The sequence below is a fragment of the Streptomyces sp. CB01635 genome (assembly GCF_002803065.1).
GTDB lineage: Bacteria > Actinomycetota > Actinomycetes > Streptomycetales > Streptomycetaceae > Streptomyces.
The window spans coordinates 516,261-1,433,761 of sequence record NZ_NNBL01000003.1; the positions used below are offsets into that span (position 1 = coordinate 516,261).

A 917,501-nucleotide genomic window follows, 5' to 3' on the forward strand; every position below is an offset into this window, starting at 1 on the left:
CGAAGACCTGCTGGCAGCCCTCGCGGGCTCCGGTCGGGGCGGCGGGGGAGACCGTGCGACCGGGCTCCGCGCATGAGCCCTCGACATCGAGGAAGTCCCCGTGCTCTTCGCGTACCCCGCCACACGCCGCGGCTCGCGCCGCCTCATACCCCACGCCGCGCTCTGCCTGGCCGGGATGCTGACGCTGGCCGCATGCGGCAGCGGCGGCTCCGCCCGCACACCGGCAGCCAAGGGCAGCGCCGCCGGATATCCCGTCGTACTCGACAACTGCGGTACACGCGTCGAGGTGAAAGCGGCGCCCAGGCGTGCCGTCTCCCTCGACCAGGGCTCGACCGAGATCATGCTCGCCCTCGGCCTCGGCGACCGCATGGCCGGCACGGGGACCTGGACGGACCCCGTGCTGAAGGGACTTGAGAAGGAGAACGCGAAGGTCCAGCGGCTCGCCGACCGCTACCCGTCCTTCGAGAAGGTCCTGGACGCCGAACCCGACTTCGTCGCCGCGTCGTTCGGCGCCACGCTGAGCAAGGGCGGAGTGGCGCCGCGCGACCAGTTCGAGAAGCTGGACGTACCGGCGTATCTCTCGCCCTCCGACTGTGTCGGCAAGGACAACAGCGGCGGCGGCGACGGCGCCCGCACCAGGACCCTGAGCATGGAGACCGTCTACGACGAGATCCGCGACCTCGCCGCGGTCTTCGATGTGCGGGAGCGGGGTGAGCGGCTCGTCTCCGCGCTCAAGGACCGAGTGAAGAAGGCCACCGGCGGCGTCGACGCCTCCCGGACGACTCTCCTGTACTGGTTCGCCAACTCCGACTCCCCTTATATGGCGGGCTGTTGCGGCGCACCCGGCGTCATCACCCGCGAGGTGGGAGCGAAGAACGTCTTCGACGACACCCGCGACGAATGGCCCCAGATCAACTGGGAGACGGTCGCCGACCGGGACCCGGACGCGCTCGTCATCGGCGACCTGACGCGCCGCTCGCAGACCGCCGAATCCGCCGCCAAGAAGATCGAGTTCCTCGAGTCCAACGCCGTGACCAAGAACATGACCGCGGTGAAGAAGAAGCGGTACGTGCTGCTCAGCGGGCAGGCCATGAACCCGACCATCCGTACGGTGGAAGGCGTGGAGCAGGTCGCCGCGAAACTACGGGCGTTCGGTCTCGCGGGATGAGTGTGGAAGCGGCGCCGTCTCCGGCCACCGGGAAGCGGCCACATGCGGTGCGCGGCGTGTTCGCCTGGCCGGCGGGCCTCGCGGTGCTCATCGCCTCCGTGGCCCTGGCCATCACCATCGGTCCGGCCGACATCGGCATGACCGATGTCTGGTCCGCCGTGGTCTCCCATCTCGGCCTGGGCGAACCGGAGTTGACCCCCATCCGCGACGGCATCGTGTGGAACCTGCGGCTGCCGCGCACCCTGCTGGCCGCCGTGTGCGGCGCGGGGCTCGCGGTGTGCGGCGCCGTGATGCAGTCGCTGCTGCGCAACCCGCTCGCCGATCCCTTCGTCCTCGGCGTCTCCTCGGGAGCCTCGACCGGCGCGGTCCTGGTCGTCGTACTCGGCGTCGGCGGCGGCGCCCTGTCGGTCTCGGGCGGTGCCTTCCTCGGCGCGGTCGTCTCCTTCGCGCTGGTACTGGCGCTCAGCCAGGCCCTCGGCGGCTCCACCGACCGTGTGGTGCTGTCCGGGGTGGCCGCCATGCAGCTGTTCTCCGCACTCACCTCCGTCGTCGTGCTGACGGCGGCGGACGCCGAGACGACGCGCGGCGTCCTGTTCTGGCTCCTCGGCTCGCTCGGCGGGGCGGGCTGGACCGACGTCCGGATGTGCCTGGTGCTGCTCGTGGCGACGCTCGTGATCTGCGTCGGACACGCCCGTACGCTCGACGCCTTCGCGTTCGGGCAGGACGCCGCCGCGTCCCTCGGCGTGAACGTGGCACGTACGCGTCTGGTCCTGCTGTGCACGACCGCCCTGCTCACGGCGGCACTGGTCAGCTCGGCCGGTGCGATCGGTTTCGTCGGCCTGGTGCTGCCGCACGCGGCGCGGGCCCTGGCCGGTCCGGGGCACGCCCGGCTGCTGCCGGTGACGGCCCTGGCCGGCGCGGTCTTCCTCGTGTGGGTGGACACGCTCGCCCGCACCGTCCTCGACCCGCAGGAGGTGCCGGTCGGTGTGGTGACCTCGCTGATCGGCGTACCGGCCTTCGTCCTCGTCCTGTACCGCACCCGGAGCCTGCGCCGATGACCCAGCCCGCCACCGGCGTACCCGCAACCGGCACACCCGCTCCCGGCCCAGCCACCACCGGCCCAGTCGCCGCCGACGGGCTGCGGGCCGACCGAGTCCGTCGCGAGACCGGCGGGCACCTCATCCTGGACGGCGTGAGCGTGCACCCGGCCCCCGGAGGCATCACGGGCCTCATCGGACCCAACGGCTCGGGCAAGACCACACTCCTGCGGCTGCTCGCGGGCATCCTCACGCCCCAGGCCGGAGTGGTGACCCTGGACGGCTCACCGCTGAGTACCGTGGGCCGCGGGGAGTTCGCACGCCGCATCGCCGTGGTCGAGCAACAGGCGGACACCCAGGTCGAGTTGACGGTCGACGACGTCGTGCGTCTGGGCCGCATCCCGCACCGCAGGGCCTGGATGCCCCCGTCGGCTCAGGACGAGGAAGCGGTACGTTCCGCCCTCGCCCGCACCGATCTCACCGACCGCGCGCACCGGTACTGGCACACCCTGTCCGGCGGCGAGCGCCAGCGCGTCCAGATCGCCCGGGCCCTCGCGCAGCGGCCACGCGAACTCCTCCTGGACGAGCCGACCAACCACCTGGACATCCAGCACCAGCTGGACCTCCTCGACCTGCTCGCCGAACTCCGACTGACCAGCGTGATCGCCCTGCACGACCTCAATCTGGCCGCGATGTACTGCGACCAGCTCGTCGTGCTCAGGCAAGGACGTGTGTTCGCCGCCGGCGCCCCGGAAGACGTACTCACCGAAGACCTCATAGCGAGGGTCTACGGAGTGCGAGCGACCGTGTTCCCGGCCACCGAGCCGGGGGAGCGCCCGTACATCCGCTTCCTGAGAACGTCCGCTCACTGAGACGCCACTGCCATGCCGCGCACCGGGGCTGCCATGGCAGCAGCCATGACCAAGACCACTGCGCACGGCCCGGTCTTGGCCGTGCGCCCCTTACGCGGTACGGTCTGACCGATATTGACGATGGCAGCGCGGAAGCCGGTGGGAATCCGGCACGGTCGCGCCACTGTGAGACGAGCTACTCGCCCGGACGGGCAAGGACCTCGCGAGTCAGACCCGCAGCTGTCGTACTTGTGCACCACCGAGATGGGACGCGAACTCCCAGAGGAGGCCCTGCCATGGCGCAGACCGTCGCTCAGCCGACAGCCACCACCCCCGTTCTTCCCGCAGCGCTGCCCCTGAAGGCGATTGCCCCCTGGGCGGTCTTCTTCGGCATCCTGATGCTGGTCCTTCTCTACTTCGTCGGCGCCGAGCAGGGCGCCACGGCCGTCGTCTCCGGCGAGGGCGTTCATGAATGGGTGCACGACGCCCGCCACCTGCTCGGCTTCCCCTGCCACTGACGAGGGACGCCGCAAAGCTCATGAACTCCGCAACAGTGAGAAATCTTCTCGTACGCGGCATGCTCGCCGGCCTCGGCGCCGGTCTGCTCGCCCTGATCGTCGCCTACCTCCTCGGCGAACCCAGCGTCGACAGCGCCATCGGCTACGAGGAGGCCCACGCACCCGCGCACCACCACGAGGTCGAACTCGTCAGCCGCAGCATGCAGTCCACCGGCGGCCTCGCCACCGGCATCCTGCTCTACGGCATCGCCTTCGGCGGCATAGCCGCCCTCGCGTACTGCTTCGCGCTCGGCCGCGTCGGCCGCTTCACACCCCGGGCCACGGCACTCCTGCTCTCCGGCACGGCCCTGCTCGCCGTGTACGTCGTGCCGTTCCTGAAGTACCCCGCCAACCCGCCGTCCGTCGGGGACCCCGGCACCATCAGCAAGCGCACGACGCTGTACTTCCTGATGATGGTGCTCAGCGTGCTCCTCGCCGTCGCCGCGGTGATCATCGGGAAGCGGCTCGCTCCCCGCCTGGGCACCTGGTACGCCACTGTGGCCGCGGTCGCGTTCTTCGTCCTCACGATCGGGCTCGCATACGCGTTCCTGCCAGTCATCAACGAGGTGCCGAAGGACTTCCCGGCCACGCTGCTGTGGCGGTTCCGCACCTCGGCCCTCGCCATCCAGCTCACCATGTGGACCGGATTCGGCCTGATCTTCGGTGAGCTGGCACAGCGTCAGCTCGCCCCGCGCACCGAGGCCGTCGCGTCCGGCAGGGCAACTCCCGTACCCCACTGAGAGAACCGCGCCACAGCCCGGACCCAGACAGGCGATCAAGCGCAGAGGGCCGCCGGAACCATCCGGTCGGCCCTCTCGCTTTCTTCCGAGGGCGGAGACCCGCGTGGCCAGACACCCCCAACCGCGCCACATCACACTCGGCGGCCGCGAGGCGGTCGCGCTGACCCTGGAGGAGTACGAGCAACTGATCGCCAGCAGGCGGCAGATCGGCGGTCAGAGCGCGCGTGTACGAGTCCTGGCGCAGCGGGCGAGGGAGAGCGAGGAGCTGCTGAGGGAGATCGAGTCACTGGTCGGCTGCCCGTCGCACGGGTGCCACGGCCCTAGGGCCCGACGGGGGAGCGGGGGTCCGGACGGCGAGGCGGACGAACCCGCGGGAGTGACGGAGAGCGACTGCCTGCGATGCGCGCTGGCGGCACTGCTCCTGCGGCACCGGGTATCAACGGGCGTGCCGCCGGGGGCGGTTGGAGAGGAGTGCTGCTCACCGTCGAGCCAGTAGGGGCAGCGGTGCGCAGGTGGTCCACTCCGGGTCAGCTCCCGGCGCCGTCCTCCGACGGGCCGAGCGCCCGTCCGAGCCGAATATTCCAGCGCCCGGAGCGCCCGCTGACATCGGTCGCGGTCAGGGGCGGTACGTCGAGCCGCCAGAAGGCCGATCCGGGCGCGTCGAGGACCGTGACGGCCACCGCCCTCACCACCTCCGGCTCCACAACGGCGAGCGTCCGGCCGTCGAGCTCCGCCGAAGAGTCCAGCCAGCGAGCGACCCGTGCGCACAGGGCACGTACGGACTCCCCTCCGTGTGGGGCGGCGCCGGGGTCGGAGAGCCAGAGGGCGATGCCGACCGGGTCCTCGGCGCTCACCTCGTCGAGCGTCAGGCCCCGCCAACGGCCGACGTCCAGCCCGGCCAGCTCCGGGGCCTCGACGGCGACGAGTCCGAGGGCCGTCGCCGTCTCCCGGCAGCGCTCCGTGGGGGAGACCAGTAGCCGCTCGGCCGCGGGCAGGGTACCGGCCGCCGCCCGGGTCCGTGCCGCGGCGCTCGCGTCGAGCGCACATCCGTCATCGAACCGGGCCTCCCGCAGCGACCGGCTCGTGGCGGCAGAGATCAAGGTGACGCGGCTGGTCACGGGTTCGGTCCTGTCCTTGATGTGTTGGGCGACCGGGCGACGCGCCATGCCCGCGCGTCCCCCTCGTGGCGCTCCACGCGCCTATGAACGCGGCTCGCGCTCCTTCTTGACGGCGCGCAGGACAACGAACTTCGGGTCGCTGGCGATGAGTTCACTGTTGCCGAACAGGCGGCGCAGCTTCACGTGGTAGCCGAGGTGGCGGTTGCCGATGACCCACAGCTCACCGCCCGGGCGCAGCGCGTCGCGGGCGTCGGAGAACATGCGCATGGCCGTGGCGGCGGTCGTCGCCTGGTGCGAATGGAACGGCGGATTGTTCAGGACCAGGTCCGCACTGCCCGCGGGGAGCTCCGCGAGGCCGTCGCCCACGAGGAACTCCGCCCTCGCCTCGGGGTGTTCCGAGGGGTCGACGTTCGCGCGGTACGTCGCCTCGGCCGAGGCGACCGCCTGGAAGGACTCGTCCGTGAACACGATCTCGGCGCGCGGGTTCTCCAGCGCCATCGCCGTACCGACGACGCCGTTGCCGCAGCCCAGGTCCACGACGCGCTCGGCGCCCTCGCTGCGGGGCAGGTGCTGGAGAAGGAACCGGGTGCCGATGTCGAGGCGCTCGGCGCAGAACACCCCGGCGTGATTGGTGACGGTCCGGCCCGACACGGGGCCGACGCCGTCGGGCAGGGCGTACCTGTGCGGCCACGGGTTCCGCGGCCGGGCGAGCGCCGGGAACGGCGTGGTGAAGATGAGCCGCGCCTTCTTCTCGGCGAGGGACGTGCGGGTCGGGCCGATGATCCGTTCGAACAGCTTCAGAGTCGAGGTGTGGATCTCCTTGACCATGCCGGTCCCGATCACCACGGTGTCTTCGTGGACGGCGGACGCGATGCGGTGCAGCTGGTCCTCGAGGAGCGCCAGGCTCTTGGGGACGCGTACGAGCAGGACGTCCACGCGCTCCGGCGGGGCGTCCTGGGTGGTCAGCAGGCGCACGGCGTTCTCGTCGAAGCCGGCCCGGTCGAGGTTGGCGCGGGTCGCGCGCTGCCCGAGGTAGGAGTCGGAGATCGCGGTCGGCCGGTCGCAGTGCCCGGCCAGGGACGTGGCGAGGGCGCCCCACCGGTCGCCGATCACGACCACCGACCCCGAAAGATCGGTGGCGCTGTCGGCGAGATGCCGCAGCAGGTACTCGTCCGCGGCATCCCACGCGCGCAGCGGGTCGTGGGAATCCTCGGGGAAGCGGGCGAGGTCGAACTCGCCCCATGACGTCTCGAAACGGTTACTCATCGTCCCGCCAGGCTAGCGGAGCCGCAGATCAGCGTGCCGGGGGCGGGGCCGACCGGGGGCCGACCGGCCCAGTGGCCGGCCCCGGCCGCGGCTCAGGCGTCGCCGAAGTCGCCCGTGAACGCGGCCGCCATCCGCAGATGCGGCCCCGCCTCCTCGTGGCGGCCCTGGCGCTCCAGGGTGCGGCCCAGCATCAGACGGGCGTAGTGCTCGACCGGGTCACGCTCCACGACCGTGCGCAGCTCGGCCTCGGCGCGGCCCAGCTGGGCCGAGTGATAGTACGCACGGGCCAGCAGCAGCCGCGCCGCCACCTGCTCGGGGATCTCGGCGACCAGGTCGTCGAGAATCTGCGCCGCGAGCGTGTACTCCTTGGCGTCGAAGAACATCCGCGCGCGCTCCCAGCGCTCCGCGGGGGTGCCCTGCGTGTAGTAGTTGATCGTGTTCACCACCGGTGCCTCCTCGACCGCTGTCAACGGCACGGACCCGGCGCATATTCCGTCCTGGTGAGCGCGCGGGTCCACCCGTACGCGTGCCTGACGTGACGGCCGGGACGGGTCTAGGTTGTGAGCCATGAGCAATCTTGATCGCGAGGCGGTGCCGACCATGTGCGGCGGCCGGGGCTTCGTCGTGGCGGAGCCCGTACGTGAACTCCTCTCCCCCCGGCGCGTGAAGCTCGGCGAGTCCACCGAGGTCCGCAGGCTGCTTCCGAACCTCGGCCGCCGCATGGTCGGCGCCTGGGCCTTCGTCGATCACTACGGACCCGACGACATCGCCGACGAACCCGGCATGCAGGTGCCGCCCCACCCCCACATGGGGCTGCAGACGGTGAGCTGGCTGCACGAGGGGGAGGTCCTGCACCGCGACTCCACGGGCAGCCTTCAGACGATCAGGCCCCGCGAGCTGGGACTCATGACGTCCGGACGGGCCATCAGCCACTCCGAGGAGAGCCCGCGCCCGCACGCCCGTTTTCTGCACGGCGCGCAGCTGTGGGTCGCCCTGCCGGACAGCCACCGTCACACGGAACCCCGCTTCGAGCACCACGCCGACCTGCCCCAGGTCACGGCCCCCGGCCTGAGCGCGACCCTGATCCTCGGCGAGCTCGACGGCGCCGCGTCACCCGGCACGACGTACACGCCCATCGTCGGGGCGGACCTCAGCCTCACGCGGGGGGCCGATCTCAGCGTCCCCCTCGAACCGGACTTCGAGTACGCGGTCCTGTCCATGTCGGGCGAGGCCCACGTCGACGGCGTCCCTGTCCTGCCCGGCTCCATGCTCTACCTGGGCTGCGGCCGCACCGAACTCCCCCTGCGCGCCGAGTCGGACGCTTCCCTGATGCTCCTCGGCGGCGAGCCGTTCGAGGAGGAACTGATCATGTGGTGGAACTTCATCGGCCGGTCGCAGGACGACATCACCCAGGCCCGGGAGGACTGGATGAGCGGGTCGAGGTTCGGGGAGGTGAAGGGGTACGAAGGCGATCCGCTGGCTGCTCCCGAACTGCCGCCTGTGCCACTCAAACCGCGAGGCCGAGTGCGCTGAGCTGCGCGGCGGGTACGGCCGGGCGAGTCAAGTCCGCCTGCTTCATGGTGAATCGAGAACCCGGACAGACCGCAAGGGCAAGCACCAGCTGTCCCCTTTGTCGCGCGTCGGTGAAGGATGTCCGCAGGGGACTTGAGGAAATTCGGCTACTCCCGGGAGATGGAGGCCGTCTGCTGCGATCATCGGATGAGAAAACCTGCAGGGGGGCCGGCGGGAGTGAGTGAGGAGTCGGCGGGCCGACTGCGGCAGCTGCGTGACCTGACCGGACGGAGCCTGCGCAGAGCCGGCCCGCGCGTGCCGCTCGTGAAAGCGATGAGCGCCGGACCGGGGTGGGTCCCACACGATCGAGCACTGCATGTATCGAACACTGCTCATGGGGAGATTGATGATGGGGACTGGCATAAGCGGCTTCACCAAGACGGGGTTGAACCGGGTGCACGACGTGCTGTCACGGCATGTCGACTCAGGGAAGATCCCCGGCCTTGTCGCGCTGTTCAGCCGGGGTGACGAGAGCCATGTCGAAACGATCGGGACGGTGCGTCACGACGGCGGCGCGCCGATGCGCCGGGACACGATCTTCCGGATGGCTTCCACGTCCAAGCCGGTGTCGATCGCGGCGGCCATGGTCCTGCTCGACGAGTGCAGGCTGCGCCTCGACGACTCCGTGGACCAGTGGCTTCCGGAACTGGCCGACCGCCAGGTGCTGAAGCGGGTCGACGGCCCGCTGGACGAGACCGTGCCGGCACGCCGGCCGATCACCGTACGGGACGTGCTGACCTCCACGTTCGGCCTCGGCATGGATATGACGGTGCTCGGCACGCCGATCATGAACGCCGTCTTCGAGCAGGGGATCACCCCCAACCTGCCGGAGCCGATGCCCGAGCCGGACGAGTGGATGCGCCGTCTTGGCACGCTTCCGCTGATGTACCAGCCCGGAGAGTGCTGGCAGTACCAGATCAGCAGCGATCTGGTGGGTGTGCTCGTCGCCAGGGTCACAGGGCAGTCGTTCGAGTCGTTCCTGAGCGAGCGCGTCTTCGAGCCGCTGGGCATGAAGGACACCGGGTTCCACGTGCCGGCCGACCAACTCCACCGGCTGCCGCCCCTGTACGCCCCCGACCCGGGGACCGGCGAGTTCCAGGTGTGGGACGAGGCCGAGACGGGACGTCACAGCGCGCCGCCGGCGTTCCAGGGCGGGGGCGGCGGACTGAACTCCACCGCGGACGACTACCACGCCTACTTCCGGATGCTGCTCAACGGCGGGATGCACGAGGGCGAACGGATCCTGTCGCGGGCCGCCGTCGAGCTGATGACCACCAACCGCCTCTCGCCCGAACAGCACGCCGCCCGGCACAAGTTGGCGGTCGACAACGTCCATGTGTCCCACGGTCAGGGGCAGCACGGCGGCTGGGGCTTCGGGATGGCGGTGCGCACCTACCGCGGTGACTACGCGCCCATCGGCCAGTTCGGCTGGGACGGCGGAAGCGGCACCTCGACCTATGCCGACCCGGACAACCAGCTCACCGGAATCCTGCTCACCCAGGTGGGGGCGTCCGTCCCGGATCCGGTGCATCTCATGCTCGACTTCTGGACCACGCTCTACCAGGCGATCGACGACTGACGCCGGGGGAGAACGGTGACCTGATCCCGGCACCGGAACTGCGGGCGGGTGCCGGGATCGCGAAGGGTGGACAGGCGGGGTGCGTGGCCTGGACACTTAACGAATGATCAACAGAGTTCTGGAGCAGGCGCAGCCCTTCGGTCCCCTCGGTAAGGGCGAGCGCCTCGCCCTGGAGGACGTCGGCTCGGGCGTCCTCCAGGGGTACTGCCACGCCGGCCGCGCGCCGCGGCGCGCCTATGGCGGGGCGGTCGTGGGCCAGGCGCTGGCCGCGGCGTACCGCACCGTCGAGGGCGACCGCGCCGTGCACTCCATGCATGCCTACTTCCTGCGCCCCGTCGCGCCCGAGCGGCCCGCGCGCTACGTGTCCGACGTGGTGCGGGACGGGTGGAGCTACTCCGTGCGCCAGGTGACCGCCACTCAGGACGGCAAGGACGCGCTCACGATGAGCGTGTCCTTCAAACTGCCACAGCAGGACGGGAGTTGGCGGCAGCCGGGCATGCCGGAGGTTCCGGGACCCGAAGACCTCGACGACGGCTTCTCGTCCCGTCCGGCGACGCATCCGCTGCGCACGGCGGTGGAGTACCGGAAGGTGCCGGACGTCCACGGCGCGGACGAGGGGCAGATCGAACGGTTCGGGTGGTTCCGCGCGGTCGGCGCTCTTCCCGACGACCCCGCGCTGCACGCCTGCGCCCTCGCGTACATCTCCGACGCACCGCTGGCCCCCACGGCCCTCGTGCCGTACGGGGAACCGCGGCCGGCCGGCGTCGTCCTCGCCTCGCTCGACCACGCGATGTGGTTCCACCGCCCGTTCCGGGCCGACGCCTGGCTCCTGTACGCCTGCAGCAGTCGCCTCGCGGGCGACGGGCGCACCCTGGCGTACGGGGAGTTCTGGGACCGGGACGGGCAGCTCGTCGCGTCGGTCGTCCAGGAGGCGCTGCTGCGGATGCCGGAGGAATCCGGGCCCGCGTGAACCGGTTCGCCCGGCTCGCCGCATGGACAGGATCTGCATCCCGACATAACTTAACGATCGTTCAAGAAGAGCGAGCGGAGAGACGGGAAACCCATGCAGATCAACGCCAGTTCGTCCGCCCTCGTCACCGGTGGAGCCTCCGGCCTCGGGCGGGCGACCGCCGAGCGGCTCGTCGCGAACGGTGCGCGCGTCGTCCTCCTCGATCTGGCCTCCTCCGACGGTGTGGCCGTAGCCAAGGAGATCGGCGCGACGTTCGTTGCCGGTGACGTCACCAGCGAGGCCGACGTCACCGCCTCGGTCGGCGCCGCCACCGCGCTCGCCCCGCTGCGCGTCACCGTCAACTGTGCCGGGATCGGCGGCGCGGGCCGCACCGTCGGCAAGGAGGGCCCGTACGACCTCGACCAGTTCCGCAAGGTCGTCGAGGTCAACCTGGTGGGAACCTTCAACGTGATCCGCCTGGCCGCCCAGGCGATGGGCGGCAACGAGCCGCTCGACGGCGACCGCGGTGTGATCGTCAACACGGCCTCCGTGGCCGCGTACGACGGCCAGATCGGCCAGTGCGCGTACTCGGCGTCCAAGGGCGGCATCGTCGGCATGACCCTGCCGATCGCCCGCGACCTCGCGCGGACGAGCATCCGCGTGATGACGATCGCCCCCGGCCTCTTCGAGACGCCGCTGCTGGGGCGGCTGCCGCAGGAGGCCCGCGACTCGCTCGGCGCACAGGTCCCGCACCCCAGCCGCCTCGGACAGCCCGCCGAGTACGCGCAACTCGTCGAGGCGATCGTCACCAACCCGATGCTGAACGGCGAGACCATCCGCCTCGACGGCTCGATCCGCATGGCCCCCAAGTAGCCGCGAACCGGCCCTGAACGTGTGTTCAACGCATTGACGCCGTGCTGCCGGGCCGGGATGCTCACGGTCCGCTCCTGTCCTGCGAACAGTCGCCGGAGCCGACGCCGATGGAGGACTCCCGCATGGGCCCGTTCCTGCCCGACGCCGTACGACAGCACGCCGCGCTGCACCCCCGGCGCCCCAGCCGTCACCGAAGGCTCACGGACGCTGACCTACGCCGAGCTCGACCGGCGCGGCAACCGTGTCGGGCAGGCCCTCCTCGCCGCGGGCCTGCCCAAGGGCGCCCACGTCGGATATCTCGTACGCCCCGGTGTCCTCTCGGCGGAGCTCCTCATGGGCTGCGCCAAGGCGGGGCTCGTCGCCACCCCGCTGAACTGGCGCCTGGCCGAGCGCGAACTGGTCGCGGTCGCCCAGGACGCCGAACTCGCCGTCGTCCTCACCCAGACCGAGTTCCTGCCCGGCGCGCGTGCCGTCCGCGCCGCGCTTCCCGGCATCACCCTCGTCACCGAGAGCGAGGCGGACGCGGGCGAGCACACTTACGAGAAGTGGCTGGCCGCGGCGGGCGATGTCGACCCGGGTGCCGGGAGCGAGGACGCGGTCTTCCTCCAGCTCTACACCTCCGGCACCACGGGGCTGCCCAAGGGCGTCCAGCTCACGCTGAACAACTGCAGCGCGAGCGAGGCCCAGCTGTGCGAGATGGGCTGGACGACGGCTTCCGTCTCCCTGAACGTCATGCCCGTCTTCCACATCGCCGGGACCGGCTGGCTGGTGAACGCGCTCGCCGCGGGCGCCCACACGGTACTGGTCCCCGACCTCGTCCCGGCTGCCGTCGTCGATCTCATGGAGCGCCACCGGGTCACGCACACGTTCTTCGTGCCCGCCATACTCCACCTCCTCACCGCGCTGCCCGACATCGACGAACGCGACTTCTCCGCACTCCAGTTGATCGTCTATGGCGCCTCGCCCATCACGCCCGCACTGCTGCGCCGGTCCATGGAAGCGTTCGGCTGCGGCTTCTACCAGAAGTACGGCCTCACCGAGACGACCGGCTCCGCCGCGCGGCTGCTGCCCGAGGACCACGTCGTGGACGGACCGCGCTCCGCGCTGCTGCGTTCGGCGGGCAACGTGTGGCCCGAGGTCGAGGTCGCCATCGCCGACCCGGTCACCGGCGATCATGTGGCGCCGGGTGTCGTGGGCGAGATCCTCACCCGCTCCCGGCAGGTCACCCCGGGCTACTGGAAACGGCCGCGGGAGAACGAGGCGTTGTTCACCGCCGACGGCTGGCTCAGGACCGGCGACGCGGGATACCTGGACAAGGACGGCTACCTGTTCGTCACCGACCGGATGAAGGACATGGTGATCACGGGCGGCGAGAACGTGTACCCGATCGAGGTCGAGTCCCTGCTCGCCGAGCACCCCGCGGTCCTGGACGTCGCCGTGTTCGGCACCCCTGACGAGCTGTGGGGGGAGGCCGTCACCGCTGCCGTCGTGCTGCGGCCCGGGACGGACGCGGTCACCGCACAGGACCTGATCGACTTCGCGCGCGAGCGCATCGCCTCGTACAAGAAGCCGCGGATCGTCCACTTCGTGGGGGAGCTGCCCCGCAACCCCAGCGGAAAGATCCTCAAGCGGGTCCTGCGCCAGAACCTGGCCCCGCGCGAGCCCTGAGCGGCGGGAACACACTGATGGTCGTGCCGCACATGCAGAGAAAGGCGTGCCGCAGATACGTAGAAATGCATGATAAATCCCATAAAGCTATGCTCGGAGGGTTCCCGGCGTTGACCGCTCGGGGCTGGACGGAGCGCCGGAGGCGACAGGCCCGGCCGGCTGGCCGGAGTTTCCCGGCTCACTTCTCCGGAGCGAACGCATGGCAGGAAGGCGCAGGGCGGAGATCGGCCTCGGGGAGCGCCTCGCCCTGAACCGCGTGGGCACCTTCGACTGGGACCTGGAGGAGGGCACCCTCGAGCTGGACGCGGCGGGCTTCGCCGTGCTCGACATCGGGCCCGACGAGTACGACGGCCGGCCCGAGTCCTTGCTGTCCCAGGTCGCGCCCGAGGAGGGCGCCCGGATCGGCGCCGCCGCGATGACGGCGATCCATGCGGGACGCTCCTCCTGCGGTGCGTACTTCCGCGTGCGGCGCCGCGACGGCGAACAGCAGTGGACGCATATGCGCGGCCGGGTCCTGAGGGACGAGAGCGGAACCCCGCTGCGTGTGGTTGGTATCGTGCGCGACGCCGACGCGGACCGCGCCCAGCTCGCCATGACCAGCCCCGGACAGCTCGCGGGGTGGCAGCGGATGACCACCGTCCTTCAAGGCGCCGCCGACGCCCTGTCCCGCGCCATGACGGTGGCCGACGTGACCGCCGTCCTCACCGGTCCGGGCGGGCTCGAACGCTTCGGCGCGGAGGGACTCGTCCTCGGCCTCGTCGAGGGCGACGCGCTCCAACTCGTCGCCCTGGCAGGTGAGTCGACGTCCTTTCTCGAGGAGCTCAAGCTGCACCGCCTCGACGAGTCGCTGCCCCTCGCCCAGGCGGTGATGACCCAGCGCCCCCGCTTCGTGACCTCCCTGCGCGAACTCGCGGACGCCTTCCCGCGCCTCGGCCCGTACGCGAAACGCCTTGAGCTGGACGCGGCCGCCTTCCTGCCGCTGGTCGCCCAGGCCCGCTCCGTGGGAGGCCTCGCGCTCCTGTTCCGGGGGCGCGACGAGTTCACGGCGGAGGACCGCGACCTGTGCGTCGGCCTAGCGGGCATCGTCGCCCAGTCCCTCCAGCGGGCCATCCTCTTCGACAGCGAACGCGACTTCGCCACGGGTCTGCAGTCGAGCATGCTGCCCCTGCACATCCCCAAGTTCCCGGGCGTCGAGATCGCCGCCCGCTACCATGCGGCGGGCAGCGGCCGGGAGGTCGGCGGCGACTGGTACGACGTGATCCCATTGCCCCGGCGCAGGATCGGGATCGTCGTCGGCGACGTCGAGGGGCACGACACCCAGGCCGCCGCCGTCATGGGCCAGTTGCGCATCGCGCTCCGTGCCTTCGCGGGTGAGGGCCACCCGCCGTCCACGGTCATCGCGCGCGCCTCGCGCTTCCTCGCCGAACTCGACACCGACCGCTTCGCCACCTGCACGTACGCCCAGGTCGACCCCGCCACCGGAGATGTACGGGCCATCAGGGCCGGCCACCTGGAACCGGTGCTACGGCACGCGGACGGCCGCGTCAGCACCCCGCCGGTGCGGGGCGGACTCCCGCTGGGCCTGGCCACGGAGTTCGAGCAGGAGGAGTACCCCGAGACACGGCTCGACCTGCTGCCCGGCGAGGCGTTCGTCCTGTTCACCGACGGCCTCGTCGAGCATCGGGGGCGCGACGTCACGGCAGGCGTGAAGTCCATGACCGAAGCGGTGCGCAACGGGGCCGTCCAGGCGCGCGCCATCGCCGACCATCTGTCGGAACGGGTCTCGCAGGTCACGCCGACCGCCGACGACGTGGCACTGCTCGTCCTGCGCCGGAACCTCGACCCGGGAACCCCGCTCGCGCCGCGCATCCACCAGTACCTTCACCCGGCGGACCCGCAGGGTCTCGTCGAGACCCGCACAGCGCTGCGAAGGGCCCTGGAGGACTGGGGATTCGCAGCGGTAGCAGACGACGTCGAGGTCGCCGCCGGTGAGCTGATGGTGAACGCGCTCCTGCACACGGAGGCCGGCGCCGTCATCACCCTCGAAGTGCTGCCGGGCCCGGCGCGGTGCGTCCGGCTCTGGGTCAAGGACCGGTCGAGCGTGTTCCCTCGCCGCCGCACACCGGGCGAGGCCGCGACATCCGGTCGCGGGCTGCTGCTCGTCGACGCGGTCGCGGACTCCTGGGGTGTCGAACCACGGGGTGAAGGCAAGGCGGTGTGGTGCGAGTTCGCGGAGGTGGGGCCACCTGGGCGTGCCTAAGACACGGCGAGATCCTCGCCGGTCTCGTCGAGGTGGGCCGCCATGGCGGCGACCGCATCGTCCTGTGCGCCCGTCGCGATGGCGGCCAGGATCCGCCGGTGGGCCGTGATCGTCGCCCGCTGGCTGTCGCCCCGGCGGGACCGCCCTTCGTAGCTGGCGAGCCGGTGTGCGGTGAGGATGTCCGAGAGCGACTCCAATACGAGTTCCAGCATGCCGTTCCCGGCCATGCGCGCGATCTCGTGGTGGAAGGCGAGGTCGAGGGCCACGAAGCGGTCGCGGTCCTCGACGGCGTCCTCCATCTCGTCGAGCAGCGCGCCCGCCGCGTCGGGGGAGGCGTCGCCGGACGCGACCCGCGCCGCCGCACGGGACGCCAGCGCTCCCTCGATGGCGGCGCGCGCGTCCAGGACGTCGGCGACCTCCAACGACTGTTGGCGCAGGCGGAATTGGAGGATCTGCCCGAACACCCGCGCCGAGGGGACGTTGACCCTGGCCGGCCGGCCCTGGCTCGACACGAGGATCTCGCGGGCGGACAGCACCCGGATCGCCTCGCGCACCGCGAGCCGGTTGACCCCGAACCGGGCCGCGAGTTCGCCCTCCGACGGCACGTCGTCGCCGGGCTTGAGCCCCGACTCCTCGATCAGATCGACGATCTCGCCGGCGACCTGATCGAACAGCGTGGTGCGGCGCACTGCCACGTGGGAACTCCTTAGGGGGACGTGCCGGGCGGGCCCCAGCGTACCGTTGGCGTCTCGGCGGGAATCAGGCGTGTTTGCTGCTCAGCACCACGTACTCCCACTGCCCGAGCGGGCGCGACAGCAGCGGACGGCCGTCGCGCCAGGCCGCGGTGAGGCGTTCGCCCCTGGCCGTCACCTGGACCACCGAGCGCGGTTCCGGCATGCCCTGCGGCAGCCGGAGCCGGAAGCCGTCGGCCTCGTCCGGCGACGCGTTCCACACCACGACGCGCCAGCGAGTGCCGTCCGTCAGCGCCTGTGTGACGAGCCACGGATGGCCTGTGGCCCGCGCGTGCGCACCCCGGTCCAGCCAGTCGAGTACGGCGCCCAGCTGCGCCTCGCGCTGCGCGTTCATGAGGGTCATACCGGGAGTGTGGGCGGGCCAGGGAGTGACGGCGACCCGGCCGCCCAGCGCGTTCTCGTACAGGAGGAGTCCGCTGCCTCTCTCGCGGTCGAGCTGGTCGCGGACCACGCTGGCGACGCGCGCGTCCGGCGCGGGGTCGAACGCGACCACGGTGGAACGGTCGTAGCTCTCGGTGTCCAGGGAGATCGCGCAGCCGGGGCGCAGGGAGAACTCGGGGTCGGTGCAGATCTCGCGGGCGTGCCCCTCGGGGGACGGCAGCGCCCCCGTCACGCCGATCAGCGGGCCGTAGCCGCGCTCGAAGAGGATTCGGGCCGCCACCGAGTCGAGCAGGAGCCCCTGGCCCAGCCACTCGCGCAGTTCGGCGTCCTCGAAGGACCAAGTCGCCTCTCCGGACAGGGCGTTCACGCTCGCGCCGCCCCGGGCGGTCACTGCGTGGCCCGCGGCGCCGAGCAGCCCGGCCCATGAGCCGTGCGGGACGACGAGCGACTGCCAGCCCTCGCGCTCGGTGCGGGTGCGCCGTCCGGTCCGCTCCGACCAGGGCAGACCGACGCCGACGGTCCGCAGGGTCTTCGGGAACGTCTCCGACAGCCAGTCGAAGGTGTCCCGCCACTCCGCCAGGAAGGAGGCGCGGCGGGGTTCGTCGTCCGGGTGGTTGCCGAGGAAGTCGTAGAGGCTGATCGCGAGGCCGTCGCTGCCGAGGACGTGGGCCAGGGACATCTGGGCGCCCGTCTGGCGGAAGGACTTGTTCCAGTGTCCGTAGGGCCAGCACTCGATCTCGGGGAAGCTGCGCAGGCCCTCGGGCTGCACCGTGCGCTGCATGTCCAACTGCTGGATCGCGCGCGGAAGTTCGGGTCCGGCGCCGTCGGAGTAGCCCCAGAAGTGCGGGCGGTGCACGGTCGGGAGGTCCAGCCAGGACTGCCAGTCGCGGCCCTCGGCGGCGTGGGAGTCCGTGCGTGAGGACATCAGGCCGAGCCGGTCGCCGAGTATCTCGCGCCAGGACGTGAGGAGTTCGCGCTGCGTGGAGTCCCAGAAGTCCAGCCAGCGCTCCCGCCAGGGGTGCGGGTCGCCGGGCGCGGTACAGGCCGCGACCAGCTCGTCGCGCGTCGTCTCGATGCCGGTGCGGCGGGCGAACTCGGCCAGGTGGAGCGGGCAGAAGCAGCCGCCCCAGTCGAGCGGGCGGTGGTTGTGCAGCCGGATGTCGTCCTCGATCCACACCGTGTCGACGTCCTCGGCTGCGTACAGACGCAGGGTTCGCGCGAAGTACGCGCGCCAGCCGGGGTCCAGCGGACACACCTGCACGGCGGCGGCCGTCCCGTGCTGGTCGGTCATCGTCTGCCAGGTCTGGCCGGGCTTGAGGGAGCGGGCCCAGTCGCTGTGGCCCACGGTGTGGCCGGGGTTGAGGCTCACGGCGATGCCCTCGGCGCGGAGCCGCGCGCGCCACGGGCGCGTGGCCGCCAGCCAGTGCGCGACGCCATCGAGGCTCTCGTGGCCGTCGTTGAACTCCAGGCCGAAGAGGAATACGCAGATCTCCTCGGCTCGCGCCGCCCGCGCCAGGGCGAGCAGCCTGTCGCCGGCCTGCGTCGGATCGTCGGCCGGATCCACCTGGAGTCGGAGCACATAGCGTGAGGTCACTCGTTCGCACCTTCGGTCTCGGGGCCCGGCCGGGGCGCGGGGCGACAGCAAGGGTCGCTACTTAGCAGCTAGGCTGTCAAGAGCCGGACGAGCGTCGGGCGGGCGGAGCGATCGAGGAGTGGCGATGGGGCGGTTGGCGGATCGGGTGGTCCTGGTGACGGGCGGGGCGCGCGGCATCGGCCGGGCGGTCGTCGAGACGGCCGTGCGCGAGGACGCGGCCGTGGCGTTCTTCGACCTGGACGAGGAGTCCGGAGCGGCGCTGCGCGACGAACTCTCCGGCAGGGGCGCCCGCGTCGCCTTCCGCCGGGTCGACGTCACGGACGGGCAGTCGGTCGCCGAGGCCGTGGACGACGTGACCGCCACGCTCGGACCGGTCGACATCCTGGTCAACAACGCAGGACGCAACGTCTACGCCGAGCCGGTCACCATGACCGAGGCCGAATGGGACCAGGTCTTCGACGTAGACCTGAAGGCGGCCTTCCTCTGCGCGAAGCACACCCTGCCGTCGATGATCGAGCGCGGCAGCGGGGCGATCGTCAACATCGCGTCCCTGCACGCGAAGCTGACCTGCGCCGGCATGTACCCGTACGCTGCGGCCAAGTCCGGTCTCGTCGGGCTGACCCGCTCGATGGCCCTGGAGGTCGCGCCGCACGGCGTACGGGTCAACGCGGTCAGCCCCGGCTACATCAGGACGGCACTGGTCGACGAGTACTTCGAGCAGCACCCGGACCGGGACGCCGAGCGCAAGGCGCTCGACGTCCATCCGCTGGGCCGGATCGGCACCCCCGAGGAGGTCGCCGAAGTGGTCTGCTTCCTCGCCTCCGACGCGGCGTCCTTCGTCACGGGCGCGGAGTGGGCCGTGGACGGCGGGCTCGGAGTGCGGTTCGCCTGATCTCCCTCACAAGAAGTCCCCCTGTCAGCCGACCCCGGTCGCGGCGGCGATGCGCTCCCGGGTGTGCCGCAGCTCGGTGACCACCGGCCGGCCCGTCACCAGGTCGCCGTCGTCCACGAAGCCCTCCTCGCGGTCGCGCAGCGCGTCGATCAGACGCCCGCGCCAGTGCTCCAGCAGCGCGGCGTGTTCGGGCCGCCGCGCCAGGTTCACCAACTCCCTTGGATCCTCGGCGAGATCGAAGAGCTGCTCGTGCCCGTCGCCGGACATCCACAGGTACTTGTGCCGCCCGTCGGTCACCCACTGCAGCGACTGCCCCAGATAGGTGTGCTCGCCGTGCAGGTACTCCCGCCAGTCGTCCGGGCGTTCACCGCGCAGGAACGGCAGCAGGCTGCGCCCGTCGACACTGTCAGGCACCGGAAGTCCCGCCGCCTCGAGCAGCGTCGGCATCACGTCGCGCAGTTCCACGACCTCGTCGGCCACCGAACCGCCCGCGCCCCCGCGCATCGACGGCGCGAGGTTCATCAGGATCGGCACCCGCGCCGAGCCCTCGAAGCCGAGTGCCTTACGGAACATGTGGTGATCGCCCATCATCTCGCCGTGGTCCGACACGAAACAGAACATCGTGTCGTCACCGAGACCCGCCTCGACCAGCGCCTCGCGGAACCGCTTGATCTGCAGATCGATGTGCGCCATGTGCCCGTAGTAGCCCGCTCGCGCCCGGTGGACCAGCCGCGGATCGATCACGCCGACGGCCGCCTCGTGAAAGCCGTCCTTGCGGTACGGCGCATAGTGGTCGACCCAGTCACCGACCACGGGTTCGTACGGGTCGAGCGCCATGTACTGGTCGAAGGCCCACTCGGGCGGGTCGTACGGATGGTGCGGCCGGTGGAACGACAGATAGAGGAAGAACGGCTTGGTGGGGTCGCGGCGCGGCAGCCACTCGATCGCCTCGGTCACCGCCCACGTCGTCGGATGGAGCGCCTCGGGCTTGTCCCAGGGGCGCGCGACGATGGAGTTGCAGCTGACGCCGTGGTCCGCGTAGTCGGCGGCCGGTGTCATCCCCGGCTGGCGGCGCAGCCAGGGCACGTAGTCGTCGAAGAACTCGAAGTTACGGCTGTGACGCCTGCGCGCGTGGTGCAGATAGCCGTCGTGCAGCCGTACGTCGTCGAAGCCCAGGCGTGCGCGCTCCGGGAACACGTGCATCTTGCCGACGGCCTGCGTCTGGTAGCCGCCGCGCCGGAACTCGCCCGGCAGCGTCACCGGATGGACCTGCTCGAAAGGCACACCCTCGCGGTACCCGACCCGGCCGTGCCGCTCCTGCGACTGGCCCGTGAAGAGGGCCACGCGAGCGGGGACACAGGTCGGCGTCGCGGAGTAGGCGCGGTCGAAACGCACGCCTTCGCCCGCGAGTTCGTCCAGGTGAGGGGTGTGGACGTCGGGGTGGCCCGCGGCGGAGAGGCAGTCGCCCCTCCACTGGTCCACACAGATCAGTACGACATTGGGCTGGCGCAAGAGGGGCTCCGGGTCCGGGAATCCCGTCGGCCCCGGTCACCGCCGACGGGTGGGCGACGGTGACGATCATGCCTGGAGCGGGGCGGCCCGAACAGGGTGCGTGCGCGATCGGGTCGGGCGCGCACAGTCGACTTGGCGACAAGGAGTCATGGCGCGCTCAGCGACGCGGGGACGTGTCCACGGCGGCGGCCCGGCTCCTGTACTCCGTCGGCGTGATGTCGTACGCGGCGCGGAACGCGCGGCTGAGGTCGGCCGCGCGGGGGAAGCCCCGGCGGGCCGCCACGGTGTGGATCGGGGCAGGAGCTCAGCGCCGGATCGACGAGGTCGCGACGGGCCGCCTCCAGGCGCCGGCGGCGGATCCAGGCGGCGACCGTGGCCTCCTCGTTCTCGAACAGCCGGTGCAGATAGCTGGTGGAGATGTGGTGCGCGGCGGCGACGCCCGCGGGCGTGAGCTGCGGCTCGTGCAGGTGCTCCTGGACGAACTTCTTGATACGTAGCAGGAGGGCGCGCCGGTGCGTGTCCGGGGGGAGGCTGTTCTCGGCCTCCAGGGCATGGGCGAACAGCGCGGTGACCCCCGTTCCGTGCCCGTCAGAAGATCAAACACGTCGACGGCAAACGTCCGATGGACGGATCCGGGTGCCACCCGGGACGAGGCGGATGTGCGTGCCAGGCCCCGCGAGCCCAGCCTGGTCCGAACGAGAAGCCCTAGGCTTCACGAGGCACAGGCACCGACCTCAGGAGCGCGCACCGTGTACGACCCCGCACCGGCCCACCCGTACCCCGACAGCACCAGCCCGGACGAGGCTCCCGCCCCGCATCCGCTGCTGGCGCCCGTGCTGGGCCTTCTGGGCATCTGGCGCGGACGCGGACAGGGCGGATATCCCACGCTCGAGGGGGAGTTCACCTACGCGCAGGAGATCACCTTCAGCCACGACGGCCGGCCGTTCCTCCGTTTCGAGGCCCGGGCCTGGCTGCTCGACGCCGACGGTGCGCCGCTGAGGCCGTCGGCGCGGGAGAGCGGCTGGTGGCGGCTCCAGCCCGAGGGCCGGGTGGAGTCACTGATCACGCAGCCGACCGGCATCGCGGAGATCTCCGTCGGCACCGCGGACGGCAACACGGTCGACCTCTCCACCGACCAGGTGGCGCTCACGCCCACTGCCAAGGAGGTCAAGGCCACGCGCCGCCGCTACGCGCTGACCGACGACGGCACGCTCACGTTCACCCACGACCTCGAGGCCGTCGGGATGCCGCTCCAGCACCACCTGTCGGCACAGCTGCGGCGCGTGAGCTAGCCCACGCGGGTAAAGGGATCGGCAGAAAGTGGCCACCCGGTGGTTACCCGGAAGTAACTGCGGCTGCTTTGATGTGGCGTGCTCACGTCCCTCACAACTCCCCCACAAGAAACGGGAGGCCACGTGTCCCGCGTTGCCCGCCGCACGACCGGTTCCGCCCTCGCCGTCACCCTCGCCGCCGCCTCCGCGGTGCTGACCGCCCCGCAGGCGTCGGCGGCGACATCGGCCGATACGCCGAGGCTCAAGGTCCTGACGTACAACACGTTCCTGATGAGCACGAACCTCTACCCCAACTGGGGTCAGGCGCACCGGGCGGCGGCCATCCCGGCCGCGCCGTTCTTCCAGGGCAACGACGTCGTCGTGCTCCAGGAGGCGTTCGACAACACGACGTCCGACGCGCTGAAGAGCAACGCGGCGGCGCAGTACCCGTACCAGACCCCCGTCGTCGGGCGGTCCAAGGACGGCTGGGACGCCACCGGCGGCTCGTACTCGTCGACGACGCCCGAGGACGGCGGCGTGACGCTGCTCAGCAAGTGGCCGATCGTGCACAAGGAGCAGTACGTCTACAAGGACGCGTGCGGCTCCGACTGGTGGTCCAACAAGGGCTTCGTCTACGCCGTCCTCGACGTGAACGGCGCGAAGGTGCACGTGGTCGGGACGCACACCCAGTCCACGGACTCCGGGTGCGGGGCCGGTGAGGCGGTCAAGGACCGCAGCCTCCAGTTCAAGGCCATCAAGTCCTTCCTCGACGCCAAGCACATCCCGGCCGGCGAGCAGGTCATGGTGGCGGGCGACCTGAACGTCGACTCGCACGGCACGGAGTACGCCTCCATGCTCGCCGACGGCGGCTTGGTCGGGGCCGACTCGCGGACCGGGCACCCGTACTCGTTCGACACCGAGGCGAACTCGATCGCGAGCTACCGCTACCCGGGCGAACCCAAGGAGGACCTGGACTACGTCCTGCACGTCCAGGGTCATGCGCGGCCGACGGGGTGGGTCAACAACGTGGTCAAGGAGACCACCTCGCCCTGGACCGTGAGCAGTTGGGGCACGAGCTACACGTACAACAACCTGTCGGACCACTACCCGCTCCAGGCCGGACGCTGAGCGACCCGCGCCCGGCGCCGGGTCGTGGAGGTCCGGCGTCGGGAAGCGGTTTCGCGGGTGTGGGGGAGGTGGGCCGCTCCCACACCTCGGGCAGCGCGGGCCCTCGGCACGGACCCTCTCCTGTGGCGCCCCGCGACCCCCTCCGCAAGGCTGGAACAGGGGGCCGCCGCACGCAGCATCAGGAAGGGTCCCCATGCCGGACGCGCAGGACCCCGCCCCGCACTCCGCCTCGGCGCAGGGCGTACGCGTCTCGGAGAACGGGCCGTACCTCGTCACCGGCGGTGTCCCTCTCATCCAGCTCGTCATCGCCACCGACGCGCGGGGCCAGTCCGTCGAGTGGTGGCAGCAACGCACGTACGACACCGAGGAGACGTACGAGCTGTGCCGCTGCGGGCAGTCCGCGAACAAGCCGTTCTGCGACCGCAGCCATGTGCGGGCCGGGTTCGACGGCACCGAGACCGCGAGCCGGCTGCCCTATCTGGAGCAGGCCGACGAGCAGGACGGACCCGAGCTCACCCTCACCGACGCCCAGCCCCTGTGCGCCTTCGCGCGGTTCTGCGACGCCGACGGGCAGGTGTGGAACCTCGTCGAGGAGAAGGGCACCGCCGACGTGGTGGAACGCGAGACGGGCGACTGCCCCTCAGGGCGCCTCGTCGCCTGGAACCTCGCCGAGGGCCGTCCCGTCGAGCCGGAACTCCCGCCGTCCATCGGCATCATCGAGGACCCGCAGGAAGGCGTCAGCGGAGGGATCTGGGTGCGCGGCGGCATTCCGGTGACCGCCGCCGACGGCGCGCCGTACGAGGTCCGCAACCGCGTGACCCTGTGCCGCTGCGGCGCCTCGCGCAACAAGCCGTTCTGCGACGGTACCCACGCGTCGATCGGCTTCAAGGACACCTGACCGGGGCGCACTCCGTCGCGAGGACGCCCGGTCGAGCCGGCTCCGGCACCCGCGGCCGTACGCCGTACGGGTCATCCAGCGCGCCGCCGTCCGCGCCTGCCACTGGAATGGACGAGTGCCCCCATGGAGCGGACCCCTCACCCCGAGCCCCGGCAGCGCGCCGCCCGACGACTGTCTGGCGAACAACGACTGGATCTGCCGCGAGTACCTGAGCACCCGCCGCCACATCCTGCTCGACGCGGTCGTCCAGCACCTCCAGCTCACCGCGCTCGCCGTCCTGATCGCGCTGGTGATCGCCGTGCCGCTCGCCGTTCTCGCTCGCCGCTGGTCCCTCGCGGCAGGCCCCGTCCTCGGGCTGACAACGATCCTCTACACGATCCCGTCGCTCGCGATGTTCTCGCTGCTGCTGCCGGCGTACGGCCTGTCCGCGTCCCTCGTCGTCGCGGGGCTCGTGCTGTACTCGCTCACCCTCCTCGTGCGGAACATCCTCGCGGGCCTGCGCGCGGTGCCCGAAGACACCCGGCAGGCCGCGCGCGGTATGGGATACGGGCCGGTCAGGCTGCTGCTCACCGTGGAGCTGCCCCTCGCCCTGCCGGCCGCGATGGCGGGCCTGCGCATCGCCATGGTCTCCGCCGTCTCCCTCGTCACGGTGGGCGCCATCGTCGGCTACGGCGGCCTCGGCAATCTCATCTACGCGGGCATGAACACGTTCTTCAAGGCCCAGGTCCTCACCGCGTCCGTGCTGTGCGTCGTCATCGCGGTCGTCGCTGACCTGCTGCTGCTCGGGGTGCAGCGGATCCTCACTCCCTGGACGAGAGCGAGCCACGCGTGAAGACCCTCACCGACGCCTGGGGCTGGCTCGCCGACGCCTCGCACTGGTCCGGCGACGACGGCATCTGGCACCGGCTCGCCCAGCACGTCGTCCTGACCCTCGTCTGCCTGGTCATCAGCTGCCTGATCGCCCTGCCCGTCGCGCTCGTCCTCGGCCACCTCGGCAAGGGCGGCGCGCTCGCCGTGAACATCTCCAACGTCGGCCGGGCCGTCCCCACCTTCGCGGTCCTCGTCCTGCTCCTGCTGACCCCGCTCGGCAAGTACGGCGAGGGACCCACCGTCGTCGCCCTGGTGCTTTTCGCGGTGCCGCCGCTGCTCACGAACGCCTACGTCGGGATGCGCGGCGTCGACCGTGACATCGTCCAGGCCGCCCGCGGCATGGGGATGACGGGACGTCAGATGCTGTTCCAGGTGGAGGCGCCCCTCGCCCTGCCGATGATCATGAACGGGGTGCGGATCGCCGCCGTGCAGCTCGTCGCCACCGCGACGATCGCGGCCCTCGCGGGCGGCGGCGGCCTCGGCCGCATCATCACCGCCGGGTTCAACCTGGCGAGCACCCCGCAGGTCGTCGCGGGCGCCGTCCTCGTCGCCGTCTTCGCGCTGCTCGTCGAGGGGGTCTTCGAGCTCGCCGAACGGTTCGCGCCCGCCCTCGCCCGGGGGAGGCCCTGATGAGGGCCTTACGGCGCCGGACAACAGCAACAGCCGTACTCCTCCCGCTTCTCCCGCTGTTTCTGGTCGGCGCATGCTCCGGCGGACCCTCCCTGGAGAACCAGGGCGCGGTGACCGCCCCGCCCGGAGACAGCAAGCACCTCACCATCGGCACGGCCGGCTTCACCGAGAGCGACGTGCTCGCCCAGATGTACGCCCTGCTCCTGAAGCGGGCCGGATACAGCACCAAGATCCTGTCCGTCGCCAACCGCGAACTGTACGAACCCGCCCTGGAATCCGGGCAGATCGACGTCGTGCCCGAGTACGCGGCGACCTTCGCCGACTGGCTCAACGCCAAGACGAACGGCGCCAAGGCCCCACCCGTCGGATCGCCCGACCTCGACGCCACCATGAAGGCGCTGCGCGGCCTCTCCGCCCCGCGCGGGCTCACCGTCCTCGACCCGGGCAAGGCAGTCGACCAGAACGCCTTCGCGGTGACCACCGCCTTCGCGAAGCAGTACCGCCTCAAGACCCTCAGCGACCTCGGCGCGTCCGGCCTGAAGGTGCGGCTCGCGGCGGGCGACGAGTGCGTCCAACGGCCGTACTGCGAGCCGGGCCTGAAGAAGACGTACGGCATCGACGTCACCGGCGTCGACCCCAAGGGCGTCGGCACCACCCAGTCGAAGACGGCGGTCCAGGACGGCAAGGACCAGATGGTGCTCACCACGACGACCGACGCGACCCTGTCCGACTTCGGCCTCGTGCTGCTCGCCGACGACAAGCATCTGCAGAACGCCGACTACATCGTGCCGGTCGTCAACCGGTCGCGGGCGGGCAGCGAGCGCGTCGCCAAGGTCCTCGGCGCGCTGAACTCCGTACTGACCACCCAGGACCTGGCGTCCATGAACCAGCAGGTGGACAGCTGGCGCAGGCTTCCGGAGGACGTGGCGCGCTCGTACCTGGAGTCGAAGGGGCTGCTCAAGAGCTCAACTTCTACGAGGGAGTGGGCCCGTCACGCGTCGGCGACCGAGTCGAAACTCACCTCGTCCCGTGCCACGCCCCGGGCGTCCGCGTCCACCGAGCGGCGCAGCGCCTCATGGAGTTTCGCCGGGGTCAGCACGCCGAGGAAGCGGGCGCCGTCGAGGACGGCGACCCAGCCCGCGTCGTGCTGGAGCATCACGCCGAACGCCTGCTTGAGCGGGGCGCCGACAGGGACCCAGGCGTTCATGCGGTGGGCCAGGTCGCCGACCAGCTCGTCCTCGCCCGCGAGCGACACCTCGTCGATGCCCACCCAGCCGTGCAGATCGCCGTCCGCGTCGAGGACGACGGCCCAGCGCGCGTCCTCGTCACGCAGCCGGGCGGCGGCGTCCCGGGCGGGCTCGCCCGCGCGGGCCACCGCGGGCTGGTCCAGGTCGTCCGGCTCGATCTCCGTCACGGAGAGCCGCTTCAGACCGCGGTCGGCGCCGACGAACTCGGCGACATACGGGGTCGCGGGCGTGCCGAGCACCGCGCCCGGCGTGTCGAACTGCTCGATACGGCCCTGACCGTAAACGGCGATCCGGTCGCCGAGCCTGACGGCCTCCTCGATGTCGTGCGTGACCAGGAGAACCGTCTTGCGCACGGCGGCCTGCATCCGCAGGAACTCGTCCTGCAACTGCTCGCGGACCACCGGGTCGACCGCGCCGAACGGCTCGTCCATCAGGAGCACCGGCGGGTCGGCGGCGAGCGCGCGGGCCACGCCGACGCGCTGGCGCTGGCCGCCCGACAACTGTTCCGGGTAGCGGGACCCGTACAGCTTCGGGTCGAGTCCGACCAGGTCGAGCAGCTCGGCGGCCCGGGCACGCGCCCTGGACTTCTTCCAGCCGATCAGCGCGGGCACGGTCGCCGTGTTGTCGAGGATCGTGCGGTGCGGGAAGAGGCCGACCTGCTGGATGACGTATCCGATGCGGCGGCGCAGCTTGACCGGGTCGACCTCGGAGATGTCCTCGCCGTCGACGAAGATCCGGCCGGACGTGGGTTCGATGAGCCGGTTGACCATCAACATCGTGGTGGTCTTCCCGCAGCCCGACGGGCCGACCAGGGTGACCAGTTCGCCCTCGCCGACTTCGAAGGTCAGGTCGTCCACGGCCATGGTGCCGTCCGCGTACCGCTTGGTGACTTGGTCGAACCGGATCATTCCCTCACGCTAGCCGCGTCCGTCACCCGCCGCTCACCAGCACCACCTCCAGGGTGCGCGGGCCGTGCACGCCCTCGACCCGGTCGAGTTCGATGTCGCTCGTGGCGGACGGACCGGAGATCCACGTCAGGGGACGCGTGGGGTCGAGCCGTTCAAGGGCCTGCGGGACGGAGGAGACGACCTGGTCCGGGACGCGGACGACGCAGATGTGGTGATCGGGGATCAGCGTGATGCGCCTGCGGCCCTGGGCGGGCGAGCCGTCGAGCACGATCGTCCCGGTCTCGGCGATGGCGACCGCGCAGCCCGTGACGACGGCCCCGGACCGGTCCAGCTCCGCGGCGGTGCTGACCGCGCGGTCGTGGATACGCGGCGGGTCGGCGGCCGACATCCACTCGGGCGGCAGCCCCGGCGGTACCAGCACGGTGTCCGGCCAGCGCTCGTTGAGCAGCCGCATGATCAGACAGGGCAGCTCCTCCGGGTCCGTGCGGTGCACGATCGCCCGGTAGTCAGCCAGGTTCTCCGCGAGCAGGTCGACGGTCTCCTCGGTGGTCCGGGCGCCGTGCTCGCGCCGGTACTCCCGGTCCACGGCCGTCTCGTACGACTCGGGCGCATCGCCCCGGGGCGCCTCTCCCAGCGCGCGCCGCACCCGGCCCAGGATGATGTCCCTGCTGCTCACTTGCCGCTCTCCTTGTCGCCGTGCGTGCGCTGCCACCAGTCCCTGAAGGGCTCCGCCGGCACCAGCGGCAGATCCCGCGTCGCGCTCCAGGCCCGGCCGGGACCGGGGAGCGTTCGAGGATGGAAGCGGCGCGTGCGCGAGGCCACGCGCTGGCCGGCGCGCAGCGCCCCGGGGTGGGTGAACGCCCAGCCGGCCGCGCGCATCGCCGCCCGCTCAGCCGCATGCCCCTTCGCCGGCTTCAGGACCACCCTGTTGCCGTGCCGGGTGGCCGGCCCGCCCTGCACGATCCGCTCGCGCAGATGGACGAGGACCTCGGGGATGTCGATGGCGACCGGGCACACCTCGTAACAGGCGCCGCACAGGCTGGAGGCGTAGGGGAGCGAGGCGTCGATCTCGCTGGCCGTGCCTCTCAGTTGAGGGCTGAGGATCGCGCCGATGGGGCCGGGGTAGACGGAGCCGTATGCGTGCCCGCCGGCCCTCTCGTACACCGGGCACACGTTCAGGCAGGCCGAGCAGCGGATGCAGCGCAGGGCTTGGCGGCCGACCTCGTCGGCGAGGGTGTCGGTGCGGCCGTTGTCGAGGAGGACGAGGTGGAAGGCGCGCGGGCCGTCCGCGGTCTCGGCGTCGCTGGTGCCGGTCCACATCGACGTGTACGGGTTCATGCGCTCGGCCGTCGAGGAGCGGGGGAGCGTCTGGAGGAAGACCTCGAGGTCGCGCCAGGTGGGGACGATCTTCTCGATGCCGACGACGGAGATCAGGGTCTCGGGGAGGGTGAGGCACATGCGGCCGTTGCCCTCGGACTCGACGACGACGAGGGTGCCGGTCTCGGCGACCATGAAGTTCGCGCCGGAGATGCCGACCTTGGCGCGCAGGAACTTCTCGCGCAGGTGGAGGCGTGCGGCCTCGGCCAGCTCGGCGGGGGTGTCCGTCAGACCCTCGGGCGCCGGGCGGCCCCACGCGCCCATCTCCTTGGCGAAGATGTCGCGGATCTCGCCGCGGTTGCGGTGGATGGCCGGGACGAGGATGTGGGAGGGGCGGTCGTGGCCGAGCTGCACGATGAGTTCGGCGAGGTCGGTCTCGTAGGCGTGGATGCCCTCGGCCTCCAGCGCCTCGTTCAGTCCGATTTCCTGGGTGGCCATCGACTTGACCTTGACCACTTCGGACTCGCCGGTCTCCTTGACCAGGCGCGTCACGATCCGGTTGGCCTCGTCGGCGTCGGCGGCCCAGTGGACGACGCCGCCCGCCGCGGTGACCGCCTCCTCCAACTGCACGAGATAGGTGTCGAGATGGCGGAGCGTGTGGTCCTTGATCTGCTTGCCGGCCTCGCGCAGGAGCGCCCAGTCGTCGAGCTCCGCGACGGCCTTGGCGCGCTTGTCGCGGATGGTGTGCGTGGCGTGCCGGAGGTTCGCGCGGAGGGTGGTGTTGCCGACGGCCTCATGGGCGGCCTTCGGGAATGCAGGCATGCCGACGAAGGTGCTGCCGCTCATGACAGGGGCTCCTCTTCCGTGCTCGCCAGGATCTCCGCGATGTGGACGGGGCGCATCGCGGTGTGCAGGCGGGACATCGTGCCGCCGAGGTGCATCAGGCAGGAGTTGTCCGCCGCGCACAGGACGTCGGCGCCGGTCGACCCGGCGTTGCGGACCTTGTCCTCTCCCATCGCCGCCGAGACATCGGAGTTCTTCACCGCGAACGTGCCGCCGAACCCGCAGCACTCCTGTGCACCCGGCAGCTCCTTGAGCTCAAGTCCCTTGACCGCCTTGAGCAGCTGGTAGGGCCGCTCGCCGAGGCCGAGGGAGCGCAGGCCGTGGCACGTCGGGTGGTACGTCACCGTGTGCGGGTAGTACGCGCCCACGTCCGTCACGCCGAGCACGTCCACCAGGAACTCGGTGAGCTCGTACGTCTTCGGTACGACCGGCGCCAGAGTGGCCGCGAGCGCGTCGCCGCGGCCCTCCGCGCGGGCGCGCTCGCCCATTCGCGGATACAGCTCGCGCACCATCGCCCCGCATGACCCCGACGGCGTCACGATCGCGTCGTATTCACCGAATACATCGGAGAACTTCCGGGCGAGCGGCTCCGCCTCATGGCGATAGCCGGTGTTGTAGTGCGCCTGCCCGCAACAGGTCTGCCCCATCGGGAAGTCGATGTCGACACCCAGCCTGGTCAGGAGTTTCACCACCGCACGGCCGGTGTCCGGATAGAGCGTGTCGTTGACACACGTCAGGAACAGTGCGACGCGCATCGCGGCCCCTTCGTATCGATCATCGGATGGGTGCAGGGTACGCGGCAGGCGGCCCGGAGGGGAGACACCTGGCGTCACCGTTCGGCGAGACGCCGCTCGGCGGCCCGCCACGCGGTGTGGTTCCCCCGCGGTTCGTACCGGGTCAGGGACTGGGTGCGGGCGAGGAGTTCGCGTATCGCCTCCCGTTCGCCGACGAGGCCATGGGCGCGCGCCTGCACGAGTACGTTGCCCAGGGCCGCCGCCTCGGCCGGGCCCGCCACCACCGGGAGACCGCACGCGTCGGCGGTCAGCTGGCACAGCAGGGCGTTACGGGCGCCGCCGCCCACGATGTGCACGACGTCGACCGCGTGGTCGGCCAGGCGTGCCGCGTCGACGATCGCCCGCCGGTGCGCGAGCGCCAGGGAGTCGAGGATGCACCGGGTCGTCTCGGCCCGGGTGCGCGGCACGGGCTGGCCCGTGGCCCGGCACGCCTCGGCGATGCGCTCGGGCATCCGGCCCGGGGCGAGGAACGCGGCATCACCCGCGTCCACCACCGATCGCAGCGGCGCGACGGCCCCCGCCTCCCGCAGCAGCACCCCCAGTTCGGGATCCCCCCAGGAGCGCAGGCACTCCTGGAGCAGCCACAGGCCCATGATGTTGCGCAGATAGCGGACCGTGCCGTCCAGGCCCAGCTCGTTCGTGAAGTTCGCGGCGCGGCTCGCCTCGCTCAGGACAGGGGCGTCGAGTTCGAGACCGGCCAGCGACCAGGTGCCGGTGCAGATGTAGGCGAACCGCTCGCCGGGTGCGGCCGGGACGGCGGCCACCGCGGAGGCCGTGTCGTGCGAGCCGACGGCCGTCACGGGAACCGGACCCGTCAGCCCCGTCTCCTCCAGGACCTCCTGCAGCAGCTGTCCCGCCGGCTCCCCGGGCCGCCGCAGCGGCGCGAAGAGCCCGAGATCGACTCCGAGGCGCTCGGCGACCGAGGATGCCCACTCACCGGTGCGCGGGTCGATCAGCTGGGTCGTCGAGGCGTTGGTCACCTCAGTACCCTGCTCGCCGGTCAGCCAGTACGAGATCAGATCGGGGATCAGCAACAGGCGGCGCGAAGCCGCCAGTTGAGCGGAGCCCTGTGCCGCCACGAGCTGGTAGAGCGTGTTGAACGGCGCGTACTGCAGCCCTGTCGCCGCATACAGCTCTGCCGCCGGCACGCTCGCCCACACCTTCTCCGCCACGCCCTCGGTGCGCCCGTCGCGGTAGTGCACGGGCTGGCCGAGCAGCGCGCCGTCCGCGTCGAGGAGGCCGTAGTCCACGGCCCAGCTGTCGATACCGACGGACGCGAGCCGCCCGCCCGCCGTCGCTCCCGCGGCCCGCAGCCCGTCAAGCACACCCGCGTACAGGCCGAGCACGTCCCAGCGCAGCCCCTCCGGAAGCCGCACCGGACGGTTGGGGAAGCGGTGGGCCTCCACCAGGCCGAGGCTGCCGGGGCCGACCCGGCCGATCATGACGCGCCCGCTGGAGGCACCCAGATCGACCGCGGCGAACGCGCCCTCGCGCGCCCCCACCGAACCCCTCGCCACGGAGCTCATCGCAGGAAGGCCGCGGCGACGCCGGCGTCCACGGGTATGTGCAGCCCCGTCGTGTGCGTGAGGTCCCCGGCCGTCAGGGCGAACACCGCGTTCGCGACATGCTCCGGCAGCACCTCGCGCTTGAGGAGGGTCCGCTGCGCGTAGAACTCGCCGAGCTTCTCCTCCTCGATCCCGTACGTCGCCGCGCGCTGCGCCCCCCAGCCGCCCGCGAAGATCCCGGAACCGCGCACCACACCGTCCGGATTCACCCCGTTGACCCGGATGCCGTGCTCGCCCAACTCGGCTGCCAGGAGCCGGACCTGATGTGCCTGATCGGCCTTGGTCGCGGAGTACGCGACGTTGTTCGGGCCCGCGAACACCGCGTTCTTCGAGGCGATGTACACGAGGTCGCCGCCCAGCCCCTGCGCCCGCATGACACGGGCGGCCTCGCGCGAGACGAGGAAGGAGCCGCGCGCCATGATGTCGTGCTGGAGGTCCCAGTCGCGGGCCGTGGTCTCCAGGAGCGGCTTCGAGATGGAGATGCCCGCGTTGTTCACCACGAGGTCGACCCCGCCGAACGCCAGGACCGCCGCCCCGAACGCCTCGACGATCTGCTCCTCCGACGTCACATCGACCGTGACGGCCACCGCCTTGTCGGGACCGCCCAACTCCTCGGCCACGGCGGCCGCGTTGTCCCCGTTCAGATCCGCGACCACCACGCACGCGCCCTCCGCCACGAGCCTGCGGGCGATCGCCTTCCCGATGCCGCTGCCCGCGCCCGTCACGAGCGCGACCCGCGTGGCGAGCGGCTTGGGCTTCGGCATCCGGCGGAGCTTGGCCTCCTCCAGGGACCAGTACTCGATGCGGAACTTCTCCGACTCCTCGATCGGCGCGTACACCGACACGGCTTCGGCGCCCCGCATCACATTGATCGCGTTGACGTAGAACTCGCCCGCGACGCGCGCCGTCTGCTTGTCCTTGCCGAAGCTGAACATGCCGACGCCGGGCACGAGCACGATCGCCGGATCGGCTCCCCGCATCGCCGGCGAGTCCGGGCCCGCGTGCCGCGCGTAGTAGGCCGCGTACTCCTCGCGGTACTCGGCGTGCAGTTCCTTCAGGCGCGCGACCGCCTCGTCCAGGGGGGCGGACGGCGGCAGGTCGAGGACCAGGGGCCTGACCTTCGTACGGAGGAAGTGGTCGGGGCAGGACGTGCCGAGGGCCGCGAGGCGCGGGTGCTCGGTGCGCGACAGGAAGTCGAGCACGACGTCCGAGTCGTCGAAGTGGCCCACCTGGGGGCGGTCCTGCGAGGCGAGCGCCCTGATGAACGGGGCGAGCGCGGCGGCCCGCTCCCTTCGCGCCGCCGGTCCTGCGCCGGTGTATCCCGCGAGCAGCGGTCCGAACGGCTCGGCCCTGCCCCGCTCGGCGAGGAACGCCTCCGCGGTACGGATGATGTGCAGGGAGCGCCGCTCGCACTCCTGTGCCGTGTCGCCCCACGCCGTGATGCCGTGACCGCCGAGGACGCAGCCGATCGCGCGCGGGTTGGCCTCCTTGACCGCGGCGATGTCCAGGCCGAGCTGGAACCCGGGCCTGCGCCAGGGCACCCACACCACGGTGTCGCCGAAGCACTCGGCGGTGAGCTTCTCGCCGTCCGCGGCGCAGGCGAGCGCGATCCCGGAGTCGGGGTGCAGATGGTCCACGTGCGCCGCGTCCACCAGGCCGTGCATCGCGGTGTCGATGGACGGCGCGGCGCCGCCCCGGCCGTGCAGGCAGTAGTCGAACGCGGCGACCATCTCGTCCTCGCGCTCCACCCCCGGATAGACGCCCTCCAGCGCGCGCAGCCGGTCCAGGCGCAGGACCGCGAGCCCGTCGGCCGTGAGTGTCCCCAGGTCACCGCCGGAGCCCTTGACCCACATCAGCTCGACGTCACCGCCGGTCACCGGGTCGGTCGACGTGCCCTTCGCCGAGGTGTTGCCCCCCGCATAGTTCGTATTGCGCGGATCCGCGCCCAACCGGTGTGAACGCTCAAGGAGTTCGTTCACGCATGCGTGCTGCTCCGCCATGTCGCTCATGCCCCCCATCCGGCCTGTACGCCTCCGACGCGGTCCTTCACGATCCGCTCCTGCCATCCTGACCGCCGGTAGGCCGCCATGGGATCCGGGTCGAGCCCCAGCTCTTCCCTGACCTCCCCCAGTAGGGGACGCACGTCCGTGTTGTACGCGTCCATCAGCACCCCGTTGGCCGCCAGCACGTCGCCCTCCCGCTGCGCCGCCGCGAGCGCCTCGGTGTCGATGAGCAGAGCCTTGGCCGTCGCCTCCTGGACGTTCATCACCGAGCGGATGATCGCGGGGATCTTGGCCTCGATGTTGTGGCACTGGTCGAGCATGAACGCGATCCCGGAGTCGGCGTCCAGACCGCCGCCCCGCCGCACCTCGTACAGGATCCTGAACAGCTGGAAGGGGTCCGCCGCGCCGACCATCAGGTCGTCGTCCGCGTAGAAGCGCGAGTTGAAGTCGAACGCGCCGAGCCGGCCCTCCCGCAGCAGGAACGCGACGATGAACTCGATGTTGGTGCCCGGCGCGTGATGCCCGGTGTCCACACACACCTGCGCCTTCTCGCCGAGTTTGAGGCAGTGCGCGTACGACGTGCCCCAGTCCGGCACGTCGGTGGCGTAGAAGGCGGGCTCGAAGAGCTTGTACTCGAGCACCATGCGCTGGTCGTCGCCCAGCCGCTCGTACACGGTCCGCAGTGCCTCTTCGAGCCGGTCCTGGCGGTCCCTGAGGTCGTCCTGGCCGGGGTAGTTGGTGCCGTCGGAGAACCACAGCTTCAGATCGCGCGAGCCGGTGGCGTCCATGATGTCGACGCACTCCAGGAGGTGGCCGACGGCCTTGCGTCGCACCGCGGGGTCCGGGTTGGTGACGCTGCCCAGCTTGTAGTCGTCGTCCTGGAAGACATTGGAGTTGACCGCGCCCAGCTTCACGCCGCGCTCCTCGGCGTACGCGGCGAGCTTCGCGTATCCCTCGGGTCCGCCCTCGACGCGGTCCCACGGTATGTGCAGCGCCACGGTCGGCGCGGCCCCCGTGAACGCGTGGACCTGCGCGGCGTCGTCGAGCTTCTCCCGCGGGGTGCGGGGCACGCCGGCCTGGGCGAACACCTTGAAGCGGGTGCCCGAGTTTCCGTATGCCCAGGACGGTGTCTCGATCGACTGGCGCTTCAGGACGGCCTTGGCGGCCGCTGTCCGCGCCTCGTGTGCTGTGGACCCGGTCATGTCTCTCCTGTGAACGAACGATCGTTGTGAAACGATTCAAAGCCTGACGCTAAAGGGCCGTGCGGGGTGTGTCAACGGCCCCGCACGGCCTTGTCGGTGACGCGCCTGCGGCCCGATCGCCCAGGCCGCAGGCACAGTTCAGCTCTTGTACGTCAGCGTGAAGCGGTGGGTGCCCGGCGCGAGCCCGGAGACCGTCACACGGCCGGAGTCCATGCGCGCCCCGGGCGCCGCGGATCTGCCGTCCCGCCAGAGCGTCCGCCCGCCGGAACGCACGGTCGCGCCCCGGCCGTCCGTGGGCAGCGCGAGGACCCCCCGAGTGCCCCGCGGCGCACGTACGGTCAAGGCGAACGTGTCGCCCTCACGCTCCCACTCCACGCCCAACGGCCCATGTGGCGTGGGAAGTTCACCCCGCGCCCAGCGCACCGAGCCGGTGCACGGACGCACCTCCCAATCGGCGTACCCAGGCGAGGTCGGCTTCGCGCCGAGCAGCTGATGGGTGAGCGCGGGCAGCACTCCGGTGGACCACCCGTGCGCCATGCTCGTGTACGCGCCCTCGTACAGCGAGCCGTTCGGGCCGATGCCCTCCCAGTGCGTGATGCCGGGGTCGTGGCTCTCCATCCAACCGTAGGTGCGCTTGATCTGGTCGATCGCCGAGTCGGCCAGGCCGCTCTCGAAGCGCGCCACGAACTCCGGGTACGAGGTGAAGGCGTACACCCGCTGGGAGGCACCGCCGAAGAGGGTGTCGTTGTCCATGAAGGCGTTGCCGTACCGGCGTTTCGTCGTCGCGTCCAGGTGAGCGAGCGCCGACGCCGCCCGCTCCGCGCCCGCGACGCCCGACGTGATGGCGATCGCGTTGCCGTCCTGCGCGTGCCGGACGGCGCCGGTCGCGGAGTCCAGATAGGCGCCCGCCGCCTCGTCCCACAGATGCGTGTTGACCGCCCGAGCGACCTTGTCCGCCCGCTCCCGCCACCGCGCCGCGTCCGCGCCCCGGCCCACGTGGTCCGCGATCCGGGCCGCGTCCCTCAGCGCCTGCACATAGTTGGCGTTGTAGTAGGTGACGCGCCCTGTGCGCCCGAGGAACGCGTAATCCCCGTACCCGGACGTGCCGTTGAGGCCCTTGCTCAGCAGGCCCGCGTCGTCCGTCACGCTCGGGTACCACGTGTCGAGGACCTTGACGAGCTGCGGGTAGTAGCGCTCGGCGTAGTCCTTGTCGCCGGTGTAGAGGACGTAGTCCCAGCTGCACGTCACCCACCACAGCGGGTAGTCGAACAGCGGGAGCGTGTAGCGGTTGATGGAGGCCGGCGGGATCCAGCCGTCGGCCCGCTGGTGCTCGGCGAGGTCCGCCAGCACGTTGCGCGCGGCTTCGGCCGCGTCGTCGTGCGTGAGATAGAGGGTGCGTCCCGCCACCGCCACGTCGCCGACGTACGGATCGCGGTCCCGCTTCGCGCCGTCGTGCAGGACGAGCTTCCCGTCGAGCGACGCGCTGAAGGCGTCCCGCGGGTCCACGTCGTCCTCACGGAACGTGTCGACGACCAGCTCGTTCGTGTACGAGGCGCCGTACCAGTAGCGGTTCAGCTCCTCGTCGGAGCACAGGAACCAGCCGCGGTACGACTGCGGTGTGCCGAGATACGCCGTGAAGTCGAGCGACACGGAGTCCACGGCCACGGTGCCCCACGGCTGTGCGGCGGGAGCGTCGGACGGCAGCGCGTCCAGCGTGATCCTGAGATAGCGGAAACCGTGCAGGCCGTCCGCGTACACCTTGTCGCCGCCCGAGGCGTAGCCCTTTCGGTCCGTCCACTTGGCGCCACCCGCAGGGACGGCGTACTGGTCCGTTCCCTTCGAGGCGCCGCCCGCCTGGTCGTTGCGGGTGAAGTCGGAGCGGTCGGTGAGGAACTGGAGCGTCTCGGAGAAGGCGAGGCGCACCCCCGGGTGGTTGTCGGACGCCGAGGCGAAGTCGACCATCGGGTAGCCGACAACGACCTTGCCGAAGTCGAGCGTCACGCTCGGCGCCACCACCGGGTCCACGGCCTCGGGCCAGACCTCGTTGATCCGCGTGAACACGCCCCGCCCGAGGTCCTGGGCCGACGTGACCGTGATCCGCACCCGTGCCGTGGACACCGGCGCGTCGAAGCGGACGGCGCGCTGCACCGCGCTGTTGCCGGTGACGGCGGCGACCTTCCGCCAGTCCGAGCCCACCCAGGCGTCCACAGTGAAGTCGGTGGGGACGCCGTCCGTGTCGGACACCACGGTCAGGCCCGACAGCGTGAGCGCATCGGGCGCCGTCACCGTCAGGGTGTCGGGGAAGGTGCGCTCGGTGTCGTCGTTCCAGAACGTGTCGAGGTCGCCGTCGACGGCGTGCTGCGCGTCGTACGTGCGCGGTTGGCCGTCCCCTCCATTGTTGCCGGCGTGCGTGGTGGAGCCTTCCGCGGTGGTTCCGTCGGGCCAGCGCGGTGGCGCGGGAGGCTCGGGGCGGCGCAGGACGGTGACCTGGCCGCCGGGTTTGAGGAGGGCGTCGGGACGCGTCACGTCACCGGCGGACCGGACGATCCGTACCGGTCGCACCGTACGGCTGGACGGCGCCTGGACGTAGCGGTGCCAGGCCGCATCCGCGACCGGTCCGGCGGCCGATCCCCGAACCGCCGTCGCAGCCGCGGCCGTTCCCGGGCCCAGGAGGGGCAGCCCGGCCGCGGCCAGCACCGCCCCGCCCACACCCGCTCCGAGCACGGCGCGCCGGTCGGGCCCCTGTGCTGTCTTCGCTTCATCCGTCACGTCTGTGTGCCTCCGTCTGCCCGCACCGGGACCGGGCAGGAGTGAATCGATTTAGGCATGGGCTCATCTGGGCCTCGCGGTACGTCAGTTGGAGAAGCGGTGGGTGCCGGACGCCGCCGCGAAGACGGCACACCCGTCGTCCATGCGGAGGAACTTCGCCGCGCCGTGGGCGACCTCGGCCGCGTCGGAAGCGGGGATCCACACCTCGGCGGTCGTGTTGGCCGGCACGGTGAGCGTGAGCCGGAACCCGTCGGAGTCCACCGACCACTTGGTGCTGATCGGCCCCTGGACGGAGTCGTAGCGCCCCTCAGCTCGCGTGATCCCGCCACCGGGCCGTGGCCGCACGAGGATCTTGCGGAAGCCCGGCTCGGCCGGCGCGATACCGGCGATGTTCGCGTACATCCACTCGCCGACCGAGCCGTACGCGTAGTGGTTGAACGAGTTCATCCCGGCGTCCTGGAAGCTGCCGTCCGGCCTGATGGAGTCCCAGCGCTCCCACATCGTCGTAGCGCCCCTGTCGATCTGGTAGCCCCAACTGGGGAACGACCGCTGGACGAGCAGCCGGTAGGCGACGTCGGTGTGACCGGCCGCGGTGAGGACGGGCAGCAGGCGCGGAGTGCCGAGGAACCCCGTCGACAGGTGCCAGTCCTTGGCCTTGATGAGAGCGACGAGACGGTCGGCGGCGGGACCCCGGTCGGCCTGCGCGAGCAGGTCCATCGACAGCGCGAGCACATACGCGGTCTGCGTGTCGCCCTTCACCTTGCCGCCGTCCGAGACGTACGCCGCGCGGAACGCGTCACGCACACTGCCGAACAGCGAGGTGTACGGGGCCGGGTCCTTGCCCAGCGCCTTCGCCGCCCGCGCGACGAGGTCGGCGGCGTGGGCGAAGTAGGCCGTGCCGATGACGTCCTTGGGCGTCTCGTCCTGGAGGTTGAGCCAGTCGCCGAAGCCCTCGGCGGGGCGCAGGAAACCGCTGCTGTGCTTCTCCAGGTAGTCGAGCCACTTCAGCATCGACGCCCAGGACTGTTCGAGGACGCGCATGTCGCCGTACGCCTGGTACAGCGCCCAGGGAACGGTCACGCCCGCGTCGCCCCAGCCCGCGACGCCGTTGCCGACGCCGGGCATGTCGGGGGCCACGTTCGTGAAGGCGCCCTCGTCGCTCTGGCCGTCGCGCAGGTCGCCGAGCCACTTGGTGAGGAAGCGGGCCGACTCCATGTTGTAGGCGGCCGTCGGCGCGAAGACGTTGATGTCGCCGGTCCAGCCGAGCCGCTCGTCGCGTGCCGGAGTGTCGGTGGGGATGGAGACGAAGTTGCCGCGCTGCCCCCAAGTGATGTTCTGGTGCAGTTGGTTGAGCATCGGTACGTTCGTCGAGAAGTCCATGGTGAAGGGCGCCGACGTGTGGATGACCCGCCCCACGACGGCGTCGAGCGGCGGCTTGCCGGGGTAGCCGGTCACCTCGACGTAGCGGAAGCCGTGGAAGGTGAACCGCGGCTCGTAGGTCTCCTTGCCGCCGCCCTTGAGCGTGTACGTGTCGGTGGCCTTCGCCGTCCGGAGGTTGGCGGTGTAGATCGTGCCGTCCGGGTTGAGGACCTCGGCGTGCCGCAGCCGCACGGTGGTGCCGGCCTTCCCGGCGACGGTGAGGCGGACCGCGCCGACCATGTTCTGGCCGAGGTCGTAGACGAACACGCCGGGCTTCGGCTCGGTCATCTTCCGTGCGGGCAGCTCCCGTTCGAGGCGGGTGGGACCGCCTGCCTCGGCCACCAGGGCGGCGCTCACCTTGTCGACGGCGGTGGCCGCGACCCAGCCGGAGTCGTCGAACCCGGCGCGCGTCCAGCCGTCGGTCTCCAGGCGTGCGTCGTACTCCTCGCCCGCCATCAGGTCGGCCTCGGTGACGGGCCCGGTCGAGGCGTGCCAGTCCGTGCCGGACAGCACCCGCTCGGTCGAACCGTCGGTGTACGTGACCTCCAACTGGGCCAGGAACGCGGGCCGTTCGCCGTACTGATGCGGGCCGAACCAGGCGATGTTCCCGGCGTACCAGCCGGCGGCGACCGTCGCCCCGAGCGCGTTGGCCCCGGATTTCACCAGTTTCGTCACGTCGTACGTCTGGTACTGGACGCGCTTGCGGTAGTCCGTCCAGCCCGGCGCGAGCCGGTCCTCGCCGACCCGCTCGCCGTTGATGTGGGCCTCGTACAGGCCGAGCGCCGACGCGTAGAGGCGCGCCCGCGCGACGGACCTGCCCTTGAGCCGGAACTCGTGGCGCAGCTGGGCGGCGGGGGAGTGCGACGGCGCGACCTTGCCCCACGGGCCCGAACCCCACTTCGCGAGCGCCTTCGCCGCCTTCCACGAGGAGTCGTCGAAGCCGGCCGACTTCCAGTCACCGGCGGGCTCCTGGTCGGCGGCCTTCCAGTCGGCGCCCGTGGCGAAGATCTTCACCCCGTCCGCCGTCGTCAGCTCCAGGAGGCCGAGGAGGCCGGCGGGGCTGTCCGTGGCGTTGACGGCGGCGACGGACAACACAGCGCTACCGGAGCGGAGTTGGGCGGTGACGTCGACGACGGCCGGGCGGCGCCAGTTCTCCGCCGGGCCGTCCGGGTCGGCGTGCGCCACCTCGGTGCCGTTCACGTACGCGGTGTAGCCGTCGTCGGCGGTCATCACCAGGCGGGCCCGGGTCAGGCCTTCGGGTACGTCGGCACGGCCACGGAAGTAGCGGGTTCCCGCCGGGGCGCCGGCGGCCGGGTCGCCTTCGGGGAACCAGATCCAGGAGGCGTCGTCGAGCGCGGGCGTCCCGATCAGCGCCGCGGGCGCGCCGATCCACCGGGCCGACCAGTCCGACGCGGCGGTCAGACCGGTCTCCCACCAGGACGGCTCGCTCCACTCGGAGGCCCGGCCCGTGGTGTCCCAGATTCGGACCGTCCAGTAGTAGCGGGTACGCGCGGCCAGGGCGGGGCCCGCGTAGGGGACGAGGGTGGACTCGGGGGAGTCGACCTTTCCGCTGTCCCACACGTCGGGGTCGCCGAGGCGGCTCGCGGTGGTGGCGACGCGTATCTGACAGGCGCTCTGGGCCCGGCCCGGTTCGTCCGACACCAGGGGCCAACTCAGCCTGGGATGCGGCACGTCGAGGCCGAGCGGGTGCCTCACGTACTCGACGGTGGGCGCGCTCACGCGCACGGCCTTCGCGGCCCGAGTCCTTGCGGCGGCTCCCGAGGCGGGCGCGGCCTGCGCGGCTCCCGGTGCGGCGGAGGCGATGGCCGTCCCCAGGGCGGCTGTCGCGGTCGTGCTGAGCAGTCGTCTTCTGCTGATCACACTAGGCTCCATACGACTCGGCTATGAATCGTTTCAGGGAGGGAAGCTAGGGTGACGAAAGTGGCCTGTCAAGGGTTTGCCGCAGCGTCGCAACGGGTTGACGGATTTCCAAGTCCCCACCATTGACGCCGCTGTTGGTACGGGGCTAGCTTCCGTGCAATCTGTTTGAAACCTTTCATAGTCAGCTCTTCAGACCCGATCGGTGCCATTCCCATGAGAGAGCCCCCCGTCCTGGCCGTAGAGGGACTCGACAAGTCCTTCGGTGCCGTGCGCGCCCTCCACGGCGTGTCCCTGCAGCTCCACGCCGGAGAGGCACACGCCCTCGCCGGAGAGAACGGCGCGGGGAAGTCCACCCTCATCAAGACGCTCGCCGGGGTCCACCGGCCCGACGCCGGCACCGTGCTCATCGACGGCGAGCCCGTCACCCTGCACGGACCCGCCGACGCCCGCGACGCCGGGATCGCGGTCATCTACCAGGAGCCCACGCTCTTTCCGGACCTCTCCGTCGCCGAGAACATCTTCATGGGGCGCCAGCCCCGCCGCTCCCTCGGCCGGATCGATCACAAGGCGGTCAACGCCGCGGCCGCCGCGCTCTTCGCGCGCCTCGGCGTCGACCTCGACCCCGAGCAGCCCGCGCGCGGCCTGTCCATCGCCGACCAGCAGATCGTCGAGATAGCAAAGGCGCTCTCCTTCGACGCCCGGGTCCTGATCATGGACGAGCCGACCGCCGCGCTCACCGGCAGCGAAGTGGCGCGCCTCTTCGCCGTGGTGCGCACCCTGCGCGAACAGGGCTCCGCCATCCTCTTCATCTCCCACCGCCTGGAGGAGATCTTCGGGCTCTGCCAGCGCGTCACGACGCTGCGCGACGGGACCCTGATCGCGAGCGAACCCGTCGAGGGGCTGACCGAGGACGACCTCGTACGCCGCATGGTCGGCCGCGACCTCGACGAGCTCTACCCCAAGCAGGCAACCGACATCGGCGCGGTCGCCCTGAGCGTGCGCCGCCTCACCCGCGAAGGCGTCTTCACCGACGTGTCGTTCGACGTGCGGCGCGGCGAGATCGTCGGCCTCGCGGGGCTCGTCGGCGCCGGTCGCAGCGAGGTCGCCCGGGCGGTGTTCGGCATCGACCGCCGGGACGCGGGCACCGTCGAGGTCGACGGCCGCGCGCTCGTCAACGGCGCCCCGAGCACCGCGATGGCCGCCGGACTGGCCCTCGTGCCCGAGGACCGGCGCGCCCAGGGCCTCGTGATGGGCATGTCGATCGAACGCAACATCGGGCTCACGGGGTTGCGCACGACCGCGCGGGCCGGACTCATGGACCGTGGGGCCGAGCGCAGCCGCTCACTGGACTGGGCCATGAAGCTCCAGGTCAAGTACGCGCGGATCGCCGACGCGGTCGGCACGCTGTCCGGTGGCAACCAGCAGAAGGTCGTCCTCGCCAAGTGGCTCGCCACCGGCCCCCGTGTGCTGATCGTCGACGAGCCGACGCGCGGCATCGACGTCGGCACCAAGGCCGAGGTGCACCGGCTGCTGTCCGGACTCGCCGCCGACGGCGTCGCGGTGCTGATGATCTCGTCCGACCTGCCGGAGATCCTCGGCATGGCCGACCGCGTACTCGTCATGCACGAGGGCCGCCTCACGGCGGAGATCCCGCGTACCGAGGCGACGGAGGAGTCCGTGATGGCGGCGGCGACGGGGAGGGCGGCGTGATGCGTGGCCCGAGCGAAGCGAACCCCGGAAGGAGGACCCCATGACCGTCACCGCGCAGCCGCCCGCGCCCGCTGTCGATCCCGACAAGGCCGGCGGTACCCGTCTCGTCGACCGGGTCTTCAAGATGCGTGAACTCGCCATCCTGCTGGTCTTCCTGGTGATGATCGGCGTCACCCAGGCCGGCAACAGCGAGTTCCTCTCGGAGCAGGGCATCAAGGACCTGCTCCTCAACGCCACCATCCTCGTCCTCGTCGCCACCGGGCAGGCGCTGGTCGTCATCACGCGGAACGTCGACCTGTCCGTCGGCTCGACCCTCGGCATCAGCGCCTTCGCCGCCGGTGACTACCTCCACGGCGGCGGCAACTCCGTCGTCGCGATCACGCTCGCCGTCGCCCTGGGCGTCGGCTGCGGGCTCCTCAACGGTGCCCTCGTCAGCCTCGGCCAGGTACCGGCCCTCGTCGTCACCCTCGGCACGCTCTACGTCATCCGCGGCATCGACTCCATCTGGGTCGGCTCGCGGCAGATCACGGCGTCCGATCTGCCGGGCGGATACGTCGACTTCGGCTCCGGCGGCATCTCCGCGGTGCCGTATCTCGCGCTGATCGCCCTCGCCGTCCTGATCGCGGTGGCGTACTACCTGCGGCACTTCGGCGGCGGGCGCGAGCTGTACGCGCTCGGCTCCAACCCGGAGGCCGCGCGCCTCGCGGGCATCCCCGTGCGCCGCCGGATCCTCGCCGCGTACACCGCGTGCGGGGCGCTCGCCGGGCTCGCGGGCGCCCTGTACCTCGCCCGCTTCGGCAACGTCGACTCCGCCACCGGCAACGGCTACGAACTCACCGTCGTCAGCGCCGTCGTGGTCGGCGGCGTCGCCTTCACCGGCGGCTCCGGCAGCGTCTACGGCGCGGCCCTCGGCGCGCTCCTGCTGACGTCCGTCAACAGCGTGCTGCCCGCCCTGGGCGTCAGCTCGGTGTGGGTGCTCGCGATCAACGGCGTCCTGCTGGTCCTCGCCATCGCCGTCGACCGGGTCGTCGCCCTGCGCGTCGCCAAGGCACTGAAGAAGAGGGCTGCATTCAATAGAAGGAGTAGCCGCCATGGCTGATCTCCCCCTCGCCCGCGCCGTCCGGTGGGACACCGTGGTGGGCGCACTCCTGGTGGTGCTGCTCCTGGCGTCGTTCTCCTTCGTCGACGGCTTCGGCAACGCGCTCAACCTGTCGTTCCTGCTCGGCAACACCCTGCCCATCGCGCTGATCGCGCTCCCGATGACCCTCCTGGTGGTCGCAGGCGAGATCGACCTCTCCGTCGCCTCGACGGCCGGCCTGTCCGGGGCCGTGATGGGCTCCCTGTGGAACGCGGGAACGGCCATCGAGACGATCATCCCGCTGTGCCTCGTCCTCGGCATCGTCTGCGGGCTCGTCAACGGCCTCCTGGTGACCCGCCTCGGGCTGCCCTCCCTCGCCGTCACCATCGGCACCATGGCCGCCTACCGCGGCATCGCCCAGATCATCCTCGGCTCGGACGCGGTCACCGACTTCCCCTCGCAGTACCTGGACTTCGCGGCGGGACGCATCGGCGACACCTTCCTGCCGTACGCGTTCCTGCCCTTCCTCGCGCTGCTCGCCATCGCGGTCGTCATCCTGCACGCGACGCCGTTCGGCCGCTCCCTCTTCGCGATCGGTGCCAACGAGGAGGCGGCGCGCTTCGCCGGTATCCGCGTCCGGCGCCACAAGCTGTGGCTGTTCGTCGCCACCGGCCTCATGGCCTCCCTGACCGGCGTGTTCTGGGCCCTGCACTACGCCAGCGCCCGCTACGACAACGCCACCGGGCTCGAACTGTCCGTCGTCGCCGCCGTGCTGCTCGGCGGCATCGACTTCGACGGAGGCAAGGGCACACTCGGCGGCGCGATCGCCGGAGTGTTCCTGCTCGGCGCCCTCCAGAACGCGATGAGCCTGCTCAACGTCTCCGCCCAGTCGCAGATCGTCGTCACCGGCGTCCTGCTCGTCGTCTCCGTGCTCGGACCCCGCGTCGCCCGGCAGCTCGCGACCGCCCGAGCGGGCCGCCAGGCCACCACCCCCTCGCACTGACCTCACGCACCGCCCGAAAGGGGCCCACGATGTCCGCACCCGCACCCGCACCCGCACTCCGCCGAGCCTGCCTCGCGCTCGCCGCCGTCACCTCGCTCGCGCTCGCCGCCACCGCGTGCGGCGGCACCACCAAGGACTCGGCGAAGGACGACGACGCCGGGACGTCCTCCCACGCCAAGGCCGACCCGGGAGCCGCGACCAAGAAGGGCCTGAAGGTCGCCTTCCTGCCCAAGCAGGTCAACAACCCGTACTTCACGACCGCCGACAAGGGCGGCGAGAAGGCCGTCACCGAGCTCGGCTCGACGTACAAGGAGACCGGCCCCAACAGCGCCACCGACACCAGCGGGCAGGTCAGTTACGTCAACACGCTCACCCAGCAGCAGGTCGACGCCATGGCCGTCTCGGCGCAGGACCCCGGCGCCCTGTGCACCGCCCTCAAGCAGGCCATGAAGAACGGGATCAAGGTCGTCACGTACGACTCGGACACCAAGCCCGAGTGCCGTAACGCGTTCGTCTCGCAGGCCAGCGCCGAGGCGCTCGGCCGCACCCAGGTCCAGCTCCTGGGTGAACAGATCGGCTACAAGGGCGACATCGCGATCCTGTCCGCCGCGCAGACCGCGACGAACCAGAACACCTGGATCGACTTCATGAAGGACGAGCTGAAGAAGCCCAAGTACAAGGACATGAAGCTGGTGAAGGTCGCGTACGGCAACGACGACGCCCAGCAGTCCTTCCAGCAGACCCAGGGCCTCCTCCAGGAACACCCCAAGCTCGCCGGGATCATCTCCCCGACCACCGTCGGCATCAAGGCCGCCGCCCAGTACCTGTCCGGCTCCAAGTACAAGGGCAAGGTCGCCCTGACCGGCCTCGGCACCCCCAACGACATGCGCAAGTACGTCAAGAACGGCACCGTCGAGGGCTTCGAGCTGTGGGACCCGGCCAAGCTCGGCGAGCTCGCCGCCCGCACCGCCGTCGCGCTGTCCTCCGGGCAGATCACCGGCAAGGAGGGCGAGACCTTCAAGGCCGGCGGCATGGGCACCTTCACCATCGGCAAGGACGGTGTGATCGACCTCGGCAAGCCCACCGTCTTCGACCGGAAGAACATCGACGACTACCACTTCTGAGGGCGCCGTCCTCCGAGTCCCCCGTCCCCACCGCCACCAGCGCATTCACGGGTAATCTGAACCATTCCCGTCGCTCATCGCCCCATGGAGGTCCCCGCCCGATGGCCCAGTCGGTGGGTATCAAGGACGTCGCCCGCGCCGCCGGAGTCTCCGTCGGCACGGTCTCGAACGTCATCAACCGCCCGGACTCCGTCGCTTCCGACACCAGGGCCCGGGTGCTGTCCGCCATCGACCGGCTCGGCTACGTACGCAGTGAGTCGGCGCGCCAACTGCGCGCCGGCCGCAGCCGCATCATGGGGCTGCTCGTCCTCGACATGGGCAACCCGTTCTTCGTGGACGTCGCGCGCGGCGCCGAGCGTGCCGCGCGCGACGCGGGGCTCGGCGTCATGGTGTGCAACAGCGCGCAGAACCCCTCCGAGGAGGCCGAGTACCTCTCCCTGTTCGCCGAGCAGCGCGTGCGGGGCGTGCTCCTCACCCCGGCCGAGGCGAGCGGCCGCAACATCGAGAGCTTCCGCCGGCACGGCATCCCGTTCGTGCTCGTCGACCGCGTCGCCGAGGGCACCTCGGAGTGCTCCGTGTCCGTGGACGACGTCACCGGCGGCGCGCTCGCCGTGCGCCACCTTGTCGACGCCGGACACCGCAGCATCGCCTACGTCAGCGGACCGCCCGCTCTCAACCAGGTCAAGGACCGCCGCACCGGCGCCCTCCAGGCCCTGGCCGAGGCGGGCCTCCCGGCCGGAGCGCTGCGCGAACTGCCCACGGAGCGGCTCGACGTCGGGGCGGGACGCGACGCCGGGGCCCGCCTGCTCGGCCTCGCCGATCGCCCCACCGCCGCGTTCTGCGCCAACGACCTGCTCGCCCTCGGTGTCCTCCAGGCGATGTACGCGGCCGGTGTACGGGTCCCCGAGGACATCGCGATCGTCGGCTACGACGACATCGAATTCGCCTCGGCCGCCACGGTGCCCCTGACCTCCGTACGCCAGCCCGCCGTCACCATGGGAGCGATGGCAGCCGAACTCCTCCTGGAGGAGACGGAACCCGCGAGCGGCGAGCCCCACCGCCACCGCAGGGTCGTCCTCCAGCCCGAGCTGGTCGTACGGGGGTCGAGTCTGGGCTCGCGCTGACATGTGCTGAACTGAGCGGACACTGCACATCGCATTCCGAACGCCGCCCAGGAGCCTCCTTGACGACCGCCACATACCGCCAGCCCGGTGTCGTCCTCACCGACCGCCGCTTCACCGTGCCGCTCGACCACGACCACCCCGAGGGCGAGAGCATCGAGCTGTTCGCCCGGGAGGCGGTGGCCATCGGCAAGGAACACGCGAATCTCCCGTGGCTCCTCTACCTCCAGGGTGGCCCCGGATTCGGCGCGAACCGCTTCTCCGGCAAGCAGGCCTGGCTCGGCACGGCGCTCCAGGACCATCGGGTGCTCCTCCTCGACCAGCGCGGCACCGGCAGCTCCACCCCGGCCAACCGGCAGACGCTCCCGCTGCGCGGCGGCCCGCGCGAACAGGCCGACTACCTCGCGCACTTCCGCGCCGACTCGATCGTCCGCGACTGCGAGGTGATCCGCAGCGAGGTGACCGGCGGCTCCCCCTGGACGGTCCTCGGCCAGAGCTTCGGCGGGTTCTGCGCCACCCACTATCTGTCGACGGCCCCCGAGGGCCTCACCGCCGCCGTCATCACCGGCGGGCTGCCCACGCTCGACGGTCACGCGGACGACGTCTACCGCGCCGCGTACCCGCGCATCGAACGCAAGGTCGCCGCCCACTACGCGCGCTACCCGCAGGACGTCGAACGCGCCCGCCGCATCGCCGAGTACCTCGCCGAGCACGAGCCCGTACTGAACGGCGGCTACAAGCTGACCGTCGAGGCGTTCCAGTCCCTCGGCATCCTGCTCGGCGGGACCGGCGGCAGCGACCGCCTGCACTACCTCCTCGAGGACGCCTTCGTCCGCACGCCCGGCGGCGTCGAACTGTCCGACGCCTTCCAGGAGGACGTACAGGCCACGCTCTCCTACGCCGGACATCCGCTGTACGCGCTCGTGCACGAGGCCATCTACGGGCAGGACGCCCGGCCCACGAACTGGTCGGCCGAGCGGGTACGCGGTGAGTTCTCCCAGTTCGACGCCGGGAAGACGCTCGCCGGTGACGGGCCCCTGCTCTTCACGGGCGAGTCCGTGCACCCGTGGATGTTCGACTGCGACCCGGCCCTGCGCCCCCTGCGCGAGACCGCCGAACTCCTCGCCGCCCGCACCGACTGGGCCCCGCTCTACGACCCCGCGCGCCTGGCCGCCAACGAGGTGCCGGCCGTCGCCGCCGTCTACCACGACGACATGTACGTCGACACGGACCACGCCCTGCGCACGGCACGCACCATCAAGGGCCTGCGCACATGGGTCACCGACGAGTTCGAGCACGACGGACTGCGGGCCGGTGCGCCGCGCGTCCTCGACCGGCTGCTGGCCATGGTGCTCGGCGACATCTGACACACGCCGGCGGGGGAGGCGCGACGGCTTTCCCCGCCCGCGAAAGCCTCCGCATCGCGGACGGCACCGCATTAGGGTGCGGCCATGACCGAGCCGAAGATCCAGAACGCTGCCCGCGACCAGCTGCAGCCCATGCCCGAGGACTGGCAGCGCGCCCTCGCCGTCGTGGCGCACCCGGACGACCTCGAATACGGCTGCTCCGCGGCGATCGCCGCCTGGACCGACGGCGGACGCGAGGTCGCGTACGTCCTCGCCACCCGCGGAGAGGCCGGCATCGACACCCTCGAGCCCGCCAAGTGCGCACCCCTGCGCGAACAGGAGCAGCGCGCGAGCGCCGCCGTCGTCGGCGTGGACACCGTCGAGTTCCTCGACCACAAGGACGGCGTCGTCGAGTACGGGACGGTGCTGCGCCGCGACATCGCCGCCGCGATCCGCAGGCACCGGCCCGAACTCGTCATCACGCTCAACCACCGCGACACCTGGGGCGGCGTCGCCTGGAACACCCCCGACCATGTCGCCGTCGGCCGCGCCACCCTCGACGCGGCGGCGGACGCGGGCAACCGCTGGATCTTCCCCGAGCTGATCGAGCAGGGCCTCGAGCCGTGGAACGGCGTGCGCTGGGTCGCCGTCGCGGGCTCGTCGTCGCCCACGCACGCGGTCGACGCGACGCCCGGTATCGAACGGGCCGTGCACTCACTGCTCGAACACCGCACGTACATCGAGGTGTTGACGGACGAGGACCCCGAGACCTACTGCCGCTCGTTCCTCACCGGCAACGTCCAGGCCGTCGCGGAGCGCTTCGGCGGCACACCGGCCGTGCCGTTCGAACTCTTCAGTCGGTAGGACCCGTCACCTACCCTGCGTCTTCTGATGGTGTGTCAGGGAGGCGGGGTGGTGGCGGGATGATCGACACGACGAGCAACGAACTTCCCGACGAAGGCGAGGGCGACGGCGAACGGCGGCTCCGGCTGCGCGTCGAGGAGGGCGGCATAGGCGTCCTCACCCTGTGCCGGCCGGACAAGCTGAACGCCTGGAGCTGGGAGTCGAGCCGCCAACTCGGGCTGTTAGCCGACCGGATCCGCTTCGACGACACGATCCGGGTGGTGCTGCTGCGGGCCGAGGGGCGGGCCTTCTGCGCGGGCATCGACATCAGGGCGCCCGGCGGCGGGATCACCGGGCGCTCCGGGTCCGAGCGGACGCGCAACTACTACGAGGGCATCCGCTGGGTCCATGAACGGTTCCGCGCGTTCGCCGGCCTGCCACAGCCCGTCGTCGCGGCCGTACAGGGCTACTGCCTCGGCGTCGGCTTCGAGCTGGCGCTGATGGCCGATGTGCGGATCGCGGCCGACGACGCGGTGTTCGCCCTGCCGGAGGCGCAGCTCGGGGTCGCCGTCGACGCGGGCGGCGATCTGCGGATCGCGCGCGAGGCGGGCTCGGGGTGGGCCAAGTTCCTCGCCCTGACGGGCCGCCGCATCGACGCGGCGACGGCACACCGGCTGAACCTCGTCCAACAGGTCACCGGGGCAGCCGAGCTGGAAGAGGCCGCGCACTCGGTCGCCGCGGAAATCGCGGCGAACGCGCCGCTCGCCGTGCAGTCCGTCAAGCGTGACATCGACGCCTTCGCGGACGCGGGTATGGGGGCCGCGCTCGACCGAGTGGCGATGAGCGCGGCGCTCACGCTCACGTCGGAGGACATCAGGGAGGGGTACACGGCGAAGGCGGAGCGGCGCGAGCCCCGGTTCGACGGGAAGTAGAGCTTGAGGGCCGCCTGTCACGGTCCCTCCCGGGACGGTCCTTACCGGAACGGCCCCCTCCCCATCTGTTCCCGCACGGTCACCACAGGCGGGCTCACCAGTCCCCGACGCTGCCAGTTCGCCCCGTCCACGACAAGTGTGTGACCGCTGATGAAGCGGGCGTAGGGGGAGGCGAGGAAGGTGGCGGCCCAGCCCAGTTCGCGGGGTGCGCCGACGCGCAGGGCGGGCTGCCGGGCGTCGTGATCGGCGCCCCCTCCCAGGCCCCCTTCCGGGCCGCCCCTCTCGAGGTTGGCGCGGATGTCCCCCGTCATGTCCTCGTGCGGCATGAGCCCCGGCACGAGGCCGTTGACCTGGATCCCGTACGGGCCCCACTCCACGGCCAGCGTCTCCACCAGGTTCTTCACGCCCGCCTTGGCCGCCGCGCTGTGGGCGAAGCCGGGGCCGCCCGTCCACGCGTACGAGGCGCCTACGGCGATCACCGAGCCCGGCGTGCCCGCCGCGAGGTGTCTGCGGCCGAACTCGCGGGTCATGTAGAAGGTGCCGTTGAGGGTGATGTCGACGACGGTGCGCCAGGCGTTCGGGCTCATGTCCTCGGCGGGTACGGGGAAGTTGGCGGCCGCGTTGTTGACGAGCACGTCCGGGGTGCGCCCGTGCGCCGCCTCCGCCGTGTCGAAGACCTCGGCGATGCGGTCCGGGTCCCTGATGTCGCAGACCGCGGCCGTCACGGTGCCGCCGTCGCGGCTCACGCGCCCCAGTTCCTCCAGTGCGGGCTCCAGGTGCGCGGCCCGGCGGCTCACGATCATCACGTCGGCGCCGAGCCGCGCGAACTCGGCGGCGACGGCCTTCCCGAGCCCGGTCCCGCCACCGGTGACGAGGACCAGGCTTCCCCGGTACGTTCCCGGGGGGAGCGCTGTCGTGCCGGCCGGGGGAGGGGTGGGGAGCCCCTGTGGTGTCGTCGTGCGGGCGGGGCCGGTCGAGTCCGTCATGTCGCATCGATATCGCGTGGACGCCGAAAGCTCCATGCCTGCGACATCGTCTGGGACAGGCCCGCGACGGCGTGCGCGAAAAAGGGTCGCCGGCCTGTTCCCAGATCTCCAAGCGACCGCTTAGTATGCTAGCGAGCCCGGTAAGACGAAGAAGTCCCGTGGAGGCCCCGCATGCAGGCATGGCAAGTGCACCGGAACGGCGAGCCGAGCGAGGTGATGGAGCTCGCCGACGTCGAGCGGCCCGTCCCCGGCGACGGCCAGGTCCTGCTCAGGGTGCGCGCGGCGAACATCAACTTCCCCGACGCGCTGATGTGCCGCGGCCAGTACCAGGTGCGGCCGCCGATGCCGTTCACGCCCGGCGTGGAGATCTGCGGCGAGACGGAGGACGGCCGGCGCGTGCTGGCCAACCCCGCGCTGCCGCACGGCGGCTTCGCCGAGTACGCCGTGGCGGACGCCGCCGCCCTGCTGCCCGCGCCCGACGCGCTCGACGACGCCGAGGCCGCGGCCCTGCACATCGGCTACCAGGCCGGCTGGTTCGGCCTGCACCGCAGGGCGCACCTCCAGGCCGGCGAGACCCTCCTCGTGCACGCGGCGGCCGGCGGCGTCGGCAGCGCCGCCGTCCAGCTCGGCAAGGCGGCCGGCGCCACCGTCATCGGCGTCGTCGGCGGCGAGGAGAAGGTGAAGGTGGCCCGCGATCTCGGCTGCGACGTCGTCATCGACCGCCGAGCGCAGGACGTCATCGCCGCCGTGAAGGAGGCCACCGGCGGCCGGGGCGCCGACGTCATCTACGACCCGGTCGGCGGCGAGGCGTACACGCAGTCCACGAAGGTCGTCGCCTTCGAGGGCCGGATTGTCGTCGTCGGATTCGCGAGCGGCACGATCCCGAGCCCTGCCCTGAACCACGCCCTGGTGAAGAACTACGCGATCCTCGGCCTGCACTGGGGCCTGTACAACACCAAGGACCCGAAGCTGGTCGCGCACTGCCACGAGCAGCTCACCGAGCTCGCGGCGCGCGGCGCGATCAAGCCGCTGATCAGTGAGCGCGTGCCGCTGGGCGGCGCGGCGGCTGCCGTGCAGCGCGTCGCCGACGGCGTCACCACCGGCCGTGTCGCCGTGGTGCCCGGCCACGAGGGGGCGGGCGCATGACCGACGCCGCCGAACTGCGCAGCCGCACCCAGGAGTTGCTGGCCGCGTATCCGCCCGCGACCACGGACCGTACCGACTTCCTGAAGGCCCGCTTCGACGCCGGGCTCGCGTGGGTGCACTACCCGCAGGGCCTCGGCGGGCTGGGTCTGCCGCGCTCGCTCCAGGCCGTCGTGGACGCCGAACTCGCCGCGGCGGACGCCCCGGACAACGATCCGCGCCGCATCGGCATCGGCCTCGGCATGGCCGCCCCGACGGTGCTCGGCTTCGGCACCGACGAGCAGAAGCAGCGCTTCCTGCGCCCGTTGTGGATCGGCGAGGAGGTGTGGTGCCAGTTGTTCAGCGAGCCCGGCGCGGGCTCCGACCTCGCGGCCCTCGGCACCCGCGCCGTGCGCGACGAGGCCACCGGCGACTGGGTGATCAACGGCCAGAAGGTGTGGACGTCCGGCGCCCACACCGCCCGCTGGGCCATCCTCATCGCCCGGACCGACCCGGACGTGCCCAAGCACCGCGGCATCACGTACTTCATCTGTGACATGACCGACCCGGGTGTCGAGGTGCGGCCGCTGCGGCAGATCACCGGCGAGGCCGAGTTCAACGAGGTGTTCCTCACCGATGTCCGTATCCCGGACACGCACCGGCTCGGCGAGATCGGCGACGGCTGGAAGGTCGCGCAGACCACGCTCATGAACGAGCGTGTGTCGATCGGCGGCTCCCGCATTCCGCGCGAGGGCGGCATGATCTCCGCGGTCGCGAAGACCTGGCGCGAACGCCCCGAGCTGCGCACCCACGACCTGCACCAGCGGCTCCTGAAGCTGTGGGTCGAGGCCGAGGTCGCCCGTCTCACCGGCGAGCGCCTGCGCCAGCAGCTGGTCGCGGGCCAGCCGGGCCCCGAGGGCTCCGGCATGAAGCTCGGCTTCGCCCGGCTCAACCAGGAGATCAGCGGCCTGGAGATCGAACTCCTCGGCGATGAGGGCCTGTTGTACGACGACTGGACCATGCGCCGGCCGGCCGTCGTCGATTTCCTGGCCCGGGACGCCGGATACCGCTATCTGCGCGCGAAGGGCAACAGCATCGAGGGCGGGACGAGCGAGGTCCTGCTCAACATCGTCGCCGAACGCGTCCTCGGACTGCCGTCCGAGCCGCGCACCGACAAGGACGTCGCCTGGAAGGACCTCGCGCGATGAGCGATCTGCTGTACACGGAGGAGGAAGAGGCGCTGCGGTCCGCCGTGCGCGGCCTCCTCGCCGCCCACTGCGACGCCGTGTCGGTGCTCGCCCGCGTCGAGACGGACGAGCCGCACGACCGCGCGCTGTGGAAGTCCCTCGCCGAGGGCATGGGGCTCGCGGGCCTGCTGATCCCCGAGGAGCTCGGCGGCCAGGGCGCGACGCACCGCGAAGTTGCCGTGGTGCTTGAGGAGTTGGGGCGCTCCGTCGCCCCCGTTCCCTATCTCACCAGCGCCGTCGTCGCGACCGAGGCGCTCCTCGACTGCGCGGGCGACGAGGCCTCCGCGCTGCTCGGCGCGCTCGCGTCGGGCCGCACGGTGGGCGTGCTCGCCGTGCCCCTGTCGGCCGCGCCCGGCCAGGCCTTCAGCGGCGTACGCGAGGAGGGTGGCCGGCTGGAGGGGCAGGTCACCGGCGTCGCAGACGCGGCGGCGGCCGATGTGCTCCTCGTACCGACGAGCAGCGGCCTGTACGCGGTCGATGTCACCGACGACGGCGTCACCGTCGAGGCGCGGACGTCGCTCGACCCCACCCGGCCCGTCGCCACGGTGACCTTCGCCGGTGCGCACGCGCGCGTGCTGACCGACAACGCCGTCCCGGCCGTCCGCCGCGCGCTGCGGGCCGGGGCGGGACTCCTCGCCTCCGAGCAACTCGGCCTGGCCGACTGGTGCTTGACCGAAACGGTCCGCTACACGCGCGAGCGCCACCAGTTCAACCGGCCCGTCGGGTCCTTCCAGGCGCTCAAGCACCGGCTCGCCCAGGTGTGGCTGGAGGTCGTCGGCGTCCGCGCCGCGGCCCGCAGCGCGGCGGACACCCTCGCCGCCGGGAGCGACGACGCCGATGTCGCGGTGGCCGTCGCCCAGGCGTACGCGGGACCCGCGGCCGTCCATGCGGCGGAGGAGGCGCTCCAGCTGCACGGCGGCATCGGCATGACCTGGGAGCACCCCGTCCACCTCTACCTCAAGCGGGCCAAGGCCGACTCGATCGCCCTGGGTTCCGCGGGCAGGCACCGGGAGGAGCTGGCCGAACTGGTCGACCTCCGCGCGCCCTGACACCGGGTCCGATGCCAGACATGACATCGGGCCTGACGCCGGGTCCGACGCCGGGCCTGACACCGGGTTTTACCTTCCCTTGACGAGATGGCATTATTGCGACTCGTTCGCAATAAGAGTTGATCTTCAATAGGGGTGGGCATGGTGGTCAGGCCGGCACGAGGTGCGACAGCGGTGGCGGCGGTCGCCGCATTGTCGGTGACCGCCGCTGCCTGTTCGGCGCCCGGCGGCTCGGGCGAGGGCGACAAGGAGCGGGCGGCGTCGAGCGCGGTCGTGGGCATCGCCTACGAACCGGACACGCTCAGCCCGCTCCTGGGCTACGGCAAGGACGGCAACTCGAAGATCTTCGACGGGCTGCTCACCCACGACGCGGACATGAAGCTGCAGCCCGCGCTCGCCGCCGCCCTGCCGAAGGTGAGCGCCGACGGCCGCACGTACACGTACAAGCTGCGCGACGGCGTGCGGTTCAGCGACGGGAAGCCCTTCTCGGCGAAGGACGTCGTCTTCACCTACGAGACGATCCTCGACAAGAAGACCAACAACGCCTCCAAGACGGAACTCGACGCCGTCGACACGGTCGAGGCCAAGGGGGACGACACCGTCGTCTTCCGCCTCAAGTACCCCTACGCCCCGTTCGCCGAGCGCACCGTCCTGCCCATCGCGCCCGAGCACATAGCGGGCAAGCAGGACGTCAACACCGGCGACTTCACCACGAAGCCGGTCGGCACCGGGCCGTACACGCTCGTGAAATGGTCCAAGGGCGAGAAGCTCACCTTCAAGGCCAACCCCCGCTACTGGGGCGGCGAGCCGAAGGTCAGGAACTTCACCATGGCCGTCGTCAAGGACGACGACGTGCGCGCCACCCGGCTGCGCTCCGGCGACCTCGACGGCGCCATCCTGCCGCCCAACCTCGCCGCGACGTTCAAGAGCGACGGCGACAAGAAGACGTACGCCGCCCGCACCTTCGACTACCGCGTCGTGACCCTGCCCACCGGCAACAAGGTCGCCGGGGACACCGCCGTGCGGCGCGCGCTCGACATCGGCGTCGACCGCAAGGCCATGGTCGACTCGATCCTCTACGGCGCGGGCAAGGAGGCGTACGGCCCGGTCCCGACCGACAGCCCCTGGTTCACCGAGGGCACCGAGCGCACCCACGACCTCGCGAAGGCCAGGAGGATCCTCGACGACGGGGGCTGGAAGGCCGGCAAGGACGGGATCCGGGTCAGGAACGGCATCCGTGCCTCTTTCCCGCTCTGGTACCTGACCGGCGACAAGCTCCGCCAGGACCACGCCCTCGCCTACGCCTCCGACGCCAAGAAGCTCGGCATCCAGATCGAGGTCGAGTCCGGCACCTGGGAGGTCATCGAGCCGCGCATGCCCAAGGATGCGGTCCTCGCGGGCGGCGGCTCCCCGGCCGACCCCGACTTCGACCAGTACACGCTCCTCAAGTCCTCCCTCGCGGGCGACGGCTTCAACAACATGGCCTGGTACGACAACGCGCGTGTCGACAAGGCGCTCGACGCGGCCCGTAGGACCGACCACCGCGACAGGCGCAAGGCCGCCTACGACACCGTGCAGCGCGAACTCGTGAAGAACCCCGGCTACACCTTCCTCACCCACATCGACCACCTCTACGTCGTCGGCGACCGGTTCGGCGACCTCACCACCCAGGTCGAGCCGCACGACCACGGGCTCGCGTCCGGCCCCTGGTGGAACGTCGAGAAGTGGCAGCCGGCCTCGTGAAGCGGCGGCTCCCCTGGGGGCCGATGGCGCGCCTCACGGGACGGCGGATCCTCTTCGCCGTCCCGGTCCTCGCCATCGTGACCTTCGGTGTCTTCGCGATCGCCGCCGCGTCCCCCTTCGACCCGGTCAAGGCCTACGCGGGCACGGCCGGCCTCACCTCCTCGCAGGACAACCTCGACCAGCTCCGCGCCAACCTCGGCGTCGACCGGCCCCTGGTCACCCGCTGGTGGGACTGGCTGACCTCCGCCCTCCGGGGCGATCTGGGAGACTCCTCCGTACTGCGGCAGCCCGTCGCCGCCGTCGTCGGCGAACGCATCGGCTGGTCCGTCCTGCTCGCGGCCACCGCCTTTCTCGCCGCCGTCCTGCTCGGCACGGCGCTCGGCGTCCTCGCCGCGCGACGCCAGGGCGGATGGCTCGACCGGGCCGTCAGCGCGGTCGCCTACACCCTCGAAGCCGCGCCCCCGTTCTGGCTCGGCCTGCTCGCCGTCTGGCTGTTCGCCCTCAAACTCGGCGCACTCCCGGCCGGCGGACTCACCGACACCGGCAGCACCACGATCACCGCCGGACAGGTCGCCTCGCACCTGGTGCTCCCCGCTGCCGTCCTCGCCGTCTCGCAACTTCCCTGGTTCGTCCTGTACGTACGCCAGGGCGTGGGCGACGCACTTGAGGAGGATCCCGTCCGCGGGGCGCGCGCACGCGGACTCGCCCCGCGCACCGTCCTGATCGGCCATGCCCTGCGCTCCGGAATGCTGCCTGTTCTGACCCTCGTCGGCTCCCGCGTGCCCGAACTGATCACCGGCGCGCTCCTGGTCGAGACCGTGTTCAGCTGGCCGGGCATCGCCGCCGCGACCGTGCAGGCCGCGACATCCGTCGACTTCCCGCTGCTCGCCGCGCTGACCGTGCTCGCCACGCTCGCCGTCCTCCTCGGCAACCTGGCCGCGGACCTCCTGTACGGCCTCGCCGACCCGAGAGTGGGCTTCGATGGCTGAACTCACCTGGCGCACCTACGGCGGCGCGCGTCGCTCCACGCGCGCGTGGCGGGTGCGCACGTCCGCCGTCCTCGTCGCCGCGGTCGTCCTCGCCGTCCTCGTCGTGCCGCCCCTCGCGCACCTCGACGAACAGGCCGTAGACCTCGCCGCCAAGCTTCGACCGCCCTCGTGGGCCCATCCGTTCGGCACCGACGACGTGGGCCGCGACCTGCTGCTGCGCTGCGTGTACGGGCTGCGCGTCTCCCTCCTCGTCGGGGTCGTCGCCGCGGTCGTGGCGACCGTCATCGGCACGGCCGTGGGCGCGCTCGCGGGCGCCGTCGGCGGCTGGACGGACCGGGTCGTCATGCGGCTCGTGGACGTCTTCTCGTCGGTGCCGCACCTGCTCCTGGGCATCTTCATCGTCGCCATGTTCCGGCCGGGCGTCTGGCCGGTCGTCGTCTCCGTGGCGCTCACGCACTGGCTGTCCACGGCCCGTATCGTGCGCGCCGAAGTCCTCTCCCTGCGCTCACGGCCGTACATCGACGCGGCCGTGTCCGGGGGCTCGTCGCGGTGGCGGATCGCCGTGCGCCACCTGCTGCCGGGCGTCCTTCCGCAGGCCGCGCTCGCCGCCGTGCTCATGGTGCCGCACGCCATCTGGCACGAGTCCGCCCTGTCGTTCCTCGGCCTGGGCCTGCCCGCGCACCAGGCGAGCCTGGGCACCCTCGTGCAGTCCGCGCGGGGTTCGCTGCTCGCCGGGGACTGGTGGCCGACCCTCTTCCCCGGCCTCTTCATCATCGTGCCGACCCTGGCGATCGCGGGCCTCGCGGGCGCCTGGCGGGAACGGCTCAACCCCCGCCGCCGATCGGAGCTCATGCTGTGACCGGGCCCCAACCCGTACTGTCCGTAAGAGACTTGTCCGTACGTTTCCGCATGCGAGACGGCGCATACGTCCAGGCTGTCAGCGGCGCACGCCTCGACCTCGCGGCCGGCGAGTGCCTGGCCCTCGTCGGCGAGAGCGGCTGCGGCAAGTCGGTGCTCGCGTCGGCCCTCCTCGGGCTCCTGCCGGGTAACGCGGAGACCGCCGGGTCCGCGTTCATCGGCGGCCTCGACCTGCTCGCCGCTGACGAGCGCACCCTGGCCCGCACCGTTCGTGGCCGCCGCGTCGGCCTCGTACCGCAGAGTCCAGCCGCGCACCTCACGCCCGTACGGACCGTCCGCTCCCAACTGGAAGAAATCGTACGTGAGTTGACCGGCGTGCGACGCGGGCCACGGCTGCGGGCCGCCGCCGAGGAGGCTGCGGAGCGCGCCGCGTTCCCCGCCGGGCATCTCGACCGGTACCCGCACGAACTGTCCGGCGGGCTCGCCCAGCGGGCCGCGACCGCGCTGGCCCTGGTCGGCGACGCGCCCCTGCTCCTCGCCGACGAACCCACGACCGGACTCGACCGCGACCTCGTGGAGCGCACCGTCGACGAACTGCGCCGCCACATCGGGGCCGAGCGCGCGCTCCTGCTCATCACGCACGACCTCGTGGCGGCCGAGCGGATCGCCGACCGCGTGGCCGTGATGTACGCGAGCCGCATCGTCGAACTCGCCGACGCCGCCGACTTCTTCGGCAGCCCCGGGCCCCGGCATCCGTACGCACGCGGCCTCCTCGACGCCCTGCCGGACCGCGAGTTCACGCCCATTCCCGGGATGCCACCCGAACTGGGCGCACTCCCGGCCGGCTGCGCGTTCGCCGCACGCTGCGACCGCGCCACCGACACCTGCGAGGCCCGCCCCGCACTCGCGGACGGCGTGGCCTGCCACCACCCCGCGACCGTCCCGCTGGAGGCGCCGCGTGCTTGAGCTGATCTCCGTCACCGCCGGGTACGAGCGCGGCAACCCCGTCGTGCGCAACGCCGGCCTGGCCATCGCCCCCGGCGAGGCCGTCGGGCTCCTCGGGCCCAGCGGCTGCGGCAAGTCCACGCTCGCCCGCGTCGCCGCCCTGCTCCACCGCCCCGACTCCGGCCGCGTCGTCATCGACGGGGAGCCGGCCCGCGGCTGGCGCCACCGCGCGCCCCGCGAGCAGCGCACCGCGTTCGGCGTGGTCTTCCAGCAGCCGCGCATGTCGGCCGACCCACGGCTGCGCCTCGCCGCCCTCATCGCCGAACCGCTGCGGGCCACCGGCCTGAAGCCGGACGATCGTGTCGGCGAGCTGGCCGCGACCGTCGGCCTGGGCGCCGACCTCCTGTCACGGCGGCCTCACGAGGTCAGCGACGGACAGCTGCAACGCGCCTGCCTCGCCCGGGCCCTCGCCCTGCGCCCCCGCTGGCTGATCTGCGACGAGATGACGGCGATGTTCGACGCGTCCACGACGGCGGCCCTGGTGGGCGTTGTGGAGAACTATCGCGCGGAGACGGGCGCGGGACTGCTGGCCGTGGGCCACGACCGGCGTCTCCTCGAGCGCTGGTGCGGCCGGACGGTGGAGTGGGACGCGCTGGGCTCCGCCGGAGAAGGCAGGTGAACGAGGGGCGGTCCGACCCCCCGCCCGGCGGCCCGTCATTCACTCTGAGCACACAGGTGAACGCGGCATGCAGGTCCGGCCAACTCCCGCCCCGGTATCGCCCATTGAGACGCACGGGACCTCATACTCGCTGAGGCCCGTACGGCATTCCCCGGGAGGAACACATGGCCCACCTCACCCGTCGCAGAGCCCTCACGACCCTCGCCGCGGCGGTCACCGCGACCGTCGCCGTGCCCGGGCACGCGCAGGCGTCCGAGCGGGGGCGCGGCCCCCGTCCCCTGCTGCGCGCCCACGCACACAACGACTACGAGCACCCCCGGCCCCTCCTCGACGCCCTCGACCACCGCTTCGCCAGCGTCGAGGCGGACATCTACCTCGTCGACGGCGAGCTCCTCGTCGCGCACGACCCGATCGACCTCGACCCGCAGCGCACCCTCGCGGCGCTCTACCTGGAGCCGCTCGCGGCCCGCGTCAGGGCCAACCACGGCTCCGTGTACCGGGCTTACCGCACGCCCCTCCAGCTCCTCGTCGACATCAAGACCGAAGGCGCGGCCACCTACCTCGAACTCGACCGCCAACTGCGCGGCCACCGCGACCTGTTCACCACGTACGCCCACGGACATGTGCGCACCGGCGCGGTCACCGCGGTGATCTCCGGGGACCGCGCCGCCCGCGAGCCCATGGAGCGGCAGCGGGCGCGCAGCGCGTTCTACGACGGCCGCCTCACCGACCTCGGCGCCGCCGCGCCCGCCGCCTTCACTCCGCTCATCAGCGACAACTGGGCCAACAACTTCACCTGGCAGGGCTCGGGTCCGATCCCGGCCGCCGAGCGCGAGAAGCTGCGTTCCATCGTGTCGGCCGCTCACCGGGAGGGCCGCCGCGTCCGCTTCTGGGCGACGCCCGATGTCGCCGGACCCGAGCGCGACGCCGTGTGGGGCGAGTTGCTCGCTGCCGGCGTGGACCACCTCAACACGGACGACCTCGCGGGTCTCGAAGTGTTCCTCGACGCCCATGAGAAGTAGGCGCCCGCCGCCACATCACTCGTTCGGCGGACACGTCACTCGCCCGGGCGCAGCCTCCGCTACGCCACACTTGCGGCCGAAAGCCGCGGTGTTGGCGTGGCGGAGGAGGTTCGGCGATGTCCCTGTCGATTTCGGTCGTACTGCTGCTTCTGATCCTGGCGGTGGTCTTTCTGCGCAACGGCGCGATGAAGATCTCGCACGCGATGGTCTGCGTGCTGCTGGGATTCCTGCTGGCCGGCACGAGTATGGCGCCCACTTTGCACAACGGCCTGACGGCTACGGCGGGGATCGTGAGCAGTCTGCATCCTTGATCCATCGGCCGTCGCCCACGGGTCCGTTGATCGTTTCGGGTTCGTGAACAACACCCGTGTGCGCATGGACACTTCAAGGGTGTGGCCTTAGCTTCGCGCCATGACGAGCAGAGCCCTGAGCCGTGCCCTCGCCCTGACCATGACGATCGCCGCGGCCGGTGTCGCGTACCCCGCCCAGGCGGACGACATCCCCAAGGCGCCGGGTCACCGGCTCGTCGAGCAGTACGCGGGAGCGCCCGCAAAGGCGCGCCCCGTGCCGGGCCAGGCGCCGCCGCAGCACCCGTATCTCGCGGCGAACGGCCGCAGCGGCATGCACGCGGACGCGGCAGGCAGCGGCACGTACCCCTGGAGCGGGCCGCTGGGGAACAAGCCCGCGGTGAGCAGCGAGAAGATGGCCGCGCTCGGCGGCGAGTGCGCGACGGTGACCTTCGACAAGGACGGCCGCATCGTCACCGTCTGCGGCACGTTCACAGGGTTCCTGGTGAAACTGCTCGACCCGCACTCCCTGAAGACCCTCGCCGAGTACAAGCTCCCGCAGCGACCGTCCACCGTCGAGGCCATCACCCGGCTCGACTTCTCGAAGATCTTCAAGGACACCTCGGGCGGTGCCTACTCGTACCTCGACAACGAGGACCGGCTCGTCCTCGCCGACTCGCGCCAGCACATCATCAGGCTCGCGCACGAGCGGGCGGCGGACGGCAGTTGGCGCTTCCGCGTGACCGACGACTGGGACCTGACGGGGCAGGTGCCGCACGACTGCGTGAGCTGGACGAACCTTTATCCGAGCGGCACATGCGACCCCGTGACGTCGGTGATGCCCGACTGGCAGGGCCGCGTCTGGTGGGTGACGCGACAGGGGCGCGTCGGCACGGTCGACCCGGCCGGCGGGACGATCAAGTCGATCCAGCTGCCGGGGGAGGAGATCCAGAACTCCTTCTCGGTCGCCGAGGACGGCGTCTCGATCGTCTCCGACCACGCCCTCTACAGCTTCGAGGCAGCGGCGGACGGTACTCCCAAGGCCGTCTGGCGCCAGACGTACGACCGCGGCACGGGCACCAAGCCCGGCTCGGTGAACCAGGGTTCGGGCACCACACCCGACTTGTTCGGCGCGGGCGAGGGCTACGTCGCGATCACCGACAACGCGGACGACCGCATGAACATCCTGGTCTACCGCCGCGGCCGCGACGTCCCCGACGACCAGCGCCTCGTCTGCAAGGTCCCCGTCTTCGGCTCCGGCGCCTCCACGACGGACAACTCCCTGATCAGCTACGGCAACAGCCTCGTCGTCGAGAACAACTACGGCTACGAGAACATCACCTCACTCACCTTCGGCCGCTCCGTCGTCGGCGGCGTCACCCGGGTCGACGTGCGCAAGGACGGCTCGGGCTGCGACACCGTATGGGAGAGCAAGGTCCGCTCCCCCTCCACGGTCCCCAAACTCTCCACCGCGAACGGCCTCCTGTACTTCTACACGAAGGACCCCAACTCCCTGGGCATAGACGCCTGGTACCTCACGGCAGTCGACTTCCACACGGGCGAACCCCGCTGGAAGCAACTCGCGGGAACGGGCGTCACCTACGACAACAACTGGGCCCCGGTCACACTCGGCCCGGACGGCACGGCGTATGTGGGGGTCTTCAACGGGCTTGTGGCGGTGCGTGACAGGGGATGAGACGCGCGGCGCCCGGAGGGCTCCGAGTAGCCCTCCGGGACGAGATCCTGGCCGTGTGAACGTGGAACTCAGCGTCGCGAGAAGACTCCGATCCCGTTCGCCACGGCGCGCTCCGGGGGGTCCGTCGGGTGGTTTCTCACGGTGGTCGACGCGGCGCCCGGGTCCCTCGTGACCAGGGTGGACGATCCGCCGCCGTCCAGGCTGAACGCTTCGTCCGCGCCCAGCTTGCGCATCGCGTCCGCCACTTCCGCGATGGTCAGTCCGGTGCGGTACTGCGGGGCGCCGTCCAGGGCCAGGAGGAAGAGGCGGCGGCCGTCTGCCGTCGCGCCCGCGGCGGTGCGGACCGCGGCCGTCTTCGCGTCGAGGCCGGGCAGCGGTGCGCCGTCCCGCAGCACGGGGTAGCCGCCGACCGCGAACCGGTAGGGAATGTGCGACGTCGCCGCCACCAGGCGGTGTCTGATCTGGACGCGGTCGCCCGCCGACAGCTTCCGCAGCTCCTGCGCGCCCGCCTCGCGCCCGACGAGCACAGTCGTGCCGGACGCAATGGGACCGCTGCCGGGAGTCTCGGCCGATGACACGACACGGCCGTGGCGCACGGTCACCTCGTACGTGTCCGTGCTGCACGGCGCGGCCCGGTTCGTGTCGGTGCCGCACGTGGCGCGCACCCGCGACACGGCGCCCCAGTCGGAGGTGAACGCGCCGACCGAACCGACGGCCAGTGCGTACTGGTTGAGGCCGCCGAGCGGCAGCCGTCGGCCGTCAGCGCTGACCGAGCCGTCGAGGGCCATGCGGTCGAGCCGGACGCGGTGGTCGACGCCCACGCCGAGCACGTCCTCGGTAGTGGTGCCCGGCGGGAGCGCGGGACCGAAGCGCTGGCCGTTCGGTACGGCGGCCTTGAGCGTCCGACCGCTCGCGACGGCCGGACCGACGGAGGCACCGGTGGCCTCTACGCCGGGGTGCTGGGACTCGGTGATGTTGAAGAAGTCGCCGTTGACGCCGCCGACCGCGCCGCTCTCGTCGGCCAGCGAGGAGATGGTGGCCCGTCCGCCGACCGCGTCCGGGTGCAGCAGATCGACCCGCACGCGCGCGTTGCGCAGATCGACGCTCAGCACATGCGCGTGCGTCAGGCCCTTTGCCGCGGGGATGTCGAACTCCTCGTACGTGACGCCCGGGGCGATCGAAGTGCCGCCGTCCTCCGCGCCAGTGGCCGGTGCCGCCCCGGCGAGGACGGTGCCGGCCAGCGCGGCGAATGCGGCACAGGCCGCGAGGGCCGATCTGTAGCGTCCGTCGCGATGTCTCACGTGACCCCCTGCTGTCCGCGTAACTCACCCCTGTCGCAAGGGAGTTCATCAGACGCGGAGGGGCACGTCGATGGCTAGGTGCCGACCAGCCGGGAACGGATCAGGAAACGTACACCTTCGGGTGCTTCCAGGGAGAAGCCACTGCCGCGGCCCTCGACCACGTCGACGATCAGCCGCGTGTGGCTCCACACCTCGAACTGGCTCTTCGACATCCAGAACGCGACCGGCTCCGCGACACCCTCCACGGTCAGGGACGCGAGCCGCACATCGCTGCCGCCCGTACGGAACTCGCCCTCCGGGTAGCACATGGGAGCGCTGCCGTCGCAGCACCCGCCGGACTGATGGAACATCAGGGGCCCGTGGGCCGAACGCAGCCGCCGCAGCAGATCGGCGGCCGCCGGGGTCAGCTCCACACGCGGGGCCTCGTCACTCACGGCAGGCTCCTTCCGTAGAACGGTGTCGCGGGGCCACAGTCAACTCCCCGCTACGTTGCAGGAAGGTTGCGCTCCGCGCCAGGCCCCGGGATCTACGAGGCTTTGGGGACCAGCCGTTCGCGCAGGAAGGAGACGACACGTTCGCGGGCGGCGAGCGCCGGGTTGCCCGGCTCCTCGCGCACCTCCGCGGTGAGCACCGCGTGCGCGGTCCTGGCGAAGCCGCCCGCGTTGCCAGGCGACGAGTCCAGTTCGATGACCTCGAACGCGTCGCCGAGATGCTCGCGCAGCGTGCGGAACCGTTGGGCGGGCACCGCCCTGTCCTCGCTGAAGCGCAGGCCGAGCACGCACAGGCCGGATTCCTTGGAACGGCTGACCACCGTGTCGAACTCGGCGCGGGACAGGCCCGGGTCGACCCGCCGCGCCCCGCTGACCGGGAACGGCAACGACGGCTGGCTGAGCACCGGCGCGAGCACGACGTCGTCCACCGCGGCGGCGAGCGCGAAGCCTCCGGTGAAGCACATACCGATGACGCCGACCCCGGGCCCCGGCGTGCGCGATGCGAGATCGCGGGCCAGTGCGCGCAGATAGTCCGCGATCGGGCGGCGCGCGTTCGTGGCGAAGGCGCGGAACTCGGAGGCGACGCAGAGTCGGGTCAGGACCTTGAGGGCGTAGCCGACGGACTCCTCGCGGCCCGGCTCGCCGAACGGGGAGGGGATCGCGACCGTGAACCCCTGCGCCACCAGATGGTCGGCGAGGCCGAGCACGGCGGGCGTGATGCCGGGGATCTCGGGGATCAGTACGACACCGGGCCCGCTGCCCTTCTCGTACACGTCGTAGGTCAGCCCGGCGCCCGTGAACGGTGCCTTCTGCCAGCCGGTGAGATCAGAGGTCGGTGCCGATCCGGTCACGACGCTTCTCCTTGGACTCGAGTGAGCAACGAGCGGGCGTGGCCCACGATCTCACGCGGCGAACGCCGAGATCTTCAGTGTGTCCGCAAGGACCTGCCACACCGCCAGGGCGCCGAGCCCGCTCACCACACTGCAGCCGTTGGTGCACGTGGTCGCCTCGTCGTACCAGGCGCGCACGGTCAGGAAGTGCATGCCGAGCGTCCGTGAGAAGGAGAACCGGATGTGGAGACCGTCCCCGAGGGTGTGTCCCGGCAGCGTGGTGATCTGGAAGTAGGTCCTCCCGACGCGCTCGACGGACACGGGGTTGCCGCCCACCAGCGAACACTGATCGCCCTGCTGCACCGAACCCCGGCAGCTGCTGCCGCTCACGGGGAACAGCCAGAAGTGGTGCGTGACCTGGGACCGGACGTCGTGCGGGGTGGTGAAGGGATGCAGCCCGAGGGCGAAGTTGTACTCGTACAGCCAGTTCACCCCGGGGCACGGGTACGCGTCGGTGCCGCACTCCGCGCGGCGGCCCTCGGCGTGGGCGGCGGATACCTGCGGCCCGGCGACGAGGACGCTCCCCAGGACGACCGCCAGCGCGGTCCGCGCCCACGTGAGACGCCGCATGAGCACTCCCTACGTCGTCAGGGCCGGACCATCCTCGTAAAGCACGATATGTGGGACGGCGTAGGGGTGGGTGGCGCAGTGGGTCAGTCGGCCCAAGGCACGCGTCGGCGGGTCGGGTCCGAGGCCCGCTCACGAGTCGGTCGGTTGTCCCTGCACGCCCAGGCGTATCGCGCGAGGTGTGGCGCCCCACCAGCGCCGGCAGCAGCGGTTGAGGGCCGACTGCTCGGAGAGGCCGAGGAGCAGGGCGACCTGGCCGAGGGGGAGGTCGGTGGCGGTGAGGTAGCGGTGGGCGGCGGTGCGGCGCTCCTCGTCTATGACCTCGGCGAACGTCGTGCCCGCGGCGCGCAGCCGCCGTTGCAGGGTCCGCGGATGGACGTTGAGCAGGCCGGCGACGGCCCCGATCTCGGGCGACGACGTGCCGAGCGACTGCTCGACGACGGCCCGGACGCTGCCCACGACGTCCGCCGGCTCCTTCGGCAACTGCTCGTCGAGGTACGCGAGCGCGAGATGGCGCAACTGCGCGTTGCTGCCGCCGAGCGACCGGTTGGCCAGGCTCAGTGGTACGCGCAGCAGGGCCGCGGGGCGGTCGCCCTTGACGGGTACGCCGAAGAAGTCCTCGTACACGGACAGCGGGGCGAGCATGGGGTGGGGGAGCTCCACGGAGCCCAGTCCGTACGGGCCGACCAGATATCCGATGGCGCGGTGTATGAAGCCGAGGGAGAGGTCGATGCCCTGCGGCGGTGCGACCACCCCCTCGCGCACGCCGTAGCGCAGCGCGGCCATCCCCGGCGTGCCGTACGGATCGGGTTCGAGGCTGAGGTTCACCGAGCGGGCGTGGACGAAGAGGTAGCGGCTCGTGCACTCCAGGGCGTCGCCGAGGGTGTCGGAGTTCTGGATGGCAAGGGCCAGGGCGCCGAGCATGCCCAGGTCCTGCCGGGCGGCGATGCGCAGCCCGAGGTCGGCGCAGCCGAGGTCGGCGGCGGCGAGTTCGAGCACCGTCGCCATCGCCTCCTCCGGCACCAGCAGGTCGTCCACGTCGAGCGCGGCCGGTGGGCAACCGGCCTGGCGTGCGTACGAGTCGGCGTCACCGCCGAGCTCCGCCACCGTGGCGCGGAAGCCGCGCAGCCCCGCCGATCTGATCACGGACATGTCGTACAGGGTCAAAGATCTGTCGTCCCAGGTCAATTCCTGCGGGCTGTGGTTCCCGACACTGGAAAACATGACGCACACCGCAGACTCCAGCACCGCGGGCTCCGGGGCCCCTGCCGAGCACATCGACGTGGTGATCGTGGGCGCCGGCCTGTCCGGTGTCGGCGCCGCGTACCGGCTCCGGACCGAGTGCCCGGAACGCTCGTACGCGATCATCGAGGCGCGGCAGTCCATGGGCGGGACCTGGGACCTGTTCCGCTACCCGGGCGTGCGCTCGGACTCCGACATGTTCACACTGGGCTACCCGTTCAAGCCCTGGCGGGACCGCAAGGTGCTCGCCGACGGCGGGTCCATCCTGAGCTACATCAAGGAGACGGCGGCCGAGTTCGGCATCGACCGCCGGATCCGCTACGGCACCAAGGTGCTCGCCGCCGACTGGTCGACCGAGGCGGCGCGCTGGACCCTGACACTGGAGCGCACCGACGAGGACGGCCACCGTGCGCTGTCCACCGTCACCTGCGACTTCCTCTACTCCTGCGCGGGCTATTACGACTACGACAAGGGGCACACCCCCGAGTTCGAGGGCGCCGACTCGTTCTCCGGCACGGTCGTGCACCCGCAGTTCTGGCCCGAGGGCCTGGATTACGCGGGCAAGCGCGTCGTCGTCATCGGCAGCGGGGCCACCGCCGTCACGCTGGTCCCCGCGATGGCGCAGAGCGCCGCCCACGTCACCATGCTCCAGCGCTCCCCGACCTGGATCAGCTCGCTGCCCTCCCGCGACAGACTGGCCGACGGCATCCGCGCGGCCCTGCCCGCGGGAGTGGCCCACCGGGTGGTGCGCGGCAAGAACATCCTGTTCACCATCGGCGTCTACCAGTTCTGCCGGCGCAGCCCGAAGGTGGCGCGGCGCGTGCTCACCGGGCTCAACAAGCGCATCGTCAAGGACGACCGGCTGGTCGACGAGCACCTCACACCGTCGTACGACCCGTGGGACCAGCGGCTGTGCGCGGTGCCCGACGCGGACCTGTTCAAGGTCCTCAACTCGGGTGACGCCGACATCGTCACCGACCACATCGACCGCTTCGTCCCCGAGGGCATCCGCCTGAAGTCGGGCCGCGTGGTGGAGGCCGACATCATCGTGTCCGCGACCGGACTCAAGCTCCTCGCCTTCGGCGGCATCGCGCCGCGCGTCGACGGTGAACCCGTTGCGCTGAACCGGCAGTTCGTGTGGCGCGGCGCGATGATGACCGGCGTACCCAACTTCGCCGTGTGCATCGGCTACACCAACGCCTCCTGGACGCTGCGCGCCGACCTCACCTCGCGGCTGGTGTGCAAGGTGCTCAACCACATGCGCCGCCACGACTACGCAGCCGTGGAACCCAGGCCGACGGGCGCCCTGAACGAGCGCCCGCTGCTCGACCTCGCCTCCGGTTACGTGAAGCGCTCCATCGACGCGTTCCCCCGGCAGGGCGACCGCAGCCCGTGGAAGGTCCGGCAGAACTATGTGCTCGACGCCGCGTCGACCATGCGCACCAACCTCCACCGGACGCTGGCCCCCACGCCGGCGTCCACGGTCCGCGCGGCCCGCGGCCGCATGGGCAGGGAGCCGGTCGAGGCGGCGACGCCCGGGAGCTGACGAGCCGCCGACCCCTGTACGGCACGGTGACGCGTCCCGGTCCACGTACCGACCCCTGTACGGCACGATGACGCGTCCCGTCGCCGTGATGTCCCGGGCCCGGACTACCCCTCGTCGACGAGCGAGTCGAGGATGGCGCGGACGGTCCCCTCGGTGATGTCCGGGTGGAGGAAGGCGAGGCGGGCGACCGTTTCGCCTTCCCAGACGCTCGGGGTGACGAAGGCGGTCCCCGAGGCCAGCAGCCTCTTGGACCAGGCGTAGTAGTCCTCCGGCTGCCAGCCGGTGCGGCGCACGAGGACCACGGTCAACTCGGGCTCGCGCAGCAGCTCCAGGCCCTCGGTCCGCTCGACTAGGCGGGCGGTGCGACGGGCGATGTCGGCGCCCCGGGCGACGGCGTCGCGGTAGGCGTCGGTGCCGTGCACGGCGAGCGAGAACCACAGCGGAAGACCGCGGGGGCGGCGCGTGAGGTGGTACGCGTAGTCGCTCGGGTTCCACTCGGTCTCGTCGTCGGCGCCGTCCGCCCCGTGGATGGCGTCGAGGTAGGACGCGTCCTGGGTGTGGACCGCGCGGGCCGGCTTCGGATCGCGGTAGAGCAGCGCGCCGCAGTCGAAGGGCGCGAACATCCACTTGTGGGGGTCGACGACGAGCGAGTCGGCGTGCTCGATGCCGCGCAGCCGCTCGCGCAGCTCCGGGACGAAGAGCGCCGCGCCGCCGTACGCGGCGTCGATGTGCAGCCACAGGTCGCGGGCGCGGGTCTGCTCGGCGACGCCTTCGAGGTCGTCGATGATGCCGGCGTTGGTGGTGCCCGCGGTGGCGACGGCGGCGACGACGGGTGCGCCGCCGTCCCGCTCGGCGGCGCCCAGCGCGGCGCGCAGGGCTTCGCCGGTGAGGCGGTGGTCGGAGGTGGGCACGACGAGGGGCTCGACGCCGAGGATGCGCAGCGTGTTGCCGACCGAGGAATGGACCTGGTCGCTCACCGCGATCCGGACCGGAGCGCGCTCGTCCAGGGCCCGGCGGTGGCGGCCGGTGTCGCGGGCGACGACGAGGGCGGAGAGGTTTCCGGCGGAGCCGCCGCTGACGAAGCAGCCGCCGGCGTCGGCGGGCAGCCCCGCCAGGTCGGCGAACAGGCGCAGCACCTGGTTCTCCGCCGCGACCGCGCCGGACGCCTCCAGCCAGGAGACGCCGTGCAGCGATGACGCGGAGAGCACCATGTCGAACAGGGCGGCGGCCTTGGTGGGAGCGCCGGGTATGAACGCGAGGAACGCCGGGTGGTCGCACGAGACGACCGTGGGCTCCAGGGCGTCGGTGTAGGTGCGCAGCACGTCGGCGGGGGGCTGCGGGGCGGGTCCGATCGCGTCCTTGAGCGCCAGAGTCAGTTCCTGGTGGTCTCCGAGGCGGCCGAGCGGCGGCGGGTCGAGCCGGAGTCGGTGCAGCAGGTGGTCCATGACCTGCTGAGTGAGGTCCTCGTCGTAAGAGTGCACGGGGCGTCTCTCCTGTCGCGCGCTGCAGAATTGCTTTTTGGGTCTCAACCGGACCCATTTCGGAGATTAGGCGTCGCCGAGGGCGCGCGTCAATCGACGGGCGTACGGACTGCGGGTGCCGGGGGTCGGTCGTGTGGGGCGCGGGGGTGCGCCCGAGGTCAGTCCTGAGCGGCGAACTGGTCGAGCAGCGCCAGGAATTGGCGGTGCGAGTCGAGCAGGTGATCCCGCATCCGCGCCTCGGCCGCGGCCCCGTCCCCGGACAGCACGGCGAGCGCGATGGCCTCGTGCTCCTCCCGGAACGCGGAACCGAAGTCCCGCTCCGCCGGGTACACGCGGCTCCAGTCGGAGCCGAGCCACAGCGCGTTGCCGCCGACGAACATCTCGGCGCGGGCCCGCGTCACCGCCTCCGCGAGCACCTCGTTCCCGCCGGCGGCCGCGATGCCCAGGTGGAACGCGGTGTCGCAGCGGTGGTACTCGCCGAGGTCGGCGACCTGGTTTTCCAGCATCGCCACCAGTTCGCGGCGGGCCGCCCCCGCCCCGCGCTCGGCGGCGAGGCGGGCCGCGTACGGCTCGATCGCGAGGCGGTACTCCATGTAGTCGCGCAACGAGGCCCGGATCGTCGCGGTGATCGCGGCCCGGGAACCTTCCCCGCCGGGCGGGGTGGGCGCCACGCGAGTGCCGCCGTTGCGCCCCAACGTGGTCGTGACCAGGCCTTCTTCGGCCAGCTCACGCACCGCCTGCCGCACGGTGTTGCGCCCCACCCCGAAGACGGCGGACAGCTCCCGCTCGGTGGGCAGCCGGTCGCCCGGTCCGAAACCGCCGAGCGCGATGCGCTGCCGGAGCGCCTCGGCCACCACGGCGTGCGACGCCGCCTGGCGGGTTCCGGCCGTCCATTCGTCACGACTCTCGCTGTTGCTCACGGGCCCTCTCCCAGCTCACGGGTCACGCGCGTCCCGTCATGCCCCCAGGTGGCCATGATATTGGACTTGGCATGAACCCTATTGACAGGCCCTGACGGCCGCCTTAGCGTCGCCCCACGTTTTTGGGTCCATGGCGAACCCAAACGTTGGCCGTGAAGGAGTACGCACATGAGCACAGTCGCAGGTGGCGCTACGGACCCGGGAGCACGGCGCCGGTCCGGTCCGTGGAAGGTCGCCGGGGCCTCGATGATCGGTACCAGCGTCGAGTGGTACGACTTCGGCATCTACGCCACCGCCGCCGCGCTCGTCTTCCCCGAGCTGTTCTTCCCCGAGATGAACCGGGCGCTCGGCACGCTCATGTCGTTCGCGACGCTCTTCGTGGGCTCCCTCGGACGCCCGCTCGGCGCGGTCGTGTTCGGGCACATCGGTGACCGCTACGGCCGCAAGCGCGCCCTGATCTGGTCCATGACGCTCATGGGCGGCGCCACCTTCTGTATCGGCCTGCTCCCGGGCTACGCCTCCATCGGCGTCGCCGCGCCGCTCCTGCTCGTCCTCATCCGCATGGTCCAGTCGCTGGCGGTCGGCGGCGAGTGGGGCGGCGCCGTGCTGTTCGCCGTCGAACACGCCCCGCCCCGGCGCCGGGCCTTCTTCGGCTCCTTCCCCCAAGTCGGCGACGGGGTCGGCTACTTCATGTCCACCGGCGTCTTCGCGCTCGCGGCACTGGCGGGCCATGACGCACTCGTCGGCTGGGCCTGGCGCCTGCCCTTCCTGCTGTCCGCCGTCCTGGTGCTGGTCGGCCTCGTGATCCGCAGCTCCATGGAGGAGTCGCCCGCGTTCGAGGCCGCGCGCCGGGCCGAGGCCGCCGAGGAGAAGCAGGCCGCACCGTTCGTCGCCGTCGTCCGCGACGCCTGGAAGACCTGGCTGCTCGCCTCCGGCGCCTTCCTCATCACCGTCGGCGGCTACTACGTGGTCGTCACCTTCATGTCGACCTATGCCGTCAACGAACTGGGCTTCACCGACTCGCAGGTGGCGGGCGCCGGCACGGCCGCCTCCGTGGTCGTCATCGTGTGCACCCCGCTGGCCGCCCTGGTCGCCGACCGCCTCGGGCTGCGCCGGGTGACGCTGACCGGCATCCTGCTGCACCTCGTCGTGGCCTTCCCGATGTTCTGGCTCGCCGACACCCGTTCCGTGCCCGGACTCTGGCTCGCCATGTGCCTGCCGATGCTCGCCAGCACCGTCGCGTACGCCTCGATCGGCACGCTCATATCCGGCTGGTTCGCTCCCCGGGTGCGCTACACGGGTCTCTCCATGAGCTTCCAGACGGCGGGGCTCATCGGCACGCTGGCCCCGGCGGCGGCGACCTGGCTGTTCAGTGCCGCCGGAGACTCATGGACCCCGGTCGCCACCGCCTTCGCCGTGATGGCGCTGGTCAGCGCGGGCTGCCTCGCCGCGTTCCGGCAGGCGCCGGGCACGGAGTCGGAGGTTGCGGACCTCGATGAGCAGGAGGCGGTGCCTCCGGCCGCCGCACCCGTCGAGTAGCGGAAACCGCCCGCCCGGAACAGATCGCCCCGGCGCCTTCGACGAGCGCGGCTCCCAGTCGGTGAACACCGACGACATCGCGCAGTGGTGGGCGCCGGGCCCAGACTCCACAGGCACGTCCCCAGAAAGGCGGAACTCCCCGTCGCAGCGGCATCCCCGGCGGCGAACAGCGACGTGCGGACATGACCGCCCCACTGGCCCGCGCACTCGACGAGGCCAGGATCACCGTCTGTTGGGTCCTCGCGGTGATCGACAACGCCGTCAGTACGCGAAGCCTCGGCGAGCGCCCAAACCTGGCGGAACTCGGTACGGGGCTGCTCCTCGGACAGGAGTAGCGGAAGCCGGAAGCCGGGAGCCGGGAGCCGGGAGCCGAGGCCGAGGGTCCTGGCCTCCTGCCCCCGCTCAGCCCGCGTCGGTGCCGCTGTCCGCGCCATTGCCTCCGTCGGCGATCCGCGTCGCCGCGTCGGAGAAGTAACGCAGCGCCGAGTCGCGGGTGCCGGCCACGTGGTGGCGCGCCAGTTCCTCCGCCCGGGCCGCGTCGCGGTCGCGGACCGCCTCGTACAGACGCTCGTGCTCCCCGCACATCGGATCGCCGTCGTTGAGGTCGGAGGTCAGCCGGAAGAGCCGGCGCAGCCGCGCGTCCAGAGGTGCCATCAGCTCCTGGAGGAGCGGGTTGCCCGACGCCTCGACGATCTGCTGGTGGAAGTCCGCGTTGTGCGCCACGGCCTGGCGCAGCCGACCCGCGTCGGATGCCTTGCGGCTGCGCGCCAACAGGCGCTCCATCGCGCGTAGTTGGGTGGTCGTCGCGTGGCGCGCCGCGAGTCCCGCCGCCAGGCCCTCGAGGTTCTCGCGGACGTCGAAGAGGTACGTCGCGTCCTGCGCGCCGAAATCCGTGACCACGGAGCCGCGCCTGGCCTGCACGGTCAGAAAGCCCTCCTGTTCGAGCCGCTGCATGGCTTCCCTCAACGGGATGCGGGAGACACCCAGCTGGTCCGCCAGTTCGCGCTCCACCAGGCGCATGCCCGCCGGGAACGTCCCCTCGATGATCCGCTCACGGAGTTCCACGTAGACCCGCTCTCTCAGGGACTGGTGGCTCTCACCGATCGTGGGGCGGCGGTCAGCGCGGGTGGTCATCGAGTCCTCTTCAGTGGCGAGCGGGGCGCGGCCGTGGCAGGCCCCCGGGGTGTCTCTGATCATCGCAGACCGCGGAAACGCGGACCGACAGGCCGTTGATTGGAATTCGATATACCAGTCAGCTCGTCGTTGCCCGTTGCTCACCAGCAGAATTGTGCCAAAGTCGCGACCGGCTGGTTAGTCGTCCCGGGCGTCATGCGAATAGTTGGCGCTGGCCGGTGTGGTGCCCATCGCCATCGCCCACGTCGCCGTGGTGTCGTACAACCTCATCACCGTTCCTCAGCGCTGAGCGTGGGTGAGTCCTTGATCGGGGACTCGTCTCGGCGGCCCGTCCCGAACGGTGCTGGGCGGGCTGGACCGTGGGCGGGGGCCTTCGGCTGCACACATCGGGTGTGTGGTCCTGGGGGCCGTCTCTGGCCCTGGGTGGGCGGGCAGGGTGGGCTGGTGTACTGACGCGGGAGGGCGATGGTCTTCCGTACCGGCCCCCGGGCGTGTCTCCACGCACCGGATTCGAGCGGCTTCCGTCTTCTTGCGGGATACGGTCTTCTCTGCCCTGCGCCGCGCGCCCAGGCCCTGGCCGCGCCTGCCGAGCACCAACGCCGCAGCGTCGTGCCCGGACGTCTTGTGAACCTTCGTGCTGCTGGCCTTGCACCAGTACTGCCTGCCCCAGCGGCTGGAGTGGATCAATTCGCTGCACGCCTGCCGCACCTGGGCGTTCCGGCGGTCGGTGGTCCCGGTGTAGTCGATGTCGATGCGGCCGGGGCGACCGACGGGGTTGCCGTGGACATCGAGGCGCCAGGCGGCTAGGTGGTCGGCGTTGTGGTCGATGCCAATGACGCCGCAGGCCAGGGCTGCCTTCATCAACGTCTCGTCGTCCACGTCTTCGGGCAGGTCGGGGCGGGCCGGAGTGAAGGCCGCGTTCAGATAGCAGCGGCCGTCCCGGAAGCCGATGGAATAGCCCACCGCCCGGTTCGCCGCTACCTGTGCAGCCCACTCTGCATTGCGATAGGCGAAGGAACAGGTGGCGTCCAGTCGGTAGCGGCCGTGCTGGTCGCTGCGGTCGGCGTACTTGTGCGCGAGCTCGCCCGGCAGCTTGACCAGAACCGCCCCGTCGGGGCTGACCTGGATGGACTGGTTTCCGAACCGTTTGCCCGCCTCCCCGTCGGCCTCGATCCGGATCCGCGCCTCGTACCAGCGCTGCCGCCAGACCGTCTCGTCCAGCCCGGCCGCCGCCAAGTGCAGCCGGTTGCGCAGGAGGTCCTTGCCGCCGCGCACCACCCGCACGATCCCCGCCCGGAGATCGGCGCGCACCGCCGCCGCGACGGCAGTTAGGTGCTGGTGGCGGGCCTGCTTGGTGGATCGCACCGCCTGCGTCGGGTAGCCCTTGATGCGGGTCTTGATGTCACAGGCGTCAACCGGGACGGCCAGCCGCTTCTCCAAGGTTTCCAGGACCTGTTCGAGCTGGTCGAGGTGGGCGGCCTGGGCCCGGCGGGCCAGTGCCCACTGGTCGTTCGAGCCCCGGGTGATGGTGCCCGCCCAGCGCGAGGAGGACAGGGCGGAGATCTCCCGCTTACGCCGGGCGAAATCCTCGCGCGTGTGCCCGACGCCCAGGAACACCCGCTCGGCCAGATCGCGCGTCGCCAACTGTGAGAGGAACCGGCCCAGTTCGGACAGGATCTCCTCATCGCGTGCCGAGAGGCGCAGCCGGGTCCGGATGCTCAAGGCACCCGAGGACTCCGCCAGCCGGGGCGGACGCATGACCCGCAACCCTGATGCCGACCGAACCACCGATTCACCCACCTCCAACACCTCCATCGCGCATCAATCCGCCGCACCGTCGAACAGCCCAACGAGCGACCAGCAGACAGGTCACCCGTCCGGCTCGGGAACTCCAGTTCCCGTTGGCGTAGCCGGGCCTCACGACGCCCCGCCCGCACCCGGCCCGGGACGCCAGTCGCTCTACACGATCCGCGGCTCACTAGAGCTCACTTCATGACACTAAAACTCACTGATCGGGGAACAGTTGAAACCCCCGGAGTGGCTGCGGCCTTCGGCTACTTCGCGTCCGGCTCGGTGCACGACGCGACCGGAGCGGACGTCCCGTGGTGGGTGCTCTCGGGTGTCTGCGTCCTCGCCGTGGGTGTGCTCGGCTGGCTCAGGGTGACCCTCAGCGCCAAGGTCCTCGGCGTCGCGCTGATCCTCGAAGTGCTGACCCTGCTCATCATGGACGGCGGCATCCTCGGCCACCGGGGCACCGCGGCCCTCGACGTGCACTCCTTCGACCCGAGCACGCTCGCCACCGGCGGGATCGCGGGCATGTTCGTCATCGTGATCGGCGCCTTCACGGGCTTCGAAGCCACCGCCATCTACGCGGAGGAGGCGCGCGAACCGAGCCGCACCGTCCCGCGTGCCACCTTCATCGCCATCGGGTTCCTCGCCCTGTTCTACTCCGTCGGCGCATGGCTCATCATGGGCGCGTTCGGCACGGACAAGGCGGTGGCCATGGCCCGCGCTACCGCCGGCCCCGAACTCACCTTCAGAGCAGGCGAGTTGTACGTAGGTGCCTGGCTGTCCGACACCATGCACGCCCTCGTCGTCGTCAGCGCCTTCGCCGCCACCCTCGCCTTCCACAACGCCGCCGCACGCTACCTCTACGCCCTCGGACGCGAAGGACTCCTGCCGCGGCGACTGGGCAACGTCTCCGCCCGGCACGGCTCTCCGGGCATCGCGGTGAGCACGCAGACCGTCTTCAACCTCCTGGTGATCCTCGTCGGCGCCGCGCTGGCCGCCGACCCGTTCTCGCAGGTCCTGATCTGGACCAACAGCATCGCCGTCCTGGGCATCATGGTCATGCAGGCCCTGGCGGCCCTCGCCGTGTGGGCCTTCTTCCGGCGCGACCGACGGGGCATGTCGGCCGCCCGCGTGGTCTGGTCCCCGCTGATCGCGTTCGCCGGTCTCGCGCTCCTCACCGTCCTGGCGGTCCTCCACTTCGGCCTTCTGACGGGCGCCTCGGGGACGGTGAACGCCGTCCTCCTGGCCCCCCTGCCCGTCGTCCTCGCGGCCGGCATCTGCATCGCCCTGCGCATCCGCAGCAGGGACCCGCAGCGCTACGCCCGGCTGACCAACATCGACGTCGAGAGGGACTGACACCCGGGGTGACGTGAACGGGCGGTGCGACCCGCCCGCTCACGTCTCTCGTCGAGCGATGAGTCCCGGGGGCGTGCTCGGTCTATGCATGTAAGGGATTCACGCGACGGACACCCAGGAGATGTGATGAGCAAAGTGGTCATGCACAACGTCGTCTCCGTGGACGGCTTCATCGCCGACTCGGAGGACCAGGTCGGCCCGCTGTTCGACTGGTACGCGAACGGCGGCATCGAGATCGGCTCGAACGGGACGGTGTCGATGTCCAAGGTCTCGGCCGACTACGTCCGGCCGATGTGGGAGAGCATCGGGACGCTGGTGATCGGGCGGCACTTGTTCGACATGACCAACGGCTGGGAGGGGAAGCCGCCGGCGGGTGAGCACGTGGTCGTGGTGTCGCACCGGCCAAGGCCCGAGGGCTGGCACCCCGAGGCGTCGTACTACTTCGTGGACGACGTGGCGAAGGCGATCGCGAAGGCCAAGGAACTCGCGGGGGACCGCACCGTCGGGGTGGCCGCCGGCGAGACGGGCGGCCAGGCGCTCGCCCTGGGGCTGGTCGACGAGGTGGCCATGGACGTCGTGCCCGTCGTCTTCGGCTCCGGCAAGCGGTACTTCGGGTCCGTCGACGCCCAGCATCTCCTCGAGGACCCCCACGTCGTGATCCAGGGGGAACGCGTACTGCACCTCCTTTACAAAGTCCGCCACTAGTTCAAGAGGTCAGGACGGAAACGACCCGGTTGGTCATGTCCTCCGGCGAGGCCAGCGGGGTCCGGGTGTACGCGAGAACCCAACGGAGCTGCTGATCGCGAGTGGAGAACACCCGTGTCCGGTACCCGTACGTGTCACCTGTCTTCCCCCAGAACGTCACGCCGTTCACCGTGGCCTGCTGCAGTCCCAGGCTGTACCGGGCGGGACCGCCGTCGAGCATGCGCACACTGTCGGGTGGCAGCGTGAACAGGTGGTTCATCGCGTGCGGTGGCAGCAACTCGCCGGAGAGCAGCGCCTGATGGAAACGGAAGAGATCGGCGACCGTCGACACCAGTTCGCCCTCGCCCCAGGCGCTGGACTGGTCGTACACGGTGACGTCCCGGAGCGACCCGCCGGTCATCTTCAGGTATCCGTGCACATGAGAGCCGTGCAGTCTCGGGTCGCGGTCCGGTATCAGAGTGCCTCGCAGGCCCAGCGGACGGACGACACGCTCCCTGATCACCTCGCCGTACGGGCGACCGGTGACGGCCTCGACCAGCAGAGCGAGCAGGACGTAATTGATGCCCCGATACTCCTGCTTGCTGCCCGGCCGGAACTTGAGCGGATCGAGCGTCACGGTGCGCACCAGTTCCTCCGGCGTCCACCTGTCGAACCGATGGCGCAGGACGGCTTCCGGAGTGCTGACGTCAGGCAGGTCGCGATGGTCGGGGAGCCCGCTCGTGTGGTTCAGCAGCTGCGCCACGGTGATCCGCGCGGACTCGGCCGGAAGCAGCCCGGGGAGGTGCCGTCCGATGGGCTCGTCGAGGTCCACAAGTCCCCGCGACCACAGTTGCAGCACCACGGTCGCCACGAAAGCCTTGGTGACGCTGCCCGCGCGGAACGCGTCGTCCGGGCGTACCCGACGGGCCGTTCTGATGTCGGCCACGCCCGACGTCCCGTACCAGCGCTGCCCCGGGCGGTCGACGAGCAACTGTGCGGACGTGGCCGGTGGGTGGGTGAGGTCGGAGATCGCTTCTTTTAGGGCGCGTGTGTCCGGCGAGCCTGAGCCCGACGGCGTATGCGCGGCAGCACGTCCCGTGCCGACCAGCATCGCGCCCGCCGCCGCACTGCCTGCCAACAGGGAACGTCGCGAGAGGAATGTCATGACGTCGATCTTGCCGCCGACGCCGCGCGCTTCCATCAGGGATGGTCCCCACGCGCACCCTGATCGATCCCGGAGTCCTGGTCCGACACCCCTGATAGGAAGCGTCGCCGGTCGACGATCGCCCGGTCGATCTCACCCGTCGCGACCAGCGCTCCCGTACTGTCCAGAGCTCGTACGCGGAAGGTGAGCCGGCGGCCTTCCGCTTCGGCCGGCGGTTCCGCGAGGACGTCGACCCAGGCGCCCACGCGCGTGGCACGAAGGTGCTTGATGCGGACACCGGTTCCGACCGTCGTCCGGCCCTGCGCCGTGAAGGGCGCGGCGGCCCGTACGGTGGCCGCCTCCATCCACGCGATCAACCACGGGGTGGCGAGAACGGGCAGGTCACCGCTTCCCACCGTCCTCGCGGTATGGGCATCGGACACCTCGTGGCGCATCACACCACGCTAGCCCGAGGCCGGAGACCCGCGCGCGTTGGCCGTAGGCCGCTATCGCTGATGGTGGAGCCGTTCCAGCAGGAGATACGCACGTTGCTCGGCGGCCGCGAGTTCGGCGGGATCGATCCCCGCCGGCCACAGCTCTCCCGCGGCGGCGTCGTCGGCATCGCGCAACTCGACCACTGCCAGCACCAGTTGGACCTGGACGACCGGGGGCTGGGGCCCCGAGCTCTCGGCCAGCGAACGTTCCGCCTGATCGGATGCCTGCGTGCAGGCGGCCAGCGCCCGCTCGACGCGCAGCGCGGCATGGTCATGGACCACCAGAAGGGCGCAGCCGAGCCCGACGACGATGCCGAGCACGCTCCCCAGCACGCGGTCGGCGACGAGTTCCCCGGCAGGGGCGGGGGCGGCGAGGTCGCTCATCAGCAGAGCCAGAGGGGTGAGGAAGACGACGCCAAGCCCGTAGTTGCGCGGGACGAAGTACTCAAGGAGGAATTCGAGCAGCACGATCACGCAGGCGAGTGCCACCGGCCTCGGGTCCGTGGCGAGCACACCGAGTGCGAGGAGCAGGCCGATGACCGTGCCGAGGGTGCGCTGGACGGCGCGCTGGGCCGTGGTGCGGAGGTTGACGGAGTGCAGCACGGCGGCGGCGGAGATCGACGCCCAGTAGCTGTGCTCAAGCCCTCCGGCCACGGCCAGCCCGCCCGCGATCCCGGTGCCCAGGACCATCCGCACCGCGGGAACGGCGAGGACGGCCCGGTGCTCGGGGCCACCAGCGCGTCGCCCCATCAGAAGTTCGGTGGCGCGCCAGGCGACAGGGCGGCCCGGTCCCGCCGCCGGCCCTGCGGCGGGCACAGACGCAGAAGCCGCGGCGGCGGCCTCGCTGTCCTCTACCGCCGGAGGCGGGACAGCCAGCTCCGGCAGAAGCGCGGGCGGTCGACGGCGCCGCTCGGTGAGGACACGAGCCTGCCGGAGCAGCTGCTCCGCCGTCGCGGCGGGGTCGACCGGCGCCCTGCGTGCCGAGCTGATCAGCAGCGACCACGACAGGTCGGTGAGGCGTACGAAGACTCCGTCCCGGCCGGCCTGGTGCGCCTGCGTCGGAGGCGCGATACCGAGGGAGTGGTATGCCTGCAGCACCGCAACCGTCGTACGGTGTCGCGCCTGCCGCGTGTCGCCGCCGGGTCCAGGCCCGCACAGCAGTCCCGCGAGCTCACGCAGGGCCCTGGCCACGGCGAATCTCTGCGGACGGTCCGGGTGCACCAGCCAGCCGGACACACCGAGTACCCAGGCGACCGCAGCGCCGGCCGCGGCAAGCCCGGTCTGCGGGAGAACTTCGGCGGTGGTGGGCGAGCCATTGGCCGCCACCGCGAAGGAGAACAGCAGCAGCACCGCGCCGAGCCCGCTCAACCGGGTCGCGTCACACGCCAGCTTCGCCAGCCCGGCGACCACCGCCGTCGCCGCGACCACGACGGCGGCACCCCAGCCACCGGCTCCCGGACGAACCCACGCGGCGAGCGCCGATCCGCAGCCCACGCACGCCGTCATGGCCACCGCGACCAGCGCGAGAACGCGAGCGCGACGCGGGTAGGGCAGGTTGCGCCCGAACGTCGTGGTGAAGGCGCCCAGCATCGCGTACACGGAAAGATCGGGCCGCCCGGCGATCGCCACCGGCAGCGCCACGAGAGCCATCGCCAAGGCGCCGCGTACGGCGAAGAGAAGAGCCCCGTCCGCCCGCTGGAGCGCGAGTGACCCGCGCGGGGAGAGGAGGCGCACCGCGCTGGTCACGGCATGCCGCCAACCGTGCCTGGTCACGGCGGCGAGTGGGCGGCGGGAAGAAGGCATGTCCGGTATATACCACCGGCTCCGAGTGGAGTTTCCGATCTGAACGCAGCTGGTTCCAGCCGACTTGCAGCGGATCCGGCCGACGGCAGCCCACTGCACCGGATCCAGCTGCATCCAGTCTGTGCCCCCGCCGCAGGCTTCGCCAGGCTGGCCCGTGACGGAAAGACTAGTGTGTTGATCTATGACCACATGGTTGCCCTTGTCCGCGGTTCCCCGGCTCGGTGCCGCCGTGGTTGGGGGTGCGGTGGTCGGGGCGATCGTCGGAGTGGTGAACAACGCGGCGCTGGGTGTTCTCTCCGGTATCGCCGCGACCGAACTGCTCTTCGTGCTGGCGGGCTGGGTGGTGCTGTGGCCGATGGACGCCAAAGCCACCCGGGTCAATGCCAGACGGGAGGACTTCCAGCCCATCACCGATGAGCTCGTGATCGTCGGCGTCGCCCTGTGTGGCCTGGTCGCCACCGTGCTGCTGCTCCTGCTCGGCAAATCCGAAAGCGGCCACGCCGCGGCGGCCGTGGCGCTCGGCGGCGTGTTCATGGCCTGGGCGGCACTCCATCTCATGTACGCCACGCGCTACGCGTACCTCTACTACACGGCCGCCGGCGGGATCGACTTCAACAACGACGACCCGCCCGCGTACAGAGACTTCCTCTACTTCAGCTACAACCTCGGCATGACCTACCAGGTGTCCGACACCAACGTCTCGACCTCGACGATCCGCTCGGTGGTGCTGCGGCACTCGCTGCTGTCGTACGTGTTCGGCACCAGCATCCTCGCCACGACCATCAACCTCGTCACGGGAATCGTCACCGGCTGACATCCGCACGACAGAACGTCTCCGCCGACAGGACGTCCGGAGCGGGCGGGGGGACACTGAGAGGGGACGTGCGCCGTTCGGCCCCTATCCTTCGCTGCCATCGGCGCGGATTTCGATCGTTCGCCGCGTCACCGCCGCGGTCTTCGGCAGGCGCAACGTCAGGACGCCGTCCGCCATATCCGCCTCGATACGATCGATATCGACGTCGCCGGGAACGCGAACTCCATAGGAAAAGGTCCCGCACCGGCGACGCAGCGCATTTCCGTCCGTGGTTTCGTCGACGGCGCCGGAGATGTGAATTTCCCTGCCGTCCACCTCTACGTTCACGCGCTCACGAGGGACACCGGGCAGCTCCGCGCGCACCACATAGGCGACACCTGAGTCCGCTTCCTCCACCACGGGCATCCAGTGCTGCGAAGGCCCGGCCGGCTGCGAGGAGCGCTCCAGCAGACGGCTCACCTCGCCCCACAGGTGCTGAAGCTCCGTTGCCGGATCGGCCCCTGCCCACCAGGCAGTTCGTGCGGGATTCGACCGCGTGACGTCTGCGCGTTCCACCATGATGTGCTCTCCGACTCCGTCGACTCTCGCGGCGCTCACCCGCCGGATTCTCTCGACGACAGCCTGCGTCCCCGGCCGCCCGCCCGCAATCAGGCCCGCGCCATTGGGTTGCATTCCCCTCCGCACTCAATTCCGGCGCTCAGGTACAGCGATTTCGCTGCTGTTGCGGCCCAGCTGACATCGCGCTTGAGTTGAACCAATCTCTCTCTCCATCAGGAGCAGGAATGTCGATGTCCTTCGGTTCAGGGTTCGGCTCGTCCGACCCCTTCAGCGACTTGTTCAACCGGTTCTTCGGAATGTCGCCGGCATCCTCACCGCCGGCCGTCCAACGCGTGCCGATCGGACGGCTCTTGACGGATTCGTCGCTGGAACTCCTCAGTCTCGCCGCCCAGAAGGCGATCGAGGACGGAACCTCCGATCTCGATACCGAGCACCTGCTCTGGGCGACCACGAAGATCGATCCGACCCGGAAGCTGCTCTCCCAGATCGGTGTGGACCCCGACGCGCTGTCGACGGAAGTCGCCGCAGTCCTTCCACAGGAGTCAGGCCAGCCGTCGGCGGAGCCCGGACTCACCCCGGCGGCCAAGCGCACGCTCCAGGCCGCCTACTCGCACTCGCAGGCGGCCGGGGCCTCGTACATCGGCCCCGAGCACATCCTCGCCGCGCTCCTGAGCGACTCCGACAGTGGCGCCGCCCGACTGCTGCGCGCGCAGGGCTTCAGCCCGGACCGGCTGGAGAGCCTCGCGGATCAGGCGTCCCGCACGGAAGGGTCCGCGGAGGCCAAGAAGCCGGCGACGACGCTCGACGAGTACGGCCGGGACCTGACGGAGGACGCGAAGGCGGGAATGCTCGACCCGGTCGTGGGGCGGGCCGACGAGATCGAGCAGACCGTCGAGATCCTCTCGCGGCGCTCCAAGAACAACCCTGTACTCATCGGCGAGCCCGGCGTCGGAAAGACCGCCATCGTGGAGGGCCTGGCCCAGCGCATCGTGGCGGGTGAGGTCCCGGAAACCCTGAAGGACAAGCGAGTTGTCTCGCTCGACCTCTCCGGCATGGTGGCCGGCGCGCAGTACCGCGGCCAGTTCGAGGAGCGCCTGAAGAAGGTCATCGAGGACGTCCAGGAGGCCAGCGGCAGCATCATCCTGTTCATCGACGAGTTGCACACCGTCGTGGGCGCGGGAGCGACGGGCGAGGGCTCCATGGACGCGGGCAACATGCTGAAGCCCGCCCTCGCGCGTGGTGAGCTGCAGCTCGTGGGCGCGACGACCATCGACGAGTACCGCAAGCACATCGAGAAGGACGCCGCTCTGGAGCGCCGCTTCCAGCCCGTCCTGATCCCGGAGCCGACCGTCGAGCAGACCGTGCAGATCCTGGAGGGGCTGCGGGACGCGTACGAGGCCCACCACCAGGTCCGCTTCGCAGACGGCGCCCTGGCGGCGGCGGCCGAGCTCTCCGACCGCTACATCAGCGACCGGTTCCTGCCGGACAAGGCCATCGACCTGATGGACCAGGCAGGCGCGCGTGTGCGGCTGCGCAGCGCCGGGCGCTCCACCGAGGTCGTCAGCCGCGAGGACCGCATCGCCAAGCTGCGGCGTGAGCAGCAACAGGCCGTGGCCGGTGAGGACTTCGAGAAGGCGTCGGAGTTCAAGCGGCAGATCGCCGAGCTGGAGGGCGAGCTCGCGGGCATCGAGGAGCGGCGCGAGGGCGTCGTCTCGGTCACCGAGGGCGACATCGCCGACGTCGTGTCCCGTCGCACCGGCATCCCGGTCTCCCAGCTCACCGCGAGCGAGAAGGAGAAGCTCCTCAACCTCGAGGCGGAGATGCACTCGCGGATCGTCGGCCAGGACGAGGCGGTCACCGCGGTCTCCGAGGCCGTGCGGCGCAACCGCGCGGGCATGGGCGACCCCAACCGTCCCGTGGGCTCGTTCCTCTTCCTCGGCCCCACCGGCGTCGGCAAGACCGAACTCGCGAAGACCCTCGCCGACCTGCTGTTCGGCGACGAGGATCACATGATCCGCTTCGACATGAGCGAGTTCCAGGAGAAGCACACGGTCGCCCGCCTCGTCGGCGCCCCTCCCGGATACGTCGGCTACGAGGAGGCCGGCCAGCTCACCGAGAAGGTCCGCCGACAGCCGTACAGCGTCGTGCTGTTCGACGAGGTGGAGAAGGCACACCCCGACGTCTTCAACACCCTGCTCCAGATCCTCGACGACGGACGTCTCACCGACGGCCAGGGCCGCACGGTCGACTTCCGCCACTGCGTCATCATCATGACGTCGAACATCGGCGCCCACCGGATCCTCGCGCACCACGGCGACGTGTCCGAGATCAAGGGCGAGCTGATGGAGGACCTGCACTCCCGGTTCCTGCCCGAGTTCCTCAACCGCATCGACGACATCATCATCTTCCACGCCCTCACCGAGGACGACCTGTCGCAGATCGTGGACCACCTCCTGGACCAGAGCAAGCGCCGGGTGCTCGGACAGGGCATGACCCTGGACGTCACCGAGGCGGCCAAGAAGCTGCTCGTCGCCCACGGTCACCAGCCGGAGTTCGGCGCGCGTCCGCTGCGGCGCACGATCCAGGCCGAACTCGACAACCGCATCGCGTCGATCCTGCTGAGCGGTGACGCGGAGCCCGGGGACACCATCGTCGCGGACGTGGAGAACGACACCATCCACTGCACCGTGCGCAAGGACGCCGCCGGGGAGAAGGCGAAGGCCGAAGGGACCGCGGAGGACCCGCCCGCGGCCGAGGCGCAGCAGACTCCCGATGCCTGATCCGGTCGGGCGCGCCTGACGGCGCCTGAACCAAGGAGGACACATGGTCCATCACCACAAGTCCAACCGAGCCGTCGAGGGCAACCCCGACGACCGGCGCGGCATGCCCCTGCGCCCCAACGTGGATGCACTCGAAAGGCGCACCCAGGAGGACCTGCGGGACGTCGGGCTGCGCGTGAAGAAGCCCGAGCGGCCCGCGAAGCAGTACGAGGAGATCCAGCGGGAGGTCGACCGCGAGGTCGACAGCGGCGAGATGCCCAGCGGCAAGATGTCCCGGGCGGAGCGGCAGGCCTTCCCGCCGACCCGCTACGACACGTGACCTTCCCGCGGACGCAGACCGGCCACGACAAGTGAAGGGAGCAGGAATGAGCGGAGAGCCCGAACCGATGAGCGCCACCGAGCGCCGCGCGCTCGAGCAGGAACTCGCCGACGTGACGGCCGAACGCGACGCGGACGCCGCCACGTTGCAGGACACCACCGAGGTAGGCGACCGTGCCGACCAGGCCGACGAGTTGATCCGCTCCGACGAGACGCACCGTCTCGACGCCCGCATCGACGAGATCAAGGTGCGCCTGCGCGGCGCCGCCGACGCGGGCCGGCCCAGCACGGACGTGGTGGGCGTGGGCAGCACGCTCAAGGTGCGGTACTCGGACGACTCGGTGGCGACCATCCAGATCGGCGAGGGCGCGGCGGTACTGGACCGGACGCTGGTCACCGCCGACAGCCCGCTCGGCAGCGCGTTGCTCGGTCACCGGGCCGGCGACAGTGTCAGCTATGACGCGCCCGACGGGCAGGCGACGGTGACGGTCGTGTCCGTCGGCGAGTAGCCGGATGTCTCTAGGAGACCCCGGGACCACCGGGGAGGCGTTCCAGCGCGGCCGCCACATCGGTGTGCCGGGCGACGTCCGTCAGCGCGCGGGCCATGACCGAACCCGGCTCGCGGGCCGTGACCACCAGTCCGACCGGCACGGTCCGGGAGGGTTCGACGAGTGGCACCGCGCGCATGCCGTGCGGGACGCCGAAGACATGCAGCCACGCGTGCGGCACGATGCTGGCCCACCGGCCCGTCCTGACATGGGCGAACAGCGCGCCCACCGAGTCGGTCTCGACCCGGGGCGACGGCCGGGTCCCGGCCTCGGCGAACACCTCGTCCAGCACGCGGCGCCCCTGCATGGAGTCCGTCAGCAGGCACAGCGGCAGCCTTGACGCCTCCGTCCACGTGGCCGTCGTGCGATGCGCCAGGGCATCGGCGGCCGTGATCAGGAGCACGTACCGCTCCTCGTACAGCGGGACGGTGTTGAAGTTCTCCGCAAGGTCCTTGTGCAGATAGGTGATTCCGGCGTCGATCTCGAAATTCTGCAGCTGGCGGAGGATGTCCCGCGACTGGAGGTCCGCTATCACCTCCACGGTCACCAGCGGGTGTTCCGCGCAGAACGGGCCGGTCAGCAGGGAGACGGCGCCGGACGCGGTCGGGACCGAGCCGATCCGCATCCGGCCGCTCAGTCCGGTGCGCAGCGCGCCGACCTCGTCCTTGAGCGCGTCACGATCGGCGAGGATCCGCTGCGCCCACACCACGATGCGTTCGCCCTCGGGTGTGAGGCCCTCGTATTTGCGGCCGCGCCGGACCAGCGGCACGTCCAGCTCGTCCTCCAGCTTGCGGATCGCCTCGGAGAGGGCGGGCTGGGAGACGTAACAGGCCTGGGCGGCGCGGGCGAAGTGGCGCTCCCGCGAGAGGGCCACCAGGTATTCGAGTTGGCGAAACAGCACGCCATGGGTCTACCCGACGGCCCAGGGGAATGCCAACCGGGCTCGCTGGCCGCCGGACGAGTCACCGGCCGGGGCATCAGGCCACGGGCACCTGTTCCAGCCGCTCGGCGCCGGTGTAGACGTTCATCGAGGTGCCGCGCAGGAAGCCGATCAGGGTCAGTCCGCTCTCGGCTGCGAGGTCCACGGCGAGCGAGGACGGGGCGGAGACGGCCGCCAGCATGGGGACTCCGGCCATCAGCGCCTTCTGCACCAGCTCGAAGGAGGCCCGGCCGCTCACCATCAGAACGGTCTCGCGCAGCGGCAGCAGCCCCTCGCGCAGAGCGAAGCCGACCACCTTGTCGACGGCGTTGTGCCGGCCGACGTCCTCGCGCAGGCACAGCAGTTCGCCGTCGGCGTTGAACAGGCCGGCGGCGTGCAGGCCGCCCGTGCTGTCGAACACCTTCTGGGCCGCCCGCAGCCGGTCCGGAAGCGCCGTCACCAGCTCCGGACCGACGCGCAGCGGATCCTCGGAGACGGTCCACGCCGCAGTGGTGCGCACCGCGTCCAGGCTGGCCTTGCCGCACAGTCCGCACGAGGACGTGGTGTAGAAGTTCCGCTCCAGAGAGGCGTCGGGTGCGGCCACGCCGGGGGCCAGGGCCACGTCCACGACGTTGTACGTATTGCCGCCGTCGGCCGTGGCGCCCGCGCAGTAACGGATCCCCGTCACATCGTCGCCGGTGTGCACCACGCCCTCGCTCACCAGGAAACCGGCCGCGAGATCGAAGTCGTCGCCCGGTGTCCGCATGGTCACCGTGAGCGCACGTCCACCCACCCTGATCTCCATCGGCTCCTCGACGGCCATGGTGTCCGGCCGGTACGAGGACACCCCGTCCCGAACTCGCAGCACACGCCGGCGCGCGGTCACGCGTCCCATGATGGTGCTCCTCTCCTCGGAGCAGTACTCCGATGTCGTCGACGATATGACGCGTGGCGGACCACGTCCTGCGGCCGCGCCATCAGGGAAGACTCCGGCGGCTGTACCCAGCTGTGACAGCCAGGCACAGCAGGCCCATGGCCGCCATGCCCGCCAGGAGCGCCGGATAGGGGGCGGTGCCCGCGCCCGCCGTGAGGGCGAGCAGGAGCGGTGTGAGGAAGCCGCTGTAGGTGGCGCCCTGGTAGAGGACCGCCGTCGAGGGGTGGGCCTTCGGCGGCATGAGCCGCTCGATCTCCATCAGGCCCGCCGCCGGAGTGAGCCCGTAGCCGGCCCCGAGCAGGGCCGCCGCGGCCATCACGAGACCGGCGGAGTTCTGGTGCGCGGCGATCGCGCCCACCGTGAGTCCGCCGATCACGGTGACCATGCCGGTCAGAGTGGCCCGCGCGCTGTGCGCATGGTCCAGCCGTACGGCCAGGGGCTGGACGACGATGCCCATGGTGAGCGTCAGCGCCGTCACGAGACCGCTGAAGAGCGGCGCGTATCCGGGAACCCGGTTCGCCACCAGTGGCGGCAGCACGACGTACGCCACGGTCGCGGCGCCGAAGACCGCCGGGCTCGCGGGAAGCACGACCCACAGGAAGCGCCTGTTCCCGACGACCGCCCGGTGCAGGTCCACGATGCGGGACGGCACCGGGGCGGCACCGGGTGCCGGCGCCGTCTCCGGTACGCGGCGGGTCGCGCCCAGCACCAGCAGGGCCAGCAGACAGTGGGCGAGGCCGGGCAGCACCATCGGATGCGGCAGCCACTCGGCGAAAGCGCCCGCCGTCACCGCACCCGCCGCGAAGCCACCACCGGTGGCGTACGTCGCGCGCCGGTCACCGGCATCCGGGCGTCCGGCCCAGGCCGACAGCTCCCGAAGCCATTTGGTCCCCGCGGTCAGGACGACACCTGCCGCGAATCCGGTGGCCAGCCGGCTCAGGTAGACGGCGCTCGGGCTCACCGGCGCCGCCGCCAGCAGGGCGCTCGCGGCGGCGGACAGGGCGAGGGCGGGCCGGACCGTGAGGCATCGGCCGAACCTGTCCGCGGCCGGGCCGCCGAGCAGCAGGCCGGGGAGCAGACCCAGCAGGTAGGTGGTGAACATGGCGGCGACCGGGACGGGAGGCCAGTGCTCCTGCGTCCGGTACACCACCGCGAGCGGGGTGAACTGGTTCGCGCCCCACCCGGCGGCGAACACCGCGGCCGCCGCCGGAAGCCAGCCGCGGACGGCGCGAGATGCGGGCATGCAGGCAAGTACCTTTCTGAACACGGCGCTTCGGCCCGCCGTCGCGGCGGGCACTCCGAGGACTCCGACACTCCCTGAACTGCCTTGGAGGTGCCGTGTGTTGGGTCAGCTCGGAGTACCGACGGGCTCCAGACGCACTACAACTCCCTTGGAAGTCGGGCAGTTGCTGATGTCGGCGACGCTGTCCAGCGGGACCAGGACGTTCGTCTCGGGGTAGTAGGCCGCGGCGGAGCCGGGGCTGGCCGGGTAGGCGACGACCTTGAAGTTCTCGGCGCGCCGCTCCCGCTCGTCGTGCCAGACGCTGACCAGGTCGACCATGTCGCCGTCCTCGATGCCGAGCAGCTCGAGGTCGGCGGGGTTCACCATCACGACACGGCGGGCGTTGTGGATGCCGCGGTAGCGGTCGTTGGGGGCATACCAGATGGTGTTCCACTGGTCGTGCGAGCGCAGCGTCTGGAGCAGCAGGTGACCCTCCGGCACGTGCGGCATCGTGAACTCGTTCTGCGTGAACACGGCCTTGCCGCTCGGGGTGTTGAAGACGCCGTGGTTGGCCGGGTTGGGCAGGTTGAAGCCGCCCGGCTTGGACACACGCTCGTTGAAGTCCTCGAAGCCCGGGATCACGTGGGAGATCCGGTCGCGGACGGTGCCGTAGTCGTCCTCGAAGCCCTGCCACGGGATCCCGTACTTGTCGCCGATGGTCGCGAGGGCCATGCGGCTGACGATGGCGACCTCACTGAGCAGGTCGGGAGAGGCCGGCGGCAGCTTGCCGCGGGAGGCGTGCACGTCGCTCATCGAGTCCTCGACGGTGATGAACTGCTCGCCGGTGGCCTGGAAGTCCTTGTCGCTGCGGCCCAGGGTGGGCAGGATCAGCGCGGTCTCACCGCAGACCGTGTGGGAACGGTTGAGCTTCGTCGAGACGTGGGCCGTCAGGCTGCAGTTGCGCATCGCCTGCTCGGTGACCTCGCTGTCGGGAGTGGCCCGTACGAAGTTGCCGGCGACACCGAGGAAGAACCTGGCGCGCTTCTCGTACATGGCGCGGATGCCGTCGACGGCGTCCAGGCCGTGGTGAGTGGGCGGCGTGAAGCCGAACTCCTTGCCCAGGGAGTCCAGGAACTTCTGCGGCATCCGCTCCCACACCCCCATCGTGCGGTCGCCCTGCACGTTGCTGTGGCCGCGCACCGGGCACGCGCCCGCACCGGGCTTGCCGATGTTGCCGCGCAGCATGAGGAAGTTGATGACTTCGCGGATGGAGGGGACGCCGTGCTTGTGCTGCGTGAGGCCCATCGCCCAGCACACGATGACCGACTTGGCGTTCAGGACGCGCTCGAAGACCTCGTCGATCTCCTCACGGGAGAGGCCGGTGGCGTCGTAGATGTGCTCCCACGTGACCTCGCGCGCGTGCTTCTCGAAGGCCTCGTAGCCGATGGTGTTCTTCTCGATGAAGGCGTGGTCGATCACCGTGCCCGGGTTGGCGTCCTCGGCCTCCAGGAGCAGCAGGTTCAGGGCCTGGAACAGGGCGAGGTCGCCGCCCGCCCTGATGTGCAGGAACTGGTCGGCGATCTGTGTGCCCTTGCCGATGATGCCGCGCGGGCGCTGCGGGTGCTTGAAGCGGAGCAGGCCGGCTTCGGGGAGCGTGTTGACGGCGACGATCTTGCCGCCGTTGCGCTTGGTCTCCTCCAGGGAGGACAGCATGCGCGGGTGGTTGGTGCCCGGGTTCTGGCCCACGACGAAGACCAGATCGGAGTTCTCCAGGTCGTCGAGCGAGACCGTGCCCTTGCCGATGCCCAGGGTCTCCGACATCGCGGAGCCGCTGGACTCGTGGCACATGTTGGAGCAGTCCGGCAGGTTGTTGGTGCCGTACGCGCGGGCGAAGAGCTGGAGGAGGAACGCGGCCTCGTTGTTGAGGCGCCCCGAGACGTAGAACAGGGCCTCGTCGGGGGAGGTGAGCTGCTTGAGCTCCTTGGCGAGGATGCCGAACGCCTCGTCCCAGCCGATCGGCTCGTAGTGGGTCGCGCCAGGGCGCTTGACCATCGGCTCGGTCAGCCGGCCCTGCTGGTTGAGCCAGTAGTCGGACTTGGAGTCCAGCTCGGCGATCGAGTGCTCGCGGAAGAAGTCACGGGTGACGCGGCGCGAGGTGGCCTCGTCGTTGATGTGCTTGGCGCCGTTCTCGCAGTACTCGTTCATGTGCCGTTTGCCCGGCGCGGGCTCGGGCCAGGCACAGCCGGGGCAGTCGATGCCCTTGGCCTGGTTGATGTTCAGCAGCGTCAGCATGGTGCGGCGCGGGGACGTCTGGCCGAGGGAGTACTCCAGCGCGTGCGTCACGGCGGGGAGACCCGTCGCCCAGGTCTTGGGGGGCGTGACCGTCAGGTCGTCGATCGGGTCCTCGATGCTGCTGCTCATGATCTGGTCTGCCTCTTTCTTCCATGCACCTGGGCGGACGGGTCCCCGGGAAACGGCGGCCTGTTCTGCGTGTTCGCTTTTACCGCGGTTTACTCATGCGCGCCGGATACGTTTTCGCGTCATCGCCGCGAGAGAAGCTTCCTGCAATCTGCGTGGCGCGTCAAAGAGGCATTTCCGATCACCTGATAGGTACCGCTTATCAAGGAGGATTCCCTTGTCCTGCCTGGGGTCTGAGGCTCGATAGCCCCGACCGATCATGCCATCGAGAACCCCTCTTTGACTTCTTGGGGAAACCTTTCCATGATGATCGACGAGTAAGGAAAAGGTGGAGTGGAGAAAGGCTTCGGATTCCGACCCCTGGATAATTCGCGAACCTTGGTCTCTAATGTTTCACCAACCCCGGCTACCGGTATTTCATGGGAGGGCGCAACCGTGCTTGATCACAGCGACGAGCCGACCGGGACCGGTCAGTCCCGGCGCCACCGCGCGGAGCGCCTTGCCGTCGTTCCGTCGCCCCTCGTGGACCGCTTCGGCCGGGTCCACACGGACCTGCGGGTCTCGCTGACCGACCGCTGCAATCTGCGCTGCACGTACTGCATGCCGGCCGAGGGGCTGAACTGGCTGCCCCGTGCCGAAGTCCTCACCGACGACGAGGTGGTACGCCTGGTCCGCATCGGCACCGAGCGTCTCGGGATCACCGAGGTCCGGCTGACCGGCGGCGAGCCGCTGCTGCGCAGGGGCCTGCCCGGCCTGGTGGCCCGCCTGTCCGCCCTGGACCCGGCTCCGGAACTGTCGATCACCACCAACGGCATAGGCCTGGCGCGCAGCGCCGACGCACTGCGGGAGGCTGGGCTCAGCCGCGTCAACGTCAGCCTCGACACACTGCGCCCGGAGCGGTTCGCCGAGATCACCCGCCGCGACCGGATCAAGGACGTACTGGCCGGACTCTCGGCCGCCCGCGACGCGGGTCTGAATCCGGTGAAGATCAACGCGGTGCCGGTGCGGGGAGTCAACGACGACGAGATCGTCGACCTGACCGCGTTCGCGACGGAGCACGGGTACCACATGCGGTTCATCGAATCGATGCCCCTGGATGCGCAGGGAGCTTGGGACAGGGACCGGATGGTCACGGCCGCGGAGGTCCTGGAGCGGCTCGGCGAGCGCTTCGAACTCGTGCCGGTCGGGCGGCAGGACAACGCGCCCGCGGAGGAGTGGCGGATCGCGGGCAGCGAGGCGCTGGTGGGTGTCATCGCCAGTGTCACCCGCCCGTTCTGCGGCACGTGCGACCGTGTGCGGCTGACGGCGGACGGGCAGTTGCGCAACTGCCTCTTCGCCACTGAGGAGTCCGACCTGCGGGCCCTGCTGCGAGGCGGCGCCGACGACGCGACCGTGGAGGCGGCCTGGCGGACCTCGGTCGGCCGCAAGGGCCCCGGCCACGCGATCAACAGCCCGGAGTTCCGCCGCCCGGAACGCCCGATGTCGGCCATCGGCGGCTGACGGGCCCCACCCCAAGAGCCTCCGCCGCAGACAAGAGGCAGACAAGAACGAAGGTGAGCTGGATGCGTAACAGGATCGAGGACGTCAAGTCCGAACTCGACGTCGACCTTGACGTCGCGAACCGCAAGCTGACGGCGCCGGCCGAACGCTGGGCTGCCGAGCCCGAGAACAGCGCGGGGACCGCATGACCCCGGCCGGCGCGCACACCCTGGACGGCACGGGCGGAGTGCGAGTGGCGGCAGAGTCCCACATGGTCTGGGAGCAGGCCCGGCGGATCGCCCGGGACTGCGTCGGACAGCCGCTGCCCGTCGTCCCCCGATCCCTGGCGGACGCGCTCGGTCACACGCTCGCCGAACCGCTGACGGCGCTCACCGATCTGCCGCCGTTCGACACGTCCGCGATGGACGGCTGGGCCGTGGCCGGACCGGGACCGTGGCTGGTGGGCGGCGCCGCCGTCCTCGCCGGCGACCGGTCCGCGCCGCTCCGCGACCACGGAACTGCCGTCCCCATTGCCACCGGCGCCCGGCTGCCGACAGGCGCAACAGCCGTGCTGAGAAGGGAACATGGCGAGTTCGACGCCGAGAGCGGCACGCTGCACGATCGCTCCACCGGGCCCGGCGCGGTGGCTCCGGGCCGCGACATCCGGCCGCGTGGCCAGGAATGCCGTGCGGGCGAGGCGCTGATCCCGGCCGGCATCACGGTGACCCCGGCCGTGCTGGGACTCGCGGCGGCCGCCGGGTACGACCGGCTCGCCGTACACCGCCGCCCGACCGTCGAACTCCTGGTGCTCGGCGACGAGTTGCTGGAGGCCGGCCTGCCCCGGCACGGGCGGGTACGCGACGCGCTCGGACCGATGCTGCCGCCGTGGCTGAGAAGTTGCGGCGCCGACGTGATCGGGCGCCGCCGGGTGGCGGACGACCTGGGGCTGCTGCGGGAGGCCGTACACAACTCGCCCGCCGATGTCGTCGTCACCACCGGCAGCACCGCCGCAGGCCCGGTGGACTTCCTGCACGCCACCCTCGAAGAGGCGGGCGCCCGCCTGCTCGTCGACTCCGTCGCCGTACGGCCCGGCCACCCCATGCTGCTCGCCGAGCTGCCACCCACCCCCGACGGCCGCACCCGCCGGCTGGTCGGTCTGCCCGGCAACCCACTTGCCGCCGTCGCCGGCACGGTGACGCTCGCCGCGCCGCTGCTGCGACACCTCGGGGGGCACCCCGACGCGGAACCCCGCCGGATGCGCGCCGCCACCGAGCTGCCAGGACACCCGCGGGATACCCGGCTGCTGCCGGTGCGACGCACGCACCACGAAGTGGCACCGCTCCCGTTCGACGGCCCGGCAATGCTGCGCGGCCTCGCGTTCGCCGACGGCCTCGCGGTCGTCCCGCCCGGCGGGGTGCCCGCCGGGGCCACCGCGGAAGTCTTGGAGGTGCCGGGACAGTGACCGCGTGGGGACACCCGAACGAAGACCGGAGCAGCTCGACAAGAACAGGAGGCGCAGCAGTGGCGACGCCGATGACGCCGGCCGGAACCATCCGCTACTGGGCGGCGGCCAAGGCCGCGGCCGGTACGGCGCAGGAGCCCTACCGCGCGGCGACACTCGCGGAGGCGCTGGCACAAGTCCGTTCCCGGCACGACGGCCGTCCGCGGTTGGCGCGGGTGCTCGGCTACTGCTCGTTCCTTGTGGACGGCCGCCCGGTCGGCGGGCGCGACCACGCTTCGGTCCACCTCGCCGAAGGGGGAACGGTCGAGGTACTGCCTCCGTTCGCGGGTGGCTGATCACCACAACTCGCCACGCGCAAGCCGGAGTTCATGCCGCTCCTGCACGCACCGCAACGCCTCCCGACCCCAGGAACGAACCATGCCGCACATCCCGGACCTCTCAGGCCACCACCCCGTTCAACTGCTCGCACTGCGCGACACCCCGCTCTCCCTGGACGAGGTGTACGAGGCTGTGGGCGATGCCGCCGCCGGAGGTACCGCCGTCTTCGTCGGAACCGTGCGCAACCACGACGGCGGCAGGTCGGTGGATGCCCTCGAATACAGTGCCCATCCCGCCGCCGAGAGCGAAATGCGCCGGGTCGCCGAGAAGGTCGCCGCCGACTTCCCGGTCAGCGCCCTCGCCGCCGTCCACAGGACGGGCCGTCTGGAGATCGGCGACGTCGCGGTGATCGCGGCGGTCTCCTGCCCGCACCGCGCGGAGGCCTTCGCTGCCTGCGCCCGCCTCGTCGAGGACCTCAAGCACGAGGTGCCCATCTGGAAGCACCAGTTCTTCTCGGACGGCGACGAGGAGTGGGTCGGCGCCTGCTGACGCGCCGCCGCTGGTCGGTATGGGTGTGGAGCATCCGCAACCGGCTCCAGGGAGTCGTGACCGGGACCGCGCCCGGCCCGCCGCGCGGGATGCCCGGCCGTCACATAGGGTCGCGGTGCTGCTACGACGAGGCGGGAGTGCCCATGGCAGGACAGTTCGAAGCGACGTTCGTGGTCGCACGGTCCGTCGACGAGGTCTTCGAGTACCTGGCCGACGGTCGCAACGATCCGCAGTTCAGCCCCCGGGTGCTGAAGATCGAGCGCGTACCCGACACCCCGACCACTGTGGGCACCGTCTTCCGGAGCACCGTGAAGGACGCAGGGATGAAGTCCGCGAGGGAGTTCCGCATCACCGCCCTCGACGCCCCCGTGAAGATCCGGTGGGCCGAGGTGTCGAAGAACAGCGTGATGGCACGCGAGGGCGGCTACGACCTGGAGCCGATGCCCGACGGCGGGACCCAGGTCCGTATTTTCAACGTGCTGGAAGGCCATGGTGTGGGCAAGCTCCTCGTCGGCCTGGCGCTCTCCGCCGCCCGCACGGACGCCGACGCCTTCGGCGCCAGGATCAAGGCGGCGACCGAGGCGGCGATCGCTCCACGTTGACACCCCGTTGATGCGGGCCCGCGCTGACACCCTTCACACGGGCCCGCGCCGGCATGTCATGCGGGCCTGCACCATCGCCACGCCGCGTCACGCGACCCACTGGCGAAGAACTCGGAATTGTCACCATTGGGTCCCAGCCCGAGCAACGCCACAACCTGAGCGACCCGCGACCGGTCTACCTGGCAGAGAACGCTTCGAGCGCATCGAGCGCCCTGCAAGGAAAGGCCCGCCATGGGGGACATACGCAGACGGGGAGCCGTCGCACTGGGGATCACCGGACTCGTCGCGCCGCTGACACTCGCGCTGGGCGCCGCGCCCGCGCAGGCCGCGAGCTGCACGACGTCGACCGGTCCCTATCAGAAGCAGGTGGAGGGGTTCCTCGGCCGGCCGGTCGACGGAAAGCAGTCCGCCGCCGACTGCAAGGCTGTCCAGGCATTCCAGAACAAGCACGGCATCAGCCCGAACATCGGCTACGCGGGGCCCGTCACGTGGGGCGTGATGGACCTGATGAACAAGCAGAAGGCCGTCGGCAGCAATCCCAACAAAGACGGTAAATGCCCCGTCAACAAGGGGCGCATCGCCTGCGTGAACCTGACGCTGCAGCTCAGCTGGATCCAGGACGGCAAGAACCTCGTCTACGGGCCGGTGCCGGTCCGCACCGGCCGTAACGGCTACGAGACCCGCACCGGGCTGAAGAAGATCTACTGGCGGCACATCGACCACGTGTCGAGCATCTACAACGTGCCCATGCCCTACAGCCAGTTCTTCGACGGCGGCCAGGCCTTCCACTCGGTCGGCGTGAGCATGTGGAACCCGCCCGGCTCGCACGGCTGCGTGAATATGACCAGTACCACCGCGAAGAAGTACTGGTCCCTGCTGAAGACGGGTGACGACGTCTACGTCTACGGCCGCAAGCCGGGCACCTGAGCCCAGCGGGCGGCCGCGAGTTCCCCCTGTTCGCATTCCCCTAGTCTTATGCCTTCCAGGTACGGGAATTGACGGACAGTCATGGAACGGAGCGTGCGGTGACGTCGGGGGAAAAGAACGGCAGCGAGCTGATCGGCAAGGTACTCGGGGGGCGTTACCGGGTCACCTCGATGATCGGGCGCGGCGGCATGGGTGTGGTCGCGCGGGCGGTGGACGAGCTGCTCAACAGAGAGGTCGCCGTCAAGATCCTCAGAGCCTTCACCGACTCCTCCGCGTCCGATCTGGCCGGTCTGCGGGTCCGCATGCAGCGGGAGGCGCAGGCCGCCGCCCGTATCCGCCACAGCGGTGTGGTCACGGTGCACGACGTGACCGAGGAGGAGGGCCTGCCCGTCATCGTCATGGAGCTGGTCGACGGGCCCTCGCTCGACGACGTGCTCACCGAGCGCGGCGCGCTGGAGCCGCACGAGGCGGCCGCGATCGGTGCCAAGCTGATGGACGCGCTCGACGCGGCGCACCGGGCGGGGGTGCTGCACCGCGACGTCAAGCCCGGGAACGTACTGCTCGAAGACGGCGGTCGTGTCGTGCTCACCGACTTCGGCATAGCCAGCATGGAGGCCGCGGGCGACGACGCCATGGACAAGTTGACCCGCAGTGGCCAGCTCGTCGGCTCCCTCGACTACCTGCCCCCGGAGCGCGCGCAGGGCAAGGAGCCGGGCCCCGCGTCGGACATCTGGTCGCTCGGCATGACGCTGTACGCGGCCGTCGAGGGCACGTCGCCGTTCCGCCGTACGTCGGTGTGGTCGACGCTGGCGGCGATCGTGAACGAGCCGCTGCCTGAGTCGGGGCGGGCGGGGGCGCTGGCGCCGGTTCTCAGGGCGCTGATGGCGAAGGACCCGGAGAGCCGGCCGGATGCGGGCCAGGCGCGGGAGATGCTGGAACGGGTGGCGGCGGGCAGCACGGTGAGCTTCGGGCCCCCGGCCCAGGCGCAGGCCCCGGCTGTTGCCCCCGCGCCGCATACGGTTCATCAGTCCGGGCCCGGGTTCGGATCTCCTGCCGCGCCGTACCCTCAGCCTCCGCAGGGCGGCGGCTACCCGACGCCGGGCCTGGCGAGCACGCTTCCCCGGACCGGCGAGCCCCACGTGGGACGGGCGGCGAGCCGCGCCTCCGGCCGCGCCCGGCGCCGCAGCCGTGCCGTCATCGCATCGACGGCCGCGGCTGTGGTGATCGCGGGCGGCGGCATCACGTACGCCCTGGTGGGCACCGGCGGCGACACGAAGTCGGACGAGGCCCGGACGGCGCCGACGCGTTCCGGTGCCTCGCAGGTCAGCGATCTGCCGAGCAGGGGCAGCGTGGGCGGCGGCGAGAAGTCGCCGAGCGCCTCGTCGTCGGCGACTTCGCAGGCGCCGTCGCGCACACCGTCGCAGCGGCCGAGTGAGGCGGGGGGTGAGGGCGCGGGCGACACGAAAGACGGCGGTGAGTCGTCGGCGCGACCGAGCAACGACGGCGGTACCACGGCCTCGCAGCCGCCGGCCCCTCCGACGGCCAAGCCGAGTTCGGTGTCGAAGAGTTGCAGCGGCTGGACCCACCGCGACCCGAACCCGGGCACGTACGGCTACATGTCCGGCAGCTACCACATCGTGACCGGGCCGTACCAGACGTGCTCGTCGGTCGCCCTGGCCGAGAACGGCTCCAAGCTCTGGTACCACTGCTCGGTCGTCAACGCATACGGCCACAACTGGACGTACGTGCGGGTGGCGGGCACGAACACGTCGGGCTGGATGTCCAACGACAACCTCACCAACCAGTCGGGGGCGTCGACGCGCTGCTGAGCGCGCCCCTCTTGTACCGAGGCCTGTTCATGCAGTGAGCCGGCGGTGTCGCGCGGCGCTCCCGGCCGAGTGGTGAACGTACTCGTGGACCAGGCGGAAGCCGACAGCCCAGGCGAGCAGCCGACTGGCGCGGTTGAGGACCGGTGGCAATGACTTCGCCGGCCGGCGCCGACGACCAGGATGTCGTCCTCGCCGCCGGCGGTCTCCATCAGCGCCTGGCCCGGGGTGCCTCGCGCGACAAGGGCGCTCACCGGGACGCCCGGGTCCGGTGCTGCCGAACGCGTCGTCGAGCGCGGCACGCCCACGGAGGGTTTCCCGCGGGCAGACCTTGAGGGCCGGTTCCATTTCACTCCTGGCCCGGGGCCTGCGGACAGCCCGAACGCCACTTCTTGGCGCTCCTCTGACGGGTGTTTCCACCGTCGGTCGCTCCTCGCGTCAGCGTCCCGTATGCGTCGCCCCGATCACCGTCAGCGTCCCGTTATGAGGTGTCGGCGAGCGGGGGCGTGCGGGCATAGCTTCAGCGGTGAGCCCCGGGCGGCCGTCGGAGTCCGGGGCTCGCAAACCCCGCACATGAATCACCCCGGATCCTCCAGGAGGCATCCCATGGCACAACCCTCGTACCCCGAAGACCCGGAGCCTCTTGATCGGTTCCCGGCCGGACCGTTGTTCGTTCCGGTCCGGCCGGGACCGGCAGGATGCGCGGCCCGGCTCTTCCGTACCCCCCTCGGCGACCGTACGGCCGTCGGCTTCACCTCGGAGCGGAAGCTGACCGCGACGCTCGGGTCCGAGCAGCCGTGGATCAGGCTCGCCGAGCCCGCGCTGCGCGCGCTGGCGGCGCCGCTGGGAGTCACCACGGTCACCGTGGACCCCCAGTTCTCGGCGCCGGCTCCCGCGCCCGCCAGGCCCGTGGCCCCCGTGCCGGACGGGGCCTCCCGTTCACGCGTGAGCACATGGGATCCGCAGGCCGTCGGGGCACTGCGGGTGACCGGCGCCGCCGCGCTCGTCTCGGCGCTCGCCCTGTGGATCGGTTGAGAGGGAAACGCACGATGACCACTGTTCACGAACCCGCAGTCACCACCGCCACCGCCGACGAGTTGTCGGTGTGGCCCGCCTCCACCACCGAGCCCCACCCGGGCGACCTGGCCGTGGGCGGCGTACCGCTCGCCGGGGTCGCCGACCGCTTCGGCACCCCGGCCTACGTACTCGACGAGGGCGAGGTACGCGAGCGCTGCCGCACCTACCGGCACGCATTCCCCGACGCCGAAGTCCTCTACGCGGCCAAGGCGTTCCTGTGCCGGGCCATGGCCCACTGGGTGGACGACGAGGGTCTTGGGCTCGACGTCTGCTCGGCCGGTGAGCTGGAACTCGCGGTCACCACCGGGTTCCCGCCCGAGAGGATAGTGCTGCACGGCAACGCCAAGTCCCCGCACGACCTGGAGTCCGCGCTGCGCCTGGGCGTCGGGCGCATCGTGATCGACAGCCCCTCCGAGATCGCCCGGCTGGCCGCCGCGGTCGGGCCCGACGGACATCAGAAGGTCATGGTCCGCGTCGTGCCCGCGATCAGCGCCGGTGGCCACGAGAAGATCCGCACCGGAACCGACGACCAGAAGTTCGGCCTGTCGATCTCCGACGGCTACGCCCAGCACGCCATCGCCCGCATACTGGACCAACCGCAGCTCGAACTCACGGGCCTGCACTGCCATTTGGGCTCGCAGATCACCAGCGTCAAGCCGTATCTGGCAGCCGTACGGCGCATGGTGGGGCTGATGGCCCGGCTGCACGAGCAGCACGGCCTCGTCCTGCCCGAACTCGACCTGGGCGGCGGACACGGAATCGCCTACCGGCCGGGTGAACAGGCCCTGGACATCACCACCCTGGCCCGCAAGGTCCGGGCGGAGCTCACCGAGGCGTGCGCGGCGGCCGGACTCACCGTGCCCCGCCTGATCATCGAGCCGGGGCGCGCCATCGCCGGACCGGCCGGTATCGCCCTCTATCGCGTACTCGCCGTCAAGCGCACCGGCGCACACACCTTCGTGGCCGTGGACGGCGGCATGAGCGACAACCCTCGGCCGGCGCTCTACGGCGTGCGCTACGCGCCCCGTCTGATCGGCCGTCACAGCACCGCGGACCGGACCGCGATGACCGTGGTGGGCCGCCACTGCGAGGCCGGAGACGTCCTGGCCACCGACGTCGAACTCCCCGCCGACGTACACCCCGGAGATCTGCTCGCGGTGCCCGTAGCCGGCGCCTACCACCTGTCCATGGCGTCCGGCTACAACCTGGTCGGCCGCCCGCCGGTGGTCGCCGTGGACGACGGCCGCGCCCGCCTGCTGGTCCGCCGCGAGTCCCTGGACGACATCCGCAGCCGCGACGTGGGGCTGTAGACGCCGGTCCTCCTGTACAGCCTCCGGTCGAGTGACGGTCGGCCCTCGACCGGAGGCCCTCAGCGACCCCTGCCTCCCGTGGGCGCGAATCCTTCGCCACCACCGCGGGAATCGCTCAGGCCGTCACGTAGCGCGCTTCGATCCCCGCGATCACCAGGGCGAGACCGTCCTCGAAGTGCTGCTCGTAGTCCTCGAAGATCTCCGCGCCCGCCGCCGCCGACAGGGGGAAGTCGGCCATCCGGCGGGCGCGTTCGTCGATGTCGTACCCCTCGCGGCGCTCGCCCGGCAAGGGCTGGACGCCCTGCTCCTCGGTGACGAAACCGAGGGTGTACATGTACGCGGTCGTGGTGGCCCGCACCGCCTGGGTGAGCGTGAACCCGGCTTCGGTGAAAAGACGCAGCGTCCGCTCCATCTCGACCGCGTGCAGCGTGCCGGTGAAGCGCGAGCCGCTGAAGACCTTGGCGCCGTCGCGGTGGCTCAGGAGCGCGGTACGCAGTCCGCGGTTGGACGTCAGCAAGCGCTCCCGCCAGGTGCCGTCGGGTGTGAGCGGGTCGTCGGCCGTCATACGGCGGTACATCTCCGTCGCCATCTCGTCCAGCAGCTCCTGCTTGTTCTTGAAGTGCCAGTAGAGCGCGGGCGCCTGGACGTTCAGCTCCTTGGCGATGGCGCGGAGCGTGAGGCCGTCGAGGCCGACGTCGTTGAGCAGGCGCAGAGCGGTGTCGACGACCTGCGTCTTGTCCAGCTTGGGGGATCTCTGGGTAGCCACACTTGACAGTTTAACGCCGTTAAGCGCATGCTGCGAAGCATGGAACTTAACGACGTTAAGGAGCTGGTCATGGACACCCGTGCAGACACGATCACGCACACCGAGGTCCTCGTCGTGGGCGCCGGCCCGACCGGCCTCGCCCTCGCTGCCGACCTCGCCCGGCGCGGGGTCGACGCCCTCGTCGTCGAGCGCGCCGACGCGCTCTTCCCCGGGTCGCGCGGCAAGGGCATCCAGCCGCGCACGAGGGAGGTCTTCCACGATCTCGGCGTGCTGGACGCCATCCATGCCGCCGGTGGCCCCTACCCCGTCGGGATGATCTGGCAGGACGGCACGCGGGTCGGCGAGCACAGGATGTTCGACCCGGCGGAGCAGAGCGACGACTCTCCGTACACCGAGCCGTGGATGGTGCCGCAGTGGCGCACGCAGCAGATCCTGTTCGAGCGGCTCATGCAGCTCGGCGGCCGGGTGGAGTTCGGGCGTGAGCTGGTGGCGGTGGAACAGGACGCGGACGCCGTGACCGCGCACTTCGCCGCCGGAGAGCAGGTCAGCGCGCGGTACGCCGTCGCCGCCGACGGCGGTCGCTCGACCGTGCGCCGCGCGCTGGGCATCGGCATGACCGGCGAGACCGTCGACCCGCACCCGATGCTCGTGGCGGACGTGCGCATCACGGGCCTCGACCGCGACAACTGGCACGTCTTCCCGCCCCGAGAGGGGAGCGACGGCTTCCTCGCGATCTGCCCGCTCGCCGGCATCGAGGACTTCCAGGTGACCGCGCAGTTCCCCGAGGGAACCGTGCCCGACCTCTCCCTCGACGGCATCCGCAAGGTCGTCGCCGCGCGCTCCCATCTCGCACCCGAGGATGTGACCGAAGTGCGCTGGGCCTCGGACTTCCGGCCGCGGGCCGCGCTGGCCGACCGCTTCCGCGCCGGGCGCGTCCTCCTGGCCGGGGACGCCGCGCACGTCCACTCGCCGGCCGGCGGCCAGGGGCTGAACACCAGCGTCCAGGACGCGTACAACCTGGGATGGAAGCTGGGCGGGGTGCTGCGCGACGGCGCCCCGGAGTCCCTCGTCGAGACGTATGAGGAGGAGCGTCGCCCGGTCGCCGCGCACATGCTCGGTATTTCGACGGGCGTGCACCGCGGGGAGATCCGCCGCGGCGAGGCGACCCGCCAACTGGGCCTGGGTTACCGCGAATCGTCCCTCGCGGTGGACACCCGCACGATCGCGGGGCCGGTTCGCGCGGGAGACCGGGCGCCGGACGGAACGGTGGACGGCGTCCGCCTCTTCGACACCTTCCGCGGCCCGCACTGGACGCTGCTCACGGTGGGCACGGACACCGAACTCCCTGAGCTCGGCGTCCCCACCGTCCGGATCCCGGCGTGCGAGGTGTACGGCGCGGGCGTGTACCTGGTGCGGCCCGACGGCTATGTGGGGTGGGCGGGCGACACGGCCGACGGACTCGCGGAGTACGCGCGGCGGATGGGCCTCTAGGGCACGCGGGCGACCCCGACGTAGAAGCCGCTCAGCTCCGCCTCGGGTGCGGGCGTCTCCTTGTACCACTTCGTCGAAGTGACCAGCCCCGGCTCCACCAGCTCCAGGCTCTCGAAGAACGGCTCGACCTCGGCCCGCGTACGCATCCGCAACGGGATCTCGCCCTGCCGGTACGTGTTCTTCACCGTCTTCGCGAGGTGTGGGTGCTCATCGGTGGTGCCGTGGGAGAAGACGAAGTAACTGCCCGAGGGCAGGGCGTCGATGAGGGTCCGCGCGAGAGCGTACGGGTCCTCCTCGTCGGTGATGAAGTGCATCAGGGCGAGCATCGACAGCGCGACGGGCCGGGTGAAGTCCAGGAACGTACGGGCGTGGTCGAGGATGACCTTGGGCTGACGGACGTCTGCCTCGATGTAGTCGGTCGCCCCCTCCGGAGTGCTGACCAGGAGCGCTTCCGCGTGCCGCAGCACGATGGGGTCGTTGTCGGTGTACGCGACCCGCGCCGACGGCACGATGCCCTGCACGATCTGGTGCAGGTTCGGCTTCGTCGGTATGCCCGTGCCGACGTCGAGGAACTGATCGATGCCGTTGCCGGCCAGCCAGGCCGCCGCACGGTGCATGAACGCGCGGTTGCGCCGGGCGCTGAGGCGCGACTCCGGCGGCAGCTTCTCCCCGACTTCCTGATCGACCGGATAGTTGTCCTTGCCGCCCAGCAGCCAGTCGTAGACACGCGCCGGGTGGGCCCTGCTCGTGTCGATGCGGCTTCCGGAGGACTGTGCCGTCATGCGTGACTCCAGCGTGTACTAGATCGCTGACCGACGCACCGGGACCGCTGCGGGCACCCTGGGTCGGGCCGTGAAGGACCTGGCGATTATGTCACCGGCCAGGCCTTCGCGCAGAGCTGTCAGGGAGGGGCGCGGGGGTCATCTCGCGTGCGGTGACTGCACGTTGGGGCGGAGATGCGGGGGACTCGGTACGGCGGGCGGCGCCTGCGACGCCGTACCGAGCCCGGCTCCTCAGTGCGGCGGTCAGGCCGTGGTCAGCGTCAGGCCGTACCGGTTGAGGATCTCGTTGATCGGCTGGTACCAGGTCTCGCCGCCGCCGGAGCAGTCGCCCCAGCCGCCCGAGGTGACACCCTGGGCCTGGTCGCCGCTGATGAACGAGCCGCCCGAGTCGCCCGGTTCGGCGCACACGTTCGTCTTGGTCATCTCGTGCACCGCGCCCTGGCTGTAGTTCACGGTCTCGTTCTTGGCCAGCACATTGCCGCAGTGCCAGTGCGAGGTGGAGCCCGAGCGGCAGATGGACGCGCCGATCGGGGCCTCGGCCGAGCCGCGCACCAGCTGGTCCGGGACAGTGCCCCAGCCGAGGACCACGGGGACGGTCCACCAGCCGCTGCCCACGTTGACCCAGGCGTAGTCGTTGTCCGGGAACGACGACCCCTGGAAGTTGCCGATGTACGAACCGTCCCAGCCGTTCACTGCGGCTCCGGCGCCGCTGCAGTGGCCGGCTGTGACGAATCCGCCGTTCACCGAGAAGCCGATCGAGCAGCGGACGTTGCCCGTGTAGTAGGGGTCGCCTCCGACCGTGCCGGCGGCGAGGGTGCGGGGTGCGTGGGCCGTCTTCTCGACGGTGACAGGGCCGGCCTCGCGGGCCTGCGCGAGGAAGTGCTTGACATCGTTGTCGCCCTGCTGTCCGGCCAGGGTCTCGATCACGATCCGGTTGGACGCCGGATCGACGTGCCAACTTGCCACGCCCTTGGGTGCCTTGAGGGCGTCGATGCGTTCCTTGGCCGCGTCGAGCTGTTTGGCGCTGTACTTCACCAGCTTGGCCTCGGCGCCCGTCGACCGTACAGCCGCGGCCTTGCTCCGGTCGGTGACGGCCACGGTCAGGCGGCCGCTCTCCGGTGTGAACCAGGCGCCGCCGTAGGACGATCCGGCGGCTCGCCGTGCCTTTTCTTCGACGGCCGTGGCCTTCTTCTCCGCGCTCAGCCGTGCCTCGGCCTGGCTTTTGGTGAGGCCGAAGTCGCGCTGCATGGCGGCGAGCACGGACCCGGAGGCCGGCGCCTTCTCGTCCGCGGGGGTGGCGGCACCGGCGGAGGCCGGTATGAACCCGGCGGACACTCCGGCGACCAGTAATGCGGACAGGGCGATGCGCAGGGATTTCGTGCGTCTCATGGGGTTGGCCCTTCGTTGTTCCAGCATCGTGGGGGTGGAACAGCAAAGCCTGGGAGCGCTCCCAGGAAATGCCCGCTGGGAGCCTATCGAAGGATCATGGGCAGGTCCATGCCAATGCGATGCCCTGCTGACACGCCCTGCTGAGACCGGACTGGTGCGTGCGTCGCGGTAGCGGGCTGTGCGGGCCAATCGCCTGAGGCGGAAGGGCAGTTGAGGGTGTCCGTGGCGGGAGGTGTGCCGCCACGCGAGCGGCAGCATCTCCGTGGCGTCCGGGGCGGTGTACTGCGCCATCGAGTGTGCTTCGTCGGAGGGAGGCGGCAGACGGTCCAGCCTGCCGTGCTGCACCAGATGGCGCACGTGCTTGTACTCCGCCACCGACGCGGCCGCCTCACGGAGTTCGTCCTCCGGCCACCAGATGAGATCGCCGCCGATGCCCAGCGCTTCGGCCATGGCGACATCGAAGCGGAACCGCAACTGGACCGTGCGCCCCGTGAGCTGGTTCGGCGCGTCGGCCAGTCGGCGGACGACCCGTCGGTCAAGGGGGTTGCCGACGAAGGGATTTCGGGGAACAAGGTGCCCACGGGCGGCGCCGGGCAGAGCGCGTTGAACCGACTTGGCGCGATGTGCTCTCGCGCCCCGGAGTGCGCACGTGTTCCTCTTCGAGGGCGTCAACGACATCAAGGCCACACGGGCGTCACGGCCCAGGACGTGATCAACGGCTATCGCGCCATCGCCGAACGGGCCCATGCGGCAGGGAAGTGCGTCGTCGGCGCCACCATCGGGCCGTTCAAGGGCTGGTCCGAGTGGGACCCCGCGGCCGAGCCCGTACGCCTCGAGGTCAATGAATTCATCAGGGACAGCGGCGAGTTCGACGCGGTCACAGGCTTCGACCGCACCCTGCGCAGCCCGTGCGACCACGAGCGGATCCTTTCGTTCTTCGACGGCGGCGCCCGCCTGCACCCGAATGACAAGGCATGCAGGCGATGGCCAACTCCGTCAACGTCAGGGACCTGACCGCCTGTTGATGACGGCACGGACTCTTCATCGTTGCGCCACGCAGGTGGGGTTCGCTGGGCAACTGAGGCGTGGATGATGACGAGGGCATGCCAGATTCGGTCGCGCGTGTCCCACACCCCCCACGGTTCATCAGGAGGACGCAGTGAAGAAGAGCTCGCGGATCAGCAGAGCGGCACTCACCCTCGGCAGCGCCGTCGCGCTGGTCATCGTTTTCCCGGGCATCGCGCTCGCGGACCCGCCCCCGGCGCTGCCCGCCAACGCGGACGGCCTGGAGCAGACGTTCCAGCCGGCCTACGACTACGACGGTGACGGCTGCTACCCGACGCCCGCCATCGGCCCCGACGGCACCATCAACCCCGGCCTCAACCCGTCCGGGGCCGTCAACGGCCAGTGCCACGACTCCTGGGACCTCGACAGCACCAACGGATACTCCCGCTCCAAGTGCAACAACGGCTGGTGCGCCATCATGTACGGCCTGTACTTCGAGAAGGACCAGGCCGTCGCGGGCAGCGGTCTCGGCGGGCACCGCAACGACTGGGAGCACGTCGTGGTGTGGGTGCAGAACAACGAGGCCAAGTACGTGTCCACCTCGGCCCACGGGAACTTCAACGTCTACAGCAGTGACCAGATCCGCTGGGACGGCACCCACCCCAAGGCCGTCTACCACAAGGACGGCCTGGGCACGCACTGCTTCCGACCCGCGACGGCCAACGACGAGCCGCCGGAGAACCACCGCCACACCTGGCAGTTCCCGACCCTCGTCGGCTGGAACGGCTACCCCTCGGGCCTGCGGGAGAAGCTCAGCCAGGCAGACTTCGGCAGCGCGGTCTTCGGCCTCAAGGACGGCAACTTCAACTACCACCTCGAGAAGGCCGAGCCGGCCGGCATACCGTTCGACCCCAACGCCTGAGCGGACGGCGGAAAACAGGTTGGGCCGGACGACGGCCCGTTGGTAGCGTCCCGCCCAGGCCGTGACGTCGTGCGAGGAGGTGAGACCCATGAACGCTGTATCTGTGTGGGTGCTCCCCTCTTCGCCACGGTCGGGCGGTTGACGTAGGTCTCGCCGGGAGCGCCTCCTCCACAAGGCACTCCCGAAGGGCAACACCTATGAATTCTGTTCAATTCACCGCGCAGACATCGTCGAACGGTGTCGTGGAGCGCGACTTCACCGTGGGTGAGGTCACCGGCGCGCTCTGGTCGCCGGCCCCCGGCTCCGACCGCGCGCCGCTCGTGCTGATGGGCCACGGCGGCGGCAACCACAGGAAGTCACCGGCCATGGCCGGCCGGGCCCAGCGGCTCGTGGCGGGCGGCGGCTTCCACGTCGCCACCATCGACGCACCCGGGCACGGCGGCCGCCCCCGTACGGCCCACGACGAGCGCGAGATCGCCGTGATGCAGCAGGCGATGGCGGCGGGCGAACCGGTCGGCCCGATCGTCCAGCGGTACAACGCCCACCTGGCGGAGCGCGGCGTGCCGGAGTGGCAGGCGACTCTGGACGCCCTCCAGGACCTCCCGCAGATCGGCACCGATGGGCCGGTCGGCTACTTCGGCCTGAACATGGGTACCGCGATCGGCGTGCCACTGACGGCGGTCGAACCCAGGATCACCGCCGCGGTCTTCGGTCTCTTCTGGCCCGAGACCCTGGCCCAGGCGGCGAAGCAGATCACCGTTCCGATCGAGTTCGCGCTCCAGTGGAACGACGAGCACATCCCCCGCGAGTCCGGACTCGCGCTGTTCGACGCCTTCGCCTCGCAGGACAAGACGCTGCACGCCAACGCGGGCCGGCACAAGGAACTGCCCAGGTTCGAGGCCGACAGCGCGGTGCACTTCTTCGTCCGGCATCTCGGCGGGGCGGCCACGTCACCGGCGTGACCCGACCCGACCTGACGGCAGCGGCGCGCGGGCGCCGCTGCCCGCTCGTGGGACCAGGTGCAGGTGGCGGCTCCCGGCGGATGGAAGTTACTCTGCGCTGCGGCGCTGATCGGCGGAGATTGGCCGCCGATCCCATGGGAGGTCATTCGTGGACGTGTCACTTCCGGTCCTCCTGGAGGACCACCCGGTCGTCGCCAGTGTCATCGACGACGACGGGCTGCGCGCCGTCATGGACTCCGAGTGCAAGGTCGTCTTCCTGCTCTACGGGTCCCTGCTGAACCTCCCGGCGATCGTGCAGCAGCTCAAGGACAGCGGCAAGGTCGTCCTGGTCAATGTGGACCTGCTCGAAGGGTTCAGCGGCAAGGACATCGTGGTGCAGTACGTGAAGGAGCACACCTCCGCCGATGGGGTGCTCAGCTCCAAGGCGCACATGGTGCGGGCCGCCCGCGAGGTCGGCCTGTTCGCCGTCCACCGGTTCTTCCTGATCGACTCGAAGTCGTACCGCAATCTCGCACCGCAGGTCCGCCAGTCCAAGGCCGACTGCGTGGAGATCCTGCCGGGCTGTATGCCGCGGGTCATCTCCTGGGCCGTGCAGGACATCGAGGTGCCTCTCATAGCGGGCGGGCTCGTGTGCGACCGCGAGGATGTGTTCGCCGCGCTGAAGGCAGGAGCCGCGGCCATAGCCTCGTCGAATCGTGATGTGTGGGCCATGTAGGCGTCGGGCCGTGTAAGGGAATGTGACGCCTGACTCTATTGACACTGCCGATCGGCCCTGCCTAGCATGGCGACCGCACCCGGAGTTCATGTCATGGCCACGGGCGCGACAATCAAATATAGGTTCCGGCCTCGAGCCGGGACAGTTACTAGAGACCAGAGAACAGTAACCTCCGAACACCGGAGTTTGCTGTTCTTTTTTTGTGCCCATTTCCTGTCCACGACGAGGTGGCTGCGGTGATCCGGATGAACAAGGCCCAGAAGTGGCTGAGCTTCCTCGCGCTCTCCATGACCGGCGGAATCATTTTCCAGGTCGCCTACATCAGGTTCGTGTACCTCGAACCTACCTATACGGCGCTGAATCTCAGCTCGCAGCAGTACGGGAACATCATCTCGGCTTTCGGCGCCGTGGCCATCGTCATGTATTTCTTCGGCGGCTGGTTCTCCGACAAGTTCTCGCCGAAACTCCTCATCGTGATTTCGCTCGTCGGAATGGGAATTGCCGACATTTATCTAGCCACCGTTCCCGGCTTCTGGGGAATCGTGGCGGCGCACATCCTGATGGCCGTCGTCGGCATGGGCCTGTACTGGTCCGCGCTGGTGAAGTCGATCAGCGTACTCGGCGACTCCGGCGAGCAGGGCCGGCTCTTCGGCTTCCTCGAAGGCACCCGCGGCATCGTCTCGACGGCCATCGGCTTCATCGGCACGGCGGTCGTCTCCGCCTCCGTCGTGCCCGCGCACGGTGTCCTCACGCTGATCCGGATCTACGGAGTGCTGAGCTTCGTCTTCGCCGCGATCGTGTGGTTCGTCGTCCGCGAGGACAAGACGCGGCTCGCCGGGCTCGACTCGGCGACCGTCACCCTCAAGCAGCTCCTCGCCGCGGCCCGCAACCGGTACACCTGGCTCATCGGCGGCACCGCCATGCTCATGTACTGCTTCTACACGACGCTCGGCTACTTCTCGCCGCTGCTCCAGGACAACTACGGCGTCTCCGCATCCATGATCGCCGTCATCGGGGTCGTGCGGTCCTACGTCTTCCAGTTCGTCGCCGGACCCGCGGGCGGCGTCGTCGTGGACAAGGTGACGCGCTCCTCCGCGGTGTTCCTGCGCTGGATGTTCGCCGGCAGTGCGGTGCTCGCCGTCCTCTTCCTCGTACTGCCGCGCACCACCGCGCTCGCCTGGCTCGCGCTCGTGATGATGTTCGTCCTGTGCGCACTGGTCTTCGCCTCGCGCGGCGTCTACTGGTCCACCGTGGGCGAGGTGGAGGTGCCCGAGCAGGAGCGCGGGGGCGTCATCGGGCTCGCCTCCGGCATCGCGTACCTGCCGGACGCGTTCCTGCCTTCCCTGTGCGCCTGGTGGATCGGCGACTCCTCGGCGAGCCCGACGGTGCCCGAACAGGGTGGCGGCTACAGCGCGCTGTTCGTCTTCCTGCTCGCGGCCGCACTGCTCGGCCTGGTGATGACGACACTCACCGCCCGCACCCGCCGCCGCGAACTCGCCGCCCGGCACCCGGCCCCCGTCAGCGACCGAGTGCTGGCAGGGGTGTGATCGCCGGGTCCTTCGACTCACCGCCCCGAGCGCGTAGAACGTATCCGTACAAAGCTTCAGAAGATTCGCAAAGAGTCACGAAGAGTAAGAAGATCGGCAGGCATCACATGGACATCACGGACTTCTCCCGGGACTTCTTCTCCCTCGACGGGAAGAACGCGATCGTCACCGGCGGCAACACCGGCCTCGGTCAGGCGTTCTCCCTCGCCCTCGCCAAGGCGGGCGCCAACGTCCTCGTCCCGGCGCTCGCCGACGACGGCGGCGAGACGCGCAAGCTGATCGAGGCCGAGGGCCGGCGCATGGAGTTCCTCGAGGCCGACATCACCGGCGCCGGCGTGCCCCGGCAGGTCGTCGAGCACTGCGTGGACACCCTCGGGTCGGTCGACATCCTCGTGAACTCGGCGGGCATCTGCAATCTCGCCTCCGTCGAGGAGTTCGACCGCGCCGCGTGGGACCCGATGCTGGCCGTGAACCTCACCGCGCCCTTCGAACTCGCCCACGAGGCAACGAAGTTCATGATCCCGCAGCGCTCCGGGAAGATCATCAACATCGCCTCCCTGTTCTCCTTCCTGGGCGGCCAGATGTCTCCCGCGTACGCCGCCACCAAGCACGGCATCGCCGGTTTCACCAAGGCGTACTGCGACGAACTCGCCCAGCACAACATCCAGGTCAACGCGATCGCCCCGGGCTACTTCGCCACCAAGATCACCGAGACGACGCGCGCCAACCAGGAGACCAACCAGCGCGTCCTCGACCACATCCCGGCCGGCCGCTGGGGTGATGTCGCCGACCTCATGGGTGCCACCGTCTTCCTCGCCAGCCGCGCCGCCGACTACGTCAACGGCCATGTCCTGACCGTCGACGGCGGCTATCTCGTCCGCTGACCCCGACCCGACACCCACTTCTCCCTCACCCCCACACGTACACACACACGTACAAAGAAGGTTGATCCACATGGTGCAGTCCGCATCGAAGCTGAACCGAGAAGAGATCGTCGACCGCCTCACCTCCCTGGTCGGCGCGGGCGCGGTCGTCACCGACGAGCAGCAGTTGCGCGAGGCGAGCGTCGACCGTTTCAAGAAGTACCAGGCGGTGCACGGCATCTACGACGCCCCGCCGCCCGCGGCGATCGTCAACGCCACCAGCGTCGACGACGTATCGAAGGTGCTCGCGTTCGCCGACGAGAACCGCATCAACATCGTGGCCCGCACCGGCCGCACCGGCACCGAGGGCGGCCTGGAGACGGCCGTCACCGACACGATCGTCCTCGACGGCTCGGGTCTCGACGAGATCATCAAGATCGACGAAGAGAACATGCAGGTCACCGCCGGGTGCGGCGTTCAGCTCCAGGTGCTCGAGGACACGCTGCGCGCCAAGGGCTACACGACCGGGCACTCCCCGCAGTCCAAGCCGCTCGCCCAGATGGGCGGGCTCGTCTCGACACGCTCGATCGGCCAGTTCTCCACCCTGTACGGCGCGATCGAGGACATGGTCGTCGGCCTGGAGGCGGTCTTCCCCGACGGCACCGTCAGCCGCATCAAGAACGTCCCGCGCCGCGCGACCGGCCCGGACATCCGGCACATCGTCATCGGCAACGAGGGCGCCCTGTGCTACATCACCGAGGTCACGGTGAAGATCTTCAAGTACCAGCCGGAGAACAACGAGTTCCACGGCTTCCTCGTCGACGACATGGCGACGGGCACCGCCATCATCCGCGAGGTCGTCGTCGGCGGATTCAAGCCGTCCGTCGTGCGCGTCTACTCGCCCGAGGACGCCGGCCAGCACTTCTCGCACTTCTCGAAGGGCAAGTGCGTCGTCGTCTTCGTCGCCGAGGGCCCCAAGGGCATCGTGCGCGCCACCAGCGAGGAGATCGAGCGGGTCGCCGACCGGTTCGCGCACGAGAAGGTCGACCCGAAGCTCATCGAGGCCTGGTTCGACAACCTCAACTGGGGCCCGGACAAGATCGAGGCGGAGAAGGAGGTCATGCGGGCCAAGGCCGAGCTCGGCTACACCACCGAGGTCTCCTGCGACTGGTCGAAGGTCACCGAGCTGTACGGCGCCGTCATGAACCGCATCCGCACCGAGTACCCGCACGCCGACGACCTCACCCTGCTCGGCGCCCACTCCTCGCACAGCTACCAGACGGGTACGAACCTCTACTTCGTCTACGACTACAAGATCAACTGTGAGCCGGAGGAGGAGATCGGCAAGTACCACGTGCCGCTCAACGCGATCATCGTCGAGGAGGCGCTGCGCGTCGGCGGCTCGATGGTCCACCACCACGGCGTCGGCAAGTACCGCACCGCGTGGACGAAGCAGGAGCACGGCAGCGCCTACCACATGCTGGCCAAGCTCAAGGAGGCGTTCGACCCGAACGGGATCATGAACAAGGGAACGATCTTCCCGCTCGACGCCTGATCCCCAACTGTCGTACAGGGGGCCGCCATTGACCGGCGGCCCCCTCCTCTCTCGCACCCCGGAGTGGGCCATGACTCGCTACTTCATCGGCATCGACAACGGCTCCCAGAGCTCGAAGGTGACCGTTTTCGACGAACACGGCCGGGCCGTCTGCGAGGGACGGCAGAGCCTGCGTCCGTACGCCACCCCCCGCCCCGGCGTCGTGGAACACCCGGACGACGACCTGTGGACGTCGATCGGAGAGGCCAGCCGCCAGGCCATGGCCGCCTTCCCCGGCGACGTGGCCGACATCGCCGGCGTCGGCCTGTGCACGATCCGCTTCTGCCGGGCCGTGCTCAAGGCCGACGGCACACTCGCACAGCCGGTGATGAGCTGGATGGACGCGCGGGTCTCGCGCCCCTACGAACACACCCTCCCCGAGGCGCGGTACGTCACCACGTCCTCCGGCTACATCAGCCACCGTATGACCGGCGTCCTGAAGGACACCGCCGCCAACTACGCGGGCGACTCCTGGCCGTCGGACTCCGACACCTGGCGGTGGACGACCGACGACGCCGTTCTCGCCAAGTCCGGCATTCCGCGCGAGATGCTCTTCGACCTGGTGATGCCGGGCGACGTCCTCGGCACGGTGACCGCCGACGCGGCCCGTCACACCGGCATCCCCGAGGGCCTGCCGGTCGTGGCGACCGCCAACGACAAGGCTGTTGAGGCGCTGGGCTGCGGACTGCGCTCCGGCGACACGCTCCTGGTCTCCCTCGGCACGTACGTGGCCGGCATGACCGTCGGCGACAGGAACGTGGCCGACGCCTCCGACTTCTGGACCAACTACGCCTGCATGCCGCACTCCTACCTCTACGAGAGCTTCGGCGTGCGCCGCGGCATGTGGACCGTCAGCTGGCTGCGCGACCTGCTCGGCGAGGAGGCGGTCGTCGGCGCGCGGGCGGCGGGCCTGTCCGTCGAGGACTACCTGAACGCCGAGGCCGCGAAGGTCCCGCCGGGCTGCGACGGCCTGATGACGGTGCTCGACTGGCTGGCGCCCACCGACGCCCCGTACCGCAAGGGCACGATCCTCGGCTTCGACGGCCGCCAGGGCCGCTTCCACATGTACCGCTCGATCCTCGAAGCGCTCGCCCTGTCCATCCACGCCACCGGCACGCACATGGCCGCCGAACTCGGCACCACCTACCGGCACACGGTCATCTCCGGCGGCGGTGCCGGCTCCGACCTGATGATGCAGATCTACGCCGACGTCTTCGGCGTTCCGGCCCACCGTGCCGAGGTCAACAACGCGGCGGGCCTCGGCTCCGCGATCTGCGCGGCGGTCGGACTCGGCGCGTACAAGTCGTTCGACGAGGCGATCGACGCGATGGTCCGCCCCGGCGCGGAGTTCACACCCGACCGGGCCAACCACGACCTGTACCGGCGCCTCGGCGAGGTGTACCGGGACATTCGCGAGCACACGGACGGGATCTACCGGCAGTCGTACGACGTTTTCGGCTGACGGTTGCGCTCATCACCACGGCGTGGCGCCCACGGCGGGGTGCGGGTTCCGACGAGAACACGCGCCCCGCCCGTGCCGGGCCGCAACCGCGCGGGCCTGGATCGACGATGCCTGCGCCGACGCTCGTCGGGTCAGACGGAGCCGAGGTCGGCCGACAGCCAGTGCTCGGGCCGGATGTGGAAGGTGACCTGTGCGCCGTGTTCGGCGGTGGCCGTCTTCACGTATTCCTCGACCTTGTCGGCGGGCAGGTAGCGGGCCGCGAGATCGGTCAACTCCGCGACTGTGGAAGTCGCTTCGGATGTCACCGGGCCCTCCACGGTCACGTAGCGGACCGTGGGTCCGACACGTTCGGTCATGAGCGAGATGCGGCCCGCGGCCCTGATGGCCTTCGCCTTTGCGGAATCCCGGCCGGTCATGATCCAGAAGGTGCCGCCGGGCTCGTACCAGTACCAGATGGGGACCGTCAGTGGCGCACGGCCGGCCTCCGCGCGGGCGACGGCCAGGGCGCCGATGTGGGGTTCGGCCAGGAACGCCTCGCGCTCGTCGAGCGGAAGGGGCATAGCGTCTCCTCGTGTATGTCGATCACGTCGGGCATGTCGAGATGCAGTCTTCAACGCCGGTCGGGGGAGAGAACGGTGAACACACCGGCGGGTATTCCATCGAGACGGTCAGGCGTCAGCGAGCGCGTTCAGGGACGCGAGCGGCGGCGTAGCCCGTGCCACGGAACGGTCATGATCGACTGTCAGTGGTGGGTGTCACGATGGCGCGTATGGAGATCTTCGAGTGGGGGCCGCTGCTCAAGCGGTGGAGCGAGGAATGGCTGGAAGGGCTGGCCGCGGAGGAGCCGGAGGAGTTCGAGGAGCTGGACGAGGAGATCGTCCGGGGCCGCTGGCTGGGGTTCGGCCCGGCCGGTCCGGCGGCGATGGCGGCTCTGGAGGAGCGGGTCCGGGGGCTGGGGATTGCGGTGCCGCTGCCGCCGTCCCTCCGCTCCTTCCTTGAGACGACTGACGGTTGGCGCCATGCCGGGGGCTTCGTCCATCTGCTGGCCGGGGCCGACCGCATTGCGCCGTACGGAGATCCGTACGGCCGGCAGGCGATGTACGAGGAGTATCTGGACCAGGACCCGACCGAGGAGGAAGTGCTCAGGGCCGGAATGTGGGGCCGGGCGCTGCAGCTCTCGCTCGACTCGGACCTGACGGATGTGCTGCTCGACCCGGGCGATGTGGGTGGCGACGGGGAGTGGGCGGTGTACGTGTACCACGGGTGGAGTGCTGAGCTGCCGGACCGGTACGACTCGTTCCGCGCGTTCATGGAGGGCATGTACAAGGAGTTCTACCGCCTGAGCGGCGGCCACGCAGGTTTCGAGAACGTGGTGACGCGTGAGCTCGACGCCAAGGTGGAGGAGGCCCGACTCGCCTGCCTGAGGGGCGAGTTGGACGAGGCCCTCGCCGTCTTCGGCGAGGCGGGAGACCTCGGCAGACCGCGAGCCGGCCTGCTGGCCGCACAGCTGCGGGCGCTGCTCGACGGGCACGGCTGGGTGCCGGTCGACCCGCGCATGGACGATCCGCTGTACGCGGGTGAGGTGCTGCCCCTGAAGGTGCGCGATCACCTGCGCGAGCACCGGAGAGACGACACCTTCGTGCTCGGCCCGGTGACGGAGGACTACGCGGCGGACCGGGAGCGGGCCGGTGTAGTCCTGGAGCAGATCAGGCAGCGCACGTACGAGTACACGTCGCCCGGCCCGTTCGGGCGCGCGGTCGAGGAGGCCAGGGAGCTGGCGCGCTGGGGTGACACGGATGGCGCGTGGCGGGTGCTCGCGGCGGCGGTGCCGCAGTGGGAGCCGTATCGGGAGGACCACGTGGCCCCGTTCGGCCTGCTCGGGGACCCGCTGCTGGGGCTGCTCATCACACCGGAGCGGGGGCGGCAACTGCTGATGACACCCCGGGCGGGTCAGGCGGGGGTGCTGCCCGCGCCGGTCGCCGTCGAGGGGGAGACCGTGCGCGACGGGCTCGCGTGGCTGACGCATCGGCAAGACAGGGTTGAGCTGCGCAGGGACGCGTACCGGTTCGTTCTGGCGGAGGGCATACGCCCCGAAGAGCTGGCGGAGCGGTTCGGTACGGGCCCGCTGGAGCGGGTGGCGAGCGAGCGGGACTTCTGGGATCTCCCGTTCTCAGGGCAGCAGGAGCGGCGCGGCCCCGTCGCCCGGATCGGCGCTCTCGACGGCTGGAGCTTCGCCTTCGAATCGGCCCGCCGGCCAGGCTTCGACCGCACCCGTCTGACCCACCCCGGCACCGAGCTGTCGTGCGGCACCCGGGCCCTCACGGTCTGGTGGGAGCCGGGCCTGTTCCACCTCGCCTTCGCCGAGGACGGGCAGCAGCGGTACACCTTCACGGTGCACGAGGCGGAGCGCCACCAGACAGGCGACATCCCCGCCGACCTCTCCCCGGATCACCTGTTCCCGGACCCGGCCGGCCCCGCGACAGACCTCTCGGACGAGAGCCGAGCGCTGGAGGCGATAGCGACGAGGTTCGGAGTCTCCCTGCCCGAATTCGCTCTCAACCACGGCAGATTGCCGACGCTCCCGACACGCCCGTGGCTCAGGCCGCCGGAGCCGAGGGAGGTGCAAGCGAGACTCACGTTCACGCGCCACAGGTAGGGGTCGCATGGATGTGGCACCGCCTCGACGCCGGAATCGGTTTTGTGCGGGGTGGTGGGGTCTCGTACGGGCTGCTCTCGCTTTGGCTCTGTGAACAGAGGCGCGTTCAGGCGTGGACCAGCTCCAGCGCCTTGTTCAGGTTGTGTTCGGCGATGGATGCCATGAGCGCCCGGTCGGGGAAGTCCCCGTCGAGCAGCCTCAGCGGGCCCGCCGTCAGTGAGAGCCGCTGGGCCAGCATGTAGAGCGCGAGCCGGTCCTCGTCCAGTCCGTCCACCCGCAGCGGCGGATAGGAGTCGTGCAGGCGGATCCGCAGGAAGACGTGCTCCCACTCGACATCGAAATACATCAAGCCCTCGATGTCGATCACCACCGGGTTCCCGCCCGCGTCCACCAGCACGTGATCCGGCCCCAGTTCGCCGTGCACGACCGCGTACTGTGCGCGCGGCCGCACCGCCGCCGCGAGACTCAGCAACCGCTCCTCGAGCCGTTCGCGCGTCCGTGCGATCCGGGGATCACGCGATGCCGCCTCGGCGAGGTCGCGTAGCGCACGGTCCAGGACGACCCCCTCGCACGAGACTCCGCGCGATGTGCCTCCCCCGTCGACCACGGCCACCTTGCCGTACGCGGGTGCTCGATGGCGCCGCATCGACTCCAGCGCCTCCCCGAGCCGGACGATGACCGGGTCGGCCGCTCGGGGGTCGCGTGCGAGCAGTTTCTCCAGGCTTTCGCCCTGGAGGTCCTCGACGATCGCGAGGTCGCCCGGGCAGTGAGTGCCGTCGCGGTCGAGGAGACGGATCGCCGGGACGCGGACGCCCAGCGCGTCCAGCCGCGCGTGTGCGGCCTCGAACAGGTCGAGCCCGAGACCGGGGGAGAACGGGTCGGTGAGGTCGTCGTCCCCCTCGGCCGCCGGCCAATAGTTCTCGGCGTCGTCCCACAGGTAGGCGATCGCCGTAGTCGCGTCGTCCATCACCAGGCGGTAGACGCCCTTCTTGCTACCGCCCGCGACGCGCTCGACCGCCTCCAGCCGACGCCCGCCACCCAGCGCGGCCCGCACAGCCCCGGTCAACTGATCCCGCGCCACCGTTCCGGGTGCCACAGTCCGAACCGCCTCTCCGCCTCCGCCACGACAACCCGCGCACCCTACGGGAGCATCGACGCGGAGGCGATTGGATTGCGGGCGGGGGGACTGCTGCTCAGAACGCCCAGCGCGTGTGGGAGTAGACCCCTTCGTCCCGGCCGAAGCCGTACGCCGTGGCCGGGGACACCGCGAACACCATCGCGTCCCCCTTCCGGAACGCGTCCCCGATCCCGTGGAAAGTGCCCTCGGGGGAGGTGATGTGCGCCTCGTACTTCGCCTCGTATGCCGCGATCACCTCCTCCAGCACCGCCGGATCGGCGACCGTCTCCGCCTTGCCCTCGACCACGACGTCGAGCCCTTCGGTGAGCGAGTTCCGGCCGGTGGTCAGCGCGCAGTGCCCGTCATGAGCGAGGTTCCTCGCCTTCTGCTCGCCCGGGCCGGTGGAGAAGTACAGCACCCCGTCGTGCCAGGCGGCGATCACTGGAGTGACGTGCAGGCGACCGTCGGGGCGCACCGTTGACACCCAGAAGATCTCGGCGGCCTCCAACTGCCGCTGGGCTTCCGCCCATTCGGTGGCGGTGACGTCTGCGTCACCCGGGCGTGGGTTGAGTGCGGAGCTTTGACATGCTCCTCGGGCTGAAGCCCGAGGATTCTGGCCGTCCCGCGGGTTGCTGTGCCGCTAGGCGGCATGGCTTCCTGCTGGGATTCCGTGGCTTCCTGTTTCTTCGCGCTGTGCCAGAACGGGTTCTGGTCTTACCTTCGCTCCGCAGGCCGATGCCGCCAGTCCGGCGGCCTGTTTCACGTTCTTGGCGGCGTTGACATCCCGGTCGTGCCGGGTGCCGCAGGCGGGGCAGGTCCACTCCCTGACGTGCAGGGGTTTGGGGCCGTCGTGGTGTCCGCAGGTCGAGCACACCTGGCTGGTGGGCTCGAACCGGCCGATCTTGATAAAGGTCCGCCCGTAGCGGGCCGCCTTGCAGGCGAGCATGGTCACGAACTGTGACCAGCCCGCGTCATGGACGGACTTGGCCAGTTTGGTGCGCGCGAGGCCCTTGACCGACAGGTCTTCCACGGCGATCGCTTGATTCTCGCGGATCAACCGGGTGGAGAACTGATGGTGGAACTCCTTGCGCGCATCAGCGACCTGCGCATGCGCGCGGGCAACCTTCAGGCGGGCCTTGTCCCGGTTCTTCGAGCCCTTCTGTTTGCGGGACAGCTCCCGCCCGGCCTTCTTGAGTTTCTTCTCCGCCCGGCGCAGAAACCGCGGGGAGTCGATTTTCGTGCCGTCGGACAGCACCGCGAAGTGGGTCAGGCCCAGGTCGATGCCGATGGCCTGCTCGGTGGCGGGCATCCGGCCGGCGTCGGCGGCCGGGTCGGTGTCGATGACAAAGCTCGCGAAGTACCGGCCCGCCGAGTCCTTGATTACCGTGACCGAGGACGGCACCACGGGCAAAGTGCGGGACCACTTCACCCGCACCTCACCGATCTTCGGGAGGTTCAGCCGGCCGCCCGGGGTGATGGACCAGCGGGCGTTGGCCGTGAACCGGATCGACTGCCTCGCATCCTTGCGTGACTTGAACCGCGACGCACCCACCCTCGCGCCGTTACGCTCACCCTTGACGGAGGCGAAGAACGCCCGGTAGGCGGCCTCCACATCGCGCAAAGACTGCTGGAGCACCACCGAGGACACTCCGCCCAGCCAAGACCGCTCCACCGTCCGCTTCGCCTGGGTGATCAGGGTCTGGGACAGCTCGGCGGCCTTCGGATACGGCAGACCCGCCGCGTGGGCGTCCTTCCGGGCGCGCACCGCGTCGTTGAACACGACCCGCGCGCACCCGAACGCCCGGCCCAACGCAATGCGTTGACCCGGTTCCGGGTAGAGCCGGAACGCGTACCGAAGCTGCATGAACGCCACCCTACATACTTGGGTTATGGCCGAAATGCAGAAGATCAGGACTGGTCGGCACTGTGCTTTCATGATGCATGTCCACTTGGTTTTCGTGACCAAGTTCCGGCACGACGTGTTCACGGATGTTCATCTGCGGCGTATGGAGGAGATCATGCGGGCGGTGTGCAGCGACTTCGAGTGCGAGTTGGTCGAGTTCAACGGCGAGGACAACCACGTGCACCTCCTGGTGAACTTCCCGCCCAAGGTCGCCGTCGCCAAACTGGTCAACTCCCTCAAGGGCGTTTCTTCCAGGCGCCTGCGCCAAGAGTTTCCCGACCTCGTTCGGCACTATTGGCGGGCCAATAAACTCTGGTCCGGTTCCGACTTCGCCGACACCGTCGGCGGCGCACCCCTGAGCATCGTCCGGCAGTACATCGAGCAGCAGAACCACCCCATTTGAGCAGAACCCGGCTCCGCCGGGACGTGCCGCGGTGCTCCGCACCGGCAGTTCCAGCGCCCGCACCGCCCTGCTCCGCAGGGAGAGGCACCGCGACGCTCCGTGTCGCGGGCTTCAGATTCGCTAGACCACCGGGCTGAAGCCCGACGCACTGCGAATGAATCCCGGTAGCGGGCGTCGAGCTCGGTCGTGGGCTGTTGTGCAGGTCCCTGTGCCGGCATGGTGGATCTCCCCTCCTCTCCCGTACAACGATCCGCCGCCCGCACGGACATCGTGTGCCGTGGGCCGGCCACCTATGGCGCTCACGTCGTGGCGCGGGATGCGTAGGCACGGATGTCCGCGTCGGAGTCGGTGGTCGCGGTGGCGAGGGCCGCGCGGGCGTCGGGGTCGGCGCGGTGGGTGAGGAGTGAGAGGACGGCGGCCTTGCGGACGTCCGCGTTCGGGTCCGCCGACGCCTTGGCGAGGGCGGGAACTGCCGTGCTGGGTAGGGACGTTCGCAGGGCGGTCGCGGCGCCGGCCCGGACCTGCCAGGCGGGGTCGTCGAGCGCGGCCACCGCCCGTTCGGCGTACGGGGGCGGGCAGCCCGTCGCGGCCAGCGCGGTGAGCGCCGCCGCCCTGACCAGCGGGTCGGTGTCGTCGAGGAGCGGGTCGAGCGGGGCCGGTGCCGGGTCGCGCACCGCCGCGAGCCCGCGGGCCACCGCGACCCTGACCTGGCGGGCGAGGTCGGCCGTGGCCGCCGAGAGCTGGCCGGTCGCGTCCACCGAGACCAGGGCCCGGACGGCGTGGATGCGGACGTCGATGTCGGTGTCGGAGAGCGCTGTGGCGTACACCGAAGCGTCGCCGAGCCGCAGCTCCCGTAGGACGTCAAGCGCGGCGCCCCGCACCGCCGGGTCCGTCACGTCGAGTGCCGCCCGCAGGCCGGTCCCCAACTCCGGCTCGCCGGGCAGGACTTCGACCAGCTCACGCAGGGCGCCCGCCGCGGCCTCCCGGACCTGGGGCGCGGCATCCCGCAGCCGTGCGGCGAGCGCGGGGCCGGCCCCGGCGGGCACCGTCTCGGCGAGGACGTTGACGGCGGCCGCCCGCACCGCCGGGTCGGAGTCCGCAAGGTAGGGGGAGAGGGCATCCAGGCCGGGGGACTCCTCGGCCAGGGAGAGGACACCGAGGAGGGCGGGGCTCGACGCGGGGGCCTGGGTGGCCCGGGGTGAGGGCGCCGCCGCGGCTGGCGTCGCCGGGCGGGCGGCCGGAGCCACGTCCCGCTGCCCCGCCGTCGCCACCGGCACCAACGCGACCTCGCCCAGTACCCGCTCCGCCCCGGCCGCCACCGGCTCGAACTCCGGCACCGGAACGACGTACGGCTCGACCGGCCGGGCCCTGAACTCCATGGCACCCGCAGGGGACTTGTAGACGTCGAGATGGTGCAGCCACCCCGCGTCGTCCCGCTCGGGATGGTCGAGCCGCTCGTGGTACAGGCCCCAGCGCGACTCGGTCCTGGCCAGCGAGGCACGCGCCGCCATCTCCGCGCAGTCCCGGATGAACGACACCTCCGCGCACCGCATCAGCTCATGGGCGGTCCGCGCCCCCATCCCGGCGATCTCACCCCTCATCCGTTCGAACGCCTCCACGGCCAGGGACAACTTCGCCCCGGCCTTCGGCGGCGCCACGTAGTCGTTCACGAACCGCCGCAGTTTGTACTCGACTTGTGGCTGCGGCGGCCCGTCGGGGTTGCGCAGCGGCCGGTAGACGAGTTCGTGAGCGGCAGCCAGCTGGTCGCCGGGCAACTCGCCCTCGTAAGCACGGAACTGGGACGCGTCGGCACCCGCCAGGTCCCCGAAGACGAACGCGCCGATCATGTAGTTGTGCGGTACGCAGGCCAGGTCGCCGGCCGCGTACAGGCGGGGGACGGTGGTGCGGGCGTGGGCGTCGACCCGTACGCCGGACGCCGAGTGGCCGCCGCACAGGCCGATCTCCGAGATGTGCATCTCGATGTCATGCGTGCGGTAGTCATGGCCGCGGCCCTCGTGAAACGTGGCGCGTGTGGGCCGCTCCGTCGTGTGCAGGATCGACTCGACGGCGGTGATGGTCTCCTCCGGCAGATGGCTGAGCTTGAGGTACACCGGAGCGCGGTCGGAGGCGAGTTCGGCCGCGAACTCGGCCATCATCTGCCCCGACCAGTAGTCCGACTCCACGAACCGCTCGCCGTGCCGGTTCACTTGATAGCCGCCGAACGGGTTCGCGACGTACGCGCACGCCGGGCCGTTGTAGTCCTTGATCAGCGGGTTGATCTGGAAGCACTCGATGCCGGTGAGCGCGGCACCCGCGTGGTACGCCATCGCGTAGCCGTCGCCCGCGTTCGTAGGGTTCTCGTACGTCCCGTAGAGATAGCCGGATGCGGGCAGGCCGAGGCGGCCGCAGGCGCCGGTGGCCAGGATCACCGCCCCCGCCCGTACGGTGACGAACTCGCCTGTACGGGTGTTGAATCCGGCCGCACCGACGGCCCGGCCGTCCTCGGGACGTGTGAGCACCCGTACCGGCATCACCCGGTTCTCGATGCGGACCCGCTCGCGCATCTCGCGGCGCCGCAACTGCCGGTAGAGGACCTTCTTGACGTCTTTGCCCTCCGGCATCGGCAGCACGTACGAGCCGGAGCGGTGCACCTGGCGGACCGCGTACTCGCCGTGCTCGTCCTTCTCGAACTTCACGCCGTACGACTCCAGGCGCTTGACCATCGCGAAGCCACGGGTCGCCGTCTGGCGCACGGTGGACTGGTCGACGATGCCGTCGTTGGCGCGGGTGATCTCAGCGACGTAGTCGTCCGGTTCGGCCCGGCCGGGGATGACCGCGTTGTTGACGCCGTCCATGCCCATGGCGAGCGCGCCGGAGTGCCGTACGTGTGCCTTCTCCAGGAGCAGTACGTCCGCGCCGCGTTCGGCGGCGGTCAGGGCGGCCATGGTGCCCGCGGTGCCGCCGCCGATGACGAGGACGTCGCAGGAGAGTTCGGTCGCGTCGGAGAGGGCGGGGATGGCCAGGGGGGTGTCCACGGGCGGGCCTTTCACAGGGGTGCGGGTGGTCAGAGGGACGTGAGGATGCGGCGGCGGAGGCCGGTGGTGGCAGGCGCGTTGCGTGCGTCCCGCTGCCGGGGGTGCGGGACGTCCAGGACCTCGCCGGAGGAGAGCAGGGCGATCCGGTCGCCGAGGTAAAGGGCCTCGTCCACGTCATGGGTGACGAAGACGACGGTCGCGCCGGTGCCGCGCAGGATGTCCACGAACAGGTCCTGCATACCGGCGCGGGTGTGCGGGTCGAGCGCGCCGAACGGCTCGTCCATGAGGACCGCGCGGGGCCGCCCGGCCAGAGCACGGGCGAGCTGGACGCGCTGCCGCTGCCCGCCGGAGAGCCGGTGCGGCAGCTTGCGGGCATGCCCGTCGAGGCCGACCCGCTCCAGCCACTCTGTCGCGACGCGTCGCCGCTCCTCGCGCCCCAACCGCCGTATCGCCAGGGGAAGTTCGACATTGGCCTGGACGCTTCGCCACGGCAGCAGGGCGTCCTCCTGAAAGATCAGCGCCCGGTCGGCCTCGGGCCCGCGGATCGGCGCCCCGTCCTGGGTGACCTGCCCGTCCAGCGGGGGCAACAGCCCGGCGAGGGTGCGAAGGAGCGTGGACTTGCCGCAGCCGGACGGGCCGAGAACGGCCACGAGTTCGCCCGGCGCGATCCGGAGGCGCACGTGACCGGGTAGGGGGCGGCCCTCGCGATGGCCGAGTAGCACGTCGTCCAGGGCGAGTTCGGCACCTTGGCGCAAGGGAGCAGCGCTCGTGGGACTCATGAGACGGGCTCCTTCTCCAGGGCCGGAGCGGGGGACGGGACTGCCGGGGGAGCGGCGGTGTGGCGTACGGCGCGCGACGGTGCTCGCTCCGGCGGCCGCGGCAGCCAGGCGGTGGCGCGGCGGCCGAGGAACTCCACCGCCGTGGAGGTGAGCCAGCCGAGGGCGCCGATGGTGGCCATGCCGACGAAGACACCGGGATAGTCGACGACCGTGTAGTCCTGCCAGGTGCGGTAGCCGACCCCGTACTCTCCGGAGATCATCTCCGCGGAGATCACACAGATCCACGCGACGCCGATGCCCACCGAGAGTCCGCCGAAGATGCCCGGCAGCGCGCCCGGAAGCACCACCGAGAACAGCACCCGCAGCCGGCCGCCGCCCATGGTGAGCACGGCCTCCTCCCACACCGGCGTCAGCGCGCGCACCGCGTGCCGCGTAGACACCAGCACCGGGAAGAAGGCCGCGGTGAAGGTGATGAACACGATGCCCTGCTCGTTGCTGGGCAGCAGCAGGATCGCGACCGGGACCAGGGCGATCGCCGGGATCGGCCGTGCCACCTCCACCAGCGGGCCGAGCAGATCGGCGGCCCACCGCGACCGCGCGATCGCCGTGCCCGCCGCCACCCCGAGCGCCGCGGCGAGCAGGAAACCGATCACGATGCGGCGCAGGCTGTGGCCCACGTCCTGCCAGTACGGGGCGGTGCCCAGCCGGTCGCCGAAGGCGGACGCCACCTCGCCGACCGTGGGGAACTGGCCGAACCGCAGCCACAGTTCGACGTCCAGGGAGGTCAGCAGCTGCCACAGTCCGAGGGCCACGGCAAGCGATGCGGCCCGGATCAGCCAGCGGCCCGCGCTCATGACGCGAGCCCCACGGCGTCCGCGTAGCTGACGACGCGCGCACCGGCGTGCCGTTCCACGTACGTCCTCGCGTGGCTCGGAGTGACGAAGGCGCGCAGGTCGGACCCGTTCGCGACCCACACCGACTTGTCGGCGAACCAAAGGGTGCCGGTCAGCGCGTCCGGAACGTATGCGGCCCGCACCTCGGCGCCCTTCGCGGCTTTCAGGAGCTGCTTCGGACTGTCGAAGGTGCGCGTGGTGCCCTGTCCCTTCAGCCACAGCTCCGACTTGGCGCCGCCCGCCTTCGGATACGAGGGTGTGTGCCCGGCCCGCTTCAGCGGCTCCGGGTCGACGAAGGAGTCCACGTCGACGTCGCCCACCAGGTTGGCGGCCTTCAGGATCGGTACGTCCTTCTTCAGCGCGGCGATCAGCTCCGGCCGCAGCGCCGGGTCGAACGTGGCGATGCCGTGGGCACCGTTGTAGAGATAGACCGCCTCGGCCGGCAGCCCGGTCTCCTTGGCCACCGACTCGGCGGCGGCCACCGGCCGCTTGCGGAGATGGTCGGTGGCCCGCCGCTGAGCCTGGAGGAAGTCGTCGAGGACCCCGGCGCGCCCCTCGGCGAACTTCTCCCGGACGGTGACACCGTGGAACGTCGGCAGATTCAGGTCGGCCCCGTCGTACAGGGCCTGCGCCTTGCCCTCGTAGGTCAACTGGCCCGGCCACGCGACGAACTGGGAGAGCGCGTCGACGCTGCCCCCGGTCAGGGCGGAAGCGCCCACGCTGGGCTGCTGGTTGAGCTTGCTGATGCCCTTCTCCGGGTCGATCCCGGCTTCCTTCAGGGCCCGTACCAGCGTGCCGTCGGCGGCCGATCCGACGCTGGTGGACACCTTCTTGCCGCGCAGGTCGTCCAGTGACCGCAGTGGTGAACCAGGCGTGGTGACAATGGTGTTGAGGCCACCGTGCAGGTTGTATCCGGTGACCGAGACCAGCCGAGTCGGCTGCCCCAGCTGCTTGCCCCGGGCCGCGTTGATCAGGAGTGGGAAGTCACCCATCGACCCGATGTCGATCTTCCCGGCGGTCATCTGGGCGGTGATCGGGGCGCCGGTCGCGTAGTCCTGCCATTTCACTTTGTAGGTCTTGCCGTCCTTCCTCCCCCGGGCCGCGAGTTCCTCCTCGAAGTAGCCGAGCGAGCGCAGCAGCGTTCCGGCGGTGACGGTGTTGATGGTCTTCGACTGGTATCCGACGGTCACCGTGACGGTGTGGGAGTCCTCGGCCCCTGCCGCGCCACCGCACGCCGTGGCAAGGGGCAGCAGGAGGGCGAGCGGCAGCAGCCGGGCGAGTGGAGCAACGAGCTTATATGGCACGGCAGTTGGGCCTTTCACCGAAGCAGGTAGGGCATGTTGACGGTGACCGCTCCGGTGGGGCACCGGGCCGCACACGGGCCGCAGTACCAGCACTCGTCGACATGCATGTACGCCTTGCCGTTGTCCTCGCGGATCGCGAGCGAGTCGAGCGGACACATGTCTACGCAGAGCGTGCAGCCGTCGATACACCGCGACTCGTCGATGGTCACGGGTACGTCGGCGCGCTGCGGGACAACAGGCATGACTGTCTCCAGGGAGGGCGGTAGCAGGAAGGTGGGGTGGGTCAGGCTGAGTGGCGGCGCAGGACGCCGCTCATGGTGATGCGGTCGCCGCGGAAGCGGATGAACTCCAGGTCCACGGGCCGCCCGTCGGGCAGATGAGTGAGTCGCTCCAGCATCAGAACGGCACTCCCGCGCGGGGCCTCGAGGACCGCGGCGGAGTGCGCGTCGGCGTTCACGGCTTCGAGAGTGATCTCGGCATGCCCCAGCGGGCCGCCGGTGAGCGTCTCCAGGAGCCGGAACACGTCGGTGTTCTCCAGGTCGCAGCCGAGCAGCTCGCCGCCCAGATCCATGGGCAGATACGACAGGTCCAGGGAGAGCGGCAGCCCGTTGAGGCGCCGCAGCCGCTCGATACAGAGCACGTCGGTGTGGTCGGGCAGTCCGAGCCGGCGTGCCACCGGGCCGGGAGCGCTGACCGGTCCGACGGTACGGACCTCGTTGGTGACCCGGCCGTGCTCGTGCAGGGTCTCGGCCAGGCCTTGCAGCCGGTCGAGACCGTGCGGGTACTTCTCGCAGACCACGACGGTGCCGACGCCGGCCTTGCGCTCCACGAGCTGCTCGCCGCGCAGCAGGTCGAGGGCCTGCCGGACGGTGTTGCGGCTGGCCCGGTAGTCGGCGGCGATGATGTCCTCCAGAGGGAGGACACCGCGCGGGAACCCGCCCGACAGGATCTGGTGGCGCAGCAGATCCGCGAGCTGCCGGGCCTGGTCCGCACGCAGCCGCCGACGGCGCGCGGCGGCGACCGGAAGCGAGGCGGGGATACGTTCGGCTGGCATGGCAGGGAACGTACCGGCGCCGCGGCTCCGGTGGTGTTGCGGCAGCATTGCGCCACCTGACGGCTCCAGTCGCACCGCTCTGACCTGCTGAATCGCCGGCCGACGACCAAGATCTGCCACTTGACCGCCCAGCACGTGGACAGCGGTCCGTCGCGCAGGGCAGGGAGGAGCGGTCGCCCGGCTCGCCCCGGCGCGGCGGCGAGCGACGATGGAGCGCGGGGCCGGTTCGGGGGGGCAGGTGCTGGGAGGTACCCGTGGAGCACGCCCGAACAACCGACTTACCGATCGTGGGCGCCGGGCTGGTCGACATCTGCGCGGCCGCACCGCGCACGTGGTGCTGCTGTACGGCGCCGACGCCGCCGGCCTGGCGGAGGCCGCCGAGACCGTCCGGGCCGAAGGGCTGCCACCGACGGCCGACGGGACCGGCCCGGACACGGTCGCCGTCCTCGCCCGTGAAGCCGGGCCAACTGACCTCGACACCTCGACCCCTGGCTGTTGCCGGATACCGCGACGCCGCAGGGGAGTTCGCCCGGCTCTACCGCCCCGACGGTCCGACCGGGTTCGTCGTACGCCCCGACGGATACCTCGGCACCCGCTTCCCCCCCTCGCAGACGCGGCGGCGGCCTTGTCCGAGTACCTGGCGGAGCTGTCGCCGCCGACGTGATCACCACCGCCACTCGCCCACTCCTGGTTGAGTAGCCGTACTCAGGCCACCCGGCTTCCGGGCCGCCACGATGAGGCGACCGAGAAGAAGGAGTGCCCCGATGTCCCTGATCGCAGCTGCCCGTCGCCGCGCGGCGAACACTCCGGCCCCCTCGCCGGCCCCGTCGCCGGTGCTGCCCCGTGTCTGCGTCGCCGTCGTGGTCGCGGGGGTCGCCCTCTCCGCCTGGGCACCGCACGACCGCACGACCTGGCTGCTGGAAGTGGTGTGGGTACTGATCGGACTGCCGCTGGTCGTCCTGACCTGGCGACGCTTTCAGCTGTCGGGGCTGCTGTGCTGTCTGCTCGCCGCGCACGCGCTGGTGCTCGCTCTGGGCGGGCACTACACGTACGCCCAGGTGCCGTTGGGTGAATGGGTTCAGGACGGACTGGGGCTTTCCCGGAATCCCTACGACCGGTTCGGACACCTGATGCAGGGCTTCGTACCGGCCATCCTGGTACGGGAGTTGCTGATCCGCACGTCTTCGTTGCGCGGCAGCCGATGGCTGGCACCGCTGACGGTCTGCGCGTGCCTGGCGTTCAGCGCGGCCTTCGAGATGTTCGAGTGGGCGGCGGCCGTCATCGGCGGGCAGGCGGCGGACGCCTTCCTGGCCACGCAGGGCGATGTGTGGGACACCCAATGGGACATGTTCTGCGCGCTGATCGGTGCCACGGTCTCGCTGCTGCTGCTCAGCAAGTGGCACGACAGCCGGCTGAACCGCCTGGCCGTCTGACGTCGGAGCGTCACTTCAGAGCCGTCAAGCGCGCTTGAGACACACCTGAGCCGGCCCGGATCGAAGGATCCAGGACCGGCCCAGACGCACCTGCCGATCAGTTCGCGACGGTGGCGAGGCTGCCCGGTTCGTAGGAGCCGCCCTGGTTGTTCAGGATCACGCCGAGCCGGTTGGTCGCGTTGATCACCGCGATCAGTGAGACCAGCGCGATGGCCTGGTCCTCGTCGTAGTGCTTGCGGACCTGCGCCCACGTCTCGTCGGACACACCACGGCCGTTGTCGGCGATGCGCGTGCCTTCTTCGGTGAGCGCCAGCGCGGCGCGCTCGGCCTCGGTGAACACGGTGGAGTGGCGCCAGGCCGCGACCAGGTTCAGGCGGGCAAGGGTCTCGCCGCCGGCCGCGGCGTCCTTGCCGTGGATGTCGACGCAGAAACCGCAGCCGTTGATCTGGCTGGCGCGCAGCTGTACCAGCTCCTGGGCGGTCTTCGGCAGCGGCGATTCCTGGATCACCTGGCTGACGGCGTAGATCCGCTTGCCGATCCTGGTACCGATCTCGTTGCCGAAAAGGTTCATACGGAGTTCCATGACGGTGTCTCCTCAGTCGTGCATCGCATGCCGTGCGCATCGTTCGCGCGGCAGCCTGACAAACACGAGATGCCGCCCGACCGGATCCTGTGACAGCGCGGCGATGTGACGTAGACCACCGGTCTCGGGTGTCACAAGACGGTGAGGGGCGGCGTCTTGTGCGTGACACGGTCGTGAGAGAACAGACAGGAGCCGGCAATGAGTGAGCCCACCGAGCGATGCACCGACACGGCCGACGGCCACGCTCGCGACAGCCGCACGGACACCGCCACCCAGGCGTTCGTCGCCCATCGCAATCTGCTGTTCACCGTCGCCTACGAGATGCTCGGCTCGGCGGCCGACGCGGAGGACGCCCTGCAGGAGACGTGGCTGCGCTGGGCGGACGTCGACCTCGACACGGTGCGGGACCACCGGGCCTACCTGGTCCGCATCACCACGCGCCAGGCGCTGAGCCGACTGCGTACGCTCCGCCGCCGTAAGGAGTCCTACGTCGGCCCCTGGCTGCCCGAGCCGCTGCTCACCGCGCCGGACGTGGCGGAGGACGTCGAGCTGGCCGACAGCGTCTCGATGGCGATGCTGCTGGTACTGGAGACACTCGCGCCGACCGAACGCGCGGTGTTCGTGCTGCGCGAGGTGTTCGATCTGGGATACGACGAGATCGCGGAAGCCGTCGACAAGAGCCCGGCCGCGGTCCGCCAGATCGCACACCGGGCACGGGCCCACGTGGCGGCACGCCGGCCGCGCGAGGTCATCTCCCCGGCCGAGACGCGTGGCGTGCTCGCCGCCTTCCAGCAGGCGATCGAGACGGGCGACCTCAAGACCCTGCTCGACATGATCGCGCCGGACGTCGTGCTGCTGACCGACGGCGGCGGAGTCGTGCGGGCCGCGCTGGTGCCCGTCGTGGGCGCCGACGAGGTGGCCCAGGTGCTGGGCAGGATCGACGCCGCGATGTCCCTCGTCCCGGCACAGGTCAATGGATACCCGGCGCTCGTTCTGCGGCGCGGCAGCGACATCGACACCGTCATGGCGGTGCACATCGACAACGGCCTCATCACCGGGCTCTACGCCGTGCGCAACCCCGAGAAGCTGTCGCGCATCGACCGCGAAACCGCCGTGAGCCGCTGACCCCGTGGGGAAACTCCGGCCGCGTCGGACCGGTCGCCCGCAGGTCACGCGGGCTCGGACGCGGGTGGCCGGGTGGGGCCGGGGAGCTGGGCGGGGCGTGCGTGTTCGTACTGGTCGGCCTGGAGGCGGTACATGTGTGCGTAGCGGCTGGCGGGTTCGGCGGCGAACAGCTCGGCGTGGCTGCCCTCCTCGATCAGCCGGCCCTCGTCCAGCACGAAGATGCGGTCGACACGGCGCACCGCGGCCATGCGGTGGGTGACCAGGACGATGATGCGGTCCGGGCCTGCGAGGCCGAGGATCTGGTCGAAGGCGCGCTGCTCCGCGTCCGGGTCCAGGGCGGATGTCGGCTCGTCGACGATGACCAGGCAGGCGTCGCGGAAGTGGGCGCGGGCCAGGCCGATCTTCTGCCACTGTCCGCCGCTCAGGTCACTGGCGCCGCGGAAGTTCTTGCCCAGCAGGGTGTTCATGCCGTGAGGGAGTCCGGCGATGTCGCGGTCCGCTCCGGCGTACGCGGCGGAGGTGCGCAGGTCTTCGTCGGTGACGTCGCGGTCCGGCTGGCCGATGCGGATGTTGGCCGCGGCCGTGAAGGGCCAGCGCTCGAAGGTCTGGGTGAGCAGGCTGACGTGGCCGAAGAGCTGTCGGCGGTCGGCCTCGGAGATGTCCACGTCGTCCCAGTGGATATGGCCCTCTCCGGGTAAGTGCAGGCCGGACAGCAGGCGCACGAGGGTCGACTTGCCGGAGCCGTTGGGGCCCACGAGGGCGATGACGCTGCCGAGTTCGACGCTGAAGGAGACGCTGTCGACGGCCGGTTCGTCCCGGCCGGGGTAGCGGAAGGAGACGTTGTCGAGGCGGATGGACCGCGGGCGAGCGGGCAGGGCGAGGCCGCCCTCGGGGATCGCCAGGTCCTCGGCTTTCTTCAGGAAGTCGGTGAGGTCATGCACGTACAGGGACTGCTCGTGCAGCTGGCTCATGGTGTTCACCAGCGCACCGATGCCGGCGGAGCCCGCGTTGATGGCCATGATCGCCGTGCCGAAAACGGCGACGCTCATGCGGCCGGTCAGGCACAGCCCGATCATCACCGTGAAGGTGAGCGCGTATCCGAGCCCGGACAGCGCGGACGCGGCCAGTTCGGTACGGGCCTTGTCCTTGGCCAATCGCGCCTGTTCGCTCTCGGCCGTGTGCGCCATGATCCGGTAGTGGCGCAGCAGGAACGCGCCCACGTGGTGCACTCGCACCTCCAGGGCCGCGGTCACCGAGGTGAGGAGATTGGACAACACCCGGCTGGCCCGCAGGTGTTCGATCCAGGTCATCGTCGAGAAGTAGCGCTGCTGGGCCACGCGCATCACACCCCAGCCGCGTGGCGCGACGATCAGGAACAGCATGGGCAGCAGGGCCGGATTGAGTACGGAGAGCACACCGCCCGCGGCGACCAGCGCCAGCACGCTGTTGATCGCCGCGACGCTGGAACCGATCATGTGGCGGGCTTCGTTGGCCCCGTACTGGGCCCGGTCGATCAACTCACGGAACGTGCCGTCCTCGATCGCCGACATCTCGACCCGCTGGCATGCCGCCAAGTACTGCTCGGACGCGGCGCGTTCGACCTTGGGCTCCAGGCTCCCGGCTGCCGCGGTGGACCGGGAGGCGAGCAGCGCGTTGGCGGCCAGGACGACGGCGGTCATCACCACGGCGGGCAAGGCGTCGCGCAGACCTCGCACGTCGGTGCCGGTGGCGACGACGGCGTGCAAGGCGGCGTTCACGGCCAGCAACTTGAGTGCGGCCGCGATGCCTTGGCCCACTTCCGTCACTCCTACGGTGATCAGTGAGCGTCGATCCGTGTGCCAGGCCAGTCGCACGGTCTGCAACACAAGATGCGGCAGCGACTTCAGCGCACTCCACAGCGTGAGGTCGAGGCGGGCGTACTCGTGCTTGCTCCAGCCCGCGTCGTAGCGCAACGGCCCGCCGAACAACTCCCTCTCACTGGCCGAGACAACGGGAGCCCCCGGCTCCGGACGGCGCAACAGCCTCATCCACCTGCCCCCGTTCCGCGCGACACCCGATGCTGTTCCATGTGACCTCCTACGCCGGCGATCGGACAGATGCTCGGAGAACGGGGGCGATCTATGACTCGTAACGGTGTCGAGGGGGCGATTTGTCGCTCGAAAGTTCGAACGCGGGGAACGTGGCAGGTGGCCTCCGGCGGTGGTGCCGTCATCTCCTTTTGGCGTCACCCGTGCGGGGTTGGTTACCCATTTGAGGGATGGCGTGTCGCGCAGAGGGCCGTTCCGGCCGGATTCGAGTGTGTCGCCGGATCAGGCTCCCGAAGGTGCCGGCGGGGCGAGCACGATGTCCCGCTTGAGGATCTTGCCGGTCGCCCCCTTCGGCAGCGCGTCGACGAATCTCACGATCCGCGGGTACTTGTAGGCCGCCACCCGCTGCCGTACGTAGTCGCGCAGCTCGTCCGTCGTGGTGCCTGCGCCGGGCCGGAGCACCACCACGGCCGCCACCTCCTCGCCGCGCGCCGGATCGGGCACACCGATCACCGCCGCCTCCGCGACGTCCGGGTGCCGGTACAGGACCTCCTCGATCTCGCGCGGATAGACGTTGTACCCGCCGCGAATGACGAGGTCCTTCTTGCGGTCGACGATGAAGTAGTAGCCGTCCTCGTCGACGCGGGCGAGATCGCCGCTGTGGAACCAGCCCTCCTGGAACGCCCCCGCGGTGGTGTCCGGCCGGTTCCAGTACCCCTTCATCACGTTCTCGCCCCGGATCGCCAGCTCGCCGACCGCGCCGGGGCCGACCACGCGGCCGTCATCCCCGACGAGCCGCAACTCGACCCCTCGCACGGGAAGCCCGATGGAACCCGGCTTACGGGGCCGGTCCGGCGGGTTGAAGCAGGCCACCGGTGATGTCTCCGACAGACCGTAGCCCTCCAGCACCGTGACCCCCAGGTCTCGCTCGGCGGCATGCAGCAGTTCGACGGGCAGCGAGGCGCCGCCCGAGACGGCAAGGCGCAGCCGGGGCAGGGCCGGCCCGATGCCGGTCTGGAGCAGCGCGGTGTACATCGTGGGCACGCCCAGGAAGACGGTCGCCTCGTCGCGGCGAAGTATCTCCAGTGCCGCCGCCGCGTCGAAGCGAGGCAGGAGGGTCAGGCAGGCGCCCGCCGCGACCGCGGTGTTCATGGCGCAGGTCTGCCCGAAGGCGTGGAACAGCGGGAGCCCGCCGAACAGGACGTCGTCCGGCCCCACGCACAGCAGCGTCCGGGCCGCTGTCAGCGCGTTGCTCACCAGATTGCGGTGCGTCAGCTCGGCACCCTTGGGCGTCCCCGTCGTGCCGGAGGTGTAGAGGATCACCGCGGTGTCGTCGTCGGCGTTCACGGCCGCTCCGGTCATCGGCACGGCCAGGCGCAGCTGCGCGTCGAGGGCGACCGGGTCCGCGACCAGGCACTCCGCGCCGGCCATCGCCGCCGCCGGAACGGCCTCGCCGGAGGCGGCAGGTGCGGCCACCACGAACCGGACGGCACAGTCCTGCAGCACGAACGCCATCTCGTCCGACTTCAGCAGCGGATTCATCGGGACCACGACGGCGCCCGCGCGCAGGATGCCGTAGTACACGACGGGAAAGTGCACGACGTTGGGCAGGACCATCGCCACCCGGTCGCCCGCGCGCACGCCCCTGGTCCGCAACAGGGCCGCGAACCGGGCGGTCAGGTCGTCGAGTTCCCCGTATGTGAGGACGCTGCTGCCCTGACGGACGGCGGTCCGGTCAGCGTGGGACCGGGCCGAACGCGCCAGGAGTGCGCAGAGGTCGGACATGTGGCTGCTTACCTTTCGTCGGGGTGTGCGGGGTGTGCGGGGTGATCACATCGCGAGGCGTGACCCCACCACGCCCGCCGGTGCCGGAGCGCTCACCGCCCCAGAACTCTGCTGGCAGGGGGCGGGATTGATGAGGCGTCAGCCACAACTGCAGCAGGTGCCACGGCTGTTCGCGCTGCGGCCCGTCCTCGTCGTGCGGTGCGCAGGCGTGCAGTGCCGCGTGATTGTTGAGCAGCAGCAGGTCGCCGGGGGCGAGGTCGATGTCGAGGCGCAGCTCCGGCGATGATGCCGCCTCGTCCATCAGGTCGAAAAGCTCTCGATCGGCCGAACCCAGGCGCGGCACCTCGGGAAACCGCTGCGCCGACTCCAGACGGCCGCGGTCGTAGCGCAGGCTGAGCCTCTCCCCGTCCCGGTGGGCGAGCGGCAGCGCCTGCCAGGGGAGTTGGCCCGGAAGCTGTTCTCCGCGGCGGTCGAGGAAGTGTGTACGGCTCAGGCCGTCCAGGAGCTCGGGTCGGCGAGCCAGCACGGCATTGTGCACCGCCGCCGAACTGGCGAGTGTCGTACGCCCGCTGGAGCCGTCCGCCCGCAGGCACAGCAGCGCGAGCGCGTCGGCCGCTTCGGTGCGCGGCGACAGCGCGGCCCGTGCGTCGGGCGCGTCCCGCAGATGCCTGAGCATGTGACCGGTCGCGTCCTGCGACACCGGGATGCCCAGGTGCTGTCCCACACCCCACAGGAGGACACCGGCCGCCTCCTCGCTGTACCGCTCCACCGGGATGCCTCGTACGAGCACGAAGCCCCGGCCGTTCTCCAGCTCGTCGGCCGCACTCCGCAGCTCGCCCGCCAGGGTCGGCAGCGGGAAGTCGCCGGCCGTCACCTTCAACACAGGCGTGCCCCGGGCGCGCACCGTCCGCAGGGCCGCGTCCAGCTCGTCGAGCCGGGCCGGTGACAGGTGCAGCGCCCAGGCACGGGAGGCTGCGAGATCCCGGCCCCGCCACACGGCCGGACCGGTGCAGGGGCGGCGGGGAAGTTCTGGGGATCGACCACGCACCACATTCATCCTTTCTCCGCCGGGGAATTCCGTGAGAGGCGGGTGCCGAGACCTGGATTCACCGGCTCTTTCGCGGCCTCCATCGCCGCGATATCGACCCCTTTTCAAGGGGTCGATACTTTGCCAAGGTGTCTTCCATCGGAATTCCGTGCGCCCTTCACGGTGGTGCCACGCTAAGTCACGACCTCGGGCAACGCTTGACGTCACGGGACGAATGACTTATCAATCTGGGACACAGCCCTGGAGTGCGCCGATGAAACCGCTGGTCCGCAACGCGGCACTGAGCCGCTACATCGAGGTCAGCCAGTCCCTCGGCATCGACCCCCGTGCCCTCATGAAGCGCGTGGGCCTCGACCCCGTCGGACTCACGATTCAGGACCGCTGGATCCCCGGCGCGGCCGTCGCCGAGCTGCTCGAACTGTCGGCGGCAGCGGCGCGGCGCGAGGACTTCGGCCTGCTCCTGGCGGAGCGGCGCCGTTTCTCCAACCTTGGCCCGATCAGCCTCGTCCTGCGCGAGGAACCCGACGCGCGCAGCGCCCTCCGGCTCCTGGTGCGCCACGAGCGTATGTACAACGAGATGCTGCGCAGCAGGCTCACGGAGACGAACGGGCTCGCCACGGTGAAGGTGAGCCTCGACGGCGAGGCACGTGAGGCCCGGCAGTCCGTCGAGCTGGCCGTCGGCGTGCTCCACGGATTTCTCCGGGTGTTCCTCGGCGCCCGCTGGCAGCCGCTGTCCGTGTGCTTCTCCCACGGCGCACCCCTCGACCTCTCCGCACACCGGCGATTCTTCGGGCCCGTCGTGGAATTCGACCGGGAATTCAACGGCATCATTTTCTACGCGACCGAACTCGACACCCCCAACGCGATGTCGGACCCCCTGCTGCGCGGCTACGCCCGACAGTACTTCGACTCCATCGCGGTCTCCGAGGACACCAGCGAGCTCGATCGGGTGCGCGAGCTGATCGAGGTTCTGCTGCCGACGGGGCGCTGCTCCGTCGAACAGGTCGCCGGCAGCCTCGGCGTCGACCGCAGGACCGTCCACCGGCATCTCGCTGCGTCGGACGAGACCTTCTCCTCGCTCGTCAACGCCACGCGCACGCATCTTGCCGAGCAGCTCGTGGCGAACCCGAGCCGTTCCCTCACTGAGATCGCCGGGCTCCTCGGCTTCTCCGCGCCCAGTGCCTTCTCGCGTTGGTTCCGTGACCAATTCGGCAGCAGCGCACGCGAATGGCGCGCTCAGCGGGCCGCCACCGGCCCTGTCCAGGACTGACCACCGGCCCTGCCCTCACCCGGCCACCGGCCGTGTCCCCAACTGACAAGTCTCCTGTCACCTGTGGTGAAGCGCCGCGCGTAACCCGCTCTTAACGTGGCCGTACCGCAAGGGCCACCGCGGCTCGACAGCGCAACGCTCTTGCGCCAGCCATCAGTTGGGACGGTGTGCCCACGAAGGCCTGCCGCCCGGCGCGTCCACGTACCAGGAGATGACCATGCACTTCCTCGATGACTCCCTGCTGCCCGAGAACCAGCAGAAGCTGGTGATCCAGGCGGCCCCCTACGGCCCCGAGTGGCTCCCCGGCGACGCCGATGACCTGCCCCTCACCATGGACGAGCACGTCCAGGCCGCCGTGGACTGCTACAACGCCGGTGCCACCGTGCTCCACATTCACGTACGCGAACTTGACGGCCACGGCTCCAAGCGCATGTCGATGTTCAACGAGCTCATCGGCCGGCTGCGTGAGGCCGTCCCGGACATGGTCCTGCAGATCGGTGGTTCCATCTCGTTCGCTCCTGAGGACGAGGGCTCCGAGGCGAAGTGGCTCAGCTACGACACCCGCCACCTGCTGGCCGAACTCGACCCGCGGCCCGACCAGGTGACGATCGCCATCAACACCAGCCAGATGAACATCGTCGAGATCATGTCCGACGACGACCTCGCCGGGACCTCCATCGCCAAGCCCGACTACTACGCGGCGTACCGGGACATGGTCGTCGAGGCGGGCCCCGACTTCTACCTCGAACACCTCGAGCGTCTGCACGCGAACGACATCCAGCCGCACTTCCAGCTCGCCACCCTGGCCCAGCTGGAGACCGTCGAGCGTCTCATCCGCAGCGGCGTGTACACCGGCCCCCTGGTCCTCAACTACGTGGCCATCGGCGGCGGGTTCTCCGGGCGCCACCCGGCCGACCTCATCGAGTTCGTCCGCCGCGTTCCCGACGGCGCCGTCCTCACCATCGAGTCCTCGATGCGCGCCGTCGCCCCCATGAACGCCATCGCCATCGCCCTCGGCGTCCACGTCCGCGTGGGCAACGAGGACAACCTGTGGGCCCGCAAGGGCGAGCCCATGAGCTCCGTGCAGCAGGTCGAGCAGATGGTCAGCATCGCCGACACGCTCGGCCGCGACATCGCGAACGGCGCGGAGGCCAAGGAGATCTACCACATCGGCGAGTACTACACCGGCACCGACGAGACCCTGGCCGCGCTCGGCATGGTGCCCAACCGGCGCCCGGGCCAGCGCGGCTTCATGCTCGGCGGATCCACCCGCTGACGGCAGCCGAACAAGCCGAACAAGCCGAACAAGCCGAACAAGCCGTACACACCGCCCACACCGCACACGCTGAACAAGCCGAACGAAGAGAGCATCCCGTGGCATACGCCATCCGCTTCCACGAGACCGGCGGCCCCGAGGTCCTGCGCCGCGAAGAGGTCACCGTCGGCGTCCCCGGCCCCGGCGAGGTCCGGGTCCGGCACGAGGCCGTCGGCCTCAACTTCGCGGACACCTACTTCCGCACCGGCCTGTACCCGGCGCCGCTGCCCGCGGGAATCGGCGTCGAGGCCGCCGGTGTCGTCGAGGCCGTCGGCCAGGGCGTCACTCACGTCGGCGAGGGTGACCGCGTCACGTACACCGGCAGCCCGCTCGGCGCGTACAGCTCCGAGCGGGTCATGCCCGCCGAATCCCTGATCCGGCTCCCCGACGGCATCGACTGCGAGACCGCGGCCGCCATGACCATGCGCGGCCTCACCGCCTCGTACCTGCTGCGCCGTATCCACCCGCTGAAGCCCGGGGACACGATCCTGCTGCACGCCGCCGCGGGCGGCGTGGGGCTGATCGTCTGCCAGTGGGCGAAGCTGCTCGGCCTCACCGTCATCGGCACCGTGTCCACCGAGGAGAAGGCCGTACTCGCCCGCGCCCACGGCTGCGACCACACCATCCTGTACCGGCAGGAGAACGTCGCGGAGCGCGTGCGGGAGCTGACCGACGGGGCCGGTGTCCCGCTCGTCCTCGACAGCGTCGGCAAGGACACGGTCGCCGGGTCCATGGCCTCGCTGCGCCGCCGCGGCCTGCTGGTCTGTTTCGGCACCTCGTCCGGTGTGCCGCCGCTGGACGCGATGCAGCTGGTCCGGCACGGCTCGCTGTTCGTGACCCGGCCGGCCCTCGCCGACTACATCGCCGACCCGGCCGAGCGGGACGACCTCGCCGGGGAGCTGTTCGGCCACGTCGCCGCCGGCCGCATCGGGATCCGCGTCGACCAGCGCTTCGCCCTCGACGACGCCGTGACCGCGCACCGCACGCTGGAGGCGGGCCGCACCACGGGCTCGTCCGTCCTCGTCCCCTGAGCCACCAGTCCCCCGTACTCCCTTGGAGAGCACCCATGCCCCGGACCGCTGCCCGCACCCGGATCCAGGTCGAACCGCTGACCTGCACCATCGGCGCCGAACTGCACGGCGTCCAGCTAGGCGACGCCGTCCATGACGACGCGCTCTTCGCCAAGATCAAGGAACTGCTGCTCCGCCACAAGGTGTTGTTCCTGCGCGACCAGGACATGAGCCGCGACGAGCACGTCGCGTTCGCCTCCCGGCTCGGCCCGCTGGAGGACCACCCGGTCCTCGGCAGCGACCCCGACCACCCGGGCCTCGTCCGCATCTACAAGGACCTGGACAGCAAGCCCGAGCACTACGAGAACGCCCTGCACTGCGACGCGACCTGGCGCGACCGCCCGCCCATGGGCGCCCTGCTCCGCTGTGTCGAGACGCCCGAGGTCGGCGGCGACACGATCTGGGTCAACATGGCCGAGGCGTACCGCAGGCTCCCCGAGCACATCCGCACCCAGATCGACGGGCTGCGCGCCCGGCACAGCATCGAGGCGAGCTTCGGCGCGGTCATGCCGACGGAACAGCGCCACCAGCTCAAGGCCCGCTACCCGGACGCCGAGCACCCGGTCGTGCGCACCCACCCCGAGACCGGCGAGAAGATCCTCTTCGTCAACTCGTTCACCACCCACTTCGTCAACTACCACACGCCCGAGAACGTACGGTTCGGCCAGGACCACGCGCCCGGCGCGAGTCACCTGCTCAACTACCTCACGAGCCAGGCGGCCGTCCCCGAGTACCAGGTCCGCTGGCGTTGGACCCCGAACAGCGTCGCCCTCTGGGACAACCGCTCCACCCAGCACTACGCGGTCCAGGACTACTGGCCCGCCGTCCGCAAGATGGAGCGCGCCGGCATCGCCGGTGACAGGCCCTGCTGAGCCGATGACCCGTCGCTACGCGTGGCTGGTGTTCGCCCTCAGTTTTGGGCTGTTGCTGTCCGACTACATGTCGCGGCAGGTACTGAACGCGGTGTTCCCGCTCCTGAAGGCCGAATGGCTGCTCTCCGACACCCAGTTGGGGTCGCTGAGCGGCATCGTCGCCCTCATGGTCGGCCTGCTGACCTTTCCGCTGTCGCTGCTCGCGGACCGCTGGGGCCGGGTCAGGAGCCTGGTCCTCGCGGCGGTGGTGTGGAGCGTGGCCACCCTGGGTTGCGCCGTCTCCGCGAGCTACGGCGAGATGTTCTTCGGCCGCTTCATGGTGGGCGTCGGCGAGGCGGCGTACGGGAGTGTGGGCATCGCGGTGGTGCTGAGCGTCTTCCCGGTGGGTCTGCGGGCCACGCTGTCGGGCGCCTTCATCGCGGGCGGCGCCTTCGGCTCCGTACTCGGTGTGTCGATCGGCGGTGTGGTGGCCCAACACCTGGGCTGGCGCTGGACGTTCGCCGTCATGGGACTGTTCGGGCTGGTCCTGGCCGCGGTCTACGCCGTCGTCGTGACCGAGCGGAGACTGGCGCCGGCCGACCGCGGCACCGGCCACGCACCGGGTACGGGAGGCCAGGTACGGACGTTGCTGCCCCGGCTGTTCTCGTCGGTGTCCGTGCTGTGCGCCTATGTCGGCAGCGGCCTGCAGATGTTCATCGCGATGGCGCTGATGGCCTGGATGCCCAGCTTCCTCGACCGCTACTACGGCCTGCCGCCCGCCAAGGCCGGACTCGCCGCCGGAGGCTTCGCGCTGATCACCGGGATCGGCATGATAGGCGGCGGCATCGTCAGCGACCGGCTGGGCCGGAGGAACCCCCACCTCAAGTGGACGGTCGCCATCGTGTGCAGCGCCGGCTCGCTGGTCCTGCTCGCCGGCGGGTTCCAACTCCCGTCCGGCGTACCGCAACTCCTCGTCATCGGCGCCGGGACGCTGCTGTGCAACGCAACAGCGGGACCCGCCGCCGCCATGGTGGCGAGCCTGACCCCGGCCGCCGTCGCGGCGACGGCCATGGCCACGCTCACCCTCGCCAACAGTCTGCTGGGCCTCGCGCCGGGCCCCGCGGTGACCGGCATGCTCGCCGACCGCCTGGGTCTGGACGGCGCACTCCGCCTCGTCCCGCTCATCGCCATCGTGGCGAGTCTGGCCTTCGCCCTCGGCAGACGCCACTACGACAAGGGCCTTGTCTCGGCATCGGCCCCGGCCCCGGCCCTCGAAAAGACGGAGATCTCCCTATGAACCCCGTTCCCGCGCCCACGGTCGTGCTCGTGCCCGGCCTGCGCGACCACGTCCCCGACCACTGGCAGACGGCCCTCGCCGCCCGCCTCCCCGGTTCGGTGACCGTGCCGCCCCTGACGGACCTCAGGCTGAGCTGCGACGCGCAGGTCACCGCTCTCAACGAGGTGGTGTCGGGCATCGAGGGACCGGTCGTGCTCGTCGCGCACAGCGCCGGCGTGCTCACCACCGTCCACTGGGCGGCCCGGCACACCCACCCGGTGCATGGCGCCCTCCTCGCGACGCCGCCCGACTTCGAATCCCCGCTGCCGGACGGCTACCCCGGACCGCAGGCCCTGCGTGAGAACGGCTGGCTCCCGACGCCGAGCGCCACACTGCCGTTCCCCAGCGTCGTCGCGGCGAGCACGAACGACCCCCTGGCCCGCTTCGACCGGGTCGCCGCACTGGCCGACGCGTGGGGCAGCCGTCTGGTGGACCTCGGCCCGGTGGGACACCTCAACCCCGCCTCCGGGTACGGCGAGTGGCCCCGCGCCCTGGAATTCCTCCAGGCCTTCGGCTGCCGTACGACTTCGAAGCCGAAGGCGTCGGCATGAGCGCCCGGAACTCCAACGTCACCGAATTCCTGGGCTGGTTGGCGCAGGAGCGCGGACTGTCGTTCACCGACTACGCCGAGCTGTGGCGGTGGAGCACCGACGACCTGCTCGGCTTCTGGTCGGCCGTGTGGGAGTTCTACGGCCTCGACACGGTCAGCGACTACGACGAGGTGCTCGCCGACGCGAGGATGCCCGGTGCGACCTGGTTCACCGGAGCACGCCTCAACTTCGCGCAGCAGTGCCTCGCCCGTGCCACCGACGAACGCCCCGCGCTCATCGCCGTGTCCGAGACCGGCGACGCCGTGGAGATCTCCTGGGACCGGCTCACCCAGGAAGTGGCGGGCACGGCCGCGGCCCTGCGCGAGATGGGCGTCGGCCCCGGTGACTGCGTCGCCGGGTACCTGCCGAACATCCCGCAGGCCGTGGTCGCCCTCCTGGCCACCGCCGCCGTCGGCGCGACCTGGACGGTCTGCTCTCCGGAATTCGGCACGCCCAGTGTCCTCGCGCGGCTGCGCCAGGCCCGGCCGACGGTCCTGGTCGCCGCGGACGGCTACGCCCACGGCGGCAAGGAGTACGACCGGCGCCCGCACATCGCCGAGATCCTGGACGGCCTGCCGACGGTCCGCCACCTCGTCGCCGTCGACCGCCTGCACGCGTCCGCCGGTGGACCGGCATCGTCACGGCGGCCGGACGTGACACAGCACACCTGGTCCGACCTGGCCGACCGCGAAGCCCAACTCACGTACGCCGACGTCGCGTTCGACCATCCCTTGTGGATCCTCTGGTCTTCGGGCACCACCGGCGTCCCGAAGGGAATCGTTCACGGCCACGGCGGCATCGTCGTCGAACTGCTCAAGGCACTCGGGCTCGGCGTGGACCTGCGCGCCGACGACCGCTACCTCTTCCACACCTCCACCAGCTGGATGGTGTGGAACTTCATGGTCGGCGGCCTCCTGCACGGCAGCACGCTCGTCCTCTACGACGGCAGCCCCACCCACCCCGACGTCGACGGCCTCTGGCGGATCGCCGAACGCACCCGCGCCACGACGGTCGGCGTCGGCGCCGCCTACCTGATCGCCGCGGAGAAGGCGGGCGCCCACCCGGCCGCCGCCACGGACCTCGGAGCCCTGCGGACCGTCCTGCAGACCGGCTCGGCGATGCCCGACAGCACCTGGCGCTGGGTACACGACCGGCTCGCCCCGAAGGCCCGACTCCAGTCGATCTGCGGCGGCACCGACATCTGCTCGGTGCTCGCCGGCGACTCCCCGCTGCTGCCGGTGCGCACGGGCCGGATCTCCGGCCCCTCGCTGGGTGTCGCCCTCGCCTCCTGGGACGCCACGGGGCGGCCGCTCGTGGGAGAGCAGGGCGAACTCGTGGTTACGGCGCCTCTGCCGTCGATGCCGCTCCGCTTCGTCGACGACCCCGACCACGAGCGCTACAGGAGCAGCTACTTCGACGTCTACCCCGGCGTGTGGCGGCACGGCGACTGGGTCACCATGAACCCCGACCTGTCCGTCGTCGTGGCCGGCCGCTCCGACTCCACGCTCAACCGCATGGGCGTGCGCATGGGGTCCGCCGACCTCTACGCCGTCGTCGAACGGCTTCCGCGGATCGCGGACAGCCTCGTCATCGGCGCCGAACTGGCTGACGGCCGCTACTACATGCCGCTGTTCGTCGTGCCCGCGGACGGCGAGCGGTTCGACGACGCCCTGCGTGCCGAGATCGTCGGCGCGATCAGGCACAGCCTGTCACCCCGGCACGTCCCCGACGACGTCGTCCCCATCGAGGCCGTGCCCCGCACCCTCACGGGCAAGAAGCTGGAGGTCCCCGTCAAGCGCATCCTCCAGGGCACCCGCGTCAGCGAGGTCAGCGCGGAAGGGGCTGTGACCCGGCCCGACATGCTCGCCTGGTTCGCGGAATTCGCGGCCGGCCTGGGACAGCCCTGAGGACGTACGGCAGTGAGGCGCCTGACGGGCACAACCTGGTCAGGCGACTTCGCCCCGTACGGAGAACTCCCGGCGGGCGTGACGTGCGATCGCGTGATGCCTGCGCCACGTACTCAACGGAAAGGCGACCGCCGGACGCACAGGATCGCGACGTCGTCGTGCTGACCTCGCTCCCCGGCGAACGCGCTCGCGTCGTCGTAGAGGGCGTGTGGCAGGTCGGTGGGGGAGAGGGACACCCGCTCGGAGAGGCGTTCGGTGACGGGGTAGAACGTGCCGTCGGCGCCGCGGGTCTCGGTGAGCCCGTCGGTGGTCAGCAGCAGTGTCGCCCCGGCCGGGAAGGCGAACCAGTCGACGGTCACCGGTTCGGTGGCGAGTTCGGCGAGACCGAGGGGAACGCCGGAGTCGAGGGCCGGCGTGCTGATGGTGGCGTTGTGCAGCAAGTGGGGTGCGATGTGTCCGCAGTTGATGACTTGTACCTCGTCGTGCGCGTCGACGTTGAGGATGAGCGCGGTGACGAACCGTTCGTCGTCGCCGGTCCGTGCGGCGTAGGAGTTGTGCCGTACGACAGAGGCATCGAGGGCGTCGACGAGCGCGGTCAGGGTCGGCTCCCGGTGGGCCGCCTCCCGGAATGCGCCGATGACCGCGAACGCGGCACCGACCGCGGGCAGGCCCTTGCCCTGGACATCGCCGATCAGAACCCGGGTTCCCCAGGGAGACTCGACGACGTCGTAGATGTCGCCGCCGACCAGCCGGTCCTCCTGGACGGGCTCGTACGCGCCGTCGACCAGGACGTCGTCGGTGAGCAGAGGCAGCGGGCGCAGGATGTGACGCTGCATCGCCGCAGCGGTGGAGCGCAGCCGCAGCATCTCGTCCTCGCGGCGGATACGACGGTGGCAGGCGTAGACGGAGGCCGCGCCCAGGGCGAGGGTGAGCAGCATCATGAGGCTCCTGTCGAGCCACGACCGCCCGTCGCCGTGCCGGAGCAGCACGATGACGACGACCACGAGCGCGATCCACGCGGCCACGAACTTCGTCTGGCGCACGGTGCACAGCGCGGACGCCGCCGCCGGCAGGAAAACAAGGAGCCCGAGAAGCCACACCGGGGAATCGGACAGGGCACCGAGGACCAGCACCAAGAGGGTTACCAACGCAACGCCGATCACCACCTCGACGTTGCGCGGAGGTTCGATGCTCTCGACGGGGCGCGCGAAACGCTTCGGATGGTTTTGCGGCACGGAACCTCCCGGGCAGGTGGTGTACTCCCCGTACGTTAGGCAGGCCCGGACGTGGGTGAGCCGCGCCCCGCCGGACGATGCCCCCGTGCGGTGAACGGCGTGACCAGCGATCCAGGACCCGGGATCCGGGTGGGCGGGCCGTGCGAGGCACACCCTCGGTCCGGGCGATTCAAGCGCGTCCACAACAGGTTCTGGGAAAGGCGACTTCCTGAGAGTGGGGTAATGTGCCGCCGCGAAGAATCCGCCCGAGCCGCGCCGAGGCCGGACACGGTGGCCGTCCGAGGGGGAGCTGGATGCTGCAGTCATTGGGGCTGGGCCCGACCGAAGAGGCCGTCTACACCGCACTGCTGGCCCGCCCGACCGCCTCCGCGCAGGACCTTGTCCGGCAGACGGGACTTGACGAGGCCGAGACCACCCGCATCCTGCTCGACCTGACGACACGTGGTCTGGCCGCGGTCGCCACCGAGGCCAGGAGCGGCGTGTCCGGCCCGTCCGACCGCGACGCAGGCAGCCGGCCCGCCCGCTACCGGCTCACACCGCCCTCAGTGGCCCTGGCCCCGATACTCGTCGAGCAGCGCAACGCACTGCACCGGGCCGAGACGGCGTTCTCGATGCTGACCGAGCAGTACCGCAGTACCGCCGCGCACCCCGCGGGCAGTGTCGTGGAGGTGGTCGTCGGCGTGGAACAGGTGGCACACCGGTTCCACCAACTGCAGCGCGGCGCCCAGCGGGAGCTGCTCGTCTTCCTCGTCGGCGCTCCCACCGCGGTGCCGCGCGACGACGCCGACCTGTCGGAGAGTTCCGCCCTGGACCGCGGAGTCGATTTCCGTGTCGTGGCTGCCAAGGACTATCTCGACGGTCCCGACGTGGCGCGGGACGTGAAGGCCGGCATCGCCGCGGGCGTCGAGATGCGCCTCGCCGACTCGGTGCCGCTGAAGATGGTCGTGTCGGACCGGGAGCGTGCCATGGTGCCCCTCGACATGACGGACTCCGGCGGTGAGCCGAGCGCCATCGTGGTGCACCGCAGCGGTCTGCTGACCGCCCTGGTCCAACTCTTCGAGAGGGAATGGGCCGGGGCCCGGCCTCTGTACGCCACCACCACGGGGGTACGCGCGCAGCCGACCACCGACCAGCAGCCGACCGAGGGGGAACTGGAGGTCCTCGCCCTCCTGCTGGCAGGGGTCTCCGACCGGCGTGCGGCCTCTCAACTCGGCCTCTCCATACGCACCGTGGAGCGGCGGACGCGCCGTCTCATGGACCTCGCGGGCGCTGACTCGCGCCTGCAACTGGGGTGGCACGCGGCACGCGCGGGCTGGCTCTGACGTCCTGACCGGCCCTGAGAGCCCCTCCTCGACGACCTCGAACCGGCCGAGGCTGCGGCGTGCGGCCCGGGTTTCCACGGTGCTGAGGAACCTCTGGACGGGACCGCGTGTCGGAAAACCGACATGCGGGAAACCCGTCACGCGCGGCATCACTCCACGTTCCGGATGTCTGCCAGGCTGCAGCGGCAGCACGGCATGTTCACGGTTTCGAGTGGGGAGATCCATGCGCTCCATAACGCGTATAGCCATGGGCGCGGCTACCGCCGCCGCCCTGGCCGTCACGGCGGTCGCGCCTTCCGGGGCGGCGGATACGCCGCCTGACGGCGCCTCGGGGAAGAGACCCGTCATCGGCAGCGGGGCCGGGGCGACGGGCGGCAAGCAGACGACGGTCACGCTCGTCACCGGCGACAAGGTGGTGGTGACCACCGACAGGTCGGGCCACAGCTCCGCGGCCGTGCTGCCCCGCGAGGACGGCACGCAGCCGATGGTGCAGACGTACCGGACGGGCAAGGACCTCTACGTCTACCCCGAAGACGCCTCCGCGGCGATCGCCGAGGGCACGGTCGACGAGCAACTGTTCAACGTCACCGGGCTCATCCGCCAGGGATACGACGACGCGCACACCGACACGCTGCCGCTCATCGCCACCTACCGGAACAGTGTGGACGTCGCGAAGAGCGCGCCGGCGGCCCCTCGGGGTTCCGAGCGGGGCCTGAGCCTCCCGGCGGTGGGCGGCGTCGCGCTCAAGGCGGGCAAGGACACCGCCGCCACGTTCTGGCGGGACATCACCGACACCCGCTCGCGTGCTGCCTCCCCGCTGAAGAAGCTGTGGCTGGACGGCAAGGCCGAGGCCACGCTGGACCGTTCCACCGCGCAGGTGCACGCGCCGGAGGCCTGGGCAGCCGGCTACGACGGCAAGGGCACCAAGGTCGCCGTGCTGGACACCGGAGCGGACGCCGAGCACCCGGACCTGGCGAGCCGGGTATCCGCGTCCAAGAACTTCACGGACTCCAAGACCACCGACGACAAGGTGGGCCACGGCACCCACACCGCCTCCACGGTCGGCGGGTCCGGAGCGGCCAGTGAGGGCCGCAAGAAGGGCGTCGCCCCGGGTACCTCCCTGCTCATCGGGAAGGTCCTCAACGACCAGGGCTACGGTCAGGACTCCTGGATCATCGCCGGTATGCAGTGGGCCGTAGACCAGAAGGCCGACGTCGTCTCCATGAGCCTGGGCAACCCCACGATCGGCGACTGCGCAGACCCGATGGCCCAGGCCACGCAGCAGCTCTCGCAGAACACTCACACCCTGTTCGTCGTCGCCGCCGGCAACGCCGGGCCGGTCACCGAGACCGTCTCCTCGCCGGGCTGCGTGCCCGGCGTGCTGACCGTCGGTGCCGTCGACCGGGACGACACCACCGCGCCGTTCTCCAGCCGCGGTCCCGTGGCCGTCACCCGCACCCTCAAGCCCGAGATCGCCGCCCCCGGCGTCGACATCTCGGCGGCCAGCGCGGGCGGCCGCGGCGTCTACGCCTACCGCACGATGTCCGGCACCTCCATGGCCACCCCGCATGTCGCGGGCGCCGCGGCCGTCGTCCGTCAGGCCCACCCGGACTGGACCGCGCAGCAGATCAAGGCCGCCCTGATCTCCTCCGCCCGCACCGCGGGCAAGGTCGCCGGCGCCGACCAGACCGGCGGTGGCGTCCTCGACGTGTTCGGCGCGGTGAACCAGAAGGTGCTCTCCGCGCCCGCCGTCCAGGCCGGCAGCTTCAACTGGCCGCAGGACGCCTCGGACCGCACCACCGTGCAGGTGCCCTTCACCAACACCGGCCAGAGGGACCTCACCCTGAGCCTGAAGGTCAGCGGTGTGCACGGCAACGACGGCAGCGAGGTCCGCTCCGGCATCGTCAGGCCGGCTGAGGGCAAGGTGAAGGTCCCCGCGGGCGCCACCGCTCAGGTGCCACTACGGATCGATCCCACCGCCCGTCTGACGGACGCCCAGTACGGTGCGATCACCGGCCGGATCCTCGCCACCGGCGGCGATGTGCATGTCTCCGTGCCCGTCACGCTCTACGTCCAGCCGCAGACGGTCGCGCTCCGGGTGAAGGTCATCGACCGTGACGGCAAGCCGGCCACCGGTTCCTCCTCCCTGGACCTCGTCAGCCTCGACACCGACAGGGGCGAGCGCCGCAACAACAGCGGTGCGACCGACCAGACGTACAGCGTGCGCCCGGGCGACTACTCCCTCAGCAGCTTCGTGACGACGTACGGCGCGGACAACGCGCTCGAGTCGGCGAGCTACCTTGCGAACCCGCAGCTGCGGATCACCCGTGACACCACCGTCGTCCTCGACGCCCGCAAGGCCCACCAGGTGAGCGTGCACACGGACCGTCCCTCGACGGTGACCAACACGACGCTCAGCTACACCCGCACGTGGGACGACACCTGGGAGATATCCGGGGCGCTCGTGGCCGACAGCACGGTCCAGAAGTTCTACGCGGACATCGACGGACGTGCCGGGAACGGCACCTTCGAGTTCCGGCCCACCTGGCGCGCCTCCGGCTCCGAGGACGGCTCGCCGTACGTGTACAACCTGTCGTTCCCGACCCGGGGTCCGCTGCACTCCGACCAGGTCCACCGGCCCAAGGACGCCAAGCTGGCCCAGGTCGCCGAAACGTGGCACGCCATGGGCAAGGAGGCCGACTACCTCGACGCGTTGTTCATACGCCCCGCCGGGAGCAGCGGCTCATACCTCCCGGTGAGCGCGTTCGCCACGTTCCACGTGCCCGGTACCCGCACCGCCTACTACACGACCGGCGACGACGCCTGGTACCACGGTGCGATGACCAGCTTCCCGTTCGCCGCGTTCATGGGCGACCAGGAGCGCAGCTACCGGGCGGGGGAGCGGCGTGCCGAGAAGTGGTACGGCGGCGCCCTGCGTCCTGGCGCGGCGCGCGACGCCGACGGCAAGCTGATGCTGGCCGCCGAGCGGCAGGGCGACCTGATGGGCTTCCAGAACGCACTCTGGGTGGACGGATCGGGCGACCACTGGTCCTACGGCGGGTCGTTCGGCGACCTGGGCAACCTGGAGCTGAAGCGCAACGGTGAGCGGATCGGCGGCAGTTATGATCCGTACGGCGTGTTCCAGGTGCCGGACGAGGACTCCGCGTACGAGCTCACCCAGAAGCTGGAGAAGATCTTTTCCGCGGACCGGAACTGGCTGCGCTCCACCGCTGTCACCACCACGTGGAGCTTCCGCTCCCACCGGGAGCCGGACGTCTACTCGCGCGGCCTGCCGATCCTCTCCCCGGTGTACGACCTGCCGGTGGACGGCATGAACACCCTTCCCGCGAAGAGCGGCATCAAGGTCGGTCTGTCGGTCGAGGGACACGCCGGGTACACCCCGGGCGCGATCACAAAGGCCTCGCTCTCCTACTCCTACGACGGCGGCACCACCTGGATCCAGGCGCCGACCCAGAAGAGGGACGGCAAGTGGACGGCCGTCCTCGACCACACCGGTGCCACCGGCAAGCAGGTCATGACGAAGGCCGAGTTCACCGACGCCAACGGCAACGCGGTCACCCAGAGCATCACCCGCGCCTACGACGTTCGCTGACCCCGCGGCCTCCCGCCGGACAGCCGTACTGCTCGTGTGATCCGTACGGATAGCCGCGGGGCGCGCCGAGAAGGGCGCCTGACAGGTAGATGCCTGTCAGGCGCCCTTCTTCGCCCATGGACATGGACATGGACAGATCTCAGTAGCCGCGCCAGACGTTGTCGAACGCCGCGTCCTCGATCGCCCTCCGCTGGCGTACGGCCTGCAGCTCCTGAACGGCGTTCCCGACGGCGGCCAGCACCGCCGCGACCGGGTCCCCGGCGAGCTCGGGGGCGTCACCGGCCGGCTCGTCCCGGATTCCGGCGGCGGCCGCCAGGGCGACGAGTACGGGTTCGCCCGCAGCCCAGCGCTCCTCGGTCCGGCCCCGCTCCGCCGAGTCGACCGGCTCCGTCCGCCCGCTCCGCAGTGGATTCCGATGGCCCCGCGGCCGGGCCGTCAGCCCCTCCCGCTCCAGCTCGTCGACGTAGGCCGAGGACAGCCCGCGCCCCCGGCGCCACAGCCAGTCCTCGACCGACTCGTACGGCTCCTGCCGCACGAGAGCGGCGGCGGCTTCGTCCAGCAGGCGGTCCCCGGTGGTCGCCTGGGCGCTGGGCAGGATGCGGTCGCCGTCCACGATCAGCGCCTTGGCCTCGATGAGGTCGAACACCTCGGCCCCCGCGAGGGCCAGCGACAGCTCGCCCTGCTCCACGGGGTGGTCGGGTGTCTCAGCCAGGGCAACGATCGCGAGGTCCCGTGCGGTGGTCATGAGCGGCTCCACGTCAGTCGGCCGAGTGCGGGGCGGGAGCGCAGGCGGCTCCCCGGTCGATTGTCGCCGCGCTCCGGGCGATGAGTGCCCACTTACGACCATGTCGTCCGGGAATCCGATCCGCAGCATGGAGGGGGCCAGAAGATCGTCATCTGAGCGGAGGAGACATCGCTCCCGATCCACACCCCGCATCGGTGCCGTTCCGGGCCGGGGACGTGCTCAGCGGCTCCTGAAGGCGTCGAGGATGCGCTCGGCGGCCGGCGTGGCCGTGAGCTGTCCGTCGCGGACCTGCTGTTCGAGCTCCGGTGTCAGGGAGCGGACCGCCGGGTCGGTGTGGAGCCTGCCGAGGAGCTCGTCATGGACCATGGCCCATGTCCGGTCGAGCTGCTGATCGCGCCGGCGGGCGGCGAGACGCCCGGTGCAGTCGAACAGGGCGCGGTGCTGTTCGAGCCTTCCCGGACGGTGTCGAGGCCGGTCGACTCGCGTGCGCTGCAACTGAGCACAGGCGGTGTCCAGAAGGTTCCCCTCGGCGCGTCCGCCGCGCACGAACGGCGCGAAGCCGGGCAGGCCGGTGGCAAGGGCGTCATCGCGCGCGGTGTACAGAGGGCGGGCGCGGAGCCCGTCCTCCAGCGCGGTGGACGGGGCGCCTTCCGCTGCGGAACTCGAGACTTCCTTTCCCGACTTGCGCAGGACACCCGAGACCAGGTGCTGTCACTGCTCATATGTCACGGTGCCACCACCCGTGTCGTTCAGCCCTGCTGCTCGGCCGGGTTCTGTTCGACCGCTCGATGTCCGGTCGCCTGCCGCTCGGCGACCCGGCCGCGTACCGCGAACCAGCCGATCACCAGACCGATGGCGATGAGCGGGACACAGGCCACCGACCAGGCGGCGTCGCCGCCGTCGACGCACATGAGCACCACGACGACGCCGAGGAAGGCGAGCGTGAGCCAGGAAGTGAAGGGCGCGCCGGGCAGCCGGAACGCGGGGCGCTCCAACTCGCCGCGCAGCGCCTTGCGGCGCAGCACCATCTGGCAGACCATGATCATCACCCAGGTGCCGATCATGGTGATCGCGGAGAAGTTCAGCACGATGGAGAACGCCCGCTCCGGCACGACGTAGTTGAGGACGATGCCGAGGATGTAGCAGCACGCGGTCAGCAGTACGCCGCCGAACGGCACGCCTCGCTTGTTCATCTTCGTGGTGAAGGCGGGCGCCGAACCGGCCAGGCCCATCGAGCGCAGTACGCGGCCGGTCGAGTAGAGACCGGAGTTGCAGCTGGAGAGAGCCGCCGTGAGGATCACGAAGTTCATGATGCCGCTGATACCGGGAACGCCGAGCTTGCCCATCAGCGTCACGAAGGGCGACTCGCCGGCCTTGTACGCGCTCCACGGCAACAGGAGGGCGAGCAGCAGCACGCTGCCGACGTAGAAGAGCACGATGCGCCACGACACGGAGTTGATGGCGCGCGGGATCACCTTGCGCGGGTTCGCGGTCTCGCCGGCGGCGATGCCGACCATCTCGATCGCGGCGTACGCGAAGACCACACCCTGGATGAGCACGACGGCGGCGAGCAGGCCGTTGGGCAGCATGCCGCCGTTGTCTGCGATCAGCTGCGGGCCCGTGCTGTGGCCGTCGACGGGGTGCCGGCTGGCCAGCAGCCAGCAGCCGATGGCGAGGAACGCAAGGATCGCGGCGACCTTGATGATCGAGAACCAGAACTCGAACTCGCCGAACCAGCGCACCGAGATGAGGTTCGCGACGAGCACCACGAGCAGCGCGAACAGGGCCAGCGTCCACTGGGGAATGTCCCGGAACGCCGCCCAGTAGTGCAGATACATCGCCACCGCGGTGATCTCCGCGATGCCGCTGCACACCCAGTGCAGGAAGTAGACCCAGCCCGCCGTGTACGCGGCCTTCTCGCCGAGGAACTCACGCGAGTACGAGACGAACGAACCGGACGTCGGCCGGTGCATCACCAGCTCGCCCATGGCGCGCGAGATGAAGAAGGCGAACAGGCCGGTGAGCGCGAAGATGACGACCAGCGACGGGCCCGCCGCGTGCAGCCGCTCGCCGGCGCCGAGGAAGAGGCCGGTGCCGATGGCGCCGCCGATCGCGATCATCTGGACCTGGCGGTTGCGCAGACCGGCCGTGTACCCCTCCTCGCGGATGGCGCCGGTCGCGCCGCCCCCGGTCGCAGCGGCAGGGGCCTGCGCCGGCCGGGCCTGCGGCTCGGCTTGTGCTGTGTGCTCCATGTTTCTCCGACGTGCATAGCGGTACACCGACCGCACCCGCGCGCATGTACGCACGCACGCGAAAGCGAACGCCGACAAGCGGCGCGGCATACCTGTTGGACAGGGCCCGTCCCCCCGTGCGGCGGGCCGGCAGAGCGGGACAGCGGTGGACCTGGCGTGATGCTGTGCGGATCACGCGAGGCACGCAGCGTCCCCGTGGCGCGCCGCGGGATGACCACGCGGCGACAAGCCACCTTAAACCGTTTCCTGGGGCAACTTTCCCCAGGTGAGGAGGCGCCCTACGAGGAGGGCCGGCCGGTCAGCCCGAGAAGCGAACCGGCCTGCGCCGCACCGGACTCCGCGACCACCTCGGCCACCGTCTGGGCGGGCCTGACCGGAGCGAACTTCACAACCCCCGCATCAGACACGACATATCCGTACACAGCGGGACGCGGCAGGCTGTTGTAGTGGAAATGGGTTGAGAAGTAGTAGGCCCCGGTGTCGTACAGCGCGACCAGATCACCGGGCGCCAGTTCGGGCAGTTCCCGCTCCCGCGCGACCAGGTCCCCGGCGAAGCAGCACGGCCCGGCGACGTCCTGTACCAGCGGCTCGGTCGCCCTGGGCCGCCCGGCGGGGTCGTACGCGCCCACGCGCAGCGGCCACGACTCGGGCACGAACACGGTGCGGGTGGCCACCTGCGCGCCGGCGTGTGTGACGGCGATCCGCCGGCCGCCGGAGGTCTTGGTGTACTCGACGTGCGCCACGATCAGCCCCTGCTTGGCCAGCAGCGAACGGCCGAACTCGGTGACGAGCGTGTAGCGCCCGTCGAACAGGCCGGGCACGGTCTCCCGCAGCAGCCGCGCGTACTGCGCGAACGTCGGGGTCACCTCGTCCGAGGCGAAGTTCACCGGCAGGCCGCCGCCGATGTCGAGGGTGTCGATCTGCTGCCGGCCGACCTGCGCGTTGATCTTCTCCGCCAGCTCGTACGCGGCCCGCACCCCTTCGGCCATCAGTTCCAGGGCGACACCCTGGGAGCCGGTGTGGGTGTGCAGCCGGCTCATCCACGGCCGCAGCCGGTAGGCGTCGAGCACCCACTGTTCCGCGCCCTCGTCGCGCAGCGCCACACCGAACTTGGACGTGGCCGTCGCCGTGCTCATCGCCCCGATCGAACCGCTGCCGACCTGCGGGTTGACCCGCAGGCCCACGGGTGCGCAGCCGACCCCGAGATCGGCGACGACGGCGTCGACACGGTCCAGCTCCTGCGGGTTGTCGGCGTTGACCGCGATGCCGTGGGCGAGAGCGTCGCGCAGCTCGTCCATCGTCTTGGCCGGGGAGTCGAAGACGATCCGCTCGGCGGGGACGCCCGCGGCGCGGGCCAGTGCCAGCTCACCGGCGCTGGCCACCTCCGCGCCGATGCCCTCCTCGTTCAGCAGCGCGAGGACCGGCACCAGCGAGGCGGCCTTCACCGCGAACGTGTGCTGCACCGAGACCCCGTCGAAGGCGAAGGCCTCGCGCAGCTCGCGGGCGGCGCCACGGATCCCGTCCACATCGAGCAGGCCGAGGACCGACGCCTGCGCGCCGACCAGGCCCTGCGAGGCGGCAGCTCGCACGGCCGCCTCCCTGCGGACGACGGATTCCGGGGCCATGGTCATGGGTGTTCCTGCCTTCTCACTGCGCACTGCCGGCTACGTGCCCGGGGGATCGCCGGGCGGGCCGCCTACTGCGGCGGCCGCGGGCGGTGCCATGCCACCGGCTTGTCGCCCGTGCGCTCCGCCCGATTTCACTGTGCAGCCCCGAGCCCCGCACTGTCTGCGTGCGCCGGCACGAAGTCCGCGCCGCTCCCGTCGTGGCCGCGCACAAAGGCCGGGCGCCGTCCACCTCTCCATGGTGCGCCCGCACGACGGAGAGGGGGACGACGTGGTGCGGCCGCACCACACCGATTCACGGCAGCGGGATCAGCCCGGCCCGCCGCAGCCCCAGCTCCACAAGGAGCCGTACGTCGGGATCGGTGAGGTCGATGCCGCACAGCTCCCCGGCCCGGCGCAGCCGGTACCGCAGCGTATTGGTGTGAACCCCGACATAGCGGGCGGTGGCTGCCGCGTCGCCGAAGAACACCAGGTGGGCGGCGACGGTGCGCGGCAGGTCCGTTCCGTGCCGCTCGTCGTGCTCGAGCAGTGCCGCCACCGCGTCCGCGGCCGAAGGCACGTGCTCGGCGACCGCATCGGTCACCCTCAGCGCGTCCATGGCGAACCGGACATCCTCGGCGCAGGCCGTCTCGGGCCCGCCGCGCTCGCGCAGTACCCGCAACACCTGGGCGGCCCCCGCACGGGAGGCGGCGGCGTCGCCGAGCCCCCCGACGGCGGGCCCTGTCGCGACCAGCGGCCGCGCCCCGGCGCCGCGCAGCACGCCGGCCAGGTCGCGTGCCAGCTGGTCCACGCCGTCCCCCGCCCCGGTACCGGCCAGCAGGACGTCGAGCCGGTCGCCGTCGCGGTGCGCGAAGGCCGGGGTGTGATGCGCGGCGACGCGCAGGGAGGCCAGGTGGAAGGCCCGGTCCAGTACGTCCGGTGCGATCGGCACCGCGACGGCCGCCGTGAGTACGGTGCACGGCTGTCCGGCCTCGACCCCGAGGACGACCGCCGCCGCGGACACGTCCGGCGGGCGCTCCTCGAACAGGGCCCGCACCGCGTACCGGCGACGGCTGGCTGCGGACCGGGACCGCAGCCGGTGGTGCAGCAGATGCGGTACGGCGATGGCGGCCGCCTGCCGCAGCGCGTCCCTGGCCCCGGGCGGCAGCGGTTCACCGTCGGCGGCCGCCCACAGCGATCCGAGGATCTCGTCGCCGGCCCGCACGGCGACAGCGAGGCGTTCGGGAAACCGCGCGTCCGCGGGCCGGTGCACCACGTCGCCGCTCGCCCACAGCGTGGTGAGGAACCCGCTCTCGGCGAGTTCGGTCACCCGCCAGCTCGGCACCCGGCGGCCCAGGATCGTCAGCCTGCGCAGCGGGTCGGCGGTGTCGGCGGTCGGCGAGTACGCCAGCACGTTCGACTCGGGGTCCTCGACGGTGATCGCGCCGCCCACCAGCGCGGCAAGCGCCAGGGCGAGCCCCGACAGGTCACCGAGCGCCACATCGGGTGACGCCTCGGCGGGCGCCGCCGTTCCGGTGCGGGCGATGGCCGCCCGCAGCAGCCCGATCAGCTCGCCCCACTCGATCCACGGCGCCCGGGAGAGCAGGGCGGTGGACACCTCATCGGCCGCCTCGGCGAGAGACGGCGAGATGCCCTGAGCGCCACGTCGCAGCACCACGGCCGCCGCCCCGGCGCGGTCCGCCGCGCGCAGCACGCCCGCGGCGCCCGGCGCGGACGTGTCGACGCCGGGTGCGATGAGAATCCGCCCCCGTGCCTGCAGCGTCTCGCCCTCGTCGAACACCCCGGCCCCGCTCACCGGCACGTCCGTCCCGCACGGCGCCCGCAGCACCTCCACCACGTCGGGCCCGACCACACCGACGGCCTGCCCCAGCGTGGGAGCACCACCGCCGTGTGCGGCGGCAGCATCGGGCGAAGGGGGAGGGCCGGGCGGGGGAAGCTGCATGCCCCAAGTGTCACCGATGCCGGCCGGCGGCCGCCCCCCGGCCGCGCGTGCGTCAGCCGGACCAGGGTGTGTCCGGATCAGACGACCGGTTCGCCGATGCCGAGCAGGTTTCCCTCGCTGTCACGGAACCAGGCAGCGCGTTCTCCCCGTGCGCCCTTGCTCGGGTAGTTTCCGTCGATCTCGGCGATCCCGTCCTTCGTCCGCAACCCGGGCAGGTCGACCTCTTCGAACATCACGCCGCGTTGCCTGAGTTCCGCCACGATCGTCTCGACGTCGTCGACCTGCCACCCCATCTGGGTGAAGGTGCCAGGAGCGGCTCCCGTCGACTTGAACAGGGCGAACTCGGTGTCTCCGCACCGGTACAGCAGTCCACCGGGCCGTTCGTCGACGGGCTCGAGACCGAGCTGCTCGGCGTAGAAACGCCGTGCCCGGTCCAGGTCCTGGGCCGGCAGCCGGGTCGCCACGCGCCCCCGGGACAGAATGTTCCTGTCGTCCGATTTCATGCCTCCACTGTGCCCGGCCGCAGCATTCAGCTGCCGGGCGTGAGCCCCAGCGTGTCGAGCACCGCGTACACCCCGAGGAACAGGATCGCCGCGCTGCTCATGACGAGGGCGGCGGTCAGCCAGGGGTTGGCGCGGAAGCGGGGCGGGACGCCGGTGTATCGCAGGCGCCAGACCGCGACCACGACAGCGAGCAGGAAGACGCCGCCGCCGATACCACCGATCTGCACCATCAGTACGGGGGACTGGACCCACAGGAAGAAGCACATCCACACCGGGGGCAGGCAGCAGGTGAGGATGCGGATCGTGCGGGTGCGCGAGCGCAGGTCGTGCCAGTTCACCACGCCGAGCAGGCCGAGGGTGTTGGTCCACAGGCGCGGCACGCTGGCCGACGAGGCGACGGTGACCGAGAAGAGGACGGCGATCGCGCCGGCCAGGAACAGGTACTCGGCCCACGGGCCCAGGGTGTCGGTGTAGATGTGCGACAGCGTGGTGATCATGTCGTTGCCTTCGGGCACCAGGCCCTGCGGGTGGAGCACCGAGGCGCCGATCACGTAGAAGGACAGGGTGCAGAGGGTGCATACGATCCAGGAGACGCCCACGTCGAGCCGCATGACCTTGAGCCAGCCCTCGGCCCGGCGGGCGCGCTGTTCGGTGCCGTCGTCGGGGCCGGTCCAGCGGGCGTAGCCCTTCTCCAGGCACCAGTACGTGTACGTCGTCATCTCGTCGGCGCCGACGCCGGTGATGCCGAACATGGCGAGCGCGATGCCGACCGTGCCCGCGGGGATCTGGAAGCTCAGTCCGTCGGCGAGCTGCTCGGTGCCGTACCCGAAGGCGGTGAGGGGCAGGGCGAGTGCCAGGCCGACGGTGATGACCGTCTTGAGTGTGATGCCGATGACCTCGACCCGCTCCACGACGTGGTACTTGCCCGTCTGGAGGATGAGGACGGCGGCGGCCGTCACGATGAGGGCCCAGATCGTCAGCGACGACGTGCTCAGGGACCCGCCGTGGATCGGCAGGAGGATGGAACAGGCCGCCGCGGTACCGCCGATGATGCCGCCGCGCTGGAACATCTTGGCGAAGTCCATGCCGATCCAGAGCCAGTTGATCCAGCTCAGCGGGCCGATCCGGGGGCCGACGTCACGGAAGCCGTCGAGCGCGGGGCGGCCGTTGAGGATGGTCCAGCGGGCCAGCTCCATCTGGACCCACACCTTGACCATGGTGGAGACGATCACCAGCCAGAGCAGGGCGAAGCCGGCTTTTGCGCCGAGCGAGGTCGTGGTGATCAGTTCACCGGAGCCGACGACGGCGGCGGACAGCACGAGTCCGGGGCCGAGCCGGCGCAGTCGGCCGCGGAAGGTCTCGGGGGCCGGGCGGGCGTCTTCGGCGCGCAGTGCGTACGGGTCGGTCTGCGCGGAGGGTGGCGCCGCCGTGGCGCCATCGGTCGAGGTGGCCATGTCAGGTCCTTGGGGGATCCTCCGGCGTCGTCGCCGGAATCCGGAATGGGACGGGGGTAGTGCCGAGGTGCCGAGGTGCCGAGGTGTCGTAGTGCGGGGGTGCAGGTAACTGAGGGGTTGCCCTGTGTCTCAACTCGCCTGGTGCTGCGGCTCCTTGCCCGCCAGTACGCGGACGACGTCCTCGGCCACCATCGCGCCCATGGCCTGGTTGGCCTCGGGCGTACAGGCGGCCATGTGCGAGGTGAGGAGCGTGCGCGGGGCCGCGCGCAGCGGGTGGTCGGCGGGCAGCGGCTCGGTGCTGAACGCGTCGAGGGCCGCAGCCCCGAGGTGTCCGGAGCCGAGCAGGTCGGCGAGCGCGCGCTCGTCGACGAGGCTGCCACGCGCGGCGTTGACCAGGACCGCGCCCTCCTTCATCGCCGCCAGGCGTGCCCGGTCGAGCAGCGGTGTGCCGGACGGGTCGGGCGGCGTGTGGAGGCTGACGGCGTCGGCGCGCGCCAACAGGGCTTCGAGCGCGGCCGGTTCGGCGCCGTGCGCGCGTACGTCGGAGTCCTGGACGTACGGGTCGTGGGCGAGCAGCTCCATCCCGAAAGCGCGTGCGTATCCGGCCAGAAGGCGGCCGATGCGGCCGAAACCGACGATGCCCAGCGTCTTGCCGTGCAGTTCGGGGCCGAAGAGCTTCGGCCAGCCGCCGGCCTCCACCGCGGTGTGCGAGGCGGCGAGTGAGCGGGTCGCGGAGAGCAGCAGGCCGAAGGTGTACTCGGCCACTGCACGCGAGTTGCTGCCCGGCGCGCACACGACCGGAATCCCTCGCGCGCGGGCGGCGGCCACGTCGATGGTGTCGACGCCGACGCCGTGCTTGGCGATCACTTTGAGGCCCGGCGCGGCGTCCATCACCTCGGCGGTGATCGGATCCATGCCGACGACCAACGCGTCGGCGCAAGCCGCGTACTTGAGGAGTTCGGCGGCGGGCAGCGCCGCGTCCTCGGACGGGCGCAGGGGACCGGCTCCGGCCTCCTCCAGGATCTGCCAGGGGCGCGCCGAGTACCGGGCGAAGGTGGGCGTCGTGACGAGGGTGGTCGGCATCAGCGCGCCTCGCCGCGTGCCGTCTGGAGGTGGGACGTGGCGATCTGCTGCAGGTGTACGACGTCGGCCGCGACCGTCGCGAACGTGAAACCCTCGGCGAGACGGCGGGCGGCGCTCGCGCCGTCGGCGTTGTGGATGCCGGCCGCGATGCCCGCCGTCTCGGCCGCTATGCGGACGCGGGTGAGGGCCTGCTCGAACTCGTCCTGCACGGACGGGTCGGTGGAGGACGCGCCGCCGATGGCCAGGCGCAGGTCGGACGGGCCGACGTAGATGCCGTCGAGGCCGGGGGTCGCGCAGATCTCCTCGACGTTGGCCAGGCCGTCGGCCGTCTCGATCATCGCGAGGACGGCGGTCTGCTCGTGCGTGTCGGCCGGGTTCGGGCCGATGCGCAGCTGGGCGCGCATCGGGCCGAACGAGCGGCGGCCCAGCGGCGGATAGCGAACGGCACAGACGGCGTCGGCGGCGTCCTGCGCGGTGTCGATCAGCGGGACGATGACGGCGGTCGCGCCCGCGTCCAGGGCCTTGCCGATGTAGGTGAGGTCGTTGGCCTCGACGCGCACCACGCCGACGGCGGTGCTGCCCTTGGTGTCGGTGGCGAGGAGGTTGTTCAGCATGCCCTGGTAGCCGAAGAGACCGTGCTGGGCGTCGAAGGCCAGGTAGTCGTAGCCGACGCGGGCGAGGCGCTCGGCGGCGATCGGCGAGTCGAGCAACGACCAGTAGCCGATGAGCTGTTCGCGATTGCGCAGGGCGGCGGTGAACTCGGCAGAACTGCGGCCGGTGGCCATGTTGTTGTCTCCGTTACGAGGATGGGGGCGAGGTCAGCGGTTGTAGGGGGGCATCGGGCCGCGCAGGCGGGCACCGACCTCGTCGCAGGCGGCCAGGACGTCTGCGGGCAGCGGGCCGGCGGCCGCGGCGGCGATGTTGGCCTTCAGGTGCTCGATCTTGGAGCCGCCGAGCAGCAGCGCGTCGGTGGAGGGCCGTGAAAGGAGCCAGCGCAGGGCCAGCTCGGTGAGCGGCAGGCCCGCGTCGGTGGCGATGCGGGTGAGGTCGGCGACGGCGCGGAACAGATCCTCGTTCCAGTACCGCTCGCGGTACATCGCGGCCAGCTTCGAGTCGCCGAAGCGCCCGCCGTCCGGGGCCTGTTCGAAGCTGTGGCGGCCTGTGAGCAGGCCGCCGCCGAGCGGGTTGTAGACCATCGTGCGCAGGCCGGTGACGGCGGCGTACTCGACGTACTCCTCCTCGATACGGCGCGCGAGAAGGTTGTGCAGCTGCTGGGCGACGACCGGGTGCGGGGCGCCGACCTCGTCGGCCACGCGGCTGAGCTCGGCGATCTGCCAGGCCGCGAAGTTGGAGACGCCGAGGGCGAGGACCTTGCCCGCCTGTACGAACTCGGCGACGGTGGCCAGGGTTTCGGCGAGCGGTGTCCTGCGGTCGGGCTGGTGCAGATAGAAGAGGTCGACGTGGTCGGTGCCCAGGCGCTTGAGGCTTCCGTCGAGCGCGGTGCGCAGGCCCTCGGCACAGAGCGGCGCGTGGTCGCCCTGGTCGGGGTGCGGGATGCCGGCCTTGGTGGCGAGCACCACCCGGTCGCGTCGGCCGGGCAGCAGCTCGGCGAGGATGCGCTCACTCTCGCCGCCCGCGTAGCCGTTGGCGGTGTCCACGCCGGTGATGCCGGCGTCGAGCGCGGCGTCCAGCATCGCGGCGGCCGTCGAGCGGTCCGCGGTGTCGCCGAAGGTCATCGTGCCGAGGACGAGAGGGGACAACGGGACAGGGACGTGCGGGAGTTCAAGGCCGACGGTCACGGCGGGTTCCTTCCGGTGCGGGTGGTGCGGGTGGTGCGGGTGGTGCGGGTGGTGCGGGTGGTGCGGGTGGTGCGGGTGGTGCGGGTGGCGCAAGTGGTGCGGGTCGTGCTCGTACGCGATCTCGTGCGTGATGTGCGCATCACGGGTGGTGTGGCGTGCGGCTGCGCGGCTTCGACCGGTCGCCGCGGTGGTTCCCGGCGGTGCGCTGCACTGCGGCCATGTGCGGTGCGATGTGCTGCGATGTGCGGTGCAAGCCGGTGTGCGCCGTGCTGTGTGAGCCGGTACGCGTCGCGTCCACGAGGGCGACGCGGTCTGCGGGTGGGGGCCGTCGGCGCCACCGGAACGCTCGCACGACTGCGTGAATCACGCAAGAGGTCTCGCGCAGTTCGCGCAATCTGTGCCATGATCCGGACCGGGCCGCCCAACGCCGGGCGCGCCCAAGGAGGTTCGATCCCGTGGCTTCCCTGCCCCCGCCCCCACGCCCGTCCGTCCCGCCGTCCGTGTCTGTGCCCGTACCGCGGTACGTCCTCGCGCTCGCGGACGACCTGTCCGGCGCGGCCGAGACCGCCTGTGCGCTCGGCGGTCCCGTCCGTCTGTCGCTCACCGCCGCCGACGTGGCCGAGAGCCCTGCTGCGCACGACCTCGTCGTGGACCTGGACACCCGGCACCTGCCGACCGCCGAGGCGGCGTACGCCGTACGGACGGCGCTGCGCGCGGCGCAGGCCGGCCCGCCCCGGCTGCTGTACAAGAAGGTCGACTCACAGCTGCGCGGCCACCTCGCCGCGGAGGCAGCCGCCTACGCCGAAGGGGCCGGGGCCGTCGTCATCGCCCCCGCGCTGCCCGCAGCCGGGCGCACCGTGACCGGCGGCGTGGTGCACGTGAACGGTGTTCCGCTGCACTGCACCGACGGCTGGCGCGCGGAGCGCGCGGCCGCGCCCCGCTCGCTCCCCGAGGCGCTGTCCGGCCTGCCGGTCCGAACGGTTCCCCTCGACGTCGTACGGTCCGAACCCGCCGTACTGGAAGTGGCGTTCCGGCGGATCGCCGACTCCGGTGCGCACCCCGCTCCGGACGCCGAGACAGACGCCGACCTGGATGCCGTGGCCGCGGCGGCGCTGCGGCTCGGCCCCGGATTCCGGCTCCTGGGCAGCGCTGGTCTGGCACTCGCGCTCGGGCGCGCGCTGGTGCGTCCCGCTCCCGTCACCCACCCGCCCGACCCCGCCCAGGACCGCACCCCGCTGCTTTTCGTCGTCGGGACCGCCGAGCCCGCCGCGGTTGCGCAGATCGCGCACCTCACGGCGCTCGGCGCTCACCATGTGCCGCTGGATCCGGCCGACTTGGCGGCGGGCGCCGTCCGCCTGCCGCGCATCGCCGCCGCCCCTGCCCTGACCGTGCTGTCCATCGACAGTTCGGCAGGACTGCGCCCGGGCGCGGGGCGGTCCCTCAGCGCCGCCCTGGGCGCACTCGCCGCTGCGTACCCGGGCCGCCCCGACCTCGTCCTGACCGGCGGCGAGACCGCTCGCACCACCCTGGATGCCCTGGGAATACGGGAGTTGGAGCCGCTCGGCGAGATCCACCACGGCGCCGTCCACTCCCGCACCCCTGACGGCCGCCGCGTCGTCACCCGCCCCGGCAGCTACGGCGCCGAGGACTCGCTGCTGCGCATCGCTGCCGCGCTACGACCCCGCCTGGCTGCCGCCCCGGCAGCCACCTGACCCCTTCACCACCCGCCTCCCGTCAAGGAGTTGTCCGTATGAGCACCCCCCTCCCTCTCATCGCCGTCACCATGGGTGACGGTGCCGGCGTCGGCCCCGAGGTCGTCATCGTGGCCCTGCTCGACGACGCCGTCCTCACCCGCTGCCGTCCGGTCGTGATCGGCGACGCGCAGCGGCTGCGCGAGGCCGCCCGCATTCTTGGTCTGGGCTGCGAGATCGCCGCCGTCGACCACCCGCGCGACGCCGAGTTCACGCCGGGCCGCGTCAATGTCGTCGACCTCGGCCTGCTCCCCGCCGACCTGCCCTGGGGCAAGCTGTCGCCGATCGCGGGCGACGCCGCGTACGCGTACATCGCGCGTGCCGCCGAACTCGCCGTGGCAGGGGACGTGCACGCCATCTGCACCGCCCCCCTCAACAAGGAGGCCCTGTATGCCGCGGGCCACATCTACCCCGGTCACACCGAACTCCTCGCCCATCTGACCGGGACCGAGGAGGTCTCGATGATGCTCTCCACCGAGAAGGTGAAGGTCATCCACGTCACCACGCACATCGGCCTGATCGACGCCGTCAACCGCATCGAACCGGGCCTCGTCGAGCGCACGGTGCGCCGAGGTCACGAGGCCATGGTGCGCGCCGGCACCCCGAACCCCGTCATCGGAGTCTGCGGCATCAACCCGCACGCGGGCGAGAACGGCCTGTTCGGGTACGGCGAGGAGGGCGAGAAGATCGTCCCGGCCCTCGAGAAGCTCCGGGCCGAGGGCGTCGACGCCCGCGGCCCGCTCCCCGCCGACACCGCCTTCTTCCTCGCCGCGCGTGGCGACTACGACCTGATCGTGGCGATGTACCACGACCAGGGCCACGGCCCGGTCAAGGTCCTGGGCATCGAGGCGGGTGTCAATCTCACCGTGGGACTGCCCGTCATCCGCACGTCCGTCGACCACGGCACCGCGTTCGACATCGCCGGAACGGGCGCGGCGGAGGCCGGTAGCATGGTCGAGGCGCTGCGCCAGGCGGCTGAGATGGCGACGGCGCCGGTCGCTCCGGCGGCCTGAACCGCCGTCCCCTGCACCGCCGTTACCACCGCACCGTAGAGGACTCCGTAGATGCCGCCGACCACATCCCAGGCACGACGCGACCGCATCGTCCACCTCGCCACCACCACCGGCCTCGCCAGCGTCGAGGAACTCTCGCAGCTCTTCGACGTCACCCCCTCGACCATCCGCCGCGACCTCGCCCGCCTCACCACGGAGGGCCGCCTCGCGCGCACCTACGGCGGCGCGATGGCGCTGTCCGCGCACCCCGAGGCGTCGCTGCGGCAGCGCACGGGGGAGGCGTACGAGGAGAAGCGGGCCATCGCGCAGTGGGCCGCCCGGCAGGTCGAGCCGGGCGAGACCCTACTCCTCGACGCCGGTACGACGGTGGGCGCGCTGGCCCACGAGCTGCGCGGTGCCAAGGATTTGACGGTCGCGACCACGGGCCTGACGGCCCTGCACGCCCTCGCGGACGCGGAAGGCGTGGACGTCGAATGCCTCGGCGGCACGCTCCGCCCGCTCAGCCAGGGTTTCGTCGGCCCGCTCACGGAGGCCGCGCTCGAGCACATGTCCTTCGACCGGGTCTTCCTCGGCGCCGACGGCGTCACCGTCGACCGCGGCATCTGCGAGGCGGACCTGCGCCAGACCCGCCTCAAGGAGCTGATGGCCCGCCGCGCCGACCGGGTCTACGTACTCGCCCACGGCGCCAAGCTGGGGCGCGCGCCGTTCCACGCCTGGGCGAAACTGCGGAAGGAGTGGACCCTGGTCACGGACGCATCGGCGCCCGACGCACAGATCCGCGCCTTCGGGGCGAGCGGGGTGCGGGTCGAGATCGCCCCGCCCGCGGGGGCGTGACGGAACGGTAGTCGCCGATCCTGACGTGCCTGTCCGTTGCGCCCCTTGGGCCCGCACGGATCTGTGGCGTCCGGGGCCTCGGACGTCCACCATTCCGTCCGGCGACGCCGCAATGCCGGCCGTCAGCCGCCTCGGCGCGGTCGGTCCAGGTCGAGCACCACCTTGCCGATCGCCTCGCCCGTGCGCGGCCGCCCCACCTTCGCGTCCGTGCCGGGTCAGCACCTGGAGGAGGCCAGCCGGGCACTCGCCGGTCTGCGCGAGGTGCGCTCCAGCGCCATCAGGGCGGTCCCGCACAACCTGGTCGTCGACGCCTGGCTGGGCACACTGCGCGACGTGCACACCTTCGAGGCGCACGTGTCACGCAGGCTGCCGCGCCTGACGGTCACCGACCCGCTCAGTGGTGCTGCGCACGGTCAAGCACATGGGCCGGCTCCTGGACCGCGACGGACACGGCGTGGGGGCCATGCCGCTGCGGCATCCGGAGGGCTGAACAGCTCGCGGCCCCGCCGTCCGCCGTCGCCGCTGGGGAGCGCGCCGACAACACGTCATGAGACGGGAAGTCGAGGGTCGATCGGCCATGATCAAAAGGGAGAGCCAGGAGCAGCGTCGGATCGAGTGTGCGGGGAGATGGTCGTGGACACGGACTCAGAGCACAGCGCGGAGCAGCTGCACTGTCTGGTGACCGGAGCGTCCGGGTACATCGGAGGTCGCCTGGTTCCGGAACTGCTGGAGGCCGGTCATCGGGTGCGGTGCCTGGCCCGCTCTCCGCGCAAACTGCGTGACCATCCATGGGCGGGAGACACCGAGGTACTCCATGGTGACGTCACCGACGCCGAGTCGGTCGCCGCGGCCATGCGCGGGATCGATGTCGCGTACTACCTGGTGCACTCCCTCGGATCCGGCTCCGGGTTCGAGGACACCGACCGGCGCGCGGCCCGGATCTTCGCCGACCGGGCACACGCTGCCGGCGTACGGCGCATCGTCTACCTCGGCGGGCTCACTCCGCAGGACGTACCCGAGCAAGATCTTTCCCCGCACCTGCGCTCCAGGGCTGAGGTCGGTCGCATCTTCCTCGACGCCCCGGTGCCCGCCACCGTGCTGAGGGCCGGTGTGGTGATCGGCTCGGGATCGGCGTCCTTCGAGATGCTGCGCTATCTGACCGAGCGGCTGCCGGTGATGGTCACCCCCAGCTGGGTCCACACCCGCACGCAGCCCATCGGGGTCCGCGACGTGCTGCGCTATCTCGTCGGCTCGGCCACCATGCCGACCGACGTCGACCGGGCTTTCGACATCGGCGGGCCGGACGTGCTGACCTATCGGGAGATGATGCGCCGCTACTCCGAGGTCGCCGGACTGCGGCGGCGGATCATCTTGCCGGTGCCCGTGCTCACTCCGCGGCTGTCCAGCCACTGGGTCGGCCTCGTGACGCCGGTACCGGCATCCATCGCCCGGCCCCTGACGGAGTCGCTCCGCCACGAGGTCGTCTGCCACGAGCACGACATCGCCTGCTACGTCCCCGACCCCCCGGGCCGGCCCCTGCCGTTCGACGAGGCGCTGGCCCTGGCGCTGCGGAGGGTACGGGAGGCGCAGGTCGCCACCCGGTGGTCGTCCGCCGCTCTCCCCGGGGCGCCCAGCGATCCGCTGCCCACCGACCCCGACTGGGCCGGCGGCAGCCTCTACGAGGACGAGCGGCAACTGCCTGTCGAGGCATCCCGGGAGGCCCTGTGGAAGGTGATCGAGGGCATCGGCGGTGACAACGGCTGGTACTCCTTCCCGCTGGCCTGGGCGGTCCGCGGCTGGCTGGACCGCTTCATGGGCGGAGTCGGCCTGCGCCGCGGACGACGCGACGCGGAGCGTTTGCGGGTCGGCGACTCGCTGGACTTCTGGCGGGTCGAGGAGATCGAGCCCCTACAACTACTGCGGCTGCGCGCGGAGATGCGGCTGCCGGGCCTGGCGTGGCTGGAGATGTATGTCGAGACGGGCGCCGAGGGCGGTACCCGCTACCGGCAGCGCGCTCTGTTCCACCCCCGCGGCCTCCTGGGCCATGCCTACTGGTGGTCCGTCTCTCCCTTCCATGCCGTCGTCTTCGGCGGCATGGCCCGCAACATCACCCGAGCCGCCGCCAAGGGCATGAGCGCGCGGGGGAGCGCGTCACCCGCCGGCCGCATCCGGCGTTCACGCCGCGGGCGAAGACTGCGGCAGTAGGCAGGTGCACCCCCGGCCGCGGGATCAGCTGACAGGCGGGCGTCGAGTGGCCCAGGGGAGTGCGAGTTCGAGGGTGCGGGACACCTGGAGCAGGAGGTCCTCCCGCCAGGGCGCGGCGACGATCTGTACGCCGACGGGCAGGCCGGTGGCCTCGTCGTGGTGGATGGGGAGGGAGATCGCCGGCTGGCCGGTCACGTTGAACACCGACGTGAACACCCCCATCGGGTAGCTGTTCCGCAGTGCCCTCAGGGGATCGTCGTCGGTGCCTGTCCGCCAGGCACCGACGAGCGGCGGAAGACAGGCCATCGTCGGCGTCACGAGGAGGTCGAAGCCGGCGAGGAAGCCTTCGACGATGCGCCGAGAGAGCTGCTGGGTCTTCCGCACCCCTTCCGCGTACGCCCACGAGTCGATCGCTCGTGCCGCCGCACGCAGGGCGCGATTGTGCGGCTCGACCTGGTCCGGCTCCGCGAGCGCGATTCCGGCACCGCCGACGTTCCACAGGGTCGTGAACGCCGTGACCAGCTCGTCGGTCGGGGGCAGCGGAAGAGGGGTGTCGACGAGGTGCGCTCCGGACGATTCGAGCGTCCGGAGAGTTCTGTCGACAGCTGCGATACACGCCGGGTGCACGCGGATCCCGTCGATGGGGGAGTCGGTGAGCGCGCCGATCCGCAGCCCGGTCGGAAGGTCCGTCCTCAGCGCGGCGGCGAAGGACGTGCGCGGCGTCGGAGGCGACCACCACGCGGCCGGATCGTGACACGCCAGCACATCGAGGGCCGCCGCGGCGTCCGCCACCGAGTGGGTGAGCACGCCGCTGGTGCCGAGACCCTCCACCTCCACGACGGCGTTGGTGACCAGGCCGCGGGTGGGTTTGAGGCCGACGAGGCCGTTGCACGACGCGGGGATCCGAATCGACCCGCCGCCGTCCTCCGCGTGGGCTATGGGCGCCATCCCGGCGGCGACGGCGGCGCCCGCTCCGCTCGACGACCCGCCGGGCGTGCGGTCCGGGTCCCACGGGTTGCGCGAGATGCCCAGGGCAGTGCTCTCGGTGAAGGGCAGGCTGCCGAACTCGGAGGTGGTGGTTTTGCCGAGCAGGACGAAGCCCGCGTCCGCGAACCGTCGCACGACAGGGTCCGATGCCTGCGCCGGTGCCTGTCCGGCGCCTGCGGACCCGTAGGTGGTGGGCCAACCGGCGACGTCGACAAGGTCCTTGACCGGCAGCGGGACGCCGTGGAACGGCGGGAGGTCGTCGGCCGACGTGGCCCTCGCCACTGCGTCGGCCGCGGCGGACGCGGCTTTGCGGACGTCGTCGTCGGCCCGGTGGCAGAAGGCGTTGAGGTCGGGGTCGAGCCGGTCCATCCGCTCGAGGAAGCAGTCGGCCACCTCGACGGGGCTCACCTCCTTGCGGCGGACGGCCGCGGCGAGTTCGACGGCGGGCATGAACGGGTCGATCGGCGAATGCGTCACGAGAGTTCCCTTCTGGTGCGGGGCTTGCAGGGCCTACGGGGCCTGCGGGAGCCGTCAGTGTCGTCGCGTCTCGACCGTCGCGTCTTGGACGAATGTCCCGTAACTTGGCGCCATGCGATCCGCCGAGCCGGCCCATGACGCAGCGTCGGTGTGGGACATCGCCACCCCCTCGCGGCACGGTCGGCTGCCCGGCGTCAGCATGGCCGGATTCCGCGCCCGTACGACCGGCCTCGTCGACCTGGGTGTGGTCCCGTACCCGGCCGTCACGGTGGCCGTCGACCTCGGCGACGGGCCGATCGTCGTCGACGACTTCAGCGGCCGGCAGCAGAGCGGCAGCGTCGTCCTGGGACTCGGGTCCGGCGGGGTTCGAGCCCGCGGCCGGGACGTCGAATGCCTGCAGATACGGCTGTCGCCGCTGGTCGCGCACGCGGTGCTCGGCGCCGGTGCGGAGTCGGGCGCCACGGTGGTCTCCCTCGACGACCTCTGGGGCCACGACGCAGCGCGCACCCAAGAGCAACTGCGCGCTGCCGAGACCTGGGACGACCGGTTCGCGGTCGCGCAGGCCGCACTCGTCCGACGACATGCGGCAGGCCGCCGAGCGGTCGAGCCTGAAGTCGCCTTCGTGTGGCGGCAGATGGTGACGCATCGGGGAGGGGTTCGGGTCGAGCGCCTGGCAGCCGAGGTCGGCTGGAGCCGTAAGCGTCTGTGGTCCCGTTTCCGAGCCCAGATCGGTCTCAACCCCAAGCGCGCCGCGCAGCTGGTCCGTTTCGACCACGCGGCCCACCGTCTGGCCGTGGGGCACAGCGCCGCACGGGTGGCGGCGGAGATCGGCTACGCCGACCAGTCCCACCTCCATCGCGACGTCATGGCCTTCGCCGGTGTGACGCCCACGGCCGTCGCGGTCGCGCCGTGGCTCGCGGTCGACGACGTCGCGTGGGCCGCCCCCGCATACCTGTCCCCGTCTTGACGTCTTGACGTCTTGACGTCTTGACGTCTTGACGTCTTGACCCACAGTCCGCACCAGGCAGGCATGAGGGCGGTCGCGCGGTTCACGGGGGAACATTTCTACAAGACGCCCGGCAATCGAGCCGGTGACACTGCGAGCATGTCCAAGAACCGGAAAGACTCCCCGCTGCCGCGCGTCCAGTGGCCGCGGTACGGCATTGACGCTCCAGCGTTCCCGGCGGTGCTCGGCGCCGCCGGCGCGGCCTGCTGCCTGGCCGCCGGCCGATGGCGGCCAGGACGGAAAGCGCTGGCAACTGCGGGCACAGTACTGATCGCCCACACCGGCATCTACCTGCGCACCACACTGCACGGCAAACTGCAGGTCTGGAGGCGGGAGTTGGACCGGGCCGACTTGAAGGGCGACGAGCAGCTCCTTGACCTCGGCTGCGGTCGCGGCGCGGTGCTGATCGAGGCGGCCAGGCGGCTGCCGACGGGACACGCCGTGGGCGTGGACCTGTGGTCCGGAACGGACCAGAGCGGGAACCGGCCCGAAGTCACGCTCTCCAACGCGGCTGCGGCAGGGGTCGCCGACCGGGTGGAGGTACGTACCGCCGACATGACCGAGTTGCCGTTTGCGGACGGCTCCTTCGACGTCGTGACGAGCGCGCTGGCGATCCACAACATCCCGTCGCCCGAGGAGCGGTACCGCGCGGTGGACGAGGCCATGCGGGTGCTGCGCCCCGGCGGCCAGTTGATCGTCGCCGACTTCTGGCCCATGGCCAGGAAGTACGCCGAGCACATCGGGCGGGGCACGCTGCGCGGACTGGGCCCCGAGTACTGGTACGGCGGCCCGTGGCTCGGCGTCACACTTCTGCATGCCGTCAAGGAGCGCTGAGCCGGTCGCACGGCTCCTGAGGGGACGATCGTGTGCGGGGGCGATGTCCGCGCTGCAAGTGACGAGTGGCGCTGAGATGGGCGGTCGCCAAGCACGGGACGGGCGTTGAGGGCGCCCGTCCCAGGTCTTCAGAGCTGCCGGAAGTAGACCATCGCCGGAAACGGCGTGCACCCGAGCTGCTCGTAGAGGGCACGAGCGGGTGCGTGGAAGGGGTCGCCTCCGGTACCGATCTCGACCAGTCCGGCTCCGAGGGCCCGCATCTGTGCGAAGGCGTGCTCGCACAGTGCGGTGCCTACGCGGTGTCGACGGTGCTTGGCCGAGACAGCGAGGATCGTGACACTGCCCTTCCTGCCGACCGGTTCGACACTCCACGCCACGTAGCCCGCGATGCCGTCCTCGGCCTCGGCGACGGCGACGTATGCGTGCCGTTCGGGTGCGTGGAGCTCGGCGACCTGCTTGCGGTAGTCGTCACGCCAACTGCCGTGCTGGATGGCGAAGATGACGTCGCCTGTCAAAGGGCGGAAGGAGTCCTCGTAGAACGGCCGGAACGTCTCGATGGTCAGTTCGGTGAGTGACGCCAGGTCGCGCTGAGAGAACGCGCGGATGAACATGGAAGTCTGCCTTTCGGGCTGAGGGCTTGATACCCGGACGGAACAAGGGCATCGGTCGGCCCGCTCGCAGCCACAGGATCGACGGTGAGCCGGGCCCTCAGCGACGGGTACGCCAAGCGGCAAAACATTCCATGGCCCGCAGCGTAGTGCCCGATGCGCGAGCTGCGGCCTGGTGCACGCGGGGGGTGTCGTCTGTCGCGCGGCGGCGATGCGTCGACTTCAAAGGTGTGTGGCCGGGCCCCTGGATCCGCCACGGCGTTTGCGTGTGGCAATCCGATCGGCCGGTTGCGATCCGTTCTCACGTGCCGTCGATCGGTCGCACCCGACATCCACCGTCCCGTGCTCACCGGCACGATCCGCCGGACAGGCCGCCCAGTTGGCGGTGACAGGACCTCGGGATTGCCGGTGTCGGCAGCCGGAGAACTCCCGCCATCACAGGTCAGAGCCACTTCTTCGTCATCACGGCACCGCGGATGGCCACCGGTCCGTGGATCCAGCTTCAAATCTTGAGCACAAATTCCACACATCCCTCTCTCCAGATGGGCCCCGATGGTCTAGATTGACCGTGCTTCGCATGCTGGGACACGAGGCGACAAATGATGATCTATTGGTCAGGTGTGACGGACGGCCAGCAGCTGCGTCTCCGGCGCCGGGCGTGGGGGTGATCGATTCTTGGAGCCTGCAAGGGGCTTTGGGTGCGGGGAGCACCCGAGGTTGCGACGGGTTCGCACGCACATCGAGGGCCTGGCAGGACATGCGATTCTGCGGTCGCCGGGGTGGGTTGCTCAAGTAGCGCTGAAATAACGGGGATGTCGTGCGCGGGGGGCGGGGGCCTCCCGGGGGAGGAACAGCGCGGCGCGGGGGTGGGGGCCTCCGAGGGGAAGGACTGTGCGGGGCGGGGGCCTTCTGGGGGGAGGGACAGTGTTGGGCGACCACGTCGAACGACTGGGGACCGGGGTGGGTTCTGTGCGGCAGGGGGAATTGGTCGGCCCTTTAACGCCGGCGCGCGAGCGTCTGGCGAACGGGGCGATCAGTCAGCTGGCCAACGATTGGGAGCAGCGGTACCGCCGTACCGTGATCACCAGCGATACCGTGGCCACCGCCTTGGTGGTGGCGGCGATCGGCAACTTTTTCGGGGCCCGGGACGCGGCCAACTGGCACGAGAAGTGGGGAATTCTCGCATTCGGCACCGAGCTCCTTGTGCTGGGAGCGCTTGCGGTGAGCCGGTCGTGGGCTCCGGCCGTGCTCGGCCAGGGCGCCGAGGAATTCCGCCGGCTCGGACGTTCGCTGTTCATGGCGACCGTCGTGCTGGCGCTCGGCGGGATAGCCCTCACCTCGCGCAACATCAAGCTCTGGATCTTCGTCGCGATCCCCGCGATCGCGCTCGTCACCATGACTGAGCGGTATCTGCTCCGCGTCTCGCTGCACAAACAGCGGAAGGAAGGACGGTGCCTGAGACCGGTGCTTGCTGCCGGGAGCGTGGCCACCGTGCGCGACCTGATCGCCCGAACCCGCAAGTTCCCGCACCTCGGCTGGCGGGTGGATGCGGTGTGCACGACGGACGGTCTCGGGCTCGACGGTGACCAACTGGAGGGGGTGCCGGTCGTCGGCCGGCTGTCGGACGTCGCGGGCCACGTCCGCCGCGACGGCTACCGTGTCGTCGCGGTCACACCGGACCCGCACTGGTCACCGGACCGGTTGCAGCGGCTGGCCTGGAACCTCGAAGGCAGCGATGCCGAGATGGTCGTGGCCCCCGTGCTGATGGAGGTGGCCGGCCCGCGGCTGCACGTCGACGCGGTGCTCGGGATCCCGCTGCTGCGGGTCAGCATGCCGACCTTCACCGGGGGCCGCAGGGCGGTCAAAGGGGTCGTGGATCGGACGGGCGCGGCGGTCCTGCTGCTCCTGTTCGCGCCGCTGATGGTGCTCGTCGGGCTGCTCGTACTGGTGGACAGCCGGGGCGGGGCGGTCTATCGCCAGCGCAGAGTCGGCAAGGACGGCCACGAGTTCACCATTTTCAAGTTCCGCACCATGGTCGTCGGGGCTGACGGGGCCCGGGCCGCGCTGGCCGACCGCAACGAGGGCGCAGGCCTGCTGTTCAAGCTTCGCCGGGATCCGCGGGTGACCCGGGTGGGGGCAGTGCTGCGCCGGTACTCGATCGACGAGCTCCCGCAGCTTTTCAACGTGCTCACCGGATCGATGTCGCTCGTCGGTCCGAGGCCTCCGCTGCCGGAGGAGTCCGCTGCGTACGGCCCGGACATCCGTCGGCGGCTGCTGGTCAAGCCCGGGCTCACCGGTCTGTGGCAGATCAGTGGACGCAGCGACCTGCCGTGGGAGGAGGCGGTCCGGCTCGACCTGCGGTACGTGGAGGACTGGTCGCTCGCCCTGGACGCAGTGATCTTGTGGAAGACGCTGCGTGCGGTGCTGCAGGGGCAGGGGGCTTACTGATGCGCGAGGGTCATCGTCCGGCCGGCGCGCGGACCGCAGGCCGGAAAGGCCTGCCTGGGGGGAGGAACGGGTCATGAGAGTAAGTGTTTTCGGGCTCGGCTACGTGGGCTGCGTGTCGGCCGCGTGCTTGGCGAGCCTGGGTCACGAGGTCATCGGCGTGGACGTGAACCAGGTCAAGGTCGACCTGGTCAACGACGGCAAGGCGCCGGTGGTCGAGGAGCGGATCGGCGAGCTCACCGCCGAGGCCGTGCGGACCGGAGCGTTGCGCGCCACCGCCGACGTCCACGAGGCGATCATGGGCAGCGAGGTGTCGCTGGTCTGCGTGGGCACGCCGTCGGAGCCCAACGGCAGCCTGTGCACGACGTACTTGGAGCGGGTCACCGAGCAGATCGGCGCCGCGCTGGCCGAGCGGAGCGGTCGGCATACTGTCGTGCTCCGCAGCACCATGCTCCCGGGCACCTGCCTGAACCTCCTGGTACCGATCCTGGAGAAGTACGTCGACGGCACGGCCGGGGTGGACTTCGGGGTCGCGGTCAACCCGGAGTTCCTGCGCGAGGGCACGAGCGTGGGGGACTTCTTCGACCCGCCGAAGACCGTCATCGGCGAGCTCGATCCGGCCAGCGGCGACGCGGTGGCGGCGCTGTACGAAGGCCTGCCCGGCGAGCTGTTCCGGGTGCCGATCCCGACGGCCGAGGCCATCAAATACGCGGACAACGCGTTCCACGGCCTGAAGATCGGCTTCGCGAACGAGCTGGGTGCGGTGTGCCAGGCGCTCGGGGTGGACTCGCACCAGGTGATGGACGTGTTCCTGGCCGACCGCAAGCTGAACATCAGCCCCGCCTACCTGCGGCCCGGCTTCGCCTTCGGCGGTTCCTGCCTGCCCAAGGACCTGCGCAGCCTGGTCCACGCGGCGCAGCGGGCCGACGTCTCGGTGCCCATACTCGCCCACGTGCTGACCTCCAACTCCGCACATCTGCAACGCGCGGTGGAGCTGGTCGAGCGCACCGGCAAGCGCCGGGCGGGCCTGTTCGGGCTGTCCTTCAAACCCGGCACCGACGACCTCCGTGAGAGCCCGCTCGTCGAGCTGGCGGAGCGGCTCATCGGCAAGGGATACGACCTGCGGATCTATGACGCCAACGTGAACCTGTCACGACTGCTCGGCGCCAACCGCGAGTACATCGAGACCCGGTTGCCGCACATCGCGCAGCTGCTCGTGGACTCCGTCGACGAGGTGCTCGAGCACGCCGAGGTGTGCCTGGTCGGGACCAAGGATCCGGCCGTGCTGTCGGCGCTGCCCCATGACGACGGCACGCTGCTCGTCGACCTCATCCGCATTCCCGACGCCGATGCGCGCCGGGCCGAACCGGGATACATGGGCCTTGTCTGGTGACGTACGCAGCGGCGCCGGGCCTGCCCGGCGCGCGCTGATCCTGGTGGAGAACCTGTCGGTGCCGTTCGACCGGCGTGTGTGGCAGGAGTGCACGACACTGCGCGACGCGGGCTGGACGGTGGACGTCATCTGTCCTCAAGGGGAGAAGCGGGACACGGAGTTGGAGGCTTCGATCGACGGGGTGCGGATCCACCGCTACCCGTTGCGCGCGGCCACCGGCGGTCCGGCCGGCTACCTGCGGGAGTACGGAACGGCGTTGTGGCATACGCTCCGGCTGGCCCGCAAGGTCGGCCCGGTCGACGTGGTGCACGCCTGCAACCCGCCCGACCTGCTGTTCCTGCCGGCACTGTGGATGAAGCGGCACGGGGCGCGGTTCATCTTCGACCAGCACGACCTGGTACCCGAGCTGTACCTCTCCCGGTTCGACCGCGGCGAGGACCTGCTCTACCGCGCTGTGTGCGCGCTGGAACGGCGGACCTACCGGGCCGCGGACATCGTGCTCGCCACGAACGAGAGCTACCGGGACGTCGCCGTGCGCCGTGGCGGTCGGCGGCCGGCGGACGTCTTCGTGGTGCGCAGCGCACCCGACATCGACCGGTTCCATCCGGTGCCGCCCGAGCCGGAGTTGAGGCGCGGCAAGCCTCATCTGCTGTGCTACCTCGGCGTCATGGGACCGCAGGACGGCGTCGACTACGCCTTGCGGGCCCTCGCGAAGCTGCGCGACGAACTCGGGCGGACCGACTGGCATGCGGTGTTCGTCGGCGCCGGAGACGCGTTCGACGCGATGGTGGAGCTGTCCCAGCGGCTCGGGCTCTCGGAGCAGGTGCAGTTCACCGGGCGCGTTCCGGACGCCGACCTGGTGCGCTACTTGTCCACCGCGGACGTGTGCCTTTCCCCCGACCCGCGCAATCCGCTCAACGACGTCTCGACCATGAACAAGGTCCTGGAGTACATGGTGATGGGCCGTCCGATCGTCTCCTTCGACCTCCGGGAGGCGCGCGTCTCCGCCGGTGACGCCGCCGTCTACGCGCCCGCCAACGACGAGGCCGAATTCGCCAAGCTCATCATGCTGCTGCTTGACGATCCGGAGCAGCGGGCCCGGATGGGCAAGATCGGCCAGGAGCGGATCAGCGGGCAGCTTTCCTGGAAGAACTCGCAGGCGTCGCTGCTCGCCGCCTACGCCGCCGCGTGCCGTGACCACACTCCGGTGTCGGCGGGCGACCCGGTCCGGGCGCGGGGGAGGCAGCACCCTTGAGCGATGACACGATACGTCTGGTCACGATCGGACGGATTCTGCGTAGGCGCTGGCGGCTTCTCGCCGTTCTCACCGTGGTGGGCGCGCTCGTCGGCTACGGCGCCTCGGTGGTGGTGTTTCCGCCGCGCTACACGGCGTCGACATCGGTACTGCTGCCGGGGCAGTGGGAAGAGCGCGAACTACTGACCCAGCTGGACATCGCGACCAGTTCGTCGGTGGTCGACCCCGTGGCGGCCAAGCTCGGCTGGAGGGGCGTCAGCGCCGCCGGGCTGCGGGACCGGGTGAGCGCCAAGGCCGCCGACGGGAACATCATCAAGATCTCGGGAACGGCCGACACCCCGAAGCGCGCGCAGCAGCTCTCCGACCGGGTGGCCGAGGAATTCGTCGGATTCGCCGCGCGGCTCGCGGGCGGCAGCACCGACCCCGACGCGGCTACCGGGCCCGAGGCGCTGCGGCAGCAGGTGGTGGAGACCAACCGTCGCATCACCGACCTGGCCAATGCGGCCGATCCGGGCAAGACCGTGGAGAGCGTGCAGGCCCGCACCGAGCTCGAGAAGCTGCGCACCTCGCTGGAGGAGGCCATGACGAAGCTGGACCAGGCCGACCCGGCGGCCGACAGGGCCGGCCTGGTCGTCATGGGGCCGGCGGCCCGGCCGACCGGCGAGGCGCCGCCGACGAGGATGCAACTCACCGTCGCTGGGGCGCTGCTGTTCTTCCTGCTCGCGGTCATCGGCCATCTCGCCGTCGCACGGGTGAACCGCCGACTGCGCACCGAACCGGAGATCGCCGCGGCGCTGGGCTCGACGCTCCTCGGCACCGTCGACGTGCCGGGTGAACGGCCCGCGGACCGGCCCGAAGACCGTGGCACGCGAGCCCGGATCCGCCGACTCCTCGGCATCGACACCCGGTGGGACATACCGACCCCGCAGAGGTCCGGCGACGAGGCCGGCAGGCGGATCCGCTACCGGCGGGTGTGCGCTCGCCTCCGGGACCGACTACCGGCCCCCCGGCGACTGCTGGTTGTCGTACCGAACGGCGACGAGACCGCCCGCCGGGCCGCCGGGCAGCTCGTGGCCGAGGCCAAGGGCGATCCGCTGCTGCGGGTGGTCGAGGTTTCGGTGGACCGGCCGATGGTGCCGGACCGCGGCACCGAGTCCGGCGCCCTGGTCGTGCTCAGCGCGGGCAACTGGACCGCAGGGCAGCTCGCCGGCATCGCCGAGGCGTGTGCGGACGGCAGACATGAAGTCGTCGGCATCGTCGTCGCCGGCACGGTCCGGGACCATCCGACGCGATCCGCCGGCCATCCTCCGCACGACGCCACTCCGGCGCTCGCGGTACCCGGCCACTCGACGGGAGGTTCCGCGTGACGACGAGCACGACTTCGGAGTCGTCGGCAGCCACTCACCTGCTGGACCTGCAGGCACTGGTGGTGGCGGTGCGCAGGCGCCGCCGCCTCTGGTGCTCCCTGGCGCTACTGGGGCTGCTGGTCGGCGCGGCGCTTGCGGTCCTGCGGCCGCCGCCGCCGGCCGCGCAGGCCAAGGTGCTGGTCGCGCATCAGGCGGACCAGCCGAACGACCCCGGAACGCTGATCCGCACCGACGTGGAGCTGCTGCGGACCACGCGGATCGCCGACAAGGCCCTGCAGTCCCTCAACTCCTCGGAACGCACGGAAGACTTCATGCGGGACTACCGGGGCACCGGCTTGACCAACAACCTGCTGCAGATCGAGGTGACAGGTGACAGCGACGCGGACGCGGTGGCCCGAGCCAAGGCGTTGGCGGATGCGTTCGTCGCGGACCATGTGAGGCGGATGCAGGAAGCGGCGAAGGCCGAGGCCAAGGCCCTGCGCGACCAGGGTGACCGAATGCGGGGCGAACTCGCCCAGGTCAACAAGGCGATCGGGGACAGAACGCCGGAGAGCGACCCGACGGCGTCGGCGAGCATCGAGTCGCTCTTCGCCCGCCGGGCGGAACTCAACTCGCGGATCGCCGATTTCGACCAGCGCGCCGAGGAGGCGCGCATGGGAACGCCCCAGATCGTCGCCGGCACTCAGATCGTGGACGCCCCGCGAGCGGTGCGGCACTCCCTTCCCAGGACCGCTGCCACCAACGCCGCGATCGGGCTCGTCCTCGGGCTCGTCCTCGGGCTCGCGGTGGCCGCGGTCGGCACGGTGGTGGCGGACCGCCCCGTGCTGCGCCGGGAGATCGCGGCGAACCTGGGCGCCTCGGTCATCGCCGAACTGCGGCGCGCTCCCCACCGGCCGGCCAGGCGGTGGCAGCGCCGACGGACCCGGGCGGCACGCGAACGGCTCACCGCGACGCTGGCCCGCACGGTGCGTGGCTCCGCGGAACCGGTGTCACTGCTGGAACTGGGCTGTGCGCGCAGCACGAGCGTGATCGCCCTGGACCTCGCCAGGGCACTGGCGGCGGAGGGGCCGGTGGTCATCATCGACGATCTGCCGGCCCTGCGGCGCGCCCACCGCGGCCCGAAGCCAGGAGGCCCGGACGTGGTCGGCGTCGAGGGTGCCGCGGCCGTGCCACATGAGGTGCGCCGGCTCGGCGTCGGCTCGGTGGCGCCCGGCACGGCGTGGACCGGCCTCCCGGACCTCGGTACCCGGACCGTGCTCGTCGTGCGAGCCGGGCACGGCAGCGCCGCGTGGCTGCACACCGTGGCGCGGCAGCTCGCCGACCTGCTCATTCCGGTGATCGGCGTGGTGCTGATCGACCCCGATCCGCGGGACCGGACCGACGGCACCCTGTGGGACGGGCTGCACACCGCGCTGCGCGGCTACAACGAGCGGCTGGCACGGGAGAACGTGACGGGCCGGGTGCGGACGGAACGGCCGTCATGGGCAGTACGAGTCCCGGACAGCGACCAGGAGGCACGGTAAGCACATGTGTGGCATCGCAGGCACTTATCGATGGCCGGACGGGAAGGTCGTGACCGACCGGCTCACCGACACCCTCGCCCACCGCGGTCCGGACGGGGCGGGCCGGTACAGCCACCCCGCCGGCGACGGCGAAGTGCACCTCGGGCACCGCCGTCTGGCCATCGTCGACCTGTCCGAGACCGGCGCCCAGCCGATGGTCTCGGGCGGCCTCGTCCTGACGTACAACGGCGAGCTGTACAACGCGCCCGAGCTGCGTGCCGAACTGGCAGCCGCCGGGGTGCGCTTCCGCGGTACCTCCGACACCGAGGTGCTCCTTGAGGCCTGGCGGCGCTGGGGCACCGACTGCCTGCCCCGGCTGCGCGGCATGTTCGCGTTCGGGATCTTCGACGAGCGTACCGGTGAACTGGTCCTCGCCCGCGACCAGTTGGGCATCAAGCCGCTGTTCCTGCTCCGGCGCGGTGCGGGCCTGGTGTTCGCCTCCGAGCTCAAGGCGCTCGCCGCCGTGACCGACGGGTCGCTGCAGGTCGATCATGCGGCGCTGGTGGCCTCGCTGCTGTACTACTGGGTGCCGGACTCGCGCTGTGCGTTCCGCGAAGCGGAGAAGCTGCCGCCGGGCAGTTGGCTCAGGTGCCGGCCCGACGGCCGAGTGGAGCGCGGCCGGTACTGGAACCTGAAGGACGTCGCCGCCGAGGGCCGGGAGCGAGCACGCAGCGGCGAGCAGCCGGACCTGGCCGCCATCGTCGAGGAGTCGACCCGCCAGCACCTGCTCTCCGACGTACCCGTGGCGACCTTCCTCTCCGGCGGTCTCGACTCCAGCTACCTGACCGCGCTTGCGGCCCGCCACCAGCCCGGCATCTCCGCCTACACGATCGGGTTCCGCGCCGAGGACGCCAAGTTCGAGGCGATGCCGGACGACCTGCGCTACGCCCGGCAGGTGGCCGAGCGGTTCGGCGTCGACCTGCACGAGATCGAGATCGCTCCGAACGTGCTCGACCTGTTGCCGCAGATGACGTACCACCTGGACGAGCCGATCGGCGACCCCGCCGCGATCAACACGTTCCTGATCTGCTCGGCCGCCCGAGAGGCCGGGGTCAAGGTGATGCTCTCGGGGATGGGTGCCGACGAGCTGTTCGCCGGATATCGCAAACACCTGGCCAACCTGCTCGCACTGCGCTACCAGCGCGTCCCGCGGCCCCTGCGGCGCGGGGTGTTCAAGGCCGTGGACAGGCTGCCGGTCGCCACGGCCCGTAGGGGGTACCGGTCGGTGCGCTTCGCGAAGCGGTTCCTCTCCTTCGCCGACCTGCCCGAGGAGACCGCGTTCCGGCGCAGCTACACCATGTACGACCAGGACGAGCTGCTCGCCCTGGTCAGTCCGGACCTGGCCGGGACGGTCGACGACGTGCTGACCGAGCATGCGGACATCTACCAGGACAACGAGCTCGACGACTTCGTCAACCGCATGTGCCTGGGCGACGCCCGGATGTTCCTGCCGGGCCTGAACCTCGCTTACACAGACCGGTCGAGCATGGCCGCCTCGACCGAGGTCCGGGTGCCGTACGTGGACGTCGAGGTGGTCAAGGCCGCGTTCGCCGTGCCCGGCGACCGCAAGATCGTCGGACGACAGGGCAAGGCCGTCCTCAAGGAGGCGGCCACCTCGATCCTGCCCCGGGAGATCGTGTACCGGCCCAAGGGCCTGTTCAGCGCCCCGCTGCGGGCCTGGATGAGCCGGGATCTGGCACCGCTGGTGCGCGAGGTGGTCAACGACGGCGTGCTCGTCAGCTCCGGGCTCCTGCGCCGCGACGCGCTGGCGCGCATGGTCGCCGAGGACGCCTCCGGGCAGCGGGACTTCTCCAAGCACCTGTGGCATGTGCTGACCCTCGAGTACTGGTACCGCGACGCGACCTCCGGATCCGCCCGGAGCACTCGCTCGGCAGCGTAGAAGACGGCTAGAAACAAGGGGACTTCGGGTGAAGCAGGTAGTTCAGAACTACAAGAGCGGCGAGCTCGCGGTGCTCGACGTGCCAGTGCCGGGATGCAAGCCGGGCGGTGTGCTGGTCCGCACCGCCTACTCGCTGATATCCACCGGGACCGAGCTCATGAAGGTGTCCGAGGCCGGCATGTCGATGCTGGGCAAGGCCCGCTCCCGTCCTGACCAGGTGGCCAAGGTCATGCAGAGCGTGGCCACCAACGGGGTGCCCGCCACGTACCGCAAGGTGATGGGCAAGCTGGACTCCTACACGCCGCTGGGCTACTCCCTGTGCGGGGTGGTCGAGCAGGTCGGCCCCGGGATCGACGACGTGAAGGTCGGCGACCTCGTGGCCTGCGCCGGCAACGAGCACGCGTTGCACGCCGAGTTGAACTGGGTGCCGAAGAACCTCTACGCCCCGGTGCCGGACGGCCTCGCGCCGCGGCACGCGGCCTTCGGCACCGTCGGGTCGATCGCGATGCAGGGCGTCCGCCGCGGCGAACCCCAACTTGGCGACGTGGCCCTTGTCATCGGCCTCGGACTGATCGGGCAGCTGGTGGTGCAGCTCCTTGCCGCCTCCGGGGTCCGCGTCGTCGGCGTCGACCCCGACCCGGTGCGCTGCGACCTCGCCGAACGCCTCGGCGCCGCGGCCTGCGGCGATCCCGAGTCCGCGGCCGTGGAGGCCGCCGTCGCCGAACTCACCGACGGGCACGGCGTGGACCAGGTGTATCTGGCCGCCGGCGGCGGCAGCAACCAGCCCGTCGAGCTGGCCGCCCGGCTCTGCCGGGACCGCGGCCGGGTCGTCGACATCGGCAAGTGCCGCCTGGACCTGCCGTGGAACGCGTACTACGAGAAAGAGCTCGACGTCCGGTTCTCGCGCAGTTACGGCCCCGGGCGCTACGACCCGGAGTACGAGCTCGAGGGGCGGGACTACCCGATCGGCTACGTGCGCTGGACCGAGCGCCGAAACCTGGCGTGCTTCCTCGATCTCCTCGCCCGCGGCAGCGTCGATGTGGAGCCCCTGGTCTCCCACATCGCCGGCTTCGACGACGCCGTCGAGACGTACCAGCGTTTGAAGGACGGCGACCTCAAGGCCGTGGCTGTGCTGTTCCGGTACTCCGAACAGGCCGAGGAAGAAGGGGAATTGGCGGCCCCGACGGTGTCCGTGCCCGAGGTGCGACGCAGCGGCGGAACGTCCACCCCGGCCCGGTCCGCCAAGGCGCCGGTGCGCCTCGCGTTCGTCGGCGCGGGCAACTACGCGACGTCGATGCTGCTGCCGCACCTGGCACAGCGCGACGGCGTCGAGTTGTCCACGGTCGTCACCACGACGGCGCTGTCCGCCGCCAACGCGAAGCGGAAGTTCGGCTTCGCCGAGGCGACCACCGACCTCGACGCCGTGCTCGGCGACAAGTCCATCGACGCGGTGTTCGTGGTCACCCGGCACAGCTCGCACGCCGAACTGACCCGCAGGGCGCTGCTTGCCGGCAAGACGGTGTTCGTGGAGAAGCCCCTGGCCCTCACCGAGGACGAGCTGGCCGGCGTGCTCGCGGCGGTGGAGGAGTCCGGCAACGACCGGCTGCAGGTGGGCTTCAACCGCCGCTTCGCGCCCCTGTTGCAGGAGGCCAGGAAGCGGTTCGGCGCCCGCACCGGTCCGGCGAGCCTCCGCTACCTGGTCAACGCGGGCCGCCTTGGACACGGCAGCTGGTACCTCCAACAGGGCACCGAGGGCTCGCGGTTCACCGGCGAGGGCGGACACTTCATCGACACGGCGAGCTGGCTCCTCGACGCCGACCCGGTCTCGGTGTACGCGGTCGCCACGTCCGGCAACGAGGACCTGCAGGTCGTGCTGAGCTACCCGGACGGGTCCACCGCCACCATCAGCTACGTCACCACCGGCGCGGCCGGCTTCCCCAAGGAGACGCTGGACCTCGTCGCGGACGGCAAGGTGCTGCGGCTCGACGACTTCGTCCGTGCCTCGCTGTATTCGGACGGCAGGGCCGGCCGCAAGCGGTGGGTCAGTTCGCGGCTGCCCAAGGCCCGGGACAAGGGCCAGTCCGCCGAGCTGGCCGCGTTCATCAAGGCCGTGCGGACCGGTGGGCCGATGCCGGTGCCGCTGGAGTCGCTGGTCGCCACCACGACGGCCACCCTCGCCGTGCAGGCAGGCCTGGTCGGCGGCGCGCCCGTGACGCTGGCGAGGGCGCGATGACTGTGAGTTCGGGGAGTCCGGGCTGGTACCTGCGGCGGCTGTCCCGGATGGGACCGCGGGAGGTCGGCGGCCGGGTGGGCGACGCGGTGCGCAGGCGGCGGTGGCGGTCGGCGCGGCCCACCTGCCCGAGCGTGACCGGTGCCCGGTTCACCGCGGTCCTGCCCGCCGGGACGATCGCAGCGATACCTCCGGACGCCGCGAAACGTCTCATCGCCGAGGCGGATCGGCTGATGTACGGGCACGTCGAGTATTTCGGGGTGGTCCGCGACGACCTGGACGACCCGGACTGGTGGTGCGACCCGAAGACGGGGCGCCGGGCTCCCTGGGGCTACGCCTTCGACGTGCCGTACCGGAACGAGGACGCGGTCGGGGACATCAAGCAGATCTGGGAGCTGTCCCGGCACCAGTACCTCACCGTGCTCGCCGCCGCCTACGCGATCACCGGGAACGAGCGGTACGCCGAGCGAGTCGCCGAGCACCTGCGGTCGTGGTGGAAGGCCAACCCCCCGCTGCGCGGCGTGCACTGGATCAGCGGCATCGAGCTGGGGATGCGGCTCCTTTCCTGGGTGTGGATCCGCCGGCTGCTCGACGGCTGGCCGGGCGCGGCCGAGCTGTTCGAGAGCAACCCGGTGGCGCTGAACCAGATCTGGCACCACCAGCGCTGGCTGGCCGCCTTCCCCAGCCGGGGGTCCTCGGCGAACAACCACGTCATCGCCGAGGCCGGCGGGCAGTTGGCCGCAGCCTGCGCGTTCGGATGGTTCCCCTCCTCGGCGCGTTGGCGAGCCGGTGCGCTGCGGTCCCTCGAGCGGCATCTGCGCGGCAACACCTTCGGCTCCGGCCTCAACCGCGAGCTGGCCACCGAATATCACGGACTTGTCCTTGAGCTCGGCCTGGCCGCGGTGGCCGAGGCGGATGCCGCAGGCGTGCCGGTCCCCGCGTCGATCCGGCTGGTACTGCTGCGGATGACCGACGCGCTCGCGGCCATCGTGGACAACCGGCTACGTCCGCCCCGGCAGGGGGACGCGGACGACGGGCACGGTCTGATCGTGGACGGCGCGGGCACCGACCGCTGGGCCTCGCTCCTTGCCACCGGGGCCGCCGTGTTCGGCCGGCTCGACTGGTGGCCGGCGGTGACCGGCACCGATGTGCGCACCCCGCTCCTTGCCGCGCTCATCCGGCCGTACCCGAAAAGCGAAACCGCACCGGCCGTGATCCGCCCGGCGAGCCGACCGGCCCACTTCGCCGATGCGGGCATGACCATCCTGCGCGGTCCGGAGGAGATCTGGTGCCGCTGCGACGGTGGTCCGCACGGCTTCCTGTCCATCGCCGCGCATGCCCACGCGGACGCGCTGTCCGTGGAGGTCCGGCACGACGGGGTCGACGTGCTCGCCGACCCGGGAACGTTCTGCTACCACGGGCAACCCGAGTGGCGGCAGTACTTCCGGTCGACCCTCGGCCACAACACCCTGCAAATGGACGGCAGTGACCAGTCCGTCTCCGGCGGCCCGTTCCTGTGGACCCGGCATGCCCGCAGTCGCGTCCTGGCCACGGACACATCGGGCGCCTCCGACGGGGGGACGGCCCGCTGGTGCGCCGAACACGACGGCTACCAGCGTTCCGTGCACCGCCGCCGGGTGGAACTAACGGCCGCGAGCCAGGAGTTGCGGGTGGTTGACGAGGTGCGCGGCCCGCGCCGGGACGTGCGCCTGGCATTCCACCTCGGCCCGGCGATCGCCGCGGACCTGGCGGGCAACCGGGCGGTGCTCACCTGGACCCGGGACGGCGAGGACCGCTCGGCGGTGCTCGACCTGCCCGGGCAGCTGAGCTGGCGGGCGCATCGCGGAGAGACCGACCCGCCGCTGGGCTGGTACTCCGCCGGCTTCGGCCGCAAGGAACCCACCACAACGCTGGTCGGCACCGGCTTCGCCGACGGCGCTGAGGGGTTCACCACCGTACTCAGGTTCCGCGGCTAGGGGGGCGTGTGGGGATCAACGGGCGGCACTGGGCGTTGGCGGCGGCACCGCTGGCGCTGGCCCTGCTGGCGGCGACCGGCTGTGAGAGCACGCCGGGCGCCCGGGCGAACACGCCGGGCGCCCGGGCGAACCCGACCGCCGCGCCATCCACGCCCGTGGCCCGGGTGTGCGCCAAGCCCGTGGCCGGGCCGGCGAAGGCGCCGGCGGGCGCGGTGACGGTCGACCCCACGGTGGTCGGTGACCTGGCAGCGAAGACCAAGAGCAGCCCCCCGAACACCACGTTCTGGCTTCGACCGGGCAAGCACAGGCTCGACCCTGACCGCTATGCCCAGGTCATCCCCAAGGAGGGGAACCGCTACCTCGGTGCGCCGGGCGCGGTGCTCGACGGCGGGAAGAAGAACCAGTACGCGTTCGGCGGTACCGCCCGCAACGTCACCATCCGCTATCTGACCGTGCAACGTTTCGTCGCGCCGCAGGACGAGGGCGTGGTCAACCATGACTCGGCCGACGGGTGGGCGATCGAGCACGCGACGATCCAGCACAACTCCGGTGCCGGACTGATGGCCGGTGCCCGCCAGAAGGTCCGCGCCAACTGCTTGCGCGAAAACGGTCAGTACGGAATGAACGCGTACAAGGCCACCGGCCGCATCAGCGGCCTGGTGGTCGAGGGCAACGAGATCGTGGGCAACAACACCGGCGACTGGGAGCGGCGGCGGAAGGGCTGCGGCTGCACCGGAGGCATCAAGTTCTGGGCCGTCAACGGCGCCGACGTTCGCGGCAACTGGGTGCACGACAACCGCGGAACCGGGTTGTGGGCGGACACCAACAACAACGACTTCCGCATCGAGAAGAACGTGCTCGAGGACAACGACGGTGCCGCGCTGATCTATGAGACCAGCTACAACGCGGACATCCGGAACAACACGATCCGGCGGAACAACTGGGTCGAGGGCCGCAGGGAAGCCGACCGCGGCGACACCTTCCCGTTCGCGACCGTCTACCTGTCCGAGTCCGGCGGCGAACCACGGATCCGGGCCCGCACCAACAAGATCGGGATCTACCGGAACGTGCTGGAGAACAACTGGTCCGGCATCACCCTGTGGGAGAACGCCGACCGGTTCTGCAACAGCCCGGCCAACACCTCGTCCGGTGACTGCACCTTGCTGGTGAAGGACACCGACCGCTGCGCGAAGCCGGCGATCGCCACCGCTCCGCTCTACGCCGACTGCCGGTGGAAGACCCAGCGGGTGGACATCCACGACAACCGCTTCGTGCTGGACAAGTCCGTCGTCAAGTGCACGGTGAAGTGCGACCGCATGGCGGTGCTGGCCAACTACGGCACCTATCCGGACTGGTCGCCGTACCAGGGCGAGCGGGTGGCTGAGGCCATCACCGATGAGCAACACAACCGCTGGCACGACAACGTCTACCTCGGGCCCTGGAAATTCGTCGCCCGGGACCAGAGCCGGGTGCTCGACTTCGGGCAGTGGCAGGGCACGCCGTACCAGCAGGACGCGGGCAGCACCCTCGACTCACGGGCGGGTGGTTGAGATGGGTGAGAGCCTGCGGAGCAGTGAGCTGCCGGGCGGACCGGTCACGGCGGGCACGCAGCCCCGCGCGGAATCGCGCCCTGCCGGCACAGCGAAGATCGTCGGGATCGTCTGGGGGTTGCTGGTCCTCAACACGCTCGGCTCCGCCGGGGCGGAGACCATCATCCCGCTGCCCCGTTCCCTCATCCAGATGGTCACCATGGGCGCGCTGGTCGCCGCGTTCGCGCTGGCGCTCGCGGTCAATCTCCGCCTGCGCATCCGACCCGGCGCCTTCGTGTTGCTGCTCACCCTGCTCATTGTGCCGAGCGTGATCTCCAGCGTGAATCTGGAGTCCGGGTTCGGCGCGCTGTTCCGCTGCGCCAGGCTGGCTCTCTTCATCGGCACGCTGTGGCTGCTCAGCCGCTGGTGGGACGGCGGCCTGACGTTCGTCCGGCACCACATCCGGATGTACTTCGCGGTGCTCGGGTCGGTGGCGGCCGGCCTGGTCATCTCACCGGGCGCGGCCCTGCCCGACCTCTACGGCGGACGCCTCGTCGGCGCGTTGTGGCCGCTCACCCCGCCGCAGATCGGACAGTACGCCGCCGTGATCATCGGGCTCACCGTGCTGCTCGTACTAGGGCGCCGGACCGACAGGACAAGCGCGGCGGTGGTCATCGTGCCGTCACTCGTCCTGCTCGCGCTGACCCATACCCGGACGGCCACGCTCGGCCTGTTCATCGGCCTTGTGCTGGCGATCGGCTCACTCATCCTGACCAGCGCCGCCGCCCGCCGGTTCTTCACCTGGGCAGTGCTGTGCGCCGCCGTGGCCGCGGTGGGGTTCGGCTCCGCGCTTCAGGCGTGGTTCCTGCGCGGACAGAGCCAGGAGAACTTCGCCAGCCTCACGGGTCGGGCCAAGGTCTGGGATGCCCTGCTGGCAGCGCCCCGGACGACCTCGGAGCAGCTGTTCGGCATGGGCCTGGGCGACAAGTCGTTCGGCGGGCTGCCGATCGACAACAGCTGGCTGGCCGTTTACCAGGAGCAGGGTCTGACCGGCGTCACCCTGGTGGCGGCGATCATCATCGTCCTGGGCGGCGTCGCGTTGCTGCGGCCACCGTCACTGTCGAGGGCCTGCGCGATCTTCCTGATCAGCTACTGCGCGATCGCGTCGTACACCGAGGCAGGCCTTGGCGACGCCTCGCCGTATCTGCTGCATCTGGCCGTGGCCGCCTCGCTGTTGGCGGCACCTGCCGCGGCCACGCCCCTCCCGACGCCCGCATCCCCTCGACGGCACATCCCGCGATGGGCCCGGAGATCGGAGATGACCTGAGCATGCACGTCCTCGTAGTGCACAACCGCTACGCCTCGGCGCAGCCGAGCGGGGAGAACAAGGTCGTCGACCAGGAGGTGGAGCTGCTGCGCGCGGCCGGCCACCGGGTCGAGGTGTTCGAGCGGCGCAGCGACACCATCGCGGCGCGGTCCCTGCCGGGCAAGGTCGCGGTGCCGCTCCTTGTGCCGTGGAACCCAGCGGTCCGCGCGGAACTCGCCGCCCGACTGCGCACCGAGCGGCCGGACGTCGTCCACGTCCACAACGTCTTCCCGCTCCTGTCGCCCGCGGTCCTTGCCGCCTGCGCCGACGCCGGTGTCCCCGCCGTCGCCACGCTGCACAACTACACCCAGGTCTGCCCACCCGGCACGCTGCAGAGGGACGGCCGACCGTGCACCGAGTGCGTCGGCTCCGCACCACTGCCCGCCGTCCGGCACGGCTGCTACCGGAACTCCCGGCTTGCGACGGTGCCGCTCGCGGTCAGCCTGTCGGTCAACCGGCGGCGGTGGTGGTCCGGCGTGGAGCGGTTCTTCTGCATCTCCGCGGCGCAGCGCGACGTCCTGGTCCGGGCCGGCATGCCCCCCGAGCGGCTGGCGGTGAAACACAACTTCGTGCCGGAGCCGGGCACTTGCCGAACGGGCACCGGCGAGCATCTGCTCTATCTCGGCCGCCTCGCGGAGGCCAAGGGCGTGCGGCTGCTCATGGCCGCGTGGGACCGGATCGCCGCGGACGGGGGTGTGGGCGTACCGCTCGTGATCGCCGGCACGGGACCGCTGGAGCGCGAGGTAACCGCCTGGGCGGCGGGCCGGGACGACGTCCGGTACGTCGGCCTGTACGACACCGTCCAGTGCCGGAAGGCCATCGCGCGATCGGTCGCCGTGGTGGCGCCCTCCACATGGCTGGAGGCGTTCGGCCTGGTGGTCGTGGAGGCGATGGCTGCCGGGGTCCCGACCGTCGCCGCCGGTCACGGCGCCTTCGTCGAACTCGTCGAGGACGGGGTGACCGGGCTGCTGCACCGCCCGGGCGAGGTTGCCTCGCTCGCGGACCGCATGCGCCGGATCACGGCCGGGACAGCCCGCAACCAGGAGATGGGCCAGGCGGCCCGGCGCCGTTACGAGCAGGGGTTCAGCCCGGCCGTCGGCCTTGAGCGCCTGGTGGAGGAGTACCGCACCGCGATCGCGGGTCGGTCAGCACTGGCTCGCGGCGGGGGCACCCGCGCGAGCAGGGGGGATGGGGGCAGTAAATGACACGATGCCGACTGTGCGGCTCGGCGGCGATGGGGAGCGTCGTCGATCTGGGGGCGACCCCGCCGTGTGAGAGCTTTCTCGCCGCGGACCAACTGGACCAGCCGGAGCCGGCGTACCCGCTGCACCTGCGGGTCTGCACCGACTGCTGGCTCGCGCAGATCCCGCCGCTGATCACGCCGGAGGAGACGTTCAGCGAGTACGCCTACTTCTCTTCCTTCTCGACCTCCTGGGTGGAGCACGCGCGCAGGTTCACCGCCGACGCCGTACAGCGCCTTGATCTCGGCGCCGACGCCTTCGTGGTCGAGGTCGCGAGCAACGACGGCTACCTGCTCCGGCACATGGTGGACCGGGGGATCCGCTGCCTCGGCATCGAGCCGTCGGTGAACGTCGGCGCCGCGGCGCGGGACGCGGGTGTGCCCACGCTCACGGAGTTCCTGAGCCCGGACACCGGCTCGGGCGTCCGCGCCGAGCACGGCCCGGCGGACCTGGTCGTGGCCAACAACGTGTACGCGCACATCCCCGACGTGGTCGGGTTCACCCAGGGGCTGCGCGCCCTGGTCGCCGACGACGGCTGGGTCTCCATCGAGGTGCAGCACCTGCTGACCCTGATCGAGGAGAACCAGTACGACACGATCTACCACGAGCACTTCCAGTACTACACGGTCGCGTCCGCGATCCGGGCCCTCGCGAGCGGCGGACTCGCGCTCGTGGACGTCGAGTTGCTGCCCACGCACGGCGGATCCATCCGGCTGTGGGCCCGGCCGGCCGAGGTGGCCGGCGCGCCCTCCGCTCGGGTGGCCGACGTCCTGGACCGGGAGAAGGCAGCCGGGCTCCAGGAGCTGTCCGGGTACACCGAGTTCTCCGCTCGGGTGGCCAAGGTGCGCCGGGACCTCCTGAAGTTCCTCATCGAGGCGGCCGAGCGCGGCGAGACGGTCGTCGGTTACGGCGCCCCGGGCAAGGGCAACACCCTGCTCAACCACTGCGGCATCCGGCCCGACCTGCTCCCGTACACGGTCGACCGCAACCCCTACAAGCACGGCAGGTACACCCCGGGCACCCGCATCCCGATCCTGCCGCCCGAGCAGATAGCAGCCGACAAGCCCGACTACGTCCTCGTCCTCCCGTGGAACCTGCGGGACGAGCTGGTCGAGCAACTGTCCTTCATCCACGACTGGGGTGGCCGGCTGGTCTTCCCCATACCGGAACTGAGCATTGTCGAGGTCAAGTCATGAAGGTCGTTCTGTTCTGCGGCGGTTACGGGCTGCGCATGCGCAGCGGAGCCTCCGACGACATGCCCAAGCCGATGGCGATGGTCGGGCCGCGACCGCTGATCTGGCACGTCATGCGCTACTACGCGTACTACGGGCACACGGAGTTCATCCTGTGCCTCGGGTACGGGGCGCACCACATCAAGAACTTCTTCCTCAACTACGAGGAGACGACCTCCAACGACTTCGTGCTGCGGGGCGGGCAGACCGAGCTGCTGTCCACCGACATAGCCGACTGGACGATCACTTTCGCGCAGACCGGCATCGAGTCGCCGATCGGGGAGCGGCTGCGCCGGGTGCGGCACCACCTGGACGGCGACGAGATGTTCCTCGCCAACTACGCCGACGTGCTCACCGATGCTCCGCTGCCGGAGATGATCGACCGGTTCGCCCGGCGCGACGCCGGTGCGTCGATGATGGTGGTGCCGCCGCAGTCCTCGTTCCACTGCGTGGACCTGGGTGAGGACGGCCTGGTGGGGGGCATCACCGCGGTGAGCGACATGCCGCTGTGGGAGAACGGCGGCTACTTCGTGCTCCGCCAGGAGGTCTTCGACCACATACCGGAGAACGGGGACCTGGTCGCCGACGGATGTGCCCAACTGGCCAAGCAGGGACGCCTTGTGGCACATCAGCACCGCGGCTTCTGGAAGCCGACCGACACCGTGAAGGAGCGGGCCGCGCTCGACGACGCGTACGCCCGGGGCGACCGGCCGTGGGCCGTGTGGGAACGGGACAGTGCCGGAGCCCGGGCGTGATCCGGCTCGGGGCCGGGCCCTTGAACCGGATCGTCGCGGTGGGGGCGCACTGCGACGACATCGCCATCGGCGCCGGCGGCACACTGCTGACGCTGTGTCACGCACGGCCGGGGATCCGCGTCGACGCGCTGGTGCTCTCAGGCGGTGGCAGCGAGCGTGAGCAGGAGGAGCAGGCCGCGCTCGCCGCCTTCTGCCCCGGCGCCGACCTGCGGCTGACCGTGCTCAAGCTGCCGGACGGCCGGATGCCCGCGCATTGGGAAGAGGCCAAAGCCGCGGTCGAGGAGCTGCGCGGGCAGACCGAGCCGGACCTGGTCCTTGCCCCGCGTACCGACGACGCGCACCAGGATCACCGCGGCCTGGCGAAGCTGATGACCACCGCATTCCGCGACCACCTCGTGCTCGGCTACGAGATCGTCAAGTGGGACGGCGATCTGGGCCGTCCGGCGGCGTACCAACCGCTGTCGCCGGAGATCGCCGAACAGAAGGTGCGGCTGCTGCAGGAGCACTACCCCTCGCAACGGCACCGGCCCTGGTACGACCGGGAGGCCTTCCTCGGCCTGGCCCGGATCCGCGGCATCGAATGCCACGCGCGCTACGCCGAGGCCTTCGCCGTCACCAAACTCACGCTCAATCTGGGGGACTGAACCTTGCGCGTACTGCTCACCGGACACCAGGGCTACCTGGGCACCGTGATGGCCCCGGTCCTCACGGCCGCCGGGCACGACGTCGTCGGTCTCGACGCCGGCCTCTTCGCCGACTGCGTCCTCGGCCCGCCGCCCGCGGACCCTGCGGGGCATCGGGTGGACTTGCGTGACGTCACGGCCGACCACGTGGCCGGAGTGGACGCCGTGATCCACCTGGCCGCGCTGTCCAACGACCCGCTGGGATCGCTGGCACCGGACCTCACCTACGACATCAATCACCACGCGTCCGTACGCCTGGCCCGGCTGGCCCGCGACGCCGGGGTGCGGCGCTTCCTGTACGCGTCGACCTGCTCGGTCTACGGCGCCGCCGGCGGGGACGACCTGGTGGGCGAGGACGCCCCGCTGCGCCCGGTGACGCCGTACGCGGAGTCCAAGGTGCGGGTCGAGGACGACCTGCACGCGCTCGCCGACGGCGACTTCAGCCCGGTGTTCATGCGCAACGCCACCGCCTTCGGCTACTCACCCCGGCTGCGCGCCGACATCGTGCTGAACAACCTGGTGGGACACGCGCTCCTGTCCGGCGAGGTGCTTGTGATGTCCGACGGCACTCCGTGGCGCCCGCTCGTGCACGCCGCCGACATCGCACATGCCTTCACGGCCGCGCTGACCGCGCCGCGCGAAACGGTGCACGACCGGGCGTTCAACATCGGCAGCGAGATCAACAACGTCACGGTCGCCGAGATCGCCGAGCAGGTCGCCGAGGCGGTGTCCGGTTCGAAGGTGGTGATCACCGGGGAGACCGGTGCCGATCCACGGTCCTACCGGGTGGACTTCTCCCGGTTCCGCGCCGCGATCCCCGGCTTCGACTGCGCGTGGACGGTGAAGCAGGGCGCGCTCGAACTCGCCGACGCCTACCGGAAGTTCGGGCTGACCCGGGAGGACTTCGAGCGACGCTTCACCCGCCTTGCCGTGCTGCGCGCGGCGTCCGAGGCCGGCGCTGTCGACGACACCCTGCGGTGGCGCCGATGACAGCGGTCGGCGAAGAGATGCATGCACTGGTGGAGCGGCTGTACCCGCTCTGCCGGAGCATCACCGGCGACGGTGTGCGTGCCACCCTGGACGTCGTCGGCGAGTACGTCCCGCTCCAGGTGCACGAGGTGCCGACCGGGACGCAAGTGCTCGACTGGACGGTGCCGCAGGAGTGGAACATCCGGGACGCGTACATCGCCGACACCGCCGGCAACCGGGTCGTCGACTTCGCCGCGTCCAGCCTGCACGTGCTCGGCTACAGCCTGCCGGTGTCGGCGACCATGCCGCTGGCCGAGCTGCGGGAACACCTGCACACCCTGCCGGACCACCCGGCCTGGGTGCCCTACCGCACCAGCTACTACCAGCCGACATGGGGGTTCTGCCTGGCTCAGGAGACCTTGGACGCGTTGCCGGACGGCGAGTACGAGGTGCGCATCGACTCCACGCTCGCCGACGGCCACCTCACCTACGCCGAGCATGTGATTCCCGGGCAGGTCCCCGACGAGGTGATCGTCTCCTGCCACGTGTGCCACCCGTCGCTGGCCAACGACAACCTGGCCGGTATCGCGGTGGCGACGTACCTGGCCCGGGCGCTGGCCGGGCAGAGGCCGTACTACACCTACCGGTTCATCTACGCGCCCGGCACCATCGGGGCGATCACTTGGCTGGCCCGCAACAAGGAGCGGATCGACCGGGTCAAGCACGGTCTGGTGCTGGCCTGCGCGGGGGACTCGGGCCAACTGACGTACAAGCAGAGCAGGCGCGGCGACGCGGAGATCGACCGGGTGCTGCGGCATGTGCTGGCCGCCTCCGAACGCCCGTACCACGTCAGCGAGTTCACTCCGTACGGCTACGACGAGCGGCAGTTCTGCTCGCCCGGGTTCGATCTCGGCGTGGGCTCGCTCAGCCGGACCCCGTACGCCGGGTACCCCGAATACCACACCTCGGCCGACAACCCGGACTTCGTCTCCCCGGAGGCGATGGCGGACACGCTCGCCGTCTGCCGCGAGGCGTTCGCCGTCCTCGACCGAAACCGGCGGTACCTCAACCTCAGCCCCTATGGCGAACCACAGCTGGGCCGACGCGGGTTGTACGACTCCCTCGGCGGCCGCAGCGACGCGAAGCAGGCCCAGATGGCCATGCTCTGGGTGCTCAGCCTCTCCGACGGCGAGCACAGTCTGCTGGACGTCGCCGAGCGGTCCGAGCTGCCGTTCGACACCGTCGCCGTCGCGGCCGACGCCCTGCACGGCGCCGGGCTGATCAAGGCATGACGCCGATGACCACCGCGGGGGAGAAGGCGACGATGCCGGGCGGATCCGCCCGGCGGGCCCTCGTCGGCCGGCTGTCCTGGGGACTGGCCGACCAGGCGGCCTCCAGCATGAGCAACTTCGTGGTGGGGATCTACGTGGCCCGCTCGCTGGGGGTGACCGCGTTCGGCGTGTTCAGCCTGGCCTGGGTGACCTACGGCGTGGTGCTCAACGTCTCCCGCGGCCTTGCCACCGACCCGCTCGTGGTGCGCTTCAGCGGAGCGCCGGACGCCTCCTGGCGCGGGGCGGTGGCCCGGTCGTCGGGTACCGCGCTCGGCGTCGGTGCCGCCATCGGCGTGGCGTGTCTGGTGGTCGGGCTCGGTCTCGGCGGCAGCGTGGGGCCCGCGTTCGCCTGCCTCGGCGTCATGCTGCCCGGGCTGCTGCTGCAGGACGCCTGGCGGTTCTCGTTCTTCGCCGCCGGCACCGGGCGGAAGGCGTTCGTCAACGACCTCGTCTGGGGCGTCGCACTCGTCCCGGCCCTGGTCGTGGCGGCCCGCGTGGGCACCGTGGCCGCCTTCGTGCTCGCCTGGGGCGCGTCCGCCACGGTGGCGGCGGGGTACGGCTACTTCCAGTCCGGCATCCGGCCCCGGATGACGGGAGCGCGCGGGTGGCTTCGCGAGCAGCGCGATCTCGGCTACCGGTACCTGGTCGAGAACGTCAGCCTCAGCGGCGCGAACCAGCTGCGGGCGTACGGGCTCGGCGCGATCGTCGGAGTCAGTGCGGTGGGTGCGGTCCGGGGTGCCGAGTTGCTGCTCGGCCCGTTCCTCGCCGTGCTGATGGGTCTTTCGCTGGTCACCGTCCCAGAGGCGGCACGGGTGCTGCGGCGGGCCCCGCAGCGCCTCGGTACGTTCTGCCTCCTGCTGGGCGGCGGGCAGGCCGTCGCCGCGCTGCTCTGGGGCGGGGCGCTGCTGCTGATGCCGGACCGGCTCGGCGAGCTCGTGCTCGGCAGCGTCTGGCACTCCGCCGCTGAGCTCATCGTGCCGATCACCCTCGGCGTCGCGGGCGCCGGCCTCGGCACCGGCGCGGCGGCCGGGCTGCGCGCGCTCGCCGCGGCCCGGCGCAGCCTGCGCTGCCAGCTGTTCGCCTCCGCCTGCTATGTGAGCTGCGGGCTCGGCGGGGCGGCCGTCGCCGGCACGGTCGGCTCGGCCTGGGGCGTCGCCGCCGCGACCGTCAGCGGTTCGGCCGTGTGGTGGCTGCAACTGCGGTCCGCCCTGCGCGAGGACCGCCACAACCGCATCCCCGAAGTGAGGACCTCATGACCGTCCAACCCAGGCTGAGCATCGGCCTGCCCGTGTACAACGGCGAGGAGTACCTGGCCGAGTCGCTCGACGCCTTGCTCGGCCAGACCTACGAGGACTTCGAGCTGGTCATCTCCGACAACGCCTCGACCGACGGGACCCAGGACATCTGCCGCCGGTACGCCGCGCAGGACTCGCGCATCCGGTACCTCCGGCTGCCCCGGAACATCGGCGCCACGCCGAACCACAACCGTGTGTTCACCGAGTGCCGCGGCGAGTTGTTCAAGTGGGCCTCGCACGACGACCTGTACGGCCGGGACCTGCTGCAGCGCTGCGTTCAGACGCTGGACGAGCGGCCGGACGTGATCCTCGCGCACAGCGGCCAGGCGGTCATCGACGGCGACGGTCAGGTGAAGGTCCCGTACGAATACGGGCTCGCCACCGACTCGCCGCACCCGCCGGAGCGCTTCCGCAGTCTGCTGTTCGAGCCCGGTGGCGACGACTTCTACGGGGTGATGCGGGCCGACATGCTGCGCCGCGTGAAGCCGCTCGACAGCTACCACCACGCGGACCGCACGTTCGTCGCCGAGATCACCTTGCACGGGCCCTTCCACCAGGTTCCGGAGCTGCTGTACTTCCGCCGGGACCACCCCACCCGCGCGGAGCGGGCGAACCCGGGCAAGCGCTCCCGGTCCGTCAACCTGGACCCACGCCGGGCCGGCCTGCTGCACCCGACGCCCCGGCTGCTGGCCGAGTACGTCTGGGGCTTCGTAGCGGCGATCAGGCGGGCGCCGTTGTCCCAGGCCGACCGGCGCGCGTGCTACCGCCACCTGGCCTCATGGATGTCCAGCCGGGTCCGGCCCGGCGCCGGCGAGCGGGTCGAGGACCGCGCCCCGGTCGAACCGAGCGGGCTCACTGTCTCCGTCGACGCCCTCGTCGCCGGCCGTGAGGGGAGGCAGGCATGACGTCCGCGGACGAAACTCCGGTGCGCGTCGGGATCTTCGGCCTGCTCGGCTCCGGCAACCTCGGCAACGACGGATCGCTCGAAGCCGTGCTCGGGTACCTCCGCGCCGAGCGCCCGGAGGCGGTCGTGGACGCGCTGTGCGGCGGACCCGAGGCCGTGACGACCCGGTTCGGGATCCCCGCGACGCGGCTGCACTGGTACCGCGGCGAGTACCGGACCGCGTCGCGGGCGGGCGCGATCGTGGCGAAGGGTCTGGGCAAACTGGTCGACGCCGTCCGCACCGCCGCCTGGGTGCGCCGGCACGACGTGGTGATCGTGCCAGGCATGGGCGTCCTGGAGGCCACGCTGCCGCTGCGGCCGTGGGGCTTCCCGTACGCGCTGTTCCTGCTCTGCGCGTCCGGCCGGCTGTGCGGCACCCGGGTCGCGCTGGTCGGTGTCGGCGCCGCCCCGATCGGCAACCGCCCGATCCGGGCCCTGGTCCGTTGGTCGGCGCGGCTTGCCACGTACCGGTCGTACCGGGACGCCCAATCCCGCGACGCAATGCGAGAGATGGGCGTGGACACCGCGCAGGACGAGGTGTACCCGGACCTCACCTTCGCCCTGCCGGCGCTGCCCGCAAGTGCACCCTCCGATCCGCCGGGGCCGGTCTGTGTCGGCGTCATGGACTTCCACGGCAGTGACGACGACCGCGCCCGGGCCGAGGAGATCCACCGGCGCTACCTCGACGGGACGACCCGCTTCGTCCGTGCGCTGGCCGAGGACGGCAGGCCGGTCCGGCTCCTCACCGGCGACGAGTGCGATGCGCCGGTGGTCGCCGCGATCCTCGACGCGGTGGACTCACCGCTGGTCACCGCCGCCGAAGCGGCCTCGCTGGCCGACCTGATGAAGGAGATGGCGGCCGCCGACACCGTGGTGGCGACCCGCTACCACAACCTGGTCTGCGCGCTGAAGGTCGGCGTACCGACGCTCGCACTCAGCTACGCGGCCAAGAGCGACGCGCTCATGGACCGGATGGGCCTGGCCGATTTCCGCCACCCGGCCCGCGAGGTCGACGCCGACCAACTGCGCGCACAGTTCCGGGCGTTGGAGCAGCGATCGGCGGAACTCCGGCGGACCCTCACCGAGCGCAACCTGACCGCCGCGCAGCAACTCGAGGACCAGTTCACCGCCTTGACCACGGCCCTCTTTCCGGCGGCCGGCCCTGCCCCTGCCCTTGCCAACGCCCTGCGGGAGACTCCATGAAAGCGATCGACGTCCCGGAGATCGACGGCGCCTACCTCTTCGAACCGACGCCGTACGCCGACGAACGCGGCTTCTTCTGCCGCACCTTCGACGCCGAGGTGGTCCGCTCGGTGGGCCTCGACCCGGACGCCTTCGTCCAGGACAGCGTGTCCCGCTCGGTCCGGGGCGTGCTGCGCGGCCTGCACCTGCGCACCGGCGCAGGCGAGGCCAAGCTGGTCCGGTGCTCGTACGGGAGCATCTTCGACGTCGTCGTGGACCTGCGGCCCGACTCGCCGACCTACCGCAACCGGGCCTTCTTCGAACTGTCCGGCGAGACGCAGGTGACCCTGTACATCCCGGCGGGGTGCGCGCACGGCTTCCAGGCGCTGACCGAAACCGCCGACACCTCGTACCGGATCGACCGCCCGCACGATCCGGCCGAGGACGTGACGATCGCCTTCGACGACCCGGAGCTCGCCATCCCCTGGCCGCTGCCGGTCATATCGATGTCCCAGCGGGACCGGGAGGCGCCGGGACTCGCCGAGGCCCTGAAGCAAAAGGAGACGTGAAGTCAGCGTGGATGCCGAAGAGCTCCTCCTGCCCCGGTCGCAGCTGGCGAACAAGCGGCTGCACGCCATGATCCCCGGCGGCGCGCACACCTACGCCAAGGGCGACGACCAGTACCCCGAGAACCTGGCCCCGGTCATCAGCCACGGCCGCGGTGCCCACGTGTGGGACATCGACGACAACCGCTACATCGAGTACGGGTCCGGCCTGCGGTCGGTCAGCCTCGGCCATGCCCACCCGCGCGTGCTCGAGGCGGTGCGGCGGGAACTCGACCGCGGCAGCAACTTCGTCCGGCCGTCCATCGTGGAGGTCGAGGCCGCGGAACGCTTCCTGGCCACGGTGCCGACCGCCGACATGGTCAAGTTCGCGAAGAACGGCTCCGACGTCACCACCGCCGCGGTGCGCCTCGCCCGCGCCGTCACCGGGCGCACGCGGGTGGCCATCTGCGGCGACCATCCGTTCTTCTCCGTCGACGACTGGTTCATCGGCACATCGCCGATGTCCGCCGGTGTTCCGGCGGCGACCACCGAGCTCACCGTGGCGTTCCCCTACGGGGACCTGGCCGCCACGGAGGAGCTGCTCACCCGGTACCAGGACGAGGTCGCCTGTCTGATCCTCGAACCCCTCGGCCACACCGAGCCTTCCCCCAGCTCTCAACTTCTCCCCGAGCCTTCGGCCGGGAAGTGCCCCGCGAGCAGTGGAGACCCCACTCCCGGGTACCTCGCCGGCCTGCGCGAGCTGGCCGACCGGCACGGCTGTGTACTGATCTTCGACGAGATGATCACCGGCCTGCGCTGGTCCGAGGCGGGCGCCCAGGGTCTGTACGGCGTGGTCCCCGACCTCTCCACGTTCGGCAAGGCGCTGGGCAACGGGTTCGCCGTCTCCGCGCTGGCCGGCCGCCGCGATCTGATGGAGCGGGGCGGACTTCGTCACTCCAGCGAGCGGGTGTTCCTGCTGTCCACCACGCACGGTGCGGAAACGCACTCGCTGGCCGCCGCGACGGCCGTGCTCACCACGTACGTCGAGGAGGGCATCACCGCACAACTGCACGCCCTCGGGGAGCGGTTGGCCACCGGTGTCCGCGAGGCCGCGGCGAGCATGGGCGTCGGCGACCACGTCGTCGTCCGGGGCCGGGCCAGCAACCTGGTCTTCGCCACCCTCGACGAGAACGGGCAGCCGTCGCAGCAGTACCGCACCTTGTTCCTGCGCCGGCTCATCGAGGGCGGAATCCTTGCCCCGTCGTTCGTGGTGAGCAGCGCGCTCGGCGACGCCGACATCGACCGCACTGTCGACGTGGTGGCCCAGGCATGTGCGGTGTACCGGAAGGCACTGGACGCCGCCGACCCCACCCCCTGGTTGGCCGGGCGGCCGGTGAAGCCCGTGTTCCGCCGCTTGGCGTGACGTGACGTCAGCGACGCGCCCGCCGACCGGCGGTGGCCGTCCGGTCGCCCAGCCGGTCGGCCGTCCGGTCGACCAGCCACGCGGTCGCCGGTATCACCACGAGCGCGGTGCACCAGCCGCCGAGGACGTCGGTCGGGTAGTGCGCGCCCAGGACGACCTGCGCCCAGCCCATGGCGGCGCCGCCGACCAGCGCTGCGGCGAGCACGAGTGAGGTGCCGGCCGTCCTGCCGAGGCCGAACCGGCCGGTCGCGAGCAGGGCCAGCACGAAGGCGAGCGCAGTGGCGAAGGCGGTGTGCCCGCTCGGGTACGACAGGTTCTCGTCGCCGTGGATGGTGCGTCCCACCAGTTGCTTGAGCAGTGTCGTCGTCCCCACCGTGATGCCGGCGCCGGCAACGACGAGCACCGCTGCACGAGGAAGCCGAAGCAGCATGCAGCCCGTCACGGTGGCCGCTACCAGCATCGCCGCTCCCGCGGGGTCGCCCAAGAAGTCCGTGGCCAGAGCGACGTGCCGCCACAGCGGCCCCACACCCTCCACCGCCGCCCAGATCCGCGCGTCCACCCTGCCAGGCCGGCCGGCCCCGGCATACAGGACCCCGAGCACGACGACCACCAGCGCGGCGAGGGCCGCAACCAGCCCGAGCCGCATCCGCAACGACGGGGGCAGCACCACGGGCGCCGGCCGACCGGTCACACGCCCACCGCGTCCGGTCGACCTGCGGTGGGGACCTTCTTGTCCACCGTGCACAGCGTCGGGCGTTGCGGGATTACGACGCCGCCCTGCCGGCGCCCCGCGACGGAGGGGTGCTTCCGGGCGACTCCGGTGACCGTAGGTCCGGGCACGCCACGGCCCAGGTGTCCCGTCAAGTCCGCGGCTCCCACGAGCAGGTCGGAAACGGCATCGTCGCGGCCACTGCCGGCCGGGCCCGCGCCAAGAGCATCGCGTCTCGGACGTTGGTCGCCGGCTGCTTCTCCGGCCCCGATGACAAACCCGTCAAGCACGAACGGGACTCGGCCGACCTCCAGGTCCGCTCCGGCCGGTCGATCCAACGTGAGCCCCCCGTCGTGTCCGTCTGCCCTCCAGCGTCCACAACTGCCCTGCGGACACCGGCTCCTGGCCTGTACGACTCCGCGGGAGCCGTAAGCCTGTGCAGCCTCGAACTTACCGGCCCGGTCTGGGCTACGAGCAGTACGACACTACGGAGGTCGGGTACCTGAGGGTCAACGTACCCTTCAGGTACCCGACTCGAGGCTCTAGAAGAACCCGAGCTTCTGCGCCGAGTACGACACCAGAAGGTTCTTCGTCTGCTGGTAGTGCTCCAGCATCATCTTGTGGTTCTCGCGGCCGATGCCCGACTGCTTGTAGCCACCGAAGGCGGCGTGGGCCGGGTACGCGTGGTAGCAGTTCGTCCAGACTCGGCCCGCCTGGATCGAACGGCCCGCGCGGTACGCCGTGTTGATGTCGCGGGTCCACACGCCCGCGCCGAGGCCGTACAGCGTGTCGTTGGCGATTTTGATGGCGTCGTCGTAGTCGGCGAACGAGGCGACCGAGACGACCGGGCCGAAGATCTCCTCCTGGAAGATCCGCATGCGGTTGTTGCCCTCGAAGATGGTGGGCTGGACGTAGTAGCCGCCTGCCAGCTCGCCGTCGTATTCGATGCGCTGACCACCCGTCAGGACCTTCGCGCCCTCCTGCTGGCCGATGTCCAGGTAGGAGAGGATCTTCTGGAGCTGGTCGTTGGACGCCTGGGCGCCGATCATCGTGTCGGTGTCGAGCGGATTGCCCGGCCTGATGGCCTCCGTGCGCGCGATCGCCGCGTCGAGGAACTCGCTGTAGTGGCCCTGCTGGATCAGCGCCCGCGAGGGACACGTGCAGACCTCGCCCTGGTTGAGGGCGAACATCGTGAAGCCCTCGAGGGCCTTGTCGCGGAAGTCGTCGTCCTTCGCCCACACGTCGTCGAAGAAGATGTTCGGCGACTTGCCGCCGAGTTCGAGGGTGACCGGCTTGATGTTCTCGGACGCGTACTGCATGATCAGCCGGCCCGTCGTCGTCTCGCCGGTGAACGCGACCTTCGCCACACGCGCGCTGGACGCGAGCGGCTTGCCCGCCTCCACGCCGAAGCCGTTGACGACGTTCACGACACCCGGCGGCAGCAGGTCGGCGACCAGGCTCAGCCAGTAGTGGATGGAAGCCGGGGTCTGCTCCGCGGGCTTGAGGACCACCGCGTTGCCCGCCGCGAGGGCCGGGGCCAGCTTCCAAGTGGCCATCAGGATCGGGAAGTTCCACGGAATGATCTGCGCCACCACGCCGAGCGGCTCGTGGAAGTGGTACGCGATCGTGTCGTCGTCGATCTCGCTGAGCGAGCCCTCCTGGGCGCGCAGGGCGCCGGCGAAGTAGCGGAAGTGGTCGATCGCGAGCGGGATGTCGGCGGCGAGCGTCTCGCGGACCGGCTTGCCGTTCTCCCAGGTCTCGGCGACCGCCAGCTTCTCGAGGTTCGCCTCCATCCGGTCGGCGATCTTGAGGAGGATGTCGGCGCGCGCGGTGGGCGACGTACGGCCCCAGGCGGGCGCGGCGGCGTGCGCCGCGTCGAGGGCGCGCTCGACGTCCGCCTCGGTGCCCCTGGCGATCTCCGTGAACGGCTTCCCGTTGACCGGGCTCGGGTTCTCGAAGTACTGGCCGAGGGCCGGCGGCACGTACTCGCCGCCGATGAAGTGGTCGTAGCGGGCCTGGTAGGAGACGACTGAGCCGTTGGTACCGGGTGCTGCGTAAAGGGTCATCTTGGCTGGCCTCCCGTGCGAGCCGCCCGCCGTTGGGCAGCTTTCGCACGGAGGCTAGGCGCGCGGACGTTGCAGATACGTTGCGAACGACGTCGGGGGGCCGGGCGCGGCCTGTTCCGCGTCGAGTTCCCTGAGCCGGGCGAGCACGGGCGGCGCCGGGCGCACCGTGGCCAGCGCCCGCCACACGTCGAGGTCCTCCTCGCCCCACGGTGCGTGCGCCCAGTCCGCGAGCAGGTCGGGGTCGCCCCGCGCGATGAGCGCGGCACGAATCTCGTCGGTGAGCCTGCGCCGTATACGAACGACGGCAGGGGCCTGCGAGCCGGGCAGCAGCGGTCCGCCGAACGCGGCGGCGGCCGCCGTCACCGCGCCCGTCCCCAGGCGCCGCTCGACCGTCCCGAAGTCGGACTCGACGGGCGCCGCCAGGCGGTAGGGGCGCGAGCCGAGGATGTCGGGGCCGAGTACCCGGCGCAGGCGCGCCAGTTCGGCCCGCAGCGTCACAGGTGTGACCGACTCGTCCTCGTACAGGGCGCACAGCAGCTCGTCGCCGGTCAGGCCCTCCGGGTGGCGGGCCAGCAGGACGAGGATCTCGCTGTGCCGGCGGCTGAGGCGGATCTTGCGTCCGCCGCTCGTGATGAGGAGCGCCTCGTCCCGGCCGAGCGCGGTGAGCCGGAGACTGTCCGCGTCCGAAGGCGGCGGCGCGAGCAGCGCCAGCTGGGACTCCGCCGCACGGGCCACCGCCTGCACGAAGGCGAGGCTGTGCGGATGGGCAAGCCCGTCCCCGCCCGTGATGTCGACGGCGCCGAGCAGCCGCCCCGAACGCGGATCGTGCACGGGGGCCGCCGCGCAGGTCCACGGCTGGACGCGCCGGATGAAGTGCTCGGCGGCGAACACCTGGACGGGCCGGTCGACCGCCACGGCCGTGCCCGGCGCGTTCGTCCCCATCGCCGTCTCCGACCAGCGCGCGCCCGGCACGAAGTTCATCTTCCCGGCCCGCTGCCGCGTCGTCCGGTCGCCCTCGACCCACAGGAGCCTGCCGTGCGCGTCACACACGGCGAGCAGATGCTCGCCGTCCTGGGCGAACGTGCCCATGAGTTCACGGAACAGCGGCATGACCCGGGCCAGCGGATGCTCGGCGCGGTACGCCCCGAGGTCGCCGTCGCTCAGCTCCACCGACGCGGAGGCGTCCGGGCTGACGTGCGCTCCGGCGGAGCGCCGCCAGGAATCGGCCACCACGGAGCGCACCGGGCGGGACACGGTCCCCGCGGCGGTGAACGTCTCGTGCGCGCGGCGCAGGACCCGTACCCGCTCGGACGGATCGGTGCCCGGCTCCAGGGCCACCCATGGATCGGTCAAGTCGGCCTCCCCGGCGGGCGATGCGGCGGTGCATCGCTGTGGGGACATCGTCGCGCCGGGGACGCATACGGACAAGCGTCCCGACACTGATCCGCACGGATGCGTCACAGTGCGTGCGCGCCGGGCAGGCCGACCCCGCTGCGCTCCTGGCCACCACTCAGGCGAAGTTGACCATCCTGATGTAGCGGGACCAGTCCCAGTACGGGCCAGGGTCGGTGTGGTCCGTGCCGGGGACCTCGTAGTGCCCGAGGATGTGCTGGCGGTCCATGGGTATGCCGTACTTGGCGCAGATCGCGGCGGTCAGATTGGCCGACGACTGGTAGAGCGCGTCGGTGAAGTACTCCGGCTGGTCGACCCAGCCCTCGTGCTCGATGCCGATGCTTCGGGTGTTGTAGTCCCAATTCCCGGCGTGCCAGGCGATGTTGCGCTCGCGGACGCACTGGGCGATGTGGCCGTCGGACGAGCGGACCACGTAGTGCGCGGAGACCTTCTTGGCCGGGTTCTGGAAGATGGCCAGGGCGTCGGCGTACGTCTCCTGGGTTACGTGGATGATCACGTAGTTCAGGGGATAGCTGGTGGGACGGCTGGACGCCGTGTAGTTGGAGGTGCTGGCAGGGACGGACTCGGCGCCCGGATAGTCGACGGCCTGCGCCCCGGCCCAGGCGCGGGCGGCGGGGAGCAGTGCTGCGGGCACGGCGGCGAGCGCGCCGGCCTGGAGCAACCGGCGCCGGCTCGGAAGTGGCCTTCGGTCCATGACTGGTCTGCCTCTCTGGTGGGGACGGTGGGGCAGGGCTTTGTCTGCGAACAGCGAACGGTGCGTCGTCAGAAGGTGCGGTGGTCCGGTCGGGGGAGCGTCGCGGCGACGTCCCTCAAGTGCGCGTGCAGCCCGCGATGCGTCTCCCGTGCCGGCAGCCACTCCTTACGGAGTTTCGCCACGCACGTGTAGTTCGTGTCGCAGACGTTGGCGAGCGGCGACTCGACGGTCTGCGAGGCGAACTGGTAGGCGTCCAGCTCACTGAAGCCGTAGTCGCGCTCCAGCCAGCGCACCAGATCGAGTTGGGATATCCGGAACGCGTCCTCGAGAGGCCGCGCCGACCCGGTCGAGATGATGTGCGTGTCCGACTCGATGCGCGGCCACGGCGTGGCGACGCCCTTGAGGAGCTCGACGATCACGACGGTCCGCATGGCGCACTCGACGGCGACGCCGCACGTCTCGCCCTCGCCCTGCCGCGCGTGCCCGTCGCCGAGGCTGAGCAGCGCGCCCTCGACGTTCACCCCGAGGTAGCAGGTGACGCCCGCCCGCATCTCCGGCGAGTCCATGTTGCCGCCGTGCGCGTCCGGGACGAGCGCCGAGCGGACCTCGAGGTTCGCCGGTGCCACGCCGACCGTTCCGTGCATCGGGTCCATCGGCAGCTCGACCTGGAAGTCGCTGTCGTGCGCAGTGAACCGGGTCGTGCGTCGCTCCCGGTCGAGGTGCCACATCCATACGACCTCGGGCAGCGGCGGCTGGAGCGTGGCCGTGGTGTGGGTGGACGTGAGTGCGCCGAAGAGCGGGACTGTCGTAGACGCCGCCCAGTCGCGGGCCGGCTCGACGGAGACGAAGTGCACCGCGACCGTGTCGCCGGGTTCGGCGCCCTCGATGTGGAAGGGCCCGGTCTGCGGATTGAGGAACGGGAACTCGCACACCTGCGACACCAGGTCCTTCTCGGACCGCACCCGCCCGTCGAAACAGTCCTCCGTGTACAGGTCCAGGACCGTGCCCGGCACGATCCGGGCGATGGGCGGCGCGCCGCCGAACGTGTAGGCGTACTCGCCCGGTTCGGGCCGCACGGTCAGGATCCTGGGGTCGTTCATCGCTGTGCTGCTCCGCTCTGTGAGGTGGGTGCGTCAGGGTCCGGGCCTGGGGCCGGTGCTCCGTCGGGTGCGTCGTCGTCGAGATGGACGCGTCCGGTCTCCGCTATACGTTCCGGATGGCGCCGCAGGAGCACTGCGAGCACCACGACCCCTGCGAGCATCCACGCGGCGACGACCGGGCCCGCGTAGGAAACCGGCGCCGTCAGCTCCGACACGAAGTCGAAGACCGGTAGGCCCGCGGCCGTGAGCAGCGCGGGCACGAAGGCGACGATGCCGAGGAGCGGGAGGACGAGATGGCGCACCGGGCGCAGAGCGGAGCGACCGCGGCGCAGGAAGTACCCGGCACAGGCGAGGTTCGCCACGATGTACACACCGATGATGACCGTGACGATCACCGTCGCCAGGAGCAGGAACGCCGTCACCGGGTCGTAGGCGAAACCGAGCCCGAGCATCGCCGCGACCGCGACGACGAACTGGACGGCGACGCCGGTGACGGGGGAGCGGCGCACCGGGTGCAGGCGCGCGAAGCCGCTCGGGAAGACGCCGATCCGGCCGAGGGCGAACGCCGTGCGTGTCGAGACGTTGGCGCACGCGTTGGCGTTCGCGATCGTCGAGTTCACCACCGCCAGGAACACCAGGACCCAGAAGAGGCCGAAGGAGGCGCGGGCCACGCCCTCCCACGACGCGGCGCCCTCCGCTCCGAACGTCGCGAACCTGCCGGGCCCGAAGTACACCGACATCGCGTACGTCGTCAGTACGTAGAAGAGCCCGATCGCCAGGGCCGCCCCGAGGACGGCCCGGTGCATGGTGCGCCGTGGGTCGCGGGTCTCCTCGGCGAGGGGCGCCGCCGCCTCGAAACCGGCGAACGCCAGCACCGTGTACACCGAACCGGCGAAGACGCCGCTCCAGCCCTCGTACCCCGGTGCCGAGTGCGAAGTGCCGAACACCGAAAGGGTGTTGTCGCCGCCCGCCTTCGAGATCAGCAGGATCGCGAAGGCCAGGAAGACGACGACTTCGAAGGCGCCGAGCACCGTCCCGAAGCGTGCCGACGCGCGCACTCCGAAGTAGCCTGCCACGGCGATGATCGCGGCTCCGGCGAGCGACCACGGCCACCACAGGTCCGCCGGGTACGACGACCACTCGTTGTGCAGCGTCCCGGCCGTGGTGAAGCCCAGCTGCAGCAGAAGCAGAGGCGGCACAAGGGCCTCGACGAACACATAGCCCCAGCCGACGAGGAAACCCACGCTCGGATGGAGGCCGCGCGCGGCGTACGTCGATACGGAGCCGGCCGCGGGCAGTTCGCGTGCCAGCTCCGCCACGCACGACGCCGTGAACAGACAGGCCACCAGCGCGATCAGCACGGACAGCGGCAGGCTGCCGCCCGCGAACGCCGTACCCGCCGGGATCGACGCGGCGACCGCGGCCGCCGGCGCCATCGCCGTGATGCTCTGGAACAGGACCTCGCGCAGCCCGATCGCCCCGCGCCGCAGTCCCGTTCCGTTCTGAACGTCCACCCCCGACACCTGAATCCCCCGATCCACGTGACCGCGCCACCGCGCCGAGGCGGTGGCGTTCCGCGTGAATTACGTTAAGGGCCTTGGCGGTTGGGGCGGAAGGGGGCGCGGCGGGCCTGTGGATAACTCGCCCATTGTGAACAACCGCACGTCAGAGGTCCGAACCTCTGGCACTTCGCGCGCCACGGCGCAGGGGGTCCACGCGACCCGCGCGCCACGGCCCAGGGGTCCAGACGGCCATCGGTGTCCTACACGCTCGCCGCCACCGGGTCGTCGAGCACCGCCCGCACCACCGAGTGCGCCGCACCGAGCAGAGGGCCGTCGGACCCCAGGCGCGACACCGTCACCCCGTCGGCCGGCGTCGCCGTCCGGCGCGTCAACTCCCGCTCCAGCGCGGGCAGTAGCCACGGCGCGAGACGCGACAGCGCCCCGCCGAGCACGACCGCCCGAGGGTCGAGGAGGTTCACCGCCCCGGTCAGCGCGATGCCCATGGCGGCCCCGGCCCCGCGCAGCGCCCGCCGGGCATCCGTGTCCCCTGCCGCGGCGCGCTCGGCGAGCAGGCCCACCCGGTCCTCGCCGGGACCGAGGCCCGCCGCGCGCAGCACGGCCTCCTCGCCCGCGTACTGCTCCAGGCAGCCGCGCCCTCCGCACGGGCACGCCGGGCCCTCAGGGCGGACCGGAACGTGCCCCAACTCGCCCGCGAATCCACGGGTTCCGCGCAGCAGCTTGCCGTCGACGACGAGCGCCGCGCCGATGCCGATCTCGGCCGAGACGTGCAGGAAGTCGGCGGGGGTCTCCTCGCCGAGCCAGAGCTCGGCGAGTGCCCCGAAATTCGCCTCGTTGTCGACGCTCAGCGGCAGAACGGACCGTGGCTCGGCCGGTGTCGGCAGCAGGGCGGAGACGTCCGTGTCGTGCCAGTCCAGGTTGGGCGCCCGGACCACCGTATGCGTGCCGCGCGCGACCAGGCCCGGCACCGCGACCGCGAGGCCCGCCGGGCGCAGCCCCTCCCGTTCGGCACGGGCCGTCACCTCCCGGATCAGCACGGACAGTTCCTTGAGGACGGGGCCGGGCGCGCGCCCGCGGTTGGCGACGCGGCGCACGGCACGCGCGCGTACCTCGCCGCTGAGATCGACCGCGCACACCGCGAGATGGTCGACACCGACCTCGGCCCCGATCCCGGCGGGACCGCTGCGGCTGACGACGAGTGCCGAGCCGGGACGCCCGACCCTGCCGGGCCGCTGCGGGCCGAGCTCCTCGATCAGACCCGACCGGATCAGTTCGTCGACGAGCGTCGAAACCGCGGCCCTGGTCAGCCCGATGTGCTGGGCGACCGTGGCCCGCGACAACGGTCCGTCCGTGGCGACGGAGTGCATGACCCGCGAGAGGTTGCGCCGGCGCATGCCCTGCTGGGTGTCGGGCGTGCCGGGCCGGGGCTCGTGCAGTGGTGCGGTCATGCCTCCGGACACTCCCATGGGGTCGGGCCGGCGCACGCGGCCGTCGGCCTTCCTGGATCCTCGGTCGACGGGGTGGTCAGCGCGGACCCCTGTCCAGGAGCGGGGCCGCGTCGGAGAGTACCCCGGAGATCCGTGCCAGCGCCGCCGCGTCCTGCTCCACAGGATCCAGAACAGGCCCCTGCGCCGTTCCCCAGCGCCGCGCCACCGCCGCCGGATCCTCCCCGGTCAACAGCCCGGCGGCCTGTGCCGCGGCGCCGAGCGCGACCAGCTCGCGGGCCTCGGGCACCTGCACCGCACGGCCCGAGAGCCGTCGTACGGTCTGCTGCCAGGCCGTTCCCCGGGCGCCGCCCCCGATGAGCAGCAGCGGCACCGACAGGTCGGCGTCAGCGTCGAGGACCAGGTCGAGCGCGCCCAAGAGCGCGTGGACTGCGCCGTCGTAGGCGGCCTGCAGGAGCTGGCCTCCCGTGGTGTCGTGCCGCAGTCCGTGCAACAGCCCTGAGGCGTTCGGCAGATCGGGGGTGCGCTCGCCGTCCAGGTACGGCAGCAGCGTGATGTCGCCGCCGGGTTCCACGGCCTCGCGGTCCAGGCCGAGCAGCGCGGCGACCCGGTCGACGGCCAGCGTGCAGTTCAGGGTGCACGCGAGTGGCAGCCAGTCGCCGCGCGCGTCGGCGAAGCCGGCGACAGTGCCGGTCGGGTCCGCGGGGCGGTGCCGCGACACCGCGTACACCGTGCCGGACGTGCCGAGGCTGAGGACCGGGGTGCCGGGCCGGAGTCCGAGGCCGAGGGCGGCCGCCGCATTGTCGCCCGTGCCCGCGGCCACCAGCGTCCCCCTGGAGAAGGGCAGTTCACCCGAGCCGTGGACCGTACCGGCCACCTCTCCGGGGCGCACGACCCGGGGGAGCAGCGCCGGATCGAGCCCCACGCGCGCGAGGATGTCGTCGTCGTACGACTCCGTGGCCGAGGCCCACCAGCCCGTGCCCGAGGCGTCGCCCCGGTCCGTCGTGCCGTCGCCGGTCAGCCGCTGCGTGAGGTAGTCGTGCGGCAGCCGCACGGCGGCCGTGGCGCGTACCGCGTCCGGCTCGTGCTCGGCCAGCCATGCCCACTTGCTGACGGTGAACGAGGCCCCGGGCACACTGCCCACCCGCTCGGCCCACGCCTTGGGGCCGCCCATCTCGTCGATGAGGCGGCGGGCCTGGGGCGCCGAACGCACATCGTTCCAGAGCAGCGCGGGACGTACCGGCCGGCCGGCGGCGTCGAGCGTGACGAGGCCGTGCTGCTGACCGCCGACCGACACTGCCGAGGCCCGGTGCGCCGCATCACCGCACTGGCGCAGCGCCTCGCACAGTGCGGTCCACCACTGCTCGGGGTCGCTCTCGCGGCCCTGCCCCGAGCTGACCGTGTGGGGTGCCTGGCCGCTCGCCACGACCGCGCCCGTGGCGGCGTCGACGACCAGGGCCTTCGTGGACTGCGTGGAGCTGTCCACCCCGACGACGAGTGGTCCATCGGCTGATGACATCCGGCTCTCCCGTTCCCGACAAAACGATTCCGTGGCTGTCCGAGGTACATGTGCGACAGAGCGTTCACCCGATGCTCTCCCGATGTGCCTCTTCCCAGTGGCGTGTCCGCATACTAATTTGTAAAGTGCCATGACGAAATAGGCGTGACTGGCGAGGAGCCGCGACATGACGTACCGACCCACCCCCGACGACAAGTTCAGCTTCGGCCTGTGGACGGTCGGCTGGCAGGGGCGCGACCCGTTCGGCGACGCCACCCGCGCCGCCCTCGACCCGGCCGAGTCCGTGCGGCGCCTGGCCGACCTCGGCGCCTACGGAGTGACGTTCCACGACGACGACCTGATCCCCTTCGGGGCCTCGGACACCGAGCGCGAGTCGCACGTCAAGCGCTTCCGGCAGGCCCTCGACTCCACCGGCCTGATCGTCCCGATGGCCACCACGAACCTCTTCACGCACCCCGTCTTCAAGGACGGCGCGTTCACCGCGAACGACCGGGACGTGCGCCGGTACGCCCTGCGCAAGACCATCCGCAACATCGATCTCGCCGTCGAACTCGGGGCGAAGACGTACGTCGCCTGGGGCGGCCGCGAGGGTGCCGAATCCGGCGCGGCCAAGGACGTACGGGCCGCGCTCGACCGGATGAAGGAGGCGTTCGACCTGCTCGGCGAGTACGTCGTTCAGCAGGGCTACGACCTGAAGTTCGCGATCGAGCCGAAGCCGAACGAGCCGCGCGGCGACATCCTCCTGCCCACTGTCGGCCACGCCCTCGCCTTCATCGAGCGCCTGGAGCGGCCCGAGATGTACGGCGTGAACCCGGAGGTGGGCCACGAGCAGATGGCGGGGCTCAACTTCCCGCACGGCATCGCCCAGGCACTGTGGGCGGGCAAGCTCTTCCACATCGACCTCAACGGCCAGACGGGCATCAAGTACGACCAGGACCTCCGCTTCGGCGCGGGCGACCTGCGCTCGGCGTTCTGGCTGGTCGACCTGCTGGAGACCGCCGGGTACGAGGGGCCGCGGCACTTCGACTTCAAGCCGCCGCGCACCGAGGACTACGACGGCGTGTGGGCGTCGGCCGAGGGCTGCATGCGCAACTACCTGATCCTGCGCGAGCGTGCGGCCGCGTTCCGGGCCGACCCGGAGGTTCAGGAGGCGCTGCGCGCCTCGCGGCTCGACGAGCTGGTGCAGCCCACCGCCGCCGACGGCCTGTCGGGGCTGCTCGCCGACGCGAGCGCCTTCGAGGGCTTCGACGTGGAGGCGGCCGCCGCCCGCGGCATGGCCTTCGAGCGCCTCGACCAGCTGGCGATGGACCACCTGCTGGCGGCCCGGGGCTGACGGCCACGCGCGCGTAGTGCCCGGTTCGGCCCCCGCCAACTCCCGTGCGGGGGCCGAGCCTCAGCCGTTGCCCCCGGGCGGCGCACCGGGACGTACGTGGCCTCTGGGATACTTCGGCGATGGACACACGCACGACGGAATACGCGGAACCGCCTGGTCAGAAGGGTTCCGAGGCCGCCCGGCCGCCCGGCGTCCGGTGGGAGCTGAGGGCCGCCGGGCCCGCCGACGTGGAGCCGATCGCCGAGCTGCGCGCCGTCGTCATGCGACCGGACCTGGTGCGCCTCGGCCGCTACGACGAGCACCGAGTCCGGCAGCGGCTGCGTGACACGTTCTCCGAGCGGTACACCTCCGTCGTCCTGGCCGACGGCGCGTTCGTGGGCAGCGTCACGATGCGCCCGGCGCAGTCCGGCGGCCAGTGGATCGAGCACTTCTACCTCGCCCCGGAACAGCAGGGCAGGGGTCTCGGCACGGCTGTCCTGCGCGCACTGCTCGACCGGGCCGACGCGGCGGGCGAGACCGTACGCCTGGACGTCGTCCAGGGCAGCGCGGCCCGCCGCCTCTACGAGCGCCACGGCTTCACCCTCGAATCGGAGGACCCGATCGACGTGTTCCTGGTGCGTGCCCCACGGGTCATGCCAGAGGCCCGCCCCTGATCCCTGACCTCAAGGGCATGGCGCGGACGGTTCAGGCCCCGACCCACACCGTGGTGATGTTGCAGAACTCGCGGATTCCGTGGGCCGAGAGCTCCCTGCCGTAGCCGGAGCGCTTGACGCCGCCGAACGGGAAGGCCGGGTGCGAGGCCGTCATTCCGTTGACGTAGACGCCGCCCGCCTCGATGTCGCGGGCGAAGCGGTCGATCTCCGCCGCGTCATGAGTCCACACGTTGGAACTCAGCCCGAACGGTGAGTCGTTGGCGAGGGCGACGGCCTCGTCCAGGTCGCCGACGCGGTACAGCGTGGCGACCGGGCCGAAGGTCTCCTCGCGGTGGATGCGCATGTCCTGCGTGATGTCGGTGATGACCGTCGGCTCGTAGTACCAGCCGCTCTTGGCGTACGCCTCGGGGCGCCGGCCGCCGCACAGCACCGTCGCGCCGCACTCCACGGCGTCGTCCACGAGTTCTTCCAGGTCGGCGCGGCCCTGCTCGCTGGCGAGCGGCCCGACGTCGGTGTTCTCGTCCATCGGGTCGCCCACGCGCAGGGCCCGCATCCCGGAGACGAACAGCTCGGCGAACTCGTCGTACACGTCCGTGTGCACGATGAACCGCTTCGCCGCGATGCACGACTGCCCGTTGTTCTGCGCCCGCGCCGTCACAGCGACCTTCGCGGCCTTCGCCACGTCGGCCGACGGCAGCACGACGAACGGGTCGCTGCCGCCCAGCTCAAGGACCGTCTTCTTGACCTCGTCGCCCGCGATCGAGGCGACGGAACGTCCCGCCGGCTCGCTCCCGGTCAGCGTCGCCGCCACGACCCGCTCATCGCGGAGTACGCCCTCGACCGCGCGCGAGCCGATGAGCAGCGTCTGGAAGCACCCGTCGGGGAACCCGGCCCTGCGGAACAGGTCCTGGAGGTAGAGCGCGGTCTGCGGCACGTTCGACGCGTGCTTGAGCAGTCCCACGTTCCCTGCCATCAGGGCGGGCGCGGCGAACCGTACGACCTGCCACAGCGGGAAGTTCCACGGCATGACGGCGAGGACGACGCCCAGCGGCCGGTAGCGGACATGGGCGCTGACCGCGCCGGAGTCCTCCACGTCCTTGGCCGAGGGGTGCTCGTCGGCGAGGAGTTCCTGCGCGTGCTCCGCGTACCAGCGCATCGCCTTCGCGCACTTCGCGGCCTCCGCGCGCGCCGCCACGACGGGCTTGCCCATCTCGGTGGTCATGACGCGTGCGATGTCGTCACGGTCCGCGTCGAGCAGGTCCGCGGCGGCCTGGAGCAGCCGGGCCCGTTCGAAGAACGTGGTGGTGCGGTACGTGCGGAACGTGCCGGCGGCGAGAAGGAGCCGGTGCTCGATCTCCTCGTCGGTCAGGGCGTCGTACGTCTTGAGCGTCTCGCCGTTCGCGGGGTTGACCGTCGCGATGGGCATGGGGGTGACCTCCTCTGCGCGGTGCTTCGACCTTGCCGCGCCACGTCGCGCCGCGCAACGCGGACGGACCGTGTACCCGGTGGCGCGGCAGTCAGACGTGCTCGGCGAGCCGGTCGAGGAAGACGGTCTGCGCCTGCACCACGAGGGGACGCGCCGCGTCGAGCCCGAGCCAGGCCGCGCGGTCCAGCTCGGGGAACTCGGCCATGCGCCCCGAGCCCTTCGGCCACTCCATCGTGAACGTGCCGGGCACGAAGCCGTCCAGGTCGAGGTCGCCCTCCACGGCCCACACGGTGACGTGCTTGCCGCCGGACTGCACGGTGTCGCCGAGCGGCACCGGCGTGCCGTCCGGCGGGGCAAGGCCCAGTTCCTCCTGGAACTCCCTGCGCGCCGCCGCCCACGGCTCCTCGTCGTCCTCGTACTCGCCCTTCGGCACGGTCCACGCCCCGGCGTCGCGCCGCTCCCAGAACGGGCCGCCCATGTGTCCGAGCAGCACCTCGGTGCCGGCGGCCGTGCGCCGGAACAGCAGCAGGCCCGCGCTCTGCTTCTTGTACGCCATGGCACCAGTGTCGGCGTGCTACATGTGAACGGCGCCTGGAATCGGGCGGGCGATCCACGGTGCCTCCAGAAGACCGTTTCGCCGTGCACGACGCGGGCGTCGCGTCCGCGATGGTCGACACCAGCCGGCAGGTGGGCGGTTCGTCCTGAGGACCGAGCGGGAGTGAGTCCTGTTGCCAGAACCCATGCGCAGTCGTGTGCCCCGGACGGTTTTGGGCACATTGGTCCCCGCCTTCGCTCCGCACCCGGGCGGCACGGATCGTGTCCGTGGTCCGGGCACCCGTACCGGGCGGCGACCTGGATGGTCTACGCCCGGTCGGGTGACCGGGTCAGGGCGAGGAGTTCGAGGCCCGCCCGGACGTGCCGTGCGCCTCCGCCTCGGGGCCGACCGGATCCTGCGGGTCCCGCTGCGCGGGCACGATGCTCGCGCCCGCGGTGACCGCCGCGGCCGGTGCGTCGCCGCGCTGCCGCCACCGCGACACGCGCGCGGCGACGGGCTCGGTGAAGCGCGCCGTCAGCGGTCCGACGATGACGAGGATCAGGACGTACGCGGTCGCCAGCGGACCGAGCCTGGGCTCGATCCCGGCTGTGACCGCCAGGCCCGCGATGACGATGGAGAACTCGCCGCGCGCCACGAGAGCGCCGCCGGCACGCCAGCGGCCCTTGACGGAGATCTTCGCCCGCCGCGCCGCCCAGTAGCCAGTCGCGATCTTCGTGCAGGCCGTGACGACCGCGAGAGCGAGCGCCGGAAGCAGGACCGGCGGAATGCTCGCGGGGTCGGTGTGCAGGCCGAAGAAGACGAAGAACACGGCGGCGAACAGGTCGCGCAGCGGCAGCAGCAGCGAGTGGGCGCCCTCGGCGACCTCACCGGACAGGGCGATGCCGACGAGGAACGCGCCGACCGCCGCCGACACCTGGAGCTGCTGCGCGATCCCCGCGACCAGGATCGTCAGGCCGAGCACCACCAGGAGCAGCTTCTCCGGGTCGTCGCTGGAGACGAACCGGGAGATGAGACGGCCGTACCGCACGGCGAGGAACAGGACGAGGCCGGCGGCCCCGAGCGCGATGGCCAGGGTGACACCGCCCGCCGCCCAGCCGACACCGGCGAGCAGCGCCGTGATGATCGGCAGATAGACCGCCATCGCCAGGTCCTCGAGGACCAGGATGCTGAGGATCACCGGGGTCTCCCGGTTGCCGACCCGGCCGAGGTCGCCGAGCACCTTGGCGATCACACCCGATGACGAGATCCACGTGACACCGGCGAGGACGACGGCCGCCACCGGGCCCCATCCCATCAGCAGCGCGGCCGCGGCGCCCGGCAGCGCGTTGAACGCGCAGTCGACCAGGCCCGCCGGGTACTGCGTCTTGAGGTTGCTGACGAGATCGCTGGCCGTGTACTCCAGGCCCAGCATCAGCAGCAGCAGGATGACGCCGATCTCGGCGCCGATCGCCACGAACTCCTCGCTCGCGCCGAGCGGGAGCAGCCCGCCCTCGCCGAACGCGAGGCCCGCGAGGAGGTAGAGGGGGATGGGTGAGAACCGGAACCGCCCGGCGAATCTGCCCAGGAGGCCGAGCGCGAGGATGATCGCCCCGAACTCGATGAGGAACACCGCGGAGTGCATCCGATCACTCCCTTCCGAGTATCGTCGCCGCCGCTTCCACGCCCTCGCGGGTGCCGATGACGATCACGGTGTCCCCGCCGGCGAGCCGGAAGTCGGGGGTGGGCGACGGGATCGCCTCGGCGCGCCGCAGTACGGCCACGATCGAGGCGCCGGTCTCTGTGCGCAGCTGGGTCTCGCCGAGCAGGCGTCCGTTCCAGTGCGAGGTCGCGCCGATCTCGATGCGCTCGGCGACGAGGCCCAGATCGGTGGTGTGCAGCAGGTTCGGGCTGTGGTGGGACGGCATCAGCGCGTCGATCAGCGCGGCCGCCTCACCGGACGTCAGCTTCAGCGACAGGTCGCAGGCGTCCGGGTCGTCGGTCCGGTAGGCGCTCAGGGTGCGCCCGCCGTCCCGGTGCGCGACCACCGACACCTGGCGTTGGTCGCGAGTGGTCAGGTCGTACCGGAAGCCGATCCCCGGCAGTGGCGTGCGGCTCAGACGTGAAGCGGGCACAGCTCTCCCCTTGTCCGTGCTTGTCCTGGGTGATGCATGGCGCCTGCAGGTACCGGGCGCCACGTGTCACCCTATCGGCCCCAATATTTGGCAAAGAAACGGTCTTGCTACGGGGCTGGGTGCGCGGCGAGCACCGTCTCGACCGTGTCCGCGTCCTCGGCTGTCTTGTCCTCGCGGTACCGCACCACGCGCGCGAAGCGCAGCGTGACGCCGGCCGGGTAGCGGGTGGACTTCTGCAGACCGTCGTAGGCGATCTCCACGACCAACTCGGGCCGCACCGTGACGACATGTCCGTCGTCGCTCGTGGCCAGCTCCCGCAGCCGCTCCGTCTGCCAGGCGAGCAGCGCGTCCGTGAGCCCCTTGAACGTCTTGCCCAGCATCGCGAAGGAGCCGTCCGGCCTGCGCGCACCGAGGTGCAGATTCGACAGCTTGCCCGTCCGCCGGCCGTGCCCCCACTCCGCCGCGAGCACCACCAGGTCCAGCGTGTGTACGGGCTTCACCTTCAGCCAGGACGCGCCGCGCCGCCCCGCGCTGTACGGGGCGTCGAGCCCCTTCACGACGACGCCCTCATGACCGCGGCGCAGGGTGTCGGCGAAGAACGCGTCGGCCGCCGCACGGGCCGCCGCGTCCTCCCCGTCCGGAACGACGACGTGGCGCACCCGCATCACCTTCGGTACCAGCCGCGCCAGGCGCGCGTGGCGCTCGGCGAACGGCAGATCGAGCAGCTCGTCCCCGCCCGCGTACAAGACGTCGAAGAACACCGGCACCACGGGTACGGACCCGGCGGCCGTCACCACGTCCACCCGCGAACCGACACGGCTCGCGATCTCCTGGAACGGGCGAGGCCGGCCGTCCCCGTCGAGCGCGATGACCTCCCCGTCGAGGATGAAGCGGTCCCCGTCGAGCCCGGCGGCCACGGCCGTGACCTCGGGCAGCCGGTCGGTGATGTCGTCGAGCGTGCGCGTGTAGACGCGTACGACGTCGCCGTCGCGGTGGACCTGTACGCGGATGCCGTCCAGCTTCTCCTCCACCGCGCACGCCCCGAGCTTGTCCACGGCCTCCCCGACCGAGGGCGCGCTGTGCGCCAGCATCGGGAACACCGGGCGGCCGACGGTCAGTTGGAACTCGCCCAGCGCGTCCGGGCCCTCGGCCAGCAGGGCCTGCGCCACCACCTGGAGCGACCCGGTCAGCATCACCGCGCGCCGCACCTCCTCCGGCGGCGCGCCGGTCGCCTGCGCCAGCCCCTCCAGAGCCACCGCGTCGAGCGCTCCCTGCCGCACCTCGCCGGTGAGCAGACCGAACAGGAACCGCTGCTCGTCCCCTGTCGCGGCGCCCATCAACTCCCCGACGAGACGGGTCCGTTCGGCCTGCGACCCGGCGCCTGCCACATCGCCGAGGGCGGTCAGCGCGGCGTCGACGTCCTGGACCGTCAGCCGGGGCTGCGCGGCCGGCGCCACCGGTTCGCGCAGCACCCGCCACCCGATGCCGAGACGCCCCTGCGGGAGACGCCCCGCCAGGTAAGGGATCACGATCGGTACGTCGTCCGGCTCCGCCGCCCGGAAGAGCTCGGCGAGCAGCGCGATCTTCCGCGACCGCGCCCTGGTGGCCGCGACCTCCTGGGACACCTGTGCGAGCCGGGAGAACAGCATGCAGCCATCGTGCACCGGGTCGCGGTGCGGCGCACGAGGGTACGGGCTCCCGCCGATAAGCCGCACCCATCAAGGGATTCCCGAAAGGGACTCGCCCTCCGTGTCCATTCTCCCTTCATCGGATGTCCGTTCCGCGATGCGAGACCGGCACCGAGATTTCTTGACTGGCGCGACGCGCCCCTGGTTGGATCGGTGGCATGAACACGAGACTGGACCTCACGCGGCGACGCCATGTCGACCTCGCACGCGTCTCCAGCTCCTTCTGTTGCCGCGCCCTCTGACGAGCCACACACGCCCCGGCGACCTGGCCGCCTCCGCGGCGGCCGCCGTCGTCGGACCTCCACCGTGCCGATCGATTTCCGCACGGCTTCCCACCGCACCGCACTGAACCGCACCGCGTATTCGGCATGCGCGAATTCCTGAATTTCGGCACTGCTGCGTTTTTGCGTTCGCGCCTTTCGCATTGCCCGCATTCCACGTGCCGAATTCCAGTCCGAAGGGTCCCGTCATGGCCACCGTCCTCTCCATTTCCGGAAGTCCCTCCGCCACCTCCCGCACGGCGCGACTCCTGCGCCACCTCGACGCGCGGCTCGAAGCGCAGGGCCACGACGTCATAGCGCTCGACGTCCGCACCCTGCCCGCCGAGGCGCTCCTCGGCGCGGACTTCGCCCACCCGGCCATCGTCGAGGCGACCGAGCTCCTCGCCCGCGCCGACGGGGTCGTCGTCGCGACGCCCGTCTACAAGGCCGCGTACTCCGGGCTCCTCAAGGCGCTCCTCGACCTGCTGCCGCAGTACGGACTCGACGGCAAGACCGTGCTGCCGCTCGCCACCGGAGGCACCACCGCGCATGTCCTCGCCCTCGACTACGCGCTGCGGCCCGTCCTCAACTCCATGGGTGCCGACCACATCGTCCAGGGGTGGTTCACCCTCGACAAGGACATCACCGTCGCCCCGGACGGCACGGTCGGTGTCGCGCCGGGGTCGGCCGAGGCGCTCAGCCGCGTCGTCGACCAGTTCTCCGGCGCGCTCACGCGTACCGCGAGGCCCCTGCTCGCCGCGGCGAGCTGACCGTCAACTCCTGCCCAGTCGAGGCCTGTTGACAGCCCGTTGTAGTCCCTTGCGATCGGAGCCCGCCCGTGTCCCTCACCTTCCACTGGTTCCTGCCGACCAACGGCGACAGCCGCCACGTCGTCGGCGGTGGTCACGGCACACCCGTGACCGCGGCGGGCGGTGACCGGCCCCCGTCCATCGGCTATCTCACGCAGATCGCCCGCGCCGCCGAGGACCTCGGCTTCGTCGGCGCGCTGACCCCCACCGGCGCCTGGTGCGAGGACGCCTGGCTGACCACCGCCATGCTCAGCCAGCAGACCGAGCGCCTGAAGTTCCTCGTCGCGTTCCGGCCCGGCTTCGTCTCGCCCACGCTCGCCGCGCAGATGGCGTCCACGTACCAGCGCCAGACCGGCGGCAGGCTTCTGCTGAACGTCGTGACGGGCGGCGAGAGCCGGGAACAGCGCGCCTACGGCGACTTCCTCGACAAGGAATCCCGGTACGCGCGCACCGGTGAATTCCTGGAGATCGTCCGGGGGCTGTGGGCCGGCGACACCGTCGATCTCGCGGGCGAACACCTCCAGGTGCAGGACGCCCGGCTCGCCCGGCTGCCCGACCCCGTTCCCGAGGTGTACTTCGGTGGCTCCTCGCCTGTCGCGGGGGAGATCGCGGCGCGGCACAGCGATGTCTACCTCACCTGGGGCGAGCCGCCCGCCCAGGTCGCCGAGAAGATCGCCTGGATCCGCGGCCTCGCCGAGAAGGAGGGCCGCACCGTCCGCTTCGGGATCCGGCTGCACGTCATCACGCGCGACACCGCCGAACAGGCCTGGGCGGAGGCCGACCGGCTCCTCCAGGGCTTCGACCCGGCCACCGTCAGGTCCGTCCAGGAGGGGCTGGCGCGCAGCGAGTCCGAGGGCCAGCAGCGCATGCTCGCCCTGCACGGCGGAAGCTCCAACAGCCTGGAGATCCACCCGAACCTATGGGCCGGCATCGGCCTCGTGCGCGGCGGCGCCGGTACCGCGCTGGTCGGCAGCCATGACGAGGTCGCCGACCGCGTCGAGGAGTACCACCGCCTCGGCATCGACGAGTTCGTGCTCTCCGGATACCCGCACCTGGAGGAGGCGTACTGGTTCGGGGAGGGCGTCCTGCCACGGCTGCAAGCCCGCGGGCTATGGGCACACCCGCACCGGGGTGCGGCAGCGCTGACGGCGCCCCAGGTCCCGTTCGGGAGCTGAGCCGAAGCCGGGCCGCAATGCCCTGCCGCGCGGTGGCGCGCTACAGGGCCTTCCCCTGGTCCCGCTTGTGCGGCCCGGGCTCCAACGCCGGTGCCGCCACGCCCAGATGCGAGCGGCACTGCGGCTTCGGAGCCTCCTCCAGCCGCGGCCGGACCGCCGCCGGACGGATGAACACGACGGCCGTCGCCGACCCCAGCGCGAACAGCAGGGCGCACCCCATGGCCGCCCGGTGGAACGACGTGTTGACGGAGTCCGGCTGCGTGTACGCGTCCCCGGACAGGCCGACCGCCAGCGGCAGCGCCGCCACCACGAGGAGCTGCGCGATCCGGGCAGCCGTGTTGTTGACGCCGCTGGCGAGCCCGGCGCGGCCCGGCTCGACCGACGCCAGGACCGTGGCAGTCAGAGGCGCGACGAACACGCTCATGCCCAGGCCGAGCACCGCCACCGCGGGCAGCACATCGGCCACGTACGACGCACCTGGCTCGATCCGCAGCATCAGGAGCAGGCCCACCGCCGCGATCAGCGGCCCGGCGACCAGGGGCGGCGTCGGCCCGACACGGCGCGCGAGATCGCCCGCGCGGGGGGAGAGGAGCAGCATCAGGACCGTGATCGGCAGCGTCGCCGTACCCGCCTGCAGCGCGCTGTAGCCGAGCGCGATCTGGAGCTGTACGGGCAGCAGAAACAGGATGCCGCCGATCGCCGCGTACAGGCACAGCGTCATCGCGTTGGCCGCGCTGAACAGCCGGGAGCGGAACAGCGAGGGCGGCAGCATCGGCTCAGCGCGATGGTGCTCCACGACGACGAAGGCGATGCCGGCCGCGACACCGAGTACGGCGGGCAGCGCCGTCGACACGAGGGACGCGCCGCCGGACGACCCGATCAGCGCGTAACTGATGCCCACCAGGCACAGGGCGGCGAGCGAGGCGCCCGCCATGTCGAAGCGGGTCCCGGCGACCCCGGCCTCACGGCTCTCCGGCACGTGCCGCACCGCGATCAGCAGCACGATCACGGCCAGCGGCACATTGATCAGGAAGATCCACCGCCACCCGGGTCCGTCGATCAGGTACCCGCCGAGGAACGGTCCGAGCGCCCCCGCCACACCCGTGAGCCCCGACCAGGCGCCCACGGCCCGCGACTGGTCGTCGGGGTGGAACGAGGACCGTACGAGGGCCAGCGACCCGGGGGTGAGGAGCGCACCGCCCACTCCTTGCAGCGCGCGGGCCGCGATGAGTACACCCTGGTCGGGGGCGAGCCCGCACAGCGCCGACGCGACCGCGAACCAGGCCACGCCGAGCACGAGAGTGCGCCGCCGCCCGATCCGGTCGCCGAGCGCGCCGCCCCACAGGAGCAGGGCGGACAGCGTCAGCATGTACGCGTTCACGACCCACTGGAGGCTCGACAGGGAGGCGTCGAGGTCGCGGCCGATGGTCGGCAGGGCGACATTCACCACCGTGCCGTCGAGCATCGCCATCCCGGAGGCCAGGACGACACAGGCGAGGATCCAGCGACCCCTGGCGGAGGAGAGCCGGATTCCGGGGGTGGACTCGACGGGTTCGGGCGTCATCGCAGCCATTGTCGTGGACGCGGGGGAGCGGCGCGAGACCGCGCCGCGAGCGAGCCGTTCCGCCGCGCCGTCATCACGCCCGACCCGGTCGGCCACGGAGCCTCCGACAGACCCCGCGCCGACTGCTCGGAGCGGGGCATGACGGAGGCCGGCGAGCGGAGTACCGCGTAACCGCTACTTCGGAAGGTTGGCCTCGATCGCGGCGAGCACCTCGGGGGCGTCCGGCACGACCTGCGGCGAGAAGCGGGCGACGACCTCGCCCTTGGGGGAGAGCACGAACTTCTCGAAGTTCCAGCGGATGTCCCCGTCGTGGCCCTCCGCGTCCGCCGTGGTGACCAGACGCTCGTACAGCGGGTGGCGCGCGTCGCCGTTCACCTCGACCTTCTCGGTCATCGGGAACGTCACCCCGTACGTCGCCGAGCAGAACTCGGCGATCTCCTCGGCGCTGCCGGGCTCCTGGCCCATGAACTGGTTGCAGGGGACCCCGAGCACGCTGAAGCCGCGGCTCGCGTACTCGGCGTGGAGCTGCTCCAGGGCCGCGTACTGCGGGGTGAGGCCGCACTTCGAGGCCACATTGACGATGAGGACGGCCTTGCCCTCGTACTGGGGGAGGTCGGCGGGGCCGCCCTGGAGGGCGGCGATCTCGACATTCTCGTAGACAGACATGCTTCGGATGTTAGCGACCCGTGCGGTCGCGCTCCTCGTCACCCCGGTCCGGATCGGGGGCCCATCTGTGAAGATGGCCAAGAACGATGCGACGAGCGAGTGGAGGGCTGATCGTCATGGCGCAGCAGGTGCGAGGCGTGATCGCGCGGGCCAAGGGAGAGCCGGTGCGGATCGAGACGATCGTCGTGCCGGATCCGGGGCCAGGGGAGGCCGTGGTCAAGATCCAGGCGTGCGGGGTGTGCCATACCGACCTGCACTACCGGGAGGGCGGCATCAACGACGAGTTCCCGTTCCTGCTCGGTCATGAGGCGGCCGGTGTCGTCGAGGCGGTCGGTGACGGGGTCACCGAGGTCGCGCCGGGCGACTTCGTGATCCTCAACTGGCGTGCCGTGTGCGGTCAGTGCCGCGCCTGCCTGCGCGGGCGCCCCCAGTACTGCTTCGACACGCACAACGCGAAGCAGAAGATGACGCTCCTCGACGGCACGGAGCTCTCGCCCGCGCTCGGGATCGGCGCGTTCGCCGACAAGACGCTCGTCGCCGCCGGGCAGTGCACCAAGGTCGACCCGGAGGCGTCGCCCGCCGCAGCGGGTCTGCTCGGCTGCGGCGTCATGGCCGGTCTCGGCGCCGCCATCAACACGGGCAACGTGGGCCGCGGCGACTCCGTCGCCGTCATCGGCTGCGGCGGGGTCGGCGCGGCGGCCGTGACCGGCGCCCACCTCGCCGGTGCCGGGAAGATCATCGCCATCGACATCGACGACAAGAAACTGGCGACGGCCAGGAAGCTCGGCGCCACGCACACCGTCAACTCCCGCTCCACCGACCCGGTCGAGGCCGTACGCGAGCTGACCGGAGGGTTCGGCGCCGACGTCGTCATCGAGGCGGTCGGCCGCCCGGAGACCTACAAGCAGGCCTTCTACGCCCGCGACCTCGCCGGAACCGTCGTCCTCGTCGGCGTCCCCACGCCCGAGATGCAGCTCGAACTGCCCCTGCTCGACGTGTTCGGGCGCGGCGGCGCTCTCAAGTCGTCCTGGTACGGCGACTGTCTGCCCTCGCGCGACTTCCCGATGCTGATCGACCTCTACCGGCAGGGTCGGCTCGACCTCGACACGTTCGTGACCGAGACGATCGCCCTGGAGGACGTGGAGAAAGCGTTCGAGCGGATGCACCACGGCGACGTGCTGCGCTCGGTGGTGATCTTCTGATGGCGGGCGCGCGCATCGAACACCTCGTCACGTCCGGCACGTTCTCCCTCGACGGGGGCACCTGGGACGTCGACAACAACGTATGGCTCGTCGGGGACGACAGCGAGGTCGTCGTGATCGACGCGGCGCACGACGCCGACGCGATCGCCGAGGCCGTGGGCGACCGGAGGCTCGTCGCCATCGTGTGCACCCACGCGCACGACGACCACATCGACGCGGCACCCGCGCTCGCCGAGCGCACCGGGGCGCCCATCCTCCTGCACCCCGCGGACACGGAGCTGTGGAAGCAGAAGCACCCCGACCGCACGCCTGACGGAGAACTCGCCGATGGTCAGCAACTTGCCGTGGCGGGCGTGGAGTTGACCGTGCTGCACACGCCGGGGCACTGCCAAGGCGCGGTCAGCCTGTACGCGCCGGAACTCGGCGCCGTCTTCACGGGGGACACCCTGTTCGCGGGTGGCCCGGGTGCGACGGGGCGGTCGTTCAGCGACTTCCCGACCATCGTCGAGTCGATCAGGGAGCGGCTCCTCACGCTGCCGCCGGAGACCGTCGTACGGACGGGGCACGGCGACGGCACGACGATCGGGGCGGAGGCGCCCCACCTGGAGGAGTGGATCGCCAGGGGGCACTGAGCCGGGCGATCAGGCCGGATGATCAGGCCGGGCGGCAGACAGCGCGCTGCCGCCCGGAAGGGCCTGGTCGTCAGGGGTGGGCGAGTACGGCGCGAACCGTCTTTCCGCCGTAGGGGTCGCTCACCACGCACATACGGCGCGACAGCGCGTCGACGAGCGAGATGCCGCGGCCCGACTCCGCGGACAGCGAATCCGGCTTGCGGCGCGGGTGCTGCGGGCTGTCGTCGTGGACCGAGACGGTCAGCTCGTCCGCGTCCAGGCACAGACTCATACGGCAGTGACTGCCCTTGATCCGGGCCGCGTTGGCGACCAGCTCCGAGACGACGAGCACCGCGTCGTGCGCGCCGCCCGCGCTTCGTCCCGCGAGAAAGTCATGGGTGAGGCGCCGGGCCCAGCGGGCCGAGCCCGAGCCCTGCGGCAACAGGTACTCCACGCGTGCTGGCCGCCGTACGGCGCGCTTGGGCGCACGCATGACGATCACTTCCTTCCGTCGCCTGTGGCGCCGGGTGTTCTCCGGTAACGAGCCCCATTCCCCGGCATCCTGATCGCCAAGCGGTTACGGCCCGACGGCCGTGCGAGGGCGTGGTAGCTGTGTCCGATGCGGCGCCCGAGCAGGAAGTAGGCGATCAGGGCGCCCGTCGTATTCAGGATCACGTCGTCCACATCGAAGGCGCGCCCCTCGACGATCGCGCCCTGCGCCAGCTCCACGAGCGCCATCACGAGCACCGTCACCGCGAGCACCCGCATCATGCGGCCCTTGCGCGCCACAAGCACCGGAAGCAGCAGCCCGAAGGGCGCGCCGAGCAGCAGGTTCCCGCCGATCTGCTTGCACGCGCCGAGGAACGTGTACGACTCGGCGTACTGGCGCAGGGAGTGTCCCGGCCGCATGTTGGACCCCGCGACGTCCGCCGACGCCGGGGACGGCGTCAGGGTCAGCCGGGCGAGGACCGCGGAGAACGCCACGAGCGCCAAGAACGCGAAGCCGGCGATGAGCGCTCGGGCGGCGATCCGCCCCCACGGCACCGGCTTCCGTGTCGCCGGCTTACGCGCCACCGGTTTCCGTGGCACCCGCTTCCTCGACGACCGCTTCCGTGCCTCGCCCTTACGATCCCGGCCCTTACGGTCCTGGCCCTTTCTCCGACGTGCCGCACTCTCTGGGGTCATGGAGGCCGGTTGCCCCCGCGCGCCCCGGCCAATCCGGCTCGGGACCGTCCGCGTCAGCTCTGCGTCTCCGGAGGGTGCGTCAGGGAGTCCAGGAACCGCTGCAGCGCGGGCGGTCCTTCGCCGCAGCGGCCGCGCTCGACGTGCGGTATCGACAGCTTTCCCAGGCGCAGGTCCTGCGCCTCCATGGCCTGCGCCAAGTGCAGTCGTTCCAGGGCACGTTCGGCGGCTGTCTGACGTACGTACTCGACCACCGTCACGCCCAGGTGGTCCGCGTGCGAGCGGACCGCGTCGTACTCGTCCGGCGTGAAGAGGTCCCGCAGAAGGGCAGTACCGTCCATGGCGGCATGATGCCGCTCCCGGCCGACGCGCGTGGGCGTACGGCATATTCAGCGCCCGATCGCGTGGCGTTCGCCGTCATCACGCGTACTGGTCTCCTCCGCAAATCTCCGATAACTTAGGCAAGGCTTACCTAAGGAGGTTCGGATGGGTGTCCGACAGATCAGTACCGCCGCTCCCACCGCGGCGGCACGCGCGCGATCAATGCTCGCCACCGCCTGGTCGTGCGAAGTGACGACGGACATCGGGCGGGAGGACCTCGTCGGATCCCATCGCGTCACCGATGACGGCGAGCTAAGGATCCAGCCGCCGGACGACAGCCTTCTGTCCGCCGCCGTGCTCTGCGCGCCCCGGGGTGAGCCGACCGCGCTCATCGAGTTCGCGGACGCCGCGCCGGTACCCGTCAGGGACCGGATCCGCGCGCGTCTGTGGCTGTCCGGGTCGCTCGAGCCCGATGGCGACCAGTTCGTGCTCAGGCCCATCCGCGCCGTACTCCAGACGCGTACCGGCCGCACGGGCATCGATCTCGACGAACTCGCCGAGACCGCGCCCGACCCCCTCACCGCGGCAGAACCCCGCCTGCTCACCCATCTCGCCGACTGCCACCCCGAGGCCGTCGAGCAGCTCACCCGGCTCGTCGACGTGGACAGCCTGCACGGCGTCGTCCGGGTCCAGCCCCTGGCCGTCGACCGGCACGGGCTCACCCTCCGGCTCGAACGCATCCGCGGCCAGGCCGACGTGCGCCTCCCGTTCCACGCGCCCGCCGACGACCTGGCCCAGCTGAACGAGCGCATGCACGCCCTGCTTTCGTCCGCGCAGGCGGTCAGCCGCCGTCGCAGGTGAGGTCGGCGGCGCGCATGAATCCGAGGGGCGCGCCGTTGTCCGTACGCGAGACCCGCCACAGCTCGTCCGCGCCCTGCCGTGTGCCGTTGACCGGGACGCCCGGGTCCAGATAGCCGACGATGTCCGTCCACGGATTGTTGCCCGCGTAGATCGGGGCGTCCTCGTGCGTGGCGAAACACGTGCCGCCCGCCTGCGCCGTGCCGCCGAGCAGGGGCACGGAGGCGAGGAGCAGGGCCGCGGGCAGCAGCAGTCGGAAGCGGGTGCGGATCACGGGGGTGCCTCTCTGGGGGGCGGCTGAACGTCGGCTGAAGGTTCGGCGACCCGGCACAGGCTAGGGGCGCAGGATCCGCTCGCCGGGGACGCCGCTCACCGGCGGTTCGGCCTCCCGCACCGGTTCCGAACGCCGAAACGCCCACGGCACGCGCGGCTCCACGGCGAACCGGAAGACCCACCGCACGGGAGACGTACACAGAAGGGTGATGACGGCGACCGCCGTGGCCGTCACCGCCAGTTCGCCCGCCGGAGTGTGCAGCCATGGGTGGTCGTACCAGCCCCAGAAGCGCGACGACTTGATGAGGAAGCCGTGCAGCAGGTACGCGTACAGCGTCCCCGTGCCCAGTGTCGTGAACGGTGTCTTCCGTCCCGGCACCCACGCCAGGAAGCAGGCGCTGAGGACGACGGCGAGGGCGAACAGGGCAGGGGTCGTGACCAGTCCCGCCCAGGCGGGGGCGCCGAGGCCGGTGACGCTGCCCCGGTGGTAGAACCAGCCCGCGTCGAACCAGGGAGCCACCGCGTACGCGGCGATCAGCGTCGCGGCCGCCACGGGCAGCGCCCACAGCCGGGCCTGCCGCGTGCGCAGCCGCTCGAAGTGCTCGGGCCGCAGCGTCAGTCCGAGAACGAAGAACGGCAGGAAACCCACCACCCGTTGGAGTGCCAGGTCCCCGCCCGCGTCCGGTGCCATCGACACGAGCATGGCCGACGCCAGGGCGACTGGTACCGGGTGTCGCAGTTGCAGCCAGAGGGGTGTGGTGAGCCGCCAGATGAACAGGGCGACCAGGAACCACATCAGATACCAGGGGTCGAGCAGGCTGATCGGATACCCCGGATCGTCCTGCGCCCACCGGTAGAACAGCGTGTACGCGACCTCGAACACCACGTACGGCACCACGACCCCGCCGACGAGACGGCGCAGCCGGCCCGGCGCCATGTCGAAACTCCGCGAGAAATAGCCGGAGATGAGAGCGAACGCCGGCATGTGGAAGGCGTACACACCGAGATACACGGCCGTCACCGTGCGGCTCCCGTACGTCAGCGGCTCCCACGCGTGCCCGCATGCCACGAGCACGATCGTCAGGTATTTCGCGTTGTCGAAGTACGGGTCCCGTGCTCCTGGTACGGCCGGTCCGTGGCGCCTGTCCATCGTTCCCCTTGAGCCCTTCGCGGTGCATGACCCATGGTGCCCTGCCCGATAGGGCCCGTTTCATGACACACTCCCGGGTGCCCTTTTTCCGACCCTTCGGAAGGTCAGGATGAGCAGCAGGAAGCTGATAACGGCGGCGCGTGTGGTGACCGGTCCGGGCGGCCGCTGTGTCGAGGACGGTGCCGTTCTCACGGACGGGGACACCGTGGTCGCGGCCGGGAGACGCTCCGACGTCGAGGCCCTGGCGGACGAGCGGGACGAGCGCATCGCGCTGCCGGGAACCACCGTGCTGCCGGGACTCGTCGACGCGCACGTCCACCTCGTCTTCGACGCGGGTACGGACCCGGTCGGGACGCTCGAAGGGCAGGACGACGACGCGCTGCTCGCCGTCATGAGGGAGCGCGCCGCGCGGCTCGTGGCGAGCGGCGTCACCACGGTGCGGGACCTGGGGGACCGCGGGAGGCTCACGCTGCGGCTGCGCGAGGAGATCGAGTCGGGCGCGGTGCCGGGACCCAGGATCGTCGCCGCGACGACGCCCGTCACCCCTGAGGGCGGTCACTGCTGGTTCCTGGGCGGTGAAGTCGGCAGCGAGCGCGAACTACGTGACCTGGTAAGGCGGAACGCCGAACTGGGCGCCGACGTGATCAAGGTCATGGCGACCGGCGGTGCCCTGACGCGCGGTGGACCGGCCACGTGGCAGGCCCAGTTCGGCGCGGGTGAGCTTGCCGTCGTCGTCGAGGAGGCGCACGGTGCCGGGCTGCCGGTCGCCGCCCATGCGCACGGCACTGCGGGGATCGAGGCCGCGGTGACCGCGGGCGTCGACACGCTCGAACACTGCACCTGGATGACCGAGGACGGCAACGATCTGCGCGATGACGTGCTCGACGCCATCGTGGAGCGCGGGATCCGCGTATGCCCGACCGTCAGTCCGCACTGGCGGATGCTGCCGACCGTGTTCGGGGCCGAGCGCGCCGAGAGGCTGTTCGGCCAGGTGCGGACCATGGCGGAACGCGGGGTTCGGTTCATCGCCGGTACCGACGCAGGGGTGCAGCGCGCCGGGTTCGACGGCCTGCGCCCGAGCCTGACGTTCTTCGAGCACATCGGGATGCCGGCGCCGCGCGTCATCGACATGGCCACCACCGAGGCCGCCGACGCGCTCGGCGCCGGCGGCCGCGCGGGACTGCTCGCCCCGGGGCGCCCGGCCGACCTGATCGCCGTGGGCAGCGACCCGCGCGCCGGCCTCGAGGCGCTCGCGGACCTGCGGTTCGTCATGAGCCGGGGGGAGCTGATCCCGCCTCAGCGCGCGGTGTAGGCGCCGTCCACGAGGTGGTAGCTGCCGTGCACGAAGGAGGCCCGGTCGGAGAGCAGGAACGCGATCAGTTCGGCGACCTCCTCGGCGTGACCGAGGCGGCCCGCCGGGTGCAGCGCCGTCAGCGCGTCGTACGCGTCCTGGTCCATCTGCCGCAGCAGCGGGGTGTCGATGAAGCCGGGGCCGACCGCGTTCACGCGGATGCCCTTCGCCGCGTACTCGGTGGCCGCGGTCTTCGTCAGGCCGACGACGCCGTGCTTCGCGGCGACGTAGGCGGGGGAGCCGGCGAAGCCGACCGAGCCGAGGATCGACGCGACGTTCACGATGGCGCCGCCCTTGCCGGACGCCTCGATGGCGGGCAGCTCGTGGCGCATCGAGTAGAAAACACCGTCGAGGTTCGTGCGGAGGACGCGATTCCAGACATCGATGTCGTAGTCACCGGTGGGGGCGCTCTCGCCGCCGATCCCGGCGTTGTTGACGGCCAGTTCGAGGCCGCCGAAGGTGTCGACGGAGAACTTCACTGCGGCCTCGACCGACTCCGGCTTCGTGACGTCCACGGCGACGGCCGCGGCGATGATGCCCTCGGCCTTCAGCTCGGCGGCGGCCTTCTCGGCGCCGTCGGCGTTGTAGTCGGCGATCACGGCGTTCGCGCCGCCACGGCCCAGGCGTCGGGCGGTGGCGAGGCCGATACCCGAGGCGGCTCCGGTGACAAGGGCGGTCCTGCCGGCGAACTCGGTCGCGTAGTCGCTGACGGGTGCCGGGGTGTTCGTGTTGCTCATGGTGCGGTTCACTCTCTGGTTGCGATGTGGGGGGCCGACGAGAGGACGGCCTCCCCGGTCAGGGCGTCGTAGGCCTGCCCCACCAGGTCTGCGAGTTCTGTGTCGTGCCTGCCGCCGCGGGCCCACTGGCGCAGGGCGGCGGTGAGTACGCCGGCCGCGGCGCCGACGACGACGGCCGGGCGCAGATCCCGGTCCCGGTCGGTGCCGAGCCGGTCGGCGATGATGCGCACGGACTCTTCCTGGGCGTCCACCCGGAGGCGTTCGTACGCGGCGAAGAGCGCCGGTTCCGTGTCGAGGGTCGCGAGCAGGGCGCGCATGTGCGGCCTGCGGTGCGGGGCGGACGGCTCCGCCAGCCACTGCTCGACGGCCCTGCGGTAGGCGAGCATCGGGGGTTCGCTCACGGGGCGGGCGCGCAGGGCCGCGTTGATCCGGTCGGCATCGGTGCGGGTGAAGTCGAGGGCGGCGTCCTCCTTGCCGCCGAAGTGGCGGCTGAAGGTGCGGCGCGTGACGTCGGCGCGGTCGGCGATGGCCTCCACGGTGACGGCGCCCAGACCCCGCTCCAGCACGAGCCCGACGGCCGCGGCGGCGAGCGCTTCCCGGGTCTGCCGGGCCTTGCGCTGCCGACGGTCCTCGACGGGTTCAGTGGGGGGAGCGGGGTCCTTCGCCTTCATGTCTTCGAGCGTACACCCATGATGTCCCAATGGGACATGTGTCTCGATGGGACACGAGGGGAGCGGTGCGTCAGGCGTGCCAGTGGCCGTGGAGGGCGGCGGTGGTGAAGCCGGGCCCGTAGGCGACGGCGACGCCTTTGGTTCCGGCGGCGGGAGGCGCGGTGTGGGTGCGCTCCAGGACCCGGAGGATGCTGACGCCGCCGAGGTTGCCCTCTTCGGAGAGGGTTTCCGTGGAGTGCCGGGCGGCCTCGGGGGTGAGGCCGAGGGCGGTGGCCGTGTCGGCGATCATGTTCGGGCTGCCGGGATGAATGGCCGTGAACCCGACTTCCCGTCCCCCGAGCCAGTCGATGAGAGCCGGGTGCGTCTCCGTCGCGGCGCGCGGCGCCTTCTTGGTGGAGTCGAAGTGCATGCCGTGGGCGTCCAGTCGGCCGCGGTAGCGGTCGAAGGGGTCCGGAAGCGTGTACTCGAACGTGTCCTCTATCGCCAACCCGGAGGTCAGCGGCTCACTGGTCACGACGGTGGCGCCGGCCGCGTCCGCGAACAGGGCCTTGTAGATCATCGCCTCAATGGTGGTGGCGGAGTGGTTGTAGGCGGTGGAGAGCACCTCCGCGGCCACCACGAGCACCGTCTCCGCCGGACGCGCGGTGACCAGGTCCGTGGCCCTGATGAGGGAGTGGACCCCTCCGGCGCACGCCACCGTCGTGAGGGCGACCCGGCGCGTGGTGGGGCGCAGGCCGAGGCGGCCGATCAGATGGACGTCCAGATTGGGGACCGCGTAGCCGGTGGCATGCGTCGTCACGATGGCATCGATGTCAACCGTGTCGAGCCCCGCTGCATCGAGCGCGGCTTCGGCGGCACGCTCGGACATGTCCACGGCGTCGTCGAAGGCCGCCTGGGTTCGCGCGTGTACGTCTGCCGTGCCGCCGACTGTGGGGGAGTTCAGCGGCCTGGTGAAGTAACGGGTGCGCACGCCGCAGTTGTTGACGACACGCAGGAAGGCGCCCAGGCGCGGGTGATCGGGGTGGTTCGTCCGTATGTCGTCGGCTATCTCGTCGGTGGTGACCTTGTGAGCGCCGAGGACGGTCCGAGGGGGCGAGACGTAGGCGGGCATGGGGTGTCTCCCACAGGGCTGAGTCGGGCGTGGGGGGTGTCGCTCAAAGTACTCGACGCCCGTCGACTCCGACTATCCGCTCAGTGGGCCCTGAGCATCGGCCTCCGGGGACGCGGGCGTTCGGTGCCACGGCGGAAGACGAGGATGAAGAGCCGCGAGCCGGGCGCGGTCATGGGCTGTGCGGCGCAGATCGACAGCCAGCCCTGGCCCTTCCTGCTGTGGAGTATGGGACGTTCGTGGCCGTCGGCATGGATGAGCGAAGCCCCGGTCTCGTAGATGTCCGACGTGTCGGGATCCTCCATGACCTCCTTCTCGATCTGCCGCAGCGTCTCGTCCTCCGGGCGCGCGACCAGCGCCGCGCGCAACTGCGGGAGCACCCAGGGGGCCCAGGCGTTCTCCCAGTCCGTCAGGATCCGGCGGCCCTGGGGTTCGAGGAGCATCCAGCGCATCGTGTTCGCCGGGACCTGCTCATTAGGGAAGAGGGAGGCGAACGCTGTGTTGTGGGCGATCAGGTCCCAGGAGGCGTCCGTGACGTACGCCATGTGCCCGATGCCGTCGACAGCGTCCTGCCAGAAGCCCGGGATCTCCTTCCCCGACGACTGGTGCAGCGGGCCGGGCGGATCCTGGAGCAGGGCGTAGCGGCACAGCGAAACCCACTCCTGTTCGTCGAGGTCGAACAGCAGGGCAACATCCCGCAGCAGCACCGTTGGTGGGTTCGGGTAACTCCCCGATTCCAGCCGGTGGTACGTCCCCAGGGTGCGGTGGAGCAGTTGGTCCACCTGGTGCTGGGAGAGGCCAGGGGCACGCCGGCCCTGGCCCGTGGGGCGGGTGAAGCCGTGGGATTCGGGGGCTATCAGGGCGCGCCGTTCACGGAGCAGGGCGCGGAGCGCCGTCTTGTTCATGGTGGGTAATCCCTTGAGGTCCACGCTGAGTTGAGCGAGTGGAGTCTAATTACTCCCATCACCTTTGGTAATAAACATTGCCCGAAGAAAACGATCAGCCAGTGCGTCATGATGGAGCCCGTGGGGTCGGCGACCTGCTGGTTTGAACGCCAGGGGCCGCGCGGCCACGCCGATGGGACACCTGGACCGGGACGCTCGAAAATGGCTGAATTTCCCGGTGTTGGGTATCCGTCGAACCCTCGGATCCGTTTCGGGAACAGTGCAAGGCCAGTTGTCATATTCCGATCCATGTGACCGGAAAGTGCATCGCTTGGCCCAGTTCGGGCACTTCTCCCGGCCAGATCAAGGGCTCACTGGCTGCGGCCGGTGCCGTCACTCGCCATTACGTAGCGGCCACGGTACCGGCCGCCCGCGCATGCCCAGGCGCGCAACAGCTGCCGCGCACCCTGGCCGGCCGCAGGGCGGGGCCGGCGAACCGACCCCGCCGTACAGCGCACTCACCAGTCGCCGTCCTCCACCGGCTTGCCCGCGTCCCCCAGGGGCTTGACCTGGTGCGCGCCCGGCGCCTGCCACGGCTCGTGGTCGTCGCCGAGCCACTCACCCGCGGGCTTCACCGCCCCCAGCGTGTCCGTCGGCGCGAGATCCTCCGCGCTCTCGTCGTAGTAGTCGAACCAGGGCAGCCCCGCCCTCGTGTACGCGGCCCGGTCCACCGGCGACGGCGGCGGCTCCTCGCCAGTGATGCGGCGCCAGTCCGGCGGCGTCACGAGGTGCACGAACACGCGGCCCGCGGCCGTTTCGGCCCAGTCGGACGCGGGCCGGTCGTCCCGGAACACCTGCTGGCGCATCGTGCCGCCCGCGCCGAGACCCATGGAACGCGCCGCCTGAGCCTGCGGCGCCGCACCCGGCGCGGCCGGCATGGGCGCGGCCCCGTAGCCGCCGGAGGAGGCACCCATCCACTGCATGCCGCCGGGCGCAGGCGGCATCGCCCGCGCGGCCTCCCGCTTGCGGGCCTCCTCCGCGCGCCAGGCCCTCAGCGCCGGCTCGCTCAGGGGGAAGGCCTGGAGCTGGATCCCGCCCCAGGTCTCCTCGCCCGTGACCTGGCCCTCGATCGTGGCGCCGAGCCCCAGGGGCAGCGCCACGAACTGCCGTACCGTGCCCTTCCCGGACTTGATGCCGTCGAGCCACGGCTGGCGAGGCAGCACCACGTAGTTCTGCGGATCCCGGGACAGCCGGCTGCTCCACGGCAGCCCCGAGATGGCGCACACCTTGCCCACGCCCACCTGGAGCGCGGCCGGTTCGGCCGTTCCCGCGAAGCTCAGCCACATCGCCTCGCGCAGATACATCGGCAGCATCACGCCGCCGCGCGCCCGCCACTGAGGCGGCACCGAGTCCGCGTAGTCCTCGACCCGCCGCACCGGGAACTCGCCGAGCCCCGGCGGCAGCGGATGCGTTCCGGTCTCCGGCAGGCGCAGCGTGCGCACGAACCGCACCCGCGCACCGCCCGGCAGCACCAGACTGTTCCCGTCGACCCGCACACTCCCGGCCATGTCCGTCTCCCCTCGTCGTGCGTCTTCCTCGGTGGTACCACGACGGGTCCGCGCCACCGGTTCCGTCCCTCACGATCTTCGTAGCGGGTGCGGTCAGGGCCGCGAGCGGCCGGCGATGTTCTTGACGTAGTCCGTGACCGCCGCGTCGAGACCGATGTCGTGCTGCGCCCGCTCGGACAGGTACCAACGGTGTTCGAGGAGCTCGTGGTAGAGCTCGGCCGCGTCCGTGCGGTCCGGCACGTGGTCGCGTACCGCGCGCACGGTCGGCCGGAACACGTCGCGTACCCAACGGTGGGCGAGGACCTCGGCGCGCGCGCCATGGGGGTCCCCCCTGTTCGAGCGCAGCCGAGAACTCGGGGGAGGATCGCCCGGCGCGTAGTCGTCCTGCGTGGCCATCCAGCTCTCCAGGTCGTTCAGGAGACGACGGGCCTGGTTCTCCTCGGCGTCCATGCCGGTGAGGCGCAGGAGTTGACGCTGGTGATGGCCCGCGTCCACGACCTTCGGCACGAACGTGACCGTGTCCCCCTGGTCCGCGTGCGAGATCTGCATCTCCGCGACGTCGAAGCCAAGGTCGTTGAGACGGCGGATGCGGCGCTCCATGTAGTGGTGCTTGCCGGCCGGGTAGACGGAGGTACGCGTCAGCTCCCTCCAGAGTGCCTCGTACCGCTCCCCGATCTCCGTGCCGAACGCAATCGGGTCGATGGACGGATGCAGCGCGCCCGACGCCTCCAGGTCGAGCATCTCGCCGCTGATGTTGACCCGGGCGAGCTCGATGTCGTACGCCCGTTGCCCGTCGCTGAGCCGGGGGTGCAGCTCCCCGGTCTCGGCGTCCACGAGGTAGGCGGCGTACGCGCCCGCGTCCCTGCGGAACAGGGTGTTGGAGAGCGAGCAGTCCCCCCAGGCGAACCCTGCCAGATGCAGCCGTACGAGGAGGACGGCGAGGGCGTCCATGAGGCGGTGCACGGTGCCGGGACGCATCGTCGTCTCGAACATGGAGCGGTAGGGGAGCGAGCCGCCCAAGTGGCGGGTGATGAGGACGGGTTCGAGGGGCGCGCCTTCGGCATCGGTGCGGCCGGTGACCACGGCGAGGGGGTCGACGGCGGGTATCGCGAGTCGGTCGAGGGTGCGCAGAAGCTCGTACTCGCGCAGCGCCGGCCGCTCGGCGAGCTCCTTCACGGCGACGACCTCGCTGCCCGCGCGGGCGTAGCGCACGACGTGCCGCGAGATGCCGCGGGGGAGCGGCACCAGATATTCGTCCGGCCACTGCTCCAGAGGGACGTGCCAGGGGAGTTCGAGGAGGAGGGCCGGGTGTTCGGGGTTGGTGGCGCTGATCTGCAAAGTCATGCGGTCACAGTCCCTGGGTCGCGCGACGGGGCCACGAGTGATCGGACCCCGAAGGGGCGGCGCGGGTCAAGACCCGGAGCGGGACCCGCTTTCGGCAGGCAAGGGCGCCGAATTCCCGTTGAGGCCCTCCGGCTCGCGCCCTAGGGTGCGAACCATGCTGCCCCTTGTGGAAACCGACGGACAATGGGACGCCGTGGTCTCCGACGAAGCGGTCATGCGGCGGGGAGCGGACGACCTCTGCGCCCGGCTCGGCCTCACCGGCCTCCCGCTGACGCGCTACGAAGGAGGCACCCAGCCCGTCTACGCCGTCGGTGACGAGCACGTCCTGAAACTGTTCCCGGCCGCCTCCGCGGAGGACGGTGCCACCGAGGCCCGGGTCCTCGCCCACCTCGAAGGCAGACTGCCCGTCCCCACCCCCGAGGTCCGCTCGGCGGGGGCATACAAGAACGGATGGCTCTACATCTTGATGTCCCGGCTGCCCGGCGCGGACCTGGCCGTGGCATGGCCCGGCATCCCGCGCGCCGACCAGGACCGCATCGTCGACGAGGCCGGAGCATGCCTCGCCGCACTGCATGCCCTCGACCCCACGCCCCTCGCCGGCGCGGTGGGACCGGAGGACTGGGACACGTTCGTGCGCAAGCAGCGCGCAGACGCCGTACAGCAGCAGCGCGAACACGGCCTTGCCGAGGGCTGGTTGGAACAGATCCCCGCCTTCCTCGACTCCGTCACGCTGCCGTGCGGGCCCGAACGCGTTCTGCTGCACACGGAGTTCATGCGCCAGCATCTCGTCATCGACCCTCGGAACCGCAAGCTGACCGGACTCCTCGACTTCGAGCCCGCCATGATCGGCGACCCGGCGTACGACTTCGTGGCAGTCGGCCTGTTCGTCACCCGGGCCGACCCACGCCTGATGACCCGCTTCACCGAGGCATACGGCCGCAAGTTCGGGCTCCGCACCGTGATGGCGTACACACTCCTGCACGTGTACAGCGATCTGCCCTGGTACCTGCGAGAACTGCCCGCGCCGCCGGAGGCGACACTCGACTCACTCGCCGGGGCCTGGTTCGCCGCCGGGTGACGCGAGACGGGCCTCAGCCGCCGCGAGGATCTCCGTGACGCGCAGCGCGAACGCGGCGTCGCAGGCGTGCGGCCGGCCCGTGTGCACGGATTCCAGGAGCGCGTCGATCGCCGCCCCGAACGCGTCGACCGACTCACCGCCCGTCGGCATCGACGCGATGCCGGACTCCCCGCGCAGCTCCACGGCGACGCCCGCCGCCTTCGCCGGAGTGGTCAGACTCAGCGCCGCGGTGGCGGACGCGCCCGAGGCGTGCCCGAGGACCAGATGCACGGTGTCCGCCGGGCCCCGCGCGGCCGTCACGGACGTGACGTCCCCGAGCACGGGAAGCAGTACGGACAGGGCGTGCGGGCCGACGTCCCACAGGGCTCCGCGCCCGACCCGCCACGGCGACGCGGTCAGCTCCGAGGTGTCGCCTGGGGTGTACAGGGACCCGTACCAGTCGGCCCGGCCCGTGAACCATCCGCCCTCGGCGGCCTGTTGGGCCAGCCAGCCCGAGGGGACGATCGCGAAGCGCATCGTGAAGAACACGACGGACGCCACCCCGGCGGCCCGTACGGCGTCCACGACCTCCCTGGCCGCGGGCACCGACGTGGCCAGCGGCTTGTCGAGGAGAAGATGACAGCCCGCTCTGGCGGCCCGCGCGGCGAGCGGCGCCTGCACGTCCGGCGGCACCGCGAACGCCACCGCGTCGCACGCCGCGAACAGCTCGTCGACGTCCTCGAACACCTGCGTCCCGTGGGCGGCGGCGACCTCGGCCGCAGCCTGGGGCCTGCGCCCCCAGACACCCACGAGATCCGTCCCGGGGTGGGCACGCAGTGCGGCGGCGTGCGTCTTCGAGGCCCAGGTGCCGGTGCCGACGAGCCCGACGCGAAGGATGGTGGCAGCAGAAGTCATGGTCGGCAGTATGGCTGGTGGTCCGCGGCCGGAACAGGAACGGCCGCCGCCGCAGAGACGCCGGGCGTCACCTCGCGGGCCGTAGCCCTGCGCGTCGTCCCCACCCCGGCCGGCCCGACCGCCACCCCCGTCACCACCGCGCCGACAGGGGCCCTCGCCGAGCACGACGGCGCCCTGCGCCACCGAGACGACGGGCCGGAGACAGCCGAACATCGCCGCACTGGTCGGGCCCTCGTCCGAGCCCAGGAACCCCCCGCTCACCGAACGGCGCGCCATCGACTTCGCCGAGCTCGCCGGCGAACCCTGGGTCGACACCGAGGGCGTCGCGGGTCCCTGCCACGAAATCGTCCGCGACGCCTTCGCCGCCGCCGGATTCAGCCCCGATTTCTCCGTCGCGAGTTAGCACTACGCGACCGCTCAGGGCTTCGTCGCCGCCGGAATGAGCATCGGGCTGATGTCTCTGATGGGTTTGAGGAACCGGCACCCCCGATGTCGTCCTGCGCAAGGTCCGCAAACCGGAGGCGATCCGGGTGACCTGTGCTGCCGCCCGTGACACGGCCCCCTCGCAGCCGGCCCTTCAGGGGTTCGTCGATGCGGTGCGCGAGGCGGCGGCGGGCTGACTTTTCAGGCCGGTATGCAGGGGTATGTGCGGGCTTCGTTCGGTTGCTCTGGCCATATGCGAGCGCTCTGGTGAATACTGATTCACCACATAGGTGAATAGGAATTCACCGCACCTCCCGCCCCCGCCCTGGAGGCGTCCACCGGAGCGCCCATGGAGCCCGCGATAAACCCCGACATGAATACCGACATAAGCCCCGAAATGGCTCCTCTGCCTGGCCTGCGCGGCCGGCTGACGATCCCGGTCCTCGCCTTCGGCGGCATCCTCATGGCCGTCATGCAGACGGTCGTGGTCCCGCTGCTGCCCGACCTGCCCCGGCTGACCGGCGCCTCGCCCGGCGCCGTTTCCTGGACAGTCACCGCGACCCTCCTCGCCGGCGCCGTCCTCACCCCCGTGCTCGGCAGGGCGGGCGACATGTACGGCAAGCGGCGCGTGCTGCTGCTCGCGCTGGGGCTGATGACCGGCGGGTCGGTGCTGTGCGCGCTCACCTCCGACATCCGCGTCCTGATCGCGGCCCGCGCGCTCCAGGGCGCGGCCGCCGCGGTCGTTCCGCTCTCCATCAGCATCCTCCGCGACGAACTCCCGCCCCACCGCACGGGATCCGCGGTCGCCCTCATGAGCTCGACCGTCGGGATCGGCGCCGCGCTCGGCCTGCCGCTCGCCGCCCTGATCGTCCAGTACGCGAACTGGCACGTCATGTTCTGGGCGACCAGCGCCCTCGGCGCGCTCGGCCTCGCGCTCGCCTGCTGGGCCGTGCGCGAGTCGCCCGTACGTGAACCGGGCCGGTTCGACACACTCGGCGCGGCCGGGCTCGCAGGCGGCCTCGTCTGCCTGCTGCTCGCCGTGTCGCAGGGCGGCCAGTGGGGCTGGGGCAGCGCCCGCGTGGTCGGCCTGTTCGCCGGCGCCGTCGTGATCCTCGCGCTGTGGTCGTGGCAGCAGCTGCGGGCCGACCGTCCGCTGGTGGACCTCCGGCTCGCCGTGGGCCGCCGCGTCGGCCTGCCGCACCTCGCCGCCCTGCTCGCCGGATTCGCCTTCTACGCCAATTCGCTCGTCACGGCGCAGCTGGTCCAGGCGCCCAGGTCCAGCGGTTACGGGCTCGGCCTCTCCATCGTGCAGACCGGCCTGTGCCTGCTGCCCAACGGCGTGATCATGCTGCTTCTCTCACCGGTGTCGGCCCGCGTCTCCGCCGCGCGCGGCCCCCGCGTGAGCCTCGCCATCGGCGGCGCCGCGATGGCGCTCGGCTATGTCGTCCGCATCGCGGACAGCCGCGACCTGTGGGTGATCGTCCTGGGTGCCGCGATCGTGTCGACCGGCACCACGTTCGCGTACTCGGCGCTGCCCACCCTCATCCTGCGGGCCGTGCCGGCGGGCCAGACCGCGTCCGCGAACGGGGTGAACGTCCTGATGCGGACCATCGGCCAGGCCGTCTCCAGCGCCGCCGTCGCAGCGATCCTCGTCCACCACGCCACCGGCGCCGGCTTCCCCGCACTGCGCGGCTATCAGATGGCCTTCCTCATGGCCGGTGCGGTCGCCCTCGTGGTGATAGCGGCGGCGTTCACCGTCCCTGCCGACGCGGCGGACAATGGAGGGCGCAAGTCCGTCAGCGGCACGACCGGGCGGACGGACAAGGCCCTCGAAGGAGCGTGACCCCGTGACGAGCCCGGCCCCGACGGCTTCCGCCGAGTCGGAATCCACCTCCGGTGTGAGAGATGACCACCGGTCGGGGCCGGCGCGCCGCGACGCAGAGGCGACCAAGACCGCGATCATCCGCGCCTGCCGCCACCTCCTCGCCCGGCACGCGCACACCGACATCACCCTCAAGGCCGTCGCGGAGCGCGCCGGGGTCAGCGCCCCGCTGATCCTCAAGTACTTCGGCAACAAGGACGCCCTGTTCTCCCAGGTCATGAACTTCGAGGCGGACGTGGAGACCTTCCTCGACGCCCCCCTGGAGGACCTCGGCCGGCACATGGTGCGCCACCTCCTCACCGGCCAGTCCGAGCACGGCGCCGACCCCATCCTGCGCATCGTGTTCGCCCCGCTCCACGGCGAACAGGGCGACATCCTGCGCGCCAACTTCCGTGCGCAGGTCAGCGACCGCCTCGCCGAGCGCCTGCGCGGACCGGATGCCGGCCTGCGCGCCGAGCTCGCCGTCTCCCTGCTCCTCGGTCTCGGCGTCATGTACGGAATCGCACGCGGCCCCCATGTGCGCTCCGCCTCGGTAGAAGAGATCACCGAACGCTACGGACCAGCCGTACAAGCTCAGTTGACTCCTGGCACACTGACCGGATGACTACAGCGGAGGCACATCCGGCGGCCACGACCGACCTGCTCGACCGCTTTCTGACCGGGCTGCGCGAGACACTGCCTGCCCCGTTCTCGCTGTGGGCGCACGGGTCGCTCGCCGGCGGGGACTACCAGGAAGGGCGCAGCGACCTCGACCTGATCGCCGTAGTACCGCACCCGCTCAAGCCGGACGAGGAGACACGGCTCGCCACGCTGCACGAGGGAATCGACGCGGAACTGCCCCTCGCGGCCCACCTCCACTGCTCCTACATGCCGCAGGGGGACCTCGACGACCCTGACCGTACGCACTTCACCTGGGCCCACCGGGAGGCCTACGCCCGCACGGTCACGCCCATCACCCGGCGCGAACTCCACACTTACGGCCTCGTGCTCCGTGGAGACCCCATCGCGGGCACCCTGCCGCCGGTGGAGGACCGCACGCTCAGGGAGTACATCCTCACCGACCTGACCGGCTACTGGCGGCCCAGGACCGGGCGCCCCGAGCTGTGGCTGGAGAATGTCTGGGTCGACCTGGGACTGATGGTCCTGGCCCGGGCGACGGTCACCCTGCGCGACGGAACCCTTGTCAGCAAGGCCGAGGCACTCGCCGTCCTCACCGAACTGGGCGCGCCCGCCGAGGTCGTGGCGGACATCGAACGCCGACGGTACGAGGGCGGCCCGGCCGACACCGCCCCCGATCCCGGCTGGCTCGCGCGCCGCGCGGAGTTGACCCTCGACTGGCTCGTCCCCGCACTCGACCGCACCGTCGCCGAGCACACCACCGACAGCTGAGAACCGGGCAGTCGGAGAGACCGGAGAGCCGCAGAGGTGCACAGCTGGAGGGCCGCAGGGCCGGATTCAGGCGGCCGGGTCCGGCGGCACCCGGTCGAGCTCGATGCCGAACGAGTCGCGGTACGTGTCAAGCACCTCCCGGTCGGACGCGAGTTCCGTACTGTGGCGCTCGCCGCCGGCTGTCGTCTTCAGCGTGCGTCCGCTCAGGGTCAGCCGGCCCTCGTCCGTGACCAGCGAGCAGACCAGCGACCGCGTGAACGTCGACTGCGGCGACGTGGAGTTGTACCAGCACCCGACCTCGAAATCCCGCAGTTCGCACGGGCGTTGTTCGAGGAGGTACTCCGGTACCCCGTCCTTGGACACACGCAGGTCGCCCTCCTCCGTCTCGGCGATCCGGAAGACGCCGCCCGGGTCCCGCTGCTCCCCCCGCTCACCGAGGTCGAGCGGGAAGTGGCTGTGCGCCCCGAAACCGACGTCCGCGAGCAGATCGGCCCCGTCGACGGTACGGACCCGAAGGGCGAGATGGTCGTACGGGATGCCGAGCTGCCCGTCCTTGCCGTACACCCGGCCCTGGAGCAGCGACACCTCGAAGCCCAGCGCGGTGAGCAGCGCCGCGAAGCCGCCGTTGAGCTCGTAACAGAAGCCGCCGCGGTGGCGGTCCACGAGCTTGGCGACGATCGCGTCCTCATCGATGGAGATGTCCTCGCCCAGGTGGATCGAGAGGTTCTCGAACGGGACCGTCCGTTGGTGCGCGAGGTGCAGGGTGCGCAGTGCCTGTGCGGTCGGCGCCGCGGGGCGCGGCGTAGCGATGCGGCGGAGATAGGCGTCGGTGCGTGAGGTGTCCATGGGGTCAGTCTGGGGGGCCGGGCGGACCTGGGCCACGGGCGGGAGGACCGTATCGACCCAGGTCGCGGCCTAGGACCAGCGGACCAGTACCCCCGGGAGCCGTCCCTCAGGCCGCCCCGGCCACCGGCCGCAGGCGCACCGGGAGTTGGTCGACGCTGTTGCCCACGAAGCCCGCCTTCCGCGCGAGCTCCGCGTCGGGCACGGCGAGATCGAGACCGGGGAAACGGGTGAACAGGCGCTCCAGGGCGACGGTGGCCTCCATGCGGGCGAGCGGCGCCCCCAGGCAGTAGTGCGGGCCGTGGCCGAGCGAGATGTGGCGGGCTGCCGAGGCTCGGGTGACGTCGAACCGGTCGGCGTCCGGGCCGTGCGCGCTCCGGTCACGCCCCGCCGCCGAGTAGCCCGCGAGCACCGGAGTGCCCCGGGGGATCACCGTGCCGTCCACCGTCAGATCACGTGTCGGGTAGCGGAACGGGAAGTAGCTGACGGGGCTGTCCCAGCGCAGGGTCTCCTCCACCACGTCGGACCAGGACGCCCCGCCCGACAGGACGAGGTCGAGCTGGTCGCGGTGGGCGCACAGGGCGCGCACGGCGTTCGTGACCAGGTTCAGCGTCGTCTCGTGCCCGGCGACGATCATCAGGAGCAGGGTGCCGATCAGCTCCTGCTCGCTCAGCCGGTCGCCGTCCTCCTCGCGCGCCGCGATCAGCGCGCTCGTCAGCTCGTCGCCCGGCCGGCTCGCCCGGGACGCGGCGACCGCCGCGAGGACGGACACCAGCTCACGGTTGGCGGCCACCGCCTCGCGTGGGCCGATGTCGGTGGCCACGACCTGGCCCGACAGATGGTGCAGCCGTCCCCTGAACTCCTCGTCCACACCGAGCAGTTCACAGATCACGCTCATCGGGAGCGGCAGCGCGAACTGCCGCCGCAGCTCCACGACGTCCTCGCCCTCGGCCACGGCTGCCTCCAGGGCGTCGAGCAGCTCGCCGGTCAGCTCCTCGACCCGCGGCCGCAGCGCCTCGACGCGGCGCGCCGTGAACGCCCGGCTCACCAGCGACCGCAGCCGCCGGTGGTCCTCGTCGTCCGCGGTCGTCATGCCCTGCACGGTTGCGAAGGTCATGAGCGGCCAGCCGTCGGGTATGTGGCCCTCGACCAGGGCGGTGAAGTGCCGGGCGCTCTTGGCGACATCGGGGTGCGCGAGGAAGTCCTTGAGGGCGTCGTGGCCGAGGACCACCATGCCCTCGACGTCACCGGGCAGCACGACCGGGGCGACGACGCCCTGGTCGAGCAGCCGCGCGTTCGCCGCGTGCGGGCAGCCACCGGCCGGGTCGATGCGGTGCGGGACCACGGGTGGGATCGTCAACGAGCTCTCCTGACCGGTCGCGGTAATGCGGGGGAACGCGGGAAGTGGACGTACGCACGTCACCTGCGGACGAACACACACGCACCTCACCTACGGACGAACACGCCTACCTCACCTACGGACGAGTACACCTACCTCACGTATGAACGCGCTTCTCCGTTCCCAAGTCGTACAGCTTCTCCAGCAGCCATGCCTCGTTTCCCGCGAGTCCCGCCCTGTCCAGGGCCTCGTCGGCCTCCGCGATCGGCAGGGCGAGCAGCGAGGCGGCGGTCGCCGGCTCGCATCCGGTCAGTGCGGCGCGCGCGGTGTGCAGCAGGCGCAGGCAGGCCTGGGCCGCGGCGAGTTCGGCACTCCTGGTCGCGTTCATATCGATGGGCCCCTCAGCTCGGCGAAGACGTGGATGTACAGACATGTGCCTCCACTCTTGCGCACGGGTCTGACAATTCGCCTTCGACGCGAGAGCCGAGGGGGGCTCAGCCGTCGAACTCAGGTGTCGAACTCAGTCCGCTGTACGGACTTTCGCCCGGCGTCCCAGGTTGAGCCGCAGGCCCTCCGGCATCAGCGTCAGGCGTTCCGCGACGCGCAGCCGGTAGCCCGGTTCGGGGTGCAGGTCGTAACGCCGCAGCAGCAGGCCGAGTACCAATGTCGCCTCGTGCAGGGCGAATTGGCGGCCGATGCATGCCCGCGCACCTGTGCCGAACGGTTTGAAGACATGCGGGGCGCGCGAACGCACGGCGGCCGGAGCGAAGCGGTCCGGGTCGAAGGCCTCCGGGTCGTCACCCCACGCCTCCGGGTCGCGGTGCAGGAGCGCAGTCAGGACCAGCGCCCAAGCGCCCCTGCGCATCGGGTGGATCCCGCCGAGCGTCGTGTCGACGGTGGCCTCGCGGGCGAACGCCGGAGCCGTCGGCCACAGCCGCAGGGACTCGTCGAGAACCCGGCGCAGATAGCGGAGCTTGGCCACCTGCTCGTACGCGGGCTCGTCCGCGTCGCCCCACACCCGCTCCACCTCTTCGCGCGCCTTCGCGAGGACGTCGGGGTGGTGCGCCAGATAGTGCAGCGCGAACGACAGCGCCCCCGACGTCGTCTCGTGTCCGGCGACGAGGAATGTGATGACCTGGCGCCGTATGTTCTCGGGGGAGAGCCGTTCCCCGGTGTCGGGGTGGGCGACCTCCAGCATGCGGTCGAGCAGGTCGCCCTGCCCGCCGGTGCGTGATCCGGACGCGGCCCGCCGCGCGGCGACGACGTCGTCCACGGTCCGGTTGAGGTACGCCATGTCCGCGGCGTTGCGCCGCTCCGCGCTCCGCAGGAGCAGGGGAGCGAGCGCCGGTGGCACCACGTTGCGGCGCTGCGCGAACGACAGCGTGCCGACCATGGCCGTCACGAACGGGTGGGGCCGCTCCCGCTCGAACGACCCGAAGTCATGGCCGAAACCGGTCCGAGCGATCGTCTCCAGGGTCAGCTTCGTCATGTCGCCGGGCACGTCCACGGCCTCGCCCGCCGCCTCCCGGGCGTCCCAGGCCGCCGTCAGGCGCCCCGCGACGTCCAGCATCAGCGGGTGGTAGCCCTCCATCGCGTCGCGACCGAAGCCGGGAGCGAGTACGTCGTGAGCCAGCTGCCAGTTGGGCTCGTGGTTGTACGCGGTGAACAGGCCGTCGCCGGCCATCGGCCGCAGATTGGCCACGCCCAGGCCGACATGCTTGGCGAAGCGCGACTCGTCGGCCATGTCGGCGGCGAACCGCGTGCCCCAGACGAACACGATCTCGTTGCCGAATGCCTTGCGGCGGAAGACGGGCCCGAGCTCCTTGCCGATCCGCATGGAGTCCTGCACCGGCGTGCGCACATTCGCGCCGAGGATGTCGCCGACGAAAGGCACCCGTCGCGGCGGGTGCGGAATCCGGTCGAGTCCGGGCCAGCCGAGCTCGGCGCTGCGAAAGCCCTTCGGCGGTGTCGAATCCGTCGCCGGCTGCGTCAACTGAGCCATGATCCCCACCTGCTGGACGTAGAGAGTGCGTGTACCCGAGCCGCTGTTATACGTGGGTTCAATACGCTTCCCAGTGTGGTCCCGCTATTGAATTCACGTCAAGCAATGCGGGTAAAGTGCTGCCATGGCCGCCAGGGAGCAGGAGCGCACGCGCCGCCGGCTGAGCACGGAGGAGCGCCGAGAACAGCTGCTCAGCGTGGGTGCGCGACTCTTCGCGCAGAGCACGTACGACGACGTCTGGATCGAGCAGGTCGCCGAGATCGCCGGCGTCTCGCGCGGGCTGCTCTACCACTACTTCCCGACGAAACGGGACTTCTTCGCCGCTGTCGTCCAGCGCGAGAGCGAGCGGATGCTGCGCCTGACCGCGGCCGTTCCCGGGATCCCGGTGCGCGAGCAGATCGCCGTGGGCCTGGACACGTTCCTCGGCTATGTGGAGGCCCACGGCGAGGGCTTCCGCGCCTTTCACCGCGCCGAGGCCGCGGGCGACCCGGCCGTGCGCGAGGTGTACCGGCGGGGCTTGGCCGCGCAGGAGCGCCAGATCGTCGAGGCGCTCGCCGCCGACCCCGACAGCTCCCACATCGACGGCGAATCCCCCGTGCTCCGGCTCGCCGTCCGCGGCTGGCTGGCCTTCATGGTGGCCGTGTGCCTGGAGTGGCTCGACGAGCCGGAGCTGTCACGGGATCAGGTGCGCGACCTGTGCGCGCGAGCCCTGCTCGGCGCGATCACGCCGTAGCGCGCCGCACGGGCCGGCCTCAGCCCCCCGGAGTCGCCCGGCCCGGAGTGACCTTGACGGGCTCCGTGCCGGCGCCGCTGTGCCGGTCCGCCCAGTTCCGCAGCGCCGTCCCGAAGGCGTGGTCGAGGTGGTGAAGACCGGACAGGTCGAGCACGACAGGCCGGTCCTGCGGCAGCGCCTCCAGGTTGTCGAGGATCTTCGGCAGCCGCAGGAAGGTCGCGTTGCCCGTCAGATACACCTGGATCGGTCCCGCGCCCTTGTCTATGACGTCGAGCCGCACGTGCGAGGCATCCCACGCCGTCTTCGCCACCGCGAGCGCCAGGCCGATGAGCACGCCTTCGAACATGCTGACGGCGACGATCGACACCGCGGTGACGATCAGGATCAGGGCCTCACCCCGGTGCTCACGCCACAGCCCCGCGATCTGCCGTACGGGGATGAGCTTGCAGCCCGCGTGGACCAGGACCGCCGCGAGCGCGGCGACCGGGATCACGCCGAGCGCGGCGGGCAGCAGGGCCGCGAACAGCAGGAGCCACACGCCGTGCAGGACCCGGGAGGCCTTGGTGCGGGCGCCCGCCTGGACGTTGGCGGCGCTGCGTACGATCACCGCCGTCATCGGCAGTGAGCCGAGCAGCCCGCACACGGTGTTGCCGGTGCCCTGCGCGATGAGTTCCTTGTCGTACGACGTGCGCGGCCCGTCGTGCATCCGGTCGACGGCGGCCGCGCTGAACAGGCTCTCGGCGGAGGCGATCAGGGTGAACGCGAGGACGGTGCCGATCACCCCGACGCTCGCGAGCTGCCCGAACGCGTCGGCGCCGGGCGGCTGCACGGTCTCGATCAGACCCTGCACCTCGACCCGCGCGACCGACAGCCCGAACCCGGCTGCCGCGAGCGTCGCGAGCCCCACCGCGGCGAGCGGCGCGGGCACCATCTGGGCCGCCCTGGGCAGCCGCTTCCAGCCGAGCAGCACGACGATCGTGCCCACGCCGAGGGCGAGCGCGGCGAGCGCCTTCGGCGAGGAGGCCGAGTCGATCAACAGGCCGGGCAGCCCGGCGAGTTTGTCCGGCCCCGACGCGGGCGCCGGCGTGTCGGCCATCGCGTAGAGCTGCCCGGCGATCAGTACGAGACCGATCCCGGCGAGCATGCCCTCGACGACCGCTACGGAGATCGCCCGGAACCAGCGGCCCAGGCGCAGGCTGCCCATGAGGATCTGGAGCAGCCCTGCCCCGAGCACGATGACGCCGAGCGCCGGCAGGCCGTACGCCTGCACGGCCTCGTACACGAGCACGGTGAGCCCGGCCGCGGGCCCGCTCACCTGAAGACTGCTGCCGGGCATGGACCCGGCAACGAGACCCCCCACGATGCCGGTGACGAGGCCGAGTTCGGCCGGGACGCCGGACGCCACGGCCACGCCCACGCAGAGTGGCAGGGCGACCAGGAACACGACGAGAGACGCGGCGAAGTCCTGCCGCGGTACCAAACGCTTCACGAGCGCATACCTCCAGCGCGCCCCGTGCGGGGCGCGTAGTCCTACACGTGCGGAGTGTCACGGGAGGCGGGCAGGAGGGTGCGCCGAAGACCCGCCGGAACTGCTCCTGCCCTCGGGCGCTCTCAGCAGCGGAAGACCTGGAGTATGACGGGGAGGGAGTCGGCCGCCCGTCTCGGCTGGCGGTGCGGGGACCTCTCGCCGGCGCCTGACGTCGGCGCGACGCCGGGCTCCCCGGCCTGGACCTGCCACGGGCACACGGCCCCGCGCACGGTGCCGTCGGGCACGTACTCCTCGGCGCGGTACCGGTCGCGGGGCAGGTAGTGGTGGGACGAACTCCGGGGCAGCTCGGTGTCGTCGCAGGTGGCGACCGGGCCGCCGGTGTGTGCCACCGAATCGTGGGCGGACGCGGACGGGGCGCTCCTGACCAGGAGTTGGAGGACGAGCATGCCGACGGTGAGGGCCATCAGGCAGGCCCTCGCTGTCGTCGTGCCGCGTGCCATCCGGTCGGCTCCCTGGTCGCGTCGCCTCGTAATCCTCATGGGCAGTTAGCAGATTAGCCTGGCGAACTGCCCATGTGGTTACCGTAAGGTTGCGCGGCGGTAAGGGCGCGCGGGACGGCGCGTGGTGGCCGGTTTCCGGCGGTCGGTTGTCAGCCGAGAGCGTCGTACACGGCGCTGATCAGGGCCATCTTCCGCGGGTCGTCGGCGATGTGAGGGCCCATCCGGTTCATCACATAGCCCAGCGCGACACCCGACTCGGGGTCGGCCGAGCCGAAGGAGCCGCCGAAGCCGTCGTGTCCGACCGCGCGCGGGTTCGGCCCGTACGAGCCGTTCGGCCCGCTCAGCCAGAGGCCGAGGCCCAGCTCCGTCTCGTGCGTGAACCCGGCGCCCAGGACCAGGTCGCGACAGCTGCCCTGACCCTCGCGGATCCGCTCGGCGGCCTCCGGGGACAGGATCCGGTGGTCACCGGACCGGCCCTTGCCCGCGATGATTCCGTACAGCGCGGCGACGGCGCGCGCCGTGCCGTGACCGTTGGCGGCCGGGATCTCGGCGGCGCGCCATGCCGCGGTGTTGGCCTCGGACGCGCCCGCGATCGGATTGGTCAGCGCGGCGAGGGCGGCCGGCGCCAACTGGGCGAAGATCGCGGCCTGTTCGCTGTCGGCCTGCGCGCGCGGGTGCACCATCTCCGCCGCGCGGCCCGACTCCTTGTCCGGCAGTCCGATCGTGAAGTCGATGCCGAGCGGGCCCGTCACCTCGCGCTCCAGGAACGCGCCCGGCAGCAGTCCGCTGACGCGCCGGACGACCTCGCCGACCAGGAACCCGTATGTCAGCGCGTGGTAGCCGGAGACCGTGCCGGGTTCCCACCAGGGCTCCTGCGCCGCGAGCCGGGACGTGGTGAGCTCCCAGTCGAAGAGCTGCTCCAGGGAGTGCGGCTCGCGCAGTCCGGCCAGCCCGGCGCGGTGCGACAGCAGATGCCGTACGAGGACGCCGTCCTTGCCGGCCGCGGCGAACTCCGGCCAGTACGCGGCGACCGGCGCGTCAGGGTCGAGCAGGCCGCGGTCGATGAGGATGTGGGCGCACAGGGCGGTCGGCCCCTTGGTCGTCGACCACACGTTGACGACCGTGTCGCGCTCCCACGCGCGCGTGCGGGCCGCGTCGGCCCAGCCGCCCCACAGGTCGACGACGGGCGCGCCGTCGATGAGGACGGTGAAGGCCGCGCCCAGTTCGCCGCGCTCGTCGAAGTTCTCCTCGAAGGCGCCGCGGACGGCGTCGAAGCGCGCGTCGCAGTGTCCTTGGATGCCGGGCGCGTGCTGGGTCATGACGTCTCCGTGGGCCGAAGCGGTGAGGCGGGGCGAGTCGGTATGGGGTCCGCAGAAGGTGAACATACCGACTGGTCGGACCGGCGGGAAGAGGGGCGAGGCGGATGGTTTCACCACGCCGGCCCGTCAGGCGAAATGCGGTGAAATTGCAAGGCTGCCTGTCGACCTTCTACGGTGAGGCCATGCAGCGAGAAACCGCGGACGAGCCGCTCGCAGAACAGGTGGCCGCCGATCTGTCGGCCGTCGTCGGACGGCTGCTCAGGCGACTGCGCACCGCGTCGCCCGACAGCCTCCTCACCCCGACACAGCGGACCGTGCTGGCGCGCCTCGACGGCGAAGGTCCCGCCACCACGGCCGCCCTCGCGCGCGCCGAGTACGTGCGGCCCCAGTCGATGCGGCTCACCCTGGCCGCCCTGGAGGAACAGGACTTCGTGGCGCGCACGCCCGACCCGGACGACGGCCGTCAGTCGGTCGTCGCCATCACGGAGAGCGGCCGGCACACCCTCGCCTCGGTCCGCGCCGCCAAGCACAGTTGGCTCGTCCAGGCCGTGGCCGGCGAGCTCGACGAAGCCGAACTGCGCACGCTCGCCGAGGCCACCGCGCTCATGGAGCGACTGGTGGAGAAGTGAGCGGTACCGGGAACGGGCACCCCGCCTCCCGAAGTTGATCTAGGTATGGCATTCTCCTCCCCGAGCGTCGGCGGGCACCGGCCCGCCGGCAAGGGGAGGGGACATCATGAAGACCCGAAACACCGTGATCAGAGCGCTCGCCACCGGTGCCTGCGCGATCGGCCTCGTCGCCGGCCTGCAGGGCCAGGCCTGGGCCGGAACGGTCACCATCTACGCGCCCAGCGGCGCGGGCAACGCCACCTGGAACGCCGATCCGGACGGCTCGATCCCCGGCGACGCGATCCGCGCCTGCGACACCAAGTCGGACGGCTGGGGCATCGAGACCGCGCTCGACTACAACTACGACGGCATCATGGACCGGCGCGTCGACACCCGCGGCCACACCGCCGGTTACTGCAGCTCGTGGAAGGGCGGAGACCTCACCGAGGGCAGGACCGTCCGCATGTACGTCACCCCGGTCAGCGGATCCAGCTACGGCCCCTCGACGTACATCGACGTCACGGCCTGACACCCACACACGCCCTGAGCCTCCCCCGGCGTCGGCTGGGGGAGGCCCCGTCAAGCGTCGGTTCAGAACCCGATCGCCTCGCGGAGCAGCAGGACGATTCCCTGGCCCGTGAGGGGTTGCGCGTTGAGGACCAGGAGCTGGTTGACGGAGCTGGGCTGTCCGTACACCTCCAGAGCGCGGGCGGTTTCGAGCGGGAGGGCGTGTTCCTCGAGGCGGCGCAGCGCGGTGTCCAGGTCGGGCACCACCTTCTGCGCCCCGACGACCCAGATCGCGCGCCCGGCGCCACCGGCGTACGCGGGCAACTGGCTTCCGCTCGCCGAGGCCACCACGAGGGAGCCCGTCTCGGTGAGCGCGGCGACGCTGCCCACGACGACGTCCGGGACAGCGATGAGGCGCCGGATGTCGTCCGCCTCGGCGGCCCGGTCCATGGTCACCGCGCGGGGCTTGACGGCCGCCCGGTACCGGCCGCTGGTGTTGATGTCGTCGTCGATGCCGGACAGCCGCAACGTCTCGCTGGCCGCGGTGAACACGCTGGCGTCCTCCGGGATCAGCTCCTGGACCCGGGTCCGCGCGGCGCCGGCGTCATCGAGGATCTCGACGGTGAAGCGGTGCGCCGCCAGCGCGGCGGCCGCTCGCTCCAAGCGGTCCGCGGGCGCCGGGCCGGTGAACGGCGTGGTCGGAGTCGAGACGGTCATCGTGCCTCCTGAGCAGCGTGGATGTCCCCGGCCGGAGCCGAGCCCGTCAGCGGGGTGGTGTCGAAGTACCGGATCTCGTAGACCCGTTCCGTGAACCTCCAGCCTTCGTCGGTGCGGCGGTAACGGTCGTGGTAGATCGCGTAGTTGAGGCCCTGGAAACCGCTTTGCATGCGCGCGATCTCCTGCATGTAGGCGCGGCCGGTCGCGGTGTCGCCGTCGATCCGGATCACGCCCGGATGCGTGTTCTGCACGAAGAAGTCCCACTGGGCCTGGAGCCGCTCGCCCCCGGTGCGGATCTCCTCCCGGCCGTTCATCTCGATGGGCACGTCGGGCATCCGCAGCACGCCGTCCTCCGTGAACAGGGACGCGAGGCGGGCGCGGTCGCGCATCATCGCCGCGTCGGTGAACTCACCGCGCAACGCCTCGATCTCGACGCGGTCGGCAATCGCTTGAAAGTCGGTCATCGGCTTCCTCCGTTCCGTATACCTCGTACGACAACGCAGCCCTCCGGAATGTGAGGCGACGCGAACGACGTCACATTCCGGAGGGCTGTCTCGTCAAAGAGATGGAGGGCAGTGACGAGGCCGAGGCAAGGGAGTGCGCGACACCATGGCCAACCGAACCGACACGGCACACGGCCACGCCGATCCGGGCCTGAGCGCGATCATGAGCGAGCGGCGCCAGCTGATCAATCTGGCGTACCGGCTCCTCGGCTCGCTGGCCGATGCCGAGGACGTCGTGCAGGAGACGTTCGTCCGCTGGTACGCCATGGACCGGCCGCAACGCGACGCCATCGAAGCACCCGGCGCCTGGCTGACCAAGGTGGCCAGCCGCATCTGCCTCAATCTGCTCGGCTCCGCCCGTGCGCGCAGGGAGCGCTACGTGGGCGAGTGGATCCCGGAGCCGCTTCCGGAACGCCGGGAGTGGACCGACGGCGTCACGGCGGACCCGGCGGACCGGATCACACTCGACGAGTCGGTCGACATGGCGTTCCTCGTCGTACTGGAATCCATGACGCCGGCGGAACGCGTCGCCTTCATCCTTCACGACGTCTTCCGCTACGCGTTCGCCGAGGTGGCCGAGATCGTCGGCCGTACGCCGGCGGCCTGCCGCCAACTGGCCTCCTCGGCCCGCCGCCGCATCCGCGCTTCCCAGGCTCCGGCCGGGCCGACGACCGCGCAGGCCGGCATCGTCCGGGAGTTCAAGCAGGCCTGGGCGGCGAAGGACGTGAGCGCCCTCGTGGGCCTGCTCGATCCCGACGCCACCGTGATCGCCGACGGCGGGGGCCTGGTCGGCGCCCTGCGACGGCCGGTCACGGGTCGCGAACGGGTCGCCCACGCCTATCTCAACGTCGCCCGCCTCGCACCCGACCAGACACTGCTGGAGCGTACGGTCAACGGCCGGCCCGGCCTGGTCGCCCAGCAGGACGGCGTCACGGTCACCGTGTTCGCGTTCCGCGTCGCCGGCGACCGGATCACCCACATCTGGGCGGTACGCAATCCGGAGAAGCTCCGCCCCTGGACAGAGGGTGACCGTGGCGGGGCCCGTGTGTCAGCGGGACGCCGCGGGGACTTGCCCGTCGGACGGTGACGTCGCCGTCTCCGGCGCCGCTTCGGCGAGGTGGTCGACGGTGCCGTCCGGGTCGGTGAGGCGGTTCAGGCGGCCCGGTATGTCGAAGCCGACCAGCAGGACCACGATCACCGTGCCCGCAAAGGTCAGCACGGCCAGGGCGCGCCCCAGGTCCATGCCCGCCGCGAGATGCGCGCCGAGCACCGGTGCGACGGCTCCGCCGAGCGCACCCACGTTGTACGTGAACCCCAGCGCGGCGGCGCGGTTCTCGGTGGGGAAGTGGCCGCCGATGTACCGGGGCAGCAGCCCGGAGATGCCGAAGCTGGTCGCCTGGAGCACGAAGAGCAGGACGCCGAGCAGCAAAAGGTCGTCGCGCACCGCGAACACCGGGAAGACGAAGACCAGCGAGGCGAGCAGCGTCAGCGCGTACGCCTTCTTCGTGCCCATCCAGTCCCCGGCGAAGCCCGCGAGCCAGCAGCCCGCCATCGTGCCGAAGCCCGCGAAGTACAGCGCGTCGGTGACCTGTCCCGGCGAGTAGCCCAGCTCGGTCTTGAGGTACGTGGGCAGCAGCGCCTGGATCGGCCACGAGTACAGGAACGCGAAGAAGATCGTCACGATCATCGACACATAGAGCAGCCAGCTCTTGCGCCCGCCCAGCTGCACGGCGAACGCGATCAGCGCCACCGCGGCCACGACGGACAGCGCGGGCACGAGCCCGTCGCCGACGGGCGTGAAGATCGCGAACAGCGACACGGTGGCGGCCACGGCGAGGACGACGTTCACCGTCGCCCTGGCGGGCGTGGCGAACAGCGGCCGGAACGGGTTCGGCCGCTCCTTCTCCGACTGCCTGCCGACCGACTCGCTCCAGTCCGCCGCCTCCGGCAGCGCCCGCCGCATCCACAGCGCGACAACGATCGGCACCAGGCCCACACAGAACATCCAGCGCCAGCCCAGCGTGGGCACGACCCAGTTGTAGACCTGTGCGGCGAGCACCGAGCCCATCGAGAAGCCCGAGATCAGGAACCCGCTGGCCCGGTTGCGCACGCGCGTGGGCCAGCTCTCCATGACGTACGTGGCGCTGGCGCTGTACTCGCCGGCCATGCCCATCCCGATCGCCAGACGCGCGACGAACAGGCTCGTGTAGTCCCAGGCGAAGCCGCACGCGAACGTGCCCAGGGAGTACAGCAGGATGCTGAGGACCATCGAGAGTTTGCGGCCGTACCGGTCGCCGAGCGCGCCCAGGACGGCTCCGCCGAGCCAGCGCGTGATGAACGCGCCGGAGATCAGGCTCGCGGCCTGCACGGTGCTCAGGCCGAACTCCGAGCTGATCTCGGTCAGCACCAGGGTGATCAGGACGAAGTCGAACCCGTCGAGGACGTAGCCGATCCAGGCGGCGAAGAACGCCTTCCACTGGGGGCGGCTCACCTCGCGGTACCAGGGGAGCGGTGGCTTGGCTGTGGTGTGCACGATTACTCCAGGATGCCGGAAGGACTCACCGTCGAGTCCCGTCTGCGGTGTGGGGTGCGGTACGGCCTGTGGGGGGAACTACGTACAGGGGAGTGCGGCCGCGAAGCGTGAGGTCAGCGCGGTGGGCGCGGTGATCGCGGTGCCGACGACGACGCTGTGAGCGCCCCGCGCGAGCGCCAGCGCGGCCTCTTCGGGGGTGCTGATACGGCCTTCGGCGACGACCGGGACGTCCACCGTGGCCGAGAGCGCGGCGACCAGTTCGAGGTCGGGGCCGTCCTGGCGGGGGGAGCCGGGAACGTAGCCGGACAGCGTCGTGGACACGAGGTCCGCGCCGGCGGCGGCCGCGGCGACGCCCTCGTCGAGGGTCGCCACATCGGCCATCACCAGGGCCCCGGCGGCGTGCACCGCGGCCACGATGTCGGCGAACGTGCCGCCGTCGGGCCGGGGGCGCGCGGTCGCGTCGGCCGCGACGATGTGGGCGCCCGCCTCGGCGACGGCCAGGGCGTGCCGGACGGTCGGCGTGATGTAGACGCCGGTGTCGCCGTCCTTCCACAGCCCGATGAGCGGCAGGTCGACGGCGGCGGAGATCGCGGCGACGACCTCGGGTTCGTTGGCCCGGATCCCGGCCGCCCCGCCGGCCGCGGCGGCCCGCGCCAGCCGTACGAGGGTGTCGGTGTCGCGCAGGGGATCGCAGGGCGGCGCCTGACAGGAGACGATCAGCCGGCCCTTGAGCAGGTCGGCGACGGGGGACGAGGGCGCGGGGTCGTTCATCGAGGACTCCAGGGAGGGGTGTTCAGGACTGCGGCGGCGCGTGCAGCGGCACCTGGGAGGGCAGGCGCGCGGCGCCGATGACGGCGGCGTCGGCCCCGAAGAGGGGCCTGGAGGGCCGGAGGCGAGCCAACGGCGGCATGAGTTCGGAGGCGAACGCCTCGGTCAGCGCGTCCCAGTAGAGCGGCCCGATGTGGGGCACTCCGCCGCCGACGACGACCCGGTCCGGCCCGAGCGTGTTCGCGAGACCGCCCAGGACCCGGCCCGCGGCGACCGCGCCCGTCACGATCGCGCGCACGGCAGGCTCCTCACCCGACGCGGCCCGCTCGGCCACGGTCTCCAGGCGTTCCAGGGGCCGGCCCGTGAGCCGCCCGTACAGCGCGGCGATCCCGGGCCCCGAGGCGACGGCTTCGAGGTGGCCCGTGCCGCCGCAGGTGCACGGCAGCCCCGCCGCTTCCGGACTCGGCACATGGCCGAGGTGGCCCGCGATGCCCGCGGTTCCGTGCACCATGCGCCCTCCCACGGCCACCGCGCCGCCGACACCGGTGCCGATCGCCGCGTAGACGAGGGACGCGCCCGCGCCGGCGGCGGCCAGTTCGGGGGCCGCCGTCGCGCGTACGTCGTTGTCGCACGCCACCGGGAGTCCCGTACGAACCGCGAGACCGGCGGCGAGCGCCGTGCCCGCCCAGCCGCGGATCGAGTGGGTGGCGCTGGTGACCCTGCCGGTCACAGGGTCGATCACCCCGGCCGCCGCGACCCCGAGTGCGCCGGGCCCTGTGCCGCCGTCGACCGAGCGGGCCGCGTCGGCGAGCGCGTCGAGCACGGCGCCGGGTCCGTCGGCGGCGGGCGTGGGCCGGGTGTGCCGGGCCAGGACCGTGCCGTCCGGGGCCACGAGCGCGGCGGCGATCTTCGTGCCTCCGAGGTCGAGGCCGATCGCGGGACCCGTGACCGTCATCGGACCGGCGCGAGCCCGGCAGCACGCAGGTGCCGCGCGACCTCGGCGACGGACTCCGCGCCGAGCTGGATCTGCGGGAACGCCGTGTCGCCGCACTCGATGACCCCGAGCAACCGCAGCGCCGCCTTGAACGAGCCGAGTGCGGACGAGCTGCGCCCCATGTCGGCCTCGGGGCCGACGTCGACCATGCCGAACAGCGCGACGAGACGCTCCTGCTCCTTGGCGGCGAGCGCCCAGTCACCGGCCAGCGCGGCGTCGTAGAGGCGCACGTATCCGGCGGGATCGACGTTGCCGATGCCGGGCACGACGCCGTCCGCGCCGGCCAACAGGGCGCAGTCCACGGTGAGTTCGGATCCGGTGAGTACCGAGAAGTGCGGGGCGGGCCCGTCCGCGCGGCCGTCGCGGCCGCCCAGCTCGACGATCAGCCGGCGCAGCCCGCCCTCGTCGCCGCTGCTGTCCTTGAGGCCGGCGAGCGTGCCGTCCTCGGCGAGCTCGCGCACCAGTGACGTGGGGAGCTTGCTGTGGACGGCGACCGGGATGTCGTACGCGAACAGCGGCAGGTCCACGCTCGCGTGCAGGGTGCGGAAGTGGCCCGCGATCTCCTTGGGGTGGGTGCGCGTGTAGAAGGGCGCGGTGGCGACCAGGGCGTCGGCGCCGAGCTCGGCGGCCACGCGCGCGTGGGCGATGACGCGCGCGGTCGTCGTGTCGATGACACCGGCGAGCACGGGGACCCGGCCCGCCGCCGTCTCCACGACGGTCCGCAGGGCGACGGCACGCTGCTCGTCGGTCAGATACGCGACCTCGCTGGTCGAGCCGAGCGCGAACAGTCCGTGCACGCCGCCCGCGACGAGGTGGTCGACGAGACGGGCGAGGGAGGCGGTGTCCACCTGGCCCGCCTCGTCGAGGGGGGTGCAGACGGGCGGGACAACCCCGCGCAGGGGTGCGGTCAGGGGCATGGCGGCGCTCCGGATTCTCTTCGGTTCAGAGGGGGTAGGGCATCAGACATAAGACGTCCTACGTCCTGGCGTCACCTTAAGTCGCACCCCGCGGGGGTGGTCAAGGGGTGGAGGTCACATTCCCGCGACGGTCACCCGGTCGCAGGGATCGTGTGGTCACATGGGCGTCAACGGCGCCCGCACCCGCCGCCCAGCCACTTCACGTCGAACGAGGCGTACGTCATGTACTGGTAGTCGCCGCGTTCGTACAGCAGGCCCACGCGTCCGTCCGGCAGGCGGGTCAGGGTGGAGTAGGCGGCCGCGCCGGGGTCGACGACCTTCTTCACGGGCCATGTCCTGCCGCTGTCGCAGGACATCTTGACGGTGAGGTTGCGGCGGGCCCCGGTGTCCTCGGTGTTGCTGAACAGGAGCCACTTCGAGCGGGGGTCGCTCGGCGGCGCGTCGGGGGCGTACCGGATGATCGACGCGTTGTTCGCCGGGTCGGGCAGCTGCGGGTCGGGCGTGAACGGCGTGTACGTGACCCCGCCGTCCGTGGAGTACGCGATGGTCCGGTTCGGCGCCGAGCGGTTGTTGAGCATGACGGTCCCGTCGGACAGCTCCACCGTCTTGTTCTCGTCGCCGCCCGGCCCGACCGGCTCGCCCATCCTCCAGGTCGCGCCATGGTCGTCGCTGTATGCGCTCGCCGCATAGTTCGCGCCGTCGATCCGGATCGCGTACTGCTGGAGGAGGCGCCCCTTGTGCGGGCCGTGGCGCAGCTGGATGCCCTCACCGGACGCGGCGAACAGTCCACCCCACGCGGGGTTCTTGACCATCGACGTGATGCGGCGGTGGTGCCACGTCACCCCGTCGTCGTCCGAGTAGCTGTAGTCGGCGTGCAGGATGTCGGGATCGTCGTCGCTGTTGCCGGTGTGCGCCCCGGCGAAGCCCTGGTTCACCGAGGCGGCGTGGAAGAGGAAGACCCTGCCCGTGGTGCGGTCGGTGAGCAGGCTCGGGTCGCCGAACCCCTTCGGGGCGGCCTCGCTCCGCACCACCTGCTGCGCCTTCCAGGTGGCGCCGCCGTCCGTGCTGCGCCGCACCACGAGGGCGATGTGGCTGGGCAGATCGGCCATCGTGGGCCGGCCGTCGTAGGCCGCGATCAGCGTGCCCTTTGTGGACGTGGTCAGGGCCGGTATCCGGTACTGCGGAAATCCGTCTCCCCGGGTGGAGAGGTCCTGGGAGGTCAACTCGCCCTGATGGTCGGGGCGTTGGTCGCCGTGGGCGAGGGCGGGCGTCCCCGATCCCAGGGCGAGAAGTCCGGCGGACATCAGTGCGACGAGCATTCTTCGATGCATGGACGGCTCTCATCTCTGCGGAGGTTCTGCGAGCACATCAGATGTCAGATGTCCGTGAGAGGGAGGACAGCAGACGTCAGATGTCCTGTTCGTTGAGGGACCCTAGGGGCGCCGCAGAAGGCCGTCAAGGGCGCGTGCGGGCCTCGGAGATGCGCCGGCGGACCGGCGCGTAGTGCTCACCGATGGCCTGGACGAACGCCACCGGGTCGCCCGCGCGGGCCGCCGTCACGATGCTGTGGTGCGCGGCGACGGTCTCCGCCTGCTCGGTGTGCGTGAAGCCGTCGATCTGCGGGGCCACAATGGCGTACACATCCCAGAAGGCCATCGAGAGCTGGCCCATCAGGTCATTGCCGAGCGGCGCGACGAGCAGGGCGTGGAACGCGCGGTCGGCCTCGATGAGGCCCCGGTCGTCGCCGCTGACACCGGCGTCGCTCATCCGGGTCACCAGGCGTTCCAGCGCGTCGAGTTGCTCGCCGCTGAGCGACACGACGATCCGCTCGGCCATGCCGCGCTCGAACAGTTCACGCACGTCGACGAGGTCGGCGAGCACCTGCACGTCGTCGTCGGGGCTCAGCAGCCCGCGGAACGTCAGGCTCTCCACCAGCGCGGACAGACTCAGGTGTCCCACGTACGTGCCGTGGCCGTGCCTGACCTCGACGATGTCGAGCGCGTGCAGGATCTTGACCGCCTCGCGGACGCTGGATCGGCTCGCGCCGAGCGCCTCGCACAGCTCCGTCTCCGTGGGCAGCGGATCGCCGGGGTGCAGCTTGTTCTCGAGGATGTACCGCTTGATGCCGTCGGCGACTTCCTGCCGGAGCAGCGGCCGGACCGGCCTGGTACCGGGCATGAGCGGTCTCCCCACCTCTGGACGCGCCTGGACCCGCGGCCCGGGCCGCTTCTACGCTACCAAGGCATCGGACATCAGATGTCCGGGGCCGGGTGGGCCGGCGACCCCGCCCCTCAAGGCGTCCTGCCGCCGTCGGCTCCGAGGAACAGCGCACCTTCGGGCTCCTGCCGACCACTGGTCTGGTGCCAGTAGTCCCGCGTCTCGACTGCGAGCCCGTCACCGCGGAACCGTACGAACACGCAGCCCGCCAGCGTCGAGACCTCGCCGCCCTCTTCGGCCACCACCCGGAACTCGGCCACGGCCAGTCCGTCGGGCCCGACCAGCGGAGGCCCGAACCGCACGTCGAGCGGGCGCTCGTCCTCGAACGACCAGCGCAGATAGTCGGCGAGCGCCGCGCGGCCCCGGTGCGGCGCCCTGAACGGCATCGAGCGGTGCACGCAGTCCTCCGCGTAGAGGGCGAGGAGCGCCGGGACGTCGTGCCGCGTCCAGCCCCGCTCCCAGGTCTCGACGAACCGCCGTGCCGCGTCAGCTGTGTCCATGCCGGTGCGAACGCGCCCCCGTGGCGCCGTCATTCCTCGGGGCTCGCCGGCTTCTTGTGTTCGCCCTCCTCGACGGCGGGCGGTGGGGGACCGGCCTGCTGTGCCCGTTCGAGGAAGCGCAGGAGTTCCACCGGGAAGGGCAGTACGAGGGTCGAGTTCTTCTCGGCGGCGACGGCCACCACGGTCTGCAGGAGCCGGAGTTGGAGCGCCGCGGGCTGTTCGGACATCTGGGCTGCGGCCTCGGCGAGCTTCTTGGAGGCCTGGAGTTCGGCGTCGGCGTTGATGACGCGGGCGCGCCGCTCACGGTCGGCCTCGGCCTGCCGCGCCATGGACCGCTTCATCGTTTCGGGCAGCGACACGTCCTTGATCTCGACGCGGTCGATCTGGACGCCCCAGCCGATGGCGGGGCTGTCGATCATCAGCTCAAGGCCCTGGTTGAGCTTTTCGCGATTGGAGAGCAGGTCGTCGAGGTCGCTCTTGCCGATGATGGAGCGCAGCGAGGTCTGGGCCATCTGCGAGACGGCGAACCGGTAGTCCTCGACCTGCACGATCGCGTTGGCGGCGTCGACGACCTTGAAGTAGATGACGGCGTCGACCCGGACGGTGACGTTGTCGCGGGTGATGCCGTCCTGGGCGGGCACCGGCATTGTCACTATCTGCATGTTGACCTTGTGCAGCCGGTCGATACCGGGGACGACGGTGGTGAAGCCCGGCCCACGGACCGCGCCGTGCAGCCGGCCCAGGCGGAAGACCACGCCTCGCTCGTACTGCTTGACCACACGGGCCGCCGCGGCGGCGTAGACAGCGCCGAACGAGGCGGCCGCGGCCACGGCCGTGAGCAGTTCCGCCAGCATGGCGACCCCCTGTCTTTTGAGTCGTCCAGCTCGATGTGCGGAGGCCGGCTCGTGGTGCGTAAGCCGGCGACGGTGTGCGTGAGCGGGTTGGTGCGCTCAATCAACGATATGCCCGAAATCTTCAAATGGGCGAGGAGTGCCGATCGCTCACGCGGAGTGACCGCGTCCGGCCCTCCGATGCGCGCCGAACGGGCCCTTCCGGCGGCCGGAGGGCCACTCGCGCCCGGGCCCAACTCCCGGCCGGGCCACGGCGACGGCTGGGGTAGTGTTACCGCTCCCAGCAGCGCTTCGGCCGAGGAGGTGAGCCCCATTACCGCTGTGTCAGGTCGGGTGCTCCCTTCGCAGACCCGCGCGGCCCGCCGTACGTAGGTGGCCGCAGGTCATCGGGAGCCCCATCGGCATCCCGAAAGGTCACGCTTCATACATGTCGGTTCACCCGTCACCCCCGTCACACCACGACCACCCCGCCGCCGTCGCCAGGCTGCGCGCAGCGGGCTGTGTCTTCGCCGAGGAAGAGGCGGACATCCTCCTCTCGACGGCTCGTACGCCGGACGAACTCGCCGCGATGGTCGAGCGCCGCGTGGAGGGCCTGCCCCTCGAACATGTCGTCGGCTGGGCGGAGTTCTGCGGTCTGCGTATCACGCTCGAACCCGGTGTCTTCGTCCCGCGGCGCCGCACCGAGTTCCTCGCCCGCCAGGCGGCCGCCCTCGCGCCCGCCGGGGCTGTCGTCCTCGATCTGTGCTGCGGCAGCGGGGCGGTGGCCGCGGCACTCGCCACCCACGCCGACCCCGCCGAACTCCACGCCGCCGATCTGGACCCGGCGGCCGTGCGCTGCGCCCACCGGAACGTGTCGCCGTTCGGCGGCGAGGTCCACGAGGGCGACCTGTACGCGCCCCTGCCCCCAGGGCTCAGGGGCCGCGTCGACGTCCTGGCCGCCAACGGCCCGTACGTTCCCACCGGCGAGGTCGCCCTGCTCCCGCCCGAGGCCCGCGACCACGAGCGGCGCATGGCGCTCGACGGAGGCGCCGATGGGCTCGACATCATGCGCCGCGTCGCGGCAGGGGCGCCTCAATGGCTCGCCCCGGGTGGGCACCTCTTCGTGGAGACCAGCGAACAGCAGGCCGCCGAGGCCGTCGCGGCGGTCATCCGCAGCGGTCTGTCGGCCCGGGTCGTGACGGACGACGACCTGTACGCCACCGTGGTCATCGGCACGAAGCGGGGCGCGGCGCGGGAGGGGTAGCGACCGTGCGCGAGGGTGTGGGGACGTGGCACTCTGCGTCCCGCACCTACCCCGCCCGGCTCGGGGCCCGGCGCGTGCGTGTCCAGGTGAGGAGTTCGTCGGCCGGCCAGGTGTTCACCACGCGGTCGGCCGGTACCTCGCACTCCTCGGCGCGGGCGCAGCCGAGGTGCTGCCAGTCGAGCTGGCCCGGTGCGTGCGCGTCCGTGTCGACGGAGAACAGCGTGCCCGCCGCCACGGCCTCGCGCAGGAGCCGGCGCGGCGGGTCGAGGCGCTCGGGGCGGCTGTTGATCTCGACCGCGGTGCCGGACTCCGCGCACGCCGCGAACACGGCTTCCGCGTCGAACTGCGACTCGGGGCGGCCCCGTCCGACCTTGTTTCGTCCCGTCACGAGCCGTCCCGTGCAGTGTCCGAGCACATCGGCGAGCGGGTTCGTCACGGCGGCCACCATCCGCCGCGTCATCGCGGGCGCGTCCATGCGCAGCTTGGAGTGGACCGACACGACGACCAGGTCGAGCCGGTCGAGGAGTTCGGGTTCCTGGTCGAGGGATCCGTCGGCGAGGATGTCGCACTCGATGCCGGTGAGCAGCCGGAAGGGCGCCCAGCGCTTGTTCAACTCCGCTACTACGGCCAGCTGTTCACGTAGCCGCTCCGGGGACAGGCCGCGTGCCACCGTCAGGCGCGGAGAGTGGTCGGTCAGCGCCGCCCACTCGTGACCGAGGGCGATCGCCGCACGGCCCATCTCCTCGATGGGGCTGCCGCCGTCGGACCAGTCGGAGTGCAGATGGCAGTCGCCGCGCAGCAATGAGCGCAGCCGTTCACCGCCCTCGGCGAGCGGCGCCGCCGCGCCCTCGCTCTCCAGGCCCTCCAGATAGGCCGGCACCTCGCCTGCCAGCGCCTCCCGCACCACCTGCGCCGTCTTGGGCCCGACACCCTTCAGCGATTCGAGCGTCCCGGCCGCGGCGCGCTCGGCCACCTCCCCCTCGGGCAGCGCGCCGAGCACCTGGGCGGCGGTACGGAAGGCCCCGGCGCGATACGGGGGCGCGAGCGTGCGCTCCAGGAGAAAGGCGACCCGCTCCAGCGCCTCGACGGGTTCCATGGCCATGCCCTTCGCCACCTCCCGCTCCCGCGTCGCGTACCGCTTCCCTCCAGCGTCGCTCAGCCCCGCGTGCGCCGCGACACGCGAGGCCGGTGAGGCCAGACACGGAGGGGAGTGCTGTTGCCTACGCCGCATGCTCCGGTGTACGGACGAGCCGGTCGCCGGACACTCGGGACCACCACACGCCCTCCCCGCGCGTCAGACCCGGCAGAGCGAGCTCGGCCTCCCGCACCTTGCGGGCCGGGAGCGTGCCCGTGACCACCCAGGACGTGGTGCCGCCCGTCGTGTTGCCGAACTCGGCCTCCGCTGTGGAGAGCCGGGCCGTCACGGCGGCGAGCGCGTCCAGCGGGATCTCCGCCTCGAACGCGTGCACAGGCTCGTGCACCGTCGTCCCGGCCCGCTCCAGCGCGCGCCGCAGTACGAGCCGCGTCAGCCCCCGGAAGTCCCCGGCGACAGTGATCGGTGACCAGAACCCGGAGCGGACGAGCGTGACCCGGCAGTCCGTCACGGACCAACCGCGAGGCCCCTCGCCCAGCGTCGTGTGGACCGTGTCCTCGATGGCCTGGTGGAAGGCGCGGGGCAGCGCGCCCAGCTCCGTCTCGTACGCGAAGACCCGTCCGGAACCCCGGGGTCCCGGCTCCACGCGCAGCCCGACGGTCGCGCAGAATCCCGTCTCGCGGTTGTTCGTGATGTCCTCGTACGCCTCGACGGTGCCTGCGGGGCGCTCGAGGCAGCGGATGCGGCTCGGCTCGAAGACGGCCTCGATGCCGTAGTCCTGGACGAGGGTCGCGGCCAGGACCTCCTTCTGCACCTCGCCGTAGAGCAGCAGGGCCGTGCTCCCGTCGGGCGCGGCCTCCGCGTGGATGAGCGGATCCTGCCCCGCGATGTCGAGGAGCGCGGTGCGAAGCGCCGCCGAGCGGCCGGGCCGCACGGCGCGTACGAGGGTCTCCAGTGTGGGCGGTGCGAAGCCGGGCGCCTGGTCGAGGCCGTCGCGTGGGCCGAGCCGGTCGCCGACCCGGACGTCCGGCACGCCCCGCAGTTCACCGATGTTCCCGGCCGTGAGCGTGTGGGTCGTTCGCCCCACCACGTCGAGGCCGGTGGCGCGTCCGGGTACCTCGGTGACAGAGCCGTCGGACGCATCCCGGAGAAACGTCACACGTTGACGCTCTGCCACCTCGCCCTCGTACAGGCGGAGATAGGCCAACCGCTCGCCGACCGGGCCGCGTCGGACGGCGAAGACGGTGCCGCGCGGTGCGGCGCGGTGCGGCGCCGGGGGTCCGTGCGGCGGGACGGGAAGGGATCAACCGTGGGATTTCCTCGATGAGTTGGGCGACGCCCTGGCCGCCGAGGGCCGAGCCGAACAGGACGGGGTGCACGGAGCCGTCCGCGGTGCGTGCCGCGAGGACCCGGCGCAGTTCGGCGGCGGTCGGTTCGGGGCCGTCGACCAGACCTGCGAGCACCGAGTCGTCGACCTCGGCGAGCGCTTCCGCGACAGTGGCCCGTACAGCCGGGTCGTCGAGGCTTCGCGGGACCGTCCGGGCCTGCCGGCCGCCCGCGTCGTGGACCTTCGTGAGCGGGACGACGTGCGGGGTCAGACGGCGGCTGACCTCGTCGAGCAGCGCGTCGTCCCGCGCGCCCGCCCGGTCGATCTTGTTGACGAAGACGAGGGTGGGCAGCCGCAGTCGGCGCAGGGTCTTGAGGAGGACCCGCGTCTGGGCCTGGACGCCCTCCACAGCGGACAGCAGGAGCACTGCGCCGTCGAGGACTTCGAGGGCGCGTTCGACCTCGGCGATGAAGTCGGAGTGCCCAGGGGTGTCGATCAGGTTGATCTGGACGTCGCCGACGGTGAACGCGGCGACGGCCGAGCGGATCGTGATGCCGCGCTGCCGCTCGATCTCGCCGGTGTCGGTGCGGGTGTCGCCCGCGTCGACGCTGCCGAGGCGGGTGATCGCGCCGGTGTCGAAGAGGAGGCGCTCGGTGAGGCTGGTCTTACCGGCGTCGACGTGGGCGAGAATGCCGATGTTCAGGGTGTGCCGCGTGGGCTGGGAAGGCATGGAAGGTCGAGTCCTCGAAAGAGTTCGTCCGGTCAGGGCGCTGAACTGCTTCGAAGGAATGACGCATTCCGTGCTCCAGGGCTGTCGGGGGCGTGGCCCGACCATGATGCGGGGCTACCGGCAGGCCCGCGCAACTCATTTTCCGTTGCCCGGCGCTCGCCGTGCCCCGCCGGCTCTCGCGGGTGGGGTCAGCCGGCGAAGTGCCGCACGTACCGCCTCTGCCAGGGCGTCTCCACAGCTTGCGCGTCGTAGTTCCGGCGCACGAACTCCACTGCGCGCTCGGCCGGTACGCCGTCCAGGACTGCCAGGCAGGCCAGTGCCGTCCCGGTCCGCCCGCGGCCACCGCCGCACGCGAACTCGACCCGCTCCCCGGCGGCCCGCTCCCACGCGTCCGCGAACACCTTCCGGGCCTCATCGCGGCTGCTCGGCAGCCAGAAGTCGGGCCACCGCAGCCACCGCGACTCCCACGGGACGCCGGGCGGCCGACGGCCGAGGAGATGTACCGCGTACGAGGGCGACGGGCCCGGCGGGAGCGGGCGGCGCAGACCGCGCCCGCGAACCATCCGTCCGGACGGCAGGAGGAGGACGCCGGGGGCGCCTGCCTCCCACGGGACCCCGGCGCCCGACTCGGACGGGGGCCCGGAATCGGATTCGCTCATCTGCGTTCCATTCCCTGTGTGAACAGTTCGTTCGACGGACGGGTGACCACGGCTCAGCGGAAGCGAGAGTATCTACGAGAATCCCCGAATCCCGAACCACGGAGGCAGTACGTGGAGTTGACGCTCACAGGACGTCGCGCACTCGTGCCGCTGCTCGCGACCGTACTCGTCGTGCTGCTCGCCGGGACCTGGCTCCTGTCGGGCGCCCTCGTCGAGGCCGCCGGTCCCCTGACGGTCGCCACAGGGCGCACCGCGGTGTGCTGCGTCGTCCTCACCGCCTTCGCCGCCGCCCGATCCTCGGGGCGCGTGCGGATGCGCCGAGTCATCCAACGCCCCTGGCTGGTCTGCCTGTTGGCCCTGCTCGGCTTCGCCGAATACGCCGCGGGCACCCTCCTCGCCATCCCGCGCGTAGGTACCTCCCTCACGAATCTCGTCGTCGCCCTCATGCCGTGTGCGGGAGTGGCCATCGGCGCGCTCTGGTTCGGCGAGCGCGCGAGCGGACGCTCCGTGGCCGGCGCCCTCCTCGCGACAGCGGCGGCCGGCGCATACGCGGCACTCGGCGGCCAGGGCACCCTCGACGCACCGGGCCTGCTCCTGGCGCTCGCCGGGATGCTCGGGTTCGCGGGGTACGGGTTCCTCTACCGGCGTACCCTCGCCGGTCTGCCGCCCCTTGCCGTACTGCCGGTGCTCCTCGCAGCCGCCACCATGATGCTGCTGCCCCTCACCCTGCCGGGGCTCCTCGCGCATCCGCCGTCGCCGGCGCAGTGGGCGGGGATCGCGCTCCTCGGGGGTGCCGTGTACGCCCCCGCCTATCTGGTGCAGCACCGGCTGATCCTGCTCAAGGGGCCCGTGTTCACCGCCGCCGTCCAGCTCGCGGTGCCGTTCACGGTGCGGATCGGTGACTGGGTCCTGGGCACGGCGTCCGCTCCGGGAGCCACCGAGGCCGCGCTGCTCGCCGCCGCCTGCGCGGGCATCGCCCTCGTCACCCTGGAGCGGCGACGGCCCGGGAGCGGTGTGAGCGCTCCCGGGCCGTCAGTGACTCCCGATTCCGTTGGATCTGCCGACTCTTGTGGGGCGGCGTTGCCTGCTACGTTGCCCGGCTGCTCTTCATCGACAAGCTCGCGCACAAGATCCCGAGCACGAGGATGAGACCACCGATGATCACGTTGTTGAGGATGACTCCCAGGTCGGGGCTGGAGCCCACGACCCACGGCGCGATGATCATCCAGGCGCCCATGGCGCACATGGCCCAGCTGAGGCCGTACATCCGGGTCGGGGTGACGGCGAACCCGACGGCCAGGACTCCGATCGCGATGCCCATGATCAGGTTATGGGTCGCGAGCTGGGGCTGGTTGGCACTGTAGTGGACCACCCAGGGAGAGATGGCGCAGTAGAGACCGATCAGGAAGACCGGTGCGTCCATGAGCGCCACATCGCGGCCACCGAGTACGCGCGCGTACCGGTCCCGCATTTCCGAGACATCAGGGTGACTTGAGAGGTCAGGCCTGTGGTGAACGTCGGCCATGAGAATCGACTCCTTAGGGTTTCGAAGTCTGACCGCGTAGCGCGGCGGGCTGCCACGCACTCTTCATTCTGCGCTTATTCATTCCTTATGTGTACTCGGGGCGAGAATAAGGTGCCTATTGGGACGAATCGCCGCCGCGGCGAGGTCCGGGATCTCCGCTACGGTCACGCCCGCGCCCTCCAGGATTCCGATGCCGTCGGCGTCCGCCACGAAGGTGTCGGGCTCGCGCCAGGCCGTCACCACGCGTCGCGCGCCCGCGTCGAGGATGAGCCGGGCGCAGGTCTTGGGCCGCGACGCGCGCCGGGCGCACGGCTCGAGGCTGCTGTAGACAGTGGCGGTCCCCAGCCGGGGGTCCGCCGGGTCGATCTTGGCGAGCGCCGCCTCCTCGGCGTGCACGACCGGGTCACCCCCCTCGCGTGAGTGCCCGCGCGCCAGCTCCGTGCCGTCACTCGCGACGATCACCGCGCCGACGCTGAACGCCGTTTCCGAGGGCGGGCAGTCGGCGGCGAGGGCGCAGGCGAGGGCGAGCCAGTGCCGGTCGGCAGCGGTGGGGGAGTCATCGGTGCCGGGCGCGCAGGGCGCGTAGCGCATCAGGACCACGTCGCCGACCGGGCGGGTCTCCAGGAGCCGCATCCGGTGCCGGCTGCCGCCGGGGTACGGGCCGGGGCCGAAGAGCCGGGGGGCGTCCGGTTCGCCCACGACGAGCGGGGCCACCGCCAGCTGCACCTCGTCGGCCAGACCGCTCTGGAGCAGCTGGGTGTGGATCCGGGCGCCCCCCTCCACCATCAGGCGCCGCACACCGTGCGCCGAGGCCAGGTCGTCGAGCAGTCTCGCCCAGTCGACGGTCTCTCCGAGGGCGATCACCTCGGCGAGCGCGCCGAGCCGCTCCCGCGCCAGGAGCGCCCCGGCGTCGGTGGTGTACACGACCTTGTCGCCGCCCGTCGTCCAGAACGGGTCTCCCGCGTCCAGTTCGCCCGACGCGGTCACCGCCACCTTCAGCGGATACGCGGGCATCCCGGCGGCCACCCGGTCGGCACGCCGCTGCGCCGACCTGACCAGGAGCCGCGGCCGGTCGGCCCGCAGAGTGCCCGCCCCCACGAGGATCGCGTCGCACGACGCGCGCACTGCGTCGACCCGGTCGAAGTCCTCGGCGCTCGACAGGAGCAGGCGCTCGGGCCCCGCGTCGTCCAGGCAGCCGTCGAGCGAGGCGGCGGCGGACAGCAGGACGTACGGACGGGACGGGCGGGACGGCTGGGACATGGCGGCTCCGGGTCCGGGTGGCGAGAGCTGTGCTGCTTCAACCTTCGAACACTATCCGGGACCTCCCGCGGCCGAGACGGTCGTCATCGCGGCCGCATCGACCGTGGCAGCGTCTTACATTCCTTGACCAGCATATAACCGATGAGGCATATTGAGGTCATGCCCGCACCCGCCGTCTGGACCGCGCTCGCCGACCCGCACCGCCGCGCCATCGTCGCGCTGCTGCTCGAGCGTCCGCGGCCCGTCGGTGAGATCGTCGAGGCGTGCGGCCTGAGCCAGCCGAGCACCTCGAAGCACCTGCGGGTACTGCGCGAGGCGGGCCTGGTCGACGTCGAGCAGGAAGCCCAGCGACGCGTCTACCGGCTCCGGCCGGGACCGGTCGCCGAGCTCGACGCCTGGCTCGAGCCCTACCGGCGCCTGTGGAACGACCGCCTCGACGCACTCGGGCGCCGTCTCGACGCCCACGCCCCCGAGGACGACGAACCAGCGAAGGACTGAAGGCCATGACCACCCCGCACCCCGGCCCCACCGGCAGCTACGCCCCGTTCGACGACGGCCGCCCCGCCATCCGCTTCACCCGCACGTACGACCACGCGATCGAGCGGGTCTGGCGATACGTCACCGATCCCGCCGAGCTCGCACATTGGTTCCCTTCCCAGGTCGAGATCGAGCTGCGCGCAGGCGGCGTGATCCGTTTCCACGGCGACCCGAACATGCCGGAGTCGACCGGCCGCGTCCTCGCCGTGGACGCCCCGCGCCACCTCTCCTTCAGCTGGGGCGGCGACGAACTCCGCTTCGACCTGGAGGCGCTCGACGCCGGCCGCACCCGCTTCACGCTGACCAATGTCCTGGAGGCCGCCGACACCGCGGCCCGCAACGCCGCGGGCTGGGAGGTCTGCCTCACCGCCCTGGACGCGGCCGACCGCGGCGAGAGCTTCGACGGCCCGCACGCGGGGACGCTCGCCCCGTGGAAGATCCACTACGACGCCTACGTCGAGGCCGGACTGCCTTCGGGGGCGCCGGTCCCGGGCATGGACGAGGCGTAACCCTGTCCCTTACGGAGAGCTGTCAGCCGTCCGGTGCCGCGGCCCGCGGTGGCCACACCCCTGGCATCAGCACGCCCGACGCGTAGGCGCGCGCGACCAGTTCCGTACGGTTCGTCGCGCCCCACCGGCGGGTCAGGCGCCGCAGGTGGTAGTTGACGCCGTCCGTGGTCAGGCCCGTTTCGCGGGCCGCCTGTGCCGTGGTCGCGCCGGCGGCGAGCAGCGCCAGGATGCGTGACTCGGCCGCGCCGGCCGTCGCCCGCGGCCGGTCGGGCAACGCGGCCGGGCGTTCGCCGACGACCCGCAGCATGACGAGCAGATCCGGCGTCCGCTCGACGGTGTCGCTGACCGGATCCACCGTCAGCTCGCCCTCCCGCAGCGCCCCGTCCGGCGTCTCCCAGGTGACCGAGACCTGGTAGCGGGAGCGCCGCCGCAGTCGCAGCGCCTCGGCGATCCGGTGGAGCTGCGACTCGTCCCGCGGGCGGAACAGGTGCAGGATGTCCCGGCCCTTCAGGCGGCCGGGAGTGGTGTCGCACTCCGCGGCCATCGCCGCGTTCGCCAGCATGATCGTCCCGCGGGGTTCGCACACCGCGACGGGCATCGGGATCCGGTCGAAGAGCAGCATCGCGCGATTGCGCCACAGCACGCCGTCCATCGCGTACCCCTTTCCCATGTCACGTCCGGTGCCGTGACCGTCACCGTCCGGACCCATGTCCGGTCCGGCGCCGTGCCGCGTCCGGACCCATGGCACGTCCGCCCCACGAGCGCAAGCACGGATCGCCGCAGGCCACTACACAATCATGCAGTGCGGAGGCCCGGCCCGGTGGGGCCGCGGGACCAAGCTGGACAGGCACCGAACTCCGTACCGCGAAAGGCAGTTGCCGCCCCCATGCCCGACTCCGCGCTGCTCCCGCCGGCCCCCACCGACGGCCTTCCGCTCATCGACATCTCCGCCACGGGTCCGGGACCCGCGCCGCTCCAGCAGGCCATGGAGCTGACGCGCCGCCACGGCCCCGCACTCGTGCGCAGGCTGCACGGCCGCGACGCCCTCTTCGTCAGCGACCTCGACCTCGTCACCGAACTCGCCGACGAGACCCGGTTCGCCAAGCACGTCGGCCCGGCCCTGGAGAACGTCCGCAACTTCACGGCGGACGGCCTCTTCACCGCGTACAACGACGAACCGAACTGGGCCCGCGCCCACGACATCCTCATGCCCGCGTTCGCCCTGGGCTCCATGCGGACCTACCACCCCGTGATGTACCAGGTGTCCCGCCGCCTCATCGAGTCCTGGGACCGCGCCGCGCGCTCGGGCAGCCCCGTGGACGTGCCGGGCGACATGACACGGATGACCCTCGACACCATCGGACTCGCGGGCTTCGGCTACGACTTCGGGTCCTTCGAGGGCTCCGAGCCGCACCCCTTCGTGGAGGCCATGGTCCGCTGCCTCGAATGGTCGATGAAGCGGCTCGCCCGCACGCCCGGAGCCGACCACTCGGCCGCCGACGCCGCGTTCAAGGCCGACGCGGACTATCTGGCGCAGGTGGTCGACGACGTCATCGCGGCGCGCACCGACGCGCCCGAAGGCGACGACCTGCTCGGTCTGATGCTCACCGCCCGCCACCCCGACGGCAGCGCGCTCGACACGGCGAACATCCGCAACCAGGTCATCACCTTCCTCATCGCGGGCCACGAGACCACCTCCGGCGCGATGTCCTTCGCGCTGTACTACCTGGCCAAGCACCCGGCCGTGCTCGACCTCGTGCGCCGTGAGGCCGACGCCCTGTTCGGGGACGCGGCCGACCCCGAGCCCACCTTCGACGAGGTCGGCCGGCTCACGTACACGCGGCAGGTACTGAACGAGGCGCTGCGGCTGTGGCCTACCGCTGCCGCGTTCAGCCGGCACGCGCGCGAGGACACGCTCCTCGGCGGACGCATCCCGCTGCGCGCCGGGCAGGCGGTCACTGTCCTCGCGCCGATGCTGCACCGGCAGCCCGTGTGGGGCGACAACCCGGAGCTGTTCGACCCCTCCCGGTTCACGCCCGAGGCGGAGGCCGCGCGCTCACCGCACGCCTTCAAGCCGTTCGGAACCGGTGAACGCGCTTGTATCGGACGGCAGTTCGCGCTCCACGAGGCGACGATGCTGCTCGCTCTCCTGGTGCACCGCTACCGGCTCGTCGATCACGCCGACTACGAGCTCACGGTCAAGGAGACGCTGACGCTCAAGCCCGAGGGCTTCACCCTCACGCTCGTCCCGCGCACCTCCGCCGACCGGAACCACCCGGCCCTGCCAGGCCACGCGCCCGTGGAGGAGCGGACCGCCGCGCCGGACACGCTGCCAGCCCGGGTGCGGCCCGGCACCGGGGTCCTGTTCCTGCACGGCAGCAATTACGGGACCTGCCGCGGCCTCGCCGAGCAGCTCGCCGACGACGTCGCCGCGCTGGGCTGCGACACGGCCGTCGCACCGCTCGACACCCACGCGGGAGCGCTGCCCACCGACCGCCCCGTCGTCGTGGTCGCGGCCTCCTACAACGGCCGGCCCACCGACGACGCGGCCGAGTTCGCCACCTGGCTCGACGGTGCGCAGGACGGCGCCGCGAACGACGTCACCTACGCGGTCCTCGGCGTGGGCGACCGCAACTGGGCCGCCACCTACCAGCACGTACCGACCCGCATCGACGAACGGCTCGACGCGCTCGGCGGCACCCGCCTGTGCGAGCGCGCCGCGGCCGACGCCTCCGGCGACCTCAACGCCACCGTCCGCACGTTCACGACCGGGCTGCGCGCCGCGCTCCTCACGCAGTACGGGGACCCCGACGCGGCTCCGGCCGACGCCGCGGAGCCCGAGGACGCGTACGAGATCCGGGAGATCGGCGGTGGGCCGCTCGACGCCGCGGCAGCCCGGCACGGGCTCGTCCCGTTCACCGTCACGGAGGCAAGCTCCCTCACCGCGCCCGACCACCCGCGCACCAAGCGCTTCGTGCGTCTCGCGCTGCCCGAGGGCGTCACGTACCGCACGGGTGACCATCTCACGGTGCTGCCCGCCCAGGATCCCGCGCTCGTCGAGCGGACGGCCGCCGCCTTCGGTGTCGGCCTGGACACGGTCCTCGACATCAGGGCCCGGCGCCCGCGCCGCGACGGGCTCGCGCTCGACCGCCCGCTGACCGTCCGTCAACTCCTCACCTCCCACGTCGAGTTGGGGCACGCTCCCACCCCGGCCCAGGTGGCGCTGCTCGCCGAGGCGAACCCCTGCCCTCCCGAGAAGGCGGCGCTGGCGGCCCTCGCCGACGACCCGCGCACGCTCGTCGAACTCGTGGAGGACCACCCCGCCCTGCGCGGCGCGCTGACCTGGCCGCAACTCCTCGACCTGCTCCCGCCGCTGAAGCCCCGGCACTACTCGATCTCGTCGAGCGCCGAGCGGAGCCCCACGCACGCCGACCTCATGGTGTCCGTCCTCGACGCCCCGGCCCGCTCGGGCCGCGGCCGGTTCCGCGGTACCGGATCGGCGTACCTGGCCGGGCTGCGGCCCGGTGACACGGTGCTCGCGCGCGTCCAGCCGTGCCGCGAGGTCTTCCGCGTCCCGAACGACTCGGAGACCCCGGTCGTCATGATCGCCGCGGGGACGGGTCTCGCCCCGTTCCGTGGCGCCGTCGCCGACCGCGGCGCGCTGCTGGCCGCAGGCACCCCGCTCGCGCCCGCCCTGTGCTACTTCGGGTGCGACCACCCCCAGGGTGACTTCCTGCACGCCGACGAACTGCGCGCCGCCGAGGCCGCTGGCGCCGTCTCCCTGCGCCCCGTCTTCAGCGAGGCGCCCGAGGCGGGCCACGCCTTCGTCCAGCACCGGGTGGCCGCCGAGGCAGACGAACTGTGGGCGCTGCTCGGGGCCGGGGCGCGCGTCTATGTCTGCGGTGACGGGGCCCGGATGGCGCCCGGCGTGCGCGACGCGTTCCGCGCCCTGTTCCGGGACCGCACGCCGGGAGCCGACGACGACGCGGCCGAGCGCTGGCTCGCCGGTCTGGTCGTGGACGGACGCTACGTGGAGGACGTCTACGCGGGCTGAGGACTCCGCGCACATGGCTCCGCCCCGGCGGCAGCGTGCGGCCGACGCCGCACGCTGCCGCCGGGGCGGACCCGGCTCAGGAAAGGACCAGCTCAGGGCTGTACATGTCGAGCCAGAGCGCGAGGTCCAGTGTGCGTTCGAGCCCGCGCCGGGACGCCTGCTCGGTCTGCGGTACGTCACGGTGCGCGGCCCGCGTCACCCGCTCCCGGTCGACCAGGTCGAACACCCGGTGCGACGGCCGGGCGAGCAGATCCTTCGCCTGGTTCTGGAGCGCCACGGCGTACTTCGGGTCCTGCGTCGACGGATACGGGCTCTTCGCCCGGTCGTACACCGACTTCGGCAGCACGTCCGCGGTCGCCTCGCGCAGCAGGCTCTTCTCCCGGCCGTCGAACGACTTCAGCGACCAGGGCGTGTTGTACACGTACTCGACGAGCCGGTGGTCGCAGAACGGGACGCGCACCTCCAGTCCGACGGCCATGCTCGTGCGGTCCTTGCGGTCGAGCAGGACCCGCACAAAACGGGTCAGGTGCAGATGGCACATCCTGCGCATCCGGAACTCGAAGTCGCTCTCGCCGTCCAGGCGTTGGATGCCGCGCACGGCGCCCGCGTAGCTGTTGCGGACGTATCCGTCCAGGTCGAGGGCGCCGGCCAGGTCGCCGCGCAGGACGTCGGCGTCGTCGCCGAAGTGCTGGGACATGCGCACCAGCCACGGAAACGTGTCGGCACTGCGCGCCTCCTCGTCGAAGAACTGGAGGTAGCCGCCGAACACCTCGTCGGCGGACTCGCCCGACAGGGCTACGGTCGAGTGCTCCCTGATCGCCCGGAACAGCAGATACAGCGACGCGTCCATGTCCCCGAAGCCCGCGGGGATGTCACGGGCCCGGATCACCCGGGCTCGCACCTCGGGGTCGGCCAGCTCGTTCGAGTCGAGGACGATGTCGCGGTGGTCGGTGCCGGCCGCCTTCGCCACATCGTGCACGTACGGGGTGTCGGGTGTGCCGCGCATCTCGTCGGCGACGAAGTTCTCCGTCTGGCCCACGAAGTCCACGGCGAAGCTGCGTACGGTCTCGCCTTGTTCACCGAGCTGCCGCGCCGCGATCGCCGTCATGGCGGACGAGTCGAGGCCGCCGGAGAGCAGCGTGCAGCGCGGGACGTCGGAGACGAGCTGGCGGCGCACGATGTCGTCGAGGAGCGAGCGTACGGTCGCGATCGACGTCTCGCGGTCGTCGGTGTGCGGGCGGGTCTCCAGCGTCCAGTACGCCCGCTGCCGCAGCCCGCTCCGGTCGACGGTCACGATGGTGCCCGGCTCCACCTCGTGCATCCCGTCCCAGACCGCGTGGCCCGGCGTCTTCACGATGGTGAACAGCTCTCGCAGGCCGTCCAACGTCACGCGTGACCTCGCGAGCGGATTGGCGAGGATCGCCTTGGGCTCGGACCCGAAGAGGACGCCGTCCGGAGTCTCGTAGAAATAGAACGGCTTGATGCCCATGCGGTCCCTGATCATCACGAGCTTGTTCTCGCGGCCGTCCCAGACGGCGAACGCGTACATGCCGTTGAGGCGCTGGGCCAGCCCCTCGCCCCACTCCAGGTAGCCGCGCAGTACGACCTCGGTGTCGGATTCGGTGGTGAACGTGTGGCCGTGTCCGGTCAGTTCGCGGCGGAGTTCCGTGTAGTTGTACGTCTCGCCGGAGTAGACGAGCGCGACGGTGCCGCGCGGTGTCTCGGCGGTCATCGGCTGACGCCCGCCCGGCAGGTCGATGATCGCCAGCCTGCGGTGGCCGAGCGCCGCGGGCCCCTCGGTCCACGTGCCGCGGTCGTCCGGGCCGCGGCACTCCATCGTCTGCGTCATCGCATCCAATGTGTCGGCCGAAGCGCGCAGGTCGCGATCGAAGGAGACCCAGCCGGTGATGCCACACATACGTTCCTCCTGCATGCCGTTCTGGCGCCGAATCAGTTGTATCCAGCACCTATATGTCGAGCGTGTGACATGGCGCTGTGTACGGTCAACGCGTCGGTAACCCGGCGGGGGTCGGTGACCCGACGGTTTCGGCCGCTCTTTGCTTGACAGGGTGGAACGGTCCCCATCGCAAATCGCGACGGCGCGCCGGTCATTGCCGGAATGCGGGCGGCCGCACGGGCGGGATCCGGCCAAGGGCAAAAACTTGATCAACTCCTGGCCGGACCCCGCGGTCCTCAGGCCGTCACGGCCGTCCGGTTCCAGTGCGGCAGCATGACCACTCCCGCGAGCGCCGCCGCGGCCGCGAAGCCGTAGAAGAGCACGGTGGTCGCGAGGAACCCCGGGAGCAGGCCGCCGAGGATCGCGCCGACGGAGCCGCAGCCGTTGACGAAACCGGTCGCGGTGCCCGCCCCGGCCAGGCCGCCCGAGTCGACGGCCGCGACGCCCGCGATCAGGGCGTCCGCTGCGTAGAGACCGAAGCCGATCACGGCCAGGACGCCGACCATCGTCCCGGTGCTGCCGGTCGCGGTGAGCGGCGCGAACGCCGCGAGCATCACCGTCAGCAGACCGAGCGAGAGGACGCACGGCGGGACGCGCCGGGACGAGAACAGGCGGTCGGAGATCCAGCCGACCGTCATCGGCGCCAGCACTCCGGCCACACCGAACGCCACCGGGATCAGCGTGGCCTCCAACTTGCCCACCTCGGGCAGCCGTTCACTGACGATCACGGGGCCCCACAACAGGAGCGCGTACCGGGCGGGCTTGAGCAGGAAGTACGCGGCGCTGAGCGTCAGGACCATCCGGTTGCGCAGGATCTCGCGGTAGATCTCGCGCGAGGTGGGCGGCGCCTCGGCGGGCTCGGGCACGGCGCCCGAGCCGGCCGTCGTCTCCGGGGCGTCGGGCCGCGGGAGACCCACGTCGGCGGGCTCGTTGCGCTGGAAGACGACGAACAGCACCAGGACGACGGCCAGTGTCGCGGACCCCGCCAGGAACGCGGCGTGCCAGCTGTCGAAGACCGAGTACGCCCACCAGCCGAGGAACGGCGGCGCCGCGAGGCCGCCGAACGCGTAGTTCGTGCACCACAGGCCGAGGATCCGGCCGCGGTCCTTCACCGGCACGAAACTGGTCACGTTCTTGCACAGCGGGGCCCAGCCCGTCGACTGCGCGAGCCCCTGCACGGCCATCGCGACGCCGAACACCACGAGCGAGCTGCTCAGGCCGATGACCGCCGAGGCGACCACCGCGCCCGCCATCCCGCCGATCACGACGACCCGCGGCCCGAACCGGTCCGCCCACGAGCCCCATGCGAACTGCCCCACCGCGTACGCCGCGAGATACACGGCGTCGATCACACCGAGCGTGTGGGACGTGAGCGTGTGGTTGACCGCTGGGTCGTCCAGAATGCCGAGTTTGGCGACCGGGAACGCCTGCCGGACGAAGTAGAAGCCCGCGTACGCGATCCAGGTGACTGCGAATATCTGCCACCGCCAGCGCTGCGACCGCCGGACGGATCCGGGGGCGGCGGCGGGGGACCGGAGCGGGTCGAGCGCGGTGCCTGGCCGGGTGCCGTCGGGCATGGTGGTCTCCTCTTCCTCGGTGCCTGGTGAGCGATGAGTGCGGGGGGTGACGTGCCGCAGTGCTGCGTGGTGCCGGGCCCCGCGCCGCGAGACGTGCTCGCGCCGCGGGCTGCCCTCTGTGCCGGGTGGTCGGTCAGGCCGTCGCGGCCAGAGACTCGTCGAACGTGGCTGCGGCGAGGCCGAAGGAGAGCGTCATACCGATGCCCGAGGTGACCGAGATGGCCCGCACGCCGGGTGCCATGTCGCGGACCAGGAGGGGGCCGCTGCCGCTGCTCGCGTAGACGCCCTGCCAGCGCTCCTTCACCTGGAGATCGCCCGTGCCGAGGACCTTGGCCGCCGAGTCGAGCAGCAGCTGTGCCGTCGGCTCGTCCTCGAAGGGGATCGCGGTCCGCCCGTAGGCGTGCGAGTCACCGACGAGGACCGTGCCGTCGGGCAGCCGGGTGAACATGACGTTCGCGACGACGTCGAGCAACTCCGGGCTGTGGCCGATGACCTCCTCGCGCAGCCTCGGCCCCGACGGCATGGCCGTGAAGGCGTCGTAGCGCAGCATGGACGTGGCGGTCAGGATCGCCGCGTCCGTGCGGAAGGCGTCGGGCGCCGCGACGCGCGCCATCGTGAGGCGGCAGCGCTCGATGCCGTGCTCCTCCGCCGCCGTGGGGTACAGGCGGTCCAGGTCGTGACCCACGCAGACGAGGATCCGGTCGCCGTGGACCGGGCCGCGGCCGGTGTGGACGGTGCCCTCCGCGACGCCGTTCACGTTCGTGCCCCACACCACGGTGACGTTGGGCTGTATGGACAGCCATGCGGCCAGGTCCGGGGCAGCCTCGCGGGGGTTGACGCGCAGGTCGTCGGGGAGGAAGGCGCCGCCCACGATGTCGGCGGCGTCGGCACCCCGGCCGAGTTCGCCCGCGACCTCCTCGCGGGTCCGCAGCCGGACGGTGTCCGCGCCGCGCTCCTCGCGCAGCTCCTCCAGGACCGCCAGTTCCGCCTCCGACCTCGCCACCACGAGCGCGCCGGCCTCCTTGGCCCACAGGCCCGAGCTCTTCGCGGCCTCCAGCCATCCGGCCCGCGAGCGGTAGGCGAGTTCCAGCAGGTCGCCGCGTTGTGCCGTGATGCAGCAGTGCCCGAAGTTGCGTACCGAAGCCCCTACGGGCTGCCAGTCCCGCTCGATGACCGTGACGGTCAGCCCGCGCCGGGCGGCCTCGAAGGCGTGGGCGAGGCCGACGACCCCGGCGCCGACGACGACCAGGTCGCTGCGGCCGCCGGGCAGCTCGGAGGCGGGCGAAGGGGTGGAGGGGGACGCTGTTGTGATGCTCATGGATTGCAGCGTGCGAGGCCTTGGGCGTATGGGGCAAGACTTGTGTGTACAAGTTTTCCGTCTGTTTACCTTCCGTGCCCCGGAGTGGGGGTGGACGACCCCGAAACGTCACCCGAAGGCCCTGCGCCGGCCACGTGCGGGCCTTGAGGGGAGGCGGGTCGAGCTGCCATAGTCGTCTTGTGAAGACAAGTAAGGGTGTTCCGCTCCACGAGAAGCTCGGCGCTGAGTTCCTGCGGCGTATCGAGTCCGGTGAGTGGCCGGAGGGCGAGCCGGTACCGAGCGAATCCCAGCTCTGCGAAGAGTTCGGGACCTCCCGCGGGCCGGTCAGGCAGGCCTTGTCGATACTGCGGTCCGATGGGCATCTCGTCGGCGGCCGGGGCAAGCCGCCCGTCGCCCGCAGAGCAGCCCCGTCGCAGCCTTTCGCGTCGCTCATGTCGTTCACGCAGTGGGCCAGATCCATCGGCCGCGAACCGGGGCAGCTGACCGTCGAGGTCGCCCGCCGCCGGGCCTCCCCGGAGGCCGCCGCACGGCTCGGCCTCGACGAGGGCGAACCCGTGGTCGACCTGGTCCGGCTGCGTCACCTGGACGGTGTGCCGGTCATGGTCGAGCGCTCCACGTTCGTCCTCCACGTCGGCCGGCACCTGTTCGACATGGACCCCGACGCGGGCTCGATCTACGAGGCGCTGTGCGCGCGCGATGTCGACCTGCACCACGCCCGCCACACCATCGACGCCATCGCCGCCGACACGCAGGACGCGTCGCTCCTCGGCATCGAGCCGGGCGAACCCCTGCTGCGCGTAAGGCGGTTGGCGCTCTCGCGGGACGGCGTGCCCCTGGAGTACGCCGACGACCGCTATCTGCCCACACTCGCCAACTTCACCATCGAGAACACCGCCGAGGGACGCACCGTCGTCGGCCGGTACCGCACTGACGAGGAGAACCCCAGTGATTGAACTCGCCGTCTTCGACATGGCAGGCACGACGATCGAGGAACACGGCGCGGTGTACGAGGCGCTGCGCCACGCCGTCGAATCGACCGGCGTGACCGTCGACGCGCAGGACCTCCAGACCTGGATGGGCACCGACAAGCGCGAGGCCATCGACGCCCTGGTCCGCCTCGGCGGCGGCACCCCGGACGCGGAGCTCGTCGAGCGGCAGTACGGGGTCTTCCGCCTGTTCCTGAAGCAGCGCTACGCGGAGGTCCCGCCGCAGCCCATAGCCCAGGCCGACAAGGCCCTCGCCGAACTGCGCGCCCGGGGCATCAAGGTCGCCCTGACCACCGGATTCAGCGACGACGTCGCCCTGCCGCTGCTCGCGTCGCTCGGCTGGTCCACGGGCGAGGGCGGCAACCTCGACGCGGTCGTCACCGCTGACGAGGTCGTCCGCGGCCGCCCCGCCCCGTACATGATCCACCGGGCGATGGAGAAGACCGGCGTCGTGGACGTCCGCAAGGTGCTCGTCGCGGGTGACACCGCGGTCGACCTGCAGGCGGGGCACCACGCGGGCGCGGGCGTCGTCGTCGGCGTCCTCACCGGCCAGCTCCCGCGCACGGAGCTCGAACTGCACCCGCACACCTATGTGCTGGACAGTGTCGCCGAGGTGCCGGGCCTTGCGGAGGCGATGGCCGCGGAGTAGTCGTACGCGGAGTACAGCGAAGGGACGTGGGCGGCAGTGCGCGGGCCGAAGCCCGCGCACTGCCGCCCACGTTCCGTCAGTCCTCCGCGAGCGCCGCGTCCACGATCGACTGCGCCTCCGTCTGCACCTGGGCCAGGTGGTCGGGGCCGCGGAACGATTCGGCGTAGATCTTGTACACGTCCTCCGTGCCGCTCGGCCGTGCGGCGAACCAGGCGTTCTCCGTGGTGACCTTCACGCCGCCGATCGCGGCGCCGTTGCCCGGCGCGTGGCTGAGCCTCCCGGTGATGGGCTCGCCCGCGAGGGTGTCCGCGGTGATCGCGTCGCCGCTGAGCTCGGCGAGCCGTGCCTTCTGCCGCTTGGTCGCCTTCGCGTCCACGCGCGCGTACGAGGACGAGCCGTGCTCCGCGGCGAGTTCGGCGTAGTACTGCGACGGGGTCTTGCCGGTCACCGCGGTGATCTCGGCCGCGAGCAGCGCGAGGAGAATGCCGTCCTTGTCGGTCGTCCAGACGCCGCCGTCCTTGCGCACGAAGCTCGCGCCCGCACTCTCCTCGCCGCCGAATGCGACCGACCCGTCGACGAGCCCCGGCACGAACCACTTGAACCCGACCGGGACTTCGAGCAGCTCCCGGCCGAGCGACGCGACGATCCGGTCGATGACGGCGCTCGACACCAGAGTCTTGCCGATCGCGGCATCGGACCGCCAGCCGGTGCGGTGCGTGGCCAAGTAGTGGATCGCGACGGCGAGATAGTGGTTCGGGTTCATGAGACCGGCGTCGGGCGTGACGATGCCGTGCCGGTCTGCGTCCGCGTCGTTCCCCGTCAGCAGGTCGTAGTCGTGCCGCTTCGCGAGGACGGACGCCATCGCGGGGGCCGACGAGGGATCCATCCGGATCTTGCCGTCCCAGTCGAGCGTCATGAACCGCCAGGTCGGATCCACCTGGGGGTTGACCACCGTCAGGTCGAGTCCGTACATCTTGGCGATCCGCGCCCAGTAGTGCACACTCGCCCCGCCGAGCGGGTCGGCGCCGATGCGCAGCCCGGAGGCCCGGATGGCGTCGGTGTCGATGACGGAGCTCAGCTCCTCGACGTACCGCTCACGGAAGTCGTACGACTCCGGAGCCACGTCCTTCGTGGTGCGCACGTCCCGGTTGCCGTCGGCGAGCAGTTCGTTGGCGCGGCGCGCGATCCAGGAGGTCGCCGTGGAGTCCGCAGGGCCGCCGTGCGGCGGGTTGTACTTGAAGCCGCCGTCGCGCGGCGGGTTGTGGCTCGGCGTGATGACGATGCCGTCCGCCTGCCCGAGCTCGTCGGGCGCGGTGCTGTTCCAGCGCAGGATGGCATGGCTGAGCGCCGGGGTCGGCACGTAGCTGTCGTGGATGTCGGCGAAGACGCGTACACCGTTCGCCGCGAGGACGCTGAGTGCCGTGTCGAGCGCGGGGCGCGAGAGGGCGTGGGTGTCGGGCCCGATGAACAGCGGGCCCGTGATGCCCTCGGCCGTGCGGTACTCGACGATGGCCTGCGTGATCGCCGCGATGTGCCGTTCGTTGAACGCGCCGTCCAGGCTGGAGCCCCGGTGCCCGCTCGTGCCGAAGACGACGCGCTGCTCGGGGCGGTCCATATCGGGGACCTTGGTGAAGTACGCGTCGACGAGTTCGTCGACGTCGACGAGATCCTCCGGCCTGGCCTGGGTTCCTGCGCGCTCAGTCATGGGGGCAGTCTCCCATCCGGGCCCCGGGCGACGCATGACCGCAGGGGTGTCCCGGAGCGCCACGCACACTCCGGGACACCCGGCCGGTCGACGGGCCGTCAGGACTCCCGCTTCGTCCGCTCCTTGACGATCGCGGCCAGCGTCTTCGCGATGTGTGCCTCGGAGGCGGCCTTGTCGATGCCGGACTCGGCGAGGGTGCCCGCGCCGTTCTCCTGCTCCAGGAGGGCCAGCAGGATGTGCTCCGTACCGATGTAGTTGTGGCCCAGGCGCAGCGCCTCGCGGAAGGTCAGTTCCAGGGCCTTCCTCGCGTTCGCGTCGAACTTGACGAGGCCGGGCACGTCGGAGACGGCCGGCGGCAGCGTGGCCGTCGCGTTCTGCCGCACGGTGTCCAGGAGTACGCCCTGGGCCCGGATGGCCTGCGCAGCGAGCCCTTCGGGTTCGGCGAGCAGGCCGAGGACGAGGTGTTCGGGCCGGATCTCGTCGTTGCCGGCGGCCTGGGCCTCGTTCTGCGCGGACATCACGACGTTGCGCGCCCGCGGGGTGTAGCGGCCGAAGCCCGAGCTGGGGTCGAGCTCACCGGCCTCTCCGGAGGCCTTGGGCACGAACCGCTTCTGGGCGGCCTGCCGGGTGACCCCCATGCTCCTGCCGATGTCGGTCCAGGACGCCCCGGAGCGGCGTGCCTGGTCCACGAAGTGGCCGATCAGATGGTCCGCGACGTCGCCGAGATGATCCGCGGCGATCACGGCGTCGGAGAGCTGGTCGAGTGCGTCGGTGTGGACCTTCTTGATGGCGTCGATCAGGTCGTCGAGGCGTACGGGTGTGGTCATGCCTACGGGCTTCGCAGATTCCGTCATGTGACAACCGTAGGTTGACGGTCTGAGGCTGTCAACTGTTAGTTGACAGTCGCTGAAGGTGCCCCCGCGCACGCCGTAGGCTGCGGAGTCCACGACGTACCCACCGCTGAATGAGGAGAGCCATGCCGTCGGCCCGAGTGCTACTTACGGACGTGCTGCGTGCGGCGGACGAGTCACGGACAGGCGCCCTCTGGAAGCTCGACGGCGCGGCCCGGCAGCTCGACGCTAACGTCGTCCGGCTGCGGCCCGGCACCGTCGTGGCCGAGCACGTCGAGCCGGACCTCGACGTCCTGCTCGTCGTCCTCGAAGGCGACGGATCGCTCCGGTACGCCGACCAGGAGGAGCAACTCGCGCCCGGCGCCCTCGTGTTCATAGCGCGCGGCGAACGGCGCTCCGTGACGGCCGGCCCCGACGGTCTCGCCTACCTCACCGCCCACCGCAGGCGCCCCGGCCTGACCATCGCGCGGACCCCGGCCTGCGAGGGCGGCGAACCGGCATGCCTGCTCAGCCGGATCTGCCCCGCCTGTGATCGGGTCTCCGACGACGCGACGGCGGCCTACTGCGCACGGTGCGGCGGACGCCTCCCCGCTGCCTGACGCGACCGAGCGGGCATTCATGCCCGCCCGACGGTCCGGCCTGCGCCGCCCCACGCGCCCTCGCCCGTACGGTGCCGGGGACGAGCAGGACCGGGCGACCGCAGCGAGGGAGAACCACCCGACATGGCCGACTACCGCATCGAGACCGTCCGCAACGGCTTCCGCGACTGGACCGCACGCAACGACCGCGGCGCCGAGGTCCGCATCGGAGCCGCCGAAGACCCCGACGTGCAGCCGTCGTTCACCCCGGTCGAGCTGCTCCTCGCCGCGCTCGGCGGCTGCGGCGGCCTGGTCACCGACCGCACGGCCCGCACCGTCGAACACGACGGACTGCGCATCGTCGTGGAGTCCGTGTCACGGCCCGAGGACGACGGCCGCGTCGGAGCGGTGCGCGTCAGCTACGAAGTGGAGCTGCCCGAGGGCGACGAGCACGCCGCCGACGCGTTCGCACGCGGCGTGCGCCTGACCCACGAGAAGTACTGCACCGTCAGCCGGACCGTGGAACACGGCGCCCGGATCGAGGCCCGACTCCCGGACGGCACGCTCGTCTTCATGGCGGGCTGACTCGTCTTCACGGCGGGCCGGCTCGTCTTCGAAGTGGGGTGAACGGTGCGGTGGCCGGATGTCGCCGCCGCAGCCGAAGATCGCCATAGTCTCCCTGAGTGTCCGCATGGTCACTGTGTGCATGCAGACCTGACGATCCGTCGAAGCATCGAGGAGACGACCGCGTGAAGTCCCTACGTCTGGTCCTGGCCGCCCTGGGAGCGATGGTGGCGCTCACCGCGCCGCCGTCCGCAGCGGCAGCGGAGTCTGCGCCCGCGCCCGCCGCACACGAGCCCTGCACGGGTGAGTTCCAAGGCGACGCCAGGCTCGGCCCGAAGTACCGGCCCAAGAAGTGGCAGGCCCCGGTCGGCCCGCTCCTGAAGGCCTACCACCGCACCGGCTCGCTCAGCCCGAAGGCGTTCCTGAAGAAGTACTGGGAGGGGCCGGCCGACTCCGGCAGCTGGAAGTACCCGCCGAACGACGGATTCACCGAGACCAACGGCCAGGTCGACCGCCGCCCCACCGAGCTGCGGCCCGGGCAGACCCTCGACCGCTTCGGCTCGGAGTACGGCTCCTATCTGGCGCCCGCCGGGGACGCGTACAAGAAGCGGGCGCTGCCGCCGCAGAACCTCAACACCCGTGAGCCCGCCTACGCGTGCGACTATCACGTCTACGAGGTCGCCAAGCCGTTCTTCGTGTGGCAGGGCCCGATCGCTCCCTGGTTCGAGCAGCCCGGCGGCGGCCGGCAGATCAAGCTCGACCAGGTGTTCCTCAACCCCGGTGAGGGCCGGCGCCTCAACGTGAAGTGGCTTCTGGAACACGACTACCTCGAGCCCGCGTAAGCGAGATCGGGACAGGAGGACGGTTTCGTGGACCGGCACGCGCTGGAGCGCGCTCTGCGGCAGGCTGCCGTGCCCTCGACCCACGACTGGATCGAGGGCGTCCACGAACCGTCCCCCACCCCCACCGACTTTCTCTATCTGCGCGAGGACCCCGGCGGGGGCTGGGAGACCGGCGCGTACGAGCGCGGCACCCACGAGACGATCGCGCGGCATCCCACGGAGGACGCCGCCTGCGCCCATCTGTGGCAGCTGCTGAACTGAGTGCCGCCGTAAGCGCCGCAGGGTCTTACGGGAGTGAATGCACCTTGGGGCCAACGCTGTTCGACCAGGCGTTGCCCGCCGTCGCGTCCCAGTTCGTGGACCAGGTCATCGCGCCACGCAGGCCCGGATACGTCCGCGCGGGCTTGAAGGAGCCGCAGCCGGTGCCGCGCGTCAGGCAGTCGAGGGCGTTGTTGACGACCGACGGGTCCACGTAGCCACTGCCCGCTCCGCGCGTCGATGCCGGGACGCCGAGGCCGACCTGCGACGGGTCGAGGCCGCCCTCCAGCTGGATGCAGGCGAGCGCGGTCAGGAAGTCGACCGAGCCCTGGCTGTAGACCTTGCCGTCGCAGCCGAGCATCGAACCGCTGTTGTAGTACTGCATGTTGACGACCGTGAGGATGTCCTTCACGTTCAGCGCCGTCTTGAAGTACTCACCTGAGGTGGACTGCATGTCGATGGTCTGCGGCGCCATCGTGAGGACCAGCTTCGCGCCGGCCTTCGCGGAGAGCTGGTGCAGGGCCTTCGACATATAGGTGGAGTTGAGGCCGTTCTCGAGGTCGATGTCGACGCCGTCGAACCCGTACTGCTGCATCAGGGAGTAGGCGCTGTCGGCGAACGCGGTGGCCGATGCGTCGCTGTTCACGGACACGCTGCCCTTCTCGCCGCCGACCGAGAGGATCACGGACTTGCCCGCGGCCTGCTTCGCGGCGATGTCGGCCTTGAAGTCGGCGGCCGACGCGTATCCGACGGCCGGGTCGAGGGTGAAGGAGATCTGGCCGGGCGTGCTGGTCGCGTCGGCGAAGGACACCGCGATGATGTCGTACTGCGAGGGGACGTCACGCAGTTTCTGCACGGTGGCGCCGTTGTTGAAATTCTGCCAGTAGCCGGTCACCGCGTGCTTGGGCACGGTGCCGCCGCCACCGCCGCCGGAGGTCGCGGTCTTCGCGGTGACGGCCGCCGACTTCGCGGACTCACCGGCCGAGTTGGTCGCGCTGACCTGGAAGCTGTACGAGGTGGCGGCGGCGAGCCCGGTGGCGGTGGCGGACGCGCCGCTGACGGAGGCGACCTTGGAGCCGTCGCGGTACACGTTGTAGCCGGTGGCGCCGGAGACCGGGTTCCAGGAGAGGTCGACCGAGGAGGAGGTCGTGGTACCGGCCGCGAGTCCGGCGGGGACTGCCGGAATCACGACGGGATCGCCACCGCCGCCGTCGGGACCGAGCACGCTCACATCGTCGGCGTAGTACGCGCTCTGCCCGTACCAGCCGTGCGTGTAGACCGTCACGGACGTCGTGTTCGCGCCGGTCGTGAAGGTGGTACTCAGCTGCTGCCAGCCGGAGGACCCCGGTGTCCACGTCGACACATCGGTGGTGCCCGTGCCGCTCGCGCCCAGGTACACGTAACTGCCCTGGACCCAAGAGCTCAGCGTGTACGTCGAGTTGGGCTTGACCGCGACGGTCTGGGAACACTGGGCGGTGTCCTGTGCGGTGGGTGTGCCCTTGAGCGCCCGGGCGCCGCCGTGCACGGGGGAGCCGACCACGGAACCGGTGCCGGCGGAGCAGGTCCAGTTGCTCAGATCCGATTCGAACCCGGCGTTCTTGGCGACGTTGATGTCGGCGGCCTGCGCCGTGGTCGCCAGAGCGGTGACGCCGAGCGCTGCGGCCGCGGTGACGGCCAGTGCGCCCTCGATCCATCTGCGTGCACGGTCCACTTACTGCCTCCGGTGGGGAGTGAAGGGGGCGGGAGTGAACGGTGGCCACCGCTGTAGGGCCCAAAGCTGGTCCAGACCAATCGAGTTGTCAAGACCTCAACCGTTGCCGGGGTTTGGGTCGGGGTTCTTCTTCGGGACGCGCGGTCTGGTCAAGGTCAGGGGCGCGGTCGACGGACACCCGTTCCGGAGCTCGTTCATGGCTCTGGGGGACGGCCGCCACAAGCTGCCTGTCAAGGCCGACGTGCGCCAGGCGATCGGCAAGGAGGCGGGGGGCGCGTCACGATCCGGCTCGAGGAGCGGCTGGAGGGCTGACTCCGGGGAGCGTGGATACGGGGCCGCCGGCCTGGGCGTGGGTAGGGAGTGGCCGGCGGCCCCTCCGCGCGGGAGCCGTCAATCCTGTGCGGGGTTCCTCTCGTAGTGGACTGCGTCGTTCCGATGGCTGGAAGCGTGCGAACACAGTGACTGGGTGCGCCCGATTCACACGGGGTACGCACCGGGTTTCAGAGGCGTTCGAGAATCCCGCGCACATAGGCGGCCTGTCCGGAGTGCTGGAGATCGTCCGAGATGACGCTCACCAGGCGCACGCCCAGCGTGACCGGCGGCGACCAGGTGTCGTCGATCACCTGGTCCAGATCCGCGTCGCTCAGTTTTGCCAGGTGGGCGAGGGTGCGCTCGTGCACTGCGTCGAAGTAGCCGAGCAGCAGATCGGCCGACGGGACGTGCACTTTGGCGACCTGTTTGTCGCTGTGGCCGTACCCCGTGTCGGAGGGTGGCAGGGCGAGATCGAGGCGGTCGACCCAGCCGTCGGCGAGCCAGACCTGATCGGTCTGGAAGGCGTCGGAAATGTGATCGTCCTGCACGCGTGACAGGTGCCAGATCAGCCACGCGATCGAGTTCGAGTCGTCATTGAGCCGGGTGTTGAGTTCCTCGGCGGAAAGATCTTCCACCGCCGAGTGAACCGTTTCGTGGATCCGTCCGAATGCGTCGGTGAGAACGTCCTTGGAGTGCATGACGTGCTGCTTCCTCGATGGCGACGATTTCACACCCGCGCACCCGTTCCATTCCGGCCATTAGAGGCCCTGAATATGCCAGGAGACTGGCCAGAAAGGCATGGTGACAGCGCGTCGGAAGTGTCGATACTCGTCTTCTGAGGAAGTTGAATGGCGCCCGACCAATAGATCATTTCGCCGGTCCCGACCCGGCGCACCCGAACGGACCACGCACATCGCACGGAATGAAAGTGAGGCCCGCAGGGCGGCGAACGAGCAACGGGGGAGAGCGTGCACGAGGAATTCCTGTGCCATGTCACCGCGTACGGAATCTGCGGCGGTCAGCGCGTCGGCGTACCGCTCGGCACGTATCGCGCGCCCACTCTGCCGCTCGCGATGTGGTGGCTGCGCGACCGTGCCTCCTGGATAGCCGAACGGCTCGATCCGCGCCCCGGCAATCCGCATTTCCCCGAACACGCCATTGCCCCGGTCGCCGACACCGTCCCCGATGTCCCCGGAGCGCTGCGCGACTGGTGCGGTGATGTCGAGCGGCAGGAACAAGTGGCCGAGGAGCTCGCCGACGGAAATCTCGTCCGTCTGATCACTCGCGACGACACCACGGAATACGAGTTCCTCGCCGAGTCGATCGACGCCCTGCGGATGCAGCGCACCCGCGCGTCCAGGGCCGCGCTCGTGCCACACGCATGATCGGCGCGGCGCCGATATGACTAGTAGCCGGTACGGGTGGCGCCGCGCTTACCTGCGTAAATGCCGGGGGATTGTGGTCATGCACAGCGTCGTCACCACACTTTCGGAGCCGCTCGAATGCGCCGCAGCACCACCTTGCTCACCACCGCTCTCGCCGGCGTCGCCGCCGCGCTGACCCTCGCCGCACCGACCGCCGTCGCCACCGCGCCGGCCGGTTCCGTACGCGCCGCGGGCCCCGGACAGGTCTGCTTCTGGACCGAGGCGGGCCAGCACGGCCAGGCCTGGTGCTACGCGCCACCCGGCTATGCCGAGGCGGAGAACGGCACCCAGCGCCACGCCTACTCCTTCGACTCCCGCGTCGACGGCACGGTCTACGCGATCAGCTACGGACCGGGGAACAGCTGCCTCTACCGCGAGATCCGCAAGGACGACTACGACGAGAACTGGGAGGCGTGGGCGACCAAGTTCGACGGCGTCAGCGACAACAAGATGGGATGCGAAGCGGGCTGATCCGCCGATGACCCATCGACCGCGCCCCTGGGCACGGCCGCTCCTGGCGCTCACCGTGCTCGGCCCACTGTCCCTGGCCGGACTGCTCGTCTCCGGTTGTGCGGCCCCGGACCCCGGGCCCGCACTCTCCCCGGACGACACCGTCAAGGCCGCCACCCAGCTCCTGACCGACCGCTGCCTCACCGCGCGGGGACTCACCCCGCCGCGCCCCGGCAGACGACCCGGCACGAAGGCCCAGGAGGAACATCTGGCTGACGCCCTCTTCGGCGCCGGACGCACGGAACTCTCCCTGAGACTGCCGACCGGATACTCCGTGCGCGCCCACACCGACGGCTGCCTGGCCTCGGCGCAGCGCGCCCTCTACGGCGACCAGCGCCGCTGGTTCCAGGTCTCGACCGTCGTCAACAACCTGAAGCCCGAAGCGGCCTACCGCAAGACCGGCCTCGCCTCGGTCCGGGCCGGACACCGCACCGAGATCGCCGACTGGCAGCGCCTTCGGGCGCACGCTCTGACCCGCGCGACCCACCTCCTCACCGACCAGCCACGGACTCCGTAGCAAGAGAAAGAGACACAGTGATCATCAAGAACTCCGCCGCGCTCCTCGCGGCCGTGGCCCTCGCCCTCGGCGGTGCCGTCGCCACCTCGTCCGCCGCCTTCGGCGCCTCGTGCCCCAGCGGCCAGTTCTGCGCCTGGACGGACGCGAACTTCGGCGGTCAGCGCACCAACTGGTCGGGCGACGACCACGACTGGGAGGACCCCATCCAGGACCAGGACTCCTCCTGGGCGAACCATGGCATTTCGGGCCCCGGTATCAAGGACCACGTACAGGTCTACGAGAACCCGGGCCTCGTCGGTCTCGGCACCGTCTGTCTCGCCCCGGGCCAGGAGATTGCCTCCAACAGCTGGGGCAATGACAGCGGCGACTCCCACACGTGGAAAATGAGCTGCTGACCTCGCGCACCGCGGGACCGGGACGGGCGGCGTGCCGCGCCGCCCGTTCCGGCCGGTTATGACTGCCGCACGCGCCACTGGGTATCAGGAGGTCTGCAGGGGAGTTACTGTGCCGACCGATCCCATTGAGAGAACCGCATGACCGAGTACCTGGACGGAGCCTTGATGCCGACCGGTGCTGCCGACCCCGTCGAGCCGCTGCGCCGGGCGACGCAGTACACCGGAGAGCCGGGCTGCATCGCCGACGCGCGCGCCTTCGCCGAGGTGTTCCTCGAGCAGCTGCGGTCGGAGTGGTGCGCCCTGATCGACGCCAGGTCCCGCGGCGATCTGCTGCTCCTGGTCAGCGAGCTCGTCACCAACGCCGACCGCCACAGCCACGGACCGTACGTCCTCGATCTCGAGGGATCGAGGGACGAGGTGGCCGTCACCGTCTACGACAGCAGCGCCGCCGTGCCCCGTCTCTTCGTCAGGGATCCCGGGCGCATCGGCGGGCACGGTCTCGAGATAGTCCACGCGCTCGCCACCGAGGTCATCGTGGAGCGGGTACCGGTCGGGAAGTGGATCAGGGCCGTCTTTAGACTGCGACCGTGATCGAACGGTTCTCGCGCGAGGAGACGGCGACATCGATACGGCACCCGACCGCGAGCTCCTGAACGACCTGGCCAAGGCGCTGCCCGGCCTCACGCTGATCGAGGACGGCGACGTGCTGTCCGGGCTCAGCCACGACGACGCGGAATGGGCGCCGGTGGGCCGAGCGCTCGCGGCGGTCCGGGTGACGGACGCCGGCGAAGTACAGCAGGTGGTGCGCGCCTGCGCCACGCTGTCCGTACCCGTCGTGACCCGTGGCGCCGGCACCGGGCTCTCGGGCGGCGCCAACGCCACCGACGGCTGCCTGGTCCTCGACCTCTCGCGGATGAACCGCATCCTGGAGATCGACACCGAGAACCTGCTCGCCGTCGTACAGCCAGGTGTCGTCAACAACGATCTGAAGGCGGCCGTCGCCGAGCACGGTCTCTGGTACCCACCGGACCCCGCCAGCGCCCCCTGGTCGACCATCGGCGGCAACGTCTCCACCAACGCCGGCGGCCTGTGCTGCCTCAAGTACGGCGTCACCCGTGACTACGTCCTCGGCCTCGAAGCCGTGATGGGCGGGCCCGCGGGCGAGTACGGCACCCGCGTCCGGTTCGGCCGGCGCACCACGAAAGGTGTCAGCGGCTACGACCTGACCGGCCTGTTCGTCGGCTCGGAGGGCACCTTCGGAGTGATCACCGAGATCACGCTGCGCCTTCGACCCGCGCCCGCCGCCGAACCCCGCACCGTCGTCGGCGCCTTCGACGGCCTCGTCGCGGCGGGTGCCGCGGTCGCGCTCACCACCCGGCGCGGCCTCCAGCCCGCCGCCCTGGAACTCCTCGACCGGCACTGCATGCAGGCCGTCGAGGACTGGAAGCACCTCGGGATCGAGCCCGGCGCCGCCGCCCTGCTCCTCGCGCGGATCGACGCGCCGGGCGACGCGGGGGCGGCGGAGGCGGCTGCAGTCGCCGAGGCGTTCGCGGACGCGGGGGCACTCTGGGCCGAACAGTCCACCGACGCCGTCGAGGCCGAAGCCTTGTTCGACGTCCGCAGGCTCGCCTACCCGGCCCTCGAACGCCTGGGGCCCGTGCTCACCGAGGACATCTGCGTACCGCGCTCGGCCGTGCCCGCCATGCTCGCCACCGTCGAGGAGATCGGGCAGCGGCACGGGGTGCGGATCGCGACCATCGCGCACGCCGGGGACGGCAACCTCCACCCGCTCCTGATCACCCCTCCCGGGGACACCGAGGCGCGCCGCGCGGCGCAGGCGGCGTTCGAGGAACTGCTCGCCGCCGCGGTCGCCGCGGGCGGCACCGTCACCGGTGAGCACGGCGTCGGCCTGCTCAAGCGGGGCGGCATGCGGCGGGAACTCGGTCCCGAGGTCTGCGCGGTGCAGCGCGCGGTGAAGAACACCCTTGACCCGCTGGACCTGTTCAACCCGGGGAAAGTCGTCGGCGACCCGGGCCAGAGCTGACCCTTTCGACAGTGCTTTGCCCGCCGCGCCGACCTAAATGAACTAATTGTGTGCTTATCCGACTTACGGTGCGTGTGTCGTCAGGGGGCTGCGCAACGTGTCCCTCGCGGACGCGGGTTGGGATGCCGATGAGTGAGATCAGCCGCAGAGGAGCCGTGGGTCTGGGACTCGGGATCGGCCTGGGCGCCGCTGCCGCGGGTCTCGCCGGATGCGGGATGGGCAACGACACGGCCCGCCCGCCCGCGGGCCGCGGACTCCTGGGCGGGAAGGCCGCTCCGCGGCTGATCGGTGACGGATCGACGGCGTACACCGGCAAGCAGCCGAACCAGCCCGAGTCGCCCGTCCCCCTCGAACCCGGCCAGACGCCACCGCAGTTCGTGATCTTTTCCTGGGACGGTGCGGGCGAGGTCGGCAAAGGCCTCTTCCCGCGCTTCCTCGAACTGGCCGAGACCCACGGCGCCCGCATGACGTTCTTCCTGTCGGGCCTGTACCTCCTGCCCGAGTCGAAGAAGCGGCTCTACGACCCGCCCAACAACCCCGTGGGCGCCTCCGACGTCGGGTATCTCACCGACGAGCACCTCAAGGAGACGCTGAAGTACACCCGGCAGGCGTGGCTCGACGGCCACGAGATCGGCACGCACTTCAACGGCCACTTCTGCGCCGGCTCCGGTTCCGTGGCGAACTGGACGCCCGCGCAGTGGTACAGCGAGATCGAGCAGGCGAGCTTGTTCATCAAGACCTGGCGTACGAACACGGGTTGGCACGACCAGGACCCCCTGCCGTTCGACTACGACAAGGAACTCATCGGCGGCCGCACGCCCTGCCTGCTCGGACAGGACAACCTGCTGCCCACCGCCCGCGAGCTCGGCTGGCGCTACGACGCCTCGTCCCCCGGCGGCGTGCAGCGCTGGCCCGAGAAGCGGCAGGGCTTGTGGGATCTGCCGCTCCAGGCCATCCCGTTCCCCGGCCACACCTTCGAGGTTCTCTCGATGGACTACAACATCCTGGCCAACCAGTCGAAGAACTCCACGCGAGGGCCGTCCTACAACTACGCAGGCTGGCGCCAGCAGGCCATCGAGTCGTACCTCGCGGGCTTCAAGAGGGCGTACGAGACGAACCGGGCGCCGTTCTTCGTCGGCAACCACTTCGAGGACTGGAACGGCGGGATCTACATGGACGCCGTCGAGACCGCGCTCAAGGAGATCGCCGGCAAGAAGGACGTACGCCTCGTCTCCTTCCGGCAGTTCGTCGACTGGCTGGACGCCCAGGACCCGAACGTGCTCGACCGGCTCCGCTCGCTGGAGGTCGGCGAGGTACCCGCGGGTGGCTGGGCGCGGTACCTCGCCGACGCGGTCACGGCACCCACCGGCGCCGCACGCGGCGGCACCTAGTTGGTTCTGACGTGTTGTCCGCCTCGCTGACGCACACTGGTCGGGACCTGATCTGCGACGGAAGGCAGGCGCATGGACCGCTGGATCACCGCGGGAGTGGACGGATCGCCGGAGAGCTCGGCCGCGGCTGCGTGGGCTGCGCGCGAAGCGGTGCGCCGCGGATACGGGCTGCGCCTGCTGCACGCCTGGTCCCCGCTGCCGGACGTGGCGGCGTCCGCGCCCGATCTCGCGGCGCAGGCCGAGTGGGCCACAAGTGTGGCCGACGAGGCCGGGCGCGCCGTGGCCGGCGGCCACCCCCAGCTGGCGCTTTCGGTCGAGTCCCCGTCCGACGAAGCCGTTCCCGCGCTCCTCGCCGCCGCGGCCGACGCGGAGTTCCTCGTCCTCGGCTCCCGCGGACACGGTGCGCTCGTCGGCTTCCTGGTCGGGTCGGTCGGGCAGCAGGTCATCGCCGAGTCGGCGCGGGCCGTCGTCCTGGTCAGGGCCGACGACCGCGCCGAACCGGAGGCGGCGGGCCGCGAGATCGTCGTCGGCCAGGAGGGCGCGCCCGAGGACAGCCGCGCGGTCCTCGAGTTCGCCTTCGCCGCAGCCTCCGCCCGCGGCGCGACGCTGAGGGCCGTCCGCGCGTGGACACTGCCACCCCTGTACGCGTACAGCCCCGCCTCGCTGAGGCTGCTCGACGAGGCCGGCGGCATGGAGCCGTACGAGAAGAAGGCGCTCGGCGAGGCGCTCGAATCGCTGCGCACGCGGTATCCCGACGTGCCGGTCGTGGAGCACGTCGAGATCGGCAGCGCCGGCCAGGTCCTTCTCGCGTCGGCCGCGGGGGCCCAGCTGGTGGTCGTGGGCCGCCGCGCCCGACGCTCGGCCGTCGGATCCCGGATCGGGTCCGTCGCGCATGCCGTGATGCACCACGCGCCCTGTCCGGTGGCCGTCGTACCGCCCGCCTAGCACTTGTCCTCAGTCGTCGGCGACGGTGATGGCCCGCACCGGACAGGCGCGGGCCGCCTCCCGCACCAGCGGGTCACCGGCGCCGTCTTCGCGGCCCTCCAGCACCTCGCTGAAGCCGTCGTCGTCCTGCGTGAACACGTTCGGCGCCGTCAGCGCGCACATGCCCGCGCCCACACACCTGTCCTTGTCGATCCGGATCCGCACGGTCTGCGCCTTTCTTGCGGCTCGGGCGGTCACCACGTGACCGGGAGTTCGAGCATGCCCTGGATCGTGTCTCCCGGCTTGAACGGGATCTCCTCGGCGGGCGCCGCGAGGCGCAGTCCCGACAGCCGCGCGAACAGCGACCGGAGCGCGATCTCCATCTCGGCCCGTGCCAGGTTCTGCCCCAGGCACTGGTGGACTCCGTAGCCGAACGCGAGGTGGTGGCGCGTGGGGCGGTGCCAGTCGAGGGAGTCGGGGGCCGTGAAGCTGTCTTCGTCGCGGTTGATGAGCGAGGTGGAGAAGACGACTCCGTCGTCCGCCCGGATGGTCTCGCCCGCGACCTCGATGTCCTCAGTGGCGACGCGCAGGATGCCGTCGGCGATGGACAGGAAGCGCAGCAGTTCCTCGACCGCGGCGGGCAGCAGCGAGTCGGCGGAGCGCAGCTCCTCCAGGAGGTCCGGATGCCGGAGCAGGGTGAACGTGCCGAGCGAGATCATGTTCGCCGTGGTCTCGTGCCCCGCGATCAGCAGGATCGTGGCGAGGCTGATGAGCTCCTCGCGGTCGATCTCCTTCTCGTCCGGCCCCCGGTGGATGAGCTCGTCGAGCAGTCCGTCGCCCGGCTCACGCCGCTTGCGGTCGATCAACGAGCCCAAGTACGCGTCGAGCTGCTCGCGCGCGGCCTCCGTGTCCGTCACGTCCGGTCCGCGCAGCAGGCGCCGTGACTGCTCCTCGAAGAAGTCGTGATCGGCGTAGGGCACTCCGAGCAGTGAGCAGATCACCATCGACGGCACGGGCAGCGCGAACGCGCTCACCAGGTCGGCCGTCGGGCCCTGCTCGACCATCGCGTCAAGGAGCCGGTCGACGATCTCCTGGATGCGGGGCCGCAGTGCCGTGATCCGCTTGAGGGTGAAGCTCGGGATCAGCATGCGGCGCTGGGTGTTGTGCTCGGGGTCGTCGACTCCGAGAAGGGCGATGCGCCGTTTGCGGGAGAGGGCGAAGCGCTCGGTGGGCATCGGGAAGGCGCGGTTCTCCCGGTCGGTGGACAGGCGCGGGTCGATGAGCAGGTCGCGCGCGGTCGACTGGCCGGTGACCACCCACACGGTCCGCCCGTCGTAGAGCGAGACACGGGAGAGGGGCCGCGCCGAGCGCAGCGGATCGTAGGAGGCCGGCGGGTGGTAGGGACACGTGCGGTCCTGGGGGAAGGCGACGGTGTCCGGCGTGGGGGGTGTCACGGTCATGGTGACCTCGCAGGCGGTGAGTCTTCCTCGGTGATCTTTATTAGATGCCTTGGGCATCCAGTCGGCCACTCGAAGATCGGCCAGTCCGCCCATCAGGGACATCTGGCCGAACCCTGTTGTTCCGATTCTGCCAGGGGTGTGTTTTGTCTGGTCGGGGCGTGCCGTCGGACCTGGCGGGGCGGACGGGGCATGTGCCGTACGGCCGGAGCCGATGGGGTGTCCTCGGGCGTGGCGCGGCTTGTTCGCGCCGGGGCGACCGCACCGGTGCCGGCCGCGCCCGCGGGGAAATGCGGATGCTTGTGCGAACGGCGGTGGGTATCGTCGCCGCACGTGGAACCACTGAATGAGAAACAGATCCGGGCGTCCTTCGTGAACTGCACGAAGGGTGAGGCCACGCGGATGAAGCTCCCCCTCGACTTCGCCGAGGTCCCCTGGGAGGACCTCGATTTCCTCGGCTGGGTCGACCCGGGAGCCCCCCTGCGGGCCCACCTGGTGCGCCCCGGCCCCGACGGGCCTCTAGGCATCACCCTGCGGGTGCCCTCGGTGGGCCGGACCAGCGCCGTGAAGTCCAGCATGTGCCAGGTGTGCCTGACCGGACACGCCTCTTCCGGTGTCGCCCTCCTCGCGGCGCCCCTGGCCGGGGCGCGCGGGCGGGAGGGCAACACCGTCGGCATCTATCTCTGCGCGGACCTCGCCTGCTCGCTCTATCTGCGCGGCAAGCGGCAGCCCAAGTTGCGGGCCGGGCGTTACGAGGAGTCGCTCTCGCTCGATGAGCGGATCGCCCGCGCCATGAGCAACCTGGACGCCTTCGCGGCCAAGGTCACCGAGGTTGCGTGACCGGTGCGTGACCCGTGCGTGACCGGTGTGGGGCTCGTCCGGGACCGGTTTTGGCGAGGCGGCCCTACATCGCCGCGTCCAGGAGCGGGATGAGTTGTTCCTCCTCGTGCAGCAGGTGCCTCTCCAGTTCGTCCGTGAGCCGTTCCACCTCGGGGAGCACCAGGCTGGGGTCGGCGGCGTCGGTGGAGACCGTCTCCTGCAGACGGGCGAGGAGCGCGGCGATCCGCTCGTGCTCCTCGCGCATCAGCTCCAGGACCGCGCCGAGCTCGGGATGGCGCGAGCCGATGAACGGGAACAGGGCGGCGTCCTCTCCGGCGTGATGGTTGTGCAGTCCCTTGCAGAGCGTGAGGCAGTTGACCCGGAGCTGGGCTCCCAGACCGAGACCCGGGCCCGACTCGGCCATCTCCTTGCGGATCAGGCCCAGTTCACGCCGGATCCCGTCGTGGACGGCCTTGAGCCCGTCGCCCCATGACGTCGCGCCCGTCACGTTCGGCGGGCCGCTCTCGATGGCCCGCAGGGCGACCACGGGGATCACGCGGGAGGTTTTCGCCTGGTACTCCGCCCAGCCGGGATCGCATTCGACCGCCCGGGCGAACGCGGCGTCGCGCTCGGCTCCCGTCAGGACCTCGGCCTCCGCCTCGTAGGTGAACACGCCGTCCTCGACGGAGACGCGCGGAGTGGCCAGCAGATTGTGGAACCAGTCCGGGTTGCCGGGCGCGCCTCCCGCCGAGGCGATCACCAGGACGCGCTCGCCGCCGTCGGGGAGGAAGCCGACCGGCGTGGTGTGCGCGGCGCCCGAGCGGGCTCCCGTGGTGGTGAGGAGGAGGATCCGGCCACCTTCGAAGGGGCCTGAGAGGCGGCCGCGATTGGCCCGGAACTCTTCGATGACGTGCTGATTGAAATCGTTGGGCATTCTCTTCTTTCGTCTCCGGGACTTACGAAATCTGGATCGCGGAAGCAAAAGAAGATCGGCGGGCCTCGCGCCCGCCCCGGCCTCACTCGGAGGCCGGGTGCCCTACTCGTTGATGGCCCAAGGCCGACCCGGCAGTCACGGGCCGAGACCCTAGTTCATGCGGGCGTGCGGCGGCAATGCGTTTCTATCCGGTGCGGGCTCGGGGGTGGTCGTTCTGCTGAGGTGTGCCTTCAGGCACGGGCTCGGGGGGGGGGGCTCGTCGGTTGCGTTCTCGGGTGCGGGGCCGCGGGGGCATGTACGTGCTCGCTGTTCTACGGGTGCACGTTGGCCAGTTGATTGCCTGTACGTGGTGCTGGTGGCTGCGCGCGCACATGACCCCACGTCCCCTCCCGATTCGTCGGCGCCTGGCCGTCACGTGGGACTTCGCTGTCTCCGGCCATGTCCCGTACGCGGCTGATCGCCTGTGGGGGCTCCGGTTGGGCGGCTTCCTACTGGACCTTTGCCTGGATTGCCGAGATGCACGAGGCGATGGCCTGCTGGAGGTCCTCCAGGCGCTTGAGCATGTCGTCCTCGTAGACGTCGTCCTCGGCGTCGTCGAGGGTGAGCTCCTCGAATACCTTCGTCGCCTTCTGCAGGCTGTTGTAGAACTTCGCCCTGCGCTCCTTCACCCGGAGGTCGGGGTCGCTCTCGACGGTCTTGGTGACGAGCTCACGGACGCTGTCGTACGCCTCACGCGCCCACTCACCGGCCTCTTCGTCGTCGTCCAGCTCGTCGATCAGGGAGAGGTGGCGCTCGGCCTCCTCGCGCAGCTCGCGCGGCGCCTCGATCTTCTGTCCCGCCGCCGTCTTGATCTGGCCGTTCTCCGCGATCTGACGCACGTACTCGACCCGGTCGCCGGCCTTCGCCTCGGCGGCTACGGCCTTCTTCAGGTCGTCGGTGCGCACGATGTCCCTGACCAGCTCCGTGCGCAGGGCGGGGTCCGCTTCCAGGCGGTCCATGAGGGCCTTCCTGGCCGCCTCGGCGGTGCCGGGGTCGGCGAGGATCGCGGCGCGCAGCGCGGTCGGGTTCTCGGCGACCTCCAAGGCCTTGGTCGGGCGGATGCCCTCGGCCTCGGCGGCCGCCGAGATCGCGTGGCCGCGCGGCGACACGGCGATGGAGCGCGACGCGTAGTACGTCAACCAGGCGTCGGAATCCGGGAGTTCGACGTCCTGGCCCGGGGCGAGCGCCTCGAAGTGCGGCACGAGACCGTCGTCGGCCGCCTTGTCCCAGGCCTTGTAGTAGCGCATGACGCGCTCCGCCGAGCAGCCCGCCAGCTCGCTGAACCGGCGGGCCGAGATCTTGGGCGTCTCGCCCACGGCCTGCCCGCCGGGACGCACGCTGCGCGCCACCATGAGGGCGAACGCCCAGCCGCCGGTCCGGGCGTAGACGCCGAAGGCCCGCGCGTCCTCGGCGACCAGGTCCGAGACCGGCGCGGCGTCCTCCGGGGCGTCCTCCTCCGACACGCTCTCCCCGCCCGGCACCCAGATGTTCGCCTCGGCCTCGACGGGCCCGGCCTGCGCCGGGACGGCCCCTTCGGACGTGACGTCTGCTGCTGCGGATTCTGTCGGGGCGGTCACTGAGGTCACGTGGCTCTCCTGAGGCGTCTCGGGCGGACGAAGGTTGACCCGCTACTTTATCCTTCCTAATTGACCGTTTTGTACGCGGGTGCTTGTGTGGGGTCTCAGGTGCTGTGCTCGATCTTGCCGCCCACGACGACTGTTTCGGCCACGGTGCCGGGGATGTCCTCGGGGGCGGCGCTCAGGATGTCGCGGGACAGGACCACGAAGTCCGCCGCCTTGCCCACGCTCAGCGAACCCCGCTCGTTCTCAAGGAAGTTGGCGTACGCGGAACCCATCGTGTACCCGTACACCGCGGTCTTCACGTCCACCGTCTCGCCCGGCATCCAGGGCTCGCCGCCGTCCAGCGGGCGTCGCGTGACAGCCGTGTAGATGCCGACCATGGGGTCCATCTCGGCCACGTTCCAGTCGCTGGAGAAGGCAAGGACCGCGCCCGACTCGTGGAGGCTGCGCATCGGCCAGGCCTTGTGCCAGCGGTCCGTGCCGACGTTCTCCGCCCAGTCCTTGCCCGGCCCGGCGACCTCGGGGGCGCAGTGCCTCGGCTGCATGCAGGCGACCACGCCCAGCGCCGCGAAGCGCGCGGTGTCGGCCGCGTCGAGGCACTCGACGTGCACGACCTGGTGGCGGGCGTCGCGCTCACCGTTGACCGTACGGGCGTGCTCGACGGAGTCGAGGACCGTGCGGATGCCGCGGTCACCGGTCGCGTGGACGAAGCACTGGAAGCCGCGCGCGTCGAGCTTGGCAAGGAGGTCCGCGAACTCCTCCGGCGGGTAGAAGGTCTCGCCGCGGTGGTGGCCGCACCCCGCGTACGGCTCCAGGAGTGCGGCGGTGCGCGGCTCGACGACGTCGTCGATGTAGAGCTTCAGCGGCCCGACGCGCAGCCGGTCGTCCGCGTGGCGGGCCGCGGCTGCGGCGAAGTCGTCGAGGTCGGCGTCGGTCGTGCCGCGCGGGTGGAAGAGCGCGGCCACGATCCGCGAGCGGAGCCGGCCTTCGGAGCGGGCGCGCTCGAACAGGGCGAGGTCGTCGATCGAGTTCTGCGGTTCGACGACGGTCGTGATGCCGAAGCGGATCGCGTCGTCGAGGGACTTGGCGAGGCGCCCGTACTGGCGGTCGGCCGAGGCCCACGGCACGCCGATCTCCTTGAGCGCGCGGTGCCCGTCGCGGGACAGTCCCTTCACCGCGAAGTCCTTGATGAATCCTGTGGGTTCACCGGTCTCGGGGTCGGTCGCGGCCTCGCCGAACGGCAGGCTCGTACGGTCCTTGTCGATGCCGAGGCGGCGCAGCGCGGCCGTGTTCAGCCAGGCGGTGTGCACGTCGTAGCTGAGGACGAACGCGGGGGTGTCGCCGGTCACCGGGTCGAGATCGGCGGCGGTGGGCATCCGGCCGCCGGGTATCGCCGAGTAGTCGAACGCCTCCGCCTCGATCCAGGCGGCGCCGGGGTGCGCCGCCCGCCACGTGCGGATCCGGTCGTGGATCTCGTCGAGCGTGTCCGCACCGGCCAGCTGGACGCAGGCGTCGTCGGAGCCGAGCCGTACGTGGTTGTGCGCGTCGATGAAGCCGGGCAGGACCAGCTTCCCGCCGGCGTCGATGACCTCGGTGCCGGGCCCCGTCCAGGTCTCGGCGTCCGCGTCGGCTCCGAGCCAGACGATCTTTCCGTCGCGCACGGCGAGCGCCTGCGCCTCGGGCAGCGCCGGGTCGACGGTGTGGACGCGTGCGCCGCGCAGGACGAGGTCGGCGGGGGCGGGGGAGTGGGACATGAGGGGTAACTCCTGTGGTGATACCGGTGGTTCGGGAGAAGGTCTACGCGGCGGGGGCGACGGTCCGCCGGGCGAGCGCCCAGTACACGAGGGCGGAGACGACCGAGCCGAGCAGCGTCAGGTCGGCGCCGCCGAGCGGGGCGACCAGCGGGCCGGTCCAGAGCTCGGAGTCGCAGGTCAGCGAGGCGAAGACGATGCCGGCGAGCAGCGCGACGACCCCGGCCGGGTGGTAGCCGCACCGGTACCAGTAGGCGCCCTCGCGGCCGGTGTGCAGGGACGGGGCGTCGTACCGGCAGCGGCGCATCACCATGTCGGCGAGGAACACGCCGCCCCACGGCGCGAACACGATGATCAGCAGGGACAGGAACGACAGCAGCGAGTCGGTGAAGTCCGTGAGGAACAGGGCGTAGAGCGAGCCGACCACGGTGACGCCCGCGCTGATGAGGATCGCCTTGGCCCGGCTCCACGGGATGCCGAGGACCTGGAGGTTCAGGCTCGACGAGTACAGCGTGATGATCGAGTTGGTGACTGAGCCGCCGAGCACCAGGGCGAGGAAGAGCGGCTGGAACCAGCCCGGCAGCAGCCCCTCGGCGCCGGCCACCGCGTCCGACATGTCGGCCTGCGTGGCGGCGGCGACACCCGCGACACCGAGTGCCACCGAGGAGATGAGCCCGCCGAGCGCGCCGCTCCAGGTGATCGACCGCAGCGAGGTGGTGCGCGGCAGGTAGCGGGTGTAGTCGGCGGGCATCGGGACGTACGAGAACGGTCCCGCCAGCATGACGACGAACGCGAGGCTCCAGCCCGAGGCGCCGGGGACGCCGCCGGTCGACGCGCCGGTGTCGGCGCCCGGGATCAGGAAGACGAGGAGTGCGGCGAAGCCCACGGCGAGGATGTACGCCATCCAGCGCTCGGCGAACTGCACGGTGGCGTGGCCCCACAGGGCGACGGCGAAGGTGAGCACCATCGTGACGGCCAGCGCGAAGGCGCGGGCGGTTGAGCCGTGCCAGCCGAGGTCCGCGCAGAACGCTTCGAGGGCGAGCGCGCCGACCACGGTGTTCACGATCGTGTAGCCGATCGAGACGATCCAGTTGAGCAGGCCGGCGGGCCAGTTCCCGCGGATGCCGAAGGGCGCGCGGGAGATCACCAGGGTCGCGGTGCCGGTGCGGATCCCGCTCAGTCCGGCGGCGCTGATCGCGAAGAACGCCAGGCCTCCGACGACGACGGCCGCGGTCGCCTGCCAGAACGAGAGCCCGAAGGACACGGCGAGCGCGCCGTTGATGACGTACGTGAAGGTGAGGTTCGAGCCGAACCAGAGCCAGAAGAGGTCCTTCGCGCCGCCGTGCCGCTCCTCGTCGGGGATGGGGTCGATCCCGTGGGTCTCGACCTGGAAGACCTCGTCACCGGTGGTGGCAACCGCCGGTCCGGCCTGCGCGGGTCCGGCATCCGCGGGTCCGGCCTCCTCGGTGTGCTGCTGTGTCATCCCGCCGTCCTTGAATGTTGTTCTTGAATATCGTTCTAACTTCTTGAACGGCATTCAAGATGCGCCTCCTCGTCCCGTACGTCAAGACCCCTCGCGAAAATCGCCGGATAGGGTCCTGGGTGTCGGGACCACGGATCAGGGAGGCGCGGCTGTGGCGGCTACTGCGCGACGGCGCGACGGGCAGGTCGCCCAGGAGCGAATGCTCGAGGAGGCGATGACGGCCATCGCCGAGGACGGCCTGGCATCGCTCACGATGTCGGCGCTCGGCAAGCGCCTCGGCACCAGCGGCGGCCACATCCTGTACTACTTCGGCAGCAAGGACCGCCTCCTCCTCGAAGCCCTGCGCTGGAGCGAGAGCGGCCTCGCCGACGAACGCAGGGCGCTGCTGTCCCGGCGCGTCACCGCCGAGCGCAAGCTCGACCAGTTCGTCGAGCTGTACCTGCCGCGCGGCCCGCGCGACCCGCGCTGGACGCTGTGGATCGAGCTGTGGGCCCGCACCTCGACCGACGAGGCGCTGCGCCAGGCCCAGGACGAGCTGGACCAGGGCTGGCAGGAGGACCTCGAGACCCTTCTCGACCGGGGGGTCAAGCAGGGGCGGTTCGCCCCCCTCGACACCGCCGAGCGCGCCTCCCAACTCCTCGCCCTGCTCGACGGGTTGAGCACGCGCATCGTGATCGGCCAGCGGGGTGCGGAGCGGTCCGCGGTGCTCGCCTCCGCGCGCTCTGCGGCCGAGCGGCTGGTGGCGCGGGCCTGATCGCCGGTGCGGGCGCGGTCGCGTGCGTGCCAGGGCCGGGCGACGGGGTGCGGCGTCCGCCGCTCACCGGCACTGGCATGATCGGTGTCATGGCAGATCGCGTAATCGCCGCGTGTGACGGGGCGTCGAAAGGAAATCCAGGGCCCGCCGGCTGGGCCTGGGTCATCGCCGACGGCGGGGAGACCCCGGTTCGCTGGGAGGCGGGCGCGCTGGGCACGGCGACGAACAACGTCGCGGAGCTCACCGCCCTGGAGCGCCTCCTCGCCGCCACGGACCCGGGCGAGCGGCTCGAGGTCCGGATGGACTCCCAGTACGCGATGAAGGCGGTCACGACGTGGCTGCCCGGCTGGAAGCGCAACGGCTGGAAGACCTCGGCGGGCAAGCCGGTCGCCAACCAGGAGCTCGTCACCCGCATCGACGCGCTGCTCGAAGGGCGCGCCGTCGAGTTCCGGTACGTTCCCGCGCACCAGGTCGACGGCGACCGGCTGAACGACTTCGCCGACCGGGCCGCGAGCCAGGCCGCCGTCGTCCAGGAACCTGCGGGCACCGAGTACGGGTCCCCGGAGCCCCCGCCGTCACCCGACACGGTCGCCGGCCCGTCGAAGAGGAAGCCCAAGGCGGGCCCGGCCCGATCGAAGACGGCCTCGTCGCGCACGCTCAACGCCAAGTTCCCGGGCCGCTGCGTCTGCGGCCGGTCCTACGCGGCCGGTGAGCCCATCGCCAAGAACCCGAAGGGCTGGGGCCACCCGGAATGCCGTACGGGCGCGGGTGCCGCGGAGTGAGCCGGGCGGGCTGTGGGGACCGGCGGGTGGCGTGATGAGGGTGGGATCCGCGTGACCCCGGAGCCGGACCTCGCCCCCGACCCTGACCTCGCCCCCGACCCTGACCTCGCTCCCGACCCCGCCGTCCCGGCGGCTCCGGGTGCCTGGGACGGTCGCCCGTCTCTGTGGCTGCTCAGGACCCCGGAGCGTGGAGAGCCGTACCCCCTGCTGGACGACTCCGCTCTCGACGCCGACGAGCGCGCCCGGGCCGCCGCCTTCGTACGGAGCTCGGACCGCGACCTGTACCTGGCCGCACACATCTCGCTGCGCCGGCTCCTCGGTGCGTGTCTGGGGACCTCACCGGGGAGTGTCACGTTCACCCGCGAGCCGTGTCCGCAGTGCGGCGGCCCGCACGGGCGCCCGGCGCTGGCCGGCCCCCGCCCGCCGCTGCACTTCTCCCTCGCGCACTGCGAGCAGCTTGTCCTGATCTGCGTGGCGGGTAGCCCGGTGGGCGTGGATGCCGAGCGGGTGCCGGACCCCGGGGCCGTTGACGACCTGGTGAAGGAGCTGCACCCGGCGGAACGCGCCGATCTCGCCGCGCTCCCTGCCGGGTCGCGCGCCGCGGCCTTCTGCCGGGTGTGGTCCCGCAAGGAGGCCTACCTCAAGGGCGTCGGCGTCGGCCTGGGGCGTGCACTGGACGCGGACTACGTGGGCGACCGTCCACGCCACGGAGCCGTCCACCCCTCCGGCTGGTCCCTGCGCTCGCTCGACCTCGGACCGCAGTGCGGCACGCACGCCGCCGCGGTGGCCCTGCGGGACACCGTGCTCCCAGTCGTGCGTGTCCTGCCCGACGCGTACCCGCACACCCCTCAACAGGTGCGCCTCACATAGCCGTTGCCGCCGGGAGTCGTCACGTCGTGGTCCCTGCGCACGATGTCCAACCGCGTTCCGAATGCGCTACAGGCCTTGCGCAGGCCGGTGTCGGTGTACTCGATCACCACGACCCGGTCGTCGAAGGCCTTGGCGTACACGCCGCACTCGTCGTAGGCGCCGCATTCCTCGGCGACGGCGAAGTCGACTCCCAACTGGTGGCCGTCAGGGGCCAGTTCGGCCGTGTTCTTCTGACCGACGGCGAGCCCGGCCCGGTGCGCGCGCCGCACCAGCAACGACATGAACGCCTTTGCGTCGCGGGCGCTCAGCCGGCCCTTCGAGCGTGTGTAGCTGTCGTAGTTGTCCGGCTCGACCGCGTCGAAGCCGTGGTCGGCGCACCCGTCGATCCAGGGGCCGACGCGGGCGGCCACCCGCTCACGCTTGTTCGGCGTGCCGATGTCCAAAAGCGGCTCGTCCCAGTCCTGGTCGATCACGACCCGTCCGTTCCGGTCGCGCAGCAGCAAGTCGGCGGGCCAGTCGTCCCGTTCGTCGGGCTGGGCCTGGAAGGCGTTGACGTAACACATGTTGTACACGCCTCGGGCGGGCCGAGCCGCCCGGTCGCGGCTCACGACACCGACGCCCTTCGCGGGCGGATAGGCACCACCGATCTGGTAGTCGAAACCCGCGTGCCGGGGCGGCGGACTCCAGTCCGGGCCTTCGCTCTTCGCGTCGCCGGACGAGCACCCCACGGCGAGCGGGAACAGCAGGGTGGCGACCAGGACATGGATGAGTACGTTCGTGCGTGACGCCATGCCGTATTCCATCATCAGGCTCAGGGATTGCCCTCAGCGGTGAGCCGGGGGCGGTCCAGCACCGAGTCCACACTCGAATTGTCCGTGCGTCGACTCGGCAGCTGTACTGGTGTGCTCAGCCCGCGGTCGTCGCACGGCCACCGCGAGGAGCCATTAGTGTTTCCGGTACCGGATCTTTCAGGGGAGTTGCGTTGACCAGACTGCGCTGCGCCGTGCTCGACGACTACCAAGGCGTGGCCTTGTCCATGGCGGACTGGACCAGAGTCGGGACGGACGTCGAAGTCCGGTCCCTGCAACGCCACCTGCCGACCGAGGACGCCGTCGTCGAGGCGGTCGGCGACTGCGAGATCGTGGTCGCGATGAGGGAGCGCACACCCTTCACGGACACCCTCTTCGCACGCCTCCCGCAGCTGCGTCTCCTGATCACCTCGGGGATGCGCAACGCGTCCGTCGACCTGGCCGCAGCGGCTCGGCACGGCGTCACGGTGTGCGGCACCGCCAGCAACTCCGAGCCGCCCGTCGAACTGACGTGGGCGATCATTCTCGGCCTCGCCCGGAGCGTGGTGCGCGAGAGCACCGCCCTGCGCGACATGGGCCCCTGGCAGAGCACACTCGGCGCCGACCTGCACGGACGCCGCCTCGGCCTCCTGGGGCTCGGGAAGATCGGGACCAAGGTCGCCCGCGTCGGCCAGGCCTTCGGCATGGAGGTGGCCGCGTGGAGCGAGAACCTCACCGAAGAGCGCGCCGCGGCGGCCGGAGTCACCCTCGCGCCCTCCAAGGAGGAGCTCCTGGAGAGCAGCGACTTCGTCTCCGTCCACCTGGTACTCAGTGACCGCACGCGCGGCCTGATCGGCGCGGACGAACTCAAGCGCATGCGTCCCACCGCCTACCTGGTCAACACCTCGCGCGCCGCGATCGTCGACCAGGACGCGATGGTGCGCGCCCTGCACGACGGCCGGATCGCAGGCGCGGGCGCCGACGTCTTCGAGACGGAACCGCTCCCGGCCGACCACCCCCTGCGCACCGCCCCGAACTTCCTCGGCTTGCCGCACCTCGGCTATGTCACCCGCCGCAACTACGAGGGCTACTTCGAGGGCGCGGTCGAGGACATCGAGGCGTTCCTGGCGGGGAGCCCGGTCCGCACGATTACGGCCTGAGCCGGGAGAGGGGCGGCTCGGGCCGGGCGCGGGGCGAACAGGCGGGCCGGGTAGGGTCCGGCGGTACGTGTGAGGCCACGGGGGCCGCACGGTTTCGGTGGTGACGGGGGCAGGGACGATGCGGCGCTGGATCAAGGTGGCGGTGGCGGCAGCGGCCGCCGTCGGCCTGGGTGGCTACATGGCCGAGCCGTATGCGCAGGACTGGTGGCTCGTCGGACGCGCCTGCGACGGGGCCCTGCCCCGCGACTCCGTCGCACAACTCACGCCTGACGACGCGCAGTTCACGAAGGAGGAGTCGCGCCGGGTTCCGGAACTCGGGTTCTACGGGTGCAGCCTCGCGTTCGACGGGGACGACACCGAGGGTGTGACCCTGGTCGCCATGTCGGCGTACACCGGTCGTGACGACCAGGACCGGGAGTTCAAGAGGGCCTTTCCAGAGGGTGGCTTCACGCCGAACGGCGTGCTTTCGGGTGGGTTGCCCGGAACCGTCGACGACGCCGGGGTCATGCGGATCGTGACGCAGTGTCCGGCGCTGGGCAAGGACGCCGAGGGCCGGCAGCGGAAGATGCTGGTCCGCGTCGGGACGTTCGGGGACGTCGACCGGAGTGCTCTCGGAGCCGTCTACCGTACGGCCGTGGCTCTCGCCAACTCGGCCTCGAAAAACCTCAGTTGCGGCGCCCGCCCCCTCAAGGTGCCGCACAGGACCACCGGGTTCGACACCGAGGAGCGATGGCGGCGAGCCGTGTCCCCGGCGAAGGCGGAAGGCACCGGGTGTGACTGGGTGTCCCGAGCGGGTCTCGCGAAGGACGCGGGGTGGCGTCTCGTGGCGGAGACGAACGACACGGCTCCCATGGGCACCTGCGATCTGCGCACGGATGAGGGTGGCGACGCATACCAGGCCGGCATGACGTTCGGTGCCTGGTACGGGGACTGGAGCAGCCGCCTCACGGCATCGGACGACAACGGCGAACGCCGGCCCCTGACCGCCACGGCCCGCTGCGACGGCGAGGCGGCCAACTTCGCGCTCGACGCGACGAAGGACACCCCCGGCGTCGACAAAGCGGAACGGAGACGACTGCTCAAGGCGTTCGCCGAGGACCAGGTGCGGCGGCGCGGCTGCTCCGGACTGCGGTTCTTCTGAGCGACAGCGACATAGCCTCGGCTCTTCCGAGCCGGAGCGACGCGGCGCTCCGGCTCAGAAACGCTCGACGGAGACCATCCACAGGGCCCGTACGTAGAAGTCGTCCATCAACTGCCGCATGGCCGCGGCTCGTTCGGTAGGTACGCCGCGCTCTTTCGCCCACCTGTCGAGCACCGTGAACATCTGGCGCCGGCCGTCCATCACGTCGCCGCGCAGGGGTCCCGACGTGGGCCGGTCGGCGATGTCGCCCATCGGTGGGCGGGTCGTGAGCTGGTGCGACGCGGGCCGGAAGGTGCCGCGGCCGTGCTCGCGTACCGACGCGTCGAACGCCGCGACGTCCTTGATCGTTCCGTCTTTCGCGTAGCCGGACCGCAGGGCCATGAGGGTGCCGATGTGGTCGGCCAGGTCCTGGAGGTCGTTGTCGGTCCAGGTCGTGGGGGTCCCGTACTTGTCGTCGGGACGGTACGAGGGGTCGCCGCCCTGGCGGGTCAGCCGCTCCAGATAGTGCGCGAGCTGGGCGCGGTGCGCGTCGTAGAGGATGGCGAACGCCTCGGGGTTCTTGGCGAGTTCGGCGACCAGATCGGGGATGTCGGCGGTCGCGTCCGCGTACCTGTCCCCGTACTCGAAGGTGGCGTGCGCCTCGCCGGGCGAGAGGAAGCGGCCCAGCCACACCCAGCCATGGTCGTCGAGGGTGGCTTCGGCCGGTGGAACGGCGGGTCCGGGCGCCTCGTCCGCCCGGAAACCCCCGAAGTCGTCGTCGCGGAGGGCGTCCACCTCGTACTCGGCGATCATCCGCGCCACCGAGGGGGCAAGGCCCGCCGGGATCTCGCGGTCGTAGAGGACTGAGGCCACCGCGTAGGCGCTGCGGGCCTGCGCCATGGTGTGCGGCCTTCTGGGCCCGGACGCGCGGGTGCCCGCGTCGATGACCCGCCCGAGGACGCGGGCTCCGTCCCCGCAGAACCCGTCGTGCGCGAGCAGCTTCCTCGCACCGCCTATACGGGCCATGCTGTCACCGGGGTCCAGCGCCTTCGTGGCAGCGGCGGGATCGCCTGCGAGGGTACGGGTCGCGTCGGACACCGCGGTACAGGGTGCGGCGTCAGCACCGGATCCGGCGAGGACCAGCGGGACGGCGACCGCTGCGACGACGGCGACCGCCACGGCCGAGGACAACAGCCGGTGAGCCCGCAACGGGCCGGTCAGGCGCCGCAGCGCGGTGGCGCCGGCGCCGTTCTCCCGTGTCGCGTCGTCGTGCTCGTCATTGCCCTTGCCGTCCTTCTCGCTCACGGCGCTGCCGTCGCCTCCCCCATCGCGCATCCGGGCAGAGTAGCGACCGGTAGGTGTCGGGGCATCGGCGGGGGAGTGCACCGAGGGCAGGGCCTCCTTGAAGGACGCGCGCATCCCCCATCCGACGCCGGGTATGTACGTGCGCTGCCCGGCGAAACCCGGAAATCCGACCGCGAAACCGCAGCTCAGTGGTTTTCGCAGGTCAGCATGGGTGGCGTAACTTCGGCGTAACACGGCAGGTGGGGGCGGTGGGGTAGCTTCGGGTCCGGAAAGCAGGTGACGAACGGTGTTGGAACGCCCCATGCGTGACGCATATCCCCCGCATCCCGGCGGCACCCCGCCCCGGGCCGAGCGGGCGCGGCGGGTCGCCGACACGCTTCGGCAGCAGATCACCTCAGGCGTCTACGAACACGGGATGCTGCCCGACGAACGCGAGCTCGGCCACGCGCTCGGCGCCACCCGTAACGTCGTCAGGGAGGCCCTCGCGCTGCTGTGCGACGAGGGGCTGATCGTCCGTAGGCGTGGCATCGGGACCCGCATCGTGACGGCGAAATACGGGCACGGCCTCGAACGCCTCACCGGCCTCGCGGAGACGCTCGTCGACTACGGCACCGTGACCAACGAGGTGCGCGCGGCCAGGATCGTGCCGCACGCGCCGAACGCGGTCACCGAACGGCTCCGGCTCCCCGACGGATCCGAGGCCGTGTACCTCGAACGGGTGCGCAGCCTGGACGGCCGCCCCCTCTCCGTCGACTCGACCTGGCTCGCCCCCGACATCGGCCGGCCCCTCCTCGACGGTGATCTGGCCCACCGGGATGTCTTCGACCTCATCGAGGAGACGACGGGGCACCGGCTCGGCAGCGCGGAGGTCACCGTGCATGCCGTCACCGCCGAACCGGACACCGCGCGGCTCCTCGAAATCCCCGCGGGCGCCGCCCTGTTCGCGATCGACCGCCTTACGTGTCTTGCCGACGGCCGCCCCGTCGACGCGGAGACCCTGCGCGTGCGCGCCGACCGGTTCGCCCTGGTCCACCGGGGACCCGTACTGCCCCGTTCCTGACCGAAGTCGCCTCGCACCTGGCCCAAGTCGCCCGCACCCACCGCCGTGTTCCGGAGTCACCCCCATGCCCATGCAGCTCGACGTCCTCACCCTGGTGGTCCTCGCCCTGTTCGGGCTCGCGGGAGGCATCGGGATCACCGCGGTGGGCCCCGGGGGTGTGCTGCCCACGATCGGGATGTTCGTGCTGACGGGGCTCTCTCCGGCAGGCGTCGCGGGCACCGCCATCGCCACCCACGTGGCGACCGGCGCGCTCGGCACCGCCGCGTACACGCGCTCGGGTCAGCTGCGGGACGCGGTCACGCGGCGCACGGCAACGGTCCTCGCCGTGGCCGCACTGGTCGGCACACCTCTCGGTGTCGTGCTCAACACCCTCGTCTCGGGACGGGGGTTCGGGATGCTGCTCGCGTGCGCCGTCACGGTGACGGGTGTCCTGGTGTGGGTGCGCGAGCGCCGTACGCGGGTCGCGGGGAGCGAGCCGGTCAGCGTGCCGGTGACACGAATTGCCCTGGTGGGCTTCGGAGTTGCAGTCGTGGCCGGGCTCTTCGGCCTCGGTGGTCCGATGCTGAGCGTGCCGCTCCTGGTCGTCTGCGGACTCCCGGTGCTCTCCGCACTGGCCGCGGCGCAGGCGCAGTCCGTGGTGATCGCGGCGATCGGCACGGTCGGGTACGTGCTGCACGGTTCCGTCGACTGGGCGCTCGCCGCGCTGGTCGGAGTACCGGAGCTGGCCGGCGTGATCGTGGGATGGAAGATCGCCCACGCGGTCCCGGCGCGCCGCCTCAAGTACGCCCTCGTAGGAACACTCCTGGCGCTGGCTCCGTATCTCGCGTTCCACTCCTGATCCTCGGCCTCCAGTGCTGAGGTCGGGGCCCGCCCTCCTCGTGGTCGAAGGGTGGGCCCGGGACGGGGAGTTCAGCCCCGATGAGGTCGCGGCTGGAACGAGCCGCCGTACATCGGCAGTTGCACAGCGGAGCCGTACCTCTCCAGCTGGGCCCAGGGCCGGTTGAGGCCCGAGGAGCCGAACTCGCGGACGCGGGTGACGGCGTCCAGGTCGAGGACGTCCGCGAGGAGTTCCTGGCCGGGGCCCGCCTGCTGGCGGACGGTGCCCTCGGGGTCGACGATGACGCTGCTGCCCACGGCGGCGGGGTCCGCGGCGTTGACGTTCACCACGTACACCTGGTTCGTCCAGGCATTGGCGCGGGCGCAGACGATCTCCATGTCGCGGTCCCTCGTGGTGGTGAGGGTGGGCTGGACGATCACTTCGGCGCCCAGCCAGGCGAGCTGGCGCGCGGTCTCCGGGAACGAGCCGTCGTAACAGATCGCGAGGCCGATCCTGCCGATGTCCGGGATGTCGAAGACGACGAACTCGCTGCCGGGCGCCGTCGTTTCGTAGGGCTGCCAGGGGAAGACCTTGCGGTAGCGGGCGGCGATCTCGCCCTGCGGGGAGACCGCGAGGGCGGTGTTGTAGACGGTGCCGTCGGCGGCCCGCTCGTAGACGCTTCCGGGTATCAGCCACAGTCCCGTCTCGCGGGCGAGGTCGCAGATCCGGTCGGTGAGCCGTCCTGGGACCGTGACGGCCGCCTTGTCCATCCAGTCCTCGCGGGCGTCGAACAGCGGCGCCTCCGCGGACAGCATCAGCTCGGGAACCACGACGAGCTGGACGTGCGGAAGCATCGCGCGGGTCGCGCGGACACGGTCGGCGAACAGCGCCCACGTGGCCTCGGGATCGAAGGGGACAGGGGCGGTCTGTACGGCGGCGATGCTGAGCGTGCGCATGGATCAGTCCTCGGTGACAGTCAGTCGGGTGACGGCGGTGCGGCCGTCGCGGAAGAAGGGGCGGAAGCGGTGGCGCAGCGCCAGCATCACGACCAGGCCGAGCAGGACGGAGCCGAGGCCCAGCAGGAGTACGCCGCCGACGCCGAACAGTGAGGTGGAGCCGTACGAGGGGTCGGTCATGTCGACCGCACTGCGGACGAACGCGGAGAGCATCATCAGCCCGCCTGCGAGCGGCAGCACCCCCTTGAGGAGCGCGTCCCGCCAGGACCGGCGCAGCTGCCCGCGGAACAGCCAGGCGCAGGCCAGGCCCGTCACGCCGTAATAGAGCGCGATGAGCAGGCCGATGGAGAGGATCGCGTCGCCGAGGAAGGCGGGCGAGAGCCAGGTCAGGGCCGCGAGGAGAACCGCGGCCGCCGTGCCCATGAAGACGGTGCCGAAGGACGGCGTGCGATGGCGCGGGTGGATGCGGGCGAATGCCCGGGGCAGCGCGCCGTGGACGCTCATCGACAGCGTGGCCCGCGAACTGCCGACGACGCAGGTGAGCAGCGCGGAGATCGCGGACACGCACACGGCGAGCTGGACGCCCTTCGCGAGCGCTGTGCCGAGGACGGGCGGTCCGAGGGCGGACAGGACGTCGGCCGCGTTGCCGGCGTTGCCGAGCCCCAGGCCCGAAGTGCCCGTCCCGGCGAAGCTGATCGCGGCGACCGCCGTGAACAGGTACGTGACCAGGAGGATGAGCGTCGAGATGAGCGCGGCCTTGCCGGGGGTGCGCTCGCTGTCGCGGGTCTCCTCGTTGACGGTGAGCAGCGCGTCCCAGCCCCAGTAGATGTAGAGGCAGAGCAGGACCGCCTTGGCGAACGCGCCGAAGCTGTCGAAGCCGAACGGGTCGAACCAGCCGAGCGACGGCGTGAGCGTGCCGTGCCGGGCGAGGGCGGCGGCGCCGAAGGCGAAGAGGGCGACGAGTTGAAGCCCGAGCAGGACGTACTGGACGACCGCGGCGAGCTGGAGGCCGCGGTACGCGATGACGGTGATGGCCCCGATCAGGAGCGCCGCGGTGACAGCGACCGCGGTCTCGTCGGAGGCCAGTGAGTCGAGGCCGAGGAGCCCGAGGAGGTAACCGGCGCCCACCTGCGAGAGCGCGGCCATGGCCGTGACCGTGGCGAACTGGGTGACCCAGCCGCCCAGAAGCCAGCCGGACGACGGGCCGAAGGCGCGCGTCGTCCACACGAAGGTGGTCCCGCAGTCCGGCATCTCCTTGTTGAGCTCGCGGAAGGCGAACGCCGTCAGCAGGATCGGCACGAATCCGAGGAGCAGCGCGGCGGGCGCGAGGTGGCCGACGGCCATGGTCACGAAGCCGAGGGTCACGGCGATGCTGTAGGCGGGTGCGACCGAGGAGAGGCCGAGCGCCACGGAGGCGAGCAGTCCGACGGACCCGCTCCGCAGGCCCTTGGAGGGCGGTGGGGACGTGGTGGTGGGGGCGAGTGTCTGAGGGGGATCAGGGTTCACGGCGGCCTTCTGGTCGTCGGCGACGTTTCGTTAAACGGAGATTTAACGAACGGGCCATGAAGCCTGTCAAGAGCGGGTTCGGTATCTTTACCGCGTCATCAGTGAATCGGGTTGGACCCGGGTCGGACGGAGGCGGTCGTGGGACGGCGCAAGGACCAGGAGGCGCGGCGTGCGCAACTGCACCAGGCCACGCTGCGCGCACTGCACAGCCGGGGTCTGGAAGGTCTGCGGCTGCGCGATGTCGCCGAGGAGGCGGGGGTCACGTCGGCTGCGGTGCTCTACTACTATGACGATCTCGACGAGCTGATGTACGAGACGTTCCAGCGGGCGATCGAGCGCTTCAGCCGTGAGCGCGAGGAGAGCGCCGAGAAGTTCCCGGACGCCCGGGACAGGCTGCGGGCCTGCGTCGAGCACGGCGTCGCCGACGGGCCCGACGACCTGCTGCCCCGGCTGCTCTTCGAGTACTGGCCGCGCAGCTTGCGTGACCCCCGCGCGGCCACTCTCGACGCGACGCTGACCGAGCGTCAAATTGCCGTGTACTACGCCACGTTGGTCCTCGGCGAGGCGCAGGGGCACTTCGTGCTCGTCGAGCCCGCGGGTCAACTGGCCGCCGGATTCGTCGCGATGGAGGACGGCTTTCAGATGGAGGTGCTCGCGGGGCGCCGCACACGCACCGAGGTGATCGCCATGCTGCACGGCTACGCCCGGATGGCTACGGGGTTCGACCCGTCGGTATGAGGCGGCGTGTGCCGGCGCGCAGGGTCACACTCCTCGTGGCCCCGCAGACCGCGTAGCCATCACAGCCCGAACCGGCGCGCCGACTGCTCCTCCTGGGCCAGCCTGCGCAGCGTGAGCAGGACCGGCTCGTACAGAATCGCCGCCGCGACCGCGATCTCGACCTTCTCGACCTCCTCGGAGAAGGTGTCGAGCCGGTCGATGTCGTGCTCGGCGACGCGCTCCATGTGCCGTGCGTACGGGGCGAGTTCGGGCGTTCCGCAGGTGTAGCCGAGGCGGTTGAGCGTGGCGACCGTCGTGACGAGGGTGCGGTACGAGGGGGAGAGGCTGCCGATCTCGCGCGCGGTGTCCCAGCCGAGTTCCTCGAGGAGCCGGTCGACGGCCGAGGTCGCCTCGACCGTCGCAGGGTCGTCCCCGGGCGCCTCCGGCGGCTGCGGCAGCGCCCACAGGGCCGCGCCCAGGCGGACCGTGCGGCCCAGCGAGTCGTCGTCCACCGCCGCGAGCACCTCGCGAGCGGTCGCCACCGGCACCCGGCCGACCTGGATCAGTGCCCGTACGAGACGCAGCCGACGCAGATGGGAGTCGTCGTACTCGGCCTGTGTGGCCGTGATCCGCCGCCCAGCGGGCAGGAGTTGCTCCCGCAGGTAGTACTTGATGGTGGGGATGGAGACCCCGCTCAGCTCGCTGAGTTCCGCGAGTCGCATCTCTTGCACCCTCCTTTGGGCAGTGCCACTATCCAAGCATGGGTGTCTGGGTAGCGGCACTCTCCAAATCTCCAGAACTCTCCAACACGGCCGAATCGGGGGCGACATGGGCACGAAGACACATGCCGGACGGATGACCGCGGGTGCACAGGGGGATGTGGTGGTCTTCCTCATCGGCATGCGCATCAACCACTTCTGGGCGGTCCACCGATGGCTGCCGGTGTTCATCGCGATGCCCATGATGATCAAGGAGCTGAACCGCGACCGTTCTCTCGGCCTCCTGCACCACATCCTCCTCACGGGCTCGCCGCGCACCTACATGGTCGTCCAGTACTGGGAGTCGAAGGAGAAGCTGCTCGCCTACGCCGCGGCCCCGGACAAGCGCCATCACCCGTGGTGGGCGCGGATCAACCGGTATGCCCGCAAGGGCGCGACGCACGTGGGGATCTGGCACGAGACGTACGTCGTACCCGAGGGCTCCTACGAGACGATCTACGGAGACATGCCGGCCCAGGGCCTCGCCAAGGCGTTCGGCGTCGCGGGCCTCGAAGACGGTGTGCAGGCGCAGGACCGGCTGAGGGTGTGAAGCGGAGCGCTTGAGTCCGGGCGTCGCCGTCGCCTCCGGTCGATTGTCAGTGCCACCAGGCACGATGGCAGCATGACAACGACTTCTGGTGAGTTCGTCCTGGCCGATGCCGCTGCCTATGCCCAGGCCGTCACGGACGCGTCCCTGGCGGCGGGCGCCTACTACACGGGCGGTACGTCCGCCCTCGACGACGACGCGTACGACCGGCTCGTCCGGGCCGTCGCCGCGTACGAGGCGGACCACCCCGACGAGGTGCTGCCGCAGTCGCCGACCGGGAAGGTCGCGGGCGGCGCCGTCGAGGGGGACGTGCCGCACACGGTCCCGATGCTGAGCCTGGACAACGTCTTCGACGGTGAGCAGTTCACCACCTGGACCGCTTCGGTGGCCCGCCGGATCGGCCACGAGGTGACCCGGTGGAACGTCCAGCCCAAGCTGGACGGCCTGGCCATCGCAGCGCGTTACCACGAGGGCCGCCTCACGCGGCTGATCACCCGGGGCGACGGGACGGCCGGGGAGGACGTCTCGCACGCGATCGGCACCATCGAGGGCCTGCCCGACCGCCTCACCGAGCCCCACACGGTCGAGGTGCGGGGCGAAGTCCTCATGACGATCAGCCAGTTCGAGCACGCGAACGAGGTGCGTACGGAGCACGGCGGCGCCCCCTTCGCCAACCCGAGGAACGCCGCGGCGGGCACACTCAGGGCCAAGGAGCGCGCCTACACGGTGCCGATGACGTTCTTCGCGTACGGCCTGCTGCCCCTGCCGGACACGTCGGCCGAGCACGCGGACGCGCTGCGCTCCCTGGCCCACGGCGAACTGATGGACCGCACGGCCGCGCTCGGCGTCAACACACCGGCCACGACGGCTGTTTCGGGACTCACCGTCGACACCGTCGAGGAGGTGCTCGCGCGGGTCGAGCACATCGCGGGCCTGCGCGCCGAGCTGCCGTTCGGCATCGACGGGATCGTCGTCAAGGCGGACCTCGCGGCCGACCAGGAGGCCGCCGGAACGGGCACGCGCGCCCCGCGCTGGGCCATCGCCTTCAAGCTGCCGGCGGTCGAGAAGATCACACGCCTCCTCGACGTCGAGTGGAACGTCGGCCGTACGGGCATCATCGCCCCGCGCGCCGTCCTCGAACCCGTCGACATCGACGGCAGCACGGTCACGTACGCCACGCTGCACAACCCGGCCGACATCACCCGTCGCGACCTGCGGCTCGGCGACCACGTGATGGTCTACAAGGCGGGCGACATCATCCCCCGCATCGAAGCGCCCGTCGCCCATCTGCGCACGGGCGACGAACAGTCGATCGCCTTCCCCGACGTATGCCCGCAGTGCGGCTCCGGCATCGACACGAGCGAGCAGCGCTGGCGCTGCGAGCGGGGACGGAACTGCCACCTGGTGGCATCGCTCTCCTATGCGGCGGGCCGCGACCAGCTCGACATCGAGGGCCTCGGCGCCACCCGCGTCGTCCAGCTCGTCGACGCGGGCCTGGTCGCCGATCTCGCCGATCTGTTCGCGCTCACCCGTGACGGACTCCTGGCGCTCGATCGGATGGGGGAGACCAGTACGGACAACCTCCTCGCCGCGATCGAGGCCGCCAAGGCCCAGCCGCTGTCCCGGGTGCTGTGCGCCCTCGGGGTGCGGGGCACCGGGCGGTCCATGTCCCGCCGTATCGCCCGGCACTTCGCCACGATGGACCACATCCGCGCCGCGGACGCCGAGGCGATGCAGCGGGTCGAGGGCATCGGCGCCGAGAAGGCCCCGGTGATCGTCTCCGAGCTGGCCGAACTCGCCCCGCTCATCGACCGGTTGGCGGCGGCGGGGGTGAACATGACGGAACCCGGCGCCACCCCGCCCGCCCCGGAGGAAGAGACCGAGAAGGACGGAGCGGGCGAACGGGCGGCGGACGCGGGCCCGCTGGACTGCATGACCGTCGTCGTCACGGGAGCCATGACCGGCCCCCTCGAGAAGCTCAGCCGCAACCAGATGAACGAACTCATCGAGCGGGCCGGCGGCAAGTCCTCCTCCAGCGTCTCCAAGCGCACCTCGCTCGTGGTCGCCGGTGAGGGCGCGGGTTCCAAGCGGGCCAAGGCCGAGGACCTGGGCATCCGCCTGGCCACGCCGGACGAGTTCGCCGAACTCGTCGCGGACCTCCTTGTCTGACGAGACGTCGCCGGGGGATCGTGGGGGAGAGGCTGCGGAGGTGACCGTCCTGACCGAATCGGTGGCCTAAAATGCTCGGCCGACGAGGGGCCCACCATGCGCCCCACAGGAAACGACGGCCGTCGACGGCAGGGCGCGGAGGACACATGGCAACGGGGGGATGGGGACCGGGAAACGGCCCCCAGAACAACGGCGGGCAGGCGCCGGCGGGCCCGGGCCCGGGCAACCCGTACGGCCCACCACCCACAGGCCCCTACGGCCCGCAGCCGGGGGCCGGGCCGTACGGACCTCCGCAGCCCATCCCGCCCCAGGTCGGGCCGTACCCGTACGGCCCGCCGCGGCCGCCCGTGCCACCCCGGCGCCGCAACCCGCTGCGCCGCGTGCCGTTCCTCAACATCATCTCCGCGATCATTCACTCGGGACACCGCGTGGCGACCCGGCTCTTCGTGCAGGACGGCGGCGTCCGGATCAACGACCCCCTGGTGCTGCGCGTCCAGCTGTTCCGCTCGGTGCTCGGCCTCGTCGCCACGCTCGTCCTGGCCTTCTACTACGGCAAGGGCGAGCAAGCGTGGAACGGAGCGGCGAGCGACGGCTTCGGCAACCTGATCATCACGCCGGTCCTGCTGATCGTCACAGGTCCGCTCGTCGTCCTGGGCTTCATCCTGTACGCCCCTCCCCACCTGCGGTCGGCACTGTGCTCCCGGCTCAAGGGACCGCTCAAGACGGTGGCCTGGTACGTACTGTCGGTGGCCGTCTTCGCCGCTGTGATCGTGGTGGCGGCCACCAGCGGCTACCTGGACAAGCTGCCCAAGTGGGCGGCGGCCGTGAGCGCGCTCGTCGTCCTGGCTGTCATTGTCTGGGGCCTGCCGTTCCTCTTCTTCGCCTCCCTCTACTCCGCCAAGACCGCCTTCAACACCGCCCACGTGCATCCGATGCTGCCCGCCGTGCTCACCGCCGTACTGGTGTGGGCGGTGGCGGTCTTCAACCTGATCGTGGAGGGCATGCCGGAAGGCCCGGTCGCGGCACAGCTCTGCTCCCTGCTGGGTGGCCCGCTGTCAGTCACGGCCGTCTCTCTGTGGGAGCTGCGGAGGATGCGAACCCGCCACGGAGTCGTCCTGCGTGGCTGATCTCGGGCGCATCGCCCTGGCCCGGCGGGGAGTTGACCCGATGTGACCCAGTCGCACGGACAGCAGAGCCCCGCCGATGCCGCCGACCCGCGCCCCGGTGAGCATCCGGCCGAGGCGGAGCGCCGGCCTCGGGCCTGGCGTGAGTACGGGACGCTTCTGATGGCGATAGTGGGGCTCACCCTGTCGCTCACCACCTTCTTGGCGACGGCTCTGCGCTGACCCCGGCGGCAGTGCGGCCCGCACGTCTGCGCCGACCCCCGCGGCCACGTGGCCCGCACGACTCCAGAAGCGCCGAAGGCGTCGGCGCTTCTGGAGTCTCCTGGCTCTGCGCACCCCGATCTGGATGCCACGAGGAGGCGCGCGGCGTGATCATCGTGGCGGGCCGGGCCGGGCTCGGACGCGCGGATCACCGGGATGCAGAGAAAGCTCTCACCTTCTTCACAATTTGTTGCGACGTCCACACCCGGAGTGGCGGATGTGACAGGGCTCCGACAGCCGCCCGGAGGGGAGCCGTAGACTCGAGACATGGACACCACGCGGCTCGCGCGGCTCGGCGCCGGGAAGTACTTGCTGGTCACCAGCTTCCGGAAGAACGGGAGCCCGGTGGCCACCCCCGTCTGGGTGGTCAGGGACGGGGCCGCGCTCGGCGCCTGGACCCCTGCCGACTCGTGGAAGGTCAAGCGGATCCGCAATCGCGCGGACGTCCTGGTGGGGCCGTGCGACGCGCGCGGCAACCCGACCGGCGATCAGTCGCCCGCCACGGCGGAGATCTGCTCCCCCGAGGTGACGGCCCGCTATCGCAACCTGATCGGGAGCAAGTACGGCCTGCTCGGCAAGGTGACGCTGTTCGGCAGCCGCCTGCGCCGCGGCCTCGACGGCACCGTGGGCATCCGCATCACGCTCGACGAGTGACCGAGGCGGTCAGGCCGCTTCACGGCGCCCGGGCCGCAGGGCACCCGGAGCCGTCTCCGCGCGGAACGCGACCACCATCTCCCGCGCGTGCCGCAACCCGATCCGCGTGAAGTCGGCCTCGAGAACGTCGAGTTCGGCGAGTGTGTCACGCCGGTCGCGGCCCAGCCGGGAGCGCGACTTGACCAGCCCCAGCCGGCACAGCGCGACACCGCGCGGCTCGTGCAGACGGCGGAACTCGGCGAGCGTCGACGCGTAGGCGTCCCGGGCTGCCTCATAACGCCCGTCCCGGTAAAGGACGTTGGCGCGCATCTTGTGGTTGTACGCGAGCGCGCTCGCCAGATCCATCGCGCGGCAGATGCCCTCGGCTTCCGAGAGCAGGGACAACGCCCGGTCGGGTTCGCCCCGGACGGACAGCACATCGGCCACGCCGCGCAGCGACCACGCGCGGCCCCGCGCGTCGTCCGCCTCGGTGGCCACCCGGACCGACTCCTCGAACAGTTCCAGGGCCTTGGCGTGGTCGCCGGTGTTGCGGTGTATCTGCGCGATGCCGGACATCGCCCAGACCATGTGCCGGGGTTCGCCGTGGACGCGGCCCTGTTCCAGCAGCTCCTCGTGGAGGGCGGCTACCGCCGCGTAGTCGCCCTGGATGCGTCCCGTCTCAGCCAGGCCCGCGAGCGCGTAGCCGTGGGCGAGCCGGTCGTCGCTGTGGGCGGCCAGGGTGACGGCGTGCCCGAGCAGACGCCGGGCCAGGCGCAACGAGCCGCACTGGCGGGCGAGTGTGCCGCCGTTCCACAGCGCCCAGGCCATCGCCCCCGTGTGCCCGGCGGTGCGCGCGCTGCGATAGCTGCTCCGCCACGCGTCGCCCGCTTCGCGGACGCGGCCGAGCCGCCGGTTCGCCTCGGCGAGCGCCAGTGCGGCGCGTGCCCGTTCCAGGGGGCCGGCCGCCGTGTCGAGGGACCGGCCCGCCGCCGCGCGCACATCCTCGTAGGAGGAGTTCACCCCGAGGGCCGTGCGCAACTCGCCCTGATACTCAGGGGCGAATGCCTTGCCGTACATGTAGCCGTGTCCCTTCGCCGGTCCCGTCGTGCCGCTGCGTTCTGATCAAGAACGTACGAGCGGCGAGGGCCTCGGCGGATCCGTCCACGTATGTGTTGTGCCGTACGACTTGAGTGCTACCTGACGTCGGCCGGTCATCACATGGACGTACGGGAAGTACGGAAGGCCGCCCGTCTCCGAGGGGGTGGGGAGGCGGGCGGCCTGGCTTGGATGTTCCTTGCTGGTCCTACGCGTCGGCCGCCTACTCGTCGATCGCCGCGCCGAACATCGCGTCGGCGGACGGTGCTCCGAGGGAGCCCGCGCCGTAGGTCCAAGAGCCGGAGGCCGTGACACCGCCGGAGCCCGCCGAGAACACCCAGACGACACCGTCGTTGGTGTTCTCGCCCGGCGCCGCGGCGAGCAGGCCGAAGCGACCGTCGCGGTTCGGGTCGGTGAGGCGGACCTGGCCGCCCCACTTGTCGCCCTTCTCGGGCGCGCCCGGCACGTTCGCCGAGTTCTGGTCCCAGGACTGCGCTCCGGTCGCGGTCAGGCCCGTCGCCGCCCCGCGCAGCACCCACACGGCGCCCGCGTCGGCGACCGTGCCGATGTCCTCGCCGGCCGCGCCGATCGCCACGTCGGCGTACCCGTCCCCGTTCGTGTCCGCGACGGACAGGTCCGTGCCCCAGCCGTCGCCGCGCTCGGCGGTGCCGGGCACGCCCGCGGAGTCCTGCGTCCACCACTGCACGTCGGACGACGGCCCCTCGGGCCCGCCGAGACGCACGCCCACCAGCCCGCCGGTCATCGAAGCACCGCCGTCGTCGGGGGAGTTGGGCTCGCCGGTCACCAGGTCGTCGTATCCGTCGCGGTTGATGTCGCCCGAGGCCGCCACGGGTCCGCCGCGCAGATCGCGCTCGTAGGTGAGGCCGTCGGCGTGCCCGGACAGGTACGACGACCAGCCGTGTCCCGGCTCGGAGCCCGCCGTCACGCCCGAGACGACGAGGTCCGCGAAGCCGTTGTTGTCGTAGTCTCCCGTCGTCAGCGACATGGGCACGATGTCGCGCGCGTCGGCGAGTTTGGACAGGCGGCTCGTGGAGCGTCGCTCCAGTGGCGCCTTCGACGCAGGCTGGGGTGCGGAGTCGTAGGCGAAGAGCTCCAGGTCGTCACGGTCGAGGACGGCGATGACGTCGCCCGGCGTGTCGTTCGTGAAGTGCGCCGCCGTGACGCCCGTGCCGAACTTCTCGCCGGCGGTGGGTTCCTGGGTCTCCAGCCAGTCGCTTGCGGCGCCCGTGAGGCCGGCCTTGGAGCCCCACAGGATGGCCACTCCGCCCGCGTCCGCGGTCGTGCCGATGTCCTCGCCGGGGATGCCGACGACCGCGTCGTCGTAGCCGTCCCCGTCCAGATCGCCCGTGGCCACCGCCTTCCCGAACGCGTCACCGGTCTCGGCGGCGCCGGCCACACCGGAGGTGGACTGGCTGAAGCGGGCGACATGAGTGGTTCCGATGCCTCTCGACGACCCGTACTGCACGGTGACGAGGCCGGCGCCCTTCTTCCCGCTGACGGTCGCGCCGGGCGCGCCGACGAGGACGTCCTCGTAACCGTCGCCGTTGAAATCGCTGTTGCGGTCGCCTGCGTGCGTGCCTCCGGGGGTGCCGGCGTAGGCGGAGGGGGCGGTGGCGATGGCCGCACCGGACAGAAGGAGGAATGACGCCGCGGCCAGGGCGGCGGAACGGTTCTTGCGCACGAGCGGCTCCTGATGAGAAGGACGACCGGGCAGCGCGGGGGTTGTCCGGAAAGGGCCCGTTCCTTGTCCGGCGCCCTGTTTGACAGTGCATGAGGGGGAAGGGTTGTGCAGGAGTTCGCCCGCGGTTCACCGACGTTCCGGGGGTCAACTGACAGGCGGCGAGGGCGTATTGGTGCACATGGCGCCAAACCGCCCCAGCAGTTGATTGTTTGTGCAAGAAATCGCCATACATCTTGCAGGAACGAGCTTCCCTCGGCACGGTGTCCCCGTCGCGTCATCCCCGGCGCGCTCGTAGACGCTCGTAGACGGGAGATCCCTTGTCCGGGAGAGCTCACAGAGAGCACAGATCCACACGGCGCCGCACCTCTCCGCACCCCTCGCGCCGCGGCCGGGCCCGCACCCTTCGCGCCCTGTCCGTGGCCGCCACCGCCACGGCACTCGCGCTCGGCGGCCTCGCGGGACCGTCCGCCGCACCCGCCGCCGCGGCCACCACCCCGTACCCCAACCTCACCCCGACCCCGCCCATGGGCTGGAACAACTGGTCCTACTACGGCTGCGACATCAGCGAGGAAACCGTTCTCGCCAATGCCCGCGCACTCGTCTCCTCCGGCCTGGCCGCCAAGGGCTACGACACCGTCACCACCGACGACTGCTGGATGACGCACACCCGCGCCGCCGACGGAAACCTCGTCCCCGACCCCACGCGCTTCCCGCACGGCATGGCCTACGTCGGCGAGCAACTGCATGCGATGGGACTGAAGTTCGGCATCTACGAGGACGCCGGCACGGCCACCTGCGGCGGCTACCCCGGCTCGTACGGGCACATGAAGCAGGACGCCGACCTCTTCGCCAAGTGGAAGGTCGACTATCTGAAGCTGGACGGCTGCAATGTGCCCGTTCCCACGGGCCAGAGCGCGGACGACGTCTACCACAAGCTCTACGGCGACATGAGCCAGGCGCTCCTCGACACCGGCCGGCCCATCGTCTATTCCGTCTCCGCGCCCGCCTACTTCGAGGGCGAGAAGGACTGGCACCACGTCATCTCCTGGTCCGCCGAGGTCGGCAACCTGTGGCGGGAGGGCGCCGACGTCGCCATGGAGTCGTCGTCCGCGCGGGGCAAGTGGGCCTCCATCAAGTACAACTACGCCTACAACGTGCCGCTGGCCGACCTGCAGAGCCCGGGCCGGTGGAACGACCCCGACTTCCTGCTCGCCGGGCAGTCCCGGCTCACCGGCGACGAGATCCGCAGCCAGATGTCGCTGTGGTCCGTGATGGCCGCCCCGCTCATCTCCAGCACCGACCTGACGAAGGCCTCGCCCGAGGCACTCGCCGTGCTCGGCAACAAGGACGTCATTGCCGTCGACCAGGACGCCAAGGGCCTCCAAGGTCGCATCGTCCAGCAGGGCGACGGCTACGACGTCCTGTCCAAGCCGCTCGCGAACGGCGACCGGGCCGTGGCTCTGTTCAACTCGTCCGACGAGGCGCGGACCATCACGACGACGGCCGCCAAGGCCGGGCTGCCCGCCGGATCCTCGTACCTCCTCAAGGACCTCTGGTCGAAGCGGACCACCCAGACCACCGGGACCATCGCCGCGAACGTGCCCGCCCACGCGACCGTGCTCTACCGCGTCCACGCCGGCGCCGCCCACCGCGCGCAACCCGCCACCGCGATCACCTGGACGCGGACCGGCGGCGAAGGTGCCACCTCCACCTGGAAGGTCGCGCTCGCGGACCACGGCCCGACGGGACTCACCGGCGCGCAACTGCGTATCAGCGCCCCGGAAGGCTGGCGCCTCAGCGCGTCGAAGGTGTCCCTCGGCAAGGTCAGGCCGGGCGGCTCGGCCACCGCGACCGTCACCGCGAAGGGCCCCGACGCCGAGCCCGGCACCACCGTCACGACCCTGACCGCGACGGCCCGCTATCGAGCGGGTGGCGCCGGCGAGGGTTCCGTAGCGGGACGCGCCTCGATCGTCACCGAAGTGCCCTACCCGAGCCTGGACGCGGCCTTCAACAACGTCGGCGTGACCAACGAGGGGGCGCCGCCCGCCGAGGGCAACTACACGACCGGCAACTTCGACGGCGGCGGCGACAGCTACTCGGCGCAGGCCCTCGCCGCAGCAGGGGTCACCCCCGGGGCAAAGGTCAGCAAGGACGGCGTGACCTGGACGTTCCCGGCCGCCAAGCCGGGCACCCCGAACAACGTCGAACTCGCCGGCCAGTCGATCACCCTCACCGGGAGCGGCTCCAAGCTCTGGTTCCTCGGCGCGGAGGCCGGCTTCGCCTCGGGCCAGGTCAAGGTGACCTACACCGACGGCACCACGAGCACCGGCAGCCTGGGGTTCCCCAACTGGTGCTGCACGGCGGGCACGGAGTACGGCGCGACGACAGTCGCCACGTCCGACCACCGCAACACTCCGACCGGCCCCGCCAACTTCGGCACCGGCTACAAGCTGTTCGGCAACTCGGTCCCGCTCACCGCGGGCAAGACGATCCGCACGGTCACCCTGCCCGACGCGGACGCGATCCACGTGTTCGCGATCACGGTTCAGTAGACCCGGGTGGGCCGGTGCGCCGGATGCCGTGGTCGCGGTGTCCGGCGCACCGGCGTGGACGTACGGTGACGCGATGGACAGACTCCGCGAACCAGTGACGGCGATGGTCATCGCGACCGGAAGGATCGAACTCCTGCCGCTCCAGGCAGAGTTCGCCGACGAGATGGCCGTGGTGCTCGGCGACCCAGCTCTGCATGCGTTCATCGGCGGCGCACCGCTGACATCGCCGGAGCTGCGTGAACGCTACGGGCGCCTGATCGCGGGCTCCCCGGATCCGGCCGTCTCGTGGTGCAACTGGGTGGTCCGGGTCAGGGAGGAAGGGAGTCTGGCCGGGACGGTCCAGGCCACGGTCGGCCCCGGCGACGACGGGCTCGAAGCCGAGATCGCCTGGGTCGTCGGCGTGCCGTGGCAGGGCCGCGGCCTCGCCACGGAGGCGGCGCGCGGACTGGTCGACTGGCTCGGGCAGCGGCCTGTACGCACCGTCGTCGCGCACATCCACCCGGACCACGCCGCGTCGGCGGCCGTCGCCAAGGCCTGCGGACTGGCGCCCACGGACCGGATGCACGACGGCGAGATCCGGTGGCAGCTGACCCTGGGGTGACGGTTCACCGGATCCCGGGGCAGCCACCTCGGAGTGCGCGGGGACCGTGCGGCGTCAGTGCTGCTGGGCCTTCTGCGGAGTCGCCTCGCTGGGACGCACGATGACGTACCCCTCACCCTCCAGCTTCAGCTGGACGGCCTCGCCCGAACCGCCACGGATCATCGACCCGATGGACTGCGACCGGTGCAGCGAGGTGTGCAGATGGGCGGTCCAGCCCACGACCGCGTCCGTGTCGACGAACACCGGCTGCTGCTGCGAGACCGGGATGACCAGCGGGTTGCCCTCGCAGACGAGCCCCAGCCGGCCCTGCCCGGTGAAGACGCTGTTGAACAGCCCTCCGCCGGATATTCCCGCGCCCTTCACGGTCTTGATCTCGTACGACAGCGTGGAGTCGAAGCACAGGACGTTGCGCCCGTTGACCGTCAGGGCCTCGCCCGCTTCGACGTCGACGATGAAACAGTTCTGCGCCTCGTGCGCGAACCAGGCCTCGCCCTGTCCGCGCACCGTCATCAGGGGCAGGCCCTCGCCCGTGACCGCGCGCTTGAGCATGCCGCCCATGCCCTGGCCCTTGCGTTCGAACTGCAGGTTCCCGCGGTAGGCGATCATCGCTCCCTGGCGGGCCATCATGTCGCCGTCGACGGAGTAGCGGATCGACTTGGAGTTCTGTGCGGTCATTCCCGGTGCGGAGGCGGGCTGTACGACGTGCTCGCTGGAAAAGAGATCACCCTTCATGCGGGCATCTTGTCCCGGACGGGTCCGTTCCGCCAAGGTCGGGCGGTGTACCGGCCGGAATCCGACCAGTGGCGGGGCGGCGGTCGGGGCACAACTCGCTTGTCAGGCGCGGGTCTTCGCCAGGAGTTCGGTGATCTCCTCGGACGTGCCGGTCTCGCCGAGGCGTGGGAAGATCCGCTCGATGCTGTTGCGGTGCGCCTCGACATCCAGGTCCGTCATCGCGTCGGTGGCCAGGGTGACGTGGTAGCCGTGCTCGTGGGCGGCGCGGGCCGTGGACTCGACGCCGATGCTGGTGGCGACGCCGGTCAGCACGACCTGCGTGATGCCGCGGCGGCGTAGCTGGAGGTCCAGGTCCGTGCCGAAGAAGGCGCCCCAGTTGCGCTTGGTGACCGTGATGTCCTCGGGGTGGCCGGACAGTTCGTCCACGATGACGTCCCAGCCCTCGGGCCGGGCGCCGGTGCGGCCCTGAGTCTCGTTGCGCCCCGGCACGGCGTCCGCTCCGTCGGGGGCGGCGCTGACGCGCACGAGGACGACCGGCAGGCCGTGTGCGCGGAAGGCATCGGCCAACTCGACCGAGCGGGCGACGACTTCGGGGCCGCTGTACGGAGTCGTGGGTGTGCCGACAATGCCGTTCTGAAGATCGACGACAACGAGAGCGGTGCGCTCGTCGAGGGTGGTGAGAGCCATGGGCCGGCCTTTCGGGGTGGATCGATCGATTTTTGGGGGGCTCCGGTCAGGCTTCTGTGAGCCGCTCCAGGAGGGTCAGTGCGGTGACGATGGTCCGGCGTTCCTCTTCCGAGTAGCCGTCCTGGAAGGTGCGGGCCAGCCATTCCCCGCGGGCCTGGCGGGTGCCCTCCGCGCTCTCGCGGCCGGCGTCGGTGAGGGTGACCAGCTGGCGGCGGCCGTCCTCGGGGTCGGGCCTGCGCTCGATCAGCCCGCGCTGGTCGAGCGCGGCGAGCGTGGCGGCCATCGACTGCGGCCGAACGCCCTCGGCGGCGGCGAGACCGCTGGCCGTGGCGGCCTCCGCCTTGCTGAGCCGGTTGAGTGCGGAGACCTGGGACGGGGTGAGGTCCTGGCTGTCGGAGACCTCGCGGAGCCGGCGCCGAAGGCGGCTGAACATCACGCGGAGTTCCCGCGCGGCACGGTCCGCGGATTCTGAGATGACCTCGGCGTGGTCGATGCCCTCGGCGTTGTTCATGCGTCCACGCTAAAACCTTCAGCCCAGACTGTCCAGTCTGAGCTGAAGGCCTGGCGGGGTGGGGGGCGACGCTACGTCTCCTGCGCTGAGGCCGCCGCTCTGAAGGACTGCCACGCACAGCCGCACAGTCGAATCACCTAGGACCAGGCCCCGCGCCCCCGACGTGACAGACGTGACGAGCGCATGGAGCGCACCGCCACCAGGGCGATCAGGCTGCCGCCGATGACCAGCAGGCCCGGGCCGACGCTGCGGGTGTTCACGACCCTGGAGATCGCGGCGACCGGGCCGGTGTCAGTGCTGGTTCCCGTGCCGGAGACGGTGCCGTCCCCGGTCTCGGCGGCCCCGCCCATGTTCGTACCGGGACCCGTACCCGTACCCGTCCCGCCCCCACCCCGAGCGCCCGCCTCGGAGCCTGCGGGAGGCGTGGACGGGGCTGAGCCGTCGCCGCCCGGCCGCGCCTGCCCGGAACCGGCCTCCGACCCGTCGTCCCCGGACGCGCCGGCCAGGCGTACGTCGAGGGCCGTCATCGCCGCTCCGACGGGCTGGAAGAACGTCGTGCCCCCGGCATCGCAGTTTCCATTGCCGCCCGACGTCAGGCCCAGGGCGAGCCCGTCGGCGAACAGGGGGCCGCCGCTGTCGCCGGGTTCGGCGCACACCGTGGTCTGGATGAGTCCTGTGACCGTGCCCTCCGGGTAGTTCACCGTCGCGTTCAACGCCGTCACCCGGCCGGAGTGCAACCCCGTGGTGCTGCCGCTGCGGAAGACCCGCTGGCCCACCACGGGATCGGTCGCCCCGGTGATGCGTACGCCACGGCCTCCGCCGATGGCGACGACGTCACTTTCTGCGTGAGGCACCCCATCGTCGTAACGCACGAGGGAGAAGTCGTTCCCGGGGAACGTGCCGCTCACGGTGGTGCCCAGTGCCGTGGCGTCGCCGGGTCGTGCGAACCATGTCGTGCCGACCGGGCCGCAGTGCCCCGCGGTCAGCAGGAACGCGTCACTGCCGTCGGTCACGTCGAAGCCCGCCGAGCAGCGCCCGCCGCTCGCGAAGATCGGCGAGGCGCCGTCGACGCGGGTGGTGAACGTGCCACGGGTCCGCTCCATGCGGACGGACGCGCCGATGGCTTTGGCGACGTCGGCCAGCCGCGACCAGTCGGCTGCGGAGACGGTGGAGTCGGCCCTCACCACGACCTCGTTCGAGCCGTAGTCCATCGCCCACGCCGTACCGGCCACGCGGGGCGCCGCCCGCAGCGTCGCGGCGGCCGAGCGCAGGTCGCGCATGCTGTGGCGCACGACCTCGGCCCGCGCCCCGGCCCGCCGCACGTCCGCCGCGGCGCCCGCGTCGGTCACCGCGATCACCGTCCGCCCGTCCGCGCCGAGCCAGCTGCCCGCCGTACGGGCGGTGCCGAGCTGCGTCACCAGCCGTTCGCCCACCGGGACGGGCGGACCGGAGGTGCCGGGTTCGCTCGCTATCGCGTGCGTGACCAGCAGGCTTCCGCAGAGCAGGCCGCCGACGGCAGCAAGGCGTGTGATCCGCCGGGCGGTGCGTCGCGCGTGCCTCATCCAGACTCCCCAACGTGCGAAACGGCGTACGGACAACAGGTCAACGACCTTGGGGGGAACGGGCGTTGAGAGCGCCGACCGGTCCGTCCCTCGCTTCACGTACGTACGGGCGGGGCGGCTCGTTCAGCGGGGAGCGACCCGGTCGCCGATGCGGGGGCGGGCCGAACGAGTGGACGCGCGGCCCGAGCGACCTGCGAAAGCCCGGCCCGAGGAGCGCACGGGTCATGGGGAGTGCAAGGATGTCGTCATGGCAATCAAGGCATATTTCGACATCACCATCGACGACAAGCCCGCCGGGCGCATCAGCTTCAACCTCTTCGACGACGTCGTCCCGAAGACGGTGGAGAACTTCCGCGCCCTGGCCACGGGCGAGAAGGGCTACGGCTACGCGGGGTCGTCGTTCCACCGCATCATCCCGCAGTTCATGCTCCAGGGCGGCGACTTCACCGCCGGCAACGGCACGGGCGGCAAGAGCATCTACGGCGAGAAGTTCGCCGATGAGAACTTCCAGCTCAAGCACACCAAGCCGGGCCTGCTCTCCATGGCCAACGCGGGCCCGAACACGAACGGCTCGCAGTTCTTCATCACCACGATCGTGACCGACTGGCTCGACGGCAAGCACGTCGTGTTCGGTGAGGTCGCCGACGAGTCCAGCATGGAGCTCGTCAAGAAGATCGAGGGCCTCGGCTCCCGCAGCGGCGCGCCCTCGGCGAAGGTCACCATCTCCGAGTCCGGCGTTCTCTGAGCCTGAGGAACGACGCCTGACCGCCGGCCACTCGAAAGCCGGCGGACGGACACAGCGACGGGCCGGGGCAGCCGATCAGGCCGCCCCGGCCCGCTCCATTCCCGCCTTCCAGAAACGCCTCACCCTTCAGCGCCTCAACCCTGAGCGCCTCACCGCTCAGCGGCTCAGCCTTCAGCGCCTCAGCGCCGGTGCCTCGCGACCGGCACATCGAGCGGCCGGGCGAGACCCACGACCCCCTCGTCGAGGCGCTGGAGATGCCGCAGCACGCGGAAGGTGACCGTGCCCGAGCGCAGCGCTCCCGTCCCGTCCGCCTCCAGCATCGAGGCGATGCTCGCGCCCGCCTCGACCTCCCCGCCGGTCTTCTCGTCCCGCACATGCGCGTCGATCACGTCGATGTTGTGCGCGATACGCACCCCGGCCCGCTCGAGCCGCGGATCCGCCGCGATGGTCTTGCTGTACGGCACGAGCTCGGCCGTCGCCGCCAGAGAACGGGCGTGATAGGCGCAGGTCTCCAGGAGTGCCACCAGATAGCGGGCCGTCTGCCTGCGCACCCGCAGCGGCGTGATCGGGTGCGTCAGCGGCTTCGTGGAGGCGCGCAGATCGTCCAGGGCCGTGTCCAGGTCCCGCGCCTTGTCGAGGAGATCGACCGCGGGCCCGCCGCTGAGCTGCTCCACGGCCGCCGACACGACGTCACCGAGCCTGACCAGGACCGTACTGAGGAGTTCGTCGGTACGGCGGTCCGTGTGCACCGGCAGCACGAGCACCGCGGCGACGATGCCGCACGCGGCGCCGAGCGCCGTCTCCTCGATCCGCAGGACGAGCACGTCCAGGCTGTACGTGTTGAGGAGTGTGTAGAGCAGGCCCAGCATCGCGGTGACGAAGAACGACATCAGGGCGTACGACAGCGGCGCCGTGAAGAACATCGCGAAGATGAAGACCAGGACGAGGGCGAACGCCGTCCAAGTGTGGTTGCCGACCACGCCCGCGAGCGCGACACCGGCGACCACGCCGAACACCGTGCCGAGAAGCCGGCGGTAGCCCTTGACCAGGATCTCGCCCGTGGACGCGGTGTTGAGGAAGACCACCCAGCACGTCAGGACCGCCCAGTACCAGCGCTGACTGGAGAGGAACTCGCCACCGACGATGGCCAGGGACGAGCCCACCGCGACCTGGAACGCGGCCCGCGTGGTGGGCCGCCGGAGCCCGGTGCGGTCGTCCTTGTCGCCCTCGTCCTGCTCGGAGCTGGTGATCGCGAGGTCCTCGGCGTCGAGTTCCTCGCGGGAGCGCGTCGTCGCCGGGGAGTCGTCGGACTCGTCCTGCGGCCCGTCGAGGGCGACCCGCAGGCCCATGACGGCGCGCGCCGCCTCACCGATCCCGCGGAAGACGTCCTGCACGGCGGCGGAGCCGCGCGGCAGATTGTCCTCGTCGCGGTAGGCGAGCAGCCGGTTGCGTACGTGCGCGACTGCCGTCCCGCGGTTGCCCGTCACCGGGCGGGCGACGAGCAGGTGCAGAGCGTTGAGGTCGCGGCGCAGGGTCGCCGTCACGTCGTCGTCGGCGTGCAGGCGCTTCGACGGCTCCGGCACGGGCGCGTGCGGCAGATGCAGGGTGAGGGTGTCGGCACGCTCGGCGCTGCGGGCGTTGAGCAGCAGGACGCCGAGCCGTTCGGCCGCGATCTCGGCGTCGGCGACCCTGCGTTGCACGAGGGCGGCCGTGGCCGAGTCCCGGGTGCCTTCCTCCAGGCGGCCCTGGATCATCAGCGCCGTCTCGTGCAGCCGTGCGGTGCCCCGCCGCAGGTCGTCGAGGACCCTCTCCAGCTGGTCCGGCTCGGCGTCGAGCAGTTCCGCCTGCGTGTCCACCAGTTGCGCGAGCCGGGCCCTGAACGCGTCACGCAGCCGGCCGAGCACACGCTCCGGTGTCTCCGGTACGACGGCGAAGCGCACGACCGCGCTGCACGCGAAGGCGACGGCCAGCGTCGCGTACAGCCGTGGCAGCGACGACACCGTCGCGCTCACGAACAGGGAGACGAAGTAGATCTGAAAGCCGATCAGGCCCAGCGCGGTGCCGCGGTCCCCGAAGCGGCGGCTGTAGACGGCGCCGAAGATCAGGGCGATGAAGAAGAGGTCACCCGCGACGACCTGGTTGTGCAGCAGCGCGGCCAGCGACACCGCCGCAAGCGCCACGGGCAGGCCGAGGGCGAGGGTGACGGCCTGGCCGCGTACGTCCTTCTCCCTGATCGCGAACGTGGCCACCATCGCGGCCATGGCGCCGGCGACCATGTGCGTCACATCGGTGTGGAACGCCGCGAGAACGGCCAGGGTGAGCGCGATCGCGCCGACCGTCCGCAGTCCCGCCATCAGCCGCAGCAGCCCCGGATCGGATGCCACGAACCGGTCCCACGTGCCCCCGATCCTCGTCACCCGTGTCACTGCCCTCACTCTGCCGCACCCTCCTGATCCAGCCATGATCCGCGGACGCCTCAGCATCCCATGCGCGTCAACAGCGGTCCGAGGCCGGTCGTACGAGGTGGGAGGAGGTACGGGAACCTCGACAGCAGCGCTCTGCAGCCGTCCTTCGATGTCCCTGGCTGTCATCACACATCGTCATATGTCGTCGTCAGATCGGGAGTCCGATCAGGCCACGGCCGCTCCGGGACGCCTCGCTCACGACCTCGCCCCAGTCGCGGAGCAGCATGACGAACTCCTCGAAGTTCGCGATCCAGCGCCCCGGACGCTCCGCGTGTATCGCGTACGGCTCGCGGAGCCCTTCGAGAAGGGGTGCGGCAACGGCCCACGCGCGCGCCAGGTGCGGAACCTGTTCCGGCGTACGGACGACGAGCAGCCGAGGGTGCCAGGGGTCCGGTTCGGCGGGGAAGAGCCCGACGGCCGGCTCGTCCTCCGTACCCGTGCCCGTGTCGGTGTCATCGTCGAGGCCCATCCAGAACAGCCCTGCCAGGAACGCGTCGAGCGCGGCCCGCAGGCCGGGTTCGGCGAAGTCACGGACGTCCTCCCACGCCTGGCCGGCCCAGAAGTGCGGCTTGAACGAACCGAGCGTCTCGAAGAACTCGTACAGGGCGCACCACGGCATCTCGGGCCACCTCACCCACCCGTGCTCGACCCGCGCGTGCGCACCGCCACCCTCGTCGCAGTCGTCGTCCGGGTACGCGGCGTCCTCAAGCATCGCGAGGCGCTCAGCGGCAGGCATCCGCCCGAGGTGGTCCCAGTCGACGACGAGAACGGTGATGTCCAGACCCATGGGGAGAGGCTATAGACGGCGCGTGGGGGAGGGCCGGGCGCCTACCTCAGGGGCCTGCGCACCCACAGCTGCCTGTCGCGCGCTCCGGGTGCGCCGCCGGGGTCCGATGTGCCGAGATGCAGCCAGCCCCAGGAGCGCAGCAGCGTGGAGCCCGGCGCCTCGGGGCCTGTGGGGTCCGGCAGGTCCACCGCGGCGACGATCAGATCGGTGTCGTGGCGCGTGAGGAGCCGTACCTGCAGGTCCGTCGCGACGCCGTGGCGTCGATGGGCGGGCAGCACCATCAGTTCGGCGAGGACGAAGGCCCGGCCGGACGCGGTGAGTTCCTCGAACTCGGTCGGCAGGTCACCCCGGAAGCCCGCCCACCAGTCACCGGTGCGGTCGGCCCGGAACCCGTACACACAGCCGACGAGGCCGCCCGAGTCGGCCACCACCATGTCGAAGTCGGGACGCCGGCCGTGTTTCTCGAAGCGGGTCAGGAACCCCTGCCGGTCGCGGTACTCGGCCCCCGCGGCCCCGTGGTACGCCGAGACATACACGTCAGCGACGGAGTCTCGCTGCTGCTCCGCCTGCCACCGAGACAGCCGCCGCAAGTACACCTGAGCCATATGAGCCTCCCGTCAGGCCGCGGGACATGCCCGGGCTCAGCATGGTGACACTCACGGACGACGAGGGGAACGGGGCGTCACGCACTGCCGCGCGAACTCCCGGTGACCTCAGGGTACTTGGGGCCTAATGTGCTTGGACGGCGTGGTCCTGCGGCCGTCAGGACAGGGACTGCACGGTCTCCCGCACCTGGGTCGCGACCGTGTCCGGAAGCGGCGCGTAGTGGATCCGGGTCAGCGCCTGCTGGCCTTCGTCGCTCGCGGTGTAGGTCAGGAAGGACTTGAGCGCGGGGAGTGTGGCGGCCCGGTTGCCCTTGTCGCACACGATCTCGTAGGTGACCAGGACGATCGGGTACGCCCCCGCCGCCGAGTGACCGTAGCGGAACTTCAGCGACATGTCCTTGCCCTCGCCGGCGACACGGGCCGCGGCGATTCCGGCGGACGCGGACTCCGGCGACGGTGCGACGGGCTCCGCCGTGCCCGTGTCGATGCTGACGGTCGGTACCTGGCTGCTCGCCGCGAAGGACAGCTCGAAGTAACCGATCGACCCGTACGAGGAGTTGACCTGCGAGACGACACCGCTGGAGCCGTTCGCCGAGCCGCCGCCGGTGCCCTGCCACGACTTCTCCGCCGAGTAGGGCCAGGCGGCCGGGGCGGCTCCCGCGAGGTAGGCCTGCAGGTTCTGCGTCGTGCCCGAGTCGTCCGAGCGGTGCACGGGGCGGATGCGGGTCGAGGGCAGTTCCGCGCCGGGGTTGAGCGCGCGGATCTCCGGGGCGTCCCAGGTGGTGATCCGGGTGTCGAAGATCTTGGCGAGGGTCGCGGCGTCGAGGACCAGGTCGTCGACGCCGGGCAGGTTGTAGCCGACCGCGATGGGGCCGCCGGCCATGGGCAGGTTGATGGCCCGGCCCTCGGTGCACGTCTGCTTCGACAGCTCGACCTCTTCGGGCTTCAGCGCGCTGTCCGAGCCGCCGAACGCGGTCGCGCCACGCAGGAACTGGGCGGCACCGGCGCCCGATCCGAGCGGGTTGTACGCGATCTGGACGCCGGGGCAGGCGCGCTGGTACTGGTCGATCCAGTACTTCATCACGTTCTGCTGGGCGGTCGAACCCGAGCCGGGAACCTGGCTCTTGCCCGCGCAGTCGATGTCGGCCACGGGGGAGGCGCCGGCCGAGGACGCCTGATCGTCGGAGTCACCCGGGCCGCCCGCGCCGCACCCCGCGAGCAGGAGCACGGCCGCGAGGGAAGCCACGCCGGCCGGAGCGCTCCGCTTGATCACACGTCTGGCACGGGCGCTCTGCACTGTCGTTCCCCCTGGTGAAACCGCGATCGGAAGAACAGATGGTTGCCGATCATGGCGGTCGCGGGGTGACGCGCGGGTTAACTCCAGGCGAAGCACCACCGTACGAAGGGCGAGCGGGGCGCCAAGCGGGCCCCGCCGTCCACTTCCGCTGACGCCCAGTTCAGCTCTTGGTTCCCGCTCAGTCCTTGCCCGGTCCTTGCTCAGTCCTTGTAGTCGGGCGCGATCCGGTCGAGCAGGCGCAGCATCGCCGCCCACGCCAGCTCGTACGCGTCCTCGTCCTGGAAGTCCGAGTCGGCCTCCGCCTCGCCCGCGAGCTGCCGGGCGGTGTACTCGCACACCTCCGGCGACGGCACGGTCAGCGGGACGCCGCCCGCCTGCGCGGTGACCTGTATCTCGCAGGCCTTCTCCAGGTAGTACATGCGCAGGAACGCCTGGGCCGCGCTCCCGCCGACGGTGAGCAGGCCGTGGTTGCGCAGGATCAGCGCGGGGTGGCCGGCGATGTCGTCGACGAGTCGCTTCTGCTCGTCCAGGTTGAGCGCCACGCCCTCGTAGTCGTGGTAACCGACCCGGTTGTGGAACTCCATCGACATCTGGTTCAGCGGCAGCAGCCCGCCCTGCTGTGCGGCGACGGCGCAGCCCGCCTTGGTGTGCGTGTGCAGGACGCAGTGGGCGTCCTCGCGGGCGGCGTGGATCGCGCTGTGGATGACGAACCCGGCCGGGTTGACCGGATAGGGGGTCGGCTCGACCGGGCTCCCGGACAGATCGATCTTGACCAGGTTGGAGGCGGTGATCTCCTCGAAGAGCAGCCCGTACGGGTTGATCAGGAAGTGGTGGTCCGGGCCCGGCAGGCGCAGCGAGATGTGCGTGAAGATCAGGTCGGTCATGCGGAAGTGGGCCACGAGCCGGTAGACGGCGGCGAGTTCGCGGCGCAGCCGCAGTTCCGTCTGCGCGGCGTCCTGATCGGCGGCGGGGGTCAGCAGGTCGGTCACGAGACGGCTCCTTCGAGGGTCGGGTCGACCACAGGCGTGAGCGGGCGGCCGGTGCGTTGCCAGGCGATGACGTTCTCGGCGGGCGCACACACGTACGCGCGCTGCGAGGCGTCGGACAGGAACGCGCTGTGCGGGGAGAGCTGGATGCGCGGGTGGGTGCGCAACGGGTCGTCGGCGGGCGGGGGTTCGACCGGGAACACGTCGAGCGCGGCCCCGGCGAGGTGCCCGCTGTCCAGTGCGCGCAGGAGCGCGTCGGGGTCGACGAGTTCACCGCGCGAGACGTTCACGAGGAACGAGCCCGGCCGCATCCGGGCGAGCAGGGCCTCGTCCGCGAGACCGTGGGTCTGCGGGGTGAGGGGGGTGTGCAGGGACAGCACGTCGGCGCGGCTCACCAGCTCGTCGAGGTCGAGCCGGTCGACCTCGGGCGGCCAGCCGGCCGGGTCGGCGTGTGGGTCGAAGGCGGCCACGCGGCCGAAGACGGGCGCCGCCATCCGTGCCACGGCGCGCGCGATACGGCCGAACCCGACCAGGCCGAGCGTCAACTCGCCGGCCCGGCGGGGCAGTTCACCGAATTCCGTGTTCCAGCCGCCGGTCCGCACCGTGGCGTCGGCGTGCGGCAGGTGGCGTACGAGGGAGAGGGTGGCCGCGAGTGCGTGCACGGCGACGTCCTCGGTGGCCGCGTGCGGCAGGTTGCTCACCCACAGGCCGCGCCGGCGGGCCTCGGCGGTGTCCACCATGTCGTAACCGGCGGACATCGTGGCCAGCATGCGCACCGTCGGCAGCCGGTCCAGGAGGGTCGCGTCCACCGGGGCGTAGCCGACGATCAGAGCCTCGGCGTCGTGCGCGGCAGCCGCGATCCTCCCGGGGTCGCGGCTCCCGACCACGCGGACCTCGAAGCCCGCGTCGCGCAGCAGGCGCGCGCCCGGCTCGACGTCCAGCTCCTCGGGGTCGGTGAAGACCACCACCGGCTGACCCATCACATTTCTCCCCACTCTTGGAGCGACGAACTCAGGGTGACGAATGATTCGTCGGTCGCTTCGGTGTTGAAGTTACGTTTCGTCTTCCATAATTGTCCAGTCCACATGAGACGGGTGTCCGTGATGGGCGTCACGGGTGTCCGGCACCCGCGTCCCCGTGGTCGACAATGGGCGCCGACCCCGGGTGCGGCCGTACCCGGGCAGCCGAGCTGAGGGGAAGCCCCGGTGGACCTGGACCACATCGACCTCGCCGTCGTCCGCGAGCTGCAGGCGGACGGCCGTCTGACGTACGAGACGCTGGCGCAGCGGGTCGGCCTCTCCCGGCCCGCCACCCGGGCCCGCGTCCAGCGGCTGCTCGAGGGCGGCGGTGTGCGTGTGGCGGCCGTCGTGCACCCCGCCGTCCGGGGTCTCACCGCGTCGGCGCATCTGTCGATCGGTGTCCGCGGACCGGCCGGGCCCGTGGCGCGCGCCATCGCCGCCATGCCCGAGGCGCCGTTCGTCACGCTGACCGCCGGCGGCTACGCGGTCATGGCCGAGCTGCGCACGAAGGGGATCGCCGATCTGGACCAGGCGATCGAACGCGTCCGCTGCCTGCCCGGTGTCGACGTCGTGGACCCGCTGATCTCCACCCGTCACCTCAAGGACCCGTATCTGCTCGCGGGCGAGCCGGCTGTCACGGAACTCGACGAGACCGACCAGCTCGTCCTGCGCGAGTTGGAGGCCGACGGCCGCCTCCCGTTCGCCGAGCTCGCCGAGCGGGTCGGCCTGTCGGCCGGTGCGGCCCGCGCGCGCACGCTGCGGCTCCTCGACGGCGGCGTCGCGAAGGTCCTCGCGCTGGTGCGTCCCGAACTCCTCGGCCTCGGCATCCTGTGCGGTTTCGCGGTGCGCGTCGAGGCGGAGCGGGATGAGGTCGCCGCGCGTCTCGCTGACCGCGACCAGGTCTCCTTCCTGTCCTCCTGCATGGGGCGTGCGGACCTGGTCGGCACGATCACGGTGGAGTCCCTCGCGGCGATCCGGACGGCCGTCGAGGACATGCGGGCCGTGAAGGGCGTGCGAGCGGTGGAGAGCTGGGTGCACCTGGAACTCATCAAGGAGCGCTACGAGGATCCGGCCGCCGAATGAGGCGCAGGCCGGATGATACGTAAGCGATGACTCGCCTGAACTTACGAAAAATTTCTCAGCAGTACATCTAGTCAAGTCAACGTCGGCTGTTTATCGTCCATGCGAACGAATCATTCGCCGCGCCTGTCTGTGCGCGGCTGCCCTCATGGTCGTCCCACGGTCGAAAGCAGGCCCCTTCATGCACCACCCCCTCGATGACGCCGACCGCACGCTCCTGGTGACCGGCGCGGCGGTCGCCGCCGCCGGAACTCCCGTACGCGCCGAGGCACTCGCCGTACGCGGCGGTCGCGTCGTCCTCGTCGGTACCGCCGACGAGGCGCGCGCCGCGCTCGGCGGCCGGATCGACGAGAGCCTCGAACTCGACGGCGGCCTCGTCCACCCCGGCTTCGTCGACGCCCACTGCCACCCCGTGATGTACGGACAGGCCCTGGCCTGGGTCGACTGCCGGCCCGAACGCGTCCCCGACATCGAGACCCTCGTCGCCGTCCTCACCGACGCCGCCCGCGAACTCCCCGCAGGAGTCCCCGTGCGCGGCTTCGGGTACGAGCACCGCAGGCTCGCCGAACGCCGCCACCCCACCTGTCACGACCTCGACCGCGTCGCCATCGACCGCGAGGTGTACGTCATGAACGCCTCCGGCCACGGCGGCGTCGTCAACTCCCACACCCTGCGCACCTGCGGCGTCACCGCGGGCACCCCCGACCCCGAGGGCGGCAGCATCGGCCGGCTGCCCTCCGGCGAACCCGACGGACAGCTCTGGGACGCGGCCTGCGACCTGCTCACCGGACCCGGCGGCGTGAAGATCGGCAACCACGGGCCGAACTTCCACCTCTCCGAACCCGACGCGATCATGGCCGATCACCTCCTGCGCGCCCAGGAGGTCTTCCTCGCCGCCGGCGTCACCACTGTCGGCGACGCCCAGGCCTCACGTCGCGAGATGGAGACCTACCTGAGGGCCCGTCGGGACGGCTCGCTGCGCCTGCGCGTCTCCGCCTACCTCACCTCCGCGCTCCTCGACACCGCGCTCGACCTGGGCGTCGTGAACGGCTTCGGCGACGACCACTTCCGCGTCCAGGGCGTGAAGTTCTACGCCGACGGCACGCTCGGCGGCTGGACCGCGTACTTCCCTGACGGATACGCGGCGGACTGCTGCCACCACGGGCAGCTCTACCACTCGGCCGAGGAGTACGCCGAGCTCGTCGGCCGCGCCCACCGCGCGGGCCTGCAGACCGCGACCCACGCCCAGTCCCCGTTCGCCATCGGCATGGTGCTCGACGCCGTCGAGAAGGCGCAGGCCGACCGCGAGCGGCCCGGCATCCGCCACCGCATCGAGCACTCCGGTCTGCCCACCGACGAACAGATCGTCCGCATGGGCGAGTTGGGCGTCGTACCCGTGATGCAGCCCCAGCACCACCTGCGCACCGGCGACGGCACGCTCACTGCTGTCGGCGACCTCGGCCACCGCTACAACCCGGCGGGCACCTGCCTCGCCGCGGGCGTGCCTGTCGTCTTCAGCTCCGACGCGCCCGTCGCACCGCCCGCCCCCCTTGAGGCGATCTCCGCGGCGGCCACCCGGCGCACCGTACTCGGCACCGTCCTTGGCGACGCCGCGCTGCGCATGCCCGTCGCGGACGGCCTGCACGCGCACACCGCGGCGGCGGCCGCCGCCCTGCACCGCGAACACGCGGTCGGCGCCCTGGCCCCCGGCATGCTCGCCGACTTCGCGGTCCTCGACAGCGACCCGCTCACCGCGGACCCGGCCGAACTCGCCTCCATCGGCGTGCGCGAGACCTGGATCGGCGGCGCCCGCGCCTGGGCCGCCCCCGGCCGCTGACCCTCCACCCCCTCCCCTTCCGCGCCTCTCCTGTCCCCGGAGGCTTCATGCCGACACAGCCATCCGCCCCCCGACAGAGCCCGTACAGAGCCCCCTTCGCGGCCCTCGCCGGCACCTCCATCGAGTGGTACGACTTCTACGCCTTCGCCACCGCTGCGGCGATCGTCTTCGACGACGTGTTCTTCCCGCCGGACATGTCGCCCTACCTCAAGACCCTCTCGGCGTTCGCGACCTTCGCCGTCGGCTTCCTGCTGCGCCCGCTCGGCGGCATCGTCTTCGGCCACATAGGCGACCGCGTCGGCCGGAAGAAGACCCTCGTCATCACGCTCATGATGATGGGCGTCGCGTCGTTCGCGATCGGCCTGCTCCCCACCTACTCCCAGGTCGGCGCGCTGGCCCCGGTCCTGCTCATCACGCTGCGCCTCATCCAGGGCATCGCGATCGGCGGCGAGTGGGGAGGCGCCGTACTGATCGCGGTGGAGAACGCCCCGCCCGGCAAGTCCGCGTTCTTCGGCTCGTTCGCCCAACTCGGCTCATCCGTCGGCGCGTTGCTGTCGACCGGCGCCTTCAGCCTCATGAACCTCTTCGGCGACGACGCGTTCATGAGCTGGGGCTGGCGCGTGCCGTTCCTGGCGTCCGCGGTCCTGGTGATCGTGGGCCTCGTCGTACGGGTGAAGCTGGAGGAGTCGCCCGTCATGTCCGAAGTGCGCGAGGAGCACGCCGCCGCCGAACAGAAGCTGCCCGTCGTGGAGGTATTCCAGAAGGCGTGGCGCACGGTCCTCATCGGCGTCTTCGCCCTGGCCACCGCGACCGGCGGTTACTACGTCGTGACCAGCTTCCTGCTCTCGTACGGCACGGGTGACCTGCACCTGTCCGAGTCCATGCTCCTCAACGGCCTCACCCTGGCAGCCTTCCTGGAACTCCTGGTCACGCCGTGGCTGTCCTGGCTGGCGGACCGGGTCGGCCCGCACAAGGTCGTCATCGCGGGCCTGGCCGGCGTGATCGTCCTGTCGATCCCGCAGTTCATGGCCCTCGGCACCGGCAGCGTCGTCCTGATCTGGCTGATGATGCTGGCGATGCGCCTGGTGATGTCCGCGCTGTACGGGCCCATCGCCTCGATCCTCGCGGAGGGTTTCGCCCCGCACGTCCGCTACACCGGCATCTCGCTGTCCTACCAGATCTGCAACATGGTCTTCGGCGGCCTCGCGCCGCTCGCGGCGGTCTCCCTCGCCGCGGCGGCGGGCGGCCACTACTGGCCGACGGCACTCATGCTCATGGCCATCTCGGCCGTCGGCATCTGGTGCACGGCCCGACTCCGGCACCTGCGGGTGCCGCAGCCGGGAGAGGGTCTGTCCTCGGTGACGCAACGGGAGGTGGCGAGCGGGGTCTGAGCATCGCCGACCGCTCACGTGGGCCGGGCAGGACCCGTGCACGTCCGGGCGCACCGCGCCGGGCGGCACGGATCCGGCCCGGCCGCGGTGCTGTCGTCATCCCGACGTCACCCCGCGCCCAGAGCCTCGCTCCTGCGCCGGTCGAGTTCCCCCTGCACCCGTGCCACGTCCTGCGCGTAGGGGCGGTAGAGCAGGGTGAGGACCGCGCCGTTGACGAGCATCAGGATCACGAGGACCCACAGGAACACCGGCCGGAGTCCGACCACGTCGCCCAGGAAGCCCGCGCCGAGGCTGAACGCCGCCCAGGCGATCGCCTCGAAGACGGACACGTAGATCGCGAAGGCGGCGGCACGCTGCTCGGGTGGGGTGACCGCCATGACCATGGGCCGGTTGACCGGCGGGTTGATCCCCTGGGCCATGCCCATGAGGCCGAAGAAGACCGCGAAGAGGGCGATGCCGTCGTACTCGATCTGAGTGCCGAAGAAGGCCGTCACGGCGAAGGCGAACTGCGCGCCCTGCAACACGGCGACCAGCCCGTACCGAGGGCTGCGGCGCGCGGCCCAGTCGGCCGCGAAGCCGCCGAGAAGGGTGCCCAGGAAGTAGCCGATGCCCATCGGGAGCAGGACCACCGAGGCGACCTGGGTGCTGAAGCCGAACACGTCCACCAGATAGACCACACCGAACGTGGAGATCAGGAGGTGGCCGGACAGCAGCCGGGACACCAGCAGGACGAACAGGCTGCGGACCCTGAACAGCGCCACCGCCTGCGACCAGGTGACCCTGGTGGCCTGGGCCGCGCGGGCCTCCTGGCCCAGGTCGGCGAGCTGCCGCTCCGCGGCGCCCCGTCCGGGGTCGCGGAACCACAGCCAGATCCCGCAGCCCAGCAGGATGTTGAACGCGCCGATCCCCCACAGACCCCAGCGCCAGCCGTCGTCGACGCCGGCCAACTGGCCTTTGAGCGGCCCGATCACCGAACTGACCAGCGCCACGGCGCCGTACACGAATCCGACGGCGCGGCCCCGTGACGAGCTGTCGAAGAGGTCGCCGATGATCTCGGTGATGACAGGGTGGGCGGCCGCGTAGCCCGCCGCGAGGATCGTGTAGAGCACCAGGAGCTGGGCGAAGTTCTGGGAGAAGCCCGCGGCCACACCCCAGACACCCCACAGGCCCGTCGCGAGGACGAGGACGCCCTTGCGGGACCAGCGCTGTGCGGCCCACACCCAGAACGGGCCCGTGAACACCCCCACGATCTTGCTCGCGGCGGTGAGGACGCCGAGTGCCCCGAGCGAGATGCCGAGCGACTGCCGGATCAGCGGGAAGAGGCCGCTGACGAGGCTCGCCTCGGTGCTGTCGACCAGCAGCGCACCGCCGAGCAGCGACAACTGGCGCCCGCGCCGGGACACTCCGGATGGTCCGATGTCCTTGGTCGTTCTCGCTGGCCCATCGATAAGCTCGGGCATGGCGCCACCCTTTCTTGGCATGGTTCTTCGCTGGAGCGGTGCGGGAGGGGAGAGGTGCCTGCCGGTGACGGGGTGGCCGCCCCGTCACCGGCGTTCTTTCGGTGGTGCGGCGGCACGGACCTTCCGGCCCGGGCCGCGGTTCGGTCAGAGCGCGGCGAGCTCCTCGGCGACCAACCGCAGCCGCGGCGCCGGGAAGAGCCCGCCCGCCATGGCGGCGACGTCGATCAGGGGTGTCGGCCCCAGGATCTGCAGGAGTTCCGAGTCCACGACTCCTGGCAGGTGGCGGCGCAGGACCTCCACCGCCACCGGGTCGGAGATCAGAGCCCGGATCGGTGTGCGCAGGGAGAAGCGGCCCTCCGGGTAGTCGTCCGCGCGCGGCAGGGGCTGCGTGGCGAGCTCGGCCTGTTCGCGCTGGGCGCGCACCAGCAGGTGTTTCTCGGTGACGGGCCCCACCGCGGGGAGGCCGAGCCGCTCGTACTGGCCGGGCGGCGCCTCGTTCGCCCGCATGAGATCCACCATCAGGCGCGCCATGCGCAGCTCCACCGCGTCGTCGGCGAGCGGCGTGCGCTGCTCGGGGTCCGACTCCAGGTCGTAGAGCAGCGTGCCGTGCTGGTAAGGGTTGAAGAGCGTGCGCCCGGACACGCGCAGCGTGCGGACCCCCTTGGTGAAGCCGAACGGTTCGGCGAGCTCCAGGTCCGCGAGCTCCTGCGGCGTGAAGCGGCCCCGCATGTGCGTCGGCATCAACGTGTGTTCGTGCAGTGGAGCGTTGTCGGGGGAGACGGGCGCCCTCATGTAGACGTAGCGGCCGTCGGTGACATTGACGTGTCCGCCGTGCATGCCGAACAGGCCTGCCTCGCGCACGGATGTGTCCGAGAGCGGCGCGCCCTGCATGTCGCCGGGTCGCGGGACGTCGAAGAACTCCAGGAGGGTGGGCGCCAGGTCGATGGTCTGCACGAGGTCCCGGCGCCGCTCGCCCGTCGCGCCGGTCCGGGGATCCCAGGCGAACAGCGGCAGATGGACGAGTTCGTTGTACCAGGGCTGCACGCTCTTGCCCCACCACCCCTTCTCGCCGAGCAGCAGACCGTGGTCCGTGCAGACGAGGAGCAACGTGTCGTCCCACAGGCCGAGTTCGTCCATCGTGTCGAGGACCCGCCCGAGGGAGTGGTCGCACATGGACAGCAGCGCCGCGTACTCGTACCGGGCGTGCCCGACCTGGTCGTCCGTCTCCACCACGCGCTTGTAGTCGGGCCAGTCGAAGTGCGGGCCGTCGTAGTCGTGCGGATAGAGGTCCTTGAAGCGCTGGTGGCTGAAGAACGGCTCGTGCGGGTCGAAGGTCTCTATCTGTACGAACCAGTCGTCCGCGTCGCGATTGGTGTGGACGAACTCCAGGCCGGCGTCGAACGTCAGCGTCTGCGGATGACGGTCCTCGGTCGCCATGTGCGGCCGGTTCACCCAGTCCTGCCGGTAGACGGCCCCGAACCGGACCTTCTTGAGGTCCTCGGGCATCTCGGGATCCGCGACCTGCCCCTTCCAGGGGTCGCCCTCCTGCCCGCGGAAGAACTCCCAGGTGTTGTACCGGCCGTGATAGGTCGCGCCGCCGTCCTCCCAGTAATGGGGGTGGTCGCTGACGAGGTGGGTGTAGACGCCGCTCTGCTTGAGCAGTTCGGGCATGGAGTCGTCGAACGGCTCCAGCGGACCCCAGCTGCGGTGCAGGAAGTTGTGCCGCCCCGTGTGGATCTCACGGCGGGCCGGCATGCAGGGCATCGAGCCCGCGTAGCAGTTGTCGTACGTGACGGACCGCTCGGCGAGGCGGGCGAAGTTCGGCGCGTGCGTCCAGTCGCCTCCGTACGGCGGCAGCATCCGCCGGTTGAGGCTGTCGAACATCACCATGATCGCCTTCATGCGGCGTCCCCTGTCTGCGTGGGTGTACGGCCTTCGGACTCCGGCCGTCCGGTCTCCAGGCGCCGCAGCATCCCTTCGAGCCAGGCCACCCAGCGGTCGACGGACGAGGCGCCGTAGGCGTGCAGCTCGTCGCTGATCTCGCGCGCGAGGTCCTGGTCCAGTTCGGGCAGCGGGTTCTCGAAACCGATGCGCCGGTCGCGGGCGCGGTTGCCGGCGATCTGGGCGCGCCGATAAGTGAGTTCGGTCCTGATCAGCCGGATCGCCGCGTCCTTGTCGAGCGGGGCGGCGAAGCTGAACCTGGCCAGGAAGTCGGCGTCCTGGAAGCGGCTGGGCGGGTCGTACGGAGAGCGCACCCACTCCATGAGGACGTCGCGCCCCCGTGGCGTCAGCCGGTACACCTTCGCGTCCGGCCGGCCCTCGCGCGGGTCGACCTCGTACGCCACCCAGCCGTCGTCGACCATGCGCCCGAGCAGCCGGTAGATCTGGCTGTGATGGGCGCGCGAACGAAGGAACTGCCCTTCTGTTTCCACCCACTTGCGCAGGTCGTACCCGCTGAACGGGCGGTACGACAGCAGCGCGAGCAGGACGTACTCGAACTTCACGACCTTCACCCCTATGTGCACAATCACTTATGTGCAGAGATTCATATCGCCGGGGGCAAGGGCAGTCAACAGATCGGACAGGCTCTTATCGAGGCGTTCACAGTCGGCCTGAGGTACTCACGGGTGCGGGCTCAGATCGGCTGCGTCCGGTGGATGGAGTACTGCTCCATGAGCTTGGCGCGGGTCGCCCCGAGCCGGTACGCGAGGATCTCGGCGACGGTGCGGATCAGGGTCATGCCCAGCGCTGGATCGGTCTCGCATAGGTCGCGCACCGCCTGCGCGTTGAACTCGTAGGCGCGCACGGGGCTGAACGCCTCGGCCCCGAAGTCCCATTTGTGTGGCGGGAACAGCCATGACCAGCCGAGCAGATCACCCGAGCCCAGCGAGGCGACAGTCACCTTCCTGTGCTCGGTGACCTGCTGGTCCAGAGAGACCGCGCCCGAGCGCACGACCCAGAACCGGTCGGCGATGTGGCCCTCCTCGAAGATCCGCTCGTCCTCGTCGAACGACACCTCCTTGGCGAGCGTCATCAGCCGTTCGCGGTGCTCGTGAGGAAGAGCAGTCAGCAGTCGCGTCGCGTTCGTCATGGACAGGCCTCCTCGCCGAGGTTCCCCACCCTCCATTGGAGCCGCCACGGGCCGATTGAGCACCCTGGGAGCGGCACCGATTCGCACGGATTACATGGAGTCACCCACCGGCTTCGCTGCGACAGCGGAAAGCCACTCGACGACGTCCGTGGCCTCCTGCTCGCGCGCGACGTCCAGAGGCGTCTTGTCGCCGTAGCCGACCCGGCCGGGATCCGCCCCCAGCTCGTACAGGTACTGGGCGGTGGCCAGGCGGCCGCCGTGACAGGCGCACCAGAACGCGCTGGACACCTCCTCCGGCGTCGGCGGTTCCCCGGCGGTCCCCCAGGCCCTGACCCGGTCGAGCAGGCCGAGCGACGCGGCCTCCTCGTACGTGACGTGGGCGCCGTGCTCGACGAGACGGAACGCCGCGCGCCACTGCCCGAAGGCGCAGGCGTCGGCGAGGGGCGTGCCGTCGCCGATCACCGCGCCCGGCGCCTCGATGTCCGCGCCGGCCGCGACGAGGGAGTCGACGGCGGCGACGTCGTCGTTGCTCGCCGCCCAGTGCAGGGGCGTCTCGGTGTGTGCGCCGGAGAAACGCGCGTCGGGGTCCGCCCCGGCCTCCACCAGGGCGGCGATGACCTGGGCACCGTTGGGGAAATGGCCTGGCCAGTCGGTCGCGATGTGCAGCAGCGTGCGGATCCCGGAGCAGTCCGGGCGGGCGGTCTCCGCGATCCCGGCGGAGGCCAGCCCCGGGTGTTCGGCGAGCAGATGGCGCAGGGCCGGTATGTCGCCCTGGCGGATCGCCTGCGTGACCGCGACGGCGAGCGGGTCCTGAGAGTCGATGGTCTTCGTCATGGGGGGTGCCTTCTGCCGGGACGGGATGGGGCAGGACGGGATGGGGCGGGCCAGGGCACCGCCATTCTGGCAGTGCCCTGGCGGGCCGTCCCGTGGTCGGCGGGACGGCCCCACCCCCGTCAGCGAGGCGACGAACCGCGCGCCCGCAGCAGGTCGGCCATGAGCTTCATCTCCGACTCCTGCGCGTCGACCATGCCCTGCGCGAGACTCCGCTCCACCGGTACCTCGCACTGCTGGGCACAGGCGCTCGCCATGTCGATGCCGCCCATGTGATGCGCCGTCATCAACTGGAGGTAGAGCACCTCGGCGTCCTTGCCCTGAGCCTTGCCTGTGAGCGCCCTGTTGGGCAGGGGGCGAAGCTCCAAGGTCTCTACGCGGAGTGGTGGGCGAGTGCCGCGTGCGGGTCGGGTGCGCCGGGGTCGGGCGCCGGGTCGGCGTGCACGAGCGCGCCGGTGAGCTTGGGGACGGCGTGCAACAGGGCGTGCTCCGCGGCGACCGCGACCTCGTGCGCGGCCCGCACGCTGAGGGCGCCGTCGACGACGATGGCGACCTCGGCGCGCAGCCGGTGCCCGATCCAGCGCATGCGCAGTTCGCCGACGGCCAGCACACCGGGTACGTGTTCCAGCGCGTGCTCGGCGCTGTCCACGACGGCCGGGTCGACGGCGTCCATCACGCGCCGGAAGACCTCGCGGCAGGCGTCGCGCAGCACCAGAAGGATGGCGGCGGTGATGGCCAGTCCCACGATCGGGTCGGCGAGCCGCCAGCCGACGGCGGCCCCGCCCGCCCCGATGAGCACGGCGAGCGAGGTGAACCCGTCCGTACGCGCGTGCAGTCCGTCGGCGACCAGCGCCGCGGAGCCGATGTCACGGCCGACGCGGATGCGGTGGCGGGCGACCCATTCGTTGCCGAGGAACCCGATCACGGCGGCCGCGGCCACGGCCGGCAGGTACGTGATGTCGCGCGGGTTGATGAGCCGGTCGACCGCAGTCCACGCGGCGAAGGCCGCGGAGGCGGCGATGGTCAGGACGATGACGAGCCCGGCGATGTCCTCGGCACGCCCGTATCCGTAGGTGAAGCGGCGGTTGGCGGCCCGCCGGCCCAGGACGAAGGCGACGCCGAGCGGCAGCGCGGTGAGGGCGTCCGCCGCGTTGTGGACCGTGTCGCCGAGCAGCGCGACCGAACCCGAGAGCACGACGACGACCGCCTGGGCCGCCGCGGTCACGCCCAGTACGGCCAGCGAGATCCACAGGGCGTGCAGGCCCCGGGCCGAGGCTTCGAGTGCCCGGTCGGTCTTGTCGGCGGTCTCGTGGGAGTGCGGGGTGAGGACGTGCGCGAGCCGGTGCCGCCACCGGGCCGCTCCCGACACGGGGCCGTGCTCGTGACCGTGGTGATGCGTGCTGTCGTGGGGTGCGTGTCCGTGCTGAGGGCTCAAGGGCCGGGCCTTCCTGGACGGGGCGGAGGCTGGGGGATCGGCGCGGAGCTGGACACCGGAAGGCGTCCCGTTCCATTATGTGCGTATGAGCGCACGCATGCACCTATCACCTGCGCACGGTGTGCACCCGCAAAACCCGAGCGACGAGCAGCTTGCCTACGCCGCCGACCTCCTCGGCCTCCTCGCCGATCGCACCCGTCTCGTGCTCCTGCACACGCTCGGCAGTGGTGAGGCGGATGTCACGACGCTCACCGAGACGTGCGGCGCGGCCCGCCCCGCCGTCAGCCAGCACCTGGCGAAACTACGTCTCGCGGGCCTGGTGACCGTCCGCAAGGAGGGCCGCCGCATGGTCTACGCGCTGACCGACGGGCATCTGCGACGCCTGGTGAGCGAGGCGCTGAACCTCGCGGACCCTCACCTCGGACGCCACCCCCTTGTGTAAGGGGGTGCGAGGGCGCGGATCGGGCTCCTAGGATCCCCGGCATGACGGATCACGACTGCTACCCATGCGGCAAGGAAGCGCAGTTCGCCGGTCTGCCGCCACGCGAACGCATCGCCTTCGACGAGCACTGGCGGGTGGTCCACGCCATTAGAACGGCGCTGCCCGGCTGGCTGGTGCTGCTGCCGCGACGCCACGTCACGGCCGTCCACGACCTCACTGACGCGCAGGCCGCGACGCTGGGTGTCTGGCAGGTCAGGCTCTCCCGCGCGCTGCGGAGCGTGACCGGCTGCGAGAAGACCTACGTGGCGCAGTTCGCGGAGGCCGAAGGCTTCTCGCACGTGCACTTCCACGTAGTGCCCCGACTGCCCGACCTCCCGCAGGAGCGCCGGGGTCCCGGCGTCTTCGCGATGCTCGGCCGGCCGGAGGGGGAGTGGGTGACGGACGGTGAGGCGGACCGGATAGCACGCGAACTCCGGGCTCATCTCCGCCCCGAGCCACCTCTGTGACGGCGATGGTGACGTAGCGTCAGCCCCCTGCCGGGGAAGGGGAATCCTGGTCCAGTACGTACAGCTCCGGCAGGTTGACGACGATCGCCTCCTGCGTGCTGCGCGCGATCACCACGACCGCCTCCTCGTCCGGGCTCGGGTTCTCCTCGCGGTGCGGGACGTAGGGCGGCACGAAGATGTAGTCGCCGGGTGCGGTGCGCAGCCTGACTTCCTCCGGGGCTCCGGTGGAGTCGTCCAGGAACACGAACTCCGGGTGGCCCTTCACGACGTGGATCGCCGTCTCCGAGGCGCCGTGGTGGTGGTTGGAGGAGGCGGTGTCGGGGGTCACGTGCGTCTGGCCCATCCAGATGCGCTCGGAGCCGACCGTACTCCCGCTGATCGCCGCGAACCGCCGCATGCCGCCGGTCTGCGCGGTGTCGCCGTCCAGTTCGCCCGCGCGGATGTGGTGGAGCCGGGCGCGGAGCGGCAGCGGCGCGTCATGGTCCGGGAGGTCGGGGTGGAACGCGTCGCGCTCAGGGGAGTCGCCGGCGTGTGAAGGTGTGGCCATGGCAGTCCTGCTCCTCGTGGGCGGGCCGTCGGCGGTGGCCCGGCGTGGAATGCGGGGGCGCGCGCCGGTGTGGTGGGTGTCGAAGACGACGGAGACAAGGTTGCTCCCGGCTCGCTCGATGCCGAGCCGTGAACGCTCAAGATCCACGGCCGACCGTAAGGAGCCGGTCGAACGGATGTCAAGGTTTGTCCGTTGCCGTCGCTTCGGGTGCTGTTCGCCGCCGGAGTCGCGTCGGGTGGTGGCCCGGCTGGGGGTGGCTGTAGGGGCCGGACACTTGAAGCCCGTGCGGCTGCCTGATGCGCTGTCAAAAACTCACAGGATGCGAGGAGTTCCTAAAATTCGAGGGCGTCACGTACGCGCGCATCCGGGCGAGCCGGCCGTCGGCGGTTGTCCAGTCGGCGGTGAACGTGCCTGCGTAGCGCCAGCCCGCGCGCTCGTAGAGCCCGATGGCGGTGCTCGCGGCCGTCTCGACCTCCAGGACCGGTGTCTGCCCGCGGGCGGCGCCGGTCCCGATCGCCCGGTCGAGCAACAGGGCGGCCACCCCGCGCCGCCGGGCGCCGGTGCTGACGAAGAGCCGTGACACGGCCACCAGGCGCCGCTCGGGCAGCCCCGCAGCAGAGGCCAGGGCAGGTCCCGGCGGGGTGAGCGCCATGTGCCCGACGACATCGGTGCCCGCCACGACGACCCACGCGTCGGTCATCCCGTGCGGGGTGAGCCAGCCCGCCGGATCGGCGGGCCAGTCCACCGGATAGCGGTCGGCCGCCTGGACCCCTGCGAGCGCCTCGACGCAGCTGGGCAGGTCGGCGTCGGCGCGCGGGCGCACCGTGAGTTCGTTCGTGTCCGTCATGCCAGGGATCCTGGCATCCGGGCGGCCTCGCGGGATCACTGCACCCCGTGCGGCCGGAACTGGATACTGATCCGTCCGCCCGCGGCCCGCGTCGTCTTCGGGATGGCGTGCTCCCACGTCCGCTGGCAGGAGCCGCCCATCACGATCAGGTCGCCGTGGCCCAGCGGCCGGCGGACCACGTCGCCGCCGGCGCGCGGGCGCAGGAGCAGGTCGCGCGGCGCGCCCACGGACAGGATGGCGACCATGGTGTCCTCGCGGGCGCCGCGGCCGATGCGGTCGCCGTGCCAGGCGACGCTGTCGCGCCCGTCGCGGTAGTGGCACAGCCCGGCCGTGGTGAAGGGTTCGCCGAGCTCGGTCGCGTAGTGCGCCGAGAGTGTCTGTCGCGCCTCGTCGAGGACGGGGTGCGGGAGCGGCTCGCCCGCGCCGTAGAAGGCGAGCAGGCGCGGCACGTCCACGAGACGCTCGTACATCTGCCGCCGCTCGGCCTTCCAGGGCACGTCCGTGGCCAACTGCTCGAACAGGGCGTCGGCGCCGGTCAGCCAGCCCGGCAGCAGGTCGATCCAGGCGCCGTCGCCGAGCGCGGTCCTGCGGACCCCGTCCAGTGGGCGCAGTCGCACGTCGTCGCTCTGGTCGAACAGGGACCCCTGGAGTTGGTGCGTTGCCATGAGGACAGCGTACTCCTAGATTCGAACATGTGAGCTAATTGACTGGACGGGAACACCCCGTGCCCTGCGAAACTGGGCGTGTGGACGAGATGAGGCGGTTCCGTCGGGCGGCCGGAGCATGGGCGGCACGCGGAGGAGACGACGGGCCTGCCGCGGAGGCGGCCCGCGAGCTGGCCGTCGTGGCCGGTGTGCGCAAGGTCGTCCTGGTCGAGGGGGAGAGCGACCTGGCTGCCGTCGAGGCGCTGGCCCGGCGGCGTGGACGCAGCCTCGACGAGGAGGGCGTCGCGGTGCTGCCGCTCGGTGGCGCGATGAGCATCGGGAGATTCCTCGCCGTGTGCGGCCCGGACGGGCTCGACGTCACCGTCGCCGGGCTGTGCGACGCGGGGGAGGAGCACTACTTCCGCAGCGTTCTCGAGCGGACCGGCCCGCGCCCCCACCTCACCCACGCCGACATGGAGCAGCTCGGTTTCTACGTGTGTGTCGCGGACCTGGAGGACGAGCTGATCCGCGGCCTCGGCGCGGACACCGTGCAGGAAGTCCTGGACGCCGAGGGCGACTTGAGGTCATTCCGCACCTTCCAGAAGCAGCCGGCGCAGCGGGACCGGGGCGTGGAGCGGCAGTTGCGCCGGTTCATGGGGACGCACAGCGGCCGCAAGACGCAGTACGCGCGCTCACTCGTGGAACGGCTCGACCTCGACCGCGTTCCACGCCCTCTGGACAGGCTCCTCGCACATGTCTGACTCCGCCGATCTCCGCTGACTCCGGTTCGCACGTCGCACCCCGGCGGGCACAGTTTCCCCGTCGCCGCGAACAGCGCTCAAACAGGCAGCAGCCGCGCGATGAGCGCACTCAGCTGCTGGGCGTTGCGGCACTCGTACATCTCGACGATCTCCGCGTACGTGTCTGCCGCCGAGTCGCCGGTGTCCCACAGCGAGCGCCGTTCGGGGTTGAGCCAGTACACCTTGCGGGCACGCCCGGCGACGTCACGCAGCGCCCCCCTGTTGGGGTCGCTCATGTTCGTACGGGCGTCGCCCAGGACGAAGACAGTGCTGCGCGGGCCGACCGCATCCGTGTACCGCTCGGCGAACTCGCCCAGCGACGTGCCGTAATCGCTGCTTCCGTGCCAGCCCGTCACGGACGCCGCCGAGAGGATGCGGGCACCGAGTCCCTCGGGCCCGGCGGTGTCGCGGCCGATGAGGTCGGTCACCTCGTCGACGCGGTTGACGAAGGCGAACACCCGCACCTTGCTGAACTGGTCGTGCAGCGCCTGCACCAGCAGCATCGTGAAGTTGGCGAACCCCGCGACCGAGCCGGACACGTCGCACAGGAGGACGAGTTCGGGGCGGGCGGGACGGCGGCGGCGCAGCACGGGCCGCATCGGGACGCCGCCCGTCGACAGGGAGCCACGGAGCGTGCGGCGCAGGTCGATCCGCCCGCGCGCGGCCCGGCGCCTGCGGGCGGCGAGGCGGGTGGCCAGCTTGCGGGCCAGGGGCTGAACCGCCCGGCGCAGTTCGTCCAGCTGGGCGCGGCCCGCGATGAGGAAGTCGACACGGTCGGCGGTCGGTGCGATGGCGCGGCGGGCGATCTCGTCGGTGCCGCGACGCTCGGCGACGCGGCGCCGCGCCTCGGTGCCCACGCGTCCGCGGAACGCCTGGATGCGGCGGCGGATCTCGTCCGCCTGGAGCCGGTCGGTGAACTCGTCGTCGCCGGTGGCCCCGGCCCGGATCCCGGCGAGGATCCGGGCGAGCAGGGTCTCCGGGCGCAGCCGGGCGAGCGTCTGGTGCGAGGACCAGCCGTCCGAGCGGTCCGACGGACCCGATCCTCCGGACCCACCCGAGCCGCCCGCCCCGTTCGCGGTGCTGTAGCCGCCGAGGCCGTCCACCGCCTCGGCCGCCAACTGGTCGAGCAACTCCTGGTCGTTGGCGGCGAGCGCGGCGGCGAGCCGCTCGCGCAGGTCGGCCGTGTCGGAGTCCTGCCACGGACTGCCGGAGCCCGGCTCGTGCCGTGTGTCCTGCGGGGCGCCGACACTCCGGGGAAAGTACAGATCGAAGACGGGATCGAAGACGGCCCGCTGCCCCTCGCTGTGCAGCAGCGCCGCCGCCAGGCCCTCCCGCAGATGCTCGCGGTCGGTCAGGCCGAGCGCCTCGACGGCGAGCCCGGCGTCGACGGTCTCGCCGGTGCCGATCCGGACGCCGTGCGAGCGCAGCGCCTGCACGAGTGCGGTGAGCCGCTCCGGGACGCCGGCCGCCGTCGCGCTCACACGGCGTCCAGGTCCAGCTTGGCCGCCGCCTTCAGCACGTCCTCCTGATGCTTGAGGACGACGCCGAGCGTGTCGCGTACGACCTGCTCGTCGAGCGTTCCGGCGCCGAGGGCGAGGAGCGTGCGGGCCCAGTCGATGGTCTCCGCGACCGACGGCACCTTGCGCAGGTCCATCGCGCGGAGCGCGCCGACCACGCGCACCACGGCCTGCGCCAGCGCCTCGTCGAGCCCCGGCACCTTGAGCCGCACGATCCGGCGCTCCAACTCCTCTTCGGGGAAGCCGATATGGAGGAACAGGCAGCGCCGGCGCAGCGCCTCGGACAGCTCGCGGCTCGCGTTGGAGGTGAGGACGGTGAACGGGCGGCGCGTCGCGCTGATCGTGCCGAGCTCGGGCACCGTCACCTGGAAGTCGCTGAGCACCTCCAGGAGCAGGCCCTCCACCTCCACGTCGGCTTTGTCGGTCTCGTCGATGAGGAGCACCTTCGGGTCACTGCCGCGGATCGCCGTCAGCAGCGGGCGCGGCAGCAGGAACTCCTCGCTGAAGATGTCCGTACGGGTCTCGTCCCACGACTCGTCGCGGCCCGCCGTGATGCGCAGGAGCTGCTTGGCGTGATTCCACTCGTACAGGGCGCGCGACTCGTCCACGCCCTCGTAGCACTGGAGCCGGACGAGGGTGGCGCCGGCGACCTCGGCGACCGCCTTGGCCAGTTCGGTCTTGCCGACGCCCGCGGGGCCCTCGACGAGGAGTGGCTTGCCGAGGCGGTCGGCGAGGAAGACCGTGGTGGCCACCGCGGGGGACGCCAGGTAGCCCGTCGCGGCGAGCCGCGCGGACACATCGTCGACGGACGTGAAGTACCCGGACGTCATGGGTGAGCCCCCTCCTCGTGCGGCGCCGCGCGCCGGCTGGTCTGCGGTCACTGGATCAGTTCCGCGAGGGGCTCCACAACAGGGACGCGGTGTTTGCGGCGTAGGTCACGTGCCACAGCCGTACGGAGCGCCCGAACCGGTCGGCTGCTGGAGTGTCCTCGGGCCCCGAACTGCTGGGTCTCAATCCGAGACCCTCGTATGCTGACGGCATGAGGCGGACCTCCTTTGCCAACTGGCCCTGCTCCATCGCCCGCACCATGGACCTGCTCGGCGACTGGTGGACGCCGCTCGTCCTGCGTGAGGCGTTCTACGGGATCAAGCGGTTCGACGTGTTCCAGGAGGAGCTCGGCATCGCGCGCAACACCCTGGCCGACCGGCTCCGGCGCCTCGTGGACGAGGGGCTCATGGAGAAGCGGGCCTATCAGCAGGAGCCCGTCCGCTACGACTACGTCCTCACGGACATGGGACGCGACTTCTTCGGAGTGCTCGCCGCCATGAACAGGTGGGGCGACCGCTGGCTGGCGGAGGAGGCCGGACCGCCCGTCGTGTTCCACCACGACCGGTGTGGCCACGAGGGTCACGCCGAGGTCGTGTGCAGCGAGTGCAAGGAGCCGATGACGGCCGAGAACACGCGGCCCCGGCTCGGCCCCGGCTATCCGCCCCGCCTCGCGGAGCGCCCCGACATCAAAGCCCGTTTCGCGGACTGACTCCCTGTCGTCCCGCCCTTCGGGGTTGCCCCTTGACGGGTGAGTCTATCTACGCAACTCTCATGCTCAGGGTCGCTTTTCACGGATCCGCCCAGTGAACTTCCCGCAGACGGAGAGGCAACCGGCAATGGAGTGGACGGGCGCGCGCTACGCCGACAGACCGACGGTCGAGGTCCGCAGAAGGGTTCAGGCGTCGCCGGAGCGGGTGTGGGAGTTCGTCTCCGACATCGACTTGATGCCGACGCTCAGCGCCGAACTCCAGTCGGTCGCCTGGCTGGACGGGGCGGTGGGCCCCACGCTCGGCGCCCGGTTCCTCGGGCGGAGCAAGCACGAGTCGCTGGGGGAGTGGGAGACCACCTCGTATGTCGTCGCGTGTGAGGCGCCACGCGAGTTCGCCTGGGGGGTCGAGGACCCCGAACAGCCCAGTGCCCTCTGGAAGTTCACCCTGACACCGCTCGACGACGGCGGCACCGAGCTGGCCCAGTGGATGCAGCTCGGCCCCGGCCGCTCCGGGCTCTCGTACGCGATCGACGCGATGCCGGAGAAGGAGCAGAAGATCGTGTTCGTGCGGCTGCGGGAGTTCGAGCGGAACATCACCGCCACGCTCGACGCGATCAAGGACCTGGCCGAGGGCGGCCCGGCTCCGGAAGGGCGGGGCGAGTGATGCGTACGTCTACGACGATCGAGGCCTCGGGCGGCAGCTGGCGCGAGACGGTCGACTTCGTGACCGAGGCCGAGCGGCTCGGGATGGACATCTGCTGGGTGGCCGAGGCGTGGGGCTCGGAGGCGCCCTCGCCGCTCGGATATCTGGCGGCGCGCACGGAGAGGATGCTGCTCGGCTCCGGGATCATCCAGCTGGCGACCCGCACCCCGGCCGCGATCGCCCGCGCGGCGATCACCCTGTCCAACATCTCCGAGGGCCGCTTCCTGCTCGGACTCGGACCGTCGGGACCTCAGGTGATCGAGGGGCTGCACGGTGTCCCCTTCGCGCGGCCCCTGTCCCGTATGCGCGAGACCGTCGAGATCGTCCGGCAGGCCGTGGCCGGAGAGAAACTCTCCTACGAGGGACGGGAGTTCACCCTCCCGCTGCCGGGCGGCGAGGCGAAGCCGATGCGCCTGTCGATGCGCGCCGAGCACGACCTGCCCGTCTATCTGGCCACACTCTCGCCCAAGATGCTGCGGCTCACGGGTGAGGTCGCGGACGGCTGGCTCGGCACGAGTTTCGTGCCGGAAGGTGCGCAGGAGGCCTACTTCGACCATCTGGACGCCGGGCTCGCCGCGGCCGGCCGCAAGCGGTCGGACCTGGACATCTGCCAGGGCGCCGAGGTGGCGTTCGCGGACGACGAGGACGCGCTGCGCGCGATGGTCGCGGGCCGCAAGAAGGAACTGGCCTTCAGCCTGGGCGGCATGGGATCCGCGACCACCAACTACTACAACAACGCCTACAGCAGGCAGGGTTGGGCCGACACGGCGGCCGAGGTCCGCGCGCGGTGGCAGGCCGGCGACCGGGACGGCGCGGCGGAACTGATCACCGACGACATGGTCTTGGCCACCACCCTCATCGGCACCGAGCCCATGGTCCGCGAACGCCTGCGGGTCTGGAGCGCCGCGGGCGTCGACACGGTCCGCCTCTACCCGGCCGGCGACACCCTGGATGCCCGTCTGACTACCTTGGGCAGGGCGCTGGATCTCGTACGGGACGTGGGGCGCGAGGAGCGCTAGGGCCTCTCGTTCGGATCACCCTGGGCTCGCGGGGTCTGGCACGCACTTCCCCGAGCTCTCGGCCGTGCTCGAGCAGGGGCCCCATGGCCCCGCTCCCAGATCCAGTCCGATCCAAACGAAAGACCCTGGTCAGGATGTGTGCGGGTCCGCCGTGTCCGCATAATTGCTGAGCTCGATCAGGTTGTCGTCCGGATCCCGCACGTACACGCTGACGATGAGGCCGGTGGCGCCCGTGCGTTCCACCGGCCCCTCCTCCAACGGGACGCCGTGGCTCGCCAGTTCGGCGGTGATCCGCTTGACGGGCTCGTCGACGATCAGGCACAGGTCCGCGCTGCCCGGCGTGGGGCGGGCCGCCTTCGGCTCGAACTCGTGCCCCGCCTCATGGAGGTTGATCTTGCTGTGGCCGAAGGTCAGGGCGCGGCGGCCGCCCCGGAAGGTGACCGCCTCCATGCCCAGGACCTTCGTGTAGAAGGCGACCGTGGCGTCGAGGTCGTGCACGGTGAGGACGAGGTGGTCGAGTCGGTCGATGCGCATGGCGCAAGCCAATCAAGCGTCGGGCGGCTTGTCGACGACCGCCCGAGCCGCTGTCGGTCCGCTGCGGGGCGCCGACCCGACCGCCGGCCGGAGAGTTCGTTCGCCGCCTTTTCGATCAGGTCGGCGACCGGGCCCGGCTGTGAGGCCAACGAAGCGTGCCCTGCGGCGGGTTCGGTGACGGCGCGCGGGCTCATCCGCTTGTCGGCCATGACGACGCACCGATTTCGATCGGTGAGAGCGGTCCTTTCCACGCTGAGCCCGAGGTCACGGCCCGGCCACTGCTGACGGTGGCCGGGCCGGTCTGCCGATCGCGCCCGGGTCCAGGGGTTAGCCCAGCACCCTCCCCAGCGCGGCGAGCGCCGACTCCAGCTCTTCGCGGGTGATGGTCAGGGGCGGGGCCAGGCGGATCGTCGAACCGTGGGTGTCCTTGACCAACACGCCCTCGTCCAGGAGGAGTTCGCTGATCCGGCGGCCCGTGCCGATGGCCGGGTCGATGTCGACGCCCGCCCATAGACCGCGGGCTCGGAAGGCATTGACTCCCTTACCGGTCAGGGCTTCGAGCCCGGCGCGCAGCACCTCGCCCAGATCCGCCGCCCGGCGCTGGAATTCGCCGGTGGCGAGCAGGTCGACGACGGCGGAGCCGACCGCCGCGGACAGCGGATTCCCGCCGAACGTGGAACCGTGCTCGCCCGGCCGCAGCACCCCCAGGACGTCCCGCCCCGCGACGACCGCCGACACCGGCACGATGCCGCCGCCGAGCGCCTTGCCGAGGAGCAGCATGTCGGGGCGTACGGCCTCGTGGTCGACGGCGAGCGTGCGGCCCGTGCGGCCGAGCCCCGACTGGATCTCGTCGGCGATGAACAGGCAGCCGGCCCGCCGCGTCAGATCGCGTACCCCGGTGAGATAGCCGTCGTCCGGGATGACCACCCCGGCCTCGCCCTGGATGGGTTCGAGCAGGACGGCCGCTGTCGTCTCGTCGACCGCCGCCTCCAGCGCGGACAGGTCGTTGTAGGGGACCACGCGGAAGCCCGGCGTGAACGGCCCGAACCCGGCGCGGGCCGACTCGTCCGTGGAGAAGCTGACGATCGTGGTCGTCCGGCCGTGGAAGTTGCCGTCCGCCACGACGATCGTCGCCCGGTCCGCGGGGACGCCCTTGACCTCGTACGCCCACTTACGGGCGACCTTGACGGCGCTCTCCACGGCCTCGGCGCCCGTGTTCATCGGCAGCACCATGTCGAGCCCGGTCAGCTCCGCGAGGCCCTCGGCGAAGCCGGCCAGACGGTCGTTGTGGAAGGCGCGCGACGTCAGTGTGAGCTGGTCGAGCTGACGGTGGGCGGCCTCGATGAGGGCGGGGTGGCGGTGGCCGAAGTTGAGGGCCGAGTAACCCGCGAGGAGGTCGAGGTAGCGGCGGCCCTCGACGTCCTCGACCCAGGTGCCCTCGGCGCGGGCGACGACGACGGGAAGGGGGTGGTAGTTGTGCGCGAGCACCGGTGTCTCGGCGCTGATGAGCTCGGCAGAGGAACGCGCGGCCTGGACGGGGGCGACGGTCATGAACGGATCTCCTGGGTGCAGCACTTGATGCCTCCGCCGGCCTTGTGGAACTCGGAGAGGTCGACGGGGACGGGGACGTATCCGCGGTGGGTGAGCTGTGCGATGAGCCCGGTGGCCTGCGGGGCGACGAAGACATGACGGCCGTCGGAGACGGAGTTGAGGCCGAAGGCCATCGCGTCCTCGCGGGTGGCGAGCACGGCGCTCGGGAAGAGCCGCGCGAGCACCTCGCGGCTCCCGGCCGAGAACGCCTCCGGGTAGTACGCGATGGTGCCGCCGTCCGGATCATCTGGATCAACCGGATCGTCTGGGTGATCGAGGGCGAACAGCGCGGTGTCCAGGTGGTAAAAGTACGGATCGACCAGGCGGAGTCCGATGACCGGTACGCCGAAGAACTCCTGCGCCTCGTCGTGCGCGGCACGCGTCGTACGGAATCCGCTGCCCGCGAGAACGTAGCGGCCCGCCGGTACGAGGTCGCCCTCGCCCTCGCAGACCGACTCCGGGCGGTGGACGTCGTAGCCCGCCGCCTTGAACCACGTCTCGTACTCCGCGGACTCGGGGCGGCGTTGCTCCGCATGGAAGTGGGAGCCGAGAACACGGCCGGCCACGACGAGCGCCGAGTTCGCGGCGAACACCATGTCGGGCAGGCCCGGGACGGGCGGCACGGTTTCCACGGTGTGTCCGTGCGCGCGGTAGGTCTCGATGAGGTTCTGCCATTGCGCGATGGCGAGCGCGGTGTCGACCCGCACGTCGTCACGCATCCACGGGTTGATGGCGTACTGAACGTCGAAGTATCGAGGCTCGCACACCAGATAGCGCCTGGGCACAGACGGGTACCTCCGCTTCCGGCGGGACAACGATCAGAGGGTGTCTCCACGGTAGGAAGCGGAAGTCGCGCTCGACAAGAGCATTTGGATGCGTGTGCCCGCAGTAATGCTGCGCAGATATGGAGGTCAGCGCTGGTTTGCTGCGTCGTCCGGGGCGGGCTCGCGGGCGCCGGCCTCCGCGCTGTCCGGCAGCAGATGGGAAAGAACCATGTAGCTGATCGTCTTGCGGATGAACGGCTCGGCCCTGATGCGTTCGAGCACCTCTTCGAAATGGCCGACGTCCGTGGCCCTGACGTGCAGCAATGCGTCGGCGCCGCCCGTCACGGTCATCGCGGAGGTGATCTCCGGGTGGTTGCGCACGACTTCGGCGAGCCGACGAGGCGGCGCCGCGCCGTCGCAGTACACCTCGACGAACGCCTCGGTGCTCCAGCCGAGCGCAGTCGGCCGGACCGTGGCGGTGTAGCCGGTGATGACGTCGTTCTCCCGCAGCCGGTCGGCGCGCCGCTTCACCGCGGTGGCGGACAGACCGATGGCCGCGCCGATCTCCGCGAAACTCGTCCTGGCGTTGGCGATCAGGGCGGCGACGATCTTGCGGTCGAGGTCGTCGAACGCGACGTGCTTGCTGTTCATGGCCGGTGGTCCTTCTCGTGCTGGTCACGGGCGCGCAGGGCGAGGGCCACCAGGGCGGCGTCCTCGGGGCGCCGCACATCGCGGCCGGTCAGCTCGGCGAACCGGTTGATCCGCTGCTGGATCGTGTTGCGATGGCAGTACAGGGCGGCCGCGGTGTCCGCGACGGACCCGGTCCCGGCCAGGTGCGACCGTACGGTATCGAGGAGGCGTTTCGTCTCGCCGACGGGCACCGCTTCCGCGTCGAGCCCGCTGAGGACGTCGTCGGCGAGATCCCGCCCGAAGCCTTCCGCGCGCTGCACCAGGACATCGAGCCAGCTGTCCTCGAGCCGCCGTGGACCCGCGGCGTCCACCGGCAGCACGCGCGCCGTGGCCGTCGCGAGCACCACGGCACGCGGCACCGCGGCAAGGCCCGCCGGGGCGGAAGCGACCCCGCACGGCGTCTCCTGAAGCAGCGCGAGCACGGTCTCCGCCGTGGTGCGCCGTCCCAGCTGCACGGCGAGGACCAGATCCGACGCGACCTCCTGCAACTGGACGGGTGTCTCCGCGGTGCGCAGCGCCGTCGCGGCCCTGCGCAGCCCCGCCCCGTGCTGCGGCGGCGCCACCGCGCACAGGAAGCGGTCGTCGGGCTGGAAGCCGAGAGCGAGCGCCGCGTCCCGTACCACCGTCGGATTGCGGCCCTCGCTGTCCAGGAGCCGGGCGAACCACATGCGCCGCTCGTCGGCCGCGCGGCGTCCCATGTCCAGGATGGTGCGCTGATACGCGGTCATGATCCCGGTGACATGCTTCTCCACGGCTTCCCACACGTGGTACGCGGACGTCACCAGCTCGGCCTTGTCCTTCTCGCCAGCCTTGTCGACCAGAGCCGCCCAGACCACGCGGAAGTCGAGGCGGGCCGCCGCGAGCAGGGAGTCCAGGGGGACGCCCTGCCGGGCGCGCCTCTCCCCGATCTCTTCGGAGACCGTGGCGATGCGCTCGGGCAGGGGCAGACAGGCGACCTTGCGCAGCAGGTACTCGAACGCCTGCCAGGCCGTGGCGCGGAAGTCCTCCTCCGAGACACGGTCCGCGTAGGAGGCACGGACAGGGCGTACGCACTCCACCCAGAGGCCGACGAGGCTGTCGATGTCCTCGAGGCAGCCCCGGGCCAGCTCGGTGACCCGGGGATCCGGGGGCGGGAAGAGGATGGGCTCACTGTTCATGTGCACAATCCTGGCCGCCCCATCGGCGCCATATCAACGTTGGCTTCGCGCCAGACCCCGTGAATTCTTGGAGTGTCCGGCAGGCCGTGGCCGGAATTCCACTGCATGGAGGGCCGGGTAGCTGTGCATTTGACCCCTCGCGAGCTGGAGCGGATCCAGCTGTTCACCGTCGCTGAACTGGCGCGCCGCCGCAGGACGCGCGGGCGCCGGCTGAACGCGCCGGAGGCGATCGCCCTGATCTGCGACGAGGTTCTCGAAGCCGCCTGGGACGGCCTGAGCCTCGACGAAGTGATCGCGGCGGGCCGCAAGGTCCTCACCGAGGACGACGTCATGGACGGGGTGCCGCAGATGGTCACCACGATCCAGGTCGAGGCCCTGTTCCCGAGTGGTACGTCCTTGGTGGCGATCGACCACCCGATCCCCACCACGGGCGGAAGCGGCGAATCCGGGCCGGGAGCCGTCCGCACCGCACCAGACCCGGTCCTGATCAACACCGGCAGGCTCCGCTCGCGGCTGACCATCCGAAACAACGGCGACCGCACCGTCTACCTGTCCTCGCACTACCCGCTCGCCGAAGCGAACGCGGCCCTGGAGCTCGACCGCGAGGCCGCCGCGGGCATGCGGCTCGACATCCCGGCGGGCACCGCCCTGTCCTTCGAACCCGGCGCCGTACGCGAAGTCGACGTGGTGACGGCACGCCATGAGGAGGCGTCATGACACAGGTCGACCGCCGCACGTACAACGCTCTCTACGGGCCCACGACCGGCGACCGGATCCGGCTCGGCGACACGTGCTTGTGGGTCGAGGTGGAACAGGACGACGGCACACCGGGCGACGAACTGCTCGGCGGCTGCGGCAAGACGGTGCGCGACGGACTGCTCGCATCGCCGCGCTCCGAGCGGGACTCCGCGCTCGACATGGTGGTCGCGGGGGTGGTCCTGATGGACCCGGTGCTGGGCGTCCGCAAGACCGACATCGGCATCAAGGACGGCCGGATCGTCGCCGTCGGCGGTGTCGGCAACCCGGATGTCATGGACGTCGACTTCGCCATCGACTCCCACACCTCGGTCATCCCGGGCGAGGGCCTGATCGCCACCCCGGGCATCGTGGACAGCCACGTCCACCTCTCCTCGCCCGAGGTGGCACCCGCCGCGCTGTCCGCGGGAGTCACCACGCTCGTCGGCATGGGCCTCGGCGGCGTCTGGGAGATCGGCTGCAACCCGGCGCACAACCTGCACACCCTGATGGCGTCCTGGCGCGGCACCCCGCTCAACATCGCGTTCCTCGCCCGGGGTTCCTCCACCTCGCGCGCCCTGCTCGACGAGTCCGTACTCGCGGGCGCCGGCGGCTTCAAGATCCATGAGGACTTCGGGGCCACCCCGCGCATCATCGAGACGTGCCTGGGCACCGCGGAACAGGCGGACCTGCCCGTCGCCATGCACACCGACTCCATGAACGAGTCCGGCTATCTGCGCGACACCATCGGCGCCACCCGCGGCCGCACCGTGCACGCCTACCATGTCGAGGGCGGCGGCGGTCACCCCGACCTCCTGGAGATCCTCTCCGAGCCCAACGTGCTTCCCTCGTCGACCACCCCGACGGTTCCGTACACCGCCAACACCGTCGGCGAGCTCTTCCCGATGACGATGACGGTCCACCGGCAGAACCACCACTCGCCCAGCGACATCGAGATCTCCAAGGGCCGCATCCGCGGCCATGCCATCGCCGCCGAGAACGCCCTGCACGACCTGGGTGCGATCAGCATCGTCAACTCCGACTCCATGGGCATGGGCCGGATGGCCGAGACCGTGCGCAGGACCTGGCAGCTCGCCCATGTCCAGGCCCTCGCGAACGGCGCCGGGGGAGTGGAACACGCCGCCAACGCACGAGCGTTGCGCTATCTGGCGAAGATCACCCTGAACCCGGCGATCGCGCACGGCCTGGCCCACGAGGTCGGCTCCCTCCAGCCGGGCCGCATGGCCGACCTCGTCCTGTGGCACCCCGCCTGGTTCGGTACCAAGCCCGAACTCGTCGTCAAGGGCGGCTTCGTGGCCTGGGGCAACACCGGATCGGGCTCCGGCTCCACCCGCCTGACCCAGCCCCGCACCTACCGCCCCTACTTCGGGGCACTCGGCGACGCCCCCGCACGCCTGTCCCGGATCTTCGTCGCGCAGGCCGCCCTGGAGGACCGGGCCGCCCGCGCCGCGCTCCCGCAGGGTCTGCAGTACGCGCCGATCGTCGGCGCACGGGGCCTGACCCGGGCCGACATGCTGCACAACACCGCCACGCCACGCGTCCACGTGCCGCGCGAGCCCGCTCCCGTCCTGGTCGACGACGTCCCCACCGGAACCGACGCCGTCACCGAACTGCCCCTCGCCCAACTGCACCACTTCGCCTGAGGGACGGACCCACCCCATGCTTCTCGATCTGCTGGTGCGCAACGCGCGCATCCTCACCCTCGACGACGACCGGCCCTCCGCCCGCACCCTGGGCGTCCTGCACGGCAGGATCGCGGGACTCGACGAGGACGTCGAAGCCCTGCCCGCGCGGCGTGTCCTCGACGCGGGCGGCGCCACCCTCGTCCCCGGCTTCAACGACGCCCACTGCCACACCGCGTGGTTCGGCCTCACCCTCGCCCAGCTCGACCTGTCCAAGGCCCGGTCGGTGGACGAGGTGTACGCCGCCGTCGCCGACCACGCGGAAGGCCGGCCGCGGGACGCGTGGGTGATCGGCGCCGGGCTCGACCACCACAAGCTCGGCGGCGTCCAGCCGCACCGCGACGCACTCGACCGCGCCGCGGGCGGCCGCCCGGTGTGGCTCAAGCACACCTCCGGACACGCCTGCATCGTCAACTCGCCTGTCCTGGAGAAGGCCGGAGCGCTGGCCGACGGGTTCGCCGACCCCACCGGCGGCGTCGTCGCCCGAGACGCGGACGGGCGGCCCAACGGACTTCTCGAAGAGACCGCGCAGCAGCTCGTGCAACGCCAGGTGCTGCCGTATCCCATGGCCACCCTCGCCGACGCCATCGGCGCCGCCACCCGGCACTACCTCGCCGAGGGCATCACCAGCTTCACCGAAGCGGGCATCGGCGGCGGCTGGATCGGGCACAGCCCGGTGGAGCTCGCCGCCTATCAACTCAGCTGTGACAGTGGCCGGTTGCACACCCGGGCCCAGGTGATGGCCGCCTCCGACGTGCTGCACCCGCTCACCGCTCACGCCGACGACGCCATCACCCTCGGCCTCGACCTCGGCATGCGCACGGGCTTCGGCGACGACCGGCTCTCGCTGGGACCCGTAAAGATCTTCCTCGACGGCTCGCTCCTCGGCCGCACCGCCGCCGTCACCGAACCGTTCTGCGGCTGCCCCCACGACACGTCCGCCACCGGATACTTCCAGGGCGACCCCGAGGCGATGGCCGACACCGTGGTGGCCGCGCACCGGGCCGGCTGGACCGTCGCTGCCCACGCCATCGGCGACCGGGCCGTCGACCTCGCACTCGACACCTTCGCCCGCGCCCAACGGGTCCACCCACGCCCCGAGGTGCGCCACCGGATCGAGCACGCCGGAGTCGTACGCCCCGACCAGCTCGCCCGCTTCGCCGAGCTGCGCGCCGTGCCCGTGCCGCAGCACAACTTCCTGTACGCCTTCGGAGACGCCATGGCGGCAGCGCTCGGGCCGCAGCGCACCCCGTGGTCGTACCGGCTGCGTTCCCTGCTCGACCTGGGCATTGTCGTGCCCGGCAGCTCAGACCGGCCGGTCGCTCCCGGCGCCCCGCTGCCCGCGATGCAGTCGATGGTGGAGCGCCTCACCGAGACCGGCGCGCCCTTTGGCGCGGACGAGAGCGTCACGGCACTCGCCGCGCTGCGTGCCTGGACCGTCGGCTCCGCGCACGCCACGGGCTACGGCGACCGCAAGGGCGTCCTGCGCCCCGGTCACCTGGCCGACTTCACCGTCCTGGACGCCGACCCCACCCGCATCTCGCCGGACCGTATCGGCGCGATCCGGATCCTGGCCACCTCTGTCGGCGGCACCGTCGCCCACGACCCGCTCGGCCTGACCGCCTTCGCCTGACCGCCTCCGCCAGAGGCACGCTCCCCGCTCCACCGTCCCCCGACCGCCCAGGCGGTCACCGTCCCCCGGGAGATTCCGTGAGCTCCAACAGCACGACGCCGCCAACAGGCCGCACCGTCGCCGGCACCGCCGACATCAAGCGCCTCCTGTCCGCCGCGTTCATCGGCACCGCCCTCGAGTGGTACGACTACTTCCTCTACGGCACCGCGGCCGCGCTCGTCTTCAACAAGCTGTTCTTCCCCTCGCTCGACGCCACGACGGCGACCATCGCCTCCTTCGTGACCTTCGCCGTCGGCTTCGCGGCCCGGCCCATCGGCGCCGCTGTCTTCGGCCACATCGGCGACCGCTACGGACGCAAGGCCGCGCTGATCATCACGGTCGTCATGATGGGTGTCGCCACCGGCTGCATCGGCCTCCTCCCGTCGTACGACACCATCGGCATCTGGGCCCCCGTGCTGCTCGCCGTACTCCGCTTCGTGCAGGGCATCTCGGTCGGCGGGGAGTGGAGCGGCGCGATGCTCCTGACCCTGGAACACACGCCGAAGGAGAAGCACGGCAGCTACTCGGCGGTTCCCCAACTCGGCTCACCCGTGGGCACGTTGCTCTCCAGCGGCGCCTTCGCCCTGGTCGGCCTGCTGCCCGACGACGCCTTCTACGCGTGGGGCTGGCGCATCCCCTTCCTCGCCGCCTTCGGCCTGCTCGTCTTCGCGCTCTACCTGCGCCTGCGCATCGAGGAGTCCCCGGTCTTCCGCGCCATGATCGAGGACGCCGAGAAGAGCGGCCCCGCGCCCGCCCCCCTCATCGAAGCCTTCCGCAAGACCTGGGGCCGCATGATCATCAGCGTCCTCGCGGCCTTCCTCGGCATCGGCGGCTTCTTCCTGCTGACCACCTTCATGATCTCGTACGGCACCGAACAGCTCGGCATCGCGAAGTCCGTGATGCTGAATGCCACGCTCCTTGCCGCCGTGGCCGAGATGGTCGTGATCTACATCGGCGGCCGGATCGCGGACCGCGTCGGCCCGTGGAAGGTGTGCGCCGTCGGCGGCGTGCTGTCCGTCCTGGTCGCCTTCCCGGTCTTCTGGCTCGTCGACACGGGGCAGACCGCCCTCGTCATCCTCGGTGTGACGCTCGGCGTCGCCGTCATCTCCATCCCTTACGCCACCATCGGCGCCGTCGTCACGGGCCTGTTCCCGGAGACCTTCCGCTACAGCGCCGTCGCCATGTCGTACAACCTCTCGGGTGTCCTCGGCGGGTTCGTCCCGCTGCTCGCCGCCTGGCTGACCGGCGTCACCGACGGCGCGTCCTGGGGCGTCGCCCTCCTCCTCGTCCTCATCGCCGCCTGCACCGCGGCCGGCTCCTTCCTGGCAGGCCCGCTGCTCGGCAGCCGGTCCACCACCACGCCCGAGAACACCTCCGCACCTCAGAAGGCCACCGCATGACCCAGCACCACCCCGCCCGTCCCGGCGGCCAGGTCCTCATCGACCAGCTGTCCGCACACGGCGTCGAGGCCGTCTACGGCGTGCCCGGCGAGAGCTACCTCGCCGCGCTCGACGCCCTGCACGACGCCCCCGTCCACATGGTCGTCTGCCGCCACGAAGGCGGCGCCGCCTACATGGCCGAGGCCCACGGCAAACTCACCGGGCGCCCCGGAGTCTGCTTCACGACCCGGGGCCCCGGGGCCACCAACGCGCTGGTCGCTCTGCACACCGCGCACCAGGACGCCACGCCGATGGTCCTGTTCATCGGCCTGGTGCCGCGCGGGCACACGGACCGCGCCTCCTTCCAGGAACTCGACCTGCGCGGCACGTTCGGCGCGAGCGCCAAGCTCGTCGAGACCATCGACGACGCCGTGCGCATCCCCGAGTACGTCGCCCGCGCGTTCGCCGTCGCGAGCAGCGGCCGGCCGGGACCCGTGGTCCTGGGTCTGCCGGAGGACATGCTCACGGACGTCGTACGGGTCGCCGACGCAACCCCGCTGCCCGTACCCGGCGGCGGCGTGACCCCGGCCGAACTCACTTCCCTGGAAAGGCTGTTGACGTCTGCCGAACGCCCCCTGCTCTTCCTCGGCGGCGGCCGCTGGACCCCGGACGCCCGCGCCGCCGTACGGGACTGGGCCGAGGCGTGGTCCCTGCCCGTGACGGTGGACTTCCGCTGCCAGGACCTCATCGACAACGAGTCCGAGGTGTACGTCGGCCCGCTCGGCTACGGACGCGACGACGCGCTCGCGCAGCGGGTGCGCGAGGCCGACCTTCTGCTGGCACTCGGGACCGCACCGGGTGACGTCGCGACCGACGGGTTCACGCTGCTTCCCATCGACGGAACCGGACCCCGGCTCGTCCAGGTGCTGCCCGAAGCGCAGCCGCCGGGCGCCCTGTACCCCGCCGAACTCACCCTGCTCGCCGCCCCCGAGGCATTCGCGGACGCGGTACGCACCCTGCGCCCCGGCAACCCCCTGCCGTGGGCCGTGCGGACCAAGCAGGACAGGGCCGCCCATCTGGCGTTCCGCACCCCGGTCCCCGAGGAGGACCCGCTCGACCTCGCCACCGTCTTCGCCACCCTCGACGACCGGCTGCCCGCGGACGCCGTCATCACCTTCGGCGCCGGCAACCACGCCATCTGGGCGCAGCGCTTCCTCACCTACCACGACGGCACACGCCAACTCGCCCCCCGCAACGGGTCCATGGGATACGGCATACCCGCCGCCGTGGCCGCCGCGATCCACGATCCGGACCGCCGGGTCGTCTCCGTCGCGGGCGACGGCTGCTTCCTGATGAACGGTCAGGAACTGGCCACCGCCGTGGCCGAGGGCGCCAAGCCGCTGATCATCGTGCTGAACAACGCCAAGTACGGCACCATCCGCCAGCACCAGGAGCAGGCCTACCCGGGGCGGGTCAGCGGCACAGGACTCGGCAACCCCGACTTCGCCGCGTACGCCCGCGCCTTCGGCGCCCACGGCGAAACCGTCACTGTCACAGGCGAGTTCGGGCCCGCGCTCCAGCGGTCCCTCGACAGCGGCAAGGCCGCCCTCATCGAGCTGAAGGTGACCGACGGGCGCCTGGGCCCCGGTGTCACTGTCGCCTCCCTGCGCAAGGAGAGCTGCCATGTCTGATCTGACCCTGCACAACATCGTCGACGGCCGCAGTACCGAGGTCGCGGACCGCATGGAGCTGACCGACCCCGCAACGGGTGAGGTCTACGGCACCGCGCCCCGCTCGTCCGCCGCGCACGTGGACGCGGCCGTGGCCGCCGCGCGCCGGGCCCTGCCCGCCTGGCGCCGCAGCACCCCGGCCCAGCGGCAGGAGGCACTCCTGCGCCTCGCCGACCTCGTGACCGCCCACGCGGACGAGCTGGTCGACGCGGAAGTGCGCAGCACCGGCAAGCCGCGCGAGACGACCCGCACCCTCGAAGTCGGCCGCGGCGCCGACCAGTTGCGCTTCTTCGCGGGCGCCGCCCGTGTCCTGGAGGGCGTTGCCGCGGGCGAGTATGCGCAGGGCCACACCTCGTACGTCCGCCGCGAGGCCGTGGGGGTCGTCGCCCAGGTCACGCCCTGGAACTATCCGCTGATGATGGCCGTGTGGAAGCTCGGCCCCGCGCTCGCCGCGGGCAACACGGTGGTCCTCAAGCCGTCCGACACCACGCCCTGGTCGACCGTCCTGCTCGGCGAACTCGCCGCGCGCGTCTTCCCGCCGGGCGTCGTCAACATCGTGTGCGGCGACCGGGACACCGGACGCGCGCTCGTCGCCCATCCGGACGTGGACATGGTGGCCATCACCGGCAGCACCCGGGCCGGCTCCGAGGTCATGGCCGAGGCCTCCCGCGAGGTCAAGAACGTCCACCTGGAGCTGGGCGGCAAGGCTCCGGCCGTCGTCTTCGCCGACGTCGACCCCGTCCGCACGGCCCGCGCCCTCGCCGACGCCGCCTTCTTCAACGGCGGCCAGGACTGCACTGCCGTGACCCGGATCCTGGTCCAACGCACGCTCTACGAAGCCCTGTTGACGGCCCTCGTCGATGCCGCCCGCGACACCCGGACAGGCTCACCGGACGAGGACGTCTTCTACGGTCCTCTCAACAGCGCCGCCCACGCCGCCCGCGTCGAGTCCGTCATCGCGACGCTCCCGGAGCACGCCCATGTAGAGACTGGGGGCCGGCGCGTCGACCGGCCCGGCTACTTCTTCCCGCCCACCGTCATCTCCGGTGTCCGCCAGGACGACGACGTGGTGCAGGGCGAGATCTTCGGCCCCGTCGTCACCGTCCAGCCCTTCGACACCGAGGAAGAGGCCGTCGCCCTGGCCAACGGCGTCGACCTCGGCCTGGCGTCCAGCGTATGGACCGCCGATCTGGGCCGCGCCATGCGGCTGAGCGCCGAACTCGACTTCGGCTGCGTCTGGCTCAACTGCCACCAGGTGGTCCTCGCCGAGATGCCCCACGGCGGATACAAGCAGTCGGGCATCGGCAGCGACCTGAGCCGCTACGGCTTCGACGACTACACGCGGATCAAGCACGTCATGGCCGCGCACGTCACGCCCTGACACTCCGCGAATGACGCGCCCTCGGCCCGCCATGGGAACTCCCGCCGGGCGGGGATGCTGTCCTGGCTCGGCTGGTGCCGTGAGCGCGGCTACGAGGGACCGATGGTCCCGGCCTGGGCGAAGGGGCTGGCGGTACCGATTCCGAGACCCCGGTGCGCTCGCCGCCGGGGCCGGGCGCGTGAGGACTACGTGCTGGAGACCGTGTACTGGGATGCCGGTCCGCTCGGCTGCTGCCCCGTCTGCTGAAAGGCCGCACGCGCCGTCCGGTGTTCGTCACCCACCGCCGCCCGGGGCCGGGCAAGGTCGTCAGCCCATGTGACGTGCGCCCGGACACCCGCCTGGTTCGTCTCTCCTACGGGCAGGCCCGCGCCCTGCTCGACGAGCACACCGCCCTGCGCGGACCGGGCACGGGCTGGGACCTGCACGAGTACCGCCACTTCGCACTGACCCATCTCGGCGGACAGGGTGCCTCGCTGTTGATGCGGATGGCGAAGTCCCGGCACAAGAAGCCTACGATCGTCCGCCGCTGCTTCAAGGCGTCTCCCGTGGCGATCGCCGAGCTCGCGAGCCTGCTCGCGCCCGGCGGCAGCAACCGCTGAGCCGCGTTCCTTGATCCTTCTCGGTGGCGACGGCGGAGGCGGAGAGGAGCGTCGCAGCGGCCAGGCTGCCCCAGAGGGCGGCCGAGCCGCGGGAGGCGAGAGTGGTGATGGCCGCCGGGGAGACGGCGAGGCCGAAGCCCGTGGAGAGCTGGAAGCGGGCGAGGGCACGTCCCAGGACATGTGCCGGGGCGAGGACGGTGACGAGCGCCGTGGCGCTGCCGGCATAGATGATCTCGCCGATGGTGCAGACCACGGAGACCGTGGCGACGGCCGGGGCACCCCAGCCGTGCCCCAGTGAGGTGGCCACCAGGAAGCCGAGGTAGGACGCGGCGAGTACCACGCCGGCGAGAGCCAGCACGGTCCGCCGGGAGAAGCGGGACATCAGGACGGTGACCGGGACCTGCAGGGTGACCACCAGCACCGTGTTGGCCACGAAGATGGCTGCCGACCACACCGAGGAGGCGTGCAACTGTGACCACAGGACCAGAGGGAGCGCGATTTCGGGGACGTTGAGGCAGAAGGCGTAGATCACGTTGGCGGCCAGCAGCGCGCGCATCCGGGGCGCGGGCCCGTCGTCCCTGTCCTTGGCCGGAGCAGCGGCCGGATGAGCGCGCACGTGGACCGACCACGCCAAGGCTGCCGCGGTGAGGTAGGCGAGCCCGGTGACGGCTGCCAGCGTCTGCAATGCGGTGGTGCCGCCCGTCAGGCATGCGGCGGCGAGGAGCGCGCCCGCACCCAGGCCGGCGTTGCGCAGGGCGCGGCCGGCCGCGAGAGCGGTGTCGCGTTCGCGGCCGTGGACGACCGTGGCCACGAGAGCTGCGTGGGCGGCCGGCCATGCCTGGTTGCCGATGCCGAGGAAGAGCGCCGCCGTCGCGAACAGCCGGACGTGCCCCGCCGGGGTGGCCAGCAGCAGCGCCACGCCCAGCACCCGCACCAGCATCGACGCTGCCACGACCGTGCTGCGTGCGCCCCGGTCCAGCCAACGGCCGACCGCGGGCATGCACACCAGGCCCACGACGACGCCGCCCGTCATGGCGATGCCGGTGGCGGGCGGGGACAGCCTCAGCACGTTCACCCCGTAGAGCAGCAGGAAGGGCCGCAGCAAGCCGGTGCCGAGCGCGTCCACGGCCAGAGCGACGGCATAGCGGGGGCCTCCGGAGGCACGGACGAGGGCGCGCGGCTGGATCTTGGTGGTGGTTGCCATGGCGTCAACGGTGCGTTCGGCCGCCGGGCCGACCGCGTCGGTTGACGAACACCGTCAACCGACGCGGTCGTCGGCTGTCGACCACCGAGAATGAGGGGATGACGTTGAGGATCGACATCGGCGGCCTGCCGTCCGGACGACTGCGGTTCGCTGCCTCCCCGCTGGCCGAGCTGACCGCGATGCTGCACGTGCTGGCCGAACCCGGTCATCACCCGCAACTCGCCGGCTGGGCCGGGGACGTCTGGGCCGGGCTGCGGCCGGAGCTGGCCGAGCGGCTCAGGGAAGCGGAGTTCCTCTGGCGTTCCTCACGAGCAGACTTCCTGGTCCCCGCCCGTCCCCGGCCGACCCTCGCCGAGGAGTTGGACGATGTGGACCGGATCGACGACGAAACCTATGTGACCGCCGCGCTCGTCACCACGTGCGGCAGCAACCGGGTCCACTTCGCCGCGCCGTCACCGCTCGCCGACGCGACGGCGCGCGAGCGGGCCCTGGACCTCGCCCAGGCCCGCGGCGCGCTCCAAGAGGCCTTCGCGGAACGGCTGCTCGCGGACCCCGCAGCCGTGCGGGCACGGGTGCGCGACACCCTCGAACAGTGCGCCGAGGCCTTCTTCGACGCCGCCTGGATGGGCGTCGCCGTGCAACTCGCCACCGACCTGCGCCTGAAGAACGACCTGATGAGGCGCCAGGGCATCGGGGCGGCACTCGCGTCGATCTCCAGCGCCGTCACCCTGGCACCGGACGGCAACTGCATCATCGTGGACAAGCTGCAGGACAATGCGACCGCCGCCCACGGCACCGGGGTCACTTTCCTCCCCAGCGTCTTCGGCCGCCCGCACCTGGTGGCGGTCCACGCGCCCGGTTGGCATCCGGTGGTGCAGTACCCCGTCGCCGAGCCGAGTCCCTCGGTGCCGGTATCGCTGGAAACGGTCACGCTACGCCTGGAGGCGCTCGCGCATCCGGTACGGCTGCGGCTGCTGCGCACTCTGGCCCGCGGCCCGCACACCACCGGTGAGCTGGCCCACGCCTGGGAGCTTTCGCCCCCGGAAGTCTCCCGCCACCTCGCTGTCCTGCGCCGCGCGGGCCTGCTCACGGCCCGGCGGCAGGGCCGTTACGTCCGTTACACCGTCAATCTGCCCGATCTGACGGCGCTGGGGGCCGACCTGCTGGCGGCCGTACTGCGCTGAGCAGCTTCGGTCTGCCGGAACGCGGGCGACCGCCGCCTTCGCAACATCGTCCGACTCGGCAGGCCGCCGAGCAGTACCGGCGCGACCGCCTGCTGCCCTCGGGCAGCCGGGCAGCGGACCGGCTGCAGGACGTTCCTCCTGGCCATACCCCGGGGGCGTCCTGTCCGGCCGTGCGGGCCAGGGCCTGTCACTCCTCGTCGATCGCGTCCTTGTCGCGAAGCGGACGCAGACCGCCGGGCAGGTTCGGGGGGCTGGAAGGAGGCGGTCGGCTGGCCGGTCACTTTCGCCCGAGGGGTCGCTGGATCGGGGCGACACGCGTGGGATGTCTTGGTTTCGTGCATGTCCTGAGGCGGTCGAGCGCAGGGGAGTCATTGAAGTTGAGTCCGGGTTCAGGTACGTTGCGAATGCTTCCCGAACCTGCGACCAGGAGGCTGTCTCTTGGGTACCCGAATCAGCGCCGTCCTCTTCGACTTCGGGGGAGTGCTGACCAGTAGCGTGTTCAAGGCGTTCGAGGCCTTCGGTACCAAGCTCGGCGTGGATCCGCGGCTCCCGCTCCGGCTGCTCGCGAAGGACGAGCCCTCCGGCGCCCTCCTCGTGGAGCATGAGGAAGGCAGACTCGGCCAGCGTGACTTCGAGGACGGTTTCGCCGAGCGGCTGCGCGCGCACGGAGCCGATGTCCAGGGCCCCGGACTCCTGTCCCTGATGCAGACCGAACTGCGCCCCGACCGGGCGATGCTCGACCTCGTCGCCGAGCTTCGGACCGCGGGACACCGCGTGGGCCTGCTCTCCAACTCCCTGGGCGACGACTGCTACGCGGGCTTCGACCTTGAGTCCATGTTCGACGCCGTGGCGATCTCCGGAGAGATCGGCGTACGCAAACCGTCCCGGCGTGCCTACGCCATCGCGTGCGAGCGGCTCGGCACCGAGCCCGCCGAGACCGTCATGGTCGACGACCTCGAACACAACATCGTCGCGGCACGACGTGCCGGCCTCGCCGGGATCGTCCACCGCGAAGCGGCGGCGACCGCCAAGGAGTTGAGGTCCTTGCTGCACCTGGACGTGGCGAAAGAGGCGACATAGACAGCGGCAGCACAGGCAGCACAGGCAGCACAGGCAGCACAGGCAACACAGGCAGCACACGAAGCACGCGCAACACGGGCAGACGCGCAGCCCGATGCCCGATCCCGCTAGCCGGCTGCGCCGCGCTGCCGCGCCGGTCCCTGAAATCCATCCCCCGTGAGGAGAACCACGTGTTCGAGCTGACCGACAGGGCCAAGGAGTACCAGGAGAAACTGCTCGCCTTCATGGACGAGCGGATCTACCCGGCGGAGTCCGTCTACGAGGCGCAGATGGCGGAGTCCGGCGATCCGCACTTCCACCCGCCCGTCCTCGAAGAGCTCAAGGCGGACGCGAAGAAGCGCGGCCTGTGGAACCTCTTCCACCCGCACCCCGAGTGGGGCCCCGGCCTCACCAACCTCGAGTACGCCCCGCTCGCCGAAATCATGGGCCGCAGCGCGCACTTGGCCCCCGAGGCCACCAACTGCAACGCGCCGGACACCGGCAACATGGAGGTGCTCACCCTCTTCGGCACCGACGAGCACAAGGAGAAGTGGCTCAAGCCGCTCCTCGACGGCGAGATAGCGTCCGCCTTCGCGATGACCGAGCCCGCCGTGGCGAGCTCCGACGCCACCAACATCCAGCTCCGCATGGAGCGGGACGGCGACGACTACGTCCTCAACGGACGCAAGTGGTGGACCTCCAACGCCCTGCACAAGAACTGCAAGGTGCTCATCGTGATGGGCAAGACGGAGCCGGAAGCCGCGACGCACCGTCAGCAGAGCATGATGGTCGTGCCGATCGACACCCCCGGCGTCACCGTCCTGCGCAACCTCCCCGTCTTCGGCTACAAGGACCGCGAGGGGCACGCCGAGGTCGTCTTCGAGAACGTCCGCGTCCCGGTCACCGCACTGCTCGCCGGAGAGGGCGACGGTTTCATGATCAGCCAGGCGCGGCTCGGCCCCGGCCGCATCCACCACTGCATGCGCGCCGTCGGCATGGCGGAGCGCGCCCTCGACCTGATGATCGACCGGGCCCAGGCGCGTACGACCTTCGGCGAGCCCGTGGCGAACCGTGCCAATGTGCAGGACTGGATCGCCGAGTCCCGCATCGAGATCGACATGGTCCGGCTGCTCACGCTCAAGGCCGCGTACCTCATGGACACCGTGGGGAACCGGCACGCGCGCACCGAGATCGCCGCGATCAAGGTGGCCGCACCCGAGGTCGCGTTGAAGGTGGTCGACCGGGCCATCCAGGTGCACGGCGGAGGCGGCGTCTCCGACGACTTCCCGCTCGCCAGCATGTACGCGCACCTGCGCACCCTGCGCCTCGCCGACGGCCCCGACGAGGTCCACAAGCGCACCATCGCGATGCGTGAACTGCGCCGCCGGGAACCGCAGTGGGGCCGCACCCGCTGACCGCACGGCACCGGCGAGGGGTCCTGCCGGGCCAAGGGGGAACGGAGGCGATCGGCGCACGCGGGTGTGCGAAGATCGCCTCGCTCCCGTGCCGGCGGGCACCACAGGTGAGCGCGCAGGTGTGCGGCGCCGGCGAGCAGTACCAGGTGTGCAGCGCCCGGCGGGCACACACGCGAGCAGCAGAAGCCACCACAGGAAGGCCCCACGACATGACCACCCGCGGCCACGCACCGGACGGGGAGGACATCCCCTCGCTCGCGGACACCTCCGCCCTGCGTGAACCCCCCGCCACCGCGCGCGGCGCCCGGACCCGCGCCGCGCTCGTGGCCGCGGCCCGCGTCGTGTTCGAACGCGACGGCTATCTGGACTCGCGCCTCACCGACATCACCGCCGAGGCCGCCTGCTCGACCGGCACCTTCTACACGTACTTCGCCGGCAAGGAGGAGATCTTCCAGGCCGTGCTCGAAGTCGCGCAGGACGACATGCTGCACCCGGGCATGCCGCGCCTCGACCCCGAGGACAGCTCGCCCGTCGGCGTGATCGAGGCCAGCAACCGGGCCTACTTCGAGGCGTACAAGCGCAACGCGAAGCTCATGCTGATCCTCGACCAGGTCGCGGCCGGTGACTCCGGGTTCCGGGAGGTGCGCCGGCGCCGGAGCCGCGCGTTCGCCGACCGCAACGCGCGGGCCATCAAGGACCTCCAGGACCGCGGGCTCGCGGACCGCGACCTCGACCCCCTCATGGCGGCGCGGGCGCTCTCGGGCATGGTGAGCCGCATGGCCTACTACGCGTACGGGCTCGGTGAGGACGACACGCTCGACGACCTGGTCGAGACGTCCACCGCGCTCTGGGCCAACGCCCTCAAGCTCGACAGAAACGCCAAGTAGCTCGACAGGGAGGCCGGGTAGGAGGAGTCGCGGCGGCTCAAGAGGCAATCGGGGCACGCCCCTTGACCGAACGGCACCCGCTCCCGGAGTGTGTGGTGGCTGAGCCGCGCTCATTCCACGGAGGCATGCGTGACACGTGCGAGAAGTCGTAGAACCCGCAGTGCGGTGGCCGCCGCGCTGGCTGCCGGGTTGTTGATGGGGGCATCGGCGGTGGCCTCGGCTGCTCCGACAACGTTGTCAGAAGCCAGGACAACGTTGTCTACGTCATCCAAGTCCCCTGCCACCGCGGCGAAGCCGTCCCTGGTGGGCGATCCCGCCGCGTACGTGGACCCGCTCATCGGCACGGGCCGCGGCGGGGCGAGCGTCGGTGAGATCAACAACTTCCCGGGCCCCGCCGCCCCGTTCGGCATGATGCAGTTCTCGCCGGACACGGCAGGCTCGTACGCCGGGTACCAGTACCACAGCGACAGGATCCGCGGCTTCAGCCTCGATCACGCCTCGGTCGGCTGCACGGCCTTCGGCGACGTGCCGATCCTGCCCGTGACCGGAGACGTCGGATCGGCTCCGTGGGACCGGACCGAGTCCTTCTCGCACGAGGACGAGAAGGCCGAACCGGGGTACTACGCGGTCACGTTGTCAGACTCGAAGGTGCGGGCCGAACTGGCCGCCACCACGCGTACGGGTCTGGCGCAGTTCACGTTCCCCGAAGGGGCGGACGCGGCCCAGGTGCTGGTGAAGGGCGGGGCCAGCCTCTCCGGCAACAAGCGCGCCGACCTGCGCGTCGTCGGCGACCGGCAGGTCACCGGGTCCGCGACGACCGGCAACTTCTGCGGCAAGGGCAACGAGTACACGGTCCACTACGCGATCACCTTCGACCGCCCGTTCACCGCGCACGGCACGTGGGACGGCAAGACCGTCTCCAAGGACACCGACTCGGTCGACGCCCCCAAGGCGGGCGCCTACCTCACCTTCGGGACGGCGGACTCGCGCACGGTGCGGGCCAAGGTCTCCATGTCGTACGTGTCCGTGGACGGCGCCGAGGCCAACATGGCGGCCGAGGTGCCCGGCTGGGGCCTGGACGCACTGCACCGGCAGACCCGCGACCAGTGGGCCGACACGCTCGGCATGATCCGCGTCGCCGGGCGCGACACCGGTGAGCTGAAGACGTTCTACACCGCGCTGTACCACTCGCTGATGCACCCGAACACCTTCAACGACGCCGACGGACGCTACATCGGCTTCGACGACAAGGTGCGCACGCTGCCCGCGGGACACAACCAGTACGCGAACTTCTCCGACTGGGACACCTACCGTTCGCTGGCGCCCCTCCAGGCGATGCTGTGGCCGAAGCAGGCCAGTGACATGGCGCAGTCGCTCGTCAACGACGCCGAACAGGGCGGCTGGTGGCCGCGCTGGCCCCTGGCCAACGACTACACAGGCCAGATGACGGGCGACAACTCCGTCCCCCTCATCGCCAACCTCTACGCCTTCGGCGCCCGTGACTTCGACGTCAAGAAGGCGCTGAAGTACCTGGTCAAGGGCGCCACTTCGGTGGACGACACCCCGGGTGCGTACAAGGAACGGCCCGGGATCGGCGAGTACGTCGAGCGCGGCTACATGCCCAACAACGACGCCTCGCGCGGCGACCATCAGCGGGTGGGCGGATCGGTCACCCTGGAGTGGGCGATCGACGACTTCGCCATCGCGCAGCTGGCGAAGGCCGGGGGCGACAAGGACACCGCCGCCAGCTTCACCCGCCGGGGCCAGAACTGGCAGAACATCCTCAACCCCGCCACCGGCTACCTTCAGCCGCGCGGCGAGGACGGCCGCTTCCCGGACGGCCCGGCCTACCAGCCGCCGCCCCCGGGCAAGTTCGGCCAGGACGGCTTCGACGAGGGCAACGCGGCGCAGTACAACTGGCTCGTCCCGCAGAACACCGAGGGTCTGATCGCGGCCATGGGCGGGCGCGACGCGGCCGCCGACCGCCTCGACACCTTCTTCACGAAGCTGAACGCCGGGCCGAACGAGCCCTACATGTGGGCCGGCAACGAGGTCAACTTCGGTGTGCCGTGGGTGTACAACCACCTGGGCATGCCGTGGAAGACGCAGAGGGCCGTGCGGGACGTCGCCACCACCCTCTTCAGCCCGACTCCGGACGGCGAGCCCGGCAACGACGACCTGGGGGCCCAGTCCTCCTGGTATGTGTGGGCCGCGCTCGGCCTGTACCCGTCGACACCAGGCACCCCGGATCTCGCCGTGCACAGCCCGCTCTTCGAGCGCGCGGTCCTCGATCTGCCCGGCAAGGGACGGGAGTTGGACATCCGCGCCCCGAAGGCGTCCGCCGACGCGCCGTACGTCCACGGGCTCGCGCTCGACGGCCGCACCTGGGAGCGCACGTATCTCCCGCAGTCCGCGGTGAAGGACGGGGCACGCCTCGACTTCACGCTGTCGGGCACCCCGGACAAGACCTGGGCGACATCCGCGAAGGCCGCGCCGCCCTCGTACCGCTCGGGCGAGCGTCCCTTCCTCGCGAGCGCGACACCCAACGCGGCGTCGGCCGTCCCCGGCGGCGACGCGGCGAAGGTCACCGTCCACGGCCGGCGTCTGGCCGGGCACGACAAGGCGCTGACCGTCTCCGCGAAGGTCCCCGAAGGGCTGACCGTCTCGCCCGCGGGCGGGCGGCTCGGCCTCGACGCGAAGACCGGCTCGGGCGAGCTCGCCCTGTCCGTGAAGGCCGCGGCCGGCACGGCCGAGGGCTACTACGAGATCCCGGTGACGGTCCGCGGGCAGGGGGCAGGGGACAAGCCCGTCCAGCTCTCCGTGTTCGTGCTCGTCGCCCCCGAGGGCGGTCTCGCCGCCGCGTACGGCAACACCGGCTCCTCCGACGACGCCGACCGCGGCCAGGGCGACTACGACGGCGACGGCAACACCTACTCCCGTCAGGGCCTTGAGGCAGCCGGCCTCAAGGGCGGAGCGCGCGTCGAGGTGGCGGGCACGTCCTTCGTGTGGCCCGCCGCGCCCCAGGGGCGGCCCGACAATGTCGTGGCCGCAGGTCAGCGCATCGACCTGGAGGACCGGGCCGAGGACGCCGGGAAGCTGCTGTTCGTGGGCTCGGCGACGCACAGCGACCAGCGCGGCAGCGCCACCGTGACGTTCACCGACGGCTCCACCGCCACCGCGGATCTGTCGTTCGGCGACTGGACCCTGCCGGGCGGCGGGACCGACCCCGTCTTCGGCAACACGACCGTGGCCCGCACCGACCACCGCAACCAGTCAGGAGGCGCCGGGCCCGCCGCGTACGTCTTCGCCACCATGCCCTTCGACGTACCGGAAGGGAAGCACATCAAGAGCGTGACGCTGCCCGACAACGGCAACCTGCACGTCTTCGCGGTCGGCCTCGGCTGAGGTCACCCGACCGTTCGAGTGCCCGCCTCACGGGGCGGGCACTCGAACACGGTCGCCGTGTCGAATCGCACGACCGCCGCGCGTCCACTAACGTCTCACCGCGCTCGGGCGCTCGCCCGAGCAGCCGCCGGCCAGGTCCGCGCGGGCCGCCGAGAGACGGGAATGCCGCCGATGAGCTCGGGGTTCGACGGGCAGACGACGAGCGGCGAGGAGCTGCGCACACCGCTGCGCGACTTCCTGCGCACCGAGACCGGCAGCGCCTCCGTGCTGCTCGTCGCCGCGCTCGCGGCACTGGCCTGGGTGAACATCGGACCCGGCACGTACGAGGAATTCTGGGGGACGCACTTCTCCGTCCGGATCGGGTCCGCCGGGGTGTCGCTGGACCTGCGGGAGTGGGTCAACAGCGGCCTGATGGCGTTCTTCTTCTTCGTCGTGGGCCTGGAGGCGCGGCGCGAGTTCGACATGGGGGAGCTCCGCGAACGCCGGCGCGTCACGCTGCCCCTCGTCGCGGGACTCAGCGGCATGGTCGTCCCCGTCGCCGTCTACCTGGCCATCAACGCGGGGCAGAGCACGGCCCACGGCTGGGGCGCCGCGATGTCGACCGACACGGCCTTCGCCCTCGGCATGCTGGCGCTGCTCGGCAACCGGCTGCCCGGCGGGCTGCGTATCTTCATCCTGACCGTGGCCGTCGTCGACGACTTCGTGGCGCTGATCATCATCGCTGTCGCCTACAGCGGAGACATCGACGTTCCCGCCCTGCTGGTGGCACTCGGCCTGTTCGGCGTGATCCTTCTGGTACGGGCCACCGGCACCCGGCGCGGCTGGGTGTATGTGCTCCTGGCCGGCGCGGTCTGGGTGGCGCTGCTGGAGTCGGGCGTGGATCCCGTCGTGATCGGCCTGGCCATGGGGCTGCTGACCTTCGCCTACCCGGCGAGCCGTACCGCGCTGGAGCGGGCGAGCGGCCTGTTCCGGCTCTTCCGCGAGCAGCCGACCCCCGAACTGGAACGGTCGGTCCGCCGGGGCCTCGCGTCGGCCCTGTCCCCCAACGAGCGGCTGCAGCGCCTCTACCACCCGTGGACCAGCTATGTGATCGTGCCGCTGTTCGCCCTCGCCAACGCCGGCATCGAGCTCAGCGGCGGCGAACTGGCCCGCGCGTTCGCCTCGCCGATCACCCTCGGCATCCTCTTCGGCTACGTCCTCGGCAAGCCGCTCGGCATCGTCGGCGCGGCCTGGCTGACGACCCGGCTCAGCCGCGGCCGGCTGCGCCCGTCCGTCGGCTGGGGCGCCACCACGGCCGGGGGAACCATCGCGGGCGTCGGATTCACGGTGGCCCTGCTCATCGCCACCCTCGCGTTCGACGGCGACCAACTGGCCGAGGCGAAGATCGGCATCCTCAGCGCGGTCGTCGGCGCGTTCCTGATGACCTGGCTGGTCTCCTGGGTCATCGGAGTCCTGCCCCGCCCCATCCGGATGAGGGCCCTCCTCGGAACGGCCGAAGGCATCGTCGACCTCGCCGTGCCGGTCGACCCGGACCGCGACCACATGCGCGGACCGCGGCACGCGCCCGTGACGGTCGTCGAGTACGGCGACTTCGAGTGTCCCTATTGCGGACAGGCCGAACCCGTCGTGCGGGATCTCCTCGCCGGCTTCGGCGACATCCGCTACGTCTGGCGCCACCTGCCCCTGAACGACGTACACCCGCACGCCCAGCTCGCCGCGGAGGCGGCCGAAGCGGCCGGGGAGCAGGGCGCGTACTGGGAGATGCACGACCTGCTGTTCACCCACCAGGACGCGCTGCGGGCCGCCGACCTCCTCAAGTACGCGAGTGAACTCGGCCTGGACACGGACCGGTTCCACAAGAACCTGCGGGCGCACAGCGGAGTGGGGCGGGTCTCCGAGGACCTTGAGTCGGCCGACCTCAGCGGCGTCTCGGGCACCCCCACGTTCTTCGTCAACGGACGGCGCCACCACGGGGCGTACGACATCGACGGGCTGTCGGCGTCGGTACGCGCGGCGAAGGAGCGGGCGGTGCTGGCCGGCCGGCGCGGGCCGCGGCGTCAGTAGTTCCAGGGACGCTTCTCGCCGTGCCGGATCTCGGCCGCGATGTCGTCGCCGAGCCGGGCGACGGCGGTACGTCCCTCGATCGCCGTCAGCCACTGGTGCGGGAGGTGTACGTCACCGTGAAGCGCGCCGAGGATGTTGCCGCACAGGGAGCCCGTGGAGTCGCTGTCGCCCGAGTGGTTGACCGAGAGCAGGAACGCGGCCTCGATCGGGGTGCGCGGCGGCTTAGGGTTGCACACGGTGCCCTCCTTGCCGACGTAGAAGGTCTGCGGACGGGTACGGGCCATCACCGCGTACACCCCGATGGCAAGGGCCTCCTCCGCGACCCATCCGGCGCCGAGCGTCTCGACCCTCTCCGGGGTCGCCTCGCCCTCCTCGTCGGCGAGCGCGACGGCCCGGCTCAGCGCGGCCGTGGTCTCCTCGTGGCCCCGGTAGCCGGCGAGCAGCCTCAGGGTGCGCAGCACCGCGCCTTCCAGGGACTCGCCGTCGACGAGGTGGCTGATGAGGGCGGCGAACGCACCGGAGGCGAGGTAGCCGGTGGGGTGTCCGTGCGTGATCTGGGCGCACTGGGCGGCGAGTTCGAAGGACCGGCGGGCGCCCAGGTCCGTCAGGCCGAAGGGCGCGGATCGCATGACGGCGCCGCAGCCCTTGGAGTTCGGGTTCACCGGCCCCGGCTCACCGGTGGGCTTCCCGTACGGGTCGGGGGCGAAGCCCGCCTCGATGCCGCTGAGGCAGGCGTTGCCGGGCGCGCGGCGCGCGTACAGCCAGGGCTCGTGCCGCAGCCACCCGATGCGGTGGCGCAGGTCCTCCTCGGGCGGCGGACCGGGGTGGTTCTGCGTCTCCAGCCACCGCAGATACGCGTCGCGCACGATCTGCGCCTCCGCGCCGCCGATGCCGCGGTCCCGGGTGCGGCAGTACCCCCGCAGATGCCCCTCGGCGGTGAACAGGGTCATCTGGGTGTCGTCGCTGACCCGGCCCGTCACACCGTCGGCGTCGGGCACCAGGCCGGTGACCCCGGCCGCGCCGTGCGTGGCGCGGATCGCGTCGAGGGAGAGGAACTCGACGGGGTACCCGATTGCGTCACCGATCGCGCCGCCGAGGAGACAACCGCGTACCCGGCTGCGGTGGACGGCGAGATCGGCCCAGGATCGGGTGTGCACGGTGAGCTCCATGGTGGTCGGTCAGAAGACGGCGCACCCATCATCGCCGCAGCGTGCTCCGCCGGAACGCGTGCCCCGTCAGTGCGCGGACGCGGCGGGCGACGGTGCGCCCGTAGGTGTGGTCGCGGCACTGTCGTCGGGGGCGAACCACGCCATGCCGATCAGGAGGGACGCGACGAAGAGAGCGGCAGCGGCGATGGCCCCGATGGTTCTCGGTCTGCGTCTCGCCGCCGCCATGACGCCGCCGCGCCGGGCCGCCCCGCGGCGTGACGCCCGGCCGGACGACGGCAGCTGATAGGTCGTGGAAGTGGTCCGGATCTCCGGGGCGGTGTGACGGTGCGGCACGGGCGCAGGCGCGGGGGCCACCGGCACGGGCTCCGGGAGGGGTTCGGGACGGCCCTGCCAGGCACCTGTACGGAACCAGTCCGTGACCTCCTGGGCCGTCGGCCGGTCCTCCGGCTGCTTGGCCAGCAGGCCGAGCAGATAGTTCTCGAACGACGGGGGCAGCTGGATGCCGAGCCGCCCCGGGGCGACGGGCGCAGTGTCCACGTGCTGGTAGAGCAGGCCGGTCGCGGTGTCGGCGCGGAACGGCGGGTTTCCGGTGAGGAGTTGATAGAGCACGCAGCCCAGCGAGTACACGTCGGACGGCGGACCCGCGTTCTTGCCGAGGGCGCGCTCGGGTGCCAGATACAGGCCGGTGCCGACGATCTGCCCGGTGGTGGTGAGCCCGGCGGCGGGATCGTCCAGGAAGCGGGCGATGCCGAAGTCGCCCAGCTTGACCGTGCCGTCGGGGGTGAGCAGCAGATTCCCCGGCTTGATGTCCCGGTGCACCACGCCCTGACGGTGGGCGGCCGCGAGACCGGCGGCCGCGCCGGCCGCGATGTCGGCCACGCGCTCCGGCGTCAGCCGTGCGCCGCCCGCGGTCTCGTGGGCCAGACTGCCGCCCTCGACGAGTTCCATGACGAGGTAGAAGCGTTGCTCCCAGGAGCCGAAGTCGTAGACACCCACCACGTGCGGATGGCTGAGCGACGCCGAAGTCTGCGCCTCCATGCGGAACCTGGCCGCCGCGGACGGATCCGCGTCCTGCGCGAGGAGCAGCTTCACGGCCACGGGCCGGCCGAGCATCTCGTCGGTCGCCTGCCACACCTCGCCCATACCGCCGCGGCCTATCGCCTTGTGCAACCGGTACCGATCCGCCAGCAACAACCTGCGCACCACCCTTGAAAGACAGCCCCGTCAAATTGGTTGCCACGGAACGTACTTCGCCCCGCGCGAGCGCGAGGACGAGCGGGAGGGGTGTGGCGGGATCAAGGATAAGGCGCGCGGAGAGCCGATGATCACACTTCGCCGGGTGGCTCGTACAGAAGGTGAGAGGTGGAGATCACACCGGGCGCTGTGCCTCCTAGGGGTCGCCTGCACGAGTACGGGCCAGGGGGCCGTGCCGCAGGAGTTCGGCCAGGCCCTGGCGCGTCGCGGCGAGCACCACGCGGTCCTCGGAACGCAGCACATACCCGGGGTGAAGGTCCCACACGAGGCCCGTGGGGCGGTCGGGGTCGTCGTCGGCGGGGGACGCGGCCAGGTCGGGGCGCCGCTCGCTCGGCGCCGTCGCGTCGAGCGCGATCACCCGCCAGGCACCGGCCCGGAACGAGTCGGCGACGGTCCGGCCGTCGAGCAGCGGATGTCCCGCCACCTCGAGGGCGGCGAAGAGCAGCACGCTGCGCTCGACGGGGATGGCGCCGAGGATCTGGCGGCCCATCATGGCGCCCGCGAACGCGGGTGCGGCGAGCGTGGAGACGCTCCGGCTGCGGGTCAGGGCCCGGGGATGCGCGGAGCGGAGCGTGCGGTAGACGGCGGTCGCGAAACCGTCGTCGAACAGGCGCAGCGCCACCCGTAGATCGGGCTTGACCGACCGCGCGTGGAGCGCGGCCTCGAGGTTGGTGATGTCACTGCTGGTGAGGGCGAGCAGGGCGTGGGCGCGGTGCACCTTGGCGGCCTCCAGGACGCCTTCCTGGGTGACGTCGCCGATGACGGTCGGTACGCGCAGGCGGCGGGCGAGGGCGACGCCGCGCGCCTCGGGGTCCTCCTCCACGCAGACGACGGGGATGCCGAGTTCACGCAGGCGGGCCAGGACGCGGGTGCCGATCTTGCCGAGGCCGAGGAGCACGACGTGACCGGACAGGCCGCGCGGCGGACGGCGCAGGGCCGATGCCGTACGGAAGGTGCCGAGCGCTTCGAGGACTGCCGCGAGGAGCACGGGCAGCAGGAGCAGTCCGGCCAGTCCCGTGAGGAGTTGGAGGAGCTGACGGGCGAGCGGCTCCCCGATGGCCGGGTCGTCGATGGCGAACAGGTCGAGGAGCGTGAGGTATCCGGCGTGCAGCGGGTGGTCGCCGGTGGTGGCCCAGGAGGCGACGGCGAGGCCGAGGACGCTCGTGACGAGACCGGCGAGGGACCAGCGCAGCCGGCGCGAGAACAGCGAGCCGAGGGGCATACGGCGGCTGCTCGCGCGGCCGTTGGGAGTGGCGACCGTGGGGGAGACGGCCTCCAGGACCACCGTGCCACGCCCGGTCGCGGCGGCGACCGTGCGTTCGTCGGGCAGCAGCAGCGGGCCTTCCTCGCCGCCCACGTCCGAACCCTCGGCGCCCGCCGGGTCGTTGGCGGTCGCGGACAGCAGGGCGAGGGTGCACAGGCCGGGGTCGGCGACCTCGCCCCGGCCCGGCGGGGTGCGCTCCACGGCGCGCAGCAGGAGCCCGTCGGCCTGGACGACCTTGCTGGTACCGGCGACGGCGGTGGCCGCGAGCGCCGGTGCGGCGGTGTCGGCGTCGGACAGCACGGTCGTCGTGGTGTCCAGTGCCTCGGGGTCGACGCCGGGGGCGGAGAGCGCGGCGGCCTGGTCGAGGAGGTGTTCCAGGTGCTGGCCGAGCTTGCGGTTGTAGAGCCGGATGACCAGGCGCAGCTGGGGGTTGAGACGGCGGGCGGCCAGGGCGGCCCGGATGTTGGTCTCGTCGTCGCCGTGTACGAGGGCCAGCGCGGCGGCGTCGGCCACACCGGCCTCGGCCAGCGCTTCCTCGTCGAGTTCCGGCGCCTCCATGACCCGCGGCGGCGGAACGCCGTCGCCGGCCACGGTGGACACGGTACGGCTCATGACCGCCTGCATCCGCGAGAGCAGGGCGGCCGCCCGCGCCCGTCCGGCCGGACCGGCGCCCTGCCTGGTGACGCGTACGGAGGGCACCACGACTGTGACCCGCTCGCCGTACACGGCGCGCAGTTCGGCGGCGAGCCGCTCGGCGAGCGCGTCACCACCGCACACGATCATGTGGCCGGTCGGTGGGGCCTGTTGATGCTGGCGGGGCAGGGTGGTCATGGCAACAGTCAAGTGGATGGGAGGGCGGGCCCGCGCATCGGGCCCTGATTGTGTGCAGGTGGGCGTGTTGCGCGTCCACCAGGTGGTACCCGGCGGAGTCAGTCCGTTTTCCCGGCACCCATGGACCGGTCGCCCGGCAGGCGCCACCCATGGTCCACCGGGCCGATGCCCGACCCCAGCGCGAACCCGGCGGCGATCGCCCCCGTGACGTACTCCTTCGCCAGGCGGACGGACTCCGGCACGGGCAGGCCATGGGCGAGGCCCACAGCGACGGCCGACGCCAGGGTGCAACCCGTGCCGTGCGTGTGCCGGTTGTCGTGGCGGGGAGCGCGCAGCCAGTGCTCCTCCGTGCCGTCGGTGAGCAGGTCCACGGCGGCCCCGGGCAGATGCCCGCCCTTGACGACCACCCAGCGCGGGCCGAACGACAGGAGCCGTGCCGCGGCCCGGCGCATGCCGTCGTCGTCCGTGACGGCGAGGCCGGTCAGCTGCGCCACCTCGTCCAGATTCGGCGTGGCCACCGTCGCGACCGGCAGCAGCTTCGTGCGTACGGCGTCCAGCGCGTCCTCGGCGAGCAGGGGATCGCCGTGCTTGGAGACGCTCACCGGGTCCACGACCACGGGGGCGTCCGTGCCGGCGAGCAGTTCGGCCACCGCCTCGACGAGGACGGGCGACGAGAGCATCCCGGTCTTGACCGCCTGGACGCCGATGTCGTCCACGACGCTGCGGTACTGCATGCGCACCGCGTCGACGGGGAGTTCCCACGCTCCCTGGACCCCGAGAGAATTCTGCGCGGTGACGGCCGTCAGGACGCTCATGCCGTGGGCACCGAGCGCCAGCATCGTCTTGAGGTCGGCCTGGATCCCGGCGCCACCGCCCGAATCCGATCCGGCGACGGTCAGGACGCGGGGCGGCGCGACGCGTCCGCCGCTCGCAGGCACGGTCATGCGCGGGCCTCCTCGTACGGTGCGGTGCGGGCGTCAGAGGTCGGGCGGCGCAGCCTCAGGGGCGCGTACACGACGAGCGCGGCGACGAAGGCCACGTAGTACGCGAGGTCGGCGCCGTGCAGGGCCTTTGCGACCGGGCCCACGTACAGGCCGCTGTCCATGAACGGGACCGCCGCGGCGAAGGCGGCGACGAAGGAGAGGAGCCCGGGCCACCAGGGCTGCTGCCGGGCGGACTCGGCGGCCAGGTCGACCGGCGCGCCGCCCCGGGCCCTGGCGCGCGCGAACCAGTCGACGGCCACGACAGCGACGAATCCGGGGATCCAGTAGCCGACGAACAGCAGCACGTTCTGGAAGCGGGCCGCGGTGTCGGCGGCGTGCATCCACAGCACCAGCGGGAAGCCGAGCACCGCGGCGAGCGCCGCCGCGAGCGGCCGCGGGATCCGGACGCCGATGGTCTGCAGGGCCAGCGAGCCGCTGTAGTCGTTCATGGCGTTGCTGCACAGGGCCGCCAGCGCCACGGCGAGCAGCCCGAAGGAGCCGAGAACGCCGCCGCCGAGCAGCTCGTCGACGCCGCGCGCGGTCTGGTCGGTGAAGACGGAGGCGCCCCACAGCCCGAGCGCCTGGACGGCGACGAAGGAAACGGTGACGCCGAGGAGGGTGAACCAGAACATGCGCTTACGGGATGTGGCCGCCGGAAGGTAGCGACTGAAGTCGCTGGCGTAGGGGGCCCAGGACAGGGACAGGCTGAGCGCGATCGTGCTGGTCAGGACGAACGCACCGGCCTGGTCGGCGCCGTGCGCGGCCCCGTTGGTGACCGGATGGACACCGTCGAGGAGCTTGACGGCGAGGACCACGAAGGCGGCGGCCAGTACGAAGGTCATCAGCTTCTGGAGCCGGTGGACGGCCTCGTAGCCGAGCACGCCCAGCGCGCCCTGCGCCAGCATCATCACGAGCACGCCGACCCAGAACGGCCAGCCGCACAACCGGGCGAGCGCGTCACCGCCGAACAGGCCGATCAGCGCGTCCCAGGCGACCGACGACAGCCACTGCAGGACGCCGGGCACCGCGACGGCCCGGCCGAACGCGAGCCGCGCCAGCGGGAGCTGCCCCGCGCCGGTCGCGCTGCCCCACGTACCGAGATACGCGGTGGGCACGGCGCCGACGAGGGTGCCGATGACGACGGCGGCCAGTGCGGTGGCGAAGTCCAGGCCGAGTGCGATGCCGACGGTGCCGGTGAAGACGCCGGTCATGGTCAGGTTCGGGGCGAACCACACGGTGAACAGGCGCCCGGCGCCGCCATAGCGGTGGGTCTCGGGGACCGGCGCGATTCCGCGCGCCTCGACGTGCAGGTCACCGGGCGCCGCGGGCATCCGCCCGTCGAAGACGGAGCGCGGTCCGGTGGCCCGGGTGCTGCTCGGGGCATGGGGCAACGACATTGGCTGACATCCCTCCGCCAGTGCTAACTGGTTCAGGTTCGACGGGTGTGATCTCAGCCCTCGTGCGGGGCACCCCGTGTCTGGTACGTCGGCCAGGGTAGCTTCCCCGTCCCGGGAGGCACACCAGGGGGGCGGTCTGCCGGCCACGAATCTATGCGGGCGGGTTCTCGCTCAGGAGTAGTGCCGTGCCGAGTTCGGCGAGGCGGTCGGCGAGATCCGTGCGGTCGCCCGTGGAGCCCGTACGGGCCGCGTTGTCGATGACTGTCAGCACCGCGGTGACGACGATCCTGGCCTCGGCGGTGTCGAGTCCGGGGCGCACCTCGTCGAGCAGGCGCACCCACAGCGCCAGGTACTCCCGCTGATTCTGCCGGGCCGCCTTGCGCTCCTTCTCGGGGAGCTGGTCCAGTTCACCGATCAGCAGGCCGATCAAGTGGCTTTGACTCAGGGTGAATTCGATGTACGAGCGCAGCAGCCGGTCGAGGGTCTGACGCGGGGTGCCGGGCTTGGCGAGTGCCTGTGCCGTGCCCGCGCGCCGCTGCTCGCCACCGCGCATCACGGCGGCCACGAGCAGGTCGGTCTTGGTGGGGAAGTGCTTGTAGATGCTGGGGCCCGTCGCTCCGGCGGCCTCGCCGATGTCGTCGGTGCTCACGGACTGGAAGCCCCGCTCGTCGAAGAGGCGGATCGCCTCGACGAGGATCTCCTCGCGGCGGGAGACCGCGAGGCCCGCGTATCCACCCGGCGCAGTTCCCGCCTCATCGCCGGTACTCGCCCCGAGCGGGCAGTGCGCGGCGGCGTGTGCGAGCCGGTAGAGGAGTTCTTCGAAACGGCGGCGGGGCAGCGACGTGCGGTGCCAGGAGATGGAGCCGAACACTGACAGGACGGACCACGCGAGGAGTTGGCGGTCGGGCTCGTCGAGGTCCGGGCGCTCGTCCCCGATCAGGGCGGCGATCCGGTCGGCGACGTCGTTGAGCGCGCGGCGCTGTTCCTTGCGGCGGTCCTCCGGCAGATGCCTGGCCTCGCGCTGCCACAGGACGGCCGAGCCGCGACGGTCCATGGTCTCGTTGGCCGTCGTGCGGAGGTAGGAATCCAGGTCCGGAGCCGCGACGAGGGACTCCAGGATCGTGTTGACCGTGGTGTCCACGACGTGGAGCAGCAGATCGGGCTTGCCTCGGAAGTGCCGGTAGAGGGCGGGTGCGGTGATGCCGACCTCGGCCGCCACGTCGGCCACCGACACGTTGTGGTAGCCGCGCTCGCGGAACAGCCGGGCTGCCGCGGCGACGATCCGCGCCTTGCGGTCCGGGGGTCTGCGCGCGGTCGTCCGACCCGACGCTTCCGTCTGCATCCCAGTTCGCCCCTCGCCGTCCGGCCGTCTTCGGCAAAGGTACAACATCCGAGCACCACCGTGATCAACAAGTAAACCGCATGGTGTGACGTTAGACAAAAATCACTCAGCTGCTGACCGATCGGCCTGTGCTCCGGAATCTACGTCTGATCCATTGTGCAACTTGGTTAGAGGTGTTTCACTTCCTGCTCACATCAGCCCCTTGGACCAGGGAGGGCCGCCATGGCCGTCGATCGACAAGAAGTGCCCGGCTTGCCGCTTGCGACCGCCACTGGGGCCCGTGTGCCCGCCGTGCGGCGCCGGGCGTGGTTCGTCCTCGCGCTGCTGGTCTGTCTGATGCTCGTCAACTTCGCCGACAAGGTCGTCGTGGGCCTGTCCGGCGTAGGTATGAAGCGGGAACTGGGCCTGGACAGCTCCCAGTTCGGCGTCATCCAGAGCAGCTTCTTCTGGCTCTTCGCCGTCGGTTCCGTGCTCGGCGGCTGGCTCGGAGGCAAGGTGCGGGCGCGCTGGCTCCTGGCCGGGATCGCCGCGCTGTGGGTGCTCAGCCTCGTGCCCATGGCCGCCCAGGTCGGCTTCACCACCATCGTCGCCTGCAGGGTGCTGCTCGGCTTCGCGGAGGGGCCGACCGTCGCGCTGGCGATGCAGGTGGCGCACTCGTGGTTCCCCGCGCACCGGCGGAGCGTGCCCAGCTCGATCGTCATCGCCGGCGCCGGGGCCGGCCCGCTGATCGCGGCCCCCGTGCTGACCTGGGTCATCGAGACGTACTCCTGGCACGCGGCCTTCGGTGTCCTCGCGGCGTTCGGTGCGGTCTTCGCCGTGCTCTGGCTGCTCGGCGGCGACTTTGGGCCCGAGGGTGCGCGGGCCGGCGATCACCACGTAGTGGCGACGGCGCTGCCCGAGCATGTGCCGCTGCGGCGCCTGTTCTCCACGGGAACACTGATCGGTATGGCGCTCCTGTTCTTCGTCGCGTACGCCAACACCTCCGTCGGCGTCAGCTGGCTGCCGCTCTACCTGCGCGACGGTCTGGGCTACGACGCCACCACCGCGGGCAAGCTGGTCGTCCTCCCCTTTCTCGGTGCCGCCGTCGCCGTCATCCTCGTCGGGGTCCTCTCCAGCGCCCTGACCAGGAGAGGGGTCGGAAACCGCGTCACCCGCGGGATTCTGCCTGCCGCCATGGTGCTCGCCTCCGGGGTGTGCACGGTGGCCTTCTCCTCGCTGGACCGCGGCGTTCCGCAGATGACGCTGCTCGTCATCAGCGCCTGTCTGAACTCCGCGGGATACGGCGTCGCCTTCGCCGGGCTCGCTGATGTCGCGCCGACCGGTCAGCGCAGCACCGTGTTCGGGATCGTCACCGGCATCTACAGCCTCGGTGGGGTCGTGGCCCCGCTGGTGATCGGCAGGCTGGCCGACGCCGGCACGTCCGCCGCGGCCGGTTACGGGGACGGCTTCCTGGTCCTCGGCTTCACGATGATCATCGGGGCCGTCGCCGCGCTCCTGCTCGTCGACCCCGACCGCGACGCGGCGCGCCTGGCGGCGGCGTCCTGACCGCCGACCGCACACCTTGCTATGCATTGAAAACTATCATTCTCAACAAAAGATGGCTTGACACCTGGCCAAACGAGCAAGAAAGTGAATCTGTAATAACTTGCTGGCCGGGCAACGAGAGTCGCCGTCGGCGACGAGGTGTTCGTCCAACCGGATCAGCGCCCAGGCCCTGTCCGCCGACGGCGGATACCGCTGAATCCCAGGAGTGACGAGATATGAAGCGCACTGTCTACAACGAGGACCACGAGGCGTTCCGGTCCGTCGTCCGGGACTTCATCGCCAAGGAGGTGTCCCCGCGCTACGAGGAGTGGGAGAGGGACAACCGCGTCCCGCGCGAACTCTTCCACCAGCTCGGCGAGTTGGGCGTCATGGGCTTCGGCATCCCCGAGGAGTACGGCGGCCCGGGCGAGACCAGCTACAAGTACCAGACGGTGATCACCGAGGAGTGTGCGCGAGTCGCGGTCTCCTTCGGGCACTACACCGTCACCACCGGCATCGTCCTGCCGTACCTGCTCAACATCGCAGACGAGGAGCAGAAGAAGCGCTGGCTGCCGGGCATCGCCAGTGGCGCGATCACCCTGTGCATCGCGATGACCGAGCCCGGCACCGGCTCCGACCTCGCGGGCATCCGGACGCGGGCCGAGCTGTCCGACGACGGCACCCACTACGTCCTCAACGGCGCGAAGACCTTCATCACCGGTGCCCTCAACTCCGAGTTGTGCGTCGTCGTGGCCCGCACCTCCCCGCCCACGGCCGAGGACCGCCGCTTCGGCCTGACACTGCTCGTCGTCCCGACGGACAGCGAGGGCTTCGCGTACGGCCGCAAGCTGGACAAGATCGGTCTGCGTGCCTCCGACACCTCCGAACTGTCCTTCACGGACGTCAAGGTGCCGGTGGAGAACGTCCTCGGCGAGGTCGGCAAGGGCTTCTCCTACCTGGGCAACAACCTCGCTCGCGAGCGCCTCTCCATCGGCGTCGGCGGTGTCGCCACCGCGAGCGCCGCGATCCAGTTCGCCAAGGCGTACGTCCAGGAGCGCCAGGTCTTCGGCAAGCCGGTCGCCGCCTTCCAGAACACCAAGTTCGTCCTCGCCGAGTGTGCCGCCGAGGTCGAGGCCGCCCAGGCCATGGTCGACAAGGGCATCGAACTCGACGACCGGCACGAGCTGTCGCCCGCCGACGCCGCCAAGATCAAGCTGTTCTGCACCGAGGTCGCCGCGCGCGTCATCGACAAGTGTCTGCAGCTGCACGGCGGTTACGGCTACATGCTCGAATACCCCATCGCCCGTCTGTACGCCGACACCCGTGTCTCCCGCATCTACGGCGGCACCAGCGAGGTCATGAAGACGATCATCGCGAAGGACCTGGGTCTGTAGGTCCGCCCCGACGTGCCCGGGCCGCCCGATCACCCCCGGCGGGCCGGCCCGGGCGCACTCCGGCCGCCCTGCCCCACCCACGGCAGGGCGGCCGTTCCCCCTTCCCGCCATTCCCGATGCCCTCCGCCCGCGTTCCCTTTCCCGCCGCCCGAGAGAGCCGCCTTTCCGTGAGCACTGCACCCACCGCCGCCACTTCCACCCCCTCCACCTCACCCTCCGCAGGACCGCTGGCCGGCATCCGTGTCGTCGAGCTCGGCGGCATCGGCCCGGGGCCCTTCGCCGGCATGCTCCTCGCCGACCAGGGCGCCGAAGTCATCCGCGTCGACCGCCCCGCCGAGGCCGGAACCGCCTCCAAGCACCCGATCCTGCACCGGGGCCGCCGCTCGGTCGCCCTCGACCTCAAGGACCCGGCGGGCGTCGAGGCCGTCCTCGCCGTCGTCGACAGCGCCGACGCGCTCATCGAAGGCTTCCGCCCCGGTGTCGCCGAGCGCCTGGGCCTCGGCCCGGAGGCCTGCCTGGCCCGTAATCCCCAACTGGTCTACGGCCGGATGACCGGCTGGGGTCGGGACGGGCCGCTGGCCCAGGCTCCCGGGCACGACATCAACTACATCGCCGTGGCAGGTGCGTTGGGCGCGCTCGGCGCCGCCGACGAGAACCCGCCCGTACCGCTGAATCTCATCGGCGACATGGGCGGCGGCGGCATGCTGCTCGCCCTGGGCATCACCACCGCCCTGGTCAGCGCGGCCCGCACCGGCAAGGGCCAGGTCGTCGACGCCGCCATGACCGACGGCACCGCCGTACAACTCTCCCTCATCCACGGTCTGTTGGCAGTCGACCGGTGGGAGGACGCGCGTGGCGTCAACCTCTTCGACGGGGGCGCCCCCTTCTACCGCACCTACCGCACCTCCGACGGCGGCTTCATGGCTGTCGGCAGCGTCGAGCCGCAGTTCTACGCGGTGCTCCGTGACGTCCTGGGCCTCGGCGACGACCCGCTGTTCGCCGAGCAGCACAACCGGGCGGCCTGGCCTGCGATGGGGGAGCGGTTCGCCGAGATCTTCGCAGGGCGCACCCGCGAGGAGTGGACCAAGGTCTTCGATGGCACACAGTCCTGCGTCACGCCGGTGTACGGGCTGACCGAGGCCGCCACACATCCGCACAACGTGGCCCGCGGCACGTACTACACCGACAACGGTCTGCTCCAGCCGGCGCCCGCCCCTCGTTTCCAAGGGACTCCGGCCGCGACCCCCAGCCCCGCGCCGATGGTCGGCGCGCACACCCGCGAGGTCCTGGAAGAGGCCGGCCTGGACGTGTCCGCGATCGACGCTCTCGCTCCGAAGGGCTGACGCAGCAGAAAGGGGAGGGCCGCCGCCGGCGGCCCTCCCCTTTCTGCTTTGGTGTGAACTCCCGGATGTATCAGAGCAGTTCGAGAATCGTCGCGTTGGCCATGCCACCCGCCTCGCACATCGCCTGGAGGCCGTAGCGGATGTTGTTGTCACGCATGTGGTGGACCAGCGTCGTCATCAGACGGGCACCGGAGCCGCCGAGCGGGTGGCCGATGGCCATGGCGCCGCCGAGCGGGTTCATCAGCGAGTAGTCGGCGCCGGTCTCCTTGAGCCAGGCCAGGGTGACCGGGGCGAACGCCTCGTTGATCTCGAACGCGCCGATGTCGCCGATGGAGAGGCCGGAGCGCTTGAGAGCCTTGGCGGTGGCAGGTGCGGGGCCGAGGGCCATGGTGACAGGGTCGGCGCCGGCGAGCACCGCGGTGTGCACGCGGGCGATCGGGGTCCAGCGGTTCTGCCGCGCGATCTCGCTCGTGGTGATGAGCAGCGCGGCGGCGCCGTCCGAGATCTGGGACGAGTTGCCCGCGCTGACCACACCGTCTGCCTTGAACGGCGTCTTGAGGCTCGCGAGCTTCTCCAGGGTCGATCCGCGCCGGACGCCCTCGTCGGTGTCGAATACGCGCGTGGTGCCGTCTTCGGCGGTGACTGTGACGGGCGTGATCTGCCCGGTGAAGCGGCCCTCGTCGATGGCGCGGGCGGCGCGCTCGTGCGAGTCCAGGGCGTGCCGGTCGAGCTGGGCACGGCTGAAGCCGTACTGCTCGGCGATCAGTTCGGCGCCGACGCCCTGGTCGAACTCGCCGTCGCCGTCCGGGAAGTAGCGGTTGAGGACCAGCGGGCCGTACGCCTTGCCGGCGTCCGGGACGCTGCGGGCCGAGCCCATCGGCACCCGGCTCATCGACTCGACGCCACCGGCGACGGCGATGTCGTACTGACCGGCGGCGACCAGGCCCGCGGCGAAGTGCACGGACTGCTGGGAGGAGCCGCAGGCGCGGGAGACGGAGACACCGGGGACGGACTCGGGCCAGCCCGCGGCGAGTGCTGCGAACCTGCCGACGACGCCGGCCTGCTCGCCGACCTGGGAGACGGTGCCCCACACGACGTCGTCGACGGTGGCGGGGTCGAGACAGGTGCGCTCGGCCAGGGCCGTCAGGACGTGGGCGGACAGATCGACGGCGTGGATGCCGGCGAGGGAACCGCCGCGCTTGCCGACCGGGGTCCGCACGGCATCGACGATCACTGCGTCACGCATGGGCTGCTCCTGGAAGAGGGGGAGGGGCGCGGTCGCGGACGGGCGCGACTGGCCAACAAGTTATTCCAACCTAACCTCGATGTCCAGGGTGCTTCTCGCATTCTGAACGCCTTGACAGCTACGGAAACGAGCGTAAAAGTGAAAACCGGCTAACCCACGATCAGGAGAGAGGGCGTCATGCCGTGCACGGTTTTCAACGAGGAGCACGAGGCGTTCCGGCAGGTGGTCCGGGACTTCCTCGCCAAGGAAGCGGTTCCGCACCTGCAGGACTGGGTGGCCGTGAAGGCCGTGTCGCGCGACTTCTATCGCAAGCTCGGGGAGCTGGGCATCCTCGGCATCGAGGTGCCCGAGGAGTACGGCGGCGGCGCCGAGACCGGTCACCACTTCGGTGCCGTGTTCGCGGAGGAGGTCGCCCGAGCCGGGGCCACCGTGGGCACCGCCATGACGCACGCCAACATCATCCTGCCGTACCTCCTGCACTTCGGGACCGAAGAGCAGAAGCGGCGCTGGGTCCCCGGCTGTGTCTCCGGCGACATCATGCTGTCCATCGCGATGACCGAGCCCGGCACCGGCTCGGACCTGGCCGGCATCCAGACGAAGGCGGTCCTTTCCGAGGACGGCACGCACTACGTCCTCAACGGCGCCAAGACCTTCATCACCGGCGGCATCCAGTGCGACCTGGTCCTCGTGGTCTGCCGCACCTCGCCCGCCCCCGCCGACAACCGCCGCGAGGGCCTGTCCGTCCTCGTCGTGGACACCACGAGCGAGGGCTACGCGGTCGGGCGCAGCCTCGACAAGGTAGGCCTGCACGCCTCCGACACCGCCGAATTGTCCTTCACCGACGTCAAGGTCCCTGTCGGGAACCTCCTCGGCGAGGAGGGTGAGGGCTTCTTCTACCTGGGCCGCAACCTGGCCCGGGAGCGCCTCGTCATCGCCGTCCAGGCGGCCGCCGCGGCCGAGGCCGCCGTGCGGTTCGCCAAGGAGTACACCCAGGACCGCACGGTCTTCGGCAGGTCCGTCGCGTCCTTCCAGAACACCAAGTTCGTCCTCGCCGAGTGCGCCACCGAGGTCGAGGCCGCCCGGCTCATGGCGTACGAGGCCCTGGAGCGCGACGCGCGAGGCGAGCTGTCCGCGGACTACGCCGCCATGGCCAAGCTCCTGTGCACCGAGACCGCCGGTCGCGTCATCGACAAGTGCCTCCAGCTGCACGGCGGTTACGGCTACATGCTCGAGTACCCGATCGCCCGCCTGTACGCCGACACCCGCGTCATGCGCATCTACGGCGGCACCAGCGAAGTCATGAAGACCATCATCGCCAAATCCATCGGCCTCTGACCCGCCGGTCCATCGGCCTCCGACCCGCCGAGCACCTCGGCACCCCATCCAGGAACGGAACCCACACCATGCAGATCAACGGAGTCTCCGCCGTCATCACCGGTGGCGCGTCGGGCCTCGGCCTCGCCACCGCCAACCGCCTGGTCGGCCAGGGCGCCCACGTCGTCCTGCTCGACCTGCCCACCTCCAACGGCGAACACGTCGCGAAGGAGCTCGGCGAACGCGCGCACTTCGTCGCCGGTGACGTCCGCAGCGCCGACGACGCCGCCCGCGCCGTGGCCACCGCGGCGGCGCAGGCCCCGCTGCGCATCACGGTCAACTGCGCCGGCCTCGGCAAGGGCGGACGCACCGTCAAGCGCGACGGAACGCCGTACGCCCTAGAGGACTTCGAGTTCGTCGTCGGCGTCAACCTCATCGGCACCTTCAACGTGCTGCGCCTCGCCGCCGCCGAGATGGCACGGACCGAGGAGGTCGACGGGGAGCGCGGCGTCATTATCAACACCGCGTCCGCCGCTGCCTTCGAGGGCCAGATCGGGCAGTGCGCCTACTCCGCGTCCAAGGGCGGCATCGTCGGCATGACCCTGCCGATCGCCCGCGACCTGGCCGCCGCCAAGATCCGCGTGATGACGATCGCCCCCGGCCTCTTCTCCACCCCGCTCCTGAACAAGAAGCCGCAGGAGTTCCTCGACGCCCTCGGCGCCCAGGTGCCGCACCCCTCGCGCCTCGGAAACCCGGACGAGTACGCGCATCTGGCCACGTCCATCATCGAGAACCCCATGCTCAACGGCGAGACGATCCGGCTCGACGGCGCCATCCGCATGGCTCCGAAGTAGACCGTCCCCACCCAGCTCTTGACCAGGGAGTTTCCCGTGTCCGCAAACAGCTCCGCCCAGAAGGTGGCCGTCGTCACCGGCGCCGCCCGGGGCATCGGTGCCGCGACCGCCGCACGACTGGCGCGCGACGGTTTCGCCGTCGCCGTGTTCGACCTGGACGAGGCCGCCTGCGCCCGTACCGTCGAAGAAATCGAGAAGGAGGGCGGACGCGCCCTGGCCGTCAGCTGCGACGTCTCGGACCCCGAGCAGGTCGAGGCCGGTGTCGCCAGGGTCGCCGCCGAACTCGGCGCCCCCGCCGTGCTGGTGAACAACGCCGGCATCATCCGCGACAACCTCATCTTCAGGATGACCCCACAGGACTTCGACTCCGTCATCGGCGTCCACCTGCGCGGCGCGTTCCTGATGGCCAAGGCCTGCCAGGCGCACATGGTCGACGCGAAGTGGGGGCGGATCGTCAACATGTCCTCCGCAGCCGCGCTCGGCAACCGCGGCCAGTCCAACTACTCCTCGGCCAAGGCCGGCCTGCAGGCGCTCACCAAGACCCTGGCGATCGAGCTCGGCCCGTTCGGCGTCACGGCCAACTGCGTCGCCCCGGGCTTCATCGCCACCGAGATGACCGAGGCGACCGCGCAGCGCATGGGCATCACCTTCGAGGAGTTCACCGAGCGGTATGCCAAGACCATTCCGGTCCGCAGGGGCGGACGCCCCGAGGACATCGCCCAGGCGGTCTCCTTCTTCGTACGCGAGGAGGCGGGCTTCGTCTCCGGCCAGATCCTGTACGTCGCCGGCGGCCCCAAGGGCTGACGCACCACCCCAAGATGATCGAGGGACTCCTTCATGGGCCTGCATCTGCCCGACGCCATCCGCCTGCACGCACGTGAGCGCGGCACCTGCGCCGCGCTCACGTGCGCGGGCAGCACCGTCTCCTACGCCGAACTGGACACCCGCAGCAACCGGATCGCGAGGGCCCTCCTCGCCGACGCCGACGCCGGGTCCCGGATCGGCTTCCTCGCCCGCACCCGCAATGAAGCGGGCGAGATCCTGGTCGGTGCCGCCAAGGCCGGCCTGGTCAACGTGCCGCTCAACTGGCGCCTCGCCACACCCGAGTTGACCGATGTCGCCCGCGACGCCGAGCTGCGCGTCCTGCTCGTCGAGCCAGAGTTCCGGGCCGCGGCCGATGCCGTCCGCGCGGCTCTCCCCGGCCTGCGGCTCGTCGTCGTCGGACCGTCGGACGACTCGGAGGTACCCGCCTACGAGACCTGGCTCGCCGCCCACCCCGACGACGACCCGGGCCGTGGCACCGCCGCCGAGGCGGACGAGGTGTTCCTGCAGATCTACACCTCCGGCACCACCGGCCTGCCCAAGGGCGTCCTGCTCACCCACGGCAACTTCTACGCCGACGCGACCGAGCTGGAGGAGTACCTCTGGGAGGCCGGGTCGGTGGCGCTCAACGCCCTGCCGATGTTCCACATCGGCGGCCTCGGCTGGCTGCGTGTGGCCCTCACCGCCGGCGCCAACAGCCTGATGCTCCCCGAATTCACGCCGGACGCGGCGGCCGAGAGCATCGAGAGTGAGGGCGTCACCCACGCCTTTCTCGTTCCCTCGGTGCTCCACATGCTCACCGAGCTCCCCGGGATCGAGCGGCGCGACTTCTCCCGCCTCACCCTCATCACCTACGGCTCCGCCCCCATCACCCCCGCGCTCCTGCGCCGCTCGATGACTCTCTTCGCCTGCCACTTCATGGGCAAGTACGGGCTGACCGAGGGCGGCGGCACGGTGACCCAGCTGCCGCCCGAGGACCACGAGGCAGACGGGCCGAAGCGGCACCTGCTCAAGTCGGTGGGGAGGCCGCGGCGCGGCGTCGGCGTCGTCATCGCCGACACCGCGACCGGGAAGCCCGTCCCGGCAGGCACCGCCGGCGAGATCCGCATCCGCTCCCGCCACAACACCCCCGGGTACTGGAAACGCCCCGAGGAGACCGAGGCGCTGTACGACGCCGACGGCCTGCTGTGCACCGGCGACGGCGGCTACCTCGACGACGACGGTTACCTGTTCCTCACCGACCGGATCAAGGACATGATCGTCAGCGGCGGCGAGAACGTGTACCCGGCCGAGGTCGAGTCCGTCCTTGCGGAACATCCCGCCGTCTCCGAGGCCGCGGTCGTCGGTGTCCCGCACGAGACGTGGGGCGAGGCCGTCACCGCCGTCGTCGTCCTGCGCCGCGGCACCGACGCCCCCGGCGAACAGGAACTCATCGACTTCACGCGGAAGCGGATCGCCTCGTACAAGAAGCCCCACCGCGTGCACTTCGTCGAGGTGCTGCCCCGCAACCCCAACGGCAAGGTCCTCAAGCGTGAGCTGCGGGCCGGCCTCGAGTAGGGAACATCCACTGAAGAAAGGGACGGCGATGGCCGATCTCGAGTACACGGTCCGCGACGGGATCGCGACCATCCTGCTCAACCGCCCCGAGCGCAAGAACGCCTTCACCATCGACATGGTGCACGCCTGGGCCGACGCCCTGACCGAGGCCCAGCGTGACCCCGAGGTGCGCGTCATCGTCCTCACCGGCGCCGGTGGCTCCTTCTGCTCCGGCGTCGACCTCTCGGCTTTCAAGGGCGAGGAGCGGCCGCCGCTGGGGGAGAAGGAACTGCTCACCCAGAACGTGCATCGCGTCGCCCTCGCACTGGAGGACGTCGACAAGCCCGTGATCGCCGCCGTCGCAGGGCCTGCCGTGGGCGCCGGAATGGACATGGCGCTCCTGTGCGACCTGCGCTTCGCGGGGCGCGGCGCGCGCTTCTCCGAGGGCTACATCAAGGTCGGACTTGTCCCCGGCGACGGCGGCTGCTGGCTGCTGCCCCGCGCCGTCGGCACCTCCACCGCACTACGGATGCTGTGGACCGGCGACTTCGTCGGCGCCGACGAGGCGCTGCGCATCGGGCTGGTCGACGAGGTGCACGAGGACGAGGACCTGATGGACGCGGTGTACGCGTACGCAGCCAGGCTCGCCGAGCGCCCGCCGGTCGCGATCCGCACCATCAAGCGCGCCGTCCGCCAGGGCGCCCGGCACGACCTGCGCACTGCGCTCGACCTGATCTCGTCGCACATGGCGGTGATCACCTCGACCGAGGACTCGGCGGAGGCGTTCGCCGCCTTCCAGGAGAAGCGCCCCGGCGTCTTCAACGGCCGCTGACCTCCACACCGTTACGCCCGAAAGGCCACCATGGACCACTCCCCAGGAACGGACTCCTGCGCCGAACTACGCGCACAAGTACGCGAGTTGACCGCCGAGTGGCGGGACACGGGACGCTACGTCCCACGCAGTGACTCCTGGCTGCGCTCCTTCGACCTGGAGTTCAGCAAGGAACTCGCCGCCCGCGGGCTTGTCGCGATGACGTACCCCACGGAGTTCGGCGGTGCCGAGCGCACCCATGTCGAACGGCTCGCCGTCACCGAGGAGCTGCTGCGCGCGGGTGCCCCCGTCGCCGCGCACTGGATCGGTGACCGGCAGATCGGCCCCGCGGTCCTGCGGCACGGCACGCGCGAGCTCCGGGAGGAGATCGTGCCGCGGATCGCCTCGGGCGAGGCGGTCTTCTGCCTCGGCATGAGCGAGCCCGAGGCCGGTTCCGACCTCGCCTCGGTGCGCACGAAGGCCGAGCGGGTCGAGGGCGGCTGGCTGGTCAACGGTCACAAGATCTGGACCACCCAGGCCCACCACGCCACCCACGCCTACCTCCTCGCCCGCACCTCGCGCGAGGAGCGCAAGCACGACGGACTCAGCGAGTTCATCCTCGACATGGACGCCGAGGGCGTGCAGGTCACCCCGATCGTGGACCTCGCGGGCGAACACCACTTCAACGAGGTGCGCTTCGAGAACGTCTTCGTGCCCGCCCACCGCGTCATCGGCGAGGTCGGCGAGGGCTGGAAGCAGGTCGTCGAGCAGCTCTCCTTCGAGCGCGGCGGCGCCGAGCGCTCCCTGTCCAGCTATCCCGTCTTCGTGGAGCTGATCGCCGAGGCCGCGCGGCAGCGGGACGACCGCGAACTGCACGCACTGCTCGGGTCGTTGGTCGCCCGTCTCGCCGTCCTGCGCCGCCTCTGCTTCGAGGTCGCGAGTGCCATGGACGCAGGCCAGGCCCCCGTCCAGCAGGCCGCCGCCCTCAAGTACCTGGGCAACGCCTTCGAGCACGACGTCATCGAGGCGCTGCGCCGCACCGACCTGTGCCAGGACCCCGCCTTCGACTCCACCTTCGGTCAGGCGCTGCTCGCCTCGCCGGCCTTCAGCCTGCGCGGCGGCGCGGCCGAGGTGCTGCTCTCCCTCATCGCCCGACAGGAGGCCCGTTCATGAGCAGGTTCGCGGACGAACTGCGGAGCCTGGTCGACGACCTGGCCGCGTCCGGCAGGCCCGATCTGTGGGGCAGCCTCTGCGACCTCGGCCTGCCCAGGGTCGGCATCGAGGAGGAGAGGGGCGGCTCGGGCGGCTCCCTCGACGACCTGCTCGTGGTCGTCGAATCCCTCGCGGGACACGGCATCGGCGTACCCGTCGTCGAGGCGTCCACCGCCGACTGGGTGCTCAGCCACGCGAGGGAACTCGACGGGGAGCTGACCACCGTTCTGCTTCTCGACCGGGCGCCCGGGACGGTCTCCGGCGTCATCACCGCCGAACTGACCGCCGTGCCGTGGGCGCGCGACGCGGCCCGTCTCGTGCTGTGCGCGCCGGGCGCCGCGCCGCTCCTGGTGAACCTGCGGCACCCCTCGGTGACCGTGCGGGATGGCGACAACATCGCCGGGGAGCCCCGTGACACCGTGACGCTCGCGGACACCCCGGTCATCGTCCTCGACGGCGCCCCCTCGCACGAGGTCGTACGCGAGCGGCTGGCGCTTGTGTGGTCCGCGGCCGTACTGGGCGCAGCCCGGGGCGCGTACCGCCTCACGAAGACGTACGTCTCCGGGCGGGAGCAGTTCGGCGCACCGCTGCTCAAGATTCCGGCCGTCTCCGGCAACCTCGCCCGCATGCGGGTCCAACTCGTGCAGGCCGACGCCGCGTTGGCCCTGGCGAGCGAGGCGGCAACGCTGAGCGGTGCCGTCGAGATCGCACGGATCACCACGGCGGCCGCCGCGACCGAGATCGCCCAGATCGCCCACCAGCTGCACGGAGCCATGGGCATCACCGAGGAGTACCCGCTGCACCGCCTGACCCGCCGCCTGTGGTCCTGGCGCGACGCCGTCGCCTCCGAGCGCCGCTGGGCCGAGAGTCTCGGGCGCCGCGCGGCCGAGGCCGGCGAGAGCGGCGTGTGGACCCGCATCACGGCCACCGGCCGATAGAGAGCGCACCCCGCCAACCGTCAGCAACGAGGAGAGCGATGCCATCCACACCCGAACCGGACTGGGAAGACACCACCGACCAGGTCAACGCCACCCGCGGCCTCGTCGACAAGCTGGAGCCCTGCGTCGTACGCAACGAAGCGGGCCGGGTCGTGTGGGACAACGACCGCTGGGACTTCCTGAGCAAGGACGACTGCCCCGACACCGTGCACCCGAGCCTGTGGCGGCAGAGCCGGATCAACACGGCCCAGGGCCTCTTCGAGGTCGTGCCGGGCGTGTTCCAGGTCCGCGGCCTCGACGTGTCCAACATGACGATCATCGAGGGCGACGCCGGCGTGGTCGTCGTCGATCCGTTGACGTCGAAGGAGGTCGCCGCCGAGGCCCTCGGGCTGTACGCACGCAACCGCGGTGAGCGGCCGGTCAAGGCCGTGATCTACACGCACAGCCACGGCGACCACTTCGGCGGCGTCCTCGGCGTCACCACCACACAGGCGGTCGCGGCGGGCGACTGCGCGGTCGTCGCCCCGGACGCGTTCATGCACCATGCCGTCAGCGAGAACGTCTTCGCGGGACCGGCGATGCTGCGGCGCGCCGTCTACATGTACGGCCGCTCGCTGCCGGTCGGTGCCGACGGCTCGGTCGGCTTCGGCCTGGGGCAGGCCCTGTCCACCGGCACCGTGGGACTGATCCCGCCGACGGAGTCGATCACAGGAACCGGCCAGGAACTCGTCCTGGACGGTGTGCGGCTCGTCTTCCAGCTGACGCCGGACACCGAGGCACCCTCGGAGATGAACTTCTATCTGCCGGACCACCGTGTCCTGCTCATCGCCGAGAACGTCAACCACTCCCTGCACAACGTCCTCACCCTGCGCGGCGCCCAGGTCCGTGACGCGCACGCCTGGGCGTCCTACATCACCGAGTCCATCCAGCTGTTCGACGAGGCCGAGGTCCTCATCGGCTCCCACAACTGGCCGACGTGGGGCGAGGACGAGGTGATCCGCGTGCTCACCGAGCAGCGCGACGCCTACGCCTATCTCCACGACCAGACGGTCCGGCTGATGAACCAGGGCCTCACGGGGCCCGAGATCGCCGAGGAGATCCAGTCGTTCCCGGGCGAGCTGGGCAAGGCCTGGAGCGTGCGCGGCTATTACGGCTCCATCAGCCACAACGTGAAGGCCGTGTACCAGCGTTACATGGGCTGGTACGACGGCAACCCGGCGCACCTGTGGCAGCACCCGCCGGTCGAGCAGGCCAAGCGGTACGTCGCCGCGATCGGCGGCACGGACGCGACCGTCGCCTCGGCCCGCGAGGCCGTCGCGAGCGGAGACCTGCGCTGGGCCGCCGAACTGCTCAACCACGTGCTGTTCGCCGAGCCGGAGCACACCGCCGCCCGTGAGCTGCAGATCGCCACCTACGAGCGACTGGGCTTCGCCCAGGAGAACGGCACCTGGCGCAACATCTACCTGACCGGCGCCAAGGAGCTGCGGGAGGCCGGCCAGGAGAGGCGCGGGACCGGCGCGCCGGGCAAGGAGAGCGTCGAGATGCTCGCCGCGCTCACCACCGCCCAGATCTTCGACTCGATGGCGGTCCGCCTCGACGGCCCACGCGCGGCGGCCCACCGACTGTTGCTGCGCTGGGAGTTCACCGACACCGACGAGGTGTGGACGCTTCTGGTCGGCAACGGCGTGCTCACCCCGATACGGGGCGACGCGCCTGGAGCGGAGAGCCCGCAGCTGACGCTGCGTCTGGAACGGGCCACGCTCGATCAGGTACTGGCCCAGCGCACCTCCTTCCCGGAGGCGATCGGGTCCGGCGCCGTGACCGTGGCGGGCGATGTCACCGTCCTCTCCACCTTCTACGGCCTCCTGGAGAAGCCCCGGCGGAACTTCCCGATCGTGCTTCCGTAACGCCTGCTCACAGCACCGGGGCCCGCGCACGCGGGCCCCGGTCTTCTGTGTCTCTGCACGACGATTCTGTCACGACGGCGGGGCCGGGCGGAGTGTCCGCTCCGCCCGGCCCCGCCGCGCCGTACCGACCCGTGTCAGGAACCCGACGCCCTCCTGCGCAGCTCCGTCTTGAGGATCTTGCCCGTGGCCGAGAGCGGCAGCTCGTCCACGATCACCACGTCCCGGATCCGCTGGTACGGCGCGACGCGCTCGGCCACGTACGCCATCAGCTCCTCGGCAGTGGCTGTCGGATCCACGCCTCCCGCTTCGGACTTGAGGGAGACGAACGCGAGCGGGATCTCGCCGTGCTCCGGGTGTGGCCGCCCCACGACCGACGCCTGGGCCACCGCAGGGTGCTCACGCAGGATGTTCTCCAGCGGGCCGGGATACACGTTGTAGCCCTTGTAGATCAGCATGTCCTTGGCCCGGCCCACCAGCGAGAGCCAGCCCTGCTCGTCGTACGTGCCGAGGTCACCGGTGCGCAGCCAGCCGTCGACGTACTGGCCCGCGGTGAGTTCCGGGTGGCCGAGGTAGCCGGCCGTGATCTGCGGACCCCGGACCCAGACCTCGCCCTTCTCACCCCTGGCCATGGGGGTGACGCCGTCCATGTCGCGGATCTCGATCTCGGTGTCGAACAGGGCGAGGCCGGTGCTGCCCGTGGGACGGGGCATTGCACTGTCCAGCGGGCTGATGGAGACGCCCATGGTGGCCTCCGTCAGCCCGTACCCGTCACTGACGATGGCGCGCGGGAAGACGTTGGCGAGCTCCGCGGTCGCGGCCGGGTTGATGGGGGCCGAGCCGCTGCTGACGAGGCGCACGCACGAGAGGTCGCGCTCGCGCACACCAGGCACCGCGAGAAGGGCGTGGCACAGGGCCGGGGAGCCGGTGATGGCGTGCACGCCGAGGCGCTCGGCGGTGTCCAGGTAGCGGACCGGATCGAAGCGGCCGAAGACCACCATGGTCAGTCCGGCGGCGGCGAACACGCTCTGGCTGACCATGCCCATGCCGTGGAAGAGCGGGGCGATGGAGATGCCGGTGGCGGAGCCGACGGGGATGTGGTGCTCGGTCCTCGCCTCCCCCACGTGGCTCAGGGTGATGCGGCCCTCCTCGTCGACGACTGGGACGGCGGCGCTGCGCCAGCACGCCACCTGGAGCACGTTCTTGACGAGGTTGCGGTGCAGGACCATGACGGCCTTCGGCACACCCGTGGTGCCGCCGGTGAAGGCGAGGTGCGCGATCGCGTCCCCCTCCACAGCGGTCGGGGGTGCCGCCTCCGCCTTCATGAGGTCGTCGAACGCGACCGTGGGGACCGGGAAAGTGACGGGAGCCCGGTCTCCCCCCGGCGTCGGCGCGGCGGCCGTCGGCGGGGCGACGGACACGAGCCGGACCGTCTCCGAGCCGACGATCCCCTCGGCCAGCTGAGCGGCCACGGACGGGTGGGTGAGGACGGCGACCGTGCCCGAGTCGTCGAGCTGACGGCGCAGCGCGATGGAGGGCTGGGCGGGGTTGACCGGCACCACCGAGGCCCCGGCGAACAGGATTCCGTAGTAGCCGACCGTGAACCAGATCGAGTTGGGTATGTGGACGGCCACCGCGTCACCCGGCGCGATGCCCTGGTCGCGCAGCCCCTGGGCGACGCGCAGGGCGCGCTCGTACAGTTCGGCGTAGGTGAGGCGTTCGTCGCCGTCGATGAGCGCGGCACGGTCGGGGTAGGCATGGGCCGACCCGGCGAGCAGGTCCGCGATCGTGCCGTCGGGGTAGTCGAGGGTGCGGGGCATCCCCGTGGGCCAGGTGGTGGTCATGGCGGAACTCCTTCGTCCAGTCATGCCCGAGCGCGTTGCCTCGGGACTGTAGCTGTGGATCACCCCGGTGCCGTGGAGCTCGACGATGCGTCGCACCGGGCGTGCGGCGGCGGGGAGGCCGTCAGCGGCTGCCCCAGACGGGGGCCCGCTTCTCGGCGAACGCCCGCGCGCCCTCCTTGGCGTCCGCCGACGCGAAGACCGGGGCGCAGGCGGCGGTGTTGTGCTCCCACGTCTCGTCGGCTGTCCAGTCGGCCGACTCGACGACGATCTGCTTGCTGGCCCGCACGGCGAGCGGACCGTTCGCGGCGATGTCCTGCGCGAGCGCGAGAGCACCCGTCAACGCCTCGCCCTGCTCGGTCAGTTCGTTGACCAGGCCGAGGCCGTGGGCGCGCTCGGCGCTGAGGAACGCACCGGTGAGGGCGTACTGCATCGCGATGTTGTACGGGATCTTGCGGGGCAGGCGCACCAGCCCGCCGCCGGCCGCGATGAGGCCGCGCTTGGTCTCCGGGAGTCCGAACTTCGCGGTCCGGGCGGCGACGACCATGTCGCAGGCCAGGGCGAGTTCCGTGCCGCCGCCGAGCGCGTAGCCCTCGACGGCCGCGATCAGCGGCTTGGCGGGCGGGGTCTCGGTGACGCCGCAGAAACCGCGGCCCGGGATCCCGGAACGCTCGCCCGCGGCAAGGGCCTTGAGGTCGGCACCGGCGCAGAAGGTGCCGCCGGCACCCGTGATGACACCGACGACGAGGTCGTCGCGGGCGTCGAGCTCGTCGATCGCCTCGGCGACGGCGTCCGCCACGGCGCGGTTCACGGCGTTGCGGGCTTCGGGACGGTTGATCGTCACGACGGCGACACCGTCGGAGAACGAGGTGAGGACCAGATCGGACATGCGGGGTTCCTTCGGTGAGACATTCAGGCACTGAGGCACTGAGCTGGGCGAACAGGGGGTTCAGCGTGCGGGGCGCACCACGGTTTCCTGCACCACGTGGGCGATGAGCTCGCCGTCAAGGCTCCACACGTCCGCGAAGGCGAGGCCGCGGCCGTCACCCGCGGTGGGGCTGCGCTGGGAGAACAGCATCCACGCGTCGGCGCGGAACGGCCGGTGGAACCAGACGGCGTGGTCGAGGGAGGTGAGGAACATCGACGGCGGCTCGTCGCGCAGCATCCGGGGCAGTTCGGTCGACAGGACGGTCGCCGGGGCCAGAAACAGGTCGGAGGCGTATGCGAGCGCGCAGGCGTGCAACATCGGGTCGTCGGGCAGGGGTTCGACCGAGCGCATCCAGAGCTTCTGCTCCGTGAGGCCGGGCGTCGCCACGTCGGGCCCGGGGACATAGCGCATCTCGAGAACACGGCGGAACTCGGCCTGCGCGTAGTCCTCAGGGTTGTTCCGCGACCAGATCTCGTACAGGTCGGGCAGCGACCCGGGGTGAGGGGCGTCCGGCATGGTGGTCTGGCGGTCCTCGGCCGGCTCCCGCTTCTTGAAGGAGGCGGAGAGGGTGAAGACGATCTCGCCGCCCTGGACGGCGGTGACCCGGCGCGACAGGTAGGACGATCCGTCCCGGACCCGCTCCACCGTGTAGACGAGGGGGCGTCTGGTGTCTCCCGCGCGCAGGAAGTACCCGTGCAGCGAGTGCACGGCCCGGTCGTCGGGCACGGTACGGCCCGCGGCCGTGAGCGCCTGGGCCGCGACCTGTCCGCCGAAGGCGCGCAGCGGGATGCCGGCGTGGCACCAGCCGCGGAACAGGTCGCGGTCCAGCTGCTCCAGGTTCAGGAAGCCACCGAAGTCGCCGGCCGGGCTCCGTCCCGTCGCGTGGCCCGGCGCTGTGGGTGTCGCGGGCATGGCGGGCATCGCGGGCCGCCCTCAGAGGAGTTCGAGGATGGTGGCGTTGGCCATGCCGCCGCCCTCGCACATGGACTGGAGTCCGTAGCGGATGCCGTTGTCGCGCATGTGGTGGACGAGGGTGGTCATGATGCGGGCGCCGGAGCCGCCGATGGGGTGGCCGATGGCCATGGCGCCGCCGAGCGGGTTCATGCGCTCGTAGTCGGCGCCGGTCTCGCGCAGCCAGGCGATCGAGACGGAGGCGAACGCCTCGTTGATCTCGAAGGCGCCGATGTCGTCCATCGACAGGCCGGCCTTCTTGAGGGCCTTGGCCGTGGCGGGGATGGGGCCCTTGAGCATCGTGACCGGGTCGGTGCCCGCGACCACGGCGGTGTGGATACGCGCCATGGGTGTCCAGCCCTGCGCCTTCGCGAACTCGCCGGTCGTCACGAGCAGCGCGCCGGTGCCGTCGGAGACCTGCGAGGCGTTGCCCGCGGTGATGGTGCCGTCCTCCTTGAAGGCGGGCTTGAGGCCGGCGAGCTTGTCGAGGGTGGAGCCACGGCGGATGCCCTCGTCGGTGTCGAAGACGCGGGTGGTGCCGTCCTCGTCGGTGACGGTGATCGGGGCGATCTGGCCCTTGAAACGGCCCTCGTCGACGGCCTGGGCGGCACGCGCGTGGGAGTCGAGGCCGTGCTGGTCCATCTCGGTGCGGGTGATGCCGTACTCGTCGGCGATCATCTGGGCGCCCATGCCCTGGTTGAAGCGGACGCCGTCGTAGCGGTCGAAGACGTCGGGGCCGAAGGGCTCGCCGAACGAGCCGTCGCCGCGCGTGGTGCCGAGCGGCAGCCGGCTCATGATCTCGACGCCGCCTGCCACAGCCACGTCGTACTGGCCGGAGATCACCCCGGCCGCGGCCTGGTGCACGGCCTGCTGCGAGGAGCCGCACTGTCGGTCGACGGTGACGGCGGGGACGGACTCGGGCCAGCCCGCGGCCAGTACGGCGGCGCGGCCGACACAGCCGGCCTGCATGCCGACCGCGGAGGCGCAGCCCCAGATCACGTCGTCGACGAGGGCCGGGTCGAAACCGACGCGCTCGACAAGGGCGTTGAGCACATGGGCGGAGAGTGAGGCGGAGTGCAGCTGTGAGAGCGAGCCGCCGCGCCTGCCTACGGGGGTGCGTACCGCGTCGACGATCACTGCGTCGCGCATGGAGTCCTCCTGAGGGGGCCTGGGGGAAGAGGGTGGGGGAGCGGGGCTCAGAGCCCGAGGTCCTTGGCGATGATCGTCTTCATGACCTCGCTGGTCCCGGCGTAGATCCGGTTGACGCGGGTGTCCGCGTACAGGCGGGCGATCGGGTACTCCAGCATGTAGCCGTATCCGCCGTGCAGTTGGAGGCACTTGTCGATGACGCGACCCGCGACCTCGGTGCAGAAGAGCTTGGCCCTGGCCGCGTCGGCCGGCGTCAGCTCACCCGCCGCGTGCTCCTCCAGGGCGCGGTCCACGAGGGCCTGGGCGGCGGCGACCTCGGTGGCGCACTCGGCGAGGACGAACTTGGTGTTCTGGAAGGCGGCGACCGGCTTCCCGAAGACCTGGCGCCCGCTCACGTACTCCTGGGCGAGGCCGATCGCGCCGGCGGCGTTGGCGTAGGCACCGATGGCGGCGCCGAGGCGCTCCACCGCGAGGTTGTGGGTGAGGTAGGCGAAGGCCGCGCCCTCCTCGCCCAGGAGGTCGTGTACCGGCACCTTGACGTCGGTGAAGGACAGTTCGGCGGTGTCCTGCGCGCGCAGACCGATCTTGTCGAGCTTGCGGCCGACGGCGAATCCCTCGGACGTGGTGTCCACGCACAGGATCGAGAGCCCCCCGCGGCGGTCGGCGGGGTCGTAGGGGGAGGTCCGGCAGACGACCAGGATCAGGTCTGCCTGCGCGCCGCCGGTGATGAACGTCTTGGCGCCGTTGAGGACGTAGTGCGTGCCGTCGTCGGAGAGGGCGGCGCGCGTGGCGATGCCGGCGAGGTCGGAGCCGGTGCCGGGCTCCGTCATGGCGATCGCGGTCATCGTCTCGCCGGACAGGAATCCGGGGAGCCGGCGCTTCTTCTGCTCCTCGCTGCCGAACTCGAGCAGGTACGGCAGGACGAGGCAGGTGTGCACGGACTCCGCGCCGAACCCGACGCCCGCGCGCCCGCACTCCTCGCGGATCACGGTCTGGTAGGTGAAGTCGGAGACGCCCGCGCCGCCGTACTCCTCGGGCACGTTGATGCCGAAGACGCCGAGGTCGCCGAGCTTGCGGTACAGCTCGCGCGGCACGTGGCCCTGTCGCTCCCAGTCCGCGTAGTGGGGGACGACCTCCTCGGCGATGAAGTCACGGACGGTCGTCCGGAATGCCTCGTGGTCCTTGGTGAACACCCTGCGACGCACGGTCACGGTTCCTTCCTCGCATGCCCGGCACGCTCGCCGAGCCGTGCCTAAGTTAATTCGCGATAACCACCCTGTCCAGGGTTTCGTGGTGTGTGCAGCCCCTGGACCAAAGAGTTAGTGTGAATTAACTTGATGGGTGAGTGGCTGGGTATTCATGCCCATCCCGTGTGTCTCAGAATGAGAAGCCGTTCACTTCAGGCCGGTGGTGGGGACGGTTCGCGATCCCATCCGGTAACCCCGGCATGCGCAACGAAGCGAGGATCAAGCACATGACCGACAGCAACGCCGTCGTGGAACACCGCACGCTCTTCATCGGCGGCCGCTGGGCCGAGCCGGCCGGCCGCGACACCATCGAGGTGATCTCGCCCGTGACCGAGCGCGTGGTCGGCCGCGTGCCCCACGCGACGCCCGAGGACGTGGACCTCGCGGTCGCCGCGGCACGTGAGGCGTTCGACCACGGCCCGTGGCCGCGGCTGCCGCTCAAGGAGCGCATCGAGGTCGTCACCCGCATCAAGGACGCCCTCGCCGCCCGCCACCAGGAGCTCGCCGAGCTGATCACCCTGCAGAACGGCTCGCCCATGCTGTTCTCGGTACGAGGTCAGGCCCTGTCCGCCGTCGGTACCTTCGGTGTCGCCATCGCTGCCGCCGGCCGGATCCAGGAGGAGGAAGAGCGCCAGGGCGCCGGCGGCCCGGTCCTCGTACGCCGCGAGCCGGTCGGTGTGGTCGCCGCGATCACCCCGTGGAACGTGCCGCAGCTGACCATCGCGGGCAAGCTGGCCCCGGCGCTGCTCGCGGGCTGCGCCGTCGTCCTGAAGCCGTCGCCGGAGACCCCGCTCGACGCCCTGTGGCTGGCTCAGGTGTGCGCCGACGCGGGTCTGCCCGAGGGTGTCCTCAGCGTTCTGCCGGCCGACCGTGAGACCAGCTCCTACCTGGTGGCGCACCCGGGGATCGACAAGGTCGCGTTCACCGGCTCGGTCGGCGCGGGCAAGGCGATCGCAGCCGCCGCCGCCCGGAACCTCACGCGAGTCTCCCTCGAGCTGGGCGGCAAGTCCGCCGCGATCCTGCTCGACGACGCGGACCTCTCCGTCGCCGTGCCCGCGATCGTGGGCGGCACCTGCGCCGCGAACAGCGGCCAGGCGTGCGTCGCCCTCACCCGCATTCTCGTGCCCGCCGCCCGCTACGACGAAGTGGCCGCCGTCCTCACCGGCGCCTTCGCCGGGCTCAAGGTCGGCGACCCGTCCGACCCCGGCACCGTGGTCGGCCCGATGGTGACGAGGAAGCAGCAGGAGCGGAACCTCGACTACATCCGCATCGGCCGGGAGGAGGGCGCCAAGGTCCTCACCGGCGGCGGCGTCCCCTCGGGCCTGACCACCGGCTGGTACGTCGAGCCGACCCTGTTCGGCGACGTCACCAACGACATGCGGATCGCCCGCGAGGAGATCTTCGGCCCGGTCGTCTGCCTCATCCGCTACGAGACCGAGGATGAGGCGGTCGCCCTCGCCAACGACTCCGAATTCGGCCTGTCCGGCGCCGTGTTCGGCGCCGACGAGGCGCGCGCCACGGAGGTCGCCCGCAAGGTGCGCACCGGCACCATCACCGTCAACGGCTTCCGCCTCGACCTGGCCGCCCCCTTCGGCGGCTACAAGAACTCCGGCATCGGCCGCGAGTTCGGCCCCGAGGGCCTCGCGGCCTACTTCGAGTACAAGACCGTCAACCTGCCGGCTCCGGCCAAGGCCTGACCGACCCCACGACCACCGAGGAGAAGAACACCGTGCACGCAGCAATCCTGCACAACACCGGCGACGGCAGCCTGGATGTGAGGGACGTCGAGACCGTGTCGTTCGGCCCCGGCCGCGTCCGCGTCAAGATGCACAAGGCCGGACTGTGCCACTCCGACCTGTCGGCCATGAGCGGTGTGCTCGCGCACCCCGCGCCGTTCATCCCCGGCCACGAGGGCGCGGGCGAGGTGGTCGAGGTCGGCGAGGGTGTCACGCACGTCAAGCCCGGCGACCGCGTCATCGTCTGCTGGATGCCCCCGTGCGACAAGTGCCCCTCCTGCAAGGCGGGCGAGGGCCACATGTGCCGCAGCGGCTACCGCAACCTCGGCAACCCCAACTTCAAGGACGGCGAGACGATCGTCCCGGGCATGCTCGGTGCCGGCACGTTCGCAGAGGAGACGGTCATCGCGGCGTACGCGGCGATCCCGATCCCCGACGACGTGCCCTACGAGATAGCCGCCCTGATCGGCTGCGGCGTCACCACCGGCATCGGCGCCGCCCTCAACACGGCCAGGGTGAAGCCGGGTTCGTCGGTCGTCGTGATCGGCCTCGGCGGCGTCGGCATCAGCATCCTCCAGGGCGCCAAGGTGGCCGGAGCCGCGCGGATCGTCGCCGTCGACCCGACCGCCGGCCGCCGTGAGATGGCCCTGAAGTTCGGCGCCACCGACGCCGTGGCCCCCGAGGACCTGGCAGAGACCGTCAAGGGCCTCACCGGCGGATTCGGCGTCGACTACGCCTTCGAGGCCGTGGGCAAGGCCGCCACGCTGCGCGCCGCGTACGACGTGACCCGCCTCGGCGGCACGGTCTGCCTGGTCGGCGCCGGCTCCCGTACGGAGACGACCGACATCAGCATGGGCGAACTGGTCATGAGCGAGAAGGCGATCCTGCCGTCGTTCTACGGAGGCGACGACGTCCGCCGCACCTACGCCACGATCATCGACCTGTGGCGCGCGGGCCGGATCGACCTCGACTCGATGATCACGCACCACGTCCCTCTGTCGGACATCAACGAGGCGATCCGCCAGATGCACACGGGCGAGGCGCTGCGCACGATCATCGACATCGCGTAACGCACCACGAGGTGCCGGGCCGCCCCGCGGCTGCGGCCCCGGCACCTTGCCGCACCCGACGCCGCACGGGCCCGCCCGAAAATCGTTCGAGGCCCGCGGCGCACCCCCGTACGGTGATCGTCTCGACGACCGCGGGGTGTACGGGCAGCTGGTGCCGGCGACTCCGCGAAACGACCACGCGGAGGACGGGACACGATGGAGCAGCGCAACGGTTGGGCCGACGAACGCTTCGGGGCGGTCGCCGACGTGTTCGCGCGGAACTTCACGGAGTTCCCCGAACTCGGCGCCGCCGTCACGGTGTTCGCCGGCGGACGCAAGGTCGTCGAGCTGTGGGGCGGCGTCGCGGACGAGCGGACCGGGCGTGCCTGGGGACAGGACACCACCGTCCCCGTCTTCTCCTGCGCCAAGGGCCTCGTGAGCCTCACCGCCCATCTGCTCGCGCAGGAGGGTCGGCTCGACCTCGACGCTCCGGTGAGCCGCTACTGGCCGGAGTTCGCCCGCCACGGCAAGGAGGCCGTCACCACCCGCATGGTCCTCGGCCACCGTGCGGGAGTGCCCGCCCTCGACCGGGTGCTCTCCTTCGAGGAGATCGCCGACTGGACACCGGTGATCCGTGCCATCGAGGAGCAGAAGCCCCTGTGGGAGCCGGGCACCGCGTACGAGTACCACGGTCACGTGTTCGGCTTCCTCGTCGGCGAGGTGATCCGGCGCATCACCCGCCTCACCCCGGGCGCCTGCTTCCGCCGTACGGTCGGTGACCCGCTCGGGCTGCGGGCCTGGATCGGCCTGCCCGCCGTCGAGTCGGAGCGCGTGGCCCGGCTCGTCGAGGCCGAGGGGCGGCCCGGGATGCCGGGACCCGAGCACCTGCTCACGCGCATCGTGACGATGAACGGCGCGCTCGTCTTTCCCGGGCTCGACGCGCCGCACGGCTGGAACGACCCGGAGCTGCACGCCATGGAACTCCCCGGAGCGGGCGCGGTCGCCTCCGCGAGCGGCCTCGCCGGGCTCTACGCGGCCGCCGTGACCGGTGTCGAGGGCGGGGAGCGGCTGCTCACGACGGACACGGTGACCGACGCGGTGCGTGAGGTGTCCTCGGGGGAGGGGTGGCTCGGCTTCGACGCGGGCGCGCGCTGGGGATCGGGCTTCCTGCTCGACTCGCCGTCCTTCCGCCCGATGCTCGGTGCCCGCAGCTTCGGCAACGACGGCGCCGGAGGCCAATTCGCCTTTGGAGACGACGAGTTCGGGGTCGGCTTCGCCTATGTGGCCAATCGCATGATCGGCCACGGCGACGCCCGCGCCAACCGCCTGATCGCGGCTGTACGCGAGTGCCTCGGCGCGTGATGCCGCCGCGGTGGGGGTGGGGGAAGCCCGTCGCCCCACCGCGTCCGGTCGCTCTCACCGCGTTCAGACCTTCGTACGCCCCTCAGCCGTGGCCGACGCGGCGGGCATGTGGGCGACCACGGGCCCGCCCTCGACGAGCCGCCGGATCCCCGGCGTGGCGACCGCCGCGATGACCATGGCGGCGACCAGGAACCACAGCCCGCCCACGGCCGACCCCGTGCGGTCGACGACCACGCCGATCCCCATCGGCCCGAAGCCGCCGCCCAGATTGCCCACGGCGTTGATCACCGCAATGCCGGACGCCGCCTGAATCCCCGTCAGGAAGCGTGAGGGGAGCGACCACAGCACCGGCTGCCCCGCGAAGATGCACATCGCCGCAAGGCTGATGCAGGCCATCTGCAGCACATGGTTGCCGGTCAGGGCGCTGGCCGCGAGACCGAGGGCGCCGAGGGCGGCGGTGCCCGCGATCCACGGATAGCGGGTGCCGCTGCGGTCGGCGAGCTTCGGCACGACGTACAGGCCGATGGCCACGAAGACGTACGGGATGGCGGTGATGAAGCCGGTGGCCGTCGTGGAGAGGCCGCCGAAGCCGTCGACGATCGTCGGCAGCCAGAAGCTCAGCCCGTAGGCGCCCAGCGGGAAGCACAGATAGAAGAGGGACAGCAGGAGTACGCGCCGGTCGCGCAGCGCGCGCAGCGGACTGCCGTGTCCGCGCTCGCCCAACGCGCCCGCCTCGGCGGTGAGTTCACCGGCGATCCAGGCCCGCTCGTCGGCGGCCAGCCAGCGCACGCCTTCGGGACCGTCGGGCAGGAGCCGCAGGGTGACGAAGCCGAGCACGATCGCCGGTACGCCCGTCGCGATGAAGATCCACTGCCAGCCTTCGAGCCCGAGCGTGCCGTCGAGGTCGTCGAGCGCGCCCATCACGGGGTTGCCGATGATGAAGGCGAGCGGCGCGGACATCATGAACCAGCCGGTCATGCGCGCCCGGTAGCGGTACGGGTACCACTTGGTGAGGTAGTAGAGGACTCCCGGGTAGAAGCCGGCCTCGGCGACGCCGAGCAGGAAGCGCGCGGCGTAGAACTGCCAGTCGTTGGTGACCAGCGCCGTCAGGACGGTCACCACGCCCCAGCTGAGCATGATGCGGGTGAACCAGCGGCGCGCGCCGAATCGGTCGAGGTAGACGTTGCTGGGCACCTCGAAGATCGCGTACGCGATGAAGAACGCGACCTGACCGAAGGTGAACGCGGCGTTCGACAGGCCGAGTTGGTCCTGGAGCGTCAGCTTGGCGAAGCCGACGTTCGACCGGTCTATGTACGCCACCAGATACAGCAGGACCAGGAACGGCATCAGCCGCCAGGTCACCGCCTTCATGACTGTCGATTCCACGGCTCTCCCACGTCGTTCGTGCCGGATCCGCGTCGATCCTCTGGACACGCCGGGACCGTATCGTGATTTGATAGCACCATTGAAGGGGTGCGTCGGACACGGCTTGATCACGGCCGCGGTCACGGCCCCGGCATCGCACCGGAAGGACCACACATGGCCGCGCTCGAACCCACGCCCGCCGACAGCGAGGCGCCGCTGCGCTCCCGCGCCTGGTTCGGCGACGGCGGCAAGAACGGCTTCATCTCCCGCCACCATCTGCGCGCGATGGGCCGCGGCGGTCACAACTTCGACGGCCGCCCGGTCATCGGCATCTGCAACACGTTCTCCGAACTGACGCCCTGCAACGGCCACCTCCAGCTCATCGCGGACGCCGTGAAGCGCGGCGTCCTCCAGGCCGGCGGCTTCCCTCTCGAATTCCCCGCCATGTCCCTGGGCGAGCCGTTCCTGCGCCCCACCTCGATGCTCTACCGCAACCTCGCCGCGATGGAGATCGAGGAACAGATACGGGCCAACCCCCTGGACGCCGTCGTCCTGCTCACCGGCTGCGACAAGACCACCCCCGCCGCCCTCATGGGCGCCGCGAGCGCGGGCGTCCCCGCGATCGTCTTCACCGGCGGCCCGATGCTCAACGGGCGATTCCAGGGCCGCAACGTCGGCTCCGGCACGGACATCTGGCGCATGACCGAGGAACTGCGGGCCGGGACCATCACCCAGGAGGAGTTCACCGAGTTCGAGAGCTCCCTCAACCGAAGCGCCGGTCACTGCATGACGATGGGCACCGCCTCCACCATGGCGTGCCTGACCGAGGCCCTCGGCATGATGCTCCCCGGCGGCTCGGGCCTGCCCGCGGTCGACGCACGCCGCGGCACCCTCGCCGAGGAGACCGGCGCCCGCGCCGTCGCACTCGCCGGCAGCGACCTCACCCCGGGGCGCATCATGACGCGCGCCGCCTTCGAGAACGCCATCCGGATCAACGCGGCCATCGGCGGTTCCACCAACGCCGTCGTCCACCTCCTCGCCATCGCGGGCCGACTCGGCGTGCCGCTCGCCCTCGACGACTTCGACCGTCTCGGCGCCGAACTCCCGCTGCTCATCGACCTGATGCCGTCGGGGCGCTTCCTCATGGAGGAGTTCGCGTACGCCGGCGGGCTGCCCGCACTCGTCAACGACCTGCGCGACCGGCTCCACCGCGACACGGTCACCGTCACCGGACGCGGACTCGTCGACAACTGCGAGGGCGCGCAGGTCCACGACCGTGAGGTGATCCGCCCCATGGACCGCCCGGTGCAGCCCGCCGGCACCGGCACCGCCGTCCTGCGCGGCAACCTCGCCCCGAACGGCGCCGTCATCAAGCAGTCTGCCGCCGACCCGAAGCTGCTCAGCCACACCGGGCCCGCGCTCGTCTTCGACTCGCTGGAGGACTACCTCGCCGTCGCCGAGGACCCCGACCTGGACGTCACCGCCGACACCGTCCTCATCGTCCGCAACACCGGCCCCAAGGGCTACCCCGGTATGCCGGAGGTCGGCAACCTCCAGCTCCCGAAGAAGCTCCTGGACGCAGGCGTGCGGGACATGGTCCGCATCTCCGACGCCCGCATGTCCGGCACCGCCTTCGGCACCTGCGTCCTGCACGTCGCGCCCGAGGCCGCGGTCGGCGGCCCGCTCGCCCTTGTACGCACGGGGGACGACGTACGCCTCGACGTGCCCGCGCGACGCCTCGACGTACTGGTCGAGGACGCGGAGCTGGAGCGGCGCCGCACCGCGTGGCAGCCGCCGGCACCGCCCGCCGACCGCGGCTGGACCTACCTCTACACCCAGCACGTCACCCAGGCAGACACGGGCGTGGACCTCGACTTCCTGGTCGGCGCCAGCGACTCCGCCCCGCCCCGTCAGGCGTTCTGAGGATCCGTCATGAGTACTGAAGAATCAGAGGAGTTGACGAAAGACTGCAAGAAGTCGGCGAAGGACGTCGACTCCCTCGTTCGCGGAGTCTCACCCGTGCTCGAAGTCCCCTTCCGTGACGACGGCGCTCTCGACCCCGACGGCTTCGCCACGGTCGTCGACCGCGTCCTCGCCACCGGCGTCGGCTCCGTGATGTTCCCGGGCTTCGCGAGCGAGTTCCACAAGCTCGACGCGGGGGAGCGGGACCTCCTCACCGGCCTGCTCCTGGAGCGCACCCGCGGCCGGGCGGACGCCGCCGCGATCGTGTCCGTCCCCGACCATGCCACCCGGCACGCCGTCGCTCAGGCCGTCAGCGCCGCCGAGCGCGGGGCCGACGCGGTCAACGTCCTGCCGCCGCACTTCCTCGGTCCCTCACGGGACGCCGTACTCACCCACGTGCGATCGGTGCTCGCCGCCGTGGACCCGCTGCCCGTCGTCGTCCAGTACGCCCCCGCCCAGACAGGCACCGCACTGGACGCACCCACCCTGCACACCCTCGCCGCGGAACACCCCAACCTCCGCTGGGTGAAGGTCGAGTCGGCCCCGCCCGGACGCCTCATCGCGGCACTCGCTCAGGGAGAGCGCCCGCTGCCCGCCCTCGTCGGCTACGCCGGTCTCCAGCTCCCCGATGCCCTGCGCCGCGGCGCGGTCGGCGTCCAACCTGGCTGCTCCTTCACGGAGTTGTACGTGGAGCTGTGGCGCCGCTGGGAACGCGGCGACGAGACCGGCGCCGTCGCCCTGCACACCCGCATGACGCCGTACCTCTCCTACTGGATGCAGGGTGTCGAGCTGATCGTCGCGGCCGAGAAGGAGATCTCCGTGCGCCGCGGCTGGTTCGGGTCCGCGCACTGCCGGGCACCCGGGCACACCCTCGACAGCGAGGAGATCGCCATGATCGACCGGTTCTGCGCCGAGTTCGCCGAAATGGTGCCTGAGCTGCTGCGATGATGCCGCGGGCACGCCACACCCGGTGCTCCGATTCCCACCGGAGGTGTGACAATCGACAACGCACCGGCACGGGATCACCGGCACACGATGCACACGACGACACAGGGAGTGGCGTGGAACTTCAGGGCCTGCACGGGCAGGTGGTCGACCGGATCGGCCTGTCCCTCGCGGCGGACGAGATCCGCGCCGGGGAGGTCCTGCGCCTGGAGGACGTCCAGGAGCGGTACGGCGTCTCGCGCACGGTCGCGCGTGAGGCCGTCCGCGTGCTCGAGTCCAAGCGGGCGGTGACCAGCCGCCCCCGCATCGGCATCACGGTCCGCCCGATGCCCGAGTGGAACCTCTACGACCCCCAGGTCATCCGCTGGCGCCTCGCCTCGCCCCGCCGCGAGGTCCAGCTGCGCGAACTGGCGGAGCTGCGGGCCGCAGTGGAGCCGTCCGCGGCGGCCCTCGCCGCGGCGAGCGGTGACGCGGAGGCCCGGCAGGCGCTGTCGGAGCACGCCCGTGTCATGGCGAGCGCGGCCCGGGCCGGCGACAGCGCCGGATTCGTCGAGGCGGACGCGGCCTTCCACCGAGCGCTGCTCGGCGCATCGGGCAACGGCATGTTCGCCCAGCTCGCGGAGGTGACACAGGAACTTCTCGTGGCCCGCCGCGAGCTGTCCCTGATGCCGCACGACATCGACATGGCTGCCGTACGCCGCCACCAGGAGGTGGCCGAAGCGGTGGCCGCGGGCCGCTCGGCCGAAGCGGCGCAGGCGGTGACGGCCATCGTCAACGCGGCCCACAGCGAGGTCCAAGACCTACTGGCGGGCGGGTCCTGCGGGTACGGGGTCTGAGGGGGAGGCGCAACCAGTCCCCTTGATCGCTTTCTGGGCGGCGCATAGGCTCTCGTACCCATGGGCACGGGGGAACAGGGCAACGGGCGGCAGGCGTGGCTCGGCCGGTTGATCAGGCATCGTGGAGTCGCAGCGCTGCTGGCCGGGGCGGCGGGGCTGGCCGTTCTGGGCGCGGTGTTCGTCGTACTGCCGGGTGTGGTGGTCGACCACGATCTCGCGGGGGCGAGTGTCGCCGCGCAAGATCGCCTGAAGGCGGTGAACGATGTCCGTACGGCGCTTCTGCAGGCGGCGGGCGGTCTCGTCGTACTCTTCGGCGCCTACGCCACATGGCGGCAACTGCGGGTGAGTCAGGACGGTTTGCGTGCCACCCAGGAGGGCTATGTGACCGACCGGTTCAGCCGGGCGGTCGACCAGCTCGGCAGCGACAAGCTGGACGTGCGCATCGGCGGGCTGCACGCGCTGTGGCGGATCGCGGAGCAGTCGGCTCGCGACCGGGAGGCCATCATCTCCATCCAGGCCGCCTATCTGCGTACGCACCTGCCCTGGCCACTCACCGGTCCGGAGTCGCCGGCGGCGAACGTGCCCATCAACGACATCGCCCCCCTGGAGACCCGCGCGGCCGACGCCCAGGTGGCGCTGACCGCGCTCGGTGTGCTGTGTCAACACAGGGAGCAGGCCTGGGTCAATCTCGGCAGCACCGACTTGCGACGGGCCGACTGCGACGGCCTGTGGTTCCCCGAGGTCAACCTCGACGGCGCCTGTATGGAAGCGGCGGGCCTGTACCGCACCAATCTCACCCAGGCATCCCTGGTCGCGGTCAACATGCGGCACGCCGACCTCGCGACTGCGACTCTCCGCCGGGCTCGCTGCACTCTGGCCGACCTGCGGGGCGCGAAGCTGGTCGCAACCGACCTGCGTGACGCCGACTTCACCGAGACCGACCTGCGCGAGGCAAACCTGCGCAAAGCCGACGCCCAGGGCGCGGTCTTCCGTCATGCCGACCTCCGCCTGGCCGACTTGCGCGGCACCGACCTGAGGACCGCCGACCTTCTCGAAGCACGCCTGACAGGCGCCGTGGCCAGCGAGCGGACTCGCTGGCCCGTCGGCTTCGATCACTCGGCCGCCGGGGTCGTCGACACCGACGACCCCGGCCCAGAGCCCTCGCCTCTGCTCCAGCCACCAGGGATGACGCAGCAGGCACCGCCACTGCGGTCCACACCTTGAACAGGACGCCCCCGTCAAGACCGCGGCGACCGCGCTCCGTCCGACCGGGGGCCACTCGCCGTACTGCGGGTCCGTCGCGCGCGCCGGTCCGGGGCGCCGCCGTTTTCGGGAACGTCCCCGGAGTGTGAGGGGAGCGGGGCCCGGCCCGCGCACGTGCCGGGCCCCGCTTCCTGATCGGCCTCAGGCCTTACGAGGCCGAGTTCCCCGAAGCGATGGCGAACGCCGGGTCCGGTACGGATTCCGCGGCCAGCAGTACCGAGGAACGTCCGTCGACACCAATCGGCACGTCGCCGTCGATCGTCACGCGGCGCAGCTTGCGCTCGTGTTCGTCGGAGTCGTCCTCGCCGTAGTGCTGCGTGGCGCGGTTGTCCCAGAGGGCGACGTCGCCCTCCTGCGATTGCCAGCGCACCGTGTTCTCGGGGCGCTCGATGTGCGAGTTCCTCACCGAGCACCCAGTGGTCCGCGTGCACCCGGAGACCGGTGAGCGCGTGCTACTGCTCGGCAAGCGCACCGCGCCCGGACAGCGTGCATCAGCTCATCGGCATGGCGCCGTTCCAGGGCATCAGCGTCGGCCGTCGACCGCAAGTCTCGGGTGTCCTGGCCGGTGCACGAGCGCCACGGCAGCTTCCGGCACACGGGGAGACTCAGGTCCGTGACCTACCGCCCGGGAGCGGCCGTGCCCAACTCCCCGGCGGCCGTGGCCGCCGCCCTGCGTGAGGCTGCGGCGGCCTTCGAGTGGCGTCTGGACGGTCCTCAGGCCGGCCGCAGCCACACCGTGGCCAGCGGCGGCACTGTCAGCTGGAGCGAGACGGGCCGGCCGTGGCTCGGCTGAGGGTCCGGCTTGAGGACGCCGGCGTTGACGACGTCGCCGCCGCCGTACCTTGCCGCGTCCGTGTTCAGGACCTCGAACCAGCCGGGGACCGAGTCCGGCACGCCGAGCCGGTAGTTCTCGCGGACCGCCGGGGAGAAGTTGCACACGGCCAGCAGGGGCGCGCCGTCCGCCGCGAACCGCAGGAACGCGAGGACGTTGTCGTCGGCCGCGTCCGCGGTGATCCACGAGAACCCCTCGGGCGTGGTGTCCCGTTCCCAGAGGGCGGGCGCGGCCGCGTACTCGTGGTTGAGGTCGCGCACCAGGTCGAGGACCCCGCGGTGGTCCGGCTCGGCTTCGTAGGCCGGGTCGAGGAGCCACCAGTCCGGGCCGTGCCCCTCCGACCACTCGGCCCCCTGCGCGAACTCCTGTCCCATGAAGAGGAGTTGCTTGCCCGGGTGGGCCCACATGAAGCCGAGGTACGCGCGGTGGTCGGCTCGCCGCTGCCACCAGTCGCCGGACATCTTCGACACGAGCGCGCGTTTGCCGTGCACCACTTCGTCGTGCGAGAGGGGAAGCAGATAGTTCTCGCTGTAGGCGTACACCATCGAGAACGTCAGCTCGTTGTGGTGGTACTTGCGGTGCACGGGCTCGTGCGCGATGTACTGCAGCGAGTCATGGCTCCAGCCCATGTTCCACTTCAGGCCGAAGCCGAGGCCACCGAAACCGCCGGGGCCGACGTGGTGGGTCGGCCGCGTGACGCCGTCCCACGCGGTCGACTCCTCGGCGATCGTCACGACGCCCGGGCAGCGGCGGTACACCGTCGCGTTCATCTCCTGGAGGAAGGCCACGGCGTCGAGGTTCTCGCGGCCGCCGTGCTCGTTCGGCGACCACTGGCCTTCCTCGCGTGAGTAGTCGAGGTAGAGCATGGAGGCGACGGCGTCGACGCGCAGGCCGTCGATGTGGAACTCCTCGCACCAGTACACGGCGTTGGCGACCAGGAAGTTGCGGACCTCCTTGCGGCCGTAGTCGAACTCGAGGGTGCCCCAGTCCGGGTGCTCGGCGCGGCGCGGGTCCTGCGGCTCGTACAGGGCGGTGCCGTCGAAGCCCGCCAGCGCCCAGTCGTCCTTCGGGAAGTGGGCCGGCACCCAGTCCACGATCACGCCGATGCCTGCCTGGTGCAGGGTGTCGACGAGGTGGCGGAAGTCGTCGGGGGAGCCCATGCGGGACGTCGGGGCGTAGAAGCCGGTGACCTGGTAGCCCCACGACCCGCCGAAGGGGTGCTCGGCCACGGGCATGAACTCGACGTGGGTGAAGCCGAGATCGCTCACGTAGGTGGCGAGCTGGTCGGCGAGTTCGCGGTAGTTCGTGCCCGGGCGCCAGGAGGGCAGATGGACCTCGTACACCGAGAAGGGCGCCTCGTGCACCGGGCGCTGCCCGCGCTTCTTCATCCACGCGGAGTCCCCCCACGTGTGGGACGACTCCGTCACGACGGACGCGGTCGCGGGCGGCACCTCGGTACGCCGGGCCAGCGGGTCCGCGCGCACGGTGTGTGAACCGTCGGGGCGCGTGATGTCGAACTTGTACAGCGCTCCCTCGCCGATGCCCGGCAGGAAAAGCTCCCACACGCCCGACGAGCCGAGCGACCGCATCGGGAACGCGGTGCCGTCCCAGGCGCAGAAGTCCCCGCAGACGCGTACGCCCCGCGCGTTCGGCGCCCACACCGTGAACCGGGTGCCCGCGACCCCTTCGTGCGTCATCGGCTGGGCGCCCAGAGCGGTCCACAGCTCCTCGTGCCGCCCCTCGCCGATCAGATGCAGGTCGAACTCCCCGAGCGCGGGCAGGAAGCGATAGGGGTCATCCACCTCCCGCTCGTCCCCGTCGTACGTCACGAGCAGCGTGTACGCGGGAATCGCGTCGAGCGGCAGCACCCCGGCGAAGAGACCGTCACCCTCGTCATGGAGTTCCGCGCGCCGGCCCTTGATCGACACGGCGACGGCCTGGGCATAAGGCCGCAGCACCCGGAATGCGACACCGCCGTCCACCGGGTGCGCGCCGAGCAGGGAGTGCGGGTCGTGATGCTCACCCCACAGCAGGCGTCCGCGGTCCGCCCCGTCCAGAACGGGGGCGGGCAGGACTTTGAGGCGACCGGGGCCGGGCTTGTCGGACAGGCCGACAGCCTTGGGGGCGGAGGTCTTGCGAGCTGCCACGGTTCTGTCTCCTCGGGGGGTGAGCGAGTCCTGCAGGCGGACGGCGGGGTTGCCGCCGCCTGGGTCAGCGGGGTTCGGCGAGGCGGCTGATCGCCGCCATCGGCACAGGCAACCAGTCGGGCCGGTGCCGTGCCTCGTACAGCACTTCGTAAAGGGCCCGGTCCGTCTCGAAGGCGCGGAGCAGGTCGGGTTCCTCGCGCGGGTCCGACTTCGACTCGGCCGCGTAGCCGGCGCAGTAGGCGTCCCGGCAGCGCAGCGACCACTCGGGCCGCCAGGGCAGACGGGTGCGGGCCGCGTAGTCGAAGGAGCGGAGCATGCCCGCCACGTCGCGTACGGGGGACTGCGCGTGGCGGCGTTCGGCGAGCGGGCGGGCCGGCTCGCCCTCGAAGTCGATGACGAACCACTGCTGCCCCGACCACAGCACCTGCCCCAGATGGAGGTCGCCGTGGATCCGCTGCGCGGGCCACGCCGAGTCGACGAGCGCGAACGCGTCGAACGCGGCCCGCAGCCCGGGCGCGTGCGGAAGTACCGCGGGCACGGAACGGGCCGTGGATTCCAGGCGTTCGGTCATCGCCTCCGCCAGGTGCCGGTTGCGGTGCGGCACAGGGGCGTCGACCGGGAATGCCGCGGTCAGCGCGAGATGGATCTCGGCGGTCGCCCGACCCAGTTCGTACGCCTCGTCGGTGAAGTCCCTGCCGGAGGCGAGCGACCGGAGCGCGAGGGTCCAGCCGTCGTCCGCGTCGGGCAGGAACGGCTGGAGGACGCCGAGCGTCGCCTTCTGGGGCTGAGAGGTGCGGAACCACGCCACGGGTCCCGGCACGCGGGTGCAGCCCTGCCGGGCGAGCGCCCAGGGCACTTCCAGATCCGGGTTGACGCCGGCCTGGACGCGCCGGAAGACCTTCAGGATGAACGAATCCCCGTACACCAGCGACGTGTTGGACTGTTCGGCGTCGAGGACGCGTGGCGTGAGCCCGGCGGGGACGGTGACCTGCGGGTCGCGTTCGAAGCGCAGGGGGCCCGCCGCGGCCGGGTGGCGCAGCCGCTCCAGGAGCAGCCCGGCCGACCGGGGCTCCTGGAGGGCGTCGTACACCATGAGGCCGGTCAGCGGGCCCTCGGTCGCGCGGCCGATGAAGGCCGGCGCGAGCGAGGGCGGCAGCATCTCCCGTACGCCGAGCAGGAGTTGGTAGAGATTGTCGGCCGGGGGTGTGCCCGAGCCGGAGCGGGTCGCCTGCGCGGCGTGCTCCGCGCGCACCAGCAGGTGCAGGCAGCCCGGGTGCAGCTCGGTCATCGAGGCCAGGGTCAGCCCGGTGACGGGCCGGCCCTTCCCCGCGAACCAGCGCTGCCGCGGCAGCCATTCGTGCAGCAGACCGGCGAGTGAGTTCAGCAGCAGAGAGGGGCTGACGCCGGTCGGACTCTGCAGTGCGGCCTTGGGCATGGCGACGACTCCTTTCGAGGGCGGACAGACGGACCCAGGGGCGTGGGGCCGCCGGTCACCACGTGGCGCTGACGGCTTCCTTACGGAGCCGGAACCAGTAGAAGCCGTGGCCCGCGAGGGTCAGCAGGTACGGGAGCCGGCCGATGGCGGGAAAGCGCACCCCGCCGATGAGCTCGACCGGGTGCCGGCCGTCGAAGGCCTGGAGGTCGAGTTCGGTGGGCTGGGCGAAGCGCGAGAAGTTGTGCACGCACAGGACGAGGTCGTCCTTGTATTCGCGCAGGAACGCGATCACGGCCGGGTTGGACGAGGGGAGTTCGGTGTACGAGCCGAGGCCGAACGCCTCGTTCTGCTTGCGGATCTCGATCATGCGTCGGGTCCAGTGCAGCAGCGAGGACGGGGACGACATGGATGCCTCGACGTTGGTGACCTGGTAGCCGTAGACCGGGTCCATGATCGTGGGGAGCGAGAGGCGGCCCGGGTCGCAGGACGAGAAGCCCGCGTTGCGGTCGGGGGTCCACTGCATGGGCGTGCGTACCGCGTCGCGGTCGCCGAGCCAGATGTTGTCGCCCATGCCGATCTCGTCGCCGTAGTAGAGGATCGGCGAGCCCGGCAGGGAGAGCAGCAGGGCGGTGAAGAGCTCGATCTGGTTGCGGTCGTTGTCGAGGAGGGGCGCGAGGCGGCGGCGGATGCCGATGTTGGCGCGCATGCGCGGGTCCTTGGCGTACTCCGCGTACATGTAGTCGCGTTCTTCGTCGGTGACCATTTCGAGCGTGAGCTCGTCGTGGTTGCGCAGGAAGATGCCCCACTGGCAACTCGACGGAATGGCAGGGGTTTTGGCGAGGATTTCCGAGACGGGGTAGCGCGACTCGCGGCGCACGGCCATGAAGATGCGTGGCATGACGGGGAAGTGGAACGCCATGTGGCACTCGTCGCCGCCGGAGGCGTAGTCGCCGAAGTAGTCGACCACGTCCTCGGGCCACTGGTTGGCCTCGGCTAGCAGGACCGTGTCCGGGTAGTGCGCGTCGACCTCGGCCCGTACGCGCTTGAGGAAGGCGTGGGACGCGGGGAGGTTCTCGCAGTTGGTCCCTTCCTCGGCGTAGAGGTAGGGCACGGCGTCGAGCCGGAAGCCGTCGATGCCGAGATCCAGCCAGAAGCGCAGCGCGGCGAGGATCTCCTCCTGCACGCGCGGGTTCTCGTAGTTGAGATCCGGCTGGTGCGAGAAGAAGCGGTGCCAGAAGTACTGCTGGCGCACCGGGTCGAAGGTCCAGTTCGACGCCTCGGTGTCGACGAAGATGATCCGCGCGTCCTCGTACTGCTTGTCGTCGTCTGCCCAGACGTAGTAGTCGCCGTACGGCCCGTCGGGGTCCTTGCGGGACTCCTGGAACCACGGGTGCTGGTCGCTCGTGTGGTTCATGACGAAGTCGATGATCAGGCGCATTCCGCGCTGGTGCGCGGCATCGACGAACTCCACGAAGTCCGCGAGATTGCCGAACTCGGGCAGGACCGCCGTGTAGTCCGAGACGTCGTAACCGCCGTCCCTCAGTGGTGACTTGAAGAACGGTGGCAGCCACAGGCAGTCGACGCCCAGCCATTGGAGGTAGTCCAGCCTGGACGTGATGCCCTTGAGGTCGCCGACTCCGTCGCCGTTGCTGTCCTGGAAGGAGCGGACGAGGACCTCGTAGAAGACGGCACGTTTGAACCAGTCGGGATCCCTGTCCTTGGTGGGGGTGTCCTCGAATTTGTCCTGGACGGGCTTGTTGACGATCATGTGGTGGGTGACCCTCCGGTGGGCGGTGAGGACGGTCGCAGGACGGTGAGGATGTGCGCGGGCGCGCGGCCCGGTTCCAGGCGCACAAAGTTCGTCCTGCCCCATTGGTATGTCTCGCCGGTCAGCTCGTCGTGGACCGGCACGCTCGCGTGCGCGTCGAGTCCGAGCTGAGGCATGTCCAGAGAAACCGTCGCCTCCTGGGTGTGGTGAGGGTCGAGGTTGACGACGACCACGACCGTGTCGGGGCCCGAGCGCTTGCTGTACGCGATCAGCGCGTCGTTGTCGGTCCGGTGGAAGTGGAGATTCCTGAGCAGGCGCAGGGCGCTGTGGTTCCGCCTGACGCGGTTCAGGGTGGTGATGAGCGGGGCGATGGAGCGCCCCTCGCGCTCGGCCGACTCCCAGTCGCGCGGCCGCAGTTCGTACTTCTCCGAGTGGAGGTACTCCTCGCTGCCCTCGCGGACCGGGGTGTTCTCGCACAGCTCGTATCCGGCGTACACCCCCCAGGTCGGGGAGAGTGTGGCCGCGAGCACGGCGCGCACCTCGAAGGCGCGGCGGCCGCCCTTCTGGAGGTAGCGGGGCAGGATGTCGGGTGTGTTCACGAACAGGTTGGGACGCATGTAGGCGGCCGTGTCCCGGGAGAGCTCCGTGAGGTATTCGGTGAGCTCCTGCTTCGTGTCGCGCCAGGTGAAGTACGTGTACGACTGCTGGAAACCGGCCTTGGCGAGCGCCCGCATGATCGGGGGCCGGGTGAAGGCCTCGGCGAGGAACACGACGTCCGGGTCGCTGCGGTTGATGTCGGAGATCACCCGCTCCCAGAACATGACGGGCTTGGTGTGCGGGTTGTCGACGCGGAAGACGCGGACCCCGTGACGCATCCAGAAGCGCAGGACCCGGGAGGTCTCCTCGATCAGCCCCAGCATGTCCTGGTCGAACGCGATCGGGTAGATGTCCTGGTACTTCTTCGGCGGGTTCTCCGCGTACGCGATCGTGCCGTCGGATCTGTGCTCGAACCACTCCGGGTGCTTCTCCACCCACGGGTGGTCCGGGGAGCACTGGAGGGCGAAGTCGAGCGCGATCTCCAGATCGAGTTCCCCGGCCCGGCGCACGAACGCGTCGAAGTCGTCGAGCGTGCCGAGGTCCGGGTGGATCGCGTCGTGACCGCCTTCGGGCGAGCCGACCGCCCACGGCACTCCGACATCCCACGGATCGGCCGACAGGCTGTTGTTCGGCCCCTTGCGGAAGGTGGTGCCGATGGGGTGGATCGGCGGCAGATAGACCACGTCGAAACCCATGGCGGCTACGGCGGGAAGGCGCTCGGCCGCGGTGCGGAACGTGCCGCTCACCGGGCGTTCGCCCTCGCGGACCACGGCGCCCTCTGAGCGCGGGAACATCTCGTACCAGGCCCCGTACAGCGCCCGTTCACGCTCGACCAGCAGTGGCAGGGGCGCCGAGCGGGAGATGTTTTCGCGCAGTGGATGCGCCGCCAGCGCGGCGGTCACGTCCGGCGCGAGGGCCGCCGCGTGGCGGGCGGCGGGAGGCCGGTCCTCGTCGCGGAGCGCGTCCACGGCCGCGAGGACCGCGCTGCGTCCCGCGCCTTCCGGAACGCCGGCGGCGGCACGCTCGTGCAGCGCGGCGCCCTCCTCCAGGATCAGCTCCGTGTCGATCCCGGCCGGGACCTTGATGCCGGCGGCCCGGCGCCACGAGGACACGGGATCGCCCCACGCCTCCACCGAGTACGTCCAGTTGCCCACGGCCGTCGGAGTGACGTCGGCGCCCCAGCGGTCACTGCCCGGGGACAGTTCACGCATCGGGGTCCACGGGCCCGGCCGGCCGTCGGGGCCGCGCAGCACGACATTGGCGGAGACGGCGGCATGGCCCTCGCCGAAGAGCGTGGCGGAGACCTCGAACGTCTCGCCCGGGACCGCCTTTGCCGGACGCCTGCCGCAGTCGACGGCCGGGAGGACGTCCACGATCGGGACGCGGCCCGTCACCGTGCCTGGGTTCATCAGTTGCACCTCCGCCGTGCTCGAGGCAGGGCCGTCCTCGCTCGGGGGCCCGCCGGGTTCACATGCGCCACGGGAGGCGCCGTCACTCGCACACCAGTTGGCCCGGCACGTGGCCGGGCACAGCAGGGTGTCATCGACGGGCTGCGTCCCTCCGGCGACACGCTACGGGAGCCGACCGGGCTCGGCCTGTCGGGAAATGCCCCGGTTCAGGCGTGTCGGCCGGCGTCCCGCTTCTGCCGGAGGGTCCGGCGTCACGGCCCGCTGAGGGCGGCGACGGCGACCGCGGGCGCCGCGAGCGGCGGGGCGGCCATGGGCGGATGCTCCACGCTGGGACGGAGATAGTGCTCGGCCGCGTCGGCGGCCTCGCGCCCGCAGCGCTTTCCCATCAGGACGCACAACGTGTAGGCCGTGTCCTCGAAGTGGGCCCGCACCTGGCGGTCGGCGGGGGCCGCCAGCCGCAGACGTTCCCATGCGCGGTACTGCGCCAGATGACTGGCGACTTCGGTCTTGGTAGGCAGCAACATGTCGCTGTTCACTTCCCACTCTTCGATGCGCACGGTGCACCGGGTCGGTGCGCTGGGGCCGTGCACGGAGAGGTACCGAACCATTACGCCGATCGGTACCCCGTTCCATGGTGCATTTGGCGGTACTTCCCGTCCTGTTGGAGCTTCAACGACGCCGGGAGCCGCTCCTCGTGTTGCACGAATGGAGTAGCGCTCTCATGCTGAGGCTGACTCAGGAGCGATCAGTGCTCACGCTACGTGTTCGGGGTATGGCCCGTAGGGGGCGAGCAACGAGCGGGAGCTTCGCCGGTGAGGAGCCGAAGACGATGAATACAGCAGTGCCCTGCTACTACCACCTCGACGTCGAGGTCAGCACGGAGCGTGTAGGGCAGGTCAGGCGCATCCTGGCCGCCCACCTCCGGTACTGGAAGCTGGACATGCTCGTCGACCCCGTCTGCCGCGGCGTCGAGGTGTTGCTTCACACGATCGACGAGCACGCCACGGACAAGAACACCACCGTTGAGATGTGGTGGAACAGTCAGCATTTGATCACCGCGGTGTCCGACCACGAGCGTGACCTGCCGGGCCCGCACTACGCCCCGAAGGAGGGATGCCTCGCGGAGATTGCCGCGCTGAGCGACGGCTGGGGCGGCTGCGCCACCGCCACGGGAAAGATCATCTGGTTCTCGCGCCGTGCTCGTCTCGGAGAGCGCGCCCCGCTGCTCCCGGTCGGACCCCCGCCGCGCATCAGCGAAGCGCTCGAGATGCCGCGCGAGGTGCCTGTTCCGGCGTTCGCGGGGTCAGTGGTCGCGGATCCGCTCGTGGTCGCCGCTCCGGCGGCCCGTGCACGCGGGCCCGAACTGTCCGTCCCACGCAGGGTGGTACGCCCGACGCCGGTGATGTGACATCAGCACCGCGCTCCGTCCGGAGCGTGTCGCACCGGGCCGCGGTCTGCTTCGGCAGCCGCGGCCCGGCGGCGTGCCAGGACGGCGGCACACGAGGGCCGGGCGCGCGGCAGACGGGGTGTGGGCGGCGCGGTGACGACACCGACTCCAAGATCATCCGTACGGTGGCCGGATGCTCACCTGGACCGGACGCCCCTATCCCCTCGGCGCGGCATTCGACGGCGACGGAACGAACTTCGCCCTGTTCACGGAGGTCGCCGAGCGCGTCGACCTCGTCCTCCTCCACGACGACGGCACCCACGACACGGTCACCATGACCGAGGTCGACGGCTTCGTATGGCACTGCTATCTGCCCGCCGTCGGCCCCGGCCAGCGCTACGGATACCGCGTGCACGGCCCGTGGGACCCGGCGGCGGGCCATCGCTGCAACCCCGCGAAGCTGCTCCTCGACCCGTACGCCACGGCCATCGACGGACAGATGGACAACGACCCGTCACTCTTCGAGCGGACAGTCGGCGGACCGACCCCGGACGACAGCGCGCCGCACACCCTCGTCGCCGTGGTGACCGACAGCGCCTTCGACTGGGGCAACGACCGCCCGCCCCTGCGCCCGTACGCCGACACCGTCATCTACGAGGCCCACGTACGCGGCCTGACCCGCACCCACCCCGAGGTCCCCGCCGGACTGCGCGGCACGTACGCGGGCCTCGCGCACCCGGCGGTCATCGAGCACCTGACCTCGCTGGGCGTGACCGCGGTGGAGCTGATGCCGGTGCACCAGTTCGCGCAGGACGGCTTCCTGCGTGACCAGGGCCTGTCGAACTATTGGGGCTACAGCACGATCGGCTTCTTCGCCCCGCACAACGCGTACGCCGCCCAGGGCAGCCGCGGCGGGCAGGTCTCCGAGTTCAAGTCGATGGTGAAGGCGCTGCACGCGGCCGGCCTCGAAGTGATCCTCGATGTCGTCTACAACCACACGGCGGAAGGCAACGAGAACGGCCCGACGCTCTCCTTCCGCGGCATCGACAACGCGTCCTACTACCGGCTCGTCGACGGAGACCCTGCGCACTACTACGACACCACCGGTACCGGGAACAGCCTGCTGATGCGGCACCCCAGCGTGCTCCAGCTCATCATGGACTCCCTGCGGTACTGGGTCACCGAGATGCACGTCGACGGCTTCCGGTTCGACCTTGCGGCAACGTTGGCCCGGCAGTTCCACGAGGTGGACCGGCTCTCCGCGTTCTTCGACCTGATCCAGCAGGACCCGGTGATCGGCCGCGTCAAGCTCATCGCCGAGCCGTGGGACGTCGGCGAGGGCGGCTACCAGGTCGGCAAGTTCCCGCCCCAGTGGTCGGAGTGGAACGGCAAGTACCGCGACTCCGTACGGGACTTCTGGCGCTCCGGCGAGAACACCCTCGCCGAGTTCGCCTCCCGGCTCACCGGCTCCTCCGACCTCTACCAGCACGACAGCCGCCGGCCGCGCGCCAGCGTCAACTTCGTCACCGCCCACGACGGATTCACGCTGCGCGACCTGGTCTCGTACAACGGCAAGCGCAACGAGGCCAACGGCGAGAACAACCGGGACGGCGAGAGCACCAACCGGTCGTGGAACTGCGGCGCCGAGGGGCCCACCGACGACGAAGGCGTGCTCGAACTGCGTGGCCGGCAGCAGCGCAACCTCCTCGCCACGCTGCTGCTCTCCCAGGGCATCCCCATGCTTGCCCACGGTGACGAACTGGGCCGCACCCAGCAGGGCAACAACAACGCCTTCTGCCAGGACAACGAGATCTCCTGGATCGACTGGCGCCTGAGCGACGACCAGCGCGAGCTGATGGAGTTCACCCGGCGCACCATCGCCCTGCGCGCCGCCCACCCGGTGCTGCGCCGCCGCCGCTTCTTCCGCGGCGACACGCACACCCACGAGGGTCAGCCCCTGCCCGACCTCGTGTGGCTGCGTCCGGACGCGCGCGAGATGACGGACGACGACTGGCAGCGCGGCGACGCCCACTCGGTCGCCGTTTTCCTCAACGGCGACGCCATCGCCGAGCCCACTCCGTACGGGCGGCCGGTGGTCGACGACTCCTTCCTGCTGCTCCTCAACAGCTACTGGAAGCCGGTCCGCTTCCGCCTCCCGGACGCCACCTACGGCGAGAGGTGGACCACCCGGATCGACACCACCGACCCGCAAGGTGTCGCGGACGAGATGGAACACAAGCCGGGCACCGATGTGCTGGTCGAGGCCCGCAGCCTGATCCTGCTGTCCCGGGAGGCCCGGACGGCACCCGGCGCGGAGGACTGAACGCGCCGTCCGGTGGGCCGGTTCCGTGACCGGCCCACCGGACGGCAACGCCGGCTCAGGCCCGCTTCAGACGCAGCGTCACCAGCTCGAAGGGGCGCAGCGACAGGGTGATCCGGTCGCCGACGCGCTCCGGGTCCGCCGCGTCGGCGAGCGGTCGCTCCAGGAGGTCCGTCGTCGCCGCGGCCGCGACCTCGAAGCCCGCCGTGAGCGTGGCGCGCACCCGGCCGCCGCGGGACTCGTGGAAGCGGATCACCACGTCGCCGCTGCCGTCGTCGGCCAGCTTGACCGCCGTCACGACGACCGCGTCCTGGTCGACGTCCACCAGCGGAGCGACCTCGCCGGAACCGGTCACATGCCGCTCCGGCAGGTTGATCCGGTAGCCCTCGCGGACCGCGTCCCCGATCGCCGCGCCCGGCACCAGCGCGTGCCGGAAGCGGTGCACACCCTGGTCGGTCTCGGGGTCGGGGAAGCGCGGCGCGCGCAGCAGCGAGACACGGACGGTGGTCGTCGTGCCCGAGTCGCTGTCCCGTACGGTCCGCGTCACGTCATGGCCGTACGTCGAGTCGTTGACGAGCGAGACGCCCCAGCCGGGCTCCTCGATGTGCACGAACCGGTGGTTGCACGCCTCGAACTTGGCCGCTTCCCAGCTGGTGTTGGTGTGCGTGGGCCGGAAGCAGTGCCCGAACTGCGTCTCGGACGCGTACCGCTCGGCGTGGATGTCCAGCGGGAACGCCAGCTTCAGGAACTTCTCCGTCTCGTGCCAGTCGACCTCCGTGTCGATGCCGAGCCGCCGCTCACCCGCCGTCAGCGAGAGGACCTGCGTGACGCGCGAGTCTCCGAAGCTGCGCACGATGCGCACCGACGCGCCCTCGCCGGGGGCCACCTCGTCGGCGTCCACGAGATCCGTCACGGTATTGCGGTAGAACTCGTCGACGTCCCACGCGTCCCACATGTTCGGGAAGTCCGGGTGGATCTGGAGCAGGTTCGCTGCCCGGCCCGGCGCCACGGTCTCGCGACCCGCGACGAGGTCGTACGCGGACACGACCAGGCCCCGGCCGTCGATCTCCACCCTCAACAGCCCGTTGTCCAGGACGAATCCGCCCGCCGCGCGCGAAGCGATCGCGGCCTCGCCCTCGATGACCGGGTTACGGGCGCCGCCCGCGGGCACGCCGTCGCGGGTGTGCGGCGCCGAGTTGAAGACGAGCGTCCCCGAGCCCTCACCGGCCAGGGCGCGTTGGGCCGCGCCGATGATGCCGTTCAGCTCCTCCGCGACCCGCTCGTATGTCCTGCGCGCCTCGCGGTGGACCCAGGCGATCGACGAGCCGGGCAGGATGTCGTGGAACTGGTGCAGCAGCACCGTCTTCCAGATCCGGTCCAACTCCTCGTACGGGTAAGGCAATCCGGCCCGCACCGCAGCGGTCGCGGCCCACAGCTCGGCCTCGCGCAGCAGGTGCTCGCTGCGCCGGTTGCCCTGCTTCGTCATGGCCTGGGAGGTCAGCGTGGCGCGGTGGAGTTCGAGGTAGAGCTCGCCGACCCACACGGGCGGGTTCGGGTACTCCGCCTCGGCCTTCTTGAAGAACTCCTCCGGTGTCTCCCACACCACCGTCGCGGACCCTTCGAGGTCGCGGAGACGGGCCGCCTTCGCGACCATCTCGCGCGTCGTGCCGCCGCCCCCGTCACCCCAGCCGGTCGGCGCGAGCGAGTGCCGGGCGACCCCCTTGTCCTTGAAGTTCTTCGCCGCGTGGGCGATCTCGCTGCCCTTCATGGAGCAGTTGTACGTGTCCACGGGCGGGAAGTGCGTGAAGATCCGGGTGCCGTCGATGCCCTCCCACTGGAACGTGTGGTGGGGGAACTTGTTGGTCTGCGACCACGAAATCTTCTGCGTGAGCAGCCACTTGGAGCCCGCAGCTTTGATGATCTGCGGAAGGCCCGCGGCGAACCCGAACGTGTCGGGCAGCCATGCCTCGTCGTTCTCGATCCCGAACTCGTCGAGGAAGAACCGCTTGCCGTGCACGAACTGACGGGCCATCGCCTCCGAGCCCGGCATGTTGGTGTCCGACTCCACCCACATGCCGCCCGCCGGCACGAACCGCCCGTCGGCGACCGCCTTCTTCACCCGCGCCCACACCTCGGGCCGGTGCTCCTTGACCCACGCCCACTGCTGGGCCTGCGACATGGCGAAGACGAAGTCGGGCTCGTCCTCCAGGAGCGCCGTCATGTTGGACGTCGTCCGCGCCACCTTGCGCACTGTCTCGCGCAGCGGCCACAGCCACGCCGAGTCGATGTGCGCGTGGCCGACGGCGCTGATGCGGTGTGCCGACGGTACGGCGGGCGCGGCCAGAACGCCCGTCAGCCGCTCGCGGGCGGCGGCCGCCGTGCTGTTCACGTCCTGGAGATCGACCGCGTCGAGCGCGCGCTCCACGGCGCGCAGGATGTCGTAGCGCCGCGCGGACTCCACCGGCAGCTCGGCCATCAGCTCGCCGAGCACTTCGAGATCCATGACGAGCTGCCACACGGTCTCGTCGAGGACCGCGAGATCCATCCGCGCCAGCGTGTACTGCGGCTCGCTGCCCGCGGTCTCCTTGTCGCCCAACTGCGTCGGCAGGAAGGGGTGGTAGTCGAGGATGACCGGGTTGGACGCCGCCTCGATGTGCAGGCGGACCTCCTCGCCGCCCTCCACCGGGGCGCCGACGCGCACCCACTGGTTGCGCGGGTTGAGGCCCTTCACCGGAGTACCGTCCGGGCGGTAGACCAGGCCCTCGCACTGGAAGCCGGGCATGTTCTCGTCGAAGCCGAGGTCGAGGATCGCCTCGACGGTCCGGCCCGCCCAGTCGTCGGGCACCGTCCCGGTGACGCGGAACCAGCAGGTGGCCCACGGAGCGCCCCAGCGCGCGCCCACCGCGATCGGCTCGGGCGTCGCCGCGAGCCCTTCTTCGACCGGCACCGGTTCGCCCGGCGCGTTCCACACCGCGACCTGCAGCGGCACGGACTCGGGGTACACGGCGGGTCGGATGCGCTCGTCGAGGACGCGCTTGAGACGGGCTTCGACCAGGGTGCGGTCGTCATGCATGAGGGGTACTCCGTAAGGTCCGAGGTGCGGGTAATCACCAGGCGGGGCGGGCGGGACGCTGTACAACTCCCCGACGCGGCGCACCTCGAATCGTGCGGTCCGCATCGGGTTCGACCTGTTAGGGAGCCGTGCCGACGGTCCGTGTGACGTGGTCCGGTGTGACCACTTCGGTGATGCCGCGCGCCATCAGATGTTCCTTGTCGTCGGCGCGGCCGGCGAGGACCGTGGTGGGCCGGGCCCCGTCGGCCGTGAGACGGGCGAACGCCTCGAAGACGGCGCCGCCGGGGGCACACACCGAGCGGTTCGGGGCGGCCTCGTCGTCACCGGCGTCGACGACGAGCGCGGTGGTGCGCGGCGCGGGTGCACAGGGACGGGCGCGCCGGTCCGCGACGATGCGGGCGAGGGCCTTCGCCGCGGGTTTCGGCTGCCGCTCGCTCGTCAACAGCCCCAGGCTGTACTCGAGTTCGGGGAAGTCGGCGAGATCACGGCTGACGTCGTGCGAGCACCACCACGTCACGCCCCACAGGTCCGGGCAGTCGAGCGCGTTCTCGACGGTGGCCTCGGTGAAGTGCGCCGCGTGCTCGGCCGGGACGAGCGGCGCGGGCGCGCCGACCTCCTGCAGCCAGACGGGCCGGTGCGGATCTCCGGCCCAGGCTTTGGACAGCTCGACGAGGTACGCGGCATGGTGCTCGGTGGCCGTCCCGGTGCGGCCGTGGCGCTGCGCCGTACCGTTGAACACCCACGAATGCACCGCGGTGAGCGCGCCGAGCCGTGCGGAGTGCGCGGGCGTGAACGGCTGGTCGTCCTGGTACCAGGCGGCGTCGTACGAGGCGTGCAGATGGGTCCGCCCCGGCGCGCCCTCCTCGCACGCGGCGAGCACACGGCGCAGCCAACTCCCCGCCTGCTCCGCTGTGATGCGGTCCGGGTCGGGGTGCGGGCCCGCCGCGAACTGGTTGACCTCGTTGCCGATCGTCATGCCGATGAAGTTGGGCCGGTCGGCGAGCGCCCCGGCGAGCGTGCGCAGATACGCCTCCTGGCCCTCGACCACATCAGGGTCCGTGAAGAGGTTCCTCCTGTGCCACGTCTGCGTCCACGCGGGCAGGAAGTCGAAGCTCGACAGGTGGCCCTGCAGACCGTCCACGTTCACGTCGAGCCCGCGTTCGGCCGCCGCGTCGGCGAGCTGGACGAGCTGCTCGACGGCGCGCGGACGGATCAGGGTGCGGTTGGGCTGGAAGTACGGCCACAGGGGGAACACCCGGATGTGGTCGAGACCCAGCGCGGCGATCGAGTCGAGATCGGCGCGCACGGCGTCCAGGTCGAAGTCGAGCCAGTGGTGGAACCACCCCTGGCTGGGGGTGTAGTTGACGCCGAAGCGCACGGCAGAGGTCATGCGGAGTCCTGGTTCTGTGGTACGTGGGGGCCTCGGTGACGAGATGTCCGCGGTACGGGCGTCAGCCCTTGACGGCTCCCTCGCCGACCCCGCGGAAGAAGTACCGCTGGAGGCAGGCGAAGAGGATGATCAGCGGCGCGACGGCGATGATCGTGCCGGCCGCGACGATCCGCTCGTCGTTGGCGAAGGTGCCGTGCAGATAGTTCAGGCCGATGGTGAGGGTGAACTTCGCCGGGTCGCTGAGCACGATCAGCGGCCACAGGAAGTCGTCCCAGGCGCCCATGAACGCGAAGATCGCGACGACCGCGAGCGTCCCCTTCACGGACGGCAGCGCGATCCGCAGGAAGCGCTGCCAGGCGTTCGCCCCGTCGACGAAGGCGGCCTCCTCGATCTCGTACGGCAGGTTGAGGAACGCGTTGCGCATCAGCAGGACGTTCATGGCGGCGATGCAGCCCGGCAGGACCACGCCGACGAGGGTGTTGTTGAGGCCGAGTTCGCGCATGGTCGTGAACTGCGCGATGACGATGCTCTCGACGGGCACCAGCATCGCGAGGATGAACACGAGGGTGGCGATCTTCCGGCCGCGGTAGCGCAGCCGGGCGAGCGCGTAGCCCGCGAGAGCGGAGCCGACGCAGTTGGTGACCACGTTCGCGGTGGCAACCTTCAGGGAGTTGAAGGCATAGTCCCAGACGGGGATGGTGTCGGCGACGCGCTCGTAGTTGTGGAGAGTGGGATCGCCCGGCAGGAACTTCGGTGGGGAGCTGAAGATGTCCTCGTGCGTTCCCTTGAGGGAGGTGGACAGCTGCCAGAGGAAGGGCCCGACGGTGATCGCGAGCACGGCGAGCAGCAGCGCGTAGCGCAGTACGAGCTCCCAGACGCGGATACGTCGGCCGTTCTCGTCGGTGACACACGGCGCGCGCCGGCGCCGAACGGGCCCCGGATCCGGAGCTGTTGTGGCGCGGACGTCCTCGGTGACGCTCACGCGTCCTCCTTCCGGTCGGCGCGGAGCACGAGCAGCATCAGCGCGACGGTGACGACGAAGACGACGACGGAGATCGCCGAGGCGTAGCCGACGCGGCCGGTCAGGCCCGTGCCGGTGCGCTGCACGAGCATCACGAGCGTGGTGTCCTCGCCCGCGGGGCCACCGTTGGGCCCCGCCATCAGATAGACCTCGGAGAACACCTTGAAGGCGGCGACCGAGGAGAGCGCGGCGACCAGGACCATGGTGGAGCGCACGGCGGGCACGGTGACGGTGAAGAAGCGGCGCACCGCGCCGGCACCGTCCACCGAGGCGGCCTCATGCAGCTCGCGCGGCACGTTGGCCAGCGCCGCCAGGTAAATGATCATGTAGTAGCCGAGGCCCTTCCAGACCGTGACGGCCATGGCGCTCAGCAGGAGCAGCCACTGGTCGCTGAGAAAGCCGACCTTGCCGATCCCCACGGCTTCGAGCAGCGAGTTCACCAGGCCGCGCTCGTCCAGCATCCACACCCAGATCAGGCCGACCACGACGATGGACGCGACCACCGGCGTGTAGAAGGCCGACCGGAAGAAGGTGATGCCCGGGATGTTCTTCTGGACGAGGAGGGCGAGCAGCAGCGGAAGGAGTACGAGGGCGGGGACGACCCCGACCATGTACAGGACACTGTTGCGCAGCCCCGTCCAGAACATGTCGTCGTGCAGCAGCTCCCGGAAGTTGGCCAGTCCCACGAACTCACCGGGGATCAGGGTCCGCCGGTCGGTGAAGGAGTTGACCACGGTGGAGACGAACGGATACAGGATGAAGACGGCGACGACCAGCAGCCCGGGAGCGGCGAACAGCCAGGGGCTGGTGGGCAGATGGCGTCGGACGCGGGAGGCCGGCCGCTCGCCCGAGGGCTTCGCGGGTGACGTCACATCTGCGTTCGCCGGGGATTTGGCGGCGGTCTTCACGGTCGGAAGGGGACTCGTCATGATGTACGGCTCCGGGGCTCAGCCCTGCTGCTGGAGCAGCCGGTCGCAGGCCTTGACAGCGTTGTCAAGTGCGGTCTTGGGGCTCTCCTTGCCCTGGAGGGCCTTGGCCACGGAGTTCCGCAGCTCGGTCTTCATCTGCTCGCTGAACAGGACCGGCGTGTAGTTGACCGCGGACTTCAGCGAGTCCGCCGCGGCGATCCGCACCCGCGTCTCGTCCGAGCCGTCCTGCTTCGTGAAGTACGGGTCGTCCAGGGAGCCCGCGGTGCTCGGGAAGATGGCGACCTTCTTGGCGAACTCCATCTGGTGCTGCGCGTCGGTGACGTAGTGCGCGAACGCCACGGCCGCGGGCTTCTGCTTGGAGCGCGAGTTCACCATCACGCCCATCACGTACATGTTCACCTTGCCGGTGCTGGTGATCTGGTCCGTGATCCCGATGTTCTTGTAGAGGCTGGGCGCGTCCTTCTTGAACTTCGACAGGTCGAGCGCGCTGCCCGGGTTCATCGCCACGGCCCCGGTCAGGAACTTCTTGCCGGTCGACTCGGGCGTCGCGGTCAGCGCCTGCGGGTCGAGCGCCTTCGCGTCGTACAACTCCTTGTACTTCGTGAGGAGTTCGACACCCTTGGCGTCGTTGAACGCGAAGCCGGTGCCCTCCTTGTTCATGAGCGGAGCGCCGTAGCGGCCGAAGTCCTCGATGGTGGGGACGTTGGCGAGCGTGGCCACCTTGCCCTTGCTCTTCTTCGCGAGCTGGAGTGCGTCGTCGAAGAGCGCGTCGTACGTCTTCGGAGGCTGCGACGCGTCGAGTCCGGCCTGCTTGAACAGGCTCTTGTTGTAGAACAGCGGCCCGGTGTTGAGGTACCACGGGAAGGCGTACGTGCCGTCCATGCCCGGTATCTGGTGGCTCGCCCAGGCCCCCGGCAGGTACTCCTTCTTGTACTTCGAAGCCGCCTTGTCGAGGTCGAGCGCGAGGCCGGCCTTGGCGAGCGGGGCGACGAGGTCGGGGGAGACGTTGACGACGTCGGGCAGCGTGCCGCCGGCGGCATCCGCGCTGATCTTGTCGGCGTAGCCCTCGCCCGGCTGGTCGATCCACTTCACGTGCGTGCCGGGGTACTTCTTCTCGAAATCCTTGACCAGGCCGTCGAAGTACGGCTTGAAGTTGGCCCTCAGGTTCCACGTCTGGAACGTGATGCTGCCTTCGATCTTGCCCGTGGCGTCCGTCGAGCCGCTGTCGTCACCCCCGGAACCGCACGCGCTCAGCGGCAGGACGAAAGCGATGGCGGCGGCAGCGGCTAGTGCTCTGCGAGAGATGGGCACGGTGACACGGCTCCTTTGCGGCGGCGTCGAATGTTGCCGTGCAGACCCTGCATTGCGATCACGGAAAAAGTCAATGCATTCTCTGGAACTGCCAGCGGTCGCCTGGAAGGACGCCAGGTCAGAGCAGTGGAGTAGACCTTTTGCAAGGCGAAACTAATGCGCTTTAGAGTCTTGAACTCAAGCGCATTAGTGGCTGACCGTATGCGCTAGGCTGGTCGGGGCCCACCGGGGTTCCACGGGGAAAGGGGCACCTGTGCCAGCCAAGCGGTCTCCCGCGCGCCGACCGACCATGAAGGACATCGCGCTCAGGGCGGGTGTCTCGGAGAGCGCCGTGTCCTTCGCGCTCAACGACCGGCCAGGAGTCTCCGAGGTGACCCGCGACCGGGTGCGGCGGGTGGCCGAGCAGCTCGGCTGGCGGCCCAGCACGGCGGCCCGCGCCCTGTCCGGCGAAGGCGCGGCCACGGTCGGCCTGGTCGTGGCACGCCCGGCGGACACGCTGGGCGTGGACTCGTTCTTCCTCCAGCTCATCTCCGGCATACAGGAAGTCCTGGCGGAGCGTCACCTCGGCCTGCTGTTCCAGGTGGTGGAGGACGTCGAGGCGGAGTGCGCCGTCTACCGGCGCTGGTGGGCCGAGCACCGGGTGGACGGCGTGCTCGTCGTCGACCCCCGCACGGCCGACCCGCGCCCCGCACTCCTCGACGAACTCGGGCTGCCCGCCGTGGTGATCGGCGGAGTGCCCGACGCCGAGCACCCTGGCATGTCGACGGTGTGGGCGGACGACGCCGGCGCGATGGCGTCGGTCGTCGACGAGCTGTACGCGCTCGGGCACCGCCGCATCGTCCACATCGCAGGCCTGCCGGGCCTCGCGCACACCGAGCGGCGCATCCGCACCCTGCGCGCCGAGGCCGAGCGCCGCGGCCTGACCGAGGTGCGCTCCGTGACCACGGACTACTCGGACGCCGAGGGCGCCGCGGTCACGCGCCGCGTCATGGAGGGCGACACACCCCCGACTGCGCTCGTCTACGACAACGACGTGATGGCCGTCGCCGGGGTCGCCGCCGCCGGTGAACTGGGCTTCTCGGTCCCCGGCGACGTCTCGGTGGTGGCCTGGGAGGACTCCCCGCTGTGCCGCATGGTCAAGCCCTGGCTGTCGGCACTGTCCCGCGACACGGTCCAGTTCGGCCGCACCGCGGCCCAGGAACTGACGGCACTCCTGGACGGCGGCCCGTCACGGACGGTCCAGGTCCCGCTGCCGCGCCTGATCGAGCGCGACAGCACGGGGGCGGCGCGGGGCGCCGAGACAGGGGCGAGCGGGGGCAGCTGACGAGCGGCCGACGTCGGTTGCCGAGCCCCCGTCACGTACTCACGCTCACGCACCCCGGCGCTCCCGTCAGTGGCCGTGCGGCAGCATCCGGCCGACGGCCTTCCACGCGTCATGAACGCGGCCGTGATGAGCGGACGCTGCCACCGGTCCGGCCGCGCGCGGCGAAGGCATCGTCCGCGGCTCCCAGTCGCAGGGCGGAGCCGCACGGGCGGTGCGCGGTCCGCCGTACTCCTCCTCGCGCCCCCTGACCGCGTCGTGTTCCTTGAGCGCCACGCTGATGAGGGTCAGCAGGAGCGCCACGTCGTCGTCGCAGTCGAGCAGCACGGTGATCCACGAGGCGCCGGGGCGCACCCGGATCGCGGTGCTGTCGCGCAACTGCGGAAGGAGGCGTTCGACCGCCGTCCGGGTGAGGTACAGATCTGCCGCATCGTTGGCATGGAAATGCACGATGTCGCACCCCGCTGTCCCGAAGGAGCGCCCTACAGCGCACCGGGGAGAGCCACTTACCAGGTTCGGCCACGACTCCAACTGGGTCATGGCGCGATGGGCCGCGGTCATGTGGACATGGTTGCGCACTCTTCACCCCGTCAACCAGCCCTATTCACCGCCTGCTTGATGAATCGGCGGTTTCGGGAACCTCATGGGGGAGGAAGGGGACGGACCGACCCCGTGTCGAAGCCTTCGAGCAGTGCCCCCCGGAACGCCTCGCGCCCATCGCTGAGCCACGCCTGAATCCGGTCCCAGCGCTCCCAGCCGCCGCGGTCGCGCAGCGCCTGGACGAAGGCGGGGTCCCCGTCGGCCACGCGCCGGGCGACGAAAGCCCGGCATACCGCGGCGGCCTGTTCGACGACCTCCGGCAATTCGGCGCGCTCCCGCTGCGAGAGCCCGTAACTGTCCGCGAGGAGCCGCAGCCGGCCCGGGGCGTCCAACGGGTGAGAGGGGTCAGGTACCGGATAGTGCGGGGCCGCGGACTCGGGGTCCCGCATCGGGACCCAGTAGCCGGCGGTCATCGCGACATCCCAGACCGGGCGCCCCGGGGCTGCCTGGTCGAAGTCGATCAGGGCCACGGCGCGGCCGTCCCGGAAGACGACGTTCTCCAGGCACACATCGTTGTGGCACAGCATCGTTCCGCCTTCGGGATCGGCCAGCTCCCCGGACCAGCCGGCGGATACGTCCACCGCGACGCGCGCACTCGCCTCGTGCAGGCGCCTCAGCAGGGCCCCGACAGACCGGAGCGCGGTCTGCGACATGGCCCACGGCGGAAACGGCGGGACGGCCACGTGGCCGGGAACGAACCCCAACTGCTCACGCCCGTCGGCACGGACGCCGACCGGCACCGGAGCCGCGTCGAATCCCTGATGCCGCAGCGCCGCGAGGTAGGCGTGGAGCGCCCGGACATTCGGCGGCGCCGGCCGCTCGACCACGTCGCCCCGCCGGAAGACCGCGCCCGCGTTCATCATGCCGCCCGCCAGTTCGTGGCTGTCCGCAGGCCCCGTGTCCCCAGTCATGCCCGTCACACTAGCGGCGTGGCCCCGGGCGTGGTGCTCGAGTCGCTACGGTGCTGAAGTGACCGGATCCGAGCACCTTCCGCTGCTCTTCCTCGACGTCGACGGGCCGCTGATTCCGTTCGGCGGGCCGCCGGAGTGCTACCCGACGTACCCGATGTGCCGGCCAGGAGGCCCCGACCCGCTGGGCGCCGACCTCAACCCCCTGCTGGCCAGGATCAACCCCGAGTACGGCCCCCGGCTCGCGGCGCTCCCGTGCGAGCTCGTCTGGGCGACGACCTGGATGGAAGAGGCGAACGACTGCGTCGCCCCGCTCCTCGGGCTGCCGCCGCTGCCGGTGGTGGACTGGCCCGACCCGCCGGTTCGGGACGCGCGCGATGAATGGCACGGCGTGCGTGGCCTGCACTGGAAGACCCGTGCCCTGGTCGGCCAGGCGCAGGGCCGTCCCTTCGCCTGGGTCGACGACGAGATCACCGACATCGACCGTGCCTGGGTCTTCGCACATCACGCGGAACGTGCCCTGCTGCATCGCGTAGACCCTCGACGGGGCCTCACGGAGGCGGACTTCGCCTGCCTCGACGAGTGGTTGCGCGCGGCTGCCGACTGATCCGGGGGGTGAGCGCGCCTGCCTCGACCGTGGTTGCGTGCCGCTGCGGACTGATCCGGGGCGGTGTCGGTGCGTGGGCAGGACGGATCATCAGGCCGCCGCCGTGTCGTCGGTGAGGAGTTCCGCGATGACCTGGCGGGCGATGGAGGCCATCACCGGGTTGCTCTCCCGGTAGGACCGGAGCTCCAGGAGGGCGACCGACAGGGCCCAGCCGCGGCCCCGTGCCCAGGCGTCGTCGTCCGAGCCCGAGCCGGTCCGGAAGACCTCGCGCGCACCGGCGGGCAGCAGGTACCAGGCCGCGATGAGGTCGACCGCCGGGTCACCAAGGCCCAGACAGCCGAAGTCGATGACGGCGCTGAGCCGTCCGTCCGCGACGAGCACGTTCCCGGGCTGCAGATCCGCGTGGATCCACACGGCGGGCCCGGCCCACTCCTGCGCCCGCAGGGCCGACTCCCAGACGGCGGACGCCGCATCACCGTCCAGCTCCGCCCGCAGCTCACGGATCGCCGCACGCGTCACCTCGTCCCGCTCCGCCAGCGGCTCGCTGCGGTAGGAAGCAGGGCCGCCGGTGGGGTCGACGCGCTGGAGTACGGAGACGAACTCCGCCAGGTCCTCGGCCAGCAGAACCGGTTCGGGGGTGAGGTCCGGGGCAGGGTTGGCGCCGTCGAGCCAGCGGTACACGGACCACGGCCACGGGTAGCCCTCGCCGGGATTTCCCTTGCCCAGCGGCGTGGGGACGGCCACGGGGAGCGCTCCGGCGAGCAGCGGCAGCCACCGGTGCTCCTTCTCCACGTCCTGCGCGGAACCGGCGAGCCGGGGCAGCCGCACGGCCATGTCCTCGCCGAGGCGGTACATGGCGTTGGACGTACCCGCCGAGACGACCTCGGTGAGCGGCAGCCCGGCCCACTGCGGGAACTGCGCGTCGACGAGCCGGCGCACCAACGAGGCGTCGATGTCCGCCTCTTCGGGCCGCAACTTACGAGGGCACATGGAAGCCTTTCGCGAAGAGCCACATGGCGCGTCTGCCGTTGCGCCAAGATACGGAGGCGGGCGCCGCCGGCCCAAGCGATCAACCGCCGATGACTGCCCGCCCTTTACGTGGCCCGACGTGCGACCTGGGCGTCGAGCGCGGCGCAGAGCCAGTCGTGGGCGGCCCCCGGTGTCGGCCGCGCAGGACCGGTCAGCTCGGCGACGAGCTGCCAGTAGTGGTCGATGCGCGGATCCGCGGCCAGCACCCCGCTGAGCGTGCGGCGGAACGCGGGGGTGTCACGTACGCCCCGTGAGGCGGCGTAGGCGGAGACGAAGCAGTCCAGCGCCTCGCCCTCCCGGGGTGACCGCTGGTCGCACAGGTGCGGTGACGCAAGTGCGTAGGCCTCGCTGAGCCCTTCGTAGAGCACCCCGGGGCGGAACCCGTCCTCCCTACGATGTGCCGCCGGCTGGCCGCGGTCGCCGCCCTCGCAGGAACGCGAGGTGAAGGCGTGCAGCCGGGCGAACGTCAGGACGTGGGCCGGAGTCGGGTCCTCCGGAGGCTGCGGTACGGCCTGTTCGAGGACGGCGGAGACGACCCGGGCGGGCATCCGGAGCGGCAGCCACCGGCGCCAGAACCGGGCCGGTGCCGCCGTGCTGGGCGGGGCGGACATCGCGCCGACGAGCAGCAGCCGCTCGGCGCGCTCGGCGGGCGTGCAGTCCTGGAGCAGTTGAAGCGCGGCCTCCCGCCAGCGCAGCGCGGCCAGTTGGGAGCCGATGTCCCGCAACTGCCCGGCGACGACGTCCTCAAGAGCGCCGTCCAGCCCGTCCTCCTCGCCCAGCACGCGCCGCACGTCGGGCACCGGCAGGTCGAGGGCGCGCAGGGAGCGGATGACGCGGAGCCGGTCGAGCGCCTCGGGCCCGTACCGGCGATGGCCACCCGTACTGCGCGGGCCTTCGGGCAGCAGACCACGGTCCGAGTAGAAGCGGACCGTCTTGACGGTGACGCCCGCGCGCTCGGCGAGCTCCCCGATGGACCACATGCTGTCGGCGGGCACGGCTTGAACCTCCCTCAGGGGGAGTTCCTACGGTACCGGCGAGCGCGGACGGCCGGTGCGGCCGGTCCGTGGACAACGGCGCGGAAGGAGAGGGACATGACGGCATTCATTCTGGTGGCGGGGACCCACACCGGCGGCTGGGTATGGCGGGAAGTGGCCGCCGGGCTGCGGGACGCGGGGGCGCGGGCGTACGAAGTGACTCTCAGCGGCATGGACGGCGGCGGTGGTGCGGCGGGGCCGGGTGTGGACCTGGAGACGCACATCGAGGAGCTGGTCCGGCTGATCGACCGCGTCGAGGGGCAGGACGTGGTCCTCGTCGGCCACTGCTACGGGATCCACCCGGTGCGCGGTGCCGCGGACCGGCGCTCCGAGCGGATCTCCAGGATCGTCAACGTGGATGTCGGCATCCCCGAGGACGGCGACCCGGCCCTCAAGCTGGTACCCGATCAGACGGACCGCGAGCGCGTGCTGAGCCTGGCCCGGGAAGACAGCGCCGGGACGCTGCCCGCGCCGACGGTGGAGGAGTGGCAGCGCTGGGGCAGCGTCGCCGGCCTTCCGGCCGACGCACTGGCACGGCTGACCGAGCAGGCCGCTCCCCAGCCCCTGCCCACGCTCACCCAGCCGCTGCGGCTGTCCGGCGCGGTCGCCGAACTGCCGACGACCGGCGTCCTGTGCACGGCCAACGGGTCGAGCATCGCCGTGGTCGAGGCCATGGTGGGCTTGGGTGATCCCGCGTTCCAGGCCCTCGCCGACCAGGGTGTCACCTTCTTCGAACTCGGCACCGGGCACTGGCCGATGCTCTCCGCCCCGCGTGAGCTCGTGGACGTCCTGCTCCGGGCCGCCGCGGGGAAGGGACACCGCGTGGCCGCCGTGCGCGAGCAGCCCACGCATCTGCGGCCGTTCCTCATGGACGTCAAGGAGCGGCCCCGGGAGCGGACCGGCCGCGTCGACCTGCATCTGCCGGACGCCGAAGGTCCCCGGCCTGCTGTGGTGTTCGTCCACGGCGGACCGGTACCGGCCGGTGCCCGGCCGACACCGCGCGACTGGCCCGCCTTCGTGGGCTACGCGCAGTACGCGGCGAGCCTGGGAGCCGTCGGCGTGACCGTGGACCACCGGCTCCACGAGCTGACCGCGTACGGGCGGGCCGCCGACGACATCGCCGGGGCGATCGAACTGGTACGGGCCGATCCACGCGTGGACGGCGACCGTGTCGCGCTGTGGTTCGTCTCCGCAGGCGGACTCCTTGCGGCCGACTGGCTCGGGGCGCCGCCGTCCTGGCTGCGGTGCGTGGCGGCCTCGTACCCGATTCTCGCGCCGCTGCCGGGTTGGGGGATCGCCGACAGCCGGTTCCGCCCGGCGGCGGCGGTTCGTGGTGCGGGGCGGCTGCCGATCGTGCTGACGCGGGTGGGGCTCGAACGCCCTGAAATCGCGGTGACGGTCGAGGAGTTCGTGTCCGCGGCAGCGGACTGCGGCGCCGCGCTCGAGGTGATCGACGTTCCGCTCGGCCACCACGGCTTCGAGACGATCGACCCCACCGACGAGTCGCGCGATGCGGTGCGACGGGCCATGCGCTCGGTACTCGGACACTTGGGAGCAGGGACCGACTAGGGCGTGTCCGCATCCGGGGTGAGGGTGTGGACCGCGTCGAGGAAGACCCGGCGGTCGGCCGCGGGGAGCCGGGCCAGGAGGCGGTCCTCGTGCGCGTGGATGTCGGCCTGCGCGGACCTGCGCAGACGCCGGCCGTCGTCCGTGATGGAGAGGAGCCGGACCCGGCGGTCGTGCGGGTCCGGGGTGCGGGAGATCAGCCCGGACTCCTGCAGTGTGTCCAGCGTGGAGATGATCCGGGTCTTGTCGGCGCCGATCGCCGTCGCGAGCGCGGCCTGGGTACGGACGGGGCCGTCGTCCAGGGCGCTGAGGACGACGTATCCCCACATCGAGATCCCGTGCGACGCGAGCACCGGCAGCTCGGCGGCGATGAGGGACCGCACCAGGGGCTGCAGCATCGCGGCGAGGTCGCGCCGTCCGCCGTTCTTGGCCATCACGCGCCGATGATAGACGTTGACATGTGATAGGCGTCAGCGGATCATAAGCGTATGCCTACGAATAAGGATCTGGTCGCGCTCGACGCGGAAGCGGTGCGTACGAGCGTCGACGTGGTGGCGCGGGCGACGGCCGGGGACCTGGTCAGGCCGACGCCGTGCGCCGGGTGGACGCTGCGTGACCTGCTCGGTCACATGGCCGCGCAGCACTACGGATTCGCAGCGGCCTCGCGCGGAGAGGCGGACATCGCGGTGTGGCAGCCGCGTCCCCTGGGGGACGACCCCGTCGGTGCGTACCGCGCGGCTGCCCAGCACGTCCTGGAGGCCTTCGCCGTCGACGGGGTGACGGAGCGGGCGTTCCCGCTCCCGGAGATCCGCGACGGCGGACCGTTCCTGGGAGCGCAGGCCGTCAGCTTCCACCTCGTCGACTACGTCGTGCACTCCTGGGACGTGGCCCGGACACTGGGTCACACGGTGACGTTCGACCCCGAACTCCTCGATGCGGCGCTCGCCGTGGCGCGGGTGGTGCCCGGAGGGGAGGCGCGCCGCGGCCCCCGTGCGGCCTTCGCGCCGGCGATCACGGCCGACGGCGGGACCCGGCTGGACGAGATCGTCGCGATCCTGGGCCGCTCACCGGCATGGCAGCCGGGCCCTGCCTAGGCTCTGTCGTGCGGAGGGCTCGGCCCGACAGCGGTGTGCCGGTCACCCACTCCGTCCCGCGAGGACCCCGTGCGGGGTGAGCCGGCTGCGGAGCGCTCCGAACAGGGCGTCCGCGGCCAGCGCCAGGACCGCCACCCACAGGGCGGCGGCGATCACCCCCGACAGGCCGTACGACACCTGGTTCAGGATGATGTCGCCGAGTCCGCCGCCGCCGGCGACCGCGGCCAGGGTCGCGCTGGAGATGACGTACACCGCCGCGATCCTGATGCCGGTGAAGAGCACCGGCAGGGCCAGGGGCAGCTCGATGCGGGTGAGGATCTGCCACTCCGTCAGGCCCATGCCGCGTCCGGCGCGCACCAGATCCGGGTCCACCTGCTCGACCGAGAGGTACGCGTGAGTGAGCACCGGCGGGACCGCCATCACCACCAGTGCCGTCAGTACATTGACGAATCCGATGCCGAGCAGCCCGAGGAAGATCGCGATGAGCGCCAGCGACGGCAGCGCACGGCCGATGTTGGAGATGCTGACGGTGAGGAAGGAACCCTTGCCGCGGTGGCCGAGCCACACGCCGAGCGGGAGGGCGAGGACGAGGGCCACCGCGACGGCGGCGGCGGAAAGCTTCAGATGGTCCACCGTGCGGTCGGCCAGAAGTCCGAAGTGGTCGGCCATGAAGGAGAAACTGGCGAAGAAGGTGTGCATCAGACGGTCCTCCGCGTCCGGGCCCACGGCGTGAGCAGCCGTCCCACCAGCACGATCAGTCCGTCCGCCGCCAGAGCGAGCGCGACGGCCAGCAGCCCGGCCCCGATGAACTGGGTGTTGAACGGCGACTGAAGGCCCTGGATGATCGGCGAGCCGAGCCCTTGGTCGATGATGAACGCGGCGACCTCCACCACGCTGATCGTGGTCACCGTCGCCACGCGCAGCCCGTTGATCACCGCGGGCAGGGCCAGCGGGAGTTCGATGCGCCAGAGGATCTCGCGCCGCGTGAGCCCCATGCCCTCGCCCGCCCGGCGCACCTCCTCCGGCACCTCACCGAGGCCCGTCAGCGACGACTTGAACAGCACCATCAGCGTGTACGACACCAGCGCGATCTCCGCGGTGAGGACGGAGAGGCCGAACACCGGGACGAGCAGCGTGAACAGGGCCATCGGCGGGATCGTGTAGAGGAACGAGGTCAGACCACCGAGCGGCTTCACCAGACGGCGCCGGAAGTGCGCGAGCAACGCCAGCGGAAACGCGATGAGGAATCCGACACCGACCGCGATCACCGTGAGCCGGACATGCTGGACGAGCGCGGGCCCGAACATGCTGGAGAAGTTGGCGGTGAACCAGTCGACGCAGAACAGGCCGTTGTCGCGCACGCAGGAACTGACCGTTCCGAAGTCGGGGATCACCGGCTGTGGGCCGGCCGCCGCGAGCAGGGCGGAACTCACGCCGCCTCCCTGATGAGGTCCACGGTCACGCTGCCGACGGTCTTCCCCGACTCGTCCGCGACCGGCAGCCGCTCGGCACCTCCCGCGAGCAGCGCCGACAGCGCGGTCCGCAGGGTGTCGCCGGTGCGGAGCGATGCCTCGTCGTCGCCGGTCGCCGGGTCGAGCTTCAGCTCGCCGAGGCTGCGCAGCGTCAGCGCCTTGAGGCCGCGGTCCGTGCCGACGAAACGCGCCACGTAGTCGTCGGCGGGCTCGCGCAGGATGCGTTCGGGGGAGTCGTACTGGAGGAGCCTGCCGCCCTTGGCGAGGATCGCGACGCGGTCGCCCATGCGGACGGCCTCGTCGATGTCGTGGCTCACGAACAGCGTGGTCTTGCGGACCTGTTCGTGCAGCCGCAGGAACTCGTCCTGCATGTGCTCGCGCGTCACCGGGTCCAGCGCGCCGAACGGCTCGTCCATCAGCATGATCGGCGGGTCCGCGGCCAACGCCCGTGCGATGCCGACGCGCTGGCGCTGCCCGCCGGACAGCTGGGCGGGATAGCGGTCCGCGTACTCCTTGTGGGGAAGGCCGACCAGTTCGAGCAGGTCGCGGACGCGGTCGGCGGTCCGTGACCGCTTCCAGCCGAGGACCTGCGGGACCGTCGCGATGTTCTCCTCGATCGTCATGTGCGGGAAGAGCCCCGCCTGTTGGATGACGTAGCCGATGGAGCGGCGCAGTTCGATGACGTCCTGGTCGCGGATGCTGCGCCCGTCGATGCGGATGTCGCCGGACGTCAGCTCGGTGAGCCGGTTGACGAGGGTGAGTGCGGTCGTCTTGCCGCAGCCGGACGCCCCGAGCAGGACGCAGATCTCCCCGGCCGGGACGGTCAGGGACAGTGCGTCCACGGCGGGTTCGGCGGAGCCCGCGTAGGTCTTGGTGGCCGCGTCGAAGACGATGTCGGCAGCGCTCTGCATGATCGTGGGCTCCTCGGTCACTTCAGGTCGTTGGCGCGCAGGAATCGGTCGGCGACCTTCGCAGGGCTCAGCCGCATCATGGCGGCGGCCTCGTTCAGCGCCTGCATGGCCTTCTCGGTGAGCAGTGCGTTCACCGCGTCGAGCGGCTCGGTGAGCCGGCTGCCGTACCGCTCGACGAGCGAGCGCCGCACCACAGGCGACACGTTCTGGAAGCCGAAGATCGCCTGGTCGTCCTCCAGGACGGTGAAGTCGTAGCGCCGCAGCTGGGGGTCGGTGGTGAAGACGTCGGCGGCGTCCACGTCACCGTTGTTGAGCGCCGGGTACTGCAGGCCGATGTTGAGCGGCCTGACCTTCATGGCGGAGAGCCGGTACGCCTTGACGATGGCGTCGTAGCCGAGCGGGCCCGTGATGTTGTCGGGGTACTCGGCATACGAGATCCGCCCCATCCGGCGCAGATCGCCGACGGTCCGCAGCCCGTGCTTACGTGCGTCGGAGGTGCGCACGGCGACGGCGTTGCGGTTCTGGAACGGGGTGGGTCTCAGCAGGGTGAGACCGCGCCCCTCCTCGAATCTCTTCGCCGCCTCATATGTTCCGTGCGCCGTGACGGGCATCCTCTTCGGCATCGCGAACGTCTGGAGGATCACGCCCGTGTACTCGGGATAGAGGTCGATCTGGTGGCTGCGCAGCGCTCGGTCGATGATGTCGGCGCTGCCGATGTTCGACTTGAGGACGACCTGGAAGCCACGGGCCGTGAGGATCTGCGCGTACAGCTCGCCCATCACCCACGACTCGGTGAACTGCTTCGAGCCGACGGTGATCACGGGGCCGGTGCCCGCGACGGAGCCCGCCGCCGTGCTCACCCCGGCGGCGGCCGCGACGGCGAGGGAGCCGGTGAGCAGGGTGCGGCGGCGCATGCTCACACTCCCCGGCGAGGTATCACGGCATCGGTGGTGCGGTGGTACACGCGATCGTCCCCCTCGTGGGCGGTGATGGTGTTGGTGACGGTGAACGCCTGGGCATCGGCGCTCATGTGACTGATCGTCATGACCTTCCAGCTCCAGTCGCCGCGCCCGCCCTCCTCGGTGCGTTCGCACTCGACGAGCGCGGAGTGGGGATCGCCTTCGGTGAGGGTGAAGCGGTCGACGCTGTCGGTGCGCCGCCAGGCCCCGTCCGCAAGGTCGGTGAACTCGCCGTCGTCGACGCGGAGGGTGACGACGGTCGTGCCGCTCACCGGATCGTGCTCGACGCGGCGCCCGGTGGCTCCGGGGGACTGGCGCAGCGGCGCGGGCAGATCCGGCAAGGGCTCCCCGTACGGGCGCAGCTTCGCGTCGTCGGCGCTCGCCGGGCGTACGGGCAGGTGCAGCGCGGCGGACGGCGCCGGGTGGAGCGTGACCGTGACGGGCCGCGGCGAGGGCCAGGCCAGGGGCCAGTAGGAGGCCGAGACCGCGACGCGGATGCGGTGACCGGGCGCGAAGGAGTGCGCTGTCGCCACCAGCGGCACGGTCACGTCGTAGGCCCGCCCCGGCTCAAGAGCCTGCGGCTTCTCGTGCCCGTCGCGATGGGTGAGGTTGAGCAGGCCGCGCGTGACCAGACGTGAACTGCCGTCGGGTGCGACGTCGTTGAGGCGTACGGCGAGCTGCGCGTCCGGGCGGTCGGCACTGACGCGAAGGGTCACGTTCGGCACGCCGAGGGTCTCGGCGCTCTCGTCGAGGGGCGCGGTCGTGAAGGTGTGCGAGAGACGGTCGTCACCGTCCTGCGGCCCGAACTGCCCTGCCGCGTCGCCGAATTGGAGCCAGCTGCCACCCGCGGTGCCGATCATCCGAGTGCTGTCGAGGTGCACGGCACGCTCGCGCAGCGGATCACTCCCGGCGGCCGTCCCCGCCGACTCGCCGCCCAGGGGGTACGCGCGCCGGTCGATCCGGGGCGACGGCCAGCTCTCCTCGGCGACCCAGCGCCCCGGCCGCACATCGCGGTCGCTGCCGGGCGCCGCCCACTCGGGCATCCACGCCCGCAGCGCCGGATCGTCCAGGGCGCCGCTGTCCCGCCCGCGCAGAAACTGGTCGAACCAGCGCACGACCTCGGCGTGGAAGTCGATGGCCGGGCCGGGCTCGGCCTGGTGCGGATAGGTGTGGGCCCACGGCCCCACCAGCCCTCGCACCGGCACTTCGAGCCCTTCGAGCAGACGCAGTACGGCCCCGCAGTACGGGTCGTACCAGCCGCCGACGGCAAGCACCGGGGCCTGGATCGCGCCGAAGTCCTCGCACACGGACCCGTGCTTCCAGTAGGCGTCGCGCGCCTGGTGCCGCAGCCACTCCTCCACGTACACGGGGGTGTCCGCCATCCGCCGCAGCCACTGCTCGCGCCGGCCGTCGCCGACGACGGCCGGATCGGCGGGGCGGGCGTTGTAGGCCAGCATGGTCGACGCCCACGGCAGCATCTCGGAGGCGATCAGCGAGCCGCCGGTGTAGTGGACGTCGTCCGCGTACCGGTCGTCCGTCGAGCAGACCGTGACGACCGCCTTGAGCGCGGCCGGGCGCAGCGCGGCGATCTGGAGGCCGTTGAAACCGCCCCAGGACTTGCCGATCATGCCGACGTTCCCGTCGCACCACGGCTGCCGCGCCAGCCAGTCGATCACCTCGACGCCGTCGGCCAGTTCCTGTTGCGCGTACTCGTCGAGCATCAGTCCGTCCGAGTCACCGCTGCCGCGCAGGTCGACGCGGACGGCGGCGTAGCCGGCCTCGGCGAAGCGGGCGTGGAGGCTGTTGTCGCGAGCCGCCGTCGCGTCGTTCTTGCGGTACGGGATGTATTCGAGGACCGCGGGGGCGGGGCGGCTCCCGGTGGCGGGCAGCCACACGCGGGCGGCGAGCCGCGTGCCGTCCGCCAGGGGGATCCAGAGATGGCGCAGCAGATTCGACGGTGCGTCGGGCAAGGTGAAGAACTCCTCGCGAACGAAGGTCACATGCTCAGGTCCGGGCGGGACGGCAGGGCACCGCCCACCACTACTCAACGGCCGTTCAGTAGTGGATGACTGGGCACCCTACCCGCGGCCCCCGCGCGCCGTAACCCCGTGTTTCACCAGTTGGGATCGGGCGGGGGAGAGTGGGGACATGGACACCACGGACAGTTCCGTACAGGACACCCGGCCGTCGTACAGGCTGATTCCCGGGAGCGCGGCATCGCCCGTCCTCCTCCACGTGCCGCACGGCTCGCGTGTCGTGCCGGCGTACGTCCGGAAGGCCATCGTGCTCGACGACGTCTCCCTGGAACGGGAGTTGGACCTGATCACGGACGCCCATACGCAGGACATCGCCGAACTCGCCGCGCGTGACGCGGCGATGACGCCCTGGCGCTTCGTCAACGAACTCTCCCGCCTCGTCGTGGACCCCGAACGCTTTCCCGACGAGCGCGAGGAGATGAGCGCGGTCGGCATGGGTGCGGTGTACACCCGCACCACCCACCGTGAGGTTCTCAGGCCCGAACCTCCCGCCGATGGTCCCGAGCTCCTCGAGACCTACTTCCACACCTACGCCGCCGCGATGACGGACGCCGTCGAGGACCGGCTCGCCGCCGCCGGGCGCGCGGTGATCGTCGATGTGCACTCGTACCCGAGCCGGGCCCTGCCGTACGAACTCCACGGCGCGGGCCCGCGCCCGCACGTGTGTCTGGGCACCGACCCCTTCCACACCCCCGACGCCCTGCTCGCGCAGGCGCGCGCCGCCTTCGGCGGGCTCGGGGGCATCGCCCTCGACACACCGTTCGCCGGGACCTACGTGCCGCTACGGCACTACGGCAAGGACCCGAGGGTCAGCGCACTCATGATCGAACTCCGGCGGGACGTGTACCTGGACGAACCGGTGACGCCCACGCCGGGCCTGCCCGAAGCCGCCACCGCGCTGGCGGAACTGGTGGACATGATCGGCGGCGCGGGCGGCTGAGTCGAACGCACTCCAGCAGATCGCCTCGGCCGAGCGGATTCTTTGCCGGAACGGCAAGAAGGGTCGGTGGCGCGCCATGGCCCGTTGCATGATCGGCGTCAGGGCAGCCATCGCCGGTCGCACCCGGCGTGGCCGCACGGTGTCTACAGGAGGTCGCATGTCGCAGCAGGCCGCGCAAGCCACACACCGACTGGTCGACGGGCCCGCGGGCCGGATCCACCTCGTGGAGCAGGGCACCGGGCCGCTCGTCCTGCTCGTGCACGGGTTCCCCGAGAGCTCGTACTCATGGCGCCGCCAGCTGCCGGCGCTCGCGGCGGCCGGATACCGGGCCGTCGCCCTCGACGTACGCGGCTACGGCCGCTCCTCGAAGCCCGCCGACCCGGTCGCGTACGGAATGCTCGACCTGGTGGACGACAACGTCGCCGTCGTGGACGCCCTCGGCGAGCGGTCCGCGGTGCTCGTCGGGCACGACTGGGGCGCGAACATCGCCGCCTACTCGGCCCTGCTCAGGCCGGAGGTCTTCCGCGCGGTCGCGCTGCTGAGCGTCCCCTACACCCCGCCCGGCGGACCGCGGCCCAGCGACGTCTTCGCGGGCATGGGCGGGAACGAGGAGATCTACGTCTCGTACTTCCAGGAGCCCGGGAGGGCCGAGGCGGAGATCGAGCCGGACGTGCGCGGCTGGCTCGCGGGCATCTTTGCCGCGCTGTCGGCCGACACGATGGCCGCGCCCGGCGCACCCGACCCGCACTTCGTCGCCCGGGGCGGAACGATGCGTGAACGCTTCCCCGTCGACCGGCTCCCCGCCTGGCTCGACGAGGCCGAACTCGACGTATACGCAGGGGAGTTCGAGCGCACGGGACTGACCGGAGCGCTCAACCGTTACCGGAACATGGACCGGGACTGGGAGGAACTCGCCGCTCTCCAAGGCGCCCCCGTCACCCAGCCCTCCCTGTTCATCGGCGGCGCCATGGACGCGTCCACCACGTGGCTGTCCGATGCCATCGACGCCTACCCCACCACCCTGCCGGGCCTGCGCTCGTCGCACATCCTCGACGGCTGCGGCCACTGGATCCAGCAGGAGCGCGGCGACGACGTCAACCGCATCCTCGTCGAGTGGCTGGCCGGGCTCCCCGACGCCTGAGGGCTCGCCTGCCCCGTGCGCGCTGCGGTGACGGGATCCGTGGAAGAAAATCGGGACGGGCTGTCGATCCGGCCCCGCACCGATCGACGCAGGGGTGAGAGCGGGAACGGACCCGCTACCGTCACCACCGAGGAGACGTCATGCCCAAGCTCCGCGTACACAACGTCACTGTCTCGCTCGACGGGTTCGCCGCCGGTACCGACCAGCGCATGGACGCGCCCTTCGGCGACGGGATCGACGACGGCCTGCACGACTGGATGTTCGCCGCGATGAAGGACCACGCCGACGGCAAGCAGGGCGTCGACGTCGAGTTCGTCGCCCGCAGCGAGGACAACATCGGCGCCACGATCATGGGCCGCAACATGTTCGGCCCCTATCGCGGACCGTGGGAGAACGAGGCGTGGACCGGCTGGTGGGGCGACAACCCGCCGTTCCACCACCCGGTGTTCGTGCACACGCACCACCCGCGTCCGTCGGTGTCGATGAAGGGCGGAACGGACTTCCACTTCACCGGCGAGCCCGTCGAGACGGTCCTCGCCAGGGCCTACGAGGCGGCGGACGGCAAGGACGTGCGCGTCGGCGGGGGCCCGGCCACGATCCAGCAGTACCTGCGCGCCGGACTCGTCGACGAACTGCACCTGGCCATCGTGCCGCTCCTCGTGGGCAAGGGAGAGCGCCTGCTCGACAACCTCGGCGACGGCGTAGACGGCTACGAGGTCGTGGAACTCGTCAGCTCCCCGGCGGCCACGCACGCCCGTCTGGTCCGCCGCTCCTAAGGCCGGCGGACGACCCGGCAACCGGCGACAGTCACTTACGGGCCACGTAGTACACGTTGAGGATGTCGCCCTCGACCTGCTCCACGTCGATGTCACCGAACCCGGCGTCGGCGAGCATCTGCAGCGCCCGCTGCCGCCCCCACACCGAGCCGAGCCCCGCGCCGCCCTCGCCCAGTGACACGGTCATGCAGTAGAAGACCGAGAAGGTGTACAGGGCGGGTCCGAGGGGATGGTCGATGTTCTCCTCCAGATTGCTGGAGGCGGAGATGTCGCCCATGAGGAACACGCCGTCGTCGCGCAGCGCGGCGGCCACCGCGTCCAGGGTGCGCGCCGGGCGGGCCAGGTCGTGGATCACGTCGAACGCCGTGATGAGGTCGTACGTACCGCTGAGATCGGCGGTGTCGACCACGTCGAACCGGACGTTGTCGAGGCCGAGCCGCTCCGCCTCGGCGCGTGCGGCCGCGATGCCCTTCTGGGAGATGTCGACCCCGCGGAACCGGCTCCTGGGGAACGCCTGGGCCAGCAGATTCACCGCATGGCCCTGCCCGGTCCCGATGTCCAGCGCGTCGATCCCGGCGCGCAGCCGCTCCGGCAGGCCCGGCGCCAGCGGAACGATCGTGTCGACCAGGGCCACGTCGTAGACGCGCCCCGTCTCCTCGGCCTGGAGCTCCTGGAAGCGCGGATAAGAGGAGTAGGGGACGCCGCCGCCCTTGCGGAACGCGTCGAGGACCTCGTCCTCGACAATGCCGAGGAGCGCGAGGTCCTGAAGGAGCGAGGCCGTGTTCTCCGGCCCTGCTGCCCGGGTGAGAGAGGCGGCGTGCTCGGGCGGGAGCCAGTACGTGCCGTCGGCCGGCCGGTATTCGACGACACCGGCGACGGTCAGGCCGCCGAGCCATTCCCGTACGTACCGCTCGTCGAGATCAGCGGCCTTGGCGATCTGGACGCTGGTCGACGGCGGAAGAGGTGCCATCGTGTCGAAGAGCCCTGTCCGATGGCCGAGGCTGCACAGATAGCCCAGACACGCGTCATTGACCACCTGGAGCATGCGCCCGGCGAACTCTTCTTTCCGCTCGGAATCGACTGCCTGCCCGGTCGTCATCGTGGACTCCTTCCGGTGGGACCGCGGCACCCCCCTCCCCGAGACCACGACGCCGACGCGGCACCACCTACAGCGTGCCCGTTCGGCACCTTTTATCCTGATTCTACGCTGGGCGCTCCGAGGCGCCTCCGGCTTCACGGCCTCTCGCCCGGCGGCTTCCGGCCAGGTGCGTGTCGCCCAACTGGGCGATGGCCGCACGAGGCCGTTCTTGCTGCAATGGGCGCAGGCCGTGATTCAGGGATGGTGCACGATGACCGACAGACTGGCCACCGAGGCCGGTGACGAGGACGGCCCGCCGAGCGGCGCCGTGCTCGGGGCCCCTTGCTGGGTGAGCCTCGCGGCGCACGACCTGGCCGCCACCACAGCGTTCTACGAGGCCGTGCTCGGCTGGGAATTCCGCCCGGGCCGCCTCGGCGACCGGTTCGCCGTCGCGATGGCGAACGGCAGACCGGTGGCGGGCATCGGCGCCGTGGCGTCCGCCCTCGGCGTGGCCACGGCCTGGCTGCCGTACTTCGCCGTCGGTGACCCGGACGAGACGGCGAGCCGGGTCCGCGAACGCGGCGGCACCGTGGGCGTGGGCCCGATCCCCTTCCCGCTGGGCCGCGCCGCACTGGTGGCCGACAGCAGCGGCGCCGCTTTCGGGATCTGGTCCGGGCACGTGGAACGGGACTGGAGCGGATGCCACCCCGAGGCGCAGGTCAGGCTCCGGCTCGTGACCAGGAACGCCTTCGACGCCGCCATTTTCTACGGCGAGGTCCTCGGCTGGACCGGGCCCGGAGGCTGCGACGTCCGCTACGAGAACGAAGAGGTCGTCCTGGTCTGCGGCGGCCTGTCCATGGCCCGGATCAGCTCCGGCGCTGTCGAGGCGGCTCCCGATCCCGACGTCCGGCCGCACTGGGAGGTCCAGTTCACCGTGGACGACGTCGCCGAGTGCACCCGCGCGGCGCTCAAGCAGGACGGCACCGTGGTGGGCGAGTGGGAGGACGAGGCCGGACGCTGGGCCGCCGTGCGGGACGCCCAGGGTGCGCCGTTCACGGTGTTCGAACCCGGTGGGGGCGTCTTGGCGGGGTGAGAGCTTCGGTCACCGGAGCAGCAGCTGGACGACGGCGAACGTCCCCACCGTCACGACGAGGGCGCGCAGGACCCCGGGGCTGAGGCGCCGGCCTGCCTTCGCGCCGAGCTGACCGCCGAGGGCGGAGCCGGCCGCGATGAGCAGTACGGCCGTCCAGTCGAAGTCGGCGACGAAGAGGAAGAAGAGGGCGGCGACGGCGTTGACGAGGGCGACCAGGACGTTCTTGACGGCGTTCAGACGTTGCAGCGGCTCGTCCAGGAGCATGCCCATCAGCGCCACGTAGAGGATTCCCTGCGCGGCGGAGAAGTAGCCGCCGTAGACGCTGGCGAGCGTGAGGGAGGTGAACAGCAGGGGTCCCACATCGCCGCGCGGGCGCGCGCCGGACCGCTCGCGCCGGCGCCGTACCCGGCCGCTGATCAGCGGCCGGAACGCGACCAGGACGACAGCGAGACCGACGAGGAGCGGCACGATCGTCTCGAACGCAGTGGCCGGAAGGGTGAGCAGAAGCGTGGCGCCCGCGAACCCGCCGAGCACGGCACCACCACCCAGCTTCAGGATGCGCCGCCGCTGCCCGGCGAGTTCGGTGCGATAGCCGACGGCGCCGCTGATGGATCCCGGGATCAGACCGAGCGCGTTCGAGACGGTCGCGGTCACGGGCGGCAGGCCGGTGGCGAGCAGAACCGGGAAAGTGATCAGAGTCCCGGAGCCCACCGCGGTGTTGATGGCTCCGGCGCCCACCCCGGCCGCACAAACGGCGACCATCTCCCACACCGTCACTCCGCCCCGCCCCTCTCCCCTTCGTTTCGCATGCCGCAGAGGCTAGACCGCGGACAGTTCGGCGCCGGTCGAAGCGTCCGCGGCGGCCGAAGCCGGGGGACGCCGAACTCTCCCCAAAGGATTCGCGAAACCAGGACCGCCGGACCGCACCAGGCCCGTGCCGTTCTTCGCGGACAAGCCCGATGAGAAGCTGTTCCGGCAAATCCCTTAATCGGGCAGGGAGTTGAGGAAGCGGATCAGTGCGGTGTTGACGGCATCGGGCTGTTCCATGTTCGGCAGATGTCCCGCGCGCTCGACGACAGTGAGAGTCGCGTGCGGGGTCAGCCGCTGAATGGCCCGGGCGTCCTCAGGTGGGGTGTACACGTCGTCCGCGCCCACCACGATGAGCGTGGGAGCGGACGTGGCCGCCAGCGTCTCGCGGTAGTCCACCCGTTCGGCGCGCCCGCGCAGGGCCGCGGCGGCGCCCGCCGGTTCGGTGGTCCGCATCATCTCCAGTACGTGCGCGGCGACTTGGGGCATCGCGGTGACGTTGTAGGCGGCCAGCATCTTGTCGATCACCTCACCCGCGTAATCGTGCATACCTTCCGCGAGGAGCCGGTCGGCGAGGCGGTTGCGGAAGACCCTGCCCTCGTCGGTCTCGGCCACCGGCGAGGTGTCGGCGAGGACCAGGGCCCGCACGCGCTGCGGGTGGCTGCGCTGGAACTCCATGGTGATCTGGCCGCCCATGGACACACCGCCGACGACGGCGCGGTCGAGCTCCAGGTGGTCGAGGAGGGCGGCGATGTCGTCCGCGAACGCGGGGAAGAGGACGGTGCCCGCGACTGTGTCGCTGTCCCCGTAACCGCGCAGGTCAGGGGCGATGAGGCGGTATCCGGCGGCGGTGAGCGCGGCGGTCTGGGGGCGCCACATGGTGCGGTTGAAGGGGTGGCCGTGGATCAGGACGACGGGCACGCCGTCCGCCGGGCCCAGGTCGTCGAAGTGGATCGTGACACCGTTCGAAGTGAGGCGGCTCATGCGGGCACTCTAGGGCCGCGATCATGACCGGCCGGCGGCGGGCGGTCACCACTCGTGTGCGCGGGGGCAGCGTTCGACGCGGGGGCAGCGCTCGGTGACCCCGTGTCGCAGGACGTGACGGTGTGGGCGGCCGGCCCGCGCGTCAGTTGTGGCCGAACTTCCGCGGAGGTTTGTGCGAGTGGTGCTCCGAGATCCGGCGTGCGGGCTCCTCGGAGGGGTCTGTCGCCTTCGTGATCGGCTCCGGCGTCGACTTCTTCTCGGCGGCGGGGGCGCTGCGGTCATGGTCGTGGCCGCCTGAGCGGGCGCCGCGGTTGTGTCGGCTCTGTTTCTTGCTCATGATCGCTCCTCCTGCCGGAGTGCGCCGGAAGCGAGTGCCCGACGGCAGTCCGACCATCTCCAGACTTGCACGCGGCCGCGCATGGTGCATGTCGGGCGCTCAGGGTGCACGGCGGGCAGGATAGGGCCCGTGACCTGGGGCTCTTGCCTTCCGATCACCCGGTCGTTAAGGTTTTCGACGTCTCTGTTGTCTCCGATTGAGGTGGACGTTGCGCATCTGAGGATCGCGATCACCGCGCCGTACGGCCTTCGCCGCCGTACGCCCGTCACACCGCAGCGGCCGTTCCGTGCCGCCCGTGACCCCGCGTGGATGCGACCTCGGTGCATGAGCCGTCCCCGATGATCTGTCGGACAGCCGCACCCCTCTTGCCCGGTTTCTCGGATCTCCGGATTCCCGGCTCGGTCGCCGCGTGGTGCTCGCATACGTAGCCCCCTCCCACCGCGCTTGCGAATGCGAGAACACCATGGCGACACCCACCGCGCCCAGCGCCTCCCTGACCTGCTCCGGCCTGTCCTTCCAGTGGCAGGACGGCACCCCTGTCCTCGACGGGCTCTCCCTCGCCATCGGCCGGGGCCGTACCGGACTCGTCGGCACGAACGGCACCGGCAAGTCCACACTGCTGCGCCTGCTCGCCGGCCAACTCGCCCCCTCCCAGGGGTCGGTGACCGTCGGCGGCAGCCTCGCGTACCTGCCGCAGAACATCACCCTCGACACCGCGATGCGCGTCGACCAGGCCCTCGGTATCGCAGAGCGGCGCGCCGCGCTGCGCGCCATCGAGAACGGCGACGTGAGCGAGGAGCACTTCGACACGGTCGGCGACGACTGGGACGTCGAGGAGCGGGCCCTCGCGACCCTGGGCTCACTCGGCCTCGCGGACGTCGAACTCGACCGCACCGTCGGCCAGTTGTCCGGCGGCGAGACCGTCCTCCTGCGCCTCGCCGCCCTGCTCCTGGAGCGCCCCGACATCCTCCTGCTGGACGAGCCGACCAACAACCTGGACGTCTTCGCGCGGCGCAGGCTCTACGAGGCCGTCGACTCCTGGCGCTCCGGCGTCCTCGTCGTGGTCAGCCACGACCGCGAACTCCTCGAACGGGTCGACCGCATCGCCGAACTGCGCTCCGGCTCCGTGAGCTGGTACGGCGGCGGCTGGTCCGCGTACGAGGAGGCGCTCGCCACCCAGCAGGAGGCGGCCGGCCGGATGCTGCGGGCCGCCGAGGCCGACGTGCGCCGGCAGAAGCGCGAACTGGAGGAGACCCAGATCAAGGTGGCCCGCCGCGCCAGGCAGAGCAAGAAGCTGGACGCCCAGCGCAAGGCCCCGCGAATCGTCGCGGGGGAGAAGAAGAGGTCCGCGCAGGAGTCCGGCGACAAACTGCGCGGGCTGCACGAGGACCGGCTCGGCGAGGCGCACGAGCGGCGCGAGGAGGCCGCGGAGGCGATCCGCAACGACGCCGAGATCCGCGTGAGCCTGCCCCACACCGCCGTACCCACGGGACGTACGGTCCTGAGCCTCGACGAACTGAGCCTCCCGCACGGCAAGTTGCGCGACGGCAGCCTCCACATCCACGGCCCCGAGCGCATCGCGCTGGTGGGGCGCAACGGGGCCGGGAAGACCACGCTCCTGCGCACCCTCACCGGTGAGCTGGAACCGCTGTCGGGCGAGGCGAAGACGTTCGTCCCGCTGCGGTTCCTGCCGCAGCGCCTCGACGTACTGGACGAGCAGTTGAGCGTCGCGGCGAACGTGGCCCGCATGGCCCCGGGCGTCACCGACAACCACATCCGCTCACAGCTCGCGCGTTTCCTGTTCAAGGGGGCCCGCGCGGAGCAGCCGGCCGGCACCCTCTCCGGCGGCGAACGCTTCCGTGCGGCACTCGCGGCGACGATGCTCGCCGCACCGGCTCCGCAGCTCCTGATGCTCGACGAGCCGACCAACAGCCTGGACATGGCCAGCGTGCGGCAGTTGACGAGCGCACTGGGGTCGTACGAGGGCGCCCTCCTGATCGCCAGCCACGACCTGCCGTTCCTCGAATCGATCGGCATCACCCGCTGGCTGCTGCTCGGCGAGGACCTTCAGGAGACGACCGCGGAGGAGGTACGCGACCTGTTGGAAGCGCCGGAGGCCGGGTGAAGCGAGGGCCGTGGTCGGGGCGGTCCCGGGTTCGTTGATCGATTGGCGGGGCCGCAAGTCCGGCATCAACGCCTCCGACCCGAAACGCCCCAGGGTGGCACCATGCCCCTCGCCGGCCAACCGGGCCACACGGGACGGTCCACCCCGGACGGCTGAGCCCTACGCGGTGCGCGGCGGGAGCCCGAGGCCGGACGGATCCAGGAACTGGATCCGTCCGGCCGTGCCAAGTCCCTCCGGGGTACCCGGGAAGAGCCAGAGGCCGCCCTTGCCACGCCGATAGCCGGGGGCGTTCGCCACCACGTCGGAGCGGCCGTCGCCGTTGACGTCGAGGAGCGGGAACGTGGCGGCGAACCCGTCACCGCCCGACGGGTCGTGCTTGCCGGGCACACCGGGGGTGTCGAGGTCGAAGGCGGTCGCGTTCGCGCCCGTCGGGGAACCGTCGGAACCGCCCGGCAGCAGCGTGAAGCGGCCGTTTCCCTGGTCCTCTCCCGGCGTGTCCACGAGCAGATCCGGGTGACCGTCACCGTTCACATCGCCGGTACCCGCTCCCCTTCCGAAAGCGTCCTTGCCCTGCGAGTCGCCCGGAACACCGGGTGTCTCCTGGTCGAAGACGGCGTTCGGCCGCCCGCCTCCCACACCCGACTTCGACCCGTACGCCACGGTGAGCCGCCCCGAGGCGGGGCCCTCCGCGACACCCACCTCGCGGTAGCCGGGCGCGAGAATGTCCTCGATCCCGTCGCCGTCGACGTCACCGCTGCGCGGCACCAGGACTCCGTCGTACGTATCGTTGCCGAGGTTCCCGGGCGGCCGGGCCGGCGTCAGCCCGCGGGGGCTGCCCCGGAAGTACGTCACGTACGGGCCGTTGTCCACCGGCGGATCCGTGTCCGCCTCGTCCGGGCTGGGGTCGGTGAACATGACATCTCCGTAGCCGTCGCTGTCGAAGTCCCCGCTGATCGCCTGGCCGGGGCTCGCCGTGTTCTCGAGTTCGGTGGTGCGGGCGGGCGCACCGTCCTTGCCGAAGGGGCCGTAGGCCACCAGGCCCTGCCGGTCCGGCAGTTCGGTGTCGTTCCCGTGGGGGTGGTACCCCGCGTAGACGAGGTCGACGGCCCCGTCGCCGTCGACATCGGTGGCCGCGCTCGCCGTGACGAGACCGGCCGCCTTGACGGGGACCGGGTCGCCGAGGCCCTTCTTGCCACCGGGCAGGATCACGGCAGCGCCTGGGCCGTCCCGGCGCGCCGGATCCTTGGCGAGATGGTCGGTCCGCGTCGCGACCAGGTCCGTGTAGCCGTCACCGTTGAGGTCGGCGCGGAGCAGCGGACCGTAGAAGAAGTCGCGGTAGGTCCTGCGGCGCCCGGGGTCCAGGCCCTTCGCGGAGCCGGGGAGGACGAGCAGGTGATAGCCGGTCGGCTGGCTGAACTTGTTCCGCGTGGTCAGGGACGTCACGAAGTCGTCGTAGCCGTCCCGGTCGAAGTCCCCGAGCCCCCGCTCGCCGGCGCCCCGGCCCGTGGGCACCCTCGGAGCCGGGTCGGCGGTGCGGTCCTCGCGGGCGTCGCCCTCCGAGCAGCCGGCGAGCAGCGTCACCGCGCATCCGCAGGCGATCAGGGCCTGCGACAGACGACGGCGATTACGGGACGCACGGGACAAGACGTTCCTCCTGGGTCTCCTGTGAGTTACGGATTGGACCCCTCGGGAACGGCCATGGTTGCGGTCCGGAAGGTCGCGGTTCAGCAACGTCGCACGGGGGCCGCCGCGATGCCATGCTGGAGACGAGATATGGAGGACCGCCATGGGGTTCTATGCCGAGCAGGTGCTGCCCCGGATCATCGATGTCGCCTGTGGCGTGAAGATGACCGCACCGCTGCGACGGCGGGTCTGCGAGGGGCTGCGGGGCCAGGTCGTGGAGATCGGGTTCGGCACGGGGCACAACGTCCCCTACTACCCGTCGACCGTCGAGGGCGTCGTCGCGATCGAACCCTCGGACGTCGGATGGCGACTCGCCGCCGAGCGGGTCGGCGCGGCGTCCGTCCCGGTGCGCCGCGCGGGCCCGGACGGCCAGTCGCTGCCCTTCGAGGACAACAGCTTCGACACCGCGCTGTCGACCTGGACGCTGTGCACCATCCCCGACGCCGGGGCCGCCCTGCGCGAGGTGCGCCGCGTCCTGCGGCCCGGCGGGACACTGCACTTCCTGGAGCACGGGCTCGCACCGGAAGAGGACGAGAACGTACGCCGCTGGCAGCGACGCATGGAACCGGTGAACAAGCGGCTCTTCGGCGGCTGTCACCTCACGCGCCCGATCACCGACCTGCTGACGGAGGCCGGATTCACGATCACGGCACTGGACGCCTTCTACGAGCAGGGCCCGCCGAAGCCCATAGGCGCCGCCTCCCTGGGCGTCGCGCTCGCGCCGTAGACAGGCGAATACCCCTAGTCGGTACGGCCCGTCGCCGCGACGGTGACGCCCAGGCCGATCATCGTGAGCCCACCGACGCCGCCGACCATGCCGAGCCGCCGCGGCGAGCGGGCGAACCAGCTCCGCGTCGTCGCCGCGACCAGGCCCCACACGCTGTCGGACGCCACGGCGATGACGTTGAAGACCAGGCCGAGCAGCAGCATTTGAAGGGTGACGTGCCCCTGGCTGCGGTCCACGAACTGCGGCAGCACGGCGGCGAAGAACACGATCGTCTTGGGGTTGGCCACGCCGACGGCAAACCCCTCCCACAACGTACGCAGGCTGCCGTGCGCGACCCCGTCACCCGTGAACGCGGCGTGCAGCGAACGCCGTTGGCGCACCGCCTTGATGCCCAGGTACACCAGATACGCGGCGCCGACGAGCTTCAGCGCGGTGAAGACGAGGACCGAGCGCTCCACGACGGCACCGACACCGAGCGCCACGGCCACGACGAGCACGTAGGCGCCGAGTGTGTTGCCCACGACGGTGGTCAGCGCGGCACGGCGGCCCTGACTCAGCGCCCGTCCGATCACGAACAGCACGCTGGGGCCCGGAATCACGATCAGCAGGAACGACATGGCCGCGAAGGCCAGCAGTCGGTCGGAAGACACCATGAGGGCCATACAACACGTTGGCGTGTCGTGACCGCATTTCCTTTTGCATCGAGGGGACTGCTTGGAGGGGACCGCTTTCGGGGGAGAGCCGCGCCCGTTCGGAGATCGAAGTGTGACTGCGGCCACTACAATCGGCGAATGGCGAAGTACTTCGACGTACACCCCGAGAACCCCCAGCGGCGCACGATCAGTGGTGTGGCCGACAGCATCCGGGCCGACGAACTCGTCGCGTATCCGACCGACTCCTGCTACGCGCTGGGGTGCCGGCTCGGCAGCCGGGACGGCATCAGCCGGATCCGCGCGATCCGCCACCTCGACGACCGTCACCACTTCACGCTCATGTGCCAGAACTTCGCCCAGCTCGGGCAGTTCGTGCAGATCGACAACGACGTGTTCCGTGCGATCAAGGCGGCGACGCCCGGCAGCTACACCTTCATCCTGCCCGCGACGAAGGAAGTGCCGCGCCAGCTGCTGCACCCGAAGAAGAAGACGGTCGGCGTCCGGATCCCCGACCACGCCGTCGTGCAGGCCCTGCTGGCCGAACTCGGCGAGCCGATCCTGTCCAGCACGCTGCTCCTGCCCGACGAGGAGGAGCCGCTGACGCAGGGCTGGGAGATCAAGGAGCGGCTCGACCACGAGGTGGACGTCGTCGTCGACTCCGGCGACTGCGGCACCGAGCCGACCACCGTCATCGACTTCTCCGGCGGCGAGATGGAGATCGTACGGCGCGGGGCGGGCGACCCTTCGCGGTTCGAGTAGCGCCCACAGGCCCCGCTCAGCGCCGCCCGCGGAACGTGCGACGCAGATCGTCGACCCAGGCGCCCGGGACCTCCCACGGGATGAAGTGCCCGCCCTCGTCATGGGCGCTGACGTTCACGTGGTGGTACCAGTCGGCGCGGTCGCTCGCGAGCCAGTTGTCGACGCGCTGCTGTGCCGTCGTGACGCCGGGCGGGTTCTCGTGACCTACGAAGGTCAGCCCGGTGGGGGCCTCGACGACGGGCGTGCGGGTGTGGGCGGGCGTCCACGGGTAACGGTTGGCGTTCGCGTAGTACCGCGTCGACGTGCCGATCGTGTTGCCGGCCCAGAAGATCGTGGCGTGGGTGAGCAGATCGTCCTTCGTGAAGACGTTCTCGATGTCGCCGTGGTGGTCGCTCCAGCTGACCCAGCGCTCCAGGATCCAGGCGAGCAGCCCGACGGGCGAGTCGCTCAGGCCGTAGGCGAGCGTGCTGGGGTCGAGGACGTGCACGGCCAGGTGGGAGGCGAAGCGGCGGTCCAAGGTCAGGATCCCGGCCCGGATGTCGTCGGGCAGTCCGTCGGGGACGGGCCGGCCGCCACTGAAGTCCCAGGCGCGGTCGCCGTTGAAGAAGTCCAGTTTCAGCCCCGATCCGATGTGGATGCCCAGGAGTTCGTCCGCGTACTTGTGGCCGAGCTGACCGGTGACCAGGGCGCCGATGTCGCAGCCGCCGGCGGCGTACCGGGTGTGGCCGAGAGTGTCGGTCATGAGGGTGTGCCAGAGATCGGCGACCTTCCAGAAGTTCATGTCGGGGTGGTCGCGCAGCGGCGCCGAGAAGCCGAAGCCGGGCAGGGACGGGACGATGACGTCGAACGCGTCGGCCGGGTCCCCGCCGAAGGCCGCGGGATCGGCGAGCGGGTCGACGACCTTGGACCAGTGCCAGAAGGTCCAGGGCCAGCCGTGGGTGAGGATCAGCGGCGTGGGGTTCGGGCCGGCTCCGGGCCTGCGCATGAAGTGCACAGGGACACCGTCCACGCGCACCTGGTAGTGCTCGTAGGCGTTGATCGCGGCTTCGGCCTTGCGCCAGTCGTAGCTGTGCAGCCAGTACTCGGCCAGCTCCTGGAGGTAGGAGCGGTCGACCCCGTAGAACCAGTCGCCGTTCCCCACGTCTTCGGGCCACCGCGTCATGTCGAGGCGCCGGCGCAGGTCGTCCAGGACGGCGTCGGGCACGTGGACGGGCGTGGGATCCAGGGGGAAGCGCGGTGTTCCGTCAGCCACGGGGCAGTCCTTACCTGTAGGGGACGAGAGGTGCCGGGAGCGGCGGAAGAGGCCTGCGGCGCAGCCACGCCGTCAAGAGGTCGCCGACCGGCGCCGCCGCGTACCGGGCGACGTGCGCCGTGAACGCCTCCGTCGTGACCACGCCGTGCCGGTGCGCCGAGACCCAGTCGCGCACCATGCGGAAGAACGGCTCGTCGCCCAGCGCGCACCGGATCGCGTGCACGGTGAGCCCGCCGCGCTCGTAGACCTGGTCGTCGAACAGCGACTTGCGGCCGGGGTCGGCGAGCAGCAGATCCTGCGGGAGCACGGACAGCTCACGGTGCGCGGCGGCGGCCAGTTCCTGCGTGGATCGGCCGCCCGAGCGCTCCGACCACAGCCACTCCGCGTACTTGGCGAAGCCCTCGTTCAGCCAGATGTCCCGCCAGTCGGCGATGGTGAGGCTGTTGCCGAACCACTGGTGGGCGAGCTCGTGCGCGACGAGCCGCTCCCAGCCCCGCGCGCCGTCCACGTGGTTCGCGCCGAACAGGGAGAGTCCCTGCGCCTCGACCGGGACGTCGAAGTCCTCGTCGGCCACGACGACGGCGTACTCACCGAAGGGATAGGGCCCGAAGAGGTCCTCGAAGAGCCGCATCATCTCGGGCTGCCGGGCGAAGTCCCGCGAGAACTCCGACAGCAGACGTACGGGCACGTACGCGCTCTGCGGCACACCGCCGAGCCCCGGCTCGCCCAGCAGGACCGTCTGGTACATGCCGATCGAGAGGCCCACGAGATAGCTCGGCGTCGGTGCCTGCTGCTCGTACACCCAGGTCGTCGTCGACGACTTCGTCGTGCGCGTGAGCAGGCGCCCGCCGACGACCACCGTGTACGGCGAGGGGACCGTGAGGGAGATCTGGTACGCGGCCTTGTCGTCGGGCCGGTCGTTGCACGGGAACCAGGACGGCGCCCCGACGGGCTGGCTCGCGACGAGCGCGCCGTCCGACAGTTCCTCCCAGCCGAGCCCGCCCCACGGGCTGTTGACCGGCTTCGGGTTGCCCGACCAGTGCACCTCCACCGTGAACGCGGCCCCGGCCCGCAGTGGCTTGACGGGCCGGATCCGGAGCTTGCCGCCACGGTGCGTGTAGCGCGGCTGCCGGCCGTCGACGAGCACCTTGCCGAGCCTGAAGGCCTCGAGGTTGAGATGGAACTCGGTGAGCGGGGCCCGGCCCGCTATGGCGCTGATGCGGGCGTGACCCGCGAGGCGGTTGGGGCCGGGGCGGTAGTCGAGGGACAGCTCGTAGCGGTGCACCCGGTAGCGGGGATCGCCGTGGCCGGGGAAGTACGGCTCCGAAGCCGCTGTCTGGCCGCTCACTGAAGTGTCCACTCCCTGCGCCGTACCCAACGTGTCTGTGTCGTGCCCCCCACCTCGTGCCGTACGCATCGAAGCCCTGACCGACCTTAAGGTGTGTCCGCCCTTCTAGGACCGCCAGGCCTCGATCGGATTGCCCAGCCAGCGTGTGTCGTCGGGGACGGACTCCGCGGCCATGACCAGGGACGCGGGGCCCAGAGTGGCGCGGGCGCCGACCGTACTGCCCGGCAGGACGATTCCGCCAGGGCCCACCGTCGAACCCGCGCCGAGTGCCACCTTGTCCATCCGCAGGATCCGGTCGTGGAAAAGGTGCGTCTGCAGCACGCAGCCACGGTTCACGCTGACCGCGCTTCCGAGGGTCACCAGGTCCGTCTCCGGCAGCCAGTAACTCTCGCACCACACGCCCCGGCCGACGCGCGCGCCCAGGCCGCGCAGCCACAGCGTCATGAGCGGGGTCCCCGGCACCGCTCCGATCAGCCACGGCACGGCGACCACCTCGACGAACGTGTCCGCCAGCTCGTCGCGCCAGACGAAGCCGCTCCACAAGGGGTGTTCACCGGCCCGGTGCCGGCCCACGAGGAGCCACTTCGCGGCGACCGCCGCCAACGCGCCCACGATGCCCGCGCCGAGGAGCACCGCCCCGGACAGTGCGGCAGCCGCCCACCAGCCCACGCCGGTCGCACCGGCGAGCGCGCACAGCACCCCGCCCGTAAGGACGGCGAGCGCCGCCGAGCAGAAGACGGGCACGAGCCGGAACAGTTCCACCGCGCCGCGCGCCCACAGCAGCCGCGCCGGCGGGTCGTACGTACGGGAGTGGTCGCCGCCCTCGGGAGCGCGCGGCAGCTTCATCGGCGGCAGCCCCAGATACGAGGTGCCCTTCTTGGCCTTCTTCGGAGTCGCCGACAGGACACCCACCAGACCGCCGTCCGGGACGCTGCGTCCCGGCCCGGTCATGCCGGAGTTGCCGAGGAACGCCCGCCGCCCGATCGCGGCCCGCCCGATCCGCACCCAGCCGCCGCCGAGTTCGTACGGCGCGGTCAGGGTGTCGTCCGCGAGGAACGCGCCGTCGCCGACCGTGGTGAGGCTCGGCAGGGCGAGGACCGTGGAGACCTCCGCGCCTCGGCCGATCTTCATGCCGAGCAGCCGCAGCCACAGAGGGGTGACGAGCCCCGCGTACAGCGGGAACAGCGTCTGCCGGGCCGCGTCCATGAGCTGTGTGACCGTCCAGGCCTGCCAGCCGGTGCGGCTGTGCGTCGGATGCAGCCCCGGCCGCAGCCCCAGGCTCAGCAGCCGCACGGCGCCCAACAGCAGCAGCGCGTACGCGCATCCGAAGGCCAGTGCGGCGGGCACCACCGCGAGCTGGGCGCCGCGCAGCGCCTCGCCGAGACCCGTGTCCACGGCTACGAAGCGGAGGGCCACCGCGAGCGCGGGCACGGCCGCGAGCGCCGGCAGCGCGGAGAGGGCGAGGCCCGACGCGCCGTACATCAGCCGCCACCCGTACGAGCGCTTCGGCCGCTGCTTCGGCCAGTCCCGCTTGGCCTTGCCCAGCTTCACGGCGGGGGAGCCGGCCCAGCGCTGGCCGGTCGGGATCTGGGCGGTCACCGCGGATCCGGGGGCCACCTCGGCCTTCTTGCCGACGCGCGCACCGGGGAAGAGCAGGCTGCGGGTGCCGACGACGGCCCCGCCGCCGACCTTGACGGCACCGATCACCAGACGGTCGCCGTCCAGCCAGTGCCCGGACAGGTCCACATCGGCCTCGACGGCGCAGCCGCGGCCCAGCTTGAGCATGCCGGTCACCGGCGGCAGCGAGTGCAGGTCCACATCCGCGCCGATCCGGGCGCCCAGGGCGCGTGCGTACCGCAGCAGCCACGAACCGGTCAGCGAGGTCGCGCCGCTGTACTCGGCGAGCCGCTCCGCCGTCCACAGCCGCAGATGGACCTGGCCGCCGCGCGGATACGTGCCGGGCTCGACGCCCCGCAGCAGCAGCCGCGCGCCGCCCGCGGCGAGCGCGAGCCGCCCCGCCGGGCTGAACAGCACCACTGCCCCCGCGGCCACCCACCACCAGGACACGGCCGGAGCCCAGGCATAGGACCCGAACCGGTGCAGGACATTGCCGAGCGCGGCGAGAGCCACACACCAGCGCAGCCCCACCAGCGTGAACAGCGGAAGCAGAAGCAGGAGTTGAACGATCTGGGCGCGCACCGGCACCGGACCGACATCGCGGTGAGTCTCTTTGCCCTGTGCGGACTCCTCCAGATGACGGGCGAGCTTGCGCAGCGTCGGGTGCTGGTAGATGTCGAGGACGGCGGCGCTGGGGTAGCGGGTGCGCAGCCGGGTGGTCAGCTGGGCGGCGGCCAGGCTGGAGCCGCCGATCGCGAAGAAGTCGTCCTTGGCAACGGTCACGGACACCCCGAGCGTGTGCGCCCACTGTTCCGCGAGCCATGCCTCCGTGCCGTACAGCTGCTCGGCGGGCCCCGTGGAGGTCTCCAGGTCGGGCAGCGGCCAGGGCAGCGCCGCCCGGTCGACCTTCCCGGACGTACGGGTGGGCAGGCTCTCGACGGGGGCGAGGAGCGGCACCAGGGCGGCGGGCAGCGCGGCCCGCAGGCGCTCGACGGCTCCGGCGCGGTCCCAGCCGTCCTGCGTGACGACGTAGCCGACGAGCAGCTGGTTGCCACTGCGCGCCGTGCGCACGGCGGCGGCCGCCCCGGCAACACCGGGCAGCGCCTGCAGAGCCGTGTCGACCTCGCCGAGCTCGATGCGGCGGCCGCCGAGCTTGATCTGCTCGTCGCCGCGCCCGAGGAAGACGAGGCCTTCCGGATCCGCCCTGACGAGGTCGCCGCTGCGGTAGGCGCGCTCCCAGCCGAGGGAGGGCAGCGGCGCGTACTTCTCGGCGTCCTTGGCGGGGTCGAGATAGCGGGCCAGGCCCGCGCCTCCGATGACGAGCTCGCCGGTGGCGCCGAGGGTGACGGGGGCGCCGGCCTCGTCGACGACGGCCAACTCCCAGCCGTCCAGCGGCAGTCCGATCCTGACGGGCTCCTCGCCGGTCATCAGGCACGCGCAGGCGACGACCGTGGCCTCGGTGGGGCCGTACGTGTTCCACACCTCGCGGCCCTCGGTGACCAGGCGCTGCGCCAGCTCGGGCGGGCACGCCTCACCGCCGAAGATCAGAAGGCGTACGTCGTCCAGGACCTGGGGCTCCCACAGCGCGGCGAGCGTGGGCACCGTGGACACGACGCTGATGTCCTGCTCGACGAGCCAGGGACCGAGGTCGGCGCCGCTGCGGACTCGGGAACGCGGCACCGGCACCAGGCAGGCGCCGTTGCGCCAGGCCAGCCACATCTCCTCGCACGAGGCGTCGAAGGCGACGGACAGGCCTGCCATCACGCGGTCGCCGGGGCCGATCGGCTCGTCGGCGAGGAACAGCGCGGCCTCGGCGTCGACGAAGGCGGCGGCGCTGCGGTGCGGGACGGCGACGCCCTTGGGCTTCCCGGTGGAGCCGGACGTGAAGATGATCCACGCGTCGTCCTCGGTGCCGGGCAGGCAGTTGGCCGATCCCGGGGGAGTCCTGATGCCGCGCTCCTCCGTGCCGTCGGGTCCCCACGCGGTCAGGTCGTGGCCGGCGCCGATGACGACCCGGACCCGGGCCTCGCCGAACACCAACTCGGCGCGCTCGTCCGGGTCTTCTGCGTCCACCGGGACATAGGCGGCGCCGACGGCGAGCACCCCGAGAATCGCGATGTAGAGATCATTGGTCCCGGACGGGACGCGGACCCCGACCCGGTCGCCCCTGCGGACCCCGGCCAGCGCGAGCCGCACCCGCAGGTTCTCCACCTCGTCGGCGAGCGCGCGGTACGTGAGCTGCTTCGAACCGTCGTCCAGGGCCGGCTCGTCGCGGTGGTCGCGCACGGACGCGCCGAAGATGTTCATGAGAGTGCGGGCAGGGGCGGCGGGGCCCGCGGTGAACAGGGCCATGCCGCTGTGTGCCGCGACGGTGCTGTCCTCGAAGGACTCCGCGTCGGGGGAGGCGACCGTCAGGTCGAGAGGTTCGATCGGCGGCGTCCCGTGCTCCTCCGCGACGCCCCCTGCGTCGTCGAGTGTCACCGTGCCGGGCAGCGGTCCGTCGAGCGGGGGGACGTCGCTGCCGTTGTGTGAGGTCGTCATGGGTTCCTTGCGTGTCGCCGCCGGAGCTGGATCAACGGTGATCCCGCATGAAAGCCGTGCTGCCGGTCCGGCCGGGCGCCGAACAACCTGACGAAGTGTAGTAACCCGCTCGATTGTTTACATGCAGGGACTTGCCTGGATCTGTGTGACAGTGCTAACTCCTCGGCGGCAGCCCGGGGCCGTCGGTGCAGCCGGGGTTGAGTGGACGCGAGTTACCCATTCGGCGCACATGAATTACCTATTCGTGTGTAGTGACTTGATGCGCCATCAGCAGTAGAACTCGTTTCGATTCCATCGAAAGTGAGGAACGTGCCATGAGTGGTCCCACCACGCCTGCAATCGGTTCCAAGAACGTCTCGCGACGCACTTTTATCGCTGGAACCGGTTCTATTCTGAGCGCCGCGGCGCTGTCGGCTCACGCCCCCGCGGCCCATGCCGCGCCCGCGCCCGTCGCCGCTCCGATCGACCCCGGAGCGCACGTCCGCGCCCTCGTCGTCGGCACCGGATACGGCGGCTCCGTGGCCGCGCTGAGACTCGCCCAGGCGGGCGTCGACGTCCACATGATCGAAATGGGGATGGCCTGGGACACCCCCGGACCGGACGGCAAGATATTCGCCAACACGACCAGCCCGGACGCCCGTTCCTACTGGCTCCGGACCAAGACCAAACAGCCCCTGAGCAACTTCCTCGGCTTCCCGCTCGACAAAGACGTCCCCCGCTACACCGGAATTCTGGACGCCGAGGAAATGGGCGGGATCATCGTTTACCAGGGCCGCGGAGTCGGCGGCGGTTCCCTCGTCAACGGCGGCATGGCGGTCACGCCCAAGCGCGAGAACTTCGGCGCCATCCTCCCGTCGGTCGACGCCGCCGAGATGTACGCGACGTACTACCCGCGCGCCAACGCGGCGTTAGGCGTCGGCACCGTCGACCCGGCCTGGTTCGAGAGCGCCGATTGCTACCAGTTCGCGCGCGTCGGCCGTAAGCACGCCCAGCGCTCGGGCTTCCCGTTCGTCTTCGTGCCCGACGTGTACGACTGGGACTACATGAAGCAGGAAGCGGCCGGCACGGTCCCCAAGTCGGCGCTCGCCGGCGAGATCCTCTACGGCAACAACTACGGCAAGAAGTCACTCCAGAAGACCTACCTGGCCCAGGCCGGAGCCACCGGCAAGGTCTCCATCTCGCCGCTGCACAAGGTGACTTCGGTCGCGCCCGCACCCGGCGGCGGGTACACGGTCGTCATCGAGCAGATCGACACCACCGGCACGACCACGGCCACCAAGACCGTCACCGCGGACAAGGTGTTCTTCGCGGCCGGCAGCGTCGGGACCAGCAAGCTCCTGGTCAAGCTCAAGGCCACCGGCGCCCTGCCCGCCCTGAACGGCGAGGTCGGCAAGGGCTGGGGCGACAACGGCAACGTCATGTGCGGCCGCGCCAACCACCTGTGGGACCCGACAGGCAAGGTTCAGGCGTCGATCCCCTGCGGCGGCATCGACAACTGGGCCGCTGGAGGGGCGTTCGCCGAGGTCGCGCCGCTGCCGACCGGGATCGAGACCTTCGCCTCGTTCTATCTGTCGATCACGAACACCCCGCACCGCGCCGAGTTCTCGTGGAACGCACAGGCGGGCAGGGCCGATCTGAACTGGCAGACGGCCTGGAAGCAGACCTCCGTCGACATGGCCAAGACGATCTTCGACAAGATCAACGCGAAAGAGGGCACGATCTACCGCACCGATCTCTTCGGCACGTACAAGATCTGGGGCGACCACCTCACGTACCACCCCCTCGGTGGCGCGGTCCTGAACAAGGCCACCGACAACTACGGCCGCCTGCACGGATATTCGGGCCTCTACGTCATCGACGGCTCGCTGATCCCCGGCAACACGAGCGTCAACCCGTTCGTCACGATCACGGCGCTCGCCGAGCGGAACATCGAGAAGATCATCGCCACTGATCTGTAGCAGGTGCACAGCGCGGGGGCCGGTCGTGGCCCCCGCGTCTCAGGCCGTGGGCAGGACACACACCGTGTCGAGGCCCAGCACGTGGTTGAGCCGGCCGAACGCCAGCCAGGAACCGATGCTCATGCTCAGCTCCACGATCTCGACCTGGCTGTACAGCGCGGTCATCCGGGACCAGAACTCCTCGTCCAGGCCGTGGTGGTCGAGTGCGTACCGCTCGGCGTACTCGGCCGCGAGCCGGGTCCGGTCGTCGAAGGCGTCGCTGGTACGCCACTCGGTCACCGCGTCCGCGAAGGACTCCTCGACCTTCTCCCCGTCCCGGTCGGTACGCCAGTCCAGGCAGAACTGACACCCGTTGATCTGCGCGATCCGCAGCCGGGCGGCCTCGAACTCCCGCAGTCCCAGGGTCGTATGGGCGTACACGGACAGCGAGAAGTTGGCGGCCGCCATGCCGATACCGGGGACCATGTCCCCCCAGACGTAGCCGATCGGTTCCTGTCCCTCGGGGATGTCGATGATCATCGTTGCTTCCTTCCGCGATGGCCGAGCTTTCCGACTGCGGGGCGCAGTGGGACGTCGAGAGCGTCGTAGAGGCCCGGGGCCTGGTCCACGAGCCAGTCGATGGCGTTCACGAGACGGCCGACAGCGGTGGCGTTGCCGCCGGCGGACCGGTTCTCCCCCTCGTCCGCGGCCTCGACGGTGACCTCGATGCGCGGACGGCCCTCGATGACCACCCGGTGCGCCCCGGTGCCGTCGGGCGGCGTCGGCCAGTCCGGTGCGCAGGACGGATGGATGCGGGTGACGTGCTCGATGACGATGAGGGGTTCGCCCCCGACGATGCCCTGCACCTCGAACCGCACGGCGCCCTGGGTACCGGCCTCGAAGTCGCCCATCGTGCGCGTGCTCACCGTGGCGTCGAGCGGGCGGCGGTCCAACGTCTCGCGGATCTCGTCGAGTTCGACCCCGAGCGCCCGCGCCATCAGCCGTATCTGCCCGCCCCACACCATGGTGGGGACGGTGTCCCACAGCATGGGCGGGTCGTAGTCCATCGGCTGGCCCATGCCGACCAGGAGCCGTACCGAGTCGGGCTGGTCGTACGTCGAGTAGTCGAAGATCTCCTGGCAGCGGATCGCGTCGACGGTGCTGCCGAGCCCGCTGACGAGGAGCGGCAGGACGTCGTTGCCCCAGCCCGGGTCGACGCCGGATGCGAACAGGGATCCGCCGCCCTCCGCGATCGCGGCCACCACCGGATCCAGGAACTCCGGCGGCGCGCTGCGGTGGTCGTAGAGCGGATAGAGGGCGGGCGAGACGACGACGGCGCCGGACCCGACGGCCCGGGCTATGTCGGCCAGGGCGTCGTCGGGGCGGATGTCGCCGGAGGCCGCGTACACGACGGCCCGGGGCCGGGCGGCCAGCACCGCCTCGATGTCGTCGCTCGCCCTGACCTCCAACTCATGGTCGAGGCACGCGAGTTCGCCCGCGTCGCGGCCGACCTTCGCGGGGTCGTGGACCAGCACGGCGGCGAGCTCGAGCGCCGGGTGGGCCTCGACGGCACGGATGGCCGCGCGCCCGACATTTCCGGTACCCCAGACAACGGTCGAAATCATGCGCGGAGGGTAGCGCCGGGGCCCGAACCTTCCTAGAGCCATGACAGGTCCACGAGATGCGGACGGACGGCCCCCGCACCGGGTGACCGTCCCGGGCGCCCCAGTATGCTCAGCAGTTCGGCCCGGGCGAGTTGTGCCCGGGCCGACATGCTGAGTTGTACGGGGATCACGGAGGAAACGTGCGCAGGACGGTAACCGGGATTGCTCTGGTCGCGGCGACAGCCGCTCTGCTGGCCGGGTGCGGCAGTGGCGGGGGAGACAGCAAGGAGGCCGGGGCGAAGCAGGACACGTCGAAGGCCCCCTCGCACGCGGCCTCGAAGCCGGCCGGGGGTCAGGAGGCGACCCGCGAAGTGACCTTCGAGGTGCAGGGTCAGGGTAGTACGCAGGTCCTCTGGACGGCCGGTGAGAGCAAGACGGAACAGGTGAACCTGCCCTGGACCAAGACGACCCGACTGACCATCAAGGGAGCCGAGTTGAAGGTCGGCAGCCTGGTCTCGGTCGTCCCCGGCTCGGTGGCCGCCTCGGACGGTCGGCTCGAGCCGGCATCCTGCGTCATCAAGGTCGACGGCAAGCAGGTCGCGGACAACAAGGACGGCAAGTCGATCGCGGGGTGCAAGTACCTCGTGAAGTGACCGCCGTCAGGTGACCGAAAGGCACTAGGCCTTCGACGTTCCCTTGAGCTCGATCTCGACGAACGCCAGCCACGTGCCGCCCGTGTTGACGACATCGTGCTCGCCGCCCGCCGGGCGCGCGTAGGACTCGCCCGCGCGCAGCTGCGAATCGGTCACCGTGCCGTCGGGGGCGAACGCGCTGATCCGGCCGTCCACCACGGGCACGACCACGTAGTCGTGCTCGTGGACGTGGCGGCCGGTACGCGTGTCGGGCTCGAAGTCCCAGCGGGTCACCCGCACCTGCTCGTCCTCGTGCTGCACGCTCGGCTTCGCGGTCGTCGTCATCGAACCTCTCCCTGCTGTCGATCATGGGGCGTCGGCGTCAACGCCCACGTCAGAGGCCTGACCGGCATCCGACGTCAGTGGAACACAGGCACGGGAGCGCGCAAAACCTCGTGCAGCTGCCCGGCGCCGACGGTCATGATGTCCGCATGACCCATCCTGTGGAGGCCCTGATCGTCGTGGACGTCCAGTCGGCGTTCGTCGTCGGCGACGGGGCGGTGCCCGAGGCGGACCGACTCGTGGAGCGCACGACCGACCTGATCGCACGGGCCCGCACCGGCGGGGCGCTCGTCGTGCACCTCCAGAACGACGGGCAGCCAGGGGCGGACGACGAGCCGCACACGCCGGGCTGGGAACTCCACCACCCGGTCGAGCCGGGCCCGACCGAGGTCGTGATCCGCAAGCCCAGGGACGACGGCTTCGACGGGACCACGTTGGGCGGCGTGCTCGCCGGGGTCGAGACGCTCGCCGTCTGCGGCGTGATGTCCGAGATGTGTGTCCAGGCGACCGCCCGCACCGCTCTCGCGCGGGGCTACAGGGTGGTCCTGCCGTACGACGCCCACGCGACGCAGAACGTCCCGGCGGCCCCCGGCATCAGCGAGGAGATCCCGGCCGCCACCGTCTCGCGGGTCGCGGCCTGGGCCCTCGGCAGCGACGCGGACACGACGACGCACTCGGCGGACGTGACGTTCACGGCCCCGGGGCGGGCCTGATCCGGAGCGCTTCCATCCGGGGAACCCCGTCAGCCCAGCAACTCGGTCCAGTTCGAAGGGACTCGGTCCGCCGGGCCGGGGGTGGACTGCGTCTCGGGGTGGCTGACCGGAGGCGCGAGTTCGGGACCCGATTCGATGAGCGAGGACGTGTTGTAGTCCCAGAACCAGCTCTCGCCCGGCTCGAAGCTGCGGATCACCGGGTGGCCGCTGTTCTTGGCGTGTTCCGTCGCGTGCTTGCCCTGTGAGTCGTCGCAGCAGCCGATGTGGCCGCACTGCGCGCAGCGCCGCAGATGGAACCACCAGCCGCCGAGCGCGTCGCACTCGGCGCAGCCGGTGCCGCTCGGCGGGACCGAGGGGTCGATTCCGTTCAGGGTACTCATGAAGGCTCCTGAGGGGGGTCGGGTACCGGGTCGGGTACGGGTTCCGGGTCGGAGTTCGTGGACGCGAGGGGGAGATGTACCTGGAAGCGGGTGTCTCCGGGCTCTGAGTGCACGTCGAGTTGGCCGTGGTGCTTGTTGACGACGATGCGCCACGAGATGTCGAGGCCGAGCCCGGTCCCCTCGCCCACCGGCTTGGTGGTGAAGAACGGGTCGAAGATGCGGCCACGGATGTCGGCGGGGATTCCCGGCCCGGTATCGCGGAACTCCACGAGCAGAAGGTCACGATCGAGCGCGGTGCGCACGGTCAACGTGCCCTCGCCGCCCGCGTCGTTCATCGCCGATACCGCGTTGTCGATCAGGTTCGTCCACACCTGGTTGAGCTCGCCGGGGTAGGCGGGGACCTCGGGCAGTGTGCGGTCGTAGTCCTTGACGACCTTGATGCCGTGGCCGAACTTCCCGGAGAGCATCATCAGCGTGCTGTCGAGCAGCTCGTGCACGTCGGCGAACCGGGACGGGGCCCGGTCGAGCTGGGAGTACTGCTTGGCCGCGTCGACGAGGTGGGAGATCCGCGCGGTGGAGTCCTCGATCTCGTTCATGAGGAGCTCGGTCTCGACCGTGTAGTTCAGCCACCGCACGGCGCCTTCGAGGGTCTCCTCGCCGACGGCCGACGCGACCTGGTCGAGCCAGTCGTTGTCGAGGCCCGCCTGGACGAAGTTGGGCGCCAGCTGCCAGCCGTCGGTGATCCCGTGGTCGTCCAGCCAGTCCGTGAGGGCGTCCTCTCGGTCGGACGTTTCGAGGGGGGTCAGCGCGGGAGTCTTGGACACCTGCTCGGCCGTCCGCTCCTGGATCTCGATGAGCGTCTCCAGCGTGGCCCGCCGGTACGGGCCCGCGGCGATCGCGCCCAGCTTGTGCCGCATGCCCGCGACCCGCTCCCGCAGCGACGACGTGGCCCGCGCGGCCGCAGCGGCCGGATTGTTGAGTTCGTGGGTGAGCCCGGCCGACAGTGAGCCGAGCGCGAGGAGCCTCTCCCGCTGCCCGATCCTCTGCTGCGCGCTCCGGACACCGAAGAAGACCCCTTCCAGCAGGTGGACGGCCATGGGGAACCATTCCCGCACGACGGCCGCGAAGGTGTCGGCCGGCAGGACGAAGAACCGCGAAGGCTCCGTGACCCGCATCGAGCTGTTGTATGTCTGCGGGGCGCGGTCGCCGAGATAGGACTGGAAGGCGCCGGAGTACACACCGCGGCTGGAACTCCGGTTCACCTCGACGTCGTCGGCGCCGACGCGGCGCGACAGAACGAGCTCGCCCTCGAGGAGTACGTAGAAGCAGGTCGCCGGATCGCTCTCCCCGTACACGGGCCCGGGGTCGAAGGCCTCCACGTGGCCCTCGCGGCACAGCCGGTCGAGCTGGTCCGCGTCGAGCTTCTCGAACAGGAACAGCGAGCCCAGTTCCTCGCGGCTGCACGGAACCCGCCGCCCGTTCACGACTGCTCCAGATACCGGTGTACGAGCATGACGGCCATGGCTCCCTCTCCGACCGCGGACGCGACGCGCTTGGCGGACTCGGAGCGCGCGTCCCCGGCCACGAACACGCCGGGGATATTGGTCTCCAGGTGGTACGGCGGGCGGTCGAGATCCCAGTCCGCGGGCGGCCGTCCGTCCGGGGTCAGGTCGGGACCGGCCATGATGAACCCCCGCCCGTCCCGCAGCACCGTCCCCTCCAGCCAGGCGGTCAGCGGCGCCGCCCCGATGAACACGAACAGCCATTGCGCGTCGACGAGCTCGGTGTGCCCGGTCGCCACGTCGCGCAGGGTGAGCTGTTCCAGATGACCGGAGCCGTGGGCGGCCTCGAGGACGGTGCCGGTGCGTACGGAGATGTGGGGCGCGTCCTCGATCTGCTGGACGAGATAGTGCGACATCGAGGCGGACAGCGACTGGCCCCGCACGAGGAGGGTGACGGACTTGGCGCCCCTGCCCAGGAACATGGCGGCCTGTCCCGCCGAGTTCGCGCCGCCGACGATGTACACGTCGTGCCCCTGACAGGCGCTCGCCTCCGTCAGCGCGGAACCGTAGAAGACCCCGCACCCCGTGAGTCCAGCGAGGCCCGGGGCGTCCAGCTGCCGGTACGACACACCGGTCGCGAGGATCACGCTGTGCGCGGAGACGGCGGAGCCGTCCGAGAACAGCACGGTGCGCGCGGCGCCGTTCACCTCCAGGCCGGTCACCTCGCGGGCGGTGAGGATCTCGGCGCCGAACCTCGCGGCCTGGCGCCGGGCCCGTTCGGTGAGCTGCGACCCGGACACGCCGTCCGGGAAGCCGAGGTAGTTCTCGATCCGTGAGCTCTGGCCCGCCTGTCCGCCGGTCGCCGAGCGTTCCACGAGCACCGTCCGCAGCCCCTCGGACGCGCCGTAGACGGCCGCGCCGAGCCCCGCGGGGCCGCCGCCGACGACGACCAGGTCGTAGAAGTCGGCCGTCGGTGTCGTCGCCAGGCCCACCTGCGCGGCCAGCTCCGCGTCCTCGGGTTCGACGAGCGCGGTGCCGTCCGGAGTGATCACGACCGGGAGCCGCGAGCCGTCCTCGCCGGCGGCGGCCAGCAGACACCGGGCTTCCGGATCCTCGGACGAGTACCACCGGTACGGCACCTGGTTACGGGCGAGGAACTCCCGTACGTCCGACGACCGCGCCGACCACCGGTGCCCGACGACCTTCGTCGTGGGCACAGGCTTGCGGTCGGTGGCCCGCCAGGTGTCCAGCAGGTCCTCCACGACGGGATAGAGCTTCTCCTCCGGCGGGTCCCAGGGCTTGAGGAGGTAGTGGTCGAGGTCGACGACGTTGATCGCGTCGATGGCGGCGCTCGTGTCGGCGTACGCGGTCAGCAGGACCCGGCGCGCGCCCGGATAGATGTCGATGGCCTGCTCGAGGAACTCGATGCCGTTCATCTCGGGCATCCGGTAGTCGGCCAGGATCACCGCCACGAGGTCGCCGCGGAGCTTGAGCTCGCGCAGCGCGTCCAGGGCCGACGCCCCGGACTCGGCGCGGACGATGCGGTACGACTCGCCGTAGCGGCGCCGCAGGTCCCGGGCGACGGCGCGGGAGACCCCCGGGTCGTCGTCCACGGTCAGGATGACGGTGCGCGCTGGGCCTGCGGCCTGTGCCATTGCGTCTTCCACCCCGAACTCATCGGCGTCTCGCCCGGCGCCGGTCCCCGCGAGCGTGCGCGGGGGAGGGGCCGGAGAACCCCATCGTAAGTTCGATTGCCCGGGTTTGCGCTGGAACGCCCGCGGAGGTGCACGCTCAGGACGGGAGGCGTGCGCTCCGCGTCAGGTCGCCGGGGTCCGTGTTCGCGCCGCACAGGATCACGGCGACCCGCTCGCCGGGTGCGGGCGTGTAGACGCCGGAGGTCACCGCCGCGAGCGCCGTGGCCGCCGCGTGCTCCACCGCGAGCCGCCTGTCGTCCCACAGGGCCTGACGTGCGGACACGATCGCCTCATCGGTGACGAGAACGGACCGTACGTGGTCCTGGCCCGCCCATTCGAGCGCCATCTCGGAGGTGCGGCGCGCGCCGAGGGAGTCCGCCGCGACCGAGTCGACCGGGACGTCGACCACCGCGCCCGCCTGCAGCGCGGAGTGCAGGGCGCAGCAGCGCTCCGGCTCCACGGCCACGACGCGCACGCCGTGCTCCCGCGCCGACGCGGCGATCCCCGTGAACAGCCCGCCACCGCCCACCGACACCAGGACGGTGTCGATGCCGGGCCGCGCCTGAACGATCTCCTCCATGACCGTGCCTGCACCGGCTGCGATCAGCGGGTGGTCGTACGCGTGCGACTCCAGGGCGCCTCTCTCGGCCGCGTCCTTCTGCGAGGCCGCCAGCGCCTCCGCGTACTCCGAGCCGACCTGCCGGACCGTGGCGCCCAGGAGCCTGAGCCTGTCGACCTTCACGGCGGGCGCCGTCTCGGGGACGAATACGGTGGCCTGGACCGAGTGGCGGGCCGCGGCCCAGGCGCAGGCGAGCCCGGCGTTGCCCCCGGAGGCGATGACGACGCCCGCGTCCGGCATCAGGCCCGCCTCTATGTGGCTGCTCACGAAATTGAAGGCGCCGCGCGCCTTGAAAGACCCGGTGTGCTGCATGAACTCCAGCGCCAGCCACCCTTCGGCCTCGCCGAACGCACCGTCGAACGCCCCGTCGCCCAGGGGAGCCATCACGAGCGGGCGAGTGTGCCCCGCGATGCGGTCGGCCGCGGCCCGTACGTCGTGGAAGGCAATGGTCACGAGCTTCTCCTCGGATGTGCGGGTGGTGACTGGTGGTGACGACCCTACGAGAAGGGGTCGGCGCCCCGGCCGTCACCCGCTCCCTCGGCCCGGCGTGCCGGGACGTATGGACCTGCTTCGAATGGAGGCCCAAGGTGCCCCTCACCCGGGCCACCGGCCACTTCTCCCTGGCACCCAGTCGCGGGAGGCCTCGACGTGCTCAGGGAGCACGAGCCGGCCGGCGGGCGGCTACAGCTCTGAGGTGGTCCTGCACGACGGGTCCAAGGCGCTCACCGGCTTCAAGCAGCCAGATCTCCTCCGCCGTCACCTCTCTGGGCAGGCTGCCGCACGCCCTGTCCGCCCAGAACCCGCTGCCGCCCCCGGCACGACGCGTCGACGGCGGGGCCGGGCCCGGCGCACCTCTGCGGAACGAGAAGCCCTTGCGCGCAACGGGCGTCGACGTGGAGTACGGCGGGCCGCCATCCTGCCGCACCTCGCCGCAGAGGGCGACGCGGAAGCACCGCCCGCCACCGTCCAGCCCCTGACCACCCACCGAGGTCCACGAACTGGACATCTCCGCGTTTGAATGCCGTATGCAGCTAGCCTGTGCCGATCCATTCGACAGGAGGCGTCAGTGAGCATCGGACGGATCGTCGCCGCCCTCGACGGGGCCTGCGTGCGCAGGTTCACGACGGGCCAGGTCATCCTCGACGACATCAACTGGACGGTGCGCTCGGGCGAACACTGGGCCCTGCTCGGTGCCAACGGCGCCGGCAAGACCAGCGTGCTCCGCCTCATCGGCGCCCTGATGCACCCCACCACCGGCACCGTCGAGGTCCTCGGCCACCGTCTCGGCAAGGTCGACGTACGCGAACTTCGCGCGCACATCGGCCTGGTGTCGAGCGCGCAGCGCGTGCCGCAGGACCTCACCGGGCACGCCGTCGTCCTCACCGGGCACACCGGCACCGTGCAACCGCTGTGGCGCAAGTACGACGCCGACGTGCGCGAGCGCGCGCACACGCTCCTGGCCGAACTCGACATCAAGGAACTCGCCGACCGGCCCTACGGCGTCTGCTCCGGCGGCCAGCGGGCCCGTATTCTCATCGCCCGCGCGCTGATGGCGGACCCGTCCCTGCTCCTGCTCGACGAGCCCTTCAACGCGCTCGACCTGCCCTCGCGCGAGGACCTCATCGACACGATGCGTCAACTCGCCGAGGGACGCAGGGAGTTGGCGACCATCACCGTCACCCACCACCTCGAGGAGCTGTCGCCGGCGATCGGCCACGCGCTGCTCCTGCGTGACGGCCGCGTTCTTGCCGGGGGCGGGGCCGACGAGGTGCTGACGGCCGCCCGGATGACGGAGTGCTTCGGCCGCCCCATCGAGGTGTCACGCCACGGGGGACGCTGGCTGGCCCGCTCGGGCACGGCGGGCTAGGGACTCTCGTTTGGATCATGCCGGGCTCGCGGGGCCTGGCACCGCACCTCGCGGCGTTGTCGTCAGTCGCCGCCCCCCAAGGTCTCGGCTTCACTCGAGCAGGAGGGACCCCCATGGCCCCGCTCCCTGATCCGGCCTGATCCAAACCAAAGGCCCTAGGTCCACCCGGTGACAGGCGGCCGGTCGGCCCAGCCGGTTGCCGCCAGCACCTCGTGGGCGATGTCTGTGACCGTCCGCCCGTCGGTCGCGACCCGCACGGTGTCCGTGGGTGCCCGCTCGTCCAGGAGCCGCGCCTTGCGGGCGCTGCCCCGCAGCTCCGTCTCCAGCTCCGAGCCGAGCTCCCGGGCGGCCAGCCGCTCTCCGGCGGTGGCGTCGGAGGCGGTGAGCAGGACCCGTACGATCCGGACGCCCGCTCCCATCGCGCGTTCGAACATGCCGGCCGTCTCGGGCAGCACACTCACCGTGTTCGTGTAGATGAGGCGGCGGTAGCCGCGGCGGGCGAAGTTGCCCCACACGGCCGTCAGATTGTCCTCGGTGACTCCGGCCCGGTGCGGGTCGCCCTGCGGCGCCGGATGCACCTGACCCATGAAGTCGCCCTCGATCACGGCGTGCGACACCTCCATGGAGCGCAGGAGGGCCGACACCTCCCAGCCCACGGTCGTCTTGCCGACGCCGGCCCGTCCACCGAGGAGTAGCACTTCCGCATCGCTCATGAGAGCAGGGTGCCAGGGCACGGCCGCCGCGCGCGATCCGAAATCGCGGCGATCTTCTGCGCCGCGGGCCCTGGACCTCAAGCGCGGTTGAGCTTCTAGGCTCGGAAGTGCCGAAGGATCGTGCGCACCGGACGGAGCGAACCAGTCATGGAGTACTCGCACAACGACGCGGAACTGATCGAGCAGCCCATCGGCTACTGGGCCTGGGCCGCCTACAAGGCCGTCGTCACCCGCACCAGGGGCGCCCTCGCGGAGAAGGGCACCACCCAGCCGCAGTGGTGGGTCCTCGCGCAGGTCGCACGGGCCGAGCACGTCAAAACGCGGGGTGAGGTGTCCGAAACCCTCAGGGGCTACCTAGACGTGGGGGAGGTTGTCCTGGTGGAGGAGATCGACGCGACGATCGCCCGCGGCTGGCTCACCGAGGATGCCGCGGGGCGGCTCTCGCCCACGGCGGCGGGTAAGGACTTCTTCGACGAACTGGCCGCGCTTCAGGGCGAGTTGTGGACCGAGCGGCACGCGGGCGTCTCGGACGAGGACTATCTGACCACCCTCAAGGTGCTTCAGCGCTTCATCCACAACACGGGCGGGCGCGCCTGGCACCACTGACGGCGGCCCGGCGGTCCGCCCGTCGGACACGCCGCCGATGACGTAATTGGAGCTCCGGCCCCTGCGGCTGGGACACCCTGTGGTCGTTCGACCGCGAGGTGCCCCGGCACCCGTCGCCGCACGCGCGGCACACGCAAGGAGGCGGGACGTGCCGTGAGGGATTTTGGAATCGACTACGAGCAGGTGTTCCAGGCGCTGCCCAGCTCGGTCGCACTGCTCAGGCCCGACCTCGTGTACGCGGATGCCAACGAGGCGTTCTGCCAGATGTCCGGGCGCACCCGTGAACAGCTCGTCGGCCGCTACCTGTTCGACGTCTTCCCCGACAACCCCAACGACGGTGCGGCGACCGGCATGCGCAACCTGGAGGTGTCCCTGCGGAGGGTGGCGGCCACCGGGGAACGCGACAGCATGGCTCTGCAGCGTTACGACGTCGAGTACCACGACCGGCCCGGCCAGTGGGAGGAGCGGTACTGGAGCCCCGTAAACGCCCCTGTCTTCGGCCCGGACGGCAGCGTCGTGCTGCTGCTGCACCGGGTGGAGGAGGTCACCGAGCTGATCCGTGCCAGGGGCGGCCGAGACGGCGACCGGGCCAGGGTGCTGGAGGCGGAGCTCTACACCCGCGCCAGGGAACTTCAGGAGGTCAACGAGCGGCTGCGCCAGGCCCACGCCCGCGAACGCCAGGTCGCCCTGACTCTCCAGTCCGCGATGCTGCCGGTGTCGGAACGCGTCGGCGGTGGCCGGGCGGCTGTACGCTACCGGCCGGCCGTGGGCGCCCTGAACGTGTGCGGCGACTGGTACGACCTGGCCGAACTGCCCCACAACCGGTTCGCCGTGGCCGTGGGTGACGTCGTCGGCCACGGACTGCACGCGGCCGGCGTCATGGGCCAGCTCCGCAGCGCCCTGAGCGCCGCCGTGCGGGTGGCCGACGGCCCCGCGGCCGCGCTCGACGCGCTCGGCCTCTACGCCCGCTCGGTCGAGGGCGCCGAGTGCACCACCGCGGCGCAGGTGGTCATCGACTACGACCACCACGCCATCGCCTACAGCAGCGCGGGCCACCTTCCGCCCGCGCTGCTCCACACCGACGGCACCGTGGAGTTCCTCGACCGGGCGACGGACCCGCCGCTCGGCGCCCGCCCCGAACCCACCCCCAGACCGGAGGCCGAGACCACCTTCGAGGACGGGGCAGCGCTCGTCCTCTACACCGACGGCCTGGTCGAGCGGCGCCGCGAGGACATCGACACGGGCCTGAACCGCCTCGCCGACTGCCTGACCCGCCACGCGTCGGCGGACGCGGAGCGCCTCGCCGACACCGTCCTCGCCGAAGTGATCCCGCGCGGTGGCAACACCGACGACACGGCTGTCGTGATCATCCGGCTCTGAGCCGAAGTGCCTTACCCGCGCGCGGAGTTGCGGTGCTGAAGGGTGCGGGCGAGACGGGGGCCCAGCCACTGCTTGAGTCTGCGCAATGACTGCAACTGGTCGGCGGCCCGGTCGATCCGGTAGTAGAGCTGGGGCGGGATGTGGGGGAGCAGCGGGGAGTGCCGCTGGCCGAGCAGGGCGAACATGTGGGCCGGCGGGAGCTGGATGTAGCGGGGGAGGTTCTCGTACCACTGGGCGCTGTGCCGGGCGGCGCTCTGCACGGACAGCAGCTCGCTCTTGCGGGTGTGCTCGTAGAGGGAGAGCGCCGGCTGGATCGTCTTCGCTTCGGTGAGGGAGCTCGCCAGCACCATCGCGTCCTGCATCGCGAGCGTCGTGCCCGCGCCGATGGAGTAGTGCGTGGTGTGCGCGGCGTCGCCGAGCAGCACCAGATTGCCGTGCGACCAGGTGCGGTTGGTGAGGGTGCGGAAATTCTGCCAGGGGGCCGGGCCGTCGTGGTCGCTGCGGCCGATGAGGGCGTGGCCGTCGAGGAGCGACGCGAAGATTCCCTCCAGACGGCGCAGGGCCTGCGGCTGGGGCAGGCGGTCGAGTTCGAGGCCCTGCCAGGTCGCCTTGGAGCACTCGACGACGCAGGTGCTGTGCTCGCCGCTGTACCCGTACGCGTAACACCAGATCCATCCGTGCGCGGTTTCCGCGAAGGCGAACGTGAAGGAGCGGAACACCTTGGTCGTGCCGAGCCAGAGGTACGGGTTGCTGCCCAGGGTGGTCTGCGTGCCGAAGTGGCCGGCGCGGCGCTCGCGCATCCGGCTGTTGGCGCCGTCGCCGGCCACGACCAGGTCGGCCTCGGGCAGTTGCTCGCGGTCCTGGATCTCGTGGCCGTACTCGATGGCGACGCCGAGGGACTCCGCGCGGCGGGCGAGGATGTCGAGGAGCCTGTGCCGGCCGATGGCGAAGCCCTCGTCGCCCTCGTGGGTCGTGGTGCGCTGCCCGACGTGGGCGACCCCGTCGCGCCAGCGGAGCGACCCGTCGCTGATCGTGGACGCGGAGTGCGGGTCGTGGCGCCTGAGCCGCTCCAGCATGTCCGGCCAGTAGGTGACGCCCCAGCCGTAGGTGGAGCCGGCCGGGTTCCGCTCGAAGACGGTGATGTCGTGCGACGGGGCCTGAAGCTTCAGCAGGATCGAGAAGTACAGGGTGGCGGGTCCTCCACCGACACAGACAACCTTCACGCACACTCCCAGGGTCTTGTCGCGGCCCGGCCTCGGCGCCCGGCGGCATCCGTGCAACGACGGTAGGGGGAAGTGGTTCCGCGAACGTGTACAACACCCGCTAAAAGCACCCGAAGCGCTCAGGGTGCGGTGCGGGCGTAGCGGCCCGGGGTGATGCCGAGGACCCGCTTGAAGTGCCGGGTGAGGTGCGACTGGTCGTAGAACCCGGCGGCGGTCGCCACCTCGCCCGGCGGCTGCCCGCCGAGGAGCAGGCGGCGGGCCAGATCGACGCGGCGGGACATCACGTACTGGTGCGGCGGGATGCCGAAGGCGCCGCTGAAGGCGCGTACGAGATGGGTCGGGTGGGCGTGGACGAGGCGCGCCGCCTCGTCCAGGGCGATGCCGTCCAGGAGCCGCGCGTCCAGGAGGTCCCGCAGGTCGTGGGCGACGCCCCGGCCGGGCCGCTCGGTGTCGGAGGAACCGGGACGCAGGTGGGTGCGCAGCCGTTCGCCGATCAGGGCGAGGCGGCTCTGCGCCTCGAACTCGTCGCCCCGGTGCTCGAGCGCGCTGTGGAGTTGGCCGACTCGGGTGCGCAGGACGGGGTCGGTGAGGTCGGGCCCGTCCACCGCCGCGCCGATGAAGGACTCGTCGAGCTGCGTCATGTCGAGGTAGAGGACGCGCTTGCGGAAGCCGTGTGCGGTGGCGGGTGACCCGTTGTGCGGGACACGTGGCGGGAGCAGGCTGACGGTGTCGTTCGGCGTGCCGCGCTCGTGGCGGTCCAGGTGGTAGCGGACCGCGCCGTCGTCGACGATCAGCAGCGTCCACGCGTCGTGGACGTGCATGGGGTACGCGTGCTCGGTGAAGTGGGCGTGGAACACCTCCACGACACCCGCGACCTGCGGGCGCCATGCGGAGATCTCCGGCCGGGGCACCATGCAAGGAACGTACAAGACCTGACCGGGGTGGACAGCGCAGTCTCGAAGCATGAGAACGATGGACGAGATCCCCACCGACATTGCGACGCCGACCCCGGCCGGGGCGGATGACCCTTCCGGCCGCGCGCCCGTCCGCTTCGACACCAAGATCGCCGTCCTGCTGCGCGACGACCTGGACCCCTGGCAGCGGCTCAACGTGACCGCTTTCCTGGTCAGCGGGCTCGGTACGGCGGCGCCCGAGGTGGTCGGAGCCCCGTACGAGGACGCCGACGCCACCGCGTACCTGCCGATGTTCCGCCAGCCGGTGCTCGTCTTCGAGGGGGCGAAGCAGACCCTGACCACGGCGCACGGACGCGCCCTGTCCCGCGCGCTGCCGACAGCGGTGTTCACGGCGGAGCTGTTCGGCACGGGCAACGACCGGGACAACCGCGCGGCGGTCCGGGCCGTGCCCGCCGACCAGCTGGACCTGGTCGGCATGGCCGTGTACGGCGCGCGGGGCGCCGTCGACAAGGTCCTCAAGGGGGCACGGATGCATCCCTGAGATATGCGCCTCCGGGCGCCTTTAATCGGGTGCCCTGCACGGCCCGGTTCCCTACACTCGCCACGTATCCACGCCGCTGCCCTTCGTCGCAGCGCGCGCCGTGACAAGTGAGGGGAGCCGGGCCGTGCGTCACCGCACCGCTGTCGTCGTTCCCCGGTCACGGTTCGAGGTGATCCTGGTGTCTCGGTGCGCCCGGCACCGGCTGCGCGGCCTGTACCGGACCCCCGCGACGAACATCTGACACCTCACGTGTCCGCACGACCCCGAACCGACCCTTCGGCGGGGCCCGTTGCGCTGTCCGTCCGGTAATCGCGCTGCCTCTGTGCGGAACCACCTGAAAGGCCACAGGCGTGCGTACCGACCTGCACCGTCATGACACCGACCCCCTGACCGCCGTCCGCAACGTGGGCATCCTCGCCCACGTCGACGCCGGCAAGACCACCGTCACCGAACGGATCCTCTACGTCACCGGCGCCACTTACAAACGCGGCGAAGTCCACGACGGCACCACCGTCACCGACTTCGACGTCCAGGAACGCGAGCGGGGCATCACCATCTCCGCCGCGGCGGTCAGCTGCGCCTGGGACGGGCACCGGATCAACCTGATCGACACCCCGGGCCATGTCGACTTCGCCGACGAGGTCGAGCGCTCCCTGCGCGTGCTGGACGGCGCGATCGCGGTGTTCGACGCCGTCGCGGGCGTCGAGCCGCAGAGCGAGTCTGTCTGGCGGCAGGCCGACCGCCACGGCGTGCCGCGCATCGCCTTCGTGAACAAGCTCGACCGCGCCGGTGCCGACCTCGACACGGCGGTCGAGTCGATGCGTCGGCGTCTCGACACGGTACCGATGGTGGTCCAGCTGCCGGTCGGCCGAGAGGACGCGTTCACCGGTGTCGTCGATCTGATCCGCATGCGTCTTCTCGTGTGGCGAGAGGGCCACGACACGTACGAGGAGGGGCCCGTTCCGGTAGAGCTGCGCGAGGAGGCGCGGCGGCGCAGGCGGCTCCTCGAGGAGACGGTGGCGCAGCTGCATCCCGGCGCGCTGGAGGAGTTCTGCGACGGATCGGCCCTGTCCGCAGGGACGTTGGCAGGAGCGCTGCGGGATCTGACGCGCAGTGGTGAGGGCGTCGTCGTGCTGTGCGGATCGGCGTACCGCAACCGCGGTGTCGAGCCGCTCCTGGACGCAGTCGTCGCCTACCTGCCGTCACCGCTCGACGTGCCCGCGGTCCGCGGTGCCGTCGGCGACGACGAGCAGGAGCGGGCCTGCGATCCGACGGCACCACTGGCCGCGCTGGTGTTCAAGGTGCAGGCGACTCCTCGCGGGCGTCTGACCTATCTGCGGGTGTATTCGGGAACGGTTCACAGGGGAGAGGCGGTGTGGGATGCGGGCGCACGGCGTACGGAGCGGATCGGCCGGATCCTGCGCGTCCAGGCCGACCGGCACACCGAGGTGGAGCGTGCGGTGGCCGGGGACATCGTCGCGGTGGCCGGAGTGAAGGCCGCCCGCAGCGGCGCGACCCTGTGCGCACCCGACGCGCCTGTCGTCCTCGAACCGCCCACGGTGGCCGAACCGGTCGTCTCCGTGGCGGTCGAGGCCCGCAGGAACGCCGACAGCGCCCGGCTGGTGTCCGCGCTGGCACGACTCGTCGAGGAGGACCCCTCGCTCGTCGTCAGGACGGACCGCGAAAGCGGCCAGACGGTGCTTTCGGGCATGGGTGAACTGCACCTGGAGGTGGCGGTGGAGAAGATCCGCCGGGCCCACGGTCTGGAGGTCGGCGTCGGCAGGCCGCAGGTGGCCTACCGGGAGACGGTCGCGCGCGGGGTGTCCGGTCTGGTGTACCGGCATGTCAAACAGGAGGGAGGAGCAGGCCAGTTCGCGCACGTCGTCATCGACGTACGGCCGCTGCCGGTGGCGCAGGACGATACGGGTGACGGCGCGGCGGACTTCGTGTTCCGGTCGGTCGTCACCGGCGGACGGCTGCCGAGGGACTATGTCCAGGCCGTGGAGGCCGGGTGCAGGGACGCCCTGAGCGAGGGCCCCCTCGGCGGCCATCGGGTCACCGGGGTGCAGGTCACGCTCACCGACGGGTCCACGCACCCCAAGGACTCCTCGCCGATGGCGTTCCGTACGGCGGGCCGTTCCGCGCTCAGGGCGGCCTTCCGGGCGAGCGTCATGGCGCTCCTGGAACCGGTCGTCGACGTCACGGCCACCGTGCCAGAGGATGCCGTGGGCGGGGTGCTGGGGGACCTGGCGGCGCGACGCGGACAGATCTCCGCTTCCGCGATGCGCGCGGGCACCGCGGTCGTCACGGCGACGGTGCCGCTGGCCGAACTCTTCGGCTACGCGTCCCAGTTGCGCGGCCGGACCCAGGGCCGGGGCACGTTCACCAGCCGGGCGACCGGCTACGCGCCGGTGCCGGGTGAGGTGTCCGATCAGGTGGTTCCGCGGTAGCCGCGAGAGCGATGGCCCCGTCCGTCCGAGGGCGGGCGGGGCCGTCCGGCCGTGGTGCGACACCGGGCCGCCACTACCGCCTCCCAGGTGCCGCCTCCCAGGGCGCGGCGCCGACGGCCTCCCCAGCCGCGTACCTTCTCCGTGTGCAGCTCATCGAGATATCCGATCTGGTCGTGGACCACGACCCCGGCACACGCGCACGCCTGCCGGTGCGGGGCGCCGACGTCGTCGCGCGGCTCGTCGCCGCGGGTGACCGCAGTGGCGCCCGTATCGCCGCCGGGCTGGCGTGCGACGACGACGGGAACCTCGATCCGCTCGCCGTGGACCGCCGGCTCGTCGCCGTCCACACCGAGCTCCAGCGGCTCAGCGAGGAACTGCGCCTCGGCGACCGCATCGCCGAACTCCTGCGTCCGCTGCTCGCCGTGATCCGCGCCGCCGGGCGGACCGACGGCCCTCTGCGGGTCGTCGACGTCGGCTGCGGCCTCGGCTACCTCGTGCGGTGGCTGGCCGCGTCGGGCGCCCTCGGCCCCGATGTCGACCTGGTCGGCGTGGACTTCAACGCGGCCCTGGTCACCGAGGCCGGGCGGCTCGCCCGCGCGGAGGCACTGCCCTGCCGTTTCGTACGGGGTGACGCGTTCGCCCTCGACGAGCCCGCCACCGTGTACGTGTCGACGGGCGTCCTGCACCACTTCCGGGGCGATGACCTCGACGCCTTCTTCGCCGCCCAGGCCACGCCGGGCACCGCCGCGTTCTGCCACTTCGACATCGCCGCCACGGGTCTCGCCCCGATCGGCGCGTGGGTCTTCCACCGGGCACGGATGCGCGATCCGCTGGGCCGCCACGACGGTGTGATGTCGGCCCGCCGCGCCCATGACGACGAGACACTGCTGGCGGCCGCCGCCCACGCCGACGGCCTGACCCCGCTCGTGTACGAACCGCGGGGCCGCAGCAACCCGTTCTGCACCACCCTGCGCCCCGTCATCGGCGTACGCCCGGACCTGCTGCCGCCGCTGCGGGCCGAGCTGGGACCCGGACCGTCGGGCCGCCTGGTCGGGCGTGCGGACACCGTGGGCGGGACACGTCACGGGGCTTCGGCGGGGGAGGGCGTCGGGTGAACGCCTTCCTGCTCGCCGCTCTGGCGCTCGTCGACGCGGTGTTCGCCGGGTTCCGTGCCTACACCGGACGGGACGGCCGCATCCGTAAGTCGAAACGGGCGCTGCTCGCGGCCCGCCGCGGTCTCGCGGTCGGCGCCCCGGCGCTGCTGCTGAGCGCGGCCCTCGCCGTGGCGCTGCTCGTCGCCGCGGCGGACCGGGACGCGCGCTATGCCGAACTCGACGCCGCCGCCCAACGGATGCTTCTGTGCTATGCGCCGTACGCGGTGATCGTCGCACTGAGCCTGGGCTGCTACCTGTGGGGCCCGTTCCGGGCCGGCACCCTCGCCGTGGTCGTCGGCCTGGGGCCGCTGACTCTGATGCGTCCGCTGGTGGTGCTCGCCGGGGCGGTCGCGGCCGCGTGGGGTTCGCTTCCGGCGGCCTCGGTGGCGGCGGTCGCGGCGGTGGGGGTGCTCCTGGTGGAACCGTTCGTCCACCGCCGCTGGTACGCGGAGCCGGTGTGAGCGGCGCCGCGTACCCGTGGACGACTACAGGCTCGCGTCGCGGTGCGTGGGGCGGCCGTCGAGGACGGTGAGCAGCACCGGCAGGTCCGGCAGCGCGGTGTCGGCCGTGGTGAGCGGGTTGTCGGCGAGAACGGTGAGGTCGGCGCGGAAGCCGACGGCGATCCGCCCGGCCTCGCGCTCCTCGCCCGCCGCGTAGGCCGCGTTGACCGTCAGACCGTGGAGCGCCTCCAGCGGCGTGAGCGCCTGCTCGGGTCCGTGCGGGTCCTGGGTGAGGTCGCGGCTCGGGCGGCGGTGGCGCGCGCCGGCCATGACCCCGAGCGGCGGATACGGGGCGATCGGCCAGTCGGAGCCGAGGACCACGGTGGCGCCGGAGTCCTGCAGATCGCGGCAGCGCCAGGCGCGCGACGCTCGCTCCTCGCCGAGGCGGCGCGACCAGTTGTCGGTGTGGTCGGCCCGGGTGAAGTCGCAGCAGTGGGTGGGCTGCATGGACGCGATGACGCCGAGCGCGGCGAACCGGCCCAGGGTGTCGTCGGGCACGGTCTCGATGTGCTCGACCCGGTGGCGCGCCCCGCGCCCGCCGGTGGCCTGCGCCTTCTCGACGGCGTCGAGGACATGGCGTACGGCGGCGTCGCCGATCGCATGGGTGGCAGTGGGCACTCCGGCGCGGTGCAGCTCGCCGATGATCCGCGTGTAGACGTCGGGGTCCGGCCAGAAGGCGTGGGTGGACTCGCCGTGGCAGTCCGGGCGCTCCAGCCAGGCCGTGCCGTTGTCGATGGTGCCGTCCATGAAGATCTTGACGCCGTCCGTGCGCCACAGCGCGCCGCCGGCGCCCTGCTGCTCGATGAGCGCCCGCACTCCTTCGGCGTCGGTGCCGGGCTGGCACCACGGCGCGACCCGCAGCCGGAGCGCGAGCTCACCGGCGGCGTCGAGCTCGGAGAACAGGGCGAGGCTGTCGCCGTTCGCGTCCATGACATGACCGCCGGTGAGCCCCGAGGCGGCCATGGCGCGCAGCGTGGCGGCGAGCCGGTCGCGGCGCTCCTCCCGCGTGGGCATCGGGGCGACGCGTTCCACGAGCTCGCAGGCGGCGTCCTCCTGGAGCAGACCGGTGGGACGGCCCTGCTCGTCGCAGACCACTTCGGCGGAGGCCTGGTCGAAGGTGCGCGGGCCGTCCACGCCGGCCAGTTCCAGCGCGCGCCGGCTGGCCAGCATGGAGTGGGCGTCGAACAGCAGCAGAAGGGCCGGTACGCCGTCGAGGACGGAGTCGAAGGGGGCGATCCCGACGGGCCGGTCACCGAAGACGTTCGGGTCGAGCCCCCAGCCGTGCAGCCACGCCCCCGGCGCCAGGTTCCGTACCTCGGCGGCGAGCAGCGCGCGCACGTCCTCCACGCCGGCACAGCCCGACAGGTCGAGGCCGCCCGTCAGCTCGGCGCCCGAGACGGGGTGGAGATGCCCGTCGACCAGGCCCGGGGTCACCACGGCGCCCTTGAGGTCGATCACCGTGGTCGAGGCGTCCACGTGCTCACGTATGCCGTGGTCGTCGCCCAGGGCGGAGATCCGGCCACCGGACACGGCGAGGGCCGTCTGCGGCAGGAACGCGCCGGTGACCGGGTCGAGCAGGCGGGCGGAGAGCAGGACGAGAGGGCTGGGCACAGCGGCTCCTTGAAGGGCGGGTGGGGGCGGCCGGGACGCGGGTCCCAGCCAGTGGGTGGTGGCCGGGACGCGGGACCCTAGCCGGTGGGTGACGCCGTGAGCGGCGCGTCGGAACGGGTGAGCGTCCCGTGCGGAAGGCCGAGTTCGCGTTCCGCCGTCGTGGCGGCCATGCGCGACACCGCGGCGGGACGGCTGCTGGTGTCGGTGTTGGCGTGCGCTCCGAGGCCGTCCAACACGACCAGGATCTGAACAGTCGTCACATATGGGTCGTCAGTACGGAATTCGCCCCGGTCGACGCCGTGCCGGATCAGGTCGGTGAGCCGCTCGCGCCAGGCCGCCTCCTGCTCGGCGACCCGGTCGCGCAGGACGGGCCGGTAGCGGCTGAGGTGGCGCGCGTTGATCCAGAGGCGGCTGATGTCGTCGTAGGACGTGCCCGTCGCGCGTGCGAAGAACCATCCCAGGTGCAGCGTGGGCGCCCCCTGGGCTCGCTCGGCGGGCAGGAGGCTGTCGAGCTCGGCGCTGGAGGCGCTGCCGAAGGCCTCCGCCACGAGGTCGTCCGCCGAGGGGAAGTAGTGGCTGATCAGTCCGGGGCGGACATCGAGCCACTTGCCGATCCGCCGCAGCGTGACGCACTCGAGCCCCTCGGCGAGGGCGACCGCGGCGGCCGCGTCGACGATCTCCGCACGTCGGGCGGCCGGCGTCTTCCGAATTCGCTTGTGCTGGACGCTTGACGGCATACCGAGATGCTATTGAGTGCATGACCAATAAGCAAGCGCATGGCTGGTCAGGGGTTCGCCGACTCACCACCGACGCAGTGGCCGCCGCGCTCTGCGTCGACGCCGCTCGGCACGACGGCGCCCGTCGGCGTCGACCGGGCCTACGGCACGTCGTACCGCTTGAGCGCCCGGGCGACGGGCTCACCGGACCGCTCGGCGTACGCAAGGCGCTCGCGCACCTCACGCAGACCGCGGGGCCGGAACCCCGGGCCGCCGCAGCAGCTCTTGTGGAAACCCACGCCCGCGTGCAGCAGAACCGAGAGCGTCCGCCACGCGGCGGTGTCGCGGCGGCGCGGTGCGGCGAAGGCCGATCCTGCGTGGATCAGCGGCTCGGCGCAGCGCAGACAGATCCGCTCCCTGTCCCGGTCGTAGGGCTGCTTGTACGAGACCCGGCAGGGCAGGCACACGTATGAGGTCTTCCCATGGGGCATGGCGCCACAGTAAGCAACACCGCCCGCGGCTTCGACGGAATTCTTCAGGCCGTGCGAGTGTCCGACATGGCACCGGCCGCGGCGAGATGGTCCAGGGCGGAGTCCGCCAAGGTGCGGACGGCCGGCTTCCAGGGGCGGGCCCGGGGGCCGGTCAGCACGAGGCGCCGTGAGGTCTGGGGGTGCAGCGGCAGCAGCGCCAGGTCGGGCGGGATCAGGGAGCGGGACACCTCCGACAGGACGGTCACGCCGATACCGGCCTGCACCATGCTGATCAGGGTTGCCAGATCCCGTACCCGGTGCGTGGGGGTGAACCTCAGCCCGGCGAGACGGTGGATCGTCCGGATGCGGTCCTCGCAGCCGTTGGGCGAGATCAGGAACGGATCGTCCTCCAGGTCGCGGATGTCGACGACCGGCTCACCGGCGAGGGGATGGTCCAGAGGCAGCACAGCGCGGTAGTCGTCGGCGGCGAGCTGGATGCCCGGGCCCGGGGGAGGGTCGATCAGGATGGCGGCATCGGCCGTCCCGTTCTCCAGCCAGCCGGCGATCTCGGAGCTGTCCCCTTCGAAGACCCTGACCGTGACGCGGGGCTGGTCCTCGCCCCAGTGCCGCAGCAGGCCGGGGATCAGGCCCTGGCAGACCGTCGGGGTGGCGGCCAGGCGCACCGTGCCCGTCATGGTGGCGGCGTCCGACGCGAGTTGCTCCACTGACCGGGTCGCCGCCACCGCTGTCCGGGCATGCGGCACGACCCGCTCGCCGAGCGCCGTGGTCCGCACCGGAGTGGCCCGCACCAGCAGCGGCGCGGTCAACTCGCGTTCCAGGGACGCGACCGCGTGCGACACGGCCGACTGGCTCAGACCGAGTTCGGCCGCCGCCGCGCTGAATCCGCCCGCGTCGACGACAGCGAGGAACGCCCTCAACTGGGAAAGGTTCACGGTCATGCGTGGGCCTCATATACCTATGACACGTATGCGTTGGATCAATGGTGCCAGGTCGGTGACGCTTGGTCCGTGCCGCCACCTCCGGCGGACACACCACCCCGGCACCTGCTCAGGAGAAGCCATGCCTTTCATCCGTGTCACCGTCACCGACACCGCACTTCCCGCCGACATACAGGGCACCCTCGCCGAGGGTCTGACGGGCCTGGCCGTCTCGGCGCTGCGCAAGTCCGGCGCCAGGACCATCGTGCACGTCGACCTGGTGCCGGCCGACCGCTACTACGTCGACGGCAGGCCGCTGACCGGTGGCCTCGACGCCCATGTCGAGGCCACCGTCACCATCGGCACGAACAGCGCCGCGGAGAAGGCCGCGTTCATCGCGGAGGCGGGCGAACTGCTGACCAAGACCCTTGGCCCGCTCGCCCGTTGCGGAGTCGCGCTGCACGAACTGCACCCCGAGAGCTACGGCTACGACGGCGTGACGCAGTTCGACTTCTACCGTCGCGAGGCCGCCCGGCGGTAGCCACCCCCGGAGCCCGCTCTCACGTGTCGAACTCGCCGTACCAGGCCCGGTCGAGGAGACAGGTGGGCAGATACGGCGACTTGCTGTCGACCGGGAACTCCGAGTCGAAGGCGAGGCACGCCAGCGCGAGCGGGCCGAGGGCCACCCGGCTGTGCGGCCCCGTCGAGTCGCTCCAGTAGCGCTCGTGATGGGCGAGCGCCTCCGTGAGCGCTTCCGCGAAAGCCTCGTGGTCGCCCGTCACGAGACGGTGGAAGAGCGCGACGGGCTGGTAGTCGACCAGGTTCAGGAAGTCCGCAGGCGTGCGGGTCGCCACATCGGGGTGAGAGGTGTTCATGGTGGCGAGCAGCTTCTGGACCACATCGTCCATGGGGCGCTGCAACCAGTATGTCTGGAGCGTATCGATCCAGTGGAAGACGTACTCGTCCATGGGCGCGGCCCGGCGCAGGTCGTCCAGCGGCACGTGGCACAACTGGGTGATGCGGTCCCGCTCACGGCAGACGACGGCGAGATAGAAGGCGTTGAGCCAGGCGCGGCCGTCCGCGTACGGGGCGGGGCCGGTGACCGGAAGCGTCACGATGTCATGCCCGATCCGGCAGGCGACGCTGCTCTCCCGGGAGGTCGTGGTGGCGAACAGCGCCGAGCCGACCTGCATGGCACCGACCCATGCCTCCCAGGTCTCCAGCGCGCCCCCGTCGGGGTCGGACGCGCAGCGCAGGTGGCTCAGAGCGAGCGAGGCCGCGAACGCGTCGCCGAAGACCCTGGGGGACTGAGGCAGCCGGGCTGTCAACTCTGCTGCTGTCTGGGCGAGTTGGTCGTCGGTCTGCGCGCCGGAGGACGGTTCCGGCGCGGCATCGGCGGAGTCCTGGCCGCGCAGGGACCTCATCAGGTCCATCAACTCCTGTGGCGGCACCACGGAGAACGACCGGTTCTCGTGGTCGAAGACCGTGAGCGAGACAAGCCGCCCCTGGTGCCACCAGTACAGCCGCGGTGAGAGCGCGCCCGGCCCGTCCTCGTAGGCGCCGATGGCGTAGGAGCCCAGGTCGTTGACGGCGTCCACCACGCTGCCGTCCATGATCGGGTGGAACGCCAGCAGGTGCCTGGTCGGCATCACGACGAGCGCCCCGGCTTCCGGCAGCTCCCGGCCGGTCAACTCCCTTACCAACTCCGGGAGTACGAGCGCCTTGCTGGAGACGAAGAACGAGTTCCCGTGCACGGAGTGCATCAACGCGCCCTGCGGGCCGCGGAATTCGTCGTGCTCGACCGGCTCACGGATCAGGTTCGCGCGGCCCGCAGCCCACAGCTGCTCAGCACCGACGCGCGCCACGTCCCGGTCGTCGAGTATCCGCACGGAGGTGGGTGCGTCCAGGGCGAGGACCGCGAGCAGCCCCTCGGCGACCGGCCGCGCATGGCGGAAGCCGTCGGCCGTGTCGCCCGGGAAGGCGTCGTCGGGAAGCAGCCGCCAGCACGTCCGCTCCAGGAGATCCGTGGCGCTCTCGCCTCCCTGGGAGGCGTTCTCCAAGCCGGCGAAGTGCTGCTCCACGATCCGCGGCCAGTCGTCCTCGGCGGACTGGCGACACCGCTGCGCGAGGTTCGACAGCGGGCTCAACCTGCCCTCCAGGCGCACCGCGTCTCCCGTCACGGTCATTTGGGTGCCGTGACGGGCGAGGAAGTAGGCGGCCGTCAGGCTCCGCAGGCGCTCGGCCTGAGGGACATTCAGCATCGGCAGGTGTGGATCGGGTGCGTGGTGAAGGTTCACTGCACAGACTCTACGAAGGTGTGCGGGAGCCGGTGACAGGTGGGCCCGTGCGTGCGGTCCGGGTCGGGCTCGCGCAGGTGAACCGGGGCAGGAAGAACTGCGTGACGGGGCCGACGGTCAGGGCGTACAGCAGGGTGCCGAGCCCCACGCCGCCGCCGAGCAGCCAGCCAATGGCGAGTACGGCGACCTCGATGAACGTGCGGACGACGCGGATGGAACGTCCCGTCAGGGCGGACGCACCGGTCATGAGCCCGTCCCGGGGCCCCGGCCCGAACCGTGCGCCTACGTAGACGGCGATGGACAGCGCATTGGTGAATGTCCCGGCGAGGAGGAGCCCGACTCGTTCGGGAAGGGCCAGGCCCCCGGGGACGAGCGCGAGCCCGAGGTCGGACGAGACGGCGATGACGACGATGTTCGCGGCGGTCGCGAACGTCGGCCGCTGCCGCAGAGGGATCCACAGCAGCAGGACGGACACACCCACGACCGCGGTGAGTGTGCCGAAGCTCAGCGAAGTGTGCTTCTCCAGACCCTCGTTGAGAACGCTCCAGGGACTCAGGCCCAGCTCGGCGCGGACCATGACGGCCATGCTGAATCCGTACAGGGCGAGGCCGATGAACAACTGAGGCAGGCGGCGGAGTGGGCGTTCGCCGAGGCGTACGTAGGTGAGCGGGGGAGCGGGGCGGTTGCGCCCGATCGCTTCGTCGCCCCGCGTCGCTCGCTCGGAGCGGGCCGTCGTGTCCGTGTCCTGCCGCATATGCGCCTGCCTCCACCGTGGGTGTCATGGGCCTTCAAGGCCATTGCGGCAACTCTGTAGAGTGATTGGCCCGGATGACATGGCCAATCTCGGGAGAATGGTTTGACTGACGCGAACGCCTTTCTGCCGGTGGACAGGGTGGGCCGCGCGGACCGGACCCTGGGCAGCCGTCAGCTCGCCGCGATGCTGCCCGACACCGCCGGCACGAGACCCGCCTATCGCCACCTCGCGCAGGCGATCAGCACGCTCATCCTGGACGGACGCATCGCCCTGCACGTCAGACTCCCCGCCGAGCGCGAACTGGCAGCCGCCCTCGACACCAGCAGAACCACTGTCACCGCCGTGTACGACCTGTTGCGCGAGAGCGGCTACGCACACAGCCGCCAGGGATCGGGCACGTGGACCGCCCTCCCCGAAGGCCGTACTCCCAGCGGCATCACTCGCCTCCTAGGCCCCCAGGACACCGCGATCGACCTTGCCAGAGCCTCCCCCGGGCTCCCACAGCAGGCACTCGTCGACGCCCTCGTGCACATCACCCCGCAACTTGCCGAGCAGGCCCACACCCCTGGCTACCACCCCTACGGCCTGCCCGACCTGCGCGCAGCCGTCGCCGAGCGCTACACGCGACGGGGCCTCGCCACCCTGCCCGAACAGATCCTGGTGACGTCGGGCGCACAGCACGCGCTGACACTCGTCCTGGGACTGCTGAGCAGCCCCGGCGACCGGGTCATGGTCGAGAACCCGTCCTACCCGAACGCCCTTGAGGCGCTACGTCGAGCCCGGCTGCGTACCGTGACCGTCCCCGTGACCGACACCGGCTGGGACATCGAGATCACCGAATCGACGCTCCGCCAGGTCGTGCCCCAACTGGCCTACCTGATCCCCGACTTCCACAACCCCACCGGCTGTCTCATGCCCGAGCACGAGCGGGTATGCGTCCTGCGCGCGGCGGAGCGGTCCGGTACCTGGCTGGTCATCGACGAGACCCTCGCCGACCTCGCGCTCGACGTCCCCCCGCCGCCGCCCTTCGCCTCCCACGCCGCGAAGGGCGGCACCGGGCAGGTCATCAGCATCGGCTCGATGAGCAAGACGCATTGGGGCGGACTGCGCATCGGCTGGCTGCGCGCGCCCGCACGCCTCGTCACCGAACTCGCGGGCCAGCGCGTGGCCACCGACATGGGCGGATCGGTCGTCGACCAACTCCTGGCCCTCGCCCTCCTGGACCGTGCCGACGGGCTTCTGCCACTCCGACTCGAGCAACTGCGCGTGCAGCGCGCCGCGTTGGCCGCCGCACTGACGCAGCACATGCCGCACTGGACCTGGCAACTGCCGCCCGGCGGCCTGTCGTTGTGGGTCGACCTGGGTGAACCGGTGGCCTCCGCGCTGTCCGAACGAGCCCTCGACAACGGCGTCCGGATCGAGAGCGGCGCCTGCTTCGCCACCGACCCCGGCATCTTCGAGCAGCGGATGCGCATCCCGTACACGACCCCGGCGGACACCCTGCGCGAAGCCGTCCACCGCATGGCGACGGCGCTCGCCGCCGGCCTTCCGTCGGCGTCCACAGCGCGACGGCCGCACTGGGTCGCCTGAGCATCAGAGGACGAAGGAGATCGCTGCATGGCGTACGGAGGCGAGTGTGCCGGGACCGGTCCGTTCTTTCGCCTCGCATGGCGTGGGTCCCACTACCCGGACCGGCCCGTCGAGGACCTGTGGATCACCCTCGACAGAGACGTGGACGGCGGCTGGTGGTTCGACGGGTACTTTCTCGGGCGCCTGCCACTGGGCCAAGGCGCGCCGCGGTCCGCCGAGTTCGCCCGGTGGCTCCTGGAGGCGCCGCCGACGGGCCCGTACGAGCGGGAGTTCACGCTGATCGACCGTGAACCGCAGGCCGGATCCGCGCGGATCGCCGCCGGCACACTGCTGACCGTCGGGTTCCTCCTGGGCCGCGAGGAACCCGGCGGGCCCGAGTATCTCCAGCTGCTGCCGTCGGGCGAGACGGCCGTACGGCACCTCGGCTTCGAGGTGTGCGCACCGCTGGAGTGCGAACCACTGCCGCGCGTCGCCCTCGAGGTGGCGGCTGCCGGACTTCTCGACGCCGCCACCGACCAGGGATCCCGGATGCGCGATCGGCGCGGTCTTGTCAGGCGAGCGCGCGATCGAGGTCCGCGCCGAGCTGGTGGTACGCCGCGGTGACCGTCTGGGCCAGGAGGACGGCGATGGTCATGGGGCCCACCCCGCCCGGGACGGGAGTGATCAGGCGGGCCCGCTCGGCCGCGGTGTCGAAGTCCACGTCGCCGACGTTGCCCGCGTTGTAGCCGGCGTCGATGACGACCGCGCCGGGCTTGATGTCCTCGCCGCGGATGAGCCGGGGCCGGCCCACGGCCGCCACCACGATGTCCGCCTCCCTCACGTACGCGCTCAGGTCGGCCGTGCGGGAGTGGCAGTACGTCACCGTGGCGTCCCGTGCGAGCAGCAGCATCCCGGCCGGCTTGCCGAGGATCGCGCTCCGGCCCACGACGACGGCATGCCGCCCCGTGACATCGACGTCGTACTCGTCGAGGAGCCGCATGATTCCGCCCGGTGTGCAGGAGACGAAACCGGGCAGCCCGAAGGCCATCGCGCCGAACGAGGTCATGGTGACGCCGTCGACGTCCTTCTCCGGGGCGATGGCCTCGAACGCCGCGCGTTCGTCGATGTGCGGGCCCACGGGGTGCTGGAGCAGGATTCCGTGCACCGACGCGTCCTGCGACAGGGTGCGGAGAGCGGCGACCAGCTCCGCGGTCGTCGTCTCGGCGGGGAGCTGGACGCGCCGCGACTCGATACCGGCCTTGGCGCAGCGGGCCTGCTTCATGCGGACGTACGTGACGGAGGCGGGATCCTCGCCCACCAGTACGGTCGCGAGGCAGGGCGCCGACCCCGTGCGCCGCACCAGCTCCGCCGCTCTGCCCGCGGACTCCTCGACGAGGCGCCGAGCGGTGCCGGTGCCGTCCATGCGGTGGGCTGTGTGTGTCGGGGACATGGTCGCCTCCCAGGCGTCATTGACCATTCGCCCAGGCGCGCGGCATGCATCGACCCTTTGGTCAGGCCGCTCCCCGGTGGTTCTCCACCCCAGCGCCAGTCACGGCCTGTGTGCCACTGTAACGGCTTCGGTCAGCCGCGCGAGAGCCGTGGCCTCCTCACTGCCTTCCTCGGCGCTGAAGACGTGCACGACCAGGCCCGTCTCGCCGGGCACGGCCGGTACGTGCAGTGTCTCGAAGTCCAGGGTGAGCAGCCCGGCCACCGGGTGCCGCAGGCGCTTGCGTCCCGCCGCGCACATCACGACCTCGCCGCTGTCCCAGATGCGCCTGAACTCCTGGCTGAGCGCGGTGAGTTCGGCGATGAGCGCGGCCAGTTCCGTGTCGTCGGGGTAGCGCCCCGACCAGACCCGGAGCTGGCCCACGGCCTCCGCCGCCCGGTCCTCCCACTCCGGGTGGACGACGCGGGAAGCAGGGTCGAGGAAGAGGTACCGCGCGTTGTTCCGGTCGCGGCCGGCCGGCTCGCCGAGGCCGCCGATCAGCTCGGCGCCGAGGGCGTTCCACGCCACCACGTCCAGGCGATGGTTCGTGGCGAAGGCAGGGAAGCCGGCCATGGAGTCGAGGAGCCGCCGCAGCATCGGGCTGACCCGGGCTTCGGGCGCGGGGCCCTGCCGGGCGCCTGCCAGGGTGGCGAGATGCCCGCGCTCCGCCGTGTCGAGGCCGAGCGCCCCGGCGAGCGCGCCGACGACCTCGGCGGACGGCTGGGTGGCGCGGCCCTGTTCCAGGCGTACGTAGTAGTCCACGCTGATCCCGGCCAGCTGTGCCAGCTCCTCGCGGCGCAGTCCCCGTACCCGCCGGCGACGGCCGCCGGAGAGCCCGACGTGCTCCGGTGTGACGCGCGCGCGGCGGGCGCGGAGAAAGTCTCCGAGACCACGCTGCGAGCCGCCGGTGGTGAGGGTGGCGCCCGCGCCCGTGTCCCCGATGTCGTTCACGCCGTCCATGGGCACAAGTATGCGTGGCCCTCGCAGTACCAGGATGAGCGTTCCGCCGTTGACCAGGGTGCTGGCTGACCGGACACCCTTGGGCGAGCGTGAGGGTATGAACGACACAACGCCTCAGCAGCCCAAGAAGATCCTCGTCGTCAGCGCCCACCCTGAACCCCGTTCGCTCAACGCCGCGTTGACCGGCTTCGCGGTCGAGCACCTGCGCACGGCAGGACACGAGGTGAAGGTGTCGGACCTCTACGCGATGAAGTGGAAGGCGACTGTGGACGCCGACGACTTTCCCGAGCACACCGGAGCGGGCCGGCTGCACGTGATGGCCGACTCCGAGCGGGCGACGCTCACGGACGGTCTGTCGCCCGACATCGCGGCGGAGCAGGAGAAGGTGCGCTGGTCGGACGCGGTGGTCCTGCAGTTCCCGATGTGGTGGTTCTCGGCGCCCGCGATCCTCAAGGGCTGGATCGACCGGGTCTTCACCAGCGGCTTCGCGTACGGACCTGCCGTCCCGCCGCCGTACGGCGAAAGCTCCCTGCCGGGCAGGCGGGCGCTCGTGTCGGTGACCGTCGGCGCGCGCGAGTCGGCGTTCTCCGACCGTGGTATCCACGGAAGTCTCGCGGACGTCCTGCACCCCATTCAGCACGGCCTGTTCTGGTTCACCGGCATGAACCCGCTGGAGCCGTTCGCGGTGTACAGCTCGAACGAGCTCCCCGACGACCGCTTCGTCACGGCACGGACGGAGTACGCCCGACGACTCGACACACTCTTCACGGCCACGCCGGTCCCCTTCCGCCCCCTCACGGGCGGCGACTACGACCACGACATGCGGCTCCTGCCGGGAGTCGAGGCACCGGGCACGAGCGGACTCGACCTGCACGTCCGCGACCGGGCCTGAGGACCGTCCCACTCGGCCGACCCTCCCGGGCACCCGCCTATTTGAACGTGTTCAAATACCTGCGCTAAGGTGGTGCCGACACGATGAGGGGGCTCCATGAAGATCGTGATACCCGGCGGCACCGGGCGGTAGGGACGATCCTGAAGCGTGAGCTGGCCGAAGCGGGACACGAAGTCGTCGTCCTCACGCGGCGGCCGGTGCGCGACGGCGAAGTCCGCTGGGACGGCGAGACCCTGGGCCCGTGGGTCGAGGTCGTCGACGGCAGCGACGTCGTGATCAACCTCGCCGGGCGCAGCGTGAATTGCCGCTACACACAGGCCAACCTCCGGGCCATGATGGATTCGCGCGTGCGGTCCGCCGAGGTCGTCGGCGAGGCCGTCGCCGCCGCCGCGCGACCTCCGAGGGCGTGGCTGCAGATGAGTACGGCCACCATCTACGCCCACAGCTTCGCCCCACCGAACGACGAGACAACCGGCGTACTCGGCGGCGACGAGGCCGGCGTCCCGGGCCACTGGGGTTACAGCGTCGAGATCGCCAAGGCGTGGGAACGGGCGCAGGAGCGGGCCGACACCCCGCACACCCGCAAGGTCGCCCTGCGCGCCGCGATGGTCATGAGCCCCGATCGCGGCGGCGTCTTCGACGTCCTCCTGCGCCTGGCCAGGCTCGGCCTCGGCGGTCCGGTCGCGGGCGGTGGTCAGTACGTGTCCTGGATCTACGACCGTGACTTCGCCCGAGCGGTTCAGTTCCTGATCGAACGCGACGACCTGGACGGGCCCGTGAACCTCGCCGCCCCCGAGCCGCTGCCGCAGCGTGACTTCATGCGTGCGCTACGCGCGGCATGGGGCGTTCCGGTGGGCCTTCCCGCGACGAAGCGGATGGCCGAACTCGGCGCGTTCGCGCTCCGCTCGGACACCGAACTCCTTCTGAAGAGCCGCCGTGTGGTCCCGGGCCGGCTGCTCGACGCGGGCTTCTCCTTCGACCACGCCGGGTGGCCCGACGCCGCCGCCAACCTCGCGCGACGGGTACGCGGTGGGCGTGACGCCACGCGGGCCATGGCGGACGGGGTGGTGTGAGGCGGGGGCGTCCCCGTCGGGCGACCTGCGTCCTCACCAGGGGAGAGGGCCCTCCGCGGCGACGTACGTGCCGGTCGGACCGTCGGGGCCCAGCTGGGCCATGCGCACGATGATCTCGGCGCCCTCCTCGACGGTCTGGATGCCGGTGTGGGCGTTCAGGTCGGTCGCGGTGTAGCCGGGCTCGACCGCGTTGATCCGCATGCCGGGGAACGCCTTCGCGTACTGCACGGTGATCATGTTGACCGCGGCCTTCGACGCCGGGTAGGCGACTCCGGGATACGCGTGGGTCGGCGTCCCCGCGTCGGTGACCCGCGCCAGCGAGGCCAGGCCGCTGCTCAGGTTGACCACGACCGGCGCGTTCGACTTCTGCAGCAGGGGCAGGAACGCGTGGGTGACACGTACGACGCCGAAGACGTTCGTCTCGAAGGTCGACCGCATCTCGTCGGCGGTCACGTCCGCGGCGCCGATCACGCCACCGTCCGGGGTCCGGCCTTCGATGCCGGCGTTGTTGATCAGCACGTCCAGACCGCCGTCGGCCTCGATCGTCTTCGCGGCGGCGTTTACGGACGCGTCGTCCGTGACGTCGAGCTGGACCCGGCGTGCGCCGAGCTGCTCGGCGGCGCGGCGCCCGCGCTCAGCGTCGCGGCTGCCCACGTAGACGGTGTGGCCTGCGGCGATGAGTCGACGGGCGGTTTCAAAGCCGAGACCCTTGTTCGCTCCGGTGATGAGTGTTTTCGTCATGCCACCAGCGTGCGGCCCCACGCTGCGATCAGCCAGGAGTCCCGTCTTCCTGGGACTGGTGGTACCAGGCGGGTCCCGGGCGGCTCCCAGGCGTGGTCCTGTCGACCCGCGTGCGATCCCAGGCGTGGTCCCGGGCGTGGTCTCATCGAGTGGCGCCTCGACCTCAACTTTAGGGTGAGGGTTCGGTGATCCTGAGGGTGCGCATCGGGCGGGGCGCGGCCCGTGTCACCGGCCGCCGAACGTCCTCCGGTAGGCCTCTGGCGGCAGGCCCGTGACGCGGGTGAAGTGTCGCCGGAGCGTGGCGGCGGTCCCCATGCCGGTCCGTGCCGCGATCCGCTCGACGGTGTCGTCGCTCGACTCCAGCAGTTCCTGCGCCTCCCGCACGCGCTGGCTCAGCAGCCACCTCAGGGGTGCCGTCCCGGTGACGGCATGGAAGTGCCGCACCAGGTTGCGGCTGCTCATGCCCGCCTGGCGGGCCATGTCCTCGACGGTGAGCGGCTGGTCGATCCGGGCCAGCACCCAGGGGAGCAGATCGGCGAGCGGATGGTCGCGCCCGTGCGTCACCGGCGCCGGAATGAACTGCGCCTGGCCGCCGTCCCGATGGGGCGGCGTCACGAGGTGCCGCGCCAGGGCGTTGGCGACCGTCGCCCCGTGGTCCGTGCGCACGATATGGAGGCACAGGTCCATCCCGGCCGCCTTACCGGCGGACGTGAGGACGCTGCCCTCGTCGGTGAACAGCACCTCGGCGTCGACCCTGACGCCCGGGTACCGCGCCGCGAGCCTTTCCGCGTGCGCCCAGTGAGTGGTGGCGCGGCGGCCGTCGAGGAGGCCGGCCGCGGCCAGGACGAAGGCGCCGGTGCACAGCGAGGCGATCCGGGCGCCTGCCGCGTGGGCGGTGCGGAGGGCGTCGAGCAGCTCCTGCGGAGGCTCCTGCTCGACGTCGCGCCACGCCGGGACGATCACCGTCTGCGCATCCGCGACGGCCTCGAGTCCGTGGGTGGTGTCGGCCCGGAGCCAGTCGCCGACGCGGGACCCGGCGGGTCCGCAGGTGGTGAACGAGTACCAAGGCGCGGCCAGGTCGGAATGGTCGGAGCCGAAGACTTCGAGCGCGCCCGCGGCCTCGAAAAGCATCGTGCCTTCGGGAAGCGCCATCGCAACCGAATGCGCAGGGGAACGTACAGCGGAAGGCGCGGCGGTATACATGTCCGAAACTGTATGCCCCTCGTCATTCCTGCCACTGGTTGGGCGGGGGCCCGCGCCCGGATCATTGCTGTCGAACCGCACACCACCGCCCTTCTGACACTGGAGCCAACGATGAGCAACACCCTCTCGGGACCCGCCGCGCACCGCACCGCCGGGTCGCTCGACGGGCGGCCGGTCGTCGTCTTCGGCGCCTACGGACACACCGGCCGCTTCATCGTGGCGGAGCTGCTGAGACGGGGAGCGACGCCGGTGCTCGTCGGACGGGACGCGGACAAGCTCGACGCGGTGCGCGACCTCGCTCCCGGCGCGCCCGTACGTCAGGCGCTCACCGACGACGCGGCCTCCCTCGACCGGGCACTCGAAGGAGCGGCGGCGGTCATCAACGCCGCCGGACCGTTCCTCGACACGGCCCGCCCCCTGGTGGACGCGGCGCTCCGCGCGGGCATCCCCTACCTGGACGTCGGGGCCGAACAGGCCGTCACCGCCGCCCTGTTCGACACCTACGGCGACCGCGCCAGGGAGGCGGGCATCGCCGTCGTTCCGTCCCTGGCGTTCTACGGCGGGCTGGGTGACCTCCTCGCCACCGCCGCTCTCGGCGACTGGCCGGACGCGGACGAGATCACACTCGCGTACGGCCTCGACAGCTGGCATCCGACGCAGGGCACCCGCCGCACCGGCGAGAGCAACGCCGGGCGTCATCTCACCTATACCGCAGGCAAGTTGAGCCCCTTCTCGTATGGGCAGGAAGTCTCCCCGTGGACCTTCCCGGAGCCGCTCGGCAAGCAGGACACCGTCGTGTTCGCGACGGCCGACCAGGTCACGCTCCCGCGCCACGTGCGCACCCCCGAGGTGCGCGCGGTGATGAACCTCGCGCCGCTGCGCGACATCCGCGCGGAGGACACCCCCGAGCCCGTACCCGCCGACGCCGACGGCCGCTCCGCGCAGTCCTTCCTCGTGGAGGCCGTGGTGACCCGAGGCCACGAGACGCGCCGCGCGGTGGCGGGAGGCCGTGACATCTATGCCGTCACGGCGCCGCTCGTCGTCGAGGCCCTCGCGCGCATTCTCCAAGGTGACCGCGTGGTGACCGGCGTGGTCGCGGTCGCCGAAGCGCTCGATGCCGAGAGCTTCCTGCACGCACTCACGCCCGAGCACCTGACGCGCCTCGAGCTGCCGGCCGAGCAGAGCTGAGCCTGGAGTTTCGCGCGGGACGGCGTGTCAGGAGCGAGGCGGGAGTACCGTGAGGCGCCTGCGGGCAGGTGTCCCCGGTCTGCCCACCGCGCCAACTCGGCCGTGTGCGTACGGTTGTTGACCGTCCGTCGACTGGTTGACTTTCGGCCAAGACGGGATCCGTTGAGGGCCGGGCCACTCAGGGGTGCCGCGTGCGTCCGTCCGGCCGGAACCGCCATCGAGCGACCGGCAACCCTGGCCCGGCCGCATCTGAACAGGCCATCCCTGCCGCACGGTCGTAATGATCTTGGGTAGGTTCCTCAAGGCTCTCGCGCCGCGGGGCGCGTCATCCTCCGGCCCCAAGATCCCGACCAGGCAGGAGCCACTTCATGGGACCGCAACCCGTCGCAATCGACCCGGCCGGTGCCGACGTCCACGCCGAGGCCGCGCGGCTGCGCGCCTCGGGCCCGGCGACGCTCGTCCGACTCCCCGACGGCCCCGAGGCATGGGCCGTCACCAGCCACAGCCTGCTCAAGGACCTGCTGACCGACCCACGCGTGTCCAAGGACCCCAACCTGCACTGGCCCGCGTGGCAGCGCGGCGAGTACCACGAGTCCTGGCTGGCCACCTGGGTCGGCGTGAACAACATGTTCACCGCGTACGGGAGCGACCACCGACGGCTGCGCAAGCTCATCGCACCGGCGTTCACGGCCCGCCGCACCGACGCCATGCTGCCCTCGGTCGAGCGCATCACCGCCGCCCTCCTGGACGAACTCGCCGCGGCGCCCCGGGGAACCGTGGTCGACCTCCGCGAGGCCTTCACGCACCGGCTGCCGATGCAGGTCATCTGCGAGCTGTTCGGTATCCCCGAGGGCGACACCCGCGCCGAACTGGCCCGGCTTTCCGAGATCATCATGACCTCCGTCGACCCGCAGGAGGCGGGCGCCGCGTTCGTCGAAATCCAGGCGCTGCTGAAGGGCCTGGCCGCGCTGAAGCGCGAGGAACCCGCGTCGGACCTGACCAGTGTGCTGGTCGCCGCGCGGGACGAGGAAGGCCGACGAATGACCGAGCAGGAGCTGATAGACACGCTCCTGCTCGTCCTCGTCGCCGGCCACGAGACCACGGTCAACCTCATAGGCAACGCCGTTCACGCCCTGCTCACGCACCCGGAGCAGCTCGAACTGGTCCGTGCGGGCAAGCTCTCCTGGAACGATGTGATCGAGGAGACCCTCCGCTGGGCCCCCAGCGTCGTCAACCTTCCGCTCCGGTTCGCCGTCGAGGACATCGAGATCCCGGACGGGCCCACCATCCGCAAGGGCGATCCGATTCTGGCGTCGTTCGCGGCCGCCGGGCGCGATCCGCGGCAGCACGGGGACACCGCCGACCAGTACGACGCACGCCGTCCGAGCGCCGAACACCTCAGCTTCGGCCACGGTGTCCACCGCTGCCTGGGCGCACCTCTGGCCCGCATGGAAGCCGCGATCGCCCTCCCGGCTCTCTTCGACCGCTTCCCCGACCTGGAATTCGCCCTGCCCGCCGAGTCGTTGGAACCGGCCGGCGGCTTCATCGTGGGAGGCCTGAAGGCGATTCCCATGAGGCTGACGAGGGACTGACCCTGGGCTTCGGATGTGCGCGGCGGCCGGATCTCCGCAGGCCCAGCCGGCCACCGCGCGCACCGGGACCGAGGACGACGCCATGGAGCGCTTCACCGCCGGGCGGCCGATCCTGACACTGACGAGTGAGCGCTTCACCCGGCGAGCGCCGGCCGCGGCCTCAACTCCCGTAGAGAGAGCGGGATTCGAGGTCGAGACACGCGACGGCTGCCTCGTCACGGTCGCTCCGGACGAGTCCGTCCTCGACGCCCTCGACCGCGCCGGCGTACGCACCCTGAGCAGCTGCCGCCAGGGAACCTGCGGCACCTGTGAGACGCCGGTCCTGGCCGGTATGCCCGAACACCACGACAACCTGCTCACCGACCAGGAACACGCCGAGAACCGGACGATGCTGTCGTGCGTGTCGCGGAGCGCCGGACCGAGGCTCACGCTCGACGTGCGACGGAGCGACGTCGCGGCTTCGCGGCGATCCGTCGCCGCTCGGATGTGTGTCCTGGGAAAGATCCTTCGCCAATGGCGTGGCCAGGAGGGGACGCGGTCGTTGGTCAGCGCATGAACGACCCGCGCAAAAGCGTTCCTGCGCCCCGACCGCGTCATGCTGCCCCGCTGGGCACGGGCGGGGCCGCCTCGCCGACGCCCATTTACGACGCACTCGTGCATCAATGGCGCGCCCTGCACCGGGAGGTCCCGCGCCCGCCCACCACACGGCAGGGCTGGGTGCGCGTAGATCCGCAGGATCTGTTCCACCGTGGTTGAGCAGTCCCACAAGAACCATTGCACAAGAGTTCTTGTGTAAGTAGTGTCACCCGTATGGCCCCTCCGATCACCGATTCCCGGGTGCTGGCCGCGATGGCCCACCCGGTCCGTCGCCGCCTGCTCGACCTGCTCAAGCTCGACGGCCCTTCCACCGCCAGCGCACTGTCGCAGGCGACGGGCGAAGCCGTCGGCAATGTGAGTCACCACCTGAAGGCTCTGGCTGCCGCTGGGCTGATCGAGGAGGCCCCCGAACTCGCCCGCGACCGCCGGGAACGGTGGTGGCGGCGCACCACGCCGAAGCTCCTGTGGTCCTCCGTCGACTTCGCCGACGACGCGGCGGGGGAGGCCGTCGCGCAGGCCGCCGAGTCCCTCAGCCTCGAGCGGCAGATCAACCAGGTGCGCCGCTGGGCCGATCAGCCCCAGTCCGAGCAGCAGCGCTGGCCGCTCGGCCCCTTTGTCGCCGAGGTGTGGCTGCGGATGACCGATGCCGAACTCGCCCAGTTCAAGGACGAGATCGTGGAAGTCATGGACAGGTGGGCCGGCCGGGAACTCCCCGACGACGGCCAGGAACGGGAAACGGTCTTCACCTTCACCCGTGCCGTACCGGGCCACCCGTAAACCGCCTTCGCAAGCCGCATCCGCAAGCCGCATCCGCGTACAGCGCATACGGCACCCGCGACCCGTGCCACCCCTACGGCACACGCAGTCAGTCACGCTCACGAAAGCAGGAGACATGTCTGTTTGGTTCATCACCGGCGCCTCGCGCGGCCTGGGAGCGGAGATCGCGCGGGAGGCGCTGGCGCGAGGGCATGAGGTCGTCGCCACCGCGCGCGACGCCGAGGCTGTGCGCCGCGCCTTCCCGGACGCGTCCGACGCCCTGCTCGCCGTCGACCTGGACGTCACCGAGGAGGCGACGATACGCACCGCGGTCGATGCCGCGCTCGCGCGCTTCGGCCGCATCGACGTCCTGGTCAACAACGCGGGGCGGGGCCTCCTCGGGGCGGTGGAAGAGGTCTCGGACGCGGCCGTACGCAACGCGTTCGACATCAACGTCTTCGGGGTGCTCGGCACCCTGCGGGCCGTGCTGCCCACGCTCCGGGAACAGCGTTCGGGACACGTGATCAACATCGGCTCGGTCGGCGGTTTCGCCACCGCTCCCGGCGTCGGCCTGTACGGCGCGACGAAGTTCGCTGTCGAAGCCATCACCGAGGCCCTGCACGGCGAACTCGCCCCCTTGGGCGTCCACGTCACCGTCGTCGAACCCGGCGGCTTCCGCACCGACTTCCTCGACGCGTCGAGTCTCTACACCGAACCCCACGTGATCGACGACTACGCGCCCACTGCCGGAGCCACCCGCAAGGCCCTCGCGGACGTCAACCACCGCCAGCCCGGAGACCCCGCCAAAGCGGCAGCCGCCGTCGTCGGCCTGGCCGAGACCCCTGAACCCCCGCTCCGCCTCCTGCTCGGCGCCGACGCGGTGGCCCGCGTCGAGGCCAAACTCGACCTCGTGACCCGCGAACTCGAACGGAACCGAGTCCTGGCCATGTCGACGGACCTGGCGTGACGTAGCGCGCCCAGGACTCGCTCAGTGGATCTGCTTGAAGTTGCGCGAAAGCTCCATTGACCGAGCAATTTCAAGCAGATAGCTTTCCTTCGTCCGCAGATCGTCAGTCCCCCGCGTCAGCTCCCTCGTCACGTTCCGGAGCTGCGTGGGCGGACAGGACGGTGGGCCGGCGGAGCCAATGGCCGCGCCCGCCCTCGTACAACTCGTACAACTCGTACAAGGAGAGTCCCGTTGTCGGCGCGCTACCACCTGCGATTCCAGCTTCCTCCCCGCAAGGACCCGGCCGAGGTGGTCGCGCATGCCACCGCCCTGGCCGGGGCCTGCCAGGAGGCAGGGGTCGACGAAGTCGTTCTTCTGCTGGCTGCGGAGGAAGTGTTCGACGGCTATGTCGTGGGTGGGGCCGAAGACCGCTGGTACGAGACCACGGCCACCGTCAGCGACATCCTGCGCGACGCCGGACTCGACGTCAGCCTCAACCCGTGGGTGACGGCCGGCCACGCGGACCGCGGCCGCAAGGACGCCCACGGCTTCCTGCCGATGGTCTCGCCCACCGGCAGGACCGCTGCCGCGCAGGCCTCGTTCACCTGCCCCCGCTGGCGGGAATGGCTGTACGCCCACTATGGACGCTTCGCCGGACTCGGCTTCCGCGTGCTGTGGCTGGAGGACGACTTCCGCTACCACAACCACGCCCCGCTGGACTGGGGCGGGGGTTTCGAGGCTCCCGTACTGGACCGGCTGGCCGATCTCGTCGGCCGTACCGTGACCCGCGACGAGGTCGTACGGGCGATCACAGAGCCCGGCCCGCCGCACCCGTGGCGCGCCCTGCTCCAGCAGGTCTGGCGCACCGTCCAGACGGAGATCGCCGAGCGGCTCAGCGAGGTCGTCGAGGAACGTTCGGCGGGCCGTTCCCGGCTCGGGCTGATGAGTTCGCTCCCCGACGTCCACTCCGTCGAGGGCCGCGACTGGCCGGCGCTGTTCCAGGCCCTGGCCGTCCAGGGCCGGGCTACGCACCGCCCGCACTTCGCCCCGTACAGCGACAGCGCCCCGCGCTCCCTCAGCAGTCAGATGTGGCTCCTGGAATCCCAGCGCGCGCTGCGGCCCGACTGGGTCGAGTCCGAGCCGGAGATCGAGAACTGGCCGCACACCACCTGGTCGAAGTCCGACGTGCAGACCTGGTCCGAGATGACTGCGGCCCAACTCTCGGGCGCGGACGCGCTGTTCCTCAACGTGCACCCCATGCAGGCCGGCCGCCCCGACCGCTTCCCCGGCACGGCTCAGCTGCTGCGCCGCTCACGCCCGGCCCTCGACTGGATCACGGGGCGCCACACCAAGCAGGCCCGGACACTCGGGGTCGGGCTGCCGTACCGGCAGGACGCGGCGGCCCACGTCCGCACTCGGACCGGCACCCTGGAGGAGCTGCGCACCGGCCCGCGCGGGGCAGCCGAATTCCTGCTGCGCTACGGCATCCCGGTCACCGCCTCAAAGGCTCCGGTCCAGGCTGTCTTCGGCTCGCTGGCCTGGGCGTTCGACGACGACGAGATCCGGGAGATGCTCTCGGGCGGCCTGCTGCTCGACGGGATCGCGGCCGACGTGCTGACCCAGCGCGGATTCGGTGACCTCCTCGGTGTCCAGGTCGCCGAGGTCGTCGACCGCGAGGACGCGCAGACGGCGGACCCGTTCAGCTTCGAACAGATCACCCACCACCCCGACCCCGACCTCGTCGGGACGCTGCTGAGCGTCAACACACAGCCCGCGCTGGCCCGCCTGCGCCCGCATCCGGACGCCGTGGTGTGGACGCACATCCTCACCCCGGGGGAGGACGCGTGGGGCGCCGGCAGCTGCGGATACGTGAACGAGCTCGGCGGTCGCGTCGCCGTACTCGCCGCCACCGACCCCGCGGATCTGCCCCGCGACGACTTCGGGCAGCGCGTCATGCACGCCGTCATCAGGTTCCTGGAGGGACAGGCCCCGACGCTGCCGTTGGTCAGCGGCGGACCGCACCTGATCCCGCATCTGTCCCACCAGGACGGGGTGACGCGACTCGCCGTAGCCAATGGCAGCTTCGATCCCGCGCTGCCCCACGTCGACATCCCCATGCCGCCCGACGCGGTCTCGTCGGTCCGCCTGGACCCGCTGAAGACCCCGGAACCGGCGAGCGTGTTCCACGGCGCGGAGGGCATCACGGCCGAGGCGGAACTGCCGCATCGCGCTTGGCTGATGCTGGCCTGGTGAGCCGCATGCCCCGCGAACCGGGAGACGTGGCATGACTGGAGGCCGGCCGCCGGATGGCGCCGAAAAGCACTTGATCCGCCCTCCTGTGGCGCAGAGGGTGCGGGCATGACGACGCAGCCTCGCCTGGAGGCGATCACCCCGGCCAACTTCGAGACCGCGACAGCCCTCAAGGTCCGGCCGGACCAGGAACACCTGGTCGCCCCCGTGGTGAAGTCCCTCGCCGAGGCCTACGTGCATCCCGGAGTGGCCTGGCCCCGGCTGATCATGGACGGCGGCAGGGCCGTCGGCTTCCTCATGGCCTTCTTCGACATCGATTTCGCCGGGGACGGTACGGGCAACGACGTGCGCTCCGGACTCTGGCGCCTGAACATCTCGGCCGGTGAACAGGGGCGGGGCTACGGCCGCTTCGCGGTCGAGTCCGTGGCCGACGAGATCCGGAGCCGCGGCGGGACCCGCCTCACGGTCACGTGGCACCCCGGCGCGAGCGGCCCGGAGGGGTTCTACCTGGGGCTGGGATTCCGGCTGACCGGTGAGATGAGCGATGACCAGGTGGTCGGGGAGCTGGACCTGGCTCAGCGGCCCGCGCCCGGAGGATCCCGGACGGCGTAACTCGGGGCGCCGGGCGAGGATCTTGTGCGTACGGTCGGCGATGGGCGCCCTGACAGGACGGCGCACCCGGGCGGCCCCGCGGACCACTTCGCACGTACCGCGAGGCCGCCCATCACCGCCTCCGGCAGGGGAGGGGCACTCGCCAACAGGTCCCCGACGAGCAGGACTTGCGCCACCCCAGCAGGCTCGAACGCGCCCCGCGCCGCAGGCCGTCCACGGAGGATCAGCGGCGGTCCAGGAAGTCGGCGATCAGAGGGGCGATCTGCGGCAGGTGGTCCTCCAGGGCGAAGTGGCCCGTCTCGAAGAGGTGCAGCTCCGCGTCAGGGACGTCCCGGAGGTAGGCGCGGGCGCCCGGCTCGGGGAAGAAGGGGTCGTGGACACCCCAGGTGATCAGCGTCGGCGGCCGGTGCTGGCGCAGCCACTGCTGCCAGGCCGGGTAGGCGGCGACGTTGCTCTTGTAGTCGTAGGCCAGGGCCAGTTGGGCCTGCTTGCGGCCCGGCAGGTCCAGGAAGTGCTGGTCAAGCAGCCAGCCCTCGGGGGCGACCAGCGCGGGATCGGAGGTGCCGCCCTCGTACTGGGCGCGGGTGGCCTCCTCGGTGAACAGGCCCATGACGGTCTGCTCGGCCCCGGGAGCGTCCGGGGTGAGCGCGGTGAAGTCGCGCGCCGCGTCCGACAGGCCTTCTGCGTAGGCGTTGCCGTTCTGCACGATCAGACCGGTGATCCGCTCCGGGTGGCGCAGCGCGAGGCGGAAGCCGACGGGTGCGCCGAAGTCGAAGAGATAGAGGGCGAACCGGGTCAGGCCCAGGCGTTCGACGAAGCCTTCGGTGACGGCGGAGAGCCGGTCGAAGCTGTACTCGAAGCCGTCGGGCGCCGAAGTGTGACCGAAGCCGGGGTAGTCGGGTGCGATGAGCCGGTAGTGCGTGCCCAGGGTGTCGATCAGGCGACGGAACTGGTGCGAGGCCGACGGAAAGCCGTGCAGAAGCAGGAGTACGGGGGCGTCGGCACGCTCCGGAAGGGACTCACGGTAGAAGACGTCGACGCCGTCAATGTCGATGCGCCGGTGGGCGGTTCGGGCGGGAAGCGCGACGCGGGGTGCGGTCCGGGACTCCATGTCACATGCCTCCGGTGCGAGAAGATGCATTAGTTAGGGTGACTAGTTATAGCGACTCCTCCTCTAACGCGTCAATGGCGAGATGTAGCATTAGGGGTATGAGTGACGGTGAACCGCTGACCGGCGAACCCCTGGCATTGGACCTCGTCAACACCCGGCCGACGGGGCCTGACGGCCGCCCGGCCGACCTGATCGACACGCCACGACGCCTCGCCGTCTGGCTGGACCTCGAGGGGGACCGACTTCCCGAAGGCTTCGGTCGCGCCACCCCGAGCGCGGACGACCTCGCCGCGGTCCACGCCGTCCGCGCTCACATCGAGGCCACCCTCCGCGCGGTGACCGACGGAAACGCACCCCCCGACTCCGCCCTGCGCGCGCTGACCGAGGCGCAGCGCCTCGCGCCGGCCGTCCGCGAACTGGCCTGGGACGGCGCTGCCGTGACAGCGGCGCCCCGCCGAACCGGATCACTGGGTGTCCGCCTCGCCGCCCACCTGGCGGAGTCCGCCGCCGACCTCCTCACCGACCCCGGGATCGCCAGGGTCAGGCAGTGCGAGGCCGAGGACTGCGTGCTGCTGTTCCTGCCGGCCCACCCCCGCCGCCGCTGGTGCTCGGCCGCCCGCTGCGGCAACCGCGCGCGCGTGGCCCGCTATTACCAGCGCCACAAGGCGACCACGGCCAACGGTTAGGCGGGGAGGGGGAGTTGGGTGCCGGGTCTTCGTGGCCGCGTGTGTCCATCCGTTCGCGAGGCGTGGTTCCGATCAGGCCCTGAGTCTGTGAAACTTGAACAGTCACGCTCGACGTGGCAGCCCCCGCCGTCCCATCCCCGTGACGGCGGGGTGCTACGCCGTCACATCGCGGCGAGTGGCGCCGGCGTGTTCACAGACCGAGATCGGTGAGGCCCGGGTGGTCGTCGGGGCGGCGCCCGAGCGGCCAGCGATATTTGCGCTCGGACTCCTCGATCGGCAGGTCGTTGATGCTCGCGTGGCGGGTGCGCATCAGGCCGTCGTCGTCGAACTCCCAGTTCTCGTTGCCGTACGAACGGAACCAGTGCCCGGAGTCGTCATGCCATTCGTAGGCGAAGCGGACCGCGATGCGGTGACCGTCGAAGGCCCACAGCTCCTTGATGAGCCGGTAGTCCAGTTCCCGGTTCCACTTGCGCGCCAGGAACTCCACGATCGCGTCCCGGCCGGTGACGAACTCCGCGCGATTGCGCCAGCGTGAGTCCTTGCTGTAGGCCTGGGCGACCTTCTGCGGGGAGCGGCTGTTCCAGCCGTCCTCGGCGAGGCGTACCTTCTCGATCGCAGTCTCGCGGGTGAAGGGCGGGAGGGGTGGGCGTGTGGACATGTTGCCTGCCTTCGAATGGTCAACTGGGGCTGTTCCAACAGGAGAACGTAGGCTTTCGGCGCGTAGGCGACCAGGACAAGTTCGATGAGGACAGGATCGAGCACGGCAGGTCGGAAGCAGAGGAGGGGCGCATGGCGAAGTCATACCGTGTCGGACTCGGGACACGCGCCGTCAACCGGGTGTTCGCGACCATGACCCGGCTGGGGATCGGCAAGGGCTACCGCTACATCCTGACCGTGAAGGGCAGGAAGTCGGGCCGCCCGTACTCCACCCCGGTCGACGTGATGTCGGCGGGCGGTGAGCGCTGGCTCGTCGCCGCCTACGGGGTCAGCGACTGGGTGCGCAACGCGCGCGTCGCCGGCGAGGTCGGCCTGAGCCGCGGCGGCCGGTCGCAGAACCTGCGCGTGGTCGAACTCGGCCCCGAGGAAAGCGTCCCCGTACTACGGCAGTACCTGCGGGAAGTGCCGGTCACCCGGGCCTACTTCGACGTGACGCCGGATTCGTCCGACGAGGAGTTCGCCGCGGAGTCGGCGCGGCACCCGGTGTTCCACCTCGTGTCGTTTGCCTGAATTCGTGTACGACCGTCCGTCCCCGATCGGGGTGTTGCCGGGAGCGGCGTGCGTGACGCGGGGGACGTTGAAAGTACGATCGCCCAATGTCTGATACGACCGAAACCACGCCCGGCTGGCTCACCTCCGACGATCTTGAACTGGCACGCGCCCGCATGCCGATCCTGTACGTCGAAGCCGTACCGGTGCGAGTCGACAACAATGGTGAAGTCACCCACATCGGACTGCTGTTGCGCATCGGGCGGGACGGGACGGTCAGCCGCTCCTTCGTCTCCGGCCGGGTGCTGCACCACGAACGCGTCCGTGACGCGCTGCTGCGTCATCTGGAGAAGGACCTCGGCCCGGTCGCCCTGCCGCGCGTGCCGGCGTCCCTGCAGCCTTTCACTGTCGCCGAGTACTTCCCGACGCTCGGCGTCACGCCGTTCCACGACCCGCGCCAGCATGCCGTGTCGCTCGCGTACATCGTCCCGGTGAGCGGTGACTGCCGGCCCCGGCAGGACGCACTCGACCTGGTCTGGTTCACCCCGGAGGAGGCCTCGTCGCAGATGGTCCAGAACGAGATGCCGGGCGGGCACGGCGTCCTCCTGAAGCAGGCCCTCGCTCACGTGGGGGCCCTTTCCTGAACCATGGTCCAGGGGGTTGTCCCGTGAACGCCGTGGCGGCTCCCCGGCAACTACCTCAGAGGTAATCGACCCCTCGAACGCCCCGGTCTACGTTCGGGTCCTCGTCTCCGCACCGCGAGGACCCGAACGAGGGAGCCCGACCGTGCCCGCCTATGGCTTCGCACATCTCCGCAGCCGCCGGCATCACGCCGACATCATCGAGTACCTGGAGCGCATCCAGGCCACGCTCGACCCCTTCGAGGGCCGCTTCGTCATCCACGGCCCGCCCGCAGAAGTGGTCGAGGGGAGCTGGCCAGGCAGCATGGTGCTGATCGAGTTCCCCGGCCTCGCCGAGGCGCGTGCCTGGTACAACTCGCCCCCGTACCAGGACATTCTGCGGCTGCGGACCGACCACATCGAGGGCGATCTGCTGCTGATCGAGGGCGTCGGACCGGCCTACGACCCGACCGAACGGGCCGCGAAACTGCGTGCGGAGGCGGCGCGGCCGGGCGAGTAGCCGAGGCCCGGAAACGTCACGCTCAGGACGCGGCCGGGGTCGGCGAGGCGCCTGTCCCGGACTTCGAGCGGGCGCCGTCGCACACGAGGTTGACGACGATCGTGACCGGCGTCGTGGGGGACGCGGCCGTCGCGGGCGGGAGGGTGGCCGCCGCCGTCCAGTTGCCCTTGCGCAGGGTGAGCGACATGCTGCCGATGTCCGGGCCGCTCTTCCAGCCGTGGTCGGAACGGGCACGGGCGAAACCGGACTTCAGGGCCGCGCCGGCCTTCGCCGGTTCGCCACGGCCCGTCAGCCGCTCGGTGCACTCGATCACGATCTGGTCCTGGGGCGCCCGATCGAGCGTGACGCCCTCCGCCGCCAGCGCGGACGTCAGCTCGCGCACCGCCGTGTCCGCCGACAGCCGCGGTTCCGCGGACCGTGACGGCAGCGGGCCCTTGTCGTCGAGAAGGCGGGTACAGCCCGTCGCGGCCGCTGTCGCGGTCACCGCCATGACCAGTGCCACGATGTGCGTCGTCACCTGACGGCGTCGCATGATCCCGTCCATCCCCTCGAAGCCACATGGCAGACCAGTCTCCCATCCGTGAGCTGCGGGACTGTGGGACCCCGGCCCTGCGATGCGGTGAGCGTGTGTCCACGGGGAATAGCGGCGTCAGATCGGGACTTGAACTTGTATATGACCGACACTTCGTTCAGCCCGCGCACGCTGCTCGCCCAGAGCCGACTCGGTGTTCTCGCCACGATCAAGTCGGACGGCCTGCCTCAGCTTTCCCCCGTCATGCCCTTCTACGACGAGGAGGCCGGCCTCCTCTACGTCTCGATGACCGAGGGACGCGCCAAGACGGCGAATCTGCGCCGTGACCCGCGCGCCGCCCTGGAGGTCACCAGCGCCGACGGCTGGTCATGGGCCACGGCCGAGGGCCCGGTGACGCTCGAGGGACCGGGAACGGACCCGCACGGCCCCGAGGTCGAGGCCCTCGTGAGCTATTACCGCGCCGCATCCGGCGAGCACCCCGACTGGGACGAGTACCGGTCGGTGATGGTGTCGGACCGCAGGGTGCTCATGACGATGACAGTCGAGCGCGTCTACGGGTCACAGGCAGGCTGACGCGTTCGCCGGGTCACGCCTCGTGAGGGAACCCGCCGCCGGCGCGGTCCGCAGCGGTTCTCCGGCCGGCGCTTCGCCCCTGATTACGCACAGTGTTACAAAGGGGATATGACGCAGTCCCTCGGGCGGCCTGCCGCCCGACAGGAGGGAACCGTCTTCGGGGCGCCACGGCCCTCCTGGGGACAGAGCCTCCGCTCCCTTGTCAGCGTGCACAGCGTCGCAGGCCAGGTGTTTCTGCTGCAGCTGACACTGACCGTGCTGCTCGTTGTCGCGGCCGGGGCAGCGCTCGTGCTCCAGACCAGGGACTCGTCCATGCGGGAGGCCAGGCAGAGCTCGGCCGCGACCGCCGAGGCGTTCGCCCACTCCCCGGGGACGCTGAGCGCCATGAAGTCCGCCGACCCGAGCGCCGCACTCCAGCCCAGCGCGGAAGCGGTCCGCAAGGCAACCGGCGTCGACTACGTCGTGACGTTCAACACGGCGGGCATCCGTTGGTCCCACCCCGACCCGAGCCTGATCGGCAAGCGCGTGATCGGCTCGTTCGCGCACGCGCTCGCCGGCCATATGATCACCAGCACCTTCAACACATCCGTCGGACCCGCCGTGAACACGACCGTCCCGGTCATCGACACCGACGGTTCCGTCGTCGGCCTCGTGAGCGTCGGGATCACCGTGGAGAACGTGAACGCCGGGGTGTCGCACAGACTCCCCATGCTCCTGGGGTCCGCCGCGGGCGCGCTACTCGTCGTGACGGCCGGTTCGGTCCTTGTGAGCAGGAGGGTGCGGCGCCAGACCCACGGCCTGGATCCCGCCGAGCTCTCGCGGATGTACGAGCACCATGACGCGGTCCTGCACGCCGTGAAGGAAGGCGTGCTCATCACCAGCGGGGACGGCCGCCTGCTGCTCGCCAACGACGAGGCGAAACGGCTCCTCGGACTGCCGCCGGGTGCGGAAGGTCGCGCCATCGCGGACCTCGGCCTCGCCCCGCACATGGCCGAACTCCTCGTCGCCGAACAGGTCGTGACCGACGAGGTGCACCGCGCGGGCGACCGCCTGCTCGCGGTGAACGTACGGCCGACGGCCCTGTACGGCGGGCCCGCCGGTAACGCGGTGACGCTGCGGGACTCCACCGAACTGCGGGCCCTCGCGGGAAAGGCGCAGTCGGCCAGGGAACGACTGCAACTCCTCTACGACGCGGGCGTGCGCATCGGCACGACCCTGGACGTCATACACACCGCGGAGGAACTGGCCGATGTCGCCGTCCCCCGCTTCGCGGACGTCGTCACCGTAGAACTCCTGGACGGCGTCATAGGGGGCGGCGAGCCCAGCGGCGACACCACCGAAATGCGGCGCGCGGCCGTCACGGGCATCTCGCGCAAGGACGTGTTCCATCCCGTGGGCGAACTGATCCGGTTCGCCCCCGCGACTCCGATGGCCCTGTCCATGAGCGACGGCCGTGCGGTACTCGAGGGCGATCTGCGCGCGGTCGGCGGCTGGCGGACGCAGGACCCCGAGCGCGCCAGGCGGATTCTGGAACACGGCGTCCGCTCCCTGATCAGCGTGCCCCTGAGCGCACGCGGCGTCGTGCTCGGCCTCGCGGACTTCTGGCGCATGGAGAGCACCGGGCCCTTCGAGCCGGACGACCTGTCCACCGCCGAAGAGCTGGCTGCCCGCGCCGCCGTGGCGATCGACAACGCCCGCCGCTTCACCCGCGAACACGCCATGGCCGTCACCCTGCAACGCAGCCTCCTGCCCGGAGCGCTCCCCGAGCAGTCCGCGCTCCAGGTCGCCCACCATTACCTGCCCGCCGAAGCGGGGGTCGGCGGCGACTGGTTCGACCTCATCCCGTTGCCCGGCGCCCGCGTCGCCCTCGTCGTCGGCGACGTCGTCGGGCACGGCGTACGCGCGGCGGCCACCATGGGGCAACTGCGCACCGCAGTCCACAACTTCTCGTCCCTCGACCTGACCCCCGACGAACTCCTGAGTCACCTCGACGAACAGGTGGCCCGCATCGACGCCGACGTGGCACGCGAGGGCGACGGCGCGGGCATCGTCGGGGCGACCTGCCTGTACGCGATCTACGACGCGGTCACCGGACACGTGACGATGGCCTCGTCCGGCCACCCCGGACCAGCGGTGGTCCGCCCCGACGGCACCGTCACTCTCCTCGACGTACCCGTGTCCCCGCCCCTAGGACTCGGCGACGGCATGCCGATGGAGACCCTCGAACTGCGCCTGCCCGAAGGCTCCCAACTCGTGCTGTACACCGACGGCTTGATCGAGGGCCGGCACCGCGACTTCGACACCGGCATCGAGCTGTTGCGCGCCGCCCTGTCCAACGGAGCGAACCGCACACCACAGGAGACCTGCACGGACGTCCTCGACGCCGTGATGCCGGAGCGGCCCGACGACGACGTCGCCCTGATGGTCGCCCGCACCCGGCTTCTCGACCCCAGCCGGGTCACCGAATGGGACGTGCCGTCCGATCCGGCGGCCGTCGCCCCCGTACGCTCCGCGTGCCTGCGCCAGCTCGACGACTGGGACCTCGACGGGATCGCGTTCACCACCGAGCTCATCCTCAGCGAACTGATCACCAACGCCATCCGCCACGGCACGCAGCCGATCAAGGTCCGCATGCTGTACGACCGCACCCTGATCTGCGAGATTTCCGACGGCAGCAGCACAGCACCCCATTTGCGCCGGGCCGCCACCACCGACGAGGGCGGACGAGGGCTGTTCCTCGTCGCCCACTACGCCGAACGCTGGGGCACGCGCTATCCGCCGCGCGGCAAGGTGATCTGGGCCGAGCTGTCTCCGTACGGCGGAGACGAGGAACTCGTACCCGACCTCGGTGACGACTTCCTTGAGCAGTGGGTCGAACCGGAGATCTGACGAGGCGTCACGCCCGGCGGCGTGCTCTGGCAGGGCTTGATCAGTCGGTGTCAGTGGCGGCGAGGACGGCGAGCCGGCGACGGTCCGGCGACAGCGTGGCGATGCCGTAGTCGGCGCAGAGGTCGTTGTGGAACCACTCCACGTCGGCCTCGAAGTGGAACCACGTGCTCTGGCTCGCGTGTCGCTCGACCTCATCGGCGCTCGCGTCCGCGGCGGTGCCACTGAGGCCGGCCAGCGAACGCCATGCCCAGAGCCGTCCGTAGGCACCGTCAACGCCCGTGCTGTACATGCCGCCCATCGACGCCGTGGCGAAGAGCAGCCGCCAGATCTCGTCCACCGGGCGGATCGCGATTTCGAAGCGGCCCGTGGGGCCGAGCCCGTCGACACAGGGCATGGGCAGTGTCGGAAGGAGGGCCGGCACCTGCTCCGGTGCGATGGCCTCGTCGAGCCGGAAGACCCACGCCCCGTGGTCACCCCATTCCCCGGCCTCCGGGGCGGCGACGATGCTCTCGTACACGTCCGTGGTGGCGACGTCCTGAAGGGCGGAACGGGCGGTCACCCTTGGCGTGGGCGGATCCATCCGGCCCTCGGTGGGCAGGCCCGATCCACCGCCTCGGGCCGAGCCGCGCAGTGACCGGCTGGGGAAGTCGACGGCGGTCTCCATGTCGCGGAGCTGATCCGGCAGCCATGCGAGGGCGGACCAGCCCGGCCGCACGATCGCCCAGGTGCGCAGCGGCCGGAAGTCGTCGATGTCCACGCCGCGAAGGATCAACTCGTGGAAGAGGCAGCCGCGCAGCTCGTCGAGACGGTCCGAGTGGGGCCGGTCGAAGACGGTGGCCGCCAGATCGGCGGGCTCCTGGTGCTCGGCGAGGAGCGAAGCGACGAAGCGCGGGTGAAGGCTGGTCGACGCCTGTTTCTCGTCGAGGAGGAGGAGCAACTGCGTCAGGCTGTCACGTCCGGGGGTGAGTGCCAGTACCCGTACGACATGGGCGAGATGGCATCCGTACTCCCGCGCCTGCTCTGCGGCGGCCTCGCGCCGCTCGGCGAGCCGGGCCGCCAACTCCCGCAGATACGACGTGTCACCACGCGCCGCGCGCTGCTCGACCTGGTCCCAGTCGAGCGGGCCGAAGTCATCCATTGGATTCCCGTCGGGTCACGACCACGATCTGGACCTCGTCCTCGTAGATGACCTGGCCCGGGTCGCGGGACCGGACCAGGCGGCAGTCGACTCCGTGTGCGGCGAGGATTTCCAGGTAACCGTCGACGCGTTCCATGAGGTGCGTAGCCGTCGGCTTGAACCAGGCCGTGGCGGTGGGGTTGACCGCCGGGTCGTAGACCGACGGGTCCACCTTCGAGGGGTCGGGGTACGCGAGGTCGTACCAGGCGTTGTTCTCGCGCCGGAAGAGTTCCTGCTCCTCGCTGAGCCTGCCTGCCCGGCCGAGACGGTTGACCAGCCCGAACACGCCCGTGAAGTGTCCCCGCTCGTTCGGCGAGACTGCCTGGAAACGTATGTACTCGGTGGGGCCGACACTGCCTGGAATCGTCATCGGGCGATCTTCGCACGCCTGAGCGGGGCGGCTTCCATGCCCGGCCGCCGCCTCCATCACCGTGGCCGTCGGCGTCGGACTCTTGCCGGCCGCGTCGCTCCTGGACGCCAGACGGCGGCAGGTCGCCAGGGTGCCGTTCCGGCCGGTGCCGGTCGTCGAGATCGTGCTGCGCACGGGCGTCCTCGCCGCGATCGCCTTCGCCACGGCCTGCATCGTCGACCGCCACCAGGGCCTGCCACTCGCCCTCCTCATTTTCCTGATCCTGCTGGTACTCCTCGACTTCGTGTTCCGCCGCACCACTTACGGGCGGCACGAGCCTGTTCGGCGGCCGGGGCTCGGTCCGGTCCGCGGCTCGGCTCTGCCGGCCGCCGTGGTCGTCGACGCCCTCTCCCGCACGAGCCAGAAGGCTGCTGGCCGCGCCTGACGAGCCGTCCAGCGACTACGCCGGCCCGGCCGACAGGAACACGGGGGTCACGGACACGGGAAAGCGGACGAGCGACCCGTCACGCGTCACCGGTACGGCGACCCCGAACGCGTCCACGGCGTGAACCTCCGCATGAGGCCACGGACGTGCGATCCGCGTGGGCGGCTCGTCCTCGCCGGTGAACACGTCCCCTGCTGTCCACACGACCTCCAGGGGGCCGCGCCCGGGCCGCGACACCTCGAAGACGTACAGCTCCGGACGTTCCCCGGCCGCCAGGCGGCGCACGCCGTCGGCACCGTCCAGATGTCCGGCCAGGCGGGCGAACGCGTCGGCCGAAGGGTGACGTGCGGTCAGCTCCGGTCCGTCGTAGTCGAGCAGGGCGAGCTTGCCGAACAGGAACCCCATCATGTTCAGCCGGTCGTGGTAGCCGGGGACCTCGGGCGCGAGGTTCCAGCAGACGGTGCGGGAGACGCCGGCGGCCAGGGCGAGAACGTTGCGGGTCACGACCTGGCGGCAGTTGATCCGGTCCCTGCGCGCGGCGAGTTCCGGAGGACAGTCCTCCAGGAACATCCGCAGCGCGTCGGGGAGTTCGGCCTCCCGGGCGTACAGAGCCCGCATGGTGCCGCGGTCCGGCGGCTCCGCCTCCGCGCCGGTGGCGGGGGACGTGAACGCCGCCATCATCTCCTGCTGGAACGCTGCCTGGGCCTCGGGGAACTCGAACAGGGTCGGCCCGTTGTACTCACCGGCCACCACAGGTCGTTCGTAGCCGTGCCGGCGCATCATCGCGCGCACGGACTCCACATGTTCCGGGATGTCGTGCGGGTCGCCGTACAGGTGCACGGAGAAGAGGTCGAACGCGTCGCGGCCGTGCTCCACCACATGGTCGAAGAAGGCGCGCTCAGCGCTGCCGGGCGGGCTCGACAGGACGTCGTATCCGCAGCCGCCGAGGACGATCCGCGCGCCGGGGTCGGCATGACGCACCGCGCGGGTGAAGGCCGTCAGCTGCTCGACGTACTCGGGCGCGGTGCCGTCCCAGAGGAGGCCCGTGTTGCTCGGCTCGTTGTTGCACTGCCAGTAGTCGATACGGCCCCGGCAGCGGGTCACCAGGTGGCTCACGAAGCGCGCGTACTGCGCGTTGTCATGTGCCGGGGACGACGGCAGGAACGCCGAAGGGTTCCGCGTGGCCCAGGGCGAGCTCGAACACACCGTGATCCACGCCTCGTCGGCCGGGTCCAACTGGTCGAGGATCGCGTCCACCACGGTCCAGTCGTAGCGACCGGGTTCCGGCTCGACCTGTCCCCAGTAGACGTAGACACGCACCAGCGAACCGCCCAGTGCCCGGATCTGCCGGACGAAGGGATCCGGCTTGCCGAACATGCCGTAGCTGATCCCCCGGACGATGCCGAGCCGGATCCCGGCGGGTGCGGTGGTCGGGTCCATGACGCTCTCCTCACGCTCACGCTTACGTTTATGGCATAAACTCTAGCTGATGGCATAAACTACAACCATGGAGGACGAGCGGACGGCGGCCGGAGACTTCGGTACGCCCTTGATCTGGACCCGTGCGGAGCCGCCGAAGCGCAGGCAGAGCCCGCTGGAGCGGGACGACATCGTGCGGGCCGCGACGGCGGTCGCGGACGAGGGCGGAGCGGAGGCCCTGACCATGGCCGCGGTCGCCCGACGCCTCGGGCCGTACACGCCGATGGCGCTGTACCGCCACGTGATGAGCAAGGACGGACTCGTCGACCTGATGCTGGACGCCGCCACCGCGGAGATTCCCGTGCCGGCGGAGCCGGGCCCCGACTGGCGTGCGGACCTGCGAGGGGTCGCGGTGGAGAGCTGGGCCATGGCGAAGAGACATCTGTGGTTCGCGCAGCTCGTTCCGACCCGCCCCCCGCTGGGTCCCCATATGCTGCACCGCACCGAGTTCCAGCTGCGGGTGCTCGTGGGGCGCGGCGCCGCATTGGGGGAGGCTGTCGCGTACGCCGCCCTGCTCGACCGCCACGTCTTCGGCGGCGCACAGCAGGAGGCCGAGGAGCACGCCATGCGCCGCCGGCTGGGAATCGACACCCCCGAGCGGCTGGCCGCGGCGGTCAACGCGGTCAGGGGAGTGGCGCAGCAGGGCGGGCACGAACTGCTGGCGCGCTGGATGGAGGAACCGTCCGGGCCTGATATGGACGAGCAGTTCGCACTCAGCCTGACGTTCCTGCTGGACGGCATCGAGGCGCGTCTGCCGGACCCGGAGGCGTGAGAGGTCCGGTGAGGGCGGGTACTCCGGTGAAATCCGGTGGACGGGTGCGGCGGCGCACGACTGTGATGGCTCAGGCTGCCTGCCGCAGGGGCGGGGCCGGGACGAGGAACTGTGCTTGGCGACGACGAATTCCGCGCAGGCGCGCGCTCTGCGATCGGTGAGGACCTCGTCAGGCTCCTGGTCGACAGGGAGTTCCCCAAGGGGCAGGGCTACCAGTGAAGTTGGTGGACCCGACCGGCTCGCCCCGCCTGCTTCGACGAGCCCCCGCGCGGGTCGCTGCCTTCGTGGGCCTACGCGTCGACGGACGCCCGCAGCCGCGCCCTCGCCCGCGACAGGCGCGAGCGGACCGTGCCCGGTGCCACGCCCAGAATCTCGGCGGCGGCCTCGGAGTTGAGCTCCGACCAGCCGCACAGGAGGACGACATCGCGCTCGGCGCGGTTCAGCGCGTCCAGTGCCGTGCGGGCGGCGGCGACCTGCTCGGCGTCCGCGATGCGGTCGACCACCTCGTCCGCGAAGTCCGGCAGGTGCTCGCAGGCGGGCAGCCGGGCCAGGGCCGCGCGGTGACGGCGGGCCGAGCGGGACTGGTTGCGCAGGACGTTCAGGCCGACGCCCAGGACGAACGGCCGGAGCGGGGCGTCCTCGCGGCGCACCGTCTGCCGGAGCCGCCATATCTCCAGGAAGGTCAGCGAGACGACGTCCTCGGCCTGCGCCCAGTCGCCCGTCGCGCGCAACGCCATGCGGTGCACCTCGGGAGAGGTGTCGTCGAAGAGCTCCGCGAAGGCATCGGCGTCGCCCGCCCTGATCCGGGCGCGCAGTGAGTCCTCCATGACCGCATGTCTCCGTTTCGCGGCAGCCGTTGCGTGAGCCACGCCATGGTGCCGGGCGCCGGCGCAACACCGGACGACTCGCAGGCGCCCTACCGGTGAACACCTGGTTGAGTGCTCAAAAAGAGGGGTGCGCGGCCGCAACACACGGGTCTGACCGGACAGTCCCAGACGTGACCAGGACTCCGTACGCCGTAATTCGCGCAAGAACGCACGCCGGACAGGCAGCAACCGAACCCGCCACGCGGTCGACGGGGACGGGGGAAGAGGAGCCGGCGTCCGACGCCGGGCGCACCGCACCTCCGCCGGGCGCGACACACGCCGCGCCTGGGCAGCGCCCTGACATCCAGGGGCTCCGGGCCCTCGCCGTCACTCTGGTCGTCCTGGGCCACGCCGGGGTCACACGGTTCAGCGGCGGCTACGTCGGGGTCGACGTCTTCTTCGTGATCTCGGGCTTTCTCATCACGTCCTCGCTCCTGCGCGAACTGTCCGCCTCCGACCGCATATCGATCCGTGCGTTCTACGCCCGCAGGGCGCTGCGCCTGCTCCCCGCCTCGGCCCTCGTCGTCCTGGTGACCCTCGCCGGATCGTGGCTGTTCCTGTCGAAGATCCGCTTCGCCGAGTACATGAGCGACGCGTTCGCCAGCGCCCTGTACGCGGTGAACTTCCGCCTCGCGGCCACGGGCACCGACTACCTCGCGGAGGGCAGCCCTCCGTCCCCGTTCCAGCACTTCTGGTCGCTGGCCGTCGAGGAGCAGTTCTATCTGGTGTGGCCGCTGCTCCTGTTCCTCGGCTGGCGGCTCTCGAGGCGGCGCCGCGCGCTCCTGGCGATACCCCTGGTGGCGCTGTGCGCGGTGTCGTTCGGGCTGAGCGTCCACGTGACCGGGCAGTCGGCGCCGTGGGCCTACTTCGGGTCGCACACGCGCGCCTGGGAGCTGGGCGTCGGAGCGCTGGTCGCCCTGCTCCGGCCTCCGCGTCTGCCGGCCGGCGTGGCCGTGGCGATGACGTGGGCTGGTCTCGCCTGCATAATCGCCGCCGCGCTGCGCTTCGACGCCGACACGCCCTTCCCGGGAACGGCCGCGGCGGCACCCGTCATCGGCGCCGCCCTCGTCATCGTCGGCGGTACCTCGCCCGCGTGGCCGGGAGCGCGCCGGATGCTCACCGCACGGCCGGTGACCTGGCTCGGCGGGCTGTCGTACAGCTGGTACCTGTGGCACTGGCCGTTCCTGGTCATCGGGCCGAAGGCGCTGGACAGGCCTGCCGGCACGCACCTGGAGCTGGCCCTTGGTGCGGCCGCTCTGCTCCCGGCCTGGCTGACCCTGCGCCTTGTCGAGAACCCGGTGCGCTTCCACCGGGCCCTGCGCGGCCGCCCGGGCCGTGGCCTGCGGCTCGGCCTCGCCCTGACCGCCGTCACCGCGTCCACCGCGCTGATCGCGGCGGCCTTCCCGCCGTCGATCAGCTCCGGCGAGCCCGCCCCCGTACTCAAGGACGCCCTCGCCGCCGCCCCGGACCCCGGCGCGCGCCTCACGAAGGCCCTCGGTACGACCGGCACCCGCCTGCCGGACAACCTCACACCGCCACTCACAGGGATCACGGACATACGGTCCGCCGTGTACCGGGACGGGTGCCACCAGAACTACGCCGGCACGAGCGCACCCATGTGCGTGTACGGAGACCGGTCCTCGAAGTACGTCGTCGTACTCTTCGGCGACTCCCACGCGGCCCAGTGGTTCCCGGCACTGAACGTCCTTGCCCTGCAGCACCATTGGAAGCTGATATCGATGACCAAGGCCTCCTGCAAGGCGGCCACGGTCACCATCGTCAACGCACACCGTCCCTATACGACATGTGACCGCTGGCGCGCGGACGCGCTCTCGCGGATCGAGAAGCTCCGTCCCTCACTCGTCCTCGTGTCCTCCTCCGACGCGGGCACCCCCGCGCAGACGATGCGGGACCCGCTCGCGGGATGGACCGACGGCTACGCCCGGACGTTCCGGAAGCTCTCGCGATCAGGCGCCCGGCTCGTCGCGCTCCTCGACACACCCTGGCCTCGCGAGGACGTACTCGACTGCGCGGCCATCCACCCTCTGCACCTGCGGGACTGCTCGGTCCGCGTCCCCAAGGCGTTGCACGACGTGACCCGCAGGAACGCCACGAAGGCAGCGGCACGTTCGACCGGCGTCTCCGTGATCGACCCGCAGCCCTGGCTGTGCACGACGCACGGAGACTGTCCCGTCGCGGTGTACGACACCTTCGTCTACCGGGACGAAAGCCATATGGCGGAGGGCTACGCCGAAGCTCTGGCGCCCGTCCTGGGAAGGGCGTTGGAGGTCAGGAGCGGGAGCTGAGCACCTGTCCGCCCAGGACCGTCACGTCCAGGGTCTTGCGCACGGGCGACCCGCCGGCGCAACGCGTCCATCGCGACTGTGCGATCTCGCCGCCCCCGAAGCCGACATCGACCGCATCGAAGCGCTCCGCCCTGGTCTCCTCGGCCTGGGCAACGCAGTCGTGAAGGCTCGCGTTGAGCGATCGTCAAACGAATGTCGATCACCGATCCCTAGCGTTTCAGTCGCATTGATCACCCATCGACAGCGAGGTGAAGTACGCATGTTGTTCGGCACGCGAGGTACGGGAAAGGCTTCTTCCTTACAGGCCGGGGCGAACCCGCCCCGGCGGCGGGCCGCGGTCATGGCCGGGGTGCTCGCGAGTGTGTCCGCGGTGGCGCTGGGGACGGCTTCCGCGGCGTCGCAGGGTTCGGAGGAGCCGACGACGGCCGCTGTGCAGGCGGCTCCGGCGGCCGATTCGGCGCGTGAGCACTGGCGGCCGCCGACGGTCCGGAGCGATGGTCCCGAAGACCCGCACCCAGGCAAGATCAACACCGACTACCTGATCAGTGAAGTATCGCCGGCTCAGTTCAGGGGTTATTGGTACCAGTCCCACGTCAAGGGGGTCAGTGTCACCTGGGTGGCGCCCTCGGGGCGGGATCCGTACAACGGCTGGGACTGGATCGAGATCCAGGACAGCAACGGCAAACGCGTCACGTGGGACTGGGCCTGCGGCAACGCCAACTGCGGCGCGTACGGCTCGACCCTGATCGACGCGAACCTGACGAAGGGCGCGGAGTACAAGGCCCTCTACTACAGCGACGGGGGCCGGGTCACCAGGGGCACGCTGCAGGCCGAGTTCGAGTTCTGGGCCTGACATGGGAGACACCGAAGAGATGACGCGAAGGGTTGAACGGGCCGAACGGTCTGAACGCGGGCCGGGGCGGCGTCGGTTGGTCAGCGCGGCTGTGGTGGTTTCGGTGCTGGCGGGCACGCTGGGCGCGGGAGGGGCTGCCACCTACGGCGCACCGGCCCGGACCGGGCAGGACCACAGCGCCCGGGCCCAGCCACAGCCCCAGGAACAGGCGCACCCGAGGGCAGTGACCGAGGACGAGGATTTCGCCGACCTCTACACCCGCACGGTCGCGAACGTCCGCAACGCGATGCTGGGGGACGAGAGCGTCCGACGGCCCGGCGCCGGCCACCTGATCCAGAACCCCGACCCCAATGCCTTCCAGTCGATCAACATCGGACGGTTCACCGAGGACGAGTTCATCCTGGGCGGCATGGTCCGAGGAGTCTTCCGCCGGTCCGACAGCTATCTGCTGGGGTTCTACGTGGAGAACAGGGACGCGAGCCGCCGGGTCTTCTACACGTTCACCGAGCAGGTGGACGGCCGCACGCGGGACATGATTCCGGGCAACGTGTACCCGGGTGTCCGCAGGGAGCACTTCGGCTGGGGCGTCAACTACCGGAATCTCTCCGGAACCACGATCAGCCGGGGCCGCCTGCGGAACGCGGTGCGCGACATCTTCCATCATGACCCGAACACGAGCACCCACACGCTGGCGACCGGCGTCGAGGCGCTGGCCGTGGCCCTGGCCGAAGGGGCGCGGTTCCAGGCGATTCCCGCGTACATCACCCAGGCGATCCGTGGCGGGAGGGACTGGGAGGTGCGCAGCCACGCGGACGAGATCACGAGCTGGGACCAGCGGTCCCAGGTCGTCATTCAGGCACGCGCCGCCGACCCGAGCGGTACCGGCGAGGTGTGGCAGCAGCGCCGTGAATACCGGTGGAACGGGGCCTTGGTGCTGCTGACCGCGCTGGATCTGGCCCGCCGGATGTACCTGATCAAGCCGCCGCAGCGCTGACCCCGTCACCGAGGGCGGCCGCCGCCGTGCTCCACCTCGTGCCGGAGGATGCACTGCTGCCAGTGGGCCAGTGCTGCGGCGCGGTCGCCCCGGCGTCCTCTGCGGTGAGGATGAGCGCGTCGGCGGCCCTCGCGGCCAGACGTGGGGGAGGGCGTGCCAGGCCCCGCGAACCCGGCATGATCCGAACGAGAGCCGTTAGTGCGGCGACGTGACCGGGAACTCCGTACCGCAGGGGCCGCCCCCCTCCGCCTCGGCCAGGAAGACCTCCTGGCCCTCCAGCGTGAACGTGCGGTAGTGGCGGGCGATACGGCGGGCCGAACGCGGGGCGTAGTGGCACACGAAGCTGCGGCGGAACCGGTCCGTGGTCGTGTTCGGCTCGGAGCCGTGGACCAGGCTGCCGTTGAAGAAGAGGACGTCGCCCGGCTCCATGTCGACGGGCACGCGCGCGAGGCCCGCCGGCGGTGGCACGTACTCCCTCGTGAAGTACGTGTCGGGGTCGGCCTCCTCGGGGCAGAAGAGGTCCATGAGGTGCGTGCCGGGGACGACTTCGAGCCCTCCGTTGTCGCGGTCCACGTGGTCGAGCGCCACCCACGCCGCGACGCAGGTGCCCGGCTCGACCCGCAGATAGAAGTTGTCCTGGTGCAGCGCCTGCCCGCGGGCGCCGGGAGGCTTGAAGTACAGCATGCTCTGCGCTGCTATCGGCTCCTCGTCGATCAGCTCGGCGACGATCGTGGTGATCCTCGGGTCGAGCAGGTAACGCATGGCGGTGTCGTCGATCAGGTGGGGGTGCATGATGCGTGGGTACTCGCGCAGCGGATCGTGCGGGCCGTTGGGATTCTGCGCCGACGGCTGGAAGTGACCTGGTACGGCGCCTCGTTGGGGATATTCCATGAAGCTGTCGGTGAGCGCGGCCACCTCTTCGCGTGACAGGAGCTGGCGGGCGATCGCGTAGCCCGAGGCCTCGAAGGTCGAGATGTCGACTGTGTTCATACAGCGACCGTAGAATCGCGCCGGTGTGCCAGGCTATGCGCGTGTCCGCCACAGACCTTCGTGAAACTGCTGCGCCGCCCTCGGGTGTCCTGATCGTCGGCCGCTACGACGGGCAGCCCGACTACGCGGTCCGCAGGAAGGCCGGCGCCCCGAGCTGGCTCCTGTTGTGGACGGAGTCCGGTGCCGGTCACGTCCGCCAGGGTGGCGCCGGGACGGTTGCGGGACCCGGGAGCCTGGTGCTGCTCGCGCCGGGTGTGCATCACACCTACCGGACCGCGCCGGACGCCGAGCACTGGGGGCTGTGGTGGGCCCACTTCCTGCTGCGCCCCGGCTGGGAGCAGCGCCTGCGCCCGTACGACCTCGGCAGCGGCTGCCACGTGATGCCCGATGTCCACCCCGGAGCCCGTACCGGCGTCGCCGCGGCGCTGCGACAGGCGCACGCCGACAGCCGCTGGACCGGCGCCGGCGCTCCACCGCGCCCGGTGAGCGCCACGCGCCGCACCGTCCCGGCCTCGGTGGCGACGGGCCCGGACGCCGCCGCGCTGGCCCTGGGCTCCGTGGAGCGCGCCCTGCTGCTCGCCACCTCCCCGTCCGGCGTCACCGGCCCCGGCGACGCGCGCGTGCGCCGCGCCCAGGCCCTGATCGACGCCGACCCGGCAGCCGCGCACACCGTTGACTCCCTTGCCGCGGCTGTGGCCCTGTCACCCTCACGGTTCGCCCACCTGTTCGCCGAGGAGACCGGCTCCACGCCGATGCGGGCCCTGCGGGAGGCGCGGCTGCAGCATGCGGCGTGCCTGCTGACGGGTACCGAACTCACCGTGGCCCAGGTGGCCGCGGCCTCGGGCTTCGCGGGGCCGTTCCACTTCAGCCACGCGTTCCGCGGCAGGTACGGATCGCCTCCGAAGGAATACCGGTCCGCCGCCGGATGAGGACCGGCCCACGGCACGGACGCGGTGTCACGCATGCGCGGACAACATGGCTCGGCGGCCCCCACAGCCGGCCCGGCGATGGCAGAGTCTCGTCCATGCCGACCTTGACGACACCGCAGCGCAGACGGTGCGCCGCGCTCGCACTCCTGCTGGGCGCTGCTGCCGTGACGCTGACCGGCTGCGGCGAGGACCACGCCGCGGACACGGCGGCCGGACTGCCGACCTCGTCCGAGAGTTCCAGCCCGCCTCCCTCGCCTTCTTCCGCCACGACGCCTTCTTCCGCTTCCCCCTACGTGGAGCCCGGAGTGGTCGACGGCGCGCCGCACATCGGCGACAACAACGCCTACCGCCGCGCGGGCGACATGTCGCCCGCCGGTGAAAAGGACGCTCGGCGGGAAGCCGCCCGCATCGAGCCCGTGCTCAAACGCCTCTGGGGGCAGAAGGAGTGGGACCCCGAGAGCGTCCGCGCGGCACTCCTCAAGCTCGGTTACGCGCAGGAGGGGAGCGGCGACGGGGGCGAGCGGGCCGGCGGGACGCTGACCGTACGGGGGATGGACGCGCGCTACGAGACCGACCAGTACGTCACGCCCGAAGGCGCGCAGGTCGGCCTTCGCGTGCATGCCGACGCATGCGTCACGGCGTTCGTGCAGGAGACGAACTACGAGGTCGGTGTCAATGGCCCTTACATGGAGACCGGTTGCTTCGAGCCGCCCTACGGCCACTGAGCGCCCAACTGGTGTCCGGCGAGTGTCTGGGTGCCGATGACGCCGAGGAGCGCGAGACGTTCGGCGTCCTGGGTGCCGGGCTCGGCGGTGTAGATGATGATGCGCAGGCCGGTGCCCGCGACGCTGAGGATGTCGCAGTCGAGCGTCAGGGCGCCCACCTCGGGATGATCGATGGTCTTGCGCGACGCCGCGGCCTGCCCGACGGCGCCGGAATCCCACAGCTCGGCGAACCGGTCACTGTTTGCGCGCAGTTCCGCGATCAGGCGCCGCAGCCGCTGGTCCTGCGGATAGCGGCTCGCCGCGGCACGCAAGTCGGAGACCTGTGCCGTCTCGAGCGCGCGCAGAGACTCAGGCGTGTGGCGAACGCGGCCGGCGGCGCCGAGGAAGTTGCGCCACACCGCGTTGCGCTCGTCGCCGTGCCGCTCACCCATCAACGCCGTGTACAGGGGGTTGGCCAGCAGCAGCGTCCAGGTGGCGTCGGAGACCGCGACGGGCGTCCCGGTCAGCCGGTCCAGCATCCGCTGGACACTCGGCGTGATGAAGGCGGGCACCGTGCCCTGCCCCGGCGGTACGAGCCCGGCCAGGTGGAACAGGTGCTCACGCTCGGTCGCGGTCACACGCAGCGCCCGGCCCAGCGCCTCGACGACCTGCTCGGAGGGGTTGGTCGCGCGGCCCTGTTCGAGGCGGGTGACGTAATCGACGGAGATACCGGCCAGCAGGGCGAGCTCCTCGCGGCGCAGCCCGGGCGCGCGCCGGCCACCGCCGACGGGCAGCCCGGCCGCCTCCGGCGGGACGCGGTCACGCCAGCGCCGCACCGTGTGCCCGAACTCCGTGGTCGCCATGACTCCACTGTGCACCGCCCGGCGCGGATCTACCTGGTACTGGGAGTCCCACCCGGCGAGCGCAAACCCGTGACGATCAGGCGATGACCACAACCTGTTGCTGCCTTCGAAGGTCTACTCCGGGCAAGGCGGCGAGCTGCGCTCCATGAACTCGTCCGCGCCGAACGCCTGTGAAGGGTGCCCTGGCTCGTGTTCGTCTTTCTGGCACTGCCCGCTCTGGTCGCGATCCCCGTCTGGGTCGTCGCTGTGGTCGTCAAGTTCGTCTCCGTCGCCCTTCCCGGCCGCCGGGCGGACTGGTCCCTGGATCTGCTGCGATGGTGTGCCGCGATGGCGGCGGCAGCGGCAGCCGGCCTGTACGTGCTGGGGCTCGGCGCGGTGCAGCTGTCCGAACACGAGTCGGAGAGCGGCGCCTCCTCGTCTCCGGCGCCCTCGTGCCGCGACGCCGTCGACGACAGCACCCTCCAGCACCTGGTCGGGCACCGGACTTCCTATGTGCCGCTGCGCTTCGACTGCGTGCTGGACGACGGAACCACGTATCCCAGCAGCAGTGGCTACGCGTGGCTGAACGGCCTCACCGCCGCCTTCGGTGTGACCGCCGGCCTACTGGTGGTGACGGCCGGGTTGGTCACTGAGGCCAGGGCCCGGGCTCACACGAACGGAGCTGGCGTGTGAGCGTGGGGGGCGAGACGTACGGGGCGTGGAGACGCGGCGACTGAGGCGCGAGCCGCGCGTCGAAGGGATGGTGAGCCGGCCATGACGGACGAGCTCCAGGCCGCGTGCCGGCGTGATGCAGTAGCCGGTCCAGGCGATCTCTTCGCGGGCGATCCAGCCGATTCCGTCGCTCATCCTCTCCTGTGCAGGTCGCGGGGGACAACCCATGGCGGCCGTCCCCCGCGCCGCCCCGTCGCGCAACCGACGGGGCCGGTGCTACTGAGGTGCTGCCGCCACCTGCTGTCTCACTTCACGATTGCCGCGCTCCCGTCCGAGCCCGCGCGCTCAACTGGCAGCAGTACCGAACCACTTGGACAAGTGGCTGAGCAGATCCGGCTGATCCTCGCCGACCCACGCCACGTGACCGTCCGGCCGCAGCAGTACCGCGGGCACGTCCAGTTGCTCGCTGACGTCGACGACGTGGTCGACCCGGTCCGCCCAGCCCTCCACCGAGAGGCTGCCTGTCCGGTCGAGGAGCAGCCCGCGGCCGTCGTGCATCAGCTCGTACAGGCGGCCCCGCTTCAACTCCACGTCCCGCATTCGACGGCCGAGCAGTTCGTGGCCCTCGCCGAAGTCGTAGCTGACCCCGACCGCGGTGATGATCCCGGTCACGTACCGGTTCACCTCCTCGAAGTCCATCAGCTTCGAGAGCAGCTCCCGCAGCGCGGCCGCGCCCGGATCGGTGCCCAGCAGGGTGATCTGCGCACGGGTGTTGTCCAGCACACGGGCACCCACCGGGTGCCGCTCGGCGTGGTAGGTGTCCAACAGCCCTTCCGGCGCCCAGCCGTTGACCGCTGCGGCTAGTTTCCAGCCGAGGTTGAAGGCGTCCTGGACGCCGAGGTTGAGCCCCTGCCCGCCGGTCGGCGGGTGGATGTGTGCCGCGTCGCCGACAAGGAACACCCGGCCGACCCGGTAGCGCTCTGCCTGCCGGGTGGCATCGCCGAACCGGGACAGCCAGCGCGGCGAGTGCACGCCGAAGTCGGTGCCGGCGATCGCCAGCAGCTGCTGCTTGAAATCGTCGAGGGTCGGCGCGGTCGCACGGTCCTCGGCCACTTCCGCGGCGGGCACGCTGATGCGGTATATCCCGTCCCCCTGGGGGATGAGACCGAACCGCAGTTGAGTCTTGCGGACTTCCTCGACGACGGCGGCAATCGCCTCCGGATCCTCGGTCGCCCCCATTTCGCCCAGCAGCGTCTCGACCGTGGCGGGCTCGCCGGGGAAGCCGACGCCGACCTGCTTGCGCACCAGGCTGCGGCCGCCGTCGCACCCGACGAGGAAGCGCGAGCGTAACTGCGTGCCGTCGGTCAACTCGACGGTCACCCCGTCTTCGTCCTGGCTCACCACGGCCACCTCACACCCGCGCCGGATCTCGGCGCCGAGTTCGAGCGCACGCTCATTGAGCAGCCGCTCGGTGACTGGCTGCCAGGCCTTGACGCCGAACGGGTGAGCGGTGTCCAACTGGTCCGGCCACGGCTTGATGATGCCGCCGAAGAGACCGCCGACGCTGAACTTCTCGCCGACCTCGAGGAACCGGTCCAGCAGGCCGCGCTGGTCCATCATCTCCACGCTGCGCGCGTGCAGGCCCTGCCCGCGGGACTCCTTTGTCGGCTCGTTCAGCTTCTCCAGCACGACCACGTTCACGCCGTGCAGCCGCAGCTCGCTGGCCAGCATCAAGCCCGTCGGTCCGCTGCCCACAACGATGACGTCGATCATGAAATCCCCTACGTGACGAGTTGAATATGGGCCGGGCGGTCCGCGAAGCCCGGCAGCGATGACGACGATGACGGCGATGGCGAGGTTCACGTATGCCCCATACGTGAACAAAGTTCATGTACTACGCGAATCTCTGACTTCCGCAGGTCGTGGCCCAGGCCGGCCATTCTGCGGCAAGACGGGGGCCTTGCCGCAAGGCCCCCTGTGCGCTATATGTTGAAGAGGGCAAGGGAGTGAACACTCTCCTTGCCCTCTGTCGTTTGCTGGGCAGTCAAGGTCGGTCAGGCCTCCATGACGACCACGGCAGCAGTCCCGGCGTCCACAACGTCAGTGCAACGCAAGCCCGTTGACTTGGCCAGAGAGCCACCGGGTCGCCCGCGTGTAGCCCGGCCGAACTGAATTTCTTGTATCTGCCCGACAGCTTCCCGACCGAGTTCATCGGGACGGCAGCACGTGGGCGGTGAGCGAGTGCCGGTACCCAGCCGCGTTCACCGATTAGCGGCCAGCACTGCCGCGAGGCCCTCTTGTAGATCTTTCACGAAATACTCGGGAACCTCCAGCGACGGGAAATGCCCCCCGATTTCGGGCGACCTCCATCGGACGATCTGTCGGTACCGCTCCTGTGCCCAGGCACGCGGAGTGCGCGACTCGATGTCGCGGGGATACATAGTGATTGCTGACGGGACGTCGACCCGAAGTTCGGGATCGAGCGAGTTGGGGCTTTCGTAGTAGATGCGGGCCGCCGATGCGCCGGTCCGCGTCAGCCAATACAGGGTGACGTCGTCAAGAATTCTGTCTCTTGAAATCGTCTCGAACGGGCTGTCTTCGGTGTCTGACCACTCGGCGAACTTGTCAAGGATCCAGGCAAGAAGCCCGACCGGTGAGTCGACGAGCGAGTAGCCGATGGTCTGCGGTCGGGTCGCCTGCTGCTTCGCGTACGCCCGGTGATGGCGCCAGAAATCGCGGGTTTCCTCGGTCCATTTGCGCTCGACCGCCGTCAACCCGTCCGTTGTCAACCCGGGCGGTGCCAACGCGAACGTTGTGTGGATGCCGAGCACGTGCGCCGGGAACCTGCCGCCGAGAACCGTGGTGACATTACCTCCCCAGTCGCCGCCGTGGGCTGCGAACTTGCTGTAACCGAGCCTTCCCATCAGTTCCACCCATGCGGCCGCGATCTTTTCGATTCCCCACCCGGTGGTGGCCGGCTTGTCGCTGTAACCAAAGCCTGGTAGCGACGGGACCACGACGTGGAACGCCGGCGCGTCTGCATCCTTCGGATCTGCCAGCTCGTCCACTACATCGATGAACTCGGCAATGCTGCCTGGCCAGCCGTGCGTCAAGATCAGCGGAGTGGCATCTGCGCGCGCGGATCGGAGGTGCAGGAAGTGGATTCCCAGACCATCAATGGTCGTGCGGAACTGGCCGATTCGGTTAAGGCGCGCTTCGAACGACCGCCAGTCGTACCCGGTGCGCCAGTAGTTCACGACCTCCACGAGGTCGGCGAGAGGAACGCCCTGTTCCCATCGGCGGGGGTCGGGCGCGGCGCGATAGACCGTCTCGGCCTCCGGCAGCCGCGCCGCGGCCAGTCGCGCGCGCAGATCGTCGAGGTCAGCGTCAGTTGCCTGGGCTTCAAATGCTTGCACGTCGCTGCTTGGACGGGGCATGAGACCTCCTGGCCATCGTGGAACCGGCTGCGAACCAGTGCGAACCGGCTATGGCGGTTCTACCGTGCCTTCATGCCGGCGTGCAACCGGCTAAGGTGGTTCCATGCGTGCTGGGTTCCCTGACTTCCGCCTCGGTAGCGTGCTGGCGACCAGCTTCACGGGGACTCTGTCGGAGCGTCATGGCAACGCCGTCGAGCGCATTCCCACGCCGCACCGACTTGTCGACTGGCTGGCAGCGAACGGCCTCGCCGTGGCGTCCTGCACGACTGCTCAGCTCGACCTCGCTCGGGAACTGAGGGAGTCGATTCACGCCGCCGCGACAGCGGCCGCGATCCAGGACGCTCTCCCTGCGTCTGCTGTCCAAGTCATCAATGACTGCAGCACTCGGGGTCGGGCCGCGGCGATCCTGACGCCCGAGGGTGAGCGGCGATGGCGGCTCAGCTCGGCTTCCTGCGTGGAAGATGCCCTCAGCGTGATCGCCGCCGACGCGATCAGCATCATCGCAGGCGAGCGAGACGGAAAATTGGCCTTGTGCGCATCACCGACCTGCCAAGCCGCCTTCTTCGACACCAGCCAGAGTCGCACCCGCAAGTGGTGTGACATGAACACGTGCGGGAATCGTCAGAAGAAGGCGCGCTTCAATGCCAACCAGCGCAAAAACCCCAGATCGGCGGAGTGACCGCTACCTCGGTACATCCGAACGGGCCCCACGCCTGCGACACATCTGTCGCGTCGGGTCCGCCCCAACGGCACCACTGAGAGCCATCCGGCGCCTTCGATCAACGTCCTCAATCAGTACGTCTACGTGTACTGATCGGCGACGTCCATCGGCTCTTCGCCGCACCCTGCACACCGGCGCGGGCTTTCTCACCGAGAAGCAGCGCACCCGACTGGAGGCGGTGTTCGCCGTCGAGGAGCACGTCGAGGTCGAAGCGACCTGGGGCGTCTACCAGCGGACCATCGCTGCCTACCGGGATCTGGACGAGGCCAAGGGAAAGAAATTGATGCAGTGATTCAGACCCCGCCTGCGCCCTCGAATGCGATGAGCCGATAAAGCGCGGCCCGTGAGATTGCGATCGACGGCCGTGCTTTTGAATGCCCCTGTGAAAGGGAGATGCGCGTGGCCCGTACCGGACGTCTCCGGTACGGGCCACTGCCAGGCGGGCGCGGGCTAGTTGACGGCCGCCAGGTCGGTGATCTTGCGGGTCTGGAGGTCCGACTGGACCTTGATCTTGGTGACCTCGGGGTTGGCGCCGTCGCTCCAGGTGAGCGTGACGAGCGAGGTCGCGTGGCCGGCACCGGAGCCCGTGTAGTCGACCTTCCACTTCACGGGCACGTTCTGCGCGAACAGGATCCCGTCGGCGTGCTCCTTCGCCTCGAACGCGGCGACCTTCTTCTGCGCCGCCGCCGACAGGTAGAAGGAGCGCAGTGCCTTCGCGTTGGCGCCGGCGGCCGGGTCCTCGTTGTCCCAGATCGAGTCGATGTACGCACCGTAGAAATCGGCGACGCGGTTGGTGGTGCTTCGCGGGTCGCCCTGGGACGGCGCGGGGGCGGCGACAGCCGTGGTGTGGGCGGACGTGCCGGCCAGGGCCGGGGTGATCGCGGTGAGGGAGAGCGTGGCCGCGATAGCGGCGGAGGCGAAGAGAGCGGTGCGAGTGCGAGCGTGCATGGTCGGTGAAACCTTCCCCGTCATTCGGTGCCGCAGTGAATCCTGCGGGCTCCTGGTCACGGGATAAGACTGCACTCGCGGTCCGCCAGTTCCAGCATTCATAGAATTCTTTTTGCGCGTCGCCGCGCGAATGGCATTCATAAAATGGTTGTGCGGTCGGATGCAAAAAAGACGGCAAAATCGCGCCGGCGTGCAGGGGTCTGAGTATCCGTACTCAGGCCAGGATCCGGTCGGCGCGAAAGCATGGGGACGTGTTGGGTTGGGTGATCGATCTTGTCTTGGCGGTGTTGGTCACCGGCCTCGAAGTGGCGGCTCTGGCGTTGTTCTGGTTCCGGGAGAGCCTGAAGGTCTGGGCGACGCAGGGGAGTTCCGTTCCCGGCGGGACACGTCGGATCGTCGTGGTGCTGGGTGCCGGCTCAGCGCTGCCCGGCCTGGCCGCCGTCGGCTTCTTCGAGGTGGACTTGCGGGCGGCAGCCGTCTCGCAGGCTCTGGTGGCATCGGTGCTGGGCTCGATACTCGTGCTGGGCCTCGCGACGGAGGCCGGCCGGTCGATCTCCCGGTACCGGCGAAGACGAAGCGCGGAACGCTAGTTGGTCTGCGCGAGGGTCGTGGCGCAGGCCGGCGGCGAGCTTGTCCGTACGGCCGGTGTCTCCGTAGGTTGACCCGATGGGCCTCTTCGACAAACTGACCGGCACCAGGCATCCCGACGCCGGTGTCATACCGCGCCCGGCCGGAGAAGTCCGGGCCGCGCTGCTCGCGATCAACGGGCCCGACGTGCCGTACGTCGTACGTAATGGCACCCCGGCCGAGGGTGCCGACCTCGTCGCCGAGTGGCGGGTCATGGAACCGGCCTGGCGCACCTTCTTCTCGCGGAGCCAGATGAGCCGGACGCTGAAGACGAGGATGCGCCTGGTCCCGGAGAGCAATGAGGTTCGCGCGCTCGACGAGCAGTGGGAGGTCACGTGGGTCGGGGACACGCCCAGGCTCGCCCGGTCACGTGAGTACTCCCGAGGGCAGGTGACCACGGTGAGCCGGCAGTGGGAGGTCAAGCGGGGGTCCGACGGCCGCCTGCACAAGACGGAGGTGTTCCGCTTCGACCCCGCGGAGATGAAGGCACCGTTGCGAACGCGATCCTCGGTGCGGGGTGGACGTGGCGCGGAGTGGTGTTCAAGCTGTGACCGGCGGCCCGCCACATCGGTGGCGGGCACTCCGACGGGACGTCAGGCCGTGGGCAGGCCGTCGATCAGCGCGGCGAGCTCGGCCAGTTCGTCCGGAGTGAGATCGGTCAGTGGCGGTCGGACCGGGCCCGCGCTGTGGCCGACCGCGGTCATGCCCGCCTTCACGATGCTCACCGCGTAGCCGGGCCGCCGGTTGCGGATCTCGGTGTACGGCAGGACGAAGTCGCCCAGGAGCTTGATGACGGTGTCGTGCTTGCGCTCGCGGACGGCGCCGTAGAACTCGAGGGCGAACTCGGGCAGGAAGTTGAAGATGGCCGACGAGTACGTGGTGACGCCGAGTTCGAGGTAGGGGAGAGCGAACGTCTCCGCTGTGGGCAGGCCGCCGATGTAGGTGAGGCGCTCGCCGAGGCGGGCGTAGATCCGCGTCATGGTGTCGATGTCGCCGACGCCGTCCTTGTAGCCGATGAGGTTGGGGCAGCGGTCGGCGATGCGGGCGAGCGTGGGTGCGGTGTAGACGGCGTTGGCGCGGCTGTAGACGATGACGCCGAGCGAGGTGGAGCGGCACACGGCCTCGACGTGGTCGGCCAGGCCCTCCTGCCCGGCCTCGGTGAGGTACGGCGGGAAGAGCAGGATGCCGTCGGCGCCCGCGCGTTCCGCGGCCTGCGCGTACTCGACGGCCGTACGTGTGCCGTATCCGGCCGGGGCCAGGATGGGCGTCGACTCGGGGGCGCTCTGCACGGCTGCGGCGACGACACGCTCGACCTCGGCGCCCGTCAGCGAGAAGAACTCGCCGGTGCCGCCGGCGGCGAACAGGCCGCCCACCTCGTACCCGGCCAGGCGCGTGATGCTGTCGCGGTAGGCGCTCTCGTCGAAGGAGTGGTCGTCGGCCGTGAAGTGGGTGACGGGGAAGGACAGCAGGCCGGATCCGATGCGCCTGCCGAGCTCTGACGGGGTGTAGGACGACGTCATCTGCGTTCTGCTCCTGGAATCGAGGTAGGGCGTGATGGGTGCCCCTGGTGACGACGCTACGAGCAACGACTCATGCCGGTCCAACACTGATTTCGCATCCGGTGATACAGGATCGGTATTACGCGAGCGGGGGAGGTGCGGGCATGCGTCCGGCGCCCCCTTGAGGGGGCGCCGGACGAGTGAGCGTTGCGCCATGAGGCGTCAGTGGCGCTTGCCGGCCTCATGGGTGGCCTGGGTCCAGGCGCGGGCCTGGTCGGTGAGGGTGATGCCGAGGCCGGGGCGGGACGGGACGTGCATGCGGCCGTCGCTGATGGTGAGGCGCTCGTTGAACAGCGGCTCCAGCCAGTCGAAGTGCTCCACCCACGGCTCGATCGGATAGGCGGCCGCGAGGTGGAGGTGGATCTCCATGGCGAAGTGCGGTGCCAGCTGGAGGTTGTGGTGCTCCGCGAGCGCCGCGAGCTTGAGGAACTGCGTGATGCCGCCGATGCGCGGGGCGTCGGGCTGGATGATGTCCGCCGCGTTGTTGCGGATCAGCTCCCAGTGCTCGGCCACGCTGGCGAGCATCTCGCCGGTGGCGATGGGGGTGTCGAGCGAAGCGGCGAGCGCGGCGTGCCCCTGGGCGTCGTAGGCGTCGAGCGGCTCCTCGATCCAGACGAGGTCGAACTCCTCCATGGCCCGGCCCATCCGCTGGGCGGTCGGCCGGTCCCACTGCTGGTTCGCGTCGACCATCAGCGGGGCGTCGTCGCCGATGTGCTCGCGGACGGCGGTCAGGCGGCGCAGGTCCTGCTTGCGGTCGGGGTTGCCGACCTTGATCTTGATGCCGCCGATGCCACTCGCCAGGGAGGCGGACGCGTTGTCGAGCACCTGCTCGGTCGGGGTGTGCAGGAAGCCGCCGGAGGTGTTGTAGCAGCGTACGGAGTCGCGGTGGGCGCCCAGGAGTTTGGCCAGCGGCAGGCCCGCGCGCTTGGCCTTGAGGTCCCACAGGGCCACGTCGTACGCGGCGATGGCCTGTGTGGCCAGACCGCTGCGGCCCACCGAGGCGCCGGACCACGCCAGCTTCGTCCAGATCTTGCCGATGTCGCTGGGGTCCTCGCCGAGCAGATCGTCGGCGATCTCCCTGGCGTGGGCGAACTGGCCGGGGCCCCCGGCCCGCTTGGAGTAGCTGAAGCCGATGCCCTCGTGCCCCTGCTCGGTCTCCAACTCCACGAAAAGGAACGCCACTTCGGTCATGGGCTTCTGACGTCCGGTGAGGACCTTGGCGTCGCTGATCGGCGTGGCCAGCGGCAGCGTTACGGAGGAGAGCCTGATCCAGGAGATCCTGTCGAGCGTCGCCTCGCCTGCGACGTGCGCGGCGTTGGTGGTCGTGTGGGTCTTCGTCACCACTGCGTGTCCCTGGGGTGTGAGGCGGATGCGACCAGTCGGCGGGCTGTGCGCGCCCGGTCGTGTCGGCGGGTGGGGGCGGGCTGATGTCGGCGCGGGCGGCTGCCGGCCTGCGGCCGACGGAGGCGTTGATTCCCCTTGAAGCTAAAGTCGGCGATTGATCCACGTCCAAGACCAATTTTGCATGCGCTGATACCCGGAGGGAATCATTGTTCACGCTGGCACAGCTCGTGAGCTTCGTGGCGGTGGCCGAGGAACTGCACTTCACCCGCGCCGCGGAGCGCCTCCAGATGACGCAGCCCCCGCTGAGCCGGCAGATCCAACTCCTCGAGCACGACCTCGGAGTACAGCTCCTCGACCGCACCAACCGGTCCGTGCGGCTCACCCCGGCAGGCCGGACCTTCCTCAACGAGGCGCGCCACATCCTGCGCCAGTCCGAGCACGCGGCCCTCGCCGTACGGCAGGTGTCGGCCGGTGAGGCCGGCGCCATCGCCATCGGATTCACGGCGGCCAGCGCGAACTCGGCCCTCGGCACCCTGCTCGAAGTGGCCCGCTCGGCCATGCCTCGAGTGGAGGTCGTGCTGCGCGAACTGGTCACCCGCGACCAGCTGGAGGCCATCACCGAAGGCTCCCTCGACCTGGGCATGATCCGCCCCGCGAACACCGGGCCCGATCTGGAGACCCGGCCCGCCGTCAGGGAGGGTCTGCTCGCCGCTCTGCCCACCGGTCATCCGCTGGCCGCGCGCGAGGGCGATCTGCGCGTGGAGGACTTCGACGGGGAGCAGGTGCTGATGTACTCGCCGGTCGAGGCCCGCTACTTCCACGAGCTGCTCGTCAGCATCTTCCGCGCGGCCCAGGTCGCACCCGTCTTCACCCAGTACCTCAGCCAGGTGCACAGCATTCTGGCGATGGTGAACGCCGGCTGGGGCATCGCTCTGGTCCCGGAGGCCGCGGCTCAGATGAGGTTCAGCGGGATCACGTACAAGCCGCTGTACCTGAGGGAGCCCAAGCCGGTCGAGCTGAACCTGGTGTGGCGCAAGAACAACGACAATCCGGCGTTGGAGGCCCTGCTCCGACACCTGTGACGAAGCTCAGAGCTCACCCCGGCGCACCGACTCACCGCCAATCAGGCGCCCCCGAGCGAGGCGACAACAGCGCCTCGATCTTCGTCTGTACGTCCCGCATCACGGCGACGACGCGTTCCTGACGTTCCCCGGTGAGGCGGGCGACCGGGACCGAGCAGCTGATGGCGTCGACCGCCGGCACGTCATACCGCAAGGCGAAGCCGAAGCCCGCGATGCCGGTCACCGTCTCCTCGTGGTCGAGGGAGTAGCCCCGCTCGCGGACCTCCGTCAGGTCGGCGAGCAGTGCGGCGCGGTCGGTGTGGGTGTTCTCCGTGAGAGCGGTCAACGGGCCGTCGCCGAGCGGTAGTTCACTGTCCGCACGCTCCGCGAGCAACGCCTTTCCGAGGGCGCCGGCGTGCGCGGGGACCCGGCGGCCGACACGGCTGATCGTGCGCAGGTACTCGTGGGACTCGCGGGTCGCGAGATAGACGACGTACGGACCGTCGAGCCGCGCCAGGTGGATCGTCTCGCCGAGCGCGTCCGACGCCTCGTCGAGGTACGGGCGCACGGTACGCACGTGGGGGTCACTGTCGAGGTAGCTCGTACCGGTGAGGAGGGTGCGGATCCCGATCCCGTACAGCGAGCCGGTGGTGTCCGTGCGCACCCAGCCGCAGTCGACGAGGGTCCGCAGGAGTTGGTACATGCTGCTGCGCGGCACGTCCATTTCCTCGGCGAGTTCGTCCAGGCGCGCGGGCCGGTCGTCCCTCGCCGCGAGCAGCTCCAGCAGCGCGACCGTGCGCAGTGCCGACTTCACCCCGCGAACCCCTGATGTCACTTGTGTCCCCCCGCTTCCCGGTGCCGGTCATCGTAAATCGGCGGCGCTTCACCCATTGACCCGGCCAGTTCACCGACTTAGCCTCCATTCTCATACATGGACGTCATCTGCATATGGGGATCAGATCTATGAACGAGATCGGTAGGCAACCCGAGGATGTCGCGCGGAGGCTGCGTGACGGGATGGCGAAGGGGGTGCTGTCCTTTCCGCTGACGAGCCTTCGGGACGACGGCAGCCTGGATCTGGACTCCTACCGGACCTATCTCACCGCCCAGTTGGCCAACGAGCCGGGCGTGGTCTTCCCCGCCTGTGGAACGGGGGAGTTCTTCTCGCTGAACGAGGAGGAGTACCGGGCTGTCCTCAGGGTCACGGTCGAGGTCGCCGACGGGCGGCTGCCGGTCGTCGCGGGCATCGGCTACGGCTGGTCGCAGGCGCTGCGGTTCGCCCGGATCGCACAGGAGGAAGGCGCGGACGCCCTGCTCGTGCTGCCGCACTACCTGGTCGGTGCCCCGCAGGACGGGCTGGTGGAGCAGTTGCGCCGGATCGCCGCGGGCACCGGGCTGCCGCTGATCGCGTACCAGCGTGACCAGGTCACGTTCGACGCCGACGCCCTGCGCCGGATCGCCGAGATCCCCACCGTCATCGGTCTGAAGGACGGGCACTCCGACCTCGACCGGCTCCAGCGCCTGACACTCGCCGCACCCGACGGCTTCCTCTTCTTCAACGGAGCCGCCACCGCCGAGATGCAGGCCCGCGCCTACGCAACCGTCGGCGTGCCCGCCTACTCCTCCGCGGTCCACGCCTTCGCGCCCGAGATCGCGAACGCCTTCTTCACCGCACTGCGCGCGGGCGACGACGAGGCGGTGAACAAGCTGCTGCGCGACTTCTACGTTCCCCTGGTGGACCTGCGCGACCGTGTCCCGGGCTACGCCGTCTCCCTGGTCAAGGCCGCGGCACGGCTGCGGGGTCTCCCGGTCGGCCCCGTACGCGCCCCGCTCACCGACCCGTCCCCGGCCGACCTCGCGGATCTCGAGAAGGTGCTGGACGCCGGGCTGAACCTCGTCGGAGCCGTGCGGCGCGTCAACTGACCGTCAAGCGCACGTAGTCGAAGCCCTGACCGCTTCGACGCGCTCCCCCCCCCGTAACCGCCCGACTCGCGCTCCACAGTTCAAAGGGGAACTGACTTGCCTCTCGTCGTAGTGGGAATCAGCGTTCTGATTCTGCTCTTCCTCATGACCAGGCTGAGAATGAACGGGTTCGCCGCCCTCCTCCTCGTGGCGATCGGCGTCGCGCTGGTGCAGGGGATTCCGGCGGCGACGATCCCTGACGTCCTCTCGGAGGGCATCGGCGGCCAGATCGGCGACACGATGCTGACCATCGGCCTCGGCGCCATGGTCGGCCGCGTCATGGGGGACTCCGGGGCGGCGCAGCGAATAGCCAACCGGCTCCTCGACGCCTTCGGGCCGCGCTGGGTGCAGGTGGCCATGGTGGTCACGTCGATGCTCATCGGCGTCACCATGTTCTACGAGGTCGCCTTCATCATCATCGTGCCCATCGCGTTCACCCTCGTGCGGGTCACCGGCGCGAAGCTGCTGTGGGTCGGGCTGCCGATGTCCATCGCGCTGTCCACCATGCACAGCTTCCTCCCGCCGCACCCCGGCCCCACCGCCGTCGCCGCGACCTTCCACGCCTCCGTCGGACACACCCTGTTCTACGGCCTCTTCATCGCCGTACCTGCCGGAGCGCTCATCGCCCTCGCATGGCCGCGCCTGCCGTTCGTCAGGGCGATGAACCCGTCCATCCCCAAGGGCCTGGTCAGTGACCGCGAGTTCACCGACGAAGAGATGCCCGGCATGGGCTGGTCGCTGCTCGTGGCTCTCTTCCCCGTGGTCCTGATCGCGGGCGCCGCGGTGATCGACATGGTCACGTCCGGCGAGAGCCCGCTCCTGCACGCGGTCGCGTTCATCGGCTCGGCGCCGATCGCGCTCATGCTGACGCTGCTCCTGGCGATCTGGGCCTTCGGGCCGCGCATCGGCCGCAGCCTTACGGAGGTCAGCGCCTCCTGCGCCTCGGCGGCTCAGGCGATGGCGATGATCCTCCTGGTCATCGGCGCCGGCGGCGCCTTCAAGAACGTCCTCGTGGAGGGCGGAATCGCCGACTACATCAAGGACGTCACGGACAGCTGGGCCATCTCGCCCCTCATCCTGGCGTGGCTCATCGCGGTCATCCTCCGCGTCGCCCTCGGCTCGGCGACGGTCGCCGTCGTCACGGCGTCCGGCGTGGTGCTTCCGCTGCTCGCGGGCAGCGGTATCCACCCCGAAATCATGGTGCTCGCCGTCTCCTGCGGGTCGATCGCGTTCTCCCATGTGAACGACCCCGGATTCTGGCTCTTCAAGGAGTACTTCAACCTCTCGGTCATCGAGGCGATCAAGGTCAGGACCACGTACACGACGGTGCTCGCGGTGCTGGGCCTGGGCGGCGTACTTGCCATGGAATGGGCCCTGGACGTCCTGAGCCTGTGACACACATCAACCCACACACCTTCTGACCACAGGAACCGCAATGACCTTGAGCAAGCAGCCGACCGTCACCGCGTTCGCCGTGTATCCGGTCGCCGGCCGGGACTGCATGGAGCTGAACCTCTCCGGCGCGCACGGCCCCTACTTCACCCGCAACGTCGTCGTCCTCCAGGACTCGGAAGGCCGCACCGGCCTGGGCGAGGTGCCGGGCGGCGAGAAGATCACCCAGACCCTGCGCGACGCCGAGTCCCTCGTGGTCGGCGCGAAGGTGGGCGACTACAAGCGCGTCCTGGGCGAGATCGGAGCCAGGTTCGCCGACCGCGACTCCGGCGGACGAGGCGCCCAGACCTTCGACCTGCGCACCACCGTCCACGCCGTCACCGCCGTCGAGTCGGCGATGCTCGATCTCCTGGGCCAGCACCTCGAAGTCCCCGTCGCGGCACTCCTCGGCGACGGCCAACAGCGCGACTCCGTAAGGGTGTTGGGCTACCTCTTCTACGTCGGTGACCCCGGCCGCACCGACCTGGAATACGTCCGCGAACCCGACGTGGCCGTCGACTGGCACCGCGTCCGGCACGAAGAGGCCCTGACACCCGAAGCGATCGTCCGCCAGGCCGAAGCCGCGTACGACCGGTACGGATTCCGTGACTTCAAGCTCAAGGGCGGTGTCCTGGAAGGCGCCGAGGAGGTCAAGGCGGTACAGGCGCTGAAGGACCGCTTTCCCGAGGCCAGGATCACCCTCGACCCCAACGGCGCGTGGTCGCTGCGCGAGGCGATCGAGCTCTGCACGCCCCTGTCCGGCACCCTCGCCTACGCCGAGGACCCCTGCGGAGCCGAAGGCGGCTACTCAGGCCGGGAGATCCTCGCCGAGTTCCGCCGCGCCACGGGCCTGCCCACCGCGACCAACATGATCGCCACGGACTGGCGCCAGCTCACCCACGCCCTGGCCCTCCAGTCGGTCTCCATCCCTCTGGCCGACCCGCACTTCTGGACCATGCAGGGCTCGGTCCGCGTGGCCCAGCTCTGCAACGCGATGGGCCTGACCTGGGGCTGCCACTCCAACAACCACTTCGACATCTCCCTCGCCATGGTGACCCACTGCGGAGCCGCCGCTCCCGGCGAGTACAACGCCCTGGACACGCACTGGATCTGGCAGGAAGGCCTGGAGCGCCTCACCACCGCCCCGCCCCGGATCGTCGACGGTGAGATCGCCGTGCCCGACGCCCCGGGCCTGGGCGTCCAGCTCGACATGGACCGGCTCCTCGCGGCCCACGACCTCTACAGGACGAAGGCCCTCGGCGCGCGCGACGATGCCATCGGCATGCGGTATCTCGTCCCGGACTGGCAGTTCGACAGCAAGCGTCCGTGCCTCGTCCGCTAGCGCTCGGCGGGCACATGGTCATGGGGACCGGCTGCGATGGCGTAGGGTGGTGTCTACCGACGCGGGGTGGAGCAGCTCGGTAGCTCGCTGGGCTCATAACCCAGAGGTCGCAGGTTCAAATCCTGTCCCCGCTACTGACGGTCAAGGCCCGGATCCTTCTGGATCCGGGCCTTGCTGTGTCTGGAGCCGATGCGGGATGCGGGCCCGGTCACGTGGCGGGGTGGGCACACGGGCCGGACTGCTGGTGCAGGCACCTGGAAGACCCCTGGTCGTACGTCCTCGGCCGTGTTGGTCGTCGCGGACGGCTGTCGCGGCAGAGAAGGTGACAAACGCACCTCAATCGCGCCTTTCCGGCGACCCTTAGGTGCAATCGCCCGGCCCGGCGCCGCGAACCGAGGAGAAGCATGGACGACGACAGCGCACCCCGCCACGCCGCAGCCAAGGCGCGCGCCTCCGCACTCGTGCGTCGCCCGAAGCTGTGGCTGGTACCCACCATTCTGACCGGGATGCTCGCACTGCTGCTGTCCCTGCTCTACATGGGTGGCATCGTGAACCCGAACCGCGACTTGCAGAACCTGCCCATCGCGCTCGTCAACTCGGACCGCGGCAAACCCCTGCCGGGGCAGAGCCGGAACCTGGGGACGCAGGTCGCGCAGGCCGCCCTCGCCAACACATCCGGCGGCAAGGTCGACTGGCATCCGCTCACCCGCGGCATGGCCCAGGACGAGCTGGAATCGGGCAAGGTCTACGGTGCCCTCGTCATCCCGCCGGACTTCACCGACTCCATCGGCGCGCTCGGCACCAGCAGGGCCACGCAGCGGCCGACGCTGACCGTGCTGACCAACCCCGGCATGGGCAGCCTCGGCTCCTCCCTTGCCGGCAGAATCAGTACGACGGCAGCCGAGCAGGCCTCCCGGACCATCGGCAAACAGCTGACGGAAGCCAACGCCGACCGACAAGTCACGCCCACCGCACGCCTGTTGCTCGCCGATCCGATCAGCGTCACAACGCAGGTGGGGCACCCCATCGGAGACCACAGTGGCCTGGGCCTGAGCGCCTTCTACTACACCCTGCTGCTCGTCCTGACCGGGTTCCTGGGCGCCAACCTCACCAGCATGGGCGTCGACACCGCTCTGGGCTACGCCGACAGTGAGATCGGCCCCTGGCACGCCCGCCGCCCCACCGTGCCGATCAGCCGTACGCAGACGTTGCTGCTGAAGATGGTGATGAGCGCCGGCATCACGCTCCTCACGACCACATTGATCATGCTGGCGACCGTCGGGATCCTCGGCATGGACGCCTCATACCTGCCGCTGCTGTGGGTCTTCTCCTACTGCGCCACCCTGGCGGTCAGCCTGGGCGTCCAGGCCATCAACGCGGCCTTCGGCGGGATCGGGCAGCTCGTGTCCATGTTCGTGTTCATCGTCCTGGGGCTGCCGTCGTCGGGAGCGACCATTCCGCTGGAGGCGGTCCCCGGTTTCTACCGCTTCCTCGGCATTTTCGAACCCATGAGGCAGCTCAGCGGCGGGGTCCGCTCCATCCTCTTCTTCGAAGCGCGAGCCGATGCCGGTCTCCTGCGCGCCTGGATCATGATCGCGGTCGGCTCCGTCATCTCCGCGGTCTTCGGGTTCGCGATGACCCGCTACTACGACCGTAAGGGGCTGCACCGCCTGACCCCGCAGCCGTCCGAGTGACCCACGCGGGGGATCGGCAGGTGAAGGTCCGGGACTTACGCGGCCTTCACAACCTCGCCACGTACCGCCGCGGACCACTCGATGACGAGAACTTCGTACTCCCGGCGCTGCTCTGCGCTCAACCGGCCACCGCTGCACAGCATCAGGCAGCGAATCTCTTCGTTCAGATCGTCGGCGGACCGCACGGAACCAGGGATCGGAGTGGTGGACATGTGAAGAAGCCTAGAGGGTCGGTGTGACAATCGGCGTCGCTGTGCCGCGGGGCGGAGGTCGGGAGTTGCCCTGCGGTCGGCCCTGACCTGGGAAATTGGGCTTGGAGTCGGCCACTCCGCGCGAAACTGTGACCTTGGCCTCACGTAGTGTCGCGGCACTCTGACACGCTCAGGAGGGCGAGTTGGTGTCCGCGTCGGTGCCGTCGTTGCCGGGCTCGGGGTCGGGCGCCCGGGGCGTTCGGCGGGCCACGACACCGCCAGGCTGATGACGGCCGTCACGGACACGGCGAGCCCGCCCAGGCTTGTGATCGCGCCGGAAATCCACCGCCACGCCTGATTCACCCATGCGAAGCGGTGACCGGGCCGGGCCGCCACCTCGACGTGGGCCGTCGCGGGCGGTTGTTCGAAGAGCACGGTGTCGGTGTCCTCGTAGTAGGCGGTGACCGTCACGGAGAGAGTGACAGTCCCCGCCTTCTCGGCGCTCACCTCCCACAGCCACGTCGCCGTGTCCTTCTCGGAGATGACGTTCTGGCGCTCCGACGACAGCGGCGTGCACCGCACTTGGGCACCCGAGCAGTGCAACTTCACGCCGATCTGAGCACCCGCGCTGGTCGGGGAGTGCGTCTCACCGGCTCCGTCCGAGCGCCAACTGCCCAGGATCTGGGCCCGGTAAGGGACTGGATCGCCGCCGGCCACAAGATGCAGCGACTTCGTACTGGTGCGGACGAGTTCACCTTTGAAGAGCTGCTGCCGCGCTTCGTCGATCTCGTCGACATAGGCCTGCTGTTTACCTCCGTCGGGGTGGCCGTTCCCGGGTTCGCCGCCGCGGCCGAGGATCAGGAGCAGCCCGGAGACCAGGGCGATCAGAACCGCGTGCACCGTCCACGGGAAGCAGCCCGAGCCAAGGCTCATTGCGACCGGTGCCGGAGAGTGCGGCGGTGGCTCGGGCGCCGTCTGTTCGGCCATGGCTCCCTCGTCCCCCGTACGTGTCGACCGCTCCCCGGCCCGCCTCCGCAGGCGTCTCCATGGTCACTCAACTCCCTTGTACGCCACATGCGTTCAGTCAGATCCTTGGCCGTATCGTCATGGCCGGCCGGCGTCGCCGAAGAAGTGGACCTGGGGAGCGAAGGCCCGTACGGCCCGTTCGAGGCGTGCCGTGTCCACCCTGCACAGCACCATGGAACGGGCGGACTCCGTGGTTCCTCTGAAGGCCTCGACGAAGTCGGGATCCACGTACGCAGTCAGATAGGCGTCGAGCTCGCGCAGCGCGCTGGACGTGGTCCGCCCCCGTCGCGGGGCAAGCCGCCTGTGGTGACGCACTGTGAGCTCGGGGATCCGGAGACGCCCTGGTCCCCGCGCGCCGTCGGAGAGGCTGACGGACACGATCTCGGACCAGGGATGGAACTCCGGTTCACGGAAGAACAGCAGGCGGCCCAAGGTGATGCCGTTGGGGCCGATACGTGCCGCGGTCAGTCGGAGCGTGGCGGGCGGCACGATCAGCGCCACGTAGGGCGCGAGGATCAGCTCGACGTGGTCGCTTCCCGGTGGTTCGGCGCCGGGGATGAATCCCGCGCCGATGAGCAGGGCGAACGCCAGAGCCACCCATGCCGGGGCGGTCCACCCGTAGCGGATCTCGTAGGCCGTGCCCGGCTCGTCCATGGGGCGAATGGTCCCAAGCGCCGCGGGTCGGCTCAACAGGGTTGCGGTCAGGGACTGTTCAGGGCGGGGTAAGGCTGCCGTGGCGCTGAGGCGGTGTGACCTGCGTGCGGCGGCGCAGCGCTCCGGGACTGCGGTCGGCCCCCATGCCTGGCGCGTACGGCTCGACAGGTAAAATCGTGCGTGGACTGCGCCCGCCCCATCCGGACAGGTGCAAGGTCAGAACCACTGTTGATCACAGAGGTGTGCTCCGCGCAGCTACGACCGTTCCTTCTCCCGTCGTCCTGCCGGCCGCGAGCCGCCTGCCCCAGAAAACGTCACCGTGAGCACCGATTCCGTGCTGCGCCAGCAGCCCACTCCCGCCCCCGATTCGCCCCGAACGCCGCGCCGAGTCGGTAGGGCACCGGCCCGGCCCACCGCGGCGGCGGCCCTCCACAGCATCAGCGCGGTCACCGCGGTCCTGCTCGGGCTGGTGGCGATCGGCGCGATGATTCACGAGCCGGTCCTGATACCGCCGCTGGCCGCGAGCGCAGCCCTCGTGCACAGCGCACCCACCCTGCCCCTGGCCCAGCCCCGGAGCATCGTCCTCGGCCACCTGCTCGGCGCCGGGGCCGGTTACGCGGTCCTCGCGCTCACGAACAGCAGCCCGTGGACGGCGGCACTGGCGGGAGGCATCACGCTCGCCGCGACGATCCTCGCCCGTACCCCGCACTCGGCGGCCTGCGCCACCGCCGTCATCGTCGTGCTCCAGACGCCGGCCCCCGGCCGCTTCGTTCCGCTGCTGTTCGGCTCCACCGTGCTGCTCGTGCTGACCGGCTTCGCGGCCTCTCGGGTACGACGCGGGGCGCCGAAGTACCCGGCGTACTGGTGGTGACCTCCGGGACGGCGCGTCTCGTGCCGGTCCAGCCGGAGTCATGATGCTCAAACGCAGAAGTCCAGGCCGGCCCACTGCGGGCCGGCCTGGACTTCGTGTGATCAGGAGAGGTCGAACCGGTCCAGGTTCATGACCTTGTCCCACGCGGCGACGAAGTCCTTCACGAACTTCTCCTTCGCGTCATCGCTCGCGTAGACCTCCGAGACCGCGCGCAGCTCGGAGTTCGACCCGAAGACAAGGTCGGCACGGGTGCCCGTCCAGATGACCTTGCCCGAGGCGTCGCGGCCCTCGAAGGTGCTGGCGTCGCCGGCCGTCGCGCTCCACGTCGTGTCCAGGTCGAGCAGGTTGACGAAGAAGTCGTTGGTCAGCGACCCGGGGGTCGTGGTGAGGACGCCGTGCGCCGACTGCCCGTAGTTCGCGCCGAGGACGCGCAGGCCGCCGACGAGGACCGTCAGCTCGGGGGCGCTCAGGTCGAGCAGGTTCGCCTTGTCGATCAGCAGGTACTCGGCCGGCAGGCGGTTGCCCTTGCCGAGGTAGTTGCGGAACCCGTCGGCGGACGGCTCGAGCGCGGAGAACGACTCCACGTCGGTCTGCTCCTGAGTGGCGTCCGCACGCCCTGGCGTGAAGGGCACCTGGATGTCGGAGCCCGCGTCCTTCGCGGCCTTCTCGACGCCCGCGGCACCGGCGAGCACGATCAGGTCGGCGAGCGAGATCTGCTTGCCACCGGACTGGGCGCCGTTGAAGGTCTGGCGGACCCCCTCCAGCGTGCGCAGCACGGCCGCCAGCTCGTCGGGCTGGTTGACCTCCCAGCCGCTCTGCGGCTGGAGGCGGATGCGCGCCCCGTTCGCGCCGCCGCGCTTGTCGCTGTTACGGAAGGACGAGGCCGACGCCCAGGCCGTGGACACGAGCTGAGAGACCGTCAGGCCCGAAGCCAGGATCTTGTTCTTGAGGGCGGCGACGTCAGAGGCGTCGACGAGCGGGTGCGTCACCGCGGGGAGCGGGTCCTGCCACAGCAGCTCCTCGCTCGGGACCTCCGGGCCGAGGTAGCGCACGATCGGGCCCATGTCGCGGTGGGTCAGCTTGAACCACGCGCGGGCGAAGGCGTCCGCGAACTCGGCCGGGTTCTCGTGGAACCGGCGCGAGATCGGCTCGTAGGTCGGGTCGAACCGGAGCGAGAGGTCCGTCGTCAGCATCGTGGGAGCGTGGCTCTTCGACGTGTCGTGGGCGTCGGGCACGGTGCCCGCTCCCGCGCCCTCCTTCGGCCGCCACTGGTTGGCGCCGGCGGGGCTCTGGAAGAGCTCCCACTCGTAGCCGAAGAGGATGTCGAAGAAGGTGTTGTCCCAGGTGGTCGGGGTGTCCGTCCAGATCCCTTCGAGACCACTGGTGATCGCGTCGTCACCCTTGCCGGTGCCGAACGTGTTCTTCCAGCCGAGGCCCATCTCCTCGATCGTGGCGGCCTCGGGAGCGGGGCCGACCTCCTCGGCGGGGCCCGCGCCGTGGGTCTTGCCGAAGGTGTGGCCGCCGGCGATCAGGGCGACCGTCTCTTCGTCGTTCATCGCCATCCGGTGGAACGTCTCACGGATGTCGCGGGCGGCGGCGAGCGGGTCCGGGTTGCCGTTCGGGCCCTCCGGGTTGACGTAGATGAGGCCCATCTGGACTGCGGCGAGCGGGTTCTCCAGCTCACGGTCACCCGTGTAGCGCTCGTCGCCGAGCCAGGTGGTCTCGGGACCCCAGTAGACGTCGTCGTCGGGCTCCCAGGCGTCGACACGTCCGCCGCCGAAGCCGAAGGTGTCGAAGCCCATCGTCTCCAGGGCGACGTTGCCCGTGAGGATCATGAGGTCGGCCCACGACAGGTTCTTGCCGTACTTCTTCTTGACCGGCCACAGCAGACGGCGGGCCTTGTCCAGGTTTCCGTTGTCCGGCCAGCTGTTGAGCGGGGCGAAGCGCTGCTGCCCCGTGTCGGCTCCACCGCGGCCGTCGCTGATCCGGTAGGTGCCGGCGCTGTGCCACGCCATGCGGATCATGAACGGGCCGTAGTGGCCGAAGTCGGCGGGCCACCAGTCCTTCGAGGTGGTCAGCACCTCGGCGATGTCCTGCTTGACCTCGGCAAGGTCGAGGGTCTTGAACGCCTCGGCGTAGTCGAAGCCCTCGCCGAGCGGGTTGGACACGGCAGGGTTCTTGGCAAGGATCTTCAGGTTGAGCCGCTGCGGCCACCACTGGCTGTTCGCGCCGTTGCCCTGCGTCGGGTACGGGGCGCTCCCGTGCACGACCGGGCAGCCTCCTCCGTCCTGTGTTTTCGCGTCTGTGACGATCGCATCTTGGTTCTCAGACATTGGGAATCCTTCCGGACGGGGCGGATCACACTGCTCAGGAACTACGGCGGTGGAACGGGTGGGGCGAGGGCCCCGTGGATGGCCTCAGCCTCGTCGATCCAGACAATCGAGACGCGGGTGTCGATCGAGCGGATCGTGTCGATCGCGAGGCCGCGGTCTTCCGGGACAGTTCGACACTACGGCTCAAAGTGAGGCGAAGCGGTACGAATTCGGCCGCGTCGATGGCGCGGAGGGCCTCAGTCGGCGTGGAGGGAGCGACGACCGACGCACGACCGCGCGCCCCTCGGAGCTGATCAACTTCTGTCTCCTGCCGCACTGGAGTCTTCCTGTCCCTTGGCTATCGCCATAACCGATCCTACGATGGACAGAATCCAAGTCAAGAAGTGCACCAATCGCATTTCCGATGGGACCGGAAGTGCGCCGGTCAACCTCGGGTATCCCACCGAACCTGAAAAGGTGAAGCGATATGAGTGGCCTGCTTGAGCGACTGCGGGGGCGTGGCTGGCGGATGACCTCTCAGCGGCGCGTCGTGGCGGAGGTTCTCGACGGTGATCATGTGCATCTCACCGCCGACGAGGTGCACTCCCGCGCGGTGCAGCGGCTGCCCGAGATCTCCAGAGCGACCGTGTACAACGCGCTGGGCGAGCTGGTCGCGCTGGGCGAGGTCATAGAGGTCTCCACCGACGGCCGGGCGAAGCGCTACGACCCGAACGCGCACCGGCCGCACCAGCACTTGGTGTGCTCCAGCTGCGGAATCATCCGCGACGTGCATCCGACCGGCGACCCGCTGTCCGGCCTCCCGGCACAGGAGCGGTTCGGCTTCAGAGTGTCCAAGGTCGAGGTGACCTACCGAGGGCTCTGCCCGTCCTGCGCCTGAACCCAGCTGAGCGGCGCGGCGGCCTTTTCGGAGCCGGAGCCGGAGCCGGTGCCGACGGCCGGGGCTTCGGCTGGAACCGGGCCCACCTCGAAGGGGGCGCTGTAGCCGCGTACACCCGTGTCGCGGGCCGTGACCTCGACCGTGTAATCGGCGCCGTCCGGCACCGGGGGCACCGCCGCGACCAGCTCAGTCTCCGGTTTGCTGCTCGCTTTCGAGGCCAGCTTGAACAGGCGCTGCGCTCCGCCCTCACTGTCGCCCTGCGTCAGCCAGACGTCGACCTCCTGTCCGGTGTCGTTGCGCCACCGCACGAAGAGACTGCTGTTCACGGGGTGCACGGAGTCGGCGGCCGGGGACGTGACGGTGACCGTGGCATCGGGCGGTTCGGAGACCGCTGGGGCCGCCGGACCGAGCCAGGCAAACAGCGATGCGGCGGCGACGGACAGGAACCTTGTGCGGAGCATGGGACGACCTCGTTCCGGTGGCGGGAGGTACGGCCATACCCCTCCCACATGTCCTCGGCGGCGAACGGGCGTGCCTGCAAGCTTCACCCCATGGGGTGCCGCTCCTATGAACAATCTGCCGGTGCGGCGATGAGTTCCGGCGGACGATGAGTCTTATGAAGCAGCGGACGCACGCGGCGTCCGGCCGAGGAGAGGACGACGCCCCATGCTCACGGACGCGCTGAAGGACAAGGTCGCGGTCATCTACGGCGGAGCCGGCTCCCTGGGAGCGGGTGTGGCGCGGGCGTACACGGACGCGGGCGCGCGGGTCTTCCTTGCGGGGCGCACGGAGGACACCCTGCGGAAGGCTTCGGCCGAGGTGGGCGCGGAGTACGACGTCGTCGACGCCCTGGACGAAGCGGCCGTGGAGGCGCAGGCGGACGCGGTGGTCGAGCGGGCCGGCCGGATCGACATCTCCTTCAACCTCGTGCCGCGAGGCGACCTCCAGGGCATCCCGCTTACGGAAATGTCCGTCGACGACTACACGCGGCCCGTCGTACAGGGCATCTCCTCGCAGTTCATCACCGCGCGAGCCGCCGCCCGGCGCATGGTCAACCAGGGCGGGGGAGTGATCCTCTCCCTCGACAGCGGCTCCAAGAACGGCACCCCGATGCTGGGCGGCACCGGCGCCGCCGACGGCGCGATGGACGCGCTGATCCGCCAGCTCGCCCAGGAGCTGGGCCCGTCCGGCGTGCGTGCCCTGGGTATCTGGACCGCAGGTGTCGCGGACACGCTGACGCCGGAGAAGCTGGCGGGGGCCGGTGCCCCGGGCATGGACGAGGCGGCCCTCCAGGGGGTACTCGCCCACCTCGACAGCCTGCGCATGACGAAGCGTTCACCGAGGATCGCGGACATCGCCGCGCTCGCGACCTTCCTGGCGTCGGACGCGGCCTCCTCGATCACGGGTACATGGATCAACGCGACGGCGGGGATGTTCCCGAGCTGACCGCCTGGCTGCGCCGGGTCGTCGCCACGCCCCCGATGGGTGCAATGAATCGCGTATGGCGGGTGAGGGGGGTGTTATTGGTCCGGAAGTACCGTCATCTCACTTGAGGAGAAGAATGCGTATCCGGACCTTTATCGTCACTGCCGCCCTGGGTGCCGCCACCGTCCTCGCAGGGGCCGGTGTGGCCAGCGCCGACAGCGACGCGGACGGCTTCGCCGTCGGCTCGCCCGGTTTCCTCTCCGGCAACGTCATCCAGGTGCCGATCGACGTGGACGCCAACATCTGCGGCAACTCGGTCAACGTCATCGGTCTGCTGAACCCCGCGATCGGCAACTACTGCTCCAACCACTGATCTGACGCCGGAGCACCATGGCTGGGCCCGCCCGGGAACCCCTGGGCGGGCCCAGCGCCGTACCGGCACGGCCGTAGCCGGGTGACCCGGCCGCCACCGCGTAAAATGGACCGGTAGGTCCACAGTGGCAGCGAGGGAATCCATGATCTCCAGCGGGACGACAGCGGCGCGCCTCACCACGAAGGGTGCCGCCACCCGGCTACGCATCGTCGAGGGCGCGGCCGCCGAGATCAGGGAGCGGGGCGCTGCCACGACCACGCTCGACGACATCCGCGCCCGCACCGCGACCAGCAAGAGCCAGATCTTCCACTACTTCCCAGGCGGCAAGGACGAGCTGCTCCTCGCCGTCGCCGCCCTGGAGGCGCAGCGGATCCTGGAGGACCAGCAGCCATACCTGGACGACCTCGGCCGGCTGGACACCTGGCAGGCGTGGCGCGACTGGCGCGGCGCGGTCGTGCGGCGCTACGAACGGCAGGGCGTCAACTGCCCCTTGGGTGTGCTCATGACCGAGCTGGGCCGCAGAACGCCCGCCTCGCAGCAGCTGACCGGGCAGCTGCTCGCCCAGTGGCAGTCCGCGCTGAGGGACGGCGTGCGGTGCATGCAGGGCAGCGGGCGGATGGACCCCGCGCTGGACGCCGACCGTACGGCGGCGGCTCTGGTCGCCGCGGTGCAGGGCGGGGTGACCGTCCTCATGGCCACCGGCAGCATCGCCCATCTGGAGGCGGCGCTGGACACGACGTTGGAGCTGCTCGGCAGATTCAGCGCGGAATGAGGCGATCCGGCTGACGTCGTCCGCCTCTCCTACGACTGCGACTTCGGTCGCACGGCGTCGACGACCAGGTCGAGCAGCCGGCCCGTCTGCTCCGGCGTGCTGCTGTTCGCGGCCGTCGACAGAAACGCTCCGAGGACGATCGCGGTGACGTCATCCGGGTCGACGTCCCCGCGCAGCGAGCCCGCTTCCGCTCCCGCCGTCAGGATCGTGCCGATCGCGGCCGTGATCCGTTCGCGCGTGGTCGGCGTCGTGATCCGTCCCGAGGCCCAGCCGGCTCGCAGCGTGTCGATCATCCCGCGCTTCGTCGCCGTGAACTTCGCGTAGTTGTCGAGCCAGGCGCGGAGCGCGACATCGGGCGGGAACTCCTCGAGCAGAGCGGGAGCGCTCGTGGTGACGGCGTCGAGCTCGGCGGCGTAGACGGCCTCGACGAGCGCCTCGCGCGTGGGGAAGTGGCGATAGAGCGTGCCGATCCCGACACCTGCCTCGCGGGCGACGCCCTCCAAGGCGACGGTGCCGTCGGCGGCGGCGAAGACTGCCCGCGCGACAGCGACGAGGTTCTCGCGGTTCCGCCGGGCATCGGCGCGCAGGGGGCGTTCGCCGCGCTCGGCAGGTTGAGGCATGTCTGCGGGCGCGCCGGTGGGCGTCGGTTCCGGCGGAGTCAAAGCGGAGGTCCCTCCGGTAGTGGTACGGTCGATAGAGCGGAGGTTCCTCCGCTTAAGCCAATCGTCCCACAGGAGCGACTTCCTATGACGACCGCCGGCACTCCCTCTTCCGACACCACGGCCACGGGCGCGGCACGCCCCGGCGGCCCCGGACAGCTCGCGGGCCGCACGGTCTCGCGCGTCGGCTTCGGAGCGATGCAGCTCGAGCGCCTGCGCGACGACCGCCGCGCCGGACTTGCCCTCCTGCGCCGAGCCGTCGACCTCGGCATCGACCACGTCGACACCGCGCACTTCTACGGCAACGCCTTCGTCAACGGGCTTCTGCGCGAAGCGCTCCGCCCCGAGGACGGCGTACTCGTCGTGAGCAAGGTCGGCGCTGACCCCGATCCGGGCGGTCGCATCCCACTGCGCCCCGCGCAGCGGCCCGAGGAGCTCCGGGCGAGCGTCGAGGACAACCTCAAATCCCTGGGTGTCGACCAGGTCCCTGTGGTGAACCTGCGGCGGCTCGACTCCGGACCCGGGCTCCGGGCCGAGGGCGACCAGGTGGTCGACATCGACGACCAGCTCGCGGCCATGACCGCGATGCGCGACGAGGGCATGATCGGCGCGATCGGACTGAGCAGCGTGACGGCCGAGGGCCTGCGCCGGGCGATCCCGGCGGGCATCGTGTGCGTGCAGAACGCGTACAGCCTCGTGGCGCGCGACGACGAGACCATGGTGGAGATCTGCGCCGTCGAGGGAATCGCCTGGGTGCCGTACTTCCCGCTCGGCAGCGCGTTCCCCGGCATTCCGAAGGTGACTCAGGAGCCTGCGGTCCTGGCCGCCGCGCAGTCCCTCGGCAGTACGCCTTCGCAGGTAGGTCTGGCCTGGCTGCTCCAGCACTCCCCGAACACGCTGCTCATCCCGGGGACCGCGGACCCCGATCATCTCGAGGCCAACATCGCGGCGGGCGCGATCGCACTCGACGAGGCGATGGTCGCCTCCCTCGACGCCGTTCCGTCGCGCTCGGCGGACGTGCCCCTCGACTGATCGACCGCGGCAGGGCCTGCGTTGTCAGACCCCTCTGCCATGGTGTTCGTACGGGGGGCGGTGCGACGAACTGCCCGCGCGAGCTATGGAGGGGGCGGACGATGGCAGAGGTCGACAGCGGCTGGGCGGGCGTGAGCTGGGAGGACTGGCAGGACGCCGGTAACATCCGGCGGCGCCTCGATCAGGGGGCCGATCCCGAAGTCTGGGGCGGAGGACGGCCGTTGCACCGGGCGGCGAGCTTCGGCTCACCGGAGGTCGTGGCGGAACTGGCACGACGCGTACGGGATGTGGACGCGTTCGACGACGGTACGACCGCGCTGTGGGAGGCGGTCATGGGGAGCCGGCCCGACAACGCAAGGGCGTTGGCCGCCGCCGGGGCCGATCCCTGGCGACTCCAGTTCGGCGGTTGGTCGCCCGGCCGGCTCAGCCTGGCCGGACCGACACCGGATCTGTTCCCGGTGCCCGAAGGCGAACGCGGGCTGACCGAGGCGGAGCGCACGGTGGCCCGGGAGGGCAGACGGCTCGTCGAGGCGCTGGGCACCTTCCACTACGAGGGCACGGGCCTCGCCTGCGTGGCCGGGATCGACGCGCAGGAGGCGATCCGCCGCCTGGAGGCGAAGCCCGCGGACGGCGAGGACCTCGAAGAACTCCTGGACGACCCCTACGCCTACGACATGGACGAGAGCCTCCAGATCATCGGCGTGACGACGGTGCCAGGAGGGTGCGTCGTCACCCAGCCCTGGGGCTACGCGCCCCAGATGCCGGGCGTCATGACCGCGCTGTCCACCGGCACCTACTCCTACGGCCTGTACGCCAACCCCAAGAGCGGCAACCAGGGCATCGTCGCGCGCGACGGGGTCATCGAAGGCTCGGACCTCCACCCGGGCGGTGGGCCGGACCACGGCGACACATCGGAAGAAGTCCTGCTCTCCTACCTCTTCCACTGCAACGCGGTGGCCTATTCGTGCGCCTGTGCGGGCCTGCGCCTGCCCGACGCGCGCGCCGTCATAGGCCCACCGGACGCGTGGGTCGAACTGCCGCAGCGCGACTACTGGAAGACATGACGCAGGGACGGCTCCCGCCCATCTCCCACCGGCGACCGACCGCGTCCCGTCCGGCGTCAGCGGATCTGCTCCGGCGTCACCGTCAGCGGATCTGCTCCGGCGTCACCGTCAGCCACTGCTTGTCCGCCGTGACCTTCTGGCCAAGCTCCTTCTGCCGTTTCGCTCCCGCGGCCTTCATGCCGTCGATCTCCTTCATGTAGCTGTCCTTGCGGTTGACCCACACGCGGACGCCGCCGTGCTCCACGTCCGTCGACCGCAGCAGCATCGGGCCGTCGCTCTTCGGGGTGTCGCCCGCTGCCAGGATGGGCTTCTGCCAGGCGTCGATGTACGTGCTGATCGCGGCGGGCTTGCCCTCGTACCAGGTGGCCGGCGCCCAGAGGGTGGGCGTCAGTTCATGGTCGGCGAGCTTCGCCTGGTCGTAGTGGCCGGCTGCGATCTCCTTGCGGGAGCTGGTCACTTCACCCGTCTTGCGGTCCTTGAGCAGGGCGGAGACGCCGAGTACGTTCTCGGGCCGGACGCCGTAGCCGTACTTGGGGTCGGCGAGCACCATCCGTACGAGGTCCTCACTCGCGGCGCTCACCACGTACACCTTGATGCCGTGCTTGCTCAGGGTGCGATAGAGCTCCTGCATGCCCGTCGAGAACTGCGGCGGCTTCACCCCGCCCGGCAGCGGCTTGTCGTAGGCCAGCAACTCGTCGATGTAGCCCTTGAGTTGCTTCAGCGTGAACCCGGAGAAGATCTGCGCGGCCCACGGGTACGAGACCTGGTCGTCGATGTCGCACAGTCGGGCGTAGTACTCGGACAGCGTCTCCTTGTGCGTGGCCGTGTCCTTGAAAGGAATGATCTTCAAGGACGGGTCCATGGTGTCGCGCGTCAGGACGCCCTTCATCTCCAGGAAGGGGAGCAGGGCCTCTTCGAGGTCGTTGCGGTACGTGGTGTTGTCCGCGTCGAAGACCGCGTACGCGCCCTGGTGGTCATGGGCGGCGATGGCCTTCGCCAGCTTCTTCGCCACGGGCGCCGGCCAGTGCTTGAGCTCCGCCGCCACCGAACGCTGCTGTGCGCCGTCCGCCGCCGCCGTGGCCTCGGTGTCCGGCCACAGGGCGCCCGCGGCGACCACCGCGCCGGTGAGGGCGCCCGCCGCGCCGAGGAGGACGAGCTTCTTGCGCATCGGGTGTCTGTTCACGGCGCGAATGCTAGGGCGAAGCGCGCGGATTACCCATGATCGAAATCATGGAGTGGGGATGCGGGGCGGGGGTAGGCGCCACCCGCTGTCCGTTGTCACTCGGACGCCGTCGGGGTCCGCGGCGGCGGGAGGGTCCAGGTGGTGTCCGTCGCCCACCGCTCGGCCGCGGCCATCAGGATCTCGGTGGCGGTCGCCTTGATCTGCCCGTAGTCGAACAGGTCGGGCACACTCGCCGCCAGCCTCTGCTTGAACGCTCCCCATGCCCGCCGTGCCGGCTCGTCGGCTCGCAGATAGTCGCGGAACAGGAGCGCGTAGCGGGCGTTGGGCCCGGCGCTCTCCCGGAGATGGACGTTGCAGGGCCTGGCGCCGACGGGCGGTGCGAAGACGAGTTTGCGGCACGCGATCCCGCCGGAGACTTCTGTACGGTTCCACGGCTCGGGCCGACACCGGAAGCCGACAGCCGAGAGCAGGGCGACATCGCGCGCCTCGTCGATCGCAGGCACCCGGATCTGGACGTCGATACAGTCCTTGGCTGCCAGCCCCGGCACCGAGGTGGACCCCACGTGATCGATGGCCGCCGGCACTCCACCCATGGCCGCACGCAACTGCCGGGCCAACTGCTCGAACTCCAGCGGCCACTGCGGCCGGTGGTCGACGACTGCCAAGGGGCTGACGACCTCATCGGGAAACGGCATGCGACGAGACGTTACCGTCCGGCCGTGGAATCATCAGCCCGCCGGACATGTGCGTGAACTCTGTGACGGGCGGTGGGTGGGGATGAGCGGTCGATGGGAGTGGGACGACACCCTGTTCGCAGGCACCGCTCGCTACTACCGGCTCGGGCGACTGCCGTACGCCCCCGGGCTGGCGGACACACTCGCCGAGGTTCTGAGGCTGGACGGGCGCGGGAGGCTCATCGATGTCGGATGCGGACCGGGCGTCATCGCCCTGAGCCTGGCGCATCTGTTCAGCGAGATCGTCGGCGTGGACCCGGACCGCGGGATGATCGCCGAAGCTACGCGAGAAGCCGACGATCAGGGCATGGCCGCGAAGACGCGGTGGGTCCAGGCCCGGGCCGAGGATCTGCCGGCCGGCCTCGGCACGTTCGACGTGGCGACCTTCGCCCAGTCCTTCCACTGGATGGACCGTGATCGGGTCGCGGCCACCATCAAGCGCATGCTCCGGCCTGGCGGGGTCCTCGCGCACATCTCCGACCTGAAGACGGAGAGGGAGTCGGACACGCGCGCCGTCGATCGGCTTCCGCACCCATCGGTGCCCTGTTCGGCCATTGACGAGCTGGTGAAGCAGTATCTCGGACCGGTCCGCCGGGCCGGTCGGGGCGTGCTGCCTCACGGGACACCGGGCGACGAGGCCGCAGTGCTCACGCGGGCGGGATTCTCCGGACCACAGCGCCACGTCGTGCCAGGCGGACAACCATTGGAACGCACCGCTGACAACCTGGTCGCAGGCGTGTTCTCGATGTCGTTCTCGGCGCCGCACCTGTTCGGCACGCGCCTCGACGCCTTCGAGACGGACCTACGCCAACTGCTCTGGGATGTCTCTCCGTTGGGCCGGTTCTCGGAGCGCCAGCCGAGCGCAGAGATCTTCATCTGGCGCAATGACCCCTGCTCGGCCACGGCTGGGAGGTAATGGGAGGTAATCGGCCTCACGCCGGATTCAGTGCGGTGGCCAGGCTCCGCTTGACCTGTCGGGTGACTTCGTCGGCGAGGATTTCGGGGAGGCCGTCCTCCACGGCGTTGAGGGCCTGAGCCGCCACATCCACGGGGTCGACCTTCTGGTCGGCGGGGACGCCGGCGGCCATGTCGGTGTCCATGTACGCCACGTGCAGAGCAGTGACCGCGATGCCGCGGGGGGCCAGTTCCTCGCGTACCGCGTTCGTCTGCGCCCATGTGGCGGCCTTGGTCGCCGCGTAGGAGCCGAGACCGGCCGGGTGCAGCCAGGACAGCGCGGAGAGCACGTTCAGTACCGCGCCTCCGCCGTTGCCCTCGATGACCGGGGCGAACGCCCGCGTCAGGGCGAGAGGCCCGAAGAAGTTCGTCTCCAACTCGAGGCGTACGGCGTCCAGTTCGCCGGTGATGAGGGTGGTGCCGGTGGAGATCCCTGCGTTGTTCACGAGCAGGGTCGCGTCGGATGCGATGCGAGCCGCCTCCCGGATCGACCCCGCGTCGGTCACGTCCAGGCGGAGAGGGGTGGCGCCCGCCAGGTCCACGCTCTCGGGGTGCCGCGCCGCCGCGTACACCTTCGCTCCGCGCTGCACGAGCTGGTCGGCCAGATGGCGGCCCAGCCCTCGGTTGGCCCCGGTGACGACTGCGACTGCGCCCTTGAGTTCCATGTCCGCTCCCAGCGATTCGGGGGACCGATGTCCGGGTCCCGCCAAGTAGATTACGTACACAATCTAAACGAGGTCCAGGATAGATGTCAATCGACATCCAATGGGGGCGCACGTCAGCGTTGCCGAGCTCATGAAGGCGTCCGGCCTGACCCGTCTATCTCCCCGTCGCCCACTGCGACAACTCGGCGGACGGCTGTCCCACCGCCGCACTCGCCACGGATATGGCACGCGGGTCGGGTGACCGTGAGGCCCGCCGCGTGTACAGCGAGGGAGTCGGCGACTTCGCCGACTGGCTGGCCGCCGAGGACCAGGACGGCATGGCCCGGCTCTGCACGGTGGTCGGCGCGCTCGTTCTGGCCCGCGCCACCAGGGAATTCCCGATCTCGGAGGAGACCCTCACCGTCGCGCGCGAAGCGCTGACGGCAACCGGCTGACGGGAGCGCCGGGGAGTTCAGCCCACGTGGACATGGGGCCGGCGGGCGGGGTCGGGTTCGGCTTCGCGTAGGACCTCGCGGGTGACGGGGGCCACCTCACCCTGGCCGAAGAGGAAGAAGCGCAGGAAGTTGGCGAGCGGATTGCCCTCGGTCCACTCGAAGTAGATGTGGGGGACCCGGCCGGTGGTGTCGCGGATGTGCAGGAGCAGGGCGGCCAGGGCGTTGGGGATGGAGGAGCCCTCCAGGGTCAGGACTCGGTAGCGTCCGTGCAGCACCTCACCGCGCACGTTCAGGTCCCCTTCGAACTCCGACGGGTCGACCACCGTGACCTCGACGAAGACGAAGTCCTCGTGGGCCGGGACGTCGTTGTCGTGGCGGATCTGGTCGATCTTCGCGCGGTACTCGGCGAGGTCCCGGTTGTCGGGCTCGTTCGCGATGAACCTGACCTTGCGGCTGGCGATGTCCCGTACGAAACGCTCGGCCATGGAGTCGAACGTGACGTGGGTGACCCGTAGTTCGAAGGCGCGGGCCAGCCGGGAGAGGAGCGAGACGAGGATGATGCCGGCGATGAAACAGGCACCGATCTTCACACCGTCAGGGCGCTCGATGACGTTCACGACGGTCGTGTAGAGGAACACTGCCGAGATGACGGCGAAGCCGATCGTCCAGTTGCGCTGACGGGCCTTGCGCGCGGCGATGGTGACGGCGATGGCGGCGGAGCAGATCAGGACGAGGACACCGGTGGCGTAGGCGCCGCCCTGCGCGTCGACGTCGGCGTTGAAGATCCAGGTCACCAGGAACGCGACCAGGGTGAAGACGATCACCATCGGACGTACGGCGCGGGCCCAGTGCGGCGCCATGCCGTAGCGCGGCAGGTAGCGGGGCATCAGGTTGAGGAGCCCGGCCATCGCGGAGGCGCCCGCGAACCACAGGATCGCGATGGTGGAGATGTCGTAGACCGTGCCGAAGGTGTTGCCGAGGTACTCATGAGCCAGATACGCGAGCGCCCGGCCGTTGGCCTTGCCGCCGGACTCGAACTCCTTCTCCGGGATGAGCAGTGTGGTGATGAAGCTCGTGCAGACGAGGAACACGCTCATGATCGCGGCGGCCGTGGTCAGCAGCTTCTTGGCGCCCCGGATACGGCCCTTCGGCTGCTCCTCGGTGTCGGTGGGGTCGCCCTTTACGTGGGGCATGACCGCCACGCCGGTCTCGAAGCCGGAGAGGCCGAGCGCGAGCTTGGGGAAGACCAGCAGGGCGACCCCGATCATGGCGAACGCGTTGCCGTGTTCGGCGGTGAGTGCCGTGGACCAGTCGGTGATCACATGCTCCTTCGTGATCACGTGCCAGAGGCCGGTCACCACCACCACGACGTTGAGCGAGAGATAGATGCCGACCAGGACGACGGCGACGCCGATCGCCTCCAGGAACCCCTTGAGGAACACCGCGCCGAGCAGGGCCACCAGCACGAGCGTGATGACCATTTGTTTGTTGTGCAGGGTGTCGGTCAGATGGGGGTTCTCGACGAGGTGGGTGGAGGCGTCCGCCGCCGACAGGGTGATGGTGATGAGGAAGTCGGTCGCGGCGAAGCCGAGCAGGGTGAGGACGAACAGCTTGCCCTTCCAGAAGGACAGCAGCCGCTCCAGCATCGCGATCGAGCCCTCGCCGTGCGGGCTCTCCTCCGCGACCCGGCGGTACACCGGCAGCGCACCCACAAGAGTGACGATCACCAGCACGATGGTCGCCACCGGCGACAGCAGACCGGCCGCGAGAGCCGCGATGCCGGGCTGGTAGCCGAGGGTGGAGAAGTAGTCGACGCCGGTCAGGCACATCACGCGCCACCAGGGCTGCCCCTTGTGGGACGGCTCCGCGGCGGCGCCCGCCCCGTGCGGAGCGGTCTTCGCCATGTCGGACAGGCCCTCGAGCATCCACGCGCGCAGGCGACTCGTACGGGGCCCGTGGGTGGTGGCCATCGGTGTACTCCTGACGTGCTGCCCAGCCCGGGGTCCCGGCCATCACACGGACACCCGGGCCGACGTCCACAGCTCGCGAGACCCAGGCCCACGCCCGGCTCCGCGCTGAGAGGAACGGTTCCGCACGTCCGTGCCGCCCATTGTCACCAGCGGCCGGGCTATCGGCACGGCGACGGAGCGCATCCGGCGGGGCCACGGCCGGGGCGATGGACGGTGCCCACGCCGCGCAGCACACTTGAAAGGAAGGCAGGTCACGCGGCTGCCCCCGGGCTTCGCGGGGCGGGCGGAGCACCCCCGTGATACGTAGATCTGGGGGCGGTGCCCGAGAGCTGGAGGCGACACGTATGACCGGCAATCCGCTGACCGGCTACCCCGTGCGGGACCGGATCGCACTGGCCGCCGGCCTGGTCTGCCCCTTCCTCGTCGCGCTCGTGCTGGTGCCCTTCCGTACGGACCTCTCGTCCACCAACGCGGCCCTGATCCTGGTCGTGGTGGTCGTCGCCGTGGCGGCCGTCGGCAGCCGGCTGGCGGGCGCCGTCGCGGCGCTCTCGGCGGCGGCCTGGTTCGACTTCTTCCTCACCCGCCCGTACCAACGGTTCAGCATCACCGACTCCGACGACGTCGAGACGGCGGTGCTGCTCCTGGTCGTCGGGCTGATCGTGTCGCAGCTCGCGGCCCGCGCGCGCCGGCTGAAGGTGGTCACCGTGACTGACGCGGAGTACCTCGCACGGATCCACGGGACCGCCGACCTCGCCCAGTCCTCCACCTCCGCGGACGCGGTCGTCGGCCATGTGCGCGAACAGCTGACCGAGCTGCTCGGACTGCGCGGCTGCCGATTCGAGTACGGCACGCTCATGGGGCGGCCGCCGCGCCTGGAACAGGACGGCACCGTGGTGGTCGGCCGCAGGCGCTGGGACGTCGACAGCGGGGGCTGGCCGCACGGCGAGATCGAACTGCGTGCGTACGGCAACGGCCGCTACCTCGGCCGCTACATGCTCACGCCTGGCCCCGGCCCCGTCCCGTCACTCCAGGCCCGCCTCGTCGCTGTGACGCTCGCCGATCAGACGGGTGCGGCGCTGGACATCACGCGCCCGGCCAAAGGCGGCTGAGGGGCGTGGGACGCGGGGGTGTCAGGTCGTGGCCACCAGCAGATCCTCGCCGCTCGACGGGCGGAGACCGTCGGGCCGGTCGGCGAAGTAGCGGTCGGCCAGGGTGGTTCCCGCTACGTGCCGGACATCCTTGAAGCCGGCGTCGTGGGCCAGCTCCAGCATCTCCTTCGGGGTGTAGAAGCTGATGAACGGAGTTCCGGCTGCCTGCGCCTGCGGCTCGGTCGCCTCAAGCGCGGGGCGGTCGGCATCGTCGACGAGTTCGGCCGGCAGCATGAACGTCATGGCGAGCGTCGACCCGGGGGCCAGCCCGGCGAGCCGGCGCAGGGTCGCCGCGGTGGCGTCCTTGGTGAGGTACATGCTGACACCGGTGCACACGACGACCGCCGGGCGGGCGGAATCGAAACCGGCGCCCGACAGCTGCTCCCACCAGTCCTCGCCCGCCTCGAAGTCGACCGGCATCAGCCGCAGCCAGTCGGGGACCCCGTAGCCGACCTCGATCAGGCGCCGCCGCTTCCAGGCCTGGGTCGCCGGCTGGTCGATCTCGAAGACCCGCAGGTGTCCCGCGACGTCGGGCCGGCGCTGGGCGAACGTGTCGAGCCCGGCGCCCAGGACGACGTACTGCGTGATGCCGTCGTCGATCCGCTCGTCGATCAGGTCCTCGACGAATCGAGCGCGGGACACGATGGCGGCCCGGAATCCGCTGGTGGCGTGCGGGTCCATGTCCGGGCGGTCCTGCCATCCGGCCTCAGGAGCCGCCAATTCCAGGCCGACCTCGTCCTCGAACACGTGCGGTGGCGCGTCGATCCGCACATGCAACGCCCGCCAGAGGGCAACCCGTACGGCGCTGCTGTCCGGCACTTCGTTGCGCTCGTCTGCCACGTCGTCCCTCTCCTCACGGCCGGTACTTGTCGATACGACACCAGTATCCGAAGGGAATGTTGACCGTGACCATGGCGCTGCGGATTCGGGCCATCGCCGATTGCCGCGGCGTATGAGGCACGTGAAGAGTGCTCCGGCGGGCGTATGGATCACGGCAAGACGGATGGGCCCTTCCCGAACGGCACGCACGCTGGTCCTCGAATTGCTCTATCGGAGGACCGGCAACATGGTCATACACGCAGGCAGCGCGAACACGGCGGCAGACGGCGACGGCGTCCAGGAACCGCCTGACACCCGGCCTGATATCGGGGACGCCGGAGCCGCCCGGGCCGGTGACCGGCACAAGCTCACCGCGCTCCAGGGGCTCGCCGCACTGTCCCTGGACGCGATGGCCTCGGTGGCGTACGGACCGGAGTCGATCGTTCTGGTGTTGGCCGTGGCCGGTGCCTACGGGATGGGGTTCACGCTTCCCGTCACGCTGGCGATCGCCGTGCTTCTGGCGGTGCTGGTGGCCTCCTACCGCCAGGTCATCGCCGCGTTCCCGGACGGCGGCGGCTCGTACGCCGTGGCGAAGCGGCACTTGGGGCGGCGTACCCGCCTGGTGGCCGCCGGTTCCCTGACCCTCGACTACGTGCTGAACGTCGCGGTCTCCGTCACCGCCGGTGTCGCCGCGCTCACCTCCGCCTTCCCGCAGCTCTACGACGAACGGACCTGGATCTGCCTGGGAGTTCTCGTCCTGGTCACGGCGGTCAACCTGCGGGGCGTGGTCGACTCGGCCAAGGCGTTCCTGCTGCCGACCGCCCTGTTCGTCGGTTCGATCCTCGCGATGATCGTGGTCGGGCTCTTCCGCGACGGCCCGGTCAGCACAGCGTCGGCCGACGGCCACACCTCCGCGCTCGGCAACAGCGCCACCACCGTAGGGGCCTTGCTCCTGCTCAAGGCGTTCGCGGCCGGCTGCTCCGCCCTCACCGGTGTCGAGGCCGTGGCCAACGCGGTGCCGTCCTTCCGCGCCCCGGCCGCCCGTCGCGCGCAGCGCACCGAGGTGGCGCTCGGCGCCCTCCTCGGCGTGATGCTGATCGGCCTGTCCATCCTCATCGGCCGCTTCCATCTCCAGCCGGTCGAGGGGGTAACGGTCCTCGCACAGCTCGCGGACGCCTCCTTCGGGCACAACGTGGCCTTCTACGTGGTGCAGTTCGCGACGATGGTGCTCCTCGCCCTCGCCGCCAACACGTCCTTCGGCGGGCTGCCCGTACTGATGAGCCTGCTGGCCCGCGACAACCACCTCCCGCATGTGTTCGCCCTCAAGGCCGACCGCCAGGTGCACCGGCACGGGGTGCTCGCGCTGGCCCTGGTCTCCGCGCTCCTGCTGGTCTTCTCCGGTGGCGACACCAACACCCTCGTACCGCTTTTCGCGATCGGCGTGTTCATCGGCTTCACCATCTGCCAGATCGGCATGGTCCGGCACTGGTACGGCGACCGGGTCAAGGGCTGGCGTGCGAAGGCCGTACTGAACGGCCTCGGCGCCCTGCTCACCGGCGTCGCGGGAGTGGTCGTCACCGCCACCAAGTTCACCGAGGGCGCGTGGCTGATCGTCCTCGCCGTGCCGCTGCTGGTCGTCGGCTTCGAGAGGGTGCATCGCGCGTACGGCCGGATCGGCGAGCGCCTGGAACTCGGCCGCGTCCCCGAGCCGCCGCAGCAGGCTCACTCGCTGGTCGTCGTGCCCGTCGCGGGTCTGTCCAAGCTGACGTGCAAGGCGCTCACCGCGGCCCGTTCGCTGGGCGACGAAGTGCTGGCGATCACCGTCACCCACCCCGCTCCCGAGGACCGTCGCGAGGCCGAAGCCCTGCACCGCGACTGGGAGTTGTGGAACCCGGGCATCGATCTCGTCGAGCTCAGGTCACCCACCCGCGCCCTCGGCCGTCCCGTTTCGGCATACGTACGCGAGCTGTCCGCCACCCACGCCGACTCCCAGATCACCGTGCTGATCCCGGAAACGGAGTCCGCCCACTTCTGGCAGCGGCTGCTCCAGAACCACCGCGGTTCCGTCGTCGCCCACGCGGTACGCCGTGACACCGACGCGGTGATCTGCAGGCTTCGCTTCCGCATCGACGCCGACGGGCGCTGAACAGCCCTCTCCGCCTCCCGCGGGCCCACCCCTGCCTCCTGCTGTCTTACTGTCGTAGGACATTCAGTCTTGACATCCGGAGCCAACGTCAGCAGGCTGTCTTACTGTCGTAAGACAACGGGAGAAGCAGTGATCGAGTTCGTACTTGACGGCCGTTCACGGGTGGCCACCTACATGCAGCTCGTGCTCCAGGTACGCCAGGCTCTGCGGGTCGGCCTCGCCGAGCCCGGGGACCAGCTGCCCAAGGTGCGTCAGGTGGCTCAGTCGCTGGCGATCAATCCGAACACGGTGCTGAAGGCGTACCGCGAGCTTGAGCTCGAAGGACTGGCAGAGGGGCGCCCCGGCGTGGGCACCTTCCTCGTGGGCACCCTCGCCGGCCCGGCCCTGGCCCACCAGGCCGGGCTGCGCGAGGACCTGCTCGCCTGGCTGCACAAGGCCCAGGCCGCGGGTCTGGGCCGCGAGGACATCACCGCGCTGATCGACACCACTCTGCGCACCACGCTCGACGCACCGCCGGCCGAGGACGCCTCGTGACCAGTTGAGGGACCAGACATGCGTGACCAGTTGGGGGATGGCACATGACGGAAATGGCGTTGGCGACCGATGCGCTCGGCAAGCGGTACGGGCGCACATGGGCACTCCAGGAGTGCTCCCTGCACCTGCCCGCCGGCCGGATCGCCGGGCTCGCCGGACCCAACGGCGCGGGCAAGTCCACCCTCCTGCATCTCGCCGTCGGACTGCTGCGGCCCGACGCCGGACAGGTGCGCGTCTTCGGCCAGGATCCGCATAACAACACCGCGGTCCTGCGGGAGGTCGGGTTCGTGGCTCAGGACACGCCGCTCTACCGCGAGTTCACCGCCGCCGACCACATCACCTTGGGCGGCAGGCTCAACAGCCGCTGGGACGCCGCGTTCGCGCGTGAGCGGATCGACCGACTCGACATTCCGCTCAAGAAGCCGGTCGGGAAGCTCTCCGGCGGGCAGCGCGCTCAGGTGGCGCTGGCGCTGGCCATGGCCAAGCGGCCTCGTCTGCTGCTGCTCGACGAGCCGGTCGCGGCTCTGGATCCCCTGGCCAGGCGGGAGTTCATGCAGGCGCTGATGGGCGTGGTCGCCGAGAGCGGCACGACCGTGCTGCTCTCCTCACACCTGGTGGCGGATCTGGAACGGGTCTGCGACTACCTGATCGTGCTGCAGAAGGCACATGTCCGGCTGGCCGGCTCGATCGACGAACTGCTCGACGAACACCGGACGTTGGTCGGCCCGCGCACCGAGCCGGGTGCCGTCCCGATGGAGGGCCCGGCACAGGTCATCAACGCCAGCCACACCGACCGCCAGTCCACGCTGCTCGTGCGCACGCAGGGGCGACCCGTCGACGACCCGGCCTGGACCCGGCACGAGGTGACGCTGGAAGACCTCGTCCTCGCCTACCTCCACACGGCCGACAGCCGTGCGGCGTGCACCGTTTCGGAGGTGACCGCATGATCTGGCTGACCTGGAAACAGCATCGCAAGCAAGCTCTCTTCGCCGGGATCGGGCTGGCCGTACTCGCTGCCGTCATGATCCCCACCGGCCTGCGGATGCACGATGTCTTCGACAACTCCGGCCTGGGGTCCTGTCTTTCCAAGCTGGGCACGGACGCCTTGGCCGCGAACAAGGCCGTGGACGGTTGCAACGCCCTCAGCGCGCAGTTCCAGAACGAGTTCAAGGATCTGTCGTTCGTCGGAATCCTCTTCGTGGTCCTGCCACTGCTGGTGGGGCTTTTCCTCGGTGCACCGCTGATCTCCCGCGAGGTGGAACACGGCACCCACCGGTTCGTGTGGACCCAGGGTGTCAGCCGACTTCGGTGGGCGCTCGTCAAGTTCGGCCTGGTGGGCGCCGTCACGGTCCTCCTCGCCGTCGTGTACGCCCTTGGGGTGTCCTGGTGGTACGAGCCCCTGGCCGCCAACGGCAACGGGCGATTCGGCTACCTCTGGTTCGACGTGCAGGGCATCGCGCCGATCGGCTATACCCTCTTCGCCGTGGCGCTGGGCATCTTCGCCGGCACCTTCGCGCGCCGGGTCCTGCCGGCCATGGCGGTCACCCTCGCCGGATTCGCCGTCGTACGTATCGCCGTCGAAACCCTCGGCCGGGCCCACTACATGCCCGCCAAAACCCTGAACTACGGCCTGGCGAGTTCCCAGGGACCGAACCCCGCGTCGAGCGACTGGATTCTCAGCCAGGGGTTGCGCGACGGCGCCGGGAAGCTCGTGAGGGAGAACGCCCAGGTGGGGTGCCCGCCCTCCAACGAGGCCAAGACCGGCGCGAGTTCGTGCCTGGATCAGATGGCGCATCAGGGCCTTGGACCCGGGTCCCACAACTGGCAGCTCTACCAGCCCGGCGACCGGTTCTGGGCCTTCCAGGGCATCGAGACGGGCGTCTTCCTCGCTCTGGCGGCGTTCCTGGTCTTCCTCGCCGTGCGCCGGATCCGTCACATCGCCTGACGGGGGGCGGGCGGTTCTTCAGGCGGGAGGGCTCTGGGCCGATGGGTCCGGGCCCTCCCGCCGACGTCGTCAGGCCAATGTCTGCGTGAGTTCGCTTCGGGTCGACGTGTGAACGATACGGCCGAGCGCGCCGTTGACGATGGGCATGTAGGGCGGGACGTGGCCGCATTCCAGGTCGGCGACGATCGGCACGTTCAGGGAGCCGAGCGCGTCGAGCACGGCCTCGTGCTGGGTGAGGGTGCGGCGGTCCGGTGCGTTGGTCCGGCCGACGAGGATCGCGTTCGCGTGGTCGAAGAGGCCGGCGAGCTTCAGGCCGTGCAGATTCCGGCAGATGGTGAAGGCGTTGTCCTCGCACGCCTCGACGTAGACGAGGAGTCCGACGGGGGACTCGTCCCGGGCGAAGGCCGAGGCGTCGAGGTACGGCGTTCCCGCGAGATTGCACAGTGTCTCGATGCATCCGCCGATCAGCCGTCCCTCGGCCTCCACGTCGCCGCTGCCGTCGATCCGGGTCCAGGTGCCCGGGACATCGAGCGTGTACTCGCGAACGTCCGGGAATACGGCGTAGTCGTCGAAGCCGCTGGAACGGTGGCTGCCGGGCGGAGTCTGGGTGAAGCGGTGGCCCGGGGGAGCGGCGACGATGTCGAGCCACGACAGCAGCCCTTCGGGCACGCGATAGGGCGTGTCCATGAGGTTGTTGCCATGGACGGTCGCGGTGCCGGTGAGCAGGGTCAGCGGTGTCATCAGGGTCGAGGTGTCGGAGTACCCGACGAACCAGGTCGGCTCGGCGTCGCGCAGCCGGTCCCAGTCGAGCAGCGGGATGAGATCGATCGCGGTCTCCCCGCCCCACGGTGGGACGACCGCCCTGATGGTGGGATCGGTCAGCATCGACATCAACTCGGCCGCGCGGTCGGCGGCCGATGCGCTGATGTGCCGGGAAGCGCCCATGCACCGCCCGACCACAACCTCGTACCCGCGGTCCTCCACCTCACGGATCGCGACCTGGAGGCGCGCACTCAACTCCTTCGAGACACCACTCGACGGAGAGGTGACACCGACACGGTCACCGGGACGCAGGGGGCGCGGGTATCGAACCGACATGCGCGGATTCTGGCACGAAGCGCTGCGCGGCCGACAGGGGTTTGTGAGGCTTCAGAAGCGGCCAGGCGGCGGGGCGGCATCGCAGCCCAGCCCAGCCCAGCCGAGACGGTTGCCGCAGTCGGCTGCGCGAGCCGGCCGATCTCGCGCAGCGTCTCGGCGGGCTGACAGTGGGGGAGGACTCGTCAGGCGAGCGTGACTTCCACGGGCAGCTTCTTGATTCCGTTGACGAAGTTGGAGCGGACGCGTGGGACGTCGCCGGTGAGGCGGATGCCGGCCAGGCGCGGGATCAGCTCCTCGAACATGATGCGGATCTCGGTGCGGGCAAGGAGGTTGCCCAGGCACAGGTGTGGACTTCCCTTGCCGAAGGTGACGTGGTCGTTGTCCGCGCGGGCGACGTCGAAGTCGTACGGGTTGCCGAAGACTTTCTCGTCGCGGTTGCCGGAGGCGTACCACATGACGACCTTGTCGCCCTCCTTGACCTGCTTGCCGCCGAGTTCGACGTCGCGGGTCGCGGTGCGGCGGAAGTGGTAGACGGGGGACGCCCAGCGCAGGAACTCCTCGACCGCCGTCGGGATCAGGGAGGGGTCCTCCTGGAGGCGGGCCAGCTGCTCGGGGTGCTGGAGCAGCGCCAGCATGGAGTGGGTGATGGTGTGGCGCGTGGTTTCGTTGCCGGCGACCACGAGGAGCAGGAAGTAGTTGTCGAAGTCCTGTCCGGACAGCGGCAGTCCGTCGCGGGGGGTCTCGTTGACCAGTTTGGAGACCAGGTCGGTGCCGTGGCCGCCGCGTCGCTGACGGGCCAACTCGCGTCCGTACTCGAAGACTTCGAGGGAGGCGGGGGAGCGGAACGGCAGGTCGCGGTACTTCTCGCTCTCCTCGCTGCCGAGGAGCACGTCCGCGTAGTCGGGGTCGGTGTTGCCGATGATCCGGTTGCCCCAGTCGATGAGCTGCTGGTTGTCCTCCGACGGCACGTCCAGGAGGCGGGCCAGTACGTTGATGGGGAAGTCGGCGGAGACCTCCTTGACGAAGTCGAAGCGGCCCTTCGCGAGCGCCGCGTCCAGGGTCTTGGCGGTCAGCCCGCGCAGGAAGTCGGTGTAGCTGTTGATGACGCTCGCGCCGAACTGGCGCTGGAGCAGGCTGCGCATCGCGCGGTGACGCACGCCGTCGAGTTCCAGGATCGAGGCGCGCTTCTTGATCTGGTCGTCGTCGACCTCTTCGAGGTTGACGAATTTGGTGGAGGTGAACGTCTCGGCGTCGCGGTCGACGCGTGCGATGTCCTCGTGCCGGGTGACGGCCCAGAAGCCCGAGTTGGGGGCCTCTTCCGGCTGCCAGTGGACCGGGTCCTCGTGGCGCAGGGTGTGGAACATGCGCCAGGGGGTGACGCCGTCGGTGAAGTTGTCGAGGTCGGCGAGGTCGACGTCGGCGAGCGGGATGGGGTCGGCCGGGTCGATGGCGTCGGTCGGGTTCGTCATGAGGGTGCTCCTGAAGGTGGTGCGGCCGGTCAGAGGTGGTAGGAGTACTCGGTGAACTCCCAGTCCGTGACGTGGTGGTTGAAGCGGTCGACCTCGTCGCGCTTGTAGGTGAGGAAGGACTCGGTGAAGTCCTTGCCGAGGACCTCGGTCAGCGCGCCGTCCGCTTCGAGGGCGTCGAGTGCGGCGGGCAGGGTCGTCGGCAGCATCTGGGACTTCTCGGGGTCGTAGCCGTAGCCCTGCAGGGGCGCCGGCGGCTCCTTGCCGTCCTGGATGCCGAGGAGCGCCGCGGCGCAGAGCGCCGCGGTCGCGAGATAGGGGTTGGCGCTGGCGTCGCCGAGCCGGAGCTCCAGGCGGGCGCCGGAGCCGCGCTCGGGCGGGATGCGGACCATGGCGCTGCGGTTGTCGAGGCCCCAGTCGATCAGCCACGGGGCGAGGGTGTCGGGTCCGAAGCGCTTGTACGAGTTCACGGTCGGGTTGAGCAGGGCCGTGAGCGCGGGTGCGTGGGCGAGGATGCCGGCGATGGCGTGGCGGGCGGTGTCCGACAGACCGTAGGCGCCCGAGGGGTCGTCGAAGACGTTGCGGCCCCCCTCGACGACGGAGCCACCGGTGGCTTCGCCGGAGAAGTGGAGGTGGAAGCCGGAGCCTCCCGCGTCGTTGAAGGGCTTGGCCATGAAGGTGGCCAGCTTCCCTTCCTTACGGGCGAGTTCCTTGACGGCCGACTTGAACAGGAAGGCGCGGTCGGCGGCGTCCATCGCTTCTGAGTGGGTCAGGTTGATCTCGAACTGGCCCGCGTCGAACTCGTGGTTCGCGCTGATGACGCCGATGTCGAGATCGCGCAGCTTGCGCAGGGTGGGCAGTAGGTGGTTGTCGGCGTCGGCGCGCAGTCCGGCCGTATAGACGACTCCGGCGACGCCCTGTCCGTAGCGGCGCCAGCCGGTCGGCGCGGCCGTGTCCTGTTCGAGCAGGAAGTACTCGAGCTCGGGGCCGACGACAGGTCGCAGACCCGCTTGTTCGCAGCGGGCGAGCACCGAGCGCAGCAGGTCGCGCGGGGACTCCGGGCTGGGCGAGCCGGTGGCGGGGTCGGTCGTCTCGCCCAGGCACCAGGCGACGCCCGGCTCCCAGGGCAGGCCACGGGCGGTGGAGAGGTCGGGTCGTACGGTCACGTCCGGAAGGCCCGCGTCGAGGCCGCCCCGAACCGGGACCACGTCGCCCTGCGGGGTGGTGTGGTAGACCGCGCGGCAGAAGGCAAGGCCGTGGTCGCAGGCCGAGGGCAGATGGTCGAGCAGGACGTCACGGGCGCGGTCGGTGCCGATCAGGTCGGGATACGTGACCCGGACCACGTCGATGCCGTCGGCGGCGAGCCGGTCCATGGCGGTGCGGACTTCTGGGGTGTCTTGAGCGCTCACCGATGTCTCCTCGGCGGATGTGAACGGGGGCGTGGCGGCCGGCAGCCGGGCGGGGTGGCCCGCCCGGCGAGGGCCCGGCGTCGGGGTGCGGACGCCAGACCGGCGCCCACCCGTTGTTTGGTGCCAAACGGTATGGACGGCCGTCCCTCTCCGCAAGGGGTGCAGGGAAAGAATTTATCCATCTGGATAGCTCTTGACCAGGCTCCGTTCGCTTTCTATGTTGTTTGAAGCCAAACGAGTTAGGGAGTGCGGCCATCCGTACCCCTTTGGCAGGGGCCCGGCCACCGAGCCGGGCCCCACTTCCCTCAGTGCGCCCCGACGCCCTCACCTCCAGGAGGACCGGCCATGAAGGTCGTCGTCGACATGAACAAGTGCCAGGACCACGGACAGTGCGTCTTCTCGGCCCCCGACGTCTTCCAGCTGGACGACACCGGGCGCCTCGCCTACGTCAGCGACCCCGACGACGCGCTGCGCGACGAGGTCGAGGAAGCCGCCGACGTCTGTCCGCTGCAGGCCATCCGGATCGAGGCCTGAGATGGCCGAGACGGCTCACGTCCCCCGGAGTCCGGGGCGCGTCGTCATAGCCGGTGCCTCGATGGGCGGCCTGCGCGCCGCCGAACAGCTGCGCGCCGCCGGCTGGACGGGCGCGATCACGGTCATCGGCGACGAGCCCCATATGCCGTACAACCGGCCGCCGCTGAGCAAGGACGTGCTCGCCGGGAAGGTGCCGTTCGAGTCCCTCGCGTTCACGCCCCGAGCAAGTGCGGCGGACGTCGAGTGGCGGCTGGGCACGACCGCCACTTCCGCCCGCCTCGACGAGCGCGTCGTCGGACTCGACGACGGTACGGAACTCGCCTTCGACGGCCTGGTCGTCGCCACCGGCATGCGGCCGCGCAGGCTGCGCTGCGACGGCCCCTCGGGTCCGGGCAGCGGCCGGCACACCGTGCGCACTCTCGCCGACGCCCGGGGCCTGCGTGACGAACTGACCCGGCCCGGCGTCCGCGTGGTCGTCATCGGCGCGGGCTTCATCGGCTGCGAGGTCGCCGCCACCGCCAAGGGCCTCGGCGTCGGCGAGGTGACGGTGGTCGATCCCGAGACGCTGCCGATGCTGCGCCCGCTCGGCGAACTCCTGGCCCGCTCGCTGCACCGGCGCCACGAGGAGCGCGGCGTGCGCTTCGCCCTCGGCGCGGGTGTCGCGGGCTTCGCGGGCGAGGACCGGGTGACCGGTGTCGTCCTGACCGACGGGACGGTGCTTCCGGCCGATGTGGTCGTGGAGTCCGTCGGCTCGGTCGCCAACACCGAATGGCTGGACGGCAACGGCCTGGATCTGTCCGACGGGGTCCTGACCGACGAGCAGCTGCGCGTCGGCGGCCACCCGGACGTCGTCGCCGTCGGTGACATCGCCCGCTTCCCCAATGCCCGCTACGACGGCGTACCCCGCCGTGTCGAGCACTGGTCGATCCCCACCGACACCGCCAAGCACGCCGCGAAGAGCCTCGTGGCGCATCTCGTCGGCAGCGTGGCGCAACCCCCGCCGTTCGCCCCGTTGCCCACCTTCTGGAGCGACCAGCATGAGTTCCGGCTGCAGTCCTTCGGCGCACCCGCCCTGGGCATCGCCGACGTGCGTGTCCTGGACGGCGACCCGGAAGGCGACGTCCTCGTCGGCTATCACGCCGACGACCGGCTCGTCGGAGTGGTCGCGCTCGGCGGCCCGGCCGCCACCACCGGCGCCGCCCGCTACCGCGCCCAGCTCCTCGCGCAGCCCGCCCTCACCTCGTAAGGAACCCCCAGTCATGGCCAGCGTCCGTGGATACTTCCACCCCAAGACGGCGACCGGCGACGCCTCGCTGATCCCCTCCCCGCCGTGGCACTACTCCGGCGACCTGCTCACCGTCGAGTACCGCACCGACCCCGCCCGGGTGCGTGAACTCCTGCCCGAACCACTGGAGTTGGCCGACGAGGACCCCGGTGCCGTCGCGCTGATCTGGGCCGACTGGCAGTCCTGCGCCGCGGACGGGAGCCAGCTGCTCGACCCCGTGCTCGCCCAGTACAAGGAGGCCTTCGCAGTCGTGCGCTGTCAGTACAAGGGGCGCACCTACTCACGCTGCGTGTACATCTGGGTCGACAAGGACTTCGCCGTCGCGCGCGGCCTGCACCAGGGCTACCCGAAGAAGCTCGGCTCCATCCACCAGACCCGCCCGCACCCCTACGGTCCCGCCCCGCGGATCGAAGCCGGCGCCCGCTTCGGCGCGACCCTCGCCGCGGCCGACCGCCGCCTGGCCCAGGCCGTCGTCACCCTGCGCGAACCGTCCGAGACCAACGGCTTCGTCAACAGCCACCCGATGGCCCACCACCGCTGGCTGCCCTCCATCGAGAAGGGCAAGGGACTGGCTCTCGACGAGCTGATAGAGACCGGCGCCGCGTCCTTCGAGGCCGGTCAGGCGTGGGTCGGCGACGCGGAGCTGGAGCTGTTCGAAGCACCCACCGAGGAGCTGGCCCGACTGGAGATCAGGGAACCGATCGCCGCCTACTACCGGCAGGTCGGCGTCGTGTGGGACGGCGGCACGCTGCTTGAGTCCGGCACCTCCGGAGCCGAGTAACTCCGCCCACTACATGCCATTTGGAGACTGGACATGAGCGAACACACCCTCACCGTGGCCGGTGTCACCGTCGACACCCGGCACTGGATCGGCGGCGAACGCGTCGCCTCCGCCGACACCTTCGTGGACGTCTCGCCGATCGACGGGAGCGTCCTCGGCGAGATCGCCCGCGGCACGGCGGCAGAAGCGTCGGCCGCCGTCGCCGCTGCCCGCGCGGCCTTCCCCGGCTGGGCGGCCACCCCGCGCGCCGAACGGGCCCGGATCCTGCATGCCGTCGCCGACGCCGTCGAGAAGCGCATCGAGGACCTCTCGATCGTCGAGACCCACGACAACGGCGCCCTGCTGCGCTCGCACCGGCGCGGAGTCATGCCGCGCGTGGCACACAACTTCCGCTTCTTCGCCGACCGGCTCCTGGGCCTCGGCCACGACGACTTCGACACCCGCGGCCACACCAACCACGTCAGCTGGGACCCGGCGGGCCCCTGCGTGCTGATCACCCCGTGGAACGCACCGCTGATGCTCGCCACCTGGAAGATCGCCCCGGCGCTCGCCGCGGGCAACACCGTGATCCTCAAGCCCGCCGAGTGGTCGCCCCTCACCGCCTCCCTGTTCGCCGACATCGCCGCCGAGGCCGGACTGCCCGCCGGGGTCCTGAACGTCGTGCAGGGCCACGGCGCCGAGGCCGGCAGCGCCCTCGTCTCCCACCCCGACGTGCGCCGCATCAGCTTCACCGGATCGGTGCCCACCGCGAAGACCATCGCCGCGGCGGCCGCGGCCAACCTGGTGCCCGCCAGCTTCGAACTCGGCGGGAAGTCACCACTGTTGGTGTTCGCGGACGCCGACCTCGACCTCGCCGTCGACCTGGCCGTGGAGCAGTACGACAACGCCGGACAGGTGTGCCTGGCCGCGACCCGCATCCTCGTCGAGGAGACGATCGCGGAGGAGTTCACCCGACGCTTCACCGAGAAGGCCTCGGCCCTGCGGCAGGGAGACCCGCGCGACGAGACCACCGACATCGGCCCCAACATCCACCCCCGCCAGCTGGAGAAGATCGACGGCTTCGTGCAGCGGGCCCTCGCAGCCGGGGCCCGCGCCGTCATCGGCGGCCGACGGGGCGAAGGCCAGTACTACGCGCCGACCCTGCTCACCGATGTCGCCCAGGACTCCGAGATCGTGCAGGAGGAGGTCTTCGGCCCCGTCCTGACCCTGCAGACGTTCGCCGACGAGGACGAGGCGGTCCGCCTGGCCGACGACACCCGCTTCGGGCTCGCCGCAACCGTCGCCACCGGCGACCGCGGGCGCGCCGAGCGCGTCACCGGCCGGCTCGTGGCGGGCACGGTCTGGGTCAACTGCTTCTTCGTACGCGACCTCCAGGCGCCCTTCGGCGGCTCCCGGCACTCCGGGGTGGGCCGCGAGGGAGGCACCTGGAGCTTCGACTTCTACTGCGACCTCAAGAACACCGTGACGGCGCCGAAGGGCTGGCGGGACCATGGGTGAGATCGTCGGGGCGGGGCTGCTCGCCCACGTGCCCACCGTCGTGCTCCCGCAGGAGACGCGCCTGGAACTGAACGAGGGCAAGGAGATCACCCTCGTCACCGGCCTGAAGGAACTGCGGCGCGAGGTCTTCGAGCGGGATGCCTCCCAGGAGTACGACACCGTCGTCGTCCTGGACTCGCACTGGGCCACCACCGTCGAATTCGTCGTCACCGGCCAGCAGCGCCGGGCCGGCCTCTTCACCTCCGAAGAGCTGCCGCGCGGCATGTGCCGGATGCCCTACGACTTCCCGGGCGACCCCGAACTCGCCGAGAACATAGCCGGGTTCGCCGACAAGCACGGCACCTGGATCACCGCGATCGACGACCCGTACCTGCCGATCTACTACGCCACGACCAACCTGTGGAAGTTCCTCGGCGAGGGCCTGCCCGACAAGAAGTGGGTCACCATCGGCGTCTGCCAGACCGGTGACATGGAGGACCACCTGCGCCTCGGACGAGCGCTCGCCGACGGCATCGCCGCCACCCCGGGCCGCCGCGTCCTGCTCATCGCCTCAGGTGCCCTCTCGCACACCTTCTGGCCGCTGCGGCAACTGCGCGACCACGAATCGAGCGACCCCGCACACATCTTCACCGCCGAGGCACGCGAGGCCGACCACGAACGCATCGGCTGGTTCAAGGAAGGCCGCCACGACAAGGTCCTCGACACGATGGACGAGTTCTGGAAGTTCAAGCCCGAGGCCAAGTTCTTCCACTACCTGATGATGGCGGGCGCCCTCGGCGAGCGCGCCTGCGTCGCCAGGGCGCGCCAGTACGGCGAGTACGAGAACTCGATCGGCACCGGCCAGGTCCACCTGTGGTTCGACCGCCCCGCCGGCGGCTGGACCGGCAACGGCCTGCCCGCACACCCCGTCCCGCACAACCCCCACAGCCGCGCCTAGGAGCCCCCTCATGCCCGAGTACCGCCGCATCCTCCTGGACGGCGCGGCCGTCCAGGTCCTTCGCGAGGACGACGAACTGGTCGCAGGCGACGGCCGACGCGTCAAGGTGGAGGACGCCCAGCACCTTCCCCCGGTCGTCCCCTCGAAGGTCGTCGCCGTCCATCTCAACCACCGCAGCCGCGTCGACGAGTTCCAGATCGAGCTCACGCCCACCCCGACGTACTTCCACAAGCCCACCTCGGCCCTCAACTCCCACAAGGGTGCGATCGTGCGCCCCGAGGGCTGCAAGTGGCTCAACTACGAGGGCGAGGTCGCCATCGTGATCGGCAGGACGGCGCGCAACATCTCGCCGGCCGACGCGGGGGAGTACATCGCGGGCTACACGATCGCCAACGACTACGGCCTGCACGACTTCCGTGACACCGACGCCGGTTCGATGCTGCGGGTGAAGGGCTCCGACACCCTGTGCCCGCTCGGCCCGGGCCTGGTCACCGACTGGGACTTCCACGACAAGTACCTGCGCACCTACGTCAACGGAGAGGTGGTGCAGGACGGTTCCACGGCGGAGATGGAGTGGGACATGCACTACCTCGTGGCCGACATCGCCCGCACCATCACGCTGTACCCCGGCGACGTGCTCTTGTCGGGCACACCGGCCAACTCCCGCCCCGTGCAGCCCGGTGACATCGTCGAGGTGGAGGTGGAGGGTCTGGGGCGGCTGACCAACCACATCGTCACCGGACCCACCGCGATCCGCACCGACGTGGGTGCCCAGCCCACCGAGTCCGAGGAAGTCCTGTCCACCGCGCTGGGCGGCGACTGGGAGTTCCGCGGCATCCGCCCGCCCAGCCGGAGCTGACGGACCACGAACCGCGTCGTGCCGGGCCGACTCCGAAGCCGCCCGGCGCGGCGCCCCGAGCGCGGTGCTGCGTAATCGACTGGCAGCCACCGCGAGCTAGGTAGGGTCCCTGACGTGACCGAATCCGCCGAAGCGCCAGACGAGAAGAAGAGCCGAAGCCCTCGTGGCGGGGCGCGCAAACGGCTGGACTACGGAGCGGGCCGTGACGCGCTCCTGAGCGCGGCCGTGCGGGTGGTGGCCCACGGTGGCCTGCGCAAGCTGACCTACCGCGCCGTCGCGGAGGAGGCCGGTGTCACCCACGGTCTGGTCGTGCACCACTTCGGTTCCCGCGATGCCCTCATCGAGGCGGCGCTGGCCCACACGGTGCACACCAGCCTGCACACCAGCGCCATGGAGTCCGGCACCGGCAGGACCGCGGACTTCTCGGCAGGGCTGTCGGAGATGGTCGCGGCCAACCCGGACCTGCAGGCGTTCCAGTACGAGCTGATGCTGGAGTCCCGGCGCAGGCCGGAGCTGCTGCCGCCGCTGCGCACCCTGTACGACGAGTACTTCGGCGCGGCCCAGCGCGAGTTGAACCGCATGCTTCCCAAGGATGCGAGCCCGGCCCTCATGCGGCTCGTCTTCGCCGCGCTGGACGGTCTCGTCCTGCACCAACTCGTGCTGGGCGAGCCGGAGATGACCGAGGCCGCTCTGGAGGAGCTGAGGTCCCTGCTGCGCGGGCTCGGAGCCGACTCCGAAGAAGACGCCTGACCTTCGCCACCCACGGGTTCGGGGGACAGGCGGAGCCCAGCCGGAACCATCCCGCAGGGCCTTGCCAAACGCCGAGTCCCATCCGACTATGGGGCAACTCGTTTGGCCTGAAACGAATCGCTCTCCCTCATCCCCGGCAGGTGATCCGCGTGGACAGTCAGACGGTCACAAGGCAACAGACCGTGCAGGACCCGCCCACAGCAGGCAAGCTCAAGTCCAACGCCCTCGGCGTCGTGGGCATCCTCTTCTTCGTCCTCTCCGCGCAGGCGCCGCTGACCGGCATCGCAGGCGCCCTCCCCATCTCCGTCGGCCTCGGCAACGGCGCGGGCGCCCCGGCCGGATACGCCGTGGCCGGGGCGGTGATCTTCCTCTTCTCGGTCGGCTTCGTCGCCATGGGTCGCCATGTCGTGGACGCCGGCGCCTTCTACACGTACATAGGCAGGGGCCTCGGCCGGACCACGGGCACCGGCAGCGCCGGTGTCGCACTCTTCGCCTACTGCACGATCCAGGCCGCCATGTACGGGCTCTACGGGTCCATCGTGAGCGGGCTTGTGGCGCAGTACACGGGCCTCGACGCGCCCTGGTGGGTCTGGGCCGTGGTCACGATGGTGATCGTCCAGGTGCTCGGCGCCGCCGGCATCGAGATGGGCGCCAAGGTGCTCGCGGTCTTCGTCCTCGCCGAGTTCAGCATCCTGCTCGTCTTCGCGCTGGTCACCCTGGTCAAGGGCGGCGGCCCGGAAGGACTCGGCTTCGCCGAGAGCTTCTCGCCGAAGGCCGCGCTGCAAGGGGCTCCGGGGGTCGCGCTGATGTTCGCGGTGGCATCGATGTTCGGCTTCGAGGCCACCGCGATCTACGGAGAGGAGGCGCGTGAGCCCAAGAAGACCGTTCCGCGCGCCACTTACCTGTCCGTCGCCGTCGTCACCGGCTTCTTCGCCTTCACCTCCTGGATGCTCGTCTCCGCCTACGGGGCCTCGCACGCCACCGCGGCCGCGGGCAAGGCGCTGGCGGGCGGCGACGGCGTGGTGTTCGTCCTCTCGCCCGTCGCGGACCTGTTCGGCGGCTGGGCGGGCGACGTCCTGCCGGTCCTGCTCGCCACCTCGCTCTTCGCCGGCATCCTCGCCTTCCACAACTCCGCCAACCGCTACCTGTTCTCGCTCGGCCGCGAAGGGGTGCTCCCGCGCAGACTCTGTACGCTCAACCGGTGCCACTCGCCCTGGGCCGCCGGCACCGTGCAGACCACGCTCGCGCTGCTCCTTGTCGTGCCCTTCGCGCTGCTCGGCAAGGACCCCGTGCTGAGCCTCTTCTCCTGGTTCAGCGGTGTGGCCGTCCTCGCGATGATGCTGCTGTACTTCCTGACGTCGGTCTCCGTGATCGTCTTCTTCCGCAGGGAACGCCTCGACACCCGCCCCTGGAACACGCTGATTGCACCGGCCCTGGGCGCGCTCGGAATCGGGGGCGCGATCTGGGTGATCCTGGCCAACTTCACGACGCTCATCGGCGGTTCGGCCGAGACGGCGACCTGGCTCGTGCTGAGCGTCCCGGCCGTCCTCGTATTGAGCGCCGTCGCGGCCCGGGCGGTTCGTGCGCGGGCTGCGACGGCCTGACTCTGCCCGCTCTCTCTCGGGGTGCGCCGGCGCACAGGCCGCCGGCGCACCCCGACAAGCGGGCGCGATTTCCTTTGACCTCAAACACATTCAGTGAGCCGGAGGCCACACCATGCTGGAACTCACCCACGACGAGTGGCTGAGCCGCGCCAAGGAGCTGGACCTGTCCGGCTTCCACCACATCGACGGCTCCGACGAACCGGGCGGCGGCGCAACCTACGCGGCAGTGTCACCCTGTGACGGACAGATTCTCGCCCAGGTCGCGGACGGTGGCGCGGCCGAGGTCGACGCCGCGGTGGCCGCCGCACGCCGCGCCTTCGACGCCGGCCCGTGGCCCCGCCTCGCCCCCGCCGACCGCGGCCGCGCACTGCTCCGCCTCGCCGACCTCCTGGAGGAACGGCGCGACCGCCTCGCCCTCACCGTGAGCCTGGAGATGGGCAAACCCATCACGGACGCGTACGACATCGAATTGCGTGCCGCCGTCAACACCTTCCGCTTTTACGGGCAGTTGGCCGACAAGCTCACCGACGAGTCCCCGCACACCGCGCCCGACGCGCTCGCCCTCGTCACCCGCGAGCCGGCCGGAGTCGTCGGCGCGGTCGTCCCATGGAACTTCCCTCTGACCATTGCCTCCTGGAAGGTCGCCCCGGCGCTCGCGGCCGGCTGTACTGTCGTCCTCAAGCCGTCCGAGAGCTCGCCCCTGTCGGCGCTGCAACTGGGGCGGCTGGCCACCGAGGCGGGCCTGCCCCCCGGCGTCCTGAACGTCGTCACCGGCGACGGCCCCACCGCCGGGCGTGCCATCGGACTGCACCCGGACGTCGATGTCCTCGCCTTCACGGGGTCGACGGCCGTCGGACGGCACTTCCTGCACTACGCCGCGGACTCCAACCTCAAGCGGGTCTGGCTCGAACTGGGCGGCAAGTCGCCCAACATCATCCTGCCCGACGCCCCCGACCTGGAGAAGGCGGCCGCGACCGCCGCCTGGGGCATCTTCTTCAACCAGGGCGAGATGTGCACCGCACCCTCCCGCCTCCTCGTCCACACCTCCGTCGCCGAACGTGTCACCGAGGCGATCGTGCGACGGGCCGGCGAACTGCGTGTCGGCGACCCCCTCGACCCCGCCACCGAGATGGGCGCCCTGGTCGGCGAGGCCCACCTCGGCCGCGTACTGGACCACATCGACACGGGCACGAGCGAGGGTGCGCGACTGCGCACCGGGGGCACCCGCACCCTGACCGACACCGGCGGCAGCTTCCTGCAGCCCACCGTCTTCGACGAGGTGAACCCAGGGATGCGGCTCGCCCGCGAGGAGATCTTCGGGCCCGTCCTGTCGGTGCTCACCTTCGACGACCTCGACGAGGCCGTGGCGCTGGCCAACGCCACCGAGTACGGGCTGGCCGCCGGACTGTGGACCTCCGACCTGTCCACCGCTCACCAGGTCTCCCGCGCCCTCAAGGCCGGAACGGTGTGGGTCAACTGCTACGAGGAGGGCGACCTCACCGTGCCCTTCGGCGGCATGAAGCAGTCGGGCAACGGCCGGGACAAGTCCGCCCACGCGCTCGAGAAGTACACCGAACTCAAGACCACCTGGATCCAGCTGTGACGACCCGACCCCTCATCGCCGTACCGGCCCGCTTCGCCGCCTCCACCTCGGCACTTCGATACGCCGCAGAGGTCAACGCCCGCGCCCTGATCGAGGCGGTCTGGAACGCGGGCGGGGAACCGGTCACCCTCCACCCGCACGCACCCGGCGGCACCGCCGACCCCGGCGAGGTGGCCGCCCGGCTGGCCCGCTTCGACGGCCTGCTGCTGCCCGGCGGCGGCGACATCGCACCGCACCGCTACGGAGTCGCCGCGGCACACGCAAGCGTCTACGACGTCGACGACACCCAGGACGCCTTCGACCTCGAACTCGCCCGCCAGGCCCTGGACGCCGCGATACCGCTACTGGCGATCTGCCGGGGACTCCAGGTGGTCAACACCGCGCTCGGCGGCACTCTGCACCAGGACATGGGCGGTCCCGAACGCGAGCACCGGCACCTCGTGCACCCGGTGGCGATCGAGCGCCTCTCGCTTCTCGAACAGGCCACCGGGACCGAGAAGGTGGACGCGTCCTGCTACCACCACCAGCGGGTGGACCGGCTCGGCTCCGGACTCAGTGTCACTGCACGGGCCGGAGACGGAACAGTGGAAGCGCTCGAACTCCCGGAAGCGCGTGGCTGGTTCACCGCCGTGCAGTGGCATCCGGAGGACACGGCACACGAGGACGGCGCACAGCAGGGCATCTTCGATGCCCTGGTCCGGGCCGCGCGCGCTCACGGCTGACACCTCCCGTGGCGCCGGTCAGGCCTTGGGGCGGCGCCCGCTGCGGCGGGGGGCGGGCTCGGCGCCGTCCAGGAGGGCGAGCCGGCGCTCCTCGCCGTGCTCCTCGACCTGGAGCACCACCCTGCGCAGCCCGTCCGCGATGCTGCGGCACTCCTCGTCGCTGAGCTGCCCGGCGACGAAGGCCTCTTCCTCGTTGAACTTCGGGAACACCCGTCGCATCAGCTCCTCGCCCTCGTCCGTGAGGCTGAGCAGCACGAGCCTGCCGTCGTTCGGGTGCCCGGCGCGCCGGACCAGGCCCCGCGCCTCGAGCGTGCGGGAGACCCCGGTGAGCGTGCCCTTGGAGATACCGGCCTCCTCAGCCACATGGCGGGTCTCCGACTCACCCCAGACCCAGATCACCCAGAGCACCACGAATGCGGTCCAGGTGAGGTCGGACTCGCGCAGGACCGAGTTCTCCAGGTGCTGACGGACGGCCGAGGCGGCACGGTAGATGTTGGCAACCACCGCCATCTGTTCATGGCGGACCGGCATTCCACCGAGCTTCGCCTCCGCCAGCTTCTCGGCTTCGGTGATGGATCGTTGGCCTGGCACGAGCACACTCCTTCGGCGCCACCGCGGCGCGTTCCGGGCAGGGTATCGTTCGGGGCCAAATTGTACGAAGTGCCGCGCATTCCGTCGCGCGGCGAGGTGTTGCCGGCTGGTCATGAGGTCCCGGTCATGAGGTCGGGTCGGCGGGGTCGTACGTGTTCACCCAGCCGCGGCGGATCTCCCATGTGCCCCCGTCGGCGGTCGCTCCGCGCAGGCCGTGCAGGGTGTCCGGGCCGGTGAGTGCCGGCACGCGGGAGTCGTTGAGGGAGGCGAACGCGTAGGTGCGGGACGGGTCCCAGTCGGTGGAGTGGCGCAGGCGGCGGGCCAGTTGGGCGAAGCCGAGCGGGGCCGCGGCCACCACCCATGCGTCGGGGAGTCCGGCGGTGAGCCGGGTGGCCGGCTGCAGCCAGGAGGCCGCGTTCTCGGGCCAGTTGACCGTCGTGAGCACCTTGCCGCCCCGCGCGGCCCAGGCGGTGGCGAACGCGCCGGCGGCCTGGCGGGACGCCTCGTCACGGCTGTGTCCCACGGTGACGGTCTCGATCCGGGACATGGGGAGCGTCAATAGGCGTATGAGTGCGGCGAGTTCGGCCTCCGTGTGCGGCGAGGGGCGGGGCAGGTCGCCGTGCGCGGCCAGGTCCGCAGGGCTGATCAGGGGTGATCGGGACGATTCCCGGTCGGAGAGGTTGTTCATGGCGTGGTGGGTGCTCTCTCGGTCGGCTCTCCAGCTGGCGTACTCCTCGGGCAGGCAGACCGCGCACGGCCGGAATCCGGCCGCGACGGCGGTGGCCTCGTCCGGGAAGAACACCCGGTGCTTCACGTAGTGGCCTCGGGAGATGGCCCGCAGCGCGGACGGGCAGTCCAGACGCCCGTAGAGGCGCCCGCGGCTGTGCCCGCCGAGCGTTCCCGGGGTCGTGCTCAGGTAGGGCGTGCCGCTCCGGCCGAGCAGTGTGTATCTGCGCTCACGCTCGTGCGGGGCGGGCGGGCCGTCACGGTTCATGCCGCGTCGTGGAAGACGAGCCCGAGGGTGTGCCGCTGCCCGGTGCGCACGGTACTCACGCCGTGCCGCATGGGGGCGTTGGACCAGCCGCGCTTCGAGGCGACGGGCCGGTCGCGCGTGGTGAAGATCAGCCCGTGGCCCTGGAGCAGGGTGGTGGACGATCCCCTCGACTGTGCGCGGGCGCGCTGTTCGGTCATCAGGAACTCGCCACCGGTGAAGTCGGTTCCCGGTGCGTCGAGGCCGATGACGACCTGGAGCGGGAAGAGCATGTCACCGAACACGTCGCGGTGCAGCGCGTTCCAGTCACCGGGCCCGTACCGCAGCAGAATCTGTGCCGAGCGGTCCTGCCCGGCCGTGTGGCACATCTCGATCCACTCGTCGAGTGAGTCGGGCCAGGGCGCGGGTTTGCCGAGCTTCTCGGCCCAGTCCCGGGCGATGGGCAGCAGCCGCGGATAGAACGCCTCCCGCAACTCACGTACGACGTGCGGCAGTTCATGTGTGAAGTAGCGGTACTGCCCGGAGCCGAAACGATGGCGGGCCATGTCGACGGTGGTGCGGAAGCGTTCGGCGTCGTCGTAGAGACCCGCGATCCGACGGCACTCTTCGGGTGTGAGGAGCCGGCCCGTCGGGGCGTTTCCGTAGGTGTTGAGCTCGTCGGCCAGGGCGCCCCACTCCTCGTGAGCGACGCGGTCCGCGACCGGGCCTGTCAGGCGGGTGGTGTCCAGCATGGTGAGGATCCTCGGGTCGAAGGTGTCACCCCGGCTCCGTCGACGTGTGTGTCCTCGGAGCCGGGGGAGCTGTGGGGGCGGCGTTCAGGGACCCTGCGTTCATGCGGTCTGCCGCAGGCCCTCCAGGTCCAGAAGCTGCCGCTTGCGCTCAAGTCCGCCCGCGTATCCGGTGAGGGCGCCGTTGGCGCCGATCACGCGGTGGCAGGGGCGTACGACGAGCAGCGGGTTCGCGCCGATCGCCGTACCCACGGCGCGGACGGCGGCCTTCGGGGCGCCGATGCGCGCGGCGACGTCGCCGTAGGTCAGGGTGCTGCCGTAGGGGATGGCTTCCAGCGCCTTCCACACCCGCTGCTGGAACTCCGAGCCGCTGCCGGTGTACTCGATGTCGAAGTGCGTGAGCCTGCCGTCGAAGTACGAGCGCAGTTGCGCGGTGATCTCGGTGAACGCGTCCGCGTCCTCGGCCCAGTCGTCCTTGACGACGGTGCCGTTCTTCTGGCCCGGTACGGTCAGCGCGGCGAGTGCGGTGCCGCCCTTCGCGGTGGCCGACTCCTCGCCCACGAGCAGCAGTTCACCCAGCGGGCTGTCGAGCGTCGTGTAGACGGTCATGGGTCTGTTCCTTCCAGATCTCCTCGTAAGGTGATGTCCTGCTGCCAACTCTGCGCCTTATGCGCCGCTATGTCTGGCGGGATTCGGACATTGCCCTGACGGGGGTCGGTGCCTTGTCGTGAGGGGTGGCGGCGTGGGGTGGGTTGGCCGAGCGCGGGCCGTCAGCGGGCGTTGTGGAAGATGAGGCCGAGCGTGTTGCGGTGTCCGGACTCGACGGCGTTCGTGCCGTGCCGCATGGGGTGCCGGCGGAAACCGTTCGTGCCGCGGACCGGGCGGTGCCGGACCGGGAAGATCATTCCCTGGCCGAGCTGCGGCTTGACCACCATGGCGCGGGACTGGAAGCGCGGGCGCTGCTCGACGAACACGTTCTCGCCACCCGTGAAGTCCTCGCCGGGCTGGTTGAGCATGACGGCGATCTGCAGCGGGAAGACGATGTCGCCGTAGATGTCCTGGTGAAGGCAGGCGTAGTCGCCTTGGCCGTACTGGAGGATCAGCGGGGTCGGCCGCTTCTGCCCGTTGCCCCCGCACTCGTCGATCAGCTCGTCCAGCGTGCCGGGGAAGGCGCGCTCGCCGAGCTGAGGCGCCCACTGGTTGGCCATCCACGCCATCGGCGGGTAGAGCCGCTCGCGGAGGGTCTGGACGAGCGGTACGGCGGTGGGGTCGGCGTAGTACTTGTAGGTGCCCCGGCCGAACTGGTACCGCTGCATGACCACGGTGGACCGGAACAGCGCGGGTTCCCCGAACGTGTCGATGATCTCCTGGCACTGTGTGCGGGACAGGAGAGGCGGGGTGACGGCGACGCCTTCGTCGTTCAACCGGCCATACAGATCGGCCCAGTTGAGCTCGCTGAGTGCCGGGACGGTTGGGTCGTACGGGATGCGGGGTGGCGCGCCGGCGGCCGGTGCGTGGTCGCTGAAGAGTGTGTCCGGGGCGGGGGTGCGCTGGTGCGGCTGGTTCAAGTCTGGGGTCTCTCGCGCGGCGGAACGGGGCGGGGTGGGGCGGGCCCGAGGTCCTGCCCCTGGAGGTGCGGCCGCAGGCCGGCACCTTCGGCCTTACCGATAGTCGCTGCCCGCGTGAGCCGACGCTGGCGGGATTCGGACGTCGCGCTGCCGCGACGTCATGTCGCTCGCGCCCGCCCCGTGGACAGAGCCCGCTCAGCCGATGACGAGCGGGAGCCTCGCGGCGAAGTCGCCCAGCGCGGCCTTCTCCTCGTCGGTCGGTGTGCGACGTCCGGTGCCGACCAGGAGCGCGTCCGTGTCGGAGAACGAGACGGGGAACGGGGTCCCGGCGATCTTCTCCAGCGTCGCGCGAACCGCTGCGAGGGCCTCGGCGGGCGGCTCAGCGGGAGGCTGCGCGGCCGACGGCAGGTGGGCGATCAGGTCGAAGTGATGCAAGGTCCATTCGAGGACGTACGCGGACAGGAAGTCGCCGACGGTCAGTACCTCGTCGCGGGTGCTGACGCGGGCGGCGGGATCGGCGAGCTGGGCGGCGCGGCCCGCCGCGGACCCGACGTCGTCGAGGTGGAACTTGAGCCACCGCGGCTCGCCGTAAGCGGCGGCCAGCCGGGGGATCAGCGCGTCGAGCGGGTCCTCGCCGGTCGGGGGTTCGACGATGCCCCAGTACGCGACGGCGTCCACGGTCGGTTCGGATTCCGCCGGCGTGACCAGGGTGATCAGGACGTCCTGGGCGCCGATGACCAGGTGGCACACGAGGTCCCGCACAAGCCAGCCCGTACAGCCGGAGGGCCGCTCGAAGTCCTCGTCCGGGACTTCGGCGACGGCGGTGCGCAATGCCGTCCAGGAACGTGAGAAGAGATCCACCGCTGCACGGTAATGCGGGCTGGGACGGGCGGACAAGCGTATTCGGGCGGGTGGGGCGTGTCGGCTTCGTGCGGGTGGCACGTGGGTGGCCTGTTCAACGGCCTATGTGGGTAAGGCCTGTTCGACCACCCAAAGGACGCGCTCTGTTCGGCCCCCTGCGCTCCCCCCGTGTCGTTTGCCGCCCCGGTGGTCAATTCATCCATGAACAACATCACACGCAGCTAAAACGCCCATAGCGGGCATATCGACTCACTTTTCGCCCGGCCGCCGCCCCCGTCCCTGTAGCGTCGCCGTCATTCGGGATCCGGGTCGTTCATCCGACCGCCGGCCGCCCGGCGGGCGCGCGACGAAGCGCTGCTCACCGAGTGTGACGGACGGACTGTGCGCACCGGTCGGTGCGAAGCCCTGGTGTGGGGCATCGGCCGCAACCCCGACCTCGTCGCAGGACGTGGACCTCGCCGCTGACGGGTCAGCACCGCTGCCGATGCGACCGCAGACACAGAGCAGGACGGAACCTCCATGCAGGGAACGCACATGCCGCTGCCGCGGCGCGCAAAGCAGGGACTCGCCGCGGCCCTGGCCGCCGGCTCGGCGCTCACCGCCTTCATGGCCGCCACCCCTGCACAGGCGAGCACCGCGGGTACGAGTCCTGCCGCCACGAGCGTCGGAGGCTCCCCGGTGACGTGCACCTCGCATCGGCCCGGACTGGCGGACCGACTGGAGCGCGACATAGCCGCTTCGCTCCACGGGCACGGCAAGGCCTCTGCGCTCGCGCTCTACGACCGGACCACGGACACGTCGTGCGCGTTCCGGGCCGACACGGCCTTCGACTCGGCGAGCGTGGTCAAGGTCACGATTCTTGGAGCCCTGCTGCGCCAGGTCGCCGACGAGAACCGCCACCTGACCTCCCGCGAGGTCGACCTGACCACCGCCATGATCACCAAGTCGGACAACGCCGCCACGAACGCCCTCTGGCACCAGATCGGCCATGACGGCATCCAGCACTTCCTGAACCTGGCCGGAATGCGGGACACCGTGCCCGGACCGAAGGGCGCGTGGGGTCGCACCCAGATCACGGCGGGCGACCAGGTGAAGCTGCTCCGCTTGCTGACCTCGGACAACAGCGTTCTCGGCGCGCGCTCCCGGAGCTACGCCCTGCGGCTCATGAACCGTGTCGTCCCGGATCAGCGCTGGGGAACGCCGGCCGGCGCGCCCGGGACGGCGACCGTTCACGTCAAGAACGGGTGGCTGCCGCGTTCGACCAACGGCTGGCGCGTACACAGCGTCGGCGTGTTCACCGGAGGCGGTCACGACTACGGGATGGCCGTGCTCTCCCACGACAACCGAACCATGGAGAACGGCGTCGCGACCGTCGAGCGCGCGGCCCGCGCCATCAACCGCGACCTGAACCTGCCGAAGGCTTCCTAGCCGCGTCGGGCTCCCGTCCCATCCGCCACTCTCGGGCCGGCCGGACTCACAGCCGGCGCTGTGCCGCCTCGACACTGTCGCCGCCGTTCGTGTTGAACGCGATCGCGGCTTGGGGCGCATGGATGCGGATCAGGTTCATGATCTCTTCGAGGAGCGGGAGCAGCTGCTCGGTCTTGCGGATCCCACCGCCGACGACCACCACGTCCCACGGGCGCTCCGTCAGCGCCGCCACGAGGACGGACTCGGCGGAATCGTCGAACACGACCAGCGCCATGGCCGCATCGATGCCGTGCTCGCCGAACCGGTCCAACTCCTCGTCAAGACCCTTGCGAAGGGCTCCCGTATCGACGCCGGGAATCGCCTCCGGGTCATAACCAACAACAAGTGCAGAGGGCATAGGGCCAAGCTACCGGGGTCCGGCCGAGCGCGGTCTGCCGGACGGCACTTGGTATCCGCTGACGAACGGCGGAACCCGGCGCCGCTCTCTCCCCCCTCCTTCCCTCTCCGTGATCAGCGCTCCCGTCATGCGGTACCTGGGCCGGACGTGCAGACTGCCTAACGGGACGCCGAGGGCTGGGCTCTCGCGGCAGGCGCCCGGGCCCGGAAGGCCTGTGTGGCGCGCGTCACATCCGGACTCGTCACATCGTGCCGAGCCGCTCCGTCAGAGGGATGTAACCACCGGCACGAACTAGGAGCTCGCCATGGAAGAAGCCCGCCTGAACCTCTTCGCCAACCACGTCGGGGCCAAGGTCCTTAAGCACATCAACTCGGGCGCCAAGGTGGTGACGGACTCGACGCTTCCGGCTGCCACGCAGGAGCTGGTGAAGATCCGCGCCAGCCAGATCAACGGCTGCAGCTTCTGCACCGACATGCACACCAAGGACGCCACGGCGGCCGGGGAGGACCAGACGCGCCTCAACATGGTCGCGGCGTGGCGCGAGGCGAAGGTGTTCAACGATGCCGAGCGCGCCGCCTTGGAGCTCACCGAGCAGGGCACCCGTATCGCCGACGCGGGTGGCGGCGTCTCCGATGAGGCCTGGGCGAACGCGGCCAAGTACTACGACGAGGACCAGCTCACCGCGCTGGTGTCCCTCATCGCCCTGATCAACGCCTACAACCGCGTGAACGTCCTCGTTCAGCAGCCCGCCGGCGACTACCAGCCCGGCCAGTTCGGGTAACCGGCACCGCCTGCAACCTGCGCCGAACGGCGATTGTCAGTGCGGGCTGCCATGCTGCGTTGCATCGGGATTCGTCAGTACACGAAAGGCCTGATCATGCTTTCGACGACGTACGTACCGGGCGCGCCGAACTGGCTCGACCTCGGTGTGCCGGATGTGGACGCGGCCGCTGCGTTCTACGGCGGTGTGTTCGGCTGGATCTTCCGGTCGGCGGGACCGGAAGGGGGCGGCTACGGGTTCTTCCAGCTCGACGGCAAGGACGTGGCCGCCGCCGGTCCGCTGACCGAGGAGGGTGCCTCCCCTTCCTGGACGATCTACTTCCACACCCCCGACGCGGACGGTGTCGCCAAGGCGGTGGAGGCGGCCGGAGGCACGGTCCGCGTTCCCCCGGGTGATGTCTTCACCTCGGGGCGGATGGCCGCCTTCACCGATCCGGCCGGTGCACAGTTCGCGGTCTGGCAGCCCGGTGACGTCCAGGGTCTCGAAACGGTCATGCAGCCCAACGCCCTGTGCTGGACCGAGCTCTACGCGACCGACGCCGGCGCGGCCAAGGACTTCTACCGCCAGGTGTTCTCCTGGCTGTACCAGGACATGCCGACGGGCGGGGCCGGCCCCGAGTACACGGTCGTCGCCCCGGCCGGCTCCGCGGACGTGGGCGAGGCGGGCCACGGCGGCATCCTGCAGCTCCAGCAGGAGAACCTCGACGCCGGGTCCGGCGCCGAGTGGCACCCGTACTTCGGCGTCGAGGACTGCGACGCGACCTACGCTGCCGCCACCGAGCGCGGTGCCACGACGCTCTTCCCGCCCATGGACGTGCCGGGCGTCGGCCGCCTGGCCATGGTGAAGGACCCGTTCGGCGCCACCTTCGCCCTCATCAAGGGCGACCCGTCCATGGGCTGACGGACGAGCGGACGCGATCAGCGCACGACGAGGACCAGCTTGCCGGTCGTGCGGCCGGTGTCGCCCAGCTCGTGTGCCTTGGCGGCCTCGGCGAGCGGGAAGGTGTCGGCGATCGTCGCGCGGAGCTTGCCCGTGGCGATCAGGTCCGCGATCGCGTTCATTCCGGCGTGATCGGCCTCCACGAGCATCTCCACGGCCCGCACGCCGACCCGCTCGGCCTCCTCGGCCAGCTCCGTGGTGCCGGTCGGCAGGATGGAGACCAGCAGACCGCCCGGGCGCAACGTGGGCAGGGACCGGGTGCGGTAGTCGTCGCCGATGGTGTCCAGGACGACGTCCACGTCGCGGACCGCCTCGCTGAAGTCGGTCGTCCGGTAGTCGATCAGTTCGTCGGCGCCCAGACCGCGCACGAAGTCGTGCTTGGCCGCGCTGGCCGTGGCGATCACGTACGCGCCGCGCGCCTTGGCGATCTGCACGGCGAGATGGCCGACGCCGCCGGCCGCAGCGTGGATCAGGACGCGCTGCCCCGGCTGCACCTGGGCGGTGTCGACCAGGGCCTGCCAGGCGGTCAGAGCGGCGAGCGGAATGGCGCCCGCCTGCACGTGGTCGACCTCGGACGGCTTGAGCGCGAACGCGCGGGCGGGCGCGGTGACGTACTCGGCGTGCGAACCCACGCCGTGCGGGTAGGGCAGCATGCCGAACACCTCGTCGCCCGGCTTGAACAGGGTCACACCGAGACCCGTCTCCTCGACGACGCCGGACACGTCCCAGCCCAGGACGAACGGCGGTTCGCCGAGGAAGATGCCGTGCTCCCGGTGCTTCCAGTCGGTCGGGTTGACGCCTGCGGCATGGACCCTGACAAGGATCTCGCTCAGTCCCGGTACCGGGCGTTCGCGCTCGACCTCCTTCAGTACCTCGGGGCCGCCGAGGGTGTCCTGGCTGATGGCCCGCATGGTGGGGGCGGCGGGCGTGACCGGCGTGGTGGGTGCGGTGTTCTCTGAAGTGCTCACGGCTCCAGCGTGCCGTGGCCGACCGTCCGAGAAAATGGCATGACTGCCACCATTCGATAGGATCGTGCCATGAGTGGTGGCAGCGGTGGCAGTGGTGTCGGTGACGCCAGGCGCGTCAGTGGCGTGCACAGGGTCGTGGTGCTGGCGCTCGACGGGGTGCACCCGTTCGAGCTGGGCATTCCGCGGCGGATCTTCGGCGCCGCGGACGGCCGGTACGAGATCCGCACCTGCAGCGTCGACGGTGGTCCCGTGCGCACGGACGCCGATTTCCTGATCACCGTCGAGCACGGCCCCGAAGCGCTGGCCGAGGCTGACACCGTGGTGATCCCGCCGGTCGACGAGTACCCGCCCAACGGGACCGTGCTCCCGGACCCGGTGGCCGCCGCGCTCGCGCACATCCCGCCCGGCACCCGCATCATGTCCATCTGCACCGGCGCCTTCGTCCTCGCGGCGGCCGGCCTGCTCGACGGCCGTCGGGCCACCACGCACTGGGTCCTGGCCGACCGGTTCCGGCGTCTTTTCCCGCAGGTGAGGCTCGACCCCGATGTGCTCTTCGTCGAGGACGGCGACATCCTCACCTCGGCCGGCGCGGGCGCCGGCGTGGACGTCTGCCTCCACGTCGTACGACAGGACTTCGGCGCCGAGGTGGCCAACCAGGTGGCGCGGAGGTGTGTGGTGCCGCCCTGGCGCGAAGGGGGTCAGGCGCAGTACATCGAGCAGCCCGTTCCCGAGGCGTCCGTCGCCGGTACGGCAGCCACCAGGGAGTGGGCACTCGACCACCTCGACCTGCCGCTGACGCTGGCCGAACTCGCGGACCATGCGCAGATGAGCCTGCGTACGTTCGCCCGGCGGTTCCGGGACGAGGCCGGGATGAGCCCGGGCCGGTGGCTCACCCAGCAGCGGGTTGCGAGGGCGCGTCACCTGCTGGAGTCCAGCGATCTGCCGGTGGACCGGATCGCCGGCGAAGTGGGCTTCGCGACGGCCGCGTCACTGCGGCAGCATCTGCACGCCGCGATCGGCGTCTCGCCGCTGGCATACCGGCGCACGTTCCAGGCGGCGACGCGCTAGGTGAGCGGGACGGTCGCGGCCTGAAGGGCGGCGCACGAATACATGGTGGCGGCCCGGTTCGTCAGCCACTACGCGGCGGCCCGCTCGTCCCTCGTACCACCAGCTTCGGATCGAGTACCGCCTCCCTCGGCGTCAACTCACCCTTCTCCAGGCGCTCCACGGCGAAGCGCGCCGCGTGTTCGGCCATGAGGAGGGCGTCCTGGCGGACGGGCGTGAGGCCGATGGGCATCAGGTGGGAGAGGTGGCTGTCGTCGTAGCCGACGACCGACACCTCGCCGGGAACGTCCACCCCCGCTCGCGCGAAGGCCATCAACAGGCCTATGGCGCAACGATGGGATTCCTGCCGTCACCCCACCTGCCTGTCGAGGACCTCGTGACGGGGCGGCTCGCCCCGTCACGACTATCTGCAGGCCTTGTTGGAGGCCGGCGTCGAACTGACCGGCGTGAACGGCAATCCGCTCGCCCCGGACCCGGTGGCAGGCCCGCAGTACGCCGCCGACCTGCGGCGGGCCATCGCACGAGGACCTGGAGCGGGGCAGCTCGAAGGCCTGGAGGTGGCAGCACGAACGCTGCGCGGTTGGCCGCTCAGGCATCCCAGGCCTCCTACGCTTCCCGGGCCTCCCACGCTTCCGAGCGGGGCAGTCTCGCGGGAGGCGATCGGACTCAGCTGCTCGACGCAGAATCAGAGGTTGCGGCCCAGCAGGTCGAGGAGCGCGACCCAGTGCCGTTCCGCGGCCTCGGTGTCGAAGCGGTTGGTGTCCGCCATGGTGAAGCCGTGGTGGGCGCCCGTGTAGACATCGGAGTGGTGGCGGACGCCCGCCGCGGAGAGCGCCTTGTCGAGGCGTTCGATCTGCTCGGGTGGCATGGACGGGTCCTGGTCGGCGTGACCGAAGTAGAGCTCGGCGGTGATCCGGCCGGCGAGGAGGTGGGGGCTCGTGGGGTCGTCGGTGGCCAGCCCCGCGCCGTGGAAGCCGGCCGCCGCCGCGACCCTCTCGGGATGGCTGCCCGCGGTGAGCAGGGCCAGGCGGGCGCCCAGGCAGTAACCGGTGACGCCGACGGGCCCGGCGGCGGCCGCGGGGCAGTCGGCCAGCCAGGACAGGTACGCGGCGGAGTCGCCTGCCACCGCGTCCGCGGTCAAGTCGCCCATGAGGGGGACGATCTGCTCGAACAGCGCCGGTCGCTCGGCGTCGCTGATGAAGTCGGGCAGCGCCACGACCGGCGCCCTGCCGTGACGGTAGAACACGTTGGGGACGAGCACGGTGTAGCCGGCCGCGGCGAGCCGGTCGGCCATTGCCCGGAGATGAGGGCGCAGCCCGAAGGCATCCATGTAGAGCAGGACGGCCGGGTGGGCGGCGTCGTCGTCGGGGTGAGCGAGATAGGCGTCGGCGGTGCCGTCCCCGGTGGGAATCTCGACAGTGGTGCTGCGTGTGGCGGTGGTCATGACGTGCAGTCTCTCAGGGAGCGCCGTGGGGGATGTCCCTGAGGCTGAGTCGGTACCAGTCGTTGCCCGAAAGGACGTGCAAGTCCGGGCCGCGGCCGATCACTTGTGTGTACTTCGGCAGGGGATCACCGTTCGGCAGCACGATCCGGTACTCGGCTGTGATGCGGAGCTCTTCACTGTCGAGGGTGCCCACGGACAGCCGGTCGTGGTGCGGTCCGTAGCCGCCGAGCAGGGCGACGCGTGAGTCCTGGACGGCGAGGGCCGTGGCTCCGGCCACGCTGTTGTGCCAGGACGTGACCACGCCGTCGCGTATGCGGACGATCGGGAAGTCCGTGTAGTAGCAGGCCCAGGCGGCGTCACCGTCGATGTTGAGTGCGTAGCAGTCGCTGATCGCTCCCCACGGCTCGGATGTGTGCGACGGGAAGTGCCACTGCGTCTCAAGGTCGGAGGAGAAGCGGGTCAGGCCGTACTGGCCCATGGGCGCCGGTGTGCCCGGGTTGCCCCACCCGAGGTTGCCGTAGACCCCTTCGTCGAAGTAGCCGACCCAGATGTCGCCGGTGTGCGTGGTGAAGACGTGCGAGATTCCGTCGCCGAGGGTGGCTTCGGCGACCACGCGGCCGTCGGCGTCGTAGACGATCGCGTTACGGTCAGCGCCTTCCGGCCGCCACCTGGTTCGGGCGCCGACGACAAGCACCCGCGCCCCAGGCAGTGGCTGAACGGTGACGTGGGCGAGCTCCAGGCCGGGCAGTTCAACGGAGGCCGTGGGGTGCGGCGCATGCACCGTCACGCGGGCGTCGACGGCTTTCGCCGCGCGCGGTTCGGGGAACGTCGCGCCTCCGGGGCCGGTCGTAGTGGCCGAGAGTCCGGCGACGTCGCGCGGCTTCGACCACAAAGCGATGACCTGCCCGTCCGGACCGACGGACGCCGCAACCTGCTCCTCACCGTCTTCGCCCGCGATGACGGCGTGATGCCGGAGCTCCAGCGTGGGCAGCGTCGGCACGGCCGCCCGGCTCTCCTTGTCTTCGTTCATCCTCACACCCCACCAGGGGGCGGAGTGCCGCGCCAGCGATTATCGAGGGGGAGTGGCCAAGTGCCCTACCCCCGCGGAAACACCGGCGGGAAGAGCTCGTCCACCGGGCGACGCCGATGGTCCCGCTCCGGATACGCCGCCCGCATCAGGTCGAAGAGCCCCTGCCCGGCGCGCCTCAGCGCGGGAAGGTCGACGCCGGGGATCGCACCGTCGCGCATCACCACCTTGCCCGCGACCATCGTCAGGACCGCGTCGCGGGCGGTGCCGTTGAGTACGAGGGTGCGCAGCGGATCCTCGGTGACGCCCATCCGGAAGTCGTCGAGGGCGAAGGCCGCGAGGTCGGCGGTGGCCCCCGCGGCCAGGCGACCGAGGTCAGGCCGGTGCAGCGCTGTCGCGCCACCGGTCCAGAGGGCTTCGAAGTAGCCGGCGAGATGTCCCTGGCCCAGGTCGCCGGCCTGGATCTTGGCGACCTGGGTGCCCACGTCGATCCCCCGGATCAGGTCCGGCGGGAAGGAGTCCGTGCCGAGGCACAGGTTCACCCCCTGCGCCCGGTAACCGGCGAACGTATGCAGGTTGTGGGCGTACCGGGCGTTGGTCAGCGGGCAGTGCACGATCGACACACCTGCGTCGGCGAGCACCGCGACATCTCCGGTGTCGGCACCGAGCACTTCCGGGTGCACGTCCAGCACCACTCCGTGCGGAACGATCAGCCGGTCCGACAACAGCCCGGATTCGGCGATGAGTTGAAGCGGCGTACGCCCGTAGGTGTGCTGGATGAAGTCGCGCTCGGACACGCCTTGCAGGGCGTGCAGGCGTACCAGCGCGCCGCGTTGGTGTGCGGCCCGGGCGACGTCGCGCAGGAGGTCCGGGGTGAGCGTCTCGATCCGGCAGGGGAGCAGGACCCCGGTCACCAGCGGGTCGGCGAGCTGTGTGGTGTGGTCCAGGAAGCGCAGCGCGTCGGCCAGGCCGCGCCGGCCCGCCTTCTCGTCGAACTGCACGGTGCGCTTGCCGTCCGCGCCGATCACGTTGACCCCGGACCGGAACGACGGCCCGAGGAAGGCACGCAGACCCAGCTTCGTGGACACCTCGGCCATCGCCACGAAGTCCTCGTACGTCTCGGCCCAGTCGCTGTGCACCTCGGAGGCGATCGGCATGTAGCTGGTGACGCCGTGCAGGGCGAGCTGGGTCAGCGCGTACTCGCGCACCGTGCGCCGTTGCGCTGCGTCGAACACCGCGCGGGGCGCGGCGAAGTAGTCCGTCGACCAGGTGAAGCCCGAGGACAGCTCCGGGGACGCCCAGGAGTCCAGGATCAGGTGGTCGATGTCGGTGAGAGCGTCGAGGTCGATGAGGCCAGGGGTGATCACCGCGTCACCGAGGTCGATGTGTTCGTCGGCCTCGTGGCGCGCCAGTTCGGCGCGCGCACCCACGTCGAGGACGGTGTCGCCGTCGATCAGCACGGCACCGTCCGGGACCTCCACGTGTGAGCGTCCGTCGTGGGCTATCACCCAGGAAGCGGTCACCAAGGTTCTCATCGACATCCCTCTCAGATTTGGTACACCAAGTAGGCGGATCGGCCGCCGAAGTCTCGGGGTGCAAAGGGCTGCGCCGCACCATCGGGCAGGTCGCCGGCGCCGGGCTCGCACCGCGCTGCGCATGACCATAACCCGCCGATGACAAGGGAAGTAAGGCCGATTTGTGGGCTGCGCAACGGAGCTGCACCGGATGTCGGATCACCCTGGTGGAAACCACGATGCTTGGTATACCGTTCCGGCCACCCACACCCCCGAGCACCGAAGGATCGACGTGCCGGATCCGCATGAGTCGCCGAGTCGGACGCGCCGCGCCAGCGCGCCGGAGCCCTCCGAAGGGCAGGTGGCCACCCTGCCTTCACCGGAGTCCGAGGCCGCACCAACCGAGCGCGAGCCGACCGCCGAGATCGCCACCGCGCGATCGCTGCTCGGCACCGCATGGCTTCGCATTCGGCGCAGCCGGATCGCCGTCGCCGCGCTGATCGTGGTGGCCCTGATGGTGCTGTTCGCCATCCTGGCCCCGGTGCTGGTGGCCATCGAGGGCTCCGACCCGTTCAGCGCCAGGACCGGGCCCGAATTCCTGGACGACTTCGACACACCGGGCCTGCCGCTGTCGTACTACCGCTTCCCGTCCGGCGACCACTGGCTCGGTCTCGAACCAGGGCTCGGGCGCGACATCTTCGCCCGCATGGCCTATGGCGCGAGGATCTCCCTCACCATCGCGCTGCTGTCGACCGTGGTGTCGGTGGTCCTCGGCACCGTGCTCGGCGCGGCCGCCGGATACTTCGGCGGCAAGGTCGACATGGTGATCAGCCGCGTGATGGACCTGTTCCTGGCCTTCCCGCACCTGCTGCTCGTCCTGTCGCTGACCCCGATCCTCCAGTCCCGGCTGCGGGGCACCTCCCTCGACTCGGGCAGCCTGGTGCCGATCGCCTCACTGGTGATCATCCTCGGCTTCTTCGGCTGGGCGTACCTGGCGAGAGTCGTGCGTGGCCAGGTGCTCTCGATCCGGCAGCAGGAGTTCGTCGAGGCCGCCCAGGCCTACGGTGCCTCCCACCGGAGCATCATCTTCCGGCAGATCATCCCGAACGTCATGGGGGTCGTGCTGGTCTACGCGACCATGATGATCCCCACCAACATCACCGCGGAGGCGGCCCTCTCGTTCCTCGGCGTCGGGGTCAAGGACCCCACGCCCTCCTGGGGCCAGATGCTCAACGCGGCCCAGTCGGGGAACTGGTACCTCTCCGACCCGTGGTTCCTGGCCGTCCCGGCCGGCGCACTGGTGATCACCGTGCTCGCCTTCAACCTGCTCGGCGACGCGGTCCGGGACGCCCTCGACCCGAAGTCGTCCCGGAGCTGATCCACCCACCTCTGATCCACCGTGGCGCACCCCGGGTCGGCCCCAGACGTGCGCCATCCCTTTCCCGTCCGCAAGGAGACGCAGTGAATCGAAGCACCAAGGCGGCGCTCGCCCTGACGGTGAGTGCCGGGCTGGCCCTCACCGCCTGCGGTGGCCCCAAGCCCACCCCCGGTGACCGGGCCGGCGCCAAGGCGGACGCCTACGCGCCGGTGACCGTCGGCAAGGGTTACACCGCCAAGGGCGGGAACATCAACGTCCTGATGTCCTCGGACTTCCAGACCCTGGACCCCGGCAACAGCAACTACGTACAGACCGCCAACGTCGGCCAGCTGTACTACCGCACCCTGACCATGGCCAAGGAGACCGCCGGCCGGCCGCCGACCATCGTGCCGGACCTGGCAACCGACCTGGGCAAGGCCTCCGCCGACGGCCTCACCTGGACCTACACCCTGAAGAAGGGGCTGAAGTTCGAGGACGGCACGCCGATCACCAGCAAGGCCATCAAGTACGGCGTCGAGCGCACCTACGCCCGCGACGTCTACACCCAGGCACCGCAGGAGCTGAACTCGGCCCTGGCCGACGACGGCTACAAGGGCCCGTACGCCGGCGGCGACTTCAAGGCGATCGACACTCCCGACGACCACACCGTCGTCTTCCACCTCAAGCAGCCGTTCGCGGAGTTCCCCGCGCTGGTGTCGCGGTCGAACACGGCGCCGGTGCCGAAGGCCAAGGACACCAAGCTCGACTACACCAACCACCCGGTCTCCTCGGGCCCGTACAAGATCAAGTCGTACGACCGCGGGCGTTCGATGAAGCTGGTCCGCAACGACCAGTGGGACCCGGCGACCGACCCCAACAGACCTGCCCTGCCTGACACGTTCACCTTCTCGCTGTCCACGGCCCAGGCCACGATCAGCCAGCAGCTGCTCGCCGACTCGGACCCGACGGCGATCACGCTGGACAGCAACGGCGGACTCCAGGCGTCCGACGCGGCCAAGCTCAACGACCCCAAGGTCAAGAAGCGCACCGCGGCCGGTCTGCTGGGCTGCACGGACGTGCTCAACTTCAACACCGAGACCGTCAAGGACCCCGACGTCCGCAAGGCGATGGCACTCTCCATCGACCGCGGCTCCATCCAGGTCCAGTACGGCGGCGCACGCTTCGGCAAGGTGGCCCAGTCGTACATCAACCCGGCCCAGCGCGGTTACGTCGCGCAGCACACCGATCTGGACCCCGCGGGCAACCCGAAACTCGACGAGGCCAAGAAGCTCCTGAAGGGCAAGAAGGTCCCCAAGAAGCTGGTCTACGGCTACGCGGACACCAACGCCCGCTACAAGAACGTCGGCACCGTGCTCCAGCAGAACCTCAAGAAGCTCGGCATCGACCTGCAACTGCGCCCGATCCCGGCCGCCAACTACTACACCGTGCTGGCAGGCGACCAGATGCCCGACATCGCCCGCAGCGGCTGGTGCGGCGGCGCCGACAGCGGTTCGGTGCGCACCACCGTAGACCCGAACGTGGGGCCGAGCCTGGACGGCAAGACCTACGGCTTCTCCAACATCCCGCGCTTCCACGACCCCAAGATCGCCCGCGACATGTACAAGCTCCGCGGCACCAACGGGACCAGCGAGGAACTGGGCAAGAAGTGGGCCACCCTCTTCGACCGGACCATGCAGGCCTACCCGCTCGTCCCGCTGGTGCGCAGCTACACCAGCAGCGTGGTCGGCTCCAAGGTCCGAGGCGCCCAGATGGGGTACTTCTTCGGCGCCATAGACCTGTCGATCGTCGGCGCCGAGCACTGACGCCCGCTGCACAAGAGAGGTAATCGAACGGTGAGTTCATCCCGAGCCGGCAGGTCGCACCCATGACCAGTTTCCTGATGCGGCGCTTCGTCGCGATGATCGTGCTCTTGTTTGTCATCAGCTTCGTGACGTTCAGTCTGTTCCAGCTCGGCCCGGCGGACCCGGCCGCGGCGGCCTGCGGTCAGGAGTGCACACCGCAGCGCATCGCCGAGGCCCGGGTCGCGCTCGGGATGGACAAGCCCTTCCTCACCCAGTACTTCACGTACATGTCGGGGCTGGTCGGCAGCCACACGGTCGGCGCACCCGGCGCCGAGACCCTGTGCAACTGGCCGTGCCTGGGCAAGTCGTTCCAGACCAACGAGGACGTCACCACGATCATCGGCCGGGCCCTGCCGTACACACTGTCGGTGGCCAGCGGTGCGATCGTGCTGTGGACCATCGCCGGTGTCGGCCTCGGCCTGCTCGCGGCGCTCCGCAAGGGCCGGTTCGCCGACAAGCTGATCGTCGGCGGCGCCTCCGTCGGCGTCTCGCTGCCCATTCCGGTGACCGGCCTGTTGCTGCTGCTCCTGTTCGTCAGCACGCTGGACCTGCTGCCGTTCACCACCAACGAGATCGCCACGCCGTTCGACGCGGCGGGTCCCGGCGGCTGGCTCCTGAACTACCTGTTGCCATGGGTGGCGCTGGCCGTTCTGTTCAGCGCGCAGTACATCCGGGTCACCCGCAGCAACATGCTCGAGACCTTCGGCGAGGACTTCATGCGCACCGCCCGCGCGAAGGGACTGTCCCGGCGCAACATCGTGTTCAAGCACGGCGCGCGAGCCGGCATCACTCCGGTCGTCACCATGCTCGGCCTCGACATCGGCGGGCTGCTCGGCGGCGCCGTACTCACCGAGCAGATCTTCTCGGTGCCCGGCGTCGGATTCACCGCGGTGCACGCCGCGCAGGCCGGCGACCTGCCGGTCACCATGGCCATCACCATGATGGCCGCGTTCTTCATCATTGTCGCCAACGTCGTGGTCGACATCGCCTACGCGGTGATCGACCCGCGAGTGAGGGTCGCCTGATGACCACGCCCGAAGCCGCGCCCATGCTGGCAATCCGCGATCTACGGGTGTCCTTCCCGACCGACGACGGCGTCGTGCACGCCGTCAACGGGATGGACCTGACCCTCGCGCGTGGGGAAACCGTAGGAATCGTCGGCGAATCCGGCTCCGGCAAGACCGTCACGTCCCAGGCGCTCATGGGCCTGCTCAAGGACACCACGGCCGCCGTCACCGGACAGATCCTCCTCGACGGACAGGACCTCAACACGCTCACCGAGACGCAGATGCGCGCCTACCGCGGCAAGAAGATCGCGATGATCTTCCAGGACCCGCTGTCGGCCATGCACCCCTTCTACCCCGTCGGCGCCCAGATCGCCGAGGCCTACCGGGTGCACAACAACGTGTCCAAGAAGGCCGCGGCACAGGTCGCCGTCGACATGCTCGGCCGCGTCGGAATCCCCGACCCGAAGCGCCGCTACTCGGCCTACCCGCACGAGTTCTCCGGCGGTATGCGGCAGCGCGCGATGATCGCCATGGCCCTTGTCTGCGAACCCGAGCTGCTGATCGCCGACGAACCCACCACAGCCCTCGACGTCACCGTGCAGGCCCAGATCCTCGACCTGCTGAACGAGTTGCAGGACGAGACCGGGACCTCCGTCATCCTGGTGACCCACGACCTCGGCGTGGTCGCCGAGGTGTGTCACCAGGTCGTGGTGATGTACGGCGGCGAGTGCGTGGAGCAGGCGACCGTCGCGAACCTCTTCAAGGACCCGCGACACCCGTACACCCAGGGGCTGCTGGCCTCGATGCCGTCGCTGGCGCAGCGGTCCGAGCGGCTCAACCCCATCCCGGGCTTCCCGCCCTCACTGTTGGCGCTGCCCGACGGCTGCCTCTTCGCCGACCGCTGCCCGAAGACGCATCTGGTGCCCGACGACGCCTGCGGTACGCGCCGCCCGACACTGACCGGCATCGACGGGCACCCCTCGCGGTGCCACCTCGAGACGCTGCAACCGACCGGAGAGGCGGCCCGATGACGCCGCTGCTGGAGGTCACCGACCTGACCAAGCACTTCCCGATCCGCTCCCGCGCCTTCAGGCCCGGCGGCGGCGCGATCAAAGCCGTGGACGGCGTCAGCTTCTCCGTCGACGCCGGACAGACCCTCGGCCTGGTGGGGGAGTCAGGCTGCGGCAAGTCGACCACCGGCCGACTGCTCATGCGACTCCTCGAGCCGACGTCCGGGAGCATCCGGCTCGACGGCCGGGAGATCGCCGAGCTACGCCGGTCGGAACTGCAGGAATACCGGCGCCGGGTGCAGATGGTGTTCCAGAACCCCTCGTCCTCGCTCAACCCCCGCCAGTCCGTGGGCAGCGCGATCGCCGCACCGCTCCTCGCCCAGCGGATCACGCCGGCCGGCGGCGTCAAGGCCAAGGTGCGGGACCTGATGGACCGGGTGGGCCTGCGCCCCGACCACTACAACCGCTTCCCGCACGAGTTCTCGGGCGGCCAGAAGCAGCGCGTGGGCATCGCCCGGGCGCTCGCCCTGGACCCGCAGCTCATCATCTGCGACGAACCCGTGTCCGCGCTGGACGTCTCGGTACAGGCGCAGGTCATCAACCTCCTCGAGGACATCCAGCGGGACACCGGGGTGGCCTACCTCTTCATCGCCCACGACCTGTCCGTGGTCCAGCACTTCGCCGACCGCATCGCGGTGATGTACCTCGGCAAGATCATGGAATACGGAGACACCTCAAGGGTCTTCGGCGCTCCGGAACACCCGTATACGCGGGCGCTGCTGTCCGCCGTACCGCAGCCCGACCCGGCGGCGGACCGGAGCGGGCGGATCCGGCTGAAGGGCGATCTGCCCAGCCCGGCCGACCCTCCGCGGGGCTGTGTGTTCCAGTCCAGGTGCCCCGTGCATACGCAACTGGACCCGGAACGTCGCCAGTTGTGCACGGAGAGCGTGCCGAGCGGAGACATCGCCTGCCACCACACCGAAGTCACCGCCGAGACACTGGCCACGACGACGTCCCGGTGACCCGGCCCCTGTCCACACACACAGCAGTACCGCCAACAGCACACCACAAGGCACAGCAGAAAGGTGACAGCAGTGTTGATCCGTGACGTCCGTCCGTGGGGTGGCGAGCGCAGTGACGTCGTCCTGTCAGGTGACCGCATCGTGGCGATCCGCCCGCACGACCCGGCCGCGCAGCCGGACGGTGAGGTGGTGGCGGGCCGCGGCCGGCTGCTGCTGCCGTCGTTCAGCGACGTGCACGTGCATCTGGACTCGACCCGGATCGGCCTGCCGTTCCGGCCGCACACCGGCGGTCCGGGAGTGTGGACGATGACCATGAACGACCGCGAGAACTGGCGCTCCGCGGAGGTCCCGCTCGTGGAGCGCGTCGCGGGCACGCTGGAGCGGATGATCGCCCGCGGCACCACCCGTGTGCGGTCGTACGCCCAGGTCGACGTGGACTGCAAGCTCGAGAAGTTCGAGGCGGTGGTGGCCGCGAAGGAGAAGTTCGCCGATCAGGCCGAGGTCCAGATCATGACGTTCCCGCAGGCGGGCATCCTCCGCGAGAAGGGCACCGTCGAATACCTGGAGGCCTCGCTGAAGGGGGGCGCCGACGTGATGGGCGGCATCGATCCCTGCACCTTGGACCGGGACCCCAAGGGCCACCTGGACGTCGTGTTCGGGCTCGCGGAGAAGTATCAGGTCGAGGTCGACATCCACCTGCACGAGCCCGGGGAGCTGGGCGTGTTCTCCACCGATCTGATCCTTGAGCGTACCCGGGCGCTCGGCATGCAGGGCAAGGTCACGATGTCCCACGCCTATGAACTGGGCTCGGTCTCCGAGTCGGTGAGCCGCCGCATCATCGACGACTTCGCCGAGCTGGACATCGCGATGGCCACGGTGGCGCCGTCGGCCCGTGGGCAGCTGTCACTGGTCGATCTGACGGAGGCGGGCGTGCGCGTGGGCCTGGGCGAGGACGGCCAGCGCGACTACTGGAGCCCGTACGGCAACTGCGACATGCTCGACCGCACCTGGCAGCTCGCCTTCACCAACAACTTCCGCCGTGACGAGCTGATCGAGATGTCCCTGGCGGTCGCGACGATCGGCGGGGCGTCGATCATGAGCCACGACGTGGCCCGCCCGGCCGGGGTTGCCGACCGGCCCGGCCTGGCGGTCGGTGACCGCGCCGACCTGCTTCTTGTCGACGGCGAGACACCGTCCAGCGCGGTGATGGACCGGGGAACGGACCGCACGGTCCTGCACGACGGAGTGGTCGTCGCCGACCAACTGGCGTTGGTGCGGGGCTGATACGAGGCCGCGGGTCTGCGGTTCAGGACGCGTGATCACCGACGTTGCGGGAGTCCACGACCGTCGACCAGAATGCGGGCATGACGGGTGAACTCAGGCCGGCAGATGACTCTTCCGGACACGGCGCGAGGCCCGATCTGCGGGCGTCCGACCGGGACCGGGACCAGGTCGTGGAAATCCTCCAGGTGGCCGCGGGTGACGGTCGGATCACCGCGGAGGAGCTGGACGAGCGCTTGGACAGTGCGTTGTCCGCCCGTACCGTCGGTGAACTCGCCGCCCTGACAGCCGACTTGCCCTCGGAGGGAATGCCGCCACAGGCCAAGGAACTCGTCCGGATCGATCAGCGTTTCGGCGATGTCACCTGCGCCGGCCGCTGGCTGGTTCCGCGCCGCATGGAAGTCCGGCTGATGTTCTGCGACGCGAAGCTCGACTTCACCGACGCGGTGATCACCCACAGGACCCTCGACATCGAGCTCGACCTGCGCGTCGGGGGAAACCTGATCCTGGTCACCAGGCCGGGGGTCGAAGTCGACACCGACGGCCTGGTGCGCGGCAGCGGAGACATCAGCATCCGGTCGGCGTCCGGCACGGACACCCCCGTCACCCTGCGGGTGCAGCTGGCCGGACAGTCCCGCGGCGGCGACATCACCGTGCGGCCCCCGCGACGGACGTTCTCGCAGTGGCTGGGCCGCGGCACGCCACCCAGGGGCATCGGCCGCTGAGCGGGGGCGGGGGCGGGGGCGGAGGCCGGGGCTGTGGTCAGTGGGGGCCGTTGGCGATCGCGCGCCGGCTGCTCGCCAGGTGCTCGACGACGAGTTCCTCGACGAGTGAGACATCGCGGTCCTCGATGGCGCCGTAGAGGGCCTCGTGTTCCAACGCCATCGCCAGCAGGTCGTCGTGCTGGCCAAGGAGCCACCGCATCCGGCTGCGCAATGTGACTTCGAGCTCGCTCAGCAACTCGTTGGCCGCCATCGACGTCACCGTCTCGTGGAAGTCGGCCGCCGCGCGCCGGGCGCGCACGGCGTCGCCCGCCCGGGCGGCGGTCAGCTCCTCGTCCAGTTTCGTCCGCAGCTGCTCGAGCCCGGCACGGTCACGTCGTTGAGCTGCGAGACGGAACGTCATCACCTCAAGGGCCTCGCGGACCTCGTTCAGATCCGCGATGTCCGTAGGTGTGAACTCCCTTACGACCGCCCACGTCCGCGGTCGCGGCGTGACCAGACCCTCGGCGACGAGCACACGCAGGGCATCGCGCACGGGTACGCGGCTCACCCCTATCTGCGCCGCCAGCTCACGCTCGACGAGCTTGCTGCCGGGCTTGCGCACACCGTCGAGAATGTCGTCCCGGAGCTGCCGCGTAACCCGCTCCGACTCCGGCTCGAACTCCCCAGAACCTGCCATGCCCCGAGTCTCGCACGGCAGCGGAACCGTTCGGTGTGCGGTCGGGGTGAAGCGGGCGGCGCGTCAAGGTGTGCGGGCGAGCTCGATGAGGTGCTGTGCCGTGGCTTCCGGGGCGATGATCTGGTGGAGGTGTTCGCCCGGCAGGTGTGCCAGGCGCCAGCCGCGTTCGCGGGCTTCGGCGGCGGCTTCCTCGTACGGCGGGGCGAACAGCAGGTAGGAACACGGGTGGTCGTCCCACCCGTCCGGGACGGGGACGCGCTGCTCGTAGTAGGACAGCGGCAGGGTGGGCTGTTCCTCGACGACGGTCTGACGCATCGTCGGATCCGAGAACATGGGTGCCACGTCGGCCTCGTCCCACCAGTCGGTCCAGCGCGGCAGTCTGCCGTTCACAGCCATGGGGGTGAGGAACTCCAGCAACTCCGGTGGTGCCAGGGGAGTTGGTCCGACGCGGGCCGGCAGCGCGGCATCGACGAAGATCGAGCCGCTCACCGGATGGTCGAGCCCCGTGCGGATCACGGGGAGGAACAAGCCGGCGTTGCTGTGGGCCACCAACGTGACGGGGCTGCCGGCCGGAACCTCCCGGAGTCCGTCACGGACGGCGCTGACGACGCGGGGCCAGAAGGGTGGGGCACCGGCGCCGATGTGCAGGAGTGACGGCACCCGCACCTGGTGACCCCTCGCCATGAGGTGCTCGGCTACCGGGTACCAGGTCGAGGGACCCACGGAGGGACTGTGTACGAGAACGAAGACCGCCTGCGTCATTCGACGATTCTGCCGCCCATGCCCCGCCGGAGGTGAGGTCTTGGCTGACAGCAGAAGACCTCGTACAGGCCCGGTGCGCCGGCGACGCAGAGCTGATCCATACGCGGGTCGTCGACGCGCCGCAGACGCACGGCGACGTCCTCGTTGCGCCGAACGGCACGGGGCGCTGCGGTACGCCTCCCCGACGACGTCGGTGAGGGGGACCGAGGCCCCGACCTGTGAGGCCCGGTCCCCTTCACTTCCGTCTGGCTGACCCCTGACGGGTGGGCCGCCGAGAGCGCCGGCCGGACTGAAGTGCCGTTCCGTCAGGCGTACGTCCAACGCCAGGCGTTGGAGCTGTACACGCACTTGATGCGCGTGCCGCCCTCGTTGGTGGTGACGGCGCCGTGATCGCTGTTGCGGCAGAACTGGCCGGCCGAATAGCAGTTGCCCGCGTTGGAGGTGATCGAGCAGGTGCCGGTGGTGTCCTGGCTGCCGCTTCCACTGCCCGTATCGCTGCCCGTATCGCTGCCGGTGTCGGCTGCAGCCCGGGCGGTCTTGGTGACGGTGACCGTGGGGCGCGGCTTCGCCTTGGCCTTGATGGTCTCCGTGACGGTCGGCGCGGGCTCCGGCGTGGCGGTCACGGTGGTGGTGACGGTCGGCGCGGGCTTGGCCTCGGCGGCGACGGGCTGCTGATCGCCGTTCCCGGCGCCCACTATGAGCGCGCCGGTGAGCAGTAGCCCCGACCCGCCGAGCCACACGCGCTTCCGCTTGCGCAGCGGACGGGTGTCAACCGGGCGCGGCGCGGGCGGCGTTGTGTACGAGTTGGTCATGTCGTCCCCCCTGAGGTGTTACAGGTGGGATGAGGCTATTGCGTCGGCGCAGTATGTGAAGGAAATATGAACAACAGGTGATTGATTTGTGACTTCATTGTTGTATGGCCTCCGAAGTCCATCTCCCTAACACGTGACGGTGACCTGCTCGAGCGGCTCGCGGCAGGCGCCGCCCGGCTCACTGCCATTGCCGCGCATGGGCGGCGATGGCGCCCAGCACCTCCGGCATGTCTTGTTCCGGTGCGCCTATCAGTACCTGCGAGCCGCGGCCCGGGCCGTCGAGAACCTCGCAGACGGCGACGAGGGGGTGGGTCGGTTGGGACTGCGGCCCGCGGGTGTACCAGCGCTCCTGTTCTGCTCTACGTGCGCGTGCTTCTTCGTCGAGGTAGGGCTGGATCGAGTACCGGCGTACTGCGCGCGGGTCGCTGCGGTACGGCGGCCGTACGGTGATCACGCGCAGCGGACCCGGCAGCGGCTTCAGCGCCACCTTCGCGGCCGGGTCGGGGGTCGTGCCGATGACCTCCGGTCCTACGTACAGCGGGCCCTTGATGCCGAGTTTCCATGGGCCGGTGCCGGAGACACCGCCGTCCACCGGGTGCACTTCGACCGGCCGAACCGGCTCCACGTCGCACTTGCGCGGCAGCCGGATCCGCGTCCACCGGCGCAGCCCGAGCAGAGCGGGTACCAGGAGGGCCACGGCCGCCACCGCGAAGCTCAGCACCACCGCTCCGGGCCGGGGCTCGATCAACGCCGCCATTGCCCCGACGCCGCCCGCGGTGGCCAGGGCGAGTACAGGTGCGAGCCACTGCCACGCCATCGTCAGCGGGTTGCGCCGACCACGCAGCAGCAGCCACATCGCTGCCCACAGCGGCCCGAGTCCGAGCCCCCAAAGGACGGAGGCCAGGGCCGCGGGCGCGGTGAAGAGCCGTCCCGGGTAGTGGCTGGTGTGTACGACGGACCTGTCGTCGCCGCTGTCCTTCCCTGCCTGGATCATGCGTACCGAATCGCGCCACCAGAACAGCGTCACCGGCTCCCCGGCACGTGCCCGCCCGTACACCGAGTCCCGCTCGTCGTGGGAGCGGTGATCGCTGTAGGCGAGTTCCATCGTGCGGCGGTGGTCGGCCCGGGTCAGTTCCAGGGTGTACTTGGTGCTGGAGCGTTTGAGTGAGTAGGCGGAGTCCCGGACGGTGACGCGTTCGCGCTGCAGGCAGTACGGCTTGCGGTTGAGGTCTCCGCACACCTTCAACTGGCCGGTGCGATGACCGTTCTCGACGACGGCCACCTTCGAGAAGTCGACGTCGTCCTCCCGTGCCTGTTGCGCGGTCTGCCACAGCGGCCAGGCCGCGCCGAGCAGTACGACGGCCAGCAGTAGACACACTCCCGCGCGGACGAAGTCCCCGACCCCAGATCTCATATGCCCCTCACTGCCCGAATCCCTGCCCAGTGCCTCACCCTTCGGGGTGGGGCGCGGGCATCCTACTCAGCGGGATCACGCGGCCGGCAGGTGATTGGTTCCGTCGTGCACGCGCCCGATGTCGACTCACAGACACGGCATCCATGGACTGAGCGCTGACGACTCCCCAGCGCGGCTCGGGGATTCTTTCCGGAGGCGTACGGCCATGACCAGGCCCTGGACTTCTCGCTGTACGCCGTCCGCCGCCTGGGCATCGAGCCACCGGCCGGGAGCCGAGACGCCGCACCGCGTCGCCGGAAGCCACTGGGCTGCCCGCGGAGGTATGGCCAGGCGGGCCCTAACTACAGGGGGGAACATCCCATGCAGATCACCAAGCGAGTCGCCTCGGTCGCCGCCGGCGGCCTCGTGATCACCGCTGCGGCTCTCGGATTCGGAGCTGGGCCCGCGGGCGCGGCACCTTCGGTCTCCTTCCACAATTCGCCCGACCCGAACGGCACGACGATCTACGCGTGCATCCGCGCCGAACTCGCCGTCGGCCTCCCGGCGAACACCGATCACGACACCGCTCCGGCTGTCCACTGCAACACCCAGAACCTTCCGGACGGCCACACCTTCAGCATGCGCGTTTGTGTGGTGAAGGGCGAGGCCATCTGCTCCCGGTGGTACACGGCCCCGCACTCCCGGAGTGCGGGGCCCGCGGTGTCTCCATCGGCCCGTCCAGACCACTCAAGGCTGAGCCGCGTCTCTGCCTGCGGGGCGAACCGGGGGCGCCATGCGGCTCACCGGGCCGTCGTTGCCGGGCGTTGCGGGAGCCGGGTGAGGGTGGCCGTTGCCGCGAGGGAGAGCGTGACGCCGACGGCGGCGGCGATGGTCGTCGCCCAGTCCGTGTCGAGGGAGTCGGACAGGACGGCGCCGGTGAGCCGGCTGCCGCCGTACAGGAGGGCCACTGCCGCGAGTGCGGCCGGCCAGCGGTGCCGCACGCCCGTGATGATGTCGTCGATGACGTTCAGGACGACGATCACCATCATGATGTCGGCGCCGCCGTACTCCTCGGCCCCACCGGCCGCGGTGACCGCCGTCCCGACGGCGATCGACGCCAGCCAGATCCCTGTCAGGCGCGCGTACGAAGTGGGTTGATGCCGTTCCGTACCGCGCGGAAGCCAGAAGAACCGCGTGATGTGCTGGGCGACCGTGTATTTCGCCATGGCCCGCGTCCCCGTTCCCCGTTGTCGGCTCCTGCCGGCGCTCTGTGGTTGGACACACGACGGCGCGCCGCGGTTGTGCCGAGCGGAACCGGCCGGAAATTACGCGCGGTTCACTGATCGTGCCCGGTACCTTCGGCCGCATGGCAGATGAGGGTTTTGAGCATCCACGGCTCGCCGCGGTATATGACGCACTCGATCCCGACCGCAGCGATCTCGACGCCTACGTGGGTATGGCGGAGGAGTTCGGAGCACGTCACGTGCTGGACATCGGCTGTGGGACGGGGGTGTTCGCGCTGCTGCTGGCCGATCGGGGGATCGACGTCGTGGGGGTCGACCCCGCGCGGGCGTCCGTCGATGTGGCCCGGGGCAAGCCCGGCAGCGAGCGGGTGCGCTGGATCTGCGGTGACGCGTCAGCGCTCCCGCCCCTGCGGTCGGATCTGGCGACCATGACGGCGAACGTCGCGCAGGCCATCGTCGATCCGAAGGTCTGGCAACGGACGCTGCAAGGGGCGTACGAGGCACTGCGACCCGGCGGTCGCCTGGTGTTCGAGACCCGGGACCCGGCCAGGCGCGCCTGGGAGGAGTGGAACCGCGAGGAGTCGTACTCACAGACGCGGATCCCGGGAGTCGGTGTGGTCGAGAGCTGGGTCGAGGTGACGGACGTGAGCGGGCCCCTGGTGACCTTTCGGTGGACGTACGTATTCTCCGGGGACGGTGACGTGCTGACGTCCGATTCCACGTTGCGGTTCCGCGAACGGCCGGAAATCGAGGGGCAGTTGGCCGCACACGGGTTCGTGGTCGAGGAGGTTCGTGACGCCGCTGACCGTCCCGGCAGGGAGTTCGTCTTTGTGGCACGGCGTCCGTAGGGGCCACCGCATGCCCCCACGGACGCCGGCGCCTGAGCCGGCCTCGGCGCCGGATTCACACCGAGTCGAGCCACTCCGCGGCGGCGTCGAGCAGATGCGTGACCCCGTTACGCAGCGCGGGATCCGCCACCGGTGCGAAGAACGGCGAGTGGTTGCCGTGCACGGTGGGCGGCTGCTCGCCCGCCGGATCGGCGCCCTCCCAGCCGCTGGGCTCCGTACCGCCGAAGAACCAGAAGACGGACGGACACTCGGCCGCAGTGGCGAGCAGGCCGAAGTCCTCGCTGCCCGACAGCGGGGAGCGCAGGGTGTGCACCTGAGCGCCGCCCGCCCCGAGCGCCTGGAGGACGCGTTCCGTCGCCCCGTCCGAATTGACCGTCAGGGGAAAGGAGTTGAGCTCGCTGAACTCCGGGGGGCGAGGCGCGCCGGAGGTCGCCGCCTCCCCTTCGACGGTACGGCGCACCGCTGCGAGCACGCGCTCCCGCACGGCGGCGTCGAACGTCCTGATATTGATCTTGAGCTCGGCCTCGTCGGGGATGATGTTCTCCTTGGTGCCGGCCCGCAGTGAGCCCACCGTGACGACCGCCGACTCCGTCGGCGAGACCTCGCGGGCCACAATTCCCTGCAACCGCATGACCGTCGCCGCCGCCATGACCACGGGGTCGACCGTGGCGTGCGGAGCCGAACCGTGCCCGCCCCGCCCGAGCAGACGTGCCCTGAGACTGTCCGCCGCGGCCATCACGACACCGGGGCGCGTAGCCACCGAACCCAGGGGGAGCGGCCCCACATGCTGGCCGAGCACCACGTCGGGTCGCGGGAATCGCTCCAGGAGACCGTCGGCCAGCATGGCCCTCGCCCCGGCGCCCGTTTCCTCCCCCGGCTGGAAGATCGCCAGCAGCGTGCCGCGCCAGAGTTCCCGGTGCGCCGCCAGCCGGCCGGTGGCGCCGAGCAGAGCCGCCGTGTGCAGATCGTGGCCGCAGGCGTGCATGAGCGGAACCCGCTCGCCGTCCGGCGACAGCGCCGTATCTGTGGACGCGTAGTCGAGTCCTGTCGCCTCGCGTACAGGGAGGCCGTCCATGTCGGCCCGGAGCGCGACCACCGGTCCTTCGCCGTTACGCAGCACCCCGACGACCCCCGTGCCGCCGACGCCCTCGGTGACCTCCCAGCCCTGCCCGCGCAGCTCCGTGGCTACGATCCCGGCCGTGCGGTGCTCCTGCATGGACAGCTCGGGATGGGAGTGCAGATCGCGGTAGAGCAGGCCGAGGGCGGGCAGTCGCGGGTCGAGGCCGTCCCGCAGGGCATCGCCCTCGCGCGGTGCGGCAACGGTCAGGGACCCGTCGGTCTCCATGTCATTCCTCCCAGATCTCCGGCGGGGTCCGGGGGTCGGGGGTCGACACCTGGGCCGAAGTGAGTCCAGGATGGTGATCATTGATCACTCACTCGTGATAACGCAGGAATTCGACGGAGAATCGTGCACGATGCCTGATGCCAGCACAGAAGTGCCGGAAGAACGCCGGGATGCGGCGGCGGGTTCGCTTCAGGAGTCGGACCTGGCGTTGATCGAGGCCCTGCAGCGCAGCCCGCGTGCGCCGTGGTCGCAGATCGGGCCGGCGCTCGGCGTGGACGCCACCTCCGCGGCCCGGCGCTGGCACCGGCTGGTCGCCCAGGGGCTGGCCTGGCTGACGGCCTACCCGTCCGCGAGCACGACGAGCTTCGCCTACGTCGACGTACGCTGCCGACCGAACACCGTCGACGACGTGACGCGCCACCTGTGCGCGCTGCCCCAAGTCCTCAGCGTCGAGGAGGTGACGGGTGACTTCGATCTCTTCATGACCGTGGCCGCCCCGACGCCGGCCGCCCTCGCTGCCCTTGTCCGCCGGGACCTGCCCACCGCGCCCGGCGTGGAAGCGACAGCCGTCCACCTCGGCCTGCGCCTCTACCAAGAAGGGAGCGGCTGGCGCATGCGCGCCCTGGACCGGCAGCAACGCTCACTCCTGGCTCCCCGGCAGCAACCTCCGCGCCGTTCCCCGAAAGCGGCCACCGCCGACGCGGCACTCATCGCCGCGCTCGGCCGGGACGGGCGGCGAAGCCACCAGGAGCTGGCCCGGGATCTGGGCGTGAGCGAGGCGACGGTGCGCCGGAGGGTCCAGCGACTGATGGAAACGCGGTCCGTCCACTTCCGCTGCGACTTCGCCCAGAGCGCCGCCGGCTGGCCGCTCGCCGCCACCTACCGCATCGACCTCCCCGCCCACCAACTGACGGCGGCGGCACGCACGCTCGGCCTCATGCCCGAGGTCCGGCTGTGCAGTGCCGTGAGCGGGACAGCCAACTTCCTGGTCATCGCGTGGCTGCGCACGACGGAAGATGTCACGGGGTTCGAGGCCCACATGTGTGAGCAACTGCCGGATCTGCGCGTGCGCGACCGCACCGTCACGCTCGTCACGGCCAAGCGCATGGGCCGACTCCTCGACCCTCACGGCCGGGCGGTCGGCCACGTCCCGTGGGACGACCCGAGCACCACGCCCTGAGGGTGTCCACCCGTCCGCCGTGATGAGCGAACCTGCCGAACTCTGTGACCAGGGTCTGTTGATGGTCCTGCGCCGGCCCTGGGCGGGAGACGCACTGCCTCACACTCCGGACCCCGGCGGAGACGGAGTTGCGAACGCTGTGGGGCGCCTTCACCGGACAGTGGGCAGCGCTCATGACCGATTCCGCTATGGCCGTGCAGGCCGGACCAGCGCCGGGCGACGATGACGTTCTCACGTTGAAGGTGACCCCCGTTTGGCGCCGCATGGCCTTGCCGCGCGTCGCGCCGTGCGCGCCGTCGGAATCCGTATTGTGAAACGCCGTCCCGTTTGCGCGGTTTTCGCTCGCCGCCCGGCGCAGAAAGGCGTCCCATGGAATTGAAGCTGCAGGGCAGAGCCGCGGTGGTGACCGGTGCGAGCAAGGGCATCGGGCTGGCCATCACCAAGGCCCTCGCGGCCGAAGGGGTCCGCGTGACGGCCGGGGCGCGCCACGTGGGCGGCGAACTGGCCGACCTCGCCAGGACTGGATCCGTACAGGCCGTCGAGGTGGATCTGGCGACTACGGAAGGGCCCGCCGTGCTCGTCTCGGCGGCGGGCTCCGCCTTCGGGCCGCCCGACATCCTGGTCAACAACGTGGGTGCGGTCCGGACACGCACCGGTGGCTTCTCGTCCGTCACCGACCAGGACTGGACGACCACCCTGGACATCAATTTCCTCGCCTCCGTACGCGCCACCCGCGAGGTGCTGCCGCTGATGCTCCAGCGCACCGCTGGGTCGATCATCACGGTGGCGTCCATCAACGCACGCCTGCCCGACCCGCTCGTGATCGACTACTGCGCGGCGAAGGCGGCGCTGCTGAGTTTCAGCAAGTCGCTGTCCAAGGAGCTGGGGCCGAGCGGTATCCGCGTCAACACGGTCAGCCCGGGCCCGGTCGCCACGGATCTGTGGCTGGGGAAGGACGGCGTAGCGGCAACTGTCGGTCAGGCCGGGGGACTTGAGGCGGACGCGGTCATCGAACACGTCGCGCGGGAAGCCGCGACCGGCCGTTTCACCCACCCCGAGGAGGTCGCCGAGCTCGTACTGCTTCTGGCCTCCGACCGAACCGCCAACGTCACCGGCTCCGACTTCGTCATCGACGGAGGCATGATCACCACGGTGTGATGCCACCGGGAGTGGGGCCGTCCCCCGGTGGCATCGCGGTCACGTCGGTGGTCTCAGGGGGCGATGCCCACGCCGTCGATCCGGCTCCAGGTCTTCTCCTGGGCGGCGGTCATGGCCGGCCAACGCAGGCCACCCGGACGCGGGTTGACCCGTGACGCGTAGGCGCTGGGGGAGAAGCCCGGGTCGTAGAAGCAGCCGGTGCCGTACCTGCCGTCGAACGCGGCGCACGAGGCCGCGATCGCGTTCGGCGTCGGCTTCTTCCCGGTCCGCACCCAGGCGTCCAGTGCGGTGATCGAGTTGGCGTACTCGGAGTTGCTCAGCTCACTGTGTTCGCTTTCCCGAGTGAACGTCTGCACCAAGTGCCGCTCGCGGTGGGCGCCTTGGAGACTGGCACGGTAGGCCGCCTCGTGCTCGACGAACGCGGTGGGGTCGCCGATCGCGTGCATGGTGAGCACGGGGATGGTCACCTTGCCGGTGAGGTCGCTGTCGTACGAGAGGTCGCGTACGGCGGTCGGGTCGGCCGAGAACCGCTCGACCCCGGCGTTGAGCGCCCGGTCGTCGTGGGAGCCGGAATAACGTACGCCCTGATTGCTGAAGGGGTTCCGCCCGCCGAGCCGGCTGTGCACGATGTCGCGGAACGTGAACGTGGCGAACCGCAGGTGCGACTCGAGGGTGCGCTCGGGGATCTTCGTGACCGCGAGGATGTCGTCGAGGTTGCGCTGCTGAGTCGCCGTCCGCTCCTTGGGTTCGGAGGCGTACCCGGTGCATTCCTGAAGGCGCGCCCGCAGTCCGGCGGCCGTCATGGTCGAGTCGGCGCGCAGCCCTTCCCACAGCGGGTACTGAGGCTCGGTGGGCCGGGGATGGTTGCGGCAGTAGTACTGATAGACCACGCGCAGGTCGACCCGGTAGTCGTATCCGCGAGAACCGCCGCCGAGAACGCCGCTGGTGAGAAGGGCTCCGTCGTACGGGCCGTGCTTCCCCGCGCCGTAGGCTTCGACGACCTTGGCGGCGACATTGCCGCCCCAGGACTGGCCGTGCACGTAGGTCCGCCTGGGGTTGCCGAATTCACCCACGAACAGGCGACGCAGATTCTCGGTGTCGGCGGCTGCCATCCGCGTCCCGTAGCCACCACGCCGATACGACGAACCGGCCCAGGCGTAGCCCTCGTCCACCATCACCGCCCAGCGGTTCAGGTCGTCGACGCTGCGCTCGGGGTCGGAGCCCGCGCCGAGGTCAGGGCCGCCGTGGGCGTGCACCACGAGCGAGCCGTTCCACGTCTTGGGGACGGCGATCGCGTAGTAGGCGCCGTTCGAGTCCTGGCCGGTGTAACAGGTCGCCTTCCCGGCCAGATGCGCGGGGCAGGCGGTGGAGGCCGGTCTGCGCGCGGGGGCGGCCGACGAAGCGGAACCCGAACCTGAAGCCGGCACAGGGAGCGCGCAGGCGATCAGACCAGCGATGCCTGCAACCGTCGCCGCGCGTCGGTGGCGCCGACCGGACACGGACCTCGTGCGGAAACCCGATGTGATGCGTCTGGTCATCATGCCCATGGGCCTGCTCCTCGTCACCCGGCGCGCACCGTTGCGCGGCGGGGGAGATGCTAAGGACGGCCGAGCCGAAATCCTACGACGCGATCAGTAGCGTTCATATTGTTCGCTGACGAGGGTGAACGACGATCGCGCGGGCGGCAGACTGGCCCCATGAACGCTTCGGAGCCCAAAGCTGACCTTCACTTCTATCTGCAGTCCGCCCGCGATGCCCTGCTGTGGAAGCTCGAAGGGCTGTCCGAGTACGACATCCGCCGCCCGCTGACACCGACCGGAACCAACCTGCTCGGCCTCGTGAAGCACGTGGCCGGCGTCGAACTCGGCTACCTCGGTGACACCTTCGGGCGGCCGTCCGGAGAGCCCATGCCCTGGGTCGAAGAGAGCGCAGAGCTCAACGCGGACATGTGGGCCACCGCCGACGAGTCACGCGAGTTCATCGTGGAGCTCTATCGGCGCGCATGGGCGCATGCCGACGCGACGATCGACGCGCTGCCGCTGGACACTGTCGGCAAGGTGCCGTGGTGGCCCAGCGGCAGGGACGAGGTGACGCTGAATCATGCCGTCGTACGCGTTATCGCCGATACGCATCGCCACGCCGGCCACGCCGACATCATCCGCGAACTCCTGGACGGCGCCTCGGGGATGAGCAAGGGCAACGACAGCATGGCCTCGGACGACCCGGCCTGGTGGGAGGACCATCGAGGCCGGGTCGAGCGTGCGGCTCGGGAGGCGGACCGCGGGGCGTAGTTTCAACTTACGTGATGTGTACGGCAGTTGAGCCCGCCCTGGGCCGCTAGTGAACCGAGAATCCGCCGTCGACGAAGATTGCCTGGCCGGTGACGTAGGCGGACGCCGGGCCGGCCAGGAACACCGCGGCTCCGGCGAAGTCCTCGGCCAGGCCGTTGCGGCCGACCATCGTGCGGGCGGCCAGCGCGGCCACCTTTTCCGGGTCGGACGACAAGCGCGCGTTGAGCGGGGTCATGACGAAGCCCGGCACGAGCGTGTTGCAGGTGACGCCGTGGGGCGACCACGCCTCGGCCTGCGAGCGGGCCAGCGCCTCCAGGGCGCCCTTGGACACCCCGTACGCGCCGCTCTGGACGAACGCCCGGTGCGCCTGCTGGGAGGTGATGTGGATGATCCGCCCGAAGCCCCGCTCGGCCATGCCGGGTCCGAAGCGCCGGCCCAGGAGGTGGGGTGCCTCCAGGTTGACCGCCATCGTGGCGTCCCACACCTCGTCGTCGAGCTCGCTCATCGGGGGCCGCAGGTTGATCCCGGCGCTGTTGACGAGGATGTCGGGCTCGCCGAACACCCCGGCCACCCGCTCCGCCGCCGCGCGCACCCCGTCGCGGGTGCTCAGGTCCGCGCTCACCCAGGCCGCTCGGCAACCCTCCGCCGTCAACTCGTCGACGGTGGCGGTGAGTTCGGCCTCCTTGCGGGCCACGATCACCACGCTCGCCCCAGCGCGGGCGAGCGCACCGGCGATGGCTTTGCCGATGCCGGAGCTGCCACCGGTCACCACAGCGGTCCGGCCGTCGAGCGAGAACAGTTCGGAGAGGTAGTTCTGCGAGGTCATGACCGCACCCTAAACGGCGCGGTCATGGTGACAGCACCCGGGCCGACCTGCGGAAAATCACTTGACCTGGGCGGCGATGGTCCGCGCGCACTCCAGGGACTCCGTGTGCGTGGTGTCCACCTCCAGGTCGTAGACGACGCCCCGGTGGACCGTCTCCGCCTGCCCTGCGGCCATCCCCTGGGCGCGGTCCCCGCGGACGATCTCGCGGCCCGCGGCGACCTCGCTGTCGCACCTGACGCCGACCCACAGCACGTCGAGTCCGCCCAGAGCTTTCTGCCACCGCTGCTGGGACTCCGTCCCGCCGAGGAACACGTCATCGATCACGATCCGGGCGCCTGCACCGGCCGTCGCGGCGACACCCTCCATCCATGCTGCTTCCAGCTCCTGGAACACCGCTCCGACGCTCACTGCGCCGGCTGAAGTGATCTCGATTCCTTCGCCCGATGCCTTCATGGACGCGGGCATCGCCTCGATCAGCCGGTCGATGCCGAAGGCGAGCCATGGATCCGGCAGTACCGCCTGTAGGCACCGGACGATCCCGGACTTGCCCGAACTGGACCCACCGTTCAACACGATCACCTGAGTCGTCACCGGGTCAGGGTAGAGGCACCCACCACGGCACACGAAGCGAATTTCGGCAACCGTCTGAATGACTAAGGATGTGAAGGTCTGGGGATGCGTCAACCATCCGCCCGTACCGGGTGTTTGCTGAGGATCGATACGCGGTTGAATGCGTTGATCGTTACCGCGACCCAGATCACGGCGGCGATCTGATCCTCGGTGAGCTCGGCCCGGGCGGTGGTGTAGGCGGATTCCTGCGCGACGGCGTCGGACGGCACGGTCGTCGCCTCCGCCAGTCCCAGGGCCGCTCGTTCCGTGGGGCTGAACAGTTCCGTGTCCCGCCACGCCGACAGCACGCCCAGCCGCTCGGTCGTCTCGCCGGCGCGCTGCGCCGCCCGGGTGTGTACGCGCAGGCAGTAGGCGCAGCCGTTGATCTGTGACACGCGGAGGTTGACCAGTTCCACCAGCCTGCGGTCGAGGCCCGCGTCGGCGGCTGCCGCTCGCACCGTCTCCGACGTCTGCACGAGTGCGTGGTAGGCCTTGGGGCTCTGCTTGTCGATGAAGATCCGCCGGGGTGTGGATCCCGCCGCCGACTGGTTCGACGTGGACTTCTCCGGGCCGCTCGCGGGCCCTTGCTCCGATGTGTACATGGGGCCGTTTCGTGTTCTAAGATCGAGACAAGTTGTTGAACATAAAACTATCATGGTTGGAGGAGGTGGCCGCGATGAGCAATGCGGAAGCAGGTCCGGTCGGAGTGCATGGCGGCTCCCGGGTGGCAGGCGAGCTGTCGGCCGAGGGGCAACGGGTCGACGTGCTCGCCCCGCGCGACGTCCCTCTGGGCGGGCCGCGGGCGATGACCGTGCGACGAACGCTCCCGCAGCGGTCCCGGACCCTGATCGGTGCCTGGTGTTTCGCCGACCACTACGGCCCCGACGATGTCGGCCGCACGGGTGGCATGGATGTCGCCCCGCATCCCCACACCGGACTGCAGACGGTGAGCTGGCTGTTCAGCGGGGAGATCGAGCACCGCGACAGCCTCGGCAGCCACGCCTACGTTCGGCCCGGTGAGCTGAACCTGATGACCGGCGGACACGGCATCAGCCACAGCGAGGTCTCCACCCCGCGCACCACGACCTTGCACGGCGTCCAGCTCTGGGTGGCGCTCCCCGAAGAACACCGGCACACCGGGCGGGACTTCCAGCACCATGTGCCCGAGCCGGTGCGGACGGAGGGCGCCGAGATCAGGGTCTTCCTGGGTGCCCTGGCCGGATCCGTCTCCCCGGTGCCGACCTTCACGCCCCTGCTCGGCGCCGAGATCACCCTCGCGGCGCGTGCGTCGCTCACGCTCGCCGTGGACGCCGATTTCGAACACGGCGTACTCGTGGACCACGGGGACGTCCGTGTGGCCGACACCCTGCTACGCCCAGCCGACCTGGGCTACGTCCACCCCGGCGCCGACACACTGACCCTCGTCAACGAGTCCGACGAGACGGCCCGGACAGTCCTTCTCGGCGGAACGCCGTTCGAGGAGGAGATCGTGATGTGGTGGAACTTCATCGGCCGCACTCACGAGGACATCGTCCGGGCGCGAGAGGAATGGGAGAGCGCCTCGGAGCGTTTCGGCGCTGTCGAGGGCTACCCCGGAGACCGTCTCCCCGCCCCTGCTCTGCCCCATGCCACCCTCGCGCCGCGCAAGAACCCCCCGCGTCGCTGATCTCTTCCAAAGGAACCCGATGACCCAGCCTTCCTCTGTTCCCCCTGTTCCCTCCGTCGAGCGGAACGATGAGCGCCACCGGTACGAGATCCTCGTCGAAGGCGCACGTGCCGGGCTGACCGCCTACCGAGACCGCGGTGTGCAACGTGTCTTCTTCCACACGGAAGTTGACGAGGCGTATGCCGGACAGGGCCTGGCCGGCCAACTGGTCCAGCAGGCACTCACCGACGTGCGCAAGCTCGGCAAGAGGATCGTCCCGGTCTGCCCCTACGTGGCCAAGTTCCTGAAGAAGCACGAGGAGTTCGCCGACATCACCGACCCGGTCACCCCCGAGGTCCAGCAGTGGCTGGACGCCGAACTGGCCTGATCCGTCGGGTCGGCCGCGCTCCGCCGCGCAGCTCCCTCTGTCCTGCGCGGGCACACCGCGTATGCCGGATCTCGCCCGCCAGGTCGTCTGTAACAGCCATGTATTAGAGGACGGTTGAACGGAACGACCCCCGTGCAGCCAGGGTCTCAATGATCAGCAAGCGATCGACAGCCGATCAGGAAGCGATCGGCAAGCGATCGATCAACGATCAGTACGGCTCGCTCAAGACGATTGAGCGGACACCCTGAAAGGGACCCCCCATGCGCGTCCAGAAGCTCTCCCTCCTCGCCGTCGCCGTCGTCGCGGGCCTCTCGCTCACCGCCTGCCAGAGTGGCGACGACTCCTCGGCCGGGTCGGACGACTCCTCGTCCTCCGCCCAGAGTTCCGGTTCCCAGAGCTCCGGTTCTCAGGACTCCGGCGGCAGCAGCGCATCGACCGGCAACGGCACCAGCACGGCGGGATCCGAAGCGAGCACCGGGGGTTCCTCCAACGGCGGTTCCGGAACGGGTACGGGTGCCTGCCAGACCTCCCACCTCGCCTTCAGCAGTTCCGGCGGCATGGCCGAGGGCACGCTCATCGTGAACCTCAAGAACACCGGTTCCGCCACCTGCACCCTCAAGGGTTTCCCCGGAGCCGACCTGAAGGGCAAGGACGGCACCGTCAGCGCCGAGCGCAGCAAGCTCGCCGCGCCGAGCGTCAGCGTCAAGCCCGGCGAGGAGACCCGCTTCACGCTCCACTACCCGTCGAACGACTCCGGCGGCTCCGGCGTCACCTTCACCAGCCTCGTCGTCACCCCGCCCAACGAGACGCATTCCCACACCCTGCCCGTCACCATCAACGTTCCCGCCACCGACGGCTCCGGCCCGGCCATCACGGTCGACCCCGTCGGCACCGGCAAGTGACCTGCGGGCGCGAGGGATCCGTCACGTAAGGACCGCACTCCCCAGCCAGTGCGCGGCGAGCAGCGCGGCGCGGACGTGGAAGTCGTCGTCGAGGCTGTGGGTGCCGTCCGGCAGCAGCGCGGTCGCCTGCTGTACCCGGTACTGGACGGAGTTGCGGTGCAGGTTCATCGCCTGTGCCGCGGCCGCGTAGCTGCGGTGGTGGGTGAGGAACGTCCGTAGCGTCTCGCGCAGGGTGGCACCGCGTGGCCCGGCCTGCGCCAGTTCGCCCAGCGTGGCCGCCACGAAGTCGTGTACGGCCGGGAGGTCTCCGGCCATCAGCGCGACCGGTGCCACATCGGCGTAGTGCACCCAGTGCGGCGACGGGAGCAGCATCGCGGGATTCGGCCACGTCGGCCTGCTCGACGGTTGGCGGCCGTACCGCTCATCGCGACCGTCGCCGTGCTCGGCCTGCGGGACAAGACCATCTTCCTCGCGGCACGCGGCGAGCAGTACTGGCTCTCGCTGCTGATCTTCTTCTTCCCCTGCAGCGGCATGTTCATCGGCTTCAAGCTCGTCATGCTGGCGCTGTGGTGGGGAGCCGCGACGTCCAAGCTCAACCGCCACTTCCCGTTCGTGGTGGCGACGATGATGAGCAACGCGCCTTTGATCCCCTCGGGCCGCGTCAAGCGGGTCTTCTACCGCGACCACCCGCGCGACCTGCGCTCCTCCCGGCTGCCGCTCCTCCTCGCCCGCATCGGAACCGCGGCCCGCTGCGGCTTCGCGCCCGGCGAGGTCCGCGTGATCTGCCTGGAGAGTCAGCCCATCCACCGGCAGAATCAGACGTATGAGGTCCACGACGCCGCCCTCGGCCTGCTGGAACGTGGACACGTCAAGGTGCACGACATGGTGACCCGGCAGCCGTGGCCCACCGACGGCCCGGGCTACCCGGTCTACGGGGTGCAGTCCGGGCACCCGCTGCGGCCGGTGCCCGACGCGGACGGCTCCGTCGAGGGACTGCCGCCCATGGACACGGCGTCATGACGTCCGCCGTCATCGTCGGCGGCGGGCCCAACGGGCTCGCCGCCGGGGCCCTGCTCGCGAAGGCGGGCCTCGAGGTCACGCTCCTCGAAGCCGCGGACGAGGTCGGCGGCGGCACCCGCAGCCACGAGGCCGTCCTTCCCGGCCTGCTGCACGACCACTGCTCGGCCATCCACCCGATGGCCGTCACCTCGCCGGCGCTTCGCTCACTCGGCCTCGAACGGCACGGACTGCGCTGGAAGTTGGCGGACGTCGACTGCGTACACCCGCTGGACGACGGCAGTGCGGGGGTACTGATGCGCTCCGTCGAGGACACCGCCCGCATGCTCGGTGCCGACGCCGGACGGTACCGGGCACTCTTCGAGACGCCCGTGCGCCACTGGGACGCGCTCGCCCAGGACGTCATGCGCCCTCTGCTGCGCGTCCCGACGCACCCGCTGCTGCTCGCGCGCTTCGGCCTGCCGACCGCCCTGCCCGCCACCGTCCTCGCACGTCTCTTCAGAACCCCCCAGGCGCAGGCGCTGTGGGCGGGCGTCGCGGCGCACGCGTTCCGTCCGCTGACCCACCCGTTCACGTCGGCGATCGGACTGGGCATCCTGACCGCCGGGCACGCCGCCGGATGGGCCGTCGCCGAGGGTGGCTCACAGTCCATCGCCCGCAGCCTGGGGAACGTACTGGGCGAGCACGGCGGCACGATCCACACCGGCGTACACATCACCCGCTCCTCGCAGATCCCGCCCGCCGACGTGACGCTCCTCGACCTCGACCCCGGCCAGATCGCCCGCATCTACGGCGACCGGCTTCCCGCCCGCGTACGGTCCGCCTACCGGCGGTTCCGCCGCGGTCCGGGCGCGTTCAAGGTCGACCTGGCCGTCGAGGGCGGCGTGCCCTGGACGAACGAGGACGCGCGACGCTCAGGCACCGTCCATCTCGGCGGCCCGTTCGCCGACGTGGCACGTGGAGAGCGGGACGTCGTGGCCGGGCGGATGCCCGAGCGCCCCTTCGTCCTGGTCGGCCAGCAGTACCTGGCCGACCCCACCCGCTCGGTCGGCGACGTACACCCTGTCTGGGCCTACGCGCATGTCCCGTACGACTACGACGGAGACGCCACCGAAGCGATCCTCCGCCAGTTCGAGCGATTCGCCCCCGGCGTACGCGAACGCATCGTGGGCCGGCACATCACCCGGCCCGCCGACTTCGCCGCGGCCAACCCCAACTTCGTCGGAGGCGACATCGTCACGGGAGCCAACACGGTCCCGCACCTACTCCTCGGCCCGCGCCCCGCGCTCGACCCCTACGGCACCGGCCTGCCCGGCGTGTTCATCTGCTCGGCCGCCACGCCGCCCGGCCCCGCCGCACACGGCATGTGCGGCGCCGGCGCGGCGAGGTCCGCTCTGAGGCACCTCGGACTCCGACAACCCGCCTGACGCCGTGTCACGAGCGAACGCGACGGGGCCCCGACCGGTCGTCAGCCCGGCCGGGGCCCCTCCTTCGCGCGACTTCCTGCTCAGGCGGCCGCTTCGATGGTCACCTTGACGTGCTTCATGATCGGCTGGTCGCTCTGCGTGCTGTAGTCGACGAGCGCGCACAGCACGTTCATCTCGGGCATGTACCCGGCCGCGCAGCCGCGCGGGATGTCGTACGGGATGGCGAGGTAGCCGTTGAGGTAGCGGTGGCTGCCGTCCCTTGCTGTGCTGGTGATGTCGACGGGATCGAATTCGGAGATCCCGCGCTCGCGCATGTCGTCCTCGTTCATGAAGACGAGCTCGCGCAGGTTCTTGATGCCGCGGTAGCGGTCGTTGTCCGAGTAGATCGTGGTGTTCCACTGGTCGTGGGAGCGCATGGTGCCCAGGGCCAGGGTGCCGGGTGCCGGTACGACGTCGGGCAGGGCCGCGTCGGAGAACTCCGCGCCGCCGGACGGAGTCAGGAAGACCAGTTCGCGGGCGGGCTGCTTCAGGCGGAAGCCCAGGGGCAGGCGCACGCGGCGGTTGAAGTCCTCGAACCCGTCGAGGGCCTGGGACATGGTGTCGCGGATCCGGTCGTAGTCCTCGATGTACCACTCCCACGGCGTGCTGCTCGCGGGCAGGGCCGCGCGGGCCATGCCCGCGACGATCGCGGGCTCGGACAGCAGGTGCGGCGACGCGGGGCGCTTCATGCCGACGGACATGTGCACCATGCTCATCGAGTCCTCGACGGACGTGCTCTGGATGCCCTTGCGCTGATGGTCCTTCTCGGTGCGGCCGAGGCACGGCAGGATCAGCGCCTGGCGGCCGTGCACGAGGTGGCTGCGGTTGAGCTTGGTGCTCACCTGGACCGTGAGGTCGCAGTTGCGCAGGGCCTCGTACGTGATCGGCGAATCCGGTGCGGCGAGGGCGAAGTTGCCGCCCATGCCGACGAACACCTTCACATCGCCCCGGCGCATGGCCTGGATGGTGCCGATGGTGTCCAGGCCGTGCTCACGCGGCGGGTCGATCTTGCAGTACTCGGCCAGGCGGTCGAGGAACTCGTCGTCGGGTCGGTGATCGATGCCGCAGGTGCGGTTTCCCTGGACGTTGCTGTGACCGCGTACGGGGGAGGGGCCGGCTCCTTCGCGGCCCAGATTGCCGCGCAGGAGAAGGAGGTTGATGATCTCGCGGACGGTGTCGACGCCATGCTCGTGCTGGGTCAGGCCCAGGCACCAGCTGATGATGCTGCGGTCGGCGTCGCAGTACACGCGCGCCGCTTTGAGGATGTCGTCGCGGCTGACCCCGGACTGCCTCTCCAGTTCCTCCCAGGAGGTGCTCTCGCACAGCTGCCGGTACGAGTCGAATCCGGTGGTGTGGCGGTCGATGAACTCCTGGTCCAGCGCCTTGGGGTCCAGCTTGGATTCCTCGATGACCGCCTTGGCCATGCCACGCAGGAGCGCCAGGTCGCCGCCGATGCGCACTTGGAGGTTCAGGGTGCTGGTCTTCGTCGTCTTGAACAGCGCCATGTCCATGAAGTCGTGCGGGACGATGGTGCGTGTGGCGGCCGCCTCGACCAGCGGGTTGACGTGCACGATCTGGGCGCCGCGGTGGTACGCCTCGGCGAGTGCTGTGAGCATTCTGGGCGCGTTGGAGGCGGCGTTGACCCCCATGATGAACAGCGCGTCCGCGCTCTCCCAGTCCTTGAGGTCGACCGTTCCCTTGCCCGTTCCCAGGGACGCCTGCATGGCGCGGCCGCTGGCCTCGTGGCACATGTTCGAGCAGTCGGGCAGGTTGTTCGTGCCCAGCTCACGGGCCATCAACTGGTAGAGGAACGTGGCCTCGTTGCCGAGCCGGCCGGACGTGTAGTACGACGCCTGGTTCGGGTTCTCAAGGCCGCGCAGGGTGCTGCCGACGAGCTCGAACGCGTCCTTCCAGCTGATGGGGACGTAATGGTCCGTGTCAGGGTTGTAGACCATCGGCTCGGTCAGCCGGCCCTGGTCCTCCAGCTTGAAGTCGCTCCACTCGAACAGCTCGGTCACCGTGTGGGCGGCGAAGAAGTCGCGCTCGACGCGCTTGCGCGTCATCTCCCACGTGACGTGCTTGATGCCGTTCTCGCAGATGTCGAGCTTCAGGCCCTTGGTGTCGTCCGGCCACGCGCAACCGGGACAGTCGAAGCCCGTGTTCTCGTGGTTCATCTTCATGATGGCCCGCGGGCCATCCACCAGTTCGCGCTCGCGCACGAGGAACTGGGTCACGCTCTTCGCGGCACCCCAGCCGGCAGCCGGGTGGTGGTAGGGGTGATACTCCGGATCCTCTTTGGGGATCGGCCCCACACTGGGTTCCAGTTCTTCCGGCGCCTCACTGTCGATGCTCAAGACACTCAACCCTTCGACCATGCAAATACGGGCATAAGCTGACAAAATACTAGTTTCAGTCAGGCTATGTCGGTTGATCAATGGGCGCCACCTGCCCGGGGACACCGTCGCCCGCGGCAACCAGGGCGTCCGCCCGCCGCTCACGGAGCCACATGGCACGGAGCCGTCCACCCTGGGGGTCGATGAGCTCGGACCGGCTGCCGCGCTCGGCGATCCTGCCGTGGTCGAGAACCAGAATCTCGTCGACGGCGGCACTGTGAAGTCCGGCAAGGCGGTGGGTGATCAGCACCGTGTTACGGCCCTCGGTGACGGCGAGCAGATCCGCGGTGAGGGCGTCGGCGGTGGGCAGGCCGAGGTGTTCGGCGGGCTCGTCCATGATCGGTACGGGGAAGTCCGCGAGCAGCGGCCCGGGTCAGCGCCGGCCGCTGCCGCTGCCCCCTGAGAGGCGGGCCCCGTGCTCGCCCACCATCGTGTCGAGACCGGCGGACAGGCTGTCGACCCAGTCGAGCGGGCGGGCCCTGGCGAGTGCGGCCCGCAGGCCGGGCTCCTCGGCGTCGGGGCGGGCGAGACGCAGGTTATCCCGCAGTGAGCTGTCGAAGACATGGGCGTCCTGCGCGCACAGCCCGATCACCCGGCGTACGTCGTCCGATGTGAGCGCCCGGGTGTCGACGGCCCCGGCACCGGCGCCGACGGTGACGGCACCCGAGGTCTGGTCGAGGAACCGGAGCAGTACGAGGGCGAGGGTGGTCTTCCCGGAGCCGGACGGGCCGACCACGGCGATACGTCTGCCAGGGGCGAGGTCCAGATCGACGCCTCGGGGAGCGTCGCGCTGCGCACCCGGCCGGCGCGCGGTGGGGCCTCGGACGGTCAGGGGCGCCGGCTCGGCGGGGAGCGCGACCGGGGCGGTGGGCTCGGCGACCGGCGCGGGGGACGCGAGGACCTCGTCTGGGCGGGCCCGCGCCGCACGCGCACGCTCGCGGAACCGGACGGCCGTGGGCATGCCCGCCACGGCCTCGAAGGCGGCGAGGGGGCGAGCACGACGACGGCCAGACACACGCCCGGGAGCGCACCCCCGGCCACACCCTGGATGCCCAGCGCGGCGGTGGCGGCGACGGTCAGCCCGGTGATCAGGGCGATCAGGCCCGCCGAGAGCGCGGCGGTGGCGGCCGCGGCCCGTCAGGTAGGACGGGCCGAGCGCGGTGGCATGGTCGGGCAGCCGCCCCCGCAGCGTGGACTTCACCCGGGCCACCGACCGATGTGCCGCCAGCTCGGTCAGCCAGGCCACGAGCGCCCGCCCGAGCGCGACGGCCACCAGACCGAGCAGCGGCCACGTCAGGTCGTACGCGTGCTCCTTGAACGCCGGCACCACGATCTCGGCGACGAGGCTTGCCTGGGCCACGAGCAGGGCAGCGCCCACCCCGCTGAGGACCACGGATCCGGCGAGGAAGGCGCGGGTGGTGCGGGCGTACGCCGACAGCCGGGGATCGACAGGTCGCACGATCAGTGACCCGCCGGGATGTGCTGGACGCCGATCCGCCGACGGAAGACCCAGTACGTCCAGATCTGGTAGATCAGCACGATCGGCGTGAACACCGCCGCGACGATCGTCATCACCTTCAGCGTGTACGACGACGAAGAGGCGTTGGAGACCGTCAGTGACCAGTCGGGGTTGAGCGTCGACGGCATGACGTCGGGATACAGGGCCAGGAACAGCATCGCGAACGCCGCCACGACGGTCAGCCCCGACAGCGTGAACGCCCAGCCGTCACGGCCGAGCCGGGTCATGACCAGCGCCCCGATCAGTGCCAGGAACGCCACGATCATCACGCCCAGACTCCGGCCGTTGCCCGACTCCACCTGTGTCCAGATCAGGAACGCCAGCAGCAACAGGACGGCCGGCGCGCCGAGTTGAGTCGCCTGCGTCCTGGCCCGGTCACGGATGTCCCCGAGCGTCTTCAGGGCCGTGAAGACCGCGCCGTGGCAGACGAACAGCACCAGCGTCATGAAGCCGCCGAGGATCGTGTAACCGTTGAACAGGTCCCCGAGGCCCCCCACGTACGACTTGTCCGCGTCGATCGCCAGCCCGCGGACCATGTTCGCGAAGATCACCCCCCAGAGGAACGGGGGCAGCAACGACGTCCAGAAGGTGGCCTCCTCCCAGTTGTGCTGCCAGCGCGCCCCGGACTGCTTGGCCCGGTATTCGAAGGCCACGCCCCGCACGATCAGGCAGAACAGAATGATCAGCAGCGGAATGTAGAAGCCGCTGAACATCGTGGCGTACCAGTCGGGGAAGGCCGCGAAGGTCGCACCGGCGGCCGTGATCAGCCAGACCTCGTTGCCGTCCCACACCGGGCCGATCGTGTTGATCAGGACCCGGCGCTCGGTGCTGTTTCGGGCCAGCGACTTGGTGAGGACGCCGACGCCGAAATCGAAGCCCTCGAGGAAGAAGTAGCCGATCCACAGGACGGCGATCAGGATGAACCAGAGATCGTGGAGGTGCATGACGATCCGTCCTCAGTACGCGTGGGCGAGGGGCTGGTCGGTGTCCTCCGCGGAGGGCCCGCGCAGGGTCGGGTCCTTGGTCGGCGGCCGCTCACCGGAGTCCGGGCCGGCCATGGCGTACTTGGCCATGAGCTTCACCCAGATCACCGCAAGTACCGCGTAGAGCACGGTGAACGCGGTCATCGAGCCGATCACCGTGCCGGTCGTCACGTGGGGGGAGTCGGCTTCGGAGGTGCGCATCAGGTGGTAGACCACCCAGGGCTGGCGGCCCATCTCGGTGAAGATCCAGCCGAAGCTGTTGGCGACCAGCGGGAACGCCATGGTGAGGATGCCGACCCGCCAGCTCCACTTGGTGAAGAAGGCGTTCATCTCGACCTTGTCGGTGAGCATCAGCATCGGCGGCTCGTCGTCGTCGGTCTTGCGCCCTTGCGCCAGCCAGAACTTCCGCCGCGTGGTCCACAGACCGATCAGACCGACCACGAAGCTGGTCATCCCGAAGAAGATCATCAGGCGGAAGCCCCAGTACGTCATGAAGATGTTCGGGATGTAGTCCTCCGGCTCGCCGCCGAACTCGGCCGCCTGGTCACGGGCCCTGTCGTTGATGCCGGGGACGGGGGAGTGGAAGTTGTCCTTGGCGAGGAAGGACAGCAGCCCCGGGATCTCCAGTGCGACGGTGTTGTGGCCCTCGGAGACGTTGCCGACCGAGAAGATCGAGAACGGGGCGGGACCCTGCGTGTCCCAGAGCGCCTCGGCGGCAGCCATCTTCATCGGCTGCTGATCGAACATGACCTTGCCCAGCCGGTCGCCGCTGAGCGCGGTGCCCAGCCCTGCCACCACCGCGATGATCAGGCCGACCCGCAGTGAGGTCCGCATCGGCGCGATGTTCCGGCGGTTCGTCTCCTTGCCGCGCTTGGCGCGCAGTAGGTGGTACGAGGAGATACCGATCACCAGCGCGGAACCGGTGAGGAACGCAGCGGTGACGGTGTGGAACATCTGCACCTGCGTGGTGTTCTGGAACAACACCCGCCCGATGTCGGTGAGTTGGGCCCGCCCGGACTCCTTGTCGATCCGGTAGCCGACCGGGTGCTGCATAAAGGAGTTGGCCGCCAGAATGAAGTACGCGGAGAGCAGGGTGCCGATGGCGACCAGCCAGATGCACGCGCAATGCAACTTCCTGGGAAGCCTGTCCCAGCCGAAGATCCACAGGCCGATGAACGTGGACTCGAAGAAGAACGCGATCAGCGCCTCCATCGCCAGCGGGGCACCGAAAACATCGCCGACGAAGCGTGAGTAGTCGGACCAGTTCATCCCGAACTGGAACTCCTGGACGATGCCGGTGACGACACCCATCGCGATGTTGATGAGAAAGAGCCTGCCCCAGAACTTCGTGGCGTGAAAATACTTCGCGTTGCCCGTCCGCACCCAGGCCGTCTCGAAGCCCGCCACGATGGCGGCCAGACTGATCGTCAGCGGGACGAAGAGGAAGTGGTAGACGATGGTGATGCCGAACTGCCATCGCGCCATGGTCTCTTGAGCGACTGCTAGTACCACTGCACCTTCTCTCGGCCGGAGTTCCTCGCATTCGGGCAAAAGCTATCTTTAGCACAAAGCGGCATCGGGCCGGGCAGGGCTGGGGCCGGGTGAAGGCGGCCGATTTCCGCTCCGCTTGCGGATCGGCAACCACCGGGATTGAGTGGAAACGGTGCCCTCATCAGAGGCGTCGGAAGCTGTCAGCATTAGAGGCTGATCACATGGAAGCCAAGAAGGGCGATTATCTGACCCTGCACGGCCTCAGGGGTGACAGGACCGTAAGGGTCGAGGAGATCATCTCTGGTACGAACCGCGATCTCTACCAAGTGGCCTTTTCGGACGGCCATACTGCTGTGGTCGCGCCGGGGCCAGACGTAGAAAAGGCCCACTGCAAGCGCCACACACACGTGGTCGATGTATCCGGTTCGCCGTATCTCTAATTGCGCGGAAACAGACACGAGAGATGGGATCCCTCAGTGAGGGATCCCATCTCTCGTGCGCCCGTACGTGGGGATCAGTAGCGCAGCAGCGCCGCCACGCCGCCGGCCTCCGGGAGCGTCCCGTCGGGCACGAACAGAACCCGGGCGTCGGCCGCGATCGCGTTGTCCACGAGTCGCTCGACGATGTCGGTAGCCACACCAAGTGCGTGCGCCGACGGTTCCATGTCCTTCTTCGGGTCCGGCAACGTCACCGGCTTCGGTACGTCCACGAGCTCCAGGACGCGGTCGTCCTCGGTGATGCGGCCCGCCAGCATCAGCCCCTCTTCCACCACCAGGCGGTGCACGCGCTTGTCGGCGACCGAGGTCCACACCTCCGGCGCGCCGCCGACGTACTTGCCCTGTCCACGCGCTTCGCTCAGCTCGGAGACGGCTTCGGCGACCTGCTTGGCGTAGAAGTCCGCGAGGACCGGCTGGAGCCGCTTCTCCAGATCCTGGGCCGATTCCTTGTCCATTCCCGTGAGCGGCAATGACCCGGCGATCAGATTCCCGTAGCGGGTGATGCTCTTGAACGTCGAGAGGATCTTGTCGCCGCCGATGACGAACAGCGGCAGTCCGTCGTGCTCCTCGAAGGACTGCCCCAGCCGTTTGTCCACGGTCCGCAGGTACTGCTCGACCCGCTCCTCATGCCCCTCGTACGGCGTGGAGTGGGGGATGGACCCGGGAATCGCATCCTCGGGGGACGGGATCTGCGGCTTGTCCGGCCACCCGTTCTTCTCCACTTCCTGCAGTCGTCGTACAGACCCGTGGTACAGACGGCACATCTCCTGGTCGAGGACAAGAACCAGGTACGGGCGGGAGCGCTGCTCGGCAGCCACCAGGTACCGCGTCAGGAATGCCGTGCCGAATTCCACGCGGGGTTCCACCGGTGCGAGCGATGTCATCCGCCATACCTGGACCGGCTCGTTCACGGCCACATAGACAACCATGGCGTCGTCCGGGTGGAAAGGATCGGTCGCGCGTTCGATCTCCGCGGGATCCAACAGTTGATCCCGCAGCTCCAACCTCGTCTCCCGCTCCACGTCAGGGTCGTCCACCAGCCGCCGCTTGGCCTCGGTGACCAGGTCGCGGATGAGGATTCGGTCCTTGTCGCTGAAGGGGAAATCCGGATCGGTCGGCGTGACCAACGTGATCGCGGGATACGGCCGCTTCTTGCTCAGGGCGGCACGGATTTCAGGAGTCAGATCGGAGGTATGCACGATTTCAGCCTCGCATTGATCACCGGGACACGCAGGGCGGAAACGGCCGACCGACGGGTAACGGGTCCCTGCCCTGCGGGGTGGTTCGTCTCGCCCCGCCGTCATTGTCTCGACCCGCGACCCGCCGTCATCGTCAGGAGCGGCGTACCGTGAAATCTACGGAATGCGCGACCGGGGACTTCTTCCGGGCCCGCGAAGCCGACGTGAGATGGCGAGGTGCCGAGTCATGAGCAAGAACTCACCGGCGAAAGGGCACCACGGCATAGGTGCACGAGGGCAGGGCAAGCTGCTGTACTTCCACTCGCAGATCCCGCAGGCGGCCGTCAAGCAGGCGAAGGACCAGCTGCCCGGTAAGTCCCAGCAGCCCCACGATCATCGCAAGGCCAACGGCCGCTGGGCCCCGTGACGAGGTCCGGCAGACCAGTTGGAGGGCCTCACACGGGCGTGTGGCCCTCCAAGTAGTTGCGCACGGCTCCCGGGGGCGTGACGTCGACGGCCGCCGCGACCGGAACCCAATGGATCTGCTCCGGCGTGAGCCGCGCCCCGTCCGACGGGTCCTCGGTCAGCAGCTGACACAGGACGGCCGGCCGGGGATCTCCCTGAGCCGCCTGTGGTTCGAGTGTCGATGAACCGTCGACGAGATAGCCGGTGAGCTCGTACACAAGGCGCGCGGCGGTGGCCTCCGCCGACTCGGCGGGCTCGGGAATGCCGGACGGCAGCTCACTGCCGTCCGGCTGTTCCACCAGGAGCAGGCGTCCGTTGTGGATGACGACCGCCTGCACCATGCCGTGGGCCGTCTGCTCCAGCGCCATGATCCGACCGCCCTCTCTCTGTTCCGCGTGATCCGTCCGCCCGGTGTGCGGGCCTTGCCTTCCTACCCCACGAAGGCCGGTTCACGCGGACGTCGCCGGATCAGGGATCAGGGATCAGGGCGGGGCCGGAGTCAGACGCGGTCGGCGACGATCATCAGGTACTGGAAACTGCCGTTCTTGTACGCGGTGAGGAACGTGTCCTCGATGCCGGTGACCAGATGGTCGGCCTGCTTGCGCAGTTCCCAGTACGGCAGCGCGGCCTCGGTCAGGTCCTCGACGTGCACGGGGACCAGGCGGTTGCGGGCCATGGCGCGGAAGTACTCCGACCGTGGGTGGATGTCGCAGATGTAGTGGGCGTTGATCAGGGACACCTCGCGCGACGCCCGGCCGTAACCGTCGTTGTAGCAGCCGGTGATGACCACGTACCGGCCGCCGCGGCGCAGCAGCCGGGCGTGTTCGGCGAAGAGCAGCTCCAGCTCGACGTACATGGTCGACTCGTTGTTCCACGACGCGCCGAACGCGCCGGTCGGCAGACCGGTGTCGAGCATGTTGCGGTGGTGGTAGCGGACCTGGCCGTCGATGCCGCGCTTGGCGGCCTGGGCGTTGGCGAAGTCCGCCTGTTTGGCCGAGATGGTGACGCCGTCGGTCTGGCAGCCGTACCGCAGATGCGCCACGACACTGCCGCCGCCGCGTCCGCAGCCGGCGTCGAAGGCCCGGTCGGTGGCGGTGAGCGGGCCGAGGTGGTCGGCGAGGCAGTTGGCCTGGGCGTGTTCGAGCCGGTGCAGCTCGGCCGTGATCCGGTCGTTGCGCCGCGTGGGGTCGGGCTCGTCGAGCACCGAGTTGTCCGCGGGTCCGATCCCGTAGTGGTGGTGGTACAGGTCGTCGATCTTGCCGAGTTCGAGGTTGACCGGGTTTTCCTCGGCGTTCCAGTATTCGGCGACACGGGACTGGTACGTGGACTGGGCCGGCAGCGGAACGGCCGAGGTGAAGTGGGGAGCGGTGGTCAACAGGTACTCCTCGCAGTGCATTTGACGATGGATCAGGTGAAACGGACTTCGGGTCCGAGTGGCTGGACCGGTGCGCGGACTACCAGTAGTTGGGCAGGTGGTAGCGGCGGCTGTTCGTGGCGTGCCACTCGTGGTTGCCGGCCACCCAGGTGCTGAGGCCCTGGACGTACCGTTCGACGAGGGGTGACATGGCGGACAGAAGCGCGGCCTTCTCTTCGAAGGCCGTCTGGATCTCGTTGTGGATGTCGACGGACTTGAGGTAGGCGGCCTTGAGGCCGCACCGTTCGTTGGCCGCGACGACCTGCGGCAGGTTGAGGTGGGTGGGGTCGTTGGCCAGTTCCTTGGTGAAGGAGTACAGGTCGTTGACGAGCGTCGTCGCATTGCACGCCAGCGCCGTGACCCGCTGGATCTCGGGGCGGGCGTAGACGGCCTCGGGCAGTTCGTAGCCGTCGACCGCGTCGACGAGGGACAGGCAGGGGCGGAAGTTGTTGAACTGCCGCATGACCAGGTACTCCCACACGCGCGGCATGTGCCGGGTCTCCGCCCAGGCGGCCTCGGCGAGGTACCCGAGGTGCAGCCGCGCGATGTCGTGGACGAACCGGGACGCCTGGCTGGGTGTGGCGAAGGCGGCGTAGTCCTGGAAGGCCACGTGGTACGAGCGCAGCGGGCCGTCGGCCTGCACACCGTGGCGCCACTGCTCCTCCGCCTCGGCCGTCCCGTGGTACGGATCGATCGCGGACTGCGCCATGATCAGCCGGCCGCCGAGGCCGCGCGGTGATCCGCCCTTGTCCTCGCAGTAGCAGTCGTCGACCATGTTCTCCGCGAGCAGCAGCTTGCCCGCGGCGGTGAGGCGGTCCAGGTCGGCCGCCCCCGGGTGCTGGAGCACCACGGCCCGCCCGACCTGGAAGCTCGCGAAGTCCTCGAACCACGCCTCGGGGAACAGATCGAGACCGCGGGCCCAGATCTCCAGCCTGCGGTCGACCTCCTCGACCTTCACGGGATCGGCGGGGACCGCCGGCTGGTGACGCAGCCCGGGGACCGCGCCGCCGCGCCGTGTCTGCAGGGCGTGGGCCAGGCTGGGCGGCCCCGGCGGAGAGAACGGGGCGGTGGTGTCCGGCGGTGCACTCATCGCGTACCCCGTCCGTCGGCGTGCGTCATTCGGCGGTCCGTCCGATCTGCACGTTCTCGAGGATCCCCGCCGCGTCGGGGACGAGAATCGCCAGCGAGTAGTAGGCGGTGACGAGGTAGTTGATGATCGCGGTGGTGTTGATGCCCATGAACCTGACGTTCAGGCCGGGCTGGTACTCCTCGGGGATGCCGGTCTGGTAGAGGCCGACGACTCCCTGGTCGGACTCCCCGGTGCGCAGCGCGAGGATGCTGGTCGTGTGCTGCGGCGTGACCGGGATCTTGCCGCAGGGGAACAGCGGAACGCCTCGCCAGGCGGGCACCTCATGGCCGTCGACGTTCGCGGTGCCGGGCACCAGACCGCGCCGGTTGCACTGCCGGAAGAACGCGGCGATCGCCTTCGGATGGGCGAGGAAGAGCTTCGTCTTACGGCGCATGGAGAGCAGTTCGTCGAGATCGTCGGGGGTGGGCGGGCCGGAGAAGGTGCTGATGCGCTGGCCGTAGTCGACGTTGTGCAGCAGCCCGAACTCGTGGTTGTTGAGGAGTTCCCACTCCTGGCGCTCGCGGATCTCCTCGATGGTGAGGCGGAGTTGCTCCTCGGTCTGGTCCATCGGGTCGTTGTAGAGGTCGGCGATGCGGGTGTGGACGCGCAGGACGGTCTGGGTGAGGGACAACTCGTATTCGCGAGGCGTGAGTTCATAGTCGACGAAGCCGCCGGACAGCGTCGGCTCACCCGTGTGCCCGGACTGCACGGGGACGTCTGCCTCACCCTTGCGGTTCCTCGGCAGCCGCTGCCGTTCGACGTACTCCCGCAGGTGCGCGTCGAGGGACGGTGTCCGCTCGGTGAGCTCCTCGACGACGTCCCAGGGCAGTACGAGAACGGTGCCCGCGGTCTCGGCCCGGACCGAGCTGAGCCACAGCGGGTCCGGCTGGCCGATGGCCTCGTCGCCCATCTGGTCGCCGTCCGTGACGACGCCGATGACCTCCTCATCGCCGTACTTGCCTTCGGTGAAGCGGGTGAACCGCCCGTGGGCCACCAGGTACGCCTCGGTCACCGGCTGCCCGGCCTCGAAGAGGATCTGCCCGGCCCGCACCTCCCGGGTCCGGAACCGGGTGGCGATTTCCTTCAGTACGTCGATGTCGTCGTACCCGCGCAGGACGGGGAGTTCGGTGAGCGTCTCGGGGATGACTTTGATGTCGTTCCCGCCGTTCTGGTCGAACTGCACCCTGCCGCGGCCGATGCTGAGCTGGAGACGCCGGTTGACCCGGTACGTGCCGCCCTTGACGTCCACCCATGGCAGGGACTTCAGCAGCCACCGTGAGGTGATGGCCTGCATCTGCGGTGCGGACTTGGTGGTCGTGGCCAGCCGGCGTGCCGCATGGGTACCGAGACTGGTCAGCTGCTGGTCGGTCGGGACTTCAGGTGCGGTCTCTTCGTCGCTCGCGGGACCGGTGGCACTGTCCGGTACGGACACATTCCCTCCCAGGAGATGTAACGAGGGTGGGCGAAGCGATCGGTGGTACGAAAGCTCCTCGTTGCACACACAAGGCAAGCAGCCGGGAGTGGTGGCCAGGTACGGCGCGAAGGGGGCGATTTCGTGTCCTGGAAGTGCAAACCTGCCGAATGAGGCAGACGGTCAAGCGGACCGTGATCGCGCGCCGTCCCGCACCACGGGAACGTGTGCGCGGGACGCGTACGAGCGATGGGGCGCCGCGGTGGGTGGCTATTGGGTTTGCCATTCCCGGGCGCGCGGTGTCGTGGTTACTGGGCGCGCCACTCCGGAGCGAGGATCGCCCAGAGCTGCGTGCCGTGACGGGTGCCGTCGTACGGCCAGGACTCGCGCTGAACGCCTTCGAGTGTCATGCCGAGCCGTTTGGCCACCGCGGCGCTGCGTGCGTTGTCGGCCCGGCAGTGCCATTCGGCGCGGTGCAGGCCCCGTGTGGTGAACGCCCAGTCCAGCAAGGTGCCGCACGCCGGTGTGATCAGGCCGTGGCCCTCGGCGTCCGGATCAAGCCAGCAGCCGATCTCGCAGGAACCGGAAGCGGCGTCGAAGTCCACGAACATCACGCCGCCGACGAGCGTGCCGTCGAGCCAGATGCCGTAGAGGCGGCCGCCGTCCGCGGCCTGGCGCTCGGCGTACCGGCGCAGTGTGGCGCGCGCCCCGTCGACGTCGACAGTGACGAACCCCGCACCGACCCACGGCCGGATGTGCTCGCGCGCCCGGTCCAGGTGGGCGGCGAACTCCTCGGCATGCCATATCTCGAGCGGGGCGAGACGGGCGTCGTCCCGCAGGGGGAGAGAGAACATGAGGACCCCATTCACACAACAAGCGTTTTGGCTATGTACCGTAGCAGGATGCCACGTACCAAGGGGGACCATGAGGCCCGTCGCCGTGACGTCTCCGAGGCGGTCTGGCGGGTGCTGGTCGCGCACGGATTCGGCGGCCTGACCATGCGCGCCGTCGCCGCCGAACTCGACGCGTCCACCGGCCTGCTGACCCACTACTTCCCGGCCAAGCGCGACCTGGTCGCGTACGCCCTCGACCTGCTCGAGCAGCGGACCGTCTCGCGCCCCCGGCCTGCGGCGGGGGAGGGCCTGGCCGCGCTGAAGGCCGCCCTGATGAGCATCCTCCCGCTGACGGGCGAGGCAACCGACAGCAACCGGATCTGGGTGTCCTCCTGGGACACCGCGCTCGCCGACCCCGGGCTGAGTGCCGACTACGCCGGCAAGTACGGGCGAGGTCGCGACAAGCTGCGCGACCTCGTCGAGGCCGCTCAGGAGGCGGGCGCACTGCGCGCCGGGGATCCGGCGCGCATCGCGGCCGGCGCCCAGGCCTTCGTGCTCGGCCTGGTGGTGCAGGCGCTGTTCGACCCCGAGGCGTTCCCGCCTCGTCGCCAGGCCGAGCTCCTTGGCGACTATCTGGACGCGTTGACCCGCACTCGGTAGCGGGCCGGCGGGGCTACCGGTTCGCGGGCGGAGCCGTCGACGCGCGCAGGACCGGCCGGGACGGCAGCCGGGAGGTGACCGTGACGTGGTGGCCGGCGAGCAGGTCGATGAGGCGCGTGACGGCGAGTGCGCCCACCTCCTCCACCGGGACGTCGAGCGCGGTCACGGAAGGTGTCGTCGACTTGAGGCTGCTCAGATCGTCGGCCGCGGCCAGACTGACGTCCTCGGGCACCCGGCGATGCGCTGCCGCGAGTCCGTGCAGCAGACCGAGCGTCAGGTAGCTGTTGTACGCGAGCACGGCCGTGGCCTCGCGCGGGAGGGTGCGGGCGGCCTCGATCCCCGCGTCGAACGTGGGCGGCATGGGGCCGAGGACATGCAGCCGGGCCTTCGCCTGTTCCGCCCGCTCCCTCAGGATCGCGGACCGCTGCCCGTCGGCCCAGGAGCCCGCGGGGCCCGAGACATACGCGATGTCCCGGTGACCCTGGTCGAGGAGGTGATCCATGAGCTGCGCCAGGCCCGTCGCCGTGTCGGCCACGACTGCGGGCAGCCGGCCCACCTGGCGGTCGACCAGTATGAGGGGCACGCGCCGCGCGCGTTCCCGCAGCGCGGCATCGGTTCCTACCGGAGTGACCATGATCAGCCCGTCGGCCTGTTCCGCGAGGCGGTCGGCGAGCTCCGCCTCGCGCGTGGGGTCGTACTCCGAGACGGCGATCAAGAGGTGACGGTCGGTCTTCTCGGCGGTCTGCTGGGCGCCCATCACGAGCGGCGCGAAGAACGGGTTGGAGAGCGTCGGCACGACGAGACCGACCAGTCCCGTCCGCCCGGTGGTCAGCGCGCGGGCGGCGGCGTTGGGGTGGAAGCCGAGGCGCTGCGCGGCGTCCAGTACCCGCAGGCGGGTGGGTTCCGCGACCAGCTCGGGGCGCTGCAGGGCCCTTGAGGCCGTGGCCTTGGACACCCCCGCCGCGCGCGCCACATCCATCAGCGTCGCCATCGCCGCCCCCTGCCTGACGTGCCCGCCGAGCATGCGCGGGCCCCTGTGTTCACATTCGCTTTACGGCATGTCATCATACCTGCAACCGGTCTCTGCAACCGGTTACAGAACCCGGTTGCAGAGACCTGGCCCAAGCCGGGTGTCCCCACCTCCCGCGAGCCCTCCCGCGCCGACGCCGCCGCAGGCAGTCCTGCCCGACCCCTCATCCCCGCCGAGGATTCGTATGCCACCCACCGCTCCGACCACCGGCGAGCAGACCGCCGTCACGACCGAGCCACCCGCCTCGCTCACCGAACGTCTCTTCAGCGTCCGAGGCCGAGGCAGCACCCACCGCACCGAAATCGTGGCGGGCGCCTCGATGTTCATGGCCGCCGCCTACGCCGTGGTCGTCGTGCCCGGTCAGCTGGCCGGCGCCGGTGTGCCGCACGGCGCCGCCACCACCGCCGTCATCATCGCGATAGCCCTGGCCACCCTGGCGATGGGCCTGATAGCCAACCTGCCCTTCGTCGTCGCCCCGGGCCTCGGCGGAGTGGCGCTCGTCGCGTTCACCATCGTCGGCCAGGATCACGTTCCCTGGGACACGGCGCTCGGCATGGTCTTCTGGTCCGGCGTGGCCTTCCTGGTGCTGACCCTCCTCGGCATCCGCGACCTCGTCACGCGCCTGATGCCGATGCACCTCAAGTACGCCATCAGCGGCGGCCTCGGCCTCTACATCGCCCTGATCGGATTCCGGGACGCGGACCTCGTCGTCGGCAACGCCGACAAGGCGGCGCTCGCCGTCGGCGACCTGTCGAAGCCCGCCGGTCTCCTTGCCCTTGCCGGGTTGCTGCTGCTCACGGCGCTCGCCTCGCGCAAGGTGCCCGGCGCGTTCCTCCTCACCATCGCGGCGGTGACGATCGCCGGTATCCCGCTGGGCGTGACCGAGGTCCCCGACAGCCTCTTCTCGGCGCCGGACTCGCCCGGCCCGCTGCTCTTCCACATCGACATCCTCGGCGCCCTCAAGCCCGAGTACTTCCCGTACATCTTCGCCTTCTTCGTCTCGGAGTTCTTCTCCATGACCGGGACGCTGCTGGCCGTCGCCGGGCGGGCCGGGCTCCTCGACAAGGACGGCAACATCCCCGGCTCCCGCCGCCCGTTCCTCGTCGACTCCGTCTCCGTGATGGGCGGGGCCGCCGTCGGCGCGCCCTCGATGACGGCCTACCTGGAGTCGTCGGCCGGTGCCGACTCGGGAGGCAGGACCGGCCTCGCGTCGGTGTGGGCGGCCTGCGGCTTCGGCCTCCTGCTGCTGGTCACCCCCTTCGCGACGCTGATCCCGTCCGCGGCCACGGCGCCCGTCCTCATGTACATCGGGCTGAACATGCTCGGTGCCCTGAAGAACGTCGACTTCAAGGACCCGACCCACGCCGTCCCCGCGGCACTGACCGTCGCGACCACCTTGTTCTTCGGCAACTTCGGCACCGGCATCGCGACGGGCCTGGCCGCGCACGTTCTGGTCAAGACCGTCAGCGGGCGGATCCGCGAGGTGGCCTGGCCGCTGTGGATCGTGATGATCCCGCTCGGCTACTACTTCTACACCCTCGTCCCGTGACGGCACCGTCCACGAAGGAGCACGACGACATGAGTGAACAGCACGACCTCCGGATCTTCGGCGGGAGCGTGGTGTCCACCTTCACCGGCGAGGAGTTTCCCGCGGACGTGCTGGTCCGGGGGAGCGCGATCAGCGCCGTACTGCCGCCGGGCACACCCGCCGAGGCGCGCGAGGAGATCGACGCCACCGGCATGCGGATCGTCCCCGGTTTCGTGGACGCCCACATGCACATCGAGAGCGCCTTCCTCACGCCGCAACAGTTCGCCGCGGTGACGCTGGCCCGCGGCACCACCACCGTCCTCGCCGACCCGCACGAGATCGTCAACGTCGCGGGCCGGGACGCCATGCGGTGGATGATCGACGCCGGTGACCGGACGCCGCAGACCCAGCTGTGGGGCGTGCCCTCGTGCGTGCCCGCGCTGGAAGGTCTTGAGCACGCCGGTGCGGCGCTGTCCGCCGACGACATCGCGGAGATGCTGCGCTGGCCGGGCGTGGTGGCGCTGGGCGAGGTCATGGACTACCGGGCGGTCGTGGCCGGCGACCCGCGGATGGCAGCGGTCACCGCCGCCGCCCGGGCACAGGGAACGATCCTGGACGGCCACTGCCCGAACCTCAGCGGCGCCGAACTCAGCGCCTACCTGGCCACGGGCGTGGACTCCGACCACACCAAGAACCGCACCGAAGTGGTCCTGGAGAAGGCCCGCCTGGGCATGACGATGATGCTCCAGGAGAAGTGCCTCGACGAGGACGTCGCGAAGGCACTCCTCGACCTGCCCCAGCTGCCGCCGCTGTGCCTCGTGACCGACGACCTCGCGGCCGACCACATCGTCACCAAGGGACACCTGGACCACATTGCCCGTGTGGCGGTGGCGGCGGGCTTCCCGCCGCACGTCGTCCTGCGCGCGCTGACCTGGACCCCGGCGCAGCGGCTGCGGCTGTACGACCGGGGAGTCGTCTCGCCCGGCAAGCGCGCCGACCTGGTCCTCCTGCGCGGCGAACTCGCCGCGTTCGACCCGGCCGTCGTGCTGGCCGGCGGCCAGGTCGTGGGCAGGGACGGAGCCGCGGTCTACGAGGCACGGTCCGGGGAGGCAGGCGCCCTGGAAAGCCGGGTCGACGTTGAGGCGCAGGACGCCGAAGGGTTCCGCTGGCGCGTGGACCTGCCCGACGGGACGCACCGGTTCCGGGCCATGCGCGTGAACCCGCGTGACACCTATACCGAGGCCGCGGAGGTCGAACTCCCCGTGTCCGGCGGTGAAGTGGCGTGGGAGGGCCGGGCCGTGCTGGTCCGCGTCCGCAATCGCCACGGGCGCGACGGAGTCGTCTTCGCGCCGCTGCTCGGCCGGGACCTGGCCTCGGGCGCGGTGGCCACCACGTACGCCCACGACAGTCACAACCTGCTGACGATCGGTACGTCCCGTGCGGCGATGGCCGCCGCGTCGGCGACCGTGGTGGCCGACGGTGGCGGCGTGGCCGTCGTCCGCGGGACCGCCGGAGAGAGCGTGGCGGCGCGGATGCCGCTCCCGGTCGGTGGCGTGCTGTCGGCCGAGCCCGCAGCGCGGGTCGCCGAAGAGGCGGGCGCCGTGCGAGCCGCCCTGGAGGCGTGGGGATGGGAACACCTCAACCCGTTCATGAGCGTGTCCACTCTGACGCTCGCCGTGTCCCCCGCTCTGAAGATCACTGACCGGTCACTGGTGGACGTCGCGCGGCGCGCGCCGGTGGGGGCGACGGTCGGTTCCTGAACGGGGCCGGGGGAGTGACGGCGCCCGCCGCCACTCCCCTCACGAGCCTCAGGCGGGTTGCCTCCGACTCGGCTTCCAGCCGGGACGCGGGACCGCCGCGCGCAGTGCCTGGGTGTACTCCTCCTGGGGATCGCGCAGCAGATCGCGGGTGTCCCCGCGCTCGACGATCCGGCCGCCGGACATCACGACGGCGATGTCGCTGATCTGGTGGACCACGGCGAGGTCGTGCGAGATGAACACGTAACTGATGCCGCTGCGTTCGCGGATGTCGGCGAGCAGATTGAGGATCTGCGCCTGGATGGACACATCGAGCGCCGCCACCGCCTCGTCCAGTACGAGGACCTCCGGCTCGACGGCGATGGCGCGGGCGATGGCGACGCGCTGCCGCTGCCCGCCGGAGAGCTGGCGGGGGAGCATGGACGCGTGCCGCTCGGCCAGCCCGACCGCTTCGAGCAACTCCAGTGCGCGCCTGCGCCGTTCGGCGGGAGTCAGCGGGAAGTGCAGGGCGAGGCTGGTCTCCACGACATCGCCGATCCGCTGGAGCTTGTCGAGCGACGAGTAGGGGTCCTGGAACACGATCTGGATCTCGCGGGCGCGCCTGCGGCGTTCCGCCGATGACACCCGCCCGCCCCGACGCGGCCGACCGCACACGCCGATCGACCCGCCGGTCGGCGTCTCCAGGCCGACCAGCATCCGCGCGACCGTCGTCTTGCCGGAGCCGGACTCGCCGACCACAGCCAGCGACTGGCCGCGCGAGAGCGTGAAGGACACATCGTCGACGGCGACCGCCTGCCCGAACTCCTTGCGCAGACCCGCCGCCTCGATCACGAAGTCGCTCATGACTCTCCCTGCAAGGTGAGTTCGCCGGCCCGCGTGCACGCCACGCGCGCCCCCTCCAGCTCCATCACGGCCGGCCGCCCGTCCCCGCAGAACGGTCGCGCATGCGCGCACCGCGGGGCGAACGCGCACCCGTCGTCCGCCTCGAAGGCGGCAAGCGGCCGCCCAGGGATGACGGGCAGCCGGTGGACGACTTGATCGATGCTCGGCCGCGAGAGCATCAGACCGGAGGTGTACGGGTGCCGGGGGGTGGCCGTCAGCGCGCCGGCGGCCTGGGTTTCCACGATCCGGCCCGCGTACATGACGGCGAGCCGGTCGCAGGTGGCCGCCGCCAGCTCCAGGTCATGGGTGATCAGCAGCATGGCCGTACCGCGCTCCCGGCGCAGCTCGTCGAGGATGGCCATGACCTCGGACTGCGTGGTGACATCCAGGGCGGTGGTGGGCTCGTCGGCAAGGATCAGATCGGGCTCGACGGCAAGGACCGACGCGATCATGACGCGTTGCAGCAGCCCGCCGGACAGCTCGTGCGGGTACTGGCGCATCCGCCGCTCGCCGTCCGCGATGCCGACGTCCGACAGAAGCCGCACCGCCCGCGCCTTCGCCTCGGGGGCGGGCACGTCCAGGTTGGCGATCATGGCTTCGGTGAGGAAGTCGCCGATGCTGCGCACGGGATTGATGTGGGCCCGCGGATCCTGGAAGACCATCGCGATGCGCTGGGCCCGCAGGCCGCGCAGGGCCCGCCGGTCCATGTCGGTCACCCGGATCCCGTCGAAGACGATGTCACCGGTGACGCGCGCTCCCGGCGGCGTGAGCCCGAGGATCGTCCGCGCCGTCATGGACTTGCCCGAGCCGGACTCGCCGACCAGTCCCACGGATTCGCCCCGGCCGATCGACAGGTCGACCTCCTCGACGAGGGGCCGCCACTCCCGGCCGGCCGGAACCGCTAGCCCGAGCCCACGCAGATCGAGCAGACTGCCCCCGGGCAGACCCGTCTCCGTTCGACTCTTCTCCGGCTGATCCCTCTCACGCTTCAGGAGACTCATCGGTGGTCACGCTCCTCCTTGCCGAGGCGGTCGCCGAGCACGATCACCGCGGCGACCACGAGCACGATCAACAGGCCCGCACCCAGTGCCTCCAGCGGCTGTCCGCGCGTTGCGCCGTCCAGTCCGCTCTTGACCATCAGCCCCCAGTCAGCGGTGGGCGGCTGCACGCCGAGCCCCAGGAAGGAGATCGCCGCGAGGTCGATGACCGCGAAGCCCAGGGCGGACACCGACTGGGCGACGATGATCGGGCGCAGATTGGGCAGCAGGTGCCGTACGCAGATGGCGAACGCGGACCTGCCCTGAACCCAGGCCGCCGCTACATAGGGCATGTTGCGTTCCCGCAGCGCCGCACTGCGCACCACCCGTGCCACGTACGGGGTGTAGGCGACGGCAAGGCCCAGGACGACGCCGGTGACGCCGGGGCCGAGTACGGCCACGGTGATCAGGGCGAAGACGATGCCCGGGACCGCGAACAGCACGTCCAGCAGGCGCGAGACGACCGCGTCCACCTTGCCGCCCGCCCATGCGGCGGTGATCGCCAGCGCGGTGCCGACGACGGTGGACAGGCAGATGATGAGGACGGGACCGCTCAATGTCGTACGGGCGCCCCACATCAGCCGTGACAGCACGTCCCGGCCGAGGGCGTCGCCGCCCAGGGGGTGCGCGGCCGAGGACCCGGCCAGCGAGTTGAACAGGTCCGGCTGGTCGGGGTCGTAGGGAGCAAGGACGGGCGCGAGCAGCGTGACCGTCAGCACCACGGCGAGCAGCGCCGCCGCGGTGACGCCGGACACGCCGAGCGCACGCACCGCACGGGACGGGCTGAACCTGCCGAGTGTCCCGCGGACGCGGGTGGCCACGGCGGTCATCGGGACATCCGCGGGTCGAGGGCTTTGTAGCACAGGTCCACCACGAGGTTGATGAGGACGAAGGCGGCGACGAGAACGAGAACGACGGCCTGCACGACCGCGAAGTCGCGCTGCAGGATCGCTCGTACGAAGAGGGAGCCGAGGCCGTCGAGGGCGAACACGTTCTCCACCACGACCGAGCCGGCGATGAGACTGGCCACGGTCAGGCCGGTGACGGTGATCACCGGGATCGACGCGTTGCGCAGTACATGCCGGCGGATTACCAGTGCCTCGGCGATTCCCCGGCTGCGGGCGGTCTCCACATGCTCGCGCCCCAGTTCCTCGCGGACCGAGGCGCGGGTGATGCGGGCGAGGAAGGCGGCGCTGCCGAGGCTGAGGGTGATCGCAGGGAGCGTCAGGTGATACAGCCGGCCGAACAGGCCTTCCCCTGGCCCGAACACCGGGAACCAGCCCAGGCCCAGGGCGAACACGATCACGAGGAGCACACCGATCACGAATGTCGGCGTGGCGAGGAACGCCGAGGAGACTGCGCTGATGACGGCGTCCACGCGCCCCCGGCGCAGTCCGGCCAGCACGCCGCCCGCCACACCGACCACGACGATCAGGACGGTGGAGTAGCCGACCAGGAACGCGGTGGTCGCCGCGCGGGCGCCCATCAGGCCCGAGACATGCTGGCGGTACACCAGGGAGCTGCCGAAGTCGCCGCGCACGGCGTCACCGAGCCACGCCGCGTAGCGGACCAGGAAGGGGTCGTCGAGCCGGTACTGGGCCCGGATGGCGGCGATCTGTTCGGGCGTGCCGCTCCGGTTGCCGAGCAGGAACGCCATCGGCCCGCCCGGTACGAGGTAGAGCAGTCCGTAGACGAGGAACGAGGCGACGACCAGGACGACCGCCAGTGCGATCAACTTACGTGCCAGATAGGTGATCATCTGGCCCCCAGCCCTGCGGCCCACGGGTAGTACAGGTAGGGGAAGGACGGCACGGCGCCCGTCACCCGCTTGTTCATGTAGAGGATCACGGGCAGGTTGTTGAGCGGCATCCACACGACGTCGCGGGTCACCTTCTCCTGGATCCCGGTGACGAGCGACGCCCGTGCTGCCGGGTCCCCCTCGGCCCGCGCCTTGGCGATGGCGCCGTCAACTGCCTTGTAGTCGCTGAAGTTCGTCCGCCCGCCTTTGCGGAACACGGTGTAGATGTCCAGCGGATCCGGCACATTGCCGTACCAGGTGCTGAGGAAGGCGTCGATGCCCTTGCGCGCCTTGGGGTCGCTGTAGAGGTTGCCGTACTGCTCGACCGGGACGACCCGGATCTCGATGTCGAGGCCGAGCGCTTCGCCGGTGGCCTTCAGCAGGTTGGCGGTCTGCTCGTGCACAGCTGAACTGCCCTGGACGCCGATCACGATGGGCTTCGTCGGCGATCCCGCCTGGACGAGAAGCTCCTTGGCCTTCGCGAGATCGGTGGTCTCCGGTGGGAGGGCTTCGTACGCCTTCTGATACGTCTTGCGCTCGTAGCCCCAGTAGTCGCTGCCCGTCAGCGCGCGTTGCGGGGAAGCCGTTCCCTGGAAGACGACCTTGGATATCGCCGCGCGGTCCAGCGCGAGCGACAGGGCCTGGCGCACCCTCGGGTCGGCGTAGGGGCCGGACTTCGCCGAGCTGAGCAGCGCCCAGAACGTGAGGGAGCGGCCGAGGGTCACCGAGCCGGTGGTCGATTTCTGGAGCTGGCTGAGACCCGCGGGCGGCAGATAGAAGTACTGGCCGTCGACCTCGCCGGAGCGCAGGGCGTTGACGGCGGTCGTCTCGTCGGCGATGAACCGCAGGACCAGGGACTCGGACTTGGCCTTGAGGGGCTTGTTCCAGTAGTGGTCGTAGCGCCTGAGCGTCATCGAGTCGCCCGACTTCCAGTCATGGAACCGGAACGGTCCGGTGCACATCACGCCGCTCGACGGCGAGCCGAGCGACTTGCCGGCCTTGTCGAGGAACTTCTTCTGTACGACGGCGCCGGCGCCGGTGGCCATCGCCTGGTTGAACAGGGCGTCGGGCTGCTTGAGGGTGACCGTGACCTGCATGGAGTCCGTGGCCCGGACCGACTTGACGGTGTTGAAGTAGTCGCCCCACCAGGTGCCGAGCTTCGGGTCGAGGTGCCGTCGCAGGCTCGCCGCGACGTCGTCGGCGGTCAGCGGATCGCCGTTCCAGAACGTCACGCCCTTGCGGATCGTGTACACCCAGGTGGTGGGCGTCGGGTTGGCCGCCTTGACGGCGAGGCCCGGCTTGATCTTGAAGTCAGGGGTCAGCCGCAGCAGGCTCTCGCACATGTTGGCGAGGGCCGTGTTCTCCGCGTAGTTGAAGGAACGGATCGGGTCCAGGGTCTGCGGCTCGTACGGGAGGTTCCACGTCACCTTGCCCAGGCCCTTGGTGGCGGCGGGGGTGGTGGTCTTCAGGTCGAGCTTCGCCGGGGCGGCGCCCTGCCGCGGTTGTTGAGCTCCGGAGGTGCAGGCGGCGAGCGTCAGGACGAGCCCGATCACGGGGAGAGCGCGGCGCATCATCGGGAGGCCCCTTCGACGAGACGGTCTCGCTGTTGCCGGCCGTCGACCAGCTGTCCCTTGCGCGCGATCACGCGTCCGCCCCGCACGACCAGGCTCGGCACGGGCCGGTCCACGACGACCTGCGCCACCGAGTCGCCCGGAAGCAGCACGAAGTCGGCGGGGTCACCGACGCGCAGCTCCGTCCGCTCAAGGCCCAGGAGCGCGGCGCCCCCGTGTGCCACGACCGCGTAGCACGCGGCGAGTTCGGCGTCCGTACGGGCATCGGTGCGGTACGCGAGAAGGTGGGCCCGAGCGATCATGTCGCCGTCGCCGAACGGGGTCCATGGGTCGCGTACGCCGTCGGAGCCCGCCGCGACCAGCACCCCATGCGCGCCCAGGGGACCGAAGGGGACGACAGGGTCGGCTCCCAGGGCACAGGTCGTGAGGGACACCCCAGCCCCGGCGAGGATCTCGCCCATCCGCGCGAGTTCGTCGCCTTCGAGATCGGCGAGGCAGAAGGCGTGGCTGACGGTGACGCGTCCCTGCATGCCGTGCGCCACCGTACGGCGGGCGATCTCGGTGACCTGCTCGATGCCGGCCGGACCACCGTCGTGCAGGTGGATGTCGAGCGGGACGGCCGCCCTCTCGGACAGGCCGAACAGGACATCGAGCTGGCCGTGCATGTCCCCGTCCACGCCCACCGGATCCAGGCCGCCGAGCACGTCGGCGCCCTCGGACAGGGCCTTCTCGAGAAGCTCGGCCGTCCCCGGCGCGGTGAGCAGACCGAGCTGGGGAAAGGCCACCACCTGTACGTCGAGCAGGTCGGCGCGCGAGGCGGCGGCGGCACGGACGCCGTGCACATTGGAGAGCCCGTGGACGGGCGCGACGTCGACATGCGCACGCATCGCGCGGGTGCCGCGGGTGAGGGCACGGTCCATGAGCGCACCGGCGCGCTCCTCGACCGGCGCCGCCATGCCGGCCCGCGCGGCCACATCGCCGTCGATCAGATCCCGCAGGGTCGACGCGGGTGTACGGCTGAGCCAGCTCTGACCCCACGTGGTCTTGTCGGGGTGGATGTGGGCGTCGACCGGCGAGGGCAGGGCCAAGGCGCCGCCGCCGTCCACGACTTCGTACTCTTCAGGCAGAGCGGGAGGGGCGATGGCGGCGATACGCCCGTCGGCGACCAGAACGTCGCGGGGCTGCCCGCCGTCCAGACGTATTGCTGTGAACAAGATGTGCGTCATGACGGCATAGCTCCTTCGTTGGAGAAGAACCGACCGCTAGAGTTACCAGGTCATCAGATGACTAGAGAAGGGGTGGGGATGAAAAACGTGGAACGGGCGCCGTCCCTCGTCGACACCGTGATCGCCGCGCTGCGACAGGAGATCACTACGGGCACCTGGCAGCTCGGCGACAAGATCCCGTCCGAGAGCCGGCTCGCCGAGACGCTGGGCGTCAGCCGCCTGTCGGTGCGCGAGGCCGTGCGCGTCCTCGTGCACTCGGGCCTGTTGATGACCCGTCAGGGCAACGGGACCTTCGTGACCGCCACCGACGAGGCCCAGGTCGCGCTGCGCCGCCAGCTCGACCGCGCCGCCGCCCAGGACATCATCGACGTACGCCGCGGCCTCGACATCGTCGCCGCCCGGCTCGCCGCTACGAGGCGCACGGCGGACGATCTCCAGCAGATGCAGCAGGCCCTGGACGACCGGGCCGACGCGAGCCGGAACGCCGACGTAGACGCCTTCGCGGACGCCGACGTCGACTTCCACCTCCGCATCGCCGAGGCCTCCCACAACCCCGTACTGCAGAACCTCTACCGGGGGATGAGTGACGCCCTGCGCGACAGCGTCAAGGCCGACCAGTGCATGCAGCACACCCTCAGCGGCGATGACACGTCGCACGAGGACCTGCACCGGGCCGTCGAGGACGGCGACGCGGCCGGCGCGGCCGCCGTCGCGGTGGCCATCCTCGACCAGCAGGAGCACGGATCCGACGACCCGGCCGGCCGGCCGTGACCCGGGCCTCCGTCTTCTGCCGAAGGCGGGGTAAGGCCGAATGACCTGTGACGCGGTGCGAGAATAGGGATCATGGCAGGGGATGACACTTTTGAACCCGAGTCGGATCGGGTCACGCGCACGCTGCGCGATCAGATTCTCGACGGTGTGCGGGCGCCGGGCAGCAAGCTCGTGGAGCGGGAACTGGCGGCCGAGCTGGGGGTGAGCCGCCTGCCCGTCCGTGACGCCCTCAAGGACCTGGTGAACGAGGGTCTTGTCACCCCGCGCCCGCGGAGCTGGGCCGTGGTGCGTGAGTTCACCGCCTCCGATGTCGAGGATCTGGACGAGGTCAAGGCCGCCCTGGAGATGCTGGCGTTCCGTCTCGCCGCCCAGCGGCGCACCCGCGCGGGACTTGCGCGGTTGAGGGCCGACCTGGACGCCGAGCTGACGGCGGCGGCCAAGGGGGACGCCGTACCGGCGCGGCGGGCCGCGGCCGACTTCCACGAGACGGTGACCGCGCTGGCCGACAACGAGCTGCTGAACGAGCTCGGCCGCACCCTGAGCAGCCGCATGCGCTGGCTGCTCGGCCAGCACGACGACATCGCCGGCGTCGCCAAGGAGCACGAGGAGCTGTACGAGGCGATCGAGGCCCGGGACGTGCCGCGCGTCGAGGAACTGGCCCTCAAGCACCTGGCGACCGGACGCAGCGAAGCCGCCGCACACCGCAGGCGCACCCCGGAGCAGTAGACACACACCCGAGAGACACACACCTGCGTCCGCCATCACGCACCCCGGCTTCGTACGGGCATCCTCTCCAGTGCGACATAGGCGATCAGGGCGACGAGCAGGCCGGTGACCGCGTCGGAGAACTGCGGCGCGTACCAGTGCACGAGCCCTCCGGCCGCTGCTCCGGCGGCCCACGCGGCGAACGCGGTGGGACGTACCGCTGTCGCGGCGCGTTCATCGAGCCGGCGGCGCAGGAGCACCTGGTCGGCGATCAGCACACCGCCGAGCGGTGGGACGAACACGCTGAGGACGACCAGCCAGTCGAGGAAGTGGTCCCAGACACCGGCGAGGGCGGCGACCGTGCCGACGGCCCCCAGGACGAGCGTCATCACGCGCATCCTCGTACGCGTCAGATGCGACCAGCTGAGGGCGCCGTTGTAGAGGCAGTGGCTGCAGACGGAGCCGAGGTTGACGAAGACGAACACCGCGGCCAGTACGTCGAGGGCGATCCCGTGGCCGCCGGTGAGGATCGGGAGGAAGTTGCCGCCGACCGTGCCGGCCGAGGCGACGGCGCCGGCCGCGACGACGATGCCTCCGGTGACCTGGGCGACGAGACTTGCCACGGGGAACGCGGTGGCCGTCGCGATGACGGCCTGTCTGCCGTTCCTGGACCAGCGGGTGAAGTCGGCCGTCATCGTTCCGGAGTCCGCGAAGGTCGCCATGATGAGGGAGACGGCGGCGCCGAAGGTGAGGGCGCTGTTACCGCCGACGCCCTGGTAGTCGAGGACGGTCGTGAGGTCGTGGTCCCTGGAGACGATCACCAGGGCTATCAGGCCGACGAGGATGAACAGCGGGGCGGCTACCGCGCCCAGCCAGGACAGGGCGCGGATGCCGAGGAACGTGATCGCGACGAAGGCGACCCCGGCGACGGCGGCGACGAGTTGTTCGTGCCAGCCGAACGCCTGGTGGAGGGTGGCACCCGTGGCGCCGGTGTTGAAGGCGAACCACCCGACGACGACCGTCGCGAGGAAACCGGACGCGACGACGTAGCCGACCCTCCCGAACGTCTTGGTCGCCTGGAGCGAGAAGCTCTCGCCCGTGCTGCCCGCCCGGTGGCTGAGCAGACCGACGTAGACCAGCATCACGAGGTTCGCGGCGACGATGGCGGCCAGACCGCGCCAGAAGCCCATGAGTGCGACGACGATTCCGCCGGGGACGGCGTTGGTCAGGATCATCGGGAACCCGAACCACACGGCCGACACGGTGAGAAGGGACTTGCGGCTCTCCGTCGGAACGGGAGTGTGCTCGTATTCCGGGTCCAGCTCGAGGCCCGCGTGGGCCGTGTCCGCCGCGGCGGGATCGCGTCTGTTCATCCTGGCCTCCGTGGGTGGGCCGGCGCGCCGTCAGGCGACCGTGCTGGAAAGGGCTAGGGCTGTGGCGGCCTGCTCGAAGACAGCGGCGGGCGGGTGTGTGATGCCGGCGCCGATCATCCCGATGCCCGCTTCCTTGTGGGCGATCGCCGTGTTGATGACCGGCAGGATCCCCGTGGCCAGGACCTTGCGGACGTCGATGCCGGTGGGGATGCCCTGGAACCCCAGAGCGGGGATGGTGACGTTCGGGTTCTCGGTCGTCGTGATCTCGCCCATGTCCCGGGTGAAGGCGACGGCCTCCTGCACCGTTCCGCCGACGAGCGCGACGATGGCGGGTGCGGTCGCCATCGCGAAACCGCCGAAGCCGTACGTTTCGCTGATCGCGCTGTCACCGATGTCCAGACCGGCGTCCTCGGGCTTGAACCCGGCGAACATCGGCCCGACGACGGGCTGGGCCGGGCCCGTGAGCCACTGGTTGCCGGGCAGGCCGCTGACGCGGAGGCCGAACTCGACGCCGTTGCGGGCCATCGTCGTCACGATCGTCGAACCCTCGATGCCGTGAGCGGCGTCCATGGCTGCCTTGGCCATGGCGAGCCACGTGGGTCCGGAGAAGTAGTCCGAGCTGGCGATGAAGTCGAAGACTTCCTTCTTCTGCTCGGTGGTGAAGCTCGTCTGCAGCAGGGCGGGAGTGAGTGCCTGCGCGAGGAGCAGGGTGCCCGCGATGTTGCGGTTGTGGCACTCGTCGCCCATGTGCAACGCCTGGGAGAGCAGGAGGCGCAGGTCGACGGGGCCGCCGATCTCCATGGCCTCCTTGAGCATGGGGCCGAGGACGTCCCGCATCCAGACGAGGCGCTCGACGACGCTCTCGTCGTTCGCCCCCATGCGGAGGATCTTCGCCATCTGCTCGGAGAGGTTGGTGAAGGCGGTGTTGCCGTGGGTCTCGTTGCGGACGATGTGCATGTACATCGACGCGGACGTGACACCGGCCATCGAACCGACGCAGTCGTGCTCGTGGCAGGGCGAGAAGGTGATCTCGCCGGAGGCCGCGAGCCGTTCGGCCGCATAGAGGTCGCGCGCCAGGCCCTCGAACACGAGGGCGCCGGTGACGGCCCCCTTCATGGCACCCGCCATCCGGTCCCAGGTGATCGGGGGTCCGGCGTGCAGGATCGTCGTCGGGGTCATCCCGGGCACCACGTCGATGGCCCGGCCGAAGCCGACCAGCATCGGCCGTGCGCCGATGATGCGGTCGACGGCTTCGGCATTGGCCGCCTCGGTCCGCTCGGCGACGCGCGGGTCCTCCAGCGCGTCGAGAGCCGCGAGGACCTCGGGGCTGCCGCCACCCGGCGGAGTCCAGTCGAGGGTCGATACCTGCGCGCCCTGGGCGGTGATGTCCCGGTCGAACATGGCCAGTCCGACGTTGATGACGCTGAGGTCGCTGTTGAAGAGGCTGGTGGCCTGAGTACTCATGCGCGGTGTGCCTTCCGGGCGGTCTCACGGGCGAAGTGGCCCGTCTCGGTGCTGCTGCGGGTGACGGTGACTCCGGCGGCCTCCAGGGCCGCGACCTGCTCGGCGAGGGCCGGGGTGTCGAGGTCGGTGCCCAGGACGTAGCCCACGATCTCCAGGTGACGGCCCGCGTCGGAGGCGATCTTCCTGGCCTGCGCGATGGCGGGGAGCGTGACCGCGACCGGGTCCTCGTGGGCGCCGAATCCGAGGACGAAGTCCATGACGACGACGGCGACTTGGGGGTCCGCGGCCTCCTGGACAAGGCGCGCCAGGCGCAGCGACGGGTCGATCATCGGGTGCGGGCGGCCGTTGGTGAAGTCGTCGTCGCCGAAGTCGAGGAAGGTGTGCCCGACACTGGGACTGCCGGCCGCAAGACGGCGCTCGGGGTCCTTCTGGATGTTGCTCCATACGTTGTCGCTGACTTCGAGCAGCGCGTACATCGACTCGTCGCACAGGGTCCCGCCGCAGAACAGGCCACGCACGTAACGCTGTTCAGGTGCGAGCCGGGCGCACACCTCGTCCACCTGTTTGGCGGCCAGTTCCTCGACGGCAGCATGAGAGTCGAACCCGAGGCGGACGGCCTGGAGCGCCGCGTCCTGGGTGCTCGCGGCGAAGTGTCCGCCGGCCGCGGTCACGGCCTCCTCGGATCCTCCGACGAAGTAGACGACGACGGGCTTGCCCGCGTCCGCGATCTCGGCCAGCACCTTGTCCTGTACGGCCGGGGCGGGCGGCTTGGACACGAGCACGATCACGCTGGTTCCGGGATCGGCGGCAAGGGCCCGGATCCCGTCGATCATCATGACGCCGCCGACCTGCTCACTGAGATCGCGGCCGCCCGTGCCGATGAGCTGCGAGATGCCCGCGCCCAGCGCGTGGATACGGACACTGACCTCCTGTGCGCCGGTGCCGGACGCCGCGACGACACCGACGGTGCCGGGCCGCACGGCGTTCCCGAAGCACAGCGCGACGTTGTTGATGATCGCGGTGCCGCAGTCGGGCCCCATCATGAACAGGCCCTTGCTGTGCGCCAGTTGCTTGAGGCGGACCTCTTCCTCGATCGGGACGTTGTCGCTGAAGACCATCACGTGCAGGCCGTTCTCCAGCGCCTTGCGGGCTTCGCGGCCCGCGTACGCGCCGTTGACCGAGACGATCGCGAGGTTCGCCCCGGGAATGCCGCGCGCGGCGCTGTCGACCGTCCGGTACGTGACCGTGTCCGCACCGCTCGCACCGGGTGCTTTCTGTACGAGGAGTGCCTCGACCTCCGTCAGCAGCGCTGCCTGATCGGCTTCCTCGCCCGCCTCCACGACGATCATGAGATCCCCGGTGCCCGCGGCACGGAGATCCGCCGTGAGGAGGCCGAGGTTGCTCAGCACGCCCTTGTTCATCTCGGTGCCCATGGCGACGAACGCCTGCTCCACGCCGGGCAGTTGATTCGCCCGGGTCGAGACGGACATCAGGGACACCGAGTCGAAGTAGGTGTTCTTCTTGACGACTGCTGTGGTGCTCACAGCGAACCTCGCAGTTCTTTCTCCAGGCGAAGCCCGGTCACGAGACCGGACAAGATGTCGGTGCCGGACGTGTGGCCGATGGCCAGCACATGTCGGACCGGGGTGCGGATGGATTGCGTTACGTGTACCTCGCCCCACCGGTCGGGGCGGGCCAGCGCGTGCAGGACGTCGAGCAGTGAGGCGCGGGCCCGTCCCGCCAGGGCCTCGTCGAGCGTGGTGACGCTCAACCGCGTGGTGCGGCCGGGGTGTTCGAGCAGGACGTCCTGAAGCGCCCGCCCGAAGTGGCCGAGCCCGCTGCCGTGGAGCGAGGACAACAGGGCCAGGGCGGTCAGGAAGTCGTCGCCCGCGGGCGTCAGTCCCGGGCCGAGTCCGAGAAGTGACAGGGCGCCGCGACGCATGCCCGCGTCGTCCGCGGACCTGATCGCGCGTACGAGGGTGTCCTGCCCGTCGGCGAGTGCCCGGGTGACGGCCACCGCCATCGGCGATGCGGCGGGAGTCGGACCGAGCATGCCGCCGCGTGAGCCGTGTGCGCGTGTCAGCCGGTCGAGCGCCGAGGCGGCGGTCGCGAGTTCGCCCGGGCCGAGCGCCGCGAGCGACGGCAGAATGGGATGCCATTCATCCGCACCTTCCGTACGCACCCGCAGGCGTCCGCGCGCCGCACGGATGGTGATGACCCCCGGCGCGAACTCCACGGTCCGACTCGCCACGATGCCCCGGCCCGACCAGCTGTCCGCATCGGTGACGAGGGTGCTTGGAGCGTCGCCACCGCCTCGGGCGGCGAGAGCGATGAGCCTGTCACCAGGCGTCAGTACGTTGACCGTACGGTGGAAGACGCCTTCGACGACGCCCTGCCCGCGGAGTGCGCGCAGGTGTGCGATCAGAGCGGCGTCGCCGGATATGGCGCGCAGCTCAGTGGCTGTACGCAGAGAAGTCACTGCACCCTCCTCGCCCTCACCGTGCCCATGGGGCGTGATGGGTTCCCCTCAACATTCACTCACTGGTATACCATTTGACAATGGGGAAGCGAACAAGTCTGTGGAGGGAATCCATGCGCATCGTCGTGGCTCTCGGAGGCAACGCGCTGGCCCGTCGGGGAGAGCCGATGACGGCCGACCATCTGCGCGCGAACGTGAGGTCCACGTGCGAGGCGCTCGCCGGCCTCGCACGTCAGCACGAGCTCGTCATCACACACGGGAACGGACCCCAGGTGGGTCTGCTCGCTCTGCAGAACCTCGCCTACCAGGACGTGGCGGCGTACCCGCTGGACATCCTCGGCGCGGAGACGCAGGGCATGATCGGTTACGTCATCCAGCAGGAGCTCTCCAACGCTCTCGCCGGAGAGCGCGAGGTGGCGGCGGTCGTCACGACCACCGAGGTCGACGAGGCGGACCCGGCGTTCGAGCGCCCGACGAAGCTGATCGGCCCCCAGTACTCAGCGCAGGACGCCGCTGAGGCAGCGGCCGAGTACCGGTGGACGATCGCGCGCGACGGTGCGGCGTTCCGGCGCGTGGTGCCGTCCCCCGCCCCACGGCGCATCGTCCAGGCACCGCTCGTGCGGATGCTCCTGGAGAACGGCCGGCTCGTCGTCTGTGTCGGCGGCGGAGGCGTGCCCGTGAAGATCGACGGCAAGGGCCGCCAGACCGGCATGCAGGCCGTGGTGGACAAGGACCTCGCCAGCGCGGCACTCGCGGCCGAACTCAAGGCGGACATGCTGGTCATGCTCACGGACGGCGACTACGTCAGTGAGAACTGGGGGACACCCGAGCAGCGGGACATCCTGACGGCATCCCCGGAAGCGATCTCCGAACTGACCTTCGCCGAGGGGTCGATGAAGCCGAAGGTCGACGCCGCGGTGCGGGTCGCGAAGGCCGGCGGACGCGCGCTCATCGGACCGCTCGAACGGATCGACGACCTGCTGGAGCGCCGGGTGGGTACGGAGATCCGGGCCGACGTCGCGGAGGGGATCGTCTTCGCCTGAGCCGAGGAAGCCTGTTCAGGAATTTGCGGACGGTAGTGGTCCGGCTGCCCGCTGGAGGAGTCGGATCACACCTTCGGGATTTCCTTCTATTTCTCCGCGTCAAGCGCCGTGATTTCCGCTTCCCTGCCCTTTTACGACCCCTTCAGGATTACGGCGCAAAGTATTTGCGTGCGCATATACGCGGGTAGATTGGTGGCCGGCCAGCGTGGCCGTCGCGACCGCTGCCAGGAGAAGCAGGGCGAGGGGGATCCAGATGGCCGACGTGAAGCCGTGCAGAGCGGCAGCTCGTCGGCTCCCGTGGAAGGCCGCTGCCGCACTCGCTGCCACTGTGTTGAACACGGCAGATCCGATGGAACCGCCCATCTGCTGCGCGGAGTTGACCGTCGCCGAGGCGATGCCGGAGTCCTGCGCGGGCACGTCGGAGGTGGCGCCGGTCATGATGGCCAGGAAGCTGCCGCCCTGGCCGATGCTGAAGGTGATCAGCGCCGGGAGGACGTTCGCGGCGTACGTGGAATCCGGGTCCAGGAGCGTGAGCTGGAACAGCCCGCACGCCGCGATGCACAGGCCGGCCGTCATCATCACGCGCGGTCCGAGCCTGGGCAGCAGGCGGGTGCCGAGCTGGGTGGCGGTCGCGGTGGTGACGAGGCTGATGGGCAGGAAGCCCAGGCCGCTGGCCAGCGCGGACCAGTCGAGAACGGTCTGCAGGTAGTACGTGAGATAGAGCGAGACGGACAGCTGGCCCGCCATCAGTGCGCCGCCGGCAAGGAGTGAGGCGACTCGGCGGCGGTCGCGCAGCAGCCGCGGAGGCAGCAGCGGGGCGGCGGCCCGGGTCTGCCACCAGGCGAACGCCGTCAGCAGCACGGCCCCGGCGAGGAGCACGCCGACTACGCCGGGAGACGTCCAGCCCTGAGCCTCCGCCTGGCTGCACCCGTACACCACCGTCGTCAGGCCACCGCAGCCGAGTACCGCACCCGCGAGGTCGATGCGGCCGGTGAGGCGCCGGGCGCGATCGCGCGGTGTCCACAGCGTGCCGAGCAGGGCGGCGAGGGCGATGGGTACGTTGACCAGCAGGCACCAGCGCCAGCCGAACCACTGAGTGAGCAGCCCGCCCAGGACGACGCCGAGGGAGGCGCCGGCCCCGCCGAGAGCACCGAAGACGGCGATGGCCTTCCGGCGTTCGCGCAGGTCGGCGAAGGTCGTGGCCACCAGTGCGAGGGCCGAGGCCGCCAGAAGTGCGGCGAAGGCGCCCTGTACGGCGCGGGCGGCGAACAGGGCCTGCGCCGTGGGAGCGGCTCCCGCCGCCGCCGAGGCGACCGCGAAACCGAGCAGACCCGAGGCGAAGACGCGCTTGCGCCCCGCATGGTCGGCGATGCGGCCCGCGAGCAGAAGCAGCCCGCCGAACGCGACCGTGTAAGAGGTGACGACCCACGGGCGGTCACCGTCCGCCATGCCCAACTCCGTCTGCATGGACGGCAGGGCCACGTTCACGATGGTGCTGTCCAGCAGGATCATCAGCTGGGCCAGACCGAGGACGCACAGGGCCCACCAGCGCCGGGGATCCGGGAGCTGTTCCTGCTGGGTGCTGGGTGAGGGTGGCGGGGCTGGCATGAAGATTTTGTATACCAAAACACGGGTGAACGTAAAGGTCACGCTCATGGACCCAGTGCGACACTATGTCTTGGTATGCAGAAAGCCTGCTCGCGGGCGTGCGAGGTGGCGACGGGCGGTCCGAGGGGCCTGCGTCACCCGGAAACAATTTGCTCACGCAATCTTCACGTCGTGAGAGATGTCACGGTCGAGCGTCGCGCGGTTGCGCATAAATTCTGGGCAGCGACCTATTGACCGCCCCAACCACCCCCCGTAATCTCCCGTTCCGAAACAAGGAAAAATTATTCCGCAATACGGAAACGCCGGGAGTGTGTCATGGCCGCCGTGCACGAATCGCCACCCACCGCTGCGGTCGACGGGAAACCCCGGACGAGCCCCGGGCTGTACAGCCCCGACCTCGCCCCCACGAAGAAGGAAGGCCGTCGCTGGGGCGCCTACAGCGTCTTCACCCTCTGGGGCAACGACGTGCACAGCCTCGGCAACTACGCTTTCGCGATAGGCCTGTTCGCCCTGGGGATGAGTGTCTGGAACATCCTGGCCGCCTTCGCGATCGCGTCAGCGCTGCTCTTCCTGCTCCTGACCCTCTCGGGATACATGGGCAGCAAGACGGGTGTCCCGTTCCCCGTCATGAGCCGCATCTCCTTCGGCGTCAAGGGAGCGCAGATCCCGGCCATCGTCCGTGGCGTCGTGGCCATCGCGTGGTTCGGCATCCAGACGTACCTGGCTGCGTCCGTGCTGGGCGCGCTCGTCAAGGTGCTCTTCCCCGGCCTGCGCCCGCTCGACGAGAACTCGATCCTCGGGCTGTCGACCCTGGGCTGGGCAACGTTCTTGACCCTGTGGGTCATTCAGGTCGTCATCGTCAGCTACGGCATGGAACTCATCCGCAAGTACATGGCGTTCGCGGCGCCGACGATCCTCATCACCATGTCCGCGCTGGCGATCTGGATGTTCATCCGCGCCGACGGCTCCATCTCCATGTCGACCGGGCACGCACCGCACGGCCTCGACATGTGGCGCCAGATCTTCGAGAGCGCTGCCCTCTGGGTCGTCATCTACGGCACGTTCGTGCTCAACTTCTGCGACTTCACGCGCTCCGCCAAGAGCCGCCGGGCGATCGTGCGCGGCAACCTCGTCGGCATCCCGGTGAACATGCTGTTCTTCGCCGGCATCGTGGTCGTGCTGAGCGGGGCCCAGTTCAAGCTGAACGGCGAGGTCATCACCGGGCCCGAGGACATCGTGCGCTCGATCCCCAACACGTTCCTGATGGCGGCGGCCTCACTCGCGTTCATCACGCTGACGATCGCGGTGAACCTCATGGCGAACTTCGTGGCGCCCATCTACGCCCTCGTCAACCTCTTCCCGCGCACGCTCAACTTCCGCCGCAGCGGCGTGGTGAGCGCCGTCATCGGCCTGGTCATCCTGCCGTGGAACCTCTACGACAACCCGACCGTCGTGAACTACTTCCTAGGCGGCCTCGGAGCACTGCTCGGCCCCATCTTCGGCGTCGTCATGGCCGACTACTGGCTGGTCCGCAGGACCCGCGTGAACGTCCCCGACCTCTACACCGACGACCGGCAGGGCGACTACTTCTACCAGCGCGGGTTCCACCTGAAGGCCATCGCCGCCTTCGTGCCCGCCGCGGCCGTCGCCGTCGTCATCGCGCTCGTCCCCGCCTTCAAGTCCGTTTCGGGGTTCTCCTGGTTCATCGGCGCGGTCCTCTCCGCCGTCGTCTATCTGGTCCTCGCCGACCGCCAGAAGGCGACCCGGGATGTCGACGGTGAGTCCATCGCGGTCGACGCCGCCTGACGACTCCACGCCACGCCCCGCGCACCCTCCGTACCACCCTCGTACCACCTTCGGCCCAGGCCGGCCTCAGCAGAGAAAGCCAACAAATGCGCATCCTCGTCGTCAATGTCAACACCACCGCCTCGATGACCGAGAGCATCGGCGCCCAGGCCGCCGCCGTCGCCTCACCGGGCACGGAGATCGTGCCCCTCACCCCGTCGTTCGGGGCCGAGTCCGTGGAGGGCAACTACGAGAGCTACCTCGCGGCCGTCGCCGTGATGGAGGCGGTCCGCTCCTACCCGCACTCCTTCGACGCCGTCATCCAGGCCGGGTACGGCGAGCACGGTCGCGAGGGGCTCCAGGAACTCCTCGACGTCCCGGTCGTCGACATCACGGAAGCCGCCGCGAGCACCGCGCAGTTCCTCGGCCACCGCTACTCCGTGGTCACCACGCTCGACCGGACCGTGCCGCTCATCGAGGACCGCCTCAAGCTCGCGGGTCTCGCCGACCGCTGCGCGTCGGTGCGGGCCAGCGGAATGGCCGTACTGGACCTGGAGAGCGACGCGGAAGCCGCCGTCGAGGCCATCGTGGAACAGGCGGCCCAGGCCGTCGAACGTGACAAGGCCGAGGTGATCTGCCTCGGTTGCGGCGGCATGGCCGGCCTCACGGAGCGGGTCGTCGAGCGCACGGGCGTCCCCGTCGTGGACGGCGTCGCGGCGGCCGTCACCATCGCCGAGTCCCTCGTCCGCCTCGGCCTCTCCACCTCGAAGGTGCGCACGTACGCGGCGCCGCGTACGAAGGCCATCAAGAACTGGCCGCCGCGGGCCGCCTGAACAAGAGGCCGGGGCCCGCTTCACACGGTGGCGTCATGCGGGCGGTGTCGAACATGGATACCGCTCGACTGGGCGTCACCGTCAGCGGGGGAGGCCACTTCGACTGTCCGGTCTCGTCGGACCCCACGCTGTCCAGCGGCGGATTCACGGTGCCCTGCACCAGTCAGTTCTGTGCTGCGCCCTGACCCGGGGATCGGGCACGTTGACCTACACCTGGAAGCACCACCGGAACCGTGACGGCGGGTGAGTTCAAAGGGGACGCCGCTGTCTTCGACATCGGGCGGCCAGGAGCAGGCGCCGACTCCTGGCCCGCGCGCTGCTCGCCGACCAGCCCGTGCTCGTCCTGGACGAGCCCGGCGAGGGACGCGACCCGGACCCCGCCGCCGCCGTGCTCGCGGACACATTCGACGTCACCCGCGGCCGAATGACGCTGCTGATCACGCGCGAGCCGCCGGGCCCAGCGGCCGCCGACCAGGTCGTAATCCCTGACCGGGGCCGGATCCGCCCCGCGGCCCAGACGAGGTCGACGCGCCTCAGCCCGCTTGAACCGTCACCCGGTGCTGTCAGCGGACGACGTCAAACACCTGCTTCTGCAAGCCGTTGGCGTACGCCTCGGACTCGACCAGCTTGAGTTTCTGGGTGTCCTTGTCCGTGTCGCTGAACAGCCGCTTGCCCGCGCCCAGCAGCAGCGGGAAGACGAGCAGGTGGTAGCGGTCGATGAGGCCGGCGTCTGAGAGGCTCCGGTTGAGGGCGGCGCTGCCGTGGATGATGATCGGCCCGCCCTCGGTCTCCTTCAACGCGGCGACCTTGTCGAGGGAGCGCAGGATCGTGGTCTCGCCCCAGTCCGCGACGAGATCGTCCTCGGTGAGGGTGGTGGAGACGACGTACTTCGGCATGACCTTGTACTGGGCGAACTCCTCCATGCCGGGCCAGACGGGACTGAACGCTTCGTAGCTGACGCGGCCCATCATCATGGCGGCGGCCTCCTGCTGCTCGCGGCCCTTGATCTCGAACGCCTCCGGGAGGAATTCGACTTCCTTGAAGGTCCACCCGGAGTTCCGGTAGCCGGGCTCGCCACCCGGGGCCTCGACGACGCCGTCGAGCGAGACGAAGGCGGTGCTGATCAGAGTGCGCATGTCACGGTCTCCTGGTGTGCTTCGTACTGGCCGGCCGCTACGGCTGCTCGCCCGCGGATCCCCACTGTCACTGACTGAATGACTGCGGAGCCTGCACAAAATCATCGGCGTGCACCGGGCCACTCAGGTTTGGTGTCCGACGACGGGCCACCTGGTGGAAGGTGGCAACTGACACCCCTTAGTTACCAGCCGCCGATGGCGGCATCAGGGACAGGAGTTGCCGCGTGTGGCCGGGCAGTTCCACCTCCGTCAGACCAGTGACGAGGTCCCTGAGCGGGAGGGGCTGATTGACCTGGACCTTGTCGTGGGACAGCAGCAAGGTGGGCACCAGCGTGTCGAGTTCGGTCTCGCTCAGCATCGGCCCGGCGAGGGCGCAGAGAGCGTCCGCCTGGAGGCGGATGCGCTCACGGAGTCCTGCGTTGTCACCGGCGAGACCGATGACGCGCTCGATGGTCCAGGTGTCGTGCGCCGTGCGGTTGTCGTACGTGGTGGGTGCTCCCGAGGACGCGGCGGCGACGGTCGCGATGGTGGTGGCGTTGACGATGGCGACGTGCGCCAGGATCTGGTCGGCGTTCCACTCGCCGGTGGGCGGGACGGGCATCGTGCCCCCGGAGCCGGCCACTGTGGCGGCCGCGTCCATCAGCGAGCGGTAGGCGTCCCGAAGAGGGACGGTGTCCATAGCGTCTTCTTTCTTCAGTCCTGCGCGGGGTGACCGGGGGAGTGGCGTCGTATCTGTCGCTTCAGGCGTGCGTGCCGGCCATGTCCCACGGTGCCTGCGGGAGCACCTCGCCGGTCTCGAGCAGCGACTTGAGGTTCGCCAGGACGGCCGGCCATCCCTGTGAAATGCCGTTCAGCATCTCCGCGTTGGGAAGGTTCTCGTGGGTCACGGTGAGCCGGACGATGTCTTCGTGCGGCTCGACGAGGAAGGTGACGACGGACGGGTCGCGCGGCGCCTGGGCGTCCGGGGTGTCCTCGAACGTGATGACCAGGCGCGTCGGCGGTTCGGCCTTGAGGACCTGACCGACGACGTCGACGGCCCCCGATCCGTCGACGCGCCGGTGCTCCCAGGCCGAGCCCGGCTCCCAGTCGGAGACGTTGGCGTGTCCCCAGTAGCGCGCTGTCAGGTCTGCGTCCGTCAGCGCCTGCCACACCTGCTCCGCACTGGCCCGGATGTAGGTGACGTAGACGTAGGACGGAACGGATGCTGATCCGCTGGTCATGGCGTACTCCTCTGCCTGGTTCTTGATGGCACTGATCGCTTGCAGCCGGGGCTTGTCGAACTCGGAGATCCAGCGTTCCTCGATCTCGTGGATCGGGGCCGGATTGAGGTAGTGGAGCCGTTCGCGTCCGCGCCGGACGACGGTCACGAGGCCGGCCCGCTCGAGGATGTCGAGATGCTGGGTGGCCGACTGGCGCGCCATGTCCAGGCGGTCGCACAGCTCGCGCAACGTCTGGCCGTTGTGCTCGCGCAGACGGTCGAGCAGCCGCCGCCGGGTGGGGTCGGCCAGTGCCTTGAATGCCTGGTCCATCGCAGTCGCTTCGAAACTCACCCTCCGATTATGCAGGTATTCACCTGCATAATGCCAGCGGCGGTGAGGAGCGGGTTCATGTACGCCCGGTGTGTCCTGGTCGTCTCCCGTGTCAGAGGTCGGCGGGGGACGGTGCTTGCGCGGGTGTGACGGTGGATTCGGGGGCGGATTCCGGGCGTATCGGAACGCCGCGTCGTCCCGCCAGTCGGCACCCGAGGCAGTCCGCGTGCCCGTCGCGTGCGGCGCGGTCGCGGCCTCTGAGGTCCGAAGGTCGCGGGCCCGGCGGCTTGCCCCAGCCCGCGAGGTGCAGACCCCATGTGACCGGCGCTGCCACGGCCAGGGCGCAGATCCCCAGCCAGATCCCCGGGCGCCAGCCGCAGATGCCGAGCCCGGTGACGACCGCCCCGGCCGTGGCAACCGCGAAGCCTGCCCACCCGGCGACGGTGTGCCCCTCGTCGTGGCGGTGCGTGGTGAGCTGCCCGCCGAGCTGCCCGCTGGGATGCCTCTCCCGCTGCCCGTTCAGGTGTCCGTCCAGATGCCCGTCGAGATGTCCGTTCATGGGCTGAGAACCTCCCTGATCGAGTTCGCGCTATTTGTTGAGTGGCCGATCAAGAAAGGACCGTAGCATGAGTTTTTGAGTGAACGCTCTAGAATGGTCAGCATGAGCAATGCACGAGGACGTCCGCGCACGTTCGACCGGGACGCGGCGCTGTGGGCGGCCATCCGGCTGTTCTGGGAGCGTGGCTTCGAGGCGACGTCCCTGGGGGAGCTGACGGTGGCGATGGGCATCCGCCCGGGCAGCCTCTACGCGGCGTTCGGCGACAAGAAGGCGCTCTTCAGGGAGGCCGTGGAGGCGTACGGGCGGTCACCGATGGGGTCCTTCCCGGCGCGTGCGCTGGCCGAGGAGCCGACGGCCCGCGGGGCCGTGTCTCGGATCCTGCGTGAGGCGGCGGCGGTCTACGCGGATCCGTCGCACCCGCCGGGCTGCCTGGCCATCAGCGCGGCCACCAACGTCACCGTGCATGACGAGGAGATCGCGAAGTTCCTGCGCGACGTGCGCAACACGGGCGTCGCTGCCATCGAGGAGCGGCTGCGCCGGGCTGAGGGAGAAGGGGAGCTGCAGGCTGGGACCGATGCGTCGGCCCTGGCGTCCTACTTCGCCACGATCGTGCAGGGACTTTCGCAGCGCGCGCGGGACGGAGCCGATGCGCACGAGCTGTCCCAGGTGGCCGAGCTGGCGCTGGTCGCGTGGCCGAGCGGCGATTGACAGTTCCTGGCACCCACGCCCGCCCCGCGGCTGCGGCCCACCAGCACGACGGAACCTGACGTCGACGGGCCCGACGCTCATACAGGGGTGTGGATCAGTTGCCGCCCAGGTGCTCGCGCAACACCGTGCTCAGGGAGGTGGGTTCGCGTCCGATCAGGTTGGCGAGCGTTGGGTCGACTGTTGCGAACTCGCCCGCGCGGCTGGCGGTGAAGACGCCGAGCAGCTGGTCGGCAGCCTCGGCGGGGACGCCGTGGCCCACGAGCTGCTCGCGGAACGCGTCATCAGGTGTCGTGATCCTCTTGACGCTGCGGCCTTGCGCTTCCGACGCGATGCCGGCGATGTCGTCGAAGGTCAGCGCCTGCGCGGCGGTGAGCGGCGGCGTCGGGCCCTCGAAGCGCCCTTCGTCGGCGAGGACGGCGGCCGCCGCGTCGGCGAGGTCGGCGTGCGCGGTCCAGCTCACCGGCCCGTCCGCGGGGAGTTCTGCCTCACCGGACTCCAGCCCATGCCCCAGGAACTGCAGCGCGCTCGTGGCGTAGAAGCCGTTGCGCAGCGCGGTGTACGGCACGCCGCAGGTCCGCAGGGTCTCTTCGGCGGCGGCGTGGTCACGGCAGGGCTCGAAATGCGACGTGGCGCTCGCGCCCATGTGGCTGGTGTAGAGGATGCGCCTGGCGCCCGCCGCGACCGCGCCCTCGATTGCGGCGCGATGCTGCCGCACGGCCTCCTCGCCCATCTTGTCGACGGAGACGATCAGCACTTGCGAGGCGCCCTCGAAGGCGTGAGCGAGACCGGCCGCGTCGCTGAAACTGCCTTGCCGTACACGTACCCCCCGGTCCGCGAGGTCCTGCGCCTTCTGCGGGTCGCGGACACTGACGCCGACCCGGTCCGCGGGTACGTGTGTCAGCAGGCTCTCGGCGATCTGACGCCCGAGCTTTCCGGTCGCTCCGGTCACGACGATCATGATGTGCTCCCATGCGTGGTTCCAGTGAAATCGCATTTAGCGTATCACTGATATTAACGATGGTATCGCTCGTGCTGTATCGTTGATATATGCCACCACGTTCACGAGGTAGCCGCGGTGCGGCCGCCGTCGATTCCGGGACACCCGCACCCGCGGAGCGCGAAGAGCCCCGGCAGCGGGTGATCGAGGCCGCCGCCGACCTGCTGGCGCGCGAGGGTCGTGACGCGGTCACGACGCGCGCCGTCGCTGTCGCCGCCGGCCTGCAACCGCCCGCCATCTACCGGCTGTTCGGCGACAAGGACGGACTGCTCGAAGCGGTGGCCGAGCACGGCTTCGCCAAGTTCCTCGCGGGCAAGACCGTGGCGCCCCATCCGCAGGACCCCATCGAGGACCTGAGGGCCGGCTGGGATCTGGCCGTCGAGTTCGGGCTGGACAACCCCGCGCTGTACACGTTGATGTACAGCGAACCCACGACCACTTCGTCGGCCGCGTTCGAGGCGGGCATGAAGATCCTCATGGGGCGGATCCGGCGGCTGGCCGCCGGCGGATGGCTGCGGGTCGACGAGGAGCTCGCCGCCATGATCATCCATGCCACGGCGCGCGGCGCGGTCCTCACCTGGCTGTCACTGCCCGACGAACAGCGCAATCCGGCCCTGTTGACCACCCTTCGAGAGTCCATGGTCGCCACCGTCACCAACCAGGAACCGGCTGTGCAGGCCGCGGGCCCGGCCGGCGCCGCGCGCGCCCTGCGCGCCGCGCTGCCCGAACAGACAACCCTCAGCGGAGCGGAGCAGCACCTGCTGACCGAGTGGCTGGAACGTCTCGCCGCCGACGGCTGAGCCGCCGGGCCATTCGAGCGCGTTTGCTCTTACGCAGCCATAGCCGCAGTGGCCGCGGCGTCCCCGGGAGCGGGGGCCGGGCCAAGGGGATGACCAAGCGCAGGGGAGGACATCACGGTGAGCGCGCAGCAGCAGTACGACGAGATCGGTGAGGCGTTCGAGGGGTTCAAGGCCCTGCCGCTGGCACAGTACGGGGAGGTGCCCAGCTTCCTGAGCATGGTCGGGGATGTGCGCGGCAAGTCGGTCCTCGACCTGGCCTCCGGTACGGGCTTCTACAGCAGGGAGTTCAAGCGGCGCGGCGCCACGGAGGTGCTCGGAATCGACATCTCCGGTGAAATGGTCGCCGTGGCCGAGAGGTTGGAGCAGGGCGATCCGCTGGGCGTGCGCTACGAGGTGGGTGATGTGTCCCAACTGCGGCCCCTCGGACGGCGCTTCGACATCGCCACGGCCGTCCAGCTGCTCAACTACGCCGTGGACGTCGCCGCCTTCGAGCAGATGTGCCGCAACGTGCACCGCAACCTGGCACCCGGCGCAGAGTCTTCCTGCTCAACCAGTCACCTGACTACCGCTTCGACGGGCCGTCCCTCGACAAGTACGGCTTCCGCTCCGAGCTGACCGGCGAGGAGGCCGAGACCGGCCCGCGCGTCCAGATCTCGGCGCTGCTCGCCCCGCCGGTCGGGCCGATCTCGTTCGTCACCACGTGCCCGCGCCGCGAGGTCTACGAAGAGTGCCTGCGGGCGGCCGGGTTCGGCGAGGTGACCCGGGTCCCGCTGAAGGTGTCCGACGCCGGCGTGCGCGAGTTCGGCGCGGACTTCCTCGCCAACCCCCCGCTGGAGATGCTTCGCTGCCGCGCCTGACGACCGACCGGAACCCCGAGGCCGCCGCCTGAGCCTCTCTGCAGCCGGCACAGCTCGCATGGCCGGCCCTGTAGCCCGCCCGGTGGCAAAGTGCCTCGCGCCCGCTCGTGCCTGTCGTCAGGTCACCCGCACCTGGCAGCACAATCGCCCCTGTCAGAACGCACGGGCGTGTGTGAGCGGCACGCGGCACCGAGGGGATCGACCGATGGACACAGCAGCATCTCCGGACCGCAGACTTCTGCTCGCCGGCGCACTCGCGAGCGCCACGGTCGCGCTCGCGGGGTGCACACCGACCAAAGCCGTCACAGCACCGACCAGCAGCAGCACCACGTCGATGCCGAGGCCCTCCACGCCCGCGGCGGCATTCGCGAGACTGACGGAGGGCAACAAGCGCTGGGTGAGCGGAGACCTCCAGCACCCCGACCGGGATCCGGACCGGCGCGAACTAGTGGCTCAGCAACAGGAGCCGTACGGATCGGTCCTCTCGTGCATCGACTCCCGTGTACCGCCCGAGCTCCTCTTCGACACCGGGCTCGGCGACCTCTACGTCATGCGCACGGGCGGCGAGGCGGTAGGGCCCGTCGTCACCGGCTCCGTCGAGTACGGGCCCATGACGAGCGGCACCCCGCTCATCGTGGTCCTCGGCCATCAGCGCTGCGGGGCCGTCAAGGCGGCGTACGAGTCCCTGCGCGACGACAAGCCGCTGCCGGGCAACCTGCAGGCGATCGTCGAGGCTCTGCAACCGGCATACAAGCAGGCAGTCCGCGAGGGCGGCGGCGACCCGGTCGAGACCATGGCCCGCGCGCAGGTCACCTTGACCGCGACCGAACTGCGCACCAACAACGACCTCGCCCCTCTCGTGAAGAAGGGGGACCTCGCCGTCGTGGGCGCCTACTACTCACTCGACACCGGCAAGGTGGAAGTCCTGGACGGCGCCCCCTCCTGAACAGATCCGCCCTGAACCGATCTGCCCTGAACCGATCTGCCCTGAACCGATCTGCGCCGCAGACCACTTCAGCCGGTGAGGCAGCCGATGAGGCTGTGCGGTGCCCGGTCGTCGAGGCAGAGCGCTATGAGCAGCTGCGCATCCTCGGATTCCGACTCGCTGCGCGGGAACATCGCCTCTTCGTAGGTGGCGAGTGCCGCTTCGATGCTGTCGGGGGTGCGCGGCGATCGACTTCCCGAGGTAGGCGCCGTCGAACATCGCCAGGTTGGCGCCCTCGCCGGACGGCGGCATGCGGTGCGCGGCGTCACCGAGGAGCGTCACCCCGGGCACGCGGTCCCACCGGTGCCGGGTGGGGAGCATGTGGATGGCGCCGGGACCGGTGCCGTGTCGCCGTCGGTGATCAGCGCGGTGAGCTCCGGCGCCCACCCGTCGAACTCGGCCGCGAACGTCCCGCCGTCGCCGACCGCTTCGGCCGCCGCAGAGTGCCGCTCGTCGGCGGCGTACAGGTAGGTCTCGATGAACATCGTTCCCGCATACTCGGGCTTGGCGTCGGAGAGCAGCGGCCTGACCCTTGACCAGGCGCCGTCCGTGCCGACGAGGAGTCCGCTGCTCACGCTGGAGCCGTCCGTGAACTTCAGTTCGTGCCGGTCGTCACCGAGCCCGAGCAGCCGCAGGACCGTGCCGCCCGCGTCGGCGGTGCACGCGGTGGCCGCCCGCGATCTCGTCCTGCGTGACCCGGGCGGTCTACGCCGCCGGGAGGTGTCGTACGGATCGGGGAAGGGACTGAAGATGCGTCTGGTACCCGAGCGGCTGGCGAAGCTGCTGAGCCGTGTTCCGAACGGGCGTCAGCTCGTGAAACGGCTGCGGCACCCGGTCGCCGTGCAGACGCTGAGGGCCACCGCCGCGGCGACGATCGCCTACGTCATCGCCCTGCACCTCAGCCGCGAACCGGCCCCCCTGACCGCACCCCTGACCGCTCTCCTGGTCGTGCAGGTGACCCTGTACGCGACCGTGAAGATGAGTATCCGCCGCATCAACTCCGTGGTCGTCGGGGTGTTCATCGCCATCGGCTTCAGCGCCTTGGTGGGGCTGACCTGGTGGAGCCTGGCGCTGATCATCCTGGCCTCGCTCACCATCGGCCCCTTCGTGCGCGCAAACGAGTTCGTGCCCGAGGTGGCGATCAGCGCCATGCTCGTGCTCGGCGTCACCCGCGTCGCATCGAGCGCATGGGATCGCGTACTGGAAACCCTGATCGGAGCCCTGACCGGGCTCGCGTTCAACCTCTTCTTCGCCCCGCCCCTATGGGTGGACACCGCGGGCGACGCCCTGGAGGACCTCGCCCGGCGCATGCGCCGACTGCTGCTTGACCTGAGCGACCAGCTCGACGAGGAGACCCCCTGGCCACTCGCTGCGGCACGGCTCCACGAGGCGCGCCGCCTCGACCAGGACATCGCCGACGTGGACGCCTCCCTTCGGCAGGCCGAGGACAGCCTCCGGCTCAATCCGCGTGTACGGGAAGGGCGACTGCACCGCGTGGTGCTGCGGACCGGCCTCGACACGCTCGAAATCTGCACCGTCGTGCTGCGCGTCATCGCCCGGACCCTCACGGACCTGGCCAAACAGCGTGACGACAGGTGGCTGCTCGAACCCGAGGTGTCGAACGCGATGCGTGATCTGTTCGGCCATGTCGCGGACGCCGTCGTCAGTTTCGCCGTACTCGTCGGCACCGGAACCAGCTCGGAATCGGAAACGGCCGAGGACCGCCTGATCAGCCACCTCGCCGCCGCCAATGTCCAGCGCGAACACGTCGCTCGACTGCTCCTGGACGCCGTCCAGGACGACCCGAGCCAGTGGCAACTGCAGGGGGCCCTGCTCACCGAGATCGACCGCATCCTCGCCGAACTCGACACGGAACACCGCTCACAGCGCCTGATGGAGGAACTGGACCGCAACGCCCAACAGCTGCACGAACGCTTCCCGTCGCTCGTCGGCGTACAGCAATGGGCACGCAGGCACCGGCCTCGCGTACGCCGAAAGGGTGCGTGACAGAGGAGAGGCGGGCTAGTTGCCCGTCAGCGCGGTCCTGAGCGCGTCCAGTGATTCCCGCATGCACTGCGACATCTCACGTTCCTCGACCGCGCCGATCCACCGCTCGAAACCCACCTTGAAGACGGCGACGCCCGCCTCGGCGGTCAGGCTCGCGGCCGGTTCCGCCACGCCGCGTCGGCGCAGGGTGTCGGCGAGCGCGGCCGACATCGAGGCGAGCTTGATGAGCTCGCGCTCCTGAAGTTCCGCGGTCGCCATGATCACGGCCTGACGCTGCCGCGCGAAGTCGCGGCGGTCGGCGAAGAACTCGGAGACCGTGTCGAGGCCCACCGCCACCGCGTCGATCGGCGCCGCAGACTTCGCAACGTCGGCGACCGCTTTCACGAGCGCCTCCTCCAGCTGGCTGGAGCCGGCGAACAGGACCTCGCGCTTGTCCGCGTAGTGCCGGAAGAACGTGCGCTCCGTGAGTCCTGCCCGTTTGGCGATCTCCGCCACGGTCGTCTGCTCGAACCCGCGCTCGCTGTAGAGCTCCAACGCCGCGTTCGCCAGACGCCCACGCGCGTTCGGCTCCCATCTACCCATACGCAGATCTTACGTGATGACAGTGAATGACATCAGGTGTAGCGTTGATGACAGGCACTGACATCACCGTGGTGCCACCTGCCATCGACTCCTTGGGGTTTTTCATGCGCATTTTCATGACCGGTGCGTCCGGCTGGATCGGCTCCGCCGTCGTTCCCGAGCTCATCGACGCGGGGCACGAGGTCGTCGGGCTGGCCCGCTCCGACGCCTCCGCGGCCGCGCTCACCGCAGCCGGGGCTGAGGTCGTGCGCGGCACCGTCGACGACCTCGACGTACTGCATGACGCGGCCGCCGCCTCGGACGGGGTGATCCACCTCGCCTTCAAGCACGACATCGCCTTCACCGGCGACTTCCGGGGGGCCGCGGAGGCGGATCGTCGCGCCGTCGACATCATCGGCGCCGCGCTCGTGGGCACCGACCGGCCCTTCGTCATCGCCTCGGGCGTGGCCGGCCTCGCGCCCGGGCGGGTGTCGACCGAGCACGACAAGGCCACGAACGACGGCTCGCCGATCTCCATCCGGGTGGCCACCGCAGATGCGGTGCTCGCCCTCGCCTCGCAGGGCGTGCGCTCGTCCGTGGTGCGGCTCTCTCCCACCTGCCACGGCGACGGGGACAACGGCTTCATGGCGGCGCTGGTCGCCACTGCCCGCGCCAAGGGCGTCTCCGGCTACCTCGGCGACGGTGCCAACCGCTGGCCGGCCGTCCACCGGCTCGACGCCGCCCACCTGTTCCGCCTCGCGGTCGAAGAGGCCCCCGCCGGATCGGTCCTGCACGGCGTCGCGGAGGAGGGCGTCGCAATCCGCGATGTCGCCGAAGTGATCGGCCGTCACCTCGACGTGCCGGTCACCTCCGTGGCGCCCGAGAGCGCCGCCGAGCACTTCACCTGGCTCAGCGCCTTCGTCGGGATCGACGCCCCGGCGTCGAACACGCTGACCCGCGAACTGCTGGCATGGGAGCCGACCCGGCCCGGCCTCCTCGAAGACCTCGACAAGGGGCACTACTTCCAGGCGCCGTCGATGACTGCCTGACGCGAGCCGCGAGCCGCGGGCACGGCGCCGACGCTTGCGCACACCCATCGCGGCACAGCTCAGTGACCTCGTCTCACGTGGAACGGTCGCTGCCTGGGCGGAGCATCTGCTCAGCGGCCTGCTCCACGAGGTAAGCCTTCTCCGCCCGTGGACTCCTCTTGATGAGGGCACTCATCCGCTGGGGCCTCCCTGATGGTCGGCAAGAGCCCCACCAGGAGGGCCGGCAACAGCAGTCGCCGGGCACGGAGTTCATCCTCGGGGGTGACCTGCGGCCGACGTACGAACGAGACATTGACGCGATCCGATTGCCCACTGTCGTGCGAGTTTCTCCAGTCCGGGCTTTCGGGCAAAGCGGTCTACTCCGACGCCCGACACCCGGCACCTCGACTCCACCGACGCCGACAGACCGCCTCGCCTTCCTGGAGGCGTTCAGTTGGCCAGAGCGCGGATTTCGTCGTGGATTCGTTCAGCGAGCGCTTGGGCCAGGTGGCGGTGGTTGTGGTCGGTGACGGCGGTGACGACCGAAGTGCTGCTGTGATGGATGGCGGTGACTGCGAGGGGGTGGCCCGGGCCGAGCGGTGGGATGCCTGCCATCGCGGTGAGTCGCGCCGGTCCGAGGGTGAGTTCGCCGGCGTGCGTGGACACGCTGCTGCAGAGGAGGGAGAAGTAGCGGGGTGAGTCGACGTAACGGCCCGCCGCGTTGCTCAGAGGGGTGATCCTGCGTGGTCGTGATGAGACCACGGCGGCCTGGGCGCGTGCCCTGGCGCCGATGGCACTTCGCCGGATGAAGGATTCGACGGCGGCGAGTCTCAGCCGCGCGTCCCGCTGCCGGGGGAGCGGCACCCGGACGGTGGCGTAATGATTGCCGAGGAGTTGTGACTCCTCATTGGTGCGTACGTCGACGGGGACCAGGGCGCAGATGCCGGGCAACATCGGCAGTGGCCGGCCGGTGATGCCCATCGTTCGCAGCGCTCCCGCCGTGGCGGAGAGGAAGACCGCGTTGGTGGAGGCGCGTTCGGCTGACCCGGCGGAGCGCAATGAGTCGCGGGCGGCGTCGAGTTCCTTGCGCGGCACCTGGCGGAAGGTCAGGACGCGGTGAGGGTCCACCGGACCGTGAAAGGGCAGTGGGCATGCCTTGGGGAGCAAGTCGCCCACATTCCAGGCGAGTTGACGGGCTCGGGAGGGTGCGTCCGCCGTCGCCGGGCCGCCGACTCGCGGAGGGCGCAGGGCGCCGGTTTCGTCGAACAGGGCGCGGAGCAATGTGGCGATCGACCTGCCGTCGAGCAGTGCGTGATGGGCGCGGAACAGGAGGACGAAGCCGCCCGTGGTGGGGATGAGGTGCAGCTGCCATGGCGGGCGGCGTGGGTCGAGTGGTGCGGTGAACAGGGCTGCGATGTGCGCTTCGAGCCCGGTCGTGGTGACGTCGGAGCTCTCGGCGACGTGGTGGTCGGCCTCGAAGGGCCCGCCGGTCGACCACAGCGGCCAGCTGTCGCAGGCGGGATCGGTCTCGGGTGCGCTCGGCATCTGCCGTAGCCGCTCGTAGCGCGCAAGGCGGTCACCGGCCAGGCGGCGAAGGGCTGAGAGCGTGGGCGGAGGGCCCTCGAACCAGGCGAGCAGCGCCGCCGTCATGTTGGAGCCGCCGCTGCTCTGCTGGCGGTGCATCCAGGCGTCCAGCGGTGGCATTGGAGTGCAGGGGTGCGAGGTGTCGTGTTCGGGTGATGCCAAGGGCATGGCGAGGTGTGGTGGCGGGGCTTGTTGCGTCATAGGAAATCCTCACGCTGATGTTGGCGGTGGCCTGCTCCGTCGTTCGGTGCGTCCGGCGAGCGCCGGGCCGGCGGACGCACGGATGACCCGGATCAGCCGAGCGCGGCGACCGCGCGGGCGACGGCCCCCGCTCCGTCCTCCTTCGCCAGTCGTACGGCCGCTGCCGCGGCGTTCCGCGACAGCGCACGGTCCTGGGTCGCGCGGGTGAGCGCGTCGGCCAGCCGTGCGGCGGTCAGTTCGGTGCAGGGGACTGCTTCCGCACTCACCCCGAGCTGGACGAGTCGGGCCGCCCACCATGGCTGGTCGGTCATGACCGGGACAGGCACCGCAGGAACCCCCGCCCGAAGGCCGGCCGCGGTGGTGCCCGCGCCCGCGTGGTGGACCACCGCGGCCGTCTGCGGCATCAGCCAGCTGTGCGGGATCTCGCCGACAGTGATGACGTCGTCGTCGACCACCGAGAGACCGGCCCAGCCCGACTGGACGACCCCACGCAGCCCCGCGCGCCGAAGAGCCTGCGCTGCGATCTGGCCGAGCTCCTCCGGGTCACCGGGCATCATGCTTCCGAAGCCGATGAGTACCGGGGGTGGTCCTGCGGCCAGGAAGTCCCTCACCAGGGTGGGTGGTTGCCAGTTCGGGCACTCGTGCGGCCACCAGTAGCCGGCCACGTGCAGTCCTTGCCGCCAGTCCGCCGGGCGTGGAACGACCCAAGGGCTGTAGCCGTGCCAGATCGGCCACTGGTTGCGCTCGCGGACGTTGCGCAGGCGGTGGGCGCTGCGGTGGTCGACACCCAGGCGGGCGTGGACGGCGCGATGGGCCGTGCGGTACAGGGTGTCGAAGAGGGCGTTCGCGGCGTGGCCCCGCAGACGGTTGGTGCGGCCTGGGCTGTGCCAGGCCATCGTGCACGGGGCGAACTCGGCTGTGGGTACGTCGGGTTGAAGGAAGACACCCATGGTGGGAATGCCGTGGTAGCGCGCGATGGCCGCGCCGATCGGGGCCGCGATGGTCGACAGCAGGATGAGGTCGGCCTTCGGATCCACTGCGGCGAGGATGGCGTCCACCAGCGAGAGCATGGCCTGCTCGGTCGACCGGACGAGTGACCGGAGCGACTTGACCGCCTGGAGCTGGGGCGAGTGGGGAGCGCTGGACGGATGCACTGCACCTTTGGCGCCGCCGGTGGCTCGGCTGTGGGCGCCGATCAGCGCCTCAAAGGGATCGGCTTCGAGCGGCTCCATGCGAAGTCCGCAACAAGCAACCATCGGGGCGAACTTGGTGTGAGTGACGATCTCGACGGTGTGCCCGTCGGCCAACAGCCGATGTGCGAGGCCGGTGTACGGGGCGACCGAACCGGTCGAACCCACCGTGATGACTTGGATGCGCATCGAGTGCGGGTCCCCTTTCAACCGGAGTCGCGCAGCCCGGGGTTCCTGCCAGGTCGATGGGCTGCCGCGACTCGCGTCTTTCCATACGCCACCAACGAGCACGCGGACCGGGAGTCACATGATCACGTACTGCCCGGGACGCCGCCGGGCGTTCTCACCGTGCTGGGCGGGGCGGGGAAGTCCGCTCGACTTCGCGGCAGTACGCGAGCTGTTCCAACGCCTCGCCCGCCAGGAAGTGTGTGATCAGATCGGCGAGTTCGACCGGTCGCTCCAGCGGAAGCATGTGGTCGGCGTCCGCGACCTGCGTGAACCAGCTGTCGGAGCACGTGGCGGCGAGGTGCCGGCACAGGTCCGGAGTGGTGAACGTGTCGTGCTCCCCGGTGGCGACCAGCACCGGCATGGCCGGAGGCCGGCTCGTGTCGAGCATCTCGTGCCTGAGCAGACGCATCGTGTTGGCGAGGTGCTTCGCGACGTCCTCCTCGCTCAGATTGAGCATCCGGCGCATCAGGAAGCGGCGAACCCGGGAGCCTGCGGTGACGGAGTCGATCCGGTCGGCGTTGACCATGAAGGCGACCGTCTCCTCGGCGAACTCCTCCATACGTCGCTCCACGAGCAGGTCGAGAGTCCGGCGCATGGCTACCCGGGCGTGCCGGGGAATGGACGTCATGGTGCCCACCAGCACCATTCTCTCGACCAGTTCCGGCCGCCGCTGCGCGAGGCGGTAGACAATCGCCGTGCCGTAGGAACCGCCCACGAGATTGACGGAGGTCAGCCCCGACTCGTCGAGCATGTGACCCAGGGCGTCCGCGAGGAAGTCCGCACCATGGCGGTCGGGCAGGACGTTCCCGGCACCCCATCCCGGCAGGTCGACGGTGAACACGTCCACGTGCGCGAGGAGTTCACGTTCCAGACGGCCCCAACTCTCCTTGGTCTGGAACGCGCCGCCGACCAGCACCAGTGGTGCGATACGCGGCGCGGCCGCCCGGACCAGCCGCGACTCGCAGCGGTATCCCTCCCATTCGTGGCGGGACACGAGAGCGGACCGGGTGCGGGTGTTCGGGTCGGCGAGTGCCGGGGACATCAGAGACACGGGGCGTCAACCCCCGTTCCGTGCACCAGGTCCCGCGGCGGGCCGCCTCGGCACCTGCGCCGCGTGGTGGATCCGGCCCAAGTCCAGACAAAACCGTGCATTGGCATGCCATCAAGATATCGTTCCGAACGAAACATTCCGTCCCATTCGCTGGATAGTGGTCGAGCCGTGGCATATCAACTCTCTAAGCTCGCAGACTTGTTCCCCTGACGCCGGTGCGCAGCCGCAAGCGCAAGCGCAGGCTCAAGTACGGCGGTCGGCGAGTAGGCGCTGGAGCCAGCAGGTGCGTGCGTTGCGTGCGTCTCGGCTCAGGGCCGCCTTTGGCGCCAGGCTGTCGAAGCCGTGGTAGGCGCCGGGCCATACGTGCAGTTCAGCCTGGCCACCGGCCTGCCAGATCGCGTTCGCGTACGCCACGCCCTCGTCCCGGAACATCTCTGCCGACCCGACGTCGAGATACGCCGGGGGGAGTTGTGACAGGTCCGTGGCACGGGAGGGGGCCGCGTACGGGGGCAGGTCCTCAGCGCCGCAGAGGTCACCGAGCAGTGCCTGCCACGCGGTGGCGTTCGAGGTGAGGTCCCAAAGCCCGAGGCCCGACATCTGCTGGCTGGAGAAGGTGCTGCCGCGGTCGTCGAGCATGGGGCACAGCAGCAGTTGCCCCAGCGTCTCCGGACCGCCGCGATCGCGGGACAGCAGAGCGAGGGCCGCGGCGAGCCCGCCGCCGGCGCTCTTGCCTCCGATGATGATGCGGTCTGGGTCGACGCCCAGTTCGGCCGCGTGCTCGGCGGCCCAGGCAAGCCCGGCATAGCAGTCCTCCAGTGGCCCCGGGTGCTGAGCCCGCGGCGCCAACCGGTACTCGACCGAGATCACGGCCATGTCCAGCGGAAGCGCCCACTCGCGAAGAATCCGGGGAAGCACGGACCATGCGTTGCCCATGACCATCGCGCCGCCGTGCATGTAGTAGAGCAGCGGCAGCGGTCCGACGAGCCCGGACGGCCGGGCGCTCACGAGCGTGACCTCCGGCCCGCCGGGCGGTCCCGGTATGCGTAACTCCGTCACCTCGAAGCGGCCGTCCGCGCGAAGGTCCTCGACGGTTGGCCTGGGCCGGGCCGTGGCATCCCGCTTCTGCCGGGCCGCAAGATTCTCCGGTGTGAGCGGCTTCCTCGACTCCTTGTCCAAGTCGGCGAGTACGAAGCTCAGTTCGGGATCGAACGGGGGCACCGCCGTGGGTGCCGGGGCCCGGCCGGACTCCGATTCCGAGCGCGCGCGGCGGACACTCATGACTCACCCTCTGTCGGACTGCGGAACGATCGCCTGAGACCCGTACAACGCAGCCAACCACAGTGATTCGACGGGGGAGACAGGGCCGTTATTCATCCCTGCGAGTGAATTGATGAATGGACGTCTGAACGGTCGTCCCGACGGTGCGCTGTGCTGGGTGAAAGGACAACGGATGCCGAGGGGGAGCGTATGCGTGTCGCCGTGCTGTGTGTCTGGCTGGTCACCGCGAGCCTGGGCGGATATCTGGCCACGGTGTGGATCCGCCACGGCGGGCTGCAACAGCGCACGCCAGGCGTGACGCGGCTGCCGCTGTGGCTCGTCCTCGGCCACATCGCCCTCGCTGTCGCCGGACTTGCCGCCTGGACCGCGTACCTCCTCGGCAACGCGCGCGGCTCCGCCTGGGCCGCTTGCGCCGTCGTTCTGATCGTCGCCGCCTTCGGCTTCATGATGCTCTTCCGCTGGCTGCCCAGCCGGGGGAGACATGCGCAGGGCCATGCCACCGCAGAACGGAACTTCCCGCTCACCGCCGTCGTCGCCCACGGCATGAGCGCCGCCGTCACGGTGCTGCTGGTCGCGCTCGTCGTCCTGGGGCGCGCGTGACACGAACAGTGGCGGCGTCCCCCTCCCTCAGGAGCGCTCCCGCACCGCGTCCAGGCGGTCACGCACCCAGGCGTCCACGTCGTTGACGTGCCGGCTGGCCGCGGTGAAGGCGGCGAGGCTGTCGTGGTCGCGCAGCGCGCGGTAGATGTCCATGTGCTGCTCGTGGGTCCAGGCGAGTACATCGGACTTGATCAGGGCCCGCCAGATACGGGCCCTGGCCGTCTGCTGGGTGACCGAGGAGAGCAGCGACTCGAGGGTGCGGTTGCCCGTCGCGGCGACGATGTCGGCGTGGAACGCGAGGTCTTCGCGGACCAGCTCCTCCGGGTCGTTCAGTGTGCGCATGCGCTCGATCCGCTGCTGGAGACCATCGAGGGTGGCCGCGTCGATCCGGGTGGCCGCGAGCGCGGTGGCGCCCGGCTCGATGACCTTGCGGCACTCCAGCATCTCGTCGAGCCCGGTGTCGTTGGCGAGGTCCAGGAAGCTGCCGATGGCGCGCACCAGCCGGTCCGGCCGCAGATCCGTGACGAACGTGCCGTCACCGCGCCGTACGTCGAGGACCCCGGCCATGGCGAGCGCGCGTACGGCCTCGCGGAGAGAGGGGCGGGACAGCTGCAGCTCGTGCGCGAGCGCGGTCTCCGGGGGGAGTCGCTGCCCCGGCGCGAACTCGCCCGATTCGATGCGCTTCTTGAGCCGGTTGATCGCCACGTCGACGACACTGTGCCCGCTCTCGCCGATGCCGTACGCATCCCTCTTCGTTGACATGGGGTCAGGATCCCATCCGGTCTGCCTCGCCCCAGACCGGACCGGTGGGGTAGCGGTAGGTCTCCAGCGTCTCGCGGCGGATCTGCGCGCTGTAGCCCGGAGCCTCGGGCACCAGGTAGCGCGAGCCGCGGATGCGCACCGGGTCGTGGAAGTGCTCGTGGAGGTGGTCCACGTACTCCACGACGCGGTCTTCCATCGAGCCGCTGACCGCCACGTAGTCGAAGATCGACAGGTGCTGCACCAGCTCGCACAGACCGACGCCGCCCGCGTGCGGGCAGACCGGCACATCGTGCGCGGCGGCGAGCAGCAGGGCGGCGACCGCCTCGTTCACGCCGCCGAGCCGGCAGGCGTCGATCTGGCAGATGCCGATCGCCTTGCTCTGCAGGAACTGCTTGAACATCACGGCGTTGTGGGCGTGTTCACCGGTGGCCACGTGGATCGGCGCGATGCGCTGCGCGATGGCGGCGTGGCCCAGGATGTCGTCCGGGCTGGTCGGCTCCTCGAACCACCAGATGTCGAACTCCGCGAGCGCGTCCGCCCAGGCGATCGCTTCCTCGACGCCGAGCGTCTGGTTGGCGTCGATCATCAGCCTGCGGTCGGGGCCGATGATCTCGCGGGCGATGCGGCAGCGGCGTATGTCGTCCTCGAGGTCGGCGCCGACCTTGAGCTTGACCGCGTCCCAGCCCTGCGCGACGGCCTCCTTGCACAGCCGGGCGAGCTTGGCGTCGTCGTAACCGAGCCAGCCCGCGCTGGTGGTGTACGCGGGGTAGCCGTGCCGGCGCACGTACGCCTCCCGTTCGGCGCGGCCCGGCACCCGGGACTCGAGGAGTTCGAGGGCGGCCTGCGGAGTCAGCGCGTCCTTGAGGTAGCGCCAGTCCACCAGATCCACCAACTGCTGCGGTGAGAAGTCGGAGAGCAGCTTCCACACCGGCTTGCCCGCCAGCTTGGCGGCCAGATCCCAGGCGGCGTTGACGACCGCGGCCGTGCCGAGATGGATCGCTCCCTTGTCGGGGCCCAGCCAGCGCAGCTGACTGTCGCCGAGCAGATGGCGGGAGAAGCCGCCCAGGTCGCTGACGATCTCGGCGACGGACATGCCCACGGCCCGCTCGCCGATCGCCCGTGCGGCCTGGACCGCGAGGTCGTTGCCGCGGCCGATGGTGAAGGTGAAGCCGTGCCCCTCGGACACGTCCGTGGCTTTGTCGCCGCCTGCCACGCGCAGCACCACATACGCCGCCGAGTAGTCCGGCGAGTCGTTCATCGCGTCGGAGCCGTCGAGATCCTTGGACGTGGGAAAGCGGACGTCGATCGTTTCCACATCGACGATACGAGCAGTCATCGGCGGTCACTCCTGATGTGTTCCGGCGGATTGATGGCCAAGATGTCAGATGTCTGCCGCGCTCGCCAGATGTTTCGCTCAGATCATCTCGTTGGTTCCCAGGTATTGCCCGCCAGTTGGGCCATCGCTACGGTCCAGTGGTCAGATGTTTGCGGCGCCCCCAGGCCAGACATCTGACAGACAGCCGCAGCCCCTACGCGAGTCAGCGTGGACCGCAGGGAGGTCCGATGAACACGGTGTCCACCGTGGAGAACGTGCGCCGGAAGGTGTCCCGGCGCTTGCTCCCCCCACTCTTCTTGATGTTCGTACTGAGCTTTCTGGACCGCACGAACGTCGCGCTCGTGAAACCCCACCTCGAGGCGGACGTGGGTATCGACGCCGCCGCCTACGGCCTCGGCGCCGGCGTCTTCTTCGTCGGATACGCCGTGCTGGGAGTCCCGTCCAACCTCGCTCTGCACCGGATCGGCGCCCGCCGCTGGCTGGCCGGCCTCATGTTCGTATGGGGCCTGCTGTCCTGCGCGATGGCACTCGTCAACAGCCCTACCAGCTTCTACGCGTTGCGCTTCCTGCTCGGTGCCGCCGAAGCCGGATTCTTCCCCGGCGTGATCCTCTACATCACGTACTGGTTCCCGGCCGCCGACCGCGGCAAGGCGACCGGGATGTTCCAGTCTGCCGTCGCCATCTCCAGCATCATCGGCAACCCCCTCGGCGGCTATCTCATCGGGCTCCACGGCCTGGCCGGGCTCGACGGCTGGAAGTGGATGTTCCTCCTGGAGGGAGCGCCCACCGTCCTGCTGGCAATCGCCGTCCCCTGGCTCCTCACCGACCGGCCAGAACAGGCGAGTTGGCTGACGAGCGAGGAGAAGGTCCTCCTCACCGACCGCATCGCCGCGGACCGCCCGGACCCGAGCATGCGCTCACCGCAGCGCGCCCGCGCCATCATCAGCGACAGTCGGGTGCTCCGACTGATGTTCGTCTACTTCGCGATCCAGATCAGCGTGTACGGGGTCACCTTCTGGCTGCCGGCGCTGGTCGGCCGCATCGACGGTCTCGGCGATGTCGGCATCGGCTTCGTGTCCGCTCTGCCCTGGGTGTTCGCCCTGCTCGGCGTGGTGATCCTGCCCTGGTACTCCGACCGCACCGGCGACAGGCGCGGGCCCCTGCGGCTCGCCCTCGTACTGACCGTCGCCGGACTGCTCGGCGGCGTGCTCCTGCCGCCGGTGCCCGCGGTCGCCGCCCTGTGTGTCGCCGCCTTCGGCTTCCTGGGCGCGCAGCCGGTGTTCTGGACGGTGCCGCCCACGATCCTCGCCGGCATCCAGATCGCCGGCACCATCCCGCTGATCTCCGGCTTCGGCAATCTCGGCGGTTTCGTCGGCCCGTATGTGATGGGTGCTGTCGAGTCGGGTACCGGTTCGGGGGCCGGCGGCCTCTATGTCATCGCGGCGATCGCCGCCGCCGGGGCCGTCGTGGCCACCGGTTTCCACTGGGTGGGTCAGACCACCCGAACTCCCGCAGAGGGGAACGAAAATGACGCGCATCGTGCGCTTCGCTGACGACACCGGAACCGTACACACCGGAGTCGGCGACGGGACCGGAACCATCCGCACCTTCGATGGCGCGCCGCGCATCGCCGACCTGCTGCGACTTCCGGCAGCGGAACTGCGCACGCTGGCGGAGGCCACCGCGGCCTCCACCGGGCCCGGCCTTCCGGTGGGCGATGTCCTGCTGCTGCCGCCGCTCGACGGCCTGATGGAGCTGTGGGCCGCCGGCGTCACGTACGAGCGTTCCCGGGACGCCCGGGTGGCGGAGAGCACCGAGCAGTCCGTGTACGAGCGGATCTACGACGCCGAGCGCCCGGAGCTGTTCTTCAAGTCCCAGCCCTGGCGCGTCGTGACCGACGACGAGCCGATCGCCGTACGGGAGGACTCGGACCTCGACGTCCCCGAGCCCGAACTCGGCCTAGTGCTCAACCGGCAGGGCGAGACGGTCGGTTACGTGATCGTGGACGACGTCAGCTCCCGTTCGATCGAGGGCGAGAACCCCCTCTATCTGCCCCAGGCCAAGATCTACGCCGGAAGCGCGGCGGTGTCCGCAGGCATCGCACCCTTCTGGGAGATCGAGGACGCGACCGCCCTGAAGATCGCCCTCGTGGTGCGGCGGGGCGGGGCCGTCGCCTACGAGGCGACGACCACCACGGCCTCCTTCCACCGTCCGCCGCAAGGGCTGGTGGACCATCTCTGGCACTCCCAGCCGTTCCCCGACGGCGCGGTGCTGTCCACCGGCACTGGCATCGTGCCGGGACTCGACTTCACCCTCCGGGGCGGCGACATCGTCGAGATCACCATCGACGGCGTCGGAACGCTCTCGAATCCCGTACTCGGGGATCAGGCAGAGCTGGACTGGCTGGTCGACGCGATCGACCGCCCACTGACGCGGCGTGCGCACCGAAAGGGGCTGAGTGGGGGCCGGTGACCGACGTGTGCGCGGCGGGGGCCTGATGAGGGGTTGGCTGCGTCAAACTACTGGCGGAACAAGGGAGTTGACAGAGTCATGGAGCCCTGAGAGGGGGGAGGCCCACGACGGGGCACTTGTCAGCGCGAGGCTCTAGTCTCGTCGCTTGTGACTGAGACTCCCTCCCACCACCATGCGACAGCGGACGCCTACGACGCCGTGGCCACCCTCTACGCCGAACTCGTCCGCAACGAGCTGGACACACAGCCGCTGGACCGCGCGGTGCTCGCCGCGTTCGCCGAACTCGCGCAGACGAACGATGGCGGGCCCGTGGCCGAGCTGGGCTGCGGCCCGGGCCGAGTGACCGCGCACCTGCGGAACCTCGGCCTCGATGTCTTCGGCATCGACCTGTCGCCGGCGATGATCGATCTGGCCCGCGAGAGCTACCCGGACCTGCGGTTCGAGGTCGGCTCCATGGACGCCCTGAGCCTGGCCGACGGATCGCTGAACGGCATCGTGTCCTGGTACTCGGTCATCCACACCCCACCGCGGGACGTGCCCTCGTGCTTCGACGAGTTCCGCCGTGTACTCACGCCCGGTGGCCACCTCTTGCTCGCCTTCTTCGAGTCCGGGGACGATCCGGTCACGGAGTTCGACCACAAGGTGGTGACGGCTTACCGGTGGCCGATCGACGACCTGGCGAAGACGGCCGCCAAGGCCGGGTTCACCGAGGTGGGCCGGATGCTGCGCGAGCCACGCGAGGGCGAACGGTTCCGCCAGGGGCGTCTGCTGATGCGCAGGGGCAGCTGACGCACACCGCCCGTCCGCGAATCGCCCGGCATCTGCGGCTGGTCAGGCGCCGGCCTCGCTGATGTTCACCATCCAGGTGATGCCGAACTTGTCGTTGCACATGCCGAACACGTCGCCCCACATCTGCTTCTCCAGCGGGACCGCCACGTTGCCGCCGGCGGACAGCTTCTCCCAGTAGCCGCGGAGCTCGTCGGCGTCGTCGCCGCTCAGGCTCACGGAGAAGTTGTTGCCCTGCTTGAGCTCCATGCCCGGAGGGTTGTCCGCGCCCATGAGCGTGAAGCCGTTCGGAGCCTCGAGCATGCCGTGCATGACCTTGTCGGCGTACCCGGGGGGCGTCTCTGAGCCGAATGAGCTGTACGTGTTCACCGACAGGTCGCCGCCGAAAACGCTCTTGTAGAACTCCATGGCTTGCTTGGCGTCACCGGCAAAGCTGATGTACGGGTTGAGTCGAGAGGCCATGAGGGATTCCTTTCGTGACGTTTTGTCAGGGGTGCACACTAGTCGCGTTCCAGCTGCTCAGCGGGGATAGGCGCAGACCGATTTCCCGGGGGGCGGGCCCTGGACGAGTGGATTCGTCGGCGGCAGCGGAATTCCCGACACTAGAGTGAAACGGTGAATCTCCCGCAGGAAAACCCGGCACGTCCGATCAGCGAAGACGACCGCAACACTGCTGTGCAACGTGTGCAGGAGGCGTACGCCGAGGGGCACCTCTCGCATGAGGAGATGGACGAGCGGCTGCAACAGGTGCTCACCGCCAAGACGCACAGCGACCTCGGGCCGGCTCTTGCCTCGCTCCCCCAGGAGGATGCGGGCACCTCGTCCACGATTGGCGCCCTGGGCGGACGGATCCAGCGGCGCGGAGCATGGCGGGTCCCTCGGAATCTCAAGGTCGAGTCCGCGTTCGGAAGCGTGCGCCTGGACCTGTCCCGGGCGGTCTTCGAGCATCCGGCAGTCGACATCGAGCTCCAAGTCGGCACCGGCAGGGCCAAGATCACGGTTCCTCGCGACGCGATCGTCGACGTCGAGGGTCTGCACACCGGGTGGAAGGACCTGCGCTACAAGGTGCCGCGGAGCTCCGGCCAGGGCGGGCCGAGGATTCGGATCTCCGGGACCATGGGGTTCGGCCGGTTGAAGATCCGCCACGCGCGGCGTTGAGAGTCACCCGGCACTCCGGACCGGCTGGCGCCCAAGCCGACTGGCGACGGCTGGTTCAGTGGTCCCGGCCGCGGTCGGCTGCTGGTGGTGTCGTGCTCATGCGCCAGCCGTTGCAGCGGGGTCCGATCAGGTCGGCCGGCCAGCCCGCCGTTTCCACGGCCGCGTCGTAGACGGCGTCGCCGAAGGCCACGATGGCCTGGTGCGGATCGGCCATGTCCCTGAGCGTGGTCCATGGCAGCAGGGCCAGCCCCGCATCGGCACTCCAGGCCGCGCCGTCGACACCCCAGGACCGGCCTTCGAGACCGTCCGGCTGGGGCCAGATGTACGCGTACATACCGGCGTTGGGCGACTTGGCGTCCCCGAACGTGAACCCGACCGACACGTACTCGTCGCGTGCGGCGTTCTGCATGAACGCCGGACGGTCAGCCTCCGGAGTGGCTCGATGCGCCCGGTAACGCGTGGCGGACAGATCGAAACCGCCCCACATCACACCGACCCGCGGGCGATGCCCCTGGAAGGGCGCCTGCCACGTCTCGAGCCCGCCGGCCGCAAGGTTGAACGCCGTCGACATCAGCCGAGCCGCTTCCCCGTCCCAGGTACGTTCGATCTGATCGTCCTCGAACTTTCGCGGGGCACCAGGGATCTCGCAGATCAATGACGTGCGCGGTGGGCGCACACCGAGCTCGGCAGCGGCGTCGCAGAACGACGTGTAGAAGGCGGCGAGGGACCCGTTGGACAGGGGTACCGTCACCGAGCCCCGGTCGGACTCGATGACCACGTCACCGTCGAGGAGCCGGTAGTGCACCTCGAAGGTCACTCCCTGCCGCCGGTGGGTCGGCGTCCGGAGCCCACGGGAAGTGACATCGAGAACGATGTTTCCCCAGCCGGCCTCGAAGGGCTCGTCCAGGGTGTACTTGCCTCCGACCTGCACCAGCCGGTTGACGTAGCCGACCATCGGCGCCAGATCCTCGTAGACCAGCTCCGGCCACGTGGCACGTCGTTCGCTCATGGAGAGCCTCCCGGCCCGTCGACGGGATCGGCAAGAGGGCAGTGGCGGCGCCGGGTGACTTCCCCTTTACGGCGCCCCAACGCCGTCAGGGATGCCTTCGAATGACCCGGCAACCATTTTCGCACGCAGGTCACGGCGCTGCCTGCTCGGCGGCGAGGGCTGCCCATCCGGCCAAACTGGCCGCGGTGGGAACGTTGCCGTCCACAGCCCGGCGCTTTGCACCGTCCCCTTTCCGGGTCTCACCCGCAGGGCCGCGACCAGGGCATGAAGCGAACCGGGCGACCCTTCGAGGCCGCACCCGGTTCACGCAGAGCGCTGTCCGCAGAGGGAAATGAAAGGTCTGAAAGTGGATATGCGAAACGCTCTTCGGTGAATTGATGGATTGGCCGTTGATCACGGCAGGGAAGGCTCACCGCGCCACCGGCATGCGATCTTCACCGGCTCACCCCGGCACCCGTCGCGTGTCTTCCGTCCGCCCTGAGAGGGGGTGCAGTGATGAAGCTTCTCTTCGCTATCCGCAACAAGGCCGCGGCCCGAAAGTCCCTGAAGGCGAGCGCCTGGTACCTCTGGTACTGATCCGGCACGCCTCCACCCGCCCCCGCTGTTCGGTGGCAGCGAGCATTGCGCCCGACGCCGGCTGCCGTACAGCGGGGGTTCCGCCACCCACCGCCACCGGAGACCCCGTGTCGCTCACCTCCGCGCCGCGCACGCGCCGTACCGTGCTCGCCCCGCGACTGACAGCCCTCCTCCACGACCACCTGGGCCACGACGTCTTCCGGCTCGAGAGCGACACCGTCGGAGTGGCCGGATACGACGTCGCCGACCGGATCCTCGCCGCGCGCCGGGCGACGGAGACCGAGCGGCCGACGTTCAAGCCGCTGCACGGCCGCTCGATCTCGCGAGGCGAAGCCTCTTCGGTCACCCGGGCGATAGGCGACGACGTCCGCGAGGCGCTGAAGCGCCCCTTGCCGACGGACGCCGACCTGTCGGGTCCTTGGCCTCTCACCGGACACCTCTTCCTGAGGGACCTCATCCTTGGCCAAGACCCCCTCCGTCTGCGGATATTGATGAGCCGTAACCTCGAACTGACGCCCAAGCTGACCTGGTCCGTGATCGCCGCAGGCGCCGCGCTGCCCGGCTGGCCGCGCCCCGGCGCCCACCTCACCGGTCTCGCGGGGCGGGCGGCCGAAGCCGTCGGCTACCAGGACCGCAGGTACGCGATGGGTGTCTACCGGCGAGCGGCCGCACCGGTGTGTTTCACGGTCTCGACGCTCGTCGCGAACGCGCTGTGGCTCGGCTCCCCCTTCGACGACAGCACGTCGAACCGCAACATCGTTTGCGAGGCCCTGCGACTGCTGCCGCCCTCCTGGAACATCCTCCGCAACGCCTCCCCGGAGTACCCCGCGATCGACGGCCGGATCCGGGACGACGACGACGTCCTGCTGCTTCCGCTGCTCTCGCACCGCGACCCGGCCCGGTGGGAGGACGCGCCCGCGTTCCGGCCCGAGCGCTGGGACGAACTCGACCCCGATGCCACGCCGGGCTATCTGCCCTTCGGTCATACCTCCGAGCGCTGCTGGGGACGGCACATGGTGATGCCGCTCGCCGAACTGCTGCTGGACCGGATCCGCAGCTCAGGGCTCGTCGTTGATCCCGGGCAGCGCACCGGCAGGGTTCCGCTGCTCGGCCTGCTGGGGGTCGAGGAAGTACGTTTGATGAAGGCGCGAACAGTCTGACGAATGACGAGAGTTGCCGCGGGTCCGTCGAACTTCCTTTGGGAGACGGCTACTTGGTGGTGCTGCGCAGAGGCAACCCCCCCATGAGTCTTCCGGCCCGACGCGCACGATGGCAGGGCGCCGTCTCACGGGAGGATGGCGTCGATGTATCCGCCGTCGACCCGCAGCGCGCCGCCTGTGGTCGCGGACGCCAGGTCGGAGCTCAGGTACACCACCATGTTGGCGATCTCCTCGGGTTCGATCAGGCGCTGCAACAGCGACTGCGGGCGGTACTCGCGCATGAAGACTCGCTGCGCCTCGTCCCACGGCAGGTCACGGTCGACGAGTTTGTACACGAAGTCCTCGACGCCGCCGGTGTGAGTAGGGCCCGCGATGACGCAGTTCACGGTGACGCCGGTTCCCGCGGCGTGCTTGGCGAAGCCGCGGCTGACCGCGAGCAGAGCGGTCTTCGACATGCCGTAGTGAATCATCTCGGCGGGGATCACCACCGCGGAGTCGCTCGCGATGTACTGGACGCGCCCCCGGCCGCGTTCGGTCATCCCCGGCAGGTACAGCCGCGTGAGCCGGACGGCGGCCAGCACGTTCACCTCGAAGTAGCGGCGCCATTCGTCGTCCGTGATGTCCAAGGGGTTCTTCGCGTCGAAGATGCCGAGATTGTTGATGAGGATGTCCACGTCAGGCAGGGTTTCCCAGGCGCGTCGAGCGCCCTCATCGGAACCGACATCGGCGGCGACCGGAACGAAGTCGCCGTCCGGCACGCCGACTCTGAGCTGCTCGACGGCCGCCTCCACCCTGCCCTGGTCACGTCCGTTGACTCCGACCCGCGCGCCGGCGCGTGCGAGCCCGGTCGCGATCGCGGCTCCGATGCCTTGCGTGGAGCCCGTCACGAGAGCGGTCCGGCCCGATAGATCCAGGTGCACGTCTTGTTCCCTTACTGGAATGGGTGGGTGATCGGCAGGTCGTCACGAGACTCTTCCCGCTCCCAGACCCCCGGTGATGTCCGGGTGCCCGGAATTGGGGCCGAACGAGTGGGGAGCGGCACGGCTGTTACGCGCTTCCGGGTGACGGGACGCCGCGAGGCGCGGCGGAATCCGGGCCGGAGCCGTGCGGGATAACGGCTGAGGCGTCAACTTGGTGCCTTCAGTGCATAAATGGACGATACACATGAGAGCAACAGAAATATGGACGACTTGTAACCGCCTTCACGCCGTGCGCACATTCAGGACGATTCGTTGGCAAGTTGTGCGTTCTCGGCCACCGGGCCGGGACCCGCACATAGCAGACCTGCGGCGCACCACGCCGGTACACGGGTCTGCAGTACGAAATGAAGGGGCGTTCATGTCCGCTTTCATGTCAGTTACTGCCCGCCGTACGGCTGCCGCCGCTCTCGCGGCCGGCGCGCTGGTCGGAACGTTCGCCGCGTCGGCATCGGCCGACGCCGCCGGTCGCCCGCACCGCGACCGCGTCGAGATCTCCGGCGCGCAGTACGACTCCCCGGGCTGGGACAACGGCACCAACCGCTCCCTCAACAAGGAGTGGGTCGATGTCACCAACACGTCCCGCTATGCGGTGAACCTCGACGGGTGGACGCTGTCGGCCAGGGACGGCCGCACCTACACCTTCCATCACTACCGCCTGGCGGGCCGCTCGACGGTCCGCGTCCACACCGGTGTCGGACGCGACAGCGGCCGTGACGTGTACCAGGACCGTCGCAGGTACGTGTGGGACAACCGGTCCGACACCGCCACCCTGCGCGATGACCGCAACTGGAAGGTCGACACCCTTTCCTGGGGCGGCCACCGCGACCACCGCGACGACCGAGGCCACCACGGCGACGGACGCGGGCACGGCGGCGGCCACCGCTGACCTGACCTGAACCTGCCCGCGGGACTCCCAGCCCGCGGGCAGCGATGACCCGCCTCAGGAGGGGGCGTTCCGCAGCACGGTCTGCGGGTCGCCCCCTTTGGCTGCCGCCGACAGTACGGTTACCGCCCCGACGTCACCCCTGCCAGTCGTAGCGGCGCTCCGGTCGGCCGGCGACGCCGTAGCGCAGCGACACGGCGGCGCTGCCGGTGCCGTGGAAATATTCGAGGTAACGGCGGGCGCTGACGCGGGAGATGCCGGTCAGGGCGGCGCATTCGGTGGCGGACAGCGAACTGCCGGCCTCGCGCAGGGCGCGTTCGACCACCGCGGCGGTCTCGACGCTCATGCCCTTGGGCAGGCCACCGCCCGGAGTGGCCAGGGCCGTTCCGCCCAGCACGCGGTCCACGTCTGCCTGGCCCCGTACGACCGCGGAGAGCAGCCTGCGGCGTCGGGCGGCGTACCGCTCGAGCCGGGGGAGCAGGTCCTCGAAGTCGAAGGGCTTGAGCAGGTAGTCGACCACGCCGCGGCGGACGGCGCGGCGCACCGTCTCCGCTTCCTGGGCGGCGCTGATGACCATGATGTCGCAGTCGTGGCCGGCGGACCGCAGCCGGGGGATGAGATCGAGGCCGAAGATGTCCGGCAGGTACAGGTCGAGCAGGATGAGGTCGGGGCGCAGTTCCTCCACGGCGTCGATCGCCTGTTGCCCGGTGTGAGCCGTGCCGATGACGCGGAACGGCACGACGCGTTCGACGAAGCTGCGGTGCACCCGGGCCACCATGAAGTCGTCGTCCACGACGAGCACGTCGATCGAGTCTTGTCCTGCGGCCGTGTCGTGCGAAGCGGTCATCCGGGGACTCCTTCGGGCGCCACATCGGCGGGGTGACCGAGGGGCATGTGGGCGGTGAACATGGCGCCGTCAGCGGTGTTGGCCACGGATATCTCGCCGCTGTGGCGCTCGCAGACGAGCTTGGTGAGGGCCAGGCCGATCCCGCGCTCGCCCTCCTGGGCGGCCTTGGTGGTGAAGCCGTGCGCGAAGACCTCCCGAGCGACTTCGGGCGGCAGACCGGGGCCGGAGTCCCGGACCACGACCTCCACGCTGGACGCGTCCTGCCGCAGCTCCACCTCGACCCATGCGTCGCCGGTGTCGTCATCGGAAGCGGCGGCGTCCACCGCGTTGTCGACGAGGTTGCCGATCACGGTGGCCAGATCGGCCGCGTCCTCCGGTGCCAGCCGGCCGAGTGCGGTCCCGGCCGAGATTCGCAGGCTGACCTTGCGTTCGGCAGCGAGGGAGGACTTCGCCATGAGCAACGCGGCGATCGCGGTGTCGCCCACACGCCGGGCGAGCGTTACATCGAGCGATTGGCGGCGCTGGTTGAGGGCGCGGATGTAGCGGACCACTTCGTCCTGCTCCCCGATCTGGATCAGACCGGAGATGGTGTGGAGCTGGTTCGCGAACTCGTGGGCCTGCGCGCGCAGCAGCTCGGAGGAGCTGCGGAAGGAGCCGATCTCCCGTTCCAGCTCGGCCAGTTCGGTGCGATCGCGCAGGGTCGTGACCGAACCGAGCAGGCGGCCGTCCTTCATGACGGTCATCCGGTTCATCACCAGCAGGCGCCCACGGCGGATCACCACCTGGTCGTGCCGGTCGGCCGCGCCGTGCCGGGCCCCTACGAGGACGTCCCGCAGCCGCCCCTCGAGCCCCAGGTCGTCGATGCTCTGCCCCACGCAGTCCTCGGGCAGGTCGAGGAGGCGCCGGCCCACGTCGTTGACCAGCGTGAGACGTAATTGCGGGTCCAGGGCGACGACGCCCTCCGCGATCCCGTACAGCATCGCCTCGCGGTGCTCGGCGAGGCCCGCGATCTCGCGCGGCTCCAGGCCGTACGTCTGGCGTTTGACCCGTCGGGCAAGGAGCCAGGACCCCATCACGCCGAGCCCGCTCGCGATGCCCAGGTAGGCGAGCAGGTACGACGAGGTGCCGCTGAGCCGCTGCCACACGGTGGGGGAGGCCTCGCCGATCATCACGGTGCCGAGCTGCTGCCCGAGCGTTCTCCGAGCGGCGCTCAGAACCGGCACCTGCGCCACCAGCTCCCGGCTTCCGTCCAGCGTTAGGTCGCCGGACCAGCTGCGGCCCCTGGCAACCCCCGCTCCCAGGCTCAGCCGTTCACCCACCACCGTGGGGTTGGTGGACGAGACGATGCGGCCCTGCGCGTCGGCCACGGTCACCGACGTGACGCCGGACTGCGCCAGCGTGGAGTGCACCAGCGGAGCCAGTGCCTCCCCGGGGGAAGGTCTCACGAGCTGGCTGCGGACCAGGGGGTTGGCGCCCAGTTGCTCGGCCAGCGCGTCGACCTTGCGACCTTCGACCCGCTGGAAGGTGGCCTCGGACTGGGCGAGCGAGACACCCGCGACCGCCAGCAGCACCACCACGACAATGGCGAGCTGGAGCACCAGCATCTGGCCCGCGAGGGTATGGCGGCGGAACGTTGTGACCACAATTAACTCAATCTTTGCTACTGACACAACGTGGGCAGCCCGCGTGCCATGTCGGACAATCATGACGCCCAGCAGTTGAAATCGAAAGCGAGGTGCCATGAGAGGTCCCGCACGTGCCCTTCTCGGCACCGTCGCCGCACTGACACTTCTCACCGTCAGCGCATGTGGGGTGTTTCCGGGCGGGCAGGCACAGTCGGACCGCGATCTGCGGATCATGGTGCCCAACACACCCGGTGGCGGCTACGACACCACGGCACGGACCGCGGCCCGGGTCATGGACGAGACGCACATCGCGCCGGATGTACAGGTGTTCAACCTTCCCGGCGCGGGCGGCACGGTCGGACTGCAGCGCATCGTCGACGAACGAGGCAACGGAGAGCTCGCGCTCCAGATGGGCCTCGGCGTCGTGGGTGCGTCGCATGAGGCGAAGGCGAAGGTGACGGTCGCCCGGACCACACCGATCGCCCGTCTCATCGAGGAGGCAGGCGCGGTCGTGGTCCGCAAGGACTCGCCGTACAGAACGGTCGGCGACCTCGTCACCGCGTGGCGAAAGGCCCCTGAACGCCTCGCCGTCGGTGGCGGATCATCCCCCGGTGGACCGGACTACCTGCTGCCCATGGAGCTGGCGAAGGCCGTCGGCATCGACCCCAAGAAGGTCGACTACGTCGGCTACGGCGGCGGTGGCGGCGACTTGCTGCCGGCCCTGCTCGACGGTGAGGTCGACTTCGCCACCAGCGGCCCGGGCGAGTTCCTCGACCAGGTCGACAGCGGCCAGCTGCGTGTCCTCGCCGTCACCGGCGAGCATCCGGTCGAGCCCCTGGCCGGGGTCCCGACGCTCACGTCGTCGGGCATCGACCTGGTCTTCAGCAACTGGCGGGGCATCGTCGCCCCGCCCGGCATCAGTGACGCCGACAGGAAGCGCTGGGTCGATGCGTTGACCGATTTGCATCGGTCCGCGCGGTGGCAGGCCGAGCTCGACCGGCACGGCTGGACCGACGCGTTCGCCACCGGCGACACGTTCGCGGCCTACCTCACCCGGCAGGACAAGCTCGTCGCCGATCTCGCCGCCTCCCTCGGACGGGAGTGACCAGGCGGTCGTCCACCGACGGCTCGCTTCGACACCGAAGGCTTTCACCACGGGCAGCTGCCCGACGTGACCCCACCCACCCATGACCGGGACGGTCCAGCCCCCGTGCGCGCGGGCTCGCCGAGCCATGCCCGTTTTCCCCCGGCCCGACCACGGCCGGATCCCGAAAGGCACCCCCTCCCGTATGACTTCACACACCTGGTACCTGTTGCTCGTCCTCGCCGTGGCGATCGGTCTGCTGATCTACTTGATCAACTCCCGGCTCCGCATCCACCCGTTCATCGCCCTCATGGTGGTGACCATCGGCACCGGGCTCGCCGCCGGCGAACCCGTGGCGAAGCTGACCGGGTCCATCGAGGAAGGAGCGGGCGGCACGCTCGGTGACATCGGCCTCACACTTGCCCTCGGAGCCATGCTCGGCCGCCTCCTCTCCGACTCCGGCGCCACCGACGCCATCGCCCACGCCATCGTCGACCGCTCCAGCAACCGCAGGCTCCCCTGGCTCGTCGCGGCCGCGGCATTCGTCATCGGCATTCCGATGTTCTTCGAGGTCGGCCTCATCGTGCTCCTGCCGCTGATCTTCAGCGTCGCCCGCCGCCTGGAGGGCGACGGCGCGACGAAGGGTTCTCCGTACGTGCTGCTCGGCGTGCCCGCCATCGCCGCGCTGTCCACCCTGCACGGCATGGTGCCGCCCCACCCCGGACCGCTGACCGCCATGACAGGCCTGCACGCGGACCTCGGTCTGACCCTCGGCGTCGGCATCATCTGCTCGATCCCGACCGTCATCCTGGCCGGCCCTGTGTACGCCCGCTGGATCGCGCCCCGCCTTGCCGACGTACGGCCCGACCCCGTGCTCGTGGCCCAGTTCACCGGAGCCGACCGGAACAACGCAGCCGACACCACCACCAACGCTTCTTCCACCGGCCCGGCCGAGGGCACGGACATCGACACTCTGCAGCGCGCCGGTGTGTCCACGGGACTGGCCGTCACCTCGGTTCTCATACCCGTCGCCCTGATGCTGCTGCGCACCCTCGCCGAAACCGCGCTCGACGAGTCCAGCACCGTGCGTGCGGCGCTCACGTTCGTCGGTGAACCGCTGGTGGCGATGCTCGCCGGTTTCCTGTTCGCGCTCGGTGTGACCCTCGTACGCGGTGGCCGCTCCAGCGAGGCGACCCGCTCCTCCCTGACGGACAGCCTCAAGTCCATCGCCGCGATCCTGCTCATCATCGGTGGCGGCGGCGCGTTCAAGCAGGTGCTTCAGGACTCCGGTATCGGTGACGCCATCGCCTCCGCAGCCGAGGGAGCCCACCTCAACGTGATCGTGCTGGGCTGGCTGATCGCCCTGCTCCTGTCCCTGACCACCGGTTCGGCCACCGTCGGCATCGTCTCGGCCACCGGCATCGTCGCCCCGCTGATAGGCACGGGTGGTGGACTCGAGGCCTCGCTCCTGGTGGTCGCGATCGGCGCCGGCTCCCTGGGCCTCAACTACGTCAACCACGCCGGGTTCTGGCTGGTCAAGGAGTCCTTCGGCATGGACCTCACCCAGGCCACCAAGACACAGACCGTCGTGCAGACGCTGGTCAGTGTGATGGGTCTCGGGATGGCCCTGCTCCTGTCCGTCCTCGTCTGACCGGACGCGAGCGCTAGGAGTTGGACCAGTTGCGGGTGGACAGCACCAGCAGGTAGCCGTCCGGGTCCTGGATCGTCACACCCCACGTGTCCCAGTACGGGTTGTGCGCCGGGACCCGCTTGCCGCCGTGCTGTTCGAGGCGTTCCACGAGGGAGTCCGGGACCGGTTCACCGAGGTAGATCACCAGTAGATCCTCGGCGGTCGGCCGCGGCTCCACGGGTGCGGCGGGATCGCTTACGAGTTCCAGGTGCCAGGCCGCATCCGGCCAGCCGGTCATGAGGAGTGAGTGGTCGTCAGGCGTGCCGTCCGACGCGTGCCGGTAGAGGACGTCGAGGCCGAGTCCCGAGATCCAGAAGTGTTCCGCCGCTTCGAGGTCACGCGACGGACGGGCGATGCGTACATGAGCCGCGGCGTTGGCCGGCATCGTGTCAACTCCTGGTCGGTGAGGACTTCTTGTCGACTGACAGGTCGTACGCGGAGCCTAGCGAGCAAGCGATCACTCGCCCATCCGGCGCAGGCCCTAGGTCTCCGGGCGGAACCCCGGTTACCGCGAGCCGCCTGCGGCGGGTAGCCGTCGGTGATCCGGCAGAGCCGCTGCCGGTCGAAGCAGGGGCCGTGGCCCGGGCGGACGATCCGGACCGGCAGTTCACGTAGCCGCTGCATGGTGTGGACGCACTTCTCGCGGTCGCGGCCTCGGACCAGCCAGATGTTGGCGTCGAGCAGTTCATGGACATGGGGTCGTCGGTCAGCGTGAGCGCGCTGTCGATGGCAGTGACCCTGAACGGTCCTGGACCACGGGGAGTGCCGGATGGGTTGCCATCATGTGCCCCTGATCGAGGGCCCGTTGGTGCGACCGCGGGGTCCGTGCGCGGTTCGTCGTCCGGTCGCCGTGTCGGTCCGCCTGGCTATGTGTCGGTTCTGCCGTGGTCCTGCGCCTGGGCGAGGACACCTTCGTCGAGCCCGAGGACGCGTTCCGTCGTGGCGGTTATCAGCTCGCGCACTTCGGCGTAGTCGATCTGTGTGCGCATGGCGGCCTGTGGGCTGAGGCCGTCGATGAGGACGAGGATGTGCATCGCCGCGTAACCGGCGTTGTCGACGCGGAAGCAGCCTCGCGCGACCCCGGCCTCGATGTGTGCCGCCAGCCGGTCCTGGGCGGCGTTCATCTGGCGCGTGACCGCCGTGAGCAGCGCCGGGCGGCGCCGGCTCGCCTGCCAGGCGTCGAGCCACAACAGGCTCACGGGGTCGCGGTCCTCGTGCAGCCATGCCTGCATCAACTGCCGTACCCGGTCCACCGGATGGTCCAGGCGCTCCGCGTGCTCGAAGACCGCGTCGTTGTCGGCGGTCGCGGCGTGGCTGAAGGCCGCGGCGATGAGTTCGTCGGCGGACTTGAAGTGATAGTCCACCAGACCCGGTACGACGCCCACGGCCTGGGCGACCCGTTTCGCCGTCAGCTTGTCCAGGCCCTCGCTCACGGCGATCACGCTCGCGGCCCGCAGAATCTCCGCTCGCCGCTCGCCGGCGGGCAAGCGGCGTCGTCCGGTCCGTGAGGTCGACGTCATGACCTGGGATGCTATTGACGCCCACCCCAACAAGCAACTGGTGCGCATCCCAATAGTGGGTTTCCGGAGGTCAGGATGGCGTTGAGGGCAACCGGCGGCACCAGTGAGGGGCCCGAGCGGGGCGAGCCGGTCACCGACCGCACCGGTCACGTGGAGACACACGGAGTCGACCACATCCCGGACTCCGACCGCCACGGTCGGCCACGTTCCCTGTTCACGGTGTGGGCGGCCTCCAACATGAGCTACCTGTACATCGTGCTGGGCGGCGCGATGGTGCTGCTCGGCCTAGACATCTGGCAGTCCTTCGCGGTGATCGTGGCCGGCAACCTCCTCTGGGCCGGCGTGGGGTACCTCGCGATCAGCGGCCCCACCTCCGGGACGCCGAGCTGGGTGGTGACGCGGGCGATGTTCGGTGTCCGAGGCAACAGAGTCCTCAACGTGACGCTCGGTTGGACCGTCGCGGTGGCCTACGAGGCGATCAGCCTGGCCCTGGGGTCCCTCGCCGGATTCGCACTGGTCGAGCACTTGGGCATCCACGCGAACACCCCGGTCAAGGTGGCGATTGTGCTGGTCACCGCCGTCGTGACGTTCTCCATCAGCGTGTACGGGCACGCCACCATCATGCGGTGCAGCATCTGGTTCACCTGGGCGCTGGCCGCCTGCGTCCTGGTCCTGGCGTACTACGTTCTGCGCCACACGGACTGGGGCTACCGGACACCTGCCGCCACCGCGGTCCACGGCCGCGAGCTGTGGGTGATCCTCGCCTCGGGATTCACGATCATGGCGGGTGGCCCCCTGTCATGGAGCAGCAGCGCGGACTACGCCCGCTATCTGCCCGCCGACACCTCACGCAAGGCGGTGTGCTGGTGGACGGCCGTCGGCGGATTCGTGCCGGCCGTCCTGCTGAGCGGACTCGGAGTCCTGGCCGGGACGGCGGTGGACATGACCGACGCGCAGACATCACTGAAGGCGGTCGTGCCCGACTGGTTCTATCCGGTCTTCCTGCTGGTCGTCATCTTCGGCTCGATCACGAACAACGTACTCACCGCATACAGCGGCGGCCTGGCCCTTCAATCCGGCGGGATCCCCTGGAGCCGCGCGTTCACCGTCATCTTCGACGCCTCCATCGCGCTCGGCCTCACCTTCTACTCCCTGTTCGTGTCCGACTTCCTCGACACCATGAACAGCGGTCTGGAACTCTCCGTCGCGTTCCTCGGCCCTGGGTTCGCGATCTACGCCGTGGACATCTTCCTGCGCCGCAACCGCTACGACGGAGTCGCGTTGCAGGACCAGACCTCCAACAGCCGCTTCTGGTACCGGCACGGAGTGAATCCCGCCGGAGCCGCCGCGTGGGCCATCGGCGTCGGGGCGGCGCTCCTGTGCGCCAACACGGCCATCTACACCGGCCCGGTCGCAGCCGCCCTCGGCGGCGCCGACCTGTCCGCGGTCGTCGGGATGTCCCTGGGCGCCTTGGTCTACGCGGGATCGATGCTTCGTCAGCGGCGCTCGCCCTGAAACGGCCCCGAATCAGCAGAAGGGCCCCTGCCCGGCATCGATGCCGGGCAGGGGCCCTTCTGGGATCTGCGACCTGGGATCCGCGCTCTGACTACGTCAGCCGTCGGATTCCGGTGACGGGATGTAGGCGCCCGGCACGTCCTTCGGGGCGAAGATCTTGTTCTCGCCGGGGTACGGCTTCGACCACTCGTGCGTCTGGTACCACGTGAAGTGGTTCATCTGCGCGGGGTTCGCGAAGTCGGGCTTGGCGTCGCGCCCGGTCAGCCGCTGCTGCGACTTCCAGGCGTCCCACTGCGCCGCGAGCTTCTGCTTGTCCGCCGGCACCTTCGCCGACGGCGCCGCCGCGGCATTGGGGTTCTGCGGCGCAGGGGTGTCCAGGCCGCAGGAGGGCGGGGTCTTCAGACCGCCGGTGAGCGAGGTCCGGTTGGGCAGCGTCTTGAAGGGCGTGGGGTCCGCCTTCTGGCTGAACGCCCCACGCATCGGGCTGGCCGCGCTGTCCTTCTGGTTCATCGGGTGGACCCCGAGGATCTGCTCGATGGTGCGGATCATCGTGATCTGCGAGTAGTAGTGGCTGTCGACGACGCCGTGCCTGGCCCAGGGGCTGATGATCTGGATCGGGGCGCGGTGGCCGTCGACGTGGTCGAGGCCGGCCTGGGAGTCGTCCTCGACCACGAAGATCGCCGAGTCCTTCCAGTACTTGCTGTGCGAGATCTCGTCGACCATCCTGCCGACCGCCAGGTCGTTGTCCGCGACCTGGGCGGCGGCGTTCGCCGGACCGCCGGTGTGGTCGCTGGACAGCCAGAACATGTTCAGGTTGGCCGGCCCGTTCTTCTCGAAGTCACGCTTCCAGATCTCGGACCGGTAGATGTCCGGGACGCTCGTGTCGAACTTCGGGAACCCGTGCACCGACACGGAGTTGAGGGACGGGATGGGCGAGGAGGACACCAGGGGGTAGGCGGTGTCCTGACCGGTCGCGCCCATGTTCTTGGAGTCGCAGTACAGGTTCTGCCAGCTCGCGTCCGCCGGCTTGGTGAGGAACTGCTGGAACTCGCCGAAGTCCCGTACGGACTTGCCCGCGGCCTGGGCACCGGTCCAGATGAAGCCGGTCCTCTGGTGACCGAGCGCGTCGTCCTCGGTGTCGTAACTGCGCGCGTACTCACCGGCCGAGGACTCGGTGTACTCCGGGTCGTCGGCTTGCATCAGCCAGTTGTGGCCCTCGGCGGAGTTCGTACCGATATCGTACGTGTTGTCGTACAGGCCGAACTGCTTGGCCAGCGCGTGCTGGTTCGGCGTCACGTTCTCGCCGAACTGTGCCAGCGACGGGTCGCCGTTGCCCTCCGGGACGTCGCCGAGAACCTGGTCGTAGGTCCGGTTCTCCTTGACGATCAGGAAGACGTGCTTGATCGTCGACGGGTCTCCGAGCCGCTCCGGGACCGGCACCGGCTTCGGCTTCTTCTTGCCCTTGCCGTGGGTCAGTGTCACCGAGCCGCTGGTCCAGCCGTTCTGCCGGAAGACCTTGGCCGTCTGCGACTTGATGACGCGGTCGTTCGGCAGGGTGAACCGCTGCACGCTCGACGTCGTGTCGTGGGTGGCGTGCCCGGCGCTGGTGGTGGGGCGGCGGGCGTCGATTCCACGGGTGTTGGAGACGACCACCTGCTTGCCGACGGTGGCGATCTCGGCGGGGAAGTAGTCCGTCGGGAGCAGGCCGACGTAACTGACCGGCTCCTGCGGGGTCGTGTACCGGTAGACGGCGACCGCGTTGGCGCGGCCGAGAGTCACCAGCAGATGGCCGTCGTCGGTGAGCGTCACCGCGTCGGGCTCGTAGCCGACCGACGACTCCGGCCACGGCTGGGTGGCGACGGTCTGCACGACCTTGTTCTTGGTGGTGTCGATGACCGACACGTCGTTGGTGGCGGTGTTGGTGACGAACAGCGCGTTCTTCTTGGCGTACAGCGCGGTCGGGTGCAGACCGACGTTGATGCTCGATACGGCGGCATCCGGGTTCGCCAGGTCGATGACGCTGACCGTGCCGGTGGTGGTGGAGGCGGTCACCGGGTCGGCGGGCACCTGGGTGTTGTAGGAGTTGATCGTGGTGTCGCGGGGCTTCGCGGGACGCCCGCCCTCGTTACTGACGTAGAGCTTGGTGCCGACCTCGGCCATGTCACGCGGGGCGTTGCCCACGGACCAGCTCCGCTCGATGGCGCCGGTCGCCGCGTCGATGGCGACGACGCGGTTCTGGCCGTTGACCGCCGAGTACACGGTGGAGCCGTCGGACGAGAACACGGGCTCGCCCACCAGCGCGTGCCTGGGCCCGTCCGCCGGGATCTTCACGGAGGTCGGGTTGGCGACGCTGCCGTCCGCGTTGACGGTGAATCTGGTGTAGCCGTCGATCTGGCCCAGCCACAGCTGCGAACCGTCGGGCGAGTACGTGGGGCCTTCCTGGCCCACGTCGTTGCCGCTGATCCGCAGGTCGGCCGACGCGGAGTTGCCGACGAGCTGCTGCACCTTCCAGCTCTTGAGGTCGACGACGGAAAGGGCCATACCGCCGTCGGTGATCGAGGCCGCGAGATGCGTGCCGTCCGGGCTGACCGAGGACGACATGATCTTGCCGTTGTTGACGACGAGACGGTCGCCGTAGGGGGCGATGTACTGATCACTGGAGATGACCTGGCCCTGACGCGTGCTCTGGCCGACCTGGTCGGTGCCGAACTGGTGCGTCTGGGCGAAAGCGGTGCCCGCGGCGGCGAGGGCGAGAGCCGAGATGCCGGCCGTGGCCAGGGGTATCCGGCGGCCGATGCGTCTGCCGAGAAGGCCGGAACGGTCCTTCGCGGTACGCCTGCGACGGCGTGTCACCTGCATGGACTTATCCCTTCGAGGTAGGGAGCAGTTCGACGTTGCCGTCGAACTGCCAGAGCGGGTTCGGTCCGTCCCCGGTCGGGGTCCGCACCAGGAAGTAGCCGTTCACTTCCTTCGGTCCGTCGCCGTCGGCCATGAACCGCCCGTCAGCGGTGACGTCGAGCTGGTAGATGGCCGACCCTGTGGCCTCGACGTCGGGGAGATGCCAGGAGACGACGCAGCGCCAGTCGTTGCCCGGCCCTTCGGCCGCGACCCTGGTGCTGCCCTTGGTGCACACCGCGCTCGCCTTGAGCTGCGCTTCGGTGACGTCGGGGCGGTTGAGCTGCTCGGTCTGCAGGCGGTAGAGATGGGCGAATGCCGTGGCGACCGAGCGCTGCACCTTGTCCTGCTCGATGCCGGAGCCCGTGGCCGAGGTCGCCGGGGCGACGACGACGGCCGTCAGGACGAGGAGCCCGACGAGCGGCAGGGCTCCGACCGTGATGGCGCGGCGCCCCGAGCCGTCGTGGGTCAGGTTGGTGAAGTCCCGCCTCAGAAAAAGGGCATAGGCCAGCGCCGTCGCGGTCACCGCCCACAACAGGCTGACAACGATGCCGATGAGGAGCGGACCGAGCTGTGCCGGGCCGGTGAACAGACCGTTCCAGGCAATGAAGGCGTAGCTGGGCAGGGCCAGGCGCACGGCGACGGGGAGCGGCAGCATCTGGGCGAGCTGCATCGTGAGCGCGACGAGCATGGGCAGCAGGAGCCCCATCGGGGAGCGCCCGAGCGCGACGGAACCGAGCAGTCCGATCGCGGCGAAGGCCAGGGTCGGGGCGAGTACGCAGACCCAGGCGAGCAGGACCTGGACGGCTGCGTCTCCCGGCGACAAGAGGTGTCCGTCGAGACCGACCAGCGGCTGGTTGCCGACCGCCACGATCCCACCGGCCGCGCCGGAACAGGCCAGCCCGGCGACGAGCAGCAGGATGACGGTGAGGCTGGCCAGTGCCTTCGCCGCGAAGATCCGCCGGGGCGAGCGGACCGCCACGAGCAGATGGCGCCAGGTACCCAGCCGGTCCTCGGAGGCGAACACGTCACCGGCGACCACCGAAGTCAGCAGCGGGAGCGCCCAGGTACCCGAGAAACCGAGCACCACCAGCGATCCGGCCCATCCCGTGGCGTGCATCCAGCGACCGAAGAGTGTGTCGACGGGGAGCGAGCTCTGCTGGCTCACCGCTGCGACGAAGAGCGCCGGCGCGATCCAGCAGGCGAGGACCAGCAGGCGGACCCGCCATTGCGAGACGAGCTTGACGAGCTCGAAGCGGTAGCCGCGGGCCACCGAGACGCGGGCAGCGGCGGCGGGGCCGGCGGCGATGGTTGCGGTCATCTGCTGTTCTCCTGCTGCTCGGTGAGGGCGAGAAACGCCGCTTCGAGCGGCGACACCACGGGCGCGAGCTCGCGCAGCGCGATGTCCGCGTGCACGAGCCGCACCACCAGTTCGTCGAGGGCGGGCACCGGGGCGCGCACGACGAGCGCCTCGGTGTCGTGCCGTCCCACGGCGTTCTCGACGACGCAGATCCCAGAGGTGTCGGCCGCAAGGCGGCGCGCGGCCTGCGGGTCGGAGGTCAGCAGCCGGTAGTCGAGCTCGCTGTTCTCGGCGGCCAGCTTGCTCAGCGGGCCGGAGAAGACGATCCGTCCGGTGGCGAGGATGGTGACCTCCGAGCACAGCGCCTCGAGGTCGTCCATGCGGTGGCTCGACAGCACGACGCTGGTGCCCTCCGTCGCGAGCCGGGCCAGGACACCGTGTACGTGCTTCTTCCCTGCCGGGTCGAGTCCGTTGGACGGCTCGTCGAGCACGAGCAGCCGGGGCTTGGTGAGCAGGGCCGCGGCGAGCCCGAGCCGCTGACGCATGCCGAGGGAGAAGCCGCGGGCACGGTCGTCGGCGACATCGGTGAGCCCGACCTGTTCGAGTACGTCGCCGATCCCCGATGCCCGTGCGTCGACGCCGCGGAGGGCGGCCAGCGCGGCCAGGTTCTGCCTGGCGGTGAGCGAGGGGTAGAGACCGGGACCGTCCACGAAGCCGGCGACGCCCTCGGGAGCGGCGAGCGCCCGTCCGATGGGCGTACCCAGGATGTCCAGTCGGCCGTCGTCGGCGACGGCCAGGCCCAGCAGGAGCCCGAGCAGCGTCGTCTTCCCGGCGCCGTTCGGTCCGACCAGGCCGTGGATCTGCCCCTGCGCCACATCCATATCGATGTCGTCGAGCGCGATGACGTCGCCGAAATGCTTGGTGATCCCGCGAGCCCGTATGGCGAGGCTTTCGTCCATGACTGCCTTCCCTGGAAACCTCCGAGGACCTTAGGGACGGCATACGACGCAGGCGGGGACGGACGCTTGACGTTCAGAGAACGGGAGACGACCGGAATGCGTCGCGCCGATGCCTGGCCGGTTACGGTCGGTATTTCGAACAGGCTGTTGTTCAGGGGGAGTTGGCGCGCAGTCATCCACAGTCTGCGCCACACAGAACCACCGGCATGGAGACACGGACGTGACGACGCACTACCTGAGCACGCGCCTTCATCACAGTCATCGACGCACTCGTCGCACCGACATGACCGTCCACCGGTGACGACCGGCGCTACCGGGCATGGGCACACAAGTACTGACGAGCATGACAAGCTGTCCTTCCCATTGCCCGAACCCAGGAGGTCACCATGGCTGCAGAGTCTGCATCGCAGGAAGGTTCGGAGCCGACCGAGGCCGAGACGGAACAGCCGGCGCCCGAAACGCAAGGACTGGCGCCCGACGAGGAGGGTCAGTACGACCTGAAGCGTAAGTTCCGCGAGGCGCTCGACCGTAAGCGCGGCATGCAGGCGGACGCCGCCGGCGGCGCCGCGAAGACCGCGTCGAAGATCCGTGGCGCGCACGGTCCGGCTTCGAGCCAGAAGTCCTTCCGACGCAAGAGCGGCGGCTGAGCACGGCAGAGCTCCTTCGACGGTGAGGCGCCGCATGGCACGCTGAGCCCCCTGGGTCTGTGATCGTCTGGGAGGTTGGCCACGTGGCGCAGTATCAGCCGGCGGGGACTGTGGGCGATGCGGACGCCCGAGCCGAGGAGAACCGGCTCCGCAAGGATCTCGGTTTCTGGGGCCTGACCGCGATCGGCTTCTCCAACATCCTCGGCTCGGGCTGGCTGTTCGCCGCCCTGTACGCCGCCCAGACCGCCGGCCCCGCCGCACTGCTGTCCTGGATCGCGGCCGGCGCGCTCTGCGCACTGGTGGCCCTGGTCATGGTCGAACTCGGCGCTACCAGGCCGGAGGGCGGCGGCACCGTCCGGTGGCCGCTGTACGCGAGCGGCCGACTGGTCGGCACGGTCGTCGGCTGGTCCGTCCTGCTCTCCGTGGGCGGCACCGCCGCCGAGATCAGCGCGATCATGCAATACGCCGCCCACTACGTGCCCGGGCTCTACGAAGGCGGCAGGCTCACCGCGTCGGGCCTGGGCGTCGCCTCCGCGCTCAGTGTGCTGCTCACCGCGCTGAACTGGTTCGCGGTAAGAATGTTCGCCCGCCTGAACAACCTCGTGTCGGTGTTCAAGGTCGTCGTCCCCGTGGTCACGATCGTCGCGCTCTTCCTGTCCGGCACCCACTCGGGCCGCCTCACCGACCACGGCGGCTTCGCCCCGTACGGCTACGCCGCGTGCCTGGCCGCACTCGCCGGCGGCGGCATCGTGTACTCCGTGAACGGCTTCCAGGCCCCCCTGGACTTCTCCGGCGAAGCCCGCAATCCGCGCCGCAACGTGCCCGCAGCCGTGCTCACCGGCATCGCCCTCGCGGTGCTGGTCTACCTCGGACTCCAGCTCGCGTTCCTGTACACGGTGCCCGACTCACTCCTCGCGCACGGCTGGCAGGGCGTCAACTTCGATTCCCCGTTCGGCCAGCTCGCCCTGGTGCTCAACCTGCACTGGCTGGCGACCCTGCTCTACGCCGACGCGGTCGTCTCCCCGGGCGGTTCGGCCTACGTGGGCGTCGCCATCGACGCCCGCCACACGTACGCCCTCGCGAAGAACGGCCTGGTGCCCCGGTTCTTCATGCGGATCGACCCCCGGTCCGGCATCGCGCGCCGCGCCCTGGTCCTCAACCTCGTCGTCATCATCCTGTTCATGCTGCCGTTCGGCGGCTGGCAGGACATCGTGAGCGTGATGGGCGACATGTACCTCCTGATCTACGCGGCCTCGGCGGTCGCCGTCGCGTCATTCCGGGCTCACGACCGCGAGCGCGGTGTGCCCCTCGCGGACGGTCAGGTGCCGGGCGTGCGCTGGATCGCGCCGGTCAGCTTCGCCGTGTCCACCGAGTTCGTCTACTGGTCCGGCTGGGAACACCTGCGGCTCGCCCTGCCTCTGGTCCTGGCCGGAGTCCCGCTGTACCTGCTGCAACGGCGCCGGACGGCGGGACGCCCCGTACGCGAGGAACTGCGTCAGGGGGCCTGGATCGTCTTCCATCTGGCGGCGCTGACCCTGCTGTCATGGCTCGGCACGTTCGGAGGCTCCGGACATCTGCCGGCCCCGTACGACACCGTCGTGGTCGGTGTGCTGGCGCTCGCGGTCTTCGTATGGGCGGTGCACTCGGGCGCAGCCCATCTCCGCACGGATCCGTCAGGTGAGCGGGCGTTCTAGGGGTGCGAGGGTCCGGCGACGGAGGCCGGCTCTCGGCGGCGGGCCTGGGTGCGTCTGGCGCCGGGGCCATCGGCTTGCCGCGCACGAGGACCTCCTTACTCGGCGACGGAAGCCGCGTTGGCGGCTGAACTCGCTGTCGTGGCAGTGGACTTGACGGACATGACGCTCTTCTCGCGGCTGCGGCCGGATCCCGGCGGGATTCCTTGCGAAGCGCTTGATCCTTCAAGGGGAGCGGAGAGCGGTCGGTCGATTACCCCGGGGGTAACGAGCGGAGGCCACACCGCTGGCGCAGCCTCGTCGGGCGGCGCGTCTGCCCAGGTCAGGTGGCATGGCCGCATGGGTGTGCCCGGAGTAGATTGGTTGATGTCAAGCAACTGACTCCCGGGCGGGAGTGATGCCCTGTGGCAAGGACAACCGCTGAGTCGGCCGCCGCACGTCGGGGTCGTTTCCGTGAGCCGGGACCGCGCTACAAGTGGATCGCGCTCTCCAACACCACGCTGGGCGTGCTGATCGCGACGATCAATATGTCGATCATGCTCATCGCGTTGCCGGACATCTTCCGGGGGATCGGCGTGGACCCGCTGCAGCCGGGCAACACCAGCCTGCTGCTGTGGTTGATCATGAGCTACATGGTGGTCACCGCCGTGCTGGTGGTCAGCTTCGGTCGCCTCGGTGACATGTACGGCAGGGTCCGGATGTACAACATGGGGTTCGCGGTGTTCACCGTGTTCTCGGTGCTGTTGTCGGTGACCTGGATGCACGGCACGGCGGGCGCCCTGTGGCTGATCGGGATGCGGGTCCTGCAAGGCGTCGGCGGGGCGATGCTGATGGCGAACTCCAACGCCATCCTCACCGACGCCTTCCCCGCCCGTCAGCGCGGCCTCGCACTCGGGCTGAACCAGGTGGCGGGCATCACCGGATCGTTCATCGGCCTGGTCCTCGGGGGCCTGCTCGGCCCCGTCAACTGGCATCTGGTGTTCCTGGTGTCCGTACCGTTCGGCCTTTTCGGCACCGTGTGGGCGTACCTGAAGCTGCACGACACGGGCGTACGGGCAGGGGCCCGGCTCGACTGGTGGGGCAACCTCACCTTCGCCGTGGGCCTGATCGCCGTACTGGCCGGCATCACCTACGGCATCCAGCCCTACGGCGGCGCCATCATGGGCTGGGCCAACCCATGGGTGATCGCCGCGATCGCCGGTGGCGTGGCGGTACTCGTCGTCTTCTGCGTGGTGGAGACCAAGGTCCCCGAGCCGATGTTCCACCTGTCGTTGTTCAGGATCCGCGCGTTCACCGCGGGGAACGTGGCCAGTCTGCTGGCGGCGCTCGGGCGCGGCGGCCTGATGTTCATCCTGATCATCTGGCTGCAGGGCATCTGGCTGCCCCGCCACGGCTACGGCTTCGAGCAGACCCCGCTGTGGGCCGGCATCTACATGCTTCCGCTGACGGTCGGGTTCCTCGTCGCGGGGCCCTTCTCCGGCTGGGCTTCCGACCGGTTCGGGGCCAGGGCCTTCGCCACCGGGGGAATGCTGCTGGCCGCCGCCACCTTCCTGGCGCTCCAGGCGCTGCCCGTCGACTTCAGCTATCCGATGTTCGCCCTCGTCCTGCTGCTGAACGGGCTCGGCATGGGCCTGTTCGCGGCACCCAACCGGGCGGCCATCATGAACAGCCTGCCGCCCGACCAGCGGGGGGTGGGCGCCGGGATCAGTACCACGTTCCAGAACTCGGCCACGGTGCTCTCCATCGGCATCTTCTTCTCCCTGATGATCGCGGGCCTGTCCAGCGCCCTGCCCGCCGCCCTCAACCACGGCCTGACCGCCCAGGGGGTACCCGCCGCCGACGCCGCCAAGGTCGCGGCCCTCCCGCCGGTCGGCGTGCTGTTCGCCTCGCTCCTCGGTTACAACCCGATCCAGACCCTGCTCGGCCCGCACGTACTCGCTCAACTGCCCCCGGGCCACGCCCACTACCTCACCGGACGCGGCTTCTTCCCGGAGCTGATCTCCCAGCCGTTCGCCGACGGCCTGTCCGTGGCCTTCGGCTTCGCGATCGCCGCGTGCGTCGTCGCCGCCATCGCTTCTCTGTTGCGTGGCGGCCGCTATATCTACGACGACCGGACCCTGCCCAAGCCCGTCACGCTCCCGGCGCCCGCCCCTCCTCCCCAGACGTCCACGCTCCCTGAGGCTCCCCCGCCGACGCACCGATCCGAGGGGCCGTGATGACCTCCCCCACCTCCCCCACCTCCCCCTCCGACCACGAGCAGTCGGTGGAGATCGCCGAGCGGCTTCGTGCCGCGATCCAGCAGCTCCTCCCCGAACTGCGCGCCCAAGGAATGCAGAGCCAGCTCACCCCCAGTCGGCTGGCCGCACTCGCGGCGCTCGCCGCTCACGGGCCGCTGCGCATCAGCGACCTCGCCACGCGCATGGGCATCGCCCTGTCCACCGTCTCCCGCATGGTGGACCTCCTCGACGGCTTCGGATGGATCGAGCGCGACGCGGACCCGAAGGACCAGCGGGCCACCTTGATCGCCCTCAACGACGCAGGTCAGGCTCTCCTGCACGCCACGCGCCGCCAGGCAGCCACCCGCCTCGCCGAGCGGATCGACCAGCTCACCCCAGGCCAGCAGCGCTCGCTGCACGATGCCCTACCGGCGCTGGACGCTCTCACCGAACAGCGGCCCGGCGAACCGCCGAGGATCAGCCGACGCTAGGCGCCCTTTCGCAGGCGGACCCGTCAGTGCCGGTCCGGCCGAGCGGCCGGTGTGCGCTGGATGGCGATGACGGCGGCATCGTCGCCGAGATGTCCTTGGCAGTGGGCGAGGAGGTCCCGGCGGAGGCGATCCAGGAGTGCTTCCGGGCGGTTCTCGGCCCACTGCTCGACTCGCTGCGCCAACGGGAAGAAGACCCCGTTCTCATCGCGGGCTTCCGTGACCCCGTCGGTGTAAAGGATCAGGGTGTCACCGGCGTCGAAGGCGAACTCTTCGACGGGAAACTGCGCGGCCGGCAGCGCGGCCACGCCGAGGGGCGGGGCCGGGTGGGCGGTGGTGAGAGTACGGACGTGGTGCTCGTGCAGCAGTAACGGCGGGGGATGTCCGCAGCAGGTCATGCGGGTCATGTGCCCGTCATCGGGGATTTCCAGGAGCAGGGCGGTGATGAAGTGCTCGTCGATCCCGTCCTCCGCCTCGACGAAATCGGTGAGGTAACGGGACACGCTCCGGTCCAGGGCGCCGGCGAGCGCGGGCAGCGTGGCGTGCTGGTCGGCGACCACGCGGAACGCACCGAGCAGCTGCGCCGACTCGCCGACCGCGGACAGCCCGTGTCCCCGTACATCACCGATGATCACCCGTACGCCGTCGTCGGTGCCTGTCGCCGTGTAGAGGTCACCGCCGATCACGGCCTCGTCCTCCGCCGCCAGGTACAGCGAGGCGATCCGCAACGGGCCGATTCGGTGGGGGAGCGGCCGGAGCAGGGCCTTCTGCGCGGCCTCGGCCACGGAGCGCACTTTGGCCAGCTCCCGTTTGCGGTGCTCACGCACGCGGCAGAAGAACGCGATCAGGGCGGAGAGCACGGTGAGGGAGAAGACCTGCACCATCACGTTGCGCGTGGTCAGGACGCCGAAATGGATGCCGATGAATATCTGGGCCCCAATCGCCAGGGCCCCGATGAATGCCGTCAGGCGGGGTCCGGCGAAGGAGGCGGTGAGCGCGGGGGCCACGACGAGTAGCGGCCCCAGATGCACGTCGGCCGGCACCAGGATGTCGACGACCGTGATCACCACGATGAGCGCGAGCGGAAGCATCACCAGCGCGTGACTCGGCTGCCACCGCTGCCACAGACCTCCCAGGCGCCGCCGTAGGCCCACCCATCCACTGTGCACCCTCGGCGGGCGGCGTGGGTGTCGAGAGGCTCCTCACATGTGGAGATTGCACAGGGTGACGACTCTCGGGGACCGCACCGTCCGCGTCCAGACGTCCCGCTGTTCCACCTCGTAGAGTCCGGGGCCATGGTGAACGTCTCGATCGTGTTGTTCACGTCCGACCTTCGTGTGCATGACCATCCGCCGCTGCGGGCGGCGCTCCGGGCGTCGAGTGAGGTGGTGCCGCTGTTCGTACGGGACACGGGGATCGCGTCCGTCGGGTATGCGGTGCCCAATCGGGAGGCGTTCCTCGCGGACTGCCTCGGTGATCTCGACGCGGCGTTGCGCGCGTGCGGTGGGCGTCTCGTGGTGCGGTCGGGGGACGTCGCCGATGCCGTGGCCGGGGTCGCGGCCGAGACCGGCGCGGACGAGGTGCACATGGCGGCCGGCGTCAGCGCTTACGCGCAGCGGCGCGAGGAGCGGCTGCGGAACGTGCTGGAGGCGCAGGGGCGGAGGCTGATCGTCCATGACGCGGTCGTGACCGCGGTGGCGCCGGGCGCCGTCACCCCGGCGTCGTCGGACCACTTCGCCGTGTTCACCCCGTACTTCCGGCACTGGTCGGCGCAGCGTCTGCGCGATGTCCTCGCGCCGCCGCGCACGATCCGGGTCCCGGACGGCGTGGCCACGGAGGAGGTGCCGTCACACGCGCGGGTCTCCGGGACCTCCCCGGGCCTCGCGGCGGGCGGGGAGAGGGTGGGCCGTGAACAGCTGACCGCGTGGCTGCGGCACGGTGTCGGAGGCTACGAGGACGGGCACGACGACCTGCCCGGCGACGCGACCTCACGTCTGTCGCCCCATCTGCACTTCGGCACGCTGTCCCCGGTCGAGCTCGTCCAGCGGGCGCGCCGCGCCGGCGGTCCGGGCGCCGACGCGTTCGTACGTCAGCTCGCCTGGCGCGACTTCCACCACCAGGTCCTCGCCGCGCGCCCGGCCTCCGCGGCGCACGACTACCGCACCCGCCACGACCGCTGGCGCTCCGAACAGGCCGCGGCCCGCGACATCGAGGCATGGCGCGAGGGGCGTACGGGCTATCCCGTGATCGACGCGGCGATGCGGCAACTGCGTCACGAGGGCTGGATGCACAACCGCGGCCGCCTCCTGACGGCGAGCTTCCTCACGAAGACGCTGTACGTCGACTGGCGCGTCGGCGCCCGCCACTTCCTGGACCTCCTGGTCGACGGCGACATCGCGAACAACCAGCTCAACTGGCAGTGGATGGCGGGGACGGGCACCGACTCGCGCCCCAACCGCGTCCTCAACCCCGTGACGCAGGCGAAGCGTTACGACCCGGACGGCGCGTACGTGCGCTGCTGGGTGCCGGAACTAGCGGGCCTCGCCGGGCCCGCTGTGCACGAGCCGTGGAAGCTGTCCGGACCCGAGCGCGCCAAGTACGCGTACCCGGACCCGATCATCGAACTCGCCGAAGGGCTCGAGCGATTCAAGCGGGCGCGAGGGCGGGACTGAGCGCGCTGGTTGCGCGGCCCGCGTCAAGGGCCTCTTTCAGGCGGGCGAGGGACGAAGCTGTTGGTGCGGGCGGCGTATGCGGCGTGTCCGGGGCGCTCGGCCGCGTGCCGTAGTTCCAGGAGAGGTTTTCCGCTGCCCCTGACCAGCGGGTAGCTCATCGTGAGCGGGGCGAGAGAGCGACGGCGGCCGGGTGCGGAGCGTGTGCCGCGTGGAAAACTCGTCCGGATCAGGACCAATCCGCCGGCCCGCCCGCTACGCATTACCGGTGTCCCGCCGTTGCCTCCCGGAAGATCGCCACGTGAACCGAATCGCACCCCTTGGGGCGTCCCCCGTGCCGGAGCCCGATCTCCAGGCACTGATGGGGCGGACCGCCAAGGGCAGCCAGGAGGCATTCGCCGCCGTCTACGACCGGGTGGCCGGGCCGGTGTTCGGCGTGGTGCGCAGCGTGCTGCGCGACCACGCCCAGTCCGAAGAGGTGGCCCAGGAGGTCCTGATCGAGGTGTGGCGCAGCGCCGCCCGCTACCGACCCGACCGCGGTACGGCCATGAACTGGATACTCACCCTCGCCCACCGGCGGGCCATCGACCGGGTCCGATCGGTCGAGGCATCGGCCGCCAGGGAGCGGCAGGCCGCCCTCCTGGACCGCACCCCCGAGTTCGACGAGGTGACCGAACAGGTGGAGCACCGCCTCGAACGCGAACAGGTACGCCGCTGTCTGCGCGGCCTCACGGAGCTCCAGCGTCAGTCCGTCACGCTGGCCTACTACCGCGGACTCACGTACCGGGAAGTGGCCGAGCTGCTCGCGCTGCCTCTCGGCACGGTCAAGACGCGCCTGCGCGACGGTCTCATCCGCCTGCGTGACTGCCTGGGGGTGAACGCATGACGAACGCCGATGTCCACACGCTGACCGGCGCCTACGTGCTCCACGCGCTGTCCGAGGACGAGCGGGCCGCCTTCGAGCGCCACCTCGTGGCCTGCGAGGCCTGTACTCAGGAGGTCGCTGAACTGGATGCCACGGCAGGCAGGTTGGGGCTTGCCGTCAGTGAGACGCCGCCGCCCGCGCTCAGGGCCCGGGTCATGGGACGGATCCCCAATGTCCGCCAGGAGTCGCCCCTCCCGAAGCCGCCCTCGCGCGGTGGCGGGAACCCGGGGCGGGGACGCCGGGCCTCGCGCTGGGCGCTCGCCGCGTGCCTGGCGACCGCCGCCGGTCTTGGCGGCGTCGCGGTGTGGCAGCACGAGGAGGCACGGGACGCGCGCGCCGAGGCCGGCGCGGAGCAGCGGCGGTCGGCCGAGCTCGCGGCAGTCCTGGGGGCGCCCGACGCCAAGGCCGGCACCGCGCGTCTCGGCGACGGCGCGAGTGGCACGGTGGTCGTCTCCAAGAGCCGCGACAAGGCGGCATTCGTGTCGTCCGGCCTGGCCGCACCGCCGTCCGGCAAGGTTTACCAGCTGTGGTTCGCCGACGGCGGAACGATGCGTCCGGCCGGACTCCTGGACCCCGCCTCGCGGTCGCAGGCCGTCCTGTTGGACGGTCCCGTCGACCGGGCGTCCGGCATGGGCATCACCGTCGAACCGGCGGGCGGATCTCCCAAACCCACCTCCGCGCCGGTGGCCCTGATGAACTTCCCTGCCTGACCGTCCATGGCACCGGCGAGGCATGGAAATGCCTCGCCGGAACTGTCTTGAGCGGGCGCAGGCACGTCCCTGTCCTCTCCATAAGCAATTCCTGGCGCGCGGGACCACCGGATCGGTCCGCTGTCCGCCGGTCGACAAAGGGACTTGTTCCGCGGGGCCCCGCAGTACAAGGGGACCGCGACGCCCCGTTCATTCGTACCCGCGAGCCCTTCGGATTGGTCGGAAAGAAATTCTCCCTCGATCGAGTGAGAGGCCAATCCGAACCCGGCCACTGCTCCGGATGACCGGTGTGAGTACAGAAGCGAAGACATCAAGTCACCCCCGTGGGTGGCGACTTGTCGGGCTCGGTGCGTTGATCGGCCTCCTGGCGGGCTACGCCGCGCTCGCGACGGCCGAGCTCGTGTCTGCCGCGGTACGTCCCGAGTCGAGTCCCGTCGTCGCGGTGGGCGGGGCGGCGATCGACCGCACGCCCGCAGGCGTGAAGGACTGGGCGATCCGCCACTTCGGCACGAACGACAAGCTTGTCCTGCAACTGGGCATCCTCGGCGTCCTCACGCTTCTCGCACTCGTCCTCGGCGTGGTGGCGGCACGGCGCCGGCGGATCGGCTCGGCGGGCGTCCTCCTGTTCGGCGTGGTCGGGGCCCTCGCCGCGACCGGCCGGCCCGACTCCACGAGCGTCGCCGACGCCCTGCCGTCGGTGGCCGGAGCCGTGGTGGGAGCCGGGCTTCTGTACTGGCTCTCCGGGCGCCTGCAGCCACGTAGGAGTGAGACTCCCGTCGGCCAAGGTGCGACGGCGCCCGCGGAGGCAGAGCCCGCTCGCGGCGAGGAGGAGGCGGGCTGGGACCGGCGGGGGTTCATTGTCGCGGCGACTGCGGCCGCGGCCGCGTCGACCGGGCTCGGCCTCCTGGGCCGCTCCCTGAACGGTTCGCAGGGCGAGAACGCCGTCGCCTCCCGCCGCCGGATCACGCTGCCCGCGCCCGCCTCCGCCGCCGTACCCGTACCCAAGGGGGCCGCGCTGCGGATCAAGGAAGTCAGCCCGTTCATGACGCCCAGCAAGGACTTCTACCGGGTCGACACCGCGCTCGTGGTGCCCAAGGTCGACGCGAACGCGTGGCGGCTGCGGATCCACGGCAAGGGCGTCGCCCGCGAGACGACCGTGTCGTTCGCGGAGCTGCTGCGCATGCCGCTCATCGAACGGAACATCACGCTCGCCTGCGTCTCGAACGAGGTCGGCGGCCCGTACGTCGGCAACGCGCGGTGGATCGGCGTGCGCCTGGCCGACCTCCTGCGCCGGTGTGGCGTCGAGCCGCCGTCGAAGGGCGGGCCCGCCGACCAGCTGGTCGCGCGCTCCGTCGACGGAATGACCATCGGCAGCCCCGTCGAGGACGTCATGGACGGACGCGACGCGATGCTCGCCCTCGGGATGAACGGTGAGCCCCTGCCCTTCGCCCACGGTTTCCCGGTGCGCATGGTGGTTCCCGGCCTGTACGGGTTCGTGTCCGCCTGTAAATGGATCCACGACATCGAACTCACCACGTTCGACGACTACGACCCGTACTGGGTGAAGCGGCACTGGGCGCGCAGGGCGCCGATCAAGACGCAGTCCCGGATCGACACCCCAAAGCCGTTCGCGCGCCCCGGGGCCGGAACGGTCATGGTCGCCGGAGTGGCCTGGGCCCAGCACCGCGGGATCGACAAGGTCGAGGTCCGTGTCGACGACGGGCCCTGGCGGCTGGCGGATCTGGCCGCCGAGGACACCACGGACACCTGGCGCCAGTGGTCCTTCCCCTGGAAGGCCGCGTCGGGCGGTCACACCCTGACCGTCCGGGCCACGGACCGCACGGGCGAGACCCAGACGGAGAAGCGGACCCGCACCATCCCCGATGGGGCCAGTGGCTGGCATTCGGTGGTGGTCACCGTGGACTGACCGCTGCGCCGATCTCGGCGCACGACCTGAACTCAGCACCCTCACCACACCTTTCAAGGAGCAGAAATGAACACCGTCACCCGCCGAACCCGTCGTGGAGCCCTCGTTCTCGCCGCGGCGGCGATGCTGCCGCTGGCGCTGACCGCCTGCTCGAGCGACGACGGCAAGGACAAGGCGGCCTCGGACACGAAGTCGTCCGCCGCGTCCGACCAGGCGTCCGACAAGGCGAACGACAGCGGTTCGGGCGACATGAACAACGCGGACGAGCCGTTCGGCCCGGCCTGTTCCTCCGTGCCCAAGGACGGCGCGGGCTCCTTCGACGGCATGGCGAAGGACCCGGTCGCGACCGCCGCGTCCAACAACCCGGCCCTGTCCACTCTCGTGACCGCGGTCAAGAAGGCGGGCCTGGTCGACACCCTGAACAACGCCGAGAACATCACCGTGTTCGCGCCGACCAACGACGCCTTCGCGAAGATCCCGAAGGCCGACCTGGACAAGGTCCTGAACGACAAGGCCACGCTCACCAAGATCCTCACCTACCACGTCGTGGGGCAGAAGCTCGCGCCGAAGGACCTGGAGAACGGCTCGTACGCGACGCTGGAGAAGTCCAAGCTGACGACCGCGGGCTCCGGCGAGTCCTACAAGGTCAACGACTCCGCCAGTGTGGTCTGCGGCAACGTCAAGACGGCCAACGCCAACGTCTACATCGTCGACACGGTGCTGATGCCCAAGTAGTGACGCGGGTGGCGCCGAGGGGCCGGCCGTCGGCTGCCGGCCCGTCGACGCCACCGCCACCACGGCGAACCTCCCGGGCAGGGGCGCCAACAGCAGCTCGAGCGGTACGCGACGTCGGAGGACAGGACAGGACACGAGCGGCGGGCGATGGCCTCCACTTCGTCTGAGCGGGAGTGTCCGGTCGGATCATCCATCAGTCGAGCGCGCAGTGGGAGACGGCGATCAGCAGGTCCAGGGCGAGCCGCGGACGCAGGCGGCCAGTCCGGTTCGCGAGGCCTATCCCAGCTTCTTGAACATGTGGACATCTTCGGCGCCGCCCGGGATTCCCAAGGTTCGGCCGGTCTCGACATATCCGTGGCGCTGGCAGAACTCAGGTGCCTGGAAGGTGAAGGACGATACGCAGACGCGGAGGCAGCCTCGCCGGCGCGCCTCCGCCTCCGCAGCCAGGAGGATCTTTGATCCCCACCCGTCCTTACGGCTCGTCTCACGGATCCAGAGCATCTCGATGCCGAACAGCCCGCCCCACGTCCAGCCGGAAACGCCTCCGAGCAGCTCACCGGCGTCGTCGACGACCTTCACCGACAGCGAACTCTGATCTGAGCAGTGGTTCCGGTGGCGGGGAAGTTGACCTCGTCCAGGCCCTGGGACAAGCGCTCGTTGAGCTCAGAGTCGCGCTGCAAGACGCTCAACGTCTCACCGGTCGCGATCCTGCCCGCCATGCAGGCCGCCGGGAGCTCGAGCGGCCAGGGACACCTTGGGGGCGAGGCTCACCGGAGCCGCGGTCATGGTGCTCGCGTTCCTGATGTCCCTGCTGAGTCCGCGCCCGGCCGACGCGGAGACCCCCGAGTCCGTATCGCCGGTGCGGACGTTCCGGGACCCGTCGCCCGCGAGGTGAGTACAGGCCCCGAGCCTGCCGGGCACGGATCGTCTACGGTGACACCGGCCGCCGCGAACGAGGCCTCGGCAGCTCATCGCGCCGGGGCCGGCCCGGCGAAGGCAGAAAAGGAAGAGAGCAGGGATCGGTGTACGTAAAGATCTGCGGTCTGCGCACGGCGGACACACTCGACGCGGCGGTCGCGGCAGGCGCGGACGCCGTCGGATTCGTCTTCGCGCCCGGCAGCCCGCGACTGATCGGGGCCGAAGCCGTCCGCGAGCTGTCACGACGCGTGCCCGCCGCGGTCGAGACCGTGGGCGTGTTCCGGCGACAGCCCATCGAGGAGGTCCTGGCAACGGCCTCAGCCGCGCGCCTCACCACCGTCCAGCTGCACGGTGGTGAGGAGGACGCGGCGTTCGAACGCCTCCGCGCCGAAGGGTTCCGGACGATCCGGGCCCTGGCCTGGGACGGCTATCTCGCGCGTCCGGAGATGGATCCCGCTGACCGGCTGCTCCTCGACGCCCCGGTGCCGGGCAGCGGTGCCCGCTTCGACACCGACCTGCTCGCCGAACGCCCGCCCCAGGGATTCTGGCTGCTGGCAGGGGGGCTGGACCCTGACAACGTAGGCGCGGCCGTACGGTCGGCCGCCCCCGGTGGTGTCGATGTGTCCAGCGGCGTCGAGTCCGAGAAGGGCGTCAAGAGCGCCGACCTGATCCGCCGTTTCGTGGCGGCCGCGCGCAACGGGTAACGCATTCGCGTACCGCGCCGTCGGCCCGGTGGCCGCGCTCGCTGAATCCGCTGGACCCGAAACAGCCATCGGACCACCGGCCCGCTACAGGCTTGATCTGTGGGAATCACGTCGCGCCAGATCGAGATCTTCGTGACGGTCGCCGAGCATCTGCACTTCGGCCGGGTGGCGGAGGCACTCCATATCTCCCGGCCGACGGTGAGCCAGGACGTCAGCAGGCTCGAACGGGGTCCGGGGCTTGCGCTCTTCGACCGGTCCCGCCGCTCGGCGTCACTCACGCTGGCCGGCGACGCGATGGCCGTCGAGGGGCGCAAGCTGCTCTCACGGGCCGGCGAGCCCCGGTACGGATCCTTCCTGCTGGACGACCAGGAGTGAGGTCACAGGGGGGAGGCGGAGAATAGGTACGGCAGGAGAAATCCCGACGGAACTCTCGACAGAATTCTCGACCTGGGAGCGTTGCGATGACAGGACGATCCGGGCCGTTCTGGGATGGCGTGGAGGGGCGCGCGCCGCTGCCACCGGCGGCGGCCACGCTGGGGTTGGAGGTCCTCGACGCGGACGGTGACAACGGCACCGTCGAGCTGGCCTTCACCGCGACGGAGGACTTCACCAACCCGGCCGGGAACGTGCTGGGCGCCTTCCTCGCCGCGATGCTCTACGACACGGTCGGTCCCGCACTTCTGGCCACGCTCGAACCGGACCAGTTCCAGTCCACGCTGGAACTCCACACCCAATTCCTGAGGCCCGTCCGCCCGGGCCGGATCATCGGGAAGGGGCGCGTGGTGCACCGGGCAGGGGACGTCGCCTTCCTGGAAGCCACCCTCTCCGATTCCGGCGGGGCGACCATAGCGACCGCCAGTGCCACGGCCCGAGTCATCCCCCTCGACCAAGCGCCGACGTCGGCCTGACCGCATTGTGAACTGAATTACATGCTCGGACTGTCGCGGTTTGCTCGTCACCACGCGAGCTGTCACGAGACACGAGACACGAGACACGAGACACGAGACACGAGACACGAGACACGAGACACGAGACACGAGACACGAGACACGAGACACGAGATGTGAATCCGGGGCCCTGGGCCCCTGAACTCGGCGCCGATGTCCCGCTGTTGGTTGAGTCGCGGCTGGATGGAACGATCTCTCGCATGGCACTACAGAACGAAGCGCAGACCATCGAGGAACATGGCGAGGGCCTCGTCGCCGCCGCGGTAGCGGGCGACGAGGAGATCGCCCGTCGCCACACCGACTTCTTTGTACTCGGCCGCCGGGTCGACGAGGGAATCCCCTACTGGGAGCGGGCAGTTGAGGCGGGTGACGCCTTCTCGGCGTACACCCTCGCCCGCTACCGGAAGATCCGGGGTGACCGCCGGGAGGCCGAGCGGCTCTACCGCCTTGCCGCGGACCGCCACTCCGGCTGCGCGTACGGTCTGGCCGTACTGCTCAAGGAGAACGGTGACCCGGAGGCTGCGGAATGGTTCCGGGAAGGCTGGGAGATGGGCCGTCTCGACTGCAAGATCGAGCTGGGCAAGCTCCTTGCAGCCGAGGGAAAGCCGGACGAGGCAGCCGAGTTCCTGATGAAGGGCGTGGACATCGGGGACATCGCCGTCTTCCGGTGGGTGCAGCTCTTCGAGCACATTCGCGAGACCTTCGACCGGGTCGCCGATGACCTCGAGGCGGCGGAGGACGCCGAGGACGGCGAGGCCGCGGGCGAGGCGGTGGAACCCCTGGGGGAGTTGGACGGTGAGTTCAAGGACTATCCCGGTCTGACCAACGAAGCTGGGAACTACTTCTGCAGGGCCGGACGCCTCAGCCCGGTGGCTCTCGTCGAGCACGCGATCTTCCTTGAGCGGCACCACTCCGACGACCGCTGGCCCGAGGTCCGTGAACTCCTCCTGCGCTCCCACCGCGAGGGGTACGACGGCGCGGCCTTCATCCTGGGCCTGTTCAACGAGGAGCGCGGGGAACTCGCCGAGGCCGAGCATTGGTACGCCCTCGCGGCCGACACGGGGCACCGTGCTGCGCTGGTGAGGCTCTCCGACCTGTTCCGCCGGCAGCGCCGGCTCGATGAGGCCGAGGCCTGGCTGAGGGAGGTCGACCCCGACGACGAGGTCGTTCCCGATCGGCTCGCCAAGATCGCCCGGCTCCGTGAGGAGGACGAGGTGCCGCCCGAGCAGGATCTGCGCCGTTTGCAGGAACTGCGTCAACGGGCCGAGGCCGGGGATCTCCAGGCTTCGTACGCGTACGGGAAGATGCTCTACGAGTGGGGTGGGGCGGCGGCACGCTGGATGCTTCCCTGGCACGAACCCGCGGCGCTGGCGGGCGACATGGCGGCTGCGGCCGATCTCAGGTGGCTCTATGACGACCTGGGTGAACCAGTGCAGCGCGATCACTGGAAGCGGATCGCCGCGGAGGCCGGGGACCACGATGCCTGCGGTGCCATGGCCTGGCTTTCCGAATACCACAAGGACTACCAGGAGGCCGAGCGGTGGTACGTCCGCGCGGCAGCCGACAACAGCGCACTGAACGCGATGCTGGCGGGTAAGGCCATCGCTCAGCGCGGTGCGTACGAGGAAGCCGAGCCGTTCCTGCGCAAGGCATGGGAAGAGGGCCGGGACGAGGCGTTCGGCACCGAGACGGCGGGGTACTACGGCCTCGTGCTGAACCGGACCGGACGCCACGAGGAGGCCGTGGACGTGCTGCGCGTGGCCGCCGAGCACTGGCGGGAGGACGTCAGGTCCCGCTACGACGCGGATGATCTGGACGTGCTGTCCCGGATGCTGGACCCTCAGGACGAGCTGGAGGCCGCCGAGGAGGCACTGGCGGCGGGCTGAGGGGAGCCGGGCCCGCCGGCCGGTTCTGCCGTTGGCCGTCGGGGCGCGCCCGGTGGGCTCCTACTGCTCCGGGGGCTCCAGGAGCCGTCCCACCGCCTCTTCCAGTACGGCGATCCGGTCGGCGAGGCCCGCCGCCTCGGGTGCGTCCGAACCGTCTCCTTCGCGCAGCAGGCGTTGCACCTGGGCGAGTTGACGTTCGACGTCAGCCAGCCGGTGCTGCTCCTCGGGTGGGTGCGTGGGCACATCGACCGCCAGAAGGCGCGTCAACTGCTCAGCCTGTTCCGCGAGTTGACGGTTCTTGCGGTGAAGGTCCAGGAAGACGTTGACCTTGGTCCGCAGCAGCCACGGGTCGAACGGCTTGATCAGGAAGTCGGCCGCTCCGACCGTGTAGCCGCGGTAGGCGTAGTTCGGATCGACCGCCGCACCGGTCAGCAGGATGATCGGGACGTCCTTGGTCTGGTGGAGCCCCTTGATGTTGGCTGCGGTCTCGAAACCGTTCATGCCGGGCATCATCACGTCGATGAGCGCGACGGCGAAGTCCTGCCGCAGCATCGCCTTGAGAGCTGCCTCGCCCGAGCGCGCACGGACCACCCGGGCGAGCGAGCCGAGTACGGCTTCGAGGGCGACCAGGTTCTCCTCCATGTCGTCGACGATGAGGATGCTGGAGGCGTCCGCCGCTGCTCCCTGCGGTGCTGTCATGTCGCCTGCCCCGTGGTGTCGCCGGGGTTGCCCGGAGGCGGTTCCGAGGGGGTGTGCGGGTCGAGGAGCCGGCAGATCACCGACAGCAGCCGGTCGACGTCCACCGGCTTGGGGATGTAGTCGTTCGCGCCGCTCTCGATCGCCTTCTCGCGGTCGCCCGGCATGGCCTTGGCGGTGAGCGCGATGACCGGCAGGTTCGCGAAGCGCGGTGTGCGCCGCATCGCTCCGATCATCTCGTAACCATCCATCTCGGGCATCATGATGTCCATCAGCACCAGGGACACATCGGGTGTCCGGTCGAGGACCTCGAGGCCCTCGCGGCCGTTCTCGGCGTACTTGACGCTGATGCCGACGCGGCCCAGCACATGGGTCAGCGCGAAGACGTTCCGGATGTCGTCATCGACGATCAGGATGCGGCGGTTGGCCAGTACCCCGGCCGCGTCGCCGGTCAGCCACTCCTTGAGCCGGGTCGTCTCCGGCCAGCTGGTGTGTTCGTCCGCGATGGCGAGGCTGCCGAGTTCGTCGGGGGTACGGACTCTCGTCAGGGGCGCGGCCTCCCGCGTGCTCAAGGCCTCGTACTGCGCGGTCCCGGAGAGGGCCGCGGGCCGGCTGCCCGCAGAGCCCGGTCCGGCGATGGCCTGCACGTCGCCGCTCGCGGGGAGCGGTTCCACGATGGGGGCTGTGTAGTGCACGGGCACGAAGAGCGTGAAGGTGGAGCCGACGCCCGGCTCGCTCTCGGCCATGATCCGGCCGCCGAGCAGGGCCGCCATGTCCCGGCTGATGGAGAGGCCGAGACCGGTGCCGCCGTACTTGCGGTTGGTGGCGCCGTCGGACTGCTGGAACGCCTCGAAGATCCCGCTGAGCATCTCCGGCTGGATGCCGATTCCCGTGTCCTTGACGGCAAGGCCGATGACGGCGTCCGCGTCGCGCAGCGTCTCCTCCTCGAAGTTCGTCGGCGTCGCACGTTCCACGAGCAGCTCCACCCCGCCGGACGAGGTGAACTTCACCGCGTTCGAGAGGAGGTTGCGGAGGATCTGCTGGAGTCGCTGCTCGTCGGAGTAGAGCTCCTGGGGAACGTCCTCGCCGACCGTGATGTCGAACGACAGGCCCCGGTCCCCGGAGAGCGGCTGGAAGGTGGCCCGTACGTAGTCGAGCAGTTTGTTCAGCGGCAGCTTCTTGGGGTGCACATCCATCCGGCCCGCTTCGATCTTCGACAGGTCGAGGATGTCGTTGATCAGTTGCAGCAGGTCGGAGCCCGCCTGGTGGATGGTGACGGCGAACTCCACCTCCTCCGCGGAGAGCCGGCCGGAGGGATTGTCGGCGAGCAGCCGGGACAGCACGAGGAGCGAGTTGAGGGGTGTGCGCAGCTCGTGCGACATGTTCGCCAGGAACTCGGACTTGTACTGGGAGGACGTGGCAAGGAGCGCCGCCTTCTCCTCCAGCTTGGCGTTGGTGAGCTGCAACTCGTCGGAGCGCTGGCGCAGTTCGGCGGTGAGGCGCTGGGACTCGGAGAGGAGGGACTCGGTGCGGGAGTTGGCGATGATGGTGTTGATGGAGACACCGATGGTGTTCACGAACTGGTCGACGAAGGCGAGGTGGACCTCGCTGAAGCGGCTGAACGAGGCGAGTTCGATGACGCCGAGCACCCGGTCCTCGAAGAGGATCGGCAGGATGACGATGCTGGCCGGCGGCGCGGCGCCGAGGCCGGAGCTGATGGTGATGTAGTCCGCGGGGACCGCGTCGACGAGGATTCGCCGTTTCTCCGCGGCGGCCTGGGTGATCAGGCCCCAGCCGGGCCCGCCGAGGCTGAGCCGGGGACGCGGCCTGTGGCCTTCTTCCTGGCCGGTGCCGTAACCGGCCAGGAGCTCCAGGTCCTCGCCCGATTCCGCACTCGCCTCGGCCAGGAAGAACGCACCGTACTGGGCGTTCACCAGAGGGGTCAGCTCGCGCAGGATCAGGTCGGCGACCTCGACCAGGTCGCGGTGGCCCTGCATGAGCCCGGCGATACGGGCCAGGTTGGACTCCAGCCAGTCCTTCGCCCGGGTCGTCTCACGGAGGTTCGCCACCATGAGGTTGATGTTGTCCTTGAGGGTGGCGACCTCGCCCTGGGCCTCCACCGAGATGGAGCCGGACATGTCGCCCTGCGTGACGGCGCTGGCGACCTCGGCGATCGCGCGCACCTGGGTGGTCAGGTTCAGGGCCAGCTCGTTGACGCTGGTGGTCAGCCGCTTCCACGTTCCGTAGACGCCCTCCACGCGGGCCTGGCCGCCCAGCTGCCCCTCCGAGCCCACCTCGCGGGCCACACGCGTGACCTCGGACGCGAACGCGGAGAGCGTGTCGACCATCGTGTTGATCGTGGTCTTGAGCTCCAGGATCTCGCCACGTGCGTCGACGTCGATCTTCTTGGACAGGTCGCCGCGCGCGACGGCGGTGGCGACCTGGGCGATGTTGCGGACCTGGGAGGTCAGGTTGTCGGCCATGAAGTTGACGTTGTCCGTGAGGTTCTCCCAGACCCCGGACGCGCCGTGGACCTGGGCACGGCCGCCGAGCCGCCCCTCGGTGCCGACCTCGCGGGCCACGCGGGTCACCTCGTCCGCGAACGCCCTCAGCTGCTGGACCATCGTGTTGACGGTGTCCTTCAGCTCCAGGATCTCGCCGCGCGCGTCGACGTCGATCTTCTTCGACAGGTCTCCGTTGGCCACGGCGGTGGTGACCTGGGCGATGTTGCGGACCTGCGACGTCAGGTTGAGCGCCATGAAGTTCACGTTGTCGGTGAGGTCCTTCCAGACCCCCGAAGCGCCCCTGACCTGGGCCTGTCCGCCCAGGTTGCCCTCGGTGCCGACCTCGCGGGCGACGCGGGTGACCTCGTCGGCGAAGGCGGAGAGCTGGTCGACCATCGTGTTGATCGTCGACTTCAGCTCGAGGATCTCTCCCTTGGCCTCCACAGTGATCGTCTTGCCGAGGTCGCCCTCGGCGACGGCGGTGGCGACCTGGGCGATGTTGCGGACCTGGGAGGTCAGGTTGTCGGCCATGAAGTTGACGCTCTCCGTGAGGTCTTTCCAGACCCCGGACACGCCCCTGACCTGCGCGCGTCCGCCGAGCTGTCCCTCGGTGCCGACCTCGCGGGCGACGCGGGTGACCTCGTCGGCGAAGGCGGAGAGCTGATCCACCATGGTGTTGATCGTCGACTTCAGCTGAAGGATCTCGCCCCGGACCTCCACGGTGATCTTCTGGCTCAGATCGCCGTTCGCGACGGCGGTGGTCACCTGGGCGATGTTGCGGACCTGGGAGGTCAGGTTCGACGCCATGAAGTTCACGCTGTCGGTGAGGTCTTTCCAGACCCCGGAAGCGCCCCTGACCTGCGCGCGTCCGCCGAGCTGTCCTTCGGTGCCGACCTCACGGGCGACCCTGGTCACTTCGTCGGCGAATGCCCGCAGCTGGTCCACCATCTTGTTGACGGTGAGTTTCAGCTCCAGCAGCTCGCCGGTGGCCTCGACGGTCACCTGCTGCGTCAGGTCGCCGCGCGCCACGGCGGTCGTCACCACCGCGATGTCCCGCACCTGGGCCGTCAGCCGCGACGCCATCGTGTTGACCGCCTCGGTCACGTGGAGCCAGTCGCCCGACAGCCCCTGTGCCTTCGCGCGGCCACCCAGGCGCCCCTCCGTGCCGACCTCACGGGCGACCCGGGTCACCTCACCGGTGAACAGGGAGAGCTGGTCCACCATGCGGTTCACGCCGATGCCCAGGCGCCGCAGGTCGCCGCGGAGCTGGCGGCTTCCGTCGTGCAGATCGACATGCTGCGTCAGGTCGCCGTCCGCGACGGCGTCGAGGACCCGCGTGGCCTTGGCGACGGGCCCCACCAGTGCTTCGATCGCCGTGTTGGCGGCCTCCACGTTCGTCGTCCAGGTGCCCGAGCCCGGACTCGCGGAAATGCGCTCGTCCAGCCGGCCCCGCCGGATGATCTCGTGCCGGACGCGCTGGAGCTCCGTAGCGAGATGCGCGTTTCGCGCGGTGACCTGGTTGAGGACGGCGCTCATCTCCGCGACGACGGGGTCCTGCGGGGCGAGTTCGCCCACTTCCCGCGAACCGTCCGCACGCACTGTGAAGTCACCGTCGCGCAGGGCCTTCATCGCGGCGAGAAGCGGGCGCAGCTCACTCGTTCGGACCCAGTGTCCGGAGGTCTCAGTGGCCGGGTTGGCCGGGTCGGGCCGAGTCGTGTCCATGGTCATGAACCACCCTCTGCCGGGAGTTCGTCGCGCACACCAGCGGCCTGTTTAGGCATGTTTGTCATATTATAAGGGGCACGAAAATACTTCTCCCAGACGCTGTCGGCGGACCCAGGGGGCGTCGTGATCCCGTTGCCCGCACACTCGGCTGATTTCGTGTGCAGCAAGGAGTTGCCGGCGAACCAGCTCGCGTCCGCACAGGCGCGAAGATTTCTGCGTGAGGTGCTGGCGGGCAGAATGCCGTCCACCGCGACGCCTCCCGGCCAAAACCCCGTTCCGGCCGCCGGGCAGGTCCCGCAGGGGCTCATCGACAATGCCGTCCTGCTGGTCAGCGAGCTGGTCACCAACGCCGTCGTGTACGCGGGCACCGACATCGACGTGGTCTGCCGCCTGGAGCGGCACCCGGACACCGGACTGGCCGTAGTCGTGGAGGTCGTGGACCGCCACCCCTCCAGAGGCGTACGCGCCGCGGCGGACGCCCGGCACGGCGAACCCGGCTACGGCCTCCAGCTGGTGAGCGCGATCTCCCAGGCCTGGGGCGTGACCTACCGACGGTCGGAGAAGCGGGTGTGGTTCCGGCTGGAGGCCTCGTCGGCGGAGCCGGGATCCGTGGTGACCCAGGCCGCTGCGGCCCGTACCGGCGAGGCCGCGGGGCCCGGGACCGGGCAGGCACCGCCCGGCATCGCGGAATCGACCGACGCGAGGGAACACCTGGTGCGCAGCCATGGGTACGCCGCCGAGTGGGTCGACCACAGCGGCCCGTCGTTCCTCGCCGAGACCAGCGAGCTTCTCGCCGGGCAGCTTGACCAGAGCATGGTCGCCGCGCTCGCGGCCCAGCTGCTCGTACCCCGCCTCGCGGACTGGTGCGGCATCTGGCTGAGAACCCAGGGGGGAGGGCTGCAACTGGCCCGGGTCTGGCACGTCGACGAGCGGCGCATCGTGCCGCTGCGCGAGGAACTGGAGCGGATCCCGCCGTCCGCGGGCATCCGCGCCGGGGGCACGCCCTGGCCCTGGCCGGAGAGCGGCGGGGCCGACCGTGCGGGCGGGTCGGCGTTCGCCTTCCCGCTCGCCATCCGTGACACGGACGTCGGGATACTGCTCCTCGGCCGGACCGGCCATCTGCAGATGACCGACGCGGTGGTGCGCATGGTCGACGACGTGGCCCGCCGCGTCGCACAGGCCGTGTACACCGCCCGCCAGTACACGAGACAGACGACCATCAGCGTCGCCCTCCAGCGCAGGCAGCTGCCGACGACCCTGGCCAGCATCGCGGGAATCGACACCGCGATCGTCTACGAGCCGCACGGCGAGGGCCAGACCGTCGGCGGCGACTTCTACGACGTCTTCCCGAAGGGCGAGGGCCGCTGGTGCTTCCTGCTCGGGGACGTGCAGGGGAAGGACCCGGAGGCGATGTCCGTCACCGGCCTCGCCCGGCATCTGGTGCGACTCCTGGCGCGCGAAGGCCACGGCGTCGAATCGGTTCTCGACCGGCTGAACATCGCCATGGCGGAGGACAGCGCCGAAGCGCTGACGGCCGACGGCGAGCAGGCGGCCACCCGCTTCCTGAGCCTGTTGTACGGGGAGCTGGCCGTCGAACCGGGCGTGGCAGGAGCCCGCTGCCGGGTCGCCAGCGCCGGCCACCCCCCGCCCCTCCATCTGTTCACCGACGGCAGAGTGGAACCGGCGTGCGAGCCCCGGATGCTGCTCGGCATCGACGAGGGCGCCGAATTCCGGGCCAGCACCTTCCATCTCGCACCCGGTGAAACGCTGCTCTGCGTGACCGATGGCGTCACCGAACGACGCCGCGGCAACTGGCAGTTGGACGACGACGACGGTCTCGCGGACGTGCTCCGCCAGGGCATGGGCCTCGGCGCCAAGGCGCTCGCGGAGCATGTGCGGCGAGCGGCACACGACTTCGGGACGGGCCCGGTCGAGGACGACCTGTCGGTACTGGTGCTCCAGGCGCTGGCGGCCGACGCGCGCACGTGCCACGTTCCGAAGCCGCCGCCCCGCGCCTGACGTCGGGGTTCGGGCCGTCCGGCCGCGATTGATGCAAGTCGGGACGGGGTTCCCCTTCCATCGACAGGTGCAGGGACCATACTGGTCGAGCCCCCGATCACCCACAGAACGATTCCATGGCCAAGAACAGCAGCTCCTCGACCATCGCCCCCGACACCGCGTGGCTGGGGCGCGGGCGCCATCTCGGGCCCGAGCCCGAGCAGGACGTCCGGCGCAACCTGATCGCCCTCAAGGCGGCCGGGGTGCTCGACGACTTCCTGGACCTCGACCCCGTCGAGGCGGCCCGCTCCACCGCCCTGCACCCGCGGGACGAATCCGCCGACCCCGGTCCGACGGCCCGCCGCCTCTTCGAGGCCCGCTGGCGCGTCGCCGACGACGTCACCGTGCGCGCACAGCTGACGACGTACGACCCCGAGGCCCGCCGCAAGGAGGGCGAGGGCGTCACCTGGGTCCTCGCAGCCGAGGCGCAGCGGGCGTGGGACGCGCACTGGCCCTCGCCCGCCACCATGTTCTGGCCCGACAGCGACCGGGTCGACTGGGACCACGACACCGTGCCGGGCGTGCGCCTGCGGGCCGCGAACTACCTGCCCAAGGACGACGACGAGCTGCGTCACCGGCTGCGGGACTGCACCCGTAACAGCTGGTTCATCCATGTCGTGGTGCACGAGGCGATGACGCCGGACGCCATGGGGCAGAAACCTGTCTCGGCGTTCCTGCCGCCCAGCCTGCGGCACCGGGTGGTCGAGCACCGGGGCACGCCGGACCAGGCCCAGATCGCCGACGTCGCGATGAAGCGGGAGCTGAGCCTGCGGATGCCGCGCGGCGGCGCCGTCGTTCTGCCCACGGTGCCGCCCGTCCCGGGGTACGAGGCGGAGCGCTTCACGGTGCGCAGCGTCTTCCTGGACGGTTCCGAACCGACCGAACTCCTCGACAGGATCAGGGAGTTCGCCGCGCTGCCGAGGTCGATGCCCGATGACGCCGAGCGGGCCCTGACGCGGCTGCGCCAGGGCTGGCACCTGCTCACTCCGGACGAGGAGCTGGTCCATGCCCAGGGCATGGTCGTCAGATACGCCGAGGCACTGGAGGCCATGACGAAGTCCTGTGACCTCTACCGGGAGGCGGCCGAGGCGGCGCAGGCCGCGCTGGCGGAGGCGACCGGCGGCGCGGGTGTGCCCCGGCCTGTCGACCCGGGCTCGGCCAGACTGGACGGCTCGCCGCTGACCGCCTTCACGAAGGCGTTCGGCCGCTTCCGGGGCCCGAACAAGTAGGGGCGCCGACGCCCTGGGGGCAACGGCAGGGCAGTGGTCCGGCCAGTTGGCTGATCATGCGGGTCCGGAAGCTGACCGTGCGGGCTCTGAAGGTGCCGGTTGCCGCCGCTGGTGCGATCTTGCTGGGGGGCGACCGATGACTTCCGGCCGCCCCGGGAGTCAGTAATCCCAGACAGGCACCTGATCCGTCCGGAGGCACCATGGCCACCACCGAAAACGCCCTGCCGTCCGTCGTCGACGCGGCCACCTGGCAGAAGGAGCTGGCGGCGCTGCGCGTCCGGGAGAAGGCCGCCACCAGGGAGCTCGACGCCATCGCCGCCCAGCGCCGTCAGCTGCCGATGGTCGAGATGCCCGACTACGTACTGGAGGGCGAGGACGGCCCGGTCCGCCTCGCGGAGATCTTCGGCGACCACCCGCAGCTGATCGTCTACAACCACATGTGGTTCGAGGACGCGGAGTGGCAGTGCAGCGGCTGCACCGGCTTCACGACCCAGTTCACCCGGCTCATGGGCCTGGAGAAGTTCGACGCCCGGTTCGTGATCGTCACCCAGGGCCCGATCGACGAGGCGCTCGCCTACAAGCGCAAGGTCGGGAACGAGATGACGTGGTACTCGACGGCGAACAGCTCGTTCGGCGGCGACGTCGGCGCCCCGCCGAACGCCGGATTCGCGGTCAACGTGTTCCTGCGCGACGGCGACAAGGTGTACCGGACCTGGCACACCGACGGCCGCGGCGTCGAGGGCCTGAGCTATCTGTTCGGCCTGGTCGACCTGCTGCCGTACGGCCGCCAGGAGGAGTGGCAGGACTCGCCGGAGGGCTGGCCGCAGCAGCCGACGTACAGCCGGTGGGCCGAGTCGGCGGAGATGGCGGCGGCATACGGCGAGAACAGCTGACTTCACCCGTCCGTGGTGTCCGCGCGTGCGCTCAGCTGATGCCCGTACCGCAGTCCGCACGGATGCCGGCGCTCGCGGCCGGGGAGTCGTCCGCCCAAATGCCGGCGACCTCGACCGTGACCGCCAGGCGGTAGTTGTAGGTGCCGACCGGTCCGCGCGGGCAGGGCGCTGAGACGGTTCCGTGGGCCTGGTGTTGGGCGGTTGTCCAGGGGGTGTCGCGGCGCTTGCTGTAGGCGCGCCGGCCGGACCAGCTGTCCCGCTGGATCTCGTGGCGCTGCCGGATCCGCGCGTGGTGGCCAGAACAATGCGTGCGGAAGCCTGCGGAGTGGATCGTCGCGCGGGGTGCGGCGCCGCCGAGCACGATCTCGCCGTCCTGTGCGACGGAGGAGACGGTGGTGGTGCACCACCAGCCGTGGACCTCGATGATGTCGACGTTGTCGCACTCGGTCTGGCCGACGGGTGCGCGATAGTCGTTGCTCCGGACGGACTTGGGGTCCTTGGGTGCGGCGTCGACATCACCGATCGTCATGCGCAGGGATCCGCCGGGCAGTTCCTCGGCCCGCCAGGCGTCTTCGTCTGGTGCGGCTCGGCGGCGGCTCTCGGACTCGCGTGGTTCCTCTGTGTATGCCGCGTCGTCGCTGGTGGGGGCCGACAATCTAGTACGCCGAATCCCGCCGGGGACCAGGACCCCGGAGTTCCCCTGCGTCGTGATCGACGTGCGTGGGGGCGGGTGCGCAGCGGTTTTTGCACTTGGGATAGCGTCCTCTCACTCCGGACAAGTGAGAGGGACGTTGTGCAGGTTCAGGTACGTGGGCGGCGGAGTGCCGGCTGGTGGATCACGTTCGGGGTCATCGCGTTCGGGACGCTGTTCTTCGCCATCGGGGCGATCGTGGGAGGGGTTTCGATCTCGTTCGTGACGGATGCGGAGCGTGCCGAGGGAACCGTGGTGTACCTGGAGTGGCAGGGCGGCCACGTCAGCTCGTCCAGCAAGTCACGGCAGAGCAGCGGGCCCACGGCGCACCCGGTCGTCGAGTTCACGCCGGCGGGCGGTGCGCCGACGACGTTCCGGAGCTCAATGGGCTCCAACCCACCGGCGTACGACGAGGGTGAGCGGGTTGACGTCCTGTACCGCGCTGATGACCCGGAGGACGCGAAGATCGACGGTTTTGTCTCGCTGTGGCTGATTCCGCTGGTCTTCTGTGGGATCGGACTGCTGATCGCGGGCATCGGTACGGCCATTGCGATCGCGACGCGGCGGCGCTCCCGCCTCACCCTCAGCGGATCCGGGACCGCGGTTCCTTCGGTCGGCTGACAGCTCGGTGCGGCGGGCGGGGCGTTTCGCCTTCACAGAGCCCGAGTTGAATGAGGCTCCTGGCGGTGTCGACGATCGTGGTCGCCGTGTCGCGCGGTTCCCAGCCGAGCATGGTGCGGGCCTTTGCGGTGTGGAGTACGGGGATGCCGCCCGACTGCCGGACGGCGTCCCGCAGGGTGGGGTTGCTGACGGCGGCCTCGCGCACTTCGTCGGGGGTCAGTTCGCGGGTCGGGACGCGCGCGGCAGCCTCGCCGAGGTGCTCGCGGAGGATCCGGGCCAGCTGGAGGAAGCTGATGGCGGGGCCGTTGGAGGCGAGGAACCGTTCGCCGGCGGCCGCCGGGTGGGTCAGCGCCCGGACGTGGATGTCCGCCACGTCACGCACGTCGACCACGCCGAAGTACACAGGCGGCACGACGGGCATCGCGCCGTCCAGCATCGCCTTGACGAGGCCGGTGGATGCGGACAGGTGAGGGCCGAGAAGCGGGCCGAAGATTCCGCTCGGGTTGATCACCGAGAGTTCGAGTCCACCGCCCTCCGCCTCGATGTAGTCCCATGCCGCCCGTTCCGCGATCGCCTTCGACCGGACATAAGGAGTGTTGTCGTCCGCTGGGTCGGTCCAGTCCGTCTCGGTGTAGACCTCACCGGGCTTGCGGCTGTAGCCCACAGCGGCGAACGACGACGTCAGCACGGTGCGCTTGACGCCCGCGTCCCGCGCCGCCCGCAGGACGCGAAGGGCACCGTCGCGAGCGGGGACGATGAGCTCGTCGGGGTCGTCCGGCTGCGCAGGCGGGAACGGCGACGCGACATGCGCGACATAGGTGCATCCGTCGACGGCGTCCTCCCAGCCCGCGTCATCGGTCAGATTCGCCTGCGCGAACTCCAGCCGCTCGGCACGCGGGCCCACCATGGCCCGCACGTCGTCCGCCCGGTTCATCGAGCGGACCGTCGTGCGGACCGGGAAACCCTCGTCGAGCAACCGCTTGACGACATGCGACCCCAGATAGCCGCTGCCGCCCGTCACCAGAACGAGATCGTTGTTCATGGCGTACTCCTGCCTTTCCTTCTCATCAACGTAGGTCGGCGATGACGGGGGTGACCTCGGCGACGGCGCGCTGCTCCGCCGCGGTGTCCCCACGCTCGCGCGCGGCCCACAGATCGGTCTTGAGCTGCAGGTAGCGCAGCCGGATCCGCATGCGCTCGATCTCCTCGGCAACGCGCTCGGCGTTGTCCTTGAACAGCTCGCGCAGACGCGGCGCGTCGCCGGTGTCGAGGTGTGCGAGGTAAGCGCGCATGTCCCGCACGCTCATCCCTGTCGACCGCAGGCAGCTCAGCGCCTCGATGGTCTCCACGGCAGCCGGGCTGTAGCGCCGGTGACCGCTGCTCTCGTCGCGCCCCACGGTGCCGATCAGGCCGATCTTCTCGTAGTAGCGCAGCGTCGGCTCGGAGAGACCGGTACGCCTGGACACCTGCTGGATCGTGAGCGGTGTGGCGTCGTCCACCGCGCCGGGCCTGTACGTCATCGCCATGAGCCAACCCTCCAATACTTGAAGCGCTTGAAGTCAAGGCGCGCCCCTGGACCGTCGCCGGGTGGGTCGATCGGGCGCGGGGAGGGAGCTGAGCGCCCGACCTGAGGCCCGTCAGGCACACGTCGCGGCGTCAGGCGGTGAAGGCCTCGATCAGGGTCCAGATGGCGAGTCCGGCCATGCACGCGGCACCGATGCGCTGCACGGTCTTGAGAGGAACGCGCTTGGCGATGAAGCGGCCCACCAGCAGGGCTAGGGCGGAGACCGACATCAGCGCGAGGGCCGAGCCGAGGGCGGTGGGCAGCCAGGGGTTGGTGGCGGCCAGGTTGGCGGTGGTGATCTGGGTGAGGTCGCCCCATTCGCTGATGAAGACGGCCATGAAGGCGGTGGTGTAGACGGGCCAGAAACCGGTGACGGTCTTGGCGGCGCCTTCCTCGTCGTCATCGTCCCCGCCACGCAGCAGGACGACGGCGCCGAACGCGAACAGAGCGGCGGAGACCAGCTTGACGGCCATGGCCGGAAGCAGGCTGAGCAGGCTGCCCGCGCCGACAGCGATCGCGACATGCACGATGAAGGCGGTGGAGGTGCCGAACCACACGTAGAGCGGCCGCATCCGGGTGCCCATGGCCAGCGAGGCGAACATGGTCTTGTCGGGGAGTTCCGCGAGGAAGATCAGCCCGAAGGCGGTGAGAAACGCCAGGGGGTCGAAGGTCATTGCCTTGCTTTCTGCTGGGGCCGGGCCGTCAGCTCATCGGCGCCCATAGGGCGACGGGAGAACCACCCGGCCGGGCACGATGGAACGGCCCACACGTCAGTGGGGCCGGATCATGCCTCGGCCGAAGGTCTCGTCCGCCCCCGCACAGTGTGCGGGAGCCCGGTGGCCGGGGTGCTCCGGAGCACCCAGCGTGTCGACCGGCGGTTCTCGGAACTGCTCCCCTTCGCTGTGATCCAGGCTAACTGGGGGTGCTCCGCGCAGGTGTTGGCGAGGAGGGCGGAACGGGGCGGGGAGTACGGGTTGCGCGCTCAGCACGGCGTCGGCGGGCGGGACCTGGCCGCCCGGGCTCTGCGCGGCCACCTGGACGGCCTGCGCAGAGCATGACGCCCTGAGGGCTGTCGGTGTGGTCCGCACGGCAGGTACGCGCCGTGCGGACCACCGGTCAGTTCGTGTCCCGCCCGGGATCCGTTCGGTCAGCCCCGGGCGACCGCGATGGCCCCGGCCAGCCGCTCGCCCGCCTCGTACACCATGTACGGCACCCCGTGCTCCGTTCCGAACGACGGCGCTGCCGCCCGGCCGTTCTCGGGGGCTGTGGAACGGGAGTCGTAGAAGACGCCGAGGTGCTTGCGGAGCGAGAAGTCCGCGCCGACCTCCGTGATCATGAGGTCGCCACCGCTCTCCTTGTCCTTGTTGTAGACGACGTAGGCGGAGCCGTTCCGGGTCAGCAGGTGAGGGCCGCCCACGTTCACCGCGCCGACGTCCGAGTGCCGGACGAGCGGCGTCTGGTCGAAGGTCCAGCTTCTGCCGTCGGCCGACCAACCCCAGCAGATGTCACGGTGGTTGGTGGTGTTGTTCAGCATGAAGAGCATCACGTAGCGCGCGCCGCGCGCCGGCAGGTCGTGGCGGAAGACACGGGCGTAGGACGTCTCGGTCGTGCCGGTGGGCATCATCGACGTCGACAGGACGACCTTGTCGTACGTGAAGTGCACACCGTCCGCGGACCGGGCCAGGCGCGTCGTGGTGTTCTCGCCGTGGAAGTACAGCCAGAACTCTTTGGGGTCCTCGTTCCACAGCACGTGCGGGGACGACACGTGGCTGACCGAGTAGTGCGGGTCCCACTTGTTCGACACGATGGGGTTCGCCGGGTACTCCGTGAACGGGCCCTCCAGCGAGTCGCCGTACGCCAGGCAGATGCCGCCCGGCGCGTCGTGCGGCGCGTAGTACAGGTAGTAACGGCCCAGAGGTGACGCCAACTTGTCGTACACGCCGCGCACGGTCGGGAAGATGATCTCGCCCGTCGGGTTGTACTTGAGCTGGGACGGTGACAACAGGGTGCGGACGTAGGTGTAGTCCGGGAACCCGCCGGGCGCGGCCGACGCGGACGCCGTCGAAAGGCCGCCGAGGGCGAACGCGGCGCCGGTGACGGCGGTGGTGCGCAGGAACATGCGACGGTCGAGGCCAAACTGCGGCTCTTGCATGATCGGCTCCTGAAGTCGGTTGCTTTCAGAGGGGATTCACAGGTAGGTGGCGGCGGTGACGCACAGACCGCCGAGCGCCACCGCCCACACGTACGGCAGCGTCCGGACCATCACCTGCTGCGGAGACACCCCCGCGTACTGCGCGCTCCACACCGTCTGGGTGCTGGTCGGGTCTGCGACGCCGAAGACCTGGTTGTACGAGGTGGCCATGCCGAGGACGGCGACGGCCGGGTAGATGCCGGTGGCGATGAGGACGCCCGCGATGCCGGCGCCCAGGCCGAACACGTTCAGCGGTCCGCGGTAAAGGCACAGCGGTACCAGGAGGGTGAAGACCAGGACGAACAGCACCGCGTTGTGCGGGCTGACCGCCTTGACGAGCGGCTCCAGCGCGTCGACCGCGCCGGGCAGCTTCACCGCGGCGAGCAGAATGCCGATCGCCACGAACAGCGTGATCGGCGGCGCCGCCACCTCGAAGCCGCCGTACAGGGTGCGCAGCAGGCGGCGGTTCATCTCGCGCGGCCGCGTCGTCGTCACCAGCGCGTACAGCACACCCGCAAGGAGCGACGGGATGATCGCCAGATCGAGACCAAGGGCCAGCACCAGCGGCACCACCGGAGTGAGCAGCGCGTACCACGGGGCGTCGCTGAGCCGCTGACGCCGACTGCTGCCCCGCGAACCCGGTGTTTTCTGAACCGACTTGAGCGACCACGCATGCTCCACACCCCGGCGCCGCGACTCCACGAGGACGTAGGCGGTGGCCGCCACCAGTGCGAACGGGAACAGCTTCAGCATGAAGCCGCGCACCGTGTCCACCGGCAGCTCGAGCGCCGTGGAGAAGAACTGCCACACCGGCAGCTCGAACGGCATCCCGGCCGCGATGCCCATCAGGATCGTGCCCGCGGCGGTCACCTTCGGGATGCCCACCGCGATCATCGCGGGGATGCCGATCAGCCCGGCGAGCATCGCCGCGGGCGCGGAGCCGGTCACGGTGCCGACAAGCGCGGACACCGCGAGGACACCGAGCGCCACGAACACCGGCCGGTCTCCGCCGAACTCGACGATCTTACGGACCAGAGTGCCCGCGATGCCGGTCTCCTCCAGGAGCTTGCCGAGCCACGATCCGAGCAGGATCGCGATCATCGTGGCGGCGAGCGCGGGCGCGCCCTCCTGGAGCACCGTGTCGAACACGCTGTTCTTGCCCGTCAGCGGCGCGCCCGCGAGGAACGCGATCACCACGGCGAGCAGGACCAGCGCGAACGCGGTCGGCAGCTTGCGGCTGAGCATGGCGGCCACTCCGGCCGCCATGACGAGCAGAATGACGACACCCATCGGTCACTTCTCGCTTTCACAGGACACGAAGGCGGCCAGCGCCTCCGTCAGCAGCAGGGGACTGCGGCCCAGGCCGCAGGCGGCGCGGGCATAGGCGTGCGCGGCCAGTTCGTCGGCGCCCGCGACATGTGCGTAAAGACGGCGCCGCCCGAGCCTCATTGCCGTGTGGCCGAGCGCCCGCTTGAAATCGGCCCGGACATGCGCGTGGTGGAGCCAGGCGTGCGCCTGCTCGTGGGCGAGGGCGGCTGCCCGTACCGACCCCTCGGGGAACCAGTGCCGCCAGTCGCGCTCGGCGATCAGCTGCTCGGCGCGGTCGACCGTGTCGACGTAGATCTCGACCACCGGCGGCCTCGACCGGTACCGGGCCAGCAGGCCGGCCGCGAGCCCGCCGTCCCGCTCGACGACTCGCACCGGTCCGGGATCCGGAGCCATCCGACTGCCGAACTGCTCGGCCGTCAGCGCCCATTGACGGAGCATCAGCGGATCACGTCCCTCGTGCGTGGGCGTCCCGGCGAGCAGCCGCACCGCGAGGTCCAGCTCCGCGTCGTGATCGCCGGTCATGCGCGGGGCTCCACGACCGCGACGACCGGTTCGTCGGCGGCCCGCGAGCGCAACTCGCTGCGGGCCAGGGCCAGCAGGGCATCCGGTTCGAGCACGCCCGACAGATCCGCGATCCGGCCGCCCACCAGCAGCCTCACGGCCGGAGCCCGCACACCGCCGTCGCCGTACGAGGTGGCGTCGCGCACCAGCGACGCCAGCGCCTCACCGGCCGCGCCCACCGTCGTCGTCGACACCCGCGCGTGCGGTACGCCGAGCCGCACCACCCCGTCCGCGTCCACCACCCGAACCGGCTGCCGGTCGGCCCGGAACCTGCGCCGCACCTCGGTGCCGTAGACGGTGTACGCAGCCGTGCCGGCCAGCACCTTCACCCGCGCCTGCTGCGCCTTGAGGCTCGCGGCAGCCGCGCTCAGCCGCTCGGTGTCGTCCGCGCGGGGCGCCCGGTCCTGGGTGCGCAGCTCGGTCGCACCGGTGGCTACGGCCCGTACGGTGCTGGTCTGCGGGTCGACCGTCACCTCCACCTCGACCCCTTCGGCCGCGGCGCCCTGTGCGACGACCGCCCGTTCGGCCTCGGCGCGCACCGCGAGGATCTGCTCCTGCGTTGCGCCGGGCACGATCCGCTCGACCTGCTCGCGGACGAGGGCGAGGGCCACGCCGATCGGGCTGATCACCTCGCTGTGCCGGGCGATACGGCCTTCGAGTCCCGCGTCGGCGGCGAGGTGCGGGGTCACCGCCGCGGCCCCGCCGCCCCCGCCGACCAGCACGGCCGTGTCGCGGTCGAGCCGGTAGTCCCGGATCATCGCGTCCACCACTGCCTTGACCTGCGCGGTCCCGGCGTCGAGGACGGCGCGCGCGGCGCCCGCCACATCAGTGCCCAGGGCGGCGGCGAGGGGCTGAATCGCGGCCCGTGCCACCTCCTGCTCGCAGCGCGCGAAGTCGCCCTCAGGGACCCGGCCGAGCGCGTTCGCCGCGCACGTCATCGTCACGGCGAACCGGCCCCCCGCCGCATCGAGCACCAGATAGTCGTCCGGGTCGCCGCCCATCGGCCGCACCGTGGCGATCCGCGCGTCCCGCAGGTCGTCGAGCGAGGCGAAGCACGCGTACGGCAGCCCCGCGATGTGCGCGCTGCGCGGCCCGACACCGACCACTCGGTTCCCGGCGATCCGCACCATCGAACCGCCGCCGACACCGACTGTCCGTACGTCGAGGGCGTTGAGGTACGAGGTCCTGCCGAGGATCGTCGCGTGCCGCACCGCCACCTTGCCGCGCCGCACCACACTGATGTCCGTCGACGTGCCGCCCGTCTCCAGGAACACGCCCTCGCTGATCCGCTCCTGCATCAGCGCGCCCGCGACGCCCGCCGCTGGGCCCGACAGGATCGTCAGGAGCGGGCGCCGACGCATCTCGCCCAGCGACATGACCCCGCCGTCGCAGCGCATCACCATCAGCGGTGCCGTCACCCCGGCCTTGGTGATGCACGCGTCCACGAGATCTGCCGTGGCCAGCATCCGGGGCAGGATCGCCGCGTTCACCACGGCCGTACGCGTCCGCTTGTGCAGCCCGTACAGCGAGGTGATCTCGTGCGCCGCCGCGACTGGCAGCCCGGAGGGACGCGCGGCGTCGAGGACAGCCTGCTCGCCTTCGGGCCGGTCCACCCCGAACGGCTCGGTCGCGACAAGGACTTCGGCCCCCTCATCGCGCACTTGCTCCACGGCGGCACGCGCCGCATCGGCGTCGAACGGGTCGGCCACATGCGCGTACGCCAGCGGAAGCCGCTTGCCCGGGGCGAGTTCGAGCCTGCCCAACGAGGCGAGCCGACGGGTGAACACCGCGCCCGCCCCGCTGCCTGTCCCGATGAGACCCACCTTCGCGACGTCGCCCTCCAGCAGGGCGTTCGTAGCCTGCGTCGTGCCGTGCGCCAGGAACGTGACGTCCGCCGCCGTTCGCTCGGCCTTCTCCAGGAGCTGTTCCAGCGCCTGGACGATGCCATGCGCGACACCGTCCTCGTGGTGGTGGCTGGTGGGCACCTTCACCTGGCCCACCAGCGCGAGCGTCGCGGCGTCGACCGCCACGGCGTCCGTGAACGTGCCGCCCACGTCGATGCCGACGCGGATGCGACGGTCAGGGATCATGCCGGTCATGTCAGGGCACCTCCATGTGCGTTGACGTGCGTTGACGTGCGTTGACGTGCGTACATTGCTGAAGGCGTGGGGGAGTGGGGGGAGGGGTTGTCAGTACCCGCGGACGTCGGGCCAGTGCCGCTGCACGCCCGACCGGTCGAGCAGCCGCGCGAACACCTCGAACCGCTTGTCCTCGGCCTGCACCTGCTGCGGCTCGACGTCCTCGCTGAGGCAGTGCGCCGCGAGCGCGCCCGCCACCTCGCCGACGTTCCACTCGACGGGATGCAGCCGGTAGCAGCCGTTGGTGATGTGGGTGGTGCCGATGTTCTTGCCGGCGGGCAGCAGATTGCGCACCCGGCGCGGCACCAGCGCGCCCAGCGGGATCTCGAACGGCGCCGAGCCGATGTCGATGTACGAGTCGCCGCCGGTGGAGGGGTGCAGATCGAGCCGGTAGCCGCCGACCCCCACCGAGTCGCGGTAACGGGTCCTGCCGTACGGGCCGACCACGTCGATGGCGACGTCCTGCTCGACGACGGTCGTCACCGCCTTGATGCGCCGCGACTCGCGCACGTACGCCGACTTGGCGAGCCCGTCGGCGGTGCCGGTGACGTCCGGACGGATGCGCAGTCCCGGGAACCCGGTGCCGCCGTCGGCGCGCGGGGCTTCCGTCTGCAACCAGTACAGAACTGACAGTGACAACTGCCGCGCCTCGCGCAGCGCTTCGGCCTCCTGGCCGATGTACGGCTTCAACCAGTAGTCGTTCAACGGCCAGTTGACGAGCGTGATGTCCGAGTCGAAGGCGCCCGGCCGGTGCAGCTTGCGCGCCAGGATCCGCCGGAACCCCCACAGCTCCTTGTCCCCGGCGTCGGCGCTCTGGTCGGCGCTGACCGCGAGCGGGTCGAGGTCCGGGTTCGGCACGAAGGTGCGGGGGACCGGCTCCAGGGTACGCGGGTCGGGTGCCTCGAAGCCGAGCAGGGGCCCCGGCCAGAAGTCGGGCCGGTAGGCGCGCCAGAACTCGTAGTCCTCGGGACGGTCGATGATGTGGTCCTCGCCCTCGTGGTGCGAGAGCGCGAAGCAGACCGTGATGCCCTGCTGGTTGTCGGGCTGGGCCTGAGCAGGTGCGTGCGGCTCGCCGAACTCCCCATGCGCTTCGGCACCGTTGGCGTGCTCAACGCCTGCGAGTGCGAGGAGTTCGCCGGTCTCGGTGGCGTCGATGACGTAGCGCGCGGGGACGGTCGTGAGGGTGTCGCCGCGCAGATCCCGCAGTGTGACGGCACGGATGACATCGTTGTCCGCCTCTGCGGAGACGGCGCGGTGCTCGGTCAGGACGGTCAGCAGGCCCGACGCCCGGTGCGGGGCGAGCATCGCGTCCAGGACGGCGAGTGCGATCCGCGGTTCGTGGCACAACTTGCTCACGCGCCCGGCGCCCGGGTTGAGGTCCGCGAGCCCGAGCGCCTCGCCGCGCAGCGGATACCACTGCCGGTAGTACGCCCGGATGCCCTCGCGCAGCGCTCGGTACGACGCCGTCGTGCCGAACTGCTCCACCCACGGATGCTCGTCCGGCGGCACGGCCTGGGCGGTGAGCTGCCCGCCGATCCAGTCCGTCTCCTCGGTCATCACGACGCGCCGGCCCGCCCGGCAGGCGGCGAGCGCGGCGGCGACACCGCCGAGGCCGCCGCCGACGATCAGGATGTCCGGTTCGGGTATCACAGTGCTCCTTGTGGTTGTTCTCGCGGTGTTCCGAACTGACTGACGCGTCAAGGGAGTTGGTCGACGCATGGCCCCGCCGTCACCCCGTCGCGGACCTCGCACGCCACCAACGGCTCGTCGGCTTCCTCCCCGGCGACCATCGAGGCGAGCAACCGCACCGCGGCGGCGCCCAGCGCGTGCCGGGGCACGTCGAACCCCATCGGCACCGGCTCCCGGGCGAGGTCCGGCGGAGGGCTCCCGAGCAGCGCCAGCGAGACGTCCTCCGGACACGAGAGCCCGGCCGCCCGCACCGCCCCGCTCAATGCCCGCCACGCGGCGCCGGTGTCGGTCTCCTCCGCCACGAACGCGGTTACACCGTCCGTGACCAGCGCCCGGACCCGGTCCGCCGTCAGCTCCGCCACCGGATCGACGCAGCGCAGCACCGCGTCGGGACCGCCCGGCAGACCTGCCCGCGCGAGACCGTCGAGGAAACCCTCCTGGCGGTCGCCCGACGCGGGAGCGTCGTCGTCCTCGCGCACCAGCACGATCCGCCGGTGACCCGACTCGGCGAGTCGCGTGACGACTTCGCGGCTCGCGCTCACGTAGTCGGCGCCGACCCAGGCGAGCCCTTCGAGCTCCTCGCGCCGTCCCAGATGCACCACCGGGAACCCGTCGGCGACCAGCCGCTTCAGCTCGGCGCGCGGCACGTGCCGGCCGAGGAACAGGCAGCCGTCGGCGAGCCGCACCCGGCTGAGCGCGTCCGGCCCCGCGGCGCCCGCGCCCCCGCTGCTCGACCCGGTGAACAGCACGAGGTCGTAGCCGCGCGCGGCCGCTTCCTGCTCCACGCCCACCAGGAACGGGTAGTACGAGTGCTGCACATCGGTCGGGAAGGTCGCCGTGAAACTGAAGACGCCGAGCAGGTTGTTGCGGGCGGCGGCCAGCCGGCGCGCCGCCGGGTCCGGGACGTAGCCGAGGCTGCGCGCCGCGTCGAGGACCCGCTGCCGCGTCTCCTCGGAGATCGTCGCGCCCTTGCCGTCGCGACGGGCGTTCAGGACCAGGGAGACGGTCGCCTGGGAGACATCGGCGAGGCGGGCCACCTCGGCCTGGCGCGGGCGCGACGTACGGCCGGTGGGGGACGGGGCCCGGCCGGGCTTCGCGCGCTTCCTGGGTTGCTCCACGCGTGGTGCTCCTTGCTGTCGACACTTGGTTGTCGTGTCACTGAGTGCTGGTAATGCGTATTAGGTAATGCGTATTAGCCCGTACTGTGCGGGCGCCCCAGGGGGCAGGTCAAGGGGCCGGACGAAACTTTCCGGTGGGGTGTGGCCTTGCTGTGGCGGGGAGTTGAGGTCGCAGACGCAGACGCAGACGCAGACGCAGACGCAGACGCAGACGCAGACGCAGACGCTCCGGCGAAACGGCGAGGGACCCGGCCTGCTGTGCGTCAGGCCGGGTCCCTGGGGATGCGTTCTGTGTGAGTCTCAGCGCAGGGTGAGCCGGGTGAGGCGGGCGTCCCTGGACAGCCGCCCCTCGACCTTCACAGCGACATACCGCGCCGACGTGTCGAGGCCGAGTGCACGGACACGGCCGCGCCCGTCGGCGCGGCCCGCACCTCGGTAGGCGACACCGTCGTCGCTGACCTCAACGCTGAGAGCGGGCGCCCCGGCGTCCGTCCAGGTGACCTCGACCGAACGCAACGGCAGCCGCTCGCCAAGGTCGACGACCATGCGCCCGTCGGGACCGGGCCGCCACGAGGTCGCCGGATTGCCGTCCACCGCCGCGGACGGGTCCGACATGCCGGCAGGCAGTGGACTGGTGGGGAACACGGTGCGGTCGAGGGCGAGGTCGTCGAGGGGGAAGGCGGTCACGTCGTGAAGACGGAGAGTCGTCTCACGCCCACGCCGCACGACGGCGACCTCGCTGCGGTGCTGCCCCTCCACGCGAACGCGGCAACTCGCCCCGGAGAGCTGCACGGTGGCGCCGTCCATCACCCGTACGCGCAGTCCAGAGGGCAGCCGTCCCGCACCCGCCACAGGAGCCAGCGTGAACCGGGGAGCGAGCAACAGGGCCTCAGATGCCTCGACTTCGGCCTGGTAGGTCGTTCCGCCGTCGGTCAGAGTCTGGTCTCCCTGGAACACCAGACGACGTGCACCGGACTGTGGCACGTCCACCGTCGTGGTGACCGCGTCGCCCGAGAGGTTGAACAGGCTCAGGTGCTCCTGAGTGAATGCCACCTGGATCGCCTTGCTCCCAGCCCTGGGCGAGGCGATCCGCGCCAGCGCGCGCAGCGTGTTGGCCGACGCACCTGCATATCCCTCGACGACGACCGGCGCCGCCGGCCCGTCGGCCGCCAGGATCGTGTCGCCGTACACGGCGATCGGATGGTCCGCATCCGATCCGCGCACGACGAGCCCGGCACGCCCATCGATGTCGAGCCAGCCACCCCGGCTGCTCACATCGGGGACCGGCCAGGCCGCCAGGTCCTCCCAGCGCTCGCCGTCCGCCGACCCCTGCACGCGATACGCGCGCCCGGCCGCAGCCTCCCAGCGCAGCGTGACGCGGTCGACCTCGCGCTCGGGGCCCAGGTCCACCGTCAACCAGCTGTCGGCACGCGGGCGTTCGGCCTTGGCGACCGCCCAGCGCGTCGCGAGATCACCGTCGACGGCCAGCTCCGGACCCTTGCCCGGATCGTTCGAGGACGAGGTGGCCGTCGCGCCACGTGCGAGGTCGGTGCCGTCGGCACCGTCGCGCACCTCGAACGCATACAGGGAGTAGCCGTACGTCGGATCGGGGCGTACCCCGAGCATGCGTATGTGCCGCACGGTGGCGCGGGAGAAGCTCACCTCGTCGACGCGCGCCGCGGCCGCGGTCGGGGAGGTATCCGCATCCTGCGCGCGCACCTCGACCTCACCCTCCTCGAAACGGTACGTACGTGCGCCGTCGAGGCCGGCCATCCCCGGCATGGTCAGGTTGTGCACCTCAAGGTGCCCTTCCCCGGCGGTCGTTCCGGAGGTCGCGTAGACGACGGCGCCCGTCGGCAGTGTCGTGAAGCCCGCGTATCCACTGTCCAGACGCAGTACCGTGGCGCTGCCGTCGAAGCCGTCGCGCCGGGAGGTGTACGTCCGGACGGTTCGCCGCGCGACCTTGCCCGTGGTCGCCGGCAGGAACATCGGCGTACCGCCGCTGAGCTTGAACAGCCAGTCGTCGTGGGCCGGTTGCCAGGCGAACTTCACGAAGCCGGGCTTGCTGACGGCACCCGCCCACGCGGCCCGCGTCTGGTGCGAGACGAGACCAGGACCCGAGCCGAAGTCCGTGACCCCCGACGCCTGGGCGAAGAGCTCGTCCGCAGACAGCGGCCGGACCCGTTCGCCCTTCGCGGCCGCCCACATGTGCAGGAGATAGCTGATGGCCAGCTCGGCCCGGGCCTCCGGCTCGTACTTCGGCTCACCCGAGAACTTGGCCAGTCGGTACTCCGGCGGGTACTTCTGGTACGCCTCGAGCCGTTCGGCGAGTGCCTGTTCGGCCCGTGCCGCCGCCCGGTCGCCCGTCACCTGCGCCAGGAACGCGAGCGGGATCACGTCCCTGCCGTACAGATGCTCGCGGTCGTTCACCATCGGCATCAACGGCTCACCGGCGTCACTCATCACCCCCAGCAACGTGCGCCACAGCGGCTGCGCGTTGGGCTGTGCGGTCAGTACCTGCGGCAGCGGCTGCCCGGCGGCCAGGAAGTGCGCCGCGTTGCGTCCCGAGGTACGCCACAACTCCTCCTGGTAATGCGGGCCGAAGGATCCGTGGTTCTCGACGATGAACGTGTCGTACAGATTCCGGGCCGTGTTGCGGGAGACGGCTACGCCGTCGACGAGCGCCGGATTGGCGAGATCGGCCGGGGGGAGCCCCGCCTCGTTGCGCGACCAGGTGCCGTAGCCCGACTCCCAGTCAGGGCGCCGCGCGTCGTCCGGCGCCCATGCGAGGGCGGGTGCGAGCGTCTGCGCGTACAGCCCCATCTCCTCCAGCTTCGTGTCCCCCACGTGGCCGCCCTTGAGGCCGTTCGGTGTCCAGTCGCCGGAGTCCGGGTCGTCACCGGTGCCCAACGTCGTTGTGTACGCGGCCTGTTCACGAATAATGGTGTCGACGTTCGTGCGCGTCGCGCTGTCGAGATCGTCCCAGAGGAGACGCGCGGCAAGGATGAAGTACGACTGGAACGTGGTGTCGAAGAACAGCTTGCGGCCCCACTGGGTCCCGCCCGTGAGCCGGTTCGACGCCGCGAAGTGCCGGATCGTGGCGAGCGTGCGTGCCTTGAGGGTGTCCCGGTCGACGCCGGCCAGTTCGTTGTCGTACGTGCCGTGCCTGAGCAGCACCGCATGGCCGAGAACGACGGCGAATCCGAAATCCTTGTCCGTGTAGTGGCCCCGCGCCTCGTCCCACTGCGTCTCGGACCAGTGGGTGTGCTGGAGCAGAACGCGGTGGTATGTGGCTGCTGTCTCGTCCGGGGGAGAGGCGGAACCGGGGGAACTGTCCAGAGCCTGGGCGGAGTTCGCGACGGCGACGGTGGGCAGGGCGGCCAGGGCGCTCGACAGGCCCAGGAGTTGCAGGAATCTCCGGCGGTCGACCTGCATGGGGTGGTGCGACATGGGCGGGACCTCTTTCACGCGACAACGTTGTCAGAAGGGAGGTGCCCATTCTTCGATCTGTCGCGCGGAGCGTCAATGGGTGGGAAACCGCTGGTGATCGAGGGGGTACGCGGTATGCGGCTGGCGGAAGCGGTCCGGGGCCGCCCGGACGGAGGCCCGCGTGGCTCGGGTCGGGTCGAAACAGGAGTCGCAGCGACCCTGATCTGCCACCGCAGACGGACCAGGAGAGGCAAGCGAGCCGTTCATGGCGCTGCCGCAGGCGCAACCCGTTGACGTACAGAGGGCCGTAGAAGTCGATGAGCTGGCGATGCTGCGAGATCACCGCCGCACGATGGGCACAGGACAGCTACGACCAGCACCTTTGAGTCGTACCGTTCCCCAGCGAGGAGATGGCCGCGTACGCACGCAGAGGCTTCGCCCAGCTGAAGAGGGAACAGGCCCGCCTGCTGGGGCAACGGCACGACAGCTGATCAACTGCAAGGACGTCTCAGAGCACTGGCGGCCCCGCCTCGATTCGGCGTAGAACCGGGGTCAGACGGTCCAGGTCGGGGCCGGTCTGGATCTGCCGTTCGTCCCACCAGGTGGCGCCCGCGTCGTGCAGCGGTCCGATCACGTCCTTGGCTTTCGCCGCGTCCGGGGGCGTGGCGCCGCCGAGCACGAACTCGAACGGTCGGTCCGTCCCGGCCGTACGTTGACTGCGCACGTAGCTGATCAGTTCCCGTACCTCTGCGGCATCCGGCACATGCCCATGCCGGGCCGTCTCGAACAGCGGCACCGCGCCGTCCCAGCGCGCTGCCCGCCGCATGGGCGCACGGCGTGGCCAGAATCCGCCTATCCACACCGGGGGAGCGGGCCGCTGCACGGTGGCGGGGAGCATCGTCACGTCCCGGACCTCGTAGTGCCGGCCGTGGTGGTTCACCGGCTCGCCTGACCACAGGCGCCCCAGCAGCTCCAGCCCCTCGTCCAGTCGCTCGGCGAGGACGCGCGGTTCGGCGGCGTCGCCGAAACTGCGGTACTCGTCCTCGATCGGACCGCCCAGCCCCGCGGCGAAGATCACCCTGCCGCCGCTGAGCTGGTCCAACGTGGCGACCTGGCGGGCGAGTTGCTGTGGCCGGTAACGAGGGACCGGCGTCAGCAGGGTGCCCAATCGGATCCGCGAGGTCGCCAGCGCGGCGGCGGTCAGGAGCATCCACGGATCCCCGAAGGGACGCCCTTGGTGATGCCGGTGCAGCACGTGATCCCAGACGAAGAGTCCGTCCCAGCCCGCCTGTTCGGCGGCGGCCGCTACGGTCGCGACGTTACGGGGGTCGGCGAAGTCGCCGAAGTTGGGGATGTTGATGGAGAAGCGCATCCCAGCAGGATGCGGTGCAATCGGAACCGGATCCAGAGGTTTTCCCGGCAGTCCACCGAAATGCGGTAGGCAAGCTGAACGACTACCGGCCTGGGCCGTCCCGGCGGCCGGTCGGCAAACGGCTGCTGCCCGATGAGCGGCGCACGGGCCAAGGATGTTGACGCATTCCTTGAGGGGGCGTTGGGGGTGGGGTTCTGACGGCGCATGATGAGGCGATGCAGGACGAACAGCGCCGCCCCTTTGATCAGTTGCCACAACAGCTGCGTGCAGTCGGTCCCGGCTGGCATCCCCTCCTGTTGCGTTTGCATGAAGGCCTCCGCGTCCACGCTGCCGGCTATCGGGTCGACGATCTGAAGGAGAAGTTCGGCACGGTGCGGATCCAGGTCTCCGGAGTTCCGGACTCGGCCGGCGGTGAGATCTGTGTGCTTCTTGCCGCGGCCGAGGAACGTTCTGCCGTCACCTGTGAGTTCTGCGGGGCAGCCGGACGACAGCGGCGCCGCGATGACGCCTCGCTGGGATGGATCAAAACGGTGTGCGACAGCTGCCATTGCGCGTGGTCCCAGCACGCGATCATGATCGTGGGCGGCGCCGTGCGCAGCAGACCGGATCGTCGTACGCAGACGTGACCGGTGGTCCCGGAAGCGGCGCACGCTGCCGTCGCAGACCGAGAGCGTGACGACGGAAGCGATCTGTGAGATCGGGTGTCATGTTGAGGCCGGGTGCTGTCAACGTGCCCGAGGAATGACGTCCTGCTGCCGCATGTGCCGGCTTGCTAGGCGGTTTTGACGGATCCGCCGTCGATGAGGTGGTCGGTGCCCGTGGTTGCCGCGGCGCGTGGTGAGGTGAGGTACGTGACGAGGGCTGCGACCTCGTCCGGTTCGATGAGCCGGTCGATGAGCATGCCGGTCGCCGTGGGGAGTCCGGCCACGAGCTCGGCATGCGGGATGCCCAGGGACGCCGCGAGCTCCGCTCCGTAGCCGGTGGGGCTCTCCCAGATGGCGGTTCGGACCGGTCCGGGGGAGACGGTGTTCACCCGGACACCTTGCGGGCCGAATTCCTCCGCGAGTGCCTTGCCGAAGGCGGTGAGTGCGGCCTTGGCGGTGGTGTACGCGATCGGTCCGCTGCTCGGGACACGGGCGCCGATGGACGACACGTTCACGATCGCGCCGCGGGTGGCCAGCAGCGCGGGCAGGGCTGCGCGGGTCACACGGACCGTGGCGAAGAAGTTGAGGTCCACCACCTCCGCCCACTGCGCGTCGGTCATGTCGAGGAAGCCGCCGCCCAGGCCCCCGTCGCCGCCCCCGACGTTGTTGACCAGGACGTCGATGCCGCCCAGTTCGGTCACGGCCTCGGTGGCCAGACGCTCCGCCGAGGCCGGATCGGACAGGTCCACCGCCACAGACGTGGCGCCGGTCGACTTCAGTTCCGGTGTGGGGTTACGGGCTGCTGCGACGACGCGGACGCCTTCGGCGACGAGGGCTCGAACGACGGCCAGCCCGATACCCCGGCTCGCGCCCGTGATCAGCGCGGCCTTGCCGTTCAACTGCAGGTCCATGGTGTACCTCCGTAGATAGCTGCGTCCCATGTGATGCGCAATCATTAAAACATGCATCACGAATGTCGCAAGTTATCGGTGAGTCGCCACGCCGTCGTATCCTCATGGAGTCACCCACAGACCCGGAAGGATCGGCACCCATGGCGCTGCCCGCCCCCGCCAAGCCGCTGCGTGCCGACGCCGAGCGGACCGTTCGAGCGATCCTCGAAGCTGCTGAGCGGGTGCTGTCGGCGAACCCGGCAGCGACGATGGAGCAGGTCGCCGAGGCCGCCGGGGTGGCGCGGACGACCGTGCACCGGCGGTTCGCCTCACGGGACGCCCTGATCACGGCACTGGCCACATGGGCGACTCAGCGGTTCTACGAGGCCGTCGAGGCCGCCCGGCCGGAGACCGCCCCGCCGGCGATCGCCCTCTACCAGGTCACCGCGAACGTGCTCCGCGTGAAGATCGGATGGGGCTTCGCCATGGGCGCCGAGCCCACCGGCGCCCCTGAGGCCGCGCGCGTGCACGCCGAGGTCCTGGCCCGGTGCGAGCTGCTGTTCGCGCGCGCCCGCGATGCGGGCCTTCTTGCGCCCGACACCGATTTGGACTGGGCGCGGCGCGTCTATTACGCCCTCATCCACGAGGCTGCGGCCGAGGCGCCGGACACCGACGCCGCCGTGGACGCCCTTGCCACACGCGTCGTTGACACCTTGCTGTACGGCATCGGCAGGCCGGCCACCCGCTGACTGGCTCTTCGAGCGCTCTGCCCTGGCACTTACCTCGGCTGCGCGGTGGATTGCTGTTCAGGTTCGTACTCACCGGGAAACATGTGACCGACGACGAGTGAGTGGCACCGGAACGATTGCCGCCCGGAGCAAATGGCCCCTGCGGCCGATGGCGAACCCGGGAGGGATCCTGTCGAGGATCGTGACTACGCCCCCGGTCGGCGACCAGGGGCGTGTGTCGGGCTGCGCTCGTCGTGGCGCGTGTGTGTGAGGGGTTCCGGTAACTGTCGTCTTGGCGGGCCGCACCCCGGGGGGAGCAGGAGCGGTGCGTGCCGACACGCATCCCGGCCATCCGTCTGCGGTCGGGAAGCGCCGTATCCCGTCAGGACTCCGTGAGGGTGTCCGCCGGGCGCAGGACTCGGGCGAGGAACTCCCGGGTGCGCGGGTGGCTGGGGTTGCCGAGGACCTCGTCGGGGCTCCCCTGCTCGACGATGACGCCGTCGTCCATGAAGACGACACGGTCGGCCACTTCCCGGGCGAAGCCCATTTCGTGGGTCACGACCATCATCGTCATTCCGTCGTCCGCGAGGCCGCGCATGACGGCGAGGACGTCTCCGACGAGTTCCGGGTCGAGCGCGCTCGTGGGCTCGTCGAACAGCATCAGCTCGGGGCCCATCGACAGGGCGCGGGCGATGGCAACCCGTTGCTGCTGACCGCCCGACAGTTGTGAGGGGTAGCTGCCTTCCTTGTCAGCGAGTCCGACGCGGGCCAGGTTCTGTCGGGCCACCTGTACCGCTTCGGTCTTGTCCCTGCCCAGAACTCGGCGCTGAGTGATCGTCAGGTTGTCCAGGACGCTCAAGTGCGCGAAGAGATTGAACTGTTGGAAGACCATCCCGATACGGCGACGCAGCCGGTCGATGTCCACATCCGGGTCGGTTATGTCGGTTCCGGCGATGAGGACGCGGCCCTGAGTGGGCTGTTCGAGCAGGTTGGTGCAGCGCAGCAACGTCGACTTGCCCGACCCGGAAGGGCCGATGACGCACACCACCTCGCCTGTGTCGACAGTGAAGTCGATGCCGCGCAGGACCTCGAGGTCACCGAAGGACTTGTGGAGCGCGCGGATCTCGATCGCCCGGGTCGGCGTGGGCGCGGACGTGTCGGTGGTGGTGGCATTCGTCATGCCCGTCCCCTTGTGTTCTCTCATGGTGCCGGAGGGCTCGCTGGCGCTCATCGCCTACCGCGCCTTCGCATGGCCCGCCTCCAGGAGGCGTACCACGTAGCCCAGCGGGACGGTGATCAGGAGGTAGCAGAGACCGGCCACGAAGATCGGTGTGGTGTTGGCGGTCTCGCTGGCCAAGTCCCGTCCGAACTTGGTGAGTTCGCGGGTCTGCAGGGAGACGCCCAGGAACAGCACGAGTGACGAGTCCTTGAAGAGAAGGACCAGTTCGTTGGTGAGGGGCGGCACGATGATGCGGAAGGCCTGGGGGATGACGATCGACCACATGGCCCTCGCGTGGGACATGCCCAGCGTGCGTGCGGCCTCCATCTGGCCGCGGGGCACGGCCTGGATGCCGGCCCTGATGGTTTCCGCCATGTACGCGGCGGCTACGAGGCCCAGGGCCACGGCGACCTGACCGTACGCGCCGCCGGGGATGGCGAGACCGGGGAACGCCAGGGGGACGCCGACCCCGATGAAGATGAAGATCAGCAGGGCGGGCAGTCCGCGGAACACCTCGATGTACAGCGAGGCGAGCCAGCGGTAGGGGGCGACCGAGGAGAGCCGCATGAGGGCGATGACCAGTCCGAGTACGAGGCCCACACCGAATCCGGACAAGGTGTACGCCACCGTGTTGGCCAGCGCCACCGTCAGTAGATCCGGGAACATCCGCTTGGCCACGGACAGTTCGAGGAACTGCTGCTGCAACTGGTGCCAGTCGGCCAGTACGGCGACAGCGATCACCGCGCCGGTCAGGACGACGTACTGCGCACCGCGGAGCATGCTGCGCCGCCGGCGCGGGGAGAGGCGCGGGCGCGCGGGCGGCTGGGCCGGCGCCTTCCCCGCGACGGGTGCGTGAGAGGAGGTCACTGGGACGCGGCCTCCGCAGGCATCGGGCCGATCCACTTCTCGTACAGCTTCTTGTACGTGCCGTCCTGTTTGGCCTTCTTGATGGCCTTGTCGATGGCGGCGAGGAGCTTGGCGTTGCCCCCCTTGCGTACGGCGAAGCCGTACTTCTCACCCGTCTGAACGGTGCCCGTGACGCTGAACTTCGCCGCGTTGGCAGGGTCCTTGAGCCAGTTCTGGACCACCGGGTAGTCCTGAATCACGACGTCCACCTGACCGGTGCGCAGTCCGTTCAGCTCGGCGTCCGAGCTCTCGAACGACTTCGAGTCGATGCCGCCGGCGTGCGCGGTGTCCTCGCCGGTGGTGGCCGACTGCGATCCCAGCTTGATCTTGCCGCTCTTGATGGCGTCCAGCGACTTCGCCTTGACGCCCTTACGGGCCAACAGTGCCTGGTTGGCGTCGAAGTAGGGGGTCGAGAAGTCGAGGTGCTGCTTGCGCTCAGGGGTGATCGTCATGCCCGCGGCGGCCACGTCGCAGACCCCTGCGTTGAGGTCCGCGCCCGTCTTGATCGTCTCGAACGACTTGTCCACGATCTCCTGCGTCAGACCGAGGTCGTCGGCGACCAGATCGATCAGGTCGACGTCGAAGCCGACGATCTTCTTCCCCTTCTCCGACTGGAACGGCGCGTACGGGAGATGCGTACACGTCGTCAACTGGCCGGATTTGACCAGCTTCACGCCGCCGGCCGTCGTGGTGGCCTGTTCCTTGCTGCAGGCGGTGGCCGACAGGGCGAGCGCGGCGGCGAGCACGAGCGGGGTGGATCGGCGGACGAGTCTTCCGTGAGGGCTCACTGGACTTCCCTTGGGCATGGAGAATCGCAACTTCCGTTGGGCAGGGAGAAGTTGACCTGGAATGGGACGGGCACCCGTCGGGTGCCCGCGCAGCCGTGACCACGGGCCACTGGGGGGACAGGCCCAAGCTGAGCTCCGACTGCGGTGGGCACACCCTGCATCAGCGCGAACACGAAAGTCCAGAGCTGTCACCAGCCACTCCGGAACCCTTCACATTTTCGATCTTGAGCGGTGCGTGTCGCGCGCGGGACGCCTTATCGGCTGCCTGCGCCCGAGGTCATCGACCGCGTCGCCGAGGGATGACGTGCACATGCCTTGACGAGTGGTCTCGACCACAAGCACCGTTGCGGGAGAGTCGTTCTTCGTCCGGTGGGGGGCACGTGAACAGCAGACTGTTCGGCGTGGGCGCGGTGTTGTCCGTTCTCGCCGTCGTGGGAGGCATGTCGGTACCGGCCTCGTCGGCGCCCGTCCCAGGGTCGGCCGGCGCACTGCCGCTCGGCCCCGCCGACCTGCCCGAGACGCGGACGACGCAGCAGCTCCAGCCCGGAGTCACCCTCACCCGTATCGTGCGCGGAGCCGATGCTCCGGCGCTCGGGTGGACGGTCGAGGTCTCCATCCCCGGCGGTGCCGGCTCGCCGGATCCCGATGCGCCACCAGCAGCGCTCAACGACCGCGCGAGCGCCGACGAACTGGTCGCCCACCTGCGCGAAGACGGCTTCGAGGCGCGCGCCGAGGAGGTCACCACACCAGCGACGGCGGACTTCGCGGGCGGCACGCTCGGATGGCGCGTGCGGGTCGGGGAGTTCGGGTCGCAGTCCGCGGCCACGGCCGAGCGCACCCGGCTTCGGACGGTCGGATTCACCGGTGCCGCCGTGTATCGCGGATGGGACGGGGAGCCCACGGACCGGGGCCCGTGGCGGATCGACGTCCTCATCATCGACCCGCACGGCTTCCGCGGCGCGCTGAGAGCGTCGTACGGGCCGGATCTCGAGAACCGTGAGAAGACCAGTCAGCTCGTGGCCGCGGCCGGGGCGACCGCAGGGGTCAACGCCGGGTTCTTCGTGCTCGACCCGAACGCCGGTGCCCCCGGCGATCCGGCCGGCGTCGGTGTGTACGACGGCCGCCTGTTGAGCGAACCGGTGGGCACGCGCCCCTCCCTCGTGATCCAGGACTCCGGGAGGCGGACCGGCGTCGCCCGGCTCACCTGGCAAAGCAGGCTGACCGGCCGGGGCGCCTCGATCCCGCTGGACGGGATCAACCGCGTCCCCGGCCTGATCAGGAACTGCGGAGGCACCGCCGACGACACGCCCACCTCGCTGCCGCTGCACGACACGACCTGCAAGGACGACGACGAACTCGTCGCCCTTACCGGCGAGTTCGGCGGGAAGACCCCGAGCGGCGAAGGAATTGAGGCCGTACTCGACCGCCACGGACGGGTGCTTGAGGTGCGATCGCCGCGTGGTGGGTCGCTACCGGAAGGCGGCAGCTCTGTACAGGCGACCGGACGCTACGTCGCCCGACTGGCCGAACTGGCGCAGACTGGGCGCCAGTTGCGGATCCAGGCCGTGCTGAAGGACGCCGACGGGCGCACCGTCTCCCCGTCCACCAGCACAAGCATCCTCAATGGCGGTCCCGAACTCGTGCGGGACGGCCGTGCACACATCACCGTGGCGGCCGACGGCATGGTCCAGCCCGGTAACCCGAGCTTCTATTACGGCTGGGTGCACAAGCGCAATCCGCGCACGCTGGCCGGAGTCGACGCCGCCGGACGGACCGTCCTCGTCACGGCCGACGGACGCAGCACGGGCGCGCTCGGACTCAGCATCCCGGAGAGCGCCGCGGTCGCGAAGGCACTGGGCCTGCGCGACGCGATCAACCTCGACGGCGGCGGGTCCACCACCATGGTCGCCGACGGGCACGTGATCAACGCCCCGTCCGACGCGACCGGCGAACGCCCGGTCGGAGACGCCCTGTTGATCCTCCCCGGCAGAGACTGATCCCACCGACAGGAGCCGCCATGACCGCCGCCTCGATCCGCCGCGCCAGATGCCTCCTGCTGCTCCTGGCCGTCCTGCTGCTCGCCCTGACGCCGAACGCACCGTCCGTGGCCGCCGCTCCCGCCCGTGGCGCCGAGGTCGTCGCCGTCACCCAGGTCGCCGACCGCCAGGTGGATCTGTCCGTACGCTCCCCGGCTCTCGGCGGCCGGACCGTCAAGGTCCGTCTTCTCACGCCCGACGGCTGGAACCTGGACGACCGCCGCCGGCACTGGCCGACCCTGTGGCTGCTGCACGGCTGCTGCGGCGACTACACATCGTGGACGAGCCGGACCGACGTCGCGCGCGTCGACAGCCTGCGCGACGTCCTCGTGGTCATGCCGGAGGCCGGCTGGAACGGCTGGTACAGCGACTGGTGGAACTACGGGCAGGCTGGCGACCCCGCCTGGGAGACGTTCCACACCAAGGAGTTGCGCCGGCTTCTTGAACACGACTGGGGAGCGGGACCGCGTCGCGTGGTGGCCGGACTGTCCATGGGAGGGCAGGGCGCGCTGATGTACGCGGCCCGCCACCCGGGCATGTTCAAGGCGGCAGCGGCGTACTCCGGATCCGTGCACCCGTTGCTGAACGACGAGTCGGTGAACCGCATCATGGGCTTCTTCGCGGGCCAGGGCGACGACCCGCGCCGGGTCTGGGGCGACCCCGTGGCGCAGCGGGATGTGTGGGCCGCCCATGATCCGTACTACCTGGCCGAGCGACTCAGGCCGATCCCCGTGTACCTGTCGTGCGGCGACGGCACCGCCGGCCCGCTGGACCCGCCGGGTGCCACGAACGCCCTCGAAGCGGACTTCGACCGGCAGAACCACGCCCTGGCGGGCGCGCTCGAGAAGGCGGGCGCCCGCCATGTGACGACCAACTTCTACGGGCCGGGGACCCACAGCTGGCCGTACTGGGAGCGAGAACTGCACGCCTCGCTGCCGATGCTCCTGGGGGCGTTGCGGGTCCCGAGCTGATGTGACGTGCGGCGGGCGCCGGGGTGGGGGCGGAAGAAGCGGGTTCCGGGCCGTGTCATCATTCAATGACATCGTCTGATGACAAGAACGGGAACCCTCCCTTGCAGCCCTCCATACCGGCGTCTGCGCACACCTCCGTCGCAACGGCTCCGACACCGGCACTTCGGCATCCGCGGGCCCTCGTGCCCGTCCTCGTCTCGCTCGGCATGCTCGTCGCCGTGGTCAGCAGCCTCGGCGCACCGCTCATCCCGACCATCGCGGCCGAGGACCACGTCGCCGCCTCCACGGCACAGTGGGCACTGACGCTGACGATGCTGGTCGGAGCCATCGCCACACCGGTCATGGGGCGCCTCGGCGACGGCCCGCACCGCAAGAACGTGATCCTCACGGGTCTCGCCGTGGTCCTGGTGGGCAGTCTCCTGGCGGCCCTGCCCCTCGGGCTGACCTGCCTTCTCTTGGGCCGGGCGCTGCAGGGCGTCGGCATGGGCCTCGTCCCGCTCGCCATCGCCACCGCCCGTGACGCACTTCCTCCGGAGCGGGCACGGTCTGCGGTGGCGACCCTCTCCCTGACCACCGCCGCGGGCATCGGCCTCGGCTATCCGATCACCGGCCTGTTCGCCCAGTACCTCGGCATGTACGCGGGATTCTGGTTCGCGGCCGCCACGGCAGCCGCCGCGTTCATCGCCACCTTGATCGTCGTGCCCGCGGCGCCGAGCCGCCCCACCACCCCGATGGACTTTCCCGGCGCCCTGCTGCTCGCCGGCGGCATGGCGGCCCTCCTGGTGACGCTTGCCGAGGGGGAGCGGTGGGGCTGGGGATCCGCGCCGCTGCTCGCGCTCGCCGTCGCGGCCGTCGTCCTGCTCGCCGGGTGGGTGCTGCACTCGATGCATTCCACGCATCCGCTGGTGCGCGTACGGCTCATCAAGGATCGCGGCGTACTCGTCGCCAACCTGACCACGATGGTCGGGGGCGTCGGCACCTACCTGCTGATCGCCCTGGTCACCCGATACGTCCAGACGCCCGTGTCCGCGGGATACGGCTTCGGCTCGTCCATCGTCGTCACCGGCCTGCTCCTCGTGCCGTTCTCCGCGGCCAGCCTCGTCACCGGCCGCCTCGTGCGGATGCTCGGCGCAGCGGCGACGCCCGCCCGCATGCTGCCGCTGGGCTGCCTGCTCTCCCTCGCCGGCCTGGTCTGCTTCCTGCTCGCCCGCTCCAGCCTGTGGGGCATCGGCACGATGATGGCGCTCGCCGGACTCGGCGTGGGCGTCACCTTCGCGGTCACGCCCGGCCTGATCGTCGGCGGGGTGCCCGCGCAGGAGACGGGCAGTGCGATGAGTTTCAATCAGGTCATGAAGTACATCGGGTACTCGACCGGCAGCGCGCTCAGCGCGGTCATCCTCCAGGCCGCCACCGCCCCCGGCGCGGCGCTGCCGGCCAACGACGGATACCGCAACGCGGGCCTCGCCGGCTGCGCCGCCTTCGTGATCACCGGCATTCTCGCCGTGGTACTCACCCGGACGGGCACCCGGCTGCGGCCCTCCGTGGTCGCGGCGGGGCAGACCACGCCGGTCGCCAAGGGGGAGCAGGCGCGCCCCGAGCCGAGCCGCCCATGAGCGCGGAGGCCGCGGGCCCGCGCCGGAACTCCGCCCGCACCCGCGAGGCGCTGCTGCGGGCGGCGACCGAACTCTTCTCCGAGCGTGGCTACGACCGCACGACCATCCGCGAGATCGGCGAGCGGGCCGGTGTGGACCCGGCCCTGATCGCGCGCTACTTCGGCAGCAAGCCCCTGCTGTACGTGGAGGTGCTGCGCGCCGAACACGGCGACACCGCGCCGGACGACCTGCTCACGGAGCCCCGCCTGCGCGAGGTCGCCGAGCGGGCGGAGCGGCGCGGTCCGGTCCCTCTGCTGAGAGTCGCTGTCCAGCCGTTGAGTGACGGGGCCGCGCAGGACGCCACCCGCGCGGCCCTGCGCGCCCGGCTCGTGGATCCGCTGCGGGCACGCTTCGCCCGCGAGGGCAGGGACCGGCCCGGGCTGCGGGCCGACGTGCTGGTGGCGGCGGTCGCCGGGGTATTGCTCGCCCGCCATTCCGGGGCGTTCGAGGACCTCGCCGAGGCGGACGTGGACGAGGTCGTCGACGTACTGCTGGAGACGTTCGGCGGCGGGGGACCTGCCGGCGATCGGTGAACGCCGGCAGGACCACCGGTTCACGCGTCCGCGAGCCATTCCAGGGCGGCTACGACGAGTGCTTCCACGCCCGTGCTCAAGGTGGGCTCGACGAGGGGGGCGAAGTGGGGGGAGTGGTTGGCCGGCAGTTCGTCCAGCCGGTCTTCCGCGAGCGCGGTGAGGACCGTTTCGGTGTCCAGGCCGCCCCAGAACCAGAACACGGTGGGCACGCCGAGCACCTCACCGAAGACGCCGACGTCCTCGCTCGCGTTCACCTGAGGCATGGGCATGATCCGCTGCTGCCCGAAGTGCTCCGCGAACGCGGCGACCGTGGTCTGCGTCGCGGCCGGCTCGCTCACGAGCGCCGGAGCGGCGCCGGTCCAGTCGAAGTCCGGCGGCTGCTCCGCGCCGCTCGCCTGCGACTCCGCCGTGACGATGCGCTCGATCGCGTTGCGGACCTTGTCGCGGATCGCCGGGGTGAACGTACGGACGTTGACCCCCAACTCGGCCTTGTCGGGGATGATGTTGTCCTTTGTGCCCGCCTGCAGGCGACCCACCGTCACCACGGCCGTCTCCGCCGGAGGCACCTCCCGCGCGACGATGCCCTGCAGCCGCGTGACCACGTTCGCCGCCATGAGCACCGGGTCGATGGACGCCTCGGGCCGGGATCCGTGGCCGCCGCGACCGTGGAGGGTGATGTTGAGGGAATCCGCAGCAGCCATCACCGGGCCCGTGCCGTAGCCGATGACCCCTGCGGGCAGTGGCCCGACGTGCTGGCCCAGCACGATCTCGGGCTTGGGGAACCGCTCGAACAGTCGGTCATCGACCATCCCGCGCGCGCCGACCGCGAGTTCCTCAGCCGGCTGGAACACAACCAGCAAGGTGCCGCGCCACTGATCACGTGCCTGCGCGAGCAGCATGGCGGCGCCGGTCAGGCAGGCGGCGTGCATGTCATGACCGCAGGCGTGCATCACCGGTACGTCACGGCCCTCGTTGTCCACACCACGCGCCTGGCTGGCGTAGGGAAGCCCGGTCTTCTCCTCCACCGGCAGCGCGTCGAAGTCCGCACGCAGCATGACCACCGGCCCCTCACCGTTGCGCAGCAGCCCGACCACGCCGGTGATGCCGATCCCTTCGGCCACCTCGTCGAATCCCGCGTCGCGCAAGCGCTGCGCCAGCAGACCGGCGGTTCGCGTCTCCTGGAGCGAGAGTTCCGGGTTCTGGTGCAGATCCTTGTAGAAGGCGGCGAGTTCATCGCGGATCTCCGGCAGTTGCGCGGTCACCGTCTTCGACATGGCTACCTGACCTTTCTGAGTACCGATGTGCGTACCGTAACTCCGCACAGATGTGATGCGCGTCGCCCCCCGGGGCAGGTGGAGCTGATTGATGTACGTGCCAAGGTGGCTGCGCGGGGGTGTTGGACGAGCTCACCGAACTCATCGCACGTCCCTGACCTGAGGAACGCGTCCGCCCTGTCAGGGCTTCCAGTCGCCCGTACGGTCCAGGCGGCGGCGTTGCTGTCCGGCGGTGGGTACGTCGAGGGCCTGGCCTCGTGCCGTGAGGCGGTCGGCGACCGTCGTGCGGTGCTCAGCGGGCTTGTTGTCGTCGTACTTGAATTTGGCGCGCACCTCGGTGACGTCCAGGCGCAGGCCGCGGATGCCGGACAGCATGCGGCCGTACGGCGGCTGGTCCACGGCGACGAGGGCGTGGTCGCCGTTCGGCTGGAAGTGGGCGAGCTGGCGGCGCAGGAGTTCGGCCTTGGCCTCGGGGGTGTCGACGATGTGGGCGCGGCAGGTGAACTGGACGGCCGCGTAGTAGCTGGTGGGGACGCCGTCCGTGGGCGGCGTGTCGGGCTTGGCGCGCCAGGGGCCGGGGACGAAGGCGTAGTCGCCGATGACGGTGAACGTGACGATCGGGTCGTTCTCGATCGCCTTCCAGACCGGGTTGGGGCGGGCGAGGTGGATCAGGAGCCGGCTGTTGTCGCTGGTGAAGTGGGTGGGGACGACCATCGGAGCCTGGCCGGGGAGGCCGTTGACACTGAGCTGGCCGAAGTCGTGGCCGTCGGCGATCCACGTCTGCCATTCGGCGTCGTCCAGTGCGGCGTCCCAGGGCTGGATGAACACGCTCTGCTCCTTGCGGGGTTGTAGGGCGGTCCAGGGTATTTCGTTTGCGAGAGGTCCATGCGAGAGGTCTAGGTGAGAGCGAGGAGGCCGACGGCGACGGCTGCGGTACCAGGCCGACGAGCTGGCCGCGGGAGACGGAGGGGACGGGACAGTCGGCGGCGACTCTATGTGGTGGCTCCCGACCGGCCTCGGGTCCGGGTCAGGATTCCGCGCAACTCCGCCTCGGGGAGCTTCGGCTGGCGGTCCGCGGTGAACAGGCCGTTGATCTCCTGCTCGGTGTCGGTGAACTGGGTGAAGCAGAAGCCGGCGAGGCCGGAGTCCACCGCGGCCTCCACCAACCCGGCCAGGCGCTCGGCGAAGTCCTCCTTCGTGCTCACGGTGTCGTAGCCGAACCACTCCGCGCCTTCGGCCGGTTCGAAGGTGGCCCCGCCGAACTCACTCAGTACGACGGGCTGTCCCTGGTGGCGCACGCCGTCCAGGACGAACCGTTTGGCACCGGGCCACTGCTCGACGATCTCGCCCTGCCGCAAGGAGGAGTGCCCGTAACGCTCGCGGAGCACCTGCGCATGCTGCGTGTAGTCGTGCACACCCCAGATGTCGGCGGCGGAGATCTCCCAGCCGTCGTTGGAGACGGCCGGGCGTGACGGGTCGAGGGCCTTGGTCAGGTGGTAGAGGCTGTCCATGAAGTGCCGCTGGGCGGGGACGAGCGCCGGGTTCGGGACGGACCAGGACTCGTTGATCGGAACCCACGCGACGATCGACGGGTGGCTGAGGTCGCGGGAGATCGCCTCGGTCCATTCGCCGACCACCCGCTCGACGGTCTGCGTGCCGAACGTGTACGCCGACGGCATCTCCTCCCAGAGCATCAGCCCCAGCCGGTCGGCCCAGTAGAGGAAGCGGGGGTCCTCGATCTTCTGGTGGATGCGCAGCCCGTTGAGGCCGATCGACTTGGCCAGTTCGGCGTCTCGGCGCAACGCGTCTGCCGGGGCCGCCAGATGGGATGCGGGCCAGTACCCCTGCTGGAGCGCGAAACGCAGCAAGTACGGCTTGTGGTTGAGGAGGAAGACACCGTCGTCCCAGCCGATGTCGCGCAGACCGAGGTAGGACGTGACGCGGTCGACGGGGGTGTCGTCGGCCGCGTCGTTCAGAGTCACGATCGCGTCCACGAGATGGGGTTGCTCGGGGCTCCAGAGCAGGTCGTCGAGGTCCTGAGCGTGCCGGAGGGCCGGCACCGCGACATCGAACTCCGTCTCCCGGCCGTCGGCCAGCGTGCGCTGTTCGGCGAGCACCCGATCGCCTCGGGCGAGGCGCACCGTGACGGTCAACGGGCGTCGCGGCCACTCGCTCAGCCGGATCCGGCAGCGGACGCGGGCGTGCGCGACATCGGGGGTCCAGTGCAGGATCGTGATGTGTTCGTCCGGCACGTCCTCCAGCCATACCGGCTGCCAGATGCCTGAGGTGCGGTGGTACCAGATGACGTGCGGGTCCCGCCGCCAGTCCTGCTTGCCGCGAGGTTGAGTGGCGTCGAGCGGCTGGTCCTCGGCCCGCACCACGACGGTCTGCTCACCGTCCCGGCGGACGGCATCGGTGAGGTCGCAGGAGAAGCCTGTGTGGCCGCCTTCGTGACGCCCTACGAGTTGTCCGTTCACCCACACCTCGGCCCGGTGGTCGACTGCGCCGAAGTGCAACAGCAGGCGCCGGCCCGCTGTCGGCCGCGTGACCTCGATCGTGCGCCGGTACCAGAGCACGGGGTGGAAGGCCGTGTCGCCGACGCCGGAGGCCTCGGACTCGGGCGGGTAGGGCACGGTGATGGTGGCGGTGAAGGGTTCGGTGGATTCCGGGTCCATCCAGCGCCCGGAGCGGCCGCGGTTCGCGTCGTCGTAGGCGAACTGCCACGGACCGCTCAGGTCACGCCAGTTGGGGTCGCGGACGAGCTGCGGCCTCGGGTGGCCGGCGGCGTCCAGATGGGAGTACGGCATGCGACAACTCCGGTGGTGTCGTACGGGAGTATGGAGGAAGTGGGCGTCGCCGCGGATCAGCCCGCGGTGGAGCGGAGCCCCACGACTGTGGCGGCGAACGCCAGCGGACCGGACAGCAGCGGAGCCAGCAGGGGAATCGACCAGGCGAGGAGCAGGCTCAGGAGTACGGCACCGGCGAGGAGGAGCGAGCCGCGCGGGTCGGCGACGCTGCGGAAAAACCCCTCGCGTGCGGACAGCCGGTGCGGAGCCTCCAGCGCCGTCGCGCGCAGCCCCACGACCATGACGCCCAGCGTGAGCAGCGCCAGCGCGGGTGACATGACGGCCGCTCCGGGCAGCGAACTGCGCAACAGCGCGGCGTCGATCAGGAGGACGAGTGCGAGCAGCGGCGGAACACACCCGGCGGCCAGCACCCGCGCGGTCATGTGTGCGCGCAGGTGAGCGACGTACGTACCGGCCCGGACAGGCAGGCCATGGACAGCGCTCTGCCGGAGGGCGGTCGACGCGGCGGCGAATGCGGCGGGTGCGGTGACCACCGGGAGGCAGGCGGCGGTGGTGAGCAGGCCGACCAGGAGCACGTCGGCGAAGAGGGAGAAGCCCGGACCGAAGACCTCGCCGGGCTCCCGGCGATCGCGGCTGTCCCGGCTGGACTTGCTGGACGTGGTCGGCGCGGTGGGCGCGTGGGTCATGGCGGCTCAGCCCTTCAGCCCGGAGGTGGCCATGCCCTGCACCAGATAGCGCTGGAAGACGAAGAAGAACAGCACGATCGGCAGGACCGAGATCACCGACATGGCGAACATGGGCCCGTACGCGGACGTGCTGGACTGGTCGACGAAGCTGCGCAGGGCGAGGGTGATGGTGAACTTCTCCGGTGCGAACAGATAGATCATCTGCGTGAAGAAGTCGTTCCACGTCCAGATGAACGTGAAGATGGCGGTGGTGATCAGCGCGGGCCGGGTCAGGGGGAGCGTGATCGACCAGTACGTGCGGAAGGCGCCGCAGCCGTCGATGCGGGCGGACTCCTCCAGCTCGCGCGGGAGTCCGCGCATGAACTGGACGATGAGGAAGACGAAGAACGCCTCGGTGGCAAGGAACTTCGGCAGGATGAGCGGCCAGTAGGTGTCCACCATGCCGAGCCGGTTGAAGATGATGTACTGCGGGATCAGGACGACGTGGTGCGGCAGCATCAGCGTCGCCACCATGAACGCGAACATCACCTTGCTCATACGGAAGCGCAGCCGGGCGAAGGCATAGGCGGCCAACGAGCAGGACAGGACGTTGCCCACGACGGCGCCGACCGCGATCAGCAGGGTGTTGCCGAGCAGTCGTGTGACGGTGATGCCCGAGACGCCGTCCAGCGCGGTCGTGTAGTTCGACCACTCGAAGTGGCCGGGCCACAGGTCGAGGCTCGTCACCACCTCGTCGGCCGGCTTGAGCGACGTGGCGAGGAGCCAGGCCAGTGGATACAGCAGTACGAGCAGGCAGACGGCCGCGGCCGTGTGCGGCAGCCACCGCTTCATGGCGATGTTCATCGTCCCTCCTCGTCCGCGTAGAAGACCCAGGACCGGGACGTCCGGAACAGGATCAGGGTGATCGCGGCGATGGCGATCAGCAGCATCCAGGCCATGGCCGCCGCGTAGCCCATGTGCGAGGCGGTGAAGCCGCGTTCATACAGATAGAGCGTGTAGAACATGGTGGAGTCGGCGGGGGCGCCCTTGCCGCCGCTGATGACGAAGGCCGGTGTGAAGACCTGGAAGGAGTTGATGATCTCCAGCACCAGGTTGAAGAAGATGACCGGGGACAGCATCGGCACGGTGATGGAGACGAACTGCCGTCGGCGGCCGGCGCCGTCGAGCGACGCGGCCTCGTAGAGATCGGGCGAGATCTGCTGCAGACCCGCCAGGAAGATCACCATAGGCGCCCCGAACTGCCACACCGTCAGCAGGACGACCACGTACACCGCGAGGTGGGGATTGCCCACCCAGCCGCCCACGTCGATGCCGACCGAGTCGAGAAGTCCGGAGACCGTGCCGCCGTCGTTGAACAGCGCCTTCCACACCAGGGCTATGGACATGCTCGCCCCGAGCAGGGAGGGCGCGTAGAAGGCGGAACGGTAGAAGGCACGGCCGCGGTTGAGGTTCTTGAGGAGCATCGCGACACCGAGGGCGAGGCCGAGCTTCAGCGGGACGGCCACGACGACGTACAGCATCGTGGTGCCGACCGACCGCCAGTAGCGGGGGTCTTCGGTGAGCATCTCCGTGTAGTTGCGCAGGCCCACCCAGCGCGGCGGATCGAACAGGTTGTAGTCCGTGAAGGACAAATACAGGGAGACGGCCATCGGCACGAGGGTGAGGACGAGCGCGCCGATCATCCACGGGGAGAGGAACACGTAGGCGGGCCACTGCCGTTCACGTACCTGGCGGCGCCGCCGCCGGGCCGGCACTTGGCGGTCCGTGTCCGGGGCGGGGCGCGAGGGCGCCCTGGTCGACACAGTGCTCATGACCTCAACTCCCGGTTCGCCTCGTCGATGAGTTCGCGTGCCGCCTGGCGTGGTGTGGCCAGGCCGTACATCACGCGCTGGTATTCGCGGGTGAATGCGGTCTGGATCGCGACATCGCCCCGTGGCGGGGCGGTCGGCGGGGCGTCCAGGCCGTACTTCTCCAGGGTCTGCGCGTACTCGTAGATCTCCCGCTCGGGGCCCTTGAGCGTCTTGGCGACGCGGGCGGCGATCCTCCGGTTGGGCGGGGTGGACCGGGAGAAGGCGAGGATATCGCCGACCCGTTGGTCATTGAGGAGGAAGTCGACCAACTGTGCTGCCTCTTCGGGGTGTTCGCTGTCCGCGCTGACGCCGATGAGCATGCTCGGCTTGAAGTACGAGCCCTGGTGGCCGTCGGTCGTGGGGACCGGTGCGAAGTGGACGGAGTCGCCCAGCAGGGCCGGGTAGCTGGGGAACGGCGCGTCCCAGGTGAAGTCGGCGGCGGCGAGATGACGGCCCATCGGGCTGGTCTCGGTGCTGTTGGCCTGCGCGGTGTCCCTGGCCTGAGCGATGGTGCCGTCCTTGCGCAGCCGGTCGCAGAACGTCCAGAACGCGGTGAGGTCGTCCTCGGTGAACCCGAGCTCGGTCTGGCTCGCGTAGAGCTTTCCGCCGCGGCTGCGCAGCCAGGTCTCGAACACGTCCTCGTTGGTCCCGCCGTCATTGGCACCCGCGAAGGGGCGGCCGTCGGGAGACTTCAGTCCCAGGGCGACGATCTTCCTGTTGGCCCTTTCCCAGTCCTGCCAGGTCCAACTGGGCTTAGGTGAGGGGATGTTGGCCTTCTCGTAGACGGCGGAGTCATAGGCGTAGCCGGTGATGCCGCGGCCCATGGGAAGGGCATACTGCCCGCCCTTGTACGTGCCGGTGCGCAAGAAGTCCCTGCTCATGTCGGACGTGCGGATCGTCCCGTTCTTGATGGCGTCGTCCAGTGACATCAGCGCGCCCCCGCCCGCGTACTGGGACACCTGCCGGTAGTCGAGCTGCGCCACATCGGGCATGCCGCCGCCGGCCGCCTGGGTGGCAAGCTTCTGCAGGTATGCGCCGAAGTCCCCGCTCGATGTGCGGACGGTGACGCCGGGATGCTCCTTCTCGAAGAGCCGCACGGCCTGCTCGGTGCGTGCGGCACGGTCGTCGTTGCCCCACCAGGAGAACGTGAGGGTGACACCGCCGGATGTACTGCCGCTCGCGGTGGCGCAGGCGGTGAGCGTGGAGTTCAGCGCGGGGCTGAGGCCGACGGCGGCCGCGGCCAGGACGGCCCGGCGGGGGAGTGGGCGCCGGCCGCTTCGGGGCTCGGGCATGGGGGGCCTCCCGGGGAACGGTGCGTGGATGGAGGGGGAGGGGCGGGGTGGTGAGCAGCCCCGTGGCCGGGTGTCCGGCGGTCGGGGTGGTGGCGATCAGCCTCGCGGCCGGGGGTGGACGGTCGAGGTGGTGACGACCAGCCCCGCGGCCGGAGGGCAGGTGGAGAGGGTGGTGACCAGCCTCGCGGCAGGGTGTGAGCTGGACGGGGTGGCGACCAGCCGCGAGGCCGGTTGTCAGATGCCGAGGTAGACGTCCAGACGGCCGCACATGCCGAAGCGTCCCCGGGCGGTGGGCCCGGTCGCTGTGACCCTGGCCCCGGCCAGGTGTCCGGCGTCCTTCGCACGCAGAGCGCCGAGTTGTGACCCGGTCGCCGCCGCCGCGGCATGTGCACCGTCCTGCCAGCGCTGCTCCCAGGCGTCGAGGCGCGGGCGGATCAACTCGGCGGCGGCCCGCTGGAACGCCGCCAGCGGTTCCGGATCGCCGCCCTCGGTGGCTTCGCGCAGTTCCAGGAACCGGCGGGTCGCCAGATCGCGGCGGGCGCGCGCGACCTCCACCTGCTGGGCTTCCGGGACGTCGGTGGGGATACGGATCGCGGTCGCGTAGGTCTCGGCGTCGGTCAGGAGGTCCTGGGGGAGGGTGAGCACCGCGTCGCCCGCTTCGGGCAGGCCGCTGTTCTGCATCACGACGGTGATCTGCAGGCCGCCGGCATTGGTGAGTCGATGGATCGTGCCCGGCGTGAACCAGGCCACGGTGCCCGGCTCCAGAGGTGTCTCCTGGTAACCGGACGTGGTCAGGGTCTGCACGGTGCCACGCCCGGCCGTCACCACGTATCCCTCGCTGCACGTGAGGTGCAGATGCGGGGTGCCGCCGCCGGGCAGCCCGTCGACCGTGGGCCAGTCGTAGACCGTCAGGTGGGACACACCCACCGCCGCCGGGAAGCCGTCGTACGTCGCGCTCACCACGCGTGCCCCCGCAGGTGCGCGGCGACCTGCTCGCGGTCCCAGGCGCCGTCGGCGATCGTCACGCGGTAGCTACGGGTAAGGGTGTCGCCCGGCGCGAGGACGAGCTCCTCATGGAAGGCCCAGGACGGCGCGACCGCGGCGAACGGGTCGCTGCGCACGAACCAGTGAGCGGGGTGCGTTCCCTTGTCGCCCGCGTGGTCGTTGGCGGCGGCGTGCTCGAAGACAAGGGTGGCGTGACCGTCGCGCCCGTCGTGTTCACCGACGTACGCCAGCCAGGATGCTTGACTGCCCATCAGGTCTCCGCCGTCCGCTTCGGCGGTGAAGACCCGCCCGTCGCGGAAGGCCCGCGGCCCGCGCCAGAACAGGCCGGTGTATCCGGCCGCGGGACGGCCGTGGGTGGTGGGGCTGCCGAAGTGCAGCGGTTCGTCGCGCCGGTTGGTGATGGCCGAGGTCCACGTGAGCGACCAGCTGCCGGACTCCGCGTCCACGTCGCGCACCTCGATGCGGCGTTCCTCGTCGGCCCACAGTTCCTTGGTGTGCGGGTGCCAGGTCAGACGCTCGGCGATGACGGCGCGGCCGTCCGTGGCGGAGACCTCCTCGAAGGCGACGTGGGCCATCGAGCCGACCTTCTCGGGCTGGGCGAGGTATCCGTCGCCGTGCACGTAGGTGTTGCCGCCCCACAGGTTCTGGCCCGACAGATGAGAAGCCGTCAGCTGCAGTCCCTTGTGCCAACGGTGGTCGTTGGGGCGGTAGTCGGTGACGACCGCGCCGGAGAGGGTGCGGATCGGGTGCAGATACGGCTTTGGGGCCTCCCATGCGGCCTCGGGCCGGTACACGTAGGCGAACAGCTCGGTGCCGGTGGCCGCGTGGGCGACGGTGATGCGGTCGCCGTGGGCGTGGGTCAGTGCGAGCGTCATGCGGGGGCCTCCTCCTGGTGGGGGCCGGCAGGCGCCCATCCCTGGGCGCCGCCGTGCAGGGCGGTGTAGTAGGGGTCGCCCGGGGCGATGTCCCCGGCGCGGACGGGCACGTCGGTGAACGCGGACTTGTACAGAGCGGTGATGAACTCGAGCGTCTGGCGTCCGCCCGCGCCGCTGGTGGCGTGGCGTCGTCCGGCCTTGATGTCGGCGACGAGCGCCCGTAGTTGGGCGAGGTGCGAGCTGGGCTCGTCCTCGCCGAAGTCGTGCCAGCCGGCGACGGTCTCCTCGGGGACGCCGGGAGCGGGCGTGATGCGCCAGTCGGCGTTGCGGTAGCCGTACAGGTGCGTCAGCTCGATCGTCGCGAGCTCGCAGTCGATGCGGATGCGGCTGACCTCGTCGGGGCTCAGCACGCTGTTGACGACCGTGCCGACGGCACCGTCGGCGAACCGGACCTGGGCGGTGGACACGTCCTCGGTCTCCACGTCGTGCACGAGCCGCGCGGCCATGCCGCGCACCTCGGTCCACGGCCCCATCAGATCGAGCAGCAGATCCGTCTGATGGATGCCGTGCCCCATCGCCGGGCCGCCGCCCTCGGTCGCCCAACGGCCGCGCCACGGCACGGCGTAGTAGGCGGTGTCCCGGTACCAGGTGGTCTGGCAGTGTGCCACCAGCGGCCGGCCGAACGCGCCCTCGCGCAGCAGCCGGCGTATGTGCCGGGCGCCGGAGCCGAAGCGGTGCTGGAAGACGATCGACGCGTACGGGTCCCCGTCACCGCCCTTCTCGGCCGCCTCGACGGCGTCGTAGTCGGCCAGAGACGGGCACGGCGGCTTCTCGCACCAGACCCAGGCACCGGCTCGTAGCGCCGCGACGGACTGTTCACGGTGCACGGCGGGCGGGGTGCACAACACCACGAGATCCGGCCGCACTTCGGCGAGCATCGCGTCGAGATCCGTGGACGCGTAGGGAATCTGGAACGCGTCGGCGAAGGCACGTACCGCGGTGTCGTCCACGTCCACCACGGCTACGACGTCCGTCTCCCCTTCCGCGGCCAGCTTCTGCAAGGCCGGCAGATGGCTGGACCGCGCGATACCACCCGCTCCGACGACGGCCGCGCGCAGCGGACGATGGGGACGATCTGGAGACATGGGAACCCTCTCGAGAGACGGACGGCAAGCGCTTGCCGTGAGGTGGTTCCAACGTTGTAACTGCCACGTATCCGCAGGGTCAACCCCCTCGCCGGAAAGAGTTTGCCGGCGGCGGGAACCTGGTGATTCGTGCTCACGAGTGCATAATCTGGGGGAACTTCGAGTGCGGGGGCGATCGAATGGCAGCAGTGACACTCAAAGACGTGGCGGAGCGTGCGGGAGTGTCGATCAAGACCGTGTCCAACGTTGTACGTGACGCCCCGAAGGTGTCCGAGGCGACGCGGACACGGGTGATGCGCGCAGTGGCGGAACTCGGCTACCGGCCAAATCCGTCGGCGCGAAGACTCAGAACCGGGCGCAGCGGCCTGATCGCGCTGGCGGTCCCGGACCTCGCGACGCCCTACTTCGCGGAGCTCGCACACCATGTGAGAACAGAGGCGGCGGCGCTCGGCTTCACCGTCCTGATCGAGGAGACCCTCGGGGACGCAGGCGAGGAGCTGCGTCTGGCTACCGGTGTCGGCGCGTCATTGCTGGACGGCGTGATCCTGTCACCGCTGCACGTCTCACCCGACGAACTCGCCTCGGTGGCCGACGCGTTCCCCCTGGTGCTGCTCGGCGAGCGCAGCTACGAACACGATCGCGTCGTCGCAGACCACGTCCTGATCGACAACGTCGCCGCGGCTCGCGAGGCCACCGCGCACCTGGCCGGTCTCGGCCGCACCCGGATCGCCGCCGTCGGTGTCGACCGACCGGAGTCCGCGACCAGTCGCCAGCGCCTGGAAGGGTTCCAACTGGCGCTGCACGAAGCACGGTTGACCTATGACCCCAGGCTTGCGCCGCTGGTGAAGGAGTTCGACCGCCGTGACGGGCTGCTGGCGATGCGCACCCTGCTGGCGCTGCCGGCGGATGTGCGGCCCGACGCGGTGTTCTGCTTCAGCGACCTGCTGGCCGTAGGAGCCCGACGGGCCGCGTTCGAAGCGGGCTTGCGCATCCCCCGGGACGTCGCCTTGGCGAGTATCGACGGCTCCGCGGAGGCGCTGTACAGCACGCCCTCTCTCACCTCGGTGGTTCCTGACAAGGCCGCGATCGCCTCCCTGGCCGTGAAGTGCCTGGCGACCCGCATTCGCGCGGACGACGCCCCGCCGTTCGAGGTGCACGTGGCCCCCCACTGGCTGGAGGTGCGGGAGTCCACGAGCGGTGAGCGGCAGCCGCTGCCCGCCGCCTGACGGATCGGCGCCCGGCCTGCGGCCCGCACGCGCGGGCCGCAGGCATCAAGGACGCGGACCGGCGGTTCGGGAACGGGCCTCACCCATGGGTGACGCGCACCGGTTCGAAGGCCACGGTGGTCTGCGGACCATCGGCCCACAGCACGCGCAACTCCCCTTCGCTGAACCGCACGTCGGTCACCACGTCGGTGAGCGGAGCGCTGGGCTCGTCGGCGCTCAACGACGCCAGTGCCACGAATACCGCCGTTCCCTCGGCCTCGCCGGAGAGTCGCGGCACCCGCACCCACCGCTCGTACGCCGTCCCCTGCGGCGCCCGCACCTCGTCCCGTTCGCCCCACCCGTACAGGCCGTGCAGCTGCGAACTCAAGGCGTCCGAGGCCCACCCCGTGAGCGTGACCCCCGCCCCGTGCGGTGCCCCCACGACCCGGTGCACCCGCAGCTCGTACCGGCCCCGGGCCACGGTCACGCTCTCCGCGCGCAGCCCCGGCACCATCGGCGGGCCCGAAGCGAACACCGGCAGGTGCGAGGACGCGGCCCAGCCCCAACCGTCACCCTGGCCCGCGCCCAGCGGACGGATCCGGCGCCGCGCGCTGGCCGCGCCGCCGACCACGACCGACAGATGGTTGTCGGCGACATTCGTCCGGGACGTCGGGCCCGTGTGCGTCGAGTACGCGTGACGGCCGTACAGCGGGTCGTCCTGAGCGGCCGACTCCGATTCGTGCGGGCGGACGTGGTCGCTGCCGTGGTTGTGGAGCCGTACGATCCCGTCGGCCTGCGTCGACTGGACGAGCAGTCCCGGCGCGGGCAGTGCGAGCACCCGGTCCGGGCCCTCGCTCGGCGCGGGCTCCTCGGTCGCCGTCCACAGCGGATCGTCCTCCGGCGCGAGCAGCGCCACGAACCCCTTCGACGCCCAGTACGGTGATGCCGGCCCCGAGTACGTCTGCAACGTCGCGTCGTGCGGGCCGTGCCAGCCCAGGCTGAGCAGCCCGTCGTCCGTCACCCCGCCCCGGTCGAGGAAGTAGCGCAGGCTCCCGCTGATGAGGCGGCGCGACGTACCCGGCGTCAGCGGAGTGTGGCCGGTGACGGCGCCGATGCCGACGGCCGCCGACGCCGCGAACCGGTAGGTCAGCGAACGCCCGAAGTGGATCGGCGCCCCGTCGGCGCCGAAGAGCAGCGAGAACCCTTCGAGGTGCTCACGCAGACGGGGCCCGAACCGGGCGGCCAGCGCGGTGTCGCCGGACAGGTGCGCGTGCAGCATCGGGTACAGGTGCAGCGCCCACCCGTTGTAGTGGTCGAAGGCCTGCCCGTCGCCGTCCGCATACCAGCCGTCGCCCCGGTACCACGTCTCCATCAGCCCAAGTGCCCGCTCCATGACGCGCGTTGTGGCCGCGTCGCCGCGGCCGACCGACTCCAGGAACGACGCCACCGTGAACGGGAACAGATACCAGTTGTTGGGTGCCGGCGTGTGATTGATCGCGCCGCGCAGCCAGGTCTCCGCCCGGTCCTGCACATCGTCGTCGAGCCGGTCCCACAGCCACGGCCGGGTCAGAGACAGGCCGAGCGCCACGGACGCCGACTCGACCATCGGCTGGCCCTGCACATGGTGTTCGAGGATCAGTGGCCATGACTCGGCGTCGTCCCGGCCGGGCGTCCGAGTGCCCGCCGTGAGGCCCTGTGCGTACCGCTCCAGCCAGCCGTGCGGGTCCTTTCCACCGGCGCCCGCGACCCGGAAACCGGCCGTCAGGAACGTACGGGCGAAGCCTTCGAGGCCGTCCGAGCGGACTCCGGACGCGGAGGGGCGTCCCGGAAGGTCGAGCAGGGCGCCCTCGGGTGTGGCCCAGCGCCACGCGGCGCCGAGCAGCCCGTCGGCGACGGCCTCCCAGTGTGCGCGCGTGTAGCCCGTGCGGGGACTCAACTCGCGGTCTTCTTCGGGCAGTTCGAACGGGATGGTCATGCGAGGAACGCCAGCCTTTCGCGTCGTACGGGATGGGCGAAGCCGTCGCCCGCGGCCCACCGGGCCACCTCGCCGACAGCCGTGTCGGCGAGGCGCTCCCACTCGTTGCCCTGGGAACCTGCGAGGTGGGGTGTGATCAGTGCGTTCGGACAGGCCCACAGGGGGTGAGCGGCGGGCAGGACTTCGGGGTCCGTCACGTCGAGCACCGCCCGGATGCGGCCCGTGCTCACGACATCGGTGAGTGCGTCCTGGTCGACGACGGCGCCGCGAGAGGTGTTGATGAGGGTGGCGCCCGCCCGCATGGAGCCGAGCAGCCCCCGGCTGACGAGGCCGCGCGTGGCCGGCAGCAGCGGCGTATGGACGCTCAACAGGTCGCTGCGCGCGAAGAGTTCGGACAGCTCCACCCACTCCACGCCCAGTTCGGCGGCCTCCGCCTCGGTGACGTACGGGTCGTGCAACAGCACCTCGAAGTCGAAGGGCCGCAGCAGCTCGATCACCCGCCGGCCGATCAGGGACGCGGACAGCAGGCCCACCGTGCGGCGGTAGTTGCCCACCTCTTGCGTGGTCAGCAGCCAGTTGTCGCGCGCACGGGTCCGCCGGAAGTCGCGGGCCCGTTCGAGGACGTTCTTGCCGTGCAGCAGGATCATCGCGAGGGTGTACTCCGCGACCGGCAGCGCGTTGGCCGCGGCCGCCGAGGACACCTCGACGCCCTGTTCCCAGCAGGCGTCGGTGACATGCCCGCGCACCGAACCGGCCGCGTGCACCACGGCCTTCAGGCGCGGCGCCGATGCCAGTACGTCCGCGTCGAGCGGCAGGCAGCCCCAGCCGGTGACCAGCACCTCGACATCGGCGAGGACATCCTTGGCCCGTACGGTCGTCAGGTCGTCCAGTACGGGCAGCGGCGCCAGGTCGCACACCTCCGCGAGCGCGGCCACGGACCGCGGCGTGAAGACGGCCGCCGCGGCCTGGGGGGACATGGCCAGCGCCACGCGGGGCTTGCTCACTTGACCGCCCCCGCCGTCAGGCCGGACCGCCAGAACCGCTGGAGGAAGATGAACGCGAGGACGAGAGGGAGGACCGCGAGGAGCGAACCCATGATCACCACCGGGTAGTACTCGGGCGAGACGGTCGCCTGGCTGTTCCACTGGAACAGGCCCAGGCTGACGGGATAGAGCTTCTGGTTGGACAGCATCACCATCGGCAGGAAGAAGTTGTTCCAGATCGCGGTGAGCTGGAAGAGGAAGACCGTGATCAGGCCGGGGCCGAGCATCCGCAGGGAGACACGGACGTACGTCGTCAGCTCACCGGCGCCGTCGACGCGGGCCGCCTCCAGGACTTCGTTCGGCACGTAGCCCTGGGCGAAGATGCGGCCCAGGTACACACCGAAGGGGTTGAACAGGACCGGGACGAAGACCGACCAGAAGGTGTTCACGACGCCGGTCGCGGACGCGAGCAGGTACAGCGGCAGCGCGAGCACCGTCTGCGGCACCATGACCGCCGCGAGCACCAGGCCGAACAGCTTCTCCTTGTGCCGGAAGTGGTACTTGTCGAAGGCGTAGCCACAGGCGACGCTGATCATCGCGCCGATCGCGGCGCCGAGCACCGCGTACAGCAGGCTGTTGCCGTACCAGCGGGTGTAGAGGCCGCCGTCCATCGCGAACAGGTCCTTGACGTTCTGGACGAACGAGAAGTCCTTGAAGGAGAGGATGTTGCTGCTGAACAGCGCGTCGCGGGACTTGCCGGCGGCGAGCACCAGCCACAGCGCCGGCAGCATGGTGTAGAGGACGGAGATCGCGACGACGACGTTGACAGTCGTACGGCCCAGCAGACGGGGGCGCAGCAGGGTGGACCTGCTCAGCTCGGCAGTGGTCATCGGGCGTTCTCCTCGGCCGAGTTGACGCGGTTGGTCCAGCGGGTGACGCCGTAGGAGACGGCGATCGTGATGACGAGGAGGATCACCGACGCGGCGGCCGCGAGCGAGTAGTTGTTGCGGCTGAACGCCGCGTCGTAGATGTACATGCTCGGGGAGAACCGGGCATCGACGACCTGCGAGCCCGCGCGCAGCAGCATCGGTTCCGTGAACAGCTGCAGTGCCCAGATCAGTGTGAACATCGCGACCATGACGATCGAGGAGCGCACCAGCGGTGCCTTCACCTGGAGCGCGGTGCGCACCGGACCCGCCCCGTCGACCACGGACGCCTCCAGGACCTCCCGGGGGACCGCTTGAAGGGCCGCGTAGAAGACGACCATGTTGTAGCCGAGGTTGCTCCACACCGCGATGTTCACGATCGACGGTATCGCGGTGTGCAGGCCCAGGAAGTTGACGGTGATGTCGGCCTTGCCGAGCACGTCGATGATCGGGCTGATGCCTGGTGTGTAGAGGTACAGCCAGATCAGCGCGGCGATGATGCCGGGCACCGCGTGCGGCAGGAACAGGCCCAACTGGGCCCAGGAACGCAGCCGTACGAGACCTGAGTCGAGCAGCAGCGCCAGTGCCAGCGAGCCGATGGTCATCACCGGGATGTAGATCACGCAGTACAGCGCGACCGTGCCGAGTCCGGACAGGAACGACGGGTCTGTGAGCACGGCGGCGTACGAGCGCAGGCCGACGAAGACCGTGTGCTCCGGGCCGAAGCCGAGGCCCGGCTGGTCGTCGCTGAAGAAGCTCAGCCACACCGCGGTCGCGACCGGGATCAGGAAGACGAGCGTGAGGAGGATGAAGAACGGGGCCATCAGGACGCCCGCGGCGCCGCCCCGGCGGCGCCCCGCCGCACGCTGCGCCTTGCGCCGGGCGCCGTCCGCCTCCCGCGGGGGAGCCGCCGCCGTAGCGGGGGCATGGGTTGTCGCGGTCATGGGACTCACCTGCCTTTCGGGATGCGGGGCCTCACGTGGAGTGCTGGGTGGTCTTGAGGCCGAGCGCCTTGAGATCGGGCATCGTTCCGTCCTGCGCGGCGCGCATGGAGGACTCGATCGTTCCGGACCCTGCCGCCGCCCGGGCGAAGGCGTCCGACATGACCTGCCCGGTCGCGGTCATCCGGGGCCCCCAGACCCAGCCGTCGCTGATCTTCTGGGCCTCGTTCTCGAACAGCGTGTAGATGTCCTGCCCGCCGTAGTACGAGCGGTCGAAGGCGGCACGGCCCTCCTTGATCAGCTCGGTCGCGGCCGGGTACTGGCTGCTCGCGCCGCTGGACAGACGGGCCTTGATCGCGTCGGGGCTGGAGACCTGCCACGCGATGAACTCCATGGCGGCCTCGGGGTGCCTGCTGTCCTTGGTGATCGCGAACGTCGAGCCGCCCTGGGTGCCGAGCGCCGGCTTCGCCGGGTCCCACTGGGGCTGCGGGGCGATCCGCCACAGTCCCTTCTGCTGAGGCCGCGCGTTCATCTGCGCACCCGCGTCCCAGGCGCCGCTGTGCCGGGTCAGGACGAGGCCGTTGCCGACCTGGGCGTCGGCCTCGCGGCTGTTGGGGGGATTGACATAGACAAGGTCCTCGTCGATGAGCCGCTGCCAGTACTGGGACACGCGGCGCGTGGGCGCGTCGGCGAGCGACACGTTCCAGGCGCCCTTCGAGGTGTCGAACCAGTGCGCACCGGCCCCCCAGCACCAGCCCGAGAACTGGCCCATGTCCGTGGAGAAGAAGGTCACCTTGCGCTTGCCGCCGGTACGGCGCACCGCGCGGGCCAGATCGGTGTACTCGTCCCAGGTGGTGGGGACGTCGAAGCCGTACTTGTCGAAAAGGTCCTTGCGGTAGTGCAGCACCATCGGCTCGACGTCCAGGGGCACGCTGTAGGTACGCCCCTCGAACGTCGTCAGTCCGAGCGCCTGCGGCAGCAGCTTGGCCTTGAGCTTGTCGCTGATCACGTCCGTGATGTCCCGGGCCACACCGTCGATCGCGTAGCCCGGGACCTGCGGGTACTCGATGGTGGCGACGTCGGGCGCGTTGCCCGCGCGAGCCGCGTTGCTGAGCTTGAGATATCCGCCTGAGGTGCCGGACGGTATCTGCTCGAAAGCGACCTGGATGGTGTCGTGAGTCTTGTTGAACGCATCCACCACCTCCTGGCTGCCGCGGAGCGCGGACCAGAACGTAATGGTGGTCTTGCTTTTGGTACCGGTCTTGCTGCTGCTCCCGGATGACGCGCTGTCGTTCCCGCTGCAGGCGCTCAGGGCGCCCGTCAGGGGCAGCGCGGTGATCGCGGCGAGCACCGATCGACGGCTCTGTCGACCAGGCATGGGCGCCTCCCGCGGCTCCTGCGTGTTCGAGTCACGGGAATCCTGATCGGCTGACCGGACTTGGTCAATAGAGCGATCAGAAGAAAATGAAACGGTCAAACGCTCATTATGAGGCGGCAGTTGTGCCGCCGGTTCCTGTGGTGTCGGATGCGTGCGATTCCGCGGTGTGCGGGGCCTGAGTCGAACCGCGCACCTGCAGAGTGGGGAGCAGCTCCAGGCGTCGCGCCGGTTCCGCGCCCGAGGCCGACGACTGCCCGCCGAGCCGGCGCAGCAGCAACTCCGCCGCCGCCCGGCCCACCTCGGCCTTCGGCGGCGAGACGGCCGAGAGGGGCGTGCTGCCGAGACCCGCGACCACGTCGTCGTACGCGATCACGGAACAGTCCTCCGGGACCCGCACCCCGCCGTCGCGCAGCGACTGCACCAGCATGAGCGCGTCCACATCGCCGTGCAGCACGGCTGCCGTCGCACCCAACTCGGCCAGCAGCCCCGGGAGTTCGATGGGCTTCTCCGCCGCCTCCGCCGCCGGGTCGGGAGCCGCCCCGGGCGAGCTGAGCGCCACCGCCCACTTGTCGACGTCCGGATGGTCCGCGGCGATCTCGACGAACGCCGCGCGCAGGGCGCGGGCAGTCGGGCTGTCGTCCCTCGCGGCGAGCACGATGCGCCGGTGGCCGAGGCCGGTGAGGTGTTCGACGGCGAGATGGATGCCGTACCAGTGATCGGTACAGACCGTGTCCACGGCGTGCAGCGCGCTGCCGCGCCGCGGCCTGCGCTCCATCACGACCGCGGGCACCGGCAGGGAGGCGAGCCATGTGTAGTCGGCCTCCTCCGTGGCCCTGCTGCGCCAGCGCGGGGCGATGAGCAGGCCACGCGCGCCGGCCGCCAACGCCTGTTCCACGATGGGCTGTTCGGCTCCCGCGACAGCCGGCGCGATGTGCAGCGCGATCCGGATCCCCGCCTCTTCGAACGCGGTCCGGGCGCCGTGCAGTGCCTCGTAGAGATACGAGTGGCGTTCGGGAACGACGACCGCGACCGGACCGCCGTCGGCCATCGGTTCGACGGGGGCAGCGGCCTGATCCGTCTCTGGCAGCACCGGGCGGGCGACGCCGTGACCACGGCGCAGCTTGCCCTCCCTGGCGAGTTCCTCGACATCGCGGCGCAGCGTCACCACCGACACGGCGAGCTCCGCGGCGAGATCGCTCACGCGCGTCGCCCCGCGCGACTGAACCACGGCGAGAATCCGCTGCCGCCTGAGATCGACCGGCTCACGCATGCTGATGGCCCCCTCGACACCCGCTGTTCGTTTGAGCGCTTCCATGAACGCTTCGGCGGCAGCATAACCAGCGGCTGCGGGAAGGTCAGCCCTTCGACGGCAGGGACCTCGGTGTGGGACGGGCTGCCCTGTGCGCGGATCCGCCGGCCCGAGTCGGGCCGCACGGTCGTGCTCGCCCGGCGGGGGCCATCAGTCCAGAAGCCCCAACTGCCCAGCCGCCCGGATCGCGAGCCACACCTCGGCGAAGGACGCCGTGGCGGACAGATCGCGGCCCGTCAGCTCGCTGAAGCGGCGGAGGCGGTAGGAGAGGGTGTTGGGGTGGATGTGGAGCGCGGTCGCGGCCTCGTCCGTGCGCCGGTCGCGCTCCATCCAGGTACGCACGGAGGGGAGCAGACGGGAGCCATGGCTGCTGTCGTAGCGCAGTGCGTCGCCCAGCACGTGGTCCACCAGGGCTGTGAGCGCGGCGGGGTCGTCGGGCAGCCAGCGGCCGGTGGCGTCGTCGGCGTAGCGGACGAGCGGGCGGCCGGATGCCGCGGCGTGGGAGGCGGCCCACAGAGCCTCGCGCCGGGCGACCCGCAGCGAGGCGCCGGGCCGGACGGGGCGGCTCATGCCGGCCGTCACCCCCGGGAGGGCGGCGATCGTGTCGCCGAGCCGGGGCGAGCCGAAGAGGTAGCGGTCGTCGCCCCGGTTGAGGAGCAGGCAGGGCTCGTCGTGGAGGGCTTCCAGCACGGCCTGCTGCGTCACGCCCCTGACCACCGCCAGGGAGGCCTCGCCCTTGATGGAGTGGCGCAGCAGATGGCGCTTCGCGACGGCCGGATCGAGCGCGTCCTGCAGCAGCTCTGCCAGGATCTCGGTGCCTTCGCGGCGCAGCGTCTCGCGTTCCGTGCGGACCATGGCGAGCTGGAGTGCGGCCACGGTGGCGATGTGCTGCACGACGGCGAGGCCCGCCGGGCGCGCGCCGTCGTGGGCTATGGCGATGAGGAACCCGGCGGGTCCGCCGGGTGAGGGTACGGGAAGCGCGAATCCGCCGGGGATCGTCGGCGGGGCGTCCGCCGAGCGGGGCAGCAGGGACGGGTCCGGCGCGGGCACGCCGGGCAGCAGGGGCCGGCCCTGCCGGGTGCACAGGTAGATCGCGTATCCGGAGAGGTTCTCCAGGCGGCTGAAGAGTTCGGCCGTGTCCAGGTTCTCCGAGGTGAGCCAGCGCAAGGCGCCGAAGACCTGTAGCTGGGCGCCGAGCCGGTGGCGGGCGTCTTCCTGGACCGCGGCGGCGACTTCCTGCGCGACCGCGATGAAGGGAACGGCGAGCGGTACTTCCAGAACCGGCATGCCGCGCTCCTCGGCCGCGGCGTGGAACGCCTGGCGCAGCGGAGGCATGTGCAACTGGGCGGAGACGGCCAGGGCGGCCACCCCGGCGTCGTCGAGCCGTTCCAGGTAGGCCCGCTGCCCGGCGGCCGAGCGCGGCATCGCGAGACCCGTCGTCATGATTATTTCGGCGCCCAGGAGCCAGGGCGTGGGGTCGTCCAGCTCGCTGACATGCGCCCACGACACCGGGCGGGTCAGGCCCGCCGCGCCTGCGACCAGGCGCAACTGCAACGCGGGGTAGGACAGCAGGTCCGCGACGGTCACCCGCCGGCGGTTCACCCCGTCGGTGCGGTGTTCTTTGTGCTCAGCCACAAAATGAGGCTACCTCTTCGTGCCTGCACCGATTGCCGTGGCAATCCCTTGCCGTGCACACTCACCCGACCACCTGCACATGTTTCGCTGTCGCGCAAGAAACTGCCCGCCGCGTCCGCCGACGACCTGATCAACCTGCTCGCTCCCAAGGAGGACGAATGAGTGATTCCCCGGCTCTGACGGAGGTGGAGCAGTACGGCGTCGAACGCATCCCTGACTCGGACCGCTCCGCCAAGCCCCTGGACCTGTTCCGGGTCGCGTTCGGTGGCGCCAACACCTTCGCCACCTGCGTCCTGGGCGCCTTCCCCATCCTGTTCGGCCTCTCGTTCTGGCAGGGTCTCGCGGCGACCGTGCTCGGCCTTGTGGCCGGTGCGCTGATCCTGGCGCCGCTCGCGGTGTTCGGCCCGCGCAACGGCACCAACAACGCCGTGTCGTCCTCGGCCCACCTGGGTGTGCACGGCCGGATCGTCGGCTCGTTCCTCTCGCTGCTCACCGCCGTCGCGTTCTTCTCGATCTCCGTGTGGTCCTCCGGCGACGCACTGGTCGGCGGCGCACACCGGCTGATGGGCGTGCCGCAGAACGACGGCGTGTTCGCGCTGGCGTACGCCGTGTTCGCGCTGCTCGTGCTGACGGTGTGCGTGTACGGCTTCCGGTTCATGCTGTTCGTGAACAAGATCGCGGTGGTGGCGGCGTCCACGCTGTTCGTCCTCGGCTTCTTCGCCTTCGCCGGGGACTTCGACCCGGGCTACCAGGGGTCGTTCTCGTCCGCCTCGGCCGCCGGGTTCTGGCCCGCCTTCATCGGCTCCGCCCTGATCGTGCTGTCCAACCCGGTGTCCTTCGGCGCCTTCCTCGGCGACTGGGCCCGCTACATCCCGGCACAGGCCTCGAACCGCCGGGTCGTCACGGCCGCGTTCGCCTCGCAGATCGCCACGATCCTGCCCTTCTTCTTCGGACTCGCCACCGCCTCGATCATCGCGGAGAAGGCGGCCAAGTACATGGACCCGAGCGCGTCGAACTACGTCGGAGGGCTCCTCGCGATCGCCCCGGGCTGGTACTTCCTGCCCGTGTGCCTGCTCGCGCTGATCGGCGGCATGTCCACCGGCACCACCTCGCTCTACGGCACCGGGCTCGACTTCTCCAGCGTGTTCACCCGCTTCAGCCGTGTGCAGGCGACGCTGTTCGTCGGTGTGCTGTCGATCGGGTTCATCTTCGTCGGGCGCTTCGCGGCCAACCTGTCGCAGTCCATCTCGACGTTCGCGACGCTGATCATCACCTGCACCGCCCCCTGGATGGTGATCATGATGCTCGGCTGGCTGACCCGCCGCGGCTGGTACGACCCCGACTCGCTCCAGGTCTTCAACCGGCGCCAGAAGGGCGGCCGTTACTGGTTCACCCACGGCTGGAACTGGCGCGGCATGGGCGCGTGGCTGACCTCCGCGGTCCTCGCCCTGATGTTCGTGAACCTGCCCGGCCAGTTCGTCGGCCCGCTCGGCGACCTGGCCGGCGGAGTGGACCTCTCGCTCCTGGTGGGCCTGGGCGTCGCCGCGCTCCTCTACCTGGCCCTGCTGTGGCTCTTCCCCGAGCCGCGCGAGGTCTACGGGCCCCAGGGGCCGCGCCTGGTCCGCGCCTCGAACGCGCCCGTCCCGCCGATCACCGACGACGTCCCCGCGCCCGCCGTCGCCGCCGCGGAAAGGGCGTGACGGCCATGCGCCTCGTAGACCTGTCCGTCGAGCTCGCGACCGGCATGCCGGTCTACCCCGGCGACCCGCGCGTCACGATCACCCCGGCCCTGAGCGTCGCGGCGGACGGCGTGAACGTCCTGCACCTGGACATGGGGTCCCAGTCCGGTACGCATGTCGACGCGCCGTTCCACATCGACGATTCGCTGCCCACCCTCGACCAGCTCCCGCTGGACCGCTTCGTGGGAGAGGCCGTCGTCGTCGACGCCCGCGGCGCGCAGCCGCGTTCGCCGCTCGGGCCGGACCTCTTCGAGGGCCGGATCCGGGCCGGGGCGATCGTTCTCGTCGCCACCGGCTGGTCGGCGCACTGGGGCACCGACGACTACCTCACCCACCCCTACCTGACCAGGGAGGCGGCCGAACTCCTGGTCGCCGCGGGCGTGCGTACGGTCGGCATCGACGCGCTGAGTGTGGATCCCACCCCCGCCGACGAGTTCCCCGCCCACCAGATCCTGTGCGGGGCGCACGCCGTGATCGCCGAGAACCTGACCGGACTCGGCCCCCTGGTCGACGCGCAGGCGGCGGGCGAGCCCATCGAGGTCTCGCTGCTGCCGCTGAAACTGCCCGCCGCCGACGGCGCACCCGTACGCGCCGTCGCCCGCATCGGCTGAACCGCCCCGCACCCCTGCCGGAAGGAGCACGACCGATGACCGACGACGTCTTGAAGGCCGCCGACGCCCTGGTGTCCGCGTTCGGCGAAGGCCGCCTCGACGACTACTTCGGCGCGTTCACGCCGGACGCGACGTTCGTCTTCCACACCACCGCCGAACGCGTCGCGTCCACCGCCGACTACCGCGCCCTGTGGAACCGCTGGGTCGCCGAGGACGGATTCCGGGTCGTGCGCTGCACATCGGCCGATCAGCTGGTGCAGCCCTTCGGCGACACTGCCGTGTTCAGCCACCGGGTCGAGACCACGGTGGCCACGACGGCCGGCGAGGAGACGTTCCACGAACGCGAGACGACCGTGTTCGCCCGCCAGGACTCCGGCCGCTGGCTCGCCGTCCACGAGCACCTCTCACCGGCGCCCGAAGCCTGACGTGCCGCTCGGCGACGTTGCCCGGAACGCCTCAGGCGTCCCGGGCAACGTCGCTGTCATTCGGGCACCGTCACCCCCGCGCCGGTCCACTCGTCGAGTCCCTGGCCTGGAGGGACGTACGCGGGACCACCGTCTGCAGTGGTTATCCGTGCCCGCGATGCGCTCCTGAAGGAGTCCCGCCGCTGCGAACCCCAGGTCACACGACGGGAGTTGGAGCGAGGTCAGTGACGGGGTGACCAGTTCGGGCCGGCTCGCGGCCCGCGTCGCGCAAGGCGGCCAGGGCGCCCACCGTCATGAGGTTGTTCGCCACGGACACGGCGTCCCGGGGTTCCGGCAGGGCGAGGAGCCGCTCCATCGCGGCCCGTCCGCCCTCGACGCGGAAGTCGCCGTGGCAGGCGTACTCGGCGGGCGACTCGACCTGCCCCGTCTCCCGCAGACGGCCCTGCAGGACCGCGCGGTATCCGGCGAGACACTCGTCCGATTTGACGGTCATTCAGGTGGGTACCGCGTCGTTCAGCCTCCTCCGCGGCCAACCCTTCCAGCCGGCACCCAGTACGGCGCGAACTGGAACCACGTCCTGGCCGCCGCCGTGGTCGCCGTGATACCCATGCTCGCCCTCTTCCTCGTATCCCAGCGCCAGATGGTCGAGTCCATCAAGACTTCCGGCCTGAAATGACCCCAGCGCAACGCTCCGGAACGAACCGAGAAATACGGTGCTCGTATGCCTCAGTCAGCAGTCATCGGTGTGGACATCGGAACGTCCAGCAGCAAAGGCGTCCTCGTCGGCCTCGACGGCACCGTGCTGCACACGGCCGTCCGTGAACACGCCGTCGACCGCCCGGCCCCCGGACACGTCGAGATGGACGCGGACATCTGGTGGGGCGAATTCGTCTCCCTGACCCGCGAGTTGACCACCGCGCACGACGCGGAGGTCATCGCGGTCGGGGTCAGCGGCATGGGCCCCTGCGTGCTGCTCGCCGACGAGAACGACACACCTGTACGCCCCGCGATCCTCTACGGCGTGGACACCCGCTCCGTCCCCCAGATCGAGCGGCTCGAGAGCGAGCTGGGCGCCGAAGAGATCGCCCACCGCTGTGGCTCGCGGCTCACGACCCAGGCGGCGGGGGCCAAGGTGGCGTGGATCGCCGAACAGGAACCGGAGCTCTACGCCCGCGCCCGCAGGCTCTACATGCCCAGCTCCTGGCTCGTACGCAAACTCACTGGCGCCTACGTCCTCGACCACCACTCGGCCAGCCAGAGCACCCCGCTCTACGGCACCCTGACCCGCGACTGGTACACCCCGTGGAGCGACCTGATCGCCCCCGGCATCGAACTTCCCGAACTGCGCTGGTCCGGCGAGGCGGCTGGCACGGTGACCGCCGAGGCCGCGCGCCTCACCGGCCTGCCAACCGGTATCCCGGTCACCACCGGAACCATCGACGCCTGGGCCGAGGCGCTGAGCGTCGGCGCACACGGGATCGGCGACCTCATGCTCATGTACGGCACGACGATGTTCCTCGTCCACACCGTGCCGGGGCTGCTGCGCGACCCCTCGCTGTGGAGCACCGTCGGCGCCCTCCCCGACACCCGCAACCTCGCCGGCGGAATGGCAACGTCCGGCGCTGTCACGAGCTGGCTGCGCGACCTGTTCGGCAGCGACGACTACCGACAACTGCTGCGCCTGGCCGAGGAGTCGGGCCCAGGTGCGGGCGGCCTGCTGATGCTTCCGTACTTCGCCGGGGAGCGCACCCCGATCACCGACCCACGGGCGCGCGGCGTCATCGCGGGCCTCACGCTGTCCCACACCCGCGGAGACCTGTACCGGGCAGCCCTGGAAGGCACGGCGTACGGAGTGCGGCACAACGTCGAGGCCATCGAAGCGGCCGGGGGTGACATCCGCCGCGTCGTCGCTGTCGGCGGCGGCACCCAGGGACGCCTGTGGACCCAGATCGTCTCCGACGTCACCGGCAGGGCCCAAGAGGTGCGTACGACCTCGATCGGCGCCTCCTACGGAGGGGCGCTCCTCGCCGCCCAACTGGTGGCCGACGCCCGCATCGACGCATGGAACCCGGTCCAGGAAGTCGTCACCCCCCGCCCGGAGATGACGTCCCGCTACGACGAGCTGTACGCGCTCTACCGCGAGCTCTACCCGGCGTCGTCCCACGTCGTCCACGCGCTGGCCGACTTCCAGTCCCGCTGAACACCAGGTGGTACCCCTGCCGTGCAGGGCCTCTCCCACACTCTTCCCTCCCGCACACCTGCGGAGCATCCGCATGCCCCACGCCGTCCCGCAGCCCGTCACGCCGCCCGCCGCCGAGCCCGACACCGTATGGCGAGCCCGGGCCCCGGTTCGCTCCCGAGCTCGTCTTCAACGCTCCGGTGCCGCACGCGATGTGGGCGTTCGACCGGAGATCGGACCGGAAAGTGAGAGGGTCTTGAAAATGCGTACCACGGGATACACAGCGGCAGAATATGGCGACGTCAGCGTGCTCGTAGGCGCCCAGCGAGGTGCCTACCCGTACGGCAACACGCTGTTGGTGCGTGGCACGGCCGAATCGCTGGTCGTCGACCCGTCGTTGTCGCTCGTCGAAGGCGCGCCACCCGCGGACCTGGTCCTCGTGAGCCATGCGCACGAGGACCACATCGCCGGTCTCGGCAGTTACGAGGTGCCGGTCCACACTCACGAAGGTGACCTCGACGCGCTGCGATCCCGCGAAGCTCTGGTCGCCGGGATCGGGCTGCCACCCGAAGAGGTCGACGCCGTCGACAAGATGATGCGGGACGAGTTCCATGTGCAGGGGCGACCGGACGCCAAGGGGTTCGAGGACGGGACCGTGTTCGACCTCGGCGGCCGCACCGTGACCGTCGTGCATCTGCCCGGGCACACCGCGGGCCACAGCGGCTTCCTGATCGAGCCGGACGGCTTCCTGTTCGTGGGGGACATCGACCTGACGTCGTTCGGTCCCTACTACGGGGACCTCGGCAGCAGTCTCGTGGACTTCGAGGCGTCGATGCGCCGGTGCCGGGAGATCGACGCCCGCTGGTACGGCACGTCCCACCAGAAGGGCGTGATCGAGGGCGCCGAGGAATTCCGGCGTCGGCTCGACGCCTTTGCCGGCGTGGTGGCCAAGCGCGAGGCGGCACTGCTCACGTTCCTCGGAGAGCCGCGGACCGTCGAGGAGATCGTCGAGCACAGGCTCGTCTACCGGCCCCACGTCGAAGGGCCGCATGTGAGGCCGGTCGAGCGGAGGACGGCGGTGCAGCACCTGGACGTGCTGAGGGGCGGAGGGCTGGTCGCCGAGGTGGAGCAGGGACGGTTCCGCGCGACGTAGGCGCTTTGCGGTCGGCTGCAACAGGCCTGAGTCTGTGGGGACTTCGCGCGGAGACCGGCCAACGGTGGCTGGTGTGCTCACCGTTGGCCGGTCGGTGGTGCGTCGGTCAGCTGTGCGTTGTCGCGCGGCGAGCGATCAGCGGGTCGTGGTGACCCGGTGCTCCCGGAGCGCGGCACAGTTGGACCCGGTCACCTGGACGTACACGTTGCTGATGTTGCCGCCCCAGTCGACGCAGTGGCCCTTGCCGTAGACGTAGATGGGACCCGCGTAGGACGTGTACTGCCCGTAGTCCTGGTCTCCCTGGTCGGTGTCGGAGACGTAGATCCAGGCGGACATGTCCAGCCGGGTGCCGGGGTTCTTGCGGATCGTCGCGACGCAGTTCTTGCCGTTCGTGGAGTTGTACGTGAGGTAGACCGTGCCCAGTGAGCCGATGGGGGCCGAGTTCACGGTCTTGTAGCTGCTCCCGCACACCTTCTGCGGCGTGGTGTTGGGTGTGGCGGAGGCGGGTCCCGCCAGAGCGGTCGTGCCCCCGAGGGCCAGGGCTGCCAGGGCGGCGCCAGTCAGGACAGGTCGGCTGAATCGCATATTTCCCCCTTGTGATCTTTGCGAGTTTGTTGCTCTTACATCATGTGACTCGCGACACATCAGGATGGTTGTGCCTCTCCGCAAGAGAAGTCGGATCCGGATCCTCGGGCCTGCCGACAGCGCCCAACGCCCTTGCGTGGACGACCGGTTGGCGGCATCACGACTTCTGGATGCGGAGCGGTACGGGGGAGGGCGTCTGCCGGGGGACGGGTGACGCCCTCCCCCCGTACACCGCGTTTCAGCCGGTCGCTGCCAGCACCTTGCAGTTCGCCCAGTGCGCGAGAGTCAGCGACGCGGTCCGCTCCGGGCGGCGTCGACGGGGCATGCTGCGGCGCGACTCGTCGGCCAGCGCCTCCCGGAGAGGAATCAGGTGAGCAGCCACCGCCGCCAGGCAGTAGTGCTCGTCCCGGCACGCGGAACAGGTCGCCAAGTGGGCGGTGACGGCGCGGGCCTCTTCCTCGGAGAGTGCGTCGAGCGTGTAGCCGGCCAGCCGGTCACGCGTGGTCTGGCATTCCTGGGAGTTACTGAACATGTCGAGTCCTCTCCTGGCCACCGCACAGGCGCGGAATCGCGCAGCTGCGGCACATGAGGCGGGCAGGCGCCGAGGGCCGGTCGTGCCGCGGGGCACTGGGGCTCGAGAACCTGCTTCCGTTCATACGTTCAATGTGGCCGACGCGGTGCGATCGCGCGTCGTCCCCCTGAAGCGAATCGCGTCTACTGCATCCGTGGTATCCGATGCCCGGGCGTACGGCCGACGCCGTCCCGCCTGCTCCGACCGGCCCTCAAGCCTGTGGGCCGGTCGGTTCCACCGCTGGGCTGACCAGGCCGCACTGGTAGGCCATGACCACGAGCTGGGCCCGGTCACGCGCCGCCAGCTTGGTCATGGCGCGGTTGACGTGCGTCTTCGCGGTCAGTGGGCTTACGAACAAACGTTCGGCAATATCTTCGTTCGATAGGCCCAGCGCCACCAGGCACATCACATCGCGCTCCCGCGGCGTCAGGTACTGCAGGCGTTCCTGGACGACGGCCGGGTACAGCTCGGGCTGCGCCAGAAAACGGGAAATCAGCGCGCGCGTCGCCACGGGGGAGAGCAGCGCCTCACCGGCGGCCACCGTGCGGACGGCTTCGAGCAGGACGTCGGGCCGCACCCCCTTGCCGAGAAAGCCGCTCGCTCCCGCACGCAGCGCCTCGGCGACGTGCTCGTCGTCCTCGAAGGTGGTGAGGATCAGGACTTTCACCCCGGCGAGGTCCTCGGACTCGCTGATCAGGCGCGTGGCGTCGAGGCCGTCCATCTCGGGCATGCGGATATCCATCAGGACCACGTCCGGATGGAGCTCTTCGCAGAGGTCCACGGCCTCCCTGCCGTTCGCGGCTTCCCCCACGGTTTCCATGTCGTCCGCGGAATCGAACAGCATCTTGAAGGTGCCCCGCAGCAGAGCCTGATCATCGGCGAGAAGGACTCGGATCGTCACGCTCGTCCCTCCTCGGCGGTGCCCCTCGAACCCGTCTCGTCGGTACCCGCCGACGCCGGTTCGCCCTCGGCCGTGCCGGACAGCAGCGGCAGCTCGGCAGTCACGGTGAAACCGCCTTCGGCGCGCGGTCCCGCTTGCACCCTGCCTCCGACTGTGCCGGCCCGCTCGCGCATCCCGATCAGGCCGTGGCCCTTTCCCGGGTCGGAGCGGGTGGGCTGCGACGGTCCGTCGTCCTGCACAGTGATCGTCAGCAGGTTCGGGAGGTAGGACAAGTCCAGTCGGGCCTGGTCCACACCCGAGTGCTTGCGCACGTTGGTCAGGGCCTCCTGAATGATGCGGTACGCCGCCAGGTCGGCCGCCGGTGGCAGGGGTTGGGGGTCGCCGCTCACCGTCTGTTTGACAGCAAGCCCAGCACGGTCGAAGGACGCCAGAAGGTCGGGTACGTGACCCATGCCCGGCGTCGGATCACGGGGCGCGGCTGTCTCGTCCGGCTGCCGCAGCAGGCTCACGGTCACCCGCAGTTCGTCGAGCGCGGACTGACTCACGTCGCGGATCCCCTCCAGGGCCGTGAGTACGTGTTCGGGCCGCTGCTCCACAAGATGGACGGCGACGCCCGCCTGGGCGTTGATCAGGGCGATGTGGTGGGCCACGACGTCGTGCAACTCACGCGCGATCCGCATACGTTCGGCCGCCACCCGCTGACGGGCCTCCTGCTCGCGGGTGCGTTCCGCGTGCTCCGCCCGTTCTTCCACGGCTGCCACATAGGCCCTGCGCGATCGCACTCCGTCCCCGATCGCCGCCGGCAGAGCCGTCCATGCCAGCATCGCCGCGTTGTCCGGGGAGAGCCACGTCCGTGGGTCGGTCACAAGGGCCGCCCCCACCAGCACTGACGCCGACACGCACGCTGTGGTCCAGGTGGTGCGCCGGTCGGTGCACGCGGCGACGGTGTACACGGACAGGATGACCGAACTCGTCCCCAGCGGACCCTCCCGGAACCCGAGCGACTGAAGCACCACTGCGCAGGCGACGGCCACGACGAGTACGCCGAAGGGGTGGCGGCGCCGCCACACCAGCGCGAAGGAGCTGGTCCCGAGGAGCACCACGGCCTGCCATCGGATGGAGATCCGGTGCTGCTCATGAATGATCGAGACCGCCACCATCGACAGCAGAAAGACCACGGCCGCCAACAAGACGTCCTTGACGCGAACCCGAGCCTGCGCTCCCGGACGTTTTGCGGTCATCACTGCCATGTCACCAACGTAGGGCTGGTGACCGGACCAGGCACCGCGAGCGCAGGCGTCGTAACCGCGGACGCATCGGCTGTGGGATGCGTGGATGCGTCCGTGGACGCGTCCACGGACAGAGCCGCGGGCACGTCCTCGTCAGCGGTCCTCGGCCAGTTGGAAGGCGGGGGCCAGGAAGGTCTTCGCGCCGGGGGCGCTCGGCATCCGCATCAGGGCACGGGCCTGCTTACCGAGGGCTTCCATCTGCTTCTGGGCCCGGCGGAGCTCTTCGGGGTGGCCGTCGAACACGCGGTTGAGCGTCCTGAGCATCTCGGTGTAGGCGCGGTCGCACCGTTCGGACGCTCTGCGCGCTGCCGAGCCCTCCTCCAGCCGCTGGGTGTCGGGATTCTCGACCAGGCGATGCACACCGCTCGGATCGAACGGGATCCGCGGACCGTCGAACGCCCAGTAACCGTGCGTCTTGACCAGCCGGCGCCCTTGCACGATCTCCCAGAACCGGTAGTAGTGCGCCAGCTCATCCGCGACTGGCTCGGCCGGTAGTGGTCCGTCGGCCGCCGATGGTCCGGTGACGGCCGACGGTTCGGTGTCGGCCGACGCCGAGGCCGGCGCCCCTGTGCCGGTGGCGAGCACCCCCGACACAGCGGCAGTGGCCGCCAGTTGCAGAGCGGTACGTCGGTCGGGCCCGCCGACGGCCCCGTCCTGATCGGTGCTGGTCATGACGCCCTTCCCGGTAGCGGGCCCACGGTCGGGTCCTGGGCATGGCCCTCGCCCTGGTCGATGATCTCGAGGATGGCCCAGAGCGCTGTCTGCAGATTGGTCACCCGGTACAGCCGTCCGGGGGCGTGCGGCCAGCTGACCTGTCTGCGTGGATCGCCGCCGAACAGATTCTCGTCACTCGCGTCGAGATCGGTCAGTGCCTGTGCGATGTGCTGGTAGAACCCGCCGACGGTGGTGGCGTCGTAGTCGGCCAGGGCGAAGAACTTTCGAGGGGCGTCGAGGGCCTCTTCGTTGAGGTTCTGGATGTTCCCGTGCTCGTCCAGCAGAGGGTTGTACCCAGAGATGGCCTGGAGCGCTCTTTGGCCGGCCGGGGCGAGCGGTTCCTCGGGCAGCTCGATGCCCATGAAGACCTGGCGTACCCGTTCGATCGAGCAGGCGCCGAGCGAGACCTCCAGGTCGGGCATCACCCCGCCGGGCAGCCGCCCCGGGTAGACGGGAACCAGGTCCGGGTCGTCGAACCTGGGGGTGGTACCGATCGAGTTCATGATGTTTCCGATCAGTGCCAGGTGCAGCATCTCTTGCATGACGACGCTGCGGATGATGCGTTCGACCTCTCGGTTCTTTCCGTCCTTGAGGGAGAACATCGCGCAGAGGTACGGGGGAATGGTGGCATGTTCGAGGGCGAGAGCTGATCGCAGGAGCAAGTCCAGCTCTGCCCGGGTGTGCACCGTCGTGGTCGCCGGAGGGAAGACGTGATCATCCCCGGCCTCGACCGTTCTGGGAGGAATTGAAACGGTCTCGTTCATACGTTCCTTTGGTCGCATCGCTCTGACGCTGCACGATCGCACGGCGTCAACGTGTCGACGGGGAACGGCGAAGCCCAGTACCGCGCTCAGGGGAGCCGAACAGGCAAATGGAGCAACAGGGGGCCGTCTCCCGGCCTGCGGGGGCGTCCGGTCCCGTAGTGGACGCGCCTTGTCGTGTTCGCGCCGGCCGCGCCGTGACGGACCGGCGATGCACGCTGTCGCAGTTGCCGTTCGGTCCGGCTGCTACCACCGTGGAGGAATGGAGTCCTGCTGCGGCAGGCGGAGCGCCCTCGGCCTCCGGTGGGTCGGACCGAACCGATGCCGTCGCCGGCGCGCCCGCTGATCGGCAGCCACCGGACCCCTGAGGCTCGGCCCGGGACAGACCGGCCGCGCGACGCGCGTACACCTCCGGGAGCCCGGTGCTTCCCTGTCCTGCCGGCTCCAGCGCAAGGGAGCAGTACATGACCGAGGCCCTTCCCCGAACGGACGGGTGCAGCGCCGACGGACCGGCGGGCTTCCCCCGTCGTCCGGCGGCCGAACGCGGAGAGGCCGTCGCCGACCTGCGGCGGATCGGGATCGACCCGGATTACTGGTATCCCGTGGCCCGGTCGCGGGCTGTGCGCAGGGAGCGCACCTTCGCCGCCGTCTTCGCCGGACAACGGATCGCGCTCTACCGCGGCCGGAGCGGAAGCGTCTACGCCTTGGAGGACCGGTGCGCGCACCGCCAGGTGCCACTGAGCCTCGGAGTCGTCGAGGGGGACGCCCTGCGCTGCTGCTACCACGCCTGGTCCTACCGCGGAAACGGCCGCATCTCGCAGATACCGTACCTGCCCAAGGGGTGCGAGCGGCCGCCGCGCGGAGTGCGGTCGTATCCGGTCCGCGAGGCGTTCGGCCTGGTGTTCGTCTTCCCCGGCGACCCCGAGAAGGCGGAGGCGGCGCCGTTCCCGGTGCTGCCGGAGTTCGGCGCGGCCACGCACCGGACCATGACCTTCTCGCGCACCGTGCGCTGCCACTACTCGTTCATGCACGAGAACTTGCTCGACATGAACCACCAGTTCCTGCACCGCAGCGTGCTGGGCAGAATTCAGCCCGAGCTGCTGGGGTACGAGACCGGCCCGCAGTTCGTCGAGGCCCGCTACCTCTTCGTCCCCGCCGGGGGCAAGAAGGACCGCGGCGCCGGACTGCTGTCCGCCGAGGGGCTCGGTGGACAGCAGACACCCGACGAGATCACCATCCGCACCCAGTACCCGTACCAAACCCTGCAAGCCGTCCCCGACGGCGCCGAACTGCCGTCGTTCTCCCTCTGGGCGGCCTACGTGCCGGAGGACGCCGAACAGCGCATCAACCACGCCTACGGCCTGCTGATGATCGCGAAGCCGCCGGTCCCCGGGGTGCTCCATCTGGCATGGCCGCTCATCCGCCGCTTCACTGAACGGGTGTTCGCCCAGGACCGGATGGCGGTCGAGGCCGAGCAGCGAGCCTGGGACGAACAGGGCGAGGACCAGAACCACGAAGTGTTCCCACTGATCCTGGACGTGAGGCACATGCTGCGGACGAACGGCGTACCGCTCGACGCCGAGTCCGTCGGCGAGGGCGGGCAGCAGGGTGCTCCGCCGGATGCCGACGACCACGAGAAGGATCCCGGGCCCACGAACTGACCGGCACGGGAAGGGCGTTGGCGGTCAGGAAGGGAGCGCCGTGCTGCGGGTCTCCGGGGCGAGGCGTACCAGGAGCATGCTGATGACGAAGACGGCCGCGGTGAGGGGGAGGGTGAGCGAGCCGGTGGCGTGGGTGCCGTAGCCGATGAGGAAGGTGCCGCCCGCGGCGACCCATCGGGAGAAGGCGGTCGTGAAGGCGAAGGCGGTCGCCCTCATCCGTGTCGGGTACTGCTCCGGCAGCCAGATGGCGAAGACCGCGAAGCTGGCGCCGCCCAGGCCGAGTACCGGCAGGAAGGCGAAGAGCAGGACGATCGAGTGGTGGGGATAGGCCCAACCGTAGGCGCCCACGATTCCGACGATCATCAGCGCGAAGAGTGAGACGAGTGCGCCGCGCCGCCCCATGCGCGCCGCGATGCGCGGCACTGCAACGCAGCCCAGGATCGTGAAGGCGGCGGAGAGCCGCAACGAGTCACTGCGCCAGCCCGGCCGCCCTGCCCAGTCACTCGAACAGCATCAACTCGTCGCTGACGCCGTGCGGGCCGGCTCACCCGAAGACGCGGCCCGGGCCATGCACACCCACGTCGACAACGTCGGCAAGGTCAAACTCCTTGACTGGCGGCCCGAGGGGGAGTGACCGCCCCTCCAGCCGCTCCCCTGCAGGTCGCTACGCCGAGTCCGCCTCCATGAGAAGCGCCGAGACCGTCGCGACGCCGGGCGCGGCCGTGAGCAGTGTGCCGAGGGTGGTCTGCTCGGAGCGCTCGCCGGCGGCTTCGATGCCGACGAGCAGGACCCGCCACGGCACCTGGGCGCCCTCGCCCTCGGTCTCGACCGTGATGACGTCGCCCACCCGCCGCGTGCGGAAGGTGGCACCCGCGAAGCCATCGGCAGCAGGGATCCGCGTGAGCGTCATCGTGCCGTCCGCCGGAGCATGGACGCGCAGTGTCACCCCGTGGGCCCAGTCGTACACTGCGCTGTCATCACTCTCCCCGAACGGGATCACCGAGCCGGGGCGGGCCAGCAACGGCAGGCTGTCGAACCCGTACCGCTCGCGTCGCCAGCCCGGCCCCCGGACCCGCTCGCCCGACAGCAGATGGGTCCACGTCCCGTCAGGCACGTAGTACTCGACAGTCCCCTCCGCCGAGAACACCGGGGCGACGAGCAGGTCCTCGCCGAGCATGTACTGCCGGTCGAGGGCGTGGCACGCCGGGTCCTCGGGGAACTCGAGCAGCATGGCGCGCATCACCGGCGTGCCCCGCTCCCGCGCCTGCTCGGCCGCTCGGAAGAGATACGGCATGAGGCGGTGCTTGAGGCGCGTGAAGTCGCGGGTGACCGTCACGGCCTCCTCGTCGAAGTCCCACGGCACACGGTACGACCTGCTGCCGTGCAGCCTGCTGTGCGAGGACAGCAGGCCGAACTGCACCCACCGCTTGAAGACTTCGGGCGTCGGCGTGCCCTCGAAGCCGCCGATGTCGTGGCTCCAGAAGCCGAAGCCGGACAGGCCGAGCGAAAGGCCGCCGCGCAGCGACTCGGCCATCGCCCCGAAGTGGGACTCGCAGTCGCCGCCCCAGTGGACCGGGAACTGCTGCCCGCCCGCGGTCGCCGACCGAGCGAAGAGCACGGCCTCGTCGGCACCCCGCGCCTCGCTCAGCACTTCGAAGACGGTTTCGTTGTAGAGCTGGGTGTAGTAGTTGTGCATGCGCTCCGGGTCGGAACCGTCGTGCCACACCACGTCCGTCGGAATGCGCTCGCCGAAGTCGGTCTTGAAGCAGTCCACGCCCTGTGCGACAAGCCCGCGCAACTTGCCCGCGTACCACTTCCGCGCCTCAGGGTTGGTGAAGTCGACCAGCGCCATGCCCGCCTGCCACAGGTCCCACTGCCACACATCACCATTGGCCCTGCGCACCAGGTAGCCATGGCGCATGGCTTCGGTGAAGAGCGGGGACTTCTGGCCGATGTACGGGTTGATCCATACAGAGACGCGCAGCCCCTGCTCGTCCTTGAGGCGGCGCAGCATGCCCTCCGGGTCCGGGAAGACGTCGGGGTCCCAGGTGAAGTCGCACCACTGGTACTCGCGCATCCAGAAGCAGTCGAAGTGGAAGACGCCGAGCGGGATGCCGCGCTCCGACATGCCGCGGACGAACCGGTTGACCGTCTCCTCGTCGTACGAGGTGGTGAAGGAGGTGGACAGCCACAGCCCGAACGACCAGGCGGGCGGCAGCGCCGGGCGGCCGGTGAGGGCGGTGTAGCGGTCCAGGATGTCCTTGGGCGTCGGGCCGTGGATGACGTAGTACTCCAGCGACTGGTCCTCGACGCTGAACTGCACCTGCCCCACTGCCTCGGACCCGATCTCGTACGAGACGTGGCCGGGGTGGTTGACGAAGACGCCATAGCCCCGGTTGGTGAGATGGAAGGGGATGTTCTTGTACGCCTGCTCGCTGGCGGTACCGCCGTCGGCCTGCCAGATGTCCACACTCTGGCCGTTCCTGGTGAACGGGGTGAAGCGCTCGCCGAGCCCGTAGACCAATTCGCCGACACCCAAGGACAGTTGTGCCAGCGAGTGGTGGCGGCCGTCGCCGGTGAGGGCGAAGCCGGTGCCGCGGGACCCGGCGGAGGTGAGGACGCGGCCCTCGGCGGTGAAGTCCAGGCGCCAGGGTGCGGCGGTGTCCACCCGCAGGGACAGCTCCCCGCTGGTCAGCTCCAGCAGGGACCCGTCCCGGATGATCTTCGGGGTGTGGTCGGGGTCGGTGCGCAGGGCGAAGTCGGGGCCGTGTGCGGCGGAGCCCGCGTGGTGGGTGGAGCGGACACCGATCACGCCCTCGGCGGGTGACCAGCATTCGACGGTCAGGAGCGGGCTGTTGAGGGTGTGGCCCCGCTCCTCCACCCGTCGCACCGGGGCGTACAGGGTGAGCCGGTCGTTGTCGACGCGCGCCTCGGCGATCTCGGTGGCGTACGACGCCCGGACACCCTCGCGCATCAGCCAGTAGCCGTCGGTGAACTTCATCGGTGGTCCTTGTCAGCGGTGGTGGTTCGCGCGCGGTGGGTGGCGATCAGGTCCCGGAACCAGCGGTAGCTGTCCTTGGGGACGCGCTCCTGGGTGTCGTAGTCGACCCGGACGATGCCGAACCGCTGGCCGTAGCCGCGGGCCCACTCGAAGTTGTCGAGCAGCGACCACACGTAGTAACCGCGCACGTCGACGCCGGCGCGAATGGCGGCGGAGAGGGCTTCCAGGTGACTGCGGAGGTACTCGATCCGGTCGGTGTCGTGGACCCGGCGGTCGTCCGTGACCGTGTCGGCCTCGGCCGAGCCGTTCTCGGTGATGACCAGCGGGGGCAGCTCGGGGTAGCGCTTGGTCAGGTCGACCAGGAGGTCCGTGAAGGTGTGCGGGACGACCGGCCAGCCCATGGTGGTGTGCCGTACGTCGTCGCGCCAGGTCTCGGCGACCCGGATGTCGACGGCCGTACGGGTCGCAGGGTCCGGGTCGCGGTGCGGGGCGTCCGCGACGGTGATCGGCCGGTAGTAGTTGATGCCGACGAAGTCGAGTGGGGCGGCGACAAGTTCGAGGTCGCCGTCGAGACGGTACGAAGTGTCGAGACGGTACGAAGTGTCGAGACCGCATGAACTGTCTGATCGGCTCGAGCCGTTGGCCGGCTCGCCCCAGGTCTCCGCTTCGTGCTGCGGATAGCGCCCGGCGAACAGCGGGTCCAGCCACACCTCGTTGTGCAGGGTCTCGGCCCGGCGCACGGCGGCGAGGTCGGCCGGTGAACCGGGGGTGGTGGCGAGCAACCGGTCCGGGTTGAGCGTGATCCCGACCTCCTGGGCGCCGGCCTCGCGCAGGGCGCGGACGGCGAGGCCGTGGCCGACGAGGAGGTGGTGGGCGGCGGCCAGCGCGCCACGGCCCTCCCGTGCGCCGGGGGCGTGGGCGCCCGCGGCGTAGCCGACGAAGGCGCTGCAGAACGGCTCGTTGAGGGTGATCCAGCGGCCCACCCGGTCGCCGAGCCGCTCCACGACAAGGCCGGCGTAGTCCGCGAAGCGCTCCGCTGTTTCCCGTACCCGCCAGCCGCCACGGTCTTCCAGAGCCTGGGGGAGGTCCCAGTGGTAGAGGGTGGTGGCGGGGGAGATCCCGGAGGCCAGCAACTCGTCGACCAGGCGGTCGTAGAAGTCCAGTCCGGCCGCGTTGGCCGGTCCTGTGCCGTCGGGCTGGATGCGCGGCCAGGCGACGGAGAAGCGGTAGCTGTCGACGCCGAGGCCGCGCAGCAGAGCCACGTCCTCGCGGTAGCGGTGGTAGTGGTCGCAGGCGATGTCGCCGGTGGCGCCGCCGGCCACGCGTCCGGGCTCGCGGCAGAAGGTGTCCCAGATGGACGGCCCTCTGCCGCCCTCCCCGTACGCCCCCTCGATCTGGTAGCTCGCCGTGGCGGCGCCGAAGAAGAAGCCGTCGGGGAATTCCGGGAATGCGGGGGTGCTCATGCGGCTGAAGCCCTTATCGCTGTGTGGTGCCATTACTTGATGGACCCGCCGGTGATCCCGGCGGAGATGTACTTCTGGGCCACGACCAGGAGGATCGCCGCGGGTACCGCGGACAGCACCGCGGTGGCCATGACCGCGCCCCAGTCGCTGACATGCGCGCCGACGAACTGGTAGATGCCCAGGGTGATCGGCTTGACGTCGTCGGTGGTGTTGAGGGTCAGCGCGAACATGAAGTCCGACCAGGCGAACAGAAAGGTGAACAGCCCGGCAGTGATGAGGGCGTTGCGGCTCATCGGCAGCACGATGCGGACGAACGCGGTGAAGCGGTTGGCGCCGTCGACCATCGCCGCCTCGACGACCTCATTCGGTATGGACACCATGAAGGCCCGCAGCAGCACGATCGCGAACGGCAGGCCGAGCGAGGCGTCGGCGAGGATCAGCCCCAGGTATGAGTTGACCAGGCCCAGCTCCGCGTACGCGCTGTAGAGGGCGTTGGCGATGACGATGCCCGGCACCATCTGTGTGATCAGTGTGGTGAACACGATGCCCTGGCCGCCGCGCAGCCCGAACTGGGCGAGCCCGTATGCGGCGGGCGCGGCGAGCGAGAGGCATACGGCGACGGCGCCGAGGGCGACGACGAAGCTGGTCAGCAGCGAGCCGCCCTGACTGGAGAACGCCGTGTCGAAGTTCTCCGGGCCGGGTGAGGCCGGGAACCACTCGGTCGCGGCGACGCTCGACTCGGGCTGGAGCGCGGTGTTGAGCATCCAGTAGACCGGGAAGAGCAGGACGCCGAGGATCAGCAGCGCGGCGGTGGTGTTCCAGGCGGCGCGCAGGCGGCGACGGTTCGAGTTCGGGTTCACGGTCGGTCACTGCCCCTTTCCGAAGTCGGCGCGGTTGGCCCGCAGGTAGAGCACGGCGAAGACCGCGCTGATGAGGATGAGGACGTTGCCCACGACGGCGCCCTGGCCGAAGTCGAGCTGAAGGAACGACAGTTGGTACGTGACCGTGCCCAGGGTCTGTGTGGAGTCCGCAGGCCCGCCCGAGGTCAGCGCGAGGATCAGGTCGAGGATCTTCACCGTGGACATGAAGCCCAGAACGAGGACGACGGTGACCACCGGGCGGAGCAGCGGCAGGGTGATGCTGCGGAAGGTTCGCCAGGGGCTTGCCCCGTCCAGTGACGACGCCTCGTAGAGCTCGCGCGGGATCTCCTGGAGGCCGCCGTAGAGGATCACCATGTTGAAGGGGATGCCGATCCAGATGTTGACCATGATCGCCGACAGCAGTGCCACGCCGGGGCTGCTCAGCCATGGCACGCCGCCCTCGGTCAGGCCGACGGCGTGCAGGGCGCTGTTGAGCATGCCGTGGTCCTGGTCGAGGATGCGCCGCCAGACGACGGCGGACACGACCATGGGCACCAGCCACGGCAGCAGCAGGATCGCGCGGACGAAGCCGGAGAGCCGGAAGCGGCGGGAGAAGAAGACGGCGAGGGCCAGTCCGATGGTGAACTGGCCGAGCAGGGAGCCGGCCGTGAAGAGCGCCGTGTGCCACAGGGAGCCGGCGAACAGTTCGTCGGTGAAGACGGCCCGCCAGTTGTCGAGGCCGTTGAACGGTGCCTCGCCGGTGAAGTACGTCTTGGGCGTGTAGTGCTGGAAGCTCATCACGATGTTGCGGACGAGCGGGTAGCCGAAGAAGAGGGCCATGTAGGCGAGCGCGGGGGCGACGAAGAGCCACCGGAGCAGCCCGCGGCGGCGGGTGCCGGAGCCGGCTCTCGCAGGGGCGGCCGAGGAGCCGGAGGTCTTGGTGGCCGGGGCGGTGGAGGCGAAGGTGCTCATGTCCGGTTCCTCACTTCCCCGTGGAGGCCTGCTGCTGGGCCCGGTGCAGGGCCTGTTCGGGACTGGTCCTGCCGGTCAGCACCGACTGGAAGGCGCCCGCGAGCGCGTCTCCGACCACCGGCCAGCGGGTGCCGACCTCGGCGGTCCGGGAGCGGGCGGTGGTGACCAGGTCGGCGAAGGCGGCGAGCTTGGGGTTCTGTTCGGCGTAGGCCCGCGCGGCGGCGGACCGGGTGGGTACGTTGTTGACCGACTCGCCCCACTTCAGCTGATTCTTCTGGGAGTTGAGGCAGTTGAGGATCTTCCCCGCGTTCTTCTCGCGGGAACGGTCCTCGTTCTTCGGCACCGCCATCACGGTGCCGCCGATAGGTGGGATCGCGTCCTGTCCCGCCTCGGGAACCGGGATGCGGGCGACCGCCCAGTCCACCTTCTTCTGGGCGTCAAGCACCGGCACCTGCCACGGCCCGTTGATCATCATGGCGGCGCGGCCGGCCACGAACTGGTCGTTGACGTCCTGCTGGTTCCAGTTGACGACGGACTTCGAGGCGGACCCGTCCGAGACCAGGTCCTTCCACAGTTGGAGTGCGGCCTCGCCCTTGCCGTTGTCGAGCTTCGCCTCGTCACCGCCGCCGGACCAGAAGAACGGCAGGAACTGGTACACCCCGTCGGCGTTCGGGCTCGCGCTGAAGGCCATCCCATAGGTGCTGCCGTGAGTCATCTTCTTCGCGGCGGTCTTCAGCTCGGCCCAGGTGGTGGGCGGCGCGACGCCGGCCGCCTTGAGAAGTTTCGTGTTGTAGATCAGGGCCAGGGAGTTGACGGAGCGCGCGATGCCGTACTGGGTGCCGTCGTACGAGCCGAGGGAGGTGGCGCTGCCGGAGAACCCGGAGGTGTCGACGCCGATATCCTTCAGCGGGCGCAGGCCCTCGGTCCCGGCGAACTGCGGCAGCTCGGACCCGTCGAGCTCCAGGATGTCGGAGAGCGACTTCGACGAGGCCATCCGGAGCGCCTTCGAGGCGACCTGATCCGCTGGCACGCTGATCTGCTCGACCTTCAGCCCGATGGGCTTTGCACAGCGATCGAAGAACTTCTGGTTGGCGGTGTGCTCGGCGGTGTCCGTGGCCGAGTTGAGCACGGTGACGGTGTCGGCGGCCGGTGTGGCGGCGCACCCGGTGAGGCCCAGCGCGGCCGTGGCCGTCGCCAGGCCTGCGGCTATGGCGGGTGGCAGTCTGCGCTCTGCGCGGGAATGCACGAGCGGTTCTCCAATCGGGGCTGCGGCTAGGGGAGTTGAGGGTCTTGCCGTGCGGTTCGGGGATGGTGCGCGGCAGTGCGTTGGGGGGCGTCTCGCGAGCGGTTCTTTGTCCGTGGTTCGCGGCTCGCGGCCGCCGCATCGTCGGGACGACGCTCAGGCATGCCCTTTCGGCGGCGCGATGGTGAGCCCGGGCGCCATCTGCGGCGCGATCAGGCGGTGAGGGGCGAGGCCCGGGGCCGGATGGGCCTGGGTCCCACTGCCGGGGCGCGCGGCGGCAATGGCCCTGACCGCGAGTTCGACGACTGCCAGGGACATCTCTGCGACGGGCAGTTCGATACGCGGCAGGAGCCGCCCGCCCAGGTCGTCGGGGAGGGTGCCGACGGGCACGACGGCGAGGTCCTCGGGGACCCGTAGGCCTGTCGCGGCCACTTCGGCAAGCAGGTCGGGGAGGCGGTGCAGGTGCTGGACGACCAGCGCGGTCGGGGCGGGCCGCGCGCCCAGCACGTCGCGCACTCGGCGCCGCAGCACGTCGGGGTCGCTGCTCGAGGGGTGGACCCGGATGTCCGCGCCCGTCTCCTTCGCGGCACGCCGGGCGCCGTCGAGGCCGTGGACGGCGTAGCCGCGGCGGGCCGCGATCTCGTGGTCGGCCGAGGCGAGGAAGATGATGTGCCGGTGGCCGGCCGCAGCGGTCTCGCGCAGGGCGAGGGCGACGGCGGCCTCCCAGTCGAGGTCGACCCAGGGCAGCGCCGAGTCGTCGTCGCCGCGGCCCAGCAGCGCGGTGGGGAAGCCCAGTTCGCGCATGGCGCCGATACGGGGGTCCTGCTCCTCCACCGCCATCAGGACCGCCGCGTCGGCCAGTCCGCTGCCGGCCACCCGGCGCAGCCCGCCGACCCCGTCCCGGTCGGTCATCAGCAGCAGGTCGTAGCCGTGGCTGCGGGCGGCATCGCTGATGTCAATGGCGAACCGGCCGTCCACCGCCCGGTATGCGCCGGGCACGCGGGGGACGGCCATGGCGAGAACGTCGCTACGGGCACTGCGCAGTGTGCGGGCGCTGGCCCGGGGGTGGTAGCCGAGCTCGGCGATGGCGGCCTGTACCGCGCGCCGGGTGTCCTCGGAGATCTTGCGGGAGCCGCTGAGGACATAGCTGACGGTGCTGGGCGCGACGCCCGCCCGTTCGGCGACGTCTTTGATCGTGGCCATTCCCGCTCCTTTGCGGTCCGGTCCTGGTCGTCCTGGCCGTTCTGGTTCTGGCCGCTCCCGCGGCGCTGTCCGCTGTGATCGTCGAATCGATTCGACTGACGGCGTGCGTGACTGTAGGAGGCTCTGGGGCGCGAGGGCAAGACCCCTGCGATAGATCGTTTGCGTTTATGCACATGAATCCACGTGGAGCTTGGGAGTGTGAAGCGTGCCAAATGCCTGCTTTGATAGGCCAGTTGATCGAGTACGTGAACAACTTTCACTGGTACGAACTCTTGAGGGTCCCGAACGGCGGGTGATAGTTCTATGCCCCGACGATTTTTCCCTTCCCTGACACCCGAGTTGTGGGGCCGTCTTGCCTACCGGCGCGCACCCCGCGACGCGCATCCGTCATGCCTGGAGGCGACACCGTTGAGAACGCCCATGTCCAGACGCACCTTCGCCCGACTCGCCGCAGTGCCCGCCGTCGGAGCGCTGGTCGGGCTGCAGACCGGCAGCGCGTCGGCTGCGCCGCGGTCCGCCGCGCACCCGGCAGGGTCACGCACCGTCGGCCGCACTCACGCCGAGCGGGCGATGCGCCGCGCCGCGGCCTTCATGGACGAGCACGTGTCCTACCGCGGCGCTTACGTCTGGAGCTACCTCCCCGATCTGTCCACCACCTGGGGGGAGATGGAGGCGAAGCGGACCATGTGCTGGGTCCAGCCGCCCGGCACGCCCAGCGTCGGCCACAGCCTCCTCGACGCGTACCACGCCACTGGTGACGAGACCTTCTACCGCGCCGCCGAACGCACGGGCCTCGCCCTCGTCGAGGCCCAACTCCCGGTCGGAGGCTGGAACTACATCCACGACTTCGCGGGCGAGCGTTCCCTGCGCGACTGGTATGCGACCATCGGCGCGAACGGCTGGCGCCTGGAGGAGTTCCAGCACTATTACGGCAATGCCACCTTCGACGACGCCGGCACCTCCACGGCGGCGCAACTGATCCTGCGCCTCTACGTGGAGCGCAGGCACCCGAAGTTCAAGACGTCCTTGAACCGCGTCATCGACTTCATGCTCAAGGCGCAGTTGAGTGGAGGCCCGGCCGACGGCGGCTGGCCGCAGCGGTTCCCCGCGTTCTCCGGCGCGGTGGGCGAGATGCCGTGGCCCGATGAGCGGCCCTCCTGGCTGCCCTCGGACGTCCAGCACGGCATGCAGGACGGCGACTACACGGGCCACGTCACCTTCAACGACGACGTCCTCGGCGAGAACATCAAGTTCCTGCTCATGTGCATCTCGGCGCTGGGACGGCGTGACCTGACCCGGCCCGTGCTGCGCGCCATGGCCTGCCTGCACCGGCTGCAGCAGCCCGGACCCCAGGCCGGATGGGGCCTTCAACACCTTTCACACACGGTGGGCGGCCGGCCCGCCGGCGCTCCGGCCAGCGCCCGCTCGTACGAGCCGCGGTCCCTGACCACACACACCACGCAGACCAACATCCGGCAGCTGTTCCACTATTTCAGACTCACCGGCGACCACGACTACCTGCGCCGTGTGCCCGAGGCCATCGCCTGGCTGGAGTCCTGCCCGCTCACCAGCGAGCAGAAGGAGGAGAACCCGCTCCTGAAGAACTCCACGCACCCGACCTTCGTAGAGCTGGACACCAACCGGCCGCGCTTCGTGCACCGCTTCGGCTCCAACATCCGCAACGGCTCCTACTACTACGACCACGACCACCGCAACACCCTCAGCCACTACTCCGGCGGCCGCTCCGTCGACCTCCCCGGCCTCAAGGCCACGTACGACGAGCTGATGGCGCTGAGCCGTTCCGAAGTCGCCGATCTGCGCGACCGGTCACCGCTCACCCCCGGCGGAGTGCGGGAACTTCCGCGTTACTTCAGCGTCCGCGACCTCGACCTCACCGACCTGTTCCGAGGCGCCGACCCGGCCCTGCCCTAGGTGACCGACGACCAGGCGAGCGCCCTCGTCGACGGCCTCGGCATCAAGGACCACTGGATCACCCCCATCGGCACCACCACCAACCCGTACCTCGGCCCGGCACCGGCCACGCCGTACGAGGGCATGGCCTACATGAGCAAGCACGTGGGCGACCTGCACGACACCTCGCCGTACGACCCGGCCACACCGCCCGCAGAGCCGCCGTACCAGCCGCACGACAGTGCCGAGGGCATCACGACGTCCGCCTACACCGGCAACATGGCCAAGCTCATCGCCTACGTCGCCGACTGAGCCCTCCACCGCCAAGGTCCCGGCCTCAGGGGGAGGCCAGGATCGGCTCTCGGCTCCAGCGGAAGACGTGGACCAGGCGCGGCTCCACGATTCCGGCGGTCGGAATCTCGCCGTCGAACCACCGGTCCACGCAGGTCCAGTGGAAGGGGTGGCCCAGATACTCGCCGGTCAAGCCCTGGACGTCCGCGTACTCCTGCTCCCATACATGGGTCCAGTGGGAGGGCGTGAGCGTCTGGTCCACTGTGCTCAGAGACCAGGAGCGGATGGTGGAGATGTGCTCGGGCATCGCCATGAGATCCGCCTCCAACTGCCCGACGAGAGCGCCGGGTGTACCGGGGCGCACCGCGAGCAGCAGTGTTCGTTTCACGCGCGGGCCGCGCAGGGGCACGTACCCCCTGCGTACCTGCGCGAGAGCGACCGTGTCCAGAGGCTCCGGCAGACCGGCCTCCGCAGCGATGTCCGTGGGAGTCCGGTCCGCCGTCACGTCCCAGGTGGCGCCGGTGCCGCCGAAACTGCCCGGCAGATCGGCCGCCGCGGAGCCGCCCAGGACGCCGGTCCCCGCAACAGCCGCCTTGCTGTACGCCTCGGTGTCGTCGTCCGGGAGCAGAGCCACCCAGCGGGTCACGTCGCCACCTCCTCGTGAACACGTGAGACCGGTTCCAGCACATGACGGTCGCGGTCGAGCGCGATCTCGTCCGTGTACGCCCAGAACGCCGCGACCCGAGGATCGGCACCGGCCGCGGCGCGCGCGGCGAAGAACGCGCCGCTGTCCGGCAGCGACCACAGGATCCGGACCATCACGGTGTCCGGGCCGGTCCAGGCGCGCCAGAGACGCTCCTCGGCCATGCCCCGGCCCACGGCACCCGGCAGATACTCCGCGCGCCAGCGTCGCAGCCACTCCTCGACGGCATCGCCGGCGAGGACGACGACGTCGAGCACCTGGACCCCGCTCAAGACAGCTTCTCCAGTACCTCGGCCCGGTACCGGTCGACCTGTTCACGCAACGCGCCGAGACCCCGTGGGCCCGAGAGGCCGTCGGCGCCGCGGATGTGCGGGGCGATGACCAGGCGCGTCGCGCCCGCGTCGACGAAGCCCCGTACCCATGAGGGATCCCCGGCGCGCTCACGGTCACAGGAGCCCGGCCACACCGTGATCTCCACGGCGTCCTCCGCCCTGCCCGCCCCGTGCGCGGCCTCGCGCAGCAGACCGGACTGGCGGGCGAAGTCCTCGGGAGTGATCGTGTAGGGGAACCACCCGTCGCCGATACGGCCCGCGCGGCGGACTGCGGGGTCGCTGTTCCCGCCCAGCACCACGGGCACAGCACCGCTCGCAGGGCGCGGCAGCGAGTGCAGACCGTCGAAGGAGACGTGTCGCCCCAGGTACGAGGCGGGGCCGCTGCCCCACAGCGCACGCATGGCGCCGACACACTCCTCGAGCCGCTGCCCCCGGTCCTTGTAGGGCACGCCGACGGCGGCGTACTCCTCCTTCTGCCAGCCGATGCCGAGTCCCAGCATCAGCCGCCCGTCGGAGTGCCGGTCGATCGTCGCGGCGCGCTTGGCCAGGACCACCGGGCTGTGCAGCGGGGCGACGATCATGGCCGTACCGAACCGTAGGGCGCTCGAAGCTCCGGCGAGGAAGGCGATGGTCTCCAATGGGTCGGGCATGGGAACGCCGCCCGAACTGCCAGGTATCCGGCCGTCGTTGGAGTACGGATAGAGGGGTTCGTACCGTTCGGCGACGGCGACGTGCTCGACCGTCCACAGCGACTCGACGCCGCACTCTTCGAGCGTGCCCGCGAGGTCGCGGAGGAATCCGCCCGAGGTGATCAGGCCGTCGGTGAACGGCGCCATCATTCCAAGTCGGAGCATGCCAGAGGTCCCTCACTTCAGCGCATCACCACTATGCCTGTTAGAAGTGTTCCTATCAGGAATAGGGGGAGCGTGGAAGAGAGTGAACACGGAGCGGGTGCCGGCGCCCGCCCTGGCGCTGTCGGGCTTACGGCAGTGCAGACGGGTGTAGCCCGCCGGTCAACTGTCCTTGCGGGCCCCGCTGGCCTTGATCCACGCGTGGGGGGCGTAGGCCACCTCGACCCTCGTCTCGGCGCGGGGGTCTGCCTTCCATACGAGCAGCGCACCGGCGTCGATCGAGTACGAGAACTTGCCTTCCTTGCCGTCGACGAAGTGCAGCACCTCGCCTTGGTGCTCCGAGGTCTGTCCCTCTTTGCCAAGCACTACGAGATTCACGGACATAATTCGACGTTACGGCGGGAGCGCCGATTTCGCCCGCCGGATGCAGGGCGGGGGCCCCCTGGAGGGCCGTCGCGTGCGGGCTACCTGGCCAGTCGGGGCAGCAGCGAGGACGCGGCGACGATGCCGAGCGCGGCGGCCACCGCGAGTACCGCGTAGTCCAGAGGGAGATGCGCCGGTGTGCCCAGCAACAGCCCGCGCAGCGCGTCGACTTGATAGCTGAGCGGGTTGATCCGGCTGATCGCCTGAAGCCAGCCCGGCATGAGCGAGACCGGGTAGAGGGCGTTGGACGCGAAGAAGAGCGGCATGGTGATGGCCTGGCCGATGCCCATCAGACGGTCCCGGGTGAGGACGATGCCGGCGATGGTCATCGACAGACAGGAGAAGAACGCCGAGCCCAGCACCACCGCGACGGCAACGCCGAGCAGACGCAGTGGGTTCCAGGTCAGGGCGACGCCGAGGAGCGCCGCGATGACGATCACGACGACGGCCTGGATCAGTGCCTTGACTCCGGCGGCGAAGGCCTTGCCCGTGATGAGTGCCGCGCGCGGTGTGGGCGTGACCAGGAGCTTGGTCAGGATGCCGGCGTCCCGCTCCCAGATGATCATGATGCCGTAGAAGATGGCGATGAACATCGCGGACTGGGCGATGATGCCGGGCGCGAGATAGTCGATGTAGGGGATGCCGTGGGTCGGGATCGCCTTGATCCGGGTGAAGGTCTCGCCGAACACCAGCAGCCAGAGGGCGGGTTGGACGGCTCGGGTGTACAACTCCGAACGGTCGTGTCGGAGCTTCTGCAGTTCTACGGCGCACAGGGCGACCACCCGGGCGGGCGCCACGCGCCATCCGGTACGGGCCGTGGGCGGGGTCAGGAGCAGGTCGAACTCGCCCGGGTCAGCCGAGCCTTGACGCGGTGCGGCGGGTGCTGCGGACATCGCGGAAGTCACCACCTTCGCCACCGTCGCTGTCGAGCCCGCGGCCGGCGACGTCGCGGAAGACGTCCTCCAAGGTCGGCCAGGGCTCCTGGGATCCGGCGTTCCCGCGCTGCTCGTGCAGGTCGCGGCGGAGTCCGTCGGGGGTACCGAGAGCGTGCACGCGCCCGCGGTGCATGAGCGCGACCCGGTCGCAGTACTGGTCGGCCTCGTCCATGTAGTGGGTCGTGACCAGGACGGTCATGCCGGTGGCGCCGCGGACCGCGTTGATGTGGTCCCACACGCTGGTCCGGGCGATGGGGTCGAGCCCGATGGTGGGTTCGTCGAGGATCAGCAGGCGCGGGGCGCTCACCAGTGCCTGGGCGAGTTCCAGCCGGCGCACCATGCCGCCCGAGTAGGTCTTGGCCAGCCGGTCCGCGGCGTCCGTGAGGTCGACCGCGGCGAGTGCCTGGGCCACCCGACGGGCCCGTTCGCGCCGGGAGACGTCGAAGACGCGGGCGAACAGCGTCACGTTCTCCCGCCCCGTCAGGCCGGAGTCGGCGGACAGCTGTTGCGGTACGTACCCGAGGAGCCGGCGGACCGCCATCCGCTCCGTCGCCGCGTCGTGCCCGAACACGGATACGCGGCCGCGTGGCACCGGCAGAAGTGTGGTGATGCAGCGGATCGCGGTGGTCTTGCCGGCGCCGTTGGGTCCGAGCAGCCCGAAGACCTCGCCCGGCCCGACCGTGAGATCGAGGCCGTCCACGGCCCGGGTCTCACCGAACGCGTATTCCAGTCCGCGGCAGCACACCGCGGGGTCCTCGCTCATGCCTGTGCACCTCCCGGTTCTCCCTGTACTCCCTGTACTGCGTGGGGCGTTTCACCTTCTGCGCGGACGGTTTCTGCGCGGACGGTTTCTGTGCGGATGGTGGGCGTGCGGTCCTCGTGCAGGTTGTCGGCGAGCTTGCGCAGGGCCGGCAGCGCGGCGGCGAGCGCGGCCCGGTCCGCCGGGTCGAGCGCCGCCAGTTGTTCCCGCATCAATGTCCCCCGCCGGACCTGCCAGTCGCGCAACCGGGCCGCGGCGGCCGGGGTCGCGTACAGCAGCGCCGATCTGCGGTCCGAGGAATCGGTCTCGCGACACAGAAAGCCGGCCTTGACCAGCTGGTTGACGAGCGTGGAAACGGAGTTCCCGGCGAGACGCAGCTCCCGGGCGGCGGCCGACACACCGATTCCCGGCCGGTCGACCACCAGGCGCAGCAGCTCTACCTGGGCGCCGCGAAACGGGGGCGCACTCAGGCCGTGCCGGAGCCTGCGCCGGGTCAGGCGTTGCACGGCGGCGAGCGCGTCGGCGAAGGAATCTGCCAGCTCGTCCGTGGCCATGAAATAAGTTTAGCTCTGTGTACGAGCTATTCCCAGACCCCTACGGTGGGCGCACGGAGCCTTTCCCTTCTCCAGAAAGCTGAGGCCATGGCCATCGATGTGAACGCTCTCCGGGCCCACTTCCCCTCCCTGGGCCACGGGTTTGCCTTCTTCGACGGTCCGGGCGGGACGCAGACCCCGCGCCCGGTCGCCGACGCCATAGTCGCGACGCTGACGGGCCCTCTGTCCAACCGGGGGGTTGTCAGCCGCTCCGAGCTCAACGCCGAGCGTGCCGTCACGGATTTCCGCGCCGCCTACGCGGACCTGCTCAATGTGCCCGCCGACGGCGTCGTCCACGGGCGTAGTGCGACCCAGCTGGCGTATGACTTCTCCCGTCACCTGGCCAAGGGCTGGAACGCGGGCGACGAGATCGTCCTCAGCCGCCTGGACCACGACTCCAACGTCCGCCCCTGGGTACAAGCGGCGGAGCGTGCGGGAGTGATGGTCCGCTGGATTGAAATCGACAGCGAGACCATGGAGCTCGACTTCGATTCGTTCGAGCGGGCGCTGTCGCCCCGGACGCGACTGGTCGCGGTCACGGCGGCCTCGAACGTGCTGGGCACCAAGCCGCCCCTGCGCCGCATCGCCGACCGGGCGCACGAGGTCGGCGCCCTGGTGTACGTGGACGGGGTGCACTACGCCGCCCACCACCTGGTCGACGTGCCCGCGCTGGGCGCGGACCTCTTCGTCTGCTCCCCGTACAAATTCCTCGGACCGCACTGCGGCGTGCTCGCGGCGGCGCCCGAACTCCTCGAAACGGTCCACCCCGACAAGCTCGCGCCTTCCCCCGACACCGTGCCGGAGCGCTTCGAGTTCGGCACCCTGCCGTACGAAATCCTGGCGGGAGCCACCGCAGCCGTGGACTTCCTCGCCGCGATCGACCCGGGCACAGGGGCCGCACGCAGGGAGCGGCTCGCCCATTCGCTGGGCTCCCTGCACGAGCACGAGCGGACGCTGCGCACGAAGCTCGAAGAGGGGCTACGTGCTCTGGGCGACGCCGTCACCCTGCACTCGAAGGCGGCCGACCGCACCCCGACCCTCCTGATGACGATCGAAGGCCGCGACGCCCGCGAGGCCCAGGTCCATCTCGCCGCACGCGACGTCCTGGCCCCCGCCGGGTCGTTCTACGCCTACGAGACCTTCACCGCCCTGAAGCTGGAGAACCCCGCCCTTCGAGTCGGCCTGGCGCCGTACAACTCGGCCGATGACGTGGACAGGTTCCTCGACGGGCTCGCGTCTTTCCTCTGACCCGCTTTTCCTGTGTGTGGCTGGCAGGGCCTCGATCAACCGGTCATTGGCCGGGACTGAGGGCCTGCCCGGTCAGCGCTTGGGCGCGGTCTGAGACGGCTGCCCTTCAACGGCGAACGCCTACCTCGAGCCCTTGGCCGGACCCGATGGGCAGCAGCGCTGGATGGACCAGGTCGCGTCCGTCAGCTGCGAGGACGGTCAGTGCTCCGGCTCGGAGGCCGTGAGCTGGAGGCCGTTCTCCCAGAGCTTGTTGAGTGTCGTGACGAGCCGCTCGAAGGGAATGCGCTGGCCCAGCACGAACACCATGTAGGCCATGCGGCTCACCATCACGGACAGAGCGTGCGCCGTGACCAGCGGATCCAGGCTCGTGTCGGCTTCGCCGTTCTCCTGCAGCGTCCGGATCAGCTTGGCGTTGCGGCGCGCGAACGCGTTGCCGCGCTCGATGCGCAGCGCCATGAACTTCTCGTCGACCTGGGCCACTTGCTCGAACAGTGCCATCAGGCGCGCGTTCTTCTTGTACGCGCGCAAGTACTCACGGTTCGACGCGTCGATGAGCTGCCGGGTGTCGGTGATCCCGGTGCGCTCGCGCAGGTGCGGGTGGAGCATCTCCTCCTGCACCTGCGCGACGAGCGCCTGGAAGATCTCTTCCTTGCTGTTGAAATACGTGTAGAAGGACCCGGAGGCGACATGCGCCGCCTTGGAGATGTCCGTGATCCGGGCGTCCAGATATCCGTCGCGTTCGAAGACCTCTCGGGCGGCGGTGATCAGCGCGTTACGTGTCCGGACACCGCGCGGGCTGCGGGGCGTGATCGGTTGTTTCTGGCCGCCGTCTGCGGCCGGGGCCTGGGCAGCCACTGGGGTCCATCCACTCTTGATCGGTCACGTACATCACCGGTAGCGGCGGATATTATCAGCCGAGGGTGGAGAGGAACTCCAGCAGCGCGGCGTTCACATCCTCCGCTCGCTCCTGTTGGATCCAGTGCCCGGCGCCGTCTAGGACGACGTGTCCACGGAGGTCGGTGAGCATCCGGTCGAGGTGCGCGGGCATGAACTTCCCCACCGGGTCCTTCGACCCGGTGACGAAGAGTGACGGCTGGTTGATGAGATGGCCGTCCAGGTGCTCGGTCAGCGCCCAGTTGCGATCGAGGTTGCGGTAGTAGTTGAGGCCACCGGTGAAGCCGGTCTCCTCGAACGTCTTGACGTAGTAGGTGAGTTCCTCGTCGCCCATCCATCGCGGAGGCGGCAACTGCTCGTCGGCCTTGGCGGCCCACTTGGCCGAGTAGATCTCCCTCGTGACGAGGGTTCTGCGCACGTTCTGGCTCAGCGCCCGGTCGGCGACACCCGGCTCCTGGAACCACACGATGTAGAAGTCGTCGCCATTGCGTGAGCGCAGGATGGGCAGCGGCGGGGCCGGGGCGCGCGGCGTCGGCGGCACGCTCATCCCGGCCACCGCGCGTACCCGCTCGGGATGGAGCAACGCCATGTTCCACACCACGGAGGCGCCCCAGTCGTGCCCGACGAAGAAGGCGTCGTCCGCGCCGACGTCGTCGAGGAGCCCGGCCAGGTCGGCGCAGAGCGTCAGGATGTCGTAGGCGTCGGCATCGTCGGGGCGTGAGCTGCCGCCGTACCCGCGCATGTCGGGAACCAGGACGCGGTACCCCGCCTCGGCGAGCGCGAAAACCTGATGCCGCCAGGAAAAGGCCAGCTCAGGAAAGCCGTGGCACAGGACCACGGGAGGCCTGCCCGGCCGTCCTTCGCCGTGTTCGAAGACGCGGAGGGTGATGCCGTTGGTCGTGACATCCCGCGCCGCGACGCGCTCCCAGTCGGTGATCGGCATATGCGTCGTCATGTGCCCAGAGCTCCTGTCGTTCGCATGCTGGCCGGCGCAAGGAACTCACGCCGGTGAGGGGCGTGTTGTAGGTGTTGAACTTGACGTTGGGTTCAAATATACATGAGGCGGGCCCCACAGGCGCGAACCGCTGAAGAGGAGACGACGACGGTGACCGGAAGCATCCAAGCAGCCCAGTCGACGACGGTTCTGGCCGAGCGACGAGGTTCCGTGCTCGTGCTGACGCTCAACCGCCCGGACCGTCTCAACGCCTGGACCGACGAGCTGGAGGAACGCTACTTCGCTCTGCTCGACGAGGCCGAGGTGGATCCCGGCGTGCGGGCGATCGTCCTGACCGGAGCCGGCCGCGGCTTCTGCGCGGGAGCCGACATGGACGACTTGCAACAGGCCGGTGCGACAGTGGAGTTGATGGATGGCGCGATGCCGAAGAGGGAGCGCCCCCGGTGGTTCCCGCTGACGCTGCGCAAGCCCCTCATCGCGGCCGTCAACGGGGCCGCCGCCGGGCTCGGCCTCGTCGAGGCCCTCTACTGCGACATCCGCTTCAGTACACCCGATGCCAAGTTCACGACGGCGTTCGCGCGCCGCGGCCTGATCGCCGAGTACGGCATCGCCTGGCTGCTGCCGCGCCTCATCGGCCAGAGCCGGGCCATGGACCTGCTGCTTTCCGGGCGGGTGGTGCGCGGTACGGAGGCGTACGAAATGGGGCTGGTCAACAGGGTCGTCGACGCGGATCGGCTCCTCGACGCCGCAGTCGAGTACGCCACCGAACTGGCCACCTGGTCCTCACCCGCGTCGATGACCGTCATGAAGCGCCAGGTGCTCCAGGCTCTCGACACCGACTTCGTCACGGCCGCCGGCGCGGCGGACGCACTCATGCCGGAAGCCTTCCGCCGACCCGACGCCGCCGAGGGCGTCGCCAGCTATCTGGAGGGCCGCGCGCCCGCATTCCGCCCCCTCGACCCCAAGTGAGCACGGAAGGTCGCCCCGCATGGCCAACGCTGCCGCACCAGTCTGGAATCACGCCTCGTCGACACCCGACCACATCGCCCTTCGCGGGGAGGACGGCGAAGAGTGGACCTACGGCCGCCTCCGTGAGCGCGCCGCCGCCGTCGCGGGCCGCCTGGCCGAGCACGGCGTACGCCCCGGCGACCGAGTCCTGCTCGTCGCGCCTTCCGTGCCCGAGTTCGCCTTCGCCTACTACGGGATCCTCGCCGCCGGTGCGATCGCCGTCACCGCCAACACCATGGCCACACAAAGGGAGTTGGCGTTCATGGCGGGCGACGCGGACGTGTCGCTCGTCCTGGGCTGGCATGCGATCACTCCGGCACCCGAGCAGGCCGCGGACGGACTGTCCCTCCCATACTGGGAGTTGCAGCCTGGTCTCACCGAAACGGGTCCGACAGGGACCCCCTCGATCCCTGATGTGCACCCGAGCGAGGATCACGACACAGCCGCCCTCCTCTACACCTCCGGCACCACCGGACGGCCCAAGGGTGCCCAGCTCACCCACGGCAATCTCAACGCCTGCGCGGCGGTCTTCTGCGACGTGCACGCCATCACCGCCGAGGACTGCGCCGTGACCGGCCTGCCCCTGTTCCACGTCTTCGGGCAGGCGTGCGTGCTGGCCACCACGATGCGCGCCGGCGGCAGCCTCACCCTCCTCGAACGGTTCCACCCGTCGACCATGCTGGCCATGATCCGCCGCGACCACCCCACCTTCATCGCGGGCGTACCCACCATGTGGAACGCGATCCTGCGCGCCGCCGACGACACCGGCGCCGACTTCACCGGCCTGCGCCTCGCGTCCTCCGGCGGCGCCTCACTGCCGGTGGAGGTGATGCGCGCCTTCGAGAAGCGGTTCGGCTGCACCATCGTCGAGGGGTACGGCCTGACGGAGACCACCGGCGCCGCGACCTGCCATCTCGCGGGCCGGCCGGCAAAGCCGGGACACGTGGGACGGGCCCTGCCGGGCTGCGCCATCTCCGTACGGGACGACGACGGTCACGAACTGCCACCCGGCCAGGTCGGCGAGGTCCACATCAAGGGCCCCGTTGTGATGAAGGGCTACTGGAACCGACCCGATGCCACCGCCGAGACCCTGCGCGACGGGTGGCTGCGCACCGGAGACCTCGGCACCACGGACGACGACGGAGACCTGCGCATCGTCGACCGCAAGAAGGACCTGGTCATCCGCGGTGGCTACAACGTCTACCCGCGCGAGGTCGAGGAGGTCCTGTACGAACACCCCGACATCGTCGAAGCGGCCGTCGTAGGAGTCCCCGACGAGTTCTACGGCGAAGAGGTCGCGGCCGTCATCGCGGTACGGCCCGGCGCCCGCCTCGGCGTGGCCGAACTGCGCGCATGGGCCAAGGAACGCCTCTCCGCCTACAAGGTGCCCCATCTCGTCGCCGTCGTGGACGAGTTGCCGAAGGGAGCGACCGGGAAGATCCTCAAGCGCGCGATCGATCCCGCCCTGCTGAAGGCGGACACGAGCACGGCCGACGCGCCGCGGACGATACTGCCGGACTGAGCAACCGCGCTTCCTGGAACGCCTCGAACCAGTGACGGGACACACGCATGACGACGACACACGCACCTGCCTACGCCCGCCGGACCTGGCAGACGGTCGAGCCCTACCACGGCGCGGTCTATTTCTCGGCCGAGGCACATGCCGCCTACGCGGCTCTGGGGGTGGAGAGCGGGCCCGGATACTTCGCCTCCCGCGCGGCGGCCCTGGGCCCGGTCGCACCGGAAGTCGTGATCGCCACCTTCTACAACTTCAACCCGAAGGCCGTACGGGCCGCGCTGCCCGCCGCCTGGCGGACCGCTTCGCCCGAGGCGTTCCTCGCCGCACGGCTGGCCGGCATCGACGGGACGCTTCGCAGGATTCTCGGGGCGGAGGTTCTCGCGTCGGAGGAGACCCGACGGGCCGCGGAGTTGTCCAGGCGCGCCGCGGAGGCCGCGCTGCCGTACCTGCACGGACGGCCCCTGTTCGCCGCGCACGCCGCGCTGCCCTGGCCCGACGAGCCGCATCTCGTGCTCTGGCATGCCCAGACGCTGCTGCGCGAATTCCGGGGAGACGGCCACGTGACGGCGCTCCTGGACGCCGGGCTCGGCAACGTCGAGGCGCTGGTCACCCATGCAGCGGCCGGGCCCGTGGGGGCCGAGCCCCTTCGGACGACGCGCTCCTGGTCGCCGGACGAATGGGCGCAGGCGGTGGAGGGACTGCGTACGCGGGGGTGGCTCGCCAGCGGCTCTGACCTGGCCTTCACCGCGGAAGGGGAGGAGCGGCGATCGGCGGTCGAGGAGGCCACCGACCGATTGGCCGCCGCACCCTACACGGCCCTGGGACCGGACGGCTGCGCCGAGTTGCGCGACCTGGTGAGGCCCTGGAGCCAGTCCCTGGCAGCGGAGTTGATGCCGTGGGCGGCGACGCGTCTGAAGGCCTGACGTGCGCTCCGCGCGGGTCGGGTCCAACGCGACGAGGCATTGAAGGTGACACCGGATTCAATTACGGTGCAGGGGCCGCAGGAGAGACGGTCGAGCAACTGAACGGGAGAGTTCGTGCAGATCAACGGGAAAGTCGCGATCGTCACGGGAGCAGCGGGCGGCATCGGCGCCGCCATCGCGCAGCGCCTCCTCGAGCACGACGCCCAAGGCGTCCTGCTGACGGATCTCGACGCCGGCCGCCTCGACGCGACGGTCAAGCAGCTCGCCGGTTCGCACGGCGAGCGGGTCGGGGGAGTGGCGGGCAATGCAGCGTCGACGGCCGACCTGGAGCGGATCGTCGACGCGGCCGAGGAGCGGTTCGGACCGGTCGACCTGTACTTCGCCAACGCGGGTGTCGGCGGTGGCGCGGGGCTCGACGCGAGCGAGGACGAGTGGAGCCGCGCGCTCGACGTCAACGTGATGGCCCACGTGCGTGCCGCGAAACTGCTGGTGCCACGCTGGATGGAGCGCGGCGCCGGCTACTTCTTCAGTACGGCGTCGGCTGCCGGGCTGCTCACACAGATCGGCTCCGCGACGTACTCCGTCAGCAAGCACGGCGCGGTGGCCTTTGCCGAATGGCTCTCGGTGACGTACGGGGACAGCGGGGTGCGGGTGAGCTGCCTGTGCCCGCAGGGTGTCGAGACCGAACTGCTCATGGCCGGCACCCGGTCGGACGATCCGGTCGAACGCGCCGCCGCCCGCGCCGTGTTGGACTCGGGGGAGCTGCTGCGGCCGCTCGATGTCGCCGACCGCGTGATGGAGGCGGTCGGGGACGAACGGTTCCTCGTCCTTCCGCACCCGCAGGTACTCGATTTCTACCGCCACAAGGGCAGCGACTACGACCGGTGGCTCCGCGGCATGCGGCGTTATCAGGCGTCTGTGAAGTGACCTGAAGCAGCACGTCGCCGCCGCGCACTGCCACCACAGGCCTGAAGATGGCGGACCTCGCGCCGGCCGGCCGTCGGTGAAACCGTAAGAGACATGACCGTTGGAGGATGCGTGGTCGAGCTGTCTGATCGGGGGGAGGAGCACGAGGTGAAAGTCGTCGTCGCCGGGGCGCCGACGGGCACCGGCCTCGGCGCGCTCGCCCGATGGCTGGGGGAGCGGGGCGAGCAGGTCACCGGGCCGCTCACCGTCCGGCGCATCGGCCTCGGCCAGAGCAACCTCACCTACCGCGTCGACGACGCCGACGGCCGCTGCTGGGTGGTGCGCCGTCCCCCGCACGGCCCCCTGCTGCCCACCGCCCACGACATCGGGCGCGAACACCGCATCATGGCGGCCCTCGCCGGCACCCAGGTCCCCGTACCCGCCGTGGTCGGCCTGTGCGACGACGACGGCGTGCAGCACCTGGTGATGGAGCACGTCGACGGGATCGTGCTCGACGGCCTGGAAGTGGCCAAGGCTCTGCCCACCCGGGTACGGGCAGGCGTAGGACCGTCGCTGACACGCACCCTCGCCGCCATCCACGCGGTGAACCTGGAGACGACGGGCCTGCACGACCTCGCGAGCCACCGGCCGTACGCCGAGCGGCAGTTGAAACGGTGGTCCCGGCAGTGGGAACAGAGCCGCACCCGCGACCAGCCCGCCCTCCACCGGCTCACCGAGCTGCTGGGCCGCCGCGTACCCGAGCGACAGAGCCTCGTCCTGGTCCACGGCGACCTGCACGTCCGCAACGTGATCTGCTCGCCGGGCACCGGCGCCGTGCGCGCGGCGCTCGACTGGGAGCTGTCGACGCTCGGCGACCCCATGGCCGACCTGGGCACCCTGCTCGCCTACTGGCCCGAGCCCGGCGAAGTCCCGCCCGACCGCCCCGCCCTCGGTGTCACGGCGCTGGACGGCTTCGCCCGACGCGACGAACTCGTCGACAGCTACGCCCGGTCGAGCGGCCGTGACATCGGGCCGGAGCTCGCCTTCTGGCACGTACTCGCCGTGTGGAAGGTGGCGGTCATCGGCGAGGGCGTCCTGCGACGCGCGCTCGACGAGCCACGCAACGCCGCGGAGGGCGGCCCGCCCAGCGCCGCCTACATCGACCAGATGGTCGACCAGGCCTGGGCACTGGCCACCCACTACGGCCTCTGACACTGCGCCGTTCCCCCGCCCCGCCCTCCCATCGATCACCCCAGGAGAAGCACCTCATGTCGTACGTCGTCATCGCCACCATGATCGCCAAGCCCGGTCAGGAGGAACTCGTCGAGAAGACACTGCGAGCGGCCGCGGCCGATGTGCACGCGGAGCCGGGGTGCGCCCGCTGGGCCCTGCACCGCAAGACCGGCACCACCGGCCACTTCGTCATGGTCGAGAAGTGGCAGTCCAAGGAGGCGCTGCACACCCACGGCAAGGGCGCCGCGCTCGCCGGGATCGGACGCGTGCTGAAGGACGCGCTGGAGGGACCGGCGGATGTCGCGGTCTTCGACGCGCTTTTGGCGGGAGACGCTGAGAAGGGCGCGCTGTAGACACGCACGAACCAGACACGAATGAGGCAGCCGTGCCCCGGGAAGGAGGACGCCCCCGTCGTCGTCGGCGTGCAGGATGTCACCCGTGGTGAAGGTGACGCCGCCGAAGGACACGGGGACGTCCACCGCTCCACGACCGGTCTCGCCGCCGCGGCGTGGATCGACGCCGACCACCTTCCGCTGTTGGGGAAGACGTACTACTCGGTCGGTGGCGGGTTCGTCGTCATCGCGTGCTGACGCGACCGGCCCTGACCGCCGTCGCCTGCCAGTGATCTGAGCGGCCGTCACGGCCGATTCCGGCGCCACAACCGGGGCCGTAGCCGTAGCCGCAGCCCAGCCGTCATCCGGCCCCGATCGTGGCGGAGACGCTAGGCCGCCCACTCCCGCAACAGCTGTTCCCGCTGCGAGCTCCGAGGCGACCCGCCCTCCCAGGTGCGGCCCCAGGCCGACATCGCCGCCAGCGTCGTCTCCATCGTCGCGGCGCCCTGTGTGAGGCGGGACAGGAGGGCGCGGGAGAGATCGACCTCGGTCTGGGGGTAGCCGACGGCCGCGGCGACGTAGGCCGCCAATTCGTGGTCGCCGTCGGACGATTCAACGTGCACGGCCATCAGCGGCGGGGCCTCGTCGATCCGGCCCGAGCTCACAGGCAGCGCCAGCTCCGTCACTGCGGCCAGAGCCAGGTCCTTGACCACGCCGACCTGCCGCATCAGGGACTTCACGGGGACGTCCGCCACCGTCAGGGCGGTCACGTCCTCCCACAGGTAGAGGGCCGACTGGCCTTCGCCGAGGCCCACCACGCCCTCGGGTGTCAGGCGTACCCCAGTTGCCAGACCGGACGGCTTCGCGCCCACATACACATCGCCCTCGGCGATCCAGAAAAGCCCCACCATGGCCATGGCTGCTCACTTCCCCCGACGACGGCACGGCCGTCGTGTCACTTCTCAAACGATCAGGTCGTCCACCGTAACGCGCGAGAACACAAGTTCCCACTTCGCGCCCGTGCGCACGCGGGCATCGACGTCTGGCGCAGGTTGGTTTCATGTTGGGTAGGTGGCTGACTTTCGCTGGCGTCCTCGCGCAGTCCACCCCGCTCCTGCTGCTCGACGAACCCACCGCCGCGCTCGACCTGCGCCACCAAGAGCTGGTCCTGCGCCTTTGCCGCGAGCGCGTGGCAGCCGGGGACGCCGTGGTCGTCGTCCTCCACGACCTCACCCTCGCCGCGGCCTACGCCGACCGCACCGCCGTGCTCCACGACGGCCGCGTCGCCGCGACCGGCACCCCGTCCGAGATCTACGACGAGCAGCTCCTCGGCGACGTATACCGCCAACCCGTGGAGGTACTGCCACATCCCCGCGCGGCACCTCCATGGTCATCCCGCGCCGGAACCGCTGACGCCGGGGTGTCACGGCGCCGGCCGCAGCGGTACGCCGGGGGGACGCATGCCGCACGCGATCACCACCCCCTATTCTTCCGCTGATCGCAGCACATACAGCTGCAGGGCCAAGGTGGGGGACGACACATGACATACCGGCGCGCGGTGATACCGGCACTGGTCGGAGGCTTGCTGATCACGCTGTTGCTGTGGTGGGCGGGGGCGAGCACGCAGGCGCTACAACTGCGCGGCACCACAAGCGTGTTCGACCCACAGTCCGTGAGCGAACTCATGCGATGGCTCGGACCGTGGTCGTACGACTCCCCGGCGGAGCTGATGTCGGGCGGGCCTGTGGGCGCAAGCACAGGGGCGGGCGGAAGCACCCAGTACGCCGATCTGTACAGCACGGCGATGCAGATCAGATTCGTGGCGGTCTTCGTGTTCTTCCTGGTCGGCGCGCTGCTCCTGGTCCGCAGGATCCCGCCGGCGCAGGGCCGTACGCCGGCCACCCTGCTCGCGTTGTGGGCCTGGGCCCCGGTGGCCGGAACGCTGGCCGTCACAGTCTCCGCGCCGTGGCTGATCGCATCCAGGGGGCACGGCAGCTACCGCGTCCTGCCGGCACTGGCGAGTGCGGTCGCGTCGAGCGGCCCGGTCACGGTGTTCGCAGGACTGTTGACCGCCGTAGTCACGGTGCTCGTGGCGCGTGTCACCGTCAAGGGTGAGGAGCCGCTGCCCCGGCAGAGTGTGCCGCCGCGCCCTGCCCGCCTGGCCGCGAGCGTGGGGACGGCGGTGGTCGCGTTGTCGCTGGTGGTCCTCTCGTACCAATCGGTGGCGGCCTGGATCCAGACCTCGTTCGGCAGCGGAGGAATGCTGTCCGAGCCGGGCGACCTGCTGCGCCAGTGGCTGCTGCTCGGCGGCTGGACGGGCCCCGGGAGCGCCGGGCTCGGGGACTGGCTGCTGTACCGCGCCGTCGACGTGATCCTGCTGGCCGTGGTGTGGTGGGCGCTACGTCTGCTGCCCGGCCTGCTCACACGCACCACGGTGCCGGCGATGGCGGTGGGCGCGGTCTGCGCAACCGTACTGGGACTGATGGCGAGCCAGGTGCTGCACATGGCGATCGACGACACGGCCACCGTGTACGGGCCTGTTCACGTGTTCTCGACGCTGGGCACCGGTGTCCCGGCCGCGCTCACCTTTGGCGTCGCGGCGGGGCTCGGGGCCGTTGCGACCCTGCGGCTGGCGGGGGGACGTGACACGGCGGCCGTTCCCGGTTAGCGACCCGGGTGGGGGTGTTGCCGGCACCACCCCCATCGGGGCTTCAGGCCAACTGACTCGCCGTCGGCCGCGCGGCAGGCTTTTCCCAGCACCGGCGAGGACCCGCCGGGCACCGGCCAAGGACGGGGAAGAGCGATGAGCAGTCACACACGCCGAAGGATCCTCAGGGGAGCGGCAGTCGCGGCAGCCGGCAGCGTTGTCGGAGGCTACGGCCCCGGCCGCTGCTCCACCGAGGCGCAGGCCGCCACACGCGGCACGGTGGCCGGGGGAGGTGGGTCAACTCCGTTCCTGGAGGGCGCGTTCGCGCCGGTCACTGAGGAACTCACCGCGTTCGGCCTCGAGGTGACCGGCCGGGTACCGCGCGATCTGGACGGCCGCTATCTGCGAACCGGCCCCAACGCATTGGGAGTTGAGGACCCTCGAGCCCACCACTGGATGCTCGGGGACGGCATGGTGCACGGGGTGCGGCTGCGCGGCGGGCGCGCCGAGTGGTACCGCAACCGCTGGGTGCGTTCCTCGCAGGTGGCACGGAAACTGGGCGAGCCGTACCCGGGCGAGGTGCCGCCGGACGACTTCGCCTGCAACACCCACGTCATTCCGTACAAGGGGCGCATCCTGGCCCTCCAGGAGAGCGGCCCGCTGCCGTACGAACTGGACGGCGAGCTCAACACGGTGCGGCCCTACGACTTCCGCTCCACGCTGGAGGGTGCGTTCACCGCGCACACCAAGTACGACGCGGCGGCGGACGAACTGCACGCGGTGACGTACTACCCGACCTGGGACCACGTGCGGCACCTTGTGATCGACGGGACCGGCCGGGTGGCACGGACCACCAGGATCCCCGTCGCGGACGCGCCGATGATGCACGACTTCGCCCTGACCGGGAAGTACGTGGTGATCGTCGACGTGCCGATCACCTTCGACATGGCAGCCGCCGAGGCGGGCGCCCTCGTGCCCTACGTGTGGAACCCGAAGCACCCGATGCGGGTGGGGGTGATGCCCCGAAGTGGCGGCGCCACGCGCTGGTTCGAGATCGATCCGGTGTTCTACTCGCACACGCTCAACGCGTACGACCAGGGCGACACCGTCGTCATGGAACTCACCACCATGCCCGCGCCGTTCTACGCCGCGGGCCGGGGCAACGGCGGGCCCTCAGCGATCGGTGCACCGGCGCTCGACCGCTGGACGATCGACCTGCGTGCCGGACGCGTGACCAGCAACCGGCTCGACGACCTGCCGCAGGAGTTCCCGCGCGTCAACGAGTCCCTGGTGTCGCGGCGGCACCGCTTCGCGTACACGGCGAGCGCCGCGGAGATGTGGCGCGCCTACGAAACGGTCGACGGGGTGCCCCCGGACGACAAGTTCACCAACTGCCTGGTCAAGCACGACATGCTGCGAGGCAGCCGGCAGGTACACCGCTTCCCGCACGGCGCGGCGGCCGGAGAGCCGGTGTTCGTACCCCGCCGCGGGGCACGGGACGAGGACGACGGGTACGTCCTGTCCTACGTGCACAACCCCGACCGCGGAGCCGGCGACCTGGTGATCCTCTCCGCCCAGGACTTCACCGCCCGCCCCCTGGCCCACATCCACCTGCCGGGACGGGTACCACTCGGCTTCCACGGGAGCTGGGTCCCGGACGCGTGAGGCCGGAACCCTCAGCGTGTCACTGCTCGAGAGTTTCGGAGCGACTGAGCCCTTCGACCGCCTGCGCGTGCTCTCTTGGATACCTGGCGGCGCCGGGAATGGCGAGTGCAGTGCGGAACTGGTCTCTCGCATCCGTGATCCGGCCCGCCGCGTAGTAGGAGTGGCCCAGCCGGCAGCGGATGTCCATCTCATTGCGGCCGTGATCGGGATCGTCTCGTGGTGCCAGAGTCCGGTGCTGCGCGAGAGCGTGTTGGTAGGCGGCCGAGGCGGCGCTCAGGTTTCCTGCGCTGTGCTCTGCTGTACCCAGCCTGGTCAGGGTGAGGGTGTGCAGAGGGACGTCGCCGGTTTCCTGAATGAGGCTGGCCACCTGACGGAGCAGGGTCTGGGTCCCGGGGCGGTCGAGGTAGAGGTAGAGGTCGAGGGTGGACGTGAGGGCCCTGTTGATCGCGCGCGGGTGGCCGAGGATCATGCTGGGGGCAAACGCGGTGCGGAAGCAGGCCAGCGCTTCCTCATGGTGCCCCTGGGCGTGGTGGACGAGCCCGAGGGCGAAGGATGCCATCGCGGCGAGCCAGTGATCGTCACACTGCTGAGCCAGTGCCAGTCCCGAGGCGAGCCAGGAGGCTCCTTGTCTGCCTCGCTCCGTGCTCGGCCCGGCGGTTCCCAGCCCGGCCATGGCCCCCAGTCCGACCAGGGCCCGGGCCTCCTCGCGGCCGTCCTCGCGCTCACGGCTGAGTGCCAGTGCCTGGTCGAGGCAGGTGAGCGCCTCCGGGAAACGGGCCCGGTGCATGAGGGTGAGGCCGAGCGCGTTGCGCAGCGAGAGCTCCATACGCCGGTCGGTGGCCCGGTCCGCTTGCGTGAGCGCGATCTCGAGGGCGGTCTGGCACTCGTGAAACCGGCGCCGGCTGAGAAAGTGGCCGGTCAGGGCCTCGGCGATCCAGCATGCGTAGTCGGCTTCGCCGAACGCCGCGGCGTGTCCGACGACGTCAACGAGCTCCGCGCCGGCCGAGTCCAGCCAGAGGGTTGCGTCCCTCCACTGCGTGAAGGGAGCTCCAGCGGGTTGCGGACCATTGGGGAAAGCGTCGGACCCCCATGCGCTGGCGATCCGGGCGGCGTCGAGATAGAGGCGGAGGGAGGCCCTGCGCGCGGCGCCGGTTTCGGCGGCTGCGGTTTCGGCCAGCCGCCGCGCGTGGACGCGCACCAGGTCGTGCATCCGGTAGCGGCCGGGACGCGGCTGCTGCAGAAGACTCGTGTCCACCAGACTCTCCAGGACCAGCTCGGCGTCCTGGGGCGACCAGCCCAGCATGGCCGCTGGAGTCCGCAGGTCGAACTCGACCGTCGGTGCCAGGCCCAGGGTGCGAAATCCCTGCTGCTGCGTCGGCGAGAGCTGCTCGTAGGACAGGCGGAAGGCCGCCTCCACGCTGCGGTCCCCGGCGCTCAGTTCGCCCAGACGGTGGGCGTCGCCCGTCATGCGTTCCACGAGGTACGCCAGGGTCCAGGCCGGCCGGGTCTGCAGTCGCGTACCCGCGATGCGCAGTGCCAGCGGCAGTCCGTCGCACATCCGGACCAACTCCCCGGTCGCCTCGGGCTCTTGGTCGGTGCGCTCCGGCCCGACGATGTGCCGGATCAGGCGTGTCGCGTCGCCGGTGCCCAGAGTGTCCAGGGTGACCCGCCGATCGGCATCCAGTGCGGGCAGTCGCTGCCGGCTGGCCACGATCACGCTGCTGCCCGGGCCGGCCGGAAGCAGCGGCTGTACCTGCCGCGTGCCCAGAGTATCGTCGAGCACGAGAAGAAGCCGCAGGGAGCTGGTCGCCGTGCGCCAGTGAGTCATGAGTTCGTCGAGGTCGTTCGGCACCTCACGGTCGTCAGCACCGATGGAGCGCAGCAATCGCCTCAGCACTCGCTGCGGCGACAGTTTCTGACGCGCCGTGCTGTGCGCGTGCAGGTCCACGAACAGGCAGCCGTCCGGGTAGCGGTCGCGGATGTGCTGGGCCGCGCGCACGACGAGCGCGGTCTTGCCGACTCCTGCCGGACCGTCCACCGCCACGACGGAGACCGAGTCGGGCTCGCAGGACACCGTCAGGAGAGCCAGTTCGTCCTCACGCCCGACGAGCTGCCCGGTGTCGCCCGGCAGCTGATTGACGGCGGGGCGAAGCCGCGACCGGTCCGGCGCAGTGGCCGGGCCCGCCGCGGGACCCAGGAGAAACGCGTTGTCCTGTCGCAGCACGGCGTCGTGGATCCGGCTGAGCTCCTCACCGGGATCGACGCCGAGCTCGTCGCGCAGCCGTACACGCAAGTCCTCATAGGCGTTGAGGGCCTCCGCTTGGCGCTCGCAGCTGTACAGGGCACGCATCCGCAACGCCATCAGCGACTCGTCGTACCGATCGGACTCGGGCAGGCAGGCCAGGTCGTCCAGGGCATCGGCGAACCGGCCGAGCAGAACGAGACATTCGAGCCGGGCCAGCCGCAGCGTTCGCCGGCGCTCGAGCAGACGTTGCCGCTCGGCCTGCGCGAACGGTCCCGGCAGGTTGGCCAAGGGCTCGCCCTGGAACAGCGCGAGCGCTGCCGACAGCTGGTCCGCGGCGCTGGGCAGATCGCCCGATGCCTTCGTTCGCAGCGCCTCGTCGCCCCGTGGGGCCAGGTCCGCCACATCGAGACGGATGAAGTCGGCCGCGCAGCGGTACCAGCCCTTGCCGCTGAGGATCACCGACTCGGCGGGCCGGGTGCCTGCGGCGTCGAGTGCTCTGCGCAGCGGATTGACGTGACTGGCCAGCACCTTGTGACCGGTTGCGGGAGGATCGGCCCCCCACACTCCGTCGAGCAGCCGCTCGTGACTCACCACGGCCCCGTGGCGGAGCAACAACGCGGCGAGCACTGCCTGCCGTTTGGCCGGCCCCAGGTCCAGGGGTGTCTCGCCCCGCCAGGCCCGTAACGGCCCGAGCACCTCGATACGAAGCCGCTGAGGCGGTCTCTCGTCCACCCCCAACCTCCACTCCCGTCCATCATCGGAAATTCGTCAGCATTGCAGCACGCCCGGCCAGGAAGGCGGACGCTACATCGCACAATCCGCACAACTGAAGGTGGTACGAGCAAGTGTCGGCCGAGCTGGCGATGTTCCTGAACCGGCGCTGACCGGACACGAACTCGACTCCGTGCGCACCCGTCGTGATTTTTGGGTACGGGCGGACGATCCGCGCTTGGACGCGATCCGGGCGTCCGATGTCGCCGGCGTCCCGTGGCGGTCACCGCCGAGGTCGGGTAGAGCGGGCGGGCAACGGGCTGACGGGCCGCTCCCCGGCGGATACGGCCCGTGGCTGACTGCGGGCCGCCTCGCGTGGCGGTGTGTACGGGTTTCGGACACTGTGGAGGTAAAGGTATTGAAAGGGTGAACGCGATGGACAGGCTGCCGAGGATCGTAGTGGGCATCGACGGTTCGCCCTCTTCGCAGGCCGCGCTGCGCTGGGCGGTCCGGTACGCGGACCTGGTGGGTGGGAGGGTGGAGGCGGTGTCGGCGTGGGAGGTACCTGGTATGGCGTCGTGGTCGGCCCCGGCGGTGGACGCCGACTTCGACGAGGGGCAGGCCGAGCAAGGTCTGGTCGCGGAGGTCCGCGCTGTCCTCGGCGAGAACGGCGGCTCCCTGGTGCACGAACGCCTCGTGCGTGGCAATGCGGCCGACGTGCTGGTGGATTCCGCCCAGGGCGCCGAGATGCTGGTCGTGGGCGGCCGTGGCCACGGCCGTTTCCGACGGGCGCTGCTCGCTTCGGTCAGTCAGCAGGTGGCGCAGCACGCCCCGTGCCCGGTGACGATCATCCGGCCGGACGTGCCTGTCGAATGACCTGTCTGGTCAGAAGTGCTCCGGCGCCACGGCGCCGGCCTAGTGAGCGGTGATGTTGTCGGCGTCGTCGGAGTCACGGTCGACGGTGCTGTTGGCGATCTGTCCTACCAGGCCGAGCAGCAAGAACTCATTCCCGTACGGCTGACACCGACATGCTGTGCCCTCCCGACCGAGCGCGCGCGGGCACAGAGTCGAACGGAGGCGGGCAGGGAAGTGCGGGGGAGCCCACCACCTGGGCCCGGTGCCACGACTGGCACCGGGCCCAAGTGCTACCTCATGCCACCCGGCCCTCTCGGTCACACGGCCGCCGGCGTGCCCGCCTCCCGTGCCTGCGTCGCCGGGAGCCGGAATTCCTGGCCCGCCAGGGACTCGTAAAGACGGACCGGGCTCATCTCGCCCGCCAGGTCGCCGTGCTGGGCCTTGGAGCGTCGGTAGATCTGCTCGACCAGGGCCGACAGTTCGGTGGAGACGCCGATGTCGCGGCCCAGGTCCACGGCGAGCCCGAGGTCCTTGCAGGCGAGTGCCATGGCGAACGAGTCGTCGTAGTCCCCGTCGGTCAGGATCGACATGATGTCGTTCTCGAGGAAGTTCGAGGCGGCCGGGCTGGCCAGGAGCGCGTTGCGCAGGGTGTCCAGGCCGACGCCCGCCTTCACGCCCATGGCCAGGACCTCGGCGGAGGCCGTGAGGTGGGTGAACCAGAGCAGGTTGATCATGAGTTTGACCGTGTAACCGGCGCCCAGCGGACCCACGTGGAGGATGCGGTCGGGGTCACCCATCACCTCGAGCACGGGCAGCGCCGCCGCGAAGTCGGCGTCGGAGCCACCGACGAAGATCTGCAGCATCCCGGCCTTGGCGCCGTGCGCCATACCGCTCACCGGTGCGTCGAGCCGGCGCACACCGCGCTTGTGGAGCACCTCGGCGGCGACCCGGTCGGCGGCGGCCGGCGTGGACGTCGACATGTCGATCCACAGGGATCCGGCGGGCAGCGCCTCGGCGACCCCGCCGCGCAGCAGCACGTCCTCGACGATGCGCGGGTTGGGCAGCATCGTCACCAGGACCTCGGCGTCGCTCGCGCACAGAGCGGCGGTCTCCGCCCACGCGGCACCGAGTGTCACGTGCTCGGCGGCGGCCTCGGGGCGGGTGTCGTGCACCGTCACCTGGTGCCCCGCCTGGATGAGATGACGGGCCATGTGGCCGCCCATGTTGCCGAGACCGATGAATCCGATCCTCATGATCTTTCCTTACTGCAGCGGCGTACGAGGGTGTGAGGGAAATGCCGTAAGTGTGGTGCAGGGATGGGGAGTTGCGCGGAGGGTCAGGCCTCGGGCGCCGAGTCCGCAAGCTGCTGCGCCGACGGCGTGTAGAACGGGTTGGTGACACCGGACTTGACCGCGTCGATCACGTCCCCGGCTGTCGGCCGGCCCTCGACGGCGGCGCGCAGCGCCTGGTGGGCGGCGACACGCTGGTTACGGAAGGACTCGTCGAGGTCGTCGACGCCCGGGTTGACCCAGATCGCGGCGATGATCAGCAGGTCGTCCGCCTCGCCGGCGGGGACGGTCCCGTCGAGCACGGCGTCGGCGACGCCCTGTGCGAGGCCCGCCTGGGCCGAGCCCCAGGTGGCGCGCTCGTGCAGCTCCCCGTCGGCCGCCGCCTTGTTGACGAACAGGGTCAGCGGCTTCACCGGCACCGAGGGGCGCACGACCGTCATGAACGGCACGTGCCCCGCGCTCGGCGTGGCCAGGGCGGTGGACCACGCGGTCTCCACCGGACCACCCTTGCGGCCGAGGACGATGTTGGTGTGCGCGGCGTTGACGCCGTCGCCCACGAAGGATTCACCGATGAGGGCGGTGGAGGCAAAGGGCATGGTGGTGCTCCCGTACGAGGATCAGGGCGGGACAGGGTGGGATCAGGCCAGGGGCGCAGAAGGCCCAACAGGCTGGCGCGCCGGACGAGTTGGAGGGTGTGCCGACTCGCGGCACGAGACGTAGCCGCACCGGCGGGACGTACCCGCCTTCGGCTGGCTGCCCGGCGAAACTAGGTCGCCGCGCGACAGGTGTGCAAGCTCGCACCGGAAATCGAAACCGGGGTTGCGATGCGCGCAACCCCGACGCTCCCACCCGCGCCGACCCCTCGCCTGACCACACTCTGACCAGGCACTTCGCCGGCAGGCCGACGCCTTTACGATGCGAGCGTGAACGAAGCGAACGCCCCCCGGTCCGTCCGCAGCCAGGGCCACGGCCTGCGCCGCGACGTCGACCTCCTCGAAGCCCTCGGCTCGCCCGAGGCCCACCGCACCGGCGGCCTCGGTGTCGTACGCATAGCCCAGCTGGTGGGGCGCGACAAGAGCCAGGTGTCCCGGGCGCTGAAGGCCCTCGCCGACGAGGGCATCGTCGAGCGGGACCCCGACAGCCTCGAGTACCGGCTCGGCTGGCGGCTGTTCTCGCTGGTCGCGCGGACCTCGGAGAGCCGGGTCGTGCGCGTGGCCGGGCCGGTCATGCACCGGCTGGCCGCTGACCTGGAGGAGACCACCCACCTGTGCGTGCTGCACGACAGGGAGGTGCGCACCCTGCTCTCGGTGTCCGGGCACTCCTACCGGCTGCGCGAATGGGAGGGCCGCGGCTGCTCCGCCTGGATCACCTCCGCGGGGCCGGTGCTTCTGGAGGGCGCCAGCCCCGACGAGCTGTATGTGCGGTTCGGGGCCACCGAAGAGGTGTCGGTGCCCGACCTCTGGTCCCGCATCCGGCGGGCCGAGGCGGAGGGGTTCGCCCGCGAGGTCGAGGAGTTCGAGCCCGGGCTCGTCGGCGTCTCCGCCGCAGTGCGCGACTTCCGCGGCCGGGTCGTGGCCGCTCTCAACGTCACCGCGCCCGCCGAGCGTTTCGCGGCGCGCCTCGACCACGCGGGACGGGCCGCTGCGGCCGCCGCGGCGAAGGTGTCGGCCCAGCTCGGCTGGGAGCCGCGGCAGTAGACGGAGGCACGGAGGAGCGGTTGCGCTGAGCGCAACTCACGTCTCGATCGCCACAGACGTCTTGTTCCAGGCGGTTGACGGCCCGTAAATTCCTCGCATCCCGGCCCCAGCGCGACGGACAGAGACCCCAGAGACGTCCCCGCCCCGCACCGGGCCTGCCCTTCGGCACGCCCTTTTTGGCCGGTCTGCTTGGCAACACTTTCTTCCACCTGCCGGTTCCGTGCGCCCTGAGCGCCCGCGACCCGGTGCAAGGAGCAGTCCATGGACATCGACCTCGCCGTCGAAACCGACCTCGCCACCGATATCGAGAGCATCGTCAAGTCGCCTTATGGAGAAGGAGACTTGTGGATCGGCGGGCAGTGGCGCGCCGCGTCCGACGGCCGCACGTACCCGGTGTACGACCCGGCCACCGGCGAGGTCGTCCGCGAGGTCGGCGCCGCCTCGGCGCAGGACGCGGCCGACGCCCTCGACGCCGCGTCGGCCGCGGCCGAGGAGTGGCGGCGCACCCCGGCCCGCCGCCGCTCCGAGATCCTCACCGGCGCCTTCCGCCTGATGCACGAGCACAGCGACGCCCTCGCCCGGCTCATCACCCTGGAGAACGGCAAGGCGTACCGCGACGCCAAGGCCGAGGTCGGCTACGCCGCCGAGTTCTTCCGCTGGTTCGCCGAGGAGGCCGTGCGCATCGGCTCCGGCTTCGGCGAGGCACCGGCGGGCGGCTTCCGGCACGCGATCCTCAAGGCGCCCGTCGGTGTCACCGCGTTCGTGACGCCGTGGAACTTCCCCGCCGCGATGGCCACCCGCAAGATCGCCCCCGCGCTCGCGGCCGGCTGCCCCGTCCTGCTCAAGCCGGCCCCCGAGACACCCCTGACCGCGCTGGCCGTCGCCGCGCTGCTGGCCGAGGCCGGACTACCGGCCGGCCTGCTCAACGTACTGCCGACCGACCGCGCCCCCGAGACCGTCTCCGCCTGGCTCGACGACGAGCGTGTCCGCAAGTTCTCCTTCACCGGCTCCACCGCCACCGGCCGCGTCCTGCTGCGCCAGTGTGCCGACCACGTCGTCAACGTGACGATGGAACTCGGCGGCAACGCCCCGTTCGTGGTCCTCGCCGACGCCGACATCGACGCCGCCGTACGCGGTGCGATGGACGCCAAGATGCGCGGCGGGGGAGAGGTGTGCATCGCCGCCAACCGGTTCTACGTGCACTCGGACGTCGCCGCAGAGTTCACCGAGAAGTTCGGCGCCGCGATGCGTGAGGTCAAGGCCGGGCCCGGCCTCGCCCAGGGCGTCACCCTCGGCCCGATGATCAACCCGACGGCGGTGGAACGGATCTCCGGTCTCGTCGCCGACGCCGTGAACCGCGGCGCCCGGATCGCCGCGCAGGGCGAGGTCCCCGCCGACGGAGGCTGGTACCACCCGGCCACCGTCCTCACCGACGTCCCCGCCGACGCCGACATCCTGCACACCGAGGTCTTCGGCCCGGTCGCCCCGATCGTCACCTTCACCGACGAGGAGGAGATGCTCGCCGCCGCCAACGACACCGCGTACGGCCTCGCCTCGTACGTCTACACCCGCGACCTGGCCCGCGGACTGCGGATCGCCGAGCGTCTGGAGGCCGGCATGGTCGGCCTCAACCGCGGCCTGATCTCCGACACGGCCGCCCCCTTCGGCGGCGTCAAGCAGTCCGGCATCGGCCGCGAGGGAGGCCGCGAAGGAATCGAGGCGTTCCTTGAGACCAAGTACGTAGCCCTGGACTGGCCCACCCCCTGAATCCCGGCCCGCCCCTGCCCCCACAACCTACGGAGTCCCCATGGCAATGACGCCTGTCTCCCAGCGCCCCCACGGCTCGCCCGCGGCGGGCAGCCCCCGCGACCGGGCCCGGCTGCACTTCCGCCTGAAGACCGCGACCCAGTTGGGCCAGGGCCTGGACGGCTACGTCATCGGCGGCATCGGCATGGCGATGACCGCGCTCACCGCGGACCTGCACCTGGGCACGGTCGCTCAGGGCCTGGTCGGAGCCTCACCGCTGATCGGCATCTTCTTCGGCGGACCGGTCTTCGGCTGGCTCGCCGACCGGTTCGGGCGCCGCCCCGTCTTCATGGTCGACATGCTGATCTTCCTGATCAGCTCGGTGGCTCAGTTCTTCGTGGCGGACGGCACCCAACTCTTCCTGATCCGCCTGGTGATGGGCCTGGCGATCGGCGGCGAGTACGCGGTGGGCGCGCCCCTGCTGTCCGAGTACGCGCCCAGCAAGGGCCGCGGCCGACTGCTCGGCAGCCTGGAGATCAGCTGGTACGTGGGATACGCCCTGGCCACCGTGGTCGGTGCCCTGTTCGCCGAGATGGACGGCGGCTGGCGCTGGTCCCTGTCCAGCGGCGCGGTCGTCGCCGTCGTCTGTCTCGCACTGCGCGGGGGCGTGCCGGAGTCGGCGCGCTGGCTCCTCAGCAAGGGCCGCACCGAGGAGGCCCAGACGCTCATCGAGCGGTACGGCATCGAGATCGACGCGGACGCCGAACTCGCCGAGACCGGTGAACAGGCGGGATTCCGGGCCCTGTTCAGCCGCAAGCACCTGCGGGCGACCGTCTTCGCCGGCACGTTCTGGGCGGCGCTCGTCCTGCCGTACTTCGCGATCGGCGCCTTCTGGAGCGAGGTGTTCGAGGCCTTGAACATGGGCGACAACGCGGTCGCCGCACTCCTCGTCTACGCGTTCACCGCCGTCGCCGGTGTGACGCTCGGCTGCCTCGTGGTCGAACGCATCGGACGCCGCAAGCTCCTGATCCCCCCGTTCTGGATCACGGCGGTCTGCCTCGCTCTGGTGGCCATGTGGCCGGACGTCACACCTGTAGTGGTGGGTGGCTTCCTGTTCTTCATCTTCCTCAACGCGGCGTCCAGCGCGCTGACGGCGGTGTATCCGCTGGAGGTCTTCCCCACCGCGCTGCGCACCACGGGCGTCGGATTCGCGGCGGCCATCAGCCGGGTGGGTGCCGCGATCGGTACGTTCCTGCTGCCGATGGGACTGGAACACGTGGGCCCGCGATTCGTCCTGCTGGTCGGCGCGGCGGTGCTCGCGCTCGGCGGTCTGGTCTCCCACTTCCTGGCCCCGGAGACGACGGACATGGACCTCGCCCACACGGCGCGCGCGGGGCGCTGACACGGGACTCTGCCTCCGGCTCTCGCTCTGCCTCTGTGCTCCGGCTGTCTGGGGCGGGGCGGGTCCCCGACACCGCTGAACCCCACCGGCTTCCGGTACAGCAAGGAGGGCCACGCCCCTGCACGGGCCAGGTCCGCGCGCCTGCCTGTCATCAGCTCAGGGCCAGGTTCACGGCTTTGTCCCCCGGGCCAGGATGACGGCGTAGCGGCATTCGTCCGTGCTGGTGTTGGCGAAGACGCGCGGGGAGGGTTCGCCCAGTTCGATCGTGTCCCCCGCGTCGAGTTCATGCACCGCATCGCCCTCGTGGAAGGTCAGATGTCCGTCGAGCACCCAGACCACCTGGCGCAGGAACGCGAAGGCGGCGGCGGGATACGGCACGCGGGCACCGGCGGGCAGGCGGATCTCGGCGACCTCAGTGGGGAATTCCAGGCCGGTGATCTGGCGGCGGCGGTACCCGGTGGCGGGATCGGTCCACTCCACTGCCTCGCCCCGGCGGCGCACCCCTCCAGACTCGCTCTCGCCGACGGGGGACCCGCCGTCGGCCGGTGCTTCGGCCGCGCCTTCGGCGAGGGCGAACAAGGAGGAGACGCTGAGCTGGAAGGCGGCGGACAGTTTGCCCAGGATCGCGGCGGTGGGGCTGCTTTCTCCGCGCTCGATCCGGTGGATCATGGCGCGGGACACCCCCGACTCCTCGGCGAGCCGGGCCAGGGTCCACCGGCGTCGCTCCCGCTCGACGCGAATGCGGGCCGCGATCTGCGCCACCAGTGGGTCTACCATGTTGGACATGGATCTAATATACGAGAAGTCGGGGGTGGCGGTAAGCGTCCGCACGGCATGCGTCGGTGACGCCGAGGCTGTGCGCGTCATCCGCAACGACGCGATCGAGCACTCCACGGCCCTTTGGACGACCAGAACCCAGACGTCCGCCGAAGCGGCCGCCTGGCTCACCACACACCTGAACCGTGGCTCGGCGTTCGTGGCCGAGGTCGACGGCGAGGTCGCCGGGTTCGCGGTCTACGGCCCGTGGAAGGACTTCGACGGGTTCTGCCACACGGTGGAGAACTCCGTCTACGTCCGAGAGGGACTCCACGGGCTCGGCATCGGATCCGCGCTGCTGACCGTACTCATCTCCGGCGCGCGCAAGGCCGGCCACCACGTGGTGATCGCGGGAATCGAAGGCAGCAACACCGCCTCGATCCGGCTGCATGAACGCTTCGGTTTCCAGCATGCCGGCACGGTGCGTGAGGTCGGAACGAAGTTCGGCCGGTGGCTGGACCTGACGCTCATGCGGCTTCTCCTGGCGTGACTTGCCGGTGAACGAGATCTGGATCCTGGGGGCCACGGGCCGGGCCGGCCGGGTGATCGCCCCTGGTCCGGCGGCGCGGCAGCTGCCGCTGGTCCTGGTGGGACGTGATGGTTCGCGCCTGCGGGACGTGGCGGACACGCCTGACGGACAGCACCGCACGCTGGTGGCTGCCACCACCGAGGCCATGGCTCAGCACCTAGCCTCCGGCGCACCCGCCGTGGTGGTGAACACGATCGGCCCGTTCACTGCGACGGCGTTGCCCATCGTTCGGGCCTGCCCGCCGGGCACCCACTACCTCGACCTGTCCAACGAGTTGTCCGCCGTGACCGAGGTGCCGGCCGCGCATGACGAGGCAGTCGCGACCGGCAGGCGCCTGGTGCCCGGCGCCGGATTCGGCGTGCCGGCCATCGAGAGTGTGGTGCTGAAGCTGTGCGGGAACCGGCCGGTGCCGCAGCGGGTCCGGGTCGACGCGATGGCCGGCATCGAGGGCGGCGTCCTCGGGCCGACCGTGGCGGCGAGCGCGGTGGAGGGCCTGCCCGCCGGCGGCCGTCGCTCTGCAAACGGCCGGATGGTCCGAGCGGGCATCGGCTCGGCGGCCGAGCACATCACGCTGCCGGAGGTGCCGCTGTCGACGACTCGCACGTGCGCCGAGTGGTCGTCAATCTCTGCGCTTTGGAGTGACGACGCGGCCCGGCTTCGGTGTGCCTCCTGCCCCGTGCCCGAGGCTGGCGCCCGACCGGACCCGCTCCGGTCTTGCAGCCGCGGGGCTACGGGAGGTTGCCGTGCACATTCTGCTGGTGGCGAGCGCGTTCAACAGTCTCACTCAGCGCGTCCACGCCGAGTTGCGGGACCGAGGCCACAGCCTGGACGTGCATCTCGCATCCAGTGACGATGCGCTGCGCGGCGCACTCGGCGCCTGTAAGCCGGAGCTGGTCATCGCGCCCATGCTGAAGAGGGCCATCCCAGAGGATGTGTGGCGGGAACACACCTGCCTGATCGTTCACCCCGGACCCGTCGGTGACCGGGGCCCCTCCTCGCTCGACTGGGCGATCAGCGCGGGCGTTGACCGTTGGGGCGTCACCGTGCTCCAGGCCAACGGCGAGATGGACGCCGGCCACGTGTGGGCATCGGCCGGCTTCCCGGTGTCTCCGGTCGGCAAGAGCGACCTGTACCGCAACGAGGTGTCGGACGCCGCGTTGGACGCGGTGCTCCTGGCCGTCGACCGATTCGCCTCGGGCACCTATTCGCCCCTGCCCCAGGCCCAGGTGAGGAACAGGGCGGCGGCAGGAACCCGCCCCTCCTACCCCCAGGGCCTGCGGCGCATCCGCTGGGCGCGGGACAGCACCGAGACCGTGTTGCGCAAGCTGCGCGCTGCCGACTCGTCCCCAGGCGTGCTGGACGAACTCCTGGGTGATGAGTGGCACTTGCACGGGGGCTACCCGGAGGACGAACTGAAGGGGCGCCCAGGGGAGTTGCTCGCCACCAGGGCCGGGGCGATCTGCCGGGCGACAGTGGACGGCGCCGTATGGATTCCCGAACTGAGGCCCCGCCGCAGACCGGGGCAGCCCAGGCCGTTCAAACTGCCGGCCGTCGAGGCCCTCGCCGACCGGCTCCCCGACCTTCCGGAGAGCGTCTTCGCGCCTGACGCGGACCATGACCGGCGTACCTGGTCCGACATCAGCTATCGCGAGGAGGGGGCGGTCGGGTTCCTGTCCTTCTCTTTCCCGGGCGGCGCCATGAGCACGTCGCACTGCCGGCGCCTGCTCGACGCCTACTGGGCCGCCTGCTCGCGACCCACTGCCGTGCTCGTCCTCGGCGGCACCCGGGACTTCTTCTCCAACGGAATCCATCTGAACGTGATTGAGGCGGCCGATGATCCGGGCGCCGAGTCCTGGGCCAACATCAACGCGATGAACGACCTGGTCGAGGCAGTCCTGACCACCACTGACCGGCTGGTGGTCAGCGCCCTGGGCGGCAACGCAGCCGCGGGCGGGGCCATGCTGGCCCTCGCCGCGGACGAAGTGTGGTGCCGTGCGGGCGTGGTGCTCAACCCGCACTACCGTCTGATGGGGCTGTACGGGTCCGAGTACTGGACCTACACGCTGCCGCGCCGCGTGGGCGCCGACGTGGCCGACCGACTGATGCAGGAGGCGCTGCCAGTGAGCGCGTCGGCGGGGCTGCGGCCGGGTCTGGTCGACCGCCTCGTCGAGTGCTGCCCGCAGGATTTCCCGGGCGAAGTGACCCGTTTGGCCGTCCGGCTCGCCAATTCCTCCGGGATGCAGGAGCGCATCGCGGCGAAGAAGCAGACACGGGAGCGGGACGAATCCGTCAAGCCGCTGTCCCTCTACCGGGAAGCGGAGCTCTCGAGCATGCTCCGCACCTTCTCGGATCCCCACGCCCCGTACCACGCGCTGCGGCGTGCATTCGTTCGTAAGCAGCCCTCCACCGAGGCGCCGTCCCACCTGATCCGCGCCGGTGCGGCGGGTCGGTGACCTGTCCGGGTGGTCCGCGCGCGCCCGCGCACGGCCGCGTCGCGCACTGACCGGGTGCCTGCTATCAAGGAATACGAGGGCCGATTTGTGCCCTTTCGTTGTATCCCTCCCCCTAGGAGGCATCCCTATGGATGCAGCAACGCCGACCGTGGTCGATTCCGACGTACCCGGTCTGCCGGCAGAGGAAGAATCCCCGACGATTCACATCCTCTGGATCAACGCGGGACTGAGCTGCGACGGCGACTCCGTGGCCCTGACGGCGGCCATGCAGCCGAGCATCGAGGAGATCGTGCTCGGCGTGCTGCCCGGGCTGCCGAAGATTGCCGTCCACTGGCCGCTGATCGACTTCGAATGCGGACCCGTAGGCGGCGCGGACACCTTCATCGAGTGGTTCTTCAAGGGGGAGCGCGGCGAGATCGACCCCTTCGTGCTGGTCGTCGAGGGTTCGATCCCCAACGAGGCCATCAAGCCGGAGGGCTACTGGTGCGGCTTCGGTGACGATCCAGAGACGGGCCAGCCGATCACGACGAGCGAGTGGATCGACCGGCTCGCGCCCAAGGCGCTGGCCGTCGTGGCCATCGGGACCTGCGCCACCTACGGCGGCATCCACGCGATGGCGGGCAACCCGACCGGTGCCATGGGAGTGCCCGACTACCTCGGCTGGGACTGGAAGTCCCAGGCAGGCATCCCGATCGTGTGCGTACCGGGATGCCCCATCCAGCCGGACAACTTCTCCGAGACCCTGACCTATCTGCTCTACCAGGCGGCAGGGTCGGCCCCGATGATTCCGCTGGACGACAAGCTGCGTCCGACCTGGTTGTTCGGGGCCACCGTCCACGAGGGCTGCGACCGGGCCGGCTACTACGAGCAGGGCCAGTTCGCCACCACCTACGACTCGCCCAAGTGCCTGGTGAAACTCGGCTGCTGGGGACCGGTCGTCAAGTGCAACGTGCCCAAGCGCGGCTGGATGAACGGCATCGGCGGCTGTCCGAACGTCGGCGGCATCTGCATCGCCTGCACCATGCCCGGCTTCCCCGACAAGTTCATGCCGTTCATGGACGAGCCGCCCGGCGGCAAGCTGTCCAGCGCGGCGAGCGGCGCGTACGGGTCGGTGATCCGAAAGCTCCGCTCCATCACGGCCAAGACCGTGGACAAGGAGCCCAAGTGGCGCAACCGCGGCAAGGCGTTGACGACCGGATACCGGCCGCCGTGGTGAATGGGTGTCCCGCACGGCGCCCTCGGGGTGGCCGTCCCAGGTGATCCGACCTCCCGTACGAAGACTTGACGAAGGGCGCTGCACAGAAGATGGCACCAAAGACGAAGACCGACAGTAACGGCCTGGTGGAGATGTCCTGGGATCCGATCACCCGGATCGTGGGAAGCCTCGGCATCCACACCAAGATCGACTTCAAGCAGAAGCGGGTGGCGGAGTGCTACAGCACGTCGTCGGTCTTCCGCGGCTACAGCGTCTTCATGCGGGGCAAGGACCCCCGCGACGCGCACTTCATCACCAGCCGCATCTGCGGCATCTGCGGAGACAACCACGCCACCTGCTCCGTGTACGCGCAGAACATGGCGTACGGAGTGAAGCCGCCGCACCTCGCCGAGTGGATCATCAACCTCGGCGAGTCCGCTGAGTACATGTTCGACCACAACATCTTCCAGGAGAACCTGGTCGGGGTCGACTACTGCGAGAAGATGGTCCGCGAGACCAACCCCGGCGTGCTGGAACTCGCCGAGCGCACCGAGGCGCCGCACGCCGCAGAGCACGGCTACCGCACGATCGCCGACATCATGCGCTCGCTCAACCCGCTCGAGGGCGAGTTCTACCGCGAGGCACTCCAGGTCAGCCGCTACACGCGCGAGATGTTCTGCCTGATGGAGGGCCGCCATGTGCACCCCTCCACGCTCTACCCGGGCGGCGTGGGCACCATCGCGTCCGTCCAACTCTTCACCGACTACATGAGCCGCCTCATGCGCTACGTGGAGTTCATGAAGCGCGTAGTGCCCCTGCACGACGACCTGTTCGACTTCTTCTACGAGGCCCTGCCCGGGTACGAGGAAGTAGGCCGCCGCCGCGTTCTGCTCGGCTGCTGGGGCGCGCTCAACGACCCCGAGTACTGCGACTTCACGTACGCCAACATGACCGACTGGGGACGGAAGATGTTCGTCACCCCGGGCATCATCGTGGACGGCAAACTCGTCACCAACGACCTCACCGAGATCAACCTGGGCATCCGTATCCTGCTCGGCAGTTCGTACTACGAGGACTGGCAGGGCAAGGAGCAGTTCGTCACCCACGACCCGCTCGGCAATCCGGTCGACCCGCGCCACCCCTGGAACCAGCACACGATCCCCGCCCCCCAGAAGCGCGACTTCGAGGGCAACTACAGCTGGGTGATGTCGCCTCGCTGGTTCGACGGCAAGGACTACCTGGCGCTCGACACCGGCGGTGGCCCCATCGCCCGCCTGTGGTCGACCGCGCTGTCGGGACTCGTCGACACCGACTACGTCAAGGCCACCGGCAACAGCGTCGTCATCACCCTGCCCCGCACGATGACCAAGCCCGAGACGCGCTTCGAATGGAAGATCCCGAAGTGGAGCAACGCGCTGGAGCGCAACCGGGCGCGCACCTACTTCCAGGCCTACGCCGCCGCCATCGCGCTGCACTGCGCCGAGAAGGGCCTGGCGGAGGTCCGCGCCGGGCGTACCCAGACCTGGGAGAAGTTCGAGGTGCCCGACGAGGGCCTGGGCGTCGGCTTCACCGAGGCGGTACGCGGAGTCCTGTCCCATCACATGGTGATCCGCGACGGAAAGATCGCCAACTACCATCCCTATCCGCCGACTCCGTGGAACGCCAGCGTCCGGGACACCTACGGGACCCCGGGCCCGTACGAGGACGCCGTGCAGAACACGCCGATCTTTGAGGAGAACACCCCGGAGAACTTCAAGGGCATCGACATCATGCGGGCGGTGCGCAGCTTCGACCCCTGTCTGCCCTGCGGTGTCCACATGTACGTCGGCGGCGGCAAGACCGTGCAGAAGATGCACGTGCCGACCGGACTGAGCGGGCTGGCCGGATGAGCGCGTCCACCACCACGGCCCGGCCGCCCGGCGGAACGGCGGCGAACGCGGAGGAGGCCGGCCGGCGGGTCGAAGAAATCATCGACCACCTGACCGCCCAGGGTGACTCCGAAGCCGCCGGTGCGGCTGAGGAACTGGTGCGCGTACTGATGGACTTCTACGGCACAGGCCTGGCCCGCATGGTCTCGCTGCTCGAAGCCCCCAAGTCCAAGGGCGACCCGTTCGCCGCGCTGCTCGACGACGCCCTGGTCACCAGCCTGCTCGTCCTGCACGACCTGCACCCCGAGGACACCGCCACGCGCATCTCCCGTGCCTTGGGCAGCGTGCGCAGCCATCCCGTCGAGCTTCTGAGCTTCGACGATGCCACCGGCACGTTGCACCTGCGCTCCGCGGAGAGCTCGGGATGCGGCTGCGCGAGCACCGCGGCGGCCGGCCGGCAGGAGGTGGAGGCTGCCCTCTCCTGTTTCGCGCCCGAGGTCACGACGGTCGAGATCGAGGGGGCGGCATCCTCGCAGGAACCCCCTCTGCTGCAGATCTCGCGGCCGCCCTCCGGTGCACTCGGCAGCGCACCCGCCTCGCCGAAGACACCATGAGTACGGCACACAAGCGGACACGTCCGCCTGCATCGGGGCTGCGGCGGTTCGCCGCGCCGCGCACGTCTCGGCCTGAGGTGTGCGAACTGTGCGGAGCGCCGATCGACGACGGCAACCACCGGCACATGGTCGACACCGAGAACCGCGCCCTCGCCTGCGCCTGCACGCCGTGCGCCATGCTCTTCGAGCAGAGCGGCGCGGGCGGCGGGAGGTTCCGCACCGTCCCGGACCGCTATCTGGCGGACCCGGACCACCAACTCGACCCCGGTGCCTGGGAGCTCCTGCAGATCCCGGTCAGCGTCGCGTTCTTCTTCCGCAACGCCTCGCTCGACAGACTGGTCGCGCTCTACCCCAGCCCGGCGGGCGCCACCGAGAGCGAACTCGACCCGTCCACCTGGCAGACCGCACTCGGCAAGAGCCGTCTGGCCGAACTGCTCGAACCCGACGTGGAGGCATTGCTCCTGCGGCGGGTGGAGGAGCGGACCGAGTGCTATCTCGTGCCGGTCGACATCTGCTACGAACTCGTGGGACGGATGCGCATGTTGTGGCAGGGCTTCGACGGCGGGGCGGAGGCCCGTGCCGACCTGACCGCGTTCTTCGATCACATCGCGCAGCGGGCCGGGACACCGGAGGAGGCGCACCGTCGATGACGGAGTTCTCGTTCTCCTGCGTCGGCGTGCGCGCCGACCAGTACGCCGCCGGCCCCACCCTGGTCTTCCGGCTGCGCATCGACGCATCCGAGCAGACGCGCGTGCACGCGCTCGCCCTGCGGTGCCAGATGCGCATCGAACCGGCCAAGCGCGGCTACGACGCCGACGAGGCCGAAGGACTGCATGACCTCTTCGGCCGCCGAGCCCGCTGGGGCAGCACCCTCCAGCCGCTGCAGTTCGCACAGATCTCCGTCATGGTCCCCAGTTTCACCGGACAGACGGAAGTCGACCTGGTCGTGCCCTGCACGTACGACATGGACGTCGCCTCCACCCGCTACTTCCACGCTCTGTCGAGTGGCGACGTGCCGCTCCTCATGCTCTTTTCCGGGACCGCGTTCACCGGGGCCGGAGGGTTCCACGTCGAGCCCGTGCCCTGGGACCGCGAGGCCGCCTACCTCATGCCGGTCAAGGTGTGGCAGGAGATGATCGACCAGCACTTCCCGGGAACCGGCTGGGTACGGCTGCCCCGCGACACCATGGACGACCTGCTGGCCTTCCGCTCGCGTCGGGCGCTGTCCTCCTGGGAAGCGACGGTGCGCACCCTCCTGGAATCCGCTGGCTCGGACGCTCTGTCCCAGACCACCGAGAGGTCGGCGCCGTGACGACAGCCGTGTTCAGCCAGGAGACGGAGTCACGGTTCGCCGCCGCCCGCGCGGTGGCCGACGCGGTGCTGTTCGAGGGCTACGTGCTCTATCCGTATCGGGCGTCGGCGGCCAAGAACCGGCTGCGCTGGCAGTTCGGAGTTCTGGTCCCGCCCGCCTGGGGTGCGGACTGCGACGAGCACGACTTCCAGCACACCGAATGTCTGATGGAGCCCAGGACGGGCGCCACCCTGTCGGTCGAGGTGCGCTTCCTGCATGCTCGGCGCCGCACGGTGCAACGGGCCTGCCAGGACGGCTCGTTCGAGGACGCGTCCGAACTGTCGCTACCGGACCGCGTGCTGGTTCCCTGGGACGAGGGCGCGGAGGAACGCGTCGAATTGACCGCCAACGTGGCCGAGCTCGCCGGCGACGGAATCACTGTCCCCTTCAGCCGCCCCGCGCGCGAAGAGACCGAACTCGTACATGACGCCGAGGGCCGGCTGGTGGGACGACTGGTCCGCCGGTGCGAAGAGGTCAGCGGAGTCGTCCGTCTCTCCACGAGCGAAGTCGACGGCCCCTACCGGGTCTCCCGGCTGACCGCCGTGGTGGAGAACACGAGCACCTGGTCTCCGGACGACGGGAGAGCCGACCGTGACGCCGCGCTCCCGCACTCGCTCGTCGCCGCGCACCTGTTGCTGTGTCTCGGCGCAGGCTCGTTTCTCTCCATGACCGATCCTCCGGAATGGGCCAAAGGCCTTGTCGCCTCGTGCCGCAACCTGCACACCTGGCCGGTCCTCGCCGGCGAGCCGGGCCAGGCGGACCTGATGCTCTCCTCGCCGATCATCCTGGAGGACCATCCGGCCGTCGCTCCCGAAAGTCCCGGAGCACTGTACGACGCCACCGAGATCGACGAGATCCTGGCCCTGCGCACCGCGGCCCTCACGGATCAGGAGAAGCGTGAGGCCCGCGGTACGGACGCGAAGGCCGCCGCCGTGATCGACCTGGCCGAATCCATGCCTCCCGAGGTGCTGGAACGCCTGCACGGCGCGGTTCGCTCACTCCGGGAAGTAACAGGCTCTGCCCCGAAGACGCCCGGCGACGAGATCGAAGCGGACCTTCTCGTCGAGCCGGGTCAGCCGCATGTCGTCATGCCCGAGACGCCCTGGTGGAATCCGGAGGGCGACGCCGGTCCGGACCCGGCCCGCGACGAGATCTCGGTCGACGGTCGGCCGGTGAGTGCCGGAAGCCGGGTGATGCTGCGCCCGGGACGGCGTCGCACCGACGCCCAGGACCTCTTCCTGCACGGAAGCACCGCGCTTGTCGAGGCGGTGTTGCACGACGTCGACGGGGGCGTGCATCTGGCGGTGACCGTCGAAGGCGACCCCGGCGCCGACATCCGTCGGGAGCAGGGCCGTTTTCTGTACTTCCAGCCCGACGAAATCGCACTACTGGAGGACGAGTGACCGGGGACGACAAGACCGGCGCTCGAACGCTCGTCGCCGGCGTGGGGAACATTTTTCTCGGCGACGACGGATTCGGCGTCGAGACGGTGCGCGTACTCGCAACACACCATCTTCCCGGGCACGTTGAGGTCATGGACATCGGTGTGCGGGGTGTGCACCTCGCGTACCAACTGCTCGACGGATACGACACCCTCGTGCTCGTCGACGCCACCGCCCGAGGCGGTGACCCCGGAACGCTCTACCGCATCGAAGTCGACTCGCCTGGTGACATCGCGCCGCAAGGCCCCGTGCTCGACGGCCACCACATGTCACCGGACGCGGTCCTGGCCCTGCTGGAGACACTCTGTTCCGGGACCGGCGGGACACCTCCCGGCCGCACCGTCGTGGTCGGCTGCGAGCCCGCCTCCCTGGAGGAAGGCATCGGTCTGAGTGCTCCGGTGGCCGCCGCGGTTCCGGAAGCCGTGCGTCTGATCCAGGCGATCGTGTGTGAGGGCGAGGCGCCTGCAGTGGGGACCGCTGCCCATGAGGCCCGTAAGTGAGGAGAAGTTCATGAAGAAGTCCGTGATCGGGGCCATCGCCGTCGTCGCGCTCGCCGCGCTGGCACGGCAGTTCATGCCCGACGTCCAGCGCTACCTGCGTATGAGAAGCATGTAACGGCCTGCTTGCGCCGAACGGTGCACCCGGGCAGGGGAGTCGGCGAGCCCCGTGGTCGCTCGGCAGCGGGCCCCCTGTAATGGAGCCGAGCGCAATGGCCGCCCCACGATCGGCCTCTGCCAGGACGGAGACCGATGCACGAGATGTCCATCGCCATGGCCGTCGTCGGCCAGGTGCAAGAGGCGGCGGAACTGAACGGCGGGGTCACCGCGGTCAGCTCGGTGCGACTACAGGTCGGCGAGCTCGCCGGAGTCGTCCCGGACGCGCTGTCCTTCTGCTTCGAACTCGCCTGCGCCGAAACCCTCCTTGAGGGGGCCGAGCTCGTCACCGAGTCCGTGCCCGGCCGGGCACGTTGCTCACCTTGTGCCGACGAATGGGCGGTGGGCATGCCGCCGCGACTGTGCTGTCCGCGCTGCGGTGAGCCGACGCCCGAGCTGCTGGCGGGCCGAGAACTGCAGATCGTCAGCGTGCGCTGGGAGGAAGAGCCGACCGCCCGCCGACGAACCTGCGAACCGATCTTCGAGGAGCGCTGAGACATGTGCCGAACCGTGGACCTGCACCAGGCGGTACTCGCCAAGAACGACGCGACCGCACACGCTCTACGCGCCGAACTCGCGGGCCGCGGCACCACGATGATCAATCTGCTGTCCAGCCCCGGAAGCGGGAAGACGGCCCTGCTGGAACGCGAACTCCTGCGCGCGCGTGAGCGCGGAGTGCCGACCGCCGCGCTGACCGCCGACCTCGCCACCGAGAACGACGCCAGACGACTGGCCCGGTCGGGCGTGCCGGTCAAGCAGGTGCTCACCGACGGGCTGTGCCACCTCGAAGCCTCGATGCTCGGGCGGCACCTGGAAGGCTGGCTGCCGGAAGCCACCCGCCTGCTGTTCGTGGAGAACGTCGGGAACCTGGTCTGCCCGGCCTCCTACGACCTCGGAGAGGACCTTCGAGTCGTCCTCGCGTCAGTCACCGAAGGCGAGGACAAGCCTCTGAAGTACCCCACTGCCTTCGGCCTCGCGCACCTGGTCGTGGTCACCAAGGCCGACATCGCCGAAGCCGTCGAGTTCGACGAGGAGGCCTTCCGCGCGCACGTCGAGCAGGTCAACCCCGGAGTGGAGGTGGTCCTGACCTCGGCCCGACGGGGCAGCGGCGTGGGGGAGTTGCTCGATCGTGCCCTCGCGGTTGCGGACGGCGGGGCCGTCCACGAACCGGTCATGGCCGCACAGCCGCACGAGCACCACCATCACGATCACGTGGACGATGTCGTCATGACGCGGCCCCTCCCGTGAGCACACTTCAGCCCGGCCCGGCCGTCGCCCAGGCGGTTCAGCGCCGTCGCGTCACCGTACGAGGCGTTGTGCAGGGTGTCGGGTTCCGTCCGTTCCTGTACACCCTGGCCACATCGCTGGAGCTGGCAGGGCATGTGACGAACACCGAGGACGGTGTCGTCGCCGAGGTCGAGGGAGATCACTCCGCCGTTGCCCGGTTCTGTGACCGGATCGCTCAACAGGCCCCGCCACTGGCCCTGGTGGAGTCCGTGGAACACGAGCAGGTCCCCCTCGCGGGCGGTAGCGGATTCGCCATCGTCGCCTCGCGGTCGCAGGGATCGTCACGCACACTCGTCTCCCCTGACACGGCCACCTGTGCCGCGTGCCTCGCCGAAATGGCCGACCCCGGCGACCGTCGGCACCGTCACCCGTTCATCACGTGCACACACTGCGGGCCGCGCTTCACCATCGTCACCGGACTCCCTTACGACCGTGCGCACACCACCATGGCCGGCTTCCCGATGTGTGCCGAGTGCACAAGCGAGTACACGGACCCGGCAGACCGCCGATTCCACGCCCAGCCCGTCTCCTGCCGTTCCTGCGGCCCGCGCCTGAGCCTTGTGTACGCGTCGCCCCGACCCGATACCGACGTCGACCCGATCCACGAGGCACGCGCCCTCCTGGCCGCCGGCGCCATCCTCGCCGTCAAGGGCATCGGCGGCTACCACCTCGCCTGCGACGCCGAGAACTCCCAGGCCGTGTCCGCGCTGCGCAGCCGCAAGGGACGGGGCGACAAGCCGTTCGCGGTGATGGTGAAGAACCTCGCCGACATCGAGCACCTGGTGCGCATCAGTCCCCACGATCGGACCCTTCTCACTAGTGGAGCCCGGCCGATTGTCCTGCTGAGAGGCCGAATTGAAGCCCCATCAGAGGATCTGCGACTCTCGGGAGCGGTGGCACCGGGCAGTCCCGATCTGGGGGTCATGCTTCCGTACACCCCCGTGCACCACCTGCTGCTCGGCCTGCCCGGGGACCCGGACGGGCCGCGAGTGCTGGTGATGACCAGCGGCAACGTGGCCGGTGAGCCCATCGTCACCGACGACGCCGAAGCATTGGAGCGGCTGGCGCCGCTGGCCGACGCCTGGCTCACCCACGACCGCCCCATCCACGTGCCCTGCGACGACTCTGTGGTGCGCGTGTGCGACGGGGAACGGATGACGGTACGCCGCGCTCGTGGCTACGCCCCGCTGCCGGTCTCTCTGCCGGTGCCCGTCAGGCCCTCGCTCGCGGTGGGGGGAGACCTCAAGAACACCTTCTGCCTCGGCGAAGGCAGGAGGGCCTGGCTGTCCGCGCACATCGGAGACATGGACGACCTCCAGACGCAGCACGCCTTCGCGCGCGCAGAACGGCAGTTGGAGACGATCACAGGTGTGGAGCCCGGACTGCTGGCGGCGGACCGGCACCCCGGCTACCGATCCGGGCAGTGGGCCGAACGGCACGCGAACACCCGCCGGGTCGTACGGGTGCAGCACCATCACGCTCATGTCGCCGCGGTCATGGCCGAGCACGGCCTGGACGGCACCGAGCCTGTCATCGGCATCGCATTCGACGGCACGGGATACGGCGACGACGGGGCGGTGTGGGGCGGCGAGATCCTGCTCGCGGATTACGACACGTCCCGTCGTCTCGCGCATCTGGCGTACGTCCCTCTGCCGGGCGGCGACGCCGCCGTGAGCCGCCCGTACCGGATGGCGCTCGCGCATCTCCGGGAAGCGGGCATCGCATGGACGGACGACCTGCCCAGTGTGATCGCCTGCCCGCATGACGAACGGCGGGTACTGGCACGGCAGTTGGAGCGGAGTCTGAACTGTGTACCGACGTCGAGCATGGGTCGGCTCTTCGACGCCGTCTCTTCCCTGGCGGACGTGTGCCACCTGGTGGGATACGAGGCACAGGCTGCCATCGAGCTGGAGGCGGCCGCACTGCGGGCGGCCGTGGACGGAGACGGCGCCGGCTACCGATTCGCGCTGAGCCCGCAAACGTCGGAGCCGATGACTGCCGACCCCGGACCTGTGGTGCGAGCCGTGGTCGAGGACGTTCGCGCAGGCGCGGAGCCGGAGGTCATCGCGGCCCGCTTCCATGCTGGGGTAGCAGATCTCGTACGCCGGATCTGCGCGGTGGCGCGCGACCGGCACGGCACGGCCACTGTCGTCCTGACCGGCGGTGTGTTCGCCAACGTCCTGCTGTCCTCGGCTTGCGCACGGGGGCTCGGGGAGGACGGATTCACCGTGCTGCGCGCCGGCGAAGTCCCGCCGAACGACGGGGGGCTGGCGCTCGGTCAGTTGATGATCGCGGGGCGTGCCATCGCAGTATGACACCGCAGTCGGCAAGCCGGATCGGACCACCACAGCGAGGAGAGTTCCCATGTGCCTGGCGGTACCCGGGAGAGTGACGGAGATCGAGGATCGAGACGGCACCCGCATGGCCACCGTCGACTTCGGCGGCGTGGTCAAGGAGGTGTGCCTGGAGTACCTGCCCGACCTTCAGGTGGGCGAATACGCCATCGTCCATGTGGGATTCGCGCTCCAGAAACTGGATGAGGAATCGGCAAGGCAGACGCTGGAGCTCTTCGAGAATCTCGGCATGCTCCAGGAGGAGTTCGGCGACCCGTGGGAGCTTGCGGCCGAAGCAAGCGGACCTCAGTGGGCCGACGACGAGGAAGTTCCACAGGAGGCCCAACAGTGAAGTACCTCGACGAGTTCCAGGATCCGGACCTGGCGCGGCGTCTGCTCGACGACATCCACTCCGTGGTGACCAGGCCATGGGCCCTCATGGAGGTGTGCGGCGGACAGACGCACACCATCATCCGGCATGGGATCGATCAACTCCTGCCCGATCAGGTGGAGTTGATTCACGGGCCGGGGTGTCCCGTGTGCGTCACTCCGCTCGAGGTCATCGACAAGGCTCTCGAGATCGCCTCCCGGCCGGGAGTGATCTTCTGCTCCTTCGGTGACATGCTCCGGGTGCCGGGCACCGGACGAGACCTCTTCCAGGTGCGCGGTGAGGGCGGCGACGTGCGCGTCGTGTACTCGCCGCTGGACGCTCTGCACATCGCCCAGCAGAACCCCGACCGCGAAGTGGTGTTCTTCGGCATCGGCTTCGAAACGACCGCCCCACCCAACGCCATGACGGTCTATCAGGCACGCAAGCTGGGCATCAGGAACTTCAGTCTCCTGGTGTCGCACGTGCGGGTCCCGCCGGCGATCGAGGCCATCATGCAGTCCCCGAACTGCCGGGTCCAGGGATTCCTCGCCGCCGGACATGTCTGCAGCGTGATGGGCATCGGCGAGTATCCCGAACTCGCGGACCGATATCGCGTTCCGATCGTGGTCACCGGCTTCGAACCTCTCGACATTCTGGAAGGCGTACGCCGGACCGTGCTGCAACTGGAGCGGGGTGAGCACAAGGTCGACAACGCATATCCGCGCGCCGTCCGGCCCGAGGGAAATCCCGCGGCCCAGGCCATGCTGGCGGACGTCTTCGAGGGCACCGACCGGGCCTGGCGCGGCATCGGTGTCATCCCGGACAGCGGCTGGCGGCTCTCCTCCCGGTACCGCGACTTCGACGCCGAACACCGATTCTCGGTGGCCGGCATCGACACCCGTGAACCCGCGGAGTGCCGCAGCGGCGAGGTTCTGCAGGGCTTGCTGAAGCCGAACGAGTGCGCCGCATTCGGCACCACCTGCACACCGCGCAACCCACTCGGAGCCACGATGGTCTCGAGCGAGGGCGCGTGTGCCGCCTACTACCTGTACCGACGCCTCGACATCACCACCGCACCGCTGGAGGCGAGCCCCGTTGCCTGAGACCACCCGACTCACAGCCGTGGACCCGACCGCATGGACCTGCCCGGTCGCGTTGCGTGATCATCCGAGGGTGGTGATGGGACACGGCGGGGGAGGGGCCCTGTCCGCCGAACTGGTGCAGCACATCTTCGCACCCGCCTTCGGCGGCGAGACACTGTCGCAGCTCGGCGACTCCGCCGCCATCTCCCTCGGCGGTGTCCGGATGGCGTTCTCCACCGATTCCTACGTGGTGCGGCCCCTGTTCTTCCCGGGCGGCAGCATCGGCGACCTCGCGGTCAACGGCACCGTCAACGACCTAGCCATGAGCGGCGCACGGGCCGCCTACCTGTCCTGCGGCTTCATCCTGGAAGAGGGTGTCGAGATGTCCGTCGTGGCTCGGGTCGCCGAGACCCTCGGCACGGCCGCACGGCGCGCGGGAGTCGAGGTGGTGACCGGTGACACGAAGGTCGTCGAAAGCGGTCACGGAGACGGTGTCTTCATCAACACCGCCGGGATCGGGCTCATCCCGTCAGGCGTGGACATCCGCCCCCAGCGCGTCGTCCCCGGCGACGTCGTCATCGTCAGCGGTGACATCGGCGTTCACGGAGTGGCGATCATGAGCGTGCGTGAGGGTCTGGAATTCGGTGTCGAGATCGAGAGTGACTGTGCGGCGCTGGCCGGCCTGGTGGACTGCATGCTTGCCGTAACACCGGACCTCCACGTGCTGCGCGACCCCACCCGGGGCGGACTGGCCGCAGCGCTCAACGAGATCGCGGTCGCCTCCGGCGCCGGCGTCGTCATCCGGGAAGGTGACGTGCCTGTCCCGCCTGCCGTGGCCAACGCGTGCGCGATCCTGGGTCTCGACCCCCTCTATGTGGCCAATGAGGGCAAACTCGTGGCGTTCGTTCCGCGCGAACACGCGGACGCCGTCCTCGATGCGATGCGCGCACATCCACTCGGTGCGAACGCGCGAGTGATCGGCGAAGCCGTCGCGGAGCATCCGGGCATGGTGGTGGCCCGCACGGGCCTGGGCGGCACACGCGTCGTCGACCTGCCGATCGGCGAACAACTCCCCCGGATCTGCTGACGATCGAAGCAGTTCGGACAGGCGGTGCGACGGAGCGTGGATGTGGGCGGCGGTGCCCAGCGTGAGCACCGCCGCAGGGCCGCACCGTCGCGGTGGACATGGCAGCCGTGCCGCCGAGGGCACCGCCTGGGAGGACAGGAGAAGCACATGCGCGCGAACCGCATCATCGCCAACCTCCATGTAGCCGACGCCGACACGGCGAAGGGCTTACACGCCGACCACCTCGAACTGCGCACCGAGGAGTTCAACATGGGGTGGGTATCCCGGTACACGTCTCCCGAGACGGGGGCGAACATCCAGCTCGTCACGCGTGACGCCACCTCAACCGCGGACGCGGCCGTCTCCGTACTCACGGACGACGTCGACTCCGCCTACGCGGAGGCGCAGGAGTTGGGTTTCACCTGGAGCCGCGCGTTGGAGGGTCGATCACCAGCACGAGCTTCCCGCGCACGTGGCCGTCCTCACTGACCCGGTGCGCCTTGGCGATTTCGGCGAGCGGGAAGGTCTGCACGACGGGGAGTGAGAAGCGCCCGGAATCAATCAGCTCGCCGATCTCGCCGAGCACATGGACCGCACGGCCGGTGTCCCCGCGGCTGAATGTCACCCCGTGCTCCTGAGCGCCGGTGAAGTCGGCGATCGTCACGACATGTTCCGGGCCGCCCGCGAGCCCGATGAGCTCGGGCAGGATGCCGTTCCCCGCCACGTCGAGTGCGAGATCGACGCCTTCGGGCGCGAGTGCGTGAACCCGGTCGACGAGGCCCTCGCCGTAGGCCACGGGCTCGGCCCCCAGCGAGCGAAGATATTCATGGTTCGACGGACTCGCGGTGCCGATCACGCGCGCACCGCGCACCACGGCGAACTGAACCGCGGCGCTGCCGACGCTTCCGGAAGCGCCATTGATCAGCAGCGTGCTGCCGCTCACTACGCCGAGCTGGTCGAGCGCGCGCATGGCCGTCTCGTTGGCGGCCGGCAGCGCGGCAGCGCCGGGGAAGTCGAGCGACGGCGGGATCGGCGCGTAGTACGACAGCACCGCCAGCTCGGCCTGGGCCGCCCCCTCGGTGGAGAAGCCGAACACGCGATCGCCGACGACCACGTCCGTAACGCCGTCGCCCAGCTCGTCGACGACGCCCGCCGCCTCGTAGCCCAGAGTCTGCGGGAGTTCCTCATCCATCAGGCCCTTGCGCTTCTTCCAGTCGCTCGCGTTGACGCCGGCTGCGCGCACAGCGATCCGGACCTCGCCCGGACCCGGATGCGGATCGGGCAGATCCACGATCTCCAGAACCTCCGGGCCACCGAACCTGCTGAAACGGACTGCCCTCATCATTCACTCCGATCTCGACCCCGAGGTGTCGCGGGTTGCCGCGCATGGACAGCCTGCCACCCTCGCCTGCCGGACCCGAGTCCGCAGCACCACACGCCCGGCGGAGAACGCGCCGGCGCCCGATCCAGTCGCACACCGCCTCGATCAACGTGAGCGATGTGCGGTCCGACAAGTCCAGCGCGTCCGCGCCGACGGCGTCAGCATCCAGTCCCCGAGCAACGGTCACAGATCGGCCCAGCACACTGCGTTGAATCCGGGCCAATCACCGCCGCGAACGCCCCGGAGCGCCAACCGTGACTTCCTCATCTCCGCCCCACCGTTGATCGTCACCAGTTCCGGCTCTCTCAGCGCCCCGTCCGGCAGCCCGGTGAGGACACTCGTCGCGCACCCCGGCATCGTTGCCACGAATCTGGCGGGCCACTCCGCCTCCGGCAAGGTGGCCCGCGTACTGGGCTTCCTGTTCATCGACGCTGAGTTCGGCGCCCTGCCTTCGCTGTACACCGCCACGCAGAACATTCCCGGCAACGCGTATGTCGGCCCGAACGGGCCCGGCAGCCTGAAGGGCCGCCCCAAGCTCCGTAAGCCCGCTGCCGCCGCACTCGACCTCGAGACGGCCATGCGATGTGAGCCCTGACCACCCAGCTGACCGGCACCGGACCGGAGCTGCCCGCCGTCTGACCCCTGAGTCGCACGCACCCGGCGCGCCAGGTCTCCAAGGGGCGCGGCCGGGCAGGTGGGCCGTGGCGCTCATGGCCGTCGTGTTGGGGCTGGACTGCATCGGCAGGCTGCCCCCGGAAAGCACGGTGAGCGCCGTGGCCGCCGTCTGGTCCCGAACGACGGGCAACCCCTTGGAGGCATCGACATCGGGTCACCCCCCTGTGACCGCACGGCACGGCAGCGGCTCTCAAGGACCATCCCCGTCAACGTGCCTTCGCCATCCGGGAGATGAGCAACAGCGTCCCCCTGCTATGGTGCGCCGATGTCATCGATCAAGAAGTTCCAAGTCACCTTCGACTGCGCGGATCCTGAGCGCGTCGCTCGTTTTTGGTGCGAGGTGTTGGGGTACGTCGTACCGCCGGCGCCCGAGGGGTTTGCTACTTGGGACGATTACAATCGCTCGCTGCCGCCTGAGCGTCAAGGTTCAGGGTTTGTCTGTATGGATCCCTCAGGCGTGGGCCCGCGAATGTACTTCCAGCGCGTTCCCGAAGGCAAAGTTGTCAAGAACCGGGTGCATCTTGACGTGCGGGTCGGCACCGGGCTCGTGGGTGAAGAGCGCCTCGCCGCACTCGAGGCCGAGTGCGCACGTCTGGTCCCGCTCGGCGCGGTACGCGGGCAACTCCTGCTTGCCGATGAGTACAACGAGTCGTGCCTCGGGATGCAGGACATCGAGGGCAACGAGTTCTGCCTCGACTGAGCATCCTCCGAGAGGGCAAGGTGGAGAGGCGTCTCCCTGTTTGTCGTCGAGGTCGCCGCGGGATGGGTTGAGCATGTGGTGCACGGCCACACCCCAGTCGCCGGGTGCCGGGTCGTCGCTGTAGGCGAGTGGCGCCCGGTGCTGGGCAATCAGCCCTTCCGCCAACTCGGTCCACGGCGGCGTGGTGCGTGGCCCGAAGTCGTTCCGCAACTTGGGGACTTGGGTTTGTGCCTCGTTGCCATCGCGCTCCATTGGTCGCGCGATGACCATGACCGGCTGCCTTCGTGCGCGGGGCCCTCTCCACGCGCTCGGCGAGTTCCGCTACATCTGCCACATACGCGAGCACTTGCAAGTCCCGGCGACGGCGTTCCCGCTGCTGAGGCCGGCGCCGGTCCTGCAAGCAGCCACCGCACTGGACGCCGACGTGGCCCCGGCGGGAGCTTCAGCGGGTGGCTACGACGGGTCGCCCGTCGCGGAGGCACTGCTCGAGGCGTTGCAGGAACCCGTCGAAGGGCTCGTCATCGGGCCAGGTGTCGTAGGCGGTAATGGCGGCGGCCAGTGCGAGGTTCACCTGCAGGGTCGCGGTGAGCTCGTCGGCGGGGGTGGCGCGGGATGCCACCCACTTCCTCAGTTCGGTGAAGAACGCCTCGCCGAAGTTCTGGCCCGACTGGGCGAGGGCCGGTGACTGGGCCTTCAGGCGGCGCTGCAGGGGCATGCGGTCGCGCAGGCTTTCGAGGAACCCGGTCAGGATTGTGGTCAGCGATTCCCACAGCGGCTCGTCCGCGGGCCGGTCGTCCATGAGGGTCTGCCAGGCGCCCCGCTCCTCGGAGTCCTGGTCGAAGACCACGGCTTCCTTGCCGGCGAAGTAGTTGAAGAAGGTGGCGCGCGAGACATTCGCCGCGGCCACGATCTGCTCGACGGTCGTGGTCTCGTAGCCCTGCTCTTCGAACAGCTGCAACGCGGCGGTCCGGATGGCGCGCCAGGTCGCCAGTTTCTTGCGCTCCCGCAGGTTCATGCATCCTCTTTCTCTCCCTGGCTCCATTCTATGGCTGTTCGTGGACGAATATATGTTTGGATGCATCCATGCTTCGGGGCGGTCGCGTACTCTCTGATTCTTTCTGTTCAGTCGCCGGGACCGCGCGGGGGCGGAGGCAAGTGTGACGGCGCAGCAGGGCCCATTGCCCGTGGCGTGGTCGTAGCGGGCAGCGTGGAGCGCTAGCGGACGAAAGCCTCGGACACGGCCCACAGGCGAGCCGCGTTGTCGGGGTCGAGTGCGTACGGCGCGACACCCGCGACGGTGCCGGCCCGCTGAGTTACCGGCTTCGCCTCCGCGCAGTCCTCGAAGTAGCGGCCGGTGATGCCCTCCACTGTCGGAGAGGCGGCCACCAGGACCGAGGTCGCGGCGCCCTGCTCCACCGTCTTGCCCGGCGGCAGGGCGAGTTCGCCCGAGGCGATGAAGTCGGCCACCTGCTGCATGTCCATGTGCCGGGCCAGTGACGTGTCGGCGATGTTGCCCGGCATCAGCGCGTTGGCGGTGATGCCGTCGTCGGCCCAGCGCTCGGCGGCGCCGACGGCGAACAGGGCGTTGGCAGTCTTCGACTGCCCGTAGGAGGTCCACGGGTCGTAAGGGCGGAAGCGGTAGTCCAGATCGTCGAAGACCACCGGCGAGAAGAGATGGCCGATGGAACTCACCGAGACGACCCGGGCTCCGCCGGCCGCCGCCAGCGCCGGGTGGAGTCCGACGGCGAGGGCGAAGTGCCCCAGGTGGTTGACGCCGAACTGCATCTCACGGCCGTCAGGGGTGCGGGCGACCTCCGGCGGGGCCATCAGTCCGGCGTTGTTCACGAGGATGTGCAGCGGGCCGTCCCAGGCCGATACGAACTCAGTGACCGTCGAGCGGTCGGCGAGGTCGAGCCGTCCCACGGTCAACTTCCCCGAGCTGGAGGGCAGTTCGGCCTCCAGGCGCTCGGTCACGCGGGCGCCCGCGTCGGTGTTCCGCACGGCCAGCGTGACGTCGGCACCCGCCGCGGTGAGCGCCCGGACGGTCTCCACGCCGATTCCGGAACTGGCTCCGGTCACGACGGCCCGGCGGCCGTGCAGGTCGACGCCGTCGAGGATCTCGGCGGCGGTAGTGGTGGCCCCGAAGGTTCGGGGCGTCTGCGGTGCGGTCATGGGGGTGTCTCCTGCAGGTGAGGGAACCGAGGGGCGTGCGGTGCGTGGCCGGAGCCTCGGGTGTGCGTGTGGTGGATGTTGTTCGTAGCCAACTGGAATGGCGCCGGGCTGGGCGTTTGACGTGACGCAGCGCGGCGCGCCCGCTCAGCCCTGCGCGATCCGGGACACGTCTTGCCAGTCGGCCCACGTCTGCAGACGCTGGGCGTAAATGGGCTCGAGGATCTCGATCGGTTCGGTGCCGAACAGCACCCGCAGCGGCGGGTTCTCCGCGTCGACGATCCGAAGCAATGCGGCCCCGGCGTCGGAAGCCTCGGCGTACCGGGCGTCGCCGAGGCGGGCCCCGATGGCCTCGCGGACCTGGTCATAGGCGGGGTTCGGGTCTGCGTGTACGCCGGAGGAGCCGGCCCAGTCGGTGCTGAAGCCGCCCGGCTCGACCACGGTGACCTTGATCCCCGCGCCGGCGACCTCCTGGGCGAGAGCTTCGCTGAATCCCTCGAGGGCCCACTTGGAGGCGTGGTATCCGCCGAGAGAGGGGAAGGCGGCGACGCCGCCGACGGACGAAATCTGCACGATGTGGCCGCTGCCCTGGGCGCGCATGATCGGCAGTACGGCCTGGGTGACCCAGAACGCGCCGAAGAGGTTCGTCTCCATCTGGTCGCGCAGCTGCTGTTCGGTGACCTCCTCGACCATGCCGAACAGGCCGTAGCCGGCGTTGTTGACGACCACGTCGAGGCGGCCGAACTTCTCGTGCGCGACGGCCACCGCGGTGGCGACGCCCGCCTTGTCTGTGACGTCGAGCGCCAGGGGAAGAACCGCGTCGTCGCCGTACTTGGTGACCAGATCGTCCAGCGACGCCACGTTCCTGGCGGTCGCGGCAACCCTGTCCCCGCGCTCCAGGGCCGACTCTGCGAACGAGCGGCCGAGGCCGCGGGACGTACCGGTGATGAACCAGACCTTGCTCATGGTGTCTCCTTCGGGACCGGCCTTCCGGAACTGACCTCCGGGGCCGATTCCACTGTAGCGCAAAACGTAGACTCATCTAAAAATAGACTTGCCCATGAATATTTGGCTGGGGTCTGGGAGCTCTCCATGTGGGGGGTGAATCCGACGACTGGCTGCCAGCCGTCGAGTACCTGCGCCCCCTCGGGTGCGTCGCGGTCGCCGAGCTGGCCGACCGGGCCGGCGTCACCAGGGCCACCTTCTACAACCGCTCCACCCGCCCTCTGGAGCTGTTGATCCAGGTGCTCGATGCCGATCTGGACCGCTGCGCGCACCCGGTGCTCCCGGGGGCGAACCACGAGGTGATCGCCCAGTTCGTGGCCCATGGCTTCGCCGGCGCCATCCAGGCGTGGAGGACCGACGATGCTGTCGCCAAGGATGACCTCGTTGACGCCGCCCTGGCCTGCGCCCCCGCGTGGTGGACCTGAGCCTGGCCGAGAGGTGCCCATCCCACCGTTTACGGCCCGGGGGCGCCGGGCCTGGGAAACGGTGGGGTCAGGCGGCCCGCGGGAGCCGGTCCAGGGATCAGCCTGCGTTGGGCTCATGGATTTCGGGAGGAAGCGGCGGCCCCGGAGAAAGGTATGAACTGGCCCCGGGGGTACGGTTGTTGTCGCGACCGGGCCTCGGCATGATGGGTGTCCATGCCGTGGAATGGCGCTGACCTTCCTCATCCGTGATGAGGCCCAGCCGAGACCCTGTCGCGATATAGCGTTAGTCTTTTGCTTGCGCCGCAGCCCGCGTCGCGCGGAGACGTTCGACAGGACCAGGACGGAAGCATGTCGGGAGAGATTTCGCCCACCGGGAAGCGCTCCGGCCCCGGCTCGCCGCCCGAGCTGCGAGCCTCTCATGCGGACCGGGACCGGGTGGTGGATGTGCTGCGTATCGCGGCGGGGGACGGCCTGCTGACCGCGGACGAGTTGGACGAGCGTCTGGAAGTCGCCCTGTCGGCGCGGACCCTGAGCGAACTGGCCGCGCTCACCGCCGACCTGCCGCCCGCATCGGCTACGGTCGGCGGGACGGGAGCAGGGGTCAAGGACGTAGTTCGGATCGAACAGGTCCACAGCGGCGCAGTCGAGCGCGTGGGGCGCTGGGTGGTGCCGCGGAGGTTGGAGCTTGCGGTGACGTACTGCGAGGTGATGCTCGACTTCACTGACGCAGTGATCACGCACGACACCTTGCGGATCGATGTGGGCATGACGGGGAAGACCCTGACGCTGGTCACGAGGCCGGGCGTCGTGGTCGATATTGATGCTCTGCAGCTGGTGCACAGCAGGGTCAAGTACCGTCACACGCCGACGAATCCGGATACGCCGGTCACTCTGCGAGTGGAGTTGGCTGGTCAGAAGGCCCACGGCCGCGTGGTGGTGCGGCCCCCGCGTCGGACGTTCGGGCAGTGGCTGCTGCGCAGGCCCCCGCCCCCTTCTCCAGGTAATTGACTCGACCGCGTGCTTCCTTTGTAGCTGAACTCTTGCGGACGACCCGGTTAAGGTCGTTCGATCTTGGCTCAGGTATGACGGATTCTGATTAGTCTCCGCTGTTATGAAACACATTCGCGCAGCAGGCGGGCTCTGTCTCGTACTGCTGTTCCTCGCGCTGGGCGCCGGTGCCCAGCCCGCCATGGCGCATGTCTCGCGCGAGCACGCCGAGCTCGTCGTTTCCACCGGTGCTGACGTAACCAGTGGTCGTCTCATCGTGCACCGCGACGTGGTGTCCGCCGCCGATGCCGGTGCCTGGGCATCCAGGGTGCTGGCGGCAGGCTGCCCGGCCACCGGCTCGGGTGTGCCCGGTGACGACGGCGGGGTTCCCGGCGGCGTCGTGATCGAACTTGCGTGGAGTTGCCACCTCGACGCGCTCGACCTGAGCACGCTGCTGAAGAAGGGCGGACTGAGCCAGATCGTCGTCGAGTTCGACGGCACCGCGGTCGACGCCTCCGCGGCCACGCCCCTCGTGGACGCCAAGGGCGCACACGCGCCACCGGAGTTCCCCTGGCTCACCGTTTCACTGGTGGCGGCTGGCGGTGTCGTGCTCGTACTCGCCGCCAGATCATTGCCGTCCCTGCTCCGTGGCTTGCGCACAGGCCGCCGGCTCCGCGTCGCGACCGCCGGAGTCGTCGTCCTGTCCTGCTTCGCGCCCCAGGTGGCCTTCGCCGACGACGCGGCGCCGGCCACCGTCACCGTCAAGGGCACCGCTTTCAGGGACGGCAACGCCAACGGCCAGCGGGACAAGGGCGAGCGGGCCATGCCCGGCGTCGATGTCACCGACGGAGCCGCATGGACGACCACGCGCGCCGACGGCTCGTACACCCTGGAGATCGATCCGGCGCGCCGCGAGACGGATCTCGTCAGCATCGTCTCGCCCGACGGCTACACCCCGGCCCTGCGCAAGGACTACGTCCCGCAGTTCTTCCACAAGGTCCCCGAGACCGGCGGCAGTGGTGTCGACTTCGCGCTCGTTCCGGACCGCAACGCCTCTCGGCCCACCGAGAAGTGGGTGATGAACTCCGACCCCGAGGTCGGCAACCGTACCGACGCCGAGGCGCGCACGGCACTGCCCCAGTGGACCGGCCAGGTGCGGGCGATGTCGGAGGTCGACGGTGCGACGATGCAGATCGCGACCGGGGACCTGACCGTCACGGACTACGCGGAAGAGCCGCGCCGTCAGGGCGCGTACGACCTGTTCAGCAAGGGGCTCGAGACGGGGCGGCTCGGCCACCCCTTCTACCCCGTGATGGGCAACCACGACTTCGGCGGCACGGCCACCTCCAAGGGCTATGCGGGCAGCATGGAGTACTACCGCCGCAACCTCGCTCCCGAGTGGTACAGCTTCGATCGCAACGGCCGGCACATCGTGGTGCTGGAGGACAACTACGACGCCAGCGGGCTCGGACCGCAGTTGGAGTGGCTGCGCAGGGACCTGGCACAGCACGCGGTCGGCAAGCAGGTGCTGGTCTTCGCGCACCGCTCGCTGTTCACCCAGTGGGGCCCCGGCGCGGGCATGCAGCCGACCATCGACGAACTGGCCAAGTACGACGTACGGATGGTCGCGGCCGGACACAACCAGCAGGCGGAATTCCGGCGCGGGGCATTCAAACGGTCGGTCGAGATCAACAATCAGGGCACGTACGGCATCGACGGAGCCCACCCCGACTACAAGGTGCTCGATTTCAGCGGGATCACCGACGATCCGCGTACGAGCCGCAACGAGGACACCGGTCATGTGACGGGCATCCACCGGCAGTTCGACATCGATGACGACTCCGCCCTGGTAAGCCCAGGTCAGGGCAGCGTCCACGGCACGAGGGCCGGGGTGCCCGTCGAGGTGTACGCGGAGGACGACGGCCGTACTCCCGCGAAGGCCACACTGACCGTGCGGGACAGCCGAGGCCATGTCGTGAAGCGGACGAACGCGCGGTTCGGCACGGGAGCCGCCAAGCCAGGCACCCAGAACTGCTACACCCCACCCGGCGGCAAGGCCGAGCCCTGTCCCGACGCACGCGGGGCATGGACCCGTGCGAGCGGCACGCCGCTGCGCGGCCTGCGGACCGGTGGCTACACCGCCGAGGCAACGGCGTACGACACCAAGGGCAAGGCGTTCCCGGTGCAGAAGAGCACCTTCGACGTCGTACCGGACTCCAGGCTGACCCAGCCGAAGAGCGGGCAGGACTGGCTGCGGCAGGGCGGCGACGAGGCAGGACGTTCCGCGAGCGGCGACAACCCTGGCGCCCGGCTCGACCTCAAGTGGACCCGGCACACCGGCGAGCAGTTCAACCTGAACGGCTCGTTGATCGCGGACGGAAGACTGATCGTCTCCTCCCGCGCCTTCGACTCGCCGTACAGCATGATGCTCGCGTACGACATCGCATCCGGCCGGGAACTCTGGCGTACCTACCTGGACGGCGACGCCGAATCGGCGCCGACCCTCCACGGCGGACAGGTCTATCTGACGACCGGCGTCGGACGGGTCTATGCCCTGGACGCCGGGGACGGGCATGTCGCCTGGGAGTCGATCGACCGTGAGGAGACCCACGGCGACACCGTGCGCCGCTATGGACGCGCGGGCGGACCGGTGAGCGTCTTCGCGCTCACCGGCCAGGACCGTACGGTCGCCGTCTACCAGGACGCGAACATGGTCCGCTGCCGGGACGCCAAGACCGGCGTGCTGTTGCCCGGCGGCTTCGGGGCCGCGTTCTCCTGGGGCCAGGCGCACAGCACCGCCATCCGCGAGCCCGGCTCCAACACTGCCTATCTGCACTCCATGTCGAGCAACACCGTCATCGCGATGGACCTCGCGAAGTGCACCCAGCTGTGGGCGAAGGACACCGCGGGTGACATCGACAGCCACTCCTCGCCGGTGCTGACGCAGCCCGCGTCGGGCCCGGCGAAGCTGGTGACGTTCACGGCGTACGGCGTTCGCGGGCACGACCCGCAGACGGGCGCGGTGACCTGGGAGTCCAAGCTCGGCGGCGGCAGTGTCTGCGAGCCGGGCCGGGCTCCACTCACCACCCCCGCCGTGTGGGGCGACATCGCCTATGTCGCGGGCCGTGACGGTGTGGTCCGCGCCTACGACACGAGTGCGTCCGATCCGTCGAAGCCCGTGTGGGAGACCAAGGCAGGTTATCTGCCGGGCAAGAGCCCCCTTGACGATCCCTGGCGGGTCGCCATGGGCTGCGAGTCCGGCGCAGGATCGCCCACGATGCACCCCTTGGTGACCAAGTCCTCGGTGTACGTGGGGACATGGGACGGCCGCCTGTTGGTGCTCGACCGCGCCACCGGCAGGCAGCGGGCCGCGTACAACCTAGGCGGGGGAGTGGCTTCGGCGCTCTCCGTCAGCGGTGACTGGGTCTTCGCCCTCACCGACGACGGTACGGTCCACGCGCTGGCCGCGCGCCGGGACTGAGAGGAAGCATCAGCGTGCAATCACTCCGCACCGGGGTGCTGCTCCTGCTGGCCGCCGTCCCCGTGCTGCTCTTCGGCAGCGCGGGGACGGCGCAGGCGCACCCCTTCGGCACCCCGCCCGTCGTCAGGATCGAGGCGAACGGCCCGGTCGTGGAGACGGCCTGGTCCGCGCAGAAGGACGACATCGCCGTCGTGAAGAAGCATTCCGGTGGCGATGTGGCTCGGTATCTGCGCTCGCACATCGTCGTACGTCAGGACGGTGCCCCGTGCCGCGTCGCCAAGGCGGACGGCATGAAAATCCGCTTCGTCTGCCCCCATCGGGTGGACCGCATCAGTCTGACGGTCACCGCGCTGACAGACGTCAACCCCGCCTACCGCACGCTCTCCGTGACAGACCAGGGTGGCGGCGCACTGCACACGGCGAGGGAGCCCACGCGGGAGCTCTCCCTCGTGTCGGGCGAATCCGGTGCAGGCACCGGCTCGTCGGCTGCGGGCGGGATGTGGACCACTAACCTGGCTTCACTGCTGGACCACGGCGCGGGGCTTCCGACGGCCCTGCTGGTGGCTGCGGCCGTGGGCGCGCTCCATGCCTGTGCGCCCGGGCACGGCAAGTCGCTGGCCGCCGGTTATCTCGTGGGAGGCAGGGGCCGACCCCGCGACGCGGTGTGGCTCGGCGGTGTCGTCGCCGTGATGCACACGTTCTCGGTCGGGGTCCTGGCGGTCGGCTGGTGGCTGCTGGCCAAGAGCGCGCCGGACATGGCGGCGCTCACGGGATGGCTGCAACTGATCGCGGCGCTGGTGGTGGTGGGGGTGGGCGTGCGCCTGCTGCACACGCATCTACGCCGCCGCAGGCAGGTCGACGTGCGTACACAGACGCATCACGGGCACGGGCACCGGCACGAAGGTGGTCATGAGCACGGGCATCGTCACCACATCCCCGACCCACCGTCCCTGCTCACCTGGCGGGGGCTCGTCCTGCTCGGCGCGGCCGGTGGTCTCCTGCCCTCGCCCTCCGCGTTCCTCGTCCTGCTTGCCGGGCTCCTCACCGGCAAGGTGGCCGTTGCCCTGGCATTGGTGGCCGCGTTCGGTGTCGGTATGGCCGTGACGCTCACCGGCGTCGGAGTGCTTGTGCTGCGCAGTCGTGACGCCCTGCTCGACCGGCTCTCACGCTCACGGGCCCTGCGCACCTGGACCCTGAGGGTTCCGGTCTTCGCGGCCTCGGCGGTGGTGGTCGGCGGCACGGTGGCATCGGCACTGGCCGCGGGCCAACTCCTGGCACCCTAGGTCCCGTTCAGGTGCCCCGTCCGGCTCGCAGCCGGACAGGGCGCCTGCCACACGGCAGTTCTGCCTTCGGCCAACTCCGGGAGCCCGCTTGCCGAGTTGGACCCAGCGGCATCGCATGCGAGGGCGCGATCTCGGGAACCCGTCATTCCAGTACGCGGCCACGTCGTGCCGGATTCAGGCGCCGTGGCGGACTACCGACATCGTGACCACCGTTCGCCGCGCCGGCCCCGGCGGAGCGAAGGTCTTCAAAGCGGTGATCGTCCGCTCCACTTCGCGTTCGTCGGATCTCCCGCCCCCGCCGCCGACGGGAACCGGCGACAGTCACAAAATTCGCCGGACAGGCCCTAGTCCTCCCGCGCCCACGGCCGCAGCTTCTCCGGGTTGCGGACCACCCAGATCCGGGTGACGCGCCCGTCGGAGACGTCGAACGAGGCTACGGTCATGACGACGCCGGCACGCTGGGCCACCAGGCCCGGCACACCGTTGACCGACCGCTGCAGGAGTTCAAGACCTGGCGCCTTGTCGGCAATGGCGACCATGTACTGGGCGATGCGCGCGCCGCCCTCGACCGGGCGCAGTACGGTGCCGACCATGCCGCCGCCGTCGGCGGTCATCACGGCCGCCGGGTTGAGGAGGCCGACGAGGGCTGCGATGTCCTTGGTCTCCCATGCCTCTTTGACGTGCCTCACCACGTCGGCCTGGCCGGTCACCGTCACCGGAGCGCGCGCGACGCTCACCCGTCGCCGGGCGGAGGCCGCCAGTTGCTTGCAGGCCGCAGGGGTCCGGCCGAGAACGCCGGCGATCTCGGCGAACGGGTACCGGAAGACGTCGTGCAGGACGAACGCCACTCGCTCGGCGGGCGTCATCGACTCCAGGACGACGAGGAAGGCCATGGCCACCGACTCGTCCAGGACGATCTGGTCGGCGGGGTCTTCAGGGCCGGTGGGGTCGGCGCCACCCCCGCGGTCCCACTCGGTGCGGTCGGGCAGCGGCTCGGGCAGCCACGCGCCGACATAGCGTTCCCGACGGGCCCGCGCCGAGCCGAGCAGGTCCAGGCAGATGCGGCCGGTCACCGTCGTCAGCCAGGCGCCGGGGGACAGGATCTCCTCCTGCCGGCTTCGTGTCAGCCCGTACCAGCGTGCGTAGGCATCCTGTACGGCGTCCTCGGCCTCGGTCACCGAACCGAGCAACCGGTAAGCGACATTGATCAGTTGGCGCCGCTCGCCGGCTACCTCATCGGTGCTGGTTCCTACAGTCCCCATGCTTCCGGCCGCCCCCTCGCCTTACCTTTCGCAGCCCTGTGTCGTCGGGCTGGTGAGACCTTATCGATCTACTGCCCACGGGCGGACAAGGGGACTGTGACATGGCCACTCAGGTGACGGCGACAGCGACCGCGACAGCACAGCGCAGCTCCTCGTTCCTGCAGATCGCGATCGCGCTGCAGACCCTGACCATCTTTCTTCAGGCGGTCTCCGCCGGACTGCTGCTGACCTCGTCCTACGGAGAGACGCTCCACAGCATCGGAGCCCGCGTGATGTACGGGGCGTCGATGCTGTACGTGCTCGCGGCGGTGCTGACGTGGAAGCGGGGCGGCGGCTCGCTCCGGCCCGTCTGGCATGCGTCAGGTTTCCTCGTACTCGCCTCGATCCAGGTCGTGCTCGGCATCGCACACGTCCCGTCGGTCCATCTCCCCCTGGGGGTCTTGATGTTCGGTCTGAGTGTGCTGGCGCTGGCCCGGCGCTGAGGTCCGATACGGTCCCCGCCCGGATCAACCAGGCGTCTTCTTGCACAGCGCCTGATCGTTGGCCTGGGTGTGCCGTTGGCCGATGCCCAGTGGGCACGGTCGAGCTGCTGCTTCACCCCGTGGTCGACTCCTCTGGATCATCGCCGCCCGCGCGGCACAGGCCGAAGAGTGGCGACCACCGCTGAGGAGGTGATCGCCACATTGGTCGACATGACAGTCAGTACTGGAGTCCGCGCGATCCGGCGCGATTTCGGCGCTGAAGTCCGGGCATACCGCGCGGCGCCCCCTAATTGCGGGGTAGCGCGTCGGCTCGAACCAGGGACCGTGCCAGGGCAGTGCTCTCCGAAAGGGTGTCGAGCGGGAGCGGCTGCGTGGCGAGAGCGCCCTCGTGCAGCACGAGGAGCTGGGTGGCGAGGGCGGCGGGGCCCGTGCAGCCCGCCGCCGTGGCGAGTTCCGTGAACAGGTTCAGTAGCCAGAGCTTCTGGTTCGCGGCGATGCGGTGCGCGGGATGCGTCGGGTCCGGGAGCTCGGCCAGCGCGTTGATGAATGCGCATCCGCGGGTGTTGGCCTCGCTCCAGGTCCGCAGTGCGTCGAAGGGGGCGGTGACGGCCTCGACGGGGCCGTCACAGGCGTCAACGGTGGCGCGGACAAGTGACCGCCAGCGCTGGTCACGTTCCGAGAGGTAGGTCGCCACGAGGCGGTCTTTCGAGCCGAACTGGTTGTACAGGGTCCGCTTGGTTACGCCTGAGTGTTCAGCGATCAGATCCACGCCGACCGTTGTGATCCCACGGTTGTAGAACAGCTCCTCGGCAGCCGTCACGATGAGGCGACCGGCCGGTGTCATGGGCTGCGCTTCCCGCATCGGGCGCCCCTTCACTGATCGGTGTACCGTGGTTGAAGTTCACAGATCAGTATACCTGTGGGGGTGTCAAGGCGATGAGTGTGCCCGAGACCATGCGCGCGGTGCGGATCGCGGAGCACGGAGGTCCGGAGGTTCTTGATCTCACGGAGGTGGCAGTGCCAACTCCGCAGGCAGGAGAGGTGCTGGTCCAGGTCCGCGCGGTAGCGCTGAACAACACCGACTTGTGGACCCGGGACGGTGCCTACGGAATCCCGGGAGACCCGAAGGCGCTGTCGGGGTGGCGGGGCCCGATCGACTTCCCGCGCATCCAGGGCGCCGACGTAGCCGGCCGGGTCGTGGCAGTCGGCGCCGACGTGGACGAGAGCCTCGTCGGTCGCCGAGTGGTCGTCGATCCGGCGATCTACGACTCCGAAGGGCCGGATGCGAACCCGGTGGGCCTGATGGGGAGTGAACGCGACGGCGGATACGCCGAGTACGTGACTGCGCAGGAAGAGCGCGTACATGATGTGACGGTATCCCCGCTTACGGACGATCAGCTCGCGGCGTTGCCCACCGCATACGGCACGGCACTCGGCATGATCGAGCGGGGCGGGCTGCAGGACGGAGAGACAGCCCTGGTCTCGGGAGCGTCCGGCGGTGTCGGCCTGGCGCTGGTGCAGATCGCCCGTGCGCGCGGTGCGAGGGTGATCGCCATCAGCAGCGGATCCAAGATCGATTCGGTGCGAGAGGCGGGCGCACACGAAGTCATCGACCGCGCACGGGACATCGCCGAGCAGATCCGCGCCGCCGCCCCGGAAGGCATCGACGTCGCACTCGACGTCGTCGCCGGGGACCTGGTGAGCGAGGGACTGCCGCTGTTGCGCGAAGGTGGCCGGTGGGTCGTCGCCGGGGCACTCGGCGGGTACGACGTGGCGTTTGATGTGCGCCGTCTCTACCTGCACAACGCGCAGGTGATCGGCTCCACGATGCATACGCCCACGCATTTCGACCTCCTCATGGACCTGGCTCGGCAGGCCAAGATCCGGCCCATCATCGCCGCGACGTTCCGACTGGACCAGGCCGCTCAGGCGCAGGAAGAACTCGCCCTCAGGGGGCACGTGGGAAAGATCGTCATGCATCCCTGGGGGATGCAGCCCGGGCAACTTCCGGGTGGCGCCGCCTGAGGGCTGGAACCCGACCTGGGTAGCCCCGTGAACGCGTGTCCGGAAGATAGGTCACGTGCTGGCTACACCCAGGCCGACAGCATGAGCGATGAGGCTCGCGCCGCCGGCGAATTCTGGGACCTTTGCATTCTTCCGGCCGCGGTCATGCTGCCGTTGAAGCCTTCCTCGCGGCGTCGAACGGCGTCCGGTCGAAGATGATCCGCAGGTGGGTGATCGTGCCGTCCTGGACAGTCAGGCACTCGGCGGCCGGTGCGCTGGCGACCGGTTCGGTACTGGTGTCGTACATCAGCAGCGCGGTCGTCTCATCACCGAAGGAGGCGATCAGATCCGAGCCGGTGAGGATCTGAACGAACGGTCCCATAAAGCCCCGGAAGGCTTCCGCGCCTTCCAGGCGTCCGGCCGGTGCCTGGCAGACGATGTCCTCGGCGATGTAAGTCATGGCCTGCTCGAAGTCGCCTCCGGTCCAGGCCCGGTGGTAGGCGAGCGCGGTCTGAAGGGCCGGGCTGGGCGTCTGGGGCATCAGCGGAATTCCTTCCATGTCGTCCGGCGGTGGTCACCGGGTGGCGAGCCCGGTCGCGAACTCCCGTGCTTCCGCCAGGTAGGCAAGGCACAGCTCGGCATCGGCCGGGGGTGAGGCGGACCCACTGCCGCATCGGCCGCCCCGGGCGGGGCTCGCACGGCCGACCGGCGCCGGCGTCGATCAGCTCGTCGACCCGCCCGGCGGGCAGCTTGACCACAAGGTCGCTACCGGTGGCGAAGGCATACAACGCGCCTGAGGTCTTCTGGCCGGGCGAGTGCAGCATGCGGCCTCGTTCGTCACCGGGTGCTCATCGAGCAGCGTCCGGCCGGCATCTTCGAAGGCGGCCGCGTCCATGGCTCTCCTGCCCGGCTGGTTCGGAGACCCGCCGCGCCGGACGAAGTGGCCCACGCGGACGTCCTCCTCCAAGCCTGCCGTGCAGGTCATGGCCCCGCCATCCGGCACCACGCACACACTCACCCCGTACCGCTCCGGGTATCAAGTCATTCGACAGGGGCTGTTCCCAATCCTGCCGATGATCATGAATAGTGTCCTCGTCCATCCCCGCGCGCAGAGAGAAACGTGGTTCCTCCGGGCCGGCGGAACCGACCGGTGCCACAAACGCCGTCGAAACTTCAACCGGAACAACCGCATCCCCGAGGCGGGCGGCCGTCAGGGATCAGGAAGAGGTGCCATGAAACAGGAACTCGAGTTCTTTGCGGGAGACGCTGCGCCGTGGCGGGAAGCCGCGCAGCCGGGCACTGAGGAGAAGGTGCTGTCGCGGGATCCGGATGACCCCGCTGTGCTGACCCGGCTCGTGCGCTGGCTGCCTGGTCTGGACACCAGTGCCGCCGGAGTGATCACCCACGACTATGTCGAGGAGGTGTACCTGCTGGAAGGCGAGCTGGTCGACCTCACACTCGGGCAGACGTTCGGGCCAGGCCACTACGCGAGTCGCCGGCCCGGCATGCGCCACGGCCCCTATCGCACTCCGGCCGGCTGCACCATGCTCGAAATCCGTTACCGCGCCTGATCTGCGACCGGGATGAGGGCGCTGCGGTCGAACGACCCGCCCTGCGTTGCCGCGTACGCGACGGGGGCATTGGTGCCCGCCAGTTCGGAAGGGCCATCTTCGTCAGCGGGGCCAGAGGCGGCGAGTGGGCGCCGCGTCCGACTTGCTCGTCGGTGCCCGAACCAACGCAGGCCTCGAGCCACCGGGAGGTCCCGGGCCGTTCCCCGTCGGTCAGCCCCGCCGTTTCGGTCGCAGCAGTTGTTCCCGAAGTGCCGTGAGCTGGTGGGAGGAGTCCACCGCGCGGGACTCGTCGAGCGTGGCGAGTGCGAGCAGGAGTGCGTCGGCGACGAGGAGGCCGGTCAGCGACTCCGCCGTGATGCCGGTCGGGGTGTGCGGCGCGGTCAGGACCGCCTCGACCTGGTCCTCGTAAGCCTCGCCCAGTTCGTCCGTGACCAGGACGACCTTGGCGCCGACCGCGCGGGCCCGGTCCATCATCACGGTGAGTTCGACGAGTTGGCGGCCGGGCTGGAAGATGACCACCGCGTCGCCCTGCCCGAGGGCGAGGAGCTGGTCGGCGAGCGCGAAGCCGGTCTCGGAGACGAATCGGGCCCGGTGGCCGATGCGGCCGAGTGCGAGGGCCAGGTGGCGGGCGCCCGGTTCCGAGGCGGCGATTCCGTAGCAGAACACTTCGTGGGCTTCGGCGAGTGCGGCCACGGCGCGCTTGAGGGCGTCCGGTTCGGTGAGGCGCTGGGTGTGGTCGATGCGCTCGCGGGCCTCGTCGAAGACATCGGTCCAGATGGACGCGAGGTCCCGGCCCACGTGCGCGATGCGCTGCTTGAGGCGGACCTCGGGGGCGACGGCTGAGGTGAAGTCGCTGGCCAGTTCGCGCTTGAGGGCGGGCAGGCCCGCGTAGCCGAGGCGCTGGAGTGCCCGGACGACGGTGGCGTTACTGGTGGAGCTCGCCGTGCCCAGCTCCTGCGCGCTGGCGAAGAGCAGCTGTTCTACGGGCGCGCTGGCCAGGTGCTGGGCCACGGCCCGCTCGGATGTGGACAGTTCGTCCCATTGGTCGCGAATCGCTGCCCGGAGCCGCGTCGCGCCGGTCCCGTCCTCTGAAATTTCCATTACAACCATTGACTTCCGTGTGGTCGACGTTACTGTCCTGGGCAGAACGTTCCAAGTGGAGCTCTTTCTGAAATTGACGTTACAGGATCCTGCGATCCTCCGCCGTCGTTCGGGAGAGCTCCGTCGCGAGGAGAACAATGACACCCCGTCCCACGGAAACCGCCCCCACCCGGGTCCTTCCGGTCATCGAGATCTCCGGCAGCCCGCTCGACCGGGGCCGGCAGTACGGCGAGGCCGTGCGGCCCCAACTGCACGCCGCCCTCGGCTACTACGAGGAGGCCTTCGGCCAGTCCGCCGGACTGACCTGGGACCGCGTCACCGCCCGCGCCGCCCGCTGGCTGGACCCCGTACGCGACTACGCACCCCACCTCGTCGACGAGATGCGGGGCATCGCGGACGGCGCGGGAGTCGACCTGCTCGACGTCCTCGCCCTGAACGCGCGGGGCGAGGTCATCTACGACAAGTCCTTCGCGCAGATGGAGGCCGACGGCAGGACACCCGAGGAGGAGCCCGCCGAGGGCTGCACCTCCTTCGCCGCCTACGGAGAGGCCAGCGGCGACGGGCACGTCTACGCCGGGCAGAACTGGGACTGGCGCGCCGGGGTCGCGGACACCGTCGTCATGATCCGGATCGTCCAGCCCCCCAAGCCGACCCTGATCATGCAGGTCGAGGCCGGCCAGATCGGCCGCCAGGGCGCCAACTCCGCCGGGATCGCCTTCAACGCCAACGGGCTCGGCGGCCGCTTCGACGACGCGATCGGCCTGCCCCAGACCGTCGTGCGCCGCAGCGTCCTGGACCAGAGCAACATCACCGACGCCCTCGACGTGCTCTGCCGCACCCGCGCCCACATCGCCAGCAACGCCCTGCTGACCTGCCGCGAGGGCTTCGCCATCGACCTGGAGACCACACCCGCGGGACACGGCTGGATGTATCCGACCGACGGCCTGCTGGTGCACGGCAACCACTACCAGGCAGGCGTCCCCGCCCAGTTGGCCGCAGCCGGCTACCGGCCCATGTCCTCCGACTCCTTGGTCCGCGTGCCGCGCGCCGAGCAGGGGCTCAGGGCGTTGCGCGGCTCCACGGGGCCCGACGAATCCCGCAAGATCATCCGCCACGCCATGTCGGATCACCTCGGTCTCCCCGAGTCCCTGTGCACCCATCCGGACCCCCGGCAGCCGGCCGTCAAGCACTGGACGACGCTCGTCTCCTCCCTGGCCGACCTGACCACCGGCGACTACCACGTGACCGCCGGAACGCCCTGCGACCGCGAGTACCAGCACCTCCCCTGGAACCTCTACGACGGCCCGTACGGCCAGAACTGACAGGAAAACAGCGATGACCCACACCAGTTCCAGAAGAAGGGCGGCCGTGGCCGCTGGCCTCGTCGTCGCGACGATCGCCGCGGCCGCGGGCTGTAGCGGAGCCACCCGGAACACCGCGGGGGGCTCCGCGACCGCCGACGCCGCCAAGCTCACCCTCACCCCCGCGACCGCCGCCGCCAAGGGTGAACTGGCCAACGCCGACTGGCTTCTGGAGGACGAGCCGGACTCGCTCGACCTGGACACCCAGGGCACCAGCGCGGGCCGCGTCGTCCTCACCAACGTCTGCGAACGCCTCTACCAACTTCAGCCGGACATGTCGACGAAGCCCCTCCTTGCCGAGAAGGCCCGGACGCCGGACGACAAGACCCTCGTCCTCACCCTGCGCTCCGGCGTGACCTTCCACGACGGCACCTCGATGACTGCCGACGACGTGCTGTGGAGTCTGAAGCGGCACGCCGACCCCGACATGGAACAGGGCGACGAGTTCGGCAATATCGCGGCCATGAAGAAGACCGGCGCCCGGCAGATCACGATCACCTTCAAGGCACCGGACGCCATGTTCTTCAAGGCACTCGCGGGCGACGCGGGCATCGTGTGGAACAAGGAGCAGGTCGAGAAGGCCGGCAAGGACTTCGGCACACCCGGACAGCCCGACGCCTGCACCGGGCCGTACGAGCTGAGCGGTTGGAAGTCCGGCGACTCCATCACCATCCGCCGCTACGACTCCTACTGGGGCAAGAAGCCGCTGACGAAGCAGGTCACCTTCCGCTGGGCCGCCGACAGCGCCCTCGTCAACGCCCTGACGACCGGCGCGGCCGACGGCGCGTACGCCGAATCGCCCAACACCGCCGCTGCCCTCCAGGGCAAGAAGGGCATCGAGCAGCACTACGGCCCCTCCACCGCGTCGCTCGTCCTCATCCCCACCGAGCGCGGTGGACTGAAGGACGCCAAGGTCCGCCGGGCGCTGTCCCTCGCGCTAGACCGCAAGGGCATCGCCGCGTCCGGCTACGGCGGCATGGTCCAGCCCTGGGGCACCCCGGTCGGCTCCGGCGCCTGGGGCTACGAGAAGCCCGTATTCGAAGCCGCCCAGAAGGCCGTCGACTACGCCCCAGCCAGCCCTTCGGCCGACGATCTCGCCACCGCCAAGCAGCTGGTGAAGGAGTCCGGGACCGATGCCGCCACCCCGATCGTGATCGGTACGGACGCCAGCCAGGGCCGCACCGTCATCGCCAACGCAGTGCGCGCGGCCCTCCAGCGGATCGGCCTCAAGGGGCAGATCAAGACGGTCGCGACCTCGCAGTTCGAGCAGTTCTACAGCGACCCGCAGGCCCGCGCCGACATCGACGTCCTGGTCGGCGACTGGTACATCTCCAAGGCCGACCCGATGGGCTTCTACGACAACGCCCTGTCGGACTCGTCGAACAACTGGGTCGGCTTCAAGGACGCGGCGTACGACACCGAGGTGAAGAAGGCACTCGCCACCCTCGACGACGCCGAACGGGCCAAGCTCGCGGTGGATGTCCAGAAGAAGTTCACCGACTCCGCCGTGTGGATCTCCGTCGCCCAGGTCCCCTCCGTCCTCGTCCTCAACACGAAGCTCACCGGGCCGCCCGCCTCCATGGCGTACCTCTACTACCCGTGGGCCGCCGAACTCGGCGCGAAGAAGGGCTGACCACCGATGCTTGCCCGGATCTCCCGGCGCCTCGCCGGACTGCTCGCCACCCTCGTCGCCGCCTCCTTCGTCATCTTCGCCGCCGTGTACGCGGCACCCGGCGACCCCGCCGTCTTCCTGGCCGGCGGCCGCGACAAACTCACCCCCGAAAAGCTCGACCTGGTGCGCGCGCAGTACCACCTCGACGAGCCGCTCGTCGTGCAGTACGGGCGCTGGCTCGGCGACTGTCTCCACTTCGACCTCGGCCGCTCCTTCAAGTACGGCGACCAGGTCGCCGACCTGGTCGCCGCCCGCTTCCCGACGACACTCGCCCTCGTCGTCTACGCGACCGTGCTCTTCGTCGTCCTCGGCGTCGGCGCGGGAATCCTCGCCGCCGTACGCCGCGGCACCTGGATCGACTCGGCTGTCGTCGGCGGCACGACACTCGCCGCGTCGGTGCCCTCGTTCGTCTCGGCCATCGCCCTGGTCGCCCTGTTCGGCGTCCAACTGGGCTGGTTCCCGGTGTCCGGCAGCGGCGAGGGCTTCGCCGGCGGCCTGCACCATCTGACCCTGCCCGCCCTCTCACTCGCGCTGGGCGCGCTCGCCCTGATCAGCCGCGTGACCCGGCAGTCCATGGTCGACGCGGGCACCGCCGACCATGTGGAGGCCGCCCGCGCCTCAGGCATCCCCGAGAGCGAGATCGTGCGCCGGCACATCCTGCGCAACGCGCTCGGCCCGATCGTCACCATGTGCGGCCTCGTCATGGCGGGCATGCTCGCCGGCACCGTCGTCGTCGAGACGGCGTTCGGGATCAGCGGCGTCGGATCACTGCTCGTCGGCGCGATCAACACCCACGACTTCCCGGTCGCACAGGCCGTACTCCTCCTCATGGTCACCGGCTACATCGTGGTCACCACCCTCGTCGACCTGGTCCACCCGCTGCTCGACCCGCGGGTGAAGGAGGCCGCCGCATGAGCACCCAGACCCTCGCCCCCGGCGGCCTGCACCTCACGAAGAACCGGCGCCCCTTCGGCGTCGTCGTCGCGGGCGGCGTGATGACCCTCGTCGTACTCGCCGCAGTCCTCGCACCCCTGCTCGCCCCGTACGCACCCGACGCCATCGACCTCTCGGCGTCCCTCGTCGGCACGAGTGGCGACCACCTTCTCGGCACCGACTCCTCCGGGCAGGACCTGCTCTCCCGGGTCCTGTACGGAGCCCGCACCAGCCTCATCGCCCCGATCCTGCTGCTGGCCATCGCGGCCCTCCTCGGCGTCACCCTCGGCACGCTCGCCGCCTGGCGCGGCGGCTGGGTGGACACCCTCGTCTCCCGCCTCACCGACGTCATGTACGCCTTCCCCGGGCTCCTGTTCACCGTCCTGATCATCGCTGTCTTCGGCTCCGGCATGACGACGTCCGTGCTGGCGCTCGGCCTCGCGTACACCCCGACCGTCGCCAAGTACACCCGCTCAGTGGCGCTCGCCGAACGCCGCAAGCCGTACATCGACGCCTACCGGGTCCTGGGCATGGGCGGCGCACGGATCTGCGCCCGCTTCCTCGTCCCCAACCTCGGCCGGTCCGTCGTCGGCTATCTCGTGGTCCTCTTCGGTGAGGCCCTGATGTCCCTGGCCACGCTCTCCTACCTGGGCTTCGGCGCCCAGCCGCCCAGCTCCGACTGGGGACTGATGGTCCAGGAAGGGCAGGCCGCCGTCGTCCAGGGCGCGCTCCTGCCCGCGCTCGTCCCGGGCTTCGCCATCGCCCTCGTCGTCGTGTCCTTCAACGTCGTCGGGGTCTGGGCCGCCGACCGACTCGGCAACAGGAAGTAGCCATGCTCCTCGACATCGACAACCTCACCCTCCAACTGCCCGGCACCGCCCGGTCCGTCCTCAGCAGCGTCTCCCTCCAGGTGGCGAGCGGCGAAGTGGTCGGCCTGGTGGGCGAGTCCGGCTCAGGCAAGTCGACCACCGCCAAGGCGGCCCTGCGCGCGCTTCCCGACGGAACAGCCATATCCGGATCCGTGCGCGTCGACGGTACGGACGTCCTCGCCCTGACCGGCGACGACCTGCGCCGCCACCGGTCCCGTACGGTCGCCATGGTCCACCAGGACCCGCGCTCCGCCCTCAACCCGGTCCGCCGCATCGGCGACTTCCTCGTCGAACGGCTGACGGGAACCGGCCTCGACAAGAAGACGGCCCGCACCCGCGCCGTCGAACTCCTCGACACCGTCGGCCTCTCCGACCCCGAACGGCGGGCCCGCCAGCGCCCGCACGAACTGTCCGGAGGCATGCTCCAACGCGTCGTCATCGCCGGCGCCCTCGCCGCCGAACCCCGGCTGCTGCTCGCCGACGAGGCGACCAGCGCCCTGGACGTCACCACCCAGGCGGAAATCCTCTCGCTCCTGCGCACCCTGCGCGCCGACCGGAGCCTGGGCCTGCTGTTCATCACGCACGACCTCCACCTGGCCGCCGCGTACTGCGACCGCGTGTACGTCATGTACGCGGGCCGCGTTGTCGAGCAGCAACCCGCCACCCAGCTCTTCGACCGGCCACAGCACCCCTACACGAAGGGACTGCTCGCCTGCTCGCCGACGCTGGGGGAGGGGCGGCGCGAGCTGCGCCCGATCCCCGGGCGCCCGCCGTCCCTCGCGGACACGTTCGGCGGCTGCGAGTTCGCGGACCGCTGTGCCGACGCGGAACCGGCGTGCTCGACCTGGACGCCCGAGCCGTCGCCCCTCTCTGGCGGGGGCAGCGCGACCTGCCGCCGACTGCCCGAACTCACCGGCCCGGGCCCGGCCCCGCTGAAGAGGAGCGTCCGATGACCGCCGAAGTACCGCAGGACGCACCGCTGTTGGCAGTGGAAGGACTGCACAAGACGTACGGCCTGCCCGGCGGAGGGCGCCTCACCGCAGCCGACAGCGTCACCTTCACCGTCCCGGCGGGCGGCTCGCTCGGCATCGTCGGCGAGTCCGGATCCGGCAAGACGACCGTCGCGCGCATGCTCGTCGGCCTCGTACGGCCGGACGCCGGCACCGTCTCTGTCGCCGGCCGGACCCGAACGCCACGCACCCCACGTGGCCGCCGGGCGCGCCTCGCGCGGGCCCGCGAGATCCAGATGGTCTTCCAGGACCCGTACGTGTCCCTGGACCCCCGGCTCACGTCCCGCCAGTGCCTGACCACGGCCCTGCGCCTGCACGGCCGGGAGGAGTCCCACGCCGACGGACTCCTGGAACAAGTAGGCCTCGGCGCACGTGAGTCGGGGGCCCGGCCGCACGGCCTGTCCGGCGGGCAGCGCCAGCGGCTCGCCATCGCGCGGGCGCTGGCGGTCGAACCCAAGGTGCTGGTTCTCGACGAGGCGGTGGCCGCGCTCGACGTGTCGATCCAGGCGCAGATCCTGCACCTGCTCGAAGAGATCCGCCGCGACACCTCGGTCGCTCTCGTCTTCGTCAGCCACGACCTGGCGGTCGTCCAGCACATCACGGACGAGGTCGTGGTCATGCGCAGGGGCATCGTGGTCGAACAGGGCCCGACGGCCGATGTCCTGGCCGGCCCGCAGGACCCGTACACGAGGCTGTTGCTCGCCTCGGTGCCACGCGAGGGCTGGGACCCGGCGGACGCGGTCAGGGCGCGAGCGGCCACGGTGTGAACGTTCTGATCGGCTGAGCCCGTCCCTTGCGCCGGTGAGCGGCACCCTGCCGACGGCCCGGTGAGCGAACCGTCGCCAGGGTGCCCTGCGGAAACAGCCGTGTCAGGACAGTGGCTCCACCCACACGTCCCGGAATCGCACCTTGTTCCCGTGGTCCTGGAGCCGGATCGCGCCTGCCGCCGCGGACTCCGGGTCGCCCGCGCCCGTCGGGCCGTCGACCGCCACGTTGTCATGGACCTTCTTGCCGTTCCACACCACCGTGACCCGTGCGTCGGACGTCTTCTTGCCGTCCGCGTCGAAGCGGGCCGCGCGGAACGTGATGTCGTACGTCTGCCAAGTCTCCGGCGCAGTAGACGCGTTGAGGTCGGCGGCCTTCTTCTGGTAGATCGCCCCCGCCTCGTTGTCCGCGAGCTTCTCCACACCGAACGAGTCGAGGATCTGCACCTCGTAACGCTCCTGGAGATAGACCCCGCTGTTGCCCCGGTTCTGACCGGTCACGTCGTCCGGCAGCTTCGGTACCCGGAACTCGACGTGCAGTTTGAAGTCCTGGAAGTGCTGCTTCGTGCGCAGGTCGCCGCAGCAGACCTCCATGGACTTCTCGGCGGTGTGCGGCCATTCGGCGCTGCGGCCGTCGGAGTGCTGCCAGGCGGTGGAGATGCTCCCGCCGGAGAACAGGTCGATCCGGGCGCCGGGCCGGCGCACGTCGAGCGCGTCGAGATTCACATGACCGGTGTCACCGGCCCCGACGGCGTACGTGATCGTGTTGCGGCCCTTGCGCAGTTCGAGCCGCTCGGTCCTGGTGGACCAGCGGTTCCACTCGCCCGTGGACGGCAGGCTCGTCCGCTTCGGTTCGCCGCCGTCGACCGTGACGCTGATCGTCTTGGTGCCCGGTGCGGGGTGCGGGCCGTTCGCGTACCGCAGGCCCACGTCGTACGCGCCCTTCTTGTCGACCACGACGTCGAAGCTCGCCTTCGCCCCTTGCTCGCCGAAGCCGTCGACGAAGCCCCCGCCGGTGTAACCGGCGTGCTCGGTGTCGATGCCGGCACTGCCGGAGAGCTTCGCGGACTCGGCGTCGTAGGTGGTGACCGCCTCCTCGGGACCTGGCTTCGCGTTGAGCGTGTACCAAGCCTCGGTCGACCACAGCTGCTCGCCCTCGGACGACGAGAACGGGCGGGGCGAGCGCACGTGCACCACGCGGTCCGGCTTCAGTCCCGGGATGGTGAGCCGGACCTTGCGGCGGTCGTCGGAGAGCTTCGCCGACGCGACCGGCAGCGACTCCTCGTCGACCTTCGGTCCGCCGTACGCGGGCGTCGGCACATAGCGCCACTGCTCGACGGAGTACGCGCCCGTGGTCAGCTTGGTCGCCGTCTCCTCGGACAGGGGCTTGGTGTAGGTGAGTTCGAAGCCGTCGCGGGTGGCACGCATCGTCTTGATGTCGAACGCGGTCTTCCCGGTCGGCGTCAGCTTCTGCAGTCCGAAGCGGAGCTTGCCCTCCTGGCCCCAGTTGCCGTCGGCGCCGAGCCCGCCGGTGTAGATCGCGCCGTCGGGCCCGGTGCTGATCCGGGTGATGCCGGACTCGAGGCCCTGAGTGTGCCGGAACACCGCGCCCTGGTACTCGCCACCGACCTTCTCCAGGTCGGCTCTCTGGAGTCCTCCGTAGGTGACGTCACCGAAGACCATCTGCCCGGCGAACGGCCCCTTCTTCAACTGCATCGGCGTACTGGGGGAGTTGGCGATCTCGTTCTGTGGCAGCCAGAGCACCGGCTTGGTGACGGGTTTGTCGTCGAACGGACCGTCCGGGTTCATGTAGTGGTTGAAGAACCGGTCCTGCTTGATGTGCACCAGCTTCGACGCGGGCAGCCAGCCGCCCTGGTTGTCCGCAACGAACAGATCGTTGCCCGGGCCGCGCCCGATCCCGTTCGGGGTCCGCAGGCCGCCGGCGAGGTAACTGACCTTGCCCGTCGCCTTGTTGACCTTGATGGTCGTACCGCGGTTCGGCGCGGGCTGCGGATCGGTACTCGCTCCGCCGTAGTTGATCGCGACCGAAAGATTCAGATAGAAGTCGCCCTTGTCGTAGAGGAGCCCGAAGGCGAACTCGTGGAAGTTCCCGCCGTACGGCCACTCGGCGATCTTCCGCTTCTCGTCGACGACGTCGTCGCCGTCGGTGTCGTTCAGCTCGGTCAGCTGATGCTTCTCGGAGACATACAGCTTCCCGTCCACGTACTTGATCCCCATCGGCTCCTTGAGCCCGTCGGCGATCTTCTTGTACGTGACCTTTCCGGGCCCGGTGTCCCCGGTGACGTGGTCGAGGAGATACACCTCGCCCTTCGTCTCGGTGCTGCCGCCCCAGGTGGTGATCGCAAGCCGGTCGTCGGGCAGCCAGTCCATCGCGGAGACCTGCGGCTCGAAGCCCTTGGGCCGCAGATCGGTCAGCTTGTACCCGGGGTTGACCTCGGTCAGCGGCAGCCCGTCACCGGGGGTGTCGTACGTCCCCTCGCACTCCTTGCGACCGGGCGCCGTCACTCGTACGACACCTGCGTCCGTGCTCAGCACGGAGTTCGGCACGGTGGTGAACTCGCGTGCTCCCGGCGGCTTCCACTGCAAGGTGACCTGTTGGCCGCCGCCCGCGTCGAAGTGGTCGATCCGCAACGACTGATAGCCGGCGTTCAGCGTGATCTCGCCGTCCTTGGGCTCAGCACCGTGCAGGCCGTCGTGATCGATGACCTGCTGTCCGCCGAGGAAGAGCCGCGAACCGTCGTCACTGATAAGCCGGAAGCCGTACGAGCCGGCCTCCGGCACGTTCAGATTGCCGAGGATCTGCGAGACGAAGTTGTTCTCGAAACCGAAGCCGTCGGTGGAGGTCCAGTCGGCGTTGGGGATCAGCTTGTCGACGTTCGGGGTCTGCGCGGGCTTGAGATCGCACAGCTTGCTCAGCGGTGACTGGACGTCGAAGACACGTAGGGTCACCCCCGGTTCCTGCGGGGGCAGATCCGCGAACGGCCGCGGACCGTCATCCGCCGCGCCCGGCGTCGGGGCGACCAGGCCGGCACCGAGGAGAGCGGTGAGCAGCAGCCCGGTGGCTCTTCGGGCGCCGCGACGTCTGGAGCGGGATATGTGCACGGGGCGTGGCGTCACTCTTCCTCCTGCGTGGTTCCGCTGTGGGTAACGCAGACTTCTGTGGCCGAGCGACGCTCAGCGTAGGGATGGGGTCGCGGAGCGTCCACACTTTGTCCACAGAAAGGAAGAACTGAAAGAGAGTTGGCCGAGACGCTGCCCTGGCAAGAACGGTCTTGTGTGACGCTCGGCCAAGCTCTCGCGCGGTCGGTTGTCAGCGGGCGGTTGGCGAAGTCAGCTGCCGCGTTTGAGGCGTACGACGACGGGGGCGCCGAAGGGGTCGCCGGACTGGTTGACCTGGACGTGTCCGGCACCCAGCCATTCGTCGGTGCCGGGCACCCGGTGGATTTCCTCCAACCACAGCGACTGGTTCGATCCCTTGCGGGCGCCGGTGGACAGGGGGAGGCGGTGGCGCTCGACCTTCACGCACTTGCCGTCGTCGGTGAGGTACCAATTGCCGTCGAGGATCAGGCCCTTGTCGTCCTGAGCGACCGGTCTCCGCAGCGCGCAACCGCCGGGCGCGGGCTCCTGATCGACCCACTTCGATCCGTCCCAGCGCAGCCGGATGAACTGGTCTGCGGGTTCGTCGTCGACCTCGCCGTGGTTGAAGGTGTTGATCCCATATGCGCGGACCTCACCGGTGGTGAGCGCGAAGACCTGGTCGAGGTCGGCGCCAGGCTCCGGCGGGATGGGGTCCTTGAAGCGGGCCTGTGGGGTGTCCACCGACTTCCAGGACGTACCGTCCCAGTGCATCGAGGCGGGCTGGCTGTATCCCTCGCCGGAGCCCAGTTCGGTGCCCGGCCCGGTCGAACGGCTGCCGACCGCCCAGACGTCGTCCGGTCCCACCACCGCGAGGTCGGAGGCTCCGTAGGGCAGGCGGGTCGTGGCCCAGTGGGTTCCGTTCCAGTGCTGAGCGGTCTGCTTGCTCGCGTCGAGGGTCCAGATGTCGTCCGGGCCCGTGGCCTCGAAGTCACCGGCAGTGCCTGGCGGGGGGCTCGGCACCGCGGACCAGCGGGTACCGTCCCACTGTGCCCACCGGTTCGCAGCGGGGGCCGCTTCAGCGGTCTGCGGCCGCAGCCACAGCGTCTTCTCACCGACCTCTTCGAGGAAGGGCGGGTAGACACCGGCGCCGAGCGCTTCGGGCAGGGGCTCACGCTTCCACCGCGTACCGTCGTAGTGCAGCAGGTGGGCGTTGGACTCGCCGTTGTTCTCGGTCGCGACCGCCCAGACGTCGTCGTTGGCCAGGGCGGCGACATCGGCAAGCTTTCCGCTGAAGTCCGCGATGTGCTCGAACTCCCAAGTGAGGGAGCCCGCAGGAGCCTTCGGTGAGGCGCTTTTGCCACTGGAGCCCGCAGTGTCGGCGGAGCCCGAGGCGCCGGAATCGGTCGGCTCGGCGCCGGTGCCGCATCCCGCAGCCGTGAGCAGCATGCCCAGCACGGCGGCGGCCACCCCGCACCTGTGCCTGATTCCTGCCGCTCTGCGCATGATCGCACCCCTTCTCGCTCCTCCCCGGAGCGATTCCCCAGCATTCCCCGGCGAGCGGGCAGCGTACCCGCTCGGTGCCCAGGCCTGGCGCACTGCCAACTCGGGTGCTTCGGCGCGACGCGTGTCACGCCGACGTGACGTGCATGCCGCCCTCGGCGAGGGTGCTGAGTGCCTCGGCGAAAAGGTCGTACGGCCGACCGCCGGGTGTGAGCATGCGCGAGAGGTGTTCGCGGGCAGTCGTCGAGTTGTGCCAGAGCAACGTGGCGGGGGAGGTGTGGCCGAAGGCGCCACGGAGGCAGTCGTCGATGGCGGCCAAGCAGGTGCCGAAGTACCCTCCCGGACCGTTGATCGCCTCACCCAGGGCGAGATAGAGGCCTGGTGCGTCGGTGACATGTCGGCCGTCGAGTTCGTAGGAGTGGCCGGCAGGCCGGTCAGGGTGTGCCCGCGGGGGTCGCTCACGGACGAGGTCGAACCAGGCCAGACGCTGGCGGGTGCCGAGTTCGGCCCAGGCGCCGGGGGTCCGCGGCGGCCCGTTCATCCATTGCTGCCAAAGGGGCCGAGCGTGTTCGGGAACAGGTCCGGGGTGTTGCCCGTCCAGTTCGAGGTCGATCAGATCCGTGCCGTGCGAGGAGGATCGCCACGCGCTGACGCTGGTCCACAACAGCCGTGTGGCGAAGGGCTCTCCGGAGTCGTCGCGTATCTCGAGAGCGGCTTCCTCCAAGGCCGCCGCTCGGCGTGTGCCCTGCGCCAGTGCCCGCCGCAGCCGGTCGCTGGGTGAGAGTCCGCGAAGGATGAGCGGGGCCGCTGCCCGCTCGGCCGGGAGGATGCGGGCGAATTCCCGGCATACACCCAGCGGTCTGTACTCGTTGTGTACACGAACGGCTTCCCGGTATCCCTCGGGCGGGCCCTCGTAGTCGTCCAGGCCGGTGAGGACAAGACTGCCCGAACCAGCGGGCCGTTCAAGGCTGTTGACGTCTTCCAGGAGCCAAGGCCCGAGGGTCTCGTCCCTCGGCACCAGCCAGACCCGGTCACCGATCCAGCCCTCTGGCTCGATCTCCTCCGGCTGCCAGCCCAACAGCTCGTACGTCTCCCGAGGCGGTTCGCCGAACAGTCCGTCAACTCCGAGGCATACGCCCCAGCTGTGGCCGCTCGCCGTATCGATCAGTGCGTACCGCGCTTGCTCACGATGGCCTCGGTTCTGATGCACGAGGGAATCCTGCCCGGCGCGGCCGAGGAGGTGAAGCCCATTTACTGCTGGAACTCCGGAGTGCCGGTACGCGTCAGGAGTCCGCCACCAGCAGGCGATATCCGACGTCGATGCCGTCGAGTGTGAGCCGGTCGGCGTGAAGCTGCCGACGAACCCCTCAAAGATCCGATGTGACGCGGCCATTGACATCGGCCCGGGCCGGGGCCAAGCTCCCCGCAACGAGTGTTAACGATAACACGATCTTGGTCAGCAGCCTGAGGGAGCCGCCCCATGACAGGCCGTCACCCGCCCATCGGACCCGCTCGAACGTCCACCGGACGTACCTTCCCCAGCCGCCGCACGCTCCTGCGAGCCGCCGTGGCCGGCACCTCCGCCGCCGTTGCGGCGCCACTGGTCACCGCGTGCGGCACCGCCGCCGGACAGCCGCCCGGCAAGGTGGCCCTGCACGGGGACAACCCGTCATGGGCCGCTCCCCTCAAGGCGGCGGGCGAGGCGATGCGCTCGGTCGACGGCCTCGAACTCGTTCCCGAGGTCATCCCGTCCCTCGAGTCCTTCGAACAGGTCGTCAAGTCCTCGTTGCGCACCAGCAAGACACCGGACATGCTCAAGTACTGGTCCGGGTACCGCCTGCAGGATCTGGCCCGCACCGGCGGCATCGTCGATCTGTCGGACCACTGGGCGAGCGCGGCCCGCAAGGGCTGGGTCGACCCGGCGCTGCGCTCCGCGGTCAGTTACCGCGGCCGCGTCTACGGCCTTCCGATGAACCTGGCCTACTACGTCTTCTTCTACAACCCCGAGGTCTTCCGTGCCAACGGCCTGAGGAAGCCCGAGACATGGGACGACTTCCTGCACGTCGCCGGCCGGCTCAAGCGTGCCGGCATCACGCCGCTGCACGGCACCACTGCAGGTCGGTGGCCCGCGTTCATCTGGTTCCAGGAGATCCTCAGCCGCCAGGACCCGCAGTTCTACGAGGACCTTCTCAACGGGCGGGCCCGCTACACCGATCCGCGCGCCGAACGGGCTCTGCGCACCATCGCGTCCTTCTTCGACAAGGACTGGTTCACGTCGATGGACATGGAACACGCCGCGGCCGCCGCGGGCGTTGTGCACGGCAAGGTCGGCATGCTGCCCTGCGGGAGCTGGCTCGGCGGCACCTTCGTGGGCGTCGGCGGAAAGCCCGGCAAGAACGTCGACGCGTTCGTCCTGCCGATGCAGAACACGCGGGTCCGCCCCGCCGCCGTCTTCGAGACCAGTGCCCTGGTCTGCACGGTCAAGGGGCCCGACCGCGACGAGGCCTACCGGGCGGCCGGAGCCTGGCCGCACCCGCAGGTGATGAAGGCGTTCTCGCACACGCTGCAGGACGGCTGCCCCAACCCGACGGTGACGCCCGCCAACACGATCATCGACGGCGTGGCCACGACGGTGCGGGAGAGCAAGGCCCGCCTGCTCAATCGGTTCTGGGAGCTCGGCCCGCCCGAGCTGGTCGAGTCCACGGTCGACGACCTGGCCGGATTCCTGATCAATCCGTCCTCGTACCGGAAGGTGCTGCGGACCATGCAGGACCGGGCCGACGAGGCGTGGAAGGTGTGGAAGGAGGCGGAGGAGTCATGACGGACGCGATGAGCACGGTCACCACGACCGAGTCGGACACGACCGTTCAGGTGCGTCGCCGCATTCCCACGCGGACACCCCATCAGGCGGCGGGCCGTGCGCGAGGTGCGGGCCGGATGGGGGGACCCCTCACCGGTCTTCCCTGGGCGCTGCCCGCACTGCTCCTCGTCGGGGTGCTGCTCGTGTACCCGTTCTTCCGCAGCGTCTACGGCAGCCTTTTCGAGGACAACGGTTTCACCAGCCACTACACGGGCCTCGACAACTACGTACGGCTCGCCGAGGATCCGATCTTCGGCCGGTCGCTGCTGAACACGGTGATGTGGGTGGCGGGCACGCTCCTGCTGCCCGTCGCGGCCGGTCTCGCCATCGCCGTGGCGACGCACCGGATGCGCTTCGGACGGATCGCGCAGCTGGTCGTCGTGCTGCCGTGTGCGATCTCGGGTGCCGCGACCGCCGTGCTGTGGAAGTTCATCCTCACCTCCGAGGGTTCGCTCAATCAGGTGCTGCAGGGCCTCGGCCTGGGCTCGCTCGTGCGGCCCTGGTTGCTCGAATGGCCGCAGAACACCCTCGCGATGATCGTTGCCGGCACCTGGCAGGCCACCGGACTGAACGTCGTCCTGTTCGCCATCGGTCTCAGTGCCATCCCGCGGGAGACCGTCGAGGCGGCCGAGCTGGACGGCGCGACCGGATGGCGGATGTTCCGCTACATCACGCTGCCTCAACTGCGCTCCGTGAGCGTGGTGGTGATCGGCATGGCCATCGTCAACAGCCTCAAGGCCTTCGACATGATCTGGGTTCTCACCCAGGGCGGCCCCGCCCGCTCCTCCGAGACCCTGGCCCTGACCATGTACCGCGAGTCCTTCCGGCTCTTCCACGTCGGGTACGGCTCCGCCGTCGCCCTCGTCCTGTCCGTCATCGTCGTCGCGTCCTCATGGATGTATCTGCGCCGGCAGATGCCCGAGACGTCCCCGCGCTGATCCGAGCCGCTCGACAAGGAGTGACATCCCGTGGGAAGGACCTTCCGCAATCTCTTCGTCGCCGGCTGTGTGGTGCTCTGGCTGATCCCCATGTACCTGCTGGTCGTCAACGCGCTGACGCCGGTCGCCGAGTACGCCGGCCAACCCGACTGGGCCCCGCAGGGCTTCGCCCTGTGGGACAACCTCTCGACCGCCTGGAGTCAGGCGGGCATCGGCGACAGCTTCCTCAACTCACTGGCGTACGCCGTGGTGTGCGGCGCCGCCGCCGTGATCGTCGCCGCCATGGCCGCCTTCGCCGTGGTCGTGCTGCCCATCCCCAAGCCCGCGTTCTGGTTCTGGCTCATCTACTCCGGGACTCTCTTCCCGCTGCAGATGTTCCTGGCGCCGCTGTTCGGCATGTACGCCGACGGCAATCTCTACGACACCCGGCTCGGCCTGATGCTCGTGTACGCGGCCTGGGCCGTCCCGTTCGCCTTCTTCCTCGTCCGCAACCAGATGACCACGATGCCGCCGGAGATCACCGAGGCAGCAATGATCGACGGTGCCTCGTTCCGGCGCATCTTCTGGCGCATCCATGTGCCGTTGATGGGCTCCAGCCTGGGGGCCGCGTTCATCTTCCAGTTCACCGCCGTCTGGAACGACCTGCTGTTCGGCATCACACTGAGCCGCAGCCCCGACATCCAGCCGGTGATGGCGGCCCTCACCTCGCTCAACAACGCCTACGCCTCCTCGGGCCCGCCCGTCATCCTGGCCGGCGCGCTGATCGTCTCGCTGCCCACGCTCGTCGTCTTCCTGACGTTCCGGGGCCTGTTCCTGCGTGGCGTCACCGCGAGCGCACGCTGAGCCCAAGCCTTTCAACCCGACCTGCTCTCACCTGATTTGGAGATGTCCGCATGACCACACGGGCCCTCGTCCGTACCACCGACTGGGACAACGACCGGATTCGCGAGAGCCTGCGCGGCTCCGTCGTCAGCGCGGAAGGCAGCCTGGGCGAGAGCGCGCTGCGGCTGACCACCGAGCCGCTGATGCGCCGGGCTGAGGGGGGCGGCCTGCTGCAGTCCCTCCGGGTGGAGGCGGTGAACGGCTCCTCGATACCGGCCGACCTCGCCGTGCGCACCACCTCCGGGGCGCTGCTGCCCGCCGAGCGCATCCCCGGGCCGAGCGGCTCCGTCCGGCTGCTGCTGCCCGCCGTCGACACGGCGCAGCGGGTCACGCTGACCCTGCCGGAAGGGGCGGGCGGCGACGGGATCGACGTGACGCTCACCCCGCAGCGCCAGTGGACCATCCACCTGGTGCACCACTCGCACCTGGACATCGGCTACACCGACCCGCAGGGGCGGGTGCTCGCCGAACACCTCTCGTTCCTCGACTCGTGCCTGGAGCTCACCCAGGCCACCGACGACTGGGCGCCCGAGTCGCAGTTCCGCTGGTGCGTCGAGTCCCTGTGGTCCTTCAAGCAGTGGGCGGACGCACGCCCGGCGGAACAGGTGGAGGAGTTCGTTCAGCGGGTGCGCGAAGGCCGGATCGAACTCACGGCGATGCCGTTCAACCTCCACACCGAGACCTGCTCCACCGACGAGCTGCACGAACTGCTGCGCCTGGCCCATGACGTGCGCGAGCAGTACGGCATCCCCTTCACCTCTGCCATGCAGACCGATGTGCCCGGTTCCGTCGTGGGTCTCGTCGACGCGCTCAGCTCGGCAGGCATCAAGTACCTGTCCGTGGCGCACAATTGGGCCGGACGGTCGGTACCGCACCTGGTGGGCGGGGAGAAGCTGCCCCGCCTCTTCCGCTGGCGTGCGCCCAGCGGGAACAGCCTGCTCGTCTGGGTCACCGACACGCCGCACGGCCTGGCCTACATGGAGGGCCCGCTGCTCGGCTTCGACACCGACTACTCCAGCGTCGACGACCTGCTCCCGGCCTACCTGACCTCACTCGCCACGAACCCCTACCCTTACCGCGGCGGGGTCTTCGGCTGGACCATGGACCAGGAGGAGATCAAGCGCGAGCCCTACCCGTGGGACGTGCTGCACCTGCGCGTGCAGGGCAAGTTCGGTGACAACGCCCCGCCGCGACGGATCATCGCCGACACGGTGCGCCGCTGGAACGAGACCTGGGCCTACCCGCAGCTGCGGCTCTCGCGCAACGAGGACTTCTTCACCGATGCCGAGTCCCGGCTCGGCGACCGGATCCGCAGCTTCGAAGGCGACTGGACCGACTGGTGGGTGGACGGCGTGGGCTCCGGAGCCCATCCGTTGTCCCTGGCCCGTACCGCACAGGCCGTCGTCGCCGACGCGCAGACCCTCGGCACCTTCGCGGGCGTCCTCGACGCCTCAGGTGCAGCAGATGACACCCGCGACGCGGCCGGCGTGTACGAGGCCGTGTCGCTGTTCGACGAGCACACCTGGGGCGCCGGAGACCCCTGGACGCACGGCCACGACCACGGCCACTCCGGAGAGCAGCAGTGGCACTGGAAGTACGGGCAGGCCTTGCGCGCCCACGACGACGGACAGTCGCTCCTGAACCGGGCGGGCGCCCGTCTGGGCCAGCGCCTTTCCCGTCCCGCCGACGCCCCGGCCTCGTACCACGTGGTCAACACCTGCTCCTGGCCGCGCACCGACGTCGCGCAGATCTTCCTCCCGGAATCCAGTGTCCCGCTGGAACGGTCCGTGGCCGTGCACGACGCCCGTACCGGCGAGCGCCTGCGGCACGAGGAGCGCCCGCAGATCAACGACACCCACCGAGACGCCGGCCGCTTCCTGCTGGTCCGCGTCGACGACGTGCCGCCCGCCGGTTCCGTCCGCCTGGACGTGCGCACCGTCGACGACCAGGGTGCGAGCGCGGGGGAGGACAGTTCGGTCAAGGCCGCCACCGGCTGGAACCCGACCGGTGGTTCCGAGCGTGAGGACCCGGCTCGCAGCGCCGCCGCGGCCCACGCGCACCCCGATCCGCTGCTCCTGGAGAACGAACACCTCGCTGTTCGGGTCGACCTGGCCGGTGCGTGTATCGCCTCCGTCGTGGACAAGGCGAGCGGGCGCGAACTGGTCCGCGCGGACGCCATCACCGGCTTCAACGCCTACATCCACGACAGCTACACCACCGCGGGCGGCTTCAACCACAACTCCAGCCGCACCACCGCCTCCGACCGCCTCGAACACCTGGGCAGCCGTTCCGTCGCCCCGCCCGCCGCGCTCATCGCCCGCCACTCCACGGCCACCGCCGAGACACTCACCTACGAGACGCGCCCGCCGGGCGCCAACCGGGTGCGCACCACCCTCACCCTGCCGCACGGTGTCGGCCGCCTCGACATCGAGAACCAGGTCGACAAGGACTCCACTCTCGGCAAGGAGAGCGCCTACTTCGCCTTTCCCTTCGCCTTCGAGACGCCCACGGTGCGCATGGAGGCCTCCGGCGGCGCGACCGGCACCGGACTGCCGGTCATCCCCGGCTCGGCGCTGCACATGCGGGCCGTGCGCCGCTGGATCACTCTGCAGGAGGGCGAGCTCGCCGTCGCCTGGGCCACGCAGGACGCGCCCCTCGTGCAGTTCGGCAACATCGCCCTGCCGTACGCGCCGTTCCCGAAGACCATGGGCCACGACGAGCCGGCGACCGTCTACTCCTGGATCCACAACAACCTCTGGGACACCAACTTCCCCAGTGAGCAGGCCTTCGAGTTCACCTTCCGCTACAGCCTCTCCAGCACGCGCAGTGCCGATGCCGCCGGGCTCGGCCCGCGCACCGCGGCCGGCCTCTCGCGTCCGCTGCACGCCGTACGGGCCCGCGGACCGGTGTCCGACGAGGCGGCGGACCGGCTGGGTTTCGTGACGGTGGGCGACCCGCGTGTACGTCTCGTCGGAGCCACCACCCCCGACGCGGACGGAGCCGTGCTGCTGCGCCTGCAGTCCTTCGCCGAGGAACCCGTCGCGTGCCCGGTGCGCGCACTCTTCCCGGTCTCCGGGGCCCGAAGCGCCGACTACCACGGCCGGGCCGCAGACGAACTGACCGTCCGGGACGGCGAGGTCACCGTCGACCTGCCCGCCCTCGGTACGACCGCGGTGCTCTTCCGCCGCTGACACCCATGCCCGAAGGAGACTTTGTGTACCGGCTCGACCCGCGATACGCCCCCGCTCCGCAGGCCGTTCTGAGCACCGGCTGGCAGGCGGTGGCCGCTCAACTCCCCACAGGCCCGGCGGTCTTGGCCGTGGAGGGATCGCCGTCCGTCGACTGGGACGCGCTCGGCGAACAGCTACGCAGTGAACTCGCCGCCCGCGGCATTCCGGTTGCTCTGCTCGACGTACGCGCCCACTACGCACCACCCGCCGAGATCCGTAAGCGCACCGAGCGGCCGGAGGACGAGGAAGACCCCTACTTCCGCAAACTCGCCGACAACCCTCTCGACGATCTCTTCGACACACTCCCCACACCGACCCCGCCGGACGAGGGACTGCTCATCGTCCACGGGCCCGGCGCCGCACTCGTCGACCACGACCTGCTCTGGTACGCCGACGTGCCCAAGCGGTACGCGGAGGCGGCCGCGGTCGCGGGCGCCGGTGGAGTGAACCTCGGCCTTCCGGGCGAGAAGCCCGACCTCCAGCGGCTGTTCTACAGCGACTGGCCGATGCTCGACCGGCAGCGTGACGCGCTGGCCCACCGGCTCGACGGCTGGCTCGACGTGCAGAACCCCGAACACCCGGTGTCGCTCGACGGTCCCGGTCTCCGGGCCACGTACGCCGCTCTCGCGAGCAGGCCGGTGCGAACCCGACCCTACTTCAACTCCACTCCATGGGGTGGGCATTGGGCCCAGCGCACGCTCGGCATCAACCCCGACGCGCGCAACACAGCCCTCGGCTACGAGCTGATCGCGCCCGAGGCGGGGATTCTCGTCGGCACCGGGCCGCTGGCCCAGGCCGAGGTGCCGTTCCAGCTCATGTGCGCCCTGGAGCCGGACCGCGTCCTCGGCCAGGAGGTCCACACCCGCTTCGGCACATCGTTCCCCCTGCGGTTCGACTACCTCGACACCGTCGGCGGCGGCAACCTCTCGCTGCACTGCCACCCCAAAGAGCCGTACATGCGCGAACGGTTCGGCTGGCCGTACACCCAGCACGAGACGTACTACATGACGCTCGGCAGCCCCGACACCAAGGTGTTCCTCGGCTTGCGCGAGGACGCCGACGTCGAGGCCTTCCGCGGACAGGTGCGGCAAGCCGCCACGGACGGCACACCCCTCGAGGTGGAGGACCACGTCCTGACGTTCCCCGCCGAACAGGGCCAACTGTTCATGATCCCCGCCGGCACGCCGCACGCCAGCGGGGCCGGCAACCTCGTCCTGGAGATCAGCGCCACGCCCTACCTGTACAGCCTGCGGTTCTACGACTGGCTGCGACCCGACGCCGACGGCAACCCGCGCCCGCTGCCCTACGAGCACGGCTTCGCCAACCTGGAGACCGGACGGCGCGGCGACGCGGTCGCCCGCGACCTGGTCCAGCAGCCGCGCACCCTGCGCACCGGAGCGGGCTGGCGAGAAGAGGTCATCGGCGCACTGGAGGAGATGTTCTACGAGGTCAGGAGGTATGTGCTCGACGCCGGGGCCGAAGCCGATGACGACACCGCGGGACGGTTCCACATCCTGAACGTGGTCGAGGGCGAGGGCGTGAGCGTGCACACCGCGGCGGGCGACCGGCACGAGCTGGCGTACGCGGAGACGCTCACCGTTCCGGCTGCCGTGGGCCGGTACTCCGTGCGCGCGGCGAACGGGGGACCGGTCCGGGTCGTGAAGGCCCTCGTCCGTTGATCCCGGTCCTCGAAATCGGCGGCACCCATGTCACGGCGGCCGTCGTCGACCTGCCCGACGGCCGGGTCGGGCGGCGCACGCACCGGCCGCTCGACCCGCACGCCGGCGCCGAGGACATCCTCGGCGCCATACGGCGCTGCGCCGACCACCTCGACGTGCCCACGGGCACGCGATGGGGCATGGCGGTGCCGGGTCCCTTCGACTACGCGCAAGGCATCGCGCTCTTCGCCGGCGTCGGCAAGTTCGAGGCCCTGTACGGAGTTGACGTCCGCACGGCACTACTGCGCGAGCTGCGACAACGGCCGGATGACGTCGTCTTCCTCAACGACGCCCACGCCTTCATGATGGGCGAGTGGTCCGCAGGTGCCGCGCGCGGACACTCCCGTGCCGTCGGTATCACCCTCGGCACCGGTGTCGGCTCGGCCTTCCTCGTCGACGGCGGGATCGTCGCGCGCGGGCCGGGGGTGCCGCCCGAGGGGCGCATGGACCTGACGGAGGCTGACGGCGCACCACTGGAGGAGTCCGTGTCCCGCCGGGCCATCCTCGCCCGGTTCGGCGACCCGTCCGCCGACGTGCGCGACATCGCCGACCTGGCCAGGGCGGGGCAGCGGCGGGCCCGACGCGTCCTGGACGACGCCTTCATGACACTCGGCGCCGTCCTCGGACCACGGCTCACCGCCTTCGGGGCGACCACTCTGATCGTCGGCGGTTCGATGGCCGGCTCCTGGGACCTGGTCGCCCCCGCGCTGCACGCGGGACTCGCGGACGGAGGCTGGACGCCGGACGCCACAGACCCGGATGACGGTCCGGAACGCCCCAGGCGGCATACTCGTTCGGTGCAACCCGCCGGCCTCGCCGGGGACGCCGCGCTGATCGGCGCGGCCCGCGCCGTTGCCGTACGCGACTGACGACGGGGGAGACCGCGACCATGCCCGACACCCGCGGGGCGAAGGACCCGCAACCGACACTGCGCGACGTCGCGCAGCGGGCGCACGTGAGCGCCATGACGGTCTCGCGTGTCCTGCGCGACGACCCCAAGGTGCTGCCCGACACCGCTGAACGGGTGCGAGCCGCCGTCGCCGAACTCGGCTACCACCGCAACGAGATGGCCCGCAGCCTGCGCCTGGGCAGCGGCACGGGGCTCGTCGGGCTCGTGGTCACCAACCTCGCCAACCCCTTCTACTCCCGGCTCGCTCTCGGCGTCGACGCCGTCGTCGCCGAGCACGGCCTGAAGACCGTCATCGGCAACACAGGACACGACCTCGACAGCGAGCGCGGCCTCGTGGCGGACCTGGTCGCCCGGCGGGTCGACGGCATCATCGTCGTCCCCGCCGATGACGACCAGCGCCACCTGGCCGCCGCGGCGGACAACGGCGTACCAGTCGTGGTGGCCAGCCGACCGCCGAATGGTTTCACCGCCGACTGCGTCCTGGTCGACGACTACGGCGGCTCGCGCACAGCGACCCGACAGCTGCTCGACGCGGGACACCACAGGATCGGTTTTCTCGGTCCCCCGCCGGCTGTCTATACGGGCGCCGAGCGATTGCGCGGCTTCACCGACGCACTCGTCGACGCGGGCATCAAACGCGAACCGGGCTACGTACGGCTCGGGCAGCAGCAGACCGCTGAGGCTTCGCGTGCCGCGGCCGAACTGCTGGCACTGCCTGAGCCGCCGACGGCACTGTTCTGCTCCAACAACCGCAACACCATCGGAGCCTTCCGCGCGATCCGCGCCGCCGGTACCACCACCGCACTCGCGGGCTTCGACGACTTCGAACTGGCCGACGCGCTCGGACTGCCGCTGATCATCGTGGCTTACGACAGCGACGAACTCGGCAGGGAGGCAGGCCGGTTGCTCGTGGCCCGGCTCGGTGAGGCGCGTTCCCGTGACACCGCCCGTCGTGTCGTCGTGCCCACCACTCTCGTCCACCACGGCACACCGGGGAAGTCGTGACCATGCGTGACGCGGAAGAACGACGGGCCAGCCGGAGAGGGCGGCCGTGTGGTGGACAGGACTGTCGATGTGAGTGGTCACCGGAACGCTGATCGAGGCCGCGACGCTGGCCAAGGAACGACACCGGCGGCACGGCAGCTGGGGCAGGCCACGCAAACCGCGGAGAACGTAGCCGCCACCAGCCAAGAGCGATCTACGACTGGAGTACCAGACGACCCACCGGGCCCGTCGACTCGCCGCCGCGTCCGCAAACGGGGGTGGCCCAGGTCCTACGGCCGGGGACCTACCGGCGGGGCAGGTCCCCGGGCCGACCTCTCACGGGCGACCGGACGGTACCGGGTCCGCGTCGAGCTCCTCGGCGGCCAGCTCGCCCGTGGCGACGCGGCTGTTGCGTCGCCCCCACAGTGCGTAGATCACCAGACCGACCGCCATCCAGATGAGGAAGCGGACCCAGGTGATCAGAGGCAGGCTGCCCACCAGGAGCAGGCACAGGAGCAGCGCCACGACGGGCACGAACGGCACCCACGGCGTACGGAAGCCGCGAGGCAGGTCGGGGCGGGTGCGGCGCAGGTACATCACTCCGACGCAGACGACGACAAATGATGCCAGCATGCCGATGTTGCCGAGCTCGGCGAGGTCCTGGATCGGCAGGACCGCCGTCATGAACGCCACCGCCAGGCCCAGGGTCCAGGTGATCCGACGTGGGCTGCGCGTGATCGGGTGGACGTGGGAGAACCACTCGGGCAACAGGCGGTCGCGGCTCATGGCGAGGAAGACGCGACTCTGCCCGAGCAGCATGATCATGACGACGGTGGTGAGCCCGCAGATCGCGCCGAGGCCGACGATCCGGACGGCCCAGTCCGAGCCGACCGCGGCCAGCGCGCCGGTCACGGGCGCAGCTGTGTCCAGCTGTGTGTACGGACGCATTCCGGTGATGACGAGTGACACGCCGACGTAGAGAACGGCGCAGACGACGACGGTCGCCATCAGGGCGATGGGCAGGGTGCGTTGGGGGCGTTTGGCCTCCTCGGCGTTGCTGGCCATGATGTCGAAGCCGGAGAACGCGCCGAAGACGATGGCGCCGCCGGTGAGGATGCCCGCGAGGCCGAAGGTGGCGTTCGTGCTGATGCCCGCCCAGCCGAGAAGCGGCTGCTGCCACACGTCGCCGTCGCCGCCCGGCGGACGCGAGTCCGGGATGAACGGGGTCCAGTTGGCAGGGTCGATGTGGAAGACGCCGACGCAGAGGAAGAGGACGATGGCCGCGAGCTTGACCAGCGTCATGATCGTGTTGATGCGTGCCGTCGTACGGACGCCCGCGGCCAGGACGGCCGTCAGGACGAGGATGACCAGCACAGCGGGCACGTTCACCACGGCGTCAGGGCCCGCGACGGCGGAGGGCAGGTGCAGTCCGAACGTGGCGAGGAAGTCGACCACGTACTGCGACCAGCCGCTGGCCACGGCCCCCGCGCCCATCGTCATGTCGAGGATCAGGTCCCAGCCGATGAGCCACGCCGCCAGTTCACCGAGCGAGACGTACGCGAAGGTGTACGCGCTGCCCGCGACCGGCACCGTCGACGCGAACTCCATGTAGCACAGGGCCACCAGGCCGGAGGCGAGGGCACCCAGCGCGAAAGAGATCGCGATGGCGGGTCCCGCGTAATTCGCGGCGGCCGTGCCGGTGAGAACGAAGATGCCGCCACCGATGGTGACGCCGATGCCCATCATCGTGAGCTGGAGCGGCCCCAGCGAGCGGGCGAGCCGGGTCGTGGGGCGTTCGGCGTCCCGCAGGGTCGCCTCGATGGATTTGGTGCGCACGCTGACTGCCCTTTCTGGGAGCGGTGGATGGCAGGCCGTCGAGCCGTGCCCGCTACGCGGCCGCCTCGGTCAGGGCTGCGGGAAGGTGGTCGGCCAAGTGCGCGTAGTCGGCTCGATCGTTGTAGAGATGCGCGGACAGCCTCAGGTAGCCGCGCCCGTGCCAAGTGGTCACGGCGGTCTCGCAGCCGATGGTGACGGAGAGGTGGCGTTGCAGGGCGTGCGCGGCCGCCTGGTCGGTGGCCGTGCCGTCGGGCAGCGGCACCAGGCGCATCGCCGGGGCCTCGCTGCCGCCGACCGCGGCGGTGTCCGTGCTGAGTGCGTCGGCGAGCATCCGCTGTGCCTCGCCCGCCAGTTCGGTGATGCGCCCCCGCGCGGCCTCCCAGCCGAACTGCTTCTCCACGAACTCCAGGGAACGCGGCGCCGCGAGCCAGGGAGTGAGGTCCACTGTGCCCTGCTGGTCGAAGCGCAGCGGGAACGGGTTGGGCGAGCCCCACGAGTCGGTCAGCGGGTACAGCTCCTGCGCCAGATCTCCGCGCGCCACCAGGGCGGCCGTACCCCGTGGTGTGCAGGGCCACTTGTGCAGGTTGCCGACCCAGAAGTCGGCGTCGCCCGTCTGCGCGAGCGGGTCGGCGAGCATGCCCGGTGCGTGGGCGCCGTCGACGAGGACGAGCGCGCCGGCCGCGTGGGCGTGGCGGGTGATGTCGGCGACGGGGAGGAGACGGGCCGTCGCCGAGGTGATCTGGTCGACGACGACGAGCGAGGTCGGGGCCTGCGCGTCGGCGAGGGCGTCGGCGAACCGGGCGGTGATCTGCTCGGGCGTCGCGTCGAGCGGCACATGCAGGGTCCGCACGCGCGCCCCCGCACGTGCGGCGGCGCGGGCCACGCCCATGGCAACGGCGCCGTACGCGTGGTCGGTGATCACCACCTCGCTGCCGCGCGGGAGCTCGAGCGAGGCGAGGACGGTGCTGACGCCGGCGCTCGCGTTCGGGACGAGGGCGAGGGTCTGCGCAGGGGTGTGCAGATAGCCGGCGATGTCGGTGCGGGCCTGCGCCACCCGCTCGGGGAGGCCGCGGAACCAGCGGTCCGGGTTCGCCTCCATCTCGGCGCGCAGGGCGTGCAGTTCCTCGATGACGGTGCGCGGCACCGCACCGAACGAACCGTGGTTGAGGTGGCGTATGTCCGGGTCGAGTGCCCAGGGGTCCAGGTGGTGCGAAGGCATATCAGCTTTCCGAGTCATCCGATGACTGTCGCTCTCCCGGAGGACCGTAGGCGGTAACCTACCCGCTGAACAGGGGGATGGAGAGATCTTCACGTCCAGCCACAAGCGCAGTCATTAGATGACTCGAGGGATAGCCGTACGTGGCATCGTTGCGGACACGGCGGCGGGGGCGTCCCGCGGCAACCGGAGGGGGTACGAGGATGGCGGCCACCGAGACCGCGGCTGCGGGCTTGCGTGCGATGATCGCGAGCGGCGAGCTGGGGCCGGGCAGCAGGCTCCCGCCCGAACCCGACCTGTGTGCCCGCCTCGGCGTCTCTCGCGGTTCACTGCGCGAGGCGGTCCGGTCGCTTGCGGCCCTCGGCATGCTGGAGTCCCGGCACGGCGCGGGCACGTTCGTCTCGGCGCTGCGCCCGGCGCAGATGCTGGCCGGTTTCAGTGCGACGGTCGACGTCCTTCCGCTGGACGGTCTCCTCGAACTCTTCGACGTGCGCCGCGCCATCGAGTCACACGCCGCCGCACTCGCCGCGGCGCGCGCGGACGAGACGGTCGTGACGCACCTGCGCGAACTTCAGGAGCGCCTGTCCCGCACGCAGGACCAGGAGCAACTCCAGCTGCTGGACCACGAGTTCCACGCCACGGTCTGCGCGGCGGCGGGCAACGAGACGCTCGCCGCGCTCGCCGGCCTGCTGCGTGCCCGCGGTGCCCACTACAGCGTCTACGGCACCCGGGAAGCGGCGACCGTGCGACTGGCCAGCGACCTCGGCCACGAGGCGCTCATCACCGCTCTTGCGGCCGGCGACCCCACGGCCGCGGCTGCCGCGGCCTCCGCCCATCTCTCACAGACCGAGGCGTGGCTGCGACACCTGCGACCGTCACCGGAGCCGCGGTGACGCGTCGCCGGCAACCGAACGAAGCGTCGTACGCATCAACTCTCGGATGCCTTGCGCGGGTCGGTTCGTGGGGCAGAGGCCGTCCACCCGGCTCAGCTTTCAAGACGGGCGGGCACTCGGGTCGGGCTGCGGTCGATGAGGAGTAGTGCTCGGCCCGGGACCAGGCCGACATCGGCGTACGGGGCAGCTGAGACGGAACCGCTCGTGCGGACCCGCGTACCCGCCGTCCGGGAGGCGGCCGAATGCGAGACCGCTCAGCGGGCCGGGCGACAGAGTCCGCGTGTGCGTTGACCTTCCGGGCGGTGGCCAAGCGCCACCGCAGACGGTGCGGGCGACCTGTTCCCGTAGGGCATCGACGTCATCGACGAGGAAGGTCGGCGGCAGTCCCGCACGGTCGACGCCGGCCGGGTCGCGCTGTCTGATCCAGGCGACGCGGGCGCCCCCGTCGTCATCCAGGCGCCGTCGCGCTGCCGGCCCAGGGCTGCCCGGTCGAACGCCCGCCTCTCCGATTGCCCCGGCCCCCGGGATGGCCCACGCCCCGCCATCATGTGTGCACCTCTGCCACTGCCGCCGGACAACTTCGCGGCACCGAAGCGGGTCGGGTCACCTACTGGTGCCGCCCTCTGTAACGCCCGCGCGAGCACTATGATCCTCGGCGGATCAGCCCTCATCTGCAGGAGGCCTGCATGTCCCACCCCTCCGTCCTCGCCGCGCTGACGTCCGCGTTGCGCAGTGGCTCCATCGAAGTCGTCGACCTCACGGCGCCGTTGTCGTCGTCCACACCGGTGCTCCAACTGCCCGCCCAGTTCGGCCAGACCGCGGTCTTCGAGCTCGAGGAGATCAGCCGCTACGACGACCGGGGACCCGCCTGGTACTGGAACAACTTCCGCAGCGGCGAGCACACCGGCACGCACTTCGACGCACCCAACCACTGGATCACCGGCAAGGGCCTCGCCGACGTGGCATCCGTGCCGGCACAGCAGCTGATTGCCCCGGCAGCCATGTTGGACTTCTCCGTCGAGGCGGCCGCGAACCCGGACTTCCTGGTCGAGGTCGAGCACGTCAAGGCGTGGGAAGCACAGCACGGGCCGCTGCCCGACGGGGGCTGGCTGCTACTGCGCACAGGATGGGACGATCGCTCGCACGCTCAGCAGGAGTTCCTCAACGCTGATGAGAACGGCCCGCACACCCCGGGGCTTTCGGCGGAGTGCGCCCGCTGGGTCGCCGAAGAGGCGCCCGTGATCGGTCTCGGGGTCGAGACGGTGGGCACCGACGCCGGCCAGGCACCGGGCTTCGATCCGGCCTTCCCGTGCCATTCCTTCCTGATGGGCAGCGGCAAGTACGGCCTGACCCAGCTGCAGAACCTCGCCGCGCTGCCGCCGACCGGCGCCGTCGTCCTGGCCGGACCGCTGCCCATCGTCACCGGATCCGGTGCGCCCGCCCGCGTGCTCGCACTGGTGGAGCGCGCGTGAAGGTCGCAGAAGCGGTCGGCCGGGCCCTGGCGGCGGCCGGCGTCGACCACGTCTTCGGTGTGGTCGGTTCGGGGAACTTCCATCTGACCAACGCCTTGGTCGCGGCCGGCTCCCGGTACGTCGCGGCCCGCCATGAGGGCGGGGCGGCCACCATGGCCGATGCCTACGCCCGCATGAGCGGCAAGGTGGCGGCGCTGTCGGTGCACCAGGGGTGCGGGCTGACCAATGCGCTGACCGGCATCGCCGAGGCGGCCAAGAGTCGTACCCCGCTGCTCGTCCTGGCGGCGGAGACCGCCGAGACCACTTCGAACTTCTACGTCGACCAGGACGCGCTGGCGCGGTCGGTGGGCGCCGTCAGCGCGCGTGTGACCTCGGCGGAGGACGCGGTCGAGCAGGCATGCGCCGCCGTGCGGCGAGCCCTGCACGAGCGCCGTACCGTAGTGCTCAATCTCCCGCTGGAGATCCAGGCCCTGGACGTTTCCGAGGGCGCATCGGTCACGCCGCCTCCTGAACGAACGTCGGTCGAGCCCGAGTCGGGCGCTGTCGTCCAGCTGGTGCAGACCCTCGAACGCGCGCAGCGCCCGGTCTTCGTCGCCGGCCGGGGAGCGCGGACACCCGACGCCCGCGACGCCCTGGCCGCGCTCGCCGAGCGGCACGGTGCGCTCCTGGCCACCTCTGCCGTCGCCCGCGGGCTGTTCCACGACAACCCGTGGTCGCTCGACGTGTCCGGCGGATTCTCCTCGCCCCTGACCGCGGAACTCGTAAAGGGCGCGGATCTGATCGTGGGCTGGGGCTGCGCACTGAACATGTGGACGATGCGGCAGGGCCGGCTGATCGGCCCGGAGGCCACCGTCGTTCAGGTCGACGACGACCCGTCCGCTCTCGGCAGGCACCGCACTGTCCACCTCGGCATCATCGGGGACGTGGAACGCACCGCACGGCGCGCCCTCGAAGCGAGCGGAGGGCGACGAACCGGCTACCGCACCCCCACCATCGGAGAGTCCATTGCCGCACGCGTGCGCTGGCGCGACGTGTCCTACGAGGACGAGAGCAGCCATGAGCGCATCGACCCGCGCACGCTGAGCATTGCGCTGGACGACCTGCTGCCCGCCGAGCGCGTGATCGGCGTGGACTCCGGGAACTTCATGGGCTACCCCTCCATGTTCCTGTCCGTGCCCGACCACAACAGCCTGTGCTTCACCCAGGCCTTCCAGTCCATCGGGCTGGGCCTTTCGACGGCGATCGGTGCGGCGCTGGCCCGGCCCGACCGGCTGCCCGTCGCCGCCCTCGGCGACGGCGGCGCGCTGATGAGCGCCGTCGAACTGGACACCGTCCGCCGGCTGGGTCTGCCGATGGTGGTCGTCGTCTACAACGACGACGCATACGGGGCAGAGGTCCATCACTTCGCCCCCGGCCAATTCCCCCTGGACACGGTCGAGTTCCCGCCCACCGACATCGCCGCCATCGCCCGGGGATACGGCTTCGAAGCGGTCACCGTACGCACCCGCGCCGACCTCGAACCTGTCCGGGACTGGGTCGCCGGGCCCCGCTCCACACCCCTGCTCATCGATGCCAAGGTCACCTCGGAGCACGGGTCCTGGTGGCTGGAGGAGGCCTTCCGCGGCCACTGAGAGACGGCGAGAAGCCGTCGAAGACCTCGGCCTGGAGGCGGGGATGCGGGCCAACGCCCGCCTGAAGTCGACCAGCGTGCGTGTTGATCGCCTCAGGCCCGCACCCGCCCACCTGGGTGATCGACCAGGACAGCACTCAGTAACTCGGACGAGGCAGGTGTCCTCATGCCGCCCGCCAGTTGTCGGCACCTGCTACCAAGAGCGGCTACCAAGAGCTGATCGGCTCCGGCCGTGTCGACGGGAATCCCCGCCGGCGGAACGGAGTTACTCACTGTTACAACGTTTGACAACGGGTGGGCCCCGGTCCGCCGCAGCGAGGGAACGGGAGCCGATGAGTCTTCGTCAGTTCGAGTACGCCCTGGCCATCGCCGAGGAGGGCTCGGTGACGGCGGCCGCGGAGCGGCTGCACGTCGCTCAACCGTCGGTGTCCCAGCAGATCCGCGGCCTGGAGCGGGAACTCGGCGTGGAACTGTTCGCCCGCACGCCGACCGGACTGGTGCCCACCGTGGTCGGCCGCGCGTTCCTGAGGGAGGCGGAGGCCGCGGTGAGCGCGGCGCGGCGGGCGAGGGCCACGGCGCGGGCCGGTGCCGACGAGCTGGTCGGCGAGCTGGTGGTAGCGGTGCAAATGGGCTTTGGCACACGGCAGTTGCCGGGTGCACTGGGCTCGCTGCGTCGCCGCTTCCCGCGGCTGGAGGTCACCGTCTTCGAGGAGCCGAGCTCCGCCGAGCTGGAGCGGCTGGGGCGACGGGGCGTGCTTGACCTGGCCCTGATGGCGGCGTGCGAGCAGAGCCCCGCCGACGCCCACCACCTCGGCGACGAGGAGTTCGTCGTGGCCCTTGCCGCCGGGCACCGGCAACTCGCCGCGGAGCGGGTCGAGCTGCGCGAACTGGAGAGGGAGCCGTGGGTGAGGTTCGACCGCGACAGCGCGCTCGACGGCGTACTGCTGAACGTACTGCGGGACAACGATCTGGCCCCGACCACGGCCGCCCGCGTGTCCCAGACGGCGACGGCCGTGCGCTGGGCCGCCCACGGCCTTGGGGTGACGCTCGTCCCGGCCTCCGCGGTGCCCCACGGTTACGAGCACCTCGTGCGCCCGGTTTTCCCGGTCGTGTCCCAGCCCGTCATCGCTGTGGTCCGGCCCGGCGCGGGCCCGGCGGAGACGGCCCTGCTCGAACTCCTGCGTCATGAGACCTGGTCCGAGTCCGCTTCCTTCTCACCCGCGTCCTGACGGCCGAGAAGGAAGCGGGGCGCTGCTGAACTTCTTTTGTCGAAACTGGCGTTCCGGAATCATGTCGGCGTCAGCCCCTGGGGAATTCGCCGCCGTCCACGACGAGACTGCTCCCGGTCAGCCAGCTCGCCCGGCCGGACGCGAGGAACAGCACCGCCTGGGCGATGTCGTCGGGCCGGCCATCGCGCCCCAGCGGCGCGGTGGTGGCGTCGTTCTGGCCCGGCGCCAGATCCAGGCGCGCCCACTGCTCCCGCGTCTCTTCGCCACCGGGAGTGGCGACTCTGCCGGGAGACACCGAGTTGACCCGGACTCCGAACGGGGCCTGTTCCACGGCCAGTCCCCGGCTGTAGTTCTCCAGTGCCGCCTTCGCCGCCGTGTAATGCAGGAACGGTCCTACTGGGGTGAGGACCGCGGCCGATGAGATGTGCACGATGACCCCCGAACGCCGTTCCCGCATCCCCGGCAGCAGCAGCGAGTCCAGCCGCACCGACGCCAGGAAGTTCAGGTCCAGCGCGTTCTGCCACTCCTCGTCGGGGATGGCCGCGCTGCCCTCGTGAGGTCGCGCCCCACCCGCGTTGTGGACCAGGACGTCCACCCCGCCGAGCACCTCCTGTGCGGCCGCGGCGAGCGCCCGTGCTCCAGCCAGTGTCCGCACATCGGCCGCCACGAAGGTGGCGCCCTCGGGCACCGTGCTTGTCGCCGACCTGGCAGTCGTGAGCACCTCGGCACCCGCGTCCAGGAGTTGGCGCACGACGGCCGCTCCGATTCCGCGAGAACCACCCGTGACCAGGGCCCGCTTTCCCGCGAGTTCTCGCATTCCCGATCCGTTCTCGATCGTGGTCATGCCACCGGTCCTCTCAATTCGCGTGTCAGTCCGCTCGACGGAAAAGGATCGACATGCGCAGACCGCGATTCCTCGGAGAAATCGCAGTGAGCACCTCGTCGAGCTGTTTCACGGTACGTACGGAAAACAGTGAGAGGCAAAGACGAAATGTCAGCAGGCGGTATAGGAAATCCCTATGGCGCTCCGGACGGCTAACGCGGTGTGGGCGTCGGTGTGCAGGACCGGTGCGGTGACGCTGTCGTGCCAGCGGGTTTCGAAGGGAGCTAGAGATGTAGGCGCAGACGACATCGATGAGCGGTGGGCTGGTCACGTGGCGAGTCCCAGATGAGACGCCGAGAGGTGGCCGAGCGGGCATGTTGGACAGGCGTACGTTGCGGGACGAATGGCCCAGGCCCTGCACGGCGTTGTGGTAACGGTCGGTGGACTGACTCTGCTGGGCCGTCTGCTGTTCGGTGTCGACCTGCTCGATCGACATCCAGGGACCGGTTTCGGTGCACCGGACGCGAAGGACCCACTGTGGTCGTCCCGACGGCGCAGAGAGCGCTGCCGGCCCACCGTCCCGATGGGCCGGCAGCAGAGGGCGATGTCCCCAGCGCCTCGCCCTCCCGGCGCCTTGGATCGCGTTCGAGGGCCGACTCACCTCAGCCGTGACTGAACCTCGACAACGTCGTCAATGCGGCGCGTGTCGATCTCCGTCCCGCCGGTCCGCATCCGTCAACGCGTTCGATCCCGATCGGGAGGTCGCAGAGCGCCGGGGGGTGAGTGAGCAGGCGAGGTAGGGCGGATCGACGGAACATGGGAGGAGCGAAAGGCAGAGTGCGCCGAGCAGACGGGAGTGCCGCAGGTGGGTGGCGGGCGCGAGCACGGCGATTCCGAGGAGTACGACGCCGAGGTGCGCCAGCTCGCGACTCTCAACCGGTTGGCGGGCCCGACTGCCGCCGGATCCGCCAAGGCGTCCGAGCGGACGCGCCACCGCGGAGCCGACCTGCTCGTGACGGGGCACGCCCTGGCGCGGGCCGCATCGCTCGGGGAGGCGCTCACCCTGATCTCCCAGCTGGCCGACGCCACCCTGCCGTTGTGCGGTCAGGCGGTGTTCCGGTCCGACCGCGAAGTCCTGAAGTGCGTGGGCCAGGTCGGCTTCCGCGACGGCGAGGTCGACGCGCTTCGACTGCCTCTCGGCACGATTCATCCGGCCGCGCAGGTGGCCCGGACCGGGCGCCCCGTCTTCCTGGCCTCCCCGCAGGAGTACCGAGACCGCTTCCCGTCCGCCTGGGAACTCGCAGGACAGCAGGGCTACGAGGCATGGGCCTTCCTGCCCCTGACGACGTACAGCCAGCTCACCAGCGTATGGATGGCGGCCTTCGACGCCCCGGTACCGATGACCGGCGGCCTGGGCACGTTCCTGTTGACCGTGGCCCGCTTGCTCGGCCAGAGCATCGAGCAGTCGTACGACGGCCAGGCGGACCGCGCACTCTCCCAGGGCCTGCGCAGCAGCATGAGCCGGATCGCCCCCGGTGTCGACGGCCTCACCGTCGCAGGCCGGTACGTGCCCACCGGCGGGGGCCTCATGGTCGGCGGTGACTGGTTCGACAGCATCCTCCTGCCTGGCGGGCGCCTCGGTGTGGTGATCGGCGATGTCCAGGGCCACGATGTGCAAGCGGCCGGGCTGATGTCGCAACTGCGTACCGCCATCCACGCCTACGCCGCCGAGGGCCATGGCCCCGACGCCGTCCTGGTGCGCGCATCCCGCTTCCTGACGTCACTGGGCGAAGGCCGCTTCGCCACCTGTATCTACCTGGAGGCCGATCCCGCCACCGGCGTCCTGCGCATCGCCCGGGCCGGGCACCCGCATCCCGTGCTGCGTCTGCCGGACGGAACCTGTCTGCTCAAACACGTGCGGGGTGGTCTGCCCCTCGGGCTCGACCTAGGGGAGGACGACTACCCGGTCAGCGTCGTCTCCCTGCGCGAGAACGAGATCCTCATGCTCTGCACCGACGGTCTGATCGAGTCCGGCGGACACGACATGTACTCCGGTTGGCTCCGTGTGCGCGACGCGCTGACCCCGGGCGGTCCTGAAGACCTCGACGGCCTGGCGGACCGGCTTCTGAACGCGGTCGTGGCCCCGTCCCCCGCAGAGGCGGGGGACCAACCCGGCGCCTCCTTCACGGAGGACGACATCGCGCTGCTGCTCCTGCGCCGAGACCCGTCGGATGTGCATGCGAACCGGGCCGGGCGGCATCTGCGCTTCACCCTCGAACAGGATCAGGCCCAGGGACTCGCCGACGCACGGATCGAATTCCAGGGCCTGCTCCACGACTGGGCGCGGCCGGAGCAGGTCGACACGGTTCTCCTGCTCGTGTCCGAACTCCTCGGGAACGTACTGATCCACACCGATCATGCCGCTGTCCTTCGGGCCGAAATCAGCGGCGTTGTTCCAGGCCGGCGACGACTGCGCGTGGAGGTCACCGACCGCAGCGACGAGGTCCCGAACCGGCGCGCCCCCGGCGAACTCTCCTCCTCCGGACGCGGCCTCGTCCTCCTCGACCTGCTGGCCCACCGGTGGAACATCCGCCCCGAACCGGAGGGGAAGACGGTCTGGTTCGAACTCGACGAGGAGGGCCCGGAAGAACCCTGACCCGCGGCTGAGCGAGCGTCTCCGTTGTTCTCTCCGCCGCGCCCGACAACCGACTCAGCCCCGGAGCCGTGCCATCTTCGCCCGAACGGCGCCTTGGTGAGGTCGCTGCCGATGCTGACCGTGAAGGCGCCCGCGGCGAGCCACTGCGCCGGGTTGTGGACCGTCACGCCGCTCGTTGCGTGATGCGCGGTCGATGATCTCGTCGTCGGACTCGTGTCAGCGGTCCCGTGGCCGTGGAGATCACCTTCGATGCAGCCGATTACGAGCGCCTCGCCGGGGCCGAGTTCGCCAGGATGGTGGACGAGGTGAAGGCCGTGGAGGTGCGACGGCCGCGGACGACGCGGCGGCCTCTGGTTCCTTCCTGGCCTGTCACAAGGGACCGGTGCTCCCACCTGTAGTGGTGGGGGAGTGGGGGCGTTTGTGCGGGGTGGTGCGGTTAGGCGATGGGTGTGGAGCGGATGGCGGAGATGTCGAACTGCAGCCGGACTTTTTCGCTGACCATGGTGCCGCCTGCTTCGAGGCGTTGGTTGTAGACGAGGCCCCATTGGGTGCGGTCGATGGTGGTGGTGGCGTCGAAGCCGGCCCGCTCGTAGCCGAAGGGGTCGAGGACGGAGCCGAGGTAGTCGAGTTGGAGTTCGACGGGCCGGGTGACGCCGCGGATGGTCAGGTCGCCTGTCATGCGGAAGGTCTCTTTGCCTTCGTGGGTGGTGGAGGTGCTGCGGAAGGTCATTTCCGGGTGGCGGCGGGCGTCGAAGAAGTCGGTGCCGATGAGGTGGGCGTCGCGTTGTTCGACGCCGGTGTCGACGCTGGCGACCCGGATGGTGATGTCGGCCCGGGACTGGGAGGGGCGGGCTCCGTCGAAGTAGAGGGTGCTGTCGTAGTCGGCGAAGGCGCCGCGGACGGTGGTGACCATGGCGTGGCGTACGGAGAAGCCGATGCGGCTGTGGGGGCGGTCGATGGTCCATTGCCCGGTGAGTGCGCGAAGGGCGGGGTCGAGTGTGGCGCCGGCGGCGGCGTCGGGGAAGGGCGTACGGGGGCCGGCGGCAGGCGTCGGCTCGATGGTCGTGCTCTGGCGACGGCTGAAGATACCCATGCGGTCGTAGCCCTCCTCGATTTTGATTACTCCGTGTTATCACGGTGTGGGGAGGGGGTGGACGGGGAGATGGGTTGTCTCGTCCGATATCTCTGTCGCGGCCTGCAAAGATGCACAGGATCGACCCAGGATCGTCATGAGTGTGGATGCACTGTCCGGCGATACGTCTTCACGTAAGGTCACTGCACGGTTCGGTGAGGTGGCGAGGTCGGCGTTCGTGGCGAAACTCGGTGACCGCCCCCCGCAGCCCGAACTCGTGAACAAAAGGCCGTCTCCAGCGTGCAGAGATCAGCCCTGTTCCGATGTCCGGGGCAAGGCGCCGCGATCGTGTGGAACCGTCCTGCTGTCCGCAGGGCCCTTGTGCGGGCGGCTCGTCGGGCCGGCTGTCCGAGGTCGGGCGGGGCGGTCGCGTAGTTCACTTCGAGGGTGGATACGGCGCCAGGTGCTGTGCTCCTGCGAGGCAACCACTCTGCCATTCGTCCAGGTACGGGGCTTGGTAAAAGAGTTCGCCGCAGGTTTCCCGGGCGGCATCGGCGGTGATCTCCTCACCGGCGCCCGAAATTTTCTGCCCCGCCAAATATCCGTCCCGGTAGACGTCGGCCCGGCTCTCGCGCTGGGTGCCCTTGCTGTGACCGCTGGTCGCTGTGGCGGTGCCGACGCCGTAGCCGGCCGCGAAGACTACGAGCGCAGCTGTGACCGAGCCGATCGCGAGCCGCGCCTTGGGTATCAGGAACGGGCGGCTTGGTGCGTCGTCCTTCGCGGCCATCCGGTCTCCTCAGGTGGGGACGCTGAAACTGATCAACAGTGTGGCCGTGGGTACCGCGCGTGTCAGCTGCTTGTGCACTCTTGCCGTTCCTGAGGCGGCGTTCAGGCCTCGGTGGCCCGGCCGGCGTGCCGTTCGATGCTGGTCGTTGGGTGACGGGCTGAGAGCCAGGGGAGATGGCCGTGACCGGACTCTTTGAACGAGTGAGCCTGGGCGGTCGGTTCGGGGTGAGGGCTTCTTCGTCCACTTTGGTTGGGTTCAGGTCAGTTGTGTGGCCGTGAGGGTATGGCCCGAAGCTTATGGGCCGTGCCCGTCTGTCCCGGCTCCAGCAAGGTCACCCGCCATCGGGCCTCGACCGCGTGTGCGCTGCCGCGTGCGTGCGGTCGGTGCCGCTGTCCGGGCCGGTCGGGGGTATCGGCGGGGGTGCAAGCGTGTCGGTGCCACGCTCCGCGGCCAGGTGTGCAGCACGCAGACTCGCCTCTGACCACGCGAGAGGTTGTCCGAGCCAGATGACTGCTTCCGCCCCCAATGTATCGAACGAAAATCGAGCATGGTGAGTCGCATGCCTGGAGTGCGTTCAGCGTGCGGGGATCACGCTCCTGGGCTGTGTGAGTGGGTGATCGGGGAGAGAGTGGAAGGGGTGTCTGCGTCGGGCCGTCGAGACCGCTGCCTGACCGTGTACAGCGGCTGGGAAGGAGATTGCCGCATCGGCCGTGCTGCGATGCGAGGAGTGCGAGCCCTGACGGCCGGGTTGCCACCGGGCCGTGATGAGCGCCGAGAGGAATTGGACATGACAGCCTCGTACGAAACCATCAGCACCAGGTTGGACGGCAACGTCCTGTCCGCCACCTTCAACGCCCCGCCGATCAACCTCATCGGTCCCGAGCTCGTGCGCGATCTCGTCGGACTGCTCGAGGAGCTTTCCCGACCGGCGACTGCACGAGTGGTGGTCTTCGACAGCGCGGACCCCGACTTCTTTTTCCCGCACGTAGACCTGACCAAAGTGTCCGAGTACACCGCTGAAGCCGCTAAAGCCGGAGGTCCGGGGGACGCCTCCCTGGGGATGCTGTTCCGCAGGCTCAGCGAGATCCCGGCCGTCACCATTGCCAAGTTGCGCGGCCGGGCACGGGGGGCGGGAAGCGAGTTCCTCCTCGCCTGCGACATGCGCTTCGCCTCCCGGGAGAACGCTGTCCTGTGCCAGCCCGAAGTCGGCATCGGCACCCCGCCCGGGGCGGGAGCGATCCAGCACCTGACCCGTCTGCTGGGCCGGGGCCGAGCGCTCGAAGCCGTGCTGACGTCGGCCGACTTCGATGCCGAACTCGCCGAACGCTACGGATGGATCAACCGCGCGGTACCCGACGCCGAGCTGGACGAGTTCGTAGCCGGCATTGCCGCGCGAATGGGGGGCTTCCCGCGTGATGCGCTGATTGCGGCCAAATCGGCCATCAACGCCATCAGCCTGGCAACTCCCGCCGATGTACGCGCAGATGCGGCCCTGTTCCAGCAACTCGTTCGGGGTGAGGCAGCACAGCAGCGCACGGCAGAGCTTTTCCAGCAGGGCTTCCAGACCCGTGGCCGTACCGAGCTCGACCTCGGTGACGCGCTGGGCGAGTTGAAGGCTGTCGACTGATGCAGACGACGGAACCATGCCTCCGACGCGTGGCCTCCAAGTACCCCGATCCGCGGCTACGACGTTGACCAGCCGGCCACGCGAAACGGAGCACCGGCACGGCCGTTGGAACCGCAGTCGGCTCGCGTGTGGAACGCACGAGATCTGTATCCGAGGACTTGCGCACCCTCACTGTCCTACGGCCAACTGCGATGCTCGGAGTGGCCAACCAGGTGCTCCGTCACAGCTGTGACGGAGCACCTGAGGCTTCGCACGGCAGCCGGCGCCCGGCACTCGCGGACGCGACCGGTGCCGCGGCGGACGACGTCACCTCGCGTCGGCGGCGGCGCTCGGCGCGGCCGTGCACCGGGTGGCATTCCGGGGACGCTCACGGACCTGCGCGGTGTGGCCAGTGGTTGCCCCCGGGGCGCGGGCGTAGCGGGTTGGGTCAGGCCTGTCCGTGGATGGTGCCTTTCAAGTCCGTCACACGCGAGGGGTGTGCTCGTCCAGAACGGCGCGCAGCCTGTCGAGGCCCTCACCGTCATGCACGCCCCGTTTGGGAAGGACACCGAGCCACGAGATGCTGGGGTCCCGGCTGAGCAGGACGAAGTGACCTGCCGTCTCCCGGTAGCCCCGGAAGACGGACCACTTCTGGATCAAAGTGCTGTGGTCGGTGCGGCAGGTGATGCCGACCGGAGACACGGTGGCGCGGTACTCGCCCTGCCATCCGACGATCCGCTGCACTTGTGCGGCTTGTAGCCGCGGATACCCCCACACCACCAGCACGACGAACAAGAACAGGACCGTCGAGACCACGTCGATGCTCCCGCGGCCCACGGTGGAGAGCAGCCACTGCCCCACCCAGAGTACGAGGAACACGCCTCGCAGCAGTAGCCCTGTCCGCTTGATCCGCTCGCGGACCCGCAGGCCGACCAGTGCGTCGGCAGACTGGGGCCGGTACACCAGCTGGACCGCGGTCTGTTCGTCCACGACATCGTCATAGGTTCCCGCGCTGTTGTCGGTGCCTTCGGCACCGCCGCTCTCGGCCATGATCCCTCCCCGGTACGAAGAAGTGCGGATCGTACCGGAACCTCAGTGCTGGGGCGGACGGCCGCCGTTGCGCACGGTGCCGCGAGCCTCGGAGCCAGGCTCCGCCGCGCGTTGCGCGCCCTGATCCTCAGGCTGCGGTGTGGGCGCCCGTGTCGCGCTGTGACATGGCCATGTAGCCGACGAATCCGATGATCGCGACGGTCCACGCGAGGGTGACCGGCGCCAGGCCGAGGCCGAGGCCGCCGCGGGCGTGGCCGAGGGCCATCCAGTCGGCGAGGGAAGCTCCGAGGGGGCGGGTGATGACATACGCGGTCCAGAACGCGGTCACCGCGCTCAGGGCGCCGAAGCGGTGGGCGAGGGCGGGCACGCAGATGCCGACCGCGAAGAGGACGACCGACCCCAGGTAGCCGAAGCCGACGGTGGCGGTGAGGTCACCCGCGGCGGTGCCGAGGGCGAACGTGGCGAGGACGGCCGCCCAGTAGAACGCCTCGCGGCGGCGCGTCTGGATGGAGTGGATCGACAGAGTCCGCTCACTCGCGTACCAGAGCATGAAGACCGCGGCCAGTACGGCGAGGAAGGCCGGCGTCGACAGGGCGTACGGGACTCCGAGCCCGATGTGCAGGACGTCGGCGGCCATGGTGCCGAACACGCTGACCATGACGACGGCGGTCCAGTAGGCCCAGGCGACGTACCGGCGGAGGGTGAACTGGACGGCCAGGGAGGCCACCAGAGCGAGGCCGCCGAGCGCGACCGCCGGCACCGGGCCGAGGATGCGGGCCAGGATGTCCGACGCCGTCTCACCCATGCCGGTGGTCAGCACCTTGATGATCCAGAAATAGATGGTCACCTCTGGCACCTTGTTCGCCATCCGGCGTACGGGGACGAGGGGGCGGTCGTCGAGGACGTGCTGTGCGGTCATGATCCGCACGATGGCACTTTGAGCCTGTACGCAACCTGAACGGGCGTGCGCACGGCAGCGGTGTCACGTAGCACCGCGGTACGACCCGGCGGGCGCGGATCAGTCCGCGGCACCACCGAATCGGGGTGCTTCGGTCCTCAGCGTTGTCGGTGAGGCGTCAGGGGTGACGGACGGGCGCCCGTGTCCCCTTCAGCGCGCGGCCCTCAGAGCATCCGCGGCCAGCAACGACACCAGGCCGATTCCCGGTAGCGGGCGGCGTCCTCGCCCTGCGTACTGCAGGGTGATTCATTGACGCTGCCTGTGCAGTGGTTGACAGGATGAAGGCCGGGTACTCGGGACTCATTGGGAGCCATCTGACCTGCACCGTGGGCGCAGGCCGCGAGACCTCCTCTGCCGGGGTCCGCCCCGTGATGAGGTCGGGGCGGCGTGGGTCACCGTACGGGGATCACGGACAGGTTGTCTTGTCCGCGTGGGGCAATGCCGTGACCAGCGAATATGGCCTCTTGGAGCTCCGTCGGCGACCCCTCGGACACGATTTCAGGGCGTATGGGTGCGCTGCGACGCGCAGGCACTGCCGGGCAGTGCGCAGGAATGGGTGTCCCGCAATCCGGGGGTCCGTGGCCCTGGAAGTACGCACGTGGGACCCCTGCTGCACGTTTGGACGCTCATGTCAGGGGGACGCGATAAGCGCGTAAGAGCGACCTTCTCGGAGGCGAACCGTGGTTCGACCCCGCTTCGTGATCGGCGGCGCCGACTTCGCCGGGTGTCAGCCGGACTGCACTGCGCCCCGGGCGTCCCTGCCCAAGGCCGCCCGGAACGGCAACAAACTGTTGCCTTTTCCAGGCGTCGCCGCGTACTCGGGCTGCCCGAGGCGCCGCATCTGTGCGACCACGGGACACGGGATCAGACACGTCGAACTCGTCCCGCCGTTGCCGACGGCCCCGGGCGCTGGTCCTCGCGCTGCACGTTCGTGGCTTCGGGGCCGGACACGGGGACGGAGGTCGCCGCGTACGGGCATCTGTTCAGCTGCGCGCCGGTGCGCAAGCAACCGCCGGCGTGCGTAGCGGGAGCCCTGTCCGGTGCGACAACCCCTCGGAAGGAGTGACATGAATACCCGTCAACTTTCGGAACTCGCCCAGCAGTTGCGTGTCGACAGCATCCGCGCCTCCGCCGCCGCGGGCTCCGGGCATCCCACCTCCTCGATGTCTGCTGCCGACTTGATGGCCGTTCTCCTGGCGAACCACATGCGCTACGACTTCGACCGCCCCGCACATCCCGGCAATGACCGGTTCGTACTCTCGAAGGGGCACGCTTCCCCGCTGTTGTACGCCGCGTACAAGGCGGCCGGCGCGATCAACGACACCGAGCTGCTGACGTTCCGCAGGCTCGGCAGCCGTCTCGAAGGGCATCCGACGCCACGGCAGCTGCCGTGGGTCGAGACGGCCACAGGCTCCCTCGGGCAGGGGCTGCCCGTCGCCGTCGGCATCTCGCTGGCCGGCAAGCGGCTCGACCGAACCGGATACCGCGTCTGGGTCTTGTGCGGCGACAGCGAGCTCGCCGAGGGCTCCGTGTGGGAGGCCGCCGAGCACGCAGGTTACGAGCACCTGGACAATCTCACGGCGATCGTCGACGTCAACCGCCTCGGCCAGCGCGGCCCGACCCGGCACGGACACGACCTGCACGCCTACGCACGCCGCTTCCAGGCCTTCGGCTGGCACACCGTCGAGGTCGACGGGCACGACGTCGACGCCATCGACCGCGCCTACGACGAGGCCCTGTCCACCGCCGGGCAGCCGACCGCGATCCTCGCCCGCACCCTCAAGGGCAAGGGCGTCGCATCCGTCCAGGACCGCGAGGGCCTGCACGGCAAGCCGCTGCCGGACGCCGAGGAAGCGATCGCCGAACTCGGCGGCGTACGCGACCTACGGGTAGAGGTGCAGCATCCGTCCGCCGCACGGATGCTGCATCCCGTGGGCTCGGGCCATGC

At 70.5% G+C, this 917,501-nt stretch carries 810 protein-coding genes, 1 tRNA gene, 23 pseudogenes and 3 riboswitches (2 of these 837 cut by a window edge); of the genes and pseudogenes, 427 read left to right on the plus strand and 407 right to left on the minus strand.

Annotated elements, in window-relative coordinates:
- Positions 1–29: riboswitch (cobalamin riboswitch) on the plus strand; it begins 169 nt to the left of the window's first position.
- Between the two features lie 146 nt (positions 30–175).
- The 6 genes from CG723_RS10510 (at position 176) to CG723_RS10535 (ending at position 4,849) form a co-directional block, all read left to right on the plus strand.
- Positions 176–1,168: an ABC transporter substrate-binding protein gene (locus CG723_RS10510; RefSeq protein ID WP_100593795.1), complete on the plus strand. Its 993-nt coding sequence runs from the start codon at positions 176–178 to the stop codon at positions 1,166–1,168.
- A complete protein-coding gene (locus tag CG723_RS10515; RefSeq protein ID WP_100593012.1) occupies positions 1,165–2,226 on the plus strand; it encodes a FecCD family ABC transporter permease in 1,062 nt (353 codons plus the stop codon). Before CG723_RS10510 ends, CG723_RS10515 begins: the two co-directional genes overlap by 4 nt.
- Positions 2,223–3,077 (plus strand): ABC transporter ATP-binding protein, encoded by an 855-nt coding sequence (locus tag CG723_RS10520; RefSeq protein ID WP_100593013.1) that lies wholly within the window; start codon positions 2,223–2,225, stop codon positions 3,075–3,077. Before CG723_RS10515 ends, CG723_RS10520 begins: the two co-directional genes overlap by 4 nt.
- A 275-nt stretch (positions 3,078–3,352) precedes the next feature.
- Entirely contained in the window at positions 3,353–3,574 is a 222-nt protein-coding gene (locus CG723_RS10525) for a CbtB domain-containing protein (RefSeq protein WP_100593014.1), read from the plus strand.
- A 20-nt stretch (positions 3,575–3,594) separates the two neighbouring features.
- On the plus strand, positions 3,595–4,353 hold the full coding sequence (locus CG723_RS10530; RefSeq protein WP_100593015.1) for a CbtA family protein: 759 nt from the start codon (positions 3,595–3,597) through the stop codon (positions 4,351–4,353).
- 103 nt (positions 4,354–4,456) lie between these two features.
- On the plus strand, positions 4,457–4,849 hold the full coding sequence (locus CG723_RS10535; protein ID WP_234374236.1) for a hypothetical protein: 393 nt from the start codon (positions 4,457–4,459) through the stop codon (positions 4,847–4,849).
- A 31-nt stretch (positions 4,850–4,880) separates the two neighbouring features.
- Here the strand turns inward: CG723_RS10535 and CG723_RS10540 are convergent, their stop codons facing one another.
- The 3 genes from CG723_RS10540 to CG723_RS10550 form a co-directional block, all read right to left on the minus strand.
- Complete coding sequence (locus CG723_RS10540) at positions 4,881–5,471, minus strand: histidine phosphatase family protein (protein ID WP_100593796.1); 591 nt, start codon at positions 5,469–5,471, stop codon at positions 4,881–4,883.
- Between the two features lie 81 nt (positions 5,472–5,552).
- Positions 5,553–6,737 carry a methyltransferase gene (locus CG723_RS10545; RefSeq protein WP_100593016.1) on the minus strand — a complete coding sequence of 395 codons (1,185 nt, stop codon included), beginning with the start codon at positions 6,735–6,737 and terminating at the stop codon, positions 5,553–5,555.
- A 92-nt stretch (positions 6,738–6,829) separates the two neighbouring features.
- Positions 6,830–7,120 (minus strand): tetratricopeptide repeat protein, encoded by a 291-nt coding sequence (locus tag CG723_RS10550; RefSeq protein WP_100593797.1) that lies wholly within the window; start codon positions 7,118–7,120, stop codon positions 6,830–6,832.
- Between the two features lie 184 nt (positions 7,121–7,304).
- On the opposite strand from CG723_RS10550, the gene CG723_RS10555 reads away from it, so the two are divergent.
- The 6 genes from CG723_RS10555 to CG723_RS10580 all read left to right on the plus strand — a co-directional run bounded on the left by CG723_RS10555 (position 7,305) and on the right by CG723_RS10580 (position 15,638).
- Positions 7,305–8,270 carry a pirin family protein gene (locus tag CG723_RS10555; protein ID WP_100593017.1) on the plus strand — a complete coding sequence of 322 codons (966 nt, stop codon included), beginning with the start codon at positions 7,305–7,307 and terminating at the stop codon, positions 8,268–8,270.
- A gap of 388 nt (positions 8,271–8,658) precedes the next feature.
- Complete coding sequence (locus CG723_RS10560) at positions 8,659–9,888, plus strand: serine hydrolase domain-containing protein (protein WP_199841714.1); 1,230 nt, start codon at positions 8,659–8,661, stop codon at positions 9,886–9,888.
- A 103-nt stretch (positions 9,889–9,991) separates the two neighbouring features.
- Positions 9,992–10,858, plus strand: a complete 867-nt coding sequence (locus tag CG723_RS10565) for an acyl-CoA thioesterase (RefSeq protein ID WP_100593019.1) — start codon at positions 9,992–9,994, stop codon at positions 10,856–10,858.
- A gap of 93 nt (positions 10,859–10,951) precedes the next feature.
- On the plus strand, positions 10,952–11,710 hold the full coding sequence (locus tag CG723_RS10570) for a 3-hydroxyacyl-CoA dehydrogenase (protein WP_100593020.1): 759 nt from the start codon (positions 10,952–10,954) through the stop codon (positions 11,708–11,710).
- 21 nt (positions 11,711–11,731) lie between these two features.
- The gene (locus tag CG723_RS10575; RefSeq protein ID WP_199841715.1) at positions 11,732–13,378 is read left to right on the plus strand and encodes a long-chain-fatty-acid--CoA ligase; all 1,647 of its coding nucleotides are present in this window, start codon (positions 11,732–11,734) and stop codon (positions 13,376–13,378) included.
- A 199-nt stretch (positions 13,379–13,577) separates the two neighbouring features.
- Positions 13,578–15,638, plus strand: coding sequence for a SpoIIE family protein phosphatase (locus tag CG723_RS10580; RefSeq protein ID WP_100593022.1), 2,061 nt, complete (start codon positions 13,578–13,580; stop codon positions 15,636–15,638).
- On the opposite strand, the gene CG723_RS10585 is transcribed toward CG723_RS10580, so the two are convergent.
- Both CG723_RS10585 and CG723_RS10590 read right to left on the minus strand, forming a co-directional pair.
- Complete coding sequence (locus tag CG723_RS10585) at positions 15,635–16,333, minus strand: FadR/GntR family transcriptional regulator (protein WP_100593023.1); 699 nt, start codon at positions 16,331–16,333, stop codon at positions 15,635–15,637. The two genes, CG723_RS10580 and CG723_RS10585, sit on opposite strands and share 4 nt — an antisense overlap.
- Positions 16,334–16,397: 64 nt before the next feature.
- Positions 16,398–18,365 (minus strand): hypothetical protein, encoded by a 1,968-nt coding sequence (locus CG723_RS10590; RefSeq protein ID WP_100593024.1) that lies wholly within the window; start codon positions 18,363–18,365, stop codon positions 16,398–16,400.
- A 124-nt stretch (positions 18,366–18,489) separates the two neighbouring features.
- On the opposite strand from CG723_RS10590, the gene CG723_RS10595 reads away from it, so the two are divergent.
- The gene (locus tag CG723_RS10595; RefSeq protein ID WP_199841716.1) at positions 18,490–19,257 is read left to right on the plus strand and encodes an SDR family NAD(P)-dependent oxidoreductase; all 768 of its coding nucleotides are present in this window, start codon (positions 18,490–18,492) and stop codon (positions 19,255–19,257) included.
- Positions 19,258–19,281: 24 nt separating this feature from the next.
- On the opposite strand, the gene CG723_RS10600 is transcribed toward CG723_RS10595, so the two are convergent.
- Together CG723_RS10600 and CG723_RS49165 are read right to left on the minus strand one after the other, a co-directional pair.
- Positions 19,282–20,769, minus strand: a complete 1,488-nt coding sequence (locus CG723_RS10600; protein ID WP_100593026.1) for an arylsulfatase — start codon at positions 20,767–20,769, stop codon at positions 19,282–19,284.
- 157 nt (positions 20,770–20,926) lie between these two features.
- Positions 20,927–21,341 (minus strand): annotated as a pseudogene (locus tag CG723_RS49165) (helix-turn-helix domain-containing protein); the annotation flags it as partial.
- A 177-nt stretch (positions 21,342–21,518) separates the two neighbouring features.
- On the opposite strand from CG723_RS49165, the gene CG723_RS10610 reads away from it, so the two are divergent.
- The 6 genes and pseudogenes from CG723_RS10610 to CG723_RS10635 all read left to right on the plus strand — a co-directional run.
- Positions 21,519–22,061 (plus strand): FABP family protein, encoded by a 543-nt coding sequence (locus CG723_RS10610; RefSeq protein ID WP_100593027.1) that lies wholly within the window; start codon positions 21,519–21,521, stop codon positions 22,059–22,061.
- A gap of 123 nt (positions 22,062–22,184) precedes the next feature.
- Positions 22,185–23,168 carry a sphingomyelin phosphodiesterase gene (sph, locus tag CG723_RS10615; protein WP_100593028.1) on the plus strand — a complete coding sequence of 328 codons (984 nt, stop codon included), beginning with the start codon at positions 22,185–22,187 and terminating at the stop codon, positions 23,166–23,168.
- 193 nt (positions 23,169–23,361) lie between these two features.
- Positions 23,362–24,066 (plus strand): CDGSH iron-sulfur domain-containing protein, encoded by a 705-nt coding sequence (locus CG723_RS10620; protein WP_100593029.1) that lies wholly within the window; start codon positions 23,362–23,364, stop codon positions 24,064–24,066.
- A gap of 115 nt (positions 24,067–24,181) precedes the next feature.
- Positions 24,182–24,898 (plus strand): ABC transporter permease, encoded by a 717-nt coding sequence (locus CG723_RS10625; RefSeq protein WP_100593030.1) that lies wholly within the window; start codon positions 24,182–24,184, stop codon positions 24,896–24,898.
- A complete protein-coding gene (locus CG723_RS10630) occupies positions 24,895–25,566 on the plus strand; it encodes an ABC transporter permease (protein ID WP_100593031.1) in 672 nt (223 codons plus the stop codon). The genes CG723_RS10625 and CG723_RS10630 overlap by 4 nt, the downstream gene beginning before the upstream one ends.
- Positions 25,566–26,528 (plus strand): annotated as a pseudogene (locus tag CG723_RS10635) (ABC transporter substrate-binding protein); the annotation flags it as partial. The gene CG723_RS10630 and the pseudogene CG723_RS10635, both read left to right, overlap by 1 nt.
- A gap of 29 nt (positions 26,529–26,557) precedes the next feature.
- Here the strand turns inward: CG723_RS10635 and CG723_RS10640 are convergent.
- The 9 genes from CG723_RS10640 to CG723_RS10680 form a co-directional block, all read right to left on the minus strand.
- Positions 26,558–27,721 carry an ABC transporter ATP-binding protein gene (locus CG723_RS10640; RefSeq protein WP_100593032.1) on the minus strand — a complete coding sequence of 388 codons (1,164 nt, stop codon included), beginning with the start codon at positions 27,719–27,721 and terminating at the stop codon, positions 26,558–26,560.
- Between the two features lie 22 nt (positions 27,722–27,743).
- Entirely contained in the window at positions 27,744–28,397 is a 654-nt protein-coding gene (locus tag CG723_RS10645) for a LutC/YkgG family protein (protein WP_100593033.1), read from the minus strand.
- Entirely contained in the window at positions 28,394–29,884 is a 1,491-nt protein-coding gene (locus tag CG723_RS10650; RefSeq protein WP_100593034.1) for a LutB/LldF family L-lactate oxidation iron-sulfur protein, read from the minus strand. Before CG723_RS10650 ends, CG723_RS10645 begins: the two co-directional genes overlap by 4 nt.
- On the minus strand, positions 29,881–30,636 hold the full coding sequence (locus CG723_RS10655; protein ID WP_100593035.1) for a (Fe-S)-binding protein: 756 nt from the start codon (positions 30,634–30,636) through the stop codon (positions 29,881–29,883). Before CG723_RS10655 ends, CG723_RS10650 begins: the two co-directional genes overlap by 4 nt.
- 74 nt (positions 30,637–30,710) lie before the next feature.
- Positions 30,711–32,201 carry a rhamnulokinase gene (locus CG723_RS10660; RefSeq protein WP_100593036.1) on the minus strand — a complete coding sequence of 497 codons (1,491 nt, stop codon included), beginning with the start codon at positions 32,199–32,201 and terminating at the stop codon, positions 30,711–30,713.
- Positions 32,198–34,240, minus strand: a complete 2,043-nt coding sequence (locus CG723_RS10665; RefSeq protein ID WP_100593798.1) for a bifunctional aldolase/short-chain dehydrogenase — start codon at positions 34,238–34,240, stop codon at positions 32,198–32,200. Before CG723_RS10665 ends, CG723_RS10660 begins: the two co-directional genes overlap by 4 nt.
- A gap of 5 nt (positions 34,241–34,245) precedes the next feature.
- Positions 34,246–35,445, minus strand: a complete 1,200-nt coding sequence (gene rhaI, locus CG723_RS10670) for an L-rhamnose isomerase (RefSeq protein ID WP_100593037.1) — start codon at positions 35,443–35,445, stop codon at positions 34,246–34,248.
- Positions 35,446–35,583: 138 nt separating this feature from the next.
- The gene (locus CG723_RS10675; protein WP_100593038.1) at positions 35,584–38,214 is read right to left on the minus strand and encodes an alpha-L-rhamnosidase-related protein; all 2,631 of its coding nucleotides are present in this window, start codon (positions 38,212–38,214) and stop codon (positions 35,584–35,586) included.
- 84 nt (positions 38,215–38,298) lie between these two features.
- Positions 38,299–41,514 carry an alpha-L-rhamnosidase gene (locus tag CG723_RS10680; RefSeq protein WP_100593039.1) on the minus strand — a complete coding sequence of 1,072 codons (3,216 nt, stop codon included), beginning with the start codon at positions 41,512–41,514 and terminating at the stop codon, positions 38,299–38,301.
- Positions 41,515–41,727: 213 nt separating this feature from the next.
- Between CG723_RS10680 and CG723_RS10685 the strand changes: the two genes are divergently transcribed.
- From CG723_RS10685 to CG723_RS10720, 8 genes are all read left to right on the plus strand, one after another.
- Positions 41,728–43,224: a sugar ABC transporter ATP-binding protein gene (locus tag CG723_RS10685; RefSeq protein ID WP_100593040.1), complete on the plus strand. Its 1,497-nt coding sequence runs from the start codon at positions 41,728–41,730 to the stop codon at positions 43,222–43,224.
- Between the two features lie 40 nt (positions 43,225–43,264).
- Positions 43,265–44,323, plus strand: coding sequence for an ABC transporter permease (locus CG723_RS10690; RefSeq protein WP_100593041.1), 1,059 nt, complete (start codon positions 43,265–43,267; stop codon positions 44,321–44,323).
- Entirely contained in the window at positions 44,316–45,305 is a 990-nt protein-coding gene (locus CG723_RS10695) for an ABC transporter permease (protein WP_100593042.1), read from the plus strand. The genes CG723_RS10690 and CG723_RS10695 overlap by 8 nt, the downstream gene beginning before the upstream one ends.
- Before the next feature lie 29 nt (positions 45,306–45,334).
- Positions 45,335–46,429 carry a rhamnose ABC transporter substrate-binding protein gene (gene rhaS, locus CG723_RS10700; RefSeq protein WP_100593043.1) on the plus strand — a complete coding sequence of 365 codons (1,095 nt, stop codon included), beginning with the start codon at positions 45,335–45,337 and terminating at the stop codon, positions 46,427–46,429.
- Positions 46,430–46,530: 101 nt separating this feature from the next.
- Complete coding sequence (locus tag CG723_RS10705) at positions 46,531–47,553, plus strand: LacI family DNA-binding transcriptional regulator (RefSeq protein WP_100593044.1); 1,023 nt, start codon at positions 46,531–46,533, stop codon at positions 47,551–47,553.
- Positions 47,554–47,612: 59 nt separating this feature from the next.
- Positions 47,613–48,917, plus strand: coding sequence for an alpha/beta fold hydrolase (locus CG723_RS10710; RefSeq protein ID WP_100593045.1), 1,305 nt, complete (start codon positions 47,613–47,615; stop codon positions 48,915–48,917).
- Between the two features lie 84 nt (positions 48,918–49,001).
- The gene (locus tag CG723_RS10715) at positions 49,002–49,760 is read left to right on the plus strand and encodes a PIG-L deacetylase family protein (protein ID WP_100593046.1); all 759 of its coding nucleotides are present in this window, start codon (positions 49,002–49,004) and stop codon (positions 49,758–49,760) included.
- Positions 49,761–49,819: 59 nt separating this feature from the next.
- Positions 49,820–50,671: an enoyl-CoA hydratase/isomerase family protein gene (locus CG723_RS10720; protein WP_100593047.1), complete on the plus strand. Its 852-nt coding sequence runs from the start codon at positions 49,820–49,822 to the stop codon at positions 50,669–50,671.
- 41 nt (positions 50,672–50,712) lie between these two features.
- Here CG723_RS10720 and CG723_RS10725 read toward each other — a convergent pair whose 3' ends face one another.
- Positions 50,713–51,657 carry an SDR family oxidoreductase gene (locus CG723_RS10725; RefSeq protein WP_100593048.1) on the minus strand — a complete coding sequence of 315 codons (945 nt, stop codon included), beginning with the start codon at positions 51,655–51,657 and terminating at the stop codon, positions 50,713–50,715.
- Positions 51,658–51,828: 171 nt separating this feature from the next.
- Between CG723_RS10725 and CG723_RS10730 the strand changes: the two genes are divergently transcribed.
- From CG723_RS10730 to CG723_RS10780, 11 genes are all read left to right on the plus strand, one after another.
- Positions 51,829–52,803, plus strand: a complete 975-nt coding sequence (locus CG723_RS10730; RefSeq protein WP_100593049.1) for an NADPH:quinone oxidoreductase family protein — start codon at positions 51,829–51,831, stop codon at positions 52,801–52,803.
- Positions 52,800–53,987 carry an acyl-CoA dehydrogenase family protein gene (locus CG723_RS10735; RefSeq protein ID WP_100593050.1) on the plus strand — a complete coding sequence of 396 codons (1,188 nt, stop codon included), beginning with the start codon at positions 52,800–52,802 and terminating at the stop codon, positions 53,985–53,987. The genes CG723_RS10730 and CG723_RS10735 overlap by 4 nt, the downstream gene beginning before the upstream one ends.
- A complete protein-coding gene (locus CG723_RS10740; RefSeq protein ID WP_100593051.1) occupies positions 53,984–55,075 on the plus strand; it encodes an acyl-CoA dehydrogenase family protein in 1,092 nt (363 codons plus the stop codon). The genes CG723_RS10735 and CG723_RS10740 overlap by 4 nt, the downstream gene beginning before the upstream one ends.
- 141 nt (positions 55,076–55,216) lie before the next feature.
- Positions 55,217–56,818 carry an ABC transporter substrate-binding protein gene (locus CG723_RS10745; RefSeq protein ID WP_100593800.1) on the plus strand — a complete coding sequence of 534 codons (1,602 nt, stop codon included), beginning with the start codon at positions 55,217–55,219 and terminating at the stop codon, positions 56,816–56,818.
- A 23-nt stretch (positions 56,819–56,841) separates the two neighbouring features.
- Positions 56,842–57,807: an ABC transporter permease gene (locus tag CG723_RS10750; RefSeq protein ID WP_199841756.1), complete on the plus strand. Its 966-nt coding sequence runs from the start codon at positions 56,842–56,844 to the stop codon at positions 57,805–57,807.
- Complete coding sequence (locus tag CG723_RS10755) at positions 57,800–58,666, plus strand: ABC transporter permease (RefSeq protein WP_100593052.1); 867 nt, start codon at positions 57,800–57,802, stop codon at positions 58,664–58,666. The genes CG723_RS10750 and CG723_RS10755 overlap by 8 nt, the downstream gene beginning before the upstream one ends.
- On the plus strand, positions 58,663–59,631 hold the full coding sequence (locus CG723_RS10760; RefSeq protein WP_100593053.1) for an ABC transporter ATP-binding protein: 969 nt from the start codon (positions 58,663–58,665) through the stop codon (positions 59,629–59,631). The genes CG723_RS10755 and CG723_RS10760 overlap by 4 nt, the downstream gene beginning before the upstream one ends.
- Positions 59,624–60,289 carry an ABC transporter ATP-binding protein gene (locus CG723_RS10765; RefSeq protein ID WP_100593054.1) on the plus strand — a complete coding sequence of 222 codons (666 nt, stop codon included), beginning with the start codon at positions 59,624–59,626 and terminating at the stop codon, positions 60,287–60,289. Before CG723_RS10760 ends, CG723_RS10765 begins: the two co-directional genes overlap by 8 nt.
- 164 nt (positions 60,290–60,453) lie before the next feature.
- Complete coding sequence (locus CG723_RS10770; RefSeq protein WP_100593055.1) at positions 60,454–61,311, plus strand: phosphatidylinositol-specific phospholipase C/glycerophosphodiester phosphodiesterase family protein; 858 nt, start codon at positions 60,454–60,456, stop codon at positions 61,309–61,311.
- A gap of 116 nt (positions 61,312–61,427) precedes the next feature.
- On the plus strand, positions 61,428–61,622 hold the full coding sequence (locus CG723_RS10775; RefSeq protein WP_100593056.1) for a hypothetical protein: 195 nt from the start codon (positions 61,428–61,430) through the stop codon (positions 61,620–61,622).
- Between the two features lie 100 nt (positions 61,623–61,722).
- Entirely contained in the window at positions 61,723–63,294 is a 1,572-nt protein-coding gene (locus tag CG723_RS10780) for a hypothetical protein (protein ID WP_100593057.1), read from the plus strand.
- Positions 63,295–63,362: 68 nt separating this feature from the next.
- On the opposite strand, the gene CG723_RS10785 is transcribed toward CG723_RS10780, so the two are convergent.
- The 5 genes from CG723_RS10785 to CG723_RS10805 all read right to left on the minus strand — a co-directional run bounded on the left by CG723_RS10785 (position 63,363) and on the right by CG723_RS10805 (position 67,695).
- Complete coding sequence (locus tag CG723_RS10785) at positions 63,363–64,595, minus strand: phosphodiester glycosidase family protein (protein ID WP_100593058.1); 1,233 nt, start codon at positions 64,593–64,595, stop codon at positions 63,363–63,365.
- Positions 64,596–64,669: 74 nt separating this feature from the next.
- Positions 64,670–65,029: a DUF779 domain-containing protein gene (locus CG723_RS10790; protein ID WP_100593059.1), complete on the minus strand. Its 360-nt coding sequence runs from the start codon at positions 65,027–65,029 to the stop codon at positions 64,670–64,672.
- Between the two features lie 92 nt (positions 65,030–65,121).
- Positions 65,122–65,937, minus strand: coding sequence for a dienelactone hydrolase family protein (locus CG723_RS10795; RefSeq protein WP_100593060.1), 816 nt, complete (start codon positions 65,935–65,937; stop codon positions 65,122–65,124).
- Between the two features lie 51 nt (positions 65,938–65,988).
- The gene (locus CG723_RS10800; RefSeq protein WP_100593061.1) at positions 65,989–66,546 is read right to left on the minus strand and encodes a hypothetical protein; all 558 of its coding nucleotides are present in this window, start codon (positions 66,544–66,546) and stop codon (positions 65,989–65,991) included.
- A 129-nt stretch (positions 66,547–66,675) separates the two neighbouring features.
- On the minus strand, positions 66,676–67,695 hold the full coding sequence (locus tag CG723_RS10805; protein ID WP_100593801.1) for an AraC family transcriptional regulator: 1,020 nt from the start codon (positions 67,693–67,695) through the stop codon (positions 66,676–66,678).
- Positions 67,696–67,765: 70 nt separating this feature from the next.
- Here CG723_RS10805 and CG723_RS10810 point away from each other — a divergent pair, with 70 nt between their 5' ends.
- Positions 67,766–69,331, plus strand: coding sequence for a flavin-containing monooxygenase (locus CG723_RS10810; RefSeq protein ID WP_100593062.1), 1,566 nt, complete (start codon positions 67,766–67,768; stop codon positions 69,329–69,331).
- A gap of 104 nt (positions 69,332–69,435) precedes the next feature.
- Here the strand turns inward: CG723_RS10810 and CG723_RS10815 are convergent, their stop codons facing one another.
- Both CG723_RS10815 and CG723_RS10820 read right to left on the minus strand, forming a co-directional pair.
- Entirely contained in the window at positions 69,436–70,812 is a 1,377-nt protein-coding gene (locus tag CG723_RS10815; RefSeq protein ID WP_199841718.1) for a pyridoxal phosphate-dependent decarboxylase family protein, read from the minus strand.
- A 158-nt stretch (positions 70,813–70,970) separates the two neighbouring features.
- The gene (locus CG723_RS10820) at positions 70,971–71,732 is read right to left on the minus strand and encodes a FadR/GntR family transcriptional regulator (RefSeq protein WP_100593063.1); all 762 of its coding nucleotides are present in this window, start codon (positions 71,730–71,732) and stop codon (positions 70,971–70,973) included.
- A gap of 168 nt (positions 71,733–71,900) precedes the next feature.
- Here CG723_RS10820 and CG723_RS10825 point away from each other — a divergent pair, with 168 nt between their 5' ends.
- Both CG723_RS10825 and CG723_RS46155 read left to right on the plus strand, forming a co-directional pair.
- Positions 71,901–73,271 carry an MFS transporter gene (locus CG723_RS10825; RefSeq protein ID WP_100593064.1) on the plus strand — a complete coding sequence of 457 codons (1,371 nt, stop codon included), beginning with the start codon at positions 71,901–71,903 and terminating at the stop codon, positions 73,269–73,271.
- A 182-nt stretch (positions 73,272–73,453) separates the two neighbouring features.
- On the plus strand, positions 73,454–73,606 hold the full coding sequence (locus tag CG723_RS46155) for a hypothetical protein (RefSeq protein ID WP_159032425.1): 153 nt from the start codon (positions 73,454–73,456) through the stop codon (positions 73,604–73,606).
- Between the two features lie 67 nt (positions 73,607–73,673).
- Here CG723_RS46155 and CG723_RS10830 read toward each other — a convergent pair whose 3' ends face one another.
- A complete protein-coding gene (locus CG723_RS10830; RefSeq protein WP_100593065.1) occupies positions 73,674–74,405 on the minus strand; it encodes a GntR family transcriptional regulator in 732 nt (243 codons plus the stop codon).
- 279 nt (positions 74,406–74,684) lie between these two features.
- Positions 74,685–76,127 carry a transposase gene (locus tag CG723_RS10835; RefSeq protein WP_100593066.1) on the minus strand — a complete coding sequence of 481 codons (1,443 nt, stop codon included), beginning with the start codon at positions 76,125–76,127 and terminating at the stop codon, positions 74,685–74,687.
- A gap of 315 nt (positions 76,128–76,442) precedes the next feature.
- Here CG723_RS10835 and CG723_RS10840 point away from each other — a divergent pair, with 315 nt between their 5' ends.
- Entirely contained in the window at positions 76,443–77,552 is a 1,110-nt protein-coding gene (locus CG723_RS10840) for an APC family permease (protein WP_234374237.1), read from the plus strand.
- A 126-nt stretch (positions 77,553–77,678) separates the two neighbouring features.
- Positions 77,679–78,257 carry a dihydrofolate reductase family protein gene (locus CG723_RS10845; protein WP_100593068.1) on the plus strand — a complete coding sequence of 193 codons (579 nt, stop codon included), beginning with the start codon at positions 77,679–77,681 and terminating at the stop codon, positions 78,255–78,257.
- A 1-nt stretch (position 78,258) separates the two neighbouring features.
- Here the strand turns inward: CG723_RS10845 and CG723_RS10850 are convergent, their stop codons facing one another.
- From CG723_RS10850 to CG723_RS10860, 3 genes are read right to left on the minus strand one after another with little or no spacing between them, the layout of a single operon-like run.
- Positions 78,259–79,437, minus strand: coding sequence for a serine hydrolase domain-containing protein (locus CG723_RS10850; RefSeq protein WP_234374238.1), 1,179 nt, complete (start codon positions 79,435–79,437; stop codon positions 78,259–78,261).
- On the minus strand, positions 79,437–79,835 hold the full coding sequence (locus CG723_RS10855; protein WP_100593069.1) for a thioesterase family protein: 399 nt from the start codon (positions 79,833–79,835) through the stop codon (positions 79,437–79,439). Before CG723_RS10855 ends, CG723_RS10850 begins: the two co-directional genes overlap by 1 nt.
- 51 nt (positions 79,836–79,886) lie before the next feature.
- Positions 79,887–81,677, minus strand: a complete 1,791-nt coding sequence (locus CG723_RS10860) for an FUSC family protein (RefSeq protein ID WP_100593070.1) — start codon at positions 81,675–81,677, stop codon at positions 79,887–79,889.
- A gap of 181 nt (positions 81,678–81,858) precedes the next feature.
- Between CG723_RS10860 and CG723_RS10865 the strand changes: the two genes are divergently transcribed.
- Complete coding sequence (locus CG723_RS10865; protein WP_100593071.1) at positions 81,859–82,491, plus strand: DUF1345 domain-containing protein; 633 nt, start codon at positions 81,859–81,861, stop codon at positions 82,489–82,491.
- An 84-nt stretch (positions 82,492–82,575) separates the two neighbouring features.
- Here the strand turns inward: CG723_RS10865 and CG723_RS10870 are convergent, their stop codons facing one another.
- On the minus strand, positions 82,576–83,049 hold the full coding sequence (locus CG723_RS10870) for an Hsp20/alpha crystallin family protein (protein ID WP_100593804.1): 474 nt from the start codon (positions 83,047–83,049) through the stop codon (positions 82,576–82,578).
- A gap of 224 nt (positions 83,050–83,273) precedes the next feature.
- Here CG723_RS10870 and CG723_RS10875 point away from each other — a divergent pair, with 224 nt between their 5' ends.
- From CG723_RS10875 to CG723_RS10885, 3 genes are read left to right on the plus strand one after another with little or no spacing between them, the layout of a single operon-like run.
- Positions 83,274–85,829, plus strand: coding sequence for an ATP-dependent Clp protease ATP-binding subunit (locus CG723_RS10875; RefSeq protein WP_100593072.1), 2,556 nt, complete (start codon positions 83,274–83,276; stop codon positions 85,827–85,829).
- A 43-nt stretch (positions 85,830–85,872) separates the two neighbouring features.
- A complete protein-coding gene (locus CG723_RS10880) occupies positions 85,873–86,148 on the plus strand; it encodes a hypothetical protein (protein WP_100593073.1) in 276 nt (91 codons plus the stop codon).
- A gap of 46 nt (positions 86,149–86,194) precedes the next feature.
- Positions 86,195–86,656 carry a GreA/GreB family elongation factor gene (locus CG723_RS10885; RefSeq protein ID WP_100593074.1) on the plus strand — a complete coding sequence of 154 codons (462 nt, stop codon included), beginning with the start codon at positions 86,195–86,197 and terminating at the stop codon, positions 86,654–86,656.
- Positions 86,657–86,666: 10 nt separating this feature from the next.
- On the opposite strand, the gene CG723_RS10890 is transcribed toward CG723_RS10885, so the two are convergent.
- The 4 genes from CG723_RS10890 to CG723_RS10905 form a co-directional block, all read right to left on the minus strand.
- On the minus strand, positions 86,667–87,596 hold the full coding sequence (locus CG723_RS10890) for a LysR family transcriptional regulator (protein WP_100593075.1): 930 nt from the start codon (positions 87,594–87,596) through the stop codon (positions 86,667–86,669).
- Between the two features lie 76 nt (positions 87,597–87,672).
- Positions 87,673–88,509: a formate dehydrogenase accessory sulfurtransferase FdhD gene (fdhD, locus tag CG723_RS10895; RefSeq protein WP_100593076.1), complete on the minus strand. Its 837-nt coding sequence runs from the start codon at positions 88,507–88,509 to the stop codon at positions 87,673–87,675.
- A gap of 82 nt (positions 88,510–88,591) precedes the next feature.
- Positions 88,592–89,791, minus strand: a complete 1,200-nt coding sequence (locus tag CG723_RS10900) for an MFS transporter (RefSeq protein ID WP_100593077.1) — start codon at positions 89,789–89,791, stop codon at positions 88,592–88,594.
- Positions 89,792–89,896: 105 nt separating this feature from the next.
- Positions 89,897–92,191, minus strand: coding sequence for an FdhF/YdeP family oxidoreductase (locus CG723_RS10905; protein WP_100593078.1), 2,295 nt, complete (start codon positions 92,189–92,191; stop codon positions 89,897–89,899).
- Positions 92,192–92,710: 519 nt separating this feature from the next.
- Between CG723_RS10905 and moaA the strand changes: the two genes are divergently transcribed.
- The 10 genes from moaA to lysA all read left to right on the plus strand — a co-directional run bounded on the left by moaA (position 92,711) and on the right by lysA (position 101,738).
- Entirely contained in the window at positions 92,711–93,688 is a 978-nt protein-coding gene (moaA, locus tag CG723_RS10910) for a GTP 3',8-cyclase MoaA (RefSeq protein ID WP_234374305.1), read from the plus strand.
- A gap of 62 nt (positions 93,689–93,750) precedes the next feature.
- Positions 93,751–93,876: a hypothetical protein gene (locus tag CG723_RS48660; RefSeq protein ID WP_267893694.1), complete on the plus strand. Its 126-nt coding sequence runs from the start codon at positions 93,751–93,753 to the stop codon at positions 93,874–93,876.
- Positions 93,873–95,129, plus strand: a complete 1,257-nt coding sequence (locus tag CG723_RS10915; protein WP_442802535.1) for a molybdopterin molybdotransferase MoeA — start codon at positions 93,873–93,875, stop codon at positions 95,127–95,129. The genes CG723_RS48660 and CG723_RS10915 overlap by 4 nt, the downstream gene beginning before the upstream one ends.
- 71 nt (positions 95,130–95,200) lie before the next feature.
- Positions 95,201–95,464 (plus strand): MoaD/ThiS family protein, encoded by a 264-nt coding sequence (locus CG723_RS10920; protein WP_100593806.1) that lies wholly within the window; start codon positions 95,201–95,203, stop codon positions 95,462–95,464.
- Positions 95,465–95,546: 82 nt separating this feature from the next.
- Positions 95,547–95,996, plus strand: coding sequence for a molybdenum cofactor biosynthesis protein MoaE (locus tag CG723_RS10925; protein WP_100593080.1), 450 nt, complete (start codon positions 95,547–95,549; stop codon positions 95,994–95,996).
- 143 nt (positions 95,997–96,139) lie between these two features.
- Positions 96,140–96,598, plus strand: a complete 459-nt coding sequence (locus CG723_RS10930) for an SRPBCC family protein (protein ID WP_100593081.1) — start codon at positions 96,140–96,142, stop codon at positions 96,596–96,598.
- A gap of 231 nt (positions 96,599–96,829) precedes the next feature.
- Positions 96,830–97,525 carry a L,D-transpeptidase family protein gene (locus tag CG723_RS10935; protein ID WP_100593082.1) on the plus strand — a complete coding sequence of 232 codons (696 nt, stop codon included), beginning with the start codon at positions 96,830–96,832 and terminating at the stop codon, positions 97,523–97,525.
- A gap of 98 nt (positions 97,526–97,623) precedes the next feature.
- Positions 97,624–99,354, plus strand: coding sequence for a serine/threonine-protein kinase (locus tag CG723_RS10940; RefSeq protein WP_199841719.1), 1,731 nt, complete (start codon positions 97,624–97,626; stop codon positions 99,352–99,354).
- A 603-nt stretch (positions 99,355–99,957) separates the two neighbouring features.
- The gene (locus CG723_RS10950; RefSeq protein WP_100593083.1) at positions 99,958–100,386 is read left to right on the plus strand and encodes an SAV_915 family protein; all 429 of its coding nucleotides are present in this window, start codon (positions 99,958–99,960) and stop codon (positions 100,384–100,386) included.
- Positions 100,387–100,400: 14 nt separating this feature from the next.
- Positions 100,401–101,738, plus strand: coding sequence for a diaminopimelate decarboxylase (gene lysA / locus CG723_RS10955; protein ID WP_100593084.1), 1,338 nt, complete (start codon positions 100,401–100,403; stop codon positions 101,736–101,738).
- A 115-nt stretch (positions 101,739–101,853) separates the two neighbouring features.
- On the opposite strand, the gene CG723_RS10960 is transcribed toward lysA, so the two are convergent.
- Positions 101,854–102,504, minus strand: a complete 651-nt coding sequence (locus tag CG723_RS10960; RefSeq protein WP_100593085.1) for a TetR/AcrR family transcriptional regulator C-terminal domain-containing protein — start codon at positions 102,502–102,504, stop codon at positions 101,854–101,856.
- A 69-nt stretch (positions 102,505–102,573) separates the two neighbouring features.
- Here CG723_RS10960 and CG723_RS10965 point away from each other — a divergent pair, with 69 nt between their 5' ends.
- Positions 102,574–103,995 carry an FAD-dependent oxidoreductase gene (locus CG723_RS10965; protein ID WP_100593086.1) on the plus strand — a complete coding sequence of 474 codons (1,422 nt, stop codon included), beginning with the start codon at positions 102,574–102,576 and terminating at the stop codon, positions 103,993–103,995.
- On the opposite strand, the gene CG723_RS10970 is transcribed toward CG723_RS10965, so the two are convergent.
- Both CG723_RS10970 and CG723_RS47490 read right to left on the minus strand, forming a co-directional pair.
- Positions 103,992–104,777, minus strand: a complete 786-nt coding sequence (locus tag CG723_RS10970) for an SAM-dependent methyltransferase (RefSeq protein ID WP_100593087.1) — start codon at positions 104,775–104,777, stop codon at positions 103,992–103,994. The two genes, CG723_RS10965 and CG723_RS10970, sit on opposite strands and share 4 nt — an antisense overlap.
- A 243-nt stretch (positions 104,778–105,020) precedes the next feature.
- Positions 105,021–106,166, minus strand: a complete 1,146-nt coding sequence (locus CG723_RS47490) for a S1 family peptidase (protein ID WP_100593088.1) — start codon at positions 106,164–106,166, stop codon at positions 105,021–105,023.
- 708 nt (positions 106,167–106,874) lie between these two features.
- Between CG723_RS47490 and CG723_RS45890 the strand changes: the two genes are divergently transcribed.
- The 8 genes from CG723_RS45890 (at position 106,875) to CG723_RS11015 (ending at position 115,236) form a co-directional block, all read left to right on the plus strand.
- The gene (locus CG723_RS45890; RefSeq protein WP_107489197.1) at positions 106,875–107,180 is read left to right on the plus strand and encodes a hypothetical protein; all 306 of its coding nucleotides are present in this window, start codon (positions 106,875–106,877) and stop codon (positions 107,178–107,180) included.
- A 145-nt stretch (positions 107,181–107,325) separates the two neighbouring features.
- Positions 107,326–108,093, plus strand: a complete 768-nt coding sequence (locus CG723_RS10985; RefSeq protein WP_100593089.1) for an NPP1 family protein — start codon at positions 107,326–107,328, stop codon at positions 108,091–108,093.
- 197 nt (positions 108,094–108,290) lie between these two features.
- Positions 108,291–109,055, plus strand: coding sequence for an alpha/beta hydrolase (locus CG723_RS10990; RefSeq protein WP_100593090.1), 765 nt, complete (start codon positions 108,291–108,293; stop codon positions 109,053–109,055).
- Positions 109,056–109,203: 148 nt separating this feature from the next.
- On the plus strand, positions 109,204–109,770 hold the full coding sequence (locus tag CG723_RS10995; protein WP_100593091.1) for a glycerol-3-phosphate responsive antiterminator: 567 nt from the start codon (positions 109,204–109,206) through the stop codon (positions 109,768–109,770).
- A gap of 245 nt (positions 109,771–110,015) precedes the next feature.
- Positions 110,016–111,317 carry an MFS transporter gene (locus tag CG723_RS11000; protein WP_159032427.1) on the plus strand — a complete coding sequence of 434 codons (1,302 nt, stop codon included), beginning with the start codon at positions 110,016–110,018 and terminating at the stop codon, positions 111,315–111,317.
- Positions 111,318–111,424: 107 nt separating this feature from the next.
- Entirely contained in the window at positions 111,425–112,201 is a 777-nt protein-coding gene (locus CG723_RS11005) for an SDR family NAD(P)-dependent oxidoreductase (RefSeq protein ID WP_100593093.1), read from the plus strand.
- A 70-nt stretch (positions 112,202–112,271) separates the two neighbouring features.
- Entirely contained in the window at positions 112,272–113,735 is a 1,464-nt protein-coding gene (locus tag CG723_RS11010; protein ID WP_100593094.1) for an FAD-binding oxidoreductase, read from the plus strand.
- Positions 113,736–113,805: 70 nt separating this feature from the next.
- Positions 113,806–115,236 carry an FGGY-family carbohydrate kinase gene (locus tag CG723_RS11015; protein ID WP_100593095.1) on the plus strand — a complete coding sequence of 477 codons (1,431 nt, stop codon included), beginning with the start codon at positions 113,806–113,808 and terminating at the stop codon, positions 115,234–115,236.
- A 131-nt stretch (positions 115,237–115,367) separates the two neighbouring features.
- On the opposite strand, the gene CG723_RS11020 is transcribed toward CG723_RS11015, so the two are convergent.
- Positions 115,368–115,796, minus strand: coding sequence for a pyridoxamine 5'-phosphate oxidase family protein (locus tag CG723_RS11020; RefSeq protein WP_100593096.1), 429 nt, complete (start codon positions 115,794–115,796; stop codon positions 115,368–115,370).
- A 209-nt stretch (positions 115,797–116,005) separates the two neighbouring features.
- Here CG723_RS11020 and CG723_RS11025 point away from each other — a divergent pair, with 209 nt between their 5' ends.
- Positions 116,006–117,892: an SMI1/KNR4 family protein gene (locus CG723_RS11025; RefSeq protein ID WP_100593808.1), complete on the plus strand. Its 1,887-nt coding sequence runs from the start codon at positions 116,006–116,008 to the stop codon at positions 117,890–117,892.
- 106 nt (positions 117,893–117,998) lie between these two features.
- Here the strand turns inward: CG723_RS11025 and CG723_RS11030 are convergent, their stop codons facing one another.
- From CG723_RS11030 to CG723_RS11040, 3 genes and pseudogenes are all read right to left on the minus strand, one after another.
- Positions 117,999–118,988 (minus strand): phosphotransferase family protein, encoded by a 990-nt coding sequence (locus CG723_RS11030; RefSeq protein ID WP_442802536.1) that lies wholly within the window; start codon positions 118,986–118,988, stop codon positions 117,999–118,001.
- Between the two features lie 97 nt (positions 118,989–119,085).
- Positions 119,086–119,589: pseudogene (locus CG723_RS11035) on the minus strand (pyridoxamine 5'-phosphate oxidase family protein); the annotation flags it as partial.
- 60 nt (positions 119,590–119,649) lie between these two features.
- Positions 119,650–120,873 carry an RNA-guided endonuclease InsQ/TnpB family protein gene (locus CG723_RS11040; RefSeq protein ID WP_100593098.1) on the minus strand — a complete coding sequence of 408 codons (1,224 nt, stop codon included), beginning with the start codon at positions 120,871–120,873 and terminating at the stop codon, positions 119,650–119,652.
- Between the two features lie 25 nt (positions 120,874–120,898).
- Between CG723_RS11040 and tnpA the strand changes: the two genes are divergently transcribed.
- Positions 120,899–121,315 (plus strand): IS200/IS605 family transposase, encoded by a 417-nt coding sequence (gene tnpA, locus CG723_RS11045; RefSeq protein WP_100593099.1) that lies wholly within the window; start codon positions 120,899–120,901, stop codon positions 121,313–121,315.
- 299 nt (positions 121,316–121,614) lie between these two features.
- Here tnpA and CG723_RS11050 read toward each other — a convergent pair whose 3' ends face one another.
- From CG723_RS11050 to CG723_RS11075, 6 genes are read right to left on the minus strand one after another with little or no spacing between them, the layout of a single operon-like run.
- Positions 121,615–124,350, minus strand: a complete 2,736-nt coding sequence (locus tag CG723_RS11050; protein WP_199841721.1) for a fumarate reductase/succinate dehydrogenase flavoprotein subunit — start codon at positions 124,348–124,350, stop codon at positions 121,615–121,617.
- 29 nt (positions 124,351–124,379) lie between these two features.
- The gene (locus tag CG723_RS11055; RefSeq protein ID WP_100593100.1) at positions 124,380–125,129 is read right to left on the minus strand and encodes an ABC transporter ATP-binding protein; all 750 of its coding nucleotides are present in this window, start codon (positions 125,127–125,129) and stop codon (positions 124,380–124,382) included.
- Positions 125,126–125,983: an ABC transporter permease gene (locus CG723_RS11060; protein ID WP_100593101.1), complete on the minus strand. Its 858-nt coding sequence runs from the start codon at positions 125,981–125,983 to the stop codon at positions 125,126–125,128. The genes CG723_RS11055 and CG723_RS11060 overlap by 4 nt, the downstream gene beginning before the upstream one ends.
- A complete protein-coding gene (locus CG723_RS11065; RefSeq protein ID WP_199841722.1) occupies positions 125,980–127,326 on the minus strand; it encodes an ABC transporter substrate-binding protein in 1,347 nt (448 codons plus the stop codon). Before CG723_RS11065 ends, CG723_RS11060 begins: the two co-directional genes overlap by 4 nt.
- Positions 127,327–127,340: 14 nt before the next feature.
- Positions 127,341–127,568 (minus strand): 4Fe-4S dicluster domain-containing protein, encoded by a 228-nt coding sequence (locus CG723_RS11070; protein WP_055563275.1) that lies wholly within the window; start codon positions 127,566–127,568, stop codon positions 127,341–127,343.
- Positions 127,569–127,609: 41 nt separating this feature from the next.
- Positions 127,610–128,380, minus strand: coding sequence for a GntR family transcriptional regulator (locus CG723_RS11075; protein WP_100593811.1), 771 nt, complete (start codon positions 128,378–128,380; stop codon positions 127,610–127,612).
- A 764-nt stretch (positions 128,381–129,144) separates the two neighbouring features.
- Between CG723_RS11075 and CG723_RS11080 the strand changes: the two genes are divergently transcribed.
- A complete protein-coding gene (locus CG723_RS11080) occupies positions 129,145–129,813 on the plus strand; it encodes a DUF2238 domain-containing protein (protein WP_100593102.1) in 669 nt (222 codons plus the stop codon).
- A 97-nt stretch (positions 129,814–129,910) separates the two neighbouring features.
- On the opposite strand, the gene CG723_RS11085 is transcribed toward CG723_RS11080, so the two are convergent.
- Positions 129,911–130,396 carry a carboxymuconolactone decarboxylase family protein gene (locus CG723_RS11085; protein ID WP_100593103.1) on the minus strand — a complete coding sequence of 162 codons (486 nt, stop codon included), beginning with the start codon at positions 130,394–130,396 and terminating at the stop codon, positions 129,911–129,913.
- A 198-nt stretch (positions 130,397–130,594) separates the two neighbouring features.
- Here CG723_RS11085 and CG723_RS11090 point away from each other — a divergent pair, with 198 nt between their 5' ends.
- Complete coding sequence (locus CG723_RS11090; RefSeq protein ID WP_100593104.1) at positions 130,595–131,521, plus strand: RNA polymerase sigma-70 factor; 927 nt, start codon at positions 130,595–130,597, stop codon at positions 131,519–131,521.
- Between the two features lie 44 nt (positions 131,522–131,565).
- Here the strand turns inward: CG723_RS11090 and CG723_RS11095 are convergent, their stop codons facing one another.
- From CG723_RS11095 to CG723_RS11105, 3 genes are all read right to left on the minus strand, one after another.
- A complete protein-coding gene (locus CG723_RS11095) occupies positions 131,566–133,548 on the minus strand; it encodes an ABC transporter ATP-binding protein (RefSeq protein WP_100593105.1) in 1,983 nt (660 codons plus the stop codon).
- A gap of 282 nt (positions 133,549–133,830) precedes the next feature.
- Positions 133,831–135,333 (minus strand): long-chain-fatty-acid--CoA ligase, encoded by a 1,503-nt coding sequence (locus CG723_RS11100; protein WP_100593106.1) that lies wholly within the window; start codon positions 135,331–135,333, stop codon positions 133,831–133,833.
- Positions 135,284–136,381: a TauD/TfdA family dioxygenase gene (locus tag CG723_RS11105; RefSeq protein ID WP_159032428.1), complete on the minus strand. Its 1,098-nt coding sequence runs from the start codon at positions 136,379–136,381 to the stop codon at positions 135,284–135,286. Before CG723_RS11105 ends, CG723_RS11100 begins: the two co-directional genes overlap by 50 nt.
- 253 nt (positions 136,382–136,634) lie before the next feature.
- On the opposite strand from CG723_RS11105, the gene CG723_RS11110 reads away from it, so the two are divergent.
- From CG723_RS11110 to CG723_RS11140, 7 genes are all read left to right on the plus strand, one after another.
- Positions 136,635–137,651 (plus strand): AraC family transcriptional regulator, encoded by a 1,017-nt coding sequence (locus CG723_RS11110; RefSeq protein WP_100593108.1) that lies wholly within the window; start codon positions 136,635–136,637, stop codon positions 137,649–137,651.
- 217 nt (positions 137,652–137,868) lie between these two features.
- On the plus strand, positions 137,869–138,927 hold the full coding sequence (locus CG723_RS11115; protein WP_100593812.1) for a 3-keto-5-aminohexanoate cleavage protein: 1,059 nt from the start codon (positions 137,869–137,871) through the stop codon (positions 138,925–138,927).
- 98 nt (positions 138,928–139,025) lie between these two features.
- Positions 139,026–139,997 carry a quinone oxidoreductase family protein gene (locus CG723_RS11120; protein ID WP_100593109.1) on the plus strand — a complete coding sequence of 324 codons (972 nt, stop codon included), beginning with the start codon at positions 139,026–139,028 and terminating at the stop codon, positions 139,995–139,997.
- 35 nt (positions 139,998–140,032) lie between these two features.
- Positions 140,033–140,908: a TauD/TfdA dioxygenase family protein gene (locus CG723_RS11125; protein ID WP_100593110.1), complete on the plus strand. Its 876-nt coding sequence runs from the start codon at positions 140,033–140,035 to the stop codon at positions 140,906–140,908.
- 4 nt (positions 140,909–140,912) lie between these two features.
- A complete protein-coding gene (locus CG723_RS11130; protein ID WP_100593111.1) occupies positions 140,913–142,184 on the plus strand; it encodes an MFS transporter in 1,272 nt (423 codons plus the stop codon).
- A complete protein-coding gene (locus tag CG723_RS11135; RefSeq protein ID WP_100593112.1) occupies positions 142,181–142,774 on the plus strand; it encodes an RBBP9/YdeN family alpha/beta hydrolase in 594 nt (197 codons plus the stop codon). The genes CG723_RS11130 and CG723_RS11135 overlap by 4 nt, the downstream gene beginning before the upstream one ends.
- Positions 142,771–144,720 (plus strand): acetoacetate--CoA ligase, encoded by a 1,950-nt coding sequence (locus CG723_RS11140; protein ID WP_100593113.1) that lies wholly within the window; start codon positions 142,771–142,773, stop codon positions 144,718–144,720. Before CG723_RS11135 ends, CG723_RS11140 begins: the two co-directional genes overlap by 4 nt.
- Before the next feature lie 113 nt (positions 144,721–144,833).
- Here CG723_RS11140 and CG723_RS11145 read toward each other — a convergent pair whose 3' ends face one another.
- Positions 144,834–145,955 carry a PP2C family protein-serine/threonine phosphatase gene (locus CG723_RS11145; RefSeq protein WP_100593114.1) on the minus strand — a complete coding sequence of 374 codons (1,122 nt, stop codon included), beginning with the start codon at positions 145,953–145,955 and terminating at the stop codon, positions 144,834–144,836.
- Between the two features lie 293 nt (positions 145,956–146,248).
- Between CG723_RS11145 and CG723_RS11150 the strand changes: the two genes are divergently transcribed.
- Both CG723_RS11150 and CG723_RS11155 read left to right on the plus strand, forming a co-directional pair.
- Positions 146,249–147,277: a helix-turn-helix domain-containing protein gene (locus CG723_RS11150; RefSeq protein ID WP_100593115.1), complete on the plus strand. Its 1,029-nt coding sequence runs from the start codon at positions 146,249–146,251 to the stop codon at positions 147,275–147,277.
- A gap of 223 nt (positions 147,278–147,500) precedes the next feature.
- On the plus strand, positions 147,501–150,890 hold the full coding sequence (locus tag CG723_RS11155) for a S8 family peptidase (RefSeq protein WP_100593116.1): 3,390 nt from the start codon (positions 147,501–147,503) through the stop codon (positions 150,888–150,890).
- Between the two features lie 139 nt (positions 150,891–151,029).
- Here the strand turns inward: CG723_RS11155 and CG723_RS11160 are convergent, their stop codons facing one another.
- The 12 genes and pseudogenes from CG723_RS11160 to CG723_RS46160 all read right to left on the minus strand — a co-directional run bounded on the left by CG723_RS11160 (position 151,030) and on the right by CG723_RS46160 (position 162,433).
- Complete coding sequence (locus tag CG723_RS11160) at positions 151,030–151,635, minus strand: GPP34 family phosphoprotein (RefSeq protein ID WP_100593117.1); 606 nt, start codon at positions 151,633–151,635, stop codon at positions 151,030–151,032.
- Between the two features lie 219 nt (positions 151,636–151,854).
- Positions 151,855–152,162 (minus strand): annotated as a pseudogene (locus CG723_RS11165) (methylmalonyl Co-A mutase-associated GTPase MeaB); the annotation flags it as partial.
- Positions 152,110–152,346, minus strand: a pseudogene (locus tag CG723_RS47495) (methylmalonyl-CoA mutase); the annotation flags it as partial. The pseudogenes CG723_RS47495 and CG723_RS11165, both read right to left, overlap by 53 nt.
- A 38-nt stretch (positions 152,347–152,384) precedes the next feature.
- On the minus strand, positions 152,385–153,887 hold the full coding sequence (locus CG723_RS11175) for an amino acid permease (RefSeq protein WP_100593118.1): 1,503 nt from the start codon (positions 153,885–153,887) through the stop codon (positions 152,385–152,387).
- Between the two features lie 278 nt (positions 153,888–154,165).
- Positions 154,166–155,512 (minus strand): diaminopimelate decarboxylase, encoded by a 1,347-nt coding sequence (locus tag CG723_RS11180; RefSeq protein ID WP_100593813.1) that lies wholly within the window; start codon positions 155,510–155,512, stop codon positions 154,166–154,168.
- Between the two features lie 295 nt (positions 155,513–155,807).
- Positions 155,808–157,454, minus strand: coding sequence for a PucR family transcriptional regulator (locus tag CG723_RS11185; protein ID WP_100593119.1), 1,647 nt, complete (start codon positions 157,452–157,454; stop codon positions 155,808–155,810).
- Positions 157,455–157,531: 77 nt separating this feature from the next.
- Positions 157,532–157,957 (minus strand): VOC family protein, encoded by a 426-nt coding sequence (locus CG723_RS11190; protein ID WP_100593120.1) that lies wholly within the window; start codon positions 157,955–157,957, stop codon positions 157,532–157,534.
- 26 nt (positions 157,958–157,983) lie between these two features.
- On the minus strand, positions 157,984–159,411 hold the full coding sequence (locus CG723_RS11195; RefSeq protein ID WP_100593121.1) for an Nramp family divalent metal transporter: 1,428 nt from the start codon (positions 159,409–159,411) through the stop codon (positions 157,984–157,986).
- Positions 159,412–159,540: 129 nt separating this feature from the next.
- Entirely contained in the window at positions 159,541–160,494 is a 954-nt protein-coding gene (locus CG723_RS11200; protein WP_100593122.1) for a phosphoglycerate dehydrogenase, read from the minus strand.
- Positions 160,494–161,279 carry an HpcH/HpaI aldolase family protein gene (locus CG723_RS11205; protein WP_100593123.1) on the minus strand — a complete coding sequence of 262 codons (786 nt, stop codon included), beginning with the start codon at positions 161,277–161,279 and terminating at the stop codon, positions 160,494–160,496. Before CG723_RS11205 ends, CG723_RS11200 begins: the two co-directional genes overlap by 1 nt.
- Positions 161,280–161,312: 33 nt before the next feature.
- Complete coding sequence (locus CG723_RS11210) at positions 161,313–162,293, minus strand: aldo/keto reductase (protein ID WP_100593124.1); 981 nt, start codon at positions 162,291–162,293, stop codon at positions 161,313–161,315.
- Entirely contained in the window at positions 162,290–162,433 is a 144-nt protein-coding gene (locus tag CG723_RS46160; RefSeq protein WP_159032429.1) for a hypothetical protein, read from the minus strand. Before CG723_RS46160 ends, CG723_RS11210 begins: the two co-directional genes overlap by 4 nt.
- 315 nt (positions 162,434–162,748) lie before the next feature.
- Between CG723_RS46160 and CG723_RS11215 the strand changes: the two genes are divergently transcribed.
- The 4 genes from CG723_RS11215 to CG723_RS11235 all read left to right on the plus strand — a co-directional run bounded on the left by CG723_RS11215 (position 162,749) and on the right by CG723_RS11235 (position 168,096).
- The gene (locus tag CG723_RS11215; RefSeq protein WP_100593125.1) at positions 162,749–164,005 is read left to right on the plus strand and encodes a four-carbon acid sugar kinase family protein; all 1,257 of its coding nucleotides are present in this window, start codon (positions 162,749–162,751) and stop codon (positions 164,003–164,005) included.
- A gap of 38 nt (positions 164,006–164,043) precedes the next feature.
- The gene (gene pdxA, locus CG723_RS11220) at positions 164,044–165,057 is read left to right on the plus strand and encodes a 4-hydroxythreonine-4-phosphate dehydrogenase PdxA (protein WP_100593126.1); all 1,014 of its coding nucleotides are present in this window, start codon (positions 164,044–164,046) and stop codon (positions 165,055–165,057) included.
- 51 nt (positions 165,058–165,108) lie between these two features.
- Positions 165,109–165,891 carry a DeoR/GlpR family DNA-binding transcription regulator gene (locus CG723_RS11225; RefSeq protein WP_100593127.1) on the plus strand — a complete coding sequence of 261 codons (783 nt, stop codon included), beginning with the start codon at positions 165,109–165,111 and terminating at the stop codon, positions 165,889–165,891.
- A 633-nt stretch (positions 165,892–166,524) separates the two neighbouring features.
- Positions 166,525–168,096: an SDR family oxidoreductase gene (locus CG723_RS11235; RefSeq protein WP_442802537.1), complete on the plus strand. Its 1,572-nt coding sequence runs from the start codon at positions 166,525–166,527 to the stop codon at positions 168,094–168,096.
- Between the two features lie 24 nt (positions 168,097–168,120).
- On the opposite strand, the gene CG723_RS11240 is transcribed toward CG723_RS11235, so the two are convergent.
- Positions 168,121–169,560 (minus strand): amidase, encoded by a 1,440-nt coding sequence (locus CG723_RS11240; protein WP_100593129.1) that lies wholly within the window; start codon positions 169,558–169,560, stop codon positions 168,121–168,123.
- Between the two features lie 112 nt (positions 169,561–169,672).
- Between CG723_RS11240 and CG723_RS11245 the strand changes: the two genes are divergently transcribed.
- Positions 169,673–170,527, plus strand: a complete 855-nt coding sequence (locus CG723_RS11245; protein ID WP_199841723.1) for an AraC family transcriptional regulator — start codon at positions 169,673–169,675, stop codon at positions 170,525–170,527.
- Positions 170,528–170,665: 138 nt separating this feature from the next.
- On the plus strand, positions 170,666–171,400 hold the full coding sequence (locus CG723_RS11250; protein WP_100593130.1) for a class I SAM-dependent methyltransferase: 735 nt from the start codon (positions 170,666–170,668) through the stop codon (positions 171,398–171,400).
- Positions 171,401–171,528: 128 nt separating this feature from the next.
- On the opposite strand, the gene CG723_RS11255 is transcribed toward CG723_RS11250, so the two are convergent.
- Positions 171,529–172,011: a GNAT family N-acetyltransferase gene (locus CG723_RS11255; protein WP_100593131.1), complete on the minus strand. Its 483-nt coding sequence runs from the start codon at positions 172,009–172,011 to the stop codon at positions 171,529–171,531.
- 966 nt (positions 172,012–172,977) lie between these two features.
- On the opposite strand from CG723_RS11255, the gene CG723_RS11260 reads away from it, so the two are divergent.
- The 21 genes from CG723_RS11260 (at position 172,978) to CG723_RS11360 (ending at position 200,630) form a co-directional block, all read left to right on the plus strand.
- Positions 172,978–174,456, plus strand: a complete 1,479-nt coding sequence (locus tag CG723_RS11260; protein ID WP_100593815.1) for a sugar transferase — start codon at positions 172,978–172,980, stop codon at positions 174,454–174,456.
- A gap of 73 nt (positions 174,457–174,529) precedes the next feature.
- The gene (locus tag CG723_RS11265) at positions 174,530–175,846 is read left to right on the plus strand and encodes a nucleotide sugar dehydrogenase (RefSeq protein WP_100593132.1); all 1,317 of its coding nucleotides are present in this window, start codon (positions 174,530–174,532) and stop codon (positions 175,844–175,846) included.
- Positions 175,803–177,101 carry a glycosyltransferase family 4 protein gene (locus CG723_RS11270; RefSeq protein ID WP_100593133.1) on the plus strand — a complete coding sequence of 433 codons (1,299 nt, stop codon included), beginning with the start codon at positions 175,803–175,805 and terminating at the stop codon, positions 177,099–177,101. Before CG723_RS11265 ends, CG723_RS11270 begins: the two co-directional genes overlap by 44 nt.
- Positions 177,098–178,468, plus strand: a complete 1,371-nt coding sequence (locus tag CG723_RS11275; protein WP_100593134.1) for a Wzz/FepE/Etk N-terminal domain-containing protein — start codon at positions 177,098–177,100, stop codon at positions 178,466–178,468. The genes CG723_RS11270 and CG723_RS11275 overlap by 4 nt, the downstream gene beginning before the upstream one ends.
- Entirely contained in the window at positions 178,465–179,991 is a 1,527-nt protein-coding gene (locus CG723_RS11280; protein ID WP_100593135.1) for a Wzz/FepE/Etk N-terminal domain-containing protein, read from the plus strand. Before CG723_RS11275 ends, CG723_RS11280 begins: the two co-directional genes overlap by 4 nt.
- A 4-nt stretch (positions 179,992–179,995) precedes the next feature.
- Positions 179,996–181,930, plus strand: a complete 1,935-nt coding sequence (gene asnB, locus CG723_RS11285; protein WP_100593136.1) for an asparagine synthase (glutamine-hydrolyzing) — start codon at positions 179,996–179,998, stop codon at positions 181,928–181,930.
- 28 nt (positions 181,931–181,958) lie between these two features.
- A complete protein-coding gene (locus CG723_RS11290) occupies positions 181,959–184,163 on the plus strand; it encodes a bi-domain-containing oxidoreductase (protein ID WP_100593137.1) in 2,205 nt (734 codons plus the stop codon).
- Positions 184,160–186,136, plus strand: coding sequence for a heparinase II/III family protein (locus CG723_RS11295; protein ID WP_100593138.1), 1,977 nt, complete (start codon positions 184,160–184,162; stop codon positions 186,134–186,136). Before CG723_RS11290 ends, CG723_RS11295 begins: the two co-directional genes overlap by 4 nt.
- 8 nt (positions 186,137–186,144) lie before the next feature.
- Positions 186,145–187,686, plus strand: coding sequence for a right-handed parallel beta-helix repeat-containing protein (locus tag CG723_RS11300; protein WP_100593139.1), 1,542 nt, complete (start codon positions 186,145–186,147; stop codon positions 187,684–187,686).
- A 1-nt stretch (position 187,687) separates the two neighbouring features.
- Complete coding sequence (locus CG723_RS11305) at positions 187,688–188,992, plus strand: hypothetical protein (RefSeq protein ID WP_100593140.1); 1,305 nt, start codon at positions 187,688–187,690, stop codon at positions 188,990–188,992.
- A gap of 2 nt (positions 188,993–188,994) precedes the next feature.
- Positions 188,995–190,236, plus strand: a complete 1,242-nt coding sequence (locus CG723_RS11310; RefSeq protein ID WP_100593141.1) for a glycosyltransferase — start codon at positions 188,995–188,997, stop codon at positions 190,234–190,236.
- Positions 190,233–191,468 carry a class I SAM-dependent methyltransferase gene (locus CG723_RS11315; protein ID WP_100593142.1) on the plus strand — a complete coding sequence of 412 codons (1,236 nt, stop codon included), beginning with the start codon at positions 190,233–190,235 and terminating at the stop codon, positions 191,466–191,468. The genes CG723_RS11310 and CG723_RS11315 overlap by 4 nt, the downstream gene beginning before the upstream one ends.
- Positions 191,465–192,259, plus strand: coding sequence for a glucose-1-phosphate cytidylyltransferase (locus CG723_RS11320; RefSeq protein ID WP_100593143.1), 795 nt, complete (start codon positions 191,465–191,467; stop codon positions 192,257–192,259). Before CG723_RS11315 ends, CG723_RS11320 begins: the two co-directional genes overlap by 4 nt.
- Positions 192,256–192,903, plus strand: coding sequence for a PIG-L deacetylase family protein (locus CG723_RS11325; RefSeq protein ID WP_100593144.1), 648 nt, complete (start codon positions 192,256–192,258; stop codon positions 192,901–192,903). Before CG723_RS11320 ends, CG723_RS11325 begins: the two co-directional genes overlap by 4 nt.
- Positions 192,904–192,906: 3 nt before the next feature.
- Entirely contained in the window at positions 192,907–193,932 is a 1,026-nt protein-coding gene (locus CG723_RS11330; RefSeq protein WP_100593145.1) for an NAD-dependent epimerase/dehydratase family protein, read from the plus strand.
- The gene (locus tag CG723_RS11335) at positions 193,920–195,203 is read left to right on the plus strand and encodes a DUF4910 domain-containing protein (protein ID WP_100593146.1); all 1,284 of its coding nucleotides are present in this window, start codon (positions 193,920–193,922) and stop codon (positions 195,201–195,203) included. Before CG723_RS11330 ends, CG723_RS11335 begins: the two co-directional genes overlap by 13 nt.
- A complete protein-coding gene (locus CG723_RS11340; RefSeq protein ID WP_442802538.1) occupies positions 195,200–196,498 on the plus strand; it encodes a hypothetical protein in 1,299 nt (432 codons plus the stop codon). Before CG723_RS11335 ends, CG723_RS11340 begins: the two co-directional genes overlap by 4 nt.
- Complete coding sequence (locus tag CG723_RS11345) at positions 196,495–197,442, plus strand: glycosyltransferase family 2 protein (protein ID WP_100593147.1); 948 nt, start codon at positions 196,495–196,497, stop codon at positions 197,440–197,442. The genes CG723_RS11340 and CG723_RS11345 overlap by 4 nt, the downstream gene beginning before the upstream one ends.
- The gene (locus tag CG723_RS11350) at positions 197,439–198,683 is read left to right on the plus strand and encodes a polysaccharide pyruvyl transferase family protein (protein ID WP_100593148.1); all 1,245 of its coding nucleotides are present in this window, start codon (positions 197,439–197,441) and stop codon (positions 198,681–198,683) included. The genes CG723_RS11345 and CG723_RS11350 overlap by 4 nt, the downstream gene beginning before the upstream one ends.
- The gene (gene rfbC, locus CG723_RS11355; protein ID WP_100593149.1) at positions 198,680–199,231 is read left to right on the plus strand and encodes a dTDP-4-dehydrorhamnose 3,5-epimerase; all 552 of its coding nucleotides are present in this window, start codon (positions 198,680–198,682) and stop codon (positions 199,229–199,231) included. The genes CG723_RS11350 and rfbC overlap by 4 nt, the downstream gene beginning before the upstream one ends.
- Before the next feature lie 7 nt (positions 199,232–199,238).
- Positions 199,239–200,630 (plus strand): glutamate-1-semialdehyde 2,1-aminomutase, encoded by a 1,392-nt coding sequence (locus CG723_RS11360; RefSeq protein WP_100593150.1) that lies wholly within the window; start codon positions 199,239–199,241, stop codon positions 200,628–200,630.
- Between the two features lie 7 nt (positions 200,631–200,637).
- Here the strand turns inward: CG723_RS11360 and CG723_RS11365 are convergent, their stop codons facing one another.
- The 8 genes from CG723_RS11365 to xylB all read right to left on the minus strand — a co-directional run bounded on the left by CG723_RS11365 (position 200,638) and on the right by xylB (position 211,096).
- A complete protein-coding gene (locus CG723_RS11365) occupies positions 200,638–201,321 on the minus strand; it encodes a phosphatase PAP2 family protein (RefSeq protein WP_100593151.1) in 684 nt (227 codons plus the stop codon).
- Positions 201,322–201,881: 560 nt separating this feature from the next.
- Complete coding sequence (gene exaC, locus CG723_RS11370) at positions 201,882–203,405, minus strand: acetaldehyde dehydrogenase ExaC (protein ID WP_100593152.1); 1,524 nt, start codon at positions 203,403–203,405, stop codon at positions 201,882–201,884.
- A 54-nt stretch (positions 203,406–203,459) separates the two neighbouring features.
- Positions 203,460–204,758, minus strand: coding sequence for a GAF domain-containing protein (locus tag CG723_RS11375; protein WP_100593153.1), 1,299 nt, complete (start codon positions 204,756–204,758; stop codon positions 203,460–203,462).
- Between the two features lie 157 nt (positions 204,759–204,915).
- Complete coding sequence (locus tag CG723_RS11380) at positions 204,916–205,512, minus strand: N-acetylmuramoyl-L-alanine amidase (RefSeq protein ID WP_100593154.1); 597 nt, start codon at positions 205,510–205,512, stop codon at positions 204,916–204,918.
- A gap of 68 nt (positions 205,513–205,580) precedes the next feature.
- On the minus strand, positions 205,581–206,612 hold the full coding sequence (locus tag CG723_RS11385; protein ID WP_100593155.1) for an acetamidase/formamidase family protein: 1,032 nt from the start codon (positions 206,610–206,612) through the stop codon (positions 205,581–205,583).
- Positions 206,609–208,126, minus strand: a complete 1,518-nt coding sequence (locus CG723_RS11390; protein WP_234374239.1) for an APC family permease — start codon at positions 208,124–208,126, stop codon at positions 206,609–206,611. Before CG723_RS11390 ends, CG723_RS11385 begins: the two co-directional genes overlap by 4 nt.
- A 248-nt stretch (positions 208,127–208,374) precedes the next feature.
- Positions 208,375–209,580: an ROK family transcriptional regulator gene (locus tag CG723_RS11395; protein ID WP_100593817.1), complete on the minus strand. Its 1,206-nt coding sequence runs from the start codon at positions 209,578–209,580 to the stop codon at positions 208,375–208,377.
- A 76-nt stretch (positions 209,581–209,656) separates the two neighbouring features.
- A complete protein-coding gene (gene xylB, locus CG723_RS11400; protein WP_100593157.1) occupies positions 209,657–211,096 on the minus strand; it encodes a xylulokinase in 1,440 nt (479 codons plus the stop codon).
- 166 nt (positions 211,097–211,262) lie between these two features.
- On the opposite strand from xylB, the gene xylA reads away from it, so the two are divergent.
- Complete coding sequence (xylA, locus tag CG723_RS11405) at positions 211,263–212,429, plus strand: xylose isomerase (protein ID WP_100593158.1); 1,167 nt, start codon at positions 211,263–211,265, stop codon at positions 212,427–212,429.
- Between the two features lie 119 nt (positions 212,430–212,548).
- Positions 212,549–213,082: a GNAT family N-acetyltransferase gene (locus tag CG723_RS11410; protein ID WP_100593159.1), complete on the plus strand. Its 534-nt coding sequence runs from the start codon at positions 212,549–212,551 to the stop codon at positions 213,080–213,082.
- A gap of 31 nt (positions 213,083–213,113) precedes the next feature.
- Here CG723_RS11410 and CG723_RS11415 read toward each other — a convergent pair whose 3' ends face one another.
- The 5 genes from CG723_RS11415 to CG723_RS11440 form a co-directional block, all read right to left on the minus strand.
- Positions 213,114–214,508: an NADP-dependent succinic semialdehyde dehydrogenase gene (locus tag CG723_RS11415; protein ID WP_100593160.1), complete on the minus strand. Its 1,395-nt coding sequence runs from the start codon at positions 214,506–214,508 to the stop codon at positions 213,114–213,116.
- Between the two features lie 91 nt (positions 214,509–214,599).
- Positions 214,600–215,064, minus strand: coding sequence for an NUDIX domain-containing protein (locus tag CG723_RS11420; RefSeq protein WP_100593161.1), 465 nt, complete (start codon positions 215,062–215,064; stop codon positions 214,600–214,602).
- A 328-nt stretch (positions 215,065–215,392) separates the two neighbouring features.
- Positions 215,393–216,685, minus strand: coding sequence for a cation:proton antiporter (locus CG723_RS11430; RefSeq protein ID WP_100593162.1), 1,293 nt, complete (start codon positions 216,683–216,685; stop codon positions 215,393–215,395).
- Positions 216,686–216,689: 4 nt separating this feature from the next.
- On the minus strand, positions 216,690–217,175 hold the full coding sequence (locus tag CG723_RS11435) for a cation:proton antiporter regulatory subunit (protein ID WP_234374240.1): 486 nt from the start codon (positions 217,173–217,175) through the stop codon (positions 216,690–216,692).
- Between the two features lie 107 nt (positions 217,176–217,282).
- Complete coding sequence (locus CG723_RS11440) at positions 217,283–218,824, minus strand: ATP-dependent DNA ligase (protein WP_100593163.1); 1,542 nt, start codon at positions 218,822–218,824, stop codon at positions 217,283–217,285.
- A gap of 197 nt (positions 218,825–219,021) precedes the next feature.
- Between CG723_RS11440 and CG723_RS49170 the strand changes: the two genes are divergently transcribed.
- The 3 genes from CG723_RS49170 (at position 219,022) to CG723_RS11450 (ending at position 221,107) form a co-directional block, all read left to right on the plus strand.
- Positions 219,022–219,105 (plus strand): putative leader peptide, encoded by an 84-nt coding sequence (locus CG723_RS49170; RefSeq protein WP_351255852.1) that lies wholly within the window; start codon positions 219,022–219,024, stop codon positions 219,103–219,105.
- 227 nt (positions 219,106–219,332) lie between these two features.
- Positions 219,333–219,893, plus strand: coding sequence for an NADPH-dependent FMN reductase (ssuE, locus tag CG723_RS11445; RefSeq protein ID WP_100593164.1), 561 nt, complete (start codon positions 219,333–219,335; stop codon positions 219,891–219,893).
- A gap of 68 nt (positions 219,894–219,961) precedes the next feature.
- The gene (locus tag CG723_RS11450; protein ID WP_100593165.1) at positions 219,962–221,107 is read left to right on the plus strand and encodes an LLM class flavin-dependent oxidoreductase; all 1,146 of its coding nucleotides are present in this window, start codon (positions 219,962–219,964) and stop codon (positions 221,105–221,107) included.
- Between the two features lie 40 nt (positions 221,108–221,147).
- On the opposite strand, the gene CG723_RS11455 is transcribed toward CG723_RS11450, so the two are convergent.
- Positions 221,148–222,671 carry an MFS transporter gene (locus tag CG723_RS11455; RefSeq protein WP_100593819.1) on the minus strand — a complete coding sequence of 508 codons (1,524 nt, stop codon included), beginning with the start codon at positions 222,669–222,671 and terminating at the stop codon, positions 221,148–221,150.
- Positions 222,672–222,845: 174 nt separating this feature from the next.
- Entirely contained in the window at positions 222,846–223,337 is a 492-nt protein-coding gene (locus CG723_RS11460) for a glutathione peroxidase (protein ID WP_100593166.1), read from the minus strand.
- Between the two features lie 116 nt (positions 223,338–223,453).
- Between CG723_RS11460 and CG723_RS11465 the strand changes: the two genes are divergently transcribed.
- Positions 223,454–224,539: an S-(hydroxymethyl)mycothiol dehydrogenase gene (locus tag CG723_RS11465; RefSeq protein ID WP_100593167.1), complete on the plus strand. Its 1,086-nt coding sequence runs from the start codon at positions 223,454–223,456 to the stop codon at positions 224,537–224,539.
- Positions 224,539–225,171 (plus strand): MBL fold metallo-hydrolase, encoded by a 633-nt coding sequence (locus CG723_RS11470; RefSeq protein WP_100593168.1) that lies wholly within the window; start codon positions 224,539–224,541, stop codon positions 225,169–225,171. The genes CG723_RS11465 and CG723_RS11470 overlap by 1 nt, the downstream gene beginning before the upstream one ends.
- A 70-nt stretch (positions 225,172–225,241) precedes the next feature.
- On the opposite strand, the gene CG723_RS11475 is transcribed toward CG723_RS11470, so the two are convergent.
- The 3 genes and pseudogenes from CG723_RS11475 to CG723_RS11485 all read right to left on the minus strand — a co-directional run bounded on the left by CG723_RS11475 (position 225,242) and on the right by CG723_RS11485 (position 226,673).
- Positions 225,242–225,643, minus strand: coding sequence for an ATP-binding protein (locus CG723_RS11475; protein WP_100593820.1), 402 nt, complete (start codon positions 225,641–225,643; stop codon positions 225,242–225,244).
- Positions 225,644–225,744: 101 nt separating this feature from the next.
- Positions 225,745–226,179: pseudogene (locus CG723_RS11480) on the minus strand (VanZ family protein); the annotation flags it as partial.
- 209 nt (positions 226,180–226,388) lie between these two features.
- Positions 226,389–226,673: a hypothetical protein gene (locus CG723_RS11485; protein ID WP_100593170.1), complete on the minus strand. Its 285-nt coding sequence runs from the start codon at positions 226,671–226,673 to the stop codon at positions 226,389–226,391.
- A gap of 145 nt (positions 226,674–226,818) precedes the next feature.
- On the opposite strand from CG723_RS11485, the gene CG723_RS11490 reads away from it, so the two are divergent.
- Positions 226,819–227,514 carry a DUF2470 domain-containing protein gene (locus CG723_RS11490; protein WP_100593171.1) on the plus strand — a complete coding sequence of 232 codons (696 nt, stop codon included), beginning with the start codon at positions 226,819–226,821 and terminating at the stop codon, positions 227,512–227,514.
- Here CG723_RS11490 and CG723_RS11495 read toward each other — a convergent pair.
- Positions 227,495–227,785 (minus strand): hypothetical protein, encoded by a 291-nt coding sequence (locus tag CG723_RS11495; RefSeq protein ID WP_100593172.1) that lies wholly within the window; start codon positions 227,783–227,785, stop codon positions 227,495–227,497. The genes CG723_RS11490 and CG723_RS11495 overlap by 20 nt on opposite strands.
- A gap of 60 nt (positions 227,786–227,845) precedes the next feature.
- A complete protein-coding gene (locus CG723_RS11500) occupies positions 227,846–228,934 on the minus strand; it encodes an acyltransferase family protein (protein ID WP_100593173.1) in 1,089 nt (362 codons plus the stop codon).
- A gap of 109 nt (positions 228,935–229,043) precedes the next feature.
- Here CG723_RS11500 and CG723_RS11505 point away from each other — a divergent pair, with 109 nt between their 5' ends.
- Positions 229,044–230,246 (plus strand): amidohydrolase family protein, encoded by a 1,203-nt coding sequence (locus CG723_RS11505; RefSeq protein WP_100593174.1) that lies wholly within the window; start codon positions 229,044–229,046, stop codon positions 230,244–230,246.
- Here CG723_RS11505 and CG723_RS11510 read toward each other — a convergent pair.
- The 6 genes from CG723_RS11510 to CG723_RS11535 all read right to left on the minus strand — a co-directional run bounded on the left by CG723_RS11510 (position 230,231) and on the right by CG723_RS11535 (position 236,597).
- A complete protein-coding gene (locus CG723_RS11510; protein WP_100593175.1) occupies positions 230,231–231,022 on the minus strand; it encodes an SDR family NAD(P)-dependent oxidoreductase in 792 nt (263 codons plus the stop codon). The genes CG723_RS11505 and CG723_RS11510 overlap by 16 nt on opposite strands.
- An 8-nt stretch (positions 231,023–231,030) precedes the next feature.
- Positions 231,031–231,693, minus strand: coding sequence for a TetR/AcrR family transcriptional regulator (locus CG723_RS11515; protein ID WP_100593176.1), 663 nt, complete (start codon positions 231,691–231,693; stop codon positions 231,031–231,033).
- A gap of 70 nt (positions 231,694–231,763) precedes the next feature.
- Positions 231,764–232,804 (minus strand): PhlD, encoded by a 1,041-nt coding sequence (locus CG723_RS11520; RefSeq protein ID WP_100593177.1) that lies wholly within the window; start codon positions 232,802–232,804, stop codon positions 231,764–231,766.
- Positions 232,805–232,884: 80 nt separating this feature from the next.
- Positions 232,885–233,706, minus strand: coding sequence for an MmyB family transcriptional regulator (locus tag CG723_RS11525; RefSeq protein ID WP_100593178.1), 822 nt, complete (start codon positions 233,704–233,706; stop codon positions 232,885–232,887).
- Between the two features lie 497 nt (positions 233,707–234,203).
- A complete protein-coding gene (locus CG723_RS11530) occupies positions 234,204–235,253 on the minus strand; it encodes a hypothetical protein (protein ID WP_100593179.1) in 1,050 nt (349 codons plus the stop codon).
- Positions 235,254–235,346: 93 nt separating this feature from the next.
- Positions 235,347–236,597, minus strand: a complete 1,251-nt coding sequence (locus tag CG723_RS11535) for a DUF4032 domain-containing protein (RefSeq protein ID WP_100593180.1) — start codon at positions 236,595–236,597, stop codon at positions 235,347–235,349.
- A gap of 154 nt (positions 236,598–236,751) precedes the next feature.
- On the opposite strand from CG723_RS11535, the gene CG723_RS11540 reads away from it, so the two are divergent.
- On the plus strand, positions 236,752–237,675 hold the full coding sequence (locus tag CG723_RS11540; RefSeq protein ID WP_100593181.1) for a phosphotransferase family protein: 924 nt from the start codon (positions 236,752–236,754) through the stop codon (positions 237,673–237,675).
- Here CG723_RS11540 and CG723_RS11545 read toward each other — a convergent pair.
- Positions 237,643–238,569 (minus strand): Gfo/Idh/MocA family protein, encoded by a 927-nt coding sequence (locus CG723_RS11545; protein WP_100593182.1) that lies wholly within the window; start codon positions 238,567–238,569, stop codon positions 237,643–237,645. The two genes, CG723_RS11540 and CG723_RS11545, sit on opposite strands and share 33 nt — an antisense overlap.
- A 796-nt stretch (positions 238,570–239,365) precedes the next feature.
- On the opposite strand from CG723_RS11545, the gene CG723_RS11550 reads away from it, so the two are divergent.
- From CG723_RS11550 to CG723_RS11560, 3 genes are read left to right on the plus strand one after another with little or no spacing between them, the layout of a single operon-like run.
- Complete coding sequence (locus CG723_RS11550; RefSeq protein ID WP_199841725.1) at positions 239,366–240,835, plus strand: MFS transporter; 1,470 nt, start codon at positions 239,366–239,368, stop codon at positions 240,833–240,835.
- Positions 240,836–240,839: 4 nt separating this feature from the next.
- Positions 240,840–241,478, plus strand: a complete 639-nt coding sequence (locus CG723_RS11555; protein WP_442802539.1) for a TetR/AcrR family transcriptional regulator — start codon at positions 240,840–240,842, stop codon at positions 241,476–241,478.
- Entirely contained in the window at positions 241,475–242,263 is a 789-nt protein-coding gene (locus tag CG723_RS11560; RefSeq protein WP_100593185.1) for a nucleotidyltransferase domain-containing protein, read from the plus strand. Before CG723_RS11555 ends, CG723_RS11560 begins: the two co-directional genes overlap by 4 nt.
- Positions 242,264–242,329: 66 nt before the next feature.
- On the opposite strand, the gene CG723_RS11565 is transcribed toward CG723_RS11560, so the two are convergent.
- The 4 genes from CG723_RS11565 to CG723_RS11580 form a co-directional block, all read right to left on the minus strand.
- Positions 242,330–243,109: an arylamine N-acetyltransferase family protein gene (locus tag CG723_RS11565; RefSeq protein WP_100593186.1), complete on the minus strand. Its 780-nt coding sequence runs from the start codon at positions 243,107–243,109 to the stop codon at positions 242,330–242,332.
- A gap of 106 nt (positions 243,110–243,215) precedes the next feature.
- Positions 243,216–244,466, minus strand: a complete 1,251-nt coding sequence (locus CG723_RS11570) for a cytochrome P450 family protein (RefSeq protein ID WP_100593187.1) — start codon at positions 244,464–244,466, stop codon at positions 243,216–243,218.
- Between the two features lie 136 nt (positions 244,467–244,602).
- The gene (locus tag CG723_RS11575) at positions 244,603–244,833 is read right to left on the minus strand and encodes a hypothetical protein (protein ID WP_100593188.1); all 231 of its coding nucleotides are present in this window, start codon (positions 244,831–244,833) and stop codon (positions 244,603–244,605) included.
- Positions 244,834–244,965: 132 nt separating this feature from the next.
- On the minus strand, positions 244,966–246,447 hold the full coding sequence (locus CG723_RS11580) for a cytochrome P450 (protein WP_100593189.1): 1,482 nt from the start codon (positions 246,445–246,447) through the stop codon (positions 244,966–244,968).
- Positions 246,448–246,571: 124 nt separating this feature from the next.
- On the opposite strand from CG723_RS11580, the gene CG723_RS11585 reads away from it, so the two are divergent.
- Positions 246,572–247,180: a TetR/AcrR family transcriptional regulator gene (locus CG723_RS11585; protein ID WP_100593190.1), complete on the plus strand. Its 609-nt coding sequence runs from the start codon at positions 246,572–246,574 to the stop codon at positions 247,178–247,180.
- Positions 247,181–247,199: 19 nt separating this feature from the next.
- On the opposite strand, the gene CG723_RS11590 is transcribed toward CG723_RS11585, so the two are convergent.
- From CG723_RS11590 to CG723_RS11600, 3 genes are all read right to left on the minus strand, one after another.
- A complete protein-coding gene (locus CG723_RS11590) occupies positions 247,200–248,669 on the minus strand; it encodes a SulP family inorganic anion transporter (RefSeq protein ID WP_100593191.1) in 1,470 nt (489 codons plus the stop codon).
- A 122-nt stretch (positions 248,670–248,791) separates the two neighbouring features.
- Positions 248,792–249,169 carry a hypothetical protein gene (locus CG723_RS11595; protein ID WP_100593192.1) on the minus strand — a complete coding sequence of 126 codons (378 nt, stop codon included), beginning with the start codon at positions 249,167–249,169 and terminating at the stop codon, positions 248,792–248,794.
- Positions 249,170–249,318: 149 nt separating this feature from the next.
- Positions 249,319–250,488: a serine hydrolase domain-containing protein gene (locus tag CG723_RS11600; protein ID WP_100593193.1), complete on the minus strand. Its 1,170-nt coding sequence runs from the start codon at positions 250,486–250,488 to the stop codon at positions 249,319–249,321.
- A 182-nt stretch (positions 250,489–250,670) separates the two neighbouring features.
- Between CG723_RS11600 and CG723_RS11605 the strand changes: the two genes are divergently transcribed.
- Positions 250,671–251,117, plus strand: a complete 447-nt coding sequence (locus CG723_RS11605) for a MarR family winged helix-turn-helix transcriptional regulator (RefSeq protein WP_100593194.1) — start codon at positions 250,671–250,673, stop codon at positions 251,115–251,117.
- Positions 251,118–251,223: 106 nt separating this feature from the next.
- Complete coding sequence (locus CG723_RS11610) at positions 251,224–251,625, plus strand: hypothetical protein (RefSeq protein ID WP_100593195.1); 402 nt, start codon at positions 251,224–251,226, stop codon at positions 251,623–251,625.
- 62 nt (positions 251,626–251,687) lie between these two features.
- On the opposite strand, the gene CG723_RS11615 is transcribed toward CG723_RS11610, so the two are convergent.
- On the minus strand, positions 251,688–252,320 hold the full coding sequence (locus CG723_RS11615; RefSeq protein WP_100593196.1) for an LUD domain-containing protein: 633 nt from the start codon (positions 252,318–252,320) through the stop codon (positions 251,688–251,690).
- Positions 252,317–252,784 (minus strand): nuclear transport factor 2 family protein, encoded by a 468-nt coding sequence (locus CG723_RS11620; protein WP_100593197.1) that lies wholly within the window; start codon positions 252,782–252,784, stop codon positions 252,317–252,319. The genes CG723_RS11615 and CG723_RS11620 overlap by 4 nt, the downstream gene beginning before the upstream one ends.
- A 145-nt stretch (positions 252,785–252,929) precedes the next feature.
- Between CG723_RS11620 and sigJ (CG723_RS11625) the strand changes: the two genes are divergently transcribed.
- Positions 252,930–253,910 (plus strand): RNA polymerase sigma factor SigJ, encoded by a 981-nt coding sequence (gene sigJ, locus CG723_RS11625; protein WP_100593821.1) that lies wholly within the window; start codon positions 252,930–252,932, stop codon positions 253,908–253,910.
- Here the strand turns inward: sigJ (CG723_RS11625) and CG723_RS11630 are convergent.
- The 8 genes and pseudogenes from CG723_RS11630 to CG723_RS11665 all read right to left on the minus strand — a co-directional run bounded on the left by CG723_RS11630 (position 253,872) and on the right by CG723_RS11665 (position 261,606).
- Positions 253,872–255,356, minus strand: a complete 1,485-nt coding sequence (locus CG723_RS11630) for a sialate:H+ symport family MFS transporter (RefSeq protein WP_100593198.1) — start codon at positions 255,354–255,356, stop codon at positions 253,872–253,874. The genes sigJ (CG723_RS11625) and CG723_RS11630 overlap by 39 nt on opposite strands.
- Positions 255,357–255,434: 78 nt before the next feature.
- A complete protein-coding gene (locus CG723_RS11635) occupies positions 255,435–256,127 on the minus strand; it encodes an N-acetylmannosamine-6-phosphate 2-epimerase (protein ID WP_100593199.1) in 693 nt (230 codons plus the stop codon).
- Positions 256,128–256,149: 22 nt separating this feature from the next.
- Positions 256,150–257,079, minus strand: coding sequence for an ROK family protein (locus CG723_RS11640; RefSeq protein ID WP_100593200.1), 930 nt, complete (start codon positions 257,077–257,079; stop codon positions 256,150–256,152).
- Positions 257,076–258,035, minus strand: a complete 960-nt coding sequence (locus CG723_RS11645) for a dihydrodipicolinate synthase family protein (protein WP_100593201.1) — start codon at positions 258,033–258,035, stop codon at positions 257,076–257,078. The genes CG723_RS11640 and CG723_RS11645 overlap by 4 nt, the downstream gene beginning before the upstream one ends.
- A 179-nt stretch (positions 258,036–258,214) precedes the next feature.
- Positions 258,215–259,366, minus strand: a pseudogene (locus tag CG723_RS11650) (sialidase family protein); the annotation flags it as partial.
- Positions 259,367–259,490: 124 nt separating this feature from the next.
- A complete protein-coding gene (locus CG723_RS11655; protein ID WP_100593203.1) occupies positions 259,491–260,213 on the minus strand; it encodes a FadR/GntR family transcriptional regulator in 723 nt (240 codons plus the stop codon).
- Positions 260,214–260,326: 113 nt separating this feature from the next.
- Complete coding sequence (locus tag CG723_RS11660) at positions 260,327–260,752, minus strand: nuclear transport factor 2 family protein (protein ID WP_100593204.1); 426 nt, start codon at positions 260,750–260,752, stop codon at positions 260,327–260,329.
- A 29-nt stretch (positions 260,753–260,781) separates the two neighbouring features.
- Positions 260,782–261,606, minus strand: coding sequence for a slipin family protein (locus CG723_RS11665; protein WP_100593205.1), 825 nt, complete (start codon positions 261,604–261,606; stop codon positions 260,782–260,784).
- 424 nt (positions 261,607–262,030) lie between these two features.
- Here CG723_RS11665 and CG723_RS11670 point away from each other — a divergent pair, with 424 nt between their 5' ends.
- Positions 262,031–262,846, plus strand: a complete 816-nt coding sequence (locus tag CG723_RS11670; protein ID WP_100593206.1) for a putative protein N(5)-glutamine methyltransferase — start codon at positions 262,031–262,033, stop codon at positions 262,844–262,846.
- 46 nt (positions 262,847–262,892) lie between these two features.
- Here CG723_RS11670 and CG723_RS11675 read toward each other — a convergent pair whose 3' ends face one another.
- The 3 genes and pseudogenes from CG723_RS11675 to CG723_RS11685 all read right to left on the minus strand — a co-directional run bounded on the left by CG723_RS11675 (position 262,893) and on the right by CG723_RS11685 (position 266,655).
- Complete coding sequence (locus CG723_RS11675) at positions 262,893–263,942, minus strand: PHP domain-containing protein (RefSeq protein ID WP_100593822.1); 1,050 nt, start codon at positions 263,940–263,942, stop codon at positions 262,893–262,895.
- Between the two features lie 124 nt (positions 263,943–264,066).
- Positions 264,067–265,996: pseudogene (gene otr(A), locus CG723_RS11680) on the minus strand (tetracycline resistance ribosomal protection protein Otr(A)).
- 188 nt (positions 265,997–266,184) lie between these two features.
- Positions 266,185–266,655 carry a protein-tyrosine phosphatase family protein gene (locus tag CG723_RS11685; protein WP_442802540.1) on the minus strand — a complete coding sequence of 157 codons (471 nt, stop codon included), beginning with the start codon at positions 266,653–266,655 and terminating at the stop codon, positions 266,185–266,187.
- Between the two features lie 111 nt (positions 266,656–266,766).
- Here CG723_RS11685 and CG723_RS11690 point away from each other — a divergent pair, with 111 nt between their 5' ends.
- On the plus strand, positions 266,767–267,804 hold the full coding sequence (locus CG723_RS11690; RefSeq protein ID WP_159032430.1) for a DMT family transporter: 1,038 nt from the start codon (positions 266,767–266,769) through the stop codon (positions 267,802–267,804).
- Here CG723_RS11690 and CG723_RS11695 read toward each other — a convergent pair.
- Positions 267,743–268,180 carry an SPW repeat protein gene (locus CG723_RS11695; protein ID WP_100593209.1) on the minus strand — a complete coding sequence of 146 codons (438 nt, stop codon included), beginning with the start codon at positions 268,178–268,180 and terminating at the stop codon, positions 267,743–267,745. The genes CG723_RS11690 and CG723_RS11695 overlap by 62 nt on opposite strands.
- A gap of 78 nt (positions 268,181–268,258) precedes the next feature.
- A complete protein-coding gene (locus CG723_RS11700) occupies positions 268,259–269,440 on the minus strand; it encodes a dihydrofolate reductase family protein (protein ID WP_100593210.1) in 1,182 nt (393 codons plus the stop codon).
- Positions 269,441–269,599: 159 nt separating this feature from the next.
- Between CG723_RS11700 and CG723_RS11705 the strand changes: the two genes are divergently transcribed.
- Together CG723_RS11705 and CG723_RS11710 are read left to right on the plus strand one after the other, a co-directional pair.
- Positions 269,600–269,938, plus strand: coding sequence for an ArsR/SmtB family transcription factor (locus CG723_RS11705; RefSeq protein ID WP_100593211.1), 339 nt, complete (start codon positions 269,600–269,602; stop codon positions 269,936–269,938).
- Positions 269,939–269,943: 5 nt separating this feature from the next.
- The gene (locus tag CG723_RS11710; protein ID WP_100593212.1) at positions 269,944–270,486 is read left to right on the plus strand and encodes an SRPBCC family protein; all 543 of its coding nucleotides are present in this window, start codon (positions 269,944–269,946) and stop codon (positions 270,484–270,486) included.
- A gap of 22 nt (positions 270,487–270,508) precedes the next feature.
- Here CG723_RS11710 and CG723_RS11715 read toward each other — a convergent pair whose 3' ends face one another.
- Complete coding sequence (locus tag CG723_RS11715) at positions 270,509–271,156, minus strand: LuxR C-terminal-related transcriptional regulator (protein WP_100593823.1); 648 nt, start codon at positions 271,154–271,156, stop codon at positions 270,509–270,511.
- Between the two features lie 216 nt (positions 271,157–271,372).
- Between CG723_RS11715 and CG723_RS11720 the strand changes: the two genes are divergently transcribed.
- Entirely contained in the window at positions 271,373–274,540 is a 3,168-nt protein-coding gene (locus tag CG723_RS11720; protein ID WP_100593213.1) for a cytochrome P450, read from the plus strand.
- Positions 274,541–274,616: 76 nt separating this feature from the next.
- Here the strand turns inward: CG723_RS11720 and asnB (CG723_RS11725) are convergent, their stop codons facing one another.
- From asnB (CG723_RS11725) to CG723_RS11735, 3 genes are all read right to left on the minus strand, one after another.
- Entirely contained in the window at positions 274,617–276,458 is a 1,842-nt protein-coding gene (gene asnB, locus CG723_RS11725) for an asparagine synthase (glutamine-hydrolyzing) (RefSeq protein ID WP_100593214.1), read from the minus strand.
- Positions 276,459–276,733: 275 nt separating this feature from the next.
- Positions 276,734–278,074: an MFS transporter gene (locus CG723_RS11730; RefSeq protein WP_100593215.1), complete on the minus strand. Its 1,341-nt coding sequence runs from the start codon at positions 278,072–278,074 to the stop codon at positions 276,734–276,736.
- Between the two features lie 133 nt (positions 278,075–278,207).
- Entirely contained in the window at positions 278,208–279,392 is a 1,185-nt protein-coding gene (locus CG723_RS11735) for a TIGR03364 family FAD-dependent oxidoreductase (RefSeq protein ID WP_100593216.1), read from the minus strand.
- A 179-nt stretch (positions 279,393–279,571) separates the two neighbouring features.
- On the opposite strand from CG723_RS11735, the gene CG723_RS11740 reads away from it, so the two are divergent.
- Positions 279,572–280,345 (plus strand): GntR family transcriptional regulator, encoded by a 774-nt coding sequence (locus CG723_RS11740; protein WP_100593217.1) that lies wholly within the window; start codon positions 279,572–279,574, stop codon positions 280,343–280,345.
- Positions 280,338–281,027, plus strand: a complete 690-nt coding sequence (locus CG723_RS11745) for a phosphonatase-like hydrolase (RefSeq protein ID WP_100593218.1) — start codon at positions 280,338–280,340, stop codon at positions 281,025–281,027. Before CG723_RS11740 ends, CG723_RS11745 begins: the two co-directional genes overlap by 8 nt.
- A gap of 76 nt (positions 281,028–281,103) precedes the next feature.
- Here CG723_RS11745 and pgm read toward each other — a convergent pair whose 3' ends face one another.
- Together pgm and CG723_RS11755 are read right to left on the minus strand one after the other, a co-directional pair.
- Entirely contained in the window at positions 281,104–282,732 is a 1,629-nt protein-coding gene (gene pgm, locus CG723_RS11750; RefSeq protein ID WP_100593219.1) for a phosphoglucomutase (alpha-D-glucose-1,6-bisphosphate-dependent), read from the minus strand.
- A gap of 98 nt (positions 282,733–282,830) precedes the next feature.
- On the minus strand, positions 282,831–283,586 hold the full coding sequence (locus CG723_RS11755) for a Clp protease N-terminal domain-containing protein (RefSeq protein ID WP_234374241.1): 756 nt from the start codon (positions 283,584–283,586) through the stop codon (positions 282,831–282,833).
- Between the two features lie 122 nt (positions 283,587–283,708).
- Between CG723_RS11755 and CG723_RS11760 the strand changes: the two genes are divergently transcribed.
- From CG723_RS11760 to CG723_RS11775, 4 genes are all read left to right on the plus strand, one after another.
- Entirely contained in the window at positions 283,709–284,182 is a 474-nt protein-coding gene (locus CG723_RS11760; protein ID WP_100593221.1) for a cupin domain-containing protein, read from the plus strand.
- A gap of 123 nt (positions 284,183–284,305) precedes the next feature.
- Positions 284,306–284,746: an OsmC family protein gene (locus tag CG723_RS11765; RefSeq protein ID WP_100593222.1), complete on the plus strand. Its 441-nt coding sequence runs from the start codon at positions 284,306–284,308 to the stop codon at positions 284,744–284,746.
- A 164-nt stretch (positions 284,747–284,910) separates the two neighbouring features.
- Complete coding sequence (locus CG723_RS11770) at positions 284,911–285,567, plus strand: TNT domain-containing protein (RefSeq protein WP_234374242.1); 657 nt, start codon at positions 284,911–284,913, stop codon at positions 285,565–285,567.
- A 27-nt stretch (positions 285,568–285,594) separates the two neighbouring features.
- Entirely contained in the window at positions 285,595–285,828 is a 234-nt protein-coding gene (locus CG723_RS11775; RefSeq protein WP_100593223.1) for a hypothetical protein, read from the plus strand.
- Between the two features lie 25 nt (positions 285,829–285,853).
- Here CG723_RS11775 and CG723_RS11780 read toward each other — a convergent pair whose 3' ends face one another.
- Positions 285,854–287,536: a chitinase gene (locus tag CG723_RS11780; RefSeq protein WP_324902873.1), complete on the minus strand. Its 1,683-nt coding sequence runs from the start codon at positions 287,534–287,536 to the stop codon at positions 285,854–285,856.
- A gap of 118 nt (positions 287,537–287,654) precedes the next feature.
- On the opposite strand from CG723_RS11780, the pseudogene CG723_RS11785 reads away from it, so the two are divergent.
- Positions 287,655–287,848, plus strand: a pseudogene (locus CG723_RS11785) (DUF1905 domain-containing protein); the annotation flags it as partial.
- Positions 287,849–288,036: 188 nt separating this feature from the next.
- Here CG723_RS11785 and CG723_RS11790 read toward each other — a convergent pair.
- Positions 288,037–288,546 carry a mycothiol transferase gene (locus tag CG723_RS11790; protein ID WP_100593224.1) on the minus strand — a complete coding sequence of 170 codons (510 nt, stop codon included), beginning with the start codon at positions 288,544–288,546 and terminating at the stop codon, positions 288,037–288,039.
- A gap of 270 nt (positions 288,547–288,816) precedes the next feature.
- On the opposite strand from CG723_RS11790, the gene CG723_RS11795 reads away from it, so the two are divergent.
- The 8 genes from CG723_RS11795 (at position 288,817) to CG723_RS11830 (ending at position 295,074) form a co-directional block, all read left to right on the plus strand.
- Entirely contained in the window at positions 288,817–289,233 is a 417-nt protein-coding gene (locus CG723_RS11795; RefSeq protein WP_100593225.1) for a hypothetical protein, read from the plus strand.
- Positions 289,234–289,350: 117 nt separating this feature from the next.
- Positions 289,351–289,743 carry a hypothetical protein gene (locus CG723_RS11800; RefSeq protein ID WP_100593226.1) on the plus strand — a complete coding sequence of 131 codons (393 nt, stop codon included), beginning with the start codon at positions 289,351–289,353 and terminating at the stop codon, positions 289,741–289,743.
- Between the two features lie 7 nt (positions 289,744–289,750).
- Positions 289,751–290,299 carry a hypothetical protein gene (locus CG723_RS11805; protein WP_234374243.1) on the plus strand — a complete coding sequence of 183 codons (549 nt, stop codon included), beginning with the start codon at positions 289,751–289,753 and terminating at the stop codon, positions 290,297–290,299.
- Between the two features lie 23 nt (positions 290,300–290,322).
- Positions 290,323–290,694, plus strand: a complete 372-nt coding sequence (locus tag CG723_RS11810) for a peptidase inhibitor family I36 protein (RefSeq protein WP_100593827.1) — start codon at positions 290,323–290,325, stop codon at positions 290,692–290,694.
- Between the two features lie 138 nt (positions 290,695–290,832).
- Entirely contained in the window at positions 290,833–291,285 is a 453-nt protein-coding gene (locus tag CG723_RS11815) for an ATP-binding protein (RefSeq protein ID WP_100593227.1), read from the plus strand.
- Between the two features lie 112 nt (positions 291,286–291,397).
- Complete coding sequence (locus tag CG723_RS11820) at positions 291,398–292,738, plus strand: FAD-binding oxidoreductase (protein WP_234374244.1); 1,341 nt, start codon at positions 291,398–291,400, stop codon at positions 292,736–292,738.
- Between the two features lie 128 nt (positions 292,739–292,866).
- On the plus strand, positions 292,867–294,129 hold the full coding sequence (locus CG723_RS11825; RefSeq protein WP_100593828.1) for a hypothetical protein: 1,263 nt from the start codon (positions 292,867–292,869) through the stop codon (positions 294,127–294,129).
- 72 nt (positions 294,130–294,201) lie between these two features.
- Positions 294,202–295,074 carry a universal stress protein gene (locus tag CG723_RS11830; protein ID WP_100593229.1) on the plus strand — a complete coding sequence of 291 codons (873 nt, stop codon included), beginning with the start codon at positions 294,202–294,204 and terminating at the stop codon, positions 295,072–295,074.
- Positions 295,075–295,083: 9 nt separating this feature from the next.
- Here CG723_RS11830 and CG723_RS11835 read toward each other — a convergent pair whose 3' ends face one another.
- Positions 295,084–295,278 (minus strand): ferredoxin, encoded by a 195-nt coding sequence (locus CG723_RS11835; RefSeq protein ID WP_100593829.1) that lies wholly within the window; start codon positions 295,276–295,278, stop codon positions 295,084–295,086.
- A 29-nt stretch (positions 295,279–295,307) separates the two neighbouring features.
- Positions 295,308–296,513, minus strand: a complete 1,206-nt coding sequence (locus CG723_RS11840; protein WP_100593230.1) for a cytochrome P450 — start codon at positions 296,511–296,513, stop codon at positions 295,308–295,310.
- A 330-nt stretch (positions 296,514–296,843) separates the two neighbouring features.
- Here CG723_RS11840 and CG723_RS11845 point away from each other — a divergent pair, with 330 nt between their 5' ends.
- Positions 296,844–297,350, plus strand: coding sequence for an FBP domain-containing protein (locus CG723_RS11845; RefSeq protein ID WP_100593231.1), 507 nt, complete (start codon positions 296,844–296,846; stop codon positions 297,348–297,350).
- A gap of 64 nt (positions 297,351–297,414) precedes the next feature.
- On the opposite strand, the gene CG723_RS11850 is transcribed toward CG723_RS11845, so the two are convergent.
- The 4 genes from CG723_RS11850 to CG723_RS11865 all read right to left on the minus strand — a co-directional run bounded on the left by CG723_RS11850 (position 297,415) and on the right by CG723_RS11865 (position 303,116).
- Positions 297,415–298,263: a nitroreductase/quinone reductase family protein gene (locus tag CG723_RS11850; RefSeq protein WP_100593232.1), complete on the minus strand. Its 849-nt coding sequence runs from the start codon at positions 298,261–298,263 to the stop codon at positions 297,415–297,417.
- 488 nt (positions 298,264–298,751) lie between these two features.
- A complete protein-coding gene (locus CG723_RS11855) occupies positions 298,752–299,879 on the minus strand; it encodes a hypothetical protein (RefSeq protein ID WP_442802555.1) in 1,128 nt (375 codons plus the stop codon).
- A gap of 104 nt (positions 299,880–299,983) precedes the next feature.
- Positions 299,984–301,636, minus strand: coding sequence for an amidohydrolase (locus CG723_RS11860; protein ID WP_100593233.1), 1,653 nt, complete (start codon positions 301,634–301,636; stop codon positions 299,984–299,986).
- Positions 301,637–301,679: 43 nt separating this feature from the next.
- Entirely contained in the window at positions 301,680–303,116 is a 1,437-nt protein-coding gene (locus tag CG723_RS11865; protein WP_100593234.1) for a purine-cytosine permease family protein, read from the minus strand.
- Positions 303,117–303,267: 151 nt separating this feature from the next.
- On the opposite strand from CG723_RS11865, the gene CG723_RS11870 reads away from it, so the two are divergent.
- The 3 genes from CG723_RS11870 to CG723_RS11880 all read left to right on the plus strand — a co-directional run bounded on the left by CG723_RS11870 (position 303,268) and on the right by CG723_RS11880 (position 305,522).
- Positions 303,268–303,870, plus strand: a complete 603-nt coding sequence (locus tag CG723_RS11870) for a TetR/AcrR family transcriptional regulator (protein ID WP_100593235.1) — start codon at positions 303,268–303,270, stop codon at positions 303,868–303,870.
- A gap of 77 nt (positions 303,871–303,947) precedes the next feature.
- On the plus strand, positions 303,948–304,652 hold the full coding sequence (locus CG723_RS11875; RefSeq protein ID WP_100593236.1) for a ribonuclease H family protein: 705 nt from the start codon (positions 303,948–303,950) through the stop codon (positions 304,650–304,652).
- A 51-nt stretch (positions 304,653–304,703) separates the two neighbouring features.
- On the plus strand, positions 304,704–305,522 hold the full coding sequence (locus CG723_RS11880; protein ID WP_159032431.1) for a 4'-phosphopantetheinyl transferase family protein: 819 nt from the start codon (positions 304,704–304,706) through the stop codon (positions 305,520–305,522).
- On the opposite strand, the gene CG723_RS11885 is transcribed toward CG723_RS11880, so the two are convergent.
- Positions 305,501–306,313, minus strand: a complete 813-nt coding sequence (locus tag CG723_RS11885) for an endo alpha-1,4 polygalactosaminidase (RefSeq protein ID WP_234374245.1) — start codon at positions 306,311–306,313, stop codon at positions 305,501–305,503. The two genes, CG723_RS11880 and CG723_RS11885, sit on opposite strands and share 22 nt — an antisense overlap.
- A 245-nt stretch (positions 306,314–306,558) precedes the next feature.
- On the opposite strand from CG723_RS11885, the gene CG723_RS11890 reads away from it, so the two are divergent.
- Both CG723_RS11890 and CG723_RS11895 read left to right on the plus strand, forming a co-directional pair.
- Complete coding sequence (locus tag CG723_RS11890; RefSeq protein ID WP_100593831.1) at positions 306,559–307,470, plus strand: D-2-hydroxyacid dehydrogenase family protein; 912 nt, start codon at positions 306,559–306,561, stop codon at positions 307,468–307,470.
- Between the two features lie 100 nt (positions 307,471–307,570).
- On the plus strand, positions 307,571–308,611 hold the full coding sequence (locus tag CG723_RS11895) for a hypothetical protein (protein ID WP_159032432.1): 1,041 nt from the start codon (positions 307,571–307,573) through the stop codon (positions 308,609–308,611).
- A 54-nt stretch (positions 308,612–308,665) separates the two neighbouring features.
- Here CG723_RS11895 and CG723_RS11900 read toward each other — a convergent pair whose 3' ends face one another.
- Positions 308,666–309,925: a hypothetical protein gene (locus CG723_RS11900; protein ID WP_159032433.1), complete on the minus strand. Its 1,260-nt coding sequence runs from the start codon at positions 309,923–309,925 to the stop codon at positions 308,666–308,668.
- Positions 309,926–310,196: 271 nt separating this feature from the next.
- Between CG723_RS11900 and CG723_RS11905 the strand changes: the two genes are divergently transcribed.
- Positions 310,197–310,955 (plus strand): GntR family transcriptional regulator, encoded by a 759-nt coding sequence (locus tag CG723_RS11905; protein WP_100593241.1) that lies wholly within the window; start codon positions 310,197–310,199, stop codon positions 310,953–310,955.
- A 64-nt stretch (positions 310,956–311,019) separates the two neighbouring features.
- Positions 311,020–311,793: a sulfite exporter TauE/SafE family protein gene (locus CG723_RS11910; protein ID WP_100593242.1), complete on the plus strand. Its 774-nt coding sequence runs from the start codon at positions 311,020–311,022 to the stop codon at positions 311,791–311,793.
- A gap of 71 nt (positions 311,794–311,864) precedes the next feature.
- On the opposite strand, the gene CG723_RS11915 is transcribed toward CG723_RS11910, so the two are convergent.
- Both CG723_RS11915 and CG723_RS11920 read right to left on the minus strand, forming a co-directional pair.
- On the minus strand, positions 311,865–312,728 hold the full coding sequence (locus CG723_RS11915; RefSeq protein ID WP_100593243.1) for a carbon-nitrogen hydrolase family protein: 864 nt from the start codon (positions 312,726–312,728) through the stop codon (positions 311,865–311,867).
- Between the two features lie 3 nt (positions 312,729–312,731).
- On the minus strand, positions 312,732–314,234 hold the full coding sequence (locus CG723_RS11920) for an APC family permease (protein WP_100593244.1): 1,503 nt from the start codon (positions 314,232–314,234) through the stop codon (positions 312,732–312,734).
- 138 nt (positions 314,235–314,372) lie between these two features.
- Here CG723_RS11920 and CG723_RS11925 point away from each other — a divergent pair, with 138 nt between their 5' ends.
- Positions 314,373–314,972 (plus strand): TetR/AcrR family transcriptional regulator, encoded by a 600-nt coding sequence (locus CG723_RS11925; RefSeq protein ID WP_100593245.1) that lies wholly within the window; start codon positions 314,373–314,375, stop codon positions 314,970–314,972.
- Between the two features lie 59 nt (positions 314,973–315,031).
- Here the strand turns inward: CG723_RS11925 and CG723_RS11930 are convergent, their stop codons facing one another.
- On the minus strand, positions 315,032–315,673 hold the full coding sequence (locus CG723_RS11930; protein WP_100593246.1) for a MerR family transcriptional regulator: 642 nt from the start codon (positions 315,671–315,673) through the stop codon (positions 315,032–315,034).
- Positions 315,674–315,779: 106 nt separating this feature from the next.
- On the opposite strand from CG723_RS11930, the gene CG723_RS11935 reads away from it, so the two are divergent.
- The 5 genes from CG723_RS11935 to CG723_RS11950 all read left to right on the plus strand — a co-directional run bounded on the left by CG723_RS11935 (position 315,780) and on the right by CG723_RS11950 (position 320,464).
- Positions 315,780–316,259: a DUF4188 domain-containing protein gene (locus tag CG723_RS11935; RefSeq protein WP_100593247.1), complete on the plus strand. Its 480-nt coding sequence runs from the start codon at positions 315,780–315,782 to the stop codon at positions 316,257–316,259.
- A gap of 72 nt (positions 316,260–316,331) precedes the next feature.
- The gene (gene ligA / locus CG723_RS11940) at positions 316,332–318,425 is read left to right on the plus strand and encodes an NAD-dependent DNA ligase LigA (RefSeq protein WP_100593248.1); all 2,094 of its coding nucleotides are present in this window, start codon (positions 316,332–316,334) and stop codon (positions 318,423–318,425) included.
- 146 nt (positions 318,426–318,571) lie between these two features.
- Positions 318,572–319,552, plus strand: coding sequence for a hypothetical protein (locus CG723_RS11945; protein ID WP_100593249.1), 981 nt, complete (start codon positions 318,572–318,574; stop codon positions 319,550–319,552).
- A 42-nt stretch (positions 319,553–319,594) separates the two neighbouring features.
- A complete protein-coding gene (locus CG723_RS46165; protein ID WP_159032434.1) occupies positions 319,595–319,771 on the plus strand; it encodes a hypothetical protein in 177 nt (58 codons plus the stop codon).
- Positions 319,772–320,077: 306 nt separating this feature from the next.
- Complete coding sequence (locus tag CG723_RS11950) at positions 320,078–320,464, plus strand: PPOX class F420-dependent oxidoreductase (protein ID WP_100593250.1); 387 nt, start codon at positions 320,078–320,080, stop codon at positions 320,462–320,464.
- A 9-nt stretch (positions 320,465–320,473) separates the two neighbouring features.
- On the opposite strand, the gene CG723_RS11955 is transcribed toward CG723_RS11950, so the two are convergent.
- Together CG723_RS11955 and CG723_RS11960 are read right to left on the minus strand one after the other, a co-directional pair.
- Positions 320,474–321,520 carry a tetratricopeptide repeat protein gene (locus CG723_RS11955; RefSeq protein ID WP_100593251.1) on the minus strand — a complete coding sequence of 349 codons (1,047 nt, stop codon included), beginning with the start codon at positions 321,518–321,520 and terminating at the stop codon, positions 320,474–320,476.
- A 241-nt stretch (positions 321,521–321,761) separates the two neighbouring features.
- The gene (locus CG723_RS11960) at positions 321,762–323,240 is read right to left on the minus strand and encodes an FG-GAP-like repeat-containing protein (protein WP_100593252.1); all 1,479 of its coding nucleotides are present in this window, start codon (positions 323,238–323,240) and stop codon (positions 321,762–321,764) included.
- Between the two features lie 416 nt (positions 323,241–323,656).
- Here CG723_RS11960 and CG723_RS46170 point away from each other — a divergent pair, with 416 nt between their 5' ends.
- Positions 323,657–325,792: an NEW3 domain-containing protein gene (locus CG723_RS46170; RefSeq protein ID WP_159032435.1), complete on the plus strand. Its 2,136-nt coding sequence runs from the start codon at positions 323,657–323,659 to the stop codon at positions 325,790–325,792.
- 73 nt (positions 325,793–325,865) lie between these two features.
- Positions 325,866–326,393, plus strand: coding sequence for a GNAT family N-acetyltransferase (locus CG723_RS11970; RefSeq protein WP_199841726.1), 528 nt, complete (start codon positions 325,866–325,868; stop codon positions 326,391–326,393).
- Between the two features lie 54 nt (positions 326,394–326,447).
- Here the strand turns inward: CG723_RS11970 and CG723_RS11975 are convergent, their stop codons facing one another.
- From CG723_RS11975 to CG723_RS11990, 4 genes are all read right to left on the minus strand, one after another.
- Positions 326,448–327,125, minus strand: coding sequence for an AIM24 family protein (locus tag CG723_RS11975; RefSeq protein WP_100593253.1), 678 nt, complete (start codon positions 327,123–327,125; stop codon positions 326,448–326,450).
- Between the two features lie 102 nt (positions 327,126–327,227).
- Complete coding sequence (locus tag CG723_RS11980; RefSeq protein WP_100593254.1) at positions 327,228–327,812, minus strand: hydrolase; 585 nt, start codon at positions 327,810–327,812, stop codon at positions 327,228–327,230.
- A gap of 46 nt (positions 327,813–327,858) precedes the next feature.
- Positions 327,859–328,323: a MarR family winged helix-turn-helix transcriptional regulator gene (locus CG723_RS11985; RefSeq protein ID WP_100593255.1), complete on the minus strand. Its 465-nt coding sequence runs from the start codon at positions 328,321–328,323 to the stop codon at positions 327,859–327,861.
- Between the two features lie 137 nt (positions 328,324–328,460).
- On the minus strand, positions 328,461–329,885 hold the full coding sequence (locus CG723_RS11990; RefSeq protein WP_100593256.1) for a S1 family peptidase: 1,425 nt from the start codon (positions 329,883–329,885) through the stop codon (positions 328,461–328,463).
- A gap of 247 nt (positions 329,886–330,132) precedes the next feature.
- Here CG723_RS11990 and CG723_RS11995 point away from each other — a divergent pair, with 247 nt between their 5' ends.
- Positions 330,133–330,630: a peptidylprolyl isomerase gene (locus CG723_RS11995; protein ID WP_100593257.1), complete on the plus strand. Its 498-nt coding sequence runs from the start codon at positions 330,133–330,135 to the stop codon at positions 330,628–330,630.
- A gap of 179 nt (positions 330,631–330,809) precedes the next feature.
- On the opposite strand, the gene CG723_RS12000 is transcribed toward CG723_RS11995, so the two are convergent.
- From CG723_RS12000 to CG723_RS12025, 6 genes are all read right to left on the minus strand, one after another.
- A complete protein-coding gene (locus CG723_RS12000) occupies positions 330,810–332,984 on the minus strand; it encodes an FUSC family protein (RefSeq protein WP_234374309.1) in 2,175 nt (724 codons plus the stop codon).
- A gap of 259 nt (positions 332,985–333,243) precedes the next feature.
- On the minus strand, positions 333,244–333,882 hold the full coding sequence (locus CG723_RS12005) for a hypothetical protein (protein WP_100593259.1): 639 nt from the start codon (positions 333,880–333,882) through the stop codon (positions 333,244–333,246).
- Between the two features lie 41 nt (positions 333,883–333,923).
- On the minus strand, positions 333,924–334,487 hold the full coding sequence (locus CG723_RS12010; protein WP_100593260.1) for a hypothetical protein: 564 nt from the start codon (positions 334,485–334,487) through the stop codon (positions 333,924–333,926).
- A gap of 157 nt (positions 334,488–334,644) precedes the next feature.
- A complete protein-coding gene (gene pstS, locus CG723_RS12015) occupies positions 334,645–335,733 on the minus strand; it encodes a phosphate ABC transporter substrate-binding protein PstS (protein WP_234374246.1) in 1,089 nt (362 codons plus the stop codon).
- A gap of 251 nt (positions 335,734–335,984) precedes the next feature.
- Positions 335,985–336,773 (minus strand): class II aldolase/adducin family protein, encoded by a 789-nt coding sequence (locus CG723_RS12020; RefSeq protein WP_100593262.1) that lies wholly within the window; start codon positions 336,771–336,773, stop codon positions 335,985–335,987.
- A complete protein-coding gene (locus CG723_RS12025) occupies positions 336,770–337,750 on the minus strand; it encodes a C-terminal binding protein (protein ID WP_100593263.1) in 981 nt (326 codons plus the stop codon). The genes CG723_RS12020 and CG723_RS12025 overlap by 4 nt, the downstream gene beginning before the upstream one ends.
- 225 nt (positions 337,751–337,975) lie before the next feature.
- On the opposite strand from CG723_RS12025, the gene CG723_RS12030 reads away from it, so the two are divergent.
- The 3 genes from CG723_RS12030 to CG723_RS12040 all read left to right on the plus strand — a co-directional run bounded on the left by CG723_RS12030 (position 337,976) and on the right by CG723_RS12040 (position 342,097).
- Positions 337,976–338,872 (plus strand): Lrp/AsnC family transcriptional regulator, encoded by an 897-nt coding sequence (locus tag CG723_RS12030; RefSeq protein ID WP_100593264.1) that lies wholly within the window; start codon positions 337,976–337,978, stop codon positions 338,870–338,872.
- A gap of 178 nt (positions 338,873–339,050) precedes the next feature.
- Positions 339,051–340,706 (plus strand): amidohydrolase, encoded by a 1,656-nt coding sequence (locus CG723_RS12035; RefSeq protein ID WP_100593265.1) that lies wholly within the window; start codon positions 339,051–339,053, stop codon positions 340,704–340,706.
- Between the two features lie 47 nt (positions 340,707–340,753).
- Complete coding sequence (locus CG723_RS12040) at positions 340,754–342,097, plus strand: MFS transporter (protein ID WP_100593266.1); 1,344 nt, start codon at positions 340,754–340,756, stop codon at positions 342,095–342,097.
- Positions 342,098–342,204: 107 nt separating this feature from the next.
- Here CG723_RS12040 and CG723_RS12045 read toward each other — a convergent pair whose 3' ends face one another.
- From CG723_RS12045 to CG723_RS12075, 7 genes and pseudogenes are all read right to left on the minus strand, one after another.
- Positions 342,205–343,557 (minus strand): MFS transporter, encoded by a 1,353-nt coding sequence (locus CG723_RS12045; RefSeq protein ID WP_159032436.1) that lies wholly within the window; start codon positions 343,555–343,557, stop codon positions 342,205–342,207.
- A gap of 144 nt (positions 343,558–343,701) precedes the next feature.
- On the minus strand, positions 343,702–345,459 hold the full coding sequence (locus CG723_RS12050; RefSeq protein WP_100593268.1) for a sulfatase: 1,758 nt from the start codon (positions 345,457–345,459) through the stop codon (positions 343,702–343,704).
- Positions 345,456–346,061 carry a PadR family transcriptional regulator gene (locus tag CG723_RS12055; protein WP_159032437.1) on the minus strand — a complete coding sequence of 202 codons (606 nt, stop codon included), beginning with the start codon at positions 346,059–346,061 and terminating at the stop codon, positions 345,456–345,458. The genes CG723_RS12050 and CG723_RS12055 overlap by 4 nt, the downstream gene beginning before the upstream one ends.
- Positions 346,062–346,192: 131 nt before the next feature.
- Complete coding sequence (locus CG723_RS12060) at positions 346,193–346,648, minus strand: cyclic nucleotide-binding domain-containing protein (RefSeq protein WP_100593270.1); 456 nt, start codon at positions 346,646–346,648, stop codon at positions 346,193–346,195.
- A 90-nt stretch (positions 346,649–346,738) separates the two neighbouring features.
- Complete coding sequence (locus CG723_RS12065) at positions 346,739–347,482, minus strand: ankyrin repeat domain-containing protein (protein WP_100593271.1); 744 nt, start codon at positions 347,480–347,482, stop codon at positions 346,739–346,741.
- Between the two features lie 119 nt (positions 347,483–347,601).
- Positions 347,602–347,808, minus strand: a pseudogene (locus tag CG723_RS12070) (DUF305 domain-containing protein); the annotation flags it as partial.
- Positions 347,809–347,852: 44 nt separating this feature from the next.
- Positions 347,853–348,914 (minus strand): cation diffusion facilitator family transporter, encoded by a 1,062-nt coding sequence (locus CG723_RS12075; RefSeq protein ID WP_100593272.1) that lies wholly within the window; start codon positions 348,912–348,914, stop codon positions 347,853–347,855.
- Between the two features lie 97 nt (positions 348,915–349,011).
- On the opposite strand from CG723_RS12075, the gene CG723_RS12080 reads away from it, so the two are divergent.
- Both CG723_RS12080 and CG723_RS12085 read left to right on the plus strand, forming a co-directional pair.
- Positions 349,012–349,356: an ArsR/SmtB family transcription factor gene (locus CG723_RS12080; RefSeq protein WP_100593273.1), complete on the plus strand. Its 345-nt coding sequence runs from the start codon at positions 349,012–349,014 to the stop codon at positions 349,354–349,356.
- A gap of 41 nt (positions 349,357–349,397) precedes the next feature.
- Entirely contained in the window at positions 349,398–349,862 is a 465-nt protein-coding gene (locus CG723_RS12085; RefSeq protein ID WP_100593274.1) for an HIT family protein, read from the plus strand.
- A 19-nt stretch (positions 349,863–349,881) separates the two neighbouring features.
- Here the strand turns inward: CG723_RS12085 and CG723_RS12090 are convergent, their stop codons facing one another.
- The 3 genes from CG723_RS12090 to CG723_RS12100 form a co-directional block, all read right to left on the minus strand.
- Positions 349,882–350,409, minus strand: coding sequence for a cupin domain-containing protein (locus tag CG723_RS12090; protein WP_100593275.1), 528 nt, complete (start codon positions 350,407–350,409; stop codon positions 349,882–349,884).
- A 304-nt stretch (positions 350,410–350,713) separates the two neighbouring features.
- Positions 350,714–351,256, minus strand: coding sequence for a GNAT family N-acetyltransferase (locus CG723_RS12095; protein WP_234374247.1), 543 nt, complete (start codon positions 351,254–351,256; stop codon positions 350,714–350,716).
- A gap of 35 nt (positions 351,257–351,291) precedes the next feature.
- On the minus strand, positions 351,292–351,921 hold the full coding sequence (locus tag CG723_RS12100) for an alpha-ketoglutarate-dependent dioxygenase AlkB (RefSeq protein WP_100593276.1): 630 nt from the start codon (positions 351,919–351,921) through the stop codon (positions 351,292–351,294).
- Between the two features lie 80 nt (positions 351,922–352,001).
- On the opposite strand from CG723_RS12100, the gene CG723_RS12105 reads away from it, so the two are divergent.
- Positions 352,002–352,661 carry a TOPRIM nucleotidyl transferase/hydrolase domain-containing protein gene (locus CG723_RS12105; protein ID WP_442802541.1) on the plus strand — a complete coding sequence of 220 codons (660 nt, stop codon included), beginning with the start codon at positions 352,002–352,004 and terminating at the stop codon, positions 352,659–352,661.
- Positions 352,662–352,738: 77 nt separating this feature from the next.
- On the opposite strand, the gene CG723_RS12110 is transcribed toward CG723_RS12105, so the two are convergent.
- Both CG723_RS12110 and CG723_RS12115 read right to left on the minus strand, forming a co-directional pair.
- The gene (locus CG723_RS12110; RefSeq protein WP_100593277.1) at positions 352,739–354,181 is read right to left on the minus strand and encodes a vWA domain-containing protein; all 1,443 of its coding nucleotides are present in this window, start codon (positions 354,179–354,181) and stop codon (positions 352,739–352,741) included.
- A complete protein-coding gene (locus CG723_RS12115; protein WP_100593278.1) occupies positions 354,178–355,047 on the minus strand; it encodes an AAA family ATPase in 870 nt (289 codons plus the stop codon). The genes CG723_RS12110 and CG723_RS12115 overlap by 4 nt, the downstream gene beginning before the upstream one ends.
- Positions 355,048–355,256: 209 nt before the next feature.
- Here CG723_RS12115 and CG723_RS12120 point away from each other — a divergent pair, with 209 nt between their 5' ends.
- From CG723_RS12120 to CG723_RS12130, 3 genes are all read left to right on the plus strand, one after another.
- Positions 355,257–355,754 (plus strand): winged helix-turn-helix transcriptional regulator, encoded by a 498-nt coding sequence (locus CG723_RS12120; RefSeq protein ID WP_100593836.1) that lies wholly within the window; start codon positions 355,257–355,259, stop codon positions 355,752–355,754.
- Positions 355,755–355,881: 127 nt separating this feature from the next.
- Positions 355,882–356,418, plus strand: a complete 537-nt coding sequence (locus CG723_RS12125) for an SRPBCC family protein (protein ID WP_100593279.1) — start codon at positions 355,882–355,884, stop codon at positions 356,416–356,418.
- Positions 356,418–357,476: an LLM class flavin-dependent oxidoreductase gene (locus CG723_RS12130; protein WP_100593280.1), complete on the plus strand. Its 1,059-nt coding sequence runs from the start codon at positions 356,418–356,420 to the stop codon at positions 357,474–357,476. Before CG723_RS12125 ends, CG723_RS12130 begins: the two co-directional genes overlap by 1 nt.
- Positions 357,477–357,605: 129 nt before the next feature.
- On the opposite strand, the gene CG723_RS12135 is transcribed toward CG723_RS12130, so the two are convergent.
- The 5 genes from CG723_RS12135 to CG723_RS12160 all read right to left on the minus strand — a co-directional run bounded on the left by CG723_RS12135 (position 357,606) and on the right by CG723_RS12160 (position 362,211).
- Complete coding sequence (locus CG723_RS12135) at positions 357,606–358,010, minus strand: VOC family protein (RefSeq protein ID WP_100593281.1); 405 nt, start codon at positions 358,008–358,010, stop codon at positions 357,606–357,608.
- Positions 358,011–358,337: 327 nt separating this feature from the next.
- Positions 358,338–359,561, minus strand: a complete 1,224-nt coding sequence (rocD, locus tag CG723_RS12145) for an ornithine--oxo-acid transaminase (protein ID WP_100593282.1) — start codon at positions 359,559–359,561, stop codon at positions 358,338–358,340.
- Entirely contained in the window at positions 359,558–360,385 is an 828-nt protein-coding gene (gene ddaH, locus CG723_RS12150) for a dimethylargininase (protein WP_100593283.1), read from the minus strand. The genes rocD and ddaH overlap by 4 nt, the downstream gene beginning before the upstream one ends.
- Before the next feature lie 126 nt (positions 360,386–360,511).
- Positions 360,512–361,015 (minus strand): Lrp/AsnC family transcriptional regulator, encoded by a 504-nt coding sequence (locus CG723_RS12155; RefSeq protein ID WP_100593284.1) that lies wholly within the window; start codon positions 361,013–361,015, stop codon positions 360,512–360,514.
- Entirely contained in the window at positions 361,012–362,211 is a 1,200-nt protein-coding gene (locus CG723_RS12160) for a PucR family transcriptional regulator (RefSeq protein WP_100593285.1), read from the minus strand. The genes CG723_RS12155 and CG723_RS12160 overlap by 4 nt, the downstream gene beginning before the upstream one ends.
- 123 nt (positions 362,212–362,334) lie before the next feature.
- Here CG723_RS12160 and CG723_RS12165 point away from each other — a divergent pair, with 123 nt between their 5' ends.
- The 7 genes and pseudogenes from CG723_RS12165 to CG723_RS12195 all read left to right on the plus strand — a co-directional run.
- The gene (locus CG723_RS12165; protein WP_100593286.1) at positions 362,335–362,928 is read left to right on the plus strand and encodes an urease subunit gamma; all 594 of its coding nucleotides are present in this window, start codon (positions 362,335–362,337) and stop codon (positions 362,926–362,928) included.
- Positions 362,925–364,610 carry an urease subunit alpha gene (locus tag CG723_RS12170; RefSeq protein WP_100593287.1) on the plus strand — a complete coding sequence of 562 codons (1,686 nt, stop codon included), beginning with the start codon at positions 362,925–362,927 and terminating at the stop codon, positions 364,608–364,610. The genes CG723_RS12165 and CG723_RS12170 overlap by 4 nt, the downstream gene beginning before the upstream one ends.
- 16 nt (positions 364,611–364,626) lie before the next feature.
- Positions 364,627–366,282: an amidohydrolase gene (locus CG723_RS12175; RefSeq protein ID WP_100593288.1), complete on the plus strand. Its 1,656-nt coding sequence runs from the start codon at positions 364,627–364,629 to the stop codon at positions 366,280–366,282.
- Positions 366,283–366,359: 77 nt separating this feature from the next.
- Positions 366,360–367,721 (plus strand): MFS transporter, encoded by a 1,362-nt coding sequence (locus CG723_RS12180; protein ID WP_100593289.1) that lies wholly within the window; start codon positions 366,360–366,362, stop codon positions 367,719–367,721.
- Positions 367,718–369,391, plus strand: a complete 1,674-nt coding sequence (locus CG723_RS12185; protein ID WP_100593290.1) for a thiamine pyrophosphate-dependent enzyme — start codon at positions 367,718–367,720, stop codon at positions 369,389–369,391. The genes CG723_RS12180 and CG723_RS12185 overlap by 4 nt, the downstream gene beginning before the upstream one ends.
- Positions 369,384–370,811 carry an aminobutyraldehyde dehydrogenase gene (locus CG723_RS12190; RefSeq protein WP_100593291.1) on the plus strand — a complete coding sequence of 476 codons (1,428 nt, stop codon included), beginning with the start codon at positions 369,384–369,386 and terminating at the stop codon, positions 370,809–370,811. Before CG723_RS12185 ends, CG723_RS12190 begins: the two co-directional genes overlap by 8 nt.
- A 36-nt stretch (positions 370,812–370,847) precedes the next feature.
- Positions 370,848–371,410, plus strand: a pseudogene (locus CG723_RS12195) (site-specific integrase); the annotation flags it as partial.
- On the opposite strand, the gene CG723_RS12200 reads toward CG723_RS12195, so the two are convergent.
- Complete coding sequence (locus tag CG723_RS12200; protein WP_100593292.1) at positions 371,343–372,614, minus strand: MFS transporter; 1,272 nt, start codon at positions 372,612–372,614, stop codon at positions 371,343–371,345. The pseudogene CG723_RS12195 and the gene CG723_RS12200 sit on opposite strands and share 68 nt — an antisense overlap.
- A 98-nt stretch (positions 372,615–372,712) precedes the next feature.
- On the opposite strand from CG723_RS12200, the gene CG723_RS12205 reads away from it, so the two are divergent.
- The 6 genes from CG723_RS12205 to nhaA all read left to right on the plus strand — a co-directional run bounded on the left by CG723_RS12205 (position 372,713) and on the right by nhaA (position 382,628).
- The gene (locus tag CG723_RS12205) at positions 372,713–373,798 is read left to right on the plus strand and encodes a helix-turn-helix domain-containing protein (protein WP_100593293.1); all 1,086 of its coding nucleotides are present in this window, start codon (positions 372,713–372,715) and stop codon (positions 373,796–373,798) included.
- A 438-nt stretch (positions 373,799–374,236) separates the two neighbouring features.
- Positions 374,237–374,878: an HAD family hydrolase gene (locus CG723_RS12210; protein WP_234374248.1), complete on the plus strand. Its 642-nt coding sequence runs from the start codon at positions 374,237–374,239 to the stop codon at positions 374,876–374,878.
- A 170-nt stretch (positions 374,879–375,048) separates the two neighbouring features.
- Complete coding sequence (locus tag CG723_RS12215; RefSeq protein WP_100593295.1) at positions 375,049–376,272, plus strand: acyl-CoA dehydrogenase family protein; 1,224 nt, start codon at positions 375,049–375,051, stop codon at positions 376,270–376,272.
- A gap of 209 nt (positions 376,273–376,481) precedes the next feature.
- Positions 376,482–377,159, plus strand: a complete 678-nt coding sequence (locus CG723_RS12220; RefSeq protein ID WP_100593296.1) for a TetR/AcrR family transcriptional regulator — start codon at positions 376,482–376,484, stop codon at positions 377,157–377,159.
- A 255-nt stretch (positions 377,160–377,414) separates the two neighbouring features.
- The gene (locus CG723_RS12225; RefSeq protein ID WP_234374249.1) at positions 377,415–380,564 is read left to right on the plus strand and encodes a GH92 family glycosyl hydrolase; all 3,150 of its coding nucleotides are present in this window, start codon (positions 377,415–377,417) and stop codon (positions 380,562–380,564) included.
- 162 nt (positions 380,565–380,726) lie between these two features.
- Positions 380,727–382,628 carry a Na+/H+ antiporter NhaA gene (gene nhaA, locus CG723_RS12230; protein ID WP_100593298.1) on the plus strand — a complete coding sequence of 634 codons (1,902 nt, stop codon included), beginning with the start codon at positions 380,727–380,729 and terminating at the stop codon, positions 382,626–382,628.
- Here the strand turns inward: nhaA and CG723_RS12235 are convergent.
- From CG723_RS12235 to CG723_RS12260, 6 genes are all read right to left on the minus strand, one after another.
- Positions 382,622–383,785 carry an ADP-ribosylglycohydrolase family protein gene (locus CG723_RS12235; protein WP_234374250.1) on the minus strand — a complete coding sequence of 388 codons (1,164 nt, stop codon included), beginning with the start codon at positions 383,783–383,785 and terminating at the stop codon, positions 382,622–382,624. The genes nhaA and CG723_RS12235 overlap by 7 nt on opposite strands.
- A gap of 78 nt (positions 383,786–383,863) precedes the next feature.
- Positions 383,864–384,991, minus strand: a complete 1,128-nt coding sequence (locus CG723_RS12240) for a serine/threonine-protein kinase (RefSeq protein ID WP_100593300.1) — start codon at positions 384,989–384,991, stop codon at positions 383,864–383,866.
- A gap of 196 nt (positions 384,992–385,187) precedes the next feature.
- Positions 385,188–387,098 carry a potassium channel family protein gene (locus CG723_RS12245; RefSeq protein ID WP_100593837.1) on the minus strand — a complete coding sequence of 637 codons (1,911 nt, stop codon included), beginning with the start codon at positions 387,096–387,098 and terminating at the stop codon, positions 385,188–385,190.
- Positions 387,099–387,244: 146 nt separating this feature from the next.
- Positions 387,245–388,090 carry a bifunctional hydroxymethylpyrimidine kinase/phosphomethylpyrimidine kinase gene (gene thiD, locus CG723_RS12250; protein WP_100593301.1) on the minus strand — a complete coding sequence of 282 codons (846 nt, stop codon included), beginning with the start codon at positions 388,088–388,090 and terminating at the stop codon, positions 387,245–387,247.
- A complete protein-coding gene (locus CG723_RS12255) occupies positions 388,087–389,526 on the minus strand; it encodes a purine-cytosine permease family protein (RefSeq protein WP_100593302.1) in 1,440 nt (479 codons plus the stop codon). The genes thiD and CG723_RS12255 overlap by 4 nt, the downstream gene beginning before the upstream one ends.
- Positions 389,519–389,613, minus strand: a riboswitch (TPP riboswitch). It overlaps the preceding gene by 8 nt.
- A gap of 64 nt (positions 389,614–389,677) precedes the next feature.
- The gene (locus CG723_RS12260; protein ID WP_234374251.1) at positions 389,678–390,868 is read right to left on the minus strand and encodes a TetR/AcrR family transcriptional regulator; all 1,191 of its coding nucleotides are present in this window, start codon (positions 390,866–390,868) and stop codon (positions 389,678–389,680) included.
- A 252-nt stretch (positions 390,869–391,120) separates the two neighbouring features.
- On the opposite strand from CG723_RS12260, the gene CG723_RS12265 reads away from it, so the two are divergent.
- The 3 genes from CG723_RS12265 to CG723_RS12275 all read left to right on the plus strand — a co-directional run bounded on the left by CG723_RS12265 (position 391,121) and on the right by CG723_RS12275 (position 395,129).
- The gene (locus CG723_RS12265; RefSeq protein WP_234374252.1) at positions 391,121–392,413 is read left to right on the plus strand and encodes an MFS transporter; all 1,293 of its coding nucleotides are present in this window, start codon (positions 391,121–391,123) and stop codon (positions 392,411–392,413) included.
- A 215-nt stretch (positions 392,414–392,628) separates the two neighbouring features.
- Positions 392,629–393,786, plus strand: coding sequence for an acyl-CoA dehydrogenase family protein (locus CG723_RS12270; RefSeq protein WP_100593305.1), 1,158 nt, complete (start codon positions 392,629–392,631; stop codon positions 393,784–393,786).
- Positions 393,787–393,953: 167 nt separating this feature from the next.
- Complete coding sequence (locus CG723_RS12275) at positions 393,954–395,129, plus strand: CaiB/BaiF CoA transferase family protein (protein ID WP_234374253.1); 1,176 nt, start codon at positions 393,954–393,956, stop codon at positions 395,127–395,129.
- Positions 395,130–395,199: 70 nt separating this feature from the next.
- Here the strand turns inward: CG723_RS12275 and CG723_RS12280 are convergent, their stop codons facing one another.
- Positions 395,200–396,375 (minus strand): thiolase family protein, encoded by a 1,176-nt coding sequence (locus CG723_RS12280; RefSeq protein ID WP_100593307.1) that lies wholly within the window; start codon positions 396,373–396,375, stop codon positions 395,200–395,202.
- 177 nt (positions 396,376–396,552) lie between these two features.
- On the opposite strand from CG723_RS12280, the gene CG723_RS12285 reads away from it, so the two are divergent.
- From CG723_RS12285 to CG723_RS12315, 8 genes are all read left to right on the plus strand, one after another.
- Positions 396,553–397,710: an acyl-CoA dehydrogenase family protein gene (locus CG723_RS12285; protein WP_100593308.1), complete on the plus strand. Its 1,158-nt coding sequence runs from the start codon at positions 396,553–396,555 to the stop codon at positions 397,708–397,710.
- 68 nt (positions 397,711–397,778) lie between these two features.
- Entirely contained in the window at positions 397,779–398,543 is a 765-nt protein-coding gene (locus CG723_RS12290; protein ID WP_100593309.1) for an SDR family NAD(P)-dependent oxidoreductase, read from the plus strand.
- Positions 398,544–398,579: 36 nt separating this feature from the next.
- Positions 398,580–399,347, plus strand: a complete 768-nt coding sequence (gene fabG / locus CG723_RS12295; protein WP_100593310.1) for a 3-oxoacyl-ACP reductase FabG — start codon at positions 398,580–398,582, stop codon at positions 399,345–399,347.
- A 33-nt stretch (positions 399,348–399,380) separates the two neighbouring features.
- Complete coding sequence (locus CG723_RS12300; protein ID WP_100593311.1) at positions 399,381–400,922, plus strand: AMP-binding protein; 1,542 nt, start codon at positions 399,381–399,383, stop codon at positions 400,920–400,922.
- Positions 400,923–400,950: 28 nt separating this feature from the next.
- Positions 400,951–401,733: an enoyl-CoA hydratase/isomerase family protein gene (locus CG723_RS12305; protein ID WP_100593312.1), complete on the plus strand. Its 783-nt coding sequence runs from the start codon at positions 400,951–400,953 to the stop codon at positions 401,731–401,733.
- Positions 401,734–401,763: 30 nt separating this feature from the next.
- Positions 401,764–402,885, plus strand: coding sequence for an acyl-CoA dehydrogenase family protein (locus CG723_RS46885; RefSeq protein WP_199841728.1), 1,122 nt, complete (start codon positions 401,764–401,766; stop codon positions 402,883–402,885).
- On the plus strand, positions 402,882–403,862 hold the full coding sequence (locus CG723_RS46890) for an acyl-CoA dehydrogenase family protein (RefSeq protein WP_199841729.1): 981 nt from the start codon (positions 402,882–402,884) through the stop codon (positions 403,860–403,862). The genes CG723_RS46885 and CG723_RS46890 overlap by 4 nt, the downstream gene beginning before the upstream one ends.
- A 38-nt stretch (positions 403,863–403,900) precedes the next feature.
- A complete protein-coding gene (locus CG723_RS12315) occupies positions 403,901–405,769 on the plus strand; it encodes an alkyl/aryl-sulfatase (protein ID WP_100593313.1) in 1,869 nt (622 codons plus the stop codon).
- A 134-nt stretch (positions 405,770–405,903) separates the two neighbouring features.
- On the opposite strand, the gene CG723_RS12320 is transcribed toward CG723_RS12315, so the two are convergent.
- The 5 genes from CG723_RS12320 to CG723_RS12340 all read right to left on the minus strand — a co-directional run bounded on the left by CG723_RS12320 (position 405,904) and on the right by CG723_RS12340 (position 411,840).
- The gene (locus CG723_RS12320; RefSeq protein ID WP_100593314.1) at positions 405,904–407,610 is read right to left on the minus strand and encodes a class I adenylate-forming enzyme family protein; all 1,707 of its coding nucleotides are present in this window, start codon (positions 407,608–407,610) and stop codon (positions 405,904–405,906) included.
- Between the two features lie 121 nt (positions 407,611–407,731).
- Positions 407,732–408,496 carry a crotonase/enoyl-CoA hydratase family protein gene (locus CG723_RS12325; protein WP_100593315.1) on the minus strand — a complete coding sequence of 255 codons (765 nt, stop codon included), beginning with the start codon at positions 408,494–408,496 and terminating at the stop codon, positions 407,732–407,734.
- A 60-nt stretch (positions 408,497–408,556) separates the two neighbouring features.
- Positions 408,557–409,447, minus strand: coding sequence for an acyl-CoA thioesterase (locus CG723_RS12330; protein ID WP_199841730.1), 891 nt, complete (start codon positions 409,445–409,447; stop codon positions 408,557–408,559).
- Between the two features lie 21 nt (positions 409,448–409,468).
- On the minus strand, positions 409,469–410,635 hold the full coding sequence (locus CG723_RS12335) for a thiolase family protein (protein ID WP_100593317.1): 1,167 nt from the start codon (positions 410,633–410,635) through the stop codon (positions 409,469–409,471).
- Positions 410,636–410,682: 47 nt separating this feature from the next.
- Positions 410,683–411,840, minus strand: coding sequence for an acyl-CoA dehydrogenase family protein (locus CG723_RS12340; protein WP_100593838.1), 1,158 nt, complete (start codon positions 411,838–411,840; stop codon positions 410,683–410,685).
- Between the two features lie 269 nt (positions 411,841–412,109).
- Between CG723_RS12340 and CG723_RS12345 the strand changes: the two genes are divergently transcribed.
- The 3 genes from CG723_RS12345 to CG723_RS12355 all read left to right on the plus strand — a co-directional run bounded on the left by CG723_RS12345 (position 412,110) and on the right by CG723_RS12355 (position 416,029).
- Positions 412,110–413,579 carry an aldehyde dehydrogenase gene (locus tag CG723_RS12345; RefSeq protein ID WP_100593839.1) on the plus strand — a complete coding sequence of 490 codons (1,470 nt, stop codon included), beginning with the start codon at positions 412,110–412,112 and terminating at the stop codon, positions 413,577–413,579.
- A gap of 32 nt (positions 413,580–413,611) precedes the next feature.
- Entirely contained in the window at positions 413,612–414,688 is a 1,077-nt protein-coding gene (locus tag CG723_RS12350; RefSeq protein WP_100593318.1) for a zinc-binding dehydrogenase, read from the plus strand.
- A 195-nt stretch (positions 414,689–414,883) separates the two neighbouring features.
- Entirely contained in the window at positions 414,884–416,029 is a 1,146-nt protein-coding gene (locus CG723_RS12355) for a serine hydrolase domain-containing protein (protein WP_100593319.1), read from the plus strand.
- Between the two features lie 63 nt (positions 416,030–416,092).
- Here the strand turns inward: CG723_RS12355 and CG723_RS12360 are convergent, their stop codons facing one another.
- Positions 416,093–417,415: an MFS transporter gene (locus CG723_RS12360; RefSeq protein ID WP_100593320.1), complete on the minus strand. Its 1,323-nt coding sequence runs from the start codon at positions 417,413–417,415 to the stop codon at positions 416,093–416,095.
- 153 nt (positions 417,416–417,568) lie between these two features.
- On the opposite strand from CG723_RS12360, the gene CG723_RS12365 reads away from it, so the two are divergent.
- The 4 genes from CG723_RS12365 (at position 417,569) to CG723_RS12380 (ending at position 422,361) form a co-directional block, all read left to right on the plus strand.
- Positions 417,569–419,317 carry an IlvD/Edd family dehydratase gene (locus CG723_RS12365; RefSeq protein ID WP_100593321.1) on the plus strand — a complete coding sequence of 583 codons (1,749 nt, stop codon included), beginning with the start codon at positions 417,569–417,571 and terminating at the stop codon, positions 419,315–419,317.
- Positions 419,318–419,326: 9 nt separating this feature from the next.
- Entirely contained in the window at positions 419,327–420,304 is a 978-nt protein-coding gene (locus CG723_RS12370; protein ID WP_100593322.1) for a dihydrodipicolinate synthase family protein, read from the plus strand.
- A 113-nt stretch (positions 420,305–420,417) separates the two neighbouring features.
- The gene (locus CG723_RS12375) at positions 420,418–421,137 is read left to right on the plus strand and encodes a FadR/GntR family transcriptional regulator (protein WP_234374254.1); all 720 of its coding nucleotides are present in this window, start codon (positions 420,418–420,420) and stop codon (positions 421,135–421,137) included.
- A gap of 60 nt (positions 421,138–421,197) precedes the next feature.
- Entirely contained in the window at positions 421,198–422,361 is a 1,164-nt protein-coding gene (locus tag CG723_RS12380; protein ID WP_100593323.1) for a pentapeptide repeat-containing protein, read from the plus strand.
- 187 nt (positions 422,362–422,548) lie between these two features.
- Here CG723_RS12380 and CG723_RS12385 read toward each other — a convergent pair.
- Positions 422,549–422,797: pseudogene (locus CG723_RS12385) on the minus strand (TauD/TfdA dioxygenase family protein); the annotation flags it as partial.
- An 80-nt stretch (positions 422,798–422,877) separates the two neighbouring features.
- Here CG723_RS12385 and CG723_RS47500 point away from each other — a divergent pair.
- Positions 422,878–423,097 (plus strand): annotated as a pseudogene (locus tag CG723_RS47500) (hypothetical protein); the annotation flags it as partial.
- A 17-nt stretch (positions 423,098–423,114) separates the two neighbouring features.
- Here the strand turns inward: CG723_RS47500 and glgB are convergent.
- The 5 genes from glgB to CG723_RS12415 all read right to left on the minus strand — a co-directional run bounded on the left by glgB (position 423,115) and on the right by CG723_RS12415 (position 431,112).
- Positions 423,115–425,340 (minus strand): 1,4-alpha-glucan branching enzyme, encoded by a 2,226-nt coding sequence (gene glgB, locus CG723_RS12395; RefSeq protein ID WP_100593841.1) that lies wholly within the window; start codon positions 425,338–425,340, stop codon positions 423,115–423,117.
- A gap of 103 nt (positions 425,341–425,443) precedes the next feature.
- Positions 425,444–426,814 (minus strand): maltokinase N-terminal cap-like domain-containing protein, encoded by a 1,371-nt coding sequence (locus tag CG723_RS12400; RefSeq protein ID WP_100593324.1) that lies wholly within the window; start codon positions 426,812–426,814, stop codon positions 425,444–425,446.
- Between the two features lie 55 nt (positions 426,815–426,869).
- On the minus strand, positions 426,870–428,582 hold the full coding sequence (treS, locus tag CG723_RS12405) for a maltose alpha-D-glucosyltransferase (RefSeq protein ID WP_100593325.1): 1,713 nt from the start codon (positions 428,580–428,582) through the stop codon (positions 426,870–426,872).
- Positions 428,579–430,588, minus strand: coding sequence for an alpha-1,4-glucan--maltose-1-phosphate maltosyltransferase (locus tag CG723_RS12410; RefSeq protein ID WP_100593326.1), 2,010 nt, complete (start codon positions 430,586–430,588; stop codon positions 428,579–428,581). Before CG723_RS12410 ends, treS begins: the two co-directional genes overlap by 4 nt.
- A gap of 251 nt (positions 430,589–430,839) precedes the next feature.
- A complete protein-coding gene (locus CG723_RS12415) occupies positions 430,840–431,112 on the minus strand; it encodes a DUF5133 domain-containing protein (RefSeq protein ID WP_100593842.1) in 273 nt (90 codons plus the stop codon).
- 305 nt (positions 431,113–431,417) lie between these two features.
- Between CG723_RS12415 and CG723_RS12420 the strand changes: the two genes are divergently transcribed.
- Both CG723_RS12420 and glgX read left to right on the plus strand, forming a co-directional pair.
- Entirely contained in the window at positions 431,418–431,996 is a 579-nt protein-coding gene (locus CG723_RS12420; RefSeq protein ID WP_234374256.1) for a pep a2, read from the plus strand.
- A gap of 172 nt (positions 431,997–432,168) precedes the next feature.
- Positions 432,169–434,298: a glycogen debranching protein GlgX gene (glgX, locus tag CG723_RS12425; RefSeq protein WP_100593327.1), complete on the plus strand. Its 2,130-nt coding sequence runs from the start codon at positions 432,169–432,171 to the stop codon at positions 434,296–434,298.
- A gap of 55 nt (positions 434,299–434,353) precedes the next feature.
- Here the strand turns inward: glgX and CG723_RS12430 are convergent, their stop codons facing one another.
- The 5 genes from CG723_RS12430 to CG723_RS12450 form a co-directional block, all read right to left on the minus strand.
- On the minus strand, positions 434,354–437,368 hold the full coding sequence (locus tag CG723_RS12430) for an alpha-mannosidase (RefSeq protein ID WP_100593328.1): 3,015 nt from the start codon (positions 437,366–437,368) through the stop codon (positions 434,354–434,356).
- A gap of 118 nt (positions 437,369–437,486) precedes the next feature.
- The gene (locus CG723_RS12435) at positions 437,487–438,758 is read right to left on the minus strand and encodes a glycoside hydrolase 5 family protein (protein ID WP_100593329.1); all 1,272 of its coding nucleotides are present in this window, start codon (positions 438,756–438,758) and stop codon (positions 437,487–437,489) included.
- A gap of 61 nt (positions 438,759–438,819) precedes the next feature.
- Positions 438,820–439,740, minus strand: coding sequence for a carbohydrate ABC transporter permease (locus tag CG723_RS12440; RefSeq protein WP_100593330.1), 921 nt, complete (start codon positions 439,738–439,740; stop codon positions 438,820–438,822).
- Positions 439,737–440,708: a carbohydrate ABC transporter permease gene (locus CG723_RS12445; protein ID WP_100593331.1), complete on the minus strand. Its 972-nt coding sequence runs from the start codon at positions 440,706–440,708 to the stop codon at positions 439,737–439,739. Before CG723_RS12445 ends, CG723_RS12440 begins: the two co-directional genes overlap by 4 nt.
- 18 nt (positions 440,709–440,726) lie before the next feature.
- Positions 440,727–442,019 carry an ABC transporter substrate-binding protein gene (locus CG723_RS12450; protein ID WP_100593332.1) on the minus strand — a complete coding sequence of 431 codons (1,293 nt, stop codon included), beginning with the start codon at positions 442,017–442,019 and terminating at the stop codon, positions 440,727–440,729.
- Positions 442,020–442,272: 253 nt separating this feature from the next.
- Between CG723_RS12450 and CG723_RS12455 the strand changes: the two genes are divergently transcribed.
- Positions 442,273–443,343 carry a LacI family DNA-binding transcriptional regulator gene (locus CG723_RS12455; protein ID WP_100593333.1) on the plus strand — a complete coding sequence of 357 codons (1,071 nt, stop codon included), beginning with the start codon at positions 442,273–442,275 and terminating at the stop codon, positions 443,341–443,343.
- Positions 443,344–443,409: 66 nt separating this feature from the next.
- Here the strand turns inward: CG723_RS12455 and CG723_RS46180 are convergent, their stop codons facing one another.
- Both CG723_RS46180 and CG723_RS12465 read right to left on the minus strand, forming a co-directional pair.
- Positions 443,410–443,790, minus strand: coding sequence for a luciferase domain-containing protein (locus CG723_RS46180; protein WP_442802542.1), 381 nt, complete (start codon positions 443,788–443,790; stop codon positions 443,410–443,412).
- A gap of 191 nt (positions 443,791–443,981) precedes the next feature.
- Positions 443,982–444,851 carry a phosphotransferase gene (locus CG723_RS12465; protein WP_100593843.1) on the minus strand — a complete coding sequence of 290 codons (870 nt, stop codon included), beginning with the start codon at positions 444,849–444,851 and terminating at the stop codon, positions 443,982–443,984.
- Between the two features lie 58 nt (positions 444,852–444,909).
- Here CG723_RS12465 and CG723_RS12470 point away from each other — a divergent pair, with 58 nt between their 5' ends.
- Positions 444,910–445,455, plus strand: a complete 546-nt coding sequence (locus tag CG723_RS12470) for an HAD domain-containing protein (protein ID WP_100593334.1) — start codon at positions 444,910–444,912, stop codon at positions 445,453–445,455.
- Between the two features lie 90 nt (positions 445,456–445,545).
- Here CG723_RS12470 and CG723_RS12475 read toward each other — a convergent pair whose 3' ends face one another.
- Together CG723_RS12475 and CG723_RS12480 are read right to left on the minus strand one after the other, a co-directional pair.
- Positions 445,546–446,445 carry an aminoglycoside phosphotransferase family protein gene (locus tag CG723_RS12475; RefSeq protein ID WP_100593335.1) on the minus strand — a complete coding sequence of 300 codons (900 nt, stop codon included), beginning with the start codon at positions 446,443–446,445 and terminating at the stop codon, positions 445,546–445,548.
- A gap of 104 nt (positions 446,446–446,549) precedes the next feature.
- Positions 446,550–447,479, minus strand: a complete 930-nt coding sequence (locus CG723_RS12480) for a helix-turn-helix domain-containing protein (protein WP_442802543.1) — start codon at positions 447,477–447,479, stop codon at positions 446,550–446,552.
- A 96-nt stretch (positions 447,480–447,575) separates the two neighbouring features.
- Here CG723_RS12480 and CG723_RS12485 point away from each other — a divergent pair, with 96 nt between their 5' ends.
- Complete coding sequence (locus tag CG723_RS12485) at positions 447,576–449,087, plus strand: alpha/beta hydrolase (RefSeq protein ID WP_100593336.1); 1,512 nt, start codon at positions 447,576–447,578, stop codon at positions 449,085–449,087.
- On the opposite strand, the gene CG723_RS12490 is transcribed toward CG723_RS12485, so the two are convergent.
- Positions 449,084–449,518, minus strand: coding sequence for a MarR family winged helix-turn-helix transcriptional regulator (locus CG723_RS12490; RefSeq protein WP_100593337.1), 435 nt, complete (start codon positions 449,516–449,518; stop codon positions 449,084–449,086). The genes CG723_RS12485 and CG723_RS12490 overlap by 4 nt on opposite strands.
- 54 nt (positions 449,519–449,572) lie before the next feature.
- Between CG723_RS12490 and CG723_RS12495 the strand changes: the two genes are divergently transcribed.
- Positions 449,573–450,178, plus strand: coding sequence for a TIGR03086 family metal-binding protein (locus tag CG723_RS12495; RefSeq protein ID WP_100593338.1), 606 nt, complete (start codon positions 449,573–449,575; stop codon positions 450,176–450,178).
- A gap of 42 nt (positions 450,179–450,220) precedes the next feature.
- Here CG723_RS12495 and CG723_RS12500 read toward each other — a convergent pair whose 3' ends face one another.
- Genes CG723_RS12500 through CG723_RS12520 form a run of 5 tightly spaced genes read right to left on the minus strand, consistent with a single transcriptional unit; the run spans position 450,221 to position 455,520 of the window.
- On the minus strand, positions 450,221–450,877 hold the full coding sequence (locus CG723_RS12500; protein ID WP_234374257.1) for an ABC transporter permease: 657 nt from the start codon (positions 450,875–450,877) through the stop codon (positions 450,221–450,223).
- The gene (locus tag CG723_RS12505; RefSeq protein ID WP_234374258.1) at positions 450,877–451,611 is read right to left on the minus strand and encodes an ABC transporter permease; all 735 of its coding nucleotides are present in this window, start codon (positions 451,609–451,611) and stop codon (positions 450,877–450,879) included. Before CG723_RS12505 ends, CG723_RS12500 begins: the two co-directional genes overlap by 1 nt.
- Positions 451,608–452,561: an ABC transporter ATP-binding protein gene (locus tag CG723_RS12510; RefSeq protein WP_100593846.1), complete on the minus strand. Its 954-nt coding sequence runs from the start codon at positions 452,559–452,561 to the stop codon at positions 451,608–451,610. The genes CG723_RS12505 and CG723_RS12510 overlap by 4 nt, the downstream gene beginning before the upstream one ends.
- 17 nt (positions 452,562–452,578) lie before the next feature.
- The gene (locus CG723_RS12515) at positions 452,579–453,475 is read right to left on the minus strand and encodes an ABC transporter substrate-binding protein (protein ID WP_100593340.1); all 897 of its coding nucleotides are present in this window, start codon (positions 453,473–453,475) and stop codon (positions 452,579–452,581) included.
- 2 nt (positions 453,476–453,477) lie between these two features.
- Positions 453,478–455,520 carry a CocE/NonD family hydrolase gene (locus CG723_RS12520; RefSeq protein ID WP_100593341.1) on the minus strand — a complete coding sequence of 681 codons (2,043 nt, stop codon included), beginning with the start codon at positions 455,518–455,520 and terminating at the stop codon, positions 453,478–453,480.
- 148 nt (positions 455,521–455,668) lie between these two features.
- Here CG723_RS12520 and CG723_RS12525 point away from each other — a divergent pair, with 148 nt between their 5' ends.
- From CG723_RS12525 to CG723_RS12535, 3 genes are all read left to right on the plus strand, one after another.
- Entirely contained in the window at positions 455,669–456,496 is an 828-nt protein-coding gene (locus tag CG723_RS12525; RefSeq protein ID WP_100593342.1) for an N-formylglutamate amidohydrolase, read from the plus strand.
- Between the two features lie 157 nt (positions 456,497–456,653).
- Positions 456,654–457,637: an alpha/beta fold hydrolase gene (locus CG723_RS12530; protein WP_100593343.1), complete on the plus strand. Its 984-nt coding sequence runs from the start codon at positions 456,654–456,656 to the stop codon at positions 457,635–457,637.
- A 140-nt stretch (positions 457,638–457,777) separates the two neighbouring features.
- Positions 457,778–458,413, plus strand: coding sequence for a dihydrofolate reductase family protein (locus CG723_RS12535; RefSeq protein WP_100593344.1), 636 nt, complete (start codon positions 457,778–457,780; stop codon positions 458,411–458,413).
- A 31-nt stretch (positions 458,414–458,444) separates the two neighbouring features.
- On the opposite strand, the gene CG723_RS12540 is transcribed toward CG723_RS12535, so the two are convergent.
- Entirely contained in the window at positions 458,445–459,512 is a 1,068-nt protein-coding gene (locus CG723_RS12540) for a class I SAM-dependent methyltransferase (protein ID WP_100593345.1), read from the minus strand.
- Positions 459,513–459,762: 250 nt separating this feature from the next.
- Here CG723_RS12540 and CG723_RS12545 point away from each other — a divergent pair, with 250 nt between their 5' ends.
- Positions 459,763–460,584 carry a VOC family protein gene (locus tag CG723_RS12545; protein WP_100593346.1) on the plus strand — a complete coding sequence of 274 codons (822 nt, stop codon included), beginning with the start codon at positions 459,763–459,765 and terminating at the stop codon, positions 460,582–460,584.
- A 9-nt stretch (positions 460,585–460,593) separates the two neighbouring features.
- On the opposite strand, the gene CG723_RS12550 is transcribed toward CG723_RS12545, so the two are convergent.
- From CG723_RS12550 to CG723_RS12560, 3 genes are all read right to left on the minus strand, one after another.
- On the minus strand, positions 460,594–461,361 hold the full coding sequence (locus CG723_RS12550; RefSeq protein ID WP_199841731.1) for a sulfite exporter TauE/SafE family protein: 768 nt from the start codon (positions 461,359–461,361) through the stop codon (positions 460,594–460,596).
- 207 nt (positions 461,362–461,568) lie between these two features.
- On the minus strand, positions 461,569–462,375 hold the full coding sequence (locus tag CG723_RS12555) for an alpha/beta fold hydrolase (protein ID WP_100593347.1): 807 nt from the start codon (positions 462,373–462,375) through the stop codon (positions 461,569–461,571).
- A 142-nt stretch (positions 462,376–462,517) separates the two neighbouring features.
- Positions 462,518–462,712, minus strand: a complete 195-nt coding sequence (locus CG723_RS12560; RefSeq protein WP_234374259.1) for a hypothetical protein — start codon at positions 462,710–462,712, stop codon at positions 462,518–462,520.
- Positions 462,713–463,175: 463 nt separating this feature from the next.
- Between CG723_RS12560 and CG723_RS12565 the strand changes: the two genes are divergently transcribed.
- Positions 463,176–464,837 (plus strand): ABC-F family ATP-binding cassette domain-containing protein, encoded by a 1,662-nt coding sequence (locus CG723_RS12565; RefSeq protein WP_100593349.1) that lies wholly within the window; start codon positions 463,176–463,178, stop codon positions 464,835–464,837.
- A gap of 159 nt (positions 464,838–464,996) precedes the next feature.
- Here the strand turns inward: CG723_RS12565 and CG723_RS12570 are convergent, their stop codons facing one another.
- Complete coding sequence (locus CG723_RS12570) at positions 464,997–466,481, minus strand: FG-GAP repeat protein (RefSeq protein WP_159032441.1); 1,485 nt, start codon at positions 466,479–466,481, stop codon at positions 464,997–464,999.
- Between the two features lie 142 nt (positions 466,482–466,623).
- Between CG723_RS12570 and CG723_RS12575 the strand changes: the two genes are divergently transcribed.
- Complete coding sequence (locus tag CG723_RS12575; RefSeq protein WP_100593351.1) at positions 466,624–467,247, plus strand: class I SAM-dependent methyltransferase; 624 nt, start codon at positions 466,624–466,626, stop codon at positions 467,245–467,247.
- 14 nt (positions 467,248–467,261) lie between these two features.
- On the opposite strand, the gene CG723_RS12580 is transcribed toward CG723_RS12575, so the two are convergent.
- Positions 467,262–467,900 carry a LysE family translocator gene (locus CG723_RS12580; RefSeq protein ID WP_100593848.1) on the minus strand — a complete coding sequence of 213 codons (639 nt, stop codon included), beginning with the start codon at positions 467,898–467,900 and terminating at the stop codon, positions 467,262–467,264.
- 138 nt (positions 467,901–468,038) lie between these two features.
- On the opposite strand from CG723_RS12580, the gene CG723_RS12585 reads away from it, so the two are divergent.
- The gene (locus tag CG723_RS12585) at positions 468,039–468,659 is read left to right on the plus strand and encodes an L-threonylcarbamoyladenylate synthase (RefSeq protein ID WP_100593352.1); all 621 of its coding nucleotides are present in this window, start codon (positions 468,039–468,041) and stop codon (positions 468,657–468,659) included.
- A 16-nt stretch (positions 468,660–468,675) separates the two neighbouring features.
- Here CG723_RS12585 and CG723_RS12590 read toward each other — a convergent pair whose 3' ends face one another.
- The 3 genes from CG723_RS12590 to CG723_RS12600 are packed head-to-tail and all read right to left on the minus strand — an operon-like array spanning position 468,676 to position 475,228.
- Positions 468,676–469,911 (minus strand): epoxide hydrolase family protein, encoded by a 1,236-nt coding sequence (locus tag CG723_RS12590; protein WP_100593353.1) that lies wholly within the window; start codon positions 469,909–469,911, stop codon positions 468,676–468,678.
- Between the two features lie 10 nt (positions 469,912–469,921).
- Positions 469,922–471,328, minus strand: a complete 1,407-nt coding sequence (locus CG723_RS12595; RefSeq protein ID WP_100593354.1) for a M1 family metallopeptidase — start codon at positions 471,326–471,328, stop codon at positions 469,922–469,924.
- 36 nt (positions 471,329–471,364) lie between these two features.
- A complete protein-coding gene (locus CG723_RS12600) occupies positions 471,365–475,228 on the minus strand; it encodes a Pls/PosA family non-ribosomal peptide synthetase (RefSeq protein ID WP_100593849.1) in 3,864 nt (1,287 codons plus the stop codon).
- A gap of 503 nt (positions 475,229–475,731) precedes the next feature.
- Here CG723_RS12600 and CG723_RS12605 point away from each other — a divergent pair.
- The gene (locus CG723_RS12605; RefSeq protein ID WP_100593355.1) at positions 475,732–477,375 is read left to right on the plus strand and encodes a GMC oxidoreductase; all 1,644 of its coding nucleotides are present in this window, start codon (positions 475,732–475,734) and stop codon (positions 477,373–477,375) included.
- Positions 477,376–477,414: 39 nt separating this feature from the next.
- Here the strand turns inward: CG723_RS12605 and CG723_RS12610 are convergent, their stop codons facing one another.
- Positions 477,415–477,894, minus strand: a complete 480-nt coding sequence (locus tag CG723_RS12610) for a carboxymuconolactone decarboxylase family protein (RefSeq protein ID WP_100593356.1) — start codon at positions 477,892–477,894, stop codon at positions 477,415–477,417.
- The gene (locus tag CG723_RS12615) at positions 477,891–478,979 is read right to left on the minus strand and encodes an NAD(P)H-dependent amine dehydrogenase family protein (protein WP_100593357.1); all 1,089 of its coding nucleotides are present in this window, start codon (positions 478,977–478,979) and stop codon (positions 477,891–477,893) included. The genes CG723_RS12610 and CG723_RS12615 overlap by 4 nt, the downstream gene beginning before the upstream one ends.
- Positions 478,980–479,158: 179 nt before the next feature.
- Here CG723_RS12615 and CG723_RS12620 point away from each other — a divergent pair, with 179 nt between their 5' ends.
- On the plus strand, positions 479,159–479,611 hold the full coding sequence (locus CG723_RS12620) for a hypothetical protein (protein ID WP_100593358.1): 453 nt from the start codon (positions 479,159–479,161) through the stop codon (positions 479,609–479,611).
- 24 nt (positions 479,612–479,635) lie between these two features.
- Here the strand turns inward: CG723_RS12620 and CG723_RS12625 are convergent, their stop codons facing one another.
- Positions 479,636–479,935, minus strand: coding sequence for a cupin domain-containing protein (locus CG723_RS12625; RefSeq protein ID WP_100593359.1), 300 nt, complete (start codon positions 479,933–479,935; stop codon positions 479,636–479,638).
- 146 nt (positions 479,936–480,081) lie between these two features.
- Here CG723_RS12625 and CG723_RS12630 point away from each other — a divergent pair, with 146 nt between their 5' ends.
- Complete coding sequence (locus CG723_RS12630; protein ID WP_100593850.1) at positions 480,082–480,645, plus strand: cysteine hydrolase family protein; 564 nt, start codon at positions 480,082–480,084, stop codon at positions 480,643–480,645.
- Positions 480,646–480,674: 29 nt separating this feature from the next.
- Here the strand turns inward: CG723_RS12630 and CG723_RS12635 are convergent, their stop codons facing one another.
- From CG723_RS12635 to CG723_RS12650, 4 genes are all read right to left on the minus strand, one after another.
- Entirely contained in the window at positions 480,675–481,025 is a 351-nt protein-coding gene (locus CG723_RS12635; protein ID WP_100593360.1) for a UBP-type zinc finger domain-containing protein, read from the minus strand.
- Positions 481,022–482,509, minus strand: coding sequence for an ATP-binding protein (locus tag CG723_RS12640; RefSeq protein WP_100593361.1), 1,488 nt, complete (start codon positions 482,507–482,509; stop codon positions 481,022–481,024). The genes CG723_RS12635 and CG723_RS12640 overlap by 4 nt, the downstream gene beginning before the upstream one ends.
- Positions 482,506–484,182 carry an FAD-dependent oxidoreductase gene (locus CG723_RS12645; protein WP_100593362.1) on the minus strand — a complete coding sequence of 559 codons (1,677 nt, stop codon included), beginning with the start codon at positions 484,180–484,182 and terminating at the stop codon, positions 482,506–482,508. Before CG723_RS12645 ends, CG723_RS12640 begins: the two co-directional genes overlap by 4 nt.
- A gap of 136 nt (positions 484,183–484,318) precedes the next feature.
- Positions 484,319–485,293, minus strand: coding sequence for a threonine/serine dehydratase (locus tag CG723_RS12650; protein ID WP_100593363.1), 975 nt, complete (start codon positions 485,291–485,293; stop codon positions 484,319–484,321).
- Positions 485,294–485,906: 613 nt separating this feature from the next.
- Here CG723_RS12650 and CG723_RS12655 point away from each other — a divergent pair.
- The gene (locus CG723_RS12655) at positions 485,907–486,707 is read left to right on the plus strand and encodes an ABC transporter ATP-binding protein (protein ID WP_234374262.1); all 801 of its coding nucleotides are present in this window, start codon (positions 485,907–485,909) and stop codon (positions 486,705–486,707) included.
- A gap of 155 nt (positions 486,708–486,862) precedes the next feature.
- On the opposite strand, the gene CG723_RS12660 is transcribed toward CG723_RS12655, so the two are convergent.
- A complete protein-coding gene (locus CG723_RS12660) occupies positions 486,863–487,420 on the minus strand; it encodes an AAA family ATPase (RefSeq protein ID WP_199841732.1) in 558 nt (185 codons plus the stop codon).
- A gap of 147 nt (positions 487,421–487,567) precedes the next feature.
- Here CG723_RS12660 and CG723_RS12665 point away from each other — a divergent pair, with 147 nt between their 5' ends.
- Both CG723_RS12665 and CG723_RS12670 read left to right on the plus strand, forming a co-directional pair.
- Positions 487,568–488,026: a MarR family winged helix-turn-helix transcriptional regulator gene (locus CG723_RS12665; protein ID WP_100593366.1), complete on the plus strand. Its 459-nt coding sequence runs from the start codon at positions 487,568–487,570 to the stop codon at positions 488,024–488,026.
- 153 nt (positions 488,027–488,179) lie between these two features.
- Positions 488,180–489,406 carry a PP2C family protein-serine/threonine phosphatase gene (locus tag CG723_RS12670; RefSeq protein ID WP_100593367.1) on the plus strand — a complete coding sequence of 409 codons (1,227 nt, stop codon included), beginning with the start codon at positions 488,180–488,182 and terminating at the stop codon, positions 489,404–489,406.
- A gap of 11 nt (positions 489,407–489,417) precedes the next feature.
- Here CG723_RS12670 and CG723_RS12675 read toward each other — a convergent pair whose 3' ends face one another.
- Both CG723_RS12675 and CG723_RS12680 read right to left on the minus strand, forming a co-directional pair.
- Complete coding sequence (locus CG723_RS12675) at positions 489,418–490,629, minus strand: FAD-dependent monooxygenase (protein ID WP_100593368.1); 1,212 nt, start codon at positions 490,627–490,629, stop codon at positions 489,418–489,420.
- A 119-nt stretch (positions 490,630–490,748) separates the two neighbouring features.
- A complete protein-coding gene (locus tag CG723_RS12680; RefSeq protein WP_100593369.1) occupies positions 490,749–491,543 on the minus strand; it encodes a helix-turn-helix transcriptional regulator in 795 nt (264 codons plus the stop codon).
- A 58-nt stretch (positions 491,544–491,601) separates the two neighbouring features.
- On the opposite strand from CG723_RS12680, the gene CG723_RS12685 reads away from it, so the two are divergent.
- The 4 genes from CG723_RS12685 (at position 491,602) to CG723_RS12700 (ending at position 496,149) form a co-directional block, all read left to right on the plus strand.
- The gene (locus CG723_RS12685) at positions 491,602–492,084 is read left to right on the plus strand and encodes a DUF2000 domain-containing protein (protein ID WP_100593370.1); all 483 of its coding nucleotides are present in this window, start codon (positions 491,602–491,604) and stop codon (positions 492,082–492,084) included.
- 350 nt (positions 492,085–492,434) lie between these two features.
- A complete protein-coding gene (gene fusA / locus CG723_RS12690; protein ID WP_100593371.1) occupies positions 492,435–494,534 on the plus strand; it encodes an elongation factor G in 2,100 nt (699 codons plus the stop codon).
- 143 nt (positions 494,535–494,677) lie between these two features.
- Positions 494,678–495,649, plus strand: coding sequence for a class I SAM-dependent methyltransferase (locus CG723_RS12695; protein ID WP_100593372.1), 972 nt, complete (start codon positions 494,678–494,680; stop codon positions 495,647–495,649).
- Positions 495,646–496,149, plus strand: a complete 504-nt coding sequence (locus tag CG723_RS12700; protein ID WP_100593373.1) for a hypothetical protein — start codon at positions 495,646–495,648, stop codon at positions 496,147–496,149. The genes CG723_RS12695 and CG723_RS12700 overlap by 4 nt, the downstream gene beginning before the upstream one ends.
- 24 nt (positions 496,150–496,173) lie before the next feature.
- On the opposite strand, the gene CG723_RS12705 is transcribed toward CG723_RS12700, so the two are convergent.
- The 4 genes from CG723_RS12705 to CG723_RS12720 form a co-directional block, all read right to left on the minus strand.
- A complete protein-coding gene (locus tag CG723_RS12705) occupies positions 496,174–497,799 on the minus strand; it encodes an amidohydrolase (RefSeq protein WP_100593374.1) in 1,626 nt (541 codons plus the stop codon).
- 77 nt (positions 497,800–497,876) lie between these two features.
- On the minus strand, positions 497,877–498,536 hold the full coding sequence (locus tag CG723_RS12710; RefSeq protein ID WP_100593375.1) for a TetR family transcriptional regulator C-terminal domain-containing protein: 660 nt from the start codon (positions 498,534–498,536) through the stop codon (positions 497,877–497,879).
- A gap of 140 nt (positions 498,537–498,676) precedes the next feature.
- Positions 498,677–499,006 (minus strand): deoxyxylulose-5-phosphate synthase, encoded by a 330-nt coding sequence (locus tag CG723_RS12715; protein WP_100593376.1) that lies wholly within the window; start codon positions 499,004–499,006, stop codon positions 498,677–498,679.
- Between the two features lie 44 nt (positions 499,007–499,050).
- Positions 499,051–499,944 carry a LysR family transcriptional regulator gene (locus tag CG723_RS12720; RefSeq protein ID WP_100593377.1) on the minus strand — a complete coding sequence of 298 codons (894 nt, stop codon included), beginning with the start codon at positions 499,942–499,944 and terminating at the stop codon, positions 499,051–499,053.
- Between the two features lie 121 nt (positions 499,945–500,065).
- On the opposite strand from CG723_RS12720, the gene CG723_RS12725 reads away from it, so the two are divergent.
- Complete coding sequence (locus CG723_RS12725; protein WP_100593378.1) at positions 500,066–500,464, plus strand: tautomerase family protein; 399 nt, start codon at positions 500,066–500,068, stop codon at positions 500,462–500,464.
- A gap of 19 nt (positions 500,465–500,483) precedes the next feature.
- Here the strand turns inward: CG723_RS12725 and CG723_RS12730 are convergent, their stop codons facing one another.
- Positions 500,484–502,220 (minus strand): immunity 49 family protein, encoded by a 1,737-nt coding sequence (locus CG723_RS12730; RefSeq protein WP_234374263.1) that lies wholly within the window; start codon positions 502,218–502,220, stop codon positions 500,484–500,486.
- Positions 502,221–502,230: 10 nt separating this feature from the next.
- Positions 502,231–502,974, minus strand: a complete 744-nt coding sequence (gene yczE / locus CG723_RS12735) for a membrane protein YczE (protein WP_234374264.1) — start codon at positions 502,972–502,974, stop codon at positions 502,231–502,233.
- A 102-nt stretch (positions 502,975–503,076) separates the two neighbouring features.
- Here yczE and yczR point away from each other — a divergent pair, with 102 nt between their 5' ends.
- Entirely contained in the window at positions 503,077–504,564 is a 1,488-nt protein-coding gene (yczR, locus tag CG723_RS12740; protein ID WP_324902958.1) for a MocR-like transcription factor YczR, read from the plus strand.
- Between the two features lie 27 nt (positions 504,565–504,591).
- Positions 504,592–505,167, plus strand: coding sequence for a hypothetical protein (locus CG723_RS12745; RefSeq protein WP_100593380.1), 576 nt, complete (start codon positions 504,592–504,594; stop codon positions 505,165–505,167).
- On the opposite strand, the gene CG723_RS12750 is transcribed toward CG723_RS12745, so the two are convergent.
- Positions 505,115–505,993 carry a bifunctional 5,10-methylenetetrahydrofolate dehydrogenase/5,10-methenyltetrahydrofolate cyclohydrolase gene (locus CG723_RS12750; protein ID WP_100593853.1) on the minus strand — a complete coding sequence of 293 codons (879 nt, stop codon included), beginning with the start codon at positions 505,991–505,993 and terminating at the stop codon, positions 505,115–505,117. The genes CG723_RS12745 and CG723_RS12750 overlap by 53 nt on opposite strands.
- Before the next feature lie 22 nt (positions 505,994–506,015).
- Positions 506,016–506,106: riboswitch (ZMP/ZTP riboswitch) on the minus strand.
- A complete protein-coding gene (locus CG723_RS12755) occupies positions 506,093–506,989 on the minus strand; it encodes a helix-turn-helix domain-containing protein (RefSeq protein WP_100593381.1) in 897 nt (298 codons plus the stop codon). Its footprint overlaps the riboswitch before it by 14 nt.
- A gap of 97 nt (positions 506,990–507,086) precedes the next feature.
- Here CG723_RS12755 and CG723_RS12760 point away from each other — a divergent pair, with 97 nt between their 5' ends.
- Positions 507,087–507,881, plus strand: a complete 795-nt coding sequence (locus CG723_RS12760) for an NAD(P)H-dependent oxidoreductase (RefSeq protein WP_100593382.1) — start codon at positions 507,087–507,089, stop codon at positions 507,879–507,881.
- Between the two features lie 96 nt (positions 507,882–507,977).
- Positions 507,978–508,954 (plus strand): annotated as a pseudogene (locus CG723_RS12765) (DUF1731 domain-containing protein).
- A gap of 33 nt (positions 508,955–508,987) precedes the next feature.
- Here the strand turns inward: CG723_RS12765 and CG723_RS12770 are convergent.
- Together CG723_RS12770 and CG723_RS12775 are read right to left on the minus strand one after the other, a co-directional pair.
- Positions 508,988–509,695, minus strand: coding sequence for an SDR family NAD(P)-dependent oxidoreductase (locus tag CG723_RS12770; RefSeq protein ID WP_100593383.1), 708 nt, complete (start codon positions 509,693–509,695; stop codon positions 508,988–508,990).
- 225 nt (positions 509,696–509,920) lie between these two features.
- A complete protein-coding gene (locus tag CG723_RS12775) occupies positions 509,921–510,847 on the minus strand; it encodes a helix-turn-helix domain-containing protein (protein WP_234374266.1) in 927 nt (308 codons plus the stop codon).
- 162 nt (positions 510,848–511,009) lie between these two features.
- Between CG723_RS12775 and CG723_RS12780 the strand changes: the two genes are divergently transcribed.
- The 7 genes from CG723_RS12780 (at position 511,010) to CG723_RS12810 (ending at position 518,839) form a co-directional block, all read left to right on the plus strand.
- Positions 511,010–512,086, plus strand: coding sequence for a saccharopine dehydrogenase family protein (locus tag CG723_RS12780; RefSeq protein WP_100593385.1), 1,077 nt, complete (start codon positions 511,010–511,012; stop codon positions 512,084–512,086).
- Positions 512,087–512,454: 368 nt separating this feature from the next.
- On the plus strand, positions 512,455–513,678 hold the full coding sequence (locus CG723_RS12785; RefSeq protein WP_100593386.1) for a cytochrome P450 family protein: 1,224 nt from the start codon (positions 512,455–512,457) through the stop codon (positions 513,676–513,678).
- Between the two features lie 82 nt (positions 513,679–513,760).
- Positions 513,761–514,234: a 2Fe-2S iron-sulfur cluster-binding protein gene (locus CG723_RS12790; RefSeq protein ID WP_234374267.1), complete on the plus strand. Its 474-nt coding sequence runs from the start codon at positions 513,761–513,763 to the stop codon at positions 514,232–514,234.
- Positions 514,235–514,488: 254 nt separating this feature from the next.
- A complete protein-coding gene (locus CG723_RS12795; RefSeq protein WP_100593388.1) occupies positions 514,489–515,052 on the plus strand; it encodes a winged helix-turn-helix domain-containing protein in 564 nt (187 codons plus the stop codon).
- 115 nt (positions 515,053–515,167) lie between these two features.
- Complete coding sequence (locus CG723_RS12800; RefSeq protein ID WP_100593389.1) at positions 515,168–515,998, plus strand: oxidoreductase; 831 nt, start codon at positions 515,168–515,170, stop codon at positions 515,996–515,998.
- Positions 515,999–516,229: 231 nt separating this feature from the next.
- On the plus strand, positions 516,230–518,230 hold the full coding sequence (locus CG723_RS12805; RefSeq protein WP_199841733.1) for a hypothetical protein: 2,001 nt from the start codon (positions 516,230–516,232) through the stop codon (positions 518,228–518,230).
- A gap of 105 nt (positions 518,231–518,335) precedes the next feature.
- A complete protein-coding gene (locus CG723_RS12810; protein WP_100593390.1) occupies positions 518,336–518,839 on the plus strand; it encodes a GNAT family N-acetyltransferase in 504 nt (167 codons plus the stop codon).
- 223 nt (positions 518,840–519,062) lie between these two features.
- On the opposite strand, the gene CG723_RS12815 is transcribed toward CG723_RS12810, so the two are convergent.
- Positions 519,063–519,950 carry an alpha/beta fold hydrolase gene (locus tag CG723_RS12815; RefSeq protein ID WP_199841734.1) on the minus strand — a complete coding sequence of 296 codons (888 nt, stop codon included), beginning with the start codon at positions 519,948–519,950 and terminating at the stop codon, positions 519,063–519,065.
- Between the two features lie 98 nt (positions 519,951–520,048).
- Here CG723_RS12815 and CG723_RS12820 point away from each other — a divergent pair, with 98 nt between their 5' ends.
- Entirely contained in the window at positions 520,049–520,636 is a 588-nt protein-coding gene (locus CG723_RS12820) for a CGNR zinc finger domain-containing protein (RefSeq protein ID WP_100593392.1), read from the plus strand.
- 190 nt (positions 520,637–520,826) lie between these two features.
- On the opposite strand, the gene CG723_RS12825 is transcribed toward CG723_RS12820, so the two are convergent.
- The gene (locus tag CG723_RS12825) at positions 520,827–521,294 is read right to left on the minus strand and encodes a nuclear transport factor 2 family protein (protein ID WP_100593393.1); all 468 of its coding nucleotides are present in this window, start codon (positions 521,292–521,294) and stop codon (positions 520,827–520,829) included.
- A gap of 131 nt (positions 521,295–521,425) precedes the next feature.
- Between CG723_RS12825 and CG723_RS12830 the strand changes: the two genes are divergently transcribed.
- From CG723_RS12830 to CG723_RS12840, 3 genes are all read left to right on the plus strand, one after another.
- Complete coding sequence (locus tag CG723_RS12830; protein WP_100593394.1) at positions 521,426–521,863, plus strand: nitroreductase family deazaflavin-dependent oxidoreductase; 438 nt, start codon at positions 521,426–521,428, stop codon at positions 521,861–521,863.
- Positions 521,864–521,949: 86 nt separating this feature from the next.
- Complete coding sequence (locus CG723_RS12835; RefSeq protein WP_100593395.1) at positions 521,950–522,486, plus strand: NUDIX hydrolase family protein; 537 nt, start codon at positions 521,950–521,952, stop codon at positions 522,484–522,486.
- 142 nt (positions 522,487–522,628) lie between these two features.
- Positions 522,629–522,982, plus strand: coding sequence for a DUF1330 domain-containing protein (locus CG723_RS12840; protein ID WP_100593396.1), 354 nt, complete (start codon positions 522,629–522,631; stop codon positions 522,980–522,982).
- 22 nt (positions 522,983–523,004) lie between these two features.
- On the opposite strand, the gene CG723_RS12845 is transcribed toward CG723_RS12840, so the two are convergent.
- The gene (locus tag CG723_RS12845) at positions 523,005–523,514 is read right to left on the minus strand and encodes a hypothetical protein (RefSeq protein WP_159032442.1); all 510 of its coding nucleotides are present in this window, start codon (positions 523,512–523,514) and stop codon (positions 523,005–523,007) included.
- A gap of 141 nt (positions 523,515–523,655) precedes the next feature.
- Here CG723_RS12845 and CG723_RS12850 point away from each other — a divergent pair, with 141 nt between their 5' ends.
- On the plus strand, positions 523,656–524,087 hold the full coding sequence (locus tag CG723_RS12850; RefSeq protein WP_100593398.1) for a PPOX class F420-dependent oxidoreductase: 432 nt from the start codon (positions 523,656–523,658) through the stop codon (positions 524,085–524,087).
- 108 nt (positions 524,088–524,195) lie between these two features.
- Complete coding sequence (locus CG723_RS12855; RefSeq protein ID WP_100593399.1) at positions 524,196–526,976, plus strand: SpoIIE family protein phosphatase/ATP-binding protein; 2,781 nt, start codon at positions 524,196–524,198, stop codon at positions 526,974–526,976.
- Between the two features lie 40 nt (positions 526,977–527,016).
- Here the strand turns inward: CG723_RS12855 and CG723_RS12860 are convergent, their stop codons facing one another.
- Both CG723_RS12860 and CG723_RS12865 read right to left on the minus strand, forming a co-directional pair.
- Positions 527,017–528,114, minus strand: a complete 1,098-nt coding sequence (locus CG723_RS12860) for a DUF6183 family protein (protein ID WP_100593400.1) — start codon at positions 528,112–528,114, stop codon at positions 527,017–527,019.
- Complete coding sequence (locus tag CG723_RS12865; RefSeq protein ID WP_100593401.1) at positions 528,107–528,523, minus strand: hypothetical protein; 417 nt, start codon at positions 528,521–528,523, stop codon at positions 528,107–528,109. The genes CG723_RS12860 and CG723_RS12865 overlap by 8 nt, the downstream gene beginning before the upstream one ends.
- A 61-nt stretch (positions 528,524–528,584) precedes the next feature.
- Between CG723_RS12865 and CG723_RS12870 the strand changes: the two genes are divergently transcribed.
- Positions 528,585–528,947 (plus strand): hypothetical protein, encoded by a 363-nt coding sequence (locus CG723_RS12870; protein ID WP_234374269.1) that lies wholly within the window; start codon positions 528,585–528,587, stop codon positions 528,945–528,947.
- Positions 528,948–528,962: 15 nt separating this feature from the next.
- Here the strand turns inward: CG723_RS12870 and CG723_RS12875 are convergent, their stop codons facing one another.
- The gene (locus CG723_RS12875; protein WP_100593402.1) at positions 528,963–530,387 is read right to left on the minus strand and encodes a hypothetical protein; all 1,425 of its coding nucleotides are present in this window, start codon (positions 530,385–530,387) and stop codon (positions 528,963–528,965) included.
- A gap of 67 nt (positions 530,388–530,454) precedes the next feature.
- Here CG723_RS12875 and CG723_RS12880 point away from each other — a divergent pair, with 67 nt between their 5' ends.
- Positions 530,455–531,198 carry a TetR/AcrR family transcriptional regulator gene (locus tag CG723_RS12880; RefSeq protein ID WP_100593403.1) on the plus strand — a complete coding sequence of 248 codons (744 nt, stop codon included), beginning with the start codon at positions 530,455–530,457 and terminating at the stop codon, positions 531,196–531,198.
- Between the two features lie 290 nt (positions 531,199–531,488).
- On the opposite strand, the gene CG723_RS12885 is transcribed toward CG723_RS12880, so the two are convergent.
- The gene (locus CG723_RS12885; RefSeq protein WP_100593404.1) at positions 531,489–532,025 is read right to left on the minus strand and encodes an RNA polymerase sigma factor; all 537 of its coding nucleotides are present in this window, start codon (positions 532,023–532,025) and stop codon (positions 531,489–531,491) included.
- Between the two features lie 170 nt (positions 532,026–532,195).
- Between CG723_RS12885 and CG723_RS12890 the strand changes: the two genes are divergently transcribed.
- From CG723_RS12890 to CG723_RS12900, 3 genes are all read left to right on the plus strand, one after another.
- Entirely contained in the window at positions 532,196–534,370 is a 2,175-nt protein-coding gene (locus tag CG723_RS12890; protein ID WP_234374270.1) for an acyltransferase family protein, read from the plus strand.
- A 340-nt stretch (positions 534,371–534,710) separates the two neighbouring features.
- Positions 534,711–535,223, plus strand: a complete 513-nt coding sequence (locus CG723_RS12895; protein WP_100593405.1) for a hypothetical protein — start codon at positions 534,711–534,713, stop codon at positions 535,221–535,223.
- Between the two features lie 103 nt (positions 535,224–535,326).
- Positions 535,327–536,217 carry a ribosome-inactivating family protein gene (locus CG723_RS12900; RefSeq protein WP_159032443.1) on the plus strand — a complete coding sequence of 297 codons (891 nt, stop codon included), beginning with the start codon at positions 535,327–535,329 and terminating at the stop codon, positions 536,215–536,217.
- Between the two features lie 195 nt (positions 536,218–536,412).
- Here CG723_RS12900 and CG723_RS12905 read toward each other — a convergent pair whose 3' ends face one another.
- A complete protein-coding gene (locus tag CG723_RS12905; RefSeq protein ID WP_100593407.1) occupies positions 536,413–537,207 on the minus strand; it encodes a phytanoyl-CoA dioxygenase family protein in 795 nt (264 codons plus the stop codon).
- A 35-nt stretch (positions 537,208–537,242) separates the two neighbouring features.
- Between CG723_RS12905 and CG723_RS12910 the strand changes: the two genes are divergently transcribed.
- Together CG723_RS12910 and CG723_RS12915 are read left to right on the plus strand one after the other, a co-directional pair.
- Positions 537,243–538,136 (plus strand): helix-turn-helix domain-containing protein, encoded by an 894-nt coding sequence (locus CG723_RS12910; RefSeq protein WP_100593408.1) that lies wholly within the window; start codon positions 537,243–537,245, stop codon positions 538,134–538,136.
- A 95-nt stretch (positions 538,137–538,231) separates the two neighbouring features.
- A complete protein-coding gene (locus CG723_RS12915) occupies positions 538,232–538,861 on the plus strand; it encodes a hypothetical protein (RefSeq protein WP_199841735.1) in 630 nt (209 codons plus the stop codon).
- On the opposite strand, the gene CG723_RS12920 is transcribed toward CG723_RS12915, so the two are convergent.
- Positions 538,849–539,703 (minus strand): helix-turn-helix transcriptional regulator, encoded by an 855-nt coding sequence (locus tag CG723_RS12920; RefSeq protein ID WP_100593410.1) that lies wholly within the window; start codon positions 539,701–539,703, stop codon positions 538,849–538,851. The genes CG723_RS12915 and CG723_RS12920 overlap by 13 nt on opposite strands.
- Before the next feature lie 189 nt (positions 539,704–539,892).
- Between CG723_RS12920 and CG723_RS12925 the strand changes: the two genes are divergently transcribed.
- Entirely contained in the window at positions 539,893–540,375 is a 483-nt protein-coding gene (locus tag CG723_RS12925) for a hypothetical protein (protein WP_234374271.1), read from the plus strand.
- A gap of 324 nt (positions 540,376–540,699) precedes the next feature.
- Here the strand turns inward: CG723_RS12925 and rox are convergent, their stop codons facing one another.
- Together rox and CG723_RS12935 are read right to left on the minus strand one after the other, a co-directional pair.
- Positions 540,700–542,127: a rifampin monooxygenase gene (gene rox / locus CG723_RS12930; RefSeq protein WP_100593412.1), complete on the minus strand. Its 1,428-nt coding sequence runs from the start codon at positions 542,125–542,127 to the stop codon at positions 540,700–540,702.
- A gap of 488 nt (positions 542,128–542,615) precedes the next feature.
- A complete protein-coding gene (locus CG723_RS12935) occupies positions 542,616–543,791 on the minus strand; it encodes an epoxide hydrolase family protein (protein ID WP_100593413.1) in 1,176 nt (391 codons plus the stop codon).
- A 103-nt stretch (positions 543,792–543,894) separates the two neighbouring features.
- Here CG723_RS12935 and CG723_RS12940 point away from each other — a divergent pair, with 103 nt between their 5' ends.
- Positions 543,895–544,470, plus strand: coding sequence for a CGNR zinc finger domain-containing protein (locus tag CG723_RS12940; RefSeq protein ID WP_100593414.1), 576 nt, complete (start codon positions 543,895–543,897; stop codon positions 544,468–544,470).
- A 157-nt stretch (positions 544,471–544,627) separates the two neighbouring features.
- Positions 544,628–544,798 (plus strand): annotated as a pseudogene (locus CG723_RS12945) (ISL3 family transposase); the annotation flags it as partial.
- Between the two features lie 164 nt (positions 544,799–544,962).
- Here the strand turns inward: CG723_RS12945 and CG723_RS12950 are convergent.
- Positions 544,963–545,460 (minus strand): hypothetical protein, encoded by a 498-nt coding sequence (locus CG723_RS12950; RefSeq protein ID WP_100593855.1) that lies wholly within the window; start codon positions 545,458–545,460, stop codon positions 544,963–544,965.
- 251 nt (positions 545,461–545,711) lie between these two features.
- Here CG723_RS12950 and CG723_RS12955 point away from each other — a divergent pair, with 251 nt between their 5' ends.
- A complete protein-coding gene (locus tag CG723_RS12955) occupies positions 545,712–546,050 on the plus strand; it encodes a hypothetical protein (protein ID WP_100593415.1) in 339 nt (112 codons plus the stop codon).
- A gap of 76 nt (positions 546,051–546,126) precedes the next feature.
- Positions 546,127–546,638: pseudogene (locus CG723_RS47505) on the plus strand (hypothetical protein).
- 42 nt (positions 546,639–546,680) lie between these two features.
- On the opposite strand, the gene kdgD reads toward CG723_RS47505, so the two are convergent.
- Complete coding sequence (kdgD, locus tag CG723_RS12965; RefSeq protein WP_100593416.1) at positions 546,681–547,607, minus strand: 5-dehydro-4-deoxyglucarate dehydratase; 927 nt, start codon at positions 547,605–547,607, stop codon at positions 546,681–546,683.
- Between the two features lie 201 nt (positions 547,608–547,808).
- A complete protein-coding gene (locus CG723_RS12970) occupies positions 547,809–548,990 on the minus strand; it encodes an L-talarate/galactarate dehydratase (RefSeq protein ID WP_100593417.1) in 1,182 nt (393 codons plus the stop codon).
- A 206-nt stretch (positions 548,991–549,196) separates the two neighbouring features.
- Here CG723_RS12970 and CG723_RS12975 point away from each other — a divergent pair, with 206 nt between their 5' ends.
- A complete protein-coding gene (locus CG723_RS12975; protein WP_100593418.1) occupies positions 549,197–550,072 on the plus strand; it encodes a LysR substrate-binding domain-containing protein in 876 nt (291 codons plus the stop codon).
- A 31-nt stretch (positions 550,073–550,103) separates the two neighbouring features.
- On the opposite strand, the gene CG723_RS12980 is transcribed toward CG723_RS12975, so the two are convergent.
- A complete protein-coding gene (locus CG723_RS12980) occupies positions 550,104–550,865 on the minus strand; it encodes an IclR family transcriptional regulator (RefSeq protein WP_100593419.1) in 762 nt (253 codons plus the stop codon).
- 149 nt (positions 550,866–551,014) lie between these two features.
- On the opposite strand from CG723_RS12980, the gene CG723_RS12985 reads away from it, so the two are divergent.
- From CG723_RS12985 to CG723_RS13005, 5 genes are all read left to right on the plus strand, one after another.
- Positions 551,015–551,974, plus strand: coding sequence for a 5-dehydro-4-deoxyglucarate dehydratase (locus CG723_RS12985; protein ID WP_199841736.1), 960 nt, complete (start codon positions 551,015–551,017; stop codon positions 551,972–551,974).
- A gap of 96 nt (positions 551,975–552,070) precedes the next feature.
- The gene (locus tag CG723_RS12990) at positions 552,071–553,408 is read left to right on the plus strand and encodes a gluconate:H+ symporter (RefSeq protein WP_100593420.1); all 1,338 of its coding nucleotides are present in this window, start codon (positions 552,071–552,073) and stop codon (positions 553,406–553,408) included.
- Between the two features lie 40 nt (positions 553,409–553,448).
- Positions 553,449–554,786: an enolase C-terminal domain-like protein gene (locus CG723_RS12995; RefSeq protein ID WP_100593421.1), complete on the plus strand. Its 1,338-nt coding sequence runs from the start codon at positions 553,449–553,451 to the stop codon at positions 554,784–554,786.
- Between the two features lie 60 nt (positions 554,787–554,846).
- Positions 554,847–554,920 (plus strand) — tRNA-Met (locus CG723_RS13000).
- Between the two features lie 270 nt (positions 554,921–555,190).
- Positions 555,191–556,480: a YhgE/Pip domain-containing protein gene (locus tag CG723_RS13005; RefSeq protein ID WP_100593422.1), complete on the plus strand. Its 1,290-nt coding sequence runs from the start codon at positions 555,191–555,193 to the stop codon at positions 556,478–556,480.
- A 35-nt stretch (positions 556,481–556,515) separates the two neighbouring features.
- Here CG723_RS13005 and CG723_RS13010 read toward each other — a convergent pair whose 3' ends face one another.
- Both CG723_RS13010 and CG723_RS13015 read right to left on the minus strand, forming a co-directional pair.
- Positions 556,516–557,658, minus strand: coding sequence for a hypothetical protein (locus CG723_RS13010; protein ID WP_159032444.1), 1,143 nt, complete (start codon positions 557,656–557,658; stop codon positions 556,516–556,518).
- 117 nt (positions 557,659–557,775) lie between these two features.
- Entirely contained in the window at positions 557,776–558,351 is a 576-nt protein-coding gene (locus tag CG723_RS13015; RefSeq protein ID WP_100593424.1) for a hypothetical protein, read from the minus strand.
- Positions 558,352–558,670: 319 nt separating this feature from the next.
- On the opposite strand from CG723_RS13015, the gene CG723_RS13020 reads away from it, so the two are divergent.
- On the plus strand, positions 558,671–559,222 hold the full coding sequence (locus CG723_RS13020; protein ID WP_100593425.1) for an HPP family protein: 552 nt from the start codon (positions 558,671–558,673) through the stop codon (positions 559,220–559,222).
- Between the two features lie 101 nt (positions 559,223–559,323).
- Here CG723_RS13020 and katG read toward each other — a convergent pair whose 3' ends face one another.
- Positions 559,324–561,555: a catalase/peroxidase HPI gene (gene katG / locus CG723_RS13025; RefSeq protein WP_100593426.1), complete on the minus strand. Its 2,232-nt coding sequence runs from the start codon at positions 561,553–561,555 to the stop codon at positions 559,324–559,326.
- A gap of 466 nt (positions 561,556–562,021) precedes the next feature.
- Between katG and CG723_RS13030 the strand changes: the two genes are divergently transcribed.
- Positions 562,022–562,432 (plus strand): Fur family transcriptional regulator, encoded by a 411-nt coding sequence (locus CG723_RS13030; RefSeq protein ID WP_100593427.1) that lies wholly within the window; start codon positions 562,022–562,024, stop codon positions 562,430–562,432.
- Here the strand turns inward: CG723_RS13030 and CG723_RS13035 are convergent.
- Entirely contained in the window at positions 562,402–562,893 is a 492-nt protein-coding gene (locus CG723_RS13035) for a Ser-Thr-rich GPI-anchored membrane family protein (protein ID WP_100593428.1), read from the minus strand. The genes CG723_RS13030 and CG723_RS13035 overlap by 31 nt on opposite strands.
- A gap of 205 nt (positions 562,894–563,098) precedes the next feature.
- Here CG723_RS13035 and CG723_RS13040 point away from each other — a divergent pair, with 205 nt between their 5' ends.
- The 3 genes from CG723_RS13040 (at position 563,099) to CG723_RS13050 (ending at position 565,002) form a co-directional block, all read left to right on the plus strand.
- Positions 563,099–563,878: an SDR family NAD(P)-dependent oxidoreductase gene (locus CG723_RS13040; protein WP_100593429.1), complete on the plus strand. Its 780-nt coding sequence runs from the start codon at positions 563,099–563,101 to the stop codon at positions 563,876–563,878.
- Positions 563,879–563,993: 115 nt separating this feature from the next.
- Positions 563,994–564,230, plus strand: coding sequence for a chaplin (locus tag CG723_RS13045; RefSeq protein WP_100593430.1), 237 nt, complete (start codon positions 563,994–563,996; stop codon positions 564,228–564,230).
- Between the two features lie 142 nt (positions 564,231–564,372).
- The gene (locus CG723_RS13050; protein ID WP_100593431.1) at positions 564,373–565,002 is read left to right on the plus strand and encodes a TetR/AcrR family transcriptional regulator; all 630 of its coding nucleotides are present in this window, start codon (positions 564,373–564,375) and stop codon (positions 565,000–565,002) included.
- Positions 565,003–565,031: 29 nt separating this feature from the next.
- Here the strand turns inward: CG723_RS13050 and CG723_RS13055 are convergent, their stop codons facing one another.
- The gene (locus CG723_RS13055) at positions 565,032–565,622 is read right to left on the minus strand and encodes a TetR/AcrR family transcriptional regulator (protein ID WP_100593432.1); all 591 of its coding nucleotides are present in this window, start codon (positions 565,620–565,622) and stop codon (positions 565,032–565,034) included.
- A 126-nt stretch (positions 565,623–565,748) separates the two neighbouring features.
- Here CG723_RS13055 and CG723_RS13060 point away from each other — a divergent pair, with 126 nt between their 5' ends.
- Entirely contained in the window at positions 565,749–566,693 is a 945-nt protein-coding gene (locus CG723_RS13060; RefSeq protein WP_100593433.1) for an aldo/keto reductase, read from the plus strand.
- 101 nt (positions 566,694–566,794) lie between these two features.
- Positions 566,795–567,757: an ankyrin repeat domain-containing protein gene (locus CG723_RS13065; protein ID WP_100593434.1), complete on the plus strand. Its 963-nt coding sequence runs from the start codon at positions 566,795–566,797 to the stop codon at positions 567,755–567,757.
- A gap of 82 nt (positions 567,758–567,839) precedes the next feature.
- Here the strand turns inward: CG723_RS13065 and CG723_RS13070 are convergent, their stop codons facing one another.
- The gene (locus CG723_RS13070; protein WP_324902982.1) at positions 567,840–568,940 is read right to left on the minus strand and encodes an HAD family hydrolase; all 1,101 of its coding nucleotides are present in this window, start codon (positions 568,938–568,940) and stop codon (positions 567,840–567,842) included.
- A gap of 95 nt (positions 568,941–569,035) precedes the next feature.
- Entirely contained in the window at positions 569,036–569,635 is a 600-nt protein-coding gene (locus CG723_RS13075; RefSeq protein WP_100593435.1) for a GrpB family protein, read from the minus strand.
- 82 nt (positions 569,636–569,717) lie between these two features.
- Between CG723_RS13075 and CG723_RS13080 the strand changes: the two genes are divergently transcribed.
- Positions 569,718–570,590 carry a class I SAM-dependent methyltransferase gene (locus CG723_RS13080; RefSeq protein WP_199841737.1) on the plus strand — a complete coding sequence of 291 codons (873 nt, stop codon included), beginning with the start codon at positions 569,718–569,720 and terminating at the stop codon, positions 570,588–570,590.
- A 16-nt stretch (positions 570,591–570,606) separates the two neighbouring features.
- On the opposite strand, the gene CG723_RS13085 is transcribed toward CG723_RS13080, so the two are convergent.
- A complete protein-coding gene (locus CG723_RS13085) occupies positions 570,607–571,293 on the minus strand; it encodes an SDR family oxidoreductase (RefSeq protein WP_100593436.1) in 687 nt (228 codons plus the stop codon).
- A 155-nt stretch (positions 571,294–571,448) separates the two neighbouring features.
- Between CG723_RS13085 and CG723_RS13090 the strand changes: the two are divergent.
- Positions 571,449–571,727 (plus strand): annotated as a pseudogene (locus CG723_RS13090) (TetR/AcrR family transcriptional regulator); the annotation flags it as partial.
- A gap of 17 nt (positions 571,728–571,744) precedes the next feature.
- Here CG723_RS13090 and CG723_RS13095 read toward each other — a convergent pair.
- Positions 571,745–573,697, minus strand: a complete 1,953-nt coding sequence (locus CG723_RS13095; protein ID WP_100593437.1) for an APC family permease — start codon at positions 573,695–573,697, stop codon at positions 571,745–571,747.
- A 344-nt stretch (positions 573,698–574,041) separates the two neighbouring features.
- Between CG723_RS13095 and CG723_RS13100 the strand changes: the two genes are divergently transcribed.
- Complete coding sequence (locus tag CG723_RS13100; protein ID WP_100593438.1) at positions 574,042–574,806, plus strand: DUF4118 domain-containing protein; 765 nt, start codon at positions 574,042–574,044, stop codon at positions 574,804–574,806.
- A 21-nt stretch (positions 574,807–574,827) separates the two neighbouring features.
- Here CG723_RS13100 and CG723_RS13105 read toward each other — a convergent pair whose 3' ends face one another.
- A complete protein-coding gene (locus tag CG723_RS13105) occupies positions 574,828–575,685 on the minus strand; it encodes a class I SAM-dependent methyltransferase (protein ID WP_100593439.1) in 858 nt (285 codons plus the stop codon).
- Positions 575,686–575,911: 226 nt separating this feature from the next.
- Between CG723_RS13105 and CG723_RS13110 the strand changes: the two genes are divergently transcribed.
- From CG723_RS13110 to CG723_RS13125, 4 genes are all read left to right on the plus strand, one after another.
- Entirely contained in the window at positions 575,912–577,810 is a 1,899-nt protein-coding gene (locus CG723_RS13110) for an APC family permease (RefSeq protein WP_100593440.1), read from the plus strand.
- A 129-nt stretch (positions 577,811–577,939) separates the two neighbouring features.
- The gene (locus CG723_RS13115; RefSeq protein ID WP_100593441.1) at positions 577,940–578,344 is read left to right on the plus strand and encodes a GntR family transcriptional regulator; all 405 of its coding nucleotides are present in this window, start codon (positions 577,940–577,942) and stop codon (positions 578,342–578,344) included.
- A 44-nt stretch (positions 578,345–578,388) separates the two neighbouring features.
- Positions 578,389–579,291: an ABC transporter ATP-binding protein gene (locus tag CG723_RS13120; RefSeq protein WP_100593442.1), complete on the plus strand. Its 903-nt coding sequence runs from the start codon at positions 578,389–578,391 to the stop codon at positions 579,289–579,291.
- Positions 579,288–580,289, plus strand: coding sequence for an ABC transporter permease (locus tag CG723_RS13125; RefSeq protein WP_100593443.1), 1,002 nt, complete (start codon positions 579,288–579,290; stop codon positions 580,287–580,289). Before CG723_RS13120 ends, CG723_RS13125 begins: the two co-directional genes overlap by 4 nt.
- A gap of 69 nt (positions 580,290–580,358) precedes the next feature.
- Here the strand turns inward: CG723_RS13125 and CG723_RS13130 are convergent, their stop codons facing one another.
- The 3 genes from CG723_RS13130 to CG723_RS13140 all read right to left on the minus strand — a co-directional run bounded on the left by CG723_RS13130 (position 580,359) and on the right by CG723_RS13140 (position 584,262).
- Entirely contained in the window at positions 580,359–581,387 is a 1,029-nt protein-coding gene (locus tag CG723_RS13130) for a S66 family peptidase (RefSeq protein WP_100593444.1), read from the minus strand.
- Between the two features lie 182 nt (positions 581,388–581,569).
- Positions 581,570–582,856: a cytochrome P450 gene (locus tag CG723_RS13135; protein WP_100593445.1), complete on the minus strand. Its 1,287-nt coding sequence runs from the start codon at positions 582,854–582,856 to the stop codon at positions 581,570–581,572.
- Between the two features lie 29 nt (positions 582,857–582,885).
- On the minus strand, positions 582,886–584,262 hold the full coding sequence (locus CG723_RS13140; RefSeq protein WP_100593446.1) for a glutamine synthetase family protein: 1,377 nt from the start codon (positions 584,260–584,262) through the stop codon (positions 582,886–582,888).
- Positions 584,263–584,607: 345 nt separating this feature from the next.
- On the opposite strand from CG723_RS13140, the gene CG723_RS13145 reads away from it, so the two are divergent.
- From CG723_RS13145 to CG723_RS13190, 10 genes are all read left to right on the plus strand, one after another.
- Positions 584,608–584,796, plus strand: coding sequence for a ferredoxin (locus CG723_RS13145; RefSeq protein WP_100593447.1), 189 nt, complete (start codon positions 584,608–584,610; stop codon positions 584,794–584,796).
- Between the two features lies 1 nt (position 584,797).
- Positions 584,798–586,042, plus strand: coding sequence for an NAD(P)/FAD-dependent oxidoreductase (locus tag CG723_RS13150; RefSeq protein ID WP_100593448.1), 1,245 nt, complete (start codon positions 584,798–584,800; stop codon positions 586,040–586,042).
- 13 nt (positions 586,043–586,055) lie between these two features.
- Entirely contained in the window at positions 586,056–586,862 is an 807-nt protein-coding gene (locus CG723_RS13155; RefSeq protein WP_100593449.1) for an acetoacetate decarboxylase family protein, read from the plus strand.
- Between the two features lie 33 nt (positions 586,863–586,895).
- Positions 586,896–588,359 carry an aldehyde dehydrogenase gene (locus CG723_RS13160; RefSeq protein WP_100593450.1) on the plus strand — a complete coding sequence of 488 codons (1,464 nt, stop codon included), beginning with the start codon at positions 586,896–586,898 and terminating at the stop codon, positions 588,357–588,359.
- Entirely contained in the window at positions 588,352–589,296 is a 945-nt protein-coding gene (locus CG723_RS13165; protein WP_100593451.1) for a 3,4-dihydroxyphenylacetate 2,3-dioxygenase, read from the plus strand. Before CG723_RS13160 ends, CG723_RS13165 begins: the two co-directional genes overlap by 8 nt.
- Positions 589,297–589,306: 10 nt before the next feature.
- Entirely contained in the window at positions 589,307–590,155 is an 849-nt protein-coding gene (locus CG723_RS13170) for a fumarylacetoacetate hydrolase family protein (protein ID WP_100593452.1), read from the plus strand.
- A gap of 114 nt (positions 590,156–590,269) precedes the next feature.
- Positions 590,270–590,905: a TetR/AcrR family transcriptional regulator gene (locus CG723_RS13175; protein ID WP_100593453.1), complete on the plus strand. Its 636-nt coding sequence runs from the start codon at positions 590,270–590,272 to the stop codon at positions 590,903–590,905.
- Between the two features lie 149 nt (positions 590,906–591,054).
- Positions 591,055–592,509 carry an APC family permease gene (locus tag CG723_RS13180; RefSeq protein WP_100593859.1) on the plus strand — a complete coding sequence of 485 codons (1,455 nt, stop codon included), beginning with the start codon at positions 591,055–591,057 and terminating at the stop codon, positions 592,507–592,509.
- Between the two features lie 112 nt (positions 592,510–592,621).
- A complete protein-coding gene (locus CG723_RS13185; RefSeq protein ID WP_100593454.1) occupies positions 592,622–594,112 on the plus strand; it encodes an aldehyde dehydrogenase in 1,491 nt (496 codons plus the stop codon).
- Positions 594,109–594,834, plus strand: coding sequence for a gamma-glutamyl-gamma-aminobutyrate hydrolase family protein (locus tag CG723_RS13190; protein ID WP_100593455.1), 726 nt, complete (start codon positions 594,109–594,111; stop codon positions 594,832–594,834). Before CG723_RS13185 ends, CG723_RS13190 begins: the two co-directional genes overlap by 4 nt.
- Before the next feature lie 18 nt (positions 594,835–594,852).
- Here CG723_RS13190 and CG723_RS13195 read toward each other — a convergent pair whose 3' ends face one another.
- The 6 genes from CG723_RS13195 to CG723_RS13225 form a co-directional block, all read right to left on the minus strand.
- Positions 594,853–595,425 (minus strand): MarR family winged helix-turn-helix transcriptional regulator, encoded by a 573-nt coding sequence (locus CG723_RS13195; protein ID WP_100593860.1) that lies wholly within the window; start codon positions 595,423–595,425, stop codon positions 594,853–594,855.
- A gap of 124 nt (positions 595,426–595,549) precedes the next feature.
- A complete protein-coding gene (locus CG723_RS45895; RefSeq protein WP_107489198.1) occupies positions 595,550–596,419 on the minus strand; it encodes an Ada metal-binding domain-containing protein in 870 nt (289 codons plus the stop codon).
- Positions 596,416–597,147 carry a 2OG-Fe(II) oxygenase gene (locus tag CG723_RS13210; RefSeq protein ID WP_100593456.1) on the minus strand — a complete coding sequence of 244 codons (732 nt, stop codon included), beginning with the start codon at positions 597,145–597,147 and terminating at the stop codon, positions 596,416–596,418. Before CG723_RS13210 ends, CG723_RS45895 begins: the two co-directional genes overlap by 4 nt.
- Before the next feature lie 99 nt (positions 597,148–597,246).
- Positions 597,247–597,753 carry a methylated-DNA--[protein]-cysteine S-methyltransferase gene (locus tag CG723_RS13215; RefSeq protein WP_100593457.1) on the minus strand — a complete coding sequence of 169 codons (507 nt, stop codon included), beginning with the start codon at positions 597,751–597,753 and terminating at the stop codon, positions 597,247–597,249.
- Positions 597,754–597,914: 161 nt separating this feature from the next.
- Positions 597,915–598,712, minus strand: coding sequence for a 2OG-Fe(II) oxygenase (locus tag CG723_RS13220; RefSeq protein WP_100593458.1), 798 nt, complete (start codon positions 598,710–598,712; stop codon positions 597,915–597,917).
- Positions 598,713–598,907: 195 nt separating this feature from the next.
- Complete coding sequence (locus CG723_RS13225; RefSeq protein WP_100593459.1) at positions 598,908–599,573, minus strand: maleylpyruvate isomerase N-terminal domain-containing protein; 666 nt, start codon at positions 599,571–599,573, stop codon at positions 598,908–598,910.
- A gap of 519 nt (positions 599,574–600,092) precedes the next feature.
- On the opposite strand from CG723_RS13225, the gene CG723_RS13230 reads away from it, so the two are divergent.
- Positions 600,093–601,001: a serine hydrolase gene (locus CG723_RS13230; protein WP_234374272.1), complete on the plus strand. Its 909-nt coding sequence runs from the start codon at positions 600,093–600,095 to the stop codon at positions 600,999–601,001.
- 46 nt (positions 601,002–601,047) lie between these two features.
- Here the strand turns inward: CG723_RS13230 and CG723_RS13235 are convergent, their stop codons facing one another.
- On the minus strand, positions 601,048–601,398 hold the full coding sequence (locus tag CG723_RS13235; RefSeq protein ID WP_100593461.1) for a hypothetical protein: 351 nt from the start codon (positions 601,396–601,398) through the stop codon (positions 601,048–601,050).
- 304 nt (positions 601,399–601,702) lie between these two features.
- Here CG723_RS13235 and CG723_RS13240 point away from each other — a divergent pair, with 304 nt between their 5' ends.
- Together CG723_RS13240 and CG723_RS13245 are read left to right on the plus strand one after the other, a co-directional pair.
- Complete coding sequence (locus tag CG723_RS13240) at positions 601,703–602,179, plus strand: carboxymuconolactone decarboxylase family protein (RefSeq protein WP_100593462.1); 477 nt, start codon at positions 601,703–601,705, stop codon at positions 602,177–602,179.
- A 96-nt stretch (positions 602,180–602,275) separates the two neighbouring features.
- Positions 602,276–603,079, plus strand: a complete 804-nt coding sequence (locus CG723_RS13245) for a VOC family protein (protein ID WP_100593463.1) — start codon at positions 602,276–602,278, stop codon at positions 603,077–603,079.
- A gap of 17 nt (positions 603,080–603,096) precedes the next feature.
- Here CG723_RS13245 and CG723_RS13250 read toward each other — a convergent pair whose 3' ends face one another.
- On the minus strand, positions 603,097–604,029 hold the full coding sequence (locus CG723_RS13250) for an NADP-dependent oxidoreductase (RefSeq protein ID WP_100593862.1): 933 nt from the start codon (positions 604,027–604,029) through the stop codon (positions 603,097–603,099).
- Positions 604,030–604,155: 126 nt separating this feature from the next.
- On the opposite strand from CG723_RS13250, the gene CG723_RS13255 reads away from it, so the two are divergent.
- Positions 604,156–605,154: a GlxA family transcriptional regulator gene (locus tag CG723_RS13255; RefSeq protein WP_100593464.1), complete on the plus strand. Its 999-nt coding sequence runs from the start codon at positions 604,156–604,158 to the stop codon at positions 605,152–605,154.
- A gap of 61 nt (positions 605,155–605,215) precedes the next feature.
- Here CG723_RS13255 and CG723_RS13260 read toward each other — a convergent pair.
- From CG723_RS13260 to CG723_RS13275, 4 genes and pseudogenes are all read right to left on the minus strand, one after another.
- Positions 605,216–605,485 (minus strand): annotated as a pseudogene (locus tag CG723_RS13260) (substrate-binding domain-containing protein); the annotation flags it as partial.
- Positions 605,486–605,836: 351 nt separating this feature from the next.
- Positions 605,837–606,595: a dienelactone hydrolase family protein gene (locus CG723_RS13265; RefSeq protein WP_100593465.1), complete on the minus strand. Its 759-nt coding sequence runs from the start codon at positions 606,593–606,595 to the stop codon at positions 605,837–605,839.
- 13 nt (positions 606,596–606,608) lie between these two features.
- A complete protein-coding gene (locus CG723_RS13270) occupies positions 606,609–607,625 on the minus strand; it encodes a hypothetical protein (RefSeq protein WP_100593466.1) in 1,017 nt (338 codons plus the stop codon).
- A 65-nt stretch (positions 607,626–607,690) separates the two neighbouring features.
- The gene (locus tag CG723_RS13275) at positions 607,691–609,163 is read right to left on the minus strand and encodes a chlorohydrolase family protein (RefSeq protein ID WP_234374273.1); all 1,473 of its coding nucleotides are present in this window, start codon (positions 609,161–609,163) and stop codon (positions 607,691–607,693) included.
- Positions 609,164–609,506: 343 nt separating this feature from the next.
- Between CG723_RS13275 and CG723_RS13280 the strand changes: the two genes are divergently transcribed.
- The 7 genes from CG723_RS13280 (at position 609,507) to CG723_RS13310 (ending at position 617,400) form a co-directional block, all read left to right on the plus strand.
- Positions 609,507–610,514: an ABC transporter permease gene (locus CG723_RS13280; protein ID WP_442802556.1), complete on the plus strand. Its 1,008-nt coding sequence runs from the start codon at positions 609,507–609,509 to the stop codon at positions 610,512–610,514.
- Between the two features lie 83 nt (positions 610,515–610,597).
- On the plus strand, positions 610,598–612,316 hold the full coding sequence (locus CG723_RS13285) for an ABC transporter substrate-binding protein (protein WP_100593469.1): 1,719 nt from the start codon (positions 610,598–610,600) through the stop codon (positions 612,314–612,316).
- Between the two features lie 62 nt (positions 612,317–612,378).
- Positions 612,379–613,380 carry an ABC transporter permease gene (locus CG723_RS13290; RefSeq protein ID WP_100593470.1) on the plus strand — a complete coding sequence of 334 codons (1,002 nt, stop codon included), beginning with the start codon at positions 612,379–612,381 and terminating at the stop codon, positions 613,378–613,380.
- Complete coding sequence (locus tag CG723_RS13295; RefSeq protein ID WP_100593471.1) at positions 613,380–614,393, plus strand: ABC transporter ATP-binding protein; 1,014 nt, start codon at positions 613,380–613,382, stop codon at positions 614,391–614,393. The genes CG723_RS13290 and CG723_RS13295 overlap by 1 nt, the downstream gene beginning before the upstream one ends.
- Positions 614,390–615,394: an ABC transporter ATP-binding protein gene (locus tag CG723_RS13300; protein WP_100593472.1), complete on the plus strand. Its 1,005-nt coding sequence runs from the start codon at positions 614,390–614,392 to the stop codon at positions 615,392–615,394. The genes CG723_RS13295 and CG723_RS13300 overlap by 4 nt, the downstream gene beginning before the upstream one ends.
- A gap of 72 nt (positions 615,395–615,466) precedes the next feature.
- On the plus strand, positions 615,467–616,678 hold the full coding sequence (locus CG723_RS13305; RefSeq protein WP_100593473.1) for an amidohydrolase family protein: 1,212 nt from the start codon (positions 615,467–615,469) through the stop codon (positions 616,676–616,678).
- An 80-nt stretch (positions 616,679–616,758) separates the two neighbouring features.
- Positions 616,759–617,400, plus strand: a complete 642-nt coding sequence (locus tag CG723_RS13310) for a DUF1707 SHOCT-like domain-containing protein (RefSeq protein WP_100593863.1) — start codon at positions 616,759–616,761, stop codon at positions 617,398–617,400.
- A gap of 37 nt (positions 617,401–617,437) precedes the next feature.
- Here the strand turns inward: CG723_RS13310 and CG723_RS13315 are convergent, their stop codons facing one another.
- The 5 genes from CG723_RS13315 to CG723_RS13335 all read right to left on the minus strand — a co-directional run bounded on the left by CG723_RS13315 (position 617,438) and on the right by CG723_RS13335 (position 622,269).
- Positions 617,438–618,076, minus strand: coding sequence for a GntR family transcriptional regulator (locus CG723_RS13315; RefSeq protein ID WP_100593474.1), 639 nt, complete (start codon positions 618,074–618,076; stop codon positions 617,438–617,440).
- A 63-nt stretch (positions 618,077–618,139) separates the two neighbouring features.
- Positions 618,140–618,799 carry an alpha/beta hydrolase gene (locus CG723_RS13320; protein WP_234374274.1) on the minus strand — a complete coding sequence of 220 codons (660 nt, stop codon included), beginning with the start codon at positions 618,797–618,799 and terminating at the stop codon, positions 618,140–618,142.
- Between the two features lie 344 nt (positions 618,800–619,143).
- Entirely contained in the window at positions 619,144–619,650 is a 507-nt protein-coding gene (locus CG723_RS13325) for a hypothetical protein (protein WP_100593476.1), read from the minus strand.
- Positions 619,651–619,828: 178 nt separating this feature from the next.
- Complete coding sequence (locus CG723_RS13330) at positions 619,829–621,064, minus strand: hypothetical protein (RefSeq protein ID WP_159032445.1); 1,236 nt, start codon at positions 621,062–621,064, stop codon at positions 619,829–619,831.
- A 779-nt stretch (positions 621,065–621,843) separates the two neighbouring features.
- Positions 621,844–622,269 (minus strand): hypothetical protein, encoded by a 426-nt coding sequence (locus tag CG723_RS13335; RefSeq protein WP_100593478.1) that lies wholly within the window; start codon positions 622,267–622,269, stop codon positions 621,844–621,846.
- Between the two features lie 140 nt (positions 622,270–622,409).
- On the opposite strand from CG723_RS13335, the gene CG723_RS13340 reads away from it, so the two are divergent.
- Complete coding sequence (locus CG723_RS13340) at positions 622,410–623,135, plus strand: class I SAM-dependent methyltransferase (RefSeq protein WP_100593479.1); 726 nt, start codon at positions 622,410–622,412, stop codon at positions 623,133–623,135.
- A gap of 55 nt (positions 623,136–623,190) precedes the next feature.
- On the opposite strand, the gene CG723_RS13345 is transcribed toward CG723_RS13340, so the two are convergent.
- Positions 623,191–624,480 carry an amidohydrolase gene (locus CG723_RS13345; RefSeq protein WP_100593480.1) on the minus strand — a complete coding sequence of 430 codons (1,290 nt, stop codon included), beginning with the start codon at positions 624,478–624,480 and terminating at the stop codon, positions 623,191–623,193.
- Between the two features lie 130 nt (positions 624,481–624,610).
- Here CG723_RS13345 and CG723_RS13350 point away from each other — a divergent pair, with 130 nt between their 5' ends.
- Both CG723_RS13350 and CG723_RS13355 read left to right on the plus strand, forming a co-directional pair.
- Positions 624,611–625,660: an Lrp/AsnC family transcriptional regulator gene (locus CG723_RS13350; RefSeq protein WP_100593864.1), complete on the plus strand. Its 1,050-nt coding sequence runs from the start codon at positions 624,611–624,613 to the stop codon at positions 625,658–625,660.
- Positions 625,661–626,029: 369 nt separating this feature from the next.
- Complete coding sequence (locus tag CG723_RS13355) at positions 626,030–626,818, plus strand: oxidoreductase (protein WP_100593481.1); 789 nt, start codon at positions 626,030–626,032, stop codon at positions 626,816–626,818.
- Between the two features lie 53 nt (positions 626,819–626,871).
- Here CG723_RS13355 and CG723_RS13360 read toward each other — a convergent pair whose 3' ends face one another.
- Positions 626,872–628,356, minus strand: a complete 1,485-nt coding sequence (locus tag CG723_RS13360; protein WP_234374314.1) for a hypothetical protein — start codon at positions 628,354–628,356, stop codon at positions 626,872–626,874.
- A gap of 159 nt (positions 628,357–628,515) precedes the next feature.
- Here CG723_RS13360 and CG723_RS13365 point away from each other — a divergent pair, with 159 nt between their 5' ends.
- The gene (locus CG723_RS13365; RefSeq protein WP_100593482.1) at positions 628,516–629,109 is read left to right on the plus strand and encodes a DinB family protein; all 594 of its coding nucleotides are present in this window, start codon (positions 628,516–628,518) and stop codon (positions 629,107–629,109) included.
- A 46-nt stretch (positions 629,110–629,155) separates the two neighbouring features.
- Here the strand turns inward: CG723_RS13365 and CG723_RS13370 are convergent, their stop codons facing one another.
- From CG723_RS13370 to CG723_RS13380, 3 genes are all read right to left on the minus strand, one after another.
- Entirely contained in the window at positions 629,156–629,935 is a 780-nt protein-coding gene (locus tag CG723_RS13370; protein WP_100593483.1) for an SDR family NAD(P)-dependent oxidoreductase, read from the minus strand.
- Positions 629,936–629,992: 57 nt separating this feature from the next.
- A complete protein-coding gene (gene cpt, locus CG723_RS13375) occupies positions 629,993–630,526 on the minus strand; it encodes a chloramphenicol phosphotransferase CPT (RefSeq protein ID WP_100593484.1) in 534 nt (177 codons plus the stop codon).
- A gap of 89 nt (positions 630,527–630,615) precedes the next feature.
- Positions 630,616–631,146: a carboxymuconolactone decarboxylase family protein gene (locus CG723_RS13380; protein WP_100593485.1), complete on the minus strand. Its 531-nt coding sequence runs from the start codon at positions 631,144–631,146 to the stop codon at positions 630,616–630,618.
- A 74-nt stretch (positions 631,147–631,220) separates the two neighbouring features.
- Between CG723_RS13380 and CG723_RS13385 the strand changes: the two genes are divergently transcribed.
- The 3 genes from CG723_RS13385 to CG723_RS13395 all read left to right on the plus strand — a co-directional run bounded on the left by CG723_RS13385 (position 631,221) and on the right by CG723_RS13395 (position 633,479).
- Positions 631,221–632,210, plus strand: coding sequence for a pirin family protein (locus tag CG723_RS13385; protein WP_100593486.1), 990 nt, complete (start codon positions 631,221–631,223; stop codon positions 632,208–632,210).
- 19 nt (positions 632,211–632,229) lie between these two features.
- Positions 632,230–632,577 (plus strand): GNAT family N-acetyltransferase, encoded by a 348-nt coding sequence (locus tag CG723_RS13390; protein WP_100593487.1) that lies wholly within the window; start codon positions 632,230–632,232, stop codon positions 632,575–632,577.
- 260 nt (positions 632,578–632,837) lie between these two features.
- Complete coding sequence (locus tag CG723_RS13395; protein ID WP_100593488.1) at positions 632,838–633,479, plus strand: DUF4232 domain-containing protein; 642 nt, start codon at positions 632,838–632,840, stop codon at positions 633,477–633,479.
- Positions 633,480–633,500: 21 nt separating this feature from the next.
- On the opposite strand, the gene CG723_RS13400 is transcribed toward CG723_RS13395, so the two are convergent.
- Complete coding sequence (locus CG723_RS13400) at positions 633,501–633,851, minus strand: helix-turn-helix domain-containing protein (protein ID WP_100593489.1); 351 nt, start codon at positions 633,849–633,851, stop codon at positions 633,501–633,503.
- Between the two features lie 33 nt (positions 633,852–633,884).
- Between CG723_RS13400 and CG723_RS13405 the strand changes: the two genes are divergently transcribed.
- On the plus strand, positions 633,885–634,499 hold the full coding sequence (locus CG723_RS13405) for a DUF3556 domain-containing protein (protein WP_234374275.1): 615 nt from the start codon (positions 633,885–633,887) through the stop codon (positions 634,497–634,499).
- Positions 634,496–635,923, plus strand: coding sequence for a phytoene desaturase family protein (locus CG723_RS13410; protein WP_100593490.1), 1,428 nt, complete (start codon positions 634,496–634,498; stop codon positions 635,921–635,923). Before CG723_RS13405 ends, CG723_RS13410 begins: the two co-directional genes overlap by 4 nt.
- Before the next feature lie 80 nt (positions 635,924–636,003).
- On the opposite strand, the gene CG723_RS13415 is transcribed toward CG723_RS13410, so the two are convergent.
- Positions 636,004–638,337, minus strand: coding sequence for an FdhF/YdeP family oxidoreductase (locus tag CG723_RS13415; protein ID WP_100593491.1), 2,334 nt, complete (start codon positions 638,335–638,337; stop codon positions 636,004–636,006).
- 43 nt (positions 638,338–638,380) lie between these two features.
- Positions 638,381–639,492 (minus strand): annotated as a pseudogene (locus CG723_RS49175) (amino acid ABC transporter ATP-binding/permease protein); the annotation flags it as partial.
- Here CG723_RS49175 and CG723_RS49180 point away from each other — a divergent pair.
- Complete coding sequence (locus tag CG723_RS49180) at positions 639,404–639,823, plus strand: hypothetical protein (protein ID WP_100593492.1); 420 nt, start codon at positions 639,404–639,406, stop codon at positions 639,821–639,823. The pseudogene CG723_RS49175 and the gene CG723_RS49180 sit on opposite strands and share 89 nt — an antisense overlap.
- Here CG723_RS49180 and cydB read toward each other — a convergent pair.
- Together cydB and CG723_RS13435 are read right to left on the minus strand one after the other, a co-directional pair.
- Complete coding sequence (cydB, locus tag CG723_RS13430) at positions 639,817–640,818, minus strand: cytochrome d ubiquinol oxidase subunit II (RefSeq protein WP_100593493.1); 1,002 nt, start codon at positions 640,816–640,818, stop codon at positions 639,817–639,819. The two genes, CG723_RS49180 and cydB, sit on opposite strands and share 7 nt — an antisense overlap.
- 12 nt (positions 640,819–640,830) lie before the next feature.
- Positions 640,831–642,369 (minus strand): cytochrome ubiquinol oxidase subunit I, encoded by a 1,539-nt coding sequence (locus tag CG723_RS13435; RefSeq protein ID WP_100593494.1) that lies wholly within the window; start codon positions 642,367–642,369, stop codon positions 640,831–640,833.
- Between the two features lie 200 nt (positions 642,370–642,569).
- Here CG723_RS13435 and CG723_RS13440 point away from each other — a divergent pair, with 200 nt between their 5' ends.
- The gene (locus tag CG723_RS13440; protein WP_100593495.1) at positions 642,570–642,788 is read left to right on the plus strand and encodes a DUF1918 domain-containing protein; all 219 of its coding nucleotides are present in this window, start codon (positions 642,570–642,572) and stop codon (positions 642,786–642,788) included.
- A gap of 74 nt (positions 642,789–642,862) precedes the next feature.
- Here CG723_RS13440 and CG723_RS13445 read toward each other — a convergent pair whose 3' ends face one another.
- Positions 642,863–644,044, minus strand: a complete 1,182-nt coding sequence (locus CG723_RS13445; RefSeq protein ID WP_100593496.1) for a baeRF3 domain-containing protein — start codon at positions 644,042–644,044, stop codon at positions 642,863–642,865.
- A gap of 226 nt (positions 644,045–644,270) precedes the next feature.
- Here CG723_RS13445 and CG723_RS13450 point away from each other — a divergent pair, with 226 nt between their 5' ends.
- Positions 644,271–644,450 (plus strand): hypothetical protein, encoded by a 180-nt coding sequence (locus CG723_RS13450; protein ID WP_100593497.1) that lies wholly within the window; start codon positions 644,271–644,273, stop codon positions 644,448–644,450.
- Positions 644,451–644,478: 28 nt separating this feature from the next.
- On the opposite strand, the gene CG723_RS13455 is transcribed toward CG723_RS13450, so the two are convergent.
- The 5 genes from CG723_RS13455 to CG723_RS13475 form a co-directional block, all read right to left on the minus strand.
- A complete protein-coding gene (locus tag CG723_RS13455; RefSeq protein WP_100593498.1) occupies positions 644,479–644,856 on the minus strand; it encodes an NUDIX hydrolase in 378 nt (125 codons plus the stop codon).
- 131 nt (positions 644,857–644,987) lie between these two features.
- Entirely contained in the window at positions 644,988–645,863 is an 876-nt protein-coding gene (locus tag CG723_RS13460) for a geranyl diphosphate 2-C-methyltransferase (RefSeq protein WP_100593867.1), read from the minus strand.
- A gap of 79 nt (positions 645,864–645,942) precedes the next feature.
- Positions 645,943–646,992, minus strand: coding sequence for a family 2 encapsulin nanocompartment cargo protein terpene cyclase (locus CG723_RS13465; RefSeq protein ID WP_100593499.1), 1,050 nt, complete (start codon positions 646,990–646,992; stop codon positions 645,943–645,945).
- Between the two features lie 25 nt (positions 646,993–647,017).
- Entirely contained in the window at positions 647,018–648,463 is a 1,446-nt protein-coding gene (locus CG723_RS13470; RefSeq protein WP_100593500.1) for a family 2B encapsulin nanocompartment shell protein, read from the minus strand.
- 287 nt (positions 648,464–648,750) lie between these two features.
- Positions 648,751–649,296 carry a GNAT family N-acetyltransferase gene (locus tag CG723_RS13475; RefSeq protein ID WP_100593501.1) on the minus strand — a complete coding sequence of 182 codons (546 nt, stop codon included), beginning with the start codon at positions 649,294–649,296 and terminating at the stop codon, positions 648,751–648,753.
- A gap of 48 nt (positions 649,297–649,344) precedes the next feature.
- Here CG723_RS13475 and CG723_RS13480 point away from each other — a divergent pair, with 48 nt between their 5' ends.
- Positions 649,345–649,935, plus strand: a complete 591-nt coding sequence (locus CG723_RS13480) for a TetR/AcrR family transcriptional regulator (RefSeq protein WP_100593868.1) — start codon at positions 649,345–649,347, stop codon at positions 649,933–649,935.
- Positions 649,936–649,948: 13 nt separating this feature from the next.
- Here CG723_RS13480 and CG723_RS13485 read toward each other — a convergent pair whose 3' ends face one another.
- Complete coding sequence (locus tag CG723_RS13485) at positions 649,949–650,959, minus strand: LacI family DNA-binding transcriptional regulator (RefSeq protein WP_234374277.1); 1,011 nt, start codon at positions 650,957–650,959, stop codon at positions 649,949–649,951.
- A gap of 190 nt (positions 650,960–651,149) precedes the next feature.
- Between CG723_RS13485 and CG723_RS13490 the strand changes: the two genes are divergently transcribed.
- The gene (locus CG723_RS13490; protein ID WP_100593502.1) at positions 651,150–652,514 is read left to right on the plus strand and encodes an NCS2 family permease; all 1,365 of its coding nucleotides are present in this window, start codon (positions 651,150–651,152) and stop codon (positions 652,512–652,514) included.
- 29 nt (positions 652,515–652,543) lie between these two features.
- A complete protein-coding gene (locus CG723_RS13495) occupies positions 652,544–654,253 on the plus strand; it encodes an adenine deaminase C-terminal domain-containing protein (RefSeq protein ID WP_100593870.1) in 1,710 nt (569 codons plus the stop codon).
- Between the two features lie 48 nt (positions 654,254–654,301).
- Here the strand turns inward: CG723_RS13495 and CG723_RS13500 are convergent, their stop codons facing one another.
- Genes CG723_RS13500 through CG723_RS13525 form a run of 6 tightly spaced genes read right to left on the minus strand, consistent with a single transcriptional unit; the run spans position 654,302 to position 660,764 of the window.
- The gene (locus CG723_RS13500) at positions 654,302–655,093 is read right to left on the minus strand and encodes an ABC transporter ATP-binding protein (RefSeq protein ID WP_100593503.1); all 792 of its coding nucleotides are present in this window, start codon (positions 655,091–655,093) and stop codon (positions 654,302–654,304) included.
- On the minus strand, positions 655,090–656,133 hold the full coding sequence (locus CG723_RS13505; RefSeq protein WP_100593504.1) for an ABC transporter ATP-binding protein: 1,044 nt from the start codon (positions 656,131–656,133) through the stop codon (positions 655,090–655,092). The genes CG723_RS13500 and CG723_RS13505 overlap by 4 nt, the downstream gene beginning before the upstream one ends.
- Positions 656,130–656,999 (minus strand): ABC transporter permease, encoded by an 870-nt coding sequence (locus CG723_RS13510; RefSeq protein ID WP_100593505.1) that lies wholly within the window; start codon positions 656,997–656,999, stop codon positions 656,130–656,132. Before CG723_RS13510 ends, CG723_RS13505 begins: the two co-directional genes overlap by 4 nt.
- Entirely contained in the window at positions 656,996–657,928 is a 933-nt protein-coding gene (locus CG723_RS13515; protein ID WP_100593506.1) for an ABC transporter permease, read from the minus strand. The genes CG723_RS13510 and CG723_RS13515 overlap by 4 nt, the downstream gene beginning before the upstream one ends.
- Positions 657,925–659,541: an ABC transporter substrate-binding protein gene (locus CG723_RS13520; RefSeq protein ID WP_100593507.1), complete on the minus strand. Its 1,617-nt coding sequence runs from the start codon at positions 659,539–659,541 to the stop codon at positions 657,925–657,927. The genes CG723_RS13515 and CG723_RS13520 overlap by 4 nt, the downstream gene beginning before the upstream one ends.
- On the minus strand, positions 659,538–660,764 hold the full coding sequence (locus tag CG723_RS13525) for an amidohydrolase family protein (protein ID WP_100593508.1): 1,227 nt from the start codon (positions 660,762–660,764) through the stop codon (positions 659,538–659,540). The genes CG723_RS13520 and CG723_RS13525 overlap by 4 nt, the downstream gene beginning before the upstream one ends.
- 78 nt (positions 660,765–660,842) lie before the next feature.
- Here CG723_RS13525 and CG723_RS13530 point away from each other — a divergent pair, with 78 nt between their 5' ends.
- Together CG723_RS13530 and CG723_RS13535 are read left to right on the plus strand one after the other, a co-directional pair.
- Positions 660,843–661,535 carry a FadR/GntR family transcriptional regulator gene (locus tag CG723_RS13530; protein WP_100593509.1) on the plus strand — a complete coding sequence of 231 codons (693 nt, stop codon included), beginning with the start codon at positions 660,843–660,845 and terminating at the stop codon, positions 661,533–661,535.
- 72 nt (positions 661,536–661,607) lie between these two features.
- Positions 661,608–662,261, plus strand: coding sequence for a GntR family transcriptional regulator (locus CG723_RS13535; RefSeq protein WP_100593510.1), 654 nt, complete (start codon positions 661,608–661,610; stop codon positions 662,259–662,261).
- Between the two features lie 35 nt (positions 662,262–662,296).
- On the opposite strand, the gene CG723_RS13540 is transcribed toward CG723_RS13535, so the two are convergent.
- From CG723_RS13540 to CG723_RS13555, 4 genes are read right to left on the minus strand one after another with little or no spacing between them, the layout of a single operon-like run.
- Positions 662,297–663,613 (minus strand): cytosine permease, encoded by a 1,317-nt coding sequence (locus CG723_RS13540; protein ID WP_100593511.1) that lies wholly within the window; start codon positions 663,611–663,613, stop codon positions 662,297–662,299.
- 30 nt (positions 663,614–663,643) lie between these two features.
- On the minus strand, positions 663,644–665,077 hold the full coding sequence (locus CG723_RS13545; protein WP_100593512.1) for a DUF1116 domain-containing protein: 1,434 nt from the start codon (positions 665,075–665,077) through the stop codon (positions 663,644–663,646).
- Positions 665,074–666,621: an acyl-CoA synthetase FdrA gene (gene fdrA / locus CG723_RS13550; protein ID WP_100593513.1), complete on the minus strand. Its 1,548-nt coding sequence runs from the start codon at positions 666,619–666,621 to the stop codon at positions 665,074–665,076. Before fdrA ends, CG723_RS13545 begins: the two co-directional genes overlap by 4 nt.
- Complete coding sequence (locus CG723_RS13555; protein ID WP_100593514.1) at positions 666,618–667,556, minus strand: oxamate carbamoyltransferase subunit AllH family protein; 939 nt, start codon at positions 667,554–667,556, stop codon at positions 666,618–666,620. Before CG723_RS13555 ends, fdrA begins: the two co-directional genes overlap by 4 nt.
- Before the next feature lie 113 nt (positions 667,557–667,669).
- Between CG723_RS13555 and arcC the strand changes: the two genes are divergently transcribed.
- Positions 667,670–668,599 (plus strand): carbamate kinase, encoded by a 930-nt coding sequence (gene arcC / locus CG723_RS13560; protein WP_100593515.1) that lies wholly within the window; start codon positions 667,670–667,672, stop codon positions 668,597–668,599.
- Between the two features lie 99 nt (positions 668,600–668,698).
- On the opposite strand, the gene CG723_RS13565 is transcribed toward arcC, so the two are convergent.
- Positions 668,699–670,207 (minus strand): MFS transporter, encoded by a 1,509-nt coding sequence (locus CG723_RS13565; protein WP_100593871.1) that lies wholly within the window; start codon positions 670,205–670,207, stop codon positions 668,699–668,701.
- Positions 670,208–670,522: 315 nt separating this feature from the next.
- Here CG723_RS13565 and CG723_RS13570 point away from each other — a divergent pair, with 315 nt between their 5' ends.
- Complete coding sequence (locus tag CG723_RS13570; protein ID WP_100593516.1) at positions 670,523–672,013, plus strand: NCS1 family nucleobase:cation symporter-1; 1,491 nt, start codon at positions 670,523–670,525, stop codon at positions 672,011–672,013.
- Positions 672,014–672,099: 86 nt separating this feature from the next.
- Positions 672,100–672,825 carry an aspartate/glutamate racemase family protein gene (locus CG723_RS13575; RefSeq protein ID WP_100593517.1) on the plus strand — a complete coding sequence of 242 codons (726 nt, stop codon included), beginning with the start codon at positions 672,100–672,102 and terminating at the stop codon, positions 672,823–672,825.
- A gap of 563 nt (positions 672,826–673,388) precedes the next feature.
- Here the strand turns inward: CG723_RS13575 and CG723_RS13585 are convergent.
- The 4 genes from CG723_RS13585 to CG723_RS13600 all read right to left on the minus strand — a co-directional run bounded on the left by CG723_RS13585 (position 673,389) and on the right by CG723_RS13600 (position 676,013).
- Entirely contained in the window at positions 673,389–673,961 is a 573-nt protein-coding gene (locus CG723_RS13585; protein ID WP_100593518.1) for a dihydrofolate reductase family protein, read from the minus strand.
- A gap of 178 nt (positions 673,962–674,139) precedes the next feature.
- Positions 674,140–674,640, minus strand: coding sequence for a hypothetical protein (locus tag CG723_RS13590; protein ID WP_100593519.1), 501 nt, complete (start codon positions 674,638–674,640; stop codon positions 674,140–674,142).
- 61 nt (positions 674,641–674,701) lie between these two features.
- Entirely contained in the window at positions 674,702–675,490 is a 789-nt protein-coding gene (locus CG723_RS13595; RefSeq protein ID WP_100593520.1) for an ArsR/SmtB family transcription factor, read from the minus strand.
- Between the two features lie 112 nt (positions 675,491–675,602).
- Positions 675,603–676,013, minus strand: a complete 411-nt coding sequence (locus tag CG723_RS13600; protein WP_442802557.1) for an HGxxPAAW family protein — start codon at positions 676,011–676,013, stop codon at positions 675,603–675,605.
- Between the two features lie 129 nt (positions 676,014–676,142).
- Here CG723_RS13600 and CG723_RS13605 point away from each other — a divergent pair, with 129 nt between their 5' ends.
- The gene (locus tag CG723_RS13605; protein ID WP_199841770.1) at positions 676,143–676,757 is read left to right on the plus strand and encodes a TetR/AcrR family transcriptional regulator; all 615 of its coding nucleotides are present in this window, start codon (positions 676,143–676,145) and stop codon (positions 676,755–676,757) included.
- A gap of 94 nt (positions 676,758–676,851) precedes the next feature.
- Here the strand turns inward: CG723_RS13605 and CG723_RS13610 are convergent, their stop codons facing one another.
- Positions 676,852–677,715 carry an NmrA family NAD(P)-binding protein gene (locus tag CG723_RS13610; protein ID WP_100593522.1) on the minus strand — a complete coding sequence of 288 codons (864 nt, stop codon included), beginning with the start codon at positions 677,713–677,715 and terminating at the stop codon, positions 676,852–676,854.
- Between the two features lie 89 nt (positions 677,716–677,804).
- On the opposite strand from CG723_RS13610, the gene CG723_RS13615 reads away from it, so the two are divergent.
- The 4 genes from CG723_RS13615 (at position 677,805) to CG723_RS13625 (ending at position 680,357) form a co-directional block, all read left to right on the plus strand.
- On the plus strand, positions 677,805–678,554 hold the full coding sequence (locus tag CG723_RS13615) for a TetR/AcrR family transcriptional regulator (protein ID WP_100593523.1): 750 nt from the start codon (positions 677,805–677,807) through the stop codon (positions 678,552–678,554).
- A 117-nt stretch (positions 678,555–678,671) separates the two neighbouring features.
- Positions 678,672–679,169, plus strand: a complete 498-nt coding sequence (locus tag CG723_RS49185) for a class I SAM-dependent methyltransferase (protein WP_442802544.1) — start codon at positions 678,672–678,674, stop codon at positions 679,167–679,169.
- Positions 679,052–679,411 (plus strand): hypothetical protein, encoded by a 360-nt coding sequence (locus CG723_RS49190; RefSeq protein ID WP_442802545.1) that lies wholly within the window; start codon positions 679,052–679,054, stop codon positions 679,409–679,411. Before CG723_RS49185 ends, CG723_RS49190 begins: the two co-directional genes overlap by 118 nt.
- A gap of 205 nt (positions 679,412–679,616) precedes the next feature.
- Positions 679,617–680,357: a carbonic anhydrase gene (locus CG723_RS13625; protein WP_199841738.1), complete on the plus strand. Its 741-nt coding sequence runs from the start codon at positions 679,617–679,619 to the stop codon at positions 680,355–680,357.
- A 68-nt stretch (positions 680,358–680,425) separates the two neighbouring features.
- Here CG723_RS13625 and CG723_RS13630 read toward each other — a convergent pair.
- A pseudogene (locus CG723_RS13630) lies at positions 680,426–681,016 on the minus strand (FAD-dependent oxidoreductase); the annotation flags it as partial.
- Positions 681,017–681,146: 130 nt separating this feature from the next.
- Between CG723_RS13630 and CG723_RS13635 the strand changes: the two are divergent.
- Positions 681,147–682,403 carry an FUSC family protein gene (locus CG723_RS13635; protein WP_100593874.1) on the plus strand — a complete coding sequence of 419 codons (1,257 nt, stop codon included), beginning with the start codon at positions 681,147–681,149 and terminating at the stop codon, positions 682,401–682,403.
- A gap of 15 nt (positions 682,404–682,418) precedes the next feature.
- On the opposite strand, the gene CG723_RS13640 is transcribed toward CG723_RS13635, so the two are convergent.
- Complete coding sequence (locus tag CG723_RS13640; RefSeq protein WP_100593524.1) at positions 682,419–682,985, minus strand: TetR family transcriptional regulator; 567 nt, start codon at positions 682,983–682,985, stop codon at positions 682,419–682,421.
- Between the two features lie 104 nt (positions 682,986–683,089).
- Between CG723_RS13640 and CG723_RS13645 the strand changes: the two genes are divergently transcribed.
- On the plus strand, positions 683,090–684,013 hold the full coding sequence (locus CG723_RS13645) for an SDR family oxidoreductase (protein WP_100593875.1): 924 nt from the start codon (positions 683,090–683,092) through the stop codon (positions 684,011–684,013).
- Between the two features lie 429 nt (positions 684,014–684,442).
- Here the strand turns inward: CG723_RS13645 and CG723_RS13650 are convergent, their stop codons facing one another.
- From CG723_RS13650 to CG723_RS13665, 4 genes are all read right to left on the minus strand, one after another.
- Positions 684,443–685,675 carry a wax ester/triacylglycerol synthase domain-containing protein gene (locus CG723_RS13650; protein ID WP_159032446.1) on the minus strand — a complete coding sequence of 411 codons (1,233 nt, stop codon included), beginning with the start codon at positions 685,673–685,675 and terminating at the stop codon, positions 684,443–684,445.
- 194 nt (positions 685,676–685,869) lie between these two features.
- On the minus strand, positions 685,870–687,156 hold the full coding sequence (locus CG723_RS13655; protein WP_100593526.1) for a glycosyltransferase: 1,287 nt from the start codon (positions 687,154–687,156) through the stop codon (positions 685,870–685,872).
- A gap of 154 nt (positions 687,157–687,310) precedes the next feature.
- A complete protein-coding gene (locus CG723_RS13660) occupies positions 687,311–688,237 on the minus strand; it encodes an alpha/beta fold hydrolase (protein ID WP_100593527.1) in 927 nt (308 codons plus the stop codon).
- A gap of 252 nt (positions 688,238–688,489) precedes the next feature.
- Positions 688,490–689,524, minus strand: a complete 1,035-nt coding sequence (locus CG723_RS13665) for an alpha/beta hydrolase (RefSeq protein ID WP_100593528.1) — start codon at positions 689,522–689,524, stop codon at positions 688,490–688,492.
- A 189-nt stretch (positions 689,525–689,713) separates the two neighbouring features.
- Between CG723_RS13665 and CG723_RS13670 the strand changes: the two genes are divergently transcribed.
- The gene (locus CG723_RS13670; RefSeq protein WP_100593529.1) at positions 689,714–690,124 is read left to right on the plus strand and encodes a hypothetical protein; all 411 of its coding nucleotides are present in this window, start codon (positions 689,714–689,716) and stop codon (positions 690,122–690,124) included.
- Positions 690,125–690,151: 27 nt separating this feature from the next.
- Here CG723_RS13670 and CG723_RS13675 read toward each other — a convergent pair whose 3' ends face one another.
- Complete coding sequence (locus CG723_RS13675; protein ID WP_100593530.1) at positions 690,152–690,886, minus strand: FadR/GntR family transcriptional regulator; 735 nt, start codon at positions 690,884–690,886, stop codon at positions 690,152–690,154.
- A gap of 4 nt (positions 690,887–690,890) precedes the next feature.
- Complete coding sequence (locus CG723_RS13680; protein ID WP_100593531.1) at positions 690,891–692,222, minus strand: enolase C-terminal domain-like protein; 1,332 nt, start codon at positions 692,220–692,222, stop codon at positions 690,891–690,893.
- A 227-nt stretch (positions 692,223–692,449) separates the two neighbouring features.
- Here CG723_RS13680 and CG723_RS13685 point away from each other — a divergent pair, with 227 nt between their 5' ends.
- From CG723_RS13685 to CG723_RS13695, 3 genes are all read left to right on the plus strand, one after another.
- Positions 692,450–693,775, plus strand: a complete 1,326-nt coding sequence (locus CG723_RS13685; RefSeq protein ID WP_100593532.1) for an MFS transporter — start codon at positions 692,450–692,452, stop codon at positions 693,773–693,775.
- Entirely contained in the window at positions 693,750–694,694 is a 945-nt protein-coding gene (locus CG723_RS13690; protein WP_100593533.1) for a fumarylacetoacetate hydrolase family protein, read from the plus strand. Before CG723_RS13685 ends, CG723_RS13690 begins: the two co-directional genes overlap by 26 nt.
- Before the next feature lie 147 nt (positions 694,695–694,841).
- Entirely contained in the window at positions 694,842–695,483 is a 642-nt protein-coding gene (locus CG723_RS13695; RefSeq protein ID WP_100593534.1) for a class I SAM-dependent DNA methyltransferase, read from the plus strand.
- A gap of 42 nt (positions 695,484–695,525) precedes the next feature.
- Here CG723_RS13695 and CG723_RS13700 read toward each other — a convergent pair whose 3' ends face one another.
- Positions 695,526–695,942: a VOC family protein gene (locus CG723_RS13700; RefSeq protein WP_100593535.1), complete on the minus strand. Its 417-nt coding sequence runs from the start codon at positions 695,940–695,942 to the stop codon at positions 695,526–695,528.
- Between the two features lie 153 nt (positions 695,943–696,095).
- On the opposite strand from CG723_RS13700, the gene CG723_RS13705 reads away from it, so the two are divergent.
- Positions 696,096–696,638: a DUF1707 SHOCT-like domain-containing protein gene (locus CG723_RS13705; RefSeq protein ID WP_100593536.1), complete on the plus strand. Its 543-nt coding sequence runs from the start codon at positions 696,096–696,098 to the stop codon at positions 696,636–696,638.
- A gap of 55 nt (positions 696,639–696,693) precedes the next feature.
- Here the strand turns inward: CG723_RS13705 and CG723_RS13710 are convergent, their stop codons facing one another.
- Positions 696,694–697,647, minus strand: a complete 954-nt coding sequence (locus CG723_RS13710) for a DUF5996 family protein (protein WP_100593537.1) — start codon at positions 697,645–697,647, stop codon at positions 696,694–696,696.
- Positions 697,648–698,142: 495 nt separating this feature from the next.
- On the opposite strand from CG723_RS13710, the gene CG723_RS49195 reads away from it, so the two are divergent.
- Together CG723_RS49195 and CG723_RS13715 are read left to right on the plus strand one after the other, a co-directional pair.
- Positions 698,143–698,223, plus strand: coding sequence for a tryptorubin family RiPP precursor (locus CG723_RS49195; RefSeq protein WP_227300733.1), 81 nt, complete (start codon positions 698,143–698,145; stop codon positions 698,221–698,223).
- Positions 698,224–698,330: 107 nt separating this feature from the next.
- Complete coding sequence (locus CG723_RS13715) at positions 698,331–699,383, plus strand: cytochrome P450 (RefSeq protein WP_100593538.1); 1,053 nt, start codon at positions 698,331–698,333, stop codon at positions 699,381–699,383.
- Positions 699,384–699,508: 125 nt separating this feature from the next.
- Here the strand turns inward: CG723_RS13715 and CG723_RS13720 are convergent, their stop codons facing one another.
- On the minus strand, positions 699,509–700,303 hold the full coding sequence (locus CG723_RS13720) for an SDR family NAD(P)-dependent oxidoreductase (RefSeq protein WP_100593539.1): 795 nt from the start codon (positions 700,301–700,303) through the stop codon (positions 699,509–699,511).
- Between the two features lie 418 nt (positions 700,304–700,721).
- Between CG723_RS13720 and CG723_RS13725 the strand changes: the two genes are divergently transcribed.
- Positions 700,722–701,249, plus strand: a complete 528-nt coding sequence (locus CG723_RS13725; RefSeq protein ID WP_100593540.1) for a lamin tail domain-containing protein — start codon at positions 700,722–700,724, stop codon at positions 701,247–701,249.
- Between the two features lie 133 nt (positions 701,250–701,382).
- On the opposite strand, the gene CG723_RS13730 is transcribed toward CG723_RS13725, so the two are convergent.
- Both CG723_RS13730 and CG723_RS13735 read right to left on the minus strand, forming a co-directional pair.
- Positions 701,383–702,093: a response regulator gene (locus tag CG723_RS13730; RefSeq protein WP_100593541.1), complete on the minus strand. Its 711-nt coding sequence runs from the start codon at positions 702,091–702,093 to the stop codon at positions 701,383–701,385.
- Positions 702,090–703,736, minus strand: a complete 1,647-nt coding sequence (locus tag CG723_RS13735; RefSeq protein WP_100593542.1) for a sensor histidine kinase — start codon at positions 703,734–703,736, stop codon at positions 702,090–702,092. The genes CG723_RS13730 and CG723_RS13735 overlap by 4 nt, the downstream gene beginning before the upstream one ends.
- Before the next feature lie 97 nt (positions 703,737–703,833).
- Here CG723_RS13735 and CG723_RS13740 point away from each other — a divergent pair, with 97 nt between their 5' ends.
- Together CG723_RS13740 and CG723_RS13745 are read left to right on the plus strand one after the other, a co-directional pair.
- On the plus strand, positions 703,834–704,823 hold the full coding sequence (locus CG723_RS13740; protein ID WP_100593543.1) for a Bug family tripartite tricarboxylate transporter substrate binding protein: 990 nt from the start codon (positions 703,834–703,836) through the stop codon (positions 704,821–704,823).
- Positions 704,824–705,007: 184 nt separating this feature from the next.
- Positions 705,008–706,453 carry a GntP family permease gene (locus CG723_RS13745; protein ID WP_100593544.1) on the plus strand — a complete coding sequence of 482 codons (1,446 nt, stop codon included), beginning with the start codon at positions 705,008–705,010 and terminating at the stop codon, positions 706,451–706,453.
- A gap of 13 nt (positions 706,454–706,466) precedes the next feature.
- Here CG723_RS13745 and CG723_RS13750 read toward each other — a convergent pair whose 3' ends face one another.
- Together CG723_RS13750 and CG723_RS13755 are read right to left on the minus strand one after the other, a co-directional pair.
- Complete coding sequence (locus CG723_RS13750; RefSeq protein WP_100593545.1) at positions 706,467–706,877, minus strand: VOC family protein; 411 nt, start codon at positions 706,875–706,877, stop codon at positions 706,467–706,469.
- Between the two features lie 481 nt (positions 706,878–707,358).
- Positions 707,359–708,012 (minus strand): TetR/AcrR family transcriptional regulator, encoded by a 654-nt coding sequence (locus CG723_RS13755; RefSeq protein WP_159032448.1) that lies wholly within the window; start codon positions 708,010–708,012, stop codon positions 707,359–707,361.
- A 75-nt stretch (positions 708,013–708,087) separates the two neighbouring features.
- Between CG723_RS13755 and CG723_RS13760 the strand changes: the two genes are divergently transcribed.
- Positions 708,088–709,527: a purine-cytosine permease family protein gene (locus CG723_RS13760; protein WP_100593547.1), complete on the plus strand. Its 1,440-nt coding sequence runs from the start codon at positions 708,088–708,090 to the stop codon at positions 709,525–709,527.
- Between the two features lie 96 nt (positions 709,528–709,623).
- Here CG723_RS13760 and CG723_RS13765 read toward each other — a convergent pair whose 3' ends face one another.
- Genes CG723_RS13765 through CG723_RS13775 form a run of 3 tightly spaced genes read right to left on the minus strand, consistent with a single transcriptional unit; the run spans position 709,624 to position 714,681 of the window.
- Positions 709,624–712,386 carry a bifunctional YncE family protein/alkaline phosphatase family protein gene (locus CG723_RS13765; protein WP_100593548.1) on the minus strand — a complete coding sequence of 921 codons (2,763 nt, stop codon included), beginning with the start codon at positions 712,384–712,386 and terminating at the stop codon, positions 709,624–709,626.
- Positions 712,387–712,390: 4 nt separating this feature from the next.
- Positions 712,391–713,743 carry an ABC transporter permease gene (locus tag CG723_RS13770; RefSeq protein WP_100593549.1) on the minus strand — a complete coding sequence of 451 codons (1,353 nt, stop codon included), beginning with the start codon at positions 713,741–713,743 and terminating at the stop codon, positions 712,391–712,393.
- Positions 713,740–714,681: an ABC transporter ATP-binding protein gene (locus tag CG723_RS13775; protein ID WP_100593550.1), complete on the minus strand. Its 942-nt coding sequence runs from the start codon at positions 714,679–714,681 to the stop codon at positions 713,740–713,742. The genes CG723_RS13770 and CG723_RS13775 overlap by 4 nt, the downstream gene beginning before the upstream one ends.
- Positions 714,682–715,067: 386 nt before the next feature.
- On the opposite strand from CG723_RS13775, the gene CG723_RS13780 reads away from it, so the two are divergent.
- The 4 genes from CG723_RS13780 (at position 715,068) to CG723_RS13795 (ending at position 719,726) form a co-directional block, all read left to right on the plus strand.
- Positions 715,068–715,328 (plus strand): DUF5302 domain-containing protein, encoded by a 261-nt coding sequence (locus CG723_RS13780; RefSeq protein ID WP_100593551.1) that lies wholly within the window; start codon positions 715,068–715,070, stop codon positions 715,326–715,328.
- An 83-nt stretch (positions 715,329–715,411) separates the two neighbouring features.
- The gene (locus CG723_RS13785) at positions 715,412–717,022 is read left to right on the plus strand and encodes an APC family permease (protein ID WP_100593876.1); all 1,611 of its coding nucleotides are present in this window, start codon (positions 715,412–715,414) and stop codon (positions 717,020–717,022) included.
- A gap of 524 nt (positions 717,023–717,546) precedes the next feature.
- Entirely contained in the window at positions 717,547–719,235 is a 1,689-nt protein-coding gene (locus CG723_RS13790) for an MFS transporter (RefSeq protein ID WP_234374315.1), read from the plus strand.
- The gene (locus CG723_RS13795; protein WP_100593877.1) at positions 719,235–719,726 is read left to right on the plus strand and encodes a MarR family winged helix-turn-helix transcriptional regulator; all 492 of its coding nucleotides are present in this window, start codon (positions 719,235–719,237) and stop codon (positions 719,724–719,726) included. The genes CG723_RS13790 and CG723_RS13795 overlap by 1 nt, the downstream gene beginning before the upstream one ends.
- 23 nt (positions 719,727–719,749) lie before the next feature.
- Here the strand turns inward: CG723_RS13795 and CG723_RS13800 are convergent, their stop codons facing one another.
- Entirely contained in the window at positions 719,750–720,814 is a 1,065-nt protein-coding gene (locus tag CG723_RS13800) for a PP2C family protein-serine/threonine phosphatase (protein WP_100593553.1), read from the minus strand.
- Between the two features lie 207 nt (positions 720,815–721,021).
- Here CG723_RS13800 and CG723_RS13805 point away from each other — a divergent pair, with 207 nt between their 5' ends.
- From CG723_RS13805 to CG723_RS13825, 5 genes are all read left to right on the plus strand, one after another.
- On the plus strand, positions 721,022–722,395 hold the full coding sequence (locus CG723_RS13805) for a cryptochrome/photolyase family protein (RefSeq protein WP_100593878.1): 1,374 nt from the start codon (positions 721,022–721,024) through the stop codon (positions 722,393–722,395).
- 298 nt (positions 722,396–722,693) lie between these two features.
- Positions 722,694–723,278, plus strand: a complete 585-nt coding sequence (locus CG723_RS13810; protein ID WP_267893695.1) for a sigma-70 family RNA polymerase sigma factor — start codon at positions 722,694–722,696, stop codon at positions 723,276–723,278.
- On the plus strand, positions 723,275–724,027 hold the full coding sequence (locus CG723_RS13815; protein WP_100593554.1) for an anti-sigma factor: 753 nt from the start codon (positions 723,275–723,277) through the stop codon (positions 724,025–724,027). The genes CG723_RS13810 and CG723_RS13815 overlap by 4 nt, the downstream gene beginning before the upstream one ends.
- A 280-nt stretch (positions 724,028–724,307) precedes the next feature.
- Positions 724,308–725,954, plus strand: a complete 1,647-nt coding sequence (locus CG723_RS13820; RefSeq protein ID WP_100593555.1) for a molybdopterin-dependent oxidoreductase — start codon at positions 724,308–724,310, stop codon at positions 725,952–725,954.
- A 66-nt stretch (positions 725,955–726,020) separates the two neighbouring features.
- The gene (locus CG723_RS13825; protein ID WP_100593556.1) at positions 726,021–726,689 is read left to right on the plus strand and encodes a fasciclin domain-containing protein; all 669 of its coding nucleotides are present in this window, start codon (positions 726,021–726,023) and stop codon (positions 726,687–726,689) included.
- A gap of 276 nt (positions 726,690–726,965) precedes the next feature.
- Here CG723_RS13825 and CG723_RS13830 read toward each other — a convergent pair whose 3' ends face one another.
- Positions 726,966–727,268 carry a GNAT family N-acetyltransferase gene (locus CG723_RS13830; RefSeq protein ID WP_234374278.1) on the minus strand — a complete coding sequence of 101 codons (303 nt, stop codon included), beginning with the start codon at positions 727,266–727,268 and terminating at the stop codon, positions 726,966–726,968.
- A gap of 443 nt (positions 727,269–727,711) precedes the next feature.
- Between CG723_RS13830 and CG723_RS13835 the strand changes: the two genes are divergently transcribed.
- The 4 genes from CG723_RS13835 to CG723_RS13850 all read left to right on the plus strand — a co-directional run bounded on the left by CG723_RS13835 (position 727,712) and on the right by CG723_RS13850 (position 731,144).
- A complete protein-coding gene (locus CG723_RS13835) occupies positions 727,712–728,311 on the plus strand; it encodes a phosphoribosylanthranilate isomerase (RefSeq protein ID WP_100593557.1) in 600 nt (199 codons plus the stop codon).
- Between the two features lie 99 nt (positions 728,312–728,410).
- On the plus strand, positions 728,411–728,686 hold the full coding sequence (locus tag CG723_RS13840) for a LysR family transcriptional regulator (RefSeq protein WP_234374279.1): 276 nt from the start codon (positions 728,411–728,413) through the stop codon (positions 728,684–728,686).
- Between the two features lie 86 nt (positions 728,687–728,772).
- A complete protein-coding gene (locus CG723_RS13845; RefSeq protein WP_100593558.1) occupies positions 728,773–729,219 on the plus strand; it encodes a PaaI family thioesterase in 447 nt (148 codons plus the stop codon).
- A gap of 239 nt (positions 729,220–729,458) precedes the next feature.
- The gene (locus tag CG723_RS13850) at positions 729,459–731,144 is read left to right on the plus strand and encodes a sel1 repeat family protein (protein WP_100593559.1); all 1,686 of its coding nucleotides are present in this window, start codon (positions 729,459–729,461) and stop codon (positions 731,142–731,144) included.
- Positions 731,145–731,204: 60 nt separating this feature from the next.
- On the opposite strand, the gene CG723_RS13855 is transcribed toward CG723_RS13850, so the two are convergent.
- A complete protein-coding gene (locus CG723_RS13855; RefSeq protein ID WP_100593560.1) occupies positions 731,205–731,843 on the minus strand; it encodes a response regulator in 639 nt (212 codons plus the stop codon).
- On the minus strand, positions 731,840–736,072 hold the full coding sequence (locus tag CG723_RS13860; protein ID WP_100593561.1) for a HAMP domain-containing protein: 4,233 nt from the start codon (positions 736,070–736,072) through the stop codon (positions 731,840–731,842). Before CG723_RS13860 ends, CG723_RS13855 begins: the two co-directional genes overlap by 4 nt.
- A gap of 234 nt (positions 736,073–736,306) precedes the next feature.
- Between CG723_RS13860 and CG723_RS13865 the strand changes: the two genes are divergently transcribed.
- From CG723_RS13865 to CG723_RS13875, 3 genes are all read left to right on the plus strand, one after another.
- Positions 736,307–738,088: a SpoIIE family protein phosphatase gene (locus tag CG723_RS13865; RefSeq protein ID WP_100593562.1), complete on the plus strand. Its 1,782-nt coding sequence runs from the start codon at positions 736,307–736,309 to the stop codon at positions 738,086–738,088.
- 116 nt (positions 738,089–738,204) lie between these two features.
- Positions 738,205–739,356 (plus strand): hypothetical protein, encoded by a 1,152-nt coding sequence (locus CG723_RS13870; RefSeq protein ID WP_100593563.1) that lies wholly within the window; start codon positions 738,205–738,207, stop codon positions 739,354–739,356.
- A gap of 200 nt (positions 739,357–739,556) precedes the next feature.
- On the plus strand, positions 739,557–740,249 hold the full coding sequence (locus tag CG723_RS13875; protein WP_100593564.1) for a DUF899 family protein: 693 nt from the start codon (positions 739,557–739,559) through the stop codon (positions 740,247–740,249).
- A 31-nt stretch (positions 740,250–740,280) separates the two neighbouring features.
- Here the strand turns inward: CG723_RS13875 and CG723_RS47510 are convergent, their stop codons facing one another.
- Positions 740,281–740,778, minus strand: a complete 498-nt coding sequence (locus CG723_RS47510; protein ID WP_234374280.1) for a hypothetical protein — start codon at positions 740,776–740,778, stop codon at positions 740,281–740,283.
- 264 nt (positions 740,779–741,042) lie between these two features.
- On the opposite strand from CG723_RS47510, the gene CG723_RS47515 reads away from it, so the two are divergent.
- On the plus strand, positions 741,043–741,561 hold the full coding sequence (locus CG723_RS47515; RefSeq protein ID WP_234374281.1) for a DUF3592 domain-containing protein: 519 nt from the start codon (positions 741,043–741,045) through the stop codon (positions 741,559–741,561).
- On the opposite strand, the gene CG723_RS13890 is transcribed toward CG723_RS47515, so the two are convergent.
- The 11 genes from CG723_RS13890 to CG723_RS13950 all read right to left on the minus strand — a co-directional run bounded on the left by CG723_RS13890 (position 741,524) and on the right by CG723_RS13950 (position 756,952).
- Positions 741,524–742,603, minus strand: coding sequence for an SDR family oxidoreductase (locus CG723_RS13890; RefSeq protein ID WP_100593567.1), 1,080 nt, complete (start codon positions 742,601–742,603; stop codon positions 741,524–741,526). The genes CG723_RS47515 and CG723_RS13890 overlap by 38 nt on opposite strands.
- A gap of 25 nt (positions 742,604–742,628) precedes the next feature.
- Positions 742,629–743,087, minus strand: a complete 459-nt coding sequence (locus tag CG723_RS13895; protein ID WP_234374282.1) for a MerR family transcriptional regulator — start codon at positions 743,085–743,087, stop codon at positions 742,629–742,631.
- A gap of 130 nt (positions 743,088–743,217) precedes the next feature.
- Entirely contained in the window at positions 743,218–743,799 is a 582-nt protein-coding gene (locus tag CG723_RS13900) for a TMEM165/GDT1 family protein (protein WP_100593568.1), read from the minus strand.
- 473 nt (positions 743,800–744,272) lie between these two features.
- A complete protein-coding gene (locus CG723_RS13910) occupies positions 744,273–745,277 on the minus strand; it encodes a hypothetical protein (RefSeq protein WP_100593570.1) in 1,005 nt (334 codons plus the stop codon).
- Positions 745,278–745,313: 36 nt separating this feature from the next.
- On the minus strand, positions 745,314–746,606 hold the full coding sequence (locus CG723_RS13915) for a TRAP transporter large permease subunit (protein WP_100593571.1): 1,293 nt from the start codon (positions 746,604–746,606) through the stop codon (positions 745,314–745,316).
- Positions 746,607–746,609: 3 nt separating this feature from the next.
- A complete protein-coding gene (locus CG723_RS13920) occupies positions 746,610–747,167 on the minus strand; it encodes a hypothetical protein (RefSeq protein ID WP_100593572.1) in 558 nt (185 codons plus the stop codon).
- Positions 747,164–749,296 carry a hydantoinase/oxoprolinase family protein gene (locus tag CG723_RS13925; RefSeq protein ID WP_442802558.1) on the minus strand — a complete coding sequence of 711 codons (2,133 nt, stop codon included), beginning with the start codon at positions 749,294–749,296 and terminating at the stop codon, positions 747,164–747,166. The genes CG723_RS13920 and CG723_RS13925 overlap by 4 nt, the downstream gene beginning before the upstream one ends.
- A 99-nt stretch (positions 749,297–749,395) precedes the next feature.
- Positions 749,396–750,994 (minus strand): FAD-dependent oxidoreductase, encoded by a 1,599-nt coding sequence (locus tag CG723_RS13930; RefSeq protein WP_100593573.1) that lies wholly within the window; start codon positions 750,992–750,994, stop codon positions 749,396–749,398.
- A 47-nt stretch (positions 750,995–751,041) separates the two neighbouring features.
- Positions 751,042–752,151: a LacI family DNA-binding transcriptional regulator gene (locus CG723_RS13935; RefSeq protein ID WP_100593574.1), complete on the minus strand. Its 1,110-nt coding sequence runs from the start codon at positions 752,149–752,151 to the stop codon at positions 751,042–751,044.
- A 300-nt stretch (positions 752,152–752,451) separates the two neighbouring features.
- A complete protein-coding gene (locus tag CG723_RS13945) occupies positions 752,452–755,601 on the minus strand; it encodes a discoidin domain-containing protein (RefSeq protein WP_100593575.1) in 3,150 nt (1,049 codons plus the stop codon).
- A gap of 487 nt (positions 755,602–756,088) precedes the next feature.
- Entirely contained in the window at positions 756,089–756,952 is an 864-nt protein-coding gene (locus tag CG723_RS13950; RefSeq protein ID WP_100593576.1) for an LLM class flavin-dependent oxidoreductase, read from the minus strand.
- A gap of 215 nt (positions 756,953–757,167) precedes the next feature.
- Here CG723_RS13950 and CG723_RS13955 point away from each other — a divergent pair, with 215 nt between their 5' ends.
- Positions 757,168–757,578, plus strand: a complete 411-nt coding sequence (locus tag CG723_RS13955) for a hypothetical protein (RefSeq protein WP_100593577.1) — start codon at positions 757,168–757,170, stop codon at positions 757,576–757,578.
- Between the two features lie 146 nt (positions 757,579–757,724).
- Here the strand turns inward: CG723_RS13955 and CG723_RS13960 are convergent, their stop codons facing one another.
- Positions 757,725–758,507, minus strand: coding sequence for an SDR family NAD(P)-dependent oxidoreductase (locus CG723_RS13960; protein ID WP_100593578.1), 783 nt, complete (start codon positions 758,505–758,507; stop codon positions 757,725–757,727).
- 140 nt (positions 758,508–758,647) lie between these two features.
- On the opposite strand from CG723_RS13960, the gene CG723_RS13965 reads away from it, so the two are divergent.
- The gene (locus CG723_RS13965) at positions 758,648–759,235 is read left to right on the plus strand and encodes a TetR/AcrR family transcriptional regulator (protein WP_100593579.1); all 588 of its coding nucleotides are present in this window, start codon (positions 758,648–758,650) and stop codon (positions 759,233–759,235) included.
- Between the two features lie 361 nt (positions 759,236–759,596).
- Here CG723_RS13965 and CG723_RS13970 read toward each other — a convergent pair whose 3' ends face one another.
- From CG723_RS13970 to CG723_RS13980, 3 genes are read right to left on the minus strand one after another with little or no spacing between them, the layout of a single operon-like run.
- A complete protein-coding gene (locus tag CG723_RS13970; RefSeq protein ID WP_100593883.1) occupies positions 759,597–760,394 on the minus strand; it encodes an amino acid ABC transporter ATP-binding protein in 798 nt (265 codons plus the stop codon).
- A gap of 54 nt (positions 760,395–760,448) precedes the next feature.
- Positions 760,449–761,300, minus strand: coding sequence for an amino acid ABC transporter permease (locus tag CG723_RS13975; RefSeq protein ID WP_234374283.1), 852 nt, complete (start codon positions 761,298–761,300; stop codon positions 760,449–760,451).
- Entirely contained in the window at positions 761,297–762,127 is an 831-nt protein-coding gene (locus CG723_RS13980; protein WP_442802546.1) for an ABC transporter substrate-binding protein, read from the minus strand. The genes CG723_RS13975 and CG723_RS13980 overlap by 4 nt, the downstream gene beginning before the upstream one ends.
- 380 nt (positions 762,128–762,507) lie before the next feature.
- Between CG723_RS13980 and CG723_RS13985 the strand changes: the two genes are divergently transcribed.
- From CG723_RS13985 to CG723_RS14000, 4 genes are all read left to right on the plus strand, one after another.
- Positions 762,508–764,124: a phosphodiester glycosidase family protein gene (locus CG723_RS13985; protein WP_234374284.1), complete on the plus strand. Its 1,617-nt coding sequence runs from the start codon at positions 762,508–762,510 to the stop codon at positions 764,122–764,124.
- Between the two features lie 20 nt (positions 764,125–764,144).
- Positions 764,145–765,134, plus strand: a complete 990-nt coding sequence (locus CG723_RS13990) for an alpha/beta hydrolase (RefSeq protein WP_100593581.1) — start codon at positions 764,145–764,147, stop codon at positions 765,132–765,134.
- 182 nt (positions 765,135–765,316) lie between these two features.
- Positions 765,317–766,747: an MFS transporter gene (locus CG723_RS13995; RefSeq protein ID WP_234374285.1), complete on the plus strand. Its 1,431-nt coding sequence runs from the start codon at positions 765,317–765,319 to the stop codon at positions 766,745–766,747.
- Entirely contained in the window at positions 766,744–767,319 is a 576-nt protein-coding gene (locus CG723_RS14000) for a TetR/AcrR family transcriptional regulator (protein WP_100593583.1), read from the plus strand. The genes CG723_RS13995 and CG723_RS14000 overlap by 4 nt, the downstream gene beginning before the upstream one ends.
- 20 nt (positions 767,320–767,339) lie before the next feature.
- Here CG723_RS14000 and CG723_RS14005 read toward each other — a convergent pair whose 3' ends face one another.
- The 10 genes from CG723_RS14005 to CG723_RS14055 form a co-directional block, all read right to left on the minus strand.
- Positions 767,340–768,593 carry an amidohydrolase gene (locus tag CG723_RS14005; RefSeq protein WP_100593584.1) on the minus strand — a complete coding sequence of 418 codons (1,254 nt, stop codon included), beginning with the start codon at positions 768,591–768,593 and terminating at the stop codon, positions 767,340–767,342.
- Between the two features lie 180 nt (positions 768,594–768,773).
- Positions 768,774–769,421: an FMN-binding negative transcriptional regulator gene (locus CG723_RS14010; protein WP_100593585.1), complete on the minus strand. Its 648-nt coding sequence runs from the start codon at positions 769,419–769,421 to the stop codon at positions 768,774–768,776.
- Positions 769,422–769,585: 164 nt separating this feature from the next.
- A complete protein-coding gene (locus CG723_RS14015) occupies positions 769,586–771,400 on the minus strand; it encodes a sugar-binding domain-containing protein (RefSeq protein WP_100593586.1) in 1,815 nt (604 codons plus the stop codon).
- Positions 771,401–771,456: 56 nt separating this feature from the next.
- Positions 771,457–772,086, minus strand: a complete 630-nt coding sequence (locus CG723_RS14020; RefSeq protein WP_100593587.1) for a hypothetical protein — start codon at positions 772,084–772,086, stop codon at positions 771,457–771,459.
- Positions 772,087–772,092: 6 nt separating this feature from the next.
- A complete protein-coding gene (locus tag CG723_RS14025) occupies positions 772,093–772,929 on the minus strand; it encodes a carbohydrate ABC transporter permease (protein ID WP_100593588.1) in 837 nt (278 codons plus the stop codon).
- The gene (locus CG723_RS14030) at positions 772,926–773,897 is read right to left on the minus strand and encodes a carbohydrate ABC transporter permease (protein ID WP_100593589.1); all 972 of its coding nucleotides are present in this window, start codon (positions 773,895–773,897) and stop codon (positions 772,926–772,928) included. Before CG723_RS14030 ends, CG723_RS14025 begins: the two co-directional genes overlap by 4 nt.
- Positions 773,894–775,228, minus strand: a complete 1,335-nt coding sequence (locus tag CG723_RS14035; protein WP_100593590.1) for an ABC transporter substrate-binding protein — start codon at positions 775,226–775,228, stop codon at positions 773,894–773,896. Before CG723_RS14035 ends, CG723_RS14030 begins: the two co-directional genes overlap by 4 nt.
- A 234-nt stretch (positions 775,229–775,462) precedes the next feature.
- On the minus strand, positions 775,463–776,191 hold the full coding sequence (locus tag CG723_RS14045) for a cupin domain-containing protein (RefSeq protein ID WP_100593592.1): 729 nt from the start codon (positions 776,189–776,191) through the stop codon (positions 775,463–775,465).
- The gene (locus tag CG723_RS14050; protein ID WP_100593593.1) at positions 776,185–777,108 is read right to left on the minus strand and encodes a PmoA family protein; all 924 of its coding nucleotides are present in this window, start codon (positions 777,106–777,108) and stop codon (positions 776,185–776,187) included. Before CG723_RS14050 ends, CG723_RS14045 begins: the two co-directional genes overlap by 7 nt.
- Positions 777,105–778,253, minus strand: coding sequence for a Gfo/Idh/MocA family protein (locus CG723_RS14055; protein WP_100593594.1), 1,149 nt, complete (start codon positions 778,251–778,253; stop codon positions 777,105–777,107). The genes CG723_RS14050 and CG723_RS14055 overlap by 4 nt, the downstream gene beginning before the upstream one ends.
- Positions 778,254–778,432: 179 nt before the next feature.
- Between CG723_RS14055 and CG723_RS14060 the strand changes: the two genes are divergently transcribed.
- Complete coding sequence (locus CG723_RS14060; RefSeq protein ID WP_100593595.1) at positions 778,433–779,479, plus strand: LacI family DNA-binding transcriptional regulator; 1,047 nt, start codon at positions 778,433–778,435, stop codon at positions 779,477–779,479.
- A gap of 79 nt (positions 779,480–779,558) precedes the next feature.
- Here CG723_RS14060 and CG723_RS14065 read toward each other — a convergent pair whose 3' ends face one another.
- The 7 genes from CG723_RS14065 to CG723_RS14095 all read right to left on the minus strand — a co-directional run bounded on the left by CG723_RS14065 (position 779,559) and on the right by CG723_RS14095 (position 788,605).
- A complete protein-coding gene (locus CG723_RS14065; RefSeq protein ID WP_100593596.1) occupies positions 779,559–781,433 on the minus strand; it encodes a DUF2264 domain-containing protein in 1,875 nt (624 codons plus the stop codon).
- A complete protein-coding gene (locus tag CG723_RS14070) occupies positions 781,430–782,410 on the minus strand; it encodes a hydroxyacid dehydrogenase (RefSeq protein WP_100593886.1) in 981 nt (326 codons plus the stop codon). Before CG723_RS14070 ends, CG723_RS14065 begins: the two co-directional genes overlap by 4 nt.
- A 23-nt stretch (positions 782,411–782,433) precedes the next feature.
- Positions 782,434–783,306, minus strand: coding sequence for a carbohydrate ABC transporter permease (locus tag CG723_RS14075; RefSeq protein ID WP_100593597.1), 873 nt, complete (start codon positions 783,304–783,306; stop codon positions 782,434–782,436).
- Entirely contained in the window at positions 783,303–784,286 is a 984-nt protein-coding gene (locus CG723_RS14080) for a carbohydrate ABC transporter permease (protein ID WP_100593598.1), read from the minus strand. Before CG723_RS14080 ends, CG723_RS14075 begins: the two co-directional genes overlap by 4 nt.
- Positions 784,287–784,317: 31 nt before the next feature.
- Positions 784,318–785,661, minus strand: a complete 1,344-nt coding sequence (locus CG723_RS14085; protein WP_100593599.1) for an ABC transporter substrate-binding protein — start codon at positions 785,659–785,661, stop codon at positions 784,318–784,320.
- A 106-nt stretch (positions 785,662–785,767) separates the two neighbouring features.
- Entirely contained in the window at positions 785,768–786,931 is a 1,164-nt protein-coding gene (locus CG723_RS14090; RefSeq protein ID WP_100593600.1) for a substrate-binding domain-containing protein, read from the minus strand.
- Between the two features lie 189 nt (positions 786,932–787,120).
- Positions 787,121–788,605 (minus strand): PucR family transcriptional regulator, encoded by a 1,485-nt coding sequence (locus CG723_RS14095; RefSeq protein WP_234374286.1) that lies wholly within the window; start codon positions 788,603–788,605, stop codon positions 787,121–787,123.
- Positions 788,606–788,763: 158 nt separating this feature from the next.
- Here CG723_RS14095 and CG723_RS14100 point away from each other — a divergent pair, with 158 nt between their 5' ends.
- From CG723_RS14100 to CG723_RS14110, 3 genes are read left to right on the plus strand one after another with little or no spacing between them, the layout of a single operon-like run.
- Positions 788,764–790,305, plus strand: a complete 1,542-nt coding sequence (locus CG723_RS14100) for a purine-cytosine permease family protein (RefSeq protein WP_100593601.1) — start codon at positions 788,764–788,766, stop codon at positions 790,303–790,305.
- 5 nt (positions 790,306–790,310) lie between these two features.
- The gene (locus tag CG723_RS14105) at positions 790,311–790,955 is read left to right on the plus strand and encodes a cyclase family protein (RefSeq protein ID WP_100593888.1); all 645 of its coding nucleotides are present in this window, start codon (positions 790,311–790,313) and stop codon (positions 790,953–790,955) included.
- A gap of 35 nt (positions 790,956–790,990) precedes the next feature.
- The gene (locus CG723_RS14110) at positions 790,991–791,380 is read left to right on the plus strand and encodes a YybH family protein (RefSeq protein WP_100593602.1); all 390 of its coding nucleotides are present in this window, start codon (positions 790,991–790,993) and stop codon (positions 791,378–791,380) included.
- Between the two features lie 196 nt (positions 791,381–791,576).
- Here the strand turns inward: CG723_RS14110 and CG723_RS14115 are convergent, their stop codons facing one another.
- The gene (locus CG723_RS14115) at positions 791,577–791,873 is read right to left on the minus strand and encodes a hypothetical protein (RefSeq protein ID WP_234374287.1); all 297 of its coding nucleotides are present in this window, start codon (positions 791,871–791,873) and stop codon (positions 791,577–791,579) included.
- A gap of 228 nt (positions 791,874–792,101) precedes the next feature.
- Between CG723_RS14115 and CG723_RS14125 the strand changes: the two genes are divergently transcribed.
- Complete coding sequence (locus tag CG723_RS14125) at positions 792,102–793,580, plus strand: FGGY-family carbohydrate kinase (protein WP_100593603.1); 1,479 nt, start codon at positions 792,102–792,104, stop codon at positions 793,578–793,580.
- A gap of 241 nt (positions 793,581–793,821) precedes the next feature.
- Entirely contained in the window at positions 793,822–794,712 is an 891-nt protein-coding gene (locus CG723_RS14130; protein ID WP_100593604.1) for an MBL fold metallo-hydrolase, read from the plus strand.
- A 135-nt stretch (positions 794,713–794,847) separates the two neighbouring features.
- On the opposite strand, the gene CG723_RS14135 is transcribed toward CG723_RS14130, so the two are convergent.
- The 6 genes from CG723_RS14135 to CG723_RS14160 all read right to left on the minus strand — a co-directional run bounded on the left by CG723_RS14135 (position 794,848) and on the right by CG723_RS14160 (position 799,536).
- Positions 794,848–795,297, minus strand: a complete 450-nt coding sequence (locus CG723_RS14135; RefSeq protein WP_100593605.1) for a spore-associated protein — start codon at positions 795,295–795,297, stop codon at positions 794,848–794,850.
- A gap of 238 nt (positions 795,298–795,535) precedes the next feature.
- On the minus strand, positions 795,536–795,829 hold the full coding sequence (locus CG723_RS14140) for a zf-HC2 domain-containing protein (RefSeq protein WP_100593606.1): 294 nt from the start codon (positions 795,827–795,829) through the stop codon (positions 795,536–795,538).
- A gap of 250 nt (positions 795,830–796,079) precedes the next feature.
- Positions 796,080–796,769, minus strand: coding sequence for a response regulator transcription factor (locus CG723_RS14145; protein WP_100593607.1), 690 nt, complete (start codon positions 796,767–796,769; stop codon positions 796,080–796,082).
- Complete coding sequence (locus tag CG723_RS14150; RefSeq protein ID WP_234374288.1) at positions 796,766–798,019, minus strand: sensor histidine kinase; 1,254 nt, start codon at positions 798,017–798,019, stop codon at positions 796,766–796,768. The genes CG723_RS14145 and CG723_RS14150 overlap by 4 nt, the downstream gene beginning before the upstream one ends.
- Before the next feature lie 132 nt (positions 798,020–798,151).
- Entirely contained in the window at positions 798,152–798,730 is a 579-nt protein-coding gene (locus CG723_RS14155; RefSeq protein ID WP_100593609.1) for a hypothetical protein, read from the minus strand.
- On the minus strand, positions 798,727–799,536 hold the full coding sequence (locus CG723_RS14160) for a ferritin-like domain-containing protein (RefSeq protein WP_159032449.1): 810 nt from the start codon (positions 799,534–799,536) through the stop codon (positions 798,727–798,729). The genes CG723_RS14155 and CG723_RS14160 overlap by 4 nt, the downstream gene beginning before the upstream one ends.
- A 461-nt stretch (positions 799,537–799,997) precedes the next feature.
- On the opposite strand from CG723_RS14160, the gene CG723_RS14165 reads away from it, so the two are divergent.
- On the plus strand, positions 799,998–801,194 hold the full coding sequence (locus CG723_RS14165; RefSeq protein WP_100593611.1) for an aromatic ring-hydroxylating oxygenase subunit alpha: 1,197 nt from the start codon (positions 799,998–800,000) through the stop codon (positions 801,192–801,194).
- A 24-nt stretch (positions 801,195–801,218) separates the two neighbouring features.
- On the opposite strand, the gene CG723_RS14170 is transcribed toward CG723_RS14165, so the two are convergent.
- Positions 801,219–801,617 carry a hypothetical protein gene (locus tag CG723_RS14170; protein WP_199841780.1) on the minus strand — a complete coding sequence of 133 codons (399 nt, stop codon included), beginning with the start codon at positions 801,615–801,617 and terminating at the stop codon, positions 801,219–801,221.
- Between CG723_RS14170 and CG723_RS14175 the strand changes: the two genes are divergently transcribed.
- The gene (locus CG723_RS14175; RefSeq protein WP_442802547.1) at positions 801,607–801,828 is read left to right on the plus strand and encodes an FCD domain-containing protein; all 222 of its coding nucleotides are present in this window, start codon (positions 801,607–801,609) and stop codon (positions 801,826–801,828) included. The two genes, CG723_RS14170 and CG723_RS14175, sit on opposite strands and share 11 nt — an antisense overlap.
- Positions 801,829–801,858: 30 nt before the next feature.
- On the opposite strand, the gene yicI is transcribed toward CG723_RS14175, so the two are convergent.
- From yicI to CG723_RS14205, 6 genes are all read right to left on the minus strand, one after another.
- Positions 801,859–804,195, minus strand: a complete 2,337-nt coding sequence (gene yicI / locus CG723_RS14180) for an alpha-xylosidase (RefSeq protein WP_100593614.1) — start codon at positions 804,193–804,195, stop codon at positions 801,859–801,861.
- The gene (locus CG723_RS14185; RefSeq protein ID WP_100593615.1) at positions 804,192–805,658 is read right to left on the minus strand and encodes a beta-glucosidase; all 1,467 of its coding nucleotides are present in this window, start codon (positions 805,656–805,658) and stop codon (positions 804,192–804,194) included. Before CG723_RS14185 ends, yicI begins: the two co-directional genes overlap by 4 nt.
- Positions 805,659–805,690: 32 nt before the next feature.
- Complete coding sequence (locus CG723_RS14190) at positions 805,691–806,518, minus strand: carbohydrate ABC transporter permease (protein WP_100593616.1); 828 nt, start codon at positions 806,516–806,518, stop codon at positions 805,691–805,693.
- A 6-nt stretch (positions 806,519–806,524) separates the two neighbouring features.
- Complete coding sequence (locus CG723_RS14195) at positions 806,525–807,490, minus strand: carbohydrate ABC transporter permease (RefSeq protein ID WP_100593617.1); 966 nt, start codon at positions 807,488–807,490, stop codon at positions 806,525–806,527.
- A 10-nt stretch (positions 807,491–807,500) separates the two neighbouring features.
- Positions 807,501–808,736 (minus strand): ABC transporter substrate-binding protein, encoded by a 1,236-nt coding sequence (locus tag CG723_RS14200; protein WP_100593618.1) that lies wholly within the window; start codon positions 808,734–808,736, stop codon positions 807,501–807,503.
- A gap of 153 nt (positions 808,737–808,889) precedes the next feature.
- A complete protein-coding gene (locus tag CG723_RS14205; protein WP_100593619.1) occupies positions 808,890–809,936 on the minus strand; it encodes a LacI family DNA-binding transcriptional regulator in 1,047 nt (348 codons plus the stop codon).
- 420 nt (positions 809,937–810,356) lie between these two features.
- Here CG723_RS14205 and CG723_RS14210 point away from each other — a divergent pair, with 420 nt between their 5' ends.
- A complete protein-coding gene (locus tag CG723_RS14210; protein WP_199841739.1) occupies positions 810,357–811,868 on the plus strand; it encodes a pectate lyase in 1,512 nt (503 codons plus the stop codon).
- On the plus strand, positions 811,869–812,159 hold the full coding sequence (locus CG723_RS46895) for a hypothetical protein (protein WP_199841740.1): 291 nt from the start codon (positions 811,869–811,871) through the stop codon (positions 812,157–812,159). It abuts the gene before it with no gap.
- Positions 812,160–812,184: 25 nt separating this feature from the next.
- Here CG723_RS46895 and CG723_RS14215 read toward each other — a convergent pair whose 3' ends face one another.
- The 7 genes and pseudogenes from CG723_RS14215 to CG723_RS14245 form a co-directional block, all read right to left on the minus strand.
- Positions 812,185–812,784, minus strand: coding sequence for a Dabb family protein (locus CG723_RS14215; RefSeq protein WP_100593620.1), 600 nt, complete (start codon positions 812,782–812,784; stop codon positions 812,185–812,187).
- Positions 812,781–813,113: a hypothetical protein gene (locus tag CG723_RS14220; protein WP_159032450.1), complete on the minus strand. Its 333-nt coding sequence runs from the start codon at positions 813,111–813,113 to the stop codon at positions 812,781–812,783. Before CG723_RS14220 ends, CG723_RS14215 begins: the two co-directional genes overlap by 4 nt.
- Positions 813,110–814,027: an LLM class F420-dependent oxidoreductase gene (locus CG723_RS14225; RefSeq protein WP_100593622.1), complete on the minus strand. Its 918-nt coding sequence runs from the start codon at positions 814,025–814,027 to the stop codon at positions 813,110–813,112. The genes CG723_RS14220 and CG723_RS14225 overlap by 4 nt, the downstream gene beginning before the upstream one ends.
- Before the next feature lie 159 nt (positions 814,028–814,186).
- Entirely contained in the window at positions 814,187–814,402 is a 216-nt protein-coding gene (locus CG723_RS14230; protein ID WP_159032451.1) for a hypothetical protein, read from the minus strand.
- An 86-nt stretch (positions 814,403–814,488) separates the two neighbouring features.
- Entirely contained in the window at positions 814,489–815,340 is an 852-nt protein-coding gene (locus CG723_RS14235; RefSeq protein ID WP_100593624.1) for an ABC transporter permease, read from the minus strand.
- Positions 815,300–816,145 carry an ABC transporter ATP-binding protein gene (locus CG723_RS14240; protein ID WP_100593625.1) on the minus strand — a complete coding sequence of 282 codons (846 nt, stop codon included), beginning with the start codon at positions 816,143–816,145 and terminating at the stop codon, positions 815,300–815,302. The genes CG723_RS14235 and CG723_RS14240 overlap by 41 nt, the downstream gene beginning before the upstream one ends.
- A 110-nt stretch (positions 816,146–816,255) precedes the next feature.
- Positions 816,256–816,696, minus strand: a pseudogene (locus tag CG723_RS14245) (MarR family winged helix-turn-helix transcriptional regulator); the annotation flags it as partial.
- A gap of 87 nt (positions 816,697–816,783) precedes the next feature.
- Between CG723_RS14245 and CG723_RS14250 the strand changes: the two are divergent.
- Entirely contained in the window at positions 816,784–817,983 is a 1,200-nt protein-coding gene (locus CG723_RS14250; protein ID WP_100593627.1) for a cysteine desulfurase-like protein, read from the plus strand.
- A gap of 198 nt (positions 817,984–818,181) precedes the next feature.
- On the opposite strand, the gene CG723_RS14260 is transcribed toward CG723_RS14250, so the two are convergent.
- Positions 818,182–818,838 carry a TetR/AcrR family transcriptional regulator gene (locus CG723_RS14260; RefSeq protein WP_234374289.1) on the minus strand — a complete coding sequence of 219 codons (657 nt, stop codon included), beginning with the start codon at positions 818,836–818,838 and terminating at the stop codon, positions 818,182–818,184.
- 55 nt (positions 818,839–818,893) lie between these two features.
- A complete protein-coding gene (locus CG723_RS14265; protein ID WP_100593628.1) occupies positions 818,894–819,832 on the minus strand; it encodes an alpha/beta fold hydrolase in 939 nt (312 codons plus the stop codon).
- Between the two features lie 150 nt (positions 819,833–819,982).
- Here CG723_RS14265 and CG723_RS14270 point away from each other — a divergent pair, with 150 nt between their 5' ends.
- From CG723_RS14270 to CG723_RS14295, 6 genes are all read left to right on the plus strand, one after another.
- Positions 819,983–820,801: an enoyl-CoA hydratase-related protein gene (locus CG723_RS14270; protein ID WP_234374290.1), complete on the plus strand. Its 819-nt coding sequence runs from the start codon at positions 819,983–819,985 to the stop codon at positions 820,799–820,801.
- A gap of 19 nt (positions 820,802–820,820) precedes the next feature.
- Positions 820,821–822,362: an AMP-binding protein gene (locus CG723_RS14275; RefSeq protein ID WP_100593630.1), complete on the plus strand. Its 1,542-nt coding sequence runs from the start codon at positions 820,821–820,823 to the stop codon at positions 822,360–822,362.
- 47 nt (positions 822,363–822,409) lie between these two features.
- Positions 822,410–823,282, plus strand: coding sequence for an SCO6745 family protein (locus CG723_RS14280; RefSeq protein ID WP_100593631.1), 873 nt, complete (start codon positions 822,410–822,412; stop codon positions 823,280–823,282).
- Positions 823,283–823,396: 114 nt separating this feature from the next.
- On the plus strand, positions 823,397–824,209 hold the full coding sequence (locus CG723_RS14285; RefSeq protein ID WP_100593632.1) for an SDR family oxidoreductase: 813 nt from the start codon (positions 823,397–823,399) through the stop codon (positions 824,207–824,209).
- A 93-nt stretch (positions 824,210–824,302) separates the two neighbouring features.
- Complete coding sequence (locus CG723_RS14290) at positions 824,303–825,400, plus strand: phosphotransferase family protein (protein WP_100593633.1); 1,098 nt, start codon at positions 824,303–824,305, stop codon at positions 825,398–825,400.
- A 56-nt stretch (positions 825,401–825,456) separates the two neighbouring features.
- Positions 825,457–825,774 carry a putative quinol monooxygenase gene (locus CG723_RS14295; protein WP_100593634.1) on the plus strand — a complete coding sequence of 106 codons (318 nt, stop codon included), beginning with the start codon at positions 825,457–825,459 and terminating at the stop codon, positions 825,772–825,774.
- Positions 825,775–825,882: 108 nt separating this feature from the next.
- Here the strand turns inward: CG723_RS14295 and CG723_RS48925 are convergent.
- Both CG723_RS48925 and CG723_RS14305 read right to left on the minus strand, forming a co-directional pair.
- Positions 825,883–826,155: pseudogene (locus tag CG723_RS48925) on the minus strand (hypothetical protein); the annotation flags it as partial.
- Positions 826,143–826,670, minus strand: coding sequence for a hypothetical protein (locus CG723_RS14305; protein WP_100593635.1), 528 nt, complete (start codon positions 826,668–826,670; stop codon positions 826,143–826,145). The gene CG723_RS14305 and the pseudogene CG723_RS48925, both read right to left, overlap by 13 nt.
- 158 nt (positions 826,671–826,828) lie before the next feature.
- On the opposite strand from CG723_RS14305, the pseudogene CG723_RS14310 reads away from it, so the two are divergent.
- From CG723_RS14310 to CG723_RS14320, 3 genes and pseudogenes are all read left to right on the plus strand, one after another.
- Positions 826,829–827,251: pseudogene (locus CG723_RS14310) on the plus strand (hypothetical protein); the annotation flags it as partial.
- Positions 827,252–827,293: 42 nt separating this feature from the next.
- Entirely contained in the window at positions 827,294–828,421 is a 1,128-nt protein-coding gene (locus CG723_RS14315; protein WP_100593636.1) for a hypothetical protein, read from the plus strand.
- Between the two features lie 135 nt (positions 828,422–828,556).
- The gene (locus CG723_RS14320) at positions 828,557–830,065 is read left to right on the plus strand and encodes a carotenoid oxygenase family protein (protein ID WP_100593637.1); all 1,509 of its coding nucleotides are present in this window, start codon (positions 828,557–828,559) and stop codon (positions 830,063–830,065) included.
- Between the two features lie 19 nt (positions 830,066–830,084).
- Here the strand turns inward: CG723_RS14320 and CG723_RS14325 are convergent, their stop codons facing one another.
- Positions 830,085–833,042, minus strand: coding sequence for an AfsR/SARP family transcriptional regulator (locus CG723_RS14325; RefSeq protein ID WP_234374291.1), 2,958 nt, complete (start codon positions 833,040–833,042; stop codon positions 830,085–830,087).
- A 414-nt stretch (positions 833,043–833,456) separates the two neighbouring features.
- Between CG723_RS14325 and CG723_RS14330 the strand changes: the two genes are divergently transcribed.
- Positions 833,457–833,897: a universal stress protein gene (locus CG723_RS14330; RefSeq protein ID WP_199841773.1), complete on the plus strand. Its 441-nt coding sequence runs from the start codon at positions 833,457–833,459 to the stop codon at positions 833,895–833,897.
- A 296-nt stretch (positions 833,898–834,193) separates the two neighbouring features.
- Here CG723_RS14330 and CG723_RS14335 read toward each other — a convergent pair whose 3' ends face one another.
- Both CG723_RS14335 and fae read right to left on the minus strand, forming a co-directional pair.
- Complete coding sequence (locus CG723_RS14335; protein ID WP_100593638.1) at positions 834,194–835,129, minus strand: NAD(P)-dependent oxidoreductase; 936 nt, start codon at positions 835,127–835,129, stop codon at positions 834,194–834,196.
- 83 nt (positions 835,130–835,212) lie between these two features.
- Positions 835,213–835,761 carry a formaldehyde-activating enzyme gene (fae, locus tag CG723_RS14340; protein WP_100593639.1) on the minus strand — a complete coding sequence of 183 codons (549 nt, stop codon included), beginning with the start codon at positions 835,759–835,761 and terminating at the stop codon, positions 835,213–835,215.
- Between the two features lie 327 nt (positions 835,762–836,088).
- Here fae and CG723_RS14345 point away from each other — a divergent pair, with 327 nt between their 5' ends.
- The 3 genes from CG723_RS14345 to CG723_RS14355 all read left to right on the plus strand — a co-directional run bounded on the left by CG723_RS14345 (position 836,089) and on the right by CG723_RS14355 (position 840,010).
- The gene (locus tag CG723_RS14345) at positions 836,089–836,862 is read left to right on the plus strand and encodes an IclR family transcriptional regulator (protein WP_100593640.1); all 774 of its coding nucleotides are present in this window, start codon (positions 836,089–836,091) and stop codon (positions 836,860–836,862) included.
- Between the two features lie 261 nt (positions 836,863–837,123).
- Positions 837,124–838,629, plus strand: coding sequence for an NAD-dependent succinate-semialdehyde dehydrogenase (locus CG723_RS14350; RefSeq protein ID WP_100593641.1), 1,506 nt, complete (start codon positions 837,124–837,126; stop codon positions 838,627–838,629).
- A gap of 40 nt (positions 838,630–838,669) precedes the next feature.
- Entirely contained in the window at positions 838,670–840,010 is a 1,341-nt protein-coding gene (locus CG723_RS14355; RefSeq protein WP_100593642.1) for an MFS transporter, read from the plus strand.
- Positions 840,011–840,178: 168 nt separating this feature from the next.
- On the opposite strand, the gene CG723_RS14360 is transcribed toward CG723_RS14355, so the two are convergent.
- Positions 840,179–840,796: a helix-turn-helix domain-containing protein gene (locus tag CG723_RS14360; protein WP_100593643.1), complete on the minus strand. Its 618-nt coding sequence runs from the start codon at positions 840,794–840,796 to the stop codon at positions 840,179–840,181.
- Between CG723_RS14360 and CG723_RS14365 the strand changes: the two genes are divergently transcribed.
- The 18 genes from CG723_RS14365 (at position 840,795) to CG723_RS14445 (ending at position 857,558) form a co-directional block, all read left to right on the plus strand.
- Positions 840,795–841,316 (plus strand): GNAT family N-acetyltransferase, encoded by a 522-nt coding sequence (locus CG723_RS14365; protein ID WP_100593644.1) that lies wholly within the window; start codon positions 840,795–840,797, stop codon positions 841,314–841,316. The two genes, CG723_RS14360 and CG723_RS14365, sit on opposite strands and share 2 nt — an antisense overlap.
- Before the next feature lies 1 nt (position 841,317).
- Positions 841,318–842,205 carry a hypothetical protein gene (locus CG723_RS46185; protein ID WP_159032452.1) on the plus strand — a complete coding sequence of 296 codons (888 nt, stop codon included), beginning with the start codon at positions 841,318–841,320 and terminating at the stop codon, positions 842,203–842,205.
- Positions 842,099–843,808 carry an enoyl-CoA hydratase-related protein gene (locus tag CG723_RS14375; RefSeq protein ID WP_100593646.1) on the plus strand — a complete coding sequence of 570 codons (1,710 nt, stop codon included), beginning with the start codon at positions 842,099–842,101 and terminating at the stop codon, positions 843,806–843,808. Before CG723_RS46185 ends, CG723_RS14375 begins: the two co-directional genes overlap by 107 nt.
- Before the next feature lie 127 nt (positions 843,809–843,935).
- Positions 843,936–845,024: a hydrogenase expression protein HypE gene (locus tag CG723_RS14380; protein WP_100593647.1), complete on the plus strand. Its 1,089-nt coding sequence runs from the start codon at positions 843,936–843,938 to the stop codon at positions 845,022–845,024.
- Positions 845,025–845,113: 89 nt separating this feature from the next.
- Positions 845,114–846,892, plus strand: a complete 1,779-nt coding sequence (locus tag CG723_RS14385) for a nickel-dependent hydrogenase large subunit (RefSeq protein ID WP_100593648.1) — start codon at positions 845,114–845,116, stop codon at positions 846,890–846,892.
- On the plus strand, positions 846,889–847,485 hold the full coding sequence (locus CG723_RS14390; protein WP_100593649.1) for a hypothetical protein: 597 nt from the start codon (positions 846,889–846,891) through the stop codon (positions 847,483–847,485). Before CG723_RS14385 ends, CG723_RS14390 begins: the two co-directional genes overlap by 4 nt.
- A complete protein-coding gene (locus tag CG723_RS14395; protein ID WP_100593650.1) occupies positions 847,482–848,135 on the plus strand; it encodes a DUF5947 family protein in 654 nt (217 codons plus the stop codon). Before CG723_RS14390 ends, CG723_RS14395 begins: the two co-directional genes overlap by 4 nt.
- Complete coding sequence (locus CG723_RS14400) at positions 848,132–848,797, plus strand: DUF6084 family protein (RefSeq protein ID WP_100593651.1); 666 nt, start codon at positions 848,132–848,134, stop codon at positions 848,795–848,797. Before CG723_RS14395 ends, CG723_RS14400 begins: the two co-directional genes overlap by 4 nt.
- Positions 848,794–850,239 carry a hypothetical protein gene (locus tag CG723_RS14405; RefSeq protein ID WP_100593652.1) on the plus strand — a complete coding sequence of 482 codons (1,446 nt, stop codon included), beginning with the start codon at positions 848,794–848,796 and terminating at the stop codon, positions 850,237–850,239. Before CG723_RS14400 ends, CG723_RS14405 begins: the two co-directional genes overlap by 4 nt.
- Positions 850,236–850,778, plus strand: coding sequence for a hydrogenase maturation protease (locus CG723_RS14410; protein WP_100593653.1), 543 nt, complete (start codon positions 850,236–850,238; stop codon positions 850,776–850,778). The genes CG723_RS14405 and CG723_RS14410 overlap by 4 nt, the downstream gene beginning before the upstream one ends.
- A 10-nt stretch (positions 850,779–850,788) precedes the next feature.
- Positions 850,789–850,893, plus strand: a complete 105-nt coding sequence (locus tag CG723_RS49200; protein WP_383089476.1) for a DUF6893 family small protein — start codon at positions 850,789–850,791, stop codon at positions 850,891–850,893.
- A 134-nt stretch (positions 850,894–851,027) separates the two neighbouring features.
- Positions 851,028–851,426, plus strand: a complete 399-nt coding sequence (locus CG723_RS14415) for a hydrogenase maturation nickel metallochaperone HypA/HybF (RefSeq protein ID WP_100593654.1) — start codon at positions 851,028–851,030, stop codon at positions 851,424–851,426.
- 3 nt (positions 851,427–851,429) lie between these two features.
- A complete protein-coding gene (gene hypB, locus CG723_RS14420; protein WP_100593655.1) occupies positions 851,430–852,179 on the plus strand; it encodes a hydrogenase nickel incorporation protein HypB in 750 nt (249 codons plus the stop codon).
- On the plus strand, positions 852,176–854,533 hold the full coding sequence (gene hypF, locus CG723_RS14425; protein ID WP_100593656.1) for a carbamoyltransferase HypF: 2,358 nt from the start codon (positions 852,176–852,178) through the stop codon (positions 854,531–854,533). The genes hypB and hypF overlap by 4 nt, the downstream gene beginning before the upstream one ends.
- Positions 854,534–854,582: 49 nt before the next feature.
- Entirely contained in the window at positions 854,583–854,903 is a 321-nt protein-coding gene (locus CG723_RS14430) for a HypC/HybG/HupF family hydrogenase formation chaperone (protein ID WP_100593657.1), read from the plus strand.
- On the plus strand, positions 854,900–856,024 hold the full coding sequence (hypD, locus tag CG723_RS14435; RefSeq protein ID WP_100593658.1) for a hydrogenase formation protein HypD: 1,125 nt from the start codon (positions 854,900–854,902) through the stop codon (positions 856,022–856,024). The genes CG723_RS14430 and hypD overlap by 4 nt, the downstream gene beginning before the upstream one ends.
- The gene (gene hypE, locus CG723_RS14440; RefSeq protein WP_100593659.1) at positions 856,017–857,090 is read left to right on the plus strand and encodes a hydrogenase expression/formation protein HypE; all 1,074 of its coding nucleotides are present in this window, start codon (positions 856,017–856,019) and stop codon (positions 857,088–857,090) included. Before hypD ends, hypE begins: the two co-directional genes overlap by 8 nt.
- A 147-nt stretch (positions 857,091–857,237) precedes the next feature.
- A complete protein-coding gene (locus CG723_RS14445; RefSeq protein ID WP_199841741.1) occupies positions 857,238–857,558 on the plus strand; it encodes a hypothetical protein in 321 nt (106 codons plus the stop codon).
- Here the strand turns inward: CG723_RS14445 and CG723_RS14450 are convergent.
- Positions 857,488–858,411 (minus strand): NADP-dependent oxidoreductase, encoded by a 924-nt coding sequence (locus CG723_RS14450; RefSeq protein ID WP_100593660.1) that lies wholly within the window; start codon positions 858,409–858,411, stop codon positions 857,488–857,490. The two genes, CG723_RS14445 and CG723_RS14450, sit on opposite strands and share 71 nt — an antisense overlap.
- 367 nt (positions 858,412–858,778) lie before the next feature.
- On the opposite strand from CG723_RS14450, the gene CG723_RS14455 reads away from it, so the two are divergent.
- Both CG723_RS14455 and CG723_RS14460 read left to right on the plus strand, forming a co-directional pair.
- Positions 858,779–859,045, plus strand: a complete 267-nt coding sequence (locus CG723_RS14455; protein ID WP_159032453.1) for a hypothetical protein — start codon at positions 858,779–858,781, stop codon at positions 859,043–859,045.
- Between the two features lie 345 nt (positions 859,046–859,390).
- A complete protein-coding gene (locus CG723_RS14460; RefSeq protein ID WP_100593892.1) occupies positions 859,391–859,825 on the plus strand; it encodes a VOC family protein in 435 nt (144 codons plus the stop codon).
- A 442-nt stretch (positions 859,826–860,267) separates the two neighbouring features.
- Here CG723_RS14460 and CG723_RS14465 read toward each other — a convergent pair whose 3' ends face one another.
- From CG723_RS14465 to CG723_RS14475, 3 genes are all read right to left on the minus strand, one after another.
- On the minus strand, positions 860,268–860,840 hold the full coding sequence (locus CG723_RS14465; protein WP_100593662.1) for a TetR/AcrR family transcriptional regulator: 573 nt from the start codon (positions 860,838–860,840) through the stop codon (positions 860,268–860,270).
- Positions 860,841–861,040: 200 nt separating this feature from the next.
- A complete protein-coding gene (locus CG723_RS14470) occupies positions 861,041–861,997 on the minus strand; it encodes an SDR family NAD(P)-dependent oxidoreductase (protein WP_100593663.1) in 957 nt (318 codons plus the stop codon).
- Positions 861,998–862,141: 144 nt separating this feature from the next.
- Positions 862,142–862,960: an SDR family NAD(P)-dependent oxidoreductase gene (locus tag CG723_RS14475; protein ID WP_100593664.1), complete on the minus strand. Its 819-nt coding sequence runs from the start codon at positions 862,958–862,960 to the stop codon at positions 862,142–862,144.
- 128 nt (positions 862,961–863,088) lie between these two features.
- Between CG723_RS14475 and CG723_RS14480 the strand changes: the two genes are divergently transcribed.
- From CG723_RS14480 to CG723_RS14495, 4 genes are all read left to right on the plus strand, one after another.
- A complete protein-coding gene (locus CG723_RS14480; RefSeq protein ID WP_199841742.1) occupies positions 863,089–863,424 on the plus strand; it encodes a hypothetical protein in 336 nt (111 codons plus the stop codon).
- A gap of 348 nt (positions 863,425–863,772) precedes the next feature.
- The gene (locus tag CG723_RS14485) at positions 863,773–864,432 is read left to right on the plus strand and encodes a DUF1707 SHOCT-like domain-containing protein (protein WP_100593665.1); all 660 of its coding nucleotides are present in this window, start codon (positions 863,773–863,775) and stop codon (positions 864,430–864,432) included.
- Between the two features lie 103 nt (positions 864,433–864,535).
- The gene (locus CG723_RS14490) at positions 864,536–867,892 is read left to right on the plus strand and encodes an outer membrane protein assembly factor BamB family protein (protein WP_100593666.1); all 3,357 of its coding nucleotides are present in this window, start codon (positions 864,536–864,538) and stop codon (positions 867,890–867,892) included.
- A 14-nt stretch (positions 867,893–867,906) separates the two neighbouring features.
- Positions 867,907–869,175 carry a hypothetical protein gene (locus tag CG723_RS14495; protein ID WP_234374292.1) on the plus strand — a complete coding sequence of 423 codons (1,269 nt, stop codon included), beginning with the start codon at positions 867,907–867,909 and terminating at the stop codon, positions 869,173–869,175.
- Positions 869,176–869,519: 344 nt separating this feature from the next.
- On the opposite strand, the gene sigJ (CG723_RS14500) is transcribed toward CG723_RS14495, so the two are convergent.
- Positions 869,520–870,437, minus strand: coding sequence for an RNA polymerase sigma factor SigJ (gene sigJ / locus CG723_RS14500; RefSeq protein ID WP_100593668.1), 918 nt, complete (start codon positions 870,435–870,437; stop codon positions 869,520–869,522).
- Positions 870,438–870,538: 101 nt separating this feature from the next.
- On the opposite strand from sigJ (CG723_RS14500), the gene CG723_RS14505 reads away from it, so the two are divergent.
- A complete protein-coding gene (locus CG723_RS14505; protein ID WP_100593669.1) occupies positions 870,539–870,919 on the plus strand; it encodes a hypothetical protein in 381 nt (126 codons plus the stop codon).
- A gap of 286 nt (positions 870,920–871,205) precedes the next feature.
- Here CG723_RS14505 and CG723_RS14510 read toward each other — a convergent pair whose 3' ends face one another.
- Positions 871,206–871,781: a TetR/AcrR family transcriptional regulator gene (locus CG723_RS14510; protein WP_100593670.1), complete on the minus strand. Its 576-nt coding sequence runs from the start codon at positions 871,779–871,781 to the stop codon at positions 871,206–871,208.
- Between the two features lie 74 nt (positions 871,782–871,855).
- Here CG723_RS14510 and CG723_RS14515 point away from each other — a divergent pair, with 74 nt between their 5' ends.
- Positions 871,856–872,944: a zinc-binding dehydrogenase gene (locus CG723_RS14515; RefSeq protein ID WP_100593671.1), complete on the plus strand. Its 1,089-nt coding sequence runs from the start codon at positions 871,856–871,858 to the stop codon at positions 872,942–872,944.
- A 142-nt stretch (positions 872,945–873,086) separates the two neighbouring features.
- On the opposite strand, the gene CG723_RS14520 is transcribed toward CG723_RS14515, so the two are convergent.
- Complete coding sequence (locus CG723_RS14520) at positions 873,087–873,464, minus strand: nuclear transport factor 2 family protein (RefSeq protein ID WP_100593672.1); 378 nt, start codon at positions 873,462–873,464, stop codon at positions 873,087–873,089.
- 691 nt (positions 873,465–874,155) lie between these two features.
- Between CG723_RS14520 and CG723_RS14525 the strand changes: the two genes are divergently transcribed.
- Complete coding sequence (locus CG723_RS14525) at positions 874,156–874,494, plus strand: cupin domain-containing protein (RefSeq protein ID WP_100593673.1); 339 nt, start codon at positions 874,156–874,158, stop codon at positions 874,492–874,494.
- Between the two features lie 210 nt (positions 874,495–874,704).
- Here CG723_RS14525 and CG723_RS14530 read toward each other — a convergent pair whose 3' ends face one another.
- Complete coding sequence (locus CG723_RS14530) at positions 874,705–875,595, minus strand: MurR/RpiR family transcriptional regulator (RefSeq protein ID WP_100593674.1); 891 nt, start codon at positions 875,593–875,595, stop codon at positions 874,705–874,707.
- A gap of 137 nt (positions 875,596–875,732) precedes the next feature.
- Here CG723_RS14530 and CG723_RS14535 point away from each other — a divergent pair, with 137 nt between their 5' ends.
- From CG723_RS14535 to CG723_RS14560, 6 genes are read left to right on the plus strand one after another with little or no spacing between them, the layout of a single operon-like run.
- Positions 875,733–876,917 (plus strand): C45 family autoproteolytic acyltransferase/hydolase, encoded by a 1,185-nt coding sequence (locus tag CG723_RS14535; protein ID WP_100593675.1) that lies wholly within the window; start codon positions 875,733–875,735, stop codon positions 876,915–876,917.
- Positions 876,918–876,930: 13 nt separating this feature from the next.
- On the plus strand, positions 876,931–878,589 hold the full coding sequence (locus CG723_RS14540; protein WP_100593676.1) for an ABC transporter substrate-binding protein: 1,659 nt from the start codon (positions 876,931–876,933) through the stop codon (positions 878,587–878,589).
- A gap of 6 nt (positions 878,590–878,595) precedes the next feature.
- Complete coding sequence (locus tag CG723_RS14545; RefSeq protein ID WP_100593677.1) at positions 878,596–879,543, plus strand: ABC transporter permease; 948 nt, start codon at positions 878,596–878,598, stop codon at positions 879,541–879,543.
- On the plus strand, positions 879,540–880,391 hold the full coding sequence (locus tag CG723_RS14550) for an ABC transporter permease (RefSeq protein ID WP_100593678.1): 852 nt from the start codon (positions 879,540–879,542) through the stop codon (positions 880,389–880,391). Before CG723_RS14545 ends, CG723_RS14550 begins: the two co-directional genes overlap by 4 nt.
- 2 nt (positions 880,392–880,393) lie before the next feature.
- The gene (locus CG723_RS14555) at positions 880,394–881,383 is read left to right on the plus strand and encodes an ABC transporter ATP-binding protein (RefSeq protein ID WP_100593679.1); all 990 of its coding nucleotides are present in this window, start codon (positions 880,394–880,396) and stop codon (positions 881,381–881,383) included.
- Positions 881,380–882,207 (plus strand): ABC transporter ATP-binding protein, encoded by an 828-nt coding sequence (locus CG723_RS14560; RefSeq protein ID WP_100593680.1) that lies wholly within the window; start codon positions 881,380–881,382, stop codon positions 882,205–882,207. The genes CG723_RS14555 and CG723_RS14560 overlap by 4 nt, the downstream gene beginning before the upstream one ends.
- Positions 882,208–882,309: 102 nt before the next feature.
- Here CG723_RS14560 and CG723_RS14565 read toward each other — a convergent pair whose 3' ends face one another.
- The 3 genes from CG723_RS14565 to CG723_RS14575 all read right to left on the minus strand — a co-directional run bounded on the left by CG723_RS14565 (position 882,310) and on the right by CG723_RS14575 (position 888,013).
- A complete protein-coding gene (locus tag CG723_RS14565) occupies positions 882,310–885,342 on the minus strand; it encodes a family 16 glycoside hydrolase (RefSeq protein ID WP_199841743.1) in 3,033 nt (1,010 codons plus the stop codon).
- Between the two features lie 213 nt (positions 885,343–885,555).
- Positions 885,556–886,770, minus strand: coding sequence for a hypothetical protein (locus CG723_RS14570; RefSeq protein ID WP_100593681.1), 1,215 nt, complete (start codon positions 886,768–886,770; stop codon positions 885,556–885,558).
- A gap of 160 nt (positions 886,771–886,930) precedes the next feature.
- The gene (locus tag CG723_RS14575) at positions 886,931–888,013 is read right to left on the minus strand and encodes a barstar family protein (RefSeq protein WP_234374293.1); all 1,083 of its coding nucleotides are present in this window, start codon (positions 888,011–888,013) and stop codon (positions 886,931–886,933) included.
- A 270-nt stretch (positions 888,014–888,283) separates the two neighbouring features.
- Between CG723_RS14575 and CG723_RS14580 the strand changes: the two genes are divergently transcribed.
- The 7 genes from CG723_RS14580 to CG723_RS14610 are packed head-to-tail and all read left to right on the plus strand — an operon-like array spanning position 888,284 to position 898,346.
- Positions 888,284–889,624 carry an ABC transporter substrate-binding protein gene (locus CG723_RS14580; RefSeq protein ID WP_100593683.1) on the plus strand — a complete coding sequence of 447 codons (1,341 nt, stop codon included), beginning with the start codon at positions 888,284–888,286 and terminating at the stop codon, positions 889,622–889,624.
- Complete coding sequence (locus CG723_RS14585; RefSeq protein ID WP_100593684.1) at positions 889,621–890,601, plus strand: carbohydrate ABC transporter permease; 981 nt, start codon at positions 889,621–889,623, stop codon at positions 890,599–890,601. The genes CG723_RS14580 and CG723_RS14585 overlap by 4 nt, the downstream gene beginning before the upstream one ends.
- A 30-nt stretch (positions 890,602–890,631) precedes the next feature.
- Positions 890,632–891,444, plus strand: a complete 813-nt coding sequence (locus tag CG723_RS14590) for a carbohydrate ABC transporter permease (RefSeq protein WP_100593685.1) — start codon at positions 890,632–890,634, stop codon at positions 891,442–891,444.
- Positions 891,445–891,494: 50 nt separating this feature from the next.
- Positions 891,495–894,674: a glycoside hydrolase family 38 C-terminal domain-containing protein gene (locus tag CG723_RS14595; RefSeq protein WP_100593686.1), complete on the plus strand. Its 3,180-nt coding sequence runs from the start codon at positions 891,495–891,497 to the stop codon at positions 894,672–894,674.
- A 23-nt stretch (positions 894,675–894,697) separates the two neighbouring features.
- Positions 894,698–896,392 carry a class I mannose-6-phosphate isomerase gene (locus CG723_RS14600; RefSeq protein ID WP_100593687.1) on the plus strand — a complete coding sequence of 565 codons (1,695 nt, stop codon included), beginning with the start codon at positions 894,698–894,700 and terminating at the stop codon, positions 896,390–896,392.
- A complete protein-coding gene (locus CG723_RS14605) occupies positions 896,389–897,300 on the plus strand; it encodes an ROK family protein (RefSeq protein ID WP_100593688.1) in 912 nt (303 codons plus the stop codon). The genes CG723_RS14600 and CG723_RS14605 overlap by 4 nt, the downstream gene beginning before the upstream one ends.
- 20 nt (positions 897,301–897,320) lie before the next feature.
- Positions 897,321–898,346: a LacI family DNA-binding transcriptional regulator gene (locus CG723_RS14610; RefSeq protein ID WP_100593689.1), complete on the plus strand. Its 1,026-nt coding sequence runs from the start codon at positions 897,321–897,323 to the stop codon at positions 898,344–898,346.
- Positions 898,347–898,661: 315 nt separating this feature from the next.
- Here the strand turns inward: CG723_RS14610 and CG723_RS14615 are convergent, their stop codons facing one another.
- Positions 898,662–900,161, minus strand: coding sequence for an APC family permease (locus tag CG723_RS14615; protein ID WP_100593690.1), 1,500 nt, complete (start codon positions 900,159–900,161; stop codon positions 898,662–898,664).
- A gap of 52 nt (positions 900,162–900,213) precedes the next feature.
- Positions 900,214–901,380 (minus strand): aminotransferase class V-fold PLP-dependent enzyme, encoded by a 1,167-nt coding sequence (locus tag CG723_RS14620; RefSeq protein ID WP_199841744.1) that lies wholly within the window; start codon positions 901,378–901,380, stop codon positions 900,214–900,216.
- 200 nt (positions 901,381–901,580) lie between these two features.
- Between CG723_RS14620 and CG723_RS14625 the strand changes: the two genes are divergently transcribed.
- The 4 genes from CG723_RS14625 (at position 901,581) to CG723_RS14640 (ending at position 906,601) form a co-directional block, all read left to right on the plus strand.
- Positions 901,581–902,270 (plus strand): FadR/GntR family transcriptional regulator, encoded by a 690-nt coding sequence (locus CG723_RS14625; protein WP_100593691.1) that lies wholly within the window; start codon positions 901,581–901,583, stop codon positions 902,268–902,270.
- Between the two features lie 686 nt (positions 902,271–902,956).
- Entirely contained in the window at positions 902,957–903,742 is a 786-nt protein-coding gene (locus CG723_RS14630; RefSeq protein ID WP_100593692.1) for a cyclase family protein, read from the plus strand.
- Positions 903,739–905,373: a thiamine pyrophosphate-binding protein gene (locus tag CG723_RS14635; RefSeq protein ID WP_100593693.1), complete on the plus strand. Its 1,635-nt coding sequence runs from the start codon at positions 903,739–903,741 to the stop codon at positions 905,371–905,373. Before CG723_RS14630 ends, CG723_RS14635 begins: the two co-directional genes overlap by 4 nt.
- A gap of 331 nt (positions 905,374–905,704) precedes the next feature.
- Positions 905,705–906,601 carry a LysR family transcriptional regulator gene (locus tag CG723_RS14640; protein WP_100593694.1) on the plus strand — a complete coding sequence of 299 codons (897 nt, stop codon included), beginning with the start codon at positions 905,705–905,707 and terminating at the stop codon, positions 906,599–906,601.
- Between the two features lie 70 nt (positions 906,602–906,671).
- On the opposite strand, the gene CG723_RS14645 is transcribed toward CG723_RS14640, so the two are convergent.
- Complete coding sequence (locus CG723_RS14645) at positions 906,672–907,445, minus strand: SDR family oxidoreductase (RefSeq protein ID WP_100593695.1); 774 nt, start codon at positions 907,443–907,445, stop codon at positions 906,672–906,674.
- An 844-nt stretch (positions 907,446–908,289) separates the two neighbouring features.
- On the opposite strand from CG723_RS14645, the gene CG723_RS14650 reads away from it, so the two are divergent.
- Positions 908,290–910,080, plus strand: coding sequence for an ATP-binding SpoIIE family protein phosphatase (locus CG723_RS14650; protein WP_100593895.1), 1,791 nt, complete (start codon positions 908,290–908,292; stop codon positions 910,078–910,080).
- A gap of 436 nt (positions 910,081–910,516) precedes the next feature.
- Here the strand turns inward: CG723_RS14650 and CG723_RS14655 are convergent, their stop codons facing one another.
- Together CG723_RS14655 and CG723_RS14660 are read right to left on the minus strand one after the other, a co-directional pair.
- Positions 910,517–911,173, minus strand: coding sequence for a YceI family protein (locus CG723_RS14655; protein ID WP_100593696.1), 657 nt, complete (start codon positions 911,171–911,173; stop codon positions 910,517–910,519).
- A gap of 415 nt (positions 911,174–911,588) precedes the next feature.
- On the minus strand, positions 911,589–911,939 hold the full coding sequence (locus CG723_RS14660) for a hypothetical protein (protein WP_100593697.1): 351 nt from the start codon (positions 911,937–911,939) through the stop codon (positions 911,589–911,591).
- 787 nt (positions 911,940–912,726) lie between these two features.
- Between CG723_RS14660 and CG723_RS14665 the strand changes: the two genes are divergently transcribed.
- The gene (locus tag CG723_RS14665; RefSeq protein WP_159032455.1) at positions 912,727–913,566 is read left to right on the plus strand and encodes an enoyl-CoA hydratase/isomerase family protein; all 840 of its coding nucleotides are present in this window, start codon (positions 912,727–912,729) and stop codon (positions 913,564–913,566) included.
- A gap of 462 nt (positions 913,567–914,028) precedes the next feature.
- Here CG723_RS14665 and CG723_RS14670 read toward each other — a convergent pair whose 3' ends face one another.
- Positions 914,029–914,595 carry a YcxB family protein gene (locus CG723_RS14670; RefSeq protein ID WP_100593699.1) on the minus strand — a complete coding sequence of 189 codons (567 nt, stop codon included), beginning with the start codon at positions 914,593–914,595 and terminating at the stop codon, positions 914,029–914,031.
- 127 nt (positions 914,596–914,722) lie between these two features.
- A complete protein-coding gene (locus tag CG723_RS14675) occupies positions 914,723–915,514 on the minus strand; it encodes a COG4705 family protein (protein ID WP_100593700.1) in 792 nt (263 codons plus the stop codon).
- 1,106 nt (positions 915,515–916,620) lie between these two features.
- Between CG723_RS14675 and CG723_RS14680 the strand changes: the two genes are divergently transcribed.
- A protein-coding gene (locus CG723_RS14680; RefSeq protein ID WP_100593701.1) for a transketolase crosses the window boundary here: on the plus strand, positions 916,621–917,501 show its beginning. 967 nt of this gene lie beyond the right edge of the window; the window shows 881 of its 1,848 coding nt (coding positions 1–881); its start codon is at positions 916,621–916,623; its stop codon lies beyond the right edge, outside the window.

Bases quoted from the DNA above. Each gene is read 5' to 3' on its own strand.
- CG723_RS49170 (WP_351255852.1), top strand. From the start codon at position 219,022: ATGAACACGAGACTGGACCTCACGCGGCGACGCCATGTCGACCTCGCA.
- CG723_RS11025 (WP_100593808.1), top strand. From the start codon at position 116,006: ATGGAGATCTTCGAGTGGGGGCCGCTGCTCAAGCGGTGGAGCGAGGAA.
- CG723_RS13690 (WP_100593533.1), top strand. From the start codon at position 693,750: ATGACGCGCATCGTGCGCTTCGCTGACGACACCGGAACCGTACACACC.
- CG723_RS10775 (WP_100593056.1), top strand. From the start codon at position 61,428: ATGTCCCTGTCGATTTCGGTCGTACTGCTGCTTCTGATCCTGGCGGTG.
- CG723_RS11340 (WP_442802538.1), top strand. From the start codon at position 195,200: ATGACGCCGATGACCACCGCGGGGGAGAAGGCGACGATGCCGGGCGGA.
- CG723_RS13485 (WP_234374277.1), bottom strand. From the start codon at position 650,959: ATGCTCGGCGGGCACGTCAGGCAGGGGGCGGCGATGGCGACGCTGATG.
- CG723_RS10515 (WP_100593012.1), top strand. From the start codon at position 1,165: ATGAGTGTGGAAGCGGCGCCGTCTCCGGCCACCGGGAAGCGGCCACAT.
- CG723_RS14450 (WP_100593660.1), bottom strand. From the start codon at position 858,411: ATGAGGGCAGTCCGTTTCAGCAGGTTCGGTGGCCCGGAGGTTCTGGAG.
- CG723_RS11790 (WP_100593224.1), bottom strand. From the start codon at position 288,546: ATGCACTCCAAGGACGTTCTCACCGACGCATTCGGACGGATCCACGAA.
- sigJ (WP_100593821.1), top strand. From the start codon at position 252,930: ATGGCCAACCGAACCGACACGGCACACGGCCACGCCGATCCGGGCCTG.
- fae (WP_100593639.1), bottom strand. From the start codon at position 835,761: ATGCCCTTTGCCTCCACCGCCCTCATCGGTGAATCCTTCGTGGGCGAC.
- CG723_RS11800 (WP_100593226.1), top strand. From the start codon at position 289,351: ATGCGCCGCAGCACCACCTTGCTCACCACCGCTCTCGCCGGCGTCGCC.
- CG723_RS14140 (WP_100593606.1), bottom strand. From the start codon at position 795,829: ATGTTCAGTAACTCCCAGGAATGCCAGACCACGCGTGACCGGCTGGCC.
- CG723_RS14585 (WP_100593684.1), top strand. From the start codon at position 889,621: ATGACGGACGCGATGAGCACGGTCACCACGACCGAGTCGGACACGACC.
- CG723_RS10685 (WP_100593040.1), top strand. From the start codon at position 41,728: ATGAGAGAGCCCCCCGTCCTGGCCGTAGAGGGACTCGACAAGTCCTTC.
- CG723_RS14125 (WP_100593603.1), top strand. From the start codon at position 792,102: ATGCCTCAGTCAGCAGTCATCGGTGTGGACATCGGAACGTCCAGCAGC.
- CG723_RS12410 (WP_100593326.1), bottom strand. From the start codon at position 430,588: ATGAACCCAGGCACGGTGACGGGCCGCGTCCCGATCGTGGACGTCCTC.
- CG723_RS14210 (WP_199841739.1), top strand. From the start codon at position 810,357: ATGTCCAGACGCACCTTCGCCCGACTCGCCGCAGTGCCCGCCGTCGGA.
- CG723_RS13255 (WP_100593464.1), top strand. From the start codon at position 604,156: ATGAGTGGTGGCAGCGGTGGCAGTGGTGTCGGTGACGCCAGGCGCGTC.
- CG723_RS13945 (WP_100593575.1), bottom strand. From the start codon at position 755,601: ATGTCGCACCACCCCATGCAGGTCGACCGCCGGAGATTCCTGCAACTC.
- CG723_RS14460 (WP_100593892.1), top strand. From the start codon at position 859,391: ATGTCATCGATCAAGAAGTTCCAAGTCACCTTCGACTGCGCGGATCCT.
- CG723_RS12560 (WP_234374259.1), bottom strand. From the start codon at position 462,712: ATGAGCAAGAAACAGAGCCGACACAACCGCGGCGCCCGCTCAGGCGGC.
- CG723_RS12415 (WP_100593842.1), bottom strand. From the start codon at position 431,112: ATGTTGCTGCCTACCAAGACCGAAGTCGCCAGTCATCTGGCGCAGTAC.
- CG723_RS13250 (WP_100593862.1), bottom strand. From the start codon at position 604,029: ATGCGGGCCATCAGCCAGGACACCCTCGGCGGCCCCGAGGTACTGAAG.
- CG723_RS12780 (WP_100593385.1), top strand. From the start codon at position 511,010: ATGAGCAACACCCTCTCGGGACCCGCCGCGCACCGCACCGCCGGGTCG.
- CG723_RS13325 (WP_100593476.1), bottom strand. From the start codon at position 619,650: ATGACCAACTCGTACACAACGCCGCCCGCGCCGCGCCCGGTTGACACC.
- CG723_RS13765 (WP_100593548.1), bottom strand. From the start codon at position 712,386: ATGCAGGTGACACGCCGTCGCAGGCGTACCGCGAAGGACCGTTCCGGC.
- CG723_RS14135 (WP_100593605.1), bottom strand. From the start codon at position 795,297: ATGCGATTCAGCCGACCTGTCCTGACTGGCGCCGCCCTGGCAGCCCTG.
- CG723_RS10570 (WP_100593020.1), top strand. From the start codon at position 10,952: ATGCAGATCAACGCCAGTTCGTCCGCCCTCGTCACCGGTGGAGCCTCC.
- CG723_RS14465 (WP_100593662.1), bottom strand. From the start codon at position 860,840: ATGAACCTGCGGGAGCGCAAGAAACTGGCGACCTGGCGCGCCATCCGG.
- CG723_RS13990 (WP_100593581.1), top strand. From the start codon at position 764,145: ATGACCGCCGCCTCGATCCGCCGCGCCAGATGCCTCCTGCTGCTCCTG.
- CG723_RS13100 (WP_100593438.1), top strand. From the start codon at position 574,042: ATGACCGGCAATCCGCTGACCGGCTACCCCGTGCGGGACCGGATCGCA.
- glgX (WP_100593327.1), top strand. From the start codon at position 432,169: ATGCTCACCTGGACCGGACGCCCCTATCCCCTCGGCGCGGCATTCGAC.
- CG723_RS10770 (WP_100593055.1), top strand. From the start codon at position 60,454: ATGGCCCACCTCACCCGTCGCAGAGCCCTCACGACCCTCGCCGCGGCG.
- CG723_RS14275 (WP_100593630.1), top strand. From the start codon at position 820,821: ATGGCCAACGCTGCCGCACCAGTCTGGAATCACGCCTCGTCGACACCC.
- CG723_RS11805 (WP_234374243.1), top strand. From the start codon at position 289,751: ATGACCCATCGACCGCGCCCCTGGGCACGGCCGCTCCTGGCGCTCACC.
- asnB (WP_100593214.1), bottom strand. From the start codon at position 276,458: ATGTGTGGCATCACCGGCTGGGTCTCCTTCGATCGCGACCTGCGCGCT.
- CG723_RS12045 (WP_159032436.1), bottom strand. From the start codon at position 343,557: ATGCCCGAGCTTATCGATGGGCCAGCGAGAACGACCAAGGACATCGGA.
- CG723_RS13510 (WP_100593505.1), bottom strand. From the start codon at position 656,999: ATGACCGCCGTGGCCACCCGCGTCCGCGGGACACTCGGCAGGTTCAGC.
- CG723_RS11915 (WP_100593243.1), bottom strand. From the start codon at position 312,728: ATGCGCACGCTCAGCATCGCCGCCGTACAGACCGCCCCTGTCCCCTTC.
- CG723_RS12100 (WP_100593276.1), bottom strand. From the start codon at position 351,921: ATGGCAACGCACCAACTCCAGGGGTCCCTGTTCGACCAGAGCGACGAC.
- CG723_RS10990 (WP_100593090.1), top strand. From the start codon at position 108,291: ATGAATTCTGTTCAATTCACCGCGCAGACATCGTCGAACGGTGTCGTG.
- CG723_RS14355 (WP_100593642.1), top strand. From the start codon at position 838,670: ATGGCAATGACGCCTGTCTCCCAGCGCCCCCACGGCTCGCCCGCGGCG.
- CG723_RS10965 (WP_100593086.1), top strand. From the start codon at position 102,574: ATGGACACCCGTGCAGACACGATCACGCACACCGAGGTCCTCGTCGTG.
- ssuE (WP_100593164.1), top strand. From the start codon at position 219,333: ATGGCCACCGTCCTCTCCATTTCCGGAAGTCCCTCCGCCACCTCCCGC.
- CG723_RS11655 (WP_100593203.1), bottom strand. From the start codon at position 260,213: ATGCCCGGTACCAGGCCGGTCCGGCCGCTGCTCCGGCAGGAAGTCGCC.
- CG723_RS14620 (WP_199841744.1), bottom strand. From the start codon at position 901,380: ATGCCTTCGCACCACCTGGACCCCTGGGCACTCGACCCGGACATACGC.
- CG723_RS10555 (WP_100593017.1), top strand. From the start codon at position 7,305: ATGAGCAATCTTGATCGCGAGGCGGTGCCGACCATGTGCGGCGGCCGG.
- CG723_RS11320 (WP_100593143.1), top strand. From the start codon at position 191,465: ATGAAGGTCGTTCTGTTCTGCGGCGGTTACGGGCTGCGCATGCGCAGC.
- CG723_RS11705 (WP_100593211.1), top strand. From the start codon at position 269,600: ATGCCCGCACCCGCCGTCTGGACCGCGCTCGCCGACCCGCACCGCCGC.
- CG723_RS11470 (WP_100593168.1), top strand. From the start codon at position 224,539: ATGGCGGGCGCGCGCATCGAACACCTCGTCACGTCCGGCACGTTCTCC.
- CG723_RS13725 (WP_100593540.1), top strand. From the start codon at position 700,722: ATGTCCGCTTTCATGTCAGTTACTGCCCGCCGTACGGCTGCCGCCGCT.
- CG723_RS12540 (WP_100593345.1), bottom strand. From the start codon at position 459,512: ATGACGACCGGGCAGGCAGTCGATTCCGAGCGGAAAGAAGAGTTCGCC.
- CG723_RS12885 (WP_100593404.1), bottom strand. From the start codon at position 532,025: ATGGAGGACTCACTGCGCGCCCGGATCAGGGCGGGCGACGCCGATGCC.
- CG723_RS10595 (WP_199841716.1), top strand. From the start codon at position 18,490: ATGGGGCGGTTGGCGGATCGGGTGGTCCTGGTGACGGGCGGGGCGCGC.
- CG723_RS11980 (WP_100593254.1), bottom strand. From the start codon at position 327,812: ATGGCTCTCACCACCCTCGACGAGCGCACCGCTCTCGTTGTCGTCGAT.
- CG723_RS14100 (WP_100593601.1), top strand. From the start codon at position 788,764: ATGAGTGATTCCCCGGCTCTGACGGAGGTGGAGCAGTACGGCGTCGAA.
- CG723_RS10805 (WP_100593801.1), bottom strand. From the start codon at position 67,695: ATGTCCGTGATCAGATCGGCGGGGCTGCGCGGCTTCCGCGCCACGGTG.
- CG723_RS13415 (WP_100593491.1), bottom strand. From the start codon at position 638,337: ATGGTCGAAGGGTTGAGTGTCTTGAGCATCGACAGTGAGGCGCCGGAA.
- CG723_RS11840 (WP_100593230.1), bottom strand. From the start codon at position 296,513: ATGACCGTGACACCCCCCACGCCGGACACCGTCGCCTTCCCCCAGGAC.
- CG723_RS14320 (WP_100593637.1), top strand. From the start codon at position 828,557: ATGAGCAGTCACACACGCCGAAGGATCCTCAGGGGAGCGGCAGTCGCG.
- CG723_RS12160 (WP_100593285.1), bottom strand. From the start codon at position 362,211: ATGAACAGTGAGCCCATCCTCTTCCCGCCCCCGGATCCCCGGGTCACC.
- yczE (WP_234374264.1), bottom strand. From the start codon at position 502,974: ATGCGGCAGGACACGGACACGACGGCCCGCTCCGAGCGAGCGACGCGG.
- CG723_RS11150 (WP_100593115.1), top strand. From the start codon at position 146,249: ATGCTGCAGTCATTGGGGCTGGGCCCGACCGAAGAGGCCGTCTACACC.
- CG723_RS14535 (WP_100593675.1), top strand. From the start codon at position 875,733: ATGACACCCCGTCCCACGGAAACCGCCCCCACCCGGGTCCTTCCGGTC.
- CG723_RS11515 (WP_100593176.1), bottom strand. From the start codon at position 231,693: ATGAAGGCGAAGGACCCCGCTCCCCCCACTGAACCCGTCGAGGACCGT.
- CG723_RS11620 (WP_100593197.1), bottom strand. From the start codon at position 252,784: ATGACCGACTTTCAAGCGATTGCCGACCGCGTCGAGATCGAGGCGTTG.
- CG723_RS14085 (WP_100593599.1), bottom strand. From the start codon at position 785,661: ATGCCTGGTCGACAGAGCCGTCGATCGGTGCTCGCCGCGATCACCGCG.
- CG723_RS13565 (WP_100593871.1), bottom strand. From the start codon at position 670,207: ATGCCAGCCCCGCCACCCTCACCCAGCACCCAGCAGGAACAGCTCCCG.
- CG723_RS13790 (WP_234374315.1), top strand. From the start codon at position 717,547: ATGTCGATCATGCTCATCGCGTTGCCGGACATCTTCCGGGGGATCGGC.
- CG723_RS13740 (WP_100593543.1), top strand. From the start codon at position 703,834: ATGAGAGGTCCCGCACGTGCCCTTCTCGGCACCGTCGCCGCACTGACA.
- CG723_RS12895 (WP_100593405.1), top strand. From the start codon at position 534,711: ATGGCCGGGGTGCTCGCGAGTGTGTCCGCGGTGGCGCTGGGGACGGCT.
- CG723_RS13970 (WP_100593883.1), bottom strand. From the start codon at position 760,394: ATGACGAATGCCACCACCACCGACACGTCCGCGCCCACGCCGACCCGG.
- CG723_RS11720 (WP_100593213.1), top strand. From the start codon at position 271,373: ATGCCCGACTCCGCGCTGCTCCCGCCGGCCCCCACCGACGGCCTTCCG.
- CG723_RS12755 (WP_100593381.1), bottom strand. From the start codon at position 506,989: ATGGACGGCGTGAACGACATCGGGGACACGGGCGCGGGCGCCACCCTC.
- CG723_RS13755 (WP_159032448.1), bottom strand. From the start codon at position 708,012: ATGACGTCGACCTCACGGACCGGACGACGCCGCTTGCCCGCCGGCGAG.
- CG723_RS11865 (WP_100593234.1), bottom strand. From the start codon at position 303,116: ATGACACAGCAGCACACCGAGGAGGCCGGACCCGCGGATGCCGGACCC.
- CG723_RS11460 (WP_100593166.1), bottom strand. From the start codon at position 223,337: ATGTCTGTCTACGAGAATGTCGAGATCGCCGCCCTCCAGGGCGGCCCC.
- CG723_RS14105 (WP_100593888.1), top strand. From the start codon at position 790,311: ATGCGCCTCGTAGACCTGTCCGTCGAGCTCGCGACCGGCATGCCGGTC.
- CG723_RS13700 (WP_100593535.1), bottom strand. From the start codon at position 695,942: ATGGCCTCTCGACTCAACCCGTACATCAGCTTTGCCGGTGACGCCAAG.
- CG723_RS14665 (WP_159032455.1), top strand. From the start codon at position 912,727: ATGACAGCCTCGTACGAAACCATCAGCACCAGGTTGGACGGCAACGTC.
- CG723_RS13230 (WP_234374272.1), top strand. From the start codon at position 600,093: ATGCAGGGAACGCACATGCCGCTGCCGCGGCGCGCAAAGCAGGGACTC.
- CG723_RS11265 (WP_100593132.1), top strand. From the start codon at position 174,530: ATGAGAGTAAGTGTTTTCGGGCTCGGCTACGTGGGCTGCGTGTCGGCC.
- CG723_RS11245 (WP_199841723.1), top strand. From the start codon at position 169,673: ATGCGATCCGCCGAGCCGGCCCATGACGCAGCGTCGGTGTGGGACATC.
- CG723_RS10900 (WP_100593077.1), bottom strand. From the start codon at position 89,791: ATGCCCGCATCTCGCGCCGTCCGCGGCTGGCTTCCGGCGGCGGCCGCG.
- CG723_RS11185 (WP_100593119.1), bottom strand. From the start codon at position 157,454: ATGCAGCTTCCCCCGCCCGGCCCTCCCCCTTCGCCCGATGCTGCCGCC.
- CG723_RS10550 (WP_100593797.1), bottom strand. From the start codon at position 7,120: ATGTTCTTCGACGCCAAGGAGTACACGCTCGCGGCGCAGATTCTCGAC.
- CG723_RS11640 (WP_100593200.1), bottom strand. From the start codon at position 257,079: ATGACGGTCACGGGTCCCGCGATCGGCCTCGACCTCGGAGGCACGAAG.
- CG723_RS13730 (WP_100593541.1), bottom strand. From the start codon at position 702,093: ATGACCGCTTCGCACGACACGGCCGCAGGACAAGACTCGATCGACGTG.
- CG723_RS12330 (WP_199841730.1), bottom strand. From the start codon at position 409,447: ATGCCCGCGACACCCACAGCGCCGGGCCACGCGACGGGACGGAGCCCG.
- CG723_RS11905 (WP_100593241.1), top strand. From the start codon at position 310,197: ATGCGTGACGCATATCCCCCGCATCCCGGCGGCACCCCGCCCCGGGCC.
- CG723_RS11665 (WP_100593205.1), bottom strand. From the start codon at position 261,606: ATGCTGGCGGAACTGCTCACGGCCGTGGCCGCGGCCGCCTCGTTCGGC.
- CG723_RS11205 (WP_100593123.1), bottom strand. From the start codon at position 161,279: ATGGCCACCGGCCGCAGTTCTGCCGAGTTCACCGCCGCCCTGCGCAAT.
- CG723_RS11305 (WP_100593140.1), top strand. From the start codon at position 187,688: ATGGGTGAGAGCCTGCGGAGCAGTGAGCTGCCGGGCGGACCGGTCACG.
- CG723_RS12950 (WP_100593855.1), bottom strand. From the start codon at position 545,460: ATGCACGCTCGCACTCGCACCGCTCTCTTCGCCTCCGCCGCTATCGCG.
- CG723_RS11310 (WP_100593141.1), top strand. From the start codon at position 188,995: ATGCACGTCCTCGTAGTGCACAACCGCTACGCCTCGGCGCAGCCGAGC.
- CG723_RS12770 (WP_100593383.1), bottom strand. From the start codon at position 509,695: ATGACGAAAACACTCATCACCGGAGCGAACAAGGGTCTCGGCTTTGAA.
- CG723_RS11385 (WP_100593155.1), bottom strand. From the start codon at position 206,612: ATGAACGACCCCAGGATCCTGACCGTGCGGCCCGAACCGGGCGAGTAC.
- CG723_RS14655 (WP_100593696.1), bottom strand. From the start codon at position 911,173: ATGGGTATCTTCAGCCGTCGCCAGAGCACGACCATCGAGCCGACGCCT.
- CG723_RS13355 (WP_100593481.1), top strand. From the start codon at position 626,030: ATGGAATTGAAGCTGCAGGGCAGAGCCGCGGTGGTGACCGGTGCGAGC.
- rhaI (WP_100593037.1), bottom strand. From the start codon at position 35,445: ATGACCGGGTCCACAGCACACGAGGCGCGGACAGCGGCCGCCAAGGCC.
- CG723_RS10730 (WP_100593049.1), top strand. From the start codon at position 51,829: ATGCAGGCATGGCAAGTGCACCGGAACGGCGAGCCGAGCGAGGTGATG.
- CG723_RS14350 (WP_100593641.1), top strand. From the start codon at position 837,124: ATGGACATCGACCTCGCCGTCGAAACCGACCTCGCCACCGATATCGAG.
- CG723_RS13585 (WP_100593518.1), bottom strand. From the start codon at position 673,961: ATGCGCACTCTGATCAGCACCGCCTTCGTCTCGCTCGACGGCGTCGTC.
- CG723_RS12260 (WP_234374251.1), bottom strand. From the start codon at position 390,868: ATGCAGACGGAAGCGTCGGGTCGGACGACCGCGCGCAGACCCCCGGAC.
- CG723_RS11910 (WP_100593242.1), top strand. From the start codon at position 311,020: ATGCCCATGCAGCTCGACGTCCTCACCCTGGTGGTCCTCGCCCTGTTC.
- CG723_RS12630 (WP_100593850.1), top strand. From the start codon at position 480,082: ATGACCCATCCTGTGGAGGCCCTGATCGTCGTGGACGTCCAGTCGGCG.
- CG723_RS13085 (WP_100593436.1), bottom strand. From the start codon at position 571,293: ATGGAACTCAAGGGCGCAGTCGCAGTCGTCACCGGGGCCAACCGAGGG.
- CG723_RS12645 (WP_100593362.1), bottom strand. From the start codon at position 484,182: ATGGCACAGGCCGCAGGCCCAGCGCGCACCGTCATCCTGACCGTGGAC.
- CG723_RS13525 (WP_100593508.1), bottom strand. From the start codon at position 660,764: ATGACGCACATCTTGTTCACAGCAATACGTCTGGACGGCGGGCAGCCC.
- CG723_RS10565 (WP_100593019.1), top strand. From the start codon at position 9,992: ATGATCAACAGAGTTCTGGAGCAGGCGCAGCCCTTCGGTCCCCTCGGT.
- cydB (WP_100593493.1), bottom strand. From the start codon at position 640,818: ATGCACCTCCACGATCTCTGGTTCATCCTGATCGCCGTCCTGTGGATC.
- CG723_RS13365 (WP_100593482.1), top strand. From the start codon at position 628,516: ATGAACGCTTCGGAGCCCAAAGCTGACCTTCACTTCTATCTGCAGTCC.
- CG723_RS11825 (WP_100593828.1), top strand. From the start codon at position 292,867: ATGAGTGAGATCAGCCGCAGAGGAGCCGTGGGTCTGGGACTCGGGATC.
- yicI (WP_100593614.1), bottom strand. From the start codon at position 804,195: ATGAAGTTCACCGACGGCTACTGGCTGATGCGCGAGGGTGTCCGGGCG.
- CG723_RS13135 (WP_100593445.1), bottom strand. From the start codon at position 582,856: ATGACGAACCCGACCGACGCCATCGACCCGGCCGACCCCATCCCGCTC.
- CG723_RS11875 (WP_100593236.1), top strand. From the start codon at position 303,948: ATGATCGGTGTCATGGCAGATCGCGTAATCGCCGCGTGTGACGGGGCG.
- CG723_RS11295 (WP_100593138.1), top strand. From the start codon at position 184,160: ATGACTGTGAGTTCGGGGAGTCCGGGCTGGTACCTGCGGCGGCTGTCC.
- CG723_RS12000 (WP_234374309.1), bottom strand. From the start codon at position 332,984: ATGGCGGGACTGCGGACGGTCGGCGCGATCGCGCTCACCCTGGCCGTT.
- CG723_RS11730 (WP_100593215.1), bottom strand. From the start codon at position 278,074: ATGCCCGACGGCACCCGGCCAGGCACCGCGCTCGACCCGCTCCGGTCC.
- CG723_RS12245 (WP_100593837.1), bottom strand. From the start codon at position 387,098: ATGATCGTGTGCGGTGGTGACGCGCTCGCCGAGCGGCTCGCCGCCGAA.
- CG723_RS14360 (WP_100593643.1), bottom strand. From the start codon at position 840,796: ATGTCCAACATGGTAGACCCACTGGTGGCGCAGATCGCGGCCCGCATT.
- CG723_RS14670 (WP_100593699.1), bottom strand. From the start codon at position 914,595: ATGGCCGAGAGCGGCGGTGCCGAAGGCACCGACAACAGCGCGGGAACC.
- CG723_RS13955 (WP_100593577.1), top strand. From the start codon at position 757,168: ATGCAGGACGAACAGCGCCGCCCCTTTGATCAGTTGCCACAACAGCTG.
- CG723_RS11095 (WP_100593105.1), bottom strand. From the start codon at position 133,548: ATGAGGCTGTTGCGCCGTCCGGAGCCGGGGGCTCCCGTTGTCTCGGCC.
- CG723_RS12615 (WP_100593357.1), bottom strand. From the start codon at position 478,979: ATGATTTCGACCGTTGTCTGGGGTACCGGAAATGTCGGGCGCGCGGCC.
- CG723_RS11115 (WP_100593812.1), top strand. From the start codon at position 137,869: ATGCACTTCCTCGATGACTCCCTGCTGCCCGAGAACCAGCAGAAGCTG.
- nhaA (WP_100593298.1), top strand. From the start codon at position 380,727: ATGCCGCCGATGAGCTCGGGGTTCGACGGGCAGACGACGAGCGGCGAG.
- CG723_RS10855 (WP_100593069.1), bottom strand. From the start codon at position 79,835: ATGCGCCACGAGGTGTCCGATGCCCATACCGCGAGGACGGTGGGAAGC.
- katG (WP_100593426.1), bottom strand. From the start codon at position 561,555: ATGTCTGAGAACCAAGATGCGATCGTCACAGACGCGAAAACACAGGAC.
- CG723_RS12720 (WP_100593377.1), bottom strand. From the start codon at position 499,944: ATGACCGTGAACCTTTCCCAGTTGAGGGCGTTCCTCGCTGTCGTCGAC.
- CG723_RS14380 (WP_100593647.1), top strand. From the start codon at position 843,936: ATGGATGCAGCAACGCCGACCGTGGTCGATTCCGACGTACCCGGTCTG.
- CG723_RS12380 (WP_100593323.1), top strand. From the start codon at position 421,198: ATGGGCACGGGGGAACAGGGCAACGGGCGGCAGGCGTGGCTCGGCCGG.
- CG723_RS14055 (WP_100593594.1), bottom strand. From the start codon at position 778,253: ATGTCTCCAGATCGTCCCCATCGTCCGCTGCGCGCGGCCGTCGTCGGA.
- rfbC (WP_100593149.1), top strand. From the start codon at position 198,680: ATGAAAGCGATCGACGTCCCGGAGATCGACGGCGCCTACCTCTTCGAA.
- CG723_RS12170 (WP_100593287.1), top strand. From the start codon at position 362,925: ATGACACAGGTCGACCGCCGCACGTACAACGCTCTCTACGGGCCCACG.
- CG723_RS13680 (WP_100593531.1), bottom strand. From the start codon at position 692,222: ATGACTGCTCGTATCGTCGATGTGGAAACGATCGACGTCCGCTTTCCC.
- CG723_RS13290 (WP_100593470.1), top strand. From the start codon at position 612,379: ATGACCAGTTTCCTGATGCGGCGCTTCGTCGCGATGATCGTGCTCTTG.
- CG723_RS11535 (WP_100593180.1), bottom strand. From the start codon at position 236,597: ATGACTTTGCAGATCAGCGCCACCAACCCCGAACACCCGGCCCTCCTC.
- CG723_RS13005 (WP_100593422.1), top strand. From the start codon at position 555,191: ATGGACGACGACAGCGCACCCCGCCACGCCGCAGCCAAGGCGCGCGCC.
- CG723_RS11900 (WP_159032433.1), bottom strand. From the start codon at position 309,925: ATGCGCGATGGGGGAGGCGACGGCAGCGCCGTGAGCGAGAAGGACGGC.
- rox (WP_100593412.1), bottom strand. From the start codon at position 542,127: ATGATCGACGTCATCGTTGTGGGCAGCGGACCGACGGGCTTGATGCTG.
- CG723_RS11615 (WP_100593196.1), bottom strand. From the start codon at position 252,320: ATGACCGTCTCGACTCCGACCACGCCGTTCACCGGCCCGGCGCCCGCG.
- CG723_RS13770 (WP_100593549.1), bottom strand. From the start codon at position 713,743: ATGACCGCAACCATCGCCGCCGGCCCCGCCGCCGCTGCCCGCGTCTCG.
- kdgD (WP_100593416.1), bottom strand. From the start codon at position 547,607: ATGACGTCGTCCTACACCCCGTCAGAGCTCGGCAGGCGCATCGGATCC.
- CG723_RS12465 (WP_100593843.1), bottom strand. From the start codon at position 444,851: ATGACTGGGGACACGGGGCCTGCGGACAGCCACGAACTGGCGGGCGGC.
- CG723_RS10860 (WP_100593070.1), bottom strand. From the start codon at position 81,677: ATGCCTTCTTCCCGCCGCCCACTCGCCGCCGTGACCAGGCACGGTTGG.
- CG723_RS12915 (WP_199841735.1), top strand. From the start codon at position 538,232: ATGCCGACCTTGACGACACCGCAGCGCAGACGGTGCGCCGCGCTCGCA.
- CG723_RS10865 (WP_100593071.1), top strand. From the start codon at position 81,859: ATGACCACATGGTTGCCCTTGTCCGCGGTTCCCCGGCTCGGTGCCGCC.
- CG723_RS13625 (WP_199841738.1), top strand. From the start codon at position 679,617: ATGGACACAGCAGCATCTCCGGACCGCAGACTTCTGCTCGCCGGCGCA.
- CG723_RS10650 (WP_100593034.1), bottom strand. From the start codon at position 29,884: ATGAGCGGCAGCACCTTCGTCGGCATGCCTGCATTCCCGAAGGCCGCC.
- CG723_RS12660 (WP_199841732.1), bottom strand. From the start codon at position 487,420: ATGAGCGATGCGGAAGTGCTACTCCTCGGTGGACGGGCCGGCGTCGGC.
- CG723_RS13855 (WP_100593560.1), bottom strand. From the start codon at position 731,843: ATGACAGCACCGCAGGGAGCAGCGGCGGACGCCTCCAGCATCCTCATC.
- CG723_RS11890 (WP_100593831.1), top strand. From the start codon at position 306,559: ATGGCGGACTGGACCAGAGTCGGGACGGACGTCGAAGTCCGGTCCCTG.
- CG723_RS14060 (WP_100593595.1), top strand. From the start codon at position 778,433: ATGGCAGCAGTGACACTCAAAGACGTGGCGGAGCGTGCGGGAGTGTCG.
- CG723_RS14505 (WP_100593669.1), top strand. From the start codon at position 870,539: ATGGCCACTCAGGTGACGGCGACAGCGACCGCGACAGCACAGCGCAGC.
- CG723_RS10875 (WP_100593072.1), top strand. From the start codon at position 83,274: ATGTCGATGTCCTTCGGTTCAGGGTTCGGCTCGTCCGACCCCTTCAGC.
- CG723_RS12495 (WP_100593338.1), top strand. From the start codon at position 449,573: ATGCCTACGAATAAGGATCTGGTCGCGCTCGACGCGGAAGCGGTGCGT.
- CG723_RS11420 (WP_100593161.1), bottom strand. From the start codon at position 215,064: ATGGCGTACAAGAAGCAGAGCGCGGGCCTGCTGCTGTTCCGGCGCACG.
- CG723_RS12475 (WP_100593335.1), bottom strand. From the start codon at position 446,445: ATGTGCCCTCGTAAGTTGCGGCCCGAAGAGGCGGACATCGACGCCTCG.
- CG723_RS11345 (WP_100593147.1), top strand. From the start codon at position 196,495: ATGACCGTCCAACCCAGGCTGAGCATCGGCCTGCCCGTGTACAACGGC.
- CG723_RS14110 (WP_100593602.1), top strand. From the start codon at position 790,991: ATGACCGACGACGTCTTGAAGGCCGCCGACGCCCTGGTGTCCGCGTTC.
- CG723_RS11315 (WP_100593142.1), top strand. From the start codon at position 190,233: ATGACACGATGCCGACTGTGCGGCTCGGCGGCGATGGGGAGCGTCGTC.
- CG723_RS12525 (WP_100593342.1), top strand. From the start codon at position 455,669: ATGGACACCACGGACAGTTCCGTACAGGACACCCGGCCGTCGTACAGG.
- CG723_RS11005 (WP_100593093.1), top strand. From the start codon at position 111,425: ATGGACATCACGGACTTCTCCCGGGACTTCTTCTCCCTCGACGGGAAG.
- CG723_RS13965 (WP_100593579.1), top strand. From the start codon at position 758,648: ATGGCGCTGCCCGCCCCCGCCAAGCCGCTGCGTGCCGACGCCGAGCGG.
- CG723_RS12510 (WP_100593846.1), bottom strand. From the start codon at position 452,561: ATGCAGAGCGCTGCCGACATCGTCTTCGACGCGGCCACCAAGACCTAC.
- CG723_RS12115 (WP_100593278.1), bottom strand. From the start codon at position 355,047: ATGACGTCCGGGTACTTCACGTCCGTCGACGATGTGTCCGCGCGGCTC.
- CG723_RS14510 (WP_100593670.1), bottom strand. From the start codon at position 871,781: ATGCGGGAAGCGCAGCCCATGACACCGGCCGGTCGCCTCATCGTGACG.
- CG723_RS12500 (WP_234374257.1), bottom strand. From the start codon at position 450,877: ATGCACACCTTCTTCGCCAGTTTCTCCTTCATGGCCGACCACTTCGGA.
- CG723_RS14130 (WP_100593604.1), top strand. From the start codon at position 793,822: ATGCGTACCACGGGATACACAGCGGCAGAATATGGCGACGTCAGCGTG.
- CG723_RS13900 (WP_100593568.1), bottom strand. From the start codon at position 743,799: ATGACCTTCGACCCCCTGGCGTTTCTCACCGCCTTCGGGCTGATCTTC.
- CG723_RS11100 (WP_100593106.1), bottom strand. From the start codon at position 135,333: ATGTCCGACCTCTGCGCACTCCTGGCGCGTTCGGCCCGGTCCCACGCT.
- CG723_RS11715 (WP_100593823.1), bottom strand. From the start codon at position 271,156: ATGGGAAAGGGGTACGCGATGGACGGCGTGCTGTGGCGCAATCGCGCG.
- CG723_RS13655 (WP_100593526.1), bottom strand. From the start codon at position 687,156: ATGCGCATCCAAGTCATCACGGTGGGTTCGACCGGTTCGGTCGCCCCG.
- CG723_RS13370 (WP_100593483.1), bottom strand. From the start codon at position 629,935: ATGACCTCGCAGAACTACCTCTCCGAACTGTTCTCGCTCGACGGCCGG.
- CG723_RS13795 (WP_100593877.1), top strand. From the start codon at position 719,235: ATGACCTCCCCCACCTCCCCCACCTCCCCCTCCGACCACGAGCAGTCG.
- CG723_RS12490 (WP_100593337.1), bottom strand. From the start codon at position 449,518: ATGGCCAAGAACGGCGGACGGCGCGACCTCGCCGCGATGCTGCAGCCC.
- CG723_RS12290 (WP_100593309.1), top strand. From the start codon at position 397,779: ATGCAGATCAACGGAGTCTCCGCCGTCATCACCGGTGGCGCGTCGGGC.
- CG723_RS12005 (WP_100593259.1), bottom strand. From the start codon at position 333,882: ATGGGTCTGGACATCACCGTTCTCGTCGTCGACTGGGACCACCTCGGG.
- fdhD (WP_100593076.1), bottom strand. From the start codon at position 88,509: ATGGGACGCGTGACCGCGCGCCGGCGTGTGCTGCGAGTTCGGGACGGG.
- CG723_RS13540 (WP_100593511.1), bottom strand. From the start codon at position 663,613: ATGAACAGACGCGATCCCGCCGCGGCGGACACGGCCCACGCGGGCCTC.
- CG723_RS13685 (WP_100593532.1), top strand. From the start codon at position 692,450: ATGAACACGGTGTCCACCGTGGAGAACGTGCGCCGGAAGGTGTCCCGG.
- CG723_RS13265 (WP_100593465.1), bottom strand. From the start codon at position 606,595: ATGACCACCGCCACACGCAGCACCACTGTCGAGATTCCCACCGGGGAC.
- CG723_RS13055 (WP_100593432.1), bottom strand. From the start codon at position 565,622: ATGCCTCAACCTGCCGAGCGCGGCGAACGCCCCCTGCGCGCCGATGCC.
- CG723_RS13145 (WP_100593447.1), top strand. From the start codon at position 584,608: ATGAAGGTCGTCGTCGACATGAACAAGTGCCAGGACCACGGACAGTGC.
- CG723_RS11565 (WP_100593186.1), bottom strand. From the start codon at position 243,109: ATGGACACCTCACGCACCGACGCCTATCTCCGCCGCATCGCTACGCCG.
- CG723_RS11180 (WP_100593813.1), bottom strand. From the start codon at position 155,512: ATGGCCCCGGAATCCGTCGTCCGCAGGGAGGCGGCCGTGCGAGCTGCC.
- CG723_RS12635 (WP_100593360.1), bottom strand. From the start codon at position 481,025: ATGAGTACCCTGAACGGAATCGACCCCTCGGTCCCGCCGAGCGGCACC.
- CG723_RS11225 (WP_100593127.1), top strand. From the start codon at position 165,109: ATGCCGCCGACCACATCCCAGGCACGACGCGACCGCATCGTCCACCTC.
- CG723_RS14430 (WP_100593657.1), top strand. From the start codon at position 854,583: ATGTGCCTGGCGGTACCCGGGAGAGTGACGGAGATCGAGGATCGAGAC.
- CG723_RS14015 (WP_100593586.1), bottom strand. From the start codon at position 771,400: ATGCCGTACTCCCATCTGGACGCCGCCGGCCACCCGAGGCCGCAGCTC.
- CG723_RS12355 (WP_100593319.1), top strand. From the start codon at position 414,884: ATGGAGCAGCGCAACGGTTGGGCCGACGAACGCTTCGGGGCGGTCGCC.
- CG723_RS13545 (WP_100593512.1), bottom strand. From the start codon at position 665,077: ATGAGTACTCAGGCCACCAGCCTCTTCAACAGCGACCTCAGCGTCATC.
- CG723_RS12815 (WP_199841734.1), bottom strand. From the start codon at position 519,950: ATGGAGTCCCGGACCGCACCCCGCGTCGCGCTTCCCGCCCGAACCGCC.
- CG723_RS11755 (WP_234374241.1), bottom strand. From the start codon at position 283,586: ATGACGGAATCTGCGAAGCCCGTAGGCATGACCACACCCGTACGCCTC.
- CG723_RS13610 (WP_100593522.1), bottom strand. From the start codon at position 677,715: ATGATCGTCGTGACCGGAGCGACCGGAAAGCTCGGGCGTCAGATCGCC.
- CG723_RS14645 (WP_100593695.1), bottom strand. From the start codon at position 907,445: ATGACCACGATCGAGAACGGATCGGGAATGCGAGAACTCGCGGGAAAG.
- CG723_RS12790 (WP_234374267.1), top strand. From the start codon at position 513,761: ATGGAGCGCTTCACCGCCGGGCGGCCGATCCTGACACTGACGAGTGAG.
- CG723_RS49200 (WP_383089476.1), top strand. From the start codon at position 850,789: ATGAAGAAGTCCGTGATCGGGGCCATCGCCGTCGTCGCGCTCGCCGCG.
- CG723_RS12190 (WP_100593291.1), top strand. From the start codon at position 369,384: ATGTCTGATCTGACCCTGCACAACATCGTCGACGGCCGCAGTACCGAG.
- CG723_RS13245 (WP_100593463.1), top strand. From the start codon at position 602,276: ATGCTTTCGACGACGTACGTACCGGGCGCGCCGAACTGGCTCGACCTC.
- CG723_RS10935 (WP_100593082.1), top strand. From the start codon at position 96,830: ATGGGGGACATACGCAGACGGGGAGCCGTCGCACTGGGGATCACCGGA.
- CG723_RS14385 (WP_100593648.1), top strand. From the start codon at position 845,114: ATGGCACCAAAGACGAAGACCGACAGTAACGGCCTGGTGGAGATGTCC.
- CG723_RS12610 (WP_100593356.1), bottom strand. From the start codon at position 477,894: ATGATCATCGACATCCCCGAGGGACAGGAACCGATCGGCTACGTCTGG.
- CG723_RS14415 (WP_100593654.1), top strand. From the start codon at position 851,028: ATGCACGAGATGTCCATCGCCATGGCCGTCGTCGGCCAGGTGCAAGAG.
- CG723_RS12135 (WP_100593281.1), bottom strand. From the start codon at position 358,010: ATGCGCATCGACCGACTCGACCACCTCGTCCTCACCGTGCACGACCTC.
- CG723_RS13745 (WP_100593544.1), top strand. From the start codon at position 705,008: ATGACTTCACACACCTGGTACCTGTTGCTCGTCCTCGCCGTGGCGATC.
- CG723_RS11160 (WP_100593117.1), bottom strand. From the start codon at position 151,635: ATGACCACCGCACGGGACCTCGCGATCGTTGCCCTGGCTGAGACACCC.
- CG723_RS11015 (WP_100593095.1), top strand. From the start codon at position 113,806: ATGACTCGCTACTTCATCGGCATCGACAACGGCTCCCAGAGCTCGAAG.
- CG723_RS12120 (WP_100593836.1), top strand. From the start codon at position 355,257: ATGAGGCGGACCTCCTTTGCCAACTGGCCCTGCTCCATCGCCCGCACC.
- CG723_RS13075 (WP_100593435.1), bottom strand. From the start codon at position 569,635: ATGCCGTTTCCCGATGAGGTCGTCAGCCCCTTGGCAGTCGTCGACCAC.
- CG723_RS14000 (WP_100593583.1), top strand. From the start codon at position 766,744: ATGAGCGCGGAGGCCGCGGGCCCGCGCCGGAACTCCGCCCGCACCCGC.
- CG723_RS11560 (WP_100593185.1), top strand. From the start codon at position 241,475: ATGACTACAGCGGAGGCACATCCGGCGGCCACGACCGACCTGCTCGAC.
- CG723_RS12835 (WP_100593395.1), top strand. From the start codon at position 521,950: ATGTCTGATACGACCGAAACCACGCCCGGCTGGCTCACCTCCGACGAT.
- CG723_RS12255 (WP_100593302.1), bottom strand. From the start codon at position 389,526: ATGTCGTTGCCCCATGCCCCGAGCAGCACCCGGGCCACCGGACCGCGC.
- CG723_RS13390 (WP_100593487.1), top strand. From the start codon at position 632,230: ATGACCCAGCCTTCCTCTGTTCCCCCTGTTCCCTCCGTCGAGCGGAAC.
- CG723_RS13875 (WP_100593564.1), top strand. From the start codon at position 739,557: ATGGCCACCACCGAAAACGCCCTGCCGTCCGTCGTCGACGCGGCCACC.
- CG723_RS13950 (WP_100593576.1), bottom strand. From the start codon at position 756,952: ATGCGCTTCTCCATCAACATCCCCAACTTCGGCGACTTCGCCGACCCC.
- CG723_RS12530 (WP_100593343.1), top strand. From the start codon at position 456,654: ATGTCGCAGCAGGCCGCGCAAGCCACACACCGACTGGTCGACGGGCCC.
- CG723_RS13215 (WP_100593457.1), bottom strand. From the start codon at position 597,753: ATGACCGTCTACACGACGCTCGACAGCCCGCTGGGTGAACTGCTGCTC.
- CG723_RS13520 (WP_100593507.1), bottom strand. From the start codon at position 659,541: ATGATGCGCCGCGCTCTCCCCGTGATCGGGCTCGTCCTGACGCTCGCC.
- CG723_RS14155 (WP_100593609.1), bottom strand. From the start codon at position 798,730: ATGACCAGCACCGATCAGGACGGGGCCGTCGGCGGGCCCGACCGACGT.
- CG723_RS12535 (WP_100593344.1), top strand. From the start codon at position 457,778: ATGCCCAAGCTCCGCGTACACAACGTCACTGTCTCGCTCGACGGGTTC.
- CG723_RS13800 (WP_100593553.1), bottom strand. From the start codon at position 720,814: ATGCTTCCGCTCGCGCTCATCGTGGTGATCACGGTCGTCGACATCCTG.
- CG723_RS13675 (WP_100593530.1), bottom strand. From the start codon at position 690,886: ATGTCAACGAAGAGGGATGCGTACGGCATCGGCGAGAGCGGGCACAGT.
- CG723_RS13640 (WP_100593524.1), bottom strand. From the start codon at position 682,985: ATGGGTAGATGGGAGCCGAACGCGCGTGGGCGTCTGGCGAACGCGGCG.
- CG723_RS11605 (WP_100593194.1), top strand. From the start codon at position 250,671: ATGCAGCGAGAAACCGCGGACGAGCCGCTCGCAGAACAGGTGGCCGCC.
- CG723_RS13475 (WP_100593501.1), bottom strand. From the start codon at position 649,296: ATGTTCTCTCTCCCCCTGCGGGACGACGCCCGTCTCGCCCCGCTCGAG.
- CG723_RS13780 (WP_100593551.1), top strand. From the start codon at position 715,068: ATGGCTGCAGAGTCTGCATCGCAGGAAGGTTCGGAGCCGACCGAGGCC.
- CG723_RS11765 (WP_100593222.1), top strand. From the start codon at position 284,306: ATGGCCGACTACCGCATCGAGACCGTCCGCAACGGCTTCCGCGACTGG.
- CG723_RS12855 (WP_100593399.1), top strand. From the start codon at position 524,196: ATGACGCAGTCCCTCGGGCGGCCTGCCGCCCGACAGGAGGGAACCGTC.
- CG723_RS11140 (WP_100593113.1), top strand. From the start codon at position 142,771: ATGAGCGCCCGGAACTCCAACGTCACCGAATTCCTGGGCTGGTTGGCG.
- CG723_RS13380 (WP_100593485.1), bottom strand. From the start codon at position 631,146: ATGTACACATCGGAGCAAGGGCCCGCGAGCGGCCCGGAGAAGTCCACG.
- CG723_RS13650 (WP_159032446.1), bottom strand. From the start codon at position 685,675: ATGCACCGCCAGCAGAGCAGCGGCGGCTCCAACATGACGGCGGCGCTG.
- CG723_RS11530 (WP_100593179.1), bottom strand. From the start codon at position 235,253: ATGGCCGGGAGTGTGCGGGTCGACGGGAACAGTCTGGTGCTGCCGGGC.
- CG723_RS13015 (WP_100593424.1), bottom strand. From the start codon at position 558,351: ATGGACGAGCCGGGCACGGCCTACGAGATCCGCTACGGGTGGACCGCC.
- CG723_RS11000 (WP_159032427.1), top strand. From the start codon at position 110,016: ATGAACAAGGCCCAGAAGTGGCTGAGCTTCCTCGCGCTCTCCATGACC.
- CG723_RS12085 (WP_100593274.1), top strand. From the start codon at position 349,398: ATGACGGATCACGACTGCTACCCATGCGGCAAGGAAGCGCAGTTCGCC.
- CG723_RS11760 (WP_100593221.1), top strand. From the start codon at position 283,709: ATGCCGTCGGCCCGAGTGCTACTTACGGACGTGCTGCGTGCGGCGGAC.
- CG723_RS13395 (WP_100593488.1), top strand. From the start codon at position 632,838: ATGCGCGTCCAGAAGCTCTCCCTCCTCGCCGTCGCCGTCGTCGCGGGC.
- CG723_RS12175 (WP_100593288.1), top strand. From the start codon at position 364,627: ATGCTTCTCGATCTGCTGGTGCGCAACGCGCGCATCCTCACCCTCGAC.
- CG723_RS12605 (WP_100593355.1), top strand. From the start codon at position 475,732: ATGAGTGGTCCCACCACGCCTGCAATCGGTTCCAAGAACGTCTCGCGA.
- CG723_RS12370 (WP_100593322.1), top strand. From the start codon at position 419,327: ATGAGTACTGAAGAATCAGAGGAGTTGACGAAAGACTGCAAGAAGTCG.
- CG723_RS12985 (WP_199841736.1), top strand. From the start codon at position 551,015: ATGAACGAGATCGGTAGGCAACCCGAGGATGTCGCGCGGAGGCTGCGT.
- CG723_RS13455 (WP_100593498.1), bottom strand. From the start codon at position 644,856: ATGGCGCTGGAGCAGACGGCCCACGGCATGGTGCAGGCGGTCGTCATC.
- CG723_RS13275 (WP_234374273.1), bottom strand. From the start codon at position 609,163: ATGTCGATGAGAACCTTGGTGACCGCTTCCTGGGTGATAGCCCACGAC.
- CG723_RS12400 (WP_100593324.1), bottom strand. From the start codon at position 426,814: ATGCCCAAGGCCGCACTGCAGAGTCCGACCGGCGTCAGCCCCTCTCTG.
- CG723_RS12420 (WP_234374256.1), top strand. From the start codon at position 431,418: ATGAATACAGCAGTGCCCTGCTACTACCACCTCGACGTCGAGGTCAGC.
- CG723_RS13660 (WP_100593527.1), bottom strand. From the start codon at position 688,237: ATGTCCCCGGCACTCGCCGACCCGAACACCCGCACCCGGTCCGCTCTC.
- CG723_RS11685 (WP_442802540.1), bottom strand. From the start codon at position 266,655: ATGAGCGAATCCGATTCCGGGCCCCCGTCCGAGTCGGGCGCCGGGGTC.
- CG723_RS12485 (WP_100593336.1), top strand. From the start codon at position 447,576: ATGACGGCATTCATTCTGGTGGCGGGGACCCACACCGGCGGCTGGGTA.
- CG723_RS12845 (WP_159032442.1), bottom strand. From the start codon at position 523,514: ATGCGACGCCGTCAGGTGACGACGCACATCGTGGCACTGGTCATGGCG.
- CG723_RS12125 (WP_100593279.1), top strand. From the start codon at position 355,882: ATGGAGTGGACGGGCGCGCGCTACGCCGACAGACCGACGGTCGAGGTC.
- thiD (WP_100593301.1), bottom strand. From the start codon at position 388,090: ATGACCGTGCCTGCGAGCGGCGGACGCGTCGCGCCGCCCCGCGTCCTG.
- CG723_RS11430 (WP_100593162.1), bottom strand. From the start codon at position 216,685: ATGCACTCCGCGGTGTTCCTCATCGAGTTCGGGGCGATCATCCTCGCG.
- CG723_RS11055 (WP_100593100.1), bottom strand. From the start codon at position 125,129: ATGAGTCCCACGAGCGCTGCTCCCTTGCGCCAAGGTGCCGAACTCGCC.
- CG723_RS14515 (WP_100593671.1), top strand. From the start codon at position 871,856: ATGAGTGTGCCCGAGACCATGCGCGCGGTGCGGATCGCGGAGCACGGA.
- CG723_RS12315 (WP_100593313.1), top strand. From the start codon at position 403,901: ATGCCATCCACACCCGAACCGGACTGGGAAGACACCACCGACCAGGTC.
- CG723_RS10695 (WP_100593042.1), top strand. From the start codon at position 44,316: ATGGCTGATCTCCCCCTCGCCCGCGCCGTCCGGTGGGACACCGTGGTG.
- arcC (WP_100593515.1), top strand. From the start codon at position 667,670: ATGCGCATCGTCGTGGCTCTCGGAGGCAACGCGCTGGCCCGTCGGGGA.
- CG723_RS13300 (WP_100593472.1), top strand. From the start codon at position 614,390: ATGACGCCGCTGCTGGAGGTCACCGACCTGACCAAGCACTTCCCGATC.
- CG723_RS14265 (WP_100593628.1), bottom strand. From the start codon at position 819,832: ATGACGACGCATATGCCGATCACCGACTGGGAGCGCGTCGCGGCGCGG.
- CG723_RS13210 (WP_100593456.1), bottom strand. From the start codon at position 597,147: ATGCTGGACACCACCCGCCTGACAGGCCCGGTCGCGGACCGCGTCGCT.
- CG723_RS12580 (WP_100593848.1), bottom strand. From the start codon at position 467,900: ATGGTGTCTTCCGACCGACTGCTGGCCTTCGCGGCCATGTCGTTCCTG.
- CG723_RS11550 (WP_199841725.1), top strand. From the start codon at position 239,366: ATGAATACCGACATAAGCCCCGAAATGGCTCCTCTGCCTGGCCTGCGC.
- CG723_RS10920 (WP_100593806.1), top strand. From the start codon at position 95,201: ATGACGCCGGCCGGAACCATCCGCTACTGGGCGGCGGCCAAGGCCGCG.
- tnpA (WP_100593099.1), top strand. From the start codon at position 120,899: ATGGCCGAAATGCAGAAGATCAGGACTGGTCGGCACTGTGCTTTCATG.
- CG723_RS11995 (WP_100593257.1), top strand. From the start codon at position 330,133: ATGGCAATCAAGGCATATTTCGACATCACCATCGACGACAAGCCCGCC.
- CG723_RS13345 (WP_100593480.1), bottom strand. From the start codon at position 624,480: ATGGAGACCGACGGGTCCCTGACCGTTGCCGCACCGCGCGAGGGCGAT.
- CG723_RS13890 (WP_100593567.1), bottom strand. From the start codon at position 742,603: ATGAACAACGATCTCGTTCTGGTGACGGGCGGCAGCGGCTATCTGGGG.
- CG723_RS14005 (WP_100593584.1), bottom strand. From the start codon at position 768,593: ATGTCGAAGACGGTGACCGCGCAACTGCCGGAGATCCGCGATGAACTC.
- CG723_RS14330 (WP_199841773.1), top strand. From the start codon at position 833,457: ATGGACAGGCTGCCGAGGATCGTAGTGGGCATCGACGGTTCGCCCTCT.
- CG723_RS14315 (WP_100593636.1), top strand. From the start codon at position 827,294: ATGACATACCGGCGCGCGGTGATACCGGCACTGGTCGGAGGCTTGCTG.
- CG723_RS12325 (WP_100593315.1), bottom strand. From the start codon at position 408,496: ATGTCCGATCTGGTCCTCACCTCGTTCTCCGACGGTGTCGCCGTCGTG.
- CG723_RS14485 (WP_100593665.1), top strand. From the start codon at position 863,773: ATGTCGGGAGAGATTTCGCCCACCGGGAAGCGCTCCGGCCCCGGCTCG.
- CG723_RS11040 (WP_100593098.1), bottom strand. From the start codon at position 120,873: ATGCAGCTTCGGTACGCGTTCCGGCTCTACCCGGAACCGGGTCAACGC.
- CG723_RS13130 (WP_100593444.1), bottom strand. From the start codon at position 581,387: ATGTCGGTTCGATACCCGCGCCCCCTGCGTCCCGGTGACCGTGTCGGT.
- CG723_RS13360 (WP_234374314.1), bottom strand. From the start codon at position 628,356: ATGACCAGACGCATCACATCGGGTTTCCGCACGAGGTCCGTGTCCGGT.
- CG723_RS13165 (WP_100593451.1), top strand. From the start codon at position 588,352: ATGGGTGAGATCGTCGGGGCGGGGCTGCTCGCCCACGTGCCCACCGTC.
- CG723_RS10800 (WP_100593061.1), bottom strand. From the start codon at position 66,546: ATGCGGCGTCTCACGTGGGCGCGGACCGCGCTGGCGGTCGTCCTGGGG.
- CG723_RS13645 (WP_100593875.1), top strand. From the start codon at position 683,090: ATGCGCATTTTCATGACCGGTGCGTCCGGCTGGATCGGCTCCGCCGTC.
- CG723_RS13760 (WP_100593547.1), top strand. From the start codon at position 708,088: ATGGCGTTGAGGGCAACCGGCGGCACCAGTGAGGGGCCCGAGCGGGGC.
- CG723_RS10930 (WP_100593081.1), top strand. From the start codon at position 96,140: ATGGCAGGACAGTTCGAAGCGACGTTCGTGGTCGCACGGTCCGTCGAC.
- CG723_RS11815 (WP_100593227.1), top strand. From the start codon at position 290,833: ATGACCGAGTACCTGGACGGAGCCTTGATGCCGACCGGTGCTGCCGAC.
- CG723_RS11700 (WP_100593210.1), bottom strand. From the start codon at position 269,440: ATGTCCCAGCCGTCCCGCCCGTCCCGTCCGTACGTCCTGCTGTCCGCC.
- CG723_RS10715 (WP_100593046.1), top strand. From the start codon at position 49,002: ATGACCGAGCCGAAGATCCAGAACGCTGCCCGCGACCAGCTGCAGCCC.
- CG723_RS12795 (WP_100593388.1), top strand. From the start codon at position 514,489: ATGGCCCCTCCGATCACCGATTCCCGGGTGCTGGCCGCGATGGCCCAC.
- CG723_RS12095 (WP_234374247.1), bottom strand. From the start codon at position 351,256: ATGACGGACACGAACGAACTCACGGTGCGCCCGCGCGCCGACGCCGAC.
- CG723_RS13060 (WP_100593433.1), top strand. From the start codon at position 565,749: ATGACGACCGCCGGCACTCCCTCTTCCGACACCACGGCCACGGGCGCG.
- CG723_RS13385 (WP_100593486.1), top strand. From the start codon at position 631,221: ATGAGCAATGCGGAAGCAGGTCCGGTCGGAGTGCATGGCGGCTCCCGG.
- CG723_RS13920 (WP_100593572.1), bottom strand. From the start codon at position 747,167: ATGACCGGCGATCACGACGCGGAGCTGGACCTCGCGGTGCGGCTGCTC.
- CG723_RS13010 (WP_159032444.1), bottom strand. From the start codon at position 557,658: ATGGCCGAACAGACGGCGCCCGAGCCACCGCCGCACTCTCCGGCACCG.
- CG723_RS10525 (WP_100593014.1), top strand. From the start codon at position 3,353: ATGGCGCAGACCGTCGCTCAGCCGACAGCCACCACCCCCGTTCTTCCC.
- CG723_RS13400 (WP_100593489.1), bottom strand. From the start codon at position 633,851: ATGCTGCTCCCGTCGCCGCACTGGGTGCACTACGCCGATGTGGCACCG.
- CG723_RS12775 (WP_234374266.1), bottom strand. From the start codon at position 510,847: ATGGCGCTTCCCGAAGGCACGATGCTTTTCGAGGCCGCGGGCGCGCTC.
- CG723_RS13465 (WP_100593499.1), bottom strand. From the start codon at position 646,992: ATGAGTGCACCGCCGGACACCACCGCCCCGTTCTCTCCGCCGGGGCCG.
- CG723_RS10660 (WP_100593036.1), bottom strand. From the start codon at position 32,201: ATGAGCTCCGTGGCGAGGGGTTCGGTGGGGGCGCGCGAGGGCGCGTTC.
- CG723_RS12365 (WP_100593321.1), top strand. From the start codon at position 417,569: ATGGCCGCGCTCGAACCCACGCCCGCCGACAGCGAGGCGCCGCTGCGC.
- CG723_RS12800 (WP_100593389.1), top strand. From the start codon at position 515,168: ATGTCTGTTTGGTTCATCACCGGCGCCTCGCGCGGCCTGGGAGCGGAG.
- CG723_RS10755 (WP_100593052.1), top strand. From the start codon at position 57,800: ATGGCTGAACTCACCTGGCGCACCTACGGCGGCGCGCGTCGCTCCACG.
- CG723_RS14545 (WP_100593677.1), top strand. From the start codon at position 878,596: ATGCTTGCCCGGATCTCCCGGCGCCTCGCCGGACTGCTCGCCACCCTC.
- exaC (WP_100593152.1), bottom strand. From the start codon at position 203,405: ATGACCCTTTACGCAGCACCCGGTACCAACGGCTCAGTCGTCTCCTAC.
- CG723_RS12285 (WP_100593308.1), top strand. From the start codon at position 396,553: ATGCCGTGCACGGTTTTCAACGAGGAGCACGAGGCGTTCCGGCAGGTG.
- CG723_RS10830 (WP_100593065.1), bottom strand. From the start codon at position 74,405: ATGACCACCCGCGCTGACCGCCGCCCCACGATCGGTGAGAGCCACCAG.
- CG723_RS14305 (WP_100593635.1), bottom strand. From the start codon at position 826,670: ATGGCCATGGTGGGGCTTTTCTGGATCGCCGAGGGCGATGTGTATGTG.
- lysA (WP_100593084.1), top strand. From the start codon at position 100,401: ATGACCACTGTTCACGAACCCGCAGTCACCACCGCCACCGCCGACGAG.
- CG723_RS11545 (WP_100593182.1), bottom strand. From the start codon at position 238,569: ATGACTTCTGCTGCCACCATCCTTCGCGTCGGGCTCGTCGGCACCGGC.
- CG723_RS13350 (WP_100593864.1), top strand. From the start codon at position 624,611: ATGCCTGATGCCAGCACAGAAGTGCCGGAAGAACGCCGGGATGCGGCG.
- CG723_RS12875 (WP_100593402.1), bottom strand. From the start codon at position 530,387: ATGGACCCGACCACCGCACCCGCCGGGATCCGGCTCGGCATCGTCCGG.
- CG723_RS13310 (WP_100593863.1), top strand. From the start codon at position 616,759: ATGACGGGTGAACTCAGGCCGGCAGATGACTCTTCCGGACACGGCGCG.
- CG723_RS47490 (WP_100593088.1), bottom strand. From the start codon at position 106,166: ATGAGACGCACGAAATCCCTGCGCATCGCCCTGTCCGCATTACTGGTC.
- CG723_RS14250 (WP_100593627.1), top strand. From the start codon at position 816,784: ATGGCCATCGATGTGAACGCTCTCCGGGCCCACTTCCCCTCCCTGGGC.
- CG723_RS49180 (WP_100593492.1), top strand. From the start codon at position 639,404: ATGCCCAGCGCGGCGGTGGCGGCGACGGTCAGCCCGGTGATCAGGGCG.
- CG723_RS13575 (WP_100593517.1), top strand. From the start codon at position 672,100: ATGCGCATCCTCGTCGTCAATGTCAACACCACCGCCTCGATGACCGAG.
- CG723_RS14165 (WP_100593611.1), top strand. From the start codon at position 799,998: ATGACCGAGGCCCTTCCCCGAACGGACGGGTGCAGCGCCGACGGACCG.
- CG723_RS11885 (WP_234374245.1), bottom strand. From the start codon at position 306,313: ATGGCGTCACGCACGAACGTACTCATCCATGTCCTGGTCGCCACCCTG.
- CG723_RS11945 (WP_100593249.1), top strand. From the start codon at position 318,572: ATGGCAACGGGGGGATGGGGACCGGGAAACGGCCCCCAGAACAACGGC.
- CG723_RS12050 (WP_100593268.1), bottom strand. From the start codon at position 345,459: ATGAAGGCGATCATGGTGATGTTCGACAGCCTCAACCGGCGGATGCTG.
- pgm (WP_100593219.1), bottom strand. From the start codon at position 282,732: ATGACTGAGCGCGCAGGAACCCAGGCCAGGCCGGAGGATCTCGTCGAC.
- rocD (WP_100593282.1), bottom strand. From the start codon at position 359,561: ATGACCGTCGCCCCCGTCCAGGCCGCGCGTTCCTCTGCCGAGCTCATC.
- CG723_RS11540 (WP_100593181.1), top strand. From the start codon at position 236,752: ATGCTGCCCCTTGTGGAAACCGACGGACAATGGGACGCCGTGGTCTCC.
- CG723_RS12555 (WP_100593347.1), bottom strand. From the start codon at position 462,375: ATGAGCCGCCTCACTTCGAACGGTGTCACGATCCACTTCGACGACCTG.
- CG723_RS14035 (WP_100593590.1), bottom strand. From the start codon at position 775,228: ATGCCCGAGCCCCGAAGCGGCCGGCGCCCACTCCCCCGCCGGGCCGTC.
- CG723_RS13030 (WP_100593427.1), top strand. From the start codon at position 562,022: ATGAGTGGCCTGCTTGAGCGACTGCGGGGGCGTGGCTGGCGGATGACC.
- CG723_RS12575 (WP_100593351.1), top strand. From the start codon at position 466,624: ATGGGGTTCTATGCCGAGCAGGTGCTGCCCCGGATCATCGATGTCGCC.
- CG723_RS13820 (WP_100593555.1), top strand. From the start codon at position 724,308: ATGACCGGTGTGAGTACAGAAGCGAAGACATCAAGTCACCCCCGTGGG.
- CG723_RS14080 (WP_100593598.1), bottom strand. From the start codon at position 784,286: ATGACCGCGACAACCCATGCCCCCGCTACGGCGGCGGCTCCCCCGCGG.
- CG723_RS12185 (WP_100593290.1), top strand. From the start codon at position 367,718: ATGACCCAGCACCACCCCGCCCGTCCCGGCGGCCAGGTCCTCATCGAC.
- CG723_RS12280 (WP_100593307.1), bottom strand. From the start codon at position 396,375: ATGCGTGACGCAGTGATCGTCGATGCCGTGCGGACCCCGGTCGGCAAG.
- CG723_RS12300 (WP_100593311.1), top strand. From the start codon at position 399,381: ATGGGCCTGCATCTGCCCGACGCCATCCGCCTGCACGCACGTGAGCGC.
- CG723_RS10520 (WP_100593013.1), top strand. From the start codon at position 2,223: ATGACCCAGCCCGCCACCGGCGTACCCGCAACCGGCACACCCGCTCCC.
- CG723_RS14470 (WP_100593663.1), bottom strand. From the start codon at position 861,997: ATGACCGCACCGCAGACGCCCCGAACCTTCGGGGCCACCACTACCGCC.
- CG723_RS14475 (WP_100593664.1), bottom strand. From the start codon at position 862,960: ATGAGCAAGGTCTGGTTCATCACCGGTACGTCCCGCGGCCTCGGCCGC.
- CG723_RS12035 (WP_100593265.1), top strand. From the start codon at position 339,051: ATGCACCACCCCCTCGATGACGCCGACCGCACGCTCCTGGTGACCGGC.
- CG723_RS11950 (WP_100593250.1), top strand. From the start codon at position 320,078: ATGGACACCACGCGGCTCGCGCGGCTCGGCGCCGGGAAGTACTTGCTG.
- CG723_RS13045 (WP_100593430.1), top strand. From the start codon at position 563,994: ATGCGTATCCGGACCTTTATCGTCACTGCCGCCCTGGGTGCCGCCACC.
- CG723_RS11485 (WP_100593170.1), bottom strand. From the start codon at position 226,673: ATGGACGGTACTGCCCTTCTGCGGGACCTCTTCACGCCGGACGAGTAC.
- CG723_RS12565 (WP_100593349.1), top strand. From the start codon at position 463,176: ATGGCGACACCCACCGCGCCCAGCGCCTCCCTGACCTGCTCCGGCCTG.
- CG723_RS13050 (WP_100593431.1), top strand. From the start codon at position 564,373: ATGATCTCCAGCGGGACGACAGCGGCGCGCCTCACCACGAAGGGTGCC.
- CG723_RS10780 (WP_100593057.1), top strand. From the start codon at position 61,723: ATGACGAGCAGAGCCCTGAGCCGTGCCCTCGCCCTGACCATGACGATC.
- CG723_RS14235 (WP_100593624.1), bottom strand. From the start codon at position 815,340: ATGTCCGCAGCACCCGCCGCACCGCGTCAAGGCTCGGCTGACCCGGGC.
- CG723_RS10810 (WP_100593062.1), top strand. From the start codon at position 67,766: ATGACGCACACCGCAGACTCCAGCACCGCGGGCTCCGGGGCCCCTGCC.
- CG723_RS14660 (WP_100593697.1), bottom strand. From the start codon at position 911,939: ATGGCCGCGAAGGACGACGCACCAAGCCGCCCGTTCCTGATACCCAAG.
- CG723_RS14555 (WP_100593679.1), top strand. From the start codon at position 880,394: ATGCTCCTCGACATCGACAACCTCACCCTCCAACTGCCCGGCACCGCC.
- CG723_RS13150 (WP_100593448.1), top strand. From the start codon at position 584,798: ATGGCCGAGACGGCTCACGTCCCCCGGAGTCCGGGGCGCGTCGTCATA.
- CG723_RS14160 (WP_159032449.1), bottom strand. From the start codon at position 799,536: ATGAACGAGACCGTTTCAATTCCTCCCAGAACGGTCGAGGCCGGGGAT.
- CG723_RS12155 (WP_100593284.1), bottom strand. From the start codon at position 361,015: ATGAACAGCAAGCACGTCGCGTTCGACGACCTCGACCGCAAGATCGTC.
- CG723_RS12905 (WP_100593407.1), bottom strand. From the start codon at position 537,207: ATGAACACAGTCGACATCTCGACCTTCGAGGCCTCGGGCTACGCGATC.
- CG723_RS10545 (WP_100593016.1), bottom strand. From the start codon at position 6,737: ATGAGTAACCGTTTCGAGACGTCATGGGGCGAGTTCGACCTCGCCCGC.
- CG723_RS13160 (WP_100593450.1), top strand. From the start codon at position 586,896: ATGAGCGAACACACCCTCACCGTGGCCGGTGTCACCGTCGACACCCGG.
- CG723_RS14065 (WP_100593596.1), bottom strand. From the start codon at position 781,433: ATGACCATCCCGTTCGAACTGCCCGAAGAAGACCGCGAGTTGAGTCCC.
- CG723_RS11255 (WP_100593131.1), bottom strand. From the start codon at position 172,011: ATGTTCATCCGCGCGTTCTCTCAGCGCGACCTGGCGTCACTCACCGAA.
- CG723_RS12205 (WP_100593293.1), top strand. From the start codon at position 372,713: ATGACGTTGAGGATCGACATCGGCGGCCTGCCGTCCGGACGACTGCGG.
- CG723_RS13590 (WP_100593519.1), bottom strand. From the start codon at position 674,640: ATGGACACCGTCCCTCTTCGGGACGCCTACCGCTCGCTGATGGACGCG.
- CG723_RS13110 (WP_100593440.1), top strand. From the start codon at position 575,912: ATGGTCATACACGCAGGCAGCGCGAACACGGCGGCAGACGGCGACGGC.
- CG723_RS12825 (WP_100593393.1), bottom strand. From the start codon at position 521,294: ATGTCCACACGCCCACCCCTCCCGCCCTTCACCCGCGAGACTGCGATC.
- CG723_RS12725 (WP_100593378.1), top strand. From the start codon at position 500,066: ATGCCTTTCATCCGTGTCACCGTCACCGACACCGCACTTCCCGCCGAC.
- CG723_RS11645 (WP_100593201.1), bottom strand. From the start codon at position 258,035: ATGCCCCTGACCGCACCCCTGCGCGGGGTTGTCCCGCCCGTCTGCACC.
- CG723_RS11580 (WP_100593189.1), bottom strand. From the start codon at position 246,447: ATGGCTCAGTTGACGCAGCCGGCGACGGATTCGACACCGCCGAAGGGC.
- CG723_RS11970 (WP_199841726.1), top strand. From the start codon at position 325,866: ATGGACAGACTCCGCGAACCAGTGACGGCGATGGTCATCGCGACCGGA.
- CG723_RS13815 (WP_100593554.1), top strand. From the start codon at position 723,275: ATGACGAACGCCGATGTCCACACGCTGACCGGCGCCTACGTGCTCCAC.
- CG723_RS13865 (WP_100593562.1), top strand. From the start codon at position 736,307: ATGCCGTCCACCGCGACGCCTCCCGGCCAAAACCCCGTTCCGGCCGCC.
- CG723_RS11660 (WP_100593204.1), bottom strand. From the start codon at position 260,752: ATGGACACAGCTGACGCGGCACGGCGGTTCGTCGAGACCTGGGAGCGG.
- CG723_RS13490 (WP_100593502.1), top strand. From the start codon at position 651,150: ATGCCACCCACCGCTCCGACCACCGGCGAGCAGACCGCCGTCACGACC.
- CG723_RS13605 (WP_199841770.1), top strand. From the start codon at position 676,143: ATGGTCAGCATGAGCAATGCACGAGGACGTCCGCGCACGTTCGACCGG.
- CG723_RS12270 (WP_100593305.1), top strand. From the start codon at position 392,629: ATGAAGCGCACTGTCTACAACGAGGACCACGAGGCGTTCCGGTCCGTC.
- CG723_RS10510 (WP_100593795.1), top strand. From the start codon at position 176: ATGCTGACGCTGGCCGCATGCGGCAGCGGCGGCTCCGCCCGCACACCG.
- CG723_RS14185 (WP_100593615.1), bottom strand. From the start codon at position 805,658: ATGAGCACCCCCGCATTCCCGGAATTCCCCGACGGCTTCTTCTTCGGC.
- CG723_RS14195 (WP_100593617.1), bottom strand. From the start codon at position 807,490: ATGAGCACCTTCGCCTCCACCGCCCCGGCCACCAAGACCTCCGGCTCC.
- CG723_RS13185 (WP_100593454.1), top strand. From the start codon at position 592,622: ATGCTGGAACTCACCCACGACGAGTGGCTGAGCCGCGCCAAGGAGCTG.
- CG723_RS12595 (WP_100593354.1), bottom strand. From the start codon at position 471,328: ATGCGTACGGCACGAGGTGGGGGGCACGACACAGACACGTTGGGTACG.
- CG723_RS12090 (WP_100593275.1), bottom strand. From the start codon at position 350,409: ATGGCCACACCTTCACACGCCGGCGACTCCCCTGAGCGCGACGCGTTC.
- CG723_RS11985 (WP_100593255.1), bottom strand. From the start codon at position 328,323: ATGAACAACGCCGAGGGCATCGACCACGCCGAGGTCATCTCAGAATCC.
- CG723_RS13515 (WP_100593506.1), bottom strand. From the start codon at position 657,928: ATGATCACCTATCTGGCACGTAAGTTGATCGCACTGGCGGTCGTCCTG.
- CG723_RS13850 (WP_100593559.1), top strand. From the start codon at position 729,459: ATGGCACTACAGAACGAAGCGCAGACCATCGAGGAACATGGCGAGGGC.
- CG723_RS12750 (WP_100593853.1), bottom strand. From the start codon at position 505,993: ATGTCCCCGACACACACAGCCCACCGCATGGACGGCACCGGCACCGCT.
- CG723_RS11085 (WP_100593103.1), bottom strand. From the start codon at position 130,396: ATGGAACTCCGTATGAACCTTTTCGGCAACGAGATCGGTACCAGGATC.
- CG723_RS13410 (WP_100593490.1), top strand. From the start codon at position 634,496: ATGACGTCCGCCGTCATCGTCGGCGGCGGGCCCAACGGGCTCGCCGCC.
- CG723_RS12810 (WP_100593390.1), top strand. From the start codon at position 518,336: ATGACGACGCAGCCTCGCCTGGAGGCGATCACCCCGGCCAACTTCGAG.
- CG723_RS13860 (WP_100593561.1), bottom strand. From the start codon at position 736,072: ATGACCATGGACACGACTCGGCCCGACCCGGCCAACCCGGCCACTGAG.
- CG723_RS12910 (WP_100593408.1), top strand. From the start codon at position 537,243: ATGCGCGTGTCCGCCACAGACCTTCGTGAAACTGCTGCGCCGCCCTCG.
- CG723_RS13235 (WP_100593461.1), bottom strand. From the start codon at position 601,398: ATGCCCTCTGCACTTGTTGTTGGTTATGACCCGGAGGCGATTCCCGGC.
- CG723_RS10690 (WP_100593041.1), top strand. From the start codon at position 43,265: ATGACCGTCACCGCGCAGCCGCCCGCGCCCGCTGTCGATCCCGACAAG.
- CG723_RS11125 (WP_100593110.1), top strand. From the start codon at position 140,033: ATGCCCCGGACCGCTGCCCGCACCCGGATCCAGGTCGAACCGCTGACC.
- pdxA (WP_100593126.1), top strand. From the start codon at position 164,044: ATGAGCACCCCCCTCCCTCTCATCGCCGTCACCATGGGTGACGGTGCC.
- CG723_RS10970 (WP_100593087.1), bottom strand. From the start codon at position 104,777: ATGACGGCACAGTCCTCCGGAAGCCGCATCGACACGAGCAGGGCCCAC.
- CG723_RS12820 (WP_100593392.1), top strand. From the start codon at position 520,049: ATGAGTGACGGTGAACCGCTGACCGGCGAACCCCTGGCATTGGACCTC.
- CG723_RS14290 (WP_100593633.1), top strand. From the start codon at position 824,303: ATGACCGTTGGAGGATGCGTGGTCGAGCTGTCTGATCGGGGGGAGGAG.
- CG723_RS14070 (WP_100593886.1), bottom strand. From the start codon at position 782,410: ATGTCCCCCCAGGCCGCGGCGGCCGTCTTCACGCCGCGGTCCGTGGCC.
- CG723_RS12345 (WP_100593839.1), top strand. From the start codon at position 412,110: ATGACCGACAGCAACGCCGTCGTGGAACACCGCACGCTCTTCATCGGC.
- CG723_RS13270 (WP_100593466.1), bottom strand. From the start codon at position 607,625: ATGAACGAAGACAAGGAGAGCCGGGCGGCCGTGCCGACGCTGCCCACG.
- CG723_RS10655 (WP_100593035.1), bottom strand. From the start codon at position 30,636: ATGCGCGTCGCACTGTTCCTGACGTGTGTCAACGACACGCTCTATCCG.
- CG723_RS11155 (WP_100593116.1), top strand. From the start codon at position 147,501: ATGCGCTCCATAACGCGTATAGCCATGGGCGCGGCTACCGCCGCCGCC.
- CG723_RS12435 (WP_100593329.1), bottom strand. From the start codon at position 438,758: ATGACCTCTGCCGTGCGCTTCGGCGTCAACTACACCCCCAGCCAGGGG.
- CG723_RS11830 (WP_100593229.1), top strand. From the start codon at position 294,202: ATGGACCGCTGGATCACCGCGGGAGTGGACGGATCGCCGGAGAGCTCG.
- CG723_RS13670 (WP_100593529.1), top strand. From the start codon at position 689,714: ATGCGTGTCGCCGTGCTGTGTGTCTGGCTGGTCACCGCGAGCCTGGGC.
- CG723_RS11955 (WP_100593251.1), bottom strand. From the start codon at position 321,520: ATGTACGGCAAGGCATTCGCCCCTGAGTATCAGGGCGAGTTGCGCACG.
- CG723_RS10905 (WP_100593078.1), bottom strand. From the start codon at position 92,191: ATGAGCAGCAGCATCGAGGACCCGATCGACGACCTGACGGTCACGCCC.
- CG723_RS13775 (WP_100593550.1), bottom strand. From the start codon at position 714,681: ATGGACGAAAGCCTCGCCATACGGGCTCGCGGGATCACCAAGCATTTC.
- CG723_RS46155 (WP_159032425.1), top strand. From the start codon at position 73,454: ATGACCGCCCCACTGGCCCGCGCACTCGACGAGGCCAGGATCACCGTC.
- CG723_RS12865 (WP_100593401.1), bottom strand. From the start codon at position 528,523: ATGACGATTCCAGGCAGTGTCGGCCCCACCGAGTACATACGTTTCCAG.
- CG723_RS14520 (WP_100593672.1), bottom strand. From the start codon at position 873,464: ATGCCCCAGACGCCCAGCCCGGCCCTTCAGACCGCGCTCGCCTACCAC.
- CG723_RS11510 (WP_100593175.1), bottom strand. From the start codon at position 231,022: ATGAGCAACACGAACACCCCGGCACCCGTCAGCGACTACGCGACCGAG.
- CG723_RS13080 (WP_199841737.1), top strand. From the start codon at position 569,718: ATGAGCGGTCGATGGGAGTGGGACGACACCCTGTTCGCAGGCACCGCT.
- CG723_RS12715 (WP_100593376.1), bottom strand. From the start codon at position 499,006: ATGCCCCATGGGAAGACCTCATACGTGTGCCTGCCCTGCCGGGTCTCG.
- CG723_RS14090 (WP_100593600.1), bottom strand. From the start codon at position 786,931: ATGCGTGAGCCGGTCGATCTCAGGCGGCAGCGGATTCTCGCCGTGGTT.
- CG723_RS13480 (WP_100593868.1), top strand. From the start codon at position 649,345: ATGCCACGTACCAAGGGGGACCATGAGGCCCGTCGCCGTGACGTCTCC.
- CG723_RS13155 (WP_100593449.1), top strand. From the start codon at position 586,056: ATGGCCAGCGTCCGTGGATACTTCCACCCCAAGACGGCGACCGGCGAC.
- CG723_RS11135 (WP_100593112.1), top strand. From the start codon at position 142,181: ATGAACCCCGTTCCCGCGCCCACGGTCGTGCTCGTGCCCGGCCTGCGC.
- CG723_RS10950 (WP_100593083.1), top strand. From the start codon at position 99,958: ATGGCACAACCCTCGTACCCCGAAGACCCGGAGCCTCTTGATCGGTTC.
- CG723_RS13870 (WP_100593563.1), top strand. From the start codon at position 738,205: ATGGCCAAGAACAGCAGCTCCTCGACCATCGCCCCCGACACCGCGTGG.
- CG723_RS12585 (WP_100593352.1), top strand. From the start codon at position 468,039: ATGGCGAAGTACTTCGACGTACACCCCGAGAACCCCCAGCGGCGCACG.
- CG723_RS11490 (WP_100593171.1), top strand. From the start codon at position 226,819: ATGGGTGTCCGACAGATCAGTACCGCCGCTCCCACCGCGGCGGCACGC.
- CG723_RS11695 (WP_100593209.1), bottom strand. From the start codon at position 268,180: ATGGCCGACGTTCACCACAGGCCTGACCTCTCAAGTCACCCTGATGTC.
- CG723_RS13500 (WP_100593503.1), bottom strand. From the start codon at position 655,093: ATGAGCGACTTCGTGATCGAGGCGGCGGGTCTGCGCAAGGAGTTCGGG.
- CG723_RS13530 (WP_100593509.1), top strand. From the start codon at position 660,843: ATGAAAAACGTGGAACGGGCGCCGTCCCTCGTCGACACCGTGATCGCC.
- xylA (WP_100593158.1), top strand. From the start codon at position 211,263: ATGACGTACCGACCCACCCCCGACGACAAGTTCAGCTTCGGCCTGTGG.
- CG723_RS12600 (WP_100593849.1), bottom strand. From the start codon at position 475,228: ATGGCCCTGTTCACCGCGGGCCCCGCCGCCCCTGCCCGCACTCTCATG.
- CG723_RS12080 (WP_100593273.1), top strand. From the start codon at position 349,012: ATGCACCTATCACCTGCGCACGGTGTGCACCCGCAAAACCCGAGCGAC.
- CG723_RS14365 (WP_100593644.1), top strand. From the start codon at position 840,795: ATGGATCTAATATACGAGAAGTCGGGGGTGGCGGTAAGCGTCCGCACG.
- CG723_RS11060 (WP_100593101.1), bottom strand. From the start codon at position 125,983: ATGAGCGCGGGCCGCTGGCTGATCCGGGCCGCATCGCTTGCCGTGGCC.
- CG723_RS10915 (WP_442802535.1), top strand. From the start codon at position 93,873: ATGACCCCGGCCGGCGCGCACACCCTGGACGGCACGGGCGGAGTGCGA.
- CG723_RS10560 (WP_199841714.1), top strand. From the start codon at position 8,659: ATGGGGACTGGCATAAGCGGCTTCACCAAGACGGGGTTGAACCGGGTG.
- CG723_RS14630 (WP_100593692.1), top strand. From the start codon at position 902,957: ATGTCCCACCCCTCCGTCCTCGCCGCGCTGACGTCCGCGTTGCGCAGT.
- CG723_RS10705 (WP_100593044.1), top strand. From the start codon at position 46,531: ATGGCCCAGTCGGTGGGTATCAAGGACGTCGCCCGCGCCGCCGGAGTC.
- CG723_RS14175 (WP_442802547.1), top strand. From the start codon at position 801,607: ATGCGCGGCACTGCAACGCAGCCCAGGATCGTGAAGGCGGCGGAGAGC.
- CG723_RS12880 (WP_100593403.1), top strand. From the start codon at position 530,455: ATGGAGGACGAGCGGACGGCGGCCGGAGACTTCGGTACGCCCTTGATC.
- CG723_RS14490 (WP_100593666.1), top strand. From the start codon at position 864,536: ATGAAACACATTCGCGCAGCAGGCGGGCTCTGTCTCGTACTGCTGTTC.
- CG723_RS14675 (WP_100593700.1), bottom strand. From the start codon at position 915,514: ATGACCGCACAGCACGTCCTCGACGACCGCCCCCTCGTCCCCGTACGC.
- CG723_RS12445 (WP_100593331.1), bottom strand. From the start codon at position 440,708: ATGACGAGTCCCCTTCCGACCGTGAAGACCGCCGCCAAATCCCCGGCG.
- CG723_RS11070 (WP_055563275.1), bottom strand. From the start codon at position 127,568: ATGCCTGTTGTCCCGCAGCGCGCCGACGTACCCGTGACCATCGACGAG.
- CG723_RS13665 (WP_100593528.1), bottom strand. From the start codon at position 689,524: ATGAGTGTCCGCCGCGCGCGCTCGGAATCGGAGTCCGGCCGGGCCCCG.
- CG723_RS13065 (WP_100593434.1), top strand. From the start codon at position 566,795: ATGGCAGAGGTCGACAGCGGCTGGGCGGGCGTGAGCTGGGAGGACTGG.
- CG723_RS13960 (WP_100593578.1), bottom strand. From the start codon at position 758,507: ATGGACCTGCAGTTGAACGGCAAGGCCGCGCTGATCACGGGCGCGAGC.
- CG723_RS11020 (WP_100593096.1), bottom strand. From the start codon at position 115,796: ATGCCCCTTCCGCTCGACGAGCGCGAGGCGTTCCTGGCCGAACCCCAC.
- CG723_RS12130 (WP_100593280.1), top strand. From the start codon at position 356,418: ATGCGTACGTCTACGACGATCGAGGCCTCGGGCGGCAGCTGGCGCGAG.
- CG723_RS11860 (WP_100593233.1), bottom strand. From the start codon at position 301,636: ATGTCCCACTCCCCCGCCCCCGCCGACCTCGTCCTGCGCGGCGCACGC.
- CG723_RS11975 (WP_100593253.1), bottom strand. From the start codon at position 327,125: ATGAAGGGTGATCTCTTTTCCAGCGAGCACGTCGTACAGCCCGCCTCC.
- CG723_RS11380 (WP_100593154.1), bottom strand. From the start codon at position 205,512: ATGGACCGAAGGCCACTTCCGAGCCGGCGCCGGTTGCTCCAGGCCGGC.
- CG723_RS10825 (WP_100593064.1), top strand. From the start codon at position 71,901: ATGAGCACAGTCGCAGGTGGCGCTACGGACCCGGGAGCACGGCGCCGG.
- CG723_RS10845 (WP_100593068.1), top strand. From the start codon at position 77,679: ATGAGCAAAGTGGTCATGCACAACGTCGTCTCCGTGGACGGCTTCATC.
- CG723_RS13845 (WP_100593558.1), top strand. From the start codon at position 728,773: ATGACAGGACGATCCGGGCCGTTCTGGGATGGCGTGGAGGGGCGCGCG.
- CG723_RS11190 (WP_100593120.1), bottom strand. From the start codon at position 157,957: ATGAAATCGGACGACAGGAACATTCTGTCCCGGGGGCGCGTGGCGACC.
- CG723_RS11670 (WP_100593206.1), top strand. From the start codon at position 262,031: ATGTCGGTTCACCCGTCACCCCCGTCACACCACGACCACCCCGCCGCC.
- CG723_RS11465 (WP_100593167.1), top strand. From the start codon at position 223,454: ATGGCGCAGCAGGTGCGAGGCGTGATCGCGCGGGCCAAGGGAGAGCCG.
- CG723_RS11175 (WP_100593118.1), bottom strand. From the start codon at position 153,887: ATGGAGCACACAGCACAAGCCGAGCCGCAGGCCCGGCCGGCGCAGGCC.
- CG723_RS11735 (WP_100593216.1), bottom strand. From the start codon at position 279,392: ATGAGCATCACAACAGCGTCCCCCTCCACCCCTTCGCCCGCCTCCGAG.
- CG723_RS13335 (WP_100593478.1), bottom strand. From the start codon at position 622,269: ATGGCGAAATACACGGTCGCCCAGCACATCACGCGGTTCTTCTGGCTT.
- CG723_RS13615 (WP_100593523.1), top strand. From the start codon at position 677,805: ATGCCACCACGTTCACGAGGTAGCCGCGGTGCGGCCGCCGTCGATTCC.
- sigJ (WP_100593668.1), bottom strand. From the start codon at position 870,437: ATGGGGACTGTAGGAACCAGCACCGATGAGGTAGCCGGCGAGCGGCGC.
- CG723_RS13825 (WP_100593556.1), top strand. From the start codon at position 726,021: ATGAACACCGTCACCCGCCGAACCCGTCGTGGAGCCCTCGTTCTCGCC.
- CG723_RS13095 (WP_100593437.1), bottom strand. From the start codon at position 573,697: ATGGCCACCACCCACGGGCCCCGTACGAGTCGCCTGCGCGCGTGGATG.
- CG723_RS10870 (WP_100593804.1), bottom strand. From the start codon at position 83,049: ATGGTGGAACGCGCAGACGTCACGCGGTCGAATCCCGCACGAACTGCC.
- CG723_RS13040 (WP_100593429.1), top strand. From the start codon at position 563,099: ATGCTCACGGACGCGCTGAAGGACAAGGTCGCGGTCATCTACGGCGGA.
- CG723_RS11930 (WP_100593246.1), bottom strand. From the start codon at position 315,673: ATGCGACTCGCGGAACTCAGCGAGCTGAGCGGGGTCTCCATCCCCACC.
- CG723_RS14580 (WP_100593683.1), top strand. From the start codon at position 888,284: ATGACAGGCCGTCACCCGCCCATCGGACCCGCTCGAACGTCCACCGGA.
- CG723_RS12430 (WP_100593328.1), bottom strand. From the start codon at position 437,368: ATGCATGACGACCGCACCCTGGTCGAAGCCCGTCTCAAGCGCGTCCTC.
- CG723_RS12305 (WP_100593312.1), top strand. From the start codon at position 400,951: ATGGCCGATCTCGAGTACACGGTCCGCGACGGGATCGCGACCATCCTG.
- asnB (WP_100593136.1), top strand. From the start codon at position 179,996: ATGTGTGGCATCGCAGGCACTTATCGATGGCCGGACGGGAAGGTCGTG.
- CG723_RS10530 (WP_100593015.1), top strand. From the start codon at position 3,595: ATGAACTCCGCAACAGTGAGAAATCTTCTCGTACGCGGCATGCTCGCC.
- treS (WP_100593325.1), bottom strand. From the start codon at position 428,582: ATGATCGTCAACAAGCCCGTCCAGGACAAATTCGAGGACACCCCCACC.
- CG723_RS11270 (WP_100593133.1), top strand. From the start codon at position 175,803: ATGCGCGCCGGGCCGAACCGGGATACATGGGCCTTGTCTGGTGACGTA.
- CG723_RS13910 (WP_100593570.1), bottom strand. From the start codon at position 745,277: ATGCAAGAGCCGCAGTTTGGCCTCGACCGTCGCATGTTCCTGCGCACC.
- CG723_RS14280 (WP_100593631.1), top strand. From the start codon at position 822,410: ATGACGACGACACACGCACCTGCCTACGCCCGCCGGACCTGGCAGACG.
- CG723_RS11500 (WP_100593173.1), bottom strand. From the start codon at position 228,934: ATGGACAGGCGCCACGGACCGGCCGTACCAGGAGCACGGGACCCGTAC.
- CG723_RS12040 (WP_100593266.1), top strand. From the start codon at position 340,754: ATGCCGACACAGCCATCCGCCCCCCGACAGAGCCCGTACAGAGCCCCC.
- CG723_RS12335 (WP_100593317.1), bottom strand. From the start codon at position 410,635: ATGCGCGACGCAGTGATCGTCGACGCGGTACGCACCCCCGTAGGCAGG.
- CG723_RS11250 (WP_100593130.1), top strand. From the start codon at position 170,666: ATGTCCAAGAACCGGAAAGACTCCCCGCTGCCGCGCGTCCAGTGGCCG.
- CG723_RS10640 (WP_100593032.1), bottom strand. From the start codon at position 27,721: ATGATCCGGTTCGACCAAGTCACCAAGCGGTACGCGGACGGCACCATG.
- CG723_RS12745 (WP_100593380.1), top strand. From the start codon at position 504,592: ATGGCGTACGGAGGCGAGTGTGCCGGGACCGGTCCGTTCTTTCGCCTC.
- CG723_RS14530 (WP_100593674.1), bottom strand. From the start codon at position 875,595: ATGGAAATTTCAGAGGACGGGACCGGCGCGACGCGGCTCCGGGCAGCG.
- CG723_RS14205 (WP_100593619.1), bottom strand. From the start codon at position 809,936: ATGGCCACGATCAAAGACGTCGCCGAACGGGCGGGCGTCGCGCCCAGC.
- CG723_RS11440 (WP_100593163.1), bottom strand. From the start codon at position 218,824: ATGCTGTTCTCCCGGCTCGCACAGGTGTCCCAGGAGGTCGCGGCCACC.
- CG723_RS14540 (WP_100593676.1), top strand. From the start codon at position 876,931: ATGACCCACACCAGTTCCAGAAGAAGGGCGGCCGTGGCCGCTGGCCTC.
- CG723_RS11520 (WP_100593177.1), bottom strand. From the start codon at position 232,804: ATGCCCGCCTACGTCTCGCCCCCTCGGACCGTCCTCGGCGCTCACAAG.
- CG723_RS11505 (WP_100593174.1), top strand. From the start codon at position 229,044: ATGAGCAGCAGGAAGCTGATAACGGCGGCGCGTGTGGTGACCGGTCCG.
- CG723_RS10720 (WP_100593047.1), top strand. From the start codon at position 49,820: ATGATCGACACGACGAGCAACGAACTTCCCGACGAAGGCGAGGGCGAC.
- CG723_RS14150 (WP_234374288.1), bottom strand. From the start codon at position 798,019: ATGGCAGTGATGACCGCAAAACGTCCGGGAGCGCAGGCTCGGGTTCGC.
- CG723_RS13925 (WP_442802558.1), bottom strand. From the start codon at position 749,296: ATGATCCCTGACCGTCGCATCCGCGTCGGCATCGACGTGGGCGGCACG.
- CG723_RS13450 (WP_100593497.1), top strand. From the start codon at position 644,271: ATGAGCAAGAACTCACCGGCGAAAGGGCACCACGGCATAGGTGCACGA.
- CG723_RS12025 (WP_100593263.1), bottom strand. From the start codon at position 337,750: ATGGGTCAGCCGGTGGTGGTCTTCACCGACCCCGAGGAGCTGGACGTC.
- CG723_RS10665 (WP_100593798.1), bottom strand. From the start codon at position 34,240: ATGGCGGAGCAGCACGCATGCGTGAACGAACTCCTTGAGCGTTCACAC.
- CG723_RS11610 (WP_100593195.1), top strand. From the start codon at position 251,224: ATGAAGACCCGAAACACCGTGATCAGAGCGCTCGCCACCGGTGCCTGC.
- CG723_RS11475 (WP_100593820.1), bottom strand. From the start codon at position 225,643: ATGCGTGCGCCCAAGCGCGCCGTACGGCGGCCAGCACGCGTGGAGTAC.
- CG723_RS12220 (WP_100593296.1), top strand. From the start codon at position 376,482: ATGACCACCCGCGGCCACGCACCGGACGGGGAGGACATCCCCTCGCTC.
- CG723_RS12625 (WP_100593359.1), bottom strand. From the start codon at position 479,935: ATGACGACGACCGCGAAGCCGAGCGTGCAGCACGAGGACGAGCAGGTG.
- CG723_RS12320 (WP_100593314.1), bottom strand. From the start codon at position 407,610: ATGACCACCACCTGGCCCACGGGGATGCCCCGCACCCTCGACTACCCC.
- CG723_RS11010 (WP_100593094.1), top strand. From the start codon at position 112,272: ATGGTGCAGTCCGCATCGAAGCTGAACCGAGAAGAGATCGTCGACCGC.
- CG723_RS46885 (WP_199841728.1), top strand. From the start codon at position 401,764: ATGGACCACTCCCCAGGAACGGACTCCTGCGCCGAACTACGCGCACAA.
- CG723_RS14075 (WP_100593597.1), bottom strand. From the start codon at position 783,306: ATGACCACTGCCGAGCTGAGCAGGTCCACCCTGCTGCGCCCCCGTCTG.
- CG723_RS12710 (WP_100593375.1), bottom strand. From the start codon at position 498,536: ATGCCGTCAAGCGTCCAGCACAAGCGAATTCGGAAGACGCCGGCCGCC.
- CG723_RS10925 (WP_100593080.1), top strand. From the start codon at position 95,547: ATGCCGCACATCCCGGACCTCTCAGGCCACCACCCCGTTCAACTGCTC.
- CG723_RS12860 (WP_100593400.1), bottom strand. From the start codon at position 528,114: ATGGATGACTTCGGCCCGCTCGACTGGGACCAGGTCGAGCAGCGCGCG.
- CG723_RS14445 (WP_199841741.1), top strand. From the start codon at position 857,238: ATGCGCGCGAACCGCATCATCGCCAACCTCCATGTAGCCGACGCCGAC.
- CG723_RS14050 (WP_100593593.1), bottom strand. From the start codon at position 777,108: ATGACGCTCGCACTGACCCACGCCCACGGCGACCGCATCACCGTCGCC.
- CG723_RS14240 (WP_100593625.1), bottom strand. From the start codon at position 816,145: ATGAGCGAGGACCCCGCGGTGTGCTGCCGCGGACTGGAATACGCGTTC.
- CG723_RS14525 (WP_100593673.1), top strand. From the start codon at position 874,156: ATGAAACAGGAACTCGAGTTCTTTGCGGGAGACGCTGCGCCGTGGCGG.
- CG723_RS13750 (WP_100593545.1), bottom strand. From the start codon at position 706,877: ATGCCGGCCAACGCCGCGGCTCATGTACGCATCGCCCGTCCGTCGCGT.
- CG723_RS12545 (WP_100593346.1), top strand. From the start codon at position 459,763: ATGACCGACAGACTGGCCACCGAGGCCGGTGACGAGGACGGCCCGCCG.
- CG723_RS14115 (WP_234374287.1), bottom strand. From the start codon at position 791,873: ATGACCGTCAAATCGGACGAGTGTCTCGCCGGATACCGCGCGGTCCTG.
- CG723_RS14550 (WP_100593678.1), top strand. From the start codon at position 879,540: ATGAGCACCCAGACCCTCGCCCCCGGCGGCCTGCACCTCACGAAGAAC.
- CG723_RS13120 (WP_100593442.1), top strand. From the start codon at position 578,389: ATGACGGAAATGGCGTTGGCGACCGATGCGCTCGGCAAGCGGTACGGG.
- CG723_RS12680 (WP_100593369.1), bottom strand. From the start codon at position 491,543: ATGGTGCCCCGGCCGGAGATCTCCGCATGGCGCCCGCAGGTCGCGGGT.
- CG723_RS14610 (WP_100593689.1), top strand. From the start codon at position 897,321: ATGCCCGACACCCGCGGGGCGAAGGACCCGCAACCGACACTGCGCGAC.
- CG723_RS11455 (WP_100593819.1), bottom strand. From the start codon at position 222,671: ATGACGCCCGAACCCGTCGAGTCCACCCCCGGAATCCGGCTCTCCTCC.
- CG723_RS12995 (WP_100593421.1), top strand. From the start codon at position 553,449: ATGACCTTGAGCAAGCAGCCGACCGTCACCGCGTTCGCCGTGTATCCG.
- CG723_RS47510 (WP_234374280.1), bottom strand. From the start codon at position 740,778: ATGACGATCGGTGATGTCGACGCCGCACCCAAGGACCCCAAGTCCGTC.
- CG723_RS10745 (WP_100593800.1), top strand. From the start codon at position 55,217: ATGGTGGTCAGGCCGGCACGAGGTGCGACAGCGGTGGCGGCGGTCGCC.
- CG723_RS12940 (WP_100593414.1), top strand. From the start codon at position 543,895: ATGCGTGCTGGGTTCCCTGACTTCCGCCTCGGTAGCGTGCTGGCGACC.
- hypB (WP_100593655.1), top strand. From the start codon at position 851,430: ATGTGCCGAACCGTGGACCTGCACCAGGCGGTACTCGCCAAGAACGAC.
- CG723_RS10620 (WP_100593029.1), top strand. From the start codon at position 23,362: ATGCCGGACGCGCAGGACCCCGCCCCGCACTCCGCCTCGGCGCAGGGC.
- CG723_RS13895 (WP_234374282.1), bottom strand. From the start codon at position 743,087: ATGGCGATGACGTACAGGCCCGGCGCGGTGGACGACGCCACACCGCTC.
- CG723_RS10725 (WP_100593048.1), bottom strand. From the start codon at position 51,657: ATGACGGACTCGACCGGCCCCGCCCGCACGACGACACCACAGGGGCTC.
- CG723_RS14025 (WP_100593588.1), bottom strand. From the start codon at position 772,929: ATGAACATCGCCATGAAGCGGTGGCTGCCGCACACGGCCGCGGCCGTC.
- CG723_RS14625 (WP_100593691.1), top strand. From the start codon at position 901,581: ATGGCGGCCACCGAGACCGCGGCTGCGGGCTTGCGTGCGATGATCGCG.
- CG723_RS12065 (WP_100593271.1), bottom strand. From the start codon at position 347,482: ATGACGAAGACCATCGACTCTCAGGACCCGCTCGCCGTCGCGGTCACG.
- CG723_RS14390 (WP_100593649.1), top strand. From the start codon at position 846,889: ATGAGCGCGTCCACCACCACGGCCCGGCCGCCCGGCGGAACGGCGGCG.
- CG723_RS14640 (WP_100593694.1), top strand. From the start codon at position 905,705: ATGAGTCTTCGTCAGTTCGAGTACGCCCTGGCCATCGCCGAGGAGGGC.
- CG723_RS13170 (WP_100593452.1), top strand. From the start codon at position 589,307: ATGCCCGAGTACCGCCGCATCCTCCTGGACGGCGCGGCCGTCCAGGTC.
- CG723_RS14030 (WP_100593589.1), bottom strand. From the start codon at position 773,897: ATGAGCACTGTGTCGACCAGGGCGCCCTCGCGCCCCGCCCCGGACACG.
- CG723_RS12515 (WP_100593340.1), bottom strand. From the start codon at position 453,475: ATGCGCCGCCGCACCCTGCTCACCGGCTCCCTCGCCGTCGCGGCCGCC.
- CG723_RS12200 (WP_100593292.1), bottom strand. From the start codon at position 372,614: ATGGCAACCACCACCAAGATCCAGCCGCGCGCCCTCGTCCGTGCCTCC.
- CG723_RS11990 (WP_100593256.1), bottom strand. From the start codon at position 329,885: ATGAGGCACGCGCGACGCACCGCCCGGCGGATCACACGCCTTGCTGCC.
- CG723_RS12920 (WP_100593410.1), bottom strand. From the start codon at position 539,703: ATGGCGACCACGGAGTTCGGGCACACGGTGCGGCGCTGGCGTGACCGC.
- CG723_RS14335 (WP_100593638.1), bottom strand. From the start codon at position 835,129: ATGAGGATCGGATTCATCGGTCTCGGCAACATGGGCGGCCACATGGCC.
- CG723_RS11595 (WP_100593192.1), bottom strand. From the start codon at position 249,169: ATGGCACGCGGCACGACGACAGCGAGGGCCTGCCTGATGGCCCTCACC.
- CG723_RS11935 (WP_100593247.1), top strand. From the start codon at position 315,780: ATGGGCACGAAGACACATGCCGGACGGATGACCGCGGGTGCACAGGGG.
- CG723_RS11395 (WP_100593817.1), bottom strand. From the start codon at position 209,580: ATGACCGCACCACTGCACGAGCCCCGGCCCGGCACGCCCGACACCCAG.
- CG723_RS11350 (WP_100593148.1), top strand. From the start codon at position 197,439: ATGACGTCCGCGGACGAAACTCCGGTGCGCGTCGGGATCTTCGGCCTG.
- CG723_RS14295 (WP_100593634.1), top strand. From the start codon at position 825,457: ATGTCGTACGTCGTCATCGCCACCATGATCGCCAAGCCCGGTCAGGAG.
- CG723_RS11850 (WP_100593232.1), bottom strand. From the start codon at position 298,263: ATGCCCAACGATTTCAATCAGCACGTCATCGAAGAGTTCCGGGCCAAT.
- CG723_RS13635 (WP_100593874.1), top strand. From the start codon at position 681,147: ATGCGTCTGGTACCCGAGCGGCTGGCGAAGCTGCTGAGCCGTGTTCCG.
- CG723_RS11080 (WP_100593102.1), top strand. From the start codon at position 129,145: ATGTCCCTGATCGCAGCTGCCCGTCGCCGCGCGGCGAACACTCCGGCC.
- xylB (WP_100593157.1), bottom strand. From the start codon at position 211,096: ATGTCATCAGCCGATGGACCACTCGTCGTCGGGGTGGACAGCTCCACG.
- CG723_RS11600 (WP_100593193.1), bottom strand. From the start codon at position 250,488: ATGACCCAGCACGCGCCCGGCATCCAAGGACACTGCGACGCGCGCTTC.
- CG723_RS13125 (WP_100593443.1), top strand. From the start codon at position 579,288: ATGATCTGGCTGACCTGGAAACAGCATCGCAAGCAAGCTCTCTTCGCC.
- CG723_RS11195 (WP_100593121.1), bottom strand. From the start codon at position 159,411: ATGGCCACCTCGACCGATGGCGCCACGGCGGCGCCACCCTCCGCGCAG.
- CG723_RS11410 (WP_100593159.1), top strand. From the start codon at position 212,549: ATGGACACACGCACGACGGAATACGCGGAACCGCCTGGTCAGAAGGGT.
- CG723_RS13505 (WP_100593504.1), bottom strand. From the start codon at position 656,133: ATGAGTCTCCTGAAGCGTGAGAGGGATCAGCCGGAGAAGAGTCGAACG.
- ligA (WP_100593248.1), top strand. From the start codon at position 316,332: ATGACAACGACTTCTGGTGAGTTCGTCCTGGCCGATGCCGCTGCCTAT.
- CG723_RS11090 (WP_100593104.1), top strand. From the start codon at position 130,595: ATGAGTGAGCCCACCGAGCGATGCACCGACACGGCCGACGGCCACGCT.
- CG723_RS10740 (WP_100593051.1), top strand. From the start codon at position 53,984: ATGAGCGATCTGCTGTACACGGAGGAGGAAGAGGCGCTGCGGTCCGCC.
- CG723_RS13710 (WP_100593537.1), bottom strand. From the start codon at position 697,647: ATGAGCGAACGACGTGCCACGTGGCCGGAGCTGGTCTACGAGGATCTG.
- CG723_RS13240 (WP_100593462.1), top strand. From the start codon at position 601,703: ATGGAAGAAGCCCGCCTGAACCTCTTCGCCAACCACGTCGGGGCCAAG.
- CG723_RS12850 (WP_100593398.1), top strand. From the start codon at position 523,656: ATGACCGACACTTCGTTCAGCCCGCGCACGCTGCTCGCCCAGAGCCGA.
- CG723_RS12060 (WP_100593270.1), bottom strand. From the start codon at position 346,648: ATGACGAACGCGACGCGACTGCTGACTGCTCTTCCTCACGAGCACCGC.
- rhaS (WP_100593043.1), top strand. From the start codon at position 45,335: ATGTCCGCACCCGCACCCGCACCCGCACTCCGCCGAGCCTGCCTCGCG.
- CG723_RS48660 (WP_267893694.1), top strand. From the start codon at position 93,751: ATGCGTAACAGGATCGAGGACGTCAAGTCCGAACTCGACGTCGACCTT.
- CG723_RS13315 (WP_100593474.1), bottom strand. From the start codon at position 618,076: ATGGCAGGTTCTGGGGAGTTCGAGCCGGAGTCGGAGCGGGTTACGCGG.
- CG723_RS12935 (WP_100593413.1), bottom strand. From the start codon at position 543,791: ATGCCCCGTCCAAGCAGCGACGTGCAAGCATTTGAAGCCCAGGCAACT.
- CG723_RS10750 (WP_199841756.1), top strand. From the start codon at position 56,842: ATGGCGCGCCTCACGGGACGGCGGATCCTCTTCGCCGTCCCGGTCCTC.
- CG723_RS13570 (WP_100593516.1), top strand. From the start codon at position 670,523: ATGGCCGCCGTGCACGAATCGCCACCCACCGCTGCGGTCGACGGGAAA.
- CG723_RS11585 (WP_100593190.1), top strand. From the start codon at position 246,572: ATGGCCGCCAGGGAGCAGGAGCGCACGCGCCGCCGGCTGAGCACGGAG.
- CG723_RS11130 (WP_100593111.1), top strand. From the start codon at position 140,913: ATGACCCGTCGCTACGCGTGGCTGGTGTTCGCCCTCAGTTTTGGGCTG.
- CG723_RS13440 (WP_100593495.1), top strand. From the start codon at position 642,570: ATGGAAGCCAAGAAGGGCGATTATCTGACCCTGCACGGCCTCAGGGGT.
- CG723_RS11075 (WP_100593811.1), bottom strand. From the start codon at position 128,380: ATGCCAGCCGAACGTATCCCCGCCTCGCTTCCGGTCGCCGCCGCGCGC.
- CG723_RS12685 (WP_100593370.1), top strand. From the start codon at position 491,602: ATGGACGAGATCCCCACCGACATTGCGACGCCGACCCCGGCCGGGGCG.
- CG723_RS49195 (WP_227300733.1), top strand. From the start codon at position 698,143: ATGAAGCTTCTCTTCGCTATCCGCAACAAGGCCGCGGCCCGAAAGTCC.
- CG723_RS46890 (WP_199841729.1), top strand. From the start codon at position 402,882: ATGAGCAGGTTCGCGGACGAACTGCGGAGCCTGGTCGACGACCTGGCC.
- CG723_RS12665 (WP_100593366.1), top strand. From the start codon at position 487,568: ATGGAGTACTCGCACAACGACGCGGAACTGATCGAGCAGCCCATCGGC.
- CG723_RS13495 (WP_100593870.1), top strand. From the start codon at position 652,544: ATGAGTGAACAGCACGACCTCCGGATCTTCGGCGGGAGCGTGGTGTCC.
- CG723_RS10580 (WP_100593022.1), top strand. From the start codon at position 13,578: ATGGCAGGAAGGCGCAGGGCGGAGATCGGCCTCGGGGAGCGCCTCGCC.
- CG723_RS14020 (WP_100593587.1), bottom strand. From the start codon at position 772,086: ATGACCCACGCGCCCACCGCGCCGACCACGTCCAGCAAGTCCAGCCGG.
- CG723_RS13535 (WP_100593510.1), top strand. From the start codon at position 661,608: ATGGCAGGGGATGACACTTTTGAACCCGAGTCGGATCGGGTCACGCGC.
- CG723_RS13340 (WP_100593479.1), top strand. From the start codon at position 622,410: ATGGCAGATGAGGGTTTTGAGCATCCACGGCTCGCCGCGGTATATGAC.
- CG723_RS11415 (WP_100593160.1), bottom strand. From the start codon at position 214,508: ATGCCCATCGCGACGGTCAACCCCGCGAACGGCGAGACGCTCAAGACG.
- CG723_RS11200 (WP_100593122.1), bottom strand. From the start codon at position 160,494: ATGCCGACCACCCTCGTCACGACGCCCACCTTCGCCCGGTACTCGGCG.
- CG723_RS10880 (WP_100593073.1), top strand. From the start codon at position 85,873: ATGGTCCATCACCACAAGTCCAACCGAGCCGTCGAGGGCAACCCCGAC.
- CG723_RS11575 (WP_100593188.1), bottom strand. From the start codon at position 244,833: ATGAACGCGACCAGGAGTGCCGAACTCGCCGCGGCCCAGGCCTGCCTG.
- CG723_RS12785 (WP_100593386.1), top strand. From the start codon at position 512,455: ATGGGACCGCAACCCGTCGCAATCGACCCGGCCGGTGCCGACGTCCAC.
- CG723_RS14225 (WP_100593622.1), bottom strand. From the start codon at position 814,027: ATGCTCCGACTTGGAATGATGGCGCCGTTCACCGACGGCCTGATCACC.
- CG723_RS12760 (WP_100593382.1), top strand. From the start codon at position 507,087: ATGAACGACACAACGCCTCAGCAGCCCAAGAAGATCCTCGTCGTCAGC.
- CG723_RS14395 (WP_100593650.1), top strand. From the start codon at position 847,482: ATGAGTACGGCACACAAGCGGACACGTCCGCCTGCATCGGGGCTGCGG.
- CG723_RS46160 (WP_159032429.1), bottom strand. From the start codon at position 162,433: ATGCGCACATCACGCACGAGATCGCGTACGAGCACGACCCGCACCACT.
- CG723_RS13595 (WP_100593520.1), bottom strand. From the start codon at position 675,490: ATGGACCAGGCATTCAAGGCACTGGCCGACCCCACCCGGCGGCGGCTG.
- CG723_RS13915 (WP_100593571.1), bottom strand. From the start codon at position 746,606: ATGGGTGTCGTCATTCTGCTCGTCATGGCGGCCGGAGTGGCCGCCATG.
- CG723_RS11635 (WP_100593199.1), bottom strand. From the start codon at position 256,127: ATGAACGACCCCGCGCCCTCGTCCCCCGTCGCCGACCTGCTCAAGGGC.
- CG723_RS13330 (WP_159032445.1), bottom strand. From the start codon at position 621,064: ATGAGATCTGGGGTCGGGGACTTCGTCCGCGCGGGAGTGTGTCTACTG.
- CG723_RS12830 (WP_100593394.1), top strand. From the start codon at position 521,426: ATGGCGAAGTCATACCGTGTCGGACTCGGGACACGCGCCGTCAACCGG.
- CG723_RS10850 (WP_234374238.1), bottom strand. From the start codon at position 79,437: ATGGAAGCGCGCGGCGTCGGCGGCAAGATCGACGTCATGACATTCCTC.
- CG723_RS11110 (WP_100593108.1), top strand. From the start codon at position 136,635: ATGAAACCGCTGGTCCGCAACGCGGCACTGAGCCGCTACATCGAGGTC.
- CG723_RS11710 (WP_100593212.1), top strand. From the start codon at position 269,944: ATGACCACCCCGCACCCCGGCCCCACCGGCAGCTACGCCCCGTTCGAC.
- CG723_RS14595 (WP_100593686.1), top strand. From the start codon at position 891,495: ATGACCACACGGGCCCTCGTCCGTACCACCGACTGGGACAACGACCGG.
- CG723_RS14400 (WP_100593651.1), top strand. From the start codon at position 848,132: ATGACGGAGTTCTCGTTCTCCTGCGTCGGCGTGCGCGCCGACCAGTAC.
- CG723_RS10735 (WP_100593050.1), top strand. From the start codon at position 52,800: ATGACCGACGCCGCCGAACTGCGCAGCCGCACCCAGGAGTTGCTGGCC.
- CG723_RS12010 (WP_100593260.1), bottom strand. From the start codon at position 334,487: ATGGCTCAGGTGTACTTGCGGCGGCTGTCTCGGTGGCAGGCGGAGCAG.
- CG723_RS10885 (WP_100593074.1), top strand. From the start codon at position 86,195: ATGAGCGGAGAGCCCGAACCGATGAGCGCCACCGAGCGCCGCGCGCTC.
- CG723_RS13295 (WP_100593471.1), top strand. From the start codon at position 613,380: ATGACCACGCCCGAAGCCGCGCCCATGCTGGCAATCCGCGATCTACGG.
- CG723_RS14560 (WP_100593680.1), top strand. From the start codon at position 881,380: ATGACCGCCGAAGTACCGCAGGACGCACCGCTGTTGGCAGTGGAAGGA.
- CG723_RS11675 (WP_100593822.1), bottom strand. From the start codon at position 263,942: ATGGAACCCGTCGAGGCGCTGGAGCGGGTCGCCTTTCTCCTGGAGCGC.
- CG723_RS45895 (WP_107489198.1), bottom strand. From the start codon at position 596,419: ATGAACCGTGACGGCCCGCCCGCCCCGCACGAGCGTGAGCGCAGATAC.
- CG723_RS13035 (WP_100593428.1), bottom strand. From the start codon at position 562,893: ATGCTCCGCACAAGGTTCCTGTCCGTCGCCGCCGCATCGCTGTTTGCC.
- CG723_RS11525 (WP_100593178.1), bottom strand. From the start codon at position 233,706: ATGAACAAGACGGCGCTCCGCGCCCTGCTCCGTGAACGGCGCGCCCTG.